Source organism: Methylotuvimicrobium alcaliphilum 20Z, assembly GCF_000968535.2.
Taxonomy (GTDB): Bacteria; Pseudomonadota; Gammaproteobacteria; order Methylococcales; family Methylomonadaceae; genus Methylotuvimicrobium; species Methylotuvimicrobium alcaliphilum.
In genome coordinates, this window is record NC_016112.1 from 1,265,675 (window position 1) to 2,188,420 (window position 922,746).

Annotated in this window: 761 protein-coding genes, 5 tRNA genes, 6 pseudogenes, 2 CRISPR repeat arrays and 1 riboswitch (2 of these 775 only partly in view); of the genes and pseudogenes, 467 read left to right on the forward strand and 305 right to left on the reverse strand. The window is 48.8% G+C overall.

Annotated elements, in window-relative coordinates:
* A protein-coding gene (locus MEALZ_RS05470; RefSeq protein WP_014147613.1) for a glycogen/starch/alpha-glucan phosphorylase crosses the window boundary here: on the forward strand, nt 1–1,915 show its 3' portion. Its footprint begins 566 nt before the window's first position; 1,915 of the gene's 2,481 nt are visible here — the last part of the coding sequence; its start codon lies beyond the left edge, outside the window; its stop codon occupies nt 1,913–1,915.
* A gap of 428 nt (nt 1,916–2,343) precedes the next feature.
* Here MEALZ_RS05470 and rsmA read toward each other — a convergent pair whose 3' ends face one another.
* Nucleotides 2,344–3,132, reverse strand: coding sequence for a 16S rRNA (adenine(1518)-N(6)/adenine(1519)-N(6))-dimethyltransferase RsmA (gene rsmA / locus MEALZ_RS05475; RefSeq protein WP_014147614.1), 789 nt, complete (start codon nt 3,130–3,132; stop codon nt 2,344–2,346).
* The gene (gene pdxA / locus MEALZ_RS05480) at nt 3,122–4,135 is read right to left on the reverse strand and encodes a 4-hydroxythreonine-4-phosphate dehydrogenase PdxA (protein WP_014147615.1); all 1,014 of its coding nucleotides are present in this window, start codon (nt 4,133–4,135) and stop codon (nt 3,122–3,124) included. The genes rsmA and pdxA overlap by 11 nt, the downstream gene beginning before the upstream one ends.
* Nucleotides 4,136–4,375: 240 nt before the next feature.
* On the opposite strand from pdxA, the gene MEALZ_RS05485 reads away from it, so the two are divergent.
* The 6 genes from MEALZ_RS05485 (at nt 4,376) to MEALZ_RS05510 (ending at nt 13,473) form a co-directional block, all read left to right on the forward strand.
* Nucleotides 4,376–4,756, forward strand: coding sequence for a hypothetical protein (locus MEALZ_RS05485; RefSeq protein ID WP_014147616.1), 381 nt, complete (start codon nt 4,376–4,378; stop codon nt 4,754–4,756).
* Between the two features lie 19 nt (nt 4,757–4,775).
* The gene (locus MEALZ_RS05490) at nt 4,776–5,456 is read left to right on the forward strand and encodes a DUF2760 domain-containing protein (protein ID WP_014147617.1); all 681 of its coding nucleotides are present in this window, start codon (nt 4,776–4,778) and stop codon (nt 5,454–5,456) included.
* 281 nt (nt 5,457–5,737) lie between these two features.
* Nucleotides 5,738–7,591 carry an Hsp70 family protein gene (locus tag MEALZ_RS05495; protein WP_046061393.1) on the forward strand — a complete coding sequence of 618 codons (1,854 nt, stop codon included), beginning with the start codon at nt 5,738–5,740 and terminating at the stop codon, nt 7,589–7,591.
* Between the two features lie 423 nt (nt 7,592–8,014).
* A complete protein-coding gene (locus MEALZ_RS05500; RefSeq protein WP_014147619.1) occupies nt 8,015–10,783 on the forward strand; it encodes an Hsp70 family protein in 2,769 nt (922 codons plus the stop codon).
* 70 nt (nt 10,784–10,853) lie between these two features.
* Nucleotides 10,854–11,951 (forward strand): SPFH domain-containing protein, encoded by a 1,098-nt coding sequence (locus MEALZ_RS05505; protein ID WP_014147620.1) that lies wholly within the window; start codon nt 10,854–10,856, stop codon nt 11,949–11,951.
* A 286-nt stretch (nt 11,952–12,237) separates the two neighbouring features.
* Nucleotides 12,238–13,473 carry a hypothetical protein gene (locus MEALZ_RS05510; protein WP_014147621.1) on the forward strand — a complete coding sequence of 412 codons (1,236 nt, stop codon included), beginning with the start codon at nt 12,238–12,240 and terminating at the stop codon, nt 13,471–13,473.
* A gap of 377 nt (nt 13,474–13,850) precedes the next feature.
* Here MEALZ_RS05510 and mutS read toward each other — a convergent pair whose 3' ends face one another.
* Nucleotides 13,851–16,418, reverse strand: coding sequence for a DNA mismatch repair protein MutS (gene mutS / locus MEALZ_RS05515; RefSeq protein ID WP_014147622.1), 2,568 nt, complete (start codon nt 16,416–16,418; stop codon nt 13,851–13,853).
* A 276-nt stretch (nt 16,419–16,694) separates the two neighbouring features.
* Here mutS and MEALZ_RS05520 point away from each other — a divergent pair, with 276 nt between their 5' ends.
* Together MEALZ_RS05520 and MEALZ_RS05525 are read left to right on the forward strand one after the other, a co-directional pair.
* Entirely contained in the window at nt 16,695–17,213 is a 519-nt protein-coding gene (locus tag MEALZ_RS05520) for a CinA family protein (RefSeq protein ID WP_408607044.1), read from the forward strand.
* Nucleotides 17,214–17,228: 15 nt separating this feature from the next.
* Entirely contained in the window at nt 17,229–18,239 is a 1,011-nt protein-coding gene (locus tag MEALZ_RS05525) for a Gfo/Idh/MocA family protein (RefSeq protein ID WP_014147624.1), read from the forward strand.
* Here MEALZ_RS05525 and MEALZ_RS05530 read toward each other — a convergent pair whose 3' ends face one another.
* The 3 genes from MEALZ_RS05530 to MEALZ_RS05545 all read right to left on the reverse strand — a co-directional run bounded on the left by MEALZ_RS05530 (nt 18,240) and on the right by MEALZ_RS05545 (nt 22,070).
* A complete protein-coding gene (locus MEALZ_RS05530) occupies nt 18,240–19,223 on the reverse strand; it encodes an ABC transporter substrate-binding protein (protein ID WP_014147625.1) in 984 nt (327 codons plus the stop codon).
* Between the two features lie 246 nt (nt 19,224–19,469).
* Nucleotides 19,470–20,893, reverse strand: a protein-coding gene (locus MEALZ_RS05535) for an IS3 family transposase (protein WP_162473003.1) whose coding sequence is annotated in 2 segments (ribosomal slippage) — nt 19,470–20,536 and nt 20,536–20,893 — 1,425 coding nt in all. Because the reading frame shifts where the segments join, the coding sequence is not laid out codon by codon here.
* 187 nt (nt 20,894–21,080) lie between these two features.
* Complete coding sequence (locus tag MEALZ_RS05545) at nt 21,081–22,070, reverse strand: ATP-binding cassette domain-containing protein (protein ID WP_014147627.1); 990 nt, start codon at nt 22,068–22,070, stop codon at nt 21,081–21,083.
* Nucleotides 22,071–22,696: 626 nt separating this feature from the next.
* On the opposite strand from MEALZ_RS05545, the gene MEALZ_RS05550 reads away from it, so the two are divergent.
* The 7 genes from MEALZ_RS05550 to MEALZ_RS05580 all read left to right on the forward strand — a co-directional run bounded on the left by MEALZ_RS05550 (nt 22,697) and on the right by MEALZ_RS05580 (nt 26,013).
* Nucleotides 22,697–23,140: a tetratricopeptide repeat protein gene (locus MEALZ_RS05550; RefSeq protein ID WP_223842352.1), complete on the forward strand. Its 444-nt coding sequence runs from the start codon at nt 22,697–22,699 to the stop codon at nt 23,138–23,140.
* Between the two features lie 3 nt (nt 23,141–23,143).
* Nucleotides 23,144–24,547, forward strand: coding sequence for a glutamate--tRNA ligase (gene gltX, locus MEALZ_RS05555; protein ID WP_014147629.1), 1,404 nt, complete (start codon nt 23,144–23,146; stop codon nt 24,545–24,547).
* Between the two features lie 47 nt (nt 24,548–24,594).
* A tRNA-Ala gene (locus MEALZ_RS05560) sits at nt 24,595–24,670 on the forward strand.
* Between the two features lie 18 nt (nt 24,671–24,688).
* Nucleotides 24,689–24,764 (forward strand) — tRNA-Glu (locus MEALZ_RS05565).
* Nucleotides 24,765–24,817: 53 nt separating this feature from the next.
* Nucleotides 24,818–24,893 (forward strand) — tRNA-Glu (locus MEALZ_RS05570).
* A gap of 220 nt (nt 24,894–25,113) precedes the next feature.
* A complete protein-coding gene (bfr, locus tag MEALZ_RS05575; protein ID WP_014147630.1) occupies nt 25,114–25,581 on the forward strand; it encodes a bacterioferritin in 468 nt (155 codons plus the stop codon).
* Between the two features lie 99 nt (nt 25,582–25,680).
* A complete protein-coding gene (locus MEALZ_RS05580) occupies nt 25,681–26,013 on the forward strand; it encodes an exosortase system-associated protein, TIGR04073 family (protein ID WP_014147631.1) in 333 nt (110 codons plus the stop codon).
* 125 nt (nt 26,014–26,138) lie between these two features.
* Here the strand turns inward: MEALZ_RS05580 and MEALZ_RS05585 are convergent, their stop codons facing one another.
* The 7 genes from MEALZ_RS05585 to MEALZ_RS05610 all read right to left on the reverse strand — a co-directional run bounded on the left by MEALZ_RS05585 (nt 26,139) and on the right by MEALZ_RS05610 (nt 31,772).
* Nucleotides 26,139–26,720, reverse strand: coding sequence for an LOG family protein (locus MEALZ_RS05585; RefSeq protein WP_014147632.1), 582 nt, complete (start codon nt 26,718–26,720; stop codon nt 26,139–26,141).
* 12 nt (nt 26,721–26,732) lie between these two features.
* Nucleotides 26,733–27,302 (reverse strand): hypothetical protein, encoded by a 570-nt coding sequence (locus MEALZ_RS05590; RefSeq protein ID WP_014147633.1) that lies wholly within the window; start codon nt 27,300–27,302, stop codon nt 26,733–26,735.
* A 61-nt stretch (nt 27,303–27,363) separates the two neighbouring features.
* Entirely contained in the window at nt 27,364–27,492 is a 129-nt protein-coding gene (locus MEALZ_RS23715; RefSeq protein WP_269844360.1) for an MFS transporter small subunit, read from the reverse strand.
* A gap of 7 nt (nt 27,493–27,499) precedes the next feature.
* The gene (locus MEALZ_RS05595) at nt 27,500–28,927 is read right to left on the reverse strand and encodes an L-lactate MFS transporter (RefSeq protein WP_014147634.1); all 1,428 of its coding nucleotides are present in this window, start codon (nt 28,925–28,927) and stop codon (nt 27,500–27,502) included.
* Nucleotides 28,928–29,548: 621 nt separating this feature from the next.
* Entirely contained in the window at nt 29,549–30,901 is a 1,353-nt protein-coding gene (gorA, locus tag MEALZ_RS05600; protein ID WP_046061397.1) for a glutathione-disulfide reductase, read from the reverse strand.
* A 43-nt stretch (nt 30,902–30,944) separates the two neighbouring features.
* Entirely contained in the window at nt 30,945–31,466 is a 522-nt protein-coding gene (locus MEALZ_RS05605) for a peroxiredoxin (protein WP_014147636.1), read from the reverse strand.
* Nucleotides 31,467–31,487: 21 nt separating this feature from the next.
* Nucleotides 31,488–31,772 (reverse strand): encapsulin-associated ferritin-like protein, encoded by a 285-nt coding sequence (locus tag MEALZ_RS05610; protein ID WP_014147637.1) that lies wholly within the window; start codon nt 31,770–31,772, stop codon nt 31,488–31,490.
* Nucleotides 31,773–31,970: 198 nt separating this feature from the next.
* Here MEALZ_RS05610 and MEALZ_RS05615 point away from each other — a divergent pair, with 198 nt between their 5' ends.
* The 6 genes from MEALZ_RS05615 to MEALZ_RS05640 all read left to right on the forward strand — a co-directional run bounded on the left by MEALZ_RS05615 (nt 31,971) and on the right by MEALZ_RS05640 (nt 41,858).
* The gene (locus MEALZ_RS05615; protein WP_014147638.1) at nt 31,971–33,434 is read left to right on the forward strand and encodes a DUF3375 domain-containing protein; all 1,464 of its coding nucleotides are present in this window, start codon (nt 31,971–31,973) and stop codon (nt 33,432–33,434) included.
* A complete protein-coding gene (locus tag MEALZ_RS05620; protein ID WP_014147639.1) occupies nt 33,431–34,207 on the forward strand; it encodes a DUF4194 domain-containing protein in 777 nt (258 codons plus the stop codon). The genes MEALZ_RS05615 and MEALZ_RS05620 overlap by 4 nt, the downstream gene beginning before the upstream one ends.
* Nucleotides 34,200–37,559 carry an ATP-binding protein gene (locus tag MEALZ_RS05625; protein WP_014147640.1) on the forward strand — a complete coding sequence of 1,120 codons (3,360 nt, stop codon included), beginning with the start codon at nt 34,200–34,202 and terminating at the stop codon, nt 37,557–37,559. Before MEALZ_RS05620 ends, MEALZ_RS05625 begins: the two co-directional genes overlap by 8 nt.
* A 69-nt stretch (nt 37,560–37,628) precedes the next feature.
* Nucleotides 37,629–38,411 (forward strand): hypothetical protein, encoded by a 783-nt coding sequence (locus MEALZ_RS05630; RefSeq protein WP_046061012.1) that lies wholly within the window; start codon nt 37,629–37,631, stop codon nt 38,409–38,411.
* Nucleotides 38,411–39,592, forward strand: a complete 1,182-nt coding sequence (locus MEALZ_RS05635; RefSeq protein ID WP_014147642.1) for a DUF3322 domain-containing protein — start codon at nt 38,411–38,413, stop codon at nt 39,590–39,592. The genes MEALZ_RS05630 and MEALZ_RS05635 overlap by 1 nt, the downstream gene beginning before the upstream one ends.
* 643 nt (nt 39,593–40,235) lie before the next feature.
* Nucleotides 40,236–41,858: a SulP family inorganic anion transporter gene (locus MEALZ_RS05640; protein ID WP_014147643.1), complete on the forward strand. Its 1,623-nt coding sequence runs from the start codon at nt 40,236–40,238 to the stop codon at nt 41,856–41,858.
* A 196-nt stretch (nt 41,859–42,054) separates the two neighbouring features.
* Here the strand turns inward: MEALZ_RS05640 and MEALZ_RS05645 are convergent, their stop codons facing one another.
* On the reverse strand, nt 42,055–42,690 hold the full coding sequence (locus tag MEALZ_RS05645; RefSeq protein WP_014147644.1) for a helix-turn-helix transcriptional regulator: 636 nt from the start codon (nt 42,688–42,690) through the stop codon (nt 42,055–42,057).
* 348 nt (nt 42,691–43,038) lie between these two features.
* On the opposite strand from MEALZ_RS05645, the gene MEALZ_RS05650 reads away from it, so the two are divergent.
* The 12 genes from MEALZ_RS05650 (at nt 43,039) to MEALZ_RS05705 (ending at nt 56,607) form a co-directional block, all read left to right on the forward strand.
* Nucleotides 43,039–43,422: a group I truncated hemoglobin gene (locus MEALZ_RS05650; protein ID WP_014147645.1), complete on the forward strand. Its 384-nt coding sequence runs from the start codon at nt 43,039–43,041 to the stop codon at nt 43,420–43,422.
* Nucleotides 43,423–43,438: 16 nt separating this feature from the next.
* Nucleotides 43,439–44,425: a 2Fe-2S iron-sulfur cluster-binding protein gene (locus MEALZ_RS05655; RefSeq protein WP_014147646.1), complete on the forward strand. Its 987-nt coding sequence runs from the start codon at nt 43,439–43,441 to the stop codon at nt 44,423–44,425.
* A 226-nt stretch (nt 44,426–44,651) separates the two neighbouring features.
* Nucleotides 44,652–44,990 (forward strand): hypothetical protein, encoded by a 339-nt coding sequence (locus MEALZ_RS05660; protein ID WP_014147647.1) that lies wholly within the window; start codon nt 44,652–44,654, stop codon nt 44,988–44,990.
* Nucleotides 44,983–45,579, forward strand: a complete 597-nt coding sequence (locus tag MEALZ_RS05665; RefSeq protein WP_014147648.1) for a c-type cytochrome — start codon at nt 44,983–44,985, stop codon at nt 45,577–45,579. Before MEALZ_RS05660 ends, MEALZ_RS05665 begins: the two co-directional genes overlap by 8 nt.
* Nucleotides 45,580–45,581: 2 nt before the next feature.
* Nucleotides 45,582–47,099 carry a cbb3-type cytochrome c oxidase subunit I gene (locus tag MEALZ_RS05670; protein ID WP_014147649.1) on the forward strand — a complete coding sequence of 506 codons (1,518 nt, stop codon included), beginning with the start codon at nt 45,582–45,584 and terminating at the stop codon, nt 47,097–47,099.
* Between the two features lie 964 nt (nt 47,100–48,063).
* Nucleotides 48,064–48,723, forward strand: a complete 660-nt coding sequence (locus tag MEALZ_RS05675) for a M48 family metallopeptidase (RefSeq protein ID WP_332881504.1) — start codon at nt 48,064–48,066, stop codon at nt 48,721–48,723.
* Nucleotides 48,724–48,729: 6 nt separating this feature from the next.
* A complete protein-coding gene (locus tag MEALZ_RS05680) occupies nt 48,730–49,212 on the forward strand; it encodes a protein disulfide oxidoreductase (protein ID WP_014147651.1) in 483 nt (160 codons plus the stop codon).
* A gap of 17 nt (nt 49,213–49,229) precedes the next feature.
* Entirely contained in the window at nt 49,230–51,707 is a 2,478-nt protein-coding gene (locus MEALZ_RS05685; RefSeq protein WP_014147652.1) for a fused MFS/spermidine synthase, read from the forward strand.
* A 742-nt stretch (nt 51,708–52,449) separates the two neighbouring features.
* Nucleotides 52,450–52,746: an antibiotic biosynthesis monooxygenase gene (locus MEALZ_RS05690; RefSeq protein WP_014147653.1), complete on the forward strand. Its 297-nt coding sequence runs from the start codon at nt 52,450–52,452 to the stop codon at nt 52,744–52,746.
* Between the two features lie 3 nt (nt 52,747–52,749).
* On the forward strand, nt 52,750–53,943 hold the full coding sequence (locus MEALZ_RS05695; RefSeq protein ID WP_014147654.1) for an iron-containing alcohol dehydrogenase: 1,194 nt from the start codon (nt 52,750–52,752) through the stop codon (nt 53,941–53,943).
* 182 nt (nt 53,944–54,125) lie between these two features.
* A complete protein-coding gene (locus tag MEALZ_RS05700; RefSeq protein ID WP_014147655.1) occupies nt 54,126–55,631 on the forward strand; it encodes a phenylacetate--CoA ligase family protein in 1,506 nt (501 codons plus the stop codon).
* A 571-nt stretch (nt 55,632–56,202) separates the two neighbouring features.
* Nucleotides 56,203–56,607, forward strand: a complete 405-nt coding sequence (locus MEALZ_RS05705; RefSeq protein WP_014147656.1) for a CopD family protein — start codon at nt 56,203–56,205, stop codon at nt 56,605–56,607.
* A gap of 33 nt (nt 56,608–56,640) precedes the next feature.
* Here MEALZ_RS05705 and MEALZ_RS05710 read toward each other — a convergent pair whose 3' ends face one another.
* Nucleotides 56,641–57,093, reverse strand: coding sequence for a DUF2231 domain-containing protein (locus MEALZ_RS05710; RefSeq protein ID WP_014147657.1), 453 nt, complete (start codon nt 57,091–57,093; stop codon nt 56,641–56,643).
* 39 nt (nt 57,094–57,132) lie between these two features.
* On the opposite strand from MEALZ_RS05710, the gene coxB reads away from it, so the two are divergent.
* From coxB to MEALZ_RS05730, 4 genes are read left to right on the forward strand one after another with little or no spacing between them, the layout of a single operon-like run.
* On the forward strand, nt 57,133–57,834 hold the full coding sequence (gene coxB, locus MEALZ_RS05715) for a cytochrome c oxidase subunit II (protein ID WP_014147658.1): 702 nt from the start codon (nt 57,133–57,135) through the stop codon (nt 57,832–57,834).
* Nucleotides 57,821–60,343: a cytochrome c oxidase subunit I gene (gene ctaD, locus MEALZ_RS05720; protein ID WP_014147659.1), complete on the forward strand. Its 2,523-nt coding sequence runs from the start codon at nt 57,821–57,823 to the stop codon at nt 60,341–60,343. Before coxB ends, ctaD begins: the two co-directional genes overlap by 14 nt.
* Nucleotides 60,343–60,696, forward strand: coding sequence for a hypothetical protein (locus MEALZ_RS05725; protein ID WP_017839933.1), 354 nt, complete (start codon nt 60,343–60,345; stop codon nt 60,694–60,696). Before ctaD ends, MEALZ_RS05725 begins: the two co-directional genes overlap by 1 nt.
* On the forward strand, nt 60,687–61,529 hold the full coding sequence (locus MEALZ_RS05730; protein WP_052712516.1) for a cytochrome c oxidase assembly protein: 843 nt from the start codon (nt 60,687–60,689) through the stop codon (nt 61,527–61,529). Before MEALZ_RS05725 ends, MEALZ_RS05730 begins: the two co-directional genes overlap by 10 nt.
* A gap of 198 nt (nt 61,530–61,727) precedes the next feature.
* Here MEALZ_RS05730 and MEALZ_RS05735 read toward each other — a convergent pair whose 3' ends face one another.
* From MEALZ_RS05735 to MEALZ_RS05745, 4 genes are all read right to left on the reverse strand, one after another.
* Nucleotides 61,728–62,312 (reverse strand): esterase/lipase family protein, encoded by a 585-nt coding sequence (locus MEALZ_RS05735; protein WP_014147662.1) that lies wholly within the window; start codon nt 62,310–62,312, stop codon nt 61,728–61,730.
* Nucleotides 62,313–62,571: 259 nt separating this feature from the next.
* Nucleotides 62,572–62,748 carry a hypothetical protein gene (locus tag MEALZ_RS22605; protein WP_014147663.1) on the reverse strand — a complete coding sequence of 59 codons (177 nt, stop codon included), beginning with the start codon at nt 62,746–62,748 and terminating at the stop codon, nt 62,572–62,574.
* Between the two features lie 21 nt (nt 62,749–62,769).
* On the reverse strand, nt 62,770–63,051 hold the full coding sequence (locus tag MEALZ_RS05740) for a hypothetical protein (RefSeq protein WP_014147664.1): 282 nt from the start codon (nt 63,049–63,051) through the stop codon (nt 62,770–62,772).
* Nucleotides 63,052–64,116 (reverse strand): beta-ketoacyl-[acyl-carrier-protein] synthase family protein, encoded by a 1,065-nt coding sequence (locus MEALZ_RS05745; protein ID WP_014147665.1) that lies wholly within the window; start codon nt 64,114–64,116, stop codon nt 63,052–63,054. It abuts the gene before it with no gap.
* Nucleotides 64,117–65,209: 1,093 nt separating this feature from the next.
* Between MEALZ_RS05745 and MEALZ_RS05750 the strand changes: the two genes are divergently transcribed.
* The 5 genes from MEALZ_RS05750 (at nt 65,210) to MEALZ_RS05770 (ending at nt 69,902) form a co-directional block, all read left to right on the forward strand.
* The gene (locus tag MEALZ_RS05750) at nt 65,210–65,416 is read left to right on the forward strand and encodes a 2-oxoisovalerate dehydrogenase E1 subunit beta (protein WP_014147666.1); all 207 of its coding nucleotides are present in this window, start codon (nt 65,210–65,212) and stop codon (nt 65,414–65,416) included.
* Nucleotides 65,417–65,644: 228 nt separating this feature from the next.
* Nucleotides 65,645–65,893 carry a DUF4351 domain-containing protein gene (locus MEALZ_RS05755; protein ID WP_014147667.1) on the forward strand — a complete coding sequence of 83 codons (249 nt, stop codon included), beginning with the start codon at nt 65,645–65,647 and terminating at the stop codon, nt 65,891–65,893.
* An 81-nt stretch (nt 65,894–65,974) separates the two neighbouring features.
* On the forward strand, nt 65,975–66,283 hold the full coding sequence (locus MEALZ_RS05760; RefSeq protein WP_014147668.1) for a nucleotidyltransferase domain-containing protein: 309 nt from the start codon (nt 65,975–65,977) through the stop codon (nt 66,281–66,283).
* 75 nt (nt 66,284–66,358) lie between these two features.
* A complete protein-coding gene (locus MEALZ_RS23125) occupies nt 66,359–67,009 on the forward strand; it encodes a class I SAM-dependent methyltransferase (protein ID WP_048481325.1) in 651 nt (216 codons plus the stop codon).
* Nucleotides 66,999–69,902, forward strand: a complete 2,904-nt coding sequence (locus MEALZ_RS05770) for a DEAD/DEAH box helicase family protein (protein ID WP_014147670.1) — start codon at nt 66,999–67,001, stop codon at nt 69,900–69,902. The genes MEALZ_RS23125 and MEALZ_RS05770 overlap by 11 nt, the downstream gene beginning before the upstream one ends.
* Nucleotides 69,903–70,197: 295 nt before the next feature.
* On the opposite strand, the gene MEALZ_RS23130 is transcribed toward MEALZ_RS05770, so the two are convergent.
* Nucleotides 70,198–70,344, reverse strand: coding sequence for a phage integrase N-terminal SAM-like domain-containing protein (locus MEALZ_RS23130; RefSeq protein WP_014147672.1), 147 nt, complete (start codon nt 70,342–70,344; stop codon nt 70,198–70,200).
* A gap of 312 nt (nt 70,345–70,656) precedes the next feature.
* Between MEALZ_RS23130 and MEALZ_RS05780 the strand changes: the two genes are divergently transcribed.
* The 14 genes from MEALZ_RS05780 to MEALZ_RS05845 all read left to right on the forward strand — a co-directional run bounded on the left by MEALZ_RS05780 (nt 70,657) and on the right by MEALZ_RS05845 (nt 85,163).
* A complete protein-coding gene (locus MEALZ_RS05780) occupies nt 70,657–71,247 on the forward strand; it encodes a hypothetical protein (RefSeq protein WP_162472924.1) in 591 nt (196 codons plus the stop codon).
* A 108-nt stretch (nt 71,248–71,355) separates the two neighbouring features.
* On the forward strand, nt 71,356–72,132 hold the full coding sequence (locus tag MEALZ_RS05785) for a hypothetical protein (protein WP_014147674.1): 777 nt from the start codon (nt 71,356–71,358) through the stop codon (nt 72,130–72,132).
* 128 nt (nt 72,133–72,260) lie between these two features.
* A complete protein-coding gene (locus tag MEALZ_RS05790; RefSeq protein ID WP_014147675.1) occupies nt 72,261–74,492 on the forward strand; it encodes a DEAD/DEAH box helicase family protein in 2,232 nt (743 codons plus the stop codon).
* A 14-nt stretch (nt 74,493–74,506) separates the two neighbouring features.
* Entirely contained in the window at nt 74,507–76,684 is a 2,178-nt protein-coding gene (locus tag MEALZ_RS05795; protein WP_162472925.1) for a hypothetical protein, read from the forward strand.
* A 312-nt stretch (nt 76,685–76,996) separates the two neighbouring features.
* On the forward strand, nt 76,997–77,344 hold the full coding sequence (locus MEALZ_RS05800) for a hypothetical protein (protein ID WP_014147677.1): 348 nt from the start codon (nt 76,997–76,999) through the stop codon (nt 77,342–77,344).
* 284 nt (nt 77,345–77,628) lie between these two features.
* Entirely contained in the window at nt 77,629–78,132 is a 504-nt protein-coding gene (locus MEALZ_RS20910) for a RipA family octameric membrane protein (protein ID WP_046061017.1), read from the forward strand.
* Nucleotides 78,133–78,184: 52 nt separating this feature from the next.
* Nucleotides 78,185–78,478, forward strand: coding sequence for a nucleotidyltransferase family protein (locus MEALZ_RS05810; RefSeq protein WP_014147678.1), 294 nt, complete (start codon nt 78,185–78,187; stop codon nt 78,476–78,478).
* Nucleotides 78,475–78,819 carry a HepT-like ribonuclease domain-containing protein gene (locus MEALZ_RS05815; protein ID WP_014147679.1) on the forward strand — a complete coding sequence of 115 codons (345 nt, stop codon included), beginning with the start codon at nt 78,475–78,477 and terminating at the stop codon, nt 78,817–78,819. The genes MEALZ_RS05810 and MEALZ_RS05815 overlap by 4 nt, the downstream gene beginning before the upstream one ends.
* A gap of 631 nt (nt 78,820–79,450) precedes the next feature.
* Nucleotides 79,451–80,953: an IS1182 family transposase gene (locus MEALZ_RS05825; RefSeq protein WP_014147681.1), complete on the forward strand. Its 1,503-nt coding sequence runs from the start codon at nt 79,451–79,453 to the stop codon at nt 80,951–80,953.
* Between the two features lie 951 nt (nt 80,954–81,904).
* The gene (locus tag MEALZ_RS05830; protein ID WP_014147683.1) at nt 81,905–82,195 is read left to right on the forward strand and encodes a Uma2 family endonuclease; all 291 of its coding nucleotides are present in this window, start codon (nt 81,905–81,907) and stop codon (nt 82,193–82,195) included.
* A gap of 385 nt (nt 82,196–82,580) precedes the next feature.
* Nucleotides 82,581–82,739, forward strand: a complete 159-nt coding sequence (locus MEALZ_RS21605; protein WP_014147684.1) for an AAA family ATPase — start codon at nt 82,581–82,583, stop codon at nt 82,737–82,739.
* 280 nt (nt 82,740–83,019) lie between these two features.
* A complete protein-coding gene (locus MEALZ_RS05835; protein WP_017840070.1) occupies nt 83,020–83,241 on the forward strand; it encodes a TA system antitoxin ParD family protein in 222 nt (73 codons plus the stop codon).
* Nucleotides 83,234–83,518 carry a type II toxin-antitoxin system RelE/ParE family toxin gene (locus tag MEALZ_RS05840; protein WP_046061020.1) on the forward strand — a complete coding sequence of 95 codons (285 nt, stop codon included), beginning with the start codon at nt 83,234–83,236 and terminating at the stop codon, nt 83,516–83,518. The genes MEALZ_RS05835 and MEALZ_RS05840 overlap by 8 nt, the downstream gene beginning before the upstream one ends.
* 106 nt (nt 83,519–83,624) lie before the next feature.
* Nucleotides 83,625–85,163 carry an ATP-binding protein gene (locus MEALZ_RS05845; protein ID WP_014147687.1) on the forward strand — a complete coding sequence of 513 codons (1,539 nt, stop codon included), beginning with the start codon at nt 83,625–83,627 and terminating at the stop codon, nt 85,161–85,163.
* Between the two features lie 63 nt (nt 85,164–85,226).
* Here the strand turns inward: MEALZ_RS05845 and MEALZ_RS21610 are convergent.
* Nucleotides 85,227–85,451 (reverse strand): annotated as a pseudogene (locus MEALZ_RS21610) (HigA family addiction module antitoxin); the annotation flags it as partial.
* A gap of 100 nt (nt 85,452–85,551) precedes the next feature.
* Entirely contained in the window at nt 85,552–85,824 is a 273-nt protein-coding gene (locus MEALZ_RS05850) for a CopG family antitoxin (protein WP_014147689.1), read from the reverse strand.
* A 1,388-nt stretch (nt 85,825–87,212) separates the two neighbouring features.
* Here MEALZ_RS05850 and MEALZ_RS05860 point away from each other — a divergent pair.
* From MEALZ_RS05860 to MEALZ_RS05870, 3 genes are read left to right on the forward strand one after another with little or no spacing between them, the layout of a single operon-like run.
* Nucleotides 87,213–87,896 carry a CsgG/HfaB family protein gene (locus MEALZ_RS05860; RefSeq protein ID WP_017840065.1) on the forward strand — a complete coding sequence of 228 codons (684 nt, stop codon included), beginning with the start codon at nt 87,213–87,215 and terminating at the stop codon, nt 87,894–87,896.
* Nucleotides 87,897–87,898: 2 nt separating this feature from the next.
* A complete protein-coding gene (locus MEALZ_RS05865) occupies nt 87,899–88,297 on the forward strand; it encodes a DUF4810 domain-containing protein (protein ID WP_014147692.1) in 399 nt (132 codons plus the stop codon).
* A complete protein-coding gene (locus MEALZ_RS05870; protein WP_014147693.1) occupies nt 88,294–88,923 on the forward strand; it encodes a GNA1162 family protein in 630 nt (209 codons plus the stop codon). The genes MEALZ_RS05865 and MEALZ_RS05870 overlap by 4 nt, the downstream gene beginning before the upstream one ends.
* 666 nt (nt 88,924–89,589) lie before the next feature.
* Here MEALZ_RS05870 and MEALZ_RS05875 read toward each other — a convergent pair.
* The 4 genes from MEALZ_RS05875 to MEALZ_RS05890 all read right to left on the reverse strand — a co-directional run bounded on the left by MEALZ_RS05875 (nt 89,590) and on the right by MEALZ_RS05890 (nt 94,242).
* On the reverse strand, nt 89,590–90,087 hold the full coding sequence (locus tag MEALZ_RS05875) for a GNAT family N-acetyltransferase (protein ID WP_014147694.1): 498 nt from the start codon (nt 90,085–90,087) through the stop codon (nt 89,590–89,592).
* Nucleotides 90,084–90,356 (reverse strand): type II toxin-antitoxin system TacA family antitoxin, encoded by a 273-nt coding sequence (locus MEALZ_RS05880; RefSeq protein ID WP_014147695.1) that lies wholly within the window; start codon nt 90,354–90,356, stop codon nt 90,084–90,086. The genes MEALZ_RS05875 and MEALZ_RS05880 overlap by 4 nt, the downstream gene beginning before the upstream one ends.
* Before the next feature lie 181 nt (nt 90,357–90,537).
* On the reverse strand, nt 90,538–93,063 hold the full coding sequence (locus MEALZ_RS05885) for a DNA phosphorothioation-associated putative methyltransferase (RefSeq protein ID WP_014147696.1): 2,526 nt from the start codon (nt 93,061–93,063) through the stop codon (nt 90,538–90,540).
* 15 nt (nt 93,064–93,078) lie between these two features.
* Nucleotides 93,079–94,242 (reverse strand): cysteine desulfurase family protein, encoded by a 1,164-nt coding sequence (locus MEALZ_RS05890; RefSeq protein ID WP_014147697.1) that lies wholly within the window; start codon nt 94,240–94,242, stop codon nt 93,079–93,081.
* A gap of 637 nt (nt 94,243–94,879) precedes the next feature.
* Between MEALZ_RS05890 and MEALZ_RS05895 the strand changes: the two genes are divergently transcribed.
* Together MEALZ_RS05895 and MEALZ_RS05900 are read left to right on the forward strand one after the other, a co-directional pair.
* Entirely contained in the window at nt 94,880–95,719 is an 840-nt protein-coding gene (locus tag MEALZ_RS05895; RefSeq protein ID WP_014147698.1) for an SHOCT domain-containing protein, read from the forward strand.
* Nucleotides 95,720–96,118: 399 nt separating this feature from the next.
* Nucleotides 96,119–96,805, forward strand: coding sequence for an SWIM zinc finger family protein (locus tag MEALZ_RS05900; RefSeq protein ID WP_014147699.1), 687 nt, complete (start codon nt 96,119–96,121; stop codon nt 96,803–96,805).
* 430 nt (nt 96,806–97,235) lie between these two features.
* Here MEALZ_RS05900 and MEALZ_RS05905 read toward each other — a convergent pair whose 3' ends face one another.
* Nucleotides 97,236–97,868 carry a class I SAM-dependent DNA methyltransferase gene (locus MEALZ_RS05905; RefSeq protein ID WP_014147700.1) on the reverse strand — a complete coding sequence of 211 codons (633 nt, stop codon included), beginning with the start codon at nt 97,866–97,868 and terminating at the stop codon, nt 97,236–97,238.
* 62 nt (nt 97,869–97,930) lie between these two features.
* Nucleotides 97,931–98,560: a DsbA family protein gene (locus tag MEALZ_RS05910; RefSeq protein WP_014147701.1), complete on the reverse strand. Its 630-nt coding sequence runs from the start codon at nt 98,558–98,560 to the stop codon at nt 97,931–97,933.
* A 191-nt stretch (nt 98,561–98,751) separates the two neighbouring features.
* Between MEALZ_RS05910 and MEALZ_RS05915 the strand changes: the two genes are divergently transcribed.
* Entirely contained in the window at nt 98,752–99,570 is an 819-nt protein-coding gene (locus tag MEALZ_RS05915; RefSeq protein ID WP_014147702.1) for a L,D-transpeptidase family protein, read from the forward strand.
* A 219-nt stretch (nt 99,571–99,789) separates the two neighbouring features.
* Here MEALZ_RS05915 and MEALZ_RS05920 read toward each other — a convergent pair whose 3' ends face one another.
* Nucleotides 99,790–100,968 (reverse strand): D-alanyl-D-alanine carboxypeptidase/D-alanyl-D-alanine-endopeptidase, encoded by a 1,179-nt coding sequence (locus MEALZ_RS05920; RefSeq protein WP_014147703.1) that lies wholly within the window; start codon nt 100,966–100,968, stop codon nt 99,790–99,792.
* Nucleotides 100,969–101,371: 403 nt separating this feature from the next.
* On the opposite strand from MEALZ_RS05920, the gene MEALZ_RS05925 reads away from it, so the two are divergent.
* Nucleotides 101,372–102,751: an L-serine ammonia-lyase gene (locus tag MEALZ_RS05925; RefSeq protein WP_014147704.1), complete on the forward strand. Its 1,380-nt coding sequence runs from the start codon at nt 101,372–101,374 to the stop codon at nt 102,749–102,751.
* 100 nt (nt 102,752–102,851) lie between these two features.
* Here MEALZ_RS05925 and MEALZ_RS05930 read toward each other — a convergent pair whose 3' ends face one another.
* Nucleotides 102,852–103,688 (reverse strand): outer membrane protein assembly factor BamD, encoded by an 837-nt coding sequence (locus MEALZ_RS05930; RefSeq protein ID WP_014147705.1) that lies wholly within the window; start codon nt 103,686–103,688, stop codon nt 102,852–102,854.
* Nucleotides 103,689–104,029: 341 nt separating this feature from the next.
* On the opposite strand from MEALZ_RS05930, the gene rluD reads away from it, so the two are divergent.
* From rluD to MEALZ_RS22620, 4 genes are read left to right on the forward strand one after another with little or no spacing between them, the layout of a single operon-like run.
* On the forward strand, nt 104,030–104,974 hold the full coding sequence (rluD, locus tag MEALZ_RS05935; protein ID WP_014147706.1) for a 23S rRNA pseudouridine(1911/1915/1917) synthase RluD: 945 nt from the start codon (nt 104,030–104,032) through the stop codon (nt 104,972–104,974).
* A complete protein-coding gene (gene pgeF / locus MEALZ_RS05940) occupies nt 104,961–105,695 on the forward strand; it encodes a peptidoglycan editing factor PgeF (protein ID WP_014147707.1) in 735 nt (244 codons plus the stop codon). The genes rluD and pgeF overlap by 14 nt, the downstream gene beginning before the upstream one ends.
* A gap of 7 nt (nt 105,696–105,702) precedes the next feature.
* Entirely contained in the window at nt 105,703–106,527 is an 825-nt protein-coding gene (locus MEALZ_RS05945; protein ID WP_014147708.1) for a ZIP family metal transporter, read from the forward strand.
* Nucleotides 106,517–106,810 (forward strand): hypothetical protein, encoded by a 294-nt coding sequence (locus MEALZ_RS22620; protein WP_046061022.1) that lies wholly within the window; start codon nt 106,517–106,519, stop codon nt 106,808–106,810. The genes MEALZ_RS05945 and MEALZ_RS22620 overlap by 11 nt, the downstream gene beginning before the upstream one ends.
* Nucleotides 106,811–106,909: 99 nt before the next feature.
* On the opposite strand, the gene MEALZ_RS05955 is transcribed toward MEALZ_RS22620, so the two are convergent.
* Nucleotides 106,910–108,544, reverse strand: coding sequence for an alpha-D-glucose phosphate-specific phosphoglucomutase (locus MEALZ_RS05955; protein WP_014147709.1), 1,635 nt, complete (start codon nt 108,542–108,544; stop codon nt 106,910–106,912).
* A 73-nt stretch (nt 108,545–108,617) separates the two neighbouring features.
* Between MEALZ_RS05955 and MEALZ_RS05960 the strand changes: the two genes are divergently transcribed.
* Both MEALZ_RS05960 and MEALZ_RS05965 read left to right on the forward strand, forming a co-directional pair.
* Complete coding sequence (locus tag MEALZ_RS05960; RefSeq protein ID WP_014147710.1) at nt 108,618–109,160, forward strand: L,D-transpeptidase family protein; 543 nt, start codon at nt 108,618–108,620, stop codon at nt 109,158–109,160.
* A 97-nt stretch (nt 109,161–109,257) separates the two neighbouring features.
* A complete protein-coding gene (locus MEALZ_RS05965) occupies nt 109,258–109,536 on the forward strand; it encodes an Lpp/OprI family alanine-zipper lipoprotein (protein WP_014147711.1) in 279 nt (92 codons plus the stop codon).
* A gap of 537 nt (nt 109,537–110,073) precedes the next feature.
* Here the strand turns inward: MEALZ_RS05965 and MEALZ_RS05975 are convergent.
* Both MEALZ_RS05975 and rdgC read right to left on the reverse strand, forming a co-directional pair.
* Entirely contained in the window at nt 110,074–111,066 is a 993-nt protein-coding gene (locus MEALZ_RS05975) for a L,D-transpeptidase family protein (protein WP_014147712.1), read from the reverse strand.
* The gene (rdgC, locus tag MEALZ_RS05980; protein WP_014147713.1) at nt 111,063–111,971 is read right to left on the reverse strand and encodes a recombination-associated protein RdgC; all 909 of its coding nucleotides are present in this window, start codon (nt 111,969–111,971) and stop codon (nt 111,063–111,065) included. The genes MEALZ_RS05975 and rdgC overlap by 4 nt, the downstream gene beginning before the upstream one ends.
* 92 nt (nt 111,972–112,063) lie before the next feature.
* Here rdgC and MEALZ_RS05985 point away from each other — a divergent pair, with 92 nt between their 5' ends.
* The 3 genes from MEALZ_RS05985 to yjgA all read left to right on the forward strand — a co-directional run bounded on the left by MEALZ_RS05985 (nt 112,064) and on the right by yjgA (nt 113,402).
* Nucleotides 112,064–112,585, forward strand: a complete 522-nt coding sequence (locus MEALZ_RS05985) for a DNA-deoxyinosine glycosylase (RefSeq protein ID WP_014147714.1) — start codon at nt 112,064–112,066, stop codon at nt 112,583–112,585.
* Nucleotides 112,586–112,675: 90 nt separating this feature from the next.
* Nucleotides 112,676–112,864, forward strand: coding sequence for a hypothetical protein (locus MEALZ_RS05990; RefSeq protein ID WP_014147715.1), 189 nt, complete (start codon nt 112,676–112,678; stop codon nt 112,862–112,864).
* Between the two features lies 1 nt (nt 112,865).
* Nucleotides 112,866–113,402 (forward strand): ribosome biogenesis factor YjgA, encoded by a 537-nt coding sequence (yjgA, locus tag MEALZ_RS05995; RefSeq protein WP_014147716.1) that lies wholly within the window; start codon nt 112,866–112,868, stop codon nt 113,400–113,402.
* 632 nt (nt 113,403–114,034) lie between these two features.
* Here yjgA and dinB read toward each other — a convergent pair.
* From dinB to MEALZ_RS06040, 10 genes are all read right to left on the reverse strand, one after another.
* Nucleotides 114,035–115,114, reverse strand: a complete 1,080-nt coding sequence (gene dinB, locus MEALZ_RS06000) for a DNA polymerase IV (protein ID WP_014147717.1) — start codon at nt 115,112–115,114, stop codon at nt 114,035–114,037.
* A gap of 15 nt (nt 115,115–115,129) precedes the next feature.
* Nucleotides 115,130–115,444: a DUF4389 domain-containing protein gene (locus tag MEALZ_RS06005; protein WP_014147718.1), complete on the reverse strand. Its 315-nt coding sequence runs from the start codon at nt 115,442–115,444 to the stop codon at nt 115,130–115,132.
* 6 nt (nt 115,445–115,450) lie between these two features.
* Entirely contained in the window at nt 115,451–116,491 is a 1,041-nt protein-coding gene (locus tag MEALZ_RS06010) for a DUF2333 family protein (RefSeq protein WP_014147719.1), read from the reverse strand.
* A gap of 88 nt (nt 116,492–116,579) precedes the next feature.
* Entirely contained in the window at nt 116,580–117,488 is a 909-nt protein-coding gene (gene xerC, locus MEALZ_RS06015; protein WP_014147720.1) for a tyrosine recombinase XerC, read from the reverse strand.
* A complete protein-coding gene (locus MEALZ_RS06020) occupies nt 117,481–118,176 on the reverse strand; it encodes a DUF484 family protein (RefSeq protein WP_014147721.1) in 696 nt (231 codons plus the stop codon). The genes xerC and MEALZ_RS06020 overlap by 8 nt, the downstream gene beginning before the upstream one ends.
* Nucleotides 118,173–119,000 carry a diaminopimelate epimerase gene (dapF, locus tag MEALZ_RS06025; protein ID WP_014147722.1) on the reverse strand — a complete coding sequence of 276 codons (828 nt, stop codon included), beginning with the start codon at nt 118,998–119,000 and terminating at the stop codon, nt 118,173–118,175. The genes MEALZ_RS06020 and dapF overlap by 4 nt, the downstream gene beginning before the upstream one ends.
* A 16-nt stretch (nt 119,001–119,016) precedes the next feature.
* A complete protein-coding gene (gene lysA / locus MEALZ_RS06030) occupies nt 119,017–120,276 on the reverse strand; it encodes a diaminopimelate decarboxylase (protein WP_014147723.1) in 1,260 nt (419 codons plus the stop codon).
* A gap of 4 nt (nt 120,277–120,280) precedes the next feature.
* Nucleotides 120,281–120,433: an LPS translocon maturation chaperone LptM gene (lptM, locus tag MEALZ_RS22625; protein WP_014147724.1), complete on the reverse strand. Its 153-nt coding sequence runs from the start codon at nt 120,431–120,433 to the stop codon at nt 120,281–120,283.
* Entirely contained in the window at nt 120,430–121,815 is a 1,386-nt protein-coding gene (locus MEALZ_RS06035) for a TRAP transporter large permease (protein ID WP_014147725.1), read from the reverse strand. Before MEALZ_RS06035 ends, lptM begins: the two co-directional genes overlap by 4 nt.
* The gene (locus MEALZ_RS06040; RefSeq protein WP_014147726.1) at nt 121,808–122,371 is read right to left on the reverse strand and encodes a TRAP transporter small permease subunit; all 564 of its coding nucleotides are present in this window, start codon (nt 122,369–122,371) and stop codon (nt 121,808–121,810) included. Before MEALZ_RS06040 ends, MEALZ_RS06035 begins: the two co-directional genes overlap by 8 nt.
* Before the next feature lie 1,004 nt (nt 122,372–123,375).
* On the opposite strand from MEALZ_RS06040, the gene MEALZ_RS06045 reads away from it, so the two are divergent.
* From MEALZ_RS06045 to MEALZ_RS06055, 3 genes are all read left to right on the forward strand, one after another.
* Nucleotides 123,376–124,455, forward strand: coding sequence for a lytic transglycosylase domain-containing protein (locus MEALZ_RS06045; RefSeq protein WP_014147727.1), 1,080 nt, complete (start codon nt 123,376–123,378; stop codon nt 124,453–124,455).
* Between the two features lie 413 nt (nt 124,456–124,868).
* The gene (locus tag MEALZ_RS06050) at nt 124,869–125,582 is read left to right on the forward strand and encodes a DUF5765 domain-containing protein (protein WP_014147728.1); all 714 of its coding nucleotides are present in this window, start codon (nt 124,869–124,871) and stop codon (nt 125,580–125,582) included.
* A 206-nt stretch (nt 125,583–125,788) separates the two neighbouring features.
* Entirely contained in the window at nt 125,789–126,103 is a 315-nt protein-coding gene (locus MEALZ_RS06055; protein ID WP_014147729.1) for a nucleotidyltransferase family protein, read from the forward strand.
* A 485-nt stretch (nt 126,104–126,588) separates the two neighbouring features.
* Here the strand turns inward: MEALZ_RS06055 and MEALZ_RS06060 are convergent, their stop codons facing one another.
* From MEALZ_RS06060 to MEALZ_RS20645, 6 genes are all read right to left on the reverse strand, one after another.
* The gene (locus MEALZ_RS06060) at nt 126,589–127,641 is read right to left on the reverse strand and encodes a M23 family metallopeptidase (protein ID WP_014147731.1); all 1,053 of its coding nucleotides are present in this window, start codon (nt 127,639–127,641) and stop codon (nt 126,589–126,591) included.
* Between the two features lie 603 nt (nt 127,642–128,244).
* Nucleotides 128,245–130,572 (reverse strand): type IV pilus modification PilV family protein, encoded by a 2,328-nt coding sequence (locus MEALZ_RS06065; protein ID WP_014147732.1) that lies wholly within the window; start codon nt 130,570–130,572, stop codon nt 128,245–128,247.
* A gap of 25 nt (nt 130,573–130,597) precedes the next feature.
* Nucleotides 130,598–131,845, reverse strand: coding sequence for a hypothetical protein (locus tag MEALZ_RS06070; protein WP_014147733.1), 1,248 nt, complete (start codon nt 131,843–131,845; stop codon nt 130,598–130,600).
* A 17-nt stretch (nt 131,846–131,862) separates the two neighbouring features.
* On the reverse strand, nt 131,863–132,612 hold the full coding sequence (locus MEALZ_RS20635) for a prepilin-type N-terminal cleavage/methylation domain-containing protein (protein ID WP_014147734.1): 750 nt from the start codon (nt 132,610–132,612) through the stop codon (nt 131,863–131,865).
* A 15-nt stretch (nt 132,613–132,627) separates the two neighbouring features.
* Nucleotides 132,628–133,134, reverse strand: a complete 507-nt coding sequence (locus tag MEALZ_RS20640; RefSeq protein ID WP_014147735.1) for a GspH/FimT family pseudopilin — start codon at nt 133,132–133,134, stop codon at nt 132,628–132,630.
* 34 nt (nt 133,135–133,168) lie between these two features.
* A complete protein-coding gene (locus MEALZ_RS20645) occupies nt 133,169–133,741 on the reverse strand; it encodes a GspH/FimT family pseudopilin (RefSeq protein ID WP_014147736.1) in 573 nt (190 codons plus the stop codon).
* Between the two features lie 36 nt (nt 133,742–133,777).
* Here MEALZ_RS20645 and MEALZ_RS23720 point away from each other — a divergent pair, with 36 nt between their 5' ends.
* The 5 genes from MEALZ_RS23720 to MEALZ_RS06110 all read left to right on the forward strand — a co-directional run bounded on the left by MEALZ_RS23720 (nt 133,778) and on the right by MEALZ_RS06110 (nt 138,408).
* A complete protein-coding gene (locus tag MEALZ_RS23720) occupies nt 133,778–134,245 on the forward strand; it encodes a type IV pilin protein (protein WP_014147737.1) in 468 nt (155 codons plus the stop codon).
* Nucleotides 134,246–134,447: 202 nt separating this feature from the next.
* The gene (locus tag MEALZ_RS06095) at nt 134,448–134,984 is read left to right on the forward strand and encodes an REP-associated tyrosine transposase (RefSeq protein ID WP_014147738.1); all 537 of its coding nucleotides are present in this window, start codon (nt 134,448–134,450) and stop codon (nt 134,982–134,984) included.
* 278 nt (nt 134,985–135,262) lie between these two features.
* Nucleotides 135,263–136,243, forward strand: coding sequence for an RpnC/YadD family protein (locus MEALZ_RS06100; RefSeq protein ID WP_046061024.1), 981 nt, complete (start codon nt 135,263–135,265; stop codon nt 136,241–136,243).
* A gap of 558 nt (nt 136,244–136,801) precedes the next feature.
* Nucleotides 136,802–137,362: a Uma2 family endonuclease gene (locus MEALZ_RS06105; protein WP_014147740.1), complete on the forward strand. Its 561-nt coding sequence runs from the start codon at nt 136,802–136,804 to the stop codon at nt 137,360–137,362.
* Nucleotides 137,363–137,964: 602 nt separating this feature from the next.
* Nucleotides 137,965–138,408, forward strand: a complete 444-nt coding sequence (locus tag MEALZ_RS06110; RefSeq protein ID WP_014147741.1) for a hypothetical protein — start codon at nt 137,965–137,967, stop codon at nt 138,406–138,408.
* A gap of 336 nt (nt 138,409–138,744) precedes the next feature.
* Here the strand turns inward: MEALZ_RS06110 and dapE are convergent, their stop codons facing one another.
* From dapE to MEALZ_RS06150, 7 genes are all read right to left on the reverse strand, one after another.
* Nucleotides 138,745–139,872 carry a succinyl-diaminopimelate desuccinylase gene (gene dapE, locus MEALZ_RS06120; protein ID WP_046061406.1) on the reverse strand — a complete coding sequence of 376 codons (1,128 nt, stop codon included), beginning with the start codon at nt 139,870–139,872 and terminating at the stop codon, nt 138,745–138,747.
* Nucleotides 139,873–140,115: 243 nt separating this feature from the next.
* The gene (locus tag MEALZ_RS06125; protein ID WP_014147744.1) at nt 140,116–140,463 is read right to left on the reverse strand and encodes an ArsC family reductase; all 348 of its coding nucleotides are present in this window, start codon (nt 140,461–140,463) and stop codon (nt 140,116–140,118) included.
* 9 nt (nt 140,464–140,472) lie between these two features.
* On the reverse strand, nt 140,473–140,715 hold the full coding sequence (locus tag MEALZ_RS06130; RefSeq protein ID WP_014147745.1) for a hypothetical protein: 243 nt from the start codon (nt 140,713–140,715) through the stop codon (nt 140,473–140,475).
* Between the two features lie 77 nt (nt 140,716–140,792).
* Nucleotides 140,793–141,371, reverse strand: a complete 579-nt coding sequence (locus MEALZ_RS06135; protein ID WP_014147746.1) for a Uma2 family endonuclease — start codon at nt 141,369–141,371, stop codon at nt 140,793–140,795.
* 736 nt (nt 141,372–142,107) lie between these two features.
* Nucleotides 142,108–142,926 carry a 2,3,4,5-tetrahydropyridine-2,6-dicarboxylate N-succinyltransferase gene (gene dapD, locus MEALZ_RS06140; protein ID WP_014147747.1) on the reverse strand — a complete coding sequence of 273 codons (819 nt, stop codon included), beginning with the start codon at nt 142,924–142,926 and terminating at the stop codon, nt 142,108–142,110.
* 13 nt (nt 142,927–142,939) lie between these two features.
* Entirely contained in the window at nt 142,940–144,136 is a 1,197-nt protein-coding gene (dapC, locus tag MEALZ_RS06145; RefSeq protein ID WP_014147748.1) for a succinyldiaminopimelate transaminase, read from the reverse strand.
* Nucleotides 144,136–144,921 (reverse strand): M48 family metallopeptidase, encoded by a 786-nt coding sequence (locus tag MEALZ_RS06150; protein ID WP_014147749.1) that lies wholly within the window; start codon nt 144,919–144,921, stop codon nt 144,136–144,138. The genes dapC and MEALZ_RS06150 overlap by 1 nt, the downstream gene beginning before the upstream one ends.
* 709 nt (nt 144,922–145,630) lie before the next feature.
* Here MEALZ_RS06150 and MEALZ_RS06155 point away from each other — a divergent pair.
* The 9 genes from MEALZ_RS06155 (at nt 145,631) to MEALZ_RS06195 (ending at nt 152,823) form a co-directional block, all read left to right on the forward strand.
* Complete coding sequence (locus MEALZ_RS06155; RefSeq protein WP_014147750.1) at nt 145,631–146,890, forward strand: formylmethanofuran dehydrogenase subunit B; 1,260 nt, start codon at nt 145,631–145,633, stop codon at nt 146,888–146,890.
* 309 nt (nt 146,891–147,199) lie between these two features.
* Nucleotides 147,200–148,858, forward strand: coding sequence for a formylmethanofuran dehydrogenase subunit A (locus MEALZ_RS06160; protein WP_014147751.1), 1,659 nt, complete (start codon nt 147,200–147,202; stop codon nt 148,856–148,858).
* Between the two features lie 330 nt (nt 148,859–149,188).
* On the forward strand, nt 149,189–149,416 hold the full coding sequence (locus MEALZ_RS06165) for a DUF4160 domain-containing protein (RefSeq protein WP_014147752.1): 228 nt from the start codon (nt 149,189–149,191) through the stop codon (nt 149,414–149,416).
* A complete protein-coding gene (locus MEALZ_RS06170) occupies nt 149,409–149,678 on the forward strand; it encodes a DUF2442 domain-containing protein (RefSeq protein ID WP_014147753.1) in 270 nt (89 codons plus the stop codon). The genes MEALZ_RS06165 and MEALZ_RS06170 overlap by 8 nt, the downstream gene beginning before the upstream one ends.
* A 119-nt stretch (nt 149,679–149,797) precedes the next feature.
* Nucleotides 149,798–150,025, forward strand: a complete 228-nt coding sequence (locus tag MEALZ_RS06175) for a DUF433 domain-containing protein (RefSeq protein ID WP_014147754.1) — start codon at nt 149,798–149,800, stop codon at nt 150,023–150,025.
* The gene (locus tag MEALZ_RS06180; RefSeq protein WP_014147755.1) at nt 150,025–150,360 is read left to right on the forward strand and encodes a DUF5615 family PIN-like protein; all 336 of its coding nucleotides are present in this window, start codon (nt 150,025–150,027) and stop codon (nt 150,358–150,360) included. Before MEALZ_RS06175 ends, MEALZ_RS06180 begins: the two co-directional genes overlap by 1 nt.
* 47 nt (nt 150,361–150,407) lie before the next feature.
* Complete coding sequence (fhcD, locus tag MEALZ_RS06185) at nt 150,408–151,304, forward strand: formylmethanofuran--tetrahydromethanopterin N-formyltransferase (protein WP_046061407.1); 897 nt, start codon at nt 150,408–150,410, stop codon at nt 151,302–151,304.
* Nucleotides 151,301–152,113, forward strand: a complete 813-nt coding sequence (locus MEALZ_RS06190; RefSeq protein ID WP_014147757.1) for a formylmethanofuran dehydrogenase subunit C — start codon at nt 151,301–151,303, stop codon at nt 152,111–152,113. The genes fhcD and MEALZ_RS06190 overlap by 4 nt, the downstream gene beginning before the upstream one ends.
* A 35-nt stretch (nt 152,114–152,148) precedes the next feature.
* Nucleotides 152,149–152,823, forward strand: a complete 675-nt coding sequence (locus tag MEALZ_RS06195; RefSeq protein ID WP_014147758.1) for a PIN domain-containing protein — start codon at nt 152,149–152,151, stop codon at nt 152,821–152,823.
* 559 nt (nt 152,824–153,382) lie between these two features.
* On the opposite strand, the gene MEALZ_RS06200 is transcribed toward MEALZ_RS06195, so the two are convergent.
* The 3 genes from MEALZ_RS06200 to MEALZ_RS06210 all read right to left on the reverse strand — a co-directional run bounded on the left by MEALZ_RS06200 (nt 153,383) and on the right by MEALZ_RS06210 (nt 156,029).
* A complete protein-coding gene (locus MEALZ_RS06200) occupies nt 153,383–153,898 on the reverse strand; it encodes a DUF2380 domain-containing protein (protein ID WP_014147759.1) in 516 nt (171 codons plus the stop codon).
* Nucleotides 153,899–153,970: 72 nt separating this feature from the next.
* A complete protein-coding gene (locus MEALZ_RS06205; protein ID WP_014147760.1) occupies nt 153,971–154,549 on the reverse strand; it encodes an ANTAR domain-containing response regulator in 579 nt (192 codons plus the stop codon).
* Between the two features lies 1 nt (nt 154,550).
* Nucleotides 154,551–156,029, reverse strand: a complete 1,479-nt coding sequence (locus MEALZ_RS06210; RefSeq protein ID WP_014147761.1) for an MFS transporter — start codon at nt 156,027–156,029, stop codon at nt 154,551–154,553.
* Between the two features lie 839 nt (nt 156,030–156,868).
* On the opposite strand from MEALZ_RS06210, the gene nirB reads away from it, so the two are divergent.
* From nirB to MEALZ_RS06225, 3 genes are read left to right on the forward strand one after another with little or no spacing between them, the layout of a single operon-like run.
* The gene (nirB, locus tag MEALZ_RS06215) at nt 156,869–159,424 is read left to right on the forward strand and encodes a nitrite reductase large subunit NirB (RefSeq protein ID WP_014147762.1); all 2,556 of its coding nucleotides are present in this window, start codon (nt 156,869–156,871) and stop codon (nt 159,422–159,424) included.
* Nucleotides 159,425–159,426: 2 nt separating this feature from the next.
* Nucleotides 159,427–159,753 carry a nitrite reductase small subunit NirD gene (gene nirD, locus MEALZ_RS06220; RefSeq protein WP_046061025.1) on the forward strand — a complete coding sequence of 109 codons (327 nt, stop codon included), beginning with the start codon at nt 159,427–159,429 and terminating at the stop codon, nt 159,751–159,753.
* A gap of 8 nt (nt 159,754–159,761) precedes the next feature.
* Nucleotides 159,762–160,679, forward strand: a complete 918-nt coding sequence (locus MEALZ_RS06225; protein ID WP_014147764.1) for a PhzF family phenazine biosynthesis protein — start codon at nt 159,762–159,764, stop codon at nt 160,677–160,679.
* A gap of 451 nt (nt 160,680–161,130) precedes the next feature.
* Here MEALZ_RS06225 and cynS read toward each other — a convergent pair whose 3' ends face one another.
* The 11 genes from cynS to MEALZ_RS06280 all read right to left on the reverse strand — a co-directional run bounded on the left by cynS (nt 161,131) and on the right by MEALZ_RS06280 (nt 173,548).
* Entirely contained in the window at nt 161,131–161,610 is a 480-nt protein-coding gene (gene cynS, locus MEALZ_RS06230; protein ID WP_014147765.1) for a cyanase, read from the reverse strand.
* A gap of 123 nt (nt 161,611–161,733) precedes the next feature.
* On the reverse strand, nt 161,734–163,536 hold the full coding sequence (locus tag MEALZ_RS06235) for a bifunctional protein-serine/threonine kinase/phosphatase (RefSeq protein ID WP_014147766.1): 1,803 nt from the start codon (nt 163,534–163,536) through the stop codon (nt 161,734–161,736).
* A gap of 64 nt (nt 163,537–163,600) precedes the next feature.
* Nucleotides 163,601–164,410 (reverse strand): formate/nitrite transporter family protein, encoded by an 810-nt coding sequence (locus tag MEALZ_RS06240; protein WP_014147767.1) that lies wholly within the window; start codon nt 164,408–164,410, stop codon nt 163,601–163,603.
* Between the two features lie 434 nt (nt 164,411–164,844).
* Nucleotides 164,845–166,788, reverse strand: a complete 1,944-nt coding sequence (locus tag MEALZ_RS06245) for a TIGR00341 family protein (RefSeq protein WP_014147768.1) — start codon at nt 166,786–166,788, stop codon at nt 164,845–164,847.
* 52 nt (nt 166,789–166,840) lie between these two features.
* Nucleotides 166,841–167,254: a TM2 domain-containing protein gene (locus tag MEALZ_RS06250; RefSeq protein ID WP_014147769.1), complete on the reverse strand. Its 414-nt coding sequence runs from the start codon at nt 167,252–167,254 to the stop codon at nt 166,841–166,843.
* Between the two features lie 110 nt (nt 167,255–167,364).
* On the reverse strand, nt 167,365–167,808 hold the full coding sequence (locus tag MEALZ_RS06255) for a universal stress protein (RefSeq protein WP_014147770.1): 444 nt from the start codon (nt 167,806–167,808) through the stop codon (nt 167,365–167,367).
* Nucleotides 167,809–167,832: 24 nt separating this feature from the next.
* A complete protein-coding gene (locus tag MEALZ_RS06260; RefSeq protein ID WP_014147771.1) occupies nt 167,833–168,327 on the reverse strand; it encodes a hypothetical protein in 495 nt (164 codons plus the stop codon).
* Between the two features lie 3 nt (nt 168,328–168,330).
* Nucleotides 168,331–170,214, reverse strand: a complete 1,884-nt coding sequence (locus MEALZ_RS06265) for an ATP-binding cassette domain-containing protein (RefSeq protein ID WP_014147772.1) — start codon at nt 170,212–170,214, stop codon at nt 168,331–168,333.
* Between the two features lie 8 nt (nt 170,215–170,222).
* Nucleotides 170,223–170,747, reverse strand: coding sequence for a YcxB family protein (locus MEALZ_RS06270; protein WP_014147773.1), 525 nt, complete (start codon nt 170,745–170,747; stop codon nt 170,223–170,225).
* A 54-nt stretch (nt 170,748–170,801) separates the two neighbouring features.
* Complete coding sequence (locus tag MEALZ_RS06275) at nt 170,802–172,109, reverse strand: NAD(P)/FAD-dependent oxidoreductase (RefSeq protein ID WP_014147774.1); 1,308 nt, start codon at nt 172,107–172,109, stop codon at nt 170,802–170,804.
* A 404-nt stretch (nt 172,110–172,513) separates the two neighbouring features.
* On the reverse strand, nt 172,514–173,548 hold the full coding sequence (locus MEALZ_RS06280) for an IS110 family RNA-guided transposase (RefSeq protein ID WP_014146682.1): 1,035 nt from the start codon (nt 173,546–173,548) through the stop codon (nt 172,514–172,516).
* Between the two features lie 1,077 nt (nt 173,549–174,625).
* On the opposite strand from MEALZ_RS06280, the gene MEALZ_RS06285 reads away from it, so the two are divergent.
* From MEALZ_RS06285 to MEALZ_RS06315, 7 genes are all read left to right on the forward strand, one after another.
* On the forward strand, nt 174,626–175,555 hold the full coding sequence (locus MEALZ_RS06285; protein ID WP_014147775.1) for a diguanylate cyclase: 930 nt from the start codon (nt 174,626–174,628) through the stop codon (nt 175,553–175,555).
* Nucleotides 175,556–175,627: 72 nt separating this feature from the next.
* On the forward strand, nt 175,628–176,557 hold the full coding sequence (locus tag MEALZ_RS06290; protein WP_014147776.1) for a hypothetical protein: 930 nt from the start codon (nt 175,628–175,630) through the stop codon (nt 176,555–176,557).
* A gap of 286 nt (nt 176,558–176,843) precedes the next feature.
* Entirely contained in the window at nt 176,844–177,542 is a 699-nt protein-coding gene (locus MEALZ_RS06295; RefSeq protein WP_014147777.1) for an HAD family hydrolase, read from the forward strand.
* A gap of 93 nt (nt 177,543–177,635) precedes the next feature.
* Nucleotides 177,636–177,788 (forward strand): hypothetical protein, encoded by a 153-nt coding sequence (locus tag MEALZ_RS22965; protein ID WP_014147778.1) that lies wholly within the window; start codon nt 177,636–177,638, stop codon nt 177,786–177,788.
* A 10-nt stretch (nt 177,789–177,798) separates the two neighbouring features.
* On the forward strand, nt 177,799–178,332 hold the full coding sequence (locus MEALZ_RS06305) for a cupredoxin domain-containing protein (protein ID WP_014147779.1): 534 nt from the start codon (nt 177,799–177,801) through the stop codon (nt 178,330–178,332).
* Nucleotides 178,325–179,944: a b(o/a)3-type cytochrome-c oxidase subunit 1 gene (locus tag MEALZ_RS06310; RefSeq protein ID WP_014147780.1), complete on the forward strand. Its 1,620-nt coding sequence runs from the start codon at nt 178,325–178,327 to the stop codon at nt 179,942–179,944. The genes MEALZ_RS06305 and MEALZ_RS06310 overlap by 8 nt, the downstream gene beginning before the upstream one ends.
* Nucleotides 179,945–179,946: 2 nt before the next feature.
* Complete coding sequence (locus MEALZ_RS06315; protein ID WP_014147781.1) at nt 179,947–180,594, forward strand: c-type cytochrome; 648 nt, start codon at nt 179,947–179,949, stop codon at nt 180,592–180,594.
* A 590-nt stretch (nt 180,595–181,184) separates the two neighbouring features.
* Here the strand turns inward: MEALZ_RS06315 and MEALZ_RS06320 are convergent.
* The gene (locus MEALZ_RS06320; RefSeq protein WP_014147782.1) at nt 181,185–181,940 is read right to left on the reverse strand and encodes a HesA/MoeB/ThiF family protein; all 756 of its coding nucleotides are present in this window, start codon (nt 181,938–181,940) and stop codon (nt 181,185–181,187) included.
* 137 nt (nt 181,941–182,077) lie between these two features.
* On the opposite strand from MEALZ_RS06320, the gene groES reads away from it, so the two are divergent.
* The 3 genes from groES (at nt 182,078) to MEALZ_RS06335 (ending at nt 184,697) form a co-directional block, all read left to right on the forward strand.
* A complete protein-coding gene (gene groES / locus MEALZ_RS06325; protein WP_014147783.1) occupies nt 182,078–182,365 on the forward strand; it encodes a co-chaperone GroES in 288 nt (95 codons plus the stop codon).
* A 57-nt stretch (nt 182,366–182,422) separates the two neighbouring features.
* Nucleotides 182,423–184,081 (forward strand): chaperonin GroEL, encoded by a 1,659-nt coding sequence (groL, locus tag MEALZ_RS06330; RefSeq protein ID WP_014147784.1) that lies wholly within the window; start codon nt 182,423–182,425, stop codon nt 184,079–184,081.
* 361 nt (nt 184,082–184,442) lie between these two features.
* A complete protein-coding gene (locus MEALZ_RS06335) occupies nt 184,443–184,697 on the forward strand; it encodes a Rho-binding antiterminator (RefSeq protein ID WP_014147785.1) in 255 nt (84 codons plus the stop codon).
* A 78-nt stretch (nt 184,698–184,775) separates the two neighbouring features.
* Here the strand turns inward: MEALZ_RS06335 and MEALZ_RS06340 are convergent, their stop codons facing one another.
* On the reverse strand, nt 184,776–185,189 hold the full coding sequence (locus MEALZ_RS06340; RefSeq protein ID WP_014147786.1) for a host attachment protein: 414 nt from the start codon (nt 185,187–185,189) through the stop codon (nt 184,776–184,778).
* A gap of 375 nt (nt 185,190–185,564) precedes the next feature.
* Between MEALZ_RS06340 and istA the strand changes: the two genes are divergently transcribed.
* The 4 genes and pseudogenes from istA to MEALZ_RS23135 form a co-directional block, all read left to right on the forward strand.
* The gene (gene istA, locus MEALZ_RS06345) at nt 185,565–187,124 is read left to right on the forward strand and encodes an IS21 family transposase (protein WP_014146712.1); all 1,560 of its coding nucleotides are present in this window, start codon (nt 185,565–185,567) and stop codon (nt 187,122–187,124) included.
* Nucleotides 187,111–187,758 carry an IS21-like element helper ATPase IstB gene (istB, locus tag MEALZ_RS06350; RefSeq protein ID WP_014147787.1) on the forward strand — a complete coding sequence of 216 codons (648 nt, stop codon included), beginning with the start codon at nt 187,111–187,113 and terminating at the stop codon, nt 187,756–187,758. The genes istA and istB overlap by 14 nt, the downstream gene beginning before the upstream one ends.
* Before the next feature lie 29 nt (nt 187,759–187,787).
* Entirely contained in the window at nt 187,788–189,017 is a 1,230-nt protein-coding gene (locus MEALZ_RS06355) for an ISL3 family transposase (protein ID WP_014147788.1), read from the forward strand.
* Between the two features lie 6 nt (nt 189,018–189,023).
* Nucleotides 189,024–189,140, forward strand: a pseudogene (locus tag MEALZ_RS23135) (ATP-binding protein); the annotation flags it as partial.
* 166 nt (nt 189,141–189,306) lie between these two features.
* On the opposite strand, the gene MEALZ_RS06360 reads toward MEALZ_RS23135, so the two are convergent.
* From MEALZ_RS06360 to MEALZ_RS06375, 4 genes are all read right to left on the reverse strand, one after another.
* A complete protein-coding gene (locus MEALZ_RS06360; RefSeq protein ID WP_014147789.1) occupies nt 189,307–190,800 on the reverse strand; it encodes a Ni/Fe hydrogenase subunit alpha in 1,494 nt (497 codons plus the stop codon).
* A gap of 180 nt (nt 190,801–190,980) precedes the next feature.
* Nucleotides 190,981–191,520, reverse strand: a complete 540-nt coding sequence (locus tag MEALZ_RS06365) for an NADH-quinone oxidoreductase subunit B family protein (RefSeq protein ID WP_046061026.1) — start codon at nt 191,518–191,520, stop codon at nt 190,981–190,983.
* On the reverse strand, nt 191,513–192,229 hold the full coding sequence (locus MEALZ_RS06370) for a 2Fe-2S iron-sulfur cluster-binding protein (RefSeq protein ID WP_014147791.1): 717 nt from the start codon (nt 192,227–192,229) through the stop codon (nt 191,513–191,515). Before MEALZ_RS06370 ends, MEALZ_RS06365 begins: the two co-directional genes overlap by 8 nt.
* Nucleotide 192,230: 1 nt before the next feature.
* Nucleotides 192,231–194,009, reverse strand: a complete 1,779-nt coding sequence (locus MEALZ_RS06375) for an NAD(P)H-dependent oxidoreductase subunit E (RefSeq protein WP_014147792.1) — start codon at nt 194,007–194,009, stop codon at nt 192,231–192,233.
* A gap of 1,079 nt (nt 194,010–195,088) precedes the next feature.
* Here MEALZ_RS06375 and MEALZ_RS06380 point away from each other — a divergent pair.
* A complete protein-coding gene (locus MEALZ_RS06380) occupies nt 195,089–196,156 on the forward strand; it encodes an OmpA family protein (protein ID WP_014147793.1) in 1,068 nt (355 codons plus the stop codon).
* A 591-nt stretch (nt 196,157–196,747) separates the two neighbouring features.
* Here the strand turns inward: MEALZ_RS06380 and MEALZ_RS06385 are convergent.
* Complete coding sequence (locus MEALZ_RS06385) at nt 196,748–198,028, reverse strand: hypothetical protein (RefSeq protein ID WP_014147794.1); 1,281 nt, start codon at nt 198,026–198,028, stop codon at nt 196,748–196,750.
* A 647-nt stretch (nt 198,029–198,675) separates the two neighbouring features.
* On the opposite strand from MEALZ_RS06385, the gene MEALZ_RS06390 reads away from it, so the two are divergent.
* The 3 genes from MEALZ_RS06390 to erg all read left to right on the forward strand — a co-directional run bounded on the left by MEALZ_RS06390 (nt 198,676) and on the right by erg (nt 203,435).
* Nucleotides 198,676–200,922 carry a fused MFS/spermidine synthase gene (locus MEALZ_RS06390; protein ID WP_014147795.1) on the forward strand — a complete coding sequence of 749 codons (2,247 nt, stop codon included), beginning with the start codon at nt 198,676–198,678 and terminating at the stop codon, nt 200,920–200,922.
* Between the two features lie 529 nt (nt 200,923–201,451).
* A complete protein-coding gene (locus tag MEALZ_RS06395) occupies nt 201,452–202,132 on the forward strand; it encodes an ERG2 family protein (RefSeq protein ID WP_223842353.1) in 681 nt (226 codons plus the stop codon).
* Between the two features lie 19 nt (nt 202,133–202,151).
* On the forward strand, nt 202,152–203,435 hold the full coding sequence (erg, locus tag MEALZ_RS06400) for a delta(14)-sterol reductase (RefSeq protein WP_014147797.1): 1,284 nt from the start codon (nt 202,152–202,154) through the stop codon (nt 203,433–203,435).
* Between the two features lie 482 nt (nt 203,436–203,917).
* On the opposite strand, the gene MEALZ_RS06405 is transcribed toward erg, so the two are convergent.
* A complete protein-coding gene (locus tag MEALZ_RS06405) occupies nt 203,918–205,171 on the reverse strand; it encodes a hypothetical protein (RefSeq protein WP_014147798.1) in 1,254 nt (417 codons plus the stop codon).
* A gap of 620 nt (nt 205,172–205,791) precedes the next feature.
* Here MEALZ_RS06405 and hpnR point away from each other — a divergent pair.
* Nucleotides 205,792–207,351, forward strand: coding sequence for a hopanoid C-3 methylase HpnR (gene hpnR, locus MEALZ_RS06410; protein WP_014147800.1), 1,560 nt, complete (start codon nt 205,792–205,794; stop codon nt 207,349–207,351).
* 90 nt (nt 207,352–207,441) lie between these two features.
* On the opposite strand, the gene MEALZ_RS20915 is transcribed toward hpnR, so the two are convergent.
* The 5 genes from MEALZ_RS20915 to soxY all read right to left on the reverse strand — a co-directional run bounded on the left by MEALZ_RS20915 (nt 207,442) and on the right by soxY (nt 211,503).
* Entirely contained in the window at nt 207,442–208,479 is a 1,038-nt protein-coding gene (locus MEALZ_RS20915) for a hypothetical protein (protein ID WP_014147801.1), read from the reverse strand.
* Nucleotides 208,480–208,642: 163 nt separating this feature from the next.
* A complete protein-coding gene (gene moeA / locus MEALZ_RS06420; protein ID WP_014147802.1) occupies nt 208,643–209,902 on the reverse strand; it encodes a molybdopterin molybdotransferase MoeA in 1,260 nt (419 codons plus the stop codon).
* On the reverse strand, nt 209,899–210,735 hold the full coding sequence (soxA, locus tag MEALZ_RS06425; RefSeq protein WP_014147803.1) for a sulfur oxidation c-type cytochrome SoxA: 837 nt from the start codon (nt 210,733–210,735) through the stop codon (nt 209,899–209,901). Before soxA ends, moeA (MEALZ_RS06420) begins: the two co-directional genes overlap by 4 nt.
* Complete coding sequence (soxZ, locus tag MEALZ_RS06430) at nt 210,732–211,052, reverse strand: thiosulfate oxidation carrier complex protein SoxZ (protein ID WP_014147804.1); 321 nt, start codon at nt 211,050–211,052, stop codon at nt 210,732–210,734. The genes soxA and soxZ overlap by 4 nt, the downstream gene beginning before the upstream one ends.
* Before the next feature lies 1 nt (nt 211,053).
* Nucleotides 211,054–211,503, reverse strand: a complete 450-nt coding sequence (gene soxY / locus MEALZ_RS06435; protein WP_014147805.1) for a thiosulfate oxidation carrier protein SoxY — start codon at nt 211,501–211,503, stop codon at nt 211,054–211,056.
* A gap of 53 nt (nt 211,504–211,556) precedes the next feature.
* On the opposite strand from soxY, the gene MEALZ_RS06440 reads away from it, so the two are divergent.
* Nucleotides 211,557–211,835, forward strand: coding sequence for a hypothetical protein (locus MEALZ_RS06440; protein ID WP_014147806.1), 279 nt, complete (start codon nt 211,557–211,559; stop codon nt 211,833–211,835).
* Nucleotides 211,836–211,957: 122 nt separating this feature from the next.
* Nucleotides 211,958–212,383 carry a UPF0158 family protein gene (locus tag MEALZ_RS06445; protein ID WP_014147807.1) on the forward strand — a complete coding sequence of 142 codons (426 nt, stop codon included), beginning with the start codon at nt 211,958–211,960 and terminating at the stop codon, nt 212,381–212,383.
* Nucleotides 212,384–213,106: 723 nt separating this feature from the next.
* On the opposite strand, the gene dxs is transcribed toward MEALZ_RS06445, so the two are convergent.
* From dxs to MEALZ_RS06465, 4 genes are read right to left on the reverse strand one after another with little or no spacing between them, the layout of a single operon-like run.
* Nucleotides 213,107–214,969: a 1-deoxy-D-xylulose-5-phosphate synthase gene (gene dxs / locus MEALZ_RS06450; protein WP_014147808.1), complete on the reverse strand. Its 1,863-nt coding sequence runs from the start codon at nt 214,967–214,969 to the stop codon at nt 213,107–213,109.
* Between the two features lie 54 nt (nt 214,970–215,023).
* Nucleotides 215,024–216,664, reverse strand: coding sequence for a copper resistance D family protein (locus MEALZ_RS06455; RefSeq protein WP_014147809.1), 1,641 nt, complete (start codon nt 216,662–216,664; stop codon nt 215,024–215,026).
* 10 nt (nt 216,665–216,674) lie between these two features.
* On the reverse strand, nt 216,675–217,031 hold the full coding sequence (locus MEALZ_RS06460) for a copper resistance CopC family protein (protein WP_014147810.1): 357 nt from the start codon (nt 217,029–217,031) through the stop codon (nt 216,675–216,677).
* Nucleotides 217,032–217,073: 42 nt separating this feature from the next.
* Nucleotides 217,074–219,689, reverse strand: a complete 2,616-nt coding sequence (locus tag MEALZ_RS06465; protein ID WP_014147811.1) for an MMPL family transporter — start codon at nt 219,687–219,689, stop codon at nt 217,074–217,076.
* Nucleotides 219,690–220,485: 796 nt separating this feature from the next.
* On the opposite strand from MEALZ_RS06465, the gene MEALZ_RS06475 reads away from it, so the two are divergent.
* From MEALZ_RS06475 to MEALZ_RS06505, 7 genes are all read left to right on the forward strand, one after another.
* Nucleotides 220,486–220,920 carry a MarR family winged helix-turn-helix transcriptional regulator gene (locus MEALZ_RS06475; RefSeq protein WP_014147812.1) on the forward strand — a complete coding sequence of 145 codons (435 nt, stop codon included), beginning with the start codon at nt 220,486–220,488 and terminating at the stop codon, nt 220,918–220,920.
* 48 nt (nt 220,921–220,968) lie between these two features.
* Nucleotides 220,969–221,496, forward strand: a complete 528-nt coding sequence (locus tag MEALZ_RS06480) for a hypothetical protein (protein WP_014147813.1) — start codon at nt 220,969–220,971, stop codon at nt 221,494–221,496.
* A 233-nt stretch (nt 221,497–221,729) separates the two neighbouring features.
* Nucleotides 221,730–223,223, forward strand: coding sequence for a SulP family inorganic anion transporter (locus MEALZ_RS06485; RefSeq protein ID WP_014147814.1), 1,494 nt, complete (start codon nt 221,730–221,732; stop codon nt 223,221–223,223).
* A complete protein-coding gene (locus MEALZ_RS06490; RefSeq protein ID WP_014147815.1) occupies nt 223,223–224,089 on the forward strand; it encodes a universal stress protein in 867 nt (288 codons plus the stop codon). Before MEALZ_RS06485 ends, MEALZ_RS06490 begins: the two co-directional genes overlap by 1 nt.
* Before the next feature lie 744 nt (nt 224,090–224,833).
* Complete coding sequence (locus MEALZ_RS23040; RefSeq protein WP_014147816.1) at nt 224,834–225,169, forward strand: hypothetical protein; 336 nt, start codon at nt 224,834–224,836, stop codon at nt 225,167–225,169.
* A gap of 788 nt (nt 225,170–225,957) precedes the next feature.
* Nucleotides 225,958–227,364 (forward strand): aspartate aminotransferase family protein, encoded by a 1,407-nt coding sequence (locus tag MEALZ_RS06500; RefSeq protein ID WP_014147818.1) that lies wholly within the window; start codon nt 225,958–225,960, stop codon nt 227,362–227,364.
* On the forward strand, nt 227,364–228,365 hold the full coding sequence (locus tag MEALZ_RS06505; RefSeq protein WP_014147819.1) for an NAD-dependent epimerase/dehydratase family protein: 1,002 nt from the start codon (nt 227,364–227,366) through the stop codon (nt 228,363–228,365). Before MEALZ_RS06500 ends, MEALZ_RS06505 begins: the two co-directional genes overlap by 1 nt.
* Nucleotides 228,366–228,821: 456 nt before the next feature.
* On the opposite strand, the gene MEALZ_RS06510 is transcribed toward MEALZ_RS06505, so the two are convergent.
* Nucleotides 228,822–229,562 (reverse strand): ParA family protein, encoded by a 741-nt coding sequence (locus MEALZ_RS06510; protein WP_046061415.1) that lies wholly within the window; start codon nt 229,560–229,562, stop codon nt 228,822–228,824.
* 40 nt (nt 229,563–229,602) lie between these two features.
* Nucleotides 229,603–231,126 (reverse strand): CHAD domain-containing protein, encoded by a 1,524-nt coding sequence (locus MEALZ_RS06515; RefSeq protein WP_046061416.1) that lies wholly within the window; start codon nt 231,124–231,126, stop codon nt 229,603–229,605.
* Between the two features lie 280 nt (nt 231,127–231,406).
* Between MEALZ_RS06515 and MEALZ_RS06520 the strand changes: the two genes are divergently transcribed.
* From MEALZ_RS06520 to rpoH, 7 genes are all read left to right on the forward strand, one after another.
* The gene (locus MEALZ_RS06520; protein ID WP_014147822.1) at nt 231,407–231,913 is read left to right on the forward strand and encodes a SixA phosphatase family protein; all 507 of its coding nucleotides are present in this window, start codon (nt 231,407–231,409) and stop codon (nt 231,911–231,913) included.
* A 249-nt stretch (nt 231,914–232,162) separates the two neighbouring features.
* Nucleotides 232,163–233,155, forward strand: coding sequence for a PstS family phosphate ABC transporter substrate-binding protein (locus tag MEALZ_RS06525; protein ID WP_014147823.1), 993 nt, complete (start codon nt 232,163–232,165; stop codon nt 233,153–233,155).
* A gap of 371 nt (nt 233,156–233,526) precedes the next feature.
* A complete protein-coding gene (locus tag MEALZ_RS06530; protein WP_014147824.1) occupies nt 233,527–235,797 on the forward strand; it encodes an ABC transporter permease subunit in 2,271 nt (756 codons plus the stop codon).
* Nucleotides 235,794–237,446 (forward strand): phosphate ABC transporter permease PstA, encoded by a 1,653-nt coding sequence (gene pstA / locus MEALZ_RS06535; RefSeq protein ID WP_014147825.1) that lies wholly within the window; start codon nt 235,794–235,796, stop codon nt 237,444–237,446. Before MEALZ_RS06530 ends, pstA (MEALZ_RS06535) begins: the two co-directional genes overlap by 4 nt.
* Nucleotides 237,447–237,577: 131 nt before the next feature.
* Nucleotides 237,578–238,387 (forward strand): phosphate ABC transporter ATP-binding protein PstB, encoded by an 810-nt coding sequence (gene pstB / locus MEALZ_RS06540; protein WP_198482352.1) that lies wholly within the window; start codon nt 237,578–237,580, stop codon nt 238,385–238,387.
* 438 nt (nt 238,388–238,825) lie between these two features.
* Nucleotides 238,826–239,545, forward strand: coding sequence for a phosphate signaling complex protein PhoU (phoU, locus tag MEALZ_RS06550; protein ID WP_014147827.1), 720 nt, complete (start codon nt 238,826–238,828; stop codon nt 239,543–239,545).
* Between the two features lie 254 nt (nt 239,546–239,799).
* On the forward strand, nt 239,800–240,666 hold the full coding sequence (gene rpoH, locus MEALZ_RS06555) for an RNA polymerase sigma factor RpoH (protein WP_014147828.1): 867 nt from the start codon (nt 239,800–239,802) through the stop codon (nt 240,664–240,666).
* Nucleotides 240,667–241,110: 444 nt separating this feature from the next.
* On the opposite strand, the gene MEALZ_RS06560 is transcribed toward rpoH, so the two are convergent.
* On the reverse strand, nt 241,111–241,683 hold the full coding sequence (locus tag MEALZ_RS06560; protein WP_014147829.1) for a DNA-3-methyladenine glycosylase I: 573 nt from the start codon (nt 241,681–241,683) through the stop codon (nt 241,111–241,113).
* Nucleotides 241,684–241,728: 45 nt separating this feature from the next.
* Entirely contained in the window at nt 241,729–242,595 is an 867-nt protein-coding gene (locus MEALZ_RS06565) for a WYL domain-containing protein (RefSeq protein WP_014147830.1), read from the reverse strand.
* A 98-nt stretch (nt 242,596–242,693) separates the two neighbouring features.
* Here MEALZ_RS06565 and cas3 point away from each other — a divergent pair, with 98 nt between their 5' ends.
* From cas3 to MEALZ_RS06605, 8 genes are all read left to right on the forward strand, one after another.
* A complete protein-coding gene (cas3, locus tag MEALZ_RS06570; protein WP_014147831.1) occupies nt 242,694–244,997 on the forward strand; it encodes a CRISPR-associated helicase Cas3' in 2,304 nt (767 codons plus the stop codon).
* Nucleotides 244,998–245,085: 88 nt separating this feature from the next.
* The gene (gene cas5c / locus MEALZ_RS06575; RefSeq protein WP_014147832.1) at nt 245,086–245,817 is read left to right on the forward strand and encodes a type I-C CRISPR-associated protein Cas5c; all 732 of its coding nucleotides are present in this window, start codon (nt 245,086–245,088) and stop codon (nt 245,815–245,817) included.
* Complete coding sequence (gene cas8c / locus MEALZ_RS06580; RefSeq protein WP_014147833.1) at nt 245,807–247,573, forward strand: type I-C CRISPR-associated protein Cas8c/Csd1; 1,767 nt, start codon at nt 245,807–245,809, stop codon at nt 247,571–247,573. Before cas5c ends, cas8c begins: the two co-directional genes overlap by 11 nt.
* Entirely contained in the window at nt 247,573–248,520 is a 948-nt protein-coding gene (cas7c, locus tag MEALZ_RS06585; RefSeq protein ID WP_014147834.1) for a type I-C CRISPR-associated protein Cas7/Csd2, read from the forward strand. Before cas8c ends, cas7c begins: the two co-directional genes overlap by 1 nt.
* A 99-nt stretch (nt 248,521–248,619) precedes the next feature.
* Complete coding sequence (gene cas4, locus MEALZ_RS06590) at nt 248,620–249,276, forward strand: CRISPR-associated protein Cas4 (RefSeq protein ID WP_014147835.1); 657 nt, start codon at nt 248,620–248,622, stop codon at nt 249,274–249,276.
* Entirely contained in the window at nt 249,273–250,307 is a 1,035-nt protein-coding gene (cas1c, locus tag MEALZ_RS06595) for a type I-C CRISPR-associated endonuclease Cas1c (RefSeq protein WP_014147836.1), read from the forward strand. Before cas4 ends, cas1c begins: the two co-directional genes overlap by 4 nt.
* 12 nt (nt 250,308–250,319) lie before the next feature.
* On the forward strand, nt 250,320–250,610 hold the full coding sequence (cas2, locus tag MEALZ_RS06600) for a CRISPR-associated endonuclease Cas2 (protein WP_014147837.1): 291 nt from the start codon (nt 250,320–250,322) through the stop codon (nt 250,608–250,610).
* A gap of 180 nt (nt 250,611–250,790) precedes the next feature.
* Nucleotides 250,791–251,824: a CRISPR direct-repeat array (repeat unit 37 nt; unit sequence GTATCTCCCGGCCAAACAGCCGGGAGCGGATTGAAAC).
* A gap of 314 nt (nt 251,825–252,138) precedes the next feature.
* Nucleotides 252,139–253,909: direct repeats of the CRISPR family, unit length 37 nt; unit sequence GTATCTCCCGGCCAAACAGCCGGGAGCGGATTGAAAC.
* A gap of 336 nt (nt 253,910–254,245) precedes the next feature.
* Nucleotides 254,246–255,259, forward strand: coding sequence for a L,D-transpeptidase family protein (locus tag MEALZ_RS06605; RefSeq protein ID WP_014147838.1), 1,014 nt, complete (start codon nt 254,246–254,248; stop codon nt 255,257–255,259).
* 236 nt (nt 255,260–255,495) lie between these two features.
* On the opposite strand, the gene MEALZ_RS06615 is transcribed toward MEALZ_RS06605, so the two are convergent.
* From MEALZ_RS06615 to edd, 8 genes are all read right to left on the reverse strand, one after another.
* Nucleotides 255,496–255,699: a hypothetical protein gene (locus MEALZ_RS06615; RefSeq protein WP_014147840.1), complete on the reverse strand. Its 204-nt coding sequence runs from the start codon at nt 255,697–255,699 to the stop codon at nt 255,496–255,498.
* Between the two features lie 343 nt (nt 255,700–256,042).
* Nucleotides 256,043–256,627, reverse strand: a complete 585-nt coding sequence (gene purN / locus MEALZ_RS06620) for a phosphoribosylglycinamide formyltransferase (RefSeq protein WP_014147841.1) — start codon at nt 256,625–256,627, stop codon at nt 256,043–256,045.
* Between the two features lie 184 nt (nt 256,628–256,811).
* The gene (gene lpdA / locus MEALZ_RS06625) at nt 256,812–258,251 is read right to left on the reverse strand and encodes a dihydrolipoyl dehydrogenase (RefSeq protein ID WP_014147842.1); all 1,440 of its coding nucleotides are present in this window, start codon (nt 258,249–258,251) and stop codon (nt 256,812–256,814) included.
* Between the two features lie 100 nt (nt 258,252–258,351).
* Nucleotides 258,352–259,665 carry a dihydrolipoyllysine-residue acetyltransferase gene (aceF, locus tag MEALZ_RS06630; protein WP_014147843.1) on the reverse strand — a complete coding sequence of 438 codons (1,314 nt, stop codon included), beginning with the start codon at nt 259,663–259,665 and terminating at the stop codon, nt 258,352–258,354.
* Between the two features lie 16 nt (nt 259,666–259,681).
* Nucleotides 259,682–262,360: a pyruvate dehydrogenase (acetyl-transferring), homodimeric type gene (aceE, locus tag MEALZ_RS06635; RefSeq protein ID WP_014147844.1), complete on the reverse strand. Its 2,679-nt coding sequence runs from the start codon at nt 262,358–262,360 to the stop codon at nt 259,682–259,684.
* 415 nt (nt 262,361–262,775) lie between these two features.
* A complete protein-coding gene (gene gltA / locus MEALZ_RS06640; protein WP_014147845.1) occupies nt 262,776–264,074 on the reverse strand; it encodes a citrate synthase in 1,299 nt (432 codons plus the stop codon).
* A gap of 834 nt (nt 264,075–264,908) precedes the next feature.
* On the reverse strand, nt 264,909–265,559 hold the full coding sequence (locus tag MEALZ_RS06645) for a bifunctional 4-hydroxy-2-oxoglutarate aldolase/2-dehydro-3-deoxy-phosphogluconate aldolase (RefSeq protein ID WP_014147847.1): 651 nt from the start codon (nt 265,557–265,559) through the stop codon (nt 264,909–264,911).
* 55 nt (nt 265,560–265,614) lie between these two features.
* On the reverse strand, nt 265,615–267,435 hold the full coding sequence (edd, locus tag MEALZ_RS06650; protein WP_014147848.1) for a phosphogluconate dehydratase: 1,821 nt from the start codon (nt 267,433–267,435) through the stop codon (nt 265,615–265,617).
* 547 nt (nt 267,436–267,982) lie between these two features.
* Here edd and purE point away from each other — a divergent pair.
* The 3 genes from purE to MEALZ_RS06665 all read left to right on the forward strand — a co-directional run bounded on the left by purE (nt 267,983) and on the right by MEALZ_RS06665 (nt 270,702).
* Nucleotides 267,983–268,477, forward strand: a complete 495-nt coding sequence (purE, locus tag MEALZ_RS06655) for a 5-(carboxyamino)imidazole ribonucleotide mutase (RefSeq protein WP_014147849.1) — start codon at nt 267,983–267,985, stop codon at nt 268,475–268,477.
* Nucleotides 268,477–269,571 carry a 5-(carboxyamino)imidazole ribonucleotide synthase gene (locus MEALZ_RS06660; RefSeq protein WP_046061029.1) on the forward strand — a complete coding sequence of 365 codons (1,095 nt, stop codon included), beginning with the start codon at nt 268,477–268,479 and terminating at the stop codon, nt 269,569–269,571. Before purE ends, MEALZ_RS06660 begins: the two co-directional genes overlap by 1 nt.
* Nucleotides 269,572–269,946: 375 nt before the next feature.
* Nucleotides 269,947–270,702 carry a hypothetical protein gene (locus tag MEALZ_RS06665; protein ID WP_014147851.1) on the forward strand — a complete coding sequence of 252 codons (756 nt, stop codon included), beginning with the start codon at nt 269,947–269,949 and terminating at the stop codon, nt 270,700–270,702.
* Nucleotides 270,703–271,009: 307 nt separating this feature from the next.
* Here the strand turns inward: MEALZ_RS06665 and MEALZ_RS06670 are convergent, their stop codons facing one another.
* The 3 genes from MEALZ_RS06670 to MEALZ_RS06680 all read right to left on the reverse strand — a co-directional run bounded on the left by MEALZ_RS06670 (nt 271,010) and on the right by MEALZ_RS06680 (nt 274,074).
* The gene (locus MEALZ_RS06670; protein WP_014147852.1) at nt 271,010–272,245 is read right to left on the reverse strand and encodes a hypothetical protein; all 1,236 of its coding nucleotides are present in this window, start codon (nt 272,243–272,245) and stop codon (nt 271,010–271,012) included.
* 130 nt (nt 272,246–272,375) lie between these two features.
* The gene (locus MEALZ_RS20920) at nt 272,376–273,254 is read right to left on the reverse strand and encodes an OmpA/MotB family protein (RefSeq protein ID WP_014147853.1); all 879 of its coding nucleotides are present in this window, start codon (nt 273,252–273,254) and stop codon (nt 272,376–272,378) included.
* Nucleotides 273,247–274,074 (reverse strand): motility protein A, encoded by an 828-nt coding sequence (locus MEALZ_RS06680; protein WP_014147854.1) that lies wholly within the window; start codon nt 274,072–274,074, stop codon nt 273,247–273,249. The genes MEALZ_RS20920 and MEALZ_RS06680 overlap by 8 nt, the downstream gene beginning before the upstream one ends.
* Before the next feature lie 1,290 nt (nt 274,075–275,364).
* On the opposite strand from MEALZ_RS06680, the gene MEALZ_RS06685 reads away from it, so the two are divergent.
* Nucleotides 275,365–276,006 carry a response regulator gene (locus MEALZ_RS06685; RefSeq protein ID WP_014147855.1) on the forward strand — a complete coding sequence of 214 codons (642 nt, stop codon included), beginning with the start codon at nt 275,365–275,367 and terminating at the stop codon, nt 276,004–276,006.
* 112 nt (nt 276,007–276,118) lie between these two features.
* Here MEALZ_RS06685 and MEALZ_RS06690 read toward each other — a convergent pair whose 3' ends face one another.
* Together MEALZ_RS06690 and MEALZ_RS06695 are read right to left on the reverse strand one after the other, a co-directional pair.
* Nucleotides 276,119–277,015: an NAD(P)-dependent methylenetetrahydromethanopterin dehydrogenase gene (locus MEALZ_RS06690; protein WP_014147856.1), complete on the reverse strand. Its 897-nt coding sequence runs from the start codon at nt 277,013–277,015 to the stop codon at nt 276,119–276,121.
* Nucleotides 277,016–277,040: 25 nt separating this feature from the next.
* A complete protein-coding gene (locus MEALZ_RS06695; RefSeq protein WP_014147857.1) occupies nt 277,041–277,949 on the reverse strand; it encodes an NAD(P)-dependent methylenetetrahydromethanopterin dehydrogenase in 909 nt (302 codons plus the stop codon).
* A 385-nt stretch (nt 277,950–278,334) separates the two neighbouring features.
* On the opposite strand from MEALZ_RS06695, the gene MEALZ_RS06705 reads away from it, so the two are divergent.
* Genes MEALZ_RS06705 through MEALZ_RS06715 form a run of 3 tightly spaced genes read left to right on the forward strand, consistent with a single transcriptional unit; the run spans nt 278,335 to nt 281,107 of the window.
* Nucleotides 278,335–278,934 (forward strand): 5-formyltetrahydrofolate cyclo-ligase, encoded by a 600-nt coding sequence (locus MEALZ_RS06705; protein WP_014147858.1) that lies wholly within the window; start codon nt 278,335–278,337, stop codon nt 278,932–278,934.
* Between the two features lie 2 nt (nt 278,935–278,936).
* Nucleotides 278,937–280,088 carry a type III PLP-dependent enzyme domain-containing protein gene (locus MEALZ_RS06710; protein ID WP_014147859.1) on the forward strand — a complete coding sequence of 384 codons (1,152 nt, stop codon included), beginning with the start codon at nt 278,937–278,939 and terminating at the stop codon, nt 280,086–280,088.
* Nucleotides 280,089–280,111: 23 nt separating this feature from the next.
* Nucleotides 280,112–281,107 carry a zinc-dependent alcohol dehydrogenase family protein gene (locus tag MEALZ_RS06715; RefSeq protein WP_046061031.1) on the forward strand — a complete coding sequence of 332 codons (996 nt, stop codon included), beginning with the start codon at nt 280,112–280,114 and terminating at the stop codon, nt 281,105–281,107.
* A 16-nt stretch (nt 281,108–281,123) separates the two neighbouring features.
* On the opposite strand, the gene MEALZ_RS06720 is transcribed toward MEALZ_RS06715, so the two are convergent.
* The gene (locus MEALZ_RS06720) at nt 281,124–281,987 is read right to left on the reverse strand and encodes an HDOD domain-containing protein (RefSeq protein ID WP_014147861.1); all 864 of its coding nucleotides are present in this window, start codon (nt 281,985–281,987) and stop codon (nt 281,124–281,126) included.
* Between the two features lie 138 nt (nt 281,988–282,125).
* Between MEALZ_RS06720 and MEALZ_RS06725 the strand changes: the two genes are divergently transcribed.
* The 3 genes from MEALZ_RS06725 (at nt 282,126) to MEALZ_RS06735 (ending at nt 287,899) form a co-directional block, all read left to right on the forward strand.
* Entirely contained in the window at nt 282,126–283,955 is a 1,830-nt protein-coding gene (locus MEALZ_RS06725; protein WP_014147862.1) for a putative bifunctional diguanylate cyclase/phosphodiesterase, read from the forward strand.
* A 396-nt stretch (nt 283,956–284,351) separates the two neighbouring features.
* Entirely contained in the window at nt 284,352–286,718 is a 2,367-nt protein-coding gene (gene mrcB / locus MEALZ_RS06730; protein WP_014147863.1) for a penicillin-binding protein 1B, read from the forward strand.
* A 356-nt stretch (nt 286,719–287,074) separates the two neighbouring features.
* Nucleotides 287,075–287,899, forward strand: coding sequence for a YbgA family protein (locus tag MEALZ_RS06735; RefSeq protein WP_014147864.1), 825 nt, complete (start codon nt 287,075–287,077; stop codon nt 287,897–287,899).
* A gap of 565 nt (nt 287,900–288,464) precedes the next feature.
* On the opposite strand, the gene MEALZ_RS06740 is transcribed toward MEALZ_RS06735, so the two are convergent.
* On the reverse strand, nt 288,465–289,022 hold the full coding sequence (locus tag MEALZ_RS06740) for a carboxymuconolactone decarboxylase family protein (protein WP_014147865.1): 558 nt from the start codon (nt 289,020–289,022) through the stop codon (nt 288,465–288,467).
* A 204-nt stretch (nt 289,023–289,226) separates the two neighbouring features.
* Here MEALZ_RS06740 and MEALZ_RS06745 point away from each other — a divergent pair, with 204 nt between their 5' ends.
* The 14 genes from MEALZ_RS06745 to MEALZ_RS23050 all read left to right on the forward strand — a co-directional run bounded on the left by MEALZ_RS06745 (nt 289,227) and on the right by MEALZ_RS23050 (nt 305,541).
* Entirely contained in the window at nt 289,227–290,114 is an 888-nt protein-coding gene (locus tag MEALZ_RS06745; protein WP_014147866.1) for a helix-turn-helix transcriptional regulator, read from the forward strand.
* Nucleotides 290,115–290,262: 148 nt separating this feature from the next.
* On the forward strand, nt 290,263–292,413 hold the full coding sequence (gene lpdA / locus MEALZ_RS06750) for a dihydrolipoyl dehydrogenase (protein ID WP_014147867.1): 2,151 nt from the start codon (nt 290,263–290,265) through the stop codon (nt 292,411–292,413).
* Nucleotides 292,414–292,981: 568 nt separating this feature from the next.
* Nucleotides 292,982–294,028: a methyltransferase domain-containing protein gene (locus MEALZ_RS06755; protein WP_014147868.1), complete on the forward strand. Its 1,047-nt coding sequence runs from the start codon at nt 292,982–292,984 to the stop codon at nt 294,026–294,028.
* A complete protein-coding gene (locus tag MEALZ_RS06760) occupies nt 294,028–294,741 on the forward strand; it encodes a TIGR04282 family arsenosugar biosynthesis glycosyltransferase (protein ID WP_017840313.1) in 714 nt (237 codons plus the stop codon). The genes MEALZ_RS06755 and MEALZ_RS06760 overlap by 1 nt, the downstream gene beginning before the upstream one ends.
* The gene (gene arsS, locus MEALZ_RS06765; protein ID WP_014147870.1) at nt 294,734–295,711 is read left to right on the forward strand and encodes an arsenosugar biosynthesis radical SAM (seleno)protein ArsS; all 978 of its coding nucleotides are present in this window, start codon (nt 294,734–294,736) and stop codon (nt 295,709–295,711) included. The genes MEALZ_RS06760 and arsS overlap by 8 nt, the downstream gene beginning before the upstream one ends.
* 564 nt (nt 295,712–296,275) lie before the next feature.
* Nucleotides 296,276–298,258: a class I SAM-dependent DNA methyltransferase gene (locus MEALZ_RS06770; RefSeq protein WP_014147871.1), complete on the forward strand. Its 1,983-nt coding sequence runs from the start codon at nt 296,276–296,278 to the stop codon at nt 298,256–298,258.
* A 172-nt stretch (nt 298,259–298,430) separates the two neighbouring features.
* A complete protein-coding gene (locus MEALZ_RS06775) occupies nt 298,431–299,330 on the forward strand; it encodes an Abi family protein (RefSeq protein WP_014147872.1) in 900 nt (299 codons plus the stop codon).
* 166 nt (nt 299,331–299,496) lie between these two features.
* The gene (locus MEALZ_RS20925) at nt 299,497–300,588 is read left to right on the forward strand and encodes a restriction endonuclease subunit S domain-containing protein (RefSeq protein WP_052712517.1); all 1,092 of its coding nucleotides are present in this window, start codon (nt 299,497–299,499) and stop codon (nt 300,586–300,588) included.
* A 277-nt stretch (nt 300,589–300,865) separates the two neighbouring features.
* Nucleotides 300,866–301,147, forward strand: coding sequence for a type II toxin-antitoxin system RelE/ParE family toxin (locus MEALZ_RS06785; protein ID WP_014147874.1), 282 nt, complete (start codon nt 300,866–300,868; stop codon nt 301,145–301,147).
* Nucleotides 301,148–301,159: 12 nt separating this feature from the next.
* Nucleotides 301,160–301,522: a HigA family addiction module antitoxin gene (locus MEALZ_RS06790; RefSeq protein ID WP_014147875.1), complete on the forward strand. Its 363-nt coding sequence runs from the start codon at nt 301,160–301,162 to the stop codon at nt 301,520–301,522.
* Between the two features lie 628 nt (nt 301,523–302,150).
* Nucleotides 302,151–303,023 (forward strand): type I restriction endonuclease, encoded by an 873-nt coding sequence (locus MEALZ_RS23220; protein WP_014147876.1) that lies wholly within the window; start codon nt 302,151–302,153, stop codon nt 303,021–303,023.
* A complete protein-coding gene (locus MEALZ_RS23140; protein ID WP_014147877.1) occupies nt 302,974–303,981 on the forward strand; it encodes a DEAD/DEAH box helicase family protein in 1,008 nt (335 codons plus the stop codon). The genes MEALZ_RS23220 and MEALZ_RS23140 overlap by 50 nt, the downstream gene beginning before the upstream one ends.
* Nucleotides 303,982–304,178: 197 nt before the next feature.
* Nucleotides 304,179–304,946, forward strand: a complete 768-nt coding sequence (locus MEALZ_RS23045; protein ID WP_014147878.1) for a type I restriction enzyme subunit R domain-containing protein — start codon at nt 304,179–304,181, stop codon at nt 304,944–304,946.
* Nucleotides 304,936–305,541 (forward strand): hypothetical protein, encoded by a 606-nt coding sequence (locus tag MEALZ_RS23050; protein ID WP_014147879.1) that lies wholly within the window; start codon nt 304,936–304,938, stop codon nt 305,539–305,541. The genes MEALZ_RS23045 and MEALZ_RS23050 overlap by 11 nt, the downstream gene beginning before the upstream one ends.
* A gap of 538 nt (nt 305,542–306,079) precedes the next feature.
* Here the strand turns inward: MEALZ_RS23050 and MEALZ_RS06810 are convergent.
* The 4 genes from MEALZ_RS06810 to MEALZ_RS20660 form a co-directional block, all read right to left on the reverse strand.
* Complete coding sequence (locus tag MEALZ_RS06810) at nt 306,080–307,387, reverse strand: cytochrome-c peroxidase (protein ID WP_014147880.1); 1,308 nt, start codon at nt 307,385–307,387, stop codon at nt 306,080–306,082.
* Between the two features lie 521 nt (nt 307,388–307,908).
* Complete coding sequence (locus MEALZ_RS20655; protein WP_014147881.1) at nt 307,909–309,276, reverse strand: caspase family protein; 1,368 nt, start codon at nt 309,274–309,276, stop codon at nt 307,909–307,911.
* A gap of 14 nt (nt 309,277–309,290) precedes the next feature.
* Nucleotides 309,291–309,926, reverse strand: coding sequence for an anti-sigma factor (locus tag MEALZ_RS06820; protein ID WP_014147882.1), 636 nt, complete (start codon nt 309,924–309,926; stop codon nt 309,291–309,293).
* Nucleotides 309,926–310,519 carry an RNA polymerase sigma factor gene (locus MEALZ_RS20660; protein ID WP_014147883.1) on the reverse strand — a complete coding sequence of 198 codons (594 nt, stop codon included), beginning with the start codon at nt 310,517–310,519 and terminating at the stop codon, nt 309,926–309,928. The genes MEALZ_RS06820 and MEALZ_RS20660 overlap by 1 nt, the downstream gene beginning before the upstream one ends.
* Nucleotides 310,520–312,021: 1,502 nt before the next feature.
* Here MEALZ_RS20660 and MEALZ_RS06830 point away from each other — a divergent pair.
* The 6 genes from MEALZ_RS06830 (at nt 312,022) to MEALZ_RS06860 (ending at nt 319,143) form a co-directional block, all read left to right on the forward strand.
* On the forward strand, nt 312,022–313,371 hold the full coding sequence (locus MEALZ_RS06830; protein WP_162472926.1) for a CHASE2 domain-containing protein: 1,350 nt from the start codon (nt 312,022–312,024) through the stop codon (nt 313,369–313,371).
* Between the two features lie 444 nt (nt 313,372–313,815).
* A complete protein-coding gene (locus MEALZ_RS06840; protein ID WP_014147887.1) occupies nt 313,816–315,270 on the forward strand; it encodes a M48 family metallopeptidase in 1,455 nt (484 codons plus the stop codon).
* 199 nt (nt 315,271–315,469) lie between these two features.
* Entirely contained in the window at nt 315,470–316,114 is a 645-nt protein-coding gene (locus tag MEALZ_RS06845; RefSeq protein ID WP_014147888.1) for a helix-turn-helix transcriptional regulator, read from the forward strand.
* Nucleotides 316,115–316,191: 77 nt separating this feature from the next.
* Nucleotides 316,192–317,589 carry a (2Fe-2S)-binding protein gene (locus tag MEALZ_RS06850; RefSeq protein WP_014147889.1) on the forward strand — a complete coding sequence of 466 codons (1,398 nt, stop codon included), beginning with the start codon at nt 316,192–316,194 and terminating at the stop codon, nt 317,587–317,589.
* 14 nt (nt 317,590–317,603) lie between these two features.
* Nucleotides 317,604–318,299, forward strand: a complete 696-nt coding sequence (locus MEALZ_RS06855) for a cytochrome c3 family protein (RefSeq protein WP_014147890.1) — start codon at nt 317,604–317,606, stop codon at nt 318,297–318,299.
* Complete coding sequence (locus tag MEALZ_RS06860) at nt 318,289–319,143, forward strand: c-type heme family protein (RefSeq protein WP_014147891.1); 855 nt, start codon at nt 318,289–318,291, stop codon at nt 319,141–319,143. Before MEALZ_RS06855 ends, MEALZ_RS06860 begins: the two co-directional genes overlap by 11 nt.
* Nucleotides 319,144–319,212: 69 nt before the next feature.
* Here MEALZ_RS06860 and MEALZ_RS06865 read toward each other — a convergent pair whose 3' ends face one another.
* Together MEALZ_RS06865 and MEALZ_RS06870 are read right to left on the reverse strand one after the other, a co-directional pair.
* Nucleotides 319,213–320,049: a metallophosphoesterase gene (locus MEALZ_RS06865; protein WP_014147892.1), complete on the reverse strand. Its 837-nt coding sequence runs from the start codon at nt 320,047–320,049 to the stop codon at nt 319,213–319,215.
* 178 nt (nt 320,050–320,227) lie between these two features.
* Nucleotides 320,228–320,314: transfer RNA gene (locus tag MEALZ_RS06870), tRNA-Leu, on the reverse strand.
* A gap of 214 nt (nt 320,315–320,528) precedes the next feature.
* Between MEALZ_RS06870 and rnr the strand changes: the two genes are divergently transcribed.
* The gene (gene rnr, locus MEALZ_RS06875) at nt 320,529–322,763 is read left to right on the forward strand and encodes a ribonuclease R (RefSeq protein ID WP_014147893.1); all 2,235 of its coding nucleotides are present in this window, start codon (nt 320,529–320,531) and stop codon (nt 322,761–322,763) included.
* The gene (rlmB, locus tag MEALZ_RS06880; RefSeq protein WP_014147894.1) at nt 322,760–323,506 is read left to right on the forward strand and encodes a 23S rRNA (guanosine(2251)-2'-O)-methyltransferase RlmB; all 747 of its coding nucleotides are present in this window, start codon (nt 322,760–322,762) and stop codon (nt 323,504–323,506) included. The genes rnr and rlmB overlap by 4 nt, the downstream gene beginning before the upstream one ends.
* A 228-nt stretch (nt 323,507–323,734) precedes the next feature.
* Here rlmB and MEALZ_RS06885 read toward each other — a convergent pair whose 3' ends face one another.
* The 3 genes from MEALZ_RS06885 to tssJ form a co-directional block, all read right to left on the reverse strand.
* Nucleotides 323,735–324,580, reverse strand: a complete 846-nt coding sequence (locus MEALZ_RS06885; protein ID WP_046061034.1) for an alpha/beta fold hydrolase — start codon at nt 324,578–324,580, stop codon at nt 323,735–323,737.
* A gap of 429 nt (nt 324,581–325,009) precedes the next feature.
* On the reverse strand, nt 325,010–327,448 hold the full coding sequence (locus MEALZ_RS06890) for a caspase family protein (RefSeq protein ID WP_014147896.1): 2,439 nt from the start codon (nt 327,446–327,448) through the stop codon (nt 325,010–325,012).
* A gap of 49 nt (nt 327,449–327,497) precedes the next feature.
* Nucleotides 327,498–328,019, reverse strand: coding sequence for a type VI secretion system lipoprotein TssJ (tssJ, locus tag MEALZ_RS06895; RefSeq protein ID WP_162472927.1), 522 nt, complete (start codon nt 328,017–328,019; stop codon nt 327,498–327,500).
* A 309-nt stretch (nt 328,020–328,328) separates the two neighbouring features.
* On the opposite strand from tssJ, the gene MEALZ_RS06900 reads away from it, so the two are divergent.
* From MEALZ_RS06900 to parC, 3 genes are all read left to right on the forward strand, one after another.
* The gene (locus MEALZ_RS06900; RefSeq protein ID WP_014147898.1) at nt 328,329–329,168 is read left to right on the forward strand and encodes a transglycosylase SLT domain-containing protein; all 840 of its coding nucleotides are present in this window, start codon (nt 328,329–328,331) and stop codon (nt 329,166–329,168) included.
* 359 nt (nt 329,169–329,527) lie between these two features.
* Nucleotides 329,528–330,037, forward strand: coding sequence for an acyl-CoA thioesterase (locus MEALZ_RS06905; protein WP_014147899.1), 510 nt, complete (start codon nt 329,528–329,530; stop codon nt 330,035–330,037).
* Between the two features lie 3 nt (nt 330,038–330,040).
* Nucleotides 330,041–332,272: a DNA topoisomerase IV subunit A gene (gene parC, locus MEALZ_RS06910; RefSeq protein WP_014147900.1), complete on the forward strand. Its 2,232-nt coding sequence runs from the start codon at nt 330,041–330,043 to the stop codon at nt 332,270–332,272.
* 332 nt (nt 332,273–332,604) lie between these two features.
* On the opposite strand, the gene folD is transcribed toward parC, so the two are convergent.
* The 3 genes from folD to prsK all read right to left on the reverse strand — a co-directional run bounded on the left by folD (nt 332,605) and on the right by prsK (nt 337,063).
* A complete protein-coding gene (gene folD, locus MEALZ_RS06915; protein WP_014147901.1) occupies nt 332,605–333,456 on the reverse strand; it encodes a bifunctional methylenetetrahydrofolate dehydrogenase/methenyltetrahydrofolate cyclohydrolase FolD in 852 nt (283 codons plus the stop codon).
* 101 nt (nt 333,457–333,557) lie between these two features.
* A complete protein-coding gene (prsR, locus tag MEALZ_RS06920) occupies nt 333,558–334,913 on the reverse strand; it encodes a PEP-CTERM-box response regulator transcription factor (protein WP_014147902.1) in 1,356 nt (451 codons plus the stop codon).
* Nucleotides 334,910–337,063, reverse strand: a complete 2,154-nt coding sequence (prsK, locus tag MEALZ_RS06925) for an XrtA/PEP-CTERM system histidine kinase PrsK (RefSeq protein ID WP_014147903.1) — start codon at nt 337,061–337,063, stop codon at nt 334,910–334,912. The genes prsR and prsK overlap by 4 nt, the downstream gene beginning before the upstream one ends.
* A 407-nt stretch (nt 337,064–337,470) precedes the next feature.
* Between prsK and MEALZ_RS06930 the strand changes: the two are divergent.
* A pseudogene (locus MEALZ_RS06930) lies at nt 337,471–339,399 on the forward strand (tetratricopeptide repeat protein); the annotation flags it as partial.
* 207 nt (nt 339,400–339,606) lie between these two features.
* On the opposite strand, the gene tnpC reads toward MEALZ_RS06930, so the two are convergent.
* Nucleotides 339,607–341,187 carry an IS66 family transposase gene (gene tnpC, locus MEALZ_RS23370; protein WP_014133085.1) on the reverse strand — a complete coding sequence of 527 codons (1,581 nt, stop codon included), beginning with the start codon at nt 341,185–341,187 and terminating at the stop codon, nt 339,607–339,609.
* A gap of 79 nt (nt 341,188–341,266) precedes the next feature.
* Between tnpC and MEALZ_RS06940 the strand changes: the two genes are divergently transcribed.
* The 8 genes from MEALZ_RS06940 to MEALZ_RS06975 all read left to right on the forward strand — a co-directional run bounded on the left by MEALZ_RS06940 (nt 341,267) and on the right by MEALZ_RS06975 (nt 350,823).
* Nucleotides 341,267–341,473, forward strand: coding sequence for a hypothetical protein (locus MEALZ_RS06940; protein ID WP_014147905.1), 207 nt, complete (start codon nt 341,267–341,269; stop codon nt 341,471–341,473).
* 1,120 nt (nt 341,474–342,593) lie between these two features.
* The gene (locus MEALZ_RS06945) at nt 342,594–343,340 is read left to right on the forward strand and encodes a polysaccharide biosynthesis/export family protein (RefSeq protein ID WP_014147907.1); all 747 of its coding nucleotides are present in this window, start codon (nt 342,594–342,596) and stop codon (nt 343,338–343,340) included.
* A gap of 88 nt (nt 343,341–343,428) precedes the next feature.
* Nucleotides 343,429–344,946 carry an XrtA system polysaccharide chain length determinant gene (locus MEALZ_RS06950; RefSeq protein WP_014147908.1) on the forward strand — a complete coding sequence of 506 codons (1,518 nt, stop codon included), beginning with the start codon at nt 343,429–343,431 and terminating at the stop codon, nt 344,944–344,946.
* Between the two features lie 316 nt (nt 344,947–345,262).
* Complete coding sequence (locus MEALZ_RS06955) at nt 345,263–346,168, forward strand: XrtA-associated tyrosine autokinase (protein WP_014147909.1); 906 nt, start codon at nt 345,263–345,265, stop codon at nt 346,166–346,168.
* A gap of 6 nt (nt 346,169–346,174) precedes the next feature.
* Nucleotides 346,175–347,695 (forward strand): TIGR03016 family PEP-CTERM system-associated outer membrane protein, encoded by a 1,521-nt coding sequence (locus MEALZ_RS06960; protein ID WP_014147910.1) that lies wholly within the window; start codon nt 346,175–346,177, stop codon nt 347,693–347,695.
* A 50-nt stretch (nt 347,696–347,745) separates the two neighbouring features.
* Nucleotides 347,746–348,576 (forward strand): XrtA system polysaccharide deacetylase, encoded by an 831-nt coding sequence (locus MEALZ_RS06965; RefSeq protein WP_223842354.1) that lies wholly within the window; start codon nt 347,746–347,748, stop codon nt 348,574–348,576.
* Between the two features lie 30 nt (nt 348,577–348,606).
* On the forward strand, nt 348,607–349,626 hold the full coding sequence (locus MEALZ_RS06970) for a FemAB family XrtA/PEP-CTERM system-associated protein (protein WP_014147912.1): 1,020 nt from the start codon (nt 348,607–348,609) through the stop codon (nt 349,624–349,626).
* A gap of 3 nt (nt 349,627–349,629) precedes the next feature.
* Nucleotides 349,630–350,823: a TIGR03087 family PEP-CTERM/XrtA system glycosyltransferase gene (locus tag MEALZ_RS06975; RefSeq protein ID WP_014147913.1), complete on the forward strand. Its 1,194-nt coding sequence runs from the start codon at nt 349,630–349,632 to the stop codon at nt 350,821–350,823.
* A gap of 882 nt (nt 350,824–351,705) precedes the next feature.
* On the opposite strand, the gene MEALZ_RS06980 is transcribed toward MEALZ_RS06975, so the two are convergent.
* The 9 genes from MEALZ_RS06980 to MEALZ_RS21680 all read right to left on the reverse strand — a co-directional run bounded on the left by MEALZ_RS06980 (nt 351,706) and on the right by MEALZ_RS21680 (nt 364,140).
* Entirely contained in the window at nt 351,706–352,911 is a 1,206-nt protein-coding gene (locus MEALZ_RS06980) for a DUF21 domain-containing protein (RefSeq protein ID WP_014147914.1), read from the reverse strand.
* A gap of 11 nt (nt 352,912–352,922) precedes the next feature.
* Nucleotides 352,923–354,245, reverse strand: coding sequence for a ferredoxin reductase family protein (locus MEALZ_RS06985; protein WP_014147915.1), 1,323 nt, complete (start codon nt 354,243–354,245; stop codon nt 352,923–352,925).
* A 284-nt stretch (nt 354,246–354,529) separates the two neighbouring features.
* Nucleotides 354,530–355,432: an XdhC family protein gene (locus tag MEALZ_RS06990; RefSeq protein ID WP_014147916.1), complete on the reverse strand. Its 903-nt coding sequence runs from the start codon at nt 355,430–355,432 to the stop codon at nt 354,530–354,532.
* 55 nt (nt 355,433–355,487) lie between these two features.
* Nucleotides 355,488–355,970, reverse strand: coding sequence for a hypothetical protein (locus MEALZ_RS06995; protein ID WP_014147917.1), 483 nt, complete (start codon nt 355,968–355,970; stop codon nt 355,488–355,490).
* Nucleotides 355,971–356,053: 83 nt separating this feature from the next.
* Nucleotides 356,054–356,383, reverse strand: coding sequence for a hypothetical protein (locus MEALZ_RS07000; RefSeq protein WP_014147918.1), 330 nt, complete (start codon nt 356,381–356,383; stop codon nt 356,054–356,056).
* A complete protein-coding gene (locus MEALZ_RS07005; RefSeq protein ID WP_014147919.1) occupies nt 356,380–358,635 on the reverse strand; it encodes a molybdopterin cofactor-binding domain-containing protein in 2,256 nt (751 codons plus the stop codon). The genes MEALZ_RS07000 and MEALZ_RS07005 overlap by 4 nt, the downstream gene beginning before the upstream one ends.
* Nucleotides 358,625–360,031 (reverse strand): 2Fe-2S iron-sulfur cluster-binding protein, encoded by a 1,407-nt coding sequence (locus MEALZ_RS07010; protein WP_014147920.1) that lies wholly within the window; start codon nt 360,029–360,031, stop codon nt 358,625–358,627. Before MEALZ_RS07010 ends, MEALZ_RS07005 begins: the two co-directional genes overlap by 11 nt.
* Nucleotides 360,028–361,677, reverse strand: coding sequence for an adenine deaminase (gene ade / locus MEALZ_RS07015; RefSeq protein ID WP_046061427.1), 1,650 nt, complete (start codon nt 361,675–361,677; stop codon nt 360,028–360,030). The genes MEALZ_RS07010 and ade overlap by 4 nt, the downstream gene beginning before the upstream one ends.
* A 33-nt stretch (nt 361,678–361,710) precedes the next feature.
* Complete coding sequence (locus tag MEALZ_RS21680) at nt 361,711–364,140, reverse strand: mechanosensitive ion channel domain-containing protein (RefSeq protein WP_014147922.1); 2,430 nt, start codon at nt 364,138–364,140, stop codon at nt 361,711–361,713.
* 491 nt (nt 364,141–364,631) lie between these two features.
* Here MEALZ_RS21680 and MEALZ_RS07030 point away from each other — a divergent pair, with 491 nt between their 5' ends.
* A complete protein-coding gene (locus MEALZ_RS07030) occupies nt 364,632–365,165 on the forward strand; it encodes a septal ring lytic transglycosylase RlpA family protein (protein ID WP_223842355.1) in 534 nt (177 codons plus the stop codon).
* A gap of 199 nt (nt 365,166–365,364) precedes the next feature.
* Here the strand turns inward: MEALZ_RS07030 and MEALZ_RS07035 are convergent, their stop codons facing one another.
* Nucleotides 365,365–366,639, reverse strand: a complete 1,275-nt coding sequence (locus MEALZ_RS07035; RefSeq protein ID WP_014147924.1) for a sensor histidine kinase — start codon at nt 366,637–366,639, stop codon at nt 365,365–365,367.
* A 197-nt stretch (nt 366,640–366,836) separates the two neighbouring features.
* Here MEALZ_RS07035 and MEALZ_RS07040 point away from each other — a divergent pair, with 197 nt between their 5' ends.
* The 6 genes from MEALZ_RS07040 to MEALZ_RS07065 are packed head-to-tail and all read left to right on the forward strand — an operon-like array spanning nt 366,837 to nt 374,911.
* On the forward strand, nt 366,837–368,474 hold the full coding sequence (locus tag MEALZ_RS07040) for an ASKHA domain-containing protein (protein ID WP_014147925.1): 1,638 nt from the start codon (nt 366,837–366,839) through the stop codon (nt 368,472–368,474).
* A gap of 12 nt (nt 368,475–368,486) precedes the next feature.
* On the forward strand, nt 368,487–369,152 hold the full coding sequence (locus MEALZ_RS07045) for a cobalamin B12-binding domain-containing protein (RefSeq protein ID WP_014147926.1): 666 nt from the start codon (nt 368,487–368,489) through the stop codon (nt 369,150–369,152).
* On the forward strand, nt 369,149–370,177 hold the full coding sequence (locus MEALZ_RS07050; protein ID WP_014147927.1) for a uroporphyrinogen decarboxylase family protein: 1,029 nt from the start codon (nt 369,149–369,151) through the stop codon (nt 370,175–370,177). The genes MEALZ_RS07045 and MEALZ_RS07050 overlap by 4 nt, the downstream gene beginning before the upstream one ends.
* Complete coding sequence (locus tag MEALZ_RS07055) at nt 370,174–370,797, forward strand: DUF1638 domain-containing protein (RefSeq protein WP_014147928.1); 624 nt, start codon at nt 370,174–370,176, stop codon at nt 370,795–370,797. The genes MEALZ_RS07050 and MEALZ_RS07055 overlap by 4 nt, the downstream gene beginning before the upstream one ends.
* Before the next feature lie 6 nt (nt 370,798–370,803).
* Nucleotides 370,804–372,795 carry a sensor histidine kinase gene (locus MEALZ_RS07060; protein ID WP_014147929.1) on the forward strand — a complete coding sequence of 664 codons (1,992 nt, stop codon included), beginning with the start codon at nt 370,804–370,806 and terminating at the stop codon, nt 372,793–372,795.
* Nucleotides 372,785–374,911 (forward strand): GGDEF/EAL domain-containing response regulator, encoded by a 2,127-nt coding sequence (locus MEALZ_RS07065; RefSeq protein ID WP_014147930.1) that lies wholly within the window; start codon nt 372,785–372,787, stop codon nt 374,909–374,911. The genes MEALZ_RS07060 and MEALZ_RS07065 overlap by 11 nt, the downstream gene beginning before the upstream one ends.
* 617 nt (nt 374,912–375,528) lie before the next feature.
* Here the strand turns inward: MEALZ_RS07065 and bioA are convergent.
* Nucleotides 375,529–376,806 (reverse strand): adenosylmethionine--8-amino-7-oxononanoate transaminase, encoded by a 1,278-nt coding sequence (gene bioA, locus MEALZ_RS07070; protein ID WP_014147931.1) that lies wholly within the window; start codon nt 376,804–376,806, stop codon nt 375,529–375,531.
* 768 nt (nt 376,807–377,574) lie between these two features.
* Complete coding sequence (locus MEALZ_RS07075) at nt 377,575–379,056, reverse strand: DegQ family serine endoprotease (RefSeq protein WP_014147933.1); 1,482 nt, start codon at nt 379,054–379,056, stop codon at nt 377,575–377,577.
* A 1,010-nt stretch (nt 379,057–380,066) separates the two neighbouring features.
* On the opposite strand from MEALZ_RS07075, the gene MEALZ_RS07080 reads away from it, so the two are divergent.
* The 5 genes from MEALZ_RS07080 to MEALZ_RS07100 all read left to right on the forward strand — a co-directional run bounded on the left by MEALZ_RS07080 (nt 380,067) and on the right by MEALZ_RS07100 (nt 383,651).
* Nucleotides 380,067–380,498, forward strand: a complete 432-nt coding sequence (locus tag MEALZ_RS07080; RefSeq protein ID WP_014147934.1) for a YeeE/YedE family protein — start codon at nt 380,067–380,069, stop codon at nt 380,496–380,498.
* The gene (locus tag MEALZ_RS07085; RefSeq protein ID WP_014147935.1) at nt 380,495–380,938 is read left to right on the forward strand and encodes a YeeE/YedE family protein; all 444 of its coding nucleotides are present in this window, start codon (nt 380,495–380,497) and stop codon (nt 380,936–380,938) included. Before MEALZ_RS07080 ends, MEALZ_RS07085 begins: the two co-directional genes overlap by 4 nt.
* The gene (gene soxC, locus MEALZ_RS07090; RefSeq protein WP_014147936.1) at nt 380,931–382,220 is read left to right on the forward strand and encodes a sulfite dehydrogenase; all 1,290 of its coding nucleotides are present in this window, start codon (nt 380,931–380,933) and stop codon (nt 382,218–382,220) included. The genes MEALZ_RS07085 and soxC overlap by 8 nt, the downstream gene beginning before the upstream one ends.
* Nucleotides 382,207–382,737 carry a c-type cytochrome gene (locus MEALZ_RS07095; RefSeq protein ID WP_014147937.1) on the forward strand — a complete coding sequence of 177 codons (531 nt, stop codon included), beginning with the start codon at nt 382,207–382,209 and terminating at the stop codon, nt 382,735–382,737. The genes soxC and MEALZ_RS07095 overlap by 14 nt, the downstream gene beginning before the upstream one ends.
* A 107-nt stretch (nt 382,738–382,844) precedes the next feature.
* On the forward strand, nt 382,845–383,651 hold the full coding sequence (locus tag MEALZ_RS07100) for a response regulator (RefSeq protein ID WP_014147938.1): 807 nt from the start codon (nt 382,845–382,847) through the stop codon (nt 383,649–383,651).
* A gap of 99 nt (nt 383,652–383,750) precedes the next feature.
* Here the strand turns inward: MEALZ_RS07100 and MEALZ_RS07105 are convergent, their stop codons facing one another.
* Nucleotides 383,751–384,299 (reverse strand): formaldehyde-activating enzyme, encoded by a 549-nt coding sequence (locus tag MEALZ_RS07105; protein WP_014147939.1) that lies wholly within the window; start codon nt 384,297–384,299, stop codon nt 383,751–383,753.
* 80 nt (nt 384,300–384,379) lie between these two features.
* Here MEALZ_RS07105 and MEALZ_RS07110 point away from each other — a divergent pair, with 80 nt between their 5' ends.
* The gene (locus tag MEALZ_RS07110) at nt 384,380–385,240 is read left to right on the forward strand and encodes a radical SAM protein (RefSeq protein WP_046061038.1); all 861 of its coding nucleotides are present in this window, start codon (nt 384,380–384,382) and stop codon (nt 385,238–385,240) included.
* A gap of 225 nt (nt 385,241–385,465) precedes the next feature.
* On the opposite strand, the gene MEALZ_RS07115 is transcribed toward MEALZ_RS07110, so the two are convergent.
* A complete protein-coding gene (locus MEALZ_RS07115; RefSeq protein WP_014147941.1) occupies nt 385,466–385,717 on the reverse strand; it encodes a hypothetical protein in 252 nt (83 codons plus the stop codon).
* Nucleotides 385,718–386,045: 328 nt separating this feature from the next.
* Here MEALZ_RS07115 and tilS point away from each other — a divergent pair, with 328 nt between their 5' ends.
* The 9 genes from tilS to MEALZ_RS07165 all read left to right on the forward strand — a co-directional run bounded on the left by tilS (nt 386,046) and on the right by MEALZ_RS07165 (nt 395,166).
* Nucleotides 386,046–387,407 (forward strand): tRNA lysidine(34) synthetase TilS, encoded by a 1,362-nt coding sequence (tilS, locus tag MEALZ_RS07125; protein ID WP_014147942.1) that lies wholly within the window; start codon nt 386,046–386,048, stop codon nt 387,405–387,407.
* 61 nt (nt 387,408–387,468) lie between these two features.
* Nucleotides 387,469–389,103 (forward strand): CTP synthase, encoded by a 1,635-nt coding sequence (locus MEALZ_RS07130; RefSeq protein WP_014147943.1) that lies wholly within the window; start codon nt 387,469–387,471, stop codon nt 389,101–389,103.
* Complete coding sequence (gene kdsA, locus MEALZ_RS07135) at nt 389,100–389,933, forward strand: 3-deoxy-8-phosphooctulonate synthase (protein WP_014147944.1); 834 nt, start codon at nt 389,100–389,102, stop codon at nt 389,931–389,933. Before MEALZ_RS07130 ends, kdsA begins: the two co-directional genes overlap by 4 nt.
* A 9-nt stretch (nt 389,934–389,942) precedes the next feature.
* A complete protein-coding gene (gene eno / locus MEALZ_RS07140; protein WP_014147945.1) occupies nt 389,943–391,223 on the forward strand; it encodes a phosphopyruvate hydratase in 1,281 nt (426 codons plus the stop codon).
* Nucleotides 391,224–391,277: 54 nt separating this feature from the next.
* Nucleotides 391,278–391,556 carry a cell division protein FtsB gene (ftsB, locus tag MEALZ_RS07145; protein WP_014147946.1) on the forward strand — a complete coding sequence of 93 codons (279 nt, stop codon included), beginning with the start codon at nt 391,278–391,280 and terminating at the stop codon, nt 391,554–391,556.
* A 205-nt stretch (nt 391,557–391,761) separates the two neighbouring features.
* Entirely contained in the window at nt 391,762–392,457 is a 696-nt protein-coding gene (ispD, locus tag MEALZ_RS07150; protein ID WP_014147947.1) for a 2-C-methyl-D-erythritol 4-phosphate cytidylyltransferase, read from the forward strand.
* Nucleotides 392,454–392,927: a 2-C-methyl-D-erythritol 2,4-cyclodiphosphate synthase gene (gene ispF / locus MEALZ_RS07155; RefSeq protein WP_014147948.1), complete on the forward strand. Its 474-nt coding sequence runs from the start codon at nt 392,454–392,456 to the stop codon at nt 392,925–392,927. The genes ispD and ispF overlap by 4 nt, the downstream gene beginning before the upstream one ends.
* A 418-nt stretch (nt 392,928–393,345) precedes the next feature.
* The gene (gene truD, locus MEALZ_RS07160) at nt 393,346–394,368 is read left to right on the forward strand and encodes a tRNA pseudouridine(13) synthase TruD (RefSeq protein ID WP_014147949.1); all 1,023 of its coding nucleotides are present in this window, start codon (nt 393,346–393,348) and stop codon (nt 394,366–394,368) included.
* Between the two features lie 3 nt (nt 394,369–394,371).
* Entirely contained in the window at nt 394,372–395,166 is a 795-nt protein-coding gene (locus MEALZ_RS07165) for an undecaprenyl-diphosphate phosphatase (protein ID WP_014147950.1), read from the forward strand.
* On the opposite strand, the gene MEALZ_RS07170 is transcribed toward MEALZ_RS07165, so the two are convergent.
* A complete protein-coding gene (locus MEALZ_RS07170) occupies nt 395,125–395,691 on the reverse strand; it encodes a Smr/MutS family protein (protein ID WP_014147951.1) in 567 nt (188 codons plus the stop codon). The genes MEALZ_RS07165 and MEALZ_RS07170 overlap by 42 nt on opposite strands.
* A 74-nt stretch (nt 395,692–395,765) precedes the next feature.
* Here MEALZ_RS07170 and surE point away from each other — a divergent pair, with 74 nt between their 5' ends.
* From surE to rpiA, 4 genes are all read left to right on the forward strand, one after another.
* Nucleotides 395,766–396,506, forward strand: coding sequence for a 5'/3'-nucleotidase SurE (gene surE, locus MEALZ_RS07175; RefSeq protein WP_014147952.1), 741 nt, complete (start codon nt 395,766–395,768; stop codon nt 396,504–396,506).
* 16 nt (nt 396,507–396,522) lie between these two features.
* Nucleotides 396,523–397,182 (forward strand): protein-L-isoaspartate(D-aspartate) O-methyltransferase, encoded by a 660-nt coding sequence (locus tag MEALZ_RS07180; RefSeq protein WP_046061430.1) that lies wholly within the window; start codon nt 396,523–396,525, stop codon nt 397,180–397,182.
* Nucleotides 397,183–397,184: 2 nt separating this feature from the next.
* Entirely contained in the window at nt 397,185–397,772 is a 588-nt protein-coding gene (locus MEALZ_RS07185) for a YqaA family protein (protein WP_014147954.1), read from the forward strand.
* A 63-nt stretch (nt 397,773–397,835) separates the two neighbouring features.
* The gene (rpiA, locus tag MEALZ_RS07190; protein ID WP_014147955.1) at nt 397,836–398,582 is read left to right on the forward strand and encodes a ribose-5-phosphate isomerase RpiA; all 747 of its coding nucleotides are present in this window, start codon (nt 397,836–397,838) and stop codon (nt 398,580–398,582) included.
* Nucleotides 398,583–398,735: 153 nt separating this feature from the next.
* Here the strand turns inward: rpiA and MEALZ_RS07195 are convergent, their stop codons facing one another.
* Nucleotides 398,736–399,770 (reverse strand): IS110 family RNA-guided transposase, encoded by a 1,035-nt coding sequence (locus tag MEALZ_RS07195; protein ID WP_014146682.1) that lies wholly within the window; start codon nt 399,768–399,770, stop codon nt 398,736–398,738.
* Between the two features lie 424 nt (nt 399,771–400,194).
* Between MEALZ_RS07195 and MEALZ_RS07200 the strand changes: the two genes are divergently transcribed.
* A complete protein-coding gene (locus tag MEALZ_RS07200; RefSeq protein WP_014147956.1) occupies nt 400,195–400,503 on the forward strand; it encodes a (2Fe-2S) ferredoxin domain-containing protein in 309 nt (102 codons plus the stop codon).
* A gap of 471 nt (nt 400,504–400,974) precedes the next feature.
* On the opposite strand, the gene MEALZ_RS07205 is transcribed toward MEALZ_RS07200, so the two are convergent.
* Complete coding sequence (locus tag MEALZ_RS07205; protein ID WP_014147957.1) at nt 400,975–402,297, reverse strand: DEAD/DEAH box helicase; 1,323 nt, start codon at nt 402,295–402,297, stop codon at nt 400,975–400,977.
* 267 nt (nt 402,298–402,564) lie between these two features.
* Here MEALZ_RS07205 and MEALZ_RS07210 point away from each other — a divergent pair, with 267 nt between their 5' ends.
* The 3 genes from MEALZ_RS07210 (at nt 402,565) to MEALZ_RS07220 (ending at nt 404,587) form a co-directional block, all read left to right on the forward strand.
* On the forward strand, nt 402,565–403,461 hold the full coding sequence (locus MEALZ_RS07210) for a hypothetical protein (RefSeq protein WP_014147958.1): 897 nt from the start codon (nt 402,565–402,567) through the stop codon (nt 403,459–403,461).
* Nucleotides 403,448–404,134: a rhomboid family intramembrane serine protease gene (locus tag MEALZ_RS07215; RefSeq protein ID WP_014147959.1), complete on the forward strand. Its 687-nt coding sequence runs from the start codon at nt 403,448–403,450 to the stop codon at nt 404,132–404,134. The genes MEALZ_RS07210 and MEALZ_RS07215 overlap by 14 nt, the downstream gene beginning before the upstream one ends.
* A 126-nt stretch (nt 404,135–404,260) precedes the next feature.
* Complete coding sequence (locus MEALZ_RS07220; protein WP_014147960.1) at nt 404,261–404,587, forward strand: hypothetical protein; 327 nt, start codon at nt 404,261–404,263, stop codon at nt 404,585–404,587.
* A 223-nt stretch (nt 404,588–404,810) separates the two neighbouring features.
* On the opposite strand, the gene uvrA is transcribed toward MEALZ_RS07220, so the two are convergent.
* A complete protein-coding gene (gene uvrA / locus MEALZ_RS07225; protein WP_014147962.1) occupies nt 404,811–407,627 on the reverse strand; it encodes an excinuclease ABC subunit UvrA in 2,817 nt (938 codons plus the stop codon).
* 425 nt (nt 407,628–408,052) lie between these two features.
* Between uvrA and MEALZ_RS07230 the strand changes: the two genes are divergently transcribed.
* The 12 genes from MEALZ_RS07230 (at nt 408,053) to MEALZ_RS07285 (ending at nt 420,756) form a co-directional block, all read left to right on the forward strand.
* Nucleotides 408,053–408,802: a DUF2231 domain-containing protein gene (locus MEALZ_RS07230; protein ID WP_014147963.1), complete on the forward strand. Its 750-nt coding sequence runs from the start codon at nt 408,053–408,055 to the stop codon at nt 408,800–408,802.
* A gap of 171 nt (nt 408,803–408,973) precedes the next feature.
* A complete protein-coding gene (locus MEALZ_RS07235) occupies nt 408,974–409,600 on the forward strand; it encodes a phosphoribosylanthranilate isomerase (protein WP_014147964.1) in 627 nt (208 codons plus the stop codon).
* 4 nt (nt 409,601–409,604) lie between these two features.
* Nucleotides 409,605–410,807: a tryptophan synthase subunit beta gene (trpB, locus tag MEALZ_RS07240; protein WP_014147965.1), complete on the forward strand. Its 1,203-nt coding sequence runs from the start codon at nt 409,605–409,607 to the stop codon at nt 410,805–410,807.
* Entirely contained in the window at nt 410,804–411,607 is an 804-nt protein-coding gene (gene trpA / locus MEALZ_RS07245; protein ID WP_014147966.1) for a tryptophan synthase subunit alpha, read from the forward strand. The genes trpB and trpA overlap by 4 nt, the downstream gene beginning before the upstream one ends.
* Nucleotides 411,608–411,643: 36 nt before the next feature.
* Entirely contained in the window at nt 411,644–412,588 is a 945-nt protein-coding gene (accD, locus tag MEALZ_RS07250; RefSeq protein WP_014147967.1) for an acetyl-CoA carboxylase, carboxyltransferase subunit beta, read from the forward strand.
* 203 nt (nt 412,589–412,791) lie between these two features.
* On the forward strand, nt 412,792–414,063 hold the full coding sequence (folC, locus tag MEALZ_RS07255; protein WP_014147968.1) for a bifunctional tetrahydrofolate synthase/dihydrofolate synthase: 1,272 nt from the start codon (nt 412,792–412,794) through the stop codon (nt 414,061–414,063).
* A gap of 191 nt (nt 414,064–414,254) precedes the next feature.
* Nucleotides 414,255–415,253 carry an SPOR domain-containing protein gene (locus tag MEALZ_RS07260; protein ID WP_014147969.1) on the forward strand — a complete coding sequence of 333 codons (999 nt, stop codon included), beginning with the start codon at nt 414,255–414,257 and terminating at the stop codon, nt 415,251–415,253.
* A gap of 20 nt (nt 415,254–415,273) precedes the next feature.
* Nucleotides 415,274–415,765, forward strand: a complete 492-nt coding sequence (locus MEALZ_RS07265) for a CvpA family protein (protein WP_046061432.1) — start codon at nt 415,274–415,276, stop codon at nt 415,763–415,765.
* 21 nt (nt 415,766–415,786) lie between these two features.
* The gene (gene purF, locus MEALZ_RS07270; RefSeq protein ID WP_014147971.1) at nt 415,787–417,295 is read left to right on the forward strand and encodes an amidophosphoribosyltransferase; all 1,509 of its coding nucleotides are present in this window, start codon (nt 415,787–415,789) and stop codon (nt 417,293–417,295) included.
* Between the two features lie 56 nt (nt 417,296–417,351).
* A complete protein-coding gene (locus tag MEALZ_RS07275) occupies nt 417,352–418,542 on the forward strand; it encodes an O-succinylhomoserine sulfhydrylase (protein ID WP_014147972.1) in 1,191 nt (396 codons plus the stop codon).
* Between the two features lie 679 nt (nt 418,543–419,221).
* Complete coding sequence (locus MEALZ_RS07280; protein ID WP_014147973.1) at nt 419,222–419,782, forward strand: SRPBCC family protein; 561 nt, start codon at nt 419,222–419,224, stop codon at nt 419,780–419,782.
* An 11-nt stretch (nt 419,783–419,793) separates the two neighbouring features.
* A complete protein-coding gene (locus tag MEALZ_RS07285) occupies nt 419,794–420,756 on the forward strand; it encodes a YVTN family beta-propeller repeat protein (RefSeq protein WP_014147974.1) in 963 nt (320 codons plus the stop codon).
* A gap of 455 nt (nt 420,757–421,211) precedes the next feature.
* Here MEALZ_RS07285 and sufT read toward each other — a convergent pair whose 3' ends face one another.
* From sufT to MEALZ_RS07310, 5 genes are all read right to left on the reverse strand, one after another.
* A complete protein-coding gene (gene sufT, locus MEALZ_RS07290) occupies nt 421,212–421,760 on the reverse strand; it encodes a putative Fe-S cluster assembly protein SufT (protein WP_014147975.1) in 549 nt (182 codons plus the stop codon).
* Nucleotide 421,761: 1 nt separating this feature from the next.
* Nucleotides 421,762–422,502, reverse strand: coding sequence for an SDR family NAD(P)-dependent oxidoreductase (locus MEALZ_RS07295; protein ID WP_046061433.1), 741 nt, complete (start codon nt 422,500–422,502; stop codon nt 421,762–421,764).
* Complete coding sequence (locus MEALZ_RS07300; protein ID WP_014147977.1) at nt 422,493–423,173, reverse strand: HAD family hydrolase; 681 nt, start codon at nt 423,171–423,173, stop codon at nt 422,493–422,495. Before MEALZ_RS07300 ends, MEALZ_RS07295 begins: the two co-directional genes overlap by 10 nt.
* A 2-nt stretch (nt 423,174–423,175) precedes the next feature.
* Nucleotides 423,176–423,883: a bifunctional 2-polyprenyl-6-hydroxyphenol methylase/3-demethylubiquinol 3-O-methyltransferase UbiG gene (gene ubiG, locus MEALZ_RS07305; protein WP_014147978.1), complete on the reverse strand. Its 708-nt coding sequence runs from the start codon at nt 423,881–423,883 to the stop codon at nt 423,176–423,178.
* 80 nt (nt 423,884–423,963) lie between these two features.
* Nucleotides 423,964–425,274 (reverse strand): TRZ/ATZ family hydrolase, encoded by a 1,311-nt coding sequence (locus MEALZ_RS07310; protein WP_014147979.1) that lies wholly within the window; start codon nt 425,272–425,274, stop codon nt 423,964–423,966.
* Between the two features lie 107 nt (nt 425,275–425,381).
* Here MEALZ_RS07310 and mtnA point away from each other — a divergent pair, with 107 nt between their 5' ends.
* From mtnA to MEALZ_RS07335, 4 genes are all read left to right on the forward strand, one after another.
* On the forward strand, nt 425,382–426,416 hold the full coding sequence (gene mtnA / locus MEALZ_RS07315; protein ID WP_014147980.1) for an S-methyl-5-thioribose-1-phosphate isomerase: 1,035 nt from the start codon (nt 425,382–425,384) through the stop codon (nt 426,414–426,416).
* Nucleotides 426,413–427,144 (forward strand): sulfate transporter CysZ, encoded by a 732-nt coding sequence (gene cysZ, locus MEALZ_RS07320; protein WP_014147981.1) that lies wholly within the window; start codon nt 426,413–426,415, stop codon nt 427,142–427,144. The genes mtnA and cysZ overlap by 4 nt, the downstream gene beginning before the upstream one ends.
* Nucleotides 427,145–427,768: 624 nt before the next feature.
* Nucleotides 427,769–432,049 (forward strand): PhnD/SsuA/transferrin family substrate-binding protein, encoded by a 4,281-nt coding sequence (locus MEALZ_RS20950; RefSeq protein ID WP_014147982.1) that lies wholly within the window; start codon nt 427,769–427,771, stop codon nt 432,047–432,049.
* Between the two features lie 341 nt (nt 432,050–432,390).
* A complete protein-coding gene (locus MEALZ_RS07335) occupies nt 432,391–434,574 on the forward strand; it encodes an alpha-amylase family glycosyl hydrolase (RefSeq protein ID WP_014147983.1) in 2,184 nt (727 codons plus the stop codon).
* 1,912 nt (nt 434,575–436,486) lie between these two features.
* Here the strand turns inward: MEALZ_RS07335 and leuB are convergent.
* Together leuB and MEALZ_RS07345 are read right to left on the reverse strand one after the other, a co-directional pair.
* Nucleotides 436,487–437,593, reverse strand: coding sequence for a 3-isopropylmalate dehydrogenase (gene leuB, locus MEALZ_RS07340; RefSeq protein WP_014147984.1), 1,107 nt, complete (start codon nt 437,591–437,593; stop codon nt 436,487–436,489).
* 89 nt (nt 437,594–437,682) lie between these two features.
* Nucleotides 437,683–439,227 (reverse strand): alpha-isopropylmalate synthase regulatory domain-containing protein, encoded by a 1,545-nt coding sequence (locus MEALZ_RS07345; protein ID WP_014147985.1) that lies wholly within the window; start codon nt 439,225–439,227, stop codon nt 437,683–437,685.
* Between the two features lie 626 nt (nt 439,228–439,853).
* Here MEALZ_RS07345 and MEALZ_RS23375 point away from each other — a divergent pair.
* The 4 genes from MEALZ_RS23375 to MEALZ_RS07360 all read left to right on the forward strand — a co-directional run bounded on the left by MEALZ_RS23375 (nt 439,854) and on the right by MEALZ_RS07360 (nt 445,580).
* Nucleotides 439,854–440,510, forward strand: coding sequence for a transposase (locus tag MEALZ_RS23375; RefSeq protein WP_046061040.1), 657 nt, complete (start codon nt 439,854–439,856; stop codon nt 440,508–440,510).
* Nucleotides 440,456–440,674: a hypothetical protein gene (locus MEALZ_RS23380; RefSeq protein ID WP_162472930.1), complete on the forward strand. Its 219-nt coding sequence runs from the start codon at nt 440,456–440,458 to the stop codon at nt 440,672–440,674. The genes MEALZ_RS23375 and MEALZ_RS23380 overlap by 55 nt, the downstream gene beginning before the upstream one ends.
* Complete coding sequence (locus tag MEALZ_RS23385) at nt 440,674–441,150, forward strand: transposase (protein ID WP_048481327.1); 477 nt, start codon at nt 440,674–440,676, stop codon at nt 441,148–441,150. The genes MEALZ_RS23380 and MEALZ_RS23385 overlap by 1 nt, the downstream gene beginning before the upstream one ends.
* 884 nt (nt 441,151–442,034) lie before the next feature.
* Nucleotides 442,035–445,580: a response regulator gene (locus tag MEALZ_RS07360; protein ID WP_014147990.1), complete on the forward strand. Its 3,546-nt coding sequence runs from the start codon at nt 442,035–442,037 to the stop codon at nt 445,578–445,580.
* 589 nt (nt 445,581–446,169) lie between these two features.
* Here MEALZ_RS07360 and cysG read toward each other — a convergent pair.
* The 14 genes from cysG to MEALZ_RS21705 form a co-directional block, all read right to left on the reverse strand.
* Nucleotides 446,170–447,552 (reverse strand): siroheme synthase CysG, encoded by a 1,383-nt coding sequence (cysG, locus tag MEALZ_RS07365; RefSeq protein ID WP_014147992.1) that lies wholly within the window; start codon nt 447,550–447,552, stop codon nt 446,170–446,172.
* A 385-nt stretch (nt 447,553–447,937) separates the two neighbouring features.
* Nucleotides 447,938–448,300, reverse strand: coding sequence for a (2Fe-2S) ferredoxin domain-containing protein (locus MEALZ_RS07370; protein WP_014147993.1), 363 nt, complete (start codon nt 448,298–448,300; stop codon nt 447,938–447,940).
* Nucleotides 448,293–449,651: a precorrin-3B C(17)-methyltransferase gene (gene cobJ / locus MEALZ_RS07375; protein ID WP_014147994.1), complete on the reverse strand. Its 1,359-nt coding sequence runs from the start codon at nt 449,649–449,651 to the stop codon at nt 448,293–448,295. Before cobJ ends, MEALZ_RS07370 begins: the two co-directional genes overlap by 8 nt.
* Nucleotides 449,648–450,040: a cobalamin biosynthesis protein gene (locus MEALZ_RS07380; RefSeq protein WP_014147995.1), complete on the reverse strand. Its 393-nt coding sequence runs from the start codon at nt 450,038–450,040 to the stop codon at nt 449,648–449,650. Before MEALZ_RS07380 ends, cobJ begins: the two co-directional genes overlap by 4 nt.
* Nucleotides 450,037–450,774 (reverse strand): cobalamin biosynthesis central domain-containing protein, encoded by a 738-nt coding sequence (locus tag MEALZ_RS07385; protein ID WP_014147996.1) that lies wholly within the window; start codon nt 450,772–450,774, stop codon nt 450,037–450,039. The genes MEALZ_RS07380 and MEALZ_RS07385 overlap by 4 nt, the downstream gene beginning before the upstream one ends.
* Nucleotides 450,767–451,543 (reverse strand): precorrin-2 C(20)-methyltransferase, encoded by a 777-nt coding sequence (gene cobI / locus MEALZ_RS07390; RefSeq protein ID WP_014147997.1) that lies wholly within the window; start codon nt 451,541–451,543, stop codon nt 450,767–450,769. The genes MEALZ_RS07385 and cobI overlap by 8 nt, the downstream gene beginning before the upstream one ends.
* Nucleotides 451,533–452,813 carry a bifunctional cobalt-precorrin-7 (C(5))-methyltransferase/cobalt-precorrin-6B (C(15))-methyltransferase gene (locus MEALZ_RS07395; RefSeq protein WP_014147998.1) on the reverse strand — a complete coding sequence of 427 codons (1,281 nt, stop codon included), beginning with the start codon at nt 452,811–452,813 and terminating at the stop codon, nt 451,533–451,535. The genes cobI and MEALZ_RS07395 overlap by 11 nt, the downstream gene beginning before the upstream one ends.
* A 5-nt stretch (nt 452,814–452,818) precedes the next feature.
* Nucleotides 452,819–453,922 (reverse strand): cobalt-precorrin-5B (C(1))-methyltransferase, encoded by a 1,104-nt coding sequence (locus MEALZ_RS07400; RefSeq protein WP_014147999.1) that lies wholly within the window; start codon nt 453,920–453,922, stop codon nt 452,819–452,821.
* A gap of 4 nt (nt 453,923–453,926) precedes the next feature.
* Nucleotides 453,927–454,595, reverse strand: coding sequence for a precorrin-8X methylmutase (locus tag MEALZ_RS07405; RefSeq protein WP_014148000.1), 669 nt, complete (start codon nt 454,593–454,595; stop codon nt 453,927–453,929).
* A 9-nt stretch (nt 454,596–454,604) separates the two neighbouring features.
* Entirely contained in the window at nt 454,605–455,432 is an 828-nt protein-coding gene (locus MEALZ_RS07410) for a sirohydrochlorin chelatase (RefSeq protein ID WP_014148001.1), read from the reverse strand.
* 9 nt (nt 455,433–455,441) lie between these two features.
* Nucleotides 455,442–456,236 carry a precorrin-4 C(11)-methyltransferase gene (gene cobM / locus MEALZ_RS07415; RefSeq protein ID WP_014148002.1) on the reverse strand — a complete coding sequence of 265 codons (795 nt, stop codon included), beginning with the start codon at nt 456,234–456,236 and terminating at the stop codon, nt 455,442–455,444.
* A complete protein-coding gene (locus MEALZ_RS07420) occupies nt 456,233–457,534 on the reverse strand; it encodes a cobyrinate a,c-diamide synthase (RefSeq protein WP_014148003.1) in 1,302 nt (433 codons plus the stop codon). Before MEALZ_RS07420 ends, cobM begins: the two co-directional genes overlap by 4 nt.
* A 2-nt stretch (nt 457,535–457,536) precedes the next feature.
* Nucleotides 457,537–458,184 (reverse strand): CbtA family protein, encoded by a 648-nt coding sequence (locus MEALZ_RS07425; protein WP_014148004.1) that lies wholly within the window; start codon nt 458,182–458,184, stop codon nt 457,537–457,539.
* Between the two features lie 2 nt (nt 458,185–458,186).
* Nucleotides 458,187–458,363 (reverse strand): CbtB domain-containing protein, encoded by a 177-nt coding sequence (locus tag MEALZ_RS21705; protein WP_017839274.1) that lies wholly within the window; start codon nt 458,361–458,363, stop codon nt 458,187–458,189.
* Between the two features lie 249 nt (nt 458,364–458,612).
* Nucleotides 458,613–458,742: riboswitch (cobalamin riboswitch) on the reverse strand.
* A gap of 434 nt (nt 458,743–459,176) precedes the next feature.
* Between MEALZ_RS21705 and MEALZ_RS07430 the strand changes: the two genes are divergently transcribed.
* From MEALZ_RS07430 to MEALZ_RS07485, 12 genes are all read left to right on the forward strand, one after another.
* The gene (locus MEALZ_RS07430; RefSeq protein ID WP_014148005.1) at nt 459,177–462,644 is read left to right on the forward strand and encodes a condensation domain-containing protein; all 3,468 of its coding nucleotides are present in this window, start codon (nt 459,177–459,179) and stop codon (nt 462,642–462,644) included.
* Nucleotides 462,645–462,739: 95 nt separating this feature from the next.
* Nucleotides 462,740–464,038, forward strand: coding sequence for a transposase (locus MEALZ_RS07435; protein WP_046061041.1), 1,299 nt, complete (start codon nt 462,740–462,742; stop codon nt 464,036–464,038).
* Between the two features lie 70 nt (nt 464,039–464,108).
* Nucleotides 464,109–469,373: a non-ribosomal peptide synthetase gene (locus MEALZ_RS07440; protein ID WP_014148007.1), complete on the forward strand. Its 5,265-nt coding sequence runs from the start codon at nt 464,109–464,111 to the stop codon at nt 469,371–469,373.
* Nucleotides 469,370–474,034 carry a non-ribosomal peptide synthetase gene (locus MEALZ_RS07445; protein WP_014148008.1) on the forward strand — a complete coding sequence of 1,555 codons (4,665 nt, stop codon included), beginning with the start codon at nt 469,370–469,372 and terminating at the stop codon, nt 474,032–474,034. The genes MEALZ_RS07440 and MEALZ_RS07445 overlap by 4 nt, the downstream gene beginning before the upstream one ends.
* A gap of 13 nt (nt 474,035–474,047) precedes the next feature.
* Nucleotides 474,048–476,459, forward strand: coding sequence for a TonB-dependent receptor domain-containing protein (locus MEALZ_RS07450; RefSeq protein ID WP_014148009.1), 2,412 nt, complete (start codon nt 474,048–474,050; stop codon nt 476,457–476,459).
* A gap of 124 nt (nt 476,460–476,583) precedes the next feature.
* Complete coding sequence (locus MEALZ_RS07455) at nt 476,584–477,798, forward strand: PepSY-associated TM helix domain-containing protein (protein ID WP_014148010.1); 1,215 nt, start codon at nt 476,584–476,586, stop codon at nt 477,796–477,798.
* A gap of 405 nt (nt 477,799–478,203) precedes the next feature.
* On the forward strand, nt 478,204–479,307 hold the full coding sequence (locus tag MEALZ_RS07460; protein WP_046061042.1) for a sulfotransferase domain-containing protein: 1,104 nt from the start codon (nt 478,204–478,206) through the stop codon (nt 479,305–479,307).
* Between the two features lie 458 nt (nt 479,308–479,765).
* Nucleotides 479,766–480,602: a cupin-like domain-containing protein gene (locus MEALZ_RS07465; protein ID WP_014148012.1), complete on the forward strand. Its 837-nt coding sequence runs from the start codon at nt 479,766–479,768 to the stop codon at nt 480,600–480,602.
* A gap of 318 nt (nt 480,603–480,920) precedes the next feature.
* On the forward strand, nt 480,921–481,604 hold the full coding sequence (locus MEALZ_RS07470; protein WP_014148013.1) for a 4'-phosphopantetheinyl transferase family protein: 684 nt from the start codon (nt 480,921–480,923) through the stop codon (nt 481,602–481,604).
* 212 nt (nt 481,605–481,816) lie between these two features.
* Complete coding sequence (locus MEALZ_RS07475) at nt 481,817–482,194, forward strand: DUF4351 domain-containing protein (RefSeq protein WP_162472931.1); 378 nt, start codon at nt 481,817–481,819, stop codon at nt 482,192–482,194.
* Between the two features lie 332 nt (nt 482,195–482,526).
* Nucleotides 482,527–482,820, forward strand: coding sequence for a toxin-antitoxin system TumE family protein (locus MEALZ_RS07480; protein WP_014148015.1), 294 nt, complete (start codon nt 482,527–482,529; stop codon nt 482,818–482,820).
* On the forward strand, nt 482,817–483,185 hold the full coding sequence (locus tag MEALZ_RS07485) for an HVO_A0114 family putative DNA-binding protein (RefSeq protein WP_014148016.1): 369 nt from the start codon (nt 482,817–482,819) through the stop codon (nt 483,183–483,185). The genes MEALZ_RS07480 and MEALZ_RS07485 overlap by 4 nt, the downstream gene beginning before the upstream one ends.
* A gap of 311 nt (nt 483,186–483,496) precedes the next feature.
* Here the strand turns inward: MEALZ_RS07485 and MEALZ_RS07490 are convergent, their stop codons facing one another.
* Both MEALZ_RS07490 and MEALZ_RS07495 read right to left on the reverse strand, forming a co-directional pair.
* Nucleotides 483,497–483,715 carry an MbtH family protein gene (locus MEALZ_RS07490; RefSeq protein ID WP_014148017.1) on the reverse strand — a complete coding sequence of 73 codons (219 nt, stop codon included), beginning with the start codon at nt 483,713–483,715 and terminating at the stop codon, nt 483,497–483,499.
* A gap of 97 nt (nt 483,716–483,812) precedes the next feature.
* A complete protein-coding gene (locus tag MEALZ_RS07495) occupies nt 483,813–484,319 on the reverse strand; it encodes an RNA polymerase sigma factor (protein WP_014148018.1) in 507 nt (168 codons plus the stop codon).
* A gap of 946 nt (nt 484,320–485,265) precedes the next feature.
* On the opposite strand from MEALZ_RS07495, the gene MEALZ_RS07500 reads away from it, so the two are divergent.
* The 12 genes from MEALZ_RS07500 (at nt 485,266) to MEALZ_RS07555 (ending at nt 500,981) form a co-directional block, all read left to right on the forward strand.
* The gene (locus MEALZ_RS07500; RefSeq protein ID WP_014148019.1) at nt 485,266–486,948 is read left to right on the forward strand and encodes a cyclic peptide export ABC transporter; all 1,683 of its coding nucleotides are present in this window, start codon (nt 485,266–485,268) and stop codon (nt 486,946–486,948) included.
* Nucleotides 486,949–486,960: 12 nt separating this feature from the next.
* Complete coding sequence (locus MEALZ_RS07505; protein WP_014148020.1) at nt 486,961–489,351, forward strand: penicillin acylase family protein; 2,391 nt, start codon at nt 486,961–486,963, stop codon at nt 489,349–489,351.
* Between the two features lie 336 nt (nt 489,352–489,687).
* Nucleotides 489,688–490,641, forward strand: coding sequence for a FecR family protein (locus MEALZ_RS07510; protein ID WP_014148021.1), 954 nt, complete (start codon nt 489,688–489,690; stop codon nt 490,639–490,641).
* A gap of 281 nt (nt 490,642–490,922) precedes the next feature.
* A complete protein-coding gene (locus tag MEALZ_RS07515; protein ID WP_014148022.1) occupies nt 490,923–491,198 on the forward strand; it encodes a PepSY domain-containing protein in 276 nt (91 codons plus the stop codon).
* A 71-nt stretch (nt 491,199–491,269) separates the two neighbouring features.
* A complete protein-coding gene (locus tag MEALZ_RS07520) occupies nt 491,270–492,646 on the forward strand; it encodes an efflux transporter outer membrane subunit (protein ID WP_014148023.1) in 1,377 nt (458 codons plus the stop codon).
* Nucleotides 492,643–493,818, forward strand: coding sequence for an efflux RND transporter periplasmic adaptor subunit (locus MEALZ_RS07525; protein ID WP_014148024.1), 1,176 nt, complete (start codon nt 492,643–492,645; stop codon nt 493,816–493,818). The genes MEALZ_RS07520 and MEALZ_RS07525 overlap by 4 nt, the downstream gene beginning before the upstream one ends.
* Nucleotides 493,819–493,826: 8 nt before the next feature.
* Nucleotides 493,827–496,985, forward strand: a complete 3,159-nt coding sequence (locus MEALZ_RS07530) for an efflux RND transporter permease subunit (RefSeq protein WP_408607048.1) — start codon at nt 493,827–493,829, stop codon at nt 496,983–496,985.
* A 32-nt stretch (nt 496,986–497,017) separates the two neighbouring features.
* Nucleotides 497,018–497,314 (forward strand): hypothetical protein, encoded by a 297-nt coding sequence (locus MEALZ_RS07535; RefSeq protein ID WP_014148026.1) that lies wholly within the window; start codon nt 497,018–497,020, stop codon nt 497,312–497,314.
* Complete coding sequence (locus tag MEALZ_RS07540) at nt 497,311–498,102, forward strand: energy transducer TonB (RefSeq protein WP_014148027.1); 792 nt, start codon at nt 497,311–497,313, stop codon at nt 498,100–498,102. The genes MEALZ_RS07535 and MEALZ_RS07540 overlap by 4 nt, the downstream gene beginning before the upstream one ends.
* 143 nt (nt 498,103–498,245) lie before the next feature.
* Nucleotides 498,246–498,938, forward strand: coding sequence for a MotA/TolQ/ExbB proton channel family protein (locus MEALZ_RS07545; protein WP_014148028.1), 693 nt, complete (start codon nt 498,246–498,248; stop codon nt 498,936–498,938).
* A gap of 3 nt (nt 498,939–498,941) precedes the next feature.
* Nucleotides 498,942–499,352 carry an ExbD/TolR family protein gene (locus tag MEALZ_RS07550; protein ID WP_014148029.1) on the forward strand — a complete coding sequence of 137 codons (411 nt, stop codon included), beginning with the start codon at nt 498,942–498,944 and terminating at the stop codon, nt 499,350–499,352.
* 459 nt (nt 499,353–499,811) lie between these two features.
* Entirely contained in the window at nt 499,812–500,981 is a 1,170-nt protein-coding gene (locus MEALZ_RS07555; RefSeq protein ID WP_014148031.1) for an MFS transporter, read from the forward strand.
* Between the two features lie 9 nt (nt 500,982–500,990).
* On the opposite strand, the gene MEALZ_RS07560 is transcribed toward MEALZ_RS07555, so the two are convergent.
* The gene (locus MEALZ_RS07560; protein ID WP_014148032.1) at nt 500,991–501,872 is read right to left on the reverse strand and encodes an HDOD domain-containing protein; all 882 of its coding nucleotides are present in this window, start codon (nt 501,870–501,872) and stop codon (nt 500,991–500,993) included.
* A gap of 77 nt (nt 501,873–501,949) precedes the next feature.
* On the opposite strand from MEALZ_RS07560, the gene prmB reads away from it, so the two are divergent.
* The 20 genes from prmB (at nt 501,950) to ylqF (ending at nt 526,085) form a co-directional block, all read left to right on the forward strand.
* Entirely contained in the window at nt 501,950–502,882 is a 933-nt protein-coding gene (gene prmB, locus MEALZ_RS07565; RefSeq protein ID WP_014148033.1) for a 50S ribosomal protein L3 N(5)-glutamine methyltransferase, read from the forward strand.
* 1 nt (nt 502,883) lies between these two features.
* The gene (aroC, locus tag MEALZ_RS07570; protein WP_014148034.1) at nt 502,884–503,972 is read left to right on the forward strand and encodes a chorismate synthase; all 1,089 of its coding nucleotides are present in this window, start codon (nt 502,884–502,886) and stop codon (nt 503,970–503,972) included.
* 8 nt (nt 503,973–503,980) lie between these two features.
* Nucleotides 503,981–505,141: an MFS transporter gene (locus tag MEALZ_RS07575; RefSeq protein ID WP_014148035.1), complete on the forward strand. Its 1,161-nt coding sequence runs from the start codon at nt 503,981–503,983 to the stop codon at nt 505,139–505,141.
* A 236-nt stretch (nt 505,142–505,377) separates the two neighbouring features.
* Nucleotides 505,378–505,992: a MotA/TolQ/ExbB proton channel family protein gene (locus tag MEALZ_RS07580; protein ID WP_014148036.1), complete on the forward strand. Its 615-nt coding sequence runs from the start codon at nt 505,378–505,380 to the stop codon at nt 505,990–505,992.
* Complete coding sequence (locus tag MEALZ_RS07585; protein WP_014148037.1) at nt 505,992–506,426, forward strand: ExbD/TolR family protein; 435 nt, start codon at nt 505,992–505,994, stop codon at nt 506,424–506,426. Before MEALZ_RS07580 ends, MEALZ_RS07585 begins: the two co-directional genes overlap by 1 nt.
* A 340-nt stretch (nt 506,427–506,766) precedes the next feature.
* Nucleotides 506,767–507,771: a tetraacyldisaccharide 4'-kinase gene (gene lpxK / locus MEALZ_RS07590; RefSeq protein WP_046061446.1), complete on the forward strand. Its 1,005-nt coding sequence runs from the start codon at nt 506,767–506,769 to the stop codon at nt 507,769–507,771.
* Nucleotides 507,752–507,943 carry a Trm112 family protein gene (locus MEALZ_RS07595; protein ID WP_017839310.1) on the forward strand — a complete coding sequence of 64 codons (192 nt, stop codon included), beginning with the start codon at nt 507,752–507,754 and terminating at the stop codon, nt 507,941–507,943. Before lpxK ends, MEALZ_RS07595 begins: the two co-directional genes overlap by 20 nt.
* Nucleotides 507,940–508,707 (forward strand): 3-deoxy-manno-octulosonate cytidylyltransferase, encoded by a 768-nt coding sequence (kdsB, locus tag MEALZ_RS07600; RefSeq protein ID WP_014148040.1) that lies wholly within the window; start codon nt 507,940–507,942, stop codon nt 508,705–508,707. Before MEALZ_RS07595 ends, kdsB begins: the two co-directional genes overlap by 4 nt.
* Nucleotides 508,708–509,249: 542 nt before the next feature.
* Nucleotides 509,250–510,434, forward strand: coding sequence for an alanine transaminase (gene alaC / locus MEALZ_RS07605; protein WP_014148041.1), 1,185 nt, complete (start codon nt 509,250–509,252; stop codon nt 510,432–510,434).
* Nucleotides 510,435–510,477: 43 nt separating this feature from the next.
* Nucleotides 510,478–511,788 carry a homoserine dehydrogenase gene (locus MEALZ_RS07610; protein ID WP_014148042.1) on the forward strand — a complete coding sequence of 437 codons (1,311 nt, stop codon included), beginning with the start codon at nt 510,478–510,480 and terminating at the stop codon, nt 511,786–511,788.
* A gap of 6 nt (nt 511,789–511,794) precedes the next feature.
* Nucleotides 511,795–512,889, forward strand: a complete 1,095-nt coding sequence (thrC, locus tag MEALZ_RS07615) for a threonine synthase (protein WP_014148043.1) — start codon at nt 511,795–511,797, stop codon at nt 512,887–512,889.
* A 383-nt stretch (nt 512,890–513,272) separates the two neighbouring features.
* Complete coding sequence (recJ, locus tag MEALZ_RS07620; protein WP_014148044.1) at nt 513,273–515,018, forward strand: single-stranded-DNA-specific exonuclease RecJ; 1,746 nt, start codon at nt 513,273–513,275, stop codon at nt 515,016–515,018.
* A gap of 170 nt (nt 515,019–515,188) precedes the next feature.
* Nucleotides 515,189–516,349 carry an HD-GYP domain-containing protein gene (locus tag MEALZ_RS07625; RefSeq protein WP_014148045.1) on the forward strand — a complete coding sequence of 387 codons (1,161 nt, stop codon included), beginning with the start codon at nt 515,189–515,191 and terminating at the stop codon, nt 516,347–516,349.
* Nucleotides 516,350–516,383: 34 nt separating this feature from the next.
* Nucleotides 516,384–517,853, forward strand: coding sequence for a bifunctional ADP-dependent NAD(P)H-hydrate dehydratase/NAD(P)H-hydrate epimerase (locus MEALZ_RS07630; RefSeq protein WP_014148046.1), 1,470 nt, complete (start codon nt 516,384–516,386; stop codon nt 517,851–517,853).
* Nucleotides 517,853–518,326, forward strand: a complete 474-nt coding sequence (tsaE, locus tag MEALZ_RS07635; RefSeq protein ID WP_014148047.1) for a tRNA (adenosine(37)-N6)-threonylcarbamoyltransferase complex ATPase subunit type 1 TsaE — start codon at nt 517,853–517,855, stop codon at nt 518,324–518,326. The genes MEALZ_RS07630 and tsaE overlap by 1 nt, the downstream gene beginning before the upstream one ends.
* 301 nt (nt 518,327–518,627) lie before the next feature.
* Nucleotides 518,628–520,046: an N-acetylmuramoyl-L-alanine amidase gene (locus MEALZ_RS07640; protein WP_014148048.1), complete on the forward strand. Its 1,419-nt coding sequence runs from the start codon at nt 518,628–518,630 to the stop codon at nt 520,044–520,046.
* A gap of 1,046 nt (nt 520,047–521,092) precedes the next feature.
* Entirely contained in the window at nt 521,093–522,910 is a 1,818-nt protein-coding gene (gene mutL / locus MEALZ_RS07650) for a DNA mismatch repair endonuclease MutL (protein WP_014148049.1), read from the forward strand.
* A 7-nt stretch (nt 522,911–522,917) separates the two neighbouring features.
* Nucleotides 522,918–523,856 (forward strand): tRNA (adenosine(37)-N6)-dimethylallyltransferase MiaA, encoded by a 939-nt coding sequence (gene miaA, locus MEALZ_RS07655; protein WP_014148050.1) that lies wholly within the window; start codon nt 522,918–522,920, stop codon nt 523,854–523,856.
* Between the two features lie 46 nt (nt 523,857–523,902).
* A complete protein-coding gene (locus MEALZ_RS07660) occupies nt 523,903–524,706 on the forward strand; it encodes a DUF2272 domain-containing protein (RefSeq protein WP_046061045.1) in 804 nt (267 codons plus the stop codon).
* Between the two features lie 458 nt (nt 524,707–525,164).
* Nucleotides 525,165–526,085, forward strand: coding sequence for a ribosome biogenesis GTPase YlqF (gene ylqF, locus MEALZ_RS07665; RefSeq protein WP_014148052.1), 921 nt, complete (start codon nt 525,165–525,167; stop codon nt 526,083–526,085).
* A 241-nt stretch (nt 526,086–526,326) separates the two neighbouring features.
* Here the strand turns inward: ylqF and MEALZ_RS07670 are convergent, their stop codons facing one another.
* On the reverse strand, nt 526,327–526,998 hold the full coding sequence (locus MEALZ_RS07670) for a DUF6655 family protein (protein WP_014148053.1): 672 nt from the start codon (nt 526,996–526,998) through the stop codon (nt 526,327–526,329).
* A gap of 394 nt (nt 526,999–527,392) precedes the next feature.
* On the opposite strand from MEALZ_RS07670, the gene MEALZ_RS07675 reads away from it, so the two are divergent.
* Entirely contained in the window at nt 527,393–527,953 is a 561-nt protein-coding gene (locus MEALZ_RS07675; RefSeq protein WP_014148054.1) for an IMPACT family protein, read from the forward strand.
* Nucleotides 527,954–528,726: 773 nt separating this feature from the next.
* Here MEALZ_RS07675 and MEALZ_RS07680 read toward each other — a convergent pair.
* The 7 genes from MEALZ_RS07680 to MEALZ_RS07705 form a co-directional block, all read right to left on the reverse strand.
* A complete protein-coding gene (locus tag MEALZ_RS07680; protein WP_014148055.1) occupies nt 528,727–528,936 on the reverse strand; it encodes a type II toxin-antitoxin system HicB family antitoxin in 210 nt (69 codons plus the stop codon).
* Nucleotides 528,937–528,944: 8 nt separating this feature from the next.
* On the reverse strand, nt 528,945–529,079 hold the full coding sequence (locus tag MEALZ_RS24000) for a type II toxin-antitoxin system HicA family toxin (protein ID WP_456299097.1): 135 nt from the start codon (nt 529,077–529,079) through the stop codon (nt 528,945–528,947).
* 609 nt (nt 529,080–529,688) lie between these two features.
* Nucleotides 529,689–531,053 carry an NAD-dependent succinate-semialdehyde dehydrogenase gene (locus MEALZ_RS07685; RefSeq protein ID WP_014148057.1) on the reverse strand — a complete coding sequence of 455 codons (1,365 nt, stop codon included), beginning with the start codon at nt 531,051–531,053 and terminating at the stop codon, nt 529,689–529,691.
* Nucleotides 531,054–531,247: 194 nt separating this feature from the next.
* Nucleotides 531,248–531,637, reverse strand: coding sequence for a hypothetical protein (locus MEALZ_RS07690; protein ID WP_014148058.1), 390 nt, complete (start codon nt 531,635–531,637; stop codon nt 531,248–531,250).
* A 578-nt stretch (nt 531,638–532,215) separates the two neighbouring features.
* Entirely contained in the window at nt 532,216–533,652 is a 1,437-nt protein-coding gene (lpdA, locus tag MEALZ_RS07695; protein ID WP_014148059.1) for a dihydrolipoyl dehydrogenase, read from the reverse strand.
* A gap of 13 nt (nt 533,653–533,665) precedes the next feature.
* Nucleotides 533,666–534,913, reverse strand: a complete 1,248-nt coding sequence (gene odhB / locus MEALZ_RS07700; RefSeq protein ID WP_014148060.1) for a 2-oxoglutarate dehydrogenase complex dihydrolipoyllysine-residue succinyltransferase — start codon at nt 534,911–534,913, stop codon at nt 533,666–533,668.
* Nucleotide 534,914: 1 nt separating this feature from the next.
* Nucleotides 534,915–537,740 (reverse strand): 2-oxoglutarate dehydrogenase E1 component, encoded by a 2,826-nt coding sequence (locus MEALZ_RS07705; protein ID WP_014148061.1) that lies wholly within the window; start codon nt 537,738–537,740, stop codon nt 534,915–534,917.
* Nucleotides 537,741–537,892: 152 nt separating this feature from the next.
* Between MEALZ_RS07705 and MEALZ_RS07710 the strand changes: the two genes are divergently transcribed.
* Nucleotides 537,893–538,588 carry a DUF2914 domain-containing protein gene (locus MEALZ_RS07710; RefSeq protein ID WP_014148062.1) on the forward strand — a complete coding sequence of 232 codons (696 nt, stop codon included), beginning with the start codon at nt 537,893–537,895 and terminating at the stop codon, nt 538,586–538,588.
* A gap of 616 nt (nt 538,589–539,204) precedes the next feature.
* The gene (locus tag MEALZ_RS07715) at nt 539,205–539,522 is read left to right on the forward strand and encodes an H-NS histone family protein (protein WP_014148064.1); all 318 of its coding nucleotides are present in this window, start codon (nt 539,205–539,207) and stop codon (nt 539,520–539,522) included.
* Nucleotides 539,523–539,817: 295 nt separating this feature from the next.
* On the opposite strand, the gene MEALZ_RS22975 is transcribed toward MEALZ_RS07715, so the two are convergent.
* Entirely contained in the window at nt 539,818–539,982 is a 165-nt protein-coding gene (locus MEALZ_RS22975) for a hypothetical protein (RefSeq protein WP_017839339.1), read from the reverse strand.
* 716 nt (nt 539,983–540,698) lie between these two features.
* On the opposite strand from MEALZ_RS22975, the gene MEALZ_RS07720 reads away from it, so the two are divergent.
* Nucleotides 540,699–541,022, forward strand: a complete 324-nt coding sequence (locus tag MEALZ_RS07720) for a rhodanese-like domain-containing protein (RefSeq protein WP_014148065.1) — start codon at nt 540,699–540,701, stop codon at nt 541,020–541,022.
* 343 nt (nt 541,023–541,365) lie between these two features.
* Here the strand turns inward: MEALZ_RS07720 and moeA (MEALZ_RS07725) are convergent, their stop codons facing one another.
* Nucleotides 541,366–542,613 carry a molybdopterin molybdotransferase MoeA gene (moeA, locus tag MEALZ_RS07725; protein WP_014148066.1) on the reverse strand — a complete coding sequence of 416 codons (1,248 nt, stop codon included), beginning with the start codon at nt 542,611–542,613 and terminating at the stop codon, nt 541,366–541,368.
* A complete protein-coding gene (mobB, locus tag MEALZ_RS07730; protein ID WP_014148067.1) occupies nt 542,606–543,136 on the reverse strand; it encodes a molybdopterin-guanine dinucleotide biosynthesis protein B in 531 nt (176 codons plus the stop codon). Before mobB ends, moeA (MEALZ_RS07725) begins: the two co-directional genes overlap by 8 nt.
* A gap of 272 nt (nt 543,137–543,408) precedes the next feature.
* On the opposite strand from mobB, the gene MEALZ_RS07735 reads away from it, so the two are divergent.
* The 3 genes from MEALZ_RS07735 to rpoS are packed head-to-tail and all read left to right on the forward strand — an operon-like array spanning nt 543,409 to nt 545,726.
* Complete coding sequence (locus tag MEALZ_RS07735) at nt 543,409–543,909, forward strand: DnaJ domain-containing protein (RefSeq protein WP_014148068.1); 501 nt, start codon at nt 543,409–543,411, stop codon at nt 543,907–543,909.
* Nucleotides 543,909–544,700, forward strand: coding sequence for a peptidoglycan DD-metalloendopeptidase family protein (locus MEALZ_RS07740; protein WP_014148069.1), 792 nt, complete (start codon nt 543,909–543,911; stop codon nt 544,698–544,700). The genes MEALZ_RS07735 and MEALZ_RS07740 overlap by 1 nt, the downstream gene beginning before the upstream one ends.
* A gap of 45 nt (nt 544,701–544,745) precedes the next feature.
* Entirely contained in the window at nt 544,746–545,726 is a 981-nt protein-coding gene (gene rpoS, locus MEALZ_RS07745; RefSeq protein WP_014148070.1) for an RNA polymerase sigma factor RpoS, read from the forward strand.
* 10 nt (nt 545,727–545,736) lie between these two features.
* Here rpoS and MEALZ_RS07750 read toward each other — a convergent pair whose 3' ends face one another.
* Genes MEALZ_RS07750 through MEALZ_RS07760 form a run of 3 tightly spaced genes read right to left on the reverse strand, consistent with a single transcriptional unit; the run spans nt 545,737 to nt 547,587 of the window.
* Nucleotides 545,737–546,600 carry a carbon-nitrogen hydrolase family protein gene (locus MEALZ_RS07750; protein ID WP_014148071.1) on the reverse strand — a complete coding sequence of 288 codons (864 nt, stop codon included), beginning with the start codon at nt 546,598–546,600 and terminating at the stop codon, nt 545,737–545,739.
* Complete coding sequence (locus tag MEALZ_RS07755; RefSeq protein ID WP_014148072.1) at nt 546,590–547,189, reverse strand: GNAT family N-acetyltransferase; 600 nt, start codon at nt 547,187–547,189, stop codon at nt 546,590–546,592. Before MEALZ_RS07755 ends, MEALZ_RS07750 begins: the two co-directional genes overlap by 11 nt.
* 32 nt (nt 547,190–547,221) lie before the next feature.
* A complete protein-coding gene (locus MEALZ_RS07760; protein WP_014148073.1) occupies nt 547,222–547,587 on the reverse strand; it encodes a VanZ family protein in 366 nt (121 codons plus the stop codon).
* A 19-nt stretch (nt 547,588–547,606) separates the two neighbouring features.
* Between MEALZ_RS07760 and MEALZ_RS07765 the strand changes: the two genes are divergently transcribed.
* The 3 genes from MEALZ_RS07765 to MEALZ_RS07775 all read left to right on the forward strand — a co-directional run bounded on the left by MEALZ_RS07765 (nt 547,607) and on the right by MEALZ_RS07775 (nt 549,987).
* Nucleotides 547,607–548,401 carry a ferritin-like domain-containing protein gene (locus MEALZ_RS07765; RefSeq protein WP_014148074.1) on the forward strand — a complete coding sequence of 265 codons (795 nt, stop codon included), beginning with the start codon at nt 547,607–547,609 and terminating at the stop codon, nt 548,399–548,401.
* Complete coding sequence (locus MEALZ_RS07770) at nt 548,370–549,584, forward strand: NnrS family protein (protein ID WP_014148075.1); 1,215 nt, start codon at nt 548,370–548,372, stop codon at nt 549,582–549,584. Before MEALZ_RS07765 ends, MEALZ_RS07770 begins: the two co-directional genes overlap by 32 nt.
* 118 nt (nt 549,585–549,702) lie before the next feature.
* Nucleotides 549,703–549,987, forward strand: coding sequence for a hypothetical protein (locus tag MEALZ_RS07775; protein WP_014148076.1), 285 nt, complete (start codon nt 549,703–549,705; stop codon nt 549,985–549,987).
* Between the two features lie 309 nt (nt 549,988–550,296).
* On the opposite strand, the gene MEALZ_RS07780 is transcribed toward MEALZ_RS07775, so the two are convergent.
* The 13 genes from MEALZ_RS07780 to MEALZ_RS07840 form a co-directional block, all read right to left on the reverse strand.
* A complete protein-coding gene (locus tag MEALZ_RS07780; protein WP_014148078.1) occupies nt 550,297–551,385 on the reverse strand; it encodes a hypothetical protein in 1,089 nt (362 codons plus the stop codon).
* 83 nt (nt 551,386–551,468) lie between these two features.
* On the reverse strand, nt 551,469–551,660 hold the full coding sequence (locus MEALZ_RS07785; protein ID WP_223842316.1) for a hypothetical protein: 192 nt from the start codon (nt 551,658–551,660) through the stop codon (nt 551,469–551,471).
* Nucleotides 551,661–552,502: 842 nt separating this feature from the next.
* On the reverse strand, nt 552,503–555,964 hold the full coding sequence (locus MEALZ_RS07790) for a mechanosensitive ion channel domain-containing protein (protein WP_014148079.1): 3,462 nt from the start codon (nt 555,962–555,964) through the stop codon (nt 552,503–552,505).
* 241 nt (nt 555,965–556,205) lie between these two features.
* The gene (locus MEALZ_RS07795) at nt 556,206–557,504 is read right to left on the reverse strand and encodes a TRAP transporter large permease (protein WP_014148080.1); all 1,299 of its coding nucleotides are present in this window, start codon (nt 557,502–557,504) and stop codon (nt 556,206–556,208) included.
* Nucleotides 557,504–557,983 carry a TRAP transporter small permease gene (locus MEALZ_RS07800; protein ID WP_014148081.1) on the reverse strand — a complete coding sequence of 160 codons (480 nt, stop codon included), beginning with the start codon at nt 557,981–557,983 and terminating at the stop codon, nt 557,504–557,506. The genes MEALZ_RS07795 and MEALZ_RS07800 overlap by 1 nt, the downstream gene beginning before the upstream one ends.
* 4 nt (nt 557,984–557,987) lie before the next feature.
* Nucleotides 557,988–558,992 carry a TRAP transporter substrate-binding protein gene (locus MEALZ_RS07805; RefSeq protein WP_014148082.1) on the reverse strand — a complete coding sequence of 335 codons (1,005 nt, stop codon included), beginning with the start codon at nt 558,990–558,992 and terminating at the stop codon, nt 557,988–557,990.
* Between the two features lie 3 nt (nt 558,993–558,995).
* Nucleotides 558,996–559,856: a TRAP transporter TatT component family protein gene (locus MEALZ_RS07810; RefSeq protein WP_014148083.1), complete on the reverse strand. Its 861-nt coding sequence runs from the start codon at nt 559,854–559,856 to the stop codon at nt 558,996–558,998.
* 155 nt (nt 559,857–560,011) lie between these two features.
* Nucleotides 560,012–560,437 carry an acyl-CoA thioesterase gene (locus MEALZ_RS07815; RefSeq protein ID WP_014148084.1) on the reverse strand — a complete coding sequence of 142 codons (426 nt, stop codon included), beginning with the start codon at nt 560,435–560,437 and terminating at the stop codon, nt 560,012–560,014.
* A 1-nt stretch (nt 560,438) separates the two neighbouring features.
* Complete coding sequence (locus MEALZ_RS07820; RefSeq protein ID WP_014148085.1) at nt 560,439–566,267, reverse strand: type I polyketide synthase; 5,829 nt, start codon at nt 566,265–566,267, stop codon at nt 560,439–560,441.
* Nucleotides 566,264–567,205, reverse strand: coding sequence for an RnfABCDGE type electron transport complex subunit D (locus tag MEALZ_RS07825; protein WP_014148086.1), 942 nt, complete (start codon nt 567,203–567,205; stop codon nt 566,264–566,266). The genes MEALZ_RS07820 and MEALZ_RS07825 overlap by 4 nt, the downstream gene beginning before the upstream one ends.
* Nucleotides 567,202–569,157 carry a CRTAC1 family protein gene (locus tag MEALZ_RS07830; RefSeq protein WP_014148087.1) on the reverse strand — a complete coding sequence of 652 codons (1,956 nt, stop codon included), beginning with the start codon at nt 569,155–569,157 and terminating at the stop codon, nt 567,202–567,204. The genes MEALZ_RS07825 and MEALZ_RS07830 overlap by 4 nt, the downstream gene beginning before the upstream one ends.
* A gap of 38 nt (nt 569,158–569,195) precedes the next feature.
* Nucleotides 569,196–570,137, reverse strand: a complete 942-nt coding sequence (locus MEALZ_RS07835; protein WP_014148088.1) for a DUF1702 family protein — start codon at nt 570,135–570,137, stop codon at nt 569,196–569,198.
* A 73-nt stretch (nt 570,138–570,210) separates the two neighbouring features.
* Nucleotides 570,211–571,221: a PEP-CTERM sorting domain-containing protein gene (locus tag MEALZ_RS07840; protein WP_046061047.1), complete on the reverse strand. Its 1,011-nt coding sequence runs from the start codon at nt 571,219–571,221 to the stop codon at nt 570,211–570,213.
* A gap of 179 nt (nt 571,222–571,400) precedes the next feature.
* Between MEALZ_RS07840 and MEALZ_RS07845 the strand changes: the two genes are divergently transcribed.
* Nucleotides 571,401–571,859: a helix-turn-helix domain-containing protein gene (locus MEALZ_RS07845; protein WP_014148090.1), complete on the forward strand. Its 459-nt coding sequence runs from the start codon at nt 571,401–571,403 to the stop codon at nt 571,857–571,859.
* Between the two features lie 431 nt (nt 571,860–572,290).
* Here the strand turns inward: MEALZ_RS07845 and MEALZ_RS07850 are convergent, their stop codons facing one another.
* The 8 genes from MEALZ_RS07850 to queF all read right to left on the reverse strand — a co-directional run bounded on the left by MEALZ_RS07850 (nt 572,291) and on the right by queF (nt 581,474).
* Entirely contained in the window at nt 572,291–574,597 is a 2,307-nt protein-coding gene (locus tag MEALZ_RS07850; RefSeq protein WP_046061450.1) for an efflux RND transporter permease subunit, read from the reverse strand.
* A 404-nt stretch (nt 574,598–575,001) separates the two neighbouring features.
* Nucleotides 575,002–575,817: a bifunctional DNA-formamidopyrimidine glycosylase/DNA-(apurinic or apyrimidinic site) lyase gene (gene mutM, locus MEALZ_RS07855; RefSeq protein WP_014148092.1), complete on the reverse strand. Its 816-nt coding sequence runs from the start codon at nt 575,815–575,817 to the stop codon at nt 575,002–575,004.
* 42 nt (nt 575,818–575,859) lie between these two features.
* A complete protein-coding gene (locus MEALZ_RS07860) occupies nt 575,860–577,167 on the reverse strand; it encodes a GldG family protein (protein ID WP_014148093.1) in 1,308 nt (435 codons plus the stop codon).
* Nucleotides 577,164–577,916: an ABC transporter permease subunit gene (locus MEALZ_RS07865; protein ID WP_014148094.1), complete on the reverse strand. Its 753-nt coding sequence runs from the start codon at nt 577,914–577,916 to the stop codon at nt 577,164–577,166. Before MEALZ_RS07865 ends, MEALZ_RS07860 begins: the two co-directional genes overlap by 4 nt.
* Nucleotides 577,917–578,496: 580 nt before the next feature.
* Nucleotides 578,497–579,825: an SLC13 family permease gene (locus tag MEALZ_RS07870; RefSeq protein WP_014148095.1), complete on the reverse strand. Its 1,329-nt coding sequence runs from the start codon at nt 579,823–579,825 to the stop codon at nt 578,497–578,499.
* A 107-nt stretch (nt 579,826–579,932) separates the two neighbouring features.
* Nucleotides 579,933–580,793, reverse strand: coding sequence for an archaetidylserine decarboxylase (asd, locus tag MEALZ_RS07875; protein WP_014148096.1), 861 nt, complete (start codon nt 580,791–580,793; stop codon nt 579,933–579,935).
* Nucleotides 580,783–581,076, reverse strand: a complete 294-nt coding sequence (locus tag MEALZ_RS07880; protein WP_014148097.1) for an EscU/YscU/HrcU family type III secretion system export apparatus switch protein — start codon at nt 581,074–581,076, stop codon at nt 580,783–580,785. Before MEALZ_RS07880 ends, asd begins: the two co-directional genes overlap by 11 nt.
* 8 nt (nt 581,077–581,084) lie before the next feature.
* Complete coding sequence (queF, locus tag MEALZ_RS07885; RefSeq protein ID WP_014148098.1) at nt 581,085–581,474, reverse strand: preQ(1) synthase; 390 nt, start codon at nt 581,472–581,474, stop codon at nt 581,085–581,087.
* A 101-nt stretch (nt 581,475–581,575) separates the two neighbouring features.
* Here queF and smc point away from each other — a divergent pair, with 101 nt between their 5' ends.
* Entirely contained in the window at nt 581,576–585,085 is a 3,510-nt protein-coding gene (gene smc / locus MEALZ_RS07890) for a chromosome segregation protein SMC (protein ID WP_014148099.1), read from the forward strand.
* On the forward strand, nt 585,085–585,810 hold the full coding sequence (locus tag MEALZ_RS07895) for a cell division protein ZipA (protein ID WP_014148100.1): 726 nt from the start codon (nt 585,085–585,087) through the stop codon (nt 585,808–585,810). The genes smc and MEALZ_RS07895 overlap by 1 nt, the downstream gene beginning before the upstream one ends.
* 229 nt (nt 585,811–586,039) lie before the next feature.
* On the opposite strand, the gene smbP is transcribed toward MEALZ_RS07895, so the two are convergent.
* Together smbP and MEALZ_RS07905 are read right to left on the reverse strand one after the other, a co-directional pair.
* Nucleotides 586,040–586,483, reverse strand: a complete 444-nt coding sequence (smbP, locus tag MEALZ_RS07900) for a small metal-binding protein SmbP (protein ID WP_014148101.1) — start codon at nt 586,481–586,483, stop codon at nt 586,040–586,042.
* 538 nt (nt 586,484–587,021) lie between these two features.
* Complete coding sequence (locus MEALZ_RS07905; RefSeq protein WP_014148102.1) at nt 587,022–587,693, reverse strand: SOS response-associated peptidase; 672 nt, start codon at nt 587,691–587,693, stop codon at nt 587,022–587,024.
* Between the two features lie 2 nt (nt 587,694–587,695).
* Here MEALZ_RS07905 and MEALZ_RS07910 point away from each other — a divergent pair, with 2 nt between their 5' ends.
* From MEALZ_RS07910 to ppk1, 3 genes are all read left to right on the forward strand, one after another.
* A complete protein-coding gene (locus MEALZ_RS07910; protein ID WP_014148103.1) occupies nt 587,696–588,592 on the forward strand; it encodes a 1-aminocyclopropane-1-carboxylate deaminase/D-cysteine desulfhydrase in 897 nt (298 codons plus the stop codon).
* A 2-nt stretch (nt 588,593–588,594) separates the two neighbouring features.
* Nucleotides 588,595–589,314, forward strand: coding sequence for a class I SAM-dependent methyltransferase (locus tag MEALZ_RS07915; protein WP_014148104.1), 720 nt, complete (start codon nt 588,595–588,597; stop codon nt 589,312–589,314).
* Nucleotides 589,315–589,837: 523 nt separating this feature from the next.
* Entirely contained in the window at nt 589,838–591,937 is a 2,100-nt protein-coding gene (ppk1, locus tag MEALZ_RS07920; RefSeq protein WP_014148105.1) for a polyphosphate kinase 1, read from the forward strand.
* Between the two features lie 263 nt (nt 591,938–592,200).
* On the opposite strand, the gene MEALZ_RS07925 is transcribed toward ppk1, so the two are convergent.
* Together MEALZ_RS07925 and folP are read right to left on the reverse strand one after the other, a co-directional pair.
* Entirely contained in the window at nt 592,201–594,045 is a 1,845-nt protein-coding gene (locus MEALZ_RS07925) for a hypothetical protein (RefSeq protein ID WP_014148106.1), read from the reverse strand.
* Nucleotides 594,046–594,496: 451 nt separating this feature from the next.
* Nucleotides 594,497–595,333, reverse strand: a complete 837-nt coding sequence (gene folP / locus MEALZ_RS07930; RefSeq protein WP_014148107.1) for a dihydropteroate synthase — start codon at nt 595,331–595,333, stop codon at nt 594,497–594,499.
* A gap of 79 nt (nt 595,334–595,412) precedes the next feature.
* Between folP and MEALZ_RS07935 the strand changes: the two genes are divergently transcribed.
* The 6 genes from MEALZ_RS07935 to gpmI all read left to right on the forward strand — a co-directional run bounded on the left by MEALZ_RS07935 (nt 595,413) and on the right by gpmI (nt 602,061).
* On the forward strand, nt 595,413–595,958 hold the full coding sequence (locus MEALZ_RS07935) for a flavoprotein (RefSeq protein WP_014148108.1): 546 nt from the start codon (nt 595,413–595,415) through the stop codon (nt 595,956–595,958).
* The gene (locus MEALZ_RS07940; protein ID WP_014148109.1) at nt 595,955–597,343 is read left to right on the forward strand and encodes a DUF6513 domain-containing protein; all 1,389 of its coding nucleotides are present in this window, start codon (nt 595,955–595,957) and stop codon (nt 597,341–597,343) included. The genes MEALZ_RS07935 and MEALZ_RS07940 overlap by 4 nt, the downstream gene beginning before the upstream one ends.
* A gap of 4 nt (nt 597,344–597,347) precedes the next feature.
* The gene (locus MEALZ_RS07945) at nt 597,348–597,911 is read left to right on the forward strand and encodes a DUF447 domain-containing protein (RefSeq protein ID WP_014148110.1); all 564 of its coding nucleotides are present in this window, start codon (nt 597,348–597,350) and stop codon (nt 597,909–597,911) included.
* A complete protein-coding gene (locus tag MEALZ_RS07950) occupies nt 597,908–598,588 on the forward strand; it encodes a (5-formylfuran-3-yl)methyl phosphate synthase (RefSeq protein ID WP_046061049.1) in 681 nt (226 codons plus the stop codon). Before MEALZ_RS07945 ends, MEALZ_RS07950 begins: the two co-directional genes overlap by 4 nt.
* A 28-nt stretch (nt 598,589–598,616) precedes the next feature.
* Nucleotides 598,617–599,846, forward strand: a complete 1,230-nt coding sequence (locus MEALZ_RS07955; protein ID WP_014148112.1) for a dicarboxylate/amino acid:cation symporter — start codon at nt 598,617–598,619, stop codon at nt 599,844–599,846.
* A gap of 562 nt (nt 599,847–600,408) precedes the next feature.
* The gene (gene gpmI / locus MEALZ_RS07960; protein WP_014148113.1) at nt 600,409–602,061 is read left to right on the forward strand and encodes a 2,3-bisphosphoglycerate-independent phosphoglycerate mutase; all 1,653 of its coding nucleotides are present in this window, start codon (nt 600,409–600,411) and stop codon (nt 602,059–602,061) included.
* Nucleotides 602,062–602,728: 667 nt separating this feature from the next.
* Here gpmI and MEALZ_RS07965 read toward each other — a convergent pair.
* On the reverse strand, nt 602,729–604,678 hold the full coding sequence (locus MEALZ_RS07965; RefSeq protein WP_014148114.1) for a helix-hairpin-helix domain-containing protein: 1,950 nt from the start codon (nt 604,676–604,678) through the stop codon (nt 602,729–602,731).
* 261 nt (nt 604,679–604,939) lie between these two features.
* Between MEALZ_RS07965 and MEALZ_RS07970 the strand changes: the two genes are divergently transcribed.
* From MEALZ_RS07970 to MEALZ_RS23725, 5 genes are all read left to right on the forward strand, one after another.
* The gene (locus tag MEALZ_RS07970; protein ID WP_014148115.1) at nt 604,940–606,040 is read left to right on the forward strand and encodes a response regulator; all 1,101 of its coding nucleotides are present in this window, start codon (nt 604,940–604,942) and stop codon (nt 606,038–606,040) included.
* 4 nt (nt 606,041–606,044) lie between these two features.
* On the forward strand, nt 606,045–608,300 hold the full coding sequence (locus MEALZ_RS07975; protein WP_014148116.1) for a PAS domain-containing protein: 2,256 nt from the start codon (nt 606,045–606,047) through the stop codon (nt 608,298–608,300).
* 813 nt (nt 608,301–609,113) lie between these two features.
* Nucleotides 609,114–610,730, forward strand: a complete 1,617-nt coding sequence (locus tag MEALZ_RS20955) for a sensor histidine kinase (protein ID WP_014148117.1) — start codon at nt 609,114–609,116, stop codon at nt 610,728–610,730.
* A complete protein-coding gene (locus MEALZ_RS07985) occupies nt 610,727–614,287 on the forward strand; it encodes a PAS domain S-box protein (RefSeq protein ID WP_014148118.1) in 3,561 nt (1,186 codons plus the stop codon). The genes MEALZ_RS20955 and MEALZ_RS07985 overlap by 4 nt, the downstream gene beginning before the upstream one ends.
* Nucleotides 614,288–614,563: 276 nt before the next feature.
* Nucleotides 614,564–615,835 (forward strand): hybrid sensor histidine kinase/response regulator, encoded by a 1,272-nt coding sequence (locus MEALZ_RS23725; protein ID WP_014148119.1) that lies wholly within the window; start codon nt 614,564–614,566, stop codon nt 615,833–615,835.
* A 708-nt stretch (nt 615,836–616,543) separates the two neighbouring features.
* On the opposite strand, the gene MEALZ_RS07995 is transcribed toward MEALZ_RS23725, so the two are convergent.
* The 4 genes from MEALZ_RS07995 to MEALZ_RS08010 are packed head-to-tail and all read right to left on the reverse strand — an operon-like array spanning nt 616,544 to nt 619,766.
* Nucleotides 616,544–617,479, reverse strand: coding sequence for an ABC transporter ATP-binding protein (locus tag MEALZ_RS07995; RefSeq protein WP_014148120.1), 936 nt, complete (start codon nt 617,477–617,479; stop codon nt 616,544–616,546).
* A 12-nt stretch (nt 617,480–617,491) separates the two neighbouring features.
* Nucleotides 617,492–618,121, reverse strand: a complete 630-nt coding sequence (gene hflD / locus MEALZ_RS08000; protein WP_014148121.1) for a high frequency lysogenization protein HflD — start codon at nt 618,119–618,121, stop codon at nt 617,492–617,494.
* Nucleotides 618,118–618,558, reverse strand: coding sequence for a rhodanese-like domain-containing protein (locus MEALZ_RS08005; protein WP_014148122.1), 441 nt, complete (start codon nt 618,556–618,558; stop codon nt 618,118–618,120). Before MEALZ_RS08005 ends, hflD begins: the two co-directional genes overlap by 4 nt.
* Nucleotides 618,559–618,566: 8 nt before the next feature.
* The gene (locus tag MEALZ_RS08010) at nt 618,567–619,766 is read right to left on the reverse strand and encodes an EAL and HDOD domain-containing protein (protein ID WP_014148123.1); all 1,200 of its coding nucleotides are present in this window, start codon (nt 619,764–619,766) and stop codon (nt 618,567–618,569) included.
* Nucleotides 619,767–619,981: 215 nt separating this feature from the next.
* Here MEALZ_RS08010 and MEALZ_RS08015 point away from each other — a divergent pair, with 215 nt between their 5' ends.
* The 4 genes from MEALZ_RS08015 to MEALZ_RS08030 all read left to right on the forward strand — a co-directional run bounded on the left by MEALZ_RS08015 (nt 619,982) and on the right by MEALZ_RS08030 (nt 627,422).
* Entirely contained in the window at nt 619,982–620,191 is a 210-nt protein-coding gene (locus tag MEALZ_RS08015; RefSeq protein ID WP_014148124.1) for a heavy-metal-associated domain-containing protein, read from the forward strand.
* A 164-nt stretch (nt 620,192–620,355) separates the two neighbouring features.
* The gene (locus MEALZ_RS08020; RefSeq protein WP_014148125.1) at nt 620,356–622,611 is read left to right on the forward strand and encodes a heavy metal translocating P-type ATPase; all 2,256 of its coding nucleotides are present in this window, start codon (nt 620,356–620,358) and stop codon (nt 622,609–622,611) included.
* On the forward strand, nt 622,611–623,123 hold the full coding sequence (locus MEALZ_RS08025) for a hypothetical protein (RefSeq protein ID WP_046061051.1): 513 nt from the start codon (nt 622,611–622,613) through the stop codon (nt 623,121–623,123). Before MEALZ_RS08020 ends, MEALZ_RS08025 begins: the two co-directional genes overlap by 1 nt.
* A gap of 1,503 nt (nt 623,124–624,626) precedes the next feature.
* Entirely contained in the window at nt 624,627–627,422 is a 2,796-nt protein-coding gene (locus MEALZ_RS08030) for an EAL domain-containing protein (RefSeq protein ID WP_014148128.1), read from the forward strand.
* Nucleotides 627,423–627,442: 20 nt separating this feature from the next.
* On the opposite strand, the gene MEALZ_RS08035 is transcribed toward MEALZ_RS08030, so the two are convergent.
* Nucleotides 627,443–627,982 (reverse strand): hypothetical protein, encoded by a 540-nt coding sequence (locus MEALZ_RS08035; RefSeq protein ID WP_014148129.1) that lies wholly within the window; start codon nt 627,980–627,982, stop codon nt 627,443–627,445.
* A gap of 443 nt (nt 627,983–628,425) precedes the next feature.
* Here MEALZ_RS08035 and MEALZ_RS08040 point away from each other — a divergent pair, with 443 nt between their 5' ends.
* From MEALZ_RS08040 to MEALZ_RS08075, 8 genes are all read left to right on the forward strand, one after another.
* Nucleotides 628,426–629,574 carry a sensor domain-containing diguanylate cyclase gene (locus MEALZ_RS08040; RefSeq protein WP_014148130.1) on the forward strand — a complete coding sequence of 383 codons (1,149 nt, stop codon included), beginning with the start codon at nt 628,426–628,428 and terminating at the stop codon, nt 629,572–629,574.
* 531 nt (nt 629,575–630,105) lie between these two features.
* Nucleotides 630,106–631,467 (forward strand): V-type ATP synthase subunit B, encoded by a 1,362-nt coding sequence (locus MEALZ_RS08045; protein ID WP_014148131.1) that lies wholly within the window; start codon nt 630,106–630,108, stop codon nt 631,465–631,467.
* Entirely contained in the window at nt 631,448–632,050 is a 603-nt protein-coding gene (locus tag MEALZ_RS08050; protein WP_014148132.1) for a V-type ATP synthase subunit D, read from the forward strand. Before MEALZ_RS08045 ends, MEALZ_RS08050 begins: the two co-directional genes overlap by 20 nt.
* Entirely contained in the window at nt 632,051–633,847 is a 1,797-nt protein-coding gene (locus tag MEALZ_RS08055) for a V-type ATP synthase subunit I (protein WP_014148133.1), read from the forward strand.
* A complete protein-coding gene (locus MEALZ_RS08060; RefSeq protein WP_014148134.1) occupies nt 633,847–634,296 on the forward strand; it encodes an ATP synthase subunit C in 450 nt (149 codons plus the stop codon). The genes MEALZ_RS08055 and MEALZ_RS08060 overlap by 1 nt, the downstream gene beginning before the upstream one ends.
* Nucleotides 634,297–634,307: 11 nt before the next feature.
* Entirely contained in the window at nt 634,308–634,997 is a 690-nt protein-coding gene (locus MEALZ_RS08065; RefSeq protein ID WP_014148135.1) for a V-type ATP synthase subunit A, read from the forward strand.
* Nucleotides 634,994–635,680, forward strand: coding sequence for a DUF2764 family protein (locus MEALZ_RS08070; protein WP_014148136.1), 687 nt, complete (start codon nt 634,994–634,996; stop codon nt 635,678–635,680). The genes MEALZ_RS08065 and MEALZ_RS08070 overlap by 4 nt, the downstream gene beginning before the upstream one ends.
* A gap of 9 nt (nt 635,681–635,689) precedes the next feature.
* The gene (locus tag MEALZ_RS08075) at nt 635,690–637,516 is read left to right on the forward strand and encodes a V-type ATP synthase subunit A (RefSeq protein WP_014148137.1); all 1,827 of its coding nucleotides are present in this window, start codon (nt 635,690–635,692) and stop codon (nt 637,514–637,516) included.
* 664 nt (nt 637,517–638,180) lie between these two features.
* Here MEALZ_RS08075 and MEALZ_RS08080 read toward each other — a convergent pair.
* Nucleotides 638,181–639,926, reverse strand: coding sequence for a methyl-accepting chemotaxis protein (locus MEALZ_RS08080; RefSeq protein ID WP_223842356.1), 1,746 nt, complete (start codon nt 639,924–639,926; stop codon nt 638,181–638,183).
* A gap of 1,130 nt (nt 639,927–641,056) precedes the next feature.
* On the opposite strand from MEALZ_RS08080, the gene MEALZ_RS08085 reads away from it, so the two are divergent.
* The 6 genes from MEALZ_RS08085 (at nt 641,057) to rplI (ending at nt 644,760) form a co-directional block, all read left to right on the forward strand.
* The gene (locus MEALZ_RS08085) at nt 641,057–641,539 is read left to right on the forward strand and encodes a low molecular weight protein-tyrosine-phosphatase (RefSeq protein WP_014148139.1); all 483 of its coding nucleotides are present in this window, start codon (nt 641,057–641,059) and stop codon (nt 641,537–641,539) included.
* Between the two features lie 176 nt (nt 641,540–641,715).
* On the forward strand, nt 641,716–642,438 hold the full coding sequence (locus MEALZ_RS08090; RefSeq protein ID WP_014148140.1) for a dienelactone hydrolase family protein: 723 nt from the start codon (nt 641,716–641,718) through the stop codon (nt 642,436–642,438).
* Between the two features lie 212 nt (nt 642,439–642,650).
* The gene (gene rpsF, locus MEALZ_RS08095) at nt 642,651–643,088 is read left to right on the forward strand and encodes a 30S ribosomal protein S6 (protein ID WP_014148141.1); all 438 of its coding nucleotides are present in this window, start codon (nt 642,651–642,653) and stop codon (nt 643,086–643,088) included.
* Nucleotides 643,089–643,112: 24 nt separating this feature from the next.
* Nucleotides 643,113–643,340, forward strand: coding sequence for a 30S ribosomal protein S18 (gene rpsR / locus MEALZ_RS08100; protein ID WP_014148142.1), 228 nt, complete (start codon nt 643,113–643,115; stop codon nt 643,338–643,340).
* A gap of 16 nt (nt 643,341–643,356) precedes the next feature.
* The gene (locus MEALZ_RS08105) at nt 643,357–644,256 is read left to right on the forward strand and encodes a DUF2232 domain-containing protein (protein ID WP_014148143.1); all 900 of its coding nucleotides are present in this window, start codon (nt 643,357–643,359) and stop codon (nt 644,254–644,256) included.
* 57 nt (nt 644,257–644,313) lie between these two features.
* Nucleotides 644,314–644,760 (forward strand): 50S ribosomal protein L9, encoded by a 447-nt coding sequence (gene rplI, locus MEALZ_RS08110; protein WP_014148144.1) that lies wholly within the window; start codon nt 644,314–644,316, stop codon nt 644,758–644,760.
* 86 nt (nt 644,761–644,846) lie between these two features.
* Here rplI and MEALZ_RS08115 read toward each other — a convergent pair whose 3' ends face one another.
* Entirely contained in the window at nt 644,847–645,209 is a 363-nt protein-coding gene (locus MEALZ_RS08115) for a hypothetical protein (RefSeq protein WP_014148145.1), read from the reverse strand.
* 434 nt (nt 645,210–645,643) lie between these two features.
* Between MEALZ_RS08115 and MEALZ_RS08120 the strand changes: the two genes are divergently transcribed.
* Complete coding sequence (locus MEALZ_RS08120) at nt 645,644–646,033, forward strand: C40 family peptidase (protein WP_052712519.1); 390 nt, start codon at nt 645,644–645,646, stop codon at nt 646,031–646,033.
* 368 nt (nt 646,034–646,401) lie between these two features.
* Nucleotides 646,402–646,851: a methyltransferase family protein gene (locus MEALZ_RS20960; protein ID WP_014148147.1), complete on the forward strand. Its 450-nt coding sequence runs from the start codon at nt 646,402–646,404 to the stop codon at nt 646,849–646,851.
* A gap of 213 nt (nt 646,852–647,064) precedes the next feature.
* Here MEALZ_RS20960 and MEALZ_RS08130 read toward each other — a convergent pair whose 3' ends face one another.
* Complete coding sequence (locus tag MEALZ_RS08130; protein ID WP_014148148.1) at nt 647,065–648,489, reverse strand: multicopper oxidase family protein; 1,425 nt, start codon at nt 648,487–648,489, stop codon at nt 647,065–647,067.
* A gap of 378 nt (nt 648,490–648,867) precedes the next feature.
* Between MEALZ_RS08130 and MEALZ_RS22650 the strand changes: the two genes are divergently transcribed.
* Entirely contained in the window at nt 648,868–650,319 is a 1,452-nt protein-coding gene (locus MEALZ_RS22650) for an autotransporter outer membrane beta-barrel domain-containing protein (RefSeq protein ID WP_223842380.1), read from the forward strand.
* A gap of 307 nt (nt 650,320–650,626) precedes the next feature.
* On the opposite strand, the gene MEALZ_RS23730 is transcribed toward MEALZ_RS22650, so the two are convergent.
* The 7 genes from MEALZ_RS23730 to MEALZ_RS08170 all read right to left on the reverse strand — a co-directional run bounded on the left by MEALZ_RS23730 (nt 650,627) and on the right by MEALZ_RS08170 (nt 658,472).
* Nucleotides 650,627–650,758 carry a hypothetical protein gene (locus MEALZ_RS23730; RefSeq protein ID WP_014148151.1) on the reverse strand — a complete coding sequence of 44 codons (132 nt, stop codon included), beginning with the start codon at nt 650,756–650,758 and terminating at the stop codon, nt 650,627–650,629.
* Between the two features lies 1 nt (nt 650,759).
* A complete protein-coding gene (locus MEALZ_RS08145) occupies nt 650,760–651,941 on the reverse strand; it encodes an AMP-binding protein (protein ID WP_014148152.1) in 1,182 nt (393 codons plus the stop codon).
* Nucleotides 651,938–653,395: a photoactive yellow protein gene (gene pyp / locus MEALZ_RS08150; RefSeq protein ID WP_014148153.1), complete on the reverse strand. Its 1,458-nt coding sequence runs from the start codon at nt 653,393–653,395 to the stop codon at nt 651,938–651,940. The genes MEALZ_RS08145 and pyp overlap by 4 nt, the downstream gene beginning before the upstream one ends.
* 230 nt (nt 653,396–653,625) lie before the next feature.
* Nucleotides 653,626–654,036 carry a BLUF domain-containing protein gene (locus MEALZ_RS08155; RefSeq protein ID WP_014148154.1) on the reverse strand — a complete coding sequence of 137 codons (411 nt, stop codon included), beginning with the start codon at nt 654,034–654,036 and terminating at the stop codon, nt 653,626–653,628.
* Nucleotides 654,037–654,672: 636 nt separating this feature from the next.
* Nucleotides 654,673–655,941, reverse strand: coding sequence for a glycolate oxidase subunit GlcF (gene glcF, locus MEALZ_RS08160; RefSeq protein WP_014148156.1), 1,269 nt, complete (start codon nt 655,939–655,941; stop codon nt 654,673–654,675).
* A 3-nt stretch (nt 655,942–655,944) separates the two neighbouring features.
* Nucleotides 655,945–657,015, reverse strand: coding sequence for a glycolate oxidase subunit GlcE (gene glcE, locus MEALZ_RS08165; RefSeq protein ID WP_014148157.1), 1,071 nt, complete (start codon nt 657,013–657,015; stop codon nt 655,945–655,947).
* Nucleotides 657,016–657,017: 2 nt separating this feature from the next.
* Nucleotides 657,018–658,472: an FAD-linked oxidase C-terminal domain-containing protein gene (locus tag MEALZ_RS08170; protein ID WP_014148158.1), complete on the reverse strand. Its 1,455-nt coding sequence runs from the start codon at nt 658,470–658,472 to the stop codon at nt 657,018–657,020.
* A gap of 375 nt (nt 658,473–658,847) precedes the next feature.
* Here MEALZ_RS08170 and MEALZ_RS08175 point away from each other — a divergent pair, with 375 nt between their 5' ends.
* From MEALZ_RS08175 to MEALZ_RS08190, 4 genes are all read left to right on the forward strand, one after another.
* Complete coding sequence (locus tag MEALZ_RS08175; RefSeq protein ID WP_014148159.1) at nt 658,848–659,234, forward strand: cupin domain-containing protein; 387 nt, start codon at nt 658,848–658,850, stop codon at nt 659,232–659,234.
* A gap of 358 nt (nt 659,235–659,592) precedes the next feature.
* Entirely contained in the window at nt 659,593–660,477 is an 885-nt protein-coding gene (locus tag MEALZ_RS21750; protein ID WP_014148160.1) for a phosphate-starvation-inducible PsiE family protein, read from the forward strand.
* 664 nt (nt 660,478–661,141) lie between these two features.
* Nucleotides 661,142–661,996, forward strand: coding sequence for an OmpA family protein (locus MEALZ_RS08185; RefSeq protein ID WP_046061053.1), 855 nt, complete (start codon nt 661,142–661,144; stop codon nt 661,994–661,996).
* A 239-nt stretch (nt 661,997–662,235) separates the two neighbouring features.
* A complete protein-coding gene (locus MEALZ_RS08190) occupies nt 662,236–664,863 on the forward strand; it encodes an MMPL family transporter (protein ID WP_014148162.1) in 2,628 nt (875 codons plus the stop codon).
* A 152-nt stretch (nt 664,864–665,015) separates the two neighbouring features.
* Here MEALZ_RS08190 and MEALZ_RS08195 read toward each other — a convergent pair whose 3' ends face one another.
* The 3 genes from MEALZ_RS08195 to MEALZ_RS08205 all read right to left on the reverse strand — a co-directional run bounded on the left by MEALZ_RS08195 (nt 665,016) and on the right by MEALZ_RS08205 (nt 669,110).
* On the reverse strand, nt 665,016–666,944 hold the full coding sequence (locus MEALZ_RS08195) for a DUF389 domain-containing protein (RefSeq protein WP_014148163.1): 1,929 nt from the start codon (nt 666,942–666,944) through the stop codon (nt 665,016–665,018).
* A 129-nt stretch (nt 666,945–667,073) separates the two neighbouring features.
* Entirely contained in the window at nt 667,074–667,889 is an 816-nt protein-coding gene (locus tag MEALZ_RS08200; protein ID WP_014148164.1) for a mechanosensitive ion channel family protein, read from the reverse strand.
* A 9-nt stretch (nt 667,890–667,898) separates the two neighbouring features.
* Entirely contained in the window at nt 667,899–669,110 is a 1,212-nt protein-coding gene (locus MEALZ_RS08205; protein ID WP_014148165.1) for a hypothetical protein, read from the reverse strand.
* A 295-nt stretch (nt 669,111–669,405) separates the two neighbouring features.
* On the opposite strand from MEALZ_RS08205, the gene MEALZ_RS08210 reads away from it, so the two are divergent.
* From MEALZ_RS08210 to MEALZ_RS08280, 14 genes are all read left to right on the forward strand, one after another.
* The gene (locus MEALZ_RS08210; RefSeq protein ID WP_014148166.1) at nt 669,406–669,693 is read left to right on the forward strand and encodes a sll1863 family stress response protein; all 288 of its coding nucleotides are present in this window, start codon (nt 669,406–669,408) and stop codon (nt 669,691–669,693) included.
* Nucleotides 669,694–669,929: 236 nt separating this feature from the next.
* Nucleotides 669,930–672,068 (forward strand): VTT domain-containing protein, encoded by a 2,139-nt coding sequence (locus MEALZ_RS08215; protein WP_014148167.1) that lies wholly within the window; start codon nt 669,930–669,932, stop codon nt 672,066–672,068.
* A complete protein-coding gene (locus MEALZ_RS08220; RefSeq protein ID WP_014148168.1) occupies nt 672,065–672,751 on the forward strand; it encodes an endonuclease/exonuclease/phosphatase family protein in 687 nt (228 codons plus the stop codon). The genes MEALZ_RS08215 and MEALZ_RS08220 overlap by 4 nt, the downstream gene beginning before the upstream one ends.
* A 125-nt stretch (nt 672,752–672,876) precedes the next feature.
* Nucleotides 672,877–674,277 (forward strand): mechanosensitive ion channel family protein, encoded by a 1,401-nt coding sequence (locus MEALZ_RS08225; protein WP_014148169.1) that lies wholly within the window; start codon nt 672,877–672,879, stop codon nt 674,275–674,277.
* Between the two features lie 183 nt (nt 674,278–674,460).
* On the forward strand, nt 674,461–677,145 hold the full coding sequence (locus MEALZ_RS08230; RefSeq protein ID WP_014148170.1) for an MGH1-like glycoside hydrolase domain-containing protein: 2,685 nt from the start codon (nt 674,461–674,463) through the stop codon (nt 677,143–677,145).
* Nucleotides 677,146–677,158: 13 nt separating this feature from the next.
* Entirely contained in the window at nt 677,159–678,622 is a 1,464-nt protein-coding gene (locus MEALZ_RS08235; RefSeq protein ID WP_014148171.1) for an alpha-amylase family glycosyl hydrolase, read from the forward strand.
* A 10-nt stretch (nt 678,623–678,632) separates the two neighbouring features.
* Nucleotides 678,633–679,178 carry a gluconokinase gene (locus MEALZ_RS08240; protein WP_014148172.1) on the forward strand — a complete coding sequence of 182 codons (546 nt, stop codon included), beginning with the start codon at nt 678,633–678,635 and terminating at the stop codon, nt 679,176–679,178.
* The gene (locus MEALZ_RS08245; protein ID WP_014148173.1) at nt 679,168–680,013 is read left to right on the forward strand and encodes an SMP-30/gluconolactonase/LRE family protein; all 846 of its coding nucleotides are present in this window, start codon (nt 679,168–679,170) and stop codon (nt 680,011–680,013) included. The genes MEALZ_RS08240 and MEALZ_RS08245 overlap by 11 nt, the downstream gene beginning before the upstream one ends.
* 507 nt (nt 680,014–680,520) lie before the next feature.
* Nucleotides 680,521–680,823 carry a CopG family antitoxin gene (locus tag MEALZ_RS08255; RefSeq protein WP_014148174.1) on the forward strand — a complete coding sequence of 101 codons (303 nt, stop codon included), beginning with the start codon at nt 680,521–680,523 and terminating at the stop codon, nt 680,821–680,823.
* 161 nt (nt 680,824–680,984) lie between these two features.
* Nucleotides 680,985–681,266, forward strand: a complete 282-nt coding sequence (locus tag MEALZ_RS08260; RefSeq protein WP_014148175.1) for a type II toxin-antitoxin system RelE/ParE family toxin — start codon at nt 680,985–680,987, stop codon at nt 681,264–681,266.
* Nucleotides 681,267–681,775: 509 nt separating this feature from the next.
* Nucleotides 681,776–683,512: a circadian clock protein KaiC gene (gene kaiC / locus MEALZ_RS21760; protein ID WP_014148176.1), complete on the forward strand. Its 1,737-nt coding sequence runs from the start codon at nt 681,776–681,778 to the stop codon at nt 683,510–683,512.
* Complete coding sequence (locus MEALZ_RS08270; protein ID WP_014148177.1) at nt 683,512–683,802, forward strand: circadian clock KaiB family protein; 291 nt, start codon at nt 683,512–683,514, stop codon at nt 683,800–683,802. The genes kaiC and MEALZ_RS08270 overlap by 1 nt, the downstream gene beginning before the upstream one ends.
* The gene (locus MEALZ_RS08275) at nt 683,799–686,579 is read left to right on the forward strand and encodes a bifunctional diguanylate cyclase/phosphodiesterase (protein ID WP_014148178.1); all 2,781 of its coding nucleotides are present in this window, start codon (nt 683,799–683,801) and stop codon (nt 686,577–686,579) included. The genes MEALZ_RS08270 and MEALZ_RS08275 overlap by 4 nt, the downstream gene beginning before the upstream one ends.
* Nucleotides 686,580–686,887: 308 nt before the next feature.
* Nucleotides 686,888–687,703, forward strand: coding sequence for an SDR family oxidoreductase (locus MEALZ_RS08280; RefSeq protein WP_014148179.1), 816 nt, complete (start codon nt 686,888–686,890; stop codon nt 687,701–687,703).
* Nucleotides 687,704–687,873: 170 nt separating this feature from the next.
* Here the strand turns inward: MEALZ_RS08280 and MEALZ_RS08285 are convergent, their stop codons facing one another.
* A complete protein-coding gene (locus tag MEALZ_RS08285) occupies nt 687,874–688,767 on the reverse strand; it encodes a hypothetical protein (RefSeq protein WP_014148180.1) in 894 nt (297 codons plus the stop codon).
* A gap of 473 nt (nt 688,768–689,240) precedes the next feature.
* Here MEALZ_RS08285 and MEALZ_RS08290 point away from each other — a divergent pair, with 473 nt between their 5' ends.
* Both MEALZ_RS08290 and MEALZ_RS08295 read left to right on the forward strand, forming a co-directional pair.
* Nucleotides 689,241–689,927, forward strand: a complete 687-nt coding sequence (locus MEALZ_RS08290; RefSeq protein WP_014148181.1) for a response regulator transcription factor — start codon at nt 689,241–689,243, stop codon at nt 689,925–689,927.
* Nucleotides 689,920–691,317 (forward strand): ATP-binding protein, encoded by a 1,398-nt coding sequence (locus MEALZ_RS08295; protein ID WP_014148182.1) that lies wholly within the window; start codon nt 689,920–689,922, stop codon nt 691,315–691,317. The genes MEALZ_RS08290 and MEALZ_RS08295 overlap by 8 nt, the downstream gene beginning before the upstream one ends.
* A gap of 764 nt (nt 691,318–692,081) precedes the next feature.
* Here the strand turns inward: MEALZ_RS08295 and ppdK are convergent.
* From ppdK to ispG, 4 genes are all read right to left on the reverse strand, one after another.
* Nucleotides 692,082–694,832 (reverse strand): pyruvate, phosphate dikinase, encoded by a 2,751-nt coding sequence (gene ppdK / locus MEALZ_RS08300; RefSeq protein ID WP_014148183.1) that lies wholly within the window; start codon nt 694,830–694,832, stop codon nt 692,082–692,084.
* A gap of 163 nt (nt 694,833–694,995) precedes the next feature.
* Complete coding sequence (locus MEALZ_RS08305; protein ID WP_014148184.1) at nt 694,996–695,943, reverse strand: histone deacetylase family protein; 948 nt, start codon at nt 695,941–695,943, stop codon at nt 694,996–694,998.
* Nucleotides 695,944–696,296: 353 nt separating this feature from the next.
* Nucleotides 696,297–696,812 carry an ATP-dependent zinc protease family protein gene (locus MEALZ_RS08310; RefSeq protein ID WP_014148185.1) on the reverse strand — a complete coding sequence of 172 codons (516 nt, stop codon included), beginning with the start codon at nt 696,810–696,812 and terminating at the stop codon, nt 696,297–696,299.
* A 55-nt stretch (nt 696,813–696,867) separates the two neighbouring features.
* A complete protein-coding gene (gene ispG / locus MEALZ_RS08315) occupies nt 696,868–698,094 on the reverse strand; it encodes a flavodoxin-dependent (E)-4-hydroxy-3-methylbut-2-enyl-diphosphate synthase (RefSeq protein WP_014148186.1) in 1,227 nt (408 codons plus the stop codon).
* Nucleotides 698,095–698,181: 87 nt separating this feature from the next.
* Between ispG and MEALZ_RS08320 the strand changes: the two genes are divergently transcribed.
* The 3 genes from MEALZ_RS08320 (at nt 698,182) to MEALZ_RS08330 (ending at nt 701,816) form a co-directional block, all read left to right on the forward strand.
* On the forward strand, nt 698,182–698,910 hold the full coding sequence (locus tag MEALZ_RS08320; protein ID WP_014148187.1) for a metallophosphoesterase: 729 nt from the start codon (nt 698,182–698,184) through the stop codon (nt 698,908–698,910).
* A gap of 400 nt (nt 698,911–699,310) precedes the next feature.
* On the forward strand, nt 699,311–701,587 hold the full coding sequence (locus MEALZ_RS08325; RefSeq protein WP_014148188.1) for a DNA translocase FtsK: 2,277 nt from the start codon (nt 699,311–699,313) through the stop codon (nt 701,585–701,587).
* A gap of 19 nt (nt 701,588–701,606) precedes the next feature.
* Nucleotides 701,607–701,816: a hypothetical protein gene (locus MEALZ_RS08330; protein WP_014148189.1), complete on the forward strand. Its 210-nt coding sequence runs from the start codon at nt 701,607–701,609 to the stop codon at nt 701,814–701,816.
* A gap of 540 nt (nt 701,817–702,356) precedes the next feature.
* Here the strand turns inward: MEALZ_RS08330 and queG are convergent.
* A complete protein-coding gene (gene queG, locus MEALZ_RS08335) occupies nt 702,357–703,475 on the reverse strand; it encodes a tRNA epoxyqueuosine(34) reductase QueG (RefSeq protein ID WP_014148190.1) in 1,119 nt (372 codons plus the stop codon).
* A gap of 619 nt (nt 703,476–704,094) precedes the next feature.
* Here queG and MEALZ_RS08345 point away from each other — a divergent pair.
* The gene (locus MEALZ_RS08345; protein ID WP_162472932.1) at nt 704,095–704,661 is read left to right on the forward strand and encodes a tetratricopeptide repeat protein; all 567 of its coding nucleotides are present in this window, start codon (nt 704,095–704,097) and stop codon (nt 704,659–704,661) included.
* A gap of 357 nt (nt 704,662–705,018) precedes the next feature.
* Entirely contained in the window at nt 705,019–705,447 is a 429-nt protein-coding gene (locus MEALZ_RS22655; RefSeq protein ID WP_014148193.1) for a hypothetical protein, read from the forward strand.
* Between the two features lie 43 nt (nt 705,448–705,490).
* Here MEALZ_RS22655 and MEALZ_RS08355 read toward each other — a convergent pair whose 3' ends face one another.
* From MEALZ_RS08355 to MEALZ_RS08365, 3 genes are all read right to left on the reverse strand, one after another.
* Nucleotides 705,491–706,360: an HDOD domain-containing protein gene (locus MEALZ_RS08355; protein ID WP_014148194.1), complete on the reverse strand. Its 870-nt coding sequence runs from the start codon at nt 706,358–706,360 to the stop codon at nt 705,491–705,493.
* A gap of 312 nt (nt 706,361–706,672) precedes the next feature.
* A complete protein-coding gene (gene fliK, locus MEALZ_RS08360) occupies nt 706,673–708,223 on the reverse strand; it encodes a flagellar hook-length control protein FliK (RefSeq protein ID WP_046061058.1) in 1,551 nt (516 codons plus the stop codon).
* On the reverse strand, nt 708,175–709,386 hold the full coding sequence (locus tag MEALZ_RS08365) for an alpha/beta fold hydrolase (RefSeq protein ID WP_014148196.1): 1,212 nt from the start codon (nt 709,384–709,386) through the stop codon (nt 708,175–708,177). Before MEALZ_RS08365 ends, fliK begins: the two co-directional genes overlap by 49 nt.
* A 750-nt stretch (nt 709,387–710,136) precedes the next feature.
* On the opposite strand from MEALZ_RS08365, the gene MEALZ_RS08370 reads away from it, so the two are divergent.
* Together MEALZ_RS08370 and MEALZ_RS08375 are read left to right on the forward strand one after the other, a co-directional pair.
* Nucleotides 710,137–710,874, forward strand: a complete 738-nt coding sequence (locus MEALZ_RS08370) for a protein-L-isoaspartate(D-aspartate) O-methyltransferase (protein WP_014148197.1) — start codon at nt 710,137–710,139, stop codon at nt 710,872–710,874.
* A gap of 3 nt (nt 710,875–710,877) precedes the next feature.
* On the forward strand, nt 710,878–713,322 hold the full coding sequence (locus MEALZ_RS08375; protein WP_014148198.1) for a spermine/spermidine synthase domain-containing protein: 2,445 nt from the start codon (nt 710,878–710,880) through the stop codon (nt 713,320–713,322).
* Nucleotide 713,323: 1 nt separating this feature from the next.
* On the opposite strand, the gene MEALZ_RS08380 is transcribed toward MEALZ_RS08375, so the two are convergent.
* Nucleotides 713,324–714,382, reverse strand: coding sequence for a PA0069 family radical SAM protein (locus MEALZ_RS08380; RefSeq protein WP_014148199.1), 1,059 nt, complete (start codon nt 714,380–714,382; stop codon nt 713,324–713,326).
* A gap of 72 nt (nt 714,383–714,454) precedes the next feature.
* Complete coding sequence (locus tag MEALZ_RS08385) at nt 714,455–714,874, reverse strand: hypothetical protein (protein WP_014148200.1); 420 nt, start codon at nt 714,872–714,874, stop codon at nt 714,455–714,457.
* Between the two features lie 426 nt (nt 714,875–715,300).
* Here MEALZ_RS08385 and MEALZ_RS08390 point away from each other — a divergent pair, with 426 nt between their 5' ends.
* A complete protein-coding gene (locus tag MEALZ_RS08390) occupies nt 715,301–716,818 on the forward strand; it encodes a sodium-dependent transporter (RefSeq protein WP_014148201.1) in 1,518 nt (505 codons plus the stop codon).
* A gap of 69 nt (nt 716,819–716,887) precedes the next feature.
* Here the strand turns inward: MEALZ_RS08390 and grxC are convergent, their stop codons facing one another.
* From grxC to putA, 5 genes are all read right to left on the reverse strand, one after another.
* Nucleotides 716,888–717,142, reverse strand: coding sequence for a glutaredoxin 3 (gene grxC, locus MEALZ_RS08395; protein WP_014148202.1), 255 nt, complete (start codon nt 717,140–717,142; stop codon nt 716,888–716,890).
* Between the two features lie 33 nt (nt 717,143–717,175).
* Nucleotides 717,176–717,826 (reverse strand): class II aldolase/adducin family protein, encoded by a 651-nt coding sequence (locus MEALZ_RS08400; protein WP_014148203.1) that lies wholly within the window; start codon nt 717,824–717,826, stop codon nt 717,176–717,178.
* A 130-nt stretch (nt 717,827–717,956) separates the two neighbouring features.
* Entirely contained in the window at nt 717,957–718,421 is a 465-nt protein-coding gene (bfr, locus tag MEALZ_RS08405; RefSeq protein WP_017838923.1) for a bacterioferritin, read from the reverse strand.
* Between the two features lie 355 nt (nt 718,422–718,776).
* A complete protein-coding gene (locus MEALZ_RS21770; RefSeq protein ID WP_014148205.1) occupies nt 718,777–718,974 on the reverse strand; it encodes a (2Fe-2S)-binding protein in 198 nt (65 codons plus the stop codon).
* A gap of 260 nt (nt 718,975–719,234) precedes the next feature.
* Entirely contained in the window at nt 719,235–722,345 is a 3,111-nt protein-coding gene (putA, locus tag MEALZ_RS08415; protein ID WP_014148206.1) for a bifunctional proline dehydrogenase/L-glutamate gamma-semialdehyde dehydrogenase PutA, read from the reverse strand.
* Between the two features lie 130 nt (nt 722,346–722,475).
* Here putA and MEALZ_RS08420 point away from each other — a divergent pair, with 130 nt between their 5' ends.
* Complete coding sequence (locus MEALZ_RS08420; protein ID WP_014148207.1) at nt 722,476–723,471, forward strand: alpha/beta hydrolase; 996 nt, start codon at nt 722,476–722,478, stop codon at nt 723,469–723,471.
* A gap of 691 nt (nt 723,472–724,162) precedes the next feature.
* Here MEALZ_RS08420 and MEALZ_RS08425 read toward each other — a convergent pair.
* From MEALZ_RS08425 to MEALZ_RS08460, 8 genes are all read right to left on the reverse strand, one after another.
* Nucleotides 724,163–725,485 (reverse strand): erythromycin esterase family protein, encoded by a 1,323-nt coding sequence (locus MEALZ_RS08425; protein WP_014148208.1) that lies wholly within the window; start codon nt 725,483–725,485, stop codon nt 724,163–724,165.
* Between the two features lies 1 nt (nt 725,486).
* Nucleotides 725,487–726,062 carry a hypothetical protein gene (locus MEALZ_RS08430; protein ID WP_014148209.1) on the reverse strand — a complete coding sequence of 192 codons (576 nt, stop codon included), beginning with the start codon at nt 726,060–726,062 and terminating at the stop codon, nt 725,487–725,489.
* A gap of 243 nt (nt 726,063–726,305) precedes the next feature.
* Entirely contained in the window at nt 726,306–726,575 is a 270-nt protein-coding gene (locus MEALZ_RS08435; protein WP_017838928.1) for a hypothetical protein, read from the reverse strand.
* 588 nt (nt 726,576–727,163) lie between these two features.
* Nucleotides 727,164–728,456 carry a tRNA (N(6)-L-threonylcarbamoyladenosine(37)-C(2))-methylthiotransferase MtaB gene (mtaB, locus tag MEALZ_RS08440; protein ID WP_014148211.1) on the reverse strand — a complete coding sequence of 431 codons (1,293 nt, stop codon included), beginning with the start codon at nt 728,454–728,456 and terminating at the stop codon, nt 727,164–727,166.
* Nucleotides 728,456–729,685: a nucleoside recognition domain-containing protein gene (locus MEALZ_RS08445; protein WP_014148212.1), complete on the reverse strand. Its 1,230-nt coding sequence runs from the start codon at nt 729,683–729,685 to the stop codon at nt 728,456–728,458. The genes mtaB and MEALZ_RS08445 overlap by 1 nt, the downstream gene beginning before the upstream one ends.
* Nucleotides 729,686–730,672: 987 nt before the next feature.
* On the reverse strand, nt 730,673–731,623 hold the full coding sequence (locus MEALZ_RS08450) for a response regulator transcription factor (protein ID WP_014148214.1): 951 nt from the start codon (nt 731,621–731,623) through the stop codon (nt 730,673–730,675).
* Nucleotides 731,624–732,179: 556 nt separating this feature from the next.
* A complete protein-coding gene (locus MEALZ_RS08455; RefSeq protein ID WP_014148215.1) occupies nt 732,180–735,581 on the reverse strand; it encodes a hybrid sensor histidine kinase/response regulator in 3,402 nt (1,133 codons plus the stop codon).
* 339 nt (nt 735,582–735,920) lie between these two features.
* Complete coding sequence (locus MEALZ_RS08460; protein ID WP_162472933.1) at nt 735,921–736,733, reverse strand: hypothetical protein; 813 nt, start codon at nt 736,731–736,733, stop codon at nt 735,921–735,923.
* A 647-nt stretch (nt 736,734–737,380) separates the two neighbouring features.
* On the opposite strand from MEALZ_RS08460, the gene MEALZ_RS08470 reads away from it, so the two are divergent.
* The 3 genes from MEALZ_RS08470 to MEALZ_RS08480 all read left to right on the forward strand — a co-directional run bounded on the left by MEALZ_RS08470 (nt 737,381) and on the right by MEALZ_RS08480 (nt 740,722).
* Complete coding sequence (locus MEALZ_RS08470) at nt 737,381–738,298, forward strand: hypothetical protein (protein ID WP_014148217.1); 918 nt, start codon at nt 737,381–737,383, stop codon at nt 738,296–738,298.
* 286 nt (nt 738,299–738,584) lie between these two features.
* A complete protein-coding gene (locus MEALZ_RS08475) occupies nt 738,585–739,439 on the forward strand; it encodes an SdiA-regulated domain-containing protein (protein WP_048481328.1) in 855 nt (284 codons plus the stop codon).
* 599 nt (nt 739,440–740,038) lie between these two features.
* Nucleotides 740,039–740,722 (forward strand): chemotaxis protein CheB, encoded by a 684-nt coding sequence (locus MEALZ_RS08480; RefSeq protein ID WP_198482333.1) that lies wholly within the window; start codon nt 740,039–740,041, stop codon nt 740,720–740,722.
* A gap of 197 nt (nt 740,723–740,919) precedes the next feature.
* Here the strand turns inward: MEALZ_RS08480 and MEALZ_RS08485 are convergent, their stop codons facing one another.
* Nucleotides 740,920–741,837 carry a response regulator transcription factor gene (locus MEALZ_RS08485; protein ID WP_014148220.1) on the reverse strand — a complete coding sequence of 306 codons (918 nt, stop codon included), beginning with the start codon at nt 741,835–741,837 and terminating at the stop codon, nt 740,920–740,922.
* Entirely contained in the window at nt 741,834–745,256 is a 3,423-nt protein-coding gene (locus MEALZ_RS08490) for a hybrid sensor histidine kinase/response regulator (protein WP_014148221.1), read from the reverse strand. Before MEALZ_RS08490 ends, MEALZ_RS08485 begins: the two co-directional genes overlap by 4 nt.
* Before the next feature lie 551 nt (nt 745,257–745,807).
* On the opposite strand from MEALZ_RS08490, the gene urtA reads away from it, so the two are divergent.
* The 10 genes from urtA (at nt 745,808) to MEALZ_RS08550 (ending at nt 754,233) form a co-directional block, all read left to right on the forward strand.
* Nucleotides 745,808–747,088, forward strand: a complete 1,281-nt coding sequence (urtA, locus tag MEALZ_RS08500) for an urea ABC transporter substrate-binding protein (protein WP_014148222.1) — start codon at nt 745,808–745,810, stop codon at nt 747,086–747,088.
* A 107-nt stretch (nt 747,089–747,195) separates the two neighbouring features.
* Nucleotides 747,196–748,122 (forward strand): urea ABC transporter permease subunit UrtB, encoded by a 927-nt coding sequence (gene urtB, locus MEALZ_RS08505; protein WP_046061062.1) that lies wholly within the window; start codon nt 747,196–747,198, stop codon nt 748,120–748,122.
* Nucleotides 748,123–748,162: 40 nt separating this feature from the next.
* On the forward strand, nt 748,163–749,419 hold the full coding sequence (urtC, locus tag MEALZ_RS08510) for an urea ABC transporter permease subunit UrtC (protein WP_223842357.1): 1,257 nt from the start codon (nt 748,163–748,165) through the stop codon (nt 749,417–749,419).
* A complete protein-coding gene (gene urtD, locus MEALZ_RS08515; RefSeq protein WP_014148225.1) occupies nt 749,409–750,158 on the forward strand; it encodes an urea ABC transporter ATP-binding protein UrtD in 750 nt (249 codons plus the stop codon). Before urtC (MEALZ_RS08510) ends, urtD (MEALZ_RS08515) begins: the two co-directional genes overlap by 11 nt.
* Before the next feature lie 24 nt (nt 750,159–750,182).
* Nucleotides 750,183–750,872: an urea ABC transporter ATP-binding subunit UrtE gene (gene urtE, locus MEALZ_RS08520; RefSeq protein ID WP_014148226.1), complete on the forward strand. Its 690-nt coding sequence runs from the start codon at nt 750,183–750,185 to the stop codon at nt 750,870–750,872.
* A gap of 35 nt (nt 750,873–750,907) precedes the next feature.
* Nucleotides 750,908–752,137, forward strand: coding sequence for a formamidase (fmdA, locus tag MEALZ_RS08525; protein WP_014148227.1), 1,230 nt, complete (start codon nt 750,908–750,910; stop codon nt 752,135–752,137).
* Between the two features lie 180 nt (nt 752,138–752,317).
* Complete coding sequence (locus MEALZ_RS08530) at nt 752,318–752,710, forward strand: FmdB family zinc ribbon protein (protein WP_014148228.1); 393 nt, start codon at nt 752,318–752,320, stop codon at nt 752,708–752,710.
* Nucleotides 752,711–753,499: 789 nt separating this feature from the next.
* On the forward strand, nt 753,500–753,706 hold the full coding sequence (locus MEALZ_RS08540; RefSeq protein ID WP_014148229.1) for a hypothetical protein: 207 nt from the start codon (nt 753,500–753,502) through the stop codon (nt 753,704–753,706).
* Entirely contained in the window at nt 753,699–753,920 is a 222-nt protein-coding gene (locus MEALZ_RS08545; RefSeq protein ID WP_046061064.1) for a type II toxin-antitoxin system HicA family toxin, read from the forward strand. The genes MEALZ_RS08540 and MEALZ_RS08545 overlap by 8 nt, the downstream gene beginning before the upstream one ends.
* A gap of 70 nt (nt 753,921–753,990) precedes the next feature.
* Nucleotides 753,991–754,233, forward strand: coding sequence for a hypothetical protein (locus tag MEALZ_RS08550; protein WP_046061065.1), 243 nt, complete (start codon nt 753,991–753,993; stop codon nt 754,231–754,233).
* A 1-nt stretch (nt 754,234) separates the two neighbouring features.
* On the opposite strand, the gene MEALZ_RS08555 is transcribed toward MEALZ_RS08550, so the two are convergent.
* Entirely contained in the window at nt 754,235–755,476 is a 1,242-nt protein-coding gene (locus MEALZ_RS08555) for a hypothetical protein (RefSeq protein ID WP_014148230.1), read from the reverse strand.
* A gap of 83 nt (nt 755,477–755,559) precedes the next feature.
* Nucleotides 755,560–755,751, reverse strand: a complete 192-nt coding sequence (locus tag MEALZ_RS08560) for a hypothetical protein (RefSeq protein ID WP_223842358.1) — start codon at nt 755,749–755,751, stop codon at nt 755,560–755,562.
* A 298-nt stretch (nt 755,752–756,049) separates the two neighbouring features.
* Here MEALZ_RS08560 and MEALZ_RS08565 point away from each other — a divergent pair, with 298 nt between their 5' ends.
* The 6 genes from MEALZ_RS08565 to MEALZ_RS08585 all read left to right on the forward strand — a co-directional run bounded on the left by MEALZ_RS08565 (nt 756,050) and on the right by MEALZ_RS08585 (nt 758,789).
* Nucleotides 756,050–756,499, forward strand: coding sequence for a hypothetical protein (locus tag MEALZ_RS08565; protein WP_014148232.1), 450 nt, complete (start codon nt 756,050–756,052; stop codon nt 756,497–756,499).
* Between the two features lie 268 nt (nt 756,500–756,767).
* A complete protein-coding gene (locus MEALZ_RS23905) occupies nt 756,768–757,034 on the forward strand; it encodes a group II intron maturase-specific domain-containing protein (RefSeq protein WP_223842382.1) in 267 nt (88 codons plus the stop codon).
* A gap of 225 nt (nt 757,035–757,259) precedes the next feature.
* A complete protein-coding gene (locus MEALZ_RS08570; RefSeq protein WP_014148233.1) occupies nt 757,260–757,571 on the forward strand; it encodes a type II toxin-antitoxin system RelE/ParE family toxin in 312 nt (103 codons plus the stop codon).
* Complete coding sequence (locus MEALZ_RS08575; protein ID WP_014148234.1) at nt 757,564–757,851, forward strand: helix-turn-helix domain-containing protein; 288 nt, start codon at nt 757,564–757,566, stop codon at nt 757,849–757,851. The genes MEALZ_RS08570 and MEALZ_RS08575 overlap by 8 nt, the downstream gene beginning before the upstream one ends.
* Before the next feature lie 366 nt (nt 757,852–758,217).
* Complete coding sequence (locus tag MEALZ_RS08580; RefSeq protein ID WP_014148235.1) at nt 758,218–758,472, forward strand: AbrB/MazE/SpoVT family DNA-binding domain-containing protein; 255 nt, start codon at nt 758,218–758,220, stop codon at nt 758,470–758,472.
* The gene (locus MEALZ_RS08585; protein WP_046061066.1) at nt 758,472–758,789 is read left to right on the forward strand and encodes a type II toxin-antitoxin system PemK/MazF family toxin; all 318 of its coding nucleotides are present in this window, start codon (nt 758,472–758,474) and stop codon (nt 758,787–758,789) included. The genes MEALZ_RS08580 and MEALZ_RS08585 overlap by 1 nt, the downstream gene beginning before the upstream one ends.
* A gap of 268 nt (nt 758,790–759,057) precedes the next feature.
* Here MEALZ_RS08585 and MEALZ_RS08590 read toward each other — a convergent pair whose 3' ends face one another.
* Nucleotides 759,058–759,465 (reverse strand): GNAT family N-acetyltransferase, encoded by a 408-nt coding sequence (locus MEALZ_RS08590; RefSeq protein ID WP_456299096.1) that lies wholly within the window; start codon nt 759,463–759,465, stop codon nt 759,058–759,060.
* Between the two features lie 86 nt (nt 759,466–759,551).
* Entirely contained in the window at nt 759,552–759,824 is a 273-nt protein-coding gene (locus MEALZ_RS08595) for a type II toxin-antitoxin system TacA family antitoxin (RefSeq protein WP_014148237.1), read from the reverse strand.
* 601 nt (nt 759,825–760,425) lie between these two features.
* Between MEALZ_RS08595 and MEALZ_RS08605 the strand changes: the two genes are divergently transcribed.
* Both MEALZ_RS08605 and MEALZ_RS08610 read left to right on the forward strand, forming a co-directional pair.
* Nucleotides 760,426–761,661, forward strand: coding sequence for a hypothetical protein (locus MEALZ_RS08605; RefSeq protein ID WP_014148238.1), 1,236 nt, complete (start codon nt 760,426–760,428; stop codon nt 761,659–761,661).
* A 24-nt stretch (nt 761,662–761,685) separates the two neighbouring features.
* Nucleotides 761,686–762,348 (forward strand): annotated as a pseudogene (locus MEALZ_RS08610) (transporter substrate-binding protein); the annotation flags it as partial.
* 6 nt (nt 762,349–762,354) lie between these two features.
* On the opposite strand, the pseudogene MEALZ_RS08615 reads toward MEALZ_RS08610, so the two are convergent.
* Nucleotides 762,355–763,582: pseudogene (locus MEALZ_RS08615) on the reverse strand (ISL3 family transposase).
* Nucleotides 763,583–763,623: 41 nt separating this feature from the next.
* On the opposite strand from MEALZ_RS08615, the pseudogene MEALZ_RS08620 reads away from it, so the two are divergent.
* From MEALZ_RS08620 to MEALZ_RS08705, 18 genes and pseudogenes are all read left to right on the forward strand, one after another.
* Nucleotides 763,624–764,265, forward strand: a pseudogene (locus tag MEALZ_RS08620) (transporter substrate-binding protein); the annotation flags it as partial.
* A 489-nt stretch (nt 764,266–764,754) separates the two neighbouring features.
* The gene (gene urtB / locus MEALZ_RS08625) at nt 764,755–766,449 is read left to right on the forward strand and encodes an urea ABC transporter permease subunit UrtB (RefSeq protein WP_014148243.1); all 1,695 of its coding nucleotides are present in this window, start codon (nt 764,755–764,757) and stop codon (nt 766,447–766,449) included.
* Nucleotides 766,446–767,558, forward strand: a complete 1,113-nt coding sequence (gene urtC, locus MEALZ_RS08630) for an urea ABC transporter permease subunit UrtC (RefSeq protein ID WP_014148244.1) — start codon at nt 766,446–766,448, stop codon at nt 767,556–767,558. Before urtB (MEALZ_RS08625) ends, urtC (MEALZ_RS08630) begins: the two co-directional genes overlap by 4 nt.
* Nucleotides 767,555–768,373, forward strand: coding sequence for an urea ABC transporter ATP-binding protein UrtD (urtD, locus tag MEALZ_RS08635; protein ID WP_014148245.1), 819 nt, complete (start codon nt 767,555–767,557; stop codon nt 768,371–768,373). The genes urtC (MEALZ_RS08630) and urtD (MEALZ_RS08635) overlap by 4 nt, the downstream gene beginning before the upstream one ends.
* Nucleotides 768,373–769,155, forward strand: a complete 783-nt coding sequence (locus MEALZ_RS08640) for an ABC transporter ATP-binding protein (RefSeq protein WP_014148246.1) — start codon at nt 768,373–768,375, stop codon at nt 769,153–769,155. The genes urtD (MEALZ_RS08635) and MEALZ_RS08640 overlap by 1 nt, the downstream gene beginning before the upstream one ends.
* Nucleotides 769,156–770,681: 1,526 nt before the next feature.
* Nucleotides 770,682–771,347 (forward strand): HupE/UreJ family protein, encoded by a 666-nt coding sequence (locus MEALZ_RS08645; protein WP_014148247.1) that lies wholly within the window; start codon nt 770,682–770,684, stop codon nt 771,345–771,347.
* A gap of 4 nt (nt 771,348–771,351) precedes the next feature.
* Nucleotides 771,352–772,200: an urease accessory protein UreD gene (locus MEALZ_RS08650; RefSeq protein ID WP_014148248.1), complete on the forward strand. Its 849-nt coding sequence runs from the start codon at nt 771,352–771,354 to the stop codon at nt 772,198–772,200.
* A 28-nt stretch (nt 772,201–772,228) separates the two neighbouring features.
* A complete protein-coding gene (gene ureA / locus MEALZ_RS08655; protein ID WP_014148249.1) occupies nt 772,229–772,531 on the forward strand; it encodes an urease subunit gamma in 303 nt (100 codons plus the stop codon).
* Nucleotides 772,532–772,539: 8 nt separating this feature from the next.
* Nucleotides 772,540–772,860 (forward strand): urease subunit beta, encoded by a 321-nt coding sequence (locus MEALZ_RS08660; RefSeq protein ID WP_014148250.1) that lies wholly within the window; start codon nt 772,540–772,542, stop codon nt 772,858–772,860.
* A complete protein-coding gene (gene ureC / locus MEALZ_RS08665; protein WP_014148251.1) occupies nt 772,853–774,556 on the forward strand; it encodes an urease subunit alpha in 1,704 nt (567 codons plus the stop codon). Before MEALZ_RS08660 ends, ureC begins: the two co-directional genes overlap by 8 nt.
* A 4-nt stretch (nt 774,557–774,560) precedes the next feature.
* A complete protein-coding gene (gene ureE / locus MEALZ_RS08670; RefSeq protein ID WP_014148252.1) occupies nt 774,561–774,992 on the forward strand; it encodes an urease accessory protein UreE in 432 nt (143 codons plus the stop codon).
* Nucleotides 774,982–775,656, forward strand: a complete 675-nt coding sequence (locus MEALZ_RS08675) for an urease accessory protein UreF (RefSeq protein ID WP_014148253.1) — start codon at nt 774,982–774,984, stop codon at nt 775,654–775,656. Before ureE ends, MEALZ_RS08675 begins: the two co-directional genes overlap by 11 nt.
* A 107-nt stretch (nt 775,657–775,763) precedes the next feature.
* Nucleotides 775,764–776,381 (forward strand): urease accessory protein UreG, encoded by a 618-nt coding sequence (ureG, locus tag MEALZ_RS08680; protein ID WP_014148254.1) that lies wholly within the window; start codon nt 775,764–775,766, stop codon nt 776,379–776,381.
* A gap of 418 nt (nt 776,382–776,799) precedes the next feature.
* Complete coding sequence (dapA, locus tag MEALZ_RS08685) at nt 776,800–777,675, forward strand: 4-hydroxy-tetrahydrodipicolinate synthase (protein ID WP_014148255.1); 876 nt, start codon at nt 776,800–776,802, stop codon at nt 777,673–777,675.
* A 5-nt stretch (nt 777,676–777,680) separates the two neighbouring features.
* Complete coding sequence (bamC, locus tag MEALZ_RS08690; protein ID WP_046061473.1) at nt 777,681–778,313, forward strand: outer membrane protein assembly factor BamC; 633 nt, start codon at nt 777,681–777,683, stop codon at nt 778,311–778,313.
* 178 nt (nt 778,314–778,491) lie between these two features.
* A complete protein-coding gene (gene purL, locus MEALZ_RS08695; protein WP_014148257.1) occupies nt 778,492–782,373 on the forward strand; it encodes a phosphoribosylformylglycinamidine synthase in 3,882 nt (1,293 codons plus the stop codon).
* A gap of 89 nt (nt 782,374–782,462) precedes the next feature.
* Nucleotides 782,463–782,900 carry an Hsp20/alpha crystallin family protein gene (locus MEALZ_RS08700; RefSeq protein WP_014148258.1) on the forward strand — a complete coding sequence of 146 codons (438 nt, stop codon included), beginning with the start codon at nt 782,463–782,465 and terminating at the stop codon, nt 782,898–782,900.
* A gap of 654 nt (nt 782,901–783,554) precedes the next feature.
* Nucleotides 783,555–784,238 carry a M15 family metallopeptidase gene (locus MEALZ_RS08705; RefSeq protein ID WP_046061069.1) on the forward strand — a complete coding sequence of 228 codons (684 nt, stop codon included), beginning with the start codon at nt 783,555–783,557 and terminating at the stop codon, nt 784,236–784,238.
* A gap of 83 nt (nt 784,239–784,321) precedes the next feature.
* Here the strand turns inward: MEALZ_RS08705 and MEALZ_RS08710 are convergent, their stop codons facing one another.
* Nucleotides 784,322–785,758, reverse strand: a complete 1,437-nt coding sequence (locus MEALZ_RS08710; protein WP_014148260.1) for an integron integrase — start codon at nt 785,756–785,758, stop codon at nt 784,322–784,324.
* Between the two features lie 149 nt (nt 785,759–785,907).
* On the opposite strand from MEALZ_RS08710, the gene MEALZ_RS08715 reads away from it, so the two are divergent.
* The 9 genes from MEALZ_RS08715 (at nt 785,908) to MEALZ_RS08750 (ending at nt 791,986) form a co-directional block, all read left to right on the forward strand.
* On the forward strand, nt 785,908–786,771 hold the full coding sequence (locus tag MEALZ_RS08715; RefSeq protein ID WP_198482335.1) for a hypothetical protein: 864 nt from the start codon (nt 785,908–785,910) through the stop codon (nt 786,769–786,771).
* A gap of 93 nt (nt 786,772–786,864) precedes the next feature.
* Nucleotides 786,865–787,653 carry a hypothetical protein gene (locus MEALZ_RS08720; RefSeq protein ID WP_014148261.1) on the forward strand — a complete coding sequence of 263 codons (789 nt, stop codon included), beginning with the start codon at nt 786,865–786,867 and terminating at the stop codon, nt 787,651–787,653.
* 94 nt (nt 787,654–787,747) lie between these two features.
* Complete coding sequence (locus tag MEALZ_RS20975) at nt 787,748–788,755, forward strand: SIR2 family protein (RefSeq protein ID WP_014148262.1); 1,008 nt, start codon at nt 787,748–787,750, stop codon at nt 788,753–788,755.
* A complete protein-coding gene (locus tag MEALZ_RS23735; protein ID WP_269844363.1) occupies nt 788,739–788,861 on the forward strand; it encodes a hypothetical protein in 123 nt (40 codons plus the stop codon). The genes MEALZ_RS20975 and MEALZ_RS23735 overlap by 17 nt, the downstream gene beginning before the upstream one ends.
* Nucleotides 788,854–789,969 (forward strand): protein kinase domain-containing protein, encoded by a 1,116-nt coding sequence (locus MEALZ_RS08730; protein WP_014148263.1) that lies wholly within the window; start codon nt 788,854–788,856, stop codon nt 789,967–789,969. Before MEALZ_RS23735 ends, MEALZ_RS08730 begins: the two co-directional genes overlap by 8 nt.
* Before the next feature lie 51 nt (nt 789,970–790,020).
* Complete coding sequence (locus tag MEALZ_RS08735) at nt 790,021–790,269, forward strand: hypothetical protein (RefSeq protein WP_046061070.1); 249 nt, start codon at nt 790,021–790,023, stop codon at nt 790,267–790,269.
* Between the two features lie 340 nt (nt 790,270–790,609).
* Nucleotides 790,610–791,011 (forward strand): hypothetical protein, encoded by a 402-nt coding sequence (locus tag MEALZ_RS08740; protein ID WP_046061071.1) that lies wholly within the window; start codon nt 790,610–790,612, stop codon nt 791,009–791,011.
* Nucleotides 791,012–791,396: 385 nt separating this feature from the next.
* On the forward strand, nt 791,397–791,675 hold the full coding sequence (locus MEALZ_RS08745) for a BrnT family toxin (protein WP_014148264.1): 279 nt from the start codon (nt 791,397–791,399) through the stop codon (nt 791,673–791,675).
* Nucleotides 791,672–791,986, forward strand: a complete 315-nt coding sequence (locus tag MEALZ_RS08750) for a CopG family antitoxin (protein WP_014148265.1) — start codon at nt 791,672–791,674, stop codon at nt 791,984–791,986. Before MEALZ_RS08745 ends, MEALZ_RS08750 begins: the two co-directional genes overlap by 4 nt.
* 151 nt (nt 791,987–792,137) lie before the next feature.
* Here the strand turns inward: MEALZ_RS08750 and MEALZ_RS08755 are convergent, their stop codons facing one another.
* Complete coding sequence (locus MEALZ_RS08755; protein WP_046061072.1) at nt 792,138–792,485, reverse strand: heme-binding domain-containing protein; 348 nt, start codon at nt 792,483–792,485, stop codon at nt 792,138–792,140.
* A gap of 98 nt (nt 792,486–792,583) precedes the next feature.
* Here MEALZ_RS08755 and MEALZ_RS08760 point away from each other — a divergent pair, with 98 nt between their 5' ends.
* Nucleotides 792,584–792,928: a transposase gene (locus MEALZ_RS08760; RefSeq protein ID WP_223842359.1), complete on the forward strand. Its 345-nt coding sequence runs from the start codon at nt 792,584–792,586 to the stop codon at nt 792,926–792,928.
* Nucleotides 792,929–792,941: 13 nt separating this feature from the next.
* Here MEALZ_RS08760 and MEALZ_RS08765 read toward each other — a convergent pair whose 3' ends face one another.
* The 3 genes from MEALZ_RS08765 to MEALZ_RS08770 all read right to left on the reverse strand — a co-directional run bounded on the left by MEALZ_RS08765 (nt 792,942) and on the right by MEALZ_RS08770 (nt 794,359).
* On the reverse strand, nt 792,942–793,430 hold the full coding sequence (locus tag MEALZ_RS08765) for a gamma-glutamylcyclotransferase family protein (RefSeq protein ID WP_014148268.1): 489 nt from the start codon (nt 793,428–793,430) through the stop codon (nt 792,942–792,944).
* Nucleotides 793,427–793,603, reverse strand: a complete 177-nt coding sequence (locus MEALZ_RS22660) for a hypothetical protein (protein WP_014148269.1) — start codon at nt 793,601–793,603, stop codon at nt 793,427–793,429. The genes MEALZ_RS08765 and MEALZ_RS22660 overlap by 4 nt, the downstream gene beginning before the upstream one ends.
* A gap of 69 nt (nt 793,604–793,672) precedes the next feature.
* Nucleotides 793,673–794,359: a histidinol-phosphatase gene (locus MEALZ_RS08770; protein WP_014148270.1), complete on the reverse strand. Its 687-nt coding sequence runs from the start codon at nt 794,357–794,359 to the stop codon at nt 793,673–793,675.
* 252 nt (nt 794,360–794,611) lie between these two features.
* On the opposite strand from MEALZ_RS08770, the gene MEALZ_RS08775 reads away from it, so the two are divergent.
* Nucleotides 794,612–795,148, forward strand: coding sequence for an RNA pyrophosphohydrolase (locus MEALZ_RS08775; RefSeq protein WP_014148271.1), 537 nt, complete (start codon nt 794,612–794,614; stop codon nt 795,146–795,148).
* Nucleotide 795,149: 1 nt separating this feature from the next.
* On the opposite strand, the gene cpdA is transcribed toward MEALZ_RS08775, so the two are convergent.
* The 6 genes from cpdA to MEALZ_RS08805 form a co-directional block, all read right to left on the reverse strand.
* Nucleotides 795,150–795,950, reverse strand: a complete 801-nt coding sequence (cpdA, locus tag MEALZ_RS08780) for a 3',5'-cyclic-AMP phosphodiesterase (protein WP_014148272.1) — start codon at nt 795,948–795,950, stop codon at nt 795,150–795,152.
* Between the two features lie 10 nt (nt 795,951–795,960).
* Nucleotides 795,961–797,298 carry an amino-acid N-acetyltransferase gene (gene argA / locus MEALZ_RS08785; protein ID WP_014148273.1) on the reverse strand — a complete coding sequence of 446 codons (1,338 nt, stop codon included), beginning with the start codon at nt 797,296–797,298 and terminating at the stop codon, nt 795,961–795,963.
* Between the two features lie 33 nt (nt 797,299–797,331).
* On the reverse strand, nt 797,332–799,029 hold the full coding sequence (ilvD, locus tag MEALZ_RS08790; RefSeq protein WP_014148274.1) for a dihydroxy-acid dehydratase: 1,698 nt from the start codon (nt 799,027–799,029) through the stop codon (nt 797,332–797,334).
* 192 nt (nt 799,030–799,221) lie between these two features.
* Nucleotides 799,222–799,878, reverse strand: a complete 657-nt coding sequence (locus MEALZ_RS08795; protein ID WP_014148275.1) for a TIGR04211 family SH3 domain-containing protein — start codon at nt 799,876–799,878, stop codon at nt 799,222–799,224.
* A gap of 53 nt (nt 799,879–799,931) precedes the next feature.
* Nucleotides 799,932–800,834: an ornithine carbamoyltransferase gene (argF, locus tag MEALZ_RS08800; RefSeq protein ID WP_014148276.1), complete on the reverse strand. Its 903-nt coding sequence runs from the start codon at nt 800,832–800,834 to the stop codon at nt 799,932–799,934.
* On the reverse strand, nt 800,824–802,017 hold the full coding sequence (locus MEALZ_RS08805; RefSeq protein ID WP_014148277.1) for an acetylornithine transaminase: 1,194 nt from the start codon (nt 802,015–802,017) through the stop codon (nt 800,824–800,826). The genes argF and MEALZ_RS08805 overlap by 11 nt, the downstream gene beginning before the upstream one ends.
* 175 nt (nt 802,018–802,192) lie before the next feature.
* Here MEALZ_RS08805 and grxD point away from each other — a divergent pair, with 175 nt between their 5' ends.
* Nucleotides 802,193–802,516 (forward strand): Grx4 family monothiol glutaredoxin, encoded by a 324-nt coding sequence (gene grxD / locus MEALZ_RS08810; RefSeq protein WP_014148278.1) that lies wholly within the window; start codon nt 802,193–802,195, stop codon nt 802,514–802,516.
* A 332-nt stretch (nt 802,517–802,848) separates the two neighbouring features.
* Here the strand turns inward: grxD and rnt are convergent, their stop codons facing one another.
* On the reverse strand, nt 802,849–803,511 hold the full coding sequence (gene rnt, locus MEALZ_RS08815; protein ID WP_014148279.1) for a ribonuclease T: 663 nt from the start codon (nt 803,509–803,511) through the stop codon (nt 802,849–802,851).
* Between the two features lie 138 nt (nt 803,512–803,649).
* Between rnt and MEALZ_RS08820 the strand changes: the two genes are divergently transcribed.
* Both MEALZ_RS08820 and MEALZ_RS08825 read left to right on the forward strand, forming a co-directional pair.
* Nucleotides 803,650–804,441: an MlaA family lipoprotein gene (locus MEALZ_RS08820; RefSeq protein WP_014148280.1), complete on the forward strand. Its 792-nt coding sequence runs from the start codon at nt 803,650–803,652 to the stop codon at nt 804,439–804,441.
* 26 nt (nt 804,442–804,467) lie between these two features.
* On the forward strand, nt 804,468–805,046 hold the full coding sequence (locus MEALZ_RS08825) for an NADPH-dependent FMN reductase (RefSeq protein WP_014148281.1): 579 nt from the start codon (nt 804,468–804,470) through the stop codon (nt 805,044–805,046).
* Nucleotides 805,047–805,224: 178 nt separating this feature from the next.
* On the opposite strand, the gene MEALZ_RS08830 is transcribed toward MEALZ_RS08825, so the two are convergent.
* Nucleotides 805,225–808,299: a transglycosylase domain-containing protein gene (locus MEALZ_RS08830; protein ID WP_014148282.1), complete on the reverse strand. Its 3,075-nt coding sequence runs from the start codon at nt 808,297–808,299 to the stop codon at nt 805,225–805,227.
* A 458-nt stretch (nt 808,300–808,757) separates the two neighbouring features.
* Here MEALZ_RS08830 and carA point away from each other — a divergent pair, with 458 nt between their 5' ends.
* The 3 genes from carA (at nt 808,758) to greA (ending at nt 813,802) form a co-directional block, all read left to right on the forward strand.
* Nucleotides 808,758–809,891 carry a glutamine-hydrolyzing carbamoyl-phosphate synthase small subunit gene (gene carA / locus MEALZ_RS08835; protein WP_014148283.1) on the forward strand — a complete coding sequence of 378 codons (1,134 nt, stop codon included), beginning with the start codon at nt 808,758–808,760 and terminating at the stop codon, nt 809,889–809,891.
* Nucleotides 809,892–809,919: 28 nt separating this feature from the next.
* Entirely contained in the window at nt 809,920–813,147 is a 3,228-nt protein-coding gene (carB, locus tag MEALZ_RS08840; RefSeq protein ID WP_014148284.1) for a carbamoyl-phosphate synthase large subunit, read from the forward strand.
* A gap of 178 nt (nt 813,148–813,325) precedes the next feature.
* Nucleotides 813,326–813,802 carry a transcription elongation factor GreA gene (gene greA / locus MEALZ_RS08845; protein ID WP_014148285.1) on the forward strand — a complete coding sequence of 159 codons (477 nt, stop codon included), beginning with the start codon at nt 813,326–813,328 and terminating at the stop codon, nt 813,800–813,802.
* A gap of 47 nt (nt 813,803–813,849) precedes the next feature.
* Here greA and MEALZ_RS08850 read toward each other — a convergent pair whose 3' ends face one another.
* On the reverse strand, nt 813,850–814,116 hold the full coding sequence (locus MEALZ_RS08850) for a YhbY family RNA-binding protein (protein ID WP_014148286.1): 267 nt from the start codon (nt 814,114–814,116) through the stop codon (nt 813,850–813,852).
* A gap of 51 nt (nt 814,117–814,167) precedes the next feature.
* On the opposite strand from MEALZ_RS08850, the gene rlmE reads away from it, so the two are divergent.
* The 6 genes from rlmE to MEALZ_RS08880 all read left to right on the forward strand — a co-directional run bounded on the left by rlmE (nt 814,168) and on the right by MEALZ_RS08880 (nt 819,616).
* On the forward strand, nt 814,168–814,785 hold the full coding sequence (gene rlmE / locus MEALZ_RS08855; RefSeq protein ID WP_014148287.1) for a 23S rRNA (uridine(2552)-2'-O)-methyltransferase RlmE: 618 nt from the start codon (nt 814,168–814,170) through the stop codon (nt 814,783–814,785).
* A 136-nt stretch (nt 814,786–814,921) separates the two neighbouring features.
* Nucleotides 814,922–816,841 (forward strand): ATP-dependent zinc metalloprotease FtsH, encoded by a 1,920-nt coding sequence (ftsH, locus tag MEALZ_RS08860; protein WP_014148288.1) that lies wholly within the window; start codon nt 814,922–814,924, stop codon nt 816,839–816,841.
* A gap of 104 nt (nt 816,842–816,945) precedes the next feature.
* Nucleotides 816,946–818,289 (forward strand): phosphoglucosamine mutase, encoded by a 1,344-nt coding sequence (glmM, locus tag MEALZ_RS08865; protein WP_014148289.1) that lies wholly within the window; start codon nt 816,946–816,948, stop codon nt 818,287–818,289.
* Nucleotides 818,290–818,348: 59 nt separating this feature from the next.
* A complete protein-coding gene (tpiA, locus tag MEALZ_RS08870) occupies nt 818,349–819,098 on the forward strand; it encodes a triose-phosphate isomerase (RefSeq protein WP_014148290.1) in 750 nt (249 codons plus the stop codon).
* A 10-nt stretch (nt 819,099–819,108) separates the two neighbouring features.
* The gene (secG, locus tag MEALZ_RS08875; RefSeq protein WP_014148291.1) at nt 819,109–819,519 is read left to right on the forward strand and encodes a preprotein translocase subunit SecG; all 411 of its coding nucleotides are present in this window, start codon (nt 819,109–819,111) and stop codon (nt 819,517–819,519) included.
* Nucleotides 819,520–819,531: 12 nt separating this feature from the next.
* Nucleotides 819,532–819,616: transfer RNA gene (locus MEALZ_RS08880), tRNA-Leu, on the forward strand.
* An 844-nt stretch (nt 819,617–820,460) separates the two neighbouring features.
* On the opposite strand, the gene MEALZ_RS21795 is transcribed toward MEALZ_RS08880, so the two are convergent.
* The 5 genes from MEALZ_RS21795 to MEALZ_RS08905 all read right to left on the reverse strand — a co-directional run bounded on the left by MEALZ_RS21795 (nt 820,461) and on the right by MEALZ_RS08905 (nt 825,249).
* Complete coding sequence (locus MEALZ_RS21795) at nt 820,461–820,979, reverse strand: winged helix-turn-helix domain-containing protein (protein WP_014148292.1); 519 nt, start codon at nt 820,977–820,979, stop codon at nt 820,461–820,463.
* Between the two features lie 985 nt (nt 820,980–821,964).
* Nucleotides 821,965–822,912: an MBL fold metallo-hydrolase gene (locus tag MEALZ_RS08890; RefSeq protein ID WP_014148293.1), complete on the reverse strand. Its 948-nt coding sequence runs from the start codon at nt 822,910–822,912 to the stop codon at nt 821,965–821,967.
* 433 nt (nt 822,913–823,345) lie between these two features.
* Nucleotides 823,346–824,236, reverse strand: a complete 891-nt coding sequence (locus MEALZ_RS08895; RefSeq protein WP_014148294.1) for a poly(3-hydroxybutyrate) depolymerase — start codon at nt 824,234–824,236, stop codon at nt 823,346–823,348.
* 43 nt (nt 824,237–824,279) lie between these two features.
* Nucleotides 824,280–824,900 (reverse strand): hypothetical protein, encoded by a 621-nt coding sequence (locus MEALZ_RS08900; protein WP_014148295.1) that lies wholly within the window; start codon nt 824,898–824,900, stop codon nt 824,280–824,282.
* Between the two features lie 22 nt (nt 824,901–824,922).
* Nucleotides 824,923–825,249 (reverse strand): EthD family reductase, encoded by a 327-nt coding sequence (locus MEALZ_RS08905; RefSeq protein WP_014148296.1) that lies wholly within the window; start codon nt 825,247–825,249, stop codon nt 824,923–824,925.
* 117 nt (nt 825,250–825,366) lie between these two features.
* Here MEALZ_RS08905 and MEALZ_RS08910 point away from each other — a divergent pair, with 117 nt between their 5' ends.
* The 3 genes from MEALZ_RS08910 (at nt 825,367) to MEALZ_RS08920 (ending at nt 827,685) form a co-directional block, all read left to right on the forward strand.
* A complete protein-coding gene (locus MEALZ_RS08910; RefSeq protein WP_014148297.1) occupies nt 825,367–826,242 on the forward strand; it encodes a LysR family transcriptional regulator in 876 nt (291 codons plus the stop codon).
* A gap of 54 nt (nt 826,243–826,296) precedes the next feature.
* A complete protein-coding gene (gene def, locus MEALZ_RS08915) occupies nt 826,297–826,839 on the forward strand; it encodes a peptide deformylase (protein WP_014148298.1) in 543 nt (180 codons plus the stop codon).
* Between the two features lie 417 nt (nt 826,840–827,256).
* A complete protein-coding gene (locus MEALZ_RS08920; protein ID WP_223842360.1) occupies nt 827,257–827,685 on the forward strand; it encodes a DUF1353 domain-containing protein in 429 nt (142 codons plus the stop codon).
* Between the two features lie 78 nt (nt 827,686–827,763).
* On the opposite strand, the gene mtgA is transcribed toward MEALZ_RS08920, so the two are convergent.
* The 3 genes from mtgA to MEALZ_RS08935 form a co-directional block, all read right to left on the reverse strand.
* Complete coding sequence (gene mtgA / locus MEALZ_RS08925; protein ID WP_046061074.1) at nt 827,764–828,492, reverse strand: monofunctional biosynthetic peptidoglycan transglycosylase; 729 nt, start codon at nt 828,490–828,492, stop codon at nt 827,764–827,766.
* Between the two features lie 79 nt (nt 828,493–828,571).
* Nucleotides 828,572–829,171, reverse strand: coding sequence for a c-type cytochrome (locus tag MEALZ_RS21170; RefSeq protein ID WP_014148301.1), 600 nt, complete (start codon nt 829,169–829,171; stop codon nt 828,572–828,574).
* A 335-nt stretch (nt 829,172–829,506) separates the two neighbouring features.
* Nucleotides 829,507–830,157 (reverse strand): 2OG-Fe(II) oxygenase, encoded by a 651-nt coding sequence (locus tag MEALZ_RS08935; protein WP_014148302.1) that lies wholly within the window; start codon nt 830,155–830,157, stop codon nt 829,507–829,509.
* A gap of 538 nt (nt 830,158–830,695) precedes the next feature.
* Between MEALZ_RS08935 and MEALZ_RS08940 the strand changes: the two genes are divergently transcribed.
* The 7 genes from MEALZ_RS08940 to haoB all read left to right on the forward strand — a co-directional run bounded on the left by MEALZ_RS08940 (nt 830,696) and on the right by haoB (nt 841,814).
* Nucleotides 830,696–831,832, forward strand: coding sequence for a methyltransferase (locus MEALZ_RS08940; protein WP_014148304.1), 1,137 nt, complete (start codon nt 830,696–830,698; stop codon nt 831,830–831,832).
* A 255-nt stretch (nt 831,833–832,087) separates the two neighbouring features.
* Nucleotides 832,088–833,860 (forward strand): hypothetical protein, encoded by a 1,773-nt coding sequence (locus MEALZ_RS08945; RefSeq protein ID WP_014148305.1) that lies wholly within the window; start codon nt 832,088–832,090, stop codon nt 833,858–833,860.
* Nucleotides 833,861–834,347: 487 nt separating this feature from the next.
* Complete coding sequence (locus tag MEALZ_RS08950; protein ID WP_014148306.1) at nt 834,348–835,871, forward strand: fumarate hydratase; 1,524 nt, start codon at nt 834,348–834,350, stop codon at nt 835,869–835,871.
* A 244-nt stretch (nt 835,872–836,115) separates the two neighbouring features.
* Complete coding sequence (locus tag MEALZ_RS08955; protein ID WP_014148307.1) at nt 836,116–836,565, forward strand: response regulator; 450 nt, start codon at nt 836,116–836,118, stop codon at nt 836,563–836,565.
* Nucleotides 836,529–838,649 carry a diguanylate cyclase gene (locus MEALZ_RS20690; RefSeq protein ID WP_162472934.1) on the forward strand — a complete coding sequence of 707 codons (2,121 nt, stop codon included), beginning with the start codon at nt 836,529–836,531 and terminating at the stop codon, nt 838,647–838,649. The genes MEALZ_RS08955 and MEALZ_RS20690 overlap by 37 nt, the downstream gene beginning before the upstream one ends.
* Before the next feature lie 514 nt (nt 838,650–839,163).
* Nucleotides 839,164–840,819 carry a multiheme c-type cytochrome gene (locus tag MEALZ_RS08970; RefSeq protein ID WP_014148309.1) on the forward strand — a complete coding sequence of 552 codons (1,656 nt, stop codon included), beginning with the start codon at nt 839,164–839,166 and terminating at the stop codon, nt 840,817–840,819.
* On the forward strand, nt 840,816–841,814 hold the full coding sequence (gene haoB / locus MEALZ_RS08975; protein WP_014148310.1) for a hydroxylamine oxidation protein HaoB: 999 nt from the start codon (nt 840,816–840,818) through the stop codon (nt 841,812–841,814). Before MEALZ_RS08970 ends, haoB begins: the two co-directional genes overlap by 4 nt.
* Before the next feature lie 118 nt (nt 841,815–841,932).
* Here haoB and MEALZ_RS08980 read toward each other — a convergent pair whose 3' ends face one another.
* Nucleotides 841,933–842,166 carry a hypothetical protein gene (locus MEALZ_RS08980; protein ID WP_046061482.1) on the reverse strand — a complete coding sequence of 78 codons (234 nt, stop codon included), beginning with the start codon at nt 842,164–842,166 and terminating at the stop codon, nt 841,933–841,935.
* A 318-nt stretch (nt 842,167–842,484) separates the two neighbouring features.
* Between MEALZ_RS08980 and MEALZ_RS08985 the strand changes: the two genes are divergently transcribed.
* Nucleotides 842,485–843,003, forward strand: a complete 519-nt coding sequence (locus tag MEALZ_RS08985) for a PilZ domain-containing protein (RefSeq protein WP_162472935.1) — start codon at nt 842,485–842,487, stop codon at nt 843,001–843,003.
* A gap of 324 nt (nt 843,004–843,327) precedes the next feature.
* Here the strand turns inward: MEALZ_RS08985 and MEALZ_RS08990 are convergent, their stop codons facing one another.
* Together MEALZ_RS08990 and MEALZ_RS08995 are read right to left on the reverse strand one after the other, a co-directional pair.
* Nucleotides 843,328–843,714, reverse strand: a complete 387-nt coding sequence (locus MEALZ_RS08990; protein ID WP_014148313.1) for a 4a-hydroxytetrahydrobiopterin dehydratase — start codon at nt 843,712–843,714, stop codon at nt 843,328–843,330.
* Between the two features lie 50 nt (nt 843,715–843,764).
* Nucleotides 843,765–844,268, reverse strand: coding sequence for a hypothetical protein (locus MEALZ_RS08995; protein WP_014148314.1), 504 nt, complete (start codon nt 844,266–844,268; stop codon nt 843,765–843,767).
* 151 nt (nt 844,269–844,419) lie between these two features.
* On the opposite strand from MEALZ_RS08995, the gene ppsA reads away from it, so the two are divergent.
* Nucleotides 844,420–846,831: a phosphoenolpyruvate synthase gene (gene ppsA / locus MEALZ_RS09000; RefSeq protein WP_014148315.1), complete on the forward strand. Its 2,412-nt coding sequence runs from the start codon at nt 844,420–844,422 to the stop codon at nt 846,829–846,831.
* Nucleotides 846,832–847,039: 208 nt separating this feature from the next.
* Here the strand turns inward: ppsA and MEALZ_RS09005 are convergent, their stop codons facing one another.
* The 6 genes from MEALZ_RS09005 to MEALZ_RS09030 form a co-directional block, all read right to left on the reverse strand.
* Nucleotides 847,040–848,518 (reverse strand): protein adenylyltransferase SelO, encoded by a 1,479-nt coding sequence (locus tag MEALZ_RS09005; RefSeq protein ID WP_014148316.1) that lies wholly within the window; start codon nt 848,516–848,518, stop codon nt 847,040–847,042.
* Between the two features lie 516 nt (nt 848,519–849,034).
* Complete coding sequence (locus MEALZ_RS09010) at nt 849,035–850,006, reverse strand: peptidylprolyl isomerase (protein ID WP_014148317.1); 972 nt, start codon at nt 850,004–850,006, stop codon at nt 849,035–849,037.
* 20 nt (nt 850,007–850,026) lie between these two features.
* Complete coding sequence (locus tag MEALZ_RS09015) at nt 850,027–850,299, reverse strand: BolA family protein (RefSeq protein WP_014148318.1); 273 nt, start codon at nt 850,297–850,299, stop codon at nt 850,027–850,029.
* Nucleotides 850,296–850,598 (reverse strand): YciI family protein, encoded by a 303-nt coding sequence (locus tag MEALZ_RS09020; RefSeq protein WP_014148319.1) that lies wholly within the window; start codon nt 850,596–850,598, stop codon nt 850,296–850,298. Before MEALZ_RS09020 ends, MEALZ_RS09015 begins: the two co-directional genes overlap by 4 nt.
* A gap of 3 nt (nt 850,599–850,601) precedes the next feature.
* Nucleotides 850,602–851,138 carry a septation protein A gene (locus MEALZ_RS09025; protein ID WP_014148320.1) on the reverse strand — a complete coding sequence of 179 codons (537 nt, stop codon included), beginning with the start codon at nt 851,136–851,138 and terminating at the stop codon, nt 850,602–850,604.
* Nucleotides 851,139–851,157: 19 nt separating this feature from the next.
* Nucleotides 851,158–851,496: a hypothetical protein gene (locus MEALZ_RS09030; protein WP_014148321.1), complete on the reverse strand. Its 339-nt coding sequence runs from the start codon at nt 851,494–851,496 to the stop codon at nt 851,158–851,160.
* Between the two features lie 114 nt (nt 851,497–851,610).
* Here MEALZ_RS09030 and MEALZ_RS09035 point away from each other — a divergent pair, with 114 nt between their 5' ends.
* Genes MEALZ_RS09035 through MEALZ_RS09065 form a run of 7 tightly spaced genes read left to right on the forward strand, consistent with a single transcriptional unit; the run spans nt 851,611 to nt 855,726 of the window.
* The gene (locus MEALZ_RS09035; protein ID WP_014148322.1) at nt 851,611–851,916 is read left to right on the forward strand and encodes a DUF1244 domain-containing protein; all 306 of its coding nucleotides are present in this window, start codon (nt 851,611–851,613) and stop codon (nt 851,914–851,916) included.
* Nucleotides 851,909–852,646, forward strand: a complete 738-nt coding sequence (locus MEALZ_RS09040) for a class I SAM-dependent methyltransferase (protein ID WP_014148323.1) — start codon at nt 851,909–851,911, stop codon at nt 852,644–852,646. Before MEALZ_RS09035 ends, MEALZ_RS09040 begins: the two co-directional genes overlap by 8 nt.
* 18 nt (nt 852,647–852,664) lie before the next feature.
* Complete coding sequence (locus MEALZ_RS09045; RefSeq protein WP_014148324.1) at nt 852,665–853,921, forward strand: glutamate-5-semialdehyde dehydrogenase; 1,257 nt, start codon at nt 852,665–852,667, stop codon at nt 853,919–853,921.
* Nucleotides 853,922–854,542 (forward strand): nicotinate-nucleotide adenylyltransferase, encoded by a 621-nt coding sequence (gene nadD / locus MEALZ_RS09050; protein WP_014148325.1) that lies wholly within the window; start codon nt 853,922–853,924, stop codon nt 854,540–854,542.
* A gap of 43 nt (nt 854,543–854,585) precedes the next feature.
* The gene (gene rsfS, locus MEALZ_RS09055; protein WP_014148326.1) at nt 854,586–854,942 is read left to right on the forward strand and encodes a ribosome silencing factor; all 357 of its coding nucleotides are present in this window, start codon (nt 854,586–854,588) and stop codon (nt 854,940–854,942) included.
* Between the two features lie 30 nt (nt 854,943–854,972).
* Entirely contained in the window at nt 854,973–855,470 is a 498-nt protein-coding gene (locus MEALZ_RS09060; protein ID WP_014148327.1) for an aminoacyl-tRNA deacylase, read from the forward strand.
* 40 nt (nt 855,471–855,510) lie between these two features.
* Nucleotides 855,511–855,726, forward strand: a complete 216-nt coding sequence (locus MEALZ_RS09065; protein WP_014148328.1) for a GDCCVxC domain-containing (seleno)protein — start codon at nt 855,511–855,513, stop codon at nt 855,724–855,726.
* 40 nt (nt 855,727–855,766) lie between these two features.
* Here MEALZ_RS09065 and vapC read toward each other — a convergent pair whose 3' ends face one another.
* On the reverse strand, nt 855,767–856,156 hold the full coding sequence (gene vapC, locus MEALZ_RS09070; protein WP_014148329.1) for a type II toxin-antitoxin system VapC family toxin: 390 nt from the start codon (nt 856,154–856,156) through the stop codon (nt 855,767–855,769).
* Nucleotides 856,153–856,347 (reverse strand): type II toxin-antitoxin system VapB family antitoxin, encoded by a 195-nt coding sequence (locus tag MEALZ_RS09075; RefSeq protein ID WP_014148330.1) that lies wholly within the window; start codon nt 856,345–856,347, stop codon nt 856,153–856,155. The genes vapC and MEALZ_RS09075 overlap by 4 nt, the downstream gene beginning before the upstream one ends.
* A gap of 90 nt (nt 856,348–856,437) precedes the next feature.
* Here MEALZ_RS09075 and MEALZ_RS09080 point away from each other — a divergent pair, with 90 nt between their 5' ends.
* From MEALZ_RS09080 to arsA, 5 genes are all read left to right on the forward strand, one after another.
* Complete coding sequence (locus tag MEALZ_RS09080) at nt 856,438–856,788, forward strand: metalloregulator ArsR/SmtB family transcription factor (protein WP_014148331.1); 351 nt, start codon at nt 856,438–856,440, stop codon at nt 856,786–856,788.
* A 67-nt stretch (nt 856,789–856,855) separates the two neighbouring features.
* On the forward strand, nt 856,856–857,335 hold the full coding sequence (locus tag MEALZ_RS09085; protein ID WP_014148332.1) for an arsenate reductase ArsC: 480 nt from the start codon (nt 856,856–856,858) through the stop codon (nt 857,333–857,335).
* Nucleotides 857,336–857,353: 18 nt separating this feature from the next.
* On the forward strand, nt 857,354–858,544 hold the full coding sequence (gene arsB / locus MEALZ_RS09090) for an ACR3 family arsenite efflux transporter (protein WP_014148333.1): 1,191 nt from the start codon (nt 857,354–857,356) through the stop codon (nt 858,542–858,544).
* Nucleotides 858,545–858,779: 235 nt separating this feature from the next.
* On the forward strand, nt 858,780–859,142 hold the full coding sequence (gene arsD, locus MEALZ_RS09095) for an arsenite efflux transporter metallochaperone ArsD (RefSeq protein ID WP_014148334.1): 363 nt from the start codon (nt 858,780–858,782) through the stop codon (nt 859,140–859,142).
* 9 nt (nt 859,143–859,151) lie between these two features.
* On the forward strand, nt 859,152–860,906 hold the full coding sequence (arsA, locus tag MEALZ_RS09100; RefSeq protein ID WP_014148335.1) for an arsenical pump-driving ATPase: 1,755 nt from the start codon (nt 859,152–859,154) through the stop codon (nt 860,904–860,906).
* Between the two features lie 44 nt (nt 860,907–860,950).
* Here arsA and MEALZ_RS09105 read toward each other — a convergent pair whose 3' ends face one another.
* The 4 genes from MEALZ_RS09105 to MEALZ_RS09120 form a co-directional block, all read right to left on the reverse strand.
* Nucleotides 860,951–862,027: an AI-2E family transporter gene (locus tag MEALZ_RS09105; protein ID WP_014148336.1), complete on the reverse strand. Its 1,077-nt coding sequence runs from the start codon at nt 862,025–862,027 to the stop codon at nt 860,951–860,953.
* 196 nt (nt 862,028–862,223) lie between these two features.
* A complete protein-coding gene (locus MEALZ_RS09110) occupies nt 862,224–863,348 on the reverse strand; it encodes a S1C family serine protease (protein WP_046061076.1) in 1,125 nt (374 codons plus the stop codon).
* A gap of 312 nt (nt 863,349–863,660) precedes the next feature.
* Nucleotides 863,661–864,434, reverse strand: a complete 774-nt coding sequence (locus MEALZ_RS09115) for a hypothetical protein (protein ID WP_014148338.1) — start codon at nt 864,432–864,434, stop codon at nt 863,661–863,663.
* 539 nt (nt 864,435–864,973) lie between these two features.
* Nucleotides 864,974–866,881 (reverse strand): pyruvate kinase, encoded by a 1,908-nt coding sequence (locus MEALZ_RS09120; protein WP_014148339.1) that lies wholly within the window; start codon nt 866,879–866,881, stop codon nt 864,974–864,976.
* 182 nt (nt 866,882–867,063) lie between these two features.
* Between MEALZ_RS09120 and MEALZ_RS09125 the strand changes: the two genes are divergently transcribed.
* From MEALZ_RS09125 to phoU (MEALZ_RS09145), 5 genes are all read left to right on the forward strand, one after another.
* Entirely contained in the window at nt 867,064–868,110 is a 1,047-nt protein-coding gene (locus MEALZ_RS09125; protein ID WP_014148340.1) for a PstS family phosphate ABC transporter substrate-binding protein, read from the forward strand.
* Nucleotides 868,111–868,304: 194 nt separating this feature from the next.
* Nucleotides 868,305–869,687 carry a phosphate ABC transporter permease subunit PstC gene (pstC, locus tag MEALZ_RS09130; RefSeq protein WP_014148341.1) on the forward strand — a complete coding sequence of 461 codons (1,383 nt, stop codon included), beginning with the start codon at nt 868,305–868,307 and terminating at the stop codon, nt 869,685–869,687.
* Complete coding sequence (gene pstA, locus MEALZ_RS09135; RefSeq protein WP_014148342.1) at nt 869,680–870,975, forward strand: phosphate ABC transporter permease PstA; 1,296 nt, start codon at nt 869,680–869,682, stop codon at nt 870,973–870,975. Before pstC ends, pstA (MEALZ_RS09135) begins: the two co-directional genes overlap by 8 nt.
* 174 nt (nt 870,976–871,149) lie before the next feature.
* Entirely contained in the window at nt 871,150–871,995 is an 846-nt protein-coding gene (pstB, locus tag MEALZ_RS09140; protein WP_084685594.1) for a phosphate ABC transporter ATP-binding protein PstB, read from the forward strand.
* A 41-nt stretch (nt 871,996–872,036) separates the two neighbouring features.
* Entirely contained in the window at nt 872,037–872,714 is a 678-nt protein-coding gene (gene phoU / locus MEALZ_RS09145; protein ID WP_014148344.1) for a phosphate signaling complex protein PhoU, read from the forward strand.
* 617 nt (nt 872,715–873,331) lie between these two features.
* Here phoU (MEALZ_RS09145) and MEALZ_RS09155 read toward each other — a convergent pair.
* Nucleotides 873,332–873,589, reverse strand: a complete 258-nt coding sequence (locus MEALZ_RS09155; RefSeq protein WP_014148346.1) for a hypothetical protein — start codon at nt 873,587–873,589, stop codon at nt 873,332–873,334.
* A gap of 294 nt (nt 873,590–873,883) precedes the next feature.
* Nucleotides 873,884–875,221, reverse strand: coding sequence for a cyclic 2,3-diphosphoglycerate synthase (locus MEALZ_RS09160; protein ID WP_046061077.1), 1,338 nt, complete (start codon nt 875,219–875,221; stop codon nt 873,884–873,886).
* 617 nt (nt 875,222–875,838) lie between these two features.
* Between MEALZ_RS09160 and MEALZ_RS09165 the strand changes: the two genes are divergently transcribed.
* Nucleotides 875,839–877,389: a fused MFS/spermidine synthase gene (locus tag MEALZ_RS09165; protein WP_014148348.1), complete on the forward strand. Its 1,551-nt coding sequence runs from the start codon at nt 875,839–875,841 to the stop codon at nt 877,387–877,389.
* Nucleotides 877,390–877,758: 369 nt separating this feature from the next.
* Here MEALZ_RS09165 and MEALZ_RS09170 read toward each other — a convergent pair whose 3' ends face one another.
* Nucleotides 877,759–878,136: a hypothetical protein gene (locus MEALZ_RS09170; protein WP_014148349.1), complete on the reverse strand. Its 378-nt coding sequence runs from the start codon at nt 878,134–878,136 to the stop codon at nt 877,759–877,761.
* Nucleotides 878,137–878,590: 454 nt separating this feature from the next.
* On the opposite strand from MEALZ_RS09170, the gene MEALZ_RS09175 reads away from it, so the two are divergent.
* A complete protein-coding gene (locus MEALZ_RS09175; protein ID WP_014148350.1) occupies nt 878,591–879,055 on the forward strand; it encodes a MarR family winged helix-turn-helix transcriptional regulator in 465 nt (154 codons plus the stop codon).
* 347 nt (nt 879,056–879,402) lie between these two features.
* Nucleotides 879,403–880,731, forward strand: a complete 1,329-nt coding sequence (locus MEALZ_RS09180; RefSeq protein ID WP_014148351.1) for a DUF3422 family protein — start codon at nt 879,403–879,405, stop codon at nt 880,729–880,731.
* A 350-nt stretch (nt 880,732–881,081) separates the two neighbouring features.
* Here MEALZ_RS09180 and MEALZ_RS09185 read toward each other — a convergent pair whose 3' ends face one another.
* From MEALZ_RS09185 to MEALZ_RS09200, 4 genes are all read right to left on the reverse strand, one after another.
* The gene (locus MEALZ_RS09185; RefSeq protein ID WP_014148352.1) at nt 881,082–881,969 is read right to left on the reverse strand and encodes a carbon-nitrogen hydrolase; all 888 of its coding nucleotides are present in this window, start codon (nt 881,967–881,969) and stop codon (nt 881,082–881,084) included.
* 301 nt (nt 881,970–882,270) lie between these two features.
* Nucleotides 882,271–883,296: an agmatine deiminase family protein gene (locus tag MEALZ_RS09190; RefSeq protein ID WP_014148353.1), complete on the reverse strand. Its 1,026-nt coding sequence runs from the start codon at nt 883,294–883,296 to the stop codon at nt 882,271–882,273.
* Between the two features lie 17 nt (nt 883,297–883,313).
* Nucleotides 883,314–885,005 (reverse strand): DNA repair protein RecN, encoded by a 1,692-nt coding sequence (recN, locus tag MEALZ_RS09195; protein ID WP_014148354.1) that lies wholly within the window; start codon nt 885,003–885,005, stop codon nt 883,314–883,316.
* Between the two features lie 9 nt (nt 885,006–885,014).
* The gene (locus tag MEALZ_RS09200; RefSeq protein WP_014148355.1) at nt 885,015–885,896 is read right to left on the reverse strand and encodes an NAD(+) kinase; all 882 of its coding nucleotides are present in this window, start codon (nt 885,894–885,896) and stop codon (nt 885,015–885,017) included.
* Between the two features lie 532 nt (nt 885,897–886,428).
* Here MEALZ_RS09200 and hrcA point away from each other — a divergent pair.
* From hrcA to dapB, 5 genes are all read left to right on the forward strand, one after another.
* Nucleotides 886,429–887,472, forward strand: coding sequence for a heat-inducible transcriptional repressor HrcA (gene hrcA / locus MEALZ_RS09205; RefSeq protein WP_014148356.1), 1,044 nt, complete (start codon nt 886,429–886,431; stop codon nt 887,470–887,472).
* Between the two features lie 71 nt (nt 887,473–887,543).
* A complete protein-coding gene (grpE, locus tag MEALZ_RS09210) occupies nt 887,544–888,191 on the forward strand; it encodes a nucleotide exchange factor GrpE (RefSeq protein ID WP_014148357.1) in 648 nt (215 codons plus the stop codon).
* Between the two features lie 70 nt (nt 888,192–888,261).
* On the forward strand, nt 888,262–890,196 hold the full coding sequence (gene dnaK, locus MEALZ_RS09215) for a molecular chaperone DnaK (protein ID WP_014148358.1): 1,935 nt from the start codon (nt 888,262–888,264) through the stop codon (nt 890,194–890,196).
* 152 nt (nt 890,197–890,348) lie between these two features.
* Complete coding sequence (dnaJ, locus tag MEALZ_RS09220; RefSeq protein ID WP_014148359.1) at nt 890,349–891,503, forward strand: molecular chaperone DnaJ; 1,155 nt, start codon at nt 890,349–890,351, stop codon at nt 891,501–891,503.
* A 5-nt stretch (nt 891,504–891,508) separates the two neighbouring features.
* On the forward strand, nt 891,509–892,315 hold the full coding sequence (dapB, locus tag MEALZ_RS09225; RefSeq protein WP_046061486.1) for a 4-hydroxy-tetrahydrodipicolinate reductase: 807 nt from the start codon (nt 891,509–891,511) through the stop codon (nt 892,313–892,315).
* A gap of 730 nt (nt 892,316–893,045) precedes the next feature.
* On the opposite strand, the gene MEALZ_RS09230 is transcribed toward dapB, so the two are convergent.
* From MEALZ_RS09230 to MEALZ_RS09240, 3 genes are all read right to left on the reverse strand, one after another.
* On the reverse strand, nt 893,046–893,276 hold the full coding sequence (locus MEALZ_RS09230) for a hypothetical protein (protein WP_046061078.1): 231 nt from the start codon (nt 893,274–893,276) through the stop codon (nt 893,046–893,048).
* A gap of 203 nt (nt 893,277–893,479) precedes the next feature.
* Nucleotides 893,480–896,254, reverse strand: a complete 2,775-nt coding sequence (gene fdhF, locus MEALZ_RS09235) for a formate dehydrogenase subunit alpha (RefSeq protein ID WP_014148361.1) — start codon at nt 896,252–896,254, stop codon at nt 893,480–893,482.
* Nucleotides 896,255–896,257: 3 nt separating this feature from the next.
* Nucleotides 896,258–897,964, reverse strand: coding sequence for an NAD(P)H-dependent oxidoreductase subunit E (locus MEALZ_RS09240; protein ID WP_014148362.1), 1,707 nt, complete (start codon nt 897,962–897,964; stop codon nt 896,258–896,260).
* A gap of 253 nt (nt 897,965–898,217) precedes the next feature.
* On the opposite strand from MEALZ_RS09240, the gene MEALZ_RS09245 reads away from it, so the two are divergent.
* The 3 genes from MEALZ_RS09245 to MEALZ_RS09255 all read left to right on the forward strand — a co-directional run bounded on the left by MEALZ_RS09245 (nt 898,218) and on the right by MEALZ_RS09255 (nt 901,893).
* Nucleotides 898,218–899,099 (forward strand): LysR family transcriptional regulator, encoded by an 882-nt coding sequence (locus MEALZ_RS09245; RefSeq protein WP_014148363.1) that lies wholly within the window; start codon nt 898,218–898,220, stop codon nt 899,097–899,099.
* A 676-nt stretch (nt 899,100–899,775) separates the two neighbouring features.
* Nucleotides 899,776–900,690: a quinoprotein relay system zinc metallohydrolase 2 gene (locus MEALZ_RS09250; protein ID WP_014148364.1), complete on the forward strand. Its 915-nt coding sequence runs from the start codon at nt 899,776–899,778 to the stop codon at nt 900,688–900,690.
* Nucleotides 900,691–901,065: 375 nt separating this feature from the next.
* The gene (locus MEALZ_RS09255; protein ID WP_014148365.1) at nt 901,066–901,893 is read left to right on the forward strand and encodes a quinoprotein dehydrogenase-associated SoxYZ-like carrier; all 828 of its coding nucleotides are present in this window, start codon (nt 901,066–901,068) and stop codon (nt 901,891–901,893) included.
* Nucleotides 901,894–901,946: 53 nt separating this feature from the next.
* Here the strand turns inward: MEALZ_RS09255 and MEALZ_RS09260 are convergent, their stop codons facing one another.
* From MEALZ_RS09260 to MEALZ_RS09270, 3 genes are all read right to left on the reverse strand, one after another.
* Nucleotides 901,947–902,534 (reverse strand): Uma2 family endonuclease, encoded by a 588-nt coding sequence (locus tag MEALZ_RS09260; RefSeq protein WP_014148366.1) that lies wholly within the window; start codon nt 902,532–902,534, stop codon nt 901,947–901,949.
* 70 nt (nt 902,535–902,604) lie between these two features.
* Entirely contained in the window at nt 902,605–902,982 is a 378-nt protein-coding gene (locus tag MEALZ_RS09265; RefSeq protein WP_014148367.1) for a hypothetical protein, read from the reverse strand.
* Between the two features lie 631 nt (nt 902,983–903,613).
* A complete protein-coding gene (locus tag MEALZ_RS09270; protein WP_014148368.1) occupies nt 903,614–904,072 on the reverse strand; it encodes a DUF302 domain-containing protein in 459 nt (152 codons plus the stop codon).
* A gap of 38 nt (nt 904,073–904,110) precedes the next feature.
* Between MEALZ_RS09270 and mobA the strand changes: the two genes are divergently transcribed.
* Together mobA and MEALZ_RS09280 are read left to right on the forward strand one after the other, a co-directional pair.
* Nucleotides 904,111–904,707, forward strand: coding sequence for a molybdenum cofactor guanylyltransferase MobA (gene mobA, locus MEALZ_RS09275; RefSeq protein ID WP_014148369.1), 597 nt, complete (start codon nt 904,111–904,113; stop codon nt 904,705–904,707).
* Nucleotides 904,700–905,548 (forward strand): formate dehydrogenase accessory sulfurtransferase FdhD, encoded by an 849-nt coding sequence (locus tag MEALZ_RS09280; RefSeq protein WP_014148370.1) that lies wholly within the window; start codon nt 904,700–904,702, stop codon nt 905,546–905,548. The genes mobA and MEALZ_RS09280 overlap by 8 nt, the downstream gene beginning before the upstream one ends.
* A gap of 264 nt (nt 905,549–905,812) precedes the next feature.
* Here MEALZ_RS09280 and MEALZ_RS09285 read toward each other — a convergent pair whose 3' ends face one another.
* Together MEALZ_RS09285 and htpX are read right to left on the reverse strand one after the other, a co-directional pair.
* Nucleotides 905,813–906,043, reverse strand: a complete 231-nt coding sequence (locus tag MEALZ_RS09285; RefSeq protein ID WP_014148371.1) for a DUF2835 domain-containing protein — start codon at nt 906,041–906,043, stop codon at nt 905,813–905,815.
* Between the two features lie 45 nt (nt 906,044–906,088).
* Nucleotides 906,089–906,964, reverse strand: coding sequence for a protease HtpX (gene htpX, locus MEALZ_RS09290; protein WP_014148372.1), 876 nt, complete (start codon nt 906,962–906,964; stop codon nt 906,089–906,091).
* Between the two features lie 117 nt (nt 906,965–907,081).
* Between htpX and MEALZ_RS09295 the strand changes: the two genes are divergently transcribed.
* Both MEALZ_RS09295 and MEALZ_RS09300 read left to right on the forward strand, forming a co-directional pair.
* A complete protein-coding gene (locus MEALZ_RS09295; RefSeq protein WP_014148373.1) occupies nt 907,082–908,188 on the forward strand; it encodes a PQQ-dependent sugar dehydrogenase in 1,107 nt (368 codons plus the stop codon).
* 180 nt (nt 908,189–908,368) lie between these two features.
* A complete protein-coding gene (locus MEALZ_RS09300) occupies nt 908,369–908,971 on the forward strand; it encodes an NUDIX domain-containing protein (protein WP_014148374.1) in 603 nt (200 codons plus the stop codon).
* A gap of 10 nt (nt 908,972–908,981) precedes the next feature.
* Here MEALZ_RS09300 and MEALZ_RS09305 read toward each other — a convergent pair whose 3' ends face one another.
* Nucleotides 908,982–909,356, reverse strand: coding sequence for a DUF4870 family protein (locus MEALZ_RS09305; protein WP_014148375.1), 375 nt, complete (start codon nt 909,354–909,356; stop codon nt 908,982–908,984).
* Nucleotides 909,357–910,025: 669 nt separating this feature from the next.
* On the opposite strand from MEALZ_RS09305, the gene tviB reads away from it, so the two are divergent.
* The 9 genes from tviB to MEALZ_RS09350 all read left to right on the forward strand — a co-directional run bounded on the left by tviB (nt 910,026) and on the right by MEALZ_RS09350 (nt 919,258).
* Entirely contained in the window at nt 910,026–911,297 is a 1,272-nt protein-coding gene (gene tviB, locus MEALZ_RS09310) for a Vi polysaccharide biosynthesis UDP-N-acetylglucosamine C-6 dehydrogenase TviB (RefSeq protein ID WP_014148376.1), read from the forward strand.
* Nucleotides 911,298–911,300: 3 nt separating this feature from the next.
* Nucleotides 911,301–912,308, forward strand: a complete 1,008-nt coding sequence (locus tag MEALZ_RS09315; protein ID WP_014148377.1) for an NAD-dependent epimerase — start codon at nt 911,301–911,303, stop codon at nt 912,306–912,308.
* Between the two features lie 75 nt (nt 912,309–912,383).
* Entirely contained in the window at nt 912,384–912,773 is a 390-nt protein-coding gene (locus tag MEALZ_RS09320; RefSeq protein ID WP_014148378.1) for a four helix bundle protein, read from the forward strand.
* A 157-nt stretch (nt 912,774–912,930) separates the two neighbouring features.
* The gene (locus MEALZ_RS09325; RefSeq protein ID WP_014148379.1) at nt 912,931–914,073 is read left to right on the forward strand and encodes a TIGR03088 family PEP-CTERM/XrtA system glycosyltransferase; all 1,143 of its coding nucleotides are present in this window, start codon (nt 912,931–912,933) and stop codon (nt 914,071–914,073) included.
* Between the two features lie 255 nt (nt 914,074–914,328).
* A complete protein-coding gene (locus MEALZ_RS09330; protein ID WP_014148380.1) occupies nt 914,329–916,212 on the forward strand; it encodes an XrtA/PEP-CTERM system amidotransferase in 1,884 nt (627 codons plus the stop codon).
* A gap of 94 nt (nt 916,213–916,306) precedes the next feature.
* Nucleotides 916,307–916,888, forward strand: coding sequence for a hypothetical protein (locus tag MEALZ_RS09335; protein ID WP_014148381.1), 582 nt, complete (start codon nt 916,307–916,309; stop codon nt 916,886–916,888).
* A 46-nt stretch (nt 916,889–916,934) separates the two neighbouring features.
* The gene (locus MEALZ_RS09340) at nt 916,935–917,228 is read left to right on the forward strand and encodes an HPr-rel-A system PqqD family peptide chaperone (RefSeq protein ID WP_014148382.1); all 294 of its coding nucleotides are present in this window, start codon (nt 916,935–916,937) and stop codon (nt 917,226–917,228) included.
* A 28-nt stretch (nt 917,229–917,256) separates the two neighbouring features.
* Nucleotides 917,257–918,123: an HprK-related kinase A gene (locus tag MEALZ_RS09345; RefSeq protein WP_046061488.1), complete on the forward strand. Its 867-nt coding sequence runs from the start codon at nt 917,257–917,259 to the stop codon at nt 918,121–918,123.
* 4 nt (nt 918,124–918,127) lie between these two features.
* Nucleotides 918,128–919,258 (forward strand): nucleotidyltransferase domain-containing protein, encoded by a 1,131-nt coding sequence (locus MEALZ_RS09350; RefSeq protein ID WP_014148384.1) that lies wholly within the window; start codon nt 918,128–918,130, stop codon nt 919,256–919,258.
* A gap of 62 nt (nt 919,259–919,320) precedes the next feature.
* Here the strand turns inward: MEALZ_RS09350 and MEALZ_RS21175 are convergent, their stop codons facing one another.
* A complete protein-coding gene (locus tag MEALZ_RS21175) occupies nt 919,321–919,590 on the reverse strand; it encodes a PilZ domain-containing protein (RefSeq protein ID WP_014148385.1) in 270 nt (89 codons plus the stop codon).
* 85 nt (nt 919,591–919,675) lie between these two features.
* Nucleotides 919,676–920,983, reverse strand: a complete 1,308-nt coding sequence (locus tag MEALZ_RS09360) for a YhjD/YihY/BrkB family envelope integrity protein (RefSeq protein ID WP_014148386.1) — start codon at nt 920,981–920,983, stop codon at nt 919,676–919,678.
* 458 nt (nt 920,984–921,441) lie between these two features.
* Here MEALZ_RS09360 and MEALZ_RS09365 point away from each other — a divergent pair, with 458 nt between their 5' ends.
* A protein-coding gene (locus MEALZ_RS09365) for an ATP-binding protein (protein ID WP_014148387.1) crosses the window boundary here: on the forward strand, nt 921,442–922,746 show its 5' portion. It continues 1,278 nt past the right edge of the window; the window shows 1,305 of its 2,583 coding nt (coding positions 1–1,305); its start codon is at nt 921,442–921,444; the stop codon falls past the right edge of the window.

The following is a 922,746-nucleotide window of genomic DNA, read 5'->3' on the forward strand; positions in this document are numbered from 1 at the left end:
CGGGCATACCGAGCGTTATGTTGCCGAAAACGGCGAAACGCGCGTCAATTGGATTCCTGGCTGGTCGGTCAAGGGCGTGCCGTACGACACGCCAATTTTGGGTTACCGCAACAATGCCGCGAACACCTTGCGTTTGTGGCAGGCAGTCGCGCCCGAGTCGTTCAATTTCGAGCGTTTCAATCAAGGCGATTATTACGGCGCGGTCGAAGAAAAGGTCTCTTCGGAAAACTTGACCAAGATTTTGTATCCGAACGATGGACCATTACAGGGTAAGCAGTTGCGTTTGGAGCAGCAATATTTCTTCGTTTCGTGCTCATTGCAAGACATGCTGCGCATCATGAAGACCCAGCGCATCCGTTTGGAGCATTTTCATGAAAAGTTCGCCGTGCAATTGAACGATACCCACCCCGCCATTGCGATCGCAGAGCTGATGCGGCTGTTGGTCGATGAGCACGATATGTCTTGGGACACGGCTTGGAACGTGACGAGACGAACTTTCGCCTACACCAATCACACGCTGTTGCCGGAGGCATTGGAATGTTGGCCTGTGGAATTGATGGAAAGTTTGCTGCCGAGATTGATGGAGATCATCTATGAAATCAATAGTCGCTTTCTCGAACAAGTCAGGGCGCAATGTCTCGGCGATACCGCCAAAGTCATCCGAATGTCGATGATCGACGAAAACGGGGCAAGAATGGTGCGTATGGCGCACCTGGCTTGTGCCGGCAGTCATGCGATCAATGGTGTCGCGGCGCTGCACACTGAACTGCTCAAGCGCGATGTGCTTAAGGATTTTTATAGTCTTTGGCCTGAGAAATTTAGCAATAAAACCAACGGCGTGACGCCAAGGCGTTGGATGGCATTATGTAATCCGAGGCTCAGTAAGGTCATTAGCGAAGCGATCGGAGATACCTGGGTGAGAAATTTGGGAAAACTGCAAGATCTTCAGCGCTTTTCGGACGATGCGGTATTTTTAAATCGTTGGGACGATGCCAAGCGGCTCAATAAACATGATTTCGCGCTGAATCTCTATAAGCGCACCGGCGTCAGCGTCGATCCGGAATCGATTTTCGATGTGCAGGCCAAGCGCATTCATGAATATAAAAGACAGCATTTGAATATTCTTTATGTGATTGCTCTTTACCGGAAGCTGAAAACCGATCCGCATTTCGATACTCATCCGCGCACCTTCATATTCGCCGGCAAGGCGGCGCCGGGCTATCATTTGGCCAAGCTTATTATTAAGCTGATTAATGAGGTGGGGCGGGTCGTCAATCGCGACCCGGCGACGAAAGACCGTCTCAAGGTTGTGTTCTTGCCGAATTTCAATGTCACGAACGGTCAGCAGATTTATGCCGCAACCGAGGTGTCGGAGCAAATTTCCACGGCCGGAAAAGAGGCTTCCGGAACCGGCAACATGAAGTTTGCGATGAATGGGGCATTAACTATCGGAACGTTGGATGGAGCGAATATCGAAATTCGCGAGGAAGTCGGTGAAGAAAATTTCTTTTTATTCGGCATGACAGCGGAAGAGGTGCGCTTAACTTATGAGCGGGGTTATGCTCCGAATGACGCGTATCAGCAAGATGCGATTTTGAAAGATGCCATCGATCTGATTCGAAACGGTTTTTTTTCGCACGGCGATACCGGTTTGTTCCGTGATTTGACCGATAATCTGATCTACAGCGATCCTTATTTGGTATTGGCCGACTTCAATGCGTATCGGGAGTGCCAAGATTCCATCGATTCGGTTTACCGCGACAGAATGCGTTGGAATAAGATGTCGGTGCTGAATACGGCGAGATCCGGTAAGTTTTCATCGGATCGAACGATTGCCGAGTATTGCCGCGAGATTTGGAAGGTGGAATCGGTACCGATCGATGTTCCGGAAGTGGACCCATTTAGGCTTGTTTGACCTGTAAGTTGTGCATACTGTCTTTCGAAAAGGCTATGTATGCGGTAATAGTTGAAAACACCACCACTACCGGAAGCACTTAAAAGTTCAATGTAAATTGTAGGGTACGCTGCGCGTACCTAATGTCGGCACAAGGCAACAAATTAGGACACGTTAAACTACGGGTGGTACGCACAGCGTATCCTACAGTCTTCAAGTTTCGAGATTGGTGTAGGATTCACTTCAACTATTAACGCGAACATAGCCTTCGAAAAAGTCTCGGGCAAAAAAAATGCGGCTAAAAAGCCGCATAAAGGATATTAGAAGGATATAAGCTCTTAAAAAAATAGCAGTATTTGAAAGTTTGCATCTCAAGAGTTGTGCATAGTTTATGCAAGATATCCGGCTTTGAAAATGTGGCAAATTGTCGCGTGGCGGATTGTCGCAGTTTATTCGGTGTCTTTTTTTAGGTTGCGGCTCAAGGCCGCGAAGTCTTCCAGTGACAATGTTTCGGCGCGCACGGTCGGGTCGATGCCGAGTTCTGCTATTTGTTGTTCGTCAAGCAAATTCCTTAATGAGTTGCGAATCGTTTTACGGCGTTGAGAGAAGGCATGAACGACAACCTGATTCAACTCTTCGACTGAATTGACCGAAACCGGGGGCTTGTTATGAGGAATCAGACGGATAATCGATGAGGTTACTTGCGGCGCGGGGTCGAAACTTTCCGGCGGGACGTCGAATAAATGTTCCGCTGCGCAATAATAGTGCGCCATGACGCTCAATCGTCCGTATTTCTTGCTGCCGGGCTCGGCACAAATCCGATCCACGACTTCTTTCTGCAGCATAAAATGCATATCGGCGATGCAGGATGTGCTCTCCAATAAATGAAATAGCAACGGCGTGGAAATATTGTAAGGCAGGTTACCGATGATTCTAAGCGGTTTGCCGTCCGCCGCAAGCGCTTGGAAATCGAAACTCAATGCATCGGCGCTATGAATCGTCAAGCGTTCATTGTCGCCGAATTTCTTTTTCAACAGACTCACTAGGTCGCGGTCCAGTTCAACGATATCGAGCCGGATGGCATGGTCCAATAGCGGCGCCGTCAACGCGCCTTGCCCGGGGCCGATTTCAACCCAGTGTTCGCCCGGGCGGACCTGTATATTGCCGAGAATTTCTTCGATGATCGAATAATCGGTTAAAAAATTCTGGCCGAAACGTTTGCGGGCTTTATGCGTCATGGGTACGGATTGGGGAAGATGAGGACATTGCCAGTGCCGTTGCCAAGGCATATTCGATGCTACCCGTGTCGATAGAACCTGTTCCGGCCAGATCGAGCGCGGTGCCGTGGTCGACCGAGGTGCGTACAATCGGTAAACCCAATGTGATGTTGACGGCGTTGCCGAAGCCTTTATATTTCAACACCGGCAATCCCTGGTCGTGATACATCGCCAATACGGCGTCGGCCGTGTCGAGATATTTTGGCGTAAACAACGTATCGGCCGGGAGCGGGCCAATTAGGTCGAGGCCTTGTTCGCGTAGATTTTCCAATACCGGTTCGATGATCTCTTTCTCTTCCAGTCCCAAATGGCCGTTTTCGCCGGCATGGGGATTCAAGCCGCAGACCAGTATTTTCGGATTGGCCACATTGAAGCGCGTCTGCAGATCTTGGGCCAGGATGCGTAGAACGCTTCTTAGCCGGTTATGCGTAATCGCCGCGGCGACATCGGCAAGCGGGAGATGGGTCGTGACTAGCGCGACTCGGAGTCCCGGTGTCGCCAACATCATGACCGGATGCCCGCCGGTAATGCCGGCAATATATTCGGTGTGACCGCTGAAAACAATGCCCGCATCGTTGATGACGCCCTTATGCACAGGACCTGTGACCATCGCATCGAACGAGCCTTCGATGCAGCCTTTTGCCGCGCGCGTGATTGTTTTGAGGACATAGCGGCTATTTTCCATGTTAAGTTGCCCGCTTTGCGCCGGTACATTCATTTTAACCGGCAAGACGCTGATAGAGCCTGCGCTTTGTTCGACGAGTTCCGATAACGGGTCGAATGACTTGATCTCGAGTTTAAGACCTAGTGATTCCGCGCGTTGCATCAGCAAATCGGGGTCGGCGATCGCAACGAGTTGGCAGGCATGGCTTTGTTGTGCCAGCATGATACAAAGATCGGGGCCGATACCGCCTGGTTCGCCGGGAGTGACGGCGATGCGCTTCAATGTAGGAGTTGCGTCCATGGGGTAATTTAAGAAAAACGATTATTTTACTGTAAGCGTGCATCTACAGGAAGCGCTTTAAAGCCTGGTGCCGAAAACCCCCGGTGCCTCCTCGGGCACAATCGAAATTCGAAGTGCGATAGGTATAGTAAACAGGTCTATTACAGCATTTGAAATCTTGGCGATTCTTGCTTTGTTGTTCATTTGCCGTCTGTTCGCGTAAAATCTTGTCATAACTATTCAATTGAGACGGGAAATACGATGAAACAGGTTTTAATAATAGCGTTGGCTTTCATTTCCTTATCCGCACAAGCGGACGATGCCAAAAACGAATGGCATAACACCTCGCTATCCGACGCGACGATCAAAAAAATTCAAGAGTCGCAATATCATTATAAAAAATGTATTGCTAACGAATTACAAGTTGTTTCGGCAAAGCCGCAAGATGTTAGAAAAGGTACCGAAGCCATCGTTAAGAAATGCGAGAATGTTCTGGCCGATATGAGAAATGTGTATCTCCAGGAAAAAGTACCTGAAGTGATTGCCGACCGGCATTTAAAGCAAATGCGCATTCAAACCACGCGCGACGTGCTCAGAGAAATGATGTTCATCGAATCCGCGCGAAAAGCCGGACAACAATAATTAAATTAGTACGGATATTATGAATACGACCTATACGATAGATTTAACCCTAAAGCCGACAACCTTCGATTTATGGCATGTTTGTTTGGCGGGAACGGTGGCTTTATTAGCGATTTTGCTGATCGTGTTGTTGATAGTCATGTTGATCGGAATCGCCAGAGGTAGAAAAAAACTGCTTGAGGAAGCCTTACGCAAGTCTGCCGCCTCGTTGGCCGAAACCGTCAAGATACCCGAGCCTGAAGTCAAAGTCGTCGAGAAGATCGTCGAAGTCGAAAAAGTCGTTCAAGCGCCGGCGCCGGAGCCGGTCGTATTAAAAGAAGCAACGCCGGATGCGGCTTTACAATTGTTGAGTTTATTACAAAAAGAAGCCCGCTTCATCGACTTCATTAAAGAAGATATTACCGCTTACAATGACGCCGATATCGGTGTGGCCGCAAGGGTTGTTCATGAAGGCTGCAATAAGGCGATCAACGAACATTTTAAACTCGTGGCCGTCCATGAAGGTCAAGAAGGAAATAAAGTGACTTTGCCAAAAGGATTCGATGCCGCGTCGATTAGATTGACCGGCAACATTGTCGGCGAAGCGCCGTTTACCGGAACTTTGATTCATAGAGGTTGGCAAGCGGCCGAAATACGTCTCCCTAAATTGACTGCGGGGCATAATGCCAAGATTATCGCACCGGCCGAGGTAGAATTATGAAAAGTTTATTTGGACATTTGAAACCGGAAAATTCGAACAAGGATCTCTTCAAATCGAATAAAGCTAATGAAAACATAGCCGATTTAGAATCTCAAATAGAAGAGGTTCAAGAAGAGGAGCAACAGGTTGAAGGAGCTCAGGGAGGGCAGCCTGAGACTGAAGAGTCGAAAACTGAAGTATTACAGGCCGAAGGGAACGAAATAGAATCGAACGAAGAAATAGAGTCGAATGAAACAGAGTCGTTAGATGATAACACTGAAGAAAGTAATGATGTCGAAGTCATGACGAATGAAAGTACAGGGCCTCGTTTTTCGGTTGGGATAGACTTAGGCACGACGCATTGCGTGTTGTCTTATGTCGATTTAAGTCAAAGCGATGAAGATGGTCATGCTCAAGAAGTCATGGCGATACCTCAGTTAACTTCGCCGGGTGCGGTCGAGGAATTGATGCAGTTGCCGTCTTTTTTATATCAGGCGCATCATTCCGAATTGGCGGAAGGTTCGACGGCTTTGCCTTGGACCTCGAAACCTGAATTTTTAGTCGGCGAGATCGCTCGCAGTTTAGGGAGTAAAGCCCCGATTCGGCTGGTTTCTAGTGCGAAAAGTTGGCTGTGCCATGCCGGAGTCGATTGTAAGGCGCCAATTTTGCCGGCTGAGGCGCCTGAAGAAGTCGAGCGGGTTTCGCCTTTTCAAGCGACCGTCGCCTATTTACAGCACATACGCGATGCCTGGACGCAACAGCACCCCGATGCGCCGTTGGCTAGTCAAGACTTGACAATTACGGTGCCGGCGTCGTTCGATCCTGCGGCTCGCGAATTGACTGTCGAAGCGGCACGTTTTCTCGGTTTGGAACAAGCACTCTTGCTCGAAGAGCCACAATCGGCATTGTATAGCTGGATCGAAAGAAGTAACGGAGAATGGCGAAAGCAAACTGAGGTCGGCGATATTATATTGGTAATCGATATCGGCGGCGGTACGACCGACTTGTCCTTGATCGCGGTTACCGAACAGGACGGAAATTTGGAACTCACGCGAGTCGCGGTCGGAGACCATATCTTGCTCGGCGGCGACAATATGGATCTGGCCTTGGCTTATACCGTCAAAGCCAAGCTCGAAAAGGACGGAAAGCGTTTGGAGTCCTGGCAAATTCAAGCCTTGACCCATGGCTGCCGCGAAGCGAAAGAAAAGATTTTCAACGATCCCTCGTTGGATGTGATGCCTTTGGTCGTTCCGAATCGTGGTTCGTCGTTAATCGGCGGTTCGTTGCGTACCGAATTGACGCGCGATGAAATCAATAATGTGTTGATAGAAGGCTTCTTTCCGCGAGTCTCTGCCGCCGACCGTCCGATCAGCCGTCCTCGTGGCGGGCTGCGTACGGCGGGCTTACCTTATGCGCAGGATGCCGGTATCACACGGCATTTGTCGGCGTTTTTGGCCAAACAACTTAACGCAACCGACGACTTAAAAGATATCAATCTGCCAGAGCATGCATCGTTTTTACATCCGACTGCTGTGTTGTTCAATGGCGGCGTACTAAAAGCCGTGCCCCTGGCCGAGCGCTTGATGGAGGTTCTAAACAGCTGGTTGACTGGAGAGCAAGCGCCCGAAGCGCGCTTGCTAGAAGGTGCCGATCTCGATCTAGCGGTCGCGCGCGGAGCCGCCTATTATGGTTATGTGCGCAAAGGTAAAGGCGTTCGGATCAAAGGCGGCACGGCGGCTTCTTATTATGTCGGTATTGAAAGCGCAATGCCTGCGGTGCCGGGTATGCCGCCCGAGATCGAAGCGCTGTGTATCGCACCGTTCGGCATGGAAGAAGGCACTGAAGCAACATTGCCCGATGACGAATTCGGATTAGTCATCGGCGAACCTGTACGATTCCGTTTTTTCAGCTCGAATACACGCCGCGAGGACCAAGTCGGTACCCGGTTGGAGTATTGGATCGATGAAGAGCTCGAAGAGTTGGATGAAATCGAGATTACTTTGCCTGAAGAAGGAAGAAGAGTCGGGGAGGTTGTTCCGGTGCATCTAACTTCGGCCGTGACCGAAGTCGGTACCCTCGAATTGCATGCGGTCTCGCGTCAAGACGACAAGCGTTGGAAAGTGGAGTTCGACGTTCGGGCCGGCGAAGAGGATTGACTCGGGTATGGGTTCCCTCGGAGAGCCGTGGGAACCGGAAAATTATCTCGCGCAGGGGCGCTGAGAAAACACGTTTAACCAACGTGTCTGGATATACCTTTCGCACTTCAAATTTCGGCAGTGCCTAAGGAGGCACCGGGGTGCTCGGCATAGAACCTACATGGACGTATTTACCCAGCACCTAAATTCCATAGCCTATTGGTCATGGTTAATTGTCTTGGATAATTTAGGTCTGGGTTCTCGGCGTCCTTTGACGAACCCCCTGTGCCGAATTTTGATCTACGATGAGTATACATTCTCATGGGTAGCTTTTGGCTACGGAAGCATAGAAACAAGAATTAAGCTTCAACTCTCTGCGCCCTTGCGTCACTGCGAGGGAAAAGAAATAAAGCCGTCTATAATGCCTTGACAAGTAAACACACCGTGCAAAAACAAAATCCTCAATTTCTGGTCGGTATCGACCTCGGCACGACGCATACGGTCGTAGCCTACGCGCATGCCGATCCAACAGCCTCCGAAATCCGAATTTTCGACATTGAACAATTGGTCTCTCCGGGTGAAGTCGCGGCGCGGCCGTTGCTGCCGTCGGTGCGTTACCATCCGGCCGAAGGCGAATTGTCCGAGGCAGACTTGGCGTTCTTGCCGACCGAAGACAAGGCTGTAATCGGCGAAGCTGCGCGTGTGCTCGGCGCGAAAACGCAGGGTCGCTTCGTGACCAGCGCGAAAAGCTGGCTGTCGCATCCGTCGATCGATCATACTGCGGACGTTTTGCCATGGGGCAGTAGTGATGACATTTCAAAAGTGTCTCCGCTCGAAGCCAGCGCGAGTTATTTGGCGCATATCCGTAGCGTCTGGCGACACAAATTTCCGGACGCGCCGCTCGAAGATCAGGATATCGTCATAACCGTTCCGGCTTCGTTCGACGAAGGAGCAAGATCTCTGACGATCGAGGCCGCCAAATTGGCTGGGCTCATGCAAGTCAAGTTACTCGAGGAGCCGCAAGCGGTTTGTTACGACTGGCTCCGGCGTCATGACGGCAGGATCAAGCAAGAATTGGCCGACGTGCGTTTGCTGTTGGTTTGCGATGTCGGCGGAGGCACGACCGACTTGACGCTGATCAAGGTCGAGCCGGCCGAACCGGAACCGAAACTGACGCGGATCGGCGTCGGCGACCATTTAATGCTCGGCGGCGATAACATCGATCTGGCACTCGCGCATCTGGCCGAACAACGCATAATAGGCGGCGGTAAGCGTCTGTCGGCGGCGGATATGTCGCAACTAATCGAGCAATGCCGCATCGTCAAGGAAAAGCTCTTGGCCGACGAGGCGCCTGAACAACTCGGCGTCACGCTGCTCGGCGGCGGCTCGAAATTGATCGGCGGCACGCGCTCGGCAATGTTGACGCGCGATGAAGTGCGGAGCATCGCGTTGGATGGTTTCTTTCCGTTATCGGGCTTGAACGACTTACCGGACCGTAAGCGCAGCGGAGTCGTCGAATTCGGCCTGCCTTATGCGGCGGAACCGGCGGTCAGCAAACATATCGCAGCGTTTTTGAAATTGCATAACCAAGCCGCGCTCGATGCTTTGAACGGCGAGGGTGCCGTGCCGGATGCCTTGTTGCTGAACGGCGGCGTGTTTCGTAGCCGCCCGCTGACCCAGCGGATTCTCGATTTGATTGCATCCTGGCGAGGTGGTGCGCCGAAGCAGCTCGAAAACAAGCATCCGGAATTGTCGGTTGCGTTGGGTGCGGTTAGCTACGCGCAGGCAAGGCGAAATAAACAAGTCCGTATCGGTGGCGGTGCGGCGCGCAGTTATTTCTTGATTGTCGATACCGAACGCGGCGAACAGAAAGGTGTCTGTATCTTGCCGCGCGGCAGCGAGGAGGGGCACGAGGTTGTCTTACAAGATCGACAATTCGCGTTGCGATTGGGGCAGCCTGTGCGCTTCCATCTGGCTTCGACAACGGGCGACACTGAATATAAGCCAGGCGAGTTGGCTGTGATCAACGATGAGCGTTTTCATTCGCTGCCGCCGCTGGCGGTCGCGTTGTCAGGAGACGAGAGGTCGCTCGAAACCAAACAAGCAAAACCGTCTACTTCCGAAGTGACTGTTCGATTAGCCGTTATGCAAACTGAAGTCGGCACGCTTAAGATTCAGTGCGTTTCGGTGCAAGACTCAAGCAAGCGTTGGGACGTTGAATTTCAAATCCGCAAAAAAGCGGGCGCGGGCGTTCAGGCCGAATTGCCGGCGCAATTCGACAGGGCGGTCGAGTTGGTGCAGGCTGTGTTCGGTTCCAAGTCCAAACAAATTAATCCGAAAGCAGTCAAAAGTTTGCGTGCCGATCTCGAAAAACTACTTGGCTCTCGCGCCGACTGGGAGACGCCGTTATTGCGAGGCTTGTTCGGCGCTTTGCTCGACGGCATCAAATACCGCAAACGTTCCGAAAATCACGAACGGGTTTGGTTGAGCCTGACCGGTTTCTGTCTGCGTCCCGGCTTCGGTTATCCGCTCGATGATTGGCGCGTCGAACAATTATGGAAGATTTACGATCAATCGATTCAATACGTCAATGAAGCGCAAATATGGAGCGAGTGGTGGACGCTCTGGCGGCGTGTCGCCGGCGGTTTCGATGCGGCCAAACAGGAAAAGATTTTCGACGATATCGCTAAGTATTTGAGTCCGGCATCGGCGCGACAACCGGCCGTTGCGAAACAGCTCAAGACACGAGCTTATGACGACATCGTGCGCCTTGCTGCCGTGCTCGAACGTTTGTCGGTCGATAAAAAAATTCAACTCGGCGAATGGTTGTTGAAACGTTTGCAAAGTCCGGGCGAGTCCGAGCAAACCTGGTGGGCGGTCGGCCGAATCGGCGCGAGGATTCCGTTTCACGGTAGTAGTCATAACATCGTACCGCCCGCGATGGCATCCGTCTGGCTGAAACAGGTCATGCGAGTCGACTGGAAAAAAACGCCCCAGGCCGGATTTGCCGCGACGCTGATCGCGCGCATGAGCGGCGATAGAAGTCGTGATATCGACGACGCGTTACGCTTCGAAATCATTGAGCAATTGAAAGCGGCCAAGGCACCGACGTCGTGGATTGCGATGGTCGAAACGCTGAAGGAACTCGACGAAAAAGAAGAGAAACAAATCTTCGGCGAAGCCCTGCCGCCGGGTTTGAAGTTGATTGGTTGATTCAAGAAATAATTTCGCGCGTATTCATATACAGATAGGCATAGAATCCAAATAGAGTAGGAGCACAAACATGGGTTTTTGGAACAAGCTGTTCGGCGAATTCGTCGATGTGATCGAATGGACCGACAGTTCCAGTGATACGATGGTATATCGCTTCGAACGCTACGGGAATGAAATCAAATACGGCGCAATGCTGACCGTTCGCGAGTCGCAGACGGCGATATTAGTCAGCGAAGGACGCGTGGCCGATTTTTACGAGCCGGGTTTATATCAGCTCGAAACCCGTAATATGCCGATTCTGACCACGCTCGAAAGCTGGCCGCACGGTTTCAAAAGCCCGTTCAAAGCCGAAGTCTATTTTTTCAACATGCGCCGCTTCACCGATTTAAAATGGGGCACGAAGAATCCGATCATGTTGCGCGACAAGGAATTCGGGCCATTGCGGTTGCGCGCGTTCGGCACCTATTCGGTCAGAATTAATGAACCGCTAGCGTTTATTAAGGAAATCGTCGGTACCGGCGGGCACTTCCGCACCGATGATATCAGTTCGCAATTGCGGAATCTGATCGTATCGCGCTTTTCCGACATCATCGGCGAATCGGGCATTCCTGCCTTGGATCTGGCCGCGAATTACGACGAGCTCGGTGCTTATATCACGGAACGCATTGCGCCGGAATTTTCCGAATACGGGCTCGAAGTATTGCAGTTGTTGGTAGAAAACATCTCATTGCCGCCCGAAGTTGAAAATGCGCTCGACAAACGTACCAGCATGGGCATCATCGGCGATCTTCACCGTTATACGCAATTTCAGGCGGCTGAGGCGATGGCAGCGGCCGCGCAAAATCCGTCAGGAGGCGCTTCCGAAGGCATCGGCATGGGAATGGGTTTCGCGGTCGCGCGCGAATTGGGCAAGTCGCTCTCCGAGCAGCCGTCTGCTCAGCAAGCTACGCCGCCGCCGATTCCGACTTCGACGGCCTATTTCGTTGCGATAGCCGGACATCAGGAAGGCCCCTACGAGCTAAAAGTCATCGAGCAAAAAGTCCGCAGCGGCGAAATCAATCGCGACACTTTGGTTTGGAGCGCAGGGATGGCGCAATGGAAGCAGGCCGGTCAAGTGCCTGAGTTTTCCGCGGCGTTTGTTCATGTGCCTCCGCCGTTGCCGGGTTGAAAGCGGTTAGTAGTTAGCAGAGAGCGATTAGTAGATAGTAGTGAAAGGGGAAAGATGAAAGGTGAAAGATGAAAGGTGAAAGGTGAAAGGTGAAAGGGGAAAGGGGAAAGGGGAAAGGGGAAAGGGGAAAGGGGAAAGGGGAAAGGGGAAAGGGAAAGGGGAAATTAGAGCTTGACAAGTGGTTAAAATGTCGAATCATTTCACTATTCACCGCTAACCGTTAACCGTTAACCGCTAACCGCTAACAATGGAATCTTATAACATTGGATTGCTATGAAAAGTTGCCGTGCCTAAATTTAAGGCGTCTTTAAAACCCGGTGTCGAGCGTTTTCCGTGCGGGCAGTGCGGCGCGATTTTGAAATATGCGCCCGGTACCGAGCATCAGGTCTGCGAGTATTGCGGATTCGAAAATCATATCGAGCCAAGCGCCGCGCCGATTCAGGAATATGACCTGCAGCAAGCGTTGAGACAGTTGGCTCAACCTCAGGCTGAAACGGTTAAGGCGCAGATTCATTGCGATGAATGCGGCGCCGGGTTTCAGTTCGATAGTCACATTCATGCCGGCGAATGCCCGTTTTGCGGCACGCCGATCGTGACGGCAACCGCGCAAGCCAAACCGATTCAGCCGAAATCGCTGCTGCCTTTTGCAATCGGCGAAGCTGAAGCTAAACAGCAGTTTCAACGCTGGATCGCGAAGCTATGGTTCGCGCCTAATACGGTTAAAAAATATGCCCGTAGCGATACTAAGCTGACCGGAGTCTATTTGCCCTATTGGACCTTCGATAGCGACACCGAGACCGATTATGTCGGCGAGCGAGGCGATGTCTATTACGTCACGGTACCGGTTCAAGTGGTGCGAAATAACCGTACCGTCACCGTTATGCGACGAGTGCCTAAAATACGCTGGACGCCGGTTTCGGGTCGCGTACGGCGTTTTTTCGACGATGTGTTGGTGGGCGCGAGCAAATCGCTGCCGCGTAAGATTCTGGATGCCTTGCAGCCTTGGGATCTCTACAACCTGATGCCCTACGACGAAAAATATTTGAGCGGTTTTCGTAGCGAATATTATCAGGTCGAGCTCGATGAAGGCTTCGATGCGGCCAAGCAAATCATGGATAGCGTGATTTACCGGGATATCGCGCGCAACATCGGCGGCGATCATCAGCGTATCCATCAGGCAAGAACGAGGCACGACAAAACGACTTATAAGCATTGTTTACTTCCGGTCTGGTCGGCCGCGTTTCGCTATCGGGATAAATCTTATCGTTTTGTAATCAACGGTCGTACCGGCAAAGTGCAAGGCGAGCGGCCTTATAGTGGGTGGAAAATAGGCTTTGCGGTGTTGGCCGCGCTACTGACGGTTGCCGGTATTTATTATTATCTCGAGACTAGCGGCGCATTAGAGAAATTGCAGCAAAGCGATTATTACTCCCTTTTGATTGAAAAACCGTCTAAGAATAAAAGGTATGGGATGTGTCTATCGAGGAAAGCCGTTCACCCAGCACCTAAATCCAGCACCTAAATTCCATAGGTCTTTGGCAATGATTCAAAATTATGGCTTATTTAGATGCTGGGTAAATACGTCCATGTAGGTGTCCCTCACCCCGCGTTAAGTGAGGGGCTGATTACCCCGGCGCCTCCTCCTCCGGCACTGCCGAAATTTGAAGTGCGAAAGGTATAGATGGGGATGGGAGTCATGAAGACAGCGAATGAGTCTCTTTCGTAAGTAAAATGACAACCTGCGGGGTGCTCCCGTCAAAAGGCGAGATGATTCTTTTTTGGAGGTTCTATCGCAGAACTGGCCGCTATAAACGGCAAAAGTGCAAACTTTGCATGGAGAAAAACGGCCTAACGTCCTGGCTCCACGATACGCGATAATGTTTTCGCCCATTCCTAAAATTACTCCACCATCTTTTTTAAACGATAAAGCGTATCCAAAGCTTGCCTCGGGCTCAAGTTGTCCGGGTCTAACTCCTCGATCAAACAGACTGCCGGATGGCACTCTTGGGTCGCGAATAAATCCAATTGCTGATTGCCCGATTCGGTCTGGTTTTGATAATAAGTGTTGTTTTCGAGATGCTGCAATTTCAATTTGGCTTTGTCTATCACTGTTGCCGGAACACCAGCCAGTGAGGCGACTTGCAGCCCGTAACTTTGGCTCGCCGGACCTTCCTTGACCGCATGCAGAAACACGATTTTGTCGCCGTACTCCATTGCGTCGAGATGCACGTTATGGATCGGTTTTTGCTCGTCCGCTAGAGTCGTCAACTCGAAATAATGCGTCGCGAATAACGTATAAGCCTTTGTGACTTTTGCTAAATGATCGGCGCAAGCCCAAGCCAAAGACAAGCCGTCAAAAGTGCTGGTGCCGCGGCCGATTTCGTCCATCAATATCAAGCTTTGTTCGGTTGCGTTATGCAGAATATTGGCAGTTTCCGACATTTCAACCATGAAAGTCGAACGTCCGCCGGCCAAGTCGTCTGAAGCGCCGATGCGGGTGAAAATCTTATCGACCGGGCCGATCGTTGCGGCCTTGGCCGGAACATAACAGCCGATATGCGCGATCAACACGATCAAGGCCGCCTGGCGCATATAAGTCGATTTACCGCCCATATTCGGGCCGGTGATGATGAGCATGCGGCGCTGAGGCGATAGTTTAAGATCGTTTGCGACAAACGGAATGTCGGAGACTTGCTCGACGACCGGATGCCGTCCGCCTTCGATATCGATGCCGGGCTTATCGGTCAATTGCGGGCGAGTCAAATTCAATGTTTCGGCGCGTTCGGCAAATGCCGCCAGCACATCCAGTTCGGCGAGTCCTTGCGCGCATTGCTGCAGATCAATTAATGACTCGCCGAGCTTGTTCAGCAATTGATCGTATAGTGATTTTTCGAAGGCCAGCGATTTTTCTTTCGCACTCAGAACTTTATCTTCGAAGGTTTTTAATTCCTCGGTAATGTAGCGCTCGACGCCTTTCAGCGTTTGTTTACGGTGGTAGTGTGCCGGAACTTTCTCGGCATGTAATCTTGAAACCTCGATATAGTAACCATGCACGCGGTTGTAATTGACTTTTAGGCCGCTAATGCCGGTCGCAGCCTTTTCTCGCTCCTCCATATCGAGCAGAAATTGATCGGCATTGCGGCTTAAGTTGCGCAGTTCATCGAGTTCGGCATGGTAACCGGGGGCAATGACGCCGCCGTCGCGAATTAGAACAGGCGGGTTGTCGATAATGGCTCGTTGCAACAGCTCAGATAACTCGGGTTGTTCGGTGAGTTGCTTGGCCAGGCGCATCAGCTCCGGACTGTCGGTATTCGATAGCAAGGGCTGCAATGTCGGTAAAACGGCCAGGGTATTGCGTAACACGATCAAATCGCGCGGCCTGGCCGATTTGAGTGCGATTCGTGAGCTGATACGCTCGATGTCGCCGACCGCATTTAATTGATTGCGAACAGCATCTAAAAGCCGTTCGGACAATAGCGATTCGATTGCCGAATATCGGTTTTGCAGAATGGCTTGGTCTCTGAGCGGCCGGTTGATCCAGCGGCGCAGACAACGACTGCCCATCGCTGTGACGGTTTTGTCGAGTACGCCGAATAAGGTGTAGCGCAGCTCGCCGGTCGGATGCGTGTCCAGTTCCAGATTGCGGCGGCTCGCGGCATCGAGTTGAATGCCCTCGGAATTGTTTTCGACCCGAATGCCTTGAATATGGGGCAGGGCGCTTTGCTGCGTGTCTTTGACGTATTGCAACAGACAGCCGGCCGCGGCAATAGCGATCGGCATATTTTCGCAACCGAAGCCTGATAGATCGTGCGTGTTGAATTGATTCAATACCAGTTGACGCGCACTGTCAGGCTCGAAATGCCAAGGCGGGCGCTTACAAATGCCTTTGCGCTGCTTCAAAGCCTGTAGAAGAGCGATATCTTCGCTGACCAATAGCTCGGCCGGGTCCAGACGTTCGATTTCGCTCAACATCGTATCGGCCGAATCCAGTTGTTGCAATACAAAGCGTCCGCTGGTCACATCTAAAGCGGCGATACCGAATTTGGAATCGGCAACATGCAGCGCCACCAGCAAATTATCCTTACGGTCCTCGAGCAGGGCTTCGTCGGTAACGGTGCCGGGTGTGACGATGCGCACCACTTTGCGATCGACCGGTCCTTTCGAAGTCGCCGGATCGCCGATTTGTTCGCAAATCGCGACCGATTCGCTGTGGCGCAACAATTTTGCGATGTAGCCTTCGGCGGCATGATACGGAATGCCGGCCATCGGAATCGGCTCACCGGCCGACTGGCCGCGCTGCGTCAGCGTAATATCGAGAATCTGAGCGGCTTTTTTGGCATCGTCGAAAAAAAGTTCATAAAAATCGCCCATCCGGTAAAAAACGAGCGTGTCGGGATGGTCGGCCTTGATGCGCAGATATTGCTGCATCATCGGGGTGTGTTGGTTGCTGGTTTGTTTTATACTCATAGATATTATTTTATCTTAGGATTGAGTCATAGATATACTCATCGTAGATCAAAATTCGGCACCGGGGGCCCGTCAAAGGACGCCGTGAATACATCCATGTAGGCTCTATGCCAGCATCCATGCTGGCAAAGCCTTTGCCGAGCACCCCGGCGCCTCCTTAGGCACTGCCGAAATTTGAAGTGCGAAAGGTATAACTTTCTTATTTTTTAATGCAGGCTAACCGAACCCGCGACAAAGCCCATGGTTCCGGAAAGTTATTTGTCAAGAAATCCTTAATTGATAGGTCTTGCCCCATTGGTCCCATTAAATACAGAGAACGAAATCATCGCATTGGCTCGCGTGGTCGGGTTGAGTCTAAAGGAACGCGGTTGGCTGCTGACAACCGCCGAATCCTGTACCGGCGGCGGCATTGCACAAGCGATTACCGAAATACCGGGCAGTTCGGCTTGGTTTGACCGAGGCTTCGTGACTTACAGCAATGCCGCCAAAATACAAATGCTGGGCGTCCGGGCCGAGACGATCGAAAATTATGGCGCGGTTAGCGCCGAGACTGCGAGCGAGATGACAGGCGGCGCATTGAAACACAGTCAGGCCGATTGGGCAATCGCGGTGACCGGCATTGCAGGACCGGATGGCGGCACTTCGGTGAAACCGGTCGGCACGGTTTACATCGCTTGGCAGCGGCGTGGTGCAATTGCCGAAATTGCCGAAATGCATTTTGATGGCGATCGCCACCAAATTAGAACCGAAACAATCAAGACCGCATTGGCGGAATGGTTGAATATTGATAAGTAAACACGGAGGAGAATCATGAACGAACACAAGAAATTACGCTGGGGTATCTTAGGCGCGGCAAGAGTCAACGAGCGGCTGATGCCGGCGATCGTCGACGCGAGCAATGCCGAATTGGTCGCGATCGGCAGTCGACGTCCCGGCGCTGCGGCGGAAACCTTGGCGAAATATGCGCCGCATCAGCAAGGTGTTCGCGCTTACGATAGCCCTGAAGCGATTCTCGATGACGATGAAATCGAAGCGGTTTATTTACCGATGGCGAATCGTGAACATGCCGAGTGGGCCTTGCGCGCGATCGAGAAGGGCAAGCATGTATTGTGCGAAAAGCCGATGGCGTTGAAAGTTTCGGATATCGAAGCGATAGAAGCTGCGGCGCATCGTCATAACGTCACCGTGATGGAAGGCTTTATGTACCGTTTTCATCCGCAGCATGCGCGGGTCTTGGATATTGTGCATTCCGGCGAGATCGGCGAGGTTAAAACGGTGCGTGCGAGTTTTTCGTTCATGATGAAACCGGCCAGAAGGTATCGGGTCGCCGATAGTATCGATCAGGGCGGCGGAGCGATGTGGGATATAGGCTGCTATGCGATACATTCGCTCAGGTTGTTTTTCGACGGGATGCCGGAGTCGGTCACGGCGGTATCCAAATATATCGAAAGCGGCGCCGATACCGCAAGTAGCGGTGTGCTTGATTTCGGCGACGGTAAATATGCGCATTTCGATTTTAGCTTTGAACGCGCGCGGCGCTGCGAATACGAAGTTGTCGGTACAAAAGGCGGTTTGAAATGTCATGGCGTTTGGCAAAATCCGGGCGATATTCCAGTCATTTCCTGGTGGACGGAAGGAGGGCGGCAATCTGAGGAGATACTCCCTATCGCCGATCATTTCCGTTTGGAAATCGAACACTTCAGCGATTGCGTTTTGACCGGCAAGGCTCCCGCGCTTTCGCTTGAAGACGCTAAGACCAATTGCCGGATTATTGTCGGTGCGCTGCAATCGGCCGAGGACGGTCGGGTAGTTCGCTTTTAATCATAAGTAGCTTGGGTCAATCAAATCGGTTAAGTCGTTCTCGTGCGGTAGTTTTCCCGATTCGTACATGAAGATGCTAAGGTTGCGTGCGCTGTCTAGCAGAATTGGAGACGACCCTTCCAGTAAGCGTCGATTGTTGCTTCGATCGGGAATGACTAAACCCTTATATGTGCCAAGCACTTGAGCAGGCGATAATTTAAAGCGCGGTGCCATTCGGTATGCAGCATCTTGTGGGTTTTTGGTCAAATGCTCAAGCGCCTTAAGATGGGCGGAGACCAAATGGCGAATGGCTGGTGCTCGACTAAAGTCTAAACGATCGGTTCGAAAAGCCAACACATCAAGAATAGTGTCAGGAATTTTTCGACTGTCGAAAAGCTTGGTTGCACCTTCGCGTAATAAACGGCTGGCAATCGGATCGTATGTGACTAGGGCGTCGACTTTTTGCTGTTGCCAGGCCTGAAAATGGGCGTCGATTGTCAAGGGAACCGCTGTGATTTCAGCCATTGACAAGCCCGCGGCATCAAGTGCTTTGTGCAGCAATAGCGAGCCGACCGTGCCTTTTTCAAAGCCGATGCGCTGCCCCTTGAGATCGGCTGATTTTACTATGTATGGTCTAGCTAACAACATATCCGCACCAGCTGAAATGTTAAATACCAAAACCACGGTAAGCGGCAAGCCGGATGCGCGTGTCGTTAAAACTTCGTCCAGTGTCAATGCTGCACCGTCAATCTTGCCTTCGATCAGTGCGCTTAATGATTCGGTTGCAGAGGTTGTTTCCATCAAATCGACTAAGGAGCTATCCAACCATTTTTCGCGCTGGGCTAGAAACAGGAATTCATAACCGGGCCAAGCATGAGCGGCAATCGCAATTCGTCGAGCAAACAATGATTCACAGCCGGGAAGCCAGGGTGATAGGCTCAGTGCGGTAAGGCATCGAATGAAGTGCCGGCGGGATAGGTGTTTCGTCAAATCTGTTGTCGTCACTGCTGCTGATGAAAAATAAAAAATGTAAAGAGTCAATAAGGGCGCATTTTATCTGGCATCCGGTTAGTGAGCGGGCTATGGCGTTTATGCTTTGCTATAGCCGTCGTTTAATTAGGAGGTATTTATGGCTAAGGATTTCGTGGCAAATAACATCCTGGAGCTATGAGCTTTGTTGAGGGTTCGGCAACCGGTATATGTCAATGATTTTGAGACACCCATAATAAAAAATTAGTGTAGATTGTGAGTTTAGTTTTCCTGGTCGAGAGCCTCATTTGCCGTCCGTGAAGGGGGCGGGTTAATCCAAGCGGCTTCAGGTACGGCTTGGGCATGGGGTTGGCGGTTTTTGAAGCGTTCCGGATTGCGCTCGAATGCGGCATGCAGGACTTGCGTGCGCTGCGTAACTATCTCGACGGCTTGGCCGCTGTGAACGCTGGCCGGGGTTAACAGTGCAATGCCGGAGTGATAGTGGTCATGGTTGTACCAGTCGAAGAACGTTCCGCAAAAGCTTCTGGCATCTTCGATAGCGCCGAATTGAGCCGGAAAGCCCGGTCGGTATTTCAAGGTCTTGAACTGCGCCTCGGAATACGGGTTGTCGTTGGAGACATGGGGCCGTGAATGGGTTTTGGTCACGCCCAGGTCAGCCAGCAGTTGCTCGACGCCTTTGGAGGTCATACTGCTGCCGCGGTCGGCGTGAATAGTCAATTGGCCTTCACGGATAGTTTGCCGAGTACAGCTTTCGCCAATCAGTCGCTTAGCCAGCTCGGTGGATTCGCGGTGCGCTACCATCCAGCCGACCACGCAGCGGCTGAAAATGTCGATAATGACGTAGAGGTAGAAATACGTCCATTTGGCCGGGCCTTTGAGTTTGGTGATATCCCATGACCATACTTGGTTGGGCGCAGTGGCGAGTAACTCGGGCTTGGTGTAGTTGGGACGACGAAGCTGGTTGCGGCGCTCGCGCACTTCCTGGTGGCGCACCAGGATGCGATAGAGGGTGCTGATGGAGCACAGGTAAACGCCCTCGTCGAGCAGCGCCGCATAGACCTGATAAGGCGAGCAATCCATGAAACGCTCGCTGTGCAGATGCGCCAGGACGTGTAGCTCTTCGTCCGTACTCAGTGCCAGCGGCGGGCGCGGACGTTCGACCGGCCACGAAGAGCGATCTTGTTGTGCGCGATAAAACGAGGCACGGTTGAAGTTGAGCGCCTCGCAGGCGGCCTTAACGCCAACCTCACGGCTGAGTTCAAGCGTGGCCTTCATGATGCTCTCCCGGTGTGGGCTGGAATCTCGCACAAGCCCAGCAGTTGCGAAAGTTTTTTTTGGACATCGATGATAGCCTCCGCCTGTGTTAGGCATGCCTGCAAACGCTGAATTTCGGCTTGCAGACGAGCATTTTCAGCGGCTAACGGATTCTTGTCCGAAGGTTTGCGGCCACGCGGCTTGGATAGACCGGCGCGGATGGCCTGCTCACGTTCGCTGCGCCATTTGCTGAGATGTGAGGAATATAATCCCTCTGTGCGCAGCAACTTGCCGATGCAGCCCGGTTCGCTACACGCATCAGCCTGGGTCAAGATGCGCTCTTTGTATTCGGCGGTAAACGTCCGGCGGGCGGCCTTTTCAAGCACTTCGCTGGTGATGCGGGAAGGTTCCGCGGCGAACGCGGAGGACACTTCAGCCGCCCTACGGCTCTTGCGTGTCCTCCTCGTTCGCCGCGGCATGAGGAATAGCTTGTACGGTTGTGTCAGTCATGAGATTTTCTCCGAAAATGTTCCCTAATTAATGCATGGGGCGGTGTCTCAGGTATATTGACACAGAGGGACTCGCTTATGAGATAAGAAATGTAAAAGCATATTTACCTCAGAATGTTACGATCGAATTCGACTTAAAATTAACCCAAACTTCATCTCCTAATTGCAACTTTAAATCATGTAACGCTTCGAAGGTAATTAGAGCTTGAAAAATTTCGCCTGCTGAAATATTGACTCTCACCTTGCCCATTTCCTCCGAAATCGATGTGACGCGTCCCGGATATTGATTGCGAATACTGGAACAAAAAGGTTCTTTGGACAAGACAATTTCATGCGGATCGATCGAAATATGCCGACATCCTTCGATGTCCCCGGTTAAAACGACACTCAGTTTACCCGTATTAAAAATATGATTGTCAAGATGACCATGAAACAAGTTTAGTAACGGTGTTTGAACTTGGCTGCCGTTAATGAGCGTTATGACTTCGTCGGCAAGCGCTAAGCCTTGCAGCCGGTTATGGGTGCTAAAGATCAAGTTACGAGTGGAGGCGCTGTAATCTTGGATAAACTCCTCAAGCATGTTATTCGCGGCTTGATCCAAATAACTGAATGGTTCGTCTAATAACAAAACCTCGGGATCGTTAATTAGTGCGCGTGCAAGAGCCGCTTTTTGCAGTTGCCCACCCGACAGCGTATTGGCTTGCTGGTTGAGTAAATGAATGGCATCGAGACGGTTGAGAACCTCGTTAATTTTGTTTTGCCAAAGCAGTTTCGGTACGCTGTGTAATTTTAGCGCAAGTTTTAGATTATCAGCCACCGTACCCCGAAGCATGTAAGGTTTTTGGGTTAGTAGCCCAACACGCTTTCTTAATGCTTGCAGTTGCTTTTTGGTGCGAACGGTTTCACCCTTGAAGTTGATGCTGCCTTGCTGCGGCGAATCTAAAAAAGCCAGCATGTTAAGTAAAGTGCTTTTTCCGCAACCGTTAGGGCCGATCAATGCAGTGATTTTACCGGTTTTGACGCTAAGCGAAGGCAGTGTGAGTGCTACCTTATCAACGTAAAGAAAACGAATATCGTTTAGTCGGTAAAGGTCGGTCATTTAAGTTACGCGGGTTGCTTCTCAGGGTGTATTCTCGAACAAATAGCTATTCAAGACAAATAGATATTAATGGTCAATTGCGAGTCGTGAGATAAGGTTCGCTCGGTGGTATACCCATCGAAGATCAAAATTCGGCGCCTGGGAGTCCGCCAAAGGACGCCGTGAATACGTCCATGTAGGCTCTATGCAAGCTCCATGCTGGCAAAGCCTTTGTCGGACACCCTGGCGCCTCCTTAGGCAATGCCGAAATTTCAAGTGCGAAAGGTATAAAAGAGTTGTAAATCCTTTCTACTCCCTTTTGATTGGAAAACCGTCTAAGAATAAAAGGTATGGGATGTGTCTATCGAGGACCGTCGTCTCGCTAGCCACGCCCCATACCTTCTTCATAAAGTTAACTAATTTTTGAGTATAAAGGGAGTAAGAAGAGTGCTGAATTCTGAATTTACCGAATGTTTAATTCCTCTCAGGGCTATGTCGTGAAATAATACTCGTTCTGAGAGTTGTTTCGTTTCGGCGGGTCGAAAAGTAAAACATTTGATTTGCCGAAAGCATTTTATCAACAACTCTGTCGTTAATCGATGCATGAGGTTAGAGGAATGATTAAAATAACAACGATAGCTTGCCTGTTGGTTTTAGCTGAAATAGGTGTAGTTCATGCAGAAGAAGCCGGTGCCAAATCATATGTTCAGGCTTCGGCGGAACAAGGCGATGCGCTTGCGCAAGCTAAAATGGGTGCCTTATATTTATTGGGTCGGGATGGTTTTGAAGTCGATGAGCAACAAGCCGCCGGGTGGATGCTTAAGGCGGCTGAGCAAGGTCTGCTCGAAGCAGAAGTCGTAGTTGCTGCAATGTACGATAGAGGTTTAGGCATGCCACAAGATGTCAAAAAAGCCACGCAATGGTATGAAAAAGCAGCGGCAAAAGGCCATGGCGCTTCGTTGGCTATTCTGGGTAAAAATGAGGCGCCGAAGGGTAGTGTGGGTTTTAACTACCAGGCAATACGCATGCGAGCTTCCAAGCAAATTCCAAATGAATATGCAAAAAAGATTTTATTGAAAACGAATAAGTAACAAATGACGACAAAAACACGATTTGCCCCGAGTCCGACGGGTTATCTTCATATCGGCGGCGCGCGGACCGCGCTTTTCTCATGGTTGTATTCCCGTAAGCACGGGGGCCGTTTTATTTTGAGGATCGAAGATACCGATCTGGAGCGTTCGACGCAAGAATCGGTTAATGCGATTTTGGAAGGAATGACTTGGTTAGGCTTGGAGTACGACGAAGGACCTTTCTATCAGACGCACCGGTTCGAACGTTACAAAGCCGTCATACAGCAACTGCTCGACCAGGGTGATGCCTACTATTGCTATTGCAGTAAAGAAGAGCTGGAACAGCTGCGTAACGAGCAGATGGCGAATAAGGAAAAACCGCGTTATAACGGTAAATGCCGGGAAACTCCGGGCGTATCTGAAGGCGTCATGCCGGTGATTCGATTTAGGAATCCGAATGATGGCGAGGTGGTTATCAGGGATTTGGTGAAAGGCGATATTGTCGTTTCGAACAAAGAATTGGACGATTTGATCATCGCACGCTCCGACGGATCGCCGACATACAATCTCAGTGTCGTCGTCGATGATATGGATATGGGAGTGACGCATGTGATTCGCGGTGACGACCACATAAACAATACGCCGAGACAGATGAATATATTGAAGGCGTTGGGTGCCCCGATTCCGGAATATGCACATCTGCCGATGATATTGGGCGCGGATGGCGCGAGACTGTCCAAACGCCATGGCGCGGTCAGCGTGATGCAGTACAGGGATGAAGGTTATTTACCCGAAGCGCTATTGAATTATCTGGTTCGGTTGGGTTGGTCGCATGGCGATCAGGAAATTTTTAGCCTGGACGAAATGATCGAGTATTTCGAACTAAAAGACGTCAATGTGTCGGCATCGGCATTCAACCCGGAAAAGTTATTGTGGCTCAATCATCAATACATCATGAACTCGGATCCGGCTCATGTCGCACGGCATTTGAGTTGGCACATGGGCGAGCAGGGTATCGACCCTACCGACGGACCGGATTTGGTTGAGTTAGTCAAAGTTCAGAAAGAGCGTTGTAAAACCCTGGTCGAAATGGCGACGATCAGTCGCTATTTCTACAAGGACTTCGATGAATACGACGAAAAGGCTGCAAAAAAGAATTTCAAATCGGAGAGTGCGGACGTTTTGCAGCAGTTGCATGATCAATTTAGCGGACTGGATAATTGGCAGGGAGAGGTTTTGCATCAAATTGTCGTCAATTTAGCCGAGACCTTGGGGCTGAATTTGGGAAAAGTCGCGCAGCCCCTGCGAGTAGCGGTTTGCGGGACTTCGGTGTCGCCCCCGATCGATATGACATTGGCGTTGTTGGGGCGCGAAAAAACATTGGCGCGATTAGTTCGTGCCGTGGATTTTATTAAGTCTTTAAATTAAAGCTGGACAAGAATTTAAAATCCTGTAGAATATGCGGACTCAAGTGAGGGGCCATAGCTCAGCTGGGAGAGCGCAACACTGGCAGTGTTGAGGTCAGCGGTTCGATCCCGCTTGGCTCCACCAATTGAATTAGCGTCTTAAGTCCCCATCGTCTAGTGGCCTAGGACACCGCCCTTTCACGGCGGTAACGGGGGTTCGAACCCCCCTGGGGACGCCATTTCGCACAAAAAAGTTCAGATATCGGTTCTGATAAAATACCGATCCGTTTTAGTCCCCATCGTCTAGTGGCCTAGGACACCGCCCTTTCACGGCGGTAACGGGGGTTCGAACCCCCCTGGGGACGCCACTTATTAAAGGCTTACGATCTTTGGTCGTAGGCCTTTTTTATTGTCTATTGTTTTCTACCTTAAATAAATCATCTAACCGTAATGTTCACGAAGCAGATCTAAAACGATCGGCTTTAATTTATGTGTACACTATTTCGGTAAGTGTATTATCCTGTGACATTATCATAACCGTTTAAGTTGTTGCATCGGTTCAATGTGTTACGAATTAAGGAGCTACAGATGAAAGGTAATAGTCAAGTTATCGAGCGCTTGAACGAATTATTGGCCGGCGAATTGACGGCAATCGATCAATATTTTATTCATTCTCGTATGTATGAAAATTGGGGGTTCGGTAAACTCTACGAACGCATTGCTCATGAAGTGCAAGATGAGACTGCCCATGCCGACGCATTAATCAAGCGCATTTTATTTTTGGAAGGCACGCCGGATTTATCGAAGCGCGAGCCTCTAAAGGTAGGTGCGAATGTCTCGGATATGCTGAAAAACGATCTTGAATTGGAATTAAAGGTCATTGCCTCATTGCGGTCGGTCATCGCCTTTTGCGAATCGGCGCAAGATTATCAGACCCGAGAAATTTTGGAAGGCATGCTAAAGGACACAGAGGACGATCATACGCATTGGCTGGAACAGCAATTGGGGTTAATCGATAGAATCGGGTTGCAAAACTATTTGCAATCGCAACAATAATGTTGATTTCTCGCTGCAGTATTGGCCTGTTAAGGCTGAATTAACAATGCTGTTATTCAATAGGATTTATTTAATTTAAATGTTGTATAAGGAGGGGATATGAAAATTCCAAGGCAATATGTCATCGTTTTTTTCACAGTTTTTATGATGTTTTCTGCGCAATACGCGAATGCTTATTCCGCAGCCGACAAATCGTTGCGTGGATTAGCTGGGATGACGACCGGAGTGCTCGAGATTCCGGGGAACATGGTCAAGGAGAGCCAGGCTCAGGGTCCTGCAATCGGAATACCGATGGGATTGGCTATCGGCTTGGGCATGACGGTTACGCGTACCTTGGTGGGCGTTTATGAGTTTCTTTCCGCTCCGTTTCCATTGCCGGCCGGTTTTCGTCCAATTTTGAAACCCGAGTATCCTTGGGATTACTTCAAATAGTTTTTCTTACTAATCTGAGAGCAAGAAAGCCGTTTCAGTTTGCTTAGGAATATGCAAAAAATAACTTAACTGGAACCGTTGCTTTTTATTCTTAGACGGTTTTTCAATCAAAAGGGATGCAATCTTTACGTGGCCTCCCGGCCAAGCCATTGCTCGACCGACGGCGCTCGATAGGTTGAAAAGGCATCCAATAATTGTTTTGGATGCTTTTCAATCAACAGCATCGACCGGTCGACCGGTTTGACGAATTGTTCGTCAACGGCATGATCCAAAAATGAAACCAAGCCGTCGTAGTAGCCGTCGATATTGAGCAGGCCGCAGGGTTTTCGATGCAAGCCCAGTTGCGCCCAAGTCAGTATCTCAAATAATTCCTCCAGTGTACCTAGTCCGCCAGGCAAAGCGATAAAGCCGTCGGCAAGATCGGCCATCAATGCCTTTCGTTCATGCATTGATCCGACAATTTTCAAATCGGTTAGTCCGTAATGAGCGACTTCCTTATCCACTAAGTTTTGAGGAATCACGCCGATGACTTCTCCGTTTTGCGCCAATACGGCATCGGCAAGTTGTCCCATGACCCCGATATGGGCGCCGCCGTAAACCAAGCCGATGCCATGGAGCGCAAGTTCCTTCGCGAGAAGATGTGCGGCAAGAGTATATTCGGGTCGTTTTCCGGATCTTGACCCGCAGTAGACGCAAATTCTTTTCATTCGATTAGCTTTTTAAAATCCGCCCAAATCTTGAATCGCATCGATTACCATGCCCGTGCCGGTTGTAACCATTAAAATGTCCGATGCCACACGGACAAACCGGTGACCGGCGGGAGGAGGGCCGAGCTCCAAAGCGACAGCCGGCGGTAGATCATGGAAAACGACATTTCGTGGCAGTGGCCGGCCGACTTGCCATTTTTTGGCTTGACCCGGCGGCAGGCAACCGTTGTTTTTCTTTGCGAGCCCTGGAGGACAGTGACCTCTACGGAATTGTTCGGAGTAATAATCGCGGATTATAATGCGCTGCCGGTCGCCGAAATAATCACCCTGTCTGATGTCGGCTCCTCTGTCTTGACGGGACGAGCCGGCGCTATGGCGTTCAGTTCCGGATTGGCGCTTATCGCCACCGCCGCGCGGTTGATCGTGTTGACGTTTATCGCCCTTCTTGAAATTGTCTTTAGATTTCTGAGGTTTGCCGGAATCCTGCCAATCCGGTTTTTGCGCATAAGTCGTAGCCGGTACTAGGGTTGCTGCACTCAAAAGTATAATTAGCAGGATGGATTTAAATAAATGTCTTTTCATGTCGGGTTTCCTGGTGATCCGTGGGTTTATCAAATGCTCGGTTTCTTAACCCGAACTCAGGTTAATTAAATAAAACCATCGCTTTACGCAATGTCGACCAAACACCCCAAGCTAAAGGAATGGCGACATAAAGCCAGTATACTAGCAACAGAACCCATTGGCCGGGTTTAAAAGGTTTGCTGTTTTTCATCGGCGGCTCACGAAGCGGTTTTCGTTAATGTTGAAGGGTTCGTGTTCCGATATTCATCGAGCGGATAAGCGCCGTCCAGTTCGTCGAATTCATCGTGTTGCATATAATGCTTTTCATGTACCGGCTTGATCAATAAATTACATAAAAAGCCCAAGAGTAAAATTCCCGCCATGATATACATCGTGACGTTATAGGCATCGGTTTTTGCGATGCCCTGGGCGATCTGAAATTCTCGGATATAGTTGACTAAAACCGGGCCCAACACGCCGGCCGTCGACCAAGCGGTTAGAAGTCGGCCGTGAATGCCGCCGATATAACGCGTACCGAAAATATCGGCCAAATAAGCGGGAATCGATGAAAAGCCTCCGCCGTACATGCTCAAAATAACCGCGTAAAGTAGAATGAACAAGGCGATATTGCCGGCCATGCCGACCGAAGGAACAACCGCATAAAGCCCGGCGCCGACGGCAAAAAATACAAAATAAGTGCTCTTGCGCCCGATATAGTCGGACACGGTAGACCAGAAAAAACGTCCGCCCATGTTGAATAGACTTAACAAACCGACGAAACCGGCCGCGGCCGCCGGCGTGACGAGTCCCTTGAATATTTCCTGAATCATCACCGAAGCCTGCCCCAAAACGCCGATACCTGCCGTCACATTCAAACACAAAACCAGCCACAGCAAATAGAATTGCGGCGTTTTCAAGGCCTGATCGATATGGACATGGCGATGCGTGATCATCTTGTTACGCAGTACTGGCGGTTTCCAGCCTTCGGGTCGCCAATCTTCCGGCGGCGTGCGAATCGTCAATGCGCCGATCGTCATCGATAAGAAATATAAACCACCCATAACCGAAAATGTTTCGATCACGCCGACCGAAACGGTCGATTGGAAATAATCCATCAGCAATACCGACAACGGCGCGCCGATCATCGCGCCTCCGCCGAAACCCATGATCGCCATACCGGTCGCCATGCCGCGCCGGTCGGGAAACCATTTTATCAAGGTCGATACCGGCGAGACATAGCCCAAACCGAGACCGATGCCCCCGATGACGCCATAGCCTAAATACAGTAACCAGATTTGATGCAGAAAAACGCCGAATGCCGAAATCAAAAAACCGCCGCCGAAACAACACGCGGCCACGAACATCGTCAAGCGCGGCCCGACTTTTTCGAGCCACTTGCCGCCGAATGCGGCCGATATTCCCAGAAACACGATGGCCAGACTGAAAATCCAGCCCAGCTCGGTCAATTTCCAGTCGTCCGGCGAGGAAGCCGAACCGCCGATCACCCGAGTCAAAGGTTCGTTAAATACGCTGAATGCATAAGCTTGGCCGATGCACAAGTGCACCGACAAAGCGGCGGGCGGTACCAGCCAGCGGTTGTAGTCGGGAGAGGCGGTTATACGTTGTTTAGAAAAAAATCCGGGCATGAAAAACCTTTTTCATTTCAGTCTAGGCCTTTGGGTCTGTAAACCTGGCTTTAACATTCTTCGGTTATAAAATAATACTCATCGTAGATCAAAATTCGGCATCGGGGTGTCCGTCAAAGGACGCCGTGAATACACCCCTGTAGGCTCTATGCCAGTTCCATGCTGGCAAAGCCTTTGCCGCACGCCTCCTCAGGCACTGCCGAAATTTGAAGTACGAAAGGTATAGCTAAAAATAAATATCAAAGCACTGCTGGAGGTTGCAGGGCTATCGGTGAGGGACGAGTGACTTCGGTGGGCGCTATCTTATCGGAATCGGGCTGGATGTACTATGGATATGGTCGTAAATAACTTCCTTATTTCCGCTCATTCCCAAGCTCTTTGCTTGGGAATGCGGAACGAGAAGCTCTAGCTTCTCGAAACCGGTTAGCAAGAGCTTACATAGAAAAGGAGGGGGCTTTTATTAGCGATTACTATTAATCAAAAAGTAACCTGACCCCTTTTAGAACTCTTTTAGGGTCCCCTGAACGTTTTTTGAAAACGGCTCGACTCAACAGTGTCTTCATGCCCGCTTGTTGCCAAAGACTTACTAAAGAAGTTATTCATCGTTCTTAAATTCACGTTTCAGCCTACAGATTTACGCATCGTGACAAGTTCTTCGGCTGCAGTCGGATGAATACCGATCGTCGAGTCGAAGACGGCCTTGGTCGCGCCGGCCCGAATTGCGACTGCCATGCCTTGTATGATTTCTCCGGCTTCCGGCCCGACCATGTGGATGCCTAGGACCCGGTCGGTGCTTTTTCTGACGATCATTTTCATCATCGTTTTTTCATCGAAACCGGACAGCGTGTGTTTCATCGGCGTAAAAACCGATTTATAGATCTCGATATCGGAATATCGCTCCTTGGCTTCGGATTCGGTCAACCCCACAGTGCCGATATTCGGCTGGCTGAATACCGCCGTTGGGATATAGTCGTAATCGACCGAAGTGGGTTTATCGGTATAGAGAGTGTTGACCAGAGCCATTGCTTCGGCGGTTGCGACCGGTGTCAGGTTAAGTCCGCCGGTGACATCGCCCAGCGCGTATATCGACGGAATATTGCTTTGATATCGGTCGTCGACGACGATTTCCCCGTTCTCTGTCAGCGCAACGCCGAGTTCTGACAGTCCTAGTCCCGCAGTATTCGGGTTTCGTCCGGTCGCGTATAAAATCAGATCGGCTTCAACGATTTGGTTCCGGTCGGTATGGGCTTCATAGCCGCTTTCGGTTCGGGCGACCGATTTAATGTTGGTGTTGAGCAGAATATCGATGCCTTTTTTTCGCATTTCTTGATCGGCGAATGCTCTAACATCGTGATCGAATCCCCGCAGTATTTGTTCGCCCCGATAGCATAATTTCGTGTTAACGCCCATTCCGTGCATGATGCCGGCGAATTCGACGGCAATATAGCCGCCGCCGACGATTAATAGCCGCTTCGGGAGTTTATCCAATGCGAACATGTCATCGGAATTGACGACATGTTCGTTGCCCGGAAAATCGGGAATAAACGGCTTGCCGCCGGTCGCGATTAGAATGCGTTCGCTGCGGTATCGAGTTTCGCCGACTTGTACGGTATGAGCGTCAAGCAATGTCGCTCGGCCTTCGATCAGCGTTACGCCTGACTTGTCGAGCAAGCTGCCGTATATGCCTCGCAGCCGTTCCAATTCGCGATCCTTTTGCGACAACAAACGCGGCCAGTCGAAGCCGGGTTCGCTTAGCGACCAGCCGAAACCTTTAGCCGCTTCAAAATCCTCGCGAAAATGCGAGGCATAGACGAACAATTTCTTAGGCACGCAACCGACATTGACGCAGGTACCGCCCAGATGGCGGTCTTCGGCGATGGCGACGCGGATGCCGAGGTTGGCGGCCGTTCGTGCAGCTCGAACGCCTCCCGAACCCGCGCCGATGACAAAAAGCTCGAAATCGTAATCAGTCATTTGCATTTTCTTGGATAGATGGATAAGGGAGCGAATAGTTAAATTATGATTTTAAGTAATCGAGCATCGTGTCCGCGTCGCTAACCGTGAACGGGTCGTCCGGGCAATTGTCGGAAAAGCCGGGTTCGCTGAACAGTTTGACGATCTTGCCGTCTTCAACCAGCATCGAATAACGCCAAGAGCGATAGCCGAAGCCGAGATTTTCCTTTTTGACCAACATGCCCATCAGACGGGTAAAGTCGCCATTGCCGTCGGGCAGCATTTTGACATGCTCGATGCCTAAATGTTTACTCCACTGAAACATCGTAAAGGCATCGTTGACACTTAAACAATAAACATCATCGACGCCTTGATCGATGATGTCTTGGTATTTTGCTTCGTAACCGGGTAAATGTGTGCTCGAGCATGTCGGCGTATATGCGCCCGGTAGGGAGAACAGCACGACTTTTTTGCCTTTGAAAATGTCGTCGCTACTAACATCTTGCCATCGAAAAGGGTTGTCGCCGCCGATGCTTTCGTCTCGTACGCGGGTTTTGAAAACTATATTGGGAACGTTTGAAGTCATTTTGATTCTCCGCTGGGTTGATCAATGAGCGATCGGTTTATCGGTAAATAAATAATCGCGCAATTCGTTGTCGAATTTCGGGTCTTGTCGGCGTATCCATTCCAACAGCATCGCCGCGTGTTCCTTCTCCTCATCGCGGTTATGCGCGAGTATCGCTTTGAGGTCTTTATCCTTGCACGCATCGACGCGTTGGTTATACCAGTCGACCGCTTCCAGTTCCTCCATTAAAGAAGTAATCGCTCGATGCATATCGCGCGTTGCATCGGAGAGTTCTTCTATTGCTTCGTGATAACCTTCGTTTGCCATTTTGGAGCCTCGTCTACTGAATAAATGATTGTCGATTAGGTAGGGAATCTCACAATTCTATCTTCCTTCTCGGCTCATTGACAGTGTAACGCCGTTTTAATGCAATGGATAATAGATTGTCATTATCAAGGCGATTTATTACGTCGATACACGATATAATCCCCAGTTAAAATTTATTCCGCGCCTTAAAACTGATTCATGAGTTTCCTCGAACTAAACGCCCGATTTCGCCGATTGCACAAAGAGCATGCCGCCTGGCGTTTGTTGCGTTCGGACAATGCGCCGTTGATACTCGCTTTCGTGGCCGATTTGTTCGAAGAGGCCGACGAAATCGCGTTCGGCCGCGCCAAGATGGCACTCGATACCGAACTGGAGCATTGGCGCGAACAGGGCGTTATTGAAGTCGAGGTCAATGCCGCGACCTATTTGCGACAATGGATTCAAGCCGGTTGGCTGCGCGAGTTGGACGATCAATTGAGCAAAACCGATGCTTGCGAGGTCGCGCTGCGTTTCTGCCGGCAATTGGATCAGCGCGAGACCAACGCTACCGCGTCGCATTTGCGTATCGTGCAAGATGCGGTACGGGATCTATCGGTCGCGATCAGTCCCGACCCGGCCGAACGCATTCAATTGCTGGAATCGCGCAAGGCCGAAATTCAACGTGAACTCGACGAACTGGAGGCCGGTATCGTTCATGAATTATCGGATACCGAACAGCGCGAGCGGATTATCGAAATTTATCAATTGGCGGCGGTGTTGACCGGCGATTTTCGCCGTGTCGAAGACGAGATCCGGCAAATCGACCAGACCCTGCGCGTGCAAATGATCGAGTCCGGCGGTAGCCGAGGCGACGTGATTCTGAACCTGTTGGAGCAGGAGCAACTGCTGGCTGCAAGCGATGCAGGCCGGGCTTTCGACGGTTTCTTTCAATTATTGTGCGATCAAAATCGCAGTACCGAATTGCGCGAACAATTGAAAGCGATTTTAAGCCGTCCGGCCGCGAACAATCTCAGCGAGCAACAGGCCCGTTTTCTCGGCAAACTGATGCGCGAATTGAGCCGCGAAAGCGGACGGGTATTCCAAGTGCGGCGCCGTACCGAGGAAAATCTGCGGCAGTTCGTCGAAAGCGGAGCGGCCGGTGAAATGCGCGCCGTGGACCGATTGCTCGGCAAGTTGGAGCGCTTGGCGGTGTGTTTCAAGGAAGCCGATATTTCGATGCGTCACGAAACGAGCCTGAGACTCGACAGCGGACATGTCAAAATACAATCGCCTGACGCTTGGTGTCTGAAAATGCCCGAGGAACAGCTCGACACGCGCGATGTCCAAGAACACATCAATAACGCCACGCCCAGCGAGACCATGTTGCGTCAATTGCATGCGGTGCAGGTGCTGGCTGTCGCGGAAAAATTGCGCAAAACATTACGGGCCAGCCGAATTCCGCTCAGTATCGCGGGCCTGGTTGCGCGTCAGCCGATTCAGGCCGGTCTGGAAGAATTGATCGCATTTCTCAGGGTTGCGCGCGCGGTCGGCGCGACCGAATTGCAGGGCAGGGAGACAGTGGAAATCAAAGATAGAAACGGGCAGCGTCTCAAAGCGGAAATTCCGCATTATTTGCTCAGTGCCGAGCAATTTCCCGAACAACTTGAGGAGTTGATTTTGTGAGTTTTTTCGATAAACCGCTGGCCGGAAATTCTGCCGAACAGCCCGATCTGTTCGATTTGCTTCGCGGCCGAATCGAGCCGTCCGAGGTTTCAAACGCGCAGCAGACAGATGAATCCCTCGCGCTCGACGAGCAGTCTGAAGCCGGCGGCGAGACGGAAGCCGATTCCGGCCGATTGCCGTCCGAAGCGCGCCGTGCTTTAGTCGGGTTGCTGCGCCACGGCGTGATCATGGCCGACAATAAACGCCTGCAATTCGAGGCCTTGTGCCGCTACCGCGCGCCAATCGAAGCCCATCTGGCCGATATGTATCTGCGCCTGTTGCTGGATGAGCAAGCGGGACTGGCTATTTTACTGCAACAAGAAGCGGAAGAACTCGACGAGGACGATGAAATCAGTAGTCTGATCGTCAGGCGAACCTTAACTCTGTACGATACCTTATTGCTACTGGTGTTGCGCAAGCATTATCAAGAACGGCAAAACGCCGGCGAGCAGCGCGTCATTATCGATATCGACCGCGTCGATGTCGCGTTGCGGCCGTTTCTGCCGTTGACCAACAGCAGTCGCAGCGACCGGCGGCAGTTGAGCGGGGCGTTGAAAATCATGAAAGACCGGAAAATTTTGGCGGCGGTGCGCGGCGATGAAGAGCGTTTTGAAATCACGCCGGTGATTCGTTATGTCGTCAATGCTGCCTTTCTCGAGCAAATGCTCGAAGAATATCTGAAGCTGGCGACCGGCGCCAGCCTGAGCGAAGAACAGGAGGCTTCCGATGTCTGACGGGAAGAGCGCGCAAGTGCGCGATTTATTCGCTTGCGGTGCGATCCGGCTGCGAGAATTGTCGGTCTATAACTGGGGCTCGTTTCACGGTTTGCATACGGCCCGTATCGATCCCGGTGGTACCTTGATCACCGGCGACAACGGCGCCGGAAAATCGACTCTGGTGGACGGTTTGATGGCCTTGTTGCTGCCGGCCGGTAAGGCGACGTTTAATGTCGCGGCGGCTCAGGGCGACCGGAGCGACCGAAGTTTGATGAGCTATATTCGCGGCAGTTTCGGCAGCGCTCACGACGGCGGCCGAACTCGGATATTGAGCAAGCGCGAAGGTGCGGTCGTCACCGGACTTCGCGCCTTTTATCAGGCCGACGACGGTTCGCAAATAACGCTCGCGGCCTTGTTTTGGATGTCGCATGCCGGTAATGCCCTAGGCGATCTAAAGCGGGTTTATCTAGTCGCACGCCGTAATGTGACCCTGAAAGAATTGCTCGACGCCTTCGGTGACGGCGATCCGCGCGCGTTGAAACAGTTCTTACGCCAAGATCCTATGATTACCGCTTGCGACGACCGTTTTTCCGAATATCAGGAACGCTACCGGCGCTTGTTGCACATGGATAACCCGAATGCGCCGGCGTTATTGGCGAGGGCTTTGGGCCTGAAGAAAATCGACGATTTGACTTCATTGATCCGCGATCTGGTGCTCGAACCCAGCAATGTGCGCGACGATGCGCGTAAAGCGGTCGACGAATTCGCCGATCTGGTCGGCATTCACAAGCAGTTGCTCGACGCCCGTCAGCAGCGCGATGCCTTGGCGGATTTGCCCGGCGTGACCGAAGACTTGCAGCGCGCCGAACAGGATTTGCAAAAGCTGGATGCCGAATTGGACGGCCTGTCGGCTTGGTTCGGCGAACAATGCGCCGGGCTATGGCGGTTGCGTATCGAGACCATCGCTTCGGCGCTGCAGCAGGCCAAGGATCATCTCGAACGGCTGGAAATTCAAGTGAACGAAGCCGCGGAGCGCTCCGAGCAATGCCATGCCGATTATCTGCAAGCCGGCGGCGAGCGTATCGAATTCATCAAGAAAGACTTACAGGCCGCGGAAGCTAAACTGGCCGAGGTCAATCTCAAGGCTGCGCGTTACCAACGAGTCGCCGGTGAATTGCAATTGGACGGTAGGCTCGAAGAGGCGGTTTTTCAAGACAATCAGCGTCAGGCGCAACAGGCCCGAGAAGCCATCGCCAACGAAAAAACGCAAGTCCAGAACTATTTCGCCGCGGAGGCCGCCAAACTGAGTAATGCTCAGGAACAACAACGGCACTTGCAGGACGAAATCGGCGAAATCGAGGCGCGTCCCGATTCCAATATCGACGCCAAGTTTCAAATCCTGCGCGATGAAATGGCCGAAGCGCTCGGCTTGGATCGCGGCAAGCTGATGTTCATCGGCGAATTGCTGGACGTGCGCGAAGACGAGCGCGCTTGGCAGGGTGCGATAGAACGCGCGTTGGGCGGGCTGCGTACGACGCTGGCGGTGCCGGAAAGCGATTTTTCATTGGTCACGCGCTGGTTGAATCAACGTCACACCGGCTTGCATGTGCGCGTGCAAGTCGTTCGCGAGCTCGACCAGGCGCCGGAATTCAAAGTCGACGGCTATTTACGCAAACTAGCTTGGCGTGACCATCCCTATCGCGACTGGCTGAAACGGCACCTGGCGCGTTTCGATCTGCACTGCGTCGAGAGCACCGAACGGCTCGACCGGACGCCTTTTTCGATGACTCGGCAAGGCTTGATGCATATGGATCGCGGCCGCTTCGAGAAAAAAGATCAGCAGCGTATCGACGACCGCCGCGCCTGGCAATTGGGATTTTCCAACAAAAACCGGCTGGCTCTGTTGCGTCAGGATGTCGAACGCTTGAAACAAGAAATTCTCGCGTTCGACGAGGCGGTCGGCAAGGCTCGCGAAGCCATGAACGCGGTCGAACGGCGCGACCGGCAATGGAACGAGCTAAGTCAGTTCCGCTGGGCCGATATCGATGTGCCGTACTGGCAAAACCGCATCGTGGAGCATAAAAACGATATCGAGCAATTGGAACGGGCCGGCGGCGACCTGGCCGCCGCGAAGGCGAGGTGGGAAGCGTCGAAATCGGCATTGCAGGATTTGCAAAAACGAAAGGAAAGCCAAATCGGGCGCGTGAGCGCGATCGGCAAGGATCATGAAAACGCCGAAAAAAATAGACAACAAGCCTTGAAGCTGGCCGAAACCGGAGTGGCCGACGATTTGCGCGCGGCATTGCTGAAAAAAATAGGCGCGCTCAAGGACGCGCAACTGGAAGATTCCGCGAAAATCGAGGAACGTTATCGCCGCGATATGGAACAGCAACGCGGCGTCGTTCGCGCCCGTAAAGACCGGGCCAGCCGGTCGGCGGTCGGCATCATGACCGGTTTTCGCGCGAAATGGGAAATCATCGCCGCCGATTGGGGCGGGGACTTGGCGAGTCTGCAGGATTATCTGGCGCATTTAGCGCAACTGGAGCAAGAAGGCCTGCCGGCCTTGGTCGAAAAGTTTCGCGAACGCCTGAACCGACACGCGACGCAATCGCTAGCGGGGATACGCACACGAATCGAATCGGAGCGGGAAGACATCGACGAGCGCATCCAAACGATCAATCGGGTGCTGGAGCGGACCGAATTCCGGGCCGGAAGTTATTTGCAATTGGGCATGAAAAACGAGCAATACGAGCATGTGCAGCATTTCAATCGTCTGTTGAGCAAGGTCATGGAGCAATTGACCAGCGACGATCACGAAGCGCGTTTCGCCGGCTTGCAGCAGGTCATCGCCATTCTGGACAAGGCCAGTAATCCGGCTACGGCCAATACGCAGGAAAGTCTGCGTTTGCTCGACCCGCGTCATCAGTTGTCGTTTTATGCCGAGGAAATCGGCGCGGAAGACGGCAAGATTCGCGATGTGTTGATGTCGTCCAGCGGGAAATCCGGCGGGGAAAAAGAATCGTTCGCGGGCACCATCGTCGCGGCGAGTTTGGCCTATGTATTGACGCCGGACGGCAGCGATAGGCCGGTTTACAGCACCGTATTTCTCGACGAAGCCTTTTCGAATACGGCTGAAGCGGTTAGCCGCCGGGTGCTGCGTATCTTCAAGGAACTCCATATTCATGTCAATTTGATCACGCCTTACAAGAACCTGAATTTGGCGCGCGAGTCGGCTCGTTCTTTGTTGATTGCCGAACGCGACGGCGCGGCGCATGAGAGTAGTTTGTGCGAAGTCACTTGGCAAGAGATCGACGAGCGTTTGCGGCAACAGGCCGAAGCATTCGATGTGGTATTGACACCCGAAGCATAGGCGAGATGATTGAGTTGCTAAGGCTGATTGTTTAACATCGCCCATTTGTCCGGCAATTTCGTTATGACTATGAAAGCACCTATTGTATTAATCGGTATCGGAGAGTTAGGCGGCGAATTCGCTCGTGGTTTTTTACGCTGCGGACATCCGGTTTATCCGATTACCCGGCAAATGGCACTCTCTGACGCGGCTGATCAAATACCGACGCCGGGCCTCGTTTTGATCACAGTGCAAGAAAGCGAATTGGACGGGATATTGAAGGATCTTCCCGAGTCCTGGCGAGATAGAGTCGGATTCGTGCAAAACGAATTGTTGCCTCGTCATTGGCAACGGCACGGCATCGATAATCCGACCGTTGCGGTAGTCTGGTTTGAAAAGAAACCGGGGATGGCGTTGACCAATATTCTCTATACGCCGGTGTATGGCCCTCGTGCCGATGTCTTGATGCAGGCATTGGAGGCAATCGATATTCCCACGCGCTTGCTGAAAGATGAAGATCAATTGTTGTTCGAGCTTCTGCGTAAATCGCTTTATATCATGACCGTCAATATCTGCGGCTTGTCGTGCGGCGGTACGGTCGGAGATTTGTGGATGTGGCATCGCGAACTCGTCCGGGAAGTTGCTCTGGAAGCAGTCGCTATTCTGGAATGGCTGAGCGGTCGAGCGTTGTCTGCAGAAAAGCTGATTGCCGGCATGATCGAAGGCATCGAGGATTGTCCCGACAGAAATTGCCTCGGCCGTAGCGCTCGATTTCGCTTGGAGCGCGCTCTGCAGTATGCCGGGGGAGCCGGATTGGAGACGCCCAGGCTCAATGAAATTTATCGGCAAGTCAATCAGCAAAAGCGTAAGTAATGAATCGGTGGGGGTTGTTGCCGGATAATGTGCTGGAGCAGTTGCGAACTCGGGAATGGCTGAATACTGAGAACCTTCGCGGTCGATTGAGCGGCGACCGTCCTTTTCCTATCCGTATAGCGCTCAAAGCGCCAACCGGCGCTCAGGCCTTGGCCGATCTGGAGCATTTCCTGCGCTTTATCGAAAGCTGGAAGCGCTGGCCGAATCAGAGTCAAGTGGACTGGCAAATTAAAAAATTCCAGCAACTGGGCGAGCAAACGCTGCCCGTTGCGGTGCAAATCGAGTCGATGTCGGCGTTGATAGCCGTTTTGGGTTCGAAAGCCGAAGTCAGAAAACAGCGATGGGAGCAGTTGATGAGACCGCTGTTGAATCTGGATGCCCGTCTGTCTTCCGTTTTGATCAGGCAATTGTCCGTTCTGGAAAGCATGGCGCCGGATGATAGCGCGCTATTGGCGCAATTGTTGCCGCAGTTACGTCGGGGCATGGGGCAGGGCGCCTATTTGCGCGCTTTGCCGCTGAAGGGCGTCGATACCAAGTTCGTCGAGAATTATCAAGGACTGATCGAAGCCTTGGCGGATCGGCTTCATGAGGGCGAGGTGACTGAACAAGGCGGCTTGTCGAATTGGTTGGCTTGTATCGCCAATCCGAGCGGTTGGCTCCTGGTGCGTCCGCTGTGCCGGCAAAGCCGCGAACGACTGGCGGGTTTGCCGATCATGCAAATGGATACGCGGACGCTGCAAAACCATGTTTTGCCTGCCGGCCGCATTCTGGTCGTCGAAAATAAGCAAAGCGGTTATGCTTTGCCAAAACTGGACGACACCATCGCGGTATTCGGCGGCGGCAGAAATACCGCTTGGATGGATGCCGAGTGGCTCAAGCAGAAAAGTATCGCTTACTGGGGCGATATCGATAGCTGGGGCTTGACGATTTTGAGCGACGCGCGCCGGCGTCAACCGCATTTGCAGGCGCTGATGATGGATGAGGATACTCTGCTCGAGCATCGAAAGCGCATGGTCGAAGAAGAATGCCCTCAAGGCAAGCTGCCGGAATATCTGACCGAAGCAGAGCGGCAATTGTTCGAACGTTTGCAAAGTCGGTATTACGAAAAAACGCGGCTGGAACAAGAGCGCCTGGCGCCGGATTATATTCGGACGTGTTTGCTGGGTTGGCATAGTTTATGAGCAGGGATTATCCGGTTCCTGCGGTTCTTCTTGGAAACCATGCCTCGGCTGCTGAGGCAAGATCGGTATGTATTCCCTCGCACCTTGCCATTACATTAAGCCGTTACAGAATAAGTAATGCTGGCTTCAGGCTCGAACGTGCATCAAAAGCCTGCCATTCATGGCGCTGGATTCCGCCAGTCCATGGCGGAATGACGGTTTCCCTTAACTTAATGACAGTTATTACCACGCTGGAGCGGTGGGAACGAGAACTCTTACATGATTTTTCCTGATTAGCAAGATGCTTCAGCTTGCTGAAGCCAATTGTCCGAGCAGTGGCCAGTCGTAGCCACTTATGCGGGACGGGTTATTTAACCCGTCCCCAACGTTTCGGTTTGCCCTAAACATTTCGGCTAACTTCGGCCAAAGTCAAAACGTTTAGGACGGGGTTGCAAACCCCGTCCTGCTAGGGATATGCTGGTTTTTGGGCTTTAGCTGAAGAAACTTGCTAATCAGGTGATTTTTATAGCGAAATGCTTTTCTAGGTTTATAAGTCCTTGTGATCTATTTCTTAAATCATTATTAATCAAGTAGGTTTGTGAAGCCCGAGTTGGATTATTTATTGCTTGAGTTTTAAGGGTTAATTTTTTTTGTGTTGGGCTTTATGAAAAATTATTCTTTTGCGATGCTGAAAGGCGATATATTCGGCGGTTTGACGGCCGGTGTCGTTGCATTGCCGCTGGCGCTGGCATTTGGCGTCGCATCCGGTGCTGGTGCATTAGCCGGCCTTTATGGTGCGATTGCGTTAGGTTTGGTTGCCGCCGTTTTCGGCGGTACGCAATTACAGGTGAGTGGGCCGACGGGGCCGATGACGGTCGTTTTTGCTTCGGCTCTGACGACTTTCGGAGGGAGTTTCCAGTTGGCGTTGGCCGTTGTTTTGGTTGGCGGTTTGTTGCAAATCCTGTTCGGTTTGTTGAGGCTGGGTGGTTTAGTGCGGTTTATTCCTTATCCGGTGATTTCCGGCTTCATGAGCGGCGTCGGAATGATCATCATCATTCTGCAGATGGCGCCGTTTTTGGGCAGCGCGCCGGATTCCTCTACACTATCGGCCTTGTTTAATTTACCGTCAGTCATCGAATCGGTCCGGTTCGATTCGATGTTTTTGGGTTCGCTGACCTTGGCGATTGTTTTTTTGACGCCGATCAAAATCAGCCGCTTCATTCCTTCACCGTTGTTGGCGCTTTTTATTGGTACCCAACTGGCCGTGTTTGCGAGTCTTGAAACCGCCGTGATCGGCGATATCCCGGCCGGATTGCCTGATTTGCATTTTCCGTCTTTTAGTCTGGAACATTGGTCCTCGGTGTTTATGTTAGGGTTGACGTTGGCTTTGTTGGGCAGTATCGACAGCTTGTTGACTTCATTGGTAACCGATTCGATTACGCACACGCATCATAAGCCCAATCGAGAGTTGATTGCGCAAGGTTTGGGTAACATTTTGTGTGCTTTTATCGGCGGCTTGCCGGGTGCGGGAGCGACGATGCGCACCGTGGTCAATGTCAAGGCCGGCGGGCAAACGCGGCTGAGTTCGGTGATCCATGCTTTATTCCTATTGCTGTTATTGCTTGAACTCTCGCCGCTGGCTAGTCAAATTCCGTTACCGGTGCTTGCCGGTGTCTTGATCAAGGTCGGTTTTAATATCATCGATTACAGAATGTTCAAATTGGCGTCGAGCTCGACCCGTTCGGAATTGATGATCATGTTTTGTGTGTTGCTACTGACCGTGTTAGTAGATTTGGTCATTGGCGTGACGGTCGGCGTGATTTTGGCGATGGGGATGTTGACGTGGCGTTTGGCACAGCAAGCCGACATTAGTTTCGAGACCAATCATGATTATCATTTGACTGAAAAACCGGGGAGGGGCGTTAGAATTATGTCGATCAAGGGGCCGCTGTTTTTCGGTTCGACCAGTCATATGCTGGACCGAATCGAGGCGGTCGACAGCATTATGGATACCGAGGAGGTGTTACTCGACTGCCGGCGAGTGGATTTGATGGATCTGAGTGCTATCGTGATGCTAGATGAAGTCGTGCAATATCTGCAAGGTCGCTCGATGCTGGTTAGAGTCTTGGTCAAACCGGCACTGCGAGAACAATTGTTAAGTGCAAAGAGTTCGAGTTTTAATGAGCGAATTCTTTTTACGAGTCTACATGATGCGCTGGTGCCGGATGCGCAATTACAAAACCTTCATGAGCTCGATTCTATGGGAATTATGCAAGAAGATTATTGAGAGCGGACCGGACGAGGCTTTTTGCCCTAACTTCGGTTTCAAATTGATTTTCGGTATGTTGCTATTGGATTTCTTTGCCGCGGTTGTGAAAAGCAAGAAAACTCCCGCAGAGGCGCAAAGGCGCTGAGAATATAAAGATTTCAAACACTTTTAGGTTTCCACAAGCCAATGGATTTATGGGATTTAACAAACTCCATCAGCCGGACGTTTTGGATTTGATTAAAAATTTACAAGAGCAATCTCCGCGAGCCATGCAGGCGGTTTGTTCGATCGGTCGATCGAGCAATGTTGAAATCAAGGCGTGATCGAAATCGCAAAGGTCCGAAAATTGTTGAGCCAAGTCGTGGTAGACGCAATTGGATGCTTTAATGACTGGCTGACCGGTGTCGGTGTCGAGCGATGCGTGATAACCCAAGCTTTGCATGGTATTGATTAGCGCCACGATTTTCTCTTCGGGCTTTTTGTCGCTGAATTGAGCGGTCAGGGTATTGGCAAGCTTTACGCCGAGTCGCCACATAAACTGTCTAAAGGCTTCTTCAGACATTTCGGACTTGAGTTCCGATAACACTAGATTACCAAACCAAGAATATTGTTTCGGAAAATAATTGATGCCGCGCTCGGTCAAGACATAATTTCGGGAGGGTCGTCCGCCGGTACTTTTGAATATGTCTTTTTTGATCAACTGTTCTTGTTCAAGGCTGGATAGATGTTGTTGAACCGCATTTCTGGAAATATCCAACTGCTCGGCAATCTCATCGATACCCAGGCCTAATCTTGACTCGAGCAATAATTTCAATATTTGCTCGCGTCGAGTGCCGATTCCTTTTGTCAAAATAATCTCCTCCCCTTGAATAATCGTCTTTGCGCCAATTTATAAGCTATTTCAAATAACAAGCATAACATAGTAAAGCAAATATGTAACTTATGTAACATAAATATTGCAAAAGCATGGTATCGAGACTAAACTTGTTCTTGGTAACTATTCAGTCCCCCGGCAATTATCGTTCGCACGCTCTGCGTGGGAACGCCTGAGTACCGCTCCAGCGGTACGAGACGCTAGAGCGTCTTGGTCTTCATTCCCACGCCGGAGCGTGGGAACGATAGGGGTGTGAATAATTACTGTTCTTGAGCCTTTGGTGCTCAGCGATAGAAATATAAACATAAACAAAGGAAGATAACGATGAGTGAAGCTACACCTAATCAATCATTATTTGAACAAATCGGTGGAGAAGCGGCTGTTAATACGGCAGTCGACATTTTTTACCGTAAAGTATTAGCGGATCACCGAATCAATCGCTTTTTCGATAATGTCGACATGGAGCAACAGGCGGCGAAACAAAAAGCGTTTTTAACAATGGCATTCGGCGGGCCGAATAGTTACACCGGCGCCGATATGCGCAACGCACATGCTAGACTAGTCAAAATGGGCTTGGACGATTCGCATTTCGATGCCGTTATGGAACATTTAGGCGGAACATTGAAAGAATTGAACGTGCCTGATAATCTAATCGAGCAAGTCGCTGCGATTGCAGAAAGTACCCGCAACGATGTATTAGGCAGATAATAGGGAAGTTTTGACGATGGCCCTGAAAAAAATTATATTGGACGAGCATGAGACTATTTGCCATGAGGGTGAAACAGTTCTTGAAGCTTTATTGCGCGACAATGTCGATATTCCCTTTAGTTGCAAACAAGGCGCCTGCCAAAGTTGTATGGTGCGCAGTTTGGACGTTCCTCCCCCCGCTCATGCGCAAAAGGGCTTGAAGGATGTATTGTGTAAACAAAACCATTTTTTGGCTTGCTTATGCTATCCCGAACAGGACATGTCTCTTACCCTGGGCCATCAACCCGAATACTTCACCGAAGGTACGGTTACCGCAAAGGAATTACTCAATTCTGAGACTGTTTTATTAACGATACAGTGTAAGGACGCGCTGGATTATTATGCAGGGCAATTTGTCAATTTAAAACGTGCGGACGGTTTGATTCGGAGTTATTCGATCTCGAATAGCCGAAGACATGCCGAAAAACTGTCTTTTCATATTCGCCGTTTGGCGGGCGGAAAGTTCAGCGAATGGGTGCATCAGGAATTGAATGTCGGCGATACGATTTCCGTGTCCGACCCCCAGGGCCTTTGTTATTATTTGCCCGATAAAATGGAACAAAGCCTATTATTGATCGGTACCGGTAGCGGTTTAGCGCCTTTGGCGGGGATAATCCATGAAGCCTTGGAGGAGGGGCATAGCGGTCCTATCCATTTGTATCATGGCAGTCGAGATGTGGATGGACTCTATTGGATCGACGAGATGCGTGAACTCGCTGAAAAATACGAGAACTTTCACTATATGCCTTGCGTATCGAGAGGCGATGCACCGGAAGGCGTCGCGCAAGGCCGCGCTAACGATGTTGCAATGGCAAACATTCCCGACTTGAAAGGTTGGCGTGTTTATTTATGCGGGCATCCGGACATGGTAAATCAGGCAAAAAGAATGGCTTACTTAAACGGCGCTTCGCTACAAGATATTTATTCCGATGCATTTCATGTCGCATCGCCTACACTGGACTGATATATACCCGGGTTTTCGTAGGGTACGCATCGCGTACCTATTTCGAGGTTTGTTTTTTCTATTACGTTTGTCAATGGTTCGATGCCTCTCGTTGAGCCTTAGTACCCGTTCCTAAGCAAAAATAACCGAACCTCTTTCGGTTATTTTTTGGGGTTCCGTCAATCGGCGAGACCATCATTTTCATTCATGCCAGCCGGATTTCGCTGCGCAAATTCTTGAGTCGCTCATGATCGAACCCGTCGCCTTAAAAGATTTTTTCATCACGTTTTTTTCATCCGCTTTGATCATTCTAGCCGGCGCAAGCTATGCGCTGCTCTATGCTTGGTCTAAAGTGAATCCGAATTCCCGAATCAAAATTGCCGCTTATTTTTCTTACGCCGTGCTGGTCGTATCGGTGGGCGTATTGTCGAATGCCGCGAATTTTTCGGGTTACTGGCTGATTGTCACCGCTTTGATGATCATCGGCTATTTTTTTGCACCGATAGGCATCTGGCATCTATGTGTTAAAACGCATCATGATGAAGAGGTCGCTATAACAATAAATAAGAGGAGGAGCGATGAATGAAACACCGCTGTGGGCATCGGAGTCATTCTGGAAAAAAACCGCGATCTGGGTAACGGCCGGATCGTTTTTAATTTTAGTCGTATTAACATTCGATTCACTCAAACAAACTACGGCAGGAACGCAGAGGGTGCCTGCCTATGACGTGATCAATAAAAAAATCGATTATCAATTCGATAAGGAATTGAATAAATTTATGCCGGTCATCGGCGGAGAAGAGCTGTTATTCGGTAAGGAGTACACCGAAGAAGAAGCCAGAGAGTTAGTCGATTTGGGTAAAAAGACCACACAGGCTAAAAATTGCATGAATTGCCATACCTTACTCGGTAACGGCGCCTATTACGCGCCGGATTTGACCAAGGCTTGGTTGGATCAAGGCTGGATAAGCCCTGAGATGCGTGAGGACATGATGCTTCAGTTTTTAATGAACCCGGAAAAGAACGCTCGTACTTTCGGTACAGGCCGCAAGATGCCGAACTTGGGCATTACCGAAGCAGAAGCCAGAGGTGTTGTGGCTTTTTTGAAATGGATGTCGAGTATCGACACGAACGGCTTTCCCTATAACTTTAAAACCTTGTACGCGGAGGATTGATCATGAAATCGGGTGGATTAGCGGGTGTGATTGAAAACGCGGGCGTATTGGTCGACCGGTCGCGCGGTTATTGGCAGGATTTTCAGAACTGGGTGCAACTGGATAGTAGTACGCTGAGTCCGGGCAGGCAACTGGCGGTAAAATATTTCATCGTTGCGGTGATTTTGTTTTGTGCGCAAATTCTGTTCGGTCTGTTGGCTGCGCTGCAATTTATCTTTCCGGGCTTTCTTTATGAAATTTTGGATTTCAGTGTCAATCGTATGGTGCATATCAATGCGATGATTGTGTGGATGCTATACGGTTTCTTCGGGTGTATCTATTGGCTGTTGGAAGATGAAAGCGGCACCGAAATTGTTGGCTTAAAATACGGCAATATTGCGTTCTGGGTGTTGACCGGGGCAGTAACGATTGTCGTATTGGTTTATTTGCTCGTGCAAATCGGGCCGGGCAAGGACTCCAGTCTATGGTTCATCAACGAAGGCCGCGAATATATCGAAGCGCCGCGCTGGGCCGATATCGGCATCGTCGCGGTTGTGTTGACGTTCTTTTACAACGTCGTCGCGACCTTCAGCAAAGGCAAGTGGTCCGGAATCGCAGGTGTGTTGACATTAGACTTGGTCGCATTGGCCGGCTTGTATGTGGCAGGTATGTTCTACATGACCAATATCACGCACGAACAATATTGGTGGTGGTGGGTTATTCATCTTTGGGTCGAAGCGACTTGGGAAGTCTTGGTTGGCGTGATCATGGCCTGGTCGTTGATGAAACTGTTAGGCGTGCGGCGGAAAATCGTCGAAACCTGGCTGTATATCGAAGTGGCGTTGATGTTCGGTTCCGGCATACTGGGTTTGGGACATCATTATTTTTGGATCGGCACGCCGGAATATTGGCTCACGATCGGCGGTTTTTTCTCGGCGTTGGAACCGATACCGTTGGTTGCGATGGTCGTGCATGCGGTTTACGACGCCGGCGCGCATTCGTTCAAGACCGGCAACCATCCGGCCTTGGCCTGGATCATTGCGCAGGCCTTCGGTAACTTCTTCGGCGCGGGCGTTTGGGGCTTCATGCATACGCTGCCGCAGATCAACTTGTACACGCACGGCACACAATGGTCGGCTTCGCACGGACATTTGGCCTTCTTCGGCGCCTATGCGACGATCAATATCGCATTCTTTTATTTGGCGATACAGCACTGGCGAGGCGATGTCTGGATGGCCGGTGGCATCAAGCATGCCTGGCGCTGGAAATGGGCCTTGGGTCTACTGAATGCCGGCGTGCTCGGCATGACGATTGCCTTATTGATCGCAGGCTACGAGCAATCTTTTATCGAACGTGCCGTCGAAGGATCGACTTGGGGCGGCTATTTTGCAGCACAGTCTCAACCGGCCTTCCAAAGCGCGATGACGTGGCGTTTGTTTTTCGGATTGATCACAGCAAGCGGGTTAGTCTTGTTGGTTTGGGACTTGCTAACGATCGGCAAAGGTGAGGAGCGTAAGGCCGAAATGCCGCAACAGGCTTAAAAAATAAGTCATTTGCCGCATAAAAAAGGCGCTTTATTCGAAAGAATAAAGCGCCAAGGCCTTAACAAACAATCACAAAAGAGGAGGGTATACAAAACGAAAATTTACGCTTAGGATTTCGTGATAAATAACATCCTGTGTAACTATTCAGTCCCCCGTCAATTATCGTTCCCACGCTCTGCGTGGGAACGCCTGAGTACCGCTCCAGCGGTACGAGACGCTAGAGCGTCTCGGTCTTCATTCCCACGCCGGAGCGTGGGAACGATAGGGGTGTGAATAATTACCATCCTGTAATGATGTAATGTGTTTAGGGTACGGTAACTCGCTTGGCAGGACGCCGTGAACCCAGCACCTAAATTATCCAAGGCAATTAATCATGGCCATTGAGTTATGGAATTTAGGTGCTGGGTGAATACGTCCATGTAGGCTTGACGGCGGCTATCAGGTTGCCATGGATGGCATGAATGCAGATTTTGCAGGAGCAAAAATCTGCCCTGCCGCCGACACCTGCAAACCCCTTCCAACAGTTGTCTAAGTTATTTCATGCTCGTTCCTTAGCTTGATGCGTATGGGCCTAACACCCCGGCGACTCCTTAAGTAATGCCGAAATTTGAAGTGCGAAAGGTATATGACCAAATCCTAAGTATATCGAGAACAAAACGCTCAGTTCCTATGGTAATACGGGATAGAGAGGAAAGAGGAAAGAGGAATGAGGGCTTGACAAGCGTTTTAAATGTTGCATCATTTTGCTAACTGCTAACTGCTAACTGCTAACTGCTAACTGCTAACTGCTAACTGCTAACTGCTAACTGCTAACTGCTAACTGCTAACTGCTAACTGCTAACTGCTAACTGCTAACTGCTAACTGCTAACTGCTAACTGCTAACCAACCCGAGACACAACCATTTCCAATTTACCTTTTACTTATCAAATTCGCCGCAGTTCAAGGGCGACTAAAGCGCGGATTACGGTAGCGCCTGGTAAGGTGCAAGTCGTCGCGCCGTCGGGCATTTCCGAGCGAACGTTGCATCGTTTTGTCGAGCAAAAACAGCAGTGGGTTGTTCAAGCGCTGAACCGCTTGGAAGCGCGCGTCCAACAGGTGGAAAGCTTGGCGCCGGAATTTTATATAGACGGTGCCGAGATTCCTTATCAGGGCGAGCGCTATCGGCTCAACGTCATGCCGACCCGTTTGAAGCGAATCAAAATTGAATTTTCCGATCGTTTCATTGCACATGTGCCGGAAGCCATGCCTTCGGGCGATCATAGCGAGGCGATACGGGGCGCTTTGATTCGTTGGATGAAGCTCGACGCCAAGCTCAAGACCGAACAGTATGTCGAAAAACATGCGCACAAACACTTGTTATCGCCCCGGTCGATCTCGATCCGCTCGCAAAAAAGCCGATGGGGAAGTTGCGGCATTCATAACGATATACATCTCAATTGGCTGTTGATTCTGGCTCCGCCCGAAGTATTCGAATATGTCGTCGTGCATGAATTGTGTCATATTAAAGTCAGAAATCATTCTAGTCAGTTCTGGGCGTTGGTCGCCGACCATTTACCCGATTACCGGCAGCGACGGAATTGGCTCAAAGAGCAGGGCAGCCGGCTGATGAAGGGCCTATAAACACCGATGACAATCAAAAAACTTTTGTTTTACGGCGCGATTGCCGTCATTTTGTTTGCCGGGCAGTTTTTATATAGCCGGGGATTGGCGACCGGAAAACCGCCTGAATTGGCGCAAACGACAATTCAGGGCGAGCGTGTTTCCGACCGAATTGCGACCGGCCCCGGCTTGATTTATTTCTGGGCCGAATGGTGCCGAATATGCGCGATGATGCAGGCGCCGGTCGGTGCGGTACTGAACGACTTTCCGGGCGTGACTGTGGCTTTGAGATCGGGCGATGCAGATGAGGTGAAGGATTATCTCGATAAAAAAGCATTAAATTGGCCTGCGGTCATCGACGAAGACGGCTTGATCGGCGATCGCTTCGGGATTCGGGGTGTGCCGGCGGTTTTTATTTTAAATCCTGAAGGCGAGATCGTTTTTACGTCGGTCGGCTACAGTACCGAATGGGGCTTGCGCTTCAGGCTTTGGCTGGCCGCTTGGCTTTGAACGTGAACGAGTCCAAGATGAGATCGTCAAGCCGGCCGCTCGCGTCTGTCGCCGCGCTGTTTTTCATGACCGGCATGGCGGCGCTGATTTATGAGGTGTTGTGGCTAAAAGAGCTGGGCCTGTTGTTCGGAAATACCTCTCAGGCAATGGCGACAACATTGACCGCGTTTTTCTTGGGGCTGGCCGCCGGCAGTTATTATTGGGGGCGAAAAGCTGCAGCTTACCGGGAGCCGCTAAAATTGTACGCCGGGCTCGAGGTTGCGGTTGCCGTTTGCGCGGCAGGTTATTTCATATTACTCGAGGCCTATGGCCGGATCTATCCGTGGGTATTCGATTGCTGCGGCAATCATGCCGGGTTGTTTACCGGCGTCAAATTCGCCTTGTCGTTGACGGTGTTGTTTCCACCGGCTTTTTTCATGGGCGGTACGCTGCCGGTGCTGAGTCATTTTGCGGCGCCGAATCGAGACGATTTAGGCCGCAACACGGCCTTGCTATACGGTGTCAATACCTTGGGCGCGGTGGCCGGTGCGCTGTTGGCAGGGTTTTATTTGCCGGTTTGGCTAGGCTTTAGGGCCAGTTACGGATTGGCGATGGCGATTTCGTTGACGGTCGCGGCGGGCGCTTATGTCTTATCGAAACCGCAAACTGAGCGAAGCCGAGCGCCGGTTGAAACCGGCAGCATCGTTTTTCGTCCGCTCGCCGTCATCGCGTTCATGTCGGGGCTCTCGATGCTGGCCTTGCAAGTATTGTGGGGCAGGATGTTCGCGCAGGTACTGCAAAATTCGGTCTATACCTTCGCGTTGATTCTATCGGTGTTTCTGATTTGTTTGGCTTTGTCGGGGTTTCTGGCGCGCTGGTTGATGGCCGTTCGATTCGATGCCGGAAAGCTGTTGTTCGGCTCGCTGATTGCCGGCGGCCTTTTGGTTAATATTGGGCCTTTCGTGTTTTTGGCGTGGACCGACGAGTTGCACTATATCGGTTCGGATGTCGGTTGGTATGCTTATTTGCTGCAAATCGCGGCACCCGCAGCGGTTATCATGGGGCCTCCTTTGCTATTGTTGGGTATGGCCTTGCCGCTGTCGATTCGTTTGGCGCAAAATCACGGACCAAGCGGTGGAGCGCTGGTCGGGCAATTGGTCGGGATCAATACCTTGGGCGCGATAGCCGGTTCCATCATCGCCGGTTTCTTGATATTGGAATGGATGGGGCTATGGGCCGGGATTCGATTGATTGCGGTTCTGTATTTTTTGACGGCCGCCTATTGGTTCAGTCGGACCACGGAGATAACTTCTAACTATCGACAGCCTGGTCTTTCCGATAGTCAGAAATTATTTCGATCAGACTGGTGGAGTCAACGGGGAGGGTTGTATTTACCGGCAATCGGCATTTTATTGGCTGTTTCTGCATTCGACACCGGTAAGTTGCCCCTGGTTAAAGTCGATCCGGTCAACGAAGAAGAAAGCCTACTGGAATTTTGGGAAAGCAGCGCCGGAACGGTCGCGGTGATCCGGCGCGGCGAACATTTGAAAATCAAGGTTAATAATCACTATACGTTGGGCGGGACAGGCTCTTTCAAGCTCGAGCAATTGACCGGCTCGTTGCCGGTTGCCTTGCATCGTAAGCCGCGTTCGGTTTATATATTGGGCCTCGGTACCGGCATTACCGCAGGCGGCGTGTTGGAACACCCGATTCAGAGCCTGACCGTGACCGAGTTGCTGAATGATGTCGTCGCGGCATCGGATAAATATTTCGGCGCCTACACCAACGGTTTGTTTTACGACCCGAGAGTGCGTGTCTTGCATGAGGACGGCCGTAATTATTTGCGCGGCGCGCGTGAAAAATTCGATGTGATGATCGGCGATTTGTTCGTACCCTGGGAAGCCGGTACCGGAAGTCTTTATTCGCTCGAACATTTTAGGACGGTCGCCGAACGCTTGAATGAAAACGGTTTGTTTATGCAATGGCTGCCGGCTTATCAATTGTCGCAAGTCGAATTCGATGTGATCGCCAGAACCTTTTTGGAAGTTTTTCCTTATGCGACGGTGTGGCGCGCCGATTTCGGGGCATTGAGGCCGGTCTTGGGTTTGTTGGGCAGCAAGAGCAATCAAGATTTTGCGGCATTGTCGGCGGAGCGTCATCAAAAACTACTGTTGCATTTTGCCGGCGATTTGGTTTCCATAAGAAGCCGTTTCGAACAGGCGCGGCTGAATACCGACGACAGGCCTATCATCGAGTTTTCCGCGCCGGTGAGTCAACGCTCGATTAAAACCGGACGGCAGGAATGGCTGGTCGGCGCCGATTTGATCGAATTAATGGAGGCGCTGCAACCTAGCGTTTCGGATTATATGATCGATGTTCCGAAGCCTTCGAAGCAATGGCCGCAAGCCGGTTTCAATTTGCAAAAGGCGCAATGGCTTCGCTACCAAGGCAGGCTGAAAGAGGCCGAGCAAGCCATGGCGAATTATCGGAAATTGCTTGGCGAAGAAGAACAATAGCGAGTAATTCGCTTGTTTTGCTGGTTGCCAGGGAGGACGACCATACCTTTCGCACTTCCAATTTCGGTAGTGCCTTAGGAGGCGCCGGGGTGTTCGGCAAGGGCTGTGACAGCAGGGATGCTGTCACAGAGCCTACATGGACGTATTCAAGGCGTCCTTTGACGGTCACGCCGGTGCCGAATTTTGATCTCCGATAGGTATACACAAGTCATGTATTACCTTTTGTCGTTTCCTGATTAGCAAGATGCTTCAGCTTGCCGAAGCCAACTGTCCGAGCAGTGACCAGTCGTAGCCACTTTTGCGGGACGGGTTATTTAACCCGTCCCCAACGTTTCGGTTTGCCCTAAACATTTCGGCTAACTTCGGCCAAAGTCAAAACGTTTAGGACGGGGTTGCAAACCCCGTCCTGCTAGGGATATGCTGGTTTTTGGGCTTTAGCTGAAGAGACTTGCTAATCAGGTGTCGTTTTGACTAACGAGTCTTCGATATCATTTATTGCTGCTTAACACTCTCGGCTTCGAAGTCGCGATCTGGGGATCGCTCCCACGGAGCATCCGCCCCTTGTGGGAGCGACGCCTTCGTCGCGATTTCGAAGCCGGAGCGTTAGGTGACAACAAACGGTATCGAGGTCACACTCGCTAAACCTCGAAGGATACGCAATGCGTTCCATAGCAACCGGAAAGAAAAACGATTCAGCTTTCACTGAATGCATTTACCTTTAAAAACCTATCAAGGAGTCTTTATGCACGTAACTTTGGTTCATGTTCACGTTAAACTCGATCATATCGACGATTTTATCGCCGCCACGAAACGCAATCATGAAGCGTCGATTCGCGAAGCCGGCAACCGCCGCTTCGATGTATTGCAATCGCCCGAAAATCCGGGGCAGTTCATTTTATACGAAGCCTACGTTTCCGCCGAAGATGCCGCAGCCCATAAACAAACCGAGCATTATTTTGCTTGGCGCGATACGGTCGCCGATTGGATGGCCGAGCCCCGTCAAGGGATTCGTTACGAAGGACTATTTCCGCAGGGGTAAACGATGCAATTCAAACCATTTTCGATTTCACGCCTGCCGCGCATTAGCTACGGCAGGGGACGGCTTAGCGAAGTGCCGGCCTTGACGGCTAGTTACGGCGGCAATGCCTTGTTGGTTACCGGTAAGCAATCTTTTTGCGGTACGGAACGTTGGCCGTCGTTTATCGAGTCCTTGGAAATGCAAGGCGTTCGCTGGTTGCATGTCACGGTTTCGGGCGAACCGTCGCCGGAGCTGGTCGACCTAACGGTTAGCCGGTTTTGCGACGAGACGATTGCAGTCGTTGTCGGTATCGGCGGCGGTAGCGTGCTCGATGCCGCGAAAGCGATAGCAGGGCTTTTGCCGCACGGTAATTCGGTCATGGATCACTTGGAAGGCGTCGGCAGGAATATTCCTTACCGGGGGCCTAGTATACCGTTCATCGCCGTTCCGACCACGGCCGGTACCGGCAGCGAAGCGACCAAAAATTCGGTGTTGAGCGTGCAAGGTCCGGAGGGATTCAAGAAGTCTTTTCGAGACGAATGTTTGATTCCCGAATATGCGGTAATCGATCCCGACTTGCTGGAAAGCTGCCCGCGCGACTTGATCGCGGCCGATGGCATGGACGCCTTCACGCAACTATTGGAATCCTACGTCTCGCTAAAGGCCAATCCCTTCATCGATGCGTTGGCTTGGAGCGGCATGACCGCCTTCAAGGAAGGTTTTTTTGCCGCTTGGGAAGGCCAGGAGCCGGAAGCTGCTAATGGCCGCGCTGCGATGGCCTATGCGTCCTTGCTTTCCGGTATTACGTTGGCGCAAGTCGGTTTGGGGTCGGTTCACGGCCTGGCTTCGCCGTTGGGCGCCTTTTTCCCGATACCGCATGGCGTGGTTTGCGGAACGATGGTTGCCGCCGCTACCGAAATCAATATTGAAGCGATGCAAGCGCGAGAACCCGATAATCCGGCGTTGGCTAAATACGCGCAAGTCGGGCGTTTGCTGACCGGACGTAACGACATCGGCGATTCGGTTGTGCGCGATTTATTGATCGCGTTGCTTGCCGAATGGAGCAAAACATTGCAATTACCGCGCCTTAGGGATTACGGCATCAGAGAGGCCGATTTTGCAAAAATCGTTGCGAATAGCCGTGGCAGCAGTATGAAAACCAATCCGATCGTGCTGACCGACACCGAGATCGAAGCGATATTGCAGCGTCGACTTTAATTGGCGCATTGAGCGGAGTTCTGAAACAGGCTGGTATTTCCGTCGATGAATTCGCTGAGGCGCAACATGCTTAACCATGCGCTCCAGCCCCGACTCTGCTAACGTTACGCAGCTAAGCTTATCGAAAAAGGGGACGGGTTACTTTATTACCGCACTTAAACCCACTGTTGGAGGAAATCGCCATGTCCAAGCCGTTAACGTTTGCTAACGAAGCCCTGTTTAATCGCTTTTTCAATACCTCTTTGGATGAATTGCTGACGGATCATAAGGATATCGACCCACAAGAGCGCGTACTGAAATTATTTCAACGCTGTGCGGTTGAAGTCCCCGCTTATCGTCACTTTCTCGACTCGCGGCAAATCAATCCGGCGGACATAACGACTTATCAACAATTCAGCGATTTGCCGCTGATGGGCAAAAGCGATTATATGCAGTCGTACCCTTTACCGGATCGCTGCTTGGGAGGAACCCTGACGGGAGCTGACCGTGTGGCAGTATCTTCCGGGTCTACCGGTCGGCCGACTTTCTGGCCTCGCTCCGCCGCTTACGAACTGGATGTGGCGCTACGCTTCGAGCAGGTTTTCCGCGACAGTTTCCGCGCGCACGAACAAAGTACCCTGGTCATCGTTTGTTTTGCGCTGGGCAATTGGGTCGGGGGATTGTTTACGACCTCCTGTTGTTGGCACCTAGCCCGAAAAGGTTATCCGTTGATGGTGGCGACACCCGGTAATAATAAAGCCGAGATTTTTCGCGTGGTTCGAGAGCTCGCGCCGCATTTCGAGCAAACGGTTCTGTTGGGTTATCCGCCATTCGTCAAAGACGTAATCGATGCCGGCAGTGCCGAAGGCATAAACTGGCATGCCTACCGACCTAAATTGGTATTTGCCGGTGAAGTATTCAGCGAGGAATGGCGTGAATTGATCGGCAAGCGCGCAGGTTCGACCGCGCCGTGTTTCGATTCGGCTTCCTTGTACGGTACCGCGGATGGAGGCGTACTGGGTAACGAAACCCCGTTGAGCATAGCGATTCGCCGTTGGTTGGCCAAGCATCCTGCTGCTGCGCGTCAATTATTCGGCGAATCGCGCTTACCGACGCTGGTACAGTATGATCCAATCAGCCGGTTTTTCGAAACGCATGAAGGGACTTTAGTCGTATCCGGTGAAAACAGCGTTCCTCTATTACGCTATCATATCGCCGACAAGGGCGGATTGATCCCATACGATACGATGTGGGCATTCCTCGAATCGCAAGGAATAAGTTCTCCAGGCGGGGTGGGGCTGCCGGGGGATTTTCAACCGCGAAAATTGCCATTCGTTTTTGTGTTCGGCCGTGCCGACTTTACCGTATCTTATTACGGTGCCAATATTTATCCTGAAAATGTATCGGTCGGTTTGGAAAAACCCGACATTATGCGTTGGGTTACCGGTAAATTCGTTTTGGAAACGGAGGAAACCGGTGAGGGAAATAAGGTTTTACATATTGCCGTAGAATTGTTACCCGACATCAATGCGACCGAAGCCATGGCGCCGGCGATCGCGGAATCGATTCGTCGGGAGTTATTACGCCTGAACAGCGAATTCGCTCATTACACGCCGGCCGAAAGACAGCTGCCCAAACTGACTTTACATGCCTTTGCCGATCCCGACTATTTTCCCGCAGGCGTGAAACATCGCTATACGCGAAACTAATTGCATAACTCTTGCGTAATTATTCACATCCACTTATCGCTGCCATGCTCCAACGCTCATCGTTATACATAAATTGTAGGGTACGCTGCGCGTACCAAAGCCGTGCCCTTCTGCGGGACGGGTTATTTAACCCGTCCCCAACGTTTCGGTTTGCCCTAAACAATTCGGCTGACTTCGGCCAACGTCAAAACGTTTAGGACGGGGTTGCAAACCCCGTCCTGCCAGGAACATGCTGGTTTTTGGGTTTTAGCTGAAGAAACTTGCTAATCAGGAAGGACTTTGAATTGACTCCCTTGATACTCGAAAATTAACTAACCTTAATGAAGGTGTTATACCCATCGTAGATCAAAATTCGGCACCGGGGTGCCCGTCAAAGGACGCCGTGAATACGTCCATGTAGGCTCTATGCCAGCATCCATGCTGGCAAAGCCTTTGCGAGCGCCATGGATGGCGTGAATGTCGATTTTGCAGGAGCAAAAATCGACCTAGCACCCTGGCGCCTCCTTAAGCATCGCCGAAATTTGAAGTGCGAAAGGTATAGGAAAAACTTGAAACCTCGAAGGGGAACAATATGCTTTGGCTTTTACTGTTACACATAGCGGCTGTGATCTGTTGGTGCGGATCATTGCTCTATCTGCCCGCGTTGATGACGGGTGTTTATTCTGATAGTGAAGAGGAAAGCCACCAAGCCTTGACGCTCAAAGTCTTCAGCAGTATCGCGACGCCGGCCGCGCTGGTCGCGATCGCATCGGGTACTGGCTTGTTCCTAACCGGCGGCATTATCGACCGATGGCTTATTTTGAAGCTAACCCTGGTCGTGATACTCGTAATGTGTCATGCTCTTACCGGCTGGATTCTAATTCGTACCGAGCAAGCGCCCGATAAAAATTTCACCCTGCCGTGCGTAGCAATCGGAATTACGGCTGCGATATCGATCCCTGCAATCGTTTGGATTGTGCTGACCAAGCCTTTTTAGGAGTTAACTGTGAGATATCTCAAGGTGACTATATCAAGGTTCGGAATGAACTCCGACGCCATGTCCATAAACCAGTTGCCCGCCCAACATGCTGGTGACGGCAATCAGCGCCGCCGTCAGCAGCGAAATATACAAATACCAAAAATCGAAGCCGCTTTCGTCATAAAAGCGCAACGCCCAATTGAACGAAGCCAGCGCCAGCGTCATGACCGCCAGCAGTGCATGGATCCAAGCGATAAGCAAATTTCGGATGCGCTGAACGAATACCAGGTCGATGAAGCCCGCCAGCCCGGCAAGCCAGCCGCCGAAGCTGCCAAGACCCGACAGCCACAAACCGACTCGAATCCAGAATGGGTCCGTCGTATAGAGATAGGCCAAATCGGCTCCTACCAAGCCGAGCAAAAAGGCTACCGGGAAATGGATCAGCATCGGGTGGATCGGATGTCCGCCGATGGACATGCGGCTGATGATGGGTTCTTTCGCCATTACGCTCTCCTTTCTCGGTTGAAGTCGGAATTATCAACGATGATTCCAAGTTTAACCTTACCCTCGCTAATTATCACTCTTAGTTTTCTGAGCGGCTGCAGCGGCCCTCAATCCATTTTAAATCCCGCAGGACCCTCGGCGCTTGCCGTAAGCAGGCTGTGGTGGGGGATGTTCGGTTTTTCGGTTACGGTATTGCTGGTCGTCATGACTTTATGGATTTATGCGATGCGGCGTAAACCGCGACCGCTCACCGAAGCGCAAGCCGATAGGATCAATCAGAGTTGGATCATCGGCGGCGGACTGGTGCTGCCTATCGCCGGCATCGTCGCGCTGCTAAGCTTCAGCATTCCGATGGGCTATCGCATGTTGCCTTTGCCCGTTGCCGGACAGTCGGTGCCGTATATCGATGTCATCGGGCACCAATGGTGGTGGGAGGTCCGCTATCCCGATACCGATATCGTGCTGATAAACGAACTGCATCTGCCGGCAGGGACGCCGGTCGATATCCATGTGACCAGCTCCGATGTCATTCATTCGTTCTGGGTGCCGAGGTTGGCCGGTAAGATCGATATGATTCCGGGGCGCACTAATGTCTTGCGGATCGAAGCCGATGCGCCGGGGCAATTATTAGGGAAGTGCGCGGAATTTTGCGGAGTGGGCCACGCCCACATGCTGCTGGAGGTTCAGGTTCATACGCCTGAAGATTATGAAGCGTGGCTGGAGGCATATGAATACGAATAATGAAACCCGAAAGACTAGGGACGCTCTGCACGATGAATTTCTCAAGGTCTGGGGCAATCCGCGCGGCTGGCATGCATTGACCATCGTCAACCATACGACGGTCGGCATTCGCTTCATGGTCACGGGCGGCATCTTCTTTCTGATCGGCGGATTGCTCGCGATGCTGATGCGCACGCAACTGGCATTGCCCGAACAGGACATCATCGAACCGAAACTCTATGATCAGCTGTTTACGATGCATGGAACGGTCATGATGTTTCTGTTCGCGGTGCCCGTGCTCGAAGGTTTGGCGATGTATCTGATCCCGAAAATGATCGGCGCGCGCGATTTGGTGTTTCCGCGTCTTAGCGCTTTCGGTTACTGGTGTTATCTATTTGGTAGTCTGATTTTGATGTCGAGTTTAGTGTTGGGCATCGCGCCGGCGGGCGGTTGGTTTATGTACACGCCTTTGACCAACAACGTTTACTCGCCGGGGCCGAACGTCGATTTCTGGCTGCTCGGCGTCACGTTTATCGAAATCTCGGCGGTATCGGCCGGCATCGAACTAACCGTGTCGATTTTGCGCACACGCACTTCCGGCATGGCATTGCTGCATATGCCGCTCTTTTGCTGGTACATTCTGGTCATGGCGCTGATGATCGTATTCGGTTTTCCGCCGCTGATACTAGGCAGCATCCTGTTGGAGCTGGAACGCGCTGTCGGCATGCCGTTCTTCGATGTCGCACGGGGCGGCGACCCGATTCTCTGGCAACATCTGTTTTGGCTATTCGGCCATCCCGAAGTCTATATTATCTTCTTACCGGCCGCGGGTATCGTTTCGACCCTGTTGCCGGTATTCTCGCGCCAACCCATCGTCGGCTATCGATGGATCGTGCTGGCCATTATCTCGACAGGGTTCATCAGTTTCGGTTTGTGGGTGCATCACATGTTTACGGTCGGGATTCCGCAGTTGGCCCAGGCGTTTTTCTCGATGGCCAGCATGCTGGTGGCGATTCCTACCGGTATTCAATTGTTCGCCTGGCTGGCGACATTGTGGACGGGGCGGCCCGTTTACCATGTGCCGATGTTATGGCTGGTCGGCTTTTTATTTATTTTCATGATAGGCGGCTTGACCGGGGTCATGTTGGCCTTGGTGCCGTTTAACTGGCAGGTGCACGACACGCATTTCGTCGTCGCGCATTTGCATTATGTGATGGTCGGCGGCATGCTCTTTCCTTTGCTGGCGGGGCTTTATTACTGGTTGCCGCATTTCTCGGGGCGAATGCCGTCGGATAAACTCGCGCGCTGGGGCTTCTGGCTGACGTTTGTCGGTTTTAACACGACATTTTTGGTGATGCATCTGACCGGGTTTCTCGGTATGCCGCGGCGCGTTTACACTTATCAAGCCGGAATGGGCTGGGAACTGCCTAACAGCGTGTCGTCGGTGGGCGGTTTTATCATGGCTATGGGTATCGCGATGGTTCTGCTCGATATCGTATTGCATTTTCGCTTCGGACGCCCTGCCGGATCTAATCCTTGGGGGGGCGATACGCTCGAATGGGCGACCGATACGCCGCCCCAACCTTATAATTTCATCAGCTTGCCGGACTGTCCGATGCGGCATCCGATGTGGGATCAACCGGATCTGCAAACAACGATAGCTGAAGGACATCACGGGTTATCGGAGATCGATCATGGCAGACGAGAGACCTGGGGTTCGGACCCGGTGTCCGGTGCTATTCGCGAAATCATTCATCTGCCCGGAAATTCCTGGCTGCCTTTTTACTCGGCTTTGGCGTTATCTGTTCTATGTATCAGTCTTTTGATCCGTACCTATAGCATGGCCCTGATCGCGGTAGTAGCCAGCCTGTTGTTGCTGCTACGCTGGTCATGGAAGAACGGCGCCTTTCTTGAAGCGGATTCCGATTCTGCTGGGAAACCCGGCTATCCGCAACTGCATTCGCGCACTTTCAACGGCCCCGGTTTGTGGGGCATGGTCGTAACGCTGTTGGCTGATGGCGCGCTATTTTTGTCCATACTTTTCGGTTGGCTCTATTTGCGGGTCGTAGCGCCGAATTGGCAAGCGCCCGAAACGGCGCCGTTGGCTTGGCTGCCGTTGCTGATCAGTGGTGTACTGCTTACGGTCGCAACATTTTGGCATCATTCTATCGTGCGCCGCTTGCGCGCGGGTAGGGATGATCATCTGCAGGGTCAATTATGGGGCATAGCGGCGATCGGTTTGGCTCATTGTTGTGTATTCATCTGGGCCTGGTCGGCTTCGTCTCTGGTTGCAACACAAACAGCCCATGATGCCGTGATCGCGGTGATACTGATGTATCAATTGTTTCACAGCGGACTCGCCGTGATCATGACTGCGCTGCAGGCCAAGCGCGTAGCTTATGGTTATGTCGGCAAGACTGCGCCCTATGAAATTGCAGTCGTGAAACCCTGGTGGATTTATACGAACGCCGTATTCTGGCTAAGCTTTCTCGCCGTCATCATGCTGCCTATTGCTTGGAGAAGCGCCTGATGATTTCAACGTATCATCCAATGCAACTGACTTTGGGGCTAATTGTCTGGATAGTCTGGTTTATCGTGAAGTACGGGGCCTTGGTATTATTCTGCGAACAACTGCCGCCTCCTGTCGAACAAGGGGCTTTCACTTGGATCAATGCGACGCTGTTGAGCGGTTCCGTAGCCGTAACCGCTCTGCTGTTGTTTTGGGCAAATAATTGTTGGCGGGCGGCGAGAATCGGCAGCAATGAAGCCGATTCCGAAATTAATACGTTTATCGCCGGATTGGGCGCCGGCATCAATCTGTTGGGCGCCGTCACGACGCTCAGCCAGGGGCTTATCTCGCTGCTATTACCGCCATGTTTGTAAGGCTTGCATTGTTCGCGGTCTCGGCTTCGCTAGTTAATCCTGCAAATGCTCATGGCTGGGACGATAACGCAGATGAAGACTTTTTTTCTGCCATGCTCGGCGGACTGTTGCCGGCCGCTCTTTGGTTGATCTATGTCGTCGGTGCCGGTCGCATCCGGCCTACAAATAACCGCCGGTTGATGTTTCATGGAGCCAGTCTCCTCGCTGCTATGACGATGTTCGGCAGTACGGGCGGTTGGCTTGATGAAAGCTCAACCCTGCACATGGTTCAACACATGCTGATACTGGTCGTTATCGCCCCGCTTTATGTATTGGCTCGGCCTTTGCCGCAATGGCTTGCCGTAAGCGGAAAAATCGGCATCCGGCTGTGGAAACCTTTTTTAAGGCTGAGTCGTCACCCGTTGCGGACCGGTATCCTGCAAAGTCTCGTAATCTGGTTCTGGCATACGCCGGTTTTTTATAATCTGGCGCTGGCGAGTCCCTGGTGGCATCTTGCCGAGCACTTGAGTTTCGCATTCGCCTCCGGCTTATTTTGGTGGTCGATTTTGCTAAGGCGCACCTTAACCGTGCTGCCGGCTTTATTGTTAACGCTAATGAGCACCGGCATGCTCGGAGCCTTGCTGACCTTCGCGCAAACTCCGTTCTACAACGATTTGCTCAATATTCAAGACCAACAATTGGCCGGTTTGATCATGTGGGTGCCGGGAGGCCTATTTTATCTTCTTGCTGGCGGCTGGTGCAGTCTGCGCTTATTTACGAAGTGTATACCCATCGTAGATCAAAATTCGGTACCAGGGTGTCTGTCGAAGGACGCCGTGAATACGTCTCTATAGGCTTTATGCCAGCTTTATGCCAGCTTTATGCCAGCTTTATGCCAGCTTTATGCCAGCTTTATGCCAGCTTTATGCCAGCTTTATGCCAGCCCCTCTCGACTAGCGTTAGGTGAGGGCAGCTCACCCCAGTGCCTCCTCAGACACTGCCGAAATTTGAAGTACGAAAGGTATGCATGAACACTAATTCGCCCTACTTGGCTAACGTGCTTCTAGCCGCCGAAGATTTTTAACAATGTCCGAAATCACCGACCTGTCCCTAACCATGAGGCTATGCACAATCGCATTAGCCCGTTTGTTGTTAGCAATTTTCCAATCAGAGCTTTTTGACGGAACAATCATGGCATCGAAAGGTGTTCTATACGAATAGAGCTGAATATTTTCGAGTCTATTTTCAGTAATTGCTAAATCAGCGAGAAAGCGGCTATTTGGCCTCATATCTTTTGCCCCTTTGCTTGGGTAAAAATAAGCTGTCATCGTTCCGTAATGTGGGCCGGATATAGCAAAAAAAGCCTTGGTTCTCTCGTGTCCTTCGAGGATTTGCAGATAATAACGAGAAACCATACACCCCATGCTAAAACCGATAATAGCAATAGGTTGGTCTACGCTAATTTGTTGATCGATATAATTTTTTAGCTTTATCGATAAATCAGTGATGCCTAATTCGGCGTTGGACGGTTTTAAATTAGGTGCGTGGCATTCATGCCCGCTTGCTTCAAGCTTAGAGGTCATATGTTTAAAAACACGGCCGGTATCAAATATACCGTGAACTAGTATGACCTTCATTTTTAATTGTCTCCCTTTATATGCCCATCGCAGATCAAAATTCGGCACCAGGGTGTCCGTCAAAGGACGCCGTGAATACATCCCATGAAGGCAAAGCCTTTGCCGAGCACCCCGGCGCCTCCTTATGGACTGCCGAAATTTGAAGTGCGAAAGGTATATTAATTAAGTCTGTTTTTGTTCTGCTGAACAGGGCGGGGTTTGTAACCCCGTCCTGAACGTTTCGAACGTGGCCAAGCCAAACCAAAACGTTCGGGGCGGATTAAATAACTCGCCCCGCCAAGAAAAAGCGATGCAAATCCATTGCAAAATCAACTGTGTCAAGACTGTTGATCAGCAATTCTTTTATTTGATAAGCGCTAATATCTGCAATTTCTTTATACGGTGTATTTCTGGCAATATAACTTTGCATGAAGTTTAAAATATCCGAACTGTTCATAATCCGCTATCAAAAAATGTTTTAAGCCTCATTTGCACCTTTAATATCAACAACCATTTGTTCAAGCTGCTCAGCTAACTTGTCAAAAGTAATTGTTTCAAATTTATCCACCCATTCTTCAATATTGAGCGTGTCTTCTTCAAACCCTAAAACCTCTTCCAGGTCTACCGCAAAATAAACAATATCAAGACTGCTGGTCAACAGCTCTGTCATACGATAGTCAGCAATGTCGGCAATATCTTTATGTGTAGTATTATTGACAATATAATCTTGCATAAACTGTAAAATCTCTGTTTTGTTCATTTAGCGTACCTTTTTTACACAACCATAAATTACGTTAAAACCCGCGCCCATTGTCAGCAGATTGATAGCCTGATTCTGACTTTCTGCTTTGGCAATCTCTTTGAGAATATACATAATGCTGGCGCTGCTCATATTGGAAAACTTTTCATAATGCGCGACAGAAGGGGCAATAGTACCACGCGGCAAGCTCAGTTTTTTGCTGAGTTTTAACAGCAGCAGAATACCGGCTGGATGAATCGCCCATTGGTTATTGCTGCGCCAGGTCTGTTCGGTTTCTTTTAACACTTCCAGAACAAACGCTTGCACATCTCGGTTAAAAGTCGTTTCATCAGCCAGTTCAAAGCTGTAATAACCGTCATAACCCCAATGGATTAAATCCAGTCCCTGTTGGGCTTTTTGGGTGTAGTGAATCTGCTCCAGCTCCAGCGCCATGTCGCCTTGTTCTGCATCAGAGGAAATCCACAACGCAGCCGCGCCGTCGCCAAAAGTGCAATTGCCCTGCCAAACATCTACCTTTTTAGATTGTAAATTAGCTAACGTACAAGGCACTTCTATGCTGACCACTAAAATATTTTTAAAGTCTGAACTTAAAGATTTAGCCAGATTCAAGGCTTTTACTCCACCGGTACAGCCGACATGGCCTAAGTCTATAATCAAACTGTTGGGGCGAATCAAATCCGGCAAAAGACGGGCTAAACGATAACTGATCCCTGGCATAATAGTGCCGGTAGCGCTGATGGTGAACACAGCATCAAACGAAATATTTTTATCGGCAAACGCCTCAGAAAGCTGTAAGGAAAGACCGGCAATAGACTCATCGATTCCCCGTTCGAAACCGGCGGCTTTTTCGTCAAAGTTTTTAAAGTCCAGCCAACCATCTACAACGCGGCGGGTGCGTTGCCCAACGAGAAAATATTTAACCGCCTTGTGCAGTTTTTCCTTTTCCTCTACATCCATATCCAGCTTGTCTACGGCTTCTTCGTAATAGCCAAGCAGGTCGTTGTTTGAATTAAAAATGCCTGTTTCCAGGGTGAATATATTATTAATATATCGGATGGGGTTCACATTTAATTCCTTACAATGTTTTTTAGGCTATTCTACAAGTTTTACCTTTTCCAAAAAAGAAACTTCAGCGAATTAAATTGATACGCTTAACACGCTTTGCTAATTCTCGCTTATGCCGGTCAGTAATTTCTATGGCTTTGGGCATTTTATACCCGTCGTAGATCAAAATTCGGCGCCTGGGTGTCCGCTAAAGGACGCCGTGAATACGTCCATGTAGGCTCTATGCCAGCTCCATGCTGGCAAAGCCTTTATGAGCGCCATGGATGGCGTGAATGTCGATTTTGCAGGAGCGAAAATCGACCGGACACCCAGGCGCCTCCTCTGGCACTGCCGAAATTTGAAGTGTGAAAGGTATAAATTGTAGGGTACGCTGCGCGTACCAAAGCCGTGCCCTGACGGTTCGGTTGGCACATGAACATTGCCGGGTTACCATGGTACGCACAGCGTACCCTACGCGGATCGCCTAGCGCTAGGTGAAGGATAGCCGAGTGTGTTAATGACAATAAAGGTATCGAGCTCTCATTGGCTAAGATTGCAAAAGGGTAATTTTTGACTTATGTATAACGATGAGCGGGAGAGCGTCACTGCCATTAAGTTAAGGGAAACCCGTCATTCCGCCATGGATTCACTCCGGGCTATCCTGCCCGGAGCCCTTCGGGTAAATGCAAATTCGTTCCGTACGGATTTGTGGCGGAATCCAGTGCCATGGATGGCAAGCTTTTGAGGCACATTAGAGCCTGAATGCAAGCATTACTTATCTCTGTGACGGCTTAACTTAATGGCAGTGGTGTAGAGCGTGGGAACGATAATTGCCGGGGACTGAATAGTTACTCTATAGATGTTCGGGTTATGATCGTGAAACGATTATCCTAAAAAGAGCAGCTGAGAGCCTCAAACTACCGTTCGCCCTGAGCCCTTCGGCTGCGCTCAGGAGAGCCCTGTCGAAGGGCGAACGGTAGTTTGAGGCTTCACCAGGCCGGTGAAAGTGTTGTAGACCCTTCATGCTTCGACTTGGCTCAGCACGAACGGTCTACAACACATGCCAACTGCTCTTTCTAGGATTATTATTAAAAACAACTGAGATAATGCGCAAATGAACGAAATAATTTTTGTTGTAGAAGAAGCCGCGGAGGGCGGTTTTATCGCTAAAGCGCTTGGCTGTTCAATATATACCGAGGCGGATGATATAGAACAACTGCATGCTAATGTTCGAGATGCGGTCGCCTGCCACTTCGAGTCGGAAGACAAGCCGAGCATTATTCGTTTGCATTTTGTCCGAGACGAAGTAATTGCAGCATGAAGTTGCCGCGAGATCTAGCAAGAATATTACTCGCTACTATTTTGTTCGGTAGCAAGGCGCGAAAACAGGCGCATAGTTAAGCTATGTAACTGTTTTCGCAAAGCTTCCGCTCCTGCTCACGCCCCTTACCTACATCCATGTAGGTAACGCCGCTACCGGACAAAAGAGCGCGTCAGAAAGCCGCAAATGTGGCTGTGCGAAGTATATCTATCAGAAGCAGGTGAAACCATGGGTATAGCACAATTACTGAGACAAGAAGGGCGCGAAGAGGGTCACGAAGAAGGTCGTAAAAGCGAATGCATGGCTCTAATAAACCGTCAATTGCGCCGAAAACTCGGATTGCAACCAACGCTCGAACAACTGCTGTCAAAGTTGCCCGCACTCTCTCTCGAAACTCTGGAAGACTTGGCCGATGCGTTGTTGGATTTCCAGGAATTGAACGATCTTCAGGCATGGTTGGATGAGCACGGCGGGTGAGATGCTGCCTTCTGGGCATATGACAATCCCAATGCTGAAACAAATCAGGTAGATGCGCCCAATCAGAAACGAGGACGAATCATGCGCCTAAGCCCCATACAAAAGCAGGCTATATGTGAAAGTGCGTTACGCCACTTCGGCAAGGAAGCGCAGATTTGGTTATTCGGATCGAGAGTTGACGATACACGCAAAGGCGGCGATATCGATCTGTATATCGAAACACCAACACAAAATGCCGAGGAATTGATAACGGCCAAATTACAGTTTTTACGCGAACTCCACAAAAAAATCGGCGATCAAAAAATCGATATCGTTTTGCACAGAGCTGGTACGCCAGTCGATTTACCGATCTACCGGATAGCTAAACAGACAGGGGTGCGATTGCAATGACAATAATCAGTATTGCAAACGGGGCGCGTCTGGTAGGCTTAGTTCTGAAAGCATTAAAAACCGCCATTCAAGATTATGCAATTTGCAATTCAGACATTCATCGGTATGTCCCAAACTAATAATAAAAAGCAAACAATCGATTTCTATAATGCCAATGCTGAACAGTATGTTGCCGAAACCTCCAATTTAGATGTTTCAGACCATCGAAATCGTTTCCTGAATTTCATCCCTAACGGCGGACATATTTTGGATTTAGGCTGCGGTTCAGGTCGTGACAGTCGCTTTTTTATCGACAGAGGTTATTCGGTGACGGCTGTCGATGCATCAGAAGAGATCGCTAAATTAGCTAGCGAATTTATTGGCAAAACGGTTGATGTCCTAGCTTTTCAAGAGCTCGATTGTTTTGAGGCTTTCGATGGTATCTGGGCCTGCGCCAGCCTGTTACATTGCCCAAAATCGGAAATGGATTCCGTTATACGAAGAATGACAAAGGCTTTGAAGCCGTCCGGTATCGTCTATATGTCTTTTAAGTATGGTCTCGGCGAACGAGTGGACGAACGGGGGCGTTTTTTCAATGATTACACGGAAGCCGACTTGTCTGAGTTGCTAGTCTCCCATTCGGATTTAGAAATTATCGATTTGTTTACCGAATCAAAACCGCTAAGAGGCGGGTTTCAAACCTGGCTGAATTTATACGCAAAAAAACAAGCCGACAATGACGCCTAACGTTATCCAACATTTGATCACGGGTGGTGACGATCCTTTTCTGCCAAAGCTAAAGAATGATATCAATTCCGCCAACAGAATCGATATCACGGTGTCTTTCATTCGGCAAAGCGGGCTAAGTTTAATCCTTGACGCCTTGATCGATGCGCTTGAACGGGGCGTTGATATTCGCATTTTAACCGGGGACTATCTATGCGTTACGGAACCGGTTGCTTTGCGTCATTTACTTTTGTTACAAGAATCCGGGGCCGATGTCCGGGTATTCGAAACGCACAATGGTCAAAGCTTTCATATGAAAGCTTATATCTTTGCCTTTTCGAGTGAGCAAGGTAAGAGCGGCGGTCATGCCTATGTCGGCTCCAGTAATATTTCGAGTTCTGCATTGAAGCATGGCTTGGAATGGAATCTCAGAGTGGCGCTTGAAGAAAATACGGCCAGATTTGATGAAATTTGTCGTAAATTCGAACAAATTTATACCCATTCCAGTACAAAACGATTGTCGAATCAATGGATAGAGGTTTATCAGCAAAGATTCGAAAATCAGCCTGTCGTTCTTTTTTCGGGATGGGAAAAAGAAGAAACGACACTCCCGCCGGAACCCAATGCCATTCAACAAGAAGCGCTAAAAGCGCTAAAGCATTCTCGTGAAATGGGTTATCGACGCGGTTTGGTCGTCATGGCGACAGGGCTTGGAAAAACCTGGCTAGCCGCATTCGATAGTCTGCAGTTGGATAGCGACAAAGTATTGTTTGTCGCGCACCGAGAAGAAATCCTGAGTCAAGCCGAATATACCTTTGTTTGTATTCGCTCTAAAGCCAAGGTCGCGAAATTTACCGGGCAGGATCATCAACTGGATGCCGATATGCTGTTTGCTTCGATCCAAACTTTGGGCAAACAGCATCATTTAAACAAATTTGCGCCGGATCATTTCGATTACATCGTCGTCGATGAATTTCATCATGCATCCGCTCGCACTTATCGGCAATTACTCAACCACTTCAAGCCCCGTTTTTTATTGGGCTTGACGGCGACGCCGGAGCGCACCGATCAGGCGGACATTCTGTCGCTTTGTGATGATAACTTGGTTTATCGCCGCGATATGTTCGACGGCATTAACTCCGGTCTTTTAAGTCCGTTTAATTATTACGGGATTGCCGATCAGGAAGTCGATTACCAAAGCATACCCTGGCGCAACGGCAAATTTGACCCGGATCAATTACAGAACAAGCTGGCTACCCAAGCACGGGCTAAACATGCGCTCAAGCGCTGGGTGGAGTTGAAACAAGTCAGGACGCTGGCATTTTGCGTGTCAAAAAAACACGCGGATTATATGGCTGATTACTTTCAGCAGCAGGGCTACAAAGCGGTATCCGTGCATAGCGATTCTTCCATTCGACGAAACGATGCCTTATCGAAATTAGAAAACGCTGAAATCGATATCATATTTTCGGTCGATTTGTTTAATGAAGGTATTGATTTACCGCTTATCGATACCGTTTTATTGCTCAGGCCGACCGAATCGAAAATTATTTTTCTTCAACAATTAGGGCGCGGATTGCGAAGACATCTTCTGAAAGATAGCTTGGTCGTATTGGATTTTATCGGAAATCACCTGAGTTTTTTTCGCAAGCCCGAAGCGCTTTTCAATGTGGGCGTCTCCAAACGTGAACGTAGCGAGTTCATCAGGCAAATTCAATCAAACACGCTCAAGCTGCCTGATGGCTGTTATGTGAACTTTGATCTTCAAGCCATCGATTTTCTTGCAAAATTAATCGCGACGAATATCGATACCCAAGAGGAGATTTATCGTTCGTTGAAGGCATCGAAAGATCGCCGGCCAACATTGGCGGAGTTTTATAACGCGGGCGGCGAGGTTCAAGTCATTCGTCAACAATATAGCCAGTGGCTGAATTTTATTGTTTCCGAGCAGGACCTTTCGGTAGAAGAAAGCGAATGTTTCAGCTGTTATAAAGATTTCTTCAAAGAAATTGAAGTCACCAACCTGACTAAATCCTACAAAATCGTTCTTTTGGAGGCGCTCTTGGAACTCGACGGTTTTCGACAGGCAATCGATATCAAGGATTTGTCCATGCATTGTTTCGGAATTATTCAACGCCGTCGTGCCTTGCTTGACGATTTGCCCGATGAGTTTAGGGCAGTCGATCTATTGGAAGGCAGGGCAGTCAACCGATGGCGAAGTTACTGGAAATCCAATCCCATCAAAGCGTGGACGGGCGGCAATAAGGCGACCGATCAAGCTTTTTTTAAAATTGATGACGAGCGGTTTCAATTTATTGGCGATGTTCCGGAGAACGAAATCGACATCTTTCTCGCATTAATCGGGGAGTTGATCGACTATCGTTACATGCAATACGAAGAAAGACTCCGAAAAGAGCCACCGGTACAAAGTAGGCCGAAAGCGGACGTTATCGACATTAACAGCGTCAGAAAACAAAGAATACCTTACTTTCAGGACTTGAAAATCGCATGCGGATTTTTCAAAACCAGCCAACATGATGAAGATAGTGTTCATAAGGTCGCTTTGCCGGAACACTATGGTCGATTGGATTCGGAACGGCATTTCATTGCCCGCGCAACCGGTAATTCGATGGATGGCGGAAAAAATCCGATCAAGGACGGCGATTTTCTTCTGCTCGAGGCGATCACGCCCGACCGTGCGGGAAGCATTAGTCACCAAATCGTTGCAATTGAAAGACAGGATGTATCGGGCGATGATCAGTATTTATTGAGATATGTTCGAAAATTAGGCCAAGGCGAGTATGAGTTGATCGCGAACAATCCGGATTATAAGCCCATGCGTGCGACGGAGGACATGCGAACCTTTGCGCGTTTCAAAGGCGTGATCGATTCGGATGACCTGACAGATGCCTGATTTGCGTTGAGGGATAACAATCCATGAAGCCCAAAAAGAATAACTGGGGTCAGGTACGAGTTGAATGATACTGAATTGGCCTGCGTTTAATTTGTACCTGACCCCAGTTATTTTCGGTTTCGGTTATCCGCAACCCGCTACCGTACAATAGTTTCACCACCAGTTGCGCCACGCCTTCAACGCGCTGCAACACCTGCTTGATCTCCTCCAGCGACAACACCACCGGCACATGGCGGCTGGTTTTGGAGCGGATGGCCTCGATTTGTTTGGTCAGCGGCGTATCCAGAACATGCTTTTATAAAACCACCAAAGCATTCATCGCCTGATTTTGGGTGGAAGATGCCACCTTGCGTTCTGTCGCCAGATAGCTTAAAAACGCTTCTATCTTGGTTTCGCTGTTTTCAAACTGCCCAGCTCGCTCATTCAGTCGATGAAACTTCACGAACTGCTAAATCCACTCGCAATACGAGCGTTCGGTATGTAACGAATAATGCTTGAGCCGCATGACGCGGCGAACATCTTCCAACAAGGTCGGTGACTTTGAGCTTGACATAAAATTGTTAGCGGCTATAGTGAGGCGAATTTATTATATAGGCAAATTTGCCTGAATTTATGGCTAATATCAAGTTATTAAGGCAAATTGCCTGGTCTGGGTGTTATCAGGGCAAAAGTGCCTGAAAAGATCGTCAATATCAACTTATCGGGCAGATTTGCTTAATAATCAATAGTTATGCCCCGAGAGGACAATGCCAAGATGTCAGATAGTGATTCGGTAACATTACTTGTCGGCGCAGGTGCTACGGCTGGCGCATTTCTTGGCATCTTTGTGACGGCATTGCTTTCACGCGCAAGTGCAACATCAACTCTCCGCCAAGATTGGATCAACTCTCTCAGAGCGGTGTTATCCAAATACCTTACTCATGCCGAGATATTTATTGATGTGCCCGACAAAAACAGCGAAGAAGCCTACAAAGCAAAAATTGCGCTAATCGAGTATGTGCACCAAGCGAAACTCTACCTAAATGAGAGCGAGAAGAAATCGGGAGATCTGCTTCAGCTAATGCAAGAGCTACCCAGCAAGTACTCAAAAGTAGAGCATGCGGCCAAGGAGTATCAAAATGAGAAGCCAAAAATATCATCCTTAATGCAAGATGTCCTAAAAGAAGAGTGGAACAGGGTTCGTGATGGCGAGATATTGTGGAGCATCAATAATTTTTTCAAGCTTATCCGCTTGCCCAAATGGTTTTACATTTCTCGAATTCGTTTGTTTTGGGTGTGCGTACTGTTAATCGCCTTATATGCGGCTTATAGATTTTGTACTTATGGTGTGGTGGTGCAGGCATAACATGTCGCTCAACCTCGCTCCCTTCGGTCGCTGGACGCTACGCGATAAAGCCGCGCAGCGCCGGTTAGCTCTACGTTAGGCTTTCATATAAACTTAATCTTTAATCGAATGAATAACTTTGATCCTTATGACGCATTGGTACCAATTTTTCGTAAAACAACCATCCCAAAAGGTACAAAACAGATTGCATCATCAGTATTCATTAAGAATGACATGGGATATTTTTTATTTACAGCCGCGCATGTTACTGATGATCTAAATATTGGAAAACTATTAATTCCAGTGGATGGTAATTTATATGAAATTCACGGCTATCTTGCACATATAGACTTGCCTCCAGAAATTAAAAGGAGTGAAGATGATATTGATTTTGCATATTTCAAGTTATCTACCCCTTTTGCAAAAGAATTAATCCGTACTTTCAAACCAATAACAGGAAATCACTGTGACATAATAACTAGCTCATTAAGTTTGAAAGTATGTTCAGTAGCAGGTTATCCCGCAAGCAAAAGCAATAAGAAGAATAATATTCATAGTTCTGAAATATTTGCTTTTACTGGTGTTGCTGCCTTACAAGAGACCTATCAATCCTTAGAGCTCTCTCATTCATCAAATATTGTTCTTCATTTTGATAGAAAAAAAGCTGTCGATCCTGAAAATGGGAAACCATTTCCAACACCAGGGTTAAAAGGTGTTAGTGGAGGGGGGATATTTTCTTGGCCAGACAAATTAGAAAGGATGCCACCAGATTGGTCAGAAAGAAAGCTAATCGGCATTTTTCATACTTACAAAGAAAGAGAAGGCTTAGTAATTGGCACAACTTTAATTCCATTTCTTTCAGGCTTAACTTTAGGGCATATGAAAAACTTTGGCGGGTATTTTTAAACTAACGAATCATAAGCCTAACCCGACGTTCCAGCCGACTCCGCTAACGCTAAGCGGCTGAGCTTTGCGTTAGGCTTGTACTCTGGTCTTTTTGCCCCTATCAATTCTGGTTGTTTTTATGGTAACGAATGATTACTGACTTCAAAAAAATTGATTTACTATCTCCCTCCGACTTTGAAATTTTCGTGCGTGATGTTTTTGTTGCTGCTGGCTGGAGTGATGCCATCATCACTAAAGTAGGGCAAGAATTTCAACATGGTGATGGCGGCGTTGATATTTTTGCCTACAAAGCCAAACGTAAATTTGCTATCGAAGTTAAACAAAGGACAGTAGGGATAACCGTTGATATAAAAGCCCTAAATCAATTGGTGACTGGTGCAAAACTTGCGAATGTCACCAATATGATTTTAGTAACAAACTCTTATTTTACATCGGAAGTAAAGGTTCGGGCGCTAAGGCTGGGAGTCGAATTAATTGATCGTGATTCCCTACAAAATCTTTGGATCGAAAAGCATTCTGAAATTGGGCGGGAAATTAAACCAAGAACATATCAAGAAACAGTTATTAACGATAGTGTGGCACGTTTTAATAATGGTAAAAATCGCTTGCTCATCGAAATGGCAACTGGCCTGGGAAAAACATATACCGTCGCCCATTTGGTCAAACGACTATTGCAGCAAGGCAAAGTTAAGCGCGTATTATTTTTAGCCCATCAAGTTGAAATTTTATTGCAATCCGTTACCGCGTTTAAAAACGTGTTGGGTATTGGCACTTATTCATTTTCTGCTTGCTTTGGTGGTGCCAATCCAGAAGATACCGATTTTGTGTTTGGCAGTTTCGACACCCTGTTTAGCAAAATAGCTGGACTGGAAAAAGAAACGTTTGACGTAGTGATTGTTGACGAAGCTCATCATACACCCGCCAGAACTTACGCCACGGTTGTTGATCATTTTCATCCGAAATTGTTGGTAGGCCTTACCGCAACACCTTTTCGTGAAGACAACAAAGATGTTCTAGCTTTTTTTGGTGGATCCGAGGGGCATGTCGGCAAATATGATTTGGCGTGGGCATTACGTCATAACAAACTGGCATTCCCAAAATATCTAGTATTACTTGATGACTTGGATCAATCCCGCATAGATCAGCTCGATATGGGCATGTCGATTAGCGACTTAGACCAACGGCTTTTCCTGCATAAAAAAGACGAAGAAGTTGTCCGCATTATAGAGAAAACCGTACAAGACAAACAAATTCAAAATCTTAAAGGTATTGTGTTTTGCCGTAGTATCAATCATATAAACTACCTCATTCAATTTTTCCCTGCGGGTAGTGCGACTTTCGTCCATTCAAAAATGACGGATCAACAGCGCTGGCAAAACATTCGTGATTTTCGCGAAGGCAGTTATCGTTATATTTTAGTACGTGATTTGTTTAATGAAGGCGTGGATATTCCAGAAACTAATCTACTGGTTTTTATGCGTTATACAGGGTCACATACAGTTTGGTTGCAACAGCTAGGCAGAGGTCTACGCAAAACGCCGAACAAAGACTATGTTCATGTGTTAGATTTTGTTGGCTCATTAGAACGCTTGAATGAAGTGCATCAACTAACTAAAAGGGTAAATAGCATCCTTGTTGAAACGGAGAATTGGGAACCAGCTCCACGCGATACAAAAAAAACAGTACATAATTCATCGTTAGAAGTGAATTACAGTCAATCCGCCGCACAAGTTTTGCAACTGATAGAAGAATTGCAATATCGGCTAAAATCTAGGATGCAAGCCATTGAGGTATTGCGAGGATATTACGAGGATTACAACAATATCCCTGCGCTGAATGAAGTAGAAAGCGTTCTGACTGACATTACTGCCGACCAAATTGCTACACACTTTGACTCGTATTTTGGTTATTTGGAAGCAGCATTAACAGGACAGTACGATCAAAGTTTTTTTCGTAACTTATGCTTGGATTATGCCTTGCAGTTTTATCAAGAAAATAATATTTGTCCAACTTTTAGGGCTATCAGCTTAGCTAATCAATATAACGGTTTATTGGCTTGTTCTGAACTAGAGGTTAAGTTTTTACTTGGCAATGAAAGTGAATTAGAAAGTTATTTGATAAGCAAAAATAAATCGGTTGAAACAATCCATCAAGTTATTACAGAACCCATTGGAAATGCGGCACCTTCTAATACAAAGGCTTTCGATATAAACGAAGAATCGTTGCTCATTGATAAATATTCAGGCCTTATTAAAACACGGCACGATTTATTAACACTTTCCTCCGAAGACAGGGCGGAAATTAAAAAAGTGTTTAACTCAGAATTTCGCTTTTTCCATTGTTTACAGAACAAAAAATAATTATGGATAGCTCTATGGCTGACAATGCCGAACCTGTTTTTATAGATGATGTTTTTGCATCACCTAATAGTAGCTACGATGTTGAAACCCCAATATATGAGCTTGCTTTATCGCCAAAATACCAAAAGCTTATAAAAAGAATTTCGTCGGTAATTAACCATGTTAAAACGGTTCAGAACATAATTGATATTGATGTTGCTGATTTTTCAAAACTACCTGGCGTAGGTAAATTGTACGTTGAATTGTTGATGAATTTACAAAATGCGCTTTCCCCAGCAAAAACAGATCAGTTTGAGTATAAAAAAGCAACCGTAAAAATCGAATTACCAAGCAAAAATATTCTTTCAAAACTTTATGTAAATTATGGCTTTTTAACTGAAGTAGAAACTAAGCAATTAAAAAAGTTAGAGAAGTATTATGAAGGAAAAATTGATATCCGCAACGTAAACGAGTTATTAAATCTTGACACAGTTAATTTAGCAAAACAGGCAGGATTCGGTGCTTTATTTCTAACAGCCATAAATGATTTGCAAGAAAAGATAACAAGCGAGCTTGTAGCATTACCCGAAAACATAGTTGGCCACACTATAAAACAAAGGTGTTTTTTTGTTTCGAGTGAAATAGTGTTTATCGAGTTTGCTGAAATAGATAATATTTTGATAGAGGACATTGAAGGCTATTTGTGGGCACAAGATGAATTAAAAATGGATGTTGCCCTATCACGTTGGGGATTTAATCAACAACATGAAACCCTTGAAGAAGTTGGGAACCGTTATAGCTTAACAAGAGAACGAATACGACAATATGAAAAATCCATCAACACTAATTTAACTTTAAATTTTAGGATACAACCCAAAGTTTTATGGGCAAACATCCGTGAAAAAATGACCGATGATTTATCGGTTTTGTTACCCAATCTGGCTAATTGTTTCGCAATAGATAAATTATTCTACGAATTTATAGAAATTTGTTGCCAAGTTAAAAGCGGTAGTATCCGTGAAATAATGATGCCAGAAATCAGCAGTAAAATCCTTAACCCTATTTTTTGCGCGAATCCATCACCAGTCGCAAAAGAAATAATTGTTAATGATCTGATGTCAAATTATGGTTACAGTAAAGCGGCAGCAATTCATGGCATTAAGCAACTAGGAAAATTCGATAAAATCGAAATATCTGAGCAGGGTATTTCCCCTAAAAAACTAAGTAGAGCAGAAGCAGTTGCTCATGCCTTAACTTTTCATCCCGCAGGATTGCCTTGGAAAGATATCGCTAGGATAGTAAATATAAAAGGCTTTTCATTAACTCAAATGGATGAAACAAGATCAACTCATGGATTCAATGATTCTGAATATATTTATTTATGCGCGAAAGGAACTTTTAGAAATTTAATATACCTTGATATTGAGCAGTTTGATATTCCAAAAATCATGCAGAACTTGCTTGATTATATGAAACTTCATGAGATGAACGCCCTACATTTACACGATTATTACTACCGAAGCAAAGGTAGTCGAAGTGAAATTGAATACTTTACATTACGCCATCTTGTCAGGGAATATGGCGAAGAATATGGGCTTTATTTTAATGGCAAATCAAATGTAGATTCCGTAAGTCTAAATCCAGATTTAAAACCTATTACCCAAGCTGATGTTATTATAAAGGTGCTTAATGAATCAAAAACTGCGCTAACTAAACAAGAAATAGCTGAACGACTGAGGAGCAAAAGCATAAATCATGCTGCTTTTTATATCAACAACTTAATGGAAGAAGGTAAGATAGTACGCGTTGATAAAATGGTTTACACCACCCCTGAAAAAGCCTTTAAAGATTTGGACATCAAAGCTATTATGCAGGTTATCAAAGATATTATGGGCATCTCCGATATTATTGTTGAAGCCGATGTTTTTCGAGAATACGTGAATATGGTACTCAATTTAAGTTATTCAAAATATATCTATGCTGCATTAGTCAAAACGCAAATTAAGGAATTGTCTTGGTATCGCAACGGCAATTTATTTAGTAAAACAGCTATACCATATAACAGCTTAATTGATATGTGCAAAAAACTCTGTGACCTAGAGTTATCAAACAGCCAAAACGTTAAAATCATTCAAAAAGCCGTATGGCTTACTGACACCGTAGCAATTGATGCAATTCAGCAGTGGAAATGGCAGATGAATATAATTCGGTAAGAAGTAATTAATAGAGCGTAATAACGCCAGCGTATTACGCCGAATGTTTACATAATTTCCAAGCCAACGAGCAGCAAACGAGCAGGGTCAAACGAGCAGGGTCAGGTCTATACTTTATGCTAAATTCTCAGGTTAGGGCTTCCAAGTAAATAAAAGCTAGGATCAAAATAACGAAACCGTTTCTAGCCTAAAGATCAAGTCATTAAACACAAGCACATAAAGGATTGCGGTTGCAGGACAAACAAAGGGAAGCATCCCGGAATAACTGGGGTAAGAATATGAACCCCTAGTTATTTATCAAATGATGATCGAATGAAAGTAGAGCGGCATTTGGTTTCGGTGCAAGTTCGATATGCTCAATTGAACGAGGCGCTTAGGCGATCAAAAGTCGAAAGTTGGCAACAGCAGTTTTTCTCGTTGGAAAATATAGATGCTCTAACGAAATTCGAGACTGAAAAATTGATAAAAGCAATAAATAGCCCGCCCGTCGAGCTGAAAAAAGCAGAGCGGCAGTCGCTGCAATTAATGGAGAACAAGCTAATATCGCATATTGATCAGATGAGCATGGATGACATTTTGAATCGTATAGAGAGGCTTCCTGTAATGATTCAACGACAACTATACGATGCGCTTTCTGAACGATTGGTTTTTGATAATTGATAAAGGTGTAATTTAGGGAGAAACAGGTAGTATTAAGCTTCTTGGATTCATAACCATGGCTGGTACTAGCGCAGAGTAAGTATTCAGACCCCGTTGGCAAATTACCGCAATCCAGGCGTATTGTTGGCATCCCCCCTTTGAAAAAGGGGGGATTGAGGGAGGTTATTTAAAAAATCTCCCCTAGCTCCTCGGCAACTGCTCCTGCGTTGCCCTACCTCCTGCATCCGTACAGTCGTCTTTTTCAAAGAGGGGGACTGAATACTTACCTCTGAATTGGACATGACATGACTGAAAAAAGAAGTGATTTTGAGGTTGCACTGCAAATGCGTGAGTTTGAGATTACTCAACTCGCTCAACGAAACAATTTTTTTATGATATTTCAAGGGGTGTTGCTTGCTGGGGTTATTCAGTCCGCCCACTCAATACCCGTGGTAAGTTTTTTAGGTTGTGTCGCAGGCTTTTCCATTTCGTTATTTCAAGTTGGTATGGCTTCTGGTGCAAAGTATTGGCAGGAGTATTGGGAGGCCAAGCTCTCTGAATTTGAACCCAATTTATTTCACGAAGACGATTGCAGGTACAACAACACCGTAAAGGGGCGGCTCAGCAAGCGAGGAATCAGCGGTAGAATTGAAAGCTTAATCATGCGCCGCTATTCAGTTAGTCGCATACCTATTTGGGTTGGTATCACGTTTGCGGCCATTTGGTTTCTTTTAGTTTTGTGTACCCTTCGTGGCTACTCGCCTCTAGGCATTCCGTCTTTTATCGTGGGCTTTAATTGCCATGCCTAACGCTGTAAGATGGTTTTGCACCAGCAAACCGTCATAACCAAGAGGGTATAACTTGACTGTATTATATGAAATGTTACAGCAGCAAAAAGCCAGTATTCTGGAAATTGCTAAGCATTACCACGCAACCAACATCCGCGTGTTTGGCTCCGTGGTGCGCGGCGAAGAGCGCGATGACAGCGACATTGATTTATTGGTCGATTTTCTGCCTGGCTCAACTCTATTGGATCAGGTTGGCCTGATTGATGCGCTATCGACGACACTGGGCCGCAAGGTCGATATAGTCAGCGAGCGCGCATTGAACAAATACTTACGCCAGCGGGTTTTGCAAGAAGCTGTAGCGTTATGAAAGATCGATATATCTTCATTGCTGCGGCATTGGAAAGCATCGAGTTAATTCAGTCTTATATCGAAGGCTACGATTTAACTGGGTTTTTGGCCGATAGAAAAACTCAGGATGCAGTGATTCGCAATCTGGAAATCATCGGCCAAGCGCTTAAGGACTTTGGTATTGAAACCTTGTTGGCGGAACAACCTAATATGCCTTGGCGAGAAATTGCCGGTATGCGCAATGTTTTAGCACATGAGTATTTGGGCGTTGATTCTGTGATGGTCTGGGAAACAGTGCAAACCCATCTCGATACATTGCAACAAGCACTCGAAACAATAATGGAACAACCAAACCTATAAGCTAAGCGCATACAGTAGATTTTATTACGCAGGATAATTGAGGCAGAATGGAGCAGGGGAGGGGGCCAGGTCTATATTTTATGCTAAATTCTTAGGTTAGGGTTTCCAAGTAAATAAAAGGTAGGATCAAAATAGCGAAACCGTTTCTAGCCTGAAAGATCAAGTCATTAAACACAAGCACATAAAGGATTGCGGTTGCAGGACAAACAAAGGGAAGCATCCCGGAATAACTGGGTCAGAATATGAACCCCTAGTTATTTATCAAGCGATGATCGAATGAAAGTAGAGCGGAATTGGATTCGGTGCAAGTTCGATATGCTCAATTAAGCGAGACGCTTAGGCGATCAAAGGTCGAAAGTTGGCAACAGCAGTTTTTTTCGTTGGAAAATATAGACGCTCTAACGAAATTCGAGACTAAAAAATTTTTGAAAGCAATCAATAACCCACCGGTTGAGTTAAAAGAATCAGAGCGGCAATCGCTGCAATTAATGGAGAACAAGCTAATATCGCATATTGATCGTAATTATTCACCCCCCCCTATCGTTCCCACGCTAGAGAGACTGTGAAAGTATTATTGCAGTCCATACACTATAATATATATTACTTAACCACTACCCGTTAACAAACCGCCATGTCATCCCGCCGCTATCATCGCGCATTAAACCGCCAGCAAGACATGCTGTTGCCGCTTTGTATTGATGACTATGTTAGTCAGAATAATCCAGTGCGAGCCATTGATGCCTATGTCGATACGTTGGACTTGTATGTCTTAGGTTTCAAAAACACCGAGCCGGTCATTGGTGCCGGGCAGCCGGCTTATGATCCGGCGGCGTTATTGAAGCTGTATTTGTATGGCTATTTGCAAGGTATTCGCAGTAGCCGTAAATTGGAACGAGAGACCACCCGCAATCTGGAAGTGATGTGGCTGATCGCAGGCTTACAGCCTACCTACAAAACCATCGCCGACTTTCGCCAAGGCAATAGCGATGCCTTAAAGGCGGCGAACCGCGATTTCCTATTGCTGTGCAAAGAACTCACGCTGTTCGGTGGCGAACAAGTCGCCGTCGATGGCAGCTTTTTCAATGCCAACGCCAGTAAAGCGGGGATTTACACCGAAGATAAACTCAACAAACAGCTTGAAAAGTTAAGCCGGAAAATCGCCGACTACCAACAAGCCCTCGCCGAGCAGGATTCCGCCGATGACCGAGCCAGCCTAGGCAGCCTGGTTGAGGATAAACAGCTGCCAGCAAAGCTTGAGCAATTGCAAACTAAACAAGCCGAGAAAAAAGCCTTGCTGCAACAGCTCAAAACCAGCGGCGACAAACAAGTCTCCACCGTCGACCCCGATGCCCGCTTGCTGACCAAACGCGGACAAACCGTTTCCGGCTACAATGTCCAAATTGCCGTGGACGACCGGCACAAACTGATCGTGGTCGACGAGGCCACACAAGCCGGTAATGACGTTCATCAGCTGGCGCCGATGATGGCAAAGGCGCAAGAGACCTTGCAGTCCGAAAGCCTGACCGGGCTTGCCGACAGTGGTTATTTCGAAGGCAACCAACTGAAATCTTGCGAAGACCAAAACACTCCCGTATATGTGGCCATACCCGATAAGTCGAAAGCCATCGCCGCGAAGGGACGCTTGACGCGCGAGCAGTTCAGCTACGACCCGGAACAAAATGCCTATTGTTGCCCACAAGGCAAGCTATTGACTGTCAGCGGCAAAGCCCATCAAAAAAACGGCAAATGGATGACCGGCTACAAAAGCAAGCCCGCCGACTGCAGCCAGTGTCCCCTACGCGAACACTGTTTAACCGAAAAAGCCACGATCAAACAAATTCAGCGCTGGGAGCATGAAGACGTCATCGAACGCCACCGCCAGCGGATGGAACAACAACCGGGCATCATGAAGAAACGCGCGGCCTTGGTTGAGCACCCCTTTGGTACGCTCAAGCATCGCGCGGGCATGAACCACTTCTTGATGCGAGGCTTGGAAAAGTGTCGAGGCGAATTTAGCCTGATGGTTTTAGCCTACAACTTCACGCGCCTACTCACGATTCTCGGTGCTGACGCGCTGAGGGATTATTGCGTCCGGAGACCAGGAAATACGCTAAAAAACATGGAATATGCATAAAAAATGACGGATTTTGGCTGGTTAGCTTAAATAAAAACGATGCCATAGGCAGCAAAACCTGAATTTTCAAAAAAATGCCGCGCTGGGCAACCTGAGAGCCGCTTAGATTTGGAATACTTTCACAGTCTCTAGAGCGTGGGAATGAAGACCGAGACGCTCTAGCGTCTCGTACCGCTGGAGCGGTTCTCAGGCATTCCCACGCAGAGCGTGGGAACGATAATTGTCGGGGACTGAATAGTTACTATTGATCAGATGAGCATGGATGACATTTTGAATCGTATAGAAAGGCTTCCTGTAATGATTCAACGTCAACTATACGATGCGCTTTCTGAACGATTGGTTTTTAATAATTGTTGAAGGTGTAATTTAGGGAGAAACAGGTAGTATTAAGCCTAAAATAACCTGGGTTCGTAACCATGGTCGGTACTAGCGCAGACTATGAACGAAAAAAATCGCTATTCTAAAAAAATATGCCATGTTAAAGCCGAAAGTTACAGAATTAATTACCGAAGAAGACTGCTTGCAAGGCGAGCTAATTAACGATGTAAAACACGAGCTAAATGATACTGAATTGGCCTGCGTTTAATTGGCCATTAACAATTGGTACCTGACCCTAATGTATCCCCACAAAACGCTCGTTCCCATGCTCTGCGCTCACCGTTATACACAAATATCGGTAAACTTGCTAAACAGAGGTCATCGTATAACTGGAAACGGTGTTGTTTGATAAATCTGCGGATATTGGATATCAGTGGCTCCGAGATCGCGATCTGGGGATCGCTCCCACAGAGCATCCAGCCCCTTGTGGGAGCGACGCCTTCGTCGCGATTTCGAAGTCGGTTACGTTAAGCAACAATAAAGGGTATCGAGGTCACATTCGCCCAGCGCAAACCATGAGCGAATTGCTGGGAATGTTTATAGAAAGTTCGGCAATCATTTGGAGGGCTTGCCTTGCGAACCTTTCGGGTCGGATATGAAGGTCAAAGTGGGGGCAAACTTTTTTATCCCGATGTCACCGTTGATTGCGATTTCGATGAATCGCAGCCTTATTACGTGCAGTCGCCGATTATCATTGTCGAGGTGTTGTCCAAGGCAACGCGCAAGATGGATGAAACTATTAAATTGCTTTCCTACATCGATATTCCGAGCTTGCAAGAGTATGTGTTGATCGAGCAGGATTTTGTCGATATCCAAGTTATTCGCCGGAATGAGTCATGGCTGCCAAGGCATTACTTTTCCTGATTAGTAAGATGCTTCAGCTTGCCGAAGTCAACTGTCCGAGCAGTGGCCAGTCGTAGCCACTTCTGCGGGACGGGTTATTTAACCCGTCCCCAACGTTTCGGTTTGCCCTAAACAATTCGGCTGACTTCGGCCAAAGCCAAAACGTTTAGGACGAGGTTGCAAACCTCGTCCTGCCAGGGACATGCTGGTTTTTGGGCTTTAGCTGAAGAAACTTGCTAATCAGGTTACTTTTTGGGGGATGAAATTACTTTTGAATCGATCGATTTTAACTTGCCGGTCGAGTCGATTTACGCACGGGTGCATAACGAAGAGATGCTTGAGTTTTTAAGCAAGCAAGCGGCCAGTGATTGAGCGTAACCGTATTTCAAACCTCCTTACCCATACCATGAAAAAGCTGCCGATCGGTATTCAAACGTTCTCGGAACTGATCGAGGGCAATTATTATGTCGATAAAACGGCCCTGATTGCTGAGCTGATTGATTCCGGCAAATATTATTTTCTGGCGCGGCTGAGAAGATTCGGCAAATCGTTGTTAGCACGCTGAAATCGCTTTTTGCCGGTGAGAAGGCTTTAGTTGTACCGTACCTCAGCAAAGGGTAACGGCTATTGGTAGTTCTGATTGATAGAGAAGGCTATCAAAATTCAGTTTTCCGGCGTTTGTTGCGATTTGCCTCTATTGTGGCGCATTGCTACAATCGGGGAAGCTTTACCTGATTACTTTCGAGCTTCAACTAAAACCGGAACGTTACCGATCCTATTAATTCAGTTCATCGGGTCGTTTGACCTTTATCAAATAATCAGGAAACCTTTTGGAGAATTTGCAAATGGCTACCAGCAGTATACGCTTAGATCAAGACCTCATCGAAAAAGCCACTATCATGGCTAAAGCGCTTAACCGGACCCCTCCGAAGCAGATTGAACATTGGGCGAAAATTGGCGAGATGATGGAAGACAATCCCGATTTGCCATACGAGTTTGTGAGGCAGGCTATCATTGCAAAAGCAGAGCGGGAAGCCGGAAAACTCGAGGCTTACGATTTTGGTTGAAGCTGCCAGGGTATTACAGACACCTACATTTAAAAAGGCGGTAAAAAAGCTTAATCCTAATCAAAAAAGCGACCTCGATTCGGCCGTTAAGGAGCTGATGGCCAACCCTGACTTGGGCGAGCGGACAAAGGGAGATTTAGCATTTTTGAGGGTATACCAATTTAAAATGAACAAGCAACCGACTCTGCTAGGATACAGTTTTGATGATGGCACATTGGTTCTTGAATTGATGGCCTTAGGCTCCCACGAGAATTTCTATCGCGACATTAAGCGATGATCATAAACAGGTTGTCGATTGATATGATACCGAATGCAAAAAGGACTATGAGCGGTTTTAGGCGGTCGTGTTTAATCGCTTTTTTTGTTAAACACGGTGGAAGATCATGAAAAAGCTGCCAATCGGTATTCAAACGTTCTCAGAACTGATCGAGGGCAATTATTATTATGTCGATAAAACGGCCCTGATTGCCGAGTTGATTGATTCGGGCAAATATTATTTTTTGGCGCGCCCGCGGAGATTCGGCAAGTCGTTATTGGTTAGCACGCTGAAATCGCTCTTTGCCGGTGAGAAGGCGCTATTTGACGGTTTATTTTTGCAAAATCATTGGGATTGGTCGGTGAATTACCCGGTGATCCATATCAGTTTCGGCGGGGGTGTCGTGAATTCCGCTGCTATGTTGGATGAACGTTTTCGGGCTATTTTAGACGAGACGGCTGAGTTCTATCGGGTTGATTTACATCATGATGATTTGGCGAATCGTTTTGCCGAGTTGATCAAAAAGCTGGCGGATCAATTTCAACAGCGGGTTGTTGTGTTGGTCGATGAATACGACAAGCCGATTTTGGACAATATTGAGCATTCGGCGCGGGCTGTTGCGATTAGGGAAGGCTTACGCAACATTTATTCGGTAATTAAAGACAGGGATGCTTTTATCAAGTTCGCGTTGCTCACCGGTGTGAGTAAATTCAGCAAAGTCAGTTTGTTTAGTGGCTTGAACAATTTACGGGATATTTCGTTGGATGGCCGCTATGCCACATTATGCGGCTATACCTTGGCGGAAATTCAATCGGTGTTTAGCGAACGTTTGTCCGGTGTAGATTTCAGTCAGTTGGCCGAGTGGTATAACGGTTATAACTTTTTGGGTGAGAAGGTCTATAACCCGTTTGATGTGTTGCTGTATCTGGAACAGCGTTTATTCAAGAGCTATTGGTTCAAGAGCGGTAGCCCGGATTTTTTGATTCGTTTGGTTAGAGAGCGGCAATATGCCATTCCCGATTTAGAGAATGTGGTTGTCGATGAGGCGATGCTCAGCCGTTTTGATATCGATGACATTACGCTTGAAAACCTGTTGTTTCAGACCGGCTATTTGACAATTGAACGGGTGGAGGATTTGGGAGGAGAGCGTTTTTATCACCTGACTTATCCAAACCGCGAGGTCAAGGCAGGTCTGAATAGTCATTTATTGCGGGAGTTGGTGCAATCCGGGCAGGCGACGCGTCAGCAGATGCGCATTTATAAGGCTTTGGAACAGGCCGATCCGGAACAATTGCAACAGGGTTTGACTGCTTTGTTTGCCGCGATTCCTCATGATTGGTATCGACAAAATCAATTGGCTCGATATGAGGGTTATTATGCGTCTATCGTTTATTGTTGTCTGGCGGCCTTGGGGTTGAATGTGATCGCGGAAGATATGACCAACCAGGGTAGTGTCGATTTGACCGTCAAGTTGGCTGAAAAGATTTTTATTATTGAATTTAAAGTACTGGAGGGAAAGCGCGAGTCGGGGCGAGCATTGGCGCAGATCAAGGCAAGAAAATATTGGCAAAAATATGCTACCGGTGAGTTTCAGGTGATGTTAATCGGTATCGAGTTTGATAAATCTGAGCGCAATATTGTAAATTTCGAGTGGGAAGCGGTTTAATTGATATTTGTTACTATTTCGGCCAAAGCTTAGGATTGATAGCGGTCGCTGTGCAGCCGTTGGTTATGTCCCGTATCTTATCGGTGGCCCGGAATTCCAAGGACGAATGTTTTTTAACTGGGCCTCAAGAGCATCTTCCGTAATTTCGGTATCATAGCTTGCCTGAGCCCGCAGCCAATACCCGTTGGACAAGCCAAAGAAACGGCAGAGTCGTAGATCAGTATCTGCGGTTATCGAATGCTTTCCAGCAATAATTTGGCTGATTCGTTGAGCAGGAACTCCAATTTCTTTTGCAAGGCGGTATTAAGAAATATCCATGGGCTCAAGAAACTCTTCTCTCAGTAACTCGCCGGGCGTTACAGGGGCAATGTTGCGCATGAATTACCTCCTACCGATCTTCATGCAAACGACCTTCTACATATTTGTGGAGGATACTGGCAACAAGCGTCTGGTAAGGGATGCCTTCCGCCAGGGCTTTCTTCTGGAGTCCACGAAGATCCTTAGATGAAAGCCTGATGTTGATACGGGCATCTTTCTTGAACATGGCTTCTGCGTATTGCTGATGCCGCGCTTTCTGTTCTTCAAAATCTGGAGTTCGCTGCAACTCGCCAGCATCGAATGCATCCAGAATTTCTTGCTCTTCTTTATCCAGTCTGTTCATTTCGGACCTCCCAAATAAGCTTTGGTTGCTTTCCTGCTCGGAATGATTGTTTTCAAAAAAATCTCATCTTCCGATTCTACAAAGGGCACCAGATAAGCATAACCCTCTATCTCAACCACATGTATCTGTTGGCCAGGATATTGTTTCTGATTCGGATGCTCGAACGTGTCCAAAATTCCCCCAACCGAGATGTGAAAAACCACATTCTCGAAAGAGATATTCCGTTCCTCTTGGAGAAGCTTATTCCTCTCTGGATTCCATGTGATTGGCTTCATGGACAGAAGTGTAGAACATCGTGTGCTTTTTGTACTCATAGACGCTATGCGGGACGGATTTTGCAAACCCGTTCGCGCATTAATCCTAAAAAGAGCGGTTGACATGTGTTGTAGACCGTTCGTACCCCTAGCAGGACGGGGTTTGCAACCCCGTCCTAAACGTTTTGACTTTGGCTGAAGTTAGCCGAAATGTTTAGGGCAAACCGAAACGTTGGGGACGGGTTAAATAACCCGTCCCGCAGAAGTGGCTACGACTGGCCACTGCTCGGACAATTGGCTTCAGCAAGCTGAAGCATCTTGCTAACCAGGAATCTATTTGGTCTGGATTCCGGCAAGCCCTGCGACGGATAAAAAACAAAATGTATAACGATCATGGCTGTACGATGTGGGCTTCCCACTTAAGACGGGACAAAAGCACTAAGAATTAACCGTTCGCCCTGAGCCTGTCGAAGGGTGGATGGTTAATCCGCCCATGGTTCGATAGGCTCACCACGAACGGATTAACCTTAAACTGTCCCGCGTTAAGTGAGTAGCCACGATGTGCAGAAATGGTTATAGTTTTAATTTCTTAGTGCCAGCACAATAGCTTTAAAAGTATCATCTATGTCAGTATGTTGTTAGCTATACTCATCGTATATCAAAATGCGGCGCCGGGGTGTCCGGTAAACTTGATTTGGTGACTTGTCTCGTTCCCAAGTTCTCCTTCACTGCCATTAAGTTAAGGATTTTTCCGTTCGCCCTGAGCCTGTCGAAGGGTGAATGGAAAAATCCTGGGTCGATAAGTTAAGTTCTACTTGGGAATGCCTACCTTTAAGCTCAGCTTATCGTTCGTCAAGCAGAGCTTGACGGTAGACACTCCCAAACAAGAGTTTGGGAGCAAGCAAAAGCGTCAAAGAGCAAATGCATTTCAGCAGTGCTGATCGGATGTTTGCCAACTATCCGGTAAATTTGATTTGATGACTTTTTATTTTTATAAAGCACGCGTTTCGGGTTGCGCGAATACGATTATTTGAAATGAAGATAGCATTGAATCCAAAGGAGAAAGCGAGACAGGCCGCCTGAGGGCGGGTGCTATCCCAACCGGCTGAAGTTCCGGGGTTCTCGCGTAAATTGATGAAAAAAATTGTTATATATGCAGTTGCATTGTCGGCGGTGAGTTTGGCTGCCTGTGTCAGTCGCGGTATTAGTGAAAATGTCGTCGACAAGGGGCCGCAAGTCGTGGTTGCTCCATTGGCGCCGGAAGAACGGATGACCATTGCCGTGTCCCGTTTTACCAATGAATCGGTTTACGGCAGCGGTTTGTTTACAGACGCTTCCGGCGATAGGATCGGCAAACAAGCCGCGGATATGTTGTCGCGGCATTTGATGGCGACGCAACGTTTCAATATCGTGGAAAGACAAGACATCGGAAGGCTCAAGTCGGAGGCTGAGTTGATGGGCGCGACAGAACAGCAGTTCAAGCAAAATTTGCTTGGAGTCGATGCCTTGATCATGGGTTCGGTCGTGGAATTAGGGCGCGATACCACCGGCGGCGTTTGGTTGTTGGGTAAAGAAAAAACCCAGCGCGCTCGCGCTCGTGTCGTATTGCGTTTGGTCGATCCGAAAACCGGTCAAGTGTTTTACAGCCAAGAAGGCAGCGGCGATGCGACGATGTCGGCCACCAGTACTTTGGGTTTCGGCGGTACGGCCGGATTCGATTCGACCCTGGAAGGCAAGGCTATCGATGCCGCGATTGTCAACATGATCAATAATGTGGTTTCGACGCTGGATGCACGGCGCCAAAGCCGGCCTCGTTAACCATGTCTTCATTACGGGTTGTTGGTTGGTGCGTGATGTCGGTCTTTGTTTTGGCCGGCTGCGCTCCTCAGGGATTGTATTATTGGGGAGCTTATGAAGACGGGCTTTACGATCGGTATGTCGAAAACAGCGGCGAACAAGTCGAAGCTTATTTACGGCAATCGATGACCGAGGCAGAGGCTAGCCGCATGCCTGTGCCGCCGGGTTTATATGCGGATTATGGTTTTGTGTTGTATCAACGCGGAGACAAGGCGGGCGCAATCGACTATTTTCGTCGTGAGCGCGAGCTTTATCCCGAATCCACGGCTTTGATGAACAAATTGATAGAACGGATCGAACAGCAAGATAAGTCGGGTGCGGCGGAGTTGCCAACTGAGGAATTAGCCGGAGAAGAGCGATGAAATGGGGTGCGATTATTTTAACGGCATGGCTTATGGCCGGTTGCGTGCCGCGTCAACGGCTCGATCTCGATACGTTTTATGCGCATCAGCCGAGGTCGATTTTAGTCGTTCCGGTCGTTAACGAGTCTCCCGAAGTCACTGCGCAATCGGTTTTTATCAGCACCATAAGCCGGCCTTTGGCTGAGCGGGGCTATTATGTTTTTCCGGTTTATCTGACGGATATGATACTGCGCGATTTCGGTCTCGTGGAAGCCGGACATATTCATCAAATGCCGGTGGATCGGTTTTTTGAGTTGTTCGGCGCCGATGCGGTGTTGTTCGTCACGATCAAAGATTGGAGTACCAAATATTTGGTGGTGGCCTCGTCGGTCGTGGTCTCGATGGAATACGTTCTGAAAGATGCCAAAACGGGCTTGGTTTTGTGGGAAAACCAGCAGACTTACACGCACGATTCCGGCGGCGGTGGTCATCCGATTGCGATGGCGGTAGCGGCAGCGATCAATGCATTGGTTACCGATTATTTGCCGTTGGCGAGGAAAGCCAATTTCATGGCCTTTGCGCCCCCGAAAGGCTTGCCGGCGGGGCCTTATCATCCTGAGTACAAAAAGGATCATGAGCGGTTTTAGTTGAGATGTTGGGTTCGATCCCGCGCGGGGCCGGATGTTCTGTGGGAGCGATCCCCTGAACGTCCCTCGTCTACCAAAAAGGGGTCAGGTTACTTTTTGCTTTCTGATTGGATTAAGAGCAAGCGACAAGAAAGTAACCTGACCCCTTTTTTGTGATAAATGGCATCGAGGTCTCATTAGCTAAGATGGCAATAAACAACTTACCTGATTAGCAAGTTTCTTCAGCTAAAGCCCAAAGATCAGCATATCCCTAGCAGGACAGGGTTCGCAAACCATGCGCGTCAAGCTAAAAACGGCCAACCCACATCACGCTCTTTCCCAAGCTCCAGCTTGGGAAAGAGCCCCCCGGAAGCTCCAGCTTCCTGAGACCGACACAACCTCCGCATATTCTCAATCAACCCCGACCCGCTCGTTCAATCTTTCTTGATTGTCGGGAAGCTAGAGCTTCCTGAACAGGTTACCTAAGCTGGAGCTTGGGTAACAGCATATTTTAGTTTTTGCGACTACGACTGGCCCCTACTCGGACACTTGGCTTCGGCAAGCTGAAGCATCTTGCTAATCAGGACAACTTATGTATAACGATGAGCGGAGGACCGTGGGAACCAAAAAAAAAATCTCTTCGCTGTTTTCTGGCCCCCCTGTCTAGTAAAAGATTTGAAAGATTCGTTAAGAATTTGCATAGCTATTCAAACGTAGCATCAAAGTCATAGTATGCTGCGGCGACTCCTGAAAACCGTAATGCTCGTAGAACTGTTTCGCACGATCATTGAGGGCATGGACAAGCAATGCGCGAACGCCTGTGTTTTGTGATACGACAAGCGCACGTTTTACGGCGTCTTGCAGCATGGCGGCGCCCAACTTAATACCCTGCGCCCGGCGATCTACGGCCAACCTGCCAAGCACCATGACCGGAACGGGATCAGGCATGTTGCGGCGAATTGCACTCGTCGCCAATTGGTGGGATATCGCGCCAGCAGCCATGGCGTAGTAACCCCGCACACGCCCACCTTCATCAACGACCACAAACGTTCTACTGGCTCCGCTGAGTTGGTTGCTCATCGCTCGGCGTTTGAGCCAGTCATCCAGTGTATGTTCACCGCACTCGAAATCATTCAATAGGTGTGTGGGAGCAAGCGGTTGAGGTGCGGATAGCGTCAAGTTCATTCTTTATTATTTTCCCAAGGCGGCTTAACCGCCATCAGTCGCTCCAGGCCGACATTGGGCTTCGGCGGCGCGTCTAGCATTGCAGTGAACTTTTGGAATTGATCCGCATCCATGCCGAAAAAGACTTGGTCAAGTAAAACCGACTGGGCACGTTCACAAGCAGCTTCCAGCATGAAGTCCGAACGGTTTTTGCCTAGCAGATTAGCTGCATGATCAATGAGATCTCGCTGTTCCGGCAAGGCACGTAGATTGATAGAAGCTGCGCGCATAGCGATCTCCTTATGTGGTTACAATAGATATACAAATGGTAGTGTCGTGTGTAGTTGTTGTCAACACAAAGTTCCTTGTTTCCACTGCTCCAGCGTGGGAATGCATACCGATCTTGTTGCTGTAGCCAAGGTATGGGTTCCCACGGAGGACCGAGGGAACCAGAAAAGCATCCTGCTTCATCTAGGCCAATCGCCTTTTCCTCGGCACTTGTTTGCCAGATTCGGTCGTGACCATGTCGATGTATTCCCTTTTTTGCTCCGGCCCGTAGCTGACATGAATCGGCCGGTTTTCGTCGTAAAAATACAATCGGTCGAACGGCGTGTTTTCGGCGATCCAGTCGGCGACTTCGCGCATGTTTTCGTCCTCGACGATAAAGTCGACTGCAGCGCCGAGACGAGGGCAGATCAAATTGTTTCGCGTGTTGCGTTCGTGTGCGGCATGTTGGTCTAGTTTCGGCGCGACGCGCTTTTTGATCAGCTTACCCAGCTCATGCGAGCAAAAGCCGTAGGTCAGGCGAAACATGCCGAAATAGTCGATCGCAGGATCGAGTATGTTGACGGCCAAGTCGTACAGTGCGTTATAGCTGTCCGGCTGTTTGGGCAGATTTAGCAGGCCGGTGTTTTGTTGCGTTTCGCCGCATTCGATCAAGTGCCGATAGGTCAAATAACCGCCGCAATTGTCGTCGAGATTCGGAAGGCTTCGGCTGCGGATCAGTTCGAAGTCGTCGATTTCCCAGCGATGCTTGGCCAAGGTTTCGCGAAATTCGCCCGGTTTCGGGCCGTATCTGCTCAGGTCGAACAGATCCAGCGCTTGAAGTTGTTCGTCGAAATTTAATTGTTGTGCGTAATGCGGGAATTCTTCGTTGATGTAGCGCGATTTCAAGTACAAATAGGTCGGCTCGAATTCCTCGCCGTATTGAAACAGATCGAAAGTTTGTTCGCGTAGGTTGATTTTGACGCGTTCGAGCAAACGCGGCAGAGGTTGGCCGGTAAAGTCGTCGTAGCGCATTAGGCTCAGCTTTCCGGATTGACTATGAATCTTGATTAGATCCGTTTGGTCGATGTCGCCATACAATACCGTTGCGCAGCCGATGTAAATGCGCAGTAGCGCCGGTAGGCGGTCGACTAGGCTGGTATGCAGATACAAAGCGTGTTCGTCATCGAAATAGCCTAAACCTTGTTCTGTGGCTTGGCGACATGTTGTTTCGATCGATTCGGCATTGCTGATTTGAAATAGAACCGAGCGAGCGTTGGCAACGGCATTTTTATAGTCGCCGAAAAAGGCTTTAATGTCGCGCTGTAAGCCGCTTTCCAAGTGTTTATAAGGTTTGCGTTTGGAAAAAGTCTGCAAGGCAAGGTAGGTTAGAAAGTCGTCGATGCGGCTTTGCCGCGCTTGTTCCAGTAAATCTTCTTCAAACTGTTCGAGCATGAAGCGCAAGGCTTTATTGGCTGTGCCGAAGGCTTCGGTGAGCGCTATTAATTCCGGGATTTCGGTTTTGTCCGGCAGGCGTCCGAGAGCTAAGGTTTGTTGCCAAAGCGGATCGAGTAAATGCCGATAGGTTTGGTATATTTTCTCTCGGCGCGACAGTTTCGGCTGCGGCGGGCCGAAAGGACGTTGCGGTACGCGCAGAATATTTCGACGGCTGCGTTGCCGGTTTAATAAAAAACGCTGTTCGGCGTCTTGATCCTTGAAGATAAAGAAGATGCCGGGGGCGACAGGAATCGCGTCCGTGACTAGCGTGTCGCTTAAAAATTCTTTGAGTTCGGTTTGCGTGTAATATTTTTGGAAGGTATTGCGCTGCGTTATGACGCCATCGTTATAGGGTTGGCCTTTCAATGCGTTTTGGTTGAACAGCATCGCCGAAACGACCAAGATTTGCCGGGTTAGTCGGTAGGCGCCGATGAGTGCTTCCAGGCGTTCTTGGTAGTCTTCGATCACGTTAATGACAAATCCCAGGTTGACGATATCCGCTTCTTGCTTAAGTTGGTCCGGCGCGTAATGAGGGTCCCAGCCGGCGACAGGAATCGAATTGGCTTTGAGATTGCGAATATCGTCGCCTTTACCGCAACCGTAATCGAATACCGATAGGTTGCTGTCTAAAAATCCGTGTCGGGCCAAGCATTGCATCGGTGCGGACAAATTACTACGAGACAGTGCGGTCAAATGCCGAACAATCGAAGCGGACGGGCTATCTGCCAAGGTGTCCGTTGGCGTGTCGACTTCGTTGCCGATCGGTACGAATTGTCCGTCGATTAGCTGAAAGCCTTTTTCGGCAATCAACGCATCCCAAGCTTGTTTAAAGCCGATTGTGACCGGATTATCGAACAGGCCGAGTTGTTCGGCGGTAGCGGTGAGTTCTCGGTATTCCGGGTTGCGGGGATGCTGTTCGCCGAGTAATAGTTCTTTGCGGTGCAGAATGGGGGGATTGTATGAGTCTTGATAGCTGCGTTTTTCGACTCGTTTGTTGTTTAAATCGATGCGATAACTTGTTGCCAGGACAGGAAAGGGGGTGTCGAAAAAATCCGGATAATGCAGCAGGGATATGGCCGTTCCGTTGATTTCATATTTGACGATATTGTAATCGTGCTCCGCACGGCAACGGCTTAACTTCTCCGCTTCGGTAATTCGTTGTTGAACTTCGAGGGATTGTTCGCCGTTTAAGCTGAAATGCCAATAAATATGGTTGAGGACTTTTTTGCCGATCATATAACGAATTACCGCTTAGGTCAGGGCAAGCTCTCTTAAACGAGTGACTTCCGAAATGATCGCGTCTCCCGCATTTAGGATTTCAGCCTCGGTTGTATAGCGTCCGAAGCTTATTCTGACCGCGCCGTAAAGTCTATCGCCTTCAATCGCCATTGCTCGTAGGACATAAGAGGCTTCGATGGCGCCGCTATTACAAGCGGAACCCGATGCAATCGCGAGGCGATCTCTTAAGGCGATAATTAGCGAGTCGGAACCGACGTTGTCGAAGCTGACATTGAGGATATTTGGAAGCGTATGCGTTTGTCCGCCGTTGAGGGTAACGCCTTCGATTCGATGCAAGCTATTTATCAGTGTTCGTTTTAACTGTCGGCAATGTTCGAAATCGTTCGATAAGTTTTCGTGGGCGATCTTGAAGGCGTTTGCCATGCCGGCAATTTGATGGCTTGCTAAGGTGCCTGGGCGTAGGTTGTGTTCTTGTCCGCCGCCATGCATCATCGGTGTGAGCCGGGTTTTTTTGCGGTTGCGAACATACAAGCCGCCGATGCCTTTAGGTCCGTAAAATTTATGCGCCGAGATAGACAGTAAATCAATCGGCGTTTTTGATAAGTCTATCGCTAGTTTACCTGCGCTTTGGGCGGCATCGACATGAAAGAATAAGTTTGTGTCGGCGAGGGCGTCTGCGATTTGTTCGATTGGTTGTATGACGCCGGTTTCGTTGTTGACATGCATGATCGTCACCATAATCGTCTCGTCCGTGACCGCGTTCAGCAAGTCTTTCGTGTTAATCATGCCTTCCCTATTGGGGGATAGATATGTCACCGAAAAACCTTCGCTTTCCAGATATTTGCAAGTGTCTAAGACCGATTTATGTTCAATTGCCGATGTGATAATGTGCCGGCCCCGATCTCGATAGGTTAGTGCAATCCCTTTGATGGCAAGGTTATTGGATTCCGTAGCGCCGGAAGTGAAAATAAAATCTTTGGCATGGGCACCGATTAATTCGGCGATTTGAGTGCGTGCGCGTTCAACAGCGGATTCCGCCGCTTCTCCTAAGCAGTGTTGAGTTGAGGCGGGGTTGGCGAAGAGGCCCGATTGCGTTAAATAGGGCAGCATGGCTTCCACTGCTTCAGGCGCCGTCGGTGTGGTTGCGGCATAATCGAGATAAATTGGGGTATTCAAGTTATTCTAGGATTCGGTTGATGACTAAATTGCCTGGATTCTATCAAATTGGCCAATCCAGTGAGAGTTAGTTTTGTCTGGTTCTAGCGCTGGAGCGATGGGAACGGGAAAAAGCCTATTTCCAACAGTTTTAGGAAAGTTGTTGACAAAGCAAGATAATCGTTTCAATCTTCTCTTTTACTAAATCCTATCTCACTACCTTTAAGTTATCAAAAAACATCATTCTAGAATGGATTACAGGAACCAAAAAGCTAAGACGATTTTGGTTTGAAAGTATCCATATTGCTTGGGTGCGGGCATTAACCTAAAAAGAGTAGTTGGTAAGTGTTGTAGACCGTTCGTGCTGAGCCAAGTCGAAGCATGAAGGGTCTACAACCCTTACACCGGGTTGGTGAAGCCTCAAACTACTGTTCACCCTTCGACAGGGCTCAGGGCGAACGGTAGTTTGAAGCTCTCAACTGCTCTTTTTAGGATTAAGGCTTAACTTAACGATAGGCTAGGCTTACCGGCAAACAGTTTGGCCGATACGAGTTCCTCGACATCATGCAATTGGAATTTATTGTCTTATGGGTCGGGTAAATTATCGGAAACAGCAAGAAGTAAAAGCTTTTAATTTTGTACTTTGGCGGAAAATTCAATGAATCAGCTTACACCGGAAGGCTCTTCCATTATCAATCAACTCGCTCAGCGTTATCATTTCAGCTTTGATGCAGTTTGCAGCCTCCTGCAATCCGTGATCAACGGCAACGGATCGATGGCTCAATTCAATCATCCTGAATTCGGCGGCTCGGGGCAATGGATGCGCGGCGGAATGATTATGGTGGGCGACATGTTTAATAATCAACTCAAAAACTCTATCTCTGGATTGTGTCAAGAATTGTCCGATTTAGTCGCGAGTCAGCCGAATTTGCTTCAAAAGGGGTCTTTCCAGTCGCAATCACAAGGATCTCAGCAGCAAAACAATTATTCCGTAGGACAACAGCAGCAAAATAGCAACGGGCCGTCGGGACCGGTTAGCTTGTTCGTCCCGCCTTCGAATACTCAGTCCGCAAACTGGTGGCCGGCCGGCTTACAATTTCCTAACAGTACGGGGGCACAAAACAATGTACGTTATGCCTATTTTGCGACTATTAACCGGTTGGCGATTGAAGCCAATGGGCATGTAACGCTTTACGACACGCTGGATCATCAAATTAGCGGGTTTTCTCAGCAACAGTCGGTAGGCGGTTCTTTGTCTTTTACCAGCCAATACGGTTTGGTCGACGTAAACAGTTTGCCGGTGATTTCGGTGGATAACGTGCCAATGGATGCCAAGTCTAAACCTGTCCAGCAGTCGGCTGCACCCAATAAGCCGGTATCTAGTCATGAAGAGGACATTTTTGTGACTATCGAAAAGCTGACTGATTTGAAAAATAAAGGCATATTGACTGACGAAGAATACAATGCCAAAAAAGCCGAATTGTTAGGGCGATTATGAAGACTTTGGCATAGTTAACTGTAGCGCGAAATCGCCGTTTCCAAGCTAGGTTGTCGAAAAAAACCATTTTTAGCTAATTGCTGTGTTCCCGCTTTTTAAATTCAAAATATTTTTGAAATTATTGGTATTCATAGGCTATTAAGCGCTAGGAGTAGGGTGCGCATCGCGCACCTGGGTTGGGACTTCTTGTCGGTTAGCCGCCGTGGGAAGGTGCGCGATGCGCACCCTACGGCTACCTCTTACATTCAAGTAAGCGCCGAATGAAATAGCATTGCCATAAAAGCCGCAAACATGACCGCGTGAAGTATAATCAGCGGCCGCCTAGTTCGTGGGCGCTCTTATTCCAGCGACAACCGTATTAAACAATGGCTGCTCAAGGAGGGCAAAGTCGAGGCTAAAATGCGCGGGAACGTCAATCCCTATTTTGGCGTTTATAAAGAGCCCACTTATCGAGTCAGTGTGCAAATGACCCGACTGTCGGAAACGCAATGGCAAAAAATTATTCAGCAATTGTCGCAACGCGCCAGTTTTATTTCAAGATTGCTGCTCAATGACATTCCGGAAAACATAGAAACGGTTTTTAAGGATGTCGGCGTACATTTACTGCCGAACAGTTATAAAGACTTTAAAGTCTCTTGCGATTGTCCGGATTATGCCGTGCCTTGCAAACATATAGCCGGTGTCTGCTATCGATTAGCCGGACAATTCGATCGGGACCCGTTTTTGTTATTTGAAATGCGAGGCTTGGCGCCGGAAAAACTATTGCAGGACTTGGCGCTGTCACCGCTTGGAAAAGTGTTGAGTGATGCTAAAAGCGGCACGGCGGCGGAATTAGCGCCGGTAGAGAGTTTTTACACTCGCCCGAAATTTACGGAAATTCCCGATGAAATTAGCCTAAAAAGCTTTTGGCAGGGGCGCCACCCTTTACCCAATAGCATAGAACCCAGCGAACCGGCCGCTGTTCCCGCGATGTTAATCAAAAAAGGCGGTGATTTTCCCGCGTTTTGGCAAAAACAAAATTCATTTATCGAGGTCATGGAGGATTTTTATCTCAGGATGCGAAAGAATACATTGAAGGAGTTATGACCCCATAGGCGCCAGCTTAATGTCTATTCTATAATGCATTTGTGGCTTTATTCGTCATATCGACATGGATTGCCGATATTCAGGTTACATGATTGTGAAGCTAAGCATTGCCATCCCTGGCTCTGGATTCCGCCAATCCCTGGCGGAATGTCGCGTTTTTCCTCAAGTTGGCGCCTATGAGTTATGATCCTACTCCCTTTATACTCAAAAATTAGCAGGTAGCCCGTATGCTGCGTAGCGGAATACGGGAATGGCGTGGCTCCGAGCTCCCCGGATTGTGCGCTACGCTTCATCCGGGCTATACGCTGCTGAGCCCTTAGGCTACGCTCAGGAGAACCGCCGTCACGGCGTCCTGCCAAGCGAGTTACCGAACCCTCAACAACGCTCATAGTTCCAGGACGTTATTTGTCACGAAATCCTTAGCTGATACTTATGAACAAACACTCCCTGCAACGATCGCTAGCCAAGGCTGCTCATGAGCGGGTTTGCCTTTGGGGCGGTAATAATGATCGAGCACGGTGAAGCCGGCTTCCTCGAGATACTGCTTACTGGTTTCGAATGTCATGAAATGACCATAGCGTTGCCCGGACCAACCTTCCTCGTCATTACCGCGCGGATTCGAGGAAAATAAAATGCCGCCGGGCTTTAATGTTGTATGCAAGATTTTGAGTACGCGCAACAGCTCCCGGCTCGGCACATGAAATAACGAGGCATTGGCGAAGATGCCATCGAAACGTTGCTTGGCAAGGTTTAGGTTAAGGAAATTTTGATGCAGAATCTCGCAGCCTGTAAGACTGCGGGCCATCGCGCAAAACGCCTCGCAACCGTCTAGGCCGATCGGTCGATGTCCCAGAGACTTAAAATAGTGAATATCCCGACCAGGCCCGCAGCCCAAATCTAAAATATCCAGCGCTTTATCTTTAGGCAACTGGGCTAAAAAGGCCGCGTAGTTCTGAGCCACGTCATGATCTTTGGTGCCCAGCCAAAAGGATTCGGCGTTGTGTTGATAATGACTGAGCGTCAATGATTCAATGTGAGCTAAGTCTTCTTCTTTGCGTTCCATCTTTCACCTGATAGTCGATGTTTGGGTAAAAAGGGAGTAAAGGTATGGATTTTCAATAAGCCTCAAGCAGCTTGCAAGATATGGCTTATTTCATCGAGCATGCTTCGATAGTCGAGATAGTCAATGCGAATGGCGACCAATTCGTCATTATGCTGCAAGCGTAAGGACGGATAACTCGATACGCCCATGTTTCGAGCCAATTGAATTTCTTGCTGTAATTCATCTTCAATCGCCGGGCTCAACAAGCCTTTACCGAATAAAGAGGTATCTAAGCCGATTTCGGCGGCGCATTCCAGAAGCGTGCCAGTCAGCGACGGGTTTTTGGCGCGTTCATAATAGGCCGACTGGATAGCCTTTAGCATGGGGATCTCATGATCGGGACTTTGCTTTCTGGCCGCTAATAGCGCACGACAAGCCGGATAAGTTGAGCGGATCGGCGTATTGACAGCCCAAAATTCGAAATTAAAACGGACTTCGGGTACGGTTTGCTCGATTCGGCGCCAGTTTTGTTGAATGGTTTGCCGCATAGACTCGGGCATCGGCGTGGTGGAGTCCGGAGCCAAACCGCCCAGCAGGTAAATCAAACGGATAGATTGTGGTAGGTTGCTTTGTAAGGCGCTAAAGCTTGAGCGAAATGCATAGCACCAACTGCACATGGGATCATGGATATAGAATAAACGTGTTGTCGGCATGGTCAGTCTACGTGCAATAAAATGTCCCTCATTGTAACCAGTGCTTTCAAATTGCGTCAAAACACGAAAAAGCCAAGCCTACGAACCCCGCAAATAAATAGGGAAGTTATTGACCAAATCCTTATTTCTTGCGGACATGGGAGAGGGTGCTTAAACTAAGCGGGTTATAAATTCATTTCCAACATAATTTTATGAAATCAACTGCCAAAATCGTTTTCGGTTTGGTTATGACAGCCTTGCTCGGCGCATGCGTCGCGCCAAAGCCTGCCGCTATTTCCGACAATACTTTCGCTACCACCGCTGCCGCCGAGCCGCAAGCTCAGCCCGGTCGGAACCTTTATTTTATCCCTCCGCCGCCGTCGTCGTTGGATGGTCAAAGAACTGTCGAAGATGTCCTACAGGCTTACGGCCCGTATGCAACGCTCAAGCTTGCATCCTATTTCGCCAAGGCCAATGTTTCTTATCCGCCGCAGAAAGTCGCCTTTATCGCTCTGAAACAGGAAAAAAAACTGGAGCTATGGGCTAGAGACAGCGGCGAATTTCGGTTTATCCGCGACTATGATATTCAGGCCGCCAGCGGCGTGGCGGGCCCTAAATTACGTCAAGGCGACGAGCAAGTGCCGGAGGGTATTTACCGTATCGAGGGGTTGAACCCAAACAGTCATTATCACCTGTCGATGAAGATCAATTACCCTAACGAATTCGATCGATTTCATGCCTGGCAGGAAGGACGTAGCAAGCCGGGGGCGGATATTTTCATCCATGGCAAAGCCAGCTCCATCGGTTGCCTGGCCATGGGCGATGAGGCAATAGAAGAGCTTTTCGTGTTGACCGCGAATGTGGGCGTCGACAATGTAAAGGTCGTGATTGCACCGCATGATCCCAGGGTTTATCCTCTGGTGGCCGACACTGAAAAACTACCCGGTTGGACCCTTGAACTTTATTCGAGTATCTCCCGTGAAATCCATGCGTTGTCTCCTACAGTGAAGTCGGTAAAAACCGGGTTGTGATCATCAGGACCGGATTTTTCATTATTCCCAAGTTCTGCGGGGCGCTGCTTCGTAACCCTTAAGTTAAGCCTTGACAGAATAAGTAATTCGGGCATTCAGGCTCGAATGCGCTTCAAAAGCTTGCCATCCATGGCACTGGATTCCGCCAGTCCATGGCGGAATCACGGGCTTCCCTTGGCTTAATGGTAGTGGGACGCTACGGGGCATCATTGGGGGGGCTTATCTTAGAGACAGTTCTCGAGCGATACGATTTCTCAATTGATAAGGTACATTTTCATTCATCACGATGGCAAAAGGCTGCCATTCGCCGCGTTTTACCAAATAACCTGCTAACGAACTGACGCCCGTTAAAGTCCCGGTTTTCGCGTAGACGCCGGGCTCGATTTCCGGTAATAAGTGTTTCCATGGTCGGAAGGCTTGCAAGAGTTCGGTCAACTGCTGCGGCGAAAGACGGTTATTACGAGATAAGCCGGCGCCATCCTCAAATGTAAAATTCTCCCAAGCGAACTGTCGAGATAAGGATTCTTCCATGTATCGCTGAACATCGGCGGTATTCGCCGGGCGTTGATAGGTTTCCGAACTCAGCATCAAAATTAGCTGATTAGCAACGAAATTAGTCGAATATTTCAACATCGTCCGCACGATTTCGCCGAGTGTTTTGCTATTGGTGTGCGTATAAAATACAGGTTGATTCGGTACTTTGCCGAAAACGATTCGCGGATCGACCTCAATTCCTTGTACCCGTAAAAAGGCAGCCATTAATTCGGCAAAATAGTTTTCCGCGTTGCTTGGATTTCGGCCGGTATTGACGCGCAACTCGCCGCTATTGATCGAGCGGCCTAGGCTTTTCGCGTATGGAGTTAGCGGTGTTTGGGGCTCGGCAGACACTACTTTTCCGTTAATCTTTTTGATTGCTATGGTGTTGAAATTCGCCGCCGTTGCTGTAGGTACCGCATCGTAAGGGTTGTTCGTGGTACCGGTGCCCGGTAAAACCAAACCTGCTTGAAAAAGTGAGTTGTCGAGGCCTATGGCTTTAACTTGTCGCAGACCTTTTTGTTTCAGACTTCGAGCAATCCGGGCGAGTTCTTCGGAAACCAGATAAGGATCGCCGCTTCCTTTTACCCATAAGACTCGGGACGGTTCATCCCAATAAAACCGAGTGCGAAAACGATGCTCTTCGCCCCAGTGCATTAATGCGAGCCAAGCTGTGGCTAACTTGGTTGTTGAGGCCGGAATTAACGGCCTGTCGGCGTGATCGGCGCGTATCGTTCGCCCGTTTGAATCCAAAACGATAAGCCCTGCGTTGTTCAGTTTTGAAAAAGCGGTTAGGGCTTCATCCGCATGACTGAATGCAGGCAATATAAACAATAAACAGATCAGGTAGCTAATTCGGCGCATTTAAAATTTCCAGTAACGTTCATGAAGGTTTGGCAATCACACCGGATGATGAACCTAAAAAGAGCAATTGATAGTCTCAAGCTACCGTTCGCCCTGAGCCCATCGGCAGTGCTTAGGAGTGCGCTGTCGCGAAGGGTAGCTTGAGGCTTCACCAAGCCGGTGAAAGTGTTGTAGCCCCTTCATGTTTAGACTTGGCTCAGCACGAACGGTCTACAACACATGCGAACTGTTTTTTTTAGGTTTATGGGTAATAAAGACTATCATCTTTTCTTATGTTGTCGAAGGATCAGCGAAAGTCGTTGAAATGTACTTTTCCTTTTCAATCGCCCCTGTCGATAGATAGAAAAAAGCGTTATATTGAAGACCTACATTGATATTCATTTGTAATCAACGCAGGTTTACCATGGCAATTAGCGCATTCGATATATTTAAAATCGGCATCGGACCGTCCAGTTCTCATACCGTTGGTCCCATGAGAGCGGCTATGCAATTCGCTTTGAATTTGGACGAAGACAAAATTTTAGAGCAGGTTGAAACAATCACTGTGGCACTTTACGGCTCGTTAGGAGCGACCGGTAAAGGCCATGGTACCGACAAAGCTGTGATGTTGGGGCTTGAAGGCGAGTCGCCGGATTGCATCGATCCGGATATCATTCCGGGCAGACTGGAAACGATTAGGCAAAGCGGACGTTTACAAGTCTTGTCGCGCCGCTCCATTCAATTTATCGAGAAAAAACATCTACAGTTTAACCGTAAAGTCTTGCCGTTTCATTCCAATGGACTGCGTTTCACGGCAATTGATGCATCAGGGACCGAGCTGTTGCAGAAAGATTATTATTCGGTCGGTGGCGGTTTTGTCGTTAACGGCGAGCAGGCCGCGACCGATCGTTTGATCGATGACGATACGTGTTTGCCTTATCCGTTTAAGACAGCCGATGGTTTGCTTAAATTATGCAAGGAACATAAGAAGTCTATTAGCGAATTAATGCTGAATAATGAAAAAGCTTGGTTAAGCGAGGCTGAAATACGAAAAAATCTATTGACTATTTGGCATGTTATGCAGGCCTGCGTTGAAAGAGGGATTGCTCAAGAAGGCGTGTTGCCGGGAGGTGTGAAAGTTAAACGTCGAGCAGCGCAAATTTATAAACAATTGATACATGAAATTCCTTCGCATGCTCCGAAATTGCCTCCCGGTAAACTCGATTGGGTCAATCTTTTTGCGTTAGCGGTGAATGAAGAAAATGCCGCGGGCGGGCGTGTCGTGACTGCGCCAACCAACGGCGCGGCAGGAATTATTCCGGCTGTACTGCACTATTATTGGAGGTTTTGCGAGGGTGCGAATGACGAAGGCGTGATTCGTTTTTTATTGACCGCCGCCGCAATCGCGATTTTATACAAGGAAAATGCCTCGATTTCCGGGGCCGAAGTCGGTTGCCAGGGAGAGGTAGGAGTCGCCTGTTCGATGGCGGCAGGCGCTTTGGCCGAAGTGTTGGGAGGGACGCCTGCTCAGGTGGAAAATGCCGCCGAAATCGGCATGGAGCATAATTTAGGCTTAACTTGCGATCCGGTCGGCGGTTTAGTGCAAGTGCCTTGCATCGAACGCAATGCGATGGGTTCGGTTAAGGCTATCAATGCCGCGCGTATTGCATTGCGAGGCGACGGTTCGCATTATGTATCGTTGGATAAAGTGATTAAAACGATGCGCGAGACAGGCGCCGATATGAAAACCAAATATAAGGAAACCGCGCGCGGTGGATTGGCGGTCAATTTGATCGAATGTTAGGACGATAATTGAAAGCGCCGGATCTTCAAATCCTTCATGTTCTTCATGGTAAAAAATAAGGGTCAAGCAATTAGCAACTGAGGAATTTTTGTTATTGAGGTCATTTGTCGAACCCAATAAAATCCCAGACTTTTCCGGCCATGGTTCTGTTTTCCCGTTCCGGTACCGGCGGCCCGTCCGGAAAATTCAGTTCATAAACACGCGAGGCATTGTTAGCCAGTGTTTCCATACCCAGTTTTTTATAAGCTTCAATCATAACCTCCAACGCAAACGGAACGGCGGTTGTGCGTTGGTAATTGTTCACGACTTCGGATGCGCGGTTAACCGCCGCGACATAGGCTTTACGCCTCAAATAGAACCTTGCGGCATGGACTTCGTGCATCGCCATGTTATTGCGCAGCGCGATCATGCGCTGTTGCGCGTCGGGGATATATTGACTGTCCGGGAAGCGGCTGAGTAATTCCTGGAAATTATTGTAGGCATCCCGAGCGCTGCCCGGATCGCGTTGCGAGGTATCGGTAGGTAAAAATCTTTCGAGAAATCCGATGTCGCGATTGTAATTGACCAACCCTTTCAAGTAATAGGCGTAATCGACGCTGGGATTGCGAGGATGAATTTTAATAAACCTCTCGGCGGCTGCAATCGCGGCTTCGGAGTCGTCATTTTTGTAATAGGCATAAGCAATATTCAATTGTGCCTGAGCGGCATACTCTCCAAACGGAAAACGCGATTCGAGCGTTTCGTACATTTTGATCGCTTTTTGATAATAACCATCGTCCATCGCTTCCTTGGCTGAGGTGTGCAGCTTCTCCTCGCTCCAATCTTTATATTCGTCGGTACTAGTGCTTTCCAGGTTGAAGTTTTTTAACGTTTCGCAGCCCGGAAGTAACAGGCCTAAAGTAATAACGAGAAGGAATTTTACTAAAAATAATCGCATAGAGCTGACGACACGTTGTAATATGTACGGTTTTTTCGTTGTGGATGAACAGGTTTCGTTAAGCGCAAGATGCGTTTAACGCTAATTATACTTCGCGCGGTCATGTTTGCGGAATTCTGACGCGCTCTTTTGTCCGGTAGCTGCGTTACCTACATGGATGTAGGTAAGGGGCGTGAGCAGGAGCGGAAGCTTTGCGAAAACAGTTACATAGCTTGCTATGCGCCTGTTTTCGCGCCTTGCTACCGAACAAAATAGCATTGCCATAAAATCCGCAAAAATGGCCGCGCGAAGTATAAGCAACGAGTATAACTTAACGGCGAACTAATCAGAAGATATAAGTTATGACAAGATTATCGGCACAAATTCCCGAAGAGATGGCGGGTATGCGTTTGGATCAAGTGCTTGCTGAGCTATTTTCGGATTATTCCCGAAGTAAGCTACAGACTTGGCTGAAGGTCGGGCGAGTGGTGGTTAACGGCGCCCAATTAAAGGCCAAAGACAAGGTCGAAGGCGGCGAGTTCATTGAGCTCGATGCCGAAGCCGAGGTGGTTTTGGAATGCGAGGCGGAAGCGATACCGCTGGATATCGTTTATGAAGACGAATCCTTGTTGATCATCAATAAGCCGGCGGGCTTAGTCGTGCATCCGGCAGTCGGCAATTGGACGGGGACTTTGCAGAATGCATTGCTCAATCATGTGCCGAGCCTCGAAACCTTGCCTAGAGCCGGCATTGTGCATCGCATCGATAAAGAGACCAGCGGTTTGTTAATGGTGGCAAAAACGCTGCCTGCTCATAACAGCTTGGTCAAGCAGTTACAAGAGCGTTCGATAGAAAGGGAGTACTTGGCGATTACCAAGGGACGAATCATCGCCGGCGCGACGATTGACGAGCCGATCGGTCGGCATCCGACCGATCGTAAACGCTATTCGGTCAGGCAAACGGGCAAGGATGCGGTAACCCATTATCGGGTTGTCGAACGTTTTGCTAGGCATAGTCTAATTCGTGTCAAATTGGAAACCGGACGCACGCATCAGATTCGGGTCCATATGGCGTATGTTCATTTTCCATTGGTTGGCGATCCGGTTTACGGCGGGCGTTTTCAGTTGCCGCCGGACTGTTCCGAACAATTGGAGATAGAGCTTCGGGCATTCAAGCGTCAAGCGCTTCATGCCGAAAAACTGGGTTTGCTGCATCCTGAAACGCAAGAATACTGCGAATGGATTCAACCTTTACCCGACGATATGATTCGATTATTGGCCGCATTACGAGACAATGAACAGCACTAAGTATTGGCTGAAGCCCGATTGGCCTGCGCCGGCCAATGTTTTCGCCGCAACGACCCTGCGAAGCGGCGGTTTCAGCACTGGATCGTTTCAAAGCCTTAATCCCGCGATGCATGTTGGCGATAATCCTGAATTGGTGTTGAAGAATCGGCAACGGATCATCGGCATGCTCGACTTGCCGAATGCACCGGTTTGGTTGAATCAAGTGCATGGTAAAACCGTAGTCGATGCGTCGCAAGTGAATACGCTGGTCGAGGCCGACGCGAGTTTTAGTCATGAGCCGGGAGTCGTTTGCACGGTATTGACCGCCGATTGTTTGCCGGTATTGCTGTGTTCTCGTGACGGACGCAGTGTCGCAGCCGTTCATGCCGGCTGGAGGGGGTTGTTGGCTGGCGTGATCGTTGAATCCGTTAAGGCGATGAAAACGCTTGACCTATTGGTTTGGCTTGGGCCGGCGATAGGGCCGGATGCCTTTGAAGTCGGTGATGATGTTCGTACTGCGTTTGTTGAAAGTAACGAGCGTTATGCCGATGGATTTCGTGCAGTCGCAAAGGGTAAATGGTTGGCCGATATTTATTGTTTAGCGCGTATCAACCTGGCTCTAGCCGGTATTGAAAGCGTTTATGGCGGACAGTTTTGTACCCTGTCCGATGTCGAGCGTTTTTATTCGTTTCGGCGCGACAAGGAAACAGGCAGGATGGCAAGTTTAATTTGGAGAATATAAAACCGTTATGGATTTATTGTTTTTAATTATTATTTTTACCGCGTTGGGCGGGGTTTTAAGTGTTTTGGCCGCTTCGTTTTTTTTATGGCTGGATGATGTTCAGCGGGCTCGGGTTTTGCCGCACGGCATCAGTTTCGCGACCGGCGCATTATTGGCGGTGGCCTTTTGGGGCTTGATTCCGCATGCTTTCGAGGATGTCGATTCGGATCGTATTCAAAGTTTGTCGGCGGTGATTATGGCTGGAATTCTGGGCTTTTTTATGCTGGAAAAGCTGTTGGTTTGGCGACATTGCCATCATAACCATTGCGAAGCGCATGGCGAAGATGCAGAGGGTCACCATCCGGCCGGAATGTTAATTTTGATAGGCGACGGTATTCATAATTTTGTCGACGGCATACTGATTGCCGCGGCATTTTTAACCGACGTCAAACTAGGAATAGTAACGAGTTTGGCGGTTGCCGCGCATGAGATTCCGCAAGAAGTCGGCGATTTCGCAATATTGTTGCAAAGCGGTTATTCCAAAGGCAAAGCGCTTTATTACAATATCCTATCGAGTCTTGCGACGGTGGTTGGCGGCATTCTTGCGTATTTCAGCTTGGAAGACTTGCATGATAGTCTTCCGTATTTTTTAGCGATGGCGGCTTCGAGTTTTATTTACATCGCCGTGGCCGATTTGATTCCGACCTTGCATGAAAAAACCGAGTTGAAGGTTTCAGTGCAACAAGTCGCATTAATTGCAGCCGGGGTGTTGTTGATTTGTTCGCTACATGGATTTGCCCATGATATTGAATTGGAAAGCCTTGAGCGGAAGCACCAGGAAGGTGGAAGATAATAGCGGAAAGCGGAAAGCGGAAAGCGGAAAGCGGAAAGCAGAAAGCAGAAAGCAGAAAGCAGAAAGCAGAAAGCAGAAAGCAGAAAGCAGAAAGCAGAAAGCAGAAAGCGGAAAGCAGAAAGCGGAAAGCAGAAAGCAGAAAGCAGAAAGCAGAAAGCAGAAAGCAGAAAGCAGAAAGCAGAAAGCAGAAAGCAGAAAGCAGAAAGCAGAAAGCAGAAAGCGGAAATTAGGACTTGACAAACGTATAAAATGCCGCATCATTTCGCTAACCGCTAACCGCTAACCGCTAACCGCTAACCGCTAACCGCTAACCGCTAACCGCTAACCGCTAACCGCTAACCGCTAACCGCTAACCGCTAACCGCTAACTGCCTACTTCGTCCTCAAGTGATTACAGTAGGTCCGTTTCTGCCGGTTCGTTTTTTGATCTCGCAAAACTTTTCCGCCAATTCGATGAGTGGCGCTAATGCGCTTTGTGCGTCTTGATCATGTAAATTGCTGTCGGGTTCGTAACGTTCCAAATAAATTCGAAGCGTGGCGCCTACGGTGCCGGTGCCGGATAGGCGGAATACGATCCGTGAACCGTTTTCAAAACCGATTCGGATGCCTTGGTTCTTGCTGACGCTGCCGTCGACCGGGTCGGTATAAGCGAATTCATCGGCATATAGGACGATATAATCGCCGAATGCCTTTCCCGGTAGGGTCGGTAATTGTTCGCGAAGATAAGCGACGATGCCGTCCGCAATATCGGTGGCTACGGCTTCATAATCATGGCGAGCGTAGATATCTCGGCCGAATCGTTGCCAATGCTCGGTGACGATGTCGGCAACCGATTGTCTTTTTCTGGCAATGAGATTGAGCCAGAATAATACCGCCCATAAGCCGTCTTTTTCCCGAACATGGTCAGATCCGGTGCCGAAGCTTTCTTCGCCGCATAGCGTAATTTTTCCGGCGTCTAATAGGTTTCCGAAAAATTTCCAGCCGGTCGGCGTTTCAAAACAAGGTAAGTTCTGTTGCGCTGCAACTCTATCGACGGCTTGGCTGGTCGGCATCGAGCGTGCGACGCCGCTGATACCTTTTGCGTAGCCGGGAATTAAGCTTGCATTGGCCGCTAAAATGGCTAAGCTATCGCTCGGCGTCACGAATATTTGCGAGCCCATGATCATGTTACGGTCGCCGTCTCCATCCGAAGCCGCTCCAAATGTCGGTGCGTTCGGTCCGAACATTGCCTCGGCCAATTCTTCCGCGTGTGCCAGGTTCGGGTCCGGGTGACCGCCGCCGAAGTCTTCTAAAGGCACGGCATTGATCACAGAGCCGGGTTTTGCGCCCAGCATGTCTTCCAGAATCGTTTTGGCATAAGGACCTGTGATTGCGTGCATCGCATCGAATTTAAGCGTGATATAACCTGAGCCTATGCTCTGCTTGAGTAAATCGAAATCGAAAATGGTTTGCATCAATTCGGCGTAATCGTTGACGGGGTCTAGGATGCTTATCGTAAGTGTCCCGAATTTTTGGGTGCCGACGGTGTCGAGGTCGATGTCAGGGATTTCTGCAATTTTGTAGGAAGCGATTTCCTTGCTGCGCCGGTAAAATGCCTGGGTATACTTTTCGGGTGCGGGGCCGCCGTTGCCGACATTGTATTTGATGCCGAAATCTTCCTCCGGTCCTCCGGGATTGTGGCTGGCCGATAGCACTAGTCCGCCATAGGCTTTATATTTGCGGATCAGGTGGGATGCGGCGGGTGTCGATAATAAACCGCCTTGGCCGATAATCAATTCGCTAAAACCGTTTGCGGCGGCAATTTTTATGATCGTTTGAATGGCTTGTCGGTTAAAATAGCGTCCGTCACCACCTAATACAAGTTTTTGGTCTACAATATCATCGAGAGAGTCGAAGATTGACTGAACAAAATTTTCAAGATAGTTCGGTTGTTGAAAGGTTTTCACTTTCTTTCTTAGTCCCGACGTCCCGGGGTTTTGGTCTTCGAATGGATGAGTTTCTATTGTTTTTATTTCCATGAGTGAGCCTTTAATGCGACAAATAACACGGTTTTTAAATTACACTAAAACACAAGCTAAGAGTAGTTTATTTATGATCCGAATTGGTGTGTTTCCGATTCTTTTTTTGTTGGCGTCGAATGCTTACGCCAGTAACGATGTCTGGTTGTTGATCGATACTGATGCGCTGACGCTTGAAGTTAAGAAAGGAGAGCAGACGTTAGAAAGATTGGAAAACATTGCGATAGGCCGTAATGGCGCGGGGGTCAAGGAATTGCGCGGCGATGATGTTACTCCTTTAGGGACTTACAAAATTGGCTGGATCAATGAAAAAAGCAGTTTTTATCGTTTTTTCGGCTTGTCTTATCCTTCGGTCGATAACGCTTATGCAGCACTTGACAAGGGGCTTATCGATCCGTTAACTTTTGAGACGATTGTCGAAGCACACCAAAAACACAGTATTCCTCCCCAGAATACTCCCTTAGGGGGGCAAATCGGCATTCACGGCTTGGGGCGTGGCGATGAGAAAATTCATAGAACTATGAATTGGACTCATGGCTGTATTGCATTGACTAATCGGCAAATTGACCGTTTGAGTAAGTGGGTTGATAAAGAAATTACGGTGCAAATAAAATAGTTCTGGAATATTTTGAAAAAAAAGTTCAATATATTTCATCGAATGCTTTTGAAAAAAAATCTTAGTAACAACTCTTACAGTAAAAAAGGAAAATAATATGAAAAAATTAGCGAAATTATCAGTGGTTGCTCTTACAGCAAGTCTGGCTGTAGGTTGTGCGAGTACTTCTGACACTGAAAACCTGCAATCTCAAATCGACGATTTGAATACTAAAGTTTCAAGAGCAGCTTCCGATGCGGCTAGCGCGAAAAGCGCTGCTGCTGACGCATCTGCAAGAGCGGCAGCAGCAGAGGCAGCGGCAAACCGTGCAGCAAGCTACGCACAAGATGCGAACAGCAAGTTGGATCGTCTGTTCAAAAAATCAATGATGAAATAATTAATTTTTATCTTTTGATTTGAAAAAAGCCCGTCAGATTCGTCTGACGGGCTTTTTTTGTTTGGCTATGTTAATAGTGGAATTCGTTTGTTCCCAAGCCGGAGCGCTCGCCGTTATACACATCTTCCGCTGTTTCTGTTTGGGAAAACCGTCTCGCAAGCTCTGCTTGCCGGCTTCGGGAAGCTGGAGCTTCCAAGACTTCTTGCCCAAGCAGAGCTTGGGCAAGAGCCGACATAGGGGGGGGAGAGCCGGAGCTTGGGAAAGAGCGAAGACTAAAATATGCTGTTACCCAAGCTCTAGCTTGGGTAACCTGAACGGGAAGCTCTAGCTTCCCGAGGATCAAGGAAGATTGATCTAGCGAGCCGGGGTTGGTTGAGGTTCTGCGGAGCTTGTGTCGGTCTCAGGAAGCTGGAGCTTCCGGGGTGTCTTTCCCAAGCTGGAGCTTGAGAAAGAGCGTGATGCGGGGTGGCTGTTTTAAGCTTGACGAGTATGGGTTACAAACCTCGTCCTGAGAGGCTTGGGGATATAACCGAATTCCTAGAGCGCTGCCTTGGCTGAATGCGAGGTTGTTTTGGGCTCCGGTTTTTTATAAATCAAAACGGGGCGACCGCTTTTTTCTTCGAGCGCTTTTCTGAGCGCGGCGCCTTCGATGACCGGAAGTTGATTGTTGTTTGCACGAACAATCAATTCCAGTGCTTGTTCCAGTCGGTCTTCATAGCTGATTTTGGTTTTTTCCAGATTCGGATAAACCTGGATATAGAGCGAGTCATCGAGCCAGCCGACTTTTGTCGGTTGGTTGACGATGTGAACATCGGTGCCGACCGGGACGTTTGGAAATAATTGCTCGATATTTTCCGGCAACATCCGAATACAGCCATGAGTTACACTCATGCCGACTCCAAAAGGTTTGTTGGTGCTATGAATTAGATAACCCGGTATGGCGAGTCGCATAGCATAGAGACCTAGCGGATTGTCAGGGCCGGCCGGGACGACATTCGGTAAAATATCGCCTCGTTCGGCGTGCTCTCTTTTAATGGATTCCGGCGGAGTCCAGGTCGGGTTTCTCGTTTTGGCGGAAATTCTGGTTTTACCGAGCGGCGTTTTCCAGTCAATTCTGCCGATGCTGATCGGATATGTGACGACGCGGCTTTTGTTTGGCGGGTAGTAATACATTCGGTATTCAGGCAAGTTAATCACGATTCCTTTTCGAGGCGCATTGGGTAATAAGCGACTATTAGGTATCTTAACTTGGGTCCCCTCCTTGGGTAGCCAGCGGTCGACGGTGGGGTTGGCCAATAAAATTTCATTTTGACCGATGTAGAAGCGCCTTGCTATGTCTAAAAGCGTGTCTTCCTCGGCAGCAACAGTATAAAAGTGCGGCTGGGGATGTTTATCGGTCCCTTCCAGGCGATCGCCGATTAGGCTGTCGCCGGGGGTTTTAGGAAGGTCGAATTCGGCGGCGTGTATACCGCTGCTACTTGAAGCGAAGATTAGCGCAATAACCGCAAGTTTTGCTTTTTGAATAATCATGATTTATGCTCGCCGCCAAATAATTCTATAAGACGCGGTAGGAAGGTCGAGAGTTCCAGCGACATAATCGAAAAATCGGCATCGAATTGTTCGGCTTCGTCTTGGGTTTCGATATCGGCTACCTGGTCTTGAACCAAATCTAAAAACTTTAAGCGTTTTATACTCAAGTTTTCGTCCACGATGCAAGCAATTCTATCCGCCCAGTTGATAGCTAGTTTAATGACTTGCTTGCCGGTATCGAGATGGTTTTTGATTTCGGGTAAGCTTAAATCGTGGCGTTTGCAACGTACAATGCCGCCTTCATCGCCTGGCGAGCGTAATTCGCATTCGTCTTCGATCGTAATGTCGCCCGGCGTGTCTTGCGTAATCAGCCAGCGTGTCATGACTGCGACAGGTTTCTCCTGAGTAATCGGCGGCACGACCGGCAGCGAGCCCAGGCATTTTCGTAGATTGCTGATTAAATCTTCGGCTTTTTTAGCCGATGGAGAGTCGACGATCAGCCAGCCGTTTTTAGGGTCGATATAGGCATAGGTCTTACGCGAAAACGTAAAGGCTCTCGGTAGCAGCTCGAAACAGATTTCTTCCTTGATCGCGGCGCGTTCTTTTTTACTGAGCTTTCGGTTTTCGAGGTCCTCGGCTTCTTGAATCTTTTCCTGGACCATTTCATTAATCACGGCGGCGGGCAAAACTTTTTCTTCCACTTTTGCGCATATCATCATGAAGCCGTTGGTGGCGTGGACCCGTTGCTCAGAGTTTCTGCCGAGCGGAGCAGTCCATCCGAAGCTCATTTCTTGTTGAGCCGCGCAAGGGCGAAACGGCATTTGTTCGAGTTTTTCTTCGAATTCGGCCGGTGTTAAAGTAAAGTCTTCTGTAAAACGGTAAACGGATAGATTTTTAAACCACATGGACGCTAGATCTCGTATAAAATCGATCATTATCGCAGATTAGCGGGAATCCCGAAAATGACGGTTTGTTTTTTACGACTGACAAGGTTTGCATGATAGTTGACGGTTTTCCACCGATAGCCGAGAAATCGGCGGAAGTGTTGATTTTAGGGTCAATGCCTAGTGTCGCATCGTTGTCGAAAGGCGAATATTACGGACATCCTCGGAATGCGTTTTGGCCAATCATGAGACAATTGTTCGGCGCCGGGCCGGAATTGGATTATCGAAAGCGCAGCCGCATTTTAATCGAACATTATCTTGCAGTGTGGGATGTCTTGCAGACCTGTTATCGGCCCGGCAGTGCGGATGCAAACATCGATGTCGGTTCGATAAAAATAAACGACTTTAACCGTTTTTTTGAGCAACATCGGGATATAAAGCGAGTATTGTTTAACGGTGGCGCGGCGGAGAGCTTATATCGTAAGCATGTGTTGCCGATATTGAATAGCTGTTTCAATTATCTTGAATATCAGCGCGTACCTTCAACAAGTCCGGCCTATGCGGCGATGTCGTTGGAGCGGAAAACCATGGCTTGGAAGGCGGCGCTTGGAATTGTAGTTAACGGTCGGCAATGATTAGTGAATAGTGAATAGGGACAGTATCGATAAAACAGATCTGCTTACCGCTGACTGTTAACTGCTATCAAAAAATAAAAAGAGGTCAATATGGAAAACTTGTCGACGACAGAAAGCTTGATACTGGGAGCATTAGTGCTGCTGGTGCTATTTTGGATGGGGCCAGGTGTCAAAGCATCGCTCGAACACAGTAAAAATGCCGAAACGGATTGGAAAGCGGTATTGTTGCCGCTGGGGTTCGTTGTACTATTTGTATTATTTTTAATAGCCATGGTTTGAAATGATTGAAGAACATCAGGAATACGAAGAGTTTGACGATGAAGTCGAATACTATGCGGTGAGGCCTAACAAATCCCAGATCAAACGCGATATTGCCGTGTTGTTTGACCTGGGGGAAGAATTAGTCGGGTTATCGACGGCGCAATTGAGCGCTTTGGAATTGCCGGAGGAGTTGCACAAGGCAGTTATCGGCACGGTTGGGATGCCGCCGAAAGGTGCCAGAAAAAGGCAGTTGAAATTTATTTGCGGGTTGCTTAGAAAGCTGGATGTCGAGCCGATTTTAGAAAAATTGGCTCGGATTAAAAACCAGAGTGCACATGCGGCGAGGGAGCATCATAAAGTCGAGCGTTGGCGCGATCGATTGATTTCAGAAGGTCAAGATGCCTTGACCGAATTGATTGACGAATATCCGCAAACCGACCGGCAATTGTTAAGGCAATTAATGCGCAGTGCGCAAAAAGAGGCTGCAGAAGCTCGACCTCTGAAATCCTCGCGGGAACTGTACCGTTATTTGAAGGAGTTGTTCGAAGCCGAATGAACGGCTTAATGAAGGCTATGTTCGCGTTAGCAGTTGAAACGGTTCTCTTTCCTACTAAATAAACCCATTAGGAAATAGTCAATAATTGCTTTCCAATATACTGAGCGTGGAAGAGGGTACGATTACTCGCCTGACAGGACGCCGTAAACCCAGCACCTAAATTCCATAGCCTATTGCCATGATTATACCTTTCGCACTTCAAATTTCGGCAGTACCTAAGGAGGCGCCGGGGTGCTCGGCAAAGGCTTTGCCAGCATGGAGCTGGCATAGAGCCTACAGGGACGTATTCACGGCGTCCTTTGGCGGGCACCCCTGTGCCGAATTTTGATCTCCGATGAGTATAATTACAGAGATAATTTAGGTGCTGGGTAAATACCTCCATGTAGGCTTGACGGCGGCTATCCCTGCCGCCGACACCTGTCAATCGAGCAACCGCACCCTCCTTTAAACCATTGGCGTGATATTGAAAAAAAGCCGAGTAGGTCGGGTTAGGCGGAGCCGTAACCCGACAAAATGATGGACAAAATGTCGGGTTACGCTAGAGCTAACCCGACCTATGCTACTAAAATAGGGGAGTTATTTACGACCAAATCCTTAATGAGCTGTGGGGTGCGTATCGTTAAAAATTTAAATTATTGAAATTGTTCGAACAAATCGATTTGTCGGTTGCTGTTGGGCGAGGCGAGTGATGACAGAGCGACACCCAGCAGGCGGACCTTACGCCGGTCGGTTGGCGCCGTTTTCAATAAGTCGTCCAACAGCGGTAGGGTATTTAAGTTTTCGGTGATTGCTTTCGAGAGCGTTCGGCTACGCGTGATTTGCACAAAATCGCTATATTTTATTTTTATCGTTAGGGTATAAGCCGCCAGTTTTTTCTCTTTCGCCTTGCCGAGCGCTTTGCTCAGTAGATTTTGTAGCTGTATCAATAGCGTTTCTCGGTTATCGAGATCTTCTTGAAAAGTGACTTCAACACCGATCGATTTAGTGATTCGTTGGTGATTGACCGGGCGGTTATCGATGCCACGGCAAATATGGTAATAATGCAAGCCGGCTTTACCGAAACTGTCTTGCAAAGAGGCGAGGGGCATCGTTTTTAAATCGGCTCCGGTTAAAATGCCCAGGTCATGCATTTTTTTCTCGGTGGCCTTACCGATGCCGTGAAATTTTCCGATAGGCAGGGTTTCAATAAACCCGGGGCCGTCGTCGGGTGTGATTAAATACAGGCCGTCCGGTTTATCGAGATCGGAGGCTATTTTTGCCAGAAATTTGTTATAGGAAACGCCGGCGGAAGCGGTCAGACCGGTCTGTTGTTTGATTTTTGCCTTGATGTCTTTCGCAATGAGCGTTGCAGAACCTTTGCAGCGATTGCATTGGCTAACGTCAAGATAGGCTTCGTCGAGCGATAAGGGTTCGAATAAATCGGTATAGTCGGCAAAGATTTTGCGGATGCTGTTTGATGCGTCTCGGTACGCTTCGAAACGGGGTTTGACGAAGATTGCATGAGGACAGAGGCGATGTGCAGTCGTCGAGGGCATCGCCGAATGGATGCCGTATTGCCGAGCTTCGTAACTGCAGGTTGATACTACCCCTCGAGACCCCGGCAGCCCGCCGACTATCAATGGTTTATTGCGGTATTGCGGAAAATCGCGTTGTTCGACCGCGGCAAAAAATGCATCCATATCGATGTGGATGATTTTACGAGCGGCTTCCATGGTCGTTGATGCGAATCAGTCCTGACGTTCTCGGTGAGACGGCAAATCCAAGGTTTCGGTCTCGTTCCAGTCGGCGAAAGGGAAGGGCATTCGCTCGGTGTTGAAGGTCAGGAATAGCACGATATGATACAGATAAGCCGCCAGCTTTTTCCCAAGATCGAGTATATTATTATTGGCCGAGCCGGTCAGCAGCATGGAGGCGATTTGCAGCAATATCACCGCCCACAACAATACCCTGACCAATCCCGCGATGACAGCGAATACCAGCATGAAGGCGATCCTTTTCCATGTGTTCGGTCTTTTGAGGTTTTCGTTGAGTTGTTCTTTCATGTGTAATTATCCACGGTTTAAGATGTCACGCAAGTCCAACGCGGCGGCATTGGCGCGAGCGATATAATTAGCCATCGTCAACGAGTAGTTCGCGAACAGACCGTAGCCGCTGCCATTTAAAATAACCGGGCTCAGGATGGGTTGTAACGAGCTTTCTAGTGCCCGAATCATGATGTCCACGGTATTCATCGCGCGTTTGCTGATCAAGATGCCTCTGAAGTCATGTTCGATCGCCTTGAGGATATGCAGCAAAGCCCAAGCCGAACCGCGCGCTTCCCAAAACATGTCGTCGACCAGCATCCATGGTGTTTGTTCTAAAGGCTCGGTACTCAGATGCTCTTGTTTTAATTTATCGGCTTCCGGCGTCAGCGTTTGCTGCATCGTCATTTCCCGGATATAGGTTTTGTCGGTGCTGGCGGATAGTCGAACCGACAAATTTCCTAAGCGCTTGATGACGATTTCGGTATATTGCCAAAGATTATCGGCTCGTGCATAGAATCGTGCGGCTTTTTTACCGGTTGGCTTATGGAGACGTATCATATAGTCGTGCAATGCATCGACGCCTTTTTGATATTCCGCTTCGGTCGAAGGAAGCGCCCAGGAGTTACGCTCATAGTAAAAATAGGGCTCGGCGATCGCCAGATCGGGGTCTTCAGCCGATTGCGATTGATCCCGCGCGAAATGATTGCGAAGTGCGGTCGTAGCGTCGCGTAAGATGACCAAGGCACCCAGTTCCCAGTTCGGCATGTTATCCATGAATACGCCCGGAGGCGCGGCATCGTTAGTGATATAGCCGCCGGGTTTATGTAGTAAAACTTCGGCGATATGCGCTAAGGTATTAGCGTAAACATAGCCCAGGGGAATGTCGGACGTGTCGTCTACCTTGGAGCGTTCTATCGCTTCGTCATAAACATTGAACGGATCGGGTTCCTGACTCCACCAGGTTGACAGAATTAGCATTAAAATTAAAATCGCGGATGTTATGACGCTAAGCGTCCAGAGGATCCCTTTATATGGTGTGTTCTGTGGTAAATCGTTTTCAGACATTTCCGGTATCCTTCGTGTGCAGCATTTTTTAAAAATTGCTCTAATAATAACAGGTTTTATAGCCGTTGGCTCGTTAACAAAAACCGGATCAAGGCGTTCTTTTTTTAGCGCGGGGATGGGCCTGATCGTAAACTTCGGCAAGATGTTGGAAATTAAGATGGGTATAGATTTGCGTCGTGCCGATTGTGCTATGGCCGAGTAATTCCTGAACGGCTCTAAGATCGCCGCTGGATTCGAGTAAATGACTGGCAAAGGAATGCCTTAGCATATGCGGGTGAATATGTTCGGCGATCCCTTTTTTTCGACACCAAGTCTCGAGTCTTTGTTGTACGCTACGTTGTGCGAGTCGAGTCCCTCTGGCCGATAAAAACAGCGCGGTTTCTTCGCCGCGATTGAGGTCGGTGCGTAATGATAACCAGTTTTTCAATGCTTCGACGGCTTTACTGCCGATCGGTAATATTCTGGATTTTCCGCCTTTTCCCGATTGCACGATTAAACTGCCATCGGCTAAATCGATGTCGACTAAATCGAGCGCGGTCAATTCGCTAAGACGCAGGCCGCAGGAATAAAATAATTCAAAAATCGCTTGATCCCTGATTTCCAGCCAAGAATCGGTATTGGCTTCAAGGAAGCCTGTGACTTGATCGACATCGAGCACGCTGGGGAGTTTTCTATCCTGCTTGGGCGCTTTGACCGCCTGGGCCGGGTTTAGTGTGGCGAGGTTTTTTTTCAGCAAATATCTGAACAAACTGCGTATCGCCGATAATTCTCGCTGCAAGCTTTTGCTACCGAGTCCTCGCCGGTGCCTCGAGGCGATATGGGTGCGAATATCGCTGGTGTGAATTGCCGACCATTCTTCAATGTCGTGTTCGACACAAAAATCGCGGAGTCTTTCCAAGTCATGCCGGTAGCCTTCGACGGTATGGTCGGACAAGCGCTTTTCGACTTGCAAGTAGCTTAAAAAGCTATTTAACTGAGTCAACGCGTCTTCAGTCATGTTCCGATTGGTGAAGCAACGAAATCAAACGTGTGGCAATAATCTCGCTCATTTGGGTCAAAAATAAATTACCCATGCTGTAATGGAAGCGGTTGTCTTCGCGGCTGCCGATCGCAACAATGCCTTCGAGTTGGGTGAACGACATGGGGATGATCGCGCAGGACTTAACCTCCGCTGCCTCATCGCCGAACAAGACTCTGGCTTGCGCGAGAGTGGGGCGTCCGCATTTCGGCTGGCTGCTGTTTAGAATGGATGCGAAGTGCTGAAGGTTAGGGTCGTTCGGTGCGATAAACAAATTGGCAATCGGCGTTTGCTCATGTTCGGAAATGATACGCACAGCCACGAAATCGGTCATGAAAAAGTCGACGAACACATGTTCGAGATTCGCGACGGCTTCGTCGAGCGTCGCGGCGTCGAGCAATGCTAAGGTCAGTTTATGCATGCGATTAAACGACGTGTCATTGTCGCGGGCGATTTCGATCAGCGCAGTCAATTGATTTTCCAATTCCTGATGTTTGACCCTGAAAATTTCCAGTTGTTTGGAGATCAGTGAAATCGCATCGCCGCTTGGATGCGGTATCGTCATGCTTTCCAGAAGATTGAGGTGGTCGTTGAAGAACTCGGGGTTCGCCTGTAAGTAGGCTTCAACTTGTTTGTCTGTCAGTGTGTTGAGTGCTTGTTTTTTCATAATAAGATACGTCCCTCGAAAACCGAAACGGCGGGTCCTGTCATCAATACCGGTTGTCCTCTCCCCGGCCAATTTATCGTTAATGTTCCGCCGGGCAGTTCGACGATGACTTCATGATCGAGTAGATTTTGTTCGATGCCGATGATCGCGGCAGCGCAAGCGCCGCTTCCGCAGGCAAGTGTTTCCGCTGCTCCGCGCTCATAAACGCGAAGCTTGATATGGCCGCGGTCGATGACTTGCATGAAACCGATATTGGCGCGCTCGGGAAAATCGGGATGGCTTTCCAGTAACGGTCCTAATTCATTGACCGGCGCGTGCTTGATGTCGTGAACCTGAAGCACGGCATGCGGGTTCCCCAGCGAAACCGCGCCGAAACCTCTTTCGATATTATTGGCGATAACGCTGTAAAACTTCGCTTCATCCTGTGTCTTTAGCGGGATTTCTTCAGGTTTGTGTTTAGGAATGCCCATGTTGACCGTGATCATGCCGTCCGCATTGAGCTTCAGCAATAGTTGACCGGCATTAGTATCGACGCGGATTTCGTCTTTATCTGTCAAATTTTTATCGCGGACGAATTTCGCAAAGCAGCGCGCCCCGTTGCCGCATTGTGCAACCTCACTGCCGTCAGCGTTGAAGATACGGTATTTGAAATCGGCATCCGGACTAACCGGAATTTCGACCAATAATAATTGATCGAAGCCGATGCCGAAATGCCGGTTCGACCAGGTGCGGATTTGTTCGGCCTGTAATGAAATGCTTTGATTGATGGCATCGATCACGACAAAGTCGTTACCGAGTCCATGCATCTTAGTGAATTCGATCATGGGTGTTATTTTCCGGTTAAGGCAGTAATTGTTCGCCAGCCCATAAGTGTGCAAGGGTTTCTCGCTCGCGAATCAGGTGGCAATCGCCGCCATCGACCATGACTTCGGCGGCGCGCGGTCTTGAATTATAGTTGGAACTCATCGTAAAGCCATAGGCGCCGGAAGATCGTACCGCGAGCAAGTCTTCGGGCGAGAGTCTCAATTTGCGGTCCTTGCCGAGAAAATCGCCGGTTTCGCAGACTGGACCCACGATATCCCAATGATTTTCATCCGCCGAACTTTGGCTTCGAACCGGAATGATTTCCTGCCAAGCGCTGTAGAGCGAAGGGCGGATTAAATCGTTCATCGCCGCGTCGACAATCGCAAAATTTTTGTCGGCCGTGGTTTTAAGATATTCGACCTGCGTGACTAGAATGCCAGCATTGCCGGCGATGGCCCGGCCGGGTTCGAGTAGGATTTCAACATCATCAGTCAGTTTAGATTGATTCAAGCGATTGAGTAGGGCTTCAACATAATCGGCCGGTTCCGGCGGTTGTTCGTCGCGATAACGGATGCCGAGACCGCCTCCGAGATCCAGGTGGTGCAGGGCGATTCCCATTTTTTTTAGTTCGTCGACAAGATCGAGTATCCGGCCCAATGCGTCCAAAAAGGGCGTCGTGTCGGTCAATTGCGAACCGATATGGCAGTCGATGCCGATGATATCGATATTCGGCATTGCCGCGGCGCGTTGATATTCAAGCAAGGCTTGTTCAATCGCAATGCCGAATTTGTTTTCTTTCAAACCGGTCGAGATGTAAGGATGGGTTTTCGCATCGACGTCGGGATTGACGCGGAATGAAACCGGGGCTTTAACGCCGAGTTCGCCTGCCAGTTCATTGATTCTATCCAACTCTCCGCCGACCTCGATATTGAAGCAACGGATACCGGTCTTCAGCGCACTTAGGATTTCATCGCTGCGTTTACCGACGCCCGAAAACACAATTTTTTTCGGATCGCCGCCTGCGGCCAAGACTCGCTCGAGTTCGCCGGCCGAAACGATATCGAAACCCGATCCTAACCTGGCCAAAATATTCAGCACCGCTAGATTGGAATTGGCCTTGACGGCATAACAGATCAGGTGCGGCCTATCGCCGAAGGGACGGTCGAAAGCATGCCAATGTCGTTCCAACGTGGCGCGTGAATAAATGTAGCACGGGGTTCCATGTTTAGCTGCGATTTCCCGCACCGGACAGTCTTCAGCGAACAATTCGCCGCTTTTATAATTAAAAAAATCCATGTTGTTAGTCTTCTTCGTCAGTTTCGATATCGGTCGGTTGTTCTTTTGGGACATGGATCGGCGCCGGTCCGTCCGGCAAATAAAGCGGTCCGGTTTGTCCGCAGGCAGTGATCCATAATGCGATAAAGGGAGCGATTAAAAGTTTGGAATAATTCATAATGCATCGTTGTAAATCTGAGTAGGAAGCCAAGTGGCCAGCTGCGGCCAATAAGCCAAAACGGCCAACATGATAAGCTGAATTGCGATAAAAGGCATCACGCCTTTATAGATTTGGCCGGTCGAAACCTCCGCCGGAGCCACGCCGCGCAGATAAAATAACGCGAAACCGAACGGCGGTGTCAAAAACGACGTTTGCAGGTTTAGCGCGATCATGATGCCGAGCCAGACCGGGTCGATACCCATCGCCAACAGTACCGGGCCGACGATCGGCACCACGACGAAGGTGATTTCGATAAAATCCAACACGAAGCCGAGAAAAAACATCACCAGCATCACGCTGAATACGGCGCCGAATTCACCGCCCGGTAAGTCCGAGAGCAGGTTAACGATCAGTTCATCGCCCTCAAACCCACGAAATACTAACGAAAACAAGGCTGCGCCGATCAGGATTAGAAACACCATGCTCGTGGTTTGCGTGGTGCTGCGCATAACTTCCTGCAGTGTAGCTAAATTCAACTCGCATTTTGCGAAAGCCAGAATAATGGCACCGAAAGCGCCGACCGATGCCGCTTCGGTCGGCGTAGCCAGGCCGCCTATGATTGAACCGAGTACCGAGAGAATCAATATTAACGGCGGCGCCAGGCTAAACAATAGGCTCCGATAAAAGCCCGGTTCGAGCCGGGCGTTTTGTTCTGCGGCCGGCATCAAGTTCGGACGCAGCCAGGCCAGCAAGGCAATATAGATTAAATACATTGCGACTAGGCCGAGTCCCGGCAGTAGCGCACCGGCGAATAAATCGCCGACCGAAATCGATTCCGGAGCAAATACCCCCATGTCGAGCTGAGCTTGTTGATAGGCCGTGGAAATGATATCGCCGAGCAAAACCAGGACGATAGACGGCGGAATTATTTGACCTAATGTGCCGGACGCGCAAATCGTGCCGCAGGCTACGGCCGGATCGTAATTCTTGCGCAGCATGGTCGGTAGTGACAACAGGCCCATCGTGACCACGGTAGCGCCGACGATGCCGGTGCTTGCCGCCATCAACATGCCGACCAAAGTTACCGCGATGCCTAGGCCGCCGCGCAGGGTGCCGAACAAATTAGTCATCGCTTCCAAAAGGCTTTCGGCTATGCGCGACCGTTCGAGCATGACGCCCATGAACACGAAAAGCGGTACCGCGATCAGCGTTTCATTACCGATGATGCCGTATAAACGGTTCGGCAATGCGTTTAAAAATGCGATGTCGAAATTGCCCAGCAATAAACCCAGTCCCGCGAATGCCAGCGCGGTGCCGCTCAATGCAAAGGCGACCGGAAAACCGCTTAATAGCACGACAAAAACCGTGGCAAACATCCACAAAGCCATCATATTATCCATTGTCACGAGTCTCTATTGAGCCGGGCTCATCCGAGCGATCAATACCCAAGGCAATCATTAAGTTAGCGAGGAACATGGAAATCCCTTGCAGGATCAAAAGGCAAGCGGTCAATGGAATGGTGGTTTTGATCAAGAACACCCCGGGAAGGCCGCCGGAATTACTCGAGCTTTCGAAGATTTTCCAAGATTCGGCGACATAATCCCAACTGCTGTAAAGAATAAATCCTGAAACCGGCAGCAATAACAATACGACGCCGCAGCAATCGATCCAGGCGCGGGCTGTTCTGCCAAGGCGTTGATAAAAGATATCGACCCGGACATGGGCGCCGGTTTTCAAAGTGTAGGCCGCACCCAGCATAAACACCAGCGCATGCATATAGGAAACCGACTCCTGCATGGCGATCGAATTGTAATTAAACGCATAACGAAGCATGACGATCGTAAACGTTACTACGACCATGATCAACGTTAGCCAGGATACGGTCGTCCCGATCCATTCGTTAAGCGAGTCGATTATATCGGCAAGGCGGCGACAGAACTGAACAGTCGAAGGCATATATGCTGAGGCCCGGGCGTAAAAAATGAGAAAGCCGGTAATTATACCTAATACTTTGTTCGGGGTGAGTGATTCAACCCGTCCAAGGGCGATTCGAGGGCTTCGACATAGGTCGTGAGCGATCCCCAGATCGTCTCTCAACTAGCGTTAGATGAGGGAAGGCAGAAAATACCCAGTTATACCCGTCGTAGATCAAAATTCGGCGCTTGGGTGTCCGCTAAAGGACGCCGTGAATACTTCCATGTAGGCTCTATGCCAGCTCCATGCTGGCAAAGCCTTTATCGGCCACCCAAGCGCCTCCTCTGGCACTGCCGAAATTTGAAGTGCGAAAGGTATATAATAAATGGTATCGAGGTCGCAAAGACTAAAATATGCTGTTACCCAAGCTCCAGCTTGGGTAACCTGTTCAGGAAGCTCTAGCTTCCCGACATTAGGTACGCACAGCGTACCCTACAATTCATCTATAGCGATGGGCGCGCAGGGCGAAAGAACCATTTGGGGAGGTTATTTTGTGCGTGTTTCTTGGTTCGAAGCTCGGCAATTATTGCCGGCATGATTATTGATTCGGTAAAGATATGCGGATTTCCTACGATGCCGCTGCGACATTCTGTTCGGAGTCATAAGCAATTGAAATAAAAATATAAAGTGTCGTCGCGGAAGAGCGGGTTCGCATTGCTATATTTTGATTCCGATTCTCGAAAAAATAAATAGCTAAGATTACCATTAAAAGAGTAGAAATTTAAATTCCCGCCTACTATCCTTAAACAAAACTTAACGCTTTGTAACCATTCAGTCCCCCGGCAATTATCGTTCCCACGCTCTGCGTAGGAATGCCTGAGTACCGATCCAGCGGTACGAGACGCGAGAGCGTCTCGGCCTTCATTCCCACGCTGGAGCGTGGGAACGATAGGGGGTGTGAATAATTACAACGCTTTCGTTACGGTTCCTTGAATGATTCGTGAAGAATCTTTTGTCTTTTAAAAAATAGTTTTTGGTGATTGGTTATGCAGCGACAAACTCTTGTCATTTCATTATTATCCGCGGCAATGGCATTGCTTCCGGCTTGCAGCAGTTCTCCTTCACGGCATGTTGAAATTAAACCGACGACTCCGCCAAGAGTTTCTACCGGCTCTCAGTGGGCCTATAAACCGGCTATAGCCGCTAAGTTCGCGCAAAAAGAGCAGGGCGTATTTCCTAGGCCGCCAACATTGGAACCGGCAGTCGATTTTTGGCGTAAGACTTATGGGGTATGGCATCGTTCGGAAGTCGCTTTTCATGATGATCGCTATATGGGCGTTATCTATGAAGTGATGAGGTTACCGGGCAATGTCGGCGAAGGTTTGACTAACCAACAAAAAGCGATGGTCGAACAGCGCAAAGCATTTTGGAAAAATCGCTTGAGCGACTTAGACAGGAAATTGCGAGCTAAAGCGCCGCTTGACGAATTCGATAAACAAATCGTCGCCAGAATCCAAAGCCAAGGTAATTTGCATGAGATTTTGCCGGAGGCCAGTCAAAGATTACGTTCGCAACGCGGCATAAAAGAACGCTTTAAACGCGGCATGGAGATCAGCGGTCGTTATGATGCGCAATTTAGAAGCATTTTCCGCGAATACAATTTGCCGGAGGATTTTGCCTATTTGCCGCATGTCGAGTCGTCATTTCAAGCTTCCGCAAAATCCCACGCCGGCGCGGTCGGCATGTGGCAGTTTACGAAAGGAGCCGCCGAAACGTTTATGCCGGGTAAAAACAGACCCGATAGGCGGCATGATCCAATCGCCTCGGCTCATGGCGCGGCTCGTTATTTAAAGTATGCTTACAACAAACTCAACGATTGGCCGACTGCGGTGACTTCTTATAATCACGGTATAGGCGGAATGTCGCGGGCACAAAATCAAGTCGGCCGCGATTTCGAACAAATCGTCGAACGATACAATAGCCCGATATTCGGGTTTGCGTCGCGTAATTATTATGCACAGTTTTTAGCTGCGAGAGACATTGCGGCAAACCCCTTGGCTTACTTCCGCGAAGGCGTAAACTTTGAAGGCCCGATGGGCTCGACTCACTATCTCGCCTCGGAATAACGACTTTTCCTCAACCGATACAGCCTCTCCAGTCCTCTATAAAGTTATACCCATCGCACTTCAAATTTCGGCATTGACGCATGGAGGCGCCGGGGGGGGGCAAAGGCTTTGACAGCAAGGATGCTGTCACAGAGCCTACATGGACGTATTCACGGCGTCCTTTGACGGCCCCCCGGTGCCGAAGTTTGACCAGCAAATGCTATAAAAGGGGGCTGGAGACTTTTTCGGATCGATATTCCCTCAAGCATCATTATCGCCAGTCTGCTAGAATTCCCCTATTTAAGGGCGGCGATCCATGCGTAAATGTAGACTTTATGCAATTGCCGATATTTTTTTCGGATAAAGCAACAAAGCGATCACATTCAGATATTGAATCATAAAAATCGCGTTGCCGATTAAATGGCGGAATAATTATGTGTTTTAGTGCGAATATGTCTTTAGGTCTGGGGGTGGTAGGCTTGGCAGCTTCAAGCGTGACTTTTTTAGATAAGAGCGAAACCCTACAGGTGAGATTGGCGAGAACCTACGCGATACTGCATTTTTCAATGATGGAATTCATTCAATATTTCGCCTATCCGGTTGCCGACCAATGCGGTTACGGCACGAATCTTTTTCTTAGCGAGTTATCGACATATCACATCAGTCTGCAGGCATTTGCGATTATGCCGGCATTGGCCAGCTATTCCTCGGATAAAGAAGCACTAAAAAAAGCATTTTACTTTAGCGCGACATTGAGTTCGTTATTTCTAATCTTCAATTTCCTGCCCAAGGAATGGCAATTATTCGGAATCGAGCCGAATTTTATCGGTAACAAAGTGGCTTGTCTTTACAGCGGGATTTATCACATCGGTTATGCGATACCGAGTGCTTTCGGTTTGTTGATTACCCACGGATCCCTTTTTGCGTTGGCATTGAGTGGGTTTATGTGGCCGGACAATTGGAAAATGGCTTCCTACCACTGCGTAATGGCATTGATGACCTTGCTGATGCCGCAATGGCTATTCGGCGTGTCGACCGGCGAAGCGGCGGCGATTTATTGCCTGTTCTCGATACCGATCACAATCAGCTTCTTGCCGCATTTCAAACAATTTTTTGCGGTAATGCCGCAGCAATTACAAAGGGCTTAGGAACGGGCATGAAATAAGTTACGCAGCCGACGCAGGATTTTCTCGTTCCCACGCTCCAGAGTCAATGCCATTAAGTTAAGCTGTTCGTGGTGAGCCCTTCGGCTGCACTTAGGAGAGCCCTGTCGAACCATGGGCGGCTAAACTTATCGACTCGGACTTCTCCATAGAGACTTTTAACTTGTCGGTGAGGATACTGGAGCGGCTTTATGCAAAGGACTAATCTTGTCCAAAAAGCTAGAATCCGAAAGAAGCTGGGCGTCGTGGCTTATCTCAAACAAGCTTTTAAAGATTTTTCCTGTCCGGTTTATTTGTTCGGTTCTTATGCAACAGAACAATTTCACGGCAACTCGGATGTGGATATTTTAGTAATATCGCCAAAAGAGTCGATTCAAATAAATTACCGCAAAGCGTGCGATAAAATGTCGGAATTAGGACTTGGTTATGACATTTTAGTAACCGATTCATTAGAGCAATTGGATCGGAGCATCGTGGATTCCCTTCTAAAAATAAATGTAACTTAGGAACGAGTATCCTCGTTCTCGTTCTCGTTCTCCTGCGTGGGAATGCATACCGGTCTTATCAAGGCTAAAGTATAAATTCCCACTGCGGATCGAGGTCGCCGGAAAAACGACATACTCATTCCTGATTAGCAAGATGCTTCAGCTTGCCGAAACCAAGTGTCCAAGCAGGGGCCAGTCGTAGTCGCAAAAACTAAAATATGCTGTTACCCAAGCTCCAGCTTGGGCAACCTGTTCAGGAAGCTCTAGCTTCCCGACAATCAAGAAAAATTGAACGAGCGAGTCGCGGGGTTGATTGAGAGTGAGCGGAGGTTGTGTCGGTCTCAGGAAGCTGGAGCTTCCGGGGTGTTTTTCCCAAGCTGGAGCCTGGGAAAGAGCGTGATGTGGGTGGCCGTTTTTAGCTTGACGCGCATGGCTTACGAACCCCGTCTTGCTAAGGGTTATGCTGATCTTTGGGCTTTAGCTGAAGAAACTTGCTAATCAGGTACTCATTTCATCGAATCCGCCCCGACAGCCCCGCCTTGAGTCGCTGTAACGCCTCTTAACCAAATACCGGCAACCGGATTTTTGGGTACGCCAGAGGCGGACAGAAAGACGAACGGCACCGAAGTCAACGCCATATCGCTATTGATTTGCACGGCAAAATGTAAATGAGGGCCGGTGGTGAATCCGGTATTGCCGGAATAAGCGATCAATTGACCCGCTTCGACGCGCAAGCCCGGATATACCTGCGTTTTTTCTAGTTCCAAGTGCGCGTAAACAGCCATTGAACCGTCATCGTGTAAAATGCGTATTCGGTTGGCCTTCTGGCCATAAGCCGGCTTGACGCCGCCTTCGAAAAAATCGCGCTCGACATCCATCACGACTCCGGATCTGGCCGCATGAATCGGCGTGCCGACCGGCATCGCGATATCGACTGCATAACGGTTTTCCGGGTCGGTGTGGCTGAATTCGCCCTCGAAACCTTGAGTAATTTGAAACGACTCGCCGGCAGCGAAAGGCGGAAGATAGGCATGCTTGGGTAGATAGTCCGTTAGCGGCGGCCCTATTGCATAACGATAGTTCACAGTAAAACGAAAACCGGCTTGCGGTTGTGCTTCGCTAATTTCGAGCAGCGTTTTCGATAGCCCTGGAGGCACGATAAAGCGATGCGGCAACGCCGGATTGGCCAAAGCATTCTCTTGCTCGACAAAATCGACTTCCACCTGCACCGGGCCGCCGTAATCGTTACGGATGGCATAGGTCGGGTGACGCTTGTCGCCCCCTTGTATCAACCAGACCTTTTGCCTCTGCTCGACTTTCAATTGCCGGATCGTAACCGGTAATTCTGTGTCGGGCGCCTTGTCGGTATAGTGCCAAATGCCTCTTTCGTCCTGATATTGATAAAGTTTTTTAGCGGCAACGTTAAATGAAAACAGAACCCATATAATGCCGACCAGAGCCGGTACGAGCCGTAAGGCAAAAGGCGATGTTTTGCCGCTTTCCCGATAGTCAAATAAAACAAGACGAAAGGGTGATGAAAAATGACGAGAACTCTTCATGCTTTGATTCCTAGTTTCAACGCTCCAGCGCTTATTGCTCTCTCCCAAACTCTTGTTTGGGAGTGTCTACCGTCAAGCTCCGCTTGACGAACAATAAGCAGAGCTTAAAGGTAGGCATTCCCAAGTAGAACTTGGGAACGAGACATACAGGAAGATCAACGATCTGTCGGATTAGGTAGCGATATGTCGGGTTACGGCTAGCGCCTAACCCGACCTACATGGCTACATGGCTTCACATTGTCCTCATCGGCGAATAATCTCCGGCTTTTTCGGTCACCACGGTAAAAAAATAGCTGCCCGCGTTGATATAAACACGGCGATAATGCATGGCGAAACTCCGAATACAGTCAAATTTGGCAATTTTGCGTAGGTCGGGTTAGCGTTAGCGTAACCCGACAAGAAGATCAACGATCCGTCGGGTTAGGTGGCGATATGTCGGGTTACGGCTAGCGCCTAACCCGACCTACATGACTCTTGTTTGGGAGTGTCTACCGTCAAGCTCCGCTTGACGAACAATAAGCAGAGCTTAACGGTAGGCATTTTTAAGTAGAGTTTGGGAACGAGGCAACCCCGTCCTGCTCCAATGTGTGAATAATGATCGTGCTAGCCTCCCGAACAATCAATATTTGAGAGAGTTACGGTGAAGTTCTGAGTAACATTACTTGTTACATTACCCAAATTAATAGTTAAAGCGCCCGTTCCTGTAGATGAAGCTGTCACGCTGCCACTCGTCGACAATATATAGTCTTTCGCAGGCGTATTTCCTTGTCTAGCAGAACATTTATTAGGAATGGCGAAAGTCATGCTGTTATTGCCCGCATAAACTTGGCAACTGTAATTACCTGTTCTGTTTTGAGCCCATCCGTTATTAGGCGGGGCTACAGTACATGATGCATTTGCAATATTTACACTAACGGTATCTATATTATTAACATTACTTTCCAAGGTAATAGATCCGCCAACCGTGTGTGTCGATAAAACTGCAGTTAGAAAATCAGGTCCCGTAATAAGAGATTCAGCACCGGCTGATCCGGTAAGTCCGGTTATGATGTCATCAATAGGGCTTACGGAAAACCCAAATGCAGGGCGTGCGGTTAGCGTTACGCTGCTCTTAGCGGTTGTAATCTTGCATTCATATGGTCGGCCACCAGCGCTTGCATCGAAATCTCCAATAGTGCAAGGCCTGACATAATCGTTTTCGGTTTCACCCTCGCCAAGCGCAGCAACGTCCAGAGAAGCAAGGTTCGTTGAATTCGAAGACCCTTCTATGTTTCCAGTAATGACGTAAATCGGATTGGTGGTTGTTGTGAAATTCAAAGCGCACCCTGTCTGCGGGCTCTGATTGATATCGAGCGTTATGACGCAGGATTTTTCTTCGTTATTAAAGATTCCGACGATATCGACAAACGATTTTATTGTTTTGATCGTGCAGTTATAGCTGGTTTCTGTTGTTTCGCAGGAAACTTGGGTTTGTCCGTCATTTGCCTTGACTACCGGCGGATAGGCGGCATTGGTGATTGAACCCTGTATCGTGTATGTTTCGCCCGGAATTTCCGTGCAATAACTGATGTCGATAACCGGGTCGTATACATTTGGTCCATTGATTACGCGCATGATGTCTTTGGAAGCCAGCATCAATCCGCCGACTTGACTTGCCTGTTCCTGACATTCTTCATGCAATTTCCGGTCATTAGGTTGACCATCAATAATCAAAAAATCATGGCATGCATAAGGTTTGTTGATTCCTTCATTCAAGATACCATTGCGCGTGTAGTAATTACGTGCCGTGTCACGAGTAACGGGCTCTCCAGCGACTTCCTCGGCGAAACAAATATTACGCCCTTGTGTCGCAACCCCCAATAAACCGACTCTTCCGCGCCAGCCCCCGGGACCCACTTTTGCTTGAGCGACTGCGGGGTCGGGGCATTGGGTAACATCTTCGGGGATGCCTGCCGGGCCAAACGTACAGTTCCCCCCCACATAGCATGTATAAGGCGCGCTATGGTCACCGGGGGCTGGCTTGAAAACACAGTAGGTTCCGCTTTCCGAAATATTGAATGTGAATAACTCTACATCAAGAATCGTGACATTTTGCCCCGTGCCGGTTGTGGCTCTTGAATGCACCGTGCCTCTTAAAGGAATAATTACACCGCCGTTAAATCGTACTCTAGCTACACAAAGGTCGGCATTATTAATTGTATGTACTTCGAAAAGCTCGATTGATTCAAGCCCCGCAACGCCGTCCTCATTGACTCTTCGGGTGCGCAGACCGTTTTCGAAGTTTATCGGCTGAGGATTCAACCCGTCACAGGCTTCGGCATAACTGCCGCTTAATCCAGAAGGGTCGACAATATAGTTATCGCCATTCTCATCTGTATATAAAGAACCCGGTGTCTGAGGATTTGGAAGGCTAATCCTTTTGGAGATATCTTCGGACGATTCGGCGGTTAAACTCGGCGCGTTAAACGGGCCGCCTGCACCATCGCCGTTCCCTCGGCTGTGGAACATGCTCGTGGTTAAGTCTGTAAAGGCGATCATGCTCTGTACAACGACTTGTTCGCTATCCCAACTGCATGTTGCAGTAATCCGTTTTCGAACCGGGTCAACGAGATCCTCGATATTCCATGTGCGCGTAAATGTCGCATTGGTTCCGGTCACTTGATCATTGCCGGAAGCTATGGCGAGATAGCTGTTGGCCGGCTCAGGATTACCACCGACAACGGTGCCGCGAATAATACGGTCGCGCAGTTCTTCGACTTTACTGTCGCAGAGCATTTTAGCTTCATCCCGTGCTTTGCTTAGTCGGCTTCCTCCCATCAATTCGCCTTGAAATGTTGCCAGCGCCAACAAGCCCATGGCAACTACGACGGTGGTAATCAGGACCTCTATGAGGCCGATGCCGATATTTTTGTTTGTATAATTTAATTTCATGATCAATTCTCAATTCTTTGCGTGACTACCAATCCCGCCATGAACCGGGGATGACGGCTCCCGTACCTAAGATAAAAGGATTAGGCGTGCCACTGCCTTCGCCATAAGGTACATACACTAAATTTAAAGTTCCGCCGCCGGCATTGGGGCCATTTTCACTAATTACCGAGCCTCTAACTCTAGGGGTTCCTGTTATCCTAAGTTCACCGGTTACATAGATAACGCCAAAAAAATCTACGTTACCGCTGATACTGAGATCGCCATTGACAATCAAAATGGCAATATTCGATTCTGAACCGATGGTACCTCCCGTTATGCTTGTCGTGGTTGTCGATGGTACGCCGTCATCTCCAATCCAAATCAAGCCGGTATCGTTAGTTGGAAAACTTGAGCCCACATCGTATCGTTGCCCGATACCGTCTGCGACATTCATCAAATCAGTCTTGGACTGTGCAAAAAACATTTCAAAAAACTCATCCGGCGTTTTAGTGCCTAAAGTCGGATCATTCGTTACGACATCAATACCGAACCCGGCGTCTCTATTTGAAACCAACTGGGTATTTGTGTTTTCATTGGGATCATTTAATTCTGATTGTTCGTAATCGCTGCGACTGGTGTTGGATGGTCTTAAAAATGTAGCGAATGAAGCGCCTGCAACGCCGGCATCGCCGCCCGCCCAAATATTGCTGTTGTTATAACGGTTGACGATTCGGGCATTACCGAAAACACCGACGCCTGCACGGGTTACGAAAGGTTGTTCTGGGGTTTTTCCTCCCGCGAAAATATCGAATGTCCCCAAACATTGAGAGATTTCTCGCATCGCCGAACAATCATCGCTCCAGCCTCGCGCAACTAGCAGGGCAGCATTATTATCACCGGCGTCTACACCGCAGCGATTACCGGCAACGTTATCGAAATAAAACAGTGCCAAATGAGTAGTCAAAGCCGCCGGCGCTGCGGGAGTGCCTACAGGCATAACGCAATTGGCTACCGATGGTTGTTGCGCTGGTGCTGGCGCGGTAAAGTCGACACCATTCATCGGGTCGTCATGGTCTGTGCCGCCTGTCATGAAATAAGCGGTGCCTTCATCGAGTGCGGCTTGCGCGGCCGCGACCGCTTGACTGGTACGGTAATTGTTGGCGCTTATTTGTGTTTCGACCAGCACTGTTTTAGCGGTAAAAAAAGTAACCAAGCTAATGCCAATCAGTAATATCAAGGCTGTTAATAAGCTGATTGCACCTTTCTGACGGGTGTGTTGATAAATGATCTTCATAAAATTCTCCCGTGTCGCTAAGGTTCTTCTTGATAAAGTCTGTCGTTACCAAGCTTAACCGTGCCAACCAAAGTTTTCTTGATAGTGGCGTCTCTTCCCATTTCGCCGATTAATCGAATATTAACCACGCGTCTTTGTGCTATGTCATCACCAGCAACAACATTGGTGCAATCGATGTCGTTATCTATGGAATCCGCTGTTACATTTAAGCAACGAGAAGTTGCAGGTAGAGAAGGCGTACCGGCAATTGGAGTAAAGCTGAATTCGAGGCCGGTGATATTGACTTGTTCTCCGCCTTCACTAACAGTCATACGCTGCCATGTTCCGTCCGCATCGTCGCAACTCGCTAGGGTCGTGCCGGACAACCTCATGCTGACCGAGCCATCATTATTTAATCTAAATCCGAACATCTCGTTATCATCAACAGCGCCGTTTCCATTAGGAAAGTCTGGAAGACTAGGGGTGTCGTAACTATAGACAATACAATCATCACCAATTATTTGGACATTGTTCGCAGTGCTTGTAAACGGGTTAGTGCGGGTATCGGCATCATTGATGGCATCGCCCCAATAGCCGGCCCGCTTAATATCATTAACCATGAGCGTCATTAGAGAATCCATATCATGATTCAATCGCGCCGAGCGAATCGTGTCGGTGCTGCCTCGAATCGTGGAGATATAAATAGCAATCGTTCCTCCAATCACGATAAGCCCCAACAGTAGCGATATCAAGAGTTCCGGGAGTGTAAAGCCTGTTTGTTTTTTCATGATGCTTCTCGAATTTTATGGACATTCCGGATAATGAATCAGTGACCGAGCGCCTGATGAACAAATGGTTACCAAGCCGGCGGAATTAATATTGACTTGCGCGCCGTAGTTGGCAGAACTGAGTGTCGAGCTGCTTACCGCAATCGGCGTGCCGCGTCTGAACTCGAATGTGACATTGTTGCCATTAAAGGTAATATCCTGAAATTGTGCGCCATTAACGATTTTGATATTACAGAAGTCGGCATCTCCGACCGCGGCCGTGCAATCGCAAGTGCCACCGGTACCGATACCATAGCACCATTCCGTGTTATCTACTGACAAGGTGACATCCGCACTGCGTTTGATGGCCTCGGTACGAGCTAGCTTGATATCGGAGGATAGCGATTCGACAGCTTCTCTAACACGGTTACGTTCCAAAACATCACGATAGGAAGGTACGGCCAAGACCAAAATAATTGCGGCGATGGCAATAGTGATCATTGCTTCCAGTAGAGTGAATCCTTGATTCGTTTGATTTTTCATCGTGTTTTAGTCGCGTTTTTCATTTTATGTGTCCTTAACAATTTGCCGTCACAGAGGGTAGGCCCACTTTGCCGCTAGGTATGTTAGCGGACTGCGGTATACAAATTCGTATGCGGCCGGTATCGGCAAAAACCACTCTGGCTGCGTATTTCGCTGTACTGAACGTGACACCCCCGGCGGCTACGGTGCCTCGCCTGGGGTTGAAAGTGTTATTGTTGATGCCTGCGGGCTCCATGGTAATGTGTTCAAAATCGTTACCGAGTATGCGTTTGATGTCGCAAAAATCATTGGCGCTGATGTCGGGTTGTTCGCAATCGCAATTGGCCTTGGCGGGTGTTCTAATTGCCAGTCCGTAGCACCATGCGCCTTGATTGCCGGTCGTTCTGGAAACAACTATCGGTTGATGGCGCTTGAGCGCTTCGGTGCGCGCCAGTTTTAGATCGCCTTTTAACGACTCCAGGGCTTGTTTAAGGCGATTGCGTTCCAGCATGTCTTGATAACTCGGTATGGCTAATGTCGCTATAATGCCGGCGATTGTAATCGTGATCAGTAATTCCAAGGCGGTAAAGCCGGTTTCGTTCATTTTTGTTGGCAGGTGTTTATTCATTTCTATACCTCTTGTAAGAATGTATAGTGACCGCCAATGCCTTATCGGATTTTTCTGACCGTTAGACATTTAACGGCTATTATTGTTTTAATTTTAGAACAGGAATTTGAAATGACACGCAAATTTGAAGGTTTTACATTAATTGAATTAATGATAGCAGTTGCCGTGATCGGTATTTTGGCAGCGATTGCTTATCCGTCTTATACAAGCTACGTCATGAAGGCGAGGCGATCGGATGCGAAAGCGGGGTTGTTGAGTTTGCAATTGGCTCAAGAAAAATATCGGGCAAACAATCCGACGTATGGAGATTTGACGGATATCGGTTTGAGTGCCAGTTCGCCTGATGGCCATTATACGATTGGCGTGACGCTGGCCAATAATGATACAACTTATACGGCCACGGCCGCTCCAACGGGAGTTCAGGCCGGGGATAAGTGCGGTACTTTTCAGATTACCAATGCTGGCGTTAAGTCTGTGACCGGCACTGCTACCGATTGTTGGTAAAACAGCTGCGTAGGTTTGCGCAGCGTAACCCGACATTTGGTGCGGATGCGTCGGGTTACGGCTCGCGCCTAACCCGACCTACGCTGCTAGCCGTAACCCGACATATTGCCAACCCGAAGAATCGTTGGCCTTTCTGTCGGGTTACGCTGACGCTAACCCGACCTACGCAATTGCCAAATTTTACTTTATTCGGGGTTTCGCCATGCATTATCGCCGAGTTTATATCAACGGGGGCAGCTATTTTTTTACCGTGGTGACCGAAAAGCGCCGGAAATTATTCGCCGATTACGACAATGTGAAGCTTCTGCGCTCGGCGTTTAAAAAGATCATGCAAAAACGGCCATTTGTGATTGATGCCGCCGTTGTCTTGCCCGATCATTTGCATTTTATCTGGACATTGCCCGAACAGGATTATGATTATTCAACCCGCTGGCGTTTGATCAAAACGGAATTTACCAAAAAACTGCCAAATAAACCCCAAGTTCAAAATGCTAACCGTAAAAATAAACAGCAACAGGATGTTTGGCAGCATCGTGGTTGGGAACATTGCTTGCGGAACGAGCGGGACTTCCAACAACATATTGAGTATATCCACTATAACCCGGTCAAACATGGATGGGTCAAGCGTGCCTCCGACTGGCCCTATTCCAGTATTCATCGCTATATAAAGATGGGTCTATTAAGCGAACACTGGGGTGTCGACGTAATTGATTTTGATGATGATATTGGGCATGAATAGCTAGCCGTAACCCGACATTTGGTGCGGATGCGTTGGGTTACGGCTCGCGCCTAATCCGACCTACGCTGCTTGTGGTCTCCCACGGGAAATTCGGAATAGCCAAATTCGTTCGCCAGCCGGCTCGAAATTGCCTGGCTGGTCGTGTTGACGGCACGCAACTCGATATTTATTTATCGTTTCCACGCGAAGCGTCACAGCTTTAAGTTATGGCTAAGATTGATGTTTTTTGCCAGAATCAGCGTAGAATGATTGCCTTAAGAATTACCTCTGCTACCGCTATGAACGAATCCGCTCCGGACGAATACGATAGCCCTTGGAAAGAAGCGGTTGAGCGCTACTTTCCGGAATTCATGGCGTTTTATTTTCCGGACGCCGCGAATCTGATCGATTGGAACCAAGCCTATACGTTTTTGGATCAGGAATTACGCGCGGTCGTTCGAGATGCGACGCTTGGGAAACGCTTCGTCGACAAATTGGTCCAAGTGATGTTGCTCGATGGCGTTGAGCAATGGGTCTATATCCATGTCGAAGTGCAGGGCTCCAAACAAGCGCGTTTTGCCAAGCGCATGTTTACTTATAATTACCGAATTTTCGACCGTTATGATCGACCCGTGGCCAGTCTGGCGGTTTTGGCGGACGAGCATCCCGGTTGGAAGCCCGATTGTTTCGGCTATAGCGTGCTAGGTAGCGAGACGTCGATTCGGTTTCCTGTCGCCAAAATTACCGATTATCATGATCGTTTGGAAGCTTTGTTGACTGAGCATAATCCGTTTGCCATCGTGACTGCGGCCCATATTCTGACCCAGCAAACGCGAGGCGATGATCGTTTTCGCTTTCAGGCCAAATGGCGTCTGATACGTTTGCTTTATGAGCGGGGTTGGGACAAGCAGCGTGTCATTGATCTATTTCAGGTGATCGATTGGATGATGAGATTGCCGAAAGAGCTGGAGCGGCAATTGTGGCATAACATTCATGAACTCGAGGAGCATGGCAAAATGCAATATATATCAAGTGTGGAACGTATTGGCTTGGAAAAAGGCTTGGAAAAAGGCTTGGAAAAGGGCATGGAAAAAGGAAAATTGGAAGCGGAGCAAAACACGCTGCGGCGTCAGATTTCCCGCCGGTTCAAAACCTTACCGGCTTGGGCGGATGAACGTATTGCACAGGCCGGTCAAAGCGAATTAGAGCAATGGCTGGACAACATTATCGATGCGCCCACGATAGAAGCGGTGTTCGAGACCGATAATTCAACGCATTGATTGCCGGATTCCAGTTTGCTTTTGGCCCCCCTCTTTGCTTGGGAATGCAGCTTCACTGCCATTAAGTTAAGGACTTTTCTGTTCACCCTGGGCCCTTCGGCTGCGCACAGGAGAGCCTTGTCGAAGGGGCAATGGAGAAGTCCGAGTCGATAAGTTAAGCCGTCCATGGTTCGACAGGCTCACCACGAACGGCTTAACTTAACCTGATTTGCAAGTTTCTTCAGCTAAAGCCCAAAAACCAGCATATCCCTAGCAAGACGGGGTTTGCAACCCCGTCCTAAACGTTTTGACTTTGGCCGAAGTTAGCCGAAATGTTTAGGGCAAACCGAAACGTTGGGGACGGGTTAAATAACCCGTCCCGCAGAAGAAGCCGTCTATGGTTCGACAGGCTCACCACGAACGGCTTAACTTAACAGCATTGGAATGCAGCCTAGGTAGGTCGGGTTACGGCTCGCGCCTAACCCGACCTACGCTGCTTGGGAACGCAGTGCGGGAAGTTCCAGCTTCCCGAAGCCAATAGACTATTTAATCGTTTCGTTAAAGATAAATAGGTGTGAAATGGGTTCGCCTCAATTGAAACCAGCGACTTATCAGGATTTGTGCGCGGTGCCGGGAAACATGGTTGCGGAAATCATTGGCGGCGCTTTGTATAGCCAACCGCGTCCTTCTCCGCGCCATGCTCGGGCTTCGTCTATTTTGGGTGGAAAACTTACAGGGCCTTATGACGAAGGAATGGATGGGCCGGGCGGTTGGTGGATTCTCGATGAGCCCGAATGTCATTTGGGTTTCGATATTTTGGTTCCTGACTTGGCCGGCTGGCGGCGCGAACGATTACCGAAATTGCCGGAGGGCGCTTTTTTCGATTTAGCGCCGGATTGGGTTTGCGAGGTGCTTTCGCCCGGTACGGCGAGGATCGATCGCGTCGAAAAAATGCCGATTTATGCGCGGGAGGGTGTTTGCCATATTTGGTTGATCGATCCGGTGTTGCGTACGCTGGAGGTTTTTGAAAACACGCCAGCCGGCTGGTTATTGCTAGGCGTATTCGAGAATGACGATGCGATTTCGATCGCGCCGTTCGATGCAATTACATTTGACTTGAGTGTTCTGTGGGTTGACTGAGAAATAGCTGATAAGTAATTACTCCCTTGATAGTCAAAAAATGGCTAACTTTATGAATGTATGGGGTGTGGCTAGCGAGGATGTCGGCAGCAGGGAAAGCTGCCGTCAAGCCCCCATGGAAGGGTTTACGGCGGTCCTCGATAGACACATCCCATACCTTTTATTCTTAGACGGTTTTTCGATCAAAAGGGAGTACGTAGTTGGCAAGGTCGTTCAGTCAAGTTGCACACATCATTGAAACGCGTCATCCCGGCAGTCCCTGTCGTAATGACGGGCTGTAACAAATATCTATGATTTTTAGCAGGGCGAACTCGACAATTACGTTAAAGGTATGGCTCTCACGAGCTTTATTGTTTCTAGGTGATTCACCCAAGAAGTTGTTTTAACAATGTGTTCTGGCTAATATACCCCTCGTATATCAAAATTCGGCACCGGGGTGCCCGTCAAAGGACGCCGTGAATACGTCCCTGTAGGCTCTATGCCAGTTCCATGCTGGCAAAGCCTTTGCCGAGCACCCCGGCGCCTTCTCAGGCACTGCCGAAATTTGAAGTACGAAAGGTATATAACGGCTATTACTTACTGTTTTTTATGGAGCCATTAAGATGGCACTCGCCCAAGAAGATTTAATACAAATACAAAAGCTCATTGATCAAAGTATTGCGGCGCGTCCGGAAGTGGTTAATGCGAATGTACGTTATGAGCTTGAGCTTCGTGAGCGTATCGTTCGTGTCGAGGAGGAGCTTAAACATCAGCGAGAGTTGATGATGCAAGGTTTTGAGATGACTCAAAAGCGTTTCGAGCAAGTCGATAAACGTTTTGAAGAAATGCGTTCCGATATGAATAATCGTTTTGAACAAGTCGATAAGCGTTTTGAGCAAGTTGATAAGCGTTTTGAACAAGTCGATAAGCGCTTTGAGGAGGTCGATAAGCGTTTTGAACAAATGGATAAGCATTTAACCGCTATTACCCGACGCATGGATCGGTTTATGTTTTGGTCGTTAGGTTTAACCGTGTCCGCCGTTATCGCTATCGTTAAATTGACTTAGGTGGTAGCGAAAGCGCTATTGGATGAATAATATTTCACACCCAGTTTAAGATAAACAATGCATCAACTTCAGAAGGAAATCTTGTGGGACGTTCGCCCGGAGTCTAAGCGGCTGACGAATCGGATGGTTCTGTGCGAGGGGCTTTCTGCGGTTTTCTCATTTGGCTAGGCGTTTCGCCGTTAATCATAATTAGTATCGGAACGAATAAAAGCAGAATAATCGCCGTCGTATAAAAGCCTTTGTTTATGATCCCCGCCAGCCAAAGACAGCCGAGGCTTCCCCAGACCATGCGAATTGGTCCGGGTAGTTTGATTTCGGGCATGCTACCCTCCGAGTTTATATCATCAATTCAACCAGTATGTTGTGATAGATATCGGTCAGAGTATCCAAATCTTTAAGGTCGACGTTTTCGTTGATTTTGTGAATCGTTGCGTTGATCGGTCCGAGTTCGACGACTTGTGCGCCGGTGGGGGCAACGAAACGTCCGTCCGAGGTTCCTCCGCCGGTATCGTCGACCGGTTCGAAACCGGTGACTGAATCGATCGCGGCGTGTACCGCATCGATCAAATCGCCTTTGTCGGTCAGAAAAGGTTTTCCCGACAATCGCCATTCCAGGTCATATTTTAAATCGTATTTATCCAGAATGGCTTTTGTGCGCCTTTTGATACTGTCTTCGTTTGATTCGGTGCTGAATCTCAGGTTGAACTGGACCTCGATACTGCCCGGAATGATGTTTTCGGCGCCGGTGCCGGCGTTGATGTTCGAGACTTGCAGGCTGGTCGGCGGAAAGAATGCATTGCCCCTATCCCAGATTTCCTCGGTTAGTTCTTTCAGTGCCGGGGCGAAACGATGAATCGGGTTTTCGGCGATTTCGGGGTAGGCGACATGGCCTTGTATGCCGTGTACGGTCAGTTTCGCGCACAGCGAGCCGCGCCGACCGACTCGAATGACGTCGCCAAGCTTTTTGTCGCTCGACGGTTCGCCGACCAGGCACCAGTCGATTTTTTCGTTGCGTCGTTCCAAGGTTTCGACGACCTTGACGACGCCGTTTGTTGCGGGGCCTTCTTCGTCGCTGGTTAGCATTATCGCGATAGAGCCTCGGTGATCCGGGTGTTTTTCGATAAAGCGTTCGACCGCAGTGACGAAACAGGCGATGCCGCTTTTCATGTCGGCCGCGCCGCGTCCATAGAGTTTGCCGTCCTGTATCGTCGGTTCGAACGGCGGCGATTGCCAGCGCTCGATCGGGCCGGTCGGCACGACATCGGTGTGACCGAGAAAAACGAACAGCGGTTTATTTTCGCCGCGTTTCAGCCAGATATTTCGGGTATCTTCGAAATCGAGATATTCGGCACGGAAACCGGTTTTTTCGAGACGTTCGGCGAGCAGTTCCATGCATCCGGCGTCGTCGGGCGTGACCGATGCGCGGCTGATCAAGTCTTTAAGTAATTCCAATGGATCGTTCATGATTTGTGTGCGGCGGGTTTTGTAGCGTATTTCGTTGTTATTGAATGAGGTGTTTTCGCTAATTTCCAAACTCTTTGCACGGAAGTGCAATGCGAGAAGCTCTAGTTTATCGAAGTTGGCAAGCTAGAGCTTGCGAATTTGATTCCTATGTAGGACCTATGCAGGACGGGGTTTGCAACCCCGTCCTGAACGTTTCGACCATGCCCAAAGCAAACCAAAACGTTCGAGGCGAGTTGAAAAGGGTCAGCGGTCAAATTCGGCTTGATAGTGTTCAGCCTTGAAGCCGACGATTAATTTATCTTCGGTATCGAAAACCGGGCGTTTGATCAGTGTCGGCGTTTCGAGCATCAATTGTAAGGCCTTGTTTTCGTCCAGGTCCGCTTTTTGCGCCTCGTCGAGTTGGCGCCAGCTGGTGCTGCGCTGGTTGAGCAAGGTTTGCCAGTCGCTTCGAGCCAAAAAGTCTTTCAGTAATTCGGTCGTCAGGCCGTCTTCGCGATAATCGTGAAAGCGGTAATCGATGCCGTTTTGATCGAGCCACTTTCGGGCTTTCTTGATCGTGTCGCAGTTTTTGATTCCGTAAAGTGTAGGCATAGGTCGGGTTTATAATTCGCTATATAGCAGTTCATCTAGGCTAGGTAGGGTTTTATCCGCTTTAAGGCGGTTTTTATATAGCTCGATAAACTCCATTAAGGCTTGCTCGAGATCGGCGAGCGTTTCTTCTTCGTATTCTTTTTCGTCTACCGGCAGTTCCGGCGAATCGAGATAATCTTTTTGTATGGCAATTTCGCTGTTGATCGAAAGCATTGCGTAGATGACGGCATCGTTGGATAAATTTTCTGTCATGGTCGAGGTGTGGTTGGTTAAGAGTTAAAAAGCTTTTAGGGCACGCATCGCGTACCTTGTTCGGGGAGCGTTAAGAATCAACGTTCAGCAAAATACTTGATTATGTCGGCATTGTCGACTTGATAATAAATGTCCTCAACCGAAGCCGATACGTCTAGCGAAGCAAAGTAGACGTCATCGCCTAGGTAGTAATAAGTCGACTGCCAGTGATCTTTTCTTCTGAAAACCTCGATTTCGCAACGTTCCTGTTCGATGATCGCATATTCTTCCAAGCTAGGAATATTCTGATAAGTTAAACGTTTATGAGTTTTATCGAATTTCCGGGTGCTTTCGGATAAAACCTCGATAATCAAGATCGGTGCACTTTTGTAGTATTCATGTTCGCTGTCTTCTTCGCAAACGACCACGACATCCGGGTAAAAAAAATCGCCGCCGGCTTTGACTTTCATATCCGACATGAAGGTTTTACAAGACGAGCCTTTTAGTCGGTTTTTCAATTCGGAAAAAACGTTGCCCGACACTAGATTGTGGTTTTCATTCGCGCCGGCCATCGCATAGGCTTCACCATTGATCAATTCATGTCTAGTCTCGGCTTCTTGTTCGCCTTGGAGATACTCTTCCTCGCTTATGAAATGTTCGGCTCGTTTTAAGCTCATCAGTGATTTACCGTTTTAATCGCAGTCATTCAAGAAGCGGGTATTTTCTTGGGGCGGATTTTTGGTTCCCACGGTCCTGATACTGTGAAAGTATTCAAAATCACGAAATAACTATGAACCTAAAAATAGCATTTGAGTGCCTCAAGCTACCGTTCGCCCTGAGCCCTTCGGCTTACGCTCAGGAGAGCCCTGTCGAAGGGTGAGGGTGGTTTGAGGCTTCACCAAGTCGGTGAGAGTGTTGTAGACCCTTTATGCTTCGACTTGGCTCAGCACGAACGGTCTACAACACATGTCAACTGCTCTTTTTAGGATGAAGGGCATGAAGTCACATGATGAATTAGGCTGTAGATCTTATAGTCTTTTTCTTCATTACCTTCATGTTCTTCATGGTGAATAATCTTTTACCCTAGCAGGACGGGGTTTGCAACCCCGTCCTAAACGTTTTGACTTTGGCCGAAGTCAGCCGAAATGTTTAGGGCAAACCGAAACGTTGGGGACGGGTTAAATAACCCGTCCCGCAGAAGTGGCTACGGCTGGCCACTGCTCGGACAATTGGCCTCAGCAAGCTGAAGCATCTTGCTAATCAGGTGATGAATTAGGCTGTAGATCTTGTAGTCTTTTTCTTCATTACCTTCATTACCTTCATGTTCTTCATGGTGAATAATTTTTTATCTTGTATCCGCCAATACTTTCGCAGCCTTTGGGGCGTGGGAATGCGTATCGGGCAAAATGCGAATCAATCGCGCAGTAATTCGTTAATGCCGGTTTTGCTGCGGGTTTTTTCGTCGACTTGCTTGATAATCACCGCGCAGTATAGGCTGTATTTGCCGTCCGAGGAAGGTAAGTTGCCGGGAACGACGACCGATCCAGCAGGTACGCGACCGTAGGTGATCTCGCCGGTCATGCGGTTGTAGATCTTGGTGCTTTGGCCGATGTAAACGCCCATCGAAATGACCGAGCCTTCTTCGACGACCACGCCTTCAACGATTTCCGAACGCGCTCCGATGAAGCAGTTGTCTTCGATGATGGTCGGTCCCGCTTGCAAAGGTTCAAGTACGCCGCCGATGCCGACGCCGCCTGATAAATGTACGTTTTTACCGATTTGCGCGCACGATCCAACCGTGACCCAGGTATCGACCATCGTGCCGCTGTCGACATAAGCGCCGATGTTGACGTAAGAGGGCATCAATACCGCTCCGGGCGCGATGTAGGAGCCGTGGCGAGCATTCGCGTTCGGCACGACGCGTACTCCGGCTTTGGCAAAATCGTCCGGCGTATAAGACGCAAATTTGGTTTCGACCTTGTCGTAATAACGGTTGACGCCGCCGTCCATGACGCGGTTCTCATTGACGCGGAACGACAATAACACCGCTTTTTTGAGCCATTGGTTAACGACCCATTCGCCGTCGATTTTTTCGGCGACGCGGGCTTTGCCGCTGTCGAGCAGATTAATGACTTCTTTTATCGTCTCGCGCAGTTCCGGATAGACGTTTGTCGGTGTGATGTCGGCGCGGTTTTCAAAGGCGGCATTAATGATGTTTTCTAGTTCAGACATGATTTTCCATTTGTTATAACGTGTGAATGAAATTTTTAATGCGCCTTGCAGCATCGATACATTCGTAGATCGGTGCTACTAAGGCGATCCTGACGTGATTCCGGCCGGGGTCGGACTCATTGAACGGTCGGGATAAATAACTGCCCGGCAAGACTGTTACATTTTCGGATGCAAACAGCTGTTGTGCAAATTGAATTTCCGATACCGGCGTTTTTAGCCAGATATAGAAACTTGCCGGAGGGATGGTAACGGCAGTGGCTTCGGATAATATATCTTTGAATGCACTGAATTTTTCCCGGTATAACTGGCGATTGTCGACGACATGGGCTTCATCGCGCCAGGCTGCTATGCTGGCATGTTGCGTCGGTACCGGCATCGCACAGCCGTGATAGGTGCGGTATTGAAAATAACGCTGCAGTATTTCTGCGTCTCCGGCAACAAAGCCCGATCGCAAACCCGGCGCATTCGAGCGCTTCGATAGGCTGTGAAAAATCACGCAACGCTTAAACTCGGTGTTGCCGATCGCAACGGCCGCCTCCAAAAGTCCGGTTGGCGGGTTATTTTCGTCGGCATAAATTTCGCTGTAGCATTCGTCCGACGCAATTACGAAATCGTATCGCTCTGCCAATTCGATCAAATATTCCAGCTGCGTTTGGGGGATGACCGCACCGGTCGGATTGCCCGGCGAGCAAATATACAATAATTGGCAACGCCGCCAAACCGATTCGGGAACAGTGTCGAAGTTGGGTATGTAAGCGTTTTCCTCGGTCGTATTCAGGAAATAAGGCTGTGCTCCGGCCAGTAAAGCCGCACCTTCGTAAATTTGGTAAAACGGATTCGGCATCAAGACCAACGGTTTTTCGCTCGGTTCGACGAGGCATTGCGCGAACGAAAACAAGGCTTCGCGGGTTCCGTTAACCGGCAGAATTTGTGTTTCGGGATCGAGTAAATCGGCCGATATTTGAAAGCGCCTCGCGATCCATTCGGACATCGATTGCCGAAGTTCCGGCAATCCGCGCGTCGATGGATAAGCCGATAGACCATGCATGTGCGTGATGAGCGCTTCTTGAATGATGTGCGGCGTAATGTGTTTGGGTTCGCCTATCGATAGAGCGATGTGGGCTTTGTCGGCAGGCGGAACGATGCCCTGTTTGAGCCGAGCTAGCTTTTCGAACGGGTAAGGCTGTAGATGGTTTAAATTTGGATTCATTATTTACTGCAACGAGGTTGTTTGCCTTGAGCGACTGCTTGTTTTTGAATTTCTAATGCTCTTGGTATGGCATTTTGCAGTTCTTGAATTCGAGTGGCATGAGCTGGATGTGTAGACATGAATTCCGGCGGTTGTTGACCGTCGCCGGCTCTCGCCATCTTTTGCCACAGTGTAACGCTTTGGCGGGGGTCGAAACCGGCCTTGGCCATCAAGTCGAGGCCGATTTTATCGGCTTCGTTTTCATGCAGTCGGCTGTAGGGCAACAGCACGCCGTATTGAGCGCCGACACCGAGCAGTCCGAGAGCCGTTTGGCCCATTGCGGTTTGCGGTGCGCTGACGGCTTGAATCAAGGCCATGCCTGAGCTGACTGCCATTTGCTGCGAGACGCGTTCGTTGCTGTGTCTTGCCAATACATGGCCGATTTCATGACCGATGATAGATGCTAATTGGTCTTGATTGTCGACGAATTTGACCATGCCTGAATGCACGCCGATTTTATTGCCGGGCAAGGCGAAGGCGTTCAAGCTGTTGTCTTCGAATACGACGACTTCCCATTTGCCTCCGACTTCCCGGATGATCGCATCGGATACGCAATTTACAAACTGGACATGCCGTTGGTTGGTGCTGACCGGATTTTCTCTTTTTAAGCTGTCGAAAGCCTGAAGTCCCATTTGATTGAGTTGGGTATCGGGCATGAATGCGAATTGCGTTCTGCCTGTCGGGCTGGTGGCGCAGGCGCTCAATAACAGGGTGACGCTAAGTGCCAGTGAGATTTTATTAAACATAATGCGGTACCCTTTGCCGAATTGAAGACGTTAGGTTGATCAGGAATACTTATGCGATTATCGGCGAGAACATACTCTAATCAGACAAGTCAAATTTCGGTGCCTGCATACGCTAAAACCAGCAATTCCTAGTTTGAGCAGTTTCGCCGATTTTAGGGTGTGGGGTATGCCTGTCGAGGAACGCCGTAAACCCATCCATGGGGGCTTGGCGGCAGCTAAGCGCCAAGGATGGCGTGAATGCAGATTTTGCAGGAGCAAAAATCTGCCCCTGCTGCCGATATCCTCGCCAAGCATACCCCACACCCTTTTTGATCGCCAAATTGGGAATTGCTGCGCTAAAACCGAAAATTGAAGGGCGATGGGTTTATACTGTGAGATCGCCGTAATCTGCAATGAATATTCGTAATTTCGATCGATATTTTAACGTAACTCGATATTGAAGGTTCGAAAAAGTATTCAAGAAGATTTTAAACGGATAATGGTGAGGTCATGTCGTGCTTTCAAAGTTGATTGATTTTTCGGGCTCTTAATCTAATGGTTGTCTGTATAGGATGAATGAAAAATTCTAAGCAGGAAATGCCGGGTGAAACGGGACAGGGCCGTTATTTCGGGTTAAAATGCTTGCTATTGCTGTAGTGTCGGTTCGCGCTAATCGTTTAATCGGCATGGCTAAATCTAAATCAATCAAAGATATAAAGAGGAAACGCGCGTGACTGAAATTACCGAAGTGCCCAGTCCTTTTTGCGGTATTGGAACCGATGATCTAACAATCAGTGTCGACGGTTTGTCGTTGAAGGTGCTTAGCAACGGCTGCGCGGTCAATACCCCTGCATTTGAACAAGTCATTACCGACTTTAAGCCCAGAGTCGACGGGAAGCAAGTCGCTCTTGAGCATGCTGTGGCTAAGGCCGTTGAAATATTGCAAGATTCCAATCAGCCTATCATCGGGGGGGGTGCGACCGATGTTAACGGTATGCGCGCGTTGCTGGCGTTGGCCGACCGTTGCGGCGCGGTGGTCGATCAGATGAACTTCAATGCATCAAGACGGAATTACTTGGCGATGCAAGATTCCGGATGGATGACGACAACGCTGGCCGAGGTCAAGAATCGTTGCGATTTACTGTTGGTGGTCGGTAAAGATTTGGAAAGTTTTGTGCCGCGTTTTTTCGAGCGTTATCTTTGGAACCAGGAGTCGATGTTTCTGGAAGATACCGCTAACCGAGAGGTGATTTATTTAGGCAAGGCCCCCTCCGGCACTGCTCAGGTTTCGCCAAACGGTAAACAAGCGCAAGTATTGACTTGTGCCGATGCCGATTTGCCCGAGGTTGTAGCGGTATTGAGAGCTCTAGTCAAGGGACATAAGATCGTTATCGATTCGGTGGGAGGTATTAAGGTTTCCGACTTGCAGACCGTGGCCGAGCGTTTGCAAGCTGCGAAATACGGCGTCGTGACTTGGGCAGCGTCCTCGTTGGTTTTCGATCAAGCCGAACTTACTGTCCAATCGATTTGCGAGTTGATCAAGGATATCAACGATCAGGGAAGCCGTTGTTCCGGTTTGCCGTTGAGCGGCAAGGAAGGCGACCTGACAGCCAATCAAGTTGCCGGATGGATTTCCGGATATCCGGCACGTATTAGCTATGCAAAAGGCTATCCCGAATACGATCCTTATTTGTACGATAGTAGAGCAATGATCGAGAACGGTGAGGGCGACGCTTTGCTGTGGGTGCAAGCATTCAATAGCAAAGCAATACCGCCTGTTACCGATGTGCCGACCATTGTCTTAGGCCGTTCGGGCATGCTATTCGATAAAGAGCCGGATGTTTATATTCCGCTTGGCACTCCGGGTATCGATCATGCCGGCCACGCTTATCGCGCCGATAGCGTTGTGGCGATACGTCTGAAAAAATTGCGCGATTCGGAGCTGCCCGCTACGGCTGAAGTTTTATCGGCGATCGAGCGAGCGCTATAGATTAATTATTATACCTTTCGTACTTCAAATTTCGGCAGTGCTTAAGGAGGCACCTCGGTGCCGAATTTTGATCTACGATGGGTATATCTCGGGCAGGGCGCGGAAAAAATAAGAATACGAGATTGTTGGTAGGATAGCGTCAGACATTTTGTTTTACGGTCGTCATTGCATATGAAACGATCGTTTGGTTTTTTAACCATCAACTCTCTGCGCCTCAGCGCCTTGGCGCGATAATGATACAATTCAACCTAATAATCCGATGTCTATGTGCTTCGATGTACTGCTCATCTCTAATCATTTGGAAAAGCTATGCTGATTAAATTAACAGGTGGAACGGTTTATGACCCCGCCGGCGGAATCGACGGCCAAAAACGGGATATTTATATTCAGGACGGTCGCATCGTCGATAAACCTGCGGCCGATCTCAAAATCGATCAAGAATATGATTTAACCGGTAAGGTTGTGATGTCCGGTGCGATCGACATGCATACGCATATCGGCGGCGGTAAGGGCAATATCGCGAGAATCTTGTTACCGGAAGACCACCGCTCAGATCCGGTTATCCGCACCGATTTGACGCGTTCCGGAAGCGGTCATGCGATGCCGAGTACTTATGTCACCGGCTATCGTTATGCCGAGATGGGCTATACGGCCGCATTCGAACCGGCGGTGTTACCGGTTAACGCCAGACAGGCGCACATGGAAATGGGCGATATTCCGATCCTCGACAAAGGCGGTTACGCGATGCTCGGCAGCGACGACTACTTGCTGCGCATGTTGACTGCAAAAAAAGATCAGAAAGCGGTTAACGATTATGTCGCATGGACGCTTCAAGCGTCCAAATGTATCGGCATTAAAGTCGTTAATGCCGGCGGTATCAGCGCGTTCAAGTTTAATCAGCGCAAGCTCGATCTCGACGAAAAAAATGCGCATTACGACGTGACGCCCAGGCAAATTCTGCAAACCTTGGCGACTGCGGTCAAAGAATTAGGCGTTCCGCATCCTTTGCATGTGCATGGTTGTAATCTGGGCGTGCCGGGCAATGTCGACACGACGCTCGATACGATTCAAGGCGTCGGCGGCCTGCCGATGCATTTGACGCACATTCAGTTTCATAGCTACGGCACCGAAGGCGACTTCAAATTCTCATCGGGTGCCGCGCAAATCGCCGAAGCGGTCAATAAGCACAAGAACATTACGATCGATGTCGGGCAAATTTTGTTTGGGCAGACCGTTACGGCTTCGGGTGATACGATGCGTCAGCATGCGAACCACAAGCACGCGCATCCGAACAAGTGGGTGTGCATGGATATCGAATGCGATGCCGGCTGCGGCGTCGTGCCGTTCAAATACAGGGACCAAAATTTCGTCAATGCCTTGCAATGGGCGATCGGTCTTGAAATTTTCTTGCTGGTCGACGATCCGTGGCGTGTATTTTTGACCACCGACCATCCGAACGGCGCGCCGTTCACGACCTATCCGCATCTGATTCGTTTGCTTATGGATAAAAGCTTCCGCAACGATATGCTCGCGACGATTCATCCGGAAGCGCAAAAAATGACGACGCTGGCATCGATCGACCGCGAGTACACGCTGAACGAAATCGCGATCATGACCCGCGCGGGCGCGGCTAAGTTGATCGGCCTTAAAGATCGCGGCGGCCTGACCGCTGGGAATTGGGGCGACATTACTGTTTATACCGAAAACGCCGATCGGCAAAAAATGTTCGAAAAACCGGATTACGTGTTCAAGGACGGTGAGATGGTCGTCAAAGATGGTCAGATCGTCCATGTAAAATGGGGAACGACACATGTTGTCAAACCTGATTATGACGCGGCCGTCGAAAAAGATCTCAAGTCTTATTTCGACCGATATCTGACGATGAAAATGGGCAATTTCAAAATCAGCAACGACGAATTTACCGAGGACGGGCGGGGAAGTTTGACGGTGCATCCGTTGCAGGTGTGACGAAGCTGTTTTTCGCATCGCTGATTCCCATGCTGGATCTTGGAAATCAGCGTATGGACTACGAGACTACTAGCTGATGCCTGTTATACTCATCGTATATCAAAATTCGGCGCAGGGGTGTTCGACAAAGGGCGCCGTGAACCCAGCACCTAAATTATCCAAGATAGTTAACCATAGCCAATGGGCTATGGAATTTAGGTGCTGGGTGAATACGTCCTTGTAGGCTCTATGCCAGCTCCATGCTGGCAAAGCCTTTGTCGAACACCCCTACGCCTCCTCGGACATTGCCGAAATTTGAAGTGCGAAAGGTATATTTCCATTTACATCCGGATGTATCACGATGATCACAATCCACCGCAATTTCACGCTGAGTATCAAGGTCATCAGGCGTTAATTGCGATCGAAAGCGGTGAGGTGCTTGAAGGCCGTTTGCCGAGTAAAGCATTAAAACTGGTTAGAGAATGGGCGAAAGAGCATCAGGAAGAATTAATGGCGGATTGGCAGTTAGCCATTCAGTTAAAGCCGTTGCAGCGTATAGCCGGAGCCGATAATGATTAAAATCGTCAAAGCCAAATATATTGAACATAAAACCATACGCTTGTGGTTTTCCGATCAAACCGTCGGCGATTACGATTTGCAGCTTCTGTTGGACAAACAAACTGAGTTAGTCATTCCATTACAAGATGAAGGTTACTTTAAACGATTCTTTATAGAGCTAGGGGCATTATGCTGGAAAAATGGTTTGGAGCTCAGTCCTGGAAATATACATAACAAACTCAAGCAGCAAGGTAAGTTGCAGCGTGATTTGAAGGCTGCTTGAGGTAGAGTTAATTGGACAACTCGCAAAATTGGAACATATCAGCGTTTCCGCGGCATTATCAAACGAAAATAGATTGATAACAGCCGTAGAAGAAATAAACAAAAAATCCGGAGATACCTATGGCTATAGATTATCGCAGCATCATTACTATCGAACCCGGAAAGCGAGGTGGTAAGCCTTGTATTCGCGGGTTGCGGATTACGGTTTACGATGTTTTGGGATGGCTTGCGGAGGGTATGAGCGAAGTGGAAATTTTGGACGATTATCCTGAACTGGAGTCAAACGATATAAGGGCTTGTTTGGCTTTTGCAGCCGAACGTGAGCATAGCTTAGCGGCAATTATTTAATGAAGCTGCTGTTGGATGAAAACTTGTCGCGCCGTGCAGTGGCCTTTTTAGTTGAAGCATATCCTGAATCCACACAAGTTGCGATATTAGGTTTGGAACGCGCCAGTGACTGGGAAATTTGGGAATATGCCAAAACCAACGACTTTGTTATCGTCACGAAGGACGCTGATTATTTTGAAATGTCGAATCTTTACGGTCAACCGCCTAAAATTGTTTGGCTGAAAATAGGCAATCAGTCCAAAGCGGCGATTATCAATTCTTTGTTGACTAAAAAGGACGCGATAGAAATGGCATTGATCGACGAAAACAAGGCCTGCATCGAGATATACCGATAACGTCAACACTTTACTTACTTTCAAATATTTAACCATGTGTACCCATGATGATTATTAACGGCGTAACGATAGACAAAACCTTTGCCGAAGCCTTTCCGATGAAGGCGACGCGCGCGATCATCACCGCGCAAAACGAAAAATGGGCGATGATCTCGGCACAGGCGATGACCGGTTTCGCGACTTCGGTCATCGCTTGCGGCTGCGAGGCCGGCATTGAGCGTGTGCTCGATCCTTCAGAAACACCCGACGGACGCCCTGGCGTCTCTGTGATGATCTTCGCGATGGGCGGCAAGGGCCTTGCGAAACAATTGGAAACGCGCGCCGGGCAATGCGTGCTGACTTCGCCGACTTCGGCATTGTTCGCCGGCATTGAAAGCGACAAACCGATTCCGCTGGGTAAAAACCTGCGCTATTTCGGCGACGGTTTCCAGATTTCCAAAGTCATCGGCGGTAAACGCTATTGGCGCGTGCCGGTCATGGACGGCGAGTTTCTGACCGAGGCGACGACAGGGCAGGTCGATGCGGTCGGTGGAGGTAATTTCTTGGTATTGGCCGAATCGCAGCCGCAAGCGTTGGCGGCCTGCGAGGCCGCGATCGAGGAAATGCGCAAGATTCCGAACGTGATCATGCCGTTTCCGGGCGGCGTCGTTCGCTCCGGATCGAAAGTCGGTTCGAAATATAAGGCGCTCGGCGCATCGACCAACGATGCTTTTTGCCCGACACTGAAAGGCATCACCAAAACCGATTTGTCGCCTGAAATCGAATCGGTGATGGAAATCGTGATCGACGGTCTAACCAAGGAAGACATCGACAAGGCGATGCGCGTCGGCATTCAGGCGGTCTGCGACTTGGGTGCCGCGAACGGCATCAAACGCATCAGTGCCGGCAATTACGGCGGTAAACTCGGCCCCTTCCATTTTCATTTACAGGAGATCATGGCATGACTGCGTTAACCTTCACGCTGAAACAGCGACCGGCTCAGCGCGTCGATTTGTCGCCCCTGGTTTGTCAAAAACTGGCGGGGTTATCGCCGACCGAGATTGCAGCGCTCGAGCTCGATAGCGGCAAGCGCAAAATTCGCGTCGACGAACTATTCACGATTGCCGGTTACGATACACAACAGATTGTCATCAAGAACAGTTATGCCAAGCTCGATTTTATCGGCAAAGAATTAACGGAAGGACAGATCCGTGTCGAAGGCGATGTCGGTGCTTATCTCGGCCTGGGCATGAAGTCCGGTACGATTACCGTCAACGGCAACGCAGGATTATTTGCGGCTTGCGAAATGAAAAAAGGTTTCGTTCAGATCAACGGAAACACCGGCGATTTTCTCGGGGCGGCCTTGCCCGGTAACAAAATGGGCATGAAAGGCGGCACCGTTTTGGTTAAAGGCAACGCCGGCGAGCGGGTCGGCGATCACATGCGCCGCGGCGTCATTTTGATCGAAGGCAATGCCGGCGATTATTGCGGGTCGAGAATGACGGCCGGCACGATCGCGGTAATGGGAAAAACCGGACGCTATACCGGTTTTGCAATGCGCCGAGGTACCTTATTGCTCTGGAATAAGCCCGAACTGCCGGCGACCTTCAACGATTGCGGCTCGCATACGTTGGCGTTTTTGCCGATGCTGTTCGCGTCGTTCAGATCGTTTGATTCGAAATTTGCAGACCCTGCGGCGGTCTTTAATCGTGTCCGGCGTTACGGCGGCGACATGGCTGAAATGGGGCGCGGTGAAGTGTTGGTCAGGCTATGACGATGTAAAACGATGAACTGAAGAGGCCGGCAGACATGAACGAGAGCATTTCGGACAAGGAGGCGGTCAAGGATGACGAAGATGCGGATTACGCGGCCCGCGTCTTGTTGATCGACCTCGAAAATTGTCCGAAACAAGTTTATCAGTTGATGGAAGATTTAGCCGCCTATACCCACGTCGTGATTTGCTATGCGCAGTGCGGCGCGCGCGTTCCGCTCGATTGGATCGTGCCGCTGACCGCAACGGTCAATCAAAATCGTCTTAAAATCATTAAAATGCCGAACGGCGGCAAGAATTCCGCCGATTTCGGCATCACCTTTTGGGCCGGCGCAATGATGGCCCAGCTCCCCGAAAATACCCATTTCGATGTCGTTTCCGACGACAACGACCTCGATCATGCGGTTAGCCTGTTAATCAGCCAGAACCGGAGCGCGCAACGTATCGGTGTCAAACTCGAAAATATGCCGGGCTTCGCACCGAAAAGCCCTGAAGTCTTGGTACAAGAGTTTTGCGCGCATTTGATCAAGCACAGTCGAAGCCGGCCGGTCAAAAAAGAAACCCTGCTCAACAGTATTCGCAGTAAATTTAAGAATAATGTGGTTAATGAGGGGGATTTATTCGATGAGTTGATTCAACAGAAGGCTATAGAGATTAAGGATAATAAAGTCACTTACAATCAAACTAAAATCGAAGTGTTAGCGACTGAATAGTCGCTCTTTACCTTTGCCGGAAGGGGTTTGTATACTCATCGTAGATGAAAATTCGGCCTCGGGGCGCCCGTCAAAGGACGCCGTGAATACGTCCATGTAGGCTCTATGCCAGCTCCATGCTGGCAAAGCCTTTACCGAGCACCCCGAGGCCTCCTCCGGCACTGCCGAAATTTGAAGTGCGAAAGGTATAACCCCGTCCGGAAAGTTTCGACTATGCTCAAAGCAAACAAAAAACGTTTGGGGCGGGTTGAATAACCCGCCCCGCGCCAGCATTAGTGCGCGGGGCGTACTCAACCTGGTTTTTCCCAGCAGGACGGGGTTTGCAACCCCGTCCTAACGTTTTGACTTTGGCCGAAGTTAGCCGAAATGTTTAGGGCAAACCGAAACGTTGGGGACGGGTTAAATAACCCGTCCCGCAGAAGTGGCTACGACTGACCACTGCTCGGACAATTGTCTTCAGCAAGCTGAAGCATCTTGCTAATCAGGAAAAACGTTTGGGGCGGGTTAATAACCCGCCCCGCGCCAGCATTAGTGCGCGGGGCGTACTCAACCTGGTTTTTTAGTGGGATTGAGACAGGCGCTTTAAATCTTTGTCGATCGCTTTAGCCAGGGTTTTTACTGTTTTATTGGTTTGGAATCGATTGGGTCCTTTGGCTTCGAAAGTGTAATCGGCAATCAGTTTGCCGTCTTCGACTCGTATCAAATGTCCCATGATATAAGCAAACAAGAAACTCGGTTTATGAAGTCTACCGACTAGAATGTAGTCGGCGCCGAATTGCTTGCCAAGTTTCGCGGCCACATCATGGTGATCGAATAGATATCCGGTTCCGGCATCGGCCTGTTGTTGGGATGCGAAGTCGGTTTCGACTATGTCATTCCCTAATGTGGTTAATTCGGCTTCAAGTTGAGGCTTGATCGAAGCGGTGCGCTCCTGTTCCTCGGGGATGCCGGGAGCCAATGTGAGGTCTTTTAGTTCGAAAACCAAAACGGCAATTCGAGATTCCGCTAAGGCGCTCGTTCCGAATATCATCAGGAAAAAAGCGGCAATGAGGCGAGCATCAACAGAGTTTTTCATCGGCTTTCTCGTTCGTGATTGATAAGAGAAAGACAGTCTACCCGTAAATCGAAACGATAGAAAGCGTGATCGTTACTTCAATAAATCCGCCATAGAAATGACGTTTTTAGCCATTTCGCCGATCGAAATATTCCGGTCCATCGCCAGTTTTCGCAGCGCATGATAAGCCTGAGCTTCGTCGAAGCCTTGCGATTTCATTAGAATCCCTTTTGCTCGGTCGACCGCTTTTCTTTCTTCCAGTTGCGATTTGGTTTTTTTCAATTCTTCCTTGATGGCGTTTTGCTCTTTGAATCGAGCCACCGCAATATCGATGATGGTTTTGATGCGTTTGGGATCGAGCCCGTCGACGATATAAGCGCTGACGCCGGCCTTGATGACTTTATCGATCGTGTCGCTATCTTGATCCTCGGCAAACAGGATCACCGGCGCCGAATGGCTTTGATTGATCGTCAATATGGCATCGAGTATCTTCGGTGTCGGGGTATAAACATTCAACACCACGATGTCCGGCAATAAATTTAATACCAACGAATTTAAATCGATAGTATCGAACGGAAGACAAGCGGTTTCGAAACCATGCTTTTTCAGGGTTTTCTCGAGTAGTTTTTCGCCTTGAATTTCATCGGCGATTAAGACTTTCAGAGCTTGCATGTCAATCCAGTTCGATTTTCACTAAAGTGCCGTCAGGCATGATTTCGGTAATGAACTCTTTAGGCTCTTCGAGGCGGCGCGCCAAGATTGCCGATGCCAGTGCGCAAACTGCCAGAATGATGAAAAACGTAGATGGTGCGACATGGCCCATTAGCGCTAAAAAAAAGATGGCTCCGGCATTGCCGTAAGCGCCGACGATGCCGGCGATCTGGCCGGTCATGGGTCTTTTGATCAAAGGTGCGATGGCAAATACCGCACCTTCGGCGGCCTGAAGAAATATCGAACACAACACCGTCATTGAAATAGTCATCAAAATGGGCCAATCGCCGGCAATAAAGGACATCAAGTAATAACCGAGCGAAGTGCCGGCTAGAAACATCGTCAGCGAGAGCTTGCGGCCGATTCTGTCGCTAAGCCAGCCGCCGGCCGGGCGGGCGATAAGATTCATGACAATGAAGCTCGATGCCATCAGGCCTGCATCGATCATCGAGACAGCTTGGGTTTCGCGGTAAATCGTAAAGAAAAACATCGGCAGCATCGATACCACGGCTAATTTGGAGCCGAACGTCATCAAATAGGCGACGCTAAGGATAGTGATTTGTTTGAATGGATAATGGTGAATGCTGTCGATCGGACGACTGAGCCGTTCCGCATTGATGTCGACGATTTGACAAGCTTGAAAAAAGAAAAGGGCCCAAATAATGATGTTAATCGCAATGACCCAGGGTGTGCTAAGTAAATCGGCTTCCGGTGTCGATAGCTGCCAAGTGAGCAGAGACATTGCGGTATAAAGCGGTACGGTCGTGCAGATGTAAAGGAATAGATCTTTTATCGAAGTAACCTCCATTGCGCCCGAACGTCTAGGTTTCAAATAGGGCACGTCGGGCGGCGTATCCTCGACATTCCGGTAATAGATGAGCGCATATGCTAGCGACAAAATACCGGTTACCGCAATCGCATAACGCCAGCCGTTTTCGGCGCCGAAATATAATGCCAGTCCCGGTAGCAGGATGGTCGCGGCGGCTGAACCGAAATTGCCCCAGCCCCCGTAGATGCCTTCGGCAACGCCGACTTGCCGAGCCGGAAACCAATCGCCGATGATGCGAATGCCGATCACGAAGCCCGCGCCGATAAACCCCAAACAGAAGCGCGCCCAAGCTAATTGTTGAAACGATTCAGCCATCGCAAAGGCGAAGCAAGGTAGGCTACTCAGTGCCAGTAGAGTGCTGTAACTGATTCTTGCGCCGAAGCGGTCTACGACCATGCCGATGATGATGCGAGCAGGAATGGGCAGCGCAAAATTTAATAACAGCAGAATGTTGACTTCGGATTCGGTGAGATTCACAGAATCCATGATCATCAGCATCAGAGGGGCGTGATTGAACCAGACGACAAAGCTGATGAAAAAAGCCGTCCAGGTCAAATGCAGTATTTTGATTTTTCCGGAAAAGCCGAGTAACTTGAGTTGTAGTATGGACATTAGCTGGTTTTACTGTGAAAGTTCGTAGATTTGGAGTCATTATCTAATTTTTCGATATAAGAAGCTCGGCAGAGAAAATACCGGTTCCGGAGAGGGTGCGGTTGCTCGATCGACAGGCGTCGGCGGCAGGGCAGATTTTTGCTCCTGCAAAATCTGCATTCATGCCATCCATGGCAATCAGTCGCCGCCGTCGAGCCTACACGGACGTATTCACCCAGCACCTAAATTCCATAGCTCGTTAGCTATGGTTGACTATCTTGGATAATTCATCCAGCACCTAAATAAGCCATGATTTTGAATCATTGCCAAAGACCTATGGAATTTAGGTGCTGGATTTAGGTGCTGGGTTCACGGCGTCCTGTCGGGCGAGTGACCGCGCCCTCCCCACACAGAGAACTTTCATTTGCCGGGGCGATGGTCGGGCCTTCATGAGAGTTACGGTGACCGAGAGGTGAATAGTGCTCAATTTAATGAATCTAGCAATTAATATGCCGATTTATGTTTTGGTGTCGCACGCTTGTTCATCCGGTTGCGGATAAATATATTGCTTTATATTGGTGCGGAAAGTTAACGCTATTCACCGAATGTGTGCGATGAAAGCGGTAACTTAATGATTATCGAATTCGAATTGACTAATTAATGGTTTGTTAAAACCAGTTAAATCAAGGCTTCGCGAAAGTTGCTTGAAAACATGGCATTCATATTGCTTTATCATTAGCAAGACTCCTAACGGAGTACCGATTTTGTTGGGGCATTGGCGTCCTGTTCGAGTGATTCGTCACATCGACTGGACGCCTTTTTTTTGCCTAAAATTTAGATACAGAAAACCGAGGTTGCCGATGAGCAAGAAACAAACATTAGTCGTGATTGGTAACGGTATGGTCGGCCAAAACTTTTTGGCCGGACTGGCGAGTAGTGGCGCGAAGGAACATTTTGAGATCGTCGTGTTTTGCGAAGAGCCCAGGCCGGCTTACGACCGGGTTCATCTGTCGGCGTTTTTTTCCGGCAAGACCGCACAGGATCTATCGATGGTCGAGGAAGGGTTTTTCGAACAACACGGCATCACCGTGCACTTAGGCGACAGAGCAAAATCGATAGACCGTAGCGCTAAAACAGTGCTGTCGGAAAATGGCGTCCGGATCGCTTACGACAAAATCGTGTTGGCGACCGGGTCATACCCGTTCGTGCCTCCGGTACCGGGGCACGAACGCGATCGTTGCCTGGTTTACCGAACCATAGAGGATTTGGAAGCGATTGAAACTGCGGCCGAACAATCCAAGGTCGGCGTCGTGGTCGGCGGCGGCCTGCTCGGACTGGAAGCCGCCAAAGCCTTGAAAGACTTAGGCTTGACCACGCATGTCGTCGAATTCGCGCCGCGCCTGATGGCGGTGCAATTGGACGACGGCGGCGGCGCGTTGTTGAAGCGCAAGATCGAAGCGCTCGGCGTGACCGTGCATTTAAATAAGAACACCACCCTGATCGACGACGGCGAGAGTTGCTTGCATAAAATGAATTTCGCCGGCGGCGATGCGCTCGAAACCGACTTGATTTTGTTTTCGGCCGGTATTCGTCCGCGCGACGATATCGCCCGGGACTGCGAATTGGAGGTCGGCCCGCGCGGCGGCATCGTGATCGACAATCAATGCCGGACCTCCGATCCGGATATTTTCGCGATCGGCGAATGCGCCTTGTGGAATAACCGAATATTCGGCCTGGTCGCGCCGGGATACGCGATGGCGCGCACCGTCGTCTCGGTGCTCGAAGGCGGCGACAATTATTTTACCGGCGCCGACATGAGCACCAAGCTGAAGCTGATGGGCGTCGATGTCGCGAGCATCGGCGACGCGCATGCGCAGACGCCGGGCGCATTGGTCTACACTTATCAAAACGGCGATAGCGAAGTCTACAAGCGACTCGTGGTCAGTGCCGATAAAAAAAGGCTGTTGGGCGCGGTGCTCGTCGGCGATGCTTCGGGTTACGGAACTTTGCTGCAATATTGCTTGAACGGCATCGAACTGCCGGAAAATCCCGATTCGTTGATTTTGCCGCACCGTTCCGACGAGTCGGTCGGCCTCGGGCCCGATGCACTGCCGATGTCGGCGCAAATTTGTTCCTGTCATGACGTCGACAAGGCAACGCTTTGTTCGGCGATCGAAGCCGGTTGCAATACGGTATCCGCGCTCAAGTCGGAAACCAAGGCCGGAACCGGTTGCGGCGGTTGCGTACCGCTGATGAAATCGGTCATGGAATGCGAATTGGCCAAACTCGGCATCGAGGTCAGTACCGATATTTGTGAGCATTTTCCGCATACCCGGCAGGAGTTGTATCATTTGATCATGGTCGAGGAAATCAAGACCTTCGACGAATTGATCGAAAAACATGGGCGCGGCCGCGGCTGCGAAGTTTGCAAACAAGCGGTCGGCTCGATTCTGGCTTCTTATTGGAATGACTATATTCTCAAGAAAGAGCATATCGGTTTGCAGGATACCAACGATATTTTTCTCGCGAACATGCAAAAAGACGGCACCTATTCGGTAGTGCCGCGCGTGACCGGCGGCGAAATACAGCCTGACAAATTGATCGTGCTGGGGCAGGTCGCTAAAAAATACGGTTTGTATACGAAAATTACCGGCGGTCAGCGGGTCGATCTATTCGGCGCCCGGGTCGAGCAATTGCCGTCGATCTGGCGGGAATTGATAGATGCCGGTTTCGAAAGCGGTCATGCTTACGGCAAATCGCTCAGAACTGTCAAGTCCTGCGTCGGCAGTACTTGGTGCCGTTTCGGCGTCGACGACAGCGTCGGTCTCGCGATCGAGCTGGAAAACCGTTATAAAGGCCTTAGGGCGCCGCACAAAATCAAATTCGCCGTGTCCGGCTGCACCCGCGAATGCGCCGAGGCGCAGAGCAAGGACATCGGCGTGATCGCGACCGAGGGCGGTTGGAATCTGTATGTCTGCGGCAACGGCGGCATGAAGCCCCGGCACGGCGATTTGTTCGCGACCCAACTCGACAAGGAAACACTGATCAAATATATCGACCGCGTGCTGATTTTTTATGTGCGTACGGCCGACCGGATGCAGCGGACGTCGGTGTGGATGGAAAACATGGAAGGCGGCTTGGATTATTTGCGTTCGGTCGTGATCGAGGATAGTCTCAGCATAGGCGAGGCACTGGAAAAACAAATGCGCCATGTCATCGACACCTATCAATGCGAATGGAAAACCACGATCGAGGACGAGAGCAAATTGAAGCGTTTTCGGCATTTCGTCAACAGCGACCGACCCGACGACAACATCGTGTTCGTCGAGGAGCGCGGCCAAGTTCGCCCTGCCGATGAACAAGAGCGGGAGGCATTGAAGGCCAGGAAGCATTTCAAGATATTGGAGGAGGCATGAGCATGAGCGAATGGATCGATGTCTGCTCGGTCGAAGATTTGCAGCCGGATTCCGGTGTTTGCGTCTGGGCGGATGGCAGGCAAATTGCTTTGTTTTATATGCCGAAGGAACAGGCGGTTTACGCGGTCGATAATTTCGACCCTTTCGGCAAAGTCAATGTATTATCGCGCGGCATGATCGGCGATATCGGAGGTCAGCCGATGGTGGCATCGCCGCTTTATAAGCAGCATTTCAATTTGGAGACGGGCGTTTGCTTCGAGGACGAGACTGTGAAAATCGAAACCTATGGTGTTCGTATCGAAAACCGGCGGGTTGCCGTTAACGTTTAGGGAGATTTATGAAATATCACTATTATATTGCCGACGTTTTCACGAATCGGGTTTTCAATGGCGCGCAGATTGCCGTTTTTCCGAAAGCGGACGGACTCAATGCCGAAAAAATGGCCTTGATAGCCAAGGAACTGAATTTGTCCGAAACCGTCTTCATTTTTCATAAGATCAACGGCGGCAATGTACGAAGAATGCGCATATTTTCGCCGCTGGCGGAGATTCATTTAGGCGGTCATCCGGTCATTGCCGCGGCTTTTGTCTTGGCCAGTTGCGGCGATATCGAATTAAACGAGCCGATTACCCGGGTCGTGTTCGAACAAAATGCGGGGCCTGTCGAGGCGAACATTACGAGTGTCGGCGGTAAGCCCGGTTTTGTGCAATTTACCCGAAAAGTCAGCGCCATTGTCGACCGGTTTGCACCGGGCGATGAAGAGTTAGCCGCATTTCTGGGGTTGGAGCAATCGGAACTCGATCACAAAAAGTATTCGCCAAGACTGGTTTCCTGCGGTTATCCCTATTTGATCGTGCCGGTTTGGAAATACGAGTCGGTACGAAAAGCGCTTTTCAATTACCCCGCCTGGAGCCAATCCGCCGCGCCGCAAACCGCGGCGCAAGAGATTTTGCTATTTGCGCCGAAAACGCCGTTCCCCGATGCCGATTTCAATTTGCGGCTTCTTGGGCCACGCCTTGCTTTAACCGAAGATCCGCCGGTCGGCAATGCGGTGCCGGCTTTTTGTTCGTATTTGTGTTCGTTCGAACATACGCGTAAGGGCACGCACAGTTTTGCTGTGGAACGTGGCGACGAACGTTCGCGACGCAGTGTTATTCGCATCGAAATGGATAACAAAGGCGAGGAATTATTGCCTCTGCGCGTCGGCGGCGAGGCGGTGATGTTCGCCGAGGGGCTAATCGATCTGCCGAAATGAAGGTTTACCCTTAGCAGTGTAGCCCGGATGGAGCGTAGCCCAATCCGGGACGGTCGAAGCCATGTCATTCCCGTATTCCACTATGCTGCATACGGGTTATACTCATCGGAGATCAAAATTCGGCGCCGGGGTGTCCGTCAAAGGACGCCGTGAACCCAGCACCTAAATCCAGCACCTAAATTCCATAGGTCTTTGGCAATGATTCAAAATCATGGCTTATTTAGGTGCTGGATGAATTATCCAAGATAGTTAACCATAGCCAATGGGCTATGGAATTTAGGTGCTGGGTGAATACGTCCATGTAGGCTCTATGCCAGCTCCATGCTGGCAAAGCCTTTGCCGAGCACCCCGGCGCCTCCTAAGGCACTGCCGAAATTTGAAGTGCGAAAGGTATACATGCTGCAACATTACGGTTTGAATAGAGTTGGGTTATAAAGCAAATCTACCTAGCTTACCAAGACTTATAAGGCAAAAACTTGCCGTTCATCGTGATAATAACGCGATCGCCCGCCGGGTTTTCTTCTTTGCCGACCGTCATGCTGAAATCGATCGCGCTCATGATGCCGTCGCCGAATTTTTCGTGAATGATTTCTTTCAAGGTTTCGCCGTAAACGCCGACGACTTCATAAAGCCGGTAAATGAGCGGATCTTGAGGTACGTCGAAAGCCCATTGTTTGTAAGGGAACATTGCCAAGGCGACTTGTACTTCGTTGGGTAGTTCCAGAACGGTGCATAGCTTTTCTGCCAGTTCCGGTTTCATGCTGTTCATGCCAAGGCAAGCCGATGTCAGCCAAACTTCATCGACGCCGATTTGTTCGGCAATGGCTGTCCAGGTGAGTTGCTTTTGTACTTTTGCCGTGATGATCCGATCGGTCATTTGCTCTTTGGTGAGCAAGGAGTCGGCTTTGCAAGATGATGGAGTCGTTTTCATATTAAATACCTCTTTTGCTTAGTAATATGCGCAAAATAACTTCCCGAAATAGTAAGTACTGATGAGGTTCGATGGCTCGCTTAACAGGACGCCGTAAATACATCCTTGTAGGCTTGGCGGCGGCTATCCCTGCCGCCGACACCTGTCAATCGAGCCACCGAACCCCTTTTCGACATTTGAAGAAGTTATTTCACGCTCGTTCCTGAGTTGGATTAATAACGTGACGACGATAATCGTCAATATGAGAGAAATGCTTTTCCAGAAGGTTACAGGGTCGCGCTCTATGAGCGGCGGATGCGTTTTATTTAAAAAAGTTTGATTCGGATAACGCAGGTCGTGAACAAATTCGGATAATGCTTCATATCGCTTGTAGGGATTCGGGTGGACGGCTTTCTTGATGGTATCATCGATCCAGGCCGGAATTGCCCGCTCATTGTTCAGGATGGAGTAATAGTTCAATCGATTTTGAGCCGCTTTCGTCTTACATTTGGCCACTTGAGTACCATAAGGCAGATTACCGGTCAGCATTTGATAGGTTATGACGCCTAACGAAAATAAGTCCGAGCGGGGCGTTCCATTTTCGCCTAAAAAATATTCGGGGGCGCTATACGGAGCGGTGCCGAGTAATGGGTGCCGTTCGATGGGGCTGTTCATTTCCGTCAGTCCTGCAACTCGAGTCGAGCCGAAGTCGATGATCTTTACCGTGCCGGAGCTATCGATCATGATATTTTCCGGTCTCAAGTCCTGATGGACCATTTCAAGTCGGTGAAACGCGCGTAAGCCTTTGGCAATTTGGTCAATGATGCCGCGTACGGTTTCCAGATCGGGTTTCGGGTTATCGATCATCCACTGTTTCAAGGTTAGGCCATCGATGAATTCGGTGACAATGTAGAGATAATTGCGTTTTCGGGTTTGTTCGCAGGGTTTTAAGACATGGGGACTATCGATGCGGCGCGCTATCCAGTCTTCCATGAGAAAATTCTCAAGGTAAGCGGGATCGTTTCGAAGATCGATTGAAGGCGTTTTAATGACGACCGGTGTATTTGTTTCGGTATCCATTGCCAAATAGACATGGCTCCGGTTGCTGTTATGCAGCTCTCTCATGATTTGATAACCGTCGAAAATCATCCTGGCGGTCAATGTCGGCGGAAACGGAAGCTCTGTTATTTGCCGATAAATCTCATCCGCATTTTGATTCGGCAATTCCTCGACAGCGACAATCTGTATCGTCAAGTTATCCGAACTCCCTTGCCGGTAAGCTTCGTTGACGATCATTGTTGCGACAGTAGCTAAATCATCGCCATGCTTCTTGATCGCATTAATGATGAAAACATGATTAACAAATTCATAAACGCCATCGGTCATCAACAAGAAGCGATCGCCCATTTCGATCGGTAGCGCTTGGTAATCGATTTCAAGGTGATGATCGATACCCAATGCACGACTCAGGTAGCTTTTGTCTTGGGAAACCCAAAGTCGATGATCGTTAGTTAATTGCTCCAGATGATTGTCCTGTAATCGATAAATCCGCGTATCGCCGACATGAAAAATATGCGCGGTATTCGACTTGAAAATCAAGGCGCTAAAGGTACAAACATAGCCTCTGTCTTTATCGTAACGATATTGGCTTTGTTGGGTTTGAGCATGCAGCCAGGAGTTGGTTGCAAGCAAGACCCGTTGCGCCGATTTTTTGACCGACCAAGCTTCCGAGGTGCAAAAATAATCTTCTAGGAATCCGGTGACCGCAGCTTCACTGGCAATATGGCTGACAGTGCTGCTGCTGATTCCGTCGGCCATCGCAATGGCAACACCTTTTGAACTCAATTGCGGTTCTTTCGGCATATAGACGCCATGAAAATCCTGATTGATTTCCTTTCGGCCTTTATCGGAATACTGCCCTACGGATATTTTTAGTGTACCGGACATGGGTTTTCGTTTAATGAAGAGTCTCAACCTTAAGCTAAGTTTGAGACTCTGTTAAGGGGGCGAGTTACAGAGCACGCTTCGGTGCGGTTCTTATGTGAGTGCTGTACAGCGTCATGCCGGTAAATGCGAGTCCGCCGACTAGGTTGCCCAGAACCGTGGGTATTTCGTTCCAGATGAAATAGTCCATGATCGAGAAATTACCGCCCATGATCAAGCCGGCGGGAAACAGAAACATGTTCACTACGGAATGTTCGAAGGCCATGCCGAAGAACAGCATGATCGGCATCCACATCGCGATTACTTTACCGCTGACCGTGGTCGATATCATTGCTCCGACCACGCCGGTAGACACCATCCAATTGCATAGCATGCCTCTAGTAAAGATCGTAAACCAGCCGGCGACACCATATTGGGCATATCCCAACGTACGGGCCTCGCCGACGCCGGCGAGTTTTTTTCCGACGGCATTCGGTTCGACCGAAAAGCCGTAGGTGAAAACTATCGACATCAACAACGCCACGGTCAAAGCACCGAGGAAATTGCCGACGAAGACCAATCCCCAGTTCCTGAAAATACCGCCTATTGTCACTCCCGGGCGTTTATCGATCCATGCCAACGGCACCAGAACAAAAACACCGGTCAATAGATCGAAGCCCAGCAAGTACAACATGCAAAAACCGACCGGAAACATAATCGCGCCGAAGATCGGAGAACCGGTTTCGACAGTGATACTGACTGCAAATACGGCGGCTAATGCAAGGATCGCACCGGCCATATAGGCTCTGATCAGCGTATCTCGTGTTGACATATAGACTTTGGATTCACCGGCATCGACCATTTTTGTGACAAATTCCGAAGGGACTAAATAAGACATGGCATTCCTCTGATCAAGTTAAAAAATACGTAACTATTCAGCGCATGCGGTAGGTTGGTGTCAGGCATTGATTTCTAAGGACGCGTGAATACATCCCTGTAAGCTCTGACTGCAACGTCCTGTTGCAGACAGCCTTATAAATCAGTGCCTGACACCTTCTCATACATGACTTATGCTGAATAATTACAAAAACACAAGGCAAAAAAAAGGCGCTTTAATCCCTAGTGGGGTTAAAGCGCCTTTGCTTTAAGAAACTCGAATGAAGATAAGCGGAAATCGTGCCAAGTTCTATTAAAAATATAAGCTATTGATATTATAAATAGTAAATATTAGCTCTTGTTGGGTAAGGGTTGTTTTGTGTCTTTGTGAACCGGTCTGGTGCATTGCGGAGTAGATTTTAGTGCGTCGTCTATGACGTAGCTGCGGAGCGCGGCTTATTGTTCATTTTCATCGACGGCAACGGTTTCCCTAACAAAATGCAAAGCAAAATTGAAGCGGGCAGGCCTACCGAGTTCCGTATGTAAATCGTCCTCGAGCCGAGTAAATACCGATTCGTCCGGTATGGTATTGATGAGTAGATCGGCATTTAGATTGAGCGGTCGTAGCGTATTGACCTTGATATTCCGAAGTTCAAGCCGGTGTCCATTGATTTGATAGGTTTTACCGGCCAGTTGCGTTTTGATATCGGCGATATGCTCCATGGTTTGGAAAGAATAGAACAAAGGCACGGAAATCAATGCCAACAATAGGCTCGATAGCAAAATTCCTTTTCTGGCCCGAGTAAAAGGCGCGAACCCGATAACCATAAATGAGATGAGGGCGGCCATCGTAATTCCGATTAAGTTAGTCAAGAATAAGAGCATGGCGCCAAAAAAAATATCGGATTCAAGCCAACCGATGCCGATACCTGCAACGCAGAGGGGAGGCACCAAGGCGACTGCGATGGCAACGCCCGGCAAACTTTTGGCTATGCTTTCGCGGGCTTGGGCCATCGCGCCGGCGATACCGGAAAAAACCGCGACCAATAAATCCAACGTCGAAGGATGCAAACGGGCTTCGATTTCCGGCGTGGCATCTTTGAAAGGCAGTAATGCCGCCATTGCCGATGAAATCGCAAGCGCGATGCCAATGCCGATCAGCAGCGAAACGATTGATTCTCGAGTCAAGAATTTTTCGGAGCGAAGCAAGCCCATCGACAAAGAAATAATCGGTGCCATCAAGGGTGCCAAAACCATTGCGCCGATAACGACGGATGGACTACTCAGGAATAAACCCAACGTGGCCAGCATGGAACTGAGTACCATTAATAAGACATAGGTACTCGTCGTCCTGGCGTTTTCCTTGAGTGCTAGGAACAAGTCTTTAAAGTCGGATTCGAGCGCATGGGGAAAAAACGGCAAGGTTTTACTGAAATATTTCAGCCGCGCTTCCCCTTGCGGCAGGTTTTCGACATTGAAATTTTCTTTGTCGCCGGATTGCGAGTTGAGCGATCGAAAACTGTCGCCGACGGTGATTTTAAGGGCTGCAGGAACCGTTTCTAACAATAGCTCGCGAGTCGAGACCGGTTTGTGTTCTATCCAAAAGTCAATGTCCTGTTTTGCAGTTATGCGCAAAGAAACGCTTCGAACGAATCCTAGTTGTCTCGGTAGTTGTGCCGAAGCCTGCGGAATAGTTATCGATGTCGATTGTATGTAGCTTAAAATCGATTGCGGTGCAAAGAACACGAACGACAATCGGCCATCTTTAAGCGATGCCGATTCGCCGAAAAGTTTGGCGAATGGATTTCGTTTTGCAAGATCCAATAGATACAAGCCGATGATCGCCGTTTTGACTGATTTTCCTTTCGCGGTTTCTATTTCGATGGCAATCGGTTGTAAGTTGAAGGCATGAATCAAACGCTGACAATAAAACTTTGTTTTCTTGAAGAGATTTCGCGTATTGCCGGCCTCGATCAATTCGGCTAGTGCTGTTTGATTCAACAGGCCGATGCCGCGGCTAATGAATTCTCCGTTGCAGCGGATCAAATCGACCGGAACTATTTCTGTTTCTAATACTAAGGCCAAGCAGTCGTCAAGCTTATTGGGCAGACCGAGATGATCGAAAAATACGGGTCGTAATTCGTTGGGATACGGCAGAAAACTTAGTGCGATGGTTTTATTGAATGCAGCAGTAAGTACGGCTTGAAATTCGGTATGTTTAACCCAAACCAAGGCATGATTTAGATTGCCGTTGACATGCAGTCCGCTAAGGTTCGACATCTTAATCGTGCGAATTGAGATGTCGTTCTCAACAATTAGCGGATGTTGCTTGACTAGAGCCAAATTCTTTTTATCCAACTCATCGGAGTGAATCAGGTAAAGCGGTTTGGGGTCTGTCATTCGATATATACATTTCGCAGGTTAAACGGGGCTAAGCGATTTCAATGATCGTTTATTTCAACGGTCTGCCTTTGGCGTCTATATCGAAATTTTTGCTGAGTAACAAGGCAAACTCGATAAAGCCCCATACCACGCCGAAACCGATGGTCAAAACAGTTACCGCGATTTGAGCAAGACCGATCCAATAATAGCCAAGGTAAAAACGATGTGCGCCAACGCCGCCCAAAAGCAACGCAAGTATTGTTGCCAGCAGTCGAGACTTTACCGGTTTGTGCGGATTGAGATAGGATCCGATTAGCACAACCGATTTGGCTTCGCCTTCTTCCAATTCGAAGTTGATATCGTCGCCCGGCTCCGGTAAGTCGGGTGATTGCCAACTGTCGAGATGAAACTCGTAAAAAGAGTCGCCGCTTTTTATTACGCCGGTTTGTCTGCCGAGGTCAAAACTTTCTATATGTCCGATCATGTTTGTAAAATGAGGTTCAAGGTTCAAGGTTCAAGGTTCAAGGTTCAAGGTTCAAGGTTCAAGGTTCAAGGTTCAAGGTTCAAGGTTCAAGGTTCAAGGTTCAAGGGAGGTTATTCGTCTTTGATGCGTACCGCAAGGACATCGCATTTGGCATGATGTAATACGCCGTTGGCCGTGGATCCTAGCAGCAATGCGAGTCCGTGCCGGCCGTGAGAGCCGACGACGATCAAGTCGACCGCGTTTTCCTCGGCGATTCTGACGATCTCGATTTTCGGGCTGCCTAATTCGAGAAAGCGATTGTTTTCGGGGATATTGAATCGTTCCGCCAGTTTTTCCAGTCGCAATCTGGCCGACTCCATTAATTGTTCGGTTAGGTCTATTTCATAAGGAATAATCGGACCGTTCACGGTGTCGATAATCGGAAGGTTATCGACGACATGCAGCAGGCTTATTTTAGCTTGGTATTTATCGGCCAAGTCGCGTGCACGTTCGGCAATGGCATCGGTATGATCGGAAAAGTCAACCGCGAGCAAGATATGGGTATAATTTTTCATAAAATTTCCATTAGAAGCGCCAGGTTAGGAAAACAGCTGAGCCATGAGCCAATAAGAAGCCATGATATACAAGAATGCGATACCCAGTCCAAAGCTAAAGGATTCGGACAAGGCATGGCTGACTATGTGTCCGGTAATTAGCCAATGCCAGATCATTAACGCGACTAGTGCCGCGAAGGCCAAAAGCGAGACTCGGCCGGTCGTCATGCCGGCAATAATCGGGAGCGCGAAGAAATTGATCAAGGCATCGGTTCCAAATAGTGCGCACGATGTCTGCAAAAAACGGCCGGGTTTTCGTGAAATGAGCAATATGATCTTGGCAAAGGCCAGCAATAATAAGGCGCCGACCGATATCTGTATAATTGCGTTAAACCAACCGCTATCGATATATAGCATCAAAAAGCCCAGAATGGCATAGGCCATAATAGAACTCAGCAGCAAAGCCTGCGAATAAGGAAGGTCTTGCGGGCCTTTCCGAAATCGGCAAAGATCGAAAAATAGCATGACCCATTCGTACATAAGCTAGCCGGCTTCTTCGAGTTTGGTTTCGGCCTCGAGCCATTCCGCTTCGGCTTCTTCAAGGTCCTTATCGATCCGGGTTTTGCGCGCCAGTAGTTGTTTCAAACGCTCTTTTTCCTGGTTTTGATAAACAGCCGGATCGGCTAATTGCTGTTCCAATTCATATTGTTCCCGATGTAGATTTTCTACAGCGAGTTCGGCTTTTTTCAGTGCGTCGAGCAGCGGCTTGTTTTTTTGCCGGCGTTCGGCGTCGAGCTTGCGCTGATCTTTTCGCGAAAGCGATTGATTGGGGACGTCCTCAGGCGGTTCTTCGTTTTTAGTTTGTTCGGTCAGCCAGGAGCGGTAATCGTCCAGATCGCCGTCGAAAGGCCTAACCTTGCCGTCCGCGACTAAAAGGAGTTGGTCGGTGACCGAGCGCAGTAAATGACGGTCGTGCGAGACGATCAGCATGGCGCCTTCATAATCTTGCAGCGCGACGCTCAAAGCGTGGCGCATTTCCAAGTCGAGATGGTTGGTCGGTTCGTCCAGCAGCAATAAGTTCGGGTTTTGATACACCAAAATCGCTAAAACCAAGCGTGCTTTTTCGCCTCCGGAAAAGGGACCGACCGGTTCCAGAACTTTGTCGCCCCTAAAATCGAAACCGCCGAGATAATTGCGTAAATCCTTTTCGGTCGCTTGTTTATCGAGTCTTTGCAGATGCTGCAGCGGACTTTCATCGATTCGCAATTGCTCGAGTTGATGCTGGGCGAAATAGCCGATGTTCAGTGCGTCGGCGATCAGTATTTCGCCGGCCAAAGGCTGCATTTCTCCAGCTAATACTTTGATTAAGCTAGATTTGCCTGCGCCGTTGGGGCCTAATAAGCCGATTCGATCGCCGGGAGCAAGCGTCAATTCCGCACCGTCGATCACTATTGTCGTTCCGTAACCGATGCCGGCCTCTTGCAATTTGAGCAGCGGGTTAGGCATTTTTTGCGGTTTACGGAAACTGAAATTAAAGGGCGAATCGACGTGCGCTTGAGCGATCAATTCCATGCGTTCAAGCGACTTAATTCGGCTTTGCGCTTGTTTGGCTTTGGTGGCCTTGGCTTTGAACCGGTCTACAAAACTTTGAATATGAGCGATTTCGCGTTGCTGTTTTTCGAATGCGGATTGTTGCTGTGCGAGTTTTTCCGCGCGCATTTTTTCGAAAGCCGAATAATTGCCGGTATAGAGCTCGATTTTTTGTTGTTCGATATGCGCGATATGGCTAGCGATGGCATCGAGGAAGTCGCGATCGTGCGAGATCAACAATAGGGTGCCGGGATATTTGCAAAGCCAATCCTGCAGCCAAATGACCGCATCCAGATCGAGATGATTGGTCGGTTCGTCGAGTAGTAAAAGATCCGAACGGCACATTAAGGCTTGCGCCAGATTCAAGCGCATGCGCCAACCGCCCGAAAACGAACCTACCGGGTTTTGTTCTTGATCGGGGCGAAACCCTAATCCGTTCATCAAACGGGCAGCGCGGGCTTCGGCGGTATAACCGCCGATGATATCCAAGGCCGCATGTAATTCTGCCAGTTTTAGCCCGTCGCCGGTTTGTTCGGCTGCGCTTAACTGTTTTTGCAGTCGTCTTAACTCTTGATCCCCATCGATCACGTAATCGATCGCAGAGCAGGCGACTGCCGGCGTTTCTTGTGCGACATGGGCGACTTCGAGGCCCGGCGGCATCGAAAAGTCGCCTTCATCGGTGTGCAACTCGCCCCTCAGTAGTGCGAAAAGGCTGGATTTTCCCGCGCCGTTCGCACCGGTCAGGCCGACTTTTTGGCCTTGATGAATCGTAAAAGACGCTTGGCTGAACAGAACGTTAGGGCCGCGTCTCAAGGATACGTTTTTAAAGTTCAACATGCTTGGGTTTAGCCTTTTCGATCGATCATACTCTGCACTTGTTCAGCAAATTCTTTCAGTTTGCCTTTTTTAACGGTTTTTGCAGGAATGACCAAAGCCGTATTGAGACTAATAAAAATATAGACATAATGATCGCCTTCTTGTTCGACTCGGATCAATTCGTTCCACGGCATTTTGTGTTTGCCGCTCGGCGATATTTCGAGCAAATGATCGGGTTCTATCTTGAGCGTATATCGGCCGAACATATCGGCTTTTTCTTTTTCGGTATAGTTTTTCATGATTTGGCGACGCATGTCGAGCATCATGATTTTCGGCGAGAGCAGCGCCCAAAGGATGGCAATGCTGGAAATATAGGCCGCCGTCATCATATCGCCATAGTACAAATAATAAAAAATACCGATAATCACTAGCGCACCGGGGAAAACTAGCCGGTTTTTACGGATATTATTCAGGACTTCGTCGTTTTGTTGCAGTTGGACTTCGTTGAAATGGATTAAATCCTCTTCACGAAAAATGTATTCAATTTCAAACATGATAATTATTAAAGGTATGTGGTTTGTAAAAAAGAAGCTGATTGAGTCTGGTTCTTAGTGCATTTTGATTTTGGCATGGGCACTGCGTCGGAATAAATTGGAAAGTGTCAACATCGCGGTTCTAAAATAACCGTGTATCGCGACCTGATGCATTTTATAAAGCGACAGATAAACAATGCGGGCGATAAAGCCGCCGATCGTGACCGAGCCCATTAAGTTGCCCATCAAATTGCCGACGGTGGAATATTTGCCCAACGAGACTAGCGAACCGTAGTCGTGATATACAAATTTGACGGGGTCTTTGCCTTGCAAGCGATTGACGATGGATTTGGCCACGGTCGAGGCTTGTTGATGAGCGGCCTGAGCGCGCGGAGGAACGTTTTGTTCATGCCCCGGCCACGAACAGGCTGCGCAATCGCCAATCGCGAAAATGGTAGGGTCGGCTGTTTGTAAAGTGTCATCGACGACTAACTGATTAATTCGGTTCGTTTCCAATCCGTCGATTTGTTGCAGCCAGTCCGGAGCTTTAATACCCGCCGCCCAGACTTTGAGGTCGGCTGGAATGAATTCGCCGTCATGGGTCGTGATGCCGACTTTCGACACTTCGGTTACGCGACGTCCAAGCTTTAGGTCGATATTGAGCTTGACCAATTGTTGTTGCGTCGCGTGTGCCAGCTTAGTCGGGAGAGCGGGCAATAATTGCGTGGCCGCTTCGATAATCGTGATTTTTACATCGCCGGCTTGGTCGAGTCCGTAGACGTTCAAAAGATGCGTCACTTCGTGCAGTTCGGCTGATAATTCGACGCCGGTTGCACCGGCGCCGACGATCGCGATCGATAACGGTTTGTCCTTGTTGCCGCCTTTACTGACATGGCGTTTGATATAGGTTTCGACCAATTGTTTTTGAAACTTGAAAGCCTGCGAGGTGGTATCGAGAAACATGCAGTGTTCGGCCACGCCTTTGATATTGAAAGTGTTGCTGACGCTACCGACAGCCATGACCAATGTGTCGTATTTGAATGAGCGTTCGGGTATCAGTTCTTCGCCGCTATCGCTGTAAGTCGGGCTTAGATAGACTTCTTTTTTAATCCGGTTTAGACCGGCCATTTTGCCGAGGCGGAAACGGAAATGACTGCGATAGGCCTGCGCCAGATAGTCGACTTGCTCGGTTTCATCTAAGGTACCTGCCGCGACCTCATGCAATAAGGGTTTCCAAATATGAGTCGAGGAGGCATCGATGAGGTTAATTTCAGCCAACCCCGCTTTGCCTAGTTTATTACCCAGTGTCGTTGCCAACTCCAGTCCGGCCGCACCGCCGCCGACAATTAGAATTTTATGAAGTTCGTTGTTGCTATCACTCATGCATCCCCCAGCTTATTTTCCGCTTGTCGCGGTAATTGTTTTTTTAGCAAGGTATTATAACGAATCAACTCGAAAGTGGACGATTAATAAAAATAATTCCCTAGCTCATTATTTTGGGGTATTAATAAAACCAATGAGATGTTGTTGGTAAATTCCCATATTTATTTTAAGGAATGCTAGTATTAAGCCCTGATTGGCTAATTTTTGGCTGTGTAAAGAGACGTTATAGCCGTCGTAGATCAAAATTCGGCGCCTGGGTGTCCGCTAAAGGACGCCGTGAACCCAGCACCTAAATTCCATAGGTCTTTGGCAATGATTCAAAATCATGGCTTATTTAGGTGCTGGGTGAATACGTCCATGTAGATACTCTGTTTAAAATCAAGTTAAAAATAGGCATTTTTCTGCTATTCAGCGATTGACGGAATTGCATAAAAACGCGTGTTATCGAATGGTTTATCATGCTTGAGCATGCCGTGAATCGCATGTAACAATTTACGCATGACCGCACAACAGGCTTGCAACGGTAATTTACCCATATCCAGGAGATGTTGGTAATACGCCTTAATATGGCGATCATGCTGCACAGCGCTCCAGACAGGCATATACAGGGCGGCGCGAATCTGGCTGTTACCGGCCTTGGATATACGCGTTTTTTTGTGGACACTCGTGCCGGAATCAAAAGCTCTTGGATCGAGCCCCGCAAACTTGACCCACTCACGGTGCGACATATCCGCAGGCAAAATCAGTAGTTCTCCCATGAGGGCAATCGCACTGGTATTGGCAATACCCTTAATGCTCGTGAACAAAACTAATGCTCGACTGAGTTCCGGATGTTTTTCGATCAATGCCAAGGCGCCAGCCGTTAACTGATCGATACGCTTATCTAATTGATCGATGGCTGCTTGTGCATCTTTTAGCACGGCTTTGGGTGTTTCAACTGTTGCGCTTAAGGCATGCAATTGATTCTTTGCTGCTGTTTTTTGATCGGTTAGTGCATTAATACGGCGTGAGAAACAACGTAAAGCGATCTTTTCATTCGAAGGACGGGACCAAGGCGCAAAATCCATCCTTTCGGCATACACCGCCAGAGTATTCGCGTCCACATCATCTGTTTTACTATTGTTCATCAACACTTTAGCAAAGTTATGAGAGACCTTGGGATTGATGACCATTACCTTGACGCCGGCATCATGGAGCGCAACGGCTAAATCGAAATGATAACTGCCGGTGGCTTCCATACACACGATAATGCCGGACAATTTGTTCAGTTTCTTGGCCATCCGGGCATGATCAGCTGGGGTATTGGAGAACTTCTGCGGATTGAAAGGTTTGCCATTTTTGCGCACCACCAAAACCAGTTCTTTAGATCCTACATCGACGCCAGCGAAGATACGGGTTTGTGTGTCAAGTGAAGCGCTGTTAATTTGTTGATCTGCCATGTTTAATTGTTATTCTGTGATAAGGAAAGTAAACTAGTCATTGGTTCCCGACCCTGCGTATGCACCTACCATCCTTGTGAATGCAGGCTCTAAGCCTCAGATACTCCGCGGTATAGGTGAATAGGGCGGGGGCCAATCTCCATGACAGGCTTTGGTTTAATCCAGTCCTCAGGCTCAAGCGGCCTCCCAATGAACTCGGTAAAGCTTAAAGTATTTCCTGGCTAAAATTCATTTAAATTAATCATACAAGGCTCTAGCTAGCTCCATGCTGGCAAAGCCTTTATGAGCGCCATGGATGGCGTGAATGTCGATTTTGCAGGAGTGAAAATCGACCGGACACCCAGGCGCCTCCTCAGGCGCTGCCGGAATTTGAAGTGCGAAAGGTATATTTTAGATTTGAGGCCGCAAACATCATTTATTCCGGATATCGGATCAGTGATATTTTAAGGCTATGTATGCAGTAATAGTTGGAAACACCTACCAATACCGGAAGTACATAACTATTCAGTCCCCCGGAAATTATCGTTCCCACGCTCTGCGCTCATCGTTATACATAAATTGTAGGGTACGCTGCGCGTACCAAAGCCGTGCCCTGGGGGTTCGGTTGGCACATGAACATCGCGGGGTTACCATGGTACGCACAGCGTACCCTACGCGGATCACCTAGCGTTAGATGAGGAAGATCCGAGAGTGTTAAGTGACAATATAATGGTATCGAGGTCTCATTGGTTAAGATTACAAAAGGGTAATTTTTGACTTATGTATAACGATGAGCGCTCTGCGTGGGAACGCCTGAGTACCGCTCCAGCGGTACGAGACGCTAGAGCGTCTCGGTCTTCATTCCCACGCCGGAGCGTGGGAACGATAGGGGGGTGAATAATTACAATTCAATGTGAATTGTAGGGTACGCTGCGCGTACCTACAGTCTTCAATTTGCTAGATTGGTGTAGTATTAATTTCAACTATGAACGCGAACATAGTCTATTTTAAAGGGCGCTACAAAACTCATAGCTCCAGGAAGTTATTTTTCACGAAATCCTTAGTATTGGAAATCGGGTTTATAGTAAAGAAATTCTTATGAAAATATTGGTAATAGACGATAGTAAAGCCATTCGAATGCTGGTTGCGGAGTGTGTCAAGGAGCTTGGACATCATGTGATTCATGCCGAAAACGGAGCGGAGGGGCTTGAATTTATTCGATCGAACGATGTCGATTTGGTCATGATGGATATTGAAATGCCCGGTTTGAACGGGTTCGAGACGACACAAGCGATCCGGTCCTTGAAAGGCGACGATTGGTTTCCGATTATTTTTTTAACGATCAAAACCGATGACGACTCCTATGCCGCATGTATCAGAGCGGGCGGCGATGCGTATCTGGCCAAGCCGATTAGCCCGAAACGTTTGGAAATGCAAATCGTTGCAATGGAACGCATTTATGAAATGCGGCGAAAACTGCATGCCGTCCAACGGGATTTGATACATGCCAATGAAGCGCTCAGTTTTGCATCGCTACACGACCAACTGACCGGTATCGCGAATCGACGCAATTTCGATACTACCTTGTTAAGAGAATTTAATCATGCCAGGCGAGACAAGCAACCGCTTTCGTTGTTGATGTGCGATATCGATTATTTTAAAGTTTATAACGATCGGTATGGGCATATGGCGGGCGATGACTGCTTGAAAAAAGTCGCCGAGGCGATCGCTTCGGTGCCTCAGCGCGCGACCGATTTGGCCTGCCGTTACGGCGGCGAGGAATTTGCTGTGATCATGCCGAATACGGACTGGCAGGTAGGCAGGGATTTAGCCGAAAAAATTAGGTCGGCCGTGTCCGCTCGGCAAATTCCTCATGAAGGGTCGAAAGCCGATAGTTATGTTTCGCTGAGTTTGGGTCTTGCAACCTACAACGGTCAGTTTAAAAACATCGATGAATTGATGAAAGCATCCGACGACGCGCTCTATCGGGCCAAGGAAAAAGGCCGAAACCGGCTCGAGAGCGCTTGAGCATTTAGTAGGCCAGGATGTGTCGAATAAAACGATTTAAACGAATGTTTTTATCGGAATTTAGTAATTATTATGTATTTAGCGAAAGATTTCATTGAGACTGCTGAAGGGCTGGTTTTTGCCGTAGTGGAGCACGGTATCGAGCAGGGCAGGGTGTTGTGTTTTTTACGTTATCGGCGAACCACAGACGGCTGGCAAAAGCAATCTACTCGGCAAGCGGACGACTTATTGAGCCGAGATTATCCTGAATATCTGTATTATTGCCCGATGCGGGATGTCCGTGTTCATGCCGTTCCTGAAGAGCGAGTAATTAAGCATTATCAGCCACGACAACGCTTGAGCGGGCTATTATCGGCGGCATGGCTCGACCCGGTCGAACAAGATTTGCTTCGATTATCGAATCTGTATCAGAGCCACGGGCTGGATGTTAAGCAAATGGGTGTAACCGGTTCTTTGTTGATAGGCGCTCAAGGCAAGTCATCCGATATCGATTTGGTTTTTTATGACCGGGATTTGTTTCATCAGGCCAGAGCGATTAACCGTGAGTTGATTCAAGCCGGCTTGCTGCATGAGCTCGACCTGAGGCATTGGCAAGAGAGTTTCCGTCGCCGGGATTGTCATATCGATTTCGACGATTATGTTTGGCATGAACAGCGCAAATTCAATAAGGCTTTGGTCAATGATCGTAAATTCGATTTGAATTTCATCGATCCGGAGTCGGTCGCTACCGAGACTTACCGTAAATGCGGCGAAATCTTATTGCGTTGCATTGTGACCGACGATAGCCGGGCTTTCGATTATCCGGCGCTGCTTAAATGCAATGATCCTAATATCGATGAGATTGCGGTTTTTACCGCGACTTATACCGGTCAAGCGCAAGTCGGAGAAGAAATCGAGGTTTGCGGTTTGTTGGAAGAGTCACAGAACGGTTTGAAGCGTATTATCGTCGGTTCGAGCCGCGAGGCGAAAGGGGAGTATATAAAGGTGAAAGGTGAAAGGTGAAAGGTGAAAGGTGAAAGGTGAAAGGGGGGGAGTGGAGGTCTTTGTGGGAGCGATCCCCAGATCGCGATTTCGGAGTCGATAAGCTTGGATAACACTAATTTGGTATCGAAGTCACATTGGTTAAGCGCCGTAGGATGGGTAGTAGCGAAGCGGAAACCCATCGTTTTGTTTGAGTGTAGGTACGTTTGCGGTAATGCTGCCATTAATCAAGCCCGCGATTTGTCACAATGGCGTAAAGCCGACTACTTGTAGAAGTTATTTTGTGCATATTCCTTAGTAAAGGTGAATGGTGAACGGTGAGGCGGATGCCGTTCGGCAGGCTTTGAGGGCTGTCGAGGGGGCGATATTCGATCTGGATGGCTTGGTGTTGGATACCGAGAGCACTTATTTTATGGCGTGGCGTCAAGCTGCCGAGCACATGGGATATCAGCTGCCGAGTGCTTTTTGTTTGTCTTTGTCGGGACTTCATTATCGCGATGTCGAAATGCGCTTGCTCGAATTTTGCGGGAATGCTTTCGATCTTCAGGAATTTAACCGTCTGAGCGGTGTGTGTTGGTATCGCATCGTCGAAAAACAAGGCATCGACATAAAAAAGGGTTTTTTGACGTTGCTTTGGTTATTGCAGGATTCCGGCATTCCCTACGGTCTTGCGACTAACAGTCGCCTGAATAATGCACTCGAGTGTCTCGATTTTGCCGGTCTCGGCAATGTTTTTGAGACGATTGTCGCTCGCGATCATGTTGAGCTAGGCAAGCCGGCGCCCGATATTTTCTTGAACGCGGCCGAACGCTTGTCGATCCCTATTTCTCGTTGTCTAGCATTGGAAGATTCCACTGCCGGTGTGATGGCGGCGTCTGCGTCCGGTGCTTTTACCGTCTATATTCCGTCGGTATTGCCGGCCGACCTTTATACCAGCGAATTATCACACCTACAATGCCGCGATTTGGGCGAGGTCGCGGCTTTATGGGCGGCGCGGGACTTGTAAAACTGCTTGACGCTAACGTTTCCTTCGCGTTTACTTGCCGCTAATATCCGTACGATTCATACCAAATTAATAAAAATAAATTAAGAGGAAGCCATGAAACCATTAAGTGAAGAAGAACGTGAAAAAATCCTGAACAGCTCGCCGGTCGGCACTTGGGCGTTGATGATCGCTGTCGGCGCAAGCATGGTTGTCGCATGGCTGTTCCTTTACTACGGGGTATTCTTGCCGCGCGGCGCGATCAATTAGTGGTGAGTTTATGCATATAGATCCTCTTGAAAAAAAATGGGCCTATGCGGCGGTCGGCATCGCCGGTCTTTTTGTCGGCATTATCTTGATCGACGCATTATTTCACGGCATTAATGCTCCGAGCCATGTCGAGACCATCGACTCGGCGAGTCTGCATCTGAGCGAGGAATTCGACGAAGATAACCTGGGTGTGCAAGTCGACGAAAGCGGCAATATAACCATCCGAATGGTTGCCGGGCGCTACGGTTTTTATCCGAAACACATTACCGTCCCTGCGGATACTTCTTTGACATTCCGCTGGGTCAGCATGGACGTACTTCATGGCGTGCATATGCCGATGACGAATATGAGCACGATGATCGTACCGGGCTATGTCGCGCAAGTGACGACAACCTTGCCGAAACCCGGCGAATATCCGCTGCTATGTAATGAATATTGCGGCATAGGGCACGACCACATGTGGAGCAATGTTTCGGTTGTCGCAAAAGAACATTGGGCCGCGCCGGGAAAAGCCCCTTCAAAAGGAGGAAAAGACAATGATTGATGCGGTCACTAAAAAACTGGCGTTCTGCCATCTGTGGGTCGCCTTCGGCGCGTTTCTTTTGGCCTGTTTCATGGGCGAGTATCAAGTCTTGGAACGGAGCGGTTTCATTCCGGCAATCGAATCGCCGTCGGTGTATTTTGCATCGGTCAGTACGCACGGCGTATTGATGGCTTTCGTGCTAACGACATTTTTCATCATGGGTTTCGGTTATGTCGTCGCGACGACTAGTCTGAAACAGCCGATTTGGAATCCTCAATGGGCCTGGGCCGGGTTCGGAATATCGTCGTTCGGCACCGTGCTGGCGGCAATACCGCTATTGACCGGTAAAGCCTCGGTTTTATATACGTTTTATCCGCCGATTATCGGGCATTGGATGTTTTATGTCGGTGCGACATTATTGATTGTCGGTTCCTGGTTGTGGTGCGTCATCATGATCATGATGATGCGCGAATGGAAGAAGGCCAATCCCGGCGCGCCGGTGCCGCTCGCGATGTTTGCAACCGCCGGCAATGCGCTATTGTGGCTTTGGACTAGTGCCGGTGTCGCGCTGGAAGTGCTCTTTCAATTGATTCCGATGGCACTCGGTTGGATGGACACGCTCGATCCGGGCCTCGCGCGCACTTTGTTTGCATGGACCTTGCATCCGATCGTTTATTTCTGGTTGATACCGGCATATACCGCCTTTTATGTCTTCGTTCCGAAACAGGCCGGCGGTTATTTGTTCAGCGATGAAATTGCCCGTGCCGCCTTCGTGGTCTTGATCGTCTTTGCGTTGCCGATCGGTTTTCATCATTTATATATGGACCCCGAGCAAGCCAAGGGGTGGAAATTGCTGCATGGCGTCGGGACTTTCGTTGTTTCGCTTCCGACCTTCATTACCGGTTTTACCGTGATTGCATCGCTCGAAATCGCCGGCCGGTTGCGCGGCGGCAAGGGGTTGTTCGGTTGGATCGGTTCGCTGCCCTGGCGTAATCCGATGGTGCTGTCGGTTATTCTGTCTTTGTTGATGCTGATTCTCGGCGGCTTCGGCGGCCTAGTCAATGCCAGTTATGCAATGAATGCAATGATTCATAACACGGCTTGGGTGCCGGGACATTTTCATTTGATCTTCGCCGGTACGACCGTGATCATGTATTTTGCGATTGCTTATTATCTTTGGCCGATCATGGCCGGTAAGCCGCTTTTTTCCAAAGACATGGCGCTGGTGCAATTATGGACTTGGTTTATCGGCATGACGATTTTAACCACGCCTTGGCATGTGCTCGGCTTGTTGGGGCAGCCTCGGCGCATTTCCGGTGTCGAATATAACTCGCTGTTGACGCTGGCCTGGGATCCTTATGAGCTGGCGATGATCTTCGGCGGTTTGGTGATGCTCGGTTCCGCGTGTTTGTTTGTTTACAATTTAGCGATGACGCACCGTTCGCAAGAAGTATTCGAAGGCGAAATCGAATACGCCGAGCCGATTCATCCGGTTATCGATCTGCCTGAATATCTGAACGATTTTACGCTATGGAATAAAGTCATCGCCGGTTTGATGGCGCTAAGTTTCGGTGTACCGATTCTACAATTCTTTTTTATGAAAACATTCGGCTCAAGCGCGTGGGGATTTTGATCATGAATAAAATGGTTGTCGCGGCCCTTTCGGGTCTTCTCGTTTCGACTGCCGCCCAGGCCGAGCCGGCGTCAAAAGTCGCCTGGACGCCGGAGCAGTTGAACTTCGTTAAAAAAGGCAACGCCGCCAAAGGCAAGGAATTATCCGCGACCTGTACGGGGTGTCATGGAGAGCAAGGCGTGAGTCAGGTGCCGAATTATCCGTCTTTGGCGGGACAGTTGGCGACGTATACTTATAAACAGTTACAGGATTATAAAACCGGTCATCGAAAGCATGAGCTGATGGGGTCGATGGTGACCGGGTTGAGCAATCAGGATATGGCCGATCTTGCCGTCTGGTTTAGTACGTTACCTACTCCCAAACCCCAGGGAAGTCGCCAATCGTTGGCTAAAGCCGAATTTTTAGTCAAGAAGGGCGACGGCAAACGGACTCTGCCGCCTTGTGCGGTGTGTCATGGGGCCGAAGGTAAGGGAGAAAAAATGGATATTCCAGCGTTAGCCGGCCAGCAAGCCGACTATTTCGTGCAGACCCTTGAAGCCTACCAAAAAGACGAGCGGCGCAACGATATTTTCGGCCGTATGAGAATTCTCAGCAAGCAATTGACTGCCGAGGAAATCAAGGAACTAGCTCAATATTACCAAGCAAAATAAATGCCGCTATTTCATGGGGTAAGTATTCAGACCCCGTTGGCTAATTATCCTAAATTCGGCAGTTTAACCATGAAGTTCATGAAGGGTTTCAAGAAATTACCTAAGCATTCTCGTTAACCTTTTTGGTGAGCGAAAATTCTCTACAAACGTGTAATAAGTTATTGAGTTAACTTTCTATTCTTCATGGTGAAATGCTTTTTATAGGATTATACCTTTCGCACTTCAAATTTCGGCATTGCTTAAGGAAGCTGGCATAGAGCCTACAGGGATGTATTCACCCAACACCTAAATTCCATAGCCCATTGCCATGCTTTATTGTCTTGGATAATTCATCCAGCACCTAAATATCCCCTTTGCTGGTCAAATTTCGGTGCCGGGGTGTCCGTCAAAGGACGCCGTAAATACTTCCCTGTAGGCTCTGTGACAGCATCCCTGCTGTCAAAGCCTTTGCCGAACACCCCAGCGCCTCCATATGTCAATGCCGAAATTTGAAGTGCGATGGGTATAAGCCATGATTTTGAATCATTGCCAAAGACCTATGGAATTTAGGTGCTGGGCCTTTGACGGTTACCCCGGCGCCGAATTTTGATCTACGATGGGTTTAATTTTCCGCAGGTAGGGCAGTTCGGATTTTTTTTTAACTTCATGCTGTTCCATTCCATCGTCAAACCATCCAGTAATAATAATCGTCCGGTCAGCGTTTCGCCGGCGCCGGTAATTAACTTAATGGCCTCAAGCGCTTGAATGCAGCCAATAATGCCGGTAATTGGCGCAATGACGCCGTTGGTTGCGCAATTCTGCATCTCTTCTCCCGTGTCCGAGTACAAGCAGTTGTAACAAGGGCTGTCATATAATCCCGGTGTAAAAACCGACACTTGGCCTTCAAACCGTATCGCAGCTCCGGATACCAATGGTGTTTGGTGTTTGACACAGGCGCTGTTAATCGCGAATCGCGTCGAAAAGTTATCGCTGCAATCGAGGACGATATCGGTTTTTTGAACCGTTTCATCGAGTGAGGCTCCGTTCAAGCGTTGCTTAAAAATATGTACCTGAGTATCCGGATTTAATTTTTTTAAGGTCTTTTGGGTTGAAATTACTTTGTCCGTCCCAATATCGTCGGTGTAGTGAGCGATTTGTCGCTGTAGGTTCGAAAGGTCGACTATGTCGTCATCGTAAATAGTGATTTGTCCGACGCCGGCTGCCGCGAGATAGATCGACGCCGGTGAACCAAGTCCGCCCGCACCGACGATCAAGACGTGTGCGCCAAGCAATTGTTGCTGGCCTTCGATATCGATTTGCGGCAGCATGATTTGCCGGCTGTAGCGTAATAGTTGGTCGTCGTTCATATTTTGAGGATGAATATCAATTTAGGTGCGAATGATGCCAAAGAACTTGACAGACTGCAAAAGCTGATTATTATTAGCACTCATTACTAGCGAGTGCTAATAATTTACTTTATTTTTATATCGATTAGGAGATATTGATGAAAATACGCCCTTTACACGACAGAGTGATTATCAAACGTGTTGAAGAAGAAACCAAAACCGCCGGCGGTATCGTACTGCCTGGTTCTGCCGCCGAAAAACCGAGTCAAGGTGAAGTTCTAGCGGTAGGAACCGGTAAAGCGCTCGACAACGGTCAAGTTCGCGCGTTAGAAGTTAAAGTCGGCGATAAAGTGTTATTTGGTAAATATTCAGGTAGCGAAGTCAAAATCGACGGTGAAGAAGTCGTTGTGATGCGCGAAGAAGACATCATGGCTGTTCTGGGCTAAAAGTCTCTTTTTAACTGATTAAGTATTTAACATTAACCACAGAATCTAGGAATAAACATGGCAGCAAAAGAAGTTAAATTCGGTAGTGACGCACGTACCCTGATGGTTGCAGGTGTCAATATTTTAGCGAATGCGGTAAAAGTCACTTTGGGTCCTAAAGGCCGTAACGCAGTTTTGGATAAAAGTTTCGGTGCACCGACCATCACTAAAGACGGTGTCTCAGTCGCGAAAGAAATCGAGTTGCAAGACAAATTCGAAAACATGGGCGCGCAAATGGTCAAAGAAGTTGCGTCTCATACATCCGATGTGGCAGGTGACGGTACTACGACTGCGACAGTTTTGGCTCAATCCATCGTTAACGAAGGATTGAAAGCAGTTGCAGCCGGAATGAACCCTATGGACTTGAAGCGCGGTATCGACTTGGCTGTGACTACAGCGGTTAAATCCATCGAAGCAACGGCGACACCTTGCACAGACAGCAAAGCGATTGCGCAAGTCGGCACGATCTCCGCTAACTCCGATGAGTCGGTGGGTCAAATCATTGCCAAAGCGATGGAAAAAGTCGGCAAAGAAGGCGTCATTACCGTCGAAGAAGGTTCAGGTCTGGACAATCAGTTGGATGTCGTCGAAGGCATGCAATTCGATCGCGGTTATCTGTCTCCATACTTCATCAACAATCAAGACAGCATGAGCGCCGAATTGGAAAATCCGTTCATTCTGCTGTACGACAAAAAAATCTCCAACATTCGTGATTTGTTGCCGGTACTGGAAGGCGTTGCAAAATCAGGTCGTCCGTTGTTGATCATTGCCGAAGACGTCGAAGGCGAAGCGCTGGCGACTCTGGTTGTCAATAATTTGCGCGGCATCGTTAAGGTCGCTGCGGTTAAAGCGCCTGGCTTCGGCGATCGTCGTAAAGCGATGCTTGAAGATATCGCGATTCTGACTGGCGGCACCGTGATTGCGGAAGAAGTCGGTTTATCTTTGGAAAAAGCTGAATTGGATCTTTTGGGCACAGCGAAAAAAGTTCAAGTCACTAAAGATAACACCACAATCATTGACGGTGCTGGTACAGATGAAAGCATCAAAGCGCGTGTTTCACAAATCCGCAAGCAAGCCGACGATGCATCTTCCGACTATGATAAAGAAAAATTGCAAGAGCGTTTGGCTAAATTAGCCGGCGGTGTTGCGGTGATCAAAGTCGGCGCGGCAACTGAAGTTGAAATGAAAGAGAAAAAAGCCCGCGTCGAAGATGCGTTGCACTCTACTCGTGCTGCGGTTGAAGAAGGTGTCGTTGCCGGCGGCGGAACCGCTCTGGTTCGCGCATTGAAATCGCTCGAAGGCCTGAAAGGTGTGAACCACGATCAAGATGTCGGTATCAACATTCTGCGCCGCGCGATGGAAGAGCCTCTGCGTCAAATCGTTAAAAACGCGGGCGAAGAGTCTTCAGTCGTGTTGAACGAAGTTGCAAAAGGCACTGGTAACTTCGGTTACAATGCAGCAACCGGCGAATACGGCGACATGATTGAAATGGGTATTTTGGATCCTGCAAAAGTCACTCGTTTCGCATTACAAAACGCTGCATCTGTCGCGAGTCTGATGATCACCACGGAAGTGATGATTGCCGACGCACCGAGCGACGATAAAGGCGCTGGCATGCCGGATATGGGTGGCATGGGCGGAATGGGTGGTATGGGCGGAATGGGCGGCATGATGTAATCGCCGTTCGAGCTCATCGCTTGACGTAAGTAAAGCCCCGGCCGATTTATCTCGACCGGGGCTTTTTTGTTTGTTGCATAAATCTAAAAAGAGAAGTTGAATTGTGTTGTAGACCGTTCGTGTTGAGCAAGTCGGTCGAAGCATGAACCTAAATTCGGCAGTTTAACCATGAAGCAGATGAAGTTCATTAAGTTTTACAAGAGATTACTTAAATATTCCCGCTAACCTCTTGGGTGAACGATAGTTCTAAAAAACGAATAACAAGTTATTGAATTAACTCCTTTTTAGGATGAACGGTCTACAGCAACACTTTCGCCAGCGCTCAACTGATCTTTTGAAGATAAATACAAAGAGTGATCATATGAAGAATCAACCGATCGCCTGCGAGTTTCACGACTACATCGAAATAGCCTGCATGTACGGCTATCGCGTCAAATTAATGCTGACGGAACATCGAATAGTTGAGGGAAAAGCGACCGATATCTTGACTGAGCAGGATAAGCGTGAATTTTTGGTTATTGATAATGGGGAAAGGCAAAAAGTTGAATTGTCTGAAATCGTTGAAATGGAAACGCGGACCCCGGGGGCGAAATTTCAAAATATTCGATTCAAATAATTGTTTTTTGAGTCGCTGTAGGCCCCGGTTTTAGATTTAAATCGGGGCCAGGTATGATGAGCTTAAATTATTATCCGGTTAGAGATAGCTTCGGATATTGGACTCGTCTTGAGCGACAAGGTTTTTGTCGATTGATTTGCCGACTAGTTTCATGATTTGGTCGTTCAGGGTTTGGCGCAGTGTACCGAGGAAAGCCGGAGCGGCAATTAAAACGAGATCGTTGTATTTGTTCTTAACACGGCCCTGTTCCAATTTATCGCCTATTTGTTGGGCAAAGCGGATGGCTTCTTGTTGCTTGACATCGGTAACCGGTTCAAACGAGTGTGCCCCGTTGCCTCGCCCGCCTTGTTGGTCGGAAACGACATCTTGTGTCTTGAGTTTTCCTTCGGCATGGACTAGATCCTCAAGTTCGCGCAACGGTTCTTTTTTTCCTTCATAGAAAAAAAAACGCGCTCTACTACTGTCTGCTACCACGACCCATTTACTATACATAATCTGTACTCCTTAACCAATATGTCGGAACGGTTTGTCGCATCCTTGCAATTATGCTGACATTCCTTTGTCATGTTGAGTGTAGCTCTTTGCCTAGGGTTTGTCTAAAGGAAAGGTGCAGCGCTTGCCATACCTTTTATATTTAGGAGCGAGCATGAAATAACTTAGACAACTGTCGGAAGGGGGTTTGGTGGCTCGATTGACAGGTGTCGGCGGCAGGGATAGCCGCTGGCAAGCCTAAATGGTGTTAATGGTCAATTAAACTGAGCCAGAAATGGCCAACAATTTTGAGCCACTTTTTCAGACTTTATTTATACCAATAAATCTGACAGAGTCCCTGAATTTTTTCCAGGGAGCGTCATGAAGGAGTGGATTGTGATCCATCAGATTAAAGCGTTATACAACGATGGCAACGGCTTATCCGAGCGTCAGATTGCCAGTCAATTGGGTATTTCCCGTAACACCGTGAGCAAATACCTGAAGCTGTCGGCTGCGGACATTAGTGCCCTGCAGGAAGAGATATCCCGTGGTAAGAAGCTGGACGATTACCGCGACTACATTATTCAGTTGCTGCAAACCTATCCGGGCTTGTCAGCGGTCAAAGTGCTGCGCAAACTGAAGGCCAAAGTGGACGATTTGGCCGTTTCCGACCGTTCGGTACGGCGTTATATACAGGCTCTCAAGCAAGAGATTAGCTTTAAGCAGGCGCGTTATTATGAGCCGGTATTGGACATGGTGCCGGGCGAACAATGCCAGGTCGATGGCGGCGAACTCCGCGATGTGATGATTGGCGGCGTGGCGACGACGGTATATTTCATGGTGTTTGTGCTATCGTATTCGCGTCTGATGCATGTTTCGATCTGTGCCAAGCCGATTGATACCGAGATGCTGATTCGCCAGCACGATGCGGCATTTCGCTATTTCGGCGGCATGCCGCAAGAGTGCGTGTACGATCAGACCAAGCTGGTGGTCATTAGCGAAGTGTTTCGCGAGTTGCGCTTGAACCAGCGCTTCCATCAGTACGCCACGGCAGCGGGCTTCACGATTCGGGCTTGTGAAGGTTATGATCCGGAAAGCAAAGGCAAGGTCGAGGCCGGGGTCAAATACGTCAAACAAAATGCCTTGTATGGCGAGACTTTTACCGACTGGGATGCTTTGAAGGCCCATATGACCGACTGGCTCGACGGGATAGCCAATCAACGGCGACACGGCACCACCGGCCAACAACCGGCGATACATTACGCGGCCAACGAGCAAGGCCATATGCGGGCTTACCTGACGCCGTCTTGTGTTGACGCTACCGCCAGCCAGGCCCGCATCACCCGCAAGGCGGATAAAACCGGCTTGATCGCCTGGCAATCCAATAAATACTCGGTACCGATGGCGTATCAATGCGCCCGTGTCGCCGTGCATGAAGCTAACGGCGTCATCCAGATCAGCGATCTCAGTACTCACAAAGTGATCGCCGAACATGCTGTGTGTCTGGAAAAGGGGCAAATTATCAAGAACCGGCATCATTACCGAGATATGTCGCTACGCATCGAAACGCTTGAAAAGGACTTGCATGAACTGCTGCCGTCTCCGGCGGTCGTGACTCAGCTATGTGCCTTGTTGAAAGCCAGCTCGCCGAAAATCTACAAAGACCAGCTGGCCGGTGCCAAGCAGGTGCTGACCGAGCAGATCAAACAGCAGGGTGCGATTCCCGAAGCGGTGCTGACGCGACTGATCGACACGCCTCGGTTAACGGCCAGCGGCCTGAAAGAACGACTGGAGGCCTGGCGGCAGTCTGTGGGACGCTCGGACGACAGCGATGCCCTATCGATGCCGCCATCAGAGCAGGCCACTGCCGCCATCAAGCAAGAATGTCCGCTGGCCCGTTATCGTGCCCTGAATGGCCACTCGGCTGGCCAAGGAGAGAGCCATGCCATCCATTGATCAGATTGCCAGGCAATACCGCAGCTTGTGCCTGACGGCCATTGCCGAGCACTTGCCGACCTTGCTTGGCCAAGCCGAGACCCATGAAAGTTCCTACCTGCAGTTTGCCGAAAGCTTGGTTGAACATGAACAGCGCCAGCGCAACGCCAAGCGCATCGAGCAAAACCGCAAACGCGCTGGCTTTCCTTTGCTCAAAAGCCTGGAAGAGTTCGATTATCGCTTTCAGACCACCATCAGTAAACGGGAAGTCAACAGTCTGCTCGACTTCGGCTTTATCGACAATCGGGACAATGTGGTCTTCATCGGACCGCCCGGGGTCGGCAAGACCCACCTGGCCATCGGCATCGGCCTGAAAGCCATTGATGCCGGTTATAAGGTCAGCTTCAACACCGCACTAGGCTTGATGGAGGTATTGGAACTGGCCGAACTCAAAGGCGAGTTGAAAAAGAAAATCAACCAACTGCTCAAATTCGATGTGCTGATCATCGACGAACTAGGATACCTGCCGATGAACAAACAAGGCATGCACAACCTGTTTCAGCTCATCAATGCGCTGTACGAATACCGCTCGGTGATCCTGACCACCAACAAGGAATTCACCAACTGGGGCGAGTTTTTTATCGGCTCTATGTGATTCGTAGTGGGTAATGCAATAATATAGCCATGAACAGTGAAACTTTATTCAGCATGGCTTTAGGCCTGCAACCTCCTTGGCAGGTCAAAGCTGTGACCTTTTCTACAGATGAATTGGCCCGTAGCGAACTTCATCTGCATATCGATTTCGTGACTGGCTCGCGCTTCTTAGACGACGCGAATAACCTCTGTCCAGTGCATGATACCGTAGAGCGGCAATGGCAACATTTGAGCTTTTTTGAACACACCTGTTACCTCCATTGTGCGGTGCCGCGCATTACCACGACCGATGGCAAAGTCCGTACTGTTGACGTTCCTTGGGCACGGCCAGGCAGTGGTTTTACCCTGTTATTCGAAGCCTTAGCGCTAGCCTTGATTGAGCGGGAAATGCCGGTCAACCGAGTCGCCGAGATACTGAAGGTCAATCCACAGCGCATCTGGACTATCTTTAATCACTGGATTAGCAAGGCAAAAGCAGCCGATGATCCGAGCATGATAACCAAGCTGGGCGTCGATGAAACCTCGACCAAAAAAGGCCATCATTACGTTACGCTGGGCGTTGATTTGGATGAAGCCCGCGTAATTCATGTCACCGAAGGTAAGGGTAAGGCAACGCTGCAAAGTATTCAGCAACACCTTGAAGATAAAGGTGTTGATAAAGAACAGGTGGAGCAAATCAGCATGGATTTGTCACCGTCATTTATTGCCGGTGCTGCCGAATCATTCCCGTCTGCACAAATTACCTTTGACCGATTCCATGTTGTGAAATTATTGAACGAGGCCATGAATCAGGTGCGCATTGCCGAACGCAAAGAGCATGATGCTCTGAAAGGTCACAAATACACTTTTCTAAAGAACCGGGAAAACCTATCCGACAAAAAAGAAAAAGAGCTGGATGAACTGATACAACTGTACCCCACGCTGGGCGAAGCTTATCGCTTAAAAGTGCTATTCAATGATCTCTGGGAAATGCCCGACAAACCGACAGCGGAGGCTTTTTTGAGGCAATGGTGCGATGCGGTGGACGCAGCCAAAATTCCAGCGTTTATCAAGTTCGCCAACACAGTTCGAGGACATTGGTCGGGAATTGTGCATTTCGTGGAATCACTCATTAGTAACGGCATTCTTGAAGGCATCAATAGTAAGATTCAGCTGGCTAAACGGCGAGCCAGAGGCTATCGCAACATCAACAATTTCATTAATATGATTTACTTCCTATGTGGAAAGTTGAAATTTGATTACCCACTGTATTTCACATAGAGCCTTTTTATCGATGACAACGTCGCCGTACCCATCGTCGACCGCATCATCCATCATTCACACATTTTTATGCTGGGAGGGGAAAGTTATCGACTCAAATCAAAGCTAAATCAAGCATCGTAACCCTGGAAAAGTGGCTCAATTTAAATGGCCAAAACTGGCTCAATTCTGTTGGCCATTGACAAAATGGACGTATTCACGGCGTCCTGTCAAGCGAGTCACCAAACCGCTACAAAGCCTACTACTTGTATAAGTTATTTTGTGTATATTCCTTAGACGGTTTTTTCGATTAAAAGGGAGTAATAACACCATCGCTATGTTTAACTAATTTATCGATGAGTTGCCCGTCCGCGTCGATTAACTCCAATTGCAAAGGCATTTTTCCGACCGCGTGGGTTGCGCAAGATAAACAAGGGTCGTAGGCGCGGATCGCGACTTCTAGATTATTTAATAGCGGTTCGGTCAATTCGCGACCGTTTAAATATTCAGCAGCGACCTGACGGACCGATTCGTTCATCCCCATGTTATTGCTGGTTGTTGAAACGATCAAATTGGCGCGGGTGACAATGTCGTTTTCATCGACTTGATAATGATGAAACAGTGTGCCGCGAGGGGCTTCGATCACGCCGATGCCTTCGAATCGCTTTTCACCTTGCGCGACGAGGTCGTTACTCATGATTTCCGGGTCGTTCAGTAAGACTTTGATGCTTTCGGCGCAGTGTAGCGTTTCTATCATGCGCGCCCAATGGGTTGCCAGCGTGCTATGAACCATTGCTTCACCGCCGTGTTGTTTAAATTCGATGCGAGCCGCCTCGGCCAACGGGGTGTCGATATAGTCGCAGTTATTGACGCGGGCCAGTGGGCCGACGCGGTACCAGCCGTTTTCCTTACCTTCCGACAACAAATAAGGAAACTTCATGTAGGTCCAGGAACGGACTTCTTCATGAATATAATCGTTGTAGCGACAATAATCGACATGGTCGAGGATGGTTTTGCCGTTGTCTCTTTTCGCGCGCAGACCTCCGTGATAAAGCTCCAGCGCACCGTCCGGACGGGTGAGGCCCAGATAATTACTGCGTATCGTCGCGAAATCGTCGTAATAAGGCAGATTCGAACAATGGACTCTTTTGACCAGTTGTACCGTTGCTGCCGCCCATTCGATCATTTGATCGATATCGGTCAACAAATAATCGCGCTCTTCACGGGATAACGGTTTGTTCATGCCGCCGGCGATTGCTCCGGTGCCGTGAATGCGCTTGCCGGAAATCATGCGGATTACTTCTTGTCCGTATTTGCGAAGCTTGACACCCTGTACGCCGATTTCAGGGTGCTCGGCCAATACCGCGATGATGCTGCGTTTGCCGATCTCGCTTTCGAAGCCGAACAATAAATCCGGGCTCGACAAATGGAAAAAATGTAAGGCGTGGGACTGCATAACTTGGCCGAAATGCAGCAAGCGTCTTAATTTGGTTGCGGCTGGAGGCAGATTTTCCGGGTCGATGCCGACGAGCTGATCGATTGCCTTGGCGGCGGCTAAATGATGACTGACCGGGCAGATGCCGCATAGGCGCTGCACTAAAACAGGTAGCTCCCAATAAGGACGACCTTGAATGAAGCGTTCGAAACCTCGAAACTCGACGATATGCAAGCGGGCCTGTTGGACCTTATTGTTTTCATCGAGCAATAATGTGACTTTGCCATGGCCTTCGACCCGCGATACCGGATCGACCACGACACGTTTAAGGTTTTCCGGGCTGGCGGCTGTTTCTAAATGTTCGTACATAAGTGTTCTCGAATAATTTTATTGACTCGCGCAGAGGCGCAGTATTTATTTCATGGTTCGCTCAATGATAGGGTTCATCGCGCAAACCCTGTGGACTGCCGAGATCTTAATAATGCTGTTCTCAGCGCCTTTGCGGGAAATAATTAATCCTTTCGAATTAACTCAGCGCGAGAATACACATCAATCATAATGCACCAACTCGTAAGGCAGTGACGGTTCGCGGCCTTCGAGCAGGTCGGTCAAAAATTTCCAAAAAACATCGGCCGACGGCGGGCAGCCCGGTAGGAAATAGTCGATCTTGACGATTTCATGAATCGGGCGAACCTTGTCCAGCAATAAAGGTAGCTCCGGGTCGCTTGGAATCTGCGGGTTTTCGACGCCAATACCGTCTAAGTACGCTTCGCTAAGGCATTCTTCGAGTGGTATAAAGTTGCGCATCGCCGGCAAGCCACCGTTGATGGCGCAGGCGCCGACCGCGACCAGTGTTTTGCAGTTTTTACGAAATTCGCGCAGCACATGAACGTTTTCCGAATTGCAGACGCCTCCTTCGATTAAGCCGATGTCGCAATTCGTGCAATGTTCGATGTCGGTAATCGGCGAACGGTCGAATTCGACCGCCTCGGCGAGTTGCAGCATGCGTTCGTCGATGTCGAGAAACGACATGTGGCAACCAAAACAGCCGGCTAGCGATGTGGTTGCGACTCTGATTTTATTAGTCATGGCTCTCATGCTCCGTTTCCAAGCTGACTTGATCGATTTGTTTATGATCGTAAATACGTTGTCCGATCGGGATCGTATAGCCGGTTCGTTTGATCAGAATCGCTCCGGTCGGACAGATGTGCGCGGCTCGGTCGCTGGGATCGATATCGCTGTCTTTTAACTGCCCGGACTCGGAATTAACGATCAAGTGCTTGTTAATACCGCGGCCTGAAATCGCAAAAACGTCTTTACCGTCGGCTTGTTGGCTGGCCCTAACGCATAAGGTGCAAAAAATGCAGCGATTATGGTCGATCATGACGTCCGAGTGGCTCGCATCCATTTTACGTTCCGCGTAAAAATGCGGAAAATGATTGTCGAGCATATTCAAATGGTATGCGACCCCTTGTAATTGGCAGTTCCCGGATTTTTCGCAGGACGGGCAAAAATGATTGCCTTCGACGAAAAGCATTTGCGTGATTTTTTGGCGGTCCTGATTGATTTCGGTCGTTTCGCTCAATACATCTTGGCCCTCAGTTGCCGGGAATGTGCAAGCCGAACAAGTGCGGCCATTGACATTAACGTTGCATAACTTACAGCTGCCGTGCGGCGTGAATTCCGGATGATGACAAAGATGCGGAATGTAAACGCCGGCCGCAGTAGCGGCATCCATGATGGTTTGTCCATCTTCGAATGGAATGGGCTTGCCGTCCAAGGTAAATGTTTTGCTCATGCTATTCCTCCACCTGGGCTAGATGTGCCCCTGCATCATTACGGTTTGCCATGCGTCTGGCAGTTTCAAGGGAAGCGTTCAAATCGAAGCCGGGCTCGTAACTGATTTTTTTCAATTGGCTTTGGTATAAGTCCGGATACCTCTCTAAGGTATGAATGATCGGGTTGGCCGCCGTTTGGCCTAAGCCGCAATGGCTATGGTTTTTGACTAGGCGAGTTAGTTCTTCAAGTGCAACCACATCGCCGGCCGAACCGTGGCCGTCGACGATTTTGTCGAGCTGTTTTTTCAATAACGAAGTACCGACTCGGCAAGGCGTGCAGAAACCGCAGCTTTCATGCGCGAAGAAGTCAGTGAAATTACGCACGATATCGAGAATGTTGCGTGTCGAATTAAAAACGATGAATGAGCCGCCCGTGGCTAAATCCTCGAATCCTAGTATGCGATCGAGTTCCTGGTTGGAAATAAAGGTGCCGGAAGGCCCGCCGATTTGAACGCCGAGTACATCATGGGCATCGCAATCCTCCAGAATTTTCCGTATCGTAACGCCAAATGGATATTCGTAAATGCCGGGACGTGCGCAATCACCGCTAATGCTAAGAATTTTGGTCCCTTGGGATTTTTCCGTGCCTTTAGCTGCGAACCAAGCGCCCCCGTGTAAGGCAATGTTAGCGGTGGCTGCGAAAGTTTCAACATTGTTGACGACGGTCGGCTTGTTTAAATAGCCTTGGGAAACAGGGTAGGGCGGGCGGTTTCGCGGAATACCGCATTTGCCTTCGAGCGATTCGATGAGTGCCGATTCCTCGCCGCAAATATAAGCACCGGCACCGAGGCAAATTTCGATATCGAAATCTAGGCCTTTGCCGAGAATATTGTTACCGAGCAAACCGTTCTGACGGCGTTGTTCGAGAACGTTTTCTAATTTGTGATAAAGGTGAAGATATTCGCCGCGTAAATACAGAAATCCTCGCTTGGCGCCGATAAGTGCCGCGCAAATAGTCATGCCTTCGAAAACATGGTCGGCATAGCTATTTAGTAATACTCGGTCTTTGAATGTTCCGGGTTCGCCTTCATCGGCATTGCAGACCACATAGCGTTCTTGTTCCGATTCTTCGGCGCAAAATCGCCATTTCATCGCCGTTTTAAAGCCTGCGCCGCCTCGGCCTCTGAGTCCGGATTGATCGATTTCCGATAGTGTTTCTTTTAGGCCGCGTGCGAAAGTCGATTGTAGACCTTCTCCGGCGGTAAGGCGACTGCTCAATAATAAATCGGATTGATAGATGTTATCGCCGACCTCAAAGAATTCCTTGGGCCAATCCTCAACTGCCATTTGTTCGTCGATTAATTGTGCGATCGCGTCGATTCTAGGCCGGTCAAGTCGAGTGATCGCGTGGCCATTGATGAGCCCGGCAGGGCCTTGATCGCACATGCCGGTGCATGAAGTATTATCTAGGCTAACCAAGCCGTCTTCACGAACGCTGCCGGGTGACACGGAAAGTTTGTTAGATAGATAGTCCATCAAGTTGTGTTTGCCGAGCATGTGATCGGTAATCGAATCGCTGATCAATATATCGTAACGTCCGCGAGGCGTTAAATGAAGAAAGCTATAAAATTCGATAACGCCGATAATGCGTGTTGTTGGAATGTTTAATTCCTTGGATAACAATCGAATGGCTTGGTTCGGAATGTGGAAGTATCGCGCCTGAACGGCACGTAATATTGCTAAAAGCCGAGTTGGGCGCCTTGCGTGGGTTTCAACGAGATTTTGAATGAACGATTCCATGGTGTCTCTCTGCTGCGCTGGGTTATGACGGAGGGCTTAAGTCCAACTATATGCCAATATTAAAAAAAATACCATTACATAGAGTGAACACAGTGTTTTCGAATGTTGGCAATTTCAGCATAGTTTGTCAGTTGGGCTCTGTATAAGGGTTATTCGGCTGGTATGACCTCGCTATCTCCGTTGAAAGTTGCGATTCCGGACTCAGGGATGCTCACGATTTTCGTGAATAAACTAAAACATTCACGGCGTAACTATTCAGCCCCCCGGCAATTATCGTTCCCACGCTCTGCGTCACTACCATTAAGTTAAGGATTTTTCCGTTCGCCCTGAGCCTGTCGAAGGGTGAATGGAAAAGCCTGGGTCGATAAGTTAAGGCGTCCATGGTTCGACAGGCTCACCACGAACGGCTTAACTTAATGGCAGTGAGGCTCTGCGTGGGAACGCCTGAGTACCGCTCCAGCGGTACGAGACGCTAGATCGTCTCGGTCTTCATTCCCACGCCGGAGCGCATAGGTATCTACACAAGTTTTCAGCTTTATAAAACAATTAGTTAAGTTAATTTTTCTGTGATCTAGGATAAAAAAGTAGATTAAAAACCTAAATTTTTAGTCCCTATCTTCATAATAAACCAGAAGAAACTTTATAACAGCATGATTTTAAATGATAAAGATGTGTAGATACTTATGGCCGGAGCGTGGGAACGATAGGGGGTGTGAATAATTACTTCACGGCATATATAAAGCCTGTTATTTTGTTTGTTGTTGCGAAAAAAATACAATCTTGGCGTGGCGATAACAAAACATTTAATTAGCTAAATAAAGTATTAAATTTAGAGTCTATTGCTATTGATAAATAATGTTTTTTAAATAAAAACTAGGTTGATAGAAAAATAATGATGTAAACTATACGCCACTTGAAGTTGTATAAATACGGCAGGTGTTTGTTGTAAAAACACAACGGACTTTGTTAAAATTGCATGCAATTTGAGTTTTTCTTAAAAAGTAACCATTTTTCATATCGGTCATTCCTATCAAGACCCCCGGTTTGTTGAAGGTTTTTTATTCAACTTAGAGGTTGTTATGTGTTTAAAAAAAATAATGGCTAGTGCTTTATTGGCAGGATTTGTCGCCATTCCTTCGGCTTGGGCCGAGGAGCCGCAAGATGATCGCTGGTATGTTGCGCCATTCGGCACCTTCATCAAATCAGGTGGCGACCGTGGTGCTAAAGACGGCTGGGGCGGCGGTATGGGCTTCGGGAAAATGCTTAACGACCATTTCAACGTCGAGTTAAGAGGTTTTTACCAAGGTTTCAGTGGCTACAATAACGCCGAAACAGGCCAAACCAAAGGGCGTTGGGATTTAACCGGCGGTTCAGCGGATCTACAATATTACTTTTTTCGCGATACCTTTTCTCCATATATTGTTGCCGGCATCGGCGGCATGAATACCAGCGTGCCTGGGAATAGCGCAGCTTCGATTACCGGCGAAGGCGGTGTCGGCTTTACTTACGAATTGCATGATAACTTCCTGCTGCGGAGTGATGTGCGTTACCGTTACAACAATAACTTCAACGCCAATCTGCGTCCCGGTACCGAGGAATATCATGACATGACCGTTAATGTCGGTTTTGTGATTCCATTTGGAGAAAAACCGAGAGCGGCAGTTACGCCTGTGAAATTCGAACCAGCCCCAGCAGCTGCCCAGGATTGTTCGACCCTGGATTCTGATGGAGACGGCGTCAACGATTGTTTGGATAAATGCCCGGGTACTATTTCCGGGAGTAAGGTTGATGCGCAAGGCTGTCCTATTAGTATCGAGCTCAGAGGTGTGAACTTCAAATTCGATTCTGCCGAACTGACCGAGGAAGCAAAGGCAATTTTAGATGGAGTCGCTGAAAAACTGATCGCCTATCCGCAAGAAAAAGAAATCGAAGTTCAAGGTCATACCAGTAGTGAAGGTGGCTACAACTACAACATGAGATTGTCTGAGCGCCGTTCGCAATCGGTTGTTGATTACCTGAGAGCCAAAGGAGTAACCGATAGTATGCACGCTAAAGGTTACGGTCCCAATCGCCCTGTTGCCGATAATAGAACCGAAGCAGGTCGAGTTCAAAACCGCCGTGTAGAATTGATCTGGATGGAAAATTAAGTAATAATTTTCATCGGTTTTGAACATAAAAACCCGCTTTCGAGCGGGTTTTTTTATATCTGGGGGGGGGGCAGCGCACCCTTTGTGCACAGTCCGCCATGAACCGAAAGTGAATGATTAAAACGCATGCGACGCAATAATATTTTTTTAAAGAGCAGACTCCACCTTAAATTAGGCCGTTTTCTGTATTGACGTTGGGGTCAATTTTATAAAACACTCAATTCCCTTCATTATCTTCATGCCCTTCATGGTAATAAAAAACAAGCTATACCTTTCGCACTTCAAATTTCGGCAGTGCCTAAGGAGGCGCCGGGGTACCTAGCAAAGGCTTTGCGAGCATGGAGCTGGCATAGAGCCTACATGGAGGTATTTACCCAGCACCTAAATTCCATAGCCCATTGGCCATGGTTAATTGTCTTGGATAATTCATCCAGCACCTAAATAAGCCATGATTTTGAATCATTGCCAAAGACCTATGGAATTTAGGTTCTGGATTTAGGTGCTGGGTCCACGGCGTCCTTTGACGGGCACCCCGGCGCCGAATTTTGATCTGCGATGAGCATATAAACATTGTGCAGCATCAGCACCTAATCAAAACTTATCGGCATTCCATTGATAGGACTCCATGATGTCTTTACAAAGACCAGGCTCTTGGCCGCTGATCCAGCCTTCCCCTCTATCGAAACCCTCAGGAAGATCGGCAAGAGTTGGACCGAATTTGCGGGTTTTGCATCCTTGGGACTGAGGGTTGTCGCAACAGCATTTCATTGCGGCGACATGTTTTTTTATCACGGCCGGATCGACGGTAATCGGCGGCATCCAGTTTCTTTCACTCGGACCCGAAGTTAGCCAGGTGCTCAGCGTTTTGTCCGGATGACCCGTGGCAAGTTCAAAACTATAACCGCAAGTTCCGGAGGTCGTCATTTTATGGCACTGAGTGCAGAGTTGTGGTTCACCATCGATAGAATCGGTTGTAATCTGGAGAATATTATGATTATTGAAGAAATTTTGAAAAGGCTTGCCAACCGCTAAAAAGGGTAAAGGCGCCATCGTGTAAATATCCGGTAGGCCGTGTTTTGAATTAATGTACGGACTGTATTTGACACCGTGCGCATTATGGCAGGCAACGCAACCGGCTTCTGCGGTAAACGCCGGCGATTTAAAAGCCTGGTTGGCATCACGGTACCAAAGATCCTGCGGAAAGTCTTTCGGTGGTCTTGCTTGCTCCGGATTGTATTGATCTAAATAATCGTCCTTGCTAGGCAGGGGGGCATCGAGGGGCGGCAAAAAACCGACCACTGCTTCGCCATATTGAGTGAGATAACAACTTTTTCCTGTTTTTGTATTCCGCAGGATAATGCCGATATCGTTAAAAGTATTGTAAAGATAATAGAGTTCGGTTCTCTCGGTGCTAGATGCTTTCTCAAATCGTTCTTTTCTTTGCTGCTGGTTCATGCCGAGATTGGCTTTGGTTTTTCGAAACCAATCTTTTTCGAATTGATTTCCTTTTTGCCGGCAGTTGAGCGCCATGATGTTGTCGTCATCGAGTTGCTTAATTTGTAAATGCGAGTAGGTCCAGCAGCCCATATCGCCGCCCAGCCAATGCGGGTTGTCGCATCTTTTCGAGTTGGAGAGGAGTTTTTCCCAGTTATCTTCTTGAATTTCTTTTTTGTCTACATAAATAGGCACTTGTGTGCCGTCTAAACATGAGAGTACCGGCAATTTTCGGGTGATCCCAAGCTCAGCTTTGCATGCCTCTACATGCTGAAGAACGGTATAGTCCGATGTGGCATCATGAGTGCTGGGACGGTAAATCCAGTATGCAATGACAGCGATAATCAGTGTAACTGTCAGGATTAGTGTTGTTTTCATAGTCTACTACCTCTTAGGATTTCGTGAAAAATAACTTCCTGGAGCTATGAGTTTTGTAGCGGGTTCGGTAACTCGCTTGACAGGACGCCGTAAACCCAGTACCTAAATTCCATAGCCTATTGGCCATGATGGATTACATAGATAATTTAGGTGCTGGGTAAATACATCCGTGTAGGCTTGACGGCGGCTTTCCCTGCCGCCGACACCTGCCAATCGAGCAACCGAACCTGCTTACCCTGCATTAAAAATAGGGAAGTTATTTATGACCGAATCCTTAGTTTATTAGGTTTGTTATAGAAAAGAGGTGTTGCCGGTTGAGTCATTAAATAAATAACGCTTTAGCTTTTTTTATGCAAGCACTAGCCATAAAAATTTTAAGGTTATTGTCATGTAACGGACATGAGCGCTTTGGTGTCGGCTTAACTAGAATCAATAAAAACAATAAGTTATTTAGTTACTGTGCGGAAAGGTAAGTTTTTTTAATCAAGGGCTTGAAAAAATGTGAAATCGATCATAATATCCAACTATTGCAGTCAAGAAATACTCGTCCGACACGCCCATAAGCCTGTCGATCATTATTGCCAAATTAGAGGTTAGTCCGGTCAAAACTTAATTTTCACCGTAAATTAGTTATTTAGGGGGGGCGTATGGACATTACACATCAAAGTGAAATCAGACGCGATAATTTTCCTATCTTCTTGTTCGCGTTGACGTTATTCAGCAGTGCTTCTTTAATGTTTGTTTTACAACCGATGTTTGGGAAAGCGCTTTTGCCTTTATTAGGCGGCTCTGCATCCGTATGGAATACCTGTATGGTGTTTTATCAGAGCATCCTCTTTCTGGGCTATCTCTATGCCCATTTTCTCTCCACTCGCTTTGGCTATCGAAAGCATCTTGCCATCCATCTTTCGATACTGCTTATCAGTCTTTATTTCCTTCCGGTAAGTATCCCTGAGGGTAGCAGGCCGCCCAGTTCGGAAAATCCCAGTATTTGGTTGTTGTCGACTTTATTTGTGTCGATAGGCTTGCCGTTTTTCGTGTTGTCCACTAACTCGCCCTTATTGCAAAAGTGGTTTTCAAAAATCGGCCATCAGACCAGTAACGACCCTTATTATCTTTCGATCGCCAGTAATGCCGGCAGCTTGATCGCGTTATTGAGCTATCCTTTTTTACTGGAACCCGCCATCGGTATTAGCCAGCAACAGCAGTACTGGAGTGCGGGTTTTCTTGTACTGATAGGCTTGATTTCATTGTGTATGCTAGTTCTGAAACAGCAGCACTTTCAACCTGCAGTCAATAAGGCATCAAGTATTAATCTAGTCGAAAAGCCTGAACCGAAATTACAAATTCAATGGTTATTATTGGCGTTTGTGCCTTCTAGTTTGTTATTGGGCACGACTAATTTCATCAGCATCGATATCGCTACGGTGCCGTTGTTATGGGTTATTCCTTTAGCCTTGTATTTGTTCTCATTTATTTTGGTATTTTCCGGTTACGGTGCGGCGATTCATAAAAAAATATTATTGATACAGCCTTGGCTGGTTGCACCCTTTTTGATTTACTACTTTTCGAATCAAAAACTGGCCTCTTTTTCAGTTGAATTATTGATTCATTTATTCGTTTTCTTTATATCCATCATGGTATGTCATGGGGAGTTAGCTAAGAAACGCCCCTCGACAAACTATCTCACTCAATATTATTTAATCATGTCTTTCGGCGGCATGCTCGGCGGTATTTTTAACAGCTTTATCGCGCCGTTTATATTCAGCTCGATTTACGAATATCCACTGATGATTGTTTGCGCATTGCTGTTGAACCCAATCAATGGCATTGGTCAGTATGTTAAGGAACATTTGGCGAAAATTATTTTTAGCGCTTACTTCATTACGTTTGCGGTCATTTTATCGATCAGTGTCAAACAACTGGACGATGCATTTCTCATTAGTTTTGCGATTATTGCTTTAATGGGCGCAGCCTACTTTCTATTTAAAAAAAATTCGTTGTATTTTCCTTTGGTTGGACTGTTGGTATTGTCCTGTGCGGCTCCGGAAAAACATCAAGGCGGAGACCAGCTCTTACATCAAAGCCGAAATTTTTATGGCGTATTGTCGGTCAAGAAAATTTCGGATCTCAATGTCGACAACAATACGCACACATTGCATGAAATTTATAGCGGCACAACCCGGCATGGCTTGCAGTTGTTGAACGATGTCAATCGACAATGCACGCCGAACGGCTATTACAGTCCGCAAGGGCCTTTGGGTTCCATTTTTGCGAATTACAACAACCAAAACAACACTTGGCGGATCGGAGTTGTCGGTCTTGGAGCTGGAGAAATGGCCGGTTACGCCAAAGCGTCTCAACACTGGACATTTTTCGAACTCGATCCGGCCGTTGTGCAGATCGCAACGAACCCAGAGTATTTTACTTATTTAACGGATTGTATCAGCGGTTACGACATTCAAGTCGGGGACGCCAGAATCACATTGGAAAATCAACCAAATCCTTTTGATTTATTGGTTATCGATGCGTTTACTTCGGATTCGATACCGACCCATTTGCTCACCAAGGAAGCTTTGGAGTTGTATTTTTCTAGGCTGGAAAATCACGGTTTGTTGGTTTTCCACATTTCCAACCGTTATCTGGAGCTGAAGAAGGTGTTGGCGGATCATGCGGAAAAATTGGGATTGACGCTGTTGCTGCAAGAATTTAGGCCTGAGCAAAATATTCCTTTTGTTTATCGATCGGATTGGGCCATTCTGGCTCGAAAAGAAGCGGACCTTCTGCCTTTAGTCAATGCCGACTTGCAGCATAATTGGCAAAGAGTGCCTCATTACGCCGATGCTCGTTCATGGACGGACGATTTCACTAGCATCATGAACGTTTGGAAATAAGCTATATACTTTCGCGCTTCAAATTTCGGCAGTGCCTAAGGCGCCGGGGTTCTCGTTCATACGCATCAAGCTAAAAACGGCCAACCCGCATCGTGCTCTTTCCCAAGCCCCAGCTTGGGAAAGACACTCCGGAAGCTCCAGCTTCCTGTGACCGATATAACATTCCCAATCAGCCCCGATCGCTCGTCTAATCTTCCTTGATTGTCGTGAAGCTGGAGCTGGGTAACAGCATATTTTAGTCTATGTGACCTCGATGCCATTTATTGTATCTGGGTATTCTCGGCCGTCCCTAATCTAACGTTTGGTGAGGGAGCATAGAGACTACAGCGCCTACTCCTTTTATAGTCAAAAAATGGCTAACTTTATGAAGGTATGGGTGTGGCTAGCGAGGATGTCGGCAGCAGGGCAGATTTTTGCTCCTGCAAAATCTGCATTCACGCCATCCTTGGCGTTTGAGCTGCCGTCAAGCCTCCATGGAAGGTTTCACAGGTCCTGCCTGGCGAATGACCGCATCCTCACCACTCTTTCCATGCTTTCATTTACCGTGGCGATTACCAGGCCTTCATCAACCTTACTGTTTCGGAAGGTTATTTCGTGTATATTCCTTAACACCCCTCAAGCTCGACAAAGGAGGAAGTCAGTGAGCTATATATTCGATATCGATCGTCTTCATGCCATTGCTTTGCAAGGAATCGGGAAGACCCACGACGAAATGGTGAAAGTAATAGTGGAAGAAACCGCCCGGGCCTACCCCAAACACGTCGATTCCAATCCAAATCGCCGATGGCTATTCAGCTTGACGGCGGGTGCGACCGGTGTGATGACGATACTCCATGCATCTTTTACTGAATATTTGATCATTTTCGGAACGCCGGTCGGTACGGAAGGCTTTTCCGGCCGCTACCGCATGGAGATACATGATTTTTTTATGGCCGGTGAGGTTTGGACTTATCGGAAAGACCGTTGTGGAGTACGCGAAGTGGCAGGGCCCGGCGATCATACCGTTCTGGAACGTGGTAGCGTCAATGGGTTTAAGATCCCTGATTCGGCTTGGATGTTGGAATATGGCCGAGGATTCATACCATCCGCTTTTCCGCTTATTCTAGGCGATGTGGTATTCAGTGCCGTCGATGGGACGACCTTGGCCGAGACGGTTTGGTTATACGGAAAAATGGCGTTACGGGAGCTGTTAGTCAATCAGAAGTTTTAGTATTGAAAAGGAGCGGATAATGAGTGAACAAGAATCGAGAGACAATGCGGCCGTCGATGCGGTTCGTCAGAAATACGGTTTCGGCTTTTCATGGCTTGTGCTCATGATAGCGCTGCCGCCACTGGTCTATTATTTATGGATTTGCGTCACTTATTACCAAGGTGAACTGGTCTTCACTAGCGACGCGGCGGCTTGGCGGCGGTTTTGGTCTCATGTTGCGCCGCCGACCTGGCATGCCGCAGGCCTTTACGCGGCTTGGTTTTTAGGTCAGGCCGCGTTGCAGGTTTGGGCGCCTGGTCCGACCGTTCAAGGCATGAAATTGCCTGACGGCAGTCGGCTCGATTATCGGATGAATGGAATATTTTCTTTCCTTTTTACCCTGGCCGTGGTGTTCGGTTTGGTAACGATGGGGTGGTTGGACGCTACCGTTTTGTATGACCAACTCGGCCCATTGCTTACTGTAGTGAATATTTTTACCTTTGTTTTTGCGGGTTTTCTCTATTTTTGGGGCTTAAACGGGAAGCAATGGGAGCGGCCGACCGGACGTCCTTTTTATGATTATTTCATGGGAACGGCGCTTAACCCACGGATTGGATCTCTTGATCTCAAGCTGTTTTGCGAAGCCCGCCCCGGCATGATTTTTTGGTTACTGATGAATCTTTCGATGGCGGCCAAACAGTATGAATTGCACGGCACGGTGACTGTCCCGATGTTGCTCGTGGTGGGGTTTCAAAGTTTTTATTTGATCGATTACTTTATCCATGAAGAAGCCGTCCTGACGACTTGGGATATCAAGCACGAGAAGTTTGGCTGGATGCTTTGTTGGGGAGACTTGGTGTGGTTGCCTTTTACCTATACCTTGCAGGCTCAGTATTTGGTCCATCATACCCATGACCTGCCCGTATGGGGCATTATTGCTATTGTGGCTTTGAATTTGGCCGGTTATGCAATTTTTCGGGGCGCCAATATCCAAAAGCATCATTTTCGGCGCGATCCAAACCGGATTGTGTGGGGGAAGCCGGCAAAATATATTAAAACCAAGCAAGGTTCATTATTACTGACTTCCGGTTGGTGGGGCATTGCTCGTCACATGAATTACTTCGGCGATTTGATGATTGCACTCTCGTGGTGTTTGCCCGCTGCTTTCGGTAGCCCCATACCTTATTTCCATATCGTATATTTCACCATTTTGCTTCTGCATAGAGAAAAGCGCGATGATGCGATGTGCTTGGCAAAGTACGGCGAAGATTGGTTGCAATACCGGAAAAAGGTGCCTTGGCGTATCGTGCCAAAAATTTACTAAGGATTTCGCGATACATACCCATCGTAGATCAAAATTCGGCGCGCGGGTGACGGAGAACGCAATGCCATTAAGTAAAAAGGACTTTTCCGTTCGTCTTGGGCCCTTCGGCTGCGCTCAGGAGAGTCTTGTCGAAGGGGAATGGATGCGTCCGAGTCGATAAATTAAGCCATCCATGGTTCGACAGACTCACCACGAACGGCTTAATTTAACCTGATTAGCAAGATGCTTCAGCTTGCTGAAGCCAATTGTCCGAGCAGTGGCCAGTCGTAGCCACTTCTGCGGGACGGGTTATTTAAGCCGTCCCCAACGTTTCGGTTTGCCCTAAACATTTCGGCTAACTTCGGCCAAAGTCAAAACGTTTAGGACGGGGTTGCAAACCCCGTCCTGCTAGGGATATTCTGGTTTTTGGGCTTTAGCTGAAGAAACTTGCTAATCAGGTAATTTAATGCTAGCGGGACTCCGAATAGAAATCGGAGCGCTGTTTATTGTTTGTTAATCGGTAATTGGGCGATTCGATGCTCTATTTTTTGCATCATTTTCTGATAGGCGGCGCCTTCTAAACCGCCGTAGAGTCGATTAAATTCCTGTTCTGCAAGATATTCGGGTAAGTCGGCTGTTTTCGGGATGATGTCGCGCTCTTGGGCCGTGCTCATAAATGCTTGAATTTTTCCGGCTTGTGATGGATTTTGCACGGCGAGCTCGCCCATGAGCGTGCCGGCCCGATTGGCGGTCATATCGATGAATGAAAAGCCGCTGCCGCCTCTCGAATCTTCCAGTTCTTTATATAATCCTATGGCGTCGGCCAATGGCGTGCCGGCATAGGCTGCAAGCGTAGCCGACACTAAATAATGTTTGCTTAAATCGTTGCGTTGATTGAGAGTCACGGTTCGCCAAATCGGACGATATTGGCTTTTTAGTGAAGGAATGATTTTATTAAGCGTTAAACGGTTGGCGTATAACGTTAGCACCAGAATGACGGCACGGTTTTCACCAATCGGGTCGCTTCGGCGACTGCGTTCGTTTGCCAATTGAAATAAGGGTTGCGTGAGCTCGGTCAAACTCAAGTGCTTTTTGGGCGCGCGCGTTAGTATTACCAAACGTTGCTGATAAACTTCAATTCGATGCTGTTCTTGTTCGGGTAAAAGAGCGCCGCTGAGTTTGGTCGGTAAATTTTCATGCCATTTATAAGTCACGATCATTCGTTTGTTGATGAATCTGACCTTTCTGATCATGGCTTGAAGCGCCTTCCAATCGGCATCCGGTAGTATAAGGCTGTAGATACTTTTGCTTAAATTATTTGCTATAAGTCCGGGTATTCTTAATTTGCCCAACGATAGATGGTCGATTTCAGGAAGACTATGTGTTTGCTTGAGTTCGATTGTTAAGTTTAAATAATTGCCCAGTGGGTTTGAAGGTAGTTTTAGAGTGCTTTCAATGATGGCTCGATCTTGTTTGATTGTTAAACCGGCAACGCCGCCGAAATATTGATTGACGAAATAATTGACGGCTAGGTCCAGGTCTCTCTGTTCAATGCTGGCTCTTGCTATCGTGCCGGTTGCTAGGCGTCGCGGGTCGTTTTCTACAAAAATTTGTTTTCCTCTAGCTATTTGCTCGGGGGTGATATCAGGTCTTGCTCTTAGCTTGGGTTTGTCTTCCACGACTAGCAGCAGTAAGGTGATAGTCAGGACCAGAAAAACCAAAAGCGATGAGAACAATAGTTTTATAATTAATTTCATTAAAAAGTTTTGAATTCGCCAATTTAAAAGATACCCTTTGCTAGCCGTATTTCGGCGCCGGGGCTGTCAACGCCATTATTAAGTGTCAAGAAGTTAGGTGCGGGGCAAATTATTACCTGATTAGCAAGTTTCTTCAGCTAAAGCCCAAAAACCAGCATATCCCTAGCAGAACGGGGTTTCCAACCCCGTCCTAAACGTTTTGACTTTGGCCGAAGTCAGCCGAAATGTTTAGGGCAAACCGAAACGTTGGGGACGGGTTAAATAACCCGTCCCGCAGAAGTGGCTACGACTGGCCACTGCTCGGACAATTGGCTTCAGCAAGCTGAAGCATCTTGCTAATCAGGAATTATTATACCCTTCGTTTATCAAAAATCGGCGCAGGGGCGTCCGTCAAAGGCCCATCCCTAAATTTGGAGTGCGAAAGGTATATAGCGATGAGAGCTGGAGCTTGGGAAAGAGCGTGATGCGCTACAAAACTCATGGCTCCAAAAAAGTTATTTCTCACGAAATCCTAAATAAATTTGACCGTTATAGTAAGTTTTTTTATAGTGAGTCGATACTATTTTTGGAAGTTTTGTACAATTATTACGAATACAATGGTCTGATAAGGAGTCGAAAACATGAAATTTCTTGCTGTTCATCCTAGCCCGCTGATGTATACCAAGGTGTTTTTACGCCTTGAGCCGCTTGGGCTGGAACAAGTTGCCGAAACGGCCCGGCGGCAAGGTTACGATACACGGTTGATCGACTTGCAAGTAGAGTCTCATCAAGATTTATTTCGGTTAATGGACGATTGGCAACCCGATATCGTTGGTTTCTCGTTGAATTATTTGGCCAATGTTCCCGAGGTCATCGATCTCGTTAAAGCCGTGAAAGCTCGTTTGCCGAAGAGTTTTGTCTTTATCGGCGGGCATAGTGCGTCGTTTACCGCCGAAGAATTATTGGAACACGGCGAAGGCAGTCTTGATGCTATTCTCAAAGGGGAGGGCGAGTCGGGTCTTCCTTTGTTGTTCCAAGCCATAAAGGAAGACAGAGAAAACGTTCATGACGTGCCCGGTGTGGTGACGATGAAAGGCGAGGGCGGACAGCCGACGTTTATCCCTGATCTTGACAATCTTGCGCCGGCTCGCGACTTAGTCCGACATCGTAATAAATATTTTCTCGGTACGCTCGATCCTTGTGCGTCGATCGAATTTTCCCGAGGTTGCCCGTGGGACTGTTCGTTCTGCAGTGCTTGGACATTCTATGGACGAAGTTATCGCGTGATGAGTCCCGATAAAGTTGTCGAAGAAATGGAAAAAATTCGCGAGCCCGGTATTTTCATTGTCGACGATGTCGCATTTATTCAAGAAAAAATGGGCTTCGAAATCGGCGAGGCCTTGGCTCGGAAAGGCATTAAGAAAGAATATTATTTGGAAACGCGCGGCGATGTGTTGCTGCGTAATAAAGACGTCTTCAAGTTTTGGAAGGAGCTTGGGATGAGCTACATGTTCTTGGGTATCGAGTCGATCGATCAGGACGGGCTCGAAAAATATCGTAAACGTATTGATTTGAGTCGTAATTTCGAGGCTTTAGAGTTTGCGCGGACTCTGGGTATCAATGTCGCGATCAACATCATTGCCGATACCGATTGGGATCATGAGCGTTTCCGTGTGGTCAGGGAATGGTGTAAAGAAGTTCCTGAAATTGTTAATATCAGCGTCAATACGCCTTATCCGGGAACCGAGAGCTGGCTAACCGAGTCGCGTAATTTGACGACCCGCGATTATCGATTGTTCGATATTCAGCATGCGGTGCTGCCGACGCGTTTACCGATAGAGGAGTTTTACGCGGAATTGGTCGAAACTCAGCGTGTGATGTTTACAAAACACATGGGGTGGGCGGCTATGCGCGATGTGACGAAGGTCTTGGTCGGCAATTTAATGCGCGGCCAAACGAACTTTGCGAAGAATCTGTTTAAATTCGATAAAGTATTCAATCCGGAATTGCAATTGGCAGACCATCAAATGCCGGTTAAATATCAAATGAAGCCGCCGGTTAAAGACACTAAATTTTCCAGCGCCAAGGCGTTATCCAAGTCGCTGTATGTTCATGAGCCGTTAGGGCGGACGAGTCGACAGTTGGATGACGATACCGAAAAATTTGTCGATGAGAGTCGGGGCGCTTTGAGCGAGTCTTGACGGTATTCGTTATCGGTTTGGCAGATATTCCGGTAGAGACGAGGCGACTGTCTCTACCGGCCTAATGTTTTGAAAGGAATAATAATCGATCTATCGGATCCAGTTTGTGTTCCATTTTAAATGCGAGGCTAATTCCGCCTCGATGAGTTGATCGTAATGGCGCTGCAGAGTTGCCTCTGTCGGGCGCGGAAACAGTGACGTTTCGATTTCGGTGCGTAGTTGCGTCAACCAGTGTCTTCTCAATACGCTATCCTCGGGGATTTCGTGCTTAAAGTCGGATTTGCTTGGCGTGCCGACGATTGCGAGTTCGATTGGACTTGATTTTTCCTTTACGTCGATAATCGAAGCAGACGCGGCAGCGTCGGGTATTTCGATGCCATCGATAAGTTTAAATCGTTGTAATGCCTCCGGGTTAAGTAAGCGGTTTTCCGCTTCGGATTCGACTAATTGCCCGTAGTGGCGCAGCAATACGCAATCGGCCGGGCGCGGAAATAATGTTGCTTCGACTTCGGTGCGCAACTGCGACAATAAGTGACGTCTCAATACCGAATCTTCGGGAATCGGAATCTTTTGTTCAACCCGTATTGTAGTGTCTCTAACCGGAGCACTTTCAATTATTGATACCGTGGATGCGGCGGGTTTTCGGCTTTGTTCCGATATTTCAGAGTGAGATTGCTTGAGGTTTTTTTCAATTTGCTTGAGTGTCCGTCCTGCCCGGCTTTTGATTTCTTCCCGTTGCCTAACCTCTCGCCATATCAGAAAAGGCAATATCAAGCCGATGACGGCAAATAAACCTGAAACCGCAGCCCAGATTAAAACGCCTTTCGTGAATAACTGAAAAGTCCACCAAGAAAACCCTAGTAATACGGCAATGCCGAAGGAAATTTTCAGCGATAACTTAAAAGTTGAGGTACTTGAATTGCCGCTATAGATGTAAGCAGGGTCGATGCCGTTTTTTAAATCTTGGAAATGTGCGGTATCGTATTTCGAATGTTTGGCGGTTTCGAGCCAATCGAGGCTTCTTCTGAGTCGTTTTTTATGTACGGTGTTTCTTATAGCCAGAAGCATAATAATCAATGTGGTCGACAGTGTAGCGGCCATGGTGATCATGATTTCGTCGGTAATCATAGCTACCCCCTTTATTGTAATAATTTTTGGTTGTGTCCATTTGCCGTGACAACAGAAAAGCTGAGTTGTCATGAGATCCTGCGACCTAGCATGCGTTCAGATGAAAGTCAAATGTAAATCTAACAGAATTGACATTAAATATCTAATAATTTATTGAGAGGGGTTAAAACATGCCGCAAAAGGGCATTACGGTAACCCAATCGCCGGCGGATTTTGATGTATCTTGATGATTCAAAATAATAAACGCATTGGCTTTGCTCATCGACATCAAAATGCCCGAGCCTTGTTTGCCGGTCGTCTTGACGATCCAGTCGCCGTTTTCGTCGCGGCTGACAATACCGCGTTGGATTTCGGTTCGGCCCGGTTTTTTGCGTAAATTTTCGGTCGTTCTTGCCGTTAAGGTCGGGGCTATCGGCTTGTCGACGATGCCGAGCATTTTTTCCAAAGCCGGCAGCACAAAAAAATAAAAAGTCACCAGCACGGCAACCGGATTCCCCGGCAGCCCGAAGAAGGCGGCATTGCCTATGCGCCCGAATGCAAGCGGCCGGCCCGGTTTGATCGCGACTTTCCAAAAATCGACTTGTCCCGAATTTTTCAAAGCCGTCTTCGTAAAATCGGCTTCGCCGACCGAGACGCCGCCGGTCGAAATAATCACGTCGGCATGGCGGCCTGCCTCATTGAAGCGCTGCAAAAGCACTTCGGCATCGTCTTCGATGATGCCGAGATCGATGATCTCGATGTCGGATCTGTCCAATGCCGCGAACAAGCTGTAGCGGTTACTGTCGAAAATGCCTGCTTCGGTCGGAATTTGATGCGGCGCGACGATTTCGTTGCCGGTCGATGCGATCGCGACGGTCAATTTGCGTTTGACGTTGACTTCGCAAATGCCCAGGGAAGCAAGCAGGCCGATATCGGGCGGAGTCAGCAGTTTACCGGAAGCCAATACGGTTTCGCCTTGTTTGATGTCCTCCCCGGCGCGGCGAACGTTTTGGCCGGCCTTATGTCGGGAGTCTATTGTGATGAAACCGTCCTTAATTTCGGCATGCTCTTGCATGATCACGGTATCGAGCGCTTCCGGCATCGCGGCGCCGGTCATGATGCGCAGACAAGTTCCTTTTTCGATGCTGCCGCGAAAGGGTTCTCCGGCCAAAGCAATGCCTTTAACGGCTAGACGAGCGATGCCTTGATCCGGAAGATCGGAACTGTGCAGCGCGTAACCGTCGACCGCCGAATTGGTGTGCGGCGGAACATTCGACGCCGATACGACGGTTTCATGCAAGACTCGACCGCGCGCTTTTTCGATCGGTAACCTTTGGTAGCCTTCGATTGCAGGTAGATTGTTTAAAATACGGGACAGCGCCTCTTCGCAAGGCATCAGCCCCGATTCGAAAATGTCGGTGCAACTCGGTTGGGTGTGAATCATTTGCGGATACTCGGGCCGTTAATCGGAATGCCGTTGCTCATTGTGCTTAAAAAGTATTCGAGATTACGAAATTCTTCGCTCTGCGCGCCGGGAGATTCTGCTCTGATTTGTTTGAGGCATTCTGAAAAACGCCGGTGCAATGTGCCGGTTTCGCCCCATTTGAGACGATACACCGGCCAATGGCTGGTATGGCCCAACGACGGGCTCAACAATTCGGAACGCAGCAGTTTGCCGGCGTTTTGCACATGACAGGTCGCGCAGGCGAAATTCAATTGACCTTGCCGCCGGTAATAATAGTCCTTGCCGGCTTCATAAGCGGCCAATGCGCGCGGGTCGGAAGCGGGGATTTCGATCGCGATGGTTTTCCCCCTGCTGGTGTAGGCCAGATAGGCGAGCAGTGAGGCGATCTCGCCTTTCTGATAAGGAAGAGGATCTTCATCGTTTCGTTGCCGGCAGTCGTTCAGGGCTTTCGCAAGCGTGACGACTTCGCCGCTTTCACCGTTCCAAACCGGATAAAGCTGCGCGATTCCGACTCCTCGTTCCGGCAGGCAATCGGCATAATGTGCGCCGTTGCCGAAAGGGGTGTTGAATAGGGTTTTGCCTTCTTCGATCGCCCATTCGTAAGGCGGAAACTCCTCGATCGCTCGCCAGGATTCGCGCGCATTCGGATCGATCGCGTAAACGCCGTCGGCGTAATCTTGAAGCGACAACGTCGGAAAAAGCTTTCGATAATGTTCGACGAAGGCGCTTCGGTCCTGTTCAGGATTGGCATGTGTCGAATCGGCAAAACCGCAGATGAGCAGGGCGCCGGCAAACAGTGCGGTTTTGGTCATGACGGATCGGTCAAGATTTGCTCGGCGCTGCCGGTGAGTCCCCGGTTATCGGTCCAATCGACTCGAATCAGGTCGCCCATTTCGATGCCGTTCAACACAAAGGCGAAATATGGATTCTTCGAGATGCTGCCGGCCATCCGGGCGGTGATTATTGTTTTGTCGTTATGGCGAACGGTCAACGTTTTGATGTAATGCGCTGGAATCAACTCATTTGTTTCGGGGTCTCGGTTGCGGCCGTGTTCCATCGGGTGTGCGATCAATATTTTGAGTTCGGTCGTGTCGTCTTTGCGCTTGATGCGAATTTTCGTGTTTGCCATCTTAGCCACCGCATCCGCCGATCGTAACTTTGACTTGTTGGCGCGCGCTGTAAAGCGTTTCGCCCGATTTGATGACCGCGATCACGTCGCAGGTTTCGGCCATTTTTAGGTGAGCTGAAACGAACGGCTCGGTTTCCGGTGCGATATTGAAAATAGCGGCCAGAGGCACAGGGTTCTTTTCGACCAGAATTGCGATGCTTTCGACATTGGCCAGCGTGCTCGATACCGTGATGGGCACGACGGCGCCGTCTTCGGCTATCAGAGGCAATTTGAGCGCGATCGCATCCGATTCGACGATGGTCGCGTCGGCGTACAATCGATCCAGCGTTCGATCAAGCTTGCCGGGAGCGAAGTGGTCCTCGGCCCAATCCGCGAACGCAAGCCGAGGTGCGATTACACCGCTACAGGCGATCACCGATTGTATCAAAAATGTTCTTCGAGAATTGGACATGATTTCGTTAAAATAAAGTCGAATAGGGCTATTCTATCCGATAAAGGCAAAATATGATTACTCTGGAAATGGTCGAATTATATAAAAAATACGGCGGCGATATCGATGGCTGGGCGCGCACGGCCGTAAGCAATGAAAAGTCGGTCATGAGCGACGCGGACTGGTATGAAATCGACGCTTTCGTTCATGAATACGGCTTGGTTAAATCGGGTCTGGCATCGGCGCGTTATGCCGAAAAACTGCACCATCGAATGTCTGCGGCGGTCAGCGACGAAGATGCTTTACAAGGACTGAAGGCGCTCGTCGAAGAATCGCGGCAGGGCGCGCTTTGAGTTTTTGCAGGTTGGGGCGCCCGGCTCGTCATGGATAATGATGAGTGTCTGACAGGGCGTCGGGTGAGCGCCCGGAAAACCGAAATTTGATATGCGACCACAATACTGAAACGGAGCAAGCAATGACTGTCAAAATTGTTGAAATCATCGAGGCGATTGAATTTATCAGCGCAGATCCCAGCCTGGATAGCGAAGCATTTTTGTCGCGCGAAACCGGTAAAATTCATATCCGCTCCGGTGATTTTGATTTTGATGACGCGGAGGATTTACCCGAGGATCTGGACGACCCCGATCGCTATATCGGCTTGCCGCATAAGCACGATCTTGATCTAGGCAACTCATTGGTCCGATCGTTTGTCACTGAGTTTTGCCCAAGTGAAAGCGAAAAAGTCCGGGATATGTTCAGAAAGCGCGGAGCCTATTCGCGGTTCAAGAATTGGGCGGAAAGCAAAAATCTCCTGGACGATTGGTACCGATTCGAGAATGAGTCTGCCGAAGCGGCTATTCGCGAGTGGTGCGAGGATAATGATATAAAATTGACGGGGTGACCGGGCGTATCGTTTTCTTTATACCCTTTGCTGGTCAAATTTCGGCGCCGGGGTGTCCGTCAAAGGACCCAGCCCCTAAATTAGTAAGACTATTAACCATGACCGATGGGCTATGGAATTTAGGGGCTGGGTGAATACGTCCATGTAGGCTCTGTGACAGCATCCCTGCTGTCAAAGCCTTTGCCGAACATCCCGGTGCCTCCATACGTCAATGCCGAAATTTGAAGTGCGATGGGTATAACCTAGAAATAGCATTTCACCATGAAGATCATGAAAAATAGGAAGTCAATTCAATAGACTATTCTGCGAATCATAGGGTATGGATTTACCCAAAACGTGAACTTTCTATTCTGGGATTCCGCGTTGCTTCATCCCGACCTGCACTGTCAAAATAGTCGAGTATAGGCTGGGGTGAGGCACTAACCCATGCGCATCTAGCTAAAACGGTCAACCCGTACGCTTTCCTAATTTCCGTACTCATCGCTATACATAAGTCATGTATTACCCTTTTGCAATCTTAGACAATGTGACCTCGAAGCCATTTATTGTAACTTGACATTCTCGGCCTCGAAGCGACCTAAATTCAATACAAGGGCGATTTTAATCGCCCTAGGCGAATGAGAACTTGCTCCTACAAGAAACATGAGCAAGTCAGGAAGTTAGTTTTAGCGACATCCTTAGCTTGATGCGTATGTGCACGAACCCCGGCACGATACTGCGGCATTATCCGCAAAATTGCTCGATGCTCTGCAATATGCCTTGGGTATCCAATCCGCAAAAACTCAGTAATTCTTCGCGCGTGCCTTGTTCGATGAAGGCATCGGGCAGGCCGATGTTGAGCACCGGCATCACGATTCTTTGCGCCTGCAGAAATTCGTTGACTGCGCTGCCGGCGCCGCCGGCGACGACGTTTTCCTCGACCGTGACGATGACGTCGTGACTCTTGGCCAGTTCCAGAATCAATGCTTCATCGATCGGCTTGACGAAACGCATGTTGACTACGGTCGCGCCGAGTTGCTTGCCGGCCTCGACCGACGGCGTAACCATGCTGCCGAACGCCAGAATCGCGATGCGGCCGCCTTGATGGCGCAATTCGGCCTTGCCGATCGGTAGCGCGGTCATGGTGCAATCGACCGGCACGCCCGGGCCTTTGCCGCGCGGATAGCGTACCGAAGCCGGGCCTTTATGCAGATAACCGGTATAGAGCATCTGCCGGCATTCGTTCTCGTCGGCCGGTGCCATGATTAGCATGTTCGGCAGGCAGCGCATGTAGGTGTAATCGAAACTGCCGGCATGGGTCGGGCCGTCCGGGCCGACTAAACCTGCGCGGTCGAGCGCAAACAATACGTCCAGGTCCTGCAAGACCACATCGTGTATCAATTGATCGTAGCCGCGTTGTAAGAAGGTTGAATAGATCGCGACGACCGGTTTGCCGCCCTCGCAGGCCAGGCCCGCCGCTAAGGTCACGGCATGCTGCTCGGCGATGGCGACATCGAAATAACGCTTCGGAAAGCGTTCGGAAAAAGCGACCAGGCCCGAGCCTTCGCGCATTGCCGGGGTAATGCCCAACAAGCGCTCGTCCTGCTCGGCCATGTCGCAGAGCCATTGTCCGAATACCTGCGTATACGTCGGGTGCGGAGAAGGGGCCGATTTCGGCAGACAATCGCGGCTCGGGTCGAAGGCCGGCACGCCGTGATAGGCGAGCGGGTCTTTCTCGGCCGGCGCATAGCCCTTGCCTTTCTTGGTGACGATATGCAAGAAACGCGGGCCGGAAATGTGTTTTAGATTCTCCAGCGTTGACACCAGCATGTCCAGGTCATGGCCGTCGATCGGACCGATATAATTGAACCCCATTTCCTCGAACAAGGTGCCGGGCACGACCATGCCTTTCATGTGCTCTTCGGTCTTGCGCGCCAGCTCCCAGACGCTCGGCATGCTGCTGAGAGCTTTCTTGCTTTCTTCGCGTACCGAAGAATAAATCTTACTCGACAGAATCTTAGTCAGATAATTATTCAACGCGCCGACATTCGGAGAAATCGACATATCGTTGTCGTTCAAGATCACCAACAGATTCGCATCGATCGCACCGGCATGGTTCATTGCTTCGAAGGCCATGCCGCCGGTGATGCTGCCGTCGCCAATGATCGCGACACAGTGCTTGTCCTCGCCGCGTAAACCGGATGCGATCGCCATGCCTAAGGCCGCGCTAATCGACGTGCTCGAATGGCCGACGCCGAAGGCATCGTATTCGCTCTCGGAACGGTTCGGAAAGGCGCAAATGCCGTCGCGGGTGCGAATCGTCGTCATGCGCTCCTTGCGTCCGGTCAGGATCTTATGCGGATAGGCCTGATGGCCGACATCCCAAACCAATTGATCGCGCGGCGTGTCGAATACGTAATGCAGCGCCACAGTCAACTCTACGGTGCCGAGGCCTGCCGAAAAATGCCCGCCGGAAATACTGACTGTGTGGGTCAGAAACTCGCGAAGTTCTTTGGCAAGCGGAATCAGATTGGCTTTGGTCAGTTTTCGTAAATCCGCCGGTTTATCGATCAGGCTCAGTAATGGATACTCGTTAGCTAGGTTCATAGTATTTTCTCAATGGATGCTTCATTAACCATCAAACGAAGCGGGCCAAAAGGCTTAATAAAGCGGCTCTTGATAGAACATCAAGATCATGCCGACTTGTAGCATCGCGAACGCCGAGATTAGTCCGGCGATTTGTTTTTGTTTCGGGTCGTGCAGTTGTATTTCAAGCCAGCGTGCGCTGGCTACGATGATGGAAAAAAAACCCATCAAGGTGTGGCCGGCTTGAATCAAAAAGGCTGTTTTGGCTTGAAAGCCGACATGGGAGTGCGTCAGCAGCATCAGTCCGCCGATGGCTCCTAATATCGGAAACATATATATCAATTTTAGATTCGAGTTTTTGGGATGCCTTGCTTTATATTCCAGTATGCCCATAATGCAGGCCATGAGCGTTGCGATGCGGTGTTGCAGGATCTCGCCGCTATTCAATGTGCTTTCCCAAAAGCCGACCGGTCCGAGCGGCCAGACTTCGGGATCGCTGCGAATGAACAGAAATAGTCCGAGAACCGCGAAGCCGAGCGGCCATAAGGGGCCGCGATGCGGCGGCGGCGGACGCAAATTGGCATAGATCGACAGTAATGCAATCGTTGCGACGAAGACGCCGGCGACATTGTGATTATGGTCGGACCAGTCGGCCATCGCGCGCGACGGGACTTGACCGACAATCGCGGTTCTTCCTTCTTCGCCCGCCATCAGTTCTTCATGGGACGGCGAAGTCAGCATTGGTATTCGCGGTTTGAAAGTAGCGAGAGTTTCCTGCCAAGTCGCGGTGGTTTCCGGAATATCAACCGCAGGCGGTTGGGTGGCCAGACTGACGGCGGTAAACAATATACTGATCAAGATAAAGGTTTCAGCCTGGATGTAATAGGGGATTTCTCGATAGAGATTACTTTCCCGATGTTGCGCGAAATATTCTCGGGTTCCGCGGTTATTCAAATAAGCCAAAAACAAGGCAATGCCTAGCATGAATAACTTGACCAGTAACAAATTGCCATAGCCTGTGCCGATAAAACCGTTCCAACTATCGATGTATTCGAAGGTCATCGGTAGCCCGGTCAGCAGTAAAATGGCAAGCGAGGCGATTCCGAGCGAGGTGAATTTTTTTAGAAACGCAGGCCAAATATCGGCGGCTATGGTTTTTCGCCGAGCTAATCGCCAAATATTAAGTAACTGAAATATGCCTCCGACCCAAATCGCGGCACCGATTTGATGGATTACGGTGAGGGTCATCAATTGAATACGTGCCTCGTAACGACCCGCGCCATGCGCAAGCCAGGCGCCGGCAATCAATACCAGTGTGGCGATTACTCCGGCAATTAACCATCTGTCTTTCGAGGCAGGTTGAGTGGTGAGTTTATGACCGATATAGAATGCCAAGCCTCCAGCCAATAGCATGCGGGCCATGCCGGCTTTAAATTGTATGGTTCCGGCGAATGCCGGAAAGGGCCACACACCTAAGGTTGCGTTCATCAACCATACTTTTAGTACCAGCGATAAGGCTTGTGTCAATGCAAGGCCGAAGGCGCCGTAGTAAATCAGAGTGACGGTCGAATTGAGTTGCGGCTCGGAATAACGCTCGTTGGTATTCCAGGGTTTCAATATAAACAAGCCCCATACCAATCCGCCGATCGCCGCGCTAAAGAAGACGCGGTCGACGCCGCCGACCAGAGAGTCTAAAAAATCAGCCAATCCACCCATTGCAAAACCCTTATTCGACGACAAAGAAATGAATAATGTCTTCGGTCAAATGACCGTCGGCGGCGAATACTTTCAGCCGAATCGCATGCTCTCCGGGATCCAGTACAGGAAGCTCTACGATGACTTCGCCTCGTTTTTGACCCCGTTCGACCTTTAATCTTTCGTGAATATCGCCTTTTTTGACCAGGTCGAAATGCGATAAAGCCAGTTCGACTCTGGAATTAAAGACCAGCGACACATTGTTACTCTTACCGGCTTGAACCGGATCTATTTTTAACGAGGTTTCAGTGACCACGGCATGAGCGAAAACAACTGTTGAGCTTATGGCAGACAGTAAAAAAAAGATTCGAAAAAAGTGTTTAAACATAAATTTTAAAAGTTTTGAAAATAACAGTGAGTAAGGTCAGTTCTACTTGCTTGGGTTAATCAGTGCCGGCAAGACGATCAAGCTGCAGGCCAAAGTCATCGTAATGCCGACTGATAGCAATAAACCCATGCTGGCGATTCCCAAGTGCGACGTAAACGCCAGGCTTGTAAAGCTGCACAGCGTGGTCAATGCGCTGAAAAACACGCCGCGCGCCGAGCTCGATTGCAGCAAGTCGGTTTGATTGCTGTGTTTGTGTTGTAGTCGATGCACGATATGAATCGCGCTGTCGACGCCCATCCCCAACAGCAAAGGCAAGACGATGATGTTTGCGAAATTAAAGGGATTGTTCAGTAGGACGTTGAATGCGCCGGTGAGTAGCGCGGCAAGCAGTAGCGGCACGATTACCAATAACGTCGATTTTATGCTGCGCGTGATAATCAGTAGCAGCGCTACAATGAATATCAGTGCGCTCGAAAAGGCTTGGATGAACGCGTCGACGACGGCTTGTCCGGAAGTGACGTCGCCAATCGGCAAGCCGAATACTTGCGGATAGGTATCGAGTACTTGATTGACGAATACTTTTAGATGATTCGGGTCGTTAAGGTCTTGTTCGGGTAAAACCAGTAGTCGGACGATGCCGTCGGGGCTGATCCAATGGCTTTTGACAGTTTCGGGAATGTCGTCGATTGCGAATTCGGTAGCGGTCAGGCCATCCCGCAACATACGCATCGTTTCCGGCAATAAAATCATCACATTGGTTTCCAGTTGCGAATAGACCGAATCGGGGCGTTCGGCCTTGTCGGCATGGTCGATGAAAGCTTGAATGTTGCGGCGAAGTCGTTCAAGCAATTCGGCCGAAACCGGAGTGGCTTTTTGCGACAAGGCTTGTTGCAGCGATTGGTCGAAATGGATCAAGGCGCTTCTGATATCCGATTTTTCGTAAGCGCGGTCGAATCGATCGAGTTGCGCGGGCATGATCAAATTGAGCGTATCGAGGATGTCGAGTTTTTCGTCTTGCTGTTCGGGGACTAGGTTGCTCAGTGTGATTGCTTGATGAACGCTCGATAAGGTGCTGAATTTTGCGGCTAGGTTGTCGGCGTCTTCTAGGCTGTCGGTGAGTGCGGAAATGATGAATGGCGAGTCGGTTTTGCTTTGCAGCAGTTTCTTAAAAGCCACAACCGACGGCGTTTTCGGATCGCGTAAATGAATCGGGTTCGAATCGAAAGTCAATTGCGTCAAAATAAAGCCGCTAGCGACCGCCAATAACAATGCGATCTTGCGGATAGACCTGGAATGGCGGAACGGAAACCGATAGAGCCAATCGGGCAGTGTTGCGGTCGGCTTCGCGCTTATCGGTTTGAAACGCATTAATTTCAACAAGGCGGGCAGCAGAAGCAGTGAAATCGCCAAGCCGATAAACATGCCGGCGCCGGAAATGATACCGAGTTCCGAAACGCCCTTGAAGTCGGTGGGTACGAATGCGAAAAAGCCGATCGCGGTCGTCAAGGCGCATAAAAACAATGACGGGCCTACTGTATGAATGCTATCCGAAATGGCTGCATCGGTGGGCATGGCATGCAGACGGCACTCTTGATAACGCAAGCATAGGTGGGTCGCGAAATCGACGCCCAATCCAATATACAAAACCGCGAATGCGACCGAAATCAGATTCAAGTGGCCAATGGCGACAGCAGCAAAACCTGCGGTTAGGACGAGTCCGGCGATCAATGCGATGAAGGTCGAGAAAACCAATCTTACCGAGCGAAGCCCTAGCCAAAGCGCGGAACAAACCAAGATCAGCGAAACGATCCCGGAAATGACCATGCTTTCGTTAACGCTCTCCATTTCTTCATGTTCCAACGCGACTTCACCGGTGAAGCTCAGGCGTACCCCAGGAAATCGCGATTGCATTTGTTCGGAAAGCGCTCTGAGGTAGTCCATCGGTTTTTCTGCAGGCATCAAATCGCTGAAATCGAGATGCGGTTTAGCAATGACGAGACGGCGGGTTTGGTCTTTTCCGAAGCTGTCTTCGGCCAGCATTTTTTGCCAAGACAAATAATGGTGGCGGTTTTCTTGGGTTGCGGACACCGTTTCATTGAAAGCGCTTAATAACGGGTCGATCGGCATCGTTAAGTCGCGATCGCTTTCTGTTAGCGCCAGGGAGAGGATGTCTAAAAAACCAGCGAAGTGATAATTCTTGGATAGATGGCCGATAAACGGCTGTGCATCGACCAGTTTTTCCGATAAGGCTTCGAGTTCGTCCAATTCCAAAAATAAAAAACCTTGTTGCCGGAAAAACGGATTGTCGTCAGGAATATAAACCGATTCGAATAGGTTTTGCCTCGTTTGCAAATCCTGTTCTAGGTATGTGGCGGCGAGAGAAGTTTCTTCGGGCGTGTCCGATTCGACAATGGCAATAATCGCGGCGGCATCGAGCGGAAATGCTTGCTCTAGTTTGAGTCTGACTTTTTGAAATGGCAGTTCTTGTGACAATAACTCGGCGGTGTTGTTGTTGATGCCGAGATTTTTGATCGTGTAATTCAGGCTCAGAGCGCATAACAAAACAAACAACGACAACAGAGTCCAAGGAAAACGCAAAGGAAGTTTTGCTATGGATTCGAGCAAGCGGGTTTGTATCGTTGCGGTATGTTTTGCCATGGTTTTAAAGGTGGATAGTTTGTTGAATGTCGGTTTAAGAGTGCAGGTTTACAATGTGTTTTGTAATGCTTTCGTGTCAGGCGGCTTTATTAAGTCAATACCGTATCTTGCTTCGTGTCGAAAATGGAGTCATAAAGGTGCGGAAAAGGCATTATTCATGTGGTATCTGGAACTCGACCGTCAAGCCCCCTTGCGTCATTCATTCGAGTAACAGGACGCGCTTATCGGCATGAAACCAAAGTTAGGCATTTGATCTAGCGGGACGGGGTTTGCAACCCCGTCCTAAACGTTTAGACTTTGGCCGAGGTAAGCCGAAATGTTTAGGGTAAACCGAAACATTGGGGGCGGGTTAAATAACCCGTCCCGCAGAAGTATCGGAAACCCGTCATTCCGTCATGGATTGCCGGAACCAGTTGCCACGGATGGCTGTATTAAGTGCACCTTTATGGTCTGAATTTCGGCAATCTTTTGTTACATGACGACTTAACTTAATGGCCCATGAAACCAAAGTTAGGCATTGATTATAGTAACGCTGTTGGCATTATGCAAAATATTGTTGTATTTAGGCTAAATGATACAAGTATGGGTAAAAATGTGACGGCATGTTTTTTGATAATCTATAAGCATGGTTGTTGTCAGGATTTTAGTGCTCCTCAGCGATTGATATTGCTTGATCATTTAAGGATATTGAGTGTTCTGCTTCACCGCCGGGATTGTTTTTAACCGAATTTGCACTTGTTGCGTTTGAGCCAATCAAATATAATACCCCTCGCTTACTATATTAAAGCCAATCTATATGCATTTTCGTTTCGGCTTTCTCAGCTACGAAATCAGTCACGTCATTCGTCAGCGGTTTAATAAAAATGCCGAAATTATCGGTATTACTCATTCGCAATGGCGGGTCTTGGTGCATTTGTCCGAAAACCCTAACTGCCGACAAGTCGATTTGGCCGATATTCTCGATATCAAACCGATCACACTGGTCAAGCAGCTCGATCAACTCGAAGCGCGGAATTTGGTGCGTCGCATCAAAGACAGCGATGATCGGCGCGTCTATCGGCTCGAGTTGACCGCAAATGCATTGCCGGTCATGCAAAAATTGTGGGACATTGCCGACCGGGTTGAAGCCGAGGTATTAGGCGCATTGACTCCGGATGAGCAAGCATTGGTCATTCGGCTATTGTGCCGGGTTAAAGGGGCTATTTGCGGCAAAGAACCCGATATGTCCTAAAATTCTCTTCGGTGCCGTAACGCGCGGCAATAACATCAAAGGCAAATTGTGTTTGATTTCATTAAAAAACTGAAGAAATCGCAAACTAACGGATGGATAGTCGGTTTATTTAAAAAGCCCGCTCCGGCATCGCCCGACGAAAGCGATCGGCAAATGCTCGCAAGAGTCGCTCGGCAGTTTTTTTGGTTGTTTATCATTTTGTTTTTTTTCGAAGACCTGCTGGATTTTGCAGTCGAAATCGTGCATTCGGTTTTTGAAATTCTTCATCTGCTAATCGAGTTTATCGAAGGCTATATCGAAGAAATACTCGAACATCTGTTGCATACCGATCACCATCAGAGCGAGACAATTATCGTCAATGCGGTTTTGTTGATCGGAATGTATGGATTTTATCGTTTCGTCCGCGCATTTCCGCGTATTGTCCGGCGCTTGAAAAGAAGCTGTTACGCAGCCTGGCTCAAATACAAAAGAAATAAATTAGCTTATTGGCAGGCGTTATTGCCGGAACAGAAAATTAAACTGACGGCTGCTTACCTGGTCGGCCTGGCGATGCTGCTGTTTTGGTTGACGCTATGAAGTTAAACCGGATTCCTACACTATTAAATTTATTCTCGATGACTCATACACATACGCCACCTTAGCGTTTTCCCTGATTTTCTTAACCACTCCACATTTGCTCACAGCCTTCGAAGGCTCTTTTCGTCTCGTAAACAGGGCAGGATACGGGATTGGAGTGAGCATATTTGTTCTCTTAATTTTCATTCGGCGGTCGGACCGGCCGTCGACGGTTTTGTATTGACAGGAATACCATGCTCTTTTTATCGAAAAAACAAGATTGGCTCGGCAATATCCGGGGGGATTTATTGGCCGGCATCGTTGTTGCACTCGCACTGATTCCCGAGGCGATCGCATTCTCGATCATCGCCGGCGTCGATCCGAAAGTCGGACTCTATGCCTCGTTTTGTATTGCGGTCGTGACCGCGTTCGTAGGCGGCCGTCCCGGCATGATATCGGCCGCAACCGGGGCGATGGCGCTGTTGATGGTGACCTTGGTCAAGGATTACGGACTGCAATATTTGTTAGCGGCAACGCTATTGACCGGCATGCTGCAGATCGTCGCAGGCTACATCAAGTTCGGCAGTCTGATGAGTTTCGTGTCGCGCTCGGTCGTAACCGGTTTCGTCAATGCCTTGGCGATTTTGATCTTCATGGCGCAATTGCCTGAATTGACCAACGTGACTTGGCACGTTTACGCGATGACCGCAAGCGGATTAGGGATTATTTATCTGTTTCCGTTGATTCCGGCGGTCGGCAAGTCGGTACCGTCGCCGTTGCTCTGTATCGTCGCATTGACTGCCTTGTCGATCTATTTGGGATTGGACATCCGCACGGTCGGCGACATGGGTGAGCTGCCTGACGATTTGCCGATATTTTTGTGGCCGGAAGTTCCATTGACGCTTGAAACCCTGAAAATCATCTTTCCTTATTCTGCATCTTTGGCGGTGGTGGGATTGCTCGAATCGTTGATGACAGCGACGATCGTCGACGATTTGACCGATTCCGGGAGCGACAAGAACCGCGAATGTAAAGGCCAAGGTTTGGCCAATATCGGTTCGGGTCTGCTCGGCGGCATGGCAGGCTGCGCGATGATAGGACAATCGGTGATCAACATCAAATCGGGCGGTCGCGGACGTCTGTCGACGTTGGTGGCCGGTACACTGCTGTTGATCATGGTTGTCTTTCTCGACGAATGGATTTCGAAAATCCCGATGGCCGCGCTCGTAGCCGTAATGATCATGGTGTCGATCGGTACCTTCAGTTGGCGTTCGGTACTCGATTTGAAGAAACATCCCCTATCGAGCAGTGTCGTTATGATCATGACCGTGATCGTAGTGGTATTTACGCACAATCTCGCGATCGGCGTGTTTGTCGGCGTGTTGTTGGCGGCGCTGTTTTTCGCGAACAAGATCAGTCATTTTCTATATGTCGAATCGGAAATCGACGAAGATCAAAGCGTCAGAATCTATCGTGTGGTCGGGCAGGTGTTTTTCAATTCAGCCGAAAAATTCATCCAATCGTTCGATTTCAAAGAAGCAGCCGAAAAAGTCGTCATCGATTTACATCGCGCGCATTTCTGGGATATAACCTCGGTCACGGCATTGGACAAGGTCGTGATCAAGTTTCGGCGCGAAGGTGCTGAAGTCGAAATTATCGGCATGAACGAAGCGACCACGACGATTGTCGACCGGTTCGGCGTACACGACAAGCCGGAAGAAATCGAAAAAATCATGGGAGGACACTAATGAATAATAACGAAAATAGAGTGCTGGCTTGTATCGACGGATCGGCGTTGACCGAAGCGGTTTGCGATTACGCGGCCTGGATCGCGCAGCGCGTCGAAGTGCCGCTGAAATTATTACACACGATCGATCATCATCCCGAAACCGCGACAATGTCCGATCTGTCCGGCAATATCGGTCTGGACAGCCGCGACGAATTGCTGGAGGAAATTACTCGATTGGACCAGCAACGCATCAAGTTGCGTCTGCAGCAAGGTAAATTATTATTGGAGCATGCAAAACAGCGCGTGATACAGGCCGGCGCCAGCGATCCGATTCTAACTCAACGGCATGGCAGTTTGGTCGAGGCCTTGATCGAACTGGAAGATGTGACGCGCGTTTTGGTAATCGGCCTTCGCGGCAAGGTGCATGAAAACCAGCCCGACAAGATCGGCGCGAAACTGGAATCGATTATTCGTTCGCTACACAGACCGATATTGGTCGTCAACGAGTCGTTTAAAGCGCCTGAGCGTATCATGCTCGCCTACGACGGTAGCTCGGCGGCCGAAAAAGCGTTGGATATCGTTGCCAACAGCCCGCTCTATAAAGGCTTGGTTTGTCATCTGGTCTGTGTCAGTAAGGACGACGGCAAGGGACAATTGCTCGAAATCGCCGAGAATAAACTGAAGCAGTCTGGCGGTATCGAAGTGGTTGCACAAAAACTGGCAGGAAAACCCGATTTGGTACTCTGCGAATATCAAGAAACCCATGATATCGATATGACCGTGATGGGCGCGTTTAGTCATACCAAGTTACGCGATCTCTTGCTCGGCAGTTTTACCGCGAAAATGCTGTTGCATAGCAAAAAGCCGTTGTTGTTGCTGAGATAAACAGGCGAGGGGCGAGGAAAGACGTCAGCCCTTCAAGGGGGCTCATGTTCTGTGGGAACGATCTCCTGATCGCGATTTCGAGGGCATGAAGGTTGGCTAAAAATAAATGCCATCAAGGTTGCATCGGCAAAGATTGGGATACTGATGAAGAATGGGTGGCTACTTCGGGCTATTTTTGTTGCTAAGATTACGGCAATTTAGTCCGTAATGACGATTAGTTGTAGCCATGTAATAAAGTAGGGTTAATGCGTAACGTGAACTTTTATTTTGAGGCTCTCAAGTTGAGGTGTTTATGTTGTCTGATGCGGAAATAACCCGATTCAAGGTGCTGTTGGAAAAACAATTATACCTTTCGCACTTCAAATTTCGGCATTGGCCTATGGAGGTGCCGGGGTGTTCGGCAAAGGCTTTGCCAGCATGGAGCTGGCATAGAGCCTACATGGTCGTATTCACCCAGCCCCTAAATTCCATAGCCCATCGGTCATGGTTAATAGTCTTACTAATTTAGGGGCTGGGTCCTTTGACGGTCACCCCGTTGCCGAATTTTGATCTACGATGGGTATATTCAAGTTTTTCATGTTGAGTTCAGACGTATCAATGACGCCTTAGACCTTCATTCTCTTAAGATGCTCGAAAAATCTACCGGTCTGTCATCGTCGATTTCCGCCGCAAGAATTATCAATCGAACAACGTCCGATTTGTCGGAATCGATCCGCAATAGCTCGAATCACCACAGTTTTAGTCATGATCCATCCCACGATATTCAATCCTACCGAAGCCGCTGAAAAAACCTATCTCGAACGAGTCAAAATCAAACTCGGCGATGCCTTGGAAAGCATCGATGCCCGAGTTAGGAGCTATGCGGAAGACACTCAAGAGCAAATGACCTATCTCTGGGAAAACCGGGCGGAAATGGATCATGCCGAAAAAAATTCCACGCGGGAAATCGTACCCGACGCTTCCGAAAAGAATTATGCGACCGAGATGGACAAAAATCTGCTCTATGTCGCTTGCACGCCAGCGATGCATGAATTGACCTTGACTTTTGCCGGTAACGCGACAACTTTCATTCCGGAATAGGCGGCTAGAGGTGCATGAACGAAACCGGAAGCGGCTTCTTGTAAGAACAATGAAAGATCAATAGACGTAAATAACCGGTTTGTCGACGGTTTCGGGTGAATCAAGCGGTCGTCCATGTTGTATTGTTGAAATTAAACTTAAATTTGGCAGTTTAACCATGACGAAAATGAATTTCATGAAGTTTTTCAAAGGTTAGTTCTAAAATTTTGAATAACCTTTTAGGAGAGCAAAAATGAGTTGTATGGATAGAATAAGCATTGAACCTAAAAAGAGCAGTTGAGATCCTCAAACTACCGTTCGCCCTGAGCCCTTCGGCTACGCTCAGGAGAGCCCTGTCGAAGGGTGAACGGTAGTTTGAGGCTTCACCAGGCCGGTGAAAGTGTTGTAGACCCTTCATGCTTCGACTTTACTCAGCACGAACGGTCTACAACACATGCCAACTGCTCTTTTTACTGTGAAAGTTCGTAAATTTGGATTCATTATCTAATTTTTCGATATACAAATCTCTGTTCTGGCAATGCCGGTTCCGGAGAGGGTGCGGTTGCTCGATCGACAGGCGTTGGCGGCAGGATAGCCGCCATCGAGCCTACATGGACGTATTCACGGCGTCCTGTCGGGCGAGTGACCGCGCCCTCCCCGCGTCTCGTACTTTCATTTGCCGGGGTGATTGCCGGGCTTTCATGAACGTTAGGTTGAATTAACTTCTTATTCTTCATGGCCTTTGGTGGAATGCTTTAGATAGGTTAAATTGAATATTATTTTAAAAATAAAACGATTGAGGAGTGAATGTGAGCGATTCAAATGTATGGGATATCGACATGAAGTTTCTAAGCGAATACGAGGAACGCCATACACACAGCTATGATTTGGCCAGCGAGTATATGAATCCGAAACTGGTCGAAGTGATGGATATCCTTGGCTTCAACAAGCATTATGCGAAAGCCGAGGGGAATTATCTCTACGACAACGAAGGCAAGGCCTATCTGGATATGCACAGCGGCGAAGGTTTCGCGAGCCTCGGGCACAATCACCCCGCGATCAATCGCGCGTTGATCAAGGCGTTGGATTCGAACTTGCCGGACGGCGTGCAAATTCATCATTCGACCTTGTCCGGTTTGTTGGCCGAGAATCTGTGCAAGCGCTTACCGGACGGTTTGGACCGCGTGTTTTTCACGAATTCGGGTACCGAAACGGTCGAGGCGGCGTTGAAGTTCGCGCGTGCGGCATCAAAGCGTCACCGTCTATTGTCATGCGAGAGCGGTTATCATGGCCTGACTTACGGTGCATTGTCGGTATCGAGCGAGGAGTATTTCCGCAAAGGTTTCGGTCCGCTATTGCCGGGCTGCGACAGGGTGCCGTTCAACGATCTAGAGCGGCTCGAAGAAGAATTGAGCGCGAGGGACGTCGCGGCGTTCATCGTCGAACCGATTCAGGGACGCGCCGTGACGATGCCGAGCCACGGTTATTTCAAAGAAGTCGAGCGCCTGTGCCGTAAATACGGTACCTTCTTGATCTTCGACGAGATTCAATCCGGGCTCGGACGAACCGGGCGCTGGTTCGCGCTCGATCATTGGGGTATCGAGCCCGATTTCGTTTTGGTCGCAAAAGCCTTGAGCGGCGGTCACATGCCGGTCGGCGCGATGATCTCGCGGCGAAGTATTTTCGATAAAGTCTTCAATACGCTCGATCGTTGTTATGTACATCATTCGACTTACGCACGCAATCGTTTGGCGATGGTCGCGGGGCTCGCGACGCTCGAAGTGATGGAAAATGATAAATTGGTCGAGAATGCCGACGCGATGGGCAAGCGTTTGATGGACGGATTGAATAAGCTGAAAGATCGTTATTCGCTGCTCAAGGACGTACGCGGCATGGGCTTGATGATCGGTTTCGAATTGGGCTGTCCCGACTCGCTGCGCAGTAAAATGGAATGGAAATTGATTCACGCCGCGAGCGCCGGCCTGTTCCCGCAATTGGTCGTGATTCCGCTACACCGCGATCATCAGATCATCACGATGGCGTCTGGTCATAATGATGTGATCAAACTGCTGCCGACGATGGTGATCTCTGAAAAAGAAGTCGATCACTTCCTGAATGCGATGGAGACGATCTTGCGTAACAGCCAGGAAGTCGGCAGCGAAAATTGGAAGACGATTTATCAAATCGCTAAGCGAACGATCAAGGGAGGCGATTGATGGTACCGAGCCTCAAAGTCGCCGTGACCGGCGCATCGGGATTTGTCGGCAAACGTTTGGTTGAGCGCTTGTGTAGCCAAGGTCATTCGGTGGTGTGCCTGCTAAGGCCGACCTCCAACGCCTTGGGGCTCGAGCGGCCGCAAGTCGAGCTCAAGCGCGGATTTTTAACCGATGCCGGTTTCGTGGGTGAAGTGTTAACCGGTTGCGATGTCGTGATTCATTGCGCGGCCTTGGTTTCGGATTGGGGAACCGTGCATGAAATCAAAACCGCGAATGTTGGTGCGACCCGGATCTTGGTAAAGGAAGCGGCTAAATGCGGAATTAGTCATTTCATTCATGTCAGTACGACCGATGTTTACGGTCATTCCGGAAAAAGAGGCGTATCGGAAGATCATCGACCGGCGGATAAATTTGCGAATTGGTATGCCGAAACCAAAAAAGAAGCCGAGGGCATCGTGTCGGCTAGTTCGGTGGTGCATACGATCTTGCGTCCCGCAACGATTTACGGTCCCGGTTCGAAAACGTTGGTCGGCGAAATCGCAAAAGCGGTTGAATCCGGTTTCATGTTGTTGATTGACGGCGGTAAGCAATGTGCCGGTTTGACTTATATCGATAATCTTATCGATGCGATCGAGTTGACCTTATTCAATGAAAACGCCTTTGGCGAAGTGTTTAATGTTTCGGATGCAAGTTCGGTGACTTGGGCCGAATTTGTCGATCATATTGCATTGGGGCTTGGCTCGCGTTATCGAAAAATCAGTTTGCCGTATCCTTTAGCGTTTAGGCTAGGACACTTTTTGGAAAGCGGATACCGTCATGTCAGAGGCGTCACCGGTTTGCAAACGCAAGCCTTGTTATCGAGACAGGCTGTGCAAGTTCTCGGTGTTCATCAGGATTTTTCGATCGATAAAGCACGGAGCCGATTGGGGTTTGAGCCAGCAGTGCCATTCGACCAGGGTATTGAAAAATCGATCGAATGGGTTAAAGGGCAAATGTTGTAAAAGTTCGCCGATTTGGACTTGTTATACCCCTCGTAGATCAAAATTCGGCACCGGGGTGTTCGTCAAAGGACGTCGTGAATACATCCATGCCAGTTCCATGCTGGCAAAGCTTTGCCGCACACCCCGGCGCCCCCTCAGGCACTGCCGGAATTTGAAGTGCGAAAGGTATAGCTTCTTTCCGAACTTATTGCTATTCGATATTAATTTTCCTGATTAGCAAGTTTCTTCAGCTAAAGCCCAAAAACCAGCATATCCCTAGCAGGACGGGGTTTGCAACCCCGTCCTAAACGTTTTGACTTTGGCCGAAGTTAGCCGAAATGTTTAGGGCAAACCGAAACGTTGGGGACGGGTTAAATAACCCGTCCCGCAGAAGTGGCTACGACTGGCCACTGCTCGGACAATTGGCTTCAGCAAGCTGAAGCATCTTGCTAATCAGGTTAATTTTTAAACAAGTTTCTACAAATTAAGGTTTATTTCTTCCCAGAGATCTTGATAGGCCTTTATCGAACGGCCGCTTTTGACAAAGCCGCCTAGCGGCATGCGTTCAATACCCATGCGTTCGATGTCGCTGGCATAAGGGATCGTCGTTTTCAGCAATTCCGGGAATTGTTTGGAAGTCGTTTCAAGGATGTCGAGGTGCATTTTTTTGCGGCGGTCGACCATCGAAAAAAACGGCATGACTCGTACTTTCTTATTATTCTCTTCTTTGAGAAATTGCTTCAGTTGATCCAGCGTTCTTATCGAAAGCGTCGTCGGAATGACGGGCGACAGCAATATATCTGCGGCTTTGAAAACGGCTTCCGATAATAATGAGATGCTCGGCGGACAATCCAGGAAGATGAAATCGTACTCCTGAGAGAGCGGCTTCAATAGTTTTTCGAGCCGATGCGTCGGTTTTTTCTTGCTTTCCAGCACTAAGTCAAGGTTTCTAAAAGAAAAGTCCGAAGGCAACAAGTCAAGGTTATCGAAATCGGTACCTTTAATCATATCGTCCAATTCACGCTTGCCTTCGATCAATTTTTTGCTGCCGCCCTTAATTTTTGGCTTGATTCTGAAATAGTAGCTACTCGCCCCTTGCGGGTCGAGGTCCCATACTAAAGTACGCGATCCGCCTTGCGCCGCCAAATAAGCAAGATTGACGGCCGTGGACGTTTTTCCTACACCGCCTTTAATGTTAAATGTTGCAATGATTTTCATAGTGTTTTTGTACTGCCCTATGTTTTGAGGCCGACCGGCGTTAACAACCGAATAACGAATGAAACGCATCTTGAATATCGGGTTGATCGAATGCGTCGAACTTTTCCTGGAAAGCTTCGCGTGCTTGTTGTCGGCGCTTGTCTATCGTTTGAATCAAAACGCCCATTGCCAGAAATGTGTCGGCCGGAACCCCTTCGTTCATCATCTCTTCGCTAAATTTTTTCAAGGTAATCTCTTGTACTTCAAGATCTTGGAATTCGCCTAAGATATCCTGGAAATGTTTCAGGCTTTTAATCAAAGATTTGATCTCGCTTTTGGGATACAGATTTTGAAAAAACTCCATAAGATATCTCAATTTTTTACAGGTTTTTCGTAAGTCGTGCAGTTCCCCCGGAGGCGATTGATCGGTGATGCGTTGTCCATCTTTGATGATGCGTCGGAAAACTTTTAAGATACGGTTGTCGGCTAATGTCTTGATCGGTAGCAAGGCATTGGCTTGAGTCGGTTTTTTGATCGTCGGCGAGCGTAAAAACTCTTCCCATTCGATTAGCGGCGCGATATAGTCCGGCGATTTTAATTTACTGGCTAGATTCTTTTGCGCTTGCTTTTGTTTGTGTTCGATAAAATCGTAAAGCGGGTTTAAGTTTTCCCTAAGTGCAGGCGGCACGCTTTTCTTATAATGGTCGAAATCGAGTAAATAAACGTCGAGATCGCGTGTCGGAGTCGTAATTTGACCCAGCCAGGCAAAAAAATGGCTGAAACGTGCCGTTTCGGCTTCGGGTAAAACATTTTTTAATTGATTGAGTCCGGCGCGAGTTCTCCGTACCGCGACTCTAAAATCATGCAAGAATTCGCTGTCGGTAGCGGCGATGGTGTCTTGCTCGTTGACTTTGATGGCTTTTAGTAAGTCGTTAAAAATATATTTAACCGCAAGATCCGAGCGCATGTTCGGGTCGAGCTTGATGTTCAGCTTAGAGGTGTAGTCTTTCGGTTTCCGTCCTTGAGTTTTAAGCGCGTCGATTAACGGGGGGAGATTGGACTCGACCAAACCGATGCGAATTAAGTCCTCGATGAACTTGAGCGCGGCTTTATCGTAGCCTTTTATCGGGGTTAATTGAAGCCGGCAAGGGATATATTCGAAGGTATCGATCATGAGTTTTAATACTGTCTTTTCATCTTTATTCAGTACATTGACAAATTTTCGAGTACCTTCCAGCGTCGTCAGCGGTAGTAGAGCACGCATTTCGAGTAATGGAGCGAGTACATTACGAATGTTTTTCGGCTGAAATTCTTTCGCGAACTTGGGAACAGAGTCGAGGTCGGCTGATGCGATCAGTTGGCCGGTATGAAGGTTTTTCAGCGTTAAAATAGAAGCTGTTTGGGAACGATTGAATTCGCAGATGATACCGTCTCGATAAAGGCGCCAGTCGAAGCTATCATAATAAGATATTAAGGTATAGTGTTCGGAAACCGGTTTGAAATTCGCCTTGTCAGCCAATTGGCTCAAAAATTTGTTAGCGGTCAAATACCCCGGGAATTCGAAGTTCAAAGTGATTGTAGTCATTGGCGGGATATCATTGAAGGATTTGTCAGAAAAAGCTTTTCCATAAATTGTCATATTTTTGGAATAGTAACAAGTTAATATGAAAAGTAAATTACAAAAAAGGGGAAAGAGGCAAGATGAAAGAGGAAAGAGGAAAGAGGAAAGAGGAAAGATTCGCTCGTTCCCAAGCTCTTGAGACTGTGAAAGTATTCCTCATTCCCACCGCTTCAGCGTGGGAATGAATAAGATGAAAGATGAATGTGGTAGATTTTTGGGTTTTGTTACGGGGACTGGGTGAGCGATGGCTAAAACTTTAATGTTGCTTCGGCATGGTAAATCGGATTGGGAGGTTGATGCCGATGATTTCAATCGCCCTCTGAAAAAACGCGGGAAAAAAGCCGCAGTTCGCATCGGACAATGGATGCGTAAGCAAAAACTTAAACCCGGCTTGATTGTTACTTCGCCTGCCGTGCGTGCGCAGACAACCGCCGAGAGAGCAAGTGAAGCTTTAGGTTTTGCCGGTGCCGAGATTATTCGGGATCAGCGTCTCTACGAAGCTGAGTTAGCCGATTTTAAGGCCGTTTTATCCGATTGTCCGGCCGATATCGGGCGGATTTTATTGGTGGGACACAACCCTGGTCTTGAAACTTTGTTGCACTATTTGGTTGCCGGCATCGAGATGCCCGACGACGGCAAATTGCTTGCGACCGCAACGCTTGCGGTTTTGACGATGCCGTCCGATTGGACGGAGCTTAACGAACACTGCGCGAAATTAGTCTCGATTACACGCGCTTCATCGTTGTCATAATCTTGTAATATAAAAGTCATATTCTTATGCGTAATTATTCACACCTCCCTATCGTTCACACGCTCCGGCGTGGGAATGAAGACGGAGACGCTCTAGCGTCTCGTACCGCTGGAGCGGTACTCAGGCGTTCCCACGCAGAGCGTGGGAACGATAATTGCCGGGGGACTTAATAGTTACTGTTATGCAACTGTTCCGCAATGGAATAATGGCGTTACCTTCTTGCACTACCTTCTTAGAGAGAGTCGATTCATGACGTTTTCATTTAATTTAAATAAATTAACTCAGGCATTGGGTTTTTCTCTGGCTTTTTTGATTGCCGGTCCCGCTGTAGCGGTGCAGACGGTCGATCCTGGTCTGTCCGACTATCAAAAAGTGAGCGGCGTATCCGGTAATCTCTCGAGCGAAGGGTCCGACACACTCGCCAATTTGATGACTTTGTGGGCCGAGGAGTTCAAGCGCATTTATCCGAGCGTTAATATTCAGGTACAGGCAGCAGGTTCCTCGACCGCGCCGCCGGCGTTGACCGAAGGCAAAGCCAATCTCGGGCCGATGAGCCGGAAAATGAAGGATAACGAACTGGATGCTTTCGAAAGTAAATACGGTTATAAACCGACTGCGATTCCAGTCGCAATAGACGCCCTAGCGGTATTCGTCAATAAGGATAATCCGATCCGTGGTTTGACTTTAGCTCAAATCGATGCGATTTTGTCGTCGACGCGTAAATGCGGTTATCCAAACGATATCGTAACTTGGGGGCAGGCTGGGCTTGACGGCGCTTGGAAAAACCAAAGCATGCAATTATACGGACGTAATTCAGTATCCGGTACCTACGGTTATTTCAAGGATGAGGCCTTGTGCAAAGGCGATTTTAAAAACAATGTCAACGAGCAACCCGGTTCGGCATCGGTCGTTCAATCGGTAACTAGTTCGCTCAATGGTATCGGTTATTCCGGTTTAGGCTATAAGACTTCCGGAGTCAAAACGGTTGCGCTGGCGTCGAGAGAAGGACAAGCCTATGTCGATGCGACGCCGGAAAACGCAATTGCCGGAACTTATCCGTTGGCGCGTTTCTTATATGTCTACGTTAACAAACATCCGAATAAACCTCTAGCGCCGCTCGAGCAGGAATTCATCAAAATGGTTTTATCCAAAACCGGTCAACAAGTCGTCATTAAAGACGGCTATATCCCGCTGCCAGCCAAGGTCGCCAATAAAGTTCTGGGTTCGATAGAAATGAGGTGAAAGGTGAAAGGTGAAAGGTGAAAGGTGAAAGGTGAAAGGTGAAAGGTGAAAGGTGAAAGGTGAAAGGTGAAAGGTGAAAGGTGAAAGGTGAAAGGTGAAAGGTGAAAGGTGAAAGGTGAAAGGTGAAAGGTGAAAGGTGAAAGGTGAAAGGTGAAAGGTGAAAGGTGAAAGGTGAAAGGTGAAAGGTGAAAGGTGAAAGGTGAAAGGTGAAATCGGCGCTTGACAAGCGAGTTAAATTCTGCATTGTTTTACCACTTACCACTTACCACTTACCACTTACCACTCACCGCTTACCGGCAAAGTTAAATCGAGCACACTATATCCGAAATTATTGACCATTTCTTAGCGGCATTGATCATTCAATCATCCATATGACAGAACCGAAATCCGGGGCTTCGGCCTCTCTGAATGCCATGACGGGCTTTTATCCGCGTTGGCGACTTATCAAGGACAGTGTGGCTCGTTACGGCGTTATCGTTGGCGGCTTGAGCATTATCGCCGCGATAATGTTGATTTTTTTCTATTTATTGTATGTTGTCTGGCCGCTGTTTATAGAGCCGAGCGCAGAATCTGTCTCGCGCTACCTTGTACCGGAGCGCGCGCTTGGCGACACCGCTATGTTGGCGGTCGAGGAACAAAATGAAGTTGGCGTGCGCTTCACCGAAAATGGCCGGATTATTTTCTTTGCCGCGCCGACCGGTCAAACGCTTTTGATTCACTCAATCGTTTTACCTGAAAGCGCTCGAATTAGCAGTTTCGCCGATGGCGGTCCTGAGAAAAATGTTGCCGTGTATGGCTTGTCGGACGGCCGCGCGATCGTGCTGAAACACAAGTACAATGTGTCATACCCGGAAAATCGGCGGGTCATAACGCCTGTTGTCGATTATCCGTTGGGACGAGAACCGCTGGTTTTGGATGAGTCAGGCCAAGCGCTTGAAAAGATTGCAATTCGTGTCGATGACGATCAGACCTCGCTGGTCGCTAAAACGTCGGATAAACGATTGATATTGACGAGCTTCGAAAAGAGACGTTCGTTGTTCGATGATGATGAAGATTTCGAACGGACCGACAGCATACTCGATGTACCGGCTCTCGATATTGCGTTTATCTTGATGGACAAGGATCAACGCAATTTATATCTCGCCGATAGCGAAGGTCGTTTGAGTTTTTTCGATATTGCCGATAAGTCGAAACCGGTGATTCGCCAGCATCTGAATGTAATCGAAGCCGGTCGTAAATTGACCTCGATGGTCTTTTTGAACGGCAGTATTTCGTTATTGATCGGCGATTCGGGCGGACTGGTTGCGCAATGGAGCGTGGTCAGGGACGCCCGAAATAATCCGGCGATGCAAAAAATACGATCGTTCAAGGTATCGGAACAGGCGATTGCCGGCATCAATGCCGAGCAGCGCCGCAAAGGTTTTATCGCGGTCGATACCGCAGGCGTCGCCGGTATTTATAATACGACCGCAGAGCGGGAGTTGATTAAAACGCCGGTGTCGAATGGGATGCCGAAAACGGTTTCGATGTCGCCGCGAGCTAATGCGTTTATCGTCGAATCGGAGGCGGGCTTCATGGATTTTTGGTCGGTCGAAAACGATCATCCAGAGGTTTCCGTCAAATCGTTATGGCAAAAAGTCTGGTATGAAAGCTACCCGAAGCCCGACTATATTTGGCAGTCTTCCTCGGCGAGCAATGATTTCGAACCGAAATACAGTTTGACGCCGTTGGTGTTCGGCACCTTGAAAGCCGCTTTTTACGCGATGCTCATTGCGGTACCGCTGGCTTTGATGGGGGCGGTTTATACCGCTTATTTCATGGCCCCGCGCATGCGCACGTTGGTGAAACCCGGTATCGAGATTATGGAAGCGTTGCCGACCGTTATTTTGGGCTTTCTCGCAGGTCTTTGGCTCGCTCCGTTCGTCGAAGAGCATTTGGCCGGCATTTTCACGCTTTTGCTGACGATGCCGCCGGCGGTGCTGGTTTTCGCTTATCTATGGCAGTTATTACCGGGTTGGGTAAAGCATAAAATTCCGGATGGTTGGGATGCCGCCTTGTTAATCCCCATAATACTGTTGAGCGGCTGGTTTGCGTTTTCAATCAGCGTGCCTTTGGAATCATGGCTGTTCGGCGGCAGCCTGCGCCATTGGCTCGATGCCGAATGGGGTATCGGCTACGACCAACGAAATGCCTTGGTGGTGGGGTTGGCGATGGGCTTTGCGATCATTCCGACGATATTTTCGATCGCCGAGGATGCGATTTTTTCGGTTCCGAGACATTTAACGGTCGGTTCTCTCGCCTTGGGCGCGACGCCTTGGCAAACGATGACGCGCGTTGTGTTGTTGACGGCCAGTCCCGGGATTTTTTCGGCGATCATGATCGGACTCGGCCGGGCGGTCGGCGAAACGATGATCGTATTAATGGCGACCGGTAATACACCGGTGATGGATTTGAGTATATTCCAGGGTATGCGCACCTTATCGGCCAATATTGCGGTCGAGATGCCCGAGTCCGAAGTCGATAGCACACATTACCGAGTACTGTTTTTGGCTGCCTTGGTGTTATTTTTGTTTACCTTTGTCGTCAATACCTTGGCCGAGTTGATTCGCCAGCGCTTACGTGAAAAATACAGTTCCTTATGATCAAACAATGGTTTAAAAGCGGTTCCCCGTGGATTTGGCTCAATGCCGCGGCAGTCAGCACTTGTCTGATTTTGGTGGTCGGTCTATTGGCGTTGATCGTGTTTCGTGGAGCCTTGCATTTTTGGCCGTCGAATGTCGCCGAGTTTATCTATATGGAAGACGGACGCAAGCAAACCGTCATCGGAGAGGTCGTTGATACAAGCTCTACAACGGCATTGATGGCACGCGCTTCAGGTCATGCGATGGCAGACGATGCCGATCTGCTGGTGCAACACCTGATAAAAATCGGCAACCGAGATTTGACCGGCATGGATTTTCGCTGGATTCTGGACCGTAATATTCAGAGCCGACAGTATCCGGACGATATTCTCGTGATCGAGCGGCGTGAATGGGGCAATTTTTACGGTTACCCGGTCGCACTCAAGCAAGAAGGGCAAGTGATCGCCGAAGGCCCGCAAGTATTTCCAGTCGTGTCGGAGCGATTACGTGATGCCTTGTCGGTTTATAAACAAATTCAACGGCTTGAAAAGAAGGAAATCGGCGCAGTGAATTACGGTTTGGAGCGACTGAGGCTTAAACAAAGACGCTTGGAATTGAACGAGCAATGGGATGAAGCAGCAAAACAATTGCTTGCCGCCGAACGCGGCGAGTACGAGCGGCAATACCGGGAATATCAGACCGAGTTGCAAGCGTTGTACAAGACGATCAACCGCAATTCCTTGGTGGTGAAGGCATCCGATGGGCGAGAAGTCGATATGCCTTTGGCTAAGTTGGTCAGAATTTATCGCCCGAATACGATGAGTGTTTGGGCTAAGACCGGGCATTATTTCGAAAAAATCGCCGAATTTTTGCTGGACGACCCGCGCGAGGCGAATACTGAAGGCGGCATATTTCCGGCAATCTTCGGTACCGTGATGATGGTCATCATTATGTCGGTGATCGTGACGCCGCTCGGCGTGATCGCGGCGATTTATATGCGAGAATATGCGAAGCAAGGCTTTACGACACGCTTGATTCGCATTGCGGTCAATAATCTGGCCGGCGTCCCGTCGATCGTCTACGGCGTGTTCGGCTTGGGTTTTTTTGTGTACATTCTAGGCGGTAATATAGACCAGCTGTTTTTTCCGGAAGCCGCTCCTGCACCGGTTTTCGGAACGCCGGGCTTATTGTGGGCGTCGATTACGCTGGCCTTATTGACATTGCCGGTCGTGATCGTGTCGACCGAGGAAGGCTTGTCGCGTATTCCGAAATCGATCCGCGAAGGCAGTTTGGCCTTGGGGGCGACGAAGGCCGAAACGTTGTGGCGAACCGTGTTGCCGATGGCGAGCCCGGCGATGATGACCGGTTTGATCTTGGCGGTCGCCAGGGCCGCCGGCGAAGTTGCGCCGCTGATGTTGGTCGGCGTCGTTAAATTAGCGCCATCGTTGCCGCTGGACGGCAATTTTCCATTTTTGCATTTGGATAGAAAATTTATGCATTTGGGTTTTCATATTTACGACGTCGGTTTTCAAAGTCCGAATGTCGAAGCGGCGAGGCCCTTGGTTTATGCCACATCCTTATTATTGGTCGTCGTGATCGTCGGATTGAATTTATCGGCGGTCGCGATCAGAAATCATCTGCGCGAAAAATACCGGGCTTTGGAAGGTTAACCTAGCTTTAACAAATGTAGTCATTTAGTGTTTGTCTGTTTTCTATTATTTATTTTAATTACAATGGTTTACGATTATAAAATATTAAGGCTGGGTTAAGCGCTATGACCAATCAACCCTTACGGAAACACATGCTCGATTTGGATGCGTTGACTCAAGATAAGAAGTCGAAAGGTATAGATCAAGAAGAAGTGTGCATCAAGGTGAAAAATCTGAATCTATTCTACGGCGATCAACAAGCTTTATATGGCATCGATATGCATATTCCTCGGCAAAAGGTGACTGCCTATATTGGTCCAAGCGGTTGCGGGAAATCCACATTGCTGCGCTGTATCAACCGCATGAACGACCTGGTCGATAATGTCAGAATCGAGGGCAAGATTTTGCTCGATGATGAAGATATTTATGCGAGATCGGTTAATGTCGCGGCGTTGCGTAGACGGGTCGGAATGGTGTTTCAAAAGCCCAATCCGTTTCCGAAGTCGATCTATGAAAACGTCGCTTACGGTTTGCGGATACAAGGTATCAATGATCGCAGAACACTCGAAGAGACCGTTGAGGAGGCTTTGCGCGGCGCGGCGCTTTGGGATGAGGTCAAAGATAGACTGCATGACAATGCTTTAAGTATGTCGGGCGGTCAGCAGCAAAGGCTCGTGATTGCTAGGGCAATTGCGATCGAGCCCGAGGTCTTGTTGCTGGACGAGCCGGCATCGGCTCTGGATCCTATTTCAACTCTGAAAATCGAAGAGTTGATCAACGAATTGAAAGAGAAATACACGATTGTGATTGTCACGCACAACATGCAACAAGCGGCACGCGTATCCGATTACACGGCGTTCATGTACATGGGCAAATTGATCGAATTCGACAATACTAGCCATTTGTTCACTAATCCGTTGAAAAAACAAACCGAGGATTACATCACCGGTCGTTACGGCTAACGGAATGTTAATTTCGCGCGGAGGCCGCAAAGAAAAAGGTTATAAAATGAGAGTTTTCATCGTTCCCCGGCTCTGCGTTAATCGCGACGAAGGCGTCGCTTCCACAAACAATTGGTTGGATGCTCCATTGTGGGAGCGACCCCTAGATCGCGATATCGAAGCCGGGAACGTCAAACAACCATCAACGGTATCGAGGTCGCATCGGCTAAGGAACGAGCCAATTTCGCGCAGAGGCGCCGGGAAAGAAAGGTTTAAATAGTTCCCACGCTGCATAGAAACTTTGGTGGGAGAGGGATGCTATATCGTCCTTGAACCTCAAAGCAGTTCAGGCTGTAATTACTTGGCTTTCCCCGCGCCTCTGCGGGAGTATTTCTGTTCTCAGTCGGAATCGCTATTTTAGGCTTACTTATTAACTGCGCTTGCATGCTAGGATAAACCATGGATATCAATAAAATCGGACATCATATTTCGAGTCATTACAACGTAGAGCTCGAGGATATCCGTAACAGCGTTTTGAAGATGGGCGGTATTGTCGAAAGGCAAATCGAATTGGCGGCATTGTCGTTTACCAGCAACGACATGGAAATGGCCGAGCAAGTGATTCAGCAAGACGACTACGTCAACCGGCTCGAAAAGCAAATCGATCAGGCCTGTACCGAAATTTTAGCAAAGCGCCAGCCGGCCGCGTTCGATCTACGCTTGTTGTTGTCGGTGATTCGAACGATTAACGATTTGGAACGGATCGGCGATGAGGCGACTAAAATCGCGGAAATGGCGATTCATTTGAGCGATACCGAAGGCAAAACCCGGAATGAAGAATATTACGAAATTCAGCATCTGGCCGAATTGGTCATGAAAATGCTGCGTAGCGCCTTAGATTCCTTTGCACGTTTGAATGTCGAAAGCGCAGTATCGGTTACCGCCCAGGATGCCATGGTCGATCGCGAATACGGAAGTATTATTCGGCAAATGGTGGCGCGGATGATGGAAGACCCGCGTAATGTCAGGCGAACGCTTGATGTGTTGTGGACGGCGCGGGCGCTCGAAAGAATCGGCGATCATGCCTGTAATATCTGCGAACATGTAATATACATGGTTAAAGGAGAGGATGTCAGGCACATGAGCCACGAAGAACTGGAAAGAAAAATTCAAGGTTGATATGCCATTAACGCAAGGTAAAAAGGGAAGTCGGTTACGTTATTTATCGCCTACGATAAGACTAAAAAAGTAACCTGACCCCTTTTTTACCCCTTTTTTACCTTTTTCATATCGCGAAATCCCCAGTGAATCAGAGTCGTTCCAAGCCCTATCGATAATGAATGGATTCACAAAATAATGCGGAACTTATAAAAATTTTAGCACTCATAACGCGAGAGTGCTAAAATCGGGCAAACTTAAAAAAAGGGGAAATCATGAGTAACGCATTAGCCTTTGCCTTACCAACTAATCTTTCCGTAGGAACATTCGACACTTATTTGAATGCGGTCGCGCAAACGCCGACCTTGTCTCACGAACAAGAGCGCAAGCTGGCGCTTCGCTATCGCGATGAAGGCGATTTGGAAGCAGCGAAGGAGCTAGTTATGTCGAATCTTCGTTTTGTCGTTCATGTCGCGCGTGGATACAGCGGTTACGGACTACCGTTGCCCGACATCATTCAAGAAGGCAACGTCGGCCTAATGAAAGCCGTCAAACGCTTCGATCCCGATGTCGGGGTTCGCTTAGTGACCTTTGCCGTGCATTGGATCAGAGCGGAAATACATGAATACGTCATCAAAAACTGGCGTATCGTCAAAATCGCTACAACCAAAGCTCAGCGTAAACTGTTTTTTAATTTACGCAAATCGAAAAACAACCTAGGCTGGTTGTCGCACGACGAGGCGAAAGCTGTCGCCAACGATTTAGGCGTTGATCTCAAAACCGTTTATGAAATGGAAAAACGTATGGACAGTTCGGATATGGCTTTCGACATGCCGCATGACGAGCCGTCCGAAGAAAGCACTTACGCCTTTCCGGTCAGTTACTTAGAACAACATAACTCGGACCCAGCGGATCTGCTGGAAAACGAGCAATGGCAAGGTTATGAAGAAAACATGCTAAGCGAAGCAATGGCGGAGCTCGACGAGCGTAGTCTCGATATTCTCAATAGCCGCTGGCTAAGCGAAGAAAAAGCGACATTGCATGATTTGGCCGCACGCTACAACGTTTCAGCCGAGCGCATCCGGCAGTTGGAAAAAAACGCCATGAACAAGCTGAAAGCCGCATTCGTGCTGGAAGCATAATACGTCGAACACTTCACGCGGGGCGGGTTATTCAACCCGCCCTAAACGTTTTCCGGTTTCCATAAGCCTCCGTGAGAATCCATATTTTGGCAGGACGGGGTTTTATAACCCCGTCCCGCAGGAATATACCTGACGTGCAAAAAGAAGCGCCCGATTGCTAGAAGATTGCCACGTTGTGTGAAAGGCTATTGGGGGTTTAGTGTTAGCGGCTTCGATAGCCGCGACGAAGGCGTCGCTTACACAACAATTGTAATCCCTTGTAGGAGCGATCCCCTGATCGCGATTTCGAAGCCACGAGAGTTAGGTGGCAATAAAGGGTATCGAGGCCACATTAGCTAAAAGACAGCAAGACAGAGTATCTACCGCTTAAGTATTACGACGAGTGGTCTTCCGTGGGAATCCATAAGAGTAGGAAATAATCACCTTCTCGTAACCGGAAGTCTATCAATCCGAAATCCGCGCAATCTCCCCATAACGGAAACAATCGACGGTATGATCGTTAACCATGCCGACGGCCTGCATGAACGCATAGCAAATCGTCGAGCCGACGAATTTAAAACCGCGTATTTTCAATTCCTTACTGAGCCGATCCGATAAAGGCGTATTCGCCGGCAACTCGGCGTGCGTCCGCCACGCGTGCTGGATTGGCCGGCCGTCGACAAAATCCCATAGAAACGCATCGAAACTCCCGGCTTCTTCTTTGACGTTCAAAAAAGCGCGTGCATTGGTCACAGCGGCATTCACTTTGAGCCGGTTGCGTATGATGCCTGGATTCTCCAGCAACTCCGAAATCTTTGCCTCATCATAGCCGGCCACCGATACCGGATCGAAATTGTCGAACGCCGCCCTGAAATGGTCGCGTTTTTTTAAAATCGTAGACCAACTCAAGCCCGCCTGGGCGCCCTCCAAAACCAAAAACTCGAACAACAGACGGTCGTCATGCACCGGCACGCCCCATTCGCGGTCGTGATAGTCCTCTTCAAGCGGGCTGGACAAAGCCCATCGGCATTTGTTCATGTTAATTGAAAGATATGCTTAGATTTCAATGAAGGATATCGTGCGTTAAAAAAAGATAAAGTCCTTGATCTCATCGCGATTCAAAAGCACGATTTGCTGCTCCATCGCTTCCCGATGCAGATCGTCCTTGCCGATTCGCATACTCAAAAGAAAATACGACAACAAGGCAGCCCGAATTTGAGTAACGCATTTACCGTCGACCATCCCGAAATCGCGCTCGATCACGCTTTTTTGCGCATCGTTTAGTCCCGGATGCGGACCGATTTCGACAGTCAACCACTTGTTCCACAAAGTGTCTGTGAAAGAGGGCTCGTCAGCCTTACCCAAAATAGAGACGCGATGAATACGTGCCAGAACGAAATCGCGGTAGTCGTTGTGAGTTACGCTGAAAGACCGAACGTGCCAACGTAAACCGTCGAACACCAAAGTATGAGGATTGATTTGCAAAGTCTTAGGCTCAGGACTGGACAACGATTGATATGAAATCTCCAGCTCGAATTTAAATCGCACCGCCTGCACAATGCCGCGCAAGACTCGCGTATCGATTTGCCGTGCCAACGGATTGACGATTTCAACGGTTGGAAGGTTACCGACTAATGCAATCAGGGTTTCGTAACCGTTTTGTTGCTGTAATTTTAAAACCTGTAACAGCTCGCCGGTCGTTCCATCCATGAAACCCGGTTTAAACGAATCGTCGACCACATAGCGTTTCAAATACTTATCGTAACGAATATTCCCCGGACACAACGATTGATAAAGCGTCAAATCCTTCGATGCCTGTACTCGACTGATGCCGAAATAATTAATCAACGTTCCGGTCGAAATTTCGCCGCTCCAAAACACCGTTGCTTCCAGCAAAGTTAATCGATGACGCTGTTCCCACTTTAAATTCGGTTGCAAGAGATTACCCATGGTGTTAGAGTCATGAAAACTAAATTTATATGTTTATTGTGGAATGGTTAAGAATTCTATCAGTAGCTTAGCAGGTATCAAGCGTAAGGGCAGGGCAGATGAAAAAATATTTTGCGCATAGTGGGAATGATTTCGGGAGTTGGCATTTGTTGAATGAGCATTTGGAATCGGTCTCGAAATTGGCTCATTCCTATTCCGAAGGCTGGCGGGGCGGAGAAGAGGCGGCCCTAGCCGGATTGCTGCACGATTTAGGTAAATATGGCGACAGATTTCAAAATCGTTTACATGGTCAGGACCAGGGACTTGATCATTGGTCGCAAGGCGCTTTTTTGGCATTGACAAAATACGGATCGATAGTCTCTGCGATCGCGATACAAGGCCATCATATTGGCCTGCAAAGCTTGCAAAAAGAAGATTTGAAAAAGTTAATGCCAGGAAACTTGGCGAAACACCACCCGCAACACTTACAGCTCAGCGATTTGGACATCGAACGGTTAGAGAGTCGGTTACATCAAGATGAATTGACTGCTCAAAAACCTGCTTCCCGATTATTTTCAGGTTGGTTGGGTCAATCGCAGGCGAGAATCGATACCATGCTGGATGTACGGCGGGTTTTTTCGGCATTGGTCGATGCGGATTTCATCGATACCGAATCGCATTTTAACGGCGATGCAAATGGAAAGATATATCGTAAACCGGGACTTAAACTCAATGACGATGGAATAGCATCAGCAGCATTGAAAAAGCTTTGCGACTATATTGACGCTAAATCAGCCCTAGCCGATCAGGCTTCCGTGCTGCAGCAAGTCCGCCGACAATTATTGAATTGCTGCTTAACCAATGCGCAGAAATCAACAAGCATATTTACATTAACCGCGCCGACCGGCAGCGGTAAGACATTGAGCATGTTGAGCTTTGCACTACAACATGCAATCCATAACAACTTGGAAAGAATCATTCTGGTGATCCCTTATTTGAGTATCATCGAGCAAACAGCTCAAATATATCGGGAGATTTTTGCCGAATTCGGTCCCGATTTCGTTTTGGAGCATCACAGTATGAGCGGACTAGGCGAGGAGACCGCCCAATCCGACGCCGAAGGTTGCGAAGATCGAGAACGTCAACTCAGGCGGCAGCGCTTGTTGTCGGAAAACTGGGATGCCCCGGTTGTAGTTACAACTAGTGTTCAGTTTTTGGAATCGCTATTTTCGAATAGGCCTTCCGCCTGCCGCAAAATCCATCGCATTGCCAACTCAGTGATATTATTCGACGAAGTGCAAACCCTGCCGACTGATCTGGCGATTCCGACTCTCGCGGCGCTCAGTCATATCGGGCATAGTTGGCAAAGCAGTGTCGTATTTGCTACTGCGACACAACCGGCTTTCGACCATCTCCACGCTGCGGTTCAAAAACAGTGCGCGTTCGGTTGGCAACCGACTATCCTTGTTAACGAGCATGGCTCTATGTCGAATGCTTTGCGCCGTGTCGATTATGACTGGCTTGACGAAAATCCGACCTGGACTGAGTTGGCGGCAATGTTGAATGAGCAAACGCAAGTCCTATGCATCGTCAATCTCAAGCGGCATACGCAAGCGCTTTGGGAAGCATTCGAGACGACGGACGAACTGTTTCATCTTTCCACGAATCTTTGCCCGTTACACAGGCAACAAGTTTTGAATGAAGTCAGGCAACGTTTGAAGGATGACCTGCCATGCCGCTTGATTGCGACACAGTGTATCGAAGCGGGTGTCGATGTCGATTTTCCTTTAGTATATCGCGCCTTTGGGCCGTTGGATGCCATCATTCAAGCGGCAGGTCGTTGCAATAGGGAAGGGAAATTGAATAAGGGGAAAATCGTTGTTTTTACTCCCGATTGCGATGGACGACTATATCCCGACAAAACCTATGAGCAAGCCTCTTCGGTAACAGCAAGCTTGAAACATGACTATGGCGAAGCTTTTGATCCTTATGATTCGAAGATTATTGAGCAGTATTACCGGCGGCTTTATACGGTGGCCGCGCCGGAACAGCTCGGAAAACGCTTGAACGAAGCCGTTCAAGATTTAAATTTTGTCGACGTTGCAAAGCATTACAGACTGATCAACAACGATACGATCAATCTGGTCGTGCCTTACGATAGAGAGCTTTACGAGAAATTACGGGAACAGGCCGCAACAGAAGGATTGACCTCGAAATGGGTCAAACAAGCGCGCTGTTTGAGTATCAGCCTGTTTCGCCCAAAACCGGATGATGTGATTTGGGATAGCCTGGTGCCTGTACAAGTTTTCAGAAATGGTCGGCACAGTCGACAAGAAGATTGGTTTATTGTCAATAACCTTGAAGATTACGATGCGAACTTGGGCTATATCAAGCCCGAGCATCTCAATCTATATATTGCTTGAGCCTGCACAGATGGCAAAGGTCATTTATAAAGCTTCGCATTTAATCACGAAATTTTTGCGAAATAGCCGTTATCCATGAGGAGCATATGTGAAAAATAAAGTTCATTGTTTAGATGTATGGGGCGATTTGGCCTGTTTCAGTCGACCGGAAATGAAAGTCGAGCGCTACAGCTATCCAATCATCACGCCTTCTGCGGCGCGTGGTATTTTCGATGCGATTTATTTCAAAAAGGAATATGACTTTTACTGGCAAATCGAACGTATCGAACTGCTTAAACCGCCCAAATACATTGCGTTACGACGCAATGAAGTCAAAGATAAAATATCGGCGTCGGAAGTGCAAAAGTGGATGAAGGGAACTAAGGCAATCACGCCGCTATGGGCGGATGGAACGCGGGACGAATTGGGAACCGATCAAAAAGGACGGACGCAACGTCAAACGATGGCCTTAAAAAATGTTAGGTATCGACTTCATGCCCGTATCCAAAGCCGTGATACCAAGGCAAACCTGAATGCCATGAACGCTCAGTTCGAGCGCAGAGCCTCCCAAGGCAAATGTTTCTATCAGCCGTATTTCGGTTGCCGGGAATTTCCGGCATTTTTCGAACTGGTCCAAAACAATCCTGAAACGAAGCCTGTCGATCTCGACTTGGATTTGGGGTGGATGCTTTATGACGTTTTCGATTTAAGCCGATCCAACGACTCTCAAGCCAAGCCGGCGATCAGCGTTTTTCATGCGGAACTGAAAAGCGGCGTTATGCGGGTACCCGATTACGAAAGCGAGGCTGTACGCAAAACGGAGCATGATAATGTTGAATGAGGTCTTGGCACATGCCGAACGTGCCGGCATCAAAACCGAGCCGGGTTTCAGCGTCAAATCGGCAAAGTGGGCGATTGTGATCGGCAAACAAGCCGAGATTACGGGGTTGATACCGTTGGGCGACGGTAAAACCGGTCTTGAATTTGCGTGTTGTCCCGATCTTTCACAAAGTGAAATGATCACCGGCAGTCTGACGCGTAGCCAGTTTTTATTGGAATCGTTGGCCGTCGTGGCGCTTTATTACAAGGAAAGTACCGACGAAAAGGAAGTTGATAAATATCGAAGCAAGCATGAATATTTTGTCGGGCTTTTAGAGCAGGCCTCTGCCAATTGTTATGAATTGGCAAGGGCCGCCACGGCGCTGAATAATCCTGAAGAGTTGCAGAAGCTGACACGCTTTCTCAACAACTATCAACCTAAACCCAAGCCGACGGACTCGGCGACCCTATTGATCGAAGATAGTTTTCCTTTGTGCTCGACGGCTTGGCATGACTGGTGGCGAAATCAAAGAGCGAGTGGAAACATCAACGATTTCGACAAAGCTGAAAACAAGGAGTCGATGCGTTGTTTGCTGACCGGCAATGCGATCGTGCCGGTCGATACACATCCGAAAATCAAAGGGTTGTCCTCGGTCGGCGGGTTGGGGACGGGGGATGTCTTCATCGGTTTCGACAAAGAGGCTTTCCAATCTTATGGCCTTAACAAATCGGCCAATGCCGCGACCGATGAAATCACGGCAAAAATCTACGCAGAAACCTTTAACCAACTGATCCATCGGCAAAGTATTCGCTTGATCAATGGTTTGGCGGTCTATTGGTTCGGGCGTGAATTGGCGAATCGAGACGACGATTTATTCGCCGAACTGGAAAACCCGGCCGAACCTTTGTCAGGTCAACCCACCAAGCCGAAGCAATTACTGAATGCGATAAAAGACGGACAACGTCCCGATTTGCTGGAAAATTATTACTATGTAATGACGGTATCGGGGCAATCCGGGCGTGTCATGGTCCGCGATTGGCAGCAAGGCCGACTTATCGAAATGCTGGAAAACGTCAATGCCTGGTTCGATGATTTACAAATCATTGCCCGTGACGGCGGAAAGTTAGCGCCACCTCCCAAATTTTTGGCGGTGGTCGGTAGTTTGTTTCGAGAACTTAAAGATGCCCCCGCACCGCTGATCAACGATCTTTGGCGCACCGCGCTCAACAAAAATAAGCCGGTATCCAATTCGGCATTTGCCCAAGCCTTAATGGCAACGCGCAAAGCCGTCATCAACGAAGAAGCACAAAATCATGCCCGTATGGGTTTGCTGAAAGCCTACCACATCCGAAATAAAGGAGATCGCTACATGAATACCCAACTCAATCCGGGGCATCCGAGCCCGGCCTATCAATGCGGGCGTTTACTCGCTGTGTTGGCTGATTTGCAATATGCCGCGCTCGGCGATGTCGGTGCGGGCGTCGTGCAGCGTTACTACACGGCAACTAGTCAAGCGCCCGCGTTACGCATCGGTCAACTGATGAGCAACGCCAAGAACCATCTCAACAAAGTCGGCGGTGGTTTGGCATTCGAATTCGAAAATCGTATCGGCGAAATCATGAGCGCCATGACGCAAATCCCAAAGACCCTCGATTTGGAACAACAAAGCTTGTTCGCATTGGGTTATTACCAACAATTGGCCGACAACAGAGCGCGCATGGCTGAAAACAAGGCTAAAAAACAAGCAAAACTAAACCAAGCAGAAGGAGAAAATTAATGAACATAGAAAACCGTTACGAATTCTTATTCTTATTTGATTGTGAAAACGGAAATCCAAACGGCGACCCCGATGCCGGCAATGCGCCGCGCATCGATCCGGAAGATATGTACGGCTTGGTGTCCGATGTCGCGTTGAAGCGGCGGGTTAGAAATTATGTACAAATCGCAAGACATAACATGCGTCCCCATGCGATTTTTATCGAACATGCGACCAATCTAAATCGGCCGATAGCCGAGTCGCATTTAGAAGCCAACGGCGAAATACCCGAAAAAGGAAAAGCTTCAAAAGACAAAGTCCGCCTGGCAAAAGAATGGATGTGTAAGAATTTTTACGATGTCAGAACTTTCGGCGCCGTGATGTCTACAGGCGCGAATGCCGGACAGGTTCGTGGTCCGGTACAGTTTTCTTTTGCCCGTTCGTTAGATAAGGTGTTGCCATTGGATATTTCTGTGACACGAATGGCGGTCGCGGAAGATGTAAAGGGCGCTAAAGATATTGCAAGTTATAAGGCTTGGGAAGATGCCCAACCTGAAGATCAGTTACGCACGATGGGACGTAAGAGTCTGATTCCTTATGGCCTCTATGCTGCTAAGGGTTTTATCAGTGCAAATTTGGCGCAAGAGACCGGATTCAGCGAAGCGGATTTGGAATTGCTATGGGAAGCCCTTCTCAACATGTACGACCACGATCGCTCGGCCAGCAAGGGAATGATGTCCTGTCGCGGATTGTATATATTTAAGCATACTGGTACCGATAGCGATCTGGAACAGAGGAAGAAACAAGCGATGTTGGGGTGTGCTCCGGCTCATAAATTGCTCGATTTGGGCGGTATCATTGACATAAAAAAACGTGAAGGGATTGAGACGCCGCGCAAATTCGCCGATTACGAGGTAACGGTCAATAAAGATCGTTTACCGGACGGTATCGAGCTCATTGCAAAATAATCGTGATAAGAATATCTCCCGGCTTGATGACCGGGAGCGGATTGAAACTACTGACGCACCGGCCGTTTAGAAAAATGACATCTTTAACAGCTTCACTATATGGTTAACAACATAGCCGATTCGATTGAAAAAATACCGCTTTCCGCGTTGAATCAATACGTATATTGCCCAAGGCGCTGTTATTTGATTCACGCGGAAGGCGAGTTTACTGACAATGTACATACCGAAAGCGGAAGTCGTGAGCATGAACGCGTCGATACTTTGCTTCATGAGATCAAACAAGATGTGCGCATCGAGTTCGCACTACCGGTTTGGTCGGACCGATTGGGATTGACCGGGCGTTGCGATGTCGTGGAATTTCGTTCGGACGGCATCGTTTATCCGGTTGAATACAAGCATGGTAAACGGAAAAAATGGCTCAATGACGACCTGCAATTGACAGCTCAAGCCTTGTGCTTGGAGGAAATGTTGAATGTCTCGGTGTCGTTCGGAGCGATTTACCATATTCAGTCCCGACGACGTCGTGAAGTTGAGATCGATTCCGATCTGCGGAAAACAACCGAGAGCTTGATAATTGAAATCAGATCGCTACTCGATCAATCCCGATGCCCGTCGCCGATCGCCGATAAGAAACGGTGCCCCGACTGTTCATTGAACAGCCTTTGCCAACCGGAACTTATCAACGAGATTCGGCGAATAAAGTACTGGTCCGATCAGCTATTCGACGTTTCCGAAGAAGAATGGGATTCTCTATGAAACAAGCGCTAAATACTCTTTATGTGACAACCCCGGAAGCTTATTTACGGTTGGAAGGCGAAACCGTATGTGTAATGATCGAAAAACAAAAGAAGATGCAAGTACCTCTACATCATCTCGGAGCTTTTGTCTTATTCGATAATGTCATGTTGAGCCCGGCACTTTTGGGTCGTTGCGCCGAAGATGGCCTAAGTGTTGTCTGGCTGAATCGATCCGGGCGTTTTCGAGCCCGATTGGAAGGTCCGGTAAACGGCAACGTACTACTGCGCCAAGCCCAGTACCGCGCCGCCGATGATCGAGACAAAAGTATCAAGCTCGCAAAGCGTTTTATCGCAGGAAAAATACGGAATAGCCGACAAATATTGATGCGGGGCGCTCGAGAAAATAAATCCGAAGCGGAAAAATCCAACCTGGTTCATGCTTCGCGGTTGTTGGCAGGCAATCTGAAAAAACTGCCGACAGTGCAAACGCATGATGAATTACGCGGCGTTGAAGGCGACTCAGCCAGAATATACTTTGATGCGTTACCGAAAATTATCAAGCCATCGGCAAGAGAAACCTTCAACTTTACGACCCGCAACAGGCGCCCGCCAAGAGATCCTTTCAATGCTTTGGCTTCATTTCTTTATGCATTAGTGTTGAGCGATTGCAGATCGGCTTTGGAAACCGTCGGTTTGGATCCACAATTAGGTTTTTTACATGCGGTTCGGCCGGGCAGGCAATCACTTGCGTTAGATATGTTGGAGGAGTTTCGAGCGCCTCTGTGCGATCGATTGGCATTGACTCTGATCAATCGCGAACAACTGAATGCAAAAGACTTCGACAAACGAGAAGGAGGCAGCGTGTTACTCAATGACAAAGGTCGAAAAACCGTAATCGGTGCATTTCAGACGCGCAAGCAGGAAGAGCTGAACCATCCGGTTTTGGACCAATCATTACCCATCGGCCTACTTGCTCAAATCCAGGCACGCTTGTTGGCGCGCTTCCTTCGGGAAGATTCCGAGGATTACATTCCCTATCTGCAGCGTTAGAGGGAAGATGTCATGTTGGTATTGATAACTTACGACGTTTCGACTGAAACCAGTGAAGGCAGACGCAGACTGAGAAGGGTTGCCAAGACTTGTTTGAATTACGGCCAACGCGTACAAAAATCGGTATTCGAATGTCGGGTCAATACAATGGAAATGAAGAGGCTGAAGGATCAGTTGCTGGATATTATCGATCTCGAAGAAGATAGTTTGCGTTTTTATCGAATAATCGAACCCTTGGAAAAAAACCGTGAAGAATTCGGTAATAGCAAAGCGATCGATTTTGAAAACACCTTGATCGTTTGAAGTTCGCGAACCTCGAGTGATGGTAAAATATCCTAGGTTACGCGCTTATTTTAAGTTTATGAAAAATAATGCAAAGATGTGGAGAAGAGGTTTGGTAAAGATGAAACTCGAATTGCAATCAAGTTGTTTCGCGCGATCGAGCCAAATTAGCTATAATCCTCATGGCCTTATACAAAGGCCGTATCTCCCGGCCAAACAGCCGGGAGCGGATTGAAACGAAAATATAAAGCCTAAACTGCTGGCCCTATCGGGTATCTCCCGGCCAAACAGCCGGGAGCGGATTGAAACATGACAACTCAAACAGCAAATCAAGTAAAACCGCGTATCTCCCGGCCAAACAGCCGGGAGCGGATTGAAACTTTTATCGCCACGCCCAGTTGCGGAGGACACGGAGTATCTCCCGGCCAAACAGCCGGGAGCGGATTGAAACCCAATTTCCCTGCGCCATGTATGAAATTGAAAATGTATCTCCCGGCCAAACAGCCGGGAGCGGATTGAAACTCACCTAACCAATGCGACATCGTTCGAAGAATCGGTATCTCCCGGCCAAACAGCCGGGAGCGGATTGAAACAAAGTATCAGCATGAGCGCCCCCGGAAGCGAGAAGTATCTCCCGGCCAAACAGCCGGGAGCGGATTGAAACATGCCATCGACGATGCCGGGGAGGTTACGCATTTTGTATCTCCCGGCCAAACAGCCGGGAGCGGATTGAAACGTGCCAATTTTGACAATTTTGTGCATCAAGCGGTGTATCTCCCGGCCAAACAGCCGGGAGCGGATTGAAACTAGTTAGTGGCGTTGTGAGTTACTGAAATGGAGGTATCTCCCGGCCAAACAGCCGGGAGCGGATTGAAACATTCAAAAGCCTGTGCGAGCTGCCGGAATTCGAACGTATCTCCCGGCCAAACAGCCGGGAGCGGATTGAAACATAGTTCGCGGTTTTGGTTTGAAAATGAACGGGCGTATCTCCCGGCCAAACAGCCGGGAGCGGATTGAAACCTTGGATTGGCATGATTTGTCCTATTGCATTGTTGTATCTCCCGGCCAAACAGCCGGGAGCGGATTGAAACGTCCATGACCTGGCTTTCTACGAATACGATGTTCGTATCTCCCGGCCAAACAGCCGGGAGCGGATTGAAACCTTTCCATGGGTTGCCTTGAGGATCGATTCCGTTTGTATCTCCCGGCCAAACAGCCGGGAGCGGATTGAAACAGGCTGGAAGTCGAAGTATTGAGAGAAAAGACCGGTATCTCCCGGCCAAACAGCCGGAGCGGATTGAAACCTGTTGTCGTGTAGCGTCAGGCATCGCTGCATTGTATCTCCCGGCCAAACAGCCGGAGCGGATTGAAACGCGGGGAATTTTGAATCTTTGTGCGCGTTTTCCAGGTATCTCCCGGCCAAACAGCCGGAGCGGATTGAAACCTGTTGTCGTGTAGCGTCCGTTCATCGCTGCATTGTATCTCCCGGCCAAACAGCCGGAGCGGATTGAAACGCGGGGAATTTTGAATCTTTGTGCGCGTTTTCCAGGTATCTCCCGGCCAAACAGCCGGGAGCGGATTGAAACATTCGTGGCTTGCATAGAGTTGGCACGGAATCAAGGTATCTCCCGGCCAAACAGCCGGGAGCGGATTGAAACCGAAAAGTTGCCGGATTGATAGCTGTAGCGCTTCTGGTATCTCCCGGCCAAACAGCCGGGAGCGGATTGAAACATTTACAAGATTTCATCGTAGTTAAAGGCATTTGTGTATCTCCCGGCCAAACAGCCGGGAGCGGATTGAAACAATAAATCGAGCTGGGCGAACTGCCCGATTGCCTGGTATCTCCCGGCCAAACAGCCGGGAGCGGATTGAAACCCCAGGGATGCGGACTAGATTTAACTATCTAATTGTATCTCCCGGCCAAACAGCCGGGAGCGGATTGAAACCACCGATCGTCCCCTCTCCGCGCGCGTGGATGATCGTATCTCCCGGCCAAACAGCCGGGAGCGGATTGAAACACACCATGCCGATTGTGTGTTATTACATTGAAGAGTATCTCCCGGCCAAACAGCCGGGAGCGGATTGAAACTTCTAACAGCGGTTCATAAATATTTTCAGAAACAGGTATCTCCCGGCCAAACAGCCGGGAGCGGATTGAAACATCAATATTTCTGCTAGATTTTAATCTGTGTGGCTGTATCTCCCGGCCAAACAGCCGGGAGCGGATTGAAACGATCCGGCACCGTCACGCATTTGCAACAGCGTATCGTATCTCCCGGCCAAACAGCCGGGAGCGGATTGAAACGCTGGTGATATCCGGGCGTTTGTCCGGAGCGTTGCTGTATCTCCCGGCCAAACAGCCGGGAGCGGATTGAAACAACCTTAAAGCCTGCGCGGCGACTGAGCGCATCAAAGTATCTCCCGGCCAAACAGCCGGGAGCGGATTGAAACAGGTGAAGGAGGCTGAAGATGCCAGGGTTTATGAGTATCTCCCGGCCAAACAGCCGGGAGCGGATTGAAACGAATATACGGATCCGCTCACTTTCGAGCAGAAATCGTATCTCCCGGCCAAACAGCCGGGAGCGGATTGAAACGGCAATGTTGGCGTCGGTCAGCACCGAGTCGATGCGTGTATCTCCCGGCCAAACAGCCGGGAGCGGATTGAAACGTGTCGGACCCGTTCAATGCCGACGTATTGCCGCGTATCTCCCGGCCAAACAGCCGGGAGCGGATTGAAACTTTCGCGGACCGTCGACAGCGCCGCAATCTACGCGTATCTCCCGGCCAAACAGCCGGGAGCGGATTGAAACTAAGTATCGTCGGCGTTTTGATTGATAAAATATCGTATCTCCCGGCCAAACAGCCGGGAGCGGATTGAAACAAATCGGGGCGACGTATTATTTCGCGTTTGAAGCGGTATCTCCCGGCCAAACAGCCGGGAGCGGATTGAAACACCTCGCCCAGCAACGCGACGGTCTATTTCGAGGGGTATCTCCCGGCCAAACAGCCGGGAGCGGATTGAAACATTTCAACCCTCCAGCTTAAAGCGTAAAAATACCGTGTATCTCCCGGCCAAACAGCCGGGAGCGGATTGAAACCTTCCGGTTTTTGCACGATATGCGCTAACCAATGTATCTCCCGGCCAAACAGCCGGGAGCGGATTGAAACAATAAAGGCGATACGAACGAAAACCGGCCAGCGGCGGGGGGAGGTATCTCCCGGCCAAACAGCCGGGAGCGGATTGAAACAAGCGCGTTCGGCGAGGCCGCCGGCAGTATCCTGGGTATCTCCCGGCCAAACAGCCGGGAGCGGATTGAAACCAGGTGGTCAGGCGCGGATTGACGGCAGCGCGGAGTATCTCCCGGCCAAACAACCGGAAAAATATAGTTAATCGAGAATTGTCGAAAGAAGTCGATTCCACATAAAAAAATGGAAGAAAATAGTATGAATCTAGTTGAAATAAAATGATTTTTTTTAATCCTTTGGTAGAATACGCGCCGATCGTCTTTGCGCCGTTATCGTTTTAAGTTAGATAGGCCGTTTGCGTTTTAATACAGATTTATTTAAAGCGTTCGGTGTAATGATTGAGTGATTTCTCCGGGTGCTTAATTCGGTAATTTTGTAGATATCCTATTGCTGTTGAGATAGTTATTTTGATGAATACGCGCGTATTATTCGCTTTGTTGGTTGTGGGTTTCTTGGGTAGTGCTCATGCTGTAACTTATTCTTGGCCGGAAGATCCTAACGATAACGTGGTTACCGAGCATGCCGACGATTTTCCTTTTACTCGCACTAACCAGGATGAGACTTTATTAGATATAGCTCGACGTTTTTCATTGGGTCAGGTCGAAATTGTGCGTCTGAATCAAGATGTAGATCGTTGGTCGGTCAAACAAGATGAGGTTGTGCGTTTGCCTAATCGCCGCGTGCTACCCGATACGCCGCATGAAGGCATTGTGCTCAATATCGCCGAATATCGCATGTATTATTATCCGCCGGCTCAAGCAGGTATGCCCCGTACGGTAATGTCGTTTGCGCATGGCGTCGGGCGACAGGATTGGCAGACGCCGTTGGGTCTAACCAAAGTCGTCAAAAAAGTTAAAGACCCGTCTTGGTATCCTCCTGAGTCGATTCGTCGGGAACATGCGGCGATGGGCGATCCGTTGCCGACCGTGGTGCCTCCGGGACCGCATAATCCTTTGGGTGCTTATGCCTTGCATTTGGCTTTGAAGGGGGAGTATCGGATTCACGGTACCGATGTCGATAAGATTTACGGTATCGGCATGCAAATTACTCACGGCTGTGTTCGCATGTATCCCGAAGATATCGAACAGTTATATCATTCGGTTTCAGTCGGCACGCCCGTGCGAATCGTACAACAACAGATAAAAATGGGTTGGCTCGATAATCAACTCTATATCGAGGCGCATCCGGATTTAGAGGGTGTTGAAACGACTTTCGAACAGCGTCTCGATACAGCAATGCAGCTCATTGCCAAAGCGAATAATGGGGTGATTCCTGAGTTGAATGAAGCGGTTTTGATAAAAGCGCTTACCGTTCTCGATGGCGATCCTGTGCCGATTTTTGAACGTTTGCCGGATATGCCGGATTTTGAGGAGGAAATCGGTTTACGAGAAGCTGCGGTCGAATCAACTTATCGCTTGCAGTGATTTTTTGTTTTAGGTCTACAACACATGCCGTCTGCCTTTTTAGGGTTATAGGTCTTGTTTAACATCTTCTTTTAAGTTGGGCCAATGACAGAATGCAAAAACCCATATCATGAAGATGTTAACGATCGGGACCAATAAACATAAAACCCAAGCTTTATGTAGTCCGGCTTTGTCCATGATTTTCGTGCCTAGCCACATAACTAAGAGCACCATTAGCGTGATTAGAAAAACTTCCATCATGAACTCCTATCATTTGTTTTTTGATTAGGCCATGGCAATAAGGCTAATTGTAAAAAAATCAGCAGTAAGCCGAATCCCGGTAAAAAAACCAGTAATGCCCAGGCAGGATGAAAGCCGGCTTTTCGGTAAATCAACATCGCGGGAATGACAATCATTAGCGCGACAATGATGATACGGCCCATTTCAGGAAATACGTACATTAAGCGTCTCCTTTTCGATATATAGGCGATAGTACTACGACTTTTCGGTTAATGAAAGCCACTCGATTTATCCGGTTGTAGTATTTCAGATCCTTTTTTTCACCAAGCCGGTGAAAGTGTTGTAGACCGTTCATGCTTCGACTTGGCTCAGCACGAACGGTCTACAATACATTCCAACTGTTCTTTTTCGGATAATGAAAGGGTTCTGGGTGTTTAGCATTACGCCGAATGGCGTACAGTAGGGCAAAGCAGGCGCAGTTGCTGAGGGGTTAGGGAGGGTAATAGAGACTAGTTTTAACTTTTTCAAATACAGGGCTGAACAATTACCATGGCGGCGTTTGCGTTAAATATCGGTAGTCGTCAGGAGTCTTTTGAGAGCATTTATATATAAATCACCCTCGATCGCGCGGACTCTTTGACCGAGCGATTCGACCGTGTCGCCGGATAGCACAGGGACTTCCTTTTGTAAAAGCAATGGCCCTTCGTCATAGGCGTCGGTGACGAAATGTACCGTGGCGCCTGATACGGTTTCACCCGCTTCGAGAACGGCGGCATGCACAAAATCGCCATACATGCCTCGGCCGCCGAATTTCGGCAGGAGAGATGGGTGAATGTTTAGTATTTTGCCGGAATAGGCCGATAATGTTTGCGGCCCGATTTTTTTCATGTAGCCGGATAATACGATCAATTCGGTGCCGGCGGACTGTAAGGCTTTTTTGATGGCTTGGTCTTCGTTGTCGGAGTGCGTTTTACTGCTGATATGAAAAACTTCGATGCCGTGAGTCAAGCACCAGTCATAAATTGCCGAATCTTTGTTGTTCGTGATTAATATGCCGATTTCAAACCCGGGCAATCCCCCTTGTTCGATCGTTTCGATGATTTTCCGTGCGGAACTGCCGCCGTGTGAAGCTAAAAAGCTTATTTTCATAGATATGATGATTTAACTAATGATTCGTAGGGCACGCACCAAAAAGGTGGCGCTTGGAATCTGCGCATCCTTGAAATAGGGAAGTTATTTACGGCCAAATCCTAAGTGCTCCGACTGATTTTCTAGAAACATGCGTGATTGGGGATTCCGGCCGGCGGACCCAATCACGACTTCTTTTGAGGAATCAACGTTTTTTGCCGAGATACAGGTCTGTGATCGTGCCGGCGACGACTTCGGATGCGAAAGCAAAGGTTTCCGATAAGGTTGGGTGCGGGTGAATCGTTAATGCGACGTCTTCGGCGTCAGCTCCCATTTCCAACGCCAATACGGCTTCGGCAATCAAATCCCCGGCATGCGGGCCGACGATGCCGGCACCGAGGATTCGGCCGGTTTCCTTGTCGCAAATGACTTTGGTCATGCCTTCGCTACGGCCCATGCTCAACGAGCGTCCGCTCGCGGCCCATGGGAATACGCCTTTGTCGATCTCTATGCCTTGTTCCTTCGCTTGGTTTTCGGTCAGTCCCATCCATGCGATTTCAGGGTCGGTATAGGCAACCGACGGAATCGTCAGTGCATCGAATGCGGCTTTGTGACCGGCGATGACTTCGGCAGCAATTTTACCCTCATAAGCGGCTTTATGCGCCAGCATCGGATTGCCGACGATGTCGCCGATCGCGTAGATGTGCGGGATATTAGTGCGCTGTTGTTTGTCGACTTCGATAAAGCCTTGTTCGGTGACTTGAATGCCGGCATTCTCGGCGCCGAGTTTTTTGCCATTAGGACGACGGCCCACGGCAACCAGCACTGCATCGAAAATTTCGGATTCGGGGGCTTTGTCGCCTTCGAACGAGACCTTGAGGCCTTCTTCGAGGGCTTCGATCGCGGTCACTCGGGTTTCTGTCCAGATGGCCTCATATTGTTTTTTGATGCGGTTGTGTAATGGCCGAACCAGGTCTTTGTCGCAGCCGGGAATAATCTGATCCATTAATTCGACTACGCTGATTTTTGAGCCCAGGGCATGATAGACCGTTGCCATTTCTAGGCCGATGATGCCACCACCGACAATCAACAATTTTTCCGGAATTTCGCGTAATTGGAGTGCTCCGGTCGAATCCCACAGACGCGGGTCGTCATTCGGGAAAGCCGGAATTTTCGTCGGTTCGGATCCGGCTGCGATAATAGCTTGATCGAAGCTAATCAATTGGGTGCCGTTTTCATTATCGACTTGCAATTGATTTTCCGATACGAACGAGCCGTTTCCTTGTATGCGCGTGATTTTTCGTTGTTTAACCAGGCCGTCCAAACCGTTATTCAGGCCTTTCGTAACGCTATCTTTCCAGCTCCTGATTTTATCCAGGTCGAATTTCGGGGCGCCGAAATCGACGCCATGGCCGGAAAATTCCTGTGCTTCATGAACGATTTGGGCCATGTGCAGCAGCGCTTTGGAAGGAATGCAGCCGACATTTAGACATACGCCGCCCAATACCGGGTAGCGTTCGACGATGACGACTTGTTTGCCCAGGTCGGCCGCACGGAATGCGGCTGTATAACCGCCGGGGCCACCGCCGAGGACCAGGACTTCGGCATGGAGATTGGATTCGTTTGCAGCAGCATTTGCAGTCATGAGTATTCCTTATCAAGTATGCGTTTTGACGCCGAGCATCATTTCGCCAATCGGTATGTATTCGGCGAACGTTGCTCGACGTTTGAGTCTAGGCGCTTTTTTAAAGTATCAACCGTCTGATATCGGTCAAAAAATCTGTTAATTTGACCATAAAACGCGCCGCTTCGGCACCATCGATGACTCGATGGTCATAGGTCATGTCTAGCGGTAACATCAAACGCGGTTGGAATTCCTTGCCGTCCCATACCGGCTGCATTTTGGCTCGCGTGACACCGAGTATCGCGACTTCCGGCGCGTTAACGATCGGTGTGAATGCGGTGCCGCCAATGCCGCCGAGACTGGAGATCGTCATTGAGCCGCCTTGCATTTCGTTCGGCATTAGTTTGCCGGCGCGGGCTTTTTCGCTCAATGTTGCCAGTTCCGCCGATAATTCATAAATGCTTTTTCGGTCGACGTCTCGCAGTACAGGTACGACAAGGCCGTTAGGCGTGTCGACGGCGATGCCGATGTGGCAGTATTTTTTCAGGATCAGGCTCTCGCCGTCCGGCGATAACGAGGCATTAAAATTCGGAAACTGTTTCAGCGCATTTGCCAATGCTTTGATGATGAAGATCAAGCCTGTGACCTTACCGTTTTGACTGTTTTCGGCATTGATTTGTTTGCGAAAGGCTTCCAATTCTGTGATATCGGCTTCGTCATGATGGGTCACCAATGGTAGGTTCAGCCACACCCGGGTCATGTTTTGTCCGGTTAGGCGTTTGATTTTACTCAATGGCAAGACTTCGGTTTCGCCGAATTGCGTGAAGTCCACGGCAGGTATCGGCGGGATGCCCGCTCCGGAAGATTTGACGCCTTCGCTGAGTGTTTGCTTGACATAGGCTTTGACGTCTTCTTTTAGAATTCGTCCCTTTCGGCCGCTGCCTTGTCTAATAAGACTTAGGTCGACGCCCAATTCACGGGCGAATAATCGAATAGCCGGCGTTGCATGCGGAAGGTGTTGGCCGCTAAGTTCGGTATCGATCGTGGCGGCCGGCGTCGGAGCAGGAGAGGCGGCTGGTGCCGAAGCGGCACTTTCAGCCGGTTTTTCCTCGATCGGCTTGTCTTGCTTGTCTGTGGCTTCAGTTGCCGGTTCCGGTTCTGAAACCGGAGGCTTCTGTTCAGGTTCGGAGGGTTCGCTAGCTTCGACGGTAGCGATGGTAACCCCTTGGGATACTTTGTCGCCGACTTTGATTTTGAGTTCCCGAATCGTGCCGGCAATCGTCGATGGCATATCCATTGTAGCTTTGTCGGTTTCCAAGACGACTAAAGGCTGTTCGATTTCTATCGTATCGCCGGGTTGAACAAGAATTTCGACCACGTCGACTTCGCTGGAGCCGCCGAGGTCGGGTACTTTAATCTCAATCAATTCACTCATGTGCCAATTCCTTTAATTAAAGCCGCCACGGGGCAACAGTTTCCGGGTTAATGCCGTATTTGGCAATGGCCGTTTCGACTTTTGCGAGTTCGAATTCGCCGATATCCGCAAGGCTTTTCAGTGCCGCGACAGCGATATGATAACGGTTGACTTCGAAGAACCGGCGCAAGGCTTCGCGAGTATCCGAGCGACCGAAACCGTCGGTGCCGAGTACCGTATATGGCGCCGATAGGTAAGGACGAATTTGTTCGGCATACAGGCGAACGTAGTCGGTTGCGGCGATGATAGGCCCTTTGGCATTTTCAAGGCATTCAGTGACATGAGGCTTTTTAGGAGTTTCGGTCGGATGCAGCCGGTTCCAACGTTCGCAACTGTGTCCGTCGCGTGCCAATTCGGTAAAGCTTGTGCAGCTCCAGAGATCGGCTGTTACGTTCCAGTCGTTTTGCAAAAGTTCGGCTGCGGCGATGGCTTCGCGGAAAATCGTGCCGGAACCCAGCAATTGCACGCGCGTTTTAGCGCGGCCGTCCCCCTTCTTGAACGAGTACATACCTTTAAGGATCGACTCCTCGATGCCTTTCGGCATTGCCGGATGTTCGTAATTCTCGTTCATTACGGTGATGTAATAGAAAATGTCTTCTTGATCGACGTACATTCGACGCAAACCGTCTTGAATGATCACCGCGATTTCGTACGAAAAGGTCGGGTCGTAGGAAATGCAGTTCGGGACGGTACCGGCAAAAATATGGCTGTGTCCGTCTTCGTGCTGTAAGCCCTCGCCGTTGAGCGTCGTTCTTCCGGCCGTTCCGCCAAGCAAAAAGCCGCGTGTGCGTTGGTCGGCAGCCGCCCAAATCAAATCGGCGACGCGTTGGAAGCCGAACATCGAGTAGAAGATGAAAAACGGAATCATCGGCACGTTATGGGTCGAATAGGATGTGCCGGCCGCGATCCAATCGCACATGCCGCCCGCTTCGTTGATGCCTTCCTGCAAGACTTGGCCGTTTTTGTCTTCTTTGTAAAACATTAATTGGTCCGCATCCTGCGGGGTATAGAGCTGTCCGACTTGCGACCAAATGCCTAATTGGCGGAACATGCCTTCCATTCCGAAAGTACGCGACTCGTCCGGCACGATCGGTACGATGCGTTTACCGATGTTTTTGTCCTTGACCAAAATATTCAGCATTTTGACGAAAGCCATCGTCGTCGAAATCTCGCGTCCTTCGCCGGTTGCTTGCAATAGGGATTTGAAGTCCGATAGAACGGGAACATTCAAAGCGTAGGATTTTGCTCTTCTGTTCGGCAAGTAACCGCCCAATTCGGCGCGGCGCTCTTTCATGTAGGCCAGTTCTTTCGAGTCTTCAGGAAACTTCAGGTAAGGCAGTTCCTGTATTTGTTCGTTAGTTACCGGCAGTTCGTAACGATCTCTGAATCGGGTCAGCGAGTTGATGCTCATTTTCTTTTGTTGGTGCGAAGTATTCTGGCCTTCGCCCGACTCGCCCATCGAGTAACCTTTGATCGTTTTTGCCAGAACCACGGTCGGTTGCCCTTTGTGGTTGACTGCGGCATGGAAGGCTGCATAAATTTTTGCAGGATCGTGGCCGCCTCTATTGAGTAACCAAATGTCCAAATCGGACAAATCGGCAACCATTGCTTTCAATTCCGGCGTGTTGAAGAAATGCTCGCGGACATAAGCGCCGTCTTTGGCTTTGAACGTTTGATAGTCGCCGTCCACGCATTCCGTCATGCGTTTGACGAGTAGGCCTTGATGGTCTCTGGCCAACAGTTTATCCCAATGGCGGCCCCAAACCAGTTTAATGACATTCCAGCCGGCGCCTCGGAAGGTGCCTTCCAATTCTTGAATGATTTTGCCGTTGCCGCGAACCGGTCCGTCCAATCGTTGCAGGTTGCAATTGACCACAAAAATAAGGTTGTCCAGTTTTTCGCGGCCTGCCATGCCGATTTCGCCGAGAGACTCCGGTTCGTCGGTCTCGCCGTCGCCAAGGAAGCACCAGACTTTACGATTGGAGGTGTCGGCTAAGCTTCGATCTTTCAAATAGCGCATGAAGCGGGCTTGGTAGATTGCCATAATGGGGCCTAGGCCCATCGATACGGTCGGGAATTGCCAAAACTCAGGCATCAGCCATGGGTGCGGATAAGATGAAAGTCCGTTACCGTCGACTTCCTGGCGGAAATTGTCCATCTGTTCTTCGGTCAGTCGATCGAGTAAAAAAGCACGGGCATAATCGCCGGGTGCCGAATGACCTTGCACGAACAAGAGGTCTCCGTCATGTTGCTCGGACGGCGCGCGCCAGAAATGATTTTGACCGACATCGTAGAGCGTGGCCGCCGATGCGAAACTGGCGATATGGCCGCCGACATTGGTGTCTCTGTTGGCGCGAAGTACCATCATCATGGCGTTCCAACGGACATAGGACCGTATTCTTTGCTCGATAGTGGTATTGCCGGGGAATTGAATTTGTTGATCGACGGATATCGTATTGATGTAGTCGGTGGTCGCACTAAACGGTATGTCGGATCCCGACTGCCTGGCCACAGAAACCAATTTTTCAATGAGAAACTGAGCACGGGTTTCGCCCTCGATTTCCATCACTGCTTTCAGTGCATCGATCCATTCCTGAGTCTCGATAGGATCGACATCTTCCTGTTCGACAACCGCAGGACTTTTATTGTTTTTCATTTATAACTCCACTTATCAGGTAGGGTTCCCAACCTGAAAATCGCTGTTAGTTTGGTGATCATTTGTCGTTAGTAACGTTTAGAACGCGAATTTTATAACGGCCAAGGGTCGCTTGTCTTGTTATTCGCATGTTTGTCTAAGTTGTTAGGGATCGACCGGTGATGTTTTTGGTATTCATTATACCGATGAGCTTAAACAAACTAATGATGGGTTTTGCTCCGCTCTATCCATTCTACATTAGCGGCCTATCAAACTTCCGGCGCTGTAGGATGGGTAGCAGCGAAGCGGAAACCCATCGCTTTGTTTTAGCGCTGGTACGGTTGAGATAATGCTGCCATTAACCAAACCCGCGATTTATTACAACAGCGCTCATGCCTTTAAATGATGGGTTTCGCTCCGCTCTACCCATCCTACATTAACGCGCGCTGATTGAAACGACATCGCGCTGTGTGTGACCTTTGTATAGCTGGCGCGGACGCCCGATTTTTTGTTCATCGTCGGAAATCATTTCATCCCAGTGAGCAATCCAGCCGATTGAGCGGGCCATCGCGAAAATGGCCGTGAACATCACTGTTGGAATGCCCAGAGCTCTCATGACGATGCCGGAATAAAAATCGACATTCGGATAGAGTTTTTTCTCGATGAAGTACTCGTCTTCCAATGCGATGCGTTCCAATTCCAGTGCCAACTTGAATAGCGGATCGTCATGGAGTCCGAGTTCGTTAAGCACTTCATGGCAGGTTTCGCGCATGAGTTTGGCGCGCGGGTCGTAATTTTTATAAACCCGGTGTCCGAAGCCCATTAATCTAAACGGATCGTTTTTATCCTTCGCTTTGTCGATGAATTCGCCGATTCTCGAAACATCGCCGATTTCGAGCAGCATTCTAAGTACGGCTTCGTTAGCGCCTCCGTGAGCGGCTCCCCATAGACAAGCAATGCCGGAGGTAATGCAAGCATAAGGGTTGGCGCCGGAAGAGCCGGCCAGCCTGACCGTGGAGGTTGATGCATTTTGTTCGTGATCGGCATGCAGAATCAAAATTCTGTCCATTGCTCTGACTAAAATAGGGTTTTGCACATAGTCTTCGCAAGGTGTCGCATGCATCATATACATGAAGTTTTCGACATAACCCAATTTGTTTTGCGGGTACATGAACGGCATGCCGCTACTATATTTGTGGCTCATCGCAACGATCGTCGGCATTTTGGCGATGAGGCGGATGGCGGACAAGTTTCGGTCTATCGGACATCGAATATCCAGTTCATGGTGATAAAACGCGGATAGCGCACCGACAACGGCCACAATGGTCGCCATCGGATGGGCGTCGCGGCGGAATCCCTTATAAAAGTCGGTCAGTTGATCATGTACCATTGTGTGATAAGTGATGTCATTGACAAACTCTTGCATTTGCCGGCCATTCGGCAATTCATCATGTAATAATAAGTAGCAAACCTCCATGAAATCGCATTTTTCGGCGAGTTGTTCGATAGGGTAGCCTCGATAAAGAAGAATTCCCTTGTCGCCGTCAATGAATGTGATCTTAGAGCTGCAGCTGGCGGTGGATGTGAAGCCTGGGTCGTATGTGAATACGCCGGTATCGCGGTAGAGCGTTCGGATATCGATGACATCGGGACCGATAGTACCTTGTAGAACAGGTAGATCACATGAAATCCGGTCGTCCTCATTTCGTATCGTTACTTGGTTGTGGTTTGTCATGGTATTACCTTTCTGTTAAGTATTCGTGATATCACGGCCTGTTAAAATTATAACCATTAACGCGCGGGTGTACTGTTGTCAACAATTATAATGCAACGGAACAAACGTAAGACGCTACGTATTTCTTTTTTATGTCGGAATTCAAAACGTCGATTATAAAGAAAGTTTCAATAAATTATTTTGAGGTTGTGTAATCGTAACTATTCAGTCCCTCGGCAATTATCGTTCCCACGCTCTGCGTCACTGCCATTAAGTTAAGGATTTTTCCGTTCGCCCTGAGCCTGTCGATGGGTGAATGGAAAAATCCTGGGTCGATAAGTTAAGCCGTCCATGGTTCGACAGGCTCACCACGAACGGCTTAACTTAATGGCAGTGACGCTCTGCGTGGGAACGCCTGAGTACCGCTCCAGCGGTACGAGACGCTAGAGCGTCTCGGTCTTCATTCCCACGCCGGAGCGTCGGAACGATAGGGGGTGTGAATAATTACGTGCAATCAGTTCCCGTATTCCGCCAAGCTGCATGTTTAAAAAAATACCTGATTAGCAAGATGCTTCAGCTTGCTGAGGCCAACTGTCCGAGCAGTGGCCAGTCGTAGCCACTTCTGCGGGACGGGTTATTTAACCCGTCCCCAACGTTTCGGTTTGCCCTAAACATTCCGGCTGACTTCGGCCAAAGTCAAAACGTTTAGGACGGGGTTGCAAGCCCCGTCCTGCTAGGGGTATTCCGCCAAGCTGCATGTTTAAAAAATATACCCATCGTAGTTCAAAATTCGGCGCCTCCTTAAGCATCGCCGAAATTTGAAGTGCGAAAGGTATAAATAGGCCTGGCAAGGCATTATTTTTTTACGGCATTCTCGATTGCGGTTTTAGCTAATTCGGTAATTCTGGGCCAGTCTTTGGCGGCGACGGCATCATCCGGTGCTAACCAGGATCCGCCAACACAGGCAACATTCGGTAAGCTTAGATACTCGTTATAGTTACTCGCCGATATTCCTCCGGTTGGGCAGAATGTTACTGAAGGAATGGGGCCGGCAATACCTTTGAGCATATTGACGCCGCCGGCTGCAGCCGCAGGAAAAAACTTAAAGTGATCCAGGCCGTATTCCATGCCTAACATGAGTTCTGAGATCGTTGATATTCCAGGAATTAATGCGATGTTACTTTTCGTCGCGGCTTTCAATAATGTCGGCGTCAGTCCGGGGCTAATCGCAAATACGGCACCGGCATTTTCGGCGGCCTGCAATTGCTCCGGAGTGGTGACTGTGCCTACGCCAACAATGGCATCTTTGACTTGTTCGCTGATGAGCTTAATGGCATCGAGCGCAACCGGGGTCCGTAACGTGATTTCAAGGACTTTGATGCCGCCCTCGATCAATGCTTGCGCCAGAGGCACTGCGTCTTCGATATTTTTGATGACCATGACGGGCATGACGGGGCCCGCATTCAGCACTGCGGAGGGGTGAAGTTTCCAATTGTTCTGTGTCATGTAAATTGAGTTTCCGATAGATTTGTTGTGTGTTGTCAAGCGATTGGCAAGGCGGTTAGTCGTTGATAAACACGTTGGTTGCCCCGGTTTCCGCCGAAGAGGCATTTAAACGAAAGCCTGCGAACAATTCACGGCCCATGCCGTGATGATGGTCTTTGGCATGGTTTGCGGCCGGGCGGCGGGCATTGAATTCGGTATTGTCGACCAATACATTGATTTCGCCGGTTTGAGCATTTAAACGAATCATATCACCATTGCGAACTTTTGCCAGTGGACCGCCGTCCGCACATTCCGGACACATATGAATTGCCGAGGGGACTTTGCCTGAGGCGCCGGACATGCGTCCGTCTGTTACTAGAGCTACTTTGAACCCTTTGTCTTGTAATAAACCCAGTGGCGGAGTCAGTTTATGCAGTTCCGGCATGCCGTTGGATTTCGGGCCTTGGAATCGTATGACCGCAATAAAATCCTTTTCCAGTTCGCCGCGCTTGAAGGCCTCCATTAGGTCATCTTGATCATCGAAGACAATGGCCGGTGCTTCGACGATTTGATGTTCTTCTTTCACTGCGGAAACTTTCGATATGCCGCGTCCCAAATTGCCATGCATGACATGTAAGCCACCGCTCTTGGCAAAAGGTTTTTCCACGGTAGACAATACTTCGGGATCAAGGGAGGCAGCCGGTGAAGGCTCCCAAGTTAATTGACCGTCGATGAGTTTGGGTTCCTGCGTATAGTGCTGCATACCCTGTTCGTCGGCGACAGTGATGGTGTCTTCGTGCAGCAAGCCGTTGCGTAATAGCTCTCCGATCAACACACCCATACCGCCGGCCGCTTGGAAATGATTCACATCGGCGGGTCCGTTCGGATAGATTTTGGCGATTAACGGCACAACTTTCGATAGATTGTCGAAATCGTCCCAGTTGATCACGATGCCCGCCGTGCGCGCGATGGCTACTAAATGCATCGTATGGTTCGTAGAGCCGCCGGTTGCGAGCAGGCCGACAATGGCATTGACGATGGCTTTTTCGTCGACGACATGACCGATGGGGCGGAAATCGTTGCCCAGTGCCGTGAATTTCAGTACCTGCTTGGTAGCCGCTTTAGTCAGTTCGTCACGTAGCGGCGTATAAGGATTGATGAACGAACTTCCGGGTAGATGCAGACCCATGATTTCAACCATCATTTGGTTGCTGTTCGCGGTACCGTAAAAAGTGCAAGTGCCGGGGCCGTGGTAGGCTTTCGATTCGGATTCAAGCAGTTCCTTTCGTCCGATTTTGCCTTCGGCGTATTTTTGGCGGGTGCGTGCTTTTTCTTTGTTGGTAATGCCGCTGGTCATCGGGCCGGCAGGCACGAATATGGCTGGCAGATGACCGAAGCTCAATGCGCCTATTAATAAGCCGGGTACGATTTTATCGCAAACTCCCAAATATAGGGCGGCGTCGAACATGTTGTGGCTTAAGCTAATTGCGGTCGACATCGCTATGACGTCACGGCTGAACAATGAAAGCTCCATGCCGGGTTGGCCTTGCGTGACGCCGTCGCACATCGCAGGAACGCCGCCGGCAAATTGTGCGACGCCGCCGGCTTCTTTCGCTGCATCTTTGATTAGATTGGGAAAATCTTTATAGGGCTCGTGGGCCGATAGCATGTCGTTATATGCGGATACGATTGCGACATTGGCTTTTTGGTCGCCGGCTAGGTCTGCTTTTTCCGTAGCGGCACAAGCTGCGAAGCCATGCGCGAGGTTGCCGCAGCCAAGCACCGAGCGATGAGGGCCTTTTTTTGACGCCGAATCAACTCTAGCTAAATATAAGGCGCGGCTTTCACGGCTGCGTTCGATAATCTCTTCGGTAACTGAATTAAGAATAGGATGCATTTTATCTTCCTGCTGTTGGAGGTCGCGTATGAATCGCCAATTATCTGAACGATGATAAAGAGTCTTTATCGCTTCGCTCGAAAGGTGGTTGCCTTTAAGTTATCGTGTCTTGGGAATGGTGTCGGTTTGGCCTGGCAGGCGTCGGTGACTTTGCAGGATAAGACTTAAGCCGCGTTGTTTTAAAGTTTTTTGCGATTGCATAGGCGATAAGGTAAAAGTGTTATTTAGCAGAAGGCGATTGAGTTTTGTTCTATCACTTTAAGCAAATATTGGGCCGGTAGAATAATTTTGTAAGCCTCTGTTTTTCATGTGTTCTTGTTTCGCACTCGCTTGTGTCTAAATCATTGGAAGGGCGAATTTAGGCTGTAATTATACATCTAAACCGGTGCTTGCACCAAAATAGCCAAAAATCATCCAGTCGTGCGTGCCGGATGGTGTAGGTAGGGAAGCTGGAATCAATGACGGATTTTAAACTTTATCGATGTCGGGTACAATTGCCGGCCTTTGTTGATCCGGTATCGGAAATGGTGCTTAGAGGAAATCATAAATGACTGTTTTAGTTGGAATCATTATGGGGTCGACTTCCGATTGGGAGACGATGCAATTTGCGGCCGAGAAGCTGGAGCAATTCGGTATTGCTCATGAAGTTGAAGTCGTTTCCGCGCATCGAACGCCGGATAAATTATTTGCTTATGCCGATGCTGCGGAAAGCAGAGGTTTGGAAGTGATCATCGCCGGCGCCGGGGGGGCAGCTCATTTGCCGGGCATGGTCGCGGCAAAAACGGCGGTTCCGGTATTGGGTGTACCGATTCAATCCAAAGCGCTCAACGGCATGGATTCTTTATTGTCGATTGTGCAAATGCCGGCGGGTATTCCGGTCGGAACATTGGCGATCGGTAAGGCGGGAGCGATCAATGCGGCTTTGCTAGCGGCGGCAATAGTCGGTAATAAATATCCCGAATACCGGGAAGCTGTGCGCCATTTTAGGCAACAACAGACTGATGCGGTGCTGGCTAATGCCGATCCGAGGAGTGTCGAATAATGATGATTGGTATCTTGGGTGGCGGGCAATTGGCAAGAATGCTGGCATTGGCCGGAAAACCCTTAGGCTTGCAATTCATGTTTTTGGATCCGGCGGACGAGGCTTGTGCTAGCGAATTAGGCGAGCATTTGCAAGGTGACTATACGGATCGTGCTCTGTTGGCGCAAATGGCCGAACGTTGCGATGTGGTGACTTACGAATTCGAAAACGTTCCTGTCGAGATTATCGATTTTATCGCTGAAAAAACGCCTGTTTATCCATCGGCTAAGGCCTTGGCGGTTGGTCAGGACCGCTTGACCGAAAAGAATTTTTTTCGAAAGCTGGGTATTGCGACCGCGCCTTATTATGCTGTCGATAGTTTCGAGCGCCTGCAGGAAGTTATGCCGGAAATTGGTTGGCCGGCGATTTTGAAGACTCGAAGATTTGGCTATGACGGTAAAGGTCAAGCCATTTCCCGTTCCGCGGCCGATTTACAGCAAGCTTGGCGGGAACTGGAAGGCTCGCCGGTCATTGTCGAAGGTTTCGTGCCGTTTCGCCGAGAGGTTTCTATCATCGCCGCGCGCAATATTTCAGGAGCTATCGTTTATTATCCATTGTCGGAAAACCAGCATCGAGGCGGTATTCTTCGTTTGGCCAAGAGTTGCGATAACGATCCGTTGCAGTCGCAAGCCGAATCGATGATTGCAAGATTGCTGGAAGCCTTGGATTATGTTGGCGTACTGGCGCTAGAGTTGTTCGATCTCGACGGGCATCTAGTCGCTAACGAATTTGCACCGCGCGTGCATAATTCGGGTCATTGGACAATCGAAGGCTCCGAAACCAGCCAATTTGAAAACCATTTACGCGCGATACTCGATCAACCCTTGGGCAACACCAAGACACGCGGTTTTGCCGCGATGCAAAACTTTATAGGCGGCGTGCCGAGCCTGAAAGAGGTGTTGGCTCTGTCCGAAGTTCACATGCATTTATATAATAAGACGCCAAGAAAAGGCCGTAAAGTCGCGCATGCCACAATCAGATCGGATACTCCGGAAGCTTTATCCGGGCGGATAGCGGCGTTGGCAAAGCTGGCCGAGCAGACCGACGATTCTTGAAAGCAGGCTTCCGGTACAGCAATTCCCAGTTTGAGCATTTTCGCCGATCTTAGGGTGTGGGGTATGCCTGTCGAGGAACGCCGTAAACCCAGCACCTAAATTACCCAAAATAGTTAACCATAGCCAATGAACTATGGAATTTAGGTGCTGGGTAAACCCATCCATGGGGGCTTGGCTGCAGCTAAGCACCAAGGATGGTGTGAATGCAGATTTTGCAGGAGCAAAAATCTGCCCCTGCTGCCGACATCCTCGCCAAGCGCACCCCACACCCTTTTTGATCCCCAAATTGGGAATTGCTGCTTCCGGTATCCGTTTCTGGACCCCATCCTTATTTATAGGATAGACTGACCGGATTATTTTTTCAGATCTTGATTTATGACTTACTGTATCGCCGCTTCACTCAATGAAGGTCTCGTTTTGGTGTCCGATTCAAGGACCAATGCCGGGATCGATAATGTCAGCACTTATGGAAAAATGCATGCGTTCGATACGAATGCCGATCGCAAAATAGTTTTGTTGAGCGCGGGCAATTTAGCCACGACGCAAGCTGTTTTAGAACAGTTGAAGCGCGATAAGCTCAAGGATGCGAAGCTTAATATCAATTCGGTGGACTATTTGTCGGATGCGGCCAATTACCTCGGTCAGGTCAGTCTCGAGAAACAAAAACAGCATCTCGATACCGAAGGTCAATCGGCGTTCAATCCGTCCGCCACGTTTATTCTTGCCGGTCAAATCGGTAATGAGCCGCCGGGGGCTTATATGGTCTATGCCGAAGGCAACAGTATCACGACTTCTCCGCATACACCGTTTCTGCAAATCGGCGAAATTAAATACGGTAAGCCGGTGTTGGATCGTTTTTTGAAGCTCGAGACACCGTTGGACGAAGCCGCGCGCTGCTGCTTGGTTTCGATGGATTCGACGATACGCAGTAATGCCAGCGTCGGACCGCCGGTCGAAATGTTGATTTATCGTAAGGATAGTTTCCGTCTGGATGAGTATTATTGTTTCGAGGCTGAAAACCCTTATATGGTTAATCTAAGAAAAAGCTGGGAAAGTACGTTGCGTAATGCCTTTGCGAAGTTGCCGCCGTTAATGCCGCAGTACGCTAAGCCATTGGAGCCCGATCTTTGAGTCGTAATTATTCACAGCTCTATCGTTTTCATCCTCCAGAGCTCGCCGTAATACACAAGTAATGTCATGCGTAGCACACACGGGCTTCGATAAAAACCATGGTTACCAAGCGTTAATGGCTCCGATAGTCGCGACGAAGGCGTCGCTCCCACAGAGAGCGGCGGATGCTATGTGGGGGGCAATCTTTCTGCGGGACGGGTTATTTAACCCGTCCCTAACGTTTCCGGTTTGCCTCAAATGTCTCGGCTTGCTTTGACCTCGGACGAAACCCTTAGAACCAGGTTGCCAACCGTCCTCTCAAGGGAGCTTATCGCCACCGCCCCACTAAGGGTCTTGCTACTGCCGCTTCCCACCAATTTAATTCGCGTACGATCGGATTTTGACAGCTTTCATAACCGTTGTATTCGATGCCTTTAAATATCTCTTTCTGTAACCAGGCATAGGCTTCCGGCGATTCGCTTTTCAATCGCTGCGGAATTAAAATATACTGACTAAGCAGTTCTGCCAGTTTTTCATTGATTTTGCCGTTATAACGGCCGTCATTGACTTCCCATAGAAATTCAAAGGCGTCGAACCAACGCGATGGCCATAGCGCCAAATCAGCATCTTTGATCATATGCATATAGACGATATCGGTCGAAAGTTTGCGATACCAAAAGAAAAAATACAGCGATTCATGTCCGTCCCAAAAATGAAAGTTGTCGATCACATGGGCCAGTTCATGCACGATCAATGGAATTCTGAAATCTACTAGATATTTCAGCCCGATATCCTTATAAAACTGACCCTCTTTGGCTTTATCGAAATTCTTGATCGTGAAAACAATGCGATTAGTGCCGCTGTAAACCTGGGCGACGACTTGGTTAATAAAACCGACGCCGGGAATGATGGTTAGGGGGTGTGTGTCGTCGGCCCAAACTTGGCTTTCGGTGTCGTCCGGAAATGCATCAAGGATCAATCGCTGCGTTTTTTCCGGGATTTTAGCATTAACGAATACGTTATCGAGATCTCTGATCGGCTTGGCTTTGACGATGAAGTCGCGCATGAACGACGGAATCTTTCTTAGGCCTTTTTCAAATGCATATAAATGATCGGCTTCAAAACGCGGCAGGCGGTAATAGTTACTATGCTTGATCGCGGTTTTGGTGTCGTAAAACAGCGCTAAAACGCGAAGCGCATTTTCTTTATCATCCCAATAACCTTCCAGAATACATAACTCGTCCTGGTTTTGATTACGGCAATGTTTCTTGATTTGTTTTAGGTCGTCGAGGTGATCGGGGTGGGTGTGGCGGGTTAGGAAAGCGACTGCCGCTTGCCGGAGGCCTGGATTATCGTTTTCGTAATGGTGAATGATTTCATGAAGTCGCTCGATAGGTAAATAGCCGGATTCGCTGGTGGTACATAATAAATCGGAGTCTTGGGAAAGCGTGAAGAAGCGGTTTTGGAAAAGGCCGCTAAACACTGGCTCTTGCGCCGATGCCTGTAGGTGCGTGGCGGTCAGCAGAATAAGCCCTATAATTCTTAAATTCGGCAGTTTAATCATGAAGCATATGAGGTTTCTCAGTTGCTTGTCCTAAAGTTTTGAATAACTTTTTATTCTTCATGGTTGTTATGGTGAAATGCCTTTTCAGGGTTGATGTTTCAGAGCTCGTAATAGAAATGCTTCGATAAAATCATGGAGAGGTTTGTTCCTTAACCTTAATCAAAATATTCACGCGTCGATTCATTTCTCGGCCTTCGGGGGTATCGTTGTCGGCAATCGGTTGCGTGTCTGCGTAAGTCACTGCGCGCATTCGAGTACTCTCAAGGCCTTGTGTCGTCAAGTAGTGCAAAACACTTGTGGCTCTAGCGGCACCTAATTCCCAGTTTGACGGAAATTGAACGGTTTTGATCGGACGATTATCGGTATGGCCTTCGATGAAAATCAATCCGACAGCCTGTTGTAACAAAGGTACTAGATCGTCGAGTAAATGTTTGCCCGGGTCGGTCAGGTTGGCTTGCGACGACTCGAATAAAATATTGTCTTGGATTTCCAGTTGTGCGTAATCCTCCGTTACCTTGATCGCTACCGACTTATCCAAGCCCATTTGTTCGAGTTTTTCCGATAGTTTTGATTGTAGTGTTTCCTGTGGCGTTGTTTCGGGCTCGGGCATTAAAAAAGTTTCTTCCGGTTCAATGTCGAGCGTTATTTTTTCGCTAACAATCGCTTCCTCAGGTTTTTCAATCTGGGGTTTGGGAGGGCCTATGAATGGTGCAACAGCCGACTCGGGCTTCGTTTCGATAGCCGGAGGCGGTTCTTTGATAATCCGTTCGGCTTTGGGTAAGGCCGGTTTAGGTTTTTTTATCGGTTGCGGAGTGGTAATCAATGCCTTGGGTTCGGTTTCGACAGAAAAATCGCTGAGCGCTATGAGCGTAATGATGAACATTAGAATCAATACGAATACGTCGAGATAGCTGATTAGCCAGTTTTGATTTCCCGGCTTATGGCTGTCTTCCATCAATTCTTCAAATGTTTGCGAAGACTGCAGTTTGAAAAAAGGGTCTTTATTCATCGATTTTCAGTTCATTATCATAATGAGCAATAAATGATTTGAGCGTTTCCCTTACAAAAGAAGGGCTGCGATTGTCGGCGATTAAGGTGATGCCCTCCATGACCATGCTCATAATCATGACGCGATGTTCGGTGCGTCTTTCTAGTTTGATTGCGATCGGGGTAAAAACGAGATTGGCTAGTATCAAACCGTAAAATGTCGTGATTAGAGAAACCCCCATGTTGAAGGTAATGGCGCCAATATCCCTCATGTCGATGATTTGCAGCATGTTAATCAAGCCGATCAACGTGCCCAGCATGCCGAAGGCCGGTGCAAAGGTTGCCATGCTGTGAAAAATATTAGCTTCGGCTTTTTCCTTGGCTTTTAGTCTAGCGATCCGCCATTTCAATAGCGATAAAATATCATCGACAGGCGTTTGGTCGACAACCAATTGAAAGCCGGTTTTCAGATAAGGGTTATTGATCGTATCGATAATGTTTTCAATGGCCATGAAGTTTCGAGTGAACCACATTTTCGAAACATTAATGATCTCATCGGCTTCATGTTGAGGGTTCAGGCTTTCATAAACAAAAATCAGTTTGACCGATTTTAATCCGTTAATGATATCTCTTAAGGGGTAGCTCAACAGCACCGAAGCAATCGTGCCGACAACGACAATAAAGAGCCCAGTCCAATTCATGAATGATTTGGAGTCATTGGCTGCATAAAGACCGATAAATAAGCACAGCACTATGCCGCATAAAAAGCCTAGAGCAGTCGAGTAATTTAGTTTCTTTTTAGTATTCTGAAAAGTGTGGTTTAGCAAGTTGCTTTTTTTCATCGGCTTATTTTAGGCAATGCTATGCAAATGGGTTAAGGAAAAAAGGGCTTTGCGAAATGTTGAATTAAACATTTGAAGCTACTCCCTTTATACTCAAAAATTAGCTATCTTTGTGAAGGTATTGGGTGTGGCTAGCGAGGATGTCGGCAGCAGGGCAGATTTTTGCTCCATGCAAAATCTGCATTCACGCCATCCCTGGCGTTCGATTGCTGCCGTCAAGCCCCCCATGGAGGGGTTCACGGCGGTCCTCGATAGACACATCCCATACCTTTTATTCTTAGGCGGTTTTTCAATCAAAAGGAAGTATTTAGCGTCTCTGGTCGATTTGGCTTCAATATTGATTATAAATCAACGCCCTCCATAAGATAGGGAAGTTATTTACGCACAAGCGCTTATACTGAATAATGACAAACATTCGTTCATTGTAACTATTCAGTCCCCTGGCAATAATCGTTCCCACGCTCTGCGCTCATCGTTATACATAAGTCAAAAATTACCCTTTTGCTATCTTAACCAATGAGACCTCGATACCATTTATTGTCACTTAACATTAGCGGATCACCTAACGTTAGACGAACCGCGTAGGGTACGCTGTGCGTACCATGGTAACCCCGCGATATTCATATACCAACCGAACCGCCAGGGCACGGCTTTGGTACGCGCAGCGTACCCTACAATTTATGTATAACGATGAGCGCTCGGCGTGGGAATGCTTGAGTACCGCTCATTACTGTGAAAGTTCGTAAATTTGGATTCATTATCTAATTTTTCGATATACAAATCTCTGTTCTGGCAATGCCGGTTCCGGAGAGGGTGCGGTTGCTCGATCGACAGGCGTTGGCGGCAGGATAGCCGCCATCGAGCCTACATGGACGTATTCACGGCGTCCTGTCGGGCGAGTGACCGCGCCCTCCCCACGTCTCGTACTTTCATTTGCCGGGCTTTCATGAACGTTAGGTTATGAAATTTTGGCAGCGCTTGGTTAGGAAATATTCCTTTAAGTAGGTTGGGCGGATTATCCAAGCAATCAGTAAAGACAATTGTCATATGAATTGAAATATAATATCGATTTTGGCACACTAGAGTAAAAAGAAATCGGGGATTTATTTTTACATGCCTATCGAACGAGCCAAGGTAAAATCAGGGGTTCGATCCTATTGATTTTATATTGCTTTTAACGTAAGTGTTCAGCCCCCCCTCCCTTAATTCCCCTTTTTCAAAGAGGGGGAGCAAAGTTCTAGTTTTTTTAAATGCAGGGACTGAACAATTGCCTTTTAACGAATTAGTAATATGATAAAAGTTTTGCTTGTTGATGATCATGAAATTGTTCGTTCCGGAGTTGAAGCGCTTTTAAATAAAGCCGGTGATATTCAGGTTGTGGCGGTGGCAAAAACCGGTGAGGAGAGCGTCGAGGCGGTGACGGAGTTGCATCCTGATGTGGTAGTCATGGATATCAGCATGCCGGGCATTGGCGGCGTTGAAGCTTGTCGGCGAATTCTGCAAGATAATCCGGATATGAAGATTATTGTGCTGTCTGTTTGTAACGACGGACCGATACCGCTGCAGCTTTTGAAAATGGGGGTGTTAGGCTTTATTTCCAAAAGTTCGCCAGTCGATGAAATGGTCGCCGCGATTCGAAAAATTATGGCCGGGCAGCGTTATTTATGCGCGGAGGTAGCTAACAATTTAGCATTCATGAAGTTGCCCGGTAATAATTCTCCTTTCTCAAAGCTTTCCCAAAGGGAATCGGAAGTGGTTTCGTTAATTCTGCAAGGCAAAACGATAAAAGAAATGTCGGGTATGCTGACGCTTAGCGATAAAACGATTAACACTTACCGCTATCGGCTTTACGATAAATTAAAAGTGAAGAACGATGTCGAATTAACGCGGCTTGCCATCAAATTCGATTATATCGATTCCGCATCGATTTAAGCGATACGGAATCATGGGCTAGAGAAAGGTTGGTAATTATTCAGCATAAGTTATGTATGAGAAGGTGCCTGACACCAACCTACCGCATGCGCTGAATAGTTACAAAGGTTGTTTATAAAATTTCCCTGGCTTTGGCAAAGGCATTTCTAAAGTCTAAAAATAAAGGTTTATCGGTAGTCAGCATCGATGCTAACAGCAGGTGTTGTAACTGATATTTAACATTACCGACTGCTAGTGCGCCGACGCCGCTAGCGTTAGGCGCGTGTTCCATGGGTTTGCCAAAATCATTGGATTTTATGCCTTCGATACCGGCCGGCGGGACCGCATTGACATCGCCTGCCACTTTAAGTGCTTTGGCATGGCTCAGTACTTTGCCGTTGATGACTTGTATTCCGGCTTTCGCGGTACAGAAGATGATATCGGCATCGGCGATCAGTTCGGCTTTTTGTTCGTCAGACGAAGCGCTGGCACCTTTTAGATTAGATTTGAAGCGTCTATTATATTCTTTGGCTAAATCGTTGGCGGTTTCGGCTGAAAGATGGTCGACTAATATTGTATCCGCGCCTTCTAGCGAAGCGATGACTCCGGTGGCAATCCCGACTGGACCGGTGCCGCCGAATACCAATGCTTTGGCGTCTTTCAAGTCAAGGTTATGCTTGGTCTTCAGTTCTTTTTCGACGCAACCGACTAATGCTGCAGCGGTTGTGAATGCACCGCTGGGATCGGCGAACACTGAAATTTCAAAAGGCGGAACCATCGCTTGTTCTGCGGCGCTCAGCATGTCTATTGCCAGACCGATATCCCGTCCTCCGATAAACAGACCGGTGCGCTTCACACCGTTGGGCCCCCTGGAAAAAATGGCATCTTGCGTCAATCCGTGAACGCCGTCCAGTTTGACATTGCTGTAAGGTATTAAAACATCGAATCCCGCGTCCAAAGCCATATTGACATCGAAAGGGCTATTATTGGGCATCGGGTCCAGCATATGCAGGATGCTGCGCTTCTCCATAGGATTTCCTCTTTATTTAAAATCGTTAGGCTTTGGTTTTGATGAAGTCCCGGGCAACTTCGAATGCATGGGTAAAATGCAAGTAGACCGGTTTTTCGGCATCGAGCATAGTTTTGAGCAGTTTGTTTTGTGCTTGGTATTTCACATTGCCGATAGCCAGTGCGCCAATGCCGACTGCGCCGCTTTTCGATCCGGGCAGAGGCGCACCGTTATGGAATGCGTCGAGTCCGGCGATTCCTGATGGCGGAACGGCGTTGACATCGGCCGCGACTTTTAATTGCGGCGCCGAAGCGATTTGCTCGGCACTTAAGAGTTCGATTCCGGCGGCTCCGGTAGCGAAGACGATATCGGCAGTTTTCATAAATTCAGCTTTGTCCGCATCCGCGCCGGCCATGATTTGGATAGTACCTTCGCCGAATTCGTTGCTGCAAAGATCGGCAATACGCTGAGCTTTTTCGAGTTGGCGTCCGATGATTCTGACTTTTGCACCGGCCTGAGCGGCGATAACAGCAGCTGCTTGACCTACCGGTCCGGTACCGCCCAAGGCGAGCACGTTTTTGCCTTCAAGAGAGGTGTTGAAATTTTTTTGCAATTCGTGTTCAACCGCTGCAACCATGCCGGCTGCCGTCGTAAATGCACCGCTCGGGTCGGCGAAAACGGAGACTTCAAAAGGCGGGACCATCGAGTTTTTGGCGGTTTTAAGCATATCGAGCGCTTGTTTGGTATCCCTGCCGCCGATAAAAATGCCGGTTTTTTTCAAGCTTTTAGGGCTGCGTGAAAAAATAGCATCTTGTACTAGGCCGCGTACTTCGCTGGGTTCTACATTGATGTAAGGTATTGCCGAAACCCAGCCCGCGTCGAGCGCCATATTGACGTCGAACGGACTTAGGTTTTTAGCGGTTGTGAGCATATGTAAAATAAATGGTTTTTCCACGGGTTCCCCCCTCCTTAAAATTTAGCACCTCAGTATAAAAGAAATTAAAGTATTTTAAAAATGCCTAGCGCTTTTTGTGAGTGTTGAATTGCTCGCGAGCATTTAACAGCAATTCCCAGTTTGAGCAGTTTCGCCGATTTTAGGGTGTGGGGTATGCCTGTCGAGGAACGCCGTAAACCCATCCATGGGGGCTTGGCGGCAGCTCGAGCGCCAAGCATACCCCACACCCTTTTTGATCTCCAAATTGGGAATTGCTGAGCATTTAAGCTTGGTATATTTTGGATCATTAGGTGATTTGCTGTGATTGGTTTGATAATGGCTGTGTTTCTTAACGTTGCAGCCGGTATAATCGATGCCGATTCGAAGGTTAATTAGATGAGCCAAGATGCAAACAGCAAAAGCCCAACAGCGGCGAAAAGCTTATGATGCCCGGAACGCTCAGCGAGATAAGGATGCGGTGAGCCGGGAGATAATCGATAAATTCCTAGAGCATGCGGCTTACCGGCGGGCCATGACGGTCATGTTTTACTTACATTGCCGCTCCGAAGTTAGAACGCGCGATAGGGTTCGCGAACAGTTGTCGGGCGATAAGCAGGTAGTTGTTCCTTATTGCACCAAGGATGCCGACGGTCAAAACCGATTGGGTCTTTGGAAGCTCGAGGACTTGCAAGAATTGCAGCCTGGGACGTGGGGCATACTCGAGCCGCCGAAAGAACGGTGGGGGGAGCCTGGAAAGGAAATAACGCCCGAAGCTTTGGATTTAGTCATGGTTCCGGGTGTTGCTTTCGATAGAAGAGGAGGGCGTTTAGGCAATGGCGCCGGTTATTACGATCGTTTATTGAAAAGTGTCGGAAAAGATACGGTGCTAATCGGAGTCTGTTTCGAAGCGCAGATAATGCCGGAAGTTATCATGGAGGCGCACGATGTTTATATGGATTATGTCATAACCGAAGCTGCAATTTATAAAGGTAGAGGGAGATTTTGACGATGCCATGGACGCTACTAAAGGAACAGCTTGCCGAGACGCCTGCCTTTGTTTACGACCTCGATGCGATTGAAACAACATTGCAGACCTTGAGCAATATTCGCGATCGGTCAGGTTGTAAAGTTTTATATTCAATCAAGTCTTTACCATTTTTACCGATTTTGCATATGATGCAGTCATATCTCGACGGCTTTTCGGTAAGCTCTTTGTTCGAAGCGAGGTTGGCTTCTGAAGTATTGGCCGGACAAGGCTCGGTGCATTTGACCACGCCCGGTGTACGAGCGGACGAAGTCGAAGAGTTGGCGCGGATTTGCTCGCATGTCAGTTGCAATTCATATCGTCAAATGGAATTGTTTACAAAGCATTGGGAACAAGGCGCTTCGGTCGGTTTGCGTTTGAATCCCAAACTGTCGTTTTTGGACGATCGGCGCTACGATCCATGCCGGCCCTATTCGAAGCTCGGCATCGATTTGGAGGCTTTGGATATGAATGCCTTGAATGGCCGGATTAAGGGATTGCATTTCCATAACATTTTTTCGGCATCGGACTTCGAGCCGCTGATTCAAACCTTGGCGGCGATAAGAAGTCGGCTCGGTAACGGTTTTGCCGGATTGGAATGGTTGAATCTCGGCGGAGGCTATTTATACGATCAAATCGGGCAGTTCGATGTTTTTATAGATTCGGTTAAGCAATTACGCGAGGATTTCGGGCTCGAAGTGTTGATCGAGCCGGGCAAGGCCCTGGTTGGAAGGGCCGGCTATTTGGCGACTTCGGTCGTCGATTGTTTCGTCAGCGACGGCAAATCCATCGCGGTATTGGATACTTCGGTCAATCATCATCCCGAAGTCTTCGAATACCAATGGCATCCGCCGTTGCTTGAGCATTGCCCTAATGGGCGGTATTCGGCGATTCTGGCGGGATCCACATGCTTGGCCGGGGATATTTTCGGCGAATACCGTTTCGATCGACCGTTGCAAGAGGGCGATCGATTGGTGTTTTCGGATGCCGGCGCCTATGCCTTGGTCAAAGCGCATCGTTTCAACGGCTATAATCTACCGGATATATACGGCATGACTTCGGGAAATGCATTTTTGCTGAAGCGCCATACCTATCAACATTACTACGATCAGTGGTCGGGGCTTGCGCCGACTTGAACTATCGACAGGAGAAAAATCAGATGAAGGCAGTTTTAATGACCGGAGCCGGCGGCCCCGAGATGTTGCAATTGGCGGATATCGCGGAGCCGAATATCGTTAAACCGACCGAATTGAAAGTCAGGCTCAAAGCGGCCGGTATTAATCCGATCGATACTAAGGTTAGAAGTAACGGTTTGTTTTATCCGGACGCCTTGCCGGCAGTATTAGGTTGCGACGGCGCCGGCGTGGTTGACGAAGTGGGCGCCGACGTTCTTAATTTCAAGCCCGGCGATGAAGTTTGGTTTTGTAACGGAGGGTTGGGGCGGGAGCCCGGTAATTATGCCGAATTTACCGTGCTCGATAGCCGTTGGGTCGCGCCGAAGCCTAAGTCCTTGTCATTCGTCGAGGCGGCGGCTTTGCCGTTGGTGTTGATTACTGCGTGGGGAGCGTTGTTCGATCGCGGCGGTTTGCAGGACGGCCAAACCGTCCTGGTTCATGCCGGGGCCGGCGGCGTCGGTCATGTCGCGATACAATTGGCTAAATTAAAAGGAGCCGAGGTTATAACGACGGTAAGTTCCGAATCGAAAGCCGATTTTGTCTTAAGCCTGGGAGCGGATCAAGCAATTGATTATCGTCAATGCAACTTCGCCGAAAGAGTCAATGAATTAACCGGCGGGCGAGGGGCCGAGGTCGTTTTGGATACGGTCGGACCCGAAGTGTTCAAGGACAGCATCGAAGCCACTGCGCATTTCGGAAGTTTGGTCACGCTGCTCGACCCCGGAGCCTTGAATTGGTCGGAAGCGCGGATGCGCAATCTCAAAATCGGTTTCGAATTGATGTTGACGCCGATGTTGCGAAATTTGGATTCGGCGCGCGATAAGCATGTCGGAATCCTCAATCGTTGCGCCGAATTTATCGAATCCGGAAATTTACGAGGGGTTGTCGGGCATTGCTTATCGTTAGATCAAGCCGCAGAAGCGCATCGCTTGATCGGAGAAGGGCATACGCAGGGCAAGATAGTATTAGAAATAATTTAACCGGCGGAATGACGTGTTATCGGTGCGGGTAAAATATGTTGAATATCTCCTCGAATTGATCGTGGACTTTGTCGATGATGTTGCTTAGTTGCTCATCGGAAATGCCGGCTTCCGATAGGTCGGTTTCAGAATCGAAAAAGGCCATTTTAGCGATCCGGTTGGCCGATCTGACAATAGCAGCTGCGGTTTGATAGCGGCCGGTGCTGTCGGGGTGGGCATGCAAGGCAATCGTTTCGTTAATGATTTCAGGCAGTTTCCATAATTTGGCGAGTTCCGCCCCGGTTTCATAATGATCGAAACCGATTAAGTTTCGTTCGGTTTCGATTTCATCGGCATCGGTCGATTCGACTAATAGTCCGACTTCTCGAGCTAATTCGGGAATGCGGCGATAAAATACCAGCTTGCCGATTTCATGTAGTAAGCCGCAAATAAAAATGGCTTCGTCGTTTTCGTCAGTGTCCCAATGGGCTGCTAATTCTTTAGCGGTTAATGCGCTTCTTAGACTCATCGCCCAAAAATCATGCATCGAAAGCATGCCGTTAGGTAGCATTGAGAACCGATCTATAATCAATGTGCTCAACACTAAGTTTTGCAGTTCTTGCGTGCCGATCAATGTGATGGCATGGCTGATTGTGACGATGCGTGACGGGAAGCCGAAGAAAGCGCTATTGACCAATTTCAATAAACGTATCGATAATGCCGGATCTTTTTCGATAATTTTGCCGGCGTCGATGATCGATTTATGCGGATCTTCAAGCGTTTTTTTTAGCTCGAAATAAATCGCCGGCGGCGATGTTAATTGAAGATCGCCTTTCAATAAATCGGCTGCGGTTAAATTGGGCGAGTCGGAATGCGGCATTGGCAAAACGGATTTCTTCATTATACTTGTTAAAGTTTTGACATTTTATAGTGTATTGCAGTCAAGCTTAGGTGAGGCTTGCAATAAATCAAGGGCTTCATCGAGAAATAGTCCGAATAGGAAGCCGTCAAGCATTTAACACATCAACCAGTGAATACGATGTTAAGTAACTCTCAGCGACAAAGTAAAATCATTATTGCCGGAATGGATCGGAAAACTGTCGCACAGATAGAAACGATTTTGATAGATAAAGGGTTTTCTAATTTTGCGATTGCCGCTGAATGCGGCGATATTTATCGCATTATTCGGCCCTATGTAGACAACGCCGAAGAGTTAGGCTTGATTATTGTCGATGAAGATTTGCCCGGCGGGCACGTAAGAGATATGTGTCATTCACTTTCGGGTGAACAAGCGGGCGTTTTTGTACCTTTTATCATTCTTAAAAACGAACGACCTAGTGAAACGCTCGATGCTTCCGCTTCGTCGTCGCTGATCTACGAACTATGTAAGCCGCTTCGTGGGCCTGAACTCGTTATTCTAGTCGAAATGCTGTTACTACTAAAAATCGAGCGGTCTATGCGTTACCAGCAACAGGAAAGGTTGATCAACGAGTTGGCGACGCGGAAATTGCTCGATGCTAAATTAAAATATTTGGTCGCTCATGATGAATTGACCGGCTTGATGAATAGAACGCAATTAGAAAACTATATTCGATTGAGTTTGACGCGGAATCAAAGGCTGCAGCAAAACGGCGCATTGTTGTTGATTGACCTGGATCGGTTCGGCTTGATTAACGATTTGGAAGGCTTTGATATGGCCGATAAATTGATTATCGATGTCGTGGCAACGATTCGAAAGCTGGTGAGGCTCGAGGCTTGGTTTGCCCGCATCGACTCGGATGAGTTTTGCCTATATTTCGATAATATATCCGGTCTTCAGGCCCGCGAAGTGGCCGAAGATATCCGCAAAGGGCTCAATGAAAGCCGGTTTCAAACAGGCAATGTTTGTTACAGCATTACCGCCTCTATCGGTATCGCTACGTTGCAATCGGCTAAAGTTATCCAACATCCTGAAGAATTGATATCCAGAGCGCACCAAGCTTGTTCCTTGGCGAAACAAAACGGCCGAAATATGGTCTGGTTTTATAATGAAGAAGATAAAGCCATCAAAGAACGGCATCGCGATGTTTATTGGGTCCCTTTGATCAGGGACGCTTTGTTAATGCGTAATTTCTTTCTGATGTTTCAACCGGTGGTGAATCTTAGAACCGGTGAGGTCTCGCATTATGAGGTATTGATTCGAATGCGGGGACATGAAAACAAGGTCATCAGCCCTTCCGAGTTTATTCCGGTTGCTGAACGAATGGGTTTAATACACAGCATCGACTTATGGGTAGTTGAGAATGCGATTGATTTTTTAGCTGCGCTTCCTCCCGAATTGTCCAATGTATCGTTGTCGATCAATTTATCCGGAGTCGCTTTCCAAGACGATGCTTTATTGCCGACCATCAAAAGAAAACTGGAATTGTCTTGGGTCAATGCCGAGCGGATCACCTTTGAGATCACCGAGACCTCGGCGGTCGATAACTTCGAGCAAACTCGGCAGATGATTAATCAGATTAGAGCTTTGGGTTGTCATTTTGCATTGGACGATTTTGGCGCGGGATTTTGTTCGTTCAATTATTTAAAGAAGTTTCCGGTCGATTTTGTAAAAATCGATGGGCAATTTATTCGAAATTTAGTCAATGACGATACGGATCAAGTGCTGGTTCGGTCAATGAGCGAAATTGCGAAGCAACTGGGAAAAAAAACGATTGCCGAATTTATCGAGTGTCCTCGGGTGATAAAAATTTTGATTGATCTTGGTATCGATTATGGACAAGGTTATATTTTCGGTAAGCCCAGCCAGCTATTGATCGATCAAGGTTATGTTCCGCTGCAGCAACTATTAATAGAAGGCGATAAAAGCACTCGTTTTCTATATAATTAAGGCTCATCTTAAGTTCAAATAATCCTAAATTCAGCAGTTTAACCATGAAGCACATGAAGTTCACGAAGGATTTCAAAAAATTGCCCAAACATACTCGATAACCTTTTTGGTGAGCGAATGTTCGATACAAACGTATAACAAGTTATTGAATTAACTTCTTATTCTTCATGGTGAAATGCTTTTTCTAAGATAATACCTCGTTGAGTCATACAAAGGTTCGGCAGAGGCTCCAGGATAACGCTTCTTTAAGCAATCATCGCTACTATAGTCATCATACTCGCGTCTTCTGAATATTCGATAGTTCCTTTTCTTCAAAAAATACTTGTCAATCATAGGCTTACTATTTGTGTGGGCGCAATATTTAAATGACTACTTGGTAATTAAAACCGCAACATCATGGCAAGACAACCCAAAAAATCCGTAACGCCCAAGAAAACGACCAGAAAGCCGCGTAAGCGCGCGACTCGCACCAAAAGTCGTCCGGAAAGACGCCGTTTCGGGTGGTTTAAAAAAATCCTGTTATTAGGCTTTGTATTTGCTGTATTTATATTAACCAGTTACATCGGTTATCTGGATTATAACGTTCGTAGGCAATTCGAAGGCAAGCGTTGGGCGATTCCTGCGCGTGTCTATGCTAATCCGGAAGAGCTTTATGCCGGCTATAGAATGAGCATCGCCGATTTTGAGGTACTTCTACAGCAATTGCGATATCGCCAGGATTCGCAGTTATCTTCCGAAGGGACCTATTACCGGTCGGGATTGTTTATCAATGTTAAAACCCGTGCGTTCGATTTCTGGGACCAATCTCAGGATAGTCGTGCATTACAGATTCGATTCTCCCCGGGTGAAATTTCCGATATCTCCGATTTATCGGGCAGGGGGGCGGTTGCTGTTGCCCGTTTAGATCCCATTCAGATAGGCAGCTTTTATCCGACTCGTAAGGAAGACCGGGTTTTGATCAAACTATCGGAAACTCCGGATACCTTGATTCAAGGCTTGCTCGCGACAGAAGATCGTGATTTTTATAATCATTACGGTATTTCGATCAAAGCGATACTGCGGGCGATGCTGGCGAATGTCAGGGCGGGCGGCATTGTGCAAGGCGGCAGCACGATCACCCAACAATTGATCAAGAATTTTTATTTGACGTCAGAGCGTAGTTTTTGGCGTAAGATCAACGAAGTATTTATGTCGTTGATCATCGAGTATCGTTACGGTAAAGACGAAATTCTTGAAGCCTATCTCAATGAAGTCTATCTAGGGCAGGATGGCGCCAGTGCCGTCCATGGTTTCGGCTTGGCAAGCGAGTTTTATTTCGGGAGAACACTTAAGGATTTACCCTTAGCTCAGATGGCGACTCTAGTCGCATTGGTCAGAGGCCCCTCTTATTACGATCCGCGTCGGCACACAGAACGAGCATTAAAAAGGCGGGAGTTAGTGCTCGATAAAATGCATGAGCAAGGTTTTATCACGTTAAAACAGGCTGATGAAGCGAAAAAACAGCCGCTGGAAGTGATGCCGCAAACCCATCGTTCGGCCAATCGATATCCGGCTTTCATGGATTTGGTCAAGCGTCAATTGCAGCAAGAATACAAAGACGACGATCTGACTTCCGAAGGCTTGAGAATATTTACCACGTTGGAGCCTCGAGTGCAAAACGCCGTGGAAAAATCCTTGGTGGTAAAAATGCGCGAACTCGAAAAAAATCCTCGCGCGAATGAATTGGAATCGGCAGTTATCGTGACGCGTCGAGAAGGCGCGGAAATTGTTGCGATGGCGGGAGGTAGGGATAAAACCTCGGCCGGTTTCAATCGGGCTCTGGATGCGGTGCGCCCGATAGGGTCGTTGATAAAACCGGTGGTATATTTGACCGCGCTGGAATATCCGGCCAAATACACGATAACGACTCCGGTTAGCGACACTCGGATTACCGTCAAAAGCGGCAAAGGTAATTGGACGCCGAAAAATTATGATAATACCGAACATGGCGAAGTACCGCTGCATAAGGCATTAACGAATTCTTACAATCTCGCGACCGTCCGAATCGGCATGGATGTCGGTATCGCGAGGGTGGCAAAGACCTTAAAGGATCTGGGCGTGGATCGTCCTGTGGATTTATACCCTTCTCTGTTATTGGGGGCCTCGCCGTTGTCGCCCTTAGACGTCACGCAAATGTATCAAACCCTAGCGGGAGACGGTTTCGTCACGCCGCTCAGAGCGATACGCGGCGTGGTCGACGGCAATGGCAAGCGTTTACAAAGTTACCCGTTTAACGTGCGACAATCGGTCGATCCGGCGGCGACTTATATTACCAATACTATTTTGCAGGAAGTGATGACTGACGGTACCGGCAGATCGGCCTATAATTATTTGCCGGGAGATTTCGGGTTGGCCGGCAAAACCGGAACGACCAATGAATTGCGAGATAGCTGGTTCGCCGGTTTTAGCGGCGATTATCTGTCGGTCGTATGGGTAGGACGCGACGACAATAAACCTTCGGGATTAACCGGTTCGACCGGTGCGTTGAAAATTTGGTCGGACGTGATGAAACAGATTTCCAGTATCCCGGTCGTTTTGACGCCGCCGGATAATGTCGACATGGTTTGGATCGACCCGTACACAGGGTTATTGGCTAATCAGGACTGTGAAAATGTCAGGCAATTTCCATTCATTCGCGGATCGGCGCCCACTAGCAGTTCGCCATGCGTACAGACCGAGGTCGAAAAAGCGAAGGATTGGTTTCAGGATTTTTTTAAGTTTTAGCGATGAATATACCCATCGTAGATCAAAATTCGGCACCGGGGTGTCCGTCAAAGAACGCCGTGAATACGTCCATGTAGGCTCTATGCCAGCTCCATGCTGGCAAAGCCTTTGTCGGATACCCCAGCACCACCTCGGGCACTGCCGAAATTTGAAGTGCGATAGGTATAACTCGTCCCGCAGGAGGTGGTTTATTCATCTCTAAATGGAATAGAAAAACACTCTTATTGATGATGAATCGGTAAATAGTAGGCAATTTTCATCACCCCAGGTCCCGACCCAGTGGCTCAAGGAAGCACTCATTATATTCCCGCTAAAACCGAAAATTTCCAATATGATTCAACTAGGTATCGACTGCTATGAATAAAATCCCATTGGGCATCAGTGGTTGTTTGCTTGACCAACCCGGAGAAAAAGCAGTGGCTAATCGCGATAGTGTGATTAGCGAAGTGCTCGAGAGTTTTTTTGAATGGAAGCCGTTTTCGGTCGAAGAAGAAAAGTCCTTGCTTGTTCAGGAGGCTTCGGGAATTTCCGATTCCGGCGCGGATAAGATGGCTGGAATCTGCGGTTATATTATGAAAAGACCGGAGCAAGCCGCTACAAAAACGGGGGGCGCATTTGAGGGTTTGGCGATCGAAACATTGAGAATCATGCATCGATTTCCATTGGTACCCATCGAAGAAGCTATCCGGCTACAAAATCCTTGTTTACGCGATCTTTTTTTTAAGCGGGTTTATGTTATGCATCGCTGGCAAATGCTGTTGAAAGAAGGTCTTAGTGCCCGTGCTTTGATTGAGTTTCATGCTCGTCATAAATTAATCATCATGAGTCATGGCGACTATCGGGATCTTGGGCAATTATTGGCTGGGCTGAACAAAGACAATTTAACCGAGATTGCCTATCAATATATTTTACAGCTGATGAGCATGTTGTTGACGATGCCGACCCGGGCTAATCACGTCAATGTTTTGCAACATATTCAAGGACATTTAAAAAAAGACATCAGCCGCGACGATAAAGCCGAACTGTGCGAATTGATCGACAGCTACCGGAACTACGAAGTACCTCTCATTGCACCGATAATCTTGTTGAAGCATCATTTTCGAAAATCGCCGGATCCCTATATTCAATCGTCGTATTATTTTTCTCCTTATCCGAGCGCATTGGGTTCTGTTAATCCTTAAAAATTTCTCAGCGGCTATGTTTTCAGCTTTTATAGGCTCTTGGCTGGGATGTCGAAAAAGCCAGCACGACTAATATCTGTGTTTCCGCTTTTTAATCTCAAACTATCTTGCAAATTGTTGGTGATCATCACTTATAAAGCATCAGTCCACGAAAATCACGAAATACACTAAATTATCATACGGTTACAAGAATTTCTTGAATCACCCATTGGGTAAGCAACCTGGAAAGTATAACTTTTGAATATTTTCGTGATTTTCGTGGACAAAATACTTTTCCTGATTAGCAAGTTTCTTCAGCTAAAGCCAAAAAACCAGCATATCCCTAGCAGGACGGGGTTTGCAACCCCGTCCTAAATGTTTTGACTTTGGCCGAAGTCAGCCGAAATGTTTAGGGCAAACCGAAACGTTGGGGGCGGGTTAAATAACCCGTCCCGCAGAAGTGGCTACGACTGGCCACTACTCGGACAGTTGGCTTCGGCAAGCTGAAGCATCTTGCTAATCAGGATACTTTTGATAGGGTTATCGATTTTGTGATCAATATCTATATGATATCGATACGGTTTTCTCAATTGTCTTTCGACCATTCCTCCGCTTTGAATTCGTCATCGAGCGGTGTTTCCATAACATGATTGGCGTAATTACTGAGCGTTTTCATCGTAACACCGAGAATGACTTCCAGAACATGCCTGTTCGAATAACCGGCGACGTTAAACTCGCTCAAGGCCTGTTCGTCGATAAACCCGCGATTTTTGACCACGCTCCGGGTAAACTGTGCCAATGTTTGCAGTTTGTCATCGGGGATGGGATTTTGTTCGCGTAACGCATCGATGATTCGAGCGTCGGCCTTGACCATATTCTTGGCAATGATCGAGTGCGCGGCGACGCAATAGGTGCAGTCATTTTCGATGCTGGCGACGATCAAAACGATCTGACGCTCCACCGGGCTTAGCGAAGTTTTATCGAAGATCGAATTCAGCGTCAGATAGGCTTCGAGCGTTGCCGGCGCTTCCGCCAATTCGCTCAATAAATTCGGAACAAAGCCGAATTTTTGGTGCGCGCCGGTCAATAAGGGCCGGGATTCAGCCGGCGCTTGTTCGATTGAATGGATTTTGAATAAAGACATTAGGGATCTCCGAATTAAAATGATTAACTAACCAGGCCGCTAACTTACCGTTTGCCGGTTAGCAATACGGTTAATGCTTGGCGGCCGATACCGGTATGGCAATGCACGGCACTGCAATACCGATGCCTACAGAGTAAGCAATCGGCACCGTGTATTCCATGCCCGGAATTCCGGCGTTTTTGTTCGTTCGTTCGGGAGACTTTTATGGATGTGTTGACTTCGCTCGTCAACGGCTTGAATTTACATGCAAAATTGATTTATTCCGGTGGCGTGTGCGGGCGTTGGCTGATGGATCACAATTCGGATCGATCCGTTTTTTTTCATATGCTCAGCAAGGGCGAAGGTTGGGTTTATACTTCGAAATGGGACGCACCGCTGTTATTGGAAAAAGGCGACCTGATTTTATTTTTACCGCATTCGGACGAACATTTTTTGTCCTACAGCAAGGACCACTTGCCGGACACGATGAGCGATACGCAACTCATGCCCTGGGCGGACGGGGAGGCGGGATTCGTGTGCGGCGAGATTGAATTGGGAATGCCCGAATCATTGATATGGCGATCTTTACCGCCGGAAATCGTGATCAAACGAAGCCATGCCGGTGATGCGTTAACTCGCTTGATCGAGTTGATCGACATGGAAGCGTCCGCGCCGCGATTCGGCAGCGGTTCTGTCGTCGAACGCTTATGCGACAGCATATTCATCTTGGCAATGAGGCATTGCATCGAGAACGAGCTCGTCGACCGAGGCGTGTTTTCGGCAATGCAAGACCGAAGATTAGCTGCCGTCCTAGGCCTGATTCACGAACAACCTTGGGAGACCTGGACCATCGTCGAGTTCTGCCGCCGCGCCGGTATGTCGAAGACCGTGCTCTCAGAGAAATTCGCGGCGTCGGTTGGCGCATCGCCGATCGAATATCTCGGTCAATGGCGCATGCAGATTGCGTCGCATTGGCTGAGGGAGCCGGGCATGACGATCGAACGCGTGGCCGAGCGTTGCGGTTACGAATCGGTGCCGGCTTTCAGCAAGGCTTTCAAACGGACCTTCGGGAAAACACCGGGGGCCTATCGGCGAGAGAGGCCTGGTGAGTGAGTTATAGTAATGGGTCTGATCGGTCTCTAATCGGCCGACGTCAAGCCATTCTGCATTTTTTCTGTAAGGAAATCGCTGTTACAACCGACTGAAGCATAGACACACTCGCCCTTGAGGCTCAAACCATGATAACGACAAGGATAATACGATGAAAGCCCCGAAGCTGATATTGATTGCTGTGATCACGATGCTGATCGGCGCCTTTTTTTATTTCGGATATCACGACTATCTAACACTGCATGAACTGAAAACCCACCAGGCCGCGATCGAAGCCCGCATCGCCGCGCAACCGGTTAGCGCGGCCTTTGTTTATGCGCTGATTTATGTTCTGGTCACGGCGCTGTCTCTGCCCGGCGCGGCGGTGATGACCCTGGCCGGAGGCGCGCTGTTCGGTTTACTGTGGGGCACCGTGATCGTCTCGTTTGCCTCTACGATCGGCGCGGCATTGGCTTTTCTGGCTGCGCGCTTTTTGTTTCGCGATGTCGTCAAAGACCGCTTCGGTTCGGCGATACGAACGATCGATGCCGGAATCGAACGGGACGGTCCGTTTTATTTGTTCACGCTGCGTTTGATCCCATTGTTTCCGTTCTTCATGATCAATCTGGCGATGGGGCTGACCGCCATTCGCGTGTCGACATTTTATTGGGTCAGTCAAGTCGGCATGTTGGCCGGCACGTTGGTTTATGTCAACGCCGGCACTCAGCTTGCGGGGATCGAATTGTTGTCGGATATTTTGTCGCCGGGCTTGCTCGGTTCGTTCGCGTTATTAGGCCTTTTTCCATTACTGACCAAGAAAATCGTCGAGCACATACAAGCCCGGAAAGTCTTCGCCGACTGGCCGAAGCCGGCGCGTTTCGATAACAATATCGTCGTGATCGGCGCTGGTTCCGGCGGATTGGTGACCGCTTACATTGCCGCGGCGGTCAAGGCCAAGGTCACGCTGGTCGAAAAGCACAAAATGGGCGGCGATTGCCTGAATACCGGCTGCGTCCCGTCGAAAGCGCTGATTCGTTCGGCGAAATGGCTGGCGCAGCACCGGCGCGCCGAAGAGTTCGGCATCAAACACAGCAGCGCCGATTTCGACTTTACCGACGTGATGGAGCGTGTGCAATCGGTTGTCAAAAAGGTCGAACCGCACGATTCGATCGAACGGTATACCAAGCTAGGCGTCGAGGTCGTGACCGGCGAGGCGAAAATCATCTCGCCTTGGGAAGTGCATGTCGAAACGCCGGAAGGTAGTAAAACGCTGACCACGCGAGCGATCGTCATAGCCGCGGGCGCCCGACCGTTCGTGCCGCCGCTACCCGGCATCGATAGCATCGAACCGCTGACGTCCGATAATTTATGGAACTTGCGTGAATTGCCGGAACGTTTGCTGGTACTCGGCGGCGGTCCGATCGGCTGCGAATTGGCGCAATGCTTCGCCCGTCTCGGAAGCCTTGTGACGCTGGTGGAAATGGCGCCGCGCTTGTTAGTCCGCGAAGACCCGGAAGCGTCGGAAGCGGTGATGGCACGTTTTAGACAGGATGGCGTCGATTTGAGGCTGGAACATACCGCGAAGGAATTCATCGTCGACAACGGTGAAAAAATCCTGATCGCCGAACACGAAGGAAACACGGTCAACATCCCGTTCGATCAAGTGCTGATCGCGATCGGACGGGCCGCGAATATCGAAGGCTACGGCGTCGAGGCGCTGGGCATTACGCTGTCGCCGCGCAAAACCATCGCAACCGATCCGTTCCAGGCCACCAATTATCCGAACATCTATGCGGTCGGCGATGTGGCAGGTCCTTATCAATTCACGCATACCGCCGCGCATCAGGCTTGGTATGCCGCCGTCAATGCCTTGTTCGGAACGTTTAAGAAATTCCGCACCGATTATTCGGTGATTCCTTGGTCGACCTTCACGGACCCCGAAGTTGCTCGGGTCGGCCTAAACGAGCAAGAAGCCGAACAGCAAAATATTCCCTATGAAGTCGCGACTTACGGTATCGACGAACTGGACCGAGCGATCGCCGACGGCGAGGCGCACGGCTTCGTCAAAGTGCTGACCGAGCCCGGCAAGGACAAAATCTTGGGCGTGACGATAGTCGGCGAACATGCGGGCGATTTAATCGCCGAATTCGTGCTGGCGATGAAACACGGCATCGGCTTGAACAAAATTCTCGGCACGATCCATATCTACCCGACACTGGCCGAAGCCAACAAATACGCGGCCGGCGCTTGGAAGCGCGCGCATGCTCCGCAGCGGACGTTGCGTTTTTTGAGTCGTTATCATGCTTGGCGTAGGAACGGTTAATAACTATTGCTCTGCGAGATTCGGTGTCGGGCGGGGCGTCAAAGGGCAGCAATTCCCAGTTTGAGCAGTTTCGCCGATTTTAGGGTGTGGGGTATGCCTGTCGAGGAACGCCGTAAACCCAGCACCTAAATTACCCAAAATAGTTAACCATAGCCAATGAACTATGGAATTTAGGTGCTGGGTAAACCCATCCCTGGGGACTTGGCGGCAGCTAAGCGCCAAGGATGGCGTGTAGTAGGGCAATGCAGGGCAGAAAAATGCTCCTGCATTTTCTGCATTCATTACATCCATGTAACTCAGCAATTGCCGAGGAGCAAAAATCTGTCCCGCTGCCGACATCCTCGCCAAGCTTACCCCACGCCCTTTTTGATCTCCAAATTGGGAATTGCTGGTCAAAGGGCGTCGTGAATACATCCAAATAAGCTTTGTGATAGCATCTGAACGTCACGGAGGTTGCTAATAGTGATTTTTCCGGAAGCAAAAATCGGACCTGCTAGCAAAGCCTTTGCTGAATAACCCGGCACCTTCATAGGTTAATGCCGATATTTGAAGTTTGATAGGTATAGTCATGAACGAAACCGCGATAACCGATTCGATAAAAAACTACTACGGCAAAGTGCTCAACTCGAGCCAGGATTTGAAAACCAGCGCGTGTTGCACTGCCGATGCCTTTCCAAAGCATTTGCGCGCTTTACTCAAGGATGTCCATCCCGAAGTCGTCGAACGCTTTTACGGCTGCGGTTCGCCGCTGCCGCCGGCGCTCGAAGGCCGCACGGTTTTGGATTTGGGCTGCGGGACGGGGCGCGACTGTTATTTGTTGTCCCGGCTGGTCGGCGAAAACGGGCGGGTTATCGGCGTCGATATGACCGATGAACAGCTCGATATCGCGCGAACCTATCGCGATTGGCATGCCGAACGTTACGGTTATGCGCGTTCGAATGTCGAGTTCAGACAGGGTTATATCGAGGATTTGGCCTCGCTCGGTATCGCCGACAATTCGATCGACGTGGTCGTGTCGAATTGCGTCGTCAACTTGTCGCCGGACAAGCGGCGCGTGCTGTCGGAAATTTTCCGAGTACTCAAACCCGGCGGCGAATTGTATTTTTCCGATGTCTATGCCGACCGGCGCATCCCAGAACAACTTAAGTTGGAACCGGTATTGCTCGGCGAGTGTCTGGCCGGGGCGTTTTATTGGGAGGATTTTCGCCGCGCCTTGCAGGATCTTGGCTGTCCCGATGTGCGTATCGTCAGCGAAAGCCCGATCGATATCGATGATGACGAAGTGCATGCCAAAATCGGCATGATCGGGTTTCGTTCGGTCACGATACGGGTATTCAAACTGCCGCTAGAAGACCGCTGCGAAGATTTCGGGCAAGTCGCGACTTACCGAGGCACGATCGCAGGTCATCCGCATTTTTTCGATCTTGACGATCATCATCATTTCGAAAGCGGAAGGCCCTTGCGCGTGTGCGGCAATACCGCCGACATGCTCGGCGGCAGCCGCTACGGCCGTCATTTCGAGCTATTAGGCGACAAAAACGTGCATTTCGGTCTGTTCGACTGCGCGCCGCCGAACAGCAGCACGAATCTAACTTCCGGCGCGGCGTGTTGCTGATGGCCGCACGCGGCGCGATTGCCTTATTCGTCAAAACCCCGGGGCTCTCGCCGATCAAAACACGCTTGGCGGTGAAGCTTGGAACCGACAGGGCCGAGCAATTTCATTGGCAGGCAGCACGGTCAACGGCAGCCGTCATCAAACAGGCAGAACAATCATGTGAGCTTCAAGGCTATTATGCCGTGGCCGAAGAAATCGCGGCGACTAACGAAATTTGGCGAGGCATGTCGTGTCTGTGGCAAGGCGAGGGCGGTTTGGGTGAGCGCATGCGTCATGTTTATGAGCATTTAATACAAAATCATGATTTTGTTATGTTGGTAGGAGCCGATATTCCGCAAATGACCGTTGCCGATTTGCAGCAAGCTTCAAGCTGGCTGGCGCACGAAGAGCAAGCTCGTTTTGCTTTCGGGCCGAGTCTCGACGGCGGGTTTTGGCTGTTTGGGGGCAATTGTTCTCTGCTCGGGCCTTGGTGGACCGATGTCGAATATAGCACCGCCGATACCGGCACGCAGTTTCTCAATGCCGTCAAGCAATGGGGCGAAGTGCAAACGCTACGAGTGCTGCAAGATGTTGACGAACCGTCCGATTTACTTGTCTTACATAAAGCACTGCAAGCACTGGCGTCGCCGGTACCGGAACAAGTTCACCTGATGCGTTTTTTATATGGGTTGACGCCTGAGTTTACGACATTCGATGAGGGGCCTTATGTATAACAGTAAGCCGTTATTGCTCAAAAGCGAATTCCCCGCTCTGCGCAGAGCGCAGTTGACGACGCTGCAGATGAACCTGGGCTATCTCTGTAATCTGAGTTGCGTCCATTGCCATGTCAACGCGGGGCCGAAGCGCACCGAGTTGATGGCGCGCGAAGTCATGGAAAATGCGTTGCAATTCGCCGAAAAGCAGGGGCTACAAACTCTGGACCTGACCGGCGGTTCGCCGGAAATGAATCCGGATTTTCGCTGGCTGGTCGAGACCGCGAGGCGGCAAGGTCTCCACGTCATCGACCGCTGCAATCCGACCATTTTGGTCGAGCCGGGTTACGAATGGGCCGCCGAATTCCTGGCCGGACAGCAGGTCGAAATTATCGCGTCCTTGCCGTGCTATATCGGCGATAACGTCGATGCGCAGCGCGGCAAAGGAGTGTTTTCGTCCTCGATTGCCGCACTAAAGCGACTCAATGAACTCGGTTACGGCCGGCCGGATAGCGGCTTGGAGCTGAATTTGGTATTTAACCCTCAGGGCCCGGTGCTCCCGCCGCCGCAGCAAGCGCTCGAACAGCAATATCGCGACCATTTGGGCGGTGAATTCGGTATTGAATTTAACCGCTTGTTGGCCATTACCAACATGCCGATACAACGTTTCGGCGCCGTTTTAATGGCGGGCGGCAAGCATGAAACCGATAGCCGGCAAGTCTTTGACGATTATCTGCGATTGCTCAAGGACGCCTATAAACCTGAAAATTTGAGCAAGGTCATGTGCAAAAGCTTGTTGAGCATCGATTGGCAAGGTTTCGTCTATGACTGCGATTTCAATCAAATGTTGGACATGCCGCAGGGCGGTAAACAGCCGGTTCATATCGGCGATTTGTTAGAGAAAGATCTGGATTCGGCGCCGATTCAAGTGGCCGAACATTGTTTCGGCTGTACCGCAGGCCAAGGATCGAGTTGCGGCGGCGCGCTCTAACCCAAGCGGTAAATGGCTTGTCGGCGGCAATAATCGCACATGAAATTTCGGCGGTCACGCGCGGCCGGTGAGCGCTTTCTTCTTGAAGATCTGAACAGCGTATAAGATAGTCCGTAACGATTCAGTGCGGCGATGTTAGAATGACGACCCGGTTTGAAGGCCTGCCGCTAGCGGCAGACTGCGGCCATCATGGTTGAAACAGCCGGTTCATTTTTGGCTACTCACTTAACGCGGGGCAGTTTAACCTAAAAAGAGCAGTTGGCATGTGTTGTAGACCGTTCGTGCTGAGTAAAGTCGAAGCATGAAGGGTCTAACAGCACGTTCACCGGCCTGGTGAAGCCTCAAACTACCGTTCGCCCTTCGACAGGGCTCTCCTGAGCGCAGCCGAAGGGCTCAGGGCGAACGGTTAATCCTTAGTGCTTTTGTCCCGCCTTAAGTGGGAATCCTCATTTTTGACAGTCCGTTAAAAAACCGGCAATTCGGTGGGATAGCATTTTTTGTGCGTGCCGGAAATAGTGAACGGCATTCGACCGACATCAAGCGATTAAGAAAAATAACGATCTAATGGATAGTATCAAAACTAGCGACAGCACGACCCTTTCCAACTTCATCTGGAAAATAGCCGACGACCTGTGGGGCGACTTCAAACACACCGACTTTGCCCGCATCATCATTCCCTTACTGCTGCTGCGCCGCCTCGAATGCGTGCTGGAGCCGACCAAGGACGTCGTGCTCAAAGAATACGACAACGAAAAAGACTCCGGCATCGATCTCGATCTGATCCTGCCGTCCTTCTCCGGCTTGCCGTTTTACAACATCAGCCGGTACACGCTGGATACGCTCGGCGGGACTAACACCCGCGCCAATCTGGAAGACTACATCAGTAAGTTCAGCGCCAATGTGCGGGTGATCTTCGAAGAATTCGGCTTCATCAACACGATACACGAATTGGACAAAGCCCGCCTGCTGTACCGCATGACGCGTCAGTTCGCGGCTATCGACCTGCATCCGGAAATGGTCTCCGACCGGGTGATGTCCAATGCCTATGAAGACCTGATCCGACAGTTTGCCGCCAGCATCAACGAAAAGGCCGGGGAATTCATGACCCCGAAAGACGTCGTGCGCCTGGCCACCAAACTGGTACTGGTTCCGGATGAAGCCGTGTTCTCGGAAAAAGGCGTTATTCGCACCGTGTACGATCCTGCCTGCGGCCTGCTAGGTTTCATCAGCGATGCCGTCGACCAGATCAAGCAACTGGGCTCCACCGCCACCATCGTGCCTTACGGCCAGGAGCTGGACCCGAAAACCCATGCCATGGCGCTCACCGCCATGCTGATTCGCGGCTACAAGTCCGAAAACATCGCCCAAGGCAGCACGCTATCCAACGACCGGCACCGAGACAAACGCTTCCACTACGGTTTGGCCAATCCGCCGTTCGGTATCAAATGGGACAAAGACAAAGAAGCGGTCGAGAAAGAGCACAAGGAACTGGGCTACGCAGGACGCTTCGGCCCGGGCCTGCCGCGCGTCAGCGACGGCTCCATGTTGTTTTTGCTGAATTTGGTCAGCAAAATGGAACGTCCGGAACACGGCGGCGGCCGGGTCGGCATTGTGCTGTCCGGATCGCCGCTGTTTACCGGAGACGCCGGTTCCGGCGAGAGCGAAATACGCCGCTGGTTGCTGGAGCGGGATCTGGTCGAAGCCATCGTCGCGCTGCCGACCGATATGTTCTTCAACACCGGCATCGGCACCTATGTGTGGATTCTGTCCAACCACAAAGAAAAACAACGCAAAGGCAAGGTGCAATTGATCAACCTGAGCGATACCTGGACCGCGATGCGCAAATCCGAAGGCACCAAGCGCCGCTATCTGAGCGATGCACAGATCGACGAGGTCGTGCGCGAATACGAGGCCTTCGAAGAAACTGCGCGCAGCAAAATTTTCAACACCACCGACTTCGCCTACCGTAAGGTCGCGATCAAGCGTCCGCTCAAAGCCAAGCTGGCGATCAGCAAAGAAAGGATCAAAACTCTGTTCGAGCAAAAAGCCTTCGAAAAGCTCGACGAAGCGCAGCAAAGCGTCTGGATCGATTTCTTCAGGGAACATCTTGGCGAACAGGAATATCAATGGGCCTTCGAGATCGTCAACGCCAAAAACAAAACCGAAGGCTTCGGTAAAACAAGCAAGGCGCTCGCCAATGCCTTCATTGCCGCCTTTATCGAGCGCGACGAAACCGCCGAGCCGGTGCTGGACGACAAAGGCCGTGTCATTCCCGACACATCGCTCAACGACAGCGAAAGCATTCCCTTCGGTACGCCGGTAGAAGACTATTTCAAATCCGAAGTGCTGCCGCATGTGCCCGATGCCTTCATCGACTACGGCGTGCGCGACGCCAAAGACGGCGAGGTCGGCATCGTCGGTTACGAAATCAACTTCAACCGCTACTTCTATCAATACGTGCCGCCCAGGCCGTTGCATGAGATCGACGCGGATTTGAAGGCCTGCGAGGCTAGGATTCAGGCGTTGTTGGATGAGGTGGCGGAGTGAATTTAATGACATTGACTCAGCTCCATTTCTTGCCCAGCACTCGGTTTTATTCGACGCTTGCCTTGTTATCCGAACCATCGGCGCGTATAATTTTGTTTAACAAAACCCGCCAAGGCTATGTGCGAAAGCGTATCCTCAAACTGGCGGGTTACTTTTTTCTGAGGGACGAAAAATGAAACGTCCTTTTCAAAAAACCGCCACCACCTATCAAGAACAAGTCGCTTTACTGCAACAACGCGGCCTGATCATCGAAGACGTTGAGAAAGCCGGTTTTTACCTACAGCACCTAAACTATTATCGCCTCGGCGCATACTGGTTGCCGTTCGAAGCCAGTCATACCGAACATCAATTCAAACCGAACACCCATTTCAACGACGTATTGGATCTGTATATTTTTGATCGTGAATTGCGCCTACTCACACTGGATGCCATTGAACGAATCGAAGTGTCAGTCCGCAGCCAATGGGCTTTTCAACTTGCCCACCGCCACGGTCCTCACGCGCATCTGCAGTCCGGGCTATTCGACAAACGTTACTGGCACAGAAATCTTGAGCAACTGACCGACGAAGTCAAACGCTCCGACGAAACTTTTATCAAGCACCATTTAACCGAGTATTCCGAAACCCTGCCGCCGACCTGGGCAGTTTGTGAAGTGATGTCCATGGGGCTTTTGTCGCGTTGGTATAACAGCTTGAAACCGTTATCGACCCGCCGCGCCATTGCCTCGGTGTATGGTGTTGACGAAAAAGTATTGGAGTCCTGGCTGCACCACTTATCGTTGGTACGGAACGTTTGCGCGCATCATTCGCGGTTGTGGAATCGGGAATTTACCATTACGCCGATTTTGCCAAAATCCAAACCGACACAGTTGATTGCTGAATTTGTGCCGGGGTCGCGCAAGCTATACAACACGCTTGTCATCTTGTTGTACGGCATGGACGTTATTGCGCAACAACATCATTGGCGCACTAAGCTGAAACAGTTGATCCAAAAGCACCACATTGCCGTTGATATAATGGATTTTCCCGAGGACTGGGCGGAGCGAGCGATTTGGCGAGAGGTGAGGGCGTGATGAAAGCGTATTCGTCATATCAAAAACCAACCTTGATTGGCTTGGGGAAATTCCCGCACATTGGTCGCTTGGTAAATTGGGTGCCTGCTTTGTCGAAAGAAATGAAAAAGTTAGCGATACCGACTTTCAGCCCTTATCGGTCACTAAAAATGGAATCGTCCCGCAAATGTTACACGTCGCTAAAACGGACGCGGGGGATAATCGGAAAAAGGTCTGCAAAGACGATTTTGTAATCAACAGCCGCTCAGACCGAAAGGGCTCGGCTGGTGTCTCTCAGATGGATGGTTCCGTTTCGTTGATTTCTACGGTATTGGAACCATGCTTTTATTTGCCGAAATTTGCGCACCATCTTTTTCGTTCGTACAGCTTTCAGGAGGAGTTTTATCGATACGGAAAAGGCATTGTTGCTGATCTCTGGAGTACTCGCTATGCGGAAATGAAAAATATCGTCGTTCCGCTTATGTCCCTCGATGAGCAAGAGGCCATAGCCAACTTTCTCGACCGAGAAATCGCCCGCATCGACAAGCTGATTGCCGAAAAGCAAAACTTTATCAAGCTGCTCAAAGAAAAGCGCCAAGCGCTGATCAGCCACGTCGTCACCAAAGGCCTTGATCCCAACGTCAAAATGAAGGATTCCGGCATCGAGTGGATAGGTGAAGTGCCGGTGCATTGGACTACCACACGAGTTAAATTTTTAGTTCGTGAGCCTGTTCAGATGGGACCGTTCGGTGCATCTTTAAAAGAGCTTGCCTTTGAGCCAACAGGTTACAAATTGTATGGTCAAGAAAACTATATTTCTAATGATTTCAATAGAGGGAAACGATGGCTATGGGAAGATACATATAAGTCTCTGAATAAATATGAGTTAAAGCCTGGAGACGTCGTATTTACAAGAAAAGGTTCAATAGGCAATTGCAGAAAAACTCCTACGGGAATCGAAATCGGGATTATCGACTCAGATAGTATTCGTGTTCGGTTAAATAACGAGTTCATCGCTACAGACTTTTTTGTGACTCTCGCGCACGAATCTTGGTATGTTTCGCACCAACTAGACTTTGGGAAGAGAGGGGCAGTTTTAAGTGGGCTAAACACGGCCAATATTTCTAATTTAATAATTGTTCTTGCACCCGTAGCTGAGCAACAAGAAATTCTTGCCCATCTAAGAAGTCGTACAGTTGTATATGATAATTTAATTAACGAAGTGACTTACAGTATCAACTTACTAAAAGAACATAGATCTTCGATCTTCGCTAATTAGTTCTGCTGTAACTGGAAAAATCGACGTTCGTCATTTCAAGGAGGAAGCCGCGTGAGTCAATTAGAAAATAAACCCGAACCGCGAAGCCGTGTAGGGGCGAATTCATTCGGCCAGGGCGATTAAAATCGCACCTACATTGAATTCAGTCTGCGTAGGTCCGATTACGCTAAGCTTTTATAGCCTCAGGGTAAATCGGAGCTACATCAACTCGTCGCCGGATGGGTCGAGTTTTGTTCTAAGTGTTGACGATACTAACGCCTCTCGTTACTATGATGCCATGATCAAGACCTTCGCCAATAAAGAAACCGCTGCCGTGTTTGCTCGTAAACCCGTGCATCGGTTCGGAGCGGATTTGCAGCGTATGGCCTTAATTAAGTTGGCGTTGTTGCATCGAGCGGCGGATGTGAATGATCTGCGCATCCCGCCCGGCAACCGCCTGGAAAAATTATCCGGCGACCGTGCCGATCAGTACAGCATCCGTATCAACGGCCAATGGCGTCTTTGTTTTCGGTTTGAAAACGGCGATGCCTTTGACGTTGAAATCGTTGATTACCATTGAAAGAGGTAGACCATGAGCATTTCTATTGATGAGATTGATTCCGTGGATTTTTCTGATGTAACTGACATCAGCGGTGGCAAGCTGCCGCCCGTTCACCCCGGTGAAGTCTTGCTGGAAGAGTTTCTCAAGCCGCTAGGTATCACTCAGTACCGGCTTGCCAAAGAAATTAACGTGCCGCAGCGGCGTATCGGTGAAATCGTTGCCGGTAAACGCGCCATCACCGCTGATACAGGACTGCGTTTGTCGCGTTTTTTCGGTATGAGTGAGGGTTTTTGGGTGGGTTTGCAAACCGATTACGACACGGCAAAAGCCAAGGATGCCTTGGGCGAGGCGTTGACGCGCATTCATCGATTTGAAGCATCGGCGGCAGGCTGAAGCCATGCGACAGGGGGATTCGTGCCTCGACGCAATTTTAAGTTAACGAAACCGGTTTTTGTTTAACTACTCCCTTTTGATTGAAAAACCGCCTAAAAATAAAAGGTATGGGATATGTCTATCGAGGACCACCGTAAACCCATTCATGGGGGCTTGACGGCAGCTATCCCAGCTGCCGACATCCTCTCTAGCCACATCCCATGTCTTCATAAAGCTAACCATTTTTTGAGTATAAAGGGAGTAAGGAACGAGCATGAAATAACATAGACAACTGTTGGAAGGGGGTTCGGTGGCTCGATTGACAGGTGTCGGCGGCAGGGATAGCCGCCGTCAAGCCTACAGGGATGTATTCACGGCGTCCTGTCAAGCGAGTCACCGAACCTCCGCAAAGCCTACTACTTGTAGAAGTTATTTTGTGCATATTCCTAAAGGGCAGGCTAAGTTAACGGAAACGGCTTTTCTTTAATTTAGCGGGTCAGTGATTCAATGTTGACGTGAAAAGCGAACGACCCCGGTGACCTCACCGAAGCACGATCGGGGACTCCCAATCCATTTAGGGGTCGGGGCTAACCGATATTCCGCCGAATGGCAATTTAGCAAGGTATTAAACAACAATCCGGATCAGAGCATGGCAGCCCATCACGAAGTTCACTTAGAAACCTACATCGTCAAAAAGCTGGTCGATAACGGCTGGGTGGAAGGCACCGATAGTCATTACGACCCGGTGCGGGCTTTGTACCCCGAAGATGTGGTGAGCTGGATTAAAACCTCTCAGCCGCAAACCTGGGAAAAACTCACCCGATTGAATGGCGGCGATGCCGATAAAGCGGTGTTGGATAGACTGGAGAAAGCGCTGGCGGCCAAAACCGGCGGCACCATCAATGTGCTTCGCCGAGGCTTCGATATTGCGGGCGCGGGCAATGTCGCGATGAGCCAGGCCGCCCCGGAGGATGATCGCAACAGCAAGGAGGTCGCGAAATACCATAACACTATTCTGCGCGTGGTGCGGCAATTGAAATACTGCCCCACGCGAGAGTGGGCGATTGATTTGGGCTTTTTCATCAATGGTATTCCTGTGGCAACGGTAGAACTAAAAACCGATTTTACCCAGGCCATCGAGGATGCGATTTGGCAATACAAGCGCGACCGCTTGCCGCAAGATCCGATAACCCGACGTAAAGAGCCCTTGTTGACCTTCAGACGCGGCGCCATCGTGCATTTTGCGATGAGCGACAGCGAGATTGCAATGACCACGAAGCTGGACGGCGAGAAAACCTTCTTTTTGCCCTTCAACAAAGGCAATGACGGTCATGCGGGCAATAAGGCAACGCGACGACAGCGAATATCCGGTGGCTTACTTTTGGGAGGAAATTTGTCAACGCGATGCCTGGCTGCGCATCTTTCACAGCTTCGTGTATGTGGAAACCAAGGATACGGTCGACAAGTTCGGCATGCCTTACAAAGCCGAGACCTTGATCTTCCCCCGGTATCATCAGTTTGAAGCCGTGAATGCGATGATCGCGGATGCCAAAGCGCTGGGTCCGGGTCGGCAGTATTTGTGCGAACACTCTGCCGGGTCCGGCAAAACCAGCACCATCGCCTGGACGGCGCACGATCTGATCAAGCTGCGCTATTCCGATGGCAATGCCTATTTCAACTCGGTGATTATCGTGACCGACCGAACCGTGCTCGATGCTCAATTACAAGATGCCGTCAAACAATTGGATCACCAGTTCGGCGTGATCGAAACCATCGATGCCAATCTGCGCGGAGGCCGGTCCAAAAGTCATCGGCTGGCTGAAGCCCTCAAGCAGGGCGTGCCGATCATCGTCGTGACCATTCAAACCTTTCCGTTTGCGATGGAAGCCATTTTGACCGAGCAATCCCTGAAAAACCGTCATTTCGCGGTGATCATCGACGAGGCGCATACCTCGCAAACCGGTTCTACCGCCCAAGGTTTGAAGGCGGCGCTGTCCTTGGATTCCAAGATAAAGCTCGAAGAGATGACTCTGGAAGAAGTGTTGCTGGAGATTCAGAAATCCCGTGTGCGCCCCGCCAATGTCAGCCATTTTGCGTTTACCGCAACGCCGAAACACAGCACGTTTACGTTATTCGGTAGACCGGAAAACCCGGACTTTCCGGTATCGGACGACAACAAGCCGGTAGCCTTTCATCGCTATACCCAGAGGCAAGCGATTGAGGAGGGCTTTATTCTCGATGTGCTTAGAAACTATACGCCGTATTCGCAAGCCGTTCGTTTGGGCGATCAGGGGCTAAACGATAAACGCGTGGACAAAAAATTCGCCCGCCGATCGCTGGCGCGCTGGAAGTCGCTGCATCCGACGATCGTCTCTCAGAAAGTGGAGTTCATCATCGATCATTTCACCCGGAATATTGCAGGGCTTTTGAACGGCGAGGCAAAAGCCATGGTGGTCACCGGCGGGCGAGCACAGGCATAAGCGCCAACTTAGTACCTATTCTATGGTGCGTTTATGGCTTTATTCGTCATATCGGTATGGGTTGTCGATACCCATGTTGCATGGAAGTGGTGCTACGCATTGCCATCCGTGGCCCTGGATTCCGCCAATCCCTGGCGGAATGACGCGTTCCTTCCTTAAGTTGGCGCTTATGGCGAGCACAGGCGGTCAAATATAAATTGGCTTTCGATCGCTACATTAAAAAACACAATCTCCAACATATCAAAGCCTTGGTCGCATTCTCCGGCAAGGTTGAAGGCCAATCGCTCGGCAAAGACGACGAGAAGGATTCCCTCGGTATCGATATCGAAAAAGAATACACCGAATACAACCTCAATCCCGATGCCACGGGAGACTTGCGCCAGGAATTCGAGCGTTCCGAATATCGGGTGATGATCGTCGCCAATAAATTTCAGACCGGTTTCAATCAACCGAAGCTGGTAGGCATGTATTTGGATAAGAAAGTCAGCGGCGTCGAAGCGGTGCAAACACTAAATCGCCTCAACCGGACCTATCCGGGCAAAGACGTGACTTATATCATCGATTTCGTCAACGACCCGAAAACCATTCTGGATGCCTTCAAGCAATACGACGACGGCGCGGAATTGGAGTCCGTTCAAGATTGCAATGTCGTCTATGACGCGAAGGCGCTATTGGACAATGCGGGCATTTACCAATTCGAAGACCTTGAAGCCTTCAAAAAGGCCAGAGGCAAAGCGGTTCTGGGTAAGGAAACGGACGAAAGCTTGCATAAAAAGCTCTATAGCGCGACCCAGCGGCCCACGGACGTCTTTAACAGCAAATTGAAAGTACTTGTCGGACGCTATCGAAAAATGGGATGCCGCGATCGACAAGGCGGTAGCGGAAGACGACAAAAAAGCGCGGGAATACGCGGAAGCTCAGCGCAGCGAATTCGCGAAGGCGCGGGAAGGTTTGATGCGGTTTAAAACCGATCTCGGGCGCTTTGTGCGAATCTACAACTATATTGCGCAATTGGTCGAGCTCGGCGATGCGGAACTGGAAAATTTCGCCGCGTTCGCGAAGATTTACAGTAAACGCCTGGCGGGCATCTCCCCCGAACAGATCGATTTGACCGGGCTTGTGCTGGCAAACTATCAAATTCGCGCCGAACAAAAAGTCGATGAGGAAGGCGAAAAATATCTGCTAAAACCGATCAAGCCGAATGAAGCGGAGCCGAGCGACAGGGAAAAAGAGTTTATCAGTCAAATCATTGCGCGGATGAATGAGTTGTTCGGCGATATTTCCGGCGATGTGGGGCAACGGCACTTTACCTCCCAGATTGTCGATATTGCGATGAGAAATAATCGCGTGACGGAGCAGGTGGAAAACAACACCAAAGAGCAGGCATTGCAGGGCGATCTTCCTCGGGTTGTTCGGGCGGCAACGGTTGACGCGATGAAATCGCATAATGATTTGGCTAGGGTGCTGTTGAAAGATAAGCAAACCATGGACGCATTTTTCGACCTCGTTTACGACATTATGAAGCGTGGAGACGCCAAGGATCTGATTGACCGGCCTTGATTTGCCGTTGTTATTCGGCAGTTTTACCCGGCTCAAGATACGGGCCCCATTTGCCTTAATGCCCGTTCAATAAAGTATTGAGGACTGAGATGCTTGAATCGAATACATCTTCGATAATCTTGCTATCGATTGACCGTGACGCTTCAAATTGATGCGCTATTGAATAGTGGATAGTTAAATTGACTCTGACACCAATTTATTCAGTGACACGAACAGATGCTCTAGTTAAACCTAACGATCATGAAGGTCTGTCCATCGCCCCGGCAAATGAAAGTGCGAGGCGTGGCGGAGGGTAGCTTGAGGCTTCACCAAGCCGGTGAAGGTGTTGTAGCCCCTTCATGCTTCGACATGGCTCAGCACGAACAGTCTACAACACATGCCAATAGCTCTTTTTAGGTTAAAAGGCTAACCGCGCCTTTAGGCGATTCATAAAGAGTGCCCTTTGAGGGATAGCAGAAATAAGCCCCCGGCTCTGTCAATGAGCAACAGAATTGAATCAATTTTAGTCATTAACACTGGATTTTCCGGGGGCATGTCATTAATCGGCTATTGGTAAGCCGCTCGGTACTCGATAGGGCACTGTATTGCGCATATCCAAACTAGCAGTATCGGTTAGTGCATTTAGGAAATCAATTAGATAACTGACTTCTTCGTTTGATAAGTCTACTGACTGGATTTCAATGCTCGCTTTAAGTTCTTCGCGGCTCACCCAATCGTCGTAAACGAGTCGGTCAATCTGATTCAAATCGGCGCGAGGCGGTAAACGGGCCTGGTTTATATCGTAGTTATCCAGGCTTTGTTCAGGGTTTAGGTGATGCCTAATCATGCCTTCCAATGTGTCGTAGGCGCCATCATGTCCCCAAGGTCCCGTGATCGCGACATTGCGAAGAGTCGGAGTCCGGAAGCGATAGCGATCTAAGCTGTCGCTGGTAACCTGTTCGCGCCCGAAGTCGTCATGCCCCTCAAAGCCATCGCCTTTACCTGGGCCGATTTGCGGTATGCCTATGGCATGGAACTGGTGATCCGTTTGTAGTAGGCCGCTATGACAAGACATGCAGTTGTCTTTGAAAACTTTGTGGCCCATTCTTTCACCTTGGCTCAATTTGATTTCACCTCTCAGATAACGATCGAAAGAGCTGTTATCAGCACGAAATGCAGTCGCTTCGAAAGCACCGATAGCATTGGCGATATGGACAAAGCTTACATTCTGATCGGCGAGGCCAGGATAGGCTTGGTGAATTAAATCGCGATATTCGTCGATTGCCATCACCCGAGCTGTCAACAGACTCCATACTTCCGTAAAGTTATCTGCAGTTGCGGCATCGCCCACGGGGTTTTCTCCGGCTTGCCCAGCCATCTCAGTAGTTGAAGTTACTGGAAACATGGCTTGAGCTGCAAGAGAATGATCCAAGCCTGCAGGTAAAGCGTCACCGGCCGGGGAGTCGAAGCCAGAGGGGTGATTAGGGTTAACCGTTAAACGCCCGTCATGAAACATAGTGACGAATTCTTTTGCGCCTAGGTTGAATAAATGAGGCGCATTTCTCGGTACCCTCTCATGAATAGCGTCTATCCCGCTGCCGGTATCTCGCGTGACTCCTAATCCTTTGCCGCCTTCGCCGACCGGCAAAGCCAAACCGTCACCTGTGCCAGCCATTGGATGGTGGCAAGACGCGCATGAAATATTGAGGTTTCCGGATAATATTTTGTCATAGAAGAGGAATTGTCCTAGTTTGATTTTTTCCGAGCTGGAATTGTGAAAATCCATGTCGGTCAGGGCATTTTGGTTAGCGTAAGTTGTCGGAGCAAATATTGCGCCGAGTAATCCTATTTTGATTATTTTTTTCATTCTGGTTTTTGCTTGTTTAATTAACACAGTCTGAATAAAAGCAAGCAATATGCCAGGAGTAATTTATAATCAAAAAAGTGAAAAAAACCCCTAAATTTTAATCTTCTATTACGAATTGTCGGAATTATCTTACTTGGATGAGTGAATAATAGTGGCAATACAATTTAGGTTATATCACTCAATAGATTGGGTTGAGCAGCATCGTTTAGGTTAAATGACATAGTTGATATTGAAATACGGGTGAATGTTCAGGTTCTCTACATAGTCGCCAACTTAGAATTTCGTGACAAATAGTATCTTGGAGCTATGTTGACATTTATCGGTTGTGGGTTCGGTAACATGCTACGGGACGCTGTGAATAAGTCCGTGTAAGCGTGACGGAGTCGCTTGATTTTCAAGATGACACCAAGCCTCATGGATGGGGAAATACATTCATGGGAGCTCTTTGCCGAGGCCCCGGCGCTTCCTTGGGTGCTGCCGAAATTCGAAGTGTGAATAGGTCTAGATTAAGAAAAAAACGGTTATTCTCTTAGTTTTTTAGCGACATCCATAAGAATTTGCAGTGTCTTTAACTGTCCTTCCGCCGTTAATGCAACGGACGGGTCGATGCCGGCCGTCCGTTGCGCATAGATGATTTTGGCGGCAGGATAACTCGATTGGCTGGCTCGTTCGAGCCACTTCATGCCAACACTTTTATCGCTATCAACTCCAATGCCTTGCAGAATCATTTCGCCCAATTCGAGTTGAGCGATAGGAAACCCTGCAAGCGCTGCTTGTTGTAGCCAATATACGCTTTTTGTATTGTTGGCTCCGCCTCTAATAATGTCACGCCCATTATTGCCTCTTCCCTGAAAAAAGCCATTGCGATAAGCAAATCCTAGCGTTGTCATTGCAATCACATTACCATTCTCGGCACGATGTTCAAGCAAAGGAACTTCATCTTCGGTCAGATTTTTCATCCGTTTTTCTAATTGGAAATCGATTCCTGCCCATTCGCCAACTTTTAATAAGGTGTACCACGTTGAAGGTTCAAGGTTTCTATTGTGACTGCTCGTTGAATCCGAACGGGTCGATACGGTTTTTGAATTAGTCAACAGTGTGACGCCATGCGGGGGGAGAAAATAAAACTCATCGACTAGCGAGGTTTCAAACCACGGTTGTTGATCATCCAGTGTTTGCTTGCGAACGATGGCGGCAACATTTTTTAGTGCTTCCTCAATCGTTAGGCCTGTTTGCCGCATTTGTTCCGTCAGCGTTTTCGTGTACAGACTGTTATTGCGGCCGGCTCCATCCTCGGCCAACTGGCCCGGCGCGGTTGAATAGGCGATGACCGTGCCCTTGGGAATGACGGTTTTGGCCAGACCGAGATTGGCAAAATCCCGGTAACGATTGCGGGAGGAAGGGCGAAACGGATTATTGCGGCATGCATCCAGAATGACGATATTGACCGCGGACGAGGCAGCATGTAGGCGGTCGATGAGACTTTGCAGCGGAAACGCCTTGAGGGGGACGCTTTGCTCTCCCGTCGGCTGCATGTCGACGGGCACTAGATAATTGGTGCTATTGACTTGTATGCCGTGGCCGGCATAAAAAACCAACGCGATTGCGCCCGAAGGCAAACGCTCGCTAAATTTACGCGTTGATCCAAATAGTTGTTCGCGATTGAGATTGTGTTCAATGCTGACCTCAAATCCGAGTTGTTGTAATGTGGAACTCATTAATTCCGCATCGTTTCGGGGATTGAGCAATGGACTGTTGGTATAGGCGCTATTAGCAAGTATCAATGCATGACGCTGCGGTAGATGAGCGGCTTCATCAGCCCAACAAACACCGATCAAACCGAATGCGCAGCCGAGTATCCATGAACCGAACAAATGATTGAATTGCATCGTTGATGTGGCTTCTAGCCATCGCCGGGTTCAATCGGCATGACATCCATAATGCCCGTCGCGCCGAGTAATTGTTGAACGACATGATCCAGTTGATTGCGCTCATCCAATGAAAGCCACAATTCGCCGCTTTCCGAAGGGCCGTTTACGATGCGCGCACCGTTTTGCCGGAGCAAAATTACCAACTCCCCAAAATCGGTGCCGGGGTCGACAGTGATCTTGATGTCCGCAGTGCCGGTAGCTTCCGGCATACTACGGTATGACTTCAGTGCTGTCTTCGTGTCGTCGATTCGGTAGGGTCCCCAAAGCAGCATACTTTGAACGGCTACGATTAAGGTCATTACCGCAAAAGCAGGGGTTAATCCCCAGTCATGACAGATGCTTTTTAACTGCCGCTGCCAGCCGATTAAGCGATGACGGCGATCAGTACGGCTTGCTTGCAATAAGCGCTGTAAACCGGCATCGGTCGAGCATCTATTGCTAACGGCTTTAACCGCATGACGTATGGCATGATTGAAATCAACTTCGTCTTGTAGCTCGGGGTGATGTTGCAAGAATTCCCCCATGAACCGTTGCTGATCTTCGTCCAAGGTGCCGTTAACCCAAAAAGGAAGCAGTTCGCGAAAATGATGCAAGTCCGAATCGGTCATTACCCTTTCTCCGTATCCGCGAGACTAAAAACCTTTTCCAAGCAATCCCGCAATTTCGAGCGTGCATGAAGAAGACGGGTTTTAATAGTATTTGCCGGGCTGTTTTGTAATCGAGCAACCTCTTCCAGTCGCAGATCCTGATAATAAACCCAATAAGTTGCTTCACGTTGCGGCAAAGGCAGTGCATCGATACAGCCTTGCATAATTTCATTCAACTCAATGTCCTCAAAATGCCCCTGTACATCCCATGATGCATCGGCAGCGGTATCTGCTAAGTCATCATCCCATTCATCAATGGGTAATCGCTGATGTCGTCGGATTTTACGCTGATGGTCCAATGTTTTGTTTTTTGCAATTGCGCACAACCAGGTAAAAAACTTGCTGCGGCCGTTGAAATTTAAGGGGTTTTTCCATACCGCCATAAACGTATCGTGAACGATGTCGTCGGCAGCTTCATCGGCATTAATGAGATGTCGAACAAAGGCGAATAGAGGGCGATGGTAATGTCGGTACAGCGTTTCAATGGCTTTATCGTTGCCGGCGGCAATTTGGTTTAAAAGCGTGTCGATTTGAGTTGAAATCAGTTCGTCCATAAACGTGAGGATCCTAAGCGGGCGTTTGAAAATTTGGGTTGAAAAGGTTGTTGACGATCAAATTAACCTTAAGAATTGTCAGGCTATCGTCGTATGGCTGCTATTAAACAAGATCGTCTCGTAAAAGACAAGAAGTGCGCGGCGCATCAAAAAAATAAAGGGGTTGGACGTTTTTGAGTAAATGCGCGAAAAAATTCCTAATAAAAGAATGGTAATTTTTGATTGAAAAAATATGGAAACAACGTTAATCTTCGCTTAAGGTTTATGACTACGGCGTAGGTTAGCTTTTTTTTGCGCACTGTAAAGCAAAAGGCATAAACCCTATGCACAATTTAATATGATTGCTCATTAGTCATGAGGCTCGTTCGTCATGTTTTGGATGAGTTGGGGGGGGAATCCATGCAGTCAGATGTTTTTTAAGATTGTGTACTAAATACTTATTGTAGTGGTGGCGGTTTTTTTGCCACATTTCAACTCAAAAACAAAATCTATCCGGAAGAGATAGAGCATTAAAAAATATCGGCTATGAATAATAACAACAATATACAATTGCTGTACTCCGCTTTATCTATCATCCATTCTCTACCGCGTCAAGCCGTCAGGCATCGTCTTATCAAGGCGCGTACATATTATCTATCCCTGTATCCGCCCAATAACTGTCCGCAGTAGCACGGAATTTCATCAATCTAGCTAAGCGAGCTTTTTATAACTTAGGCGACCGATAGGACTTTTTGTCCGTCTTCTTCGTTGCACAAACAGTTATATAGCTTCGCTTAACGCCCGCTTGCGCGCCGTGTATACGAAAAAATCATGGCGTTGCGTGATTTATTTGATGCCTGATCCTAAGTATCCGTCTTTGAAAATATTCTTTTCAAAGACATGGTTGATTGTGCGTTAGAGTCGTTCTGATGTTTCAAGATACACAAAGTCCGTCCGGTAAGGATTATTGGAGCGATTTCTTAAAAAAATTATTGCACTATTGAACCAAACGTAAGGTTTGAGCGATTAAGCCTAGTAACAAATGCTCAATATATGAAAGCAAAGTAATCAGTCTTTTCTTTTTGAAGATGAGGGACGCTAGGTTATTAGCCGTTTTTAATGTATGTGTTGAATAACCCTTCGGCAAGTAATTATTCACACACCCTATCGTTCCCACGCTCCAGCGTGGGAACGAGAATGGCCGTGGGGCTGATACTCACCCAACTTGTATTCGCTGTTGGGGATTGAATAATAGCAACTTAAGGCATTGCAGGAATCGATTTTGAAAGAGGCTGATAATCTTGGATAACAAAACCATTACAAATACCGGTTTGAATGAGACAAATAACAAGGATTCATCGTCTCGCCAAAGTCAGGATAATTTAAAAAGCGTAGAGGATTTATATGTCAAATGTTTTAAACCTACGGTTAGTTTTTGTAGCGATGGTGAATTTAGGGTTGAGGTTCGAGGGCGCATTCGTGAAGGAATTAAAAATGCTTTAAATTTATTTTCAATTTCCGATTTGAAGGGTGATATTAATAAGGTTCGAGAAGTCATTTTTCAGGGAAGAACGTTTTCCGTTGCCGCAGTGATTTTTTTGTCATGGATGCTGACTAATTTTCTATTGGATAAAGCATCACCTTTTGGCATAAAGAAGGCGGCCGATGATTATTCGGAATTCATTATCGATCGTATAGCGGCGCCATTTTATGGCTCGGAAGCACAAAATGAAATAGTGGTGGTTTTAATCAATGACAATACCTTAATCAAAGAAGGAGAAGCTTGGCCGCCGCATTATGACTGGTACTCCCGTTTACTGCATCGGGTATCGAAAAATCAGCCTAAGGCTATCTTTTTCGATGTTCAGTTTAATAATTACCGCGCGGACGACAAGACCTTAGACAAGGCGCGCAAGGAATTAGAGGAAGACCTAGCCAAATTTAAAGTACCGCTCATTCTGGCTCAAGGAGCCGATACTTCACGAAAAAATGTATTTGGGCATATAAAAAGTGTCGAATTAGCTCCCGTGGAATGGTCGAATTTTGGTCGCGGTTATCCGCTGCTGCTTCCGGCAAGCAAATCCGGCGAGGCGCAAAATGATAGCTGTAATCCTGATCAAAGTATTGCAACGCCGGCGCTACGGCTTTACAGGGAGGCGTGTTCTGCCGACAGCTCTATCGGATGCGTGGAACCGACAAGCCTTTTATCGGGTGAAGCATTATGCAGACCGTTGACCCCGCATTGGGGGCGGGCTGTTTCAAAAATCATGGAGACCAAAAAGCTGGTGCGTTTGAGCGAATGCGATCTGATTAACCCAACGGAAGCCGAACGTTTTCAGTCTTTTGTTAAGTCCATATTTCATACTTTCATTTCCGGATTTGACGACGACATCATGGAGAAGACGCGTCAGCCTTGCGCCTATACCGTAACTGTTTTGGCTCATGACCTAACCAACTTCGATAAAGTTCATGATGTACTCAAGGGCAAAATCGTATTGATTGGTTCGGGGTTGTCCGCAATGCATGATCTGGTGCTCACGCCGGTCCATGGTCAACTTCCAGGCGTTTATCTGCACGCGATGGCGCTCGATAATTTAATGACTTACGGTCGGGATTACTACAGCCATAATAAAGGAAGAGTGTTCGATTTTATATTGATAAGTATGGCAATGGTTGTTTCCTGGGCGATCGCAGTCGTGCTTCGCGCGAAGCCGCGTTTTTACCAGTTCGGCTTAAGGTTGTTTGTGGTATTGCTGATTGTAGCCCTGTCATTTGTTCTTTATACGCAGTATCACTATCCGGCAGTCCACTGGCTCAGCTTTTTATTGCTTTATGAATTGATCATTCGCGTGATTCAACAGGAACGCCATTAACCTAGCCCATTCTATTCATCTTGAAAAGGCCACAAAAATGAAATTTAAGTCCAGTACGATATTGTTTTACATAGCTATATTTTCATTGAATCTCGGTTCGTTCGCGCAAGCCGATGAATCCAAGGATAATTCTGACGAGGCACGTCAAATGATAGTCAGGTTCAATAGCGATTCACTCACTTTATATCATCGCGATGGAACGAGTTTTAATCGCATCGGTGAAGCTACCATAAACGACCTGCCGACATTGCCAATACCGATAGTGGAGAGTTCATCAGCTGGCTATGTTTTAATCAATGGGGATCGCGGGATGGTATGGTTGGACCAATTCGATATAGGGACCACGGAAAAACCGTTGGTAACGGCTACCTGCGATAGAGCCAGCAGTTATTCGATAGACTATATAAATACATCCGTTCCTGGTAATAATGACGGATGTAAATAATGGCGCGTGTTAATACTAATTCGCCACTCAAAAGAGCGATTAAGTCTTTTGTCATAGGCATTGCGCTATTGTCCTCAGGCTGTTCGACATTCACCGCGAGACTGAGCGATGCCGATCAATCCCCGCTATTGCCTCCCGGCACAGCAAAAGGTTTGTCTAGGGACGCGCCCAATCCCGAGAAGGGATTGAATTTTCGCCGCGCGTATTTCGGTATCGCCCGGCAGGCTGAGCTTGATGCTTACTTGAATGAAATTCTGGCGCGCCTTCAAAAAGCTTATACGGATATTCCGGAGCCCGCGCATGTGTTCGTAGTCCCGGACTCTTCATATTCGGCTAACGCCACCGAAGACGGCGCCATATTCGTACCCTTTGGTATATTACTGGACATCGAAAGCGAGGATGAGCTAGCGGCTTTGTTGGCGCATGAATATAGTCATGTCTTGCTGGGACATCACATTACCGGAAATGCCGAAGAAATATGGAATTATATCCACGGGCTGACCAACCTTGCATTGAGAACCCAGCTTATTGCTCAAAAGACTTTGCCTTTGCTGGCCAATGAGGCGGCTTTGGAAATGATTCAAAGTGCGGCCATTCCTGTCTTGGACCGTTCTCAAGAAGACGATGCGGATAAACTCGGCACGGATCTTCTCATTGCCGCCGGTTATAACAGCATCGGCATGTATGAGTTGTTGGGGCGAATGAAACGCTGGGACGAATTGAATGAGGAACAAAAAAAATCCAGGGAATCTCTTTTAGAAATGGCTTCCGATTCTTTCAAAATCGATTCCAAAAGGATGGAGGTCGATTTTACTCCTATGATAACCGGTGTTTCCGAGAGTATTCTCGAGGCTCGAGATTGGTTACGCAAAAAACATTACGATACCAAAGAGCGTCAGGACACGATTCGTGATTACATTAAGACCGTTCATTCAGGAGCCCCGAGACCGGAAAAGAGAATAACGCAATGGGTGGGTGTGAAAAACAGTCCCTCTGTCAAAAGTTTTCTTGATGGCTTGGCTTTAATGCGCGATCTCAATAGATCGCTGGTTAAGCTCAATGCACCCACGGTGACAAAACTGGTTGATAAGATGATGACGACTCAAGCAGGCAATGTTCCTTATCTTCATTACAGCGCTTTCAAAGCGTATAAATCCGTCGGGTTGAACGCAGAAGCTATTGCGGTTTTGAAGAAGGATGAATTATCCCCGGATTCTTTATTGCCTCAACACATGGAATTGATCGCCATAGCCGAAAAAAAATCCGCCGATGAAGGATTGAAGTCTGCGTTATCGGCCAACCAGGTCTTAGGGGAGCCGCCCCAATTGATGCCTAAGCTCATTCACTTATATAAAAAAACGGGGAACAAAGTTGCGATGACCGGATGGCACGCGAAGTGCGTGGCGACCGGGGTCAATGCATTAATGAATGAGTGTGATAAACAAGCTCACTAGATACTTGATCAAAAAATCATTGCAGGGTTTGGAGAAGTCAAGCCCCATCATCCGCCTTCAAAGCGAGACTATTGTAAATGTCGGACTTGTATGGACTCCTTGATTTTTATTTCAAGCCGAGTTTCCAGCAATATTCAATGACACAACAGTTTTCTTTCAATTACATACAGTATTCATTTTTTAATAATTCTCTTACAGCATGGATAAACAAATCGGCTCACGGCAAGAACAAATCTTAAAACTCCTCCTTACTGCCGAAACGGGCCTCAGCATCAATGAATTAGCCGCCGAATTGAGCATTTCCAGAAATGCGGTCACGCAGCACATATCGTCGCTGGAGCGTAAACAACTGATTTGCGAAACCGCTCAATTCAACAACACGGGCGGGCGGCCGTCGCGTAGTTATCGGTTGACCGAGCAGACTCGCAAGGGATTACCTAAGCAATATGCCTGGTTTAGCGATTTATTGCTCAGCGAACTGGCAGTCGAACTCGGTTCGGAGGCTTTGCAAAAAGTCATTTGGAAGTTAGGCGTCGAACAAGCTCGATTGTTGAAGGCGCAGTTTGCCGGTAAGGATTTAGAACAGACATTGCCGGCCTTGATCGAGGCCATGGAAAATTTGGGCTACCACCCGGAGCTCGAACGGCAACATGGACAAATCAGTATCAAGGTCAGTCACTGCGTTTATCATGAACTGGCCCAACGACATCCCGAGCTGTGCCGTTTCGACCAGGCGCTCATCACGACAGTCCTGAGTAGGCCGATCGAGCAGACTGCTTGTGTCGCCAAAATGGATTGCGTTTGCCGATTCAGCGTCGATGTTAGCGAATTAAGCCGCCTTTAAGGGGTAATGCCTCCAAACTCAAGCGCGGCAATCAGCCTTAATAGGCCTACAAAAAACGATAAATTGAGAACCGACTCATGGAAACCAACACGCAACGCGTCATTGCACGCACGCCACCTGAAATCATCTGTCATTGCCGGCAAATCGACAGGAACACCATAGAACGATCGATCGAACAAGGCATGACAAGCCTTTCTGAAATCTCCAGAGCCACAGGCGCCGGCAGTGAGTGCGGTTGCTGTCAGGTTTACATCAAGGAATTACTCGGTGAAAATTCATGGTTGCCGGTGCTTTTGGCGTCGGCGCATCGCTATTCGGAAAATTACTGCGCCTTTCGCTTCGCCAGAGCCGATGGAGAGCCTTGGCAACGGGAGCCGCCCGGCGCCTATATCATAGTCCATGCCTTCATCGACGGCGCTTGGGTCGGGCGGCCCTACGCGATCACCGACGATGGTGCGGACAGCGGATTGCGCGAGATCATCGTCAAACGTAAAAAAGGCGGTTTCTTTTCGAATTGGTTGTTCGATCATCTCGACGATTCGTCCAGCGCGCCTTTCAGGGTTTCGGCCAGCGTCGGCGGCGCTGTTTTCGATCCGAACGGCTCCCGGCCCATCATCTGCCTGATCGGCGGCGTCGGCATCACGCCGGTTCTGGCCTTGTGCCGGATGCTCGTCAAGCACCACGGAAAAACGAGAATTCATATCGACTATTCCGCCAATTCGGGGGATGATTTCTTCTGCCGCGACGAATTATCCCGAATTGCGCGGATTTGTGACATAACGGTCGAATTTCGGCCTACCTCGACTCGCGGACGCATGCGACAGGCCGATGCCGATGCGCTCGTGCAACGTTATCCCGGCGAATCCTATTACATTTGCGGCTCCGGCAGTTATAAAACCGCAACTGTCTCACTGCTTCGCAAGAGCGGCGCCACAGCTCGGCAAATCACCGACCTGGAAGCGCCGCAACAGACAGGCGAAAACAGCGAAGCCGATCGAGATGCCTGGGGCTACCGTGCCGTCGGCTTGTGCCTGTTGGCGGCTTACGGTCTGCAAGATGCGATCGATTTAAAGTGGCCTTTGCTCGAGCAATGGCAAAGCGATCAAACGTATAAGATTTGCAGCGGCTTATTACTCTTGTTTTATGTCTTGTTGCAGTGGCGTTTGCCGGTCGCGCGCTGGCTGAAGCGCGAAAGCGATCGTCTGAAAGCCCAAAAAAACCGCCATAAAATTTTCGGCACAGTCGCGCCCCTGCTGTTTTATCTGCACGCCACGAGTATCGGCTACGCTTATTTGGCGGTGTTGAGCAGCGTATATTTGGCCAATAACCTTCTGGGCTACGGCAGCGGCGAGTTTGTAACCGCCGCGTTTAGAAAAGCCTATGTATACGGCTGGACGATCTTGCATGTCGGCCTGTCGACCAGTCTGTTGTTTTTAAGCGCTTACCACGTTTATATCGCGCTTGCCTATAAGTAACGGGAGCTTGACAGATGCCATCTCGTTACCTTGCGTTTCGCTTTAAATATCGTTTGGGCTATGCCGCAGGCCTGTTTCTAAGTATCGCAGGTTTGGCGCTACTGATGTCCGACAATCAAGCCGCTTGGCACAGTCCCGGTCCCGCCAATCACGGTCATGAACAACTGCCGTGCTCGGATTGTCATCGTGAGGCCGAAGGCAGTGCGCGCCAGCAAATTAAAGCCAATCTCAAACACCAACTGGGCTTGAGAAAGCATGAGGCTTATTTTCAATTCCGGCCGGTGAGCAACGCGCAATGCCTGGCCTGTCATGATCGCCCGAATGACCCGCATTTGGTGCATCGTTTCAATGAGCCGCGTTTTGCCGAAACGCGGGCAAAACTTCACCCCGAAACCTGCGCCTCCTGTCATGTCGAGCACCGGGGCGTTCGCATCACCCTACAGAACGCCGAATTTTGCCAAAGTTGCCATGAGGATTTTTCGCTGAAAGAAGACCCGATCAGCATTCCGCATCAAACTTTGGCGCAACAGCAACGCTGGGAGACTTGCCTGGGCTGTCACGACTATCACGGCAATCATCGAATGGATGTGCCGACCGAGGTCGACAATGCCATCGCGCCGGCTATTATCGGCGACTATTTCAACGGAGCGGCATCGCCGTATCCCGGACCCGTCATCCAAAAAGCGAAGGAGAAACCGGATGAGTCATAAGACCTTTTTGTTGATGTTTTTAACCTTAGTGGGGTCGATCGTCTATTTATTCGTCGAAGCGCCGCAAGCGCTGCCGGATGGTAAAGCCGGCGAAGACCGGACGATTCCCGTCAATCGCTTGCTGGATATCGTCGCCAACGAAAACAATGCGGTACGCGCGCTCTATACGCAAGAAATCGTCGGCGAAGGCGAAAAGGCCGGCCTTCAGTTCAGCGAAGACTGGCAGGAAGCCTCTGTCGAAGCCGGGCCGTTGCCGGCGTTGTTTTTACGGGAAGCGTCGAGAAGCCTGGAAAAAAATGCGACACCGTTGAGCCTGTTCTTGGGTTCGGATTTTCCGATTGCGTCGTCGAATGCCTTCAAAGGCATACAAATCGATAAATTCAACTTGATCAAGCAAACGCTTCGGCCGGAATATTTCTATGCCGACGATATTCAGCGCTATACCGCGATGTATCCCGATTACGCCGTCTCGGCTGCCTGCGTCGATTGCCACAACGAACATCCGAACAGTCCCAAAAAAGACTGGCGCTTGCAGGATATGATGGGCGCGACGACTTGGCTGTATCCTGATGAGGTGGTCACGCCCGGCGAATTGATCAAAACCTTGGCGGCGGCGCGTGAAGCATTCAAAACGGCTTATCAGGCCTATCTCGACAAAGTCACGACCTTCAGCAATCCGCCGATGATTGGCGAAAAATGGCCGCGCGACGGCTATTATTTGCCTTCAGCGGAGGTGTTCATGCAGGAAGTGGATGCGCGCGTCGCGGGGGCGACATTGGCCGGTCTGATGCGTGCTAACGAGCCGCCTATGCATTCGCCGGAGGATGATGTTCAGCCGTTTTAATTGAGATGGTGTTTGTGTGGTTTATGAGGCTGTAGAAAGAACTCGATAGAAGAGGTTGGTTTATGGTTTCTACACCTCTATCAAACGCTCCTCATCAAAGCCGGGCGCCGGTGATCTTGGATATCCTCGCGGATTCGACACGATCCGAACGCCGGCGATCTCATAATCCACCGCATTATGGATATGGCCGTGGCACCACAGGTCAATGCGGTGCGATCGGTCGGCTATAAATTCATCCAGTGAAGAGGCATAGGCGTAATCGACGCTATCCATGGAACGCAGCGAGGGAGCATGATGGGTTACCACCACCGTTTTTCCGTCATGTTGCTCGGCTAATTGCCGGTCCAGCCAGCGCAGCGAATCCTGATGCAGACAATAGGCGACGGCCGGGGAAAAATAGTGCGGCTCAAACCCGAACAGCGAATCGGTGGTCCGCCTCATCAGCGCGGTCGCGCGATCGTAGTGATCGGGGTTTTGCCACCATGTTTGGCAGGTGATATAGCGATAGTCGTTCATGGTCGATTGCGCATCATAAACCGCTGCTGGCGAATAGCGGTTAAAGTCCGACCACAATGTGCAGCCCAAGAACCTCAAACCGTGAATGACGACGCTGTCATTGTCCAGAAAATGGATGCCCAACGCCTTCGCGGTCGCCCGCATTTCATCGATGATGCTCAGATCGTTGTCATAAAACTCGTGATTGCCGGCGACATAAATGATTTCACGGTTGGCAAAACGCCTCCGGCTCCATTCTAGGCCGTTGCACCGTTCGCCAATATCGCCGGCCAGAATTACGACATCCGCGGTATTGGGATGATCGAAACGTAAACATGAATATTTGGCAGACGGATCAAACCGCTGATGTGCGAATTCTGTATGAATATCGGAGGCTAAAAAAATTTTCATGTTCAAGAGCTTCCTTGCCAGTAGGTATGCGTTAGATCAAAAGTTTGGGCGGGGCAAGGTTATCATCTGCAGTCTAAAATTCGTTCGGTTAGCTGTCCAATGTTAATAATCGCAATGTCCTGGGGTAAAATAACTAAGTGTAGGGAATTGCAAAAATTTAACGGGGGTAATCAAGAAATGGTGCCGAGGAGAGGACTTGAACCTCCACGCCCTTGCGAGCACTAGCACCTGAAGCTAGCGTGTCTACCAATTTCACCACCTCGGCAAAGGTGTGCTGTATCAGCGAAGTGAGCGCGCACTATACCGATTGCTTGATATGCTGTCAATACTATCGATGCCTAAAATCGATGAGGTCTGACCCTTGCTGTTCATCAACCGCTTGATACATCACGTTGAATTTTGATTTGCATGGGGAATTGTTAAAATATGTGTATATCAGTTAAGCTATGACATTCATTCTAATTTAGGAAACGACGACATTGAAGTCTAAAGATAAAAAACCAAATTTTACTCCGACCCGAGATCCTTACGCGGCGCGGGAGGCGGCGAAATACGAAAACCCGATACCTAGTCGGGAGTTGATTCTCGATCTGCTCGCCCATGTCGGTAAACCGTTGTCGCGCGACCAAATTTCTCAGGAATTTCAACTCGAATCGCCCGACCAGTTGGAGGCCTTGCGCAGACGGCTTCGTGCGATGGAACGGGACGGACAATTATTATTCAATCGGCGCCAAAAATACTGCCGGGTTAACAGCAAGGATTTGATTGCCGGGCGCATCCTCGGTCATGCCGATGGCTTTGGATTTTTAAAGCCGGATGACGGTTCCGACGATTTATTTTTGTCTCCCCGTGAAATGCGTTCGGTTCTGCACAATGACAGGGCCGTCGCGAGAATCGCCGGTCTCGACCGGAAAGGGCGCCGCGAAGGTGCTATTGTCGAGGTTTTGGAGCGCAATACTAAGCAAATTGTCGGCCGATTTTTTACCGAAAAAGGTGTCAATTACGTCGTTCCGGATAATAAAAACCTGGCGCAAGACGTGTTGATACCGGGTGATGAAACCGGCAAAGCAAAAAAAGGCGATATCGTTGTCGCCGAAATCCTGGAGCAACCGAGTAAGACCAATCAGCCCATCGGGCGCGTTGCCGAGGTTCTGGGCAAGCATTTGGCTCCGGGCATGGAAATCGAGATGGCGATTCGCAGCCATGGTCTGCCGCATGTTTGGCCGGAAGAGGTTGAACAGGAAATTCAGTCATTCAGCGATGAAGTGCCGGAAGCCGCTAAGGAAGGACGTGTCGATTTGCGAGATGTTCCGCTGGTGACGATAGACGGCGAGGATGCGCGCGATTTTGACGATGCGGTGTATTGCCGTAAGACTGGAAAGGGTTGGAAGCTTTTTGTCGCGATCGCCGATGTGTCTCATTATGTCGCGATCAATAGCGCATTGGATCTTGAGGCCAAAAACCGCAGTACTTCGGTTTATTTTCCGGAACAGGTGATTCCGATGTTGCCGGAAATTCTTTCGAATGGACTCTGTTCGCTTAATCCCGAAGTCGACCGTTTATGTATGGTCTGCGAGATGACGATCAATGCGGAAGGGCAGATGACGCGTTCGCGTTTCTTCGAGGCCGTGATGCGTTCTCATGCTCGCCTGACTTATACCGAAGTCGCTAGCATGCTGGTCGATGGCAATAAAGCTTTAATTAAAAAATATAAGCCTTTAATGCCGCATTTGCAGGAACTGTATGCTTTGTACAAAGCCATGCGTTTAAGCCGAGAAAAACGCGGTGCAATGGATTTCGATACTCAGGAAACCCGGATTATTTTCGGTTCCGAGCGTAAGATCGAAAAGATCGTTCCGGTTGTGCGTAACGATGCACATAAGCTGATTGAAGAGTTTATGATCACCGCGAACATGGCGGCGGCTAAATTTCTCAATCGCCGAAAAATGCCCAAGTTACTGAGAATTCATGACGGGCCCGGACCGGAAAAATTATTGGCGCTGAAGACCTTCTTAGGTGAAGTGGGTCTGAGTTTGGGTGGTGGTGAGAAGCCGACGCCGCTCGATTACATGCATCTAGTCGATAGTATTAAAGGGCGCCCGGATGCTCACTTGATTCAAACGGTTTTGCTGCGTTCGATGTCGCAAGCCGTTTACAGTCCCGATTTGAAAGGTCATTTCGGCTTGGCGCTCGACGCCTATGCTCATTTTACGTCGCCGATTCGCCGTTATCCCGACTTGTTGGTGCATCGGGCCATCCGACATTGTTTACAAGACAAAAAGCCGGAAAGTTATCATTACGGATTTCCCGACATGGTCACGCTTGGCGAGCAATGCTCGACGAATGAGCGCCGAGCCGATGATGCGACACGCGATGTCGTTAGTTGGCTCAAGTGCGAATACATGATGGACAAGGTCGGCGAAGAGTTTCCGGGTATTATTTCGGCGGTGACGTCGTTCGGTTTTTTTGTCGAGCTTGCCGATATTTATGTCGAGGGTCTTGTTCATATCAGTAATCTGGCCCAAGATTATTTTCATTTCGATGCTGCCAGTCATCAATTAATCGGCGAACGTACGGGCATTCGTTATCGTCTTGGCGATACCGTGCAAGTGAAAGTCGTACGTGTCGATCTCGACGATAAAAAAATCGATTTCGAACTGGTCAAGGTTACTGCCTTGGCAAAGCGCCCGAAAAAAAGACGGCGTAAAAAATGAGCCGAGTCAAAATCTACGGCATTCATTCGGTCCAGGCGGCACTCGATTATTCGCCTCAGCATATTCATCAGGCTTGGGTTGACTCGCACCGTCAGGACCGACGTTTAAGTCAATTGCTCGAAGACTTGAAAAAGATCGGTATTAACCCCGAAAAAGTCGACCGAAAAAAACTGGATCGTCTCGCCGACGGTAATAATCATCAAAGTATCGTGCTTGAAATCGAACTCCCTTCGGCGCAATCGGAAGATGCGTTGAAGCAGGCGGTTTCCAGTCTTACCGGCATGCCGTTGTTTTTGGTTTTGGATAATGTTCAGGACCCGCATAACCTCGGAGCATGCTTAAGGACGGCCGATGCTACCGGCGTGCATGGCGTGATTATCACTAAGGACAATGCGGTCGGTATTACGCCGACGGTTTGTAAGGTCGCGAGCGGCGCGGCCGAGACCGTGCCGGTCTATCAAGTTACGAACCTGGCCCGAACGTTGCGTTGGCTAAAAGATCAGGGGGTTTGGATTTTCGGCGCGGCCGGCGAGGCCGAGCAAACGCTTTATCAATGTGACTTTAAGTTGCCGATGGCCTTGGTGATCGGTGCCGAGGGTAAAGGTATGCGGCGTTTGACTCGTGAGCAATGCGACTGGTTGGTCAAATTACCGATGCAGGGTAGTGTTTCCAGTCTCAATTTGTCGGTCGCGACCGGTGCGATGCTGTATGAGGTCGTTCGTCAAAGATCGATCCCATCATAGTGCTCACTGCCATTAAGTTAAGCCGTTCGTGGTGAGCCTGTCGAACCATGGACGGCTTAACTTATCGACCCAGGATTTTTCCATTCACCCTTCGACAGGCTCAGGGCGAACGGAAAAATCCTTAACTTAATGGCAGTGCATCATAGCGCTAGGAAGTTGTTTGTCGCGATACTCTAATTGTATATTTTTTATTTTTAGATTAACCGTTTTTAACGGCCAGGCTGATAGTCAATTCGGGCGCTCAAATGAAGGTGCGATATATCTTTTAAGAATATCGGGCCATAAGTCGGCCCAACAGCACACATGATCGAATCCGTCGATCGGCAGGTAAACGGCATTGGCTTGCCGCCGGCTAAAAGATTCGACGATTGAAGCGGGAACATTGCCGTCTTTTACGCCGGCTAGATGAATTTGTTTTATTTCGGCCGGTAAAGGTTGAGCGTCAATCGGGTTTAAAGATGCGTCTAGTGGTAAATAAGCGTGGTGTCGGCTCCAGGCGCTTGTGTTCAGGTTGGCTGCGATAGTAACAACGATGCTTGTGTTTTTAAAGTAAGGCGCGAGCAGCGTGGCGAGTGCTCCTCCTCCGCTATAACCGATCAAAACTACGTTTGCTGCTTTGGTGTTTGTTAGCCATTTCCGCAAGGCGGATGCCATGCTTTCGACGACTTCGGTCGAATAACGTTTCGATGTCCATAGTGAATAGTGGCAGTTTTCCGTCGAATGTAAGCCGTAGTAGCAAGGCCTGCCCAGTAATATTGCAGGTTCTTTATCTGCCGCCATTAAACGCAATATCAGCGGGTTTCTCGGTGTCGGATCTTCGGCAATCCAGCGCTTCATTTCCCAAGGCGTGCCGTCGCCATCTAAATAAACATGGACTACCGGGATGGTGTCGGATTGCGCCGCAGTTTGGTTTAAATAGACTCGATGGCGAAATGGTTCGCCGATTATTTCAATGCTGGTAAGCCCTAAGTTTTTGGCGCTAGATTCAAAACGTTCTGAAGGTGTCGCGCAGCCACTAAGCTGTAAGAGCAACAAGATTAAGCCGGCAATTCCCGGCTTAAGTTTTGTTGTCATTTTTAGGGCGTCTGTGCTGTTTGTCGAGAAGCGAAGTAAACCCATTCTTACAGCTTAGGAATATGTAGAAAATAATTTCTACAAGTATTGCGCATTGTGGAGGTTGGGCGACTCGCTTGACAGGACGCCGTGAACCCAGCACCTAAATTCCATAGGTCTTTGGCAATGATTCAAAATCATGGCTTAATTTAGGTGCTGGATGAATTATCCAAGATATTTAACCATAGCCAATGGGCTATGGAATTTAGGTGCTGGGTGAATACTTCCATGTAGGCTTGACGGCGGAATCTGATTGCCATGGATGGCATGAATGCAGATTTTGCAGGAGCAAAAATCTGCTTTGTCGCCGACACCCGTCAATCGAGCCACCGAACCTCCTTCCAACAATTATCGAAGTTATTTAATGCTCGTTCCTTAACGGTGTTGTCGTTAAGCACCGGGAACGAAAAAGAACGGGCTGCCCTCGTGACCGGCATGTTGAAGCGGCGCGTATTGAGGTGCTTGAGTAAAACCCACACGGGATGCCGAAGTTCGAACTTGTTTCGATACCGAACGAAAAATATCATAATCTTCGATTAAACCCCGATTGCTTTGAAGTGCATCGATAAAGGCTCGGGCAAATATTGAATGCTGACCGTCTCCTTCGTCGAGAACCGGAGCCACGCCTCCTGATGTCAAGACGGTTCGTGCTTTCCGTGTTGCCATGAATTTCAGCCATTTTTCACGTTTATCTTCGGGCATGCCGTCCGGTAGTCTAGCAATCGCCGTTCCGGTCATCGCGCCCGAGTAGCAAGAATCGGCCACAACTAGGATGTGTCGTGCGGCGATGATGTTCAGATAGCGGGTGATATCGTCGCTGGAAATCCAGTTTGCGGTATTGTCGATTTCGGCATCGGTAGGTAGCCAGTAAGCCGCAAGGCTGGTTTTGTCTCGTTCTCCATGACCCGCATAATAAATTAATAAATTGTCGTTTTCTTTTAATGAATTGCGAATAGCATTCAGCGCCGTCATGATTTGGTGGCGATTGGCATTTTGCAGCAATGTGGTTTTGAAACCATAGCGTTGGCGCAAAATCGACTCGACCGCTTTGGCATCGTTGATCGCGGTTTTCAGTGTCGGTAGCTCCGTATAATCGTTATTACCGATGATGAGCGCATGATAACGCCCGAAGTCGACATCATAAAATCGACCGGGTTTTCTAGGTGTCGTTGGTTGGCTGTCTATGCTTGAAGTGGCGATTTCTTCTTGGGTTACGATATTGAAATTCAGACTAGTTCTTTTGTCTTTTTTATCGATGGCGACGATTTTGATCGGTGTCGTCGCTTCTGTGGCAGTGATATTTATCTTAAAGAAACCCTGCGTATCGATGTTTTCAGGTTTATCATTGACCACTAATGTTTTAAGCCCTGCAGGCGCTTCGACTTTGCCGGTGATGGTTTTTGATGGGGCTATCGATCTTAACAATAAACTCGGAACGCCTCGAGTCAATACCATCGGCGGATCGATAATTTGAATTGTTGGAGCGGCAGAGGCTAACTGTATCAATTGACCGCTTTCCAATTTTGTTACGGCTTTGCGTTGTTCGTTAATTCGGTTTTTTAAGGTATTGATTTCCTGTGCAACCGTTTGCAACGATTGTTTTTGCCGGTCCAAATTAGCCCTGATTTCCTTCGCTCTTAGTTGTTCTCTCGGCGAATCGCTTTGTTCGGCCGATGATGAGCCCACAGCTTCTAAGGATCGTTTGATTTCATTGGAGATCCTTATGTAATGACTTTCTTTTTCTTGAAGTAAGGTTTCGTTTTTTTGCAGTTCGCTACGAGCATTAGCGAGTGTTTTAGCGGATTGGTCGTCGATGATCGGTTTTTGCGGAGCGCTAGCGACGATTTTTTGTTCCTGGACTAAAGCGGCTTGAGTTCTATGCTTGATGGATTTCTGTTTGGTTTCCAGGGAGCGTTCTAATTTTGAAATTTGAGTTTGTCGCGCTTCGAATTCGGTTTGATCGGCTTTTAATTCCTGTTCCAGCGCTTTCAGTAGCGATTCGTTACGGGTGGATTTGTTTTTTTCCTGTTCGAGTTGTTGTTTTTTTTGCTCTAAGTTTCTTTGTATCGAGCGTAGATTGTCTTGCTGTTGTCTGAGTTGGCGTTGTGTGTCGGCTAGTTGGCTTCGTAATTGATCCGCCTCGAATTTACGTCGAGCGGCATCTTGCCGTAAAGCTTCCAATTCTTGTTCATGAGCGCTGGAAAACTGTGCCTCGACAACCGAAGCAAATTGCAAGTCGGTGTTTTCTAAGCCTGATGCCTTACGATACCAATTTAATGCAGTAGTCAGGTCTTTTTCAACGCCGAGACCTTTTTCATATAAATAACCGAGATTAATTTGCGCTCTCGAATGACCTGTTTCGGCGGCTTTTCGGTACCATTCGGCGGCTAAGCGAGGATCCGCTTGCGCGCCTAGTCCTTTTTCGTAGATTTCGCCGACGTTGATTTGCGCTTCGGGGTCACCTTGTTGTGCAAGCGGTAGCCATATTTTTAAAGCGCTGGCTAAATTAGCTCTATCATAAGCGACATATTCGCCTCCGCGAATTTCGCATTCCCCCGCAGTCGTTTTGATAGCGCGTCTGGCTGTTAAGTAGGTCATTTGCGTACCGAGCTTTCTGACTTGTCCGGGTAGCAGGCAATCGACGACGAATAGCTTGTCGGTGTCTTGAGGTTTAAAGCCTTCTAAAGCTTTGAGGCCTTCTGGGCTGGTTGGGTCGGTTGTTTGGCAGCCGAGGGATAATATCAGTGATGTCAATATCGCAACAAACAGAGTTTTTTTGGTGCTGATTTGTTTATACTGTGTCGGTGGTTTTGGAATGTTGCCTGACATGTTTTCCGCCTTTGTTAAACAAGGTGATGAAGGGTTCTATTGATTTCCTTTAATCGGCATTTTTTGTTTTCAGTGTCACAGTATATTGATCGAAATTAATAGTAACCTTATTAGTTTGATTGGGGACGATCTTCATCGATGCTTTCCATTGTGCGGTATCGAGGTTGCGAAATGCCGCGAAGATAGCCAAATAGCGAGCTTCAGGTTTGCTTTCTAAGCTTAAATTCCGGTTTGTATCAGGCTGAAGTTCCAGTTCCTTGCGAAAAATAATGTCTTGGCCCAGCAGTGCTACGTCATTGTCGTAAATGGCGAAAAAATCGCTTGTATTGAATTTATCGATTGCCTCGAATTGGTATATTCTAACGACCAAGGGCGATGCGCGGCCTTCAATATCGGGGTTTAGAAGTTTGCCGGCTTTTAGTTTTAGCTCGAGTATCGTGGGGTCCGGTGTCGGTGCAATTACCTCCTCCTTGGTAGAGCATGCCGTAGTGTTGAGTAGTAATGCGCTTAATAATAAGATTCGCCATTGCGTGTTTAGGCGTGAGAGATCAATTCTATTGCTTTTATTCATGATTTTGTATTGATTATTCAAGCCTAGATAGGCGCCATGCACTGATTACTTTTGAAGTCTAGCTGCAATTTTATAATTCGGTCAACTTTCGAGTTATTCATGAAGCGGTTCTGAGTTTTCGGAGTGTTCCCGGTGTTATATTTGTTTCATCTCAATTTTCGGCATTGGCACTAAGAGTAATGTCGGAATTTTTTACAGTTATCCAGCCAAACAAGTGGTGTGATCATTATAAGTAATAGGAAAATAATGGATATTATTTTATGGCTTTAAAATTGCTTTCCATAATGTTATGCAAAACGAGAGACTGACATGAGTTGGCTATTAAGGCTATTTGCCGTAATTCTATTTTTTTCCTCGCCGTTATTTGCAGCCGAAGTTGCGGACGATCATCCTAGCGGAATTCGTAAAATGGCGATGGTTTACGAACACGGCCGCGGCGTGAAAAAAAATTATCGGAAAGCTTACGAATTGTATTGTAAGGCGGCATTAATGTCTGATGTCGAATCGGCTTACCATTTGGGTTTTATTTATTTCAATGGCCGAGGGGTGTCGAGAAATTTATCGGTAGCGCTTTATTGGTTCAGGTTGGCGGCAAAAGCGGGAGATCCCTATGCCAGGCGCATGGTTATCAAATTTAAAAATATTAAACCGACGAAAGATTCCCGTTGTCGCCGCCCTGAGCCCGAATTAACGATAACGGCCGAGCAGCATGCAAATCCCAATCGCCAAATCGTCAAATCGTGGGTCGAAAAAATTGCTCCGAATTACGGTATCGATCCTGAGCTTGTTATGGCGGTTATTCAGGCCGAATCTGCCTTTAATCCCGTCGCATTATCGAACAAAAATGCTCAAGGCTTGATGCAATTGATTCCGGCAACCGCCGAGAGATTCGGTGTCAAAGATACTTTTAATCCTATTCAGAACATCAAGGGCGGTACGGCTTATCTGCATTGGCTGATGCGCCATTTCAACGGCAATGTGGAGTGGGTATTGGCGGCTTACAATGCGGGAGAGGGTGCCGTCGAACGCTATAAAGGTGTGCCTCCTTATCGAGAAACGCAAAATTACGTTAAAATGATACTTAAGAAATATCCTAATAAAACACATCCTATTCCGGGTGAGCATCCGCAACAAATTGATGCTTCATGAAAATTTTCATGTGATTTACTCTTGTAGGTATGGGCGCGACTGTCGATAATTCTAGAAAGAGAATTTAACATGAAGATCATGAAGAATAAGAGGTTATACCTCATGAGATTTATGGCTAATCTGCTGAATTTAGGATAATCGAAAAACTATACAGTTTTCTTCTCGGCGAGCATCCGCCGGTCTCGTTCCGTCCTTCCACGAGCTTCACTTGAATCTGCAGCTTTTCATCCGTCTCGTGGCGCAATCATTCTTGAAACCGGTTAAAATAGGCCGTTTGTTAGCCTTTCATTCGAATTGGAATACGAATCGATAAGATTTGTTTGGTCGAAAAGGCGTTATAAAACCACTCCGGAAAACATGTGAATCAATCGAAAAAACAACAAGAGAAAACATTGCAGATGGCTGTTTTGATGACGCCGGATATGGCCAATTTTTCCGGTGTCGTGCATGGCGGTTCGTTATTAAAACTGCTAGATCAGGCCGCTTATGCTTGTGCGGCACGGTATAGTAAGAACTATGTTGTAACGGCATCGTTAGATCAAGTTTTTTTTAAGGAAAAAATTCAGGTTGGCGAGTTGGTGACCTTGTCCGCACATGTCAATTATGTCGGGCGGTCTTCAATGGAAATCGGCATCAAAGTGGTTGCCGAGAATTTACGCACTCAAGAAAAAAGACACACCAATTCGTCTTATTTTACGATGGTGGCGGTCGATGAGAATGGCAAGCCGGTGCCTGTTCCGCCATTGACCATAGAAAGCGAATTGGAACAGAAACTATACGATGCCGCGTTGATGCGCAAAAAAATGCGCCAGGAAATCATGGAAAAACATATGGCCTTACACGTCGATCTACCGAAGGACGATCTTTAATTTATGGGTATTCAGGAAAACTTCGAACAACTTCCGTTAAAGGAATTTACCGAAAAGGCATATCTCGATTATTCGATGTATGTGATTTTGGACCGTGCCTTACCGCATATTGGCGATGGCCTCAAGCCGGTGCAGCGACGCATCGTTTATGCAATGTCGGAGCTGGGGCTGACTGCAGCGGCAAAATATAAAAAATCGGCACGTACGGTAGGTGACGTGCTCGGTAAATATCATCCGCATGGCGACTCGGCCTGTTATGAAGCGATGGTGTTGATGGCTCAGGATTTTTCCTATCGTTATCCGTTGATCGACGGTCAAGGGAACTGGGGTTCGCCGGACGATCCGAAATCGTTTGCCGCGATGCGCTATACCGAATCGCGTTTGACGCCTTACGCACAAACCTTGCTAAGCGAACTGGGGCAGGGGACCGTCGATTGGACCGACAACTTCGACGGAACGATGAAGGAACCGGTATTGTTGCCGGCGCGTTTACCGAATGTATTGTTGAACGGCACGATGGGTATCGCGGTAGGCATGGCGACCGATATTCCGCCGCATAATCTTAGAGAAGTGGCGGCGGCATGCGTGCAATTGCTGGACGATCCCGATACGCCGTTGGAAAGATTGTTCGACCATATCAAGGGTCCTGATTATCCAACTCACGCCGAGATCATTACACCCGTCGAGGAGCTACGAAAGATGTATGCATCCGGCAACGGTTCGGTCAAAATGCGTGCCCGTTATGAACTGGAAGACGGTAATATCGTTATTACCGCCTTGCCGCATCAAGTGTCAGGAGCCAAATTACTCGAACAGATCGCAGCGCAAATGAATGCGAAAAAATTGCCGATGATCGATGATTTGCGCGACGAATCCGACCATGAAAATCCGACGCGTTTGGTCGTGATGCCGAAATCCAAACGCATCGATGTCGAAGCGGTGATGTCGCATTTGTTTGCGACGACCGATTTAGAGAAAAATTTTCGCGTAAATTTAAATATGATCGGCCTAGACGGTCGGCCGCAAGTCAAAAATCTTAGAACGATATTGACCGAATGGCTGATCTTCCGAACCGAAACGGTTAGACGCAGGTTGCAATACCGGTTAGACAAGGTCTTGGCTCGTTTGCATATCCTAGAGGGATTATTGATCGCCTATCTGAATATCGACGAAGTCATTACGATTATTCGGTACGAGGACAAGCCGAAACCGGTGTTGATGGAGCGCTTCGGTATCAGCGATCTTCAGGCCGAAGCGATCTTGGAATTGAAACTGCGGCATTTGGCTAAATTGGAGGAAATGAAAATTAAAGGCGAGCAAGCAGAGCTCGAAAAAGAGCGGCAAGCCTTGGAAAAAACCTTGGGTTCGAAAGCTTTGCTGAACCGTTTGATCAAAAAAGAAATTCAGGTCGATGCCGAAAAGTTCGGTGACGAGCGGCGCTCGCCGATTATTGAGAGGGGTTCGGCAAAGGCGCTCGACAGCACGGAATTAATCGCGAATGAGCCGGTCACGGTGATATTGTCGCAAAAGGGCTGGATTCGTGCCGCGAAAGGTCATGACATCGATGTTGAAGGCTTGAATTACCGCTCCGGAGACGGCTTTCTGCATGCGGTAAAAACCCGCACGACTCAGCCGGTTTATGTATTGGATTCGACCGGACGCGTTTATACAACTGCAAGTCATGACTTACCTTCGGCGCGCAGTCAAGGCGAACCGCTGACCGGTCGATTCAATCCGCCTGCAGGGTCTTTATTTATTGGTTTACTGGCTGGCAATCCGGAGGATTGGTATGTGCTGGCCGGATCTACCGGTTACGGCTTTAGGGTGCAATTGAAGGATTTGTTCGGTAAGAATAAAGCCGGTAAAACGGTTGTTACCTTACCGGTGGGCGCGAAGGCGTTGTTGCCGGTTCGAGTGCATCGCGATAGCGATTTGTTGGCGATTGCGACGTTACAGGGGAGGTTGTTGATTTTTCCGGTCAATGAATTGCCGGCTTTGACGCGGGGTAAGGGCAATAAACTGATTCAAATTCCGCCAAGCGACTTGGCCGACGGCAGCGATGCGGTCATGGCATTGGCCGTGATTTCCGAGCAAAGCGAATTGAAGCTCATTTCCGGTAAACGCACACTGACGCTCAAAACAGCCGATATCGGGCATTACAGCGGAGCCCGGGCGAAGCGGGGCTTACATTTACCGCGCGGCTTTCAAAAAGTCGACAGTTTTGTAGTCGAGTAAGTATACCTTTCGCACTTCAAATTTCGGCAGTGCCAGAGGAGGCGCCTGGGTGTCCGATAACGGCTTTGCCAGCATGGAGCTGGCATAGAGCCTACATGGACGTATTCTCGGCGTCCTTTAACGGGCACCCAGGCGCCGAATTTTGATCTACGACGGGTATATTTCCGCGGGGAGGCGCAGGGTTTCATTCATCGTTCCCATCGCTCCAGCGTGGGAATGCATACCGATCGTGACTCGGCAGCCAAGATATGGGTTCCCACGGAGGACCATGGGAACCAGAAAGCCGCGGGAACGAACTATCATCTCCGCGCCTCAGCGCGAGATTGTAAGATTTAGCTATGCGCCTGTTCGGCGGCAATGACGGTATTGGCGACCAGCATCGTGATCGTCATCGGACCGACGCCGCCCGGTACCGGCGTGATGTAACCGGCGACTTCCTTAACGCTTTCGAAATCGACATCGCCGACCAATTTACCGTCCTCGAGCCGGTTGATGCCGACATCGATGACAGCCGCGCCGGGTTTGACCATATCGGCGGTAATCAAATTAGGTTTGCCGGTCGCGACGACCAGAATGTCGGCCAATGAGGTGAATTGCTTCAGATCACGAGTTTTCGAGGTGCAAATACTGACGGTCGCATTTTTTTGCAGCAGCATCAGTGCCATCGGTTTGCCGACGATGTTGCTGCGCCCAACGATGACGGCATTTTGGCCTTCGATCGGGATGTCGCAATATTCAAGCAAACATTGAACTCCGTAGGGTGTGCAGGGCGGGAATATCGTATTGCCGGCCATCAAGGCGCCGAGGTTGTACAAATGAAAGCCGTCCACGTCTTTATCGGCATTGATGGTTTCGAGAACTTTGTTGACGTCGATATGATCGGGGAGGGGCAGTTGTACCAATATACCGTGGATCGAAGAGTTATCATTAAGGCGTTCGATAGCCGATAGCAATAACGTTTCGCTGATATCTTCGGGCAAGTCGATCAATTCGGAATAAATGCCGACTTCGTGACAGGCTTTGATTTTATTGCGCACATAGACTTGCGAGGCAGGATTGTCGCCGACAATGATGACGGCTAGGCCCGGGAGCACGCCTTTTTCTTTGAGTTGAGCTACGCGTTGTTTCCATTTTTTGCGGACGTCCAATGCGACCGCCTTACCATCGATGATTTTTGCACTCATGATTTAATTATTTATGTTGTAAATATTATCGGCAAGCATAAGGAAGAACGTTCAAGAACGCAAACGCTCCACTACCGGTGGGACAATCTCTTTCAAAGCGATTAATCGCCCAAAACGATGTTGTATTTACCGAGCAGGGAGTAAAGCGTCGGGCGTGTAATGCCTAATAGTTTTGCCGCATTAGAAACGTTATGGTTCGAGAAATTCAGCGCTCTTTTTATCGCAAGTGTTTCGGCAGCTTCCCGAACTTCTTTTAAGTTAAGCGGCAGGGCGTCATGGTTTTCGCCGTCCATTTCGAGGTCGTTTAACGTTATCAGCGATTCCTCTGCCATGATGACCGCGCGTTTAATTTTATTTTCCAATTGACGAATATTTCCCGGCCATTCATAAGTTTCGATGGCTTGAGCGGCTTCTTTGGTAAATCCCTTAATCGATTTTTTATGTTGGTCGTTGAATTTTCTCAATAAGCCGGTTGCGATAATGAGAGCATCTCCTTCGCGTTCTCTGAGCGGAGGAATATTGATGGTCATTTCACTGATACGATAATACAAGTCTTCTCGAAATGCACTTTGTTGAATCAGGTTTTGAATATTTTGGTGGGTCGCGCAAATAATGCGAACATCGACCGGTATCTCGCCGCGCCCGCCCAAGCGCTCAATGGTTCGCTCCTGAATGAAGCGTAATAATTTTGATTGTAGATTGAAAGGTAGATCGCCTATTTCGTCGAGGAAAAAAGTACCGCCGTCGGCATATTCTATTTTTCCTTTGGTTTGTTTGACGGCACCGGTGAATGCCCCTTTTTCATAACCGAATAATTCACTTTCTAATAGGTTTTCAGGAATGGCCGCGCAATTGACCGGTACGAAAGGCTTTTTAGCCCGGTCGCTGAGGTCGTGAATCGCTCTTGCGAAAACTTCTTTACCGGTTCCGCTTTCACCGAGTAATAAAGTAGTGATTTGCATCGGAGCGATTTTTTCCACGGTTCTGGAAATTTCCTGCATTTTTTTGCAGGCCGCGATAATGCCATTTAACGGCTCATGGTTTTTTTGCTGAAGTTTTGAGTTTTCATTTTCCAGCGAGGTCAGATGAAAGGCGCGCTGGATGATCGTGTTCAAAACATCGAGATCGACCGGTTTCTGGTAAAAATCGTAGGCCCCCAATGCGATGGCTTGGAGTGCGTTGTCTCTATCGTCATTGCCGGTCACGACGATGACTTTAGTGGTTGGGGCCAGTTGCAGGATTTCTTTTAAGGTTTCGAGCCCTTCGCTGGCGTTGGTCGGATCGGGAGGCAGGCCCAAGTCAAGTGTCACAACACTCGGTTGATAACGCCTCAATGCGGTAATGGCCTCTGGTCTGTCGCCCGCTATGACGATCTGGTATTTTTCGAAGCCCCATTTGAATTGTTTTTGCAAGCCGGGATCGTCTTCCACTATGAGTAAAATACTGTCGTCGCTCATTTCTCGCCTTTTAATATTGCTTGGGTCATATCAAGTTGAACGTTCGGTTCGACGCTGGTTTGAGTCGGTTGCTTTTGCCGTTTATAAAGCGGCAAGGTGATCGTAAAAGTTGTTCCCCTACCGGGTAGGCTTTTAACATCGATCGTCCCCGACTGTTTTAAAATGTAATCTCGAGCTTCGTAAACGCCGATCCCCATACCCGCGTTGCCTTTTGTCGTATCGAAAGGCTTAAATAACCTTTCGGCAATAAACTTGTTATCCATTCCGGCGCCGCTATCGATAATTTTGATGATTGCTCTGTCAGCCTTTTGTGTTAACTCCAATTTAACAAAGCCATCGTCATCGGTTGCTTCTTGAGCATTTTGTATGAGATGCCCGAGAACGGCTGGTATTTTAGCTTGTTCGCCTTGAATTTCGCAGTCTTGGCTAATATCGGAGAGAATTTCCAAGGTCGGGCGGTTGCTTGACTGTTGTTGCGCGACGTCTTGGATGATGTGATTTAGGTTAAGTACGGCTTGGGTTTCGGCTTGGATATTGCCTTTTTTCAATTGATCGATGATGTGTTGCATTTTTGTCACGACATTTTGCAATGTATCAATGGAATCTTCAATGAATTCGGGGTTATGTTTATGTTTTTCTGCATTTTTAACTATCATCGCCACTTGAGCGATCAAATTTTTTAAATCATGCACTACGAATGCGGATAGTCTACTGTAAGCTTCAAATTGTCGAGCACGAGACAATTCGTCAAGCGTTTGGTTTAAGGCGAGGGCATTACTCAATTGGAATCCGACAGTCTTTAATAAGTCGAGATCCTCCCAGTTAAGTGCCCTGGGTACGCGCGCTTGGGTAAGAACAACGAAGGCTTCTAATGAGTTTAGCCTGTACAGTGGGATAATGAGCCAAATTTTGCTGTCGTCGAAATTCCACTTCGACAAATCAATATCATCGTACAGATCCGGATTATCATTGTATTGTACGAAATCGATGACCCATTGCTTGTCGGCTAAGAATCGAATAAAAGGTTCGTCTTTATCAAATAATTGTTCCGGTTCGAAGCCTAAGTGTTTGTGTTCGGCTAAATAAAAATCGCCTTGTTCGTTTTTTAGCCAGAGCCCTCCGCCGGAACTCTCCACTAAGTCGGCCATGGTTTTAATAATGAGTCCTGCCAATTCGCTGACCGAATTTAATTGCGCGAGGGTTTTACTAAGCTTGATCCATTCTTCTCGATAATCATAGCGATATTCAAGAAAATGTTTACTCAAATTAACTTTGACTAACGCTCTAATTTTTCCGGAAATAAAAAGAACGATCAGCAATAAAATAGCTAAAAAAATAAAGGTAAATTGAGCGACTTCCCCCCAATTGCCGCCATAGTCACGTATATAAAATCCGGCAACTGACATCAGGACCAAGTATAATCCGGAGCCGAATAAAACAGTGGTATGAAAAACGATTTTTCTTGAAACGGTCAATTCGGTGTCTTTTTCTTGTAAACGCAGCATGGAAACCGCGAGCATAGGCGCTATTATGGCATTGATAATTCCCCGTGAACTCCATATCGCCGAATCCAACGAAAAAAACAGTAATGATTTGCTGTATAGAATAAAGTCGACTATAAACAAAGCGCCAAGACCTACGCATAAGAATTTTATCGACCAACGTTGATCGGAAAATGCGTTGCGATAAATTTGCTCAATTAGCATTAGACCGACAATTGCAAAAATGACATGGATAAATAAGCGCAAGTCCCTTTGCAGTATCTGGTTGATGGCTTGTAGTAAGCTTGAATTGACTTCGTAAAGAAACACAAGAATTGTGCTAAACAAGATTAACAAAACATTTTTAGATCTAAAAAAAATCGAAAAGCGTTCCCCCTTGCGTTGTTTGAAGCTTATAAAGCAAAGAAAAATCAGCCAAGCTCCATTGCGTAAAGTCTCGAAAGGTAGCGCATCGGAACTAAAATAGAACCGATCTTGCAGGGTAAACGTTGTGTAACCTAACCAAATCAAGGAAAGAGACGTTGCTAGAAAGAAGGGCAGGAAATAAGGGCTTTTTTTTATGCTTATTAATGAAAATGGAATTAACAAGGCATAACTGGTCGTAGCGGTAAGGTAATTGTAAAAGCTGTAATGTTCCAGAGTGTCCATGTTATTCGTAGCGGTCAGAGAAGGTTAAGAGCCGATGTAAAATCGGCGAAATCTCAATTTCAATGGTAAGGTTTGAGATCAAGTCTGTATTGAATGATACGGGTTTGTGCTTTAATAACCAATAGTTCAAACTTGGTTGATAAATAGACATGTTGCTTTCTGTATTTGTTACATCCATGTGATTCAGCAGTTGCCGAGGAGTAAAAGTCGACCTAACTTCCCGGTCCCCCTTTAATAACTGTCGAAATTTGATGTACGAAAGATATAAACTATTTTTCCACTAGACTAAAGTAACTAAAATTTCCTATGAAGGTTTAGCGACAATGCTGATAAGAATTATTAAGAATTTTACTGTTGTTCTGTGTTTTTCGCTGTTAACGGCTTGTAGTTCGCCTGAAGAAATCGCGATGGATAGTCAAGCGAAAGGAATTGAACTTTATAATCGAGGTGAATATGCGAAGGCCGAATTAGAGTTGAAAAGCGCAATTCAGCAGGATGCTAGTGTCGCCGATGCTTATTACTATCTCGCGCTGGTGAATGAAAAAAATAGGAATTTTAAAAGCATGAAAGATAACTTGATTGAAGCAATCAAGTTAAAGCCTGAGAATCTAGATGCCAAACTACGCTTAGGTAAAGTTTTATTGCTGTTGAATGAAGCTGAAAATGCACTGGTTCAAGTTAAGGAAATTTTAGAGCAGGAGGCCGATAATGTGGATGCAAAAACCTTGGAGGCATCGATTCTTATCAGACAAAATAAAATGTCTGAAGCGTTGCCGATTCTGGACGAAGTGCTCAAGCAAGATCCAATGCATAATGATGCCCTATCTCTGAAAGCGGCTTTATTGATGGAAGATCAAAACTTTGACGAGGCGCTTTCGTTGATCGAGCCGGCTATCGAGTCGGATCGCGATAATTTGTCATTGCGGTTATTGAAAGTCAAAATTGACGCTCAAAATAAAGATATCGATGCAGTCATAGCGGATTATCAAGATCTCATCAGAATTTTTCCGGAAAAGGATGAACTAAAGTACGCGTTGGCTAAGATCTATTCAGCAGCTAAAAAAAATCAAGAGGCCGAACACATTCTGACCGAATTGGTCGACCAGCGACCCAATGATATTCAACAAAAGCTAATTTTATTAGGTTTTATCTATCAAACGGACAGGAACAGAACGGACGAGGTTTTACAAAGCTTTATAAAAAGCAGTCAAGAAAATCCTAAGCACTTGCTTGAATTAGCAAAATGGACTTTGATGGTCAATAACGTAAGCGCTGCAAAACAGCAATTAAAAGACATTGCCGATAATAAAAAGTTTAAAGCTGATGTTCGTACCGAAGCCGATTTATTATTGGCCAATATTTATTTTGAGCAAGGAGATTATAAGGCTACCTCTGAAGCGGTTCAGGCGATTTTAAATAAAAATCAAAATCAAATCGGCGCAAAGATCCTTAAAGCGAAAGTTTGGGTTCAAGAAGGTCAATTGGAGGAAGCATCTGCATTGCTAAATACAGTGCTATGGGACATGCCGAATTCCGATGAGGCGATCGTACTGCTGGGCGATATTTTTTTACAGCAGGGTGAGTTAGATAAAGCTCAAAAGAACTTTAAAGAAGCACTCGATATTAATCCGGCTAATTTACAAGCCTTATTTCCAGTGGTTGAGAAAGCGGTCAAGGAAAACCAACTCGACTATGCCTCTCAATTGCTGACAAAAGCATTGGCAAGGAGGCGTAATCAGGTTTCGCTATTAAATAAATTAGTGCAGATCAAGATGGTTCAAAAAGATTGGGAGGCGGCCGAGAAGTTGATTACAACGATGGAGTCGCAACCCAAATCTATATTTTTGGCTAAGTTTTTAAGAGGCAAGTTATACCAAGAGCAAGGCGACTGCAATAAAGCTATACCTTTATTCAAGGAAACACTGGCAAGATATCCGACTCAAGCCGATAGTCTAACAGAAATGGCACGTTGTCATGAGATGCTGAAACAGCGGCCTAAAATGCTTGCTTATCTAAATGCTTTAATTAAGGATAACCCGGCGAATATTTCCGCAATTGTTTTGAAAAGTAAGTTGATGACCTTGGATCGCCAATTTGACGATGCCGTTACTTTGTTAAAAAAAGCGATAGACGATTATTCGAACTCGGTTTCGCTGTATTCTGAATTAGCCAGAGTCTATGTACAAAAAAATCAAATAAAAGATGCGCTGAAAACTTATCAAGTGGGCTTGGAAAACAATCCTGGGAGTCTTGAGCTTTCTATGTTGTTAGCTTCAACTTATGTTGAACAAAAAAACTACGATGAAGCGGTTGCAATTTATTATCAAGTCTTAGAAAAAAATCCAAAGCTCGATATCGCTAGGAATAATTTGGCGGCTATTCTATTGGATCATTATGGACAGGCGGATGATATCGAAAAAGCTGTGCAATTAGTTCAGCGTTTTAAGAACAGTGACCAACCTTATTTTATCGATACTTATGCATGGGCTGAATTTAAGGCTGGGCGATTAAATGGTAATCGTTTAGCCCCCCCCCTGTTCCTATCACGCCAAAACCGGCATAGGCAAACGAGGGACGGGTTGGTTTTTACGGCGTTCGGCCAGTGTTTGAGCAATAAACTCCCAAGGATTCAGGTCTCTCAAACGCGCGGTATCAATCACGCTCGCCAGCAAGGCAACCACGCGACTGCCTTGGGCCGTCCGCGAACCGAAGGTGATTTTGCGCAGCAATACCCAGTGCCGCAAACTGCGTTCCGCGACGTTGTTGGTCAATGGATGCGCCGGCGTTTCGACCACGCGCACGATGGCCTCCCAATCGTTGAGAAATTCGCCGGCTAATTGTCGGCTGTCAACATGCGCGATGTCTCGGTGCGTCTCGCAGAGCGAGCGCAGCAAGGTCAGCAACTGTTGATTCTGCGCCCATAAGGATTCGGCATCCGGCGGCGATTCGCGGAGTCGGTGGATGTTGCGCATCAACAGGATCATGGCCAATAACAAGGCTTCGCCGAAAGCTTGTCCTTCGCTATCCAGGCACTGATACAGTGCTCGGGCCTTGCGCACCAAGTGCGCCCAACAGCGCAAGCGCCTAGGAAAGATGCGATAGACGCTGTAGCCGTCGGTCATCAGTAAGCCGCAAAACGCTTCCCCTAAGAGCTGGTTCACGACGAGACGATGGCGTTTGCCCACTTGATAAATCACCGTCTGTGCGCTGACAAAGACCCAGAGCCAAAATAACTGCCCGGCTTCTTTCCAGGGTGTTTCATCGATATGTAAGAGGCCGGCGGCCTTGAGTTCCGCGATCAACTGCTCGTCGACGACCGGCGCAACGGCACGTCCCGCTTCATGAATGCATTGATTGATGGTGCTGGTGCTGAGGTAGATTCCCAGCCAATCGCGCAAATAGGCTTGGATTCTGCGGCGCGATGCCCGTAGGGACAATGAGAGATAAACCAAAAAGCTAACCAACCGAGGGCCGCACAGATGCCATTCGCTCAGGGCTACGCTCCAGCCATCTTCGTCGGCGCCTCGCCCGGGCTCGGCAAGGGTTTGATGACCGCAGGGACAGGTCGCCGAGAAGTAGTCATGTCGGCTATGTTCGATTTGTAATTTCGGCGATTCGGCGTTGCCGATTTCAAGCTCCAGTTCGAACCGGGCGTTCCAGGGTCGGTAGTCGGTGTTGTCGGCAAACGATTGCCTACACGCGGCGCAGCAATCCGGGCGATGCTCAATTGTCCGTGTCACCGGTAAGGTCAGGTTGCGGCTATAGCCTGGGCTACCGACTTGGCGCCCGGCTTTTTTAGGCTTTCCGCTATCACCGGTCGCCGCCGGAGGTGTTGCCGAGTCCTGGCTAGGTAAGTCATCTGACGAAGACTCAGACGAATCCAGTGCCGACAAGTCGTCCGTTGCCGGCGCTTCTTCCGACGGTTCGGCGCTGGATTGATTCGATTGCCAAGGCTCCCGGGATGACGGCGGACGCGAACTCGTATCCGGGGATTGTTTGAGTCGTTCTCGGGCTTCTTTGAGATCCGCCAACAGTTGCTTACTCAATGGACGCAACTCACCCTCCGGCAAATCATCCAGATAGTCCGTGTCCATTTGGCTAAGGTCTCGGTCGCTCAACGTCATGTCCTATAGCTTTTCATGTTTTAACGTGAGTTGCTACTTTTTTAGTGATGGGGGCTAAACGATTACATTAAATGAGGCTTTGTCGATTTTGCAAAAGGTTATCGTTGCCGCTCCCGATGTGCCGGTGTTTAGGTATCATTTGGCTTCGGTTTATCATGCTCTTGGAAATAAATCCGCAGCAATATCGGAATTGAGAGAAGTGATGGAACTCGCAAAATCTACTCAATTCGATCAGCTTGATGATGCGAAGCTAATGATGAGGCAATTATCCGGGAAATCCGAATAACGAAAATAAGAGCTCTTCCGGATTTCCCGTGGTAATTTGAAAAATTAGCGGCAAAGCAAGTTTTTAATGAATAAATTACATTTAATATCAGTTGCTTAAAGAGAATATTCTTTTCTTATTCGGTGTCGATCCGCTATTACCACGGCAAGTACGGAAGAGCCAAAATAAGTAGTATGGAACTAAAAAGTTAAATTTGGCATGATTTTTAACCTTTATATTTCGATAACGTAGATCGTAAGTCTTATATTTGTTAAAACTGGGCTAGGAGATGGCGATACGAATAAGGTATAAATTAAAAATATGCTGTAAGTCACCTATAATTGTATGAGAAAGGCGGTAACTATTCAGTCCCCCGACAATTATCGTTCCCACGCTCTGCGTCACTGCCATTAAGTTAAGCCGTTCGTGGTGAGCCTGTCGAACCATGGACGGCTTAACTTATCGACCCAGGATTTTTCCATTCACCCTTCGACAGGCTCAGGGCGAACGGAAAAATCCTTAACTTAATGGCAGTGACGCTCTGCGTGGGAATGCCTGAGAACCGCTCCAGCGGTACGAGACGCTAGAGCGTCTCGGTCTTCATTCCCACGCTAGAGCGTGGGAACGATAGGGGGGGGGGGAATAATTACGAAAGGCGCATACACAAGCTTGCTGTATCGTAATATTGCGTTCTACCTTATTGAAAAGCATTCATTAATGTGGATTAGCGAAAAAGTAGTAATTGGTAAGTATAAAAAGAATTCATTGAGCGAGTCGTAAGCGATTTGAGATCTTCAAGTCTTTGGCTCTCTAGGATTTTTCGTGGTAATGCATAATGATAACCATTCGTAAAATCAGAATAGATTTAAGCTGTTGATAAGAAATTTATTTTTCATTGTCATGTCAAAACACTTTTATGCCTTCTACCACGGGAAATCCGGAAGAGCCAAGTCTTTAGCTATTGCTGAGTTGTTTTTATTTCTACATCAAAGGTTTATAAGTTCATGTCGATATCATACTTCGATTTTTTTGAAGATTGAGTAAGAGCCTTTTTCGGCATGAGACAAAACCGAGTTATTTCCGATGTACCAGTAGAAAAGGTGCGTGTCAGATTTATTTTCAAATCTAGAGTTTAATTGGTATGACAAAAAAAATATTTATCTTATCTCTGTTCTTCTTGCTTTTGTCCGGATGCGGGTATCCTCCCTTGACCGATGATTCCGAATTGCCGCAAGACTATACCTATAGAATTGGTCCGGGAGACAGTGTGGAGATATTCGTATGGGGTTATCCGGAAATATCGACAACAGCGACTGTACGACCTGATGGCAAAATAACCACGCCATTGATCGACGATGTCGATGCAATTGGTAGAACGCCTTCCGAATTGGCGCGTGAAATGGAAGTTATTTTGAGCGAATATGTCAGAGACCCTCAAGTTGCTATCATTGTGGGCGGTTTTCAGGGCATTTACGAACAGCAAGTAAAAATTATCATGACCGGTAGCGGTATGGGCGGCGGCATGGGAGGCATGGGCGGCGGCATGGGCGGCATGGGAGGCATGGGCGGCGGCATGGGCGGCGGCATGGGCGGCGGTATGGGTGGTGGAGGCATGGGCGGCGGTATGGGTGGTGGAGGCATGGGCGGAAGTGGTACCGCTAGAGCCTTTCCCTATAAAAAAGGCATGACCCTACTCGATTTGATGATACAAGTTGGTGGTCTGGGGATCTTTTCCGATGGTAATAGAGCAAGTATCATTCGAAAAATCGATGATGACGATTATCAATTTGGTGTTCGAATAGACGATTTATTAAGCGATGGTGATTTGTCGGCGAATGTTAGGATAATGCCGGGCGACATCTTGATTATTCCGGAATCCTTTTTCTAAATGGAATGATTTTTAATAGCTGTATTCCGTATAGACTTCGCGCGAAGCATGGTTTATGTGCGGATTTATTAAGAGGTAGTGTTTAGATATGCAAGAGCAATTTGCTGAAATTCTTTATTATATAAAGGCAACATTCCGATATAAGTGGTTTATTATTATTTCGGCATGGCTCATTTGTCTTCCCGCTTGGTGGTATATTCTGAACCTGCCCGATAAATACTCGTCTACGGCTCGCGTGCAGGTGGATACCAGAACCATGCTGCGGCCATTATTGAGCGGCTTAGCGATACAGTCTGATGTTAGAGGCATGGTCGCGATCATGAAACAGCTGATGTTTACACGATATCATTTGGAAAAAATAGCTAACCTAGCAGGCTTGGATACGAATCTAAACACCGAAAGTGAAAAGTTGGCCTTGATTAATAAGCTGAAAGAAAACATTAAAATAGATGGTGGAAAAAATGATATTTTTTCCATTAGCTATGAGACAACCGATCCGCTCGAAGCCAAACATGTCGTTCAATCCGTGCTTACGGTTTTTTCGGAACAGGCGCAAAAAACAGCTCTGGATGATGCCGATTCAACACAGCGTTTTATATTGGCACAAATTCAAGAATACGAACAACGACTTCGAAACGCTGAAAAAGCCAGGGAAAACTTTAAACGCGCGAATGTCGGGATGCTTCCTGGACAAAGCGGCGATCAGGTTGGTCAAATACAAGAATTGAATAGAACCATTGAAGAGGCAAAATTAGCGTTAAAAGAACTGGATTCGCGAAAACAAGTTTTAAAAGAACAATTGGCGGAAGCTCAAGAAAGTGCGGAAGATGAATGGGGTTTGTCGCTCAATACCAACAAAGCGGAAGATCCGAGATTAATGGCTCTGATTTCTCAGCGTGATGAATTGTTGCTGAAATACACCCGCAAGCATCCCAGCGTAAAGGTTATTAATGATCAAATTAGATCTATCCAGAAACGCAAATCGCAAGAAAAAGAGGTGCTCGAAACGGAGGGGTCGGCCGTGGCGCATTCCAATCCGTTTGTTCAATCCATCAAGGCATCCCTTAACGAAATCGATGCTCAGATGGCTTCGATTAAATCGAGAATAGAATCCTATGAACAAAAAATCGTTAAGCTCGATGATGAATTCAATCAACGATTGAACGTTGAAACGGAGATGCAGAATTTGAATAGGGACTATAGCGCGATTAAAAAAAATTACGATACCTTATTGCAAAGAAAGGAGCAGATGAACTTAACGGAAAAGGTTGATGCCGAGGGTACATCATTAAGGTTTAAAGTGGCCGATCCGCCTAATAAACCACTGTCTCCATCCGGGCCTAAAAGAGCCATTCTTTATTCCGCTGCTTTAGGGGGCGGGTTAGTTGTAGGTATCGCAATCGCTTTTTTAGCGGTATTGATAAAGCCGACTTTTATTGCATCCAATCAAATCAGAACGATGACGGGGATTCCTGTTTTAGGCAGTGTCTCTATTGTTAGAAATCGTGAGCAAACGAGAAAAATGAGGATGCAAATAGTTCAATATGCGATGGCTTGCGGATTGTTAGTGACTGCTTATGCCGGAATTATGGTTTTTAAAGTCTAGAATGCCGTAATGATATCTTTTGCTCATCAAGTTTGGGCATTGCGAATGAAGTGCGAGTTACATATCAAGGGCATTTTTAAAGTTTCGGCACGTAAAGATGTCTCATTTCGTCTTCTTTGTGTTTGATAGATTTGAAAGTTATTAAATAATATCCGGAAAAATCCGATAGTCATCAGAAATATCAATAATTTAAGATATATTCGTAAAATAATTCTGAATAGTCGTCGAAACAGAGTAATATTAATGAAAAAAGTATGATTATATCGAGCCCAGGACATCTGACAGGCCACGGAATGATGAAATTTTGGAGTAATTAATGAGTATTGAGAAAGCTTTAGAAAAAGCTAGCTTAGCCGAGAGTCTCGGTCCTGCGAAAAGATCCAACTCCATTGTTGATAATCAAACAGAATCGACGCACACCAATGATGCATTAGATGCTTTTTTCTTAACTGACGATAATAACGGAAATGCTAAAGCGCACTCTTTAGACGCCGGCGAAAAAAATATCGAACGGTTTAATTGGGAATTTCTACACGAGCATGGTTTTATCGACCCGTCAGTCGGTCACATGAAGATTGCCGAAGAATTTAGAAGCATTAAACGGCCCATCATGTCTAATGCACTGGGCGGGATTGAAAAAGGCATCGAGCGATCTAACCTTATTTTGGTAACCAGTAGCGTTCCGGGAGAAGGAAAGACCTTTTCCGCTATTAATTTAGCTATTAGCATTGCGGCCGAGCGCGATAAGCAAGTGTTGTTAATCGACGCGGATGTCGCAAAACCTTCGGTTTCCAGGGTGCTAGGTATCAAAAGAACACCCGGACTCATTGAATATTTGGAAGGTAACAAGATTGATTTTTCAGATATTATTTTGCAGACCGAAATCGCAGGCCTTCGTATCGTTCCGGCTGGAAAAGCGCATCAATTCTCTACCGAATTGCTCGCAAGTAACAAAATGATTAACCTTTCGAGAGAGTTGAGCGAGCGTTATGCGGATCGTATCGTGATTTTCGATTCGCCGCCTTTGTTAGCGGCTACTCAAGCGGAAGTTTTGTCCAGCATGGTCGGTCAGGTTATTTTGGTGATCGAAGCCGAAAAAACGGCTCAAAATATTGTAATAGAAGCGGTTAAGAAATTGGAGTCCTGCGATGTGGTTCTTGCTTTGTTGAACAAAACGCAAAGGAGCATGGATATGAACTACTACGGATACGGGCAGTATTGATTTTTTATGAAACACCTTAAATTAAGGCGGTTCATTGTCGCTTCGTTCAGCGGTTACTTGATATGGGGTTGTTCAGCTAATGCTTGGGCTTTAAACCTTCGGTTCAGGCCCAGTGTTTTTTTACAAGAAGTTTATTCGGATAATATTAGACTCGCACCGAAGGGCGAGGAAGAAAGCGCATGGGTAACCGCGATTACTCCCGGTTTTTTTGTTAACGGTCAATCGGGCCGTTATAACCTAAATCTGAATTACCGATTGCAAAGTATTTATAATGCCGGCGGCGATTCCGACATCGATTTGAATCACCAATTACAATTTAACAGCAACTACATCGTTTCGCCGGGGCGATTTTTTGTTCAGTCTCGTAGCTCCATCAGTCAGCAAAATATTTCCAACACGCGGATTGTCAGCGATAACTTTACCGGCGATAGAAGCAATACTTCAACGATTTCAACATTTGGGATCGCTCCGACATGGACTCCAAGGTTCGGAAGCTATGCTAACGGTATGGCACGAGCGAGTTACGATAGGGTAAGTTCCAGCGAAGGCCCCTTGTCCGATACCGATAGTTTTTCGCAAAATGTCATGCTGAATAGCGGCAGGTATTTTTCGAAAGTGGGTTGGCGTTTAAATTTCAATAATAGAATCAACCGAAACAGTAGCGGCGAAGAAATACGCTTTCAAGATTCCAATGCTTTACTTCGATACAATCTGAATAGAAAATTTAGCTTGATCGCGCAAGGCGGGTATGCAAACAACGACTTTCGGTCGACTACCGGATTCAGCCGAAACGGCTTTTATTATAATTTCGGCGGACAATGGAGACCAAGCCAACGATTCAGCGTATCGGCGGGCTATGGCAACAACTCTTATGTAACCGTTTTTATTTCGCCGTTCCAGCGCCTGCAATGGACGACGACTTATCGTAATAATGATGTCGGTACTAATACCGGCAATGTTTGGCAAACCAACCTGCGTTATTTTACGCCTCAATCAGTTGTTAATTTAACTTATAACGAGGATACCACCACAGTTCAGCAGGTGTTGTTCGAAGAACAAATCATTCCGTTTGAGGATGAGTTCGGTGAGCCTATCAATGACGCAGACGGTAATCCGATTCTTTTTAATATCGCTTTGCCGAATTTGATTGACGATGTTTTTGTCAGAAGAAGAGGGCAGCTCTCGTATTCTTACCGCACCGGTAAAAGCATTCTTAGTGCAAATGTTTTCACTGAAAGAAGAACGTTTCAAGAGAGTCAAGTCAAGGACGAAGTTTACGGTATCAGAGGTACTTGGATGTGGCGATTCATGCCCAGAACCAATACCTTTTTAAGTTCCGGTTACCAGGTGACCGACACCGATTTTTCAACGGACAACCGCTTCGACGTAGCTTTTCGAGTACAAAGAAGCATCTTGAGGCAATTGAACGGTAACATTGAATATCGTTATATCAATCAAAATTCAAACAGCAATATCAATAGTTTCGATGAGAATCGTATTACACTGAATTTGATGGCGTTTTTCTAAATTTAAGGGTAACTGGTCTTTCAATGGGGAATAATAAAATAACGAATGCGATGACCGTCGATGTAGAGGATTATTTTCAAGTCTCCGCGTTTGAGAAAACGATTGCCAAATCCGAATGGGAAACATTGCCGCAACGGGCGGATTACAATACGCATCGTTTCTTGGATTTATTCGAAAAACACAATATTAAAGCGACTTTTTTTACTCTCGGTTGGGTTGCCGAGCGGCATCCGTCATTGATACAAAGAATCGTCAAGGAAGGCCATGAGCTAGCCTGTCACGGTTATGATCATATTCGAGTCACCGAACTCGATCCCGAGCAATTTCGAAACGATGTCGTCAAAACCAAAAAAATGCTGGAAGATATCGGCGGCCGGGAGGTGATCGGTTACCGGGCGCCGAGTTATTCGATCGGCGCGAGTAATCCTTGGGCGCACAATATTCTCGCTGAAGTCGGATTCAGATATAGTTCCAGCGTCTATCCGGTCAAGCATGATTTATACGGTATGCCGGAAGCGCCGCGGTTTATGTACGAACCGATCGAGGGTAAAAATTTCAAGGAAATTCCGATTACCACGTTGCCATTAGCCGGTAAGAATTGGCCGTGCGGCGGCGGCGGTTTTTTCAGGTTCTACCCTTATTTTTTATCCAAATGGGCCTTCAACGTCATTAATCAAAAAGAACATCAGCCCGGAATTTTTTATTGCCATCCTTGGGAAATCGACCCCGAACAACCGAGACAGAAAAACGTGAGTTTCAAATCGAAATTCCGGCATTATTTGAATCTCGATAAAATGGAAGGGCGCATCGTCAATCTGCTCCACGATTTTTCTTGGGATACGATGTCAAACGTTTTTCTCAATATCGATAAAGGCCGATGAGCCGCTCTTATTCCTTTACTTCATCAAACAATGCTCAAATTACTGGACTCTGACAACTATAAAAAATGGGACGCCTTCGTAGAGCAGCAAGCGGACGCCACTTTTTTTCATCTATCCGGCTGGAAAGACGTCATAGAACGAGCCTTCGGTCATAAGACATATTTCTACTATATTGAAAAAAACGGTAAGGTCACAGGAATATTACCGTTGTCCCAAATTAAAAGTCCGCTGTTCGGGCATGCTTTGTGTTCGCTATCGTTTTGCGTTTACGGCGGTATAGTCGCCGAGGACGAAGAAAGTTATGCCATGCTCGATCAAGAAGCCTGTCGTTTGGCCGAGCAATTGAATGTCGATTATCTGGAAATGCGAAACCGGGTTCAAAAATCGCCGGATCGTCCCTACAAAGAACTCTATGTAACTTTTCGAAAGACGCTCGATCCGGACCCTGAAAAGAACATGCAGGCGATTCCGCGTAAACAACGTGCGATGATCCGTAAAGGTATCAATGCAGGTTTGGTGAGCGTTATCGATCAAGACCTCGAACGTTTTTATCAAGCGTATTCGGAAAGCGTCAGAAACCTCGGTACGCCGGTTTTTGCCAAAAAATATTTCCAAATTTTGCAGGATGTCTTTAAGGATCAATGCGAGATATTGACGGTCGAAAAGGACGGTCAGCTGATTGCCAGTGTCATGAGTTTTTATTTTAAGGATGAAATACTGCCTTATTACGGCGGCGGTACCGATCAAGCTAGAGCGGTGCAAGGTAACGATTTCATGTATTGGGAAGTAATGCGACGGGCCGTCGACAAAGGCGTAAAGATATTCGATTACGGCCGCAGTAAAATCGGTACCGGTTCCTACCGTTTTAAAAAGCATTGGGGCTTTGAGCCCGAGCCGTTATTTTACGAGTTTCATTTGGTCAAGGCTGAACGATTGCCCGATATCAATCCGCTGAATCCGAAATATCGTCTGTTTATCGCGGCCTGGAAACGTTTACCTTTGCCAATCAGCCAGATCGTCGGGCCTTGGCTATCGAAAGATTTGGGGTGATGTATGAGGGAAAATTTATTATTTTTGGTTCATCGTATTCCCTATCCGCCGAATAAAGGCGATAAAATCCGCTCGTTTCATTTTCTTAAGGCCTTATCGCAGCGGTATCAAATCTTTTTGGGTAGCTTCATTGATGATCCAAATGATTGGCAGTATGCCGACACGGTCAAAAATTACTGTCAAGAATCCTGCATCGAATCGTTAGATCCGTTGCAATCCAAAATCAAAAGCCTTACCGGGTTATTGACCTGCAAGGCCCTAAGTCTGCCTTATTACAAGAATCCTAAGCTCCAGCAATGGGTGAATGACGTCATCGAGCGCCATCAGATTCGCAAAGTGTTGATTTTTTCGTCGGTCATGGGGCAATATGTCCTTAATCGTGAAGATTTGACGCTGATCGCCGATTATGTCGACGTCGATTCGGATAAATGGCGGCAATATGCCGAGAAAAAAACTTGGCCGGAAAGCTGGATCTATCGGCGCGAGTCCGAACGCTTGCTCGAATTTGAGAAACAATTAATCTCTCAAGCCAAAGCCGGTTTTTTTGTTTCCGAACAAGAAGCTGGTTTATTTAAAACCTTGGCTCCGGAATTCGAGGATCGCATCGGTTCGGTCAATAACGGCGTCGATACCAATTATTTTTCGCCGGATCATGCATTCGACTCTCCGTATCGCCCTGAAAGCCAAGTATTAGCGTTTACCGGCGCGATGGATTATTGGGCCAATGTCGATGCGGTTAAATGGTTTGCCGAAAAGGTATTTCCGGCCATTCGGAAAAAACACCCCAATACCGAATTTTATATTGTCGGTTCCAAGCCGACCAAGGACGTGTTGTCGCTTGCCCAAATAGACGGTGTCGTCGTGACCGGTAGTGTAGACGATGTCCGCCCCTTTATCGCGCATGCCGATTTGGTCGTGACGCCTTTGCGTATTGCGCGAGGCATTCAAAATAAAGTGCTGGAAGCAATGGCCATGGCTAAACCCGTCATTGCGACATCGATGGCGATTGAAGGCATTCCGGTCAATGACAGTTTGAATGTCGCGATAATCGACGATGTACAGCCGTTCGCCGATCGAGTGTGTGAGGCGCTTGCCCAGGGTAAAGGAGGCAAGCGGTCGGAAAACAATCGGCGGTTCGTGCTGGAGAATTTCAGTTGGCAAACGTCGACCGACCGATTGCTCGAGTTGATCGGTTGATCCTATAAAATAGTTTTTGTCGACGAAGCATACGAAAATCACGAAATATTTTCAATTACGCCCCCCTTCAAGCTATAGGTATCTACATAAGTTCTCAGCTTTATAAAACAATTAGTTAAGTTAATTTTTCTGTAATCTAGGATAAAAAAGTAGACTAAAAACTTCAATTTTTAGTCCCTATCTTCATAAAAATCAGAAGAAGCTTTATAACAACATGATTTTAAAAGATAAAGATGTGTAGATACTTATGCCTTCAAGCCCAGGGCAAACGCATTATACTCAGCGTAGATCAAAATTCGGCACAGAGGTGTCCGTCAAAGGACGTCGTGAACCTAGCATCTAAATTTATCCAAGATAGTTAACCATAGCCAATGGGCTATGGAATTTAGGTGCTGGGTGAATACATCCCTGTAGGCTCTGGTTTAATCCAGTCCTCAGGCTCAAGCGGCCTCCCAATGAACTTGGTACAGCTTAAAGCTTAAAGTATTTCCTGGCTAAAAGTCATTTAAATTAATCATACAAGGCTCTATGCCAGACCCTCTCCTAGCGTTAGGTGAGGGGCCGCACACCCCAGTGCCTCCTCAGGCACTGCCGAAATTTGAAGTACGAAAGGTATAAAAAACTATGGAAAATTAAATAGTTAAGATATTCCTTTTTTCTAGTTAACTATAAGATCTAAATAAGGCTTTGTGTCGCTATCGCGACGCTTATGTGTAGTCGGTTCGCGGACCGTCAGCCGCGATACTGCTACGAAACCCATCCATGGGTTTTCGCCCTTGTTTTAAATGCAGTGGTCTGAATAATGACTTCAACTTTTATCACATACAGAGCCTTATAAAAGCTAGCAAACCACAGCAAACCAATTCTCTGCGCGAGTAATTTTTAAGTCTTCAACGGCGGGGCAGGTTGGGCGATTTTGCGCAATAAACGTCCGAGTAAATCCGAGCCGGTAATGATGCGGCGTTGATTATCTTCCCAAACCAAGATCAAATCCTCGTCGATGACGTCGTCGCCCGGTTTTTCAGAGCGAACGGTAAGGCGGTGCAGTACTTGGCCGAGCGGTTGGGTTGAATCGAACACGACTAGCGGATGGTGGCAGAGCGTTTGCGGATCGAATGGCGTAGCTCCGAATAAAGCTCTGCGTAAGAAGGTTGGTGCGCTCAGTATTCTACGAGGCTCGCCGCGGTCGTCGACCAGCACGACCCATTTTTTACCGGAGGCGGCAACTTTTTGTAAAAATGGGTCGTCGGCATTGCGTTGTAATGTTGGGAACACCGGACGGCCGTCACGAAACGGCAAGTTAATCACGCTGCGCGGGTCGAGCGGTTCGCCTTCCTGGCTGACCGGTATGTCATCGAGTTTCAGAAAATTGATCGCGCCGGTGGCTTCGATTTGGCTGATTTCGGTATCGATTTCTCGCGCGTGAAGCTCAAGCAATTGATGCACCTCATGTTCTCTCAACCAAGGAATGCCTTCTTGGCCGATCCAGGCATCAAGAAGTTTGCCCGATGGCCAAGCCAACGGCCACAGTAAGACTTGATAAAAGCGTAATAAAGGCGTCAGGAAACCCGCCACGCGTAGCGCATGACGCGAAAAATAAGCTTGAGGGACGATTTCGCCGAATAGTGTGATCACAACGGTCGAGAAGAAAAACGCCGATAAACCGAACAATACCGAATCGGCCAATAGGGTTAACAAGACATTGACCGAGACGTTACCCCACAAAATAGCGGTCAGGGTAAAGTTGGAATTCCGGCGTAACGCCAAAACCCGGCGGGCATTTCGGTCGCCTTTTTCGGCGGCGGTTTCGAGATGCAAACGGCTCAAGCTGAATATCGCCAGATTCAGTCCCGATAATGACGCCGATTGCGAAAGGCAAATGACGATGCCGGTCCAAATAAATAGCGGGCTTAACGGCCATGCGTCGGCGAATGCAATAGCGTCGAGCGTCTCTTGCCAACCGTATAAAACGACTTGCCATGCTTCGGGATCAAGAGCGTCGGTTCGTAAGCCCGCCAAGACAAATGTGATAATTGCCAGCAGGATGGCGGTCAGGGTCCCGGAATGGCGGGCTTTAATATGTAGCATCGGCGATTCCTTTAGACGAGGTTGAAACGTTCCGAATAAACCCGGTTGAGTGCGGCTCCCCGGGCGATCAAAATCGGTTCGACACTGTCCATCATCGGCGGCGGGCCGCACAGAAAATATTCGATCGACTCGTTATCATCGGGTAGATGACGGGCGAGTAAATCCTCATCGACGTAGCCGGTCTCGCCGCTCCAATCTTCCGGTGGATTTGTAATGACGTACACCAAGGTTAACGGCAATTGGGCGGCCATCTCATCTAACTCTTCTCGAAAGAGGATGGCTTCGGCATCCGAACAGGCATAAATCAGCCATAAAGGAGAATGAGCGCCCAGCTCGCGGTAGGTTCTCAACATGCTGATAATCGGCGTGATGCCGACGCCGCCGGCAATGAATACAGTAGCGCGCGAGCGAGTCGCATCGTGAAAGAATACGCCGTAAGGGCCTTCCAGCCAAGCGCGGGTGCCCGGTTTAACTTCACTTAGTCCGCTGGTGAAGTCGCCGAGCGCCTTGGCGGTAATCTCCAATCGTTCCGGATGGGCTGCGCTCGAGCAAATCGAAAAAGGGTGTTGTTGGAGCGAAAACGGTGAATCGCCTAGCGTCAACCAGGTAAATTGTCCGGGCCGAAATTTCATTCCAGCGTGGCCTTCGGCCTCGAACACCAAGGTCGTGGCTTGATCGGTTTCAGCTTTGGCTTCAATGACGCGCCACGGCTGCCGGAGCATTCTTAGGGGGCGCAGAAGGCGGGACTCGATAATCAATAGTAGCGACAATCCGATCAGGCACGCCAAGACCGCTTTTTTCCAATCCTGAGCGAAATAGTTGTTGACCAGCAGTGCGTGCCCGAGTCCGCCAACAATGATCAGCAGTGGCAAGATTCCGTGAATGAGGCGCCATAGCTCGTAGGGCAACCGGAATTTCGTTCGCCACAGAGAGCTTGTGACTAAGAATAGGGCGGCGACGACGACGAAACCTAAAGCCGCGGCGCGTAAAAAATTGACTCGAGGGTCGATATAAAGAAGCAGATAGCCCGGATCTGCGATGAACATCGCTGCCGGATGTGATAGCACTAATAAGAGGGCGAAGATGCCGAGTTGGCGATGGAATTGCAGGATATTGTCCATACCGGCGCCTTGAGCAAACCAGCGTTGGCGTCCTGAAATAACGGATTGCATTGCCAGAACGCCGAGCGCGAGAGCGCCGAGCAGTGCGCCGAATTCGGCCGCGAATGGACGTGCCGGCGGCGCTTGAAAGCCGATCGCTAGTATCATCGGAAGAAGCACTGTGCCCAAATAGACGACGATCCACGTCAGCGCTTGTCGGAAACCGTATTTCATTTGTGTGTCCTCATGGATAATCGACAAATAACGGCGTCAACCATCGGCTTTTATACCTTTTGCACTTCAAATTTCGGCATTAGCCTCAGGAGTTGTTGGAGCTTGTTCGGCTCGACGGCGCCTATCAGTCTAACGACCGCACTCTCTTGGTTTTGTGTACTTTAACAGTAATTCGGCAGTTTAACCATGAAGCACATGAACTTCATAAAGGACTTCAAGAAAATACCTAAATATTCTCGCTAATCTATTCGATGAGCGAAATTTTTATGCAAACCATCAGCAAGTCATTCGGGTTCGGAATTCGCACTATTGCTAATCTGTATCAACTCTGCCGCGATACTGACTGCGATCTCCTCGGGCGTATGGCTATGGATCGGCAAGCCGATGGGACCTCGAATGCGTTGAAGCTCATCGGCCGACAGTGTTTCGGCAAGCTTGGCTTTGAGTTGGGCGATTTTTTTGCGGCTGCCCAATACGCCCATATAGTCGACTTTTTTGCCGGCCAAGCACTCGGCTATTTTCTGGTCGGCATAATGACTATGCGTCATGATCAAGACATAGATCAGGCTGCCTTCCGGTATCGCGGTGCCGATTTCGCGGTACGGCAGAGTCAACTTTTGCCGAGCATACACATTGCGCGTTAGGGTGTCGAGATTTTCGCGTTCGTCGATCACGGTGATGTCGAAATCGAGCGTCGCCAGGATTCTCGACAAGGCCAGACCGACATGACCGCCGCCGATGATATAAGCCTGTTTGGACCAACCGACGGATTCCTTATACCACCAATCGTTGTCGCCCTGCCGGGTAAACCGGCACGACTCAGGCAAGGTCTGCGCGTCATCGAATGCGATACCGGCCGGCGACAGTGTCAACACGCCTTGCGGATTATCCGCCAAGCTTCGGAATAAGGCGGACTGATCTTGCCGGCAATTATACAGCAGAACGGTTTGTTCGCCGCCGCAGATCATGCCGGATGCTTCGCCGTCTCTTGTCGGATGATGCTGCAAGCGTCTCAGCCTCGGCTCTAAACCATCCTCTTGCAAGGCCGAACGGGCTTCTTTGAGCAAGGCGCTTTCAAGCGCACCGCCGCCGATCGTGCCGAAGCATTCGCCATGCGACGTCACCGCCATTTTCGCCCCTGGCTTGCCGGGCGAACTGCCATGACTTTCGACGACGATCATGAGCATGACGGACCGATACCGTGTTAGCCGGTTCGCAAGCCAGTGCCATAAAGATTCCGATTTAGCCAAAGAATGCCTCACTCATCGCGTAATAGACCGCCATCATAGCCGAAAAAATCGCGCTGCTGATGAAACGCCAGCGCAGCGGAATATGATTTTGAATCAGGTAATTGGCTGTTAGCGCCAGCGGCACGATGCGCAGAAATGAGGCCAAACCGATGTTCAGCAAGTGCCAGTGCAGTTCGGCAAAGCGGCCCGAAACACAATAGATCAATGCGATATGCCGCGCTATCCAGAGCGGATTGAAAAACGCCTGGGCCAGCAGGGCGCGTAGAATACGGTTGCGAAGATCGCTCCCTCCGAAACGACGCGCCAGCCAACTGAAATAGGCGGGAATTTCGATCGCATACAACGTCCCGCCGACCAGCATCATACCGAGCAATCGCGGCCATAGGAATTCGCCGGTCAAAAGCGCCGCCCCGCTATCGCCCGCAGCATAAATCAACGCGCCGGACACACCGTTACGCAACGTCAACAACGCCATTATCCTAAATCCGGTAGTTTAACCATGATGCACATGACGTTCATAAAGTCTTTCAACGGCTTGCTTTAAAATAGTGAATAACCTCACTGTGAAAGTTCGTAGATTGAGACTCTTTTATCTAATTTTTTGATATGCAAAAGCTCAGCAACGAAATTGCCGGTTCCGAAGAGGGTGCGGTTGCTCGATCGACAGGCGTCGGCGGCAGGGAAAGCCGCCGTCGAGCCTACAAGGACGTATTCACGGCGTCCTGTCGGGCGAGTGACCGCACCCTCATCTCCCCGAGAACTTTCATCAACCGGGGTGATTGCCAGGTCTTCATGAGCATTAGAAGAGCAAAAATGATTTGCATAGGCATAATAAGCCATTAAATGATCTTCGTATTCTTCATGGTGAAATGTTTTTTCTTGGATCATGACTCAGCATACAAGGCCAGCAACACTTTTTCCGGCGTCATCGGCGCGGTGAACTCCGGTTCAAAGGCCGGATTGAAAGCCTGTATCGCCTTGATCAGCGCGAAATACACGCCGATGCCGTACATGAACGGTGGCTCCCCGACCGCTTTCGAATGCAGAATCGCGGCCGGATTGTCCTTGGCCAAAAATTCGACGTTGATCTCCGGTGCGAAATGAATATCGGGAATCTTATAGGCGGTCAGCGTATCGTTCAGTAAACGGCCCTGGCTATCATGACGGATATCTTCGATCGTCATCCAGCCCAAGCCCTGCATCAGACCGCCCTCGACCTGGCCGAGATCGACCTCGGGCGCGAGACTCTTGCCGCCGTCATGCACGATAGCGACTTCATCGATGCGATAAATTCCGCGCAAGCAATCGACCGTCACTTCGACGGCGGCGCAGCCGTAAACATGATAGGCGAAAGGCCGGCCCTGTTCCTTGCTTCTGTCGAAATAGACGCCGGGCGTCGCATAATGCGCATGCGCCGACAACGCCGTCCGGGACAGATAGGCTTCGGAAATCAATTGATTCCAGCCGATTGCGGTCGGCTGGCCGTTGAAATATACGCGTTCTTGTTCGATGACGATTTTATCCGCTTCGGCCTCGATATCGAGCAGTCCGGCCGCGACTCGCTTCAAACCCTGCAGAATCTGCCGGCAAGCCAGTAAAGTCGCCTGACCGTTGAGATCGGCGCCGACGCTGGCCGCGGTCGGCGACATATTCGCGATGCGCGAGGTATTCGTGCTTTCGACTTTGACGCGCTCCCGATCTATCGAAAAGGTCGACGCGACGATGTTTCCGATTTTTTGCTTGACGCCTTGGCCCATTTCGACCGCGCCGCAACTGACGCCGACCGAACCATCGGCGTAAACATGCATCAGCGCGCCGGCTTGATTCAGAAAGGTTGCGGTAAACGAAATCCCGAAGCAGATCGGCATCAATGCCAAGGCTTTTTTCTCGAGTCGATGGCTCGCGTTGAAGTCGTTTATCGCCTGTTGCCGCCGAGACAACGCAAGATTTTCCTGCAAGCGCTCCCAACAGAGACCGGCTCGGCATTCTATCGCGGGCATGCCGTAAGGAAACGCTTGTCCTTCTTGCATTAAATTGAGGCGCTGAATTTCGGCTGCATCGATTTGCAATGCCGCCGCGGCTTTGAAAATCGCGGCTTCCAGCACGAACATCGCCTGCGGCCCGCCGAAGCCCCGGAATGCGGTATTCGGCGGCAGATTTGTGCGGCAACTGACCGCAGACGCGCGCACGTTCGGAATGAAATAACTATTGCAAGCATGAAACAGCGTGCGCTCCAAGATAGCCAGCGAAAGATCGGCGACCGCACCGGCATTCTGGTAAAAATTGACTTCATAAGCCAAGATTTTGCCGCTGCGGTCCAAGCCGATCTTGAAGTCGGCATCGTAAGGGTGACGCTTGCCGGTCCAACGCATGTCGTCGCTTCGGCTCAATCGTATTTTGACGGGCCGTTGCAGACGGCTGGCCGCCAATGCCGCGATTGCGGCCCAGGCCGTCGCCTGTTCTTCCTTGCCGCCGAAACCGCCGCCGAGACGCAGCACATCGACTTCGACCTGCGTCATCGTCAGTTTCAACACGCGCGCGATGACCCGCTGCACCATGCCCGGCGACTGCGTGGCCGATACGACTCTTAAACCGCCGTTTTCCAGCGGATAAACGAGCGCGGTTTGAGTTTCCAGGTAGACATGCTCTTGCGCGCCCGATTGCGTCTTGCCTTCAACGATCACATCGCATGTTTGCCAGGCTTGCTCGATATCGCCGAGCGAAAAAATGCGCGGCGGCGCGATGTGCAGGCCTTGCCGGTGCGCCTCTCGGGCATCGAATACGGCGGGCAGTTCTCGATAGTCGACTTTGATGCGGGCGGCCGCGTGCCGGGCTTCGTGTTCGGATTCGGCAACGACCAAGGCGATCGGCTGGCCTTGATATATCACGGTTTGTTCAGCCAACAGCACTTCTTCGGCCTCGACATTGCCGATGTTGTTGACGCCCGGTATATCGGCTGCGGTCATTATCGCGGCGACTCCCGAGCACGCCAAAGCCTCGCTGAAATCGATGCTTGCGATCAGGCCGTGAGCGATTGTCGACACGACAGGAAAGGCATGCAGCAAACCGGCCGGCGGCGCGATATCGTCGACGAAAGTCGAGCGCCCTTGGGCATGCAGTTCGAGATCATTAGCGTGCATGTAATTGCTCCCAGCGAATCGCTTCCGGAAATAGCTTCATGAAATGCGCGAAGATCAACTGTCTCAACAACAAACGTTTGTAATCGGCGGAACCGCGCAAGTCGGAAATCGGCGCGATTTCTTGCCGGGCGATATCGGCCGCGGCAGTTACGGTCTCCGGAGTTATCGGTCGGCCTTGCAAATAGTCGCAGGCCTTCTCGAAATAAAACGGCACCGGCGCGACACCTCCGGCCGATAAACAGGCGCTGACGATGCGTCCGTCGGTATGCTCGATGCCGAGCGCCGAATTTACGGCGGCGATATCGAGATGCCGACGCATGCCGACCTTCTCGTAACTGAAACTCTGTGCCGCGGCTCGATTAAAACGGATGGCCTGCAAGCGTTCGCCGCTTTGCAAATCGACTTGTTTATAGCCTTGAAAAAAATCTTTGAGAGAAACGGTGCGGCATGCGTCATGCGAAACCAGCAGCAGACTGGCATTCAAGGCCAGAAAAAACACCGCTAGATCGGCAATCGGCGAGGCATTGACCAGATTGCCGCCAACCGTCGCGCGCGTCCGAACCGGCGCCGAGCAAATCAATTCAAAGTCTTGCGTGACCGACGGAAACAATTGCCGAAACAACTTGGAGGTTTGAAGTTGTTCTATCGATGCCGCGGCATTTACGATGCAATCGTCAGCATCAAAACGAACACTGTCGGAGCTATCGGGCAAAAATGCCAATGGCCGGATGTGCAGCGAATGCGGTCTGGCCACCCATAAATCAGTGCCGCCGCCGACCAGTAACGCGTCCGGCGACGGCTCGACCGCATCGCGCGGCGAAAGGGCCGCGAGTTTCGCGGCAATCTCCGAAAAATAAGCCGGCAGAATTTGCCAGCGGACCAAATCGTCGATTCTGCATTCCGGCGGCGAGACGGACAGGTCGAATTGTCGGCAGAGCCGTGCTATCGCGCGTTTGATGCCGGCGTAACCGGTGCAGCGGCATAGATTACCGGCAAGCGCATCGATCGCGGCCTGTTCATCGGAAGTTTCGGCATTCAGAAAAAAGCCGGTCAAGGCCATTACCAGGCCGGGCGTGCAGAAGCCGCATTGAATCGCGCCGCAATCGACCAAGGCGCGTTGAACCGGATTCAATGATTCGGCGTTAAGGCCCTCCACCGTTACGACATGACAAGCGTCGATCGCGCCCAACGGTAACAAGCAGGCATTGACGGCCTGATAGCGTAAGCGGCCTCCGCGAATTTTTCCGAGCAACACTTGGCAGGCGCCGCAATCGCCTTCCCGGCAGACGTCCTTGGTGCCGGTTAGACCTTGGCGCTGACGAATCAAATCCAGCACGACCGTTGCCGGGTGAGCATGATCGCCGATCGCTATTCGATTCAAGATAAAACGAGTCATTGCGGAGTCACCGTCAGTGGCGTAAAGGAAAATGTCCGGCCGTCGAACAAACCCCGGTCGCTCAATTTCAATTCTGGAATGACCAGCAGAGCCATGAACGATAAGGTCATGAACGGCGCGCGCAGAGGCGAACCCAGTCGCTTGGCCAATGCGTCCAAATCGGCATAGCGCGCCGCGACGCTGTCGCCGTCGGCGTCACTCATCAAGCCGGCGATCGGCAGCGGCAGTAATTCGACACGCTCCCGGTCCGCTACGGCAATGCCGCCTCGCGCCGCGATTACCGCATTGACAGCTAGGCAAATGGCCTCGCTATCGGCGCCGACCGCGATGACGTTATGCGAATCGTGGGCTACGCTCGACGCCAATGCGCCTCGTTGCAATCCGAAGCCTTCGATGAAGGCCAGCGCCGGGCGGGCTGCTTCGTAACGATTGACAACGGTTAGTAATAACCGGTCGGATTCGATGTCGGGCACGATCTGTCCATGCACGATTTTAGGCGTGCGCAACACGGCTTGCGTGAACAATTCGCCGTCGAACGCTTTGATGACGCGGATTTGCTCGCCGCTCGCCGGCGCTTCGAGATCGGATGCGCTAATCGGTGCGGCGGCGAAGCGATTGACGGGGTTTGTTGCGTGATGCGTTAACAGGCTCTTGCCGTGCTCGGCAACTTTTTGGCCTCCAACCCAAGTGCCGAGTACGCTAAAGTCGGCCAGATTTTCGACCAGCACCGCATCCATGCGTTCGCCGACGCGCAGACGTCCGACCGGCAAATTATAATGATCGACCGGATTCCAACAGGCACAGCGCAAGACATCGAAAACGCTGTGACCGTGCGCGACGGCCCGGGCAACCAAGACATTGATATGACCTGCGACCAAGTCATCCGGGTGCTTGTCGTCGCTGCACAACATCACGCGCTCGGGAGCTTCGTCGATCAATGGATGCAATGCCTCGAAATTGCGCGCCGCCGAACCTTCCCGAATCAATATGTGCATCCCGACCGCGAGTTTTTCGCGGGCTTCATCGAGCGTGCTGCATTCATGATCGGTCGAAATGCCGGCTGCCGCATAGTGCTTGACGTCTTCGCCGCTCAGGCCAGGCGCATGACCGTCGATCGGGTAGCCGAAACGCTTGGCCAATGCCAATTTTGCCGTAATATCAGGATCATCATGCAAAACCCCGGGATAATTCATCACTTCAGATAGATAACCTGCCTGCCGGTTTTCGAACAACCAGGCCAATTGTTCGCTGTCGAGGCGCGCGCCGGCCGTTTCGAACGGCGTTGCCGGCACGCATGAGGGCGCTCCGAACAATATCGGCATCGGCGTCAATGCGGCGCTGTCGCACATGAAGCGAATCCCGTCCAGGCCGAGCACATTGGCAATTTCATGCGGGTCGGATACCGCAGCGACGGTACCGTGCCGGCACGCGATTCGGGCAAATTCGTCCGGCGTCAGCATCGAGCTTTCGATATGCACATGCGCATCGATAAAACCCGGCAATAGATAAGGTTTGTCCGGGTCTTCATCGCCCAATTCGATGATCGAGGCGATCGTTTCGTTATCCCAACCGATTTCGGACAAGACTATCCGCCGTTCGAGTATTTGAACAACATTCGCGATGATGCTTCCTTGATTTAGACTCACGTTCTTGGCCAATGGGTTTTCCTGGAGGCTTGATTAACCAATTTCAGATAATTTAGGCTCCGAAACTGTCTTATTATGTACATACAGCGACTGAGTCGGGTAGGCGAATTCAATGCCTTCCTGTTGGAACTGTTGGTAAATGTCCAGATTGATGGCTTGCTGCGCATCCATGTATACACCGTAGTCAGGGCTGAGCACATAATAGACGATTTCGAAATCGAGAGAGAACTCACCGTATTGAAAAAAATGAGCGCGATCGAAGCGAGTTTTATCTCGCTTCTCGACGATTGCTTTGAGCATTGCCGGAATGCCTTGCAGCTTTTCATAGGGCGTATCATAGACCACGCCAAGTTTGAATACCACGCGCCGCTCTTGCATGCGTTTGTAGTTGCGGATACGGGTGTCGAGCAGTTCGCCATTGGCGCAAATGATCTGCTCGCCGGTGAGGCTGCGCAACCGGGTGGTTTTGACGCCGATATGTTCTATGGTGCCGAAAAAGTCGCCGAAATTAACGAAATCTCCGATTACGAAGGGTTTGTCGAGCACGATAGACAGCGATGCGAATAAATCGCTGAGGATGCGTTGCAGCGCCAAAGCGACCGCGATACCGCCGATACCGAGTCCGGCAACCAATGCGGTGATATCGATACCGATGTTTTGCAGGATCAGTAGCAGAGCAACTGCCCATAACAATACCTGGCTAATGAAATTAAGGATTGCCAAAGCGCCCATGCTCGCGCCGTCGCGTTTGGTTTTGCGCGACAAAATACGGAAAATCCAGGCTCGTATAAAACCGCTCAGCCAAATCGCGATCTGTAACGCGATAACGACTTTTGTGATTTTAGCGATCGTTGCGTCTGTGGCGGGGTCAAGCGTTAGCGATAATGATGCGAAAAATACAGCGACGACCAGAAAGAAAATAAGATTGGCGCGTTTGACCGTGCTCAGAATTTCATTTGCTTGGGAGAAATGTTTGCGTTCGGCGGCATGCCTCAATCCGCGTATCAGAAACCAACGCAAAACGAATAATAAAATAAAGGTCACCGACGCGATGGCAAAGGCGTAAAACCAATCCAATAGCGAATTATGATTGATCTCCATGTTGATTAAACTTTTGATCCGATCGCGAAGGTTGTATTGCGAGGTTCTGGCATTAATATCTTCGATTAAGTATTGGTGAAGCCGGCGGCTTTCATCCATGGCACCGTTTAATTCGGTCAACGTGCCGATGATACTTTGTATGTGTTCGCTTTGACGGGATTCCCAAATGGGCTTGTCCGGTATCGTTTTGCTGCCGACTGCATTCAGTCGGCTTTGCCAGTCGCTGAGCCAAAGCTTGATGGTGGCTTGTTCTTGTTCGATTTGTGTAATGGCTGAGTTAGAATGCGATCGCCAATTCGGTAATTCCTGTTGTTCGACTGATTCATTGAATACGGCATGGCGCTTTTGCCATATCTCCTTTCTTTCCGAAATTAATTTTAGTTCGCGTTGCGCGGCATCGGTTTTCGATTTAAGTGCTTCTAGCTCCAGGCGGCGCGCTTCTGTTTCTTCAATGGCGTGTATATCTTCGAAAGAAGCCGCTTCCAGACGCTTCCTGGCTTGATCCAATAGGCTTTGTGCCTTTGATTGCTGATCGTTGAGTCGAGACAAATCGCGGTTCAGTTCGAATTGATGTTTGCGAATGCTCTCGTTTTTTTGGGTCAATTCCGAACTGTTGAAGCCGGCGTGTTGCTGTAAATAGTCGGTTTGACGACGTAATAGATCAAGATGGGTGTCGTAGACTGAAAACGTTTTTTCTTCGTTTTTCAGTTCCAGTTCGCGAAGCGTTTGTTGTTGTTCGGCGAGAGCATTTTCCAATTCCGCCGCTTTCAGCAGCAAGGGCTCGATTGCGCCATTTTGATTTTGTATTTGAGTCAGTTTGTCTTGTGTTTGTTTAAATGCCAGTTGCGTTTGCGCCAAGCCTTCTTTAGCGAAATCGACTTTGGCGCGAACTACTTTAACCCGGGCCGACTCTATGGCGAGTTGTTCTCGTGCGCGGTCCAAATCCAAAACTGAAAAAGGTTTTTCAGGCTCAGGCTCTTTCTCTAGTCGGGCAATTTCTTGTAAGTCGGCGGTTTTTTGTGCATCTAATTCCTGACTTCGATTGAGTTCGATGATTTGTGCCGTAAAGGTTGCCGCTGTTTGTTCCAGCAGTGCGAGTTGCTTTTGTAATAGTTCGGAATCTTGGTCCGATGCTTTTTGCAAACGCCGGTTGATTTCAGTTCTTTCATTTTCCAAGGCTTTACGACGTTCCGTAATGGCTTCGATGGTTTGGTCGAGCGTGGCGTATTCGGTGCTATTCTCGGGTTCCGTAGCTTGTTGTGCGTCTTGAGACCAGGCTACATTAAACGGTGCCATCAAGAAAAATAGCAATAGCCAGAGACTTGGATTTCGGGTCAGTGAAATTGCTTCGTTGATGTTCATGTTTATTCCTCGAATTTATTAGTAGGCCGTTTTCGTAGCGTACTCGGTCATAAGTCGTGTTTACCAAAATGTCGCGGCATTGCAATCATCCCGGTTGTCAGCAATCAAAGTGTGTAAATTGGTGAAGGTGGAAACTTCGATTAACCGAGTTGACGCCAATTTTTACTGGTATCTACGTCCCGGGTATTAGCGAGAGAGTATGATTAATTGGAAACTTAAATTTGATGGATGAGCGGCAGCTGCATTTGAAGTGTCGTGAAATCAATGAAAAATGATTATAAGCTCCCCTTTTGGAACTGGGAGTATCTAATATTTAAGACTTCACTGCAAATCGCGGCCGATCAGAATACCGGTGGTGGCAATTTCTTTTTTGGGGTTTTGGCGAAAATATCCTGGCGCTCGTATCAATTCGCCAGTTGTTCTTCAGCAGACGTTAAGTTTATTGAGCTATTTTAAGAATGTTTGTCAATATATTGAATTTTAAGTATCTTATGGCTTTTCAGTTGTTGCATAAAAAATCGTATCATTTGCTCGTTAGACGTAATTACGGGTTCGCTGTCGTTTTGGCGATTTCTGCTTTGATGTTATTCGGTTGTTCAGTCAAACAACCGGTGCCGGAAGATGGCTTCGATAGAGCAATCGAATTCAAGAGAGATGCGCCTTATAACAGGCCTTACCAAGTGAATGGCAAACGCTACTATCCCTTAGTCAATCCCAATGGATATAAAGAAAGAGGCATTGCTTCTTGGTATGGCGCCGAATCCGGAAATCGGACTGCGATGGGCGTCAAGTTTAATCCCGATGGCTTAAGCGCCGCGCATAAAACGCTTCCTTTACCTTCCAGAGTCAAAGTGACTAACTTGCAAAATGGCCGGTCGATTATTTTGGTCGTGAACGATCGCGGCCCCTTCGCCAAAAATCGTTTGATCGATCTATCGAAAGGCGCGGCTAAAGCGATAGGCGTTAAAGGACTTGTCGAAGTGGAAGTGGAGTATATCGGCGAGTATGCCGGTAGCAATAGATAGTCGATGCCGACGCGAAAGTATACCTTTCGCACTTCAAATTTCGGCAGTGTCTAAGGAGGCACCGGGGTGTGCGGCCCCTCACCTAACGCTAGGTGAGGGGCCAGCATGGAGCTGGCATAGAGCCTACAGGGACGTATTCACGGCGTCCTTTGACGGGCACCCCTGCGCCGAATTTTGATCTACGAGGGGTATAAATCATTCAGTCATGCGTTTGATGAATAGGCAACCAAATCTTAAAACTGGCGCCCTCTCCGATTTGGCTCGAAACATCGATTCTGCCATGATGAGCTCGGACAATATTATTTGCGGTCGATAAGCCCAGGCCGATACCTTTGCCAATAGGGCGCGTCGTGAAAAACGGTTCAAATAATCGATGCATATGGTTCGGATTAATCCCGGGGCCGTCGTCTGCAATTTCCACCCATATTTGTTTGTCGTCGATACCGGTTCGTATGATGATTTCGCCGGATTCGCCGACGGCTTGCCAGGCATTAGTCAGCAAACTTAAAAAAACTTGATTCATGAGTTGAGGAATGCATTCGATCTCGGGCGTGTCTCCATATTCTTTGCGAATACGGCATTGGATATTTTGGCTGCAGACGAACACCTTTAAAGTCGTATCCAAGCTCTGCTTGATATCGTATTGTTGCCAGTTTTGGCCGTTGTCATCGGTGAATTGATTGAAGGCACGTACGATATTTCGTACTCGGGTTAAACCTTCTTTGGATTCGCTAATCAGATCGGCTATATCCTCGCGCAAAAAATTCCAGTCTTTTTGCTGCTTCAAGGCTTGTAATTTTTCGATACAGTCCGGTTGGGGCCGGCATTTGGAAAGTTGATTATCGTATTGGTCGATCAAGTCGAATATTTCGAGGGCATATTCTTGAAAGGAATTGAGGTTGGAAAAAATAAACCCCAACGGATTATTGATTTCGTGTGCAATGCCGGCCGCTAATTGACCGATCGCGGCGAGTTTTTCCGATTGCATCAGTTCGGATTGAATCAATTGATGTTCCTGCATGCGTTTTTGCAGTTCCGTCTCGAGATGGATATTTTGATTTTGTAAGCGTTCGCGCGCTTTTTTAAGTTCTATTTGTAAGTTGACCCTGACCGATAATATCGATAAGTTGCAGGGTTTATAGAGATAATCCGCCGCACCCAACGAAAAACCGAATGTTTCGTCTAGTTCGGAGGTCAACGCCGTCACGAAAATGACAGGAATGTCTTGCGTCTTCGGATTACTCTTCAACGCTTTAATGACTTCGTAACCATCCATGCCGGGCATCATAATGTCCAACAGTATGAGGTCTAGTGAGGTATTATTCGCTATTTCCAAGGCTTTAACGCCCGATGTTGCGACCAATACCGCATAATCCGTCATCAAACATTGTCCGAAAACCGAAAGATTTACGCTTTCGTCATCGACTATCAGAATGCTAGGGCGCTGCTCAAGGCTAGCGGTATCGTTTGACATTAAGACCTCAAAATTTATTTATCATCATCGTAGATCAAAATTCGGCATCGGCGTCCTATCGGGCGAGTGACCGCACCCTCCGCCACCAGAGAACTTTCATTTGCCGGGACGATCGATTGCCAGACCTTCATGAATATTACTATAGTAATATGAGTTCCACCCTCCAAGATAGTGCCCGAATTGCGGCTAAAAGACCGATGCCAAAAAATTTAGAATCCATCGAAGAAAAAAAATATTATCGGTTGCGCGTCAGCACGGATGATTGCGGTTTAGAGCTTTACCTGTCCGATTCGTTATCGGTTCGAGAAGCGCTAGATCACACCGAAATTCGGGTTCGTGCGGCCTGTGGAGGACTAGGTACATGCGGCGCTTGTTTGATACAAGTCATTTCCGGCCGGTTCAATCCTCCGACACCGGCAGAGCGGCAAAAATTATTGCCGGATCAATTGGTTCAGGGATATCGACTCGCCTGTCAATTAAGGCCTCTGAGTGATGGTGAAGCCTACCTTGCCCATCCTGCTCCGCCGTCGCAATGGAGAAGTCCGGATCGATGCGAGTGGCCTACGGTCGAGTTTTCAAAAGATGTCGACGAGGTTCGGCAGCCGTATGGGATTGCGGTCGATTTAGGAACGACTCATATTCGTTTGTCTATTTGGAATCGTCATACCGCTCGGCTCATCGGTTGCCGGGTAGGTATCAATCCTCAAGTGGCTCATGGTGCCGATGTCCTGACTCGTTTGGATTCCCGGCGATTGGACGTTTATGCCTCGCGGGACTTGATGATCGAAGGGCGTAAGGCTATCTTGGACGGCATTCGAGATATTTTAAGTCGAGATTTTGGGGAAGTCGTTCACGTCCTTGACGAAACCGGAAAGATTATTATCGTCGGAAACACCGTCATGTTGATGTTGATTGGCGGCGGTAACGATAGCGATGATCTGTATCGGCTTGAAAATTGGCATATTCCTGTCGAGTGTCGAATCGATGATATTGCCGCTTGGCGCCATGATTGGCGTATGCCCCATGCGGATATCTCGATCGCTCAGCCATTGGCCGGTTTTGTCGGGTCGGATTTATTGGCCGATCTTTTGGCTTCAGGTATAACCGAGCAACCCGTTCCGATGCTGTTGGCGGATTTGGGAACCAATACTGAAATTGCTCTGTGGGACGGCACTGCGGCATGGGTGACATCGGTACCGGGCGGCCCGGCGTTTGAAGGCGTCGGGATGCGCAATGGTATGGCGGCTGAAACGGGTGCCGTTTATCGGGTTCGCGATGACGGCGATCGTTGGCTGATTGCTACGATTGGCGATCAGCCGATTCGAGGATATTGTGCCAGTGGCTTCATCGATGCGATTGCAGTGATGTTGGACAAACAAATACTCAAGCCCTCCGGTCGCTTTACCCAATCATTGCAACCGAGCGGTACGGGTTATCGGCTTGATGCCGACAATGCTAGGTCGGCGATTTTTGGTAGTGATGTCGATATTTTTCAACGAGCCAAGGCTTCGACCGCCGCAGCCATGATGCAATTACTCGGGTTCGCCGATTTGAAACCAAGCGATTTACAGGCTGTTTGGATTTGCGGCAGTTTGGGTCAGCATCTGGATTTACACAATGCGATTCGTGTCGGTTTGTTGCCCCGTTTACCGGTCGACAGATTCAAACGTTTTGCGAATGCGAGTCTGGCCGGGTGCGAGCAGTTGTTGCTGGACCGAAATGCAAATACTCGTTTAAATACGATCATAAGTAAGACAAAATCGATCAATTTAGGCGGGATAAGTAGCTATGAAGAAAGTTTTATCGAGCATTTGCGCTTGCAGCCGATGGCATAAGGGGGCCGAAATATGTTGAGTCGTTATGTGCAGGCATACAACGAAGCGGTTTTCGAAACCGATAAACAGGCGGCCTTGGCCGTGGTCGACGGGGCTCTACAGGACGGTTATAGCCCGGAAGATATTGTGTTCAATTTGGTCATCCCTGCCGTGGAAGCCATGATGGCGCGCATCGAACAGGACCCCGATTCCAATTTGGCGCAACATTTCATGACGGCACAAATCGCCTCGGAAGTGACCGAGCGAATGCTGGAAAAATTCGCTAGCCCGCCGGAAGCGATAGGCAAAGTGGTGATCGGCGCCGCCTATGGCGATTTACACTCGCTCGGTAAACGTATCGTGATCGGGTGTCTTAAATCGCTGATGGTGGATGTCATCGATCTAGGTATTAATATCCGCGCCGAACAATTTGTCGACAGGGCTGTTGAAAACGGCGCGCAAGTCATCGCGATCTCGGCCATGATGGTGCATACCGCGACCGGCGAGAACGGCAGTATCAAGGTTCGAGCCTTATTAAAGGAGCGAGGCTTGGAAGACAAAATAAAATTGGCGGTTGGCGGCGCGCCTTACCGATTCGATCCGGAGTTATACAAAAAAGTGGGGGGCGACGCATGGGCTCCCGACGGCGTGACGGCGGCAAAAGTTATTATCCAATTGATCAAAGAGGTGAACGCATGACACCTTTAGAAATTTTAGCGGCGGCTATAAACGGCGATCCGGCACCGCGTATTCCGATCTTTTGCAATTTGCTCGATCAAGGCGCGCGCGAACTCAATATGCACTCGCAAGATTATTTTGCTCGAGGAGAATGCGTGGCCGAAGCGCAATTGCGAATGTTAAAGCGCTTCGGTCATGACAATGCGTGGAGTTTGCATTATGTCGGCAAGGAAGCCGAATTGTTGGGCTGCCAAAAAATATTATTTGCCGATGACGGCGTGCCTAATGTAGAAGATTTCGTGATCAAGAATTGGGACGATATCGCCAAATTCGAAGTCCCAACCGATATTACTCAACATCAAGCGTGGCAGGCCATTGACGATTGTTTAGCGATTCTGCGCGCCGAAATTGGGCAGACTCATGCCATTTGTGCTTATGTGACGGCTTCGACGACCTTGCCGGCGTTATTGATGGGCATGGATAAATGGATGGAGTTGTTTTTAACCGGGCCGGTCGATCTGCGCGACGAATTGTTGCGTAAATGCGTAGATTTTTTTCATCAGCACATTAATGCGCTACGTGCGGCCGGAGCCAATGTTCTGATGTATTCGACGCCGTTCGGCTCACCCTATTTCGTCGGTAACAAAATCATCGAAGAAAACGTATTGCCTTGGATGAAACTCGATTTACAACCCGGCGGCGTTGCCGATGTCGTATATTATTGCGGTATGGCGCCATTTAACGGCGTCATCGATTTGGTGTTTGATCAACTGGGCATCACCTCGCATTACATCAGTCCATTGGCTGACTTGGCCGAAGCCAAGCGCTTGATCAATACCCGCGGCTTGACTTGTGGTGTGATAGACGACATCAAAATGATTCATTGGACTGAGGCGGAAACCAAAGCCGAAGTTAAACGCATCGTCGAGATAGGCAAGCAGGGCGGACATTTTTTATTCGGGAATGGCGTTATGCCTCTGGCAGTGCCGGAGGTCAATATCAAGGCGATGATAACGGCTGCCTTTGAGTACGGGCAGTTGACATGAAAAAATTTGTCCTGCATCAGGAGCATACAGAGCCCTTGACGATGGTCGGTTGCGGTATTTTGCGCAAAGAAGTCGACTATTTGATCCGGACTCATGGCTGGAATGTGCAAACGCATTTTTTGGATTCGGCCCTGCACAATTACCTGAATCGGTTATCGAAAGAACTTAACGAAGCCTTGCAAGAGCATGAGGCGAAAGGCGAAAAAACCTTTGTTTTTTACGGGAGTTGCCATCCGTTGATGGACAATTATTTGGACGAGCATCGCACTTGCCGTACCCGTGGCCAAAATTGCATCGTTATGTTATTGGGTTATGAGCGTTTCATGCAGGAGCTTGAAAAGGGTGCGTACTTTCTGGTCGAGGACTGGGCCTTGACTTGGCAACCGATGATCACGGCATGTTTCGGTAACAATATTACTGTCGTACGCGAAATTTTTCACAGTAGCCATAAATTCATGCTTGCACTCAAAACCCCATGCAGCGTCGATTTTTCCGAAGCCGCTCAAACGGCGGCCGATTTTGTGGATTTACCTTTACAGTGGCTCGATGTCGATCTTGAACACTTAAAGCAAGTGTTGTTCGAAGCTATTAAGCAGCGATTAGATCAAGCAACGACTTGAACGGGCATGATGAATTCAAACGATCACGATTTGCAAAGGCGTATAGAGCACTTGGAACACCGTGTCCGTAAGCTATCCGAAGAAAAGGCCAATCTGCATCTTGTCCTGCATATGGTGGAATTGCTCAATCCGATTGCCGGTATCGATTACTTCCTAGATAGTATGATCGCGGCTCTTTGCGGTAGTTTAGGCGGTACCAATACGGAGATTTATTATCTGGACGAAGGCGAGATTCACTATGTCAACTTATTCGGCGAAAAACGGATTGTCGGTGAGATTGAAGATTCGTTGGTGGCGGAGGTCTTTGCCACTCGCCATTTTGTCGAACAAAATACCGATTTGAACCATACCTTGCTCAAGGATAATGTAGCGGCGGTGGCTTGTACTTGGGTGATGCCCTTAACTATCGGCGACCAAATTTTGGGTGTTGTCAAAATGTCCGATTTGCTTGGGTCGGCACAGATGCGCAATTATTTGGCCCCGTTTTTTTCGCACATCGCGCTGATTCTGAATAACAAAATCCAGACTCGTAAAGCGGAAGCCGCTAATCGTGCCAAAAGCAGCTTTTTAGCGACGATGTCCCACGAAATCCGAACGCCACTGAACGGGATTCTGGGCATGGCTCAATTATTAGCTAAGCAGGAATGCAACGATGCTAAACGCCTAGAATGTGCTCGTACGATTCTGACGTCCGGAAATAATTTGCTTGCTTTGCTCAACGATATTTTAGATTTGTCTAAGATCGAGGCGAATCGTTTGGAGTTGAATTTTTTAGCCGTTCAGCCGCAAAAGGTTTTGGATGAAATCATGACGCTTTTTTCCGGTGCTGCCCAGCAAAAAGGGCTAAGGATTTATGCAACATGGATGGGGGGCGAGGCACAGGCCTATCGACTTGACCCGCTCAGAGTTAAGCAAATGTTGTCTAATCTGGTCAGTAATGCCATTAAATTTACCGATCGCGGTTCCATCCGGATCGAGGCGCGTCCGGTCCATGACGAGTCGGGGAGTTGTCAATTGGAGTTTTCGATCAGCGATACCGGTATCGGTATTCCGAAGGACAAACAGCGAGACTTATTTAAACCGTTTACCCAGATCGATAGCAGTTCGAATCGCCGTTATGTCGGTACCGGCTTGGGTTTGTCGCTGGTGTCGCGTTTTGCCGGGATGATGCAAGGGCAAGCCGGGGTTGTGAGCGATGAAGGAGAGGGAGCGCGATTTTGGTTTCGGATACCTACCCGAGTCGATAATGAGTTCGAGCCCCCTGGTCTCGCAACCAATATTGACAACTCATCCCAATTATCGAATCCAAATCCCAGACTAAGCCGCGTGTTATTGATCGGCAGTCATTGTGAGCATGGCGCTAATTTGTCGGCACAACTAAAGGCACGATCTATCGAAGTGATTGGTATTGATCATGACGATCAAATTTCGGACGTTATCGTCAAGGATCTTGGGTTGGATGCAATCATTATTGAACCTAGTTTGGAAAATAAATCTCTTTGCCGGCTTGCGAGAGAGGTTCGCGACTTGGAATCGGCCAATCATCTTCCCCGCGCATTCATCATCGGCATTAGCGATCAACAGTACGGCGAAGAGTTAGACTCGGTATTTCAACAGAATATCGATGAACGACTCGTTCGGCCCTTTACGATAGAGCATTTAGTGAACGTAATCGAAAGCCATATTCATCTGTCTGCGATTCAGCAGCAAAAGGCGTTGACTTGTAACGATGAAGAACGCATGTTTTTCAAAAATTGCGAAGGTATCAACGACATTCTCGACGGTCTTGAGCGCCAGTTGGAAAAAAATATGTTTACTGCCGTTGAGCAATTTAGCATGCTGCAAGCAAAACTAGAGGGTGGTTTGATCGCTACGCATTTCGCCAAGCTTGGTAAGTTGATTAACGATATGAATTTTGAGGAAGCTCATCTAGAGCTAAAGTTATTGCGTGAGCGATTCTCCGAAACCGAGACGAAGGAAACGCATTGTGGGCATTGAGCGCCAGAAAATCCTGATAATCGACGATACGCCGGCCAATATTACGTTGTTGGGGATGGCATTAAAGGATCACTACGAGATCCAGATCGCGACTAGCGGTAAAAAAGGCTTGGAGCTGGCTAGCGAGACTCCGCCCGATTTGGTTTTGCTCGATATCATGATGCCCGATCTCGACGGCTATGAAACCTGCCGGTTATTCAAGGCCGATGAAAGGTTGCGGCATATACCGATTATTTTCGTGACTGCGTTGAGCGAAATCGAAGCCGAAATTCATGGTTTATCGCTGGGTGCTGCAGACTTTTTGATAAAGCCTTTTAATCTCCAGATTGCTCAGCTTAGGGTGCGTAATTTATTGGAAACCGAACGAATGCGGCAGGCGTTGCGTCAGACGGAAGAAGATCAACGTCTTGCCGCGACCGTCTTTGCCTATAGTCATGACGGCATCGTGATTACCGATGTTGAAAACCGTATTATCAATGTCAATAACGCCTTTAGCCGTATTACCGGTTATGGACTTGACGAAATCAAAGGCGAAAATCCACGGATACTCAAATCAGGGCGGCAGGATACCGAATTCTACCAAAACATGTGGCAAGCCTTGTTATCGGAAGGTCACTGGAGCGGCGAAATTTGGAATCGCAACAAGCAGGGTGAGATTTACGCGGCTTTGACGTCTATTGCTGTGGTCAGGGACGATCAAGACAGCATTCATCATTTCATCGGTTCATTTATCGACATTACTCCGATCAAAGAACATCAGCACGCGTTGGAACGTATCGCGCATTTCGATCCCCTGACAGGAGTTCCGAACCGCTTTTTATTATCGGATAGACTTGAACAAGCCATCGTTCATACGCGACGTTCGCGAAAATTAATGGCGGTGTGTTATCTGGATCTGGATGAATTTAAACCGATCAATGATCGATTCGGTCATCAAGTCGGCGATCAATTATTAATAGAAATTACCCGTCGCATCAAGGCTTGTTTACGCGAAGGCGATACGTTGGCACGCATAGGCGGCGATGAGTTTGTATTATTATTGTTAGATATCAATGACAGAGGCGAATGTAAGACGATATTACGAAGAATTCTCAAAGCTGTTTCGGCAAAAATGTTGTTGGCGAATCAATATGTGTCGGTATCATTGAGCTTGGGTTTTACTCTGTATCCGGATGATTTTTCCGATACTGAAACACTGATTCGACATGCCGATCAAGCGATGTATCAAGCCAAGCAACAAGGTAAGAATCGATTTCAACGTTTCGACATGCTTCAAGAAAAACATGCATACGAGCAAGGGAAGCAACTTGCCCGTATCGAATGCGCATTGGCCAATAATGAATTTGTGTTGTATTTTCAGCCTAAGATCAATCTTCGCGATGGCGCTATTCTGGGAGTCGAGGCCTTGATTCGCTGGCAACATCCCGCGCGTGGTTTACTGAGCCCCTCCATGTTTTTGCCGATGATTCAAGGCAGTCAGCTTGAGATTAATATCGGCGATTGGGTGTTATCGACTGCCTTGAGTCGGTGGAATCAATGGAAAAAAGCAGGGGTCGATATTGCCATTAGTATTAATATTGCCGCTGGAGCATTGCTGCACCCTGACTTTGTTGAGAATTTATCCGCTAAATGTGCCGAATATCCGGATTTGCAGTCAGGCTGTCTTGAGTTGGAAATACTGGAGACCGGAGCATTGGATGATGACGAACGCGCGATTAAGGTAATGAAGGCTTGCCAAGCTTTGGGTGTCGTATTTGCGCTCGACGATTTCGGAACAGGCTATTCGTCGTTGAGTTATCTGAAATCCTTACCGGCAAAAACGTTAAAAATCGACCGGTCGTTTGTATTGGGTATGCTGGAAAATGAAGGAGATTTAGCGATCGTTAAAGGGATTATTGATCTAGCCTCGATATTCAAAATGCAAGTCATCTCGGAAGGCGTCGAAACAGTCGCGCACTTATTGAAATTACTTGAGCTAGGTTGTGAAAATGGTCAAGGGTATGCAATCGCAAAACCGATGCCAGAGGAGGATTTGCTCAATTGGTTAAAAGAATGGCAGTTGGAGCAAAAGAATTATCTTAAAAAAGCATTTCACCATGAAGAGCATGAAGATTAAGAAGTTATACCTATCGCACTTCAAATTTCGGCATTAGCGTATGGAGGCGTCGGGGTGTTCGGCAAAGGCTTTGGCAGCATGGATGCTGTCATAGAGCCTACATGGACGTATTCACCCAGCACCTAAATTCCATAGCCCATTGGCTATGGTTAACTATCTTGGATAATTTAGGTGCTGGGTTCACGGCGTCCTTTGACGAGCCCCCGGCGCCGAAGTTTGACCAGCAAAGGGTATATAAAACTTTCGCTTACTCAAGAAGTTGGCAGCGATGTTTAGATAATTTCTTGAATGTTTCAAGAAATTCATGTGCTTCATGGTTAAATTGCAGCAATTCCCAGTTTGAGCAGTTTCGCCGATTTTAGGGTGTGGGGTATGCCTGTCGAGGAACGCCGTAAACCCATCCATGGGGCTTGGCGGCAGCTCGAACGCCAAGGATGGCGTGAATGCAGATTTTGCAGGAGCAAAAATCTGCAAGCGCCAAGGATGGCGTGAATGCAGATTTTGCAGGAGCAAAAATCTGCCCTGCCGACATCCTCGCCAAGCATACCCCACACCCTTTTTGATCTCCAAATTGGGAATTGCTGGTTAAATTGCCGAATTTAGGCTTATTGAATCGATTACTGTAAGGTTTGAAAAACCGCCTCGGTTAATTTTTGCAGTTGATGTTCATCGATTATATAAGGCGGCATAGTATAGATTAAACGCCCGAAAGGCCTTAACCAAACGCCTTGTTTAACCAAGCGGTCTTGAATTTCGGAAAGGCACACAGGGTTTTTCATTTCAACGACACCGATAGCGCCGAGCACTCTGACATCGTCGACGCTAGCCAGGTTGCGGCACGGTTCCAAGCCCTTTTTTAGCCCGGCTTCTATGGCCGTGACCTGGCTTTGCCAATCCGAATCGAGTAATAAGTCGATGCTTGCCGATGCGATGCTGCAGGCCAGTGGATTCCCCATGAATGTCGGCCCGTGCATGAAGCAGCCGGCCGGTCCTTCCGAAATCGATTCAGCGACTTTGTCGGTCGTTAATGTTGCGGCTAGCGTCAGGTAACCGCCGGTTAAGGCCTTGCCGAGACACAAAATATCCGGAGAAATGCCGGCATGTTCGCAAGCGAACAGTTTGCCGGTACGACCGAAGCCGGTCGCAATTTCGTCGGCGATCAGCAAGACATCATATTTTTTGCACAAGGCGCTTACCGATTTCAGATATTCGGGATGATAAAACCACATGCCCCCCGCGCCTTGTACGATTGGTTCGAGAATGACCGCCGCGCAGGAGTCGCCGTGCTTCGATAGAATGGATTCCAACGAATCGATATCGGACGGATTCCAAGATTCGCCGAAACGGCAAGCGGGCCGCTGCGCGAAAAGGTGCTGAGGCAATACGGGATTGAATAAATGATGCATGCCGGTAACCGGGTCGCAGACCGACATCGCGCCGAAGGTATCGCCGTGATAACCGCCCCGAAGCGCCACGAATCGGTTTTTTTCGGGTTTGCCGAGCGCTTGCCAATATTGAATGGCCATCTTCAATGCGACTTCGACGCTGACCGAGCCGGAGTCGCTCAAAAACACCGAACTCAAGCCCTCGGGGGTGATTTTCAATAGACGCTCGACCAATTCGATTGCCGGCGTATGCGTAATGCCGCCGAACATCACATGGGCCATCGATTGTAATTGTTCAGTGGCCGCTTGATTGAGTTTGGGGTGATTGTAACCGTGTATTGCCGACCACCAAGACGACATTCCGTCGATCAATTCGCGGCCGTCGCCCAGTTTAAGCATGACTCCGGAAGCGCTGGCAACATGATAAACCGGCGTCGGTGCTGTCATTGATGTGTAGGGATGCCAAATATGGTCGCGGTCGAGTTGCAGTCGTCTATTTTGTTGAGTCATTTATATGGAATGAGTTAGGAAAATCATTAAATCTAAAAAAGCATTTCACCATGAAGAATAAGAAGTTAATTCAATGGCTTATTCTACCTATGCAAATTATTTCCGCCTCCCTAGAAGGTTATTCAAAAATTTAGAGTAAGCCGTTGAACCTAAACTCGGCAGGCAGTCTACTAAAATCACGAAATACACGAAATTAATCATACGGTTACATAAAACTTTTCCTGATTAGCAAGTTTCTTCAGCTAAAGCCCAAAGATCAGCATAACCCCTAGCAAGATGGGGTTCGTAAGCCATGCGCGTCAAGCTAAAAACGGCCACCACATCACGCTTTTTCCCAAGCTCCAGCTTGGGAAAAACACCCCGGAAGCTCCAGCTTCCTGAGACCGACACAACCTCTGCTCACTCTCAATCAACCCCGACTCGCTTGTTCAATTTTTCTTGATTGTCGGGAAGCTAGAGCTTCCAGAACAGGTTACCCAAGCTGGAGCTTGGGTAACAGCATATTTTAGTTTTTGCGACTACGACTGGCCCCTGCTCGGACACTTGGCTTCGGCAAGCCGAAGCATCTTGCTAATCAGGAAACTTTTTATCAACCCAATGGGTGTGCAATATGGATAGTGTAACTAATTGAATATTTTTGTGATTTTCGTGTGTTTCGTGGACAAAATACTTTTTATAGGTTGAAAGACTTCATGAGCTTCATGGTTAAACTGCCGAATTTAGGTTAAACCTAGAAAAGCAATTGGGCCGCGAAGTACACGAATGCGTTTAGCGCCATTGCAAGACGACATAGCGGGACATGCCGCGATCGCTGATCAGTAACAAGACCCGCTTGTTATCCTTGCTTTGGTTGACGGCGCGATTGAATTCGTTGGCCGAATTAACCGGTTTACGGTCGACTTGCAGGATTACAGTTCCGGGGCGTATGCCGGCCATTGCGGCAATCGAGCCCGGATTGACTTCGGTGACGATGACGCCTTGGCCGGGAGTTGCATTAAATTGTCGCGCCAGTTCCCGAGTCACGGTCTGCACGGTCAAGCCCAGTTCTTCGGTGCTTTGGGCGGGCGCTTGTGCCGCTGCAATTTGTTGATCGCCGAGTTTTTCGATTTTTATGTCGATTGTTCGCGATTTTCCATCGCGCAAGATCTCGATTTTGGCGCTTTTGCCGGGCGGTGTCAGCGCGACGCGGTTTCTGAAATCGCCGATATCGTTGACCGGCCGGCCTTGGTATTGGGTCACGATGTCGCCGGCTTTGAGGCCTGCCTTCGCCGCCGGCGAATCATCGGTGACCTGTGCGATTAAAATGCCTTGATGCGTTGTCAAGTTGAAGGACTCGGCCAATTCCTGCGTCAACGGCTGAATCACGACGCCTAAATAGCCGCGCGTGACTTCGCCTTGTTCGATCAATTGGTCGGCGATCGATTTAGCCAGATTGATCGGGATTGCGAAGCCTACACCCATATGACCGCCGCTGCGGCTAAAAATCGCGGTATTGATGCCGACTGCTTCACCATCCAGGTTGACGAGCGGGCCACCGGAATTACCGGGATTGATCGCGGCATCGGTTTGAATGAAGTCTTCATAATCGCTGATGCCGAGGCTGGTTCTGCCCTTGGCGCTTACGACCCCGACGGTCAACGTATGGCTCAAGCCGAACGGATTGCCGATGGCCACGACCCATTCGCCGACTTCCAGTTTTGTCGAGTCGCCCAGCGGCAAGGCCGGTAAGTTTCCGGCCTTGATTTCAATGACGGCAATATCCGATTTAGGATCGGTGCCGGTAATCTTGGCGACGAATTCCCGCCCGTCTTGGAATGTCACGCGAATTTTGTCGGCATTCGCAACGACATGGTTGTTCGTGATGATATAGGAGGTTTCGCTCAACAAGCCTCGCTTCGACGCAAAAACGAAGCCGGAACCTTGGCCTATCGCGGGCGCCCGTTGTTGCGGGGTAGGGGCCGGTCCCGGGCGTCTTGGCGTGCCGGGAAATTCGTCACCGAAAAAACGCCGGAAAAAATCATCGCCGAAAGGCCATTCGTCTCCGAACGGAGTAGCAAAGGGTGTTTGCGCGACGCCTTCACGAGAGCTTTCCACCTGGATGAAGACAACCGAGGGAGAAGCTTGCCGTGCGACCGATGCAAACGCTTTACTGGTTTCGCGAAGATTTTCGATACCGCCCGTTTGCGCGAATGAGAGAGGGGAAAATGTGACAATTAACAGTAGTAACGGTAAAAAATATTTTTTATTCATAAATTTAACCTTCTTTTCTGTTGCTTATGGCGCGTAAGGAAATTTGTAAAAGTTTAAACCTAAAAAGAGCATTTGAGTGCTTCAACTACCGTTCGCCCTGAGCCCTTCGGCTACGCTCAGGAGAGCCCTGTCGAAGCGGTGAAGGGTAGTTTGAGACTTCACCAATGCGGTGAAAGTGTTGTAGACCGTTCATGCTTCGACTTGGCTCAGTACGAACGGTCTACAACACATGCCAACGTAATTATTCACACCCCCTATCGTTCCTACGCTCCGGCGTGGGAATGAAGACCGAGACGCTCTAGCGTCTCGTACCGCTGGAGCGGTACTCAGGCGTTCCCACGCCGGAGCGTGGGAACGATAATTTTCGGGGGACTGAATAATTACATGCCAACTGTTCATTTTGGGTTATATCTATCGCACTTCAAATTTCGGCATTAGCGTATGGAGGCGTCGGGGTGTTCGGCAAAGGCTTTGGCAGCATGGATGCTGTCATAGAGCCTACATGGACGTATTCACGGCGTCCTTTGACGGGCACCCCGACGCCGAAATTTGACTAGCAAAGGGTATAAAAGATTCTTTGGCCAATATGTTTTTGCCTTGTTGACTGAATCCTCGAGCGTTAATATTAGCGGGTAGCTTTTAAGGCTTTTCTCAAAAAACAATAAAATGCACTTTCCTATGTGTGTATATACCTATCGCACTTCAAATTTCGGCATTAGCGTATGGAGGCGTCGGGGTGTTCGGTCGATTTTTGCTCCTGCAAAATCGACATTCACGCCATCCATGGCGCTTGCAAAGGCTTTGGCAGCATGGATGCTGTCATAGAGCCTACATGGACGTATTCACCCAGCACCTAAATTCCATAGTCCATTGGCTATGGTTAACTATCTTGGATAATTTAGGTGCTGGGTTCACGGCGTCCTTTGACGGGCACCCCGATGCCGAAATTTGACTAGTAAAGGGTATATAAGGGTTATTTTTTAAATTTCAAAATTATTCAGGAATTCTTTGTGGAAAATTTTACACCGTTCTCGGCTTTTCTCGGCGGAACATTGATCGGTTTGGCCGCCACCTTGCTGTTATGGCTAAATGGTCGCATGGCCGGGGTTAGCGGCATCATGCATCGTTTACTCAATTCCCCGAAGTCGGAGTGGCTTTGGCGGTTCAATTTTTTAATCGGTCTGGTATTAGGCGCTTTACTGTTTAATTGGTTCAATCCAGGGTTTTTCACGCCGCGTTCCGACTATCCTTATTGGCTGTTGGCCGTGGGCGGTTTTCTAGTCGGTTTCGGTACTCGCATGGGTAGCGGATGCACAAGCGGTCATGGTATTTGCGGTATCGCCAACGGATCGTTGCGCTCGATAACGGCGACTTTGATTTTTATGATCAGCGGTGTCGTTACGGTCTATTGTATCAGGCATATTATGGGAGTCGGGGTATGAAGCATTGTTTAGCGGCTTTATTGAGCGGTACGCTGTTCGGGTTCGGTTTATCGTTGTCGCAAATGACCGACCCGAATAAGGTTTTGGGTTTTCTCGATGTCGCAGGACGCTGGGACCCGAGTTTGGCCTTCGTGATGATGGGAGCTTTGGCCGTTTCCGTTATTGCGTTTCGTTTCATCTTAAAACGTCCGAGACCAATATGGGCTGAGGAATTTCATGTCGCTAGGAAGAAATCAATAGACAAACCGCTTTTGTGCGGGGCGATGATTTTCGGTATCGGCTGGGGGATGAGCGGTTATTGTCCGGGGCCTGCGGTTGCGGGCTTGGGATTGGGCAACCCCGAAGCATTCATTATGGTTGCCTCGATTTATTTGGGATTTATCGCGCAAGGTATTTGGGCCCGGAAACGTTTTAAAAAATCCGTACCGGTCGATGCCTAAGCAATCGGTAAAAACCGTTCAATCCAGTACCGAATTTGATGCTGCGGGCGGCGGTTTGCTCGATCGGCGCCTGTTTTTAAAGCAAGGTTTGATTTTTACCGCCGCAACTTGGGGTGCGCTTAGTTCACAGACCGCAACGGCCGAACTCGAGCGTGAATCGTGGACGAAACAACCGGGCAAGCCTTTTTCTAATTACGGGGCGCCATCCGACTATGAAAAAAAGGTGATTCGTTGGATTATGGCCAACGACGATGCTCCGGGTAATGGCGTATCGTGGACCCCGCTGCATGAACTCGAGGGTATTGTTACGCCAAGCGGTTTGCATTTCGAGCGCCATCACAACGGTGTGCCGGCAATCGATCCTGAGCGGCATCGCTTGTTGATACATGGTTTAGTCAAACGTCCTTTGACGTTTTCGGTATCGGATTTATTGCAATATCCGATGCAATCCCGTTTATGTTTCATTGAATGCGGCGGCAATAGCAATGCCGGTTGGCGGAGCGAGCCGATACAAACCCAAGTCGGCTATTTTCATGGCATGGCTTCATGCAGCGAATGGACCGGCGTGCCGTTGAGTGTCGTCCTTCAGGAGGCCGGCATTAAAGGCCGTGCAAAATGGATCATCGCCGAAGGGGGCGATGCGTCGATGATGAATATCAGTTTGCCGCTCGACAAAGCGCTCGACGATTGTTTACTGGCCTTATATCAAAACGGCGAACGACTTCGGGCCGAGAACGGTTATCCGTTGCGGCTGTTGGTTCCGGGTTGGGAAGGGGTGCTCAATGTCAAATGGCTCAGGCGATTACACCTTGCGGCTAAACCTGTCATGGCTCGTAACGAAACCGCTAAATACACCGAATTGTTGCCTTCGGGTAAGGCGAGGCAATTTAGCTTCGTGATGGAGCCGAAGTCGGTGATTACCCATCCATCGTTCGGGCATCGGCTCGACCGGCACGGTTTGTACCAGATTAGCGGCTTGGCGTGGAGCGGTCGCGGTAAAATCGCGAAAGTTGAAGTATCCGCCGATGGCGGTAAGAGTTGGGCCGAGGCCGAGTTACAAGAGCCGGTATTGCCGCAGTGTTTCACGCGATTCCGGATACCTTGGAGATGGCAGGGGCAAGACGTTGTGCTCAAAAGCCGTGCGTTCGACGAAACCGGTGCGGTTCAGCCGGAACGTTCCGAGTTGATCGCAAAGCGCGGCCGGCATGGTTATTTTCATTATAATGCTATTGTGAGTTGGGCCATTACGGAAGCGGGTGAGATTAGTCATGTCTATCTTTAAGAGTCTGCTATGCTTTAGCCTCGGCTCGGCTAATATGGTTGTAGCCGAAGAACTGATCGGTCCCGGATTAGGTATTCAGGCGTCGCCGGCGATGTTGAAACAATGGAATAGAGATGTTTTTCCCGATGGGGCGGGTTTGCCCTCAGGGCAAGGTAGCGCTCGCGAAGGTGAGGTCGTTTACCGGGCGCATTGCATCGGTTGTCATGGTCCGGAAGGGCGTGGCGGTAGCGCCGAGGAGTTGGCCGGCGCCGAGCATTCCTTGATCGACGATCCGCCGGATAAAACGATCGGTACTTATTGGCCGTATGCGACGACTCTTTTCGATTTTACGCGACGCTCCATGCCGTTATCGAATCCTGGGTCGCTGACCGATGATCAAGTCTATGCGGTAACCGCCTATTTGCTTTATCTCAATCGTATTATCGGCCCGGACGACGAAATGAACGCACAATTGTTGCCGGCTGTTGTCATGCCGAATCAGGACGGGTTTATTGATAATTATCGGCGAGACGATTAAGGCGCTCGGAGTCGTTGATTTTAAGTAATGGTCGGCGATTGGGATTTTCAGTTTGAATTAATTTTTGAGTGCGATCGTTTTCGCTTTTCTAATCCATCGACTAAATCATGCATAAATTAACTATCTCGGACTTGTCTATTGTCCTGATCGAGCCTTCGGTTCCGCAATTGAAACTCATTGTGAAGCATTTGCAGGAAGAAGGGGTCAAGTACATCAATGGCGTCTCTTCAGGCGAGGAGGCATTGGAGGCTATCAGCAATTATCAACCGGACTTGCTGATTAGCAGTATGTACTTACCCGATACCACGGCGACCGAGTTGTTTACCCGAATTAAGGAATCGGACGATTTTCAGGATATGCAGTGCATGCTGATTTCCAGCGAAACCAGTCGAGCGGCGCTGGAGCCGATACGTCAAGCCGGCGTTGTGGCAATTTTACCCAAACCGTTCGATCATGCCGATTTGAAAAGGGCATTACGCGCTTCGGTCGAGTTTGTCGATCCGGAGGAACTGGAATTAGACTCTTATGATATCGAGACTGTCAGGGTTTTGTTGGTCGATGACAGTGCGCCGGCACGAAAGCATATTACCAAAGTGCTCAACAATATGGGGATACAGTGCGTAACGTTGGCAAACGACGGGACGGACGCATTGGCGATATTCGCCGAGTCGCCGGATGCCTTCGACTTGATCGTGACGGATTACAATATGCCGGAAATGGACGGTCAGGAATTAATCGAGGCGATACGAGCCAATAGGGAAAATAGCTCGATTCCGATATTAATGGTAACCAGTGAGTCGAACCAAGCAACGCTCAATAAAATTCAGCAGGCCGGAGTTTCCGCGATTTGTGATAAGCCGTTCGAACCGAAAAATATAAAGGAATTGGTTTATCGCTTGTTGGAGGAAATCTAGTTTATTTTGTAGCGGTTTCAGTCGCGAATATCACGACTGAAACCGCCAAACTAAAAATCAAGTTTTTAAAGCTGATGTCGGGGGCAATCCTCGAACCATTTAAATTTTTCCGTCAAGGCCCATCTGGAAATATTTGTGAGTGATTTTTTCTTGATTTTCCAGAAGCCAATCGATATCCGGCGTATTGGTCATGGCCTTATGGATGGCTTGTGCCATCGCTTTTCGATGAATGTCGAACAGGATTTGGTGGTTGAGGTTGTCGTCGGTTGCGACGCTTGGGTTAAGCCATACCGAGCAGATGATTCCCAAATCGTTCGCTTTTTCTTTCGGAATATCGCCCGCGCGAACTGCATCAAGTACACCATTAGCGATAGCTGCCTGAACGGTGCCCATTAATATGTTGGTGTAACGGCTATTGTTAACAGTGACCTTGCTAACCATTAAAGTGACGGGGCGGACTTGAATGTCGGTATTCAAAATTGCGAAAACCCGGCTATGACCTTTGACTTGGTCTCCTGTCAGAGTAGCAAGCGCTGTACCGACCGGTCCGTCCAGTTCGCCGATGACGACTTCCGGTTCGGCTGCAGTTCCCGGAGGCCCGCCTGCTACGAGTGATTCGCCGGTACGCATGATGATTCTTTCGCTCATAATGATCTCCTTAATAAAAATGTTACAGGGAAAGATTGTGAACGACTAGAATAGCATATTTGACTCTTATTCTTAAGGTAGTGACAAATTCAACACGATTAACAATAACCGATCATAGTAGAGATTCAGCCGGATTAACTTATATTTATCCCGTTCTCTCAAGACGCGCCGGAGGCTTGTCGAGCGGTGTCAATTTTAATATCAACAATGCTTGCAACTGGCGATGTATTTATTGTCAAGTTCCCGATTTAACGTTGGGCGCTGCGCCGCCGATTGACTTTCCATTATTGGAAAAAGAATTGAGGCGGTTTTTGAGCGATGTCTTGCATGGCGATTTTTTTGACCGGTTTCAAGTCGCCCCCCGTAATCGAGTAATCAAAGATATTGCGATTTCGGGAAACGGCGAGCCGACCAGCGCTAAGGATTTCGATAAGGCGGTCGATTTGATCGGCCGTGTTGCCACTGAAATGGGGGTGCTACCGAATAGCGGTTTTGTTTTGATTAGCAATGGTAGTTTAATGCATCAGTCGAAGGTTCAGGACGGACTTCGATCACTGCATCGTTATGGGGGAGAAGTTTGGTTTAAGTTCGATAGTGCTACCGATGCCGGGCGAGATTTGATTAATAATACCGCGCAAACGATGGCGTCGGCATTAAGAAATCTAAAGATTTCGGCAGCCATCTGTCAGACTAAAATTCAAACTTGTCTCGTCGATTATTCCGGTCAGGGGTTGACCGACGTGGAAAAAAACGCGTATTTGCAATTTTTAAAAAGAATCAAGAACGATGGTGTGGCGATTGGTAAAATTATGCTTTATACCATTGCGCGCCCGTCGATGCAGCCGGAAGCGGCAAAAATGAAGCCGTTGTCGCCGGAAGTCATGCGAGATTTTGCGGGCGAGATCAGGACGCTTGGTTTCGAAGTTCGGGTGGATTGTTAGTTGCCTTGTTTCGGGTTGATGGCTTAGGGTAAATTGTTAGCAGTTAGCAGTTAGCAGTTAGCAGTTAGCAGTTAGCAGTTAGCAGGGAAGGCGAATGGAGCTGGGAGGGGTAGGCGGAAAATCGGGTAAATTAGCGCATCGGAAATCCAGCGATACGACCAAAGAAGGCTGTAAACTCAGCTTTAGTCTCTCGGTTGAGAATCGTTTCTTAGTCTCAGGTCTTTTTTAAGCCTTAATATCTAATAAGCTTCCTATCGTTTTTTTCTCGGTTTCGAGAATTTTGACGGCTGCGGATGTTTCAAATTCCGCTTCTTTTAAGCTGAGTACCGGTTTAATAATGTCTAGAGGCTCAAATTCAGAACTGCCTACTTCATCGTTTTTTATCGGTAATGTGGCAATTTTGTGTGCCGCTTCGGCTGATTTGTGTTGTGCGCCGTTGATAAGATTCAATGCGCTGTTTGTTGGTGAAATATCCATAGCCAAACCCTTGTGAAATATGAGTGCTTAGTGGAATTATATAGACTAATTTCAGTCTTTTAAATTCAATTGCATGTTTCTTTATTGCTTTGCTCTTATAAAAAAGACTAGCTCTTTTATGTTGTTTTGTCCGAGCGTTATTTCACATTTCATTAAAATCAACTTATACCTTTCGCACTTCAATTTGAAGTGCGAAAGGTATGCAAGACTCTGCACCTTAATTTCATAGTCCGTTCCATTGGCGATGATAACTATCCTGGGTAATTTAGGTGCTGAGCCTTTGATTGGCTCCTCGGCATCCAAATTTGGTTAACAATTGGTAAATTAAATGCTTCAATTAGAGTCGCGAGTCGTTGAATTAAGCCTGCAAAAATTAAAATCACCGCAACAAGTTTATATTGCCTATAGCGGCGGAGTAGATTCGCATGTGTTGTTGCATCTGTGTGCTCCAATGTCTTTGCTACAAAATAAAATTACCGCTGTTCATGTGCATCACGGTTTGCAAGCAGTAGCCGATGTTTGGCCGATTCATTGCCGGTCGATTGCTGAGCAATTGGGTGTCGATTTTATCGATATTTATGTCGATGCGCGAAGCGCCGGTCGTGAAAGCCCCGAGGAGGCTGCCAGGAATGCGCGGTATGATGCCCTAAAGGCCTTGCTTTCGAAAAACGATGTTTTGATGGTGGCTCAGCACCGAGAGGATCAATTGGAAACCGTTTTATTGCAATTGTTTCGAGGGGCGGGTTTGCAAGGGCTTTCAGGCATGCCTGAAATAATGGCCTTTGGCAAAGGGGTGCTATTGAGGCCCTTATTGAATACACCAAAACAAATCATCGACCAATACGCCCGACAGCATGATCTCAATTTTATTGAAGATCCCAGTAATCAAGGCATTGACTTCGATCGTAATTTTTTACGCAATGAAATTGTTCCTTTACTCAAGCAGCGTTGGCCGTCCATTGATAAAACAGTCTCTCGTTCAGCGGTTCATTGCGCGGAAGCATCTGAGCTATTGAGTAAATTAGCTTGCGATCAATTCAAACAAGTCTATCAAACAAAGGATGCAACACTATCGATTTCGGCTTTGGTAAAGCTTGATGTGGCGGAGCAGGCATTGGTTATTCGGCAATGGTTCGCGAGTTTGGGGTTAAAAATGCCCTCCCGTGCTTTTGTGTTGCGCATTTTATCCATGATTCAGTCGCCATTTGGTGACCTGCGGTTGCAGAATCAAAAGCATACGATACGCCGTTTTCGGAATAGCTTGTTTTGTGTGCCGCAGCAAACCGTTGAATTACCGGAGCAAGGCGTTATATGGTCGAATAGCGAAGCTCCCCTTGACTTGCCTGACGGTGCGGAACTGAAAATTGCTTATGCCCCCTCTGGAATTGATCAATCGGTTTGGTTTAGGTCGCATATCGACGTTAGGTTTCGTAGCGGCGGGGAAAAAATTGCTTTGCCGAATCGAGATGGGCGGCATCGATTGAAAAATCTTTATCAGGAAGCTGATATCCCTCCTTGGGAAAGGCCCAGTATTCCATTAATCTATTTAGACGGGCGCTTGGCGGCAATTGCCGATCTTTGGATCGGTTCCGAATTTTATTGTGAAAACAAGCCAGGGTGTATTCGGCTAATTCGGTCGCAAAAAAATAAAAACCGGAAAGGCCATGACGAATGTGTCTTAGTCGATTAAAATAGGTAAATTTTAATCTTGGCTATTTAAAAGCCGTCTCCCGAAATTTTTCATTTCTTACATGACCAAATTTATTTTCATTACCGGTGGTGTCGTTTCCTCGTTGGGTAAAGGCATTGCCGCATCGTCGTTGGCAGCTATTCTTGAAGCGCGAGGGCTGAAAGTGACGATGACAAAGTTGGACCCTTATATCAACGTTGACCCCGGTACGATGAGTCCTTTTCAACACGGTGAGGTATTCGTCACCGAGGATGGCGCTGAAACCGATCTTGATCTAGGTCATTACGAGCGGTTTATTAAAACCACAATGACCAAAAAGAACAATTTCACGACCGGTCAAATTTATGAAAATGTATTGCGCAAAGAACGCAAAGGCGATTACCTAGGCGCTACCGTTCAAGTTATTCCGCATATTACCGATGAAATCAAGCGTCGAATCGAACTCAGTGCCATAGGCATGGATGTCGCGATTATCGAAGTTGGCGGCACGGTCGGCGACATCGAATCGCTGCCTTTTCTGGAGGCGATCCGGCAAATGTATGTTGAATTGGGTAGGGATCGTGCGCTTTTCATTCACTTGACGCTAGTTCCCTATATCAAGTCGGCCGGTGAGATCAAAACCAAACCGACCCAACATTCGGTTAAAGAACTTAGGACCATCGGAATTCAGCCGGATATATTGATTTGTCGTTCCGAACAACCGATTCCGGCAATCGAACGTCGTAAAATTGCGTTGTTTACGAATGTTGCTGAGAGAGCCGTTATTTCCGCGATCGATGCCGATTCTATTTACCGTATTCCTTTGCTGTTGCATGAGCAGGGGTTGGACGATATTGTTGTCGAAAAACTTCGGTTGGATGTCCCTAAAGCCGATTTGACCGAATGGGAAAATGTGATCGAGGGTTTAACTCATCCGCTCAATGAAGTGTCGATTGCGATCGTCGGAAAATATGTCGATCATTCCGATGCTTATAAATCATTGCATGAAGCATTGATTCATGCCGGCATTAAAACCCGAAATAAGGTAAGGATTGAATATATCGATTCGGAAATGATCGAGGAGGAAGGCGTTTCGGCTTTGAAGCCCGTCGATGCGATTTTGGTTCCCGGCGGTTTTGGCGAGCGGGGTGTCGAAGGTAAGATTGCGACAGTGAGGTATGCCCGGGAAAATAAGATCCCTTATTTAGGGATTTGTTTAGGCATGCAGGTGGCGGTTATCGAGTTTGCTCGCAATGTCGCCAATCTGGAGGGCGCGCACAGTACAGAATTTCTACCCGATTCTCCGCATCCGGTAATAGGCTTAATTACCGAATGGATGGATGCGGAAGGACAGGTGGAGGTTCGTAGTGAAAACTCCGATTTAGGCGGCACGATGCGTTTGGGCGGGCAAAAATGCCGTTTGCAAATTGACTCGTTAGCTTACGAGCTTTATCAGAAGGAAGTGATTAGAGAGCGGCATCGGCACCGTTACGAGTTTAATAATAAATATTTTGAAAGGCTTGAGCAAAACGGCATGCGCTTCTCAGGCAAATCGATCGACGGGCGCTTGGTCGAAGTTATCGAAATTCCGGGGCACCCCTGGTTTTTGGCTTGCCAATTTCATCCGGAATTTAATTCGGCGCCGCGTAAAGGGCATCCGTTATTTTCCGGTTTTGTTGCCGCAGCCGCTCTTCATAAAAAGGAAACCGAGAAATGAAATTATGCAACTTTGAAGTAGGGCTCGATAAACCGTTGTTTTTGATTGCCGGTCCCTGTGTGATCGAAAGTGAGGAACTGGCTATGGAAACTGCGGGTTTCCTGAAAGAAATCACGGTTGAATTGGGTATTCCGTTTATCTATAAGTCGTCTTTCGATAAAGCGAATCGTTCGTCGCTGGAAAGTTTTCGCGGCCTCGGTTTCGAGCGAGGGTTGGCCATTCTGCAAAAGGTCAAGCAGCAAATCGGTGTGCCGGTATTGACTGACGTTCATGAAGACACTCCGCTGAAAGAAGTCGCCGAAGTGGTCGATGTCGTGCAGACGCCGGCATTTTTATGTCGGCAGACTAATTTTATTCAAAGCGTGGCCGAATTAGGCATACCGGTCAATATTAAAAAAGGCCAGTTCTTGGCGCCCTGGGACATGGCCAATGTCGCAAACAAAGCCAAAGCGACCGGCAATCAGCAGATCATGGTTTGCGAACGCGGTGTGTCGTTCGGCTATAACAACCTGGTATCGGATATGCGCTCATTGGCCGTTATGCGAGATACAGGTTGTCCGGTCGTGTTCGATGCGACGCATTCGGTGCAATTGCCGGGCGGGCAAGGTTCTTGTTCCGGCGGGCAACGCGAATTCGTTCCGGTTCTGGCGAGAGCTGCGGTAGCGGTCGGTATTGCAGGACTGTTTATGGAAACGCACCCGAATCCGGCCGAGGCGCTTAGCGATGGCCCTAATTCTTGGCCTATGCATCGCATCAAAGAATTACTTGAAATTTTAATCACCCTGGATCGAGCTGTGAAAGCAAGCAGTTTGATCGAAACAACTTTATAAGGAACCCTAATGGCTGAAATAGTAGACATTCGTGCAAGAGAAATTTTGGATTCACGCGGTAACCCGACGATTGAAACCGACGTGGTTCTGTCTTCAGGTTTTATCGGTAGCGCCATGGTGCCTTCCGGTGCATCGACAGGCGAACGTGAGGCAATCGAATTGCGCGACGGCGACAAATCGCGCTATTTAGGTAAAGGCGTGTTGAAAGCTGTTGATAACGTCAATACTGAAATTCGTTCCGCGATCCTTGGCATGGACGCAGGCGATCAGTCCGCTATCGACCAAAAAATGATCGAATTGGATGGCACCGAGAACAAAGGTCGTTTAGGCGCCAACGCGATTCTTTCCGTTTCAATGGCGGCTGCACATGCCGAAGCGAAAGACGCGGGACTGCCTTTGTACAACTATATGAATACCAGCGGCGAATTCATCATGCCGGTGCCGATGATGAACATCATCAACGGCGGTTCGCATGCCGATAACAGTGTCGATTTGCAAGAATTCATGATCCTGCCGGTCGGCGCCCCGAACTTCCGCGAAGCGATTCGTTACGGCGCGGAAGTATTCCATAACCTCGCAAAAGTACTGAAAGGTAAAGGCTTGGCAACTACGGTCGGCGACGAAGGCGGTTTTGCACCGAATTTGTCCTCGAACGAAGAAGCGATCGAAGTGATTCTCGAAGCAATCGAAAAAGCCGGTTACAAAGCAGGGCAAGACATCTATCTGGGTATGGATGCGGCCAGCTCCGAATACTACAAAGACGGCAAGTATGTCTTGTCTGCGGAAAACCGTAGCTTCACGTCGGAAGAAATGACCGATTTTTTCGTCGAATGGGTCAAAAAATATCCGATCATCTCGATCGAAGACGGCCTGGATCAAAACGATTGGGCCGGCTGGAAAATCCATACCGAGAAGCTGGGCGGCATGATTCAATTGGTCGGCGACGATTTGTTCGTGACTAATCCAAAAACCTTGAAAGAAGGCATCGAGAAAGGTATCGCCAATTCGATTTTGATCAAGGTTAATCAAATCGGCACCTTGACCGAAACGCTCGATGCGATTCATACCGCCCATGCAGCCGGTTACAGTGCCGTCGTTTCGCATCGTTCCGGTGAAACCGAAGATACGACGATTGCCGATCTAGTCGTCGCGACCGGAACCGGTCAGATCAAAACAGGATCTCTGAGTCGTTCCGATCGTGTTGCCAAATACAATCGTTTGATGAAGATCGAGGACGAATTGGGCTCTCAGGCGAAATACGCGGGCCGCAGTGCATTCAAAATGCTCTGATTTGTCTGAAAAGGGGCGGCACTGTCGCCGCCCTGATTCAGGATGAGCCGTTCAATGAATAATTTCAAGATTCTCGTCGCGGTGCTGATTGCGATCATCGTGCATCTGCAATATCGCCTTTGGTTCGGCGATGGAGGCATTGTTCAAATCAATCACTATCAAAGTCGGTTGGATGAATTGGCCTTGCAGGTACAGGAAAAAAAGGAACGTAATGCTGCCCTTTATGGCGAGGTTCTCGATTTGAGGAAAGGTCAAGAGGCCATCGAGGAAAGAGCGCGGTATGAATTAGGGATGATCAGGGAAGACGAGACGTTTTTTCAGGTGTTGGAATAGTTGCCTGAAAGGCATAGCATACAGGTAGGAAGGCTAGGTTGAGCAGCGTGAAACCCAGCTGTTCAGCACATGGAACACCGGGTTTCACTGACGCTCAACTCGGCCTACGGCGCTTCGAATTTTGGCGAGGAGTGCAATAGCTTCAGCTATTGCCGTGTTCCGCTTTTTACGGCTGTCCAGGTCATTTAAAACACATTCCTTATCGATGACAAATACTCGATCCATTTGGGCGGTGGTGCCGGCGGCGGGAGTCGGTAAACGCATGCAGGCCGATCGTCCCAAGCAATATCTCCCGTTATTGGGCAAGACCGTCTTGGAGCACACGCTGACGCGTTTGCTGCAGGCCGATGTCTTTGCCGCCGTTTCTGTGGCGATTTCGGTCGAAGACCCCTATTGGCCGGAACTAACGATTTCGCAAGACAGCCGAGTGTTCACCGCGCCGGGCGGCAAGGAACGCGCCGATTCGGTGTTGTCGGCGCTGCGCGCAATCGAGGATCGTGCACGGGAAAACCACTGGGTGCTGGTTCATGACGCGGCCAGACCCTGCATTACTGCCGCCGATATCCGCTTATTGATCGACACGTTACAAAACGACGAGGTCGGTGGCATCCTTGCGCTGTCGTCGCACGACACGCTGAAGAATGTCGATGGCGATTCGATCTTGGGAACTCTCGACAGAACGCATATTTGGCGCGCGTTGACGCCGCAGATGTTTCGTTACGGCCGGTTGAAACAGGCGCTCGAGGCGTCGGTCGGAAATCCGGCGGTGACCGACGAAGCCAGCGCGCTCGAATTGCTTGGTTTGCAACCTAAGATCGTCGAAGGACGTTCCGATAATATCAAGATCACCCGTCCGGAAGACTTACCCTTAGCGCAATTTTATTTGGAGCAACAACAATGATCAGAGTCGGTCAAGGTTACGATGTGCATCGTTTCAAGGAAGGCGGCGACGTCATTCTGGGCGGCGTGAAGATTCCATACGAGAAAGGCCTCGACGCGCATTCGGACGGCGATGTCGTTTTGCATGCACTGTCCGATGCCTTGTTGGGCGCGGCGGCCTTGGGCGATATCGGCAAGCATTTTCCCGATACCGATCCGAGTTTCAAAGGAGCCGATAGCCGCGTATTGCTTCGCCATGTTTATCGGATCGTGCAAAATAAAGGCTATTTTCTCGTCAATGCCGATATCACGATTATTGCCCAAGCGCCGAAAATGGCGCCGCATATTGAGGCAATGTGCCGTAATATAGCCGAAGATTTGAATGTCGAACTCGACTGCATCAATGTCAAGGCGACCACGACCGAAAAGCTCGGTTTTGAAGGCCGCGGAGAAGGCATTGCCGTCCAGGCGGCCGTATTGATCGAAAGGTAGAGTAACGCTGATGGAGCTGGATTGAGGATGATAGATTGTTATCTGAAGACCAGATGATTGTCGCAATTACCTTGGATATACCCATCGTGCTGCCTTTATATTCAAAAATTGCCAACATGGAGCTGGCATAGAGCCTACAGGGACGTATTCACGGCGTCCTTTGACGGGCACCCCAGTGCCGAATTTTGATTTACGAGGGGTATACGTGGATGTGGTGCTAAGCATTTCCATCCGTGGCCCTTGATTCCGCCAATCCCTGGCGGAATGACGGGCTCCTTCCTTTAAGTTGGCGCTTATGACCCTGTTGCCTCCTAAGGCACTGCCGAAATTTGAATAGCGATAGGTGTATATCGGCAAGAACCAGCTTGATCGACACCATCCAAGTCTCAATAGTTAAACCAACTGATTCTTCCTAGCCTTGAAAAACATTGAAATACCACAGTGGCCCCATGCCTACGGAGGCCCATCCGGAACCGGAAAGATCCGGGCGGAGCCCGAGGACTTCATCGTCAATGAAATGCTGTCGTTCGAACCCTCAGGCGAAGGCGAGCATGTTTTTCTGCTCATTGAGAAAAAAGGTGAAAATACCGAGTTTGTGGCGAGACAACTGGCGCGTTTTGCCGGCGTTAGGCAGCGCGATATCGGATATGCCGGCTTGAAGGATCGTCATGCCGTTACGACGCAATGGTTCAGTGTATGGTTACCGGGCAAGGAAGCACCGCAATGGTCCGATTTCGAATCGGAAACGATTACAGTTCATCGGTCAATACGTCATGCTCGTAAATTGAAACGCGGCATATTATCCGGTAATCGTTTCGAACTATTGATTAGAGATTGGCAAGGTGACGAAAAGCGGCTTGAAGATCAGTTGAGTCGGATTAAGACCTGCGGTGTACCGAATTATTTCGGCGAGCAGCGCTTCGGAAATCTCGGGCAGAATGTTAATAAAGCTTTGGCTCTATTCGAAGGCGCTAAGGTTAAGCGTGAACAACGCGGTATTTACCTATCGGCAGCACGTTCGTTTTTGTTCAATCATATTTTGGCTGAAAGAATCAGGCTGGAGAGTTGGAATAAACCGGTCGATGGCGATGTATTCATTGTTGAAGGATCCCGAGGGTTTTTTAAAGTCGACCAAATCGATCCGACCATTTCTATGCGGATCGACGCATGCGAAATTCATCCGAGCGCAGTCCTTTGCGGGCAGGGGGCTTCCGAAGCAACCGGTGAGGCCTGGGCTATCGAATCAGCCGTGATCGAACGTTTCGATTTTATGGTTCGCGGTTTGTTCGACTGCGGCCTGGAAAGCGCACGCAGGGCGCTTAGAATGAGTTTGACCGATTTAGAGTGGCGCTTTATCTCGCGGGGCCGATTGCAACTAAAATTCACCTTACCGGCGGGTAGCTATGCGACCGCTTTACTTCGAGAAATAATAGAGAGTTAAATCATGGATATTATTCAAGCCATCTCGTTGGCCTTGTTGCAGGGGCTGACTGAATTCTTACCGATTTCGAGTTCCGCACATTTGATTTTGTTGCCGGTCATTTTGGGTTGGGAGGATCAGGGGCTCGCATTCGATGTCGCGGTGCATGTCGGTACCTTAACGGCTGTTGTAGCCTATTATCGCAAAGACTTATTGACGATTATTGCGGCATGGTTCGGTTCGTTCACCGGCAAAGGGGCTTCGGACGATTCCCGTTTGGCCTGGTATGTGGTATTAGGCACGATTCCGGTTGGTCTCGCGGGCTTATCGATGCCTCACTCGCTTGAAGAGTCTTTGAGATCGCCTCTGGTGATTGCGACTTCGACCATTGTTTTCGCGATGTTGCTGTGGGCTTCGGAAAAGTTCGCTAAAGAGCGCCGGACTGTCGTGACTTTATTCGATGCTTTGCTGGTCGGCGTATTTCAGGCGATTGCATTGATTCCCGGTACTTCCCGTGCGGGTATCACGATCACGGCCGGCTTGTTTTCGGGATTACAGCGCGAGCAAGCCGCGCGTTTTTCGTTTCTATTGTCGATTCCGGTCATTGCCTTGGCCGGTATGCTAAAGGCTTTTGAATTGTTCAAGTCCGATATCGAAGTCATGTGGGCCTTTATGGCGATCGGGGCGGCGGTTTCCTGTGTCGTTGCTTACCTGACAATCGGTTGGTTTTTGAAATTGCTGAATCGGATCGGCATGATTCCTTTCGTTTGGTATCGTTTAGCGCTCGGTATCGTTTTGTTCGTCGTATTTATCCGTTAAGCGCAGCAGAACAAAAACCGCCCCCGTGCCGCCTTTTCTGTGCGGCGCGGAACAAAAGGCCTGTACGTCGCGGTGTTGGCGAAGCCATAAATTGAGGCTGTTTTTCAAAATCGGTAGGTTATCCGGTGAGCGATAGCCCTTGCCATGTACGATACAGACGCAACGGAAACCTTCCTCTACACAGCTATGCAGAAAGCGTAATAATTGCTTTTTTGCCTCGTGGCTACTCAGGCCGTGTAAGTCGATTTCGGCATCGAGTCCGTAATGCCCTTTGCGCATTTTTCGCAAAACATTTTTTTGTAAGCCGGGGCTTAAAAAGCTCAGGCTATCCTCGAGACTTAGCAATTCAGTGACCAATATTGATTCGTCAAGCGATTGAGCATTATCAACTGAACGTTTAGCGGGTATGGGTTTGGGTTTAGGTGTGGTGCTCAGGTGCAGTTTGTCGCTGTCTATCGATATGACTTTCCCGGCTGCTTGGCGAAACAGATCCCGATCTTCTTGTGTTAGGTTTTTTTTTCTCACGTTAGCTGATTTAAATACGATAAGTTGTTAATATTAGGGATTTTATAAACTATTTGCGCGCGGGGCGACTTAAAATGCATATTTTGTTGAGCAATGATGACGGCTATCTGGCTGAAGGCCTGAATGCATTGGCGGATGCATTAAGCGCTCATGCCGAAATTTCGGTTGTGGCGCCGGACCGAAACCGCAGCGCGGCCAGTAATTCGCTGACTCTGGAAAGACCGCTCAGAGCTTATCAAGCCTCTAACGGTTTTATTAGAGTAGACGGCACGCCGACCGATTGCGTTCATTTGGCGATCACCGGTTTGTTGGCGCAAGAGCCTGATATGGTATTTGCCGGAATCAATCACGGTTCTAATTTGGGCGATGACGTACTCTATTCCGGCACCGTGGCGGCGGCGACCGAAGGCCGGTTTTTAGGCCTGCCGGCTGTGGCGATTTCGTTGGCCGGCAATAATCCGAGGTATTTCGATACGGCGGCGCAAGTTGCGGTTATATTACTACAAAGATTGATAGAAGAGCCTTTGCCTCAAGATAGTATTTTGAATGTCAATGTACCCGATATTCCTTTTAGCAAGCTTAAAGGCTTTCAGTCGACACGTTTGGGGCAACGCCATAAAGCCGAACCGGTGGTCAAAAGTGTCGATCCTCGAGAAAGACCTATTTACTGGGTTGGGCCGCCAGGAGTCGAGCAAGATGCGGGGCCAGGAACCGACTTTTACGCGATTAAATCGGGTTATGTTTCGGTGAGCCCCTTGCAAGTCGATTTGACACGCTATGAACGTATAGGCGCTTTAGAAAATTGGTTGCCTTAGGAGAAATATAATAATGATGATGCTTAATGTAAAAGGAATAGGCATGACTTCCATGCGAACCCGGGAGCGCATGGTGGGGCGATTGAAGGAACAGGGGGTCAATAATCATAAAATTCTCGATGCGATGCGTAATACGCCGCGTCATTTGTTCGTAGATGAAGCGCTCGCTAGTCGGGCCTACGAAGATACCGCTTTGCCGATCGGTTATAACCAGACGATATCGCAACCGTATATCGTCGCTAAAATGACCGAGTTGCTTTTGGCATCCGGTCCGCTTGCCAAGGTCTTGGAAATCGGCACCGGTTGCGGCTATCAGACGGCGGTATTGTCGCAAGTGGTCGATTACGTTTACACGGTCGAAAGGATTCAACCGCTGCAGAAGAAAGCCAAAAATTTGGTATGGAGTTTGAAACATAAAAACATCAGCTATTTGCACAGCGATGGCGGCTGGGGATGGCCGGATCATGCCCCGTACGATGGCATTTTAGTAACGGCGGCGCCGCCCGAAATTCCCGAAATGTTGCTTCGGCAACTGGCTGTCGGCGGAGTGATGGTGATTCCGATCGGTCATGCCGGCGGACAGGAGCTACAACGGGTTACGCGAAACGCATCAGGATTCGAAGTCGAAATCCTAGAGTCTGTTAATTTCGTGCCGTTTTTGTCGGGCAGGGAGTAAGTATGTTTCAAACGCTATACGATAAGACGCTATTGTGGTCCCGGCATCGGCATGCCTTGAAGTATCTTTGCGCTTTGAGCTTTGCCGAATCGTCTTTTTTTCCGATTCCGCCCGATGTCATGTTGGCGCCGATGGCACTCGGTCGTCCTCAACACGCTTTCCAATTTGCGCTATGGACCACGGTATTTTCGGTCTTGGGAGGCATCTTGGGTTATGCGATCGGTTTTTTTATGTTCGACCAGCTTGAGCCTTGGTTAAAAACCACGCATTATTGGGAGGGCTTTCTATTGGCCCGGCAATGGTTTACCGATTGGGGGTTCTGGGCAGTCTTGGTGGCCGGTTTTTCGCCGATACCTTACAAAGTATTCACGATAGCGGCCGGCGTGATGAGTATGGTGTTTTTACCGTTCGTGCTGGCATCGACAGTCGGGCGCGGCGCGAGGTTTTTTTTGGTGTCGTTGCTAATCTCGGCAGGTGGCGAAAAACTGGAAGCGAAACTACGCGAATATATGGATCGTCTGGGCTGGGCTTTGGTTGCACTGGTAGTTATCGGAGGGGGGGCTTATAAGTTGATGGCGGGTGGTCAATAGTTGTAATCACTCTTCACTTATATCGAAACTTGATTTACGAAAGAAGTCTTTCTAGGAGTCGCAATGAATGATAAAGAATTGGTGGCAGTCCATGCTGCAAAGCTGGTTAAAGACGGGATGCGTGTCGGACTCGGAACCGGTTCCACGGCCGACTGTTTTATTAAAGAGTTGTCTCGCCTCCATAAAGATGAAGGATTGAAAGTGATCGTGATTGCCAGTTCGGTTGTCAGCGCGATCAAGGCTGGCGAAATGGGGTTACCCCTACAGTCGATTGAGCAAACCGAGCGAATCGATCTTTATGTCGATGGCGCCGATGAAGTTACCCTCGATAAGACGCTGCTCAAAGGCCGGGGCTACGATTTAGTACGAGAAAAATTGTTGGCGAAGGCGGCCGACCGGTTCGTCGTTCTGATCGATAAAAGCAAGTTGGTCGGCCGAATCGGCGAGCGATTTCCTGTTCCAGTCGAGGTTATGCCATTTGCCTGGCGAATGGTTAAAGACAGTTTGGAAAAACTGGGAGGCAGGCCGACACTACGACGGACTGCAAATGAAGACGGCTTGGTGATGACGTCCTACGGAAGCTTAGTGCTCGATACCGTTTTCGATGCCACGATTGATATCGCTGATCTCGACGATGCGCTCAACGCCATGCCGGGCGTTATCGAGCACGGTATATTTCGGGGCTTGGCAAGTTCGGTTTTGATAGGCGCCGATGGCGCCATCCAAGAATTGGATATTGAAAGGAGGTCCGATTCGCAAGATGTCGATAGTCGGGATTTTGTCGATGACGGCACTGCAGATGGCGATTGAAGTAAAGTTGGTTTTCGTTCCCATCGCTCCAACGTGGGAATGTATACCCGTCGTAGCTCAAAATTCGGCGCCTGGGTGTCCGCTAAAGGACGCCGTGAATACGTCCATGTAGATACTCTGTTTAAAATCAAGTTAAAAATAGGCATTTTTCTGCTATTCAGCGATTGACGGAATTGCATAAAAACGCGTGTTATCGAATGGTTTATCATGCTTGAGCATGCCGTGAATCGCATGTAACAATTTACGCATGACCGCACAACAGGCTTGCAACGGTAATTTACCCATATCCAGGAGATGTTGGTAATACGCCTTAATATGGCGATCATGCTGCACAGCGCTCCAGACAGGCATATACAGGGCGGCGCGAATCTGGCTGTTACCGGCCTTGGATATACGCGTTTTTTTGTGGACACTCGTGCCGGAATCAAAAGCTCTTGGATCGAGCCCCGCAAACTTGACCCACTCACGGTGCGACATATCCGCAGGCAAAATCAGTAGTTCTCCCATGAGGGCAATCGCACTGGTATTGGCAATACCCTTAATGCTCGTGAACAAAACTAATGCTCGACTGAGTTCCGGATGTTTTTCGATCAATGCCAAGGCGCCAGCCGTTAACTGATCGATACGCTTATCTAATTGATCGATGGCTGCTTGTGCATCTTTTAGCACGGCTTTGGGTGTTTCAACTGTTGCGCTTAAGGCATGCAATTGATTCTTTGCTGCTGTTTTTTGATCGGTTAGTGCATTAATACGGCGTGAGAAACAACGTAAAGCGATCTTTTCATTCGAAGGACGGGACCAAGGCGCAAAATCCATCCGTTCGGCATACACCGCCAGAGTATTCGCGTCCACATCATCTGTTTTACTATTGTTCATCAACACTTTAGCAAAGTTATGAGAGACCTTGGGATTGATGACCATTACCTTGACGCCGGCATCATGGAGCGCAACGGCTAAATCGAAATGATAACTGCCGGTGGCTTCCATACACACGATAATGCCGGACAATTTGTTCAGTTTCTTGGCCATCCGGGCATGATCAGCTGGGGTATTGGAGAACTTCTGCGGATTGAAAGGTTTGCCATTTTTGCGCACCACCAAAACCAGTTCTTTAGATCCTACATCGACGCCAGCGAAGATACGGGTTTGTGTGTCAAGTGAAGCGCTGTTAATTTGTTGATCTGCCATGTTTAATTGTTATTCTGTGATAAGGAAAGTAAACTAGTCATTGGTTCCCGACCCTGCGTATGCACCTACCATCCTTGTGAATGCAGGCTCTAAGCCTCAGATACTCCGCGGTATAGGTGAATAGGGCGGGGGCCAATCTACATGACAGGCTCTGGTTTAATCCAGTCCTCAGGCTCAAGCGGCCTCCCAATGAACTCGGTAAAGCTTAAAGTATTTCCTGGCTAAAATTCATTTAAATTAATCATACAAGGCTCTATGTCAGCTCCATGCTGGCAAAGCCTTTATCGGACACCCAGGCGCGCCTCCTCTGGCACTGCCGAAATTTGAAGTGCGAAAGGTATATAATTTCGCCTCGGCAGCCAAGGTATAGGTTCCTACGGAGGACCGTGGGAACCAGAAATTAGACAATTTTTAAGTTAGTGAGATGAATTACTATAAACACCATGTTTTTTTCTGTACCAATCAGCGCGAGAATGGCGCGGCCTGCTGCCAGGATCATGATGCTCAGTTTTTTCGAGATTATGCGAAAACGCAATTGAAAAAGCTAAAAATGAGCGGGCCCGGTAAATGTCGCATCAACAATGCCGGTTGTCTGGATCGTTGCAAGGAGGGTCCGGTAATGGTCGTCTATCCCGATGCTGTTTGGTATCGTTATGAAAATCAAGCCGATATCGATGAGATTATCGAGGAACATTTGCAGAATGGACGAGTTGTCGAACGCTTGAAAGTTTGAGATTAACCTAAATTCGATATATCCATCGCAGGTCAAAATTCGGCGCCGGGGCGTCCGTCAAAGGACGCCGTGAACCCAGCACCTAAATTATCTAAAACAATTAACCATAACCAATGGGCTATGGAATTTAGGTGCTGGGTGAATACATCCCTGTAGGCTCTATGCCAGCTCCATGCTGGCAAAGCCTTTGCCGCACACCCCGGCGCCTCCTCAGGCACTGCCGAAATTTGAAGCGCGAAAGGTATAGTCAGCACACTAAGGATTTCGTAATGAATATCGGGCAACCGAACCCTGCCTAAAATAGGGAAGTTATTTACGACCAAATCCTAAAATCACGAAATACACGAAAGTAATCATATAGTTACAAAAATCACTTGTGCCACCCATTAGGTGAGCAGCTTGGAGGGTGTAACTTATTGAATATTTTCGTGATTTTCGTGTATTTCGTGGACAAAATGCTTTTTATTAGGATTAACCGTTGGTTTTCAGTTCGCTTGGCTTGCGTCTTTTACCGATTTTTTTGCGGTCACGATGACGATCTTTGATTTTGGACGCTTTCTTCTTTGTTTCTGCTTTTTTGTTTTTACTACTTGCCGCTTTTCCCGAGGCTTTGAGCTTTTTGGGGCCTTTATAGCGGCCTTCCAATTCCTTGATCGTGCGCCGGATCAGTCGCTGTTGTAGATAGCGTTCGATACCCGCCAAGACGTTCCATTCGGTAGAGTTGATCAATGCGATTGCAAGTCCCGGTCGGCCGGCTCGACCGGTGCGGCCGATTCTGTGCAGATAGTCATTACCGTTACGGGCTAAGTCGAAATTAATGACCAGGTCCACGCCTTCGATATCGAGACCGCGCGCGGCAACGTCGGTTGCGACCAATATATCGATGGTTCCGTCTCGGAAAAACCCCATGGTTTTGTTGCGTTCGCTTTGGTCCATGTCGCCATGCAGCGAGCCTACGCGCAGCTTTTGCCCTCTCAATGGTCCGCGCAATTGATCGGTATGGATTTTGGTGTTGGTGAAGACCAAGGCTTTTTCGTATGTTTCGTGGCTTAGTAGCCAGATCAATAATTTTTTCTTATGTTCGAAATCGTCGGCCAGCAACATTTGCTGTTCGATGTCTTCATGTTCTGCCTGTATGCCATCGAGATAGACTTTTTCCGGCTCTTTAAGAAGTGTGAGAGCAATGCCTTTGATCGTCGGATTAAGTGTCGCGGAAAATAACAGGGTTTGGCGTTCCGGCTTGCAAACGCTTGCGATTTTCAGTAAATCGTTTTTGAAGCCCATGTCGAGCATACGGTCGGCTTCATCGAGAATGAGTAGGTCGAGTCGGCTGAAATCGGCGGAGCCTTCCTCGATGACTTCGATTAGGCGTCCTGGAGTTGCGATGATGATGGCAGTGCTTTTCGCAAATAAAGCGGATTGTTTCTTGAAGTCTTCACCGCCGATAATCATACCGGACTTGATCGGAGTGAATTCAGCCAGTTGTCGACATTGTTTATGTGTCTGTTTGGCTAGTTCCCGTGTCGGCGCTAGTATCAAGACTTTTGCCGCGCTGTCCTCGGGGCAGTTTTGCAGTAGATGCTGCAAGGCGGGTATCAGAAAGGCCGCAGTTTTGCCGCTCCCGGTTTTTGCGCAAACCCAAAGATCTTTGGATTCGTTGGCCAGAGGTATGACGGCAGCCTGTACTTCGGTTGGGTGATCGAACCCCATGGCTTGCGTGGCTTGTTTGATGCGCGAATCAAGCTCGAATTGGCTGAACGTTAAAGAGGACGTTGGTTCCGGTTGTGTTTCCATAAAGCCTTGAATGAGTGGGCTGAGCCGGCAGTTTTCCGATTTAACAGAAGCGCCGTAAAGGTAAATCCGGCAATGTTACGTTTTGTTTAAAATATAAGCAACTTCGAATAAAAGTTATAAGTGTCGATAAGGTCTGAATGAAGCGTCATTGATTTTATCTTTCTCAGCATGCTGATATGCTAAGCAGCAAAGTCGCCGGGTATGGAATTTCAAATTCAATATACCGGTTTTATCTTTAAGATTGGGTTTTAAGGAGGATGGGTATTTATGAGGGCTTTAGCGAATTTTGTGATGCAGGGACCGTATCAGGCCTTGGTCGCTGCTTGTATATTGGGCGCTTTATCCCAATTTGTTTTGCCGTTGGCGCTGTTTTGTTGCGGCATCATCGCATTATGCGTATTGTCGCGTTCGGATAGCTATTGGCTGATTGTTTTGATCGGTACGGCTTTGGTTGTTTATGTTAGTAGTCTTTTTGTCGAAAGTAGGCCGGGTCTCGAGACTCCGGTGGTTTTGTTTTTGTTGGTGCCGTTGGCGGCTTCGGCGAAAGTATTGCGTGTTACCCAATCGCAAAGTTTGGCGATAATGGTCGCGGCGGTGTTTGCGGCCCTCTTGGCGGTTTCGATACAAGTGGTGTCGGGTGACGCAGCGCAATGGTGGGCTAGTTGGTTGGAAGGGGCTGTTGAAGGCGTGAAAGGCGCTACTTATCAAGGTTTCGAGGCAGACGGCACTTTACGGTTGATGAATGGATTGGTGGCGATGATGTTCGGTTTCGCAGTGACTTCATCGTTGTTGATCGGACGTTGGATGCAGGCGGCTTTATACAACCCTGGAGGATTCGCCGAGGAATTTTACCGAGTTAGATATCCCATTTATGCTTTGGGCGTTTTGGGTGTCGTGTTGATCGTGACAGCGCTATTCAGTGAAGCCTTGCTTTATGATTTGTTATTGGTTTTTATGATGCCGTTTTTCTTCCATGGCATGGCGGTTTTACATTGTACGGTTGACGTTTCCGAGCGCAGCAAAAATTATTTGCTGCCGCCGTATTTATTATTGTTTGTTATGCCGCAATATGCGATCGTCGGCATGGCTTTTCTCGGCATGGCCGATATTTTTTTAAATTTTAGAAAAGCTGTCTATAAACGGAAAGATCATGATTCCAATTAGAGATACCGCTCCGTGTTATTCAAGGCCGATTGTTTCTTGGAGTTTAATGGTTTTATGTATCGTGATCTTTATCGCGATGGAAATTATTCCCGATCAATTGAAATACCGTTTGACTTATCTATTCGGTATGGTGCCGTTGCGTTATTCAAGCCCCGCTTGGGCAGCTCATTTCGGTTTGCCCCCCGATTATTATTTATCGTTTTTGACCAGCCTTTTTTTACATGGAGGTTGGTTGCACTTAGTTACTAACATGTTGTTTATGTGGATTTTTGCCGATAATATCGAAGACCTGATGGGCAAGGGTCGCTTTTTGGTTTTTTATGTGGTTTGCGGATTATCGGCTCAGGCCTTGCAGTTTTATTTCGACCCCTATTTAACGATACCGGTCGTTGGCGCATCGGGAGCCATCGCCGGCGTATTGGGGGCTTATTTTTTTCTATATCCGTTTGAGCGCGTCATTGTTCTTATACCGATCTTATTTTTTCCATTGGTTTTTCATGTGCCGGCGATAGCTTTTTTGGGATTTTGGATCATTCTTCAATTGCAAAAAGCCACGGCTTCGGTCATGTTTGATGGTGTGATGGTTGATGTGGCTTGGTGGGCGCATTTAGGCGGTTTTATTGCAGGGGCGGTTTTATATCGGTTTTTTCTGCGCAACGAGCCTGAGCAATAAAAAATGAAATTGGATCGCATTTCTGTATAATAAGTGTCTTTTAAAGGCTTGCCCTTTCACGATTAAAGGGCCGAACATGTTGCGGCCTTCGAGGCTTCTTAGTATTGTCGGGAAATTAAAATTACAATGAAAAATATTAACGTCGCATTAGTTAGACTTCTCCAGTTCGTCGTATTCGTTCTGTTTACATTCATGGTATTGATTTATTTCGGAGCGATGGTTTTATTGCCGCTGGATGCCGCCGTGTTATTGATTAAGTTGATGACCTTGTTCGGTTTAAACGGATTTATTGCGGCTTTTATTGCGATTCCGATAGTGGCTTATTTAGGTTTGAGAGTCTATCGAATTCCGGGACTTGTCAAAATGGTCATCGATACCGGAGTCGAATTGGTCAACACCGGAAAAGCTAAAATCGATGCGTTCAACGCGCTAGCCGAATCGGAAAAAGTTTAACCGCTTAGCTAAACAAAAAAGGCCGGAAAGAGCGTTCTTTCCGGCCTTTTTTGTTTTCAATCCTTATTTCGTAATATTTACTATGAACCTTGAAAAAGCATTCACCATGAAGGACTTGAAATACTTCATGTGTTTCATGGTTAAACTGCCGAATTTAGGATGAGGGTATGAAGATAGCGTATAAGATTGAGCCGTGCTTAAAAATTCGAGCCAATTCGCCAAATCAGCTAAAAAATCGTTTTAAATAGTGCCCGGTATGCGAAGCGTTGTTTTCACTCAGTTGTTGAGGTGTACCTTCAGCGACCAGTGTGCCGCCTCCGTCGCCGCCTTCCGGCCCCATATCAATAATCCAATCCGCCGTTTTGATCACGTCCAGGTTATGCTCGATGACGATCACTGTGTTGCCATGATCCCGTAGTGTATGCAATACGCGCAATAATTGTTTGATATCGTGGAAATGCAGGCCGGTTGTGGGCTCGTCGAGAATATAGAGCGTCTTTCCGGTATCGCGTTTCGACAGTTCCTTAGCGAGCTTGACGCGCTGCGCCTCGCCGCCGGAAAGCGTGACGGCATTTTGTCCGAGCGTGATGTAGTTCAGCCCCACTTCGGTTAAGGTGTGCAGTTTTTTGGATAATACTGGGACGGCGCTGAAAAATTGCGCGGCATCCTCGACGGTCATATCCAATACTTCGTTGATTGCCTTGCCTTTATAGCGGATTTCCAGCGTTTCACGGTTATAACGTTTACCGCCGCAGACGTCGCAATGTACGAAAATATCCGGCAAGAAATGCATTTCGACTTTGATGACTCCATCGCCTTTGCAGGCCTCGCAGCGGCCCCCTTTGACGTTGAAACTGAAGCGCCCCGGCGTGTAGCCGCGTGAACGAGCTTCAGGCGTTGCCGCGAATAATTCCCGGATGGGCGTAAAAATTCCGGTATAAGTAGCCGGATTCGAGCGGGGCGTTCGGCCTATCGGGCTTTGATTAATATCAATGACTTTATCGAAATATTCAATGCCTTCGATTTCATCGCAAGGTGCGGGCAGGGTGCCGGCTCGATTGATTGCGCGCGCAACATAGCGGTAGAGCGTATCGTTGATGAGCGTCGATTTCCCTGAGCCGGATACGCCGGTGATACAGGTAAGTAGGCCGACCGGCAGAGCAATATCGACGTTTTTCAGGTTATTGCCTTGAGCGTTGAGGATCACGATGCGCTTTTCCGGGTCGACCGGCGTCGTGTTTTCCGGAATCGCAATCATTTGTTTTCCCGACAAATACTGGCCGGTCAACGAATCGGGCGAGTCGATGATGTCTTGCGGCGTCCCCTGTGCGACGATTCTACCGCCGTGAATACCGGCGCCGGGGCCTATATCGACAATATGATCGGCCGAGCGAATCGCATCTTCGTCGTGTTCTACGACGATTACGGTATTACCCAGATCCCTGAGCCGGAACAGGGTATTCAACAAACGGTCGTTATCGCGCTGATGCAGGCCGATTGACGGTTCGTCGAGCACATACATTACGCCGACTAAGCCTGCGCCGATTTGGCTGGCCAGCCGGATACGTTGCGCTTCGCCGCCGGACAACGTATCGGCGCTACGATCGAGGGTCAGATAATCTAGCCCGACATTGACCAAAAACTCTTGTCGTTCGACGATTTCCTTGATGATTTTCGCAGCCACTTCGCCCTGTTTTCCAGGTAAATCCAACTCTTCGAAAAACTGTAAAGATTTGCGTATCGGAAAACGGGTAAGTTCGTGCAGGGGGCGTTCGTTGACGAAAACATGGCGGGCAGCCTTGTTTAGGCGAGCTCCGCCGCAGTCGAGGCAGGTTTTTTGCGATAGATATTTGGCCAGTTCTTCACGGACCATCGGAGAGTCGGTTTCATGGTAACGGCGATCCATGTTCGCAATGATACCTTCAAAGCTGTAGCGCTTGGTTTGGCCGGCGCGTGGTCCGCCTATCAGTTTGAACTCGATCGCTTCGTTGCCGCTGCCGAATAATAATACTTTTTTGATGTTGTTCGGTAGATCCTGGTAAGGGATTTCCGGATCGAAACCATAGTGTTCGGCCAGCGAACAGATAATTTGATAATAATAAGCGTTGCGCCGGTCCCAGCCTCGGATTGCCCCGCCGGCTAGGCTGATGTTGGGATTATGCACCACCAGTTCCGGATCGAAGTGTTGACGAACACCAAGTCCGTCGCAAGTTGGGCAAGCACCTTTCGGGTTGTTGAACGAAAAAATGCGCGGTTCTAATTCGCTGAGGCTGTACCCGCAGTGCGGACAGGCGTAGCGTTCGGAAAATAATAAGGTTGTGTTGTCGTCCATGGAAACGGCCAGCGCGATACCGTCGGCGATGCGAAGTGCCGTTTCGAATGACTCGGAAAGGCGCAATGCGATGTCGTTACGAATTTTGAATCGATCGACGATCACTTCGATCGTGTGCTTTTTCTTGGGGTCGAGCGTCGGCGTTTCGTCGAGATCGAATACGTTGCCGTCAATGCGTGCTCTGATAAAGCCTTGCACGCGTAAATCCTCAAGCAATTGTAGGTATTCCCCTTTGCGCTGGCTAATGACGGGTGCCAATAACATCCAGCGCCCTCCCTCGGTTTGTTCGAGCACGCTATCTACCATTTGGCTGACGGTTTGTGCGGCTAATGAAACATTATGGTCAGGGCAGCGAGGCGTGCCTGCGCGAGCATAGAGCAAACGCAAGTAATCATAGATTTCGGTAATTGTGCCGACCGTCGAGCGAGGATTGTGGGAGGTCGATTTTTGTTCGATCGAAATGGCCGGGGACAGTCCCTCGATATGATCGACATCCGGTTTTTCCATCATCGACAGGAATTGCCGGGCGTAGGCGGACAGTGATTCGACATAGCGCCGTTGGCCTTCGGCATAAATCGTGTCGAAAGCCAGTGACGATTTACCGGAACCTGAGAGACCGGTAATGACAATCAAGGAGTCGCGGGGCAAATCCAGGTCGATGTTTTTTAGGTTATGGGTGCGCGCGCCGCGAATGCTGATGGTGTCCATTGATGAAATGCCGGTCTAGGAAACAGGTCGCTAATATACGGCGAAATCGGGTCGATTTCAAAACTCGGGTCGGTCAAGGTTATACCCATCGTAGATCAAAATTCGGCACCGGGGTGTCCGTCAAAGGGCGCCGTAAATACGTCCCTGTAGGCTCTATGCCAGCTCCATGCTGGCAAAGCCTTTGCGATCGCCATGGATGGCGTGAATGTGGATTTTGCATTACGCCACGGATGGCGTGTATTAGGGCAATGCAGGAGCAATTGCCGAGGAGCAAAAATCGACCGCACCCCGGTGCTTCTTCAGGCACTGCCGAAATTTGAAGTGCGAAAGGTAAACAGGTCTGGTTTATCGCTTTCTAGCAGTTTGCAATTCCGACGATTTCGAGTACATTGTGTTTATTCGAAACTTAACATAGCGTAATTGATGTGAATCACTTTTATTCTTTTCAAATTCATGGCGGCGCCGATCATGGTGGCGGAGTCGCCGATTCTGTCGGGCATTTTTTAGGATTTCTGGAAAGCCTTGCTGCACAAGAGCCTTCGGACATATTTGCGAGTATATTTCCGGGAATCGCTGAATTGGATAATATTCATCCTTTGCTAGTACATTTTCCAATCGCTTTATTGATCGGTTTTTTTATTCTCGACTTATTAGGGACTTTGATTCGTAACCCGGTTTGGCGCAGTGCCGCTTCGGCGATGCTTTATTTTGGGACGATTGGCGCAGCAGTGACTGTTTATACCGGTTTGCAAGCCGGCGAAACGGTTGCGCACGGAGGTAATGTTCATGACATCATGGAAAGGCATGAGCAAATTGGTATTATGGTGTTAAGCTTATCGGCGTTGTTATCGGTTTGGCGTCTGTTGGCCGGCAGTTCGCTTAAAGGTGCGGCTAACGGTTTTTTTCTATTTCTGTCGGCGGGTCTGTCCGTGTTGGTCGTTTTGGGAGCCGATTTAGGCGGATTGATGGTCTATCGTTACGGTGTTGCGGTCGAAGGGGCAATCGATCCTCAAGAAGCCAGTGTGCATGAGCACGGGCAACCGCAAGTCAATGAGCATAGACATGATTCCGGTGGTGAGCCCCCTCACTCTGATTCATCTCAGAGCCATCACCCTAGTGAAAATCATTTACATCCTGACAATCACGAGCACTCCGAATCAAATCATACTCATTAGTCGTTGTATTGCTCATCGGAGAAAAAAATTCGGCCCCTCACCTAGCGTTAGGTGAGGGGCGCTGAGGTCTCTGAATTGGGAATTGCCGTAGGCCATTTTAGCCTTAGCTTAGGGCTTTTGTTTTATGGTATTCTATTCGGCTAAATTTTTTATTAAGTATCTTATCTCTTTATGCGTACTCGCGTTAAAATTTGCGGCTTTACCCGGGTTAATGACGCAGTCCGTGCGGCGCATCTAGGCGTGGATGCGATCGGGTTGGTTTTTTATCCGCCTAGCCCGAGAAATGTTGATATTGATCAGGCGCTTGCGATTGTCGAGGCATTGCCGCCCTTTACCAGTGTTATCGGTTTATTTGTCGACGAGCAAGAGGCGCGTATTCGTGAAGTGTTGAGTCGGGTGCCGATCGACTGTTTGCAATTTCACGGCGATGAGACGCCAGATGCTTGCGAGCTGTACAATAAACCTTATATCAAGGCAATTAGGATGCGGGAAGGCGTTGATATAGCCGATTTGGCTAATCGGTATTCCGGAGCCGCCGGTTTGTTACTCGATGCTTATCATCCGGGAGTGAAAGGCGGTTCTGGAAACCGTTTCGATTGGGATTTGATTCCGCAAGATTGCGCAAAACCGATTATTTTGGCCGGCGGTTTGGAACCCGGCAATGTCAGGCAGGCAATGGAATCGGTCGGCCCTTATGCATTGGACGTCAGCAGCGGCGTAGAGTCGGAAAAAGGTATTAAGGATGCCGGTAAAATGGCGGCATTCGTAAGAATAATTAACGAGGGTAATAGAAGTTAGTAACATGACACAGCATTATAACTTGCCGGACGAGCGCGGACATTTCGGTCCTTATGGCGGAAAATTCGTTGCCGAAACATTAATGGGGCCTATTCAAGAGTTAGAAGAGGCTTATCTGCGCTATATGCAGGATCCTGAATTTTTAACCGAATTAGATGCCGATTTGCAGCATTATGTCGGACGCCCTTCACCGCTTTACCATGCCGAACGCTGGAGTCGGCATTTAGGCGGAGCGCAGCTTTATTTGAAACGAGAAGACCTCAATCATACCGGCGCGCATAAAGTTAATAATACGATCGGACAGGCGTTATTGGCTAAGCGCATGGGAAAAACCCGGATCATCGCTGAAACCGGCGCGGGTCAGCATGGCGTGGCTACAGCTACGGTCGCTGCGAGACTGGGACTCGAGTGCGTTGTTTATATGGGGGCGGTCGATGTCGCGCGACAGTCCTTGAATGTTTACCGAATGAAACTGCTTGGCGCAAAAGTCGTTGCGGTCGAATCGGGTTCGAAGACTTTGAAAGACGCGTTAAACGAAGCGCTCCGTGATTGGGTTACCAATGTCGACAATACATTCTACATTATTGGAACGGTAGCAGGGCCGCATCCTTATCCCGCGATGGTGCGCGATTTTCAAACCGTGATCGGCCGTGAAGCCAAAGAACAATGCTTGACCATGACCGGGCGGTTGCCCGATGCGCTGGTCGCTTGTGTCGGGGGGGGGTCGAACGCGATCGGTTTGTTTTATCCTTTTATCGACGATGCGTCGGTCAAAATGTACGGCGTCGAAGCGGCCGGAGACGGCGTCGAAACCGGACGTCATTCTGCTCCGCTTTGCGCGGGACGTCCGGGAGTTTTGCACGGCAATCGGACTTATTTGATCGAGGACGATGATGGTGAAATCATCGAAACGCATTCAATCTCGGCGGGCTTGGATTATCCCGGCGTCGGACCCGAGCATGCTTGGTTGAAAGACAGCGGGCGCGCCGAATATGTCAATATAACCGATGATGAAGCCTTGAAGGGGTTCCATGATCTAACCGAAATGGAAGGCATTATCCCTGCGCTGGAATCGAGTCATGCGATTGCTTATACGACAAAGCTGGCGCCGACCATGCCCAAAGACAGCATTATTATTATCAATCTTTCCGGTCGTGGCGATAAAGATATCATGACCTTGGCGCAACGCGAGGGAATAGAACTGTGAGCCGTTTAGCCGCAAAATTCGATGAGCTTTCCAAATCAGGCCGTAAGGCTTTAATTCCATTTTTGACGGCCGGCGATCCGCATCCGAATTTTACCGTGCCGATGATGCATGCGATGGTGGAAGCGGGCGTTGATATTATTGAGCTTGGCGTACCGTTTTCCGATCCGATGGCAGACGGGCCGGTTATTCAGAAAGCCAGTGAACGTGCCTTGGCGCATAAAATGAGTTTAAGAAAAGTACTCAATATAGTCGCCGAATTCAGAAGAAAGGATGACCAAACGCCGGTTGTGTTGATGGGCTATTTAAATCCGATCGAGGCAATGGGTTACGAAGACTTTGCCAATGCGGCGCAACGCGTAGAAATCGATGGTGTGCTGACGGTTGATTTGCCGCCTGAGGAGGCCGATTTCTGTGTTTCGTTGCTGAATGAACGCGGTATCGATCCGGTTTTTTTGTTGGCGCCTAATAGTAATGAAGAACGCATTCGTAAAATGGATGCGGCGGGCAGTGGCTATATTTACTACGTTTCACTCAAAGGTGTGACCGGTGCCGGGCACTTGAATACCGCCGATGTCGAGGAAAGGCTGAAGTTAATTCGTGCGAATACTCGATTGCCGATCGGTATCGGCTTCGGTGTCAAGGATGCCGAAACGGCAAAGACAGTGGCTCATTTAGGTGATGGTGTCGTTGTCGGTAGCGCCTTGATCAGTAAAATCGAAGCGAATTTGGATAATCCGGAGCAGGCCTGTTCCGAAATAGTCGATTTACTTAAAGCCATGCGCGCCGCAATGGATGAATAAGTCGTCGATCACATGAGCGAATTCGGAGTTTAAAATATGAGTTGGTTTGAAAAACTGGTCCCCTCAACAATCAGAACAGACGGGACTAACAAGAAAAAAGGCGCTGTGCCAGAGGGCTTATGGACCAAATGTCCGAGTTGTAACGCGATTCTCTATAACAACGAATTGGAACGAAATTCCAGTGTGTGCCCTAAATGCAATCATCACATGCGGATATCGGCAAGAGTACGTTTGGAATTATTTCTCGATGAGCAGGATCAAGAAGAAATCGGTCAACATATCAAACCGACCGACCCGCTTAGATTCAAGGATTCCAAACGCTATAAAGACCGTATCAGCCAAGCGCAAAAACAGACCAAGGAAAGCGATGCCCTCGTAGTGATTAAGGGTAAGCTCAAGAATAAAGATATCGTAGCCGCTGCGTTCGATTTTAGTTTTATGGGCGGTTCGATGGGGTCGGTGGTCGGTGAGCGTTTCGTGCGAGGCGTGAATGAGAGTCTCGAAATGGGTGCGCCGTTCATTGTTTTTACCGCCAGCGGCGGCGCTCGCATGCAGGAATCGTTGTTTTCATTGTTTCAAATGGCGAAAACCAGTGCGGCCTTGACTAGGTTGTCGGAAGCGGGATTGCCGTTTATTTCGTGTATGACCGACCCGACGATGGGCGGTGTTTCCGCAAGTTTGGCGATGCTTGGCGATATTAATGTCGCCGAACCGAATGCCTTAATTGGTTTTGCAGGGCCTCGCGTCATCGAGCAAACCGTTCGAGAAAAGTTGCCGGAAGGTTTTCAACGTAGCGAGTTTTTGCAAGAGCACGGCGCTATCGACATGATTGTCGATAGGCGTGAAATGCGCGATAAAATTGCTGCAATGCTGGCGATTTTGATGGCTTCGCGGATGGAAACGAAAATATGCCCGACTATAGAAGAGCCTCTTATCTTGGCCGAATCCGAGCCTTTGCCTGCCGTTCAGGATTCAGTGTAATTATAATAAATTGGCAGCAATTATAATCGGCAGAATGATTCTACAGTTGCGGTTAGACCACGATAAGCACGAAAGACACAACAAAAATCGGTCCGCGATAGGGCTTAAGTTTGCAGTTATTGGATGTGGCGATCCACGACTGGCTATTACGTTGGCGCTTTCGTGCTTTTTTGTGTTTTCGTGGACCCCATAATTTTTCTGAGATGAAGCATTTCGATACGCTTGAGGGCTGGCTGAAGTGGCAGGAAGGTTTGCATCCGCAAACGATCGATCTAGGCTTGGAGCGAGTGCAGAGCGTATTTCGAGCATTGCAACCGGATTACGATAAACCGACGACGATCACGGTAGCAGGGACCAATGGCAAAGGTTCATGCGTGGCTTTCTTAGAATTCATTTATCGGGCTCAAGGTTATCGAGTCGGTACATATACTTCTCCGCATATTCTAAGTTATAACGAACGTATAAAAATAAACGGCAAACCGGTTAGCAACGATTTGATCTGTTCGGCTTTCGAGCGAATTGAATCGGTTCGAGCCGGTGTATCGTTGAGTTACTTCGAATTCGGTACCTTGGCCGCGCTCGATATTTTTTCCAGGGCTAATCTCGATGTGCAATTGTTGGAGGTAGGTTTGGGCGGGCGTCTTGATGCCGTCAATATTGTGGACCCCGACGTTTCTATTATTTCCAGCATCGGGATCGATCATGCGGACTGGCTCGGCGAAACGCGCGAGCTGATCGGTCGTGAAAAGGCCGGTATTTTTAGAAAGCACGTTCCTGCGATTATCAGCGATCCTGAATCACCTGACTCGATATACGAATATGCAAACGAAATTGAGGCCCCGGCTTTTTTCATCGGGTGCGATTTTGCGTATCGTAAGCAGCCGAAAGGTTGGATATGGTATACACCCGATCGGCAGATCGAAGAATTGCCGGAACCTAATCTCAAAGGCGAGCATCAATATCGAAATGCGGCTGCTGTGGTAATGGCCGTGACCCTAATGTCTTCACGACTGCCGATTAGTGTGGATTCGATAAGGCAGGGCATCGAATCCGTTGAACTAATCGGGCGTTTTCAAATCATTCATGACGAGATACCTGTCCTACTCGATGTCGGGCATAATCCGCAAGCCGTTCAGACCTTGGCCGACTATCTGAGTGATAATTTTTCCGGCAAACGCATTCATGCCGTGTTTACGATGATGAAGGATAAAGATATTCCTGGCGTTATCAGTATCATGAAACCATTGGTTCATCAGTGGTACTTTGTGCCGTTAAAAGACAATCCTCGGTGCGCTTCCGAGGCAATGATGCAAGATTATTTTGAACAGTGCAAAATTACGGCTGTCGATTTCGGTTTTTCAGGATTGCAAGATGCATTGGATAGCGCCAAGACTAAAGCCGGAAAAAACGATTTATTATTGGTTTTCGGTTCTTTCTTTTTAGTATCTGAATATTTAGGAATATGCACAAGATAACTTCTACAAGTAATGCGCTGTGCAGCGGTTCGGTGGCTCGCTTGACAGGACGCTGTAAATGCGTCCATGTAGGCTTGACGGAAGCTACCCCTGCCGCCGATACCTGCCAATCGAGCCGCCGACTCTTCTTCCAACCGTTGTCGAAGTTATTTCATGCTCGTTCTTTAGCTCGTTTAGCTTAGAGGTTAACGATGGACCAGGAATTAAAACAAAGATTGATCGGCGCAGTTGTCATCACCGCGTTGGCCGCTATTTTTGTACCGATGCTGTTTGACGATCCGATTGAGGAGAGCGGTCAATTGGTCAACGAATTAGCCTTGCCTGAGCCGCCAGTGCAGGAATTTGCCAAGACTGCCGAGCGTCTTCCGGACAGCAGTTGGTCTCAATGGGCCGAAGAGTCGGTTGACGAGCCCGAGCCTGATGCCGATGAAGTAGAGGGTTTGACTCCTGAAGAGCTCGAATACATTGGGCCTGTCGATGACGGGTCTGAGCTTAAGCCTATTGATAAGAAAAAATTGCCGGCCTCTTTGACGGAAACGGATAAGCCGGCTGTGATAGCTGAGAAGGCTCCGGTTTCCGAAGTCAGGGTTCCGGAAACGAAAACGGAGTCGGTGGCGGCATTGCCGATTGCGGAACTTGTGACTTGGTATATACAGCCGGGCAGTTTTAGTAAGAAAGATAATGCATTTGCATTGCGCGATAAATTGCGCTCTCAAGGTTTTCCCGCTGCGGTCGAGGAGATCGATATCCGAGGCGGAAAATCCTATCGGGTCTTGGTGGGGCCTGAAACCGATAAAAGCAAAGCCCAGGCGCTTAAAACGCGACTGGATGCCGACAATAATCTCAAGAGTCTGTTATTGTCGGTCAATAAACCCAAGGCCATCGAACCGGCAGCGGCCAGTGCTCAAGTAAGTCAAGCGGCGCCTCAACAAAGCGGTCCGGCTGCAAGCACGGGCCTGGTTAAGTGGTATATACAATTAGGCAGTTTCAGTAAACAGGAAAATGCCGATTCACTCCGTGATAAACTGCGCGCAAAAGGTTTTCCTGCCTTCGTTACCGAAGTCGATACCGCACAAGGTAAGGCGTATCGTCTTCGTGTCGGTCCCGAGCTCGATAAAAAACGGGCTGAAACCCAACTGATGCAATTGGACAGCCAACATAGTCTGAAAGGTTTTCTGGTTTCCGAATGAGCTTTATAGGAGATGCGGATATGATCTGGGTCGATTATGCCATTTTGGGGTTGATTTCCATTTCTTTGGTGATCGGTTTATTTAGAGGCTTTATCGAAGAAGCATTCTCGCTGGTATTGTGGGTCGTCGCGATTTGGCTCGGGTTAACGTTTAGTCGGGAGTTTTCCTCGCTTTTGGAGCCGGTTTTTAGCGTGCCTTCGGCCCGTGTTGCCGCAGCCTTTGCGGCATTGTTTTTTGCCGTGTTGATTGGCGGTGCATTGATCAATTTAATGTTACGAAAATTGGTCAAGCAAACCGGATTGACCGGGTCGGATCGTTTCGCCGGAATGATTTTCGGTATCGCTCGCGGATTGTTGGTCGTCACGGTTTGCATTATGTTGGCCGGTTTGACGCCGCTTCCGGAGGATGCTTGGTGGAAAGAGTCGACTTTGATTCCGCCTTTTCAATCGCTTGCCGTTTGGTTACGGGATCATATCCCGGCAGACGTGGTGAGCTATGTTAATTATCGTTGATTAAAATTTTAGGTTTAAAGCATGTGTGGTATTGCCGGTATTGTTGCTCATAACAACGTTAATCAAGAACTGTATGATGCGTTGACCGTATTGCAGCATAGGGGGCAGGATGCGAGCGGCATCGTGACCTGTGAAAACGGACGTTTGCATTTACGTAAGGATAACGGCTTGGTTCGGGATGTTTTTACGACCAGTCAAATGTTGAAACTCAAGGGTAATATGGGCATCGGTCATGTGCGCTATCCAACCGCCGGATGCACGAGCTCGGCCGAAGCACAGCCTTTTTATGTGAATTCTCCGTTCGGCTTGACGCTGGCTCATAACGGCAATTTAACCAACACCGAAGCGTTGAAGCACGTTTTATTCATCGAAGATCAGCGTCATATCAATACCGACTCCGATTCTGAAGTATTGCTCAATGTGTTTGCGCATGAGTTGCAGCAATTACGTAAGCTGAAATTGACTGTGGAAGATGTGTTTACCGCGGTTTCCAGAGTTCATCAGCGTGTACGCGGCGCTTATGCTGTCGTCGTAATGATAGCGGGCTTCGGTATTCTAGGATTTCGCGACCCGCATGGTATTCGGCCTATTGTATTCGGCGAAAGAAAAACCGATAAAGGCAGCGAATTCATGATCGCTTCCGAAAGCGTCGCGCTGGATGTCTTGGGCTTTGATCTGATTCGGGACATCGAGCCCGGAGAGGCGGTGTTCATCGAGGAATCGGGTGCATTGCATACCAAGCAATGTTCCGATTTCGTCGATCATTGTCCTTGTATGTTCGAATATGTTTATTTTGCTCGACCCGACTCGATCATCGACGATATCCAGGTTTATAAGGCCCGCTTGAGAATGGGTGAAAAATTGGCCGACAAAATTATGCGGATTTGGCCGGATCACGATATCGATGTGGTGATTCCGATTCCTGATACCAGTCGAACCGCGGCATTGCAGCTGGCTAACAAACTTCATGTCAAATATCGGGAAGGTTTTATCAAAAACCGTTATATCGGCCGTACGTTCATCATGCCGGGTCAACAAAAGCGCAAAAAATCGGTTAAGCAAAAGCTCAATGCAATCGATTTGGAATTCGACGGTAAAAATGTTCTGCTAATAGACGACTCTGTCGTCAGAGGAACGACTTCGGAGCAAATCATACAAATGGCCCGTGAAGCCGGTGCTAAAAAAGTTTATTTTGCATCGGCGGCACCGCCGGTCAGATATCCTAATGTCTACGGTATCGATATGCCGGTAGTGGAAGAATTAATTGCGCACGGCCGTACCGAAGACGAGGTTTGTGAAGCGATCGGTGCAGATCGTTTAATTTATCAGGATTTAGAGGACTTGATTGAGGCGGTAAGAAGAGGCAATAGAGATATTCAGCATTTCGATACATCGTGCTTCAGCCGCGAATATATTACCGGCGATATCGACGATGCCTATTTGGAGAATGTTCAAGCCTTGCGTAACGATGACGCTCAGGCAAAAAGAAATTCGGAAAATTTTATTATAGAAATGCAGAATTCAGACTGAGCAAGGTCTATGCTCGAAACTTATAGAAACGTCTCACCGGTTAGAACAGGAGTAACATGAAAGATACCGATTGGAACGATTATTCGCTGGAAACTCAAGCTATTAGAGCGGGGCATCGGCGCACGGGCGAAGCAGAACATAGCATTCCGATATTTATGACTTCCAGTTATGTGTTTGACAGCGCCGAAGAAGCCTCATTGAAGTTTACCGGGCAAATTCCCGGTAATATCTATTCCCGCTTTACCAATCCGACTGTCAATGCATTCCAGGAAAGATTGGCCTGGATGGAAAATGGTGAGCGGTGTCTGGCTTTTGCGTCGGGCATGGCCGCCATTATGGCGGTCGGCATGGGTTTGTTAAAATCGGGCGATCATGTGGTGGTTTCGCGGGGTGTATTCGGCAATACCGTGTTGATGTTTCAAAATTATTTTGCCAAGTTCGGGGTGGAGAGTGATTTTGTCGCCTTAACCGATTTGGCCGCTTGGGAAGCGGCGATCAAACCGAATACCCGTTTTTTGTTTTTGGAGACGCCGTCTAATCCGTTGACTGAAATCGCCGATATTCAAGCGCTTGCCGACTTAGCGCATCGGCATGATTGCTTGCTCATTGTCGACAATTGTTTCTGTACGCCGGCACTGCAAAAACCGCTTGACCTCGGCGCCGATATCATCGTGCATTCGGCGACCAAATATATCGATGGTCATGGCCGTTGTGTCGGCGGAGCAGTTGTCGCTTCCGATGAAATCATCGAAAAAGCTATTTATCCTTATTTGCGCACAGGCGGCGCTACGATGAGTCCTTTTAATGCCTGGGCTTTTCTGTCGGGGCTCGAAACGCTAGCACTGCGGATGGAAAAACATTGCGCCAATGCTTTGGATTTAGCCCGTTGGTTGGAAAGGCAACCGGGAGTTGAAAGGGTTCATTATCCAGGGCTGGTATCGCATCCGCAACATGAGTTGGCAAAGCGTCAGCAAACCGGATTCGGCGGCATCGTTAGTTTCGAATTGAAGGGCGGTAAGGAGCCGGCCTGGAATTTAATCGATTCGACGCGCATGATATCGATTACGGCAAATCTCGGCGATGTCAAAAGCACTATCACGCATCCTGCGACCACCACACACGGGCGCTTGACGCCAGAGGCGCGGGACGCTGCGGGAATCAAGGATGGTTTGGTGCGTATTTCGGTCGGTCTCGAAAACATCGAGGACATCAAAAAAGATTTGTCGGCTGTGAATGCTTTTGTTTAGGATTTCGTAACAAATTATTTTTCGGAGTTATGGCTTTGTAGCGGGTCACTGCTGCCCCCACAATATAGAAATTATTTATCCTTAATTCGGCATTCGCTCCAAGAAATACACTAACGTTCATGAAGGCCTAGCCATCGCCCCGGCAAATGAAAGTTCTCTGGTGGCGGAGGGTGCGGTCACTCGCCCGACAGGACGCCGTGAACCCAGCACCTAAATTATCCAAGATAGTTAACCATAACCAATGGGCTATGGAATTTAGGTGCTGGGTGAATACGTCCATGTAGGCTCGACGGCGGCTCCCTGCCGCCGACGCCTGTCGATCGAGCAACCGCACCCTCTCTGGAACCGGTATTGCCTGCACAGAGTTTTGTATGTCGAAAAATTAGATAAAGTGTCCAAATCTACGAACTTTCACAGTAAAGTATTCATGCGGTTCCATAAATCTTTTTAAGCCCTCATTGGGTGAGCGGCTTGGAACGTATAGTTAATTGAATATTTTCGTGGTTTTCGTGGACAGAATATACTTTTTATAAGTTTATGAACAAATCCTTGGCGCATGAATTCAGGAAAAATTCAGGTGCTTTTTTGCAGTATTAACCCTCGACTCGTTTTTAGCGATCGGTGTTTTGGCATATAATAGCCAGCTATCTTTTCACTTTTCCGCAATAGGAAGTCAATAATGAAAAAATTTACGCTCTTAGTTTCAGCTTTGTTTTTGTTTGCAGCCGGCGCCCATGCTCATGGCCCGGTGCGTCAGAAAGTAAAGCAGGATATCACCATTAATGCACCGGCTGATAAAGTCTGGGCGTTGATTAAAAATTTCGACGATATGTCATGGTTGCCGGCAGTGGCCAGCACAACAGGTGAGGGCGGCAACAAAAAAGGCGCGACCCGTGTTTTAACGCTAAAAGACGGGGGGACTATAAAAGAAGAATTGAAAAAGCATGACGATAAAAAGATGAGTTATGCTTATAAAATCAAAGATATGAGTGCTGCAAAAACCATAACGCATTCCGGCCAAGACGAAGAGGTGCCGGTATTGCCGGTCAGTAACTATGCTGCAAGCATCGACGTCAAGGCTAAAGGCGATAAAACGCAGGTAATCTGGAAAGCCGGTTACTACCGCGCATACATGAACAACAACCCACCGGATGAAATGAACGAAGAAGCGGCCAACACTGCCGTTAACGCGATTTTTAAAGAAGGTTTGGAAAACCTGAAAGCCTTAGCCGAAAAATAAGGTTATTTGCAGTGTTTTTAACGCATGTCAATAACGCGGCGACTTTGGTCGCCGCGTTTTTTTTATCCCTGCCATTGGCCGCCGCGCCGCGCGCCTATATCACCAATCAACTTGGCGATAGCGTATCGGTTATCGACACTGTGTCAAATACGGTTATCGAAACTATCGAGGTACCCGGCAAACCGGCAGGTATCGCAGTTGCGCCGGACGGTAGCCGTGTCTATGTCACGACGCCGAAATCGGGCGAAGTAGCCGTGATCGATACCGTGAGCAACAAATTGATCGCTCAGGTTCCGGTCAGTGCCGGCGCATTGGGCATCACGACGGACCGGGCCGGCAAGACGATCTTCATCGCCGACTGGTACAAAAACATCGTATCGGTAGTCGATGCCGAAAGCCTGGAAGTTAAGAAAACGATTCCGGTCGGACAATCGCCGTCCGGTCTTGCGGTAAGTCCCGATAACCGCTGGCTCTATGTCGCGAACCGGCTGGATAATTCGGTGTCTCAGATCGATCTTGAAACGCTGCGTATCCGCAACACGACCAAGGTCGGCGAACATCCGTTCGGTTTAACGATCGATAGCCGAGGCGAGAAGATCTATGTCGCGAACGTCGAAAGTGACGATGTGACGGTCTTGAGTCGCGATCATCTGAAAAGAATCGGCACTGTCAAGGTCAAGATGCTGCCATATGCCGCTTCTCTGGCACAAAACGATAGCTTGTTGTTCGTGACCAATCAGGACGACGGTACCGTATCGGTGATCGATACTGAAACGTTACAAGAAAAGGCCGTAATCAGTGTTGGCGATAAACCCGAAGGTATAGACACGCTGCCAGGGGGACGTTTTGTCTATGTCGCGAATTGGTTCGATGACAATGTATCGGTCATTGATGCGTTGAGTCTTGAAGTGATCGATACGATCGAAACAGGCGGCGGCAGCCGCGCCTTCGGTCAGTTTATCGTAGGCGATTGACTTAAAGTGCCTCGCGCAGCGCCTCTACGTGAGAGTCGTGAAAAATAATTTCCTGGGGCTATGAGTATTGTAGCGGATTCGGTAACTCGCTTGACAGGACGCCGTGAACCCAGCACCTAAATTATCCAAGATAGTTAACCATAACCAATGGGCTATGGAATTTAGGTGCTGGGTGAATACGTCCATGTAGGCTTGACGGCGGCTTTCCCTGCCGCTGACACCTGTCAATCGAGCAACCGAACCTGCTTACCGTGCATTAAAAACAGGGAAGTTATTTATACCGAATTCTAAGAATAAAAGGCATGGGATGAGTCTATCGAGGTCCGCCGTTCATCCAGCACCTAAATTTCATAGGTCTTTGGCAATGATTCAAAACCATGGCTTATTTAGGTGCTGGGCCTTTGACGGACATCCCGGTGCCGAATTTTGATCTGCGATGGGTATAATAATTTCGCTCAAAACAAGCCGAGTTGCACTTGCGCGACTTCCGACATCATGTGTCTCGACCAGGGCGGATCGAGTACGACTTCAACATTGACCCTTTCGACGCCGGGCAGTGCGCGTATCGCTTTTTCGACATCGCTTTGAATGACGGGACCCATGCCGCAACCGGGTGCGGTCAACGTCATTTGTATGTCGACCCTGTTTTTGCCTTCCCCGGTCGGTGTGACCACGCAATTATAAACCAGTCCCAAATCAACGATGTTAACGGGGATTTCCGGGTCATAGACCGTTTTCATGACCTCCCAACAGTTTTTCTCGACTGCGTCAGGATCCGTGTCGCGGACTAAGGTGTGGAGCTCGTGAGGCTCTTTGCCCAATGCGTCGGCATCGGCGCTGTTGATGCGAACCATGTGTCCGTAATCGGTGACAACCGTGTAGTTGTTACCGAGCGATTGATGAATCGTGACGACGGTGCCTTTATTTAAGGTGCCGTTATTGCCGTCGGGAATCGTGACGATATTGACATCCCGCGTTAAAACGATGCTTTCTCTTTCAGCCATGCTAATTCGTTGGTTGTTGCTTAAAGGTTTGCGCGTCGATGATGCGACCGGTAAGACCGATACTGTCGGCGCTGAAAAGATAGGTATAAATCTCATTTAATGAGGACATTGCCGGTAGCAGGCTTTTATCCTCGGCCGGGTAGGCTTTTTTTCGAAATGGCGAATCGATAGGTCCCGGAATCAAGGTATTAACCCTGATTTTTCCTTCCGACTCCAATTCTTCCGCCAGTATCTTGGCCAAGCCCTCCAGCGCGATTTTCGATACGCCGTAAGACGCCGAATAGGCCTGGCCGGTTCTCGCCTTGGAATCGGATGTAAATACAATGGCGGCGGAATCGCTTTTTTGCATGACCGGTAACAAGACTTTACATAATATAAAGGGCGCATTTAGATTAACATTCAACGAATGCCCCCAGTCTTTGGTTTTATGCAAGACTAAAGGCTCGAATGCACTGAATTCGACAGCCGAATGCAGCAAGCCGTCCAGCGAGCCGTATTTTGCTTCGATCCGGTCGGCGAGTTCCTGGTAATCGTTTTCGTTTGCGCCGGCTAAGTCAAAAGGGTACATGATCGGTTCCGGTGCGCCGGCAGCGACGATCTTGTCGTAAACCGATTCCAGTTTAGTGATGATTTTGTCCAGTAAAATAACCTGAGCGCCTTGTTTGGCGAGAGCCAAGGCAGCCGTACCGCCAAGGCCACCGCCCGCGCCGGTGATCAGAATGACCTTTCCTGTTAATTGCATAATGTTGACTTTATCCATGAATCGATTTGGCGGGGATGATCGATCAAGGCATCGGCGCCCCAATTCTCGGGAACATCCTCCGGCTTTAAATAGCCGTATAACGCGGCCAAGGTTTTCATGCCGACATTTTTTCCGGCCTCGATATCGTGTCTCGCATCGCCGATATAAACGCATTCGTGTGGCTTTACTTCGGCCAGTCGGCAGCCTTCCAGCATCGGTTCGGGGTGCGGTTTGCTGTTGCCGGTGCTATCGCCGCTGACGATACAGGCTGCTCGTTGCGTCAGGTCGAGTGCTTGCATCAGCGGATCGGTGTAGCGTTTAAGCTTATTGGTCACGACGCCCCATTTAAGACCTTGTGACTCGATGGCTTCGAGTAATTGCGGCATGCCGTCGAAAAAAACCGTGAATTCGGCGATATTGTCTTGATATCGGTCGAGCATTGTTTTCAGAACCGCCTGCCGAATTTCATCATGGACGGTATCGCCAATGCTGGCTTTAACCATCGCTGCGGCGCCATATGAGATATAGGGCTTAACCGATTCGTTAGGGATATTTACAAAGCCGTGTTCAAGCAAGGCGTGATTCAGGCAGGCAATTAGGTCCGGAGCGGTGTCGACAAGTGTTCCGTCGAGATCGAATAGCACGCAAGAAAGCTTAAAATCGCAGACCATAGTCAGTCGACTCGTTTGAAAGCGGCAAGATAATTAACGTCGATGTCTTTGCCGAGACTGAAACGCTTGGTTAACGGATTGTATTCGATGCCTGCCATGCTTTGTAGCTCAAGCCCGGTTTCGCGTGCCCAGCGGCTCAACTCCGAAGGTTTAATAAAGGTTTTGAAATCGTGCGTTCCTTTAGGTAGCATTCTCAATACATACTCCGCTGCAACGATGGCCAATAAATAGGCTTTCGGCTTACGGTTTAGCGTCGAGAAAAACACCGTGCCGCCGGGCTTAACCAGCTTCGCGCAGGCTCTGACGATAGATGCCGGGTCGGGTACGTGTTCGAGCATTTCCATGCAAGTGACATGGTCGAAACCTTCGGGTTGTTCATCGGCCAAGGCTTCGGCGCTAATTTTGCGGTAATGCGCGTTGATGCCGGATTCCAGTCCGTGTAGATCGGCGATATCGATCAATTCCTCGCTCAAGTCGATGCCGAGCATATCTGCGCCGTTTTTGGCCAGTCCTTCGGAAAGAATGCCGCCGCCGCAACCGACATCCACGATACGCTTGCCGTTAATCTCAGCATGCTCTTGAATGAAACGGATTCGCAGCGGGTTGATGTCGTGGAGAGTTTTGAACTCGCCGCTAGTATCCCACCAGCGTTCCGCAAGCGAGCCGAATTTATTGATTTCGTGAAGATGTACGTTGTCTGTAACTGTCATGATAGTGAACCGTTTAGGTTGAATAATTGTATACTATATTACTAGGTTATTGCTAGCGGCGGATTTAACGGCAGTATGAATTACCGAGACAAGCGCTGCCGCCATAGGTCGATCTTGAGTGTTAAATCGGCCAGGTCAAGTGTTGTCAGGCGCCGTTGTTTCAATAAGCGTTTGCCGGACACCCAAACGTCGGTAACGTTGTGTCTGCTTGCCGCGTAGACGATTTGCGAGACCGGGCAATATATGGGCTGGGTTTCGATGCCGCTCAAATCGATCGCTACGATATCGGCCGACTTGCCGATAGCCAACGATCCGATTTCGTTGTCGAGGCCCAAGGCTTTGGCGCCGTTGATTGTTGCCATTTTAAGCGCGGTCATGGCCGGTATCGCTGATGCGTCGTTCGCGACGGCTTTCCCTAGCAGTGCGGCGCTCCGCATTTCGCCGAACATATCCAGGTCGTTATTGCTGGCGGCCCCGTCTGTACCCAGAGCGACATTGATACCTGCATCGAGGCATTTCGCGACCGAACAAAAGCCGCTGGCCAGTTTTAAGTTGGATTCCGGACAATGGACGATATGGGCTCCGGAGCTGGCGAACAATTCGATTTCGTCGTCGAGCAATTGAGTCATGTGCACAGCGACGAAAGAGGGGTTAATCAGGCCGAATTCATTGAGTCTTGTTATCGGGCGCGTACCGGATTTTTCGAATGCCTCATCGACTTCATGTTTCGTTTCGTGAACATGCATGTGTACCGGAACATCGAGTTCATCGGCGAAAGTTCTGACTTTCTGCAGCGGTTCGTCTGAGACCGTGTAAGGTGCATGCGGCGCAAACGGAGTTATGATCAATGGTTCGTGGCGGAGACGGTCGTGCAGTTCTAAGCCTTTTTCGATATAACGATCGGCATTTTCGGCCCAAGCGGACGGAAAGTCGATGAGAATCATGCCTATCCCGGCGCGTATGCCATGATGTATAGCCTGTTGCGCGGTGATTTCCGGAAAAAAATACATATCGTTAAAACAGGTCGTACCGCCGCGTATCATTTCTGCGATCGCCAGATCGGTTCCGTCCCGGACGAAAGCTTCGCCGACCCATTGGTGTTCGAGCGGCCAGATATGATTTTGCAGCCAGTCCATTAAATGTAAATCGTCGGCAATGCCGCGCAATAGCGTCATCGCGGCATGAGTATGGCAGTTGATTAGGCCGGGAATAAGGGCGTGTCGGTCGAGATTCTCCACCGAATCGGCTTGGTATTTTTGCGAGGCTTCCGTTGTCGGCAATAGGTCGACGATTCGACCTTTGTCGATAATCAACGTATGGTGCTCGTAGGTTACGGATTCGGGCTCAACAGGTATAATCCAGCGGGCATTGATAGCAATATCGACTTTCATGAACGGTTTCCAATTTAAATGAATAGCCTGCGTGCAATGTGTGTCGATAGAATGCATCGCAAGATAAAACCGAATTATAACTTTTTTTCCTACCTATTCGATAAACAATGACTGAACCCAAACAATTAGCGGTACAAGCCCTGCAATGGACAGGCGATTCGTTAAAAGTCCTGGATCAAAGGCTGCTTCCCGAAACTATCGCTTATGAAGACTACCGCGATGCGCAGGGCGTCGCTGAAGCGATAAAAACGATGCGTGTGCGCGGTGCGCCCGCGATCGGTATTGCGGCGGCCTACGGTGTGGCGTTATCGGTGAAGCTGCATTGCTATGATCGTTCGGTAAATTGGTCTGACCAGGTGTTTGCCGATATCGAACGGCTGGCGGCATCGCGCCCGACCGCAGTCAATTTATTTTGGGCCTTGGACCGGATGAAAGCTCTTTTAAATTCCCAGCCGGAAGATCCGGTGGCGGCAACACAAGCCTTGGCCGTAGAAATTCATCAGGACGATATTGCCGCGAATCATCGAATAGGCGAGTTAGGCGCCGACATTATCGGTGGGGCTAAAGGCGTTTTGACGCATTGTAACGCCGGCGCCTTGGCGACAGGCGGTTACGGTACCGCGCTCGGCGTGATTCGAAGCGCCTGCCGGCGAGGCTTAAATAAAGTTTTTGCAGGAGAAACCCGCCCTTGGTTACAAGGCGCCCGACTGACCGTTTGGGAATTGGCTCAAGACGGTATTGCGGCGACCTTGATAGCCGATTCAGCGGCCGCCTGGTTGATGAAGTCGGGTGCGGTCGATTGGATCGTCGTCGGTGCCGATCGGATTGCGGCGAACGGCGATACCGCAAACAAAATCGGCACTTATTCGCTTGCGGTACTGGCCAAACAGCATGGCGTCAAGGTAATGGTAGCGGCTCCGTTATCGACGATCGATTGGAATCTTGCCGATGGTAGCGGTATTGAAATCGAACAGCGCGAACCTAATGAACTGTTACCGGATAGTTATAATCAGGAATCCTTGGTCAGCGCTTGGAATCCGGTTTTTGATGTGACGCCGGTCGAATTAATTGCGGCGATCGTGACCGAACGCGGCGTGGTAGTGAATCCATCAGAAAATGGCATGGGGAGTCTTAAATCATGAAATTTTCCAAAAGGGGCAATAATCCGGCTTGGGCAGTGAGTTGTTTTTTTCGCGGCCTGCGTTGGGCGTTTAAGCCGGAATTGCGCAAATTCATCGTGATTCCGGTTTTGATTAATCTCGTGCTCTATAGCGCGGTGTTGGTACTCGGGTATTATTATGTTGCCGACCTCATAGCGCATTTTATGCCGGACTGGTTGTCATGGTTAAGCTGGGTTTTATGGCCGCTGTTTTTTCTCAGTTTTTTTATCGCCGGATTTTTCACGTTTACCATTTTGGCGAATTTGATTGCGGCGCCGTTTTACGGCGCATTGTCGGCAAAATCGGCAGAACTCATTACGGGCCGAAAGCTTGAGATTGGCGAGCACTCCGTCAACAAAATCATACTGGCCGAATTCAAACGTTTCGGTTATTTGGGTAGCAGGGCATTGCCGTTGTTAATTGTGTCGATCATTCCCGGCATCAATATCGCGGCGCCTTTTTTATGGGGTTTGTTCGGTGCCTGGGGTGCGGCATTGGAATACATGGCTTATCCATTGGAAAATGCCGGTTTGTTATTTTCCGAGCAACGTAAAATACTCAAAAGCATTCGTCTCGGTTCGATGAGCTTCGGCGGCGTCACGATGGTAGGATTAACCTTACCGATAGTAAATATCATCGTCGCGCCGGCCGCCGTGATTGGAGCGACTATTTATGTGTTGCAGGCTGGGGAAGGCGAGACTATGACATGAAGCAAGGATTAGTGCTACGGATAGCTCAATGTTCCGGTATTGCGAGACAGAACGCGGTGCGATAAACGTTAACGTGATTACTTACTCCCTTTATCCTAGAAAAAGCATTTCACTATGAAGATCATGAAGAATGAAATTTTAATTCAATAACTTGTTACGTTTTCGTATAAAACTTTCGCTCATCCGATAGGTTAGCAGGGATACTCAGGCAAGCTCTTGAGTTATACCGTAGATCGAAATTCGACACCGGCGGTCCTTGCTAGATGCATTTCATACCTTTTATTCGGCTTCCCACTTAAGGCGGGACAAAAGCGCTAAGAATTAACCGTTCGCCCTGAGTTCTTCGGCTGCGCTCAGGAGAGCCCTATCGAAGGGTGGATGGTTAATCCGCCCATGGTTCGACAGACTCACTACGAACGAATTAACCTTAAACTGTCCCGCGTTAAGTGAGTAGCCTTTTATGCTTAGGCGGTTTTTCGATCAAAAGGGAGTATGCTGTTAGGTCGAACCGTTGTTTAAGGTTTATCTGCTATGATGCTCAATGAAATTAAGCCGTTCCGGTGGTGGCTTCGTATGTCATTCTTAAAAGCCCAAGAATAATCTTCCTCTATTAAATTGTTCGATATGCTTCTGCTGCGCTTAATTATCTTGTTTTTATTGTCGATGTTGCTCTTGAGACCGGCGTCTGTTGTCGCGGACGATACGGTACGTATCGGCGTATTGGCGAATCGGGGCAAGGACCGCGCTTTGGTCGAATGGTTGCCGACGGCCGAGTATTTGGCGAATGAAATATCCAGTCGAAACTTTTCCATCGTTCCGTTAGATTTTAACGAAATCGATAAAGCTGTCGCTTCGGGCGCAGTCGATTTTTTTGTCGCGAACTCGGGAATCTATGTCGATTTCGAGGCGCGTTATGGCGCGGGGCGTATCGCTACAATGCGTAAGCGTAATGGTGGGCGCGGCAATACATTTTTTAGCGGCGTGATATTCGCGCGCGCGGACCGGGATGACATAAATACAATCGCCGACTTGAAAGGCAAGCGTTTCGCAGCAGTGAGCGAATCGTCATTAGGCGGATATCTGGCGGCCTGGCGTGAAATGCAGGCTCAGGGCGTGATGCCGGAGAAGCATACTCGGTTAAGTTTTCTTAATACCCATGATGCGACCGTTCGAGCGGTTTTAGATGGAGTTGTCGATGCCGGGACCGCGCGTAGCGATACTTTGGAGCAAATGCATAAAGAAGGTGAGATCGATCTGAATGAACTGAAAATCATCAACCCAATACAGCATGAAAATTTCAGTTATTTAAGCAGCACTCGCCTTTATCCCGAATGGCCATTCGCCAAACTCTCCGATACACCCGAGTCTTTGAGTCTCGAAGTTGCCTCGGCGTTAATGTTGATGTCAAACGATAGTTCTGCAGCTCAAGCAGCGGGAATTACCGGTTGGACTGTAGCTTATAACTACCGCCCGGTGCATGACTTATTGCGTGAGCTTCGTTTGAGCCCATATGAAGGTGTTGGCCGGATCGGTTTTGAGGATTTTCTGCGTCATTATTGGCATTGGTTGTTATTGTCGATACTGACGCCGTTGGTATTAAGCCTCGTTGTTGTTTATTTCATACGTCTGAATGGCCGCCTGCGCAAAACTGAAATCGAATTGATCGACGCGCGCGATTATTTAGCGGATAGAGTTAGGGAAAGAACCGCCGAATTGGAAGAAAGTCGGCGACGATTGGAGCGCATTAGCAAAGATTGGAACGATGCTTTCGATGCGATTGGCGATCCTATCTTCATTCACGATGCCGCGATGCGCATCGTTAGAGCCAACCCCGCTTATTGCGATCGTGCGGGAATGACACTGGATCAAGTCATTGGGCGCATGTATTTCGAATTATTCCCGAAACTGAATGAACCGATGCCCGCATGCCGTAATTTTCCGGAAGACAGTTTTGCAAAAGCAAACGAATTACAACTACCTAATGGAGATATATTCGTTTCGCGCTCCTTCGGGATTATGCATGCGGATAGAAGCGTCAAGAGTGCGATTCATATTTTGGAAGACGTAACCGAGTTGCGCAAGACAGAGGCGCGTCGAAGAATATTGAACCGAGCCCTAGAGCAGGCTGGCGAAGGTATTATGATATTGGATTGCGAGCGCCGGGTGATTTTTTGCAACCCGAGTTTGAGGGCTCTTCTAGGCTGCGATTCGCACGAACCCGAGTGCAACAAGCGCTTGTTTAATAAGGGAGACTGTTTATTGGTCACGGCCTATTTCATGTCGCAGTTGCAAGCGCTATTCGATAAAGCCGAGCGAGACGGCGAAGATTTTTCGGCCGAAATGGAATTGAATGTGCCGAACGGTCTTGGGTTGCCGGTTTTTATAACGGTTGCGGGAATTGTAAACGATAACGATGAGCGAGAAGGTTTTGTCTTGACCGTTCTGGACCTTAGCGAAGTCAAGCAGGCCGAACAGGCACTGACCTATCGTATCGGTTTAGAAGCCTTGATTGCCGAAATCGCTTCGAACTTGAGTAACGCTAGACCGGAACAAGTCAATGAAGTGGTTTTGAAAACCCTCACGCAATTAGGCCGGTTTTTAGACGTCGATCGGGTGTATATTTTCGATTACGACGATACCGAAGATATTTTTGGGCATACTCACGAGTGGTGTGCGGAAGGCATCGAGCCGCAAATCGATTCGCTAAGCAAATTTACGGTCGAATCCTTTCCGTGGTTGTTCGGAGAGCTGATGAGCGGAAGGAGCGTAAAGATAGAAGATGTTAATCGCTTGCCTTCCGTCGCTATCCTCGAGCGCGAGGAGTTCAAGCGGGAGAATATACTTTCGCTACTTTCTGCACCATTTAATTACGGCGGCGTTTTCTCGGGGTTTATCGGCATCGATTCCGTCAAGCGTCTTCGTCGTTGGAACGAAGAAGAAGAGCGTCTACTGCAAACGGTTGGCGAGATGATTGTCAACACCCTCCGCCGCATCAAGACGATGATTCATTTGCAGATCAGTGAAACGAACTTGGCCGCGGCTCAACACATCGCTCATCTAGGCAGTTGGGAATGGAATATTGTCACCGACGAGTTGTCGTGGTCCGACGAAGTGTACCGCATGTTCGGTTTCAAGCCGCAACAATTCGTTGCGACCTATCGAAGGTTTCTTGAGTCGATATCGCCGAAGGATCGCGACTTTGTGGCCGATGCCGTGCAAAATGCCTTCTCGCGAGGCGATGAGTATGAGCTCGATCACCGTATTCGACGTGCTGATGGTGTCGAGCGAGTGCTTCACGAAATCGGAGAAGTGATTGTCAACGATGCGGGAGAACCGATCCGTATGATCGGCACGGTACAGGATGTTACCGAGTTGCGTCAGGCCGAGAGTGAAATGCGTAGGCTCAACCGGGCATTGCGCACGCTGAGCCTGTGCAATACCACGCTTGTCCATGCGCAACAAGAACAAACTTTGATGAACGATATATGCCGTATCTTGATCGACAGCGGCGGTTACCGTTTTGCATGGGTCGGCTATGCGGAACACGACGATCGAAAAACGATTCGTCCGATGGCTTTTGCCGGGGGCGATATCGACTTGATTACCTCGGCCGAGCTGTCTTGGGCCGATGATGCAAGCGGACGTAATCCGGCCGCCTACGCCATTCGCAACAAGGAAACGTTTATTCTGAAAGATATCGTCAATAATGCTCATGATTTTGCCCCTGCATGGCGAGAAGCCGCGTTGGCACAAGGTTATGCGTCAGTGGTCGCGCTACCGTTGATTTCGGATGACGAAACCTTAGGTGCGATCACGCTCGATTCTGCTGAGCCGGATGCCTTCGATCAAGCCGAGTTGAGATTGCTCGAAGAAATGGCTGGCGACTTGGCGTTCGGTATCCGAGCATTGCGTATTCGACAAGAGCGCGAGCACACCGAGTCGGTATTGAAAGTCGCCGAGAATCGATACGAGGAATTATACGAAAACGCGCCTAATGCTTATGTATCTGTTGCACCCAAAAACGGAGTTTTGTTGCAGTTCAATCAGTCGTTATGCGAGATGTTGGGATATGACAGGGCTATTTTGGAAACGAACACGATTTTCGATCTGTTCGGGGAAACGGAAGTCGGGAAATTATTCGCCGGCGAGCAAAGCATTCGCGATATCGAGCTCAATATGCGCCGTGCCGATGGGCGCGGGCTGTGGGTTAGTCTTAGCATCGATCCAATAAAAGACGAAACAGGCTGCGTTGCCGAATACCGGGCCAGTATCATCGATATTTCGGTGCGCAAACATGCCGAGGAAGAACAGCAGCGTTTTGCCGAGAAATTGCAAGGCTCATTGATACAAACCATTCGCGCGATAGCCATGACGATTGAAAAGCGCGATCCGTATACCGCCGGGCACCAAGAGCGAGTTGCCGAGTTGGCCGTGCAAATCGGCAGGCGTATGGGTTTCGATGCTTATCGCTTGGAAGGATTGCGGTTAGGTGCGACGATACACGATATCGGTAAGATCGCCGTACCGATCGAAATACTCAATCGACCCGGTAAGCTAGAACCGATGTTGTTTACTATCATTAAAAGCCATCCGTCGATCGGTTATGAAATTGTCAAAGGCATCGAATTTCCATGGCCGATAGCCGAGATGGTTGTTCAACATCATGAACGTTTGGATGGCAGCGGTTATCCTCATGGACTCAAGGGCGATGAGATTTCTTTGGAATCGCGCATTCTCGCTGTCGCCGATGTTGTTGAAGCGATGGCCTCGCACCGTCCCTATCGGGCGGCTTTAGGAGTGCAAGCGGCTTTGAACGAGATTGAGCGAGGCAAGGGTTCTATCTATGATGCGAGTGTCGTAGAATTTTGCCATGAGGTCTTTGAGGACGGCGGAATGCCCTGGTGATGCTTCTTATACTCATCGTAGATCAAAATTCGGCACCAGGTGCCCGTCAAAGGACGTCGTGAACCCAGCGCCTAAATTATCCAAGATAGTTAATCATAGCCCTATGATCTCTCATCTTTCGCTAGGCGAGGGGCTGTCAAAGCTTTTGCCGAAACTCCCTGCACCTCCATAATCCAATATTGGAATTTGATGAAGCAATAAGTATATTCTTGATTAACCTCAGGCGCTTGACAAGAGTGTGCTCAATTGCCATTATCCCCGGCGCAGAGTGCTAGTTTACTGTTTCAAGGCTCGCATCCTGTCTTAAAATCCTTCCTATTCACCATTTGCTCCAAAATCACATGTCCGAGCTCGTCATACGTTTCCTCAAACCCGCCGATTGGGCGGATTCCGTTCATATCCATTACTGGAATACCTATCCGAGCGGCGATAGCACAGATTGGCCGGGCGAGCCGGTAACGGCCGATGGCGACGGCTGGTTTGTTTACCGCTTCAACGACGCGAAGTCCGCCAGCGTGGTCTTCAGCGATGGCAATGGTTCGCAGACTGAGGATTTGCACTGCGCCTGCAGCGGCTATTACGCGAACGGGCATTGGTATGAATGCGAAGAGAACGTCGATCCGCGAGTGGCCGCCTTTAGCGGGATTTCAGCCGCGACACGGTCGAGCTCAAACGCTTCGGCGAAGCCTTTACATGTTCCGGTCGATCCGAACGGGCCATTGGGCGATTTTCGTGAGGAAACGATCTATTTCTTGCTGACCGCTCGTTTCAATGAAGGCGACCCGAGCATCAGTTTTTTCTGCCGCGACCGCATCAAGTTCAATCCTGAAACCGGAGAACCGGAAGACCCGCATTGGCGCGGCGATTTCAAAGGTTTGATCGAACGTCTCGACTACCTCCGCGATCTCGGCTTCACAGCGATCTGGATCACGCCGCCGGTCGAGAACCGTAGCGGTTTGGATTATCACGGTTATCACGCCTACGATTGGACCCGTATCGATCCACGCCTAGAATCGCCCGATGCTACCTATCAGGATTTGATCGACGAAGCCCATAAACGCGGCATCAAAATCATTCAGGATGTCGTCGTCAATCATTCCTGCCAGTACGGTATTCGCGGCAAGGTGCACATCGATCATCTGCCGATCAAATATTATGTACCGCAAGGTTCGGAGCAAGGTCGGGTCGACCACGGGCCGTATCAAGGCCATCTTGGCAATTACACTTGGCCGAACCGCGACGACATCGACAACCCGTTGGCTCCTGACTGGTATCGTGAAAGGCATCATAGCGATCCCGAAGGCAAGTTGCCGCTGCAAGATCCCAAGACCGGCGAAACGATTCCGAAACCCGGTTACGATCCCGGCCGTTTTTTCGGCATCGACGCGCAAGCTCTCGATCCCGAATGGTACATGCAGCACGGCTTTATCTGCGGCGGCGATTGGGAAAGCGAGGCCGTTCAGAAGAAACATATCGCCGGCGATTGCATCAACCTCGCGACCGACCGTCAAAACGTCAAGGATTATCTGATCGGCGCGGTCAACCGTTATCTCGACATGGGTGTCGACGCGCTACGCATCGACACGGTCAAGCATGTGCCGCGCGACAATCTATTGGAATACGTCAATGCCTGGAAGGCGCACAAGCCGGGGCTGTTCGTGTTCGGGGAAAATTTGGTCAAGGGCTACGGTTGGGGCGATCTCGGCGGCGGCGACAACGGGCCTTCGTTTATTCGTCCGTGGTGGTATACACGCTTGGGTCACGATCCGCGTAATCCGCATTCCGGCGGCGATTCCGGTTTTCCGCAACTCGATTTCGGATTGTTCTCGACCTTTCGCGATAATCTGAGTCGGGGCAGCTTCGAAGGTGTGGCTAGGGTGCTGGAAATGGATTGGATCTACGGCAATGCCTCGACGCTGGTGACCTTTCTACAGAATCACGATGTCGGGCCTGACAACGACTTTCGTTTCCGCTTTAAAGGCGAGCAGTGGATGGCGGCGGCCGCTTATAATTTGTTGTGGACCGTGCGCGGCATTCCTTGCTTGTACTACGGCGAGGAAATCGAGTTCATGAAAGGTGCGCCGCAGGATGTTATCGGTAACGACGACACGCTCGATCAAACCGGTAGGGCCTATTTCGGCGATCATCTGACCGACGAGAACATTGGTACGACCCAAAGCCATCCGCTATATCAACACATCAAGCGCTTGAATCAGATCCGGCGAGCGATACCCGCATTGCAAAAGGGCGAAATGAGCCAAATCCATGAGTGGGGAAGCGGCATGCGATTCGTACGCGATTTTCAAGATGGAGCGAGCTATGCCGTGGTCGGCCTGTCAATCGGAAGTGATCAGGACATTGCGGTTGAAAATATCCGTAACGGCGTTTATCGCGACGCAATCACCGGGAAGGAAATGTCGGTCGGTAACGGCTGTCTGGGTTTTCATGTGCCAGCCAATTCGGCAGGTATTTATGTGTTGAACGGAGCGGGGAAGATTGGTTCGGACGGGGTTTATCTTCGCTAAGTATGCACATCGCAGATCAAAATTCGGCGCAGGGGTGTCCGTCAAAGGACGCCGTAAACCCAGCACCTAAATTATCCAAGACAATTAATCCTAGCCAATGGGCTGTGGAATTTAGGTGCTGGGTGAATACATCCCTGTAGGCTCTATGCCAGCTCCATGCTGGCAAAGCCTTTGCCGCACACCCCGGCGCCTCCTCAGATACTGCCGAAATTTGAAGTGTGAAAGGTATAACTGTCTATCATTTATTTACCGAAGTTTAGCGTAACGCGCCCGAGAAAAATCGGGAGGCAGTTTTTAAACAGTTACTTAGCCAATGAGACTTCGATATCATTTGTTGGCGTTTAACGCTCACGGCCTCGAAATCGCGACGAAGGTGTCGCTCCCGCAAAAGGGTTGGGTGCTCTGTGGGAGCGATCCCCAGATCGCGATGTTGAGGCCGAGAATACCAAGTTACAATAAATGGTATCGAGGTTACAAAGACTAAAATATGCTGTTACCCAAGCTCCAGCTTGGGTAATCTGTCCAGGAAGCTCTAGCTTCCCGATAATCAAGGAACATAGAGCGAGTAAGTCGGGGTTGATTGAGAATGCGTGGAGGTTGTGTCGGTCTCAGGAAGCGGGAGCTCTCGTCTTTATACATAAGTATAAATATACCTAATTGTGCAAAAAGTAGCGACCGAGCGCTAAATTGTTGTGTTGTCCGGAAAGGCTATTGGTGTTTGAGGGTTACTGGCTTCGATAGTCGCGACGAAGGCGTCGCTCCCAGTGCGCCCAGGAGGGCACAAAATCAGCAGGGTGTAAGTCCCTGTCGGCGTAAGCCATAACGTCGTAGCTGAAAGTAACTGCGTCACCGCGAGGTGGGGTGGAGAGCAACTGGAGGCAAAAGAGCAGTCCGCAGTAAAGCGAATCCGATTCGGCGGGGTAAGGCGGCGAGTCCCCTGGGAGTCGACGAAGCCTGAAAACCATCATTTACGTTGTTGTGGCAGATAAAACGATAAATGGGCCTACCTTGTGGTTGGGAGTGGAATGTTCAGAAGGTATTGTGAAGAAACTGGGGAGACCTGTTACGGAGGTGACCGTGGCAGGAGTCAGAACCCTTATATTACCGTAAGTCGAGGAAGCTCAAGGCAAGGCGAGGATAGTGTGGCACCGCTGGGAAACCAGGCGCAAACAGAGAAAACAAACACGAGCCTAAACCGAGAGGGGAAAAGATGGTAAAAGCCGGCTAGCAAAACCGGCCATAGGAAAGAAGGGTAGGAAGGTGGAAACGAGGTAGCGTTCGGTGTCACGGCCATTAAGCCAACCTCAGGTAAAAGGCTTAAAGAGGCTCAGCCGTTGAAGGGAGCCGAAGGTAACGAATCAAACCGAGTTTGCGGGCTGACGTGGTAACGCGGAGTAATGGGGTTCACCAATTAATAACACCATTGCTCACCAGCTTGTCCCGATGAGGAAACCACCGACTGGAGAGCCGTGTGCGGGAGAACCGCATGCACGGTTCGGAGGGAGGGGAGAGAAATCTTCCCTACCCCTATCAGAGAGCTGCGGCCGCTCTGTGAGAGCGATCCTCTGATCGCGATCTCGAGGCCGAAAGTCTTAAGTCACAATAAATGGTATCGAGGTCTCATTGGTTAAGGTTGCAAAAGGGTAATTTTTGACTTATGCATAACGATGAGAGCGGGGGCTTGGGAAATAGCGAAGTGGTTTAACTTCAACTATTAACCTGAAAAGAGCAATTGAGAGCCTCAAACTCCCGTTCGCCCTGAGCCCCTTCGGCTACGCTCAGGAGAGCCCTGTCGAAGGGCGAACGGGAGTTTGAGGCTTCACCAGGCCGGTGAAAGTGTTGTAGACCCTTCATGCTTCGACTTTACTCAGCACGAACGGTCTACAACACATGCCAACTGCTCTTTCTAGGATTAAGCTTTGGGCATATTCCGCAATTTTTCCACGACTTTGTCACCAAATTGTTCGGTACTGATCATCGTCACGCCGCTGCCGGGTTTCGACAAATCGGCGGTGGAGTAACCGTCGCCGAAAACACCTTGCATCGCATCCCATACATTTTTAGCTTCAGCAGCCATATCGAAGCTGTTTTCCAGCATCATCGCGACCGAACCGATCATGGAATAAGGATTCGCGATGTTTTTACCGGCGATATCCGGTGCTGAACCGTGCGACGGTTCGTAATAGGCTTTATCGGGACCGATGCAGGCCGAAGGCATCAAGCCGAGAGATCCCAATATGCCGCCGCCTTGGTCGCTGAGAATATCGCCGAACATGTTTTCCATGACCATGACATCGAACTGGATCGGGTTCAGGCATAAGGCTGTTGCCGCCGCGTCGACCAGGAAGTTGACGACCTTGACGTCCGGATATTCCTTGGCCACTTCTTCCATGACTTCGTTCCATAACACGCTGGATTTCAGTACGTTGCTTTTGTGAATATTGTGCAGCAACTTGCGGCGTTTACTGGCCAATTTGAATGCTTCGTGCATGATACGACGAATTTGTTCCTCATCGTATTCCAGCGTTTCACGGACATAACGCAGTCCTTTGTCGTTGACACCCATTTCTTTTTCGCCGAAATACAGGCCGCCGACCAATTCGCGCACGATGATCAGATCGATCCCTTCGCCGATAATTTCAGGCTTGAGCGGTGAAAAATGCGCCAGAGATTTCGGTAGAGAAACCGGGCGGAAATTTGCGTAGGTATTGTAGCGACGGCGCATCGGCAGTAAAGCGCCGCGCTCGGGTTGTTGGTCGATGGGGATTTTTTTTGCTTCTTCATGGCTCAAGCCGATCGGGCCTTTCAGAATCGCATCGGCTTGGTCGCATATATCGATGGTCGCTTGCGGGAAGGCGTCGCCGGTTTCGAAGTAGGCGCAAGCTCCGAACGAGGCGGGCATCAATTCGAAGGTAACATCGTTACGTTCTTCGATGACTTTGAGAACCTTGAGGGCTTCGTGGGTGATTTCGGGGCCGATGCCGTCGCCGGCCAATACTGCGATTTTATAATGCTTCATTTTTTATGTTTTTAAGTGAATGGAAAAATTTAAAACTCAATACATCGTGAATTAGACTGTTGTCGAGTTTGTGTTCACGGAGTCTGCCGCTATTCAGCGGAGGATTTCATTTCATGTAATTGAATGTTGATCAGTTTAATCGTGGCCATGATTCCAGAAAATACTTGATTGACGTGGACGCCTCGAGTTTTGCGTAATTCGTTCCCGCAATTCCACGTTATTACGCATTCGGTCAATGCATTGGCGTGGCCGCCCTTCGGTATGCGGACTTCATAATCGGCTAGTTCGGGTAATCGGTAGTCGTATTTTTTGAGCACCTTGCTGATTGCGTCGATGAAGGCATCGAAGCCGCCGCTGCCGGCGCCGGTAGCTTGGTGGTTTTCGCCTTGGATTTCGACGCGAAGGCTGACCGTGGATTGGAGGTCCAAGCCGCTATTGAGCGAGCAATTCAGCAATTTAATATGTTGATAGCTCTTGCTTTCGAGAACATCGGCGATGATGAACGGTAGATCGTCGGTCGTGATGGTTTGTTTGGAGTCGCCGAGGCTAACAATGCGTGCGAGAACTTTCTTCTGGTCTTCTTCGGAAAGTTCGACTTCGAGTCGTTCGAGATTCTTTTTCAGCGAGGCCTTGCCGCTCATTTTGCCTAAGGCATAACTATGAGTTCGGGAAAAGCGTTCCGGTCCTAAGCGGGTTTTGTATAGACCGCCTTTTTGGTCGCCGTCGGCATGGATGCCCGCGGTCTGTGTAAAGACATCGGCGCCGACGATCGGCGCATTTGCGGCAACGCGCTTGCCGGAAAAATTTTCCACCATGTTGCTGATGCGTACCAAATGACTTTCGTCGATGGACAATTGCATGTTCATTTTATCGCGGAGGACCACGGCGACTTCAGCCAGGGATGCGTTGCCCGCGCGTTCGCCTAAACAATTGATGGTGCAATGTACGGCGCTGATGCCGGCCCTAACCGCAGCCATAACATTGGCAGTCGCCAAACCGTAATCGTTGTGCGGATGAAAATCGAACAATAAATCCGGGTAGCGCCCGCACATATCGTGGAAGCTGTTGAAAACTTCGTCCGGAGCCATGACGCCTAATGTGTCCGGCAGCATGAAGTGGCTGACCGGGCTATGCCGCAAGCGGTCCACGAGCCCATAGACATAATCGGGACTATCTTTGTAGCCGTTCGACCAGTCCTCCAGGTAGATGTTGATTTTCAGGCCTTGTTCGTGAGCATAGGCGATGGTTTGCAGAACTTCGGTGCTGTGTTGTTCGAGCGTCTTGCCGAGTTGTTCGCGGCAGTGTTTTTCGCTGCCTTTGGCCAGCAGGTTGATGACCGATCCGCCCGTAGATCGAATCCAATCGACACTGCGCGTATGATCGACGAAGCCTAATACTTCGACGCGGTCGGCGAAACCTTCTTGCCGGGCCCACTGATTGATTTGGCTGACGGCTTCTTTTTCACCTTCCGACACTCGAGCCGAAGCGACTTCGATTCGATCGACGCGCAAAAACTGCAACAAGGCCTTGGCAATACTGACTTTTTCGGTCGGCGTGAAGGCGACGCCTTGCGTTTGCTCGCCGTCACGCAGGGTAGTGTCCATCAACTGAATGTGTCTTGACTCTATTGACATGATTTTCGCCTGTGGTTTCGATGCGAGTTAATGTGTGGAATGATGAAGGCCAAAGCCGATGCTCTCGTTTATGCTTTTCGAAAAGCATAAGCTACACGAAACCGCCTATTTTCCCCTAAAAGCACTTCATTTTGCAATTTTGAATCGACGCATGAAATGGAGTGCAACGGAATAATCGTATTTCTTCTGGCTCCCTTTATTGTTTTTCAGATTGCAATATCCCGGCGCCTCCTAAGGCACTGCTGAAATTTGAAGTGCGAAAGGTATAAATTCGTCAGTATAACCATGAAGCACATGAAGTATTTCAATAGAATACCTAAATATTCCCTCTAATCTATTGGATAGTAATTATTCACACCCCCTATCATTCCCACGCTCCGGCGCTCATCGTTATACATAAGTCAAAAACTACCCTTTTGCAATCTTAACCAATGAGACCTCGATACCATTTATTGTCACTTAACATTAGCGGATCACCTAACGCCAGACGAACCGCGTAGGGTACGCTGTGCGTACCATGGCAACCCATAAGCGCCAACTTAAGACGCAAGGCATTGATTCACAGTTGAAAAATCAAGATGTGGCCACAACATAGAGTATTTTTACCGACGAAAGTGAAAATCCCTATGAAGCAGCCACAGCTAACAGATACCCTTTTTGATGACTTTTTGCAAGAGCTCCCAGCAGATTTCCAGGAGCAGGCCTATGAATTACAGGCGTTTGCACGGGCACGGAAAATCCGATCACCGTTGCAATTATTGCAGTTAGTCCTGTTGTATTGCGGACAGGACTTGTCGTTGCGCAGCTGTGCCGGCGAAGTTGCCAAGCTTCAAGGCTATTTGAGCGACACGGCGGTGACCAAGCGACTGGCGGCCTGCGTGGTGTGGATCAAGTCGTTACTGAAGCGTGTGTTCGGATTGGATAAACAGATCAACAATGGCTCCTTGAATTTCATTGTGATTGACGGTTCGACCGTGCAAGAACCCGGCGCGAAAGAAACAACGTATCGCTTGCATGTGGCGATCGACTTGATGAGCTTGACACTTCGCGAGGTCAACGTCACGACCGATAAAGTCGGCGAGAGCTTGGATCACTATCAGTTGACTGCAGGTGATGTCGCGTTGGTTGATCGAGGCTACAACCAACCGAAGTCTTTAGTCCCGCTCATTGATCGCGGCGGCCACGTCGTACTGCGCTACAATCCACACAGCATGACGCTTTACGAACGGTGCAACGAACCGAAAGTGTTAAAATCGATTGGGAACAGCGCATACGCGATTTGAATGGTCAGCCGGGTGCGATACCGGTTTATCTGTGCCATCAAGACAAACGTATTGAAGGCGTGGTGCATGCGATGCCGTTACCGCCGGAACAGGCGCGCAAGCACGCCGCAAAGCGAAACAACGCGCGCGTGATAAAGGTCGCACGGCGAGCCAAAAGACCTTGATGCTGAGCGGCTGGGTGTTGATTTTTACTTCGCTCCCCGAAGCGCTGCTCGACACGAAATCAATCGCTGAGCTCTACCGGGTTCGCTGGCAAGTGGAGCTGGTCATAAAGCGGCTAAAGAGCTTGCTTGATATCGACCGGCTACGCGCCCGAAAAGACAGCAAGCTGGCGGATTTATATTTGCACGGCAAGTTACTGTTTGCTGCAGTGACTCAAAAAATAGCGCAGCGCCGATTCGGCCGGGCGGCTACCACAATGGACGGTGATCGTTCGATTACCCATTGGCGTTTATGGCGCACGATCGCCAATGAGATCAAGGCAGGACTTACGGCTTGTTTTCCAAAAAATGAGCGCTTTATTGATGACCACGTAAAAAGCCTTTGTGAACGTCCGCGCAAGAGAAAGCTTCAGGGTTTGCCGGGGCGTGTTTTGGAGCTCATTATTGAAGGTCGGGGAGGTGGCGTTAGTCTTACTTAATCAAATACTTAGATTCTTAAGTTGGCGCTTATGCCATGGCAACCCCGCAATGTTCATGTGCCAACCGAACCTCCAGGGCACGGCTTTGGTACGCGCAGCGTACCCTACAATTTATGTATAATGATGAGCGCTCCGGCGTGGGAATGAAAACCGAGACGCTTTAGCATCTTGTACCGCTGGAGCGGTACTCAGGCGTTCCCCCGCAGAGCGTGGGAACGATAATTTACGGGGGACTGAATAGTTACATTGGATAAATTAAAGTTCTATACAAATGAATCAACTTCTTATTCTCCATGATCTTCATGGTGAAATGTTTTTTTACTGTGAAAGTTCGTAGATTTGGACACTTTATCTAATTTTTCGATATACAAAGCTCTGTGCTGGCAATACCGGTTCCAGAGAGGGTGCGGTTGCTCGATCGACAGGCGTCGGCGGCAGGGAGCCGCCGTCGAGCCTACATGGACGTATTCACGGCGTCCTGTCGGGCGAGTGACCGCACCCTCCGCCACCAGAGAACTTTCATTTGCCAGGGCGATGGCTAGGCCTTCATGAACGTTAGGTTTAAGCATTGCTTGCTCAGATTAGGCGCTAGGTATTAGTAGCCTCAATACTATTAAATTGGGTTAATAAGCTTGAATGCGATATGTCGGGTTGCATAATTTAGCCGCTAGAACATAAAATCTAGTCTACACTCTATGTGGTAAGTTATTTATTGATCAGGTAAATAATCGATATTACAAAGGGTTGGCGTTAAATAAAAACAATAAAAACTCAATTTGAAAGCTAGCTTTTAACCCAGGCTGAATGGCTCTGTTAGGCTTGCACTAAACCGGCAACCGCCTTGATAAAGTCATTTATTTGTAATTTAGAGGATAACAGCCGTTTTGAATACACTACTCAATCGTTCAAGCAAGCACGATCCTTATCAAACGACTTTAGGTCGAGGCCGATTTTTTAAGGATTTTATGCTGCTATTTCTGCCCGTTAGCTTTTTAGTCATGGCAGGTACTTTGTTGTTGGGCGAATCGCGCATTCATGCCGAATTATCTATGCTGATGGCCGACGAAACAATTTTTGTCGAGTTGGGGCAAGGTCGCTTGGATCAAGAGTTGGCTGTTCCAATAGGTCATTTGATGAGCTTAATCGATGAAAATCCGGTTCGCAGGGTTTATCAGGCCCCGAATGGCTCGGACACGAGCTCTATGCAAGAAGCATTTTTTTCGTTAATGACGCGTAACCCAATTTATGACAAAGTACGCTGGATCGACGAACAAGGAATAGAGCAAGTGCGAGTCAATAACAGAAGAGGGCGCCCGATCGTCGTTCCTCACGACGAATTACAGGCTAAAGTCGATCGCTATTTTTTTACCGATACCATGCTGCTGAAGCAAGGGGAGATTTATATTTCCCCGCTCGATTTGAATATGGACGACGGCCGTATCGAGATTCCTTACAAGCCGACGATAAGGGTCTCAAGCCCAGTATTTGATGTGGCAGGTAAACCTCGAGGCATTCTCATCATTAATATAATGGCAAAATCCATGCTGGATGCTTTCGTCCAAAGCGCCGGCCCCGCCATTGACAGGTTGATGTTGGTCAATGACGAGGGCTATTGGCTAAAAAGCCCCAATGCAGAGGATGAATGGGGTTTCATGTTTCAACGGAAAGCGACTCTGGCTACACGGTATCCTCAAGTGTGGGAAGCAATAACCCGGCAGAAAAAAGGCCAGATCAGACTTGACGACGGGCTTTGGACATGGAGTTCCGTTTTGCTAACGCCCATACAAGATGCTCGCTTATCGCACAACATACATTGGAAAGTGATTAGCCATTTACCAATGGAAAAATTATCGACGGTGGAAAATAATGTTTGGTCGGCTAAGGTCGCGAGTGCTTCGGTGATCTTGCTATTGTTTGCGATAGGCATAGGGCGTCTAATTCAGGCAAAATCGGCGCGCGCTCTGGCCGAGAAGGAAGCGGCTCTGGCGCGGGGCGAAGCGGAGTCGGCGACTCGTTTACAAGAGGCTCAAGCGTGTTTTCAAATGTTATTCGAAGCAAATGCCAGCGGCTTGTTGGTCGTCGATGCCGAAGGGAAAATAGTCATGGCTAACCCGGCCTTCGAGAATCTATTCGGCTATCAAGTATCGGAAGTGATCAATAGACCCGTGGAAATATTGCTTCCCGAAAAGTTTCGTTCACGCCATGCCAGGCAGCGTAAAGATTATTTACAAAACCCAACGACTCGGGCGATGGGTGAGGGAAGAGACTTATATGGAACTCGCAAGGACGGTTCTATATTTCCGATAGAAATCGGCTTGAGTCCCTATCGGAGCGATAATCAACTTTTTGTCGTGGCAACCATTGTCGATATCTCCGAACGCAAGCGGATCCAAGATGCCTTGCTTCGAATGAATGAAACCTTGGAGCGAAACGTGGTCGAGCGTACCGCTGAATTACAGGCGGCAAAACAGGAGGCCGAACGGCTTGCCAGTGTTAAAGGCAACTTTTTGGCCAATATGAGTCATGAGATACGGACCCCAATGAACGCGATACTTGGATTGGCCTATTTATTGGAAAAAGCCGAACTTGGTACCGATGAACTTAATTTGGTGAAGAAAATTCGCATAGCCGGCCGGTCGTTGCTTGGAATCATCAACGATATTCTGGATTTTTCCAAAATAGAATCGGGGCGACTGGAAATCGAGCACGCGCCATTTCGGCTGAGCGATGTTCTGGACAACTTAGCCACGCTCATGTCGTCCATCGAATACAGCAATAAAGTCGAATTGATTATGGGGCCGGCTCCCGAGGGTATCGAGTTTCTTCGGGGCGATGCGCTTCGGCTCGAACAAATATTGGTTAATTTGACCAGTAATGCGCTTAAATTCACACAGCAGGGGAGCGTTACGATCTCCGTCATCAAATTACCGCCCAAGGATGGCCGGGATTATCTACGTTTCAGCGTCCGCGATACTGGCATGGGTATTCCTATTGAAAAACAAGCGGAAATTTTTAATGCTTTTTCTCAGGAAGACACTTCGACGACACGCCGTTTCGGCGGAACAGGGCTGGGTTTATCGATATGTCGGTATTTGGTGCAAATGATGGGCGGAGAACTCGGCGTCAACAGCGAGCTTGGTATCGGCAGCGAGTTTTGGTTGATGCTGCCGATAGAGCGGGTTGAGCCTCAAGAGTATGTGCATCCGTCCATCGCGTTTCAAAACGTATTGATCGCCGACGATCATCCCGTGGCCAGGGAAATGTTGGCGGCAACGGTGCGTAGCTTGGGCTGGACTCCCGAGGTCGTCGAGTCGGGCGAAGAAGTTGTGGAGCGTATGATCGAACGAGCACGGAATAATAAACTCCCCGATATTGTATTATTGGATTGGTGTATGCCCGGTGTTAATGGTCTCGAAGCCGGCAAACGCATAAGACAGGAGCTTGGCGATATTGCCGATGCTCCGATCATCGTTATTGCCACCGCTCATGACCGCGATGCATTGCTACGCGAACCGGATGTGGCAATAGCCGATGCCGTCTTGCACAAACCGATTACCGCTTCTTCGCTCTATAATGCCGTATCCGATGCCAAACAGCGTCGTCAAGGCGAAAGGTCAATACAGCATAACAATACAACGCCATCCGAGAAACGTCTCAACGGCTTAAATCTGCTACTGGTCGATGATAGTGAGATAAACCGCGATATGGCAAGGCGTATTTTGGAAGCCGAAGGGGCTACCGTTTATTTGGCGGACGAGGGTCATGCGGCCTTGCAATGGTTAAGACTGAATCCGGATTTGGCCGATGTAGTATTGATGGATATACAAATGCCGCTCATGGATGGTTATGAAGCGACTCGGCAAATTCGTGAAGTCCTTGGCCTGACTCTGTTGCCTATTGTGGCGCTGACCGCCGGTGCATTCAAGAATCAACAGGCTGCAGCGCTCAATGCCGGGATGAATGGATTCATTGCCAAACCGTTCGATGTCGAGGAATTAATCGCTTATTTGCAACAATATGTTACCGGTCCACAAGTAACGGCTGATTCTAAGAATGAGCCGATCGCTTCAGCTAAGAAAGACGATTCACAGTTTCCCATGATAGATATAGACAGAGGCCTTAATAATTGGGGGGATGCTGCAACTTACTATAAATACTTACAAAAGTTTGCCGAATCGCACGGATATGACGGAGACGAAATCGCCAAAATGATGGCTCAAGGCGAGCGGGAAAGTGCTCTTGCCTTGGCGCATAAATTGAAAGGAACGGCAGGAAACTTGGCGCTGATACAAGTGTGGAAGTTGGCTGAAAAGATCGAGTCTAGTCTTTTAAAAGACGGAGCTACGATAGATGAGTCGATTCAACAGTTGCAGCTTATATTGAACGATACGTTGCGCGGAATCGGCCGTCTGAATGGTAAAGATAAGTAAAATGATGCGATGTTGCCGAACCCGTATTGCTCGAGCTTGAAAAAACTTTGCCTCGGCAGATGCTGAGACCTATTCAGGAATTAGTGGATAGCTTCGATCTTCGTGCCGCCGAGGAACAAACCGGGCAACTAATTTATCGCTTGAGCAATGATATGGAGTGAAGACCATGATGGTAAATGGTCCGATTTTATGTGCCGACGACGAATCTTATAACTTAGGTATATTGAGAATGGCGTTGAAAGAACATCACTCACTGGTATTCGCTCGTAGCGGCAGGGAAACCCTGCTTGCCGTCGCGAAACATCGCCCCGCTTTTTGTCCACGAAACACACGAAAATATTTAATTACTGGGAAAGTTCGTTGCCCGTATGCAGCGTAAGCGGAATACGGGGATTGCGTGACCTCGAACGTCCCGGATTGCACTTGCGCTCCATCCGGGCTACGCGGTTAAGCTTTCATTTGCTGGGGCGATTGCCAGGCTTTCCTGAACGTTAGTTATACTCTCCAAGTTGCTCACCCAATAGAAGGTTCAAAAGATTTATGTAACAACCGTGTGTATTTTGTGATTTTCGTGGACAAATCTTCGAATCTAGGTTGAAAACCAGTTCAATTGCCGATGCAGATTGACGACCGTACCGACGATGGTCAATGCCGGCGCATCGCTTTCGGCAAATTCCGAATAGGCAGGCCTATCGCTTAGCGTGCCGATGAACACGCGTTGCTTGTGTGTCGCGCCCGATTGAATCACGGCGATAGGCAGGTCGGCAGGGCAGCCATGATCGATCAGAGACCGGCAAATGCTTTCAAGGCCCGATATCCCCATATAAATGATTACCGTTTGCTTGGGTTTGGCCAATTGCCGCCAATCGAGATCGATGCGGCCGTTTTGGATATGACCGGAGACAAAAGTGCAGGACTGTGCATGATCTCGGTGGGTCAACGGAATGCCCGAATAGCTTGCGCAACCCGACGCTGCGGTAATGCCGGGAACGATTTGAAAGTGGATGCCCGATTGCATCAAGGTTTCGATTTCTTCGCCGCCCCGGCCGAATATGAAAGGATCGCCGCCCTTTAGACGCGCCACTTTTTTGCCCGATGAAGCCAGTTCCGCCAGCTGCCGATGGATGGCCGCCGGCGTCAGACTGTGATTACCGTCTTGTTGTCCGACAAAAATCGTTTCGGCATCGCTGTGCGCGAGTTTGAGAATTTCGCCGGAAACCGAGCGGTCGTAAACGATGACATCGGCTTGCCGTAGTAAGCGTAAGGCTTTGAACGTCAGTAAATCAGGATCGCCCGGGCCGGTGCCGATCAAGTAAACCTCGCCTTGTCTGTCTGCGGCGCCGGCATGGTCCAGCTGCGTAAGCAATTGACTTTCCGCTTTTCGTTGCCGGCCGGCAAAAATTAATTCGGCGACGCGGCCTTGTACGATAGTCTCCCAGAAATTTCGTCGCTGACGGGCTTGGGGGATTTGTTGTAAGACTCGGGCTTTAAACTGTTCGATGAATCCTGCCAATAACCCGAAGGAGGCCGGAATCGCCGTTTCGATCTTCGCGCGAAGCAGTCGCGACAAGACCGGCGATGCGCCGCTCGAAGAGACAGCAATCAGCAGCGGCGAACGATCGATGATCGCCGGAAAGATAAAACTGCATAGGTCCAGGTTATCGACGACATTGACTGGAATTCGGCGTTGCTTGGCTAGCGTTGCGACTTTAGCATTAGTGATACGATCGTTGGTTGCCGATACCACCAAGCGCATGCCGTCGATATCGTCGCTCGTGAAGGCTTTTCGGCGAATAATGATGGCATGTTCGTCTTGAAGGGCGGCGACCGCTTCGCCGACTTCCAACGCGACCACGACGACCTTGGCGCCCGCGCGAAGCAACAGTTCGATCTTACGGGCCGCGATATCGCCGGCGCCAACCACCAAGCAAGGTTGGTCTTTTATGTTCAAGAACAGCGGAAAGAAGTCCATGACTATCGATTGTTAATGTGCGTTTGTATAAATCTGCATAGGTTTAGCCAATTCGATCTCGATAGCATTGATTGTATTCTGACGTTTGCGGCTTTCCCTCACCTAACGCTAGGTGACATTGCCATTAAGTTAAGCCGTTCGTGGTGAGCCTGTCGAACCATGGGCGGCTTAACTTATCGACCCAGGCTTTTCCATTCACCTTTCGACAGGCTCAGGGCGAACGGAAAAATCCTTAACTTAATGGCAGTGAACGCTAGGTGAGGGACGATCAGGGAATCGCTCCCACAAAAGATGCCTAAGATGCGGTCTTGACAGGTGATTGAAATACCGCATCATTCACTGCTCACTGCTCACTGCTCACTGCTCACTGCTCACTGCTCACTGCTCACTGCTCATCAGCAGAACAAGCGCGATGATAAATCAATTCCTCGACCGGTTTGCCGCCGAGCAAATGCTCGTCGATGATGCGTTGCAGATTGGTTTCGTTGACGTTGTAGTACCAAATGCCGTCGGGTTGCACGCACATGATCGGTCCGGATTTGCAGGTGGCGAAACAGTGCGTGCGGGTACGCTTGACTCTGAGCGCGCCTTTATCGATGCCGGCGGCTTTGAATTTTTCGCCCAAAGTTTCGAATAATGCCTGCGCTTCGCCGTCTTCGGTGCAGCGCGGACCGGTGCAAACTAGCAGATGGCGCTTGTAGTCGCCCATTTTGGGTTTTTCGGGCATGGAGGGTGTGTGATTAGTCATGATGAATATCCGATGTTAAGGTTTGGCATAATTCCTCGCGGTCGTCCCGGTAGCGCTGCAAGGCTCGGGCGTCGAATCCGGCATCGCCAGCGACCAGCCATAGATTGAACAACAAATCGCCCTGAGCATCGGTCACTTGAATGCCGTGAGCCTTCTCGCCGCGGCTGACGAACCAGGTTTGCCGGGCCTGACTCCAATCGATGTGTAAATGAAAGGCGTCGTTGACAATGTTCAGCCAATCGTTTTTTTTCTGTAAATCGGCGCCGTCGATCAACAATTCGGCCACCGCACCGCCTTCGCTGCGAACCACGGCGCGTAATTTGCCCCAGTGCGGCAACGAATCCAACAAGCCGTCTTGCAGGTCCTGCCTCACTTGCCGCGCGGTGAAACTACCGGCTGACTCGTCAGGCGTCGACTGGCCGACGGCATCGAGTATTTCTGCCAGCGGTTGACCGAAATACTCCGCCGTTTTTTGCAGCGTCATTTCGGGGTTGTCGCGTAAATAACGGCGGACTGCGCCTTTCCAGCCGTCCAGACCCATGCTCAGCGAGCGGCCCGCTTGTTCGCCGTCCCGTGTTTCACCAGTCAGTGCATCGTATTTGTTGGCGTAGCCGCGCGGCGTTACCATCAAGCCTTCGCGGACAAAGGTACTGCTGTTGCCGACCAATACAGTGGTCAACATGCCGATATCGCAATCGGCCATGTCGGCCAGCTTGACGAGTTGAATGTTCTGCAAGGCGCGGTAGCCCGATTTGACGATGGCCACCGGCGTTTCCGGGCTGCGGTGGCGTAACAGGATACGTTGCGCTTCGACGATATGCTGGGTACGATGGCCGCTTTTCGGATTATACAAGGCTACTACGAAGTCGCCTTGCGCGGCGCTTTCCAGACGCCGGGCAATGACCGGCCACGGCGTCAATAAATCGGACAACGAAATCGAACAAAAATCATGAGTCAACGGCGCGCCGACCAAGGAGGCGCAACTGGACAGCGCGGTGCTGCCGGGAACCACTTCCACTTCAATCGGATCGTCGGGCGTCCAGCCGCTGTCGAGCAATAATTCGTAAGTCGGGCCGGCCATGCCGTAGACGCCGATGTCGCCGGAGGAAATTAGCGCGACGGTCTTGCCTTGTTTGGCATGCTCGTAGGCTTCGATGCTGCGATCGAGTTCTTCGGTCATGCCTTTTTTGATCACTTCCTTGCCGTCGAGCAAGTCCTTGACCAGTTTGATATAGGTGCTGTAGCCGATCACGACATCGGCTTCGGCTATCGCTTCTCGGGCTCGAAAGGTCATGTGTTCGTGAGCGCCGGGACCGATGCCGACCAGTAAAATTTTTCCTGTTGGTGTCATGGTATTCTCGCTATCGACACGGTGGCGTTTTTGCCGTCCGCGCCTAGGTGTTTGTGTTTTTCGACCAGCAAATCTTGCATATCGCTGTTCGCGGCCAGTAAGGCGGCGGCTTCGGCCACGGCCGGAGTGCCCATGTATTTCAACACCACGGCCGACGGATTCGGCACCGGAATACTCGCCAGCGCTTCGGCCGGGTAAAAATACAGCGGCCAATCCCGGCTTGCCGCCAGTTGCATTAACGCAGTCTCATCTTGTTTTTTGTCGATGCTGGCGAGCCCTGCAATCGCCGATTCGTCCAGGCCGCAGCTTTGCAAGGCCTGCGCCAAGGCTTCTTGCAAGGTGGCTAGACTCGCATGACGGTCGCAGCCGATGCCGATCATGACTTTCATGACGGGTCCTGCGGCGGCCGGTAGACCACGAGCCTTTCTTCGAGCCGCTGCCAGACGGACGGATCGATTTCCCGGTGCGTGACCCATAAAATCGACCGGTAGCGTTCGAGATCGACATCCTCGAAACGCTCGAAACGGTGTATGTTGTCCGGTAATGGCGTCGGTCGGGTCCACCAGTTTTTACTGCCGGCTTCCTGCACGAACGCGATCGGCAATTGATTGACCACATCCGCCGAAACGCGGGTGATGTTGATCTTTGGCGCTTCCACTCGCCAGCCTAGTTCGCGGCCGAGAATGTCCACCGGAATGGTCTTGCCGACATCGGACGCGGTTGTTAGCACCGGCGTCGCTGCGAGCAGCGCGGACACTTTTTCGGCATAGGCATTGGCACCGCCGACATGGCCCGAAAGCACCGGAATCACGAATTGCGCGGCATCGTCGATGATTAGTATGCCGGGGTCTTCGTCCTTGGACTTGAGATGCGGCGCGATTAAGCGCACGACCGCACCGAGCGACACCAAAAAAATGAGCTGATCGTAAGACTCGAATAAGTCTGCGATCTGCGCGCTCAATGCACCCTGATAAACCTTACGGATATTGGCGAACTCGCCCAGATGTTCGGCCTGTTTGGCCGACACCACGACTTCGGCTTCCGGGATTTGCGGGGCCAAGCGGCTGGCGATGGCCGCGCCGTGTTTGGTGATCGCGATAATCGCAACGCGCACATCATGCATCGGTAGTTTCCTTTTTCTTGCGGCAGCCGCGTTGCATCTCGCCACGCCGGCGGCCCGGGTTTTTGATAATCATCAGGGACAGATAATTAACCTTTTGCCCCCGTAAACTTGCCAGTTCATGCACGACGCGCTCTTCCGGCGCGCCGGCTTTTTCGATGAAATAGCCGTAGTCGAGTAAATCGCGGCGTTGCAAGAGCTCGATGATGTCGTCCAGTAAGGGTTTGACTTTCAGCAGCACCAGTGTATCGAAATCGTTCAGCATGCGTTCGATCTGTTCGATGCCGTAGCCGGCCGGGACGATCGCGACAGTGTCGTCGACATCGGCCAACGGTTCGCCGCAACGCGCCGCGGCGGCGTGAAACGAGGCCACGCCGGGAATGACTTCGACCGGTACTCGGGGTTCCAGCGCGCGAACGCTCCGTTGCAAATGACCGAAGGTGGAATAGGTCGAGGCATCGCCTTCGACTAGAAATAGCACATCTTGGCCTTGTTGCAACCGTGTCAATACGGTTTGCGCCGCTTCTTGCCAATAACGCTCCAGGACTTCGCTGTCGTGGGTCATCGGAAAATGCAACGGGCTATGTTCGCCGGGCATCGCGAGTCCGGCGCGCAAGGCGATGTCCAGCGCATAGCTGTCGCTGTTTTTTTTGCGCACCGGGTAAGCCCAATGGCCGGGGCCGGAGAGTAAGTCCCAGGCGCGTCGAGTAACCAGGCCGGGGTCGCCGGGCCCGAGCGAGATGCCGTAGAGGGTGCCGAGTTTATTGTTCATGATGAGGTATTGCTGAAATGATCCATACCGGGTTTTCCGCTTGTAATCGGTGCATATCGAGTATCGGACTGCTGCGCGATGCCTGAATTTGGCAGGCGTCCCAGTCCGCGCCCAAGCGCTTTAAAGTATCGATGGCCGTCGACAGGTTTTCCAGGGTCGCGAAGTTCATCACTAACCAGCCGCCGGGCCGCAAGCGCTGCAAACACAAGGCGATCAATTCGGCCAGTTCGCCGCCGGAACCGCCGATGAAGACCGCATCGGGGTCGGGCCAGGCGTCCAAAAATTGCGGCGCCTTGCCGTGGACGACGCTGTAATTGCCGATGCGCCAATCGAGCCGGTTCTGCTCGATGTTGTCGATGTCGCCGGCATTTTTCTCGATCGCATAGACATGACCGTCCGGGCATAAGCGCGCCGCTTCAAGCCCGACCGAGCCCGATCCGGCGCCGATGTCCCAGACGATGCTGCGGCGCGTCAACTGCATGCGCGCCAGCGAGACGGCGCGTATTTCGCGTTTGGTGATCAGGCCTTTTTCCGGTTTGCGCTGACGAAAACTCGCATCGCTCAAACCGAACAGCACCGGCGCCGGCGCCGGCGATTTGCGTTTCAGAATCGCTACATTGGGGTCGGCGTAGACGGCTTCGGCCGCTTCGGCGATGCCGATAAAGCCGGTGACGCGCTGTTCGTTTTGCCTCAGGCGCTGGGCAACCGCGATATCGAACTGGTCCGCCAAACCTTCGCTTTGCAACATGCGAGCGATGCGTGCCGGGGTATTGTCCGGACTGGTTAATACCGCCAGCAAGTCTTTGCTTCGACAATGCCGCATCAGTTCATACAGGCCATGTTGCGGCGTGGCTCCCGGCGTCCACTCGCCGGCATCCTTGCTATGCACCGAGACGATGGTCGCCGATTGCCAGGGCAATCGCAGTTCGGCAAAGGCCAGTTGTATGCTGCTGAGATTCGGCAGTATTCGGACCCGGGCCGGGTCCAGTTTGCCGGTCAAATAACCCGCGATGCCGTGGCACAAAGGATCGCCGCTGGCCAAGACCGCCACCGGCTCCTCGTCGGCCAAGGCCGCGTCGATCCAGTCCGGCACTTGCGTGAGCCGGGCGGTCAAATCGTAATGCCGGGCTCCGGCGATGTCTTCCGCCAGTACCGCTAGCAAGCGGTTGCCGGCGATGACGTGCTTGGCTTCGCGCAACGATTGCAAGGACTCGCGGCTCAAGCTGGCGGCGCCGTCGTCGAGCACGCCGATGATAGTGCACAATGACATAGAGATTAAGTCCTTCCGGCTTGCGCCAGTTTATTGCCGTCGAAGTCGCAAACCAAGACGCCGATGTCGAAACTCCCAGGGTAGCGCCGTTCCAATGTGGCGATCACCCGTTTGGCCAGTTCGATGTGGAATTCGTATTCCAAACCCAACTCGGCCATACATTCCGAGGCATAGCGAGCGGTTTCCTGCTCGGCGATGGCCCGGCAAACTGTCTCCGGAGCGCCGATGCTGCGGGCGATGTCGGCGACCAGTTCGACATCGACCGGATTACGTCCGGCATGCGTGATGGTTTCGCCTTGTGCCATTTTAGTGAGTTTGCCGACCATGCCGCCGATGATGATGTTGCGAATGTCGCAGCGTTCAGCGGTATCGAGCGCGGGGGTCAAAAAATCGCCCATTTGCACGAAACAGCTTTCATTCAATGCCGGCAATTCGCGCATCACGAATTTCTCGGTGCGCCCACCCGTGGTCAGAACGACGGTGTCTTGTCCTTGATTCGCGGCGACTTCGACGCCCTGTACCACGCTGGCGCGGAACGCGGCGGTGGAATAGGGGTGGACGATGCCGGTCGTACCCAGAATCGAAATACCGCCGATAATGCCTAAGCGGTAATTGAGCGTTTTTTTGGCCATCGTTTCGCCGTCCGGCACCGAGATGGTCACTTGCAAACCACGGGTTTTCAAAGCCTCGGATGCGATGAGACGAATATTGTGTTCGATATTTTTGCGCGGTACCGGGTTGATCGCCGCGCTGCCGACTTCCAGCCCCAATCCTGGACGGGTTACTAGGCCGACACCTTCGCCGCCGTGCAGTACGACCGTGTCCGGCTGCGCTATCCAAGCTACGTCGGCGGTCAGCCGGGCGTGATTGGTGCAATCCGGATCGTCGCCGGCATCTTTTTCAATGACCGCATGCGCGCCATCGCTGTTGACCCAAGCCTCCGCCACCTTGAAGCGAACCGTCTCGCCGTTGGGCAGTTGGCATTCGACGGTCTCGGGAACCCTGCCTTCCAGCAAGCCGCACACGGCGGCCCGCGCGGCGGCAGCGGAACATGCGCCGGTGGTATAGCCTTTACGGGTACCTTTGGGTTTGCGTTCCGCCATCGCCATCGAATCAGCCGTTTTGTTGCCGGCTTTCCGCCAAACTCAAGATCGCATGCAGCGCCGCTACGACCAGCGTCGAACCGCCTTTGCGGCCTCGGGTGATCAGCCAGGGAATATTTTTCGATGCGCTCAGCGCGTCTTTCGATTCGGCGGCGGACACGAAGCCGACCGGCATGCCGACAATCAGCGCCGGTTTGACGCCTTCTTCCTCGATCAGTCGCAAGACTTCCAACAAGGCGGTCGGCGCGTTGCCGACCGCGACGATGCCGCCGTTCAGCAAATCCAAGCGAGCGGCTTTACGCATTGCTTGTACCGCACGGGTGCTGTTGACTCGTTTGGCATCCGCGATCACGTCGTCATCGGCGATAAATTGATGCGTGTGCATGCCGAAATGAGCCAGGCGCGGCTTCGATAGGCCGACGCAAATCATTTCCACGTCGGCGATAATCGGCGCGCCGTTCAAAATCGCCGCGATACCGGCTTCGACCGCGTCATCGGAAAACTCGGCCAGGCCGTTGAATTCAAAGTCGGCGGTCGCGTGTATCATGCGCCGCACGACTTGCCATTGCGCACCGGTATAGTGATGAGCACCGGCTTCGCGGTCGACGATCGCAAACGAATCGTGCTCGATTTGCTGTCCGGCTTGGGTCAGTTGTTCGGTCTTGATGTTTTGGGTCATGGCTTTGCTTCAATGGTGATGATGGTGCTGATGCGCGGCCTGTTCGCGGTATTGGCAGCCGTCGCATTCGAGCATTTTCGGCGAATTCGGGTCGGCGGCATCCTCGACGCGTCGGTCGAGTAGTTCGAATACGCCCGGGTCGAAGCCGAAATAATTACCGCAAGCGATCGCGATTTGCGGATACTGTGTTTGCAATCGCTGTACTTGTCGTGCAATGCGTTCGATCAAGAGCCCGGTAAACAAATAGTAGGGCAGGATCGCGATTTGCGTCATGCCGAGACGCGCTTGACGCTGCACCGCAGTTTCCAGGCGCGGGTGAGTGATGCCGGTAAAGGCGATGTCGACCAATTCGTGTTCGGTGGCCTCGAACAGCCAGCGCGCCAGTTTCGCCAGTTCTCCGTTGGCGACCCGGTCCGACGAACCGCGTCCCAAGATAATGACGCCGGTCGTTTTTGGGTCGGGCATCGCCAGGGTTTTCAGCATGGCGTTTAATTGTTTTTTCAAGATTTCCAGCAGCGTCTCGTTACTGCCTAGATGCGGCGCATAAACGAATTCGACCTTCGGGTTCAGGGCTCGGGCTTCTTCGATGTGTTCGGGAATTTCCATCTTGACATGGCCGGCGGCGCTAATGATCAGCGGCACGACGATGACCTTGTCGGAGTTTTGCGCCGCGCGGCGCAGGCCTTCGGGCAAGAGCACATCGGCCAGTTCGATATAGCATAATTCGATGCGCCATTCGGGGTGTCGGGCCTGCCATTGGCGTTGAAATTCGAGGATTTCGTCATTGCCTGCCTGGTTGCGCGAACCGTGGCCGACTAACAGTATCGTGGTTGTCATGCGTGTTCCTTAAGAATCTGATTGCTCGGCGCGGCGAAAACGATGCGTGAAGCCGGCGTCGTAAAGTTTGGATTTTTTTAAGTCCGGCCAATGGCGCGCGCCCAACGTGGGGCTGACGACGATCATCGCCTGACTGTTGATTTTGGCGGCGCGGCAGCGTTCGCGGATGTCGGCGAGCGTGCCGCGAATGATGTGTTGCTCGCCCGGCCAACTGGCCTTGTGCACGACCAGGACGGGCGATTCGTCGGTCCAGCCGGCGGCTTTCAGTTCGCGTTCGATGGTTGGCAGCAAGGTGATCGATAAAAACAAGCACAGCGTCGAATGATGGCCGGCCAATTCCCGAAGCGATTCGCCTTCCGGCATCGGCGTGCGGCCTTCGACACGGGTCAGGATCACGGTTTGCGTGACTTCCGGCAAGGTCAGGCTTTCCACCGCGCAGGCCATCGCGGCCATTGCCGACGACACTCCCGGCACCACCTCGACGGCAACGCCGGCCTTATCCAGGGGTTGAACCATTTCGATCAGGGCGCCATAGAGGCCCGGATCGCCGGTTTGTAGGCGGATCACGGTCTTGCCGGGTTGCGCTTGGGCGATCAACCAATCGGTGATCTGCTCCAGCGTCATGTCCTTGGAATCCTTGATCGCGCAATGCGCCGGCGCCCATTGCGTCGCGGCTTGTTGTACCAGGGAACCGGCGAACAGAATGGCGTCGGCCTTGGCAATCAAATCGCGGCCCTTGACAGTGATCAAATCCGGATCGCCGGGGCCGGCGCCGACAAACCAGACTTTTGCTAATCCGGTCATTGAAAAAATCCTGCGGCTTGTTGCGGGTTGAACGGAAAATAAGTATGCAGATAAGAGGCTTGCAACGATCCTACGCGGAAAAACTGTTCGCCTTGGCTGCGGTTGCGTTGCGGAATCGATACGGTCGAGGCTTCCTTATCGGTTTCCAGAAGCGAATGATGAAAACTATGGCCGCGTATTTCTCCGTGCTCCAGCTGCAAACTGTGCATGCCCAGATTGACCAGCCGGTTCTGCATTGTCGCGCGACCCGGCAACAGGCCCGTCATCGCGGCCGATTGTCCCTGTTTGTCGGTCAGCGTTTCCAAGAGGTATAAAAAACCGCCGCATTCGGCATAAATCGGTTTACCGGCGCGGTGATGATCATGCAAGGCCTGTTTCATCGCGCGATTATCGGCGAGGGCCATTAGATGCAGTTCCGGATATCCGCCCGGAAGATAAAGGCTATCGACCTCCGGCAATTCGGTGTCGGTCAACGGCGAGAAGAAACACAGCTCGGCGCCCATGGCCTGCAAGCAATCGAGGTTGGCTTGGTAGATGAACGAAAAGGCCGAATCGCGGGCGATGCCGATGCGCTTGCCGGCAAGAAGGCGCGGCGTCGGCGTCGTTGCAACCGGAGCAAAGGCAACCGGTTCGGGCAAGCGGCATGGCGCGGATTCGGTCAATAATTTGGCGGCTCGAGCCAGTCTTCGGTCCAAATCGCCGATCTCGTCCGCTTGCAGTAAACCCAAATGCCGCGACGGCAAAGCGATATCCGCGTCTTTAGATAGGGCCGCCAGCAGGGGCATGTCTTCGGGCAGCGCTTCTTGCAGTAATCCGGCATGGCCTGGACTGCCGACCTTGTTGGCGATAACGCCGGAAAACCTTAGGTGCGGCCGGTAATGAGCCAAACCGTAGGCGACGGCGGCAAAGGTTTGCGCCATGCCTTGCGCGTCGATCACGGCGGCGACCGGTACCGACAACGCCTGTGCCAGATCGGCGCTGCTACTGTCGCCGTCGTAGAGGCCCATTACGCCTTCGATCAGGATGACATCGGCCTCGGCGGCGGCGCGATAGAGCAAGTCTCGGCAATGCGCCTCGCCCATCATCCACAAATCCAGCTGATAGACCGGCCGTCCCGAGGCATGAGCCAGAATCTGCGGATCGATGAAATCCGGGCCGGTTTTGAATACGCTGACCTTGCGGTTTTGACTTCGGTAATAGGCTGCCAGCGCGGCGGTAATGGTCGTCTTGCCTTGGCCGGAAGCGGGCGCGCTGATCAGCATGGCCGGACAATGGCGGACGGATGGGCTAGTGTTCATAATCAGAGTTTGAGTTTGGTCATGCTGAATCCGGCTAAAGCGCCGAGGCTCAGCCAGAATAGGGCATTGCTAAAGGCGGACATCACTACGAAGCGTTGTTGTAAGGCTTCGGGCGCCAAGGCTTGCGCTATTTCCGGATGCGGGGCCCCGATCAAATGCGGGGCAGCCGCTAACATGCTGCCGGCGATTTGTAGGCCATGGTTTTTGCTCAATAAGAGTCCGTATAAACCGGCCGCGGTCGATGCCGCGGTGAACAGCCACCAGGCTTGCCGGCTGAGCAAAGCGGCGCTGTCGGTTCCGGGCAATTCCGGCGGTAGGCCCAATGAAGGCGCGGCGAAAAAAACCAAATACCCGGCCGAGCCCCACAATAAGCCGCGCCAATAGCCGCCTGTGCCGTGCCAATACATCGCCGCACTCAAGAGCAAGGCAAAGCCGAAGCCGCTCAGTCCGTTAAACAGTATCGTGAAGGCGAAGCGTTGCCAGCCGTTTTCCGGTTGCCATTCATGTTCGGAGCCGGTTGCGGGCGCTTCGAATTGTTCCGCGGCTAAAATCAGAGGTTGCGTCAGATAATACTGTAAGACGCTGAGCAGCAGGCCGGACAGGATTCCGGCCGCCAATGCGGCGATCACCAGTTTACGAAAATCGGCCACGCTTAATGACAGGGAAATGCGGCGCTATGGCGTCCGTCGTGTGCGGCATTATGAATGTAGTTGTTGGCGTCCTGCATGAAGCCGAGGCCTAGAATCACGGTCAAGCCCAATACGATGGCGCTCAAGCCCGGGAGAAATTTAGCGGAGTAAACGACGGAAGAGCCGGCGAGTGTTTTCATGGTGATTGTCCTTCCCAAGTCTGATTGACGGAAAAACGGAGGGGAAGACAAACCAAAAAAGATTTGACAGATCGCCCGCCGCAATACTGTTCTGCAAGGCGATTTCCGGCGAAAAACATACCCAACTAACTGGTCTTTTTGTCCATCTACTGCAAACCGGAAAGGGTTACATAGCGCAACTATGCGCCCCTTTCCGGTTTTTGTAGCTGAACAAAAATCCTGCGTTATTTGGGTATGTTTATTCTTGTCAATCGCCTAAGTTTTAGGGCCTGTCTCCGGGCTCGTGAAAAATCACCTACCGTTGCGGGGGCAGCGCCGGCCTTTAACCGGCTTCCAGTTTCACCCGCGCAGTGCGGGAACCGTAAAACAAGCTGGGGATTATAGGTTACCCATCAAAACCGTGCAAATGGAATGTAAGTATTCAGTCACCTCTTTGAAAAAGAGGGGCTAGGGGAGATTTTATAAATAAATCCCCCTCAATCCCACTTTTCAAAGGGGGAGGCCAACAATAAGCCTGGATTGCGGTAATTTGCCTACGGGGTCTGAATACTTACAATGGAATGTGTCATTCTGCTAACCCGAACCGGTCGAGAGCTAAAGGCAAAAGTTTTGTTACGTAGAACATCTATGAGGAAAATATTCCGCTGAATCGTCTTCAATATAATTCGACTTAAGTTGATTAAATGCGAATTTCTTGGTGAGTTGCCGTGTTTATCCAACTCGGCGCTCATCGGCAACCAATCACCCCGAACAAACAAAAACGCCGCTGTAGCTGAAAGAGTTGTAAGCACGACTGCACAAGATTCGATCGGTATGGATTTGAAGATCGCCAGTGTGTTGCCGAGACAACCGGGTAACGCCAATCGATACGCGCGGCTTATACATGTTATCAGCTTCTATGAGTACGGAGGGTATGTGTTAAACGATCGACCTAATTTTGACAGTTCCGTTATCGATGCCCCATTACTCGACGGGGCAATATCCTTAACCGACATATTACAACGCCGCGCGGTATGCCATCCGCACCGAACCGCATATACATTCCTGGATTTCGGCGGCCCAACCCCTCGTTCACTAACCTACGGCGAACTCAATCAAGAAGCTAGGCAATTGGCTTTTCAATTACATCGAATGGAACTACGAGGCGAGCGAGCGGTATTGCTCTATCCGCCCGGGCTGGACTATATCGTAGCGTTTTATGCGTGCTTGTATTCCGGCACTATTGCCGTTCCAGCCTATCCGCCCAGCAACAATCGGCATATGCCCAGGTTGCAGGCCATCATTGACGACAGCAAGGCGAAAATCATTCTGACTACCGGTCAAGTGGCGAATAGCATTCGCCAATTTGCCGGCGCCACGGAAAATTTGTTAGATAGGCGCTGGGTTCAAACCGATACCCTCGAAACTCACGATACCGGCTTATGGCAAGCTTCGGTATTGCAAGAAAAGGATCTAGCCTTTCTGCAATATACCTCGGGCTCGACCGGAAACGCCAAGGGTGTCATGATCAGCCACGGCAACTTGATGGCCAATCAGCAATTGATCCAACGCCGATTCGGCCACGACGAACGGTCGACGGTAGTCGGTTGGTTACCGCTTTATCATGATATGGGACTGATCGGCAATGTCATGCAGCCTCTGTATTGCGGGGCCAGCGCCGTTTTGATGTCTCCGATGGCATTTTTGGAAAAACCGTTACGCTGGCTGCAGGCGATTAGCGATTACCGGGCGCACACCAGCGGCGGTCCTAACTTTGCCTACGATTTATGCACTCAAAAAATTAGCCGCGATGAACTGGAGGCTATTGACCTCGGTAGTTGGCAATTGGCATTTAACGGTGCAGAGCCGGTCAATCCTAAAACGTTGGAGCGATTCAGCCGGACCTTCGCAGACTGCGGATTTCAACGCTGCGCGTTCTATCCCTGTTACGGTCTGGCAGAAGCCACGTTATTGGCAACGGGAGGTACGAAACAATCTCCGCTGACAATAGCTGCGTTCGATCGAGCCGCCTTGGAAGACCGGACCGCTCGGCCGGTTGCAGACAATCATCCGAATGCCAAACAATTCGTCGGTTGCGGAGCTGCCGATAGCCATGCCGGACAAGACTTACGTATTGTCGATCCCGATAACAATGAAATCTATGCGGATGGCAGAATCGGAGAGATTTGGCTTAGCGGCCCGAGTATCGCCCAAGGTTATTGGAAAAATCCGGAAACCAGCCAAAAGACCTTTGTGAACGATACCGGCGGCAAACGCTGGTTACGTACCGGCGATTTAGGCTTTATCAACGATGGAGAATTATTCGTTTCCGGTCGGCTAAAAGACTTGATCATCGTCCGCGGCCGTAATTATTACCCGCACGACCTGGAATATGCCGTCGAATCGGCTACCGATGCGCTGAACCCGGCATCCACGGTCGCGTTTGCCCTTGCGGAAGACGAAGCCGAAAAAGTGATCGTGTTGGCCGAATTGAAGCGCAACCGGATCAGGCAAGGCGATTATCAACACGAATTCGCCGCCATTCGCGCCCGCTTGACAGAAGAATGCGGTATTCAGGCCGAACGTATCGTATTGCTCAAGCCCGGCGCCATATTAAAAACCAGTAGCGGCAAACTGCGCCGCAGTGCGTGCAGGGACCTTTATGTGCAACAGGGTTTTGCATGCATCGCCGTCGACGCGCTGCAAGCAGCCAACGACACGACACCGCCGCCGGTGAATGTGGATAAAGGCACTCACGAGAGGCGCTTATTACGCCAGGCCTTGTTGTCGATGAATTGCACTCATGCCATCGATCTGTTGGCTGGACACCTTGCAATCAAAGCGGCCGAGTTATCCGGCGCGGCCGAAGACACTATCGAACCGAATCATACCCTGACCGGCCTGGGTTTGGATTCGCTAAAAGCCGTGGAAATGAAATATTTCATCGACGAATTATTAGCGGTGGACATGCCGATTACCGGCTTACTCGGCAACGCCACCCTGTTTGACAGTGCGCTAACGGCATTGAATTTGGCCAAGACTGTCGGCCAAGAGACACCGTCTCTTATCGATAAAGACGGCCAGGGTTCGAATACCGCCATGTCATACAACCAACAGGCGTTGTGGACACGGGCAAAAATAGAAAGTGACGAAGCAACGCTGTATCACATGCCGATCGCATTGCAAATACGGGGGGAATTGGATTACCCAGCGCTGGATCGCGCGCTGGCCGAATTGCACCGGCGTCATTCGCAATTATGCAGAGGCTTTGATCTAGGTGCCGATAATCGTCCTATTAGCTTCCCGCTGGAACGATTGGAATCGTCGCCGGTACGCACTGTTTGTAGCGATTATGTTCAGCAAATGAAGGCGCTAGACGTTCTTATCAACAAACCGTTCGATCTGCAACACGGGCCGCTGCTGCGATGCGGAATTTTCAGTTGCAGCGATGACGATCATATCCTGGCTTTTTGCGCCCATCACCTGATCGTCGATTTTCGGTCCTCACGGGTACTACTCGCCGAATTGCAGGCTTTATATGCGGGATACCTTAACGGCATCCCCGCCAACTTACCGCTGTCGCAAGCCGACTATGCCGAATTCGTGTCCTGGCAACGGGACTACCTGAATAGCGAAGCCGCCGAACAAGACCTTGATTATTGGCGCCGGCAACTGGCAGGCGAATTGCCCAGGCTGGAGCTGCCAGGTTATTTCGTCACCGAACCGACGCAAGCAAGTTCTGCCGGCATGGAAAGACTGTCGATAGCAGCTGACACGCTCATTCGGCTGAAAAACTTGGCGGCTGAACAACACGTTACCTTATATACGTTGTTATTGACCGTATTCAAAATACTGTTGTATCGATACAGCTCTCAAAACGATCTAATTGTAGGGTCGCCAACGTTTGGCCGCCCATTAAGTCGATTTGCCGATCTGGTGGGTTACTTCGTAAATCCCGTTGCGTTGCGGAGCAAGCCGGGCGGCGGCTTAAGGTTCAGCGAATACCTAAGCGCCGTCAATACCGTGGTACTTGGCGCATTGGAGCATCAGCACTATCCGCAAACGCGCATCATTGAAAATTTACGAAGCGAGAAGGGGCAAGGTACGCTAGAACTCTACCGCATTTTCTTCGCTTTGCAAGACGGTTCCGACCCAATGGCTGCCGCATTGGCAATCGGAAATGCCGGCATCAGTCTGCAATGGGCTGGCTTCGAAGCCGTAATTTGTAAATTGCCCAATACCGCCGAGGAATTCGATTTAGCCATGTTAGCCGCTGAAACCGGAGAAGGGTTATCGGCATAAGCGCCAACTTAAGACGCAAGGCATTGATTCACAGTTGAAAAATCAAGATGTGGCCACAACATAGAGTATTTTTACCGACGAAAGTGAAAATCCCTATGAAGCAGCCACAGCTAACAGATACCCTTTTTGATGACTTTTTGCAAGAGCTTCCAGCAGATTTCCAGGAGCAGGCCTATGAATTACAGGCGTTTGCACGGGCACGGAAAATCCGATCACCGTTGCAATTATTGCAGTTAGTCCTGTTGTATTGCGGACAGGACTTGTCGTTGCGCAGCTGTGCCGGCGAAGTTGCCAAGCTTCAAGGCTATTTGAGCGACACGGCGGTGACCAAGCGACTGGCGGCCTGCTTGGCGTGGATCAAGTCGTTACTGAAGCGTGTGTTCGGATTGGATAAACAGATTAACAATGGCTCCTTGAATTTCATTGTGATTGACGGTTCGACCGTGCAAGAACCCGGCGCGAAAGAAACAACGTATCGCTTGCATGTGGCGATCGACTTGATGAGCTTGACACTTCGCGAGGTCAACGTCACGACCGATAAAGTCGGCGAGAGCTTAGATCACTATCAGTTAGCCGCAGGTGATGTCGCGTTGCTTGATCGAGGCTACAACCAACCGAAGTCTTTAGTCCCGGTCATTGATCGCGGCGGCCACGTCGTGCTGCGCTACAACCCACACAGCATGACCCTTTACGAACGGTGCAACGAACCGAAAGGTGTTAAAATCGATTGGGAACAGCGCATACGCGATTTGAATGGTCAGCCGGGTGCGATACCCGTTTATCTGTGCCATCAAGACAAACGTATTGAAGGCGTGGTGCATGCGATGCCGTTACCGCCGGAACAGGCGGCGCAAGCACGCCGCAAAGCGAAACAACGCGCGCGTGATAAAGGTCGCACGGCGAGCCAAAAGACCTTGATGCTGAGCGGCTGGGTGTTGATTTTTACTTCGCTCCCCGAATCGCTGCTTGACACGAAAACAATCGCTGAGCTCTATCGGGTTCGCTGGCAAGTGGAGCTGGTCATAAAGCGGCTAAAGAGCTTGCTTGATATCGACCGGTTACGCGCCCGAAAAGACAGCAAGCTGGCGGATTTATATTTGCATGGCAAGTTACTGTTTGCTGCAGTGACTCAAAAAATAGCGCAGCGCCGATTCGGCCGGGCGGCCACCACAATGGACGGTGATCGTTCGATTACCCATTGGCGTTTATGGCGCACGATCGCCAATGAGATCAAGGCAGGACTTACGGCTTGTTTTCCAATAAATAAGCGATTTATCGATGACTGCATAAAAAGCCTCTGTGAGCGTCCGCGCAAGAGAAAGCTTCAGGGTTTGCCGGGGCGTGTTTTGGAGCTCATTATTGAAGGTCGGGGAGGTGGCGTTAGTCTTACTTAATCAAATACTTAGATTCTTAAGTTGGCGCTTATGAGGGTTATCGGTAACATTCCGTTATCGCTGTGATGCATTGCAGCGCAAAACCGTACTCCGGTTACTGGGGCATTTTCAATGCTTACTGCATGGCGTATTGGCCGATCCGGACTGCCTTTTGAGCGAACTGCCGCTATTGACCGTATCGGAACGCAGGCAGCAGATGGCATGGAATTCCACGGCATTCGATCATCCCGATATTCCTACTCTACATGGGTTGTTCGAAACCCAAACCGAGAAAACCCCGGACGCCATCGCGCTGAGCTTTGGAGGCGATAGCCTAAGCTACGCCGAACTGAACGCCAAAGCCAACCAACTGGCACACTACCTGATCGAACTGGGCGTGGGACCGGACGTACTGGTGGGCATCTGTCTGGAACGCTCGCTGAAGATGGTGATCGGTTTGCTAAGCATCTTGAAGGCCGGCGGGGCTTACGTGCCGCTCGATCCCAACTATCCGGCCGAGCGGCGGGCATTGATATTGGCCGATGCCGGCGTCAAGCTATTGCTAACCCGCGAAGCACTGAACTCCGAACTCGCGGAGAATTCGGATTCGATGACGGCGCAAGGCGGAGTCGTCTACCTAGACCGCGACGGGCCGGCCATTGCCGCGTATCCCGCGACGAACCCGACGGTGAGCATACATCCCTTGCATCTGGCCTATCTGATTTATACCTCCGGCTCGACCGGTCGCCCGAAAGGCGTGGCGGTCTGTCACGGCAACGCGGTGCATTCGACTCTTGCTCGTTTCCAAGCTTACCCCGATCCGGTCGAGGCCTATCTGCTGCTATCCTCGTTCGCCTTCGACAGCTCGGTGGCCGGCATTTTCTGGACCTTGGGCCAAGGCGGCCGCCTGTGCTTACCCAATGACGACGCCGGTAAGGATCCAGCCGAGCTAGCGGCCTTGATCGAACGCCATCGCGTCTCGCACCTGCTGGCCCTACCCTCGCTGTATCGCCTGCTACAGGAACAACCGGCCACGCAATTGTCCGGACTGAAAGCCGTCATCGTCGCCGGCGAAGCCTGTACCACCGACGTGGTCCAGCACCATTTCGACGTCTTGCCTGCCGTCAAACTCTACAACGAATACGGCCCAACCGAGGGCACGGTCTGGAGCAGCGTTTATCTCGCCGAACCGGACGACCTGGACCGGCCATTAGCGATCGGCCGGCCCATCGCCAACGTTCGCCTCTACATCCTAGACCGGAACCTCAATTCGCTGCCGGCCGGCGTGGCCGGCGAACTGTACATCGGCGGCGCCGGTGTTGTGCGCGGTTACCTGCAGCGTCCGGCGCTGACGGCGGAACGCTTTATCCCCGATCCATTTCAAGCCGACGGCGGCCGTTTGTACAAAACCGGCGACATCGCACGCTATCGGCCGGACGGCAACATCGACTACCTGGGCCGCATCGACCACCAAGTCAAAATTCGGGGTTTCCGCATCGAACTGGGCGAAATCGAAGCGCAATTGCTCAAGCAAGCGGAGATCAATGACGCCGTGGTGATTGCCAGAGAAGATCAACCCGGCGACAAGCGCTTGGTGGCTTATCTGGTTCCGCATGCAGAGGCCAACACCGAGGCCGTGCGAGCTAATGTCGATCGCCTTAAAGCCCAACTCAAACAACATCTGCCGGACTACATGGTGCCTAGTACCTTCGTAGTACTAGAGGCTATGCCACTGTCTGCTAACGGCAAGTTGGATAGGAAGCAGTTACCGGCGCCGGATCTCAGCGAACAACTGAAAAAGGCCTACATAGCACCGCGCACGGAAACCGAACGAGTTCTGGCCGAGATTTGGCAGGAAGTCTTGGGAGTCGAACAAGTGGGCATAGAAGACGATTTTTTCGAATTGGGAGGGCATTCGTTGTTGGCCACGCAATTGATGTCGCGAATTACCAAGCGCTTTTCGATTGAATTACCGCTACGCGACCTATTCGAGCATGGCCAGATTGCGGCCTTGGCTGAAATGATAGCAAGACAGCAAGCCGACGGGAACGCACTACATGCGGTCACGATACTGCCCTACCCCCGCGACGCCCTGATCCCACTATCCTATGCCCAACAACGCCTGTGGTTTCTGGACCAACTGGAGCCGGACAACCCCTTCTACAACATCCCGGTGGCTTTACGTCTAATCGGTTGCCTGGATATTGCCGCGCTGGCGCAAAGCTTCGCGGCCATCGTCCGCCGGCACGAAGTGCTGCGGACCGTGTTCGACACTGGCCCGGACGGCGAAGCCGTGCAACTCATTCTTCCGGACCTGATAGCGGAACTGGAACCCATCGACCTGACCGGTTTAGGAGCCGGTCAAGAGGATGCATGGCAAGCGTTATGCGGGCAAGAAGCCGCCGAACCTTTCGACTTGCGTAACGGCCCCTTGATCCGCGCTCGTTTGTTGCGGCTAAAAGATAATGCCGAACAGCAGGATGCGCTGCTGTTATTAACCATGCACCACATCGTCTCCGACGGTTGGTCGGCGGAACTGTTGGTCAAGGAATTCAGCGCGCTGTACCGGGCGTTTACACAAGGACTCGCCGCGCCGCTGGCGGAATTACCGATTCAATACGCCGATTTTTCCTGCTGGCAGCGTCAGTGGTTGAACGGAGAGGTACTGGAGCGCCAGTTACATTACTGGCGGCAACAACTAGACGGCTCGCCGCTGGTGTTGGACCTGCCGACCGACCGACCGCGGCCAGCGGTAATGACCTACCGTGGTGCCACCTTATCGTTCGAGCTGCCGTTGGAAACGGCGCAAGCGATACGGGCGTTGAGCCGGCAACACAATGTCTCGTTGTTCATAGCGCTATTAGCCGTATTCCAACTACTGCTCAGCCGATACAGCGGCCAAGCGGATCTGTGCGTCGGCAGTCCGGTAGCCAACCGCAATCGACCGGAAATTGAAAGCGTGATCGGCTTTTTCGTCAACACCTTGGTCCTGCGCGCCGACCTCTCGACCAACCCGACGGTGGCCGAATTGTTGGCGCAAATCAAAACCACGGTCCTGGATGCCCAACAGCACCAAGACCTGCCGTTCGAAAAACTGGTCGAAGCGCTGCAGCCTGAGCGCGACCCGAGCCGCAGTCCGCTGTTCCAAGTCATGTTCGTACTGGCCAAACAAGAGCCGCTGACGTTAAGGCTGCCGGATTTAAGCGTCGAATTGATCGAAGATTCCGGCAAGATAGCCAAATTCGACTTAACCCTGCATATTCAAGACTGGCCGGACGGCAGGATCAGCGGAAGCTGGGAATACAACACCGACCTGTACGATGTTAGCAGTATCGAACGGCTGGAACGGCATTACCAACAACTGCTGCAAGCGATTGTTGCCCAGCCGCAGTGCAGAGTCAGTGAACTCCCGCTGCTGAGCGAAGCGGAAACCCGGCAAATTCTCATCGACTGGAACGCGACCGAAGTTGCCTATCCGCAGGGCCGCTGTATTCACCAGCTGTTCGAAGCGCAAGCCGAGAAAACTCCGGGTGCGATTGCGCTGAGCTTTGAAGATCAGCATCTCACCTACGCCGAATTGAATGCCCAAGCCAACCAACTGGCGCATTACCTGATCGAGCGGGGTGTGAGCCCGGACGTGCTGGTCGGCATTTGCCTGGAACGCTCGCTGGAGATGGTCGTCGGCTTGCTGGGAATCTTGAAGGCTGGCGGGGCTTATGTACCGCTAGATCCTCACTATCCGGCCGAGCGGCGGGTGTTGATCTTTGCCGATGCCGGCATCGAGCTATTGCTAACCTGCGAAGCACTGAACGCCGAACTTGCAGAGAATGCTGCGTACCCTACGGACTTGTTGACGAGAGATTGTATCATCCACCTAGACAGCGACGGGCCGGCTATGGCCGGGTATCCCGCCACGAACCCGTCAGTGAGCGTGCATCCTTTGCATTTGGCCTATCTAATCTACACCTCCGGTTCCACCGGCCGGCCCAAAGGCGTGGCGGTGAACCACCGCAACGCGGTGCATTCCACTTGGGCCAGGCTCAGCGAATATCCCGAACAGGTGCAAGCTTATCTGTTGTTATCGTCGCTTGCTTTCGACAGCTCGGTGGCCGGCATCTTCTGGACCCTAGCTCAAGGCGGTTGTTTATGCCTACCCCATGAAGACAGCAGCAAAGACCCGGTGTCGCTGGCTGCCTTGATCGAGCGACATGACATCTCCCACTTGTTGGCCTTGCCGTCGCTGTATGCGGTGCTCTTGGAACAAACTACCCAAGCCTTAAGCCGTCTGCAAGTCGCCATCGTCGCCGGCGAAGCCTGTCCGACTGATGTCGTTAAACGCCACCTTGCCGTTTTGCCCGATGCCAAACTCTACAACGAATACGGCCCGACCGAAGGCACTGTCTGGAGCAGCATCTATCTTGCCGGGCCAGACGACCAGGATCGGCCTTTAGCGATCGGCCGGCCGATCGCCAACGTCCGCCTTTACAACCTGGATCGCCAACTAAACCCAGCCCCAATCGGCGTGGCCGGCGAACTGTACATCGGCGGTGCCGGCATCGTGCCCGGCTACTGGCAACGCCCTGGCCTGACCGCCGAACGCTTCATCCCCGACCCCTTTGGCCCGGCCGACGGGCGGTTGTACAAAACAGGCGACCTTGTGCGCTATCGCGCCGACGGCGCAATCGAGTTCCTGGGACGACTCGACCACCAAGTCAAGATTCGCGGTTTTCGCATTGAACTGGGTGAAATCGAAGCCCAATTGTTGCAACAACCGGAGATCAAGGACGCCGTAGTGGTTGCACGAGAAGACCAACCCGGCGACAAACGGTTGGTGGCTTATGTGGTTCCACTTCCGACGGAAGCAGACACAGAGACCGAGCGCAACCTCGCCGAGCACCTCAAAACCATGCTCAAACAACATCTGCCGGATTACATGGTGCCCAGCGCCTTCGTGGTACTGAAGGCCATGCCGCTGTCCGCCAACGGCAAACTCGACCGCAAACGGCTACCGACACCGGATTTCATTGGCTTCGGCAATCGCGAATACGTAGCGCCGACTGGCGAAACCGAAGAAGCTATAGCCGAAGTCTGGCAGCAATTGCTGGGTGTTGAACGTATTAGCCGCAACGATCATTTCTTCGAATTGGGCGGGCATTCATTGCTAGTCATTCAACTCATTCAACGTCTTTCGGTACTCGAGATGACGATAGACGCGAGAACTGTATTTATTACGCCGATATTGGCAAATATGGCATCGGCAGTAACCGTTCGCCAAAACAATTTTGAAATTCCGCCCAATTTGCTTGACCAAGCGGAATACGAGCCCGAAGAAACGCTAGAGGAATTCAGATTATGAGTTTGGAACAGGTTATCGCCAGGATACAAGAAAAAAATATCGGGGTATTGTTGGACGGCGGGGAATTGGTGATCCGCGCTCCGCAAGGGGCGATGGACGCGGAGACTATGTGCTTGCTAAAACATCACAAACAATCGCTGATCGAGTTGCTGCAAACATGGAACGACGATTCGATCAGAATAAAAAGTGCACCGTCGTCCGCAAGTATCACCCCCACCAAATTGCCGTTGATTGAGTTGTCGCAAACCGACATCGACCGCATTGTCGAGACCGCGCCGGGCGGCATCGGTAATATTCAAGACATTTATCCGTTAGCGCCGCTGCAATCGGGCATCTTATTTCACCACTTGATGGACGCCGAAGGCGACACTTACTTATCAAGATCAATCCTTGCCTTCGATAGCCGCGAAAGGGTGGATCGCTTCGTTGCGGCATTGCAGCAAGTCATCGAGCGGCACGATATACTCCGTACCTCTTTGGCTTGGCAGGATTTGCCTCAGCCGGTGCAGGTGGTTTGTCGAAAAGCATTATTGCCGCTTCATGAGTTGGCTGCTCCGAGCGGCGGCGCATTGGTGTCATTATTGGCTGCTAGCGACCCAAGCCATGTGCGCTTGGATTTGGGTAAAGCGCCTTTGTTAGCGGCATACGTGATAGCCGAGCCGCAAAACGGCGAATGGTTATTGGCACTGCTAAACCACCATATCGTTTGCGACCATATCAGCCTGGAATTCATTATTGGCGAAATTCGTTTACTGCTGAATGGGCGCGCTAATGAGTTGCCGCCAGCGTTTCCCTATCGCAATTTCATCGCTCAGCTTCGATTGCTGGATCCCGACAAACACGAATGCTATTTCCGCGAACAGCTTGGCGACGTTATCGAGCCAACGGCACCGTTCGACATACTGGATATGAAAAATTGCGGCGAGATTACCGAAGCGAAAACGGCCATTGCGGACAGTCTGACGGGACGGATCCGAACCCAAATCAAGCGCTACGGCGTCAGCGCAGCGGTATTGTATCATTTGGCCTGGGCCAGAGTCTTGGCGCAATGTTGCGGGCAAGACGACGTCGTATTCGGTACGGTCTTAACCGGCCGCATGTGGGGTGGTGAGGGGATCGAACGGACGGTGGGGATGTTTATCAATACTTTGCCGCTTAGAATCCGGGTGGGCGAGGTTTCTGTCGCAAAGGCGTTGGCTGCTACCCAACAACAATTGACCGTGCTGATCGCGCATGAGCAAGCCTCGCTAGCGTTGGCGCAGCGCTGTAGCGGCGTAGATTCGGGATTGCCGTTGTATACCGCGCTACTGAACTACCGGCACAGCCAACAGACCGATGAAGACAGCGCTAATCCGTGGCCGGGAATGAGGGTTGTGGTGGGCGGCGAAGAGCGAACCAACTACCCGATTACGCTAACGGTAGACGATTTCGGCGACGGTTACGCGTTAACGATGCAATGCGTCCGGAGTTTGCAGCCTGACAAGCTCAACGAGTATATGTCGACGTCGTTGGAAGACATCGTAAGCGCGCTAGAAACGAATCCTCAGCTGCTAATGCGCACGATCTCGGTGGTTGGGGGCATCGAACGCCGGCAAATCCTAGTCGACTGGAACGTGTCCGAAGTTAACTACCCGCAAGACCGCTGCATTTACCAATTGTTCGAAGCGCAAGCCGAGAAAACTCCGGATGCGATTGCGCTGAGCTTTGAAGATCAGCATCTCACCTACGCCGGACTGAATGCCCACGCCAACCAACTGGCGCACTACCTGATCGAGCGGGGTGTGGGCCCGGACGTGCTGGTCGGCATCTGCCTGGAACGCTCGCTGGACATGGTGATCGGCTTACTGGGCATCTTGAAGGCTGGTGGGGCTTATGTGCCGCTCGATCCGGGGTATCCCGAGGAACGTTTGGCCTTCATGCTGACCGACATTGCGCCCAGCGTGGTCTTGACTCAAGACCGATTCGCCGGGCTGGACTTTGCCGGAGCTCAAGCGCTCATCTTGGATAGCGATTGGGCGAATGTAGCGGTTCACCCCGCCGAAAATCCACGCCCCAATCTAATGCGCGGCAATCTGGCTTATTGCATCTATACCTCCGGCTCCACCGGAAAACCCAAAGGCGCCGGCGTGCCGCATCAAGGTATTTTGAACCGTCTGCAATGGATGCAGGACGAATACGGCTTAGATGACACGGACGCTGTCCTGCAAAAAACCCCGTACAGCTTCGATGTGTCGGTCTGGGAATTCTTCTGGCCGTTGATGACCGGCGCCCGTTTGGTCGTAGCGGCACCGGATTTGCACAAAGACAGCCAAGGCTTGATCGAACTGATCCGGCGCACAGACATCACCACCATCCACTTCGTCCCGTCCATGCTGCAAGCCTTCGTCGATACGCCGGGCGTCGAACGCTGCACAAACCTGAAACGGGTTATCTGTAGCGGTGAAGCGTTGCCGGCAGAACTGGTACGACGCTTCCAGCAAAAACTGCCGGCCGCGTTGCACAATCTGTACGGCCCAACCGAAGCTTCGATCGACGTCAGCTATTGGGCCTGTCCGCAAAATTGCCAAGAAACCGCGATTCCGATCGGCAAACCGATTGCCAATATCCGTCTGCACATTCTCGACAGTAGCCTGAACCCGGTGCCGATCGGTACACTCGGCGAACTGCACATCGGCGGCATCGGCTTGGGCCGCGGTTACCTAAACCGTCCCGATTTAACGGCGGAAAAATTCATTCCTGATCCGTTCGGCCCGGCAGGCAGCCGGCTGTACAAAACCGGCGACCTCACACGCTACCGGCCGGACGGCGATATCGAGTACCTGGATCGCATCGACCACCAAGTCAAAATTCGGGGTTTCCGCATCGAATTGGGCGAAATCGAAGCACAAATGCTGGCGTATCCAAGCATTAAGGAAGCCGTGGTGCTGGCACGGGAGGATCAACCTAATGACAAGCGCTTGGTGGCCTATCTGGTGGAAAGTGAAACCGGCACGACACAAATCGACAGTTTGAAGGCCCGGCTAAAAGACGTTCTGGCGGATTATATGGTGCCCAGCGCTTTCGTATTGCTTGATGAGATGCCGCTCAGCGCGAATGGCAAATTGGACAGGAAACGATTGATGCCTCCCGGTGTTAGCGAACAGCGTTGTAAACAGTACATCGCCCCTGGCACCCAGACCGAAACAATCCTGTCCGAAATCTGGCAAGAAATCTTGGGCTTGGAACAAGTCGGCATCAAAGACAATTTTTTTGCGTTGGGCGGACATTCGTTGTTGGCGACGCAACTGTACTTTCTTGTACAAAAACGGTTAGCGGCTACGGTTGCATTCAACGTGTTTTTGACTGAACCGACGGTTGCCGCCCAAGCTCGTTTGATCGATGGGGAAGCCGGGCAAACAATAGAATTCGACGCCGAAGCCGTGCTGGATCCTGCTATCGTGCCGCTAGCGAAAAAAGGTATCGATGTCGCCGCCGCGCGAACGATATTTTTGACCGGTGCTACCGGTTTTCTGGGCGTATTTTTATTGGCCGATCTGCTGGAGCATAGCCAAGCGGGCATTTATTGTCTGGTCAGGGCCCGCGACGAACATCAGGCCTTGGTTCGCCTGCAACAGCAAGCCGGACTTTATGAATTGACCGAGCGCGTCGATTTTAGCCGGGTTATTGCCGTGTGCGGCGACTTGGCCGAGCCGAATTTTGGACTGTCCGAGAGCCGCTACCGGGAAATTGCCGAGCGTAGCGAGGTGATTTACCACAACGGTGCGCTGGTGAATTTTGTTCAGCCTTACCAGACATTGAAAGCCGCTAATGTGACGGGAACCGAAGAAGTATTGCGTTTAGCTTGTCGCGGCAGACCCAAGGCCATTCATTATGTGTCAACAGTCTCGGTGTTTAGCGAAGCTCCGCGCTACGTAACAGGTCATAAGGAAACTGACGAACCTGAGCAGCATGGGAATTTGCCGAACGGTTACGCAGAAAGCAAATGGGTCGCTGAAAAACTGGTGGTTGCGGCCAGGGAGCGAGGCTTTCAAGTCAGCATTTACAGGCCGGCAATTGTCGCCGGCTACAGCCGTAGCGGGACGTGGAATACAGGTGATTTTTGGTGTCGCCTGATTAAAGGCTGCCTGCAAATGGGTTATGCGCCGCGTGAGCGTATTCGCATCGACATGGCGCCGGTCGATTATATGAGTCGGGCGATAGTTGCGTTATCCCAACAAACCGATGCCATAGGTTGTATTTTTCACTTGAATCACCCCAAGCCACCTTATTCCGATGATTGGCTGGATTTTTATTCAAGCCTGGGTTACCGGTTGCAGCGTATTCCCTATCGCGATTGGTTGGAAAAAGTGTTGGAGTTTGGCCGTTCTAACCCTAACGGTTTTGCGTTAGCGTCGCTATTGCCGATGTTCGCCGAGCAACTCCATGATGGAGATGCGCAATTGCCAGTAGATGGGGCTCCTTTATATGACAGCCGAGTAACTCATAAGGCGTTGTCGGCATTAGGCGTGAAGTGTGAATTGTTGGATCGGAATATTATGGCTCGTTATCAAGACTACTTTATCAGAAGTGGTTTTGTGGTTGAACCTGATGGTGTGGAGAATGACGGAGCAAATCGTCTTCCAATTGTAAACACTGGATTGTGTTCATTTTTATATCGATAAAACAGGTAGAGCCATGAGAAAAAATACTGCAAGGGCTGTCATAAAAGACGGTTTTGCTTTGGACGGTGCAATCAAAAAATGTTTGTTAGGGTTTGTTTTTATGGGGACATTAGTTCAGGTTATACCTGCACAATCGGCCGATAAAGCCCGGAAAATACATTTTAATATTCAGGCAAACGATTTGGCCTCAGCATTGTTTGCCTATTCCGAAGCGACAGGTATTCAAATGAGTTACCCTCAAAAGATGGTATCCGGCATTAAGTCGTCGCCGGTTTCAGGCGACTACACTCCGGATCAGGCATTACAGAAGCTATTGGCGGGCTCCAATTATACTTATCAATATATGAACGACGATACGATAAAGCTGGTTGAGGCACAGAAAGCGTTAAGTACCAAAGAGACCACATTAACACCTATGACTGTCGTTGGCACTGCTTCTAGAGAGAGTCCCAGCCTGACATCGCCATCCATTACAGAATCTCAAACTAAACTTAATCGCGTTCCTGGTGGGACAACGGTAATTGATGGGGCGCGAATAAATGAGGGCGCGGTATTGTCGGTGAACGACGTATTTACCAATGCGCCGGGTGTCTATGTCGGCGATTCCAGCGTCGGATCGGCAGGTGGATCGCGCATCTCCATTCGCGGTTCCGACGCCAATTCGATTATTTCCCCTATTCGCGGACTGAAAATACTCCGTAACGGCATGCCTTTTACCAGTGCAAATGGTACTTTCGATACTCAAACGTTCAACTTGTATGCCATTGACCACGTCGAGGTGTACCGGGGCGCCAATGCGCTTGAATATGGTGGCAGCAATCTCGGAGGAGCAATCAATCTGATAACCCCCACCGGCTACACAGCCGAAGGCATGCGAGTCGGTATGAAATGGGGTACTTATGATTACGTCAATCCAACGTTTAGCGTTGGCAAAGTGTTCGACAACGGTTTCGATGTTTACGGATCGTTCTCCTATCTAAGCACCGACACCACCCGTGATAACAATAAACAGGAACAGTTCTATGGCCACGGTAATGTTGGTTACCGTTGGAACGAAAATCACGAAACTCGTTTGTATTTCGACATTCAAAAACACAATTTCACTGGGTTGGATCCCTTAACAAAACAGCAAGTTAAGGACAATCCACAACAAAACACTCAGAGTTTGTTTGGACCTAACTGGGCATTTCCAAATGACTTTCCGTTGTATCGGGTGGATTTGAAGCATTCAATACAGATGGACAATGGAGACTCCTTCGAAGTGGGCGCTTATTACGGGTATAAAAAATTTAACTTTCAATGGATTCGCGCCACCCCGGAAGATATTTGGCAAGACACAGGATTCAACTGGCGGCACGAAATCAATGGCGATCTATTAGGTCTGAAAAACCGGGTGGTATGGGGCGGTTTGATGCAGTGGATGTTCATCGATGATCTTGATTATGCGACCGTTAATAGGCGACGGGGACCGCTATTAGCGCAAGAGCGCGACGAATGGAAGAATATCGAAGTCTATTTGGAAGACCAACTCAGCTTAACCGACACATTTACACTGGTAGCTGGTATTCAGATAAATTATCGCAGTGTCAAATATGAACGCACATTTGGTTTCTCTCCCAGTGTTGCAACACCTTACAACAAAGCGCATAAGGATTTCTTTGCCCCTAATCCTAAACTTGGTTTTACTTGGCAAGCGACCAAAGAAGCTCAGGTCTTTGGCAACTTAAGTCGCAGTTCGGAACCGCCGCCGCTAGCAAATTTAGCCCATGTTTTTTTGAAGCCACCCCGTGATATTCAAACTGCGAGCACAGTAGAAATTGGTACCCGTGGGCAAACAGATTTCTTTAATTGGGATTTAGCATTTTATCACTCTTGGGTTAATAACGAGTATTTGATCGTTAGCAGTCCAACTGATCGTAGCGCCTTTACCGCGACAAATGCGGATAGCACTACTTTACACACGGGTATTGAGCTCGGATTGGAGTCTAACTTATCTTTAAACCTTGTTACAACCGGCGATGAACTGCGTCTTAGCGGCAACTATACCTGGAATAACTTTCGTTTTGATAACGATCAGAATCTAGGTGATAACCGAATACCCGGAATACCTGAGCATAACGCCAGATTAGAAGCGCTTTATAAACACCCCGGCGGTTTTTATATCGGACCGAATGCACAAATTGTCAGCTCTAATTGGGTGGATTTTTCCAACACCTTGTCTGCTAAGTCTTATGCATTACTTGGCGCTCGTGCCGGTTGGGATGACGGCAAACATTGGAATCTATTTATTGATGCGCGTAATTTGACCAACGAACATTATGCTTCTTCGGTTTGGGTAAGAGGTAATGCCGGTGGTGTTGATGTACCCGCGTTCAACCCGGGTGGTACTCGCTCAGTGATTGGCGGAGTTGAATATCGTTTTTAGCAGGAATTGCGGGTTAGGTAACAGCTACAGCTTAACCCAGCTTGCAGGGCTTTTAGACTGATTTGCAGAATCATTTTCAAAACTTATGGAGCTTGAGGGGAGAAGAAGCCCCTAAATTCTCACAATGACTTCGACAAGAATACTTAGCGAAATCCGCTTGGCTCGGCTAAAGCGCCGTCGAAAACTCTGGTTAAGCATTCATCTTTGGCTCGGTTTGCTTTTCGGTACATTTATTGCCGTGATCGGCCTAACCGGCAGCATCCTGGCGTTTTATCCCGAAATTGACGAATGGCTGGCACCGGGATTATTGACGGTTAAACCACCGTTCGCGGATGCCACTTATAAACCATTGGTTGATATTATTGCCGCCAGTGTCCCTGAGATGCCTGGAGAAGCTAAACAAGCGCATATGCACTATCCGCAGAATGCCGAAGCCGCGTGCAGGATTCGTTATGCCGTTCCGATTGCCCATGGCGCCACCGAATTTTGGGAGGTATCGGTCGATCCGTACACTGCTGAGGTGATAGGTAAACGTTTACGTTGGTCTAGTCATCAACTCTTTCCAACAACGTTTATCGATTTTATTTTTATCCTGCATTATTCGCTGCTTCTGGGTGAATACGGTGAGCTGGCAGTCAGCGTCATTAGCGTATTGACGATTATTTCGGTATTGACCGGACTGATCGTCTGGTGGCCTTTAACCGGTAAATGGCGTCAAGCTTTGACCATTAAGCGCAAGGCCAGCGCCGAACGTTTAATTTTCGATCTACACAAAACCAGTGGAATTTATTCGGCTGCTGTACTGTTACCGGTATTGTTTTCCGGCATCTACATTACCGTGCCGAAATATGTGGTGCCGGTCGTCGAGTTGTTTTCGTCAGCGACTTATCGCTATTGGTTTCATTCTAATCCAAACACCAACTTAGCATCTTTGGGAATGGCAGATGCTGTAAAAATTGCTGAGCGAGTGTATCCAAGCGGGCGTTTGCAAGTCATTTACGGTGCGATGAAACCTGATTCGACCTTTACCGTTTGTAAGGACGGTGTTAAACAAGCCGGTAGTCTCTTGCGTCGTCGTTGCATAGTCATAGACCGCTACAGCGGCGAAATTCTGGATATTGATGATCCGACTATTGGATCGGCTGGCGAGGTGCTAAGTCATTGGCAATGGCCGTTGCACTCCGGTCAAGCATTCGGAATGACTGGACGCATATTGGTATGCCTGTCGGGGTTGCTTTGTCCATTGTTGTTTGTAACGGGAGTTGTGCGCTGGAGGCATAAGTGCAGAGCAAGTAATAAAAGCCATTCAAAAGCATTGAAAAACAAGATAGTTCAATAAAATAATTGAGGCTTCCGTACTTTCCGTGGTAATAGCGGATCGACACCGAACAAGAAAAGAAGATTTTCTTTAAGCAACTGATGTTAAATGTAATTTATTCAGTAAGAATTTTCTTTATCGCTAATTTTTCAAATTACCACGGGAAATTCGGAAGAGCCATAATTGAATGGTAACTATTCAGTCCCCCGGCAATTATCGTTCCCATGCTCTGCATGGGAATGCCTGAGTACCGCTCCAGCGGTACGAGACGCTAGAGCGTCTCGGGCGGCATTCCCACGCTGGAGCGTTGGGGAACGATAAGGGGTGTGAATAATTACATTGAATGTATTGCTGGCTCTTCCGTACTTGCCGTGGTAATAGCGGATCGACACCGAATAAGAAAAGAAGATTTTCTTTAAGCAACTGATGTTAAATGTAATTTATTCATTAAGAATTTGCTTTGCAGCTAATTTTTCGAATTACCACGGGAAATCTGGAAGAGCCGTATTGCTTTGGTTATTTTTATTAATACTTTATAGGTTACTTAAATACATGGATGATAATTATTTTTACTATAAAAGAAAGATGTTGTCTCGAGCTTATTTTTTGTCGGCTGAATATACGAGCATACATAACGGATATATTTCTGACGACGAAGAACCTTCTAAAATTGAATATTTATCAAAGTGGATTGAATATCAATTTCTTCCACATTATTTTGGCTATGTCCCTGCATGGCGAAAATTTGTACGAAAATTCTCTGGCAAGCGAACTTTACCGGATTTCTGTGTCGTTGGTCCAATCAAAAGCGGTACCAGCGACTTAGCTATCAGTGTCATGTTGCATCCTAATGTCATGACTCCATTAGCTAAAGAGATATTATCTTCTGATATTGAAAAATGGCGAATAAATTACCCGACAGAAAAGGAGAAAAAGGTTTTTACTTCTCGAAATAAAGTGGCATTAACTCCGTTTTTGGCACCATATCTTCATTGGATGGAGTTAATCTATAATATTTCCAGAGAGCAGCCTGAAACTAAAATCGTTCTAACCTTAAGGGATCCAGTTAAAAGATTTTACTCACAGTGGAAGTGGGAAATATTTGTAGCTGGAAAAAAACGATCGAATAATTTGCCTTTTTTAAATTCGTTTCCGAATTATGTGAATAAGGCATTATCCATTTTTCCTGAATATCCTATGTTTACTGCCTGTGGTTTTGATCCATTGCAAACGAGTATATATTGGAAGGCTGTTGGTTATTGGGTTGAATGTTTTGGTCAAAATAATGTACTAGTACTGGATGTGCAAGACTATTTTTCAGATAGCAATAAGTTTTTAAATAATATATATGATTTCGTTGGATTGCCGTCTTTTGAACAACCCAAGTTTATAGATAGAGTCAATGAAAATCCACTTATATTGCCTCCGCCTGATGAGGAAAGTATTGCCAAGTTACGTGCTTTTTTCGAACCGTATAATCAAAAGCTTTGGCATTTGTTGGGTAAGGAGTTTGATTGGGGAGCTAGTTAGCTTTGTAAAATAGATAATTTGTTCTACTGTAATTGTTCACACCCCTTATCGTTCCCCAACGCTCCAGCGTGGGAATGCCGCCCGAGACGCTCTAGCGTCTCGTACCGCTGGAGCGGTACTCAGGCATTCCCATGCAGAGCATGGGAACGATAATTGCCGGGGGACTGAATAGTTACGTTCTACTTGTTGGGTTTTAATAGCTACATAATAATAGCTGAATATTGCATTGAAGAAATTTAGGTTTTTTGAAATTTTGCCGCATTAGAGAGCCATTTATTGCACATTCGTTTCTTATCTTGGTATTTAAATAAATAAGTTTAAATATGCTATGATCGGTGTTTTAAGATATCGACCATAACTTATGGTTATGAGTGGCATATGTGTCGCCAGTTTTATGAGAAATTATAAAAAAGAAAGTTAGATATTGGTTCTGCGGTTGAACAATAGGAGATTACACAATGTATTCGAGTGCAAAATTACCATTGCAAGTTCAAAGAATATATAACCCATCGATTGAAGAGTTTAATAAGTTATATGCGGTACCGGGTAAGCCAGTGTTGATAACAGGAGTTGTTTCCCAATGGAAAGCTTGCTCACTATGGAATCCACAATATTTCAAGTCGCTTGCTGGTGAGCGGGGAGTTCCTGTAAAGCGGATGAAAAACGGGAATTATCGTGAAGCATCTAGCGAACTGATGACGTTATCGGAATACTTGGCTCTGGTAAACAACAATCCAGTCGAAGAAGATCGCGTGTATCTTAGCGAGCAACCGGTTAAAAAAATTCTTCCGGAATTGGTTTCGGACTATTCTGTCCCTGCATACATCGATTCGAAAGAGCCATTGGCTGCTTGTTATATTGGGAGTCATGTATATTCCCAGATACATTTTCATCCTTATGGAAAAGCTTTGCTTTGTGTTGTTTCGGGTCGTAAAAAAGTTAAACTTTTCGCACCCGATCAAACTCAATTTTTATATCAGAAATATAATTTCAGCAAGATTACGGATGAGCCCGTTGATTTAGAAAAGTATCCTTTGTATGCAAATGCAAACTACTATGAGTGTGAAGTCAACGCGGGAGAAATGCTCTTTTTTCCAATCTATTGGTGGCATGGCGTTGACACGCGGGAATTCACATCGGCTGTTGTTTTTTTCTGGAACGATCCACGTCGTTTGAGATGGCTGCCCCCACCGGGCATACCTTGGCATACACCTTTACTATTTGAAATTGCTTCTTGGTATTTTAAGGGGAAAGCAATTCTGCGGAAATTAGCGAGTTATCAAGATAGAAGTTGAACAGTCCTCGATTTAGGCTTTTACTCTTTCCAATTTTGATGCTTGGTACTAAATGACTGTTGTGTATTGAATCCGCTGGCCGGTAAAAGTGTTGTATACATCCTTTTGTCCGATTTTTTCCATTATTCCAATCCCGCACCCCGCATATGCTGCCGTAAACTCAGCGGTCGCATATTGATTCAGACTTCCTTGATGTAGTCCGGGCATTCTTACTAGGGGCCGACGGCGCGCCAGTCGTTGGGGATTTCCTTGTAATAAGGCCGGAACGAATATTGCTTTTCGTGATCGACGATTTGATCGATCGCAGGATGATTATGTATGGATATCGATTTATGGTTTGAAACGTTAGTCATTACCGATGAAGAGTATCGGTATTATTGGTCTCTACTGGACAAAAATGAGCAAGATAAGGCCTTGCGTTTTGTGCAAACAAGGCATGGCCGGAGTTATGTGGCAAGCCACGGGAAGCTCAGGTTGATTTTGGCCGAGTATCTGGGCATGCCTCCTGAAACAATCACGTTTTCAACACAAGCGCACGGCAAACCTTTTGTTGCCTGCGGCAATTCCAATGGCATTAGATTCAATTTGGCTCATTCCGGCGATCATATGGCGGTTGGTGTCGGTTATGCTTATGATATCGGCGTCGATATCGAAGTATGGACGGATCGGGTCGATTATCATGGGATTGTGGCGTTATGTTTTTCTGAGGAAGAGACTCGGTTTTGGTCGGATTTGCCGAAGGAGCGGCTGCAAGAATTTTTTTACAGACTTTGGACAAGGAAAGAAAGCTTCATCAAAGTTGTCGGCCTAGGATTTTCGTTAGATGTTTCTCAAGTGGAAACCGCAGTGCAAGGGCCGAGCCGATTCTTGTCGTTGCCGAGCGGATGCGGTTCGCCGAAAGGATGGTGTTTGATCGATTTGGATTTAGCTAATGGCTTGAGTGGTGCAGTGACTATTTCGGGCCTGGATATGCCGAAGATTGTTTACAAGCATCTCGGGTAGGGGTCTGGTTGTAGGTTGCGGTAGTTCCTTGTGGGCTGGATCTCGGCAATCCCTAACGAGATGACGTTGTTAATAAATAGGGTCGGATCCTGAGATATCCCCAAAAAATAGCTATATAAAATAATTTGCTATGGTTGAAAATTGAAAGATAAGTTGGTTTTTTCGTATACATTGGTAGAAAAAGGGGTTACATATTTGAGCAATTATTTCGGTTGTCGCGCGATTACGCGCGGCAGGATATTATGGAGTTGTTACGGGTCATAGATTGGCTGATGCAGCTCCCGGATGAGTTAGAACGGCAATTAACCTATGAAATCAAACAACTGGAGGCGGAAACGATGACTTATGTGATGTCGATAGAGCGTTTGGCTCTGGAGCAAGGTAAATTGGAAGGGAAGGCCGAAGGAAAAGTGGAAGGAAAAATAGAGGGCGAGGCTGGACTGCTTCAGCGCCAGTTGATCAAACGCTTCGGCCCGTTGCCGGGCGCGATTCAACGACGTCTGGATCAAGCCACGTCGGAGCAACTCGAAATCTGGGCAGAGCGGATTTTGGATGCGCCGAACTTGCCGGCGGTGTTCGACGATCATTGAACACCGTAGCCCGGATGGAGCGCAGTGCAATCCGGGACAGGCGAGGCTACGAATTCCCCGTATTCCGCTGGCGCTGCATACGGGCTACGCGCTACGAAAGTATTCGCGGATACATCATAAAAAATTCATTCGCCATGAAGATAAACGACTATAAAGTCAACAACATAATGTTTCATGTAATATGTAACTTATTGTTATTTATGCACTGCATTCCCAAGCAAAGAGCTTGGGAACTAGCGATTTGTGGGGATACCTCAGGATCTGACCTTTTAAAACATTGCTTCTAAGCACTATATTGCATTCTAAGCACTATATTGCTTAGAATGCAATACATGAAAACTAAAGCCGAACCGGTTTTAAATGAAAAAGTCGTCTTGGGAGAATGGACGGTGCAGATGGTCATTTGGCGGTTGGCCGCGCCGGTGGTGGGTAGCGACCATTTATATAAATACCGTCTATATTGCGGCCGTAATGGTCAATGCCGATTGCGTTATGATAATGAGCGCGGTAAGGGTGATCACATTCACGATGGCGAGAATGAAAGACCGTATTGGTTTACCGATTATGAAACCCTGATTAGTGATTTTCGCAGCGATGTGCGGCGCGTGATGGAGCGTGAACAATGAGTAAAGCGATTATTGAATTGAGCACTCTGGATAATGTATTTACCCGGTCGCTGGCGTTGGTCAAGGCGATTGACGCCGGCGAGTCAGCCCCGGCCGATTATCATCTGGGGTTTACCGATGCCGGGCAATTGTTTGCCGAGTTTACCGGCGAACGCTGCCGGTTGCTGGATGTGTTGAAAGCTACGGGGGCGCAATCCATTTACGCACTGGCCAAGCGACTCGGGCGCAATTACAGTAACGTGCACCGCGATATTCAAGCCATGATGGCGCACGGGTTGATTGAAAAAAGCGATGAGAATAAAGTGTATGTACCGTGGGATAGCGTAGAAATCCGGGTTACTCTGGGGGGGAGGCGGGTGGCGTGATTCCGGGTTCCGTCAGCAATACTGGCAGAGTTAATCCCATATTTGAATATAAAAAAGCAGCGTAGTCCGGATGGAGCGTAGCGGAATACGGGGCTGGCGTGGCGATGAATTCCCCGTATTCCGCTTGCGCTGCATACGGGCTACGTGTTTTTTGGCAGGACGGTATTGCGCCACGTCCTGAATGTTTCGGCCGTGGCTAAGGCAAGTCGAGATATTTGGGGCAAATTGAAACGTTAGGGACGGGTTAAATAGCCCGTCCTGCAAAGTTGCCGATGTTTTTTCAACCTCCAACGAGAACAGAGCCTAAAATTTTACTCCAATCCGGCTTGCTGCATATGCTGCCGTAAGCTTAATGGTCGCATATCCGTCCAGGCTTCGTTGATATAATCAAGGCATATCTGTTTTAGGCCTTTGGGGCCGACGGCTTTCCAGCCGTTTGGGATGTCTTTGTATTCCGGCCAGATGGAGTATTGCTCTTCGTGATTGATTACGACCTGATAAATGGTTGTGTCTTCCTCGTCCCAATTCATGCCATTCTCCGTAGATTAGATTGTTAATATGTAAGGCTGTGCGCTTTGCCGGTCATAGCCCTTCCAATGAATAAGACGATTTACTTTCATTTTCACCTCAGTCGTTACTAAGATCGGACTGACGGATTTTGAATTGTTGACGGTAATGCAATAATGCTCTCGATATCAGCTTTTCCACAGCGCTTCCGGAAATATTGAGTTCTATGGCTATTTCCGCGTAGGTCATGCCGTAAACGCGGTTTAAAATAAAGGCCTCTCTGACGCGCTCCGGCAATTCGTCAACAATAGCGGAAAAGATTGATAGTTTTTCTTCGACCAAGGCCTGATGTTCGGCTGAAGGCGCTTCTTCGCTAGGTAGCAGCGAGGTGTTGTTGATATGTTTTTCGGTTACTTTTCGGTGCTTGATGTGGTCGTAGGCAAGGTTTTTGGCGGTACGAAATAGAAATCCCCTTGGATGATCTATCTTTTGCCTCCGGATTTCTTTGGAAAAAATGATAAAGACTTCCTGTACCAATTCGGCAGCGATCTCCGGACAATCGACGATGCGAGCCAAGTGCAGTTGTAATTCTGATTGATGTTGAATGTAAACGGATTCAAGATTCATGTTCTATTTCCGGTTTTTGACGGCGGGACTATTTTGCGGCGGTTAAAATTGTGTGCACTTGGATAGCGGTAACTGCCAAGCTATTCGTTGCAACAGTTAACTTAACTAAATTTAAAGCATTTTTCGAGCCATGGCTTATATAGCTTAATAATCAAATACATAATTGCACAAAGTAAGTCCATTTGAGCATGAATTATGTGATATGCCGCAATTTACTATTCCTACTGTAAGCACGTAGTCTGTTATACAAGGTAGCGGAATACGGGGGGGCGTGGCTTCGAACTTCCCGGATTGGGCTGTGCTTCATCCGGGCTTCGCTGCTATAAAGACTCATTTGCGAAGTTATATAAGCAATTATCGAGCCATATATTGTTAGTCTTAAACATCAACAGCTTAGATGCATACAGTAAGTCCATATGAGCATGAGGTGTGTGATATGCCTTAATTTAGCTATGGCAAATAACACAGTTTAATATTTCTTCGTCCCTTAGCTGTTTACAGACAATGTGCGTTGTTTTGCATCGCAACGACTGTCTGTCAATTTTAGCTAACTTTTCCTTTTATACCTGCTTTACAACTGTGGTTATTTCACCTTCAAAGCGTCTTCCTATATAAGAGGGGTAGACAGTTCTTATTTCTATGATTTATCCGAGATGATGAATTCATAATTCGGCACGGAATCGACATGCCGACCACCCTTTTTACGGGTTCATTATTTCGTGTCGATAGGCATGAAATCGGCTAACTTCCCGATTGTACTGTAGGCGACATTTCAATTTAACGTTGCAAGTCTTATTCACGTTTTTTCTAGCCATGTAGCCCGTATGCAGCGTAGCTGAATACGAGCTACATGGCTTCGAACTTCCCGGATTGCGCTGCGCTCCATCCGGGCTACGCGAAATAGATAATCGGGCGATACTGTGAATTCATAACCTATGGAGTCGATATGTTGTTCTTTTTATGGCGATCATCGTGGATCATCATTACCGGAGTATTTCTATCGGGCGCTGTAAGCGGCCTAAGTAATGCTGCGTTGATTGCCTACATCAATACCAGTTTGGCCGGTAAGCTTGATATGGTTGCCGCCCCTTGGTGGTTTGCAGGACTTGCGGTTATCGTATTAGTCAGCCGATTTATCTCGCACTATTTGTTGAATCGATTCAGTACCAAAATGGTTCGGGATCTGCGGTTGCACATTAGTCGGTTGATCTTGAACGCGCCTTACCCTAATTTACAGAAAATCGGGAAACCGGTATTGCTGAGCCATTTGACCGAGGATGTCGCCGCGATTGCTAATGCAAGCGAACTTTTTCCGTTGCTGTGTATAAATTTTGCCATCGTAATCGGGTGCATGACCTATTTGAGCTGGCTGTCCTGGCAATTGGCGTCCGTATTGGCCGGCGTGATCCTGTTCGGCATAACAACGTTTAATCTGTGCAAAGACATACCGATGCGATCCGTGCGCAACGCGCGGGACGAATACGATGTGCTCAGCAGAGGATTTGCCGCATTGACCGAAGGTGTGCGGGAGCTGAAGCTGCATCGCCGGCGAAGCGATCAGTTTATTTCCGAATCTCTTGCCGGCAGCGCGGATGCCTATCGCGGCCATTCTTTCCGCGCTACTGTGGCTTATTTATGGGTAAATCAGTGGATACAATTTCTTTATTATCTAACCATCGGCTTGATTTTGTATGTATTCCCTGTATGGCAAACCCTTAATCAAGAAATTGTGAGCGGTTATGTCATCGTGTTTTTATTCATGATGTCGCCGCTCACTATCTTAACCAACAGCCTACCGGCATTCAGCAAGGCTAAAGTATCGTTGAATAGGATTCTTCAATTAGACGATAGACTGGCTGAATGCCATTCGGCTGATCGATTGGCCGAATTGACCATGCCGGAAAAGTTTAACGCATTAACTTTGTCGGGTCTGACCCATAATTTTCATCGGGAAAAGGAAAACCGCAATTTCATTCTCGGCCCCATCGATTTGGAATTCCGGCCGGGCGAGTTAGTGTTCCTGATCGGCGGCAACGGCAGCGGCAAGACGACTTTGGCAATGCTGTTGCTAGGTCTTTATCATCCCGAACAAGGCGTTATCCGCTGGAATGGCCGCGCTATCGAGGCCGGTAACCGCGACGCCTATATGCAGAACTTTTCGGCGATTTTTTCCGACTTTTATTTATTCGATCAATTGTACGGTGTGGATATCGAGCGGAATCGATCGTTGATGGACGATTATTTGCAACGCCTTCATCTCAATCATAAAGTGGAAATCGTAAACAACCGGTTTTCTTCGCTGAATTTGTCTCAAGGTCAACGCAAACGCTTGGCGCTACTGGTGGCTTATTTAGAGGACAGGCCGTTTTATGTATTCGACGAATGGGCGGCCGATCAAGATCCGGAATTCAAACATTTGTTTTATACCGACTTGTTGCCGGCATTGAAAGCGCAAGGAAAAACGGTGCTAGCCATCACGCATGACGACAAATATTTTAATCTGGCCGACCGTTGCATCAAGCTCGATGAAGGCCGTATTACAGCCGTTGAGTATCCTCAGGCCCATAGACAGCGATCGCCCGATCAAGACGGTTTGCAGTCTGCCGATGCGGAAACGATGCCTTTTTGACAACCGTTTTCGATGATGACTAATAAGACTAAAAAAATTGGGTTAACGATTGGTTTGGGAGCTGTTGGTTTGTTAGCTGCGACAGCAGGCCTCGGCTATTGGTGGTTGTTCCAACCGCTGCCTGTTTTGGATGGCGAGTTTCAGTTGGCCCGATTGTCCGCTCCGGCCGGCATTGACACGGACAGCCACGGTATTCCGCTGATTCGCGCCGATAACCGGATCGATGCCGCACGGGTATTGGGTTACGTTACTGCCCGCGACCGCTTGTTTCAAATGGATTTGATGCGTCGTAAAACCGCCGGTCGTTTATCGGAGGTTTTCGGAGCAATGGCCGTCAATAGCGACACGCAAGCGCGAATCTATGGTTTCAACGTCAAAGCTAAGCAACTATTGCCAAAGTTGCCCGTGCACCACCGTCAATATTTGCAGGCCTATGCCGAGGGAGTAAACAGCTATCTTCAGCAAAATACTGCATTACCGTTCGAGTTTAAAGTGCTCGGTTATCGCCCTGGGCCTTGGCAAGCCGCAGACAGTTTGCTGATTGTGTTTGGTATGTTCGACAATCTGACCGCTTGGGCCGAACGCGGCGAGCGAATGCTTAGCGTTATGGAGCGCACCTTGCCCGCCGATGTCGTGGCGTTTTTTACTCCGGATAGCGACCGCTTTACCGATGCATTGATGCAACATGCCGCGTCGTTAAGGCCGCCGCAACCAATCCCTGTTCAATCCATGCAGACCTTGTTGGCCAACCGCTCTACCAGCTTCGGAACATTAGCCACCGCTTCGCCCGGCGAAGAGCTGGCCGGTTCGAATGCCTGGGCGGTAAGCGGCAGCAAAACGGGCGATGGCCGAGCGATATTGGCTAACGACATGCATCTAGGCATTAGTGTGCCTAACATTTGGTACCGGGTCGAACTTCACTATCCCAAAGTTAAAGCGGCTGGTCTCAATTTACCGGGTACGCCTTTTCTAATTGCCGGCAGTAACCAACATGTTGCATGGGGTATGACGAATTTAGCCGGCGACTTTCTGGATTTGGTCAAGCTGGAAATCAATCCGGATAACTCCGGGCAATATCGGCATGGCGATGCTTGGTGCGATTTCGGCGAACGCCGGGAAGTGATTGAGATTAAGGGCGAAGAGTCCAAGTTATTAACGGTTAGAGAAACGCTTTGGGGGCCGGTTGCTCAACAACCTATACTGGACGAGCCGGTCGCGATTCATTGGGTTGCCTTGGATGTCGATGCGGTTAATATCGATATTTTGGAACTGGAACAGAGTGAATCGTTGGAGCAGTCGTTGGCGGTTGCCAATCGGGCCGGCGGACCGCAATTGAATGTCGTGCTCGCCGATGAACACGGGCATATCGCCTGGACTCTGACCGGTAAAATTCCTCGCCGGTTTGGCGGAGACGGCTTGATTAGCCGTTCTTGGGCGGACGGGAAAACCGGCTGGAATCACTATGTTCAGCCCAGCGACATGCCTCGGATTGTCGATCCGCCGGCAGGCATTATAGTTTCGGCCAACGAGCGGCGTTTTGCCGCCGATTTCCCTTACACGATCGGTCATCAGTTTGCCAACGGCTATCGTGCCTATCGGATCGATCAGCGCCTCAAGCAAACGAAACAGCATAGCGAATGGTCCCTGTTTAACCTGCAACAAGATACCGAAACCGAATTCTACAGCTATTATCAGCAACTGGCTTTACAAGTGCTGACGCCGGAAGTGGTCAACCAGCAGCCGGCATTGGCGGAATTGCGCGGCTATTTGATGCGTTGGAACGGCCGCGCCGATATCGAAAGCTTGGGGCTGCCGGTCTTGATCGAATTTCGCAAACAATTGATCGATGCGGTGCTCTCGCCGTTTTTGAGCGCATGCAAACAAGCCGACAAGGACTTTGTTTATGCCTGGAATTACGTCGATACTCCCTTGCAGACTTTGTTGAATGAAAAACCCGCGCCATTATTGCCGGACCCAAGGTATAACAACTGGGATCGGTTTATCCTGGCGCAATTGGTCGTCAGTACCGAAAAAGCCATGTCCCGCCATTCGGGCATTACCTTGGCCGACCTAAATTGGGGTAAACAAAATGTCGTCGGTCACGCCCATCCTTTCTCCAAGGCCTTTTCGCTGCTGTCGCCGGTGCTGGATATGCCGCGTCGGCCGGTGGCCGGTTGCGGCGGTTATTGCGTGCGGGTGACAGGTCCCGACTATGGTGCCAGCGAGCGCTTGGTGGTGTCGCCGAATCATCTGCAAGACGGCATTTTGCATATGCCGGGCGGGCAATCCGGCCATCCGCTGTCTGCATTTTACCGGGACCAGCAACCATTTTGGCTGGACGGTTTACCTCTCTCTCTGATCGCGGACCATCCGGAGCACACGCTTCGTTTGATTCCTGAATAAATAATTAAATGCTGACGGCGCTTTTCGATAAAATACACAAATATTGTGGCTATTCAAGGAAGGTTGAAAATGCCTCGGATTGTTACGGTTTATGCTCCCTTGAATAACGATAATTCGGTCGGCGGCATTCGCTGAGTGTAATTATTCACATCCCCTATCGTTCCCACGTTCCAGCGTGGGAATGAAGACCGAGACGCTCTAACGTTTCGTACCGCTGGAGCGGTACTCAGGCGTTCCCACGCGGAGCGTGGGAACGATAATTGTTGGGGGACTGATTAGTTACCGCTGAGTAGTTATTAAAATATCAATACTATATTAAAGATCGGGTGAACTATTGTGGGACCCAATAATAACGACAGCATAGATGAACAAGCCGTAACATGGTTTGTTCGATTGCGTGCCGATAATGTCAGCCGGCAAGAAAGAGCGTCATTTATTCAGTGGTTGGAGCAAGCCGCCGAACACCGCACAGCGTTCTATGAAATCTGCGTCATGTGGGGCGATGAAGCCTTTTTACAAAGCCTTACCGACAGCGCGAACAAACACGGTATTGTTCCGAAGCCCAAAAAAAAACGCCGCATTAAAACCGCAATCCCTTTGGCTTTAGCCGCCTGTTTCGTCCTTGCCGTTTCGCTTTCGGGGCAGCTTCATGTCCTGTTGAATGCGGATTACTCGGCAAGGCAGGGCGAGCTTAAAACAGTTCAACTGGAAGACGGTACGACCGTGATGCTCAACACTGACAGTGCGGTGGCAGTAAAAATGGAAGCCGGGCAACGCTTGGTAGAATTGCTGAAAGGCGAAGTCTATTTCGATGTAAAACCCGACCGCAGCCGCCCCTTTCTTGTAAAAGCGGACCGCTCGACGACTCGTGTGTTGGGCACGCGTTTCTTCGTCCATCGTAAAAGCGATAGCGATGAAATCAAGGTGCTTTCCGGGCGAGTTGAAGTTTCTGAAAGCAGGTATGGGAAAAAACCACTGATACTAAGCAATCAGGAGTCCGTGACCGTTTACGAGACAACCATGGGCCAATTGAAAAAACTGGATTCCAAGTTGACTACGTCTTGGATTAACGGCGTCTTGGTATATGAAAATGAGACGTTGGAAACCGTTATCGATCAGATCAATCGATACCGGTTCGGAGTGGTCTATTTCAGAGACGAAAGGTTACGCAATTTAAGAATCAATGGCCGCCTTAGAATCAAGGATTCCCGCGATATGTTAGATGTTTTGCAAAAAACGATGGATATTAAGATAACTTATCTGACCGATTGGGTGGTTATAGTCGGCTAGTTTGCATGCAAGTTTAATCGTCGCATGCGCCGCCGCCAGTGGGAGCGACGCCTTCGTCGCGAAAAATAAAGTCGCGCCGTTCCCGTATTCCGCTGCGCTGCATACGGGCTACGTGTGCAGCGTGTTACGTCAATTAACGGTATGTTTTGGCGACTGCCAATTGCTTAGCCAATTGTCGGCAGTTTTTCAAATTCTTCGCGGTAGTCGGGTATTTTTAAGACTTAATCGTCTTCTTATAAATATGTCTAAACCTTATTGACTGAGAAGACTTTGGAGTTCTTATGAAAATCCGCCCGTTTGGGGTGCTCGTCCATCGATATTCAGGTTTGGCGATGACCGTTTTTTTGGTTATTGTCGGTTTAACCGGGAGTTTTTTGGCTTTTTACAAGGAGCTAGATAGCACTATCAATCCGCAATTGTATGTTAAGGCCGATGTGCAATTATTGTGGATGAGTTCTGAAGCCGCACAAATCGGAAAATTGTTCGATTTGGATACGAATATATTATCGATACCATCGGTTACCTGTGTCTTGATTTGGTTGAAGAAGCGCCGTTAATGTCGGTGCCATATTTATCCATGAATTCGCCGAGAATAGCCAACCTTAGCTGTTCCGCAAGGTCCTGCCAAATGTCTTCGCGGCTGCTTGCCCAGTTATCGCTAACCATCTGTGTAGCGTTGGCGGGTTGCACTACAGCTCAAGAACGCGATGCTCAGGCATTGGATTTTCCGGTTGCCGAACAATGGCGTGAAGCCGATGCCATCGTCGAGCCGTTAGCCGCTTCCTGGGTGGAGACGTTTAACGACCCGCTATTGACTGCCATGGTACACGAAGGCCTAGTTAACAACTTTGATCTGAAAGCGGCCGTAGCTCGTATCGATGCGGCTCGAGAACAAGCCGTCATTGCCGGCTCGGAGCGTTTGCCTGAATTATTTTTTTCGCCCGGTTACCAAAGAAGCAAGAACGATAGCAACATCGGCGCTTCGGTATTCGGAGCGTTTAGCGCTCTATTCAATTTCAACTGGGAATTGGACGTTTGGGGCCGAATCAAAGCAGGGCAACAGGCGGCCGAGGAAGAGGCCTTGGCCGCCGCCGACGATTTTCGGGCGGCACAGTTATCGTTAGCGGCACGAATCGCTCAGGTTTATTTCGAATGGCTCGAAGCGCAATTACAAACGCAGGTTGCGGAACAGTCTGTCAAGGATAGAAGCATCATCGCCGGCCTGATACGCGGCCGCTTCAATAAAGGCTTAAGCCGCGGCCTCGATCTCAGGCTGGTATTGACCGATGTAGCCAATGCCGAAGCGCAACTGGCGCAAGCCCGTAACGATGTGCAGCGTCTTGGGCGCCAGTTGCAAGCGCTGCTGGCCCGCTATCCGGATGACAGTATACTCATGCGGCATCGAGCCTTGCCGCAACCGCCGATGGCTTTAACGGCGGGCCTTCCCTCCGAACTGTTGGCGCGCCGCCCCGATGTGATGGCGGCTTTCAAACGTTTACGCGCTGCCGACTCCCGACTGGAAAGCGCCGAGAAAGCGCTGCTGCCGCGAATTACGTTAACCGCTGCCGGCGGCACCGGCAGTCCGGCGCTAACCGAATTGGTCGACCCGCGTGCGGTGGCTTGGAACGTGGCGATCGGACTGGTTCAACCGTTGTTCACCGGCGGTCGCCTACAAGGCGAGATTCGGCTGAATGAAGCCCGGGTCAGCGATGTTTTCAATCAATACCAAAGCGTGGCACTCAATGCCTTTCGCGAGGTAGAGCAAGCGCTGGCTGCCGAATCCCGGCTGCGTGCGCAAGAAAAGGCCTTACGGGAAGCGGTCGACCAAACCGAAGCCAGCCGGAAACTGGCCGTGTATTCCTATCAGCAGGGGCTGATTGAAATTCTGACCTTGCTCGATAGCTATCGTAGTACGCTCAATGCGCAAAGCGCGCATCTACAAGTGCAAAGACAATTGCTAAACAACCGAATCACTCTGTACTTGGCATTAGGCGGTGCCGTTTGAACGAACAAAAATACTTGATGAAAGCACTATTACCGATAGTTGTGTTACTAGGTGCCGTGGGTGCGGCCTGGGCAATGATCGAATTACGTCCCGGCATGTTGCCGCAGGCCGATAAATCCACGCGGCCCATGGTGGAAATCGTCCGGGTTAAACCGCAAACCGTTAGGCTCAATGTGATGTCGCAAGGCGTTGTAACGCCGCGCGAGGAAATCGATTTAATCGCCGAAGTGAGCGGTAAAATAGTAGAGTTGCATCCTGCGTTGGTATCCGGCGGTTATTTCGAAGCGGGCGATTTATTAGTGATGATCGATCCGCGCGATTACGATTTCGCCATCGTGGCCGCCCAAGCTAACATCGCCGAGGCGAAACGGGTACTGATCAACGAAAAGGCATTAGCCGAGCAGGCCCAAAGCGAATGGCTGGCACTCGGGCAAGGCGAGGCGAGCGATCTTGCGTTGCGCAAACCTCAATTGGCCGAAGCCGAAGCAAAATTATCGGCTGCCGAAGCCGATTTGGCCAAGGCCAAGCTGAATCGGGGGCGCTGTGAACTCAGGGCGCCTTTTTCCGGACGCGTGTTGAGCAAACAAGCCGGCCGCGGACAGTACCTGTCGGCCGGTAGTGCGGTTGCCCGTATTTATGCCAATGATGTTGCCGAAATTCGCTTGCCTATCGGGATCGATCAACTGGCGCTTTTGGATTTGCCGCGGAATAATCGCAGCAAGCACCGTTGGCCTAACGTGACGCTACGCGCCGAAGTGGGCGGTCGACTGCAGCACTGGCAAGGCCGCATTGTTCGAAGCGAAGCGGCACTGGACGGCAGCAGCGGTCAATTGTTTTTGGTGGCGCAAGTCGACCGGCCGGAATGGGAGGGTCCGGGGCGTGCGCCTTTGTTGAGCGGCTTGTTCGTACAGGCCGAAATCGAAGGCGTCACACGGGAAAAAGTGTTTACGCTGCCGCCTGCGGCACTCAATTCTTTGCAGCAGGTGAAAGTGGTCAATGGAGAACGGCGCCTGGAATTTCGCAAGATTGAAGTATTGCGTCATGAAACCGATAGGGTGATCGTCAGGGCCGGTCTCCACGCGGGCGAAAGTGTGGTGATTTCCGAAATGCCGATGCCGGTCGCGGGGATGCAAGTTGTGATTACGAATACGCAAGCGGTTGAAAATCCATGAGTCGGCCGATGGATCAAGTAAAACTTGACGGTTTATTCGCCTGGTTTGCCGATAACCCGGTCGCCGCCAATCTGTTGATGCTGGTGATTCTCGCCGGAGGCGCATTCGGCATGATCGATGTCGACAAAGAGGTGTTTCCTCGCTTCAGTCCGCATCAGATCGAGGTGACGGCTATTTTTCCCGGCGCGGGTCCGGCGGAAGTCGAACAGTCCGTCTGTATCCCGATTGAAGAGGCGGTGCACGATTTATCGGGCATCAAACATCTGCACGGCGAAATCCGCGGCGATACTTGTACCATAGGGGTTGAGATACTGCCGAACCGCGACCGTGAACAAATGATGGCGCTGTTGCGTAGCCGAATTCAGTCGATTCGGCGACTGCCGAAGCAACTGGAGAACATCGACGTCTTGCCGTCCGACCGCAAAGACGATGACGGCGTGATTTGGGTGGCCCTGCATGGCGAAACCGATGCGTTCAGCCTGCAACGATTCGGCGACCGGATTCAACAGCAACTGGCTACCATTCCCGGCGTCAGCCGCGTGCGCAATTACGGCGAAATCGGCTACGAAATCAGCGTTGAGGTCGCGCCGGAGCAACTGCGCAAATATCGGCTGACTTTGGATGACGTTGCCGGGGCCATTCGTCAAGCATCGGTCGAACTGCCGGGCGGCTTGGTCAAAAACCCGGACGGCGAATTGTTGTTACGCGTTGACAGTCGCGCAAAAGATGCCGACGCGGTCGGCAGTTTGATCATTAAAACTTTACCCGACGGCAACCGTTTGCGGTTGGATCAAATCGCTACGATCAAGGACGGTTTGGAAGAGCGCTTATACACTTGGCGGCATAACGGTCAAACGGCTCAAGGCTGGGAAATCCACACCGAACAGGATAGCGTCGCGGTGGCGCGGCAGGTGAAATCGACGATTGAAGCCATGCGCGCTAATTTACCGGAAGGCTTGCGTTTGATTACTTGGTGGGACGATTCGCAAGCCTATGACGAGCGGATTGGAGCGTTGTTGGAAAACGGCCTAATCGGATTTTTATTGGTTTGTTCGGTATTGACGCTGTTCTTACGATTGCGCGTAGCCTTATGGGCAGGTGCGGGTATTTTTACTTCGATACTCGGCGCCTTTTGGCTGATGCCGATGCTGGATATTTCCTTGAATATGCTATCTCTGTTCGGTTTTTTGCTGGCAATGGGCGTCCTGGTGGACGACGCCATTATCATCGGTGAAAGCGTTCATAGCCGGCAAATGGAGGGGCGTGAGACGCCCCTACAAGCTGCGGTCAATGGCGTAAAGGCCGTTGCTTTGCCCGTCACGTTATCGGTCTTGATTGTGCTGGCGGCTTTTCTGCCCGGCTTATATCTTCCGGGCTGGGCCGGACAGATGATGCGGCCTATTTGCCTGATCATGATTTTGACCTTGGTCTTTTCCCTGATCGAGGCATTATTGATATTACCCTCGCATTTGGTTGCCGCTGTCGAATCGAACGCCAATCCGACCCGTTTGCAGAAGTTACGTACCAAGCTTAATCAAGGCATGGACCGTTTCGTCGACCGGGTTTACCGGCCGTTATTGAAAATTGCCTTGAGTTGGCGCTATTTGACGGTAGCCTTATTCGCAGCCTTGTTGATCTTATGTTCCGGCCTGGTCGCAAGCGATCGCGTCCGGCAATCGATCAATCCCGATGTGACCAAGGACAGTTTCTGGGTATCGATACAATTACCGCAAAGCGCGCCCTACAGCGAAGCCCAAGCGCTGGCTACCCGCGTTGAAAATGCTTTGTTTGCATTGCGCGATGAACTGGATGGCGTTGCTGAGGCCGGCCGGGATGCAAACAACAGGGATAACGTAACGCAGATGTATGAACGGAGCGTTATCGTCGGCATTGAAACGATTATTTGGGAGCATGGCGCCGGTATCTGGCTGGAGCTCTCTTCGGAAGGCCGGCAACGAATCAAGGTTGAAAACTTTATCCGGGATTGGCGGCAACGGATCGGCGACATCGGCCGAGGTAAAGTGGACTTTATTTTTAAGGAAGGTGACGAGCCTTATGACATCGAGTTGATGCTCGGTTCCGATCAGCCGAATATTTTGGCTCCGGCTGTCGAACAACTCAAGCAGCAAATCAAGGCTTTTCCGGGCGTATACGATGTCATCGACTCGGCCGAACCCGGCAAACCGGAAATTCATTTGACGCTGAAACCGGATGCGGAACGGCTGGGATTGAGTTTGGAGCAATTGGCCGAACAAGTCCGTCAAGGCTATTACGGCGCAGAGGTATATCGATTTATGCGCGGTCGTAAGGAAGTCAAGGTGATGGTGCGTTATCCGTTGCATGAACGGCGATCGTTGGATCAATTGAAAGCCCAGCCGATCCGCTTGCCGAACGAAACGAGTGCACCGTTGACCAATTTAGCAGAAGTCGATTTGATTCAAGGTTACTCTCGTATCCACCGGGAAGACCGGCAGCGCGTATTGAAGGTACAAGCACGCGTCGATCCGACGCTGACCGATGCCAATGAACTCTATGTCCTGCTCGAAAAGGATGTCTTTCAAACCTTGGAAAATCAATTTCCCGGATTGAATATCCAAACCGGTCAACAGCGTCAGGAACAAAAAGCGTTGCTGGCTGCTTTTAGCAAAAACACACTGATTGCGCTGTTGGTGATTTATGCGCTGATCGCAGTGCCGTTTCGTTCCTATAGCAAACCTATCATTTTTTTGTTGGCCGCCCCTGTGGCTTGGTGCGGTGCGGTGCTGGCGCATTGGGCCGTCGGTTTGCCGTTATCGATGGAATCCTTGGTCGGCATGATCGCCGCCAGCGGGATCGTGATTAATGACAGCTTGGTATTGCTGTATTGCATACGCCAATCCGGCGACGACCGAGACCCGCCTGTGGAAGCGCTAATCATTGAAGCGTGCGCCTCACGCTTTCGCCCTATTTTATTGGCATTTTTGACCACTTTTGCCGGCTTTTTACCGACGCTGCTGGAAACCAGTGCGCAGGCGCAATTTCTGATTCCGATGACCTTGTCGCTGTCCGCGGGCTTACTGGTCGGTATGTTGGCCAGCCTGATTCTGACGCCGGTCTGTTATACCATTTTGGATCGTCGCAGATCGCCGGTCGTCCCCGATGCTCATGCCACTCTGTCGTTTGACTGAATTGATAAACACAAATATGAGGAGCCAGTTTCATGCATAGCCAATCCGATACAGAACAATCCAAAACCGAACCTGTTCAATACACGGGCACTTCTTTACCGTCGGTGCGCTATTTTCAAGTTCATTTTGAGTTTCTGCATGAGCAGTTTCAGCAGACTTTGGAAATGCTGGAATCTTTGCAAACGCGAATGCAGCAGCTTGAGCAGCAAATGGCGAAAGATAAAGCAAAGCAGGAGAGCTTTGCAATCTCATTGCAAAGCCTGGCCGGTCATCAGGATTCGTTATCGCGAGCGCCACGGATATCGGAAAAAAGGGTTGGACGGCGATGAGCGGAAAACTATTCAATTGGTATAGGTTAGAGCGAGGAAGCCGGCATAGCTTTTTGGCGGATTCCGCAATGAATGGCCGGGACGATTTTTCACCCAAGCTCATACAAATCCCGGCAACCTCCCGCTGCCGGCCTATCTCTGTGGCGCTGGCTACGCTAGTCGTAACGCTGCTGCACGGATTCCTGTTGTTTTGGTATGTCACTAAACCCGCGCCTGTGCCGTTTTCCGCGGCAGCGCCGTTGCCGATGATCTCGATGGAATTATCGGCGCCGCCGGCACCTGTTGCGAATCAAGCATTGACGCCACCTAAACCGGAAATCCCGAAGAAAGTTGCCAAACCCAAACCTGACAAACCGAAGGTAAAACCTAAACCCAAGTTACGTCCCGCTGAAACGGCGGTGAAACAAGTTGAGGTCCAAAAAGAAGAACAGGAAAGTGCGCCGTCCGCCGCCGCGGCACTTCAAAGCCAACAACACGACGCCATGGCCGCGCCAAGGAATGACATCTTTGTCCCTGCCGACAGTAATGCCGCTTATCTGAATAACCCCAAACCGGTTTATCCCATGTATGCCCGGCGCCGGGGTTGGGAAGGCACCGTCGTGCTGCGCGTTCATGTCGGTGCCGATGGCCATACGCAACGGGTGACTATTCAACGTTCCAGCGGCCATGACGTACTCGACGAATCGGCGATGGATGCCGTCAAGGAATGGCGGTTTGTACCGGCTAAACGCGGAGAAATAGCCGAGGCCAGTTGGGTCAAAATACCTATCGTATTTCATTTGAAATAGCCTCCCTGTAATGACGGGTGGCCTACCTTGCCCGGATTACACGGATGTCGGCATGACCGGATCATGATGATTCGGCAGGATTACAAGGAGCTGCAAGAAATAATTATGATTGTCAAAAACTAAAAACTATTCAGGAGAAAATTATGAACTTTTCCGAAACTGCCATCGTTGACGGCACGCTATACACGCTGGGCTTTTTTTCATTGCTGACTTGGAGCGTGATCTTGCTGAAAGCCGGAGAAATCGCCTGGCATCGCTACCGCAATCGACAATTGATTAAAAGCCTGACAGGCGATGTGTCGCTGAAATCGGTTTCTTCCCTGGCGAAGCAACAGCGCAAGCCGTTGGCTATTCAAGCCGGGAGGGTATTGACGGTCGGCCATCAAACCTACGTACGGGCTCAGAGCCAACCCAGCTATCAGAAAACCGACCATGCCGCCTGGCATGAGCTAATCGAACGTACTTTGAGACAACAGTTGCAAAAGGAAAAGGCCTTGCTGGACTCAGGACTGGGCTGGCTGGCCAGTATCGGAAGTACTTCGCCGTTTATCGGTCTGTTCGGTACGGTATGGGGCATCATGCACGCTTTAAAAGACATCGGAACTCAAGGTTCGGCCAGTCTTGAGGTCGTCGCAGGGCCGATCGGCGAAGCCTTGATCGCTACTGCCTTGGGAATAGCCGTGGCCATTCCGGCAGTGATTGGCTACAACTTTTTTCTGCGCCGGAACCGCCAACTGCTGGCCGGTTTGGAACATATCGCCACCGACTTCATGCGCAGTTGTATCGAAACCGATTTAGTTGCCACCCAATCCCAACGCCAAACTCAGGAGATCTAAGCCATGGCTATGCAATTTCCCAGAGAAGAAGATGGCGGAGAAATGAGTGATATCAATGTCACGCCATTGGTGGATGTGATGCTGGTGCTGCTGGTGGTGTTCATCGTCACCGCGCCGTTATTAACCCAAGTCGTCAAAGTCAAACTACCCAAAACCGAACAGACCGAACCAACGCCTGATAAACATGTCGCCATATTGGCAGTCACCGCCGGCGGCGAAGCGCAACTGGACGACAAAACCATCCCGCTACCGAATTTGGAAGGCGAACTGAAAGCCTTGCAAGAACGTGATCCGGAAATCAGCATTCAGCTGCAAGCCGATCGGGCCGCGTTGTTCGAGTCGGTTGCCAAGGTGATGGCCAGCGCGCAACGCTCCGGTATCGATAAGTTGTCGTTTGTTACGGTAGCGCAATAGATCAGGCACTATACCCTTCTTATTGAGATAATCGTTCAACCTAATAAGAGCAATTGGCATATGTTGGAGTCCGTTCGTGCTGAGCCCTTCGGCTGCGCTCAGGAGAGCCCTGTCGAAGCATAAAGGGGCTACAACACATACTCATTAAGCTAAAAACGGTCAACCCACATCCGCTTTTCCCCAAGTTGCTATTAAAACATGTAGCCCGTATGCAGCGTAGCGGAATACGGGATTGGCGTGACTCCGAACTTCCCGGATTACGCTACGCTCCATTCGGGCTACGCTGTTTAGGGCCGCCGTGAACCCGTTCATGGGGTCTTGACGGACGATCGAACGCGGAGCATCCTGGGAACCGCTTGGATTTGGAATACTTTCGCGGCCTCAGGATCGTGGGAACCCGAAATAGTCTTCAATCCGCATAACGAGAAAATGAGCCATGCGTTCTACGGGAGGGGCGTGATGAAGGTCGATAGAATACCCATACCCAAAACAATCTGGACGCTTGGATTCGTCAGCTTGTTTATGGATTTATCGTCGGAATTGATACATAGTCTGTTACCGATTTTTTTAGTCACGACGCTCGGCGCCTCGGCATTGACGGTCGGTTTGATCGAAGGCGTGGCCGAGGCGGCGGCCTTGATGGTCAGAGTATTTTCCGGAACGATCAGCGATTTTTTCGGCAAGCGTAAATTCCTCATTTTTATCGGCTACGGCATGGCTGCCTTGTCGAAGCCTTTGTTTCCGATGGCCGGTAACGTCGAAACGGTGTTTACCGCGCGTTTTCTCGATAGGATAGGCAAGGGCATACGCGGCGCGCCGCGTGATGCCTTGATCGCCGATGTGTCTCCGCCGGAAATTCGCGGCGCGTGCTTCGGCTTGAGACAATCGATGGATACGGTCGGCGCTTTTTTAGGGCCGTTGCTGGCGGTGTTGTTATTGTTTCTTTATCAGGGCGATATCGAGCTGGTGTTGTGGGTTGCGGTCGTTCCGGCTTTGTTCGCCGTGCTGTTGATTGTTGCCGGAATCGAAGAGCCGAAGGCACGGTCAAGTCACAAACCGGCGCGCTCGCCGTTGAGTTTCACGATATTGAAGGAATTTTCCGGGCGCTATCGCTGGGTTGTCGCATTGGGGGCCTTGTTTACGATGGCTCGGTTCAGCGAGGCTTTTTTGGTGCTGCGCGCCGCGCAAATCGGCTTGGCGGTGACCTGGATACCGTTGGCGATGGTGTTGATGAGTTTGGCTTATGCCTTGTCGGCTTATCCTGCAGGGCTTTGGTCCGACCGGGTCGAGAAAAGAGGCTTGCTGGCCTTGGGGATGGCGTTTCTGGTTCTGGCCGATTTGATTCTGGCAACAGCCGAGACCTTGCCGATGTTGTTTGCGGGTTTGGCCTTGTGGGGGTTGCACATGGGTTTCAGTCAAGGCATTTTGGCCGCGATGGTCGCCGACACCACACCGACTCACTGGAAAGGCACGGCCTACGGTTTTTTTAATTTTGTCAGCGGTGTCTTCATGCTGTTGGCCAGCGTGTTAGCCGGTTGGTTGTGGGACCGTTACGGCGCCGAATTTACCTTCTATTGCGGAGCGCTGTTTGCTTCGTTAACGTTGTTGATGTTGATGAAGCGCTATTAATTCGGAGCATCAATGCAGCATCAGCCGGATTTGTTCGATTTCTTCCTTGGCCATGTCCAAGATTCCGATGCTGGCATCGATCGTTAGTCCTCCCGAAGCCAGTTTTCTAAAAGCGGGTAGTTGATCTATTTTGGGCATTTTTTTGATGTCGATCTTGCCGATGAAACTATGAAGTTGCGAGATCATCACGATATCGGCGTAATCCGGTGGTCCGTCATTGTCGCGATACCAGTTCTCGGCGTTGATAATGACATCTTCGAAGTCTTGCGGAAAATCCCATTTACGCAGAATTTGCAGGCCGATATCGACACGCAGTTTTCGTACCGTTTCGACCAGGTCTTTCGGATTGTCGATAATTTCCGGGCGTTTGTCGGCATGGGTCAATATCGGGACGACGCCGATGTCGTGAATGAGGCCGGCCAGCATCGCCTTGTCCGGGTCGAAGCCGGGGATTTTGTGGGCCAATACCGCGCTGATAGCGGCAACATAGCTGCTGTGCGCCCAGAGATCGGTCATTTTTTTTCGAATCGCCGGCGTTTTGGCTTGAAAGACCGCTTTCATCGCGAATGAGGTGATAATGTCCTGAGCCGCTTTTAATCCGATGCGGGTCAGAGCTTCCGGGCAGCTTTCAATTTTTCTTCTGCCTCGATAAAGCGGGCTGTTCGCAATTCTGATCAAACGGGCGGTAATCGCCGGGTCGATCTGAACGACTCTAGCGATTTTGGCATTGTTAGCCGTCTGGTCGTTGATCGCTCGTCGAATTTTGAAGGCGACATCGGGTATCGTCGGTAGTTGCAGTTTATCCTTCTGCATCGACTTATAACAATCGAGGTACAGTTGATTTTTGGCAAGGCTCGAAGCAATGGCGGTAGTATCCGGTGATGTGCTCATGTTCTGTTTAATATTCGGGCAAGCCAAAAGAGTTTAGTTTAAAATTACCCGTTGAGTCGAGATTTCCGTTATTAACCATGTCAGACAATTTTTCCGATATATCCGCCACATTAACGACCATTCGCGATTATATTCGTTACGGCGCCAGTCGGTTTCGTGATGCCGGCGTGTTTTTCGGGCACGGCACCGTGTCGGCGATCGATGAAGCCGCGGCTATCGTTTTGCATACCTTGCATCAGCCCTACGATCTATCGCCTGTTTATTTAGACAGTACCTTGACGATGTCGGAGCGCGAGTCGATTCTTGCGATGTTCGAGAGGCGGATCAATGAACGTAAGCCATCGGCCTATTTGACCCATGAAGCGATTTTTGCCGGTTTATCGTTTTTTGTCGATGAGCGCGTATTGATACCGCGCTCGCCGATCGCCGAGCTGATCGAGGATCAATTCAACCCTTGGGTCGATCCCGATTCGGTTAACCGAATTCTGGATTTGTGTACCGGCAGCGGCTGCATCGCGATCGCCTGCGCCTATGCTTTTCCTGACGTTCCAGTCGATGCGGTCGACTTGTCCGAAGATGCGTTGGCCGTGGCCGCGATCAATGTCGAAAAACATGACAGGGTCGAGCAAGTCACGCTGTTTCAATCCGATTTGTTTTCGCAATTGCCTCACGAACGTTACGACATCATTGTCAGTAACCCTCCCTACGTGGCCGTCGAAGAATGGCAAAATCTGCCTCCCGAATATCATGCCGAACCGGCGATGGGCTTCAAGGGCGGCGAGTCGGGTCTCGATATCGTGCTGCAAATTTTGGCGAACGCCAAAGATTATTTGTCGAAACACGGCGTTTTGATCGTCGAAGTCGGCAGCAGCGCCGAAACGCTGCAAAACCGGTTTCCCGAAATCCCTTTTTATTGGTTGGACTTTCAGCGAGGAGGCGACGGCGTATTTTTGTTGACCGCCGAACAAGTCGATCAATTTCATTCTTTATTCATAGACGCATTAAATTAATATGTCCGGAAATACGATAGGTAAGTTGTTCACCGTGACTTCGTTCGGCGAAAGTCACGGACCCGCATTAGGTTGTATCGTCGATGGTTGCCCTCCCGGCATGGCGTTGTCGGAAGACGATATTCAAATCGACCTCGACCGACGCAAGCCGGGTACCTCGAGACACACCACCCAGCGCCGCGAAGCCGATCAGGTCAGGATTCTATCCGGGGTTTTCGAAGGCAAGACCACCGGTACGCCGATCGGTTTGCTGATCGAAAATACCGATCAGCGCTCGAAAGATTATTCGAAAATCGCCGAAAGCTTCAGGCCCGGCCATGCCGATTACAGCTATCAGCATAAATACGGTTTTCGCGATTATCGCGGCGGCGGGCGTTCATCGGCCCGCGAGACGGCGATGCGCGTGGCTGCCGGGGCAATCGCGAAAAAGTATTTAAAGGCATCGGCCGGTATTGAAATTCGCGGGTTTCTGTCGCAATTAGGCCCGATTAAGATCGAAAAATTCGAATGGTCCGTCGTCGAAACGAATCCTTTTTTCTGTCCCGATGTCGATAAAGTCGCGGAGATGGAGCAATACATGGATGCTTTGCGTAAGGAAGGCGAATCGATCGGCGCCAGAATCGAAGTGATCGCGTCGAATGTGCCGCCCGGTTTAGGCGAGCCGATTTTCGACCGGCTCGATGCCGAGCTGGCTTATGCCTTGATGAGCATCAACGCGGTTAAGGGTGTCGAAATCGGTGACGGTTTCGCCTGTATCGATACTAAGGGTACCGCCTTTCGCGATGAAATCACGCCGGAAGGTTTCTTGAGCAATCATGCCGGAGGGGTTCTAGGCGGCATCAGCACCGGGCAAAACATTCGGGCCAGCATCGCGCTTAAGCCGACGTCGAGCTTGAGATTGTCCGGCAGAAGCATCAATGTCAGGGGCGAGCCGATTGATGTAGTCACACAAGGCCGTCACGACCCCTGCGTCGGCATCCGCGCGACGCCGATCGCCGAAGCGATGACCGCACTCGTGCTAATGGACCATCTCTTACGGCACCGTGCCCAAAATTTCGAGGTCGATTCCGGCTTGCCGACTCTGAGATAAGCCGCGGTATGTCCGTACCTTATTGGCGACTGTCGGGATTCTACTTTTGTTATTTTGCTACGCTAGGAGGTTTTTTACCCTACTGGAGCCTATATTTGGAAAGCGTCGATTTCAATGCGATTGAAATCGGCGAGCTTTCGGCATTATTGGTCGGTACGAAAATCATAGCGCCGAATATTTGGGGCTGGATTGCCGATCGAAGCGGGCGAAGTTTACGGATTATCCGCATAGCATGTTTTTTTGCGGTTATTTTATTCAGCGGTTTTTTGTTCGTTGAAGGTTATTTCGCATTTGCCTTATTGACGGTGGCGTTTAGTTTTTTCTGGAATGCCGCGCTGCCGCAATTCGAAGCGGCAACTTTGTTTCATTTAAAGCAAGAACCGCAGCGCTACAGCCAAATTCGGCTATGGGGGTCGATCGGTTTTATCGTTACCGTTACCGGTATCGGCGGCTTGCTCGACTGGCAAGGTTTGGCCTTCATGCCGGAAATTATTACCGGGCTTTTGGGATCGATTTGGCTTATGGCGTTATTGACGCCCGAAGCTTATGCATCCCAGCAAGGCATTGACGGTATCGCCATCGGCGGAATTTTAAAAAAGCCTGAAGTCTGGGCGTTTTTTTTCGTTTATATGCTTTTGCAAGTCGCGCATGGCCCCTATTATGTGTTTTATTCGATTTTTTTGAATCAGCACGATTATTCGGGAACAACGACCGGTATGTTGTGGTCGTTGGGAGTTTTTGCCGAAATCGTGTTGTTTGTATTGATGCGTAGGGTATTGGTAAAGTACTCGCTAAGACATATTTTATTGGTCAGTATCTTATTGAGTATCGTTCGTTGGCTGTTAATTGGTTGGTGTGCGGATAATCTTGCTTTACTGGTATTCGCGCAAGTGCTTCATGCCGCGACTTTCGGAGCAACGCATGTGACGGCGATTCATCTGGTCGATTATTATTTCGGCCATCGACACCAAGGCAAGGGGCAGGCGCTTTATAGCAGCGTCAGTTTCGGCCTAGGCGGAGTGCTTGGTAGCCTGTACAGCGGTTATTTTTGGGATTCGCAAGGCGCCCGGTTCGTGTATAGCATTGCAGCGGTTTGTTGCTGTTTGGCGTTATTGATTGCCTATGTTTGGGTGGGCCGTGATAACGCCAAGCAAGCGGGATTCGTTTAAATTAGTTAGGCTACTCACTTAACGCGGGACAGTTTAAGGTTAATCCGTTCGTGGTGAGCCTGTCGAACCATGGGCGGATTAACCATCCACCCTTCGACAGGCTCAGGGCGAACGGTTAATCCTTAGTGCTTTTGTCCCGCTTTAAGTGGGAAGCCGGGTTATCGAAAGCGTCATTCCGGCTGATTTGGCTGAAACGGTATATTTTGTCTTAAGTTTTATAAACATAGGTAAAAATAGTGTTCGATTTGATTAAAAGCGGCGGCTGGTTAATGCTGCCGATTATTTTATGCTCCATCGGTGCGATGGCGATCATTGGCGAGCGTTTTTGGACGCTACGCAAAAGTAAAATTTTGCCGCCCGATCTCGTTCCTCAGATCTGGAAATTGTCCCGCGAGGGCAAGCTCGATGCTTCGGCGTTGCGCAGCCTTAAAATGAGTTCGCCGTTGGGCGCGGTTTTAGCCGCAGGGCTTGCCAATAGCCGCCACGGCCGGGACATCATGCGCACTAGCATCGAAGAGGTGGGACGTCAAATCGTTCATGAATTGGAAAAATTTCTGAATACTTTGGGTACGATTGCCTCGATCACGCCATTGTTGGGTCTTTTGGGAACCGTGGTCGGGATGATCAAGGTATTTACGGCTATCATGATGCATGGCGTCGGCGATCCTACGATATTGGCCGGAGGTATTTCCGAGGCATTGATTACGACCGCTGCCGGCTTGAGCGTTGCGATTCCGAGCCTGATTTTTCACCGCTATTTCGAGCGCTTGGTCGATGAATATGTTTTGAATATGGAAGAGGAAGCGTTACGCTTGATCGATGTGTTGCACGGAGAGCGTGAGGAAGCCTGATGGATTTTCATCGTAAAAAAAGAGAAAAGCTCGAAATCAGCATTACGCCGATGATCGACGTGGTCTTTTTATTGTTGATTTTCTTCATGGTAACGACAACCTTCAATCGGGAAACCGTATTAAACATAGATTTACCTGAAGCCGAAGGCAGCGAACCCGAAAGAAAACTGAGGCAGATCGAGTTGAGCATCGATTCGGACGGCGTCTATTATTTGACCGGCGAAGACGGTTTGCCTCGTCAATTGGTTAATCAAGAAAAAGAAACGCTCAAACAAGAGCTGCTCAAATTGGCCGGTTCGTCGCGATCGATCCCTTTCGTCATCAATGCGGACGGTAAAACGCCGCATAAATCGGTCGTAATGGCTTTGGATATTGCCGGGCAAATCGGTTTTAAACATATTACCTTTGCGGCAATAAAACCCAATGGCGGATAAATGAACGACTTACACTTAGGAATATGCACAAAATAACTTCTACAAGTAGTAGGCTTTGCGGCGGTTCGGTAACTCGCTTGACAGGACGCCGTGAATACGTCCATGTAGGCTTGACGGCAGCTATCCCTGCCGCCGACACCTGTCAATCGAGCCACCGAACCCCCTTCCAACAGTTGTCTAAGTTATTTCATGCTCGTTCCTTAGAGCGGCCACATTTTCGGTTTTCTAACGCGCTCTTTTGTCCGGTAGCTACGTTGCGAAAACAGTTACATAGCTTGCTATGCGGCTGTTTTCGCGCCTTGCTACCGAACAAAATAGCATTGCCATAAAAGCCGAAAACATGACCGCACGAAGTATATCGCTCGATACCGTTTGGTATCAAGGCCGATTTCCCGCTAAGGTTTTATTACCGCTTAGTTGGGTTTTTAGAGGAGTCGTCGAGCTCAGGCGTTTTTTTTATCGCGCAGGTTGGGTCAAAAATCGGCGTCTGCCGGTTCCGGTCATCATCGTCGGAAATATCAGCGTCGGCGGTACTGGGAAAACGCCGTTAATTATCGCGTTAGCTAGGCTTTTGAAGCGGAACGGTTATAAACCTGGCGTCATTAGCCGCGGATATGGGGGTGAGGTCCGTGACGCTCCGGTTAAAGTCGATCCTTCGGGCAATGCCGCAGTAGTGGGCGATGAGTCTTTGTTATTGTCCAAGCACTCCGATTGCCCTGTCGCGGTCGGCGCAAATCGTTTTGAAGCAGGACATTTATTGTTGGAGCAAGACGGCTGCGATGTCATTTTATCGGACGACGGTTTGCAGCATTACAAATTGGCGCGCGATATCGAAATTGCTGTCGTCGACGGCGAAAGACAGTTCGGTAATGGTTATTGTCTACCGGCCGGGCCTTTGAGAGAACCGGTCGAACGACTGTTTGAAGTCGACTTTATCATCGAGAATGGAACAAAAACCGAAGACGAACGTTTTTCGATGACACTCAACGGCGATATGGCTGTCAATCTGACGACCGGTTCGGCCAAGCCATTGCAAGACTTTATCGGTTTGAGTTGTCATGCGGTGGCCGGAATCGGCAATCCCGACCGATTTTTCAACAAGTTGACCGCCGCCGGCCTGCATTGCATCAATCATAAATTCCCGGATCATTATTCGTATCGCGCCGACGATATTGAATTCGGGGAGTGTCCGGTATTGATGACCGAAAAAGACGCGGTCAAATGCTTCGGTTTCGCGCGCGATACGCATTGGTATGTACCGGTGACGGCCCACCTGGAGCCGGCCTTTACGAATCGATTTTTAACCTTATTGAGAGAAAAATATGATGGATACAAAATTACTTGAAATTCTGGTCAGTCCGGTCAGTAAGGGGCCGCTGATTTACGACAAAGAAAAACAGGAATTGATTTCTATTGCCGATCGCTTGGCGTTCCCGATACGCGACGGCATACCGGTCATGCTTGAAGACGAAGCCCGCGAATTGAGTCAAGAAGAAGCCGAAGCCCTGCGTAAATGAGTATTCCGTTCAAAGTCGTGATTCCGGCCCGCTACGGATCGACTCGGCTGCCGGGCAAGCCGTTGCTGACTATCGCCGGAAAACCGATGATCGCGCATGTCTGCGAACGGGCAAGAGAAGCCGATGCCGAAGAAATCGTCGTGGCAACCGACGATGCGAGGATTTTCGATAAAGTGTTGGAACTCGGTATTCAAGCCGTGATGACTCGCGGAGATCATCAAAGCGGGACCGAACGTATCGCGGAAGTCGCCGAGTTATGCGGATGGAGCGATGATACGATTATCGTCAATCTGCAAGGCGACGAACCGTTGATTCCGCCGGATTATATCCGGGATGCTGCGGAAGCATTGGCGGGTCAGCATCGTGCAGGTATTGCAACGCTTGCGGCACGCATTACCGATCCGGAAGAAATCTTCAATCCCAACTCCGTCAAAACGGTGCTGAATAAGAACGGTTATGCGCTTTATTTCAGTCGTGCGCCGATTCCGTGGGACCGCGATCATTTCAGTCGGCAGGGCAGGGACTTTTCCGGAAAAATCGATTATTTGCGCCATATCGGCATGTATGCGTACCGCGTCGATTTCTTGCGGCGTTATTGCGGTTGGGAAGCTTCACCGCTTGAGGCGGTCGAGTCATTGGAGCAGCTTCGAATACTCTGGCACGGCGAGTCGATTCTCGTTAACACCGTCGCCAAAACTCCGGAAGCCGGTGTCGATACCGAGGACGATTTAAAACGCGTGGAAAGGGTTTTAGGTGAAAGGTGAAAGATGAAAGATGAAAGATGAAAGATGAAAGATGAAAGATGAAAGAGGATTGGGTACGCTGCGCGGTTAAACGTTCATTTGCCGAGGCGATGGCCGGACCTTCATAAACGTTAATGGAAAACAGGCTTGACGGGCGCAAGGCGTAACCGTGGGACTTTTGAGACACGCACTAAGGGCTTTGGCTAATATTGGCGGGTACGGCTTTGGTACGCGCAACATACCCTTTAATTCCGGCGATAACCCGGTAAAAAAGTATTGATAAATTCTTTAATAAGTTCAATTTTCATTTTGATGCCTCCTGCTAAGTCGTTGATTTTTGGCTCTAGGAAGCAAGTAAAAGTAGGTTGACTGTCTGTTTTTCACCTCAAAAAAATAATAAACAATTGAATTATAATGATTAATATTTTATTTCGACAGCCTGCATCTTTCCTCTTTCTTCTTTCATCTTTCCTCTGATGTATAATTGACAGAGCCTTTGATTAACAGTAATTTAGACGGTTTTTTAAACTTACCGACTAACAAATCTTTCTTCAGAGCCGCAAATGGAACAATTTCATCGAATCAGTCGCTTGCCTCCCTATGTTTTCAATATTGTCAACGAGCTAAAAGCGAAAGCACGAGCGGCCGGGGAAGATATTATCGACTTCGGGATGGGTAATCCCGATCAGCCGACACCCGACCATATCGTCAATAAGCTAGTCGAGGCGGCTCAGCGAGAGGATACTCACCGTTATTCCGTTTCCAAGGGTATCCCTCGTTTACGAAGAGCGATATGTAATTGGTATAAGCATCGCTTTGACGTGGATTTGGATCCGGATACCGAGGCGATCGTTACAATCGGTTCCAAGGAGGGGCTAGCGCATTTGGCTTTGGCGACGCTGGGTCCCGGCGACGTCGTTCTCGTTCCGAATCCAGCCTATCCCATCCATCCGTACGGCGTCGTGATCGCCGGTGCCGATATTCGTCATGTGGCGTTGGTTGCCGGTGTGGATTTTTTCGAAGAACTGCATAAAGCCATCGTCGATTCATGGCCGAAGCCGAAAATGTTGATACTCAATTTCCCGGGTAACCCGACCACACAATGCGTCGATCTGGAATTTTTCGAAAAAATCGTTGAAGTGGCCAAAGAGCATAACATTTGGGTTGTTCAGGATGTCGCTTACGCAGATATCGTATTCGACGGTTACAAAGCACCGTCGATTCTTCAGGTTAAGGGCGCGACCGATATCGCGGTTGAATTTTTTTCGTTATCCAAAAGTTACAACATGCCCGGTTGGCGGGTCGGTTTCATGTGCGGCAACAAAGACTTGGTTGCGGCGTTGGCGCGTATTAAATCTTATCTTGACTACGGTACGTTTACACCGATTCAGATTGCGGCGATTACCGCGTTGGAGGGTCCGCAGGATTGTGTGGCCGAAATTGCCGAGATGTACCGGAAAAGGCGCGATGTCTTATGCGAAGGTTTGACGGCTGCAGGTTGGCCGGTGCCGAAGCCGAAAGCGACAATGTTCGTTTGGGCGCCGATTCCCGAACCGTATAAAGAAATGGGCTCGCTCGAGTTTTCGAAAAAATTGCTCGCCGATGCGAAAGTAGCCGTGTCGCCGGGGATCGGTTTCGGACAGTACGGAGACGATCACGTTCGTTTCGGTTTGATCGAAAACGAACACAGAACCCGACAAGCGATTCGCGGCATTCGACATATGCTCAAGAAAGACAAAGTTGTATAATGACCGATTTGTTCGGGTTATGGGAAATTAGTAGGAGTCGAATTTGAAGCCGGTCAAAGTAGGGGTCTTAGGTCTAGGTACCGTCGGCGGTGGCACCGTCAATGTCTTGAAACGCAACGCCGCCGAAATTGCGCGCCGGGCAGGGCGTGAAATTGTCGTAACGCGCGCCAGTACTCGCGATCTTGAGCGAAGCCGTATTTGCGATACGCAAGGCATCGCGTTGACGGCCGATCCTTATGAGATCGTCAACGATCCCGAGATTGAAATCGTTGTGGAGTTGATCGGCGGTGAAACGATTGCGAAAGACTTAGTGCTCAAAGCGATTGAAAACGGTAAGCATGTTGTAACCGCGAATAAAGCCTTGATTGCGCTGCATGGGAATGAAATTTTTGCGAAAGCCAGCGGCAAAGGTGTCATGGTTGCGTTCGAAGCCGCCGTTGCCGGCGGAATTCCTATTATCAAGGCGATTCGTGAAGGCTTGAGCGGCAATCAAATCGAGTGGGTGGCGGGCATTATTAACGGTACCGGCAATTTCATTTTGACCGAAATGCGAGACAAAGGCCGCGATTTCGCCGATGTCTTGGCTGAGGCTCAGGCTTTAGGTTATGCCGAGGCCGATCCGACTTTCGACGTCGAAGGAATCGATGCGGCGCATAAATTGACGATTTTGGCTTCAATCGCATTCGGTATCCCTTTGCAATTCGATAAGGTTTATACCGAGGGCATTACGCAAATCACGCGCGACGATGTCGATTATGCCGATACCTTGGGTTATCGCATCAAGCATCTGGGCATCGCGCGAAAAACCTCCGAAGGCATTGAGCTGCGCGTGCATCCGACCTTGATTCCCGCACGCCGATTGATAGCCAACGTCGATGGTGTGATGAATGCGGTATTGGTTAAAGGCGATGCGGTCGGGCCGACGCTGTATTATGGCGCAGGCGCAGGCGCCGAGCCGACGGCTTCATCAGTCGTTGCCGATGTGATCGATGTCGTTCGCGCATTAACGAGCGACCCCGAAAACCGCGTGCCGCACTTGGCCTTTCAACCGAACGCGCTGGCCGATATTCCGATGCTTTCGGCGGAGCAAATTCATACGGCTTATTATTTACGGCTGAATGCCGAAGATAGGCCGGGTGTATTGGCCGATATTACCCGTATTTTGGCTTTGCACGACATTAGTATCGAGGCGATTATTCAAAAAGAACCGCATGAAAACGAAAAATCGGTGCCGATTATCATGCTGACTCAAAATACACTGGAATCGGAAATGAATGCAGCGATTACCGTGATAGAACAATTGACGACCGTAACCGGCAAAGTGTGTCGCATTCGTCTGGAAACTCTGGGATAAAACATAATGACAATTCGTAAACGCTATACAGGTTTAATCGAAACTTATAGAGATCGACTGCCGGTCGCTGATGATACTCGCTTGATCAGTCTGGGCGAAGGTAATACACCTTTGATACAGCTGCAAAACATTCCAAGATTGATCGGTAAGGATGTCGACATCTACGTCAAATTCGAAGGCTTGAATCCGACCGGTTCGTTCAAGGACCGCGGCATGACGATGGCAGTCACGAAAGCGGTCGAAGAGGGCAGTCAGGCGATCATTTGCGCATCGACCGGCAACACTTCGGCTTCCGCGGCGGCCTATGCGGTACGTGCAGGCATCAAAGCGTTCGTGTTGATTCCGGAAGGCAAAATCGCGTTGGGTAAATTAGCGCAAACTTTGATGTACGGAGCCAAGATCATTCAGATCAACGGCAATTTCGATCAGGGCATGGCTTTAGTTAAGGAAATCGTCGATCATGCGCCGGTTTCAATCGTCAATTCGATCAATCCGTTCCGTCTCGAAGGACAGAAAACCGCAGCATTCGAAATCATCGACGAACTGGGTACCGCGCCCGATTATCACTGTCTGCCGGTCGGCAATGCCGGCAATATTTCGGCCTATTGGAAAGGCTATAAGGAATATTCGACCGATATCGGTTCGCTGAAAGCCGTGACGAATAAGCGTCCCGTGATGTGCGGTTATCAAGCGGCCGGCGCCGCGCCTTTCATCGCCAGGGAAATGATCGATCATCCCGAAACGGTCGCGACCGCGATACGCATCGGACGCCCGCAATCCTGGGATTTGGCTTGGACCGCGCAACGCGAATCGGAAGGTTGGTTTGCCGCGATGACCGACGAGCAAATTTTGGCAGCGCAAAAATTGTTGAGTTCGAACGAAGGTGTATTTTGCGAGCCTGCCTCGGCGGCATCGCTGGCCGGCGCGTTGCACGATATCGAATTGGGGAATATTCCCGAAGGCAGCACGATCGTTTGCACATTGACCGGCAACGGCATCAAAGACCCCGATATCGCGATCAAGCAATGTAAAGACGCGCACCCGGTTACGATCGAAGCCGATTTAGACGCAGTCAAGAAAGCGATACTCGATAGTCTATAAACGTAATTATCCAAATCCTCCTTATCGTTCCTACGCTGGAGCGCTCATCGTTATACATAAATTGTAGGGTACGCTGCGCGTACCAAAGCCGTGCCCTGGCGGTTCGGTTGGCACATGAACATCGCGGGGTTACCATGGTACGCACAGCGTACCCTACGCGGATCATCTGGTGTTAGGTGAGGGAGACTCGAGGGTATTAAGTGACGATAATTTGCTGGGTGTTGCATTTATGGGTTGAATTCGCCAGGGTTTGAGAGCAGTGATGGCGTGCCATCTGGAAAGACAGTCATGTAGTTGACGGTTATACTAACGAAACTGGGTTGGGTAATTTCCACTCGACCCTTGTCCCTTGAACCTTGCCCCTTTCTCCTTGCACCTTACCCATGTACTCCCAAGGCGTTAAAAAAACAATTATTCCCCGTCCTCCGGGTAAGAAAAAGCTGGATTTGGGTGATATGCACCCGGTTTTGCAGCGCATATTTCTAAGCCGGGGTATTAAATCCGCGGATGAATTAGACCGTTCGTTGGCTGGATTGCCTTCGCCGTGGCTTTTGTCCGGGATGAAGGACATGGTTGCTCATTTGATTGAAGCGCTAAGTCAGCAGCAGCGAATCACTATTGTGGCCGATTTCGATGCCGACGGGGCGACTAGTTGCGCTCTTGCTATCAGAGGCTTGCGCATGCTCGGAGCGGTCAATGTCGACTTCATCGTGCCGAATCGTTTCGAATACGGATACGGGTTGACGCCGGAGATTGTAGAGTTGGTCAAACGCCAAGAGCCCGAAATGATTATCACCGTCGATAATGGCATATCGAGCATAGCCGGCGTTGACGCGGCTAAGGCGCTGGGTATCAAAGTTTTGGTCACCGATCATCATTTACCCGGAGAATCACTTCCTGAGGCCGATGCAATCGTCAATCCTAATTTACCCGACGAACCTTTTCCTAGCCAAGCATTGGCTGGTGTCGGTGTGATGTTTTATGTCCTGACTGCATTAAGAAGTCGTCTTCGGGAAATCGATTGGTTTCAACAACAAGCCATCCCCGAACCGAATCTAGCGCAATTACTGGATTTGGTTGCCTTGGGCACGGTCGCAGATGTCGTGCCGCTCGATCAGACCAATCGAATCTTGATTCATCAAGGCTTGCAGCGAATTCGTTCGGGCCGTTGCCATCCGGGAATATTGGCCTTGATCGAAGTATCGGGGCGTAATTATCGGTATCTATCTTCATCCGACCTGGGCTTTGCAGTGGGACCAAGGCTCAACGCTGCCGGGCGCATGGACGATATGGCGCTGGGTATTCAGTGTTTGCTGACTGATGATGTTTCTTTGGCCAAGGATATCGCACAGCAGCTTGACGAGATGAACAGGGATCGCCGGGACATCGAAGGTCAGATGAAGATCGAAGCGATGAGTCTGTTGAACGAAATGAAAGCCTTAGATGAAAAACATCTACCGGCCGGCGTTTGCTTGTTCGATGAAAATTGGCATCAAGGTGTGATCGGTATTCTCGCATCGAGAATCAAGGATAGACTTCATCGGCCGGTCATAGCTTTCGCACCGGCCGGTAACGGCGAAATCAAAGGTTCGGCGCGATCGATTCCCGGTGTGCATATCCGCGACGTTCTGAGCGACATGGCCTCGGCTCATCCCAATATTCTTAATAAGTTCGGCGGTCATGCGATGGCGGCCGGAATGAGCATACAAATGCATGATTATCCGCCTTTTGCGTTAGCCTTCGATGAGATGGTCGGTCGGCGTATAGCGAATATGGACCTGGAACAGAAGGTGTATTCCGACGGGGAATTGTCGGAAAACGAGTTGACATTGGAATTCGCTGAGTTGTTGCAACGTTCAGGCACTTGGGGACAGGAGTTTCCGGAGCCGGTTTTCGATGGTGTGTTCGAAGTCATTCAGGCCCGTATCGTCGGGCAGCATCATTTAAAATTGGTGCTACGCCAGGCCGAAAACAAGCAGTTGATCGACGCGATTGCTTTCTTTATCGAAAAGCCCGAACAATGGCTGGGAATTCGAACGATTCATGCTGCTTACAAGTTGGATATCAATGAATACCGAGGCAATCGAGCCCTACAATTTGTGATTCAGTATCTGGAAAAACTCAATTAAATAATGGAATACGAACGAGGCTGATCTTACCGACCACTACTGAACTATCTAAAGTATTGCTACGAAGTGTGAAAGATATACTGAGACGTTAGAGTTCAGCTTTTCGTAAAATTTGTAGTCTTCAGGCTATACTGAATGGTACGAAAAGATTCCGAAGCTTTAGGTGCGCTATGGAAATAGAATTAGTCAAAGTCCAGTCCAGCGATATCGAATTAAATACGCCGCTGCCTTTTTCCATTTTTACCTTTGAACAATCGTTGTTGTTGAAGAAAAATACGATTGTTAGCACTGAAAAGCAACTTAACGTGTTGCTTGAAAAGGGTGTTTATAGGAATCTTACCGAACAAGAGATCGAGCTACGAGAGGCTTTAAAGCAAGAGCCGGATCAAAAAAAACTACAAACCAATCCGTTTACCGCTATCGCTTATTGCAACCAAAAACTGTATCCACTGCTGCAAGATATAGCAGCTCAAGAAGCCGAGGGTGCACAACCGCGAATAACGAAAATTGCCGAGCTTTTACGGATTATTACGGTATTCGATCCTAATGCCGCATTAGGCGCGATTCATTTACTAGGCTGCGCTAATAATTACGCCGTCATTCATTCGATTTATACGGCTGTATTGTCCGGCTTACTTGGTCGACGCAGGCAGTTATCCGATAAAGATAACGAATTGATCATTAGCGCGGCGCTGACGATGAATTTAGGCATGCTGAAATTACAGGATCAGCTTTATCGACAAGATTCTCCGTTGACAAGTGAGCAGCGTCAGCAAATCATAGAACACCCTAAACAAAGCGTCATGTTATTAAAAAAAGCCGGTATAGAATCAAGAGATTGGCTGGCGATGGTTTTACAGCATCATGAAAAAAACGACGGTAGCGGTTATCCCAATAAGCTCAGTGGAGGTGCTATTAGCGAAGGGGCTAAAGTCATCTCTTTGGTTGATATTTATACATCGTTGATCACCGGCCGCAAATATCGAGCTCCGGTTTTGGCGCATGATGCGATCAAATCGCTGTTTGCGAAACGCGGCAATGAAATCGATGAGCAATTGGCCAATCAATTCATTCGCGAAACCGGTATCTATCCCCCCGGTACATTCGTCGATTTGCAAAACGGCGAAATTGCATTGATTACTAAACGAGGCACAGTTAAGAACAGTAAAACATCGGGGCCTTACGCGCTCGCTCTTATAAGCCCTCGTGGTGCCTTTTATCGGGAGCCTCAAAAACGCGATTGCGGCATTGCGCTGTATAAGATTAGCAAGGCTTGCCCGGCGCCAAAGGTATTTAACGTTGATCAAGCCAATAAGTTTTGGGGCTATTAAGCCGAACTTAAAAACAATTATCTTCGATGAAGCAATGAATAGGCAAGACCTTCCAAACGAATTATATTCCGCCGATCAAGTAAGAGAACTGGACCGAACGGCAATCGATGACTTTTGCATTCCCGGTTATGAATTAATGTGCAGGGCAGGTCAATCGGTATTTGAGCGGGTCAAGGCGTTCTGTCCGGAGGCGACAAGTTGCTCGATTTTTTGCGGCGGCGGTAACAATGCCGGAGATGGCTATGTGATCGCGCGTTTAGCGATCGCTGCCGGAATGGAGGTAACGGTTTATTCTGTTGTCGAGGCTTCTAGGCTTAAGGGCGATGCGCTCAAGGCATATCGAGATTGTATCGATAGCGGCTGTAAAGTTGCGGCCTATGATACGAAAGCTTTACTTGGCGAAGAAGTGATCATCGATGCACTACTAGGTACCGGCTTGGATCGTGAAGTCGAAGGTTTGTATGCCGATGCGATAGCGGCCATCAATGCCAGTCGGGCTTTCGTCATTGCAGTCGATATTCCAAGCGGATTGAATGCCGATACCGGAAAAATCATGGGCTGTGCAGTCAAAGCGGATTTGACCGTGTCTTTTATCGGGTTGAAAAAAGGCTTGTTTACCGGAGATGCGCCTGATTATTGCGGAAAAATTTATTATGCATCGCTCGATATTCCTAACGCGGTTTTTGACAAGGTCGATTGTGCGGCGCAACGCATTCGTTTTCTGCAACCACCGCGAAGAAGTCGCTGTGCGCACAAAGGTCATAATGGGCATGTCTTAGTTATCGGCGGTGATCTCGGTTATTCGGGAGCGATTCGTATGGCAGGCGAAGCCGCGTTACGGGTTGGAGCAGGGCTCGTTACTGTGTTGACCCGGCCTGAGCATGCCATATTGATTAATAGCTCGCGGCCGGAATTGATGTGTCGAGGGGTAGTCGAGTCGGAGTGCATAGACACGATCATCGATAGTGCAGATGTTCTTGTATTAGGACCCGGGTTGGGACGAAGCGATTGGTCGAAAGGTTTATTCGATGCCGCGACCCGAGTCGCTAAGCCGATGGTGATCGATGCTGACGGCTTGAACTGGCTGGCGGATTCGGGGCAATACGGTGACCATTTCATATTGACGCCGCATCCGGGCGAGGCTTCGCGTTTGTTGAAATGCTCAGTATCCGAAGTCGAACATGATCGCTTCGCGGCAGTAAATTCGATCAGGCGGCAATATGGCGGTGTTTGTGTACTGAAAGGGGCGGGTACATTGATTGCTAATCACCATCATATCGCAGTTGCCGATGTCGGTAATCCGGGCATGGCAACCGGAGGCATGGGGGATGTTCTGACCGGGGTGATTGCCGGGCTGTTGGCTCAAGGGTTCAGCAATTGGGAAAGCGCCGAACAAGGTGTTTATATTCATGGTTCGGCTGCCGATGCGGCTGCTGTCGATGGCGGTGAGCGGGGCCTTTTGGCGACCGATTTGATGCCTTATTTGAGGCGCTTGGTAAACTAATGCAAATAAAACTGAGAAATACAGAGGCAACCGAAGCCTTCGGCGCCGAGTTGTCTAGGCTGTTGCCGCATAAGTGTCTGATCTTTTTAAAAGGCCAATTAGGCGCCGGAAAGACTACGTTGGTCCGGGGCTTGTTGAGAGCGTTTGGACATCAGGGAGCGGTTAAAAGTCCGACTTATACGCTCGTTGAGGAGTATATGTCGAATGGTCGGGCCGTTATTCATTTTGATTTGTATCGTTTATCTGACCCGGAAGAGCTGGAGTGGATCGGGATTAATGATTATTTGGATCAAGATGCGGTTTGTTTAATCGAGTGGCCGGAAATGGGCGAAGGTTTTCTGCCGGAGCCTGATTTAGTCTTGACCTTGAGCGTTGTCGGGCAAGAGCGAAACCTAAAAGTGGAAGCTAGCAATTTAAGCTTAAAAAATTTTTTATCTAACGTGATAAAACAAAGACATACTGCTATACTTTAAACGAATTTATAACTTGAATACTTTTAAAATTGAGAAATAACTAAGCGATTCATTGAAGTTCTTGTATTTTCAATTGCTTAGGGAAGGACAAAAAAACTGTCGGTTGCGAAAGATATAAAATGCCCGTTCCTTAACGTCTAATTTCGGTGCTCAAGTCTTAAAGTTATAGAAAAGTTAAAAAGATAATGTCTGCTAATTTTAATTGAACTGGATACTTATTAAAATTAAGTCCGGAAATTTAGCGTCAAACATTCAATGACGGGGATTTACCGTCGGTAAAATAGCAAGCTTAGGTTAGGTCATGCGTAGTTTTATCAATATCTTATTCATTGCGGTGTTGCATTTCTGGGCAGGGTCGGCGTTTGCGCAACAAACGGCGGTTAATTCCTTGAAGCATCAAGTGTCTTCCGATCACTCTAGTTTGATTTTCGATCTATCGGCAAAATTTTCACATAAAGTATTCCAACTAGATAATCCTCCGCGTTTAGTTATCGACATCCGTGATGCTCGCTTAAACGGAAAACTTGACCAGCCGTCTGCGAATCATCCGTTGTTTAAAAAAATTCGAAGCGCGGTTCGTAACGACAAAGATTTGCGAGTTGTCGTCGATTTGAAAAAGAACGGAATAGCTAAGAATTTGACGATTCCTGCTAATCAATCCGGTGGCTATCAATTGATGATTGATTTTTTTGCCAAACAGGACGGTCTTGCTGCCAAGCCTCCCGTTACACTGTCGGTTGCATCGCATCCATTGGTTTCAAAGCGAAACGCTTCGCTTAATCCCGTTAAAAGGCCTTCCGCGAGGTCCGAAGCGTTAGCTGTAGCACATAATAAACCGGTGAAAAAAGCGCCGCAACGAAGCAAAGACGTTGTAATAGCGATCGATGCCGGACATGGCGGTCAAGACCCTGGGGCAAAAGGTCCGCACGGCACTCATGAAAAAGATGTGACTTTTGCGATCGCAAAAAAATTGGCGGCATTGATCGATAGGAAGCAGGGAATGAGAGCCGTGATGGTGCGTCAGGGCGACTATTATATCGATCTGAAAAAACGCATGAAAATCGCTCGAGAATCAAAGGCCGATTTATTTGTATCGATCCATGCCGATGCCTACGATAATCCAAGCGTTAAAGGTGCGTCGGTATTTACCTTATCTAACAAAGGTGCGACGACCGAAATGGCGCGATGGTTGGCTAATCATGAAAATTCCGCCGATCTGGTTGGAGGCGTCAGCTTAGTCGATAAAGACGACGTATTGGCGTCCGTGCTACTCGATCTATCGATGACCGCCACTCAAGAAGCCAGTCAAAATGCAGCGACAAAGGTGCTCGGAAGTCTGAAGCAAGTTGGTCATTTACACTCTAGATCGGTGCAAAAAGCAGGTTTTTTGGTGCTTAAATCGCCCGATGTACCGGCAATATTGGTCGAAACTGCCTTTATTTCGAACCCGGACGAAGAAAGTAAATTGCGTAGTGTTGCCCATCAGAACAAAATGGCCAGAGCTATTTTCAATGGTATCGACAGTTACTTTCAGCAAGCGGCGCCGGCCGGAACATATATTGCCGAACAAGGTCGGCAACACGTCATCAGCCGAGGCGAAACTCTGTCAGGTATAGCGCAGCAATACGGAATCAGCATGCAGAAAATTAAAACGACTAATGCAATGAATGGTAATCAGGTTAGGATCGGCCAAGTTTTAAGTATTCCTGTTGATGGGTGATTTTTAAAGGTGAAAGACGAAAGGTGAAAGGTGAAAGGTGAAAGGTGAAAGGTGAAAGGTGAATCGGGGTTTGGTTTACCAATCCTGTTATCTATACCTTTCGCACTTCAAATTTCGGGAATGCCAGAGGAGGCGCCGGGGTGTTCGACAAAGGCTTTGTCAGCATGGTGCTGGCATAGAGCCTACAGGGACGTATTCACGGCGTCCTTTGACGGCCACCCCTGCGCCGAATTTTGATATACGATGAGTATATAAACATAAATGAGCAGTTGAGGCTTCACCAGGCCGGTGAAAGTGTTGTAGACCCTTCATGCTTTGACTTGGCTCAGTACGAACGGTCTACAACACATGCCAACTGCTTTTTTCAGGATAAAAAGCACTTTATCTACGAAACACGCGAAAATCACGCAGATTTTTGCTTGTTTTAATTGGCTTCCCACCTGAGGCGGGACAAAAGCACTAAGGATTAACCGTTCGCCCTGAGCCTGTCGAAGGGTGAATGGAAAAATCCTGGGTCGATAAGTTAAGCCGTCCATGGTTCGACAGGCTCACCACGAACGGCTTAACTTAACCTGATTAGCAAGATGCTTCAGCTTGCTGAAGCCAACTGTCCGAGCAGCGGCCAGTCGTAGCCACTTCTGCGGGACGGGTTATTTAACCCGTCCCCAACGTTTCGGTTTGCCCTAAACATTTCGGCTGACTTCGGCCAAAGTCAAAACGTTTAGGACGGGGTTGCAAACCCCGTCCTGCTAGGAATATGCTGGTTTTTGGGCTTTAGCTGAAGAAACTTGCTAATCAGGTAACTTAATGGCAGTGACCTAAGGCGGGACAAAAGCACTAAGGATTAACCATTCGCCCTGAGCCCTTCGGCTGCGCTCAGGAGAGCCCTGTCGAAGGGTGGACGGTTAATCCGCCCATGGTTCGACAGGCTCACCACGAACGGATTAACCTTAAACTGTTCCGCATTAAGTGAGTAGCCTTGTAATTCAAACTGACACGGCTTTGACCGATCGGCTAAAATAGCCGATTTGGTTTCAGACTGTTCAATGCGTATTCATTCTCTTCCGACTCAACTCGTCAATCAGATCGCCGCAGGCGAGGTCGTCGAAAGGCCTTCTTCGGTCGTTAAGGAGTTGGTCGAAAATTGCTTCGATGCCGGGGCTACGTCTGTTGCCATCGAAATCGAGCAGGGAGGCATGCGCCGGATCAAAATTCGAGACGACGGCTGCGGTATCGACAAGGATGACCTGCCGCTGGCCTTGTCTCGCCATGCCACCAGCAAAATCGCGACACTCGACGATTTGGAGCATGTTTCGACAATGGGTTTTCGCGGCGAAGCCTTGCCCAGCATTAGCTCGGTCGCCCGGCTGACGTTGATTTCCAGAACCGAGGCTGCCGATTGCGCGTGGCGAGTCGATGCGGACGGTTCCGAGCAAAATTTCGATCCGAAGCCTGACCCGCATCCTCAAGGCACGACCGTCGATGTGCGCGATTTGTTTTACAACACCCCGGCTCGCCGAAAATTTCTCAAAACCGAAAAAACCGAATTCGGTCATATCGAAACGTTGATTAAACGCATGGCGTTGAGCCGTTTCGATATCGGATTTGCCTTGACGCATAATCAACGCGAAGTGTTGAATCTAAAACCGGTCACGACCGAGGTGCAGCGCGAACAGCGTATCGCCGGTATTTGCGGTTCGGAGTTCATCGACAATTCGGTCAAAATCGATTTCGAGGCTTCGGGTTTGCAATTGACCGGATGGGTCGGTTTGCCGACTTTTTCGCGAAGCCAGCAGGACATGCAGTTTTTTTATGTCAACGGCCGTTTGATCAAGGACAAGTTGGTCTCGCATGCGGTGAAACAGGCTTATCAGGATGTGCTTTATCACGGCCGCCATCCGGTATTCGTGCTGTATTTGAATCTCGATCCGGCCTTGGTCGATGTCAACGCGCATCCTGCTAAACTCGAGGTCCGTTTCAGGGAAGGCCGTCTGGTCCATGATTTTCTGTATCGGGCGCTGCATCGGTCTTTGGCCGATTTACGGCCGGGGAGTCAAGAACAACGGTCCGTTCCGATTGAAGAATTTGTTCCGATGCCGCCGCAAACTTCGGAGCAGCCGCCCGTCAATCCGCAAGTCCAATTTCAAGCCAAGCCGAAGCAAAATACGCTGCCGCTGCATGTCGAGGAGGATATTCGCGCTTACGCATCACTGTATCCGGCGGCCGAGCCGGAACCTGAAAGCAAAAGCCCCAAGCCCGCACCACCCGGCGAAGAGTCGTATCATCCTTTGGGGTATGCCGTCGCGCATCTGCATAATATCTATATTCTTGCCGAAACGCCGAAAGGCATCATTCTGGTCGATACGCACGCAGCGCATGAGCGCGTCACCTATGAACGCTTGAAGCAACAATTCAATAACGGTAGCGTGCCGAGTCAGCCATTGTTGTTGCCGATCAAGATCGCGGTCAGCGCTGGTGAAGCCGATTTGGCCGAACAGCACCAGGATTTTTTCAATGCGCTCGGGTTCGAATTGAACCGCTCGGGTCCTGAAACGATCGTGTTGCGTTCGGTGCCGGTATTGTTGGCCGGCGGCGATAGCGAGGCACTGATTCGGGACGTGTTGGCCGATATCATCGAGCACGGCTTGAGCACGCGGATTCAGGAAAAAGCCAATGAAGTTCTCGCGACGGTCGCTTGTCACGGCTCGGTCCGAGCGCGCCGCCGTTTGTCGATCGACGAAATGAATGCCTTGTTGCGAGACATGGAACGGACCGAACGCATCGGGCAATGTAATCATGGACGCCCGACTTGGGTCGAACTATCGACTCAGGAACTGGATAAATTTTTCCTGCGCGGACGGTAAGCGTATCGTGAACGAAAAAGCCAAACCCACGGCGGTTTTTTTGATGGGGCCGACAGCTTCCGGCAAGACCTCTTTATCGGTGCGACTGGCCGAAGCGCTCGATGCCGAGATTATCAGTGTCGATTCGGCGCTCGTCTATCGCGGCATGGATATCGGTACCGCGAAACCCACGCCGGCTGAAAGAGGCGGCATTGCGCATCATTTGATCGATATTCTCGATCCGAGCGAGACATTTTCGACCGGACAATTTCGATCCCGAACGCTGGAATTGATCGCGGATATCAGCGCGCGCGGCAAATTGCCCTTGTTGACCGGCGGCACGATGCTGTATTTCAATGCGCTCAATCACGGATTGGCGCAACTGCCGACCGCCGACGCTGCGGTCAGGGCTGAACTGGATAAAGAGCTCGAACACATCGGCAAGGAAGCGATGCATCGGCGACTGGCGCAAGTCGATCCAGACTCCGCCGCGCGTATTCATCCGAACGATCCGCAGCGGGTGCAACGGGCGCTCGAGGTGTATCGATTGACCGGCAGAACCTTGACCGAATTGTTCAGCGAAGCAGAGACCCAGCCGCTTCCTTTTCGCGCGGTCAAATTGATCATCGCGCCGCAGGACCGAAAACTACTACACGAAATCATCGCAAAACGGTTTCATCAAATGTTGGAACAAGGCTTGGTCGAAGAGGTGGAAAAACTTTATCGGCGCGGCGATTTATCGGAAAAAATGCCGTCGATACGTGCGGTCGGTTACCGACAAGTGTGGTCGTATTTACAAGGCGAATACGAGCATGCCGAGATGACCGAGAAAGCCATCGCCGCGACCCGGCAATTGGCGAAGCGGCAGTTCACCTGGTTGCGTCGTGAAAGCGATGCTCACGCACTAATCAGCGGCGATCCGAAAGCATTGGACCTCGCTTTGCGGTATATTGTCGAGTCGGGTTGAGCCGTATTCTGGAGGAGCCGTGTCTAGACTTTCGATAGCTTGTAGGATGTGCACCGCGTACCTGTTGCAATGGATAAGACGCCCCGAATCTTTTCTACGATCGCTATTTTGGCTGCCGATACTGTTGATGTCCGCTTGCACGACACCGGTCAAGGACGGGACGTTCCGGATCATGTATCAAAGCGGTATGGATCCGGTTTTCGCGATTCCTTCGGTTCGGGAACGCATGATCTATTTGGCGCAACAGGAATGGTCTCTATTCGGACGTCCCATAGCCGACTATAACGGCGGCGAACCCGAATTGATCTTTCCAGAAGACAAGGAGGCGACGCACGAAACCCAAGCACCTTATTTCTCCCGAGTCATTCTTTATTGGTACAACGCGACGCATTTGCCTTTATTAAATCACGAAGGTGAAGTTCGGCCCTGGTCGGCTGCCTTTATTGTTTGGTTGGCGCGTAGCGCCGGTGTGTCGGAACAGGATTTGCCTTCGACCGTGTTGCATTGGGACTATATCCAACATTCTCTGTCGGCCGGAAAAAATGCCCGCTTTATCGCCCGCGACGCGCATTTTTTCAGTCCTAAACCCGGCGATTTGTTATGCGCGCCGCGCAGCGAAGTTTTTACGCAACAAGTCCAGTCATTCAAACAATTACGCAGAGGGCCTTATCATTGCGATTTGGTCGTGGCCAAAAACCACGATGCGCTCGAAGTGATCGGCGGCAATGTGCTCGATGCGGTGTCGATGACGCGCGTGGAATTGGATGGCAAAGGCATTGTAAAGCCGACCCAAGAGCGCCCTTGGTTGATTGTTTTGGAGCAGAGGGAAGGTAATAAAGAGGAAAGGTGAAAGGTGAAAGGTGAAAGGGGAAAGATGAAAGGGGAAAGATGAAAGGTGAAAGATGAAAGATGAAAGATGAAAGATGAAAGGTGAAAGGTGAAAGGTGAAAGGGGAAAGGGGAAAGATACCGCTGTTCCTGCTTGGGAAAGCTATACTCGAAGCTCAAGCTTCGCGATATAGAGCATGGGTGGGGGCTGTGTGCGTGTATCATCACATGAACTGCGACAGTTCTTGTTGCCACGCTCCAGCGTCTAGTAACGACAATAAGATAGGCAGAAGAGAAGCCCGCGATACGAATGAACGGATCATTACGTGATGAAGCGGAGGTCTTGTCATCGATAAGCTTCAGATGCATTTGTGACAAAGAGGATGGAAACGCTGCGAGCGGTTTTATAACACCCGTTCGACGCTGGAAAGGGGAAAGATGGACTTGGTTTATGATTTTTATTGGAATTTGACGATTTATTATGCATATACAATGGTATCCGGGGCACATGCACAAGGCGGGGAAGGAAATCAGGGAGATTGCGCCTCAGGTCGATTTGTTCATTGAAATTCTCGACGCGCGTATTCCGTTCAGCAGTGAAAATCCGCTATTAGCGCAACTTCGTGGTTCTAAGCCTTGCATCAAGGTATTGAATAAATGCGACTTGGCCGACTTTGATGCAACGCGGCAATGGCAAGGTTATTTGGAGCGCGAACAAGGCGTGAAGACGCTAGCGCTCAGTATCGAACAACCGGAAAAAATCAAGCAGTTGCCGGAATTATGCCGCAAATTGCTGGCTTTTGAAGAGTCGGATAATCGATTGATTCATGCGTTGATCATGGGCATACCGAATGTCGGAAAATCCACATTGATCAATGCCTTGGCCGGACGAGTCATCGCTAAGACTGGCAATGAGCCGGCTGTCACTAAATCTCAGCAGCGCATCGCAATCGGAAACAATATCGTTTTGCTCGATACGCCAGGTATGCTCTGGCCGAATTTGGAAAATAAAAATACCGGCTACCGGCTCGCGGTGACCGGCGCGATCAAGGATACCGCGATCAAGCATGACGATATTGCGTATTTTGCCGCCGAATTTTTGCTTAAACTTTATCCGAATTATCTAGTTGATCGATTCAAGCTCGATCCTCTTCCTAACAACGAGCACGACTTGATGCTTGCTATTGGGAAAAGCCGAGGTTGTTTGCGCTCCGGCGGCCGAGTCGATCTCGACAAGACCGCTAAGATATTGTTGTCCGAACTTCGTTCGGGGATGTTGGGCAGACTCACGCTGGAAACGCCGGCGATGATGGAGCAAGAGTTGGCCGAGCTGGCCGTGATCAGGGAGCAGAAGGCTGCGAAAAAGTTGGTACGAAAGCAAAAACGCAAAGGTGCTCTTTAAACTAGAAAAGCATTTCACCATGAAGATAATGAAGGAGAGAGAATTGAGTGCTTTATAAACTGTATCAATACCATAAATGAACTCAATGGATAAACTCAATGCAGTAATACAGCATTTTCAGATCCAGTTAATGACTAAAAAATATTAAAACAATGGCGGTACTGGAGCGCATGCTTCGCCTGCATCTCAGCGGTAATAATGATGACATAGGCTCTTCATGGTTAAATTTCCGGATTCTGGTTTAAAATCCGCCATTGATCAACAAACGTTCATGAAGCCTGAGACTTTCATGTTCGTCGCGGGCATTTTCCGGTACCAAATCGGAATCGGTCCAGCTGATTAATAACACTGTCCACTCAACGAATCGAGAAAAACCATAGCTTGGCTCAATAACACTTTCCAGCGTGCCTTCCTTGGCGTCATACACAGACAAGCCAATCTTGGCGATGCCTTCCAGTTTATTGTTGCCCAGCAAAATGATTTCCGGTATCGGAATGGTTCCCGTCAGCGGAATGGGGACGTTCAGGTCCGGTAGTCCCAGCCAACGGCTTTTGTGTTGATTGATCGACAAGGCGCCCAAACGGATTTCGATAATGGAATCGGCCTCCTTTCTATCCCTGACAACGGGGTATCCAAGAGTCAATAACTGGTTTTTGATCGCGCCTATGGCATATTTAGCATCGGTGCTGACGGTATCGAAATATTGAGTGTCCAGGAAAATTTTATGGTGTTTCGGTAAATTAATCGCCAATTTTTGTGCGGCGTGATCGGCTGCAGTGGAGAGTAAGAGTTGTTCGGTTGCGGTCCGCGCCGGCAGCGATTCCCTTACCGTTGAACAGCCTGTTAACGTTAGGGCGAAAATGCCGATGATGGAGCAATAATAGCGTAGGCAATAATTAAAAGGGGTAGTCATAATTGAACAAAGGTTGATCCTAAATTTGGCAGTCAGTCCACGAAAATAACGAAATACACGAACGTAATCATCCGGTTACATAAATCTCTTGAGTCACCCATTGGGTAAGCAACTTGAATAGTATACCCGTCGTAGCTCAAAATTCGGCGCCTGGGTGTCCGCTAAAGGACGCCGTGAATACGTCCATGTAGGCTCTATGCCAGCTCCATGCTGGCAAAGCCTTTATCGGACACTCAGGCGCCTCCTCTGGCACTGCCGAAACTTGAAGTGCGAAAGGTATATAACTAATTGAATATTTTCGTGATTTTCGTGTGTTTCGTGGACAAAAATGCTTTTTCTAGGTTGATCGCAGGTGACGATTCGTTATTGAATCCTAAAGAAATCGAAAATAAAAATGCAGTACATCAAATCACGTCATACGATTGAAGACATCATCAAAAAATCGCGTTTTATCGGAGTCATTATACCTGTTGCCGATGAGCAGGAGGCTTTGCAATGTCTCAGGCAGTTGGCGGCCGACTATCCGGATGCCAGTCATATCGCTTTCGCTTATCGAATTCGGACGGAGCAAGTATTCATTTGTCGTTTTCATGATGCCGGCGAGCCGTCCGGCACGGCCGGCAAACCGATTTTTCAGCATTTGGAGGGTAAGGATCTCATCAACGTGTTAGTCGCGGTGATTCGTTATTTCGGTGGCGTGAAACTCGGTGCTGGTGGGTTGACGCGGGCTTACGGCAACGCTGCGAAGCATGTCATCGAATCGGCGGAAATCATAGATTATGTGGAACTGACAAGAGTCAGATTAACGCTCGCCTATCCTCAAATGCAGCAGTTCGAGTATCAACTCAAAAAATTGGACGGGCGAATTTTACAGCAGGATTTTTCCGAGCAGATCGATTTTTTGGTTGAATTACCCGCCGCTAATCAAGAGGCTTTGTTCAAGTTTTTAGCTTGACTAGGTTTGCTTCTTTTCACAGTTCCCGATTTTTGCGTGGCATAGGTTGACCTTAAGGATTCGCGCGAGAATGGGCAATAGTAACTATGGATTCGGTCATATACCCTTTGCTGGTCAAAATTCGGTGTCGGGGTGCCCGTCAAAGGACGCCGTGAATACGTCCGTGTAGGCTCTATGATAGCATCCATGCTATCAAAGCCTTTGCCGGACACCCCGGCACCTCCATAGGCAAATGCCGAAATTTGAAGTGCGATAGGTATAAATAACTTCCCTATTTTTAATGCACGGTAAGCAGGTTCGGTAACTCGATTGACAGGTTGTCGGCGGCAGGGCGGATTTTTTGCTCCTGCATTGCCTTAATACACGCCATCCATGGCAATTAGTCGCTGTCGTCAAGCCTGCACGGACGTATTCACCCAGTACCTAAATTCCATAGCCCATTGGTCATGGTTAACTATCTTGGGTAATTTAGGTGCTGGGTCTGTCAAGCGAGTCACCGAACCCGCTACAAAACTCATAGCTCCAGGAAGTTATTTTTCACGAAATCTTAAGATAATGTGTCTATCATGCGTATTCCGATCAAAACCGCTAGGCATTCCGATCGCTAACCGTCACCGATTCCTCTAAAACCCAGCCAGGTTTTGAATGCCTTGGATCGGCCATTTTGCGATATTCAAAGATTTTAGCGTGTGATGGCAGTAAGTACGAAAGCAATCGCTTAGCGCCCCGGTTAACCGGCGCGGGCTTTGCCCGCGTCCGAGTTGAACCGGTTGTTAGGCGACATCAACGTATTCGACGTGGCTGCTTGGGGGAGGAATGGGCTCGCCGTCTTCTCGCATTCCATCAAGATGGAACTCGATAGCCTCGCGAATTTCGGCCTCTACCTCGTCGATCGTGGCTCCAGTCGCGATGCAACCCGGCAAGTCGGGAACATATGCTGAGTAATTGTTTTCTGCCTTTTCAATGACAATTGCGTACTTCATAGCTGCACCTATTTCCAGCCTGCCTGTGCCTGTTTGTAAATGCTGTCCACCGTTCCGACAGCTAAATCATCCCCGGGTTTTCCCGGCACCGTCACCCTACCGGGTTTCGAAGGGTGCTTGAATACCGCGCGTGCTGTGGTGATACCACCCGTCGTCCTTTAGTTTCCGAAGAATATCATGTACTTTCATTAGCTTCGATGACCCCACCCTCCGAGCTTACTTGCTCGCCTAACGGGTCAGATAAGGAGCGCCTAAGCGCCTGCTTGATCTAATTGATGGCGTTATGTTTGATACGGTATGACGTTTTGACATGTTCAAGCTCCTTATCTGACCCGATGGCTCCGCGAAGCGGAGCCATCAAGTTATTGTCCCGACCGGGCTAACATACGGCTTTTCCTGCTTTATTGTCAAGAATGCTGCTTCAACGCTAGATGTTCTAAACGGTATAACCTACATTTCATTCATGATAAATCGATCGGGATAATTCCAAATCCACGTTTTGAATGACCGCAATTACCAACTCAAGCGACAGTCAAACATCTAAATTAAGAGACCGGTTTGGGTCGTATGCGAACCCTCGACCCATAAAGCAAGTAACCATCCACATAGGAGTTGCTGTAAGATTTAGCAAAGCGCCGACCGGCTTAAGGTTTGGGGGTAACTGCCTGTTAGTTTGAGTATAGATGCTTGATTGCAAGTCCTGGTACCGTTTTGCGTCGCCTTTCCAAGGCCCCTCGCAATGACAGTAGTAATCATTTAATCCAGATCGTCTTGGCATTCACAAACTCGCGAATACCATGATGCGATAACTCACGCCCATAACCGGAACGTTTGATACCACCAAACGGCATCCGCGGATCGCTTTTTACTAAGCCGTTCACAAACGCCGCACCGCATTGCAGCTGTCGCGCCACGCGTTCACCGCGCGCGTTGCTTTGCGTCCAGACACTGCCGCCAAGGCCGAAGTCGCTGCTGTTGGCAATAGACACTGCATCATCTTCATTCTTGGCGCGAATCACGATTGCGACCGGGCCGAACAGTTCTTCGTGCCAGGCACGCATACCGGGTTTAACATGATCAATAATGGAGGCTTGGTAATAAGCACCACTGCCGGCTTCTGGCGCGCAACCGGTAACAATCTTCGCGCCCGCCTCGATACTTTCAATCACCTGCTTATGTAATTCATCGCGCAGGTCATGGCGCGCCATCGGTGCCAGGGTGGTATCTACACTCATTGGGTCACCAGTACGCAGATCTTCCACAGCGGCTTTGAATTTTTCCAGAAATGCATCGGCAATCGCATCCACCACGATAAACCGCTTGGCCGCGATACAGCTCTGGCCACCATTCATATAACGCGAAGTCACACCCTGCTTTACCGCCAGTTCCAGATCGGCGTCGTCCAGCACGATAAAGGCATCCGACCCGCCCAGTTCCAGAACGGATTTTTTAATATTCGCGCCGGCTGCCTCCGCCACCGATTTTCCGGCCGGCTCACTGCCGGTCAAGGTCACAGCCTTGACTCGTGGATCATCGATCACACCACGTACCTGAACTGATCCGATCATCAGTGTCGTGAAGACCCCTACGGGAAAGCCGGCCTCCTTAAACACAGATTCAATTGCCTGCGCACACTGCGGCACATTCGAGGCGTGTTTCAATAATCCGGTATTACCCGCCACCAGTGCCGGAGCCGCAAAGCGAAAGACCTGCCAGAATGGGAAGTTCCATGGCATCACCGCTAGGATGATCCCCAACGGCTGATAAGCGACCAGACTCTTGGCGGCGTCGGTTTCGATATATTCATCTTCGAGGAACCCCGGCCCGTGTTCGGCATAGTACTCACATACCCAGGCACACTTCTCGATCTCGCCGCGCGATTCTTTGATCAGCTTACCCATTTCCTGGGTGATGATCGTGGCCAACTCTTCCTGACGTGTCCGCAAGACCTCCGCTGCTTTATACATCAGCTCACAACGTTTTTTGATCGGCGTGTCGGCCCACGGCCCGGCTGCCAGTTCGGCAACATCCATTGCCTTGGACAACCGGGACGCTTCCCAGTTGTCCAAGGTTAGTATAGTGCTACCGTCAACGGGGTTGATTGCATGAAAGGCCATTGGCTGCTCCCTGAGTCAATAAAAGCTTGCTATGCTGCATTATTAAATGGACTTGGATTCAATATTACGAAATAACCATGAGGAGTAACGTGACACGAAGAATTAGATCGTCGATTTTATAGCCTTTTCTTCATTGTCTTCATGATGTATTCGCCAATACTTTCAAAGTCTAAGAGTCGTGGGAAACCGAAACATTACAAGGCGAAATTCAAAAGAGTCAGTCCGACCCATACGAAACCGATCGTTGTTATCGCAAAACTGACAATCGTGTAGGCTTTCCAAATGGTTTTATCCCAAAAATTGGGGTCGAAAGCCGCGATAACGAAAACGCCGGGATTGGTCATGCCGCCGATGACGACAAGCCAGCAGGCCAAAACTGGCAGCGGAATTTTTACCGCATAAAAAGCCAAACAAAACAATGCCATTAGTACAAAATCGACATGGGCCCTGATCATTGTTTTATAGTCTTTTAGAAAGCCGCCGTCTATGCCTTCGATAGGAAACCATTTGGCAAAGGTCATGAGCCATGCCGAGGCCAATACCGCGAAAATCATCAACACGGCTCCGATTAATAATATTTCCATGTTATTGCTCTTTAGTTTTAAGTTAAGTTACATATAATTTTGTAGCCGAAACTATTCGGTCCGCTTCTGTTTTGCGGGTAGGGGTTGTTAAATCTATAAATGCATTTTTTCCACGAAACACACGAAAATCACAAAAATATTCAATTAGTTATACTTTCCAAGTTACTCACCCAATGGGTGATTCAAGAAACTTATGTAACCGTATGATTATTTTTTGTGTATCTCCTGATTTTCGTGGATTGACTGCCAAATTTACTGTGAAAGATCGTAAATTTTGATTCATTATCTAATTTTTCGATATGCAAAACTCCGTTCTGGTAATGCCGGTTCCGGAGAGGGTGCGGTTGCTCGATCGACAGGCGTCGGCGGCAGGGACAGCCGCCGTCGAGCCTACATGGACGTATTCACGGCGTCCTGTCGGGCGAGTGACCGCACCCTCCCCACCAGAGAACTTTCATTTGCCGGGGCGATGGCCAGGCCTTCATGAACGTTAGGTTAAAGGTTCGAATACATAGCCTAAGAAAGGGCGACCTGCCTATTTGCTATTGGCTTTTAGATTATTTTGCTAAAAATCCATATCAAGGAAGATGCAAGGACCGGTTTTCTATTGCTAGTGCCGCCTCATGCAAGACTTCCGAAATGGTGGGGTGGGCATGTATGGTTCTGGCTAAATCTTCGCCGCTCGCGGAGAATTCCATCGCTAGTACCGCTTCGGCAATTAATTCGGAAGCATTGGCTCCGATGATATGGATGCCTAAAATTAAATCGGTTTCCGCATGCGTGATTATTTTGACCAAACCTTCGGTTTTGTCGATCGACTCGGCACGGCCATTCGATTTCAATGTAAATGTACCGGTCCGATATTTTTGTCCAATGGCTTGTAGGGCTTGTTCGGTTTGTCCGACCCAGGCGATTTCAGGGTCTGTATAGATGACGCTCGGCATGATGTTATAGTTGATCGGATTGTGCCGGTTGGCGATGTGTTCGGCGACGAATACGCCTTCTTCTAAGCCTTTATGCGCCAGCATCGGCCCGAGTAAGGTTAAATCGCCGATCGCATAAACGCCGGGAACCGTCGTGCAGCAGTTTTCGTCGACATGGATATATCCGTTTTCATCCAAAAGCAGTTCGGCTTCGGGGGCTGCAATATTTTCCGAATTAGGCTTTCTACCCGTGGCCACGATCAGTTTGTCGAGTCGTAGCGTATGGCTGCCTTCCGGATTTTGATAGTCGACGACGACCTTGTTATTAGTTTTTTTAGCCGAGGTGACGCGAGCTCCCAAACGTAAATCCAAGCCTTGTTCGGAATAGATTTTATAGGCTTCCGCAGCAATTTGGTGATCGACGATTGGTAAAAAAGATTCTTGCGCTTCTAACAAAATTACTTCGGAACCCAAGCGATTCCATATTCCAGCAAGCTCTAGGCCGATGACGCCCGACCCGATGATTCCGAGTCTTTTGGGGATGCTGGTCATATTCAGTGCATAAGTCGTATCGACGATAAACTCGTTGTCGATCGGCGCGCACGGTAAATCGATGGAGGTGGAGCCGGTCGCTAGTATTATATTGGGGGCATTGAGTTTGATTGGTTTGGCACCGTCGGCGGGTGTCACGCTGACTTGGTCGGCGTTGAGCAGCTTTCCTTGCCCATGATAATAGTTGATTTTTTTTTCGGCGAAAACATTAAGGATCTGCCGGCTTAATCGCGCTATCTTTTCATTTTTGCGATCTATCATCTTCGGCAAATCCAGTTTTATGTTCTCGACCGATATGCCATGATCGGCAAGCCCATGCCGCATTAAGTCGTAGATCTTGGCCGACTCGAGCAGCGCCATCGAGGAAACGCAACCGGCGTTGATATAAGTCCCGCCCAGACTTGGATCGCCATTAATATTGGTCCAATGATCAACACAGGCTGTTTTCAATCCTAATTGGGCGGCGCGGATCGCGGCGACATAGCCGGCAGGGCCGGCACCGACGACAATAACATCATAAGTTGATTCGGGTTTTGACATGACAGTGAACCGTTTATATGTTTAGCAATAAGTGCGCTGGAGATTCCAGGCACTCTTTGATGGTGACCAAAAATTGCACCGCTTCGCGGCCGTCGACCAAGCGATGATCGTAAGATAAAGCAAGATACATGATTGGTCTAACGACTATTTGTCCATTTTCAACCACGGGCCGCTCCTTGATTGCATGCATGCCTAAGATCGCGCATTGCGGCGGATTTAATATCGGAGTCGATAGCATCGAGCCGAAAATGCCGCCATTGGTTATTGTAAACGTACCGCCGGTCAGGTCTTCAAAACTAATGTTGCCTTCTTTGGCTTTTTTGCCGAAATTGGCGATATTTTTTTCGATGCCGGCAAAGTCTAATTGATCGGCATCGCGAAGAACCGGCACAATCAATCCGCGCGGTGTACTGACCGCAATGCCGATATCGTAGTAGCCGTGATAGATAATGTCGTTACCGTCAATTGAGGCATTAATAGTCGGGAATTTTTTCAAGGCCTCGATCGATGCTTTGACGAAAAAAGACATGAAGCCCAATTTGATATTGTGCGTTTGCTCGAAGCGGTTTTTATATTGGTTTCGTAAATCCATCACATGATGCATGTCGACTTCGTTGAAAGTCGTTAGCATCGCGGCGTTTTGTTGCGCTTGCAGCAAGCGTTCGGCAATCTTGGCTCTAAGTCGAGTCATTGGGACCCGTTGTTCGGGTCTTAATGAAGCTGGAATCGTGGCCGGTTTCGAATCCGTTTGCACGGATTCCGGCGGTGTTTTTGTACGAGGCGAGGTTTCGAGAACCGGTTCGTCCTGCAAATATTCGAGAATATCGTTTTTGGTAATACGGCCGTGCTTTCCCGAGCCGCTAATGGCCGAGGGGTCGAGATTTTTTTCAACAACGAGCCTTCGAACCGCGGGGCTCAAAGGAATGTTGGCCGATGCGGTTTCCGGTTCTTTTTCGGCGGTCTGTTGCGGTTCATTGTCGGTATCGCTTGCTGGCGTTGCGGCGCTTTCTTCTGTCGCGGCCGCTTGCGGGTCGATGATAGCCAGTACTTCGCTGCCGACAACAATGTCGCCGTCGTTTTTCAGGATTTTCGTTAAAACGCCTGATTCGGGCGCAGGCACTTCGAGCACGACTTTATCGGTTTCGAGATCGACGAGATTTTCGTTTTTTGTGACTCTATCCCCGGGTTTTTTTTGCCAGTTAATGAGTGTGGCATCGGAAACGGATTCAGGCAGATTAGGAACGAGGACTTCAATGCTCATGTTATTTTCCTGTGTGTTTTCCAAATAAAGCGGTGTTAACAACTTGTTGCTGTTGTTCAAGATGCTTCTTGAAATTGCCTACGGCGGGCGCGGCGGATGCCGGGCGTCCGGCGTATTGCAGATTGATTTCGGTTGCCAACGTATCGACGAAATGGTGTCGGATCTGATACCAAGCACCTTGATTTTTAGGCTCTTCTTGACACCAAATCAAGTGTTCCAAATTCGGGAAACGATCGATTTCTTGTTTAAATCGATTATTTGGAAACGGGTACAGCTGTTCTATCCTGACAATGGCCACATGGTCGATTTCGTGCTCCCGTCTGGCTTCCAAAAGATCATAATACACTTTGCCTGAACATAATATCAGACGGGTTACTTTATCCGGTTTTATCGGGTCTATTTCGCTGATAACCGTTTGGAATCGCCCTTTAGTAAGGCATTCCAGTGTCGACACGGCGAGCTTATGGCGCAATAAGCTTTTCGGAGTCATGACGATTAACGGTTTACGATAGGGGCGGAGTAATTGCCGGCGAAGTAGATGAAAGATTTGTGCCGGAGTCGTCGGTACGCAAACCTGGATATTTTGTTCGGCACAAAGCTGAAGATAGCGCTCCAGTCGGGCGGAGGAATGCTCGGGGCCTTGTCCTTCGTAACCGTGCGGCAGCAGCATCACGAGACCGCTCAAGCGCCCCCATTTGGTTTCGCCGGAACTAATAAATTGATCGATAACTACCTGGGCTCCATTGGCGAAATCGCCGAACTGAGCTTCCCAAATTACCAGGGTTTCAGGGGCGGTCGTACTGTAGCCGTATTCAAAACCCAATACGCCCGCTTCGGAAAGTAACGAGTCGTAGATGTAAGCTCGTCCTTGTTCGGAATCCAGGTGGTTGATCGGCAGGTAGGTTTTGCCGTCAATCTGGTTATGTAAAACGGCATGTCTGTGAAAAAAAGTACCGCGCCCCACATCTTGCCCGGTCAAGCGGACATTGCGTTTTTCCAATAGCAAGGTGGCATAAGCCATGTTTTCGGCAAATCCCCAGTCCAGCGGTTGAGCGCCGGCGGCCATTTTATTTCGGCTGTCCATGATTTTGGCAACCCTGGGGTGTAATTCGAAACCGGTCGGCAGGCACTGTGACCTTTTATTACAGAACCGGAGTACATCGAGCGATACCGAAGTTTTACAAGAAGCAGTCCACTTAGCGTGATGGTATTTTTCCCATAGCGCCGAATAGGAATAAACCTTGTTGCTGAGAACGGGGCGCGACACGACCATGCCGGCTTCCAGCATTGATACATAATCATTTTCGATATTTTGATCCTCTTCAGGCGTGATCAACGCTTCGGATATGAGTTTTTGAGCATAGATTTGCTGAGTGGTCTGATGTTTGCGGATTTTTTGATACATCAATGGTTGGGTTGTTGCCGGTTCATCGGCCTCGTTGTGGCCTAATCTCCGATAGCATATCAAGTCGATGACAACATCCCGGTTGAAAGTCATCCGAAAATCCAAGGCCAATTGCGCGACGAATGACACCGCTTCGGGGTCGTCTCCATTGACATGGAAGACCGGGATTTGCGCCATGCTGGCAATATCGGTGCAATAATAGGTCGAACGGGCATCTCTTGGGTTGCTGGTGGTGAATCCGACTTGGTTGTTGATGACGACATGAATGGTGCCGCCGGTTGAGTAAGCACGGGTTCCAGCCATGTTTAAGGTTTCCATGACAACGCCTTGTCCGGAAAAGGCGGCGTCGCCGTGGATTAAAATAGGCAGGATGGTGTTGAAGCTATTGGGACCGTAACGATCTTGACGGGCTTTAACCGAACCTTCGACGACCGGGTTGATGATTTCCAAATGCGATGGATTGAAGGCCAGCGTGACATGAATAGGCCCGCCGGGGGTGGCAATATCCGACGAAAATCCCATGTGATATTTCACATCGCCGGAATTCATGCCGGGCGTTGAGGTGTGCATGCCTTTGAATTCGTCGAATAGGACGCTTGGGTTTTTTCCAAGAATATTGACCAAGACATTCAAACGCCCGCGATGGGCCATGCCGATGACGATTTCCTTGATTTGCTTGTCGCCGCCGCGTTGTACGATATTATCTAAAAAAGGGATCAGAGACTCGCCGCCTTCCAGTGAAAACCTTTTTTGCCCGACAAAAGTGCGATGCAAATATTTTTCGATGCTTTCCGCCGCAGTCAATTGCTTATGGATGGATAGTTTTTCCTCGGCTGTTAAGTTTGGCTTGGCGCGGGTGCCTTCGAGCCGGTTTTTAATCCAGCGTTTGACATCGGTATCCACGATATGCATGTATTCGCTACCGATGCTACCACAATAAATTTCTTTCAGTCTGCTCAGGATTTCTCTGAGCGGAAGTCTGTCTTCACCATAGAGTGTGCCGGTATCGAAAAGTGTATCCATATCGAGCTCGGTCAGTCCGTAATACGCAGGCTCAAGATCCGGAACTGATGGAATCGATTTATTCAGTGGATTATTGTCGGCAATTTGATGGCCTCTAACCCGGTAATGATTGATAAGCCGCGCGACCGCCGATTGTTTTTTTACGCTTTCTTCGGTAAAGCCTTGCAACTTAGCCAGGCGGCCTTGAGATTGTTGGGCTAGGCTGGCGAATCTGTCAACGATCGGACTATGGATGATCTCCTGTGCCATGCCGTTATGCAGATTCTTGAACGTGTGTCTCCAACTGGGGTCGACCGAGTCGGGGTTTTGCAGGTACTTTTCATATAAGTCTTCGATAAATACGGCGTTTCCGCCATAAAGTGCGGAAGATTCTTGAAATAACTTGAGGAGTTCGCTCATGGATGATTTCCGTTTAATCTGAAGCCAATGCCGATATCTTAGGGGGAAAATGCTATATTACCAAGTATTAAAGTGCCGCCTGTTATAAAAACCAGCCTACATGACTGAATGCGGCGGCGCAAGGTTGTGACTTAGTGGACCGGGAAAAGTTTATGGCAAATGCAAAAAAAATTGTAATCAAAATTAATCGATCCGGAAGAGAACAAAGCAATATGCCGAGAAACTCGGCGCCTTCCGAAATTGTTATCTGGAATGTCAGGCGAATCGTATTGGCTGTAATTATTGCTATTTTATTTATAGTAATTCCTTATTTTTATCTAAGTAATGGATTAGAAGATAAAGTCGACAAAAAAAATGAACAGGCTTCGTCTGAAGTAATAGAGAAAGAATCTTCTCTTATTGAAAAAAAAGATCAACCGATTTCCGAAAGAAATCATCGGATTAAAGAGGTTATTCCTGAGTTGACAAAAGAAGAAGCTCCAGTTGACCGGCGATTTAAGACAATAAATCATTATAAGATTACCAGAGGCTTATTAACTAACGCCATCGTTAATAAAGAACCGGTAAAAGAATTGGTTTCACCCTTCAATATCGGAGAAAAAAAATCAATTCATCTTTATTATTTTACTGAACTCAAAGATTTGAAAGACGAATCTTTTTTTCATCAATGGATTAAAGATGGCGTACTTGTTGGGAAAATACCGATCAATCCGCAAGGCAATCGTTGGAGAGTCTCGACTAACAGAGTATTGACCTATACGGATGCAGGGCATTGGATAGTTCAGTTAATAGATAAAAATGGATTAATTTATAACGAAATTAAATTTGAGGTCATGACTGCTGACTGAGCTATACCCTTTTCTTGTCCGACGAATAAAACCGAAAATGCGCATAGAGACTCTGATTTTGCGCTTATGAGGAGGTGGTGGCTCGATTGACGTAATTATTCACCCCCCCCCTATCATTCCCACGCTCTAGCGTGGGAATGAAGACCGAGACGCTCTAGCGTCTCGTACCGCTGGAGCGGTACTCAGGCATTCCCATGTAGAGCGTGGGAACGATAATCGCCGGGGGACTGAATAGTTACTACTTCTCGGGAGAATATTTTGTGCATATTCCTAACCAAGAATGCAGCTTTTGGAATAAGCCGAGATTATCTGATAATAAAGGTCAACCTTGATTTAAAAGTCATCGGGATAATATCTTTTTTTAATGATTTGAGTTGTTGCTCATTTAACGTTTTTTTAGTTACAATTAATAGCCATCTTTCCTTGAATAAAGAAAAATCTCTTTTTGGGTCTATTAATCTTTGATCACTGGAAAACCTATTAAAAAAAAGCATGATTATTTGTCTCATGTGATTTTTATTAAACCAACGACTTAAGCATTTATTATTTTTTACTTGAGTTGCTTTGGGTTTTAATAAAATTAATTGAAACTTTTACATTAAGTGAGAATTTACGTATGACCGACTTTCAGAATCTTTCAGAAGATGAATTGCAGGCAGTTATTTTAAATGCAGAAAAAGCACTTAAAGCTAAGCAAGCAAATAAACGTAAAGAAGTTATGAATCAGATAAAAGAACTTGCCGCCTCGATCAATGTGGCAGTTGAATTTATTGATGATGAAAAGAAATCCGCTAGAAAAGGTATTAAGGTACCTGTTAAATATCGGCATCCAAACGACCCTAGCAAAACATGGACTGGACGAGGGGTTATGCCTAAATGGCTTCAGTCTTTAGTTGAACAAGGTCATGACCGTTCGGAATTCGAAATTGATTAAGTAATTTATAACGTAAACTACTCAGTTTATAAGCCGGTAAAATAACTTAATACTATAAGCTTGGTGTTAAGCTTTTTGTGCTTTTTATGGGGTGCCTGCTAATTATGTTTATAAATAATTGCTAAGCCGGTAGGGAGGTTTTGTGGATGTGTAGGGACCAGCAATACAAAATTCCTATTTGTTGCCAGAGATGGTAACTTAATAGCTCAATGAGAAAGAGCTTCCAAGAAGCTAGTCTTGGAAGCTCTATAGTTAAAAGTTGAATTGTCGGTTTTGCTTCTATTACTCATATGTATCACAGACGCTCGCTTTTATTACGTTTGTGAGTCGCGTTAATATTTCCAGCAATAGCTGCCGTGGCGAATAAAGTAGAAGAGAGTATGAATTCTCCGGAAACAAAACCAAGCACGCCAGTGACAAATACTGCGCCAGTTAAAATGTCTTTTTGAAAATCGCTCATTAGATGAATCCTCGTTTATTTAGTTAAAGGTTTAAATTACGGTTTAACTATACTGAAGAGGATTGAAGTAAACAATACCATTAAAAATAGACGGATTGTTTACCAAAATAGTACTAATGTTTAATGAACTTTTCCTATAAGACGATTATGGTTATCTCAATTGGCTTTTTTACACTTTGCTAGTCAAATTTCGGCCCAGGGGAGGGATCGTCAAAAGCTGTCGTTCCCAATCATAAGCGCCTCTTAGGAATTCTTGATAAATAACGTCCTGGAATTATGAGTTTTGTTGAGGGTTCGGTAACTCGCTTGACAGGACGCCGTGAACCCAGCACCTAAATTCCATAGGTCTTTAGCAATGATTCAAAATCATGGCTTATTTAGGTGCTGGATGAATTACCCAAGATAGTTAACCATGGCCAATGGGCTATGGAATTTAGGTGCTGGGTAAACCCATCCATGGGGGGTGGGCGGCAGCTCGAACGCCAGGGATGGCGTGAATGCAGATTTTGCAGGAGCAAAAATCTGCCCTGCTGCCGACATCCCTGCTAGCCACGCCCCACCTTCAAAAATTAGCCATTTTTTTGAGTATAAAGGGAGTGGTTGGCGTCTAAGCAGCGCTCAGTGCTTTCTTGCCTTAATCCGAAATTTGATGAGAAGTCTAAAAGGCTTACAATGGCGATCGTTTTTTGAATAAAGTTGAAAAATACAAAATAAATATGCCGGTACAACAAATTTCACCCACCGACTTAAATGTTAAGCTGCAAAGCGATACCCCGCCTTTTTTGCTTGATGTAAGAGAGCCTTACGAATTTGCTTATGCCCGGATTGCAGGCAGCGTGCTGATTCCGTTACATCAAATTCCCGAGCGGTTGGATGAGTTGGATGCCGAGCAGGAAATTGTCGTGATTTGTCACCATGGCATACGTAGTCAGCAGGCGGCATCTTTTTTAGAACACCATTCGTTTCGAAAATTGCTGAACCTAAGAGGCGGAATTGATGCATGGTCTTGTGAATGCGATGCCTCGGTATCGAGATATTGATATTTAGGGCAATGCTTACTGTTTCCTAAAATATACCTTTCGCACTTCAAATTTCGGCAGTGCCTAAGGAGGCACCGGGGTGCCTGGCAAAGGCTTTGCCGGCATGGATACTGGCATAGAGCCTACATGGACGTATTTATCCAGCACCTAAATTCCATAGCCCATTGGCCATGGTTAATTGTCTTGGATAATTCATCCAGCACCTAAATAAGCCATGATTTTGAATCATTGCCAAAGACCTATGGAATTTAGGTGCTGGGTTCACGACCTCCTTTGCCGGACCCCCGGTGCCGAATTTTGATCTACGATGGGTATACTTCATGGTTAAAATGCCGCTTTTAGGTTAATCGATCCAAGTTGATAATGGCTCGACGATGACTCTATCGCCTTTTTTTATGCCTTCGCAATCGCTGGGAAATACAATGAAACAATTGGCGTGGCTCATGCTTGATAGTATATGTGAGCCTTGTTTTCCCGCCGAGCGGACTTGATGCCCGCCGTTATCGGATTGCGATAAAATCCCCCTTATAAACTCAAGTCGACCGGGCGATTTCTTAATCGATTCCTGGCAAATGGCGGTTAATTGCAGCGGTTTTTTCGGTGAGAATCCAGCCATGAACTGAAGCCCCGGTATGACAATACGCTGAAAAGCTAAAACCACCGAGACCGGATTTCCCGGTAATCCGAAAAATCGGCAAGCGCCGATCGAGCCAAACGCAAGCGGTTTTCCGGGTTTTACCGCTATTTTCCAAAGTTCGACCCGTCCGATTTTGTCTAGTATTTCTTGGATAAAATCAGCTTCGCCAACTGAAGCGCCGCCGGTGGTTATGATCGCATCATGAGTATCAGCTGCCGCAATTAATAGATTTTCGAGTTGAGCTTTATCGTCCGGCACAACGCCTAAATCAGTAGTTGAGAAGGCTTCTTCTTTTAGTAATGCACTCAGCATATAGCGATTGCTGTCGTATATTTTTCCGGAAGTTAAGGGTTGACCAAGCGGCGTCAATTCATCTCCGGTCGATAGGAAAGCGATCTTAATTTTGCGTTTTACGTTGACTTGATAAATGCCGGCAGAAGCCAGCAAACCAAGATCGATAGCGGAGAGTTGTTTCGGTGCGGTTATCAGGATGGCATTTTTTGCGATATCTTCCCCGACAATTCTGACATGCTGCAAGGCTTGAACCTTGGCCGGAAAATGGACGGTTTCGCCGATTCTTTGCACGTGCTCTTGCATGACGACGGTATCGAGTGCTTCCGGTATCACGCCGCCGGTAAAAATTCTGACGCATTGCCCGGGTAAGATACTTCCTTCATAGGGGCGCCCGGCCCATGACGTACCGATTAGGTTTAAGCTGAACGGATGGTCGGGATTGATATCGGAACTGGCTAACGCATAGCCGTCCATTGAGGCATTATTATGATAAGGCAGATCGATAGGTGAAATGGCCGATTCCGCCAAAACTCTGCCTAACGCATCGTGTAAATTAACCTTTTCAGCGTCGTTTATAGGCTCTATTGACGATCTCATGCGGGTTAGCGTCTCTTCAAGGGTCAGCAGGCGGTCTTCTGTTTGAATACAGGCATCAATCATGCTTGCGCTCCAAGAATTGGTTTAAAATGTAATCGGCTATCATGTTCGGATTGTTTAAGTCGAAACCGAGTAAATGTTTTGGTAATTCGAGCGGGCTATCCGATGCAACGGCGATAATATTAGGGTCGTTTGGATACATTAGCGGTTTGTTTAGCGCCGGTCTATGGATTTCGATTTTTGGAAATAATTCAGCCTTGAAGCCTTCGACTAAAATGAGATCCAGGTTGCCTTGATCAATAACTTGTAGCTGGTCGGCAAGCTTAGGTTCCTGTGCCGGTTCGATTTCAGTAATGATTGCGCGCCGGTGTTTTGATGCCAATAGCACGGTTAGAGCCCCCGCCTTGCGCAGTCGATAACTGTCTTTGCCCGGCTGGTCTATCTCGAAATTATGATGGCTGTGTTTGATCAAACCGATTCGTAGCTTATGATTTTTGAGGATGGGTATTAGTTGTGTCAATAAGGTAGTCTTACCGGTTCCGCTGAATGCTGCGAAACCGAGGATAGGAATATGAGTTTGTAGCATGGTCGACTAATTACTGTAATCTGGAAAAATTCGGAACTAAGATAGGGTCTTAAGGTTTAATATGCAATTATTTGTAGCTATTCAGCGTATTCGGTAGGTTGGTGTCAGGCATTGATTTCTAAGGACGCGTGAATACATCCCTGTAAGCTCTGACTGCAACGTCCTGTTGCAGACAGCCTTATAAATCAATGCCTGACACCTTCTCATACATGACTTATGCTGAATAATTACAATTATTTCAATAAGCGGATCATTTTAATCGGAGAGTATTTTTGATTCGAATCTATTTGGCGATATTGGCGCTAGCCGTCTTTTTTTGGTTATTACGCGGGTTTTTAAGCCGTCCACCTGAAGTGGTGGCTCGTTATATAAAACTGATAATCGCCGTTTTCATCGGATTGGTTCTGCTATATCTTGGCGCGACAGGAAAGCTTAATTGGTTGATAGCACTTTTGGGTATCTTGGTTGCTGTTTTGACTAGGTTTGTTCCTGCTTTGCTGTACTATGCCCCGGCATTACAGAAACTTTGGTTTATGTTTAAATCCGGCAAGCAAAGCAGCGAAGGACGCCGTTATTCGAGCTCGAGCAATGCCGCGATGTCGGTTGAAGAAGCTTACGAGATTTTAGGATTAAAACAAGGTGCAACTCGTCAGGATATTATTGCCGCGCATAGAAAGTTAATGCAAAAACTACACCCGGATCGGGGGGGATCGGGTTATTTGTCGTCTAAGATCAATCAAGCAAAAGATTTATTATTAAAGTATGTAGCCTGATGTTTTTATTTAAATTAGTTGCACGTCGCGATTGCTGGGTATTGATGCTTGCCGGGGTTGCTGTTTCTTGCGGGCAGGTCGTTTTGCCGGATTCGGAAGTTGCGACGATCCCTTCCATATCAAGGCCCGAACCGGCTAAAACAGCTATTGACTCCGCTTATTATGTTGTCCAACCGGGCGATACGCTTTATTCGATCGGGTTTCGATCGGGTCATGGGTATCAGGTGCTTGCTGCCTGGAATGGGATTAAACCGCCTTACAAAATATTGGTCGGACAGAGGCTTAAAATGTTTGATCCAGGTCCCGAAAAACCTACTATCGTTAAACCTTCAAATGACCCGGGAAGCTTAGTGCGGGCCCCAGTTGAAAAGAGAAATTCGTCACAAAAAAAATCAATAGTTTCAAATGATAAGAAAAAACTGTTAAAGTTGCACTGGCAGTGGCCGATTACCGGAATAATACTAAAAAACTTTTCCCAATCCGGTAGAAAAGGAATAGATATCTCAGGTCGTTTAGGTCAGTCGGTTAAGGCGACGGAAGCAGGTAAAGTCGTTTATAGCGGTACAGGTTTAATCGGCTATGGAAATCTACTCATCGTTAAACATAATGAAACATACATGAGTGCTTATGCTAATAACAGTCTATTGCTGGTCGAAGAAGGAGAGTATGTGGAAAAAGGCCAAAAAATAGCTGAAGTTGGTAAATTGGCGTCGGGGCAAGCCGCGCTGCACTTCGAAATAAGAAAAAACGGAAATCCGGTAAATCCGCTCGAGTATTTGCCGAAAAATTGACGAAACCACTTCGGCAATAGCCGATTAACCTGGGGGTTAATAATAATGAAAGAAGAATTCGTTGAGGTTACTTCCATTAAGCCGCACGGCACACTCTCGGATGATCTCGTTTTCGACGATGATGAACAAAGTTTGTGTCTCGAGGAAGTGCCTGTCATAGAAGATGTATTGATTGATGATTCTCAAAATGATTATACATTCGATGCTACGCGCTTTTATTTAAATGAACTGGGTCGGTCGAAGTTACTGACTGCCGATCAAGAAAAAATGTACGGCAAAAGGGTTTTACGAGGCGATGAAGAGGCTCGTAAAATTATGATCGAAAGCAACCTTCGGCTAGTCGTTAAAATTTCTCGTCGCTATTTAAATAGAGGTTTGCCGTTGCTCGATCTGATCGAAGAAGGAAATCTCGGCTTGATTAGAGCTGTTGAAAAATTCGATCCCGAGCGTGGATTCAGATTTTCAACTTACGCTACTTGGTGGATAAGGCAGACCATCGAAAGAGCGATCATGAATCAGACCCGTACGATTAGGCTTCCGATCCATATTGTTAAAGAGATGAACGTTTATCTCAAAGCGCAAAGACAATTAGCGCAAACTCTTGATCATGAGCCGAATGCCGAAGATATCGCCCGTCATCTTGATAAGCCAGTCAAAACCGTCGAAAAAATGCTTAAACTAAACGAGCGCGTTAGCTCCGTGGATGTTCCGGCCGGAAAGGATTTCGATAAACCGTTGGTGGATTCAATTTCTGATGAATGGAGCATGTCCCCAACTGAAACCCTCCAAGAAGAAGGTATCAAGGATAATGTCACGAACTGGATCTATCAGCTTTCGGAAAAGCAACGCGAAGTCATTTGTCGGCGCTATGGGTTGTGCGGTCATGAATCCGCAACTCTGGAACAAGTGGCTCAAGAGCTAGGGGTTACCCGGGAAAGAGTCAGGCAGATTCAGATGGACGGACTAAAAAGACTCAAAGAAATATTGGAATTCGGCGGCTATTCCTTTGAGTCTATTTTTCACTAACGGATTTGCTTTAAATGAATCTTTCTTGCAAAGGCCAATCTCTGTAATTAAAGACTTGGCCTTCTGCACGGACTTTTGCAATCCCGGTCAATGAAATATCGGCATAGACCCATTGCGTGACATTCAATTCGCCAATCGCTGCAATACCGTTGTCTGGAAACCCTCGATCGACCGGCGTATAAATCGCTGCCGCACCTACGTTGACATCGACCGCTTCGGACCATGGGGCGTTGCCTACTGTCGGTGACTGTACGACAAAACATTGATTTTCCAAGGCTCTTGCCTGACAGCCAATTCTAACTCGATGATAACCTGCAACGGTGTCGGTACAACTCGGCACCAAAATCAGATTCGCGCCGGATTCGACTTGTTTTCTAGCTAGCAGCGGAAATTCGCTGTCATAGCAAACATTGATCGCAATTTTGCCGTAGTCGGTGTCGAAACATTTTAATGCTTCACCGCTTTTAATCAACCACTGCTCGTTTTCGAAGCGCGTCATCTGCAGTTTATCCTGAAAATCGTAACGACCATCGGGCCAAAATAAATAAGCCCGATTTCGGTACTCGCCGTTTTCGATTTTGACTGGAAAAGTTCCAGCCTGAATATAGCAAGAATATTGCTGTGCCAGCGAGCGATATAAGTCGACATAGTCGTCATGCAGGCTTTGCATGGCATCCAGTTGTTTTTCCAGCGATTTGTATATTTCTTCCGAAAAAAGCGAAGCTAATTCCATGCTGCCATATTCCGGGAAAACTAAAATTTTTGCGCCTTCATCGGCGGCTTCCCGAACCCAGCGTTCGATTTTGCTTTGATAATTGGCCCAGTTTTCGAGAAAGCCGATATCGTATTGCGCAGCCGCTATTTTAATTGTCATGTTTCAACCAGAATGTCATCAGCTTAGGGGTTTCGGTTTCATCGTCCAGGTCTTTCCAGGTATAGGTAGTTTGCAGTTCCGGGTGTTTGAAATAGCCGCGTTTGTTCCAGAACTTGTCGAGCGGTATGTAATCGGCCGGACGGCGGGGATGGTCGGCAGGCCGCTCGACGCAACAAAAACAAATATGTTTGAAACCGCCAATGTCATCGGCGTGGGCTTCGCGTTCTTCGAAAAATTTAACGCCGATGCCAAGACCTCGATAATTTTTATTTAAAACCGACTCGCCGCAATAAAAAATTTCGTCCGGGTTATAGCCGTTTTCAATAAAAGGTTTTTTGACTTCGTCGGTTTCGTATTTCAATGGAATCGCGGTCGATGCGCCAATGATTTTTTCGCCATCGAAGGCCAGTACGATGACGCTTTCCGGGCAATCGATATAGGTTTGCAGATATTTTTTTTCATAGTCATAATCGCCATCGTAAAGATAGGGAAAATCATGAAAAACTTCGATACGAAGGCGCGCAAGGTCGGGGATGTATTTCTCCAAATCTTTGCCGCTCCATCTTTCAATGCGTATGTTTTTAGACATCGTGTTAACCTGCTTTTAAAAAAACTAATATTTTAACGGAAGCGACTGCGGGATGTGAATCGATACAGAATGAATAGTGCAATTGCGGCGCCTAACGTATCGGCAAGCCAATCGAGAACATCCGAAGAACGTCCGTCGACGAAAGATTGGTGCCATTCGTCGCTGATTCCGTATAAGCTGCAGAATATAAGGCTGACAACAGCCAAGTGCCGAGGATTGGAAATAAAGTGTATTAATAAACGCCAGGTGAAAAAAGCCAGAATAAAATAGGCGCCGGCATGATACAGTTTGTCTTGATGTTCGAACCACATTGGTGCCGGCAGGGAAGGTTGATGCGATAGCCAAAAAATAAAGCCGCAGTACAAAGCCAAGAGTGAAAAATCCCTAAATTTAGTCATTCGTTTGAATTCCTTGGTAATGAAAAACATATTTCGAATAGCCGAAAACTGCTTGTTCCAAGCCTCGATTCCGGAAAAACTGTTGCACACTCATCAGGCTTGGCGGTACTGCGAGGACGACTTACTAAGCTATGAGTCGGTAGATACGCCAAAGACTATTGAAGCTACGCAATTTCCCGATAAACCTCGGTTATTGTCGCCGAAACAAATGCCGCGTCGGCAATTAACGACTCCAGAAGGCCTTGCAGCTTTTTTTCATGCTTTGGCGCATATCGAGTTCGTTGCAATTTATCTAGCCTGGGATATTATTTACCGATTTCGCGGCTTGCCCAACGAATTTTATCGGGATTGGCTACACGTGGCCGATGAAGAGGCGCAACATTTTACGTTATTAAGCGACCATCTTGCGACACTCGGTTGCGATTATGGCGATTTGCCGGCACATGGCGGTTTATGGGATCATGCTCAAGATACCCAGGGGGATTTATTGGCAAGATTGGCTATTGTGCCGCGTTGCTTGGAAGCGCGCGGTCTGGATGTGACGCCGTCGATGATCGAAAAACTTGAAGCATTGGGTCATACTGAAGGCGTGGCGATTTTAACCCGAATTTTGAATGATGAAGTCGGTCATGTGCAATTAGGTTCGAAATGGTTCGATTATCAGTGCCGCCAACAATCGCTCGCTCCTAGCGAAACCTATAAAAAACTCATCAATCATTACTTCAAAGGCAAACCGAAAGGCCCGTTTAATCGCGAAATGCGTATAATCGCAGGTTTCTCGGATGCTGAACTGGATTGGCTGGAATATGAATAAGAACGATAATGCCTCGACGCCTGTATTTGATTACCCGGTCTTTGGCTTGGGATTCAGGCCATTTTTTATATTGGCCGGTTTATTCGCGTTATTGCTGATTTTGTTATGGAATGCCATCTATAAAGGCGAATTATCGGTTCAAAATTATTATGCGCCAAATATCTGGCATGCGCATGAAATGCTGGCTGGTTATTCGGTGGCTGTCATTGCCGGCTTTTTGTTAACTGCCGTGAAAAATTGGACCGGACAGGCAACGGCCAGCGGTGATCGTTTGGCCGGACTTTGTTTACTTTGGTTGTACGGCCGAATTTTACCGTTCTATGCCGAGTTATTACCGGATTTTATGATCGCGTTGACCGATTTTGCATTTTTGCCAGTGTTGGCTTATTCGGTTAGTCGGCCGATTCTGCGATCAGGTCATAACAAGAGCTTGGTTTTCATAGTCTTGTTGGCGTTGATGACGGCGGCTAATGCCTTGGTTCACCTTGAAATGCTTGATGTTTACGAAAGTACGGCCATGTTGGGACTCAACATGCTCCTAGCGATTATCATCGTGATGATTCTTGTCGTTGCCGGACGTGTTTTTCCGTTTTTTACCGAACGCGGTTTAAAGGGCGTTATCGCGATTCGGAATCCGCTTTTAGACGTCTTGTCGATTGTTTCAGCCGCCTCGGTTTTCTTGTTGCAAATGGCTGGTATATCCGGGCACATTCTTGCTGTGAGTGCGATTGCCGCTTTGGTAGTCAATCTTGTGCGTATTGCCGGTTGGCATGTGCGACAAGTTTGGTATGTGCCGCTGCTGTGGATATTATATATAGGTTATGGATGGATCCTGCTGGGATTGGCCTTAAGCGCTTTGGCGGCTTATGCAATAATTTCCTATTCTTTGGTTTTGCATGCATTTACGCTTGGCGGAATTGGTGTGTTGACCTTGGGCATGATGGTCAGAGTGTCACTGGGGCATACAGGGCGAGTTATGAAGGTTTCGAATGTCATTGTCACCGCTTTTGTTCTGTTGAATTTATCCGCTTTCGGTAGGGTTATTCTTCCCGCTTTGTTACCTGCTTGGTATGGTCAGTTTGTTTATATCTCGACACTGGCTTGGTTGGCGGCCTTTGCTCTGTTTGTGTTTGTTTACGCGCCGATTTTATTAGCGCCTAGACCCGATGGAAAACCCGATTAGAAAAGAGTGGGTAATATTTACGGGATTGCGCGTTCGGCATAGGGAAATACCGGCTCTTTTATGACAAAGAGACGATGTAGGTTGGATGTTTTTTAAAAATTAACTCATTGGAGATTGTATGGCTGAAACTGTAGATGAATTGACTGTCACCTACGAAGATGGCGGTATTGAAACCGTCAAGGAACTCGATAAAAAAGTATTGAGTAAAGGCGCATGGGCGACGGTGATCTATCGCTACCAAGATTGGGATCGCAAGAAGGAAGCCTACGGCCCCGATAAATATACGATTCGCCGTTATCAAAAGCGCAACGGCGAATATCAGCAAAAATCCAAATTCAATATTTCCAGTAAAGATCAAGCCAAAAGTATCATTGCTGCGTTGCAGGAATGGAACGAGGAATGATCCGCTTTTTCCTATTCCATTGTGTAACAAAAATCGGCGCCGGCGCGCCCGTCAAAGACCCTGTACATAGCATTCATGAAGGCCTGGCAATCAACTTCGTATGATGAAAGCACTCGGGGAGGTTAGGGTGCGGTCCTAGCCTGTCGAAAGACTGATCTAGTCCGTTATTATTTTCCCCGATTTTTGGCTTTTATGTTTAAAAAATTCTTGGCGCTTTTTTCTTACCGTATAAGGGATATTCTTCTCCTCCGAGTGTGCTAGATCTACTTGAAATGCTTTATTTAATGCCTGGTCAATCACCGCTTCTTTTCAACTGCCACGTAAAGCAGGAATCAATATCACGGAGCGATTCATGTCGGCTTGCGGACTGCGTTCAAGCATGTATTTATAATTTCCAAACAGCGTTTCAATAATATCGCTACTGCTTAACAACGGCAGTTCGGTCAGCTCTGCTTGAATCTGCACATGCTTTTTTAACCAAGCTTGTAGGTGTGTTTTGACTTTAGAATTTCGCGGCAATGTTTTTGATAATTGGTAACATTGTTGGTAGGTGACTTTGTTAAGCCCTTTGTTTTTAATGATTTCCATCACCTCTGAGACTATTTTAGTCGTCAACGCGAAGCGCTCAATAAAGGGTTTCATCCGTAAAAAGCCCGGAAACACCGTCCGTAATTTAGCTAACACGCTGCCTTTCTTCGCGCCGCCTTTAACGGCAAAGACATCCAGCATTTTAGCCCCCCATTCACCGAGTTTACTGATGCTTTGAAAACGCCCTTTAGTCCGTAATTTAGGGGGTGTCAAACAGGCAAATTCTGTCTGTCTCAGGCATTTCGCACCTTGACCCAGTGCCGCAGTAAAGGCTTTATAATCCGCTGTTTTTTCAAATTGACTTTTCAGCGCGCTGGCCATGCAGTGACCGATGTCATCAATGACGGGCACCGGTTTTTCTTGTTTGGCCGACCACTGTCGCACACCTTTTGCTAGCGTGTAGTCGCAGTCTTTAACAATCGCTTGAGGTACGCCGGCGATAGCAAAAATGTCCTCTAAGTCCTGGCAAACCGTCTGATGATTAACCGTTTCACGCACCTTAAGACCGATACATTCACAATCTTGCAATTGAATGGCGCTGCCGCGTTGGCATAGAGACTGTGTTTTTACGCGGAGCACGACCAGTGCTTTTTTAGTCCCTATATCAATGGAGTAATCAATAATCGCAATCCAAGGCTCGCACGTTGGGCACACTTGGCGCAGTAACCCTAAACCAACGCGCAAACTCCAGTTAATCACCGAAGTAAAATGTGGCGTCCACGGTAATTCAAGCGATGTTTGTGAATGAAATAATTCAAGAATGCGCGGAACGCTACGAAAAGAAACCACCGCATCAAGCACGATAAGCACGCATAAAAGTCGCGTTTGCTGAGCTTGTGTTATGTCAATAACCGTTGAAGTATTCGCGGGTACAACAGCAATATCCTGGGTTGCTAGGGTTGACTGATGCTCGAAGGTAATGTTTTTTTTGCTTCGACAAGCTGTTCTAACTGGCAATTATTCCGTTTCAGTTCCGCTATTTTTTTCAAATGACGTTTTTGTGTTTTTCTAAGCTCACGAAGCTCAGCTGCGCGCTCAGTCGCTTTGTTTTTCCATTCATCGCGGCTGTTTAGTAGTTTTGACATTTGAAGCATAGTATTTGGGGGATGGGTTAAAATAAGACCTATTTATACCGCATACAGCGATAATTTTAAATCCACAAGCTGAGGAAATAAAATCACTGTAAAGTGAACAATTATAAGCCATTCAGGTGTGCTTCTTTTAGCTAAGTCATTGATTAGTCGCTTTATGAGCAAAATAAAAGCGGCTTAAGCTGTCGTTTTGGTCAAACGATTGCGTCCAGAATGATTTTAAGTTATTGAATATTAATAAGGTATGTGATTTGATGCATGCGTTTCGACAGCCTAGTGCGGTCCTCGGTAGACGCACCCCATACCTTTTAATCTTAGACGGTTTTTCGACCAAAAGAGAGCAAGTCAGGGCGAACGCATTAAAACAATCAACATATCAATATGTTATCCTGTTTCTTAGAACGCTTAGTCAATTCGGCTTAACTTATGGCACCCCTCCCCGGGCCCCGTCAGCGCGCAGGATGCAGCGGCCTTCGGGTGTCTGCTGACTCGCGCCATCCGGGCGCTCGCACTTCGTGCGCCTTTGGCGTCCCAATCCGCTCCCGGCGGATTGGTCTTTTGGATACTTTTCTTTGGACAAGCAAAGACAAAATCGCTTGGAGCGATTTTGAACAGCTTTAGCTGGCCCGTAGGGCGAAACCCATGAATGGGTTTCGTAGCAGTATCGCGGTTGTCGGTCCGCGAACCGACTACACATAAGCGTCGCGATAGCGACACAAAGCCTTATTTAGGTTTCAAATAAATTAAATCTTATAGTTAACCAGGAAAAAAGGAATATTTTAACTATTTGATTTTCTATAGCGTTTTAATGCGTTTGCCCTGGAGAGTAAGTCCTTTCAGTAGCTCGGAATGTTCGTATTAGGCTCAAAAATCGGAGTCGGCTCGCTTGTCGGTCTTTCGACGATCGAGCGGACATGTATGTCGCGCTGCGGGAATGGAATTTCTATATTATGCTCACGGAAGGCATGATTAATTCGGAAATGGATATCATGGGTAACCGGCAGTCGGTGACCCAATTCGCTAACATAAACCCGTATAGAAAAATCTAAAGAACTATCGCCGAAGCCAAGCATCAACACACTGGGTTCTGGATCTTGCAAAACCAATGGTGTAGATCTAACCGTTTCCAGCATGACTTTATGGGCTAGCTCGATATCGGAACCATAGGCTATACCGATTGGGATCACTACCCGTGTCGTCGGATCGGTCAAGGTCCAATTGATCATTTTTTCGGTGATGAATGCTTTGTTCGGTACGATCAATTCCTTTTGATCCCAATCGGTGATGGTTGTGGCACGCATTTGAATGCGGCTGACTTTGCCGCTGATATCGCTGATAGTCACGGTATCGCCGACTCGTATCGGCCGCTCGAACAGAATAATAATACCGGAAACCATGTTCGCGAAGATCTCTTGCAGACCGAAACCCAAGCCTAAACTGAGTGCGGCGACTAACCATTGCACCTGAGACCAACTGCCGCCTAGTTCATTCGCGACCACGATAAAGCCGATCGAAATCAATAAATATTTGGCCAAGTGATTGACCGCATAGCGAAAACCGGCATCGACCGTTATGCGCCGAAAAATCAACAACTCCATAACGCCCGGAAAATTGCGGATCGCAACACCGACAATGAAGGCATAGAGGCCGGCTAGAAACAAATTGGTCAGGGTTATAGGCTGATAGGCTTCTTGGTTATCAATCATGACGAGGTGTTGCCACAACGTGATGTTGTCGAGAAACGCGAAGGCCGGCAAAATATTTCGCCATATCATCCATGATCCGATAATAAGCGTAAATCCGATAAACACATTCAGTAGCGCTTTGGTTTGGGCATTGATCTTAGGGATATCCAGCAGTTCTTCCTCGGCGGTTACAACATTATCTTCCGAGCCAGTGGTTGTCGGTTTCGAACTTTGCGCGGCAGCAGTCTTGCGTTTTTGTCGTGCGTTTTTCAGGGCTAGTTGGCGGTTAGCCAAAGTTAGCCAACGCAGCACCAAGTCATAAATAATAATACTGATAAATATCATCCTCAGCGTTACGATCAATTTGTGCTGCAATTCCAAAGCGCTTAGATAATAGCCTGCGGCTGCAAATCCGATAATGGTTAGGGGTATGACGACCGACGCTGGATACCAAATATAGCGCGATCGATAAAGCCATCCGTTCGGATTCGTTTCAAGATAATTCTGCAGCACTCCTTTCGATGGCTTGAGGATAATGAATAAAAACGCGGCTAAAGAAAGCATTAAGATAATGACTGCCAGTCGTCCGAGATTATCGCTATGCGATGCTATAGCGGGGCTTCCGCTCAGTTCGGTCAGAAACACGCTCGGCACGGCAACAAATCGTACCCAAGCGATTTGTTTGCGAAATACCCCGGCATTTTTGGCCTTCCATTGAAAATGTTGCTGAGCAACGCCTTCCGGTGCGAACAGTCGGTAAAAAATCGAAAGCGTTAATAACGGTATTGAAGCGGCTTGCAATCCTGCTCCGATTGCTTGACTAAAGTCGGCAACATGAGGATTGTCGACCAATAACCAGCCGACTAAAAAAATCAGGAGGGGCAGAGGCAGTGCTAAAACGAAAATGTCGCCCATCGCGATCAATGTATAGGAAAATTTGTCGGTATAGACTTTTCCGATTCGGTTTGAAATGGCTGTCAATTGCTGTTTGACTTTAGCCTTGATCGTCATGAGTGCGATCAGAATTATTATCGAAAAGGCGCTAAATAGCGATTTGGATAGTGCGGCTTTAACGATGTCTTTTGTAAAGCTTAACCAGTTTAGAGGCGACAGCAGCCATTGAAATGAACCGAATAAGTCGATGAGGTAATGGGTATCGATCGGAGCTGAACTCGGTACCCACAACAAACGTTCATCAAGATAAGCGGCAAATTTTTCAGCTTGACTAAGCATTTGTTGTCTTGCGAAATCCAGATCGCCGAGGCTTCGCAAATAAGTCGTGTAAGCAATCGATAATCGGTTCAATAAATCTTTTTGACTATTCAGTAATACGCGCAATTCGGCCTGTATCATCATTCGTTCATTGGCCGGTAGCTTGCTGTCGACTTCCGAACCCATGATGCTATGCAGTTCCTGATCAATATCAGCCAATTGCTTCAGTCGGTCCTCAACCTTGAATTGCGCAAGACCGGTTTGAGCGGTTTCGTCTTGGATGGTCTGGGATTGAAATGAGAATTGCCCGGAGGTCGGTAAATTACGTCGTTGTTCTCTAAGTATTTTGCCGAGTGCAGGACTGAGTCCGGCTAAGCTGATTTTACGTTCGGCACTTTTGAAATCGGTTTCAATCTCGGCAGATTTGCTATCGATTTTGTTTTTCTGTTCGCCGCTTTGTTCTATCTTGGCTGTGATAGTCTGAAGATCGCGGCTGTATTGAATGTTGTCACGGGTAACGACTTGTATGACCGGATGTTTATCGGCCAATTCCCGTTCGGCTTGATCGAGGGCTTCCTGCATTTCCTTGGCTTCTTGTTGGCGGCGTTCGGACAGGGTGTTTTCTATTGCAGCGATAACCGGGGCGAGCAAATTCTTCTGTATATCCAACAATTGCAGTTCGGATTTGATGGCTTCGGTCCTAAGCGGATTGCTGGCAGCCTCGATTTCCAGTTTTTTTAATTCGGCCGTGCGTGATTCGATCAAGGTTTTTAAATGAATCTGCCGGGCTTCGATTTCCAGCTTCGATTCTGCAGATGTTGGCGGGATTTCGAGCTTATTTCGGGCGGCATCGAGATCTTGTTTGGCCTCAACCGTTTCTTGGCGAATCTGCTGCGGACGATTGTTTTGTTCGGCTAAGAGCGCGTCGAGTCTTTTGATTTGTTGGTCGAGGTTGCTAATTTTGCCTTTTTCGATAATCAGGCGTTGCTCGAGTTCTTCGATGGGGATGTGACTGAAGTCCTCTTGCTTTTGTTTCTCCAGTTTTTGTTGGGTTTGTTTGATTTCATTTTGTAAGGTTTTAATTCTATCGGGCGCTTGTTGCAGGGCTTTTTGATAGTTTTCGCTGCGAAAATTAAACTCTCCGGTATTGGCAAGATTGTCTAAAGCAGATTGATAATATTTAAGTGTTTTGGTTTTTACGCCTTCGTCGAGGCCTTCCCGTGCGGTCAGTGCTTCGATTTTGTTGCGTAGATTCTCCGGGACATATTCGGATGTTACTGGCTTGCCGGTTTGGCTTTGAGCCAAAACGACTTGGGGCAATAAGCCGCTTAGTAAAATAAAATTAAGCAAGAGAATAATAAACAAGGATATCGCTTGGTTCGTTGAGTAGATAATTTTCATCGTTGATGGACGGTTTGATAACAAGAAATAAAGTGGACCCCAACGTCAATACAGAAAATGGTCGGCTACTCACTTAACTCGGGACAGTTTAAGGTTAATCCGTTCGGGTGAGCCTGTCGAAGGGCTCAAGGCGAACGGTTAATCCTTAGTGCTTTTGTCCCGCCTTAAGTGGGAAGTCAAATGGTCTAATTTAAGATGGAACCTGCTCTTTAAAAATAAATCATTTAATGCCTTCATAAAGTTAACTAATTTTTGAGTATGAAGGGAGTAGCCAAGCCGGCAAGCCTAATGTGAGCGCCGGCCAATAAGTGATGATCAGCACGGCCAACAGCAGAATGAAGAAAAAAGGCAATGTGGCTTGGTATAGCTGTAATAGAGGTCGCTGGAACCGGTAACTGGCGATAAACAAGTTCATGCCTACCGGCGGCGTGAAATAGCCGATTTGCATATTCGCCAGAAAAATAATGCCCAAATGCACGGGGTCTACGCCGTAACCGACCGCGATCGGCAGCAGTAACGGAATCATGATGACCAACGCGGCGAAAATGTCGAGCATCATGCCCAAGATCAGCAAAAACACGTTCAGCGCGATAAGAAAGGTCAATCGGCTCGAGATGTGATCGTGAACGAATTCGAATAAACGCCCCGGCACATCGGCATCGATCATCACGTTCGTCGAGGCCAGCGAAACGCCTAAAATCACCAGAATGCCTCCGACCATGACCATTGCGCTTCGCATCACGGCAGGCAATTGGCTTAGACTGATTTCGCGGTGAATCAAGACTTCGACGATCAGCACATAGACCGTCGTGACTGCGGCCGCTTCCGATACCGCGAAATAGCCGCTGTAAATGCCGCCCAGCACGATAAACGGCAAAGGCAGTTCCCAGCGCGATTCGCGCAAAGCCTGCCAGGCTTCGTTTACGGTGAATCGGGTCAGTCCTATTTTGCGGTTACGCCAATAACTCCAAGCCGACAACATGATTAGCATCAGCAGGCCCGGCATCACGCCGGCCAAAAACAACTCATCGATCGTAAACGGCCGGCCCACGCTCATTTGCTGGGCGATAACGCCGTATAATATCAGCGGTAATGAAGGGGCGAACAGTAAACCCAAGCTGCCGGATGTCGTCACCAAGCCGAGGCTGAAATTTTCACGGTAACCGGCTTTGATCAAGGCCGGATAAAGTAAGGCGCCCAATGCGACGATTGTGACGCCCGAAGCGCCGGTAAACGCCGTCAACAATGCGCAAGCCGTTAATGAAACCATGGCCAGGCCGCCGGGCAACCAGCCCAGCAGCGCTTGTGTCAGGCGCATCAGCCTTGCCGGTGCTTGGCTTTCGCTTAATAAGAAACCTGCAAACGTAAACAGCGGAATTGCCAGCAATATCGACATATCGGCCAATCGATAAAATTCGATCGCCACGACCATTAAGTCGATTTCGTTATGATAAAAACCGAGTAGGGCGCTGGCGGCGATAATCGCGAACAATGGAGTGCCCAATAGCGCCAGAATAATTAGCGCAACTACGATGAGCATCAGGGCGCCTCTCTATCCATCAAGGCCGAAATTCCATGCAACACAAAGCGCAGACTCATGATGCCGAAGCCGAATGGGATAATGAGTTGGCAAATCCACACAGGAACCGAGGCGAATGCCGTAGTCGCATCTTGATAGTCCATCAACGTCAATCGCGCGCCTTGCCAAGCCAGTAGTGCGCAAATGATAGCGGTAAACCAGTGGCTGATGAGTTGAGCGGGTATTTTCAGAAATGGGGGCAGGTACTTGCTAAGGACATCGATGCTGATATGGTTATTATCGCGGGTTGCGGCCATCGCCCCGAGCAGCGCGATCCATAGCACTAGGATACGCAGCAGCGGGTCGGCCCAGTCCAAGCCGGCGCCCCAAACGTTTCGCAGCACGACCTGGCCGATGGCCAGCAAAATCATCGCGGCGAGTACTAACGCCAAAATACCGTCTTCTAGCCGCCTTAAACCGTTGGTGAGACGCCGACACATGGAGCTAGTGGACTGAGCCTTGGCGAAAGTCGTTTAAATGCCGTCTTAGGGTCTCGATAATCGATTGGCTGAGAATGCCTTCCCGTTCCATTTTCGATTTAGTGTCTTCGAGCATCGCCTGCCAGTTTTTTCGATCGTTTTCATCGGTTGCGACGAATTGAATGCCTTGGTTGCGTAAAACCCTGAGCGCTTCGGCATTATCGCGGCGATTGATACTGTTGAATTCCTTATAAACCGCGCCGATTACATCGCGAACGATTCGTTGATCGTCCGGCCTTAATCGCGAGAAGGCCCGTGCTTGAACGATCATCGTGCCGTACAAATAAGCCAACGGTTCATCGGTAACAAATTTGACGCGGGCGTGCCATTGCAGCGCAATCGCGCCCATCGGCGAGCTGGCGACCGTATTGATCAGGCCGGTTTGCAGTGCGGTCATTACGTCGGTTAACGGCAGCGATATCGGGGATACGCCGATGGTTTGAAAAGCGCTTCGGCTGATGTAATCGCCTTCGGGAATCCATATCTTTTGGCCTTTCAGGTCTTCGACCCGCGACACCGGTTTGTCCGACATCAAATAGGCAAAACCGCCTTCGCTCAGACCGAAGCTGATAAAACCGTTTTGCTCGAGTCCCTTGACGATCAAATCGTCCATGCGCGAGCGCACATAATCGACTTCGTCGAAAGAGCGAAAAATCAACGGCAAGCTATACACCTGCGAATCCGGGTAAATGTCCTTCAAACCGCCGCCGGGAATAATGCCGCCTTGTAATTGATTGACATTGATTTTACGCATCACGCTGGCGTCGTTGCCCATGATACCGCCCGGGTAAAACCGAAAGGTAACGCGACCGTTCGTGCGCCGTTTAATCTCGTCGGCAGCTTCGCGCATTTTTTCCATCCAGACCGTACCGTCCGGCGAAGCTGTTGCGATTTTGAGCATTTGCGATAGGGCCGGCGGCGAAAAAACCGTCAGGCACATTAAAAACAGAGTCGCGATTAAATGATGCATAAGTCACTCTTGGAAGTAGCTGTCGGATTCGGCCAGTAATTGTTGGGCTTCTTGTTGCGCCATGGTATTGGAAAGGGACAGGCCCGGCACATTCGGGTCAGCCTGCAGTACTTCGCGCAGCAAACGGTCGTGGAGATCACGATCATACAGCATCCGAGCATAATTGCGTGCCAAGGCGACCTTGACGGCCAGATCGTTACCGCGCGACAGTTCTATCGCGCGCTCGAAATGGCTTTTAGCGGTTTCCGGATCGCCGCCCAAAGCCGGCGATAATTGCGAGCGGAGCAGTCCCAGATAGAAATGCGCCCGTCCGGAATCGAAGGACTCGTCCAATTCGAGTATTCTTTCGAATAACGATTCGATTTTCGGTCGGTCGGCAATCGCATCCCAATCGCGGCTGTGAGCTTGCAGCCACGAAGCCCAAGTCAGTCCGTAGGTGTACAGAACATTCAAGGATGCACGATCGGCATTTTGCAAAGCCGGTGCGAAAGCGTCATGAGGCAATCGGTCGATCCGACATAGGGAGGGCCGTTCCAAACACAGAGCCCGTTCGGCGTAAGCGCGCGCTTTATTGCTGAGGTTACGGGCACGGGACGTCTCCCTCACCAATTCCGATGCATACAATGCATAGAGCTTAGCGCCGGAAACCAGCAGGTCCGTATTTTCCGGTTGTTGCTCGATCAATCCGTCGGTCATCAATAGATAAGCCGGCAAGCCTTCGCGCACGATCTCGATGTCGTTCTGATCGAGAATTGCCGAGGACAGAGAGTCGGAAAGGTTTTGAAGGGAAGCGCTCACGCAGCCCATCAAAAACGCCGATAAAACCGGCAATAAAATAAATCGGGTTATTTTCGCTATGGGCATAGGATTATTCAGAAAAATTCGATATTCGGCCGGTCATTATACCTTTATTGATCAGCGAAAGAATACAGAAGCTAAAAGCGGATCGCTAAAGAGTAGCATCTATAATCGCTGCTTCGGGGTTGCATAAATTCGGAGTTGAATCCAAGATTGAATTTTCAGATTTCAAATTCGTATAACGCCAAGCGTAGCGATTGAGGAAGTGGCGTAGGGCGCATTGTCGTTCCCTCTTTCATCATAGAGGCGATTTGTTGTTCGCCGCTGGCGATCAATTCTTCAGTGTTTTCTTGACGGACTCTTAGATAATCAAATTTCATCGTAACGCGATTTTGTGTGATCTGAGTTGCAAACATTTTTATGAGCACTTCGTCCAATGCGAACAACTCCTGAAAATATTCGCACGATACCCGCGTCGTTACTAGGCTTAACCCTTGCCCAAGCGCATCGATCACGTCGGGTGCATAATCGCGTAGAAATATTTCACGTACTCGGCCTTGCCAACGTATATGGTTGGCGAAATAGACATTGCCGACCAAGTTGGTTTCTTCAAAACTAACGATGTGCCGATATTCGTAGGCTTTCATATTACTTCCCGAATGCTGCCGGCGATTTTGATTGGCGATTTTGTTCGATCAATACCGAAAACATCAATGGCGAAGAAGTGCCTTTGAGCTTTGCGATGTAGGTGGCAATGACGAAAGGGCCGGCTGTAAAAGTGACCCATCCGTCTTTTTCAGCCGATTGTAAGGTCAACGGGTGATTGGCGCTTGCGCCTGCTTTTTTCAAGCATTCGATGGCACCCCAAACGCGGGTCGCCGTTCGATCCAGGTTTTCTCCGAATTGTTCGACGGTCAACCGCGCCAATGCAAAGCGTTCTTTGCCGAGTAAGTCTTCCCACGCGGTAATCGGCCGATCGGTAACGGTTTCTAAATCGCAAGCGACTTGTGATTCGCTTGTAACCGCGAAAACCCAACCCTCAGCATGTGCTACGGAAATCGTTCGGCCATCGACGGATTCGGGTTTGCCGTCGCTACGGCGCAAAATAGTGTTTTTATTGCCCAAGGCCAATTGGATTGCAGTCTTGGTCGGTTCTTCGGCAGCATGGCTGTCTTTGCGTAACAAGACGAAGTTCAAATCGTGTGGTTTAACGATTGCATAAATCTTGCGCTGCAGATAAGGCGCAATTAAACCAACAGGCCAAGTTTCCCAATCGATGTTCGTAATCTCGCGCAAATGTAGGCCTTGCCAAATTTCTTTCAAAAAGCCCGCATGGCTTCGAATTTCGAGGTCGTAGCAAAATTCATCGTGTCGTTGCCACCGTTCTCGGGCTAAGACATATATCGGGCCGTCGATATTCAAGTCTTTCGGTATCCAGCGTTCTAAGGCGGTGGGTAACACGATTGCATGCGGAATGCAGGCTTGAATCGCGTGGAGGGCTGCATCTCGAGTACCGGGATCGCCTATCAGTAAGGTTTGCGGCAAAAAGCGGGCAAACCAAGTTTCTTTCGAAAGGTCTGTGCCGATATCGGCAGTACATTGAAATGCGGAAAGCTGCCGATAGGCTTTTACTTGTCGAAAGCGGCCATCTTGAAAAAATAAAGGGCCGTAAAGTTCGGCGTCCGGGTCGATGGCTATTTTATGTGGATTAGTTGAATTCTCCTGAGCTGCTTCGTCGCGATAATTATTCGGACAGGCATCGAATCTTAATATCGCATGGAAGTGATCGATTTGGAATGCGGTCTGGCTGAAACGTAGAGCGACCTCGATGCTCTGGTCCTCTTTAACTAAAGCAACGGTGCGCAACGTAACGATCTCGTTGGGAGGCACTACGATCGGGTGGGCAAAACGCAAGTCCTGGAAGGAAGGAGTTTCAGTCCGGCCAGTGACCGACCGGGCTGCTTGCACCATAGCTTCCATTCCGATGACAGCCGGAAAAATATGTTCGCCTTGGTAAACATGATCGTTCAAATAAGGATCGTTGTTTAATGAAATTTCAGAATCGGTCACTAATTCGATTCCCGGATAAAATAGCCCGGGCTTTTCTATAAATCGAAGAAAAGGTAATTCGTTGGTCGGCAGAACCGGCAAAGGCGGAGTAATGCCTAAACGGCCGCTTATTACCACGTTTGAACTCGGCAATTCCAAATCCAGCAACCGGTTCAACCATTCGATGCCTTGTTCCGGCGATATCGGGCTAATCCCTTCACGTAATAAAGTGTCGATACGGCCTAAGCGCTCACCCATGCCGACGCCCGACCATATAGACCATTCGAGAGAAAGGCAACGACAAGCGGGGTTACGCTCTTTGAACGAATCGGTTTCATGGCTCAGCCAAGCATTCGCCAATGCATAATCTGCTTCGCCACGCATTCCAACGCGGCCAATAATCGAGCTGAAGTTAATTAATAGCTTGAGTTTGCCGGAGTCGACCGATGCCAGTAGATGCTTAAGGCCGGATATTTTGGGAGACAATGTGCGCTTTAGAATCTCAATATCCAAGTCGTGGATCAATCTGGGCTCATTGACGCCTGCGCCATGTAAAATAGCGGTAATCGCGCCGAATTCGGATTCCGCTTGCTTTACGGCGTTGTGAATACTATCCGCATCGCCGACATCGGCGGCATAATAGCGGAATGCTATGTCGGCCTCACTGAAACGCATCAGGTTTTCATCTAACACGGTATCGTTTTCCGGTAATGCGCGTCCCAAGAGTATCAAGCGTAGACCATGCACGCGCGCCAGCGAAAAGGCGCATTCGGCGGCGATGCCTTTACCGCCGCCACTGACTAACAGCACATCGCCCGATGTTAATAACGAATTTCCGCTATCGTCGGCAAGAGTGGCAATTAAACGCAAAACCCGTTCCGATCGTTGTCCTGAACTATCGTAAATCGCTTCACAAAAACCGTCGGCAGCAAGCGTTTCGGCAACAATCCAAGATAACGCTTCTTGGCGATAGGGCGTATCGATAACGCTAACGGATAATCCATCGGCTTCTTCAAACAAGGTTCTTGCAAATGCCGAGGCAAAACCGTTGTGCTGAACCAGAATGAAAGACCTTGGCGTTCCGTCTTGTTCCAACGCGACTTGTGCCGCATCCAACAGTAATCGGTCGTATCCGGAGTCTGGGGTGGGAGGGAGACAGAGCAAAACGCCCGTGCCGCCGATCGACTCAAGCCGCTTTAATAAAGGGGCGGCCAGTATATGATCTTCAGGGGCAAATACACGCCAAGACGAAGGCTGTTGTCTTTGACGGTCATTAGAAGAGGGCTTGGCTGGCTTTAATTCGCAGGGGCGCTGTTCGATAGTGAAGGCTCTTACCCAATTTTCTAGTCCTTGAGGCGCTGTATGTCGTTCGATATCGGCGTCATTATTAACGGTGCGCATCGATTCCAGAAATCGGGCTGCTTGGCCAACGGTGGCGTGTGCGTATTCCGTCGGCGCCAACGAAACCGGCAGATTCAGTTTCCGTGCGGCGTCGGCCATAATTTGTCCGATGCTGATCGAGTTAAGATGCAAATCCCGTAATAAATGATGTTGGTCTTGAATTTCCGAAGCGGGCAGTTCAACTTTTTGAGCCAGCATTTGACGAAGTAACTGTAAAGCGTCGAGGCGTTCGGAGGTTTTCGGTAAAGCCTCATTCCGCGGATCACGGATAAGGGCTTCGGTGTTCGTTTTCGGCGCCGAGTCGTTTAAACGGTTTTCGATAGTATCTGTTGGTGCTGCCTCGCAAGGGTTGGATAAAAACGACAAGGGTCGTAACGGGTCGAAATACCGTGTAAATCGATCCGCGAACAAGCCTCGGGTTTTGATTGGCTGCCCAAGTGCGTAAGCCGCGCCGATTGCCATGAGCAGCCCTTGTAAAGACGGCCCCGAGGAATCGAGCGCCACGACAGGCGTGGTGTGGTCGGTTTTAAGTAAGCCGCTGAGTATGCGTCCAGGGCCGACTTCCAGACAAAGATCGCAATGCGGTAGCAGTTTGGTGAGCGCTTCGGTGAAACGAACCGGAGAAGTTAATTGTTCCCCAAGATGTTTTGGAAAATGAATGTCCGACAAAAAACCGCCAGTTACGGTCGATACGACGGGCCGGATAATTGAATGAAAATTCTCGGATTCCAGAGACCGGGTCAATTGCTCGGCGGCAAGCGCCATCGAAGGCGAATGAAAGGCATGTGTAATCGGTAACAGGGTAAATGCAATATCTTGCGCTTGAGCGAGAGTCATCACACGGCGAATGGCATCGGTATCGCCGGCTATCACGCATTGGTTACTGCTGTTCAAACCGGCAACGACGACGCCGGATTCTTGGCCGATTAGCGCTTGCGTGTTGGCTTCATTGGCTCCTATAACCGCCATTGCACCTTCAGACCGTTTATCGGCAGACATGATCGCGCCACGCCGGCGAACGATGCGCATCAAAGCCTGTTCGTCTAAAGCGCCGGCCCAATGCAGGGCAGTTAATTCGCCCAAGCTGTGACCAGCTGCTATTTGCGCTTCGATACCGACGGCGTCAAGTAAGCGCAAGCCTGCGATTTCAGCGAGGGCGATCGCCGGTTGAGCATGACCGGTATCTTCAGGATCGCCTGGTAGCGGCGGTTGTTGGTCATAATATAAGCTGTCGATTTCGCTAAAGCGTTTGCCCATCGCGCCGCCTGTGAACCGTACAGGCGAAGCTTGGCCGGGAAATAAAAAGGCGATGCGCGGAGCCGTTTCGCCACAGCCTAAAAACACGCCTGCTTCGGTATCGAATCCGGAGCTTTTTTCTTCGTCAAGCCAACCGTGCAAAATGCCGAGGTTTTCTTCCAGTTGTTTCGGAGTTGCAGCGACGACAGCAGCGCGGACGCTGCAGGGCTTGATCGCGTTTGTCAGCGCGGCGGCCAAATCGGTCAATTCGGCATAAGAAAGAGAAGGTGCTAATTGCCGCAAGTGTTCGGTCGATTCGATTAGAGCGACCGGGGTTTCGGCGCAGAAAATAAACAACTCGCAATCTTGTCGGCTGCGTATTAGTGCGGTTTCGCGTGACGTTAAGCTTTTTCGGCGAGCCGTCGATGCGCCTTCCAAGGTGACATGTACATTAATACCGCCGAAACCGAAAGAACTGACACCGGCTCTTAACGGCTGTTCTTCTGGCCAGCTAACGCCTGTTTCCAGAAGGCGTAGATTTCCTTGCTCGAATACCCGATGAGGACTGTCGATGGCGGTGGCGGGTGGTAAAATTTGGCTATGCAAAGCCATGAGTGCTTTTGTGAGTCCGGCCATGCCCGCCGCGGCCTTGGTATGGCCGATATTGGCTTTTATCGAACCGATCGTTGCGGGTGTTCGGTTGTCCGCCAGTAATTCGGACAAAGCATTCAGTTCGACTTCATCGCCGACCGCCGTGCCGGTGCCGTGACCTTCAAACAAAGGCACGGTGCCGATTCCATAGCCGGCTCGCCGGTAAGCGCGTTGCATGGCGAGTTGTTGTCCCGATAGTTCAGGGCGGGTCATGCCTCCGCTGCCGTCGGATGAAATTCCCCAGCCGCGAATAAAGCCATAACAACGAAGCCCCCTGCCTAAGGCTTCGTCATGTCGCATTAATAAAGCGAAGCCGCAGCCTTCGCCGGGTAAAAATCCGCTTGGATTTCTATCGTAAACCCGCATGCTGCCGCGGGAAAGAGCGCCGACGCGAGAAAAACCGATCAGTTCGAAAGGATCGAGGCTCAAATCGACACCGCCGACCAATGCGGCATCCAAATCGCCCGATTGCAAAGCGGTGCAGGCTTGTGCAACGGCAAGCAACGACGAACTGCAAGCACCGTCAACGGTAAATCCGCCGCCCTGGAAATTGAAAAAGTTGCAGATTCGTCCCGCTATCGTGTTGGCGAGACCGCCTGCCAAGGTTTCCTCGCCGACCGGCTCGAAAGGGGCTTTATAATGTTGTTCCATGAGCCGCAAGAAATCGCGGCGTTTGTCGTTGTCCCAACCTTCGGCGGTCAAGCGTTCGTTTAGCACTCTTTGAACATAGGGCCAGCGCAAACGCATCAAAGCTGCTCGAGAGAACTCTCCGGTCAGCGTATTACCGACAATGACGCCGGTGCTTTCTTTCGGTAAGCCGATACCGTTCGGCAGACCGGCGTCCTCGAGTGCGCGAGCGGCAATATCGAGCGCCAGCCAATGTGTCGTATCGGTGCTACGAAAAGTCGAACCGGCAATGCGGAACTTTTGCCGGTCGAATGAATAACCCTCGAGCACGGCCGCCTCTTTGACGTATATCGAGTCGGAATGCTCGGTCCGGTTCTCTAAATAGTCCTGCAGGTTGAGCCGTTCGGACGGCAAACGCCTAAACGCGCGGCGTTGGGCTAATACGTTTTCCCACAGCGCTTGCGGCGAGTCGGCATCGGGGTAACGGCATGCAATTCCGACAATCGCGATCATTTTCCGGCACTCTCGGCAAGTTGCGCATTCTGGAACAGTCGTTGGCGGTGTGCGATCAGATACAGCCCGGCTCCCCGGCAAGCGCAAACGGCAAATAATGCGATAAACAATCCGAACACGATATTTTCAATCAGCAACAGTGCATAAACGGCGGCAACGGCCAGGCCGAACAGGATTTGGCGGAATGGATTTAAAGGCGTCGTGGCCGGATCCGGAATCATATAAAGCGTAAACAGGATAAAAGCGGCGCTGGTCATGGGAATCAGAGGTACGATCCAAGGAATATCGAAATACCAACTGCGTAGAAAGGCTTGCAGCAAAAAACCGCCGATCCAGGCGATGCATAACGGTAGACGACCGGTAAAATAAGCATGAACAATAATACCGCTGATTAAAATGAACCCCGGAATAATCCAATGCCAAAGGCCGGTGACGTTTTCGGTGAATTGATAGGGCGGAGCGAGGCCGATCCATGGAAATAGCAGCAAGGTTACCGTAATACCGAAATTCGATGGATTGAAAATATGCTGCGAACCTTGACCGACAGGCGCCCTAAAAACGATTTTGGACGCGATCGATAACGCGGAAGCGAAAATCATCGGCCAAAGCAGTTCGTTCGGATAAATCAGCATACCGACAGCAAGCCCCGGTATTAGGGCCGGCAGCAAAAAGATAAATCGGTCCGATAGGCTGTTTCCGTATCGCGGCGCGCGTCGGGTCGAACGGCTATCCACCCACTCCAAGAGCCAATGCGTGAAACACGCGCTTGCCACGGCGACGATCGGTTGCAGACCGGATTGCTCGAATCCGAGCACGGTATGTCCAAGAATCGTCCAAAGCGTAATGAGAGCGGCAAAATAGCCTAATGCGAACAGGCGTAACTTAGGGCTGCCTTTCGGATAAAAAAAACGGGTCGTGATCGTTTCGTTAATATTCATAAATTTTCCGCCTCTGCTTCGCCGAGTATTACAGTGTGCCAGCCCTGTTCGAGGTTGAGCGTCTTACGGTGCATGCTGCCGGCTTGTCCGCGCCAACGCAGTTCAATCTCCAAAGGAGCATTACCGGACAGTTTTCCAAGTCCGAAATGGAGATCGGGGCTACGTTGACCGGAATGACCGTTTCCACCGTCGACTTGAGCGACTATTTTTTTTCCATTCGGTAAATAAACGGTTGCTTGGGCTCCGATTGCCGGATAAGCGGAAATGTCATGATCCGGATGTCCCTCGATAATTCGAGTATGCGCCGAATCGCCGGCGATTCGAAGGTGTAGACCGATAAAATCGCCGCAGTCAGGGCATTCGTTCCGAAAGAAATACGATCTTTCCCATTGATTGGCTACGACAAAATCCAAGTCGCCGTCTCCGTCGACATCGGCCACGGCAATGCCGCGACTGACCATCGGATCGTCCAGTTGAAGTTCCGATGCTAAATTGTAGAAACGACCGTCCTCGGCGCGCACAAAAAAACCGTTGGCTTCATGGCCACTTAAATCGTCGCCGAGTTTGAAAGAGGGCCAATGCCGAGGATTACTCATCATGCGGTCGTTTCCGGTGCCTAACGCTTGCAATTTTGCCCAACGAGGCGTTTCGCCCTTGACGAAACCGGTCGCGACCAGTGCTTCCGGATAACCGCTGTTATCGAAGTCGGCTAGACGCGTGTCCCAACCCCAACCGGCTCTGGAAAGGCCGAGCTTTTCACTGGCTTGAACATAGGGGGCAACGCCGTCGCGCATGCGTTCCGGCTCGCCGGTGCTCAACCATAATAAATTGCTCTCTTGCAAAGCCCATTCGCTGGTGATATTGCTGACGAATAAATCCAATAGGCCATCGCCGTTGAGATCGCCGAAATCGACGCCCATGCCTTTAAAGGAATCCTGACCCAGCACGAACGATTTCGGCGTGGCGAGGCCCGCTTTACCGCGCAATTCGACCCAATTTAAGCGCCCCGGGGTCGAACGGTTGTGCAGTAAGCGGTCCGGGCCGAAGTCATGCCCTAAATAAAGTTCCGGCAACAAGTCGCCATCCAAGTCGGCCGCGCCGACCGCCAAGGCCCAGCCGTGCTCGGTCGCCGGGTCGAGCACGCCGGTTACGGCTCGATAACGAACATTGGGTTGTTCACCGCTTTCGGCACCGTCCCAAAGCAATAAATGCGTTTTGCCGCCGCTGAACGAACGGGACTTGGTGTCGTGCATCCGCTCGATGCCTGTGCCGCTTGCATCGAGAATTTGCGCGCCGTCCGAAAAATAGTTGCCGATAACCAAGTCGATATGGCCGTCGCCATCTAAGTCGGCTAGCGTTGCGGCATTGGTAAACCAACGCTCGTTGCCGGGAAAGATATCCACCGGTTTAAAGCTTTCCGCGGTGAGACCGGTGCTATCGCCACGCTGTAAAAAGGCGACCGGAGTGCGCCCCCAGTAATAAATGATAGCATCGAGTAAGCCATCCTCGTTGAGATCGCCGAATAGGCAGCCCATCGGCGCCATCGTCGCGGCATCGAATGCCACGGGCGCCGGATGCAATTCGAATGGCGTATAGCGTTCGCCGGTTTCCGGAACGGGCGCGATGATAACCGAATCGAAGCGCGGATCGACATGGCAGAGATCGTTCGGCAGGCCGTCGCCGTCAAGGTCGCCGAGCGCAACGCTCGCACCGACCGATGAGATCCACGCGGAAATATGTTCCAAGCTTGGATGAACGTTTCTTACCGAACGCGGGTTTTTTCCGGACGGCTCCGGTAACGCCAAGCGGGTAAAGTCGAAGCGTCCGGCGATGGCTTTTCGTTCCGAAGGGCTCAAGCTCGGCGGTTGCATAAAGCCGTAAAGAAGGCCGATCCAAACCAGGGCGGCCAACAGCGTCGCGCGGCGGCGTAGAAGTGGATAAATGCTATTCATATTGCTGGTATCCTCTAAGGTGAGGCTGCGATACAGGCTTAAATAAAGTGTCGCCGTATCCGTTGCCGCCAATGTTCGTAAGCCGGCAGCGCGTTATCGGCAGGCACTTTCCGCAAGGCATCGTCCGTTAATTGCGCGGCATGTTCGGCGCTTAAATTGCAAAAGATGCGGCAGGCCAGCTTGGTATGATCGGCCGGATTGCCGGCCCGTTGCCGGGCTTTGGCTGCAAATGCAGCGCCTTGAGCGAGATGCGCAAGAAAGTCGCCGGCCAAAACTTTCAGACGCTCTAAAACGTCCGGTTCGACACCGCCGGCATAAGCGCCGGCCAAGCCGACGCCGCTCCACAAGTCGCCCTGCCTATCCGTCGGAAAGTCTTGCAGCGCCGATACGATACGCTCGGGATCGGCTCCCATGACGAACCACAGACTGCGTCCTAAACCTTGGTCGAAAGCCCTCTTTTCATAGCCTTGTAGGCATGAAGGACGCTGTTGACGGCCGATACTGTCCGGCCAATGAAAATAGCCTTCGTGGAAGCCGTAACCGTCAAGGACCAGCCAACGGAGTAGGCAGTCCATGCGCGAGGTCAGGCTTGCCGGCGACACCGGCAAGCGGGCCAAAGCCCAACCGGCGCCGACATGCAACATATAGGCGTGATGCTGCGCCGGGCCTGTCAAAAATGCTTGAAAACGGCTCGGTCGCCACGGGCAAAGGAAATCCGATATCACCAAGCCCATCGCGGCACCTTCGAAGAGGAAACCGCGCAATTCGTTGTCGTCGATTGAGTTCAAATGCTCGGTAAGGCGCAACGGATCGTTATCGAGCAAGGCGGCATGATAACCTTCGACAAAACTCTTGCCGATGCGCTCGATTCGCGCCTTGACCCGGTCGTCGCCGACCTTGAAGCCGCGCAGTTCGATTCGGGTTTCGGCATCCGAAATGCCGAATAAAGCGTGTCGGCAGCGTCCGAAAAATGCAACCATAGAAAATTTTTATCGTTATTAAAGCCAAAAGCTTAGCAAAAAGCGCCGAAGGACTCGGCGCATAGTCTTACGCTTAAGCGAGGGGTTTGCGGCGATGTTGCCAGCCGAACAATGCTAGTCCTGCGGACAGTAGCATGAATGTGGTGGGTTCAGGGACAATGTGTTTGGCGTCAATTGCAAATACGGAGGGAAGATCAAGATCAGCAGATGTTATTTCAGTTCTGTCAGGGTTAATGAAAAATAGATCCAGTGGTGGAGGACATGCTTCCTCGACGACTGCATCAAAAGTTCCGATCGATGGATCCAATGCACTTACTTTTCCTGAGCAAATATATTGAGTCCACTTCGGTGGCGGAACATCTTCTATTTCAGCAAACATTCTCAGAGCATAGCTATCTAGTATGCTATCGCCGGATAAATCACGAACATCGTTACTCACTACCTCCCCTACATCAACAATGCCATCGTTATTGAAATCGATCCAAACGTCAAAGAAGATATCGAAAATGCTATTTGCTGGAAAGTCGATATTGCCATCTGGAAGACCGGCCAAATCTTGGATTTGCCCGCGAGAATGATCGAGACCGATAAGGTCTGTGAATATCAAATCATCAAAGAAAGACCAGCCTTCCCCAACCCGAATTTCAGTATGAAACCCCATTGTTTTACCGACAAGATGAAGACTTACCATCTCAGTCATGATGGTATCAAGCCCATTTTGTTCGAACGGTGTTTGGTAGCAATCTGATTTTTCGCCAAGATAAACACAATCGCGGATCACCTGCGTTGGGCCCGTGCCCTCAAAAATTACTCGTTGACCACCGATATCAAGCTCTTTGATACCTATAGAATTAAAGCTATCTTTAATATCGAATGGTTGCTGCCAAATAGCTGCGGCATTGGAATCAGTTGATAACAACGTGGCAACCAATGCAAATGGTAGAGCGAAATATTTTAAGTCGCGAAATACTTGAGTACTTGATAGATAAGAGTGATAAAAAGACCGCCTTGTTTTATAGGACGAAAGATTAAAGAGTAAGAACATAACTCCCCCAAATTTTTTAAAATTGAAGTCAAGTTTCAACGAAAATCGATATAAGTTGCTTTTTCGCCATGTGTTAGCATGAGTGTCTATTCGCCAACAAATTAAGAACACACAATATTGATACCAAAAGGCCTAGGTCATACGGTGCGTCATTGTGCTTGTCGCACGATTCAGGCGGAACGTAGCGTTAACGACCGTTATTCAACAGTAGCAAAACGATGAAACGACAAGATCTAAGCCATAATCGTCTGGTGCTTATCGAGACGTTAAATAAATATTTAAATAAATCGCGATCCGCGCGTTTTCAATATCGATTACAGATCTTGATTTTAGCGACGGCGGGACTGAGTTACGAACGGATTGCCCAATGTTTCGACATCAGTATTCGAAGCGTTCAACGCTGGGTGCGTTTTTACCGAATATTCGGACTGGAAGGCCTTAAGGATGACAAGAAGACCGGTCGGCTTACCGTTTTGAAACAAGACGAGAAGCTCAAGGTGAAGCTCGATTTGTCCCATTCGCCGATCGAGTTAGGCTATCGGGATCAAAACTGGAGCGGCGGTTTATTGAAATCGCATTTACACGAAAACTATGGCGTTAATCTCAGTCTTAGGCAATGTCAGCGCATATTGAAGGATTATCGAGACGATTTAAACAGTAAGGAGCCTGCGCCATAGTTATACCCATCGCAGATCAAAATTCGGAACCAGGGTGTTCGTCAAAGGACGCCGTGAATACATTCCTGTAGACTCTATGTCAGCTCCATGCTGGCAAAGCCTTTGCCGCACATCCTGGCGCCTCCTCAGGCACTGCCAAAATTTGAAGTGCGAAAGGTATAATGGTTTTGCGACAAGTATTTTGTCGCTAGTACTAAAGTACAATTGACTTGTTACTGAGCGGAATAAAGATTATGTCGATCTGTAAAAATTATGGACATTCCGGCATCGTTTGTGTGGATGTGTTTATTATACCTTTACGTTTCCAATCTAACGGCGTAGCTTTGAAGTTATCAATGATTCAGCAAAACAATACCTTAGAAGAATAAGTCAATTCGAGTTGTCTGCCTAGAGTGTAAAAAAAGCTGACAGTTAGCCCGGCTAAATTGAGCTCATTTGCGATTATTCGCATCGCCGTCCCACAGCATCAATAAAGGCGGCAGCAGTAATAAATCCAAGAACAAGGCGATGGTTAGCGTTATCGCGGTCATTAACCCCATTTCCGAATTTATCGTAAAAGGCGAAAAACTCAAGACGATAAATCCGCAGATCAAAACCGCTGACGTGATCCAGATCGCTTCGCCGACGGTCGAAAAGGCGTGTCGTATTGCCTCCCTGCAGCCATAGTTTTTTTCCAGTCGTGCATGCCGGTATTTGCTGATGAAATGAATCGTATCGTCGACTACGATGCCAAGCGTGATGCTTGCCACCACGGATAGGCTCAAACCCACGCGCCCGTCGATGAGCGCCCAAATACCGAAAGCGGCAATAGAAGGCGTTAAATTCGGAATAATGCTGATAAGTCCTAAACTTAGCGAACGAAATGCACCGATTAGAATAAACGAAATAAAGACGAGTACGAGCAAGGTTCCTGTAATCATGCTGCGGATATTGCGTTGCCCGACATGGGCGAACATCAATGCCGTGCTGCCGGTTTCAATGCTCGTTTCCGGCATGTCGGTTTTTAACCATGCTTTCGAGCGCGATTCGAATGCCAGCATTTGTTTAGAGCTCAAATTCTTCAAGGTGACGATGACCCGCGTACCTGATTTATCGGCGTTGATTTGATCGTTTAAGTCCAAGCCGTATGGCAACGACAATTCGTACATTAAAAGGTATTGAGAGGCGAGTTCGCGCCGGTCGGGTAAAGCGTAATATTTCGGGTCGTCGTCATGCATGTTTTTATTGAGTCGTTTGAATATATCGGTCACGGTATTGACATGCACGGTTTCGGGTTGTTTTTTCAGCCAATCGTTAAATCGGTCGAGATTTCGCAAAAAAACGGGTTCTTGTACTCCGCCTTCCTGTTGAGTATCAAGCGAATATTCGATCGTGTATATGCCTCCGAGATGTTGGCTGAGAAAATCGGTGTCTTGCCTGAATTCGATCGATTTCCCGAAATAGTTGACGAATTCGTCGTTCAATTCGTTGTCGGGTGCATAGCCGATCAGAATCATGGCAAGCAGACCGTTGATCGGTAGCAATGCTTTACGATAACGGATCACGAATATGGCCAAATGATGCATGGGCCTTTCGGTACGTTGTTGTTTTAACCGGGGTCTTATTGGCAATAGCGTTATCAGCGAGGGTAACAACGTAAGTGTTAAGAATAGCGCAGCCGCAACGCCGGTTGCGACGATATTGCCGAAGTCCCTAAAAGGAGGCGCTTCGCTGAAGTTCATGCCGAGAAACCCGAGCATCGTACTAACGCTGGTGAGTAAAATCGGCTGAAAATTCGAGTGTAGGCTTTCTTGAATGGCTTGTTTTTTTTCTTGCCCCGCCTCCATATTTTGACGTATCGCAAGCAATACATGGAGGCAGTCGGCTACCGCAACCGTCATGATGATGGTCGGCGCGACCGCCGAGGTAGGCGTTAAGTGGCCATGAAACCATCCGAATGTTCCTAACGCGGAAGCCATTGCCAACATAATGAGCAAGACGACGGCGAATGTCGCCGATAGCGATCTCAAGCTTAGCCATAATACCCCAATGATAACGCTATACATCAGCGGCAATAATTTCAGATTATCGCTCATCGCCACCTCAACAAAGGCATTACTCATCATTGCTATGCCGCTGATTCGAATTTTAACGCCGGGATATTGACTCTCGATTTCGCCTGCGAGCTTTCGTGCTCGTTCGGCAAGACGAATCGATTCCATCGGGCTTTTTCCAGGCAAATGCACATTAACATTGACGCCTGCGACATGGCCGTTTACAGATACCAGTCTATTAACCAGCAGGGGCTCATTCAGTGCCGTTTTCTTTATGGATAGAATTTCGGTTTCGGTCAAAGCCTTCGGGTCGGGAATCAAGTCGGCGATGATTATGTTTTCGTTGTCCGAATAACTATGTTGAAAATTAACGATAGAATCGACTCTGCTCGAATAAGGAAGCTGCCAGGCGGCTTGAGTCAATTGCGCGATGGCCTGAAGGGAGGAAAGATTAAAAATGGAATCGTTCGGCGGTTGAATGACAAAAAATACGCTATCGGTTCTATTATAAACGGCCTCTAAGGCCTCAAAAGCAAGAAGCCGCGGATTTTCCTTGCTGAAATAGACCCGTGAATCGCTATTGAACCCAAGATTCATCGCGCCGGACGATAATGCAACAACGACCGAAAAGACAAGCAAAAGAACGCGCCAAGGATAATACGTTACCCAGTGTGACAATCTATGACTGACGCTTTTCCAAGGCATATAAATGATTTGTTGTTTGAGGTTGGCGAGATTGTGCATGAAAAATTTAAATGCACAAACTGAAAGTTATTAACGGTAAAAGGTAATTTAAAAATTCTGTCTAAAATAACTTTCGGATTTTGCTCCCTTGTCCTTCGGGATAGGAATAGTCCTTGGCAGGAGGACGGTTTTTCAATTAAGGATTTGGCCGTAAATAACTTCCCTATTTTAAGGAGGGTTCGGTTGCTCGATTGGCAGGTGTCAGCGGCAGGGCAGATTTTTGCTCCTCGGCAATTGCTCCTGCATTGCCCTAATACACGCCATCCATGGCAATCAGTCACCGCCGTCAAGCCTGCACGGACGTATTCACGGTTTCCTGTCAAGCGAGTTACCGAACCCGCTATAAAACTCATAGCATCAGGAAGTTATTTTTGACACTGTTTGCAAAAAACCGAGCTTCTGTTGGCGATGCGGATTTCGGTGAGCGGCGTCAAGCAGGTGCGGCAGGGGGCTCCGGCTCTTCCGTAGACTTGTAACTGTTGTTTAAAATAACCCGGTTTTCCGGTTTCGTTGACGAAGTCTCTCAGCGTCGTGCCGCCTTGTTCAATGGCGCTGCTCAAAACGTTGCGGATACAGTCGGCGAGTGTTCGATAACGGGCAAGCGATATGAGGCCGGCAGCGCGGGTCGGTTTGATGCCGGCCATGAACAAGGCCTCGTTGGCATAGATATTACCGACGCCGACCACGATATGGCTGTCCATGATGAACGATTTGACCGCAAGGCCTCGCTTTTTAGACAATCGGTAAAGATAGTCGCCGTTAAAATCGGTTAGCAGGGGTTCGGGGCCGAGTTCTTTCAACAAAGGATGCTCGGTAATCGCTTCGGAAGTCCACAGCACCGCGCCGAAGCGTCTCGGGTCGTTGAAACGCAGTATCGTCGTATCGGAAAATATCCAGTCGATATGATCGTGTTTCTTGATTTCTTGTTCGCGGTTGACGATGCGTAGACTCCCCGACATACCCAAATGAATGATCAGCACGCCTTTTTCGGTGTGCAGCAATAAATATTTTGCCCGCCGGTCGACTCGTTCGATGCGAAGTCCGTTCAATAGGCGATCTAAACGGTCCGGCACCGGCCAGCGCAAGCTCGATTGGCGCACCACCGTTTCTTGGATGGTTCTGCCTTCGATATGAGGCTTGATGCCTCGGCAGGTTGTTTCGACTTCAGGTAATTCAGGCATGATAAAGTTGTCGCATTAAATCCAGTGTGGCAAGCCGGCTTTTCAACGGCGTCTACGCCGGTACCAAATCAACCAGCCGGTTATCAGCAATACTATCGGAATAATCAACAGAAAGCCGAAGCCCATCAAAGTGACCGATAGTGGAGTCAGCTGCAGATGCCGATCCGGAGCGGATTTGACCGGAATTGCGACATAGCGGTCGTCGCGGAGTAGCCAATTGATCATTCTTAGGCCCAGTTCAAGGTTGCCGACGTTGCCAAGGTAGGCATTGGCGAGAAAATCGCCGTCGCCGATCACGATGATGCGTTGTTCGGTCGTTTCATCGATTTGGCGGGTTAAGGCGTAAGCCAGACTTAACGGGCCTTTGCGTTCTTCGGCGTCGGTCCATGATTTATCGGAGCTTTTTATTAAGACCTCGCTGTCGAATGAGCTTTCCTCGCGGCTTTGCAGCGCCGCCGCGGCGGGAAATAGCGTCATCGTCTGTAGATTTTGCGTGATCGGATGGCCCGGGTATTTGGGGATTATCACGAAACTCGGGTCATTTATGCCGTAGAGTCCGGCGCTCATATCGACGATCGCGCCGGGCAAGCGGTCGATGCCTAGGTAATCAGACAAGCCGCTTGGAATTAGGGTGTCGGGATCCGCCAACCAAAATAAATGGCCGCCTTGTTCGAGATAGTCATGCAAAATGCTGACTTCTCCAGGTAATAAGTCGACGCGCGGGCCGGCGATGATCAATAATTCCGAATTATCCGGAATAGCCGGTATTTCGGCCCAGTTGAGCGTTTGCGCTTTGATATTGCGTTGCGCCAGCTCTTCGCCGAAGCGACTCAGGTCGAAATTAGCTTGCCCTTCGGGAGATCTTTCGCCGTGGCCGGTCAGAAAACTGATCCAACGGACATGAGCGCCGGTCAATTGTTGTAAGGCATTGGTAAGTGTCGACTCGTCCAGAAAATTGATACGTTCGGTGCGGCCTAGATAATCGACAATGATAGCGCCCGAGGCGCCGATTTCCAGTTTCCGCGTTTTTTCCGGCGTCGAGTCGGGATCGATGAAAGTCAATTCGATATCGGGCTTGTGGAGCTTAAAGCGATCGATCAATTGCTTGATCTGGGATCTGAGTGCCGGATCTTTTTTGATATAAGCCGTCACGACGATTTTATCGGTCAACGAATTTAAGACATTTTGACTGACCGAAGATAGGGTATTGCGCGATCCGGCGCTGATGTCAAAGTGAATAGGGCGCAGCGTGCTCAACCATGCCAAACCGAAAAGAATGCTAAGCCAAAGCGTGGTATGAAACAGGTTTTTAATGCGAAGTTGCCGGTGAATATGGCGCGAAATTTTCATTTTTGCAGCCGGTCGTTATCGAGGTTACGAATGCTGAGGATCAGGAAAGTCGCGATAAATAACGCGAAATAGATTAGGTCGACGGTGTTGATCAACCCGCTTTGCAGGTTTTGAAAATGCCTCAGCAAGGATAGGTATTCGAATAATTCGCTTTTATCGTCGCGAAGCCCGGCCGACCAGTCCACAATCCATAAGAGCATTAACAGCCCGAATGCGCCCATCGCTGCAACGGTCGGATGTCCCGAGAGACACGACATGAATAGGCCGACCGAGCTGAAGGCGGCCAGCAATAACAGCAATGCCAGTATATTCGCCAGCAGTTTGCCGAAATCGAGCGTGCCGCCGGCGAGCAGCGATAGGGGCATTAACGTGATCATCAAGAGCACAGTCAGCATTAAGCCTAAAATTCCCAGATATTTGCCGATGACGATTTCGGTGCTCGATACCGGCGCCGAAAGCAACAGGGCCAAGGTTTTATTGCGCCGTTCTTCGCAAATCAGGCGCATCGTCAACATCGGCGTTACCAACATGAAGATAATCGCGGCATTGCCGTACAGCGGGGCGGCGATAACATCGGTCAAGCCGGGAGCATTATCCAAGCCTTCGAGTTGAGGCTGGAGGATGATGAAGGTTTCGACTTGGGTGAGAAACAAATAGGCTAGGATAAATTGTAAAATCGCTAGTATGGACCAGGCCAACGGCGATAAAAACAGGCTTTTGAATTCGCGTAAGGCTATTGCTGTAATCATTATTGACGATGGTATATTAGGCCGAAATTGAAATTCATGCGGTCGACAGTGTAAGCGCAAACGTGTTCAGAGACAATTTTAAACCCTGTGTTATATCTATCGTATATCAAAATTCGGCCGCGATATTTGACTCGCAAGTAGGTTATTAACCTAACGTTCATGAAAGCCTGGCAATCACCCCGGCAAATGAAAGTACGAGACGTGGGGAGGGCGCGGTCACTCGCCCGACAGGACGCCGTGAATACGTCCATGTAGGCTCGATGGCGGCTGTCGATCGAGCAACCGCACCCTCTTCGGAACCGGCTTAACCAGGCCGGTGAAAGTGTTGTAGCCCCTTCATGCTTCGACTTTACTCAGCACGAACGGTCTACAACACATGCCAACTGCTCTTTTTAGGATTATACCTTTCGCACTTCAAATTTCGGCATTGCCTATGGAGGTGCCGGGGTGTTCGGCAAAGGCTTTGATAGCATGGATGCTATCATAGAGCCTACATGGACGTATTTACGGCGTCCTTTGACGGGCCCCCCGGCACCGAAATTTGACAAGCAAAGGGTATAAATGATAACCGGGTCACTCGCTACCGAATCACGGCTGCGATTCCGAATAACACCGGCAGAATGAATAGGCTGACCCATAAACCGCTACGGATCATTTGTTTTTGCGACACTAAGCCGCTACCGAAAACTATCGCATTCGGCGGCGTCGCGACCGGAAGCAAGAAGGCGCAAGAAGTCGTAATGGCCACTACGATAGCGATCGATTGATTATCGATCTGAGGCGCTATACCGATAAACAAAGGTATCAGCAGTGCCGCAGTAGCCGTGTTACTGGCAACTTCGGTAAGCAGCATGGCGAACATGATCATCAGCATAAGACTGCCTAATACGGGCATCGCGGCAAAAGGGCCGCCGAGTTGTCCGGCGAGCCATGCGCCCGCACCGCTAGAGGACAAAACGAGACTGAGTGTAAGGCCTCCGCCGAATAGCAGCAATACGCCCCAGTCGACATTGTTCTCAATATCTTTCCAATGAACTAAACGCAATCCGTGCATCAAAATCAGCGAGAATAGGGCTACCGCCGCATCGTAACCGCGGCCGATACCCAGCCATCGAGTCAGCGGTGCTCCGAATGCCCAAAGTCCTACCGTCAGGAAAAATACCGCCAGCATTAAAGTATGAGATCGAGACCAAAGGATTTCGTGCTCCGGAGTTTCTATATCGACCTGTAAATTCGGACGAATCGCAATGCGTAAGGCCAATTCCATTAGCGGCATCATGAGCAATACAGTGGGTAGACCGAACAGCATCCATTGGCCGAAATCGATACCGACAGTGGATGCCGCAATAGCGTTTGGCGGGCTTCCGACAAGGGTTCCTATGCCGCCGATGTTGGCTGAGAACGCTACTCCGAGCAGGATGTAGATGTAGGTCGAGCGGAATTCCTTGGGGTTTAAAGGCGATAACAGGCCGAGCGCCAGCGGTAGCATCATCGCGGTGGTTGCGGTGTTGCTGATCCACATCGATAAGACGGCGGTTAACCAGAATAGATAGCGCGATGCGATATCGACACGGCTGCCCGCCTTTGCAATCACCGAGGCCGCAATCCAGCGATCAAGTCCTTGTTTCTGTAAGCCGCCAGCGAGAGCGAAGCTGCCGAGAAATAGAAAAATAACCGGGTCGGCAAATTGGCTAAGCGCCTCGTCAAAAGCCATTATGCCGCTCGCCGAGGCCAGCAAGGGGACTAGTAGCGCGGTCACGCTGATATGGAGTGCTTCGCTAATCCATAACCAAGCGATAGTGATCAATATGGCAATACCGCCGCCGGCAAGGCCGATTTCGCCGCCCAACCAGTGACTCAGACTCAAATACAGCACGATCGCAATGGCAAGATTAATCGATCGTAACATTTGAGAGGATTTTCGGCTCACGCTGCTGTACTCATCGCTGTTCTAAAATTAGACGACGGGATTCCCCTCGGCGGGACGGGTTTATAACTCGTCCTCAATGTTTCTTTTTACCCTAAGGTCTTTCCGATCAATTGACCTAATTTCACCGGGTTGTCGGCCGTGAAATCCGATTGCCAGTCGGCTTTGTTTTTGCCGAACAAGACGATGATCGTCGAGCCCATGTTGAAACGCCCCATTTCTTCGCCGATATTCAAGTGCGGAGCATCGGTTTCGTAATGCCAGGTTCTGACTTTTTCGATCGTCGGCGGCGTGACCACACCGTGCCAAACCGTTTCGACACTCGATACGAAGATCGCGCCGACCAATACTAAAGCCATCGGGCCCGCTTCGGTATCGAAGATTGCCGCGACGCGTTCGTTGCGCGCGAACAGCCCGGGTACGCTGTTGGTCGTTGCGGCATTGACGCTGAATAAACGGCCTGGAATATGGATCATTTCTTTCAAGGTTCCGGTCAACGGCATGTGCAAACGGTGGTAATCGCGAGGCGACAAATAAATGGTTGCGAACGAACCGTCTTTGAATGCTTCGGCGCGTTCGCCATCGCCGCCGAGTAGCTGCGTTGCGGTAAAGCTTTTACCTTTGGCCTGGAAAATATCGCCGTCCATGATTTTGCCTGCCTGGCTGACGACGCCGTCGGCCGGCGAAACGATCGCGCCGGGTTCGTTAGCAATCGGTCTGGCTTCGGGTTTTAATTGGCGCGTAAAAAACTCGTTGAAGCTGGCATAGGCGTCGATATTCGGCTCGAGCGCCTCGCTCATGTCGACGCCGTAGTGCCGTATGATTTGCTTGATGAACAGGTTTTTCCAACGCTTGTTTTCGCAATGGGTCAGTTTGCTCATCAACTGCGAGAGCGTATGATGAGGCAAAACATATTGGGGCAGGGTGGTTAGGGTTTCTTTAATCGTCATGGTTCGTGAAATTTTCAGGAGTTTTGCCGCTCAGAAAGTAAGCGAACGCGATCACTTGCGCGACCGCGATATAGAGTTCTCGGGGGATTTCCTCGCCTAGCGGTACCTGAGCCAGAATTCGGGCCAACTCGGGTTCGGCTTGCAGCGGAATGCCGTGTTGGTCGGCAATGGCCATTATCTGTTCGGCGGTTAGACCTTCGCCTTTTGCGGTGACTTTCGGCGCATGCTTGCCGTCGTATTTGAGCGCGACGGCAATATCGGCATTGTAATAGGTCTTCGCCATCGAAAAATTTAGGGCAGATGCACCGGTTCCGGCGCTTGCCAGTCGGGGTTTTTATGTTCGGCGATCACATTCGTGTAAATGCCGCCGCGCACATTGAAATTCGCGCGGATACGCATGAAGTTAGGATGGATCGCCGCGGCTATATGATCGAGAATTTCGTTCGTGACCGCTTCATGAAATGCGCCCCGGTCGCGGAAGGACCACATATAGAGTTTGAGCGATTTGAGTTCGACGCAGAGTTGACTTGGAACATATTCGATTGTTAGCGTCGCGAAATCGGGTTGGCCGGTTTTAGGGCACAGGCAGGTGAATTCCGGGATGTCGATGCGAATCGTAAAATCCCTGCCGGGTCTTGGGTTGTCGAAGGTTTCGAGCTGTGTGCTGGGTTGTGTCGTCATGAATCGATGATAAAAAGCAAAAATAAAAAGTCGAAGTTAATTCGGATATCGTTAATAATACGCGGTTATTTCCATTTAAACCAAGCAGCATTGTACCAGTAATGAAACTGGAAAAAATCAAACTTTCAGGATTTAAATCGTTTGTCGACCCGACCGTGATCCCGATTGCCGGAAATTTAACCGCGATCGTCGGGCCCAATGGCTGCGGCAAGTCCAATATCATCGATGCGGTTCGCTGGGTGATGGGGGAGAGTTCGGCCAAGCATTTGCGCGGCGGCAGCATGGTCGATGTGATATTCAACGGTTCGGCATCGCGTAAACCGGTCGGTACCGCATCGGTCGAATTAATATTCGATAACAGCGAAGGCAAGGCCGGCGGCGAGTTCGCGAAATACAACACGATTTCGATCAAACGCCAGGTCAGCCGTGACGGGCAATCATTGTATGCCTTAAATAATGCACGCTGCAGACGCAAGGACATTACCGACCTGTTTCTCGGCACCGGTCTAGGTTCGAGAAGTTATGCGATCATCGAACAGGGCACGATTTCGCGCATGGTCGAAGCCAAGCCGGAAGAACTTCGTGTGCATATCGAGGAAGCGGCAGGCGTTTCCAAGTACAAGGAGCGGCGTCAGGAAACCGAGTCGCGCATGCAGCATACGCGGGAAAATCTGGAACGTTTGACCGACTTGCGCGATGAAGTCGAAAAACAATTGAAACATCTGCAAAAACAAGCCGAAAAAGCCGAAAAATATACCGGCCTAAAGCAGCAAGAGCGTCAATTCAAATTGGAATTGCTCGCGATGCGTTGGAATGGTTATCATCAATCCTTGCGGAAATTGGATGATCAGTTACGTGAAGTTGCCGAAGAACATAATCGCTTGTTCGTTGCGGCGCGCGAGACCGACGCCGCGATCGAAGCCGCGCGCGCCGAACATAAGAATCGGCAAGCGGCGATGAATCGCACGCAAGGCGACTATTATCAGGCGTCCTCCGAAGTCGGTCGTTTGGAGCAAACGATCAAGTTGAATCAAAAAAGCCATGAGGAGATCGTGGTCGAGATTGACCGGCTCAGGCGGCAACTCGAGCAGTCGGCTAACGAGCTTGATAACGATCAACTGCAGTTGGAGGAAATTAAACAAGCCTTGTTCGAAGCCGATGAAGCATTGGCGCTGAGCCAGGAGCGCGCCGAGGATGCGGACGCGGCGCGCCAACAAGCGCAGGATGAAAAAAGTACTTGGCAACGGCAATGGGAGTCTTATCTTGCGACAAGTTCGGGCGCTAAGGAACAAGCAGAAATCGAACGGGTTAAAATCCAACAGTTGGATAGTCAAAGTCGCCAACTGCAAGGGCGCTTGGATAAACTGTATACCGAGCAGGGCGAATTGACCGCAAGCCATTTACAAGCGGCTATCGAAGACTTGTCCGCAACGGTCGAATTACTTCAAGATCAGCGCGATGAGATGCATGGGCAACTGGAGGATTTATTGGCACGCATCCAGGAACAACGCCAACAGCTTAAGCAAAATAATCATGAGTTGCACGGCTTGCGCTCCGAGCTGCATGGTATCAACGGCAAGATTTCATCGCTGGAGTTGTTGCAGCAACATGCGATGGGGAAGGATAACAAGCATTTGGCCGGATGGTTGGATCGAGCCCAATTGACGGATAATAAACGTCTGGCGGAGTTGCTCGAAGTCGAAAGCGGCTGGGATCATGCGCTCGAAACCGTTCTGGGTGCTTATCTCGAGGCGGTTTGCGTTGAGGATGCCGAGTCACTGTTTCCAGTATTGCAAAACCTGACCGAGGATTCGGTGACGCTGTTTCAAACTCGAGAGTTCAACGGCGATTCGCAACAAGGCTCATTGCCGGCATTGATCTACAAAGTTAAGTCACCTTGGAATTTGGATGGCTTGTTGACCGGTATTTATTGTGCGAACGATTTGGCCGCTGCAAAGGCGATGGCGTCTTCGCTCAAGCCTTATGAATCGATTATTCTACCCGACGGCACTTGGATCGGTTGCGGTTGGCTGCGTATCATTCGGACTAAAGACAGCAAAACCGGCGTGTTACAGCGCGAAAAGGAATTGCGGTCGTTAAAACTTCGCCAATCGGAATTGCAACAACAAATTGAGCAACTCGAGGAGCGGGTCGAAGATGCCGAGCAAGCCTTGAAAGATGCCGAAGCTCATCGGGAAACCTGGCAGCGCGAGGAAAAAGCACTCGGATCGGAACTATCGGCTAAAAGCGCCGAATTGAGCGCGGAATCGGCCCGGCACGAGCAGCAACAACGGCGCTTGGCGCAGGTTCGTCACGAAATCGATGAAATCGTCGCCGAAACCGCCGAACAGGCCGAAATGCAAGCCGAAGCCGAAATGAAATTGCAACAAGCCGAGCAACATTTGTATCGACTAGATGAACAAAAAGAAGCCTTGGAAGAGGCTAACCGGGTTTTGCAAACTAAGCTGCAAACCGCCGAAGCTCGAGCTTCGGAAATTAAGCAACAGGTTTTCAGTTATCAGTCGAAGATCGAATCATTGCGTTCTTCAGAGTCTTTGACGACAAAACAAATCGAACGCTTAAGCCTGCAAAATCGACAAGCCGGCGAGCGTATCGCAGAACTGGAACAAAAGCTCGTCGACACGGCCGCGCCGATTGACGATGAAAAGCTCTTATTGCAACAATACCGTACCGATAAAGAAAAACTTGAGAAGGATCTGAAGGCCGCGAGAAAATTACTCGAGGAAACCGAACAAACCATCGCCGGTTTAACCGAGAGACATACGCAAATTCAGCGCGACTTGGAAAAACGGAAAGCAAGCTTGGACAAGCTTCGTTTCGAGCAGCAAGAGTGTCAGGTTCGGCGGCAAACAATCACCGAACAGTTAAATGAAATCGATGCCGAGCCCGAACAGGTATTACAGCGAATACCGGAAGACGCTAATGAAGAGGGCTGGAAATCGCAAGTCGATGCATTAGCAACTCAAATCGATAAGTTGGGTGCGATTAACCTGAGCGCGATCGATGAATATCAAGTTCAGTCGGAACGCCTGAAGTTTCTCGACGATCAGCATGCCGATTTGACCGAAGCCTTGGATACTCTCACGGAAGCGATCAATAAAATAGATAAAGAAAGCCGGCAGCGTTTTAGGGAAACATTCGATAAAATAAACAGCGGTTTGCAAGAAAAATTCCCGAAGCTATTCGGAGGAGGGCAGGCTTACCTGGAATTGACTGAAGTCGATGTATTGGAGGCCGGTGTCAATATCATCGCCCGTCCGCCCGGTAAGCGGAACAGTTCGATTCATTTGTTATCGGGCGGCGAAAAAGCGTTGACGGCGGTTGCGTTGGTATTTTCTATCTTTGAGCTCAATCCGGCGCCGTTTTGTTTGTTGGACGAGGTCGATGCGCCACTGGACGATGCTAACGTGGGCCGTTTTTCGAAAATGGTCGAAGAAATGTCTGCGGCCGTGCAGTTTTTATTTATATCGCATAACAAGGTGACGATGGAGATTGCAAAACAATTGGCAGGTGTTACGATGAGAGAGCCCGGAGTGTCGCGCATGGTCGCGGTGGATATCGAAGAAGCAATGAGTCTGGCGGAAAGCTAATGGATAAAGAAATTTTAAGAATGGTTATTATTGTCATGGGGTTGATTGTGATCGCGGTCATGTTGCTGTGGTCTTATTTCAAAGGCAAAAAATCCCGGCGGGATGGTTTTTATTTCGATGATAAGGAGTCGGTACGGAATATCGATCCGTCTCTGGCCTTGCATCCCGAACACGACGAATTCGACATCGTGCCGCTCGACTCTGCGCAAGACAATGATGATTCGGTCGATTTCAAGGATTATTCGACTGAAACGCGATACGGCTACGAGCCCGGCAAACAATCGGCAGCCGATGTTTCGACGCAGTCGCATCAAGCCAAAAAATCGAAAGATCAATTGCCTGCGTTGATTCAATTTAGTTTGATAGCTGCCGAGGATGAAGGATTTAACGGCACCGATCTAGCTTTGGCTTTCGACAGTGTCGGATTGGTCTACGGCAATATTAAGATTTACGAACGATTGGATAGCAGAGGCTTGGTTGATTTCGGCGTGGCTAGCATGGTTGAGCCGGGCATATTTCCCGACCGGGATATGGAGAAATTCACGACACCGGGTTTGGTGTTTTTTATGCAGCCGCGTGAAGTCGACGATCCTGTGGCGGTATTCGACGATTTTATCGAAACGATCGATATTTTAGCCGAGGAGTTGGATGGCGTGCCATGGGACGATAAGCGGCAGCCGTTGACCGACGATACGGTAGAAGTATTGAGGAATCGCTTGTCCTGATTAACAAGGTTCGAGACGGATGTCCGTCTCGAACCTTGTTATGAGCTTTGTTGCGTTTTCGGTTACCCGATAATATACCTTTCGCACTTCAAATTTCGGCGATGCTTAAGTAGATCGGTAAAGGCTTTGCCAGCATGGATGTTGGCAAAGAGCCTACATGGACGTATTCACGGCGTCCTTTGACGATCACCCCGGCGCCGAATTTTGATCCACGATGGGTATAAATTGTTTATTGATTTATTTTCTTATAGCCGGTGACTGGCCATTTGCCTGATGACGATTTTGGAGTCTCTTTAGGAGCTTCAATCGCAATTTCTCCCGCAGCAGCCGACCCTTTGGCTTGAGTCGATTTTTGAATGTGTTCAACTGCTTCTTCGGCTGGTGGCGTTGCTATGTCGGCATGATCCATCTTGCCATGTTCGATGGAATATTCCAGTACTTTAATGGCGGCTTCCAAATGCGCTTTTTCCTCGCCTTCCGCGCTTTCCATTGCTTTCAATGCATGCTCTAAAGCAGCTTCGGCGTGCTCGACCAGAATCGGAGCGTGACCCAGTTTGCCGTGCTCGACCGCGGCATGCGCATGTTCCAATGCCACCGCGGAATGATCTTCCGCCATAACCAATTGGCTAGCGCCCATCAATAAACCTATGGTCATTGTTTTTAATAGTTTCATATTAATATCCTCTTTTATGATGTTGTTATAGTAAATTTTAAGGAACATAACTAAATATAGCTTTAGCGACCGATTGCATGTGTAACATAATTAAACGTTCACTTGATTATCCTCGTGTAGTCGAGCAAAGCCTAAGCAAAGCCGCTTGAAATTCCCTTATGCCACCCAGTTCGACCAGATAGGCATTTCGAATCGGTTGCCGAAGTTTTAGGTTGTTTCCGTCCCTTAGTCGATAAATATGCCGTGATGGTTTATTTATCGGTTTCATTGTAAAAACGAAATTTTCCAATGTATTCAGTTTTAATGACATTGTTGTAAGTCATTAATATTAAGGCGACTTCATGTCTCCGCTTAAGGATAACGACTCTGCGCCTTGAGGCAAATTAGGCCCGAGCCGTTACGCCACATATCCTTTTTAAGATCGAGTCGAACTTTATTTGATAACTTAAGTCCGCGATGAATAACCCTACACCTTTTTAGTGAGCTTTAGCAAGGTCTTTAGCCTATTTTGTTTCCAAGAAAATGAAATTGCGGTTCATCAATGCGCTATTTGAATCGGTTGAATGCAAGCTTCATCGTTATGAACCGGATTATTGACATGCTGGCTAATCGGCGTCAATTCCATTTGTTGATAAGAAAAGGTTTGATCGAATGCGAGCACGTCGATTTCGAGTGTTTGTTTATTCAACCAATCGCCATAATTTTCAAGGTTGATAATAACCGGCATACGTTCATGAATGTCTGAAACCGGTGCTAAGGCCGGGCAGGTAATGATCGTGCAGGAATAGATGGTTTCGTTGCTGTTTTCCCAATGCTCCCATAACCCTGCGAACGCGAAGAGCCGATTATCTGGAAAATGCACATGATAAGGTTGTTTGCCGGTTTCGGTTTGTTGCCATTCGTAAAAGCCGGTAGCGGGAATCAGGCAACGGCGTTTAGAATAAGCGGATCTGAACGAGGGTTTGTCGGCCAAGGTCTCGGCTCTGGCATTGATTAAGCGGTTGGCGATTTTTGTGTCTTTGCTCCAGGACGGTATCAAGCCCCAATGCAAATAGACGCTTTTGTTGCTGCCGTCTTCCAACTGCACGATGTTGAGTATTTTTTGGCCCGGCGGAATATTAAAGTCGGTCCGGTATTTCGGCAAACGCTTCAATCGGAAATGTTCGATGATCGTGTCGCTCGTCGCGATTAAATTAAACCGTCCGCACATAGATGCACCCTAAACTTATCTCACTCGAAAATCAATTTGCACGTTCGATTTTAACAAAGGTTTCAGCCCCGTGTCTGGACAGAAGGCAGGTCGAGTTATGGATTAAACGCGATGACTTGTTGCATCCTATCGTATCCGGCAACAAATGGCGTAAACTTAAATACATACTCAACCATGCCTTGTCGCAAGGTGCGATTAAAATCGTCAGCATGGGCGGCGCCTATTCGAATCATTTACATGCCTTGGCCTATGTCGGACATCGGCTCGGTATTCAAACGGAAGGTTTTATTCGCGGCGAGCCGCAGTCGAATCCAACCTTAAGCGATTTGCGGCGCTGGGGAATGCGTCTGCAATTTGTATCGCGTGAAGACTATCGCAATCTCAGGCAATACAAACATTGGAATAGTTTGCCGGGAATCGATACCAACGCTTATTGGCTGCCGGAGGGGGGGGCGGTCGATTTGGCTTTGCAAGGCGTGGCCGAGCTGGTTTCGGAAATCGATATTCAATACGATGTCGTTTGTTGTCCTTGCGGAACCGGAACAACCTTGGCGGGCATTATCGAAGCGGTTCGGCCCGATGTTCGAGTCATCGGTTTCTCGGCGCTGAAAGGCGGCTCTTTTTTGAAGCGTGATGTAGAGGCGCTGTTGACTCAGCCCCGGGAGAATTGGGATATCGTCACCGATTATCATTTCGGCGGTTTTGCGCGAACCAAGCCTGAATTAATCGAATTTATCGAGCAATTTTTATACGAGACCTCGGTGCTACTGGAACCGATTTATACCGGAAAAATGTTTTACGGGATCTACGACCTAATCGAGAAAGGCTTCTTTCCTGCCGGTCGACGAATTGTCGCCATACATACCGGCGGCCTACAAGGCAACAGAGGTTTTGCTTAGTAATGATGAATAAACTCGAAATAAGCCCAGAGCATCAGCATTATAACCACCGATTATTGCAGCGAATACTTGAGCCTGAATTGATGGAAGATCCCAAACAGGTGCAAGCCTATGCGCAAGCCGATTTTTCGGAGCCCAATGATCATTTTATGCAACATTTGAACGCCTTGGTTGGCGTTAGTGGTTTCGATGGTTATGCATTGGATTTGGGCTGCGGTCCGGGCGATATCAGTTGCCGTTTTGCAAAGATTTACCCATCGGCTCTGGTCGATGCCTTGGACGGGTCGAAAGCGATGCTTGACTATGCCGAATCAATTATGCCGAGTGAGTTGAGCGCGCGCGTTCGTTTTATTCACGGTAAATTACCAACGGTTTCATTGTCTCGAAGCCGTTATGATTTGATTTTTAGCAATAGTCTGTTACACCATTTGCCGGAACCGCAAGCCTTGTGGCACTTTATCAAGCGCTACGCCGGCAATGGAACCAGGATTGCCATTATGGATTTATTCCGACCTCAAAGCGATCGGCAAGCCATAGAAATTGTTGAAAAATATGCCGCTAAGGAGCCCGAAATTTTACAACACGATTTTTATCATTCGTTATTGGCGGCATTTACCCCTGAAGAAATCGAGGAACAATTGCGCGAAGCCGGCCTAAATTTCGAAGTCGAACGTATTAGTGACCGGCATGTTTTTATTTCGGGAACTATTATTTTCAAATAATTAAGATCCTAAGCGGCACTCAGTATCGTCAGGCAAATTAACAAAAATCGTAGCTAGTTAGTCCCCCGGCACTTATCGTTCCCATGCTCTGCGTCACTGCCATTAAGTTAAGCCGTTCGTGGTGAGCCTGTCGAACCATGGACGGCTTAACTTATCGACCCAGGATTTTTCCATTCACCCTTCGACAGGCTCAGGGCGAACGGAAAAATCCTTAACTTAATGGCAGTGATGCTCTGCGTGGGAATGCTTGAGTACCGCTCCAGCGGTACGAGACGCTAGAGCGTCTCGGTCTTCATTCCCACGCTGGAGAGTCTGTGAAAGTATTGGTGAATACATCATAAAAAATTTATTCACCATGAAGAACATGAAGGAAATGAAGGTAAAATCAATAATATAACTCTTTATGTTACTTCATGCTCTTCATGGTTATTTCGTAATCTTAAATACTTTTACAGCCTCTGGAGCGTGGGAGCGATAGGGGGGCGTGAATAATTAACAATAATCTATTACGGAAATTAATAGTATGGAAAAAGAAAACGAAATCGGCGAGGCGATTAATCTCGATAGTTATGACCTGTATCTGAACCGCGAGCTTAGCCTGCTTGAATTCAATCAAAGAGTCCTCGCGCAAGCTAAGGATGCTCGTGTACCGTTATTGGAACGGCTGAATTATTTATGCATTTCTTGCTCGAATCTCGATGAGTTTTTCGAAGTCCGGGTCGCGAGTCTTTTGCAAATGGCCGAAATGGACCCTAAGGCCATCGGCGTCGACGGTTTGTCTCCGCATGAACAGCTCGAAAGGATTTCGGCCAAGGCGCATGGTCTGGTCGAAGACCAGTATCGGGTCTTGAATGACATTTTGTTGCCGGCCTTGGCTGAGGAAAATATACATTTTATCCGACGAACGGAATGGACCGCTAAACAGCTCAAATGGTTGGAGAATTACTTTAACGAAGAATTACTGCCGATTTTGACGCCGGTCGGATTGGATTCTGCCCACCCGTTTCCACGTATTCTCAACAAGAGTTTGAATTTCATCATTTCATTAACCGGCAAGGATGCCTTCGGCCGAAATAGCGGTCGGGCGGTTTTGCAAGCTCCACGAGCTTTGCCAAGGATCATTCAATTGCCGGCCGACGCGACCGGCAGCGGACCTCATGATTTTGTGTTTCTGTCGTCAATTATTCACGCCTTTGTCGATCAATTGTTCAATGGCATGAATGTCAAAGGCTGCTATCAGTTTCGGGTGACCCGAAATAGCGATTTTTTTGTCGATGACGATGCGATAGACGATTTGTTGCTTGCGGTCGAAGGCGAATTGGCTATGCGCAATTACGGCGATGAAGTCAGGCTTGAGATTGCTTCGAATTGTCCTGAAGAAACCGTCAATTTTTTGATGGCCCGTTTTGAATTGACACAGGATCGCTTGTATTTGGTCGATGGGCCGGTCAATTTGAATCGCTTGCAAGAAATCATTAATCATGTAGAAAGGCCCGAATTGAAATTTACGCCGTTTAAGCCGGCAGTACCGCCGCAGCTGGCTCGTAACAAAAACATTTTTGCCGCTATTGAAAAGCAAGACATTCTTTTGCATCACCCGTTCGAATCGTTTTTGCCGGTTGTTGAGTTTTTGAAGCAGGCCGCCGCCGATCCCGATGTCTTGGCGATCAAGCAAACGCTGTATCGTACCGGCGTGGATTCGCCGATTGTCAGCGCATTGGTAAAAGCCGCTAGGGCCGGTAAGGAAGTTACGGTAGTGATTGAGCTGCGCGCTCGGTTCGATGAAAAAGCCAATATTAATTTGGCTGCAAAGTTACAGGAAGCGGCCGTGCATGTCGTTTATGGGGTCGTGGGCTATAAAACACATGCCAAAATGTGTCTGGTGCTACGCAAAGAAGGTAAAAAATTGCGTAATTATGTGCATCTCGGTAGCGGTAATTATCACCCGAAAACAGCGTTGCTTTATACCGATTACGGTTTGTTTTCATGCGACAAGGAACTTGGCGAGGACGTTCGCCGCGTCTTCGCTCAATTGACCAGTCTCGGTAAGGTGACCAAGCTGAATAAGCTATTGCAATCGCCTTTTACGCTGCATAGCGGTTTGATCGAGAAGATCGAACGTGAAATTGATCATGCTCAAGCGGGAAAGCCGTCCGGAATCATTATTAAAGTTAACGCTATAGTCGAACAACAGTTGACCAAAGCCTTGTATCAGGCCTCGCAGGCCGGCGTCAAAATTAACTTGATTGTCAGGGGTATTTGTTGCCTTAAGCCGGGTATTCCAGGTGTTTCCGAAAATATTGTCGTACGGTCAATTATCGGCCGATTCCTTGAGCACACCCGTGTGTACGCGTTTGAAAACGATGGTAATCCGGAAGTCTATGTTGCTAGCGCCGATATGATGGGGCGCAATATGTTTAAAAGAGTCGAGACCGGCTTTCCGATAGAGAATAAACGATTACATCAACGGGTTAGAAGCGACTTAGAGTTATATTTAAAAGATAATTGTCAAGCGTGGCTCTTGCAACCGGACGGCCAATATGTGCAGTTGTCGCCGGTAGAAGAGGAAGAAGCGATTCAGGCTCAGTCGGAACTCTTGGCGTCTTTGCAGCATCAAGGTTGAGCGCTATGCTATCTTTTTTAAGTTGGAAATCCCGATTATACCTTTCGTACTTCAAATTTCGGCAGTGCCTGAGGAGGCGCCGGGGTGCTCGGCAAAGGCTTTGCCAGCATGGAGCTGGCAGAGCCTACAGGGATGTATTCACCCAGCACCTAAATTATCCAAGATAGTTGACCATAGTCAATGGACTTTGGACTTTGGACTTTGGAGTTTAGGTGCTGGGTTCACGGCGTCCTTTGGCGGGCACCCCGGTGCCGAATTTTGATCTACGATGGGTATGATTCAGGAAAGGCGCATGCCTTTGAGTCCAAATAAGACTGGGCTTCGCTACAAGCTCTAAGGACAAACAATGAGGTCGATATTTCGCTGCCTACCAAAATACGCGTCGGGTGGCGCATGCGATTCCATTCATAGGCTTTGAAAGGATGTCCGTTCCCACCTTCACCCAAATGATCGTTGATAACCTTGAGCCCTGCGGAGATAACCCCGTCTTGTTTGGGTTCATATTCAAGCTGCACTAGAGTGGAAACGGCCAATGCTGCGTCGAACACATTCAGAGTCTGACCGATAAGATCGTCCTTACAGTATTGCAGAGCTATTTCGCGCATTGTTTCGACCTTTCGCTCGGGGTCGAAAAGCTGCCGCTCTTCGGCACTGAGCGTGCGGTAAGTTTGATAGAAACGCCCTAAGTAATAGGTGTATATTTCAGGCAGATAGTAAATGAAGGCGCTCTCATGACGGAAGTTATCGCTCACAAATGCTCGAAAGTGAAAATCGAGCAGTTTATGCAAAAAGATCAAGTTTTCTCCCGTCAATGCATGCCATTGTCGCCGGTTGATGAGAATCGAATCCAATATATCCAGGTTATGCCCTGGACAAATCTCATTGCCTAATACTTCCCGGTGAATGTTTCCGTCGGTATCGGTAAACGCTTTTTCAAACCAGATCGGCACGGCCCCGTCATAATCCAAAGGACGGGCCAGTTTGATAGTTGGCAAATTTGATTCATAGCTTCCGCCAACCTGGTATTCGGCAATGATCTCGACCCAGGGAAAAGCCAACATGGACTCACATTCGTCAAGTAATGAACGGTCGACTTGCAAGTTTTCTTTTTGTACAAAGTTTATCCATTTTTTGGCCATGGCTAGTGCCAGAAATGTCGTGTCGGTATCAGGCACATAGTCGCCAAATCCCAAGTCCCGTTTTTTTTGCCAAGACGAGTCGGATAATCGGCATAATTGTTTGCCTTTGGCATCGACCGGTAGGCAAGTTATGGCAGGATGCCGGATATGCTTGTTAGGGGTTGTTAACCACTCACGGCTTGTGCTCAACGAATAATGGAGTAAGTTTTCCAAAATCGGGATAAGTCGCTCGTTATATTGTCGGTGTGCGGCATTCGATTCCAAAAAAACGAGCAAATGCTCAAAAAAATTAACGTCAGAAAAGGCAATTCTGTGCCAGATCCAGGAAAATCTTGCCGACATTGGTTCGCAAATACCCCGGTAAGGTTTCCGAAACCATTTAAGTCGATTTGGATTAGGCATTAAAAAACAGCGGATTAATGCAAATAACAGCGTAATGTTTTTATATTCGTAAGAGCCTACGCCTTGAAGTACATCTAACAAGTTTTTGCCATCCATATGATCGTCGCCCGATAATTGAACTTGAGCGCCGACCGGAAACCATGGGTCGTTTTTATCTTGATTCCAAACACGAAAGATGTCTTGAAGACAAGCATCGATAATGACGTGGCAGTCGATTTGAGATGTTTTTGCTTGACTCGGATTGCTTGAGTCGCGGATCTGCCAATCGCGATTTTCGATAGTGTCGAGTAGGTGTGCCAACGGCTGAAAAGTCGATGTTATCCATTGTTTGTCTTGCCATTGCTCGGTACTGGCTTGCATGGCTTCCTGCATCATAGATTGATAGATGGGGATTTGTTCAAAATTGATGCTGGGATGACGACAGCCTTTTAGAATAAAATATTTTAGTGCAGGATGTCCGATCGTTTTTTTATAGATCAGTCTAAGATTCTGTCCGGGAGTGCTTGGGGATTCGGTTTTAAGGATGGGGTTGTCGCAAATGTCATAGAGGTTTGCGTTTTTTGTCACTAATATCTCCATTTAGTTGTGTTTTAACAATGCGTAAGGTTTGTTTTTTTGCAATCTTGGCGGTTTGAAGGGCTATATCTTAGGATTTCGTGATAAATAACATCCTGGAACTATGAGCTTTGTTGAGGGTTCGGTAACTTGCTTGACAGGACGCCGTGAACCCAGCACCTAAATTCCATAGTCCATTGGCTATGGTTAACTATCTTGGATAATTTAGGTGCTGGGTGAATATGTCCTTGTAGGCTTGACGGCGGCTTTCCCTGCCGCCGACACTTGCCAATCGAGCTACCGAACCCTCCATAAAATAAGGAAGTTATTTTCGACCAAATCCTTAGTAAAAATTTTGAAAAAGAGGGGTTAGGCGAGGTTATTTAAATAAATCTCCCCCTTTTTCAAGAGGAGGTAAATTAACAATCCATTTTAAATGCAGGGGTCTGAACAGTTACATCGCTTATAAATTATTAGAGCATCGCTGTTGTTTGATCGCCCAAGCGACGTCGACTGCCTGCCTATTTTCTTTGATATCGTGGACGCGGAATAGCTTGACGCCGGCCATGACGCCCAATGCCGTGGTGACGGCTGTGGCGGTGATCAATTCGGTAGGTTCGGCGACATCCAAAATCGAACCCATGAAGCGCTTACGGCTAGTGCCCAGCAAAACCGGATAACCGCTTTCGACGAAGCGATCCAAGTGCGCCAATAAATCCAAATTGTCTTGTTTACGTTTACCGAAACCGATGCCGGGGTCGATCGCAATAGTGCTTCGATCAACGCCTTGTTCGATTGCTTGATTGATGCGCTGCATCAAATGATTCAGCACTTCGCCTACGACGTCTTGGTAATGAGGCTTATCCTGCATCGTTTTGGGTGTGCCTTGTTTGTGCATCAAGATGATAGGAACCTGATGTTTTGCGGTCAGCTCAAAAATCATGGCGTCGTCTTCGCCGGCCGAAATATCGTTGATGATATCGGCGCCGGCCGACAGTGCCGCTTCGGCGACCGGGCTCTGTGTCGTATCGATGCTGATTAGTATATCCGAGGCAAGATGCTTCCGGATGGCTTCGATGACCGGCACGACGCGGTCGATTTGTTGCGCGGCGCTCACCGGGTCGGAGCCGGGGCGGGTCGATTCGCCGCCGATATCGATGATGTCGGCGCCTTCGGCGAGCATTTTACGGCATTGCTCCAATGCGTTATCAAGGCTGTAATGCCGCCCGCCGTCGGAAAAGCTGTCGGGCGTGACATTTAAGATGCCCATGATCAGCGGTTTTTCTATCGTGTTAAACATAAATAAAATTTCGGCTGTATTCGAAGTGGCCTTTGAGGATCGGGTATAATAGCGGACTATTTAAATTTTGATCGAATAAATGGATAAACCGCGTTTAGCTTGGGCTGTCACCGGCTCCGGGCATTATATCGAAGAATGCCTGGAATTTTTGATGACATTGGATAGTGTCGACCTTTACCTGAGCCAAGCCGGCGAGGAGGTTTTAAAGATGTACGGCATCAAACTCGAAGAGGTTCGCGCCAGAATGCCGGTTTTTCGCGATAAGGCTGCTTCGTCGCCGCCGGTCGGTCGTTTTTATACCGGCTATTATCATAGCTTCGTGATGGCGCCGACGACCTCGAACACCGTAGCCAAATGCATATTGGGCATTGCCGACTCGCTGGTGACCAATCTTTATTCTCAGGCCGGAAAATGCCGCGTCCCCAGCATCGTCTATCCGTGCGATATCGCGCCAGAAATGGAAACCACCGCGCCGGGCGGTAAGAAGGTCATGGTATATCCGCGTCCGGTCGATCTGGATGCGACCGATAAACTCCGCGTCTTCCCTTATACACAAGTCGTCGAAAGCGTCGACGAATTGATCGAGGCGGTCAATCGGCGCCTGAAATCATTGGGTGTGGCATGAGCGAGCACATCTTGTTTTTGACCGGAAAATTGGCCGAAAAACAATTACACCAGATTCTGGAAAAAATGCAGCCGGAGTTTACCTATACGGTGCATCAGTTGGGTATTAAAGTTGCCGCGTTGATGACCACGGACATGATTTGCCGTCGGTTAAAGGAAACCTATCAAGCCGACCGAATGATTCTGCCCGGACGATGTCGGGGCGATCTGGATAAGGTGATACAACAATTCGGTTTACCGGTCGAGCGTGGCCCCGATGAGTTAAAAGACTTACCTTTATTTTTCGGCAAGGAAGCGCACAAGCCCGACCTCAGCGACTATCGCGTGAAAATATTTGCCGAAATTGTCGATGCGCCGAATGTTTCTGTCGATGAGGTCGTCGAGCGAGCTCATTATTACCGGCGTCACGGCGCCGATGTGATCGATATCGGCTGTTTACCGGGAACGCCGTTTCCGCACATGGAAGCTATTATCCGAACATTAAAACAGGAAGGTTTTACGGTCAGCATCGATTCGCTCGAAGCCGACGACTTGCTCAGAGGCGGCAAGGCCGGCGCCGATTTCATGTTGAGCCTGCACGAAGGAACGCTCTGGGTCGCCGATGAAGTCGAAACGACGCCGATTCTGATTCCGGAAATACATGAAGACTTGGCGTCGCTCGATCGTGCGATCGAAGCCATGCAGGCTAAAAACCGCCCATTCCTGGTCGACCCTATTTTGGACCCGTTGCATTACGGTTTTACGCAATCGGTCGTGCGTTATCATCAGGTACGGCAAAAATATTTCGATATCGAGATCATGATGGGCGTCGGTAATATCACCGAATTGACGCATGCCGATACGGTCGGCATGAACGCGCTATTATTGGGTATTTGCTCGGAGCTCGAGATCAATGCGATTCTCGCGACTGAAGTCAGCAAACATGCTTGCAGGGCGGTCAAGGAAGCCGATTTGGCGCGGCGTATCATGCATGCCGCTAAACAAAACAACATGTTACCCAAGCATATCGATTCGGGTTTGATGGCGCTGCACGAAACCGCGCCGTTTCCCTATACGCTCGATGAAATCAAAGAACTGGCCGGCGAGATCACCGATCCGAGCTACCGTATTCAAACCAGCACCGAAGGGCTGCATATTTTTAATCGTGACGGTTTTCATTCGGCGACCGACCCGTTCGATTTATATCCGAAACTCGGCGTCGAAAACGACGGCGGTCATGCCTTTTATTTAGGTGTCGAACTGGCGCGCGCCGAAATTTCCTGGCAACTCGGCAAACGTTTCAATCAAGACGAGGCCTTGAGTTGGGGCTGCGCGACTGATCTAACCGAGTCGACAGTCGATTTGCACAGCTTTAAACCGGCCGGCACGACGCTAAAGAAAAATTAAACCGATGATTTTAGAAACGATAGTCACCACACAAAACCAGCAAGGCAGGGCGCATATTGCACCAATGGGTATTCATCGGCACGATGATGAATTGATCATTTTGCCGTTTTGCCCGTCGACCACGCTCGACAATCTCATGACGAGCAGTCATGCCGTGATCAATTATTGCGACGATGTCAGGGTGTTTGCCGGTTGTTTGACGGGGCGGCGCGATTGGCCTTTGATCGAGGCCGAGAAGATTAACGGTAAGGTCTTGGCATGCGCATTGGCGCATAGCGAAGTCGAAGTGGTTCGTGTCGAAGAAGACCCGATTCGGCCGAAACTGTTTTGCAAAATTATTCATACGGTCAACCATGCGCCGTTCATGGGTTTCAACCGGGCTCAGTATTCGGTCTTGGAAGCGGCGATTTTGGTCAGTCGGCTGGGTATGTTGCCGCAAGAAAAAATCGATGCGGAATTGGACTATCTTAAAATCGGCTTAGAAAAAACCGCAAGCCCGAAGGAGCTCGAGGCGTGGTCTTGGTTAATGGCGGTCATCGAACAGCACAAACGAGAGAAAAACGCATGACAGGGATGCTCGCGAGTGTCAGCAAGCTTGATGAAGCGCTGAGGATCTTGAATTTCGAAGTCGACATCATTGATTTGAAGCAGCCTTCCCAAGGCGCGTTAGGTGCGCTGGATACCATGACGGTTGCACGTATCGTCAAGGCAATCAATGGGCAATGCCCAATTAGCGCGACGGTCGGCGATTTGCCGATGATTCCGGAAGTCATCGTGAGCGCGGTAACGGATATGGCGGCGACCGGCGTCGATTATATCAAGATCGGTTTTTTTCCCGGCGGCGATTGGCAAGGCACGCTGGATGCATTGGCGCCCTTGGCTCAAGCCGGCCTAGCATTAATCGGAGTATTATTTGCCGATAACGAACCCGAATTACATACCGTAGCCGCTTTCAAAAAAGCCGGTTTCAAGGGTGTAATGCTGGATACGATGGACAAAAGTTCGGGTTCGTTGCCTCATGTCTTGCCTGATGATGCGATTGCGGAATTTGTGTCTAAATGTAATGAACTCAACCTGTTGTGTGGTCTTGCCGGGTCGCTAAGGGCCGTGGATATACCTGATTTGTTACGCCGTAAACCCGATTATTTAGGTTTTCGAGGCGCTTTGTGTCGGCGGCACGATAGAACCTCGCATTTGGATGATGATGCGATACTTGCGGTTAAAAAAGCGTTTTTACAGGGTTAGGCGGAAGTGGGTAGGTCGAGCGTAAATCATGAAGAATAAAATGCCGATCACCACAAAAATTTTGATTGCGATGTGCTTGGGATTATTGGCAGGAAGCGCGATCAATGCGTTCGGACATGACAATGGGGCGATTCGGGAATATCTGGTCGATGGCTTGTTTTATGTGGTCGGCGCTTCGTTTATCAATGCCTTGAAAATGCTGGTCGTGCCGTTGGTCAGCTTTTCTCTGATTTGCGGCGTATGCGGCATCGGCGATATCGCCGCGCTAGGCCGAATCGGCATAAAAGCCTTTGGCTTGTATTTGTTGACGACCGGCCTTGCGATTGCCTTGGCCTTGTTGCTTGCCGTTTCGGTCGGTCCCGGTCGCGATTTCGAACGTAGTGGCGAAGTTGCCGAATTTAGCGCACCCGAAGCGCCCGGTTTGACCGAAGTACTGATCGGGATCGTGCCGAGCAATCCGGTTAATGCGTTCGCCGAAGGCAATATGCTGCAGATCATTTTTTTTGTGATTCTTTTTGCGATCGCGATGATGATGGCGGGCGAAGTCGGTTTGCAATTGTTGAGAACCGCCGAGCAGTTGAACGAAGTCATGATGAAACTCGTAATGCTGGTCATGGAGTTTGCGCCGATCGGTGTTTTTTGTTTAATCGCGAAGAGCTTTTCCGAACAGGGCATAGGTTTGATCCTGCCGATGCTGGGTTATTTTTCGGTGGTTATTGCTAGTTTGTTTCTCCATACTTCGGTAACGTTGTGTTTGCTGTTATGGCTCATGACGCGGATGAATCCATGGGAATTCATGAAAAAAATGCGTCCGGTGCATATCTTCGCCTTTAGCACGGCCAGTTCCAATGCGACGATTCCGGTCAATTTGCGTGTCGTCGAACACGATTTGGGCGTGCCGAACTCGACCGCGGCTTTTACGATCCCGCTCGGCGCGACGATCAACATGGACGGTACCGCGATCATGCAAGGTGTCGCAACAGTCTTTATCGCCAATGTCTACGGGATCGAATTGGGTTTGATGCAATATTTAACCGTGATCGGCATGTCGATATTGGCATCGGTAGGCACGGCCGGCGTACCCGGCGTCGGATTGATCATGCTGGCGATGGTATTCAACCAAGTCGGGCTCCCGGTCGAGGGGATTGCCTTGATTTTAGGCGTGGACCGGCTTTTAGACATGCTTCGAACGGTCGTCAACGTGACCGGCGATGCGGCGGTGACCTGTATCGTCGCAAAGGGAGAGCATCGTCGCTAATCGATATCTTGGCTAATAGTCCGTCGAAGGCAATAATCGATAAGTCATTTTTCGTTGCTGAAATCGGAGGGACCTCATTAAGGAATATGCATAAAATAACTTGTACAAGTAGTAGGCTTTGTGGTGGTTTGGTGACTCGTTTGACAGGACGCCGTGAATACGTCCATGTAGGCTTGACGGCGGAATCTGATTGCCATGGATGGCATGAATGCAGATTTTGCATTACGCCATGGATGGCGTGTATTAGGGCAATGCAGGGCAGAAAAATGCTCCTGCATTTTCTGCATTCATTACATCCATGTAACTCAGCAATTGCCGAGGAGCAAAAATCTGCAAACGCCATGGATGGCGTGAATGCAGATTTTGCAGGAGCAAAAATCTGCCCTGCCGCCGACACCTGTCAATCGAGCCACCAAACTCCCTTCCAACAGTTGTCTAAGTTATTTCATACTCGCACCTAAGCTTTCACAAATAATTTTGGCGCGCTTGATGTAGTGGGTGGAGGCGCTAACTGACTACCCCTCTTTGTTTTATATAAATGACCTGTAATTTGGAGTTTTAAATGAATGAATTAAAAAAGAATAAGGATTTTGCAGGGCCTAAGGGTCCTGTGGTGTTGGCCATTATGGATGGGATAGGAATTGGTAAAAATCCGGAAAGCGATTTTGTGCTGCAATCCGCGACGCCAAATTTGGATTGGCTGCGTGAACACGCCTTATACACTGAGTTGCGTGCTCATGGCGTTGCAGTCGGGCTCCCCGATGACGGCGACATGGGTAATTCGGAAGTCGGCCATAACGCCATTGGTTGCGGACGTGTTTTTTCTCAAGGGGCATCCTTGGTTGGCAAGGCGATCGAATCCGGGGCTATGTTCGCGCCCGAGTCGGTTTGGGATGAATTGATTCGAAACGTCATTAACAAAGAGTCGACTTTACATTTTATAGGCTTGTTTTCGGACGGCAATGTGCATTCCAATCTGAATCACTTGGAAACGATGTTGCGGAAAGCCAAGGAACAAGGCGTTAAAAAAGCGCGAATTCATGCCTTGATAGACGGGCGCGATGTGCCGCCGACCTCGGCGCTGGAATATGTCGAGCGCTTCGAAACCTTTTTGAACGAGATCAATGCCGACGGGAGCGTCGATTATTGTGTCGCATCCGGCGGCGGACGCATGAACATTACGATGGATCGTTACAATGCCAATTGGGATATGGTGCGGCGCGGTTGGGATACCCATGTGAAAGCCGAAGGCCGGCGCTTTGCGTCGATGAAGGAAGCAATAGAAACCTTCCGTAAAGAAAAACCCGGTATTTTGGATCAAGATTTACCCGCGTTCGTCATCGAGCGTAACGGAGCGCCGGTCGGACCGATTGTCGATGGCGATAGCGTAATCTTCTTTAACTTCCGAGGCGATCGGGCGTTGGAAATTACCAAGGCCTTTGAAGCGGACGAATTGACCGAGTTTGATCGTGGTCCGAAACCGGATGTGTTATATGCGGGTATGATGCAATACGACGGCGATCTTGGCGTGCCCGAGCATTATTTGGTAACGCCGCCCGCGATCGATCGTACGATGAGCGAATATTTGTCGAACGCCGGTATAAAACAGTTGGCGATTTCCGAAACGCAGAAATTCGGCCACATGACCTATTTTTTCAATGGTAATAATTCCGGAAAATTCCCGACTGAAACCTGGGTGGAAATTCCGTCGGATTCTTGTCCGTTCGAGGAAGCGCCGCGAATGAAAGCGGATGAAATCACCGATGCCGTCGTGCGAGCGATCGAGAGCGGGGATTATCGATTTATTCGTCTGAATTATCCGAATGGCGACATGGTCGGTCATACCGGCGATGTAAATGCGGTCAAGGTGGCTGTCGAAGCCGTCGACCAAGGGATCGGCAGGATTATCGAGGCGCTGAAAAAGACAGGCGGAATTCTAGTATGTTCGGCAGACCACGGCAATGCGGACGACATGTGCGAGCTGGATAAAAAGACAGGTAAGCTGGTTCTTGACGATGAAGGCAAGTTCAAGCCCAAAACGGCTCATTCATTGAACCCGGTGCCGGCAATTATTTACGATCCTTCAGGGGAGGCCCATGCGAGTTTGGCCGATGTGCCAAACCCCGGAATTGCGAATCTGGCGGCGACTTGTATCTCGTTGTTAGGGTTCGAGCCGCCGGAAGATTATGTTCCAAGCCTCGTGAAAGTAGGTTGAGGAATGAGTATGAAATAACTGAGTTATACCCTTTGCTGGTCAAATTTCGGCGCCGAAGAGTCCGTCAAAGGACGCCGTGAATACGTCCATGTAGGCTCTGTGACAGCATCCCTGCTGTCAAAGCCTTTGCCGAACACCCCGGCGCCTCCATGTGTCAATGCCGAAATTTGAAGTGCGATGGGTATATGATTCCCTCACCTCACGCTAGGTGAGGGAAAGCCGCTGACGTTCAATATCCGCGGATTTATCAAACAACTTCGTTCCAAAATATTCGATAACCTCTGTTCAGCGAGATTAATACTTGGTGACAAAAGCTCCTATCCTAAATTCGACAGGTTAACCATGATGCGCATGAAGTTCATGATGTATTTCGAGAGATTACCTAAAAAATAAGCACAAAATAAATTAGACTTTTGATTCCCGCATCCAATCCTCTCTCAGTGAATAAAAAGATGAGCGCATCGTTCCCACGCTCCGCGTGGGAACGCATCCCGAGCCGCTCTAGCGTCCCCGTCCAGGTTCCCACGCAGAGCATGGGAACCATTTGTAGAAGTTATTTCATGCTCGTTCTTAAGTTTACTTTCTAACCTCTTAGATGAACGAAGACGCTAATTCTTCATGATCTTCATGGTGAAATGCTTGTTCTAGGTATATGCCCTCAGGCATTCTATCGACCGATCAAATCCAGATATTCGGCTTCGCTCAGTATGCGTACGCCGTGTTTTTCGGCGGCATTTAATTTGGTTGCCCCTACCTTTTCCCCTATGACCAAATAGTCGGTTTTCCCGCTAACCGCGCTACCGACTTTTGCGCCCATTGCTTTGGCTTCGCGAATCATATCCTCGCGCGAGCCTTGTTGCATCGTGCCGGTGAACACCAAGGATTTGCCGGCTATGGGGCTTTGTCCCGCAGGCATTTCCTTGGTTTTGGTTTCGTTCAATACAAAGCCTAAACGATATAATTGGTTGAACAACGGTTCGATTTTTTTCAAACCTTTCAGTACGATATCGGCAGTTTTCTCGGCGAAGCCTTCGAGCGCGACGATTTCTTCTTCGCTCAGCGAAAAGATTTCCGGTAAACGGTAGTGTGCGAGCAGTTTTTCGCAGTTGCCAAGCCCCATTCGGAATACGCCGAACGCGGCCAGAAACCGCCAGTCCTCGATCGGTTCGGATAAACTACGCTGCAATTGATCGACCAAATTTTGCGACTGCTTCGGGCCGAAACCCATCGCTTCGAAATCCGATGCGTTAAGTTGGTAGATCTTATCGATCGTTCGGATATCGTTATCGTAAAGTTTGGCGATCGTCGCCGGGCCGAAACCGTCGTTATTGCCGAGTACCCGAAAAAAATGTTCTATCGAATGACTGACCTGGGCGGGGCAATCGAAATTGTTTGTGCAATACAAAAAGTCGCCGTCCCAAACCAACTCGCTGCCGCAACTCGGGCATTGTTCCGGAAGATCCGGTTCGGCCGGCGTGATGACTTCCTCGATTTTCGGAATGACCTCGCCGCTTCGGGCGAGCTTGATCACCGCGCCGGGACCGATCCCTTTGTCGACGACCATCTTATAATGGTGAGCGGTCGCCCGTTGCAACAGTGCGCCGCTCAGACGGATCGGTTCGACTTCGACGACCGGTGTGATGCGGCCTGAGCGCGAAGTTTGCGGTACGACTTGGAGGATCTTGACTTCGGCGGTCGCGACATTTTCCTTGTAGGCGATTTGCCAACGATGATGATGGCGGGTGGCGCCCATATGGGTTTTTATTCGCTCGTCGGTAATTTCGAGTATTACGCCGTCGACGTCATAATCTACCGCATGCCAGATTTGTTTTACGATCTCATCGAAGCGCTCGGCAAGTTCCGTCCAACTGCCTTGCCAAGCGGGCAGTTTCGCAAAAGGAAAAAATACTGCGGCTTGATCTTTAATCGCCTGTTCCGCATGTTGCTCCAGATCTTTTTCCTTGATGACGCTGGCCTGAAAATTACGCGTGTTATCGAAAAACTCGGACAGATAACGCTGAAAATAGGTTTTGCCGACGACGATTTCGCCGGCACCCAGGCCGCGGGAGCCATTATCCGCGACTTGTAAGCCGCGCTCGAAGACGCGTGTGATGTCGGTGCCTTTTCTGCCGTCGCCGCGCGTATAAAACCGTTCGCCGTCGTCATAGGCCGCATAGCCGTCCAGTTTCGGCGTTACCTTGAAAACGAGAGAATCGAAGGCTATGTTTAGTTCGTCGGCCGCTTTTTGGATGCGTTTGGCCCAACTCTCGATTTCGCTCTGGCTATAAGCCTTGTCGGTCGATAGCATTCTAACCGGTAATTCAACCGTCTTACCGGCGAAAACCGATTCCGGTTCGACGCGCGTTACGAAAGAGTGCTTCGGATGACGGCGTTTCAGTTCGGCGATAAAAGTAAAGTCGTATTCGGCATCGCTAATCAGCGCCTCGCCGCCTCGATACAAGGCATTGGCTATCTCGATGAATTCGAGGAGCTCTTCGTCGTTGAGTTTCGCTTCGTCGACCGCGCGCGAGGCGATTGCTAATAGTTTTTCTTCGCTCAGGTGTTTTAGATTAAGGTTTGAGCGCTTGAGAATGTCTTTCTGATTATCGGTCAACATCTGCGGATTGATTGAATAATGTTCTATGGCGGATCCGGCCGAAATTATAACCGATAACGCAATATGGCGTTTGTATAGCTAATGATCATTATGCGGAAGGCATTATTTGAAGCAATTTGCGGGTTAGTACTCAAAATGCCGAAAAAAATATCCACAATAGTTATGCGGCACTTGTTTTTGTGTGTTAGATTTGATGGAAATTTCAGGTGCTTGGAAGTTTTTAGCGCTCTACCTCATTTCCCCTCATCCATGAGCCTGTCAATGCCGGAAAACTCTAACGCTAAAATACTGATCGTCGACGACTCGCCGGAAAATTTGTGCGTTCTCAGCGATTTACTGCAAACTCAATTTCAAGTACGCGTTGCCACGTCTGGAGAAAAGGCCTTGCGTATTGCCGGCACTGCGCCGCATCCCGATTTAATTTTGCTCGATGTGATGATGCCGGGTATGGACGGTTATCAAGTATTCGAGCATTTGCGTGCCGATTCGGCCACGAAAGATATTCCGATTATTTTCGTCACCGCGATGGACAGTGACGAAGCGCAATTCCAGGGTTTGGAATTCGGTGCTGTCGATTATATTACCAAACCGATTTCGCCCCCGATCGTCATGGCGCGCGTCCGAATTCAATTAGAGCTTAAACAAGCGCGCGATCGCTTGTCGGCTCAAAATTCTTGGTTGGAGGCCGAGATTGCGCGGCGTATGGCGGAAAACGAGCTGATACAAGAGGTCAGTATCAGGGCTCTCGCTCATCTGGCCGAAGCGCGCGATCCTGAAACCGGCAATCATATTCTGCGAACCCAAGGTTATGTGCAAGAGTTGGCCTTGGCTTTGCGCGATTCCCCTGGATTTTGCGATATGCTGACCGATAAATTTATCAAACTATTGAGTCGTTCGGCGCCGTTACACGATATCGGCAAGGTCGGTATTCCCGATGCCATCTTGCTCAAGCCGGGGCCATTGACATCCGCCGAATGGGCCGTGATGAAGACGCATGCCCGTATCGGTAGCGAAGCGATTGAAATGGCTGAACAAGAAGCCGCGGGGCAAGTCGAATTTTTGTCGTTGGCTAAGGAAATAGCCCATTGGCATCATGAAAAATGGAACGGTTCCGGTTATCCGGATGGCTTGTCCGGCGAAAGCATACCGGTTTCGGCGCGCATCATGGCGCTGGCCGATGTCTTCGATGCTTTGATTTCTCCGCGTGTTTATAAGGCGCCGATGAGTTACGGTGAGGCCAGGGACATTATTGCTTTGGGGCGCGGCAGTCATTTCGACCCGGTCATGGTCGATGTGTTTTTGAAGCATTTCGATGTCTTTTGCGAAATAGCCGACCGATATAGCGATTCGGTAATGGCATAACAAAATGTTTCGTCGACACCCTCGGGCGGAAATCATCCGTGTCGTATTGACTTATGCGTTGTACGCCGCGTTGTGGATATTCTTTTCCGATAGCTTGTTATCAAGTCTTATTGATGAGCCGGATAACATAGCGTTAATTAGCACCATTAAGGGGTGGATCTTCGTTATTGTCACATCGTTGCTGCTGTTTCAATTAATGCACCGCTTGGTGGACCGGGAAGCCATTGCAGAAAATACCGAAAAAAATCGTTTCGGTACAGGCGTGCATTGGACGTTATTGATTGTCGCCGTTTTCTTATTCGTATTTGCTTATAGCCAATATGGATCTTTCGGCAATCAACCATTGCAATTATCGCCAATACGACCGGCAACGATGCAAGACTCGGCTTGGTTGGGACTTGCCGGTTTAATCTCGATATTTACAATTGGGACGGGATTCTATCTGTTACGCCAACAGGAACGTTTAGCCGAGTCTCAAGCAATACAACGGGCTCAAGCGGAGCGGTTAAAGGCGCTCGGTTTATTAGCCGCAATCGCCGATAGTTCAAACGATGCGATTTTCGCAAAGGATTTGGAAGGTCGTTATACGCTTTTTAATCCCGCTTCGGAGCGTTTTACCGGAAAAAAGGCCGTCGATGTTCTGGGGCTTGACGATACGGCGCTTTTTTCACCCGAACAGGCCGAAATGCTTATCGCGAACGATAGGGCTGTTTTGGAAGAAGGTCGAGTCATTACTTACTACGAGGATCTCGAAGTTTCGAACGAAAAACGCACATTTCTTGCCACTAAGGGGCCTTTGTTCGATAACGACAATAATGTCATCGGGATATTCGGGATTTCCCGCGACATTAGCGAGCTAAAACAAGCGGAACGGTCGTTACGAAATAGCGAGGAGCGTTTTCGGGCATTGGTGGAGCAATCGCTAGCCGGTATTTATATCATTCAGGATAATCGATTTCGCTACATTAACCCGGCGTTTGCATCGATTTTAGGATATGACTCTACACAGCATATTATCGACACATTGGCGGTCGACGATTTAATCAGCCCTGAGTATCGTGAGGAAGTCACCAATAACATCGCTAGCTTGATCAATGGAACGGTATCCTCGATCAGTAATTACCGTTTTACCGCATTACGCCGCGACCGAAGTCCTGTATATATCGAAGCGCATGGCAGTGCCTTCGACTATCAAGGCCGGCCGGCCGTCATAGGGCTCTTTCTCGACATCAGCGCGCGCAAAGCCGCCGAAGACGCGCTTCGTGAAAGCGAGCGGCGTTTTTACGATATCGCAAATGTTTCTGCGGACTGGATTTGGGAAATCGACACAAACGCGCGTTACATTTACTCATCCGACGGCGTATTCGAAATGCTTGGATATGCGCCCGAAGAAGTGCTAGGTAAGACACCCTTCGATTTTATGCCTTCCGAAGAAGCCGACAAGCTACGTGAATGGTTTGCAGGCATTAAGACCCATCGTAAATCGTTTCGTGACATTGAGAGCATAAATTGTCACAAAGACGGCGCCTTGCGTTATATCATGTCTCACGGTACGCCGATTCTCGATGATGGTGGTCAATTGCTCGGTTTTCGAGGCCTCGATCAAGATATCACGGAACGAAAGCAAGCGGAATTGGCTGTGCGGCAAAGCGAAGCGTTTAAGCGTGCGATTTTGGATTCGGTTAATGCGCATATCGCTGTATTGGATAAACAGGGAATCGTTGTAGCGGTCAATCAACCGTGGCGGCGCTTTGCTCATGACAACGGACTGGCGTCCGGAGAGGCGTTTAATTCAGTTGATGTCGGCGTAAATTATTTGGACGTTTGTCAAAAAAGCACCGGCTCATCGTCCGAAGGCGCGATGACGGCAAGAGACGGAATTTTAGCGGTTTTGGAAGGCCGTGTTCCAGTTTTTTACTTGGAATATGCCTGCCATTCGCCGGAACGGCAGCGCTGGTTTATGATGACTGCCACTCCATTGGAGACAGAGGAGCAGGGCGTGGTCATCGCTCATACCGATATCACCGCTCGTAAGGCCGTTGAAGAGACGCTTCGCCGGCAAACCGAAGAGCTAGAGGATCGTAATCAGGAATTGGAGCGCTTTAATCGCGCGACGGTTGGGCGTGAGCTCGATATGATTGCTTTAAAGCAGAAAATCAATGAACTTTCTAAGCGGCTAGGGCAGAGTCCGCCTTATCCGCTAGCTTTTCTCGATAATTCTCAGCAAGATACGCAATTTAACGAAACCGGTAAGGAATGAGCGTGAAATAACTTAAGCTTTTGATACCCCAATATGCTCCCGGAGGACTTGTAGTGTATTCATCGTCGCCACGCTCCGTGCCTGTCGTTATGCACATTTCTTTTTCGATACGCTGCCGGCCATCCAGCGCGATGGCAAAATCATGCAAGCGCTGGAACTCTGTAGGGTACGCTGTGCGTACCAGGGTAACCCTGCCAATTTCGACACAAGACCTTATGGTTCGATCTAGGTAGAGATTCGATACTTAACGGCATGAAGGTATGCGCAGCGTATCCTACAATATATATACCCTTTGCTTGTCAAATTTCGGTGCCGGGGTGCCCGTCAAAGGACGCCGTAAATACGTCCATGTAGGCTCTATGATAGCATCCATGCTATCAAAGCCTTTGCGAGCGCCATGGATGGCGTGAATGTCGATTTTGCAGGAGCAAAAATCGACCTAACACCCCGGCACCTCCATAGGCTAATGCCGAAATTTGAAGTGCGAAAGGTATATAAGGACGAGGACAGAGAGTCACTGCCATTAAGTTAAGCCGTCATAAAAATAAGTACTTCTTGCATTCAGGCTCTAATGTACTTTAACAGCTTGCCATCCATGGCACTGGATTCCGCCAGTCCATGGCGGAATGACGGGTTACCCGTTCCTTAATGGCAGTGGGGCAGAGCGTGGGAACCATTTGAAGAGTCTATTCAAGCCCATGCCCGATTGCGTAGCCTACGCTATGCTTTAACGACCCAGTTTAGATTTGAGTCTCAGGATCTATTGAAATATGTTAAATACAATCCATTTTTTAGCCTTGATTCGGTGGCGTCATGATCGATGAACTGAGCCAATTTCTGTCAACAAAGGGATTGCTTCCTCACGGTTATTGTTTAAGTTGGTCGCCGCCTTTAGTGATGACTTATGTTGTTAGCGAAACATTGATTTTTCTCGCTTATTTTTCCATGCCGGCCGCGTTGTCTTATTTCGCGAGACGACGCAAGGACTTTCCTTATCAATGGGTGCTGTGGATGTTCGCCACGTTTATCATGGCTTGCGGAATGACTCATCTGCTCGGGGCCGTCTTACTGTGGCAACCTTGGTATGGCTTGGATGTTATTTTCAAGTCGGCTACCGCTCTGATTTCGATCGGCGCCGCCGTGTCACTCTGGTATGTACTTCCCGATGCTCTTAGATTACCCAGTCCCTCGCAATTGCGTCGAGTCAATGAGCAATTACAAGCTGAAATCATCGAACGAAGAAGGGTCGAAGAACAGTTAAGGCAAGCAAAGTCTGAAATCGAACTAAGCTTGCATAAGGAACGAATACTTCGTGCGGCTATTGTCGAGTTTTCCGATGATGCGATTATTGGCGGCAGTGCCGATGGAATCATAACGGATTGGAACAGGGCGGCTGAGGCGATGTTTGGCTATACCTCAAAGGAAGTTTTAGGGCAATCGCTGCTCTCGCTGATGGCACCCACACAGCGTAATCAAGAGCAGATGCTAGTCGAAGCGGTCGGCAGGGGGCAATCGGTCAGGCAGCACGAATTAAAGTGTTTACATAAGAATGGCAATTTGTTCGATGTGGCGATGACTATTTCACCTATTTTCGATAAAGAGAAAAAAGTGGTGGCTTCTTCCACGATTGCTCGGGATATAACCGAGCGGAAGCATTACGAGTTAGAGATACTCAGGCTCAATGCCGATTTAGAACGGCGCGTAGAGGAAAGAACCGAAGAACTGACCTTGGCGAATCAGGAATTAGACAGCTTCGCTTATGCGGTCTCCCATGATTTACGGGCTCCGATCCGAGCATTGAATGGTTTTAGTTGGGCCTTAATCGAAGACTATGCGGATGAACTGCAAGACCAGGCAAAAGAATATTTGCAGCAGATCGGAGTTGCGACCCGCCGTATGAATGATTTGATCGACGGCTTATTATCGTTATCGCGAAATACCCGCGGCGAGCTAAGCCGTGATCGGGTTGATGTTTCTTCGCTGGCGGTTCGCGTGCTCGCCGAACTGTCCGATAGTAATCCCGGGCGTCATGTCGATGTGCGGGTCGAACAAGGCCTGAATGCCAGTTGTGATAAACGCATGATCGAGTCGGTCATATCAAATTTGCTCGAAAATGCTTGGAAATATACGGCTAAACAAAAAGCGGCGAGCATTCGCGTGTTTGCCCAAGATCGAGAAGGCGTTCGCTATTTTTGTGTGGCCGACAATGGCGTCGGCTTCAATATGGCAAATGCCGAACGCTTATTTCAACCTTTCCAACGCTTGCATCATCAAAATGAATTTCCCGGAATTGGTATCGGTTTGGCTACCGTTAAACGCATCATCAATCGGCATGGCGGCGTAATCGAAGTCGATAGCCAGCCGGGTAAAGGCGCTGAGTTTTGCTTTTCATTGCCTGAAATTGCAGTCGAAGGAAACAAGTCGTCATGAATGATGTGCAAAAAATTCTTGTTATTGAGGATAGTGCGGCAGATTTTTTGTTGTTGGAGCGCTATTTGCGAAGGCATGGACTCGCGTCTGTGTGTTATTGCGTAAACTCCAATGCGGAGTTGCAGCGGGCCTTGCAAAACGAATGGGATGTGGTGCTCTCCGATTATAATGTACCCGGCATGAATTTTCGTTCGACCCTCCAATCTATCAAATCGTACCGGGATGACTTGCCGGTAATTTTAGTGACGAGTGCGATCGGCGAAGAAGTCGCCGTGGACTTGTTATGGCAAGGCGTCAGCGATTTCGTACTCAAGGATAATCTTGCCCGCTTGCCTTCGTCCATCCATCGTGCTCTAAATGAAGTCAAAGAGCATCGAGCTCTGCAACATGCCGAAGTCGCGTTAAAGCAAAGCCAGGCGAAAGCCCTCGAGGAGCAACGCCAAGCGCGTCTGGCCGCGTTGAACTTAATGGAGGATGCAATCGTTGCGCAAACCAGGGCTGAACAGGCGCATGCCGCATTGTTGGAGTCGGAAGCCAAATTTCGGTTGTTGGCCGAGAATTCTTCGGATTGTATTTTTTGGCTCAATCCTGATGGGCAATTCAATTATATTTCGCCGGGGTGTGCGCAAATAACAGGTTACCCCGCCGATGCGTTTCTTGAAAATGCCAAGCTCATGGACGAGCTTGTGCATGAAGAGGATCGGGATAGATATTGGCACTATCTGATGAGCGATAGCAAAGACAAAAAGGGCTATTTGGAATTTCGAATCGTACACAAGAATGGCACTATCCGTTGGATCAGTCATCAGAATAAGGCTATCCATGACGAGAACGGGGTTTATCTAGGCAAGCATGGATACCATCGCGATATTACCGCGCAAAAATCGATGGAGCAAGAGTTGCGCGATAGTGAAGCGCGTTTCCGGGTGGCGGTGGAGAACATTCGGGATGCCTTTATTTTAATGGATGCAAACGATAGGATAGTTATTTGGAACCCCGCGGCCGAGACAATATTCGGTTATACGCAAGACGAAGTGAAGGGGAAGTTGCTTCATGCTACGATTGCGCCTTCCCGTTTACATGATTCAGCCTCAGCCGGGTTATCGCATTTCAAACAAACAGGGGATGGACCTGTTGTCGGCCGTACTTTGGAATTGCCTGCCGTTCGCCGAAACGGCGAGGAGTTTTTGGTCGAGCTTTCTCTCTCGGCTGTCAAATTGGACGGGCATTGGCATGCTGCCGGTATTGTCCGCGATATTACCGAGCGTAAACGAACCGAGGAGCAGTTGCGCAAGCTTGCACAGGCCGTCGAGCAGAGTCCCGAAAGCATTGTGATCGCTAATTTGGATGCCGAGATCGAATATGTCAATCAGGCTTTTGTGGCGAATACTGGCTATAGCTTTGACGAGGTAATCGGTCGTAATCCTAAAATTTTACACTCCGGTAAGACGCCGCCTGAGACGTTCATTCAATTTTGGGATGCAATGATGCGCGGTGAAACTTGGAAAGGCGAATTTATTAACCGGCGCAAGGACGGCAGCGAATATATCGAGTTCGCGATCGTTTCGCCGCTCCGTCAACCGGATGGTCGTATTACGCATTATGTGTCGGTCAAAGAGGATATTACCGACAAAAAACATAACGGCGAGGAATTGGACCGCTACCGTCATCATTTGGAAGAACTGGTCGCCGATCGAACGGCGGAGCTGGAAAAAGCGCGTGCCGCGGCGGATGCGGCAAACAAGGCCAAGAGCTCGTTTCTGGCGAATATGAGTCATGAAATCCGTACGCCGATGAATGCGATTCTGGGATTGACATATTTATTAAAACAAAGCCCGTTGTCGCCCGTGCAAGGCGAACGCCTGACTAAAATCGAGGTTTCCGCTCAACATTTATTGTCGATTATTAATGATATTTTGGACTTATCCAAAATCGAGGCAGGGTGTTTGGAATTGGAGCAAACCGACTTCGCGCTCGAGGCCGTATTGGATCATATTAAGTCGTTGGTTGCCGATCAAGCCAAGCTCAAGGGCTTGTCGGTTATTTCGGATAGCGACGGCGTTCCTCATTGGCTTAGAGGCGATCCGACACGTCTGCGTCAAGCGATGTTGAACTATGCGGGCAATGCGGTGAAATTCACCGAACAAGGTTCGATTGTCTTGCGCGCCAAACTGTTGCAAGAGAACGAGCAAGGCTTGTTAGTACGTTTTGAAGTTCAGGATTCGGGAATCGGCATCGCCGAAGAGCATTTGCCGTTATTGTTTGAATCTTTTTCTCAAACCGATGTGTCGATTACCCGAAAATACGGCGGTACCGGTTTGGGATTGGCGATTACCAAAAGGCTTGCGACCATGATGGGCGGGGACGTCGGCGTTGAAAGCCGGATTGGGCAGGGTAGTACATTTTGGTTTACCGCTTGGCTTCGGCGCGGGCGTGGAGTGATGTCGGCGGTACAGATTGGAACAAGCAAAGCTGTCGATGATCTATTGCGTCGCCGATATGCCGGCGCGCGTTTGCTAGTGGCGGAAGACAACCCGATCAATCGAGAAGTCGTTTTGGAGTTATTACATAGTGTCGGTTTGTCGGTGGATACCGCCGAAAATGGCCGTGTGGCATTGGATAAAGTCCGATCGAAACAGTACGATTTGATATTGATGGATATGCAGATGCCAGAGATGGACGGTTTGGCTGCTACTCGGGCGATTCGTTCTCAAACGGAGTATGTGCGGTTGCCGATTTTGGCGATGACCGCTAATGCTTTCGACGAAGATCGTCGTGTTTGTTTTGACGCCGGAATGAATGATTTCATCGCCAAGCCAGTGATTCCGGAGGTACTTTATACCGTGGTGTTGCGTTGGTTGGCGCGCGAAAAACATGACTTGCCGGAGCTCGATAATCGGTCTGAGGAGTCTCGAATGGTGTTCGATCAATTGAATAGCCAAAGCGAGCTAGGGGATATACCGGGCGTGGATACGGTTAAGGGCCTGCAAATGGTCAACGGCGATATCGGTAAGTATCGACGGCTTCTACGCATGTTTGCGCAATCGCATCGACAAGACATGAGTCTGGCACGGAAACAATTAGCTTCCGGCGATAACGAAGCCGTTCGTCGCTTAGCGCATGGTCTGAAAGGCGTAGCCGCGACTTTAGGCGCTAGGGTTGTCGCCGATTGTGCGGCAGCATTGGACAATGCCTTACGTGCGGATGCCGGGTCGGACGATTGTATGAAATTGGCGCTTGCATGCGAACATGAATTAACACAGTTGGTCGAGGCAATTCAGTCTTTGCCCGAAGCAACCGAACAGGATGATCTCGAGTCGATTGATATCGATCCTGAGCGTTTGAGGAGCCTCATCCAAGACCTTGAGCGCTTACTGGATGAGAGCAATGTTAAAGCCGGCAGTTTAAGCCGTGAATCGGCGGCGATGTTGCGGGTCTATTTGGGCGATCGTTATGCGATGTTTAATCGGTGTATTGATCGGTTCGATTATGATGAGGCTTTACGGATATTGAGAAGTGTATCGGATAACGATAATGACGGTTTGTCTATATCCTAACGATCATGAAGACCTCGCCATCGCCCCGGTAAATGAAAGCTCTCTGGGGTGGGGAGGGTGCGGTCACTCGCCCGACAGGACGCCGTGAATACGTCCATGTAGGCTCGACGGCGGCTCCCTGCCGCCGACGCCTGTCGATCGAGCAACCGCCCCCTCTTCGGAACCGGCATTGTGTTGAATATCGAAAAACTAGATTAAGATTTCAAATCCGCGAACTTTCACAGTAAGCGTTCGGTATTCGATTAATGCGCGGCTTGATAAGTATGAGAAATGAGCATGGATAATAAAAAAAAGATACTGATCATCGACGATATGCCGGCTAATCTTGAATTGATGGCTGAAGTTTTAAAGGATGATTATAGCGTTCAAGTTGCCACATCCGGTGAAAAAGGCTTGAAATTGGCGCGTGAGTATATGCCTGATTTGATATTGCTTGATGTGATGATGCCGGGGATAAGCGGTTACGATTTGTGCCGTCGACTGAAAGCCGAACCGGAATGTTGTGAAATCCCGGTGATTTTCGTGACGGCGCTAGACGATCAAGCCGATGAGGCGTTCGGTTTGCAATTGGGGGCCGTCGATTATATCGTTAAACCGATTGTGCCGGGCATCGTCATGGCTCGAGTTAAAAGCCAATTGGCGCTAAAAAACGAGCGCGACTTACTGGAAAGTCAAAATGTATGGCTAAAAAGCGAAATCGAACGCCGCATGGGCGAATTAAAAGAGGCTCAGGCGTTTTTATTTCAATCCGAAAAAATGGCATCATTAGGCTTGTTGGCGGCCGGTATTGTTCATGAGATCAATAACCCGCTGAGTTATGTATATGCGAATTTGGAAGGCTTAAAAGATCGCTTACAGTCAGTGTTGTCTATTTTCGAATTGGCCGAAAAATTTTCCCGGCAGTTGCCGCAAGACCACCCCGATGTGTTGTTTTTCCAGAAGCTTAAAGAAGAATTGGATTACGATGATTTTAAAGCCGATTTAGCCGATTTGATCGAGGAGTCGATCGAAGGGGCAGTGCGAGCAAGAAAAATCATTCAGAATCTTCGCGAGTTTTCGCATATGAATGAGAACGAAAGCGGTCTGCATGACCTTGAGTCGGGCATCGATGCCACACTTAACATCGTGAATAACGAATTAAAATATAAGGCGGAAATTATCAAGGAATATGGGGGGCTTGCACCGATTAACTGCGTCGGCTCACAGATCAATCAAGTCGTGATGAATTTGCTGGTGAATGCCGCCCAAGCCATCGAAAAATCAGGAAAAATAATTATAAGAACGGGCGGTCAAGGTAACGATAGGGTATGGATAGAGGTTGAAGATACCGGTTGCGGCATGTCCGAGGAGGTTAGGCGGAAAATATTCGACCCGTTTTTTACGACTAAGCCGGTCGGTAAGGGGACGGGCTTGGGTTTATCGCTGTCTTATAAGATCATCAAGGAGCATGGCGGGACGATCGATTTGACATCGGAATTAGGTAAAGGAACAAAATTCCGTGTCTATCTGCCGGTCAATAAAGAGGCCGGAGCTGGGGCTCCGTTATAAATCCATAAAAAGCATTTTGTCCACGAAACACACGAAAATCACGAAAATATTTAATTATACCTTTCATGCTTCAAATTTCGGCAGCGCCTGAGCAGGCATCGGTGTGTGCGGTCCCTCACCTAACGCCCGGTGAGGGACCAGAATGGAGCTGGCCTGTCGGGTGAGTGATCGTACCCTTCGCCACGCCTTGCACTTTCACTTGCCGGGCCTTCATGAATCGTTAGGATAAACCTAAAAAGAGCAGTTGAGAGCCTCAAACTACCGTTCGCCCTGAGCCCGTCGAAGGGTCAACGGTAGTTTGAGGCTTCACCACGACGGTGAAAGTGTTGTATACCCTTCATGCTTCGACTTAGCTCAGCACGAACGGTCTACAACACATGTCAACTGCTCTTTTTACTGTGAAAGTTCGTAAATTTGGATTCATTATCTAATTTTTCGATATACAAATCTCTGTTCTGGCAATGCCGGTTCCGGAGAGGGTGCGGTTGCTCGATCGACAGGCGTTGGCGGCAGGATAGCCGCCATCGAGCCTACATGGACGTATTCACGGCGTCCTGTCGGGCGAGTGACCGCGCCCTCCCCACGTCTCGTACTTTCATTTGCCGGGGTGATTGCCGGGCTTTCATGAACGTTAGGATAAAGCTTAGAGCTGACACATATTGACTCTGTTCAGAAAGCAACTGGATACCGTTAATAAATTTCTTATTATCAAACTGCGTTACGATGGCTCGATTCAGTCAGTTTGACAAAAACGTCTTCAAGCGATTGTTTCATTTCGGTAATTTCCAGTAGTCCCCAACCTAGGCGAACGGCAGTTTCGGTAATATGTTCGTTAAGATTTTGCGTATTATCGTGGTGTAATCGCGTAATGTTTCCGGGTAAGCCTTCGACTGACAATATGCCGGGTATCGCTTTCAAGCTATTGAAATCGGCCGGTAGTCGCGTTTTGATTTGTAGCGTACTTGTCTTTAACTGCCGATTGAGCCCTTCGATCGTTTCGTGAAAAATCAATTTGCCGTGCTGAATAATTTGTACATGTGTGCAGGATTCTTGGACTTCCGGCAGAATATGGGTGGACAGAATGACGCCGTGGTCTCGGCCCAGTTCACGGATCAGGTTTCGAATTTCTCGGATTTGTATCGGGTCAAGACCCACGGTCGGTTCATCGAGAATAACGACGTCAGGATTGTGCAAGATGGCTTGAGCGATGCCGACCCGTTGTTGAAAGCCTTTGGAAAGATTGCCGATGAGCCGGCTCGCGACTTCTCTTAAGCCGCATCGCTCCTTGGCTGTTGCGATGGCTTTTGAGATATGTCCGCGCGTTAGACGATGGAGTCGCGCGCAATAATGCAAAAATTCATCGACGGTCAATTCACGGTATAGCGGAGGTGTATCCGGTAAATAGCCGAGTTTCAACTTAGCCGATTTCGGTTTATCGAGTATGTCGTAACCGTTGATAGTAATGAGTCCGGCGCTGGGAGCGAGATTGCCGCAGAGCATCTGCATCGTCGTGGTTTTACCGGCGCCGTTCGGTCCTAAAAAGCCTAGTACTTCGCCTTTAGACAGGGTAAAACTGACATCGTCGACCGCGCAAAGTTTGCCGTAATAACGGTATAAATGTTCGGCTATTATCAGATGACTCATAACGCAATTCGGTTAGATTCTTTGGAGCAGTGCTTCGACTTCCGTTTGTAGTTTTTTCCGGAAGAACAAAAATTTCCAACGCGATCCGCCGCATTGCTTCCATAGGATTGCCGAGCGTATGCCAGCTAGCAGCAGGGCTCTGATTTTATTGACGGTATCGGGTCTCGATAAATAATGTTGTTCGCCGTTGACCATGATCCTCGGTTGTAGCGTACTGATCGTGTTGTGATAAATGTCGCCGAGGTTGGCTAATACGTTTTCGTGCAAAAGCCCGAAAGTTTCGCTTTGGTGTTGGGCTTTTTCGATGCCTTTACCGATGACTTCCATTAAATCGGGACGGTTTGATACCTGTTTTTCTAAAAATACTAGCGATGCCGCATATCGTGCTTGTTCGGGATCTGCGATATCGAAACCGGTCATTTGCCGGTTGAGTTGTTCCAATCCGAATTTGATACCGGCTAGGCCGCCATAAATGTCTTCAACCGTATCCGAGTCGATTTTAAGAATGCTGGCGATACTGGCTTCGGTTGCATCGGGATCCGATTTGCCGGTTGTTGCCAATTGCCTGACCAGCGCGGCCGCTTGGGCGATGCCTGCGAGTGCGATTGCTTGGTTGGTGATGGTGTTGAGATTTTTTGTCATTGTTTACAAGCCAATAGACCAGGGCAATGTTGAGTGGTGGCATAGCCGGCTTGAATCCAAGGCTGAATACCGTTTTGTAGATGGTTAATATTGTCTAAACCGAATGTTTGCACTAGGAGATTACCGGCTTTTTCACTTCGATTGCCGGATCGGCATACCAGCACGACGGGTTGATTCGGTGAAGTGCGTAATTTTTCCATTTCGCTTAGCCATTGTTCTGCATCGTAGCTGCCTCGACTATCGAAAAATTGAAGCCTTACACTGTGAGGTATCGTTCCAGTCTCGGCCCATTCTTTTTCGGTACGGATATCGATGATCAAAGCATTTTGTCTGTTTTTCATTTCGAGCATTTGCGGTATATCGATAGCCCCAAGCTCACTCGCCGATAGTAACTGCGTATGGATCATCAATGAAAATAAAAATAAAAGTTTGTTCATGGAATCGGTTATTCGATGTTGTTCATGATTTGATTCGCCCAGTCGATGCTTTCCAGATACGCAGTGTTAATCATCGCCGGAGTTAAAGCTTTGAAGTGTATCGCTTGCGGCAACCATTGCTCGAAACCGAGCACGAATTGAAGAATTTCTCCGCCTAATCCATTCTTTTCCAAAATAGCAATCGCGACATCGGCCGTCAATGGTAATTGACCGAGCGCTTCATCGATCGGCAAATCTAGGATACTGTCGAGACTCGATAGTATACCGATTAAAAAGTAATGTTCGGGTTCTTCGCTAAGGTGCCGGGCTAATAGTTCGCACATTTTAGCTCGAATCAAGGCTGTTTGAAGTAGGGCTTTCGGTTTATTCGATAATGAGGCGAAGGTTAGAATATTACACCATCGTTTGATTTCATTCAGGCCAAGATAAGAGACGGCATGCCGGATCGATTCGATGCGTCGTGGAATCGCAAAAAAAGCCGAGTTAATGTAGTGCAATAATTTAAAGCTTAATGTGACATCTTGCGAAATGATTTGTGTTAGTTCGAGAAATTCTACGTTGGGATTATTGACTGCAGCCAACAATCTGATTGCCGCTGTTTGGTTTATACCCAAACGCCGGCCTTCGACGATGTTCGGTTTGCTGAGAAAAAAACCTTGAAAATAGTCGCAGCCAAGTTCGAGTAGTTGTTCGTATTGTTGGTGGCTTTCGACTTTTTCGGCCAATAACTTAACGGGGTAATGTTTGAGTTGTTTGATTATGTCGAGGGTTTCTTGCTCGGACATTTGCAAGACATCGAGTTTGATGATGTCAACGTACTCTAGTAAAGGCCGCCATTCGTCAGTCAACACAAAATCATCCAGTGCTAAGGTATAGCCGAGTTGCTTTAGCTCTTTAATGTTGTTGATGATTCTTAAGTCGACTTTGATGTCTTCTAGTAGCTCAATAACAATGCGTTCTTTGGGAAGGCTTAACGGTGTTTTTTCAAGGATATTTTGGCCGGTAAAGTTAATGAAAGCCCTGTGGCTTTCGACCAATTGATTAATGCCGAGTTCGAGTATCGTATCGGTAACGATTTGGTTGGTCGCTTGCGTGGCTTGGCTTTCTTGCGCCAAGTCGTATTCATGACCTCGAAAAAGAATTTCATAGGCATAGATTTCAAGTTTTCTATTGAAAATTTGTTGACGACCAATCAAAAAGTTTGTCATTTAGATATGCCCATTGCTGAATATCCCGGTGCTTCTTTAAACCGGCGCCAAAATTCGAGTATAAAACAAAGTATGAAAGCATTGTATTTGGTTGTATTGTATTTGAGCGTTAGACTATTTTTTTGAATTAGTTTATATCATGTTTAACAAATATGCGTCGAGCGGTGCATAGTGCGTTTTAATTTAATATTATGACTAGAATCAGTGGAGAGGACATGAGCGAGACAATTGTGCTGACGGTAACAGGTATGAAATGCGGCGGTTGCGAAACCAATATCAGCGATAAATTAAAAACACTGGATGGTGTGTTATCGGTTTCCGCAAGCCATAAAGACAATAAAGTGGAGGTGGGCTACGATCCGGCTAAGATCGAGGTCGAAGAAATAGAAGATGCCGTGATCGATGCGGGTTTTTCTGTGGAATGAGGGATTGGTAAGGTTCAAGGTTCAAGGTTCAAGGTGAAAGGTGAAAGATGAAAGATGAAAGATGAAAGATGAAAGATGAAAGATGAAAGGTGCTTTGCCCCTTAAGCTCCTTGCCCCTTAAGCCTTGCCCCTTTAACCTTATTCACTTCTATTCGGAGATTATTATGAGCACACAAAACGAATCCGAGATGACGATGCCCGAACTGCGCCTGTCGATTTTGGGCATGCGTTGTGCCGGGTGCGTTGGAGCCGTTGAAACCGCCTTGGCGGAAGTTGAAGGCGTGGCCGAGGTTTCGGTCAATTTTGCCGATCATTCGGCTCAAGTCAAAGGCGATGCCGATCCGGACGCATTGACCAAGGCGGTAAAAGCGGCGGGTTACGATGCGGCCGTCATGGAAGGTTTGGATGAAGATCCCTCCGAACAGGAAGAACTCGAACTCAAACGCTATCGTTCGTTGATGAAAAAAGCCGCGGCGGCTGCCGCGTTGGGTATTCCGTTGATGTTGGGCGATCATTTCAACTGGCTGCCCGAAATCGGTTCGGAAGCCGGTCAATGGTTTTGGCCACAGCTTTCCTTGATGACCTTGGGTATTTTGATTTATTCAGGCTGGCATTTTTATAGCGGCGCGATCAAGTCGCTGTCTCACGGTCAGGCCAATATGGACACCTTAATCGCGCTGGGAACCGGTTCGGCTTGGTTGTATTCGTCGATCGTGATCGATTATTCCGATGCCTTGCCGTCGCTCGCCAAGCATGCTTATTTCGAAGCGGCCGTGATTATCTTGGCGTTCATCAATTTAGGTTCCGGTTTGGAAACCTTAGCGCGCGGCAAAACGTCGGGTGCGATTCGTCAGTTGATCGGGCTTCAACCGCGTACCGCGAGAGTCATCCGTGAAGGCAAGGAAATCGATATTCCGATTCACGATGTCGGGCTCGGCGAAATCTTGCGGGTCCGCCCCGGCGAAAAAATTCCGGTGGACGGAACGGTGACCGAAGGGCATTCGTCCGTCGATGAATCGATGTTGACAGGCGAACCCTTGCCGGTCGAAAAAACCGAAGGTTCATCGGTTGCCGCGGGCACGATGAATCAAAAAGGGAGTTTTATTTTTAAGGCGACGCGAATCGGCCGCGACACCGCGTTGGCTCAGATTATTAAAAGCGTGCGTCAGGCGCAAGGCAGCAAACCCGATATCGCGCGTTTGGCCGACAGGATTTCGAGTATTTTTGTGCCGGCCGTAGTTGCCTTATCTGTATTGACATTTCTTATATGGTTAGGCTTCGGTCCCGAGCCGTCCCTGGGGTATGCCTTCGTGACTTCGATGACGGTACTCGTCATCGCGTGTCCATGCGCATTGGGCTTGGCAACGCCGATTTCAGTCATGGTTTCGGTCGGACGGGCGGCACAAATGGGAATTTTGATTCGTAACGGGGAAGCCTTGCAGACGGCAGGTAAAATGACTTGTGTGATTCTCGATAAAACCGGCACGGTTACCGAAGGTAAACCGTCGGTTTCAACAATCGAGGCTGTGAACGGTTTTTCCGAAGAACAAGTGCTGCAAATCACTGCCAGTATCGAATCGGGTTCCGAGCATCCTTTGGCGGGAGCTATTTTGGCCGAAGCGGAGCGACGCGGTATCAAGCCGTCACGGGCACGGCGTTTCCAAGCCGTTGCAGGCCACGGAGTTTGCGCTGAAATCGATAAACGTCAGGTTTATTTCGGCAATACTGCGCTAATGGCGCAAAAAGATGTCGATTGCGCGGCTTATTCGGAGCCAATGCAAGCATTATCGAAGCAGGGCCAAACGCCGATGCTGTTGGCGGTCGATAACGAAATCGCCGGAATTGTCGCGGTGGCCGATCCGATTAAAAAAGATTCCGAACAAGCGATTAAACAGCTTAAAGAGCAAGGCATACGCATTATTATGGTGACCGGCGATAACGAAGTTACGGCAAAAGCAATTGCCGGTCAGGCCGGTATTTCCGAAGTTAGGGCGCAAGTGTTGCCGCAGGACAAAGCCGCCGTCGTCAAGGAATTACAAGAGAGAGGAGAAAAGGTCGGCATGGTCGGTGACGGCATTAACGATGCGCCGGCTCTGGCGCAAGCCGATGTCGGTATCGCGATCGGTACCGGCACCGATGTCGCGATTGAAAGTGCGGATGTCGTGATTTTACAAGGTTCATTGATGAAAGTGCCCGAAGCCATCGAATTGTCCAAGGCGACAGTCATCAATATTAAACAAAATTTGTTGGGCGCGTTTTTTTATAACACAATCAGTATTCCGGTCGCGGCCGGCTTGTTGTATCCGTTGTTCGGTATTTTATTGAACCCGATGATTGCTGGTGCCGCGATGGCAATGTCGTCGGTCACTGTTGTGATGAATGCCAACCGGCTTCGGTGGGTGAAATTAGGAGGAAGGTGATGAATAATTTATTTAAGCTTATTTTTTGTGCGGCCATTGTGTCGGTAGTCGTGGCTTGCGGTGATTCTTCCAGTAGCGCGAAACAAGTCGGGATCAGCTCTACGCATGTTATTGAGGGCACCGTGACCGATCGAGACGAATTGATTGTTAGTGGAAAAATTCTCGCGAAGGACAAAAATGGATCGACGATTGCTACTGCCGAACCCGATCAAGAAGCCCACTATTCGATAGCATTGCCGCCTGGATCCGCTTATCCGGTGACGCTCGAGATTGCCGTAGACGAGAATACATTACTGGAAGCGGTTGTGATGGATTCGGCATTGGCGATGCAGGATATTTCGACGATGTCGACGCTGGTCGTCGAATCGGCTAGAAATTTGGGCGGTTTGACCAAGCAAAATATGGCTCAGGCAGCTATTAATGCGATTCGGCAAAACAAAAAAGCCAGCGGCAAAGGAACCTCCACCGGGTTTAAAGGTGACCCGACTAAGCAATACGGTGGCTGGCATTAATGGAGTACGAGCGCTTACTGATTGGTTATCCTGGCCGGGGTTTACTCCTCGGCAATTGCTCCTACATTGCCCTAATACACGCCATCCGAGGCGTAATGCATTCTAGTCCCTCAGCAGTTGCCGAGGGACTAGGGGGCACTGCCATTAAGTTAAGCCGTTCGTGGTGAGCCTGTCGAACCATGGACGGCTTAACTTATCGACCCAGGATTTTTCCATTCACCCTTCGACAGGCTCAGGGCGAACGGAAAAATCCTTAACTTAATGGCAGTGGGGACTAGGGGGGGGATTGTTAAAAAATCCCCTTTCAATCTCCCTTTTCTAAAGGGAGGCTAAATCAGCAACTTGTTTTATGGAAAGACCACCGGAGGGTGCCGTAGAACCTTTTTATGGTTTTTGTTGCTATTTTTGCGCTGTCGAATATTTTTTTTACTTCCATTGTAATTATTCAGCATAAGTCATGTATGAGAAGGTGTCAGGCATTGATTTATAAGGCTGTCTGTAACAGGACGTTGCAGTCAGAACTTACAGGGATGTATTCACGCGTCCTTAGAAATCAATGCCTGACACCAACCTACCGCATGTGCTGAATAGTTACCTTCCATTTTTTGAATCGATTTCGTCAATTCATGCCGGAATGATAGGTTTCCGATAAATTAGTAGTAGCTTGATTGAATAAAAAGGTTATACTCTATCCGTTAGGATTTATTGCTTCGAATACCCTGCTATCATATTGTTTCGAGATTACGCGCGCATTATTTTTGTAACTAATTGATTTATTTTTCTTATTTCTTTCGAAAATAAATTAAACCAATTCAATTGTCTTTAATCCTGGAAACAGAAGAGACGGAAAGCGCGAAGTAACACCGTAGGGTTAAATAGGGTAAAAAGCGCTAAACTGCCGATTTTTGTTAAAACTTAATCAGTTAGGAACGAGCATGAAATAACTTAGACAACTGTTGGAAGGGGGCTCGGTGGCTCGATTGACAGGTGTCGGCGGCAGGGCAGATTTTTGCTCCTCGGCAATTGCTGAGTTACATGGATGTAATGAATGCAGAAAATGCAGGAGCATTTTTCTGCCCTGCATTGCCCTAATACACGCCATCCATGGCGTAATGCAAAATCTGCATTCATGCCATCCATGGCAATCGGATTCCGCCGTCAAGCCTACAGGGACGTATTCACGGCGTCCTGTCAAGCGAGTCACCGAACCTCCGCAAAGCCTACTACTTGTAGAAGTTATTTTGTGCATATTCCTTAACTATTTTCAAATAGTTATATTCCTAATGTTTTAATTGCTCAATTGAAGTAATTCGGTCGGCATTACCTTGTGTAGCCGGCTACGATAAGCCAAGCAATAGTTTTCGGCAATGGTCAGGTTGCTCTCGAATAGAGTATTTATTTCAGTTGAATCCGACGGCACATTTTTTATGTCGTTCACCTTATGCGGAGTCATAATATTCAGGTTATAGAGGTGTTTATGTCATGGTTTGATTGGTAAGTTCGATGGATGAAGCCCCTTTTTTCAGTTTGCGCTGGAAATTATCGATTTTATTCGGCATAGGAATGTTGTTCGTGTATGGCGCTTATTTCTATTATGCTTATAACGAAGTGAACCGGGTTTTCAAGCTCGAACGCGAACATATTCAAAGCAAGCAATTTGACACCGCTCAGGTATTATCCAACGAAGCATTCCAAACTTTAGACCAGCTCGCCGAAGGTTTAGCTTTCTCGGTAGAGGGTGCTGATAAAGAAAAAAAACTGTTCGAAATGTTGGAACGAAATGGAGAGCAATTACAATTAATTTGGGATATTGAAAATGTTACTTTATTCGATGAGAGTGGGCGACTCATTGGTGTATGGGGACGTAAACTGGCAATATCCAATGCTGATGTGCATCAGGTTTTAAATACCGAAGAACCGGTTCACCGAATTGTATGCCCCGATGCTTGTTTTCAACAAGCGATGATTCCAATGTTGGGACAGTCAAAGTCGGCCGGTGTATTGAGCGTATCCCAGTCATTAGCAGACATAATCATCAAATACAAAAAGCTAACGAATAACGATATCGGCATTTTAGTCGAAGACTCCCACACGTCTGAAGACCCGAATTATACGGTCAAATTAACCGCTAAAACATTTTCCGGTTTGGATTTCGATATCTTAGGTATTTTATCCAAGAGCGACGCAGTCAGCCGTTTTGCCGACCGTAACGAACGGTTGTCTTTCGGAGACCGCTACTATGAGCTCGGTATGAGACGCATGAATCACTCGGAGACAAATCGTGCGCCATTTTTTGTTTTTGTTAACGATATCACTCACGATATAGATGTTTTAAATGCCAAGCGGAGATCAATTTGGATTCAAGCTTTGATGAGTTTTTTCTTATCGCTACTGATGTTATTGATTGTTCTCCGGTTTTTTATTGGTCGCGTGGCCAGGTTGTCAAAAGCGATTCCGTTATTGGCCAATCGGCAATTTCCGGCATTCAGGCAGCAAGTAAAGTCTAAAAGATTGTTTCCATTTTTTCATGACGAAATCGATCGACTAAATCATTCCGTATTAGGATTGGCTCAGCAGCTTGAGTTGGTGGAACAAATCGTAAATACTAATACCCTTGAAATCATAGAGCATAACCGGAATTTAGCCGAAGAAAGAGACTTTATTAATCGTATGGTGAGTACCGCCCCGGTCATAATGATTACGCAACGGATGAATGGATTGATTGCGAGTGCGAATCAGGCGGCTGCGGATGTATTAGGCGAAGAAAGAGATTCGATTATCGGTAAGTTATTTGATCTCTATTTGCCGTCCTCCGAGGAGCATCATCGGGCTCAATTGGCCAGGCTAAGAAGCGATAGGCATGCGCAACGGCTGCAAATAGAAGGCAGTTTGTTGTCGAAGTTAGGTGGGAGTCACGACATATTTTGGATTCATGCGCCGTTTTATCAGGATGGCGAAAACCAAGAAGCGTTTGTGCTTTCGATGGGCGTTGATATGAGTGTCGAACATATCGTTGAGCAAAAGCTATTAACCATGGCAAATTACGATCCGGTTACCGGTCTGGGCAATCAGAGAAGCTTTGAATCCGAATTAGCCGATCGGCTCGCATCGGCTAAAAGACATGGCGGCAAGTTGGCCTTGTTGGTATTTGATATGACTCCGCGCGGCACCGGCGATTTACGTTTCGATAAATCTTACATGCTTCGTGTCGCAAGCAGACTTAAGCCCATTCTGCGATCTTCCGATCGATTGTATCGTATTGGCGATAATCGTTTTGCCTTGATCATGCCGAATTGTCAACAACGAGGGATTATTATATTAGCGAATAAAATCATTGATGAAGTTGAATCACTCAATGTGGAAATTGATTCGCCAAACCTTTTCTTATCAACGGGTATCGGAATAGCGCTCTATCCGCAGCATGGCGATACTGTCGATCAATTAAGGGCTAATGCTCATTCGGCGATGCATCATGCAAAAAAAGACGGCTTCTATTTATTTTTCGATCAGCAACGTAATAGTCAAGGCAACGGCAAAGGGCGAAGCGAATGGCAAGTTTTATTCGATATCGCTTTCGATAGGGATCGATTTGTGTTGAGTTATCAGCCGGTTTGGGATATCGATCAACGTTGCGTAAGCTATTTTAACAGTCGCTTATGTATACGGCGAGATGACCGTAGTTTGATTTCGCCGGAGGAATATTGGCTTTATGCTGAGCAATTAGGACTGGCGGCTCGACTGGAGCGCCTTCTGGTCGTTACGGCAATTAATGAACTCGCTTTTTATAATCAATCGGGGAATCGGATTAACATCTCGGTCGGTTTATCCGGCGCTTTGTTTTTAGATCCCGACTTTTGCTCGGATATGGCAGGATTATTAAACAAAAACGCGGTTGATCCGAGTCAAATCATATTTGAAATCAGTGAATCTTCGGTGGTTGGTCAGTTCGTTATTGCACAACGTTTTGTACGGCGCATTAAAGAATACGGCTGCCGGTGCGCATTAAACGATTTCGGAAGTGAATTTTCATCGTTTTTTTACCTTAAGCATTTGGCGGTCGATTTTGTCAAAATCAATGGGCAATTAGTTGAGCAAATTAAAAAGAACAAAGGCAACAGCAAAAATTTACAGATGATGGTCGAACTGGCTCAAGCCTTTGATAAAGTAACTGTTATTGAGTCTGTGAATACGCCTCGGATTTTCGATGTGGTTAAGAAAGCGGGTGTTAATAATGTCGCTGGAGACCTAATCGGTAAGCCTAGCGAAAGCCCAATCATTCAAGCGAATCGAGTTGGGTGATCGCTTTCTTATATTGTAATTTACGCGTAAAACTCATAGGGGTTATCGACTGATTCTTGTTCGATAGACATGACGGCTTGATTCAATGCGATCAATTTTTTCTCTTCCTCGATTTGCAGGCCGATCATATAGAAAATAGGCATCCACAAAGGGTTGATTAATAATCCGCCGAGCACTGATTTAACGGTACGCTTGATATTTTTAAAAGGATTAAAAGATTGACCTAGCGATTCATAAGGGGATGCTTTAAACACGGCTTGAATCGGTCTGAGTTTAGATTGTTCCGGTTCTTCAATCATCACTAGGAAATTCGTCAACTTCCGTTCGATTTTTCGATAATTTAGTCTTGCCAGTCCCGCCGATACTGCAAAAGTAACAGCGACAAAAGGCAATAATACTGCCGGAGGCGCTACCGGTGCAAAAAAAGTCGACATCATTACGATACATAAGCCTGCCATCACAATATCCTCTCCTCGTTCGACATCGCGATCAATGGACTCAACGATTTTAGTTACGTTTTCGTCTAGACGATTAGCTGAATTGTCTGTTTCTCGATTCATTTTGCATACTCCACAAGAAGGGTTAAACGGAGAGTGGTCAAATAAAGCTTAACTCTTTCAAAGAGTATCATCAAAGTTTCAACGAACAAGTTGCGCTATGAAAAATTATATCAATAAGAAAGGTTACGGCATTCGTAAATTTTTATTTTACTGCTAATCTTAATGTGCGAACTGTAGAGATGATTATTGCTCCTTATCCGAGTGGAAAACGTCTAGTTTTCAGGTGGTTTGGGGCGCGTTTGTCGGGAATGACGGTAGTAAGTAGGTCGCTTTTTGCTCCAGCAAAATCGCTATTTCCGTTATCCTTCGCGGTTAGGATCTGCCGTCAAGTTCCCTTAAGATGAGTTTTTTCCGGCTCCTAAATCTTTCCATCTTTCTTATTGGATCGAATTTCGCTAAAACATCGAACAGTGTTATTAATAGGGGAGTAGGGCTTTTTATTAATGAGAGATTTAGCTTTGGAAGAAGATTTAACGACCGATTTGTCGATATTGCAAAGTCATTTAGATGGCATGATCAATCGGGTTCAACAGAACAGTAACGCCTTAAGGCGATTTCAAGCATTTGAAAGACGTTTGCTTAACTTAAATTCTTTATCCGAAATGATTGTTCATATTCTTGAAGGCGGGAAGGCATTTTTCGACCTCGATGCCATCAGTCTATGTTTGGTCGATAAAGAAAACGAATTGTCGGAATATTTGATACAGGACGGTTTCGATATCAAGACCACAAAGCAATTAACTCTGCTTAAAGACCGTCATCAGTTAAAAGCATTGTTCGGTTTTGCCGTAAAGCCCTATATTGGCGCCTATCATCCAAAGTGTTCCGAATTCTTTAACTATACCGATAGAAAGCCGGTTAGTGTCGCATTGATTCCGTTAATCCGCCGTGGAAAGTATCTAGGATCATTGAATTTCGGTAGCTTTCAGCAGGAACGGTTTATCGATACAATGGCAACCGATTTTATCGAGCATATGATTTCGGTGGTCAGTATTTGTTTGGAAAATAATCTGAATTTCGAGATGATGCGCAGGACCAGTTTTATCGACACACTGACCGGCGTCAACAACAGACGTTTTCTTGAGCAAAGGCTTGTAGAAGAAATCGATCGCTGCCAACGAAGCGGCGAGCCATTGTCTTGTTTATTTCTCGATATCGATTATTTTAAGTTAATCAACGATACCCACGGACATCAAGCAGGAGATTATATACTGAAACAAGTGGCCGGATCGGTAAAAAATCTGCTACGTAATAATGACGTTCTGGCTCGATACGGTGGCGAGGAGTTTGTGGCGTTGTTGTCAAATCTTGATGAAAGTAAATTAATGGCTATCGCCGAACGAATAAGATGTACGGTTGAATCACTTAATATGGTTTTCGATGGTAAACCGATTCAGGTGACTATTTCGATAGGCGCCGCGTCTTACTCGGCACCCAAGCATATACTTTCGAACGCAGCCGATATTGCGATGCGGCTAATTGAATCGGCCGATGCCGCCTTATATCAAGCTAAGCACAATGGTCGCAATCGGATTGAGAATAATGGCTTTATTATTGATCGAGCGTTGATGGAAAGCGCAGCATCCTATTAACCTAAAAAGTATTTCACCATGAAGATCATGAAGAATAAGAAGTTAAGTTTGTCATGCATTTGCAAAACAGTTTCGCTATCCTTAAAGGCTACTCAAATTTTATGAGTATCCTATTGAAATAATTCAATAATCCCTCCAATCTATCACTAGCCTAAGGGTTTGGTCGTAAATAACTTCCCTATTTTAGGGAGGGTTCGGTACCTTTCGTACTTCAAATTTCGGTAGTGCCTGAGGAGGCACTGGGGTGTGCGGCCCCTCACCTAATGCTGGTGAGGGGCCGGCATAGAGCCTACACGGACGTCTTCACTGCGTCCTGCCAAGCGAGTTACCGAACCCTCAACAAAGCCCATAGTTTCAGGACGTTGTTTATCACGAAATCCTAAAGTATAAAATCACAACTTCCACTCGGTGTGTTCAATTTAGTTTCTCTATGCCAAAAATAAGGCTCTTTATGGGCTTGGACTTGTTATCATAATGTCATCTAACAATATTATAATCCGCTTATATTTAGCCTATTTTTCGGGGTAACGCATGATCGAACATATGGTCAGACATTACAATATTTTGTCCATTGTCGGTAATATCATTACTGTAAACGTTGACAGTACCTTCGCAAACCAAGAAATTACGACTCGGTTCGGGGATTTAGCCGAAGTCGAGGACGTTAATGGCAGCGAGTCGTTGGCGCAAGTCATCAAAATCGATGGCAACAAGGTTTCCTTACAAGTTTTTTCGGGAACCCGAGGAATTTCGACTGCGGCTTCGGTGCGCTTTTTAGGTCATTCGATGCGAGTGACTTATTCGGCGAATATTCTCGGTCGGATTTTTAATGGTACGGGGGAGCCGATGGATGGCGGTTCGATGCTTAAACCCGACCCGAAAGTGACGATTAACGGTGCGTCGGTGAACCCGATGAAACGGGTCCTAGCCTCTAAAATGATCCGAACGCAAGTGCCGATGATCGATTTGTTCAATTGTCTGGTCGAGAGCCAAAAAATACCAATTTTCTCGATTTCAGGTGAACCGTTTAACGCATTTTTGGCTAGAATCGGTATTCAAGCCGATGCCGATATCGTGGTTTTTGCAGGACTTGGCCTGATTTTCGATGATTTTCATTATTTTCGAGCGCAATTCGAGGAGGCTGGCGTATTCGCGAGGACCGTGATGTTTTGCAATCTAGCTTCCGATCCTATTGTCGAACGGCTTTTGGTGCCCGATATGGCATTGGCGGTCGCGGAACGCTTTGCGGTTGAAGAGGGCAAACGTGTCTTGGTCTTGATGACCGATATGACTGCCTATGCCGATGCGATGAAAGAGGTCGGTATTTCGATGGAACATGTACCGTCGAATCGCGGTTACATGGGGGATCTCTATTCGCAGTTGGCGCGCCGATACGAAAAAGCCTGCGATTATAAAGGTGCCGGTTCCGTTACGATTTTGTCGGTGACAACGATGCCGGGTAACGATGTGACGCATCCGGTTCCGGACAATACCGGTTATATTACCGAGGGCCAGTTTTATTTGCACGACGGCATGCTCGATCCTTTCGGTTCGTTGTCTAGGTTGAAGCAACATGTCATCGGTAAGGTCACGCGCGAGGATCATGCGCAAATCATGAATACGATGATCCGTTTTTACGCGGGCTCGGTCGACGCCGAACAAAAGCAGGCAATGGCTTTCGATTTGTCCGATTACGATAAAAAATTGCTTCGATTCGGGCAATTATTTAAAAAACGTTTCATGGACATCAATGTCTCTATTTCATTGGAACAGGCCTTGGATTTAGGATGGCAAACCTTGGCCGAATGTTTCGAGGAAAGCGAGTTATTAATGAAACAAGCCTTGATCGATAAATATTTCCCGAAGAAAAGTCATGGCCAGACTCTCGCTTAACAAGGCTTCATTGCATAAGGAAAGCGCCAAACTTAAACGCTACCGGCAATATTTGCCTTCGCTCGATCTCAAACGAAGACAGTTGATGGCCGAGCGGGCCAAAGGCTTGGCGCAGCTCAAAACTACCGAACTGCAAATCGAACAGTGCCGGCAAAAAGTGAGCGAAACATTACCGATGGTGTCCTATCGGGATATTAATTTAAACGATCTGGTTAAAGTCTCGGCGGTCGAAATAGGCGAGGAGAATATTGTCGGTATTACGGTGCCGATATTAAGGAAGGTTGACCTAGTGACGATGACCTACTCGTCTTATCTGAAGCCGCACTGGGTCGATGCGTTGGTCGTGCAATTGAAACTTATGCTGGAGTTGAAGTTACGGCAACAGGTCGACAGACGTCGATTGACGATTTTGGAAGCGGCGGTCAAAAAAGTGACACAAAAGGTTAATTTGTTCGATAAGGTGTTGATTCCTAAAACGGAGCGCAATATACGCAAAATCCGTATTTATCTGTCCGATGCCGAACGAGCCGATGTTGTTCGGGCAAAAATGACCAAACAACTCCGTATTAAACAAGGTGTCTAAATGGCAATCGTCAAGCTGAAAAAGATTACTTTTTGCGGCATGTTGTCCGATAAGCGTCGGATATTGGAGCAAGTGCAAGCCTTAGGCGGTCTGCACTTGATTCCTTTAGCCGAACCGCCTGGGCAGGAGTTCGGCGCGCCTAAAAATACCGAAGGCGTGGTCGAAGCGCTTAAATATCTTAATGCCTGCGCGAACAAAAGACATCAAATCAAAGACGCGACGCGTTTCGATCTTGAAAGGATTACCGAGGAAGTTTTGGCCATTAAGGCGAAAGTTCGCGAGTTGACCGATATTTACGACGCCTTGTCGAAACGAATCGATGAGGTTGAACCGTGGGGCGACTTCCAGTTACCGGAAACCGCGCAATTGGCCGGTTACCGATTATGGTTTTACATTATTCCCAAAAGAATGATGAAAAAGCTCGAGGACTGCGACTGGGTTTGGCAGACGGTTTATCAGAATAATTTATATTGCTATGTCGTCGTCGTTGCCGAATCCGAGCCGCCCGAAAACAGCATGCCGGTGGCAAGAACTCATACCGGCTCGATACCGCTTTCGACATTGAAAACTCAGCGAAGCCAGGTCGAATTGACGCTCGAGGATTTACAGGCCGAACGAGAGTCCTTGACTCGCTGGATTACCTTGATGACGGTGCATTTCAGTGAGGCGCTGGATCAGGCCGATTTGGCCAAGGCGCAAACAATTACACGCGACGAGGCCGGCGTGTTCGCCTTGCAAGGCTGGTTGCCGGAAGCACATACCGAAAAATTTCTTCGTTTTGCCGAACATCATGGTTTGGCCGTATTGGTCGAAGACCCGGATCCCGGCGACAATCCTCCGACCTTGCTCGATAATCCTCGGCAACTGGCCGGCGGCGAAGATATCGTCAATTTTTATCAAACGCCGAATTATTACGGTTGGGATCCGTCTATTGTCGTGTTTTTTTCATTTAGCGTTTTTTTTGCGATGATTCTGTCCGACGCCGGTTATGCCGCGGTTTTCGGGTTAATACTGATGTTCAAATGGCGCAGTCTCGGACAAAGCCTCAAAGGTCGCAGGCTAAGGGTATTAGCTGCTAATACGGTGGTTATCTCGCTCGTCTGGGGCGTTATTTCGGGGGGGTATTTCGGCTATAGTCCGCCTGAAGAAAGATTGGTTTCCGCATTAAAGATCATCGATATTAACGATTTCGACGGCATGATGCGCTTGTCGATCGCGGTCGGCGTCGGGCATATTGCCTTGGCCAATGCGATTCGAGCCTATCGCCGATACCCTTCCTTAACGGCATTGGCCTCTATCGGCTGGCTGTTGGCAGTTGTCGGCGGTTTTTGTTTTTGGCTTTCGGCGACAACGGATAATGACGGGTTGCGTCAAGTAGGCATTATTTTGCCGGCTACGGGCGGCGTTTTGTTGTTGCTGTTCAGCAGCGAACGAGGTTTAAAACGCTGGAGCGACTTGTTTTGGCGTTTGCTGGACGGTGTCAAGAGCTTGATCGGCATTACTCAATTATTCGGCGATGTGCTCAGTTATATGCGTCTATTCGCATTGGGTTTGGCTAGCGCATCGTTGGCGCTGACTTTTAATCAATTGGCGGTGCAGGTTTATCATGCCTTACCCGGTCCCGGGTTGTTGTTCAGTATTTTGATCTTAATCGTCGGCCATGTCTTGAATCTGATGTTATGTTTGATGAGCGGGTTGGTTCATGGTTTGCGTCTGAATTTTATCGAATTTTATAACTGGAGCGTTTCCGATGAAGGTTATCCCTTTAAAGCATTTTCCAAAAAAGGAGTCCGTTGATGGCTGAGGTATTAGTGATTTTAGGATGGATCGGTTTATATGCGCCGATGGCCTTGGGTGCGATCGGCAGCATTATTGGTTGTGCGGTTGCAGGCCAAGCCGCGATCGGCGCGATGCTCGATACCGAAACCGGGCACGGTCGCTATGTCGGCGTTTCGGCGATGCCGTCTTCTCAGGTGATTTATGGCATTGTCGTGATGTTTACGCTGAATCGGCCGATTACCGAAGCGAATGCTTCCGGTATTTTTGCCGTTGGCGTCTTGGCCGGATTCGCACTGATGTTCAGTGCGATTTATCAAGGGCAATGCTGCGCCTCGGCGATTCATGCCTCGAAGGCCAAACCCGAGATTTTCGGTTTATCGGTAGCCCCCGCCGCGATCGTCGAAGGCTTTGCCGTCTTTGCATTTATTTTCGCCCTAGTGATTAGCGGCGGAATTCCTCAATCTTAAGAGTCGAGAGTATGAAAGCGGAAAAAGCGGAAGTCGCATCGAGCGGCGTCGAGAAATTGATCGAGCGCTTGAGAGAGGAAGCGATTAATGCCGGACAAGCTAAAGCCGAGGATATCGTCCTTAACGCACAAAAACGAGCCGCTTGGATTGTCGAGGAAGCCGAGCAAGAGGCGCAATTATTGCTTGAAAAAGCACGAGCCGAAGCCGAAGCGCTTAAATCTTCCGGTGTCGATGCGTTGCGCTTGGCGGGGCGGGATGCGTTACTTAAATTACGCGATACTTTGCTCGGTAGCTTTAGTCAGGAAGTCATGCGCGTGGTCGGTAAACAAATGGCCAAATCCGAATTTATCGAGCAATTGATACTGGCATTGGCGGGCCGAGTACGAGAAAAAACCGGGCTCGATCAAAATTCTAAAATCATTTTTCAATTACCCGAGGATATCGTCGGCGTCGAGGATTTGCGAAGAAACCCGGAGGAGCTTAAGCAAGGAGCCTTGTCGCATCTGACCGCCGCGATCGCATCGGATTTGTTGCGCGATGGCGTATCCTTTGAAGTTTCGGATCAAATCAAATCGGGTATCGTAATCAAGCTTGAAGAGAACAACATGGTCATCGATTTTACCGATGAAGCCGTTGCCACTTTGTTTTTGGAGCATTTACAACCGCGTTTTAGAGCGCTCTTGCAAGGCATCGTCAAGTGAGCGGCGAAAATTATAAATATACGCTTTTACTTAGCAGCCTTCCTGTCCATCCGACGGAACTATTCGAGACCCGTCAGCCGCCGATTTCGCGCATTCAGTTGGATAAGCGTTTGGCCTTGCTAGATAACGAAGATGCCGACGATTTGGCAAGAATTGAAGCCTTGCTGCATTGGTCGAAAATGAAAGAACTCGATGACGAAGCCGTCGTTAAACAAGGGATGGTCATGTGGCGTGCAATCAGGAACCCGTTTCTAAAAGAGGTCGTCATGTGGCGTTTGGAATTAAGGACTATTTTGACGGCGCTCAGAAGAAGGCGCGACGGCGAAAGTTTAACCTTGGGCGCGCCTTTTGACGGTTTTGGCGAGCGTTTACGCTTTATCAAAAAACATTGGCGCGAATCGGCTTTCGGAATGGATGCCTTATTGCCTTGGGTTAGGCAAGTCAGCGAGCTGATTGAACAAGATAGTCCGCTGGAGTTGGAAAGACTGATTCTCGAGTTGATTTGGCGGCATTATCAGAGAGTCGGGCAGGGGCATTATTTCGATTTTCCCGCAGTCGTCATTTATGTATTGAAATGGGATGTCATTAACCGTTGGACCCATTACGACAAAGAGCAGGCCGTTTTACGATTTGACGAATTAGTCTCGGCCGGATTAGACGGCGTTTCGATTGAATTTGGATAAATTTCTACGATGAATGAAAGCACATTGACAACGGGTTTGGATCAGGCTTCGGCGAGAGTCGTCTCTGTTCAGGACGATATTGTATCGATCGAATCGGTTGCTGACACGCCGCTGACGAAGAATGAAGTCATTTATATTTTGCCGAGCCGAAGCGAAGCTAAACATAAAGAGCGGCTTAAAGCGGAAGTATTGCGTATTTACGGCAACCGCGCCGACGCACAAGTTTATGAAAACACGACAGGAGTCGGTGTCGGCGATCCGGTTGTGCAGACCGGCGAATTGTTGTCGGTCGAACTAGGGCCGGGGTTATTGGGACAGGTTTATGACGGCTTGCAAAATCCCCTCGATTTATTGGCGACCGAATTCGGCTATTTTTTGCCTCGAGGCGTCGATTTGCCGGCGTTGGATCAAAATACCAAATGGGCATTCACGCCGTGTGTGCAAACCGGTGCAAAACTCTATGCCGGTTGTGCGATCGGTGCCGTGCAGGAGCGACGCTTCAGCCATAAGATTATGGTGCCGTTCGACATCGTTGGCGAGGTCGAAGTCACTTGGATTCAGGAAGGTAATGTTACGGTCGATGAAGCTGTCGCAAAAATCAAACTGGCCAACGACAAAGAGCAAATCATTACGCTCAAACAACGTTGGCCGATTCGCTTGCCGTTATCGCAACAATTGCTGCGCAATAATGTGGTGCAACGCCAATATCCATCTGACCCCTTGATAACGCATTTACGTTTGATCGATACTTTTTTTCCGATTGCCAGAGGCGGTACCGGCTGTATTCCCGGGCCTTTCGGCGCAGGTAAGACGGTTTTACAGAGTTTGATATCGAGAAATTCGGAGGTTGACATTGTCATCGTAGTCGCCTGCGGCGAGCGAGCCGGCGAAGTGGTCGAGACCATTACCGAGTTTCCGTTGACGATCGATCCAAAAACCGGCGGATCGTTGATGGACCGCACGATCATTATCTGTAACACTTCGTCGATGCCGGTTGCGGCTAGGGAGGCATCGATTTATACGGGAATCACGCTCGGTGAATATTATCGGCAAATGGGTTTGAATGTATTGCTGCTGGCCGACTCGACGTCGCGTTGGGCGCAGGCGATGCGCGAAACGTCGGCGCGACTCGAGGAAATTCCGGGCGAAGAGGCTTTTCCGGCCTATTTGGACTCGGCGATCAAAAACATTTACGAGCGGGCCGGCGTAATTAAAAATCGTGACGGCGGAACCGGTAGTCTCACGATGATCGGCACCGTTTCGCCGGCCGGCGGTAATTTCGAAGAACCGGTTACGCAATCGACCTTGAGTACGGTCAAGACCTTCTTGGGTCTCAGTGCCGACCGGGCATATAAACGTTTTTATCCGGCCGTCGATCCGTTGCTGTCCTGGTCTCGTTATTTAGAGCAGCTTAGGTCTTGGTATGATCGTGAGCTTATTTCAGGGTGGACTGAACGCGTATCCAAAGTTTTAGATTTGCTTGTTCGGGGCGATAGTGTCTATCAAATGATACAAGTCGCCGGCGAGGAAGGTGTGACCTTGGAAGATTTTGTGCTGTATCAGCAAGCCATGTTTATCGACATGATCTATCTGCAACAGGATGCTTTCGACGATGTTGACGTGTCGGTGCCGCTTGATCGGCAAAAAGAAATATTTATGCTCATTATCAAGTTGGTTGATGCGGAGTATCGCTTTACCGATCAAAACCATGCGCGGGATTATTTTACCCGGCTGACCGGACTCTTCAAAAATCTTAATTATGCAGTTTGGCGTTCAGCCGAGTATAACGATTTACTCGCTAAAATAGAGAATTTGTATAAATCGGTCGATAATTAGGAATATGCACAAAATAACTTCTACAAGTAGTAGGCTTTGCGGAGGTTCGGTGACTCGCTTGACAGGACGCCGTGAATACGTCCCTGTAGGCTTGACGGCGGCTATCCCTGCCGCCGACACCTGTCAATCGAGCCACCAAACCCCCTTCCAGCAGTTGTCTAGGTTATTTCATGCGCGTTCCTTAGCAATTCCCAGTTTGAACATGTTCTCGCGGTTTTAGGGTGGGGTATGGAGCATGCCCGTTTAACCTAAAAAGAGCAGTTGACATGTGTTGTAGACCGTTCGCGCTGAGCCAAGTCGAAGCATGAAGGATCTACAACACTTTCACCGTCTTGGTGGAGCCTCAAACTACCGTTTACCCTTCGACGGCGCTCTCCTGAGCGCAGCCGAAGGGCTCAGGGCGAACGGTAGTTTGAGGCTCTCAACTACTCTTTTTAGGATGATTGCTTTCCAATACACTGAGCGTGGAAGAGGGTGCGATTACTCGCTTGACAGGACGCCGCGAACCCAGCACCTAAATTCCATAGGTCTTTGGCAATGATTCAAAATCATGGCTTATTTAGGTGCTGGGTAAATACATCCCTGTAGGCTCTATGCCAGCACCCCGGCGCTTCCTTAGGCACTGCCGAAATTTGAAGTGCGAAAGGTATGTTTTTGCATGTTCCTAGGTTTTAAATTGGCCAACCATTTCTTTTAATTGACTGGCTAAGGTCAGCAATTCTCGGCATGCGGTCGTTGTGTTTCTAGCGCCGACCGAAGTTTCATTGGAAACCGAGCTGATATTGCTGATGTTGCGGTTGATTTCCTCGGCGACCATACTTTGTTGTTCGGCGGCGCTCGCGATTAAATTGTTCATGTCGTTGATTGTATCGATTTTATCGCTGATGCTGGCGATCGCCTCGCCGGCCGATGCAGCTTGATCAACGCTGGTCGTGGCTTGTTTTTTTCCGTTTTCCATAACTTTAACAGCTTGTTCGGCGCGGGTTTGTAAGCGTTCTATCGTTTTTTGGATTTCCAATGTTGAATTTTGCGTGCGGCTTGCCAGTGTTCTGACTTCGTCGGCGACAACCGCGAATCCTCGGCCTTGTTCGCCGGCTCTAGCCGCTTCGATTGCGGCATTCAATGCCAGGAGGTTGGTTTGTTCGGCGATACCTTGAATGACGCCTAATACTTCGCCGATGCTATTGCTATCCGACTGCAGTTCATGGATGACATGCGCGGCATTTTCCACTTCGGATGCCAGCCGGTTAATGTCTGCAACGGCAGCCGTCACAACATTTTTGCCTGTCAACGCTTCGGCGTCTGCTTTTGATGCGGCCTCTGAGGCTTTAACAGCATTGCGAGCGACTTCTTGAACGGTGGCTGTCATCTCTTCCATTGCTGTCGCTACTTGTGTGGTTTCCGATTGTTGCCTATCGACACCGTGTTCGGTTTCTTCGGAAATATTAGCAAGTCGTTGCGAGGCTTGAGTCAGTTGCTCGCTGGTCGTGCTGATGTGGTCGACGGTTTTGGCTATTTTTTTCACGAAATTGTTGAAACTATGCGCAACCCAAGCAAATTCTGTTTTTCCTTCGGTTTTTAGCCTGGCTCTCAGGTCGCCTTCTCCGCTGGCAATATCTTGTAGTTTCAGTGCCAGATCGGTTAACGGTGCAATGATGATGCGGTTCATCGAAATATAACCGGCTGCCCCTATTACGATCAACGTGATAATCGTAAAGCCTATTGCGTACAATACATGGGTTCTTAGTTGTTCATTGACACGGTTCAGCGGTGTAATGATTTCAAAGGCGCCATGAAGGTCGCCGGCACGCTTGTTTTCCATTCGATAACCAAGAATATCGCTTCCTGCATAATTGCCCCACAGTTCGCTAGAAGTTGCCGGATCGCCATGGCAAAATTCGCATTGCTTGGCCAATCTTACCGGTCTAAAATAGCGGATTTCTTGGGTTTCTTCGTCGATGTAAGAGTATTCGGTGGATTGCGGGTTATTTTGGAAGAATTGAAGGGCTTTTTGTTCCAGCGCATCGGCTTCGTTAGCAGGATTCCGGGCGCCGACTCGGGGTGCTTTGAATCGGAAGTTGCCTTCTTTGGCTTTGGCTTCGACGACATCCATTGCATTCATAACCGGGACCGTAGCTAATATTTTTGCTCTGCGTTCGGGGTTTATGCTGTCGCCGGCCATTATTTTTACTAGCTCGACAGAAAAAATGCCGCTTTCCCATTTTTGATTGGTATTTTCCCTAACCGATTCGGAAACCAGTAGCAGGTTCTTGGCATTTTGAATTTCGGATTCGATCAGTTTTTGTTTTTCCGATATCCCGTACGTTACCAATAAGCCACAAGCTATGATTGCCAGTCCCGTAAGAGTGATAGCCACTACTTTAACGCCAACAGAGTTCCAATTCATCATTATCATTTTTGTTCTCCAGCATATCCTGAGTAAGTATTATATGCGATATGCATTGTCAATTGGCCGTACAGTTCAAGCCTGGTTACGGATTTAGTTGTTAAAAAGTAATTCTTCGACGTAGGTTATTTATTCATGGACAAGCTTGACCCGATGCGCCGATTAGCTCGAAGTCGGTATTGCAAACTTTAACCCAATCGACTTAAGTGCTTGTCTATGGGCTGATTACAAATCCGACTGCTGGAATAGCGGGTTTTGCATATACCCATCATAGATCAAAATTCGACACCGGGGCGATCACCGGCGCCATCTTAGGAGCTGACGAACTTTGAAGTGCGAAGGGGGTGTATATCAAAAGAGCTGTTTAATAGAGTGGTCGCGAAGACTACACCGTTAATTAGAATAGCTTATAAATCGGCTAATGAGTATTTTACTTTAATAATAGTAAGGTTATATTGCTAAAAACGAATTTTATGAATTAAATCATAAAAATAACCTGCGTCATCATGCGCGTAAACATGAATCCGGAAACGGTTTGTCGCTTTTTTATCATGAATACTGTCTTAACCTAAGTTTTAATAATTGTAGAGCCTGTAGACTAACATATTGAATTATTTGAGTTAAAAGTTATCCCAGTTGTTGACCCAACCTTTAAAAACATGGCTGGTCTCTATACGGAACTATGATGTTTATTTTTAGTTATTCAATGCTTTATAAGCGAAAGGTGATAAAGCTTGGTTGGTTTGCTAAAGAAATCGCTGGTATGCGTCGTACAGAGTATGATCGCGGAAGTAGGGTCATTCGCGCTTAAAATTGCGGCATTGTCTGAGTCGCCTGCCCCACCGTGCCCGGTTTTTATCGGCTTGAAAGTATACATTGGATGAGATCAAATCGATACTCCAAAGAGTTATTGCCAGCAATTCCCAGTTTGAACATGTTCTCGGAGTTTAGTGTGTGGAGCATGCCTATTGCAACTTCGCTAGCCATGCACCATACCTTAATTTAATTTTTGAGTGCAAAGAGAGTAGTGGCGCTGTTCATAACAGAGGTAAAGTTAAGAGGATTCGATCCTTCAATCGTGATCAAGCTAATGTAAACTATAGGGCGTTTTAATCAAAAAAGATCGAACAGCTATGAAAAAAATCAAAGTTCTTTTTGTTTGCATGGGTAATATTTGCCGTTCTCCGACTGCCGAAGGAGTGTTTACCAAGCTAATTGAAGAGGAAGGGCTTAGGCACTTATTCGAAATCGATTCAGCAGGAACGCATGCCTATCATGTTGGCGAGCAGCCCGATTTAAGGGCTCAAAAAGCCGCAAGAGAGCGTGGTATCGAATTGCAACATTTGCAAGCCAGGAAAGTTATTTATGGGGATTTCGAGGGCTATGATTATTTGCTGGCGATGGATGACGACAATTATTCGATTCTGCTTGAAGCTTGTCCCGAAGTTCATCGGGACAAGATAAGTTATTTGTTGGATCATGCGCCGCATGTTGGTACGCGTGAGGTGCCGGATCCATACTACGGCGGTCGGTATGGATTTGAACGAGTGTTGGATTTGGTTGAAGAAGCTGCGGCGGGTTTTTTGAATCGCTTAAGAGAGAAAGGGGAGATATGACCCGGAAAAATTTAAATCCAAGTTGTACTGGTTTGGCTTAGGATTTCGTGAAAAATAACTTCCTGGTGCTATGAGTTTTATAGCGGGTTCGGTAACTCGCTTGACAGGACGCACCTGCGCGGAATTTAGATTTAAGATTGGTGTAATCTATAAATTCAATCAACGAGGAGAAAAATATGGCGATTGTGTCGAATACTGTCGACTATCTAGATGGCGATGCGGTTTTAGAGGGTTTTTTTGCCTATGACGATGCATTGAAAGGTCGGCGGCCTGCTGTGTTGATTAGTCATGCTTGGGGTGGGCGAGACGAATTTGTTGCCGTTAAGGCAAAAAAACTTGCAGAGTTAGGTTATGTCGGTTTCGCATTGGATATTTACGGTAAAGGTAAGCGAGGGGGTAGTGTCGAAGAAAATTCTCAATTGATGCAGCCATTTATGGATGATCGCGCGATGTTGCAAAGACGCATTGCTGCAGCATTGTCGGCGGTTAAATTATTGCCTTGGGTCGACGATCAAATGATTGCGGCTATCGGGTTTTGTTTTGGTGGTTTATGCGTGCTCGATTTGGCTAGGACGGGTGTCGATCTAAAAGGCGTGGCCAGTTTTCATGGTTTGCTGATTCCGCCGGACAATCTGTCTGCAGTTGATATCAAGGCTAAGGTATTAGTGATGCACGGTAATGACGACCCGATGGTGCCGGTCGACCATGTCGTGGCGTTGGAAAAGGAATTGACCGACGCAGGTGCTGATTGGCAAATGCATGTATACGGCAATACCGTTCATGCGTTTACAAACCCGGTGGCTAACGATCCTGGTTTCGGAACCGTTTATAACGCTCTTGCCGATAAGCGTTCATGGAAAAGTTTGGTTGCGTTTTTGCAAGAAGTTTTCGTGCGATAGGTATGAGCCAAATTGACTAAGCGTTCTAAGCAACAGGATGATACATTGATATTGCTGATTATCTTAACGCGCTTACCCTGAGAGAGTGAGCAATCGCTTGCCTGGTATGGGTAAAACATTTATAATCGTTGGTTTTGGCGCATTCCGTGCCATATCCTTGCTTTACCATCTTTACGACAGAGATGGAAGGCTTTTTCCCGAAAGGAGTAATCATGCGACATTATGAAATTGTCTTTTTAGTCCATCCCGACCAAAGTGCTCAGGTTACGGCGATGGTTGATCGTTACAAAGCGACCATTGAGGCTGCGTCCGGCAAAATTCACCGTCTTGAAGATTGGGGTCGTAGACATTTAGCTTATCCCATCAACAAGATTCATAAAGCTCATTACGTGTTGATGAACATCGAATGCGATCAACCGACTCTTGAAGAACTGGAAAGCGGTTTTCGTTTTAACGATGCAATTTTGCGGAGCATGACGTTGCTGAGAAAGGAAGCCGTCACCGAGCCTTCTAAAATCGCGACTTCGACAGCGGATGAAAATAAAGCGGCCGAATTAAAGGCTAAAGCCGACGCTGACGACTCCGATGCCGAAGAAGTCAAAGACTCGGCAAAAGATGATAAGGCCGACGAAACAGTATCCGAAGAATAACCGTTATTGAATCGAGAGAATATTATGGCACGTAACATGAGACGTAAAAAACTAAGCCGCTTTAGTACGGATGGATCAAACGAAATCGATTACAAAGATATCGATACTTTGAGCGAATATATTACCGAAACCGGAAAAATCGTTCCTAGTCGCATCACCGGAACTAGCGCCAAGCATCAAAGACAACTGTCGACGGCAATTAAGCGCGCGCGGTTTATCGCATTATTGCCGTATTGCGACGCACATAAATAAAATTTAAACCGGGCGTATGAAATTTTTAGCGGAATACATCATGCGAGGGAGGATGCAGGCCATCATGATTGCATCGACCTTGGCTTTAATATCGCTGATCATTCCCCCGGTAAGTATTGTAAGTTCGGCCACTGTTGCATTGGTGACGTTGCGCCGAGGCGCGTATGAAGGGCTATGGGTGCTATTATTTTCCAGCGCCGCAGCTGCTGCATTGGGCCTTTTGGTTTTAGGCGGATATCAATTTGCACTGCTATACGGTTTGGTGATGTGGTCGCCAATCTGGATTATCTCAATCGTTCTGAGAGAAGGCAGGCATTTGTCTCTTGCGGTTGAAATAGCGATATTGCTCGGTGCGCTTGGCGTGCTGGGGTTTTATCTTTATCAAGCCTCTCCGTCCGAATTTTGGCGGCCGATGCTGGAACAGATGATTAAGCCAATGCTGGAGTCATCGCCGGATGTGCCTGTTGACAATATCGAGCAATCGGTTCAGGCCATGGCTCATTATATGACAGGCGTTGTTGCTGCAGGTACTATATTTAGCCTTTTATTTGGGCTTTTTTTAGGCAGATGGTGGCAATCGATACTCTATAATCCCGGAGGCTTCAGGGCTGAGTATTTGTCCTTGAGTACTCATCCTCGTCTGGCTATAGGTAGCATCATCGTGATAGCAGTTGCGTGGTTTGGCAGCGGCATATTTTCGGAAGTCGCGTGGAATATCACAATTCTATTGTTTGTGCTATATACCTTCATCGGGGCTGCGGTATTGCATTTGATGCTATCAAGGATGAGCTCCGGGCGTTTTTTGGTGCCGATGTTTTACGTCACGTTATTGATCATACCTCATGTCATGTTTCCGGTTGCCGGTATAGGCCTGGCTGATGCGTGGTTGAACTTACGAAATAAATTTTCCAAATAATCCGGCGCCTGATGGCGCACAATAATTCGGCGATAGCCGAAACAGAGGTAGATAACGATGGAAGTGATTCTTCTTGAAAAAATTGCAAAACTAGGCAATCTAGGCGACAAAGTCAGCGTAAGGCCCGGTTACGGTAGAAACTTTTTATTGCCGAAAGGCAAGGCTGTTGCAGCGACCGCTTCAAAAATAGCTGAATTCGAAGCGCGCCGAGCCGAATTAGAAAAAGCGGCCGCCGAGAAATATTTGGCGGCTCAAACGAGAGCGGAAGTATTGAATAACCTATCGGTAACCGTTACTCATAAAGCTGGAGACGAAGGCAAATTGTTTGGCTCCGTCGGTACTCAAAACATTGCCGATGCATTGACAGAAGCCGGTGCAAAGATTGAAAAACATGAGGTGCGCCTGCCTGAAGGGGCGATTCGTCAAGTCGGCGAATATGAAATCGATATTGATTTGCATTCGGATGTTGTTGCAACCGTTAAATTGATTGTCGCAGCCGAATAAATCTCAAGTTCGTTTAACCAAGGCAGGACCTTTCTGCCTTGGTTGCCTTTTAATCATTGGTCTTCTATCACCCACCGTTCACCGGTCTAATGCTCCGGTGCCTTGATATCACCATCGTCTTTCGCAACTTGGTAGAAGTTAATGAATGAGGCAATGGCTTTTTTTAAGTCCTCCGATGCCGCTTGTTCATCAACAATGCCTGTCACGATCGCATAAGCAACGTTAAGATGAATATCTCCGTAGTTATATTTTTTATATAGAGATTTTGATGCGCTTGTTTCATGACGATGCACGCGATGACTTAATTCGCTACTGCTAATCGAACCATTGCGCCATTCAACAAAGCTTTTCTCCAGTTTCTTGAGCTCAAAAGCAAGTTCGTTTTCATAGGCTTGTGCGGCTAATTCTCGTAACTCGCGTTTTACCTTTTTAGAATAATTGTTGATCATGGTTTTTAACCTAGAAAAAGCATTTCACTATGAAGAATAAGAAGTTAATTCAATAGCTTGTTTAATGTTTGTACAAAGCTTTCATTCATCAAAGTGGTTTGCGGGAATGTTTAGGTGATCTTCCGGAATACCTTATATTCTTCATGGTTAATTAAAGCATTTTTATATTGAAAATGCGCGATTGAATCCCGCCAATTTCCGTTTGTCTTGAGCATAATCGAAAGTCTTCTACACGATTGGCGGATTTTATATTGCATAATATTTTTTTAAGTTTGCGCTAGAATTGACGGAAATATAATGATTTTATCGTAATCCATATGAGTTTTCCTATGCGCTTCTTAACTAGTGATTTAAAAATTATTGTTTTAGTTTTTGCGCTCGCGCTGTTAACTGCTTGTTCGGGAGGCCAGAAAAAAAATTCCTCAATAACTACTATGCCTAATTCCGAAACGGCATTAAAGCAAACGCTCTATGGCCATTACCGCGAATGGGCGTCGATTCCTTATCAATATGGTGGGCTTTCGAAATCCGGTATCGATTGCTCCGGTTTCGTTTATCTGACTTTCGCGAAAAAGTTAGGTGTTCATTTGCCTAGAACATCCGACCGCCAAGCGCAGCATGGGAAACCTATACCACAGCAGCAATTGAGAACCGGAGATTTGGTATTTTTTAATACGGGTCCTCAACAGCATCATGTCGGCATTTATATCGAGCAAAGAAGGTTCTTGCATGTCTCGACGATCAAAGGAGTTGCGATTTCCAGTTTAGATAATCAATACTGGTCCGATAGATATTGGAAGTCGGTGCGTGTGCTCAGTTCGTAATGAGCAACGAATTAAGCAATCCTAATCCGCTCATCGCGATTCAAATGGCTCTTACGGGGAGCGGTCCGACTATGGGGTACGAGTAGTTACCCTAATGTTTTGTTTGCCGACGGTAAAAGTACTTGTTTAGAACCTACCCCTGATCCCTTGTTGGTTGTCGATCGGAGTTAGATCGGGTCATGCAATAACGCATGACTACAATATCTGAGTCCATCAAGTAAACGCTCAGATTTCTTCTGATGCATTGCTGAAATTATTTGAGTGAGATAGGTATATATCGGAACGTTAACCTCGTTTATTAGTCAGATGTACGGTCAAACGTGTTTGACCGTACTATCCGAATCTAATATTCTTTACCTTTTTACTATATGTTTATTCAAGCGCTGTTGGCCTTTTTAGCATTGCCGGGTGTTGTTGCTTTCGTCGTTCCGGTGACTTGGCTTTGGCTGAGCGACCACACTAAGCTGGTTCAACCCTTAGGGATAGCGCCTTTACTTACAGGTGTCGTGGCTTTGTTTTGGTGTGTGTGCGATTTTTATGTCTCGGGCAAGGGCACTCTAGCCCCTTGGGCGCCGCCAACTCGTCTGGTCAATGTCGGTCTTTATCGCTATACCCGAAATCCAATGTATATTTCAGTTTTGCTGATTCTTCTGGGATGGGTGTTGTGTTTTGGCGCACCCGGACAGTTAATTTATACTGTTATTTTGGCTGTCGGTTTTCATCTTCGAGTTATATTGGGCGAGGAGCCGCTATTGGCGCGAAAGTATGGAGAGGAATGGGGTCATTATTCAAGTTGTGTTCCTCGCTGGTTTTACTGAAAATTGAGCTTTAATGGTGGCGTCTGGATTGGAAGTTACACATTTCAGAATCGAATACCAGATCACGGCCTCAGCTACAGCAATTCCCAATTTGGGGATCAAAAAGGGTATGGGGGTGTACTTGGCGAGCATCTCGGCGCCGAATTTTGACCTGCAATGGGTATAATTGTTCGCTAGCAATATTCCGTGATAATTCGTACCGAGATTTTCGGGTTATTGAATGCGTATCGTAGTCATCATACCGGCTTCGGCGTGTTCGAGAATATGGCAGTGTAGCGCCCAGAGTCCTTTGTCGATCGGCACCAAGCCTATATCGATCGATTGCTTGGGACCAATTAATACCGTGTCGCGCCAAAAGCCTTCCCGCACCGGCCGGCCGTCGACCGCAATGACTTGGAAGAATTGGCCGTGCAGATGCATCGGATGCAAGCGATAAGAAAGGTTGGTAAAGCGCAGGCGGTAAAAGCGTTGGGCTTGCAGTTTTTGCGCGATAATGTCGTGACCGCTGTGGCCGTCGATTGTCCAGGTGATGCCGTGCTCGCCTCCGCGCATTGCGTTCAACATGAACTCGTGCGTGACCGGAGCGTCGATGGCCGATCGCCAGTCCGGAAAATGCTTGGCCTGGATGGGTTTGAAGGTCGGTGTAGTTACGGCTGTCGTGTTTTTCACTTGTAACACGGCCAAGGTGTTGGTTTTTTGGCCGAAGCTATCCAAAACAGCGAATGTTTTTCCGGCCGCGTTTTTAGGAATGGTTAGGTCCAGATCGATGCGGTTGCCGGGAGCCAAATAAAAGTTTTGTAACCGTATGGGGCTTTGGGTCGGTAAACCGTCAACGGCGATAATCTGGGCTTCGATACCTTCCACGGCCGGCGCGAACACGCGGCCGTTGGCGGAATTCACCATTCTGATTCGAATGCGTTCGCCGGGTTTTACCGGAATCGACGGCCGGTACTGGCCGTTGACCGTCACGACGTTGCCCCAGCGCCCGTCATGCATCAAATCGTGACCGGTGACGAAACGATCGTGAATTCTTGCGCCTTTTTCCAATAGCCAGTCATCCACGATCCAGGCGAGATCTTGTGAATATTTCGGCTCGTCCGGGTTTTCGACAATCAATAGTCCTTGCAAGCCACGTTCGATTTGTTCGGGAGAATTGGCATGTGGATGAAACCAGAACGTGCCGGCGTCTTTCGGGGTAAATTCGTAGGTGAAGCTTGCGCCGGGTTCGATGGCCGGCTGGGTGACGCCCGGCACGCCGTCCATGGCATTTGGCAGTCTTACGCCATGCCAATGAATCGAGGTCGCTTGCGGTAACTTGTTGTGCAGTGTCAGCTTGAGCGTTTCGCCCAGCTTAATGCGGATAATGGGGGCGATTTTGCCGTTATAGGTCCAAACCGTAGTCTGGTAAGGCGGCAGGATTCCCCATTCGGCTTCGGCGGCAACCAGTTCTTGGCTTTGAACTTTATTCGAAGGCGAGGCAGTTTCCGGATAAGAACCGTGAAATTCTTGTTGCAATTGCTCGATCACCGCTTCGTTATCGACGGATAAGGTTTCTTCGGCATGCGGCAGCTTTGCAATCAATAGGCTCAGGCTGCAACATAACGATAATGGCAGCGAAAATGATAAAGATGATCTCATGCTTGTTCCTAAAGTAGTACTTGGACGAATTTGCACGTTGGATAACGGCAATCCGTGCGGGCTAACGACTATATAAATTAGTGAAATATTGGCTGAAAAACCTACGGAATCAGGAGCCGCGTTATTATGAGAGCGCTTACACGATATATCAAGATTGACCAAATACTAAGAACTAGTCTATTTTTAAAGCGAAAATTTTTTGATTTGATCATTGCTGGGGGAGCATGAAAAAAAAATTACATAAAAAGCTGATGAAATCGGTATTTTTAAATACGAGTTTGGTAGGGGTGATGGGGATGCTTTCGTTTACATCGCCGATAATACTGGCGCAAACGTTCGTGCCTCCGCCAAACCAAGAGCCGGATCAAGAATTTCCAGATCAAGAACAACCAGAGCCAGAACCAGAACCAGAGCCAGAACCAGAGCCAGAACCAGAGCCAGAAGCCAGAGCCAGAACCAGAGCCAGAGCCAGAGCCAGAGCCAGAACCAGAACCAGAGCCAGAGCCAGAGCCAGAACCAGAACCAGAGCCAGAACCAGAGCCAGAACCAGAGCCAGAGCCAGAACCAGAGCCAGATTCGTTCTCATCGAAGCCAATTGATAGAAGCTTGTTTAATACCACGCAACAAAATTTATTAAGCACTTTTTTTAACCTTTGTGATTCAGACACCAATCTTTCGGCTAATATGAGGGCGCGTTGTAATGCCTTTAGTGGTTTGTCGTTCGATTCTGCGAGGACGCAAGGTATTGTTCGGGCCGTTTCTCCCGAACAAGTCGTGCAACAAGGTACGCAGGCGACTCGAATCACTGCCGGCCAGGTCGGGTTAGTTGAAACAACTGTGAAGAACCGGATTTCCAATTTGCACGCCAGTCTTAACGCGAGGAGTCAATACGCCGGAGGTCTTAAGTTTTACCAAAATGGTCGGCCCATAAACGGATTAGGGGGGGCGGCTGGCGATGATCTTGGATTCGGTAGCAACTTAGGCGTTTGGCTGAATATGAATATTCGGGTTGGCGATGTGAATACAACGTTTGAGCAGCTCGGCTTTAGATATGACAATTACGGATTTACCGGGGGCGCCGACTACAAGCTAACCGATAATTTAGTATTGGGTTCCGCTTTCAGTTATCTGCGCTCAAATTCCGTGTTTGGTCTAAATATGGGTGAAACCACTACAGATACTTATACAGGATCAATTTACGGGACTTATTATTTTTGGGATAACTTTCATCTTGATGCGATTGCTTCTTATGGTGGCAATGAATATCAAACGACTCGAAGGATTTCTTATACTATTCCCGGAGTTGAAACTTTTAGCGCGGAAGCCACTGCAACGCCTGGCGGTAATCAGCATGCCTACAGCCTTGGCGTCGGATATGACTTTTCATACGGCCCTTTCAGCTTGACGCCCTATTTCAGGGGTAATTATATCGGACTGTCGGTCGATTCTTACCGGGAAAGCGGCGGTGCCGGTTGGGGGATGGCATTTAGCGATCAGAATGTTGAGTCTTGGACTACAACTTTAGGAGGAGAAACCTCCTATGCGATCAGTTTGCCTTTCGGTGTCATTTTGGCTCAATTTAGGGCCGAATGGCATCATCAATATAAAGATGGGAGCAGAACGATTGGGGCTAGTTTCATAGATGATCCGAGTGGACAACGATTTAATGTGGTAAGCCAATCCCCTGATCGTAATTTTGCGACGCTAGGAACCAGCCTTTCCGGAACCTTTGCCGATGGGTTGTCTGGATTTATCTCCTACGATGTGATGCTCGGCTACCAAGATATAAGTAGTCACAGTATCAATTTTGGTGCCAGAATGGAGTTTTAATTTTTCAACCGACCGAAAAGGAGGTTAGTTGAATCATATGTAACCCTCCATAGAATCATAGGTATCTACACAAGTTTTCAGCTTTATAAGGCAATTAGTTAAGTTAATTTTTCTGTAATCTAGGATAAAAAAGTAGACTAAAAACTTCAATTTTTAGTCTTTATCTTCATGAAAAACCAGAAGAAACTTTATAACAGCATGATTTTAAATGATAAAGATGTGTAGATACTTATGCCATAGAATAGGGGGGGTATTCATGATCAAATCCTAAACGATTATACCTTTCGCACTTCAAATTTCGGCAGTACTATTGTGAATAGGTGTCGGCTGAGTCGTAGCAGAGATAAGCATCGGCGACGCGGGTCAAACGAAAGCCGGCCGTTTGCAGAATGCTTTCTACGATGCCGATGGGGTGCTGTCTTAGGATTAAAGGAGTCATGTTAATCCCAATCGCATAGTTTACCCATCTCATTTCGCGGCAATTTTGAGCCTAGCGTAAAATGTTTGGGTATCTGTGTACTAGGCAGTCGAGTCGATAACCATGAAAACAGTTCGTCTATCAACATAGATGAGTTTAGTTGGCTGTCTTCATTTGGTACGATGTATGCCTTCAGTCGTTTTCCGTCGAACCTAACGACCGATTCGTGGATGGCAGCATGCTGTTTGATCTCTGAGGCAATCGCTTCGAGACTAACATTGGTTCCGGCGACTTGGATTTGTCCGTCTTTACGTCCTTGAACAATAAAGTGTTTTTTATCTAGCCAGTGTAGTTTGTCTGGAATGTTAGCGCTATGAAGATGGTTGCGAATCGAATCGTTAACGATTTGCCAATAAGGGAACAAAGAAAACGGCTCATCAGGCTTTTTTCGATAGCCAATGCCTCCAGTTTCGGTTGCTCCGTAGATTTCAATGGTATCTGCGTTTTGCGCTAATAAAGCAGCGAGTATTTTGGACGTACAAGGTGCGCCGGCCATAACAATCGTAACCGAACGCGGCAACCTAAGACCCGAACTTATCCAATGTTGCCAAAAGTCAGGTATTGAGACAATCATGTCGCCATCCTGTAGGGTTTTTTCTAATGAAATCGGTAAACGTTGGCGCCCATCTATCACTTCCGGCCGATTGATTAATCTGCTCGGCAATGCCATTGTAAAAATAAAGCCGTAGATATGTTGAGCCGGAATCAAAGTCCAGATTCGACGAACAGCGCTATTGCCGGTTAACAAATGCTGAGCGATAAAATCGACTTCCTGCTGAATATGAGCAAGGGGTATTGTCGTAACGACAGGAGGGGATGTCGATCCTGAGCTGGAAAAGCTGATGAAGTGATGAAAATTTTCAAGACTCGCTGTCGCGATCTCTTTCCAGCCGTTGACCGAAGGTTTTGCAAGTAAGAAATCTTCCAGCCCGGAATCCGCAATATGCAACATTTGTGCGAATGCTGTTGCGCAATCCACTAATTCCAATGAGTCAATGTTTAGCGGTGAAGCCAACCAGTTCTCTGAAAGCATAACTGCTTGCGGAGACGGCAAGTGAGCGCCAGGGCGTAATCGACTTATATGTCCAAGTACGAAATCGACAATCAATCGGCGCATATTGGCGCCGTTTTGCCACCACATCATACACGTTTAACAAAAATCCAATAGGTATCGCCACTCAGTGATTTTTTCATATGCACTTTAACTTTGGTCGGACGCATGTTGTAATCAAAAGTGTATTCGAATTTTTTGTTGAGAAAGCCCATACGAGCCCCTTTGTCGAACTCGCCTTTAAATAGGGGAGTGTCTGTACAGGGGGCGACTTCGGTGAAAAAGTTTCGACCGATGACTTCTTTCGGATTACGTCCGGTTATGTCGCCTTCTGCGGAGTTATATCGCAAAATGCGGCCGTTTTTATCCAATTCGATTGCACCGAATGCAATGCTATCCAGCTCTTCGCTGCTCATTTTACGCATAGCGCTTTCGATATCGTCGCGTCCGAATTCGACAATGCTGGATGATAGTGTGTTGGTTTTAAAGTTGGAAACCAATTTTTCCAGTTTTTGCGCGCGCTGTGACAGGGCTTGACTCACTTCTTGATTTTGATTCATCGCCTGAGCGTTTGCCTCGGCGAGTTCATTAATACGAAGCATGCTTTGGCTAATATCGGTTGCTACGCTATTTTGATCGCGAGCGGCTAAAGCGATTTGTTTTCCCATATCGTAAACCGAATCCACTCGATGGTCGATTGTATGCAGAGATTCTCCGGCCTTATTGGCTTGTTCTACACAGTTATGCGCTTGTGTCGTACCTTGTTCAATCGCACCGGTTACTGCTTGTGCTGATTCTTGCAGGTCGGCAATGATGGCATGTATTTGTTGAGTGGCTTCTTGCGTATCAAAAGCGAGTTTTCGAACTTCATCGGCAACAACGGCAAAACCGCGACCGTGTTCGCCGGCTCGAGCGGCCTCGATAGCAGCGTTCAATGCTAAAAGATTCGTTTGATCGGCAATTTTAGCGATAGTGTCGATTACGTCGCCGATGTTGTGACTGCCCTGGTCGAGTCGACTGACCGCCGATTGCATGGATTCCATTTGATTTGCCAACATGCCGATCGAGGACATTGTTTCATTGACTACTTGTAATCCCATTTTGGTTTGTTCTTTAGCGTCGGAGGCGACTTTTTGAGTCGCCTCGGCATGCTCGGCCGTTTCATTTGATGAAACAGTCATCTGAGCACTCGCTTTGACGACCTGATCGGTCTCTTGTTGTTGGGAATGTGCAAGACCGATACTTTGGTGAGTATTACCGGCAAATTGCTCGACAGCAACGTTAAGGTCGTCCGAGGTTCTTGCGACTTCTTCTATGATTTGATGCAATTGGCTTGAATAATCGTTGAAGGCGGAAAATAAATTTCCCAGTTCATCTTCATTTGGATATTCAAAGCGAATATTCAAATCTTTTTGCATGTTTTCCAGTCGCGAAATGCCTTTTTTAATCGGAGCGGCGAGGTTTTTCTCTAACAGTATATTGAGCATAATAACGACCAGCGCTATAAATGCTATCAGTATGCCGAGAAAAATATAAGCGATTTGCAAAACCTGAGATCGTACTTCTACCGATAATGTATTAAAAACGTCATGGTTTTGCAGAGAGAAAGTAAAGATTAGGCTCGCTATAAAGAAAAAAACACTGCATAAAAAGACAGGGACAGTTAATCGAGACTTCAATGTGTCAGATTTTGGCATAGTAGTGGATTAAAGTAAGTTGCTCAGAAAGGTCAGCCGGATATTGGTGCTTGGATTCAAGATATTCTGATGGTTCCTATTTAAAGTGTCGCGCTTAATTCACACAACATTGCATGAGCAGTGGCGCCGCTCATCTTGAAAGGATCAAATTCCAAATTGTTTGAAAAACGCAACAATAATGCTTGGTTTTCTTTGGTTAAACCTAGATATCCCATATGCCAATTATCAAAATCTCGGGCTATTATCTCGCGGTATTCCAACAAGGTTGTATCGAAATGGCGTTCATCTTCAAGAATATGACGGTACAATTCATTGACAGCTGTACGCGAGCCTTCCAATGATTGTAAAAAATTATAACCATTGAAACACAACATCCCAGTAATGCCTTTTTGGGCATTGGCTTTGCGGGCAACTTCTAAAATCTGCTCGACATCGCTCGGTCCGAAACCTTTTCTTGCTCTGCTGGCGTATATCAGTCTGACTAAATACATTGCATACCTCGAGTTCATTGCTGGAGAAATCAACTGAATCGATTAATATAGTAATTGATTACCCAGTAAAAAGTAATCTGATTAAAAAGAAGCTTCGGCTTGTCGAGGCTAATATCTTGACGGGGTCCAATCGAAGCAGCTGCAGCTTTAACATATGTATCAGCAATAAGATATATATCAATAGCATCAGGTTGGCGGGAGCAGGGGGGATTTTTGATCCGGCGAAAAATTGGCACGAAGCAGTTATCCTAATAAAAAGCATTTCCTGATTAGCAAGATGCTTCAGCTTGCCGAAGCCAAGTGTCCGAGCAGTGACCAGTCGTAGCCACTTCTGCGGGACGGGTTATTTAACCCGTCCCCAACGTTTCGGTTTGCCCTAAACATTTCGGCTGACTTCGGCCAAAGTCAAAACGTTTAGGACGGGGTTGCAAGCCCCGTCCTGCTAGGGATATGCTGGTTTTTGGGCTTTAGCTGAAGAAAACTTGCTAATCAGGAAGCATTTTGTCCACGAAACACACGAAAATATTCAATTGCTTAATTTTCAAGCCGACCACCCAATGGATGATTCAAGAGCTTGATATACCCCCTATGATGACTTTAGTATATTTCGTGATTTTCGTGGACGCATTGCCGAATTTAGGGATACCGATCTCCCGTTTCTCCGCACAAAACCCGATCCAGAATTTCGATCCAATGCCGAATCGGTAGTTGGGTTCCGTTTTGCAAATGCATCTGACAGCCGATGTTCGCGGTGACGACGATAGCCGGATCGTCCCGGGTCAAGGCGGCGATTTTGTTGTCGCGTAGCTGCCGGGCGATGTGCGGCTGTACTATCGAATAGGCGCCGGCTGAGCCGCAACACAAATGAGCATCGCCGACGCGGGTCAATCGAAAGCCGGCCGTTTGCAGAATGCTTTCGACAACGCCGTCGAGCCGCTGTCCGTGTTGCAGCGTGCAAGGCGCGTGAAACGCGATGGCTTCGGCGTCTGGCATCGGGCAGTTTTCCAGTAGGCGAGTCAGTTCGGGCAGTTCCGCGGCGACGATCTCGCCGATGTCTTTGGCCAGTTCCGAAACGCGGGCAGCCTTTTCGGCATATGCCGGATCGTGTCTCAGCAGATGGCCGTAATCCTTGACCGTAACGCCGCAGCCGCTCGCCGTGACGACAATCGCTTCGATCGGCTTATCGGGATCTGCAATGTAGCGCCACCAGGCATCGATCAGACGGCGCATCGCATCCAGTCCTTCGGGTTGTGCGTCGAGATGATAGGCGAGAGCGCCGCAGCAGCCGGCTTGTTGCGCTTCGACGAGCGTTATGCCGAGTTTGTCCAGCACGCGTTTTGCAGCGTGGTTTATGTCGGGATTCAACGCGGGTTGCACGCAACCCTGCAGTATTAGGATTCTGCGCGAATGATTGGCCGGCGGCGAGTTTTGCCGAATTTTCGGCTGGGTCGGCACCATTCTTTGCAATCGTTTGGGCAGCAAGGGCCGGGTCAATCTGGCCGATTTCAATAAAAACGCAAACAATCCTCGATTCGGCAGCACCTTACGCAACGTAAAACGGAGCATCCGCTCGATCGGTGAGCGCATTATCGTTTGTTCGACTTCATTGCGGCCGATATCGAGCAAGCGCGCGTAGTCCACGCCTGAAGGACAGGTGCTTTCGCAGGCGCGGCAAGTTAGGCAGCGGTCCAGGTGCAGTTGCGTCTTCCGCGTGACTTGACTGCCTTCGAGAAGCTGTTTGATCAGATAAATCCTGCCGCGCGGGCTGTCGAGTTCGTTTCCCGAAAGCTGGTAGGTCGGGCAGGTCGCAAGACAGAAGCCGCAATGGACGCAGCTACGCAGTATCGTTTCGGCTTCGCGGCCTTGCGGCGTATTTTGAAATCGTTCGTCGAGTCGGGTCTGCATCGTTCAAAACTCCGGATACAGGCGCCGCGGATTGAAAATGCCAACCGGGTCGAATTGACGTTTCAGGCGTTGATGAATTTTCAACAGGGCCGGCTGCAGCGGATGAAAGGCCGGAATGCTCGGGTCGTTGCCGCGGAACAGCGTCGCATGTCCGCCGGCCTTTTCGGCTTGTGCGCGAACCGCTGTCGCATCATAGTCTTTGGCCGCCGCAAACCAGCGTAGCGCGCCGCCCCATTCGATCGCTTGTTCGCAGGTGATCGAAAACGGCGGGGCAGTGGGCTTGACTGATAAACGCCAGAGCCTTTTGTTGTCGCGAAAAAAGGGATGCGTCTGATTTTTGATCGATTCCCAAAAGCTCAGATTGTCGCCGAATTCGTCGCCGCCCAGCTTGACGTGCGCGGCATCAACGGCGGACTCGATGCCGGAGAGCCGGATATAAAGACGCCGGTCGATATGGCAGGTTGCCGAGACCGGCAGCGTTTGGCCGGCGCAGTGCCGCATCGTTTCCAGTGCCTGCTCGACCGGCAGTTCGAAACAGAGCGTTCGTTCGGTTTCCGGTTTCGGTAGCACTTTGAGCGAGACTTCGAGCAGCACGCCCAACGTGCCCATCGCGCCGGTCATCAGGCGCGAGACGTCGTAGCCGGCGACGTTCTTCATGACCCGTCCGCCGAAATTCAAAATTCGGCCCTGGCCGTCGAGCAGTTTGATGCCGAGCACGAAATCTCTGGCCGCTCCGTTATAGGCGCGCCTGGGCCCCGAAAGCCCGGAAGCGATACAGCCGCCCAGCGTCGCCGTTTCGTTGAAACCGGGCGGTTCGAAGGCCAGCATCTGGCCGTGTTCGCTCAATAGGCTTTCCAGTTCGTTCAACGGCGTTCCGGCTCGGACACTGACGACCAGTTCCGTCGGATCGTAATCGACGATGCCGCGATACGGTCCGGTTTCCAGCTTCGAATCGTGCAGTCCTTTAGGATTGCCGTAAAAGTCTTTGCTACCGCCGCCGCGAATGCAAAGCGCCTGTTTGTTCTCGTTCGCTTTGACGACGCATTCTGTGAGTTGTTCGACTATCGCTTCCATGTTCAGAATCTCGGTAAATCCGGAAACTTTTCGTCGCCGCGATGGACATGCATCGCGCCGAATTCGGCGCAGCGGTGTAGTGACGGAATAGCCTTGCCGGGATTTAGCAGCGAATCCGGATCGAATGCGGCTTTGACGGCATGAAACAGGTCGCGCTCGGCGTCGCCGAATTGCAGGCACATTTGATTCAATTTTTCGATGCCGACGCCGTGTTCGCCGGTCAAGGAACCGCCGGCCTCGATGCATATTTCGAGGATTCGCGCGCCGAAGGCTTCGGCCTTTTCAAGTTCGCCGCTCCGGTTTGCGTCGTATAGAATCAACGGGTGCAAATTGCCGTCGCCGGCATGAAACACATTCATGCAGCGCAGTCCGAATTCGGAAGACAAGTCTTCGATGCGGCGTAGAACCTCGGCGAGATGCTTGCGCGGAATTGTGCCGTCCATGCAGTAATAATCGGGCGAGACCCGGCCGGCCGCCGGAAAGGCGGCCTTGCGCCCGGCCCAAAAACGCCGGCGTTCGGCCTCACCGCGCGCGGTATCGATGCGGACCGCGCCGCTTTCGCGCATGATGTCCCGTATTTTCTCGATTTCTTCGGCAACCGCTTCGTTCGAGCCGTCGGATTCGCATAATACGATCGCGGCGGCATCGGGATCGTAGCCTGCATGAATAAAGGCTTCGACGGCCGCTATCGTCATCTTGTCCATCATTTCCAGACCGGCCGGCACGATGCCTGCCCGGATAATGTTCGCGACCGCCGCGCCGGCTTTTTTGATGTCGTCGAATGCGGCCATTACTAATTGCGCCGCTTCGGGTTTCGGCAGCAGTTTCACGGTGATTTCGGTGATGATGCCTAGCATACCCTCGCTGCCTGACATTAGAGCCAGTAAATCGAAGCCGGGACTGTCGAGCGCTTCCGAGCCGATTTCGAGCACATCGCCCTCGATAGTCAACACTCGCAGTTTCAGGATATTGTGCACGGTCAGTCCGTATTTCAGGCAGTGGACGCCGCCGGAATTTTCGGCGACGTTGCCGCCGATCGTGCAGGCAATTTGCGATGACGGGTCGGGCGCGTAATACAATCCGTAGGCTTCGGCTGCTTCGCTGATCGCAAGATTCCGCACGCCGGGTTGCACGCGCGCGGTACAGGCCACGGGGTCGATTTCGAGAATCTCGTTCAGTTTGGCGAGGGACAGCAATACGCCGTCGGCATGCGGCAGCGCGCCGCCGGAAAGTCCTGTGCCGGCCCCGCGCGCGACGACCGGAATTTTTTCCGCTTCGCAGATTTTCAGAATTTCGATGATCTCGGCTTCGCTGCCCGGTAAAACCACGACGATCGGTAGTTGCCGGTAAGCCGACAGTCCGTCGCATTCGTAGGGTCTGAGGTCTTCGGTCTCGTACAGCACCGATTCGGTCGGCAGAATGCTTTGGAAGGATTCGACTAAATTGGCGTGACGCATCTTGAAATGATTCGAAAGTGAATACGTGGGGAAATCGCTTAACATAACAGAAAATTCGTTTTTCCCTAAGGTGTGTTGTATATACTTCAGCAATTCTCAGTTTGAGCAGTTTCGCCGATTTTAGGGGGTGGGGTATGCCTGTCGAGGAACGCCGTAAACCCATCCATGGGGGCTTGGCGGCAGCTCGAACGCCAAGGATGGCGTGAATGCAGATTTTGCAGGAGCAAAAATCTGCAAGCGCCAAGCATACCCCACACCCTTTTTGATCTCCAAATTGGGAATTGCGGACTAATTGGTATAGAAAACAGGGTGATGCATAATTCCCCCGTTCTTGATTAATTCGATTAAATCTTCACGCAATGCCTGGAAAAATCAATGCAAGCATCGATCAAAAAACTAAACCTCGAAGATGAATTTTACACTCCGGAGCAGTGTTTCATTATCGAGCAGTCCAATAGCGGCGACGATCCGGACGTGTCCATTGCAAGGGCCCGCGTCGAGCCAGGCGTTACGACACGCTGGCATCGCCTTGTCGGAACCGTCGAGCGTTATGTCATCATACAAGGCTTAGGACGGGTTGAAGTCGGAAGTTTATTGCCGCAAGAAGTTGCGCCCGGCGATATCGTGTTGATTCCTCCAGAGTGCCGTCAACGGATTGCCAATATCGGATCGGAAGATTTGATTTTTCTTGCGATCTGCACCCCACGTTTTTCGGATGCTGTTTACTTTGATATCGAAGATCATTCGAAGGGATTAGCATAGATGTAAAGCTACTCCTTGCCAGGTGATTTTAGATTTTATCTCAAGCTCCTCAAGTTCTACTCGGAAACGACACTCGCATTATCTTTGCTTGTCAGCGCCCAATCTCAGCTAGTCAAAAAGTGCAGGGAATGATTCAATTTCATTGTCGAAAGCTATAATTGAGGTATTCTATTTTTAGAGGTTCATTAGGTTTTATAATCGGCCGCTTAGATTTTAAAAAACCATTCTAAGTATCGAGCCGGAAATCACGCATCTCGTAAATTTAGCTTGCTGACTCGATGAAAGCAATTAGGGTAACCAAACCATTAGGTTAGCAATTAATCGCTCAATAATAATTATAAATTTTGGAGGGGTAAACATGTTAGTCCGTATGCTTTATATCAGTTCGGCGACTAGTTCGATGAGTGATGAGGATATGTTGAACATGCTTGAGAAGTGCCGAATAAATAATGCTGCTCGCAATATTACCGGCATGTTGTTGTACTGCCAGGATACCTTCGTTCAAGTTTTGGAAGGCGAAGATAAGGATGTAGACGCGCTTTTCAACTGTATTAAAAAAGATCCGCGTCATAGCGGGGTCAACATCCTTGAACGTAAAGTTGTTGATAAAAGACAGTTTCCCGATTGGAGCATGGGATTTAAAAAAATTACCGATGCGGACTTATCGAATGTGGAAGGACTTAATTCATTTTTTGAGCATGATGCCGGGTCGGATTATTTCATACACGAGCAAAACATCGTTTCGCTGCTAATGCAGCATTTTAGAAAAAAATATCAAGCTCAAATGGCTCACGCCGAATTGCCCACGGAAGATGTGAATCCTCTGATTGGAAGTTTGCATAAAACAATCATTAAAGCCGTCAATGTTTTAGCCGTTTTAATGGTAGCGGTGATCCTATTCGGAGTTTGGGATGTCGTTGTCGTTATTTTCGATAAATTATTTACTCCGCCTTATCTAATGCTGACAGTCAGCGATATCTTGGCAACTTTCGGATCGTTCATGATGGTTTTGATTGCCATCGAAATTTTTATCAATATTACGCTGTACCTACGTACCGATGTCATTCCGATAAGGTTAGTACTTGCAACCGCAGTTATGGCGGTTGCTCGGAAAATTATCATCTTTGATTATAAAGCGATCGATCCGCAGTATGTTTATGCATCAGGCGTTGTTTTACTGGCTTTAGGCGTTACTTATTGGATTGTTGGAAAGTATCACTCGGAAGAAGATAAAACGATTTAAGATTTTGTCGCAAATATACCTTTCGCACTTCAAATTTCGGCAGTGCCTGAGGAGGCGCCGGGGTGCTAGGTCGACTTTTGCTCCTGCAAAATCGACATTCACGCCATCCATGGCGCTCGCAAAGGCTTTGCCAGCATGGAGCCTACAGGGACGTATTCACGGCGTCCTTTGACGTGCACCCCGGTGCCGAATTTTGATCTACGATGGGTATAATTTCCGTATTTTTGGAAAGTTCAGTTGCTCGATTGACCGATACTAAGAGAGTTCTTCACTTAAGGCTAGGTGAGGGACTGAGGGAATGTCAAAGTTTTTGGCGACCCCCCGCATAAGCGCCAACTTAAAAGAAGGAACGCGTCATTCTTCCTGGGATTGGCGGAATCCAGGGCCACGGATGGCAATGCGTAGCACCACATCAATGTAACATGGAGATAGACAACCCATACCGATATAACGAATAAAGCCATAAACGCACTATAGAATAGGCACTAAGTTGGCGCTTATGCCCCCGTGCCTTGCATACGCTATTGCCGAAATTTTATGCGATAAGTGTATCTCAAAAATCATGCAGCTAAATATTGTTCAGCTCAGCTTTAATTTAGTGTTTTAATCTGTACCAATAAAGAACCCTTAATGGCTTCAAATTTATCTATGAGAATCTATGTTCATGAAAAATAAATGTTTAATACTGGCTGTTAGCTCCGTACTTTTATCGGCTTGTGTGACCGATCCTTACTCCGGGCAATCCCGGATGAGCAAGACTGCGATGGGAACCGGCATAGGCGCGGCAGTAGGTGCCGGCGCCGGCACTTTATTCGGCGGTAACGACTGGAAAAATGCGGGCCTGGGTGCACTAGCCGGAGGCGCGGTCGGTGCTGCGGTCGGTCTGTATATGGATAATCAAGAACAAGAGATGCGCGAATCCTTGCAAGGTACCGGCATCGAAATACAAAGAAGTTCGGAAAATACACTCAACCTGACGATGCCGAGCAGTATTACGTTCGGCTTCGATTCCGCGCAATTGACACCCCAGGCGATGACCGCCTTGGATTCCGTTGCCAATATTTTGAATCATTATCCCGAATCTAACATTACGGTAACCGGACATACCGACGATGTCGGTAGCGAAAGTTATAATCTTAAATTGTCCGATCAACGGGCCGGCGGTGTTTCAAATTATTTGGTTCAGCGCGGAGTCAATTATGCTCGGATCACACAGCAAGGGATGGGGAAATCGATGCCGAAAGTCCCCAATACTAGCGAAGAGAATCGAGCTCAAAACCGGCGTGTCGAATTGGCCATCGTCGCTACTCAAAGCTCTGCACCTCAAGGAGCTAATCCTCAGCAGCAACCTCAAGGGGGTATGCAGCAACAGAATTATCCTCAGCAACCACAGGGAGGTTACCCGCAACAGGGCTATCCCCAACAACAAAGCTATCCTCAGCAACCGCAGGGTGGTTATCCTCAACAATATCCGCAACAACCCGGTTATCCGCAGCAGCAATATAATTATCCACGATGAATTCTTGGTCGATTCATAGGATACAAGATAGAAACGAGTTATAGACTTCGCGTGTCGATTAGGTCGTGACGCTCCGGCGTCACGCGTCTTTCGGGTTTTCGCAGGGAGTGGATGCGAAGCCAAAAAAATCACTTAATTTCATATCAAGTCATTCGTGGAAAATTTGTTCAATCGCATCTATTCGACAAGTTCGTTGAACTGTTGCAAACTGAGCAAAAAAGCGTCGCAATGGGTGATTTATGAAGAAATTATCAGAAAAACTCGGCAGCATTTTTGCTGGTTTGGAAGCCTTTTTGATTCAGTTCCCGAAAACGGTCATAGTTTTATTGTTGATCACTTGCGGATTCAGTTTGCACTACACCTTTCATAATCTCGGTATAAACACCGACACGACCGAGATATTGTCGAAAAAGTTGCCGTTTTTGCAGGACCGGGCCCGTTTTCTGGAAACCTTTCCGCAGGACGAAGAGGCTATTCTCGTCGTGGTCGATGCCGAGACGCCGGAAAGGGCCGCGCAGGCGGTTGCGTACCTGGGAGGGCGTTTTAGGCGGGAAACCGAAGGAGTCGAGTCGGTTTATGCACCGGGAGAGGGTGCGTTTTTCGACCATCATGGCTTGCTTTATTTGGATCTCGAAACGCTCAATGAATTGGCGGCGAATTTGATCGAAGCGCAACCCTTTATCGGCGCATTATCGAGCGATAACACGCTGAAGAGTTTCTTAGCCATTCTCGGACTGGCCTTGACCGCCGAAGATCGCGAGTTGCCGGTGGATCTGAATCCATTGTTGAAAAATGTCGGTCATGTGACCGAGGGTTTACTCGATGACCGGGATATCCTTCTGTCATGGCAACAATTGATGTTGAGCGATGAGCAGGATTTATTGAGTACGAAACGCTTTATTTTGTTGAAGCCCGTGCTCGATTACACTGAGTTGATTCCGAGTGAAAAAGCCTTGCAAAGTGTTCGCGCGATAGTCGCGGATGCGAAATCGGCGCTTCCCGATGTGTCGATACGCTTGACCGGCGAAGTTGTATTGGAACATGACGAATTGGAAAGCGTTCAGCGCAGTGCGCAAATCGCTTCGTTTTTTTCGATGATTCTGGTGTGTACGGCCTTGTTTATCGGCTTGCGCTCGGTGAAATTGGTGTTGATTACCTTTACCGTTTTGTTGATGGGATTGGTGTTGACCGCAGGATTCGCCACCGTGGCGGTCGGACATCTGAACCTGATTTCGGTATCGTTCGCGGTGCTTTATATCGGCATCGGGGTCGATTATACGATACAGCTCAGTTTGCGCTACCAAGAGTTTTTGCAACAACAGGTTCCGCAACAACAAGCGCTGATTCAAGCCGTGCGAAAAGTCGGACCGTCGATCATGCTTTGCGCCGTGACGACCGCAGTCGGTTTTTTTTCTTTCGTTCCGACTGCGTATACCGGAGTTTCCGAGCTCGGCGTGATTGCCGGCGGGGGTATGTTTATTGCCTTAGTCGTGTCGGTAACGGTATTGCCGGCATTGTTACAGCTGTTTCCCCTCAAGTCTGGAGGTAAGCTGTCTCAAAGCACCTTTCCAGATTGGGTTTACGAGATTCCGATGCGGCATCATTTGCGCATTAAATGGATGGCGCTCGCTTTAACGCTCGCCGGTTTAGGCTTATTGACGCAAGTGCGATTCGATTTCAATCCCTTGAACTTGCGCGACCCGAAAAGCGAATCTGTTGCTACTTTTTTAGAGTTGCTGGAAACCAAACAGACCTCGCCGATGACCTTGACGATACTGGCGGACAATGAATTGGAAGCGCTCGACAAGGCGCGGCAATTGAGCCGCTTGCCATCGGTCGAATCGGCGCTGACGATCTTCGACTTCATTCCGGAGGATCAAGAAGTCAAGCTCGATACGATTCACGAGCTGGCTTTGCTAATGGGTTTTCGCTTCGCTACGTTTCCGCCGTTGCAGCAAGACAACATCGACAATCATTTGACGGCCTTGACGCAATTTAAAAATCATATCGAACAACATTTACAGGATCACCCCGTCAGCGAATTGAGTGGCAATTTATTGAGGCTACGCCACGCTTTGGAGAGTTTTTTGCTTCAATTGCAATCGAAATCCTTGCCCGAACAAGAAAGCATGTTGAACCGCTTGCAAAACAATCTGCTGGGCACCTTGCCGGATACGATGAATCTGCTATTGCAAGTCCTCGATGCCGATATCGTGACGCTTGAAAGCTTGCCGAAGGATTTATCCGAACGTTGGCTCAGCAAGGACGGTATTTTCCGTATTCAAGTCTTTCCGAGTAAAAACCTTGGCGACCACGAAAACCTGAAGCAATTCGTTGCCGAAGTGAGGGGAATTGCGCCGAATGCCACCGATTTGCCGGTGATTTATATCGAGTCGGGCAATGCGGTAGTCAAGGCCTTTCAACAAGCCTTGGTCGGCGCGCTTGTTGCCATCACGTTCGTTTTGTTGCTGGTCAATCGCAGTATTAAAGATACATTTCTAATTTTGTTGCCGTTGTTGATGACCGCGATATTGACTGCCGCCTCGACAGTCGTGATGGATAACCCTTTTAATTTCGCGAATATCATCGTGATACCGCTACTTTTTGGGCTTGGCGTCGACAGCGGCATTTACATCATGAACCGGTTGAGGAGTATGCCGGACGAACAGCGAAGCGTATTACAAACCAGTACGGCACGGGGCGTTATTTTCAGCAGTCTGACGACCTTGTGCAGTTTAGTCAGCATGGCATTTACGCCGCATCTGGGCTTGGCCAGTATGGGTTTGCTGCTATCGATCGGTTTGCTATTGATGATTGTCTGTACGACCTTGGTCTTGCCGGCTTGTGCTCATAAGAGAGCGAATTGAAGCGTTAAATGGACAGGGGTCGAGGTCAATTTTTTGTGGACGGGTTTACAAAACCCGTCCGGCGGTGATGTATTTTTTGTGCTCAAGATTGTTGGTCTATGCCTTGTTCCCGGACTTGAGAACAAGGCTAATGACCGGCTTGGTTTTTCCGGCTATTGCAAAATACTAAATGACGCATCCAATAGTACAGGGCGTTCGATTTGCTTGCTGATGTAATCGCGAAGCGCGGCGACATCTTCCGATACCAACGGGTCGGAACTGTGCAGCTTCACCGACAAGCGCACTTTTTTGCCAATCGACACAACCTCGACATCGTCGACTTCTATCGTTTTATCGTTCACCTTATAGGTTTTCGCATTGATTGCGTTGGTAATGCGGCTGTGGACCGCGGTGTTGACGAAAGAATGATAGAGCGGCACGCTGACTAAGAATAACAGCAACAGCGATAAACCGAGTCCCCGGTTGACTCGAAATATCGTCGAATAACCTAAAAATAGAAAGGTAATTGCGGCGGCGAGCGCAATGCCGGCAAAGTTGGTCAAAAATAACAAGCCGGTGCCGCTAATGATATTCCAGTCCCACCAGGCAATGCCGATGCCCATCGAACACAGCGGTGGTACTAAAGCGACCGCGATAGCGACACCCGGCAGCGTTCTGAGCAGGGTCGCCTTGGCATGCGTATAGGCGGCAGCGCTGCCCGAGATGATCGCAACGCCTAAATCCAGCAGGCTCGGTTGCGAGCGGGCGCGGATTTCGGGGGTTAATTGTTCGTAAGGAATCAGCAGCGCGGTAATGATCGACACGAACAGACCCAAGGCGATGCCGATGCCGAACACTGTCATGCCGCTTCTGAGTAATTTGCTGTCGTTGCGTAAAATGCCCATCGATAGCGACACGATCGGACCCATAAGCGGCGCCAACACCATCGCGCCGACGACGACCGGGCTACTGTTAAGATACAGGCCGAAGGTTGCCAGCATGCTGCTCAAGATCATTAGGCTAATATAAGGCCCGGATAGCTTGGCGTTGTCGCGTAGCATCAAAAACAACTCCTTGAAATCGGACTCGATCGCGGTCGAGAAGAAAGGCATTCTCTTTTTTAAGCGGTTAACATGCTCCGCGCTATGTCTCAGTGGTTTAATTTTGGCCGTGTCTTTCGCGTCGTCATGGATGACTTTATGCGCGGCTTTGTAGCGTTCGCCGACATTGATCGCAATACCTTGAGGAATGGTCTTCAACGAAATACGATCTGCTTTGCGTTGCCGGCTGTCGATCGCATACGAAAGGGTATTGGGACTCGATAATTCTAACGTGGCGCTCTTGATATAACCGACAGCTCTCGGTAAATGACTGACCGCGCGAAGCTTGCAATAAATCGCGATCATCAAGAAATTGAGAAAATCCATGACCGATGAAGGCGCCAAAAAAATGGCCGATAATTTGCCGTCTTGTGACGAAATGGATTCGTTAATCAGGTTCGCGGCAAGGGTTTCGATATCGTTTTCTATAACCAACACGCCGGTGACGGCCGTTTCGATGCGCTGGCCTTTTTCAGTTGAGACTGACAACTCGAAGGGTTTGAGTTTGGTCAGATTGGGAATACTAGCAATAAATTCGTTTACCTGCTCCCGTAGCGGTTTTTTTTCGTAGGCATGCTGGCGCATCGTAATAAAAGGTGCTTCACCGATCAAAACCGTCCAGATCACCGCTTCATCGTTACACAGCAGCAAATCCACTGGGTATGCCTTGTCGGGGTCGAGCGCGCGCGGCACTGCATCCTCGATTTGTTCGGCAATATTGAACAATCGGCAGATAATCGACTTATCCTTGGCCGGCAGTAAACCGACACTGAATTGATAGCGATGGGCTTCGCGTAATAATTGGGACAATTCGCTGTTGGTCAAGAGACTCACGACATGTTTTCGGCCTCGCAAGAAGGCTGAAGGATCGTTCATAAACTCGTCGAGCAATACCGGTTCCAGTTCTCCGCCGTAATGAAGCGTGGCTTCCAAGGCGCTGCGGAGCCGAACCGAGTTTTCGGGCTGCTGATGAATCAATAAGGTTTTTTCCGTTGGCGTCATGATACCTCCCCAATTGTTATTATGAGTGTCCGGTTGATTCTAACATGTAGAAAATAAATGGCAGCCAATTCGTTTTTCCGTTGCGCGGCGAGCTGTCTAAGAGAAAAGAGTCCTAGCTAACCCTTCAAATTAATGGATGTCTTTATTCTTCGGAAGCGCCGGCACTACGGCAAAAATAATACCGAGGTTTTTTAAACCGGCCTTGGCTCTGATAGTCATATCGGTGATAAATTGAAACTGTTGGTAGGGTTCGATCGGATAAGCCCTGATACGGTAATGCGTGCCCCAGGGTTGATCCTTGACGACCACGGCAATGGGTATCTCGAAATTCAAATAAGGGCTGGTCAATGCGACATCGTGCAGTAATTGTTTCACCCGAGCCCCGTCATGATCCGGGTGCAGATAAAAATTGGCCACGCATTGCAGAGCCGGCGTCCCGTTATTGGCATTCAGAATCGGTTCGGTCCACAGTTTGATGTGCGGAATATAAGCGGCGGTATCGTCCGGCGTGACGATTTGTACGGCGCGCATACCGATATGCTTGACTTCGCCGTATATGCCGTTGATTTCAATCCAGTCGCCGTTACGATAGGGTCTTTCGCCGACCGCGACGATGCCGGCTATCAGACTACTGACAAAGTCTTTGAAGGCAAAGCCTAAGGCAATGCCGAGCGTTCCCAGTAACGGTATCAAATTCTGCAGCGAAGGCTCGATGATGCGAGGGACGATCAAAATAAACGCTGTCAAGATCAAAATCAACCGTAATAGAGGTATCATCGCTAATATGAACAGCCGGGAGGCGCCATGAAGACGGTTGGCAGTCCATGTAAACAATTTTTGTATCGCTTGAATGAGCAGAAGAGCGCCGAAAATAATTAAAAGCACTTCCAGGAAGTTTCCTAAGTGGGGCTCGATGAAAATGTCTGAAAGCTTGTCTTTACCCATGACCGTCCTTTAAAAATCGTCCAATAGAAAGTTTTGCGCGTTTAAATATTGCCGGCTGGCAAGATAGCCCATTGGCGTAATTTGCCAGTCTTCATGATGCAGACCGACGACACCTAAGGACGTCAAGCGCAATAATAAGTCCATGATGTGATAATCGGAAAAGGGCAAAACTTCAGTTAAAGCGGAAACCGGCAAACCGTTGTGAATCAGTAAGGCATGCAGGATCAGAGCAATATTTTCATCATTCGCGTCCGGTATGATAGCGCCTTCGGTGAAATCACCGACCCAAATCGTAAGTTCCGATGTCGATTTTTCAAGTGATTCTTTGTTCGGTTCATCTCTCAAGCTTTCGCGCCAAAATTGTCTAGCGATTTCGGCATTGCCGCGGCAGCGCATAGCCAATTGCTCCAAGTCTTTGCTAGCGCCATTATTTTCTTCTTGCGAGTCGGATAAGACGGCTTTTCCGGTTTTGGCGTTGAGAAATATCGGCTGTTTGTTGTGTGCGGAATCCGCTAATTGCGAGAATAGGATTGAGAGTCGTTCGCCGTCGAAAGCTCGAAGCGTTAATGCATTGCTGCTCGGAATGAAACAAACTCGGCGTAGGTAAGCCCAAGACCAGCTATCGCAACCGATAAGGCCGGTTCCTAAATCGCCGTTCAACGCCAGCGCTAAAAAACGTCGTATCAGTGCCAATCCTTCGGCGTGGCGCAAAAAACATTTGTCCAGATTCGGCAAGACCCAACAGGTCTGTGAATCGGGCCAGTGATTTAGCCAAGATTGGTCGTTGTCGAGTATCTGTTCTAGTTTGGGTTTTGCAATCAGTCGAGCATTATGTCGGCCGGTCCAGCGGGCAAGAATTTCGCCATTGCCCATAAACGGCGGGTCCACGATGAATTTAACCGGGCTTTCGTTCGGTTGATTTTGTATCCAATCGCCCAGTGCGCAATCGAGTGCATCGACGGCCGCATGCCAATTAATCGCGGGAACAAGCTCGTCCAAGCGTGCCCTCGAAAAAGTCTGTAATGCCTCTTCGGATTTTATTTGCTCCGATGAATGGTCGGTATTGGTAAAAAGGCGTTTGAACAATCGCCATTTTTGCCGCGCAACATCTGCACTTAACACAATGGGACACTCGAAATCGCTGATCGGTACGTATTCCCATAATGCAATCGCTTCGGGCTTTTGAGCTTTTTCGTTTGGCTGGCTATTCATGATAGGCAAGGCCCGTTCCTCTTATTGCTTTTTGAATGGGATAGTGCAACTGTTCGAAGTATAACGAATTTAGAATAAGTTTGACCGGTTCTAGCGAAAATTCATTTTGAGCCTCGTCAGCGTAAAGGCTTATTCCAGGGTAGAAAATACCTGATACTAATTTTAAGCACAAGCAAAGCGATAGTCGATTGCGTCCGGTGTAGGAGTCCCGTATATTGCACGAAGGTTTCCGTGAATCGTGTTATAGGAACCGTGATCACTACTCTATACAACAATTCAATACAACAATGGCGAGAGTACGATTATGAGCGAAAAAGACGCGTATGTAGAAAAAATGAAGGCCAAACTCGACGAATGGAATGCCGAGATTGACAAACTCCAGGCCAAGGCGAATCAGGCCGAAGCCGATGCCAAGATTCAATATAATGAAGAAATCAGCGCTTTAAAAAAGAAACGCGACGAAGCTTCGGCAAGGCTCGAGGAGTTAAAAGCAGCCGGGGAAGGTGCCTGGCAAGACCTCAAAGGCGGTTTGGAAAGTGCTTGGGATTCGATGAGTCAATCGTTCAAATCGGCTGCTTCAAAATTCAAATAAAAATTTCAAATCCATAAAAGATACTCAATTACAATCATCTCGGCCGGACTGAATTTGAAAGTTTTAATCCAGTCCGGCCCATTTCAAGATATTCTTCCTTATTTTCGTATTATCTCGGCTATCTGAATTTTCATCGAACGCTTGTCGTATTAGCGATTGCTTGCCAGTTGGTTTAACATCCATGGAATTGAAATAGCGATAGAATATTTAAACCGAAAGCAAGAAGGCCAAAGCGCGTGAAAACAATTTTTCAAAGCGAAAACTGCTGGCGAATTGAAAAAGCGCATCGGGCTGCTTTTGTCATAGACGGCGAAAATTACTTTCGAGCCTTGCACGAAGCATTGCAGAAAGCACGACGGTCGATCATGATCGTCGGTTGGGATTTGCATAGCGAATTGCGCTTGATTCGAAACGGCGAAACCGCCGAACTCCCCGAAGATTTGGGAAAACTGCTCGATTTTTTGGTTAAACGGAATCCGGGGCTGCAAATTTATGTGTTGAGTTGGGATTTTGCGATGATCTATGCGATGGAGCGCGAATTTTTTCCTCGCTACAAATTGCTATGGAGTACCCACAAGCAAGTCCGTTTTTATCTGGACGGGGAGCATCCTGTGGGTGCCTCTCAGCATATGAAGATAGTCGTCATCGATGACGCCATCGCCTTTGCGGGCGGTTTGGACTTGAGCAAATGGCGTTGGGATACTTCGGAGCATTTACCGGACGATAAACGCCGGATCGATCCCGACGGCGAAGCCTATCCGCCGTTTCACGACATACAGATGATTGTCGACGGCCCGGCGGCGCAAGCACTCGGCGAATTGGCCGGCGAACGCTGGCGAAGAGCTTACGGAGAAGCGCCGTTGATCGACGAACGGATCGAGATCGTCGATCCCTGGCCGGAAAGCGTTAAAGCGGACTTCCACGATGTTGAAATCGCGATCGCGCGCACCTGGCCCGCATATCGCGATTACGCCGAAGTGCGCGAGGTCGAACGGCTCTATCTGGATACGATTGCCGCGGCACGGAAATTAATCTATATCGAAAACCAGTACTTGAGTTCTTTTCGAATCGGCGAGGCATTGACGGCGCGTTTACAAGAAACGGACGGGCCTGAAGTGATCATCGTGCAGCCGAAAAAAACCGGCGGTTGGCTCGAACAGCATACGATGGATGTGTTGCGGGGGCGGATCTTGTTCAAATTACGCGAGGCCGACCGTCATCGGCGCCTGCATGTGTATTATCCGAGAATTTCCGTCGATCCGGAGGTGGATTTGATGGTGCATGCGAAAGTGATGGTGATCGACGATTGTTTTGTTCGCGTCGGTTCGTCGAACCTGAGTAATCGTTCGCTCGGTTTCGATTCGGAATGCGATTTAGCGATCGCGGCGGAGGAAGGCTCTCCGGAATCGAAAGCGATATCGGCGTTTCGTAATGGTTTGCTGGCCGAGCATCTGGGCACGGAAATCGAGCAGGTAGCGAATGCGTATCATGAAACAGGAACATTGGCCGGCGCGATCGAATCGTTGAGCAAGGGCGAGCGTAGGCTCGTGAAGTTAGACGGTGCAATTCCCGATGAAGTCGATCAATGGGTTCCCGAGTCCGAATTATTGGATCCTGAGCAACCGTTAGAGCCGGAAGAATTGTTCGAATATCTTATCGGTCCGAAACAACAACTCCCCGTTTTTAGGCATATGTTGAAAAACGTGTTGTTGATCGCTATTTTTCTAATAATCGCGGCATTATGGCGCTGGGCCGACTTGGGTGAATATTCGGTTTTCGACACAATCGAAGCTGCCGCTTTGTGGTTGCAACAACAGAATTACACATTTCTTTTGATTCCGTTTCTTTACTTCGCTGGCGGTTTATGTTTTTTTCCGGTTACAGTGCTGCTGATAGCCACAGTGCTGTTATTCGGACCTTGGCAAGGCTTCTTGTATGCACTGATCGGCTCCGAATTGAGCGCGGTGAGTCTGTTCTTGATCGGAAGAAGACTCGGTCGCGATAAAGTGAGCCGATTGAGCGGCGATTTATTGAACAGTCTGACTCGGAAATTCTCCGAATCCGGGCTGAAATCGGTCATATTCTTTCGTATTTTCCCGGTGGCTTCGTTTTCAATCGTCAATTTGATCGCCGGCGTTTCCAAAATACGGCTATACGACTTTGCGCTCGGAACGATGATCGGTTTGCTGCCTGCCTTATCCGTTTTGGTCATTGTGGCTTACGGCATTACCGTGGCGATACACGATTCGGGATCGAGTTATTTCGTCGGATTAATGATTGCAATCGCTTTGTCCAGTGTTGCTTTGTTCTTTTTTCTGGGGCGTCTGCGAAAAAAATACGGAAAAGGGGCGAGCGGCGGAAGCGGGAGCATATGAAGCTAAGAGTCGCGACTTACAACATTCACAGTTGCATCGGCCGGGACGGTGCCAGAAATACGACCCGTATCGCTCAGGTGTTGAAAGAGATCGATGCCGACTTGATTGCGTTGCAGGAAGTGGAGACATTGATCGCTCATCCCGAAAGCGTTCTGGCGGAACTCGAACAGGCCGCCGTGGCTAACGCGATCAGCGGGTTCACATATTTGGCGAAACATGGACACTTCGGTAACGTCTTGCTGTCTCGTATTCCTGTTCGCGCTGTGGAACATATCGATATCAGCGTGCCCGGCAGAGAACCGCGCGGCTTGATCGATGCAAAAATGACGTTCGACAACACGAACCTGACGATACTGGCGACTCATCTTGGTTTGTCCCCGGGAGAACGGCGACGGCAAGTTCGAGGCGTGTTGTCGACATTGGCAAGTAGCACCGCCGATATTAATATCGTGCTAGGCGACTTCAATGAATGGCTGCTATGGGGACGTTCGATGCGCTGGTTGAAGCGCCGCTTCAACAAAATGCCGGCATTAGCGACATTTCCGGCTCATCGTCCGCTACTGAGTCTGGATAGAATTTGGGTCGATCCGGCGGAACGCATGATTTCAATTAAAGTTCATGAATCGGAACTAAGCGCAGTCGCTTCCGATCATTTACCATTGATAGCCGAGATTGAACTCTAAATTCCCGGCAATTTTGGGTTTGATAAGTTCTGAACTTGAGTGATATGAATTTCGGGCCGACTTACATCGCTGACGGACTAAAACAATGAAACATAAGACTGAGCTAGGGTCGAAAGGTAAATAAAATGAAAACATTAATGAAACAGATGCTCGTAACTATCGTTTGGCTACTCTGCTTTCTATCCGAAATTCATATCGCTCAAGCTCAGGATTTATCGAAATTATTGACCGGCAATGATGCTAATGAAAGTGCTCCTGCACCGGGTCAAGTCATTACGGTAACGCACTTGAAACAAAATGATAAAAAAATAGAAAAACGTTTGCTGCAGATTTTCTCAGAGCTGGATAATTTAAAAGACATAAAAGTATCCGTTAGTAATGGTGTTGTAATCTTAGAAGGAGAAATTATTTCAAAAGCAGCGGAAACAAGAGCTATTCAATTTGCCCAACAAATCGAAAGCGTTGTCGAAGTTGAGAACCGGTTAGTTATTGATCAAAGTATCACAAAACGTTTTCCGGAGACGATCAATAAAATATCGACGTTCGGCAAGCAGTTGATCGCCGGACTTCCCTTGATTCTAATGGCGTCTCTAATTTTTTTAGTATTTTGGGCATTGGGCGGTTGGCTTTCTCAACGCACAGCACTTTTTCGTCGTATTAGCGTTAACAATTTCATTGCCGAATTATTGGGAAAGATCACCCACTTTGTTTTTATACTAATAGGCATTGTCCTAGCGCTAAACCTATTGGATTCTGTCGCATTATTGACCACAATTCTCGGTGCGGCCGGTATTTTCGGTTTGGCCGTTGGTTTTGCTATACGAGATACAGTCGAAAATTTTATCGTAAGTATCTTGTTGAGCATTCGAAATCCTTTTGAAATCAATGATTTTATTGATATTGAAGGCCGGCAAGGCAATGTCGCTCGTCTGACGTCACGAGCTACTATATTAATTTCACCGGATGGCAATCATATCCGTATTCCGAACTCTACGGTATTCAAAGCCACGATAACCAACTTTACACGAAACCCTGTGAGACAATTCCAATTCGATATCGGTGTAGGTACCGCCCACGATTTGTCAAGAGCTCAGGCTGTAGCGTTGGCCATGCTCAAAACGATACCCGGTATTTTAAAGGAACCAAAACCTTTAGCCATTATTCATGAGTTAGTTGGTTCCAATGTAGTGATGCGTATTTTCGCTTGGGTAAACCAAACACAACATGATTTTTTAAAAGTGCGTAGCGAGGCGATTAAATCCGTGAAGCAGGTTTTCGACGAATCATTAATCACGATGCCGAATCCGATTTACGATCTTAGAATGACTCATAACCAAGAATCGTCCCAGGAAACAAATCAACAGCAAGTTGAGACAGCTTTAAAAACAGACCTTCAAAACATCGACAATCAAACTGAGGAAGTCCATGATATGACAGTCGACCGCACTGTCGAAAATCAGATTTCAAAGGAAAATATAGAAGGTAAAGTTGAAAATCTTTTGGATCCGAATACACCTTCAGAGTAATAAATCTGAAAAGAGCAGTGTAACTATTCGGCCACCCCCTTCTTTTGTCGGCAATGATTTGTCGTTTGCATAGGGGAGTGAGAGAGCCGGTCTTACCCTCGTATTCGAGTAAAGAAATGATTTTGTGACTTAGACTCAACGCTGTAAAGCGTTCCTGACACATAAAAATTCGGAGAGACGACCATGGCAAAAAAAGACACGCTCGAAAAATCCGCTGGCAAGGCTTGGTCGAAATGGGGGCCTTATCTCAGCGAACGGCAGTGGGGAACGGTGCGTGAAGATTACAGCGACAATGGCGACGCCTGGAATTATTTTCCGCATTCGCAATCGACATCGCGCGCCTATCGTTGGGGCGAGGACGGCTTGGGCGGCATCAGCGACGATAGTCAGCAGCTTTGTTTCGCGCTGGCGCTTTGGAACGGTCAAGACCCGGTACTGAAAGAGCGACTGTTCGGTTTGACCGGACCGCAAGGCAATCATGCAGAGGACGTCAAGGAATATTACTACTATCTCGATGCGACGCCGAACCATAGCTATCTGAAATATCTTTATAAATACCCGCAGGCCGCATTTCCCTACAAAGACCTGGTCGAGACGAACGCCAGCCGCTCCAAACTCGAATCCGAATATGAATTGATCGATACCGGTGTTTTCGACGAGGATCGTTATTTTGATGTCTTTGTCGAATATGCAAAGGCGGATCCCGAGGATATTCTAATCCGCATCAGCATCGTGAATCGCGGGCCGGACGACGCATCGCTTCGGGTGCTGCCGACGCTGTGGTTTCGCAATACTTGGGCGGGGTCGAATGAGACAGCCAAGCCGCAACTGAACCGGGGCGAAAGGGGCAACGGCGCGAGCGCGGTGTCTGCGAGTCATGCGGAATTAGGCGATTACCAATTGATTGCCGAAGGCGCGCCGGAGTGGTTGTTCGTCGACAATGAAAGCAATAACCGCTTATTGTTCGGTGGCGAAAACCATAGCGCTTATGTCAAGGACGGCATCAACGACTCTATCGTGCTAGGCAAGCAGGATGCCGTGAATCCGGAAGGATTCGGCACGAAAGCCGCGGCCGATTACGCGTTGACCGTTCGGCCTGGCGAAACGAAAACCGTCAAACTGCGCCTGCGGAAAGCGGACGGCGAAGCGAAAACGGCTTTCGAGGACTTCGACGCTATCTTCGAGCAAAGAGCCCAAGAAGCGGATGAATTTTATCAGGAGTTGATCGGCGAACTACCGGGCCCGCAAGGGCTTGTGTTGCGGCAGGCTCTGGCGGGCATGATATGGACCAAACAATATTACGAATTCGATGTCGGCCGCTGGCTCGGCGAGCATCACGGTAAGGCAACCCGCAACGGCGATTGGGGGCACATGCGCAATCACGACATCATATCGATGCCGGACAAATGGGAATATCCGTGGTACGCGGTTTGGGATTCGGCTTTTCATACCTTGGCGCTGGTACTGGTCGATCCCGATTTCGCAAAGGGGCAACTCAGCCTTTTTCTTGACGAACGTTATCTGCATCCGAACGGCCAGATTCCGGCTTACGAATGGAATTTCAGCGACGTCAATCCGCCGGTCCATGCCTGGGCCGTGCGCATGGTCTATCGTATCGATCGCGAGCGCCGGGGCGAGGGCGATATCGACTTTTTGAAGAACGCCTTTGCAGGTTTGGAGCGCAATTTTCATTGGTGGGAAACGCGCAAGGGCCCCGACGGCGACGTTTATCAAGGCGGCTTCTTGGGTTTGGATAATATCGGCGTGTTCGACCGCAGCGAACATCTGCCGACCGGCGGGCATCTCGAACAGTCGGACGGCACCGCCTGGATGGCGCTCTATGCGCAGAACATGATTCAGATCGGCCTGGAGTTGATCAAGCACGATCCCGGCTATCAACAAAAGGTTATTGCTTATCTCGATCACTTTTTGGGAATCGCCGCGGCGATGCATGATATCGGCTGCGAACACCGGGATATGTGGGACGAGGAGGACGGCTTTTTTTATGATGTGCTGCGTTTCCCGGACGGCAGCTCGACACGTTTAAAAGTACGCTCACTAGTCGGCTTGTTGCCGTTATGTGCGGTGACGGTGATCGAAGCCGATACCTTGGCGCAATTGCCTGAGCTCGCGGCTCGCTATGAAAAACTGGTTCAGCGTAAGGAGCATCTGGCCGAGAACATTTCATGTCCGATGACGCCAGGCATCGAGAATCGCCGCTTGCTGGCGATCTTGGATGAAGAGAAATTAAGGCGCGTGCTGACCCGCCTGCTCGACGAACAAGAGTTTCTAAGCCCTTACGGCATCCGCTCGTTGTCCAAATATCATCAAGATCATCCCTATCAGTTTCATTGGGAGGGTCAAACCCATACGGTCGCTTACATACCGGGCGAGTCCGAAACCTATATGTTCGGCGGCAATTCGAACTGGCGAGGTCCGGTGTGGCTGCCGGCCAATTTATTGATCGTTCAGGCCTTATTGACGATGCACACCTATTACGGCGACGATTTTAAGATGGAATGCCCGACCGGTTCAGGCAACCGGCTCAATCTGTTTCAAATCGCCAAGGAAATTTCATGTCGGCTGATGGATATATTTATGCCCGATCAAAACGGCAGGCGGCCGGTTTTCGGCGGCGCTGAAAAGTTTCAGAGCGATCCCCATTTTCGCGATCATCTGTTGTTCTATGAATATTTTCATGGCGACGACGGTTCGGGTCTGGGGGCCAGTCATCAAACCGGCTGGACCGGAACCCTGGCGACGCTGTTGACGATATTCGGTTCGCTCGATCATGAGGACTTGCTCAAAGGCGGCATGCAGGGAGTCGTCGAAGCATTGGCGGGAATGGACGAAAACACAACTCAGTAAGCGAGGTGACAAAATGAAGGTTTCACATTATCCATCGCTTTATCAAATCAATACACGGGTTCGGCATCGGCGGTTTTGCCTCGATCGGGGCGGGGCCGCCGGCATCGACGACTGGCCTGATAGCGAATGGCAAGGCATTGCCGAACAAGGTTTCGATTGGCTATGGTTGCTGGGCGTTTGGCAAACCGGTCAAGCCGGAGCGCAAGTTTCCCGAAGTCATGAGCCGTGGCAGCAAGGTTTTCAGGCCAGTCTGGCCGACTTGTCCGAAGACGACATCTGCGGCTCTTGCTTTGCGGTGACTAGCTATCGAACGGCGGAGTATCTCGGCGGAGATAAAGCCCTCGCCGGTGTGCGCAAAAAACTGAACGAGCAAGGGTTGAAGCTGATGCTCGATTTCGTGCCGAATCACACGGCATTGGACCATCCCTGGGTTCGGGAACACCCGGAATTTTATATTCAAGGCTCGAATGAAGATCTCGAGCGCGAACTGCAAAATTATATCGAGCTCGAAAGTAAGCAGGGTAAACAAGTCTTTGCTTACGGCCGCGATCCTTATTTCGACGGCTGGCCCGATACGCTGCAACTTGACTACAGCAATCCGAAAGTACAGGAGTCGATGATCGCCGAATTGCTTGCCGTTGCCGAACGCTGCGACGGCGTGCGCTGCGACATGGCGATGTTGATTTTACCGGAAGTGTTCGATAGAACCTGGGGAAAATCGATAGAGCCGTTTTGGCCGAAGGCGATCGCGGCGGTACGCGAGCGTTTTCCGGATTTCGTGTTATTAGCCGAAGTCTATTGGGATCTCGAATGGACGCTGCAGCAACAAGGCTTCGATTTTACTTACGACAAACGGCTTTACGACCGGCTTAGAGACCGGGTAGCCCGCCCGGTGCGCGAACATTTGGTCGCGGGTCTCGATTTTCAAAGCAAACTGGCGCGTTTTCTCGAAAACCACGACGAACCGCGCGCCGCGCATACGTTTCCGCCGGAGGTTCACGAAGCCGCGGCGATCGTCACTTTTCTTTCGCCGGGCTTACGTTTTTTTCATGACGGTCAATTGACCGGTAACAGTGTGCATATTCCGATTCATCTGTGCCGTGGGCCCGAGGAGACCGCCGATCAACGCTTGAGCGAGTTTTACAGCGGTTTATTGCAGACTTTGCAAAGACCGGTGTTTAGAAGCGGCGAATGGGCATTGGCGGACTGCCGTCCGGCCGAAGACGGCAACGAATCCTGGCGGAATTTCATCGGTTATCGATGGCGATCGGTCGATGAAACGGTCTGGGTCGCCGTCAACTATGCCGCTCAGCCGGGCCAGTGCCGTCTTGAAGGAGCGCAGATACCGAAAAACGAAAATAACACGCAAGTCCTGTTGAGTTCGCAGCCGCAGAAGCCGGGCGTCGAAATGAACGAAGAGGGCATTCGGTTCGACTTTCCGGCGTGGGGCTATCGTGTTTTTACGTTGCCGGACTGACGAGTCAAATATGAACTCGTCGAACGATAGCCGGCACCGCGCCGCGCGCGTCGTAATCATCGGCGGCGTTTCCGGTTGCGGAAAATCGACGGTCGGCAGGGCGCTGGCCGAATATTTAGGTTGGTCCTTCATTGAAGGCGATGCGTTTCATTCCGAAGCGAATATAGAAAAAATGCGGCGCGGCGAGGCGCTGGACGATAACGACCGACGACCCTGGCTGGAAAGCTTGCACAACGAAATCATCTATCATCTCGATCGGGGTATTTCGGCGGTGATGGCTTGTTCGGCATTGAAGGCAAGTTACCGCGAAATATTGTGCGGGGACGAAGTTAACGTGAGCTTTGTCTTCTTGAGTTGTAGCCGGGAAAGTCTGCATCGACGTTTGACGACACGGCAAGGCCATTTCCTGGGCGCCGAATTGCTCGATAGCCAGCTCGCGGCCTTTGAATCGTCTCACGACATTCTTTTAATCGACAGCGAACAAGCCGTCGAAACGCTGGTTGAATCGATCGCGGATTGGCTGGCTTATTCTGGGAGCGAATGCGATGAAACATGACACCGAAATACTGCTGACCGGTTTGGCCTTTCCTGAAGCGCCGCGTTGGCGGGGCGATCGGCTTTGGTTTACCGATCAGCATGCGCGGCGTGTGATGACCGTGAAAACTGACGGACAGGCCGAGTGTATACTCGAAACCGACGATCTGCCGGGCGGACTGACTTGGCTGCCTGACGGAACGCCTTTGGTCGTTGCGATGACCGAGCGTGCCGTCTATAAGCTCGAAGACCGAGCCTGGACGCGATATGCCGATTTGTCCGCATTGGCACCGTTTCATTGCAACGACATGATCGCGACAGCCGGCGGCCGCGCTTATGTCGGCAACTTCGGTTACGATTTGCACGGCGGCGCGCCGCAAGCCAAGACTCATTTGATAGCGGTCGAAACGGACGGCAGTTGCCGGATCGCCGCCGAAGGCTTGCTGTTTCCGAACGGTTGCGTGATCTCTCCGGACGGCGCGACATTGATCGTCGCGGAAACTTTCGCAGCGCGCTTGACCGCATTCACGATCGGCGAGGACGGCTTGTTACGAGACGCCCGAACTTGGGCCGATTTAAGCGAGGCAACGCCGGACGGTATTTGTCTCGACGACGAAGGCGCGATCTGGGTTGCCAGTCCCGGAACCGGCGAAGTGATCCGGGTCGAACAGGGTGGCAAAATATTGACCCGTATCAACCCGTTGGGCGTCCCTTATGCTTGCATGTTGGGCGGTCCGGAGCGCCGGACTTTGTTTATCACGACTTCCGAAACGGACGATCCCGATAAGGCCAACAGTCTGAAATCGGGGCGCATCGAAATGGTCGAAGTTGATGTGCCGGGTGCGGGTTGGCCTTGATTTTCCATTAATCCATTACCTGAGTTCAGATTAACAAACCCATTCAGTATCAGACATGGCTTCCAGAAGACCTATGCAGGACTTCCGCTACGCTGCAACGGGTTACTTGGTAATTACGTGGCCTGTATGCGCCTTCAGGCCCAGAATGTCCTGATCTTTGGTTGTAGAAACTTGCTAATCAGGTAACTTGTTAGCAAGATGACAATAGGCACATGCCCTGCTAGACTCATCCCATGAAGCAGATTAACTGGAATGCGGAAAAGAACCAGCAGTTGATGGGCGAGCGCGGAGTTTCCTTCGAAGATGTCCTGTTCGCTCTTTAATCCGGTGGTTTACTTGATGATGGGCCTCATCCCAGCAGGGACAAGTACCCGAATCAGAGGCTGTTTGTGGTTCGAATTGATGATTATGCCTGGCTGATGCCGTATGTTGAGAATGATAAAGAATTGTTTCTCAAGACGATTATTCCCAGTCGCAAGGCTACCAAGAAATTTCTAGGGGATTAGTATGGACAAGATTAAATTAGATCCAGAAGAGCAAGAGCTGCTTGATGCATATGAGTCTGGGGACTTTAGGTCAGATCTGGATGTTGCTCGTCGGGAGTATCTCACCCAGGCAGCGGAAGAAACACTCAAGAAAGATAAACGGATCAATATCCGTATCTCCAGTCGTGATCTGGAGGCACTTCAGCGCAGAGCGTTAGAAGAAGGTCTTTCATACCAGTCTTTGGTGTCTAGTGTCCTGCACAAGTATGTCTCCGGCGGACTTAAGGACATCACTGCGAACAAGTCAGACCAGCGGACGCGCTAATGCGCGCCGCTGTCTTCTGCATCATGCTTTACAGGGGAGCTAAGATGCGCCTCTTGATACCTATGTCGTTTCTCTTCACCGCATGAAGCGAAACAGGATCTTTCGGCAGGCCGTTTCAGCAAGGACAATATTGATCAACATATCGCCGAGTCATTTGTGGAATGACTTATAGCTTTATTTCTACCGAGAGTTACAAAAAACGCGCTCGGCGTTTTGCAAAGCAACACCCTGAATTTAAAGAGCAATACCGAAAAACCTTGCAATTACTGTCTCAAACCCCTTTTCATCCGGCGCTTCGTTTACATGCTCTAAAAGAAAAATTAGCCGATTTGCATTCGGTATCTATTAATCTCAGCTATCGGATAACCATTGAAATGATCATTTCCGAAAAAGAGATCATTTTGGTTAATGTCGGTAGTCATGATAAGGTATATCAAGGTTGATCGGTTTACCGGCTTCCGTTTTTCATAGCGATGGGTCTGGATAACGAATGCTACATATTCTATGCGGTCTAGCGCGCATACTCAGTAGTAATCAGTAGGATACCATTCGCCTTGTTTATGTTTGAAAGCTATCTTATCGCAGCAATTCCCAATTTGGAGATCAAAAAGGGTGTGGGGTATGCTTGGCGAGGATGTCGGTAGCAGGGCAGATTTTTGCTCCTGCAAAATCTGCATTCACGCCATCCTTGGCGTTCGAGCTGCCGCCAAGCCCCCATGAATGGGTTTACGGCGTTCCTCGACAGGCATACCCCACACCCTAAAACCGGCGAAACTGCTCAAACTGGGAATTGCTGATCTTATCGACTGTTTTTGAAATCGGTTTCTGCTTACCAACTTAAGCCTATTTGCTCATGTAGACTAAGCCATTCCTGAAAGGCACGTACCTCATTCAGTTCTGTCTTGCGTCGGTAACAATCGGAGCTGAAACAGAGTATTTCTTGGAAGAATTAATGAAACCGACAGCATCCCACCTCGTGAAATCGCAAACCAAAGCGTCAAGCGGAATCGCCGGTTTCGATAACATCACCGGCGGAGGTTTACCGCTTGGACGCACAACGCTGCTGGTTGGCGGACCAGGCTCCGGCAAAACCATCTTCGCGCTCCAATTTTTGGTGCATGGCGCGCAGGATTGCGACGAACCGGGTATCTTTGTGGCTTTTGAGGAGACTTCACCGCGCATCGTCGCCAATGCCGAAAGTTTCGGCTGGAAGCTCGATGAGTTGCAGGAGAAAAGCCTGTATTTCATGGATGCCCAGCCTTCGCCGGACCTGGTCCAGTCCGGCGATTTCGACCTGGGCGGCATGTTGGCGGCATTGGAAAGTCAGATCAAGGAAATGGGCGCACGGCGCATCTTGTTCGATGCGCTAGATATTTTGTTGCTGCTGCTACCCGATCAGACGGCCATCAGGCGGGAGATCTACCGCTTACATGAATGGTTATCGGTACACGAAATGACCGGCCTGATCACCTTGAAGGCCGACGGCGATCAGACCAGTAGCATCAGCCAGCAGCCATTCGGCTTCATGCACTTCATGGTGGACTGCGCGGTGATACTCAGTCACAACGTTGAGTTCGGGGTGTCGCAACGCAGTCTTCGGGTGCAGAAATATCGCGGCTCCAGCTTCGACGAAAACGAGTCGCCTTTCCTGATCGGCGACAGCGGATTTGAGGTCGTCTCGCAGACTTTGAGCCGCTTGGATCCCAAGGTGAACAAAGAGCGTGTTTCCAGCGGCGTGCAGCGACTCGATACCATGCTCGGCGGCGGCTACTACCGAGGTGCCAGCGTACTGATCACCGGCTTCTCCGGCACGGCCAAGACCACCTTGAGCGGTGCGTTCGCCGAGGCGGCCTGCCTTCGCGGCGAGCGCACCATATTCGTTTGCTTTGATTCGAATAGCTCCGAAGTGATCCGCAATCTGGCCTCGGTCGGCATACGCTTGAATGACCACGTAAAAAGCGGCTATTTGCGCATGTTCTCGGCCCGCGCCATCACCGGCAGCGCGGAAACCTATCTGGTGCGTATCAAGGCGCTGGCGAAGGCGCATAAGGCCCGTTGCGTCGTGATCGATCCTGTGTCCGCACGGTCAAAATCCGGCAATGACCAGATGACGCAAAGCGTGGCGGACCGCCTGATCGACTGGTCCAAGGGCGAGGGCACCACACTGGTCTGCACCAGTCTGCTCGACGAGATGTCCGACCAGGTGGAGAGCAGCTCGCAGTTGCAGATATCAGCGCTTGTGGACACTTGGATCCACCTCAGCTATCTGGTACAGGCCGGGGAACGCAACCGGGGTTTGTCCATCGTCAAGTCGCGCGGCATGGCGCATTCGAACCAGGTACGCGAGTTAATTCTCAGCGATGCCGGGGTGACCTTGGCCGACACCTATACCGCAGGCGGCGAGGTGCTAATGGGCACCTTGCGCTGGGAAAAGGAACGCGCCGAGCGTGTCGTACACGAGGCCGCCGAAGCCGCTGCAAAACTAAAGCGCGTGAAACTGGAAACCGAGGAGGCCGATCTTGAGGTGCGCTTGAAATCGCTACAGGCCGAGCTGTCGGCTAAACAGATCGAAAAAGACTTGCTGGTCCGCGACACCCTCAGTCACGAGGGCGAGATTTCGGAAAGCCTTACCCGGATACAAGAATTGCGTGGAGCTGATGGCGAAACCATGGCAGGGGAGAATCCATAATGACCCAACACCAGATATTCAATTTCCGGCTCTATGTCGCCGGGGACGCGCTCAACTCCGCGCAGGCACTGGCCAATCTTACCAATCTGTGCCGGATCCACCTTCCGGACCGGCACCGGGTCGAAGTGGTGGATGTGTATCTGGAGCCGAAACGGGCGCTGGCGGACGGCATTTTCATGACACCGACCCTGGTTAAGCTCACTCCCTCGCCTACCAGAAAAATCGTCGGCAGCCTTAACCTGATGCACCCCTTGTTACTGAGTTTGGGACTGGCAATCCCTGCCTCATGAACAGCGGGTCTCCAGCGGAGGACGCCAATGAAGAAATTGTCGCCTTGATCGAATCGCTACACCGCACCGGCCAACGTCTGGAGGAACTGACCGCGGGCGAAGTGGATACGGTGTCCGACAGCAGCGGCCGGACCTTCTTGTTACAAAGTGCCCAGGAACACTTGCGACTCAGCGAGGCCGCCAAGCAGGCCGCCATCCTCAATGTGCTGCCGGCGAATATCGCTTTGCTCAATGCCCAAGGCATTATCATCTCGGTAAACCAGGCCTGGCAACGATTTGCCGGCGAGAATGCCTTCCCGTACATCGGCTTCGGCATCGGCCTCAATTATCTGCAAATCTGCGACAGCGCCCAGGGTGAAAGTGCGTCCGAGGCTCATCAGGCGGCTGAGGCCATTCGTTCGATATTAACTGGCAGCATAACAAGCTTCTCGCTGGAATATCCCTGCCATTCGCCCACGAAACAACGCTGGTTTCTGATGACGGTAACCCCGATGGACGACAATTGTCCCAAGGGTGCCGTGGTCATGCATATGGATGTGACGGCACAACGGCAGACCAAGGAAGATCTGCGCGCGAGCGAATTGCGCTTTCGCCAGATGGCGGAAAACATCGGTGACGTCTTCTTTTTACTGGATGCCGTTGACAGCCGCATGCTGTACGTCAGTCCGGCTTATGAAACCATCTGGGGGCACAGCTGCGAAAGTCTGTATAAAAATCCGCAATCATGGATGGAAACCGTTCACCCGGACGACCAGGCAGCGACTTACGGGACCTATCGGAAATCACTGATGGCAGTCGATGCCAATTTTCAGTTCCGAATTGTGCGCCATGACGGCTCGATTCGCTGGATCGAAGTGAAAAGCTATCCGGTCCGCGACGACGATGATTCGCTGGTTCGTATCGCCGGCCTTGCCAAGGACATTACCGAGTACAAGGCAGCCGAAGCCAAAATCGCTTACCTGAACCGGGTATATGCCATGTTGAGCGACATCAACGCTCTGATTGTGCGCGAACATGACCGCGACAACCTGTTCAAGGAAGCCTGCCGGATTGCGGTCGAAGCAGGCGGCTTCCGCATGTCCTTGATTGTCATCATGGATCGGGATTTGAAGCGGTTTATCCCGATTGCTTCGGTAGGTGGCGACGAGGCTCTACTGGTAGCCATCAAAGGTATCTTATCATCGAGCGAGAAGGTGCAAAAAAGCATGGTGGTTCGGGCGATACGGGAAAAGACGGCCGTCGTCTCCAACGACTCACAAAACGACCCCAAGGTGCTGTTATGCGGGAAGTACGCCGAATTCGGCGTCCACTCGATGGCAATCTTGCCCTTGATTGTTGCCGATGAAGTGGTCGGCGTATTCGCGCTTTACGCCAGCGAGATAGGGTTCTTCCGTGAAGAAGAGATGGCGCTGTTGACGGAACTGGCCGGCGATATCGCCTTCGCCATCGATCATATCGCCAAACAGGAACGGCTGGACTATCTGGCCTACTACGACGAACTCACAGGGCTGGCGAACCGCAGGCTGTTTCTTGAGCGGGTGGAGCAATACATGAGTAGTGCGATCGGCGGCGAACACAAGCTGGCCGTGTTGCTGATCGATCTCGAGCGCTTCAAGAACATCAACGACAGTCTGGGCCAGTTGGGCGGCGATGCGCTGTTGAAGCAGGTGGCGGCGTGGCTGACCCAAAACGCCGGCGAAGCCAGACTGATCGCGCGGATGGGTGCGGACCACTTTGCGGTGGTGTTGCCGAAAGTCACGCAGGATGTCGATGTCGTCCGGCTGATCGAGAAAACCCTGACAACCTTTCAGGAGCATCAATTCCACTTGCATGACGCTGTATTCCGGATTGCCATCAAGATTGGCGCGACCTTATTCCCGGACGACGGCGCCAGAGCCGATATCTTGGTCAGGAACGCTGAGGCAGCGCTCAAAAAAGCCAAGACCAGCGGCTTTCCCTACTTGTTTTACACGCAGAAAATGACCGAAGCCATGGCACATAAGCTGTCGCTGGAGAATCAGCTGCGCCAGGCGCTTGATAACGAAGAATTCGTGCTGCATTACCAACCCAAGGTGAATCTGGCCAGCGGCAAGCTGACCAGTGCCGAGGCGCTGATCCGCTGGAACGATCCGCGCACCGGCCTGGTGCCGCCGGCCCGGTTTATCCCTATCCTGGAAGAAACCGGATTGATCAATGATGTCGGCCGCTGGGCGCTCCACAAAGCTATCGACGACTATCTGCGCTGGCACAACGCGGGGCTGGCCGCCGTGCGCGTTGCGGTCAACGTCTCGCCGCTGCAACTGCGCGATCGCGGGTTTTCCGGTCAAATCCTGCAGGCTATCGACATTCACGAACAGGCGCCTTCCGGACTGGAACTGGAAATCACCGAAAGCCTGATCATGGCCGATGTCAAACACAGTATCGCCAGCCTGCAAACCATACGCGCCATGGGCATCAGCATCGCCATCGATGATTTCGGCACCGGCTTTTCGTCGCTCAGCTACCTGTCCAAATTGCCGGTGGATACCCTGAAGATAGACCGCTCGTTCGTGATCGAGATGACCGAATCAAGCGAGGGACTATTGCTGGTATCCACCATTATCAATCTGGCGCATTCGCTGAAGCTCAAGGTGGTGGCGGAAGGTGTGGAAACCGAAGAACAAGCGAGTATGCTCCGGCGGTTGCACTGCGACGAAATGCAAGGCTATTTATTCAGTAAACCTGTGCCTGGCGAGATTTTCGAAACCCGATTCCTGTCGCCGCTGCTGTTAAAGTAATTCCTGATTAGCAAGATGCTTCAGCTTGCTAATCAGATTTTGTTTTATGCATGTGGGAGCGCCGACTTCGGTACGATAAGGAATAGGCATGAAATAATTTGGATAATATCACCCTCTTCCTTTGGGAGAGGGAATAAAAAAGCCAAAGTTATTTCGTGCCTACTCCTAAGCGGAGCCGGAAGCGCTTATCTGCCCGCACCGTTCGCGGCCGGGTGGCGGCTCCCACAAACTGCCCGCCCCGCGCCGACGTGCTGGGTTCGGGTTGGCCTTGATTTTCCATTAAACCATAAAAAAGAGGAGAGACAATTATGCCGCTTATTATCGAGAAATCATTGGCCGGGCAGCGTGCTCTAGTGACCGGAAGTAGCTCCGGCATTGGCGCGGCGATTGCCGTCGCATTGGCCGAAGCGGGCGCGCGCGTGGCGATCAATTATATGTCCGATGCCGAGGGGGCGGGGGAGATAGTGGATCAAATACAAGCCTTGGGCGGCGAAGCGATTGCGGTTCAGGCCGATGTCAGCCAAGAGGATCAAGTGATTGCGATGTTTCAACAGGTCATCGGGACTTGGGGCAGTCTCGATATTTTGGTCAACAATGCGGGCATACAGCTTGATGCGCCGTTTGTCGAGATGACCTTGAAACAATGGGAAACCGTGATGGCGGTCAATCTGACCGGGCAGTTTTTGTGCGCCCGAGAAGCGGTCAAGGAGTTTCTTCGCCGAGGCGTGGTGCCGGAATTGTCCTGTTCGGCCGGCAAGATTATTTGCAATTCCTCGGTGCATGACATCATTCCTTGGGCCGGACACGTCAATTATTCCGCCTCTAAGGGCGGCCTGTTGATGTTCATGAAGAGTCTGGCTCAGGAAGTCGCTCATGACAAGATTAGGGTCAATGCGGTGTCGCCGGGCGCGATCAAAACACCGATCAATCGTAGCGCCTGGGAAACCCCCGAGGCGGAAGCCGATTTACTGAAACTGATTCCGTACGAACGCGTCGGGGAATCGGCCGATATTGCCCGTGCGGTGGTTTGGCTCGCCTCCGATGCATCCGATTACGTGGTCGGCACAACGCTGTATATCGATGGCGGCATGACCCTTTATCCGGGCTTTCGCGAAGGCGGGTAAATTTATCGCGCAGAGGCGCAGAGTTTTCAGTTTAATGATTGCAGGTTTGTTAATTGCAGCGAGTGCGCCCCATACGCATCAAGCTAAGCAAAGATCCCCGCTGCTAAATCGCTACCGACCTCTTCCGGCGTTTGAGTTAAAAGGGGGGGTAAATAAGGACTCCGTCGAAATTAATAACTGGGATTACTAAATAAGCCATCCGCACCTTCCGCGCGCCCCGGTTTTCCTCCTGGCGTGAAAACATCGAACAGCATTCTAATGCCGATCTGACCGGTAAATTCGAGACGCCCGGTTTCATTGCGTCCCTCGTCCAATTCAGGCTGCAATCCGAAGGTAACATCGAGATTCAAATAATCACTCGGCAGCCAACGGATACCGAATTGCGATGCATACTTCGGTTCGTTCAAAACCAAAGGGTCGCCGGCAAAGACTTCACCGATCAAACGAGCTTCCGGATGAAAGGCTTCCAAATCGAAACCGATCCCCCAGTAAGGCGTGATGCGCTGCGGCCCGCCCCGCTCTCTATCCATGCGGGCTCCATAATTCGTGTGCAGCATCAATTTATCGTCATTGAAGCGCCAAGTCGACATGCCGATGATGTAATAATTGCTACCGACATCGTGCATATCGCCGCGCCCGGTATCGAATGTCGCTCCGGCACCGAACGCGAACCCCGGCATAATGCTGTCGATTTCCGCTTTATTGAATAATATTTTGGTTTGAAAGGCGGGGTTGGAATAGGTCAATTCGTCATTGCTATCCCGGCCAACGCCTACACCGGCAATCAGCTCCAACCATTGGTTGACCGACGTGCCTATCATGACATTGTATGCCGGAAAAGGAGACCAATCGCCGCCGACATGACCGGCTTCAAGCCAAGTTTCGGCTTCGACTTGTCCTTCATCGACAATGCGTGCATCGTCGGTTACAAAAGGCCGAACGGCTTTCGATTCGGTTGCGAGCATACTCAATACGGCAGCGATAAGGATTGAAATATTTCGTCGAGTGCCGTTGTTGGCGTTTGAAGTATTTTGGATTATTTCGACTGCATGTATCTGTTTCATGATGGCCTCCATTGCTATGAATTCAAGATAAAAGTGATGTGTGTAAAATTACTTGACCGACTATCCGCTAATAATCGGTCGTTTGAAAAGCACTTGAAGATTGACGAATGCGTTCGATGTCGCTGCGATTGAGCGATCGATTTAATGCGGGGTGTAAAATGATGGAAGTCATGATTTTCTCCAAAAGCATGCGTCAATTCGCACGCGCGGGAGAACGCCTCGATTTATGAGGAGATTCTGACAGCGGGCAAAGGAAGCAAGCTCAGTGGTTTGAGTTGGTGTTTGAAATATCGACTATGGCTTTCCATTGAAGATTCTTTGAATTGAACTTGCGTTATGGTAGCAATCCACTGCCGTGCCAATCCTGAATTTTTCTTCAGAATTACCCTCTACTAAATGGCTCAAGGTAAACTGATAATCGGTTTTTGAAAGCAAGCTGAGCGGATCAAAAGCGCCAAAATGACGGTTATCGAATGAGTATTTTATTGGTTGAAGACGATAGAAAAGCGTCCGGTCTTTTAATACGGGGCCTGACCGAAGAAGGTTTTGCAGTCGATCCGGCATACTCGGTCGAGGAAGCCGAACAGTGCCTGCGCATACAGGAGTATCGCTTGATTATTTTAGATTGGTTTTTGCCGGGCAAGCAGGGTGTTGCTTGGTGTGAAGAACTCCGGCAACAAGGCGTGCGAGTGCCGATTTTGATGCTCACCGCCCGAGATGCCTTGCAAGACCGGGTCGAAGGGCTCGACGCCGGTGCCGACGATTACTTGACTAAACCGTTTGCGTTCGAGGAACTGTTGGCGAGAACCCGCGCCTTATTGCGCCGTTCGGACATTGGTCAACAGACAAGTCTTGAGGTGGCCGACCTCATATTGGATACACAAACGCGCCGGGTAACCAGGGGCCAGTTGATTATCAATTTGACCCAAAAGGAATACGCCATTCTGGAAATGTTAATGCGTCGCGTAGATAGGGTAGTAAGCCGAAACGAACTTGCGGAATCGCTATGGAGCAACGACCATATTGGCCTGAATAATCTGATCGACGCTCATATTCGCAATTTGCGCCGGAAAATCGATCGCCCGGGCGTTACGCAACTCATCCATACGGTTCGCGGCCGAGGATTCCGACTGATAACAAGCGGTGCCGACGATGCTTAAATTTAGAACGCGGCTCATCTTGAGTCACCTGGCCGTTATTGTTGTCATCCTGACAAGCGTTGGTTTTGCCGCTTACTGGATGCTTTCCCGAGCGGTGTATAACCAACTCGATGCGGCTTTGTTGGCCGTCGCGGAAACGGAAGCAGCGGTGTTGTCGTCGAGTCCGTACCGAGCCATCAAGCTTAACGATACCTTGTCGGGTTCCGATAGGCTCTCTTTTGCTCGTATCGACCGATTGATACAGGTTGTAGATAGCGAGGGCAAGGTACTGGCCCAGAGTGCCAACTTAGGGAATACGCAACTACCGGTACTGGCCAACCTATCGGCATTGTTCGCGAATAGTGAAACTGTCTTTGAAACGCTGTTCTCGTTCGGCGACGAACCGGTGCGCATGGTGTCGATGCCGATCGATCGGCTGGATACGCCCGTAATCGTACAAGTGGCCGGATCGTTGGACGATGTTCACAATGTCTTGAATGTCGCCAGCTTGCTTTTCGTGATGATGACGCTCGGTTTACTCACTGCAGTAGCCGGTGTCGGGTTGTCGTTGACCCGCAAGGCGTTTCAAGCGATTGAAAATATCGTTCAGCGAGCGCAGCACATCAATGAAGCTAATTTAAACGAGCGCTTGCCGCATCCGGGAAGTCGAGATGAAATCGGAAACCTAGTAGATACACTGAATGAAATGCTCGATCGTATCGAGCGTAGCTTTGAAGTGCAGCGCCGATTCACGGCCGATGCCTCTCACGAGCTGCGTTCGCCGTTATCGCGATTGCGCACGGAGCTTGAAATCAGTCTGCGCCGTTCCCGCGATCCGTCGGAATATCATGAAACCTTGCAATCTTGTATGGATGAAGTCGAACGATTGACCTTGATTGTCGAGGAGTTGCTCGTTCTTGCTCGCATGGATGCCGGTCTGGAGCGTCGCTCGACAGAAACGGTTTCTCTGAATGCGATCGTCGAAGCGACAGTCAAGCGCATGCAATCGATGGCCGGCAAACGCGATGTGCAAATTATCGCCGAGCCGATGCCGCAGGTCGTCACCAATATGGCTTATGGATCGGTCGATCTGATTCTGACCAACTTACTGGATAACGCCGTGAAATTTTCTCCGCCCGGCGGCCGCGTTTCGGTTCGTTTGGTCGTTACAGAAAACGAGGCGGCGCTTAGCGTTTGCGATAACGGGCCGGGTATTGATCAGGATGAGCAGCAACGAATCTTTGAGCGATTTTATCGTGGTTCGGTTGCTTCAACGAGGCATGTTGCCGGAGCGGGTCTAGGTTTGGCACTTTCGCAAGCCATTGCATGCGGTCATGGTGGCTATATCGAAATGACGAATAATGATGAAGGCGGATCTTTTTTTATTTTCAAATTTCCGTTGGCGCGCTAATGGCAGGGTCTTTGTTATACCTTTCGCACTTCAAATTTCGGCAGTGCTAGAGGAGGCGCCTGGGTGTCCGGTCGATTTTCGCTCCTCGGCAATTGCTCCTGCATTGCCCTAATACACGCCATCCGTGGCGTAATGCAAAATCGACATTCACGTCATCCATGGCGCTCATAAAGGCTTTCCTGATTAGCAAGTTTCTTCAGCTAAAGCCCAAAGATCAGCATATCCTTAGCAGGACGGGGTTCGCAAGCCATGCGCGTCAAGCTAAAAACGGCCAACCCACATCACGCTCTTTCCCAAGCTCCAGCTAGGGAAAGACACCCCGGAAGCTCCAGCTTCCTGTGACCGATACAAGCTCCGCACACTCTCAGTCAACCCCAACTTGCTCGTTCAATCTTTCTTGATTGTCGGGAAGCTAGAGCTTCCTGAAAAGGTTACCCAAGCTGGAGCTTGGGTAACAGCATATTTTAGTTTTTGCGACTACGACTGGCCCCTGCTCGGACACTTAGCTTCGGCAAGCTGAAGCATCTTGCTAATCAGGAAGGCTTTTGCCAGCATGGAGCTCATGGACGTATTTACCCAGCACCTAAATTCCATAGCCCATTGGCCATGGTTAATTGTCTTGGATAATTCATCCAGCACCTAAATAAGCCATGATTTTGAATCATTGCCAAAGACCTATGGAATTTAGGTGCTAGGTTCACGGCGTCCTTTAGCGGACACCCAGGCGTCGAATTTTGAGCTACGACGGGAGATTTGCGTTACCGTCAATACTCTATGTTGTATTCGTTTTCAAGCAACTTGGCATGAGCGGCTGCGAGTCTTGCAATAGGGATTCTAGGCGCCGAGCAGGATACATAATCCAGTTTGATATGATGGCAAAAGCGGATCGATTCCGGATGTCCGCCTTGTTCGCCGCAAATACCTACTTTGATATCGGGCCGGGTTTGTCGGCCTGATTCAACTGTCATTTTCATCAATTGACCGACACCCTTAGCGTCGAGCACTTCAAACGGGTTATCCGCTAGTAGCCCGGATTCATTGTACAAAGGCAGGAATTTGTTTTCGGCGTCTTCTCTGGAAAACGAAAAGGTCGCCTGCGTCAGATCGTTGGTACCGAACGAGAAAAATTCGGCGACATCGGCCAGTTTTGCCGCGCGCGTGCAAGCTCTGACGGTTTCGACCATTGTGCCGAATTTGAATTCCAAGTCTATGCCATACTGTTTTTCGACCTCTTTTTGAATTTGATCGACATAAGATTTGACTTTGATCAATTCCTGAACGGTAATAACTTGAGGCACCATGATTTCGGGCAAAATCGGTTTGCGTTGCTTAATACATAGCGCTGCCGCTTCAAGAATCGATCGGATCTGCATTTGGTAGATTTCGGGATAAGACATGCCGAGCCGAACGCCGCGATGGCCGAGCATCGGGTTTACTTCGTAGAGTTCTTTGACCTTACTCAGCATCAATTCCTTTTTTGCGATCGCTTTGTTGATGACCTCTTCGTTCAGATGATTGAACGGCGACGGCAATAAGGCATGAGAACCCAAGGTGTCGAGCGTAACTTGTTGGCCTTGAATCATGATTTTATATTGATTCAAGGCCCGGATTTCATCTTCCAGTTGATGTTCGCCGGGCAGGAACTCATGCATCGGCGGGTCCAACAGGCGGACCGTGACCGGGTAAGGCGACATGGCCTCAAAAAGTTCTTGGAAATCGTCGCGTTGAATCGGGAATAATTTGGCTAAAGCTTCCTGGCGCGCTTCCTTGTTGCCGGCAAGAATCATATCGATGACGAGCGGCAGGCGGTCGGAGGCATTAAACATGCGTTCGGTGCGGCATAAACCGATTCCGGTAGCCCCATAACTTGCAGCCAAGCGGGCGCGTTCCGGCGTATCGACATTGGCATGCACTTCCAATTCGGCAACTTCATCGGCCCAAGATAACAGGGTTTTCAATTCATCCGAAAAAGAGGGTTCGATCGTGGGGATTCTGCCTAAAAAGATCAAGCCGGTACTGCCGTCGATTGTGATCATATCGCCTTCACGGATATGCAATTCGCCGATGATGGCTTGACGCGAGCGCACATCGATTTTGATGTCCTCGGCACCGGCTACGCAAGCCTTGCCCATGCCTCTGGCGACAACAGCGGCATGCGAAGTTTTCCCGCCGCGACTGGTCAGAATGCCTTGCGCGGCAAAAAAACCGTGAATATCCTCGGGCTTGGTTTCTTCTCTCAGTAAAATGACCGCTTCACCCGCACGACCTAATTGTTCGGCCGTGTCGGCTTCGAATACGCATTTACCGCAGGCCGCGCCTGGCGAAGCCGGTAAGCCTTGTGCAACCGCTTCGGCTGTTGAATTAGGGTCGAGTTGCGGATGCAAAAGTTGTTCAAGCAATTCCGGGTTGATCCGCAATAAGGCGCGTTTTTTGTCGATCAAGCCTTCGGCAACCATTTCGACCGACGTTCTGACCATCGCAGCTGCATTCATTTTGCCGTTACGCGTTTGCAGGCAATAGAGTATACCTCGCTCGATCGTGTATTCGTAATCCTGAACTTCTTTGTAATGGGTTTCGAGTTTATTGCGTAATTCGACCAGTTGCCGGTAAAGGTCGGGCATTTCATTGGCAAGTTCGTGCACCGGTTTCGGAGTGCGAATACCGGCCACGACATCTTCGCCTTGTGCATTGACTAAATATTCGCCATACATCTCATTGGCGCCGGTTCCCGGGTTGCGTGTAAAGCCGACCCCGGTCGCGCAGTCGTTGCCCATGTTGCCGAATACCATCGTCACGACATTAACTGCGGTGCCGTTGGCCATTTTCGGCGTGATATGGAATTCCCGGCGGTAATCGACCGCGCGTTTACCCATCCATGAATTAAAAACCGCTTTTATCGATAGTTCCAGTTGTTCATAGACGTCTTCAGGAAAGGGTTTGCCGGTTTCTTCGTGAACCACTTGCAGGAACAGTTCGCTGATTTGGCGTAAATGTTCGGAGTCGAGACCGACATCGGCTTTAATGCCGGCTTGTTTCTTAATGGCATCAAAATGCTGGTCGAATTTTTCGTCGTCAATACCCAAAGCGACCTTGCCGAACAGTTGAATGAAGCGCCGATACGCGTCATAGGCAAAACGCGGGTCGCCGGTTTGATCGATCAAGCCGGCTAGGGTTTGTTTGTTGAGACCAAGGTTTAAAATCGTATCCATCATGCCGGGCATCGATATCGCCGAGCCTGAACGTACCGAGACTAGTAACGGGTTGTCGCGGCCGCCGAATTGTTTTTCGGTTTGCGTTTCGACTTCGGTAATGTGAGCTTTGACTTCATCCATTAAGCCGTCGGGTAAGCGCTGGTTATTTATATAATCTAGGCACGCGGTCGTAGTTATGACAAATCCTGGTGGAACGTTGAGTCCGATTTGCGTCATTTCGCAAAGATTCGCGCCTTTTCCGCCCAATAGCATTTTGTTTTTGCCGTCGCCTTTTTGGAACGAGTAAATATATTTTTCAGTCATGGTAGATCCGTATTTGAGCTGATGGAAAAAAGAGAGGGGTCTATAAGGGTTTCGTGATAAATAACGTCCTGGAACTATGAGCGTTGTTGAAGGTTCGGTAAAATAGAGAAGTTATTTACGACCAAATCCTAAATACCTTTAGGATACGGTAATTCGTGATAAATTAAAAAGCGTTTCTAACAGGATTCATGAGGGATTTAACATGAGCGGCAACGCTCTCGGCCAAAGCTTTAATATGATAGCCACCTTCCAATACGGATAAAACCCGACCCTTTGCGCTTTCTTCGGCAATCGCTTTTATATGCTCGGTGACCCACTGGTAATCTTCCGTAGATAGCCGAATGCCGGCTAACGGGTCGTTTTGGTGAGCGTCGAATCCGGCGGATATCAATATCAAATCGGGCTTGAAATTTTGAACCGCCGGTAAAATAATCGAGCTGTACAACTGCCTGAATTCGTCGCTGGAAGATCCAGGATGCAGCGGCACATTTACGATGTTGCCGACGCCGGTTTCCTTGGGGTGCCCCGTGCCGGGATAATGGGGCATTTCATGAGACGAAGCGTAGAGTATCTGAGGTTGTTTGTAAAACGCGGCTTGTGTTCCATTGCCGTGATGCACGTCGAAATCGATGATCGCAATCTTGCCGAGGGAATAATGCAACCGTGCGTATTCCGCCGCGATGGCAATATTATTGAATAGGCAAAAGCCCATCGGTCGATCGGGTTCGGCATGATGTCCGGGCGGACGAACCGCGCAAAAAGCGGAAGTCGCCTGATGCGTGCAGAGTTTATCCACTGCATCGCAAACGGCAGCGACCGCGAGTAAGGCGGCGGTCCCGGAGCCGGGAGAGAGGATGGTGTCGTGATCGAGCGCATGCAAGCCCTGGTGGGGAATGCTGTTGAGAATGCCGTCGATCATAGCTGGACTATGAATTAACGCAACTTTTTCTTGAAGATCATCACGCCATTTAGCTTGCACCCGGATCAAGCGCTTAAAATTCGGCGCGTTTAAGGCTTCGTCGATTGCCAGTAGCCTAGCGGCGCATTCTGGATGACCGGGGCCGGTATCATGCTCTAAAAAGGCTGGGTGTGAGTAATACAGTGTAGGCATGCGTTTAAATTCTATCTATTAAACAATGGCTTGGGATTTTTTTGCAGTGAATGGTGAATAGTGAATAGGCGAAATAAGACTTATTGTTATTCATTGTAATATCGTTAAGTTCTCCGCTTTTATACCCATCGCAGATCAAAATTCGGCACCAGGGTGTCCGTCAAAGGACGCCGTGAACCCAGCACCTAAATTCCATAGGTCTTTGGCAATAATTCAAAATCATGGCTTATTTAGGTGCTGAGTAAATACATCCCTGTAGGCTCTATGCCAGCTCCATGCTGGCAAAGCCTTTGCCGCACACCCTGGCGCCTCCTCAGGCACTGCCCAAATTTGAAGTGCGAAAGGTATAGTCATTATTCCTTTTCGTAATTATTCAGGTTACTTTGCACGGATGTCGAATTTTTTGCAGTTTCGAATGTTTTTCGATCCGGTTTGCCTTGGAGATAGGATGCTCCCGGGTCGATAATAAATTGACCGCGCATCGCGGTTCTACCTAGCAACATACGGAATTTCATGTTGTCGCGATTGGTTAGAGTCAGTTCTGCTGTGATCAGTGAAGTGCCAAGAAGAAGTTCGGTTTCAATCACATAACGGCGACTTTTGTGTCCGCCGGAGTCGGTAACCATACGCAGATCTTTAACTTGGGCATGGCATTCGATAACCGTATCGATGCGGTTTTGGTCGGGGTGAATGTTAAACATGATCCAATGATCTTTGCCTTTTTTATAAGGGTCGATATAAAAGGCGTGTAATGCCGAAGTGCGAGCGCCGGTATCGATTTTGGCTTTTATCCGGGGAATATTTAAACCCGGCAAGGCCAGCCATTCTCTCCAGCCTAATTTTGGCAGTTCAACAAATTCTGAAGTCATGGTGTTTGATCCATTAAAAAGCCCCGGTATCAAAACCAGGGCTTAGGGTAGCCTGCTACTGAGCTGTGGTTCCGTAGTGCGTTTCAATATAGCGTTCGACCAGCGCTTGAAATTCTTCGGCTATATGATCGCCTTTCAAGGTCACTGTTTTGACACCGTCTTCATAAACCGGAGCAACCGGGGTTTCTCCGGTGCCGGGCAAGCTGATGCCGATGCTGGCATTCTTACTTTCTCCGGGACCATTGACGACACAACCCATGACCGCGACTTCCATTTCTTCGACGCCGGGATATTTAGTGCGCCAAGACGGCATACTGACGCGTAGATAATTTTGAATTTCCATCGCCAATTTTTGGAAATAGTCGCTGGTTGTTCGGCCGCAGCCTGGGCAGGCGATAACCATCGGAGTAAAGGAACGAAAGCCCATGGTTTGCAAGATTTCCTGTGCGACTACAACTTCTTGGGTTCTGGCCGTGCCGGGTTCCGGTGTTAGCGAGATGCGAATCGTGTCTCCGATGCCCTGTTGCATAAGCACGGATAGAGCGGCCGAAGATGCCACGATGCCTTTCGAGCCCATGCCGGCTTCGGTTAGGCCGAGGTGTAACGCGTAATCGCAGCGTTTACTTAGATCTTGATAAATTCTGATCAATTCCTGAACGTTGCTGATTTTACAAGACAATAAAATTTTGTTGGCGGGTAGGCCTATTTCTTCGGCGCGGGCCGCGCTTTCGAGTGCCGAAACGATGATTGCTTCTCGAGTAACGGCAGGTAGTTCGTCCGGATTTTCTTTTTGTCTGTTTTCATCCAAAAGGCGCGTTAAAACCGCTTGATCCAGGCTACCGCCGTTAACGCCGATTCGAACGGGCTTGTCGTAGCGGCAAGCGAACTCGATCATTTGTTGAAATTGTGGATCGCGGTTTTTACCTCGTCCGACATTTCCGGGATTGATGCGATATTTATCTAAGGCTTCGGCGCAGGCGGGGTATTTTTCGAGTAATTTATGTCCGTTAAAATGGAAATCGCCGACGATCGGAACGGTAAAGCCTTTTTGATTGAGTTGGTTGCGGATTTCAGGAACGGCTTTAGCCGCGTCTTCGGAGTTGACGGTAATACGGACGATTTCCGATCCGGCCTTCGACAGTTCCATGACTTGGTTGACTGTTGCTTTGATATCGGCGGTATCGGTATTGGTCATTGATTGAACGACGATTGGCGCGCCGCCGCCCACTTTGATGTCGCCGATTTGAACTTGATGGGTAATTTTTCTTGGGCTGATTGACATAGACTTAAATCTTTATGGAAATGGTTGACATTATCTGAAAGAATGACTCAATTATACTCTATGCGGACAATTCTAAAGAGTTAAATCGTGAAGATTAATTATTTTTCTGATGTTCATTTGGAATTCGGTAATTTACAAACACCGAGCAATGACGCTGACATCATCATTGCCGCCGGCGATATCGGTGTAAACAAACAGGGAGTTGATTGGCTGAAAACCTTCAATAAACCGGTCATTTATGTGGCCGGCAATCACGAGTTTTATACCGGGGAATATCATGATGTGCTGAAAATGTTACGAATGGAATGCGCGGGAAGCCGAGTTCATTTTTTGGAAAATAATCTCTTCGTTTATCAGGATGTCAGGTTTCTGGGATGCACGCTATGGGCGGATTTAATGATAGACGGAGTAGAGACGGCTGAGGCGTTAGGGAAAACTTTGAATGATTTTAGAAAAATCGCCTACAACGGTCATGCTTTCGATATTGAAAGCTTTTATAAATTACATCAGCGATCGAAACAATGGCTTGAAGCCGAATTGCGACGGCCGTTCGACGGCAAAACCGTAGTAGTGACACATCATGCGCCTACTTCATGGAGTTGGAACGATTCGCCTTATGCATTGAAAAAATTTGCTTATTGTAATGATTTAAAAGCCTTTTTGCATGAGTACGAGGTAGCGGCTTGGTTTCATGGCCATGTGCACAGTATAAGCGATTATCGTATCGCCGGCGCTCGAATTCTTTGCAATCCGAGAGGTTATATGGGGCGTAAAACGGTTGACGGTTTTGATGTGAATAAGGTCGTTGAGATTTGATGGCTGTGTGTGGGGTTAGCAGTGAGCGGTTAGCGGTAAGTCGTGAAGGGTAAGTGTAAGTATGCCCCTCGTAGATCAAAATTCGGCGCCGGGGTGCCCGTCAAAGGACGCCGTGAATACGTCCCTGTAGGCTCTATGCCAGCTCCATGCTGGCAAAGCCTTAGCCGAGCACCCCGGCACCTCCTCAGGCACTGCCGAAATTTGAAGTACGAAAGGTATATTCTTTCCCTTCCCGGATCTTCACCGAAATTTGAAATTCTGCTTTCGGCAGTTTCCGCATCGACGAATGTGCGCTAGGTTAGCGATCATCTATTTTTCCCGGTCTTGGGCTAATTCATGTTATATATTCAATTAATCATCTATAATGATGTTTTATCGAATAAATCAAGAGAACTTGTTTATGTCTGCAGTGATTGAAGAAAAAACATTTCGAGGTTTGCGAGAGGTTGCCTTATTAGGTTTGGCGGCCTGTGCATTGTTCTTTTTAATTTCACTCGTCACTTTTAGTAATGAAGATGCCGGCTGGACCCATAGCGGCACCGGTCAAGGCATCAAAAACGCCGGCGGCATGGTTGGTGCCTGGCTGGCCGATTTTACACTTAGCGTTTTCGGATTGATGGCGTATTTGTTTCCGATGATGATAATTCGCCAAGCCTATTTGATGTATGTCGGAAAAAGCCGGGAAACCGGTAAGCTGAATATTGCGATTAGTTGGTTGGGGTTTATCGCTACCTTGATGGCCGGCACTTCATTGATATATCTGCATTTTCTGAGAATTCGCATCGATTTGCCCGGTTCGACCGGCGGCATTTTAGGTCAGGAAACCGGGGATGTTTTTGTGTTGGCGTTGGGAGATTCCGGTGCGACCTTAATGTTATTGGCGATTCTATTGGCCGGCGTGACGCTGTTTACGGGCTTGTCTTGGTTTAAATTGATGGATGGCGTGGGTAAATACACCTTACTGTTTTTTCGTTGGTTAGGCCAAGGACTGTTTGGAGTGCTACAAAATCAATATGAAAGACGGGCGACGGAGTTTCCCGTTTCGGCCAAGCCTCGTGAAAAATCGAAAGGGAAAATCCTGAAAAAAACCAAAGCCGCTCCAGTAGTGGACTTGCAAGAAGAATCGTTTGTTCCACCGAGTAAAGCCAAGCAAAAGAAAATCGATTTTAGTAAGGTTTCAGAAGGCGAATTGCCGCCTTTATCTTTGCTCGACGAACGCAATATTCAAGTCAAAGGTTATTCGCCAAGCGAATTAGAGGATATGTCCCGTTTGGTCGAGGAAATACTACAGGATTTCAATGTCGTGGCCGAAGTGGTTGCTGTCCATCCCGGCCCGGTAATTACTCGTTTCGAATTGCAACCGGCGGCCGGCGTTAAAGTCAGTCGAGTCAGTAGTTTGTCGAAAGATCTTGCTCGTGCGTTATCGGTAACCAGCGTACGTATCGTCGAAGTCATTCCCGGCAAGCCTTATATCGGTCTGGAGATCCCGAATCAAGAACGCGAAATGGTCACGCTTCGTGAGCTTTTGGCTTCGCAAGGTTTCGAGAAAGCCAAATCGCCGTTGACTTTGGCGATGGGCAAGGATATTTCCGGTGCGCCGGTCGTTGCCGACCTAGGCAAGATGCCGCATGCTTTGGTAGCCGGTACGACCGGTTCCGGTAAGTCGGTTGCGATCAATACGATGATTTTGAGCCTGCTGTACCGAGCCACGCCGAAAGAGGTTCGAATGATCATGATCGACCCGAAAATGCTGGAACTGTCGGTTTACGAAGGCATTCCGCATTTATTGACGCCGGTCGTGACCGATATGAAAGAGGCCAGTAATGCCTTGCGTTGGGCCGTCGCCGAAATGGAGCGCCGTTACAAGTTGATGTCCAAGATGGGCGTCAGAAATCTGGCCGGTTTCAATCAATTGATCAACGATGCCGATGCGAAAGGTGAAAGCATACGCGACCCGTTTTTCGTGTTGGAGAGACCGCTCGAAGAGGGCGAGGAATTTCCGGTTTTGACGACCTTGCCGAGTATCGTGATCGTCATCGACGAATTGGCCGATATGATGATGATCGTCGGCAAAAAAGTCGAGGAGTTGATCGCGAGATTGGCGCAAAAAGCGCGGGCGGCCGGCATCCATTTGATTCTGGCGACTCAACGTCCGTCGGTAGATGTCTTGACCGGCTTGATCAAGGCCAATGTGCCGACCCGGATATCGTTTCAGGTCTCTTCGCGCATCGATTCACGGACCATTTTGGACCAGGGCGGGGCGGAAACGCTATTGGGTAACGGCGATATGCTGTTTTTGCCTTCAGGAACCAGTATCCCTATTCGCGCGCACGGTGCGTTCGTCGACGATCACGAAGTGCATCGTATTGTCGAGTTTCTTAAAGAAACGGGTCCTGCCGATTATTTGGACGAAATTACGCAAGAGCGAAGCGATAATAGCGATGGGTTCGGCGGGCTTTCCGATACCGATAGCGAAACCGATGCGCTTTACGACGAGGCGGTTCAGTTTGTGACCGAGACGCGTAAAGCGTCGATATCCAGTGTGCAGCGCCGTTTTAAGGTCGGCTATAACCGTGCGGCGCGAATGATCGAAGACATGGAGGCGGCAGGTGTTGTGAGTCCGGCGGAATCTAACGGTTCGCGCGAAGTCCTGGCGCCACCGCCGCCGAAAGATTGATGTTACGTAGAAAAAGCAAATGATTTTTGCACTGATCGGCAGCCTGATTTTAGTCGTTTCCCTCGTCGGAGGCTGGTTGTTGTCGGCACGAAAAAAGTCGGAAGAAAAACCGATCAAGATTATGTTCTTCATGGTGTATTTTTGGCTGTTGTTTTTCGTTCAACTGGCTATTTTGGCGATCGTCTATTACTACGATAAAAAATACGGCCTTGAATGGGTTATCAGCTAATGCAATTTTGTATACCCGCCGTAGATCAAAATTCGGCGCCTGGGTGTCCGTAAAAGACGCCGTGAACCCAGCCCTAAATCCACTAAATCCAGCACCTAAATTCCATAGGTCTTTGGCAATGATTCAAAATCATGGCTTATTTAGGTGCTGGATGAATTATCCAAGACAATTAACCATGGCCAATGAGCTATGGAATTTAGGTGCTGGGTAAATACATCCATGTAAGCTCTATGCCAGCTCCATGCTGGCAAAGCCTTTATGAGCGCCATGGATGGCGTGAATGTCGATTTTGCATTACGCCACGGATGGCGTGTATTAGGGCAATGCAGGGCAGAAAAATGCTCCTGCATTTTCTGCATTCATTACATCCATGTAACTCAGCAATTGCCGAGGAGCGAAAATCGACCGGACACCCAGGCTCCTTCTCTGGCACTGCCGAAATTTGAAGTGCGAAAGGTATAATTATTCTTCGGAATCAATCGATTCGTTTAGCTCTTATAAGGCTTCGATTTAGACCATCTGTTTTGTTTCATAGAAGCATTACGATTCAAATCCAGGGGCGTTACTAGAGGTGACTTCCGGCTTTTTTTTAGTTTTTTCGATCTGCAGAGCAATAGCCCACAAAACATGCTCTTTGATTAAGTCGGACGGATGTTCGAGCTTGGCTTCCAGGGCCGAAACGATCGATTCCGAATAAGGGGCATTGCCAAGCGCGACCGCAATATTTCTGAGCCAGCGCTCGTGACCGATTCTGCGTATCGCCGAACCTTCGGTATATTTCAGAAAAGTCGTTTCGTCCCATGCGAAAACTTCAAGCAATTGCCGGCTGTTGAGTTGCTGTCTGGGATTGAAGTCTTTTTCGCCAGTCAATCGGGCGAAGCGGTTCCATGGACAAACGATCTGGCAGTCGTCGCAGCCGTAAATCCGGTTTCCGATCAGCGGTCGTAATGCTTCCGGAATCGAACCGTGCAATTCGATCGTCAAGTATGACACGCACAAGCGCGCGTCGACTTGATAGGGTGCAACGATCGCCCGTGTTGGGCAGATGTCGAGGCACGCTGTACAGCTTCCGCAATGATTGTCGGCTAGAGTGTCGGGCGGTAGTGTCAGGTCTGTATAGATCTCGCCCAGAAAGAACCAAGAGCCGGCCTTACGATTGATGACATTGGAATGTTTGCCTATCCAACCCAGTCCGGCTTTCTCCGCCAGTGCTTTTTCGAGGACCGGTGCACTGTCTACGAATACCCGGTAGCCGAAGTCGCCGATTTCGTTTGCAATCCGGTCGGCCAATTTTTGGAGGCGCTGTCTCATTAACTTGTGATAATCCCGGCCCAAGGCATATCTTGAAATATACGCAGCCAAAGGTTTTTCAAGGTTTCGATTCATCGCTGCCGACGATTCGGGTAGATAATCCATGCGCACCGAAATCACGCTTCGCGTTCCCGGCTGTAAAACAGCGGGGCGGCTGCGTTTGAGTCCGTGCCGCTGCATATAATCCATTTCGCCGTGAAAACCTTTGTCCAACCAATGATTGAGATGGGCCTCTGCTTCGGCTAAATCGGTGTCGGCGATGCCGACTTGTTGAAAACCCAATTCCAGACCCCATTGTTTGATACGTTGAGGCAGAGAAGAAAGCTGGCTGATGTTTGTTGTAGTCATTGATGATGGCGCTATTCACTCGTTTGCTTTGAGATTAATGGTTAAACAGGCATGTGTGGGTTTATGTTCCCGAAAGACGCCTATACAGTTGATGCTCGATTAGAATTCAGCAATTCCCAGTTTGAGCAGTTTCGCCGATTTTAGGGTGTGGGGTATGCCTGTCGAGGAACGCCGTAAACCCATCCATGGGGGCTTGGCGGCAGCTCGAACGCCAAGGATGGCGTGAATGCAGATTTTGCATGGAGCAAAAATCTGCCCTGCTGCCGACATCCTCGCCAAGCATACCCCATACCCTTTTTGATCTCCAAATTGGGAATTGCTGATTAGAATTCGTGTTCTGAAGGTGTTTCGAATATACTGCAACGGATGGCATCAATTGGTGCGAAATTTTTTCTCACTCCCAAGCTCCAGCTTGGGAGTGACTACCCTCAAGCTCCGCTTGCCGGATGCCCTCAAGCAGAGCTTGAGGGCATGTGTTCCCAAGTTAGAACTTGGGAACGAGATAAATATGCGGAAATTTTTTGTATGGGTGAGATTAATTTCAGCCACTTAGCTTTAATTTAATTTCCGGTCAAATTTGTATTGTCGGGCAATTAAACCTTTATTGAATAGTATTTAAATGCGATTGAACAAGTACTTTATACCCATGCTGCCGATGCTGGCGGTCGGTTGTGCCGGTTTAACCGGTCAGCAGGTGCCGGCTCCGGTCGAACCGTATTATAAAACACCGGTTCAGCAACCGCCGAAGCCTATTGTCAAAGAAAAGCCTGTCGCGCCGCCGGAAGTCAAAACCGCTCCGTCATTGCCGTCCGCACCTCCGGCATGGGCAACCCCAGCCGAAAAAGTGCAATCGACTCATTTGAGCCCGGTTGCAATTGCGATGATTTCCGATGCAGACCGAAGCGCCGGTGTGGGTAATCTGGATTCGGCGGCAGCTGTTTTGGAGCGTGGATTGCGGATCGAGCCGAGAAACGCGACCTTGATCTATAAATTGGCCGAAGTTCGTCTTAAACAAGCGAAGCCTAAACAAGCCGAGGATTTGGCAAAAAAATCGGCGATATTGGCTGGCTCTGACAAAGCGTTGAAAAAGCGCTGCTGGCAGTTGATTGCCGAAGCAAAAAAGATGCAAGGGGATTTGTCGGGGGCGACTGATGCTGAACAGAGAGCGAGAGAATTAATAAGGTAAATGATTGAGGAACGAGCATGAAATAACTTCGACAACTTCTGGGAGGGGGTTCGGTGGCTCGATTGACAGGTGTCGGCGGCAGGGAAAGCCGCCGTCAAGCCTGCATGGAAGTATTCACGGCGTCCTGTCAAGCGAGTCACCGAATCGCCGCAAAGCCTACTACTTGTAGCAGTTATTTTATGCATATTCCTAAGTATATCTAAATGGTAGTTCGAATAATGTCGCTGAGTCTTTAAAACTAAGAGAAGAATTCTCAAAAAATGCTAGGAGTTTGAAAAGTCACATATCGGCTATATACGTTTTGGTTTGGTTTTTAACAATAACTTTCTAATTTTTTTACATAGTGGGAGTGCACTGATGAAATCATATTTTTTAACAAATACTATTGTGCTTGCTGTTGTATCATTTAATGCTTTTGCTCAAGCCCCGTCGTGCCAAGGGAGTACTCGGATCAATGACTTACGCACTTTGCTGCCCGGAAAAACAGTCTGTGCGAGCCGAGATACGGAAAAATGGCAGGAAGAACATAGAGGAGGGCCAACATCTGGTCAGCTTTGGGACTATAAAATGGGCCCTAATGACCCTATTGATCCTACTGAGCAGGTAGGAACATGGTCTATCGTCCAACAGGGACAGGATTTTAGACGGGTCACTTACACCTACGGTGTGGAAAGCTATACTTTTGAAGTGCATGAACCCACTGCTGGTGTTTATAATTTTTGTGGTATTGGTGTAGCCGAAAATATTATTGGTGCCACCATACAAACTAATCCACAGTGTCCTTGAAGAATAAAACTATGGTTGCATGTATTTAGCTGCCAAGTTTCAATCAAAAAATCAAAGTCGCTCCCGGCCTAATAATTCCCAAGATCTCGAATGCTTGTAATGAGGCATCCAGCGTTAAAGGCTTAATCGATTCGTCGCTTAGGCCTAATGCCTCCCACGCTTCCGGCAGGTAGGTCGGGTTGAAGTCTTCGAAGTCATGGGTTTTTACCGAGCAAGGCTCGATACTCGCGGCGATTTTAGCCGCCACATGCAGGATGCAAGCATCTTGAAGGATATCGGTTGCGTTCATCGGATCGGTTTGGGCGGCGACCAATTGCCAAATGCTGCTCGGTAATTTCCATTCCTTCAATAATTCGGCGCCGAGTTCGGCATAGGTGAAGCCGAAAATGCGTTGTTCGGCTTGGGTGACCGCATCCTCACCTCGGTCTTTAAAAGTCAAGGCTTCGCCGGCTTTTTCCGGAAACTGGCTAAACAAGATCAACTTGCCAATGCTATTCAATAAACCGGCGATGAAAAAACGTTCATGTTCCTTTCTCTTGCATTGTTCTGCCAATAGTCGGGCCAATACGCCGCTAGTAATGCTGTGATACCAAAATGTCTCCATGTCGACCAAGTCTTTCGGAATGTCCTGAAAGGTCGATGCCACCGAAGTCGCGATGACTATATTTCGTAATTCTTGCCGACCGATCATCGAAATCGCGCGAGAAACCGTATCGACCTTCCCCGAAAATCCGTAGTAGGCGCTATTCACCAATTTTAACAATTGTGCGGTCAATGCCGGGTCGTTAACGATGATTTCTTCCAATTGATCATTACTGGCTTGATCGGAGCTTAGGAGTTCATTGACGCGCAATGCAATATCCGGCAAGGTATATAAAGAACCGACTTTTTCGATCAATGACTTAGGTACCATAATGCTCTCTCGAACTTTGTTTTTAAGTGGTGGTAAGTATAGGTGCTCCAGTAAATTTTGCGTAATTATTCACATCCCCCCCCCTATCGTTTCCACGCTCCAGCGTGGGAATGAAGACCGAGACGCTCTAGCGTCTCGTACCGCTGGAGCGGTACTCAGGCGTTCCCACGCAGAGCGTGGGAACGATAATTACGCGGGACTGAATAGTTCGACTTTGTCATGTTTAAGTATTTGAATATTTTCGTGTCTTTCGTGAACAAAATGCTTTTCTAGGATGATTGATAGCTAGCGAATCCGAACAACTTTTTGTGGTCATGCCTTTTCGTTAATCAAGCCCATCTCGATCGTTGGGGCTGTTTCCTTTCTGGGCGGCGTGCCGTCCAAAGCGTCGATAAAGCCGGGATTGAGTCCTTCGGCTTCGAATCGTTTTTTTAAATGTTCGATATTCTGTTTGATAAGGCCGGTTACTGCCTCTTGTTCGCTCCAAAAATGCGCATTGATTTTGTCGTCGAAATAAGACAATTTGCAGTGCAGCGTTCCTAAATTTGGCGGCGTTATCGTAAGATATACCGACCATTTCGTTTGTTCGTCCTGTTCGGAACCGTTATGTTTATCGCGCTCGATTTCTATTTTGACCGATTGCGCCTTGCTTTCGCCGAGAAACGGTATTTCCAGAAGCCAGACTTGTTTCGGCGAGTCGTCCTTGGGTAATGAGGCGAGTTGATCCAGAGTCAACTTGGCGACACTATTTTCGGTCTTTTGCAGCAAATTTTTGAGTTGTTCCAGTTCCGACACGCTAAGCGGTTTTTCCGGCAGTGGTGCCGTTTCCGGTTTGAGAATCTGTATCAATTTGAGCAATAAGCCTTTGAAATCCGATTTGAGGAGTTCCGGTTGCTGTTTGGTCAATTCGAGCAATCGGGCTTCGAGGAACAAACCGGAACGTTCGACCGCCGTTTTGAGTTGTTTACCGTCGGTTAATTGTTCCGGTCTTTGGAGATTTTGCAGGATTTCTTGGGCCAATTGTTTCAATGTTTCGGAAACGGTTTTATTGGCATGAAGCGCCGGCAGGTCGGCAATGAGTTGATTGAGTAGTACGGTTGGCGTTTCGTGTCTCGGTAAAATGTCACGGACAACTGCCGGAATGTCACGGTGCACGATCGGTAAGGTTTCGATTTCGTGACCAAGGGTAGTCGGAATATCTCGGAGAGTTGCCGGTACGATTTTAATTTCCCGGGTTTGTCCGTGTCGGGCGATCTCCAAGATAACGTTTTGTCCAGACTTCAGATTTTGAAAGGAATTTTTGTCGGCCGTTAACTCGAATGTTTGCCGAGACGTGCCGGCAGTTGATTTATCCGGCAAAATCGAGAGTTGAATTTTATCCGGGCCTACCGATACGACTTTAGCCTGTATCGTTTCATTGGACGGTGGCGGTAAGCGGATAAACGAGGTCTTGTCGGGCGTGGCGGTATCGAACTTGTTTGCGGGAACCGTCGCTTGTTCCGTTAGGGTAACCGGAGCGTTTTTGGTCTGTGACGGATTGGAATCTATTTTAAATTCGAGCGTCGGTATCAGTCGGGTAACGATGAGTTTTAAGGGTTGGCCTTTTTCCAATGGTAAAGGCTGGTTGCTTTGAACCTCTACGATATGATCGTTTATTTTTAAAGTGATGCCGGTTTGTTTGTCGTCGATTCGAATCACTGCAGCATCGAGCGCTTGGCCGATTTTTGGTGTCAGCGGCTGATCTTTTACCTTGGCTAATCCGGTAAACGTTTGAGTATTGACCGGTAATTTGATGTCCACCGCGACGGCCTCAATTAGTATTCGTTCGGTTGTTTGTGTTCCGCAATCAGCGATTCGAGCCATCGATCAATTTTATCTAAGACTTCTCGGCGCAATCTCGGTTCGGAAAACAGTTGTTCATGATGGCTTTTTCCGATGAGCGGCATGACTTCATTTAGCGGATGTTTTTCGAGCGTCACGGCAGCGAAGTCGATGTTGCCCCACGCTGCGGTAATCGGGTCGAATTCGGAATAAATCAATAAATAGGGCGTGTCGAAATCGGCCATGTTTCGTCTAAATCGGATGATTTCTTTTTGCACGCCTTGCACATAACGCAGTATCGATCGATGCATGATGTAGCGATCGTGTTTATGGCGTAAACGTTCAACTTCCCAATCGCTGAGATAGGCTGCGACCCAGTCCGGGTTACTGGGTGAAAATATATTTCGCATGCCGGGCAATGATAAAAATTCAATGATACCGTTTTGCAACGGGACGGTCAGTAAAGCCGTGAATTGATTGAACAGCATCAGCGGGAACGCTTCGTCATGCGGATGAAGGAAATGCTCCTGGGTGTGGTAGGTAAAGCCGATCAAAGGATTCTGAAACCAACCGCGCCAGCCCGGTACTTCGGTCACCGCGAACGCGGGGCCTGTGAAAATGATGCCGTCGACCGTATCTGGCAGTTTGGCTTCGAGTAAGTAAGAAGCGCTGACCAATGATCCGAGGCTATGCGATAGAATGACCAGCGGCTTGTCGTCTCCCGCGCTTTTGTCACAGCGTTGTCTCAGGTGCCGGATTGCCAAATGTAGATCCGCGCGCATCGCATCGAGGTTTCTAAGTTGGGATTGCTCCAAAAACGCCGAGCCGACGTCGAACTCATCGGCACCGGCTTTGAGGCTTTCATGCGCGTCCAAATAGACCGGATTGCTCAAACCATGTGCGGTCATATCGATGCCGGCGATCAGGTGGCTTTGTGCGAAATGCCGGGCGATTTCAGCATAGCGGCCTGTATGTTCGTTCATGCCGTGTACGATCAAAATACAAGCTTGGATGTCGTCGGCCGATTGCGAGAGTTCCCGGATTTGCATATGACGCCGTGATTCGCCGTTTTCCACCGGCAAAAAAATCGACTCTCCCCAAATCGGGTAAGGTTCCGTTGCGATTTGCGAATGCGAACAGCCGCTCCCGATAAGCGGCAGGGCTAAACAGCACGAAAAAGCGATCAGTTTGAATAAGTTTGTCATGAAGTGAACAGTGCTACTCAATTAAAATTTTAGCAATAAGTTTTTTAAACCTAGAAAAAGCATTTCACCATGAAGATCATGAAGAATAAGAAGTTAATTCAATTACTTATTACACGTTTGTATCGAACTTTCGCTCACCAAAAAGGTTAGCGAGAATGTTTAGGTAATTTCTTGAAATCCTTCATAAACTTCATGTGCTTCATGGTTAAACTGCCTAATCTAGATTAAAAGGTTTATACAAATTACGATTAACGAAGGTTTCAATTCACAATAAACCGAACTTTTAACGCTGACAAGTTTCGTAAATGAATGAGTGCGGCATGACTTATGCCGCACTACGAGACTGTTCTACAATAACGTTCATGAAGGCCTGGTCATCGCCCCGGCAAATGAAAGTTCTCTGGTGGGGAGGGTGCGGTCACTCGCCCGACAGGACGCCGTGAATACGTCCGTGTAGGCTCGACGGCGGCGACTGATTGCCATGGATGGCATGAATGCAGATTTTGCATTACGCCATGGATGGCGTGTATTAGGGCAATGCAGGAGCAATTGCCGAGGAGCAAAAATCTGCCCTGCCGCCGACGCCCGTCGGTCGAGCAACCGCACCCTCTCCGTAACCGGCATTTTTGTTGCTGAGCTTTTTCATATCGAAAAATTAGATAATGAATCTAAATTTACGATCTTTCACAGTAACTAAGCCTAGATCTTTTCGGCGAATACTGAAATGATGGGTGGGGAGGGGGTAAAACAATGAATAAACAATTCCGATTAGTAATTTTCGCAATCATGTTGTTTGGTGTTGCCAATTATGCAATGGCCGGCGAGACGGCCTATGAACGGCAACGCAATAGATTGATCGATATGATTCAGGCGGATGTCAGGTCGACGAGCTATTTTCTCGGTAAAGACGCATTAGACGAGAAAGTTTTGCAGGCATTGCGTAAAGTGCCCCGTCATGAATTCGTGCCGGAGGCGCAGCGGCCCAATGCCTATTTAAACAGGCCCTTGCCGATCGGGCACGGACAAACGATCTCTCAGCCTTACATCGTGGCGATCATGACCGATTTGTTGGAGCTTGATGAAAATAGCCGCGTATTGGAAATCGGTACCGGTTCGGCTTACCAGGCGGCTGTTTTGGCAGAAGTGGCCGGTAGCGTGTATACGATAGAAATTATCGAGGCTTTGGCGGATCAGGCCGCGCGCGATCTTAAACGTCTAGGCTACGATAAAGTGCAATCGCGCGCGGGCGACGGATATTACGGTTGGGAAGGGGCCGCGCCGTTCGATGCGATCATGGTGACCGCAGCCGCCAGTCATATTCCTCCGCCGCTGATCAAACAATTGAAACCGGGCGGGCGCATGATCATTCCGGTCGGCGGCCGTTTTACCGTACAGCATCTCGTGCTGGTGAACAAGGACCAAGAAAACCGCATTACGAGCCGCCAGTTATTGCCGGTTAGATTTGTGCCTTTAACGGGAGATCGTTAAGCCATGACAAGAAGACCGGCTTTTCCTTTGTTATTGGCGATAGCTGCCACTTCGTCCGGTTCGCTGGCCTATGAAGTGCTGTTGATGCGCTTGTTTTCGATCATACAATGGCATCATTTTGCCTATTTGATCATCAGTTTGGCCTTGCTCGGTTATGGCGTGAGTGGGGTATTTTTGGCATTCAATCGGGAGCGTTTGATCGGTGTCTACGGGCTGGCCGTCACGATCAATCTGCTGTTATTCGGTATTGCCGCGCCTGCTTGTTTTCTAATCGCGCAACAAATTCCGTTTAACCCGGCCGAACTGTTATGGGCGCCAGAACAGCTTGGATATTTAAGCGGTCTGTATTTATTACTGGCATTGCCGTTTTTTTTCGCCGCGAATGTGATTGGCTTGTCTTTTTTCCGCTATCGCCGCGATGTTTCGTCGATTTATGCGGCCGATTTATGCGGCGCGGGCATCGGCAGCTTGAGCATCATTGTCTTGTTGTTCGTCTTATTCCCGGAAAAAATATTGCCGGCCATCGGCGGTTTGAGCATTGTCGCCAGCTTACTAGTGCAGAGTTTGTTCTTCCGGCGCTGGCGGGCCGGGGTGAGGTTCACCGTCGGTGCGGCAACCGTGGCCGCGGTTTTCGTATTGACCCTGCAGGACTGGACTCTAAGCATCTCGCCTTATAAAGGCTTGAGCCAACAATTGAGAATTCCGGGAACTGAAGTCGTCGAAAATTATTCCAGCCCGCTGGGTCTCTTGAGCGTCATCGAAAGCACGCAAATGCCGCTACGCCATGCGCCTGGCTTGAGTCTGAATGCCGACGCCGAGCCGCCCGAGCAGTTGGGCGTTTTCACCGATGCCGACAATTTGTCGGCGATTTCGCGTTATGACGGTAATTCGAATAATCTGGCGTATTTGGATCAAAGCACATCGGCCTTGCCTTATCATTTGCAAGCCCAAGAAAAAGTGTTGATTTTGGGGGCGGGAACCGGCAGCGATGTGTTACAGGCACTTTATCACAAGATACCGGCTATCGATGCGGTCGAGCTGAACCCTCAAACGATCGCTTTAGTCAAGGATAAGCATGCCGATTTCGCCGGCCATATTTACAGCGATCCTCGGGTCCGGTTGCATACCGCCGAAGCGCGCGGTTTTGTCGCGACTTCGCGTGATCGTTATAATTTGATCAATCTTTCACTGCTCGACGCGTTTGGCGCTTCGTCTGCCGGACTTTACGCGTTGGCGGAAACCTATCTGTATACCGAGGAAGCGCTTAAGGCTTATTTGGAACATTTGACGCCGGGCGGTTATCTGAGCATGACGCGCTGGGTCAAGATGCCGCCGCGCGATACGCTTAAATTACTCGCGACCGCCAGTGCTGCCTTAAAAACGTTGGGCAGCGAGAACCCTGAACAAAACATCGTGTTGATTCGCAGTTGGCAAACCGCGACGATGCTGATCAAAAACGGGGCGTTTTCCGAAGCGGAGCTGGCCGCTTTACGGCGATTTTGCGATGAACGAGGCTTCGATACCGATTATTATCCGGGCGTTGCACAGTCTGAAGTCAATCGCTTCAATATTTTACAGGAGCCGTATTATTATCAAGCGGCAACGGCATTGCTAGGCGAGGAGCGCGAAGCGTTTATAGCCGATTACAAATTCAATATCAAACCTGCCACCGACGATCGGCCGTATTTTTTCCATTTTTTCAAATGGCGAACCTTACCTGAAATCTGGTCGCTGCTGGACCAAGGCGGTATGTCCTTATTGGAAAGCGGCTATTTATTGTTGATTGCCGGTTTAGTGCAGGCGGTCGGTGTCAGCTTTTTGTTGATCATCGTGCCGCTTTGGTTTTGGAAACGAAAACTGGGTATCGAAGCCGGCTCGGCGTTGCATTGGCGTATCTTCTTTTATTTTTCATGTCTCGGCTTGGCTTTTTTGTTCGTGGAAATTGCGTTCATTCAAAAATTTATCCTAATTCTGCACCATCCGCTGTATGCCATTACCGTCGTGGTCAGTACTTTTCTGTTGAGTGCGGGTATTGGTAGCCGTTTTTCCAAAAAACTGTCCGACAAGAACAACCGGTTATGGATTACCATGCCGATTGCCGCGATAGTTCTGTTGAGCGCAGTATATATCTTGGAATTTCAATATATTACCGGCTTTTTATTGCAACGTAGCGAATTCAGTAAGGTACTCGGTTCGATAGCCTTGATCGCACCGCTAGGATTTTTCATGGGCATGCCGTTTCCGATGGGCATGGCGAGCCTTGGGCGTAGCGTTCCGGCATTGATTCCTTGGGCTTGGGGCGTAAACGGCTGTGCTTCGGTTATAAGTGCGATATTGGCGGCGCTGATAGCAACCGAATTCGGCTTTACCGTCTTGGTGTTTTCGGCATTGTGGCTCTATGCCTTGGCAGCCTTCAGTTTTCCTGCCGCTGAGAACAGAGTTCGTTGATTCAGAATAAATCCATTTGAATCGGGCCGGATTTAAAACGGGAACAATCGAGTGCCGGCATGCCGGTATCGAGTCCGAGCCGGCGCGTAGCAATACGAAAGCGTTGCGCTATCAGATCGGCATAGACGCCCTCTCCGCGTAGCCGGGTACCGAAACGCGGATCATTAGCGCGCCCGCTTCGGCAGTCTCGAATACGATTGAGTACATGCTTGGCTTGATTTGGAACGTGCGTATTCAGCCATTCTTCGAATAATTCCGATACTTCAAGCGGTAGCCGGATCAGGATATATTCGGCGGATTGCGCACCGGTTTCGGATGCTGCTTTGAGAATGCTTTCCAGTTCCGAATCGGTGAGTACCGGAATCACCGGGGCGACCATGACATTGACCGGTATTTTATTCTCATGCAGCCGTGCAATGGTTTGCAGTCGGCGCTGCGGCGAGCTTGCGCGAGGTTCGAGTTTTCGGGAAAGTTCGGGCTTTAATGTGGTGAGCGAAAGATTAACCTGAACTAAATTGCTTTCGGCCATCGGCGCCAATAAATCAATGTCGCGTTCAACCATGGCTGATTTGGTCGTAATCGTGCAGGGATGGCGAAATTCGCTCAGTACTTCGAGTATTTCCCGGGTGATACGGTATCGGCGTTCGATGGGTTGATAGGGGTCGGTGTTGGCGCCTAGTGCAACCGGCGTACAGCGGTATTTGCGGCTTTGAAGTGCTTTGCGCAGTAATTCTGCGGCTTCGGGTTTTGCCGTGAGTTTGGTTTCGAAATCCAGTCCAGGCGACAAGCCCAAGTAAGCATGTGTCGGGCGAGCGAAACAGTAAATGCAGCCGTGTTCGCAGCCTCGATACGGGTTGAGCGATTGTTCGAAGGGGATGTCGGGCGACTGATTCCGGCTGATGATCGTTCGTGCATTTTCCAGAGAAACTTCGGTGCGTAGCGGGGTTTCGTCGTCGAAATAATCCCAGCCGTCGTCAAACGCCTCACGGCTTTCTAGGTTATAACGGCCGTTAGGGTTACCGGTCGCGCTTCGGCCTTTATGCGGAGGGTTGGAAATCATTGATCGAGTTGGGCTTTAGTTTGAAATCGCGGCCATGCCGGCCGCGACTAGAAAACGATCTTGAGATCGGTTTTACATTTTATGGCCTTTCATCATTTTATGCATTTTCATCATTTGCATGTGATGTTGTTCCATTAGTTTTAATTGTTCGTCTTTGAGCGCTTGTTGTTTCGCAGGGTCTTTCTCGGCCAGAATTTTATTCGTTAGCGCATGCAGTTTCAGTTGGTATTCTTGTTTCATTTTTAAATGCTCTCGCATTTTTTCATGATCCATACCGCCCATGTCACCCATGCCGCCCATTCCTCCCATTTTTCCCTCACCCTTGCCTTGCATCTTTCCTTGGCCCATATCTCCCATTTTCCCTTTGCCGCCCATGTCATGATCCATTTTCATTTCATGTTTCGGTTTTGCAGGAGTGTCTTCCGCTGCAACGGATACTTGGGTTAATGCGGATAATGCAATGATTGAAGCTAAACTGATTATTTTTTTCATCGGGATTTTCCTCGGTTTTGTGATTATTTTTGGTGTTCACATTCAAAACTGGAAACATTCCTCGAACAAAGCATAGCCAATTCGAAAATGCGCCAAGTTTAAATGGAACGCTGATAAATCCTGACATAAAAGTCCGCGAATCGCTAGCGATAATAATGCCCGTGTTAAGAACTGTCCGGTTTAATCATTTACGCGCATCGTTAGTCGGGGGATTAAAAATGCTAAACTCGTAATCGAGAGAGTGATTCGATCGTTAATTTATACCTTTCGCACTTCAAATTTCGGCAGTGCTTGAGGAGGCACCGGGGTGGGCGACAAAGGCTTTGCCAGGATGGAGCTGGCATAGAGCCTACAGGAATGTATTCACGGCGTCCTTTGACGGACACCCCGGTGCCGAATTTTGATCTACGGGTATAGGAGGCAATCATGGCGCGTGAAAGGTGGAACTCGCAGCTTGGTTTTTTGATGGCTGCGGTCGGCTCGGCGATCGGATTGGGTAATATCTGGCGGTTTAGTTATCTGGCTTACCAGCACGGCGGCGGGGCTTTCCTGATTCCTTATTTGACGGCGTTACTAACGGCCGGCATTCCGCTGTTGATACTGGAAAACGGCATCGGTCATGAACGCGTCGGTTCCGCGCCGCTGGCTTATCATAAAATAAGCCCACGCTGGGAATGGCTCGGTTGGTGGTCGGTGATTTTTGTCATGTTCGGCATCGAATTATACTATTCGGCGATTATCTCGTGGTGTTTGAATTACTTCGCACTGTCGTTCAATCTGGCTTGGGGAGACGATCCTAACGCCTATTTTTTCAAGCATTTTTTACGAGTAAGCGATAGTCCTTTTCGATTAGGCGAAATTCGAACGCCTATCTTATTCGGTCTTATCCTTACATGGCTCGCGATTTGGTTAGTGGTCTATCGCGGTATCCAAAAAGGCATCGAACTGGCCAATAAAATCATGATGCCTGTTTTGTTGTTACTTACCGTTGTCTTAGTGGCTTGGTCTCTTCAATTGGATGGGGCGTGGCACGGCATTCAAGTGTATATCACGCCGGATTTTGCCAAGCTCAACGATCCGCAAGTCTGGATCGATGCCTACAGCCAGATTTTTTTCACGCTGAGCCTCGGTTTCGGAATCATGATCGCTTATGCCAGTTATTTGCCGGACAAAACCGACATCACTCGAAATGCGGTTTTGATTGCATTGATCAATAGCGCGTATTCGTTGCTGACCGGTTTCGGCGTGTTCGCTGTGTTAGGCTTCATGGCGCAAAGTGAAGGCAAGGAAATTGCCGATGTTGTGACGCAAAGCATCGGTTTGGCGTTTGTCGCTTATCCGAAAGCCATCGGTTTAATGCCGGGCGGTAATCTGTTCGGTGCGTTATTTTTCTTGAGTTTGACAGTCGCCGGATTATCATCGGCGGTATCGATCGTCGAGGCTTTCGTTTCGGCGGTGATCGATAAATTCAATTTCGATCGTAAATTGCTGGTGACCTTCGTTAGCGTATTCGGTTGTCTCGGCGGCATCGTCTTCACGACGCAAAGCGGTTTACTTTGGCTGGATATCGTCGACCGATTTATCACGCATTACGGATTGGTGACAGTAGGTATTTTGGAATGCATCGTGATCGGTTGGGCGTTCGATTTGTTCAAGCTGCGTCAGCATATCAACCGGATATCCAGTTTGAAATTAGGAATGGGCTGGATATTGTTAATCAAAGTATTCGTTCCGTTGATGCTCGGCATCATCTTTTTCGGCGACATTTACAACGAACTGCAAAGGCCCTACGGCGGTTACAGTTGGGCGGCCTTAATTCTGATCGGAAGGGATTGGTTGATTCTGACTTTGATTGCGGCCTTTATCGTTGCAGGCAGACCTTGGCGAAGCGATCGCCCGAGTAAACCGGGGCGATCGGTCAAGAGCAAAATAGATGTTTCATAGCCAGGCCTTGGTCATCGAAGCTATTGCCGCTCAAATCGATGAAAAGTGAAATTTTGGCCGGTAATTGTTCTATGAGGTCAATAATGGGTCCAATCGGCTTTGTTGCTCCAGCGCATACAAATCGTCGAAACCGCCGACATGGAAATCGCCGATATAGATTTGCGGCACCGTTCTGCGCTTGGTTTTAAGCACCATTTCCTGTCGCAAGCCGGGTTCGGCATCGACATTGATTTCACTGTAAACGGCGCCCTTTTTATCGAGCAGGCGCTTGGCCATTGTGCAGTAAGGGCAGAAAGTAGAGGTATAAATAATGATATTCGACATAATATTAATGGTTTCTAATATAGCCTAGTTATTCTACTGTTTATCGATCATGTCTTCAATGCGTAATGCATCGCCCAGCGCTTTTATCAACAGCCATCCCGCGTGTTCGATCGAATCGCCGAAGGCGACGATGCCGTCTTGGTGGCCGAGCATACTGAATACCGGCCTATCGTCGAGTCGTCCGGATTGAAAGAGCTCGGCAACGGCTCGAGCCATTTGCGGAGTTCCGTAAGCGGCATCGGCCGGCGTATGGGGGAGGGCGAGTTCGGCGGTTTTTTGCCAAATTTCGGGGCTATGAATATGAATGACCGAACGAATCGAGACGTCTTGACTATAAACGCAGGCATGAGTAATCGCTTCCGAAGACGGCTTGGTCAAACCTTTAGATTGTAGAAAATACCGCTCGATATCGATATTCCATACTTCGCAGTAATGCTCGCGGCTCAATTCTTCGATGTGACCGGTTTGCGTTCCGCTGATAATAAACTTATTGCTATTGAGGTCAGGCTTCAAGCTGATGTTGCCGTATCCGAGCCCACCGTAACGTGCGGGATCTTTGCCAATCAAGCCAAGCTTGAATAAGATCGAACGCCATGCGTTGAGCGAGCTTAAGGAAATCGCTTGATCGATAGGCCGGTTTTGATGATCGAAGCGAAATTTAATGACGCCTTCTTGTTCTTGCATATAAATGAGGGCGGGCTTAACTACGGATGGCCTGGTGCAGAGTCGACTCAGTAGCCAATATAGAGTCCTGGATTGAAGAAAACAGAAATCGTTTGAATGCAAAGGCGCTGCCGAAACAGCGCCGGTAGCGTTACATTTGAGATTGCAAATAATTTTGCAGGCCGATTTTTCCGATCAATTCCAATTGCGTTTCCAACCAATCGATATGATCTTCCTCGCTGTCGAGAATATGCTCAAAAATTTCTCTGGAGACAAAGTCTTGTACCGTTTCGCAATAAGCGATCGCTTCTCTGAGTACCGGAACCGCTTGTTGTTCGAGTTTTAAATCGCAAGCCAGCATTTCCTCCGGGTTTTCACCGACCAATAATTTACCGAGGTTTTGAAGATTCGGCAGGCCTTCGAGAAACAGTATTCTTTCGATCACTAGATCGGCGTGCTTCATTTCATCGATCGATTCGTGATATTCCTTCTCGTTGAGTTTGGCAAAACCCCAGTTTTTATACATCCTGGCATGCAAAAAATATTGATTGATTGCGGTTAGTTCGTTTTCCAAAACCTGGTTGAGATATTCGATGACTTTTGTGTCTCCTTTCATGGCGGCTCCGATAATGATAATGAGATGGTTGATGTTCGGAAAAGAGTAGCGCGATTGGCTCAAGGCTTCAAGGAAATTAAGGGGCAAGCATAAAATGACTTCCCTGAATGGTTCCCTTACTCTGCATCACTGCCATTAAGTTAAGCTGTCATAAAAATAAGTAATTCTTGCATTTAGGCTCTAATGTACCTTAAAAGCTTGCCATCCATGGCACTGGATTCCGCCAGTCCATGGCGGAATGACGGTTACCCTTAACTTAATGGCAGTGGCGCAGAGCCTGGGAACGATGAAAGCAAAAAACGGGCAAACCGATGGAGGTCAAGCATCGGTTTGCCCGGTAACAGCAAGTAATCGATCAGGCGAAAGCAGCTTGCGGCATCAACTGTTGTTCGGCATGGCTTTCGTCGAGAATTTGTTTGACGTGGCGGCTGCATTTGCCGCATACACTGCCGACGCCTAGACACTGATTCAGGTGTTTGCGTGAACAGTGGCCGTTTTCAATAGCGGATTTGATTTGCTTATCGGTAACCGCCTTACAGACACAAACATACATAAGTCATGCTCCAATAAATGTTGGTTATGTAAATAATAACAATTCTCATTAGAATGTAAAGCGGTTTTTTTGGATTTGAGTAATTGATCGCAAATCGAAGGTTAGGGGAAAGGTTAAAGGTTAAAGGTTAAAGGTTAAAGGTTAAAGGTTAAAGGTTAAAGGTGAAAGGTTAAAGGTGAAAGGTGAAAGAGGAAAGAGGAAAGAGGAAAGAGGAAAGAGGAAAGGTGTAAGGTGTAAGGTGTAAGGTGGCTATTTGGTGTTTAGCGTAAGTCTTGGTTCAGTAGACTGGCATTGCCGCCGATTGCGGCGGTATTGATTGTGACGGTTTGCTCGACGGCAAAGCGTTTTAGATAATCGGGTCCGCCGGCTTTCGGGCCGGTTCCGGACAGGCCCATGCCTCCGAAGGGTTGTACGCCTACCGTCGCGCCGATCATGTTGCGGTTGATATAGAGATTACCGACTTTGGCTTGTTGTTGAATCTTGCGTGCCGTTGCGTTGATTCGGCTGTGAATGCCCAGCGTCAAGCCGTAACCGGTGGCATTGATGTCGTCGATTACTTGCTCAAGGGTATTGCTAGAATAGCGGACGATGTGCAGTATCGGGCCGAACACTTCTTCGGTCAGTTGCGCAAGCGAGTCGATTTCGATCAATGTTGGGGGAAAATAAGTCCCATCCGGCAATTCGGGCGGTAACGGCGATTGAAATAAAATGCCGGCATGTTGACGCATGGCTTCAACATGAGCGTTTAATTTATCCAATGCCTTACGGTCGATGACCGGGCCGATATCGGTTGCATAATGGCCCGGATCGCCGATCGTCAACTGCTGCATCGCGCCGATCAGAAGTTCGATGATTTTATCGGCGGTTTCGTGGGGCAAGAATAATACCCGCAAGGCCGAGCATCGCTGGCCGGCGCTATTGAACGCGGATTGCACTGCATCCAGTACCAGTTGTTCCTTATGTGCCGACGTGTCGGCTATCATTGCATTTTGACCGCCGGTCTCGGCGATCAACGGCACGATATCGGCGTGTTCGGCGAGCTGTCGATTGATCGAACGCGCCGTTTCGGTAGAACCGGTAAACGCGACGCCGGCAATACGCGGATCCCGAAGTAACAGGGGCCCTATTTCAGAACCGATGCCCGGCACGAAATTCAATACCGGGCCCGGAATGCCGGCTTGATGCAGAAGTTTGACGCAAGCTGCGGCGGTGAGCGAAGTTGCTTCGGCCGGTTTAGCCACGACCGTATTGCCGGCCGCTAGCGCCGCTGCGATTTGGCCGGTAAAAATGGCAATCGGAAAATTCCACGGGCTGATGCATAAAAATACGCCGCGGCCGTAATAAGTCAAAAAATTATCCTCGCCGCATGGCCCGGGTAAAGCCATCGGTCGGTCGAACAACTCAAGGGCGCGTGCGGCATAGTAGCGGCAAAAATCGACCGCTTCTCTGACGTCGGCCAAAGCGTCTTTGATTGTTCTGCCGCCTTCGCTGACGCATAAAGAGACTAGTTCGGTACGGTTATACTCCAACAAATCGGCAGCATTGTTAAGATAGCGCGCTCGTTTTTGCACGTTAGTCGAACGCCATGCATCAAAAGCCTTTGAAGCTGTGTCGAGAGCGTCGGCAACGGTATCGGCACCGCAAAATGCAACGGTACCGACTTTATGCGAATGATTGGCGGGGTTTACGATAACCCGTTCGCTACCCGACAGACATTTTCCGTTAATCAACGGGCCGGCATGATGAGAGAGGCCGGATAATTCGTCGAGACTTTTTTGCAACGAGTACAACTGTTCGGTATCGGCCAGATTGAAGCCTTCCGAATTGCGCCTTTCCTTACCGAATAGATCGACCGGCAGCGGTACGCTGGTTTTCTCGAAATCATTGAGTCCAAGCCAGAAAGAGACTGGATTTTGCACGATGCGTTCAATGTCGATATCGGGGTTTTCGATTTGATTGACGAAAGAGGTATTCGCGCCGTTTTCCAGCAAACGCCTAACCAGATAAGGCAATAGTTCTTGATAATGGCCGATCGGCGCATAAATCCGGCACGGAATAGACCAATTCGGGTGCGTCGCCAAATTTTGATAAAGCGCTTCGCCCATGCCGTGCAGGCGCTGAAATTCGTAATCTTTACGATTGCCAGCCATTTGCCTGATCGCGGCGACGGTATGGGCATTATGTGTCGCGAATTGTGGATAAAATATGTCGGGTTCTATCAATAATCGTGTTGCGCAAGCCAGATAAGAAATGTCGGTCGCCGATTTTCGCGTGAACACAGGGTAACCCGTAAGTCCTTGCTCCTGATCGCGTTTAATTTCTGTGTCCCAGTACGCGCCTTTGACTAATCGGACCGGAATCTTCTTATGCTCTGTTTTGGCCAGAGCCGAAAGCCAAGCGATGACATGCGGCGCCCGTTTTTGATAGGCTTGTACCGCAAGGCCTAGTCCAGGCCATCCTTTTAAACTCGGATGAGTGAAGACCGCCTCGAAAATCGTCAGCGATAGACTCAAGCGTTCCGATTCTTCGGCATCGACCGTCAATGTTAATCCGCCTTGCCGCGCGTATTGAGCCAACGTGAGTAGTTTTGCAGTCAATTCCGGGGTAGCCCTTTGGTGTTGCAACGCTTCATAGCGGGGACAAAGTGCCGATAGTTTGACCGAAACGCCCGGTTTTTCGAACAACGATTCACCGTCGGATTCTTGAGACAGTTGCCGGATCGCATCGAGATAGGCCGAGAAATAACGCTCCGCGTCCGAGGCGGTGACCGCCGCTTCGCCGAGCATATCGAAGGAATAACGGTATTCGGAATACTTTTGGCTGGCATGCAGCGCCTCGAAAATCGTTTCAGCCATGACGAATTGCGAGCCTAAAAAATGCATTGCTTTTTGCAACGCCAGACGGATGACAGGTTGACCTAAACGCCCGAGCAAATACTCGAATACTTGTGCCTCGTCAGCCTTGATATAGCGTTCGAATAAACCGGTCACTAGTAAAGCGCCGGTCGATAAGTTAACCAGCATCGAGTCGCTATGGTGGAGATGCGTTTGCCAATCGGCCGAAGATAATTTATCGGCGAGAAAACGGTCTTGTGTCGCGCTATCCGGTATGCGTAATAGGGCTTCGGCAATGCTCATCAATACCACGCCTTCTTCGCTATTGAGCCGGTATTCATGCATAAAGGCATCGACAACGGATTGCTTGTCTTTATCGGCCCGGATCTGTTCAACCAGTAAACGAGCCAGCGCTTCGGCTTCGGCGGGATTATAATCGGTCAAGCCAACCATTAATTCGATTACGCTAGCAGTTTCATCGTTCAAGTAGGCTTGATCGATAGCTTTGCGCAAGGTTGATAAAGAAAGACTAACCATAGAAAGTTTACGTTATTGTGCGAACGAATTAACTATTTTAAGAAAAAGATCTGCCGATAACATATTAAGTTGAATCCTTGGTATTTTTTATACTCCAAAAAATGTTTGTCCACAAATAACTGTTGTATTGATGATTAGATTTTCGAGAATTTTGTTTGTTGTGCTTTTAAGTTGGCTCGTCGGGTGCGCACCGGTCGTTTATAAGCCAGGTCAACCCGTCATAGAAGCGCTATTGCTGGAAGATCGCTATATCACACCGGACGGCTCCTGGTTGCCGGTCAGAAAATGGCTGCCGGAGCCGGGCCAAACGAAGGCTGTATTGATCGCTTTACACGGTTTCAACGATTACAGCCGCTTTTTCGAGGAGCCTGGGGCATTTCTGAAAGAAAAAGGAATCGCCAGTTATGCCTACGATCAACGCGGTTTCGGTCAAAGCCCGCGTCGGGGCTTGTGGAGCGGTATCGATGCGTATACTGAGGACCTGGATTTGTTTGTCAGACTCATAAAAAGCAAGCATCCGGGGCTGCCGGTTTATCTTTTGGGCGAAAGCATGGGCGGAGCCGTCATCATAGCGGCTATGTCTCGCGAGGAGGCGGTGCCGGTCAGTGGTTTAATTTTATCGGCGCCTGCCGTTTGGTCCCGCGAAACGATGCCGTGGTATCAACGCAGTTTGTTGTGGCTGATGTCCCATACGATGCCCTGGATGACGTTGACCGGCCGGGGCTTGAAAATACAAGCCTCGGATAATATCGAAATGCTTCGGGAGTTGGGCAGGGATCCGCTGGTGATCAAGGAAACTCGCGTCGAAACGATTCATGGCCTAACCGATTTGATGGATTCTGCATCCAATAACGCTCAGAATATTCGTGTCGATACCTTGATGCTGTATGGTGAAAAGGACGAAGTCATACCAAAGCAGCCGACGCTACGTTTTTTGCGGGATTTTCTCGACACCGAAGGAGGCGATAGAACCGTTGCTTTCTACGAGAACGGCTATCACATGCTGTTGCGCGATTTGCAGGCGAAAGTGATTTGGCGGGATATCGCTGCATGGGTCAAGGCATCGCACAAGCCTTTGCCATCAGGAGCCGATCAGCGCGATTGGCGAATGTTGGCGAAAAGATAAACCTAGAAAAAGTATTTTGCCATGAAGATCATGAAGAAAAAAACGGTAAATCAATGATTTATTTTTCCTACGCAAATTATTTTTGCTCTCCAAATGCTCATGAAGGACTGGCAGTAGGCCTCACTGCCATTAAGTTAAGGATTTTTCCGTTCGCCCTGAGCCTGTCGAAGGGTGAATGGAAAAATCCTGGGTCGATAAGTTAAGTCGTCCATGGTTCGACAGGCTCACCACGAACGGCTTAACTTAATGGCAATGGGCAGTAGCCCTGCAAATGAAAGTACGAGGGGTGGGTGAGAGTGCGGTCATTCGCCCGACAGGGCGCCGTGAACCCAGCACCTAAATTCCATAGGTCTTTGGCAATGATTCAAAATCATGGCTTAATTTAGGTGCTGGATGAATTATCCAAGATAGTTAACCATAGTCAATGGACTATGGAATTTAGGTGCTGGGTGAATACGTCCATGTAGGTTCGACGGCGGCTCCCTGCCGCCGACGCCTGTCGGTCGAGCAACCACACTCTCTTCGGAGCCGCATTTTCTCTGCTGAGCTTCGTATATCGAAAAATTAGAAAAGGAGTCCGAATCTGTGAGCTTTCGCAGTAAAAGGTTGTTAAAATTTTAGAGTAGGCCGTTAAAAGACTTCATGAACTTCATGGTTAAACTGCCGAATTTAGGTTTATACGCCCGGGGAACTATCGAACCGGCGTCAATTCCCGAGTGTTTTTGATGAAAACAAAACTGTCGTAACGCCGCGCGACGCGCGAGCCGACATACTGGCCGTAGTCCCGTCTTGGATCGTAAATCACCCCGATCGCACGGTTTCCAATCAGTTGATCGAGCGCTTCGTGGCGCCGTTCTTCGTCGCCGAACATCAAATAAAACGCTTCCGGTTCGAGCCTTGCCAAGACTTCCTCGATGCTGCCTGGCTGCGCTTTGGGTATGGTCATGATCGACATCGGCGCGCCCCAATTAGCCCCGGCATTTACCTTGCCTTGATCGGTTCCGAAACCCACGATATATACCTGCTCCGCGCCGAGCGATTGCCGGCTCAATTGACCGATATTCAAGGTTTCTCGCAGAATCATCGTGGTTTTGCTGGCATCGCCGACATGCGTGTTGTGCGCCCAAACGATGCCTTTTGCTTCGGGACCATGACGTTCGAGCAAGCCCTCGACCGATACCCACATGTGTTTGGCACGGCTATTCCAGGCATCGGGTCCTTCGCGGATCGCCAAGCGGAAAAAATCCTCGGCATTCTTGATGACCAGGGCTTTTTGCCTGGCTCGAAAACGGATTTTAGGGTCGTTATCAGCGGCTTCGGGCTTTAGATCTTGAATGATTTTAAGGACTTCTGCCAACTCTTTTTCGCATGAAAAACCGCCTCGCGCCGTGGCTCTCGCGTACATCCATTCATCACGGTCGTACTCCTTGAAACAGTTCAGCCGGCGTTCGATTTCGGGAAGCTGCTCGGGAAAATACGCGCCGGTTAGTGCTAGTAGGTCGTCTATCGCTTCCCATTGCCCGTAGACATCCATGCCGAACAAGCCGATTTTATCCGATTCCGGACGGGTTTTGTTGAATTCGCGAAGCCATTCGGCCAAGGCCTCAATGTCCCGGTTCGCCCACATCCATTGCGGCCAGCGGGCGAAGGTTTTGAGCACATCGACAGCCGTCGTGCCCGGCTTGGATCGGCCTTTGACATAGTCGTTGAGTCGATAGAGCGAAGGCCAATCGCCTTCGACGGCAATGAATGAAAAGCCTTTTTCGGTAATCAAGCGCTTGGAAATTTCGCTGCGCCAATGGTAGAACTCATGCGTACCGTGCGTCGATTCGCCGAGTAAGACCAATTTTTTATCGCCGGCGGTTTCGATTAAACGGTTGAGGTCCGAATTTTGCTTGAGAGTAATGGCTTTCGGCGCTAAATAAGCCGACAAAGACTCGGATTCGGCATGCGCGAGCGTTACGCAGAACAATAAAAAGACCGGAAAAAACAAAAAATGCGTGATGATTTTCATATTATCTAAGAGATTTGAGATGCCGAATGAAAGCAAGTCGGAATCGGTTTATCGATAAGAATAACGATGATTTCTTAAGGGCTTGAACCCAATTTTTCGGTAATAGTTTCTCAAATTTTTGTTTCAAATTGACGATTTGGCCAACGATGCGTTGATGCATCGCGCTTGCCTTGATTGAATCGATAATCCGCATTAAAAATTCATAGGATATCTTGAACCAAACAAATGTTAAGAGCTTGGCTTTGGCAATGCGAAAAAGCCAGAAAGTAAATGCAGCAATTGGAATTTTACCGATATAAAGGGTAATGCCAAAAGCTAGACTACCTTTGGCAAGCAAGCCGATTGCGATAAAGCCGAGTAGCTCGACCTGAATGAATAAAAACAGAAAAACGCACAGAAGCGCGTAGCGATTCAAGTCGACAACCGAGGATTCTATTCGTTGCAAAACCTTCAGGCTATGGACAAACCTAAAAACCGGAATAGCAATCGTATCCCAGATCAGCTCTTCCAGTAGAATATAAATAAAAACCCAAAAGCCTAAGAATAAATTGCTGATTTTCTTTATAAGTTTTGCCATAGAAAAGCCGGTGTGCAAAAGTAATCAAGCGTTGGGTGAAAAAATTAGAAAAGCGTATGTTTTTTGGCTTCCCACTTAAAACGGGATAAAAGTACTAAGGATTAACCGTTCGCCCTGAGCTTGTCGTAGGGTGGATGGTTAATCCGCCCATGGTTCGACAGGGCTCTCCTGAGCGCAGCCGAAGGGCTCACCACAAACGGATTAACTTTAAACTGTCCCGCGTTAAGTGAGTAGCCGATTTTTTTAAACAGTGCAAGCCGAGACGATTTCGCCTTTGTTGTTCAATATCAGTTTTAAACGGCCATAGCAAGATTTTTGATCGCATTGGCATCCTGAACCTTCCATGATGCTTTCAAGGAATGTGACATAAATCAACAATTCGCCGGGTTGCCGGTCCAAAACCTCATACTGTATCGATTCGTTTATAATCCACCCGTTTTGGCTGCAAAAATCAGTCAAGACATGGGTGTTTTCCAAAAATTTTTTTATCGGGTCGTCTTTCGTATTAATCATCGCTGCCGCTCCCAGTGATTCGTTGTCGATTAAGATAAACAACCGGAACGACTAAAGCAATTGACTGAATGGAATAAAGTCGAATCGGGTTTCAAGTATTGTTGACTCCTATCCGGTCGAAGAAACGGGCTGTTTCCAGAAGGTGCGAAAGGTATATACCCATCGCACTTCAAATTTCGGCATTGACGCGTGGAGGTGCCGGGGTGTTCGGCAAAGGCTTTGACAGCAGGGATGCTGTCACAGAGCCTACATGGACGTATTCACGGCGTCCTTTGACGGACACCCCGGCGCCGAAATTTGACCAGCAAAGGGTATAAATGCTTTTTTACTGTGAAAGTTCGTAAATTTGGATTCATTATCTAATTTTTCGATATACAAATCTCTGTTCTGGCAATGCCGGTTCCGGAGAGGGTGCGGTTGCTCGATCGACAGGCGTTGGCGGCAGGATAGCCGCCATCGAGCCTACATGGACGTATTAACGGCGTCCTGTCGGGCGAGTGACCGCGCCCTCCCCACGTCTCGTACTTTCATTTGCCGGGGTGATTGCCGGGCTTTCATGAACGTTAGGTTTAACGCTGAAGAAATTTCCTAAACCAGTGTCGCAACTAAATGATTGTTATCGGTCGCCATTAGCTTGGCATCGACAATTCGGTTTTCTATCGCTTCTGGTTCGTCGACCTCACAGCCGACGCGCAGATAATTCGGCGTATAACCGAAAATCCGATGTTTACCGTTGTCGAGGGGCTCGGTTTGGCTTTCCCAGAGCACCGGCGTTGTTCGCCCGATGTTTTCCGATTGAAATTGCCGCTTCATCGTTTCGGTCAATTCATGTAGCTCTCGACTGCGTTGTTTTTTGACCGCTTCCGGGATTTGATTCGGTAGCGTAGAGGCTTTCGTACCTTCGCGTCGCGAATAGGCGAAAATATGAATATGCCCGAAACCGGTGTTTTCGATGAAATCGAAGCTTTCATGCCATTCTTGCTCGGTTTCGCCCGGGAAACCGACGATGATGTCGGTCGTGATGTTGAAGTGCGGAACCGCGGTTCTCAAGCCGGTCACGATTTCACTGAACTCTTCGGTTTTGCAGCGTCTGGCCATGCGTCGCAGCACCGAATCCGAACCGCTTTGCAACGGCAGATGCAGATGCGGCATCAGGCGAGGATTATCGAAAAGCTCGACAAAATCGTTCGGCAACTCCCAAGGCTCCAGAGAACCCAGCCTAAGTCTCGGAATTTCGGTATCGCTAAGAATCGCTTTGATCAAGTCGGACAGACTTTGATCGGAATCGGAATCGGAGCCGTAACCGCCGAGATGCACGCCGGTGATGACGGCTTCATTGATGCCTTGACTATAAAGCGTATTGATTTCGTCGACGATTTCTCGTATCGGTCGGCTTTTTTCCTCGCCACGAGCAACCGTCACGATACAAAACGTGCAACGGTAACGGCAGCCGTCTTGTACTTTGATAAACGCACGTTGACGGCCGCGGCTGAATAATGAGACTTCGCCGGGTTCGGTCGACATGGCCGGCATGCTGTCCATGTTCAGTTCGGTCAGGGTTTTGGCGACCAGACTTTCTTTGTCTTGATTTCCGATGACGAGATCGACGCCCATCAACTGCTCGGCTTCTTCGCGGTTGAGTGTGGCGTAACAGCCGCTGACGACCAGTTTGGCAGCCGGATTGGCCCTGTGTATGCGCCGAATTAATTGACGCGATTTACGTGCCGCGTCTTGCGTAACCGCGCATGAATTGATCACGATCAGATTCGCGTTCTCGGCCTGGCGCGTGATTTGATGGCCTTTTTGTTGAAAGGCCTGGGCCCAAGTTTCGAGCTCGGCTTCATTGAGACGGCAGCCCAATGTTTTAAGATGTACGTACATTATCCAAAAAACCAATAGGTAATGAGTATGGCGGCTAAGATGCCGAAAAAGTCGGCTATTATCCCACAAGCGGCCGCATGGCGAATATTTTTGATGCCGACCGCGCCGAAATATATGGCTAAAACATAAAAGGTCGTTTCGGTGCTGCCTTGCACGATAGAAGCCAGACGCCCCGCGAATGAGTCGGCGCCGAGCGTTTGCATCGTATCGATCATCATCGCCCGCGCGCCGCTGCCGCTGAACGGTTTGATCAACGCGGTCGGCAATGCGTCGATGAAACGGTCGTCCCAAGACAGCATTTTGACCAGTGCTCTAACCCCTTCAGCCACCAAATCCAATGCGCCGCTCGCGCGAAACACGCCGATGCCGACCAGCATCGCGACCAGGTATGGAATGATGCCGATTGCGGTCTGAAAGCCTTCCTTCGCGCCTTCGATGAAGGCTTCATAAGCGTCGATGCGTCGATAAACGGCGCCGCCGATAAACACAACGACCAACGTGAACAGAATGATGTTGCTGATAAGTGCGGACTGTTCGAGCATTTGTTCCTTAGGTAGCCGGTAAAAATATCCGACCACGATAGCAATCATTAAACTGAAACCGCCCAGATATAATGCAACGACTCGATCGAACAAGTTGATTTTCTGAACCGCAGCGACAGCAATCAAGCCTGCCACGGTTGAAAAATAAGTGGCAATCAGTATAGGAATGAAGACATCGGTCGGATTAGCGGCACCCAATTGCGCTCGGTACGTGAAAATCGTCACCGGAAACAAAGTGACCGCCGAAGTGTTAATGACTAGGAACAAAATTTGTGCGTTACTCGCGCTATTCGGGTTAGGATTCAAGGTCTGCAGTTCCTTCATTGCCTTGATGCCGAGCGGTGTAGCGGCATTGTCGAGACCGAGCATGTTCGCGGCGATATTCATGACCATTGCGCCCAAGGCCGGATGGTTTTTCGGTACTTCAGGCATCAGGCGCGTGAACAGCGGCGTCAAGCCGCGCGTTAGTAGGAGCATGAAGCCGCTACGTTCTCCGATACGCATGATACCGAGCCATAAGCTCAAAACGCCGGTCAAACCTAACGATATTTCAAAAGCAGTTTTTGAAAGCGCGAACATCGAAGACATGATGCGCTCGAAAACCTGATGGTCGCCCATAACGATTAGTTTGATGACGGCCGTCATGAAGGCGCTCAAAAAAAAGAAAATCCAGATGATGTTCAGCATGATCGGCGATGGTGTTATCGCGGGGTTCGGAGGACATTAGAATTGCCGAAGTATAGCATGTACCGATTAGCGATAAAGCAGAGGCGCAACGTAAGGCAATGCAGGAGCAAAAATCGATCGACTATCCTGATGCCGTCTTACGTTAATACCGCAATCTGAAGTAAAAAAGACACAGATGAATTGAGGAAAGTTTGTTTGAGCTAATTCTAACTGAGATAAATCGGGAAAAAGAGGGCTGCCTCCAGGCAGCCCTAAAGTGGGGGCCAATCGAAAATTCACTATCTATATATTGCGATATTTAGGTTCAAAGCCTAAAATCAAAAAAGATAGCGGTTACAATTGTTTCAGACGTTATCGTTTTAAACTGCGATTTTGTCCGCAGAATAAACCTTTCGCACTTCAAACTTTGGTAGTGCCCGAGGAGGCGCCGGAGTGTCCGATCCCTCACCTAGCGTTAGGTGCTGGGTGAATGCAGATTTTGCATTTACGCTACGGATGGCGTGTATTAGGGCAATGCAGGGCAGAAAAATGCTCCTGCATTTTCTGCATTCATTACATCCATGTAACTCAGCAATTGCCGAGGAGCAAAAATCTGCCCTGCTGCCGACATTCTCGCTAGCCACAACCATACCTTCATAAAGTTAGGAATATGCACAAATCTACTTCTACAAGTTTTAGGCATTGTGGTGGTTCGGCGACTCGTTTGACAGGACGCCGTGAACCCAGCACCTAAATTATCCAAGATAGTTAACCATAGCCAATGGGCTATGGAATTTAGGTGCTGGGTGAATACATCCATGTAGGCTCGACGGCGGCTATCAGATTGCCATGGATGGCATGAATGCGGATTTTGCAGGAGCAAAAATCTGCCCTGCCGCCGACGCCTGTCAATCGAGCCACCGAACCCCCTTTCAGCATTTGTCGAAGTTATTTCATGCTCGTTCCTTAGTCATATTTTGAGTATAAAAGGAGTAAATTATTTCGTGTTCATTCCTTAGCTTTTTGCATGACCATGGCTACGGCCGCGGCTCGCGTGACAACGCCGAGTTTTTCGAAGATATGCTCTAAATGCTTGTTCACGGTGCGTGGGCTACTGCCGAGGATTATGCCGATTTCTTTGTTGGTTTTGCCGCGGGAAATCCACATCAGTATTTCCGCTTCTCTTAATGTAAGACCCAAGGAGTCTTTCAGCGACTCAAGATTCCAATCTCGTGAGCCTGCGCGTTGTTGCAAAAGCAATAGGAATTCATGGGAGTCCGCGCTTCGAGAGAGTTTGATCGATAAATTGCCGAGTGTGTGATCTATTTCCGAAGGTAATTCCCGACCTATATGGTTAGCCTGAATTTGTTCTCGGAGCCATCCCGAAATCGGTTGCGGAGGTAGTACGCCGATTTCTACTTTCCGGCTTGATTCAAGTTTTTCGGTTAATTGGCTCAACAATGTTTCCGCGCATGGTGTCAGCCAAGTAATCCGTCCGGACCTATCCACAGTTAAAGCGGCGAACGGGGCATGTTTCAACGCGGTTTTGGCGCGGCTGATTGTTCTGGCTTGGGTCAGATGAACATCGACTCGTGCCAAAACTTCGGTCGGTTTGATCGGTTTGACAATATAGTCCAGGCCGCCTTCGTCGAAGCCCCTTAATAGATTATCCAGCTCGCCCAGTCCGGTCATGAACAAAATAGGAATGTCGGTTGTGGCCGGATTGCTCTTTATTTTTCGACAGGTTTCGAAACCGTCGATTCCCGGCATGACGACATCGAGCAAAATAATATCGGGGTGCAAAAAACCGATTTGCTCGAGTGCGGAATGCCCGTCGATGGCGACCAACACCCGGTACCCGGCTTCCGAGAGCGTGTCGGATAAAAACGCCAAATTACCGGGCGTATCGTCGATGATCAATACTGTGCCCTTATTAACGGAATGATTTGCCGCAGTCATAATTTAAAATTGATTCCAAGCCATTTTGGTAAATGTTAAATGCAGGCCCATAAACCTAAAAAAGCGTTTCACCATGAATAACATGAAGAATATGAATTTAATTCAATAACTTGCTATGAATTTGTATGGATCATTCACTCGCCCAAGGTAAATATTCAGTCCCCTAGCAACTATCGTTCCCACGCTCTGCGTCACTGCCATTAAGTTAAGCCGTTCGTGGTGAGCCTGTCGAACCATGGACGGCTTAACTTATCGACCCAGGCTTTTCCATTCACCTTTCGACAGGCTCAGGGCGAACGGAAAAATCCTTAACTTAATGGCAGTGACGCTCTGCGTGGGAACGCCTGAGTACCGCTCCAGCGGTACGAGACGCTAGAGCGTCTCGGTCTTCATTACCACGCTGGAGCGTGGGAACGATAGGGGGATGTGAATAATTACCACTCAAGATGTTAGCGAGAACGCTTAGGTAATATATTGAAATTCTACAGGAACTTCATGTGCTTCATGGTCAAATTGCTGAATTTAGGATAAAGGCTGAATATTCATAATCGCAAGTTCAAATCTTATCGATCGAATCGGTCTTCACTAGCGTAATTTCAACATCATTACTCGATAACAGCAGTTTTTTGATTTCCCCGATTTTAAATTCGTAGGCCAATTTTTTTATTTTGGCGACGAATAGCGCGTATTCCGAAGCTAAAAGGTCTAATCGAGTCTTCAATCCAGTTAAATCGCCGATTCGAACGAATCCGGCGAGTTCGTCGATTACTTGTTGCGGGGGGAATACGATCGCATTATTTGCCGACTGATTCAAAACAAGCGTGTCATCATTCTGGTGAATCCATTCCAGCGAGAGATGCAGTCCAAGTTTGTATAATAATTCGCGAATTTTTACCGGCTTCGAGAGAAAATCGTTGCAACCGGCGTTGATAGCGGCGACTCGGTCCGTCAAATAGGCGTTAGCACTCAGTACAACGATGGGGTGTTTATAGCCTTTCTCGCGTAGCACAGTAGCGGTTGCTAAACCGTCGATATCCGGCATCGAAAGATCGAGCAGAATGAGGTCGGGAGGATTGTCCGAAACGATGTCGATACAAACTCCACCGGATTCGGCTTCATCCATGACGAAACCGAGGGGTTCCAGAATCGAGACGATTAGATCGCGATGTTCAGCCTGATCGTCGACGACGAGCAAGCGTTTGCGGCGTCCCGAGTAGCCTTGGACGTCATTATCTCTGACGGCTTCCGGCGTCGCGCCTTGATTCGGTAAAAACAGGCGTACCGTGAATGCAGAGCCCCGACCGGGTTCGCTCGTAACCGACAGTTCTCCTCCCATGATTTCGGCGAAAATTTTGCTGATCGTAAGCCCGAGTCCGCTGCCTGAAACGGCATTGCCGCTACTGTCGTGTATCCGTGTGAAGGGTTGGAAGATGTTTTGCAAATGTTTCGGCTCGATGCCTTTGCCGGTGTCGATGACTTGAAAGTTGGCGACCTCGCCGCTGTAACCGATGCGGAAGATGATACCTCCCGTTTCTGTGAACTTGACGGCGTTACTCAGCAAATTAATCAGAATTTGTCCGACCCGTTTTTCATCGCCGCGAATTCGCTGGGGCAGGGAATGGGTGAACTGGCAGCAAAACGATAAACCTTTCGATTCGGCCTGGGGTTTGTAGACCCGCACTAAATGATCGATAAAAGCCGGAAAATGAAACGGCGCCGATTTAATTTCGAATTTACGCGCCTCGATACTCGCAATATCGAGGATATCTTCGACTAGCGATGACAAATGTTCGCCGCTCCGTTTTAATGTTTCGACCGCTTGGCGGCGGCGTTCGGGTATTTCCGTGTCTTTATGAAGAATATAAGCGTAACCGATGATGCTATTGAGGGGTGTTCTGATTTCATGGCTCATGTTACTCAAAAAACGGCTTTTTGCGCTATTGGCAGCGTCGGCCATTTTTAAGGCTTGGGCTAGTTTCACGTCGGTCTTTTTGTGTTCCTCGATTTCCATCAACAATAATTGCGTTTGTTTAGCCGTTTCTTCATGGGCGACGCGGCGGCTCTCATCGTTCAAAATCAGCCACCAGGTACACAAACCGATAAAAACCAACAACGATGCATAAATCTTGACGAAATTTTCCAGTAGCAGTCGAAAAGCAGGCAAATAAGGTTGGGCGGTCAACAAATCCTGATAATAAATGATGCCGATAAAAATACTGGTAAGTACCGTCAGAAACAAAAACAGCAGGCCAAAGCGCTGTAATCGCAAACGAGCCTGTAGCGATAGCGTTTTCGGCAGAAAGCGCCGGGCCACTATTTCCAAATAATCGTCGAGTCGTGCTCCGGGTTTGCAAGCATCCAGACATCGCGCTTCGAGCGTGCAACACAACGAACAAATACTGCCTAGATAGGCTGGACAATAGGCGATGTCTTCCTGCTCGAATGTGTTGCCGCAAATGCTGCAGTGTTGATGAGACGCCTTGTTGTTTTCGTCCCGGTCGCGAGCCAGATAATGTTTAGGCCTGGAAACGACTGCGATGAGAGGAACAAGAATAAAGGCTAGGCCAAGCGAAATAAACGCCGAGAAAGCGCGCGGATAATCGCCGAAGGCGCCAAGGTAGGCCAGTATCGAAACGATCGACGCGCATAAGGTTGCGATAATGCCGACCGGATTGAGGTCGGGCAGGTAGGCGCGCTTGAATTCGACGATTTTGGGGCTGAGGCCCAACGGCTTATTGATCATCAATTCGGCGGCAACCGCGCTGATCCAAGCGATCGAGATATTGGAAAACAAACCCAACACTTTTTCCAAAGCGCCGAAAACGCCGAACTCCATCAACAATAACGCGATCGAGACATTGAATACTAACCAAACGACGCGTCCGGGATGACTGTGCGTCACTCGCGAAAAAAAATTCGACCAGGCGAGCGAGCCGGCATAGGCGTTGGTTACGTTGATTTTTATTTGGCAGATGACGACGAACAGCGTCGTGACGGCGAGCGCAATCGCAGGATTGCCGAACAGATCGTTATAAGCGATCAAATACATTTGCGTCGGTTCGTGTGCGTGCTCCGGTGCGATACCGTTACGCAGTGCGAGATGTGCGAGCAAAGCCCCGCCTAATTGTCTGAGCATGCCGAATAATACCCAGCCGGGACCGGCGGCAATGGTACCGAACCACCAACGAAAGCGGTTCTGTCGAGTTTTTTCGGGCATGAAACGCAAAAAGTCGACTTGTTCGCCGATTTGAGCGACCATCGAAAAAGCCACCGTCGCGGCGCTGCCGAACAATAGCCAGTCGAAATCGCGTCCGCTGCCGGCGATCCAAAAATAGGTTTTGAGTGTCAGTAGCGCTTCGGGTTCGTGCCGGTAAACGGCGATATAAGGCGCGATCAACAAAATCAGCCAGATCGGCTGAGTCCATAGTTGCAGCCGGCTGATCGTCGTGATTCCGAATGCGACCAACGGTATTACGATCACCGCGCTGATGACATGGGCCAATGCGATCGGGATTTGAAAATAGAGTTCGAGTGCGAGCGACATGATCGACGCTTCGAGTGCAAAAAGCGTGAAGGTAAACGAGGCATAAATCAACGAGGTAACGGTCGAGCCGATATAGCCGAAACCGGCGCTACGAGTCAGTAAATCGATGTCGATGTTATACCGGGCGGCATAATAACTTATGGGAAAACCGGTGATGAAGATGACTAGGCCAACCACTGAAATAGCCCAGAACGCGTTGGTAAATCCGTAATTGATAGACAGAAAACCGCCGATGGCTTCCAAAACCAGAAACGAAGTCGATCCGAAGGCCGTATTGGCCACTTGGAACTCGGACCATTTGCGGAAACTACGCGGCGCAAAACGAAGCGCATAATCTTCTAGAGATTCGTTAGCGACCCAAGCGTTATAGTCGCGGCGAATTTTCGAGATATTCTGATGAATCGGGGCGCTCATTGATAATCAGGCATGCAGTTTCAGCTTAGACAGCAAGTCATTGAATAATGAATAAATTAAGCAATTTATATGCCGTAATTGTCATAAGCTGTTTATAAGTCGCCCGGCACCCGATCGGTGCGCATGTGTCAAATAACGGCGGTGGCGTGTATTGATATGGTGCGAATGACGAAAAAACGCACATTCTTAGTGCTACGGAAGAGGGCGGTGGGCGGAGTGCGGTTTTTCTATGCCTTGTGCATATCGAATATCGTGATCATGCGACTCTCCCGAAAGGGAGAGTGCAGGGGTAAACTTTCATAAATCGGAAATTTAACGAGCGAGCGCTATAATTCCGAATTATTTTCTTTCATGGCCAAGTTTCAAAATAACGGGCGAACCTTGGTTATGGATCGTAATTTGTTTATAGCTTTTCTTTTCGGCGTTAACGTCATTTGTCTCGGAGGGCACTGGCTTGCCTGGTTCGGTTTGCGTTTCCGGCTCTTCAACGGTTTCGATCAAAACATCCGGTGCCCAGCTCGGACTGGTGGCTTGAAGCGCATCTGCACGTTCTTCCGGTTGAACTTTGAGCGATTTCAGCAAATTCAGGCAAACGGTGCTCACTTGGTCGATCAATCGCGAGCGTTTTTCGCCCCCTGATAGCGGTTTAGCGATAAATTCCATCGTATAGTCCGCCGACTCGGTGCTGTTCGCGGTCGAGATTAGCGAGCAGGTGATCGGCACGATTTCCGCTTTTTGAAAGTTTACCGCTCGCGGGTCGGAATTTCCGGCAGTAAATGAAAAGCCGGTTGGGGTGCTACCGTGCTTGACGGCTTCGATCGTTGCCTGCATCCGATGGCCGGCGGGTTTATCGGCATCGCTGCCGATGGTATAACCCCACTCGTTTAAATGGCTTGCAATTGTTTCGGCCATTTCATGATTCGCCGTGTCATCGGCTTGATAGCCGGCCGCTTCGATATCGATTTCGAAAAAGATTTGCTTTACCGAAGCGGCATCGATCGGCACTCGTTTCATATCCGGGCCTATCGTGCATCCGATTAAGGTTGTCGAGATAACCGAAAGAGCGATGAAAACGCTTGATTTTAGGTGATGCAACGGTTCGATCATGGCTATCCTGTGATTGATAAAAATAAATTCTACTTCTTTTCGCATTTCAAATTTTGGCGTAATCGCTCCCACTCGCTTAGGGACGGTTCAAGGGAGAGGGAAGCCAAAAACGAAAATGGGTGCGATCACTGAAAAATAAGCAACAGCGATGCCAAATTAAATTCGATCGCTTGATTACCGATTTGTTTATCAGCGATTTTATACCTTTCACACTTCAAATTTCGGCAGTGCCCGAGGAGGCGCCGGGGCGTCCGACAAAGGCTTTGCCAGCATGGAGCTGGCATAGAGCCTACATGGACGTATTCACGGCGTCCTTTGGCGGACACCCCAGTGCCGAATTATGATCTACGATGGGTATAGTATCGAATCATTCGGCATATCGACACGCAAAAAGTATGCTTTCGTTACGGTTTTGGCCGGTACACTGTGGACGTGTTTAATAAAGTCTGAAGCACTTTAGAATGTCTACCGGTTTTTCGGTATACGTCATTTACCCGATAGGCCAAATAAAACGAAAAGGAAACGAAAAGGGGTCAGGTTACTTTTTTTGATTGATGGCGGCCAATAAGAGTAGTACCCCGGTCTCTTTTTTCAGATTGATGTCATGATTATGATCATGTGAAAAAACTTTCCGACTAATTTCAATCCGCAACTAAAATGGTTGTTTTCGAATTGTCGCGGCCAAATTAAACATGAAAAAGCAATCGTTTACTTTTGAACAAATTCATATTGAAGTCGCACGAAATGCTTCCGACGACTTCAACCTGTTTCACGACAAACACAAATGGTTGCAGATTACTCATAACCCATTCAAAGGCCCCATCGTGCTGGGTTTTCAGTTGAATACGCTGATCGAATACCAGATGCGCCTGTACCGCGAGGCTCAGCATGAGGAGCAGATCATAGTTGATAAGCAATTGCGATTTAGCAATTACCAGATTACTTTCGTCAATGCCTTACGGCCGAGCCAGGAATTTTCTCTGGAAATTAAAAAAACCTTGATCAACACGATTCCCGATTTGACGTTGACTAACCGAGTCGTTATTAAGTCGCAAGGCAAAACGATTTTGCTCGGCTATAAAAAAGAAACCCAAGCTCCGCTGTTTCTTGCAAATACTGATTTAAACGGCTTGCCGGATCTGAATACGGTTGCAGATAAAACTCTGGTTCCGGGCAGCGATTACTTTTTAATGCGAAAATGGATGCATAACGGCAATGTCAAAAATTTTTTGTCGGGTTCTTTGGCCGAGCAATCCGATTATTTTGACGAACTAGCCGAAGTTGCCCATTATCCTGAAATATTCCCTTGTAGCTTAACTTCCGGAGTCTTACTGGAAAAGGCTCAACTTGAGAATCACGATTTCAAGGCTAATCCAATGGTTTATACCTCGCATGAGTTATCTATCGACCGTCATTGGGTCGGGCAACTGAAAAACAACGATAAAGTTTACATATTGGTCAAACAACTGCCGGAGTCCAAGGATAATACACTCAATAACACTAGAATCTTGTTGCGTTCTTACGAATGTTACGGGGTGCTGGAAAATAAAGAGATTCTATTTAGAATCAAACTAAATTTGGTGCCGTTGGAGGAAATCTTAAAAATTTGAAATTGAAAAGTTAACGGGGGAGTCGGTAGTAATCCTTAATATGCCTTTCGCACTTCAAATTTCGGCAGCGTCTAAGGAGGCTCCGGGGGCTCGACAAAGGTTTTGCCAGCATGGAGCCGGCATAGAGCCTATATGGACGTATTCACGGCGTCCTTTGACGGACACCCCGGCGCCGAATTTTGATCTACGATGAGTAAATAGTATTAATTGTTAAGTTAAGTTCGAGTTAACATAAACAATCGAGAATCCGAACTTCTGTAAATTTACGAAGGTTTAATGAAATCCAGTGTCAGGAAAAAAACGTTTGTGGTTGTTATTGCCGTTGTTACTGTTGTCCGGATGGATTGCATGGCATTTTCCTGATTACTCGCCTTTAAAAAGCGGAATAGAAACGGAGTGGGATCTGAGTCGTTATCAACCGATTGAGCCTGCTCGCCATGTCGACGGCATCCAAGAAAATCTCTCGGGCATCACCTATCATCCGCCATCGGGTCTGCTTTATGCGGTGACCAATAGACCCTGTAAGGTTCATGTTCTCAATAAAAATGGCGAGTTGCAGCGGACAATTGATTTACCCGGTTTTCGGGATACCGAGTCCATAACCTACCTGTATGATAACTTTTTTGTGATTGCCGAAGAAAATCTCTACAACCTGATGCGGGTGGAAATCACTGAAGCTACGGAATCGATAACGCACGATCAGGCAGTCAGGTTTAATCTGGCAGAAGAAGATGATGACAATAACGGTATCGAAGGCGTAGCGTGGTCGCAACAATTTGGCTTATTTGCAGTGAATGAAACGCCTCCTACCCTTTTGCATCAGCCAGTTGACGAATGGGGTATGGGGGTAGATTTGTCAGGATTATTGTCTATGCGACTGAAGGTAAGGGATTATGCCGGATTGAGCGTATTACCGGGGAAGGAAGACAAGTTATTGATATTGAGTGAATCCTCCGACAGTCTGCATGTCGTCGACATGCAGGGGCGGGAATTATCGCGGCTCAGTTTACGCGCAGGAAAATTAGGATTGATTGGCTGGTTATGGCAACCGGAAGGTGTGGCCGTTGATAATGACGGCCGAATTTATGTAGTCGGAGAGCCGAATCAATTTCTGGTTCTGGAGCGGCGTCCGGATCGATAGGCTTCGCAGAAAATCGCCTTAGGAATATGCACAAAATAACTTATACAAGTAGTAGGCTTTGTGGCGGTTTGGTCAGCAATTCCCAATTTGGAGATCAAAAAGGGTGTGGGGTATGCTTGGCGAGGATGTCGGCAGCAGGGAGCTGCCGCCAAGCCCCCATGGATGGGTCTACGGCGTTCCTCGACAGGCATACCCCGCACCCTAAAATCGGCGAAACTGCTCAAACTGGGAATTGCTGCGGTTTGGTGACTCGCTTGACAGGACGCCGTGAATACGTCCGTGTAGGCTTGACGGCGGCTTATCCCTGCCGCCGACACCTGTCAATCGAGCCACCAAACCCCCTTCCAACAGTTGTCTAAGTTATTTCATGCTCGTTCCTTAACAAGTATTGGAGAACATTCGGCGTGGGCGATAAAAAATAGGCAGGGCGCTATGTGCCCGCTCGTTGGAAGGGTTGCGCAAAAATAAGCTCACCTACTTACCTGTCGAAGTCTGCGAATTAGTCTTGAAAAGTAACCTGACCCCTTTTCGCTTTTCGGTCGGAAAAGTAACCTGACCCCTTTTCGTGACCCCTTTTCTTCTTGGTATAGGATGGTTGTTTGTCGACAATTAAAGAGGTACTCATGATACACGATAGATACGGAGCCGTTAATGAATCAGAAACTTCAGGGGTAGCAAACGGCAACAGAGTAAACGAAGCGGTTTCCTTGGAGAACGATTTTCCTGTCGTTTGTGTGGGCGGTTCGGCGGGCGGGCTCGACGCTTATATTAGGTTGTTGCAAAATCTGCCGGCAAACCTAGGCGTAGCTATCGTCATTGTTAATCACATCACAAAAATGCCGACCATGCTGCATGAAGTTCTGCCGACTTATACCACCATGCCTGTTGAGCTAATCACGGAAAGTCTGCAAATGAAACCTAACCGCGTGTTTATCATTCCAGCCAATCGGGATTTACACGTCACCGATGGACAGTTTCATTTAAAGCCAATATCGAAGCCTCATGGTTGGCCCGATGTCATCACGGTATTTCTACGCTCATTGACGGAGCATTGGGACGGTAAGCTGATTGCTGTGATTGTCTCTGGCTATGATGGTGACGGAGCTGACGCGCTTTGCGGCATCAAAGAAGTCGGCGGCATCACCATTGCTCAAAAGCTTGATACCGCTATTCAGCCAGACATGCCGGAGACAGCAATTGCGAGTGGCTGCATCGATTTTGTTCTGTCACCGGAAAATATCGCTCAAAAACTTGTGCGCATTGCTAGAAATGAGGTGTTGTGACAGCCGGTAAGTCATTGCCAATTTCGGATCTTCGATCAATCTGATGCTGCCTCATTCCTGATTGTACCGACAGTGTTACTTTCCAAATCTGGGGCCAAGCCTTACATTTAGCATTATCTTTACCCCCCTATCTTTTTGCTTGCCTGTAGTACGCAATTTAATTTTTGGGAGGCGATAGCAAAATGTATAAACCGGCATCACGATTTCAGATATTTCAATGCCATCACTGCGGCGCTGGTGCGGTTTTCCACGTTCATTTTTTTAAACACTTGCTCTAGATGTTTGTTGACGGTGCGAGGGCTCATTTCGAGGATTGATCCAATCTCGCGGTTGGTTTTACCTTTGGCTATCCAAAGCAGTACTTCGGATTCGCGCTCTGTTAAAAAAAGGTTGGCTCGTAATATTTCCTCTTCAGTTGCGCGTTCCGAATCAACGATTCGTATCAGATGTTCTTTGTTACCGGTTTGACCGATATATTTCATTTCAAGAGATTTTGTTTCCAGGTTTACCGTTTGCCCTTTTTCTCTGTTGTATTGAGGCGATAGCATGAGTCTGAGCGGTTTTATCAACGATTCATCGAGCTGTTCGGTATTCAAGCCGGAGTCCGAGAATAATTGAACGGCTTGTGGAGTGGCCCAAAGCAAGCGGCCGTTAGAATCGATCGAAAATAAATATTGTCCTGCCGAATCCAATGCGGCGCGGGCGCTTTTTGTTAATCTGGCATTTGCCAAATGAACCCGCATTCTTGCGATGAGTTCCTCTCCTTTTACCGGTTTCGTGACGTAATCGACTCCGCCGGCTTCCAATCCTTTAACGATGCTTTCAGAATCCGACAAACCGGTCATGAAAACAACGGGAATATCGGCCGAATTGCGATGTTGTTTAAGTTTTTTGCAGGTCTCGAAGCCGTCCATGTTGGGCATAAGCGCGTCCAACAAGATAATGTCGGGATTGATATTGTTTAGGATTGTTAGTGCTTGCGAACCTTCCAGTGCAACTAAGACGGCAAATCCCGCTCTATCCAATGTGTCGTTGAGCATGCTCAGCGTGTCCGGCGAATCGTCGACGACCAGCACGACATCTTTTTTCAATTCTAACGGGCGTGTCGGATTCATAGCATTTCTTCAAGGCAAGTAACGAGTTCATCGAATCGGTAGTTTTTAACAAGGCTTGTAAGGCGATCGGCATGTTGCTTGTTTAGTTTTCGATCTTCTTCTAAGCCTTTCAAGAAACTGAGTAATTCGTTCATATAGCCGATTTTAGCGAGCTGGATCATCGTTTCTCGATCCGATCGATCGAGCATTCGGTAGGGTAGCAACGTTATTTCGGACTTACTTTCGATTTTACTAGGTGAAGCGCTTTCACTCGCTAAGAGAGGGGGTATTTTCCCTTCATCGGAAAAAGAGTCGCCGGTGCTGTAGACCCAACGAATCGGCAAATATTTTTGGATCAGATCCATCATATCGGTCAATTTTATCGGTTTGACGAGATAAGCATCGTAGGGTAGATGTTCCGCGAATATCGAATTCGGTTGATGGGCATTAGCGGAAACCATGATTACGGTTGCCGATGGAATTTGGCTTCGAATGCGACCGGCCAATTCCCAACCGCTCATGCCGGGCATGGCTATATCCAATAAAAAAAGTTGGGGCTTTTTTTTGCAATATTGCAACATATCCAGGCAAGTAAAGCCGTCTTGAGCTTGAAACACGTTGAATCCCAGAGGAGACAGCATGTCAACTAACAAGCCGCGATGACTGGGATCGTCGTCGACGATGAAAATCGTCTGCTCGATGCCTTGATAGCCGCTGGGTATGGCGGCAGGTAGGCTGTGCGGTGCTTTTATGGCGTTGACACTGGAAAGCATTAAAGAAACTTTGAAAAGACTGCCTTGATTGGGACTGCTTTTTATGGTGATTTCTCCGCCTAGTATATCGGTCAAGAAGCGCGTAATCGTCAGGCCAAGGCCTGTGCCGGAAATGTAAGGCGCTCCGGCTTTTCGAATTCTTTCGAAAGGTTGAAAGATTTTTTCAATATTTTCCGGTTCGATGCCTTCACCGGTGTCCTTGATCGAAAAGACGGCGACTTGGTTGCGATAGGATACTGAAAAATATACTTCGCCCTGATGCGTATATTTAACGGCGTTCGAAATCAAATTGATCAATATTTGGCGTAAGCGTTTTTCATCGGTTCGAATGGTTTTCGGTAAAGGTGTCAACTGTTCGTGCACGAATTGAATACCTTTGGCTGTAGACTGAACCTTAAACATATTCACGATTTGATCGAGCATCGCGATAAAATCGACATCGTTCTTAGAAAGTTGCAGTCGGCCGGCTTCTATTCTGGAAATATCCAATAGACCTTCGATAATATCCGCCAGATGTTCGCTGCTGCGTCGAATGACCGACAAAGCGTCTCTCCGGTTGCCGGGAATGGCTTTATCTTTCTCCAGTAGTTGAGCATAGCCGAGTATCGCATTGAGCGGAGACCTCAATTCGTGGCTAATACCGGTTAGATAACGGCTCTTTGCTTGATTCGCGGCTTCCGCTACCTCTTTCGCTTGTTGCAGCTTAAGATCGGTCATTTGATGGGCCTCGATTTCAGCAATCAACAGATCGGTTTGATTGCGGGATTCCTCCAGCGCCAGTTTTCTGCTTTCATGAAGTAGAGAGAACATCCACGATACGACGCCTGAAATAATCAACAAGATGAAGAAAATATTGATTAGGGCATTGGTGATCACGGCTTTATCGATAGTTTCGTCCGACGTAATCTGGAAATAAATCAGCGCAAGCAAGGAGGACATCAAAATGCCGGTAAGTACAAACAAGCCGAAAAAGTTTCCTAGCCTTGCCGTGACGATTCCGCTCCAAGCGTCCGGCATGATTTTGTTCAATGCCGAGGAAATTTGATCCGCCATGCCGGCATTGGTTTTACACATATCGTGACACCGGCTGTCGAGCGAGCAGCATAGCGAGCAGATCGCTCCGGCATAGGCCGGACAGAGCGACATGTCTTCGGGCTCGAAGTGATGTTCGCAAATACAACAAACCTGGTCGGGATTTTTGCCGGCATTCTCCGGATCCCTGGCGATGTAATAACGTCCATTCGTCAACCAAGCAATCAAGGGCGTACAAAAAAAAGTAAGGGCTAATGTGAGATAAGGCGACATAGCTTGAAAGTTAATACCGAACAAGCCGCTATAAGCGATCAAACCAATCAAAGAGGCGGTCAGCATAGAACCGATACCGACCGGGTTGATATCGTATAAATGAGCCCTTTTGAACTCCATTTTTCGGGGTCTTAGGCCAAGAGGGAGATTGATAGTCAAATCGGCTACCAATGAACCGACCCAAGCAATAGCGATGATTGCAAACAAGCCAAGGATTTCTTTAAGTGCATGGTAAATTCCTAGTTCCATCAGCATCAGTGCGATGACGACATTGAAAACCAACCAAACCACGCGTCCGGGATGATTTTGAGTCGTTCTGGAAAAAAAATTAGACCATGCGATGGACCCGGCATAGGCGTTCGTCACATTGATTTTCAGTTGCGAGAATATGACAAATATGCCGGTCAATAATAACGGCAGTTCCGGGGATGAGGTCAAATAGCCGAATGCGGTCAGATACATGTGATTCGGGTCAGATGCTTGCTCAAAGCCGATGCCGTGCTCGATAGCCAAAACGGCAAGAAACGAGCCGATGAGGATTTTAGCCATTCCGGGGAAAATCCAGCCGGGGCCGCCGGAAATCAAAGCGGCCCACCAGGTAAGCTTGTTCTGATTGTTTTTTTCGGGCAGAAATCTGAGAAAGTCGACTTGTTCGCCGACTTGAGCAATCAAGGAAAACGCAACGACGGATGCAGCGCCGAAAGCCGTTATATCAAAGCCTTCTGTCGCCGTTATCGGCTTATACCCTGTCCAGAGAGCCATCGCATCGTCCGATTTAAGAGCGATACAGACCAGAGGAATGATTTGAAGCGCGATCCAAAGCGGGTGAGTCCATACTTGAAATCGGCTGATTAGCGTAATGCCATGCGTGACTAGAGGGATAACGACCAAAGAGCTAATAAGATAACCGATAGATAATGGGATATTTAGCGTGAGCTCCAGCGCCATTGAGAGAATGGTGGCTTCCAGTGCAAAAAAAATGAAAGTGAACGACGCATAAATCAATGAAGTGACCGTGGATCCGATATAGCCGAATCCCGCTCCGCGGGTTAGAAGATCGATGTCCGTGCCCAGTTTGGCGGCGTGATAGCTGATCGGTAAACCGGTTAAAAAAATGATCGCACCGACGGTTAAAACGGCCGAAACCGCATTGACGAATCCGTAGGTCAAGGTCAAGGTGCCGCCGATCGCTTCGAGCGCGAGAAACGAGATTCCACCCAGCGCAGTCAACGATACTTGCCATTCGGACCATTTCCTGGATTTTTTAGCGGTAAAGCGGAGCGCATAATCTTCGAGCGTTTGATTGGCGACCCACCGGTTGTAATTGCGCCGTACTCGAAAGATTTTTTGTTGGCCGTTCATGCAACAAAGCTCCAGCAGTTCCCGGTTTGGGCATTTTCGCCGATCTTAGGGTGTGGGGTATGCCTGTCGAGGAACGCCGTAAACCCAGCACCTAAATTACCCAAAATAGTTAACCATAGCCAATGAACTATGGAATTTAGGTGCTGGGTAAACCCATCCATGGGGGCTTGGCGGCAGCTCCCCGCTGCCGACATCCTCGCCAAGCACATCCCACACCCTTTTTGATCCCCAAATTGGGAATTGCTGACAAAGCTCATGGCTTGAATCGATCGATGCCGATGGGTGTTGGGTTGCTGAAAAGTACTCTTGTCGACTTTATGTCTATTGAATTCATAACGAAATATACTCGTTGGAATGGCTTGCTACATGCTAAAAATATAATAATAAATCAGCATGTTATGAAATTTATATTGGAAGATTAACAGCTAGCTATAGAGAAGGGCATACGTCAAATGACGTAACGCGGGTGAGCATCCGCCTAATGGTTAAACGAAGCGCTTTGCCGGACACTGTCAGCGAACCAAACAAAATTTAATTTGGAGAGCTTAAACATGTGTATCTTTAATTATGAAAGTGGGAGCCGGGACAATTCTCCGGTATTCAAGCGCCGGAGTTTTATTAAAACATTGATCGCTTTTCCGCTGGGTCTGATCTTGGCATCTTCCACCCTTAGTTGGGCCAACCCCCCGACAAGTGAGGTCAATACGACAGGATTGGCAGTGACCGACGATACGGTTACGGTCGGTATTTTGCACTCTGTTACCGGTACGATGGCTATTAGCGAAACCGGATCGGTGCAAGCGGAAAAGCTTGCGATCGATCAGATAAACGCCATGGGTGGCGTGCTCGGCCGTAAGATCGAATACATTCAAGAGGACGGTGCCAGCGATTGGCCGACCTTCGCCGAAAAATCGAAAAAATTATTGGTCAACGATAAGGTCGCCGCCGTTTTCGGGTGTTGGACTTCGGCCTCGCGCAAGGCCGTTCTGCCTGTTTTCGAGCAATATAACGGCATGCTGTACTATCCGACTTTCTATGAAGGGCTCGAACAATCTCCGAATGTAATCTATACCGGCCAGGAAGCGACGCAACAAATCATCGCCGGTATCGATTGGGTGGTCAAGGAAAAAGGCGCAAAAACTTTTTACTTGCTGGGTTCGGATTATATCTGGCCCCGTACCTCCAATAAAATTGCTAGAAAACATATCGAAAAACTGGGATTAAAAGTTGTAGGCGAAGAATATTATCCGTTAGGGCACGCGCAGTTCAATTCGGTGATCAACAAAATCAAGTTGAAAAAGCCGGATGTGATCTATGCCATCGTGGTTGGCGGTTCCAATGTTGCCTTCTATAAGCAGCTCAAGGCGGCCGGTATCGACTTGACTAAAGAAAAGCCGCTTCTATTGACGATTTCGGTGACCGAAGACGAAATTCTGGGTATCGGCGGTGAAAATATCGAAGGGGCTTATGCCGCGATGAAATATTTTCAAAGCCTCGACAATCCGAACAATCAAGCGTTCGTGCAAGCATTCAAAGACAAATGGGGTAAAGATATCGTGATAGGCGACGTTACCCAAGCAGCCTACTTGGGTCCCTGGTTATGGAAAGCTGCCGTCGAAAAAGCCGGTTCGTTCGATATCGATAAAATCCGTGCCGCATCGCCGGGTATCGAGTTGACGACCGCACCGGAAGGCTATGTTCGCATTCATGAAAATCATCACTTGTGGTCCAAGACTCGAGTCGGTTTAGCGCAAAAAGACGGTCAATATAAAGTCGTTTATGAAAGCGAGGAATTGATCGAACCGAACCCTTTCCCGGTAGGTTATCAATAAAACCTTTGACTCCGGCACGCGCCGTCAACATTCGAAACCTCTCTCCCGGTATTTGAGGGAGAGAGGTAATTTAAAAAAGTCCGACCGTTAGCAAAGAGGATCGAGTCATGTTTGAAGAATATTCAATGGCGGAACTGACAGATATTTTATTCATGCAGGCTTTTGCCGGTTTGATTTTATTTTCGGTTTTAGTGCTCATGGCATTGGGATTGGCGATCATTTTCGGTCAGATGGGCGTCATCAATATGGCCCATGGCGAATTCATGATTTTGGGTGCCTATACAACCTATTTAACATCCCATATTTTCGAAACCTATTTGCCGGCTTTATTCGACGGCTACTTTTTTGTAGCGATGGCTCTGGCTTTCTTAGTGTGTTTCGCGCTGGGCGTGTTGGTCGAGTGGGGTATGATCCGGTTTCTATTTAAGCGGCCTCTCGATACCTTATTGGCGACTTGGGGGCTCAGTTTGATTCTTCAACAATTGTACCGTACCGTTTTCGGCGCACGAGAAGTCGGCGTGACTCTTCCGGAATGGATGATGGGATCGTATGCCATGACCGAAACGATAGAGGTACCGATCAATGGCATCTTCGTGATGGTTTTAACCTTGTTTATAGCGTCGGGCGTCTATTTCTTGATGTTTCGCTCACTCTGGGGCAAGCAAGTGCGGGCCGTCGTTCAGAATAGACCCATGGCGGGCGCAGTCGGCATCGATACGGGGAAGGTCGACCGTTACACGTTCGGCATCGGTTGCGGCATCGCCGGTATTGCTGGCAGCGCGTTCACGATGATCGGTTCGACAGGACCGACTTCGGGTCAGCTCTATATCGTCGATACCTTTCTAGTCGTCGTATTCGGCGGAGCACAGAGCCTTATCGGCACGATCGCCTCCGCGTTTACGATTTCACAATCGCAATCGACTTTGGAATTTTTCTTGAGCGGATCTATGGCCAAGGTCATCACGCTTTTGATTGTCGTCGGCATACTGATGCTGCGTCCTCAAGGGCTTTTTGCTCTCAAAATTCGTCAATAAGGGGGAGTTTCCTATGCGGCAACGGAGCAATATTCGATTTATGTCAAGGCAGGAAGTGCTTGGCTATGTCATGTTGGCGGTCATCCTGTTAGCGATTATCCCGCTGTCTTTGGATGTATTTCGATTGAATTTGATCGGTAAATATCTGACCTATGCCTTTGTCGCGCTCGGCTTGGTTTTGTGTTGGGGTTACGGCGGCATTTTGAGCTTGGGGCAAGGAGTATTTTTCGGCTTGGGCGGCTATTGCATGGCTATGTTTCTCAAATTGGAAGCCAGCGATCCCGAGTCGACCAAAATTCAATCCACTCCCGGCATACCCGATTTTATGGACTGGAATCAGATCACCGAATTGCCTTGGTGGTGGGAGCCTTTTCGGCAACTTCCTTTTGCGTTGTCGGCGATCGTTCTATTGCCGACGCTGTTTGCATTCATCATAGGCGTGGCGATGTTCAAGCGTCGGGTCGGCGGGGTTTATTTTGCGATCATCACGCAAGCCATCGCGGCGATCATGACCATTTTAATTATCGGCCAACAAGGCTATACGGGCGGAGTCAACGGTATCACCGATTTACGCACGTTGTTAGGTTGGGACATTCGTTCCGATTCTGCCAAAGTGATTTTGTATTATGTCTGTTCGGCCGCTCTTTTTATATGTTTGTTACTTTCACAATTTATCCGTTATAAAAAACTAGGACGTATTCTGGTCGCGATGCGCGATCGAGAGGACAGAGTCCGGTTTTCCGGTTACGACGTAGCCAACTTCAAAATATTCGTATTTTGTCTGAGCGCAATGTTTTCTGCGATCGGCGGCGCGATGTTCACGCTTCAGGTCGGTTTTATGTCGCCTTCCTTCGTCGGCATCGTTCCATCGATCGAAATGGTGATTTATTGCGCGGTGGGCGGCCGACTTTCCTTGCTTGGCGCAGTTTACGGTACGTTGTTGGTGAATTGGGCCAAAACGATATTTTCCGAGACATTTCCCGAGCTTTGGCTGTTTGCGATGGGAGCGCTGTTCATAGCGGTCGTGATGGCATTTCCGAATGGCTTGGCCAGTCTATTCAAACGCTACATCGAGCCGAAATTGCCTGCTTGGTATACCGGAAAAACCATTGATTTCGAACCGGAGACCTTGCGCACAAGTTTGTTGAAAGCAGGTGAGGATGAAAACATGTACCCTGACGTCTTGGCTTTGGAGGGAAACATAACAGCTTCTCAACCCGCTCGTAAAACCGATATAACCGGAAAAGTTGCACCTCATTCTGATGAAAAGTTGGACGGAGGCGTATATGTCGACTAAGCACGAAGATTTCGTTTTAGCCGTCGAAGGGTTGACGGTTTCTTTCGACGGTTTCAAGGCGGTCAATGACTTGTCATTCTACGTCGACGAGGGGGAAATACGGGTCATCATCGGTCCGAACGGCGCAGGAAAAACGACGGTACTCGATTTGATCTGCGGACGAACTCAAGCCACCTCCGGGTCGATCAAGTTTCGCGGAGAAGAGTTGACGCGAATGAAAGAACACCAAATCGTCCATCACGGCGTTGGACGAAAGTTTCAAAATCCTTCGATATACGACGATTTGAGTGTGTTTGAAAATCTTGAAATTTCATACCCGCGAGGACGGTCCGTTTTCGGCTCGTTAATGTTTAAGCGCGACCGTGAAGTGATCGAAGAAGTCGAAAACATAGCTGAAATCATTTTTTTACAGAACGATCTCGATAAACCGGCCGGCTTATTGAGCCACGGACAAAAGCAATGGCTTGAGATCGGCATGTTGCTGATTCAAAAACCGGATTTATTGATGCTGGATGAACCGGTTGCCGGCATGTCGGTTGCGGAACGCAAAAAAACCGCCGAACTGTTGAACCGGATTACCCAAGGCCGCTCGGTAATCGTCATCGAACACGATATGCAGTTTGTCGAAGACATCGCTCATCGGGTTACCGTTATGCACCAAGGCAAGGTGCTGTCCGAAGGTTCGATGGAGCGAGTCAAAAACGATCCCAAAGTCATCGAAGTCTATCTCGGCCATTAATCGGTCGAATCAGGAGAAAACAAAATGCTGAGCGTTAAAGATTACCACGTGGCCTATGGGCAAAGCGAAGTGCTGCACGGATTGAATTTCGATGTAAAACCGAAAGAAATCGTAGCCGTGATGGGACGCAACGGCATGGGTAAGTCTACGTTGATGAAATCATTAATTGGAATGATCCCTGCCATAAAAGGCGAGGTTCAGCTTGACGACGTCGACTTGACGTTACTCAAAAGCCATCAGCGGGTTTCCAAAGGCCTGGGTTTCGTTCCGCAAGGGCGAATGATTTTTTCGACGATGACGGTCAAAGAAAATATTGAAACCGGTTTGACCAGTACCGGGGAAAAGATCGTTCCTAACGATCTCTACGAGTTATTTCCGGTACTCGAAGAGATGCGAAATCGCCGAGGCGGGAACTTATCCGGAGGACAGCAGCAGCAATTGGCAATCGCCAGGGCGTTGGCCAGCAAGCCTAAATTATTGCTGTTGGATGAACCGACCGAGGGCATTCAACCTTCGATCATTCGCGAGATGGCTCGGACGTTAAAAAAAATACGCGATACGCGCGGTTTATCGATTGTCGTGTCGGAGCAAGTGTTGAGTTTTGCGCTTGAAATCGCCGACCGCATCATCGTTCTCGAAAAGGGGGAAATCGTTCATCAGGAAGAGCGTGCAACGCTCAATGAAGCCAAGGTGGCGGCTTATTTATCGGTATGAGTATTAATCATTAAAACTTTGTCAGGAGAAAGGCTATGGCTGAAACCATTATCAAAATCGATTTAAGTAAATCACCTTATGAAAACGACATGATTCATAACCGGTGGCACCCGGACATACCGATGGTGGCGATGGTTAAACCGGGTGACGATTTCATCATCGAATCCTACGATTGGACCGGAGGACAAATTAACAACAACGATAGTGCCGATGATGTGCTCGACGTCGATTTGTCGAAAGTGCATTTTTTGTCCGGGCCGGTCGGTGTGGAAGGTGCAGAGCCCGGGGATTTGCTGGTCGTCGATATTCTCGATATCGGGGCATTTGAAAACAGTCAGTGGGGGTTTAACGGTTTTTTTTCAAAAAAGAACGGCGGCGGCTTTTTGACCGAGCATTTTCCCGAGGCGCAAAAATCGATTTGGGATTTTAACGGCATGTTTACGAAGTCTCGTCATGTTCCCGGCGTCGAGTTTGCCGGTTTGATTCATCCCGGATTGATCGGCACTCTGCCTTCAAAAGAAATGCTGGATGAATGGAATACGCGGGAAAAAGCCCTTTACGATACGGAGCCTGACCGGGTACCGCCTTTGGCGACGTTGCCTTATGCCGATACGGCTCATATGGGGCGTATGAGCGGCGATGCTGGAAAAGCGGCGGCGGCCGAAGCGGCAAGAACGGTACCTCCCCGCGAGCATGGAGGAAACTGCGATATCAAAGATTTATCTCGGGGTTCGACGGTCTATTTTCCGGTTTATGTTAAGAATGCCGGTCTTAGCTTGGGAGACTTGCATTTTAGTCAAGGCGACGGCGAAATCACATTTTGCGGTGCGATAGAAATGGCCGGTTGGACGCATCTTCGGGTCGGTTTGATCAAAGACGGCATGAAAAAATACGGAATCAAAAATCCGATTTTCAAGCCCAGTCCGATCAAACCCCAGTATGACGACTATTTAATCTTTGAAGGTATTTCGGTCGACGAGTCCGGCAAGCAACATTATCTCGATGTTCATATTGCTTACCGTCAGGCTTGTTTAAATGCGATCGAATATTTGACAAAATTCGGTTATTCGAAAGCCCAAGCTTATGCCATTTTAGGTACTGCGCCGGTGCAAGGGCACATTAGCGGCGTCGTGGATATTCCGAATGCCTGCGCGACGCTTTGGTTGCCGACCGATATCTTCGAATTCAACGTTAAGCCGAATTCGGAAGGGCCGAAAAAAGAGTTGTCCGGCGATGTCGACGTGCCGTTGTCACCCGATCTGTAATATACTCATCGCAGATCAAAATTCGGCACCGGGGTGCCCGCCAAAGGACGCCGTGAATACATCCATGTAGGCTCTATGCCAGCATCCATGCTGGCAAAGCCTTTGCCGAGCACCCCGATGCCTCCTTAGGCTCTGCAGAAATTTGAAGTGCGAAAGGTATATTAACTTAGGAGAATAGCGATGCCGCTCTATGACTATAAATGCCCGAAACACGGCATTTTCCACGACTTAGCAACGTTCGAAGAAAGCAGCGCTCCACAGGCTTGTCCGCACTGCCAAACCTCGAGTCCGCGGATTATCATGATACCGCCCGAGGTGCTTGCAATGGCGCCGGACAAGCGTAAAGCAATGAGTATCAACGAACAATCGCGTCACGAACCGGTTTTCTCGACCGCAGACAGCCGGGAGGATCAAATCCTCGAACACAAGCACACCAAGAATTGCGGTTGCAATACAAACAAAGGTTTGCTTCTGAAGCATCCCGATCTCAGCAGTTTGAGGCAGCAAGTGGTGTTTATGCAAGACGGAAGTAAAGTCTTTCCATCGCAAAGGCCCTGGATGATCAGCCATTAAGCGCGTTCAAGGCTCTTTTTCTCTTTATTCGTTTCCAAAGCCGGCCGTCTCTTGCTATCGAACGTAGTGGGAGACGGTTTACTTTATTATGGATGCTCTTTTAATTCCAATTGCTCACCACTCTATATCGATGTGACGGGCCCAATTTCTATAATGGAATGGAAAAAGATTCGGGTTGCTTTTCTTATCGCATGCCATCAACCAAAAAAGTAACTCTCCCTTTTTCACGGCCCTTTTTTACGCCTCCTCCCTCCTTTTTTCTGGTGGACGAATAATTCGGTGTGAGCTAAGCTCTAGCGAATGACGCAATGAACAAGCGGAAAAAGCAAGGGGTAAATGTCAAATGTAAGGTTTGACCCTAACTTTTTCGAAAAGCTTAGTTATAGGGATAAACTACGTCTTGCTCAATTGTTAATACAGGTGGCAAGAAAAGAAGAAGAAAATGCAAACCCACAAAATCGATCAGAATCAGAAATTACTGCAAAGAGTTTAAAACACAGGCGTTTGACGAAATTGACACCATCAGCTACGTTGTTGAAAGGCTTTTGAAATTGAGACCGAGCAAGAAAAAGACGTTAGCCAATTCAATTAAGTCAATGTTTCAATTTCAGGGTGGCATTTCAGAGGCGGATATCGACGCAATTATCCATGGACTTGAAAAGCGTAAGAATATAAAAATTGAGCAAAATAGCGTCAGTTATTTATAATCGAATTCACCTTGGCCATTGAGGTAAGTTTTTCTTGCCTTTAGGCTCTTCAATCCCCCCGCATCATTAACGGAGAAAATCTATGGAACTCTCAGCAGTTTTAACGCCAACCCCCGAAGGGGGGTATGTCGCCTTCAATCCGGAAACCGGCACAACTACGCAAGGGGAAACCGTTGAGGAAGCATTGACCAATTTGCGTGAGGCAACCGAGCTTTATCTGGAAGAATTTCCTCTTATTGTCGCGGGACGCCCTTTGCTGACCTCATTTCAAGTACCGGAACATGCCTAAACTCCCGGTTGTGTCGGGAGCAGAGGTTGTAAGGGCTTTGCAGCGTTTGGGATTCGTGGTTGCACGGCAGCGTGGTAGCCATATCGTGATGCGGCGCGGGTCCTCGGGTTGCGTCGTGCCAAATCACGCCGAACTAAAAACTGGCACATTGGGCGGAGTTCTGAAACAAGCAGGTATTTCCGTAGATGAATTCGTTGAGGCGCTACATGCTTAACCATGCGCTCCAGCCGACTCCGCTAACGCTACGCCGCTGAGCTTTGCGTTATACACAAATAGGAATCATCGTGGATTTATCAGAAGTAGTACCTTGGGGAAGATCCTTCAACGAGTACAAAGAAATGTTCTCGCTCTCAAGTGACGATCTTACAAAGAAGATACTTGGCTGTGGAGATGGGCCAGCTTGTTTTAATGCGGAATTGTCTGCCAACGGTGGTAACGTAATATCCATCGACCCGATATATCAGTTCAGCGCTTCTCAAATTCAGTCAAGGATTGAAGAGATTTATCCTAGCCTGTCGAAAGACTGACTTAGTCCGTTATTATTTTCCCCGATTTTTGGCTTTTATGTTTAAAAAATTCTTGGCGCTTTTTTCTTACCGTATAAGGGATATTCTTCTCCTCCCAGCGTTCAAGATCTACTTGAGACGCTTTATTTAATGCCTGGTCAATCACCGCTTCTTTTCGACTGCCACATAAAGCAGGAATCAATAGCACGGAGCGATTCATATCGGCTTGCGGACTGCGTTCAAGCATATATTTATAATTTCCAAACAGCGTTTCAATAATATCGCTACTGCTTAACAACGGCAGTTCGGTCAGCTCTGCTTGAATCTGCACATGCTTTTTTAACCAAGCTTGTAGGTGTGTTTTGACTTTAGAATTTCGCGGCAATGTTTTTGATAATTGGTAACATTGTTGGTAGGTGACTTTGTTAAGCCCTTTGTTTTTAATGATTTCCATCACCTCTGAAACTATTTTAGTCGTCAACGCGAAGCGCTCAATAAAGGGTTTCATCCGTAAAAAGCCCGGAAACACCATCCGTAATTTAGCTAACACGCTGCCTTTCTTCGCGCCGCCTTTAACGGCAAAGACATCCAGCATTTTAGCCCCCCATTCACCGAGTTTACTGATGCTTTGAAAACGCCCTTTAGTCCGTAATTTAGGGGGTGTCAAACAGGCAAATTCTGTCTGTCTCAGGCATTTCGCACCTTGACCCAGTGCCGCAGTAAAGGCTTTATAATCCGCTGTTTTTTCAAATTGACTTTTCAGCGCGCTGGCCATGCAGTGACCGATGTCATCAATGACGGGCACCGGTTTTTCTTGTTTGGCCGACCAATGTCGCACACCTTTTGCTAGCGTGTAGTCGCAGTCTTTAACAATCGCTTGAGGTACGCCGGCGATAGCAAAAATGTCCTCTAAGTCCTGGCAAACCGTCTGATGATTAACCGTTTCACGCACCTTAAGACCGATACATTCACAATCTTGCAATTGAATGGCGCTGCCGCGTTGGCGTAGAGACTGTGTTTTTACGCGGAGCACGACCAGTGCTTTTTTAGTCCCTATATCAATGGAGTAATCAATAATCGCAATCCAAGGCTCGCACGTTGGGCACACTTGGCGCAGTAACCCTAAACCAACGCGCAAACTCCAGTTAATCACCGAAGTAAAATGTGGCGTCCACGGTAATTCAAGCGATGTTTGTGAATGAAATAATTCAAGAATGCGCGGAACGCTACGAAAAGAAACCACCGCATCAAGCACGATAAGCACGCATAAAAGTCGCGTTTGCTGAGCTTGTGTTATGTCAATAACCGTTGAAGTATTCGCGGGTACAACAGCAATATCCTGGGTTGCTAGGGTTGACTGATGCTCGAAGGTAATGTTTTTTTTGCTTCGACAAGCTGTTTTAACTGGCAATTATTCCGTTTCAGTTCCGCTATTTTTTTCAAATGACGTTTTTGTGTTTTTCTAAGCTCACGAAGCTCAGCTGCGCGCTCAGTCGCTTTGTTTTTCCATTCATCGCGGCTGTTTAGTAGTTTTGACATTTGAAGCATAGTATTTGGGGGATGGGTTAAAATAAGACCTATTTATACCGCATACAGCGATAATTTTAAATCCACAAGCTGAGGAAATAAAATCACTGTAAAGTGAACAATTATAAGCCATTCAGGTGTGCTTCTTTTAGCTAAGTCATTGATTAGTCGCTTTATGAGCAAAATAAAAGCGGCTTAAGCTGTCGTTTTGGTCAAACGATTGCATCCAGAATGATTTTAAGTTATTGAATATTAATAAGGTATGTGATTTGATGCATGCGTTTCGACAGCCTAGATTTATCCTCGGATAATGGAGCAAGTGTCAAAAAATAACGAAGACTATGTCTGGAAGAACATTTGCGACGTTAAAGAGCTTGGAGAAATTAGAATGGAGGCAATGAGGGTCTTCCTGAATGACTATGGAAATGCACAAGAAACCGGAAGGTATCTGAATGCCGCATTGCCAACACTGTCATTTGAGAATGCCGAGTTCGATTTAGCTTTATGTTCACATTATTTGTTCTTGTATAGCGACCATGTGAATCAGAAACAACACATTGAATCCATGAAAGAGTTGTGCCGTGTTGCCAAAGAGGTGCGAGTTTATCCGCTGTTGTCCATTAGTAACAATAAAATGTCTACGCATCTCGCGCCAGTCATGGAGGCGCTAGAAGAAGGCGGAATTAACGTCTCTTTGGCGCCTGTAAAATATGAATTTCAAAAAGGTGCCACAGAAATGCTAGTGGCGAAATCTGTATAACACGGTGCTTCACCCGATTAAAAACCGCTATGCGGTTTTCGTCGGGTGAGCTAGGGGAAAGCGGGCTCAGGTGTTCGCAGTAACAGTAATTTAACCAGCGGGTTAAAGTCCCGTCCAAAGAGTTGTCCATACGCCTTGGTAGTACGCAGGAGCGGCGTTTGAGCAATCAAGGGTCGTGAGTTCCTAAACGGCAAAGATGCAGGCCGTAACGCAAGTGAACCTAGATGTAGCCTCGTAAACTTAATGCGGTTGCCGACCTCGTGCCTGTATCCCGACACAAGACGTTGTACGGGATATGAATCAAGTGCTATGGGGATGGTCGGGTTACTTTTATTATCGAAACTCCAGCGCAGCCTTGAGTAAGGTTAAGCGCCATGCTGAAGAACGGCTCAGAATCCACCTGCGGAAACGACACAAAGTGAGTAACTGGAAAACCAGCATGATTCGGTTTCCACGCCGAGTGTTGTATGAAGAGCATGGGTTATATAAAGTGCCCATTGTCGCTGGCTGGAAAACAGTGCATGCCCTGATGTGAAGAACATCGGAAAGCCGTGTGCGGGAAAATCGCATGCACGGTTTGATGAGGGAGGGCTGGTGAAAAAAAAACCAGCTCTCTACTCTACCTTGCAGTCACGTATCCGGCCTAACTAGGCGCTTCACCCGACCCAAAACCGCAATGCGGTTTTCGTCGGGTGAGCTGGGTGTTACACGTTCATATCAAACTCTTGCTAAATACGGCATTGCCGTATAGTATGGTCTTATGATATTTATCGAAACCAGTACATTTACAAAGATGCTTCCGAATTACCTCTCAGATGAAGAGTATCAGGGGTTGCAGACATATTTGATGCAAAAACCGGATGCTGGAGATATCGTTAAAGGATCTGGAGGTGTAAGAAAGGTTCGGTGGGCTTCTGAAGGTAAAGGAAAGAGTTCAGGTGTTCGTGCAATATACTATTGGAAAAAGCCTGATCATGAAATTTGGATGCTTACGATTTACAGTAAATCGGAGCGATCAACAATTCCAGGGCATATTTTGAAACAAATCGCTGAGGCAATAGATCATGACTAAACGAAATATCGGTCTTGAAATCTTGGATGGTATTAGAGAGATAAAAGAGCATAATAATGGTAACTTGCAGTTAAAGGTGACAGAGCTTTCTGAGCCTTCTCCTCCTAAAATTATTCGGGCAAAACTAAAAATGTCACAATCTGCATTTGCTGGATTGTTAGGTGTAAGCATGCGCACTCTTCAAGATTGGGAACAAGGCCGCAGAGAGCCACAAGGTCCTGCTGTTGCACTGCTTCGTATTGCGGAACAGCATCCCGAAGTTTTTGGGCAACTTCACTAAACGTGTAACAAGTCGCAGCAGTTCGCGGCCTTTGGCCGCCGGACACTCGTAAACTCGCGCCGCTGTTCCAGGGCGTTAGTTGTATCATCTAATTCCGCCGTCCTATCTGAAAAGGTAACTATTCAGCCCCCACAACAAAAATCGTAAAATCAGTCACTAAAAAATGGGAAAGCGGGGTCACCCATTAGCCTGTCGTAGGTCTCTCTCCGGCTAAACGGCCGTTCCCCGCTTATGCGCCCAGTAGCCGGCGCGGGTGAGTTTTAACGTTAGCTACTCAAAAACCATCATCCTCTCAAGTTTATGGAAAAATCGACGTAATTACATTATAGTTACGTTAAATTCAGGAGATAATGGGAGTGAAGTCAAATGACTCAGCTAGTACGAATAGGGAATTCTCAAGGCATAAGGATTCCTAAGCCTTTGATTAAACAAGCTCATTTGGAAGGAAAAGAGTTAAAATTACAATTGGTTAACGGTGGTCTCCTCATAACCCCGGAAAATGGTGTTAGAGAAGGATGGAAAGAAGCTATAGAACAAACAATTTCGGCTCAGGGGCATGAGTCTCTAGATGATGAATGGTTGGATTTCCCTCTCGACTCAGATGATGAACTGGACTGGTAATGATACACCGATTTGAAGTTTGGCTCGCTGACCTCAATCCCACAAAAGGAACAGAGATCAATAAAACACGCCCTTGCGTAATAATTTCTCCCAATGAAATGTCAGCTTTGTCTACGGTCCTTATGGCTCCAATGACTACTAAGGGTTTTGAGTTTCCTTGTCGTGTTCAGTGTAAGTTCAAAGGAAAAAGTGGTCTGATCCTGCTGGATCAAATTAGGGCAGTTGATAAATCAAGGCTTGTTAAAAATCTTGGGGCAGTGAGTGCAAAGACACAAAAAGAACTGTGTTCGTGCTTACAAGAAATGTTTGAGTATTAAATGTAGCTAACAATACAAATTCACTCGGACAAATTTACGCAACGTTTGTATTTCTGTTTCTCAAAATTTCGCAGGCATTGCTTCCCAACTGGTGCTCATTACTATATCTATAGGCATCGAGTTTGCGGGAGCGCTGCATCATGTGACCTTTCACGGCAACGCCCAAGAAAACATCTATCGGAACGATGTCGATCGGGAGCGGTTTTTGGTGTTGTTACAAGAAATACTGTTAATCGTTACTAATAGCATTTTGCCTAATTGGGTCCATTTAATCCAAGCTGGACCGTATGTCGGCAATGGTGATAAACAGCTTGTTTTCGGCATCTCTAAAAGTAGTGAATCCATACTTTTCGTAAAAATGCTTGGCTCCGTCTTTGGCGTCAACGATAACTATCGGAAACCCGACGGAATCGCTTGCTTGAAGCAGTTTTTTGAGTGCGTCAAGGAGCAACCATTCACCGTAGCCTTTTCCTTTGTAACGCTCGTCGACAGCCAATCGAGCAATCAATCCACCAGAGATTGATGATGGATGTTTTTTCTGAAGCTGTGAAGGTAAAGCTTTTAAATCGACGGGAGTCATCGTTAGCGTATAAAAGCCAACAATTTTGGATTCGCTGGCTTCGTCTTCGAGTATGAAAGTCCTTGTACTGTCTTTCTTGGCTTGTTGACTAGCCATGACTTTTAGGTAGTTGTTTAAAGGTTCAACACCGCAATTGAATCGGTTTCTATCGTGTCTTGCTTTGTTTAAAAGTACGGTTCTCATTATTGAGTTGTGTTCTCATAACGGGCAGCCGCTGCTTTTAAGTTACTGTTAGCCGTTGCAGGTTTATCAAGCGCATCCATAAGCAACATGGCATCATGCTCAGTTAGTTTAAGTGCTTTGTCTTGTTCAATAATTTGTTTGGCTTTTTCAACTGCCGCGCTAAGGACAAATGAGTTAATACTAGGCATGCCGGATATAGCCGCAGCTCTAGTGAGTAAATCCTGAGTATCAATATCCACCCGAGCGGTGATACGAGGTAATATAGTCGCCATTATGTTTCTCCTTTGTGCCAAAGTGGCACCTAGAAAATTATGTATGCAGTATTTAGTTGAGTCAAGCTATGTGTCTATTAGTGTTGGTTAGGGTGGGCTATATCTTATGCTTAATAGTCACTTTATGGCGCAATTACTGCATTGTTCGTCATATCGGCATGAAATGCCGATATTCAAGTTATATCAGTGCGAAGGTACGAATTGCCATCCACGGCACTGGATTTCTCCACAAATCCGTATGGAACGGATTTGCATTTACCCGAAGGGCTCCAGGCAGGATAGCCCGGAGTGAATCCCTGGCGGAATGACGCGTTATTTTCTTAATTTGGCGCTTATACCCGGCTAACCCCTTCTTCATGATCTTCATGGTGAAATGCTTTTTCTAGATTTATAGTTTCTATAACGAATTTTTCCACTTTTGACTGCTTTTCACTCCCCCAACCGACAAGGAATGATTCGGTTTTTTCTTCTATACGTCATTTAACTAATGAGTCATTTGACTGATTGTTCAAATGATTCCGTCAAAGAATAATCGACAACAGCCTTATTCGGCTGCGCCGGTATAAACCGGTGCATTTTTTGACTCTTTGGGGGAATGATCATGAAGACTGTTTACAAGCTAGGCAGCCACAAGCTAAAACACGGTTTTTTGACGTATCTGCTATTTGCGGCGTTATCGTTAAGCCATATACAGGAATCGCAGGCAGGAGCGACTTTTAAAATCGACGAAACTAAATGGTTGAGTCTCGGTGCCGGTTTAAGGACAAGTTTTACATCGGTAGAGTCGGTAGCGGACGGCAATTGGTCGAACGATTTTTTCGTCGATAACATGCGTTTGTATCTGAACGCGCAGATTCACGAATACATCAAGCTGGAAATCAACTCGGAATGTCAAACTTGTAACAATGGCGGTGAACTTCGTTTGTTAGATGCCATCGGTAAATTCGAATTTCATCCGATGGCGAATTTGTGGGTCGGGCGCATGCTGGTGCCGGCCGAACGTCGCGAAATGAACGGACCGTTTTACAGTGCCGTGCATAGCATTTATGTAACCGGCGACCGGATTAGCGGTACGCCGTTCGAGCCGGCCGATTTCAATACGACGATACGTAACGACGGAACATCTGCGGGTTCTTTCGGCCGTGACGACGGTGTGACGTTTTGGGGTTCTGTTTGGGATGGCCGCGTTCAATACGCGTTAGGTATTTTCCAAGGGTTAAGAGGCGGAGCGAACAAGGATGACAATCTGCTCTATGCGCAACGTTTGGCTTTTAACTTCTGGGAAGTCGAAAAAAATCCCGGTTACTACACATCGGGGACCTATTACGGTAAGGGGGGCGACATTCTGACCTTGGCGGTTTCTAATCAATATCAGGAAGATGGCGTTGGTGTCCTTGGTGATGCCGGTAATTTCAGGGGTACGGCGATCGATTTATTACTCGAAAAAGTATTGGGGAACGGCGGTGTCGTGACTCTGAACGGCGAATATAAGAATTACGGAATCAATGGTTTCAGTATGGATAGCCGGAAAGCAGGGGGCGGGTTTGCGATGTTCGAAGGAAATGCCTACGACGTGAGCGGTATGTATTTATTTCCGCAAACGATCGGTATCGGTCAATTTCAACCCTTCGTTCGTTATGTCAACGTCATGCCGAAAAATAGTCCGGATCGGAATATGTTCGAGGCCGGGGTGAATTATGTCATCGACGGACATAACGCACGAATCGGTTTAAGTTGGCAATACGGCGACTTGATGACTAAAGGGCTCAATTACAGGGACGATGCGACAGGCGACCAAGTCAATGCCTTCCTTCTTGGCTTTCAGTACCAAATCTAATTTCAATTTCATTGGGAATATACTATGAAGAAACTATCGAAAAATCTTAAATTATTGAGCATTGCGGCCGTTGTATCGTTTTTTTCGGTTACGGCTCCGGACGCTTCCGCCGAAGATACGATCAAGGTCGGCGTCTTACATTCGCTGTCCGGGACGATGGCGATTAGCGAAACCACGCTCAAAGATACGATGCTGATGCTGATCGAGGAGCAGAACAAAAAAGGCGGCTTGCTCGGCAAGAAACTCGAACCTGTCGTCGTCGACCCGGCCTCGAATTGGCCTCTGTTTGCCGAGAAAGCGCGCGAACTCTTGACCAAGGACAAGGTTGCGGCGATCTTCGGTTGCTGGACGTCGGTCTCGCGTAAATCGGTGTTGCCGGTCGTCGAGGAATTGAACGGCTTGTTGTTCTATCCGGTGCAATACGAAGGCGAGGAATCGTCGAAAAACGTGTTTTACACCGGTGCCGCGCCGAATCAGCAAGCGATTCCGGCCGTCGATTATCTGATGAGCGACTTCGGCGCCGAACGTTGGGTGTTGGCAGGGACCGACTATGTTTATCCTCGCACGACCAACAAAATTCTCGAAGCGTATCTGAAAGCCAAAGGCGTCGACGAAAAGGACATTATGATCAACTATACGCCGTTCGGTCACTCCGATTGGCAAAGTATCGTTTCTGACATCAAGAAATTGGCTCTATGTGAAATACAGTGGGTAATCAAATTTCAACTTTCCACATAGGAAGTAAATCATATTAATGAAATTGTTGATGTTGCGACAGCTCTGGCTCGCCGTTTAGCCAGCTGAATCTTACTATTGATGCCTTCAAGAATGCCGTTACTAATGAGTGATTCCACGAAATGCACAATTCCCGACCAATGTCCTCGAACTGTGTTGGCGAACTTGATAAACGCTGGAATTTTGGCTGCGTCCACCTCATCGCACCATTGCCTCAAAAAAGCCTCCGCTGTCGGTTTGTCGGGCATTTCCCAGAGATCATTGAATAGCACTTTTAAGCGGTAAGCTTCGCCCAGCGTGGGGTACAGTTGTATCAGTTCATCCAGCTCTTTTTCTTTTTTGTCGGATAGGTTTTCCCGGTTCTTTAGAAAAGTGTATTTGTGACCTTTCAGAGCATCATGCTCTTTGCGTTCGGCAATGCGCACCTGATTCATGGCCTCGTTCAATAATTTCACAACATGGAATCGGTCAAAGGTAATTTGTGCAGACGGGAATGATTCGGCAGCACCGGCAATAAATGACGGTGACAAATCCATGCTGATTTGCTCCACCTGTTCTTTATCAACACCTTTATCTTCAAGGTGTTGCTGAATACTTTGCAGCGTTGCCTTACCCTTACCTTCAGTGACATGAATTACGCGGGCTTCATCCAAATCAACGCCCAGCGTAACGTAATGATGGCCTTTTTTGGTCGAGGTTTCATCGACGCCCAGCTTGGTTATCGTGCTCGGATCATCGGCTGCTTTTGCCTTGCTAATCCAGTGATTAAAGATAGTCCAGATGCGCTGTGGATTGACCTTCAGTATCTCGGCGACTCGGTTGACCGGCATTTCCCGCTCAATCAAGCGTAGCGCTAAGGCTTCGTATAACAGGGTAAAACCACTGCCTGGCCGTGCCCAAGGAACGTCAACAGTACGGACTTTGCCATCGGTCGTGGTAATGCCGGCACCGCACAATGGAGGTAACAGGTGTGTTCAAAAAAGCTCAAATGTTGCCATAGCCGCTCTACGGTATCATGCACTGGACAGAGGTTATTCGCGTCGTCTAAGAAGCGCGAGCCAGTCACGAAATCGATATGCAGATGAAGTTCGCTACGGGCCAATTCATCTGTAGAAAAGGTCACAGCTTTGACCTGCCAAGGAGGTTGCAGGCCTAAAGCCATGCTGAATAAAGTTTCACTGTTCATGGCTATATTATTGCATTACCCACTACGAATCACATAGAGCCAAGAAATTCGGTTCGGCCGGGAAGAAAACGGCGGTCGTGTCGACGATCAACGGCGATGCCAACATTCCTTTCTATAAAGAATTGGGTAATCAGGGTGTTTCCGCCGAGGACATTCCGGTCGTCGCGTTCTCGGTCGGCGAAGAGGAGTTGTCTGGCATCGATACCAAACCGTTGGTCGGTCATCTAGCCGCTTGGAATTATTTCATGAGTGTCGATACGACCAAGAACGCTGCATTCATCAAACAATGGCATGAGTTCATCAAGAACCCGAAACGCGTAACCAACGATCCGATGGAAGCGCATTACATCGGTTTCAATATGTGGGTCAAGGCGGTCGAAAAGGCCGGTACAACAGATCCGGATGCAGTGCAAAAGGCGATCATCGGCGTCGAGGCTCCTAACTTGACCGGCGGTATTTCAAAAATGCTGCCGAATCATCACATCACCAAGCCGGTATTGATCGGCGAAATTCAGGAAGACGGGCAGTTCTTGACCGTTTGGCAAACCAATAAATTGGTTCCGGGCGATGCCTGGTCGGATTATCTGCCGGAGAGTAAGCCGATCATTGCCGATTGGACGCCACCTATTATGTGCGGCAACTTCAATACCGAAACAAAAAAATGTTCCGGGCAAAATTATTGACCGGGCAATATTGAAGTAGAGAGTAGGGTGCGAATTTAAGTTTGAGATTTCGCCCAAAATAACTTCCTCCCTGAAAAGGCTATGTTTTCGTTAATAGCTGTAGTTGTTCCGATAAGGATTGAGGCGCGGGGCGGGTTATTCAACCCGCTCCGAACGTTTGGATTTGCTTTGGGCATGGTCGAAATGTTAAGGACGTGGTTGCAAACCCCGTCCTGCATAGTGCCGAAATTTGATTAGCAAAGAGTATATACCCATCGCACTTCAAATTTCGGCATTGACGCATGGAGGCGCTGGGGTGTTCGGCAAAGGCTTTGACAGCAGGGATGCTGTCACAGAGCCTACATGGACGTATTCACGGCGTCCTTTGACGGACACCCCGGCGCCGAAATTTGACCAGCAAAGGGTATATATTCTTAATTGGTATCGCATACCGTTTGCAAAGTTACGCGGTGCGAGCCCTACGATTGATCATTCATTTTAGGAATTATTATGAAAGCGGATTCGTTCAAATGGCGGATGTCGTTGTTGGCTTTATTGATGCTATGCGTCCGGCCCGGTATTGCGTTGGATGAGTCGACCGCTGAAACGGCGGACAGTCAGGAAGTCTCGGAACAGCAAGCCGAAACGGTTCTCGATCCGTTTGCCGATGCGCTGGCGCGCTTAATTAGCGGTAGTATGAAGGAACGCGAGCAGGCAAGCGAGCAACTGAGCGTGACCGGACACTCCGAGGCTTTACCGATTCTGGAAGCCTTGTTGGACGGCCGCTTATATGCGTTACGCGATAAGCAAACGGCGGTTATCGCTACCGAAAGCGGACAAGGCTACCGGATTGCCGAGGCGTCGACCGGCAGCGACTTAGGTCTTGTCGAGCGCTCGGACTTGTCGAAAGTCAACATTACCAACAGTTTGCGCACCAAGCTACGCAAGAAAATATCTCTTCTTCAGTTGCAATCGGATGATGCTTCGGTCAGGCTCTCTGCGGTCAATGCGATGGTCAAGACTGCCGATGCAAAAACGCTGGAATTGTTGAAGGAGTACGAATCGACCGAATCAGACGAAGATGTGCTCTCTTCGATGCGTCTGATTTTTGCACTAAACGATCTACAAAATAGCGACAAATCGGTTCGTCTGGACGCGATGGATACCTTGAAGGAATACAATAGTCTCGAAGCCTATAACCGGCTGAGTGTTCTAGTCGAAAAGGATAGCGCCGGCAATTTCATCGAACAGGATGTCGAGGTAAGAAAAAAAGCCCAATCCGCGTTGAAAAAAATTGAAGCGAGATTGCAATTCTACAACAGTGTCGAAACGATGTTTTTCGGCCTGAGCCTCGGCGCAGTGTTGGTGCTGGCTGCGATCGGTTTGGCGATTACCTTCGGCGTGATGGGCGTAATCAACATGGCGCACGGCGAGTTGATGATGCTCGGCGCTTATACGACCTATGTGATGCAACAGATCATGCCAAATCATATCGGTCTGTCGGTGATTCTGGCGATTCCTGCGGCGTTTATGATTTCGGCTTTGGTCGGCGTCGCGATCGAACGCGGTATCATCCGGTTTTTATATGGGCGTCCGCTCGAAACCTTGCTGGCGACTTTCGGCATCAGTCTGTTTTTACAGCAAACGGTGCGTTCGATTTTTTCGCCGCTAAACCGTAGCGTCACGACGCCGGAATGGATGAGCGGTTCGTGGCAGATTAACGATTTTCTGTCCCTGACTTGGAATCGTTTTTACATCGTGCTGTTTTGTTTACTGGTGTTCGCGGCGCTATTGCAAATTCTTAAGAAGACACGGCTCGGCCTCGAAGTCAGAGCCGTTGCGCAAAACCGTAACATGGCCAAAGCGATGGGTATCCCGACCGCGCGGGTCGATGCGATGACCTTCGGGTTGGGCTCGGGCATCGCCGGTGTCGCGGGCGTCGCGTTGAGTCAGATCACCAATGTCGGACCGAATTTGGGTCAGAGTTATATCGTCGATTCGTTCATGGTCGTCGTATTCGGCGGTGTCGGCAATCTTTGGGGAACTTTGGTCGCCGGGTTCTCGCTCGGTATTGCTAACAAGATGCTTGAGCCGCATGCCGGCGCGGTGCTCGCGAAGATTTTGGTGTTGGTGTTCATTATTTTGTTTATTCAAAAACGTCCTCGCGGGTTGTTTCCGCAAAAAGGCCGAGCGGCGGAGGCATGAGCATGAAGAGTCTATTTTTCGGGAGTCTATTTTTCAGTAACGATAAGACGGCGAATGTCGTGCTGTTTTCGTTGATCGCGCTGATCGTACTGGTGCCGCTCTGCAATGCGATTTTTCCAAGCGCTTCGGCGCTGCATTTTTCCGCATATACCGTTTCTTTGCTCGGCAAGTATTTGACATTCGCTTTGCTGGGCTTATCGCTCGATCTAGTATGGGGGTATTGCGGCATCCTAGCGCTCGGTCATGGCGCTTTTTTCGCATTGGGCGGTTATGCGATGGGGATGTATTTGATGCGCCAAATTGGTGAGCGAGGCGTCTACGGCGATCCGGTTTTGCCCGATTTCATGGTGTTTTTAGACTGGAAAGAACTCCCGTGGTACTGGTACGGTTTCGATCAATTCTGGTTCGCGCTGCCGATGGTGTTTTTGGCACCGGGTGTGTTGGCGTTCGTGTTCGGTTGGCTCGCATTCCGTTCGCGGGTGACAGGCGTGTATTTGTCGATTATTACGCAGGCTTTGACTTATGCGTTGATGTTGGCGTTTTTTCGCAATGAAATGGGCTTCGGCGGTAACAACGGCCTGACCGATTTCAAGGACATTCTCGGTTTCAACATACAATCCGAAGCGGTCAGAGTGGCGCTATTCATGATTTCCGGACTTGCCTTAATCGGTGCATTTTTGCTGTCGAGATGGATTGCTTGTACCAAATTGGGTCGCGTCGTGACTGCGGTGCGCGATCATGAGGCGCGCGTGCGCTTTTTGGGCTATCGTGTCGAAATGTTCAAGCTATGGATATTCGTGTTTGCGGCGATGCTGGCCGGACTCGCCGGGGCGTTGTATGTGCCGCAGGTCGGCATTATCAACCCGAGCGAATTTTCGCCATTGAACTCATTGGAAATCGTCGTTTGGGTCGCGATCGGCGGGCGAGGTACGCTGTACGGCGCGATCATCGGCGCGATGCTGGTCAATTACGGTAAAACGGTGTTGACCGGTTTACTTCCGGAAATCTGGTTGTTTACATTGGGCGCGACTTTCGTCTTAGTAACGGTATTCATGCCGAATGGCTTGGCAGGCTTGTTGCTTAAGAAACGCGAGGAGATGCATACATGAACAAGCCGTTGATGGATCGTTACAAAACCTTCGATTTCGTTAGAAAGCCGGTCAAGCCTGGCGAACTCGACGTGTCGCACAAAACGATACTCTATTTTGAAGACGTCAGCGTCAGTTTCGACGGTTTCAAGGCCTTGAATAATCTGTCCTTATATATCGACAACGGCGAATTGCGTTGCCTGATCGGACCGAACGGAGCCGGCAAGACGACGCTGATGGATGTGATTACCGGCAAGACGAAACCCGATAGCGGTTCGGTATTTTTCGGTCAAACCATCGATTTGCTTGAAATGGATGAGCCTGCGATCGCTCAAGCCGGCATCTGCCGCAAGTTTCAAAAACCGAGCGTGTTCGAAAATTTGAGTGTGTTCGAAAATTTGGAATTGGCGATGAAGGCGGACAAGGGCGCCTGGCCGGCGCTGTTTGCAAGGCTGAAGGGCGAGCATCGCGATCGTATCGAAGAGGTGTTGACGACGATCGGTCTGACCGAACACTGCGCACAACTAGCCGGGATCTTGTCGCATGGACAAAAGCAATGGCTGGAGATCGGCATGTTGTTGATGCAGGAGCCGAAGGTAATGCTGGTCGACGAGCCGGTCGCCGGCATGACGCATCAGGAAATCGACCGCACCGCCGAATTGCTGCTGTCGTTGCAGGGCAAGCATTCGATTGTCGTGGTCGAACACGACATGGAATTCGTCCGCTCGATCGCACGCAAGGTCACGGTGTTGCATGAAGGTTCGGTATTGACTGAGGGCACGATGGACGAAGTACAAAACGACCCGCGCGTTATCCAAGTGTATCTGGGGGACTAATGCTGAACATTAATTCATTGAATCAATACTACCGCGAGAGCCATACGCTGTGGGATTTGCAATTGTCGGTGCCCGAAGGGAGTTGCGTCTGCCTGATGGGACGCAACGGCGTCGGTAAAACAACCTTGCTGAAATGTATCATGGGTTTGATTCCAGTGCGCAGCGGCGAAATGCTGTTCGACGGCGTCGATCTCGCACCGCTGAAACCCGAGCAACGCGCCGAACTCGGCATCGGTTTTGTGCCGCAAGGCCGTGAAATTTTTCCACTACTGACGGTCGAGGAAAACCTGAAAATCGGTTTGCGCGCGGCGCGTAGACACGGCATTAAAAAAGTGCCGGAGCATATTTTCGAGATATTCCCGGTTTTGAAGCAGATGTTAGGGCGACGCGGCGGCGATCTGTCCGGCGGCCAACAGCAGCAATTGGCGATCGGGCGGGCCTTGGTGCTCAATCCGAGATTGCTGATTCTGGACGAGCCGACAGAAGGCATACAGCCGAACATCGTTAGCGAAATCGGCGACGTGATCATTCGGCTTAATAAGGCAAAAGGCATTAAAACGCCGTTAGTCAAGGAGGCTGCCGAGGTTAAGAATGAGGTGCGTGAAGCGATCAAAATAATCAACCGCGAAATGGGTGTCACGGTTCTGCTGGTCGAACAAAAACTGCCGTTCGCGCGCAAGGTCGCCGATCGTTTCTGTATCCTGGAACGCGGACGCAGTGTTGCGTCGGGCGCGATGGACGAATTGGACGAAACGAAGGTCAAGCGTTATTTGACGGTGTGACGATGGTAAAAGCACATCGGCACGCATTGTGGTAGCGAAGTTTCAGATCGTGATTTCGGAGCCGGGAAGGTTGCTCTCTTTCCCACTCTCGGGCGCTCATCGTTATACACAAATATCGGTAAACTTGCTGAACAAAGGTCATCGTATACCCGGCAACGGTGCTGTTTGATAAATCTGCGGATATTGAACATCAGTGGCTTCGAAATCGCGACGAAGGCGTCGCTCCCAGTGCGCCCAGGAGGGCACAAAATCAGCAGGGTGTAAGTCCCTGTCGGCGTAAGCCATAACGTCGTAGCTGAAAGTAACTGCGTCACCGCGAGGTGGGGTGGAGAGCAACTGGAGGCAAAAGAGCAGTCCGCAGTAAAGCGAATCCGATTCGGCGGGGTAAGGCGGCGAGTCCCCTGGGAGTCGACGAAGCCTGAAAACCATCATTTACGTTGTTGTGGCAGATAAAACGATAAATGGGCCTACCTTGTGGTTGGGAGTGGAATGTTCAGAAGGTATTGTGAAGAAACTGGGGAGACCTGTTACGGAGGTGACCGTGGCAGGAGTCAGAACCCTTATATTACCGTAAGTCGAGGAAGCTCAAGGCAAGGCGAGGACAGTGTGGCACCGCTGGGAAACCAGGCGGAAACAGAGAAAACAAACACGAGCCTAAACCGAGAGGGGAAAAGATGGTAAAAGCCGGCTAGCAAAACCGGCCATAGGAAAGAAGGGTAGGAAGGTGGAAACGAGGTAGCGTTCGGTGTCACGGCCATTAAGCCAACCTCAGGTAAAAGGCTTAAAGAGGCTCAGCCGTTGAAGGGAGCCGAAGGTAACGAATCAAACCGAGTTTGCGGGCTGACGTGGTAACGCGGAGTAATGGGGTTCACCAATTAATAACACCATTGCTCACCAGCTTGTCCCGATGAGGAAACCACCGACTGGAGAGCCGTGTGCGGGAGAACCGCATGCACGGTTCGGAGGGAGGGGAGAGAAATCTTCCCTACCCCTATCAAGGGGGTAGGATGCTCTGCGGGAGCGATCCCCAGATCGCGATTTAGAAGTCGGGAACGTTGGGCGACAAAAAATGGTATCGAGGCCTCATTGGCTAAGATTGCAAAACGGTAATTTTTGACTTCTGGATAACGATGAGCGCTCCGGCATGGGAATGCAGATCTGGGGCGAGTAAATATGCCCCGATATGGGTTCCCACGGAGGACCGTGGGAACCAGAAAAAACTCTGCGCCCCAGCGCCTCTGCGCGAGATATACCCATCGTATATCAAAATTCGGCGCCGGGGTGTCCGTCAAAGGACGCCGTGAATACGTCCCTGTAGGCTCTGTGCCAGCTCCATGCTGGCAAAGCCTTTGTCGAACACCCCGGCGCCTCCTCGGGCATTGCCGAAATTTGAAGTGTGAAAGGTATAAAACAACTATCTTAAGGTGAAAATGATGATAAACAACAAACACACTGTTACGCTATTCGCTTCAATATTTCCACCAATTCCCAATTTGAGAAATTTCGCCGTATTCAGGATGCGGGGTATGCCTGTCGAGGAACGCCGTAAACCCATCCATGGGGGCTTGGCGGCGGCTCCCTGCCGCCGACATCCTCGCCAAGCACGCCCCGCACCCTTTTTTATCCTCAAATTGGGAATTGCTGCAATATTTCTATTGCCGATACCGGCATTCGCGCATCTCGGCATCGATGCCGATCATGGGTTCGGCGAAGGGTTTATTCATCCGTTTCTCGGCCCGGATCACCTGCTCGTGATGATTGCGGTCGGCCTGTGGGCTTTCGGTCTTGGCGGGCGGGCTCGTTGGCTGTTGCCCTTGATTTTCTTGTCCGCCATGGTCGCCGGGGCGGGTTTGGCATTCGCTGGTATTTCGGTGGCTTATCCCGAGCTCTGGGTGGTACTATCGGTGCTCGTGTCGGGTGTCATCGTGCTGCGCGATTGGCGATTTTCGTTGACGCAGGCTTGCTTCGTGGCGGCCCTGTTCGCATTGAGCCACGGCTACGTGCATGCATTGGAAATCGGTCCCGATGCGGACCGGACTCGTTATGCCTTGGGCTTTTTGCTTTCAACCGCATCGTTGCATGGCATCGGCTTGGCGACAGGTTTATTGAGTCCCGTGATTTTGAAATGGACCCGAGCCGCAGTCGCCGTCTCGTGCGCGGCGGTAGGTTTGACGCTATTGCTCGGTGCTTGAACCGATGTACAGCGACGGATGCGCGGCGACCGAAGCCGGGATCGATTCGCGCCAGGGCTGGCAGGCTGAGCTGCGACTCGGTTTTGCGAAGAACGAGAGCAGAACGGTATTGCGACACAGGGCTCACCGCGGCCCGTTGACGGTGCAGCGGCCTTTTTATCCGGAAGGCGATGTGTGTCATTTGTATTTGCTGCATCCGCCGGGCGGCGTCGTTGCCGGAGACCGGTTGACGATCGAAGTTAAAGCCGAACACGGCAGTCACGCCTTGATCACGACGCCGGCCGCCGGCAAGTTTTACCGAAGCGAAGGCGACTGCGCGTCACAGTCGGTCACGATGACGATCGAAGAGAATGCGGTCTTGGAATGGCTGCCGCAAGAAACGATCGTCTACGAAGGTGCGCGATTTACTTCCGAAACGACGATAAAGATCGATACCGGCTCGCGATTCATCGCATGGGAAGTCATCGTATTGGGCCGCCCCGCATCCGGCGAAGGTTTTGAATTGGGTGAAGCCTTGTTGAATTGGCGCATAGTCCTTGGAGACCAACCGATTTATTTGGAGCGTTTGCGATTGGACGCGCAAGCCTTCGCGGCACGTTGGGGCTTGAGCCGGCATTCGTCTTGCGGAACCTTGTTTGCTTATCCTGCTTCGGCAGAAGTTTTGGAGATCGTGCGAAACGTGATCGGCGAAGCACCTGGACGCGGCGTCACACGCATCGATGATTTGTTGATTTGCCGCGCATTGGATCATAGAGCCGATAAACTGCGCGATTTTTTCAACGAAGTCTGGACTTCGATTCGCGAGGCGACGGTAGGCCGCAAAGCTTGTATGCCGCGCATCTGGGCGACGTGAATACAAAATCCGATATCAAGGATAAATTATGCAATTGACACCACGCGAAAAAGACAAATTACTGCTTTTTACGGCCGCATTGTTGGCCGAACGGCGTAAGGACAGGGGCTTGAAGCTCAATTATCCGGAAGCGGTCGCCTATATTTCTGCCGCGATCATGGAAGGCGCCAGGGACGGGCGAACCGTCGCCGAATTGATGGAATACGGCAGAACGCTGCTGAATAAAGAAGACGTGATGGACGGCGTTTGCGAAATGCTGCCCGAAGTACAGGTCGAAGCGACTTTTCCGGATGGGACCAAACTGGTCACGGTCCATAATCCGATCGAATAGGAGATAACATGATTCCCGGTGAAATCATTACGGCCGACGGCGATCTTGAAATAAATGCCGGACGCGAGGCGATCCGGCTGCTGATCGCGAACAGCGGCGACCGTCCGATTCAGGTCGGCTCGCATTATCATTTTTTTGAGACCAATCCGGCCTTGAAATTCGATCGCGACAAGGCTCGCGGCTACCGGCTCGATATTCCGGCCGGTACAGCGGTGCGCTTCGAACCCGGTCAGCAACGCGAAGTGCAATTGGTGCCTTTTGCAGGCATGCGCAGAATTTACGGTTTTCGCCAGCAAATCATGGGCGCATTGGAGGACAGTCATGAGTAAATTGAGCCGTCGGGCTTATGCCGATATGTTCGGTCCGACTACCGGAGACCGCGTGCGTTTGGCCGATAGCGAATTGTTTCTCGAAGTCGAGAAAGACCTGACGATCTACGGCGACGAGGTCAAATTCGGCGGCGGCAAGGTGATTCGCGACGGCATGGGACAGAGTCAGGCCGGCTCGCAAACCGCGATGGATCTGGTGATTACGAATGCATTGATCGTCGATCATTGGGGCATCGTCAAGGCCGACGTCGGCATCAAAAATGGCCGTATCGCCGCGATCGGGAAGGCCGGTAATCCCGACGTGCAAGAAGGTGTCGACATCATCATCGGGCCCGGCACCGAGATCATTGCAGGGGAAGGGCAGATACTGACCGCCGGCGGCATCGACGCGCACATTCATTTCATTTGTCCGCAGCAGGTCGACGAAGCGCTGATGTCCGGCGTCACGACGATGCTCGGCGGCGGTACGGGGCCCGCGACCGGCACCAATGCGACGACTTGCACGCCGGGGCCGTGGAACATTCACCGCATGCTGCAGGCCTTGGACGGATTGCCGATGAATTTCGGTCTGCTCGGCAAGGGCAATGCGAGTCTTCCTGAAGCGCTCGAAGAACAAATCCGCGCCGGCGCGATGGGTTTGAAACTGCATGAGGACTGGGGCACGACGCCGGCCGCGATCGATTGTTGTTTGTCGGTGGCCGAGCGTTTCGACGTGCAGGTCGCGATCCATACCGATACCTTGAACGAGTCGGGTTTCGTCGAAGATACGATCGCCGCATTCAAGGGCCGGACGATTCATACTTACCATACCGAAGGCGCCGGCGGCGGCCACGCGCCGGATATCATCAAGGCCTGCGGTCAGGCCAATGTCCTACCGTCGTCGACCAATCCGACTCGGCCCTATACGATCAATACCGTCGACGAGCATCTGGACATGCTGATGGTTTGCCATCATCTCGATCCGGGCATACCCGAGGATGTCGCATTCGCCGAATCGCGCATCCGCCGCGAAACGATCGCGGCCGAGGATATTCTGCACGATCTCGGCGCGTTTTCAATGATTTCGTCCGATTCCCAGGCGATGGGGCGAGTTGGCGAAGTGATCACGCGGACCTGGCAGACCGCGCACAAAATGAAGGTGCAGCGCGGCAGTCTTCCGGGAGACAATGCGCGCCACGACAATTTTCGCATCAAGCGCTATATCGCCAAATACACGATCAATCCGGCAATCAGTCATGGTATCTCGCATGAGGTCGGTTCGGTCGAAGTCGGTAAATTAGCCGATCTGGTGCTCTGGCAGCCGGCTTTTTTCGGAGTCAAACCCAGTTTGATATTGAAAGGTGGTTTCATCGCTGCCGCGCCGATGGGCGATCCTAATGCGTCGATTCCGACGCCGCAGCCGGTTCATTACCGGCCAATGTTCGGTTCGTTCGGACAAGCTGCAGCGTCGACATCGATGATGTTTTTATCGCAAGCGGCTGTCGTCGCGGGGCTGGCCGATAATATTCGGCTCGGGAAGCGCATCGGCGTTACTCGCGGGACGCGTTCGGTCGGCAAGCATTCGATGATACATAATCATTATCAACCGGTCATCGAAGTCGACCCGCAAACCTACGTGGTTCGCGCCGATGGGGTGTTGCTTACCTGTGAGCCTGCGGACGTGTTGCCCTTCGCTCAACGTTATTTTCTATTTTGAGATTATGCTGAAACTTACCGAATTTGCTAGTTCCGACGTGACTCCCGTCGATGTGCTGACGCTGCCTTTCGAAACGCGGCAGAAATGCCGTTTCCATGCCGTGACCGAAGGCGGCGTAGAAGTCTGCCTGTTTTTACCGCGCGGCCATTTGCTTCGCTCTGGATTGGTGCTGACCGGGCCCGACCGCTTCAATGTCTTGGTCGACGCCGCCCCAGAACCGTTGTCGGTCGTGCGCAGCAACGAACCATTGCGGTTTGCGCGCGCTTGTTACCACTTGGGCAACCGCCATGTCTCGCTGCAGATATTGCCGGGCGAATTGCGTTATTTGAGCGATCATGTACTCGATCACATGATCGAAGGCTTGGGTTTGACCGTGACCCGCGCGGAATTGCCGTTCGAGCCGGAAGCCGGCGCTTATCGCACCCATGATCACTGATCTGGCTTTGCTGCGCCTGTTGCAATTAGTAAGCCCGGGCTTGCCGATCGGTATGTACAGTTATTCTCAGGGTTTCGAAGGCGCGGTCGAGGACGGTTTGATCAAGAACGACGCAGATGCTGAAGAATGGCTTTCCGGTATGTTAGTCAACAGTTTACAGTATATCGATTTACCGATTTTGGTGCGTTTACATACGGCTTGGCAGAGTCGCGATTTCGATAATGTTTCGCGTTGGAGCCAGGTCTTGAAGGCTTATCGCGAAACCGCTGAGCTTCGATTTGAGGATAAGCAAACCGGACAAGCTCTCGCGCGATTATTGACCGACTTGAATATCGACGAAGCCAGAGACTGGCGACGTCGACCCGACGCCACGCTCGCGGCGCTTTTCGCATTGGCGGCCGTGCAGTGGCAAATAACGATGCGTGATGCGTTATTAGGTTATGTTTGGAGTTGGCTAGAAAACCAGGTTGTATGTGCAGTTAAATTGGTGCCTTTGGGTCAAGTGGCTGGCCAGCGCTTGTTGGGCGAATTGGCTCGAATGCTCCCTGCTGTAGTCGATCAAGCTTTATTGATTGCCGACGACGATATCGGCGGTAGTGCGTTCGGTCTCGCGTTGGCCAGCAGCCGTCATGAAATGCAATATTCTCGCTTGTTTCGTTCTTGATCCGAGGATGGAGCTCTGTTGGGAAAGGTATTCATGTGCTTCATAGTTAAACTGCCGAATTTAGGATTAATGATCCTGTTAACTTTCTTATTGAGTGGAAAATAACAATGAGCGATAGACATGTTTTAAGAGTCGGTATCGGCGGTCCGGTCGGCTCCGGAAAAACCGCATTGGTCGATGCACTGTGCAAACGCATGCGCGACGATTTCGAAATCGGTGTCGTCACGAATGACATTTATACCCGTGAGGATCAGCAGTTTTTGATTCGTAGTCAGGCTTTACCGGAAGAGCGGATTCTTGGAGTCGAGACCGGCGGTTGTCCGCATACTGCGATTCGCGAGGATGCGTCGATGAATCTGGCCGCGGTCGAAGAATTATGCGAACGCTGGGACAATCTCGATTTCGTGTTGGTCGAAAGCGGAGGAGACAACCTGAGCGCGACGTTCAGCCCGGAACTGGCCGACTTGACGATTTATGTTATCGATGTCTCGGCCGGCGACAAGATTCCGCGCAAGGGCGGTCCCGGCATCACACGTTCGGATCTGCTAGTGATTAACAAAATCGATTTAGCGCCCTATGTCGGCGCGTCATTGGAAGTGATGGATCGCGATGCGAAAAAAATGCGCGGCGACCGGCCTTTCGTGTTTACCAATTTGAAAACCGGCGAAGGATTGGATTTAGTTGATGCGTTTATCGTTCGAGCAGGGATGCTGCAATCAGTGTGATCACGGATACCGAAAATATACCTTTCGCACTTCAAATTTCGGCAGTGCCGGAGGCGGCCTCGGGTGCTCGGTCTATTTTTGCTCCTCGGCAATTGCTCCTGCATTGCCCTAATACACGCCATCCGTGGCGTAATACAAAATCGACATTCACGACATCCATGTCGATCGCAAAGGCTTTGCCAGCATGGAGCTGGCATAGAGCTTACATGGATATATTTACGGCGTCTTTTGACGAGCACCCAGGTGCCGAATTTTGATCTACTATGGGTATTAGTTGAGATAAAGCGTAGGTAAGGAGTCTTGAGGCAATAAACGAGAAGTTCATATTCTGCGGTGATTTTAAAAGATGGGATTTGTCTGTTTGCTTGTTATAATGCTCGGTATTTTTACAATTGCTTAACAGGTTCGAGAGATTGGGATGATTCAAGGCAGTATCGTAGCGCTGGTTACACCGATGATGGAAAATGGTTCGATTGACAAGGACAGCTTAAAAAAATTGATCGAATTTCATATCGATCAAGGTACGGACTCGATTGTTGCAGTCGGTACGACAGGCGAGTCGGCAACGCTCGACGAAGACGAGCATTGCGATTTTATTAAATCGGTTGTCGATTATGCCGGCGGCAGGATTCCAATCATCGCCGGGACCGGCGCCAATTCGACGACCGAGGCGATCGAATTAACGAAAAGAGCAAAAGAGGTCGGTGCCGATGCGTGTCTTCTGGTGACGCCTTACTATAACAAACCGACACAAGAAGGTTTGTATTTACATTTTAAGGTCGTTGCCGAGGCGGTCGATATTCCGCAAATTCTTTATAATGTCCCGGGACGCACGGCTTGCGATATGCTGCCGGAAACGGTGGCTCGCTTGTCTGTTATCGACAATATTGTCGGTATTAAGGAGGCTTCCGGTAAATTGGAAAGGGTTAAGCGCTTACGCGACTTGTGCGGCGAAAAATTTGCCTTGTATACCGGCGATGATGCGACAAGTTGTGAGTTTTGTTTACTAGGCGGTAATGGCACGATCACTGTCACCGGTAATGTTGCGCCGAGATTAGTCCATGAAATGATAACCGCCGCGATCGACGGCGATCGCGAGACCGCCTTGGCCATTGATGCAAAACTAACCGGATTGCACAAACAATTATTTATTCAATCGAATCCGATACCAGTCAAATGGGCATTGAAGGAAATGGGTTTGATTCGAAAAGGTATCCGTTTGCCGTTAACTTGGCTGACCGAAGATTGTTACGACGTAGTGCGTGGAGCCATGCGTCAAGCGGAGTTACTTTGAAATTCATGAAGCGCATCTTTGCCGCTTTACTATGCCTGATCATTCTACCCTTTCTGGCGGGTAGCGGTTGTAGCACGATCAAAAGCTGGTTTCCCGATAAAGAAAAAGATTACCAATTTAGAACCGAAATACCGGAATTGGTGTTGCCTAAGGAATTGGCTATTCAAAAAGTTGAAAGACCTGCAAGAATTCCGAGGGTCGATCTAAGGCATGTCGATACCACTCAAGTGGTCGATGACATCGACAAGGTCACCCAAGTCGAGCGGGTCGCCACTGCCGATGCGGTCGTGCTAAGGATTAATGAACCCGTCGGTAAGTCCTGGCGTATCGTCGGCAAAGCTTTGGCAAGACAGTCAATTGAAATCGTTGCGCGTGACAGATCGCTGGCAACCTATATCGTGCAGTACGATCCTGAAGAACAGAAAGTGACTGACGATTCCTTTTGGGATGAGATTCTGTTCGTTTTCGGTCTGTACGGGTCCAACGAGAAAGAGTACCGCATCAGACTAATCGAGTACGAACAATTTACCGATGTCATGGTGAGGGATGAGACCAATAAAGCCGTATCAAGCGGTGATGGCCTGACTTTGTTGCAGACTATTCAACAAGCGATTGAAGACGATTTAGCAGGTCAATAGTCGGCTTTCGACTTGTTAGGTTTCAATCTTTCTCCAAGAAAATTACGAAATTGATCAATCCATTTTTTCTTTTCCCTTAATCAAGCGATTTAGTCTTTTTCGAGACGTCCAGGACATTATCTTCTTGACTTTCTGTATCGTTACCTTGATTTGAACCTTATTTCATAACGGATTCCCCATGTTAAAAATTCCAGGAACATCCGCGCTATCCGCATTTCGCATCGAAAAATTACTTGCCCGTCTCCAAGAGATAGCGCCAACCATCAATGGTATTTCGGCTTCTTACATTCATTTTGTCGAACTCGAACGTGCGATTGGCACTAGCGAGCAAACGCTATTAAACCGCCTGTTAGCCTATGGAAGCAGCACCGCAGGATCGTCTCCTGACGGATTGCGTTTAACAGTCATTCCCCGGCCTGGCACGATTTCTCCTTGGTCCAGCAAAGCAACAGAAATCGCGCAGCGTTGCGGCTTGGAATCGGTCTGTCGCATCGAAAGGGGAATTGAATATACGATACTGTCCGAAGGTGAACTAAACGATCAAATTCAAAATCGCATTTCGGCTCTTGTGCATGACCGCATGACGCAAACGGTCGTTAACAGCGAATCAATGACTGAAGCGATTTTATTTGCCCATCACGAACCTAAACCGTTCCAAACCGTACCGGTAATTGAATCCGGTAGCGAAGCCTTGGTCAAAGCCAATACCGAGCTCGGGTTGGCGTTAAGCCCCGATGAAATCGATTATTTGACCGAAAGCTTTCAAGCATTGGAGCGCAATCCGACCGATGTCGAGTTGATGATGTTCGCTCAAGCCAATTCGGAGCATTGTCGGCATAAGATATTCAATGCCGCATGGACCATCGACGGTATCGAACAGGCCGAATCTTTGTTCAAAATGATTCGGCATACCGCCGAACAAAGCCCTGAAGGTATTTTGTCGGCATACTCCGATAACGCCTCGGTCGTAGAAGGTGCTAAAACGCCGGTGTTCATCCGCAATGCGTTGACCGGCGAATATGCCTATGTCGACGAAGACGCGCACATATTGATGAAGGTCGAGACCCATAATCACCCGACTGCAATATCTCCGCATCCAGGCGCGGCGACCGGTTCGGGGGGCGAGATTCGCGACGAAGGCGCAACCGGTCGAGGTTCTGCGACCAAGGCCGGTTTGACCGGTTTTAGCGTTTCTCATCTAAGAGTTCCGGGTTTCGAGCAGCCTTGGGAAGACGACAACGGTAAACCGGGACGCCTTGCATCTGCGTTGGAAATCATGCTCGAGGGTCCGATTGGCGGTGCGGCATTCAATAATGAATTCGGGCGCCCGAATCTGGCCGGTTATTTCCGCAGCTTCGAACAAACCGCACCGGGCGGTGATGAAAACACGCTCCACGGTTATCACAAGCCGATCATGATTGCCGGCGGCATGGGCAATATTCGCCCGATGCTGGTTGAGAAACAACCGATACCGGCGGGTTCGTTGATCATCATCCTGGGAGGGCCTGCGATGCTGATCGGCTTGGGCGGCGGCGCCGCTTCATCGCAGACTTCGGGCGAGGCTGCCGAGGAACTGGATTTTGCCTCGGTGCAACGTGAAAATCCCGAAATGCAACGACGCTGTCAGGAAGTCATCAATCATTGCAATGCCTTGGGCGAGGATACGCCCATCGTCTCGATACACGACATCGGTGCCGGCGGCCTGTCGAATGCCGTGCCGGAGATCGTTCACGACTGCGAACGGGGCGGGCGCTTCGAATTGCGCGACGTCAATATCGCCGATCGCGGCATGTCGCCGATGCAGATATGGTGCAACGAGGCGCAAGAGCGTTATGTCATAGCAATCAAGCCGGAGTCGCTGGAATTGTTCAAATCGTTCTGCGAACGCGAGCATTGCTTGTATGCCGTGATCGGCACCGCAACCGATGAAGAGCATTTGCAACTGAGCGACCGTTTGTTCGGCGACAGACCGGTCGATTTACCGATGTCGGTGTTGTTTGGCAAGCCGCCGAAAATGCATCGAACTGTCGAGCATGTCAAACTCGATTTGTCGCCGTTGGACTTAGCCGGCATCGAGCTTGACGAAGCTGTCAAGCGCGTATTGTCCTTCCCGGCTGTCGCCGATAAGAGCTTTTTGATCCATATCGGCGATCGTTCGATCACAGGTTTAGTTGCGCGCGACCAAATGGTCGGCCCTTGGCAAGTGCCGGTCGCCGATGTCGCGGTCACCGCTTCGGGCTTTTTCGCGTCGACCGGCGAAGCGATGGCAATAGGCGAAAGAACGCCGTTGGCGGTCATCGACGCACCGGCATCGGGCCGAATTGCGGTCGGCGAAGCGTTGACCAATCTTGCCGCAGCGCGTATCGGATCGTTGGGCAATATTAAATTATCCGCGAATTGGATGGCGGCAGCCGGCAGTTCCGGCCAGGATGCCGCGCTGTTCGATACCGTCAAGGCGGTCGGAAAGGAACTTTGCCCGGCATTGGGTATCGCGATTCCGGTCGGCAAGGATTCGTTGTCGATGAAAACCGTTTGGCAACAAGACGGCCGCGAGAAAACCATGACCTCGCCGGTATCGTTGATCGTAACCGCGTTCGCGCCGGTGGTCGATATAGAGAAAACCTTGACGCCACGATTGCGCGACGAGCCTTCGGTCTTGATCTTGATCGACTTAGGGCAGGGCAAGAATCGTTTAGGTGCTTCGGTATTTGCACAGGTATATAAACAACTGGGCGATAGTTGCCCGGATTTGGACGATCCTGCGTTATTCAAGTCCTTCTTCAACGCGATTCAGGACTTGAATAGCCGAGGCAAATTGCTGGCTTATCATGACCGTTCCGATGGCGGTCTATTGGCCACGATCTCCGAAATGATGTTCGCCGGAAGGCTCGGCGCCAATGTGGATTTGTCCGGCTTAGGGAAGGATGCCTTATCGGCCTTGTTCAATGAAGAACTCGGAGCGGTTATACAAGTCAGGGAAAGCGATAGCGCCGAAATTATGGACCTGTTGGCGCAAGCCGGCCTCGATGCGTGTGTGCATCGAATCGGCTCGGTTACGAAACAAGCCGACTTGACGATCAATTTTGCCGGGCAGAAGCTTTATTCGGCCTCTCGAGCCGAATTGCAACGCTACTGGTCTGAACTGAGTTATCGAATGCAAGCGTTAAGGGATAATCCGGATTGCGCACGCGAACAATTCGAACGGATCGTCGACGATAACGATCCCGGCCTCAATGCCGCGTTAACCTTCGACAGCAACGAAGATGTTTGCACTCCGTTTATCGGCAAGTCGAAGCCTAGGGTGGCGATTTTACGCGAGCAGGGCGTCAACGGTCATGTCGAAATGGCCGCTGCGTTCGATAGGGCCGGATTCTCCGCGATCGATGTGCACATGACGGATATCATTGCCGGTCGAGTTAGCCTGAAAGATTTCAGAGGCCTTGCGGCTTGCGGCGGATTTTCTTACGGCGATGTGCTCGGCGCCGGCGGCGGTTGGGCCAAATCGATTCTGTTCAACCCGCGCGCCCGCGATGAGTTCGCGGCGTTTTTCGAACGCGAGGACACGTTCGGTCTCGGAGTTTGCAACGGTTGTCAAATGATGTCGGGGCTCAAGGAGATTATTCCGGGTGCCGAACACTGGCCTCGTTTCTTGAGGAACTATTCCGAGCAATTCGAGGCGCGCGTTGCATTGGTTGAGGTTCAGGATTCGCCGTCCATTCTGTTGACCGGCATGGCGGGATCGAGAATGCCGGTCGTGATCGCGCATGGCGAGGGCCGAGCAGATTTTGACGGCGACCCGGCTGAGGCGATGAAAAACGGTGCGGTATCGTTGTGTTACGTCGATAATTTCGGTGAAAAAACGACGCAATTTCCGGCCAATCCAAACGGTTCGCCATTGGGCATAACCGGTTTAACCAATCGGGACGGCCGCTTTACGATCATGATGCCGCATCCGGAAAGATGTTTCAGAACCGTGCAAAATTCGTGGCATCCCGACGATTGGAGCGAATACGGCCCTTGGATGCGGATGTTTAGGAATGCCCGATTATGGACGGCTTGAAATAATTTTGAATACCCCTATATTGTTTAACAGATACTGATCGATGTTTGTTCGGTATTTGATCGATAACAATTATTTCGGAGGTGTTTATGGCTATCACACGTTACGAACCCTGGGGCATATTGAGTCAATTACAAAGAGAATTGGAGCGCGCGAGCGAAGGCGGAACCGGCGAAGGGTCGATATCGACCGCCGAATGGGCCCCTGCCGTCGACATCAAGGAAGAAACCGATAAATTCGTGTTGCATGCCGATATCCCGGGCGTCAAGCCTGAAGATATCGAAGTCAGCATGGAAAACGGCATCCTGACGATCAAAGGCGAAAAGAAAACCGAAGCGAAAACCGAAAAAGAAGGTTATAAGCGAGTCGAGCGGACTTACGGTTCGTTCTACCGCCGCTTCAGTTTGCCCGATACCGCCAATGCCGATGCGATTTCGGCAAAATCGAAACACGGCGTCTTGGAAATCACGATTCCGAAACAAGAAGCGGTACAGCCGAAAAAAATCAATGTGACCTCGGAAGAATGAGTCAAACAAACGGAGCCCTCGGGCTCCGTTTTTTTTGGCCAAGAACGAGCACGAAATCAATAAGATTTCATCGCTCCCTCTCACTGCGCTTCATGGTAAAACTGCCGAATTCAGGTTGATAGGTCGCGGAACATCGCCTATCGAGGGCTCCGAAAGTCGCGACGAAGATCTTGTTCCGACAGAGACCTACGGGCGTTTTGTGGGAGCGATCCCCAGATCGCGATCTCGAAGTCGAGTGAGCAAGGTAACAACAAACGGTATCGAAGTTGCGTTGGCTAAGTGTAACTGTCTATCATTGACTTACCGGAGTTTATACCCCCTCGTAGATCAAAATTCGGCACCTGGGTGTCCGTCACAAGGCACACCGTGATCTATGCCAGCTCCATGCTGGCAAAGCCTTTGCGATCGACATGGATGTCGTGAATGTCGATTTTGCAGGAGCAAAAATCGACCGAGCACACAGGCGCCTCCTCTGGCACTGCCGAAATTTGAAGTGCGAAAGGTATAAAATCGGAGAGTATTTTTTAAACAGTTCCTTAGCTATGAATCTTGACGCATTGATTCCCATCTTCGTGATTGATGCGGCTGTCTTTAAATCGGTATGGCAGAGCAATTGCCTGCTGAATTCATTTTTTAAAGTAGAAACGATACTTTATGAATATTCGAAAAACAGGAGTATTAATGCTCGCGCTGTTATCGCTTAAAACATTTAATCCTGCTTATGCGCAAGTACAAGAAGACTTTGTTTATGTCGATACGCTTATTCCATCTATCCATTTAGATATTCGTTATGCGAGCGCCAATAACTTTATCGGCGGGCCTATCGATGGTTATTACCGGCCATGCGCATTATTGACTCAGACAGCAGCCGAAGCGTTGATGGCGGCGCAAAATGAGTTGGCAAAATTTAATTTAGGCTTGAAAATTTTTGATGCTTATCGGCCTCAGCGCGCCGTGCGGCATTTTGTGCGTTGGTCGCAAGATGCGGATGATGTGGCTATGAAGGATGTTTATTATCCTCATCTGGACAAGCCAAGCTTGATTGAAGAAGGTTACATTGCCGCACGTTCTTCGCATAGTCGGGGCAGTACGGTTGATGTAACGCTGGTTGATTTAAACAATGGCGAAGAACTGGATATGGGCGGTTTTTTTGATTATTTTGGCCCGGAGTCCTGGTCTTATGCTAAGACGCCTACGACTATGCAACGAGCGCACCGGATGTTATTGCAAACGGTTATGGAAAAACAGGGATTCGTACATTACCCTCAGGAATGGTGGCATTTTACCTTGGCGAACGAGCCTTATCCCGATACGTATTTCGATTTTCCGGTGCAATGAGGTAGTGAGGATCCTTTGCTGGGGTGGTAGGTGTTGAGCCGTAAAGCTTGATCCTGGTTTTTACGCTAACCCAGCTTGTTCGACTATTCCCTATCAAAATCCAACGGACTCTTGGCTTGCTTCAAGGTCCTGCTCTGAACGGTGTGGGTATAAATCATCGTGGTTCTCACGTCGCTGTGTCCCAGTAATTCCTGAATGGTGCGAATATCGTAATTCGCCTCCAATAAATGACTGGCAAAAGAATGCCGTAACGTATGCGCTGTTGCCCGCTTAGTGATTTTGGCATCATTCACCGCGCGTTTGATCGCCTTTTGCACGATGGATTCATGAAGATGATAACGTTTGTGTTCTTGGGTTTCCGCAACTAGCGTTAATGAAGGTTGCGGAAAAAACCACTGCCAGATAAATTCTTTGGCTGCGTTTTTATATTTATGACTCAATTGGTTCGGCAAGAACACGCCGGCAAAATTGGCTTTTAGATCGGCTTCGTGTAAATCCGCGACTTTCCGCAACTGAAGTTTCAATGCCGGTATTAAGGTTTGCGGTAACGGAACCGTTCTGTCCTTTTGACCCTTGCCGTCATGGACGGTCAAAACGCCGGCGTCGAAATTGAAACACTGGACACGCAGATTCAAGCTCTCGAAAAGCTTCAGCCCGCAACCGTATAACAATTTGGCGACGAGATCGACCGGATCGTCGAGATGATCGAAAATCAACTCGACTTCTTCGCGAGATAGAACCACCGGAATATAAGGCTTGCGTTTGGCTCGCGCGACACCTTTGATTTCGCCGAAATCCTTTTTCAAAACGTGTTGAAACAAAAACAGCAACGCATTGAAGGCCTGATTTTGAGTCGAAGCGGACATCTTCTTCTCAACGGCAAGGTCACTCAAAAACGCCACGACATCCTGTTGTGTCAAGGCTCGGTAATCTTTACTTTTGGTAAACGCTTGCAAACGGCGCGCCCAACCGCGATAGGATTTCAAAGTCTTCGGCGAATAATGGAGTAATTGGATTTCACGAGTCAGCTCGTCAAAGACAAAAACCCAACTGCATCCGGTTTGTTTTTCAGCAACCGTATTATTTTGGTGGGTATTATCGGACACGGCAGGATGCCTCGGGTGTTCATAAGGCGGTGATAGATGATGCGGGTGATTCGGATCAGGCGAGTTTTTTTCAAGCAAAACGTCCGGCCTTGGCGGAGCTTGCATCGGCAAGGTTTGGACCGCATTGCTTGACAATTCGGCGTCTTCGGCATCGGCGGTTGCTTTTACTTGGTAAAACAACACAATGGCCTGGCGGGCTTGCTCTCGTTGTTGAGCCGATTGGCCTTTTTGGTCAAGTTTGTCGAGAAATGACGGCAAGCTGGAGCGATGATAAGGATCATAATGATATTTGTGACAAAAATCCCAATAGAAACGCAGCCATTTTCGATAAAAGTGTTTGATATTTTCAGGGTGCTGTTTCTGATCCAATTGCGCAGTGAACTGACGGGACAAAGTATCGGGAAGATTGAGCATCGTATTTATCCAAACCGGGTTATCATGAATGGAATGTATGTTATCCCGTTTAGAATTACAAGGAGTTCAGTGACATTTGACTCAAAAATGTGTTCTGGTGTATAAGATGTGCGGATCTAGATAATAACTTGTTAGTCAATTAGAGGGACATGATGAGCACTGCCATAATTTCTGAACCAATTTCTGGAGATAAGGCATATCAGGTGAGGGCTCGCGCTGCGCTCCCGTTGCTTGTCCGCCAAGCGGAGGCGGGCGCACCGGTCTTCTACTCCGATCTTGCTGAAGAATTGGGAATGCCCAACCCACGCAACCTCAACTACGTCCTTGGGAGTATTGGACAGTCTCTGGAGCGACTTTCAAAGGCATGGAAATCCAAGGTCCCACCTATACAATGTCTTGTCGTCAACAAGAACACGGGGCTGCCCGGAGAAGGTATCGGCTGGTTTCTCGTGAAGAAAGAGGACTTTGCATCACTTCCGCTTCGACAGAAGAGGGCAATTGTTGAAGCAGAACTTCAGCATGTATTTTCGTATCCCCGATGGTGGGAAGTCCTTGAAGCTCTTGAGCTTGAACCAACAACATCCGATTTCACTGCTTTCGTGAAAAAAGCCGCCGGTGGATTTGGTGGCGGTGAGAGCGAAGAACACAAGGCTCTCAAAGCGTATGTCGCTCAAAACCCAAAAGTCGTCGGTCTTGGCGCGAATACCCCAAAAGGCACCACCGAATATCCATTACCGTCCGGGGACTGTCTGGACGTCTCATTCAGAGGTAACAAAGTCTGGGTAGCAGCAGAGGTTAAATCCTCGATATCGGCTGAAGGCGATATTGTCCGGGGTCTCTTCCAGTGTGTTAAATACCGGGCAGTCATGGAGGCGGTATTGCTCTCGGAGTCACGCCCACAAAACGCACGAGCATTGCTCGTCTTGGAATCAAAACTGCCCCCGTCACTTATTTCCCTGCGAAACATGCTGGGTGTTGAAGTGGTTGAGGGTGTTACACCAAGAAATGGCTAACAATCGCATGCACTCGGACAGCAAAAAGCGCCGCTCGTTCCTCGCTCTGCTTTCTGCTGCCGGTGATGCGAGGCGTTATACACAAGGGGAGTCATGAAGTACTTTCATCGGTTTGTTTTCTACACCCTGCTAGCGGCTTCGGTGGTGTGGGCTTGCTTCGCTTTAAAGGCCAATCCTTTTTCACTTCTGTACAACTTTGAATTTATTGAGTCTTTAAAGTTGCTGTATATACTGGGGCTTACGGCTGTTTTTTGGCCTATGTTCTATATTGAGGTATTAGATTATTATGCTTCCGCCTCTGGTCGAAATGGAAAGCTATATTTTAAGTATGCAAAAAGTATTAGAAAAGACATTGTGGTTAGTACGTTAGCGGCTTTGATTCTTGGTAGCATATATTGGTTCAATCCTATTGAATATGACTTCTCAGGTATTGATCTAGGGTTTATAGGTATTCCGTTTTTGATGCATGCAATCTATACGTATTTCCAAATTATGAGTTTAAGCATTGGAGGAAAACCAGTTAACAGGCTTCCTGTAGTGATAATGTTGGTGGCCGTCGCGACTTTTACCGGGCTATCTTATTCGGTGCTTTTTAAAAATTCATCTGGCAACTTTGAAGCATATCAAGCCATCTGGTTCCAGCTAACGATTCTATTCGGATCCTTTTTTATATTTACTAGCGCCAATCTGCAGTTTCAATTGGTTAGCTTCGGAAGATTTGAGTTGTCGCAATTTAAGAAATACTTTTTCAGCGAAGTTATTAGGTCAAGGCAGAATATCTATGCCGGAATGGAGGAGCCTCTTGGTAAATTGAATAAGCGGATGGCTGCAGAAAAATCTAAGTATTCTGCAAGTCTGCGAAAAAAGAGAAGTAGGAAGTAAATGTATAACCAAGCAATCAAGTTCGCTCCCTGTGGTCGCCGGACGCTCGTTCCTCGCTCCGCTTATTGCGGGAGTTATGTGCTAAGGGTGGGTCATGGAAGTATCGGCTGAAGAAGAGATTAACCAGATCATTGTGGGAAAGCCCCACGTCGTAATACTTGGCGCAGGCGCTAGTTATGCGGCGTTTCCTGATGGCGACAAGCACGGGAGTAAGCTCCCGTTAATGAATAATCTCGTTGAGACGCTTGGTCTCCAGGATTTGATTGCCAGAACCGGGCTTCGTTTCGGTTCCTCCAATTTCGAAGACATTTATGCGTCGATCCACAAGGAATCGAGCTTGATAGACATACGGGAAGAGCTAGAGGCAGAAGTGTATCGCTATTTCGGCGAAATGGAGTTGCCAGATCATCCCACTATCTACGATCACTTGGTCTTGTCGCTGAGAAACAAAGACTTCATCGCAACCTTCAATTGGGATCCCTTTCTAGTTCAGGCGCTAAGGAGGAATGGGCGCAGGTTTAAGCTGCCCCGGGTCTTGTTCCTCCATGGCAATGTAGAGGTTGCGTACTGCGCCGATGGGCACATGATGGGGAACAACGGCGCCGCCTGTAGTCTCTGCGGTTCCCTGCTTACACCTACGAAATTGCTCTACCCAGTTAGCGAGAAGAACTATCACTTGGACGAGTTCATATCGCGCCAGTGGGCTACGGTCGCAGATGTTCTAAAGCATGCCTTCATGGTGACGATCTTTGGGTATGGTGCGCCCACATCAGATGCAGCCGCAATCGAGCTGTTGAAGACTGCTTGGGGTGACATAAATGATCGCAGTCTGGAGGAGTTCGAAATAATCGACGTTCGGCAAGAGGATGACCTAAGGCGCACGTGGGCGCCTTTCATCCACACCCATCACTACCGGGTGGAATCTAATTTCTACGATTCGTGGATTGCGAATCACCCCCGCCGGACTGGAGAGGCCTATTGGAATCAGTTCATTGAGGCTAAGTTCATTGAAAATAACCCCCTACCCAAAGAGGCGGATTTTCCGGAGTTGTGGGAGTGGTATTCGAGACTGCAAGAGGTAGAAGATGCAGAGCGCATATAACAACGCCATCCACTCGGACGCGCAAATGCTACGCGGCGCTCCGCATTTGCGCGCCGGTGATGGCGAATTGTTAGCGGGTGAATTTTCGAGCATGGAAAATGACTGATCTTTCTCTTTTTTGGCATTCCGAAAGCATCGAAGAAGAGCTAGAACTGAAACGCCGGCAAATTATTGCCGGACGGTTTAAGTTAATTTGCCCTTTAGGGGAAGGTGGTTTTGGTCAAGTCTGGAGAGTTAAGGACCTTTGGCTAAACAATGAAGTCGCTTTGAAAATTAGCCAAGATGATCTTACCAGAGAAACCCTCCTTCTCCGAAAACTTCCAAAAAATCAATATGTTTCTATTTTTGATTATGTCAAAGACGATGTTTTGCAAATAGCCGCATATTCAATGGAAATTCTTGACTCGCCATGGGCTACCTTGGAGAGATTTTATGAAAACAGAATTGAGCCAAATCTCAACAATGGAAATTTTGCACAACCACTAAGATTAACTCTTCATATTGCAATTGATATTTTGATGGCATTACAGGTGCTACATGGTCAAAGGTATGGGAGGCAGGATCGTTGGTGTCATGCCGATATAAAACCGCAAAACTTGTATATCAATGAAACAGCGGCCGCAAACGCCATTACTTATTGCTGGAACAAAGATTTCATTCGAATTGCAAAGGTAGGTGACCTGGGACTGGCAAGAGAATCAGGTTCACGGTTATCTGGTGGTACGTACAACTATATGGCACCCGAGCAGAATGGAACTAGAAACGTATCGGCAGCTACTGATATATTTGCCGTCGGACAAACAATAGCTGCACTTATTTGTGGTAGCCCATTTGATGAAAATGATCTTGCACACGTTAACCGAATGAGTCATCAACTCAGAACTCAGATTGATAGCGACTATTTGACTAGAAGACTACTTCAACCGTTACGCAGAATGACGCTCCGAGCACCAATCCAGAGAGCAAACTCTGATTATGCAATAAGAATGTTACGTGGCGTCGTTGAATCCGAAGATGATTGGCACATTATTGGTTTGTTTGAATGTACCAGATTCACGATCAATGAAGCAGCTGAAGCCTTGTTTCTGCAATTAGCACCGAAGCGCAATTGGACGAATAGAACCTGCGAGAGAATTGAAGAAATGAAAATGCTAGTGCGGAACGCTCGGCGGAGGGGGCTTCTTATTCTGGACGGACATACTTATAGGTTGTAAAAAATCCGAACCTGTTATCTTTTTCAAATTAGCCAAAGGCCGAGATATTAAATGAAAAAAACATATAACATTACACTGAATGTAACAATTGACGTAAAAAAAGGCGACGACGGTCGAAACATTCCCTGGGTATCTTTAAAAGGCTGGCGTCACGGAGTCGTTTCTAAATCAAATCGCTTTATAGATTCAGAGCCAATAGTACGGATGACAGATGAAAACATGAAATACATCGGGACTCACGTCTTTGAGGCAGCAAAGCAAATGTACTACGATGACTCCGATTTTCATGAAGAATGCTAACGAAATGAATGGGGCCAGGCTCGGTTTAATCCTGCATACCAGCGTTACCGAGGGCAACCTTCGCCCGGCGGCTTGGTTTTGCAGCGCTCAACTTCCTCCAGCGCGCGAGAGAAATCAGCGCCTGGGAACTCCCGAGATAAAATTTCTTTCGCGTTGTTGTGGTGGTACGAACTACAGTCGTACCACGCCAGAGAGAAAAGAAGTTCTTTCAGTGTGTCTGGTGTCATTTTCAGTCTCCAGAAAACATGGCCTAACACGGTGCTCCACCGGACGCCGCGAATAGCGGCGCCGGTGAGCCGGGCGTTAGGTTGCGCAGCAGATCATCAATAGGAGGAGTTGCATGTTTGGATTATTTGGCAAGGGCAGCGGCATAAAGCAGGCCGAAGCCAACTTGAAGAGCGAATTCGGGCTTACCCTCGACAAGACTCCACACAAGGAGTCCATAGTTGAGAACTTTGAAAGAATGAGTAAGGAAGGGCAACTCAGCCCTGAGGCACAAACGGCCCTTCTTTATCGCCTTGTCATCATGAACTATCTTGGTGCCTGCAAGATCATGCGCGATAACGGCAAGAATACTGATCCGTCGGATCTTGTTTGGCTCACTCAGCTTTCAGGTGGCTCGATAGATTGGTCAGAGAGGGCGCGTGATCATGTTGCCCTGGAGGCGCTAACCAGTCAGCTGAACATGAATATCTTCCGATTCTTTGAGTCATTCGGAATTCATCGTGGGAGCGGAAGATAAATGAAAAAAAGCGATTCACGTTTGCGTGCGATTTATGCGGTTCAAAATATCAGCATGGGCCTCATCGCTATGAGGGGCATAAGCTGCAGCGGTACGGAATGATGGTTTGTGATTCGTTCTGGAAATCCAAGTGGGATGGCTGGGCGCCGCATTACGAGAGCCGCATTATCGAAAGCGCAGAGTCCAAAGGGCTAAAGTTGCCGCCGAGAAATGAGAACGGGCTGCTGCCACGAGAATGAACGCGCGACCTAACCTAACGCTCAAGCGGACAAGCCGCCCGCTAAGCGTTTCGGTTGGTTAAAGTTCTTCGCTAGGCGGCTTGCCGCTTAGCTCTACGTTGGTCGCATGATGACAAAATGCACACATTCGTGCTATACTCACGCCCATGAAGATCTACAATTGGAATTCAAATAAGAATCAGGAGCTTATACTTGAAAGGGCCGTTTCTTTTGAGGAGGCGATCTTTCATATTGAGCATGGTGGTCAATTAGATGATATTGTCCATCCCAACGCTTCTGATTACCCCAATCAACGGATTTTCGTCATTTGCATCAAGGAGTACGTTTACCTTGTCCCGTATGTGGAAAGCGAAGATGAGGTGTTTTTGAAAGCCATCATTCCCAGTAGAAAATTTACCAAGTTATATCTTGGAGGTAGATCATGAGCAAGTCCAAGTTGTCGAAAGAAGAGAAGAAGTTGCTTGATGCTGTGGAGGCTGGTGAGTTTGAATCAGTTTTAACTGAGTCTCGCAAAGAGGAATTGGAGGCAATCGCCGGTAACACATTTAAGAAAGATAAAAGAATAAACATTCGAATCTCTAACAGGGATTTGGCGGCCATCCAATCAAGGGCGTCAGAGGAAGGTATTCCGTACCAAACCTTTGTGTCGAGTATCATTCACAAATACATTTCTGGCTCCTTGCAAGATCTCACGGCTAACAAGCAAATGCAGCCGACGCATAAAATGCGCGGCTGATTTGGGCGTTAGATCGGAAGAAATAGTAGAGGCCTTATGTATGCCTAGAAGTAACAACATCTTCCACAACTTGGTCGTTTGTGAGGATGACTGCACAGAGCTGTTTTGCAATCTTCTATCCATTAAGGTCTTTAGAGATGCAGTCTTCGATCTATGCGGATGCGGTCACGTTAAAGCGCAAGCCTCCTCGGCTGATTTTTCTACACAGGCGTCGTCTTAACGTGTCGTCACCGGACAGTCGGCGGTCGTGAAACAGTTTGTCGCCGAGTGCGACAATTTCAGGATTGAGATCGACGGTAAGCGGCAGCGGTTGCACCGGTTCACCCTTGAATTGATTGGCGGCGTCCCTGCTCCATGGATGTTTGGCGCGCTCTTCTGCGATCCAGGTTAGTAGTGTCGTTTTTTCGTCATGGTTCAACTTGCCGTTCCAATGCATCAGAAGGTATAGCGCCGGCGGCATGCTATTGTTGCGGATAACGCCTTCTAGCCGGGCCAACATCAACGGCGACAAGGGTTCCTTGCCGTTATAGCAGGGATCGGGGTCAGGGATCGGGGTCAGGTCTATATTAGTAGTATTGTTTGCTATATCCTCTGTTCATGCCCAGACCCATTAGAATCGAATTTTCAGGCGCGTTCTATCATGTGACCTCCCGTGGCGACCGCCGTGAAAACATCTATGAATATGATGAAGACAGGGTTCAATTCCTTGATGTTTTGAAGCGTGTTATCGAGGATTTTAACTGGGTTTGTCATGCTTATTGTTTGATGACTAACCATTATCATTTGGTTATAGAAACGCCTGATGCCAATCTTTTGAAAGGTAAGCGGCAGTTAAACGGTGTATTTACGCAAACATCGAATCGCCGTCACGGCCGCTACAAAGCGATACTGGTTGATGCCGAAAGTTACCTTCTAGAACTGACGTGTTATGTAGTGTCCTAATGGGGGCGCAAGGTTATATTCTATCCTCAATTAATCGGTACGGCTTTTCTCCGTGCAAGCGGATTTGTCCAACACTCTGTTTGGCGCTTGATGCAAAATAATCGCCGGAAGTAATACAAATGAGATCCTTGATCGGGCGGTTATAGAGATAAACCCAAGCGTTTAGTGTTTTACTTTTGCCAAGTCTGACCGGTTCGATGGACCTCGCATATTCGTGGGGTCGCGGGTCGCGGATGGAGCACTGTTCGTAGCGGTCGAGTGTGGCTAGGATCATTTTCGGATGATCGATTCGGTATATATCGCCTAGCACACGGTCACTGGCTTTGTTGGATTTTACGACGCCCGGATATTCCCCAAGGTTAAATAATTTTCCCTGAAAATATCCGGCGCCAAGCCAGTCGGCGCGTTGACTTAGCCAACGCGACATGGAATGTACGTGATTTCTTCTCAAGGTTCCGTATACGAATAGATAGTTCGATTGGTGTTTGTCGATAGATTTCATTTTTTTCGGCTGTCGTTCGAATGGTACATTCTGTCGATTGCGTCTTTAAACCAGCGAGGCAAAAAAATTACGATAAATAAGCCGATGATAGCGGCGATCGGTATCGGGCCGATTTCAAGTATCGCCAAAAAAATCATTAACAAAGCGTATTTCAAGCGTATGAAAAAATTCATGGCATCGTCTGTTAGTTTTGTTAATGCAAGTTAATCGTAATGAATTTCCTCGCCGGGAAAAGCGAATTTCTATTTTTGAAAATGGTGAGTAGGGCAGTGATCCTTGCGCAAGCTAATAATCGGCCAATTCGATTGCTCCGCATAGGCTTTGAGTTTTTCGTCGGGGTCGACCGCAACCGGGTTTTGCACTCGATTCAACAAAGGCAAGTCGTTGTGCGAATCGCTGTAAAACCAACTGTTTGCAAGCGTTTCTTCCGAGGATGTCAGCCAGTCTTCCAGTAAAGCTACCTTGCCGGCTTGAAAGCAAGGCGTGCCGCTGAAATTGCCGGTATATCGGCCGTCTATGAATTCCGGGGTCGTCGCCAACAAGTGTTCGATACCGTAAAGCTTGACGATCGGCTCGGTGACGAAGCGATTGGTTGCGGTAATCACCATCAATGTATCGCCTTTGGCTTTGTGTTTGTCAATTAAAGCTTGAGCCGGTTTGAGCATTAACGGTTTAATGATTTCTTCGATAAATTGTTCGCGCCATTCAAACAGTTGCCTAGGAGCATGCTCAGATAAGGGTTTTAGTGAAAAGTTAAGAAATTCCACGATATCCAGGCAGCCTTGTTTGTAATCGTCATAAAATTTGGCATTGGCCGCTTCATATTGGGCTTTGTCGACAATGCCTCGGTCGACTAAAAATTGCCCCCATAAATAATCGCTGTCATCGGCGATTAAGGTGTTATCTAAATCGAAGATCGCTAAACTCACTGCTGTAACCTATTGAAAAGTTTTAAAGGGCATCGCGCTATAGCCTTGTTGATTGTTTTGTGGAACAATATCGCAATATTTTAAATCCCTGGTTCACTGGGCCATTCTATCACTTAGAAAAATGACGCTGTAGTTCTCTCCGAATTTTTGTTTTTGCCCACTAAGGTCGAAAAAAGGGTTCGTTAGCGATTTACAGTTTATCCTTTCAGTAGAGAAGGCGTGGGCATCAGGCTTATATTGACAGGTTTTAACATGATTGACTCAAAAGGATACCGACCCAATGTCGGCATCATCCTTTGCAATGACGAGGGTCGCGTGTTTTGGGCTAAGCGTACGGGCGCTAATTCATGGCAGTTTCCGCAAGGAGGCATCAATGAAGGCGAGGACCCGGAGCAGGCGATGTATCGAGAGTTGTGGGAGGAGACGGGTTTGCGTTCCGAACACGTTCAGCTATTGGGCAGGACTCGATATTGGTTACGCTATCAATTGCCGGAACGTTACATGCGCAAAAACTCGTGGCCGTTATGCATAGGGCAAAAACAAATTTGGTTTATACTTCGTTTATTAACGCAAGATACTGACGTGCGCTTCGATTGCGGGGCCAAACCTGAATTCGACGGTTGGCGTTGGGTCGATTATTGGGAGCCGCTCAAGGATGTCGTATATTTCAAACGTAAAGTTTATCGCAGAGCAATGTCCGAGTTAGGCGAGATTTTGTTGGCCGATTCGGTGCCGGTCAAGGCTGACGGCTTCTTAGCTAAGAAATGGCAGCAACATAAAGCTCGGTAATTTAATATTCCGTACAGCTCCGATCGATTTCTTGCAAGATGCCCGGCAGGCGCTGAACTTGGGTGGTGATCCGGCCGTCCGGATGCAACTCAATGGTACGATAGCCCGGCATCAGGTCGTCTAACGTAAATCGCGAGCATAGCGGTTTGAATTGGAAGCAAGTCGATGGCGTCCCCAATATTCTTAGCAAGTTCAAGTATATATCCATTTCTTGATGAATATGCCCGGTCGTGATGCCCCTTATTTGCGGATAGCGGCTCGAAATCTCTAAAAACTCGTCGCTGTTTTTGATGATCATCGTGTCCATCCAGCTACTTCGAGTCGGCACGCAGTGGTGATGAACCGCAATCAACGTAAAAAGATTCGGTTTTTTTTCTAGCGCATCTTCAATAAACCTCAATTCGTTTTCACTGAGGCTACCCTCGGCTTTCCCGGGTATCTGGCTATTCAGGCAAAGCACTTGCCAATGCTCGAATTCGATATGTTTCTTACAGCTGATGTTGTCTTGGTTTAGCCATTGCTGCATTAAGGCATAATCGTCGTGATTGCCCGGAAGGCATAGTGTGTCAATTGCTAATGTGTGTAGTCGACCGAAAATTCTTTGATAAGCTTCAGAGCAGGGGTCCTGAGTTAAATCGCCGGTAACTAATATCAAATCGTAATGCGTGTTCGTTTGCCGTACATGTTGCAATACGGCCTCGAAATAAAATTCGGTGTCGACTCCTAGCATTTTTTCGCCGGGGCTCGGAAGAATATGCAGGTCGGTTAATTGTAATAGCGATAACGTGCCTTGAGTGCTCATGGATATTAATTCAGATGGATTTGCACAATATTTTAGACTTACGCTGTGGATTGTAGATCGATTTCAGCTGTTCAGGCAGCGTTTCGATTGCGCTTGGTGCAAATCCGCGCTCTAAGAACCAATGGCTGGTTTGTGTCGTGAGCGCAAAAATTTGCTGCATGCCTAGCATTTTAGCTTTATGTTGCAGATGCTCCAATAATCGACCGGCTCTGGCAGAGCCTCGGTAGTCGGGATGTACGGCCAGACAGGCGATCATGCCGGCGTGTTCGTTTTCGATCGAATGCAGTGCGGTACAGCCGATAATTAGACCGTCCCGTTCGATAATAATATAGTCTCCGATCTCCATTTCCAGTTTTTCCCGCGAGCGCTTCACTAGGATGCCTTGTTCTTCCAAAGGTATGATGAGCTCTAAGATGCCGCCGATATCGTTTAATGTCGCTGGGCGCAGTTCTTCATAGGGTGTTGAGCTAATTAATGTGCCCGTGCCGTCTCGGCTGAATAATTCCAAAAGCAGACCGCCGTCTTGATGGCGATTAACAAGATGCACACGTTCAACGCCGGATTGGCAGCCATGGATCGCGGCTTGTAAAGGCAGGCTAATTGATTGTTCTATGTCCGGAAAGCGATTAATAAATTGTTGGGTTTCGACAGTTGTCATTTGCTGAATCTTGTCGCCGCTTTCAGGATGATTGATGCTTTGTTCGGTGAGCAATAACAGTTTTTCTGCTTTTAAGGCGATCGCAATTTCGGTGGCTACTTTTTCTGCCGACAAATTGAATGCCTCGCCGCTCGGCGAATAACCGACCGGCGAGATTAAAACAACGGAATTCATGTCCAGTTGTTGATGGATGGCTTGGCTATCGATTCTGCGTACTTCGCCGGTATGGCCGTAATCGACGCCGTCGATGACGCCGATCGGTTTGGCAATGACGAAATTACCCGATACGACGCGTATTTTGGCGCCGGCCATCGGCGAGTTGGCCAGTCCCATCGATAAGAGAGCTTCGGTTTCGACCCGGACGAGGCCGGCAGCTTCTTTTACGCATTGTAGAGCCAATTCGTCGGTGACTCGGAGATTCTTATGAAAACGGGGGGCGATGTTTTGTTTGCGTAGGCAGGTATCGATTTGAGGGCGAATGCCATGTACAAGAACTAGTCGTATCCCCAGACTGTTGAGCAGCGCAAAATCATGCACATGATGCGCGAACCCCGAGTCATAGACTGCCTCGCCGCCGAATGAAACGACAAAGGTGCGGTTCCGATGGGCGTGTATATAAGGAGAGGAGTCTCTGAACCAGTTGACAAAATCGTGGTTCAGAGACGAGGCCGGTAAATTAGAATCGGTCACAAAAAGCTGACTCGGTCAATTTTTTTTCCGCGATCAATCTAAATTGTCGGTGACGGCGCCTTTCGAAGCCGAACTGGTCAATTTGGCAAATTTCGCTAATACGCCGCGCGTGTATTTTGGAGCCGGTTGTTGCCATTTTTCCATGCGGCGGTTCATTTCGTGCTCGTTGATATGTAGCGTCAATTCGTTGTTTTCAGCATCGATCGTAATGGAATCGCCGTCTTGAACGATGGCTAGCGGACCGCCGGTGAAGGCCTCAGGGGTGATATGTCCGACCACGAAGCCGTGCGTGCCGCCTGAAAACCGTCCGTCGGTGATCAAGGCGACGTCTTTGCCTAGCCCTTTGCCCATGACAGCCGAAGTTGGCGACAACATTTCGCGCATACCGGGGCCGCCTTTCGGGCCTTCGTAACGAATCACGATGACGTCGCCTTTGACGATGTCGCCATTCAAAATGCTTTGCAATGCCTGCTCTTCGGCATCGAATACTTTCGCTTTGCCGGTAAACAATAAACCTTCCTTGCCGGTGATTTTCGCAACCGCGCCTTCCGGAGCCAGATTGCCGTATAAAACAACCAAATGACTGTCTTTTTTAATAGGGTTGTCGAAGGAATGGATCATGTCCTGACCTTCAGGATACGGTTGTACGTCGGCAAGATTCTCGGCCAGCGTTTTGCCGGTGACAGTCAAGCAATCGCCGTGCAGTAAACCGCGGTCCAGTAGGGCTTTCATCAGCGGTTGAATGCCGCCGATTTCAATCAGCTCGGCCATTTGATATTTTCCGCTCGGCTTCAGGTCGGCCAGCATCGGAACGTTTTTGCCGATGCGGGTGAAATCGTCGAGCGTAACATCGACGCCGGTTGCATTGGCCATTGCGATCAAATGTAGCACCGAATTAGTCGAGCCGCCGAGTGCGATAACGATAGTGATCGCATTTTCGAAGGCTTCTTTGGTCATGATGTCGCGCGGTTTGATGTCTTTAGCGAGCAATTCGAGCACGGCCGCGCCGGCGCGTTCGCAGTCGAGGCGTTTGTCTTCGGAAACTGCGGCTTGCGCCGAGCTGTTCGGTAAACTCATGCCTAGCGCTTCGATCGCCGAAGCCATCGTGTTCGCGGTGTACATGCCGCCGCAGGAGCCCGCGCCGGGTATTGCTTTCGCTTCGATTTGAGCGAGTTCTTCGTCGTCGATTTTATTGTTTGCGCGAGCGCCGACCGCTTCGAAAACCGAGACGACATCGAGTTTTTTATCTTTATGGCATCCCGGGAGAATCGTACCGCCATAAACGAAAATAGCCGGGCGGTTTAGGCGCGATAATGCGATCATGCAGCCGGGCATGTTTTTATCGCAACCGCCGATCGCAACGACGCCGTCGAAACCCTGGCAGCCGACCACCGTTTCAATCGAGTCGGCAATGACTTCACGGGAAACCAGCGAGTATTTCATGCCTTCGGTACCCATCGAAATACCGTCGGAGATTGTGATGGTATTGAAAATAACCGCTTTGCCGCCGGATTTGTCGACGCCTCGCGCGGCATCGTCGGCGAGCCGATTAATGTGCATGTTACAGGGGGTTACCATGCTCCAAGTTGAAGCGACGCCGATTTGCGGTTTTTTGAAGTCTTCATTTTTGAAGCCGACTGCATGCAACATTGCGCGGCTTGGCGCGCGCTCCATGCCGTCAACGACTTGTGATGAAAAGCGTCTTGCGGATTTGTCACCTGAATTTGCCATCTGAATTCCTGATGTGTTCAATTGTTAATAGTAGATTGGGGTATCAAGTTAAAGCGGTTCCTTAGGATTGCGCTAAAAAATAACTTCCGGGAGTTATGAGCTTTGTCGAAGATTCGGTTACTTGCCCCAGTCCTATCCCGGAGGCATTTACTCAAGTTGTTATGTGCGCGCATTTACTTTCGCCCTCATTCCTTAAAACGTATCCCAACTGCTGGTTCGTCGTCCTAGGCTTAGTTTCGGTAATATAAAACCGAGTAAAACGCCTCCTAATGCGAGTATTCCGCCATAGAGAAACCAGTCTTGATGAGCGTTATCGCGTAAGGCTTGGTTTTCTCGTTTAAGTTGCTGTAACTCGCGTTCGGCTGAAACGACGCGTTCTTGAAATTGATCGCGTTGGTTTTTAATGTCGATAGCGCTTGACGAGATTTGTTTAATTTCGGCAAGTTCCATCATCAATTGGTTGCGTTCGGCCATTAATGTCTCGCTAGATTTAACGGTCTCTTGCAATGAGGTTAACTCGGATGTCAGTCCGGCATTATCATTTTGAAGTTGTTCGATTTTTTTATTTGCTTGTTCAAGTAGATGACTGTCGGGCGGCGAAGTTTTTAAAAAACGAGTTAAAATGTAGCCTTCGATACCTTTATTTGTTCTAACATAAGAATACCCAGAGCTGAGGTCTTCGATCAGTGTCAACGGCGTGCCGGAGCGAAGCATTCGCAAAATTTTACTGCGTTCGTTTTCGGCGACTCTGAGAGTTAATTCTAAGTCGTCGGTCACATAAACGGTTTTTGCTTGAGCAGCATTGATAACGATTGCGGAGAGAATGATAGCGTATACTAATTTTTTCACGTGTATCCTTGATGCAGGCATGGTTGCATTATTGTATAGGAGTCGGTCAAATTTTACTTGTCACTCATTAATAATTCCAGCAAAGCCTTTTGTGCGTGTAGACGATTTTCCGCTTCGGGGAAGACGACGCTTTGAGGACCATCGATGACTTCGGCTGCGACTTCTTCGTTTCGATGTGCGGGGAGGCAATGCATGAAAAGTGCGTCTTGGTTTGCCGCATTCATGACTCGTTCGCTGACTTGATAATCTTTGAAAGCTATTTCGCGTTGTTTTTGTTCTTCTTCGTGGCCCATGCTGGCCCAAACATCGGTAACAATCAAGTCTGAAGCTTCTGCCGCTTCTTCTGGAGAATTAAAAAACTCAATGTGCGACCGTCCGGTTTCTACTATTGCCGGGTTCGGTTCATAGCCCTGCGGGCAGGCAATATGTAATTTAAAATTCAATAACTTTGCAGCGTTTATATAGGAGTGGCACATGTTATTGCCGTCCCCAATCCAGGTAACGGTCTTACCTTCTATGTCGCCGCGATATTCGAAATAAGTTTGCATATCGGCAAGTAGCTGGCAAGGGTGTAGAAGATCGGTAAGGCCATTGATGACCGGTACGCTGGAGTATTTTGCGATCGTGGTGACCGTTTCATGTTTAAAAGTTCTCAACATGATGCCGTCGACCATGCTTGAGATGACTTTTGCGCTGTCTTGCAAAGGTTCGCCGCGGCCAAGTTGCGTGTCGCGCGGCGATAGAAATAAAGCCGAACCGCCCAAGTGGATCATGCCGGTTTCGAACGAGATACGAGTTCGTGTCGAGGATTTTTCAAAAATCATGGCAAGAACTTTACCTTTTAAAGGTTGATAGTTCGGATCACGATATTTTTTTAGCTCGATTGCCCGATCGATTAAGGTTCGAAATTCGGTCGAAGTTAGATCATTTAGGCTAATAAAGTGTCTAGGGTTCATTGGCTTGATGTTTTTCCGTGAATTCTTGGATGACGGCGGTTAGTGTTTCCACCAGTCTTTCGATTTGTTGCGCGTCGATGATCAGCGGCGGTAATAACCTTATGGTTTTCTCATTAGTCACGTTGATCAACAATCCTTTTGACAAGGCGTTGCTGACGAGCTCGCCGCAAGGCACCGATAATTCGACGCCGATCATTAAGCCTTTGTGACGAATTTCTACGATCTTATTGTTGCCAACCAAGAGTTCATCGAGCTTGGACGCGATCATTCGTCCTTTGATTTCGGCTTGTTCGATCAAATGGCCGTCATTTAATTCGTTCAATACGGCTAGAGCTGCGCTACAAGCTAAAGGATTGCCGCCAAAAGTCGAGCCGTGAGTGCCCGGCGTCAAAATTTGCTCGGCTTTTCCTCTCGCTAAGCAGGCACCGATTGGAACGCCGTTAGCGAGCGCCTTAGCGAGTGTGCAAACATCGGGGAGAATGTCGTTATGCTGGTAAGCTAAAAACTTGCCGGTACGGCCAATGCCGGTCTGGATTTCATCCAGCATCATCAATAAATCGTGCCGGTCGCATAGTGTGCGGATGTTATTGAGATAATCCGGTGCGGGGATATTAACCCCGCCTTCGCCTTGAATCGGTTCTATAAGAATGGCAACTACATTGCTATGTTGTTGCAAGGCGTTTTTAATCGCGGTAATGTCGTTATATGGTACTCGAATGAAGCCCTCAACCAGTGGCGCGAAACCTTGCTGAATCTTGGTGTTCCCAGTAGCGCTAAGCGTCGCCAAGGTTCTGCCGTGAAAGCTTTTTTCCATGACGATGATGGCGGGATTTTCTATGTCTTTTTGATGACCGTATCGGCGTGCTATTTTAATAGCCGCTTCATTGGCTTCGGCGCCCGAATTGCAGAAAAAGGCATTATCCATCCCGCTTAGAGCCGTTAACCGATCGGCGAGTTGTTCTTGTAAATCGATACGGTATAAATTGGATGTGTGAACCAACTTCGCGCTTTGCTCACAGATGGCTTTATGTATGGAAGGATGGGCATGGCCCAGGTTGCATACTGCAATGCCGGAGAGGGCGTCCAGATAACAATTGCCTTGTTGGTCCCAAAGCCAAGCGCCTTCGCCTCTATCCAAGGAAATGCTTAAACGTCCGTAAGTTGGCATAATGTGGCCGGTCATTAATTACACCTTACCTATAAATGCAAAAAGGCGGCTAAAAGCCGCCTGTAAGAAAACCGATGATTATATGTTTGATAACCGGGCTAATCAATAGTATTGCTATAAAAAGAAGCTTTTTTAACAAGGCAAATCTTGATAGTATTACTGGGTTTTTTATAATTAACGAGTAATTTCTATGGATGTAATAAGCAGAATTAAAGATCAGATTGAAAATAATCCGGTAGTACTCTACATGAAAGGTACTCCCGATTTTCCACAATGCGGATTTTCCGGTCGCTCGGTGCAAGTATTGCGCGCCTGCAAGGCCGATTTCACGTTTGTTAATATTTTCGAAGACCCTGAACTCAGGGAAGCGTTGAAAGAATATTCCAGTTGGCCGACTTATCCTCAGCTTTATATCAAAGGCCAATTAGTTGGCGGTTGCGATATCATTCTCGATTTATATAACACGGGTGAGTTAGTCAAGTTGTTGCAGGATGCTGAAGCCATTAGCGCTTAATTTTTTTTGCCGGCCATGGATGGCGAGAGGCTTTTATGTCCTTGTGTCCGGATCCCTGCAATCTTTGCCGGGATGTCGCTTTCAAGGTCGTTTCAACTACTAAGGAATATGCACAAATTTACTTCTACAAGTTTTAGGCGCTGTGGAGGTTCGGCGACTCGCTTGACAGGACGCCGTGAATACATCCATGTAGGCTCGACGGCGGCTATCCCTGCCGCCGACGCCTGTCAATCGAGCCTCCGAACCCCTTTCGGTATTTGTCGAAGTTATTTTATGCTCGTTCCTAACGCAAGCATAGCCTTATGTGCCGGGTAAATTCTTAATCGCTACCTCTAGCTTTCGGCTATGTCCGAGCCGAATTTCATCTCGGTGTCAGACTCTAACGATTCCAGTTTTTTCCAGCGGTTGACGATTTTGCAAAACAGTGTAGCCGTTTGTTCGGCATCGTATAAAGCTGAATGGGCTTGGTCGCTATCCCAATTTAATCCAGCTGCGGCGGCAATTTTTGCCAGTACCGTTTGCTGATAGACTAGACCGCCTAATGTTGCGGTATCGAAAGTGCTGAAAGGATGAAATGGACTACGTTTGATTTGCGTTCTTTGGATTGCCGCATTTAAAAAACTAATATCGAAAGCGGGATTGTGGCCAACCAGTATCGCTCGGGTGCAGTCATTTCTTTTTACGGCCTTTTTGATGGGTTTGAATAGTTTATCCAGCGCATCTTTTTCTTGAATAGCCATGCGGAAAGGATGGTATGGATCTATTTTGTTGAATTTTAGAGCGGATTCGTCTAATTCGGAGTTTTGAAAAGGAATGACATGACATGCGTGACGCTCGGTGATTTCAAGGTTACCGTGATTGTTTAATTCCACGATAACCGCTGCAATTTCCAGTAACGGATTTTTTTTGGGGTTGAAGCCCCCGGTTTCAATGTCGACAATTACAGGAAGGTAGCCTCGGAAGCGACTTCCTAGAGGAGTTATGGTTTTTTCCATCGATACATAAGAATTGAGAAAAATTTGAAAAAAGGAGTAGCGGCAAGTTTATTGCCAATGCTCGAAAGGGCAGGGATATTGTGGTATGTTACGCGAAAAACACCGAATAATAAAAATTTAGGTATTGTGAGGCTGTATATGAATTTAAAACCAATGGTAATTCGTTTGGCGATGCCGGTATTGCTGAGTTCTGTGGTCGGATGCGCTTCGGCGCCCGCAGCTAGGATAGATGAAAGCGATCCGTGGGAAGGCTTTAACCGGAATATGCAAGTCTTTAACGATAATTTAGACGAGTATGCCATGAAGCCTCTTGCCAAAGGGTATCAATGGATTACTCCGTCTTTCGTTGATCGGGGTGTTACAAACTTTTTCAGTAATATCAACGATATCGGTGTTACCATTAACGATTTGTTTCAATTTAAACTGGCCCAGACGGGATCGGATGGCGCTCGTTTTCTTGTGAATACGGTGGCGGGTATCGGCGGTTTGTTTGATGTAGCGACAGAAATCGATTTGCCTAAACATAATGAGGATTTCGATCAAACTTTAGCGGTTTGGGGAGTGCCGTCAGGTCCATATTTGGTATTGCCGCTTTTTGGCCCGAGTTCTGTCAGAGGTGTATTCGGCCTTGTCGGCGATGCTGCTATGAATCCGATTAGTTATATCGATGGCGGTATCGTTTCCGGAACTTATGGTGCTATTGGGGGCGGTCTATTTGTATTGAATGCGGTCGATACTCGCGCCGACAATTTGAGCACAGCGAGAATTGCGACAGAAGCCGCTGTGGATCGATACGAATTCTTCAAAAATGCCTATATACAACAACGAGAATATTTGATTCTAGACGGGAATGTGCCCGAAAACGATTGGGATCTCGATGTTGATTTTAACAATTTCAATAACGAATATGTCGAACCGGATGAGATTTAACTGAAGAGACTTAGAGAAAAAGAACCATGGTCAAAATTCTTGCCTTTTCAGGCAGTGCTAGAAAAGATTCCTATAATCAGAAGTTAGTTGAGATTGCTGCTGGCGGAGCTCGACGTACGGGTGTGGAAGTTACTTTGATTAATTTAGCTGATTTTGAGATGCCTATTTTCAATGAGGATCTCGAAAAAAAAGAGGGAATGCCGGCGGCGGCTCGCGATTTTAAGTCGCTTCTAATCGCACACGACGGTTTTTTAATCGCATCGCCTGAATATAACAGCGCATTTAGTCCATTATTAAAAAATGCAATAGATTGGGCGTCGCGCCGGGAGGGTGATGAGTTGCCTTTGCTGGCATATCGTGGAAAATTAGCGGCAATTATGTCCGCTTCGCCTGGGGCCTTGGGTGGTTTGAGAGGCTTGGTGTTTTTAAGGTTGTTGTTGTCCAATATCGGTGTAACCGTTCAATCCGGTCAACAAGCGATAGGCAATGCTGCAAAAGCATTTAACGATGACGGTTCGTTGGTCGATTCCGTCCAACAAGATGCCGTCATCGAACTAGGCGTTAATTTAGCTCGGACACTGGCAAAATTAAAGTCTCCGGAATAGCGAAAAGTGATTCTTAACCGCATATTCGGAAATCGATTTTCTTAAGGATAAGGTAAAAATAACTTCCATAAATGGATCTGACGATTTGTACACATTCTGCGCAAGTTTATCGTTTCCATGCTCTGCGCTCGGCGTTATTCACATCTCTTTGATACTCTGTTGGCCATCATGCTTGTTCCTAAGATTTATTTTGTGGGGCCCCTGCTATCGTTACTTCGGAAGTCGGTCGAACGTCTTTCATTTCAGTTTCTCGATTTAGTAATGGGGATAATGTCGGTTCCAACGATTTGACAATTTGCACCGGTAGCGAACTGGTAAATCGGTAGTTTTCCGCGTCGGGTCCTTTAACATAAGCGGTAATGACACCAAAGAATCGATCCCCAAGGAAAAATGCAAAGGTTGCGGCGCGGCTGATGAATTTCGATTCGATCAACCGTCCACGTTCTCCCCACACTTGGCGCCGATGGTCGCCGGTGCCGGTTTTTCCGCCTATTGCGATTGGTTCGATATCGGAGTCTTTGTAAACGTTTCTTAAGCGTGTTGCCGTACCTCCTTCGACGACGTTAATCAGAGCATCACGGGTCACTTTTGCAATTTCGGGCGCAAAGACTCGCTGGCCATGAGCGGGTTGTCGACTCATGATGGTTTCATAGGGCGTGTCTTTTGCGAAATGAAGTTTTTCAAAACGAACTAGCGGTTGCCTGATGCCGTCGTTTTGTAGAATACCCATCAGCTCTGCTAATGCCGCCGGACGATCTCCCGACGCACCGATTGCGCTGGCATAGGAAGGCGTCAAATAACTGAAAGGGTAGCCCGTTCTTTGCCAAGCACGATGGATTGAGGTAAACGCTTCGATTTCCAGTAGCGTCATAATGCGCCGTTGTTGAGCGCTGGCACGGCGGCTCCTAAATAACCAGCGATAAACCTCCTGGCGTTGCTCCGTGCTGGCTTCTAGGATTTCTTCTCTGGTTGCGTTAGGGTGTTGAGCTAAATACCTGACTAACCAAAGTTCGAGGGGGTGGATTTTGGTGATGTAGCCTTGATCCTGTAAGTCGAAATTGGCCGGAGAGTATTTTTCGTGCAGTTTTTCGATTTTCTCATTGCCGAATGTGGAGGCGGATAGTTTTTTTTTCAGAAACTGTTCCAGCTCACCAATGCTTGCATCGGGATAAATCGATTGGTAGAGCATAGAAAGCCGAGATGCTTTGGCGTAAACGCGTTTTGTTAGCATAGCCAGCGCTTCTTCGGGCGACTTATCTTGATATTTTGCGTAGAACCGGCGCAAATATATACGTCCTTCACGGTCCGCGAAGCGTTGGAGATATTCCTTACGGCGAGGGTCGTCCGGAATTTCCAGCCATCGTGCGACGCCTCCCGGCCTGTATAGATGATGATAGACGACTTCGCGCATGAGTCGTATGAAGACTAAATTGACCGAGTCGCGCAGGGCATCGCGAACCGATAAGATTTTTTCGTTGTCTATCCGGCTGAAATTGCTAAAACGATGGATACCGCCTCCGGTATAAAAACTTTCTCCTGGGCTTGCCGAAAAACGCCTGTCTAGGGCCCGGTTCAATAAATCTTCCAATTGAATAGTAGGGTTGGCGCGAAGTTGATGGATTACCCAGGCGGAAATGTAGTCGCGTGAATGCAATTCGATTTTGTTGAATTCGGAGGTCGGGGTGTGTTTGTAAAGCTCGTAAACGTCGGTGATTAGTTCAAGGTAATGAACCATCGTTCTGAGTTTAGCGGTAGAACCTAGGTCGATCTTGATGCCTTCGTTGATATCTAGCGGTTGATCGTAATTATCGGTTTGTACGCGTAGCAAGTTGCCTTTTGGGCTTCGCTCGAACAGCATCAAGCTGTAAATAATAGGCGAGGGATCGTTGGTTTCATTTAATAATCTGAATCCGATAGCGCCCGCGGCTCGGGCTCCTTCTATTTCGCTCAAACGCCTTAGGGCTTGGCCGACTGCTTGCTGAGTATCAAAGTCGATAGTCGACGTTGCGGTCAAGTCAATTCGGTCTAATTCGTAGATCGAATTGACTCCCAGCGCTCTAGCTAATCGTGTCCGGAGTACGGCTTGGGTCTTTTTTTCGGTCATGAACTTGGCCGGCTCTGCAATTTCGCTGGTTTGGCGGGCAACGGATGCTTGTAATGAAGCATCGCGTAATGATGTTGAAATGAGGCCTTGTTCGGCCATGACTCTTAAATAGCTGTCGGTAAGATTTTGTAATGCTTTGAAACCGGTCTTAGAACCGAGTAGATCTGAGGGTCTGCGTTGCGATAGAAGCAAGCTGAGTACTTGCCGGTAGGCTTTGCCTTGTTCGGGGCTGACTGCTTGTTCAGGGTCGAAGGCGCTTGAAGCGAGCAGGCGATTGGTTTCTTCAAAATTCGCTCCGTACCAGGCCGATAATCCATCGCCCAAGCCATGAATTTCACCGAGTTTAGGCGTCGCAGCCAACGGCATCGAGTTTAGATATGAAAGCGCGATTTGTTTCCTCATTTCCCGGGTGTCGGGTCCCAACAAGTAAGCGCGTATCGAAGCGCTGACCATTTGTTGCAGTTTGTCTTTGATTGAGCGAGTATAGCCGTCCGGTGAATGACGGTATTTTTCTAACTGAGTCGCTAGGGTGCTTCCGCCCGGTACGTTGATGTTTGAGCCGAATTGCTTGGCAATGAATTGCATGCCGGCGAATCCTAGTCGACCCCATTCGACAGCCGGATTTACCGTAGGGAATTTGTCGTTGAGTAATTCACGGTTCTCAATAAATAACAAGGTGTTGAGAATAAGCGGAGGAATCGCATCAAAATGAGCATATCCGTAAGTCGGATACTGGGTGTTGAATAATTCGCGGTCTTTGTAATCGATGATGCGAAGCCCGGCTTGGATTTTTTCCTGATAGATGGGATTGAGCCCGTAGTCGTTTAATTGCAACATCACATCGGACGAGTTTGCCTGGGCCGAAATCTTGAAGCCATTGTTTTCTATGCGGGAGATCATGTCGGGCAACGAAGTATACCCGAGCCGCCGGTCATAAGGGCCTTGAGAAGGAAAACGAATTGACGAACTTGAGCCGGGTTCAAGTTTGAAGCTCAACTGTTTGGTAATCTCCGAAAGATATTGGGCTTGATAGCGGGAAGTTTCTATTTCCTCCTTGACTAAGATGATAAAAGTAAAGCTTAACCACGCCGCGCCGGTCCAAAAACTCAATACCAATAACCGGCGAATTTTTAGTTTAACATTTCGCATATTCTGTGGTTACCTTTAGTCAGGTCTTGTTGAGTTTGGGCCGTCCAAGTATGGGATAGGTCGATTCTTTAGGGGAAATATACCTTTCGCACTTCAAATTTCGGCAATGCCTGAGGAGGCATCGGAGTGCTGAGCCTTTGATGGACACCCCTGCGCCGAATTTTGATCTACGATGAGTATCATTGTCAAAAATTGATTTTAAACCCTTTATTAATTTTAAGTTAATGCAAAGAGGTATTTTTTAATGGAAAGTTCAGCCGCGTTGCCGGGGTCGCTAAAATAATTCCAATGCTCGATAGGTATTTTGATCGAAGAGTATAGCGACAGCTTTGCAGTAAGTAAAAATTGTTAATGACCAAATAGCGATAATTTCGTAGAATTAGCACAGTTTTGTCTTTTTTGTAACGGGATGGGTCTTGTGCGGCTCCTCCCGTTTTGCATATTTGAGGTAGCAGATTTTGAGTAAACCCGCATTACTGGTATTGGAGGATGGATCGGTTTTTAATGGCGTATCCATCGGAGTAGACGGTTGTTCCGTTGGAGAAGTCGTTTTTAATACTTCATTGACTGGATATCAGGAAATTTTGAGTGATCCATCTTACGCGCGTCAAATCGTAACATTGACATATCCGCATATCGGCAATGTCGGGACCAATATGGAAGATGATGAGTCTTCGAGCGTTTGTGCCAGCGGCTTGGTTATTCGGAATTTACCGTTGCAGGCTAGTAATTGGCGATGTGAGAAAACCTTGCAGGAATATTTGATCGACCGTAATGTGGTCGCGATTGCCGAGATCGATACACGTAAACTGACTCGCTTGTTACGCGATAAGGGTGCTCAGCGCGGTGCCGTTATTGCCGGCGATAACGCTGATGTCGAAATTGCCAAAAAAGCGATAGCCGCTTTTCCCGGCCTTAAAGGCATGGATTTAGCCAAGATAGTGACTGTCGATAAGTCATATGAATGGACGGAAGATGTTTGGGATCTCGACAAGGGGTATCAGTCGGCGACCAATTTGACCAAGCATGTCGTCGCTTTTGATTTCGGAATTAAGCGAAATATCCTGAGGTTGCTTGCCAATCGAGGCTGCAGAGTAACCGTAGTTCCTGCTCAGACACCTGCTGAGAAAGTATTGGCAATGAATCCGGACGGCGTGTTTTTATCAAACGGCCCCGGCGATCCCGAGCCATGCGATTATGCGATCGAAGCGATAAAAAAGATTCTCGATACCAAGGTGCCTGTTTTCGGTATTTGTCTCGGCCATCAATTATTGGCCTTAGCCAGCGGCGCAAAAACCGAGAAAATGAAATTCGGGCATCATGGAGCGAATCACCCCGTTCAAGATCTTGCGACCGGGCGGGTTATGATCAGTAGTCAAAACCATGGTTTTGCGGTCAACGAAGCGAGTTTGCCGATTCATTTAAAAGCGACTTTTCGTTCGCTTTTCGATGGCAGTCTGCAAGGCATAGAGCGAACCGATTGTCCGGCTTTCGGCTTTCAAGGGCATCCTGAGGCGAGCCCGGGACCGCAGGATGTCGAAAGCTTATTCGACCGTTTCGTCGACATGATGAATCAAGCCAAAACGCACTAAACCGCCACCGACATAGATTAGTTAAAAAATGCCAAAAAGAAGCGACATAAAATCGATTTTATTATTGGGCGCAGGCCCTATTGTTATCGGACAAGCTTGCGAATTCGATTATTCCGGCACGCAAGCGTGCAAGGCATTGCGCGAGGAAGGTTACCGGGTCATTCTGGTCAATTCCAATCCGGCGACGATCATGACCGACCCGGATATGGCCGATGTGGTCTATATCGAACCGATCGACTGGCAAACCGTCGAAAAAATTATAGAAAAAGAACGCCCTGACGCGATTTTGCCGACGATGGGCGGGCAGACCGCGTTGAATTGTGCGTTAGCGCTCGACAAGCACGGCGTCTTAGAAAAATACGGCGTGGAAATGATCGGTGCGACCAAAGAAGCGATCAATAAAGCCGAAGATCGGGAGCTGTTCAACCAGGCGATGCGTAAGATCGGCTTGGAAGTCGCAAAATCCAAAACGGCACACACTATGGAAGAAGCGCTGGCCGCGCAACAGGAAGTCGGCTATCCGACAATTATTCGTCCGTCTTTTACGATGGGCGGTAGCGGAGGCGGAATTGCCTACAACAAAGAAGAATTCATTGAAATTTGCGAGCGCGGATTGTATTTGTCGCCGACCAATGAATTGCTGATTGAAGAGTCGGTGTTGGGCTGGAAAGAATTCGAAATGGAAGTCGTGCGCGATTCGAAAGACAATTGCATCATCGTTTGTTCGATCGAAAATTTCGATCCGATGGGTGTGCATACTGGCGACTCTATTACTGTCGCCCCGGCGCAAACCTTGACCGACAAGGAATACCAAATATTACGTAACGTTTCGTTGGCCGTTTTGCGCGAAATCGGCGTTGATACCGGCGGATCGAACGTGCAGGTCGCGATCAATCCGGAAAACGGACGGATGGTCATTATCGAGATGAATCCGCGTGTTTCGCGATCGTCCGCTTTAGCCTCGAAAGCCACCGGTTTTCCGATTGCGAAGGTCGCGGCGAAACTCGCGGTCGGTTATACATTGGACGAGCTGCAAAACGAAATCACCGGCGGTGCTACGCCTGCCTCGTTTGAGCCGACGATCGATTATGTCGTGACCAAGGTGCCGCGCTTTACCTTCGAAAAATTCCCGCAAGCCGACGATCGATTGACGACACAAATGAAATCGGTCGGCGAAGTCATGGCGATCGGACGCTCGTTTCAAGAGTCTTTGCAAAAAGCCTTGCGTGGGCTTGAAGTCGACAAGACCGGCCTCGATGAGATTGTCGATTTAAATGCCGAGGATGCCAAGGAAATTTTACTCAAAGAAATGCGTCATCCGGGCGCCGAACGCTTATGGTATGTTGCCGATGCGTTTCGCAGCGGTATGTCGCTTGAAGAGATTCATGATATCTGCAAAATCGATCCCTGGTTTTTAGCGCAAATCGAAGACTTGCTGATTGCCGAAAAATCGTTGTCAACCAAAACCTTGGCGACTTTAGAGGAGGGTGAGCTCTATCGTTTGAAGCGCAAAGGGTTTTCCGATGCCAGGCTGGCAAAATTACTCGATACTAGCGAATCTGAAATTAGAAATGCTCGACATAAAAACAATATTCGTCCGGTTTATAAGCGCATAGATTCGTGCGCGGCTGAATTCTCATCCGATACCGCTTATTTATATTCGAGTTACGATGAAGAGTGCGAGGCACGGGTCAGCGATAAGGATAAAATTATTATTCTGGGCGGCGGTCCTAATCGAATCGGGCAGGGCATCGAGTTTGATTATTGCTGCGTGCATGCCGCATTGGCATTGCGTGAGGACGGTTATGAAACGATCATGATCAACTGCAACCCGGAAACCGTTTCGACCGATTTCGATACCTCCGATCGCTTGTATTTCGAGTCGTTGACCTTGGAAGATGTCTTGGAGATCATTCACCTCGAACAACCGAAGGGCGTGATCGTTCAATATGGCGGACAAACTCCGCTGAAACTGGCGCGCGCACTCGAGGCCGCCGGGGCTCCGATTATCGGTACGTCTCCCGATTCGATAGATTTGGCCGAGGACAGAGAACGCTTTCAAAAACTATTGGAAAGATTAGGCTTGAAACAACCGCCCAATGCAACGGCGCGTTCGGTCGAGCAGGCAATACTTTCGGCGCGGGAGCTGGGTTATCCGTTGGTGGTTAGGCCTTCTTATGTGTTAGGTGGTCGGGCAATGGAAATCGTTGTCAATGAAGAAGGCCTGCAGCGCTATATGAAAGAGGCTGTCAGTGTTTCTAACGATTCTCCGGTATTATTGGACCGTTTTCTCGATGATGCGGTTGAAATGGATGTCGATGCGATTTACGATGGCGAACGGGTGTTAATCGGCGGATTAATGGAGCATATCGAACAGGCGGGTGTTCATTCCGGTGATTCGGCTTGTTCGATACCTCCGTACGATTTACCTGCGGCTATTCAAAATCAGTTGCGCGAACAAGTCGCTAAAATGGCGGAAGCGTTAGGCGTCAAGGGTTTGATGAATACCCAGTTTGCAATTCAAGGTGATGATATATATGTTCTTGAAGTCAATCCTCGAGCATCAAGAACGGCGCCGTTCGTTTCCAAAGCAACGGGGTATCCGTTGGCCAAAATCGCTGCGCGCTGTATGGTTGGTAAATCTTTAGTTGAGCAAGGTATTACAAAAGAGCGTATACCTTCGTATTATTCGGTCAAGGAAGCGGTGTTTCCTTTCGTTAAATTCCCTGGTGTCGATCCCTTATTAGGGCCTGAAATGAAGTCGACCGGTGAGGTGATGGGGGTTGGAAAGACTTTTGGCGAAGCATTTGCCAAATCGCAACGTGCCGCCGGTATTGATTTAAGCCAAAGCGGGAAAGTATTGATTAGTATTCGTGATGCGGATAAGGCTAAGTTGCCTGAATTGGCTAAAATGCTGGTTGCGAAAGACTATCAAATCGTCGCGACTCGAGGGACGGCTAGAGTATTGAAAGAAGCGGGTATTCCTTGCGACGAAGTCTTCAAAGTCAACGAAGGTAGGCCGAATACCGTGGATATGATCAAAAACGACCAAATTCAATTAGTCGTCAACACCACTGATGGCAAAAAAGCTATTCACGACTCATTCACGATGCGAAGAGAAGCGTTGCAGCATCGGGTAACTTATTACACTACGATGGCTGGTGCGCGCGCCGCGTGTTATGCATTGGGAGAGTTGGCGGCGGGAACCGTGACTAGCTTGCAAGAACTTCACAAAAGCTTAATCGATGCCGATTAATTGCTCGCGTCTCTCAACAAGCTGAAAGATCTCTGTCAGCTTCCATTGTGAGCTGACAGTTGCTCTTAAGCGTCACATTGGCTTATTGCAACAAGTCATATGCCGACTCAATCCGACTATTTTTACCAGGGAAATTCTTTTTGCTTGGTAACTACAATAAATTAAAGGAGTTGTATCCATGAATAAAGTACCTCTAACAGTTACCGGAGCCAAGAAATTACGAGAGGAGCTAGACGAGCTGAAATCCGTGGTGCGTCCCAGAATCATCAAGGCCATTGCTGAAGCCAGGGAGCACGGAGATCTGAAGGAAAATGCCGAATATCATGCTGCGCGCGAACAGCAAAGTTTTGCCGAGGGGCGCATCGCCGAGATTGAAGGAAAATTGTCCAATGCTCAAATTATCGATGTCACTAAATTGGATGCCAACGGTAAAGTCGTATTCGGTGCAACCGTTGAAATTGAAGAGCTTGAAAGCGGTGAAACCGTTACTTATCAAATCGTCGGCGAAGACGAAGCCGATATCAAAGCCGGTCGTATCTCCGTTGGCTCTCCGATAGCGCGGGCCTTGATAGGCAAAGAAGCAGAGGATGTAGTCATCGTTAAAGCGCCAGGCGGCGATATCGAATACGAAATCCTTTCGATTCAGTATATTTAACGATCTTGCGAAACGGCGGGCGGTTTGCGCGTTGCCCGCCCATACGCTTATTTCTCAGGATTAAGTCGATGAATAACAAGAATCTGGCCTATGCTTTGAACGAAATCGGCTCCGGTTTGTGTACAAATTTCCTGTTGTATCTTTTTTCGATCGTCGCGTTCGGCGCGTATTTTTACTTTAATGAGTTCATGACTATTGAGCGCAATATCCATTTCAGCCAAAACGCTTTGCGTTAAGCCTGAATGGCCTATTATGACAACCGGTTTCAGGCTGTGGGCTTGGGCTTTGAGTTGTTTTCTTTCGGCAGGGGTCACTCTGTGTTTCCTTAGCTATAAATAAAACGCGAATTTTACACGATTTACGATATGGCACGAAGTAAAAGCAGTAGTCGCTGGTTACAGGAACATTTTCACGATGAATACGTCAAAATGGCTCAAGCGCAAGGATGGCGTTCTCGCGCGGTTTTTAAGTTAATTGAAATACAAGAAAAGGACAAAATCATAAAGCCCGGAATGAATATCGTCGATTTAGGTGCGGCACCGGGCGGCTGGTCTCAATATGCCCGGCGCATTATCGGACAAAAGAATAAGATCGTTGCTTTGGATATATTGCCGATGGATCCATTGGAAAATGTCGATTTTATTCAAGGCGACTTTCGCGAACTTGCGGTGTTGGAACAGTTGCAAGCCGTGTTGGCCGGGGCGACTGTCGACTTGGTCATGTCGGATATGGCGCCGAATATGACCGGCAATAAAGGCGTTGATCAGCCTAATTCCATGTATTTATGCGAACTTGCGCTTGATACTGCGCGCTCGATTTTAAATCGCGGCGGTTCATTTTTAGTCAAGGTTTTTCAGGGTGAAGGATACGAAAGTTTCCTTAAAGATACCCGGCAAAGTTTTTCATCGGTTGCGATCAGAAAGCCGAAAGCCTCTAGATCAAGAAGTAATGAAGTATATATTTTAGGGAAAGGGTTTAAATAAGCTGATTGAGTCACCATGTTAATGAATGGGAGTGGCGAAAATCAATAACAACGATCAGGAACGCAGATTCCTGATACAATTGCAATGTTTTTAAACCGAGGGCCTGATAAGGTCAGAGGCTAGTAACTTGAACGATATGTTAAAAAATGTAATTTTATGGGTTGTTATCGCCGTCGTATTGATGTCGGTATTCAACAATTTCGCTCCGCGTGGTGACCGCGGCGATCTTACGCTGTCTTATACGCAGTTCATACAAGCGGTTAAAATGGGGCAGGTTCAACAGGTTTCAATCAATGACAATGTCGTTAAGGGAAAAATGCAAACCGGCGAGACGTTTCGCACCTATGCGCCGAACGATCCGCATTTAGTCGATGATTTGCTCGAAGGCGGGGTTGACATCAAAGCCTTGCCGCCTGAGCAACCTTCCTTCTTGATGCAGCTTCTGGTCTCATTCGGCCCAATTTTGTTATTGATTGCGGTCTGGGTCTTTTTTATGCGACAAATGCAAGGCGGAGGCGCCGGCGGCAAAGGAGCCATGTCTTTCGGGAAAAGCAAGGCGCGTATGCTCGAGGAAGACCAGATTAAAGTGACATTCTCCGATGTCGCAGGATGTGACGAGGCTAAAGAAGAAGTTGCCGAAATGGTCGATTTTCTAAAGGATCCGGCTAAATATCAAAAACTCGGCGGAAAAATTCCGCGAGGCGCATTGATGGTGGGTCCGCCCGGTACCGGCAAAACGTTATTGGCTAGGGCTATTGCCGGCGAAGCAAAAGTGCCGTTTTTTACCATCTCCGGTTCCGATTTTGTCGAAATGTTCGTCGGTGTCGGCGCGTCTCGAGTTCGCGATATGTTCGAGCAGGCAAAAAAACATGCACCTTGCATTATCTTTATCGATGAGATCGATGCCGTGGGTCGCCAACGCGGCGCAGGATTAGGCGGCGGGCATGACGAACGCGAACAAACCTTAAATCAGTTGTTAGTCGAGATGGACGGTTTTGAAGGGAACGAAGGTGTCATTGTGATCGCAGCGACTAATCGCCCGGATGTATTGGATAAAGCTTTATTACGTCCTGGGAGATTCGATCGTCAAGTCACGGTCGGTTTACCCGATGTGAAAGGGCGAGAGCAGATTTTGAATGTGCACATGAAGAAAGTTCCTGCTGCCGATGATGTCGTTATCAAATATATCGCGCAAGGAACGCCCGGTTTTTCCGGTGCGGATTTGGCTAATCTGGTTAACGAAGCCGCATTGTGTGCCGCCCGAGCCAACAAACGATTGATCAGTATGTTCGATTTAGAAAAAGCGAAAGACAAGATCATCATGGGCGCGGAACGTCGCTCGATGGTAATGAGCGACAAAGAGAAAAAAATGACGGCTTATCATGAAGCCGGGCATGCTATTGTCGGACGTCTGGTGCCTGATCACGACCCGGTCTACAAGGTAAGCATCATGCCGCGTGGACGCGCCTTAGGGGTGACGATGTTTCTTCCTGAAAGCGATCAATACAGCATTAGTAAACGTAAACTCGACAGCATGATTTCGAGTTTGTATGGCGGACGAATTGCCGAGGAAATGATTTTCGGTTGGGAGGAAGTCAGCACCGGCGCATCCAATGATATCGAGCGTGCGACCGAGTTGGCCAGAAACATGGTTACGAAATGGGGCTTATCGCAACGTCTCGGTCCTTTGGCTTATAGCGAAGAAGAAGGCGAGGTGTTTCTGGGTCGGTCTGTTACGCAGCATAAGTCGGTTGCCGAGGAAACCTCGCATACGATCGACGAAGAAATTCGCTCGATTATCGATAGGAACTACGAGCGCGCAGAAAAAATTCTAAAAGAAAACGAAGATATCTTGCATGCTATGGCCGACGCTTTGGTGAAGTACGAAACGATCGATAAAGCACAGCTCGACGATTTGTTGTCAAGAAAACCGGTTAGGCCTCCCCAAGGCTGGGAAGACCCATCCCCACCGCAAGGCGGCGCCAAAGGAGGTAGTCTAGCCGATGCTAAAGATTCCGAGCCGCCTTTGAGCGATGCCGCCGAACAAGGCCAATAATCTTTTCGGAAGCAAGTGAAAAGGAGAGTCGGTGCCGGCTCTCCTTTTTTATTATTTTGAAACAAGCATGCTTTTTAACCAATAAGTAATAAACGGGCTTGAAGATGAAGGAAAAAAAATATTTTGGAACCGATGGTATCAGAGGAAAAGTAGGCGAGTATCCGATAACCGCTGATTTTTTACTCAAATTAGGTTGGGCAACCGGACGAGTCTTCGCGAATGAAGGGCACGGTTTCGTATTGGTCGGAAAAGATACCCGGATTTCAGGATATATGTTTGAATCGGCGCTCGAAGCGGGATTGACTGCCGCCGGTGTCGATACGCATTTATTGGGGCCGATGCCGACCCCGGGTGTTGCCTATTTGACGCGAACCTTGCGCGCCCAGGCGGGAATTGTTATTAGCGCTTCGCATAATCCATTCTACGATAACGGCATTAAGTTTTTTTCAGTTGAGGGAACGAAACTACCCGATTCAATGGAGAAAAAAATAGAGCATTACCTTGATTCGCCGATGACGACGGTTGACTCGGCGAAACTAGGCAAAGCCAATCGTGTTGGCGATGCGGCAGGCCGGTATATAGAATTTTGCAAAAGTACGATTCCGACTTGGATGGACTTTAACGGTCTAAGAATCGTAGTCGACTGTGCCAATGGCGCGACTTACCATATCGCGCCGCACGTTTTCAACGAAGTAGGCGCTGAAGTCGTTACGATCGGCACCGAACCGGATGGGCTGAATATCAACGAAGAGTGCGGAGCCACGAAGACCGAAAAGTTGGTTTCGACGGTTCTTGCCTATCGTGCCGATTTCGGTATTGCGCTCGACGGTGATGGAGACCGGTTGATCATGGTCGATCATCAGGGTGAAATCGTCGATGGCGACGAATTAATTTATATCATCGCGAAATCGAGATTAAATGCAGGAGCCCTAAAAGGTCCGGTGATCGGTACCTTAATGACCAATCTCGGTATGGAGCATGCGTTAAAAAGCTTAGGCATCGAATTGTTTCGAGCAAAAGTTGGAGACCGTTATGTCATGGAAATGCTTGAAGAGAAGAAAGGTATCTTAGGCGGCGAAAATTCGGGGCATATCATTTGTTTAGACAGAACGACTACAGGCGACGGTATCGTGGCGGCTTTACAAGTCATGGCCGAAATGAAAACCAGCGGTAAGACGCTGCATGAGCTTAGGTCCGGGGTTCTTATGTATCCTCAAGTTTTGATTAACTTAAGGACTGATATCAAAATTAATCCCGATAATCACGAGAAAATACAAAAAGCGGTTAAGGATGTCGAAAAAATATTGGGTGCGAATGGTAGGGTCTTGCTGAGGGCCTCTGGAACCGAGCCTTTGATTCGTGTAATGGTGGAAGGAGTCGACGAGGCGTTGGTGAATAAATGCGCCAATCAATTAGCGGATGAGGTTAAGAAAGCAATCGATGCTTGAACAAGTTTCAATAAGCATATATCATACGCAGCTTAATTTTGGATGGAGAGGGAGAAATTATGCGTCAAACACTCGTGGCTGGAAACTGGAAAATGAATGGCTCTAAAGCGGCCACAGAATCGTTATGCAAGGCCATTATTGCCGGACTTAACTCATCCGACACCGGAATCGTAGTGTGTGTTCCTTATGTTTATTTATCCGATGCAGCTAAATTAACGGAAGGCACCCCTCTTGATCTTGGCGCACAAAATGTTGCCGATCAAAGTTCTGGCGCATATACCGGAGAAATCTCAGCGTCCATGCTGAACGAATTTAATTGCAAATATGCAATCGTCGGTCACTCCGAACGTAGGACTTATTACGGCGACACCAACGAATCGGTTGCTTCACGTTATTCTCAAGCCCAACAACAAGGAATCGTTCCTATATTGTGCGTTGGCGAAACATTAGAGCAACGTGAAAACGATCAAACGTTTAGCGTCATCGATGAGCAGCTCGATGCGGTTTTAAATGCGGCAGGGATCGAATCTTTCGCTAAAGCAGTTGTTGCTTATGAGCCGGTATGGGCCATCGGTACAGGAAGAACCGCCTCTGACGAGCAGGCACAAGAAGTTCATCAGTATATTCGCCAAAAGTTCGCAGCTAAAAATCAAGCGATTGCCGACCAACTGCAAATTTTGTATGGCGGCAGTGTAAAGCCGGACAATGCTAAAGGCTTATTTGCAATGCCTGATATCGACGGCGGATTAATCGGCGGAGCATCACTCGATGCCGAAGGCTTTTTGAAAATATATAGCGCATCTAAATAACCCTAATAATATGTATCAAGTTATCATAGTCATTCATGTGTTATTCGGACTGGGTATTATCGGTCTGGTATTAATGCAGCAAGGTAAAGGTGCCGATGCCGGTGCCGCGTTCGGAAGCGGTGCATCGGGAACTTTATTCGGTGCACAAGGCTCGGCTTCGTTTTTATCGAGAACCACTGCGGTTTTAGCGACTTTGTTCTTTGTGACAAGTCTTTCTCTTGCTATCTTGAGTGGCGGTAGTACAGCCGTGAAAGACTTTTTTGATGACGCAGAAACCGAAGAAGCTTTCGATATACCATTAATGAGTAAAGAAGCAGAACCGGTTGCCGTCCCTTCCATATCGGCCGAAACGCCTGCTATCGAAGAAGAATCAAAAACGGTTGAAGCAAAAGAACAACCGGCAGAAGAAATAAACGAATAAAAATAATTATCAGCCGATGTGGTGAAATTGGTAGACACGCCATCTTGAGGGGGTGGTGACGCAAGTCGTGCCGGTTCAAGTCCGGCCATCGGCACCAAATTCAAGTTCGGGGAAGTCCGAACAACTCCAAAAACCCGCAAGTTTCAAGGCTTAGCGGGTTTTTTATTGTCCGGAGAAATCTCGCCAGCACCTTTTCGCGTAGATTCCGGAAAAACTCATGGTGTTACGAATGATTATGTATGCGGTAATCCTCGAAAAACATTTTACTATGAAGATCATGAGGTTAATTCATAGCTTGTTATACGTTTGTATAGCACTTTCGCACACCAAAGAGGTTAGAAAGAATATTTAGGGTTTTTTTCTTGAAATCCGTCATAAACTGCATGTGCTTCCGCTGAAAATCTTGGAAACGGAGCGTTAGCTAAGTGAAGATTTTTAGTCTCCGATAGCCGTAGCGCCGGGTGTTTTGCCGGAGTCTGCGCGAATAGCGCAGGCGGAGGCAAAATACAAGGCATCGCGACACGGCGTAAAGCCATTTGTGGGAGTGCTACGGAGCCGCATTGAGTATACGATGATGTGGCGTAGTGGCATGGACGCAGGGCGAATCGGGGCCGCCGAAGGCAAGAATCGCCAAGTTATTTTTCGCTGCTGAAATCGGACGGACCTCATTTCAGCTTTCGCGAAAAATCTTGGCGCGCTTGATGGTTAAACGGCTAAATTTAAGGTATATAGTTAAAAAACACCCAGCACACTACAGGAAGCTCTTTTAAAGCCAAAGTGAATTGTATACCTTTCGCACTGTAAGTAGTGAATCTGTTTCATTCATGGCTGAAACAACATACAGATTCAGTTTGATTTTTTGCTTATCTAACGAACGTAATTTGTAGATTGCTGAATCCACATTAGGTGGGTAGATTAGTCTACACGGTTCATTGCCGTTATCATTTTAATGCGACGGTTTCAACTCGACTGACTGTGCTGAGTGTGATTTTACCTTCTTGAGCTAACCAACCGATGCTGCGCTGGATAATTTTTTCTTCTTCAGGAAGTTCCTTGATTAATTTTGCAACGGAAGTTTCGCCATTTTTATCCAAGTATTGCCAGATGGTACCGGCAGTTAAACCGACGCGTTCACGTATGCTTATTTCCGGCGTTTCGGCAACCGGAGCTGGGCTGCTTGTTTTTTTAGTGGCAGCTAGGGAGGAGCTGCTCTTCTTAGGCGTTACTTTAGCGGTTTTAGGTGTAACCGGTTGTTCCATTGTTGCCTTAGACTCTTCGGCGGTTTGAGCCTTTTTAGGGGCTTCCCGGGTAGTGCTTGCCTTCTTCGGCGTTTCTTTAACCGCTTCGGGTGTTACGGTCTTTTCAGTCTCGGATTTGGTTTTTTCAGTGGTGGTGTTAGATTTTTTCATAATGATATAAACAATAAAAAGTAAAAAAATTAGAATCGACCATTCAAGCATATAAGCGTTCCTTTTTTATTGATCGATTCTACTCGAATTTCAAGAAATAAGTAAAAAAGGATAAGAGACATAAGCTCTTCGCGAATCAAATTTCGGTGTCAACCAAAAATTATCAATAAGCCCAGCTTTAACAAATGTAGTGCCTATGGTCTATGTTATAGAAATTAAAAAATAGAATGTCATGTTAAATGTAATCTTGTGGCGCCAGTAAAATAGGGTTTACATATTATTCAATAGCATACGATCGAAAACTTTAAAGCTGAGTTAAGGCTTTTGATAGGGTTTTCAGTTAGTTTATCGATGGCATGCTAAATTATAACTTTCGTACTTCAAATTTCGGCAGTGTGCGGCCCCTCACCTAGCGTTAGGTGAGGGGCCGCACACCCCGGTGCCTCCTCAGGCATTGCCGAAATTTGAAGTGCGAAAGGTTTAACTGTACGATTAATTGCGTGATTCTAGTGGGCTGACTACCGAATTTAGGATTTACGTTTGTAAATGCGAAGAGGCAGTAATACTCGATAATTCGGAGCTTGGCAATACCTTTAGCCATGAAATAATGAAGAATAGGTATAAAAGCCCATGTTTGCCATCACCCATGCCTCTTTTTCGACCGCGTTTTATCTCGGCGGCGGTTTGAATATCCGACCGAGCAGGTCGCCTGGAGCCTTGCGATACTATTCTTGTTCATACCCGATATCGACATTCCGACCTCGCGTGATATCTCCGCGCAAGGAATCGTGCCGCCAGCCATTCGGGCTTTCTTGGATTCAACCGATTTTGAAGACACAATTCGGACACACTGGCGTGCATTGCGGGCGGAATTGCACAAGCATTTTACGGAGGCGTCCCTTTGCCGATTCAAAATATGGTTTATTCGGTTCTGGATGAACGTCTTGCATCGATCACTCGACGTTTTATGGACCTGTACTGTAAGGATTCCGATCAAAATAACTCCAGGAAGTGAATCCTCAGGTACGGTCAGCAGCTACTTTTCACAGCCGATCAATGGATAACTCTCCAAATCGTCGGCAAAATCGATCGGTCCCGGAAAGTGCTTGCGTATAATTGCCGAGGTTTCTTCTTCCGAGCCTTCGGTTCGCCGCATGCGGTGCGATAAGACTAAATGCTTGACCTTTGCGGCTTGTGCGATTTTGCCGATTTCCGAAGGCGGCATGTGCAGATTACGAGCGGCTCCAGTCGCCTGTTCAGGGATGGCGTGATGGGCGATCAGCAGGTCGGAGCCTTCGGCAAGTTTGATTAGGGTATTGTATTCATTGCTGGTGTCGCCGGAGATGACGATGCTGCAGTCTTCTGCATCGATGCGCCAGGCTAAAGCGGGTAAGGGACCATGATGCACGGATATGGCGCTGATGGTTAAATTCGGTGCAATGTTGAATGTTTGTATCCTGTTTTTGCCGAAACGGACGTTGTGAGCTTGTATTTTATAATTACTTTGGCTGTCGGGGTTGATGTATTCGTTTAAGTAACGGTAGATGCCGCTTTTACCGAACAATTTATCTATAAATTCCTTTGTCGAAGGCATAAGATCGTTGCCTGATGGGCCATAGACCGGTAAGTCTTTTTTTCGGCCGGTAAAATAGGAGCCTTTTACCAAGGCTGGAAAATCGCTACTGTGATCGACATGAAAATGCGTGAACAACAGGGCCTGCAAGTCGTTAAAAGCCGCCCCGGATTTTTCGAAATTGAGGCTGCTACCGGGGCCGGTATCGATCATCACTAATGCTTTATCGTCGATGCGGAGCAAATAAGAACTTCCTGCGCGCCGATCGTTGATTTCAGGGCCGCCGGCACCTAACACTTGCAACTGTACCTTTGATCGAGAGGCTGCAGTTGATGAATAAGCAACCAAAACTAAGCTCGTCAAGCTAATCGCCAAGGTGAATGCTAGAGTTTGGAGTTTTGCTCTATTCATGTTCGCCTCCTGTTTGTTAGGATGATTTGGGTCTAGGTTGAGTCGGCTAAGGAACGGCCGCCGTATATACCCATTGCAGTTAAAATTCGGCGCCTGGATTCAGGTCATCCCTGGTGATTGTGGATTACTACTTCTCGGCAATTCCTTGATATACCTGATGAAACTCGCGTTTGATTAGTTGAGTTTAGCCTAGAAAAAGCATTTCACCATGAGGATCATGAAGAAAAATAATTTAATTCAATAGCTTGCCCAGCCTTAACAAATAAAGCCCCCCATGACCTAAAGACCGAAAAATATTAAAGCTGGGCTTGTCATTCGTTTGTTTACAACTTTCGCTCACCCGAAAGGTTAGCTGGAATTTTTAGGTAATCCCTTGAAATACTTCATTAACTTCATGTTCTTCATGGTTGAACTGCCGAATTTAGGTTTAAGGTTACTTTTCTTTTCGGGCCGATGAAACAAAGAAGTCGATCAATGTCGCATTGATATCCGGCCATTGCGAATGCGGTTTATCGCCTTCGCAATACCAGGTTTTTATACCGCTAGCGCAGTTCGTGTAAGCGCTACATCCGTTATCGAGAGGCTCGGGAATCGGGTCGCATTGGTTGCATATCGCCCACCACCCCGCCGATTCCTTTCCATACCCAGGAAACAGCTTGTCATTCGCGCTATGCATGATCATGGCTGGAATCGGGTCGGGGCAGCGGCGTTGGCGCAACTCTTGATAATTGATGCCGGCCGCGCTGGGAGCAATGGCGCTTGGAATATGCTTGGTGCCGGACATGAATGCCAAGGCCATGGTTGAGGTGCCTCCGTCGGAATGACCGGTGATATAGATTCTTTTATCGTCGATACACCATTTTTTGGCGATGAATTCGGGAATGGTGCCGAGCTCGACAGCCGTGGTGGGTGACAGAGGTGGATGGTCGGCATAGGCGACAATCATACCGGCGGTTGTTGCCGCAAGAGTTAGATCGGTCGTTTTTTCGGTTTTGGCTCGATTCGAACCGGCAGGCGATAATACCAATAACAACGGGTGAGGGAATGTCGGATCGTAATTTAAAGGTGTTCGGACGTTATACTTGATTCCATCGGCGGTGGATTCGCCATGGGTGGCACCGGCTGATCCTTTTAGCTGTTCTGTTTGGCATCGGCCTTGAGTTGACTCCGGTCGGTAAACGGCGTTGCCCATCTGAGCATAATCACCGCTCCCGGTTTCCATCAACAACATGACTAACACTAACAGAATGGGTGGCAGAAAAATCGCTGCCAACCATATGTTTCGTTTGGTCAGGTGGGGTTTGATAGTTGAGAAATCAATCATTGACGCATTCCGGATTTTGAAATTGGGTTAAATGCGCTTCAGATTAGGCTTCCGGCGTGTCGCTAGGTTTATCGTTATCCTTACTCACATACATAAATGCCAGTACCACAAAAGCCGATAAGCCGAATACGAACAGTAATGGCTTAAAATTGAAGCTGTCGGGATCTTCGAGGCCTACTGAAAAAGGGATATGCGAATCGAGTTGCTTATCGTTGTCGACGATCGTGATATGGGCCAAATAATTTCCCGCGCCGTATTGGCTAAAGTCGACAATGCCGCTAAACGATCCTGTTTTGACTTTTTGCGGTTCTTGATGAAAAATTCGGGTGCCTTCCGGCTCCTTCGTGATTTCGAATTCCACATCGATCGTGCGCAACGCCTTGCCGCCGTAGTCAAAGACCAAATGCGTTTGACCGACTTCCGGGATCGCATTGCAATAGCCTTTACTACCTGACAATTCAGGGGTGTAAGCGGTGAAGTGGACGCTATCGACTCCGACACGGATATTGCAGGCGTCGATTTCATCAACCGCCCCCCGGTGGGCATGCGCCGGTGAAACGATAATCAAGCTCGAGAGTAAAAAAGCTGCGATCAACAACTGCTCGAAAAAAAGACGATAGGTTAAGATCCGTGAACGTTTTGTAGTTATTATGCCTTTGTTCATCACAGTCTCCTGTTGGGTTTGGCTAAAAGTCGACAGTCTCGACTTCGGAAATTAGGAATAAAGGTGCGCCGCCGCTCGAAATTTCAACGGCATGTTTAGCCGTTTCCTGCCCGCCGATTGAATTTAAACAGGCTTCTAATGCCGGCATCGACGGAAAATAAACTTCGGCTATTCGGTGATAGGGCGCCGGCTTGCCATCGGCAGTCGAAGTTATCAATGAGGCGACGAAGCGAGTTTTACCAACCATTTTTTCTACGGCCATAGGTACGTGCTCTTCTGTATAACGGTGCTCGAAGACATCTAGGTCGGTCGGTTTAGGATACATGACAATTAACTTTGCCGCTTGCATAAGTATCTCGTATAGTTCTTTAATAGGCTGCCTTATGTAACAACTATTTATTAATTATGTAAAATAGCCGCTTTCTATGAAAGAATAGTTTTTCTCTATGCAATAAGGCTAGCTGTTATGGAAATGCATCAGATTCGTTACTTTCTGGCGGTTTGCGATAGAGGCACGTTCACACGCGCAGCACAAGCGGTCTATGTCTCACAGCCATCGATGACACAAGCAATTAAAAAGCTTGAGGAGGAGTTGGGCGGCGAACTTTTTGTAAGGGATAGAGGGGGATGCCATTTAACTGCGTTAGGTCGTTTGGTCGAACCGAATCTTCGCCGGATTTTTCTTGAGGCGCAGGCCATCAAAGCTGAAGCGATACGATTTACCCGTTTGAATACTGTGCCTATTCGTGTCGGCATGATGAATACGATCGGTTCGCAGAGCTTGAATCCGGTATTCGCAGATTTTCAACGCGATTTTCCTCGTATCGAGCTGGAGTTGATTGTCGATACCGAGAGTAATTTACTGAGGCAATTGGATGCAGGTTATCTCGATCTGGTGATCAGCGCGCCGATTGCTTTGCCTGTCCGGCCCTTTCAGTCGTTATTGCTATACCGGGAGCGTTACGTCGTCGTTTTCAGTAATCAGCATCGATTTAAGCAAATGCAGAGCATCGATTTAAAAGCTTTGCAATCCGAACCTTATCTAGATAGGCTCAATTGCGAGCTACGCGAAAAACTTAAAAGTGTGTGCCGGGATTTGCATATTGAATTATATGCGGCTTATCGGAGTAATAGCGAAGAATGGATTTTGAATATGGTTCGTGCCGGCATGGGTGTTGCGTTGATGCCTGAATTTTCTGTCCCTAAAGATACTGAACTTGTCGATTATCGCAACTTGATAGATCCTGAAATAATCCGTGATATCCATGCGATATTTCAAACGCAAGTTTCGCCAAAGCCCGAACGGCAAGCCTTGATCGCAAAATTACAACAAGGCTTTTAGACGAACGGACTTTTGAGTCGGCTTCTTTTGTAGGATTTTTTAGCCTAATGAAAAATGATGAATAGTAATACGAACATTCGCGCTATCGAGCAAATCGGGGCACAGGTCCTAAGGCGAATTGCCATGCCGGTCGAACGAGTCGACGACCCGTCTGTGATCGATGTAATTGCTGCGATGCAAGCAACATTGGCAAGTACCGAGGGGGTTGGTTTGGCCGCTCCGCAAATTGGCGAATCGCTTAGAATAATGATCGTCGCTTCGCGTTCTACCCCTCGATATCCTAAGGCTCCTACTATGGATCCAACTGTGATGGTCAATCCCGAATTTAATGTGTTATCGAACGAGATCGCAAAGGATTGGGAGGGTTGTTTGAGTATTCCCGGCATTCGGGCTTTAGTACCTCGGTTCCGCAAAATTAGCGTTTGTTATCTTAACCAGCAGGGAGTCAGTCAGACGCTGATTTTGGAGGATTTTGTCGCGAGGGTTTTTCAACATGAATACGACCACTTGGATGGATTGGTTTATCTCGATCGTGTAGAAACGAATCGTGATATCGTTTCGGAACAGGAGTTTCAGAAGTTGATTACCGAAAACTAGTGCGGCGTGATAGTTAAACTGATGAAATTAAAAATAATTTCTTTGCAATTTGATTCGTGTATACCGTAAGATTAAGACGGTTTTCTATTTATCCGTAATTATTCACACCCCCGTGGGCTTAATAGTTACATTCATCCTTGTAACGTTACCGTTTTTTCAAGCCATAGGAAGCCAGGTTGTTAGTGCTTAGAAAGTGGGCTCTTATCAGCCTCAATAAATACAAAATAATTCGTAGGGGGAGTTATGGTCGATTTCATTTACTGTATTGGTTGGGTTGCCACTGTGCTTCTTGCAGGCTATTTGTTGCTGTATATTATTAAAATATTTATACACCTGGATGCCTTGCCAGCGATCTCTTTAGATTCAATGCCGGTCGTTAAACCGGTGCCTATACCGACAAAAAATCAGAAAACAAAATTGCAAAAAATTGTAGCTTCGATTTTTGAAGTCAGAAAATGGGTTTTAACCGAAAATTGGTATTACGAATTGTCCGATGGTTCCAAGATTTTAATCCCTAAAGGCTTTGAATTCGACGGCGCTTCGATTCCGAGACCATTATGGGCGCTATTGAGTCCTACCGGTTTGTTGCTGATTCCCGGGTTAGTACATGATTATGCCTATATGTATGCACAGCTTTGGCAAGTCACATCTAATAAAGTTGTCGAGCCTTATGGGCAAGATAAGAGTCGCAAAGATTGGGATAAATTATTCAGATCGATGGGGCAAGAGGTCAACGGTTTTTCGTTTGTTAATTTTATTTCCTGGTTCGCGTTATGGTTGGGCGGATGGCTGGTATGGAGAGGGCATAGAAAGACGAATAAAACGCCGACTAAGCCTTTATTATAAAGATGCGATGGGCAAAGTGTTATGCGCTTTGCCCACTCCGAATTAATTTCATGAGCTTCATGGTTGAAATGCCCGAATTTAGGATGAATGTTGCCGATGCCGGTAATTCAAATTTTCCATTTGCTTCATTATCCAGGCTTTGCGCTTGAGTAAATACGGCGTCGGCTTGTTTGCCCTATATAAATGAGGATTGGGCAGCGTCGCTGCTAACAGTGCCGCTTGCGAAGCACTCAATTGACTGGCGGGTATGCCGAAATAACGTTGGCTTGCTGATTCGATGCCGAAGAGATGATCGCCGAATTCTGCAATATTTAAATACACTTCTAGAATGCGGTCTTTGTGCCAGAACATTTCAACCAATCCGGTAAACCAAAATTCGAACCCTTTGCGCCAAAAGCTTTTGGAGGGCGTCAGAAATAGGTTTTTGGCGACTTGCTGACTAATCGTGCTGGCGCCTCGGAGTTTTCCGCCTTTTAAGTATTGATCGACAGCATTCTGAATTTCATTGAAATCGAAGCCGTGGTGACTAAAAAAACGTTGGTCTTCGGATGCAATGACTGCCGAGATGGCGTAGCGTGAGATTTGTTCGTTTTTTACCCAGCGATAATCGATTATTTTGAATGATCGATGTTGTTGAAAATATTCTGCGTGACGATATAGCATGAATACCGATACGGGCACCGGTATATGACGTAGCAAAACGACCGATAACAAAGAGCTTGTTATAAAAAATAGAGTTAGATAAAGCGCCAGTCGTTTAAGCTTATTTAGGAAAGAACGCTTGGGCTTGCGTTTGGAATATCTCAAAAAAGTATCAACTTCCTTCCTAGGAATAAATATTCAGTCTCCCTCTTTTTGAATGAGGGAGACTGTGAATACTTACGATTTAATCGGTAGTGGTTAAACCTTTCAAGCTTGCAAAATAGGCCGAGATATTCTCCAAGTCGTCACCCGATAAGCCTTGCAGCATCGACTGCATGATGGGGTTGTTTCTTTTGCCGGATTGATAGTCTTTCATGGCTTTGACCAGATAATTGCCGTATTGACCGGCCAATCTCGGTACATTGCTTTGCGCATCTTTACTTTCTGCATGGCAGCTTAGGCAAGATTGAGCGAGTTTTTTGCCGGCAGCCGGATCGCCTCCGGCTGGGCTTTTGGTTTCTTTGCCCGGCGCGGATTCAATATAAGCGGCGATATTTTCGATCGTTTGATCGCTTAGGTCATAGGTATTGGCTTTCATGGTGCCATGCGGGCGATTTTTTTCTCGATAAGCTTTCAATGCCGAAGCTACATAATCTGCGCGTTGTCCGCCGATTTTCGGCACATAATAAGTCGGGTAGGCATTACTGTAGGCGGGGATGCTGTGGCAGCCTCGACAGGTTTCAAAAGCTGCTCGACCGGCATCGACATCCGCGGCTTGCGCGTTAAGTTGCGGAAGTGAGACTGCCAGTACGCTGACCGCAAATGCTAAGTTTGATTTTTTCATGTTGATATCGATCCTAAATAATAATGGGGAGGTTGCTTCGAAGTTTAAAGTCACTGGGCATATCTTACCAAACACGCCAGTAATTGATAACAGGCTATTCAGTTAGCGCAAGAGAATTATACCTATTAGCTAATTTTCGGTTTCGAGGTACCCGTTAAGGATGTCGTCAATAAATCGATGTATCCAGGCGGTATTATTGCTGTCATAGGATTTACTAGCGCCACGAATGGTGTGAATGCTTAATTTTCCCGGCAACTATTTAAGGCCAATAAAAATACAATATAAATCAATGCTCTGTACCAGTTATCAATTTTTCGGAAAAGTTGGCTTCCGAGTTAGATAACTTCGCCAGTATTGCATTTAAACCAGCCGGCAATACTCAAGCGTTGACGGTGTGTCGGCTCGACCTCGTGCGGTATATCTTCACTGAGAAATACGACCAGTGTACCTGCCAAAGGTTTGATTCGTGCTGCGACTTGTTCGCTTTTCGGGTTATAGATGGCCAAAAAACCGCCGTCCTCGTTTTGCCATGTTTCGTTAAGGTAAGCCACTGTTGTTAAGATTCGCCCTGCCGCACCTCGAAAACTGTCCCTATGCTTTAGATAATAAGCGCCCGGTTCATAGCATGCAAAATGGCTTTCATATTCGAATAAGCCCATGAAAAGCAGCCGGTTGATTTCATGACGAAGCACCTCCATTTCGTCTAAATAGCGCTTTTGGGCATTGGTGCTTCGTGTAAGCCAACGGGTTTTATCGCCGCGGATATTTTCGTCCAACGTGAAGCCGATGCCCCGGCCGATGCCGGCCGGAGTTAGTTCGCCATCGTTATCGTAGGCTTTAAGGTCGGCAACTAAGCTTTTTATTAACGTAGTATCGAAATAGTTTTCAATGACATGCCAGCCTCTATCGATCAATTGATCGGTTAGTTCGTCGAAAATAGGTTTCGGAAGAGTCGGTGTCGTGGTAGGTAATAAGCTGGGTTGCAAGTAATATTACTCAAGTAAATGAAAAGCCGCGCGAATTTAGCCTTGAAATGCAAAAAAAGCAAGACTAAAAATACGGATTAATTCCGGGCTATGCCTCGTGCAGTCATATTTGCAGCTTTTATGGCAATGCTATTTTGTTCGGTAGCAAGGCGCGAAAACAGGCGTTAAGCTAAGCTATGTATCCCCTTTGCTTGTCAAATTTCGGTGCCGGGGTGCCCGTCAAAGGACGCCGTAAATACGTCCATGTAGGCTCTATGATAGCATCCATGCTATCAAAGCCTTTGCTGAACACCCCGGCACCTCCATAGGCTAATGCCGAAATTTGAAGTGCGAAAGGTATAACTGTTTTCGAAAAGCTTCCGCTCCTGCTCACGCCCCTTACCTACATTCATTTAGGTAACGCAGCTATCGGAGAAAAGAGCGTGTAAGAAAACCGCAAATGTGGTCGCGCGAAGTATATAATATCGCGCCGATTATGGCTTGCCCATTTCTTAATCAATGATGCCACGGAACCGTCCTTTAAAATACTTGTATTCTTATGGCTGATGTCTTATCGGTCCCGCAAGGTCGATTTAACTTACGGCGCTTGCCCTTGCGTCGGCGTGAGCTCCTTAGGGCATACGATGCGTCCGACGAATATTTGCTGAATTATCTGTCCGAAGCTCAATTGCCTTCTATTGGCGCTCGCGTTTTGATCGTTAATGACAGTTTCGGCGCTCTAACGGTTGCCTTACATGGCTTCAAGCCGTCCGCATTATCCGACTCCTATTTAAGCCAGCAAGCGACACTAATGAATTTTTCCGAGAATGCCTTGTCGATAGACGGCGTTCGATTGATGACAAGTCTCGAGTTGCCCGTGCAAAAGTATGATTTAATTGTGATTAAGGCGCCGAAAACATTGGGATTGCTCGAATACCAACTGATTTCGTTACGGCCTTTCATGACCTCGGCAACTCGAATCATCACAGCCGGGATGGTCAAAAATCTTAGCGCTAACGTTTGGCGCTTATTGGAAACGATTGTCGGTCCAACAAGCACCGCGAAGGCATGGAAAAAATCGCGACTGATTTTTTCCATGCCGGACGATAATATTTCGTTGCCGGTAAATCCTTATCCGTTGAGTTACCGGTTAGAGGGGACGAATTATACGATCGTTAATCATGCCAATGTGTTTTCGCGGGACAGCCTCGATATCGGTACTCGTTTTTTTATTGAGCATATCGGTTGTTTTCCCAATGCCGAAACTATCATAGATCTTGGCTGCGGTAATGGTATCGTAGGCTTGCTTGCAGCCGAACGCAATCCGAATGCGGTGGTGCATTTCGTCGACGAGTCGTTCATGGCGATTGCGTCGGCGCGGGAAAATTTTAAATTGGCTTTCGGCGAGAGCAGGTTAGCGAATTTTAGTGTCGGCGATTGTTTGTCCGACTTTACCGCAGAATCGGCCGATGTGATTTTGTGCAATCCGCCTTTTCATCAACAGAATGCGGTCGGCGATATGATCGCCGCTAAAATGTTTCGGCAAGCGAGAGAAGTCATAAAGCGAGGAGGGAAGTTGCTGGTCATTGGTAATCGCCACTTGGGTTATCATCTGGAGTTGAAGAAATTGTTCGGCAATGTTTCGGTAATTGCCGCTAATCGTAAATTCGTTATTTTGCAGTCGATGGTCGAATGAACTAGTCGAATACACAAAGTGATCCTTTATCCTAAAAAAGAGCAGTTGGCAAGTGTTGTAGACCGTTCGTGCTGAGCCCTGTCGAAGCATGAAGGGGCTACAACACTTTCACCAGCTTTGTGAAGCCTCAAGCTACCCTTCACCCTTCGACAGGACTCTCCTGAGCGTAGTCGAAGGGCTCAGGGCGAACGGTAGTTTGAGGCTCTCAACTGCTCTTTTTAGGTTTATGTCATTTTTATTATTTAAGGTATGAGTATGCGTTTTCGTGATTTTTTTCTGCTGCAAATCGCTGGGGCGGTTGGTCTTGTCCTGACAGGATGCTCAACTTCCCGTCAGATTGCGGTCGATTATCCGGTTGCTCAAGCAAATGATTTAAAGCCCCTTGGCGGTTATCAAGCCGTTGACGGAGACGACTATTACGTTCAGTTATTTTCCGAATTCGAGTTAAAAGGCGATAGTACGCTCAAAACGGGCTGCAGCGAAATAGGGTCCGGCTATGAAAAAGGAAGTTCGACAGCGGGGGTTGTTTTTAAAGTTAAAAACGAAGCGCTAAATTATAAACAGGAGGTTACGGCACTCGTTTATCAAGGTAGCAGCGGAAAATGCAACTTCAATCTCGAAACGCGTAAAGCCGCGCTAACGCCATGGTTAAGACTGGATTTAAGCAAGGACACTACGATTGATTACCAATTCATGACCAGTAATCAGAGCGATACCGATATATCCAAAATTATCGGCGATGTTCATAAAAGTACAAATCTTCTGGCCTTGACCGGGGTCGGTATCGGCATTGCTATGATGGGTAAGTTGGCCGACGAGTGGGTGCAGAGCCCGATCGGACAAACTGCGGTATCGGCGCCGTCCGAAGCAAAAGTCAGTACCGAGACCCATACCTTGCCGCTCGCTATTCAAAGCGATGGCAATAAGACGGTATTTAGAGAGACGCGTCTGCCGGTTTATGAAGTCGTCGAAGGCGGCAATCCGTTCTCAGGCGGACCGAAACAATTGGGCGAATTGAGGATTTACCCCGAGATACGCTCGTCTTTATTGCTCAAACAAGTTTCCGCAGGGATACCCAGTGCGAGGGATGTTTCGTTGCAGGAGTTATTGAGCATGCCGATTCGAATGGGTGAAGGCAATATCGAGCTTAGACAATTACTGGAAAACTCTCCAATCGATGAAAAGCCGAATTTGCAGCCGGATTGGAGGAAATACGGTGAAGTTGAAAGCCAATGCCGTAAGTTAAAGCGGGTCTTGCGAGGCTTAGGGTTTAATAAATTCGACCGGAATGCAGTGCTTTATTATTATCTCGCTCAGTCTCCGGACTGGTCGAACTACAATATTCCGAAAATTCGAGCTATCGCAGATGACCTTCGTCCGGCAACGCTACAACAATTTCGAAGCCGCAATTTTTCCGGCTGTTTGATCGATGAAGATTATCAAACAATGGCGATGATGGGCTTGTCCGTCAATAGCGCGCAAGACTGGCAGGCCATTCAGGATGCCCGTCAAAAGAAAGAAAGCGTGCTGGGGCCGGTACAATCGATCGGACGCCAATTGACCTCGGTGATTCAAAACAAAAATCCGGCGGAAATGGCGAGACAGATTTATCCGTTGATCGCCACCCCTAAAGAAGGAGGCGGTAAGGTGCTATTGCAGAATCATCTTGGCGAATTCGGCCTCGAGAGTATGCTCGGCATCGACTATATGCCCGGAGAAGGGATAGTGATCGGTTATCAGCAATTCGAACAAGTTTTTTCGTGGCTTTATATCGATCAACTGAGTTGTACGCGGCCGGCCATCGAGCAAGGCAAGCCATTAGGCCATATCGGTTTATTGATGTTTACGACGCAAGACGGTTCGCCATGGCCGAAAGGCGGAGCTATAGAATTTGAAATTCAATCCGGAAAAATTTCGCGGATTGCTTTTCAGCATCCGACTTTTCGGGATTTCGAGCAAAGCCTGAACGATTACCCTGAGATAGGCGGCTGCCGAATCGACAAAAGCTTCGTCGACAGATTACGGTGACAGTTGATGGCAAGCAATAAGTGTACATTAATCTAAAAACGTTTCGAAAATATTAAATGCGGCAACAAAGAAAGCTGCGTCCAAACTATATCTTTCACAATTCAAATTTCGGCAGTGCCTAAGGAGGCGCCGGGGTGTTCGGTCGATTTTTGCTCCTCGGCAATTGCTGAGTTACATGGATGTAATGAATGCAGAAAATGCAGGAGCATTTTTCTGCCCTGCATTGCCCTACTACACGCCATCCGTGGCGTAATGCAAAATCGACATTCACGCCATCCATGGCGCTCGCAAAGGCTTTGCCAGCATGGAGCTGGCATAGAGCCTACATGGACGTATTCACCCAGCACCTAAATTCCATAGCCCATTAGCCATGGTTAATAGTCTTAGATAATTTAGGTGCTGGGTTCACGGCGTCCTTTGACGAGCACCCCGGTGCCGAATTTTGATCTACAATGGGTATAATAACCAATATTTCAGGTAATTACGCATGACCTTGATTCGCCAAGAAGACTTTATTCAAAGCATATTCGAATCGCTGCAATACATTTCTTATTATCATCCGCAAGATTTCATTGAGGCGATGTATCGAGCTTACCAAAATGAACAAAGTTCCGCCGCCAAGGATGCAATCGCGCAAATCTTAATTAATTCGAGAATGTGTGCCGAAGGACACCGGCCGATTTGCCAGGATACCGGCATCGTAGTGGTATTTCTGAAAATCGGTATGAACGTACAGTGGGATGCTCAAATAAGTATCACGGATATGGTCAACGAAGGCGTTCGACGTGCGTTTATGCACCCCGACAACATACTGCGTGCATCGATTCTGTCCGATCCGGCCGGCAAACGCATCAATACGCGCGATAATACGCCGGCGGTCGTGTATATGGAGGTCGTTCCCGGGGATAGGGTCGAAGTCGAAATTGCCGCCAAGGGTGGCGGTTCCGAAGCTAAATCCAAGTTTGCGATGTTGAACCCGTCCGACAGCATCGTCGATTGGGTCATGCAAACCGTACCGACGATGGGTGCGGGATGGTGTCCTCCTGGGATATTAGGCATCGGTATCGGCGGTACCGCCGAAAAAGCGATGCTGCTCGCGAAGCAGGCTTGCATGGAGTCGGTCGATATTCACGAGTTGATTGCGCGCGGACCGGTCAATGCGCTCGAGGAATTACGTTTGGAGTTGTACGAAAAGGTCAATGCACTCGGTATCGGTGCACAAGGCATGGGCGGGTTGACCACTGTCTTGGATATTAAGATCAAGGATTATCCGGCGCATGCGGCCAATAAACCGGTCGCGATGATTCCGAACTGCGCCGCAACGCGCCATATTCATTTCGAACTCGACGGTTCCGGGCCGGCCGAACTGCCAGTGCCGTGTTTGGAGGATTGGCCGAAAATTGCTTGGGAAGGCGGGAATAGCGCCAAACGCGTCAATCTCGACACCGTTACCAAAGACGAAATAGCAACATGGAGGCCCGGCGAAACTTTATTGCTGAGCGGCACGCTACTTACCGGTCGAGACGCCGCCCATAAACGGATCGTCGAGATGCTGGAGCGTGGCGAGGCTTTGCCTGAGGGCGTCGATTTTACAAACAAATTCATTTATTACGTAGGTCCGGTCGACCCGGTCCGCGATGAGGTGGTCGGACCTGCAGGTCCGACGACTGCGACGCGCATGGATAAATTTACCGAGGCGATGCTCGCGCAAACCGGTTTGATCGGCATGATCGGCAAGGCGGAACGCGGTCCGGTTGCCATTGAAGCGATCAAAAAACATCGTGCGGTTTATTTGATGGCGGTCGGTGGTGCGGCATACCTTGTTTCGAAAGCGATACGGAAAGCGCGAGTCGTCGCATTTGAAGATTTGGGCATGGAAGCCGTACATGAATTCGTGATCGAGGATATGCCGGTCACGGTCGCGGTCGATGTCGACGGCGAGTCTATTCATAAGAGCGGTCCAAAACAATGGCAAGCCAAGATAGGCAAAATTCCGGTGGTTTCGAAATGATTTTTATTCTAACGGTCATGAAAGCCTGGCCATCGCCCCGGCAAATGAAAGTGCGGGCGCGGAAGGGTGCGGTCACTCGCCCGACAGGACGCCGTGAATACGTCCATGTAGACTCGACGGCGGCTATCCCTGCCGCCGACGCCTGTCGGTCGAGCAACCGCACCCTTCTCGGAGTCGGCATCGTACTTTCACAGTAAAAAACATCTTGCCCACCAAATACACAAAAATCGCGAAAATATTCAACATGTTAATTGAAAATAGCCAACCCTTCGATATTTTGCTGGTCGAAGATGAGCCGGCCGATGCTCATTTAGTGAAGTCAGCTCTCAAAGAAAATAAAGTGTATTGTCACTTGCATCATGTATTGGACGGTCGCGATGCTTTGGGTTTTTTGAGGCGCGAAGGCGATGTTTATAAAAATGCTCCCCAACCGGATCTGATTTTATTGGATTTAAACATGCCGCGCATGAACGGTCGGGAGTTTTTAAGCGTAATCAAGACAGACGAGCACTTTTCGGCTATTCCCGTCGTGGTGTTGACGACTTCCGATGTCGAGCGCGACGTCGTGGCCTCGTATAAACTCGGTGCGGCTAGTTACATCACCAAGCCGGTCGATATGGCGCAATTTATCGATGCGATTCGGCAACTTGATAATTATTGGTTTACGTTGACTCGATTGCCCAAAAAGAGTTGATCATGTATGCCAAGTTGTCTTATCGAGTGTTATTAATTGAAGACGATCCCAGTGATGCGCACCTGGTAAGTCGTTATTTGAAGTTGTCTACGGATGTCGGTTTCGAATTGACATGGGTCGTTTCTTTATCCGAAGGCTTAGCGCAGTTACAGAAAAATGAACACGATATATTGTTGTTGGATTTATCGTTACCGGATTCTAAAGGACTTGAAACAGTAAAAGCGATACGTTCGTCCACTCATTTCTCTTTGCCGTTGATTGTTTTAACCGGGCATGACGATACAGGTTTTGCGCTCGATATATTAGAGTCCGGCGTTCAGGATTATTTAATCAAAGGTCGTTTCGATGGGGATGCCTTGATTCGAGCCATCCGGTATGCATTACATCGTTCGAAGCTCGAACAAAGTTTACATGAAGCGGAAGAGCGTTGGCGATTTGCTTTGGAGGGCGCCGGCGATGGTGTTTGGGATTGGAATTTATTGACCAATGAGGTTTTCTATTCTCCGCGATGGAAAGCGCTTCTCGGCTTTTCCGAAGATGAGATAGACAATGATGTCAACGAATGGGAGAAGCGCGTTTATCCATTGGACTTGCCGATTGCGATAGCCAATATTCAAGCTCATCTCGACGGCAGAGTCGACAGTTATGATTGCGAGCATCGTTTGATGTGTAAGAACGGGCAGTGGCGATGGTTTATGGATCGCGGCGTTGTCGTCAGTTGGACCGATATGGGGCTTCCTCAACGAATGATCGGTACATTGTCCGATATCACCAATCGGAAAAATATGGAGCAGGAGCTGCAACAATCCAAACAGTTTGCGGTTTCTACCATCGACGCGTTATCGGCCCACATTTGCGTATTGGATAAATCCGGTGCAATTGTGGCGGTCAATCGAGCATGGCGAGAGTTTTACCAAAATAATGCGGGTGCGTCGAGTAATTGCATATCGGTTATCGACAGTAACTATCTAGCTGTTTGTGATTGCACAACGGATGATAGTTCGGAGCAAGCAGCACAAATGGCCGCGGGCATTCGTTCGGTCATGAAGGGTGATATGGATGTTTTTGAGATGGAATACCCATGTCATTCCGAACACGAAGTGCGCTGGTTCAATGCCAGGGTGACGCCTTTTAATGATAATACTGAATATATTGTCGTGGCGCATGAAGATATTACCGAGCGAAAGCAAGCCGAGGCTCGCGACTGTTTGTTAATTGCGGCGCTCGAAGCGGTCGGTCATGGTATTGTGATCACCGATACCAGTGCTCGCATCGAATGGGCTAATCCGGCCTTCGGGAAACTGACTGGCTATACGCTTGAGGAAGCGCTCGGCAAGGCTCCGAAAGATCTTGTTAAATCCGGGAAGCAGGATTCTTTGTTTTACGATGATATGTGGCAAACTATTCGTTCCGGTAAAACCTGGTGCGGAGAATTGATCAACAAACGTAAGAACGGCGATTTGTATGATGAAGAGCTCACAATTGCTCCGGTCACGGATGATAAGGGTAAGATTACGCACTTCGTCGGAATTAAGCAGGACATCAGTGAACGTAAAAGATTGGAAGCCGAACTAATACAATTGGCGACTACCGATCCCTTGACAGGGCTGCCTAACAGAAGACATTTCATGGAACGATTAGGCGAGGAGATCAACCGTTCGGAGCGTAATAACGCTCATCAAGTCGCGGTTTTAATGCTTGATTTGGATAATTTCAAAAAAATCAACGACCGATATGGTCATGCCGTTGGTGACCGGGTACTGAAGCATTTTTCCGCAATTTTGCGTAAAGAGCTGCGCAAAATCGATACTGTCGGCCGGCTTGGCGGGGAGGAGTTTGGGATATTTCTTCCTGAAACAAGCCTTTCCGATGCCGGAGTATTTGCGGAGCGTTTACGACAAGAACTCGCTCAAACGCCTTTATTAGCCGATGGGCAATCGATCGTCACCACTGTCAGTATCGGCATTTCCGAATTGATTTCAAAAGATATTCAAGCCGACTCTGTCTTGATTCGCGCCGATCAAGCTTTGTATCGAGCAAAGAAAAATGGACGAAATCGTGTGGAATTTTATAATGGTTCTTGAACCGCTGCATTCATGCCGATTGGCTGCTTTGATAAAAATTAGGGAAAAAGGTCGGTTCTTGTTAAAATTAAGTTTCGATACGAAACTATATGTCTGTATCGGCTGTGTAAAATTATTATCGGGCTATCCAAATCGGTGGAAAAATCGGGCAAGAGAGAGTGCTCCGAAGCTATGACTAAGTTTATTATACCTATCATAGATCAAAATTCGGCGCCGGGGTGTCCGTCAAAGGACGCCGTGAACCCAGCACCTAAATTATCTAAGACTATTAACCATGGCTAATGGGCTATGGAATTTAGGTGCTGGGTGAATACGTCCCTGTAGGCTCTATGCCGGCATCCATGCTGGCAAAGCCTTTGCGAGCGCCATGGATGGCGTGAATGTCGATTTTGCAGGAGCAAAAATCGACCGAACACCCCGGTGCCTCCTTAGGCACTGCCGAAATTTGAAGTGCGAAAGGTATAACGCAGTCAAACTACAAAAAAATCAAACCAACCTCTGGGAGGGGAACGTCATGAAAAACAAATCGCTCAGTTTACTGATCGCGTTGTTGTTCAGTCTAATCGGGTTTGGAGTGGGTAATTTTGCCTTCGCCGCACAACCCGATTTCGAACAACTTAAAAAAGATTATTACGAATCGCATCCGGGGAAAGGATCTCACGGTAAATATTGGGAGCCGATTCCTATTCAAAAATATTGGAATCCCAAAGATTTCTATACACCACCTAAAACCGTTCAGGGCGAAGTTGGTCGCGATACCTGTATCGGTTGTCACCAAAGCACCTCACCCGGCGCATTCCATGCTTGGAAAAACAGTGTTCATGGCGATTTGAAAAAGATCCGCAACTTGCCGGATAGCGACGTGCGCGCCTATAAAAAGAAAAAATTAGCGGAAGTCGAAGCCAATTTGACAAAGCTAGGCTTGCTCGACAAAGGCCAACAACTCGACCAAGTCGGTTGTATCGACTGTCATGGCGGTGTCGGCAAAGACACCATCAATCATGCCGAAAATCTGGTCATGCCGGACCGGGTCGCTTGCGGTACTTGCCATTTGAGCGAGTTTGCCGAAGCCGAAGCCGAAAAAGACCAGGAGTGGCCGCAAAAGCAATGGAGTAAAGGCCATCCTTCGCATGCTGTCGATTGGGAAGCGAATGTCGAAAACACGATTTGGGCGGCGATGCCCGAGCGTGAAGTCGCGCAAGGCTGCGACATGTGCCACTATCAGCAAAACAAATGCGACGGCTGTCATACCCGGCACACCTTTTCGGTCGCCGAAGCTAGACAACCCGAAGCTTGTGCGACTTGTCACAACGGCGTCGATCATAATGAGTTTGAAAACTTCATGATGTCGAAGCACGGTACGCAGTATCAAACTTTGGGTAAAGCCAACTGGAATTTCGAAGTACCATTGAAAGACGCGATCGCTAAAGGCGGCTATACCGCGCCGACCTGTCAATTGTGTCATTTCGAATACAAGGGCGAATACTCGCACAACCTGGTGCGCAAGGTGCGGTGGGCGTTCAATCCGACTCCGGCTATCGCCGACAACCTGGGTCATCCTTGGTTCGAAGAGCGTAAAGAGTCATGGGTAGAGACTTGTAGTCTGTGTCACTCGGCCAGTTTTGCCAAAGCTTACCTCGATGCGGCCGATAAAGGCACGATTCAAGGGCTCGCGGTTGAGCAGGAAGCCAAAAAAGTCATTAACAAACTCTATGACGATGGTTTATTAGTCGGCCAAAACAGCAATCGTCCGGCACCTCCTGCACCTGAAAAAGATGCGGCCGGCGGATTCTTCCAACTGTTCTGGGCTAAAGGCAATAATCCAAGCCATGTTGAAAGAGTTTATGCCGATATGTGGGAACATGATGTCATCAAGCACTATAAAGGTATCTTCCATGCGAATCCCGGCGGTTTTACTTACACTGAGGGTTGGTCGAACCTGATGCGCGGTTACACTGAGATCATGGATGAAGACACGCGTTTGCGCGAAATGGCCGCGATGAAATCGGGCGGTAAATTGCAAACGGTTTCCGCTTCGGCCCAACAACAGTCCTCGGACAAAGATAACAGCTTGCTCCTTAGTGCATTGTTGTTGATTGCATTCGGTTTAGGCATTGCTTACTTGATGCTAAAGCCTGCAAAACCAGAATCGGATCAAGGACAGAAGTGATAAAAGGACGCTACGGAAAAGCGCTTCTATTGTTGGTCGGTATCGCATCGCTGTTGGGAGGCGGTGCGATACTTTTTCATGAATTGACCAGCCCGGCACCGTCCGGCGCCGGTCAAGTCGACGAACGATTGAATGTCAATTCTTCATCCTTACAGCCGGCCGATTTGCCAGGATTTTTTCCGGCCGATTCCGCGCGGCTTTATTCCTTTCGTTATGACGATAAAGATGCTTTCAGCTTAGCTGTCGTACAGTATCGAAATGCTTCGGGAGCAAGGGCGAGCGCCGTACTTTTTCCGAAAGAATCGCAAGACGGGGTGATTTCATCCAGTCAAACGGGATTGCGCAATGAAATTTGGCAGTCAGCCACTGATGCTATTTCGAAACATGCGCCTGAAGAGGCGCTGTTTTTGAGTTGGTGGGACGACGGTCAACGGATTCAATATTTAAGCGGACGAGAAGCTTGGCTACAAAAGCCAGGGGAAGAAACTTTCTCAAGCTCGGTTTGGGGTGCTTTTCGTTCAGACTTGATTGAAGCGTCTAACAAGGACAGAAATCGATTGGAGCATATGGCGCGTTGGCTGACGATGGATGCCGACAAGGCCTTAAGCGAAATTGTCGAGTATTTCGGCAATTCGCGCCCTATCTACTTATTGGTTAATAGCGATATGCTATTGCGATTGTCTGAAATTAAGGCTTACGGCGGTTCGGATTTAGACTTAAAAGTTAAGAATATTCCGGCCGGAACCAACCTTCATGGCGATATCGCACAGGTTAAGCGTTGGGCGCACGAGACTGGGGAAGGCAACTATCTAGCTCATAAAGAAGGTCGTTATTACCGGACATGGGTGACAGCAACGGAAGGCAATAGCAAGGATACGCTCTTGGTTCGTCTCTTGCCGTTTATTGATTCGCTGAAAAAACTGCCTGAAGGGGTTAGTTTGGTTTATCAAAGCGGGTGGGGCGGTTATTTATCCGTTTATAAAGTCGAGCCCTAATAAATTTATACCCATCGTAGATCAAAAATCGGCACCGGGGTTATCGTCAAAGCCCGGCACCTAAATTCGATAGCTCACGTCTATGGGGCTATGGAATTTAGGTGCCGGGTAAATAATCTCAATAATCGTTGAGTCGATAACCTTTCCCTTGCATGCAGTGCTTAAGCAATTCCTCTTGCTGTGTTTCCGGTATCTGCTTTAAACCGATTTGATATTTGCATTCGGACAGAGCAGTAACGGATTGTTCATGTGTGAAACCGTCTTGACTCCATAATTGCCTAGACGAAGCACAACCGATAGTAGCAACTGTGGTTATCGCCGAAAAAATAATGATAATGGTTTTCGTAAACATACCAGCCCCATGTAAATAATGGTTTAGCATAAAAGGTTTATTGCTTATCATGGCCTATTCGGCAAGTATTTAGAAGTCATTTTTTACCTGTTTTAGAGAGTCTATCAGCAAACGGCAAGATTATCCTTGTATGCTAAGCGTTTAACATGCCTCAAGAGTCGTAAAATACGGCGTAAATTCTTATTCAATCGGCAACATTTGGTCTATCCTTATTGATAAATTCTTAATTGGCAAGGTTATATACCAATGTTTCGAGAACGAAAAGAATATAGAAAAAACCTAACTTCTTCAGGAAAGTTGCATTTAGCAGGTGAAACATTGGACTTTATTAGTCACGATGTTTCTGTGAATGGTATCTTGATCGAAATCGTGCCCGGGAAGTTGTTGGCTACCTTTAGCGATTTTGAATCGTTTATTAATGAAAATAGTGCGGCTGAAATTTTTGTTAAAGACTTAATGCTAACCGGCGAAGTTGAAATTATCTGGATAAAAGAAAAAGATAATAATATTTTGATGGGGTTGGAATTCAAGCATGTTATTTACAATGCCGACCGCTTATGGTTGAAACGTCAATATTATCGAAAAAAACAGTCTTTTGTCGGATTCTTGATGCTTAAAAACAAGAGAGTGGAATTCGAAGGAAAAAACATTTCGGTAGACGGCCTGATGATCTATGTAAAAGATCTCGACAAAGATTTGTTGCCGAACTCCGTGGTTAGTTTGTATTCCGAACCCTTACAAATGAAAGGGATGGCTAAGATTTGTTGGATACAACATGAGCAAGAGCAAGAAAAAAACGGTGCGTTAATAGGCTTACGTTATTTGAGTAGTGAATGAGTATACCCATTGTAGATGAAAATTCGGCTTTGGGGTGCCCGTCAAAGGTCGCCGTAAACCCAGCACCTAAATTCCATAGGTCTTTGGCAATGATTCAAAATCATGGCTTATTTAGGTGTTGGGCAAATACGTCGATGTAGGCTCTATGCCAGCTCCATGCTGGCATAGCCTTTGCGAGCGCCATGGATGGCGTGTATTAGGGCAATGCAGGAGCAATTGCCGAGGAGCAAAAATCGACCTAGCCTCCCCAAGGCCTCCTCCGACAATGCTGAAATTTGAAGTGCGAAGGTATGTTTAACTGTCTTGTATCCGTAAGGGACATTGTTAGTCGTACTTGATATATTTAAAACGAGGGTCGTCCGGTGTGCCCTCTAGCGATGAGCTTTCTTCTAATCCGGGTTGCCACATGACAACCTCCTCGATTTTTTTTGCTAGTTCGAAATCTTTGTTCGTGATGCCTTTCGCGGCGTGGTTGACCAATTTGACGATTACGAAAGCATAGGACACGGTCAGGTCGGGATGGTGGAAGGCTGCTTCGGCTAGGTGACCTACGGTATTGACGATCATCAGTGTAGATTTCCAACCGCTTGTTTTGTATTTGCGACGAATCCATCCTTTTTCGAGATACCAGTTCGGTAATTCCGCTTTGAGTCTAGCTTCGACCTCTTGATCGGAATAGGTTTCTTCGTGTTTGCGTTCTCTCCAGCTCATGATGATGACCTCATTCAAATTAAGCACAATAATAGTGGTGGATGACGATATTATTCATCCTCTTTGACGCATTCTAACAATGAATATTGGATGATGAATAGCGTGATTGCGATGGGAAATAGCAAAAAATGTTCAATAAGCAACAAGCTGACAACTGAAAAACTCATCGCTACCAATGACAGTAAGCGCTTGCGCCCGGCAATCTTTAACATGACTCTCAGCGTTTCTTGATCGATGTTCTTCCTTTGTCCGACAAAAAGTATTACCGTTATAAGAGAAACGAAAGCTAGAAAATATGGGAAATATACGAACATCGGCGCATCGGGTTCGAAAAAACGATGCCAATAAGCAAACCATACGAATAACGTGCTCGATGCATAAAAGTCATGCCAGTTAAGATAGCTGGGCTTATTAACCAATATGCCGATTCCGCTAAGCGCCATTACCGCTCCCATGACCGGAACGACAAGCGGCGACAATAAATAGGCAACCAGCGGATGATTATTATCGGCAAGGTAGCCCAGGGATAGGCAAGTTAAAATGAAAATTGGCATAAATTTGTGAAAATGGTGGCATCATAGTGGATTGTATCTCAAAGACGGTATTTGCCAATGAATCTATTGCTTGGATGTTAGTCATACGTGAAGATCGGTGATCAACCGGCTACAATGATGAGACTGTTGAGTAAAAACCGGAGGAACGCACATGTCAGAAAAATTCAAGTACATCCGTTGGTTTGAGGAACTAACGATCGACGATATTCCCTTGGTTGGCGGCAAGAATGCCTCGCTGGGCGAAATGTACCTCGAACTAGCCACCGAAGGCATCCGCGTGCCGAACGGCTTCGCGATTACTGCGGAAGGTTACCGGCACATGCTCGATAAAGCGGATGCCTGGGAAGCCTTACATGAGGCGCTCGATACCTTGAATCCGGACGATGTGAACGACTTGGCTAAGCGAGCCAGAAAAGCGCGAGATATCGTTTACGCGGCGCCGCTATCCGAAGACTTGGAGCATGAAATTCTGATTGCTTTCGATCAACTGCAGCGACAATACGATGAGGAATTGACCGTTGCGGTTAGAAGTTCGGCGACGGCCGAGGATTTGCCGACCGCGAGCTTTGCGGGTCAGCAGGACACCTATCTGAACGTGCATAGCGGACAGGCTCTGCTCGATGCGTGTAAACGCTGTTTCGCGAGCCTGTTCACCGATCGGGCGATTCATTATCGGATCGATCAAGGTTTCGATCATTTCAAGGTGTCGTTATCGATCGGCGTGATGAAAATGGTCCGTTCGGATTTGGCGTCGAGCGGCGTAATGTTCTCGATCGATACCGAATCGGGCTTCAAAGATGCGGTATTCATTACCGGTGCTTACGGCCTCGGTGAAAATGTCGTGCAGGGTTCGGTCGACCCGGACGAGTTTTATGTGCATAAGCCTACCTTCGAGCAAGGTCATCGTTGTGTGTTGCGACGGTCGCTGGGCGCGAAAAAAATTAAGATGGTCTATAGCGAAGGCCGTACGCGCGAGCAAACTTGTAATGTCGTGACGTCAGCCGAGGAGCGTTCGCAATTTTGCTTGAGCGACGACGAGGTGCTGACTTTGGCCGATTACGCGATCAAGATCGAGAAGCACTACAGCGCGAAGGCTGGCATGCCCAGGCCAATGGATATCGAATGGGCGAAGGACGGGCTGGACGGACAACTCTATATCGTACAGGCACGGCCCGAAACAGTCGCATCGCAGTTGAGCGGGACGACGCTCGAACAATACGAACTGAAACAAAAGGCCGAGGCGATTGTGACAGGACGAGCGGTCGGCAGCAAGATCGCGGTCGGTACCGCGCATGTGATCAAAAATGTCAGCCAATTGAATACCTTCAAACCCGGCGAAGTGTTGATTACCGACATGACCACACCGGATTGGGAACCGGTCATGAAAACGGCCGCAGCGATCGTGACCAATCGAGGTGGGCGCACCTGTCATGCCGCAATCATCGCTCGCGAGCTGGGTGTTCCGGCCGTGATCGGCTGCGACAATGCGACCGAAACGATTAAAACCGGTACGACTGTCACGGTATCCTGCGCCGAAGGCGATGCCGGCAAGGTTTATGACGGCGAGTTGAGTTTCGATGTCAATAAGACCGATCTTTCCGGATTGAAGCGACCGAAAACTAAAATTATGCTGAATTTGGGCAATCCGGAATTGGCATTCAAACTCAGCTTTTTGCCGAATGACGGCGTCGGATTGGCGCGGATGGAATTCATCATTACCGAGTTTATCAAGGCTCATCCGATGGCGTTGATTCATCCTGAACGCATACAAGATGCCGAAGAAAAAGCAAAGATTAAACGCTTGACCCGCTATTATGCGCAGCCGGAGGATTTTTTCATCGAGCGTCTTGCGGAGGGAGTCGGTACGATCGCTGCAGCGTTTTATCCGAAGCCGGTCGTGGTCAGAATGTCCGACTTCAAGACTAATGAGTATGCAACCTTGCTCGGCGGTCGCGGGTTCGAGCGCGACGAGGCGAATCCGATGATCGGTTTCAGAGGCGCTTCGCGTTATGTGCATCCCGATTATAAGGAAGGCTTCGCACTCGAATGCCGAGCGATGAAGCGGGTTCGCGAAGACATGGGTTTGACCAACGTGATTCTTATGATTCCGTTTTGCCGCCGGGAGCAAGAAGCGGTGCGCGTTTTGGATTATATGGCCGAGCTCGGTTTGAAAAGAGGGGAGAACGGACTCGAAATTTATGTGATGTGCGAAATTCCGAATAATGTGATTCGTATCGATGCGTTTTCGAAGCTGTTCGACGGATTTTCGATCGGCTCGAACGATTTGACACAATTGACGCTCGGCGTCGATAGGGATTCCGAAATACTTGCCGAAGATTTCGATGAGCGCGATCCGGGCGTTAAAGAAATGATTCGTATGGCTGTGGAAGGCGCGCGCCGTAACGGCAAGCATTCCGGCTTGTGCGGGCAGGCGCCATCCGATTATCCGGAAATGGCCGAATACCTAGTCGAAATTGGCATCGATTCGATGAGTTTGAATCCGGATACGGTGTTGCAGACGACCCAGCGGATTTTGAAAATGGAAGAACAATTAAAAGGGTGATAATCCTGAGCAGCCGGAGCCCATCGATACCCTTTGCGAGTCAAATTTGGTAGTTTAACCAAGCAGAAAATGAAGTTCATGAATTAACTCAAGAGGTTGCCTGAGTATCCTTGTTAACCTCTCGGGTAAGCGAGAGTTTTACACAAATGAGTAACGAGTTATTGAATTAACTTGTTACTCTTCATGGTGAAATGCTTTTTTAGGATAATCACGTCCCGCAAAACGTTTGATAAACACGTTCGTCGGGTTGAGGCGGTTCTTGATAATGCCGGCAACCGGGTTGTTCGGTAAATGGTTTGTTGAGTACGTCGAGCAATGCTTCAAACTTTGAAAAGTCCTCGTCTTGAACCGCCGCGCTCAATGCTTGTTCAACCTTGTGGTTACGCGGAATATAAGCCGGATTGACTTGGCGCATGGCTTCGGCACGTTGCGCCGGAGACCCCGGTTCTTGATCGAGACGGGTTTGCCAGCGCTCTAACCAATTGTCAAAGTCCGGTGTTTGTGGCAAATAATCATTCAGGGCCGGTTCTGTAGCGGGTCCCTCGGCGATATGGCTCAGTGCTCGAAAAACATTGGTGTAGTCGGCTTTATGTTGTTGCAGCAATTGAAGCAAGGAATCGATCAATTGTTTATCGTCCTGTTGCTCGATTGCTAAGCCTAGTTTGCGACGCATGCCCGTCAACCAAAAATTGTCGAAAATATCTGAAAACCGATTGATGATTTCAACGGCGATAGCGATTGCCGAGTCTTGCTCGTCATGGAGTAGCGGTAATAAGGTTTCCGCGAACCTTGCTAAGTTCCATTGGGCAATTCGTGGTTGATTGCCGAAAGCATAACGGCCGAAATCGTCGATTGAGCTGAATACGGTGTCCGGATTGTACTGATCCATGAATGCGCATGGGCCGTAGTCGATCGTTTCGCCCGAAATCGTCATATTATCGGTGTTCATGACGCCATGGATAAAACCGACATGCATCCAACGTGCAATCAGCGACGCTTGCCGTTCTTGAACGGTTGTCAGCAATGCCGAATAGGGATTCGGTGCGGATTTCAAATCCGGGTAATGACGGCCTATTGCGTAGTCGGCTAAAAGCTTGACGGCTTCCCTGTCTTCTCGCATGGCAAAATATTGAAATGTGCCGATGCGAATATGGCTTGAAGCAACGCGCGTTAATACGGCGCCGGGTAGCGGCGTTTCTCGGAATACCGGTTCGCCGCTCGTTACGGCGGCCAGAGCGCGTGTCGTAGGAATGCCGAGTGCATGCATCGCGTCACTAATCAAATATTCGCGAAGAACAGGCCCTAATGCGGCTCGTCCGTCGCCGCGACGCGAGAAGGGCGTTTGTCCCGAGCCTTTTAGTTGAATATCCCAGCGCCTTCCGGCGCGATCAATAACTTCCCCGAGTAAAATCGCCCGGCCGTCTCCCAATTGAGGTACGAAGTTTCCGAATTGATGCCCGGCATAAGCCATGGCGAGCGGTTCCGCGCCTTCAGGAACGAGATTGCCGGAAAAGAGTGCAGCTGCGGTTTTGTTATCTAGTTCATCCAAGTCCAAGCCCAACTGATCCGCTAAGTTTCTGTTCAGTTTGATCAAGCGAGGGGATTGAACCGGTGTAGGATTTAATCGCGTACCGAAACGTTCGGGTAGGCGTGCGTAGGTGTTATCGAAGTTAAATGACGGCATCATGATTCTATTGGCTTTCAGCAAAGTGTTTGAGTTGGGCTATCTAAAAATAGCGTCCTAAATAAAAAGATAACTTGGACGGTATAATAGTTTAAAAGTTTACTAAAATACTAGGGAATTGACCAAAAGATATGATTGGATTTAACTTCTAAATTGATCCTGATTAGCAAGATGCTTCAGCTTGCCGAAGCTAAGTGTCCGAGCAGGGGCAAGTCGTAATCGCAAAAACTAAAATATGCTGTTACCCAAGCTCCAGCTTGGGTAACCTGTTCAGGAAGCTGGAGCTTCCGGGGTGTCTTTCCCAAGCTTGGGAAAAAGTGTGATGTGGGTTGACCGTTTTTAGCTTGACGCGAATGGCTTGCGAACCCCGTCCTGCTAGGGATATGCTGATCTTTGGGCTTTAGCTGAAGAAACTTGTTAATCAGGAAATTGGTTAAGGCGGGATAAACAAAAAGCGGTGTATCCGCCGCGGGCGGGCGGATACTTGTTGTGTAGCTGTTTTATCTAAAGGAGTAACCTTTATTGAGCTGCCGGCGCTTCTAACGATTCCGTAGGTTTTTCGCTTGCAGGTTGGTCGGCGGCTGGCGATTCTTCGGCCGGGGCGGCTTCCATTTCGGCTTCAGGCGCTGTTGTTTCGCCGAGTTGCGGGGCCGCAGGCGCTTCGATTGGGATCAGGATTTCGACTTGAGCGCCGGCACGCAGGTTTTCCATCATCGTTTGAACTTTTTGACGTTGCAAGTAAGGCGTTATTTGCTCTTTAACTTCTTCTAGCGCCGGCATAGTTTGTTGGCGTGAATCTTCTCTCAAGATAACGTGCCAGCCGAATTGGGTTTCAACCGGTTCGCTCGTGTATTTGCCGTTTTCAAGGGCGATGACGGCTTCGGAGAATGGCGTTACCATTTGGCTTGGTGCAAACCAGCCTAGGTCTCCGCCTTCCGGGCCTGAAGGTCCGGTAGAAGTCTTTTTAGCGAGTTCGTCGAATTTTGCGCCTTTATCGAGTTGTGCGATAATTTTTTTCGCTTCATCCTCGGTTTTTACCAAAATATGACGAGCTTTGTATTCCATGTTGTTTTCGCCGCCGACATTTTTTTCGTATTCGGCTTTAATTTCCTCATCGGTCACCGGATTCGATTTTAGATAGTTTTGTAAGGCGGCCTGCGAAAGCAAGGATTTTCTAACGACGTCCATTCTTTGAATAAACTCGGGCGATTTGTCGAGTTGTTTTTGCAGTGCTTCTTGGACCAACAATTCCCGCTGAACTAATTCCTCGATTAACTTATCTTTCGGGAAAGATTGGCCTTGGGTGCGTTCGGCAATGTCTTTTTCGAGCTCTTGCAATGCGGTTTTGCTGATATAGACGCCGTTGACCGAAGCGACAGCATCGGCTTTATCGACTTTGGGTGCCACTGGCGTTGTTGTAGGTTGTTGGCTGTCGCAACCGGCTACAAGCGAAGCGCCGATTAAAAAGAATGGGACGAGTTTATTGGTCATTTAGGTTTCCTTTGTAGGTTTCACGGGTTGGTGTATTCGCTGGGGCTCATCGCATTTATGCCTAAGGCATGAATTTGTTGTTTCATCATATCGCCCAACGCTTTATAAATAAGTTGGTGTCGTTGCACCAAGGTCTTACCTTCAAAAGCGTCGGATACGATCGTAACGTGGTAATGGCCGCCGCCGCTTTGGGCGCCGATATGGCCGGCATGGGCCGCGCTATTATCTATGATTTCAATTTGCTCGGGCTTAAGTGAGTCGCTGAGCAGTTTTCTAATTACTTCGGTAGTCATTGAGGTAATACCTTTTTAAATGGTTTAACGGTAACCTTTGCGTAAACGCCGGCTTCCAGGTAGGGGTCGGCATCGGCCCATTGCTTGGCTTCTTCAAGATCGGCGAATTCGGCGACGACTAGGCTGCCGGTAAAACCGGCATCTCCCGGGTCGTCACAGTCTACGGCGGGATGCGGGCCGGCTAAAATTAATCGGCCTTGGTCTTGGAGTTCTTGTAGCCTGGCAAGATGAGCCGGTCTGGCCGATTTTCTTTTGTCCAAGCTGTTATCGGTATCAGTGCTGATAATTGCATAGAGCACGGTTTATTCCTCGGTATCCGGCATATGTTTATAGAGATAAAGCATTTGTAATACGATAAAAACAACCATCAAACCGGGTACGCCGAAGGTTTTGAAATTAACCCAGTCGTCGGTGTTGAAGTTGTACATCACATAAAGATTGATAAAACCGACACTGATAAAAAACAAGGCCCACATTAGATTAAGTCGTCGCCAGATCGGCGATGGCAATGTGATATTGGCGGACATGATGCGTTCGATAAACGGCTTTTCGCCGAAGAACTGGCTGGCCAGAAAAGCCAGGCCGAACAGCCATTCGACAATACTCAATTTCCACTTGATGAATTGCTCGTCTTGCAAATAAATTGTTGCGCCGCCCATGACCAGAATTAGCCCCAGTGTGACCCATTGCATCGTTTCGACTTTTCGATACTTAAACCACATAAAAGCCACTTGAAGGATGGTTGCGACAATGACTACAGCCGTGGCGATATAAATATCGTAAAGTTTAAACGCGATAAAAAATAAAATGATAGGGAAAAATTCAAAAAGTTGCTTCATGTCGATTCAATTGATGGGTTTATACGTAAAAATCAATACCGGCTACCAATTGAGCGCGCTGATCTTGCATCGGCTGGTTGAGGGTTGTGGTGTAAGCATTGACGGCATTTAATAATCGTGTGTTGATGGGGTTTTCGGTTTTGTCGGCATTAAGCATGGCGATGTCGGATAATCCGGCATTGTCTAATAGCTGTTCTACTTCTTCGGGCGTTTGAGTTGCCTTTGCCGAATGTTGTAAGGGCTTATCGGAGTTTGCACGCTTATTCTCGGGTTGATTTTGGACAGTATCCTGCTGTCCTGCGTTTTGCGGGTTTAATTTAAGCGCGGAAGTGTTAAGCGAAGTTACATGTATTTCCATGTCAAGGCATAATGCAATGGAAAATTGAGTGCTATTGTAGAATTAATCCGCTTGATTGTACATGCTTGGCAATGGCTTTCTGGTAGAATAATTCAGTTTTAAGGAGGTGTTATCGTGGATAAGCAGATTCAAACCGAACTCGAAGCGGCCGCCTTTAGGCGCCTAGTCGAGCATTTACAAAGCCATCCGGAAGTTCAGAATATCGATTTGATGATTCTGGCCGATTTTTGTCGTAATTGCCTGGCGAAATGGTATTCGGGGGCCGCGAAAGATAAGGGGGTCGAGATTGATTATGATCAAGCCCGGGAAATTATTTACGGCATGCCTTATGCCGATTGGAAGACGCGCCATCAAACCGAAGCGACGCCCGAACAGTTAGCGGCCTACGAGCTCAAGCAAAAAGGAAAAAAACATGAGTAATGGTAGTTCTTATGATGCAATGTTTTCCGGAATCATCGGGCGTGATTACGACATGTTGCAGCGCATGAGTCCATTATCGGCTGAAATGAGCAAAATAGTCGGTCGTGCAGTCAAGCATTATGCCGATAAAGCCGGGCGGCCTTTGAATGTTGTAGAGTTAGGCGGCGGTACTGGCATCACGACGCTGGCTATCTTGTCGTCCAACGACGATATGATAGTCACGAGCATCGATAGCGAGCCGACGATGCAGAATCAAGCTAAGGAAAACCTAAAGCAATGGGTCGATAATGGACGCCTATTTTTCAAACTTGACGATGCCTACAGTGCGTTAACGAAAATGGCTGACAACAGCGCGGATGTTTTGGCAACGGCATACACCGTTCATAATTTCGAACACAGTTATCGCGAGCGCGTCATCGAACAAATTTTTCGAGTTTTAAAGCCGGGCGGACAATTCATCAATGGCGATCGTTATGCTTTGGACGATATTTTCGAGAATACCCGTACCGTTCAAGAGGAAATCAGCGGTTTTTTCGAGGTATTGATCGGTGAAAATAAACCGGACTTGCTTGAACAATGGATCATTCATTTATTTAACGACGAATCGGAAAATCACGTCATGCGCGAAGGCATTTCGCTAAAGCAGTTGGAGGAAGCCGGTTTTGTCGATATTGCCTTAAATCAGCGAATGAAAGTCAATGCTTTGGTTACCGCCGTTAAACCTATTTAACACGAGCTTTTTTCAATAATGAATATCACTGATTATATGCAGTCACTCGGCCGCGAGGCCAGAAAAGCCGGCAGAGTTTTGAGCCGTACCGAAACCGGAATAAAAAATGCGGCCTTGCTGGCTATCGCCGAAGAACTCGAAAATAACCGGGAATATTTGATTCAACAAAACGGCAAAGACGTTCAAGCGGGTATCGACAATGGGCTCGACGCGGCCTTGTTGGACCGATTGGAATTGAAAGACAAAGGCATTGCTGGGATGGTTGAAGGATTGCAACAAGTTGCAGCTCTACCCGATCCGGTCGGCGAAATCAACGATATGACCTATCGGCCCTCCGGCATTCAGGTCGGTCAGATGCGCGTCCCGTTGGGCGTGATCGGCATTATTTACGAGTCGCGTCCTAATGTCACGGTCGACGCGGCCGCACTCTGCTTGAAATCCGGCAATGCCTGTATTCTTCGTGGCGGGTCGGAGGCGATCCATTCGAACAAGGCAATCGCCGAATGCATCGGCAAAGGTTTGGAACGGGCCGGCTTGCCTGCTACGGCTGTACAGGTGATCGAAACGACCGACCGTGCGGCGGTTGGCGAATTGATTACGATGTCGGATTTCGTCGATGTGATCGTGCCGCGCGGCGGTAAAGGCTTGATCGAGCGCATATCGAAAGAAGCGACGATTCCGGTTATCAAACACCTGGACGGCATTTGTCATGTCTATATCGACAGCGAAGCCGATCTCGACAAAGCCGTTTCGATCGCGATCAATGCGAAGACGCACCGCTACGGTGTTTGTAATGCGATGGAAACACTGTTGGTGCACGAAAGCTTGGCTTCACAAATTTTGCCCGGCCTGTCGGCGAAGTATCGGGAGAAAGGCGTCGAATTGCGCGGCTGTCTTAAAACCTGTTCATTGATACCGAATTGCCAGCGGGCCGTTGAGGAAGACTGGCAAACCGAATATCTCGCGCCGATTCTGTCGATCAAAGTGGTTGCCGGTTTCGATGAAGCTGTCGAGCATATCAATCGATACGGGTCCGCGCATACCGATGCGATTGTGACCGAAAACTACACGCTAGCCAGACGCTTTTTGCGGGAAGTCGATTCGAGCTCGGTCATGGTCAATGCGTCGACGCGTTTTGCCGACGGATTCGAATACGGCCTCGGCGCCGAAATCGGTATCAGTACCGACAAGTTGCACGCGCGGGGGCCGGTCGGTTTAAGCGGCTTGACTAGCTTGAAATACATCGTGCTCGGCGATGGCCACGTTCGGCAATAAATGATCGGTATTTACGGAGGCACGTTCGACCCGATTCATTTCGGTCATTTGCGGACCGCGCTCGAAGTCAAAGAAATTTTCGCGCTGGACGAAATTCGCCTGATCCCTTGCTTTATTCCGCCTCACCGCGATAGCCCCTCGGCACCCGCTTCGATGCGGTTAAGGATGCTGGAATTGGCGCTGGAAGATCGTACGAATATGACGGTCGATACGCGCGAGATCGACCGGGGCGGTCCTTCCTATATGGTTGAGACATTAATGTCTTTGCGTGCCGAGATCGGCGAACGGCCTTTATTGTTATTTATCGGCGCCGATGCCTTTACGGGTCTTACCGCTTGGTATCAATGGCAGCGCTTGTTTGAATTCGCGCATGTTGTCGTGATGACACGGCCGGGTTTTAATACGCAGACAATTGACGAGTTTTTGACCAACCGTTTGACCGAAGATCGCCAAGTCTTGAATGAATATTCGGCAGGGTATTTATTTTTTCAGTCGGTTACTCGTCTCGAAATTTCCGCAACCGCCATTCGGCAAATCATAGCTAAACATCGGGATCCGGGTTTTTTATTGCCCGAGTCCGTCATACAATACATCCGACAACATAAACTTTATCAGCGCTAACTTTATTAGTACTTAAGCGGCGCGAATTTGATTAGGAATTTGAATGCAAACAGAAGCGTTATTGAAAATAGTCCAGGACGTTTTGGACGAAAGGAAGGGTCATAATATCACCGTGTTGGACGTCCGGGGTAAGACCAGCGTGACCGATTACATGATACTGGCAACCGGCACATCCGATCGACATATCAATGCCATGGCCGATTATGTTTCGGAAAAAGTCAAGGAAAACGGGCAGAAACCATTAGGGCAAGAAGGCGGTATCGGAGCGGATTGGGTATTGCTGGATTTGGGCGACGTGATCGTTCATTTGATGACCGATCAAGCGCGTGCGTTTTATCAATTGGAAAAATTGTGGTCGGTCGAACAGAAAGCCGAAGCGCTGGAGGCTTTGCAAGACTGATTTATTTGTTGCCATTATTAGGAGTCACTGATGACCGATCAATTGAAATCTCCTGTCTCACGTTTATTCGACGAGATGGGAATTAAATACGAATGGATCGAAATCCCTCTCGACCCTGATAAAAAGCCGGTTCGTTCACTCGAAGAGGTCTTGGCAGCCATCGGTCGCGATCCTGAGCAAATTGTACGCAGTTTATTGTTTCGAACAGGGTCCGGCGATTTTGTTTTGTTGGCGGTCGCCGGCGGCGGCCGCGCCGATTGGGGCGTGCTGCGCAAACAGTTAAGCGAACGCCGTTTGGCAATGGCGGAACCGGAAGAGGTTTTGCAAGCAACCGGTTTTCCGATTGGCGCGGTACCGCCTATTGCTTTACCCGATTCGATTCGCATACTTGTCGATGAAGGCGTTTTTAATTACGCACGGGTTGTTATTGGCAGCGGCATATTGGGATATGCTTTAGATATCAATGCCGACGATTTGCGCCGGGTCATGTCGAGCGCCGCTGTCGGAAAATTTGTAAAAGCTTCCTAAAATTAGCCGGATCTGTTGTTGGTAGTCAAAAGGAGACTCAATGAGCGCCGTCATTCTCGAATCGACGATTACCTGCCCAAACTGCGGACATGCCGAAACGGAAACGATGTCGACCGATGCCTGTTGGTACTTTTACGAATGCAAGACCTGCGGAACCCTGCTCAAACCGAAACCCGGCGATTGCTGCGTGTTTTGCTCTTACGGTTCGGTCAAATGCCCGCCGATCCAGCAACAGGGCTCGTGTTGCGGCGGGTAGTCCAGAATTGGTTTGTCTTGAAAATTTCAAGCTTCATCAGTCAAGCCGCTATCAAGCCGAGATATTTCACAAAAGGTTCGAAATCACGGTCGATGTAAAGAAGAGGAAGTCGGTGCTCGATACAATAAGTCGCAATGATGACATCATTCGTTTTTCTGATAGTGATGCCTCTTTTGCGTAAAGTTCGAAAGTTTTGCGCGCATTTTTCGACCATGCCGCTATTGAATATGGAGTATTGATCGATCGAGGCCAATCTTTCTTTGGCTATCTGATAGTCCTTATCGCTTTTGAAACCTTGCAGTATTTCCAGAAAGATCAGGTCGGCAATCGCAACTGTGCCCTCGATTAGCGCGGCATCCAGTGCGTCGGTTTGAGCATTGATGTTGCCGTTGAAATAATCTATCCAGACACTGGTATCGACCAATATCATTTTCCACCTCGCATCTCGTCCAGATTCCCCTCCCATTTGAGTCGGCCTCTCAATTTGCGAATAGCTTGTTGGTTGCTGCGCTGAACGATCAGTTTAAGACCTTGCTCCACGACTTCTCTTTTGGTTGTCAGACCGCTTGCCTTGAGGGCTTCGGTCATGAGTTCATCGTCGATTACTATATTGGTTCTCATGGGATTGCAATGTGTGTAAAAGCAGATAATTTACACATTTAGAAGCTCGATTGATACAATATGCGTTTTTTCATATATACTATGTTCACTATGCTGACACCGGTCCAATTTTTCAAATGCCTTGCCGACGACACCCGTCTGCGCTGCGTGACCTTGCTGCACCTTGAAGGCAAGCTCTGCGTCTGCGAATTGACGGAGGCTTTGGCTCTGTCGCAGCCGAAAATTTCGCGGCACTTGGCCTTGTTGCGGCAATCCGGTTTGTTGCTCGATAGCCGCGAAGGGCAGTGGGTGTATTACCGGATCAATCCGGATTTGCCGAATTGGGCCTATCCGCTGCTCGATGATGCATTGAAGGCGGTGCAAGCGAGCGAATCCTTCGGAAACGATCTGGATCGCCTGCGGCAGATGGACTGCCGTCCGGACATGGCGGTTTGCGGCTAAAAATTTTGATTTAAATATATGCTTATTCGAATAACAAATTATTAATAACTACCATTTAGGATCAAACATGCTAAACATTCTGATTGTCTGTACCGGTAATTCCTGTCGCAGCGTCATGGGCGAAGCCCTTGTCAATCATCACGGTCAGGGTCGCATCCAAGCCTTTTCGGCCGGCAGTCATCCGATCGGGCGGATCAATCAAGGTGCGCTGGCGACGCTGAAACGCCACGGCTTGCCGACTGAAGGCTATCAAAGCCAGTCCTGGGAGGATTTCGAGCATCAGCCGATGGATATCGTGATCACGGTCTGCGACAGCGCGCACGGCGAAACCTGCCCGGTCTATCTGACCAAGGCAGTGCGGGCGCATTGGGGGGTGTCCGATCCGGGCCATGTCGAAGGCAGCGAGGAAGAGAAAATCGCCGCGTTCGAGCAAACCTTCGCGACGCTGGAGTTGCGCGTCAAGACCATGCTCGAGCTGCCGTTGGAAGCGATGCCGCGCGACGAATTGACCCGTAAACTCAACGAAATCGGCCAGTTGTCGGCTTGAGAGCCGTGAGGAGGCGTTATGACCGAAAAAACACATGATATAGGCTTTTTCGAACGTTACCTGACATTGTGGGTGGCGCTGTGCATCGTCGTCGGCATTCTGCTCGGCGTGTTCGCACCGGAGTTTGCGAAGACACTCGACGGTATGAGTATCGATGTGAATGGCGCGCCGGTCGTGTCGATACCGATCGCGGTGTGTCTGTTCTTCATGATGTATCCGATAATGGTCAAGATCGACTTCGCCGAAGTCGTCAAGGCCGGCAAAAGCATCAAGCCCGTGTCGCTGACCTTGTTCGTCAACTGGGCGATCAAGCCGTTCACGATGTACGCCATCGCCACGTTATTTCTGGGCGGTGTGTTTTACGAACTGATCGGCGCCGATGCGGTCGATCTGGTCAAGATGCCCTTCGGCCTGGATTTGCCGGTCGGCAGCGAATACGGTTCCGGTACCGTCGTGTTGCAAGACGGCATCAAGATGCTCGAAGTGCCGCTCTGGCGCAGCTATCTGGCCGGTTGCATTCTATTGGGCGTCGCGCCCTGTACCGCGATGGTGCTGGTTTGGGGCTATCTGGCGCGCGGCAATGCCGGTCACACGCTGGTCATGGTCGCGATCAACTCGTTAGTGATGCTGTTCTTGTTCGGCCTGATCGGCGGCTTTTTGCTCGGCGTCGGCGAGTTGCCGGTGCCTTGGGAAGCTCTGTTGCTGTCGATCGGCATTTACGTCGCGCTGCCGCTGTTCGCCGGCTATTATTCGCGCAAATGGATTATCGCAAGTAAGGGACCTATTTGGTTCGAAAAGAAATTCTTGCATCTGTTGACGCCGGTTACGATCGGCGCGTTACTGTTGACGCTGGTCTTGCTGTTTTCGTTCAAAGGCGACGTGATTACCGCGAATCCGTTGACGATTCTATGGATTGCGATACCGTTGACGATTCAGACTCTATTGATTTTTGCGATCACCTATCTGGGCGCGAAATTGTGGGGTTTCAGTTATGAAAACGCCGCGCCTTCTGCGCTGATCGGCGCGTCGAATCATTTCGAAGTCGCGATCGCGACCGCCGTGATGTTGTTCGGTTTGTCGTCCGGCGCAGCGCTCGCCACCGTCGTCGGCGTTTTGATCGAAGTACCGTTGATGCTGGCCTTGGTCGGTTTCTGCAAAAAAACGAAAGGTTGGTTTTCCGAAGAGACAGTCAAGCAATCAAGTCGGTAAGGCGGGTTTTATTTATACCTATCGCACTTCAAATTTCGGTATTAGCGTATGGAGGCGTCGGGGTGTTCGGCAAAGGCTTTGGCTGCATGGATGCTGTCATAGAGCCTACATGGACGTATTCACGGCGTCCTTTGACGGGCACCCCGACGCCGAAATTTGACTAGCAAAGGGTATAGTCGTCTGTAAATCCGTCATAGTTTAATAAATTTTTTCAATTTCAAAAGGGTGAATAACTATGAAAAACATCGAAATATTCGACCCGGCGTTGTGCTGCAGCTCCGGCGTGTGCGGCGCCGATGTGGACGAAGCATTGGTGACATTCTCGGCCGATGCGGATTGGCTGAAACAACAGGGCGGAAACATTGTCCGCTACAACCTGTCTCAGCAGCCGATGGCGTTTGTCGACAACAAGGTCGTCAATGGTTTCCTGGAACGTTCCGGCGAGCAAGGGCTGCCGCTGGTGTTGGTCGACGGCGAAATCGCGCTGGCCGGACGCTATCCTTGCCGGGAGGAATTAGGCCGCTGGTGCGCCATCGAGGTTGTGCCTACCGAAAGCAAGGCCGCCGTTTCCGCTTGCTGCAAACCGGGTTCCTGTTGATTGCCGATCATGAATTTTTTACAGCAGCTTCCAAAGTTTTTATTCTTCACGGGCAAAGGCGGCGTCGGTAAAACTTCCTTGTCTTGTGCCACGGCGGTGCATCTGGCCGATGCCGGTAAGAAGGTATTGCTGGTCAGTACCGATCCCGCGTCGAATGTCGGTCAGGTTTTCGGCACCGTTATCGGCCACCGCATCGCGCCGATTTCTGAGGTCGGTAATCTCGAAGCACTGGAAATCGATCCGGTGCAGGCGGCCGCGCTGTACCGCGAGCGCATCGTCGGTCCGATACGCGGAAAATTGCCGGAATCGGCGGTCAACAGCATCGAAGAGCAATTGTCCGGCGCCTGCACGACCGAAATCGCCGCCTTCGACGAATTCACCGCTTTACTGACCGATGCCGAACTGATCAAACGTTACGATCATATCGTCTTCGATACCGCGCCGACCGGACACACGATTCGCCTGCTGCAATTACCCGGTGCTTGGGGCAACTTCATCGAAAGCAATCCCGAAGGCGCTTCCTGCCTGGGGCCATTGGCCGGGCTCGAAAAACAGCAGCAACGCTATCAACAGGCAGTCGCGGCTCTCTCGGATCCGTCGCGCACGCGCTTGGTTCTGGTGGCCCGCGCTCAGTCCTCTACTTTACAGGAAGTGGCGCGAACCAGCGGCGAGTTGGCCGACACCGGTCTGAGCAATCAATATCTGGTAATCAACGGCCTTATGCCCGAATCCGAAACCTCCGATCCTTTGGCCGAGGCGATCTTTCAGCGCGAAAGCCGAGCGCTCAAATCCCTGCTTGAGCCATTGCGTGAATTGAAGACCGATTACACCCGCTTGTTGCCTTGCAATTTGGTCGGCCTGAATGCATTGCGTTCGTTGTTGAATGAGGATCAGCAGACCGCCGAGGCGACCGACGGCAATTATCAATTACCCGACCTGCCTTCGTTGCAGGCGATGATCGACGAGATGGCTCAACCGGGTCACGGCTTGATCATGCTGATGGGCAAAGGCGGCGTCGGCAAAACCACGCTGTCCGCCGCGATCGCGATAGCTCTGGCCGAACGCGGTTATCGGGTGCTTCTAACGACGACCGATCCGGCTGCACATTTGACCGAAACCCTGGCCGGCGAGATAGACAACTTGACGGTCAGCCGCATCGATCCGCAAGCGGAAACGGAACGCTATCGTCAACATATCCTGGAGACCAAAGGCAAAAAACTCGACACTCAGGGTCGAGCGCTGCTCGAAGAGGATTTGCGTTCGCCGTGCACCGAGGAGATCGCGGTATTTCAAGCCTTCTCGGGTGCCATCCGCGAGGCCTCGGCGCATTTCGTCGTGATGGATACCGCGCCGACCGGGCATACCTTGCTGTTGCTGGATGCGACCGGATCGTATCATCGTGAAATCGCCAGGCACATGGAGGGCAAGTCGTTGCATTTCAAGACGCCGATGATGCGTCTTCAAGATCCCGAGCAAACCAAGGTGTTGATTGCGACATTGGCCGAAACGACCCCGGTACTCGAGGCGGCGAACCTGCAGGAGGATCTGCGCCGGGCCGGCATCGAGCCCTGGGCCTGGATCGTCAACAGCAGCTTGGTAGCGGCCCGGCCTACCTCGGCTTTGCTGCGGCAACGCGCAAACGAAGAGCAACAGCAATTGGCCTTGATACGGCAAGACCATGCCGAGCGACTGGCCATCGTGCCCGTGCAAATGCGGGAGCCGGTCGGCGTGGAGCGTCTGCGAGCCCTGTTGTCATCAAAATAATAATTGATCAGGCAAAGGAAAATTAAAAAAGTATTGACAAGCGATTAACTATTGATATTCGGTTCTTCGCTTTGTTGTTCCAGCCAGGCTCTCCATACCGCCAATAATACCGCTAGGATGATTGGGCCTAAAAATAACCCGACCGCTCCGAAAGAAGCCAAGCCGCCGAGAACGCCGAAAAAGACGACTAAAAAAGGAACGCGGCCCGCACCGCTGATAATAATCGGACGGATAACGTTGTCGATAGTACTGACCACTAACGAACCCCATAGAAGTACACCTATTCCATCCGAGACCCGGTCGATAAAAATTAATGTGGTGCCGATTGGTATCCAAACCAAAGCGGCCCCCACCATCGGTACCAAAGCCAGTAAGGCAGTAATTGCGCCGAAGAGGGCAGGGGCCTGAACATCAGCGATATAAAAGCCCAAACCGGCTAAAAGTCCTTGACTCAATGCGGTAAGAACCAAGCCGTAAACGACGGCGCTAGTGGTATTGGCGATAGCGTGTAGGTAAATATCTTGATGTTTGCCGAGAAATTGCACCAAACCTTTATGGAGTTGCTCCATAACATCTTCACCATCTCTAAAACAAAAAAATAGCGTGACAGTTACGATCCCGATTTTCATGATGTAATAACCGAGTCCCCCCATGATTTTACCCAGATAACCTAGCGATTGCCTTGCCAAGTCGGTTATCTGTGCGGTAAGGCTAGCCCGGTCGCTAATCAGTCGATCTAGCCAATCTTGCAAATAATTGCCTAGCCAGGGAATGCGTTTGATAGGTTCAGGTAATTCGTAAGGGCCTTGCAATAAATTAAATGCCAATGCCTGATAGGCGATTTTAATTTCTTCTTGTAGGAGTGTGGCAAGTCCGAATACTGCCAGGATAATGATCATGGCAATGATGCCGGTCATGATCGACGCGCTGAGATTGCCGTTATCTTTTAATGAAGTGCGCAGCCGCCGATAAGCCGGCCAAGTCGCATAGGCAATGATGAAAGCCCAAGTTAGCGATAATAAAAATTCGCTCAATACCCAATAGCCTAAGAGTAATAATCCGGCCAATAAAATACCGGGAATTAAATAGCGTAAAGGCGAATTAGCCGCAAAATAATTCATCTGCGCTCGATAAAAGATGTCATGAAATAATCGTTCATCATATCATCGTTATTGCAAAATGCCTGATTTCGGTGAATGGGGAGGAATTACTAATCATTTTTCAATGAAAGTATATTTCAAGCGTTAAATTTACGTACTACTCCCTTTTTTTTCTTAAGTGGTTTTTTAATCAAAAGGGAGTAGAACATTATCTCGCTTATTGTAGCCTTAGCTGTGTCTCGAAGGTTTTCCCGTTTCGCCATACTAAGATTTTAATTGCATCGCCGGCGCTGTACTTATCCAACATATCCAATAAGGTTTCCATGTCTCGGACCGATTTATTTTCTACAGAGAGGATAATATCTCCGGGGATGATGTTGCCGGCATCATCGATGGAACTGCCTTTCAGTCCGGCCTTGTCGGCTGGAAACCCCTGCTTGACTTCCAAAATCAACAAGCCTGTCACCCCGAGATTTTGCGTGATCATCGCGCTGACACGGTTGTCGGAACCGATACCGATGACCGGTCTGATATAGCGCCCTTTGTCTATCAGCATCGGCACGATTCTATTAATAGTGTCGACCGGCACGGCAAAACCAATGCCGGCGCTGGCGCCGGACGGGCTGAAAATGGCGGTATTGATCCCGATCAATCGGCCCGCGCTATCGAGTAAAGGACCGCCGGAATTGCCGGGATTGACGGCAGCGTCGGTTTGAATCAAGTCATCGTAAGTCTGTCCCGGCGCAGGGGCTATCGAACGGTTGAGAGCCGAGATAACGCCGGTAGTCAGCGTATGATCCAAACCGAACGGATTGCCGATCGCAAAGACCGATTGACCAACCTTAAGCTCTTTACTGGAACCTATAGGGATAGGCATGGTTTTGTCGAAAGGGACCAAAATACGAAGGACGGCGAGATCGTGCTCGGGGCTCGTTCCGACCAACGAAGCGCGAAGGTTGCGTTGGTCTTGAAGGCGGACCCAAGCTTCCGATGCGCCGGCCAATACATGATGATTGGTCACGATAAAACCGCGTTCATCCCAAAAAAAACCGCTGCCGCTGCCTCTGGGGACGCGTGTAACATCTCGAGTCCAGGGGTTGACGCGTCTGCCGATCGTGCTGATATTGACGACCGAGGGACTGGCTTGCTCAAAAATCGATATCGTGGTTAGTTCCGTTTCGGTGAGGGTGCCGCGCGGCGTGACGGCTCGCGGCTCAGCGCTTTTCGGGCTGAACAGCGTTGGATAATGCTGCAAAATATAGACAGCGGCAAAAAGAATGATCGCGCCGAATACGGCCAGACGGATGAGTCTCAATAATTGAATGAATAAAGTGGATGGCATGGTGTATTGGCGGGGCATTTGCTATTAAAGTTATGGCAAACTTTATCAGGAATTACGTAAAAGGGTTAAAGCTATTGCATCTGAACGTTGCTATGCCGGCATGTACTCATTGTTTTAGCATTGAACATAAATTATTCGAGCAATCTAGCCCGTCAAAGGACGCCGTGAATGTCGATTTTGCAGGAGCAAAAATCGACCTAGCACCCCGGTGCCTTCTTAGGCACTGCCGAAATTTGAAGTGCGGAAGGTATAACTTCTACCATGAAGAAAACAACACCTCGCTAAGTATAAAAACGTTCACGATATTCGGGATCAAAACGCATAAATCATTCGCCAAGATCCAAGCCAATTGGTTTCTTTGCGATTGGCTTGGCTTAAGCCTACGCCGAATTGTAATGTTGCGTGATTGGTGATATCCCAATGAATTTGCGGCATCAACAAATAAGTCCAGTCGGACTTTTCGCGAAACTCATTATTCATTTCAATGCCAAAAGTTAAATCCTGGGAATAATCATAAAACCAAGTCGTGTTGAATAAGCCCACGAAATGCCCGTCGCGCTCCATATCGTCGCGCCTCATTCCGATCATATTAAAATTGCTGATCTCGGAATTAAAGCGATAACCGGCCAAATACAGTGCATCGATGGAATATTTTTCGGTATCGCGGTCGTGATAACCGATCATTTGCCAGCCGTGTATGAAGTGATCGTTAAAACCGGTGCCGATCGTGCCTTGCAGACCTAGTTTGTATTCGCTTAACCTTAAATTGTCGAAAGGCAGTTCAAATTCGATGGCAAAGTCGTCGAATAACCCGAATTCGAATTCCGGCGCCCATTCGGTATTGCCAGTACGTAGCGAGTGCTCGGCTAGCACGTTAACTTCAGCATCGCCTTGCCTGACGCCGAGCGGTCGCACCATATCGAAGACCATCGGTTCGGGAATATGGGGGGCGCCGCTACTGAGCGCGGCATCGCCTTCTTCGGTTCTCATCGTTTCGGCACTGGCCGTTTGGATTGTATGTAAGCAGGCGAGGGCGGTTAGCAGAATGATATTGAATGGCGAAGCCGGTGAGTTGGTTGAATGCATGGTTTCTCCTGAACGCAAAACGGAATCCTGTAAAACAAATAGGTTTGAAATTTCTCTTTAAAAAATTTTAGACTATAAACGATTAAACTTACATCTTGCTTGCAAGATTATCATTCCAGCAATTCTCTGTGAAAGCATTGTTATCGTGTTTATTCTTTTCATACTGAAAAATCATGCGACTTCATAGAAGGTGTGGGGTGAGCCTGCATCATAGGCGTTAACTTAAGAAAATAACGCGTCATTCCGCCAGGGATTGGCGGAATCCAGTGCCATGGATGGCAATGCGTAGCTTCACTTTCATGTAACCTGGATATCGGCAATCCATGCCGATATGACGAATAATGCACCATAGAGTAAGCACTAAATTGGCGCTTATGGGGTGTGCCTGTTGAGGAACGCCTTAAAATCAAGCGGCGCTTTTGACGGCGTTCTTGCTGTCAAAAGCTTCCACCGTCTCCCTCTGTGCCTCCGATAAACCGGCTCACTTCTGTGTTGGTCATTGATCATTCAATGGCGGCATAAACCCGTCGGAATTCCGATTACCAGTGTAACGCCCTAAGTCTGGGGAATTTTTTCCGTTGATGTTCTTGCATTCTTATCATGACATTAATCAGGGCCTGCAGTGCATCTAGAATATAGGGACCTTTGTTCAACATCACGCATTCGGCACGAACCGCCATCGCTGCATCGGTAAATTCGGGGCGCGATTTAGCGCCTTTTTTGGCAATGGTTTCCAAGACCTGTGTCGCCCAAATAACCGGTACGTGAGCGGCTTCGCAAAGCCATAGCAATTCTTCTTGGATTTCGGCGAGCCGAGCGCTACCCAATTCCACAGCCAAATCGCCTCGAGCGATCATGATACCGAGACTGTGCCGGCCTATCGTGCCGAGAATGATCTCGGGCAGATTTCTAACGGCCCGGTTGGTTTCGATCTTCGCGATGATCGGTAAATCGGTCGCGCCGCGTTGCGCCAATTCTTCGATCAAACATTCCATATCGGCAAGAGATTCGACAAACGAAAAGCCGATCATGTCGGCGTGCGTACAGGCAAAGTTGAGATCCTCTCTGTCTTTATCGCTTAAAGCGGGTAAGTCGAGTTCGGTTTCGGGAAAATTAATGCCTTTATCGCTTCGTATCGTGACGCCATTGCTGCGAGCGTGAGTGATTTTAAGCAAAACGCCTGCCTCGGTTAGCTTGTCAACCACGGCACCCACTTTACCGTCGTCTATCCAAACCGCTTGGGTGGGTTGGAGTTTGCTAATGGCTGAAGACAATGTACAGCCGATTTGAGCCGGTTTTATCGGCACGCCACTTTCGTCGTACTGTGCCGGTGCACCGTCGATGCCGTGATCGGTCAACAATAAAAAGTCGTCCTTGAAAACCTTGATCAATTTCGGAGCGCCGGAAAACTCGCCTAAACGATAAACAACCTCGGGAATGTTTTCGTTTTCGGCAATAGGCGGCATCCAAGTAAGATCGCATCCTGAGGGTAAAAAAGCCGGCTGGCCGCAACAAGCCAGCCATGCGTGTTCGGATATCGGCTTCTCAATCGTTAGCATACGTTGTTTGCCGCGCGCATCGACGAAACCGAGGCGGTGGCCTGCGGCCAAGACCTTAAATAATTCCGTTGGGATGGCGACTCGAAACAGCGTGTCTTCGCCTTCGAGTAACGGTTCCGAGCATGCCGCATCGAACAATACGATTCGTCCAGGTTCGACGACGTTACCGTAAGCGTCCCGCTTGACCTTGATGTGATGGATCGCGGGACCGAGCTCAATAGGTCCGGTTCTTATTTTGTGTCCGGCTAAGTCCATCAAGATACGGCAATCCCTCCCAATTTCGACTTCGGCGCGGCGGATGTTTCTGATCATGGAATGCCAGATAATGGGTTCGTCGTGGGCGCAATTGATCCGTGCGCAAGTCATGCCCTTCGAAAGCAGCGCCTTGATTAATTTGTAATCCCATGCCGCTTCGCTTGCAAGCGTGACCATGACATGGGCTTTGCTGTTTTCGAAATGCGAACCGAACAATTCGACCGTGTGTTGATCGAGTAGTTGCTGACCTCGATTGAAGCCGAGTTCGCTGGGGTTTTTACCGATTGCTTGATAGCCGGGGTCGAGCGCTCTATGCAATAAGTCGATGACCGTATCCAGTGTCGACATGACGGACGACTCGGCGCGGCCCAATGAGGATAGCCCCGCTTGGGCGAGCCGTTCCTGTAAATGGCGCAGATCGAATTGCCGAAGCGCCAGGTAGTGAGCCAAATTCGACGCGCTTTTCGTCAAAACGCCGGACCGGTAATACTGCGTGTAATTTTGTAAGCGCTTCTCGGCATTGAGGCCGACTTTATGCCGGATTTCCGCTATGTCTTGGAGCAATTGGGACAAAATTTCACGATAGGGGTCGTTATCGAACGGGAAGGAATGATCTTTAGCGGTCGTAGTCATGATTAAGCATCAAAAAAATGTTGCGGCGAGACGGTGTTCGATTTTAGCCGTGCTTTTTGACAACTTGATGAACCTTCGGGTTGTCGTTGAATCGGCCAAGTATTCAATCATCTGTCATGTTGTTGTCATATTGAGGCGTTAAAGTTTCTCGTATATCCATTTCATCATTATTTCCGAATATCATGAATAAACAACTTCTCGTATTTGCCGCGTTAGCCTTAATGACCGTTCATTTCACAGCTTCGGCTAGGAACGTGCGCGACAATATTGTTATTGTCGGTTCTTCGACCGTTTATCCTTTTACCACCGTGGTCGCCGAGCAGTTCGGCAGAATGACTCGATTCAGGGCGCCGATCGTCGAGGCGACCGGTTCCGGCGGCGGTTTGAAGCTGTTCTGTGCGGGCGTTGGTGTAAGACATCCCGATATCGCCAATTCTTCACGCAGAATCAAGAGTTCTGAATTCGCGGATTGCCAAAAGAATGGGGTGAGCAGCATCGTCGAAGTCAAGGTCGGTTATGACGGTATCACAATTGCTCGTTCCAACAGAGGAAAAGCGTTTGATTTAACGTTGAAGCAGTTGTTTTTAGCATTGGCGAAGGAGGTTCCCGATCCGGATGGTTCCGAAAAAACCGTACCTAATCCTTATACTAATTGGCGGCAAATCGATCCTTCTTTACCGGATTCCGCTATCGAAGTTATGGGACCGCCGCCGACTTCCGGCACTCGCGATGCGTTTGTGGAATTAGCGATGGAGGGCGGCTGCCAAGCCTTTCCATTCATCAAAGCTTTGAAAGACAGTAATGAAAGCGCCTATAGAACGATGTGTCATTCGATACGAGAGGATGGCGCGTACGTTGAAGCCGGTGAAAACGATAACTTGATCGTGCAAAAGCTGGATACCAATCCGAATGCTCTGGGGATATTCGGTTTCAGTTTCCTGGACCAAAACACCGACAGGCTTTTCGGATTGAAAATCGATGGTGTCGAACCGGATTTCGATGAAATCGCTTCCGGTGCATATCCGGTTTCCAGGTCGATGTATATTTATGTAAAAAAAGCGCATGTTCCGATGATACCGGGGTTAAAAGAGTTTCTGGAGGAATTTACCAGTGAAAAAGCCTGGGGCGAGGAAGGTTATCTTACAGATAAAGGCTTGATTCCAATGCCGGTGGATGAGCGTAAGCGCTTTGCCGATGATGTCCGGAATTTGAAGGAATTGGAGTTGTGAAAGGTGAAAGGTGAAAGGTGAAAGGTGAAAGGTGAAAGGTGAAAGGTGAATCGGGGCTTGATAGCTACTCGAAATGCTGAATCATTTCACTATTCACTATTCACTATTCACTATTCACCGCTTACCGCTTACCGCTTACTGCTTACTGCTAACTAAATCTTAACCAACGACGGTAATCGATTTTTTTAAAAAACATGCAAACCCCTTATTTATTGTTTACTTTGCTGATTATAAGCATCCTCGCTTATTTTATCGGCAAGATGCGGTCGGCGACCGTTGTCGAAGGTGCGCTCCGGGAATTGCATTCCTTGCCGGCGTATTACGGATATTACACTGCGCTTTGGGGATTGATACCGGGTTTGTTCATTATATTGACCTGGTTGTCGTTCGAACCCGCATGGTTGTCTTATCAAACCGTTGCGGCACTACCGGAGGAAATCCAAAGTCTGCCGAGCAGCAAACTGAATCTTCAACTCAACAAAATCAAAAATTTTGCCGCAGGCATGCAGGTTGCCATACAGGTCGATCCAATCATCGCCGAAGCCGCCGAACGCTATAACCAACTCCGAAAAATTAGTAGAACCACTTTGACCCTCGTGGTTTTAATCTGCTCCCTGGCCGGTATTTGGTTGGCGCATAAAAAAATCAGCAAGGATTACCGGGCCCGTAACGTCGTCGAAAAAATCATGATCGGGCTTATGATAATAGCTTCGATGATAGCGATCTTCACGACCATCGGCATTGTCGCATCGGTAGTATTCGAGTCGGTATTGTTTTTTAAACAAGTGCCGTTTTTCGATTTTTTATTCGGTCTGGAATGGAGTCCTCAGACGGCCTTGCGCGCAGATCAAATCGGATCTTCCGGCGCATTTGGCGCGGTCCCGTTATTTGCGGGCACGTTGCTGATTTCGTCCATCGCCTTGATTGTCGCGGTGCCGATCGGCTTAATGTCAGCCATCTATCTCTCGGAATTTGCCGGTTCGAAACTTCGTGCCACGGCCAAGCCGACGCTGGAAATTCTCGCGGGTATCCCGACTGTCGTTTATGGCTTTTTTGCCGCGTTGACAGTTGCGCCATTTATTCGCGAAACCGGCGAATCATGGGGTTGGGTCGTGTCATCGGAAAGCGCTTTGGCTGCAGGTTTGGTGATGGGCATCATGATTATTCCGTTCGTATCTTCGTTATCCGACGACGTTATCAATGCCGTGCCGCAGTCTTTGCGCGATGCGGCCTATGCCTTGGGCGCCACGCAAGCCGAAACGATCAAACAAGTGATTTTACCGGCTGCGTTGCCGGGTATTGTCGGCAGTATTTTGTTGGCGGCTTCAAGGGCCATCGGCGAAACGATGATCGTAGTCATGGCGGCGGGATTGGCTGCCAACTTGACGGCCAATCCGCTGGAAGCGGTCACGACGGTGACGGTGCAAATCGTGACCTTATTGGTTGGGGACCAAGAGTTCGATAGCCCGAAAACACTGGCTGCGTTCGCGCTGGGTTTGATGTTGTTTGTCGTGACCTTGGCTTTGAATGTAATTGCATTGCATATCGTTAGAAAATACCGGGAGCAATATGAATAATCGGACTGATTCATTATCGACAATGGAAAAAGTTCGCAAAGGCATTGCGAAAAGGCGCTCAGCCGAACGCCGATTCCGTATTTATGGATTGACCGGCATCGTTTTAGGCTTGGTCTTTGTGTTGATTCTGTTTATCAGTATCATCGGCAAAGGATATAGCGCATTTCAACAAACTCAGATCGCGCTGGATATCGAGTTTTTAGAATCCGTGATCGATCCGGATCAAACGCGCGATAGTAAGGTGATATCGAGAGCCGATTACAATTCCCTGATAAGAAAGTCATTGAGTAAGGCCTTTCCCGAAGTTAAAGGGCGCCGCCAAATACGCGATCTGAACCGGATGATCAGTACCGGAGCGATGTTTCAATTACGCGACCGGGTTCTGGAAGACCCCAGTGTGATAGGCCAAAGTGAAAGGATATGGCTCCTGGCCAGCGACGATTACGACATGTTGATGAAAGGTCATATCGATGGCACTGTTCCGGAAAGCGAGCGCCGTTTGAAAGATCATCAAGTAGCTTGGGTCGACCAATTGCTTGAACAGGGCCGAATCAAGAAGCGCTTCAACACCTTCTTTTTCACTTCAGGAGATTCTCGGGCTCCCGAGATGGCCGGTATACGCGGAGCCTTGATGGGCTCTATGTACACATTATTCGTCACGCTGGTGCTGTCGTTTCCGATCGGCGCCGCGACAGCTGTGTATCTGGAAGAGTTTGCGCCAACTAATAAATGGACCGATTTGATCGAAGTCAATATCAATAATCTCGCGGCGGTGCCGTCGATCGTATTTGGATTATTAGGCCTTGCGATGTTCATCAATTTTTTCGGTTTGCCTCGTAGCGCGCCGTTGGTCGGTGGACTGGTGCTGACCCTGATGACCTTGCCGACCATCATCATTGCGGGACGCGCCGCGCTGAAATCGGTGCCTCCGTCGATTCGAGAAGCAGCGCTTGGCATGGGCGCGTCAAAATTACAAACGGTCTTTCACCATGTCTTGCCGTTGGCGCTGCCGGGCATGTTGACCGGTACCATCATCGGCATGGCTCAGGCGCTCGGCGAAACCGCACCGCTATTGATGATAGGAATGGTTGCTTTCATCGTCGATATACCGAAAGGCATTTTCGACTCGGCGACGGTGCTGCCGGTGCAAATTTATCTTTGGGCGGATAGTCCCGAAAGGGCTTTCGTCGAGCGCACTTCGGCGGCGATCATGGTTTTGTTGGCGTTTTTGATTTCTATGAATGCAATTGCGGTGTTTTTACGCAAACGATTCGAGCGGCGTTGGTGAACATTTATCAATGCGGATATTTTCGCCAAACACACTCCGCACCCTCAATTTCCCGAGAACTTTCATCATCCCGGGATTGCCAGGTCTTCATGAACGTTAGGTGCTTTTTCGATCGGATAGAAGTTAAACATTATGAATACTGTAACTCAATTAAAACCGAAATCGGTTTCCCGCATGAAAACACTCATAAGTAAAAATATCTCTGTTAAGCCATTGAATCTACAAGGTGAAATGGGCGCGACAGTAGGGTCCATACATGCCGACAATCCAAGGATAACTTGCCGTAATGTCAATGTGTTTTATGGAGAAAACCATGCGATACAAGATATCAATCTGGATATCGGCACGAATGAAGTCATTTCGTTAATCGGCCCATCCGGTTGCGGCAAATCGACTTTTTTACGTTGTTTGAACCGAATGAACGACACAGTCGAAAGTTGCCGGGTGAACGGCGAAATCAAGATCGATGATGTCGATGTTTATTCCAAGCACATGGATGTTGTTCCGCTTCGCGCGCAAGTCGGCATGGTGTTTCAAAAACCCAATCCATTCCCGAAATCGATCTACGACAATATCGCTTACGGCCCGAAAATCCATGGGCTGGCTTCGACAAAGGCCGAATTGGATCAAATCGTCGAGTCTTCATTGCGCAAGGCCGGCCTCTGGGACGAAGTCAAAGACCGGCTTGACCAACCGGGCACCGGCTTGTCGGGCGGGCAACAACAGCGTTTGTGCATCGCTCGGACTTTGTCGGTCGAGCCTGAAGTTATTTTGATGGACGAGCCATGTTCGGCATTAGACCCGATTGCGACCGCGAAAATCGAACAATTGATCGACGAACTGCGACAGCGTTATACGATTGCGATAGTGACCCATTCGATGCAACAGGCCGCACGGGTATCGCAGCGTACGGCTTATTTTCATCTCGGTAAATTGATCGAGGTCGGTAAGACCAGCGATGTATTTACCAATCCTTTGCACGAATTGACACAGGATTACATTACCGGAAGGTTCGGATAAGCCAACCGAAGCGGCTAATTACTTACCCAAGATCATAATTTATGAAAGAACATACGATTCATCTTTTCGACGGCGAACTGAGTCATTTACATTATCTGGTGCTGGAAATGGCCGGCTTGGTCATCGATCAATTGGATACGGTCATGACGTCGCTCGATGAAGGCGAGGTCTCTATCGCCGAAAAAGTGGTGGCACGGGATCGGGAAGTTAACGAATATGAGCTAAAAATCGACGCCGAGGTTCTGTCGATTCTCGCTAAACGCACTCCGGTCGCTAATGACCTGCGAAAAGTGATTTCTATTTCGAAAATCGTTGTGGACTTGGAAAGAATCGGAGATGAAACGGTAAGGGTTGCCAAGTTGATCATCGACATGTTCGACCCGCAAACGAGCGATCCGAATCCGCAGTTGCTCAGGGATATCGTCAGAATGGGCAGGATGGCGCGCGGCATGCTCAGAAAAGCGACCGACGCTTTCGATACCGGTAACCTGGATGATGCTTACGAGCTTATTAGGGGTGACTGGGATTGCGGACAAGAATTTCAAGACGGCATTCGCAGGCAATTGACCTTCGTGCTTCAGGATGCCCGCTTGATCGGTAGAGCTCTGGATATCCTGCAAATCATGAAAGCGCTCGAGCGCTGTGGCAATCATTGTATCAATATCGCCGAATTCATGATTTTCATGGTTGAAGGTAAGGATATTAGGCACCAGCATTGAATAAACCTAACGTTCATGAAAGCCCGGCAATCACCCCGGCAAATGAAAGTACGAGACGTGGGGAGGGCGCGGTCACTCGCCCGACAGGACGCCGTGAATACGTCCATGTAGGCTCGATGGCGGCTATCCTGCCGCCAACGCCTGTCGATCGAGCAACCGCACCCTCTCCGGAACCGGCATTGCCAGAACAGAGATTTGTATATCGAAAAATTAGATAATGAATCCAAATTTACGAACTTTCACAGTAACGTTCATGAAGACCTGGTCATCGCATCGGCAAATGAAAGTTCTCTGGTGGCGGAGGGTGCGGTCACTCGCCCGACAGGACGCCGTGAATACGTCCATGTAGGCTCGACGGCGGCTGTCCCTGCCGCCGACGCCTGTCGATCGAGCAACCGCACCCTCTTCGGAACCGGCTTAACCAGGCCGGTGAAAGTGTTGTAGCCCCTTCATGCTTCGACTTTACTCAGCACGAACGGTCTACAGCACATGCCAACTGCTCTTTTTAGGATGAAGGTTTAAAAGGACGTGGATTTCTGCCGTAACGGCAAGCGATTCAGTTGGCAAAAAACTCACAAAGTTTCCGGGCACCTTCCGATTAGCATCAGTTCGGAGCATCAACCATGTTGAACTAACGTTCTCACTTTTTGCTCGACTGTAGCCCACGAAATCAAAATCGGCTTGCGAAAAACCGTAATCGTCAAAATATCTTCCTGCAGCATATAGTCGGCTTCTATGCCAAAGCCTTTTATGATGCCTTGTTCAATATCGCCTAAAAATTGTAAGCCGTAATTTTCAGCGGCTTGTTTTGCTTTGTGAATCAGATCTTCCGGCTTTTCGATGATTTTTAACTGTATCGATTTAGGTTTTTTCATGTTTTTATAATTTCGTTTGAAAGTCGAAAACAGAACGAGTTGCTCGGTATTATAAAGGCGAAAAAATAAAACGGAACCGGTTAATTGATTCTGAAAACGCAATAAGCGTTATGAATGGCATTTATTTATACCCATCGCAGATCAAAATTCGGCACCAGGGTGTCCGTCAAAGGACGCCGTGAATATAATCCCTGTAGGCTCTATGCCAGCTCCATGCTGGCAAAGCCTTTGCCGCACACCCTGGCGCCTCTTCAGGCACTGCCGAAATTTGAAGTGCGAAAGGTATACTGGGATTCATAAATGGTTTCTTAAAAAAGTTTCGATATGTCGGCTTAATTCGGCATTGTCGTCTTCAACAAATTCATAACGCGCGCGTACAATCGGTTTGTCGATAGCGATCAAGGCCGATAAGTCGCATGGCGTGGCCGAAACGACGAGTTCTATATCGGCGGCATTCAAGGTTTGTTGCAATGCCTTTAATTGCGAAGGATGATAACCGACTGCCGGCAGCACCTTGCCGATATGCGGATATTGTCGGTAAACATCATTTAACCGTTCGGATGCAAATTCTCTCGGATCGACGATCTCGGCGGCCTGAGCTTGAGTCGCAGCAATAAAACCCGCGCCGTAGGCCATGCCGCCGTGCGTAATGGTCGGACCGTCCTCGACGACGATGACACGCTTGCCTTTCAGTCGTTCAGGCTGATCGAGAGTGACTTTCGAAAAGGTTTTGATAATCGGAATACTCGGAAGAATCTGTCTGACGGTTTCAAAGACGCATTGAACAGCCTCATCGGTAGCCGAATTCGCTTTGTTTATTAGCACGATATCGGCCATACGCAATACGGCTTCACCCGGATGATGGCCGGTTTCATGGCCGGGTCTCAGCGGGTCGGTTAACACGATAAGCAAATCGGGACGGATGAACGAAAAGTCATTATTGCCGCCGTCCCATAAAATGATGTCGGCTTCCTGCTCGGCAATGGCGAGGATCTCGGCGTAGTCGATGCCGGCAAAAACGGTATTGCCGAGCGACAAATGGGGTTCGTATTCTTCCCGCTCTTCGATCGTGCAATCGGCACGATCGAGGTCGGCCATGCTGGTAAAACGTTGCACGGCCTGTTTTTCGAGGTCGCCGTAAGGCATCGGATGGCGGATTACTGCGGTTTTAAGGCCGTGGGCTTTCAATAATTTCGAAAGCCATTGCGTGACTTGCGACTTGCCGCAACCGGTGCGCACCGCGCAGCAAGCGATGACCGGGACCGAAGCTTGCAATTGCGTGTGTTTGGGGCCGAGCAGGGTAAAATCGGCTCCGCCGGCCAGCGCGATCGATGCTTGATGCATCACTTGTCTGTGTGGGACATCGCTGTAGGCAAAAATCACTTGGTCGATGTGTTGTTCTCGGCATAGGTCTGCCAATTCGATTTCATCGACGATAGGGATGCCTTCGGGATAAAATGGGCCGGATAACGCAGGCGGATAGCGTTTTCCTGCGATATCCGGGATTTGTGCGGCGGTAAATGCAACAATTTCATTGCCGGGATCGTTGCGGTAGACGACATTGAAATTATGAAAATCTCGCCCAGCGGCACCCATGATGAGGATTTTTTTGCGAACTGTTTTGTGAGACATCTTAATTCATTTTGGTAGAAGGTAATTCACTCCAGCAATTCCCAGTTTGAGCAGTTTCGCCGATTTTAGGGTGTGGGGTATGCCTGTCGAGGAACGCCGTAAACCCATCCATGGGGGCTTGGCGGCAGCTCGAACGCCAAGGATGGCGTGTAGTAGGGCAATGCAGGAGCAATTGCCGAGGAGCAAAAATCTGCAAGCGCCAAGGATGGCGTGAATGCAGATTTTGCAGGAGCAAAAATCTGCCCTGCTGCCGACATCCTCGCCAAGCATACCCCACACCCTTTTAGATCTCCAAATTGGGAATTGCTGAATTCACTCGAGATAGAGGATTTATATCATTTTCGAAGCCAAACCCTCTAGAATGAATTAAAACTCGGCAGCCTTCTGACCAATTTCGATTTTCGAAAGGCTATGGATACCTTTCGCACTTCAAATTTCGGCAATGTTCGAGGAGGCGTCGGAGTGTTCGACAAAGGCTTTGCCAGCATGGATCTGGCATAGAACCTACATGGACGTATTCACGGCGTCCTTTGACGGGCACCCCGGCGCCGAATTTTGATCTGCGATGAGTATGACGCGAACATAGCACTCTAATTTTGGGCCTACCAGGAAAATTTATGACTTTGAAAAACGCTTCTTACCGTCAGCGCATTGGGTTGTTCGTGACGGTGTTCTTGACCGGTGCATCGGTAATGGTGATCGAGCTACTAGGCACTCGTATGATAGCGCCTTTTTATGGGGCCAGTCTTTATGTCTGGTCTTCGTTGATTTCGGTGACGATGATAGCCTTGGCGTTCGGTTATTTCACCGGTGGGCGCTTAGCCGATTCCTCCAAGCCGGTTGGTCTGGCAGTCGTGATCGCTTTGGCGGCCTTTTTGACTTTATTGATTCCATGGATGACGCGGCCGATTTTATTGATGACGGATCCTCTCGGTTTGCGAGGTGGCGCTTTTGTCAGCTCGTTTATCTTATTTGCACCGGCATTGACCTTGCTTGGTATGGTCGGCCCGTTCGCGATAAAACTGGCTACCTTGCAATTAAATTCCGTCGGCTCGAGTTCGGGAAGCATTTATGCGATGAGTACCTTGGGGAGTGTCATCGGAACTTTGATTTTGGGCTTTTTTTTATTCCCGTTGGTCGGGTCGCGTGAAATCTTGATTGTCTTAGGTTTGCTTTTAATGGGTTTGGCTCTGGTGATTGCCTTGATCGAACGAAGGACTTTAGGTTTCCGCTATACCGTCGCGCCGTGTTTGGCGTTGGCTACGCTGGGTTTGGTTTTGTTGCCTGGCATCATCGGCTCTGGGAAGACGTATGACGGCAATGGTAAATTTAAAATCGTTTCCGAACATGAGAGCCTATACGGTTGGGTGCGGGTAATCGATCAACCCGGTAATGATTTGCGTATGCTGACTTCGGACGCGTCGACGATCGGTGCAGCAAGCATTTCAACTGGTAAAAACTTGCTGATCTATCAAGAAATCGTTGGCTTGATTCCTGCTTTACGCCCATCCATGCAAAGGGCTCTGATCGTGGGTTTGGGGGCTGGGCATATGGCTAATGTTTTACGGGAGCGTTTCGGTCTTGTCGTCGATACGCTCGAGATCGATCCTGCCGTTGCCAATGCCGCGGTCGTGCATTTCGGATATGAATCGAACGGTCGCGATATTGTCGGCGATGCACGCTATGAAATAAGGCATTTGACCGGGCCTTATGACTTAATTATTCATGACTGTTTTACCGGCGGTTCGGAGCCTTCGTATTTACTGACGCTTGAAACGTTGATGCAATTGAAAGGTTTATTGGACGAACAGGGTATTTTGGCACTGAATTTCGTTTCCTTTACTCAGGGTAATAACGAGGCGCTGTCGTCTGTTGCAAAAACACTCGATCAGGTTTTTTCTCGGCAAATCGTGTTCTTTTCGCAACCCAGAGAAAATTTCAATGATTTTATTTTTCTTGCGTCCGATGCTGCTATCGAAAGCGATTCGCCGCAATTAAAACCAAGCGAGCGGCTATGGCTTAAACAGCGGCGCTATCAAGTGCCGCAGGATCAAGGTATCGTCTTGACCGATAATTTCAACCCGCTGGAACAGATGCAGGTTTACAAGGCGGAGCATTATCGTAATGTCGTTGTCGGCTGGTTTGGTGCGGATTTATTGCTACGTTGATGGATTATATCGAGACGACCAAAAGAAAGCGGGGACGATTATCATCGTAGGAACATCATGAGAGCCATTGCAACAAATCGCGGATTTGGTAAATGGTAGCGTTATCGCAACCGTACCTGCGCTCAAACAAAGCGATGGGTTTCCGCTTCGCTGCTACCCATCCTACGGCGCTAGATTAAATCAAAACTCGGTAGCCTTCTGCCCAATTTCTATACCTTTCGCACTTTAAATTTCGGCAGTGCCTAAGGAGACACCGAGGTGCTGGCAAAGGCTTGATGGCGGCTTTCCCTGCCGCCGTCACCTGCCAATCGAGTTACCGAACCTGCTTACCTTGCATTAAAAATAGGGCAATTATTTATGACCAAACCCTTAGTGGGTCGATGCGTAAAGCCGTTGAATTTCTTTATATCGATTTGCCGCATCGTTCAAAGCGCTTCTGGCCGATACTAGGTCATCGTTTTTTACCGCGCTACGTGCTTTTTTCAGTACGCTGCTGGCTCGGTTGCGTTTGACGTCCAAGGCATTGTTGGCTATGTCCTTTTGCAACTGCCGGGCGTCGGTGATCAAGTCGATCAAAACGGCTTTATCTGTGTCGTTATCTAGTGCGCTTTGTGCTTCTTCGACTTTGGTCAGCGTATTTTCGATAGCGGCTTTGACGTCGGCATAGGTTGCATTGGTAACCGCAAAAGCGTTGCTCGACAAAGCACCGAGCAGGAACGTAAACAGAATTTTAGCTAATGTGTTCATATAAAACCTCAGAAATGAAAAAACAAGATATATAGCCTGGAGATTATTAGGGGCTTCGGAAGCGAAGCATTGAGTCAATCTCAAGGTGTGGAGATAGTCTATCTTAAAAAAGGACTAACTAGAACTAAAAAGGTTCTAACCAAAACAAATATTTCAAATCAGTTTCCGTGCTCTCATGCTACGGATGATCGGTAATGCATTTAAATATAATTAAAAACATATGCTTGGGAAATATATCGGAGGTCGATTAGGAACTTTTTACGTCAGCGGCTCCGATAACATTTGGGCAGCAAGACTTGCCGAAATAAACAGGAAGACCAAAACTTGCCATTCATATAGAGGTTTCCAATAGTTTTGTATGACTGCATCTCGGCAGGTTTCGCGGTGAAAGCTTGCCGGGCTTATCGTTTGGCGCTATCCTAATCGTTCTGATTAGAACTTTTTAGTTGATCGCATGACAGTCTCTTCTACATTCCCAAGCGTATTGCGTGACTTATTACGCACACATCAAGCTTTTTTATCTTATGCGGCGGTTCATGTTCAAAAATTCGATCTGACCTTGCCGCAGTATGACGTCATCATCACCCTGGGTGGTACGGAAGGCATGACGCCTAAAAAACTGGGTGAAGAAACGCTGATCACGAAAGGCACTCTGACCGGAGTCGTCTGCCGATTGGAGGATAAAGGCCTCGTTCGGCGCTGCGCTTCCGCGAAGGATGGCCGGAGCCAAATCATCAGTTTGACCGAGGCTGGAAAAGATATCTATGAACGATCTTATCCGGAACATTTACGTTACATCGGCCGTTTGTTCGACGATTATAAATCCGAAGAAATAGCGGCATTCGAGGGCGGTCTGGTGCGTTTGTACCAGGCAATCGCGGCTGCGAGGAATGAGGAAAAGGGCGCAGGTGACGATTGAAAGGATTTTAACCTAGAAAAAGAATTTCACCATAAAGAATAAGAAGTTAATTCAATAACTTGTTATGCGTTTGTATGGTACTTTCTTTTACCCAAGAGGTTAGCGGAAATATTTAGGTAATCTCTTGAAATGCTTCATTAACTTCATGTGCTTCATGGTTAAGTTGCCGAAATTAGGTTTACGGTTGTTTATCTCGGTAGCTTAGGAAAGCGAAACATAACTGCCTCATTTGATTTTTTCGGTTTGATGACCTTTAAGTAACAATCGCTATAAACTTTTCATCATTATCAACAATCGCTAAACTATGCCGTTTTTCAAGAGCGCCCCGGCTCTTAATGTTTCGATAAATGACAACCGACAATAATGTGACGACTCTATTTCCCCTGCCGCAAAACCACCCGCAACGTTTCGTGTTGCACAACGAAGTCCATGCCCGTGCATCGTTGAATCTCGAATTGCCGATCAGGGCCAGTCATCTGGCCTTGCTGTTGACGAGCGACGAAAAACAGCGCGAACGCGATCATCTGAGCAAGCTCTGCGAGCGTTACGGCAAGCCCTGTCCCGAAAAAGACGCTAGCCATTTGAGCGAAACCTTCGATACGTTCGAGATCCGGTGGGAGCAGCATAGCGAATTCAGCACCTACACGTTTTATGTAGCGAATACGCCGGCCGATCCGTTTTCCGATCCTGCGTTGAAAAAAGTGCCGGTCGATTGGCTTTCCGAATTGCCGGGTCAATTGATGGTTGCCGCGCATGCCGCAATCCAACCGGCGGCTGTCGTCAAGAACGGCGACGGTCTCGATATGGCTGCGATTTCCGCCTGTTTCGCGAACAATCCGGTCGTCGGTTCCAGCGTGACTGGCGGGGACGCCCAAGTATTTACTGATTTCAGGGTACATGTAGACGGCTTCAGCCGTTTTCTGATCGTCGACCATAATTTGCGCTCGGCGCAGGCGGGGCGATTGCTGCATCGTCTGTTCGAAATCGAAGTCTACCGAGTGATGGCATTGCTGGCATTTCCTATTGCGAAAAAGCTCGCTCCGGAACTGAGACGGGCTAACCAAAAGCTTTACACAATCACGAATGCGATGGCGCAATCGGACAACAGCAAAGACGCAGGGCTGTTGGACGAATTGACGACGTTGGCTGCCGAAATCGAAAACCATATTTCGACGCATCTGTTTCGCTTCACGGCCGCAAGCGCTTACTATCAGCTCGTCGGTCAACGCCTAGAAGATTTACGCGAAGTCCGGATTCAAGGCATACAGACGCTCGGTGAATTCATTCGGAGGCGCATGGAACCGGCGATGAGCACTTGCTATTCGACCTCCAAACGCTTCACGTCCCTGTCCGAAAGAGTCGGCAATGCGAGCCAATTACTGCGAACCCGCGTCGATATCGTGATCGAACGGCAAAATCAAGGTTTACTGAGCTCAATGGCGCGGAGGGCGAAGATGCAGTTCAAGATGCAGCAGACCGTCGAAGGCATTTCGATCGTCGCGATCACCTATTACGCGACCGGACTGATCGGCTCGATCTCCAAGGCGCTACGTGCGGCCGGCTGGCCGGTCAATCCGGAGTTGGCGGTAGGCGCGGCGATTCCGTTCGTGATGATCGCGGTCGCGTTGGGCCTGAAACGGATTCACAAGATGATCGAAAAAACGAGCGAGGAATGAAGTCAGGTAGGCAGGGTTGGCGATAACCATGCCTTTCGCACTTCAAATTTCGTCGATATGACCTGATTAGCAAGATGCTTCAGCTTGCCGAAGTGAACTGTCCGAGCAGTGGCCAGTCGCAGCCACTTCTGCGGGACGGGTTATTTAACCCGTCCCCAACGTTTCGGTTTACCCTAAACAATTCGGCTGACTTCGGCCAAAGTCAAAACGTTTAGGACGGGGTTGCAAACCCCGTCCTGCTAGGGAATTGCTGATCTTTGGGCTTTAGCTGAAGAAACTTGCTAATCAGGTCTTTTGATGGTCACCCCCGGTGCCGAATTTTGATCAGCGATGGATATAACAAGGGTCAATTAATCGATAAATCGTTTAATTAAATTGCCGTACTCGTCAATTCTTCTGTCGCGTAGATAAGGCCAAATTTGTCTGACGCGCTCGCTACGCGCGCGGTCCAATTCCTTAGTCAAGATGATTTGTTCGCTGGTTCCGGCTTGCGCGAGAAATTCGCCTTGCGGACCGGTGATGAAGCTGTTGCCCCAGAATTCGATGCCGGTCGAGGCGTCATCGGGCGATGCTTCGAATCCGATGCGGTTACACGAAACGACCGGTAGTCCGTTAGCGATCGCGTGCGCGCGTTGAATCGTGATCCATGCGTCGAGTTGGCGCTGCTTTTCGTCGTTAGTATCGGCAGGATCCCAACCGATCGCGGTCGGATAAATCAAAATATCGGCGCCTGCCAAGGCCATTAAACGGGCGCCTTCCGGATACCACTGATCCCAGCAAACCATCACGCCCAATTTACCGATCGAGGTCTCTATCGGTTTAAAACCGATGTCGCCGGGTGTGAAGTAATATTTTTCATAATAACCGGGATCGTCGGGAATATGCATCTTTCGGTATTTGCCGGCGATGCTGCCGTCTGTGTCGAATACGACGGCAGTATTGTGATAAAGGCCCGGCGCGCGCTTTTCGAATATTGTCGATACGATGACGATCTCTTGATCCTTGGCGGCTTGAGACAGTATTTCGGTACTCGGTCCTGGAATCGGTTCGGCCGTGGCGAAGCAGTTAAAATCTTCATTCTGGCAAAAATACGGGCCTAAATGTAGTTCCGGCAAAACGGCCAAGTTGGCTCCGGATTGTTTGGCCTCTTTGATTAAATCGATCGATAGATTTAGATTGCCGGCTTTGTCGGCGTTACAAGGTTGTTGAATCGCGCTGACGATGATGTTCGAGCTCATGATTATGATGTATGACTGCGGTTCGGAAAAATCTCTCGCTTCCAAGCCCTAGCTTGGGAGTGTATATAGTCCAAGCTCTGCTTGGTGTGTATACAAGCAAAGCTTGACGGGACGATGAAGTTCGATTTCATGATTGTGAGATATGACGGCTGTTCGAAAAAGTTCGGTATTATATCGCCAATTGCCGGGCGCAGTTATACCCTTTGCGGGATAAAATTCATGGCGCCTTATCAGGCGAGTTACCGAACCCTCAGCAAAGCCCGTAGTTCTTCGACGTTATTTATCAAGAAATCCTTATTCCTTAATCTGTCGAGATAGTTGCCGGAAACTGCATCGTCATGCAATGCAGGCTGCCGTATTGATGCACGATCGGCCGGCAGGGCGTGGCAATGATTTCGTGTTGAGGGAAACATTCGGCTAGTTTATCGACGGCGGTTTGATCCATTGGATCGTCGTAAACTGGAACCATGACAGCATCATTAATGATCAGAAAGTTCGAGTAATTGGCGGGTAAACGCTTGCCGTCTGCGTCGAAAATCGGTTTCGGCAAATCCAGCGCAACCAACTTGTACGGTTCGCCGCTAATCATTTTCATGGCCTTAAGCTGTGCCTCCATGTTTTTTAGGCTTTGGTAATGCTTCTCGGACGGATCGTTGCTGCTGGTATAGGCGATTGTGTCGGAACTGCAGAAGCGGGCGAGCGTGTCGATATGGGCATCGGTGTCATCGCCGTCGAGATTTTCCTGATCGATCCACAATACGCGTTCGGCGCCGAAATGCTTTTGTAATTGCGCCTCGATTTGATCCCTGTTCAATTCCGGATTCCGGTTCGGATTGAGCAGGCATTGTTTGGTCGTCAATATCGTGCCTTCGCCGTCGCTTTCGACGCTGCCGCCTTCGAGTACCATGTCGATGTCGAGATGCGGGTTGCTTGCGAACGGGGCGTGTTTCAGTAGATTCCGATTCAAGGCATTGTCGGCCGCATGTTCGTATTTGCCGCCCCAGCCGTTGAAACGGAAATTTAGCAATAGCGGCTTGCCGTCTTTTTCGACGGTCAGAAATGCCGTATCTCTAACCCAGATGTCGTTGTAATCGGCATGTATGAAACGGATACCGGATTTTTCGACTGGTAACAGCGTTTCGATATGTCGTTGCTGAACAGCGCTCTTGCACAAGATGATCAACGATTCATAACGGCAGATCGTTTCGGCGATGAAGCGATAGCTTTGTTCGACGTCGTTGAGATTCCCCCCGAAATCGCCGGATTGATCAGGCCATGCAATCAGTACGGCGGATTGTTTTTCCCATTCTGCTGGAAAACGGATCATTTTTTGTTTTTCCTATGTTATAAAGTCGACGAAGTGTCGGAGATCGATTGAAAAAGCATTTCTCGGGCATGGGCCAAGGTGTTTTCGGTAATGTTAACGCCGCCGAGCATGCGAGCGATTTCTTCGACGCGTTCTTCGGGGGCTAGCGGCCTGACATTGGATGTCGTGATATCGCTCCGGTTATTTTTGGAGACATACAAATGATGATGGGCTTGCGATGCGACTTGAGGTAGATGTGTAACGCACATGACTTGCCGATTGAGACTCAAAGCGCGCAATTTTTGTCCGACGATTTCGGCAATGCCGCCGCCGATCCCGGAGTCGACTTCGTCGAAGATCATCGTCGGCGTGGTTTTGTCATGGCTGGTTGTAACCTGAATAGCAAGGCTGATTCGTGATAGTTCTCCGCCGGATGCAACTTTTGATAAAGGCTTGGCCGGAAGGCCAGGATTGGCGCTAACCAGAAATTCCACTTTATCTTGGCCATCGGCGCGTGGGTGTGTAGCACCTAGCGGTGAAACTTGTACGATGAAATCGCCTTGCGGCATGCCAAGCTCCTTGATCATCGCCGAAATCCGTTCTTGCAATAGCTGGCCGCCTTGTTGGCGTTTTCGAGTTAATTGAGCGGCTAATTCATGGTATGCAGCAAGTAGCCTCTCGGTTTTTTCGGTTAATTCTTCGATGCGCTCGCCACTGTGGGTCAGATTGTTCAATTCCTGCTCGAGACCGAAGGCCAGTTCCGGCAATTCCTCGGGTTGTACATGGTGTTTACGGCAGAGGCTTTGAATGATGCCGATTTGGTTTTCCAGCGACTCCAAGCGCAAGGGGTCTGCTTCCAGGCTATCCAAATAGCGGCGTAATTGGTGCGCGGCTTCCTCGATCTGAATTTGCGCTTCGTTTAAAATGCCGTTGATAGATTCGATATCCGGCGCAAAACGCGTTAAATCGTTCAAGGCATGAGTCGATTGTAGCAGCAACCGGTTGAGCGATTGTTCGTCGTTTTCGTAGAGCAAATCAAGCTGCCGATGCCCGGTCGCTAGGATTTCTTCGAGGTGGGCTAGTTTGCTGTGTTCTTCTGTTAGTTCGGCATAATTGAAATTGTTCAAGTCGAGTTGCTGCAATTCGTCGAGCTGGTAGCGCAGTAATTCTTCGCGCTCGGTTCTGTCCGCGCTGGCTTTTTTCAGAGCTTGTAGTTCCTTGTGGGTTTGTTGCCATTGGTGGAAGTGGGTATCGACTTGGTCTAGTAGGGCTTGATTGCCGGCAAAAACGTCTAGTAATCGGCGCTGTTCATCGCTATGGAGTAAAGTCAAATGCGCATGTTGTCCGTGTATTTCAACTAGCTTTTCACTGAGTTCCTGTAAGGTTTGCAATGTAACCGGGCGATTGTTGATATAGGCTTTTGATCGGCCGTCATGGTTGATGACGCGCCTAATCAGGCAGTGTTGATCATCATCCAGCTCGTTTTCTTCAAGCCATTTTTTTGCCAGAGGGGCATCCGATAAATCGAATTCCAAATTGATTTCTGCACGCTTGCTATTTGGCCGGATATAGCCGGAATCGGCCCGATCGCCTAGTGCCAAGCCAAGTGCGGTCAATAAAATCGATTTGCCGGCGCCGGTTTCGCCTGTCAATACCGACATGCCGGTGTTTACATCCAGGTTTAATGTTTTGACGACAGCCAGGTCGTTAATGGAAAGATTTAGTAGCATGAGAATGAGTTAAGGATAACCGCCGCTCCAGTTGAGTTTTTTTCTGAGGATTTCAAAAAAATCGTGTCCTTCGGGATGGAGAATTCTAATCGGTTTCGGATCTTTTTTAATCAAAATTTTATCACTGATCAATACTTCGGGTATTTCAAGATGATCGCAGGTAACCAAGGCATTGATTTGTTTGGTTTGACAGAAACTAATTTCGATTTCGGCCGTATCGTCGATGACGATTGGGCGATTCGATAGCGTATGAGGATTAAGCGGTACCAAAACCAAGGCATTCAGAGACGGATGCAAAATCGGGCCGCCCGCCGACAATGAATAAGCGGTCGAACCGGTCGGGGTCGAGACGATCATGCCGTCGGATCGTTGCGAATTCAGATAGACCCCGTTAATGTGCGTGACGATTTCTATCATGCTCGGCGTGACCCAGCGATGCACGACGACTTCGTTTACGGCGGTTTGTTCGTTAAAGACTCGATGGTCGCGAATGATTTTGGTTCGCAATAGATAGCGCCTTTCTTCGCTATATTGGCCAGTTAAAATGTTATTGAGCTTGGGTAATAATTCATATGGCGAAATGTCGACAAGAAACCCGAGGCGCCCCAAATTGATCCCAACTAGTGGAATGTCGTATTGGGCGATTGCACGCGCGGCAGATAAAAACGTACCGTCGCCACCAGCGGCGATAATCAGGTCGCAGTGCTGTCCGATACTCTCGATGGCCGAGGTTTCAACGCCGGATTCCGTTATAAATTGAGCGCTCAAGCGGTCAACTATGACGGCATAATCGTGCTGTTTAAGGTAACGGTAAAGAATCGCTAAAGTTTCGGCAATTCCGGGGTCGCTGGCTTTACCGATAATGCCGATGGTTTTGAATGAGCTGTGCATTGTCGTTAATTTAAGAAAGGATTTGATCGAATTATACTCAATAAGTCAAGGGGTGAGGTTTAAAGGTGAAAGAAGAAAGGTCAAAGGTGCAAGTAGCAAGGGGAAAGGTGAAAGGTGAAAGGTGAAAGGGGGTAGTCGAAAAAAGCTATTTTTAGCTAATTACTGTGTTCCCGCGTTTTAAACTCAAAAATATTTTTGAAATTGTTGGTGTTCATAGATTTTTAAGCGCCAGGCGCAGGGTGCGCGATGCGCACCTTGCGGCGCTCAAACTATCTTGGAATTTGTTGATGATCATAGGCTATAAAGCGCTAGTTATTTTCTCAAAATCAATAAAGCAGTCATTCTATCTGATATGAAAATCGGTAAATTTCGACACCCTAGGTATTTGGTCTGTGAAGGGGGGATATTACGCGAGTTATGCTAAGTGGGTGTTTTTATTGTATTTGCTAGTATTGACAAGCAGAGGGTGAGCTGCTAATTTGCGCGGTTGGCACTCGATGGGGTAGAGTGCTAGTAAGCTAGAGGGTTTATTGTGAATAACAATCAGGTGTTGAACGAAAGATCGCTGCAATTATTGAAAGCATTGGTTGAACGTTATATCCAAGACGGACAACCGGTAGGTTCGCGCGCCTTATCTAAGGATACCGAATTAAAATTGAGTCCTGCAACGATTCGTAATGTCATGGCCGATCTGGAAGACATGGGATTAATTCGTTCTCCGCACACCAGTGCAGGCCGGGTGCCGACCGTGAGTGGCTATCGTTTGTTTATCGATTCGTTGCTCACGGTAAAGCCTCTGAACTCGGAAGAACTTAAACTGTTGCGCAAAAATTTAATTGCTAAAGATAACGTCAATGATGTCATCGGGGTGGCATCGAGAATATTATCGGACGTCACGCGCATGGCCGGTGTCGTGACATTGCCCAAGCGCGAACTGGTCAGTTTACGCCATATCGAATTTTTGCCGCTATCCAACACCCGCGTATTGGTCATTTTCGTGACTAACGAACAGGAGGTGCATAATAAAATCCTCCATACCTCAAAGCAATTCAGCCCCGCTCAATTACAGCAAGCCGCCAATTATTTAAATTCCGTTTATTCCGGATTAAGCCTAGCCGCAGTCAGAAAGGCCGTTCTGAAAGAGCTGAAAGACGCCCAAGAACAAATGAATCGGGAAATGTTGGACGCAGTACAAATGGCTAAGTTGGCGCTCGATCCCGGAAAGTCGGATGAAGATTATGTGTTAAGCGGTGAGACGAATTTAATGGGTTTTTCCGAATTATCGGACATGGAGAGGCTCAAAGAACTATTCGATGCTTTCAGTCAAAAGCGAGGTGTTATCCATTTGCTTGATCAATGCTTAAATGCCGAAGGCGTACAAATTTTTATCGGTGAGGAATCCGGTTATCATGCATTCGAACAATGCAGCCTGGTCACCGCGCCGTACTCGATTAACGAACAAGTGGTCGGTGTTTTAGGTGTAATAGGACCCACCCGAATGGCTTATGAAAGAGTGATTCCTTTTGTCGATGTAACGGCAAAATTATTAGGCGCGGCCTTGAATCCCAAAACATAAGCCCCACATTTCTTGAAATAGAGTTTTTCCGTGGATGCGGACCGTTTTTTTATTCAAACCGGAGTTTAATAATGAGTAACGAGCAGGAGTTGCCGGAAAAGGCAACGGACGAGCAAGCTGATGTCATTTCAGCGCAAAGCGCCAGCGCGCAGCTAGATAGCAATGTAGACGATAGCAGTCAGCCGCAGGCGGCTCAAAAGGTAAATGTCGAAGAGTTGTCGCAAAAGCTCGAGGAGGCCGAACAAAAGGCTACGGAAAATTGGGACAAAGTTCTGCGCATACAAGCGGAAATGGAAAACCTGAAAAGAAGAACCCAAAAGGATTTGGAAAACGCTCATAAATTTGCGTTGGAAAATTTTGCCAAAGAATTATTAACTGTCGTCGATAGTTTGGAGCTTGGTTTGCAAGCCGCTATCGGCGACAGCCCCGAAGTGCAAAAGTTTCGAGAAGGCAGCGAACTGACATTAAAACAATTCGAAGCCGTTTTTTCTAAGTTCAATATTGAAGTGGTTAATCCGCTTGGACAACCGTTTGATCCTGAGTTGCATCAGGCGATGGCTATGCAGCCATCTGCAGATGCCGAACCGAATTCGGTTATTAATGTATTTCAGAAAGGCTATGTCTTGAATGGGCGGTTGTTGCGTCCGGCAATGGTTGTTGTCGCCAAAGCCGAAGACAATCCTCCGCAAGAAACACCAAAAATCGATGAACAGGCTTGAACACATTAAAACAGCCCCCATATCGTAATCGACTAATTTTTTAAATACACTCTCAAGTCTGGAGCAATCAATGGCTAAAATAATCGGAATAGATTTAGGAACCACCAATTCTTGCGTGGCGGTGCTCGAAAACGGCACCGCACGCGTCATCGAAAATAGCGAAGGCGCCAGAACTACGCCTTCGGTCATCGCTTTCACCAAAGACGACGAGGTGCTCGTAGGGCAATCGGCTAAGCGTCAAGCGGTAACCAACCCCGAAAACACACTGTTCGCAATTAAGCGTTTGATAGGCCGTCGTTTCAAAGACGATGTCGTGCAAAAAGATATTAAAATGGTGCCTTATAAAATCGTACCGGCCGACAATGGCGACGCCTGGGTCGAATGTCACGGTAAAAGAATGGCGGCACCTGAAGTTTCGGCTCGGGTCTTGATGAAACTGAAAAAAGACGCCGAGGCTTATTTAGGTGAAGAAGTCAAAGAAGCGGTCATTACCGTACCGGCTTATTTTAACGATTCTCAGCGTCAGGCAACTAAAGACGCGGGCCGAATTGCGGGTCTCGATGTCAAACGCATTATCAATGAGCCGACCGCAGCTGCGTTGGCATTCGGGATGGACAAACCGAAAGGCGATATGAAAATTGCCGTGTACGACTTAGGCGGCGGTACATTCGATATTTCAATCATTGAAATCGCCGAGATCGAGGGCGAGCATCAGTTCGAAGTATTGTCGACCAATGGCGACACTTTCCTCGGCGGTGAAGACTTCGACCTGCGCATCATCGATTTTCTGGCCGACGAATTCAAACGCGACAACGGTATCGATTTGCACAGCGATCCATTAGCGCTGCAACGACTCAAAGAAGCAGCAGAAAAAGCCAAAATCGAATTGTCGTCTTCGCAACAAACCGATATCAATCTGCCTTATGTCACGGCCGATGCGACAGGACCGAAACATTTAAATGTCAAATTGACTCGGTCTAAATTGGAATCCTTGGTAGATGATCTGATTGATAAAACCAAAGCCCCATGCCTAATGGCGCTAAAAGACGCAGGCTTATCCGCGTCGGACATTGACGATGTGATTTTGGTCGGCGGTCAGACGCGAATGCCTCGCGTTCAAGACTTCGTTAAATCAATCTTCGGCAAAGAGCCGCGTAAGGATGTTAATCCGGATGAAGCAGTTGCTTTAGGTGCAGCGATTCAGGCCGGCGTATTAGGCGGCGATGTTAAAGATGTATTGTTGCTCGATGTAACGCCTCTATCGCTCGGTATCGAAACCTTGGGCGGTGTAATGACTAAATTGATCGAGAAAAACACAACGATTCCAACCAATGCCTCACAGGTTTTTTCAACGGCCGACGACAATCAAACGGCCGTTACGGTTCATGTTTTACAAGGCGAACGGGAAGTTGCCAGCGGTAATAAATCACTGGGTCGTTTCGATTTGGCCGATATTCCACCGGCCCCGCGCGGCGTTCCGCAAATCGAAGTGACTTTCGACATTGACGCAAATGGTATCTTGAATGTCTCGGCTAAAGACAAAGCGACAGGTAAAAAACAGTCAATTGTGATCAAGGCTTCTAGCGGTCTATCCGATGAAGAAGTCGATCGCATGGTCAAGGATGCCGAGGCGCATGCCGATGAAGACCGCAAAGTGACCGAACTGGTGAGTGCGCGTAATCATGCAGAAGGGATCGTCAATGCCACCGAAAAATCGATGAAGGAGCTCGGCGATCAAGTTTCCGCCGATGAAAAGTCGTCGATCGAAACTGCGATCAATGAATTGAAAGAAGCTCTGAAAGGAAGCGATAAAGACTCTATCGAAGCTAAAACTAATGCGCTGACTGAATTGTCCGGTAAACTGGCTGAACGCGTTTATGCGCAAAAAGCGGAAGCTGAAGGCAGTGCCGAAGGCGACCAGCAGTCGTCTTCAAGTACTTCGACAACCGATGACGGCGTAGTCGATGCCGAGTTTGAAGAAGTCAAAGACGACGACAAGAAATAATTCCATGCCGACGCCGTTCGACTTGCCGTTTACGGTATGTCGAGCGGCGCCGAACTTGATAGTACCAAGGCATGGTGTTTTATAACGCTACTCAATCGAGCCTTTATTTCTACGGGAAATAATGGGACTGTATCGAACGATAATTAATAGACATGGCAAAAGAAGATTACTATAAGCTTCTCGGCGTCGATAGAAACGCCAGCGACGCGGAAATCAAAAAAAGTTACCGCCGCATGGCAATGAAATTCCATCCGGATAGAAACAAAGATAATCCTGATGAAGCCGAAGCAAAATTTAAGCAAATAAAAGAGGCTTATGAGGTTTTATCCGACCCTAAAAAAAGATCCGCTTATGATCAATTCGGCCATGCCGGCGTCGATGCATCGATGGGTGGCGGTCCGGGCGGTTTCGGAGGTTTTGGCGGGGGATTCAGCGGCGAAAGTTTTAGTGATGTCTTCGGCGATGTTTTCGGCGATATTTTTGGTGGCGGAGGACGTGCTCGCGGCGGAGTTCAGCGTGGCGCCGATCTTCGTTACAATCTTGAGTTAACCCTAGAGGAAGCGGTAGGCGGAACAGAGGCAAAAATTCGCGTGCCGGTCATGGTCGTGTGTGACGAATGTCATGGGTCCGGCGCAAAAAAAGGCTCGTCTCCGGTCACTTGCTCGACCTGTCATGGTCATGGCCAAGTTCGGATGCAGCAAGGTTTTTTCTCGGTTCAACAAACCTGTCCGACGTGCGGCGGAACCGGCAAGCAAATCAAAGACCCTTGTCGGAAATGTCATGGACAGGGCAGAGTTCAGGATACTAAAACGTTATCGGTCAAAGTGCCTCCCGGCGTCGATACCGGCGACCGCATTCGTTTGTCCGGAGAGGGTGAAGCCGGCAAGGGCGGCGGACCGGCCGGCGACTTGTACGTTCAGGTTCATGTCAAGGATCATCCGATATTTACCCGCGATGGGGCTAATTTGTATTGCGAAGTACCGATTAGTTTCCCGACGGCTTGTTTAGGCGGAGAGCTGGAGGTGCCGACGTTGAACGGCCGAGTCAAATTGAAAATTCCGGCCGAAACTCAAACCGGTAAATTGTTCAGGTTGCGCGGCAAAGGCGTGAAACCCGTTCGCGGAGGCGCAGTCGGCGATTTGCTATGCCGCGTGCAAATCGAAACGCCGGTGCATTTGACCAAGGAACAAAAAGAGATGGTCGAAAAACTCGGCGAGTCTCTAACCGGCGGAGGCAAGCAGCACAGCCCTCAGGAACACTCATGGATGGATGGTGTGAAAAGTTTTTTTGACAAATTGACAGGATAATCATGATGACAAGAATTGCTGTAGTTGGCTCTTCCGGAAGAATGGGGTTGTGCTTGATCAAAGCGGCCGCTTTTGCCGATAACGCCGAATTGACTGTTGCCGTTTCAAGGCCGGACAGCTTATCGATCGGCAAGGATGCCGGAGAGTTGGCCGGTATCAGCCCGTTGGCGGTCAAAGTAGTCGATAGCTTAGCATCGGTAATAGACAAGTTCGATGTGCTGATCGATTTCACGAGGCCGGAACCGTCGATGGAGTATATCGAGATTTGCCGCCGAGCGGGAAAAAGTATCGTGATCGGTACGACCGGTTATAGTGAAGAACAGAAACATGTCATCGCCGAGACGTCAAAACAAGTGCCGATCGTAATGGCGCCCAATATGAGTATCGGTGTTAACTTGTCTCTAAAGCTGCTTGAGATGACCGCGAAAGTCATGGGCGATTATACCGACATCGAAATCGTCGAAGCCCATCACAGGCATAAAATCGACGCGCCTTCCGGAACTGCATTACGCATGGGTGAGGTTGTCGCATCGGCGTTAGGCCGAGACTTAAAGGATTGCGCGATCTATGGTAGGGAAGGCGTCACCGGCGAAAGAGACCGCAAAACGATCGGTTTTTCGACGATCCGGGCAGGGGATATCGTCGGAGAGCACACCGTAATGTTTGCCGATGAGGGCGAGCGCGTCGAAATCACTCATAAAGCCAGCAGTCGTATGACTTTCGCGAACGGAGCCGTCAGAGCCGCAATCTGGCTGAAAGACAAACCGAACGGTTTGTACGATATGCAGGATGTGTTGGGTTTGAAAGATTGATCTCACAATCGATTTCCTGATTAGCAAGATGCTTCAGCTTGCCGAGGCCAAGTGTCCGAGCAAGGACCAGTCGTAGTCACAAAAACCAAAATATGCTGTTACCCAAGCTCCAGCTTGGGTAACCTGTTCAGGAAGCTCTAGCTTCCCGCCAATCAAGAAAGATTGAACGAGCGAGTTGGGGTTGACTGAGAATGTGCGGAGGTTGTGTCGGTCTCAGGAAGCTGGAGCTTGGGAAATGGCGTGATGTGGGTTGGCCGTTTTTAGCTTGACGCGCATGGCTTGCGAACCACGTCCTGCTAGGGGATATGCTGATCTTTGGGCTTTAGCTGAAGAAACTTGCTAATCAGGATCGATTTAGAAAAAGCATTTATCCCCTTTGCTGGTCAAATTTCGACGCAGGGGTGTCGAATACGTCCATGTAGGTTCTGTGACAGCATTCCTGCTGTCACAGCCTTTTCCGAACACCTCGGCGCCTTCATACGTCAATGTCGAAATTTGAAGTTCGATGGGTACCATGAAGTGATTTGAAGATTGAGTTTGTTGATTTTTTAGCGCAGTTCTTCATGGTGAATTGATGGTTTATGATGCCCTCGCAGCCTCTCCAGCTTGAGAAACCGGTGCGCCAAGGTTACGCTTTACAAAGATAAACGGACCTATTCTATTTTTTCGATTGCGGGTTGTGATCCCAACTTGTTTCCTGCTTCACGGTCTTCCGTGGGGGCCGATACATTCAAATCCCTTCTTGCTCCATTTGTTCCTTTCTTCGATCGGCGTTTTCCTGCAGCAATGATTCCATCTTTTTAGTATCCTCAAGTGCTTTGGTTTGCGTTTCGAGTAGCTTTGATTGTTGAGAAACGTCAGTTTGCTGTTCGGAATCCGAGCAAGCGGCGAGGGCTATGGTTAATAGTCCTGAGATCAATTTGAATTGGATTTTCATGCCGGTTTCTTTGGCTGTGATCATGAGTTCCCCGGCACAAAGCCGGGGAGAAAGGTAAGACCTCTTGGCAGGACGGGGTTTACAACCCCGTCCGAAACCTTTCAACCGTGGCCGAAGCAAGCCGAAACGTTTAGGCCAAATCGAAACGTTGGGGAGTTTCTTTAGCTATACCCATGCAAGCCCCGGCACAAAGCCTTGGCTTGCATGGTAATCGGAAAGATACGACCTCAGTTTATTCGCTGATCCGGTGTCCCGCCTGCGTAAGCCTTGACTGCGCAGAATTTGAATTCCGGAATCTTTGCGGCAGGGTCCAGAGCATCGTTGGTGACTAGGTTCGAGCTGGCTTCGTTATAGCAGAATGCCATGAAAACGGTTCCTTGCTGTATGCCCAGTTCAGCACGGGCATAGGCGCTGAGTTTGCCGCGCCGCGATTCGACCGTGATGAAGCCGCCTGGTTCGATGCCAAGTTTTTCCAAGTCCAGCGGATGCACACTGACGACCGGATCGGGTTCGATCGAGTCCAGCGTCGGCGAGTGCCGCGTCATGCTGCCGGTGTGCCAGTGCTCTAGTTGGCGGCCGGTGATGAATATCAAGGGATATTCGTTGTCGGGCAATTCATCTGCATGAATGAAGTCGGCCGGTACGAATCTGCCTCTGCCGGTCGCGGTCGGGAAGCCGTCTGTGAAGATGATCGGTTGTCCCGGATCGCCGACATTTTCGAGCGGATAGGTCAACGAATCCTCATTCTCGAGTCTTTCCCAAGTCATGCCGGCAATGCTGGTCATCGCTTGACGCATTTCATTGAATACGTCTTCGGGGCCTTGATAATTCCAATCGCAGCCCAAACGTTTTGCGATTTCTTGAATGATCCATAGGTCTTGTTTTGCTTCGCCCGGAGGGTTGACCGCTTGGCGACCCATCTGGACGCGGCGATCGGTGTTCGAGAACGTGCCGGTCTTTTCGTAGAAAGCTGAAGCCGGCAGGATGACGTCGGCAAACCCCGCGGTTTCGGTTAGGAAAATATCTTGCACAACCAAATGTTCAAGCGAGGCCAGAGCCTTACGCGCGTGGTTTTGGTTCGGGTCGGACATTGCCGGGTTCTCGCCTTCGATATACATACCGAACACTTCGCCGTCGAGTATCGCATGGATCATTTCGACCGTGGTCAGGCCGCGTTTCGGGTCCAGTTCCGTATTCCAGAGTTTTTCATATTTCGCGCGGAATTTCGGATCCTCAACCGATTCGTAATCCGGATAGACCATCGGAATCAAGCCGACGTCCGATGCCCCTTGTACGTTGTTTTGACCGCGCAGCGGATGCAGGCCGGTTCCGGGTCTCCCTATTTGGCCGGTCATCAAAGCCAGCGCGATCAGGCAGCGGGCGTTGTCTGTACCGTGAATATGCTGCGATACACCCATGCCCCAAAGGATCATCGATCCTTTCGAGGTCGCATAAAGCCTTGCGACTTCTTTGATGGTTTCGGCGTCGATACCGCAAATCGGTGCGACTTTTTCCGGGCTGTAATTGCGTAGATGCGTGCGCATCTGATCGAAGCCTTCGGTATATTGTTTGATATAGGCGTCGTTTTGCAGATTTTCAGCCAATATCGTATGCATGATGCCGTTCAGCAATGCGACATCGGTATCGGGGCGGAATTGCAGTACGTGTGACGCGTATTTCGCGATCGCGGTGCGGTTTGGGTCCATCAGTATAATTTTGGTGCCGCGTTTGGCCGCATTCTTCATGAACGTCGCGCCGACCGGATGATTGACGGTCGGATTCGAGCCGATGATGATGATCACTTCAGCCTGGGCGACATCGGAAACCGGGTTCGATACCGCGCCGGAGCCCAAACATTCCAACAGTGCGACGACCGATGAGGCATGGCATAGACGGGTACAATGGTCGACATTGTTCGAACCGAAGCCGATGCGCACCAGTTTTTGGAACAAATAGGCCTCTTCGTTACTGCCTTTCGCGGAGCCAAGGCCGGCCAGCGCTTTCTTGCCTTTTTCGTCGCGGATTTTTTTCAAACCGTTTGCGGCGAAGTCGAGCGCTTCTTCCCAAGTGGCTTCCCTGAATTCTTTATCTAAGTCATTAGGGTCCAGCAATTCAGTGCTTTTCGGAACCCCTTCGCGCCTTATCAATGGCTTGGTCAGACGCAACGGGTTGTGGATGTAATTGAAACCGTAACGGCCCTTGACGCAGAGACGGAAATGATTCGTGTAACCGTCGCGGCCTTCGGTATAAAGGATTTTGTTGTCTTTGACATGATATTTGATTAAACAGCCGACGCCGCAGTAAGGACAGGTCGAATCGACGGTTTTATCGGCTTCTTGCAGACCGACATTTCCGGCAGGCATCAACGCGCCGGTCGGGCAGGCCTGGACGCATTCGCCGCAAGCGACGCAACTGCTGGCGCCCATCGGATCGGAAATATCGAAGACGATTTCGGAATGCGAACCCCGATTCGCATAGCCGATTACGTCATTCATTTGTTCTTCGCGGCAGGCTCTAAGACAGCGTGTGCATTGTATGCAGGCGTCAAGATTGACGGAGATCGCCGGATGTGAAAGATCGGCTTGCGGTTGGCTACGGCCTTTGAAACGAGGTGTGCCGACGTCCATTTTTTCGGCCCAAAAATCCAGTTCCGATTTCAGGGTATAAGGAGATTGGGACTGCTTCGGCATGTCCGATTTGAGCAGTTCCAATACCATTTTTTGCGAACGGACTGCGCGTTCGCTTTCCGCCTTGATGTTCATACCTTCGGACGGCTTGCGACAGCATGACGGAGCGAGTACTCGCTCGCCTTCGATTTCGACGACGCAGGCCCGACAGTTGCCGTCGGGGCGCAGATTATCCGAGTAACATAGATGCGGGATTTCTTTGCCGTGTCGTTTTGCAGCCTGTAAGATCGTTTCGCCTTCAAGAGCGAAAACTTCCTCACCGTCGAGTTTGAAACCGATTTGCGGTTGATTCATAAATTCAGGATTCGCAGCCATGAGTTAACCTCTAGTGCTTGTTAATTCGTCGGGAAAATACTTGATGACGCAGCGCATCGGATTGGGAGCGGCTTGGCCGAGCCCGCAGATCGATGCGTCGACCATGACTGAGGACAACTCTTCGAGCAAGTCGGTGTCCCAATTGTCTTGCATCATCAAGTCGGCCGCTTTTGCGGTACCGACGCGGCAAGGCGTGCATTGACCGCACGATTCGTCTTCGAAGAATTTCATCGCGTTCAATGCCAACTTACGTGCACTGTCTTGATTGGAAAAAATGATTACTGCGGCGGAACCGATGAAACAACCGTGCGGGTTCAAGGTATCGAAATCGAGCGGAATGTCGCCCATCGAAGCCGGCAAGATCCCGCCGGAAGCGCCGCCGGGGAAGTAACCGTAGAACTCGTGACCATCGAGCATGCCGCCGCAATATTCGTCGATTAGCTCGCGTACCGTGATACCGGCTGGTGCCAGGTGAACGCCGGGTTTGTTGACGCGTCCCGATACTGAGAACGAACGAAGGCCTTTACGGCCGTTTCTGCCGTGTGAGGAGAACCAGTCGGGGCCTTTTTCGACGATATCACGCACCCAATAGACCGATTCCATATTGTGTTCGAGCGTCGGCCGACCGAACAGGCCGACTTCGGCCAAAAACGGCGGTCTTAGCCGAGGCATGCCGCGTTTGCCTTCGATCGATTCGACCATTGCCGATTCTTCACCGCAAATATAAGCGCCGGCACCGCGGCGTAAATGAATCGGAGGAAGACGGTAGACCGTCGACGGCGGGTTATTTTGCAGATTGGCGATTTCTTTGGTGAGAATTTCGCGGCAGCCTGCGTATTCGTCTCGTAAATAGACATAGATTTCATCGCAACCGACCGTTAATGCGGCGATCAGCATGCCTTCGAGAAAACGGTGCGGGTCTTGTTCGAGATAGTGTCGGTCTTTGAAAGTACCCGGTTCGCCTTCATCAATGTTGACGGCCATCAGACGCGGGCCTTTAAAGCCTTTAACGATGCGCCATTTTCTGCCGGCCGGAAAACCGGCGCCGCCCAAACCGCGAAGGCCCGAATCTTCCATTTTTTTGATGATGCTTTCGGGATTGATGTCGCCTTCGATGACTTTTTTCAGCGTTTGATAACCGCCATCGGATCGGTATTGTTCGAGGCTGATATAGTCGGCAACCGGCGCTGTGATTTCATGTTCGGCAACTGTATTTAAGACGGTTTCCGTGGTCGCTTCATCAATCGGGTTTTGGCCGACTACGGCGACGGGTGCATGTTGGCATCGGCCCACGCAAGGGACTTTTTGGATTCTAACCTTGTCTTTGAGTACGGTTTCCAAGGCATCGATTAGTTCATGGCCGCCCGCCATTTCGCAAGAAACCGACTCGCAAACACGGATGGTTAAATCGGGTGGCGGTGTTTGGCCTTCCTTGACGATATCGAAGTGATGATAAAATGAAGCGACTTCATAGACTTCAGCTGTAGACAGGTTCATTTCTCTGGCCAGCGCTACCAAGTGCTTCGAAGAAATATGGTGGAAACGGTCCTGTATCTTATGCAAATGCTCGATCAATAAATCCCTTCGGCGAGACTCGTCGCCCAATAAAGTCCTGACTTCTTCCAGTGCCCGAAGATCGACAGCATGGCCTTTAGGGCCTTGACGCTTCTTTTTTTTGATCTGTTCGGGGCTAATATTGATCACTGCCACAGGTGTTTCCTCCAAATAGTCCGCATGTAGAGCGGAATTATAGCCAATTGTTCATGCTCAAGGAACTCGCGATGTTGTCGGATGTTCGGGTTCATGCTCAGTGTGAGCACTTTAACTTAGCTATGATATAGGTTTCAACTCATCATTTTTGAGTAAAATCATCAGAAATGCTGATAAAGGCGTTGGTGAAAGTTGGGCGAGTCGTTAAAATGATTTTGCAATAACATTATTTAATATGATTATTCAGTAATTTATGAATCCAACACATTTGTTGACCTTTGCTATAGTGGCTCGTTTTAAAAGTATTACGCAAGCTGCGGAGTATCTGCATTTGGGGCAACCGGCAGTTTCCGGGCAATTAAAAATACTGCAAAATCAAATCGGAGAACCTTTGTATTTCCGTAAAGGTTATCAAATCGAGTTGACACCTGCGGGACAAGGTTTATTGGAATATGCGCAGCAAATGACCGATATCTTCAATCAGGCCGGCGAGTACGTTCGTTGCCTGCAACAAGTTAATGCCGGAACTTTAAGACTCGGTTCGACGACGACGATCGCCAGTTTTTATTTACCTCAGTATTTGGTGTTATTACAGACTTCGCATGCCGGGGTTAATGTCAGAATGAAGACCGGCGATACCGATGAAATCATTAGAAATCTCGAAGATTTGGATTTAGGCTTTATCGAAGGGCCGGTCCATGCTCAGGAACTGCCAGGTAATTATCAAGTTATCAATTGGCAGGAAGACGAGATTGTTTTAGTTTTGCCCGAAGACCATCAAATTGCCCGCGATTATCCGGAATTTGTACCATTGGATGTGTTCATGAAATATCAGGTGATATGGCGGGAGCCTGGCTCAGGCGCCAGGCAAGCCGTGGAAATGTGGCTGGCGTCGGCGGGAATACAACCCAAAATCTCCATTGAAGTGACTGGTGTCTCGGGTATCAAAGAAGCGGTGCGCGCGGGCTTGGGAATTGGTTTTGCTTCGTCGCAAGCATTGCGAAACGAGCGGCAGGGTTTGGTCGCAAAAAGGCTCAATGCGCCGACCGGCTTGATTTGGCACCTTAAGATCATCGCCCCGAAAAAGGCGATACGCTCCAGAGCCACACAGGCTTTTTTGGATTTGTGTTTATGAGGGTTGATACTTTGTAATGACTTGCGCAGGGGTGCAGAGACTTTTATGATTACGACTCATAGTTTGAAAGCATGAGACCAAAGTCGGAAATTGGTTTATGACCATGGAAAGCATATTCTATCCGCACTATTCTCTGCCTCCCTGCGCCTCCGCGCGATGAAATATACCTTTCGCACTTCAAGTTTCGGCAGTGCCTGAGGAGGCGCCAGGGTGCTAGGTCGATTTTTGCTCCTGCAAAATCGACATTCACGCCATCCATGGTGCTCGCAAAGGCTTTGCCAGCATGGAGCTGGCATAGAGCCTACAGGGATGTATTCACGGCGTCCTTTGACGGACACCCTGGCGCCGAATTTTGATCTGCGATGGGTATATTTATTTTACTCCCTTTTGATCGAAAAACCGCCTAAGAATAAAAGGTATGGGATGTGTCTATCGAGGAACGCCGTGAACCCATCCATGGGGCTTGACGGCAGCGTTCGAACGCCAAGGATGGCGTGTATTAGGGCAACGCAGGGCAGAAAAATACTCCTGCATTTTCTGCATTCGTTACATCCTTGTAACTCAGCAGTTGCCGAGGAGCAAAAATCTGCTCTGCTGCCGACATCCTCGCTAGCCACACCCCATACCTTCATGAAAGTTAACTAATTTTTGAGTGTAAAGGGAGTAGGAGTTTGTTTTGCGTTATTTAATTATTGCCATTTCGTCGTTTTTTTGTGTAGCGACCCATGCCGGCGCCGTGTTGAGCATTGAGCAAGTCGCTGACGGTATTTATGTGCATCAAGGCAAACATGAGTGGCCCGACCATAAAAATCACGGTGCGATTGCGAATATCGGTTTCATCGTCGGTGAACGCTGCGTCGCGGTGATCGATACCGGCGGTAATCCGGAAGAAGGAAGATCGCTCAAGCGCGCGATTGCCAAAACGACTGGTAAACCAATTTGTTATGTGATTAATACCCATGTTCATCCCGATCATATTTTCGGCAATATCGCATTTAAGGAATCGGGCACTCAATTTGTCGGACATCATAAACTAGCCAGAGCAATGGCCGCGCGTGGGCAATTCTATATCGATAAGGCAGAAGATCAGATTGGCATGGCATTAACCGCCGAACATATCATTCCGCCCGATATAGAGGTTGAAAAAACGTTGCTCTTAGATCTGGGGGGGCGGGAATTGCTGTTGACCGCGCATCCGACCGCGCATACCGATAACGACTTGAGCATCTACGACCGGAAGACCGATACCTTATGGCTCGGCGATTTGTTTTTTATCGGACATTTGCCGACTCTCGACGGCAGTTTAAAAGGTTGGTTGGTCGAACTCGCCGAATTGGAACAAAAGTCATTCAAGCAGGTCATTCCCGGGCACGGGCCAGTGGTCACGGATTGGCCGAAGAGTCTCGAGCCGCAACAACGTTATCTCGGCACTTTATTGACCGAGATTCGTAACATGATTAAAAACGGAAGATTTATTGAAGAGGCGATCGAGCAGGTTGGTTATGAATTTAAAGGCCAATGGCAGTTGTTCGACGAATTTCATAAAAAAAACGTCACGGCGGCGTTTGCCGAATTGGAATGGGAAGATTGATATTTCGTTTATTAAGGAACGAGCATGAAATAACTTCGACAAATGCTGAAGGGGGTTCGGTGGCTCGATTGACAGGCGTCGGCGGCAGGGCAGATTTTTGCTCCTCGGCAACTGCTGAGTTACAAGGATGTAACGAATGCAGAAAATGCAGGAGTATTTTTCTGCCCTGCGTTGCCCTAATACACGCCATCCGTGGCGTAATGCAAAATCTGCATTCATGCCATCCATGGCAATCAGATTCCGCCGTCGAGCCTACATGAATGTATTCACGGCGTCCTGTCAAGCGAGTCGCCGAACCTCCGCAGTGCCTAAAGCTTGTAGAAGTAAATTTGTGCATATTCCTAACCCATTAATTTACCTAACAGGAGAAATAAAATGATAAATAAAATAATTGGGGCCCTTTGCTTGGCTTTAATAGCAAATGGGGCTTTGGCCGCCGAAGACGAGTCGGCCTGGACGTCGCAATTGAAAGATCAATTTTTCGCCGGACGCACGATTACCGAATCCGATGCCGTGATTGAACTTGATGCGCCTTATCGAGCCGAAGACCCCGCTTTGGTTCCGTTGAAAATAGTTAGTAAAATCCCGCAAACCAACGACAAATACATCAAAAAGATTTTGGTGCTGGTCGACAAGAATCCTTTTCCCTATGTCGGCGAATTCGAATTCACGCCCGATAGCGGTAAAGCGGATTTAGCGATGAGAGTTCGTGTCAATACCTATAGCTTTGTTCGCGCGATCGCCGAAACGAGCGACGGCCAGCTTTATATGACCAAGAAATTCGTCAAAGCCAGCGGCGGCTGTTCGGCGCCGATCGGTGCGGATTTGGATGCGGCAATGCAACGGCTCGGCAAAGCTAAATTCAGGTTGACCGATAATATCAAGCCGGGCGAGGCGAATGAGGCGCAATTATTCATTAGCCATCCCAACATCACCGGCATGCAGATGGATCAAGTGACGCGCTTCGTCAAAAAATCGCATTTCGTCAATCAGGTTAATGTGTCATTCAATGACAAGCCGATCTTGACGGCGAAAACCGATATCGCGATCAGTGCCGATCCAAATTTCCGGTTTTATTTCATACCGGAAAAGAACGGCATTTTGAAAGCGGAATTTACCGATATGTCTTGTCTAAGTCCAACCAGCCGAGCGAACTGTAAAGCAGGCCAAAGCTTTACCGAAACTTTGGCTGTAAAACCGTAAAACAGTATATGACCGGCATTGACGAAACCAAAGCCGACATGGTTTGGCTTCGTCTAGCTGCTTGGATCGGGTTCGAAAGCGACTTTGTCGTAAATTTCTTTTAGGCTTAACACGCAGTCGATGCTTTCCAGGTGAACGCTTGTATCAAGGCCGGCGGTTTCGGTCAAAAGCCAAGCGTCGCCTTGCCGGACATAGCGCTCGATCAGCGGCTGGTCTTGAGCGACCAACAGATATTCGCGAAGCGATTCGATCTTGCGGTAATGCGAAAATTTAGCGCCTCTATCGTAGGCTTCGGTAGAAAGCGATAACACCTCGATGATAACCGACGGGTTTATCAATGTGTCGACATGGTTGTCTTCGAATTGCGGCGTGTCGCAAGCCACTGCGATATCCGGATAATGATAGCTGCGTGCCTTTTTAGCCTTGACCCGCATGTCATTGATGTAAACCTCGCAGGGGCGGCTTTTGAGTTGAGCTCTTAGTTCACTCGCAATATTGATATTAATCAAATTATGTTCGCGGCTTGCGCCGGTCATCGCGAACATTTCGCCGTCGACGTATTCGCTTTTGATTTGCGCTTGGCGTTCGATTGCTAAATATTCTTCTTGGGTGTAATACTTTTTTTTGAGTACAGCAGACATTAACAGCCTCCTTTGTTTGAGCTCATCCGATTCGCCAAAAGCCTCTTTTGATGGGCGAATCGTGAGGGTGTTATTTCACGAAACAACTTTTTTCGGCATAAGCTTCGGCTTCTTCCATCAGCTTCCTCAATCGTTTGGCTTCCGGCGGGTCGCGGAATACGCCGCCGGCCTCGCCCGGCGTTTTACGCATAAAGCCGAAGGTTCTAGCTTGATCGTAATCGGCAAAACTCATTTTTTCAGCGATTTTGTCTATTTTGCATCCGCAGCCGTATTGGGTGATGTAGGTCAGCCCGCCTTTCTTTGCGATACAGCTCAGAACATAATCGACGCGTTCCTGAGTCGGAAAATCGCTGACAAAAGGCGCGTCTTCAGCAAGTTTTTCTTGAGTTGTGCTGCACCCGGCAAGTGTGGCTAGAATGGCTGAACCGATTAGAAGTTTCATTTTCATGCGAAGGTCTCTAATTCCTGATTTGATAAAGTGAAAAAATAGTAATTATTCACATTCCCCTTATCGTTCCCACGCTCCAGCGTGGGAATGAAGACCGAGACGCTCTAGCGTCTCGTACCGCTGGAGCGGTTCTCAGGCATTCCCTCGCAGAGCGTGAGAATGACAATTGCCGGGGGACTGAATAGTTACAAAAAAATGCTCTTAACCCAGCCTTAACAAATGTAGTGTCTACAGTCTAAGTTATTGAAGCATAAAAATTAAACAACGTGCCAAAATGGCTTTGCATAGCCTTAATATTCAGTAGCTTATGCTCGGTAAATATTAAAACTGGGCTAACAAAAGTATGGTCGGTTTATTAATTTACGTATACCCGTCGTAGATCAAAACTCGGCGCCTGGGTGTCCGCTAAAGGATGCCGTGAATACGTCCATGTAGGCTCTATGCCAGCTCCATGCTGGCAAAGCCTTTATGAACGCCATGGATGGCGTGAATGTCGATTTTGCAGGAGCGAAAATCGACCGGACACCCAGGCGCCTCCTCTGGCAATGCCGAAATTTGAAGTGCGAAAGGTATAAAATGCATTAAATATTAATGTTCAATTAAGATGCAATATCGGATGTCGAACGGAAAACTATTCCTCGACGGCAAAATCGACAATTAGTTTGAGCATGCCGTTCATTTTAACAGAGAATGCATCGAGTTCAGGATTACCTGTGTCGGTGGGTAATAAATGCGTACTGACGATGGTTTTACCCTCAAACGCATAGAGCACGACATTGCAAGGCATATGACTGACCGAATGGGGCGACAGAGTCAATAGCGTTTCAGCATGAGTCAGGTTACAAAATTGTATCGTATCGTAGTCCGGAAAATTTGCCGTTCCTCGATCTCGGATGACTTTTCCGATACGACTATGTGCGGTAATTCGTAAATTGTGTTCTGCAATGGCAATTTTAATCTCCGCCAGCACGTCATCGTAAGGTTTTTGGGTTTCGACCCGGTAATATTCGATGAACTCGCCTTTTTGTTGTAAGGTTTCGCAGCTTGCAATAATCATCAGGCTTGCGAAAATAACGATCGATCTTGTCATACAGTTTTATTCCCATTCGCTACTAACAGCTTAACATTATGAGCAATCCAACAAAAGTGACCGGCGTTATTTTGGCCGGCGGACTGGCCCGACGCATGAACAATCAAGACAAAGGTTTGGTGCTGTTTCATCGGAGGCCAATGGTCTCCTATGCGATCGATTCAATTAAGCCGCTGGTCGACCAAGTCATTATCAATGCCAATCGTAATCTCGACGCCTATAGTAAATTCGGCTTGCCGGTCGTTTCCGATCAAAACGGTAATTTCGAAGGACCCTTGGCCGGTATTCTTTCCGCGATGGCGCATGCCGATGCCGGAATATTGCTGGTAATGCCTTGCGATTCGCCGTTGATTAAGACCGATCATTTGCAACGATTGTTAAAAGCCGGTCTAAATCCCGAAATCGATGTGGCGGTTGCGTTCGATGGCGAGCGCTTACATCCCGTGTTTTTGGCCATCAAGACAACGCTCGAATCCAGCTTGATAGATTATTTGGGCAGCGGCGAGCGTAAGATCGACCGTTGGTTGATGAAACATCGAATGACTCAGGTCGATTTTAGCGACGCCCCCGAGGTTTTTGTCAACGTGAATACTTTAGGCGAATTGTCCGCGTTGGAGGGGCAGGGCAATGAGTAATCTCTATAGGCCTGATATGACCAATGCCGGATTGGGTTTTTCACTGCCGTCCGTTGCGATCGACGAACGAGGAGAAGCTCAAGCTATCGAATTAGTCGGTGAAAGAGCCTTGACCATTTATGTGGACAAGCAAGAAATCGTAACCTTGATGACGATTGGCGCGCATCCCGAATTATTGACGCTCGGGTATTTAAAAAATCAGGGATTTTTCGATGATATCGCTGACATTAAAGTTGTTCAGGTCGACTGGGAAACCGAGGCGGTCGCGGTCGTAACCCGGCAAGGCGGCAGCGACTTTTCCGAACGTATGGCACAGCGAACGGTGACGACTGGTTGCGGGCAAGGTACGGTATTCGGCCGATTGATGGAAAAACTCAAGCAAATCCGAGTGCCGGATGTGTCGATCAAACAATCGATGCTTTACGCAATGCTCGATGCGTTAAAAAATTATAACGAAGTTTATAAAAAAGCCGGTGCGGTCCACGGTTGTGCGTTATGTACCGGCGAGCAGATCGATTTTTTCGTCGAAGACGTCGGGCGGCACAATGCGGTCGATGCGATTGCCGGTTTGATGTGGCTGAATGATTTATCCGGTGCCGACAAAATTTTTTACACAACCGGACGCTTAACCTCGGAAATGGTGATTAAAGTCACTCAAATGGGCATACCGATATTATTGTCGCGTTCCGGAGCGACCCAAATGGGCCTCGAAATGGCCAGGCAAGCCGGCGTTACGATGATATCGAGGGCAAAAGGCAAACACTTTTTGGTGTTGAACGGCAGCGAGCATATCGAGTTCGACGCGATACCCGAACGTCGGAGAAGTTTCGAAGAGGGTTGATTTATTCGAATCGAGCAGGGATGATCCAAAGCGGACTTATGATTTGAACCCAAGAAAACATTTTGTCCACGAAAATGTTCAAATGTTGAAACTTTTCAGGCGGGGCGGGTTATTTAACTTGCCTCGAGCGGCTTTGATTAGATTTTGGCCACGGTCGAAACGTTCAGGACGGAGTTACAAACTCCGTCCTGCCAAGGAAAAATCCGGCCGACCAAGTACTAAATCGTTACATCAGTCTGATTCTTGCGCCATGATTGACTGCGTTCAACTCAGCTTTTTGATCCCGACGAATTTGTTTTGCGGCGTCAGTTCCATTTCGAAATGTCCATGAATACCTTGTCGGGTCAAAAAAGACTGGATGTTGCCGGCAGGAAATTGAATGCGTCGTCCGTCGTCGGCGATGACCGATATGGTTTTGGCCAGGCCTTGATAGACACCGAGGTATTGATCGTAGCTCAGGTTGAGCCTGAAGCGTATGAAAATTGATTGGTTCATCGAAAAGTACCGGGCCAGCAGGCTGGCCCGGCGGTCTGTTGCGGGTTAACGGCTATTTTGCAATGCGGCTATACGCTCTTCCAAAGGCGGATGGCTCATGAACAAACGGTGCATGCGGCTGCCGTGAATACCGAATGCGGCCAATTGTCCCGGCAGTTCTTCGGGTTCATGCGCCCGTTGTAAGGCCCGTAGCGCATTGATCATCTTGTCGCGCCCGGCCAATTTAGCTCCGCCGGCATCGGCACGGTATTCGCGGTAACGCGAGAACCACATGACCAGCATCGATGCAAGCATCGACAAGACTATTTGCATGACTATCTGTGTGATGTAATAAGCCGGACCATAACCGCGTTCGGTTTTGAACACGACTCGGTCGACCGTATGGCCGATCACCGTCGCGAAAAAATACACGAAGGTATTAACCACGCCTTGCATCAGGGCCATCGTGACCATGTCGCCGTTGGCAACGTGACTGATTTCGTGGCCGAGAACCGCTTCAACTTCTTCGGCGCTCATGCTTTGTAACAAACCCGTGCTGACTGCAACCAAGGCGTTGTTTTTATTCATGCCGGTCGCAAATGCATTCGGGTCCGGTGTTTGGAAAATGCCGACTTCCGGCATGCCGATACCGGCCGCTCTCGCTTGACGAGCGACAACATCGACCAACCATTTTTCGGTTTGATTTTGCGGGTGTTCGATGACATGCACGCCCATCGCGCTCTTTGCCGACCATTTGGATATCGCCAACGAAATCGCCGAGCCGGTGACACCGATAATAGCCGACATTAGCAGTAAGGCGTTTAGATTGAGATCGACACCTTGGGCATCCAATACCCCGCTGAGTCCGAATATATTGAAGATAACGCTGATAACGACCAATATGGCGGCATTGGTTGCTAAAAAAAGAAGAATACGCATCATAATTGTATTACCTTGAGTTTATTGAGGGTTGATAACGATATAAGGGACAATTTTTTTATTTCAAGCGCATTTTAGAGTGTTACCATATCGAAAAGTTTATTTGTAGGAGGCCTCTGTATGAAAGCCAAAATCTTTTTAATGCTATCGCTAATTGTATCGTGTCCGATCCAAGCCGCAAGCGTCGATGAAGTTTTAAAACAATTACAGTTGCCGGTCGGTTTTTCCATTTCGTTATTTGCCGAGGATCTTGCGAATGCCCGGTCGTTAGTCCGAGGCGAAAAGGGCGTTATTTTTGTCGGCACCCGCCAGCAAGGCGCTGTTTACGCCGTTCAGGACACTAATGGCGACGGTAAGGCCGACAAACGCTATGTCATCGCGACCGATTTATACATGCCGAATGGCGTAGCGTTTCAAAACGGTTCGCTGTATGTTGCAGAAGTTAACCGGATTATCCGTTTCGACAATATTATCGACAATTTGGCGAACCCGCCTAAGCCGGTCGTGGTATTCGACGGTTTACCTTCCGATCGGCATCACGGCTGGAAATATTTACGTTTCGGCCCGGACGGCAAACTCTATAGCGCGGTCGGCGCGCCCTGCAATGTTTGCGAGCCGGATAAAGAAATCTATGCAACATTGATTCGCTTGAACCCAGACGGTTCCGATCTTGAAATTTTAGCGCAAGGGATAAGAAATACCGTCGGTTTCGATTGGCAGCCCGGAACGAATACGCTGTTTTTTACCGAAAACGGCCGCGATCTAATGGGGGACGATGTTCCGCCCGATGAATTGAATCAATGGGCGGAGCCTGGTCAGCACTTCGGCTTTCCTTATTGCCACGGCGGCACCATTGCCGACCCGGAATTCGGCAAGCAACGAAGCTGCGAGGAATTTGTCGCTCCGGCATGGCAATTCAAGGCTCATAAAGCGCCGTTGGGTATGCGTTTTTATCGAGGCGAGCAATTTCCCGAACGCTTTAAACAACAGCTATTCGTCGCCCAACACGGTTCATGGAACCGGAGTCAGCCTCACGGTTATCGTATCGCTATGGTCAAGTTCAAAAATGGCCGGCCTGTATCCGAACATTCTTTCATTTCCGGTTGGTTGACGTCGTCCGATGAGGTTTTGGGGCGCCCGGTCGATATCCTGGAAATGCCGAACGGTAGTTTGTTGATTTCCGACGATAACTTAGGTGTTATTTATAAGGTAACCTATCAAAAATAATATGGATAAGGAATATGCACAAAATAATTTATACAAGTAATAGGCTTTGCGGCAGTTCGGTGACTCGCTTGACAGGACGCCGTGAATACGTCCATGTAGGCTTGACGGCGGCTATCCCTGCCGCCGACACCTGTCAATCGAGCCACCGAACCCCCGTCCTACATTTGTCGAAGTTATTTCATGTTTGTTCCTAAGGATTTTGAAGTTCTCGATAAGCATGAGGTTTATCACGGTTTTTTCCGGCTAGAAAAATACCGGCTTAAACATCGTTTGTTCGCCGGTGGTTGGAGCCCGGAAATCGAACGCGAATTATTTAGACGCGGTTCTTGTGTTGCGGTCTTGTTATACGACCCGGTCAAAGATACTGTGGTTTTGATCGAACAATTCAGGGTCGGTGCGATTTTAAGGCCGGAAGCCCCTTGGTTGTTGGAAATCGTTGCAGGAGCGGTCGAGGAGGGTGAATCGCCGGAGGAGGTCGCTTACCGAGAGGCAATCGAGGAAGCGGGCTGCGAGATTCTGGAATTACTGCCGATCAATGCGTTTTACACGACTCCCGGCGGTTCGTCGGAGTGGCTTAGCCTTTATTGCGGCAGGATCGATAGTACCGGTGTCGGCGGAATTCACGGGTTGGATCATGAGCAAGAGGATATTCGGGTTTCGGTCGTGAGTTTCGATGAGGCTTTTCGGCTCATGGAGCAGGGTAAAATTAACTCGGGCATTCCGATCGTCGCGATTCAATGGTTGGCATTGAATCGCGATAAACTCAGAAGTCGATGGACTTGAGTGTTTCGGTTTATTTGAAATTTTTGGGAACCATCGGCTTATTATCGAATAGGGTATGCCAACCCAATGCTATTCGGTAAACCAACCACAACACGGCAAAAATCAATAGAAACCAACCCAAACCCATCGCAAAGGTCAATCCGCTTGCCGCTAACAATGCGACAGCGACCCACGCGGTTTTGATTTGCCAGTCGAAATGGGATTCCAACCAAGTGCCCCGAACATCGTTTCGCTTGATGAAGTTAATCGCGACACCGATGAAAATAGGCAAGCCTGCAAAACCGAATGCCAGGACTTGACATAAATAGACGATGCCGGTTAGGTTTTTAAGCTTTTCCATTTTTTCGGCGTTAATTTTATTATTATCGGTTTCATTGCTATTCATGAAGTATCTCCTTACATAGTGTCGAACACTATGAGTTCATAAATGAGCCGTAAGTTCCCCTAGCGAATTCAATAGAATAACGGATGCCGGTTCGATTGGTTCAAGTAGTCGAAAAAATTACGAAACTGTAATAAATCGCGCTTAAAATTAAATTAAGCTCTGCTAAGCTTCATCAAAAATTAGAAAAGTGAGTCTTAAATTAAGAATCGTCTTTGTAACGTTTTGCCGTTTAGGATACGGTAAAAATAACTTTCCTAATTAATGCATAGGGCGGTGTCTCAGGTATATTGACACAGAGGGTAGACGTTCCGCGTCGATTGCGGCGGGTAGGTAGATTGAGAGACTTTAAATGCATTGGTTAGCTCTTGCTTGTTTTATCGATCACAGGGGACGCAGAGCGTCTCGGGATGCATTCCCACGCAGAGCGTCACTACTATTAAGTTAAGCCGTCACAGAATAAGTAATGCTGGCATTCAGGCTCGAATGTGCCTCAAAGCTTGCTATCCATGGCACTGGATTCCGCCAGTCCATGGCGGAATGATGGGGTTCCATTAACTTAATCGCAGTGACGCAGAGCGTAGGAACGATGATAAATCGCGAAGTTATTTGTTACGAAATCTTTAGAAAAATAGTTAATATTCGAGTTTTAGACATAAGGAATAAAAATCTATGTTAGAAAATGTCAAGTTGGGAATGATCGGTCTCGGTTATGTCGGTCTGCCCTTAGCCGTTGAATTCGGGAAGAAATACCCGACAATCGGTTTCGATATCAATGCAGAGCGTATCAAAGAATTGCAAAACGGCAGCGATCACACGCTTGAAGTCAGTGAGGAAGAATTAAAAGAAGCCGTTCATTTGACCTACACCTCATCATCCGAGGAAATCAAAGCCTGCAATATCTACATCGTTACGGTGCCGACGCCGATCAATGAATATAAACAGCCCGACTTGAGTCCGCTGGAAAAAGCCAGCACTCTGCTGGGCGGACTGATCAAACCCAACGATATCGTTATTTATGAATCGACCGTTTACCCCGGTGCGACCGAGGAAGTTTGCGTGCCGATTCTGGAAAAAATATCGGGACTGACATTCAATCAAGATTTCTTTGTCGGTTACAGCCCGGAACGGATTAATCCCGGCGACAAAGAACACCGAGTCACCAATATTCTCAAAGTGACCTCCGGTTCGACTCCCGAAATCGCCGACCGCATCGACCGGCTTTATCAAAGCATCATCACAGCGGGCACACACAAGGCCAGTAGTATTAAAGTCGCCGAAGCGGCCAAAGTTATCGAGAATACGCAACGCGACCTGAATATCGCATTGATCAATGAATTAGCGATCATCTTCAATAAGCTCGGCATCGATACCGAAGAAGTGTTGTTGGCCGCCGGTACCAAATGGAATTTTTTACCGTTCCGGCCCGGATTGGTCGGTGGACATTGCATCGGAGTCGATCCCTACTACTTGACTCATAAGGCGCAAGCGATCGGTTACAATCCCGAAGTCATCTTGTCGGGACGCCGCATCAACGACGGCATGGGCGAATATGTCGTGTCGCAATTAATCAAATTGATGCTGAAAAAACGCATCCATATCAAAGATTCCGATGTGCTGATAATGGGCTTGACTTTCAAGGAAAATTGCCCTGATTTGCGCAATACCCGTGTCGTCGATATCGTCAAAGAACTGCAAAGTTACGGCGTTAACGTGCATGTTTACGATCCTTGGATCGATCCGGCAGAAGCGATGGAAGAATACGGCATAACGACCATCGACAAGGCGGAAGTCGGCTGTTACGATGCGATCCTCTTGGCCGTTGCGCATGAGCAATTCAAGCGAATGGATATCACTTCAATCAAAGCGCTGGGTAAAAAAGAGTCGGTGATTTACGATTTGAAATACGTTTTTCCGGCTGAACTGACTGACGCACGTTTGTAATTTATGAAAATACTGGTAACAGGAACCGCCGGTTTTATCGGCAATCATTTGGCTTTGCGGCTGCTCGAAAGAGGCGACGAAGTCATTGGGATCGACAATCTGAACGATTATTACGATGTCAATCTGAAAAAAGCAAGGTTGGCGCGCATACTCGATCATAATCGCTATACCGATATCCGAGCCGACTTGGCCGACCGCGACAGGATTGAACAGGTATTCAAAGAGCATCGTCCGGAACGCGTCGTCAATTTGGCCGCGCAGGCCGGCGTGCGCTATTCGATCGAAAATCCTCATGCCTACATTGACAGCAATATCGTCGGGTTTATTAACATTTTGGAAGGCTGCCGGCATTACGGCGTCGAGCACTTGGTCTATGCGTCGAGCAGTTCGGTCTACGGCGCCAACGAAAGCATGCCGTTTTCGGTTCACGACAATGTCGATCACCCGCTGAGTCTTTACGCGGCGTCGAAAAAAGCCAACGAACTGATGGCGCATACCTATAGCAATCTTTATAACCTGCCAACGACCGGATTACGATTCTTTACCGTATACGGGCCTTGGGGCCGGCCCGATATGGCTTTGTTTTTGTTTACCAAAGCCATTCTGAGCGGCGAAAAAATCCAAGTTTTCAATTACGGTAAGCATCGCCGCGATTTCACCTACATCGACGACATTGTCGAGGGCGTGATCCGAACACTTGATAATATTGCTCAACCTAACCCGGATTGGACCGGCGCGAAACCCGACCCCGGAACTAGCCGTGCCCCTTGGCGGGTTTACAACATCGGCAATCAAAACCCTGTCGAGTTGATGAAATATATCGAAGTGCTCGAGCAATGCCTCGGTAAGACTGCGGAAAAAGAATTGCTCCCGCTGCAACCCGGCGACGTCCCCGACACCTATGCCGATGTCGAAGCGCTGGTGCAAGATGTCGGTTATAAGCCTGGAACGCCGATTGAAGTTGGGATAGCGCGGTTTGTGGAGTGGTATGGGAGTTACTATAATTTTTAGTGAGTAGTGAGTAGTGAGTAGTGAGTAGTGAGTAGTGAGTAGTGAGTAGTGAGCAGTGAGCAGTGAGCGGTATAGATGGGTGAAGCTGAGAGGGACTACAAACCACATTACCAATTGCAAGCATGGCAATCGGCAATGCATTTAGTAAAGTTGGTATATCTCTGGTCTCAAGATTTTCCAATCGAAGAAAAGTATGGTTTACAGTCGCAAATTAGGCGGGCGGCAATTTCCATTCCATCCAACATTGCTGAAGGTGCTGGAAGAACGGGATCGCGCGAGTTTGTCCATTTTTTGAGCATAACCAAAGGTTCTTTGAGCGAATTGGAAACACAATATCTTCTTGCACTTGATCTTGGTTTTGCCTCATCGGATCAGGTGCTTGAAGATATGTTAACCAGAACATCTAAATTAGTCTCAGGACTTCATAAGTTTCATAAACAGAAGATAGATAGTAGTAAGCGGTGAGCAGGGGGAGAAGAGAGTGGTAAACAGTTAGTAAATGGGCATTTTTACTTGACAAGGCTAATATTAGCTTCAAAATCCCGCTAACCGCTAACCGCTAACCGCTAACCGCTAACCGCTAACCGCTAACCGCTAACCGCTAACCGCTAACCTTAAACATATGCCCCTAAATCAAACGCCCCCCCTAATCGCCCACATCATTTACAGCCTCGGCGTCGGCGGATTGGAGAATGGTTTGGTTAATTTGATTAATCGCATGCCGGCCGATCGCTACCGGCATGTGATCATTTGCCTGAAAAACAGCACTGATTTCAAAAATCGCTTGCAGCGTAAAGACGTCGAAATTTACGAATTGAACAAACGGGAAGGGCAAGACTGGCAGTCATTCGTGAAAATGTATCGTTTGCTCAAACGAATCAAGCCGGCGATCGTACATACGCGCAATCTTGCCGCGATCGAATATCAGGTTCCGGCGCTGCTGGCAGGCGTCAAGCATAGAGTGCATGGCGAGCACGGCTGGGATGTGTTCGACCCGGACGGCAGCAACAAAAAATATCGATTATTGCGGCGCATGCTGGGGCTGATCATCGATCGCTTCATTCCGCTTTCCGGTCATCTCGACAATTATCTGCGCGCAAAGGTCGGCATTCCCGATTCGAAAATCCGGCGCATCTGTAACGGCGTCGATACCGAGCGATTTCAGCCCGCGCGTCTAAAAGTCGTTGTCGGCGATTGTCCGTGGCCCGATGCCGAAAAAAGGTTGATCATCGGTACGGTCGGCCGAATGCACGGCGTCAAGGATCAGATGACGTTGGCGCAAGCATTTGTCGAATTGCTGAGGCGACATCCAGAATCTAAAAATGCGATCGGATTGATCATGATCGGCGACGGCCCGCTGCGTGAGCAAGTAAGGCAATTGCTGGACGAAAACGATTTGCTCGATCACGCCTGGCTGCCGGGCGAACGAAGCGACGTTGCCGAACTGATGCGCGGGTTTGATGTTTTCGTCTTGCCGTCCCAGGCCGAAGGCATTTCGAATACGATACTCGAAGCGATGGCGAGCGGCTTGCCGGTGATCGCGACACGTGTCGGCGGCAATCCCGAACTGGTCGAACACGGCAAGACCGGATTTTTAGTTGAAAAACAAAATCCGTCCGAGTTAGCGGGTAGGCTAAGCGACTATATCGGCGATTCGAAGCTATGTATCGAGCACGGCAGCAAAGGTCGCGAACGGGCCTTGCAGGCTTTTTCTATCGATGCGATGGTTAAAAATTATCTGAGCGTGTACGATTCATTAAAGTGACATGCTAGGCTGTTAAAATTAAGCTAATAGTAGTTCTTAAAAATTACCCGAATTCTGGTTTCTAGCTTTTTTGGAAATAACCCCACCCCAACCCTCCCCTTCTCAGGGGAGGGAGCAATCTCCTCCCCCTGTCAAGGGGGAGGTTGGGAGGGGGCTATCCAGAAAAACGGTGATTATCGATTGAACCCTAATGGCAATATTTCGACAGCCTAGTGACACGCCCAATTCAAGAATTTTTATTTTCCAGGAAAAACCATGTGTGGAATCGTCGGTATATTTGATCTAAAGGAAAAACGCGAAATCGACCGCGAGTTACTCGGTCGCATGAACGAGGTGCAATTTCATCGGGGGCCTGATGAAGGCGGCTTGCATACCGAACCCGGCTTGGGATTCGGTCATCGGCGTTTGTCGATCATCGATCTTTCGAGCGGACAGCAACCGATGCACAGTCAAGACGGCAATGTCGTATTGACTTACAACGGCGAAGTCTATAATTTTCCCGAATTGCGTAAAGAACTCGAAGGACTGGGCTATACCTTCAAGACGCATTGCGATACCGAAGTGATCCTGATCGGTTGGCAGGCATGGGGCGAGTCTTGCGTGGACCGTTTGCGCGGCATGTTCGCATTCGCGATTTGGGATAGGGCAAAAGAAACGTTGTTTCTAGCGCGCGACCGCTTGGGCATAAAACCTTTGTATTACGCCGAATTGCCGAACGGACAGTTTATATTCGGCTCGGAACTGAAAGCACTCAAAGCTCATCCGCAATTACCGAGAGAGCTCGATGCTACGGCGATCGAAGATTATTTCGGTTTCGGTTATATCCCCGATCCGAAAACGATCTACAAAAACGTTCACAAACTCGAACCTGGATTCAAGCTGACGATCCGTCGGGGTCAACAAGAATTTCACCCCGTGCAATATTGGAATGTCGAATTCGGCGTGAGGCAAGTCAAGAGCGAACAGGAAACCGCCGAAGAATTGATCGAACGTTTTCGCGAAGCAGTCGACATTAGAATGGTTGCCGATGTGCCGCTCGGCGCGTTTTTGTCGGGCGGCGTCGATTCGAGCGGCGTCGTCGCGATGATGGCCGGGCTTTCCGATCAGCCGGTCAATACTTGCTCGATCTCGTTCGGCGATCCGGCCTTTAACGAATCGAAATATGCGCAGTTGGTTGCCGAACGCTATCATACGGCGCACCGCGTCGAACAAGTCGATCCGGACGATTTTCATTTGATCGATCGTCTAGCCGGACTTTACGACGAACCCTATGCCGACAGTTCCGCGCTACCGACCTATCGCGTTTGCGAATTGGCGAAAAAACAAGTGACCGTGGTGCTATCGGGCGACGGCGGCGACGAAAATCTGGCCGGATATCGGCGTTACCGCTGGCATTCTTACGAAGACCGCATGCGGCATATTCTGCCTGATGGATTGCGCAAGCCGCTGTTCGGCATATTGGGCAGGACTTATCCGAAGGCTGACTGGGCGCCGAAAATCTTCAGAGCCAAGTCGACGTTCGAATCGATCGCGCGCGATTCGCTCGAAGGTTATTTTCACAGCGTTTCGGTCAATTCGAACGAAATTCGTAGCGCGTTGTTTAGCCAAAACTTAAAACAAGAATTGCAAGGCTATCAAGCTGTCGAGGTATTCAGGCGGCATGCCAAAAATGCCGCTAGCTATGACGCTCAGTCGCTAGTACAATATCTCGATATCAAAACCTACCTGCCGGGCGATATTCTGACCAAAGTCGACCGCGCCAGCATGGCCCACGCGCTCGAAGTCCGCGTGCCGCTACTCGATCATAAGCTGGTCGAGTGGTTTGCCGGTCTTCAACCGGATTTGAAACTGAAAGGCCGCGAAGGCAAATATATTTTCAAAAAATCTTTAGAAAACTATTTGCCGGACGATATTTTGTATCGGTCGAAAATGGGTTTTGCGGTACCTTTGGCAAGTTGGTTTAGAGGGCCGCTAAAAGACCGCGTGCGAGAATCGTTATTGGGCGAGACGATGAGCCAAAGCGGCTATTTCGATCAAGCGTTTGTCAAAAAGATGGTCGATCAGCATCAAAGCGGAATTAGGGATAATAGTACATCGATTTGGTCTTTATTAATGTTTGAGGCGTTTTTAAGGAATTGAAATCAATTGTAGATTGTACAAGAGTACAATTTATTATTTGATTAACTTTTGTTAGTGTTGATCATCTAATTTAGTCATTCAAGCGGGTGAAAAAATGAGCGATATAAAACAACCAAACATCGCATACAGCGATCAAGACAAAATATCAGGAAAACGACGCACGCTTGTAAAAGGTGCTATAGGCGCAGCGCCAGCAATTCTCACATTAAGAAGCGGTGCCGCTTTTGCGCTGAATAGCGCACAAATGTGCGTGGCAAGAGCCAATGATTTAGCAGCGGACACTGAGCCCGCAATCTTATCTTCTACTACAGACGATGTGTGGTTGAGAAAAGAGGTGTTTTGCAGAACATTAACAGAAGATGGTGGTTCCGGTAATAGCACATTTAAAGTTTACAATGAAAGCGATATCAACACTGATTGGCGTCATGAAAACTATTCAGGGAGCAGTAGCGGCGAAATAGGTCTTTATGATGAATTTATTACCCAGGGCGGAGAGACGAAAATGAGTCTGAAAGGTCAATCCGGCGTCAGTCCGAGTTATACGTTTACCCCATCCGAACCGTGCTATGTATTATTTCAGGTCGACGCAGAGGGTAATGTGGTTGATTATGGGCAAGCGGTATCTGGAACTCCATATATCACCGAGTCTTGCTGGGCTTCGGCGATGGGCGCCTAGTTGTGTTGCTATTTCCCATCTTTGTTCTATATTTCAGTCATAAAATATGCCGGGTTTAGTGTGGAAGATTCCCGAATCCTTAATTTTGTGTATAGCGGAGTGGGACGATCAAGCCGTTGTTTATCATTCAATGTCCGGCGAAACGCATCATTTGAACGGTTTTGCCCTCGAAACTTTAAATCTCATACAAATCGGCCCTTTTACTCTTAACTCTCTGGTCGAAAGTGCTCTAAAAATTTTCGAAGTCGAAGACAAAACAGAGCTCGAACAGTATATCAAACAGATGATTTATCAATTCGAAAGTTTAGGTTTCATTGAGCTGATAAACCGTGAAAATTAGCGATATATCGTTCGATAAACTTGCAAACATGGCAAGTAGTGATACGGGGTTATGTTTCGATATCGGCTCTTTCGTCGTCAGATTAAGAACGAATGAAAAGAGTTTTTTGAAAACTTTTTCCTTACTCTATCAGGATTTTAGACTCGCACCGGATGCCTTCATTGATTTCCATGTCGATATCGGCAAGCCTGCTGGTTTTCGCCGTTGGTTGAGACCTCAAGTCATTTTCAGTATTGATGGCCGAGTACTATTCGAACCCTTTCCTTTAAGTCACGCGATGCCGCTTTTTGAATGGGGACTAAATTGGTGTGTGGCGCGCCGGGCTCATCAATTTTTAATGCTGCATTCGGCAGTCGTTGAAAAGCGAGGTAAAGCTATTATTTTTCCGGCTTTCCCCGGCTCAGGAAAAAGCACTTTGAGTGCTGCGATGGCTTTACGCGGTTGGCGACTCTTGTCCGATGAGTTTGGCTTGGTTAGTTCTCAAGACGGTTTGCTTCAGCCGATGCCTAGGCCCGTTCCGCTCAAAAACGAATCTATTGATGTGATCCGTAATTTTTCGGAAAATGCAGTGATCGGTCCTTTATTTCCAAAAACACGTAAAGGAACTGTGGCGCATTTGAGAGCGACAAATCAAAGCGTCGAGCAAATCAAACAATTGGCGAAACCGGCATTTGTTATTTTTCCCCGCTATAAATTGGCATCCGACATTACTGTTAAAGAACTCCCTAAGCATTATGCGTTTCTTAAACTAGCCACTCATGCCTTTAATTACGAAGTCATGGGGCAGACCGGATTTGAATTGGTCAGAGATATTGTTAATTCATGCGACTGTTTCAATCTTACCTATAGTAATCTGGATGAAGTTATCAGTCGTCTGGATGAGCTAATAGTCTAGCCCTATGTCCAGTATGCCGAATGCGAGGCATTTGTTGCTCCGCGCATTGACGAATCCGAGATCGCTCGAGCATTTAGAACTTAAGGAATGGGAGTTGTTGGTCCGGTTCGCGCGCGCATCGAAACTCTTGGCCGCTCTAGGATTTAAACTGGCAAAATCCTATCTTAATCCAATTATTCCACCGCAGGTCCAAGAACATTTTCTAGCTGCACAGAAACTGGTCGAGTATCGTCAGCGTTTGGTCATGTGGGAGTTGAATCGCATCAACAAAGTCGTTGCCAGTCTTGATGTCGACATTTTAGTTCTGAAAGGAGGCGCTTATATGATGCTCGATCTCGATATGGCGCACGGTAGGTCGGTGTCGGACATCGATATCTTGGTCTCTAAAAATGACATCGAACGCCTAGAAAATTGTTTGACCGATTACGGATGGCAAACCGCCAAAATCGATGCTTATGATCAGCATTACTATCGAACGTGGATGCATGAAATCCCACCGATGCGTCATCGCGATCGGTTTGTTGAAGTCGATATTCATCATACGATTTTGCCGCTTACCAGCCGATTGCATCCCGATCCTGATCGTTTGTTTAAAGATGCGGTTAAAGTTTCAGGGTACGATTTTAAAGTGCTTTCGCCTATCGATATGGTGCTGCATAGCGCTGCTCATTTATTTTATGATGCAGAATTAACCGACAGCGATTTCAGGGATTTAGTGGATTTACATGAGCTTTTGACGCTTTTTTCGGAGGATAAACCCGAATTCTTGGAAATGCTCGAGAAAAGATCTTGCGAACTTCAATTACAGCGACCTCTGTACTATACATTTTACTTTTCGAAAAACCTGCTTAATACTCAAATACCGAAAAAATTGATTACTGAACATAGCGGCCGACCTTCTGTATTTGTCAGATGGGTCATGGAAAAGTTGGTGCCGGTTTCGTTGCTACCGGAACATCCTGACTATCCAAGAAAAAGGGTGGCTCTCGCTAGATGGTTACTTTATATGCGCTCGCATTATTTGCGTATGCCTTTGTATTTGTTATTGCCGCATTTAATGAAAAAAGCCAAGAAACGCTTGGAACGTAAAGATCTTGATGAACTAAAGAGTCAACATCAAAATGATGACACTTGAATGCTATTGCATTCGGTTTTTTAACTAATTTGGTAAGATTTAAAAAACACTGATTATCGTTTTCACATAAACTCAACCGCAAAACCCTTTTGAGGTATCACTCTTACGACTTTGACGTCTAAAACCGGAGCATCCTCGATTTCCAAAGTTTGAATCTGTATTTCGTCGCCGATTTGCGGCAATGTATCGTTCAGACAATTGATAAACACTCCCCCGGATGAAAAGTCCTGCATTTGTAATCGTTCGGTTTTGCCTGAATCGGGAATAACGACCAGTACGGGGGCCCGATGGATTAATCGTGGATGAATTCTCTTATCGTTGGATGTAGACAAAGCTTTACTTCCTAGCAGAATATTGATGAGTTTTGGAAATCATAGTCAAAAGGTCGCAAGATTGCCAGGAAAAGGTATTTTCTACTCAAATATCCTTGACTAATTTATTGATTTGACTGGATTCAAGTAACTTTTCGGATTCCTCGATCATCTTTAAGCCATCTTCGATACCTTGAATATCCGGCAGTTTATGCTGGCCATATTCCTCTAGCGTTTTGATGACCCTGGCTACATCGAGCTGGTGACTGTCGACCGCTGGGAGAAATACCGTTTCTTCGTCTTCCTCGCGGTTTAGCTCGATAATGATGCCGCCATTTTTCAACTTCTTTAAAACAGTTCTAACAACCGAAACCGGAAGCCTGAGCCGTTTACTGATTTCGCCTTCTGTCAAAGGCGGTGCTTCTTCGGTAAATGCATGAATCATCAATTGCATTATTTTTAATGCTGAGGCTTTTTGTATGATTAGGCTCGGTTCGCTGTATTTTTTATCTTCCTTGAACTCGGTGAAATTTTGTAAATAAAAAGCGATTTCGCAACCGAATAGTACAATCATCCAGCCGATCTGTAACGATAGGATAAATAGCGGCAAGGCCGCAAAACTGCCATATATCGCGTTATATTCCGAGACGCCGAATTGCAAGGTGAGATAGGCCCATTGAAAAGTCTGATAGGCAATAGCGGCCAAAATGCCTGCGATTAATCCGGGTTTTAATTTGACTTTATGATTCGGAATATAAATATATATGAACGATAATAACGCCGACATGATAACCAATGGAGACAGACCTAATAGCTGTAACACCAGATTGGCGCCGAAATCGGGTAAATGCATGACGCCCAGTAACCAAGCAAGATGGGTTTTCAAAAAAACCGTAATGCCACTGGAAATGATGAGTAAAATCGGAGCGAGAAACATCAAGGACAAATAATCGCTGAGTTTACGGTTCAGCGGACGACCGCTGTCGATTTTCCAGATTGCATTGAAGGATTCTTCAATGAAGACGATAACCTTGATCACCGTAAAAAACAAAAAAATTACCCCAATCCCCGCTACGACGCCACCTTGGGCAGTTTCCAGCATATTTTCGGCAAAACCGATTATTTGCACGATCATCGTATCGTGTTCCGGGACTTGCTCCAGTAATTTTTCTTTTAGAATTCGTTCAAAACCAAAGCCCTTGGCGACGCCGAACAGCATTGCAAAAACAGGTACGATCGTTAATAGCGTATAAAGAGCCAAAGCCGAGGAACGGAGTATACAAAGGTCACGAATGAAGCCTTTTGAAGATAACAATATGATTTTCAAGGCATGCAATCCGTATGCTTCATAGCGATTCAATGACTGCTCTTGAATTCTCCAGACGTCTTCGTTAATAAATTTGATGATGTTCAATGGATTAGGGGGGTATTTATGATATGAGTTAAAATTAAAAGAGCAACGATATTCGTTAGACGAAATCCTTAATTGAATCCTTACATTAACGCTTACATTTTTCGCGGTCGAAGCTATAACTATCTAACCCTTTGTAATTATTCATCTCCCCCTATTGTTTCCACGCAGAGCGTCATTGCCATTAAGTTAAGGATTTTTCCGTTCGCCCTGAGCCTGTCGAAGGGTGAATGGAAAAATCCTGGGTCGATAAGTTAAGCCGTCCATGGTTCGACAGGCTCACCACGAACGGCTTAACTTAATGGCAGTGACGCAGAGCGTGGGAACGATAATTGCCAGGGGAATGGATAGTTACAACGCTTTTTAGGTACCATATTACAAAAGACGCCGTGAATTGTTAGGCCCGAGTCGTAATACTTTTTTTAATTAAACACAAAAAAATCAAGTCCTGTAAACAAAAAATGAGATTACGATTATCTCTTGCCGATTTAGGCCAATCCGTTTCGCTGATTATACCGGTTGGACTCCTCTATTTTGTATTTGGACTACTCGGCCTCGAATTGGCTCTACCTCCCAGTACAGCAAGCGCGGTTTGGCCTTCCGCAGGCATTGCGCTAGGATTGCTTTTACTTTTAGGTTACCGGGTTTGGCCAGGAATCTTTATCGGCAATTTTTTTATTTCCGCTCAGACATTCGGTTTCGACGACAATATGTTGGCCGTTTCCTTAATCTCGGCAAGCGGCGCTTCGGTTAGCGCTTTAACCGGTCGTTATTTAATCGGTCGTATTGTCGGGTTTCCCAGCGTTTTGCTGGAAGATAAGCATATCATTCTTTTTTTGTTATTCGGTGGGCCGGTTAGCTGTTCGATTCCTGCAACATTGGATGTTGCAGCGCTCACGCTGAGCGGAGTCCTCGGGCCTTCGGAAATCCCCATCAATTGGTTTATCAAATGGGTTGGAGACAGTATCGGCGTTTTTGTGTTTACGCCATTGCTACTGATTGTTTTTGCCAACCCTAAGTCGGTTTGGCGTAAACGCTTTTTTCCTGTCGGAATTCCTTTATTGTTAAGTTTTATGCTGATTATCGGTTTTTTCTTTTATGTGCAAAAACTCGATCGTAAACAGCACGATCTAGATTTCGAAAATCAATCGCTAATGTTAGCCGAGGCGCTTAAGCATCGAATCAAGCAGCATCAGCATATTGTTTATGCAACCGGCAATCTTTTTATCGGCGACAATGCTGTTGGGCCTAATGATTTTAAATTGGCGGCTCGGCATGGTTTTGATGAATTTCCTGAAATACAATCGATCAGCTGGCAGCGTTACCGCATAAAAGAGAAGACACGCTTAAAATTGCTTCCAGTCTATAGCGAGCATCGAGATGAGTCAATTTCGGTGGCGCTCGAATTATCGGAACGGCGGCTTGATCAATTTGCTCGTGTTCAAAGTTCCGATTCATTGGTAAAAGCAATTATTGAACCCGCTAAGGGACATATTCATTTCCTGTTACCGATTTATCGGTCAAAGAAGGAATCCCCGCAAACTCCTATAGGCATCTTAGCAAGTACGGTTTCTACCGAAAGCATGATTCGACAGACATTTAAGGGGCTTAATACAAAAGGCGTTTACCTTGCGATTACCGGTTCCGATTCCGAATCCGGTTATAGCATTATTTATAGCAATACCAAGGATCATTTGCATAATAATTTTCGTAAATATTCGTTGTTATTAGGCAATCAAGAATGGCAGTTTTATTTTTATCAAGAC

Excerpts from the sequence above, each read along its gene's own strand:
- rsmA (WP_014147614.1), bottom strand. The coding sequence starts at position 3,132 with ATGACGCATAAAGCCCGCAAACGTTTCGGCCAGAATTTTTTAACCGAT.
- pdxA (WP_014147615.1), bottom strand. The coding sequence starts at position 4,135 with ATGGACGCAACTCCTACATTGAAGCGCATCGCCGTCACTCCCGGCGAA.
- MEALZ_RS05485 (WP_014147616.1), top strand. The coding sequence starts at position 4,376 with ATGAAACAGGTTTTAATAATAGCGTTGGCTTTCATTTCCTTATCCGCA.
- MEALZ_RS05490 (WP_014147617.1), top strand. The coding sequence starts at position 4,776 with ATGAATACGACCTATACGATAGATTTAACCCTAAAGCCGACAACCTTC.
- MEALZ_RS05495 (WP_046061393.1), top strand. The coding sequence starts at position 5,738 with ATGACGAATGAAAGTACAGGGCCTCGTTTTTCGGTTGGGATAGACTTA.
- MEALZ_RS05505 (WP_014147620.1), top strand. The coding sequence starts at position 10,854 with ATGGGTTTTTGGAACAAGCTGTTCGGCGAATTCGTCGATGTGATCGAA.
- mutS (WP_014147622.1), bottom strand. The coding sequence starts at position 16,418 with ATGAGTATAAAACAAACCAGCAACCAACACACCCCGATGATGCAGCAA.
- MEALZ_RS05525 (WP_014147624.1), top strand. The coding sequence starts at position 17,229 with ATGAACGAACACAAGAAATTACGCTGGGGTATCTTAGGCGCGGCAAGA.
- MEALZ_RS05545 (WP_014147627.1), bottom strand. The coding sequence starts at position 22,070 with ATGACCGACCTTTACCGACTAAACGATATTCGTTTTCTTTACGTTGAT.
- gltX (WP_014147629.1), top strand. The coding sequence starts at position 23,144 with ATGACGACAAAAACACGATTTGCCCCGAGTCCGACGGGTTATCTTCAT.
- bfr (WP_014147630.1), top strand. The coding sequence starts at position 25,114 with ATGAAAGGTAATAGTCAAGTTATCGAGCGCTTGAACGAATTATTGGCC.
- MEALZ_RS05580 (WP_014147631.1), top strand. The coding sequence starts at position 25,681 with ATGAAAATTCCAAGGCAATATGTCATCGTTTTTTTCACAGTTTTTATG.
- MEALZ_RS05585 (WP_014147632.1), bottom strand. The coding sequence starts at position 26,720 with ATGAAAAGAATTTGCGTCTACTGCGGGTCAAGATCCGGAAAACGACCC.
- MEALZ_RS05590 (WP_014147633.1), bottom strand. The coding sequence starts at position 27,302 with ATGAAAAGACATTTATTTAAATCCATCCTGCTAATTATACTTTTGAGT.
- MEALZ_RS23715 (WP_269844360.1), bottom strand. The coding sequence starts at position 27,492 with ATGAAAAACAGCAAACCTTTTAAACCCGGCCAATGGGTTCTGTTGCTA.
- MEALZ_RS05595 (WP_014147634.1), bottom strand. The coding sequence starts at position 28,927 with ATGCCCGGATTTTTTTCTAAACAACGTATAACCGCCTCTCCCGACTAC.
- gorA (WP_046061397.1), bottom strand. The coding sequence starts at position 30,901 with ATGACTGATTACGATTTCGAGCTTTTTGTCATCGGCGCGGGTTCGGGA.
- MEALZ_RS05605 (WP_014147636.1), bottom strand. The coding sequence starts at position 31,466 with ATGACTTCAAACGTTCCCAATATAGTTTTCAAAACCCGCGTACGAGAC.
- MEALZ_RS05610 (WP_014147637.1), bottom strand. The coding sequence starts at position 31,772 with ATGGCAAACGAAGGTTATCACGAAGCAATAGAAGAACTCTCCGATGCA.
- MEALZ_RS05615 (WP_014147638.1), top strand. The coding sequence starts at position 31,971 with ATGAGTTTCCTCGAACTAAACGCCCGATTTCGCCGATTGCACAAAGAG.
- MEALZ_RS05625 (WP_014147640.1), top strand. The coding sequence starts at position 34,200 with ATGTCTGACGGGAAGAGCGCGCAAGTGCGCGATTTATTCGCTTGCGGT.
- MEALZ_RS05630 (WP_046061012.1), top strand. The coding sequence starts at position 37,629 with ATGAAAGCACCTATTGTATTAATCGGTATCGGAGAGTTAGGCGGCGAA.
- MEALZ_RS05635 (WP_014147642.1), top strand. The coding sequence starts at position 38,411 with ATGAATCGGTGGGGGTTGTTGCCGGATAATGTGCTGGAGCAGTTGCGA.
- MEALZ_RS05640 (WP_014147643.1), top strand. The coding sequence starts at position 40,236 with ATGAAAAATTATTCTTTTGCGATGCTGAAAGGCGATATATTCGGCGGT.
- MEALZ_RS05650 (WP_014147645.1), top strand. The coding sequence starts at position 43,039 with ATGAGTGAAGCTACACCTAATCAATCATTATTTGAACAAATCGGTGGA.
- MEALZ_RS05655 (WP_014147646.1), top strand. The coding sequence starts at position 43,439 with ATGGCCCTGAAAAAAATTATATTGGACGAGCATGAGACTATTTGCCAT.
- MEALZ_RS05660 (WP_014147647.1), top strand. The coding sequence starts at position 44,652 with ATGATCGAACCCGTCGCCTTAAAAGATTTTTTCATCACGTTTTTTTCA.
- MEALZ_RS05665 (WP_014147648.1), top strand. The coding sequence starts at position 44,983 with ATGAATGAAACACCGCTGTGGGCATCGGAGTCATTCTGGAAAAAAACC.
- MEALZ_RS05670 (WP_014147649.1), top strand. The coding sequence starts at position 45,582 with ATGAAATCGGGTGGATTAGCGGGTGTGATTGAAAACGCGGGCGTATTG.
- MEALZ_RS05680 (WP_014147651.1), top strand. The coding sequence starts at position 48,730 with ATGACAATCAAAAAACTTTTGTTTTACGGCGCGATTGCCGTCATTTTG.
- MEALZ_RS05685 (WP_014147652.1), top strand. The coding sequence starts at position 49,230 with ATGAGATCGTCAAGCCGGCCGCTCGCGTCTGTCGCCGCGCTGTTTTTC.
- MEALZ_RS05690 (WP_014147653.1), top strand. The coding sequence starts at position 52,450 with ATGCACGTAACTTTGGTTCATGTTCACGTTAAACTCGATCATATCGAC.
- MEALZ_RS05695 (WP_014147654.1), top strand. The coding sequence starts at position 52,750 with ATGCAATTCAAACCATTTTCGATTTCACGCCTGCCGCGCATTAGCTAC.
- MEALZ_RS05700 (WP_014147655.1), top strand. The coding sequence starts at position 54,126 with ATGTCCAAGCCGTTAACGTTTGCTAACGAAGCCCTGTTTAATCGCTTT.
- MEALZ_RS05705 (WP_014147656.1), top strand. The coding sequence starts at position 56,203 with ATGCTTTGGCTTTTACTGTTACACATAGCGGCTGTGATCTGTTGGTGC.
- MEALZ_RS05710 (WP_014147657.1), bottom strand. The coding sequence starts at position 57,093 with ATGGCGAAAGAACCCATCATCAGCCGCATGTCCATCGGCGGACATCCG.
- coxB (WP_014147658.1), top strand. The coding sequence starts at position 57,133 with ATGATTCCAAGTTTAACCTTACCCTCGCTAATTATCACTCTTAGTTTT.
- ctaD (WP_014147659.1), top strand. The coding sequence starts at position 57,821 with ATGAATACGAATAATGAAACCCGAAAGACTAGGGACGCTCTGCACGAT.
- MEALZ_RS05725 (WP_017839933.1), top strand. The coding sequence starts at position 60,343 with ATGATTTCAACGTATCATCCAATGCAACTGACTTTGGGGCTAATTGTC.
- MEALZ_RS05730 (WP_052712516.1), top strand. The coding sequence starts at position 60,687 with ATGTTTGTAAGGCTTGCATTGTTCGCGGTCTCGGCTTCGCTAGTTAAT.
- MEALZ_RS05735 (WP_014147662.1), bottom strand. The coding sequence starts at position 62,312 with ATGAAGGTCATACTAGTTCACGGTATATTTGATACCGGCCGTGTTTTT.
- MEALZ_RS22605 (WP_014147663.1), bottom strand. The coding sequence starts at position 62,748 with ATGAACAGTTCGGATATTTTAAACTTCATGCAAAGTTATATTGCCAGA.
- MEALZ_RS05740 (WP_014147664.1), bottom strand. The coding sequence starts at position 63,051 with ATGAACAAAACAGAGATTTTACAGTTTATGCAAGATTATATTGTCAAT.
- MEALZ_RS05750 (WP_014147666.1), top strand. The coding sequence starts at position 65,210 with ATGAACGAAATAATTTTTGTTGTAGAAGAAGCCGCGGAGGGCGGTTTT.
- MEALZ_RS05755 (WP_014147667.1), top strand. The coding sequence starts at position 65,645 with ATGGGTATAGCACAATTACTGAGACAAGAAGGGCGCGAAGAGGGTCAC.
- MEALZ_RS05760 (WP_014147668.1), top strand. The coding sequence starts at position 65,975 with ATGCGCCTAAGCCCCATACAAAAGCAGGCTATATGTGAAAGTGCGTTA.
- MEALZ_RS23125 (WP_048481325.1), top strand. The coding sequence starts at position 66,359 with ATGCAATTTGCAATTCAGACATTCATCGGTATGTCCCAAACTAATAAT.
- MEALZ_RS05770 (WP_014147670.1), top strand. The coding sequence starts at position 66,999 with ATGACGCCTAACGTTATCCAACATTTGATCACGGGTGGTGACGATCCT.
- MEALZ_RS05780 (WP_162472924.1), top strand. The coding sequence starts at position 70,657 with ATGTCAGATAGTGATTCGGTAACATTACTTGTCGGCGCAGGTGCTACG.
- MEALZ_RS05785 (WP_014147674.1), top strand. The coding sequence starts at position 71,356 with ATGAATAACTTTGATCCTTATGACGCATTGGTACCAATTTTTCGTAAA.
- MEALZ_RS05790 (WP_014147675.1), top strand. The coding sequence starts at position 72,261 with ATGATTACTGACTTCAAAAAAATTGATTTACTATCTCCCTCCGACTTT.
- MEALZ_RS05795 (WP_162472925.1), top strand. The coding sequence starts at position 74,507 with ATGGCTGACAATGCCGAACCTGTTTTTATAGATGATGTTTTTGCATCA.
- MEALZ_RS05800 (WP_014147677.1), top strand. The coding sequence starts at position 76,997 with ATGAAAGTAGAGCGGCATTTGGTTTCGGTGCAAGTTCGATATGCTCAA.
- MEALZ_RS20910 (WP_046061017.1), top strand. The coding sequence starts at position 77,629 with ATGACTGAAAAAAGAAGTGATTTTGAGGTTGCACTGCAAATGCGTGAG.
- MEALZ_RS05815 (WP_014147679.1), top strand. The coding sequence starts at position 78,475 with ATGAAAGATCGATATATCTTCATTGCTGCGGCATTGGAAAGCATCGAG.
- MEALZ_RS05825 (WP_014147681.1), top strand. The coding sequence starts at position 79,451 with ATGTCATCCCGCCGCTATCATCGCGCATTAAACCGCCAGCAAGACATG.
- MEALZ_RS21605 (WP_014147684.1), top strand. The coding sequence starts at position 82,581 with ATGAAAAAGCTGCCGATCGGTATTCAAACGTTCTCGGAACTGATCGAG.
- MEALZ_RS05835 (WP_017840070.1), top strand. The coding sequence starts at position 83,020 with ATGGCTACCAGCAGTATACGCTTAGATCAAGACCTCATCGAAAAAGCC.
- MEALZ_RS05845 (WP_014147687.1), top strand. The coding sequence starts at position 83,625 with ATGAAAAAGCTGCCAATCGGTATTCAAACGTTCTCAGAACTGATCGAG.
- MEALZ_RS05850 (WP_014147689.1), bottom strand. The coding sequence starts at position 85,824 with ATGAACAGACTGGATAAAGAAGAGCAAGAAATTCTGGATGCATTCGAT.
- MEALZ_RS05860 (WP_017840065.1), top strand. The coding sequence starts at position 87,213 with ATGAAAAAAATTGTTATATATGCAGTTGCATTGTCGGCGGTGAGTTTG.
- MEALZ_RS05865 (WP_014147692.1), top strand. The coding sequence starts at position 87,899 with ATGTCTTCATTACGGGTTGTTGGTTGGTGCGTGATGTCGGTCTTTGTT.
- MEALZ_RS05870 (WP_014147693.1), top strand. The coding sequence starts at position 88,294 with ATGAAATGGGGTGCGATTATTTTAACGGCATGGCTTATGGCCGGTTGC.
- MEALZ_RS05875 (WP_014147694.1), bottom strand. The coding sequence starts at position 90,087 with ATGAACTTGACGCTATCCGCACCTCAACCGCTTGCTCCCACACACCTA.
- MEALZ_RS05880 (WP_014147695.1), bottom strand. The coding sequence starts at position 90,356 with ATGCGCGCAGCTTCTATCAATCTACGTGCCTTGCCGGAACAGCGAGAT.
- MEALZ_RS05885 (WP_014147696.1), bottom strand. The coding sequence starts at position 93,063 with ATGATCGGCAAAAAAGTCCTCAACCATATTTATTGGCATTTCAGCTTA.
- MEALZ_RS05895 (WP_014147698.1), top strand. The coding sequence starts at position 94,880 with ATGAATCAGCTTACACCGGAAGGCTCTTCCATTATCAATCAACTCGCT.
- MEALZ_RS05900 (WP_014147699.1), top strand. The coding sequence starts at position 96,119 with ATGCGCGGGAACGTCAATCCCTATTTTGGCGTTTATAAAGAGCCCACT.
- MEALZ_RS05905 (WP_014147700.1), bottom strand. The coding sequence starts at position 97,868 with ATGGAACGCAAAGAAGAAGACTTAGCTCACATTGAATCATTGACGCTC.
- MEALZ_RS05910 (WP_014147701.1), bottom strand. The coding sequence starts at position 98,560 with ATGCCGACAACACGTTTATTCTATATCCATGATCCCATGTGCAGTTGG.
- MEALZ_RS05915 (WP_014147702.1), top strand. The coding sequence starts at position 98,752 with ATGAAATCAACTGCCAAAATCGTTTTCGGTTTGGTTATGACAGCCTTG.
- MEALZ_RS05920 (WP_014147703.1), bottom strand. The coding sequence starts at position 100,968 with ATGCGCCGAATTAGCTACCTGATCTGTTTATTGTTTATATTGCCTGCA.
- MEALZ_RS05925 (WP_014147704.1), top strand. The coding sequence starts at position 101,372 with ATGGCAATTAGCGCATTCGATATATTTAAAATCGGCATCGGACCGTCC.
- MEALZ_RS05930 (WP_014147705.1), bottom strand. The coding sequence starts at position 103,688 with ATGCGATTATTTTTAGTAAAATTCCTTCTCGTTATTACTTTAGGCCTG.
- rluD (WP_014147706.1), top strand. The coding sequence starts at position 104,030 with ATGACAAGATTATCGGCACAAATTCCCGAAGAGATGGCGGGTATGCGT.
- pgeF (WP_014147707.1), top strand. The coding sequence starts at position 104,961 with ATGAACAGCACTAAGTATTGGCTGAAGCCCGATTGGCCTGCGCCGGCC.
- MEALZ_RS05945 (WP_014147708.1), top strand. The coding sequence starts at position 105,703 with ATGGATTTATTGTTTTTAATTATTATTTTTACCGCGTTGGGCGGGGTT.
- MEALZ_RS05955 (WP_014147709.1), bottom strand. The coding sequence starts at position 108,544 with ATGGAAATAAAAACAATAGAAACTCATCCATTCGAAGACCAAAACCCC.
- MEALZ_RS05960 (WP_014147710.1), top strand. The coding sequence starts at position 108,618 with ATGATCCGAATTGGTGTGTTTCCGATTCTTTTTTTGTTGGCGTCGAAT.
- MEALZ_RS05965 (WP_014147711.1), top strand. The coding sequence starts at position 109,258 with ATGAAAAAATTAGCGAAATTATCAGTGGTTGCTCTTACAGCAAGTCTG.
- MEALZ_RS05975 (WP_014147712.1), bottom strand. The coding sequence starts at position 111,066 with ATGATTATTCAAAAAGCAAAACTTGCGGTTATTGCGCTAATCTTCGCT.
- rdgC (WP_014147713.1), bottom strand. The coding sequence starts at position 111,971 with ATGTGGTTTAAAAATCTATCCGTTTACCGTTTTACAGAAGACTTTACT.
- MEALZ_RS05985 (WP_014147714.1), top strand. The coding sequence starts at position 112,064 with ATGATAGTTGACGGTTTTCCACCGATAGCCGAGAAATCGGCGGAAGTG.
- MEALZ_RS05990 (WP_014147715.1), top strand. The coding sequence starts at position 112,676 with ATGGAAAACTTGTCGACGACAGAAAGCTTGATACTGGGAGCATTAGTG.
- yjgA (WP_014147716.1), top strand. The coding sequence starts at position 112,866 with ATGATTGAAGAACATCAGGAATACGAAGAGTTTGACGATGAAGTCGAA.
- dinB (WP_014147717.1), bottom strand. The coding sequence starts at position 115,114 with ATGGAAGCCGCTCGTAAAATCATCCACATCGATATGGATGCATTTTTT.
- MEALZ_RS06005 (WP_014147718.1), bottom strand. The coding sequence starts at position 115,444 with ATGAAAGAACAACTCAACGAAAACCTCAAAAGACCGAACACATGGAAA.
- MEALZ_RS06010 (WP_014147719.1), bottom strand. The coding sequence starts at position 116,491 with ATGTCTGAAAACGATTTACCACAGAACACACCATATAAAGGGATCCTC.
- xerC (WP_014147720.1), bottom strand. The coding sequence starts at position 117,488 with ATGACTGAAGACGCGTTGACTCAGTTAAATAGCTTTTTAAGCTACTTG.
- MEALZ_RS06020 (WP_014147721.1), bottom strand. The coding sequence starts at position 118,176 with ATGAAAAAACAAGCACTCAACACACTGACAGACAAACAAGTTGAAGCC.
- dapF (WP_014147722.1), bottom strand. The coding sequence starts at position 119,000 with ATGATCGAATTCACTAAGATGCATGGACTCGGTAACGACTTTGTCGTG.
- lysA (WP_014147723.1), bottom strand. The coding sequence starts at position 120,276 with ATGGATTTTTTTAATTATAAAAGCGGCGAATTGTTCGCTGAAGACTGT.
- lptM (WP_014147724.1), bottom strand. The coding sequence starts at position 120,433 with ATGAATTATTCCAAACTTTTAATCGCTCCCTTTATCGCATTATGGATC.
- MEALZ_RS06035 (WP_014147725.1), bottom strand. The coding sequence starts at position 121,815 with ATGGATAATATGATGGCTTTGTGGATGTTTGCCACGGTTTTTGTCGTG.
- MEALZ_RS06040 (WP_014147726.1), bottom strand. The coding sequence starts at position 122,371 with ATGCCTTCGACTGTTCAGTTCTGTCGCCGCCTTGCCGATATAATCGAC.
- MEALZ_RS06045 (WP_014147727.1), top strand. The coding sequence starts at position 123,376 with ATGCAGCGACAAACTCTTGTCATTTCATTATTATCCGCGGCAATGGCA.
- MEALZ_RS06050 (WP_014147728.1), top strand. The coding sequence starts at position 124,869 with ATGTGTTTTAGTGCGAATATGTCTTTAGGTCTGGGGGTGGTAGGCTTG.
- MEALZ_RS06055 (WP_014147729.1), top strand. The coding sequence starts at position 125,789 with ATGCAAAGGACTAATCTTGTCCAAAAAGCTAGAATCCGAAAGAAGCTG.
- MEALZ_RS06060 (WP_014147731.1), bottom strand. The coding sequence starts at position 127,641 with ATGAAGAGTTCTCGTCATTTTTCATCACCCTTTCGTCTTGTTTTATTT.
- MEALZ_RS06065 (WP_014147732.1), bottom strand. The coding sequence starts at position 130,572 with ATGAAATTAAATTATACAAACAAAAATATCGGCATCGGCCTCATAGAG.
- MEALZ_RS06070 (WP_014147733.1), bottom strand. The coding sequence starts at position 131,845 with ATGAAGATCATTTATCAACACACCCGTCAGAAAGGTGCAATCAGCTTA.
- MEALZ_RS20635 (WP_014147734.1), bottom strand. The coding sequence starts at position 132,612 with ATGAAAAAACAAACAGGCTTTACACTCCCGGAACTCTTGATATCGCTA.
- MEALZ_RS20640 (WP_014147735.1), bottom strand. The coding sequence starts at position 133,134 with ATGAAAAATCAAACGAATCAAGGATTCACTCTACTGGAAGCAATGATC.
- MEALZ_RS20645 (WP_014147736.1), bottom strand. The coding sequence starts at position 133,741 with ATGAATAAACACCTGCCAACAAAAATGAACGAAACCGGCTTTACCGCC.
- MEALZ_RS23720 (WP_014147737.1), top strand. The coding sequence starts at position 133,778 with ATGCCTTATCGGATTTTTCTGACCGTTAGACATTTAACGGCTATTATT.
- MEALZ_RS06095 (WP_014147738.1), top strand. The coding sequence starts at position 134,448 with ATGCATTATCGCCGAGTTTATATCAACGGGGGCAGCTATTTTTTTACC.
- MEALZ_RS06100 (WP_046061024.1), top strand. The coding sequence starts at position 135,263 with ATGAACGAATCCGCTCCGGACGAATACGATAGCCCTTGGAAAGAAGCG.
- MEALZ_RS06105 (WP_014147740.1), top strand. The coding sequence starts at position 136,802 with ATGGGTTCGCCTCAATTGAAACCAGCGACTTATCAGGATTTGTGCGCG.
- MEALZ_RS06110 (WP_014147741.1), top strand. The coding sequence starts at position 137,965 with ATGGCACTCGCCCAAGAAGATTTAATACAAATACAAAAGCTCATTGAT.
- dapE (WP_046061406.1), bottom strand. The coding sequence starts at position 139,872 with ATGAACGATCCATTGGAATTACTTAAAGACTTGATCAGCCGCGCATCG.
- MEALZ_RS06125 (WP_014147744.1), bottom strand. The coding sequence starts at position 140,463 with ATGCCTACACTTTACGGAATCAAAAACTGCGACACGATCAAGAAAGCC.
- MEALZ_RS06130 (WP_014147745.1), bottom strand. The coding sequence starts at position 140,715 with ATGACAGAAAATTTATCCAACGATGCCGTCATCTACGCAATGCTTTCG.
- MEALZ_RS06135 (WP_014147746.1), bottom strand. The coding sequence starts at position 141,371 with ATGAGCTTAAAACGAGCCGAACATTTCATAAGCGAGGAAGAGTATCTC.
- dapD (WP_014147747.1), bottom strand. The coding sequence starts at position 142,926 with ATGTCTGAACTAGAAAACATCATTAATGCCGCCTTTGAAAACCGCGCC.
- dapC (WP_014147748.1), bottom strand. The coding sequence starts at position 144,136 with ATGAATCCAAATTTAAACCATCTACAGCCTTACCCGTTCGAAAAGCTA.
- MEALZ_RS06150 (WP_014147749.1), bottom strand. The coding sequence starts at position 144,921 with ATGTTTAATAAAATCTCACTGGCACTTAGCGTCACCCTGTTATTGAGC.
- MEALZ_RS06160 (WP_014147751.1), top strand. The coding sequence starts at position 147,200 with ATGCTGATTAAATTAACAGGTGGAACGGTTTATGACCCCGCCGGCGGA.
- MEALZ_RS06165 (WP_014147752.1), top strand. The coding sequence starts at position 149,189 with ATGTATCACGATGATCACAATCCACCGCAATTTCACGCTGAGTATCAA.
- MEALZ_RS06170 (WP_014147753.1), top strand. The coding sequence starts at position 149,409 with ATGATTAAAATCGTCAAAGCCAAATATATTGAACATAAAACCATACGC.
- MEALZ_RS06175 (WP_014147754.1), top strand. The coding sequence starts at position 149,798 with ATGGCTATAGATTATCGCAGCATCATTACTATCGAACCCGGAAAGCGA.
- MEALZ_RS06180 (WP_014147755.1), top strand. The coding sequence starts at position 150,025 with ATGAAGCTGCTGTTGGATGAAAACTTGTCGCGCCGTGCAGTGGCCTTT.
- fhcD (WP_046061407.1), top strand. The coding sequence starts at position 150,408 with ATGATTATTAACGGCGTAACGATAGACAAAACCTTTGCCGAAGCCTTT.
- MEALZ_RS06190 (WP_014147757.1), top strand. The coding sequence starts at position 151,301 with ATGACTGCGTTAACCTTCACGCTGAAACAGCGACCGGCTCAGCGCGTC.
- MEALZ_RS06195 (WP_014147758.1), top strand. The coding sequence starts at position 152,149 with ATGAACGAGAGCATTTCGGACAAGGAGGCGGTCAAGGATGACGAAGAT.
- MEALZ_RS06200 (WP_014147759.1), bottom strand. The coding sequence starts at position 153,898 with ATGAAAAACTCTGTTGATGCTCGCCTCATTGCCGCTTTTTTCCTGATG.
- MEALZ_RS06205 (WP_014147760.1), bottom strand. The coding sequence starts at position 154,549 with ATGCAAGCTCTGAAAGTCTTAATCGCCGATGAAATTCAAGGCGAAAAA.
- MEALZ_RS06210 (WP_014147761.1), bottom strand. The coding sequence starts at position 156,029 with ATGTCCATACTACAACTCAAGTTACTCGGCTTTTCCGGAAAAATCAAA.
- nirB (WP_014147762.1), top strand. The coding sequence starts at position 156,869 with ATGAGCAAGAAACAAACATTAGTCGTGATTGGTAACGGTATGGTCGGC.
- nirD (WP_046061025.1), top strand. The coding sequence starts at position 159,427 with ATGAGCGAATGGATCGATGTCTGCTCGGTCGAAGATTTGCAGCCGGAT.
- MEALZ_RS06225 (WP_014147764.1), top strand. The coding sequence starts at position 159,762 with ATGAAATATCACTATTATATTGCCGACGTTTTCACGAATCGGGTTTTC.
- cynS (WP_014147765.1), bottom strand. The coding sequence starts at position 161,610 with ATGAAAACGACTCCATCATCTTGCAAAGCCGACTCCTTGCTCACCAAA.
- MEALZ_RS06235 (WP_014147766.1), bottom strand. The coding sequence starts at position 163,536 with ATGTCCGGTACACTAAAAATATCCGTAGGGCAGTATTCCGATAAAGGC.
- MEALZ_RS06240 (WP_014147767.1), bottom strand. The coding sequence starts at position 164,410 with ATGTCTTATTTAGTCCCTTCGGAATTTGTCACAAAAATGGTCGATGCC.
- MEALZ_RS06245 (WP_014147768.1), bottom strand. The coding sequence starts at position 166,788 with ATGACAGACCCCAAACCGCTTTACCTGATTCACTCCGATGAGTTGGAT.
- MEALZ_RS06250 (WP_014147769.1), bottom strand. The coding sequence starts at position 167,254 with ATGATCGGACATATAGAAAGTTTTGACCTCGGCAGACAAACCGGCGTA.
- MEALZ_RS06255 (WP_014147770.1), bottom strand. The coding sequence starts at position 167,808 with ATGAAAAATTATACCCATATCTTGCTCGCGGTTGACTTTTCCGATCAT.
- MEALZ_RS06260 (WP_014147771.1), bottom strand. The coding sequence starts at position 168,327 with ATGTACGAATGGGTCATGCTATTTTTCGATCTTTGCCGATTTCGGAAA.
- MEALZ_RS06265 (WP_014147772.1), bottom strand. The coding sequence starts at position 170,214 with ATGTTGAACTTTAAAAACGTATCCTTGAGACGCGGCCCTAACGTTCTG.
- MEALZ_RS06270 (WP_014147773.1), bottom strand. The coding sequence starts at position 170,747 with ATGTTTGAAATTGAATACATTTTTCGTGAAGAGGATTTAATCCATTTC.
- MEALZ_RS06275 (WP_014147774.1), bottom strand. The coding sequence starts at position 172,109 with ATGAGTGATAGCAACAACGAACTTCATAAAATTCTAATTGTCGGCGGC.
- MEALZ_RS06280 (WP_014146682.1), bottom strand. The coding sequence starts at position 173,548 with ATGGCAGATCAACAAATTAACAGCGCTTCACTTGACACACAAACCCGT.
- MEALZ_RS06285 (WP_014147775.1), top strand. The coding sequence starts at position 174,626 with ATGAAAATATTGGTAATAGACGATAGTAAAGCCATTCGAATGCTGGTT.
- MEALZ_RS06290 (WP_014147776.1), top strand. The coding sequence starts at position 175,628 with ATGTATTTAGCGAAAGATTTCATTGAGACTGCTGAAGGGCTGGTTTTT.
- MEALZ_RS06295 (WP_014147777.1), top strand. The coding sequence starts at position 176,844 with ATGGTGAACGGTGAGGCGGATGCCGTTCGGCAGGCTTTGAGGGCTGTC.
- MEALZ_RS22965 (WP_014147778.1), top strand. The coding sequence starts at position 177,636 with ATGAAACCATTAAGTGAAGAAGAACGTGAAAAAATCCTGAACAGCTCG.
- MEALZ_RS06305 (WP_014147779.1), top strand. The coding sequence starts at position 177,799 with ATGCATATAGATCCTCTTGAAAAAAAATGGGCCTATGCGGCGGTCGGC.
- MEALZ_RS06310 (WP_014147780.1), top strand. The coding sequence starts at position 178,325 with ATGATTGATGCGGTCACTAAAAAACTGGCGTTCTGCCATCTGTGGGTC.
- MEALZ_RS06315 (WP_014147781.1), top strand. The coding sequence starts at position 179,947 with ATGAATAAAATGGTTGTCGCGGCCCTTTCGGGTCTTCTCGTTTCGACT.
- MEALZ_RS06320 (WP_014147782.1), bottom strand. The coding sequence starts at position 181,940 with ATGAACGACGACCAACTATTACGCTACAGCCGGCAAATCATGCTGCCG.
- groES (WP_014147783.1), top strand. The coding sequence starts at position 182,078 with ATGAAAATACGCCCTTTACACGACAGAGTGATTATCAAACGTGTTGAA.
- groL (WP_014147784.1), top strand. The coding sequence starts at position 182,423 with ATGGCAGCAAAAGAAGTTAAATTCGGTAGTGACGCACGTACCCTGATG.
- MEALZ_RS06335 (WP_014147785.1), top strand. The coding sequence starts at position 184,443 with ATGAAGAATCAACCGATCGCCTGCGAGTTTCACGACTACATCGAAATA.
- MEALZ_RS06340 (WP_014147786.1), bottom strand. The coding sequence starts at position 185,189 with ATGTATAGTAAATGGGTCGTGGTAGCAGACAGTAGTAGAGCGCGTTTT.
- istB (WP_014147787.1), top strand. The coding sequence starts at position 187,111 with ATGCCATCCATTGATCAGATTGCCAGGCAATACCGCAGCTTGTGCCTG.
- MEALZ_RS06355 (WP_014147788.1), top strand. The coding sequence starts at position 187,788 with ATGAACAGTGAAACTTTATTCAGCATGGCTTTAGGCCTGCAACCTCCT.
- MEALZ_RS06360 (WP_014147789.1), bottom strand. The coding sequence starts at position 190,800 with ATGTACGAACATTTAGAAACAGCCGCCAGCCCGGAAAACCTTAAACGT.
- MEALZ_RS06365 (WP_046061026.1), bottom strand. The coding sequence starts at position 191,520 with ATGACTAATAAAATCAGAGTCGCAACCACATCGCTAGCCGGCTGTTTT.
- MEALZ_RS06370 (WP_014147791.1), bottom strand. The coding sequence starts at position 192,229 with ATGAGCAAAACATTTACCTTGGACGGCAAGCCCATTCCATTCGAAGAT.
- MEALZ_RS06375 (WP_014147792.1), bottom strand. The coding sequence starts at position 194,009 with ATGGAATCGTTCATTCAAAATCTCGTTGAAACCCACGCAAGGCGCCCA.
- MEALZ_RS06380 (WP_014147793.1), top strand. The coding sequence starts at position 195,089 with ATGTGTTTAAAAAAAATAATGGCTAGTGCTTTATTGGCAGGATTTGTC.
- MEALZ_RS06385 (WP_014147794.1), bottom strand. The coding sequence starts at position 198,028 with ATGAAAACAACACTAATCCTGACAGTTACACTGATTATCGCTGTCATT.
- MEALZ_RS06390 (WP_014147795.1), top strand. The coding sequence starts at position 198,676 with ATGGACATTACACATCAAAGTGAAATCAGACGCGATAATTTTCCTATC.
- MEALZ_RS06395 (WP_223842353.1), top strand. The coding sequence starts at position 201,452 with ATGCTTTCATTTACCGTGGCGATTACCAGGCCTTCATCAACCTTACTG.
- erg (WP_014147797.1), top strand. The coding sequence starts at position 202,152 with ATGAGTGAACAAGAATCGAGAGACAATGCGGCCGTCGATGCGGTTCGT.
- MEALZ_RS06405 (WP_014147798.1), bottom strand. The coding sequence starts at position 205,171 with ATGAAATTAATTATAAAACTATTGTTCTCATCGCTTTTGGTTTTTCTG.
- hpnR (WP_014147800.1), top strand. The coding sequence starts at position 205,792 with ATGAAATTTCTTGCTGTTCATCCTAGCCCGCTGATGTATACCAAGGTG.
- MEALZ_RS20915 (WP_014147801.1), bottom strand. The coding sequence starts at position 208,479 with ATGATTACCGACGAAATCATGATCACCATGGCCGCTACACTGTCGACC.
- moeA (WP_014147802.1), bottom strand. The coding sequence starts at position 209,902 with ATGATTCACACCCAACCGAGTTGCACCGACATTTTCGAATCGGGGCTG.
- soxA (WP_014147803.1), bottom strand. The coding sequence starts at position 210,735 with ATGACCAAAACCGCACTGTTTGCCGGCGCCCTGCTCATCTGCGGTTTT.
- soxZ (WP_014147804.1), bottom strand. The coding sequence starts at position 211,052 with ATGGCAAACACGAAAATTCGCATCAAGCGCAAAGACGACACGACCGAA.
- soxY (WP_014147805.1), bottom strand. The coding sequence starts at position 211,503 with ATGTCCAATTCTCGAAGAACATTTTTGATACAATCGGTGATCGCCTGT.
- MEALZ_RS06440 (WP_014147806.1), top strand. The coding sequence starts at position 211,557 with ATGATTACTCTGGAAATGGTCGAATTATATAAAAAATACGGCGGCGAT.
- MEALZ_RS06445 (WP_014147807.1), top strand. The coding sequence starts at position 211,958 with ATGACTGTCAAAATTGTTGAAATCATCGAGGCGATTGAATTTATCAGC.
- dxs (WP_014147808.1), bottom strand. The coding sequence starts at position 214,969 with ATGAACCTAGCTAACGAGTATCCATTACTGAGCCTGATCGATAAACCG.
- MEALZ_RS06455 (WP_014147809.1), bottom strand. The coding sequence starts at position 216,664 with ATGGGTGGATTGGCTGATTTTTTAGACTCTCTGGTCGGCGGCGTCGAC.
- MEALZ_RS06460 (WP_014147810.1), bottom strand. The coding sequence starts at position 217,031 with ATGTTTAAACACTTTTTTCGAATCTTTTTTTTACTGTCTGCCATAAGC.
- MEALZ_RS06465 (WP_014147811.1), bottom strand. The coding sequence starts at position 219,689 with ATGGCAAAACATACCGCAACGATACAAACCCGCTTGCTCGAATCCATA.
- MEALZ_RS06475 (WP_014147812.1), top strand. The coding sequence starts at position 220,486 with ATGCATTTTCGTTTCGGCTTTCTCAGCTACGAAATCAGTCACGTCATT.
- MEALZ_RS06485 (WP_014147814.1), top strand. The coding sequence starts at position 221,730 with ATGCTCTTTTTATCGAAAAAACAAGATTGGCTCGGCAATATCCGGGGG.
- MEALZ_RS06490 (WP_014147815.1), top strand. The coding sequence starts at position 223,223 with ATGAATAATAACGAAAATAGAGTGCTGGCTTGTATCGACGGATCGGCG.
- MEALZ_RS23040 (WP_014147816.1), top strand. The coding sequence starts at position 224,834 with ATGATCCATCCCACGATATTCAATCCTACCGAAGCCGCTGAAAAAACC.
- MEALZ_RS06505 (WP_014147819.1), top strand. The coding sequence starts at position 227,364 with ATGGTACCGAGCCTCAAAGTCGCCGTGACCGGCGCATCGGGATTTGTC.
- MEALZ_RS06510 (WP_046061415.1), bottom strand. The coding sequence starts at position 229,562 with ATGAAAATCATTGCAACATTTAACATTAAAGGCGGTGTAGGAAAAACG.
- MEALZ_RS06515 (WP_046061416.1), bottom strand. The coding sequence starts at position 231,126 with ATGACTACAATCACTTTGAACTTCGAATTCCCGGGGTATTTGACCGCT.
- MEALZ_RS06520 (WP_014147822.1), top strand. The coding sequence starts at position 231,407 with ATGGCTAAAACTTTAATGTTGCTTCGGCATGGTAAATCGGATTGGGAG.
- MEALZ_RS06525 (WP_014147823.1), top strand. The coding sequence starts at position 232,163 with ATGACGTTTTCATTTAATTTAAATAAATTAACTCAGGCATTGGGTTTT.
- MEALZ_RS06530 (WP_014147824.1), top strand. The coding sequence starts at position 233,527 with ATGACAGAACCGAAATCCGGGGCTTCGGCCTCTCTGAATGCCATGACG.
- pstA (WP_014147825.1), top strand. The coding sequence starts at position 235,794 with ATGATCAAACAATGGTTTAAAAGCGGTTCCCCGTGGATTTGGCTCAAT.
- pstB (WP_198482352.1), top strand. The coding sequence starts at position 237,578 with ATGCTCGATTTGGATGCGTTGACTCAAGATAAGAAGTCGAAAGGTATA.
- phoU (WP_014147827.1), top strand. The coding sequence starts at position 238,826 with ATGGATATCAATAAAATCGGACATCATATTTCGAGTCATTACAACGTA.
- rpoH (WP_014147828.1), top strand. The coding sequence starts at position 239,800 with ATGAGTAACGCATTAGCCTTTGCCTTACCAACTAATCTTTCCGTAGGA.
- MEALZ_RS06560 (WP_014147829.1), bottom strand. The coding sequence starts at position 241,683 with ATGAACAAATGCCGATGGGCTTTGTCCAGCCCGCTTGAAGAGGACTAT.
- MEALZ_RS06565 (WP_014147830.1), bottom strand. The coding sequence starts at position 242,595 with ATGGGTAATCTCTTGCAACCGAATTTAAAGTGGGAACAGCGTCATCGA.
- cas3 (WP_014147831.1), top strand. The coding sequence starts at position 242,694 with ATGAAAAAATATTTTGCGCATAGTGGGAATGATTTCGGGAGTTGGCAT.
- cas8c (WP_014147833.1), top strand. The coding sequence starts at position 245,807 with ATGTTGAATGAGGTCTTGGCACATGCCGAACGTGCCGGCATCAAAACC.
- cas7c (WP_014147834.1), top strand. The coding sequence starts at position 247,573 with ATGAACATAGAAAACCGTTACGAATTCTTATTCTTATTTGATTGTGAA.
- cas4 (WP_014147835.1), top strand. The coding sequence starts at position 248,620 with ATGGTTAACAACATAGCCGATTCGATTGAAAAAATACCGCTTTCCGCG.
- cas1c (WP_014147836.1), top strand. The coding sequence starts at position 249,273 with ATGAAACAAGCGCTAAATACTCTTTATGTGACAACCCCGGAAGCTTAT.
- cas2 (WP_014147837.1), top strand. The coding sequence starts at position 250,320 with ATGTTGGTATTGATAACTTACGACGTTTCGACTGAAACCAGTGAAGGC.
- MEALZ_RS06605 (WP_014147838.1), top strand. The coding sequence starts at position 254,246 with ATGAATACGCGCGTATTATTCGCTTTGTTGGTTGTGGGTTTCTTGGGT.
- MEALZ_RS06615 (WP_014147840.1), bottom strand. The coding sequence starts at position 255,699 with ATGTACGTATTTCCTGAAATGGGCCGTATCATCATTGTCGCGCTAATG.
- purN (WP_014147841.1), bottom strand. The coding sequence starts at position 256,627 with ATGAAAATAAGCTTTTTAGCTTCACACGGCGGCAGTTCCGCACGGAAA.
- lpdA (WP_014147842.1), bottom strand. The coding sequence starts at position 258,251 with ATGACTGCAAATGCTGCTGCAAACGAATCCAATCTCCATGCCGAAGTC.
- aceF (WP_014147843.1), bottom strand. The coding sequence starts at position 259,665 with ATGAGTGAATTGATTGAGATTAAAGTACCCGACCTCGGCGGCTCCAGC.
- aceE (WP_014147844.1), bottom strand. The coding sequence starts at position 262,360 with ATGAAAAACAATAAAAGTCCTGCGGTTGTCGAACAGGAAGATGTCGAT.
- gltA (WP_014147845.1), bottom strand. The coding sequence starts at position 264,074 with ATGACAAACCACAACCAAGTAACGATACGAAATGAGGACGACCGGATT.
- MEALZ_RS06645 (WP_014147847.1), bottom strand. The coding sequence starts at position 265,559 with ATGACACAGAACAATTGGAAACTTCACCCCTCCGCAGTGCTGAATGCG.
- edd (WP_014147848.1), bottom strand. The coding sequence starts at position 267,435 with ATGCATCCTATTCTTAATTCAGTTACCGAAGAGATTATCGAACGCAGC.
- purE (WP_014147849.1), top strand. The coding sequence starts at position 267,983 with ATGACTGTTTTAGTTGGAATCATTATGGGGTCGACTTCCGATTGGGAG.
- MEALZ_RS06660 (WP_046061029.1), top strand. The coding sequence starts at position 268,477 with ATGATGATTGGTATCTTGGGTGGCGGGCAATTGGCAAGAATGCTGGCA.
- MEALZ_RS06665 (WP_014147851.1), top strand. The coding sequence starts at position 269,947 with ATGACTTACTGTATCGCCGCTTCACTCAATGAAGGTCTCGTTTTGGTG.
- MEALZ_RS06670 (WP_014147852.1), bottom strand. The coding sequence starts at position 272,245 with ATGATTAAACTGCCGAATTTAAGAATTATAGGGCTTATTCTGCTGACC.
- MEALZ_RS20920 (WP_014147853.1), bottom strand. The coding sequence starts at position 273,254 with ATGAATAAAGACCCTTTTTTCAAACTGCAGTCTTCGCAAACATTTGAA.
- MEALZ_RS06680 (WP_014147854.1), bottom strand. The coding sequence starts at position 274,074 with ATGAAAAAAAGCAACTTGCTAAACCACACTTTTCAGAATACTAAAAAG.
- MEALZ_RS06685 (WP_014147855.1), top strand. The coding sequence starts at position 275,365 with ATGATAAAAGTTTTGCTTGTTGATGATCATGAAATTGTTCGTTCCGGA.
- MEALZ_RS06690 (WP_014147856.1), bottom strand. The coding sequence starts at position 277,015 with ATGGAGAAGCGCAGCATCCTGCATATGCTGGACCCGATGCCCAATAAT.
- MEALZ_RS06705 (WP_014147858.1), top strand. The coding sequence starts at position 278,335 with ATGCAAACAGCAAAAGCCCAACAGCGGCGAAAAGCTTATGATGCCCGG.
- MEALZ_RS06710 (WP_014147859.1), top strand. The coding sequence starts at position 278,937 with ATGCCATGGACGCTACTAAAGGAACAGCTTGCCGAGACGCCTGCCTTT.
- MEALZ_RS06715 (WP_046061031.1), top strand. The coding sequence starts at position 280,112 with ATGAAGGCAGTTTTAATGACCGGAGCCGGCGGCCCCGAGATGTTGCAA.
- MEALZ_RS06720 (WP_014147861.1), bottom strand. The coding sequence starts at position 281,987 with ATGAAGAAATCCGTTTTGCCAATGCCGCATTCCGACTCGCCCAATTTA.
- MEALZ_RS06725 (WP_014147862.1), top strand. The coding sequence starts at position 282,126 with ATGTTAAGTAACTCTCAGCGACAAAGTAAAATCATTATTGCCGGAATG.
- mrcB (WP_014147863.1), top strand. The coding sequence starts at position 284,352 with ATGGCAAGACAACCCAAAAAATCCGTAACGCCCAAGAAAACGACCAGA.
- MEALZ_RS06735 (WP_014147864.1), top strand. The coding sequence starts at position 287,075 with ATGAATAAAATCCCATTGGGCATCAGTGGTTGTTTGCTTGACCAACCC.
- MEALZ_RS06740 (WP_014147865.1), bottom strand. The coding sequence starts at position 289,022 with ATGTCTTTATTCAAAATCCATTCAATCGAACAAGCGCCGGCTGAATCC.
- MEALZ_RS06745 (WP_014147866.1), top strand. The coding sequence starts at position 289,227 with ATGGATGTGTTGACTTCGCTCGTCAACGGCTTGAATTTACATGCAAAA.
- lpdA (WP_014147867.1), top strand. The coding sequence starts at position 290,263 with ATGAAAGCCCCGAAGCTGATATTGATTGCTGTGATCACGATGCTGATC.
- MEALZ_RS06755 (WP_014147868.1), top strand. The coding sequence starts at position 292,982 with ATGAACGAAACCGCGATAACCGATTCGATAAAAAACTACTACGGCAAA.
- MEALZ_RS06760 (WP_017840313.1), top strand. The coding sequence starts at position 294,028 with ATGGCCGCACGCGGCGCGATTGCCTTATTCGTCAAAACCCCGGGGCTC.
- arsS (WP_014147870.1), top strand. The coding sequence starts at position 294,734 with ATGTATAACAGTAAGCCGTTATTGCTCAAAAGCGAATTCCCCGCTCTG.
- MEALZ_RS06770 (WP_014147871.1), top strand. The coding sequence starts at position 296,276 with ATGGATAGTATCAAAACTAGCGACAGCACGACCCTTTCCAACTTCATC.
- MEALZ_RS06775 (WP_014147872.1), top strand. The coding sequence starts at position 298,431 with ATGAAACGTCCTTTTCAAAAAACCGCCACCACCTATCAAGAACAAGTC.
- MEALZ_RS20925 (WP_052712517.1), top strand. The coding sequence starts at position 299,497 with ATGTTACACGTCGCTAAAACGGACGCGGGGGATAATCGGAAAAAGGTC.
- MEALZ_RS06785 (WP_014147874.1), top strand. The coding sequence starts at position 300,866 with ATGATCAAGACCTTCGCCAATAAAGAAACCGCTGCCGTGTTTGCTCGT.
- MEALZ_RS06790 (WP_014147875.1), top strand. The coding sequence starts at position 301,160 with ATGAGCATTTCTATTGATGAGATTGATTCCGTGGATTTTTCTGATGTA.
- MEALZ_RS23220 (WP_014147876.1), top strand. The coding sequence starts at position 302,151 with ATGGCAGCCCATCACGAAGTTCACTTAGAAACCTACATCGTCAAAAAG.
- MEALZ_RS23140 (WP_014147877.1), top strand. The coding sequence starts at position 302,974 with ATGCCTTACAAAGCCGAGACCTTGATCTTCCCCCGGTATCATCAGTTT.
- MEALZ_RS23050 (WP_014147879.1), top strand. The coding sequence starts at position 304,936 with ATGCGGTTTAAAACCGATCTCGGGCGCTTTGTGCGAATCTACAACTAT.
- MEALZ_RS06810 (WP_014147880.1), bottom strand. The coding sequence starts at position 307,387 with ATGAAAAAAATAATCAAAATAGGATTACTCGGCGCAATATTTGCTCCG.
- MEALZ_RS20655 (WP_014147881.1), bottom strand. The coding sequence starts at position 309,276 with ATGCAATTCAATCATTTGTTCGGTTCATGGATACTCGGCTGCGCATTC.
- MEALZ_RS06820 (WP_014147882.1), bottom strand. The coding sequence starts at position 309,926 with ATGACCGATTCGGACTTGCATCATTTTCGCGAACTGCTTCCTTTTTGG.
- MEALZ_RS20660 (WP_014147883.1), bottom strand. The coding sequence starts at position 310,519 with ATGGACGAACTGATTTCAACTCAAATCGACACGCTTTTAAACCAAATT.
- MEALZ_RS06840 (WP_014147887.1), top strand. The coding sequence starts at position 313,816 with ATGGCGCGTGTTAATACTAATTCGCCACTCAAAAGAGCGATTAAGTCT.
- MEALZ_RS06845 (WP_014147888.1), top strand. The coding sequence starts at position 315,470 with ATGGATAAACAAATCGGCTCACGGCAAGAACAAATCTTAAAACTCCTC.
- MEALZ_RS06850 (WP_014147889.1), top strand. The coding sequence starts at position 316,192 with ATGGAAACCAACACGCAACGCGTCATTGCACGCACGCCACCTGAAATC.
- MEALZ_RS06855 (WP_014147890.1), top strand. The coding sequence starts at position 317,604 with ATGCCATCTCGTTACCTTGCGTTTCGCTTTAAATATCGTTTGGGCTAT.
- MEALZ_RS06860 (WP_014147891.1), top strand. The coding sequence starts at position 318,289 with ATGAGTCATAAGACCTTTTTGTTGATGTTTTTAACCTTAGTGGGGTCG.
- MEALZ_RS06865 (WP_014147892.1), bottom strand. The coding sequence starts at position 320,049 with ATGAAAATTTTTTTAGCCTCCGATATTCATACAGAATTCGCACATCAG.
- rlmB (WP_014147894.1), top strand. The coding sequence starts at position 322,760 with ATGAGCCGAGTCAAAATCTACGGCATTCATTCGGTCCAGGCGGCACTC.
- MEALZ_RS06885 (WP_046061034.1), bottom strand. The coding sequence starts at position 324,580 with ATGACAACAAAACTTAAGCCGGGAATTGCCGGCTTAATCTTGTTGCTC.
- MEALZ_RS06890 (WP_014147896.1), bottom strand. The coding sequence starts at position 327,448 with ATGTCAGGCAACATTCCAAAACCACCGACACAGTATAAACAAATCAGC.
- tssJ (WP_162472927.1), bottom strand. The coding sequence starts at position 328,019 with ATGAATAAAAGCAATAGAATTGATCTCTCACGCCTAAACACGCAATGG.
- MEALZ_RS06900 (WP_014147898.1), top strand. The coding sequence starts at position 328,329 with ATGAGTTGGCTATTAAGGCTATTTGCCGTAATTCTATTTTTTTCCTCG.
- parC (WP_014147900.1), top strand. The coding sequence starts at position 330,041 with ATGGGTATTCAGGAAAACTTCGAACAACTTCCGTTAAAGGAATTTACC.
- folD (WP_014147901.1), bottom strand. The coding sequence starts at position 333,456 with ATGAGTGCAAAAATCATCGATGGTAAGGCGGTCGCATTGGACGTCCGC.
- prsR (WP_014147902.1), bottom strand. The coding sequence starts at position 334,913 with ATGAGCGACGACAGTATTTTACTCATAGTGGAAGACGATCCCGGCTTG.
- prsK (WP_014147903.1), bottom strand. The coding sequence starts at position 337,063 with ATGGACACTCTGGAACATTACAGCTTTTACAATTACCTTACCGCTACG.
- tnpC (WP_014133085.1), bottom strand. The coding sequence starts at position 341,187 with ATGACGTTGAGCGACCGAGACCTTAGCCAAATGGACACGGACTATCTG.
- MEALZ_RS06945 (WP_014147907.1), top strand. The coding sequence starts at position 342,594 with ATGACAAAAAAAATATTTATCTTATCTCTGTTCTTCTTGCTTTTGTCC.
- MEALZ_RS06950 (WP_014147908.1), top strand. The coding sequence starts at position 343,429 with ATGCAAGAGCAATTTGCTGAAATTCTTTATTATATAAAGGCAACATTC.
- MEALZ_RS06955 (WP_014147909.1), top strand. The coding sequence starts at position 345,263 with ATGAGTATTGAGAAAGCTTTAGAAAAAGCTAGCTTAGCCGAGAGTCTC.
- MEALZ_RS06960 (WP_014147910.1), top strand. The coding sequence starts at position 346,175 with ATGAAACACCTTAAATTAAGGCGGTTCATTGTCGCTTCGTTCAGCGGT.
- MEALZ_RS06965 (WP_223842354.1), top strand. The coding sequence starts at position 347,746 with ATGACCGTCGATGTAGAGGATTATTTTCAAGTCTCCGCGTTTGAGAAA.
- MEALZ_RS06970 (WP_014147912.1), top strand. The coding sequence starts at position 348,607 with ATGCTCAAATTACTGGACTCTGACAACTATAAAAAATGGGACGCCTTC.
- MEALZ_RS06975 (WP_014147913.1), top strand. The coding sequence starts at position 349,630 with ATGAGGGAAAATTTATTATTTTTGGTTCATCGTATTCCCTATCCGCCG.
- MEALZ_RS06980 (WP_014147914.1), bottom strand. The coding sequence starts at position 352,911 with ATGCTACATATTAAAGCCCGCCATTCCGGGACCCTGACCGCCATCCTG.
- MEALZ_RS06985 (WP_014147915.1), bottom strand. The coding sequence starts at position 354,245 with ATGAAATACGGTTTCCGACAAGCGCTGACGTGGATCGTCGTCTATTTG.
- MEALZ_RS06990 (WP_014147916.1), bottom strand. The coding sequence starts at position 355,432 with ATGCTCATGATCGTCGTCGAAAGTCATGGCAGTTCGCCCGGCAAGCCA.
- MEALZ_RS06995 (WP_014147917.1), bottom strand. The coding sequence starts at position 355,970 with ATGGCGTTGTTGACGTTGCGTAACGGTGTGTCCGGCGCGTTGATTTAT.
- MEALZ_RS07000 (WP_014147918.1), bottom strand. The coding sequence starts at position 356,383 with ATGATCCAAGAAAAAACATTTCACCATGAAGAATACGAAGATCATTTA.
- MEALZ_RS07005 (WP_014147919.1), bottom strand. The coding sequence starts at position 358,635 with ATGCACGCTAATGATCTCGAACTGCATGCCCAAGGGCGCTCGACTTTC.
- MEALZ_RS07010 (WP_014147920.1), bottom strand. The coding sequence starts at position 360,031 with ATGACTCGTTTTATCTTGAATCGAATAGCGATCGGCGATCATGCTCAC.
- MEALZ_RS21680 (WP_014147922.1), bottom strand. The coding sequence starts at position 364,140 with ATGAACATCAACGAAGCAATTTCACTGACCCGAAATCCAAGTCTCTGG.
- MEALZ_RS07030 (WP_223842355.1), top strand. The coding sequence starts at position 364,632 with ATGGCTTTTCAGTTGTTGCATAAAAAATCGTATCATTTGCTCGTTAGA.
- MEALZ_RS07035 (WP_014147924.1), bottom strand. The coding sequence starts at position 366,639 with ATGTCAAACGATACCGCTAGCCTTGAGCAGCGCCCTAGCATTCTGATA.
- MEALZ_RS07040 (WP_014147925.1), top strand. The coding sequence starts at position 366,837 with ATGCCAAAAAATTTAGAATCCATCGAAGAAAAAAAATATTATCGGTTG.
- MEALZ_RS07045 (WP_014147926.1), top strand. The coding sequence starts at position 368,487 with ATGTTGAGTCGTTATGTGCAGGCATACAACGAAGCGGTTTTCGAAACC.
- MEALZ_RS07050 (WP_014147927.1), top strand. The coding sequence starts at position 369,149 with ATGACACCTTTAGAAATTTTAGCGGCGGCTATAAACGGCGATCCGGCA.
- MEALZ_RS07055 (WP_014147928.1), top strand. The coding sequence starts at position 370,174 with ATGAAAAAATTTGTCCTGCATCAGGAGCATACAGAGCCCTTGACGATG.
- MEALZ_RS07060 (WP_014147929.1), top strand. The coding sequence starts at position 370,804 with ATGATGAATTCAAACGATCACGATTTGCAAAGGCGTATAGAGCACTTG.
- bioA (WP_014147931.1), bottom strand. The coding sequence starts at position 376,806 with ATGACTCAACAAAATAGACGACTGCAACTCGACCGCGACCATATTTGG.
- MEALZ_RS07075 (WP_014147933.1), bottom strand. The coding sequence starts at position 379,056 with ATGAATAAAAAATATTTTTTACCGTTACTACTGTTAATTGTCACATTT.
- MEALZ_RS07085 (WP_014147935.1), top strand. The coding sequence starts at position 380,495 with ATGAAGCATTGTTTAGCGGCTTTATTGAGCGGTACGCTGTTCGGGTTC.
- soxC (WP_014147936.1), top strand. The coding sequence starts at position 380,931 with ATGCCTAAGCAATCGGTAAAAACCGTTCAATCCAGTACCGAATTTGAT.
- MEALZ_RS07095 (WP_014147937.1), top strand. The coding sequence starts at position 382,207 with ATGTCTATCTTTAAGAGTCTGCTATGCTTTAGCCTCGGCTCGGCTAAT.
- MEALZ_RS07100 (WP_014147938.1), top strand. The coding sequence starts at position 382,845 with ATGCATAAATTAACTATCTCGGACTTGTCTATTGTCCTGATCGAGCCT.
- MEALZ_RS07105 (WP_014147939.1), bottom strand. The coding sequence starts at position 384,299 with ATGAGCGAAAGAATCATCATGCGTACCGGCGAATCACTCGTAGCAGGC.
- MEALZ_RS07115 (WP_014147941.1), bottom strand. The coding sequence starts at position 385,717 with ATGGATATTTCACCAACAAACAGCGCATTGAATCTTATCAACGGCGCA.
- tilS (WP_014147942.1), top strand. The coding sequence starts at position 386,046 with ATGCTTCAATTAGAGTCGCGAGTCGTTGAATTAAGCCTGCAAAAATTA.
- MEALZ_RS07130 (WP_014147943.1), top strand. The coding sequence starts at position 387,469 with ATGACCAAATTTATTTTCATTACCGGTGGTGTCGTTTCCTCGTTGGGT.
- kdsA (WP_014147944.1), top strand. The coding sequence starts at position 389,100 with ATGAAATTATGCAACTTTGAAGTAGGGCTCGATAAACCGTTGTTTTTG.
- eno (WP_014147945.1), top strand. The coding sequence starts at position 389,943 with ATGGCTGAAATAGTAGACATTCGTGCAAGAGAAATTTTGGATTCACGC.
- ftsB (WP_014147946.1), top strand. The coding sequence starts at position 391,278 with ATGAATAATTTCAAGATTCTCGTCGCGGTGCTGATTGCGATCATCGTG.
- ispD (WP_014147947.1), top strand. The coding sequence starts at position 391,762 with ATGACAAATACTCGATCCATTTGGGCGGTGGTGCCGGCGGCGGGAGTC.
- ispF (WP_014147948.1), top strand. The coding sequence starts at position 392,454 with ATGATCAGAGTCGGTCAAGGTTACGATGTGCATCGTTTCAAGGAAGGC.
- MEALZ_RS07165 (WP_014147950.1), top strand. The coding sequence starts at position 394,372 with ATGGATATTATTCAAGCCATCTCGTTGGCCTTGTTGCAGGGGCTGACT.
- surE (WP_014147952.1), top strand. The coding sequence starts at position 395,766 with ATGCATATTTTGTTGAGCAATGATGACGGCTATCTGGCTGAAGGCCTG.
- MEALZ_RS07180 (WP_046061430.1), top strand. The coding sequence starts at position 396,523 with ATGATGCTTAATGTAAAAGGAATAGGCATGACTTCCATGCGAACCCGG.
- MEALZ_RS07185 (WP_014147954.1), top strand. The coding sequence starts at position 397,185 with ATGTTTCAAACGCTATACGATAAGACGCTATTGTGGTCCCGGCATCGG.
- rpiA (WP_014147955.1), top strand. The coding sequence starts at position 397,836 with ATGAATGATAAAGAATTGGTGGCAGTCCATGCTGCAAAGCTGGTTAAA.
- MEALZ_RS07195 (WP_014146682.1), bottom strand. The coding sequence starts at position 399,770 with ATGGCAGATCAACAAATTAACAGCGCTTCACTTGACACACAAACCCGT.
- MEALZ_RS07200 (WP_014147956.1), top strand. The coding sequence starts at position 400,195 with ATGAATTACTATAAACACCATGTTTTTTTCTGTACCAATCAGCGCGAG.
- MEALZ_RS07205 (WP_014147957.1), bottom strand. The coding sequence starts at position 402,297 with ATGGAAACACAACCGGAACCAACGTCCTCTTTAACGTTCAGCCAATTC.
- MEALZ_RS07210 (WP_014147958.1), top strand. The coding sequence starts at position 402,565 with ATGAGGGCTTTAGCGAATTTTGTGATGCAGGGACCGTATCAGGCCTTG.
- MEALZ_RS07215 (WP_014147959.1), top strand. The coding sequence starts at position 403,448 with ATGATTCCAATTAGAGATACCGCTCCGTGTTATTCAAGGCCGATTGTT.
- MEALZ_RS07220 (WP_014147960.1), top strand. The coding sequence starts at position 404,261 with ATGAAAAATATTAACGTCGCATTAGTTAGACTTCTCCAGTTCGTCGTA.
- uvrA (WP_014147962.1), bottom strand. The coding sequence starts at position 407,627 with ATGGACACCATCAGCATTCGCGGCGCGCGCACCCATAACCTAAAAAAC.
- MEALZ_RS07235 (WP_014147964.1), top strand. The coding sequence starts at position 408,974 with ATGCGTACTCGCGTTAAAATTTGCGGCTTTACCCGGGTTAATGACGCA.
- trpB (WP_014147965.1), top strand. The coding sequence starts at position 409,605 with ATGACACAGCATTATAACTTGCCGGACGAGCGCGGACATTTCGGTCCT.
- accD (WP_014147967.1), top strand. The coding sequence starts at position 411,644 with ATGAGTTGGTTTGAAAAACTGGTCCCCTCAACAATCAGAACAGACGGG.
- folC (WP_014147968.1), top strand. The coding sequence starts at position 412,792 with ATGAAGCATTTCGATACGCTTGAGGGCTGGCTGAAGTGGCAGGAAGGT.
- MEALZ_RS07260 (WP_014147969.1), top strand. The coding sequence starts at position 414,255 with ATGGACCAGGAATTAAAACAAAGATTGATCGGCGCAGTTGTCATCACC.
- MEALZ_RS07265 (WP_046061432.1), top strand. The coding sequence starts at position 415,274 with ATGATCTGGGTCGATTATGCCATTTTGGGGTTGATTTCCATTTCTTTG.
- purF (WP_014147971.1), top strand. The coding sequence starts at position 415,787 with ATGTGTGGTATTGCCGGTATTGTTGCTCATAACAACGTTAATCAAGAA.
- MEALZ_RS07275 (WP_014147972.1), top strand. The coding sequence starts at position 417,352 with ATGAAAGATACCGATTGGAACGATTATTCGCTGGAAACTCAAGCTATT.
- MEALZ_RS07280 (WP_014147973.1), top strand. The coding sequence starts at position 419,222 with ATGAAAAAATTTACGCTCTTAGTTTCAGCTTTGTTTTTGTTTGCAGCC.
- sufT (WP_014147975.1), bottom strand. The coding sequence starts at position 421,760 with ATGGCTGAAAGAGAAAGCATCGTTTTAACGCGGGATGTCAATATCGTC.
- MEALZ_RS07295 (WP_046061433.1), bottom strand. The coding sequence starts at position 422,502 with ATGCAATTAACAGGAAAGGTCATTCTGATCACCGGCGCGGGCGGTGGC.
- MEALZ_RS07300 (WP_014147977.1), bottom strand. The coding sequence starts at position 423,173 with ATGGTCTGCGATTTTAAGCTTTCTTGCGTGCTATTCGATCTCGACGGA.
- ubiG (WP_014147978.1), bottom strand. The coding sequence starts at position 423,883 with ATGACAGTTACAGACAACGTACATCTTCACGAAATCAATAAATTCGGC.
- MEALZ_RS07310 (WP_014147979.1), bottom strand. The coding sequence starts at position 425,274 with ATGAAAGTCGATATTGCTATCAATGCCCGCTGGATTATACCTGTTGAG.
- mtnA (WP_014147980.1), top strand. The coding sequence starts at position 425,382 with ATGACTGAACCCAAACAATTAGCGGTACAAGCCCTGCAATGGACAGGC.
- cysZ (WP_014147981.1), top strand. The coding sequence starts at position 426,413 with ATGAAATTTTCCAAAAGGGGCAATAATCCGGCTTGGGCAGTGAGTTGT.
- MEALZ_RS20950 (WP_014147982.1), top strand. The coding sequence starts at position 427,769 with ATGCTTCTGCTGCGCTTAATTATCTTGTTTTTATTGTCGATGTTGCTC.
- MEALZ_RS07335 (WP_014147983.1), top strand. The coding sequence starts at position 432,391 with ATGTCCGAGCTCGTCATACGTTTCCTCAAACCCGCCGATTGGGCGGAT.
- leuB (WP_014147984.1), bottom strand. The coding sequence starts at position 437,593 with ATGAAGCATTATAAAATCGCAGTATTGGCCGGCGACGGCATCGGCCCC.
- MEALZ_RS07345 (WP_014147985.1), bottom strand. The coding sequence starts at position 439,227 with ATGTCAATAGAGTCAAGACACATTCAGTTGATGGACACTACCCTGCGT.
- MEALZ_RS23375 (WP_046061040.1), top strand. The coding sequence starts at position 439,854 with ATGAAGCAGCCACAGCTAACAGATACCCTTTTTGATGACTTTTTGCAA.
- MEALZ_RS23385 (WP_048481327.1), top strand. The coding sequence starts at position 440,674 with ATGCTGAGCGGCTGGGTGTTGATTTTTACTTCGCTCCCCGAAGCGCTG.
- cysG (WP_014147992.1), bottom strand. The coding sequence starts at position 447,552 with ATGGACTTCTTTCCGCTGTTCTTGAACATAAAAGACCAACCTTGCTTG.
- MEALZ_RS07370 (WP_014147993.1), bottom strand. The coding sequence starts at position 448,300 with ATGACTAATCACACACCCTCCATGCCCGAAAAACCCAAAATGGGCGAC.
- cobJ (WP_014147994.1), bottom strand. The coding sequence starts at position 449,651 with ATGACACCAACAGGAAAAATTTTACTGGTCGGCATCGGTCCCGGCGCT.
- MEALZ_RS07380 (WP_014147995.1), bottom strand. The coding sequence starts at position 450,040 with ATGAAAGTCATGATCGGCATCGGCTGCGACCGTCATGCGAGTCTAGCC.
- MEALZ_RS07385 (WP_014147996.1), bottom strand. The coding sequence starts at position 450,774 with ATGCATGATGTGCGCGTTGCGATTATCGCGATCACCAAACACGGCGCG.
- cobI (WP_014147997.1), bottom strand. The coding sequence starts at position 451,543 with ATGAACAATAAACTCGGCACCCTCTACGGCATCTCGCTCGGGCCCGGC.
- MEALZ_RS07395 (WP_014147998.1), bottom strand. The coding sequence starts at position 452,813 with ATGTCATTGTGCACTATCATCGGCGTGCTCGACGACGGCGCCGCCAGC.
- MEALZ_RS07400 (WP_014147999.1), bottom strand. The coding sequence starts at position 453,922 with ATGGCGATGGCGGAACGCAAACCCAAAGGTACCCGTAAAGGCTATACC.
- MEALZ_RS07405 (WP_014148000.1), bottom strand. The coding sequence starts at position 454,595 with ATGACCCAAAACATCAAGACCGAACAACTGACCCAAGCCGGACAGCAA.
- MEALZ_RS07410 (WP_014148001.1), bottom strand. The coding sequence starts at position 455,432 with ATGACAACCACGATACTGTTAGTCGGCCACGGTTCGCGCAACCAGGCA.
- cobM (WP_014148002.1), bottom strand. The coding sequence starts at position 456,236 with ATGACCGGATTAGCAAAAGTCTGGTTTGTCGGCGCCGGCCCCGGCGAT.
- MEALZ_RS07420 (WP_014148003.1), bottom strand. The coding sequence starts at position 457,534 with ATGAACACTAGCCCATCCGTCCGCCATTGTCCGGCCATGCTGATCAGC.
- MEALZ_RS21705 (WP_017839274.1), bottom strand. The coding sequence starts at position 458,363 with ATGAAAACACTCGCCGGCTCTTCCGTCGTTTACTCCGCTAAATTTCTC.
- MEALZ_RS07430 (WP_014148005.1), top strand. The coding sequence starts at position 459,177 with ATGGATTTGAAGATCGCCAGTGTGTTGCCGAGACAACCGGGTAACGCC.
- MEALZ_RS07435 (WP_046061041.1), top strand. The coding sequence starts at position 462,740 with ATGAAGCAGCCACAGCTAACAGATACCCTTTTTGATGACTTTTTGCAA.
- MEALZ_RS07445 (WP_014148008.1), top strand. The coding sequence starts at position 469,370 with ATGAGTTTGGAACAGGTTATCGCCAGGATACAAGAAAAAAATATCGGG.
- MEALZ_RS07450 (WP_014148009.1), top strand. The coding sequence starts at position 474,048 with ATGAGAAAAAATACTGCAAGGGCTGTCATAAAAGACGGTTTTGCTTTG.
- MEALZ_RS07455 (WP_014148010.1), top strand. The coding sequence starts at position 476,584 with ATGACTTCGACAAGAATACTTAGCGAAATCCGCTTGGCTCGGCTAAAG.
- MEALZ_RS07460 (WP_046061042.1), top strand. The coding sequence starts at position 478,204 with ATGTTAAATGTAATTTATTCATTAAGAATTTGCTTTGCAGCTAATTTT.
- MEALZ_RS07465 (WP_014148012.1), top strand. The coding sequence starts at position 479,766 with ATGTATTCGAGTGCAAAATTACCATTGCAAGTTCAAAGAATATATAAC.
- MEALZ_RS07470 (WP_014148013.1), top strand. The coding sequence starts at position 480,921 with ATGGATATCGATTTATGGTTTGAAACGTTAGTCATTACCGATGAAGAG.
- MEALZ_RS07480 (WP_014148015.1), top strand. The coding sequence starts at position 482,527 with ATGAAAACTAAAGCCGAACCGGTTTTAAATGAAAAAGTCGTCTTGGGA.
- MEALZ_RS07485 (WP_014148016.1), top strand. The coding sequence starts at position 482,817 with ATGAGTAAAGCGATTATTGAATTGAGCACTCTGGATAATGTATTTACC.
- MEALZ_RS07490 (WP_014148017.1), bottom strand. The coding sequence starts at position 483,715 with ATGAATTGGGACGAGGAAGACACAACCATTTATCAGGTCGTAATCAAT.
- MEALZ_RS07495 (WP_014148018.1), bottom strand. The coding sequence starts at position 484,319 with ATGAATCTTGAATCCGTTTACATTCAACATCAATCAGAATTACAACTG.
- MEALZ_RS07500 (WP_014148019.1), top strand. The coding sequence starts at position 485,266 with ATGTTGTTCTTTTTATGGCGATCATCGTGGATCATCATTACCGGAGTA.
- MEALZ_RS07505 (WP_014148020.1), top strand. The coding sequence starts at position 486,961 with ATGATGACTAATAAGACTAAAAAAATTGGGTTAACGATTGGTTTGGGA.
- MEALZ_RS07515 (WP_014148022.1), top strand. The coding sequence starts at position 490,923 with ATGAAAATCCGCCCGTTTGGGGTGCTCGTCCATCGATATTCAGGTTTG.
- MEALZ_RS07520 (WP_014148023.1), top strand. The coding sequence starts at position 491,270 with ATGTCTTCGCGGCTGCTTGCCCAGTTATCGCTAACCATCTGTGTAGCG.
- MEALZ_RS07530 (WP_408607048.1), top strand. The coding sequence starts at position 493,827 with ATGGATCAAGTAAAACTTGACGGTTTATTCGCCTGGTTTGCCGATAAC.
- MEALZ_RS07535 (WP_014148026.1), top strand. The coding sequence starts at position 497,018 with ATGCATAGCCAATCCGATACAGAACAATCCAAAACCGAACCTGTTCAA.
- MEALZ_RS07540 (WP_014148027.1), top strand. The coding sequence starts at position 497,311 with ATGAGCGGAAAACTATTCAATTGGTATAGGTTAGAGCGAGGAAGCCGG.
- MEALZ_RS07545 (WP_014148028.1), top strand. The coding sequence starts at position 498,246 with ATGAACTTTTCCGAAACTGCCATCGTTGACGGCACGCTATACACGCTG.
- MEALZ_RS07550 (WP_014148029.1), top strand. The coding sequence starts at position 498,942 with ATGGCTATGCAATTTCCCAGAGAAGAAGATGGCGGAGAAATGAGTGAT.
- MEALZ_RS07555 (WP_014148031.1), top strand. The coding sequence starts at position 499,812 with ATGAAGGTCGATAGAATACCCATACCCAAAACAATCTGGACGCTTGGA.
- MEALZ_RS07560 (WP_014148032.1), bottom strand. The coding sequence starts at position 501,872 with ATGAGCACATCACCGGATACTACCGCCATTGCTTCGAGCCTTGCCAAA.
- prmB (WP_014148033.1), top strand. The coding sequence starts at position 501,950 with ATGTCAGACAATTTTTCCGATATATCCGCCACATTAACGACCATTCGC.
- aroC (WP_014148034.1), top strand. The coding sequence starts at position 502,884 with ATGTCCGGAAATACGATAGGTAAGTTGTTCACCGTGACTTCGTTCGGC.
- MEALZ_RS07575 (WP_014148035.1), top strand. The coding sequence starts at position 503,981 with ATGTCCGTACCTTATTGGCGACTGTCGGGATTCTACTTTTGTTATTTT.
- MEALZ_RS07585 (WP_014148037.1), top strand. The coding sequence starts at position 505,992 with ATGGATTTTCATCGTAAAAAAAGAGAAAAGCTCGAAATCAGCATTACG.
- lpxK (WP_046061446.1), top strand. The coding sequence starts at position 506,767 with ATGACCGCACGAAGTATATCGCTCGATACCGTTTGGTATCAAGGCCGA.
- MEALZ_RS07595 (WP_017839310.1), top strand. The coding sequence starts at position 507,752 with ATGGATACAAAATTACTTGAAATTCTGGTCAGTCCGGTCAGTAAGGGG.
- kdsB (WP_014148040.1), top strand. The coding sequence starts at position 507,940 with ATGAGTATTCCGTTCAAAGTCGTGATTCCGGCCCGCTACGGATCGACT.
- alaC (WP_014148041.1), top strand. The coding sequence starts at position 509,250 with ATGGAACAATTTCATCGAATCAGTCGCTTGCCTCCCTATGTTTTCAAT.
- thrC (WP_014148043.1), top strand. The coding sequence starts at position 511,795 with ATGACAATTCGTAAACGCTATACAGGTTTAATCGAAACTTATAGAGAT.
- recJ (WP_014148044.1), top strand. The coding sequence starts at position 513,273 with ATGTACTCCCAAGGCGTTAAAAAAACAATTATTCCCCGTCCTCCGGGT.
- MEALZ_RS07625 (WP_014148045.1), top strand. The coding sequence starts at position 515,189 with ATGGAAATAGAATTAGTCAAAGTCCAGTCCAGCGATATCGAATTAAAT.
- MEALZ_RS07630 (WP_014148046.1), top strand. The coding sequence starts at position 516,384 with ATGAATAGGCAAGACCTTCCAAACGAATTATATTCCGCCGATCAAGTA.
- tsaE (WP_014148047.1), top strand. The coding sequence starts at position 517,853 with ATGCAAATAAAACTGAGAAATACAGAGGCAACCGAAGCCTTCGGCGCC.
- MEALZ_RS07640 (WP_014148048.1), top strand. The coding sequence starts at position 518,628 with ATGCGTAGTTTTATCAATATCTTATTCATTGCGGTGTTGCATTTCTGG.
- mutL (WP_014148049.1), top strand. The coding sequence starts at position 521,093 with ATGCGTATTCATTCTCTTCCGACTCAACTCGTCAATCAGATCGCCGCA.
- MEALZ_RS07660 (WP_046061045.1), top strand. The coding sequence starts at position 523,903 with ATGTGCACCGCGTACCTGTTGCAATGGATAAGACGCCCCGAATCTTTT.
- ylqF (WP_014148052.1), top strand. The coding sequence starts at position 525,165 with ATGCATATACAATGGTATCCGGGGCACATGCACAAGGCGGGGAAGGAA.
- MEALZ_RS07670 (WP_014148053.1), bottom strand. The coding sequence starts at position 526,998 with ATGACTACCCCTTTTAATTATTGCCTACGCTATTATTGCTCCATCATC.
- MEALZ_RS07675 (WP_014148054.1), top strand. The coding sequence starts at position 527,393 with ATGCAGTACATCAAATCACGTCATACGATTGAAGACATCATCAAAAAA.
- MEALZ_RS07680 (WP_014148055.1), bottom strand. The coding sequence starts at position 528,936 with ATGAAGTACGCAATTGTCATTGAAAAGGCAGAAAACAATTACTCAGCA.
- MEALZ_RS07685 (WP_014148057.1), bottom strand. The coding sequence starts at position 531,053 with ATGGCCTTTCATGCAATCAACCCCGTTGACGGTAGCACTATACTAACC.
- MEALZ_RS07690 (WP_014148058.1), bottom strand. The coding sequence starts at position 531,637 with ATGGAAATATTATTAATCGGAGCCGTGTTGATGATTTTCGCGGTATTG.
- lpdA (WP_014148059.1), bottom strand. The coding sequence starts at position 533,652 with ATGTCAAAACCCGAATCAACTTATGATGTTATTGTCGTCGGTGCCGGC.
- odhB (WP_014148060.1), bottom strand. The coding sequence starts at position 534,913 with ATGAGCATTGAAGTCCTCGTTCCTAATCTGCCTGAATCCGTTTCCGAT.
- MEALZ_RS07705 (WP_014148061.1), bottom strand. The coding sequence starts at position 537,740 with ATGAGCGAACTCCTCAAGTTATTTCAAGAATCTTCCGCACTTTATGGC.
- MEALZ_RS07710 (WP_014148062.1), top strand. The coding sequence starts at position 537,893 with ATGGCAAATGCAAAAAAAATTGTAATCAAAATTAATCGATCCGGAAGA.
- MEALZ_RS07715 (WP_014148064.1), top strand. The coding sequence starts at position 539,205 with ATGACCGACTTTCAGAATCTTTCAGAAGATGAATTGCAGGCAGTTATT.
- MEALZ_RS22975 (WP_017839339.1), bottom strand. The coding sequence starts at position 539,982 with ATGAGCGATTTTCAAAAAGACATTTTAACTGGCGCAGTATTTGTCACT.
- MEALZ_RS07720 (WP_014148065.1), top strand. The coding sequence starts at position 540,699 with ATGCCGGTACAACAAATTTCACCCACCGACTTAAATGTTAAGCTGCAA.
- moeA (WP_014148066.1), bottom strand. The coding sequence starts at position 542,613 with ATGATTGATGCCTGTATTCAAACAGAAGACCGCCTGCTGACCCTTGAA.
- mobB (WP_014148067.1), bottom strand. The coding sequence starts at position 543,136 with ATGCTACAAACTCATATTCCTATCCTCGGTTTCGCAGCATTCAGCGGA.
- MEALZ_RS07740 (WP_014148069.1), top strand. The coding sequence starts at position 543,909 with ATGTTTTTATTTAAATTAGTTGCACGTCGCGATTGCTGGGTATTGATG.
- rpoS (WP_014148070.1), top strand. The coding sequence starts at position 544,746 with ATGAAAGAAGAATTCGTTGAGGTTACTTCCATTAAGCCGCACGGCACA.
- MEALZ_RS07750 (WP_014148071.1), bottom strand. The coding sequence starts at position 546,600 with ATGACAATTAAAATAGCGGCTGCGCAATACGATATCGGCTTTCTCGAA.
- MEALZ_RS07755 (WP_014148072.1), bottom strand. The coding sequence starts at position 547,189 with ATGTCTAAAAACATACGCATTGAAAGATGGAGCGGCAAAGATTTGGAG.
- MEALZ_RS07760 (WP_014148073.1), bottom strand. The coding sequence starts at position 547,587 with ATGACTAAATTTAGGGATTTTTCACTCTTGGCTTTGTACTGCGGCTTT.
- MEALZ_RS07765 (WP_014148074.1), top strand. The coding sequence starts at position 547,607 with ATGAAAAACATATTTCGAATAGCCGAAAACTGCTTGTTCCAAGCCTCG.
- MEALZ_RS07770 (WP_014148075.1), top strand. The coding sequence starts at position 548,370 with ATGCTGAACTGGATTGGCTGGAATATGAATAAGAACGATAATGCCTCG.
- MEALZ_RS07775 (WP_014148076.1), top strand. The coding sequence starts at position 549,703 with ATGGCTGAAACTGTAGATGAATTGACTGTCACCTACGAAGATGGCGGT.
- MEALZ_RS07785 (WP_223842316.1), bottom strand. The coding sequence starts at position 551,660 with ATGTCAAAACTACTAAACAGCCGCGATGAATGGAAAAACAAAGCGACT.
- MEALZ_RS07790 (WP_014148079.1), bottom strand. The coding sequence starts at position 555,964 with ATGAAAATTATCTACTCAACGAACCAAGCGATATCCTTGTTTATTATT.
- MEALZ_RS07795 (WP_014148080.1), bottom strand. The coding sequence starts at position 557,504 with ATGCTCATCGTAGTTGCGCTAATTATTCTGGCGCTATTGGGCACTCCA.
- MEALZ_RS07800 (WP_014148081.1), bottom strand. The coding sequence starts at position 557,983 with ATGTGTCGGCGTCTCACCAACGGTTTAAGGCGGCTAGAAGACGGTATT.
- MEALZ_RS07805 (WP_014148082.1), bottom strand. The coding sequence starts at position 558,992 with ATGCATCATTTAATCGCGACTCTGTTTTTAATGTGCCTGACGGTTTTT.
- MEALZ_RS07810 (WP_014148083.1), bottom strand. The coding sequence starts at position 559,856 with ATGCCCATAGCGAAAATAACCCGATTTATTTTATTGCCGGTTTTATCG.
- MEALZ_RS07815 (WP_014148084.1), bottom strand. The coding sequence starts at position 560,437 with ATGAAAGCCTACGAATATCGGCACATCGTTAGTTTTGAAGAAACCAAC.
- MEALZ_RS07820 (WP_014148085.1), bottom strand. The coding sequence starts at position 566,267 with ATGATCGCGATTGTCGGAATTGCATGCCGTTACCCCGATGCCGACTCG.
- MEALZ_RS07825 (WP_014148086.1), bottom strand. The coding sequence starts at position 567,205 with ATGAATATTAACGAAACGATCACGACCCGTTTTTTTTATCCGAAAGGC.
- MEALZ_RS07830 (WP_014148087.1), bottom strand. The coding sequence starts at position 569,157 with ATGAATAGCATTTATCCACTTCTACGCCGCCGCGCGACGCTGTTGGCC.
- MEALZ_RS07835 (WP_014148088.1), bottom strand. The coding sequence starts at position 570,137 with ATGGTTGCATTTTTCGGACGCTGCCGACACGCTTTATTCGGCATTTCG.
- MEALZ_RS07845 (WP_014148090.1), top strand. The coding sequence starts at position 571,401 with ATGAAACGACAAGATCTAAGCCATAATCGTCTGGTGCTTATCGAGACG.
- MEALZ_RS07850 (WP_046061450.1), bottom strand. The coding sequence starts at position 574,597 with ATGCCTTGGAAAAGCGTCAGTCATAGATTGTCACACTGGGTAACGTAT.
- mutM (WP_014148092.1), bottom strand. The coding sequence starts at position 575,817 with ATGCCTGAATTACCTGAAGTCGAAACAACCTGCCGAGGCATCAAGCCT.
- MEALZ_RS07860 (WP_014148093.1), bottom strand. The coding sequence starts at position 577,167 with ATGAAAATTTCGCGCCATATTCACCGGCAACTTCGCATTAAAAACCTG.
- MEALZ_RS07865 (WP_014148094.1), bottom strand. The coding sequence starts at position 577,916 with ATGATTACAGCAATAGCCTTACGCGAATTCAAAAGCCTGTTTTTATCG.
- MEALZ_RS07870 (WP_014148095.1), bottom strand. The coding sequence starts at position 579,825 with ATGTTACGATCGATTAATCTTGCCATTGCGATCGTGCTGTATTTGAGT.
- asd (WP_014148096.1), bottom strand. The coding sequence starts at position 580,793 with ATGACGATTAAAGAAACCCTAACCACCCTGCCCCAATATGTTTTGCCT.
- MEALZ_RS07880 (WP_014148097.1), bottom strand. The coding sequence starts at position 581,076 with ATGGCGAAGACCTATTACAATGCCGATATTGCCGTCGCGCTCAAATAC.
- queF (WP_014148098.1), bottom strand. The coding sequence starts at position 581,474 with ATGACGACACAACCCAGCACACAGCTCGAAACCTTCGACAACCCAAGA.
- smc (WP_014148099.1), top strand. The coding sequence starts at position 581,576 with ATGAAACTGGAAAAAATCAAACTTTCAGGATTTAAATCGTTTGTCGAC.
- MEALZ_RS07895 (WP_014148100.1), top strand. The coding sequence starts at position 585,085 with ATGGATAAAGAAATTTTAAGAATGGTTATTATTGTCATGGGGTTGATT.
- smbP (WP_014148101.1), bottom strand. The coding sequence starts at position 586,483 with ATGAAACTATTAAAAACAATGACCATAGGTTTATTGATGGGCGCTAGC.
- MEALZ_RS07905 (WP_014148102.1), bottom strand. The coding sequence starts at position 587,693 with ATGTGCGGACGGTTTAATTTAATCGCGACGAGCGACACGATCATCGAA.
- MEALZ_RS07910 (WP_014148103.1), top strand. The coding sequence starts at position 587,696 with ATGCACCCTAAACTTATCTCACTCGAAAATCAATTTGCACGTTCGATT.
- MEALZ_RS07915 (WP_014148104.1), top strand. The coding sequence starts at position 588,595 with ATGATGAATAAACTCGAAATAAGCCCAGAGCATCAGCATTATAACCAC.
- ppk1 (WP_014148105.1), top strand. The coding sequence starts at position 589,838 with ATGGAAAAAGAAAACGAAATCGGCGAGGCGATTAATCTCGATAGTTAT.
- folP (WP_014148107.1), bottom strand. The coding sequence starts at position 595,333 with ATGTTTAACACGATAGAAAAACCGCTGATCATGGGCATCTTAAATGTC.
- MEALZ_RS07935 (WP_014148108.1), top strand. The coding sequence starts at position 595,413 with ATGGATAAACCGCGTTTAGCTTGGGCTGTCACCGGCTCCGGGCATTAT.
- MEALZ_RS07940 (WP_014148109.1), top strand. The coding sequence starts at position 595,955 with ATGAGCGAGCACATCTTGTTTTTGACCGGAAAATTGGCCGAAAAACAA.
- MEALZ_RS07945 (WP_014148110.1), top strand. The coding sequence starts at position 597,348 with ATGATTTTAGAAACGATAGTCACCACACAAAACCAGCAAGGCAGGGCG.
- MEALZ_RS07950 (WP_046061049.1), top strand. The coding sequence starts at position 597,908 with ATGACAGGGATGCTCGCGAGTGTCAGCAAGCTTGATGAAGCGCTGAGG.
- MEALZ_RS07955 (WP_014148112.1), top strand. The coding sequence starts at position 598,617 with ATGAAGAATAAAATGCCGATCACCACAAAAATTTTGATTGCGATGTGC.
- gpmI (WP_014148113.1), top strand. The coding sequence starts at position 600,409 with ATGAATGAATTAAAAAAGAATAAGGATTTTGCAGGGCCTAAGGGTCCT.
- MEALZ_RS07965 (WP_014148114.1), bottom strand. The coding sequence starts at position 604,678 with ATGTTGACCGATAATCAGAAAGACATTCTCAAGCGCTCAAACCTTAAT.
- MEALZ_RS07970 (WP_014148115.1), top strand. The coding sequence starts at position 604,940 with ATGCCGGAAAACTCTAACGCTAAAATACTGATCGTCGACGACTCGCCG.
- MEALZ_RS07975 (WP_014148116.1), top strand. The coding sequence starts at position 606,045 with ATGTTTCGTCGACACCCTCGGGCGGAAATCATCCGTGTCGTATTGACT.
- MEALZ_RS20955 (WP_014148117.1), top strand. The coding sequence starts at position 609,114 with ATGATCGATGAACTGAGCCAATTTCTGTCAACAAAGGGATTGCTTCCT.
- MEALZ_RS07985 (WP_014148118.1), top strand. The coding sequence starts at position 610,727 with ATGAATGATGTGCAAAAAATTCTTGTTATTGAGGATAGTGCGGCAGAT.
- MEALZ_RS23725 (WP_014148119.1), top strand. The coding sequence starts at position 614,564 with ATGGATAATAAAAAAAAGATACTGATCATCGACGATATGCCGGCTAAT.
- MEALZ_RS07995 (WP_014148120.1), bottom strand. The coding sequence starts at position 617,479 with ATGAGTCATCTGATAATAGCCGAACATTTATACCGTTATTACGGCAAA.
- hflD (WP_014148121.1), bottom strand. The coding sequence starts at position 618,121 with ATGACAAAAAATCTCAACACCATCACCAACCAAGCAATCGCACTCGCA.
- MEALZ_RS08005 (WP_014148122.1), bottom strand. The coding sequence starts at position 618,558 with ATGAACAAACTTTTATTTTTATTTTCATTGATGATCCATACGCAGTTA.
- MEALZ_RS08010 (WP_014148123.1), bottom strand. The coding sequence starts at position 619,766 with ATGACAAACTTTTTGATTGGTCGTCAACAAATTTTCAATAGAAAACTT.
- MEALZ_RS08015 (WP_014148124.1), top strand. The coding sequence starts at position 619,982 with ATGAGCGAGACAATTGTGCTGACGGTAACAGGTATGAAATGCGGCGGT.
- MEALZ_RS08020 (WP_014148125.1), top strand. The coding sequence starts at position 620,356 with ATGAGCACACAAAACGAATCCGAGATGACGATGCCCGAACTGCGCCTG.
- MEALZ_RS08025 (WP_046061051.1), top strand. The coding sequence starts at position 622,611 with ATGAATAATTTATTTAAGCTTATTTTTTGTGCGGCCATTGTGTCGGTA.
- MEALZ_RS08030 (WP_014148128.1), top strand. The coding sequence starts at position 624,627 with ATGGATGAAGCCCCTTTTTTCAGTTTGCGCTGGAAATTATCGATTTTA.
- MEALZ_RS08035 (WP_014148129.1), bottom strand. The coding sequence starts at position 627,982 with ATGAATCGAGAAACAGACAATTCAGCTAATCGTCTAGACGAAAACGTA.
- MEALZ_RS08040 (WP_014148130.1), top strand. The coding sequence starts at position 628,426 with ATGAGAGATTTAGCTTTGGAAGAAGATTTAACGACCGATTTGTCGATA.
- MEALZ_RS08045 (WP_014148131.1), top strand. The coding sequence starts at position 630,106 with ATGATCGAACATATGGTCAGACATTACAATATTTTGTCCATTGTCGGT.
- MEALZ_RS08050 (WP_014148132.1), top strand. The coding sequence starts at position 631,448 with ATGGCCAGACTCTCGCTTAACAAGGCTTCATTGCATAAGGAAAGCGCC.
- MEALZ_RS08055 (WP_014148133.1), top strand. The coding sequence starts at position 632,051 with ATGGCAATCGTCAAGCTGAAAAAGATTACTTTTTGCGGCATGTTGTCC.
- MEALZ_RS08060 (WP_014148134.1), top strand. The coding sequence starts at position 633,847 with ATGGCTGAGGTATTAGTGATTTTAGGATGGATCGGTTTATATGCGCCG.
- MEALZ_RS08065 (WP_014148135.1), top strand. The coding sequence starts at position 634,308 with ATGAAAGCGGAAAAAGCGGAAGTCGCATCGAGCGGCGTCGAGAAATTG.
- MEALZ_RS08075 (WP_014148137.1), top strand. The coding sequence starts at position 635,690 with ATGAATGAAAGCACATTGACAACGGGTTTGGATCAGGCTTCGGCGAGA.
- MEALZ_RS08080 (WP_223842356.1), bottom strand. The coding sequence starts at position 639,926 with ATGATGAATTGGAACTCTGTTGGCGTTAAAGTAGTGGCTATCACTCTT.
- MEALZ_RS08085 (WP_014148139.1), top strand. The coding sequence starts at position 641,057 with ATGAAAAAAATCAAAGTTCTTTTTGTTTGCATGGGTAATATTTGCCGT.
- MEALZ_RS08090 (WP_014148140.1), top strand. The coding sequence starts at position 641,716 with ATGGCGATTGTGTCGAATACTGTCGACTATCTAGATGGCGATGCGGTT.
- rpsF (WP_014148141.1), top strand. The coding sequence starts at position 642,651 with ATGCGACATTATGAAATTGTCTTTTTAGTCCATCCCGACCAAAGTGCT.
- rpsR (WP_014148142.1), top strand. The coding sequence starts at position 643,113 with ATGGCACGTAACATGAGACGTAAAAAACTAAGCCGCTTTAGTACGGAT.
- MEALZ_RS08105 (WP_014148143.1), top strand. The coding sequence starts at position 643,357 with ATGAAATTTTTAGCGGAATACATCATGCGAGGGAGGATGCAGGCCATC.
- rplI (WP_014148144.1), top strand. The coding sequence starts at position 644,314 with ATGGAAGTGATTCTTCTTGAAAAAATTGCAAAACTAGGCAATCTAGGC.
- MEALZ_RS08115 (WP_014148145.1), bottom strand. The coding sequence starts at position 645,209 with ATGATCAACAATTATTCTAAAAAGGTAAAACGCGAGTTACGAGAATTA.
- MEALZ_RS08120 (WP_052712519.1), top strand. The coding sequence starts at position 645,644 with ATGCCTAATTCCGAAACGGCATTAAAGCAAACGCTCTATGGCCATTAC.
- MEALZ_RS20960 (WP_014148147.1), top strand. The coding sequence starts at position 646,402 with ATGTTTATTCAAGCGCTGTTGGCCTTTTTAGCATTGCCGGGTGTTGTT.
- MEALZ_RS08130 (WP_014148148.1), bottom strand. The coding sequence starts at position 648,489 with ATGAGATCATCTTTATCATTTTCGCTGCCATTATCGTTATGTTGCAGC.
- MEALZ_RS23730 (WP_014148151.1), bottom strand. The coding sequence starts at position 650,758 with ATGACTCCTTTAATCCTAAGACAGCACCCCATCGGCATCGTAGAAAGC.
- MEALZ_RS08145 (WP_014148152.1), bottom strand. The coding sequence starts at position 651,941 with ATGATGTGGTGGCAAAACGGCGCCAATATGCGCCGATTGATTGTCGAT.
- MEALZ_RS08155 (WP_014148154.1), bottom strand. The coding sequence starts at position 654,036 with ATGTATTTAGTCAGACTGATATACGCCAGCAGAGCAAGAAAAGGTTTC.
- glcF (WP_014148156.1), bottom strand. The coding sequence starts at position 655,941 with ATGCAGACCCGACTCGACGAACGATTTCAAAATACGCCGCAAGGCCGC.
- glcE (WP_014148157.1), bottom strand. The coding sequence starts at position 657,015 with ATGGAAGCGATAGTCGAACAACTCACAGAATGCGTCGTCAAAGCGAAC.
- MEALZ_RS08170 (WP_014148158.1), bottom strand. The coding sequence starts at position 658,472 with ATGCGTCACGCCAATTTAGTCGAATCCTTCCAAAGCATTCTGCCGACC.
- MEALZ_RS08175 (WP_014148159.1), top strand. The coding sequence starts at position 658,848 with ATGCAAGCATCGATCAAAAAACTAAACCTCGAAGATGAATTTTACACT.
- MEALZ_RS21750 (WP_014148160.1), top strand. The coding sequence starts at position 659,593 with ATGTTAGTCCGTATGCTTTATATCAGTTCGGCGACTAGTTCGATGAGT.
- MEALZ_RS08185 (WP_046061053.1), top strand. The coding sequence starts at position 661,142 with ATGAAAAATAAATGTTTAATACTGGCTGTTAGCTCCGTACTTTTATCG.
- MEALZ_RS08190 (WP_014148162.1), top strand. The coding sequence starts at position 662,236 with ATGAAGAAATTATCAGAAAAACTCGGCAGCATTTTTGCTGGTTTGGAA.
- MEALZ_RS08195 (WP_014148163.1), bottom strand. The coding sequence starts at position 666,944 with ATGACGCCAACGGAAAAAACCTTATTGATTCATCAGCAGCCCGAAAAC.
- MEALZ_RS08200 (WP_014148164.1), bottom strand. The coding sequence starts at position 667,889 with ATGGGTAAAGACAAGCTTTCAGACATTTTCATCGAGCCCCACTTAGGA.
- MEALZ_RS08210 (WP_014148166.1), top strand. The coding sequence starts at position 669,406 with ATGAGCGAAAAAGACGCGTATGTAGAAAAAATGAAGGCCAAACTCGAC.
- MEALZ_RS08220 (WP_014148168.1), top strand. The coding sequence starts at position 672,065 with ATGAAGCTAAGAGTCGCGACTTACAACATTCACAGTTGCATCGGCCGG.
- MEALZ_RS08225 (WP_014148169.1), top strand. The coding sequence starts at position 672,877 with ATGAAAACATTAATGAAACAGATGCTCGTAACTATCGTTTGGCTACTC.
- MEALZ_RS08230 (WP_014148170.1), top strand. The coding sequence starts at position 674,461 with ATGGCAAAAAAAGACACGCTCGAAAAATCCGCTGGCAAGGCTTGGTCG.
- MEALZ_RS08235 (WP_014148171.1), top strand. The coding sequence starts at position 677,159 with ATGAAGGTTTCACATTATCCATCGCTTTATCAAATCAATACACGGGTT.
- MEALZ_RS08240 (WP_014148172.1), top strand. The coding sequence starts at position 678,633 with ATGAACTCGTCGAACGATAGCCGGCACCGCGCCGCGCGCGTCGTAATC.
- MEALZ_RS08245 (WP_014148173.1), top strand. The coding sequence starts at position 679,168 with ATGAAACATGACACCGAAATACTGCTGACCGGTTTGGCCTTTCCTGAA.
- MEALZ_RS08255 (WP_014148174.1), top strand. The coding sequence starts at position 680,521 with ATGGACAAGATTAAATTAGATCCAGAAGAGCAAGAGCTGCTTGATGCA.
- MEALZ_RS08260 (WP_014148175.1), top strand. The coding sequence starts at position 680,985 with ATGACTTATAGCTTTATTTCTACCGAGAGTTACAAAAAACGCGCTCGG.
- kaiC (WP_014148176.1), top strand. The coding sequence starts at position 681,776 with ATGAAACCGACAGCATCCCACCTCGTGAAATCGCAAACCAAAGCGTCA.
- MEALZ_RS08270 (WP_014148177.1), top strand. The coding sequence starts at position 683,512 with ATGACCCAACACCAGATATTCAATTTCCGGCTCTATGTCGCCGGGGAC.
- MEALZ_RS08275 (WP_014148178.1), top strand. The coding sequence starts at position 683,799 with ATGAACAGCGGGTCTCCAGCGGAGGACGCCAATGAAGAAATTGTCGCC.
- MEALZ_RS08280 (WP_014148179.1), top strand. The coding sequence starts at position 686,888 with ATGCCGCTTATTATCGAGAAATCATTGGCCGGGCAGCGTGCTCTAGTG.
- MEALZ_RS08285 (WP_014148180.1), bottom strand. The coding sequence starts at position 688,767 with ATGAAACAGATACATGCAGTCGAAATAATCCAAAATACTTCAAACGCC.
- MEALZ_RS08290 (WP_014148181.1), top strand. The coding sequence starts at position 689,241 with ATGAGTATTTTATTGGTTGAAGACGATAGAAAAGCGTCCGGTCTTTTA.
- MEALZ_RS08295 (WP_014148182.1), top strand. The coding sequence starts at position 689,920 with ATGCTTAAATTTAGAACGCGGCTCATCTTGAGTCACCTGGCCGTTATT.
- ppdK (WP_014148183.1), bottom strand. The coding sequence starts at position 694,832 with ATGACTGAAAAATATATTTACTCGTTCCAAAAAGGCGACGGCAAAAAC.
- MEALZ_RS08305 (WP_014148184.1), bottom strand. The coding sequence starts at position 695,943 with ATGCCTACACTGTATTACTCACACCCAGCCTTTTTAGAGCATGATACC.
- MEALZ_RS08310 (WP_014148185.1), bottom strand. The coding sequence starts at position 696,812 with ATGACTTCAGAATTTGTTGAACTGCCAAAATTAGGCTGGAGAGAATGG.
- ispG (WP_014148186.1), bottom strand. The coding sequence starts at position 698,094 with ATGTCAATCAGCCCAAGAAAAATTACCCATCAAGTTCAAATCGGCGAC.
- MEALZ_RS08325 (WP_014148188.1), top strand. The coding sequence starts at position 699,311 with ATGTCTGCAGTGATTGAAGAAAAAACATTTCGAGGTTTGCGAGAGGTT.
- MEALZ_RS08330 (WP_014148189.1), top strand. The coding sequence starts at position 701,607 with ATGATTTTTGCACTGATCGGCAGCCTGATTTTAGTCGTTTCCCTCGTC.
- queG (WP_014148190.1), bottom strand. The coding sequence starts at position 703,475 with ATGACTACAACAAACATCAGCCAGCTTTCTTCTCTGCCTCAACGTATC.
- MEALZ_RS08345 (WP_162472932.1), top strand. The coding sequence starts at position 704,095 with ATGCGATTGAACAAGTACTTTATACCCATGCTGCCGATGCTGGCGGTC.
- MEALZ_RS22655 (WP_014148193.1), top strand. The coding sequence starts at position 705,019 with ATGAAATCATATTTTTTAACAAATACTATTGTGCTTGCTGTTGTATCA.
- MEALZ_RS08355 (WP_014148194.1), bottom strand. The coding sequence starts at position 706,360 with ATGGTACCTAAGTCATTGATCGAAAAAGTCGGTTCTTTATATACCTTG.
- fliK (WP_046061058.1), bottom strand. The coding sequence starts at position 708,223 with ATGGCTCGAATCGCTGATTGCGGAACACAAACAACCGAACGAATACTA.
- MEALZ_RS08365 (WP_014148196.1), bottom strand. The coding sequence starts at position 709,386 with ATGACAAACTTATTCAAACTGATCGCTTTTTCGTGCTGTTTAGCCCTG.
- MEALZ_RS08370 (WP_014148197.1), top strand. The coding sequence starts at position 710,137 with ATGAATAAACAATTCCGATTAGTAATTTTCGCAATCATGTTGTTTGGT.
- MEALZ_RS08375 (WP_014148198.1), top strand. The coding sequence starts at position 710,878 with ATGACAAGAAGACCGGCTTTTCCTTTGTTATTGGCGATAGCTGCCACT.
- MEALZ_RS08380 (WP_014148199.1), bottom strand. The coding sequence starts at position 714,382 with ATGATTTCCAACCCTCCGCATAAAGGCCGAAGCGCGACCGGTAACCCT.
- MEALZ_RS08385 (WP_014148200.1), bottom strand. The coding sequence starts at position 714,874 with ATGAAAAAAATAATCAGTTTAGCTTCAATCATTGCATTATCCGCATTA.
- MEALZ_RS08390 (WP_014148201.1), top strand. The coding sequence starts at position 715,301 with ATGGCGCGTGAAAGGTGGAACTCGCAGCTTGGTTTTTTGATGGCTGCG.
- grxC (WP_014148202.1), bottom strand. The coding sequence starts at position 717,142 with ATGTCGAATATCATTATTTATACCTCTACTTTCTGCCCTTACTGCACA.
- MEALZ_RS08400 (WP_014148203.1), bottom strand. The coding sequence starts at position 717,826 with ATGCAAGAACAAGAAGGCGTCATTAAATTTCGCTTCGATCATCAAAAC.
- bfr (WP_017838923.1), bottom strand. The coding sequence starts at position 718,421 with ATGAAAGGAGACACAAAAGTCATCGAATATCTCAACCAGGTTTTGGAA.
- MEALZ_RS21770 (WP_014148205.1), bottom strand. The coding sequence starts at position 718,974 with ATGTATGTTTGTGTCTGTAAGGCGGTTACCGATAAGCAAATCAAATCC.
- putA (WP_014148206.1), bottom strand. The coding sequence starts at position 722,345 with ATGGTTAGTCTTTCTTTATCAACCTTGCGCAAAGCTATCGATCAAGCC.
- MEALZ_RS08420 (WP_014148207.1), top strand. The coding sequence starts at position 722,476 with ATGATTAGATTTTCGAGAATTTTGTTTGTTGTGCTTTTAAGTTGGCTC.
- MEALZ_RS08425 (WP_014148208.1), bottom strand. The coding sequence starts at position 725,485 with ATGAAAATCATCACGCATTTTTTGTTTTTTCCGGTCTTTTTATTGTTC.
- MEALZ_RS08430 (WP_014148209.1), bottom strand. The coding sequence starts at position 726,062 with ATGGCAAAACTTATAAAGAAAATCAGCAATTTATTCTTAGGCTTTTGG.
- MEALZ_RS08435 (WP_017838928.1), bottom strand. The coding sequence starts at position 726,575 with ATGATTAATACGAAAGACGACCCGATAAAAAAATTTTTGGAAAACACC.
- mtaB (WP_014148211.1), bottom strand. The coding sequence starts at position 728,456 with ATGTACGTACATCTTAAAACATTGGGCTGCCGTCTCAATGAAGCCGAG.
- MEALZ_RS08445 (WP_014148212.1), bottom strand. The coding sequence starts at position 729,685 with ATGCTGAACATCATCTGGATTTTCTTTTTTTTGAGCGCCTTCATGACG.
- MEALZ_RS08450 (WP_014148214.1), bottom strand. The coding sequence starts at position 731,623 with ATGACTGCGGCAAATCATTCCGTTAATAAGGGCACAGTATTGATCATC.
- MEALZ_RS08455 (WP_014148215.1), bottom strand. The coding sequence starts at position 735,581 with ATGAGCGCCCCGATTCATCAGAATATCTCGAAAATTCGCCGCGACTAT.
- MEALZ_RS08460 (WP_162472933.1), bottom strand. The coding sequence starts at position 736,733 with ATGCGAAAAGAAGTAGAATTTATTTTTATCAATCACAGGATAGCCATG.
- MEALZ_RS08470 (WP_014148217.1), top strand. The coding sequence starts at position 737,381 with ATGAAAAAGCAATCGTTTACTTTTGAACAAATTCATATTGAAGTCGCA.
- MEALZ_RS08485 (WP_014148220.1), bottom strand. The coding sequence starts at position 741,837 with ATGAATCCGACACGCCCGTTAGAATTGAAAAAAGATGTCGTGCTGGTC.
- MEALZ_RS08490 (WP_014148221.1), bottom strand. The coding sequence starts at position 745,256 with ATGAACGGCCAACAAAAAATCTTTCGAGTACGGCGCAATTACAACCGG.
- urtA (WP_014148222.1), top strand. The coding sequence starts at position 745,808 with ATGTGTATCTTTAATTATGAAAGTGGGAGCCGGGACAATTCTCCGGTA.
- urtB (WP_046061062.1), top strand. The coding sequence starts at position 747,196 with ATGTTTGAAGAATATTCAATGGCGGAACTGACAGATATTTTATTCATG.
- urtC (WP_223842357.1), top strand. The coding sequence starts at position 748,163 with ATGTCAAGGCAGGAAGTGCTTGGCTATGTCATGTTGGCGGTCATCCTG.
- urtD (WP_014148225.1), top strand. The coding sequence starts at position 749,409 with ATGTCGACTAAGCACGAAGATTTCGTTTTAGCCGTCGAAGGGTTGACG.
- urtE (WP_014148226.1), top strand. The coding sequence starts at position 750,183 with ATGCTGAGCGTTAAAGATTACCACGTGGCCTATGGGCAAAGCGAAGTG.
- fmdA (WP_014148227.1), top strand. The coding sequence starts at position 750,908 with ATGGCTGAAACCATTATCAAAATCGATTTAAGTAAATCACCTTATGAA.
- MEALZ_RS08530 (WP_014148228.1), top strand. The coding sequence starts at position 752,318 with ATGCCGCTCTATGACTATAAATGCCCGAAACACGGCATTTTCCACGAC.
- MEALZ_RS08540 (WP_014148229.1), top strand. The coding sequence starts at position 753,500 with ATGGAACTCTCAGCAGTTTTAACGCCAACCCCCGAAGGGGGGTATGTC.
- MEALZ_RS08545 (WP_046061064.1), top strand. The coding sequence starts at position 753,699 with ATGCCTAAACTCCCGGTTGTGTCGGGAGCAGAGGTTGTAAGGGCTTTG.
- MEALZ_RS08560 (WP_223842358.1), bottom strand. The coding sequence starts at position 755,751 with ATGTCAAAACTACTAAACAGCCGCGATGAATGGAAAAACAAAGCGACT.
- MEALZ_RS08565 (WP_014148232.1), top strand. The coding sequence starts at position 756,050 with ATGGAGCAAGTGTCAAAAAATAACGAAGACTATGTCTGGAAGAACATT.
- MEALZ_RS08570 (WP_014148233.1), top strand. The coding sequence starts at position 757,260 with ATGATATTTATCGAAACCAGTACATTTACAAAGATGCTTCCGAATTAC.
- MEALZ_RS08575 (WP_014148234.1), top strand. The coding sequence starts at position 757,564 with ATGACTAAACGAAATATCGGTCTTGAAATCTTGGATGGTATTAGAGAG.
- MEALZ_RS08580 (WP_014148235.1), top strand. The coding sequence starts at position 758,218 with ATGACTCAGCTAGTACGAATAGGGAATTCTCAAGGCATAAGGATTCCT.
- MEALZ_RS08585 (WP_046061066.1), top strand. The coding sequence starts at position 758,472 with ATGATACACCGATTTGAAGTTTGGCTCGCTGACCTCAATCCCACAAAA.
- MEALZ_RS08590 (WP_456299096.1), bottom strand. The coding sequence starts at position 759,465 with ATGGCTAGTCAACAAGCCAAGAAAGACAGTACAAGGACTTTCATACTC.
- MEALZ_RS08595 (WP_014148237.1), bottom strand. The coding sequence starts at position 759,824 with ATGGCGACTATATTACCTCGTATCACCGCTCGGGTGGATATTGATACT.
- MEALZ_RS08605 (WP_014148238.1), top strand. The coding sequence starts at position 760,426 with ATGAAGACTGTTTACAAGCTAGGCAGCCACAAGCTAAAACACGGTTTT.
- urtB (WP_014148243.1), top strand. The coding sequence starts at position 764,755 with ATGAAAGCGGATTCGTTCAAATGGCGGATGTCGTTGTTGGCTTTATTG.
- urtC (WP_014148244.1), top strand. The coding sequence starts at position 766,446 with ATGAGCATGAAGAGTCTATTTTTCGGGAGTCTATTTTTCAGTAACGAT.
- urtD (WP_014148245.1), top strand. The coding sequence starts at position 767,555 with ATGAACAAGCCGTTGATGGATCGTTACAAAACCTTCGATTTCGTTAGA.
- MEALZ_RS08640 (WP_014148246.1), top strand. The coding sequence starts at position 768,373 with ATGCTGAACATTAATTCATTGAATCAATACTACCGCGAGAGCCATACG.
- MEALZ_RS08645 (WP_014148247.1), top strand. The coding sequence starts at position 770,682 with ATGCCTGTCGAGGAACGCCGTAAACCCATCCATGGGGGCTTGGCGGCG.
- MEALZ_RS08650 (WP_014148248.1), top strand. The coding sequence starts at position 771,352 with ATGTACAGCGACGGATGCGCGGCGACCGAAGCCGGGATCGATTCGCGC.
- ureA (WP_014148249.1), top strand. The coding sequence starts at position 772,229 with ATGCAATTGACACCACGCGAAAAAGACAAATTACTGCTTTTTACGGCC.
- MEALZ_RS08660 (WP_014148250.1), top strand. The coding sequence starts at position 772,540 with ATGATTCCCGGTGAAATCATTACGGCCGACGGCGATCTTGAAATAAAT.
- ureC (WP_014148251.1), top strand. The coding sequence starts at position 772,853 with ATGAGTAAATTGAGCCGTCGGGCTTATGCCGATATGTTCGGTCCGACT.
- ureE (WP_014148252.1), top strand. The coding sequence starts at position 774,561 with ATGCTGAAACTTACCGAATTTGCTAGTTCCGACGTGACTCCCGTCGAT.
- MEALZ_RS08675 (WP_014148253.1), top strand. The coding sequence starts at position 774,982 with ATGATCACTGATCTGGCTTTGCTGCGCCTGTTGCAATTAGTAAGCCCG.
- ureG (WP_014148254.1), top strand. The coding sequence starts at position 775,764 with ATGAGCGATAGACATGTTTTAAGAGTCGGTATCGGCGGTCCGGTCGGC.
- dapA (WP_014148255.1), top strand. The coding sequence starts at position 776,800 with ATGATTCAAGGCAGTATCGTAGCGCTGGTTACACCGATGATGGAAAAT.
- bamC (WP_046061473.1), top strand. The coding sequence starts at position 777,681 with ATGAAGCGCATCTTTGCCGCTTTACTATGCCTGATCATTCTACCCTTT.
- purL (WP_014148257.1), top strand. The coding sequence starts at position 778,492 with ATGTTAAAAATTCCAGGAACATCCGCGCTATCCGCATTTCGCATCGAA.
- MEALZ_RS08700 (WP_014148258.1), top strand. The coding sequence starts at position 782,463 with ATGGCTATCACACGTTACGAACCCTGGGGCATATTGAGTCAATTACAA.
- MEALZ_RS08705 (WP_046061069.1), top strand. The coding sequence starts at position 783,555 with ATGAATATTCGAAAAACAGGAGTATTAATGCTCGCGCTGTTATCGCTT.
- MEALZ_RS08710 (WP_014148260.1), bottom strand. The coding sequence starts at position 785,758 with ATGCTCAATCTTCCCGATACTTTGTCCCGTCAGTTCACTGCGCAATTG.
- MEALZ_RS08715 (WP_198482335.1), top strand. The coding sequence starts at position 785,908 with ATGATGAGCACTGCCATAATTTCTGAACCAATTTCTGGAGATAAGGCA.
- MEALZ_RS08720 (WP_014148261.1), top strand. The coding sequence starts at position 786,865 with ATGAAGTACTTTCATCGGTTTGTTTTCTACACCCTGCTAGCGGCTTCG.
- MEALZ_RS20975 (WP_014148262.1), top strand. The coding sequence starts at position 787,748 with ATGGAAGTATCGGCTGAAGAAGAGATTAACCAGATCATTGTGGGAAAG.
- MEALZ_RS23735 (WP_269844363.1), top strand. The coding sequence starts at position 788,739 with ATGCAGAGCGCATATAACAACGCCATCCACTCGGACGCGCAAATGCTA.
- MEALZ_RS08730 (WP_014148263.1), top strand. The coding sequence starts at position 788,854 with ATGACTGATCTTTCTCTTTTTTGGCATTCCGAAAGCATCGAAGAAGAG.
- MEALZ_RS08735 (WP_046061070.1), top strand. The coding sequence starts at position 790,021 with ATGAAAAAAACATATAACATTACACTGAATGTAACAATTGACGTAAAA.
- MEALZ_RS08740 (WP_046061071.1), top strand. The coding sequence starts at position 790,610 with ATGTTTGGATTATTTGGCAAGGGCAGCGGCATAAAGCAGGCCGAAGCC.
- MEALZ_RS08745 (WP_014148264.1), top strand. The coding sequence starts at position 791,397 with ATGAAGATCTACAATTGGAATTCAAATAAGAATCAGGAGCTTATACTT.
- MEALZ_RS08750 (WP_014148265.1), top strand. The coding sequence starts at position 791,672 with ATGAGCAAGTCCAAGTTGTCGAAAGAAGAGAAGAAGTTGCTTGATGCT.
- MEALZ_RS08755 (WP_046061072.1), bottom strand. The coding sequence starts at position 792,485 with ATGTTGGCCCGGCTAGAAGGCGTTATCCGCAACAATAGCATGCCGCCG.
- MEALZ_RS08760 (WP_223842359.1), top strand. The coding sequence starts at position 792,584 with ATGCCCAGACCCATTAGAATCGAATTTTCAGGCGCGTTCTATCATGTG.
- MEALZ_RS08765 (WP_014148268.1), bottom strand. The coding sequence starts at position 793,430 with ATGAAATCTATCGACAAACACCAATCGAACTATCTATTCGTATACGGA.
- MEALZ_RS22660 (WP_014148269.1), bottom strand. The coding sequence starts at position 793,603 with ATGAATTTTTTCATACGCTTGAAATACGCTTTGTTAATGATTTTTTTG.
- MEALZ_RS08775 (WP_014148271.1), top strand. The coding sequence starts at position 794,612 with ATGATTGACTCAAAAGGATACCGACCCAATGTCGGCATCATCCTTTGC.
- cpdA (WP_014148272.1), bottom strand. The coding sequence starts at position 795,950 with ATGAGCACTCAAGGCACGTTATCGCTATTACAATTAACCGACCTGCAT.
- ilvD (WP_014148274.1), bottom strand. The coding sequence starts at position 799,029 with ATGGCAAATTCAGGTGACAAATCCGCAAGACGCTTTTCATCACAAGTC.
- argF (WP_014148276.1), bottom strand. The coding sequence starts at position 800,834 with ATGAACCCTAGACACTTTATTAGCCTAAATGATCTAACTTCGACCGAA.
- MEALZ_RS08805 (WP_014148277.1), bottom strand. The coding sequence starts at position 802,017 with ATGACCGGCCACATTATGCCAACTTACGGACGTTTAAGCATTTCCTTG.
- grxD (WP_014148278.1), top strand. The coding sequence starts at position 802,193 with ATGGATGTAATAAGCAGAATTAAAGATCAGATTGAAAATAATCCGGTA.
- rnt (WP_014148279.1), bottom strand. The coding sequence starts at position 803,511 with ATGGAAAAAACCATAACTCCTCTAGGAAGTCGCTTCCGAGGCTACCTT.
- MEALZ_RS08820 (WP_014148280.1), top strand. The coding sequence starts at position 803,650 with ATGAATTTAAAACCAATGGTAATTCGTTTGGCGATGCCGGTATTGCTG.
- MEALZ_RS08825 (WP_014148281.1), top strand. The coding sequence starts at position 804,468 with ATGGTCAAAATTCTTGCCTTTTCAGGCAGTGCTAGAAAAGATTCCTAT.
- MEALZ_RS08830 (WP_014148282.1), bottom strand. The coding sequence starts at position 808,299 with ATGCGAAATGTTAAACTAAAAATTCGCCGGTTATTGGTATTGAGTTTT.
- carB (WP_014148284.1), top strand. The coding sequence starts at position 809,920 with ATGCCAAAAAGAAGCGACATAAAATCGATTTTATTATTGGGCGCAGGC.
- greA (WP_014148285.1), top strand. The coding sequence starts at position 813,326 with ATGAATAAAGTACCTCTAACAGTTACCGGAGCCAAGAAATTACGAGAG.
- rlmE (WP_014148287.1), top strand. The coding sequence starts at position 814,168 with ATGGCACGAAGTAAAAGCAGTAGTCGCTGGTTACAGGAACATTTTCAC.
- ftsH (WP_014148288.1), top strand. The coding sequence starts at position 814,922 with ATGTTAAAAAATGTAATTTTATGGGTTGTTATCGCCGTCGTATTGATG.
- glmM (WP_014148289.1), top strand. The coding sequence starts at position 816,946 with ATGAAGGAAAAAAAATATTTTGGAACCGATGGTATCAGAGGAAAAGTA.
- tpiA (WP_014148290.1), top strand. The coding sequence starts at position 818,349 with ATGCGTCAAACACTCGTGGCTGGAAACTGGAAAATGAATGGCTCTAAA.
- secG (WP_014148291.1), top strand. The coding sequence starts at position 819,109 with ATGTATCAAGTTATCATAGTCATTCATGTGTTATTCGGACTGGGTATT.
- MEALZ_RS21795 (WP_014148292.1), bottom strand. The coding sequence starts at position 820,979 with ATGCTTGAATGGTCGATTCTAATTTTTTTACTTTTTATTGTTTATATC.
- MEALZ_RS08890 (WP_014148293.1), bottom strand. The coding sequence starts at position 822,912 with ATGAATAGAGCAAAACTCCAAACTCTAGCATTCACCTTGGCGATTAGC.
- MEALZ_RS08895 (WP_014148294.1), bottom strand. The coding sequence starts at position 824,236 with ATGATTGATTTCTCAACTATCAAACCCCACCTGACCAAACGAAACATA.
- MEALZ_RS08900 (WP_014148295.1), bottom strand. The coding sequence starts at position 824,900 with ATGAACAAAGGCATAATAACTACAAAACGTTCACGGATCTTAACCTAT.
- MEALZ_RS08905 (WP_014148296.1), bottom strand. The coding sequence starts at position 825,249 with ATGCAAGCGGCAAAGTTAATTGTCATGTATCCTAAACCGACCGACCTA.
- MEALZ_RS08910 (WP_014148297.1), top strand. The coding sequence starts at position 825,367 with ATGGAAATGCATCAGATTCGTTACTTTCTGGCGGTTTGCGATAGAGGC.
- def (WP_014148298.1), top strand. The coding sequence starts at position 826,297 with ATGATGAATAGTAATACGAACATTCGCGCTATCGAGCAAATCGGGGCA.
- MEALZ_RS21170 (WP_014148301.1), bottom strand. The coding sequence starts at position 829,171 with ATGAAAAAATCAAACTTAGCATTTGCGGTCAGCGTACTGGCAGTCTCA.
- MEALZ_RS08940 (WP_014148304.1), top strand. The coding sequence starts at position 830,696 with ATGGCTGATGTCTTATCGGTCCCGCAAGGTCGATTTAACTTACGGCGC.
- MEALZ_RS08945 (WP_014148305.1), top strand. The coding sequence starts at position 832,088 with ATGCGTTTTCGTGATTTTTTTCTGCTGCAAATCGCTGGGGCGGTTGGT.
- MEALZ_RS08950 (WP_014148306.1), top strand. The coding sequence starts at position 834,348 with ATGACCTTGATTCGCCAAGAAGACTTTATTCAAAGCATATTCGAATCG.
- MEALZ_RS08955 (WP_014148307.1), top strand. The coding sequence starts at position 836,116 with ATGTTAATTGAAAATAGCCAACCCTTCGATATTTTGCTGGTCGAAGAT.
- MEALZ_RS08970 (WP_014148309.1), top strand. The coding sequence starts at position 839,164 with ATGAAAAACAAATCGCTCAGTTTACTGATCGCGTTGTTGTTCAGTCTA.
- MEALZ_RS08980 (WP_046061482.1), bottom strand. The coding sequence starts at position 842,166 with ATGTTTACGAAAACCATTATCATTATTTTTTCGGCGATAACCACAGTT.
- MEALZ_RS08990 (WP_014148313.1), bottom strand. The coding sequence starts at position 843,714 with ATGAGCTGGAGAGAACGCAAACACGAAGAAACCTATTCCGATCAAGAG.
- MEALZ_RS08995 (WP_014148314.1), bottom strand. The coding sequence starts at position 844,268 with ATGCCAATTTTCATTTTAACTTGCCTATCCCTGGGCTACCTTGCCGAT.
- ppsA (WP_014148315.1), top strand. The coding sequence starts at position 844,420 with ATGTCAGAAAAATTCAAGTACATCCGTTGGTTTGAGGAACTAACGATC.
- MEALZ_RS09005 (WP_014148316.1), bottom strand. The coding sequence starts at position 848,518 with ATGATGCCGTCATTTAACTTCGATAACACCTACGCACGCCTACCCGAA.
- MEALZ_RS09010 (WP_014148317.1), bottom strand. The coding sequence starts at position 850,006 with ATGACCAATAAACTCGTCCCATTCTTTTTAATCGGCGCTTCGCTTGTA.
- MEALZ_RS09015 (WP_014148318.1), bottom strand. The coding sequence starts at position 850,299 with ATGACTACCGAAGTAATTAGAAAACTGCTCAGCGACTCACTTAAGCCC.
- MEALZ_RS09025 (WP_014148320.1), bottom strand. The coding sequence starts at position 851,138 with ATGAAGCAACTTTTTGAATTTTTCCCTATCATTTTATTTTTTATCGCG.
- MEALZ_RS09030 (WP_014148321.1), bottom strand. The coding sequence starts at position 851,496 with ATGGAAATACATGTAACTTCGCTTAACACTTCCGCGCTTAAATTAAAC.
- MEALZ_RS09040 (WP_014148323.1), top strand. The coding sequence starts at position 851,909 with ATGAGTAATGGTAGTTCTTATGATGCAATGTTTTCCGGAATCATCGGG.
- MEALZ_RS09045 (WP_014148324.1), top strand. The coding sequence starts at position 852,665 with ATGAATATCACTGATTATATGCAGTCACTCGGCCGCGAGGCCAGAAAA.
- nadD (WP_014148325.1), top strand. The coding sequence starts at position 853,922 with ATGATCGGTATTTACGGAGGCACGTTCGACCCGATTCATTTCGGTCAT.
- rsfS (WP_014148326.1), top strand. The coding sequence starts at position 854,586 with ATGCAAACAGAAGCGTTATTGAAAATAGTCCAGGACGTTTTGGACGAA.
- MEALZ_RS09060 (WP_014148327.1), top strand. The coding sequence starts at position 854,973 with ATGACCGATCAATTGAAATCTCCTGTCTCACGTTTATTCGACGAGATG.
- MEALZ_RS09065 (WP_014148328.1), top strand. The coding sequence starts at position 855,511 with ATGAGCGCCGTCATTCTCGAATCGACGATTACCTGCCCAAACTGCGGA.
- vapC (WP_014148329.1), bottom strand. The coding sequence starts at position 856,156 with ATGATATTGGTCGATACCAGTGTCTGGATAGATTATTTCAACGGCAAC.
- MEALZ_RS09075 (WP_014148330.1), bottom strand. The coding sequence starts at position 856,347 with ATGAGAACCAATATAGTAATCGACGATGAACTCATGACCGAAGCCCTC.
- MEALZ_RS09080 (WP_014148331.1), top strand. The coding sequence starts at position 856,438 with ATGCTGACACCGGTCCAATTTTTCAAATGCCTTGCCGACGACACCCGT.
- MEALZ_RS09085 (WP_014148332.1), top strand. The coding sequence starts at position 856,856 with ATGCTAAACATTCTGATTGTCTGTACCGGTAATTCCTGTCGCAGCGTC.
- arsB (WP_014148333.1), top strand. The coding sequence starts at position 857,354 with ATGACCGAAAAAACACATGATATAGGCTTTTTCGAACGTTACCTGACA.
- arsD (WP_014148334.1), top strand. The coding sequence starts at position 858,780 with ATGAAAAACATCGAAATATTCGACCCGGCGTTGTGCTGCAGCTCCGGC.
- arsA (WP_014148335.1), top strand. The coding sequence starts at position 859,152 with ATGAATTTTTTACAGCAGCTTCCAAAGTTTTTATTCTTCACGGGCAAA.
- MEALZ_RS09105 (WP_014148336.1), bottom strand. The coding sequence starts at position 862,027 with ATGAATTATTTTGCGGCTAATTCGCCTTTACGCTATTTAATTCCCGGT.
- MEALZ_RS09110 (WP_046061076.1), bottom strand. The coding sequence starts at position 863,348 with ATGCCATCCACTTTATTCATTCAATTATTGAGACTCATCCGTCTGGCC.
- MEALZ_RS09115 (WP_014148338.1), bottom strand. The coding sequence starts at position 864,434 with ATGCATTCAACCAACTCACCGGCTTCGCCATTCAATATCATTCTGCTA.
- MEALZ_RS09120 (WP_014148339.1), bottom strand. The coding sequence starts at position 866,881 with ATGACTACGACCGCTAAAGATCATTCCTTCCCGTTCGATAACGACCCC.
- MEALZ_RS09125 (WP_014148340.1), top strand. The coding sequence starts at position 867,064 with ATGAATAAACAACTTCTCGTATTTGCCGCGTTAGCCTTAATGACCGTT.
- pstC (WP_014148341.1), top strand. The coding sequence starts at position 868,305 with ATGCAAACCCCTTATTTATTGTTTACTTTGCTGATTATAAGCATCCTC.
- pstA (WP_014148342.1), top strand. The coding sequence starts at position 869,680 with ATGAATAATCGGACTGATTCATTATCGACAATGGAAAAAGTTCGCAAA.
- pstB (WP_084685594.1), top strand. The coding sequence starts at position 871,150 with ATGAAAACACTCATAAGTAAAAATATCTCTGTTAAGCCATTGAATCTA.
- phoU (WP_014148344.1), top strand. The coding sequence starts at position 872,037 with ATGAAAGAACATACGATTCATCTTTTCGACGGCGAACTGAGTCATTTA.
- MEALZ_RS09155 (WP_014148346.1), bottom strand. The coding sequence starts at position 873,589 with ATGAAAAAACCTAAATCGATACAGTTAAAAATCATCGAAAAGCCGGAA.
- MEALZ_RS09160 (WP_046061077.1), bottom strand. The coding sequence starts at position 875,221 with ATGTCTCACAAAACAGTTCGCAAAAAAATCCTCATCATGGGTGCCGCT.
- MEALZ_RS09165 (WP_014148348.1), top strand. The coding sequence starts at position 875,839 with ATGACTTTGAAAAACGCTTCTTACCGTCAGCGCATTGGGTTGTTCGTG.
- MEALZ_RS09170 (WP_014148349.1), bottom strand. The coding sequence starts at position 878,136 with ATGAACACATTAGCTAAAATTCTGTTTACGTTCCTGCTCGGTGCTTTG.
- MEALZ_RS09175 (WP_014148350.1), top strand. The coding sequence starts at position 878,591 with ATGACAGTCTCTTCTACATTCCCAAGCGTATTGCGTGACTTATTACGC.
- MEALZ_RS09180 (WP_014148351.1), top strand. The coding sequence starts at position 879,403 with ATGACAACCGACAATAATGTGACGACTCTATTTCCCCTGCCGCAAAAC.
- MEALZ_RS09185 (WP_014148352.1), bottom strand. The coding sequence starts at position 881,969 with ATGAGCTCGAACATCATCGTCAGCGCGATTCAACAACCTTGTAACGCC.
- MEALZ_RS09190 (WP_014148353.1), bottom strand. The coding sequence starts at position 883,296 with ATGATCCGTTTTCCAGCAGAATGGGAAAAACAATCCGCCGTACTGATT.
- recN (WP_014148354.1), bottom strand. The coding sequence starts at position 885,005 with ATGCTACTAAATCTTTCCATTAACGACCTGGCTGTCGTCAAAACATTA.
- MEALZ_RS09200 (WP_014148355.1), bottom strand. The coding sequence starts at position 885,896 with ATGCACAGCTCATTCAAAACCATCGGCATTATCGGTAAAGCCAGCGAC.
- grpE (WP_014148357.1), top strand. The coding sequence starts at position 887,544 with ATGAGTAACGAGCAGGAGTTGCCGGAAAAGGCAACGGACGAGCAAGCT.
- dnaK (WP_014148358.1), top strand. The coding sequence starts at position 888,262 with ATGGCTAAAATAATCGGAATAGATTTAGGAACCACCAATTCTTGCGTG.
- dnaJ (WP_014148359.1), top strand. The coding sequence starts at position 890,349 with ATGGCAAAAGAAGATTACTATAAGCTTCTCGGCGTCGATAGAAACGCC.
- dapB (WP_046061486.1), top strand. The coding sequence starts at position 891,509 with ATGACAAGAATTGCTGTAGTTGGCTCTTCCGGAAGAATGGGGTTGTGC.
- MEALZ_RS09230 (WP_046061078.1), bottom strand. The coding sequence starts at position 893,276 with ATGATCACAGCCAAAGAAACCGGCATGAAAATCCAATTCAAATTGATC.
- fdhF (WP_014148361.1), bottom strand. The coding sequence starts at position 896,254 with ATGGCTGCGAATCCTGAATTTATGAATCAACCGCAAATCGGTTTCAAA.
- MEALZ_RS09245 (WP_014148363.1), top strand. The coding sequence starts at position 898,218 with ATGAATCCAACACATTTGTTGACCTTTGCTATAGTGGCTCGTTTTAAA.
- MEALZ_RS09255 (WP_014148365.1), top strand. The coding sequence starts at position 901,066 with ATGATAAATAAAATAATTGGGGCCCTTTGCTTGGCTTTAATAGCAAAT.
- MEALZ_RS09260 (WP_014148366.1), bottom strand. The coding sequence starts at position 902,534 with ATGTCTGCTGTACTCAAAAAAAAGTATTACACCCAAGAAGAATATTTA.
- MEALZ_RS09265 (WP_014148367.1), bottom strand. The coding sequence starts at position 902,982 with ATGAAAATGAAACTTCTAATCGGTTCAGCCATTCTAGCCACACTTGCC.
- MEALZ_RS09270 (WP_014148368.1), bottom strand. The coding sequence starts at position 904,072 with ATGACAAGATCGATCGTTATTTTCGCAAGCCTGATGATTATTGCAAGC.
- mobA (WP_014148369.1), top strand. The coding sequence starts at position 904,111 with ATGAGCAATCCAACAAAAGTGACCGGCGTTATTTTGGCCGGCGGACTG.
- MEALZ_RS09280 (WP_014148370.1), top strand. The coding sequence starts at position 904,700 with ATGAGTAATCTCTATAGGCCTGATATGACCAATGCCGGATTGGGTTTT.
- MEALZ_RS09285 (WP_014148371.1), bottom strand. The coding sequence starts at position 906,043 with ATGAACCAATCAATTTTCATACGCTTCAGGCTCAACCTGAGCTACGAT.
- htpX (WP_014148372.1), bottom strand. The coding sequence starts at position 906,964 with ATGATGCGTATTCTTCTTTTTTTAGCAACCAATGCCGCCATATTGGTC.
- MEALZ_RS09295 (WP_014148373.1), top strand. The coding sequence starts at position 907,082 with ATGAAAGCCAAAATCTTTTTAATGCTATCGCTAATTGTATCGTGTCCG.
- MEALZ_RS09300 (WP_014148374.1), top strand. The coding sequence starts at position 908,369 with ATGTTTGTTCCTAAGGATTTTGAAGTTCTCGATAAGCATGAGGTTTAT.
- MEALZ_RS09305 (WP_014148375.1), bottom strand. The coding sequence starts at position 909,356 with ATGAATAGCAATGAAACCGATAATAATAAAATTAACGCCGAAAAAATG.
- tviB (WP_014148376.1), top strand. The coding sequence starts at position 910,026 with ATGTTAGAAAATGTCAAGTTGGGAATGATCGGTCTCGGTTATGTCGGT.
- MEALZ_RS09315 (WP_014148377.1), top strand. The coding sequence starts at position 911,301 with ATGAAAATACTGGTAACAGGAACCGCCGGTTTTATCGGCAATCATTTG.
- MEALZ_RS09320 (WP_014148378.1), top strand. The coding sequence starts at position 912,384 with ATGGGTGAAGCTGAGAGGGACTACAAACCACATTACCAATTGCAAGCA.
- MEALZ_RS09325 (WP_014148379.1), top strand. The coding sequence starts at position 912,931 with ATGCCCCTAAATCAAACGCCCCCCCTAATCGCCCACATCATTTACAGC.
- MEALZ_RS09330 (WP_014148380.1), top strand. The coding sequence starts at position 914,329 with ATGTGTGGAATCGTCGGTATATTTGATCTAAAGGAAAAACGCGAAATC.
- MEALZ_RS09335 (WP_014148381.1), top strand. The coding sequence starts at position 916,307 with ATGAGCGATATAAAACAACCAAACATCGCATACAGCGATCAAGACAAA.
- MEALZ_RS09340 (WP_014148382.1), top strand. The coding sequence starts at position 916,935 with ATGCCGGGTTTAGTGTGGAAGATTCCCGAATCCTTAATTTTGTGTATA.
- MEALZ_RS09345 (WP_046061488.1), top strand. The coding sequence starts at position 917,257 with ATGGCAAGTAGTGATACGGGGTTATGTTTCGATATCGGCTCTTTCGTC.
- MEALZ_RS09350 (WP_014148384.1), top strand. The coding sequence starts at position 918,128 with ATGTCCAGTATGCCGAATGCGAGGCATTTGTTGCTCCGCGCATTGACG.